General features: G+C 48.2%; 780 protein-coding genes, 1 tRNA gene, 1 other RNA gene, 6 pseudogenes, 4 riboswitches and 1 other annotated feature (2 of these 793 cut by a window edge). Of the genes and pseudogenes, 611 read left to right on the top strand and 177 right to left on the bottom strand.

Going from position 1 to position 922,746, the window contains the following annotated elements:
* The 5 genes from M1D61_RS15000 to M1D61_RS14980 form a co-directional block, all read left to right on the top strand.
* On the top strand, positions 1-279 hold the end of the coding sequence (locus M1D61_RS15000; RefSeq protein WP_458119452.1) for a beta-glucoside-specific PTS transporter subunit IIABC. Its footprint begins 1,626 nt before the window's first position; only the last 279 of its 1,905 coding nucleotides appear in the window; the start codon falls outside the window, past its left edge; its stop codon occupies positions 277-279.
* Positions 280-918: 639 nt separating this feature from the next.
* Positions 919-2,697 carry a phosphatase PAP2 family protein gene (locus tag M1D61_RS14995; RefSeq protein WP_458119451.1) on the top strand — a complete coding sequence of 593 codons (1,779 nt, stop codon included), beginning with the start codon at positions 919-921 and terminating at the stop codon, positions 2,695-2,697.
* A 250-nt stretch (positions 2,698-2,947) separates the two neighbouring features.
* A complete protein-coding gene (locus M1D61_RS14990) occupies positions 2,948-3,298 on the top strand; it encodes a hypothetical protein (RefSeq protein ID WP_458119450.1) in 351 nt (116 codons plus the stop codon).
* A 93-nt stretch (positions 3,299-3,391) separates the two neighbouring features.
* Positions 3,392-4,423: a hypothetical protein gene (locus M1D61_RS14985; RefSeq protein ID WP_458119449.1), complete on the top strand. Its 1,032-nt coding sequence runs from the start codon at positions 3,392-3,394 to the stop codon at positions 4,421-4,423.
* Between the two features lie 577 nt (positions 4,424-5,000).
* Positions 5,001-7,145, top strand: coding sequence for an AAA family ATPase (locus M1D61_RS14980; RefSeq protein ID WP_458119448.1), 2,145 nt, complete (start codon positions 5,001-5,003; stop codon positions 7,143-7,145).
* 196 nt (positions 7,146-7,341) lie between these two features.
* On the opposite strand, the gene M1D61_RS14975 is transcribed toward M1D61_RS14980, so the two are convergent.
* From M1D61_RS14975 to ade, 6 genes are all read right to left on the bottom strand, one after another.
* The gene (locus M1D61_RS14975; RefSeq protein WP_458119447.1) at positions 7,342-8,409 is read right to left on the bottom strand and encodes an alpha/beta hydrolase family protein; all 1,068 of its coding nucleotides are present in this window, start codon (positions 8,407-8,409) and stop codon (positions 7,342-7,344) included.
* Positions 8,410-8,472: 63 nt separating this feature from the next.
* Positions 8,473-9,114 carry a GNAT family N-acetyltransferase gene (locus tag M1D61_RS14970; protein ID WP_458119445.1) on the bottom strand — a complete coding sequence of 214 codons (642 nt, stop codon included), beginning with the start codon at positions 9,112-9,114 and terminating at the stop codon, positions 8,473-8,475.
* Positions 9,111-9,995, bottom strand: coding sequence for a MerR family transcriptional regulator (locus tag M1D61_RS14965; RefSeq protein ID WP_458119444.1), 885 nt, complete (start codon positions 9,993-9,995; stop codon positions 9,111-9,113). The genes M1D61_RS14970 and M1D61_RS14965 overlap by 4 nt, the downstream gene beginning before the upstream one ends.
* Positions 9,996-10,299: 304 nt before the next feature.
* Complete coding sequence (locus tag M1D61_RS14960) at positions 10,300-12,015, bottom strand: ABC transporter ATP-binding protein (RefSeq protein ID WP_458122519.1); 1,716 nt, start codon at positions 12,013-12,015, stop codon at positions 10,300-10,302.
* Positions 12,016-12,368: 353 nt separating this feature from the next.
* Positions 12,369-12,554 carry a hypothetical protein gene (locus M1D61_RS14955; protein ID WP_458119443.1) on the bottom strand — a complete coding sequence of 62 codons (186 nt, stop codon included), beginning with the start codon at positions 12,552-12,554 and terminating at the stop codon, positions 12,369-12,371.
* Positions 12,555-12,695: 141 nt separating this feature from the next.
* Positions 12,696-14,480, bottom strand: coding sequence for an adenine deaminase (gene ade / locus M1D61_RS14950; RefSeq protein ID WP_458119442.1), 1,785 nt, complete (start codon positions 14,478-14,480; stop codon positions 12,696-12,698).
* A gap of 63 nt (positions 14,481-14,543) precedes the next feature.
* Positions 14,544-14,643: riboswitch (purine riboswitch) on the bottom strand.
* 256 nt (positions 14,644-14,899) lie between these two features.
* On the opposite strand from ade, the gene M1D61_RS14945 reads away from it, so the two are divergent.
* Positions 14,900-16,327, top strand: a complete 1,428-nt coding sequence (locus M1D61_RS14945) for an NAD(P)-binding domain-containing protein (protein ID WP_458119441.1) — start codon at positions 14,900-14,902, stop codon at positions 16,325-16,327.
* A 194-nt stretch (positions 16,328-16,521) separates the two neighbouring features.
* On the opposite strand, the gene M1D61_RS14940 is transcribed toward M1D61_RS14945, so the two are convergent.
* Entirely contained in the window at positions 16,522-18,213 is a 1,692-nt protein-coding gene (locus M1D61_RS14940) for a GDSL-type esterase/lipase family protein (protein WP_458119439.1), read from the bottom strand.
* Positions 18,214-18,381: 168 nt separating this feature from the next.
* On the opposite strand from M1D61_RS14940, the gene M1D61_RS14935 reads away from it, so the two are divergent.
* Positions 18,382-20,625: an AraC family transcriptional regulator gene (locus M1D61_RS14935; RefSeq protein ID WP_458122518.1), complete on the top strand. Its 2,244-nt coding sequence runs from the start codon at positions 18,382-18,384 to the stop codon at positions 20,623-20,625.
* Positions 20,626-20,838: 213 nt separating this feature from the next.
* On the opposite strand, the gene M1D61_RS14930 is transcribed toward M1D61_RS14935, so the two are convergent.
* Entirely contained in the window at positions 20,839-21,723 is an 885-nt protein-coding gene (locus M1D61_RS14930; RefSeq protein ID WP_046215608.1) for a carbohydrate ABC transporter permease, read from the bottom strand.
* 396 nt (positions 21,724-22,119) lie between these two features.
* Between M1D61_RS14930 and M1D61_RS14925 the strand changes: the two genes are divergently transcribed.
* The 11 genes from M1D61_RS14925 to M1D61_RS14875 all read left to right on the top strand — a co-directional run bounded on the left by M1D61_RS14925 (position 22,120) and on the right by M1D61_RS14875 (position 36,143).
* A complete protein-coding gene (locus M1D61_RS14925) occupies positions 22,120-22,977 on the top strand; it encodes an ABC transporter permease (protein WP_407668039.1) in 858 nt (285 codons plus the stop codon).
* A gap of 66 nt (positions 22,978-23,043) precedes the next feature.
* Positions 23,044-24,558, top strand: coding sequence for an extracellular solute-binding protein (locus M1D61_RS14920; protein ID WP_458119437.1), 1,515 nt, complete (start codon positions 23,044-23,046; stop codon positions 24,556-24,558).
* Positions 24,559-24,602: 44 nt separating this feature from the next.
* A complete protein-coding gene (locus M1D61_RS14915) occupies positions 24,603-25,772 on the top strand; it encodes a glycoside hydrolase family 88/105 protein (RefSeq protein ID WP_458119436.1) in 1,170 nt (389 codons plus the stop codon).
* Positions 25,759-27,114 carry a glycoside hydrolase family 28 protein gene (locus M1D61_RS14910; protein WP_458119434.1) on the top strand — a complete coding sequence of 452 codons (1,356 nt, stop codon included), beginning with the start codon at positions 25,759-25,761 and terminating at the stop codon, positions 27,112-27,114. The genes M1D61_RS14915 and M1D61_RS14910 overlap by 14 nt, the downstream gene beginning before the upstream one ends.
* A 1-nt stretch (position 27,115) precedes the next feature.
* Positions 27,116-28,009, top strand: a complete 894-nt coding sequence (locus M1D61_RS14905) for a dienelactone hydrolase family protein (protein ID WP_458119433.1) — start codon at positions 27,116-27,118, stop codon at positions 28,007-28,009.
* 95 nt (positions 28,010-28,104) lie between these two features.
* Positions 28,105-29,229, top strand: coding sequence for a pectinesterase family protein (locus M1D61_RS14900; RefSeq protein WP_458119432.1), 1,125 nt, complete (start codon positions 28,105-28,107; stop codon positions 29,227-29,229).
* Positions 29,226-30,935 (top strand): glycoside hydrolase family 43 protein, encoded by a 1,710-nt coding sequence (locus M1D61_RS14895; RefSeq protein WP_458119430.1) that lies wholly within the window; start codon positions 29,226-29,228, stop codon positions 30,933-30,935. Before M1D61_RS14900 ends, M1D61_RS14895 begins: the two co-directional genes overlap by 4 nt.
* 342 nt (positions 30,936-31,277) lie before the next feature.
* Positions 31,278-31,964: a hypothetical protein gene (locus tag M1D61_RS14890; protein ID WP_458119428.1), complete on the top strand. Its 687-nt coding sequence runs from the start codon at positions 31,278-31,280 to the stop codon at positions 31,962-31,964.
* A gap of 319 nt (positions 31,965-32,283) precedes the next feature.
* Positions 32,284-33,030 (top strand): DeoR/GlpR family DNA-binding transcription regulator, encoded by a 747-nt coding sequence (locus tag M1D61_RS14885; protein WP_458119426.1) that lies wholly within the window; start codon positions 32,284-32,286, stop codon positions 33,028-33,030.
* Positions 33,031-33,032: 2 nt separating this feature from the next.
* Positions 33,033-33,944 (top strand): 1-phosphofructokinase, encoded by a 912-nt coding sequence (gene pfkB, locus M1D61_RS14880; RefSeq protein ID WP_458119425.1) that lies wholly within the window; start codon positions 33,033-33,035, stop codon positions 33,942-33,944.
* 168 nt (positions 33,945-34,112) lie between these two features.
* Positions 34,113-36,143, top strand: coding sequence for a PTS fructose transporter subunit IIABC (locus M1D61_RS14875; protein ID WP_458119424.1), 2,031 nt, complete (start codon positions 34,113-34,115; stop codon positions 36,141-36,143).
* A 123-nt stretch (positions 36,144-36,266) separates the two neighbouring features.
* On the opposite strand, the gene M1D61_RS14870 is transcribed toward M1D61_RS14875, so the two are convergent.
* Entirely contained in the window at positions 36,267-37,157 is an 891-nt protein-coding gene (locus M1D61_RS14870; RefSeq protein ID WP_458119422.1) for a LysR family transcriptional regulator, read from the bottom strand.
* 225 nt (positions 37,158-37,382) lie between these two features.
* Between M1D61_RS14870 and M1D61_RS14865 the strand changes: the two genes are divergently transcribed.
* Complete coding sequence (locus tag M1D61_RS14865; RefSeq protein WP_458119421.1) at positions 37,383-38,087, top strand: O-methyltransferase; 705 nt, start codon at positions 37,383-37,385, stop codon at positions 38,085-38,087.
* Between the two features lie 226 nt (positions 38,088-38,313).
* On the opposite strand, the gene M1D61_RS14860 is transcribed toward M1D61_RS14865, so the two are convergent.
* Complete coding sequence (locus M1D61_RS14860) at positions 38,314-38,898, bottom strand: 50S ribosomal protein L25 (RefSeq protein WP_458119420.1); 585 nt, start codon at positions 38,896-38,898, stop codon at positions 38,314-38,316.
* Between the two features lie 398 nt (positions 38,899-39,296).
* On the bottom strand, positions 39,297-40,271 hold the full coding sequence (locus M1D61_RS14855) for a hypothetical protein (protein WP_458119418.1): 975 nt from the start codon (positions 40,269-40,271) through the stop codon (positions 39,297-39,299).
* 499 nt (positions 40,272-40,770) lie between these two features.
* Between M1D61_RS14855 and M1D61_RS14850 the strand changes: the two genes are divergently transcribed.
* The 5 genes from M1D61_RS14850 (at position 40,771) to M1D61_RS14830 (ending at position 46,321) form a co-directional block, all read left to right on the top strand.
* Positions 40,771-41,583, top strand: coding sequence for a DeoR/GlpR family DNA-binding transcription regulator (locus M1D61_RS14850; RefSeq protein ID WP_458119417.1), 813 nt, complete (start codon positions 40,771-40,773; stop codon positions 41,581-41,583).
* 86 nt (positions 41,584-41,669) lie between these two features.
* A complete protein-coding gene (locus M1D61_RS14845; RefSeq protein ID WP_458119415.1) occupies positions 41,670-43,043 on the top strand; it encodes a PTS fructose transporter subunit IIC in 1,374 nt (457 codons plus the stop codon).
* A gap of 137 nt (positions 43,044-43,180) precedes the next feature.
* A complete protein-coding gene (locus M1D61_RS14840; RefSeq protein ID WP_458119413.1) occupies positions 43,181-43,639 on the top strand; it encodes a PTS sugar transporter subunit IIA in 459 nt (152 codons plus the stop codon).
* A 259-nt stretch (positions 43,640-43,898) separates the two neighbouring features.
* Complete coding sequence (locus tag M1D61_RS14835; protein WP_458119411.1) at positions 43,899-44,825, top strand: prenyltransferase; 927 nt, start codon at positions 43,899-43,901, stop codon at positions 44,823-44,825.
* 404 nt (positions 44,826-45,229) lie between these two features.
* Positions 45,230-46,321, top strand: a complete 1,092-nt coding sequence (locus M1D61_RS14830) for a substrate-binding domain-containing protein (RefSeq protein WP_458119409.1) — start codon at positions 45,230-45,232, stop codon at positions 46,319-46,321.
* A 292-nt stretch (positions 46,322-46,613) separates the two neighbouring features.
* On the opposite strand, the gene M1D61_RS14825 is transcribed toward M1D61_RS14830, so the two are convergent.
* The gene (locus M1D61_RS14825) at positions 46,614-47,231 is read right to left on the bottom strand and encodes an XRE family transcriptional regulator (protein WP_458119407.1); all 618 of its coding nucleotides are present in this window, start codon (positions 47,229-47,231) and stop codon (positions 46,614-46,616) included.
* A gap of 422 nt (positions 47,232-47,653) precedes the next feature.
* Between M1D61_RS14825 and M1D61_RS14820 the strand changes: the two genes are divergently transcribed.
* The 9 genes from M1D61_RS14820 (at position 47,654) to M1D61_RS14780 (ending at position 52,220) form a co-directional block, all read left to right on the top strand.
* Entirely contained in the window at positions 47,654-48,274 is a 621-nt protein-coding gene (locus M1D61_RS14820) for a 50S ribosomal protein L25 (protein ID WP_458119405.1), read from the top strand.
* Positions 48,275-48,533: 259 nt separating this feature from the next.
* Positions 48,534-48,821 (top strand): Dabb family protein, encoded by a 288-nt coding sequence (locus M1D61_RS14815; RefSeq protein WP_046215624.1) that lies wholly within the window; start codon positions 48,534-48,536, stop codon positions 48,819-48,821.
* 14 nt (positions 48,822-48,835) lie between these two features.
* Positions 48,836-49,273 (top strand): DUF86 domain-containing protein, encoded by a 438-nt coding sequence (locus M1D61_RS14810; protein WP_458119403.1) that lies wholly within the window; start codon positions 48,836-48,838, stop codon positions 49,271-49,273.
* A gap of 160 nt (positions 49,274-49,433) precedes the next feature.
* Positions 49,434-50,048 (top strand): helix-turn-helix transcriptional regulator, encoded by a 615-nt coding sequence (locus tag M1D61_RS14805; protein WP_458119402.1) that lies wholly within the window; start codon positions 49,434-49,436, stop codon positions 50,046-50,048.
* Between the two features lie 210 nt (positions 50,049-50,258).
* On the top strand, positions 50,259-50,726 hold the full coding sequence (locus M1D61_RS14800; protein WP_458119400.1) for a YtxH domain-containing protein: 468 nt from the start codon (positions 50,259-50,261) through the stop codon (positions 50,724-50,726).
* A gap of 198 nt (positions 50,727-50,924) precedes the next feature.
* Positions 50,925-51,128 (top strand): hypothetical protein, encoded by a 204-nt coding sequence (locus M1D61_RS14795; protein ID WP_458119398.1) that lies wholly within the window; start codon positions 50,925-50,927, stop codon positions 51,126-51,128.
* Between the two features lie 200 nt (positions 51,129-51,328).
* A complete protein-coding gene (locus M1D61_RS14790; RefSeq protein WP_046215691.1) occupies positions 51,329-51,550 on the top strand; it encodes a hypothetical protein in 222 nt (73 codons plus the stop codon).
* Between the two features lie 98 nt (positions 51,551-51,648).
* Positions 51,649-51,957, top strand: coding sequence for a HesB/IscA family protein (locus M1D61_RS14785; RefSeq protein WP_458119397.1), 309 nt, complete (start codon positions 51,649-51,651; stop codon positions 51,955-51,957).
* A 23-nt stretch (positions 51,958-51,980) separates the two neighbouring features.
* Complete coding sequence (locus tag M1D61_RS14780) at positions 51,981-52,220, top strand: YuzB family protein (protein WP_046215629.1); 240 nt, start codon at positions 51,981-51,983, stop codon at positions 52,218-52,220.
* Between the two features lie 210 nt (positions 52,221-52,430).
* Here M1D61_RS14780 and M1D61_RS14775 read toward each other — a convergent pair whose 3' ends face one another.
* Positions 52,431-54,440, bottom strand: a complete 2,010-nt coding sequence (locus M1D61_RS14775) for an LTA synthase family protein (protein ID WP_458119396.1) — start codon at positions 54,438-54,440, stop codon at positions 52,431-52,433.
* A gap of 335 nt (positions 54,441-54,775) precedes the next feature.
* Positions 54,776-55,936: a THUMP domain-containing class I SAM-dependent RNA methyltransferase gene (locus tag M1D61_RS14770; protein ID WP_458119395.1), complete on the bottom strand. Its 1,161-nt coding sequence runs from the start codon at positions 55,934-55,936 to the stop codon at positions 54,776-54,778.
* Positions 55,937-56,162: 226 nt separating this feature from the next.
* Between M1D61_RS14770 and M1D61_RS14765 the strand changes: the two genes are divergently transcribed.
* The gene (locus M1D61_RS14765) at positions 56,163-56,810 is read left to right on the top strand and encodes an O-methyltransferase (RefSeq protein ID WP_458119394.1); all 648 of its coding nucleotides are present in this window, start codon (positions 56,163-56,165) and stop codon (positions 56,808-56,810) included.
* Positions 56,811-57,148: 338 nt separating this feature from the next.
* Here the strand turns inward: M1D61_RS14765 and M1D61_RS14760 are convergent, their stop codons facing one another.
* Positions 57,149-58,390, bottom strand: coding sequence for an MFS transporter (locus M1D61_RS14760; protein ID WP_458119393.1), 1,242 nt, complete (start codon positions 58,388-58,390; stop codon positions 57,149-57,151).
* A 326-nt stretch (positions 58,391-58,716) separates the two neighbouring features.
* On the opposite strand from M1D61_RS14760, the gene hemE reads away from it, so the two are divergent.
* From hemE to M1D61_RS14720, 8 genes are all read left to right on the top strand, one after another.
* The gene (hemE, locus tag M1D61_RS14755; RefSeq protein ID WP_458119391.1) at positions 58,717-59,775 is read left to right on the top strand and encodes a uroporphyrinogen decarboxylase; all 1,059 of its coding nucleotides are present in this window, start codon (positions 58,717-58,719) and stop codon (positions 59,773-59,775) included.
* Between the two features lie 31 nt (positions 59,776-59,806).
* On the top strand, positions 59,807-60,757 hold the full coding sequence (hemH, locus tag M1D61_RS14750) for a ferrochelatase (RefSeq protein ID WP_458119389.1): 951 nt from the start codon (positions 59,807-59,809) through the stop codon (positions 60,755-60,757).
* Positions 60,757-62,190, top strand: a complete 1,434-nt coding sequence (hemY, locus tag M1D61_RS14745; RefSeq protein ID WP_458119388.1) for a protoporphyrinogen oxidase — start codon at positions 60,757-60,759, stop codon at positions 62,188-62,190. The genes hemH and hemY overlap by 1 nt, the downstream gene beginning before the upstream one ends.
* A gap of 279 nt (positions 62,191-62,469) precedes the next feature.
* Positions 62,470-63,837 (top strand): CapA family protein, encoded by a 1,368-nt coding sequence (locus M1D61_RS14740; protein WP_458119387.1) that lies wholly within the window; start codon positions 62,470-62,472, stop codon positions 63,835-63,837.
* 52 nt (positions 63,838-63,889) lie between these two features.
* Positions 63,890-64,513 (top strand): fumarylacetoacetate hydrolase family protein, encoded by a 624-nt coding sequence (locus M1D61_RS14735; RefSeq protein WP_458119385.1) that lies wholly within the window; start codon positions 63,890-63,892, stop codon positions 64,511-64,513.
* A gap of 2 nt (positions 64,514-64,515) precedes the next feature.
* Positions 64,516-65,346: a DUF92 domain-containing protein gene (locus tag M1D61_RS14730; protein ID WP_458122517.1), complete on the top strand. Its 831-nt coding sequence runs from the start codon at positions 64,516-64,518 to the stop codon at positions 65,344-65,346.
* A 50-nt stretch (positions 65,347-65,396) separates the two neighbouring features.
* A complete protein-coding gene (locus M1D61_RS14725) occupies positions 65,397-66,020 on the top strand; it encodes a TetR/AcrR family transcriptional regulator (protein WP_458119384.1) in 624 nt (207 codons plus the stop codon).
* On the top strand, positions 66,017-67,966 hold the full coding sequence (locus M1D61_RS14720) for an ABC-F family ATP-binding cassette domain-containing protein (RefSeq protein ID WP_458119383.1): 1,950 nt from the start codon (positions 66,017-66,019) through the stop codon (positions 67,964-67,966). The genes M1D61_RS14725 and M1D61_RS14720 overlap by 4 nt, the downstream gene beginning before the upstream one ends.
* Before the next feature lie 130 nt (positions 67,967-68,096).
* Here M1D61_RS14720 and M1D61_RS14715 read toward each other — a convergent pair whose 3' ends face one another.
* The 5 genes from M1D61_RS14715 to M1D61_RS14695 form a co-directional block, all read right to left on the bottom strand.
* Positions 68,097-69,134 carry a M42 family metallopeptidase gene (locus M1D61_RS14715; protein WP_458119382.1) on the bottom strand — a complete coding sequence of 346 codons (1,038 nt, stop codon included), beginning with the start codon at positions 69,132-69,134 and terminating at the stop codon, positions 68,097-68,099.
* A gap of 155 nt (positions 69,135-69,289) precedes the next feature.
* A complete protein-coding gene (locus M1D61_RS14710) occupies positions 69,290-69,646 on the bottom strand; it encodes a LapA family protein (protein WP_458119380.1) in 357 nt (118 codons plus the stop codon).
* 167 nt (positions 69,647-69,813) lie between these two features.
* Entirely contained in the window at positions 69,814-71,604 is a 1,791-nt protein-coding gene (gene pepF, locus M1D61_RS14705) for an oligoendopeptidase F (RefSeq protein ID WP_458119379.1), read from the bottom strand.
* 49 nt (positions 71,605-71,653) lie between these two features.
* Complete coding sequence (locus M1D61_RS14700; RefSeq protein ID WP_046215643.1) at positions 71,654-71,842, bottom strand: hypothetical protein; 189 nt, start codon at positions 71,840-71,842, stop codon at positions 71,654-71,656.
* An 8-nt stretch (positions 71,843-71,850) separates the two neighbouring features.
* Complete coding sequence (locus tag M1D61_RS14695; protein ID WP_458119377.1) at positions 71,851-72,081, bottom strand: hypothetical protein; 231 nt, start codon at positions 72,079-72,081, stop codon at positions 71,851-71,853.
* Between the two features lie 149 nt (positions 72,082-72,230).
* Between M1D61_RS14695 and M1D61_RS14690 the strand changes: the two genes are divergently transcribed.
* From M1D61_RS14690 to M1D61_RS14650, 9 genes are all read left to right on the top strand, one after another.
* Entirely contained in the window at positions 72,231-72,428 is a 198-nt protein-coding gene (locus M1D61_RS14690) for a cold shock domain-containing protein (protein ID WP_046215644.1), read from the top strand.
* Positions 72,429-72,822: 394 nt separating this feature from the next.
* Positions 72,823-74,025 carry a cytochrome P450 gene (locus M1D61_RS14685; RefSeq protein WP_458119376.1) on the top strand — a complete coding sequence of 401 codons (1,203 nt, stop codon included), beginning with the start codon at positions 72,823-72,825 and terminating at the stop codon, positions 74,023-74,025.
* A gap of 283 nt (positions 74,026-74,308) precedes the next feature.
* Entirely contained in the window at positions 74,309-75,106 is a 798-nt protein-coding gene (locus tag M1D61_RS14680) for a transporter substrate-binding domain-containing protein (protein ID WP_458119374.1), read from the top strand.
* A 56-nt stretch (positions 75,107-75,162) separates the two neighbouring features.
* Positions 75,163-75,828: an amino acid ABC transporter permease gene (locus tag M1D61_RS14675; RefSeq protein ID WP_458119373.1), complete on the top strand. Its 666-nt coding sequence runs from the start codon at positions 75,163-75,165 to the stop codon at positions 75,826-75,828.
* A gap of 52 nt (positions 75,829-75,880) precedes the next feature.
* On the top strand, positions 75,881-76,627 hold the full coding sequence (locus M1D61_RS14670) for an amino acid ABC transporter ATP-binding protein (protein ID WP_458119371.1): 747 nt from the start codon (positions 75,881-75,883) through the stop codon (positions 76,625-76,627).
* Positions 76,628-77,050: 423 nt separating this feature from the next.
* Positions 77,051-78,139 carry a tetraprenyl-beta-curcumene synthase family protein gene (locus tag M1D61_RS14665; protein ID WP_458119369.1) on the top strand — a complete coding sequence of 363 codons (1,089 nt, stop codon included), beginning with the start codon at positions 77,051-77,053 and terminating at the stop codon, positions 78,137-78,139.
* 16 nt (positions 78,140-78,155) lie between these two features.
* Positions 78,156-79,139, top strand: coding sequence for a 6-phosphofructokinase (pfkA, locus tag M1D61_RS14660; RefSeq protein WP_046215648.1), 984 nt, complete (start codon positions 78,156-78,158; stop codon positions 79,137-79,139).
* 273 nt (positions 79,140-79,412) lie between these two features.
* Positions 79,413-80,012, top strand: a complete 600-nt coding sequence (locus M1D61_RS14655) for a TetR/AcrR family transcriptional regulator (RefSeq protein WP_458119368.1) — start codon at positions 79,413-79,415, stop codon at positions 80,010-80,012.
* Between the two features lie 21 nt (positions 80,013-80,033).
* A complete protein-coding gene (locus tag M1D61_RS14650; protein ID WP_458119367.1) occupies positions 80,034-80,903 on the top strand; it encodes a DUF72 domain-containing protein in 870 nt (289 codons plus the stop codon).
* Between the two features lie 155 nt (positions 80,904-81,058).
* Here M1D61_RS14650 and M1D61_RS14645 read toward each other — a convergent pair whose 3' ends face one another.
* The 4 genes from M1D61_RS14645 to M1D61_RS14630 form a co-directional block, all read right to left on the bottom strand.
* Positions 81,059-82,417, bottom strand: a complete 1,359-nt coding sequence (locus tag M1D61_RS14645) for an MATE family efflux transporter (RefSeq protein ID WP_458119366.1) — start codon at positions 82,415-82,417, stop codon at positions 81,059-81,061.
* Positions 82,418-82,530: 113 nt separating this feature from the next.
* Positions 82,531-83,709, bottom strand: coding sequence for a putative glycoside hydrolase (locus tag M1D61_RS14640; RefSeq protein ID WP_458119365.1), 1,179 nt, complete (start codon positions 83,707-83,709; stop codon positions 82,531-82,533).
* A 386-nt stretch (positions 83,710-84,095) separates the two neighbouring features.
* Complete coding sequence (locus M1D61_RS14635; protein ID WP_458119364.1) at positions 84,096-84,299, bottom strand: hypothetical protein; 204 nt, start codon at positions 84,297-84,299, stop codon at positions 84,096-84,098.
* Between the two features lie 204 nt (positions 84,300-84,503).
* Positions 84,504-85,325, bottom strand: coding sequence for a YitT family protein (locus M1D61_RS14630; RefSeq protein ID WP_458119363.1), 822 nt, complete (start codon positions 85,323-85,325; stop codon positions 84,504-84,506).
* A gap of 410 nt (positions 85,326-85,735) precedes the next feature.
* Here M1D61_RS14630 and M1D61_RS14625 point away from each other — a divergent pair, with 410 nt between their 5' ends.
* The 4 genes from M1D61_RS14625 to M1D61_RS14610 all read left to right on the top strand — a co-directional run bounded on the left by M1D61_RS14625 (position 85,736) and on the right by M1D61_RS14610 (position 89,312).
* Positions 85,736-87,349, top strand: coding sequence for a DEAD/DEAH box helicase (locus tag M1D61_RS14625; RefSeq protein WP_458119362.1), 1,614 nt, complete (start codon positions 85,736-85,738; stop codon positions 87,347-87,349).
* 240 nt (positions 87,350-87,589) lie between these two features.
* Complete coding sequence (locus M1D61_RS14620; protein ID WP_458119361.1) at positions 87,590-88,489, top strand: YesL family protein; 900 nt, start codon at positions 87,590-87,592, stop codon at positions 88,487-88,489.
* A 42-nt stretch (positions 88,490-88,531) separates the two neighbouring features.
* A non-coding RNA gene (ssrS, locus tag M1D61_RS14615) (6S RNA) lies at positions 88,532-88,721 on the top strand.
* Positions 88,722-88,919: 198 nt separating this feature from the next.
* Complete coding sequence (locus tag M1D61_RS14610; RefSeq protein WP_458119360.1) at positions 88,920-89,312, top strand: DUF1499 domain-containing protein; 393 nt, start codon at positions 88,920-88,922, stop codon at positions 89,310-89,312.
* Positions 89,313-89,723: 411 nt separating this feature from the next.
* On the opposite strand, the gene tpx is transcribed toward M1D61_RS14610, so the two are convergent.
* Entirely contained in the window at positions 89,724-90,245 is a 522-nt protein-coding gene (gene tpx / locus M1D61_RS14605) for a thiol peroxidase (RefSeq protein ID WP_046215657.1), read from the bottom strand.
* Between the two features lie 137 nt (positions 90,246-90,382).
* Between tpx and M1D61_RS14600 the strand changes: the two genes are divergently transcribed.
* The gene (locus M1D61_RS14600) at positions 90,383-91,060 is read left to right on the top strand and encodes a rhomboid family intramembrane serine protease (protein ID WP_458119359.1); all 678 of its coding nucleotides are present in this window, start codon (positions 90,383-90,385) and stop codon (positions 91,058-91,060) included.
* Between the two features lie 445 nt (positions 91,061-91,505).
* Here M1D61_RS14600 and M1D61_RS14595 read toward each other — a convergent pair whose 3' ends face one another.
* Both M1D61_RS14595 and M1D61_RS14590 read right to left on the bottom strand, forming a co-directional pair.
* Positions 91,506-92,183, bottom strand: coding sequence for a zinc metallopeptidase (locus M1D61_RS14595; protein WP_458119357.1), 678 nt, complete (start codon positions 92,181-92,183; stop codon positions 91,506-91,508).
* Between the two features lie 31 nt (positions 92,184-92,214).
* A complete protein-coding gene (locus M1D61_RS14590; RefSeq protein WP_458119356.1) occupies positions 92,215-92,649 on the bottom strand; it encodes a MerR family transcriptional regulator in 435 nt (144 codons plus the stop codon).
* Positions 92,650-93,131: 482 nt separating this feature from the next.
* On the opposite strand from M1D61_RS14590, the gene M1D61_RS14585 reads away from it, so the two are divergent.
* From M1D61_RS14585 to M1D61_RS14575, 3 genes are all read left to right on the top strand, one after another.
* On the top strand, positions 93,132-94,523 hold the full coding sequence (locus tag M1D61_RS14585; protein WP_458119355.1) for an ammonium transporter: 1,392 nt from the start codon (positions 93,132-93,134) through the stop codon (positions 94,521-94,523).
* A 79-nt stretch (positions 94,524-94,602) separates the two neighbouring features.
* Positions 94,603-95,676 (top strand): DUF294 nucleotidyltransferase-like domain-containing protein, encoded by a 1,074-nt coding sequence (locus M1D61_RS14580; RefSeq protein ID WP_458119353.1) that lies wholly within the window; start codon positions 94,603-94,605, stop codon positions 95,674-95,676.
* Positions 95,673-96,404, top strand: a complete 732-nt coding sequence (locus tag M1D61_RS14575) for an exonuclease domain-containing protein (protein ID WP_458119351.1) — start codon at positions 95,673-95,675, stop codon at positions 96,402-96,404. Before M1D61_RS14580 ends, M1D61_RS14575 begins: the two co-directional genes overlap by 4 nt.
* A 33-nt stretch (positions 96,405-96,437) precedes the next feature.
* Here the strand turns inward: M1D61_RS14575 and M1D61_RS14570 are convergent, their stop codons facing one another.
* Entirely contained in the window at positions 96,438-97,079 is a 642-nt protein-coding gene (locus tag M1D61_RS14570; protein WP_458119350.1) for a M67 family metallopeptidase, read from the bottom strand.
* A gap of 410 nt (positions 97,080-97,489) precedes the next feature.
* Positions 97,490-99,109 carry a citramalate synthase gene (gene cimA, locus M1D61_RS14565; protein WP_458119349.1) on the bottom strand — a complete coding sequence of 540 codons (1,620 nt, stop codon included), beginning with the start codon at positions 99,107-99,109 and terminating at the stop codon, positions 97,490-97,492.
* 175 nt (positions 99,110-99,284) lie between these two features.
* Here cimA and M1D61_RS14560 point away from each other — a divergent pair, with 175 nt between their 5' ends.
* The 17 genes from M1D61_RS14560 to M1D61_RS14480 all read left to right on the top strand — a co-directional run bounded on the left by M1D61_RS14560 (position 99,285) and on the right by M1D61_RS14480 (position 115,933).
* A complete protein-coding gene (locus M1D61_RS14560) occupies positions 99,285-99,848 on the top strand; it encodes a hypothetical protein (RefSeq protein ID WP_458119348.1) in 564 nt (187 codons plus the stop codon).
* A gap of 297 nt (positions 99,849-100,145) precedes the next feature.
* The gene (locus tag M1D61_RS14555) at positions 100,146-101,753 is read left to right on the top strand and encodes a HEAT repeat domain-containing protein (RefSeq protein WP_458119346.1); all 1,608 of its coding nucleotides are present in this window, start codon (positions 100,146-100,148) and stop codon (positions 101,751-101,753) included.
* A 22-nt stretch (positions 101,754-101,775) separates the two neighbouring features.
* On the top strand, positions 101,776-102,633 hold the full coding sequence (locus M1D61_RS14550) for a hypothetical protein (protein WP_458119345.1): 858 nt from the start codon (positions 101,776-101,778) through the stop codon (positions 102,631-102,633).
* 25 nt (positions 102,634-102,658) lie between these two features.
* Entirely contained in the window at positions 102,659-103,087 is a 429-nt protein-coding gene (locus M1D61_RS14545; RefSeq protein WP_458119343.1) for a hypothetical protein, read from the top strand.
* Positions 103,088-103,214: 127 nt separating this feature from the next.
* The gene (locus tag M1D61_RS14540; RefSeq protein ID WP_046215238.1) at positions 103,215-104,510 is read left to right on the top strand and encodes a DNA polymerase IV; all 1,296 of its coding nucleotides are present in this window, start codon (positions 103,215-103,217) and stop codon (positions 104,508-104,510) included.
* 203 nt (positions 104,511-104,713) lie between these two features.
* Positions 104,714-104,956, top strand: coding sequence for a ferredoxin (locus tag M1D61_RS14535; protein ID WP_046215239.1), 243 nt, complete (start codon positions 104,714-104,716; stop codon positions 104,954-104,956).
* Positions 104,957-105,188: 232 nt separating this feature from the next.
* Complete coding sequence (locus M1D61_RS14530; RefSeq protein WP_458119342.1) at positions 105,189-106,604, top strand: L,D-transpeptidase; 1,416 nt, start codon at positions 105,189-105,191, stop codon at positions 106,602-106,604.
* A gap of 200 nt (positions 106,605-106,804) precedes the next feature.
* The gene (locus M1D61_RS14525) at positions 106,805-107,899 is read left to right on the top strand and encodes a quinone-dependent dihydroorotate dehydrogenase (protein ID WP_458119340.1); all 1,095 of its coding nucleotides are present in this window, start codon (positions 106,805-106,807) and stop codon (positions 107,897-107,899) included.
* Between the two features lie 60 nt (positions 107,900-107,959).
* Positions 107,960-108,778 carry a GTP pyrophosphokinase gene (locus M1D61_RS14520; protein ID WP_046215242.1) on the top strand — a complete coding sequence of 273 codons (819 nt, stop codon included), beginning with the start codon at positions 107,960-107,962 and terminating at the stop codon, positions 108,776-108,778.
* The gene (locus M1D61_RS14515; RefSeq protein WP_458119339.1) at positions 108,768-109,256 is read left to right on the top strand and encodes a DUF309 domain-containing protein; all 489 of its coding nucleotides are present in this window, start codon (positions 108,768-108,770) and stop codon (positions 109,254-109,256) included. The genes M1D61_RS14520 and M1D61_RS14515 overlap by 11 nt, the downstream gene beginning before the upstream one ends.
* Before the next feature lie 209 nt (positions 109,257-109,465).
* A complete protein-coding gene (locus M1D61_RS14510; protein WP_458119337.1) occupies positions 109,466-111,118 on the top strand; it encodes an RsmB/NOP family class I SAM-dependent RNA methyltransferase in 1,653 nt (550 codons plus the stop codon).
* A gap of 3 nt (positions 111,119-111,121) precedes the next feature.
* Positions 111,122-111,886: a pseudouridine synthase gene (locus tag M1D61_RS14505; protein ID WP_458119336.1), complete on the top strand. Its 765-nt coding sequence runs from the start codon at positions 111,122-111,124 to the stop codon at positions 111,884-111,886.
* A gap of 71 nt (positions 111,887-111,957) precedes the next feature.
* Positions 111,958-112,779 (top strand): Cof-type HAD-IIB family hydrolase, encoded by an 822-nt coding sequence (locus tag M1D61_RS14500; protein WP_458119334.1) that lies wholly within the window; start codon positions 111,958-111,960, stop codon positions 112,777-112,779.
* A gap of 236 nt (positions 112,780-113,015) precedes the next feature.
* A complete protein-coding gene (locus tag M1D61_RS14495; RefSeq protein ID WP_458119332.1) occupies positions 113,016-114,194 on the top strand; it encodes a glycosyltransferase family 4 protein in 1,179 nt (392 codons plus the stop codon).
* A gap of 255 nt (positions 114,195-114,449) precedes the next feature.
* Positions 114,450-115,019 carry a xanthine phosphoribosyltransferase gene (locus tag M1D61_RS14490; protein WP_458119331.1) on the top strand — a complete coding sequence of 190 codons (570 nt, stop codon included), beginning with the start codon at positions 114,450-114,452 and terminating at the stop codon, positions 115,017-115,019.
* Positions 115,020-115,221: 202 nt separating this feature from the next.
* Positions 115,222-115,551: a hypothetical protein gene (locus M1D61_RS14485; protein WP_046215249.1), complete on the top strand. Its 330-nt coding sequence runs from the start codon at positions 115,222-115,224 to the stop codon at positions 115,549-115,551.
* Positions 115,552-115,675: 124 nt separating this feature from the next.
* Entirely contained in the window at positions 115,676-115,933 is a 258-nt protein-coding gene (locus M1D61_RS14480; protein WP_458122516.1) for a hypothetical protein, read from the top strand.
* A 203-nt stretch (positions 115,934-116,136) separates the two neighbouring features.
* Here M1D61_RS14480 and M1D61_RS14475 read toward each other — a convergent pair whose 3' ends face one another.
* Entirely contained in the window at positions 116,137-116,613 is a 477-nt protein-coding gene (locus M1D61_RS14475) for a hypothetical protein (RefSeq protein ID WP_458119330.1), read from the bottom strand.
* Between the two features lie 923 nt (positions 116,614-117,536).
* The gene (locus M1D61_RS14470) at positions 117,537-118,181 is read right to left on the bottom strand and encodes a DUF1349 domain-containing protein (RefSeq protein WP_458119329.1); all 645 of its coding nucleotides are present in this window, start codon (positions 118,179-118,181) and stop codon (positions 117,537-117,539) included.
* 123 nt (positions 118,182-118,304) lie between these two features.
* Between M1D61_RS14470 and M1D61_RS14465 the strand changes: the two genes are divergently transcribed.
* The 14 genes from M1D61_RS14465 (at position 118,305) to M1D61_RS14400 (ending at position 130,185) form a co-directional block, all read left to right on the top strand.
* Positions 118,305-119,507, top strand: coding sequence for an MFS transporter (locus M1D61_RS14465; RefSeq protein WP_458119328.1), 1,203 nt, complete (start codon positions 118,305-118,307; stop codon positions 119,505-119,507).
* 261 nt (positions 119,508-119,768) lie between these two features.
* On the top strand, positions 119,769-121,010 hold the full coding sequence (locus M1D61_RS14460; RefSeq protein ID WP_046215253.1) for an aspartate aminotransferase family protein: 1,242 nt from the start codon (positions 119,769-119,771) through the stop codon (positions 121,008-121,010).
* A 17-nt stretch (positions 121,011-121,027) separates the two neighbouring features.
* The gene (locus M1D61_RS14455; RefSeq protein ID WP_458119327.1) at positions 121,028-122,065 is read left to right on the top strand and encodes a zinc-dependent alcohol dehydrogenase; all 1,038 of its coding nucleotides are present in this window, start codon (positions 121,028-121,030) and stop codon (positions 122,063-122,065) included.
* Positions 122,066-122,142: 77 nt separating this feature from the next.
* Positions 122,143-122,892 (top strand): HAD family hydrolase, encoded by a 750-nt coding sequence (locus M1D61_RS14450; RefSeq protein WP_458119325.1) that lies wholly within the window; start codon positions 122,143-122,145, stop codon positions 122,890-122,892.
* A 397-nt stretch (positions 122,893-123,289) separates the two neighbouring features.
* A tRNA-Leu gene (locus M1D61_RS14445) sits at positions 123,290-123,373 on the top strand.
* Between the two features lie 379 nt (positions 123,374-123,752).
* Entirely contained in the window at positions 123,753-124,871 is a 1,119-nt protein-coding gene (locus M1D61_RS14440; protein ID WP_458119323.1) for a glycerol dehydrogenase, read from the top strand.
* 611 nt (positions 124,872-125,482) lie between these two features.
* Positions 125,483-125,773, top strand: coding sequence for a barstar family protein (locus M1D61_RS14435; RefSeq protein WP_458119322.1), 291 nt, complete (start codon positions 125,483-125,485; stop codon positions 125,771-125,773).
* Between the two features lie 264 nt (positions 125,774-126,037).
* On the top strand, positions 126,038-126,184 hold the full coding sequence (locus M1D61_RS14430; RefSeq protein WP_458119321.1) for a hypothetical protein: 147 nt from the start codon (positions 126,038-126,040) through the stop codon (positions 126,182-126,184).
* A gap of 209 nt (positions 126,185-126,393) precedes the next feature.
* Entirely contained in the window at positions 126,394-127,152 is a 759-nt protein-coding gene (locus tag M1D61_RS14425; protein ID WP_458119320.1) for a TolB family protein, read from the top strand.
* A gap of 267 nt (positions 127,153-127,419) precedes the next feature.
* Complete coding sequence (locus tag M1D61_RS14420) at positions 127,420-127,614, top strand: spore coat protein (RefSeq protein ID WP_046215258.1); 195 nt, start codon at positions 127,420-127,422, stop codon at positions 127,612-127,614.
* 63 nt (positions 127,615-127,677) lie between these two features.
* A complete protein-coding gene (locus tag M1D61_RS14415; RefSeq protein WP_458119319.1) occupies positions 127,678-127,983 on the top strand; it encodes a spore coat protein in 306 nt (101 codons plus the stop codon).
* Positions 127,984-128,271: 288 nt separating this feature from the next.
* Positions 128,272-128,715, top strand: a complete 444-nt coding sequence (locus M1D61_RS14410; protein WP_046215260.1) for a ribonuclease — start codon at positions 128,272-128,274, stop codon at positions 128,713-128,715.
* Between the two features lie 318 nt (positions 128,716-129,033).
* Positions 129,034-129,312 carry a barstar family protein gene (locus M1D61_RS14405; RefSeq protein WP_458119318.1) on the top strand — a complete coding sequence of 93 codons (279 nt, stop codon included), beginning with the start codon at positions 129,034-129,036 and terminating at the stop codon, positions 129,310-129,312.
* Between the two features lie 84 nt (positions 129,313-129,396).
* Positions 129,397-130,185: a hypothetical protein gene (locus tag M1D61_RS14400; RefSeq protein ID WP_458119317.1), complete on the top strand. Its 789-nt coding sequence runs from the start codon at positions 129,397-129,399 to the stop codon at positions 130,183-130,185.
* Here the strand turns inward: M1D61_RS14400 and M1D61_RS14395 are convergent.
* On the bottom strand, positions 130,171-130,455 hold the full coding sequence (locus tag M1D61_RS14395) for a hypothetical protein (protein ID WP_458119316.1): 285 nt from the start codon (positions 130,453-130,455) through the stop codon (positions 130,171-130,173). The genes M1D61_RS14400 and M1D61_RS14395 overlap by 15 nt on opposite strands.
* A 137-nt stretch (positions 130,456-130,592) precedes the next feature.
* Between M1D61_RS14395 and M1D61_RS14390 the strand changes: the two genes are divergently transcribed.
* The 3 genes from M1D61_RS14390 (at position 130,593) to M1D61_RS14380 (ending at position 132,661) form a co-directional block, all read left to right on the top strand.
* Entirely contained in the window at positions 130,593-130,766 is a 174-nt protein-coding gene (locus M1D61_RS14390) for an Arc family DNA-binding protein (RefSeq protein WP_458119314.1), read from the top strand.
* A 250-nt stretch (positions 130,767-131,016) separates the two neighbouring features.
* Positions 131,017-131,853, top strand: coding sequence for a formate/nitrite transporter family protein (locus tag M1D61_RS14385; protein WP_458119313.1), 837 nt, complete (start codon positions 131,017-131,019; stop codon positions 131,851-131,853).
* Positions 131,854-132,151: 298 nt separating this feature from the next.
* The gene (locus M1D61_RS14380; RefSeq protein ID WP_458119312.1) at positions 132,152-132,661 is read left to right on the top strand and encodes a ribonuclease; all 510 of its coding nucleotides are present in this window, start codon (positions 132,152-132,154) and stop codon (positions 132,659-132,661) included.
* Positions 132,662-132,906: 245 nt separating this feature from the next.
* Here M1D61_RS14380 and M1D61_RS14375 read toward each other — a convergent pair whose 3' ends face one another.
* Together M1D61_RS14375 and M1D61_RS14370 are read right to left on the bottom strand one after the other, a co-directional pair.
* The gene (locus tag M1D61_RS14375) at positions 132,907-133,314 is read right to left on the bottom strand and encodes a PH domain-containing protein (protein ID WP_458119311.1); all 408 of its coding nucleotides are present in this window, start codon (positions 133,312-133,314) and stop codon (positions 132,907-132,909) included.
* A 64-nt stretch (positions 133,315-133,378) separates the two neighbouring features.
* Positions 133,379-133,666 (bottom strand): hypothetical protein, encoded by a 288-nt coding sequence (locus M1D61_RS14370; protein ID WP_458119309.1) that lies wholly within the window; start codon positions 133,664-133,666, stop codon positions 133,379-133,381.
* A 108-nt stretch (positions 133,667-133,774) separates the two neighbouring features.
* Here M1D61_RS14370 and M1D61_RS14365 point away from each other — a divergent pair, with 108 nt between their 5' ends.
* Entirely contained in the window at positions 133,775-134,506 is a 732-nt protein-coding gene (locus M1D61_RS14365) for a class I SAM-dependent methyltransferase (protein ID WP_458119308.1), read from the top strand.
* Positions 134,507-134,673: 167 nt separating this feature from the next.
* Here M1D61_RS14365 and phnE (M1D61_RS14360) read toward each other — a convergent pair whose 3' ends face one another.
* The 4 genes from phnE (M1D61_RS14360) to M1D61_RS14345 all read right to left on the bottom strand — a co-directional run bounded on the left by phnE (M1D61_RS14360) (position 134,674) and on the right by M1D61_RS14345 (position 138,165).
* Positions 134,674-135,468 carry a phosphonate ABC transporter, permease protein PhnE gene (phnE, locus tag M1D61_RS14360; protein WP_458119307.1) on the bottom strand — a complete coding sequence of 265 codons (795 nt, stop codon included), beginning with the start codon at positions 135,466-135,468 and terminating at the stop codon, positions 134,674-134,676.
* Positions 135,465-136,244 carry a phosphonate ABC transporter, permease protein PhnE gene (gene phnE, locus M1D61_RS14355; RefSeq protein ID WP_458119306.1) on the bottom strand — a complete coding sequence of 260 codons (780 nt, stop codon included), beginning with the start codon at positions 136,242-136,244 and terminating at the stop codon, positions 135,465-135,467. The genes phnE (M1D61_RS14360) and phnE (M1D61_RS14355) overlap by 4 nt, the downstream gene beginning before the upstream one ends.
* Positions 136,241-137,077 carry a phosphonate ABC transporter ATP-binding protein gene (phnC, locus tag M1D61_RS14350; RefSeq protein ID WP_458119305.1) on the bottom strand — a complete coding sequence of 279 codons (837 nt, stop codon included), beginning with the start codon at positions 137,075-137,077 and terminating at the stop codon, positions 136,241-136,243. The genes phnE (M1D61_RS14355) and phnC overlap by 4 nt, the downstream gene beginning before the upstream one ends.
* Positions 137,078-137,214: 137 nt before the next feature.
* The gene (locus tag M1D61_RS14345) at positions 137,215-138,165 is read right to left on the bottom strand and encodes a phosphate/phosphite/phosphonate ABC transporter substrate-binding protein (protein WP_458119304.1); all 951 of its coding nucleotides are present in this window, start codon (positions 138,163-138,165) and stop codon (positions 137,215-137,217) included.
* Positions 138,166-138,472: 307 nt separating this feature from the next.
* On the opposite strand from M1D61_RS14345, the gene M1D61_RS14340 reads away from it, so the two are divergent.
* From M1D61_RS14340 to helD, 9 genes are all read left to right on the top strand, one after another.
* Positions 138,473-140,584 (top strand): bifunctional 2',3'-cyclic-nucleotide 2'-phosphodiesterase/3'-nucleotidase, encoded by a 2,112-nt coding sequence (locus tag M1D61_RS14340; protein WP_458119303.1) that lies wholly within the window; start codon positions 138,473-138,475, stop codon positions 140,582-140,584.
* Positions 140,585-141,116: 532 nt separating this feature from the next.
* Positions 141,117-141,587 carry a DinB family protein gene (locus M1D61_RS14335; RefSeq protein ID WP_458119302.1) on the top strand — a complete coding sequence of 157 codons (471 nt, stop codon included), beginning with the start codon at positions 141,117-141,119 and terminating at the stop codon, positions 141,585-141,587.
* Positions 141,588-141,917: 330 nt separating this feature from the next.
* Positions 141,918-143,360 carry a serine hydrolase gene (locus tag M1D61_RS14330; RefSeq protein WP_458119301.1) on the top strand — a complete coding sequence of 481 codons (1,443 nt, stop codon included), beginning with the start codon at positions 141,918-141,920 and terminating at the stop codon, positions 143,358-143,360.
* A 267-nt stretch (positions 143,361-143,627) separates the two neighbouring features.
* The gene (locus M1D61_RS14325) at positions 143,628-144,371 is read left to right on the top strand and encodes a glycerophosphodiester phosphodiesterase (protein ID WP_458119300.1); all 744 of its coding nucleotides are present in this window, start codon (positions 143,628-143,630) and stop codon (positions 144,369-144,371) included.
* 231 nt (positions 144,372-144,602) lie between these two features.
* Positions 144,603-145,112: a DUF2062 domain-containing protein gene (locus tag M1D61_RS14320; RefSeq protein ID WP_458119299.1), complete on the top strand. Its 510-nt coding sequence runs from the start codon at positions 144,603-144,605 to the stop codon at positions 145,110-145,112.
* Positions 145,113-145,217: 105 nt separating this feature from the next.
* Entirely contained in the window at positions 145,218-146,315 is a 1,098-nt protein-coding gene (locus M1D61_RS14315) for an FUSC family protein (RefSeq protein ID WP_458119298.1), read from the top strand.
* 51 nt (positions 146,316-146,366) lie between these two features.
* Positions 146,367-146,810 carry a MarR family winged helix-turn-helix transcriptional regulator gene (locus M1D61_RS14310; protein ID WP_458119297.1) on the top strand — a complete coding sequence of 148 codons (444 nt, stop codon included), beginning with the start codon at positions 146,367-146,369 and terminating at the stop codon, positions 146,808-146,810.
* A gap of 456 nt (positions 146,811-147,266) precedes the next feature.
* Complete coding sequence (map, locus tag M1D61_RS14305) at positions 147,267-148,010, top strand: type I methionyl aminopeptidase (RefSeq protein ID WP_458119296.1); 744 nt, start codon at positions 147,267-147,269, stop codon at positions 148,008-148,010.
* A 227-nt stretch (positions 148,011-148,237) separates the two neighbouring features.
* On the top strand, positions 148,238-150,595 hold the full coding sequence (gene helD / locus M1D61_RS14300; RefSeq protein ID WP_458119295.1) for an RNA polymerase recycling motor HelD: 2,358 nt from the start codon (positions 148,238-148,240) through the stop codon (positions 150,593-150,595).
* Between the two features lie 224 nt (positions 150,596-150,819).
* Here helD and M1D61_RS14295 read toward each other — a convergent pair whose 3' ends face one another.
* Positions 150,820-151,668 (bottom strand): AraC family transcriptional regulator, encoded by an 849-nt coding sequence (locus M1D61_RS14295; RefSeq protein ID WP_458119294.1) that lies wholly within the window; start codon positions 151,666-151,668, stop codon positions 150,820-150,822.
* 294 nt (positions 151,669-151,962) lie between these two features.
* Here M1D61_RS14295 and yicI point away from each other — a divergent pair, with 294 nt between their 5' ends.
* Both yicI and M1D61_RS14285 read left to right on the top strand, forming a co-directional pair.
* Positions 151,963-154,275, top strand: coding sequence for an alpha-xylosidase (gene yicI / locus M1D61_RS14290; RefSeq protein WP_458119292.1), 2,313 nt, complete (start codon positions 151,963-151,965; stop codon positions 154,273-154,275).
* Positions 154,276-154,635: 360 nt separating this feature from the next.
* Complete coding sequence (locus tag M1D61_RS14285; RefSeq protein WP_458119291.1) at positions 154,636-155,037, top strand: GyrI-like domain-containing protein; 402 nt, start codon at positions 154,636-154,638, stop codon at positions 155,035-155,037.
* A gap of 90 nt (positions 155,038-155,127) precedes the next feature.
* Here the strand turns inward: M1D61_RS14285 and M1D61_RS14280 are convergent, their stop codons facing one another.
* From M1D61_RS14280 to fsa, 3 genes are all read right to left on the bottom strand, one after another.
* Positions 155,128-156,438, bottom strand: coding sequence for an MFS transporter (locus M1D61_RS14280; protein WP_458119289.1), 1,311 nt, complete (start codon positions 156,436-156,438; stop codon positions 155,128-155,130).
* A 30-nt stretch (positions 156,439-156,468) separates the two neighbouring features.
* Positions 156,469-156,909: a MarR family winged helix-turn-helix transcriptional regulator gene (locus M1D61_RS14275; RefSeq protein ID WP_458119288.1), complete on the bottom strand. Its 441-nt coding sequence runs from the start codon at positions 156,907-156,909 to the stop codon at positions 156,469-156,471.
* A 205-nt stretch (positions 156,910-157,114) separates the two neighbouring features.
* Complete coding sequence (gene fsa, locus M1D61_RS14270; RefSeq protein WP_046215282.1) at positions 157,115-157,795, bottom strand: fructose-6-phosphate aldolase; 681 nt, start codon at positions 157,793-157,795, stop codon at positions 157,115-157,117.
* An 809-nt stretch (positions 157,796-158,604) separates the two neighbouring features.
* On the opposite strand from fsa, the gene M1D61_RS14265 reads away from it, so the two are divergent.
* The 4 genes from M1D61_RS14265 (at position 158,605) to M1D61_RS14250 (ending at position 162,947) form a co-directional block, all read left to right on the top strand.
* Positions 158,605-159,486, top strand: a complete 882-nt coding sequence (locus tag M1D61_RS14265) for a methyl-accepting chemotaxis protein (protein ID WP_458119287.1) — start codon at positions 158,605-158,607, stop codon at positions 159,484-159,486.
* A 140-nt stretch (positions 159,487-159,626) separates the two neighbouring features.
* Positions 159,627-160,304 (top strand): uracil-DNA glycosylase, encoded by a 678-nt coding sequence (locus M1D61_RS14260; protein WP_458119285.1) that lies wholly within the window; start codon positions 159,627-159,629, stop codon positions 160,302-160,304.
* A 204-nt stretch (positions 160,305-160,508) separates the two neighbouring features.
* A complete protein-coding gene (fumC, locus tag M1D61_RS14255; RefSeq protein WP_458119283.1) occupies positions 160,509-161,897 on the top strand; it encodes a class II fumarate hydratase in 1,389 nt (462 codons plus the stop codon).
* A gap of 267 nt (positions 161,898-162,164) precedes the next feature.
* The gene (locus M1D61_RS14250; protein ID WP_458119281.1) at positions 162,165-162,947 is read left to right on the top strand and encodes a hypothetical protein; all 783 of its coding nucleotides are present in this window, start codon (positions 162,165-162,167) and stop codon (positions 162,945-162,947) included.
* A gap of 221 nt (positions 162,948-163,168) precedes the next feature.
* Here the strand turns inward: M1D61_RS14250 and M1D61_RS14245 are convergent, their stop codons facing one another.
* The 4 genes from M1D61_RS14245 to M1D61_RS14230 form a co-directional block, all read right to left on the bottom strand.
* Positions 163,169-164,392, bottom strand: coding sequence for a S8 family peptidase (locus tag M1D61_RS14245; RefSeq protein ID WP_458119280.1), 1,224 nt, complete (start codon positions 164,390-164,392; stop codon positions 163,169-163,171).
* Positions 164,393-164,674: 282 nt separating this feature from the next.
* Positions 164,675-168,382, bottom strand: a complete 3,708-nt coding sequence (locus tag M1D61_RS14240) for a non-ribosomal peptide synthetase family protein (protein WP_458119279.1) — start codon at positions 168,380-168,382, stop codon at positions 164,675-164,677.
* 192 nt (positions 168,383-168,574) lie between these two features.
* Complete coding sequence (locus tag M1D61_RS14235; protein WP_458119278.1) at positions 168,575-170,332, bottom strand: methyl-accepting chemotaxis protein; 1,758 nt, start codon at positions 170,330-170,332, stop codon at positions 168,575-168,577.
* 420 nt (positions 170,333-170,752) lie between these two features.
* A complete protein-coding gene (locus M1D61_RS14230) occupies positions 170,753-170,950 on the bottom strand; it encodes a hypothetical protein (protein WP_458119276.1) in 198 nt (65 codons plus the stop codon).
* Between the two features lie 180 nt (positions 170,951-171,130).
* On the opposite strand from M1D61_RS14230, the gene rpiA reads away from it, so the two are divergent.
* The 22 genes from rpiA (at position 171,131) to M1D61_RS14120 (ending at position 196,851) form a co-directional block, all read left to right on the top strand.
* Complete coding sequence (gene rpiA, locus M1D61_RS14225) at positions 171,131-171,808, top strand: ribose-5-phosphate isomerase RpiA (RefSeq protein ID WP_458119275.1); 678 nt, start codon at positions 171,131-171,133, stop codon at positions 171,806-171,808.
* A 268-nt stretch (positions 171,809-172,076) separates the two neighbouring features.
* A complete protein-coding gene (locus M1D61_RS14220; protein ID WP_458119274.1) occupies positions 172,077-172,703 on the top strand; it encodes an FMN-dependent NADH-azoreductase in 627 nt (208 codons plus the stop codon).
* Between the two features lie 179 nt (positions 172,704-172,882).
* Positions 172,883-173,365, top strand: a complete 483-nt coding sequence (locus M1D61_RS14215) for a MarR family winged helix-turn-helix transcriptional regulator (RefSeq protein ID WP_458119273.1) — start codon at positions 172,883-172,885, stop codon at positions 173,363-173,365.
* A gap of 503 nt (positions 173,366-173,868) precedes the next feature.
* Positions 173,869-174,174 carry an antibiotic biosynthesis monooxygenase family protein gene (locus M1D61_RS14210; protein WP_458119272.1) on the top strand — a complete coding sequence of 102 codons (306 nt, stop codon included), beginning with the start codon at positions 173,869-173,871 and terminating at the stop codon, positions 174,172-174,174.
* Between the two features lie 35 nt (positions 174,175-174,209).
* Positions 174,210-175,289, top strand: a complete 1,080-nt coding sequence (locus M1D61_RS14205) for a cobalamin B12-binding domain-containing protein (RefSeq protein WP_458119270.1) — start codon at positions 174,210-174,212, stop codon at positions 175,287-175,289.
* Between the two features lie 30 nt (positions 175,290-175,319).
* Positions 175,320-177,059: an ATP-binding protein gene (locus M1D61_RS14200; protein ID WP_458119268.1), complete on the top strand. Its 1,740-nt coding sequence runs from the start codon at positions 175,320-175,322 to the stop codon at positions 177,057-177,059.
* A gap of 270 nt (positions 177,060-177,329) precedes the next feature.
* A complete protein-coding gene (locus M1D61_RS14195) occupies positions 177,330-178,085 on the top strand; it encodes a class I SAM-dependent methyltransferase (protein WP_458119267.1) in 756 nt (251 codons plus the stop codon).
* Positions 178,086-178,126: 41 nt separating this feature from the next.
* Positions 178,127-178,582: a GNAT family N-acetyltransferase gene (locus M1D61_RS14190; RefSeq protein WP_458119266.1), complete on the top strand. Its 456-nt coding sequence runs from the start codon at positions 178,127-178,129 to the stop codon at positions 178,580-178,582.
* A gap of 390 nt (positions 178,583-178,972) precedes the next feature.
* The gene (locus M1D61_RS14185) at positions 178,973-180,565 is read left to right on the top strand and encodes a PucR family transcriptional regulator (RefSeq protein WP_458119264.1); all 1,593 of its coding nucleotides are present in this window, start codon (positions 178,973-178,975) and stop codon (positions 180,563-180,565) included.
* Positions 180,566-180,851: 286 nt separating this feature from the next.
* Complete coding sequence (gene uraD, locus M1D61_RS14180; RefSeq protein WP_458119263.1) at positions 180,852-181,364, top strand: 2-oxo-4-hydroxy-4-carboxy-5-ureidoimidazoline decarboxylase; 513 nt, start codon at positions 180,852-180,854, stop codon at positions 181,362-181,364.
* Positions 181,361-181,708, top strand: coding sequence for a hydroxyisourate hydrolase (gene uraH, locus M1D61_RS14175; RefSeq protein ID WP_458119262.1), 348 nt, complete (start codon positions 181,361-181,363; stop codon positions 181,706-181,708). The genes uraD and uraH overlap by 4 nt, the downstream gene beginning before the upstream one ends.
* Before the next feature lie 82 nt (positions 181,709-181,790).
* Entirely contained in the window at positions 181,791-183,185 is a 1,395-nt protein-coding gene (allB, locus tag M1D61_RS14170; RefSeq protein WP_458119260.1) for an allantoinase AllB, read from the top strand.
* Positions 183,178-184,452, top strand: a complete 1,275-nt coding sequence (gene allC / locus M1D61_RS14165; RefSeq protein WP_458119259.1) for an allantoate deiminase — start codon at positions 183,178-183,180, stop codon at positions 184,450-184,452. Before allB ends, allC begins: the two co-directional genes overlap by 8 nt.
* Positions 184,439-185,692, top strand: a complete 1,254-nt coding sequence (locus M1D61_RS14160; protein ID WP_458119258.1) for a pyridoxal-phosphate-dependent aminotransferase family protein — start codon at positions 184,439-184,441, stop codon at positions 185,690-185,692. The genes allC and M1D61_RS14160 overlap by 14 nt, the downstream gene beginning before the upstream one ends.
* Positions 185,692-187,281, top strand: coding sequence for a gamma-glutamyltransferase (gene ggt, locus M1D61_RS14155; RefSeq protein ID WP_458122515.1), 1,590 nt, complete (start codon positions 185,692-185,694; stop codon positions 187,279-187,281). The genes M1D61_RS14160 and ggt overlap by 1 nt, the downstream gene beginning before the upstream one ends.
* Before the next feature lie 216 nt (positions 187,282-187,497).
* Positions 187,498-188,823, top strand: coding sequence for a 5'-deoxyadenosine deaminase (locus tag M1D61_RS14150; RefSeq protein WP_458119256.1), 1,326 nt, complete (start codon positions 187,498-187,500; stop codon positions 188,821-188,823).
* A 116-nt stretch (positions 188,824-188,939) separates the two neighbouring features.
* Positions 188,940-190,052, top strand: coding sequence for an XdhC family protein (locus M1D61_RS14145; protein ID WP_458119255.1), 1,113 nt, complete (start codon positions 188,940-188,942; stop codon positions 190,050-190,052).
* Entirely contained in the window at positions 190,018-190,806 is a 789-nt protein-coding gene (locus M1D61_RS14140) for a nucleotidyltransferase family protein (RefSeq protein WP_458119253.1), read from the top strand. The genes M1D61_RS14145 and M1D61_RS14140 overlap by 35 nt, the downstream gene beginning before the upstream one ends.
* 335 nt (positions 190,807-191,141) lie before the next feature.
* A complete protein-coding gene (locus tag M1D61_RS14135) occupies positions 191,142-192,131 on the top strand; it encodes an FAD binding domain-containing protein (RefSeq protein WP_458119251.1) in 990 nt (329 codons plus the stop codon).
* Between the two features lie 6 nt (positions 192,132-192,137).
* On the top strand, positions 192,138-194,489 hold the full coding sequence (pucD, locus tag M1D61_RS14130; protein WP_458119250.1) for a xanthine dehydrogenase subunit D: 2,352 nt from the start codon (positions 192,138-192,140) through the stop codon (positions 194,487-194,489).
* Positions 194,486-195,001 (top strand): (2Fe-2S)-binding protein, encoded by a 516-nt coding sequence (locus M1D61_RS14125; RefSeq protein WP_458119248.1) that lies wholly within the window; start codon positions 194,486-194,488, stop codon positions 194,999-195,001. The genes pucD and M1D61_RS14125 overlap by 4 nt, the downstream gene beginning before the upstream one ends.
* Positions 195,002-195,792: 791 nt before the next feature.
* Positions 195,793-196,851, top strand: a complete 1,059-nt coding sequence (locus M1D61_RS14120) for a phosphotransferase (RefSeq protein ID WP_458119246.1) — start codon at positions 195,793-195,795, stop codon at positions 196,849-196,851.
* 30 nt (positions 196,852-196,881) lie between these two features.
* Here M1D61_RS14120 and M1D61_RS14115 read toward each other — a convergent pair whose 3' ends face one another.
* A complete protein-coding gene (locus M1D61_RS14115; RefSeq protein WP_458119244.1) occupies positions 196,882-197,559 on the bottom strand; it encodes a tetratricopeptide repeat protein in 678 nt (225 codons plus the stop codon).
* A 197-nt stretch (positions 197,560-197,756) separates the two neighbouring features.
* On the opposite strand from M1D61_RS14115, the gene M1D61_RS14110 reads away from it, so the two are divergent.
* Genes M1D61_RS14110 through M1D61_RS14100 form a run of 3 tightly spaced genes read left to right on the top strand, consistent with a single transcriptional unit; the run spans position 197,757 to position 201,844 of the window.
* Positions 197,757-199,286: a tagaturonate reductase gene (locus M1D61_RS14110; RefSeq protein WP_458119242.1), complete on the top strand. Its 1,530-nt coding sequence runs from the start codon at positions 197,757-197,759 to the stop codon at positions 199,284-199,286.
* The gene (locus tag M1D61_RS14105) at positions 199,283-200,791 is read left to right on the top strand and encodes a UxaA family hydrolase (protein ID WP_458119240.1); all 1,509 of its coding nucleotides are present in this window, start codon (positions 199,283-199,285) and stop codon (positions 200,789-200,791) included. Before M1D61_RS14110 ends, M1D61_RS14105 begins: the two co-directional genes overlap by 4 nt.
* 60 nt (positions 200,792-200,851) lie before the next feature.
* Positions 200,852-201,844, top strand: coding sequence for an aldo/keto reductase (locus tag M1D61_RS14100; protein WP_458119239.1), 993 nt, complete (start codon positions 200,852-200,854; stop codon positions 201,842-201,844).
* A 236-nt stretch (positions 201,845-202,080) separates the two neighbouring features.
* On the opposite strand, the gene M1D61_RS14095 is transcribed toward M1D61_RS14100, so the two are convergent.
* Positions 202,081-204,108, bottom strand: coding sequence for a beta-galactosidase (locus M1D61_RS14095; protein WP_458119238.1), 2,028 nt, complete (start codon positions 204,106-204,108; stop codon positions 202,081-202,083).
* Positions 204,109-204,221: 113 nt separating this feature from the next.
* Here M1D61_RS14095 and M1D61_RS14090 point away from each other — a divergent pair, with 113 nt between their 5' ends.
* From M1D61_RS14090 to M1D61_RS14065, 6 genes are all read left to right on the top strand, one after another.
* Positions 204,222-205,055 (top strand): helix-turn-helix domain-containing protein, encoded by an 834-nt coding sequence (locus tag M1D61_RS14090; protein ID WP_458119237.1) that lies wholly within the window; start codon positions 204,222-204,224, stop codon positions 205,053-205,055.
* A 204-nt stretch (positions 205,056-205,259) separates the two neighbouring features.
* Positions 205,260-206,036 (top strand): alpha/beta hydrolase, encoded by a 777-nt coding sequence (locus M1D61_RS14085; RefSeq protein WP_458119235.1) that lies wholly within the window; start codon positions 205,260-205,262, stop codon positions 206,034-206,036.
* A 48-nt stretch (positions 206,037-206,084) separates the two neighbouring features.
* A complete protein-coding gene (locus tag M1D61_RS14080; protein WP_458119234.1) occupies positions 206,085-206,753 on the top strand; it encodes an SGNH/GDSL hydrolase family protein in 669 nt (222 codons plus the stop codon).
* A gap of 24 nt (positions 206,754-206,777) precedes the next feature.
* Positions 206,778-207,674, top strand: a complete 897-nt coding sequence (locus M1D61_RS14075) for an SMP-30/gluconolactonase/LRE family protein (RefSeq protein WP_458119232.1) — start codon at positions 206,778-206,780, stop codon at positions 207,672-207,674.
* A gap of 174 nt (positions 207,675-207,848) precedes the next feature.
* Positions 207,849-208,262 (top strand): SMI1/KNR4 family protein, encoded by a 414-nt coding sequence (locus tag M1D61_RS14070; RefSeq protein WP_458119231.1) that lies wholly within the window; start codon positions 207,849-207,851, stop codon positions 208,260-208,262.
* 226 nt (positions 208,263-208,488) lie between these two features.
* Positions 208,489-209,670 carry an acyl-CoA dehydrogenase family protein gene (locus M1D61_RS14065; RefSeq protein ID WP_458119230.1) on the top strand — a complete coding sequence of 394 codons (1,182 nt, stop codon included), beginning with the start codon at positions 208,489-208,491 and terminating at the stop codon, positions 209,668-209,670.
* Between the two features lie 172 nt (positions 209,671-209,842).
* Here the strand turns inward: M1D61_RS14065 and M1D61_RS14060 are convergent, their stop codons facing one another.
* Positions 209,843-210,019, bottom strand: coding sequence for a YjfB family protein (locus tag M1D61_RS14060; protein ID WP_458119228.1), 177 nt, complete (start codon positions 210,017-210,019; stop codon positions 209,843-209,845).
* Positions 210,020-210,426: 407 nt separating this feature from the next.
* On the opposite strand from M1D61_RS14060, the gene M1D61_RS14055 reads away from it, so the two are divergent.
* The gene (locus tag M1D61_RS14055; protein WP_458119227.1) at positions 210,427-210,855 is read left to right on the top strand and encodes a NucA/NucB deoxyribonuclease domain-containing protein; all 429 of its coding nucleotides are present in this window, start codon (positions 210,427-210,429) and stop codon (positions 210,853-210,855) included.
* Positions 210,856-210,938: 83 nt separating this feature from the next.
* On the opposite strand, the gene M1D61_RS14050 is transcribed toward M1D61_RS14055, so the two are convergent.
* Positions 210,939-212,159: an MFS transporter gene (locus tag M1D61_RS14050; RefSeq protein ID WP_458119225.1), complete on the bottom strand. Its 1,221-nt coding sequence runs from the start codon at positions 212,157-212,159 to the stop codon at positions 210,939-210,941.
* A 100-nt stretch (positions 212,160-212,259) separates the two neighbouring features.
* Positions 212,260-212,856, bottom strand: coding sequence for a TetR/AcrR family transcriptional regulator (locus tag M1D61_RS14045; protein ID WP_458122514.1), 597 nt, complete (start codon positions 212,854-212,856; stop codon positions 212,260-212,262).
* Positions 212,857-213,061: 205 nt separating this feature from the next.
* On the opposite strand from M1D61_RS14045, the gene rsmD reads away from it, so the two are divergent.
* The 3 genes from rsmD (at position 213,062) to M1D61_RS14030 (ending at position 215,291) form a co-directional block, all read left to right on the top strand.
* Positions 213,062-213,646, top strand: coding sequence for a 16S rRNA (guanine(966)-N(2))-methyltransferase RsmD (rsmD, locus tag M1D61_RS14040; protein WP_458119223.1), 585 nt, complete (start codon positions 213,062-213,064; stop codon positions 213,644-213,646).
* Complete coding sequence (gene coaD / locus M1D61_RS14035) at positions 213,639-214,151, top strand: pantetheine-phosphate adenylyltransferase (RefSeq protein WP_458119222.1); 513 nt, start codon at positions 213,639-213,641, stop codon at positions 214,149-214,151. The genes rsmD and coaD overlap by 8 nt, the downstream gene beginning before the upstream one ends.
* 111 nt (positions 214,152-214,262) lie before the next feature.
* A complete protein-coding gene (locus tag M1D61_RS14030; RefSeq protein WP_458119220.1) occupies positions 214,263-215,291 on the top strand; it encodes a YlbL family protein in 1,029 nt (342 codons plus the stop codon).
* 144 nt (positions 215,292-215,435) lie between these two features.
* Here M1D61_RS14030 and M1D61_RS14025 read toward each other — a convergent pair whose 3' ends face one another.
* Positions 215,436-216,656: a nucleotidyltransferase gene (locus tag M1D61_RS14025; protein WP_458119218.1), complete on the bottom strand. Its 1,221-nt coding sequence runs from the start codon at positions 216,654-216,656 to the stop codon at positions 215,436-215,438.
* A gap of 170 nt (positions 216,657-216,826) precedes the next feature.
* Here M1D61_RS14025 and M1D61_RS14020 point away from each other — a divergent pair, with 170 nt between their 5' ends.
* From M1D61_RS14020 to M1D61_RS13870, 31 genes are all read left to right on the top strand, one after another.
* On the top strand, positions 216,827-217,336 hold the full coding sequence (locus M1D61_RS14020) for a YceD family protein (RefSeq protein ID WP_458119217.1): 510 nt from the start codon (positions 216,827-216,829) through the stop codon (positions 217,334-217,336).
* Between the two features lie 61 nt (positions 217,337-217,397).
* Positions 217,398-217,571, top strand: a complete 174-nt coding sequence (rpmF, locus tag M1D61_RS14015; RefSeq protein WP_081604133.1) for a 50S ribosomal protein L32 — start codon at positions 217,398-217,400, stop codon at positions 217,569-217,571.
* 327 nt (positions 217,572-217,898) lie between these two features.
* The gene (gene fapR / locus M1D61_RS14010) at positions 217,899-218,495 is read left to right on the top strand and encodes a transcription factor FapR (protein ID WP_458122513.1); all 597 of its coding nucleotides are present in this window, start codon (positions 217,899-217,901) and stop codon (positions 218,493-218,495) included.
* Positions 218,479-219,462: a phosphate acyltransferase PlsX gene (gene plsX / locus M1D61_RS14005; protein WP_458119215.1), complete on the top strand. Its 984-nt coding sequence runs from the start codon at positions 218,479-218,481 to the stop codon at positions 219,460-219,462. The genes fapR and plsX overlap by 17 nt, the downstream gene beginning before the upstream one ends.
* A 77-nt stretch (positions 219,463-219,539) precedes the next feature.
* Positions 219,540-220,526 (top strand): beta-ketoacyl-ACP synthase III, encoded by a 987-nt coding sequence (locus tag M1D61_RS14000; RefSeq protein ID WP_458119214.1) that lies wholly within the window; start codon positions 219,540-219,542, stop codon positions 220,524-220,526.
* An 89-nt stretch (positions 220,527-220,615) separates the two neighbouring features.
* Positions 220,616-221,548 carry an ACP S-malonyltransferase gene (gene fabD, locus M1D61_RS13995; RefSeq protein WP_458119212.1) on the top strand — a complete coding sequence of 311 codons (933 nt, stop codon included), beginning with the start codon at positions 220,616-220,618 and terminating at the stop codon, positions 221,546-221,548.
* A 64-nt stretch (positions 221,549-221,612) separates the two neighbouring features.
* Positions 221,613-222,368: a 3-oxoacyl-[acyl-carrier-protein] reductase gene (gene fabG / locus M1D61_RS13990; RefSeq protein WP_046215327.1), complete on the top strand. Its 756-nt coding sequence runs from the start codon at positions 221,613-221,615 to the stop codon at positions 222,366-222,368.
* Positions 222,369-222,449: 81 nt separating this feature from the next.
* Positions 222,450-222,683, top strand: a complete 234-nt coding sequence (gene acpP, locus M1D61_RS13985; protein WP_046215328.1) for an acyl carrier protein — start codon at positions 222,450-222,452, stop codon at positions 222,681-222,683.
* Between the two features lie 115 nt (positions 222,684-222,798).
* Positions 222,799-224,037: a beta-ketoacyl-ACP synthase II gene (gene fabF, locus M1D61_RS13980; protein WP_046215329.1), complete on the top strand. Its 1,239-nt coding sequence runs from the start codon at positions 222,799-222,801 to the stop codon at positions 224,035-224,037.
* Positions 224,038-224,049: 12 nt separating this feature from the next.
* The gene (gene rnc, locus M1D61_RS13975; RefSeq protein WP_017813636.1) at positions 224,050-224,742 is read left to right on the top strand and encodes a ribonuclease III; all 693 of its coding nucleotides are present in this window, start codon (positions 224,050-224,052) and stop codon (positions 224,740-224,742) included.
* Positions 224,743-224,897: 155 nt separating this feature from the next.
* Positions 224,898-228,470 carry a chromosome segregation protein SMC gene (smc, locus tag M1D61_RS13970; RefSeq protein ID WP_458119211.1) on the top strand — a complete coding sequence of 1,191 codons (3,573 nt, stop codon included), beginning with the start codon at positions 224,898-224,900 and terminating at the stop codon, positions 228,468-228,470.
* Between the two features lie 64 nt (positions 228,471-228,534).
* Complete coding sequence (ftsY, locus tag M1D61_RS13965) at positions 228,535-229,542, top strand: signal recognition particle-docking protein FtsY (protein ID WP_046215331.1); 1,008 nt, start codon at positions 228,535-228,537, stop codon at positions 229,540-229,542.
* Between the two features lie 217 nt (positions 229,543-229,759).
* A complete protein-coding gene (gene trhA, locus M1D61_RS13960; RefSeq protein WP_458119210.1) occupies positions 229,760-230,407 on the top strand; it encodes a PAQR family membrane homeostasis protein TrhA in 648 nt (215 codons plus the stop codon).
* Positions 230,408-230,625: 218 nt separating this feature from the next.
* Positions 230,626-230,988, top strand: coding sequence for a YlxM family DNA-binding protein (gene ylxM, locus M1D61_RS13955; protein WP_046215333.1), 363 nt, complete (start codon positions 230,626-230,628; stop codon positions 230,986-230,988).
* Between the two features lie 161 nt (positions 230,989-231,149).
* Positions 231,150-232,544, top strand: a complete 1,395-nt coding sequence (ffh, locus tag M1D61_RS13950) for a signal recognition particle protein (protein ID WP_046215334.1) — start codon at positions 231,150-231,152, stop codon at positions 232,542-232,544.
* Positions 232,545-232,650: 106 nt separating this feature from the next.
* Entirely contained in the window at positions 232,651-232,923 is a 273-nt protein-coding gene (gene rpsP, locus M1D61_RS13945) for a 30S ribosomal protein S16 (protein WP_046215335.1), read from the top strand.
* A gap of 48 nt (positions 232,924-232,971) precedes the next feature.
* Complete coding sequence (locus M1D61_RS13940; protein ID WP_017813643.1) at positions 232,972-233,202, top strand: KH domain-containing protein; 231 nt, start codon at positions 232,972-232,974, stop codon at positions 233,200-233,202.
* 154 nt (positions 233,203-233,356) lie between these two features.
* Complete coding sequence (gene rimM, locus M1D61_RS13935) at positions 233,357-233,878, top strand: ribosome maturation factor RimM (protein WP_458119209.1); 522 nt, start codon at positions 233,357-233,359, stop codon at positions 233,876-233,878.
* Positions 233,878-234,699, top strand: a complete 822-nt coding sequence (gene trmD, locus M1D61_RS13930; protein WP_458122512.1) for a tRNA (guanosine(37)-N1)-methyltransferase TrmD — start codon at positions 233,878-233,880, stop codon at positions 234,697-234,699. Before rimM ends, trmD begins: the two co-directional genes overlap by 1 nt.
* 124 nt (positions 234,700-234,823) lie before the next feature.
* Positions 234,824-235,204 carry a hypothetical protein gene (locus tag M1D61_RS13925; RefSeq protein WP_458119208.1) on the top strand — a complete coding sequence of 127 codons (381 nt, stop codon included), beginning with the start codon at positions 234,824-234,826 and terminating at the stop codon, positions 235,202-235,204.
* A 220-nt stretch (positions 235,205-235,424) separates the two neighbouring features.
* Entirely contained in the window at positions 235,425-235,769 is a 345-nt protein-coding gene (gene rplS, locus M1D61_RS13920) for a 50S ribosomal protein L19 (protein WP_046215338.1), read from the top strand.
* A gap of 468 nt (positions 235,770-236,237) precedes the next feature.
* Positions 236,238-236,927 carry a signal peptidase I gene (gene lepB, locus M1D61_RS13915; RefSeq protein WP_458119207.1) on the top strand — a complete coding sequence of 230 codons (690 nt, stop codon included), beginning with the start codon at positions 236,238-236,240 and terminating at the stop codon, positions 236,925-236,927.
* A gap of 24 nt (positions 236,928-236,951) precedes the next feature.
* A complete protein-coding gene (ylqF, locus tag M1D61_RS13910; protein ID WP_458119206.1) occupies positions 236,952-237,812 on the top strand; it encodes a ribosome biogenesis GTPase YlqF in 861 nt (286 codons plus the stop codon).
* Between the two features lie 19 nt (positions 237,813-237,831).
* Positions 237,832-238,452, top strand: a complete 621-nt coding sequence (locus tag M1D61_RS13905; RefSeq protein ID WP_458119205.1) for a ribonuclease HII — start codon at positions 237,832-237,834, stop codon at positions 238,450-238,452.
* A gap of 272 nt (positions 238,453-238,724) precedes the next feature.
* Positions 238,725-240,800: a hypothetical protein gene (locus M1D61_RS13900; RefSeq protein ID WP_458122511.1), complete on the top strand. Its 2,076-nt coding sequence runs from the start codon at positions 238,725-238,727 to the stop codon at positions 240,798-240,800.
* The gene (locus M1D61_RS13895) at positions 240,797-241,099 is read left to right on the top strand and encodes an EscU/YscU/HrcU family type III secretion system export apparatus switch protein (RefSeq protein ID WP_458119204.1); all 303 of its coding nucleotides are present in this window, start codon (positions 240,797-240,799) and stop codon (positions 241,097-241,099) included. Before M1D61_RS13900 ends, M1D61_RS13895 begins: the two co-directional genes overlap by 4 nt.
* Before the next feature lie 6 nt (positions 241,100-241,105).
* Positions 241,106-241,549 carry a YraN family protein gene (locus tag M1D61_RS13890; RefSeq protein ID WP_458119203.1) on the top strand — a complete coding sequence of 148 codons (444 nt, stop codon included), beginning with the start codon at positions 241,106-241,108 and terminating at the stop codon, positions 241,547-241,549.
* A 106-nt stretch (positions 241,550-241,655) separates the two neighbouring features.
* A complete protein-coding gene (locus M1D61_RS13885; protein WP_458119202.1) occupies positions 241,656-243,602 on the top strand; it encodes a YifB family Mg chelatase-like AAA ATPase in 1,947 nt (648 codons plus the stop codon).
* Positions 243,603-244,038: 436 nt separating this feature from the next.
* Positions 244,039-244,716, top strand: coding sequence for a sulfite oxidase-like oxidoreductase (locus tag M1D61_RS13880; RefSeq protein ID WP_046215345.1), 678 nt, complete (start codon positions 244,039-244,041; stop codon positions 244,714-244,716).
* Between the two features lie 98 nt (positions 244,717-244,814).
* A complete protein-coding gene (locus M1D61_RS13875; protein WP_458119200.1) occupies positions 244,815-244,970 on the top strand; it encodes a hypothetical protein in 156 nt (51 codons plus the stop codon).
* Positions 244,971-245,047: 77 nt separating this feature from the next.
* On the top strand, positions 245,048-245,203 hold the full coding sequence (locus tag M1D61_RS13870; RefSeq protein ID WP_458119199.1) for a hypothetical protein: 156 nt from the start codon (positions 245,048-245,050) through the stop codon (positions 245,201-245,203).
* A 174-nt stretch (positions 245,204-245,377) separates the two neighbouring features.
* On the opposite strand, the gene M1D61_RS13865 is transcribed toward M1D61_RS13870, so the two are convergent.
* Together M1D61_RS13865 and M1D61_RS13860 are read right to left on the bottom strand one after the other, a co-directional pair.
* Positions 245,378-245,992 carry a hypothetical protein gene (locus M1D61_RS13865; protein WP_458119198.1) on the bottom strand — a complete coding sequence of 205 codons (615 nt, stop codon included), beginning with the start codon at positions 245,990-245,992 and terminating at the stop codon, positions 245,378-245,380.
* Between the two features lie 400 nt (positions 245,993-246,392).
* Complete coding sequence (locus M1D61_RS13860; RefSeq protein ID WP_060534413.1) at positions 246,393-246,821, bottom strand: organic hydroperoxide resistance protein; 429 nt, start codon at positions 246,819-246,821, stop codon at positions 246,393-246,395.
* Positions 246,822-247,053: 232 nt separating this feature from the next.
* Between M1D61_RS13860 and M1D61_RS13855 the strand changes: the two genes are divergently transcribed.
* The 73 genes and pseudogenes from M1D61_RS13855 to M1D61_RS13495 all read left to right on the top strand — a co-directional run bounded on the left by M1D61_RS13855 (position 247,054) and on the right by M1D61_RS13495 (position 325,816).
* A complete protein-coding gene (locus M1D61_RS13855; protein ID WP_458119197.1) occupies positions 247,054-247,536 on the top strand; it encodes a MarR family winged helix-turn-helix transcriptional regulator in 483 nt (160 codons plus the stop codon).
* A 277-nt stretch (positions 247,537-247,813) separates the two neighbouring features.
* Positions 247,814-248,971, top strand: a complete 1,158-nt coding sequence (sucC, locus tag M1D61_RS13850; RefSeq protein ID WP_458119196.1) for an ADP-forming succinate--CoA ligase subunit beta — start codon at positions 247,814-247,816, stop codon at positions 248,969-248,971.
* A 46-nt stretch (positions 248,972-249,017) separates the two neighbouring features.
* A complete protein-coding gene (gene sucD / locus M1D61_RS13845; protein WP_458119195.1) occupies positions 249,018-249,947 on the top strand; it encodes a succinate--CoA ligase subunit alpha in 930 nt (309 codons plus the stop codon).
* 256 nt (positions 249,948-250,203) lie between these two features.
* Positions 250,204-251,346 (top strand): DNA-processing protein DprA, encoded by a 1,143-nt coding sequence (gene dprA / locus M1D61_RS13840; protein WP_458122510.1) that lies wholly within the window; start codon positions 250,204-250,206, stop codon positions 251,344-251,346.
* Positions 251,347-251,387: 41 nt separating this feature from the next.
* Positions 251,388-253,493: a type I DNA topoisomerase gene (gene topA / locus M1D61_RS13835; protein WP_458119194.1), complete on the top strand. Its 2,106-nt coding sequence runs from the start codon at positions 251,388-251,390 to the stop codon at positions 253,491-253,493.
* Positions 253,494-253,710: 217 nt separating this feature from the next.
* The gene (trmFO, locus tag M1D61_RS13830; RefSeq protein ID WP_458119193.1) at positions 253,711-255,042 is read left to right on the top strand and encodes an FADH(2)-oxidizing methylenetetrahydrofolate--tRNA-(uracil(54)-C(5))-methyltransferase TrmFO; all 1,332 of its coding nucleotides are present in this window, start codon (positions 253,711-253,713) and stop codon (positions 255,040-255,042) included.
* 53 nt (positions 255,043-255,095) lie between these two features.
* A complete protein-coding gene (gene hslV, locus M1D61_RS13825; protein WP_458119191.1) occupies positions 255,096-255,638 on the top strand; it encodes an ATP-dependent protease subunit HslV in 543 nt (180 codons plus the stop codon).
* An 85-nt stretch (positions 255,639-255,723) separates the two neighbouring features.
* A complete protein-coding gene (gene hslU, locus M1D61_RS13820) occupies positions 255,724-257,133 on the top strand; it encodes an ATP-dependent protease ATPase subunit HslU (protein ID WP_458119190.1) in 1,410 nt (469 codons plus the stop codon).
* A gap of 855 nt (positions 257,134-257,988) precedes the next feature.
* Positions 257,989-258,402, top strand: a complete 414-nt coding sequence (flgB, locus tag M1D61_RS13815; protein ID WP_458119188.1) for a flagellar basal body rod protein FlgB — start codon at positions 257,989-257,991, stop codon at positions 258,400-258,402.
* 2 nt (positions 258,403-258,404) lie between these two features.
* On the top strand, positions 258,405-258,854 hold the full coding sequence (flgC, locus tag M1D61_RS13810) for a flagellar basal body rod protein FlgC (protein WP_458119187.1): 450 nt from the start codon (positions 258,405-258,407) through the stop codon (positions 258,852-258,854).
* Between the two features lie 30 nt (positions 258,855-258,884).
* A complete protein-coding gene (gene fliE, locus M1D61_RS13805; protein WP_017813672.1) occupies positions 258,885-259,199 on the top strand; it encodes a flagellar hook-basal body complex protein FliE in 315 nt (104 codons plus the stop codon).
* A 45-nt stretch (positions 259,200-259,244) separates the two neighbouring features.
* Complete coding sequence (gene fliF / locus M1D61_RS13800; RefSeq protein WP_458119186.1) at positions 259,245-260,846, top strand: flagellar basal-body MS-ring/collar protein FliF; 1,602 nt, start codon at positions 259,245-259,247, stop codon at positions 260,844-260,846.
* 13 nt (positions 260,847-260,859) lie between these two features.
* Positions 260,860-261,873, top strand: a complete 1,014-nt coding sequence (gene fliG / locus M1D61_RS13795; RefSeq protein WP_458119184.1) for a flagellar motor switch protein FliG — start codon at positions 260,860-260,862, stop codon at positions 261,871-261,873.
* On the top strand, positions 261,866-262,714 hold the full coding sequence (locus M1D61_RS13790; protein WP_458119182.1) for a FliH/SctL family protein: 849 nt from the start codon (positions 261,866-261,868) through the stop codon (positions 262,712-262,714). The genes fliG and M1D61_RS13790 overlap by 8 nt, the downstream gene beginning before the upstream one ends.
* Positions 262,707-264,026 (top strand): flagellar protein export ATPase FliI, encoded by a 1,320-nt coding sequence (gene fliI, locus M1D61_RS13785; protein WP_458119180.1) that lies wholly within the window; start codon positions 262,707-262,709, stop codon positions 264,024-264,026. The genes M1D61_RS13790 and fliI overlap by 8 nt, the downstream gene beginning before the upstream one ends.
* A 6-nt stretch (positions 264,027-264,032) precedes the next feature.
* Complete coding sequence (gene fliJ / locus M1D61_RS13780; RefSeq protein ID WP_458119179.1) at positions 264,033-264,476, top strand: flagellar export protein FliJ; 444 nt, start codon at positions 264,033-264,035, stop codon at positions 264,474-264,476.
* Between the two features lie 106 nt (positions 264,477-264,582).
* Entirely contained in the window at positions 264,583-265,521 is a 939-nt protein-coding gene (locus M1D61_RS13775; protein ID WP_458119178.1) for a MotE family protein, read from the top strand.
* A 105-nt stretch (positions 265,522-265,626) separates the two neighbouring features.
* A complete protein-coding gene (locus M1D61_RS13770; protein WP_458119177.1) occupies positions 265,627-267,012 on the top strand; it encodes a flagellar hook-length control protein FliK in 1,386 nt (461 codons plus the stop codon).
* 20 nt (positions 267,013-267,032) lie between these two features.
* Positions 267,033-267,800, top strand: a complete 768-nt coding sequence (locus M1D61_RS13765) for a flagellar hook capping FlgD N-terminal domain-containing protein (protein WP_458119176.1) — start codon at positions 267,033-267,035, stop codon at positions 267,798-267,800.
* Positions 267,797-268,177, top strand: coding sequence for a TIGR02530 family flagellar biosynthesis protein (locus M1D61_RS13760; protein WP_458119174.1), 381 nt, complete (start codon positions 267,797-267,799; stop codon positions 268,175-268,177). The genes M1D61_RS13765 and M1D61_RS13760 overlap by 4 nt, the downstream gene beginning before the upstream one ends.
* A gap of 96 nt (positions 268,178-268,273) precedes the next feature.
* Positions 268,274-269,092 carry a flagellar basal body rod protein FlgG gene (gene flgG, locus M1D61_RS13755; protein WP_046215365.1) on the top strand — a complete coding sequence of 273 codons (819 nt, stop codon included), beginning with the start codon at positions 268,274-268,276 and terminating at the stop codon, positions 269,090-269,092.
* Between the two features lie 74 nt (positions 269,093-269,166).
* Positions 269,167-269,391, top strand: coding sequence for a flagellar FlbD family protein (locus M1D61_RS13750; protein ID WP_046215366.1), 225 nt, complete (start codon positions 269,167-269,169; stop codon positions 269,389-269,391).
* Positions 269,388-269,870, top strand: coding sequence for a flagellar basal body-associated FliL family protein (locus tag M1D61_RS13745; RefSeq protein WP_458119173.1), 483 nt, complete (start codon positions 269,388-269,390; stop codon positions 269,868-269,870). Before M1D61_RS13750 ends, M1D61_RS13745 begins: the two co-directional genes overlap by 4 nt.
* Positions 269,871-269,936: 66 nt before the next feature.
* On the top strand, positions 269,937-270,935 hold the full coding sequence (gene fliM, locus M1D61_RS13740) for a flagellar motor switch protein FliM (protein WP_458119171.1): 999 nt from the start codon (positions 269,937-269,939) through the stop codon (positions 270,933-270,935).
* Complete coding sequence (gene fliY, locus M1D61_RS13735) at positions 270,925-272,232, top strand: flagellar motor switch phosphatase FliY (protein ID WP_458119169.1); 1,308 nt, start codon at positions 270,925-270,927, stop codon at positions 272,230-272,232. Before fliM ends, fliY begins: the two co-directional genes overlap by 11 nt.
* A 27-nt stretch (positions 272,233-272,259) precedes the next feature.
* Positions 272,260-272,625, top strand: a complete 366-nt coding sequence (locus tag M1D61_RS13730; protein ID WP_017813687.1) for a response regulator — start codon at positions 272,260-272,262, stop codon at positions 272,623-272,625.
* A 33-nt stretch (positions 272,626-272,658) separates the two neighbouring features.
* Positions 272,659-273,168 (top strand): flagellar biosynthetic protein FliO, encoded by a 510-nt coding sequence (locus M1D61_RS13725; protein WP_458122509.1) that lies wholly within the window; start codon positions 272,659-272,661, stop codon positions 273,166-273,168.
* The gene (gene fliP / locus M1D61_RS13720) at positions 273,165-273,932 is read left to right on the top strand and encodes a flagellar type III secretion system pore protein FliP (RefSeq protein WP_458119167.1); all 768 of its coding nucleotides are present in this window, start codon (positions 273,165-273,167) and stop codon (positions 273,930-273,932) included. The genes M1D61_RS13725 and fliP overlap by 4 nt, the downstream gene beginning before the upstream one ends.
* 37 nt (positions 273,933-273,969) lie before the next feature.
* Complete coding sequence (fliQ, locus tag M1D61_RS13715) at positions 273,970-274,239, top strand: flagellar biosynthesis protein FliQ (protein WP_458119165.1); 270 nt, start codon at positions 273,970-273,972, stop codon at positions 274,237-274,239.
* A gap of 11 nt (positions 274,240-274,250) precedes the next feature.
* Positions 274,251-275,048, top strand: coding sequence for a flagellar biosynthetic protein FliR (fliR, locus tag M1D61_RS13710; RefSeq protein ID WP_458119164.1), 798 nt, complete (start codon positions 274,251-274,253; stop codon positions 275,046-275,048).
* A gap of 24 nt (positions 275,049-275,072) precedes the next feature.
* Positions 275,073-276,161 (top strand): flagellar biosynthesis protein FlhB, encoded by a 1,089-nt coding sequence (gene flhB, locus M1D61_RS13705; protein ID WP_458119163.1) that lies wholly within the window; start codon positions 275,073-275,075, stop codon positions 276,159-276,161.
* 70 nt (positions 276,162-276,231) lie between these two features.
* Positions 276,232-278,217 carry a flagellar biosynthesis protein FlhA gene (gene flhA, locus M1D61_RS13700; protein ID WP_458122508.1) on the top strand — a complete coding sequence of 662 codons (1,986 nt, stop codon included), beginning with the start codon at positions 276,232-276,234 and terminating at the stop codon, positions 278,215-278,217.
* The gene (gene flhF / locus M1D61_RS13695) at positions 278,214-279,554 is read left to right on the top strand and encodes a flagellar biosynthesis protein FlhF (RefSeq protein WP_458119162.1); all 1,341 of its coding nucleotides are present in this window, start codon (positions 278,214-278,216) and stop codon (positions 279,552-279,554) included. The genes flhA and flhF overlap by 4 nt, the downstream gene beginning before the upstream one ends.
* Positions 279,551-280,441: a MinD/ParA family protein gene (locus M1D61_RS13690; protein WP_458119161.1), complete on the top strand. Its 891-nt coding sequence runs from the start codon at positions 279,551-279,553 to the stop codon at positions 280,439-280,441. The genes flhF and M1D61_RS13690 overlap by 4 nt, the downstream gene beginning before the upstream one ends.
* 27 nt (positions 280,442-280,468) lie before the next feature.
* On the top strand, positions 280,469-281,926 hold the full coding sequence (locus M1D61_RS13685; protein WP_458119160.1) for a chemotaxis protein CheB: 1,458 nt from the start codon (positions 280,469-280,471) through the stop codon (positions 281,924-281,926).
* Positions 281,927-281,970: 44 nt separating this feature from the next.
* On the top strand, positions 281,971-284,070 hold the full coding sequence (locus M1D61_RS13680; RefSeq protein ID WP_458119159.1) for a chemotaxis protein CheA: 2,100 nt from the start codon (positions 281,971-281,973) through the stop codon (positions 284,068-284,070).
* Positions 284,071-284,100: 30 nt separating this feature from the next.
* Complete coding sequence (locus M1D61_RS13675; RefSeq protein ID WP_458119158.1) at positions 284,101-284,559, top strand: chemotaxis protein CheW; 459 nt, start codon at positions 284,101-284,103, stop codon at positions 284,557-284,559.
* Between the two features lies 1 nt (position 284,560).
* Positions 284,561-285,187, top strand: a complete 627-nt coding sequence (locus M1D61_RS13670; protein WP_458119157.1) for a chemotaxis protein CheC — start codon at positions 284,561-284,563, stop codon at positions 285,185-285,187.
* On the top strand, positions 285,180-285,677 hold the full coding sequence (locus M1D61_RS13665) for a chemotaxis protein CheD (protein ID WP_458119156.1): 498 nt from the start codon (positions 285,180-285,182) through the stop codon (positions 285,675-285,677). Before M1D61_RS13670 ends, M1D61_RS13665 begins: the two co-directional genes overlap by 8 nt.
* A gap of 3 nt (positions 285,678-285,680) precedes the next feature.
* Positions 285,681-286,124, top strand: a complete 444-nt coding sequence (locus M1D61_RS13660) for a hypothetical protein (RefSeq protein ID WP_458119155.1) — start codon at positions 285,681-285,683, stop codon at positions 286,122-286,124.
* Between the two features lie 15 nt (positions 286,125-286,139).
* Positions 286,140-286,928: a FliA/WhiG family RNA polymerase sigma factor gene (locus M1D61_RS13655; protein ID WP_046215384.1), complete on the top strand. Its 789-nt coding sequence runs from the start codon at positions 286,140-286,142 to the stop codon at positions 286,926-286,928.
* A gap of 32 nt (positions 286,929-286,960) precedes the next feature.
* Positions 286,961-288,367: a DUF342 domain-containing protein gene (locus M1D61_RS13650; protein ID WP_458119154.1), complete on the top strand. Its 1,407-nt coding sequence runs from the start codon at positions 286,961-286,963 to the stop codon at positions 288,365-288,367.
* Between the two features lie 32 nt (positions 288,368-288,399).
* Entirely contained in the window at positions 288,400-288,705 is a 306-nt protein-coding gene (locus tag M1D61_RS13645; RefSeq protein WP_458119152.1) for a hypothetical protein, read from the top strand.
* A 50-nt stretch (positions 288,706-288,755) separates the two neighbouring features.
* On the top strand, positions 288,756-289,382 hold the full coding sequence (locus tag M1D61_RS13640) for a hypothetical protein (protein ID WP_458119150.1): 627 nt from the start codon (positions 288,756-288,758) through the stop codon (positions 289,380-289,382).
* Positions 289,379-290,020, top strand: a complete 642-nt coding sequence (locus M1D61_RS13635) for a hypothetical protein (protein WP_458119148.1) — start codon at positions 289,379-289,381, stop codon at positions 290,018-290,020. The genes M1D61_RS13640 and M1D61_RS13635 overlap by 4 nt, the downstream gene beginning before the upstream one ends.
* A 221-nt stretch (positions 290,021-290,241) precedes the next feature.
* Entirely contained in the window at positions 290,242-290,940 is a 699-nt protein-coding gene (rpsB, locus tag M1D61_RS13630) for a 30S ribosomal protein S2 (RefSeq protein WP_017813707.1), read from the top strand.
* Positions 290,941-291,193: 253 nt separating this feature from the next.
* Positions 291,194-291,844 carry a translation elongation factor Ts gene (tsf, locus tag M1D61_RS13625; RefSeq protein WP_017813708.1) on the top strand — a complete coding sequence of 217 codons (651 nt, stop codon included), beginning with the start codon at positions 291,194-291,196 and terminating at the stop codon, positions 291,842-291,844.
* 195 nt (positions 291,845-292,039) lie between these two features.
* On the top strand, positions 292,040-292,768 hold the full coding sequence (pyrH, locus tag M1D61_RS13620) for a UMP kinase (protein ID WP_458119146.1): 729 nt from the start codon (positions 292,040-292,042) through the stop codon (positions 292,766-292,768).
* Positions 292,768-293,322 carry a ribosome recycling factor gene (gene frr, locus M1D61_RS13615; protein ID WP_458119144.1) on the top strand — a complete coding sequence of 185 codons (555 nt, stop codon included), beginning with the start codon at positions 292,768-292,770 and terminating at the stop codon, positions 293,320-293,322. Before pyrH ends, frr begins: the two co-directional genes overlap by 1 nt.
* Before the next feature lie 66 nt (positions 293,323-293,388).
* Complete coding sequence (locus tag M1D61_RS13610; RefSeq protein ID WP_458119142.1) at positions 293,389-294,153, top strand: isoprenyl transferase; 765 nt, start codon at positions 293,389-293,391, stop codon at positions 294,151-294,153.
* A gap of 47 nt (positions 294,154-294,200) precedes the next feature.
* Positions 294,201-295,001, top strand: a complete 801-nt coding sequence (locus tag M1D61_RS13605) for a phosphatidate cytidylyltransferase (RefSeq protein ID WP_458119140.1) — start codon at positions 294,201-294,203, stop codon at positions 294,999-295,001.
* Positions 295,002-295,041: 40 nt separating this feature from the next.
* Positions 295,042-296,193, top strand: coding sequence for a 1-deoxy-D-xylulose-5-phosphate reductoisomerase (locus M1D61_RS13600; RefSeq protein ID WP_458119139.1), 1,152 nt, complete (start codon positions 295,042-295,044; stop codon positions 296,191-296,193).
* Positions 296,194-296,433: 240 nt separating this feature from the next.
* Entirely contained in the window at positions 296,434-297,705 is a 1,272-nt protein-coding gene (rseP, locus tag M1D61_RS13595; RefSeq protein WP_458119138.1) for an RIP metalloprotease RseP, read from the top strand.
* Between the two features lie 361 nt (positions 297,706-298,066).
* On the top strand, positions 298,067-299,524 hold the full coding sequence (proS, locus tag M1D61_RS13590; RefSeq protein WP_458119137.1) for a proline--tRNA ligase: 1,458 nt from the start codon (positions 298,067-298,069) through the stop codon (positions 299,522-299,524).
* Positions 299,525-299,704: 180 nt separating this feature from the next.
* Complete coding sequence (locus M1D61_RS13585) at positions 299,705-304,030, top strand: PolC-type DNA polymerase III (protein ID WP_458119136.1); 4,326 nt, start codon at positions 299,705-299,707, stop codon at positions 304,028-304,030.
* A gap of 292 nt (positions 304,031-304,322) precedes the next feature.
* A complete protein-coding gene (gene rimP, locus M1D61_RS13580; protein ID WP_046215398.1) occupies positions 304,323-304,784 on the top strand; it encodes a ribosome maturation factor RimP in 462 nt (153 codons plus the stop codon).
* Positions 304,785-304,819: 35 nt separating this feature from the next.
* Positions 304,820-305,917, top strand: a complete 1,098-nt coding sequence (gene nusA / locus M1D61_RS13575) for a transcription termination factor NusA (protein WP_458119135.1) — start codon at positions 304,820-304,822, stop codon at positions 305,915-305,917.
* 119 nt (positions 305,918-306,036) lie between these two features.
* Positions 306,037-306,345 carry an RNase P modulator RnpM gene (gene rnpM / locus M1D61_RS13570; protein WP_017813719.1) on the top strand — a complete coding sequence of 103 codons (309 nt, stop codon included), beginning with the start codon at positions 306,037-306,039 and terminating at the stop codon, positions 306,343-306,345.
* Entirely contained in the window at positions 306,338-306,679 is a 342-nt protein-coding gene (locus M1D61_RS13565) for a YlxQ family RNA-binding protein (RefSeq protein WP_458119134.1), read from the top strand. Before rnpM ends, M1D61_RS13565 begins: the two co-directional genes overlap by 8 nt.
* Positions 306,654-309,194, top strand: a complete 2,541-nt coding sequence (gene infB, locus M1D61_RS13560) for a translation initiation factor IF-2 (protein ID WP_458119133.1) — start codon at positions 306,654-306,656, stop codon at positions 309,192-309,194. Before M1D61_RS13565 ends, infB begins: the two co-directional genes overlap by 26 nt.
* A 17-nt stretch (positions 309,195-309,211) precedes the next feature.
* Positions 309,212-309,574 (top strand): 30S ribosome-binding factor RbfA, encoded by a 363-nt coding sequence (rbfA, locus tag M1D61_RS13555; RefSeq protein WP_046215402.1) that lies wholly within the window; start codon positions 309,212-309,214, stop codon positions 309,572-309,574.
* 17 nt (positions 309,575-309,591) lie between these two features.
* A complete protein-coding gene (locus tag M1D61_RS13550) occupies positions 309,592-310,569 on the top strand; it encodes a DHH family phosphoesterase (protein WP_458119132.1) in 978 nt (325 codons plus the stop codon).
* Positions 310,566-311,519 carry a tRNA pseudouridine(55) synthase TruB gene (gene truB, locus M1D61_RS13545; RefSeq protein WP_458119131.1) on the top strand — a complete coding sequence of 318 codons (954 nt, stop codon included), beginning with the start codon at positions 310,566-310,568 and terminating at the stop codon, positions 311,517-311,519. The genes M1D61_RS13550 and truB overlap by 4 nt, the downstream gene beginning before the upstream one ends.
* 79 nt (positions 311,520-311,598) lie before the next feature.
* Positions 311,599-312,537 (top strand): bifunctional riboflavin kinase/FAD synthetase, encoded by a 939-nt coding sequence (locus tag M1D61_RS13540; RefSeq protein WP_458119130.1) that lies wholly within the window; start codon positions 311,599-311,601, stop codon positions 312,535-312,537.
* Positions 312,538-312,712: 175 nt separating this feature from the next.
* On the top strand, positions 312,713-312,982 hold the full coding sequence (gene rpsO, locus M1D61_RS13535; RefSeq protein ID WP_017813726.1) for a 30S ribosomal protein S15: 270 nt from the start codon (positions 312,713-312,715) through the stop codon (positions 312,980-312,982).
* A gap of 177 nt (positions 312,983-313,159) precedes the next feature.
* Positions 313,160-315,268, top strand: coding sequence for a polyribonucleotide nucleotidyltransferase (gene pnp / locus M1D61_RS13530; RefSeq protein ID WP_458119129.1), 2,109 nt, complete (start codon positions 313,160-313,162; stop codon positions 315,266-315,268).
* 145 nt (positions 315,269-315,413) lie between these two features.
* The gene (locus M1D61_RS13525) at positions 315,414-316,667 is read left to right on the top strand and encodes a M16 family metallopeptidase (protein ID WP_458119128.1); all 1,254 of its coding nucleotides are present in this window, start codon (positions 315,414-315,416) and stop codon (positions 316,665-316,667) included.
* Positions 316,651-317,106, top strand: a complete 456-nt coding sequence (gene dut, locus M1D61_RS13520; protein WP_046215407.1) for a dUTP diphosphatase — start codon at positions 316,651-316,653, stop codon at positions 317,104-317,106. The genes M1D61_RS13525 and dut overlap by 17 nt, the downstream gene beginning before the upstream one ends.
* Before the next feature lie 212 nt (positions 317,107-317,318).
* A pseudogene (locus M1D61_RS13515) lies at positions 317,319-318,367 on the top strand (aspartate-semialdehyde dehydrogenase).
* Positions 318,368-318,385: 18 nt separating this feature from the next.
* Positions 318,386-319,624 (top strand): aspartate kinase, encoded by a 1,239-nt coding sequence (gene dapG, locus M1D61_RS13510; RefSeq protein WP_458119127.1) that lies wholly within the window; start codon positions 318,386-318,388, stop codon positions 319,622-319,624.
* 33 nt (positions 319,625-319,657) lie between these two features.
* Positions 319,658-320,533 carry a 4-hydroxy-tetrahydrodipicolinate synthase gene (gene dapA, locus M1D61_RS13505; protein ID WP_458119126.1) on the top strand — a complete coding sequence of 292 codons (876 nt, stop codon included), beginning with the start codon at positions 319,658-319,660 and terminating at the stop codon, positions 320,531-320,533.
* A gap of 524 nt (positions 320,534-321,057) precedes the next feature.
* Entirely contained in the window at positions 321,058-322,737 is a 1,680-nt protein-coding gene (locus tag M1D61_RS13500; RefSeq protein ID WP_458119124.1) for a ribonuclease J, read from the top strand.
* A 250-nt stretch (positions 322,738-322,987) separates the two neighbouring features.
* Complete coding sequence (locus M1D61_RS13495; protein ID WP_458119123.1) at positions 322,988-325,816, top strand: DNA translocase FtsK 4TM domain-containing protein; 2,829 nt, start codon at positions 322,988-322,990, stop codon at positions 325,814-325,816.
* 201 nt (positions 325,817-326,017) lie between these two features.
* Here M1D61_RS13495 and M1D61_RS13490 read toward each other — a convergent pair whose 3' ends face one another.
* On the bottom strand, positions 326,018-327,091 hold the full coding sequence (locus tag M1D61_RS13490) for a stalk domain-containing protein (RefSeq protein ID WP_458119122.1): 1,074 nt from the start codon (positions 327,089-327,091) through the stop codon (positions 326,018-326,020).
* A gap of 373 nt (positions 327,092-327,464) precedes the next feature.
* On the opposite strand from M1D61_RS13490, the gene yfmF reads away from it, so the two are divergent.
* The 23 genes from yfmF to M1D61_RS13375 all read left to right on the top strand — a co-directional run bounded on the left by yfmF (position 327,465) and on the right by M1D61_RS13375 (position 351,891).
* Positions 327,465-328,745, top strand: a complete 1,281-nt coding sequence (yfmF, locus tag M1D61_RS13485; RefSeq protein ID WP_458119120.1) for an EF-P 5-aminopentanol modification-associated protein YfmF — start codon at positions 327,465-327,467, stop codon at positions 328,743-328,745.
* Between the two features lie 4 nt (positions 328,746-328,749).
* Positions 328,750-330,033 carry an EF-P 5-aminopentanol modification-associated protein YfmH gene (gene yfmH / locus M1D61_RS13480; protein WP_458119119.1) on the top strand — a complete coding sequence of 428 codons (1,284 nt, stop codon included), beginning with the start codon at positions 328,750-328,752 and terminating at the stop codon, positions 330,031-330,033.
* Positions 330,030-330,800, top strand: coding sequence for an elongation factor P 5-aminopentanone reductase (gene ymfI, locus M1D61_RS13475; protein WP_458119118.1), 771 nt, complete (start codon positions 330,030-330,032; stop codon positions 330,798-330,800). The genes yfmH and ymfI overlap by 4 nt, the downstream gene beginning before the upstream one ends.
* A 354-nt stretch (positions 330,801-331,154) precedes the next feature.
* Complete coding sequence (locus M1D61_RS13470; RefSeq protein ID WP_026136233.1) at positions 331,155-331,922, top strand: DUF3388 domain-containing protein; 768 nt, start codon at positions 331,155-331,157, stop codon at positions 331,920-331,922.
* 34 nt (positions 331,923-331,956) lie between these two features.
* Positions 331,957-333,048, top strand: a complete 1,092-nt coding sequence (locus M1D61_RS13465) for a helix-turn-helix domain-containing protein (protein WP_458119117.1) — start codon at positions 331,957-331,959, stop codon at positions 333,046-333,048.
* A 215-nt stretch (positions 333,049-333,263) separates the two neighbouring features.
* Positions 333,264-333,755 (top strand): YajQ family cyclic di-GMP-binding protein, encoded by a 492-nt coding sequence (locus M1D61_RS13460; RefSeq protein WP_046215416.1) that lies wholly within the window; start codon positions 333,264-333,266, stop codon positions 333,753-333,755.
* A 128-nt stretch (positions 333,756-333,883) separates the two neighbouring features.
* Entirely contained in the window at positions 333,884-334,474 is a 591-nt protein-coding gene (gene pgsA / locus M1D61_RS13455) for a CDP-diacylglycerol--glycerol-3-phosphate 3-phosphatidyltransferase (protein WP_458119116.1), read from the top strand.
* A gap of 193 nt (positions 334,475-334,667) precedes the next feature.
* Entirely contained in the window at positions 334,668-335,969 is a 1,302-nt protein-coding gene (locus M1D61_RS13450) for a competence/damage-inducible protein A (RefSeq protein ID WP_458119114.1), read from the top strand.
* Between the two features lie 326 nt (positions 335,970-336,295).
* Entirely contained in the window at positions 336,296-337,363 is a 1,068-nt protein-coding gene (gene recA, locus M1D61_RS13445) for a recombinase RecA (protein ID WP_458119113.1), read from the top strand.
* A 109-nt stretch (positions 337,364-337,472) separates the two neighbouring features.
* Positions 337,473-338,240 (top strand): regulatory protein RecX, encoded by a 768-nt coding sequence (locus M1D61_RS13440; RefSeq protein ID WP_458119112.1) that lies wholly within the window; start codon positions 337,473-337,475, stop codon positions 338,238-338,240.
* A 439-nt stretch (positions 338,241-338,679) separates the two neighbouring features.
* Positions 338,680-340,221: a ribonuclease Y gene (gene rny, locus M1D61_RS13435; protein ID WP_017813746.1), complete on the top strand. Its 1,542-nt coding sequence runs from the start codon at positions 338,680-338,682 to the stop codon at positions 340,219-340,221.
* 46 nt (positions 340,222-340,267) lie between these two features.
* The gene (locus M1D61_RS13430; RefSeq protein ID WP_046215420.1) at positions 340,268-341,080 is read left to right on the top strand and encodes a TIGR00282 family metallophosphoesterase; all 813 of its coding nucleotides are present in this window, start codon (positions 340,268-340,270) and stop codon (positions 341,078-341,080) included.
* Positions 341,081-341,227: 147 nt separating this feature from the next.
* A complete protein-coding gene (locus tag M1D61_RS13425; protein ID WP_017813748.1) occupies positions 341,228-341,488 on the top strand; it encodes a stage V sporulation protein S in 261 nt (86 codons plus the stop codon).
* A gap of 226 nt (positions 341,489-341,714) precedes the next feature.
* On the top strand, positions 341,715-342,287 hold the full coding sequence (gene pduL / locus M1D61_RS13420) for a phosphate propanoyltransferase (protein ID WP_046215421.1): 573 nt from the start codon (positions 341,715-341,717) through the stop codon (positions 342,285-342,287).
* A 322-nt stretch (positions 342,288-342,609) separates the two neighbouring features.
* On the top strand, positions 342,610-343,314 hold the full coding sequence (locus tag M1D61_RS13415; protein ID WP_458119110.1) for a L,D-transpeptidase family protein: 705 nt from the start codon (positions 342,610-342,612) through the stop codon (positions 343,312-343,314).
* A gap of 236 nt (positions 343,315-343,550) precedes the next feature.
* Complete coding sequence (gene miaB / locus M1D61_RS13410; protein ID WP_046215422.1) at positions 343,551-345,101, top strand: tRNA (N6-isopentenyl adenosine(37)-C2)-methylthiotransferase MiaB; 1,551 nt, start codon at positions 343,551-343,553, stop codon at positions 345,099-345,101.
* An 83-nt stretch (positions 345,102-345,184) separates the two neighbouring features.
* Entirely contained in the window at positions 345,185-345,592 is a 408-nt protein-coding gene (locus M1D61_RS13405; RefSeq protein ID WP_235338399.1) for a RicAFT regulatory complex protein RicA family protein, read from the top strand.
* Between the two features lie 127 nt (positions 345,593-345,719).
* The gene (locus tag M1D61_RS13400; protein WP_458119108.1) at positions 345,720-346,751 is read left to right on the top strand and encodes a GNAT family N-acetyltransferase; all 1,032 of its coding nucleotides are present in this window, start codon (positions 345,720-345,722) and stop codon (positions 346,749-346,751) included.
* 116 nt (positions 346,752-346,867) lie between these two features.
* On the top strand, positions 346,868-347,269 hold the full coding sequence (locus M1D61_RS13395) for a PaaI family thioesterase (RefSeq protein WP_458119107.1): 402 nt from the start codon (positions 346,868-346,870) through the stop codon (positions 347,267-347,269).
* Positions 347,270-347,359: 90 nt separating this feature from the next.
* Positions 347,360-348,139, top strand: a complete 780-nt coding sequence (locus tag M1D61_RS13390; RefSeq protein WP_458119105.1) for an NUDIX domain-containing protein — start codon at positions 347,360-347,362, stop codon at positions 348,137-348,139.
* 48 nt (positions 348,140-348,187) lie between these two features.
* The gene (locus M1D61_RS13385) at positions 348,188-348,727 is read left to right on the top strand and encodes a cysteine hydrolase family protein (RefSeq protein WP_458119104.1); all 540 of its coding nucleotides are present in this window, start codon (positions 348,188-348,190) and stop codon (positions 348,725-348,727) included.
* Positions 348,728-348,811: 84 nt separating this feature from the next.
* The gene (locus tag M1D61_RS13380; RefSeq protein ID WP_458119102.1) at positions 348,812-350,266 is read left to right on the top strand and encodes a nicotinate phosphoribosyltransferase; all 1,455 of its coding nucleotides are present in this window, start codon (positions 348,812-348,814) and stop codon (positions 350,264-350,266) included.
* Positions 350,267-350,892: 626 nt separating this feature from the next.
* On the top strand, positions 350,893-351,891 hold the full coding sequence (locus M1D61_RS13375) for an acrylyl-CoA reductase family protein (protein ID WP_458119100.1): 999 nt from the start codon (positions 350,893-350,895) through the stop codon (positions 351,889-351,891).
* A gap of 238 nt (positions 351,892-352,129) precedes the next feature.
* Here the strand turns inward: M1D61_RS13375 and M1D61_RS13370 are convergent, their stop codons facing one another.
* A complete protein-coding gene (locus M1D61_RS13370; protein WP_458119099.1) occupies positions 352,130-352,642 on the bottom strand; it encodes a MogA/MoaB family molybdenum cofactor biosynthesis protein in 513 nt (170 codons plus the stop codon).
* A gap of 467 nt (positions 352,643-353,109) precedes the next feature.
* On the opposite strand from M1D61_RS13370, the gene M1D61_RS13365 reads away from it, so the two are divergent.
* The 5 genes from M1D61_RS13365 to M1D61_RS13345 all read left to right on the top strand — a co-directional run bounded on the left by M1D61_RS13365 (position 353,110) and on the right by M1D61_RS13345 (position 360,124).
* On the top strand, positions 353,110-354,153 hold the full coding sequence (locus tag M1D61_RS13365) for a CobW family GTP-binding protein (protein ID WP_458119098.1): 1,044 nt from the start codon (positions 353,110-353,112) through the stop codon (positions 354,151-354,153).
* A 131-nt stretch (positions 354,154-354,284) separates the two neighbouring features.
* Positions 354,285-354,632 carry a four-helix bundle copper-binding protein gene (locus tag M1D61_RS13360; RefSeq protein ID WP_458119096.1) on the top strand — a complete coding sequence of 116 codons (348 nt, stop codon included), beginning with the start codon at positions 354,285-354,287 and terminating at the stop codon, positions 354,630-354,632.
* A 556-nt stretch (positions 354,633-355,188) separates the two neighbouring features.
* Positions 355,189-356,172 (top strand): hypothetical protein, encoded by a 984-nt coding sequence (locus tag M1D61_RS13355; RefSeq protein WP_458119095.1) that lies wholly within the window; start codon positions 355,189-355,191, stop codon positions 356,170-356,172.
* 788 nt (positions 356,173-356,960) lie between these two features.
* Positions 356,961-357,238, top strand: a binding site (T-box leader).
* A gap of 64 nt (positions 357,239-357,302) precedes the next feature.
* Entirely contained in the window at positions 357,303-359,084 is a 1,782-nt protein-coding gene (argS, locus tag M1D61_RS13350) for an arginine--tRNA ligase (RefSeq protein WP_458119093.1), read from the top strand.
* A 125-nt stretch (positions 359,085-359,209) separates the two neighbouring features.
* The gene (locus tag M1D61_RS13345; protein WP_458119092.1) at positions 359,210-360,124 is read left to right on the top strand and encodes an S-layer homology domain-containing protein; all 915 of its coding nucleotides are present in this window, start codon (positions 359,210-359,212) and stop codon (positions 360,122-360,124) included.
* A gap of 323 nt (positions 360,125-360,447) precedes the next feature.
* Here M1D61_RS13345 and M1D61_RS13340 read toward each other — a convergent pair whose 3' ends face one another.
* Positions 360,448-361,647 carry an AI-2E family transporter gene (locus tag M1D61_RS13340; RefSeq protein ID WP_458119091.1) on the bottom strand — a complete coding sequence of 400 codons (1,200 nt, stop codon included), beginning with the start codon at positions 361,645-361,647 and terminating at the stop codon, positions 360,448-360,450.
* A 350-nt stretch (positions 361,648-361,997) separates the two neighbouring features.
* Between M1D61_RS13340 and M1D61_RS13335 the strand changes: the two genes are divergently transcribed.
* Complete coding sequence (locus M1D61_RS13335) at positions 361,998-363,269, top strand: methyl-accepting chemotaxis protein (protein ID WP_458119089.1); 1,272 nt, start codon at positions 361,998-362,000, stop codon at positions 363,267-363,269.
* A 151-nt stretch (positions 363,270-363,420) separates the two neighbouring features.
* Here the strand turns inward: M1D61_RS13335 and M1D61_RS13330 are convergent, their stop codons facing one another.
* Positions 363,421-365,529, bottom strand: coding sequence for an ABC transporter ATP-binding protein (locus tag M1D61_RS13330; RefSeq protein ID WP_458122507.1), 2,109 nt, complete (start codon positions 365,527-365,529; stop codon positions 363,421-363,423).
* Between the two features lie 27 nt (positions 365,530-365,556).
* Entirely contained in the window at positions 365,557-367,311 is a 1,755-nt protein-coding gene (locus M1D61_RS13325) for an ABC transporter ATP-binding protein (RefSeq protein ID WP_458119087.1), read from the bottom strand.
* A gap of 762 nt (positions 367,312-368,073) precedes the next feature.
* Between M1D61_RS13325 and M1D61_RS13320 the strand changes: the two genes are divergently transcribed.
* A complete protein-coding gene (locus M1D61_RS13320; RefSeq protein ID WP_046215439.1) occupies positions 368,074-368,370 on the top strand; it encodes a HesB/YadR/YfhF family protein in 297 nt (98 codons plus the stop codon).
* Positions 368,371-368,432: 62 nt separating this feature from the next.
* On the opposite strand, the gene M1D61_RS13315 is transcribed toward M1D61_RS13320, so the two are convergent.
* The 3 genes from M1D61_RS13315 to M1D61_RS13305 form a co-directional block, all read right to left on the bottom strand.
* Positions 368,433-368,939, bottom strand: coding sequence for an ADP-heptose synthase (locus tag M1D61_RS13315; RefSeq protein ID WP_458119085.1), 507 nt, complete (start codon positions 368,937-368,939; stop codon positions 368,433-368,435).
* Positions 368,940-369,042: 103 nt separating this feature from the next.
* On the bottom strand, positions 369,043-369,486 hold the full coding sequence (locus M1D61_RS13310; RefSeq protein ID WP_458122506.1) for a DUF441 domain-containing protein: 444 nt from the start codon (positions 369,484-369,486) through the stop codon (positions 369,043-369,045).
* Between the two features lie 235 nt (positions 369,487-369,721).
* Positions 369,722-370,717, bottom strand: coding sequence for a YpdA family putative bacillithiol disulfide reductase (locus M1D61_RS13305; protein WP_458119083.1), 996 nt, complete (start codon positions 370,715-370,717; stop codon positions 369,722-369,724).
* 361 nt (positions 370,718-371,078) lie between these two features.
* Between M1D61_RS13305 and M1D61_RS13300 the strand changes: the two genes are divergently transcribed.
* From M1D61_RS13300 to M1D61_RS13285, 4 genes are all read left to right on the top strand, one after another.
* Positions 371,079-371,585: a DUF3939 domain-containing protein gene (locus M1D61_RS13300; protein WP_458119081.1), complete on the top strand. Its 507-nt coding sequence runs from the start codon at positions 371,079-371,081 to the stop codon at positions 371,583-371,585.
* A 215-nt stretch (positions 371,586-371,800) separates the two neighbouring features.
* On the top strand, positions 371,801-372,490 hold the full coding sequence (locus tag M1D61_RS13295) for an HAD family hydrolase (protein ID WP_458119079.1): 690 nt from the start codon (positions 371,801-371,803) through the stop codon (positions 372,488-372,490).
* Between the two features lie 537 nt (positions 372,491-373,027).
* Positions 373,028-373,573, top strand: a complete 546-nt coding sequence (locus M1D61_RS13290; RefSeq protein ID WP_458119077.1) for a GNAT family N-acetyltransferase — start codon at positions 373,028-373,030, stop codon at positions 373,571-373,573.
* Positions 373,574-373,662: 89 nt separating this feature from the next.
* Positions 373,663-374,040 carry a PH domain-containing protein gene (locus tag M1D61_RS13285; protein ID WP_046214544.1) on the top strand — a complete coding sequence of 126 codons (378 nt, stop codon included), beginning with the start codon at positions 373,663-373,665 and terminating at the stop codon, positions 374,038-374,040.
* Positions 374,041-374,221: 181 nt separating this feature from the next.
* Here M1D61_RS13285 and M1D61_RS13280 read toward each other — a convergent pair whose 3' ends face one another.
* The 7 genes from M1D61_RS13280 to M1D61_RS13250 form a co-directional block, all read right to left on the bottom strand.
* A complete protein-coding gene (locus tag M1D61_RS13280) occupies positions 374,222-375,385 on the bottom strand; it encodes an SGNH/GDSL hydrolase family protein (protein WP_458119075.1) in 1,164 nt (387 codons plus the stop codon).
* A gap of 35 nt (positions 375,386-375,420) precedes the next feature.
* Entirely contained in the window at positions 375,421-376,182 is a 762-nt protein-coding gene (locus tag M1D61_RS13275; protein ID WP_458119073.1) for an SDR family NAD(P)-dependent oxidoreductase, read from the bottom strand.
* Positions 376,183-376,206: 24 nt separating this feature from the next.
* Positions 376,207-377,169 (bottom strand): NADP-dependent oxidoreductase, encoded by a 963-nt coding sequence (locus M1D61_RS13270; protein ID WP_458119071.1) that lies wholly within the window; start codon positions 377,167-377,169, stop codon positions 376,207-376,209.
* Between the two features lie 30 nt (positions 377,170-377,199).
* On the bottom strand, positions 377,200-377,595 hold the full coding sequence (locus M1D61_RS13265; protein WP_458119070.1) for a DoxX family protein: 396 nt from the start codon (positions 377,593-377,595) through the stop codon (positions 377,200-377,202).
* A 76-nt stretch (positions 377,596-377,671) separates the two neighbouring features.
* Positions 377,672-378,448, bottom strand: coding sequence for a pirin family protein (locus M1D61_RS13260; protein ID WP_458122505.1), 777 nt, complete (start codon positions 378,446-378,448; stop codon positions 377,672-377,674).
* Between the two features lie 47 nt (positions 378,449-378,495).
* Positions 378,496-378,945, bottom strand: coding sequence for a MarR family winged helix-turn-helix transcriptional regulator (locus tag M1D61_RS13255; protein ID WP_458119068.1), 450 nt, complete (start codon positions 378,943-378,945; stop codon positions 378,496-378,498).
* 198 nt (positions 378,946-379,143) lie between these two features.
* Positions 379,144-379,812 (bottom strand): S-layer homology domain-containing protein, encoded by a 669-nt coding sequence (locus M1D61_RS13250; protein ID WP_458119066.1) that lies wholly within the window; start codon positions 379,810-379,812, stop codon positions 379,144-379,146.
* A 253-nt stretch (positions 379,813-380,065) separates the two neighbouring features.
* Between M1D61_RS13250 and M1D61_RS13245 the strand changes: the two genes are divergently transcribed.
* The 10 genes from M1D61_RS13245 (at position 380,066) to M1D61_RS13200 (ending at position 391,478) form a co-directional block, all read left to right on the top strand.
* Positions 380,066-381,154 carry a lactonase family protein gene (locus tag M1D61_RS13245; protein WP_458119064.1) on the top strand — a complete coding sequence of 363 codons (1,089 nt, stop codon included), beginning with the start codon at positions 380,066-380,068 and terminating at the stop codon, positions 381,152-381,154.
* A gap of 407 nt (positions 381,155-381,561) precedes the next feature.
* The gene (locus M1D61_RS13240) at positions 381,562-381,816 is read left to right on the top strand and encodes a hypothetical protein (RefSeq protein ID WP_046214535.1); all 255 of its coding nucleotides are present in this window, start codon (positions 381,562-381,564) and stop codon (positions 381,814-381,816) included.
* 224 nt (positions 381,817-382,040) lie between these two features.
* Positions 382,041-382,364, top strand: coding sequence for a hypothetical protein (locus M1D61_RS13235; protein ID WP_458119062.1), 324 nt, complete (start codon positions 382,041-382,043; stop codon positions 382,362-382,364).
* Between the two features lie 325 nt (positions 382,365-382,689).
* Complete coding sequence (locus tag M1D61_RS13230) at positions 382,690-383,688, top strand: LacI family DNA-binding transcriptional regulator (protein WP_458119060.1); 999 nt, start codon at positions 382,690-382,692, stop codon at positions 383,686-383,688.
* Between the two features lie 10 nt (positions 383,689-383,698).
* Positions 383,699-384,961, top strand: a complete 1,263-nt coding sequence (locus M1D61_RS13225) for a sugar ABC transporter substrate-binding protein (protein WP_458119058.1) — start codon at positions 383,699-383,701, stop codon at positions 384,959-384,961.
* A gap of 130 nt (positions 384,962-385,091) precedes the next feature.
* Entirely contained in the window at positions 385,092-386,339 is a 1,248-nt protein-coding gene (locus M1D61_RS13220; protein WP_458119056.1) for a sugar ABC transporter substrate-binding protein, read from the top strand.
* Positions 386,340-386,382: 43 nt separating this feature from the next.
* Positions 386,383-387,288, top strand: coding sequence for a carbohydrate ABC transporter permease (locus M1D61_RS13215; RefSeq protein ID WP_458119054.1), 906 nt, complete (start codon positions 386,383-386,385; stop codon positions 387,286-387,288).
* Between the two features lie 54 nt (positions 387,289-387,342).
* Positions 387,343-388,167 carry a carbohydrate ABC transporter permease gene (locus tag M1D61_RS13210; RefSeq protein ID WP_046214529.1) on the top strand — a complete coding sequence of 275 codons (825 nt, stop codon included), beginning with the start codon at positions 387,343-387,345 and terminating at the stop codon, positions 388,165-388,167.
* A 170-nt stretch (positions 388,168-388,337) separates the two neighbouring features.
* Positions 388,338-390,758 (top strand): GH36-type glycosyl hydrolase domain-containing protein, encoded by a 2,421-nt coding sequence (locus tag M1D61_RS13205; RefSeq protein WP_458119052.1) that lies wholly within the window; start codon positions 388,338-388,340, stop codon positions 390,756-390,758.
* Positions 390,759-391,013: 255 nt separating this feature from the next.
* Positions 391,014-391,478, top strand: a complete 465-nt coding sequence (locus M1D61_RS13200; protein WP_458119050.1) for a GNAT family N-acetyltransferase — start codon at positions 391,014-391,016, stop codon at positions 391,476-391,478.
* A gap of 102 nt (positions 391,479-391,580) precedes the next feature.
* Here M1D61_RS13200 and M1D61_RS13195 read toward each other — a convergent pair whose 3' ends face one another.
* Positions 391,581-391,997 carry a DUF4253 domain-containing protein gene (locus M1D61_RS13195; RefSeq protein WP_458119048.1) on the bottom strand — a complete coding sequence of 139 codons (417 nt, stop codon included), beginning with the start codon at positions 391,995-391,997 and terminating at the stop codon, positions 391,581-391,583.
* A gap of 577 nt (positions 391,998-392,574) precedes the next feature.
* Here M1D61_RS13195 and M1D61_RS13190 point away from each other — a divergent pair.
* Complete coding sequence (locus M1D61_RS13190; protein ID WP_458119046.1) at positions 392,575-395,460, top strand: 2-oxoglutarate dehydrogenase E1 component; 2,886 nt, start codon at positions 392,575-392,577, stop codon at positions 395,458-395,460.
* A gap of 6 nt (positions 395,461-395,466) precedes the next feature.
* Positions 395,467-396,768, top strand: coding sequence for a 2-oxoglutarate dehydrogenase complex dihydrolipoyllysine-residue succinyltransferase (odhB, locus tag M1D61_RS13185; RefSeq protein ID WP_458119044.1), 1,302 nt, complete (start codon positions 395,467-395,469; stop codon positions 396,766-396,768).
* Positions 396,769-396,949: 181 nt separating this feature from the next.
* On the opposite strand, the gene M1D61_RS13180 is transcribed toward odhB, so the two are convergent.
* Positions 396,950-398,476, bottom strand: a complete 1,527-nt coding sequence (locus M1D61_RS13180) for a glycine betaine uptake BCCT transporter (protein WP_458119042.1) — start codon at positions 398,474-398,476, stop codon at positions 396,950-396,952.
* Positions 398,477-399,060: 584 nt separating this feature from the next.
* On the opposite strand from M1D61_RS13180, the gene M1D61_RS13175 reads away from it, so the two are divergent.
* The 4 genes from M1D61_RS13175 to M1D61_RS13160 all read left to right on the top strand — a co-directional run bounded on the left by M1D61_RS13175 (position 399,061) and on the right by M1D61_RS13160 (position 403,327).
* On the top strand, positions 399,061-399,606 hold the full coding sequence (locus M1D61_RS13175) for an N-acetyltransferase family protein (RefSeq protein ID WP_458119040.1): 546 nt from the start codon (positions 399,061-399,063) through the stop codon (positions 399,604-399,606).
* A gap of 422 nt (positions 399,607-400,028) precedes the next feature.
* Entirely contained in the window at positions 400,029-401,459 is a 1,431-nt protein-coding gene (locus tag M1D61_RS13170) for a sugar porter family MFS transporter (protein ID WP_458119038.1), read from the top strand.
* Between the two features lie 250 nt (positions 401,460-401,709).
* A complete protein-coding gene (locus M1D61_RS13165) occupies positions 401,710-402,645 on the top strand; it encodes an aldo/keto reductase (protein ID WP_458119036.1) in 936 nt (311 codons plus the stop codon).
* 217 nt (positions 402,646-402,862) lie between these two features.
* Positions 402,863-403,327 carry a ribosomal maturation YjgA family protein gene (locus M1D61_RS13160; protein ID WP_458119035.1) on the top strand — a complete coding sequence of 155 codons (465 nt, stop codon included), beginning with the start codon at positions 402,863-402,865 and terminating at the stop codon, positions 403,325-403,327.
* 328 nt (positions 403,328-403,655) lie between these two features.
* Here the strand turns inward: M1D61_RS13160 and M1D61_RS13155 are convergent, their stop codons facing one another.
* Positions 403,656-404,135: a CYTH domain-containing protein gene (locus M1D61_RS13155; protein WP_458119033.1), complete on the bottom strand. Its 480-nt coding sequence runs from the start codon at positions 404,133-404,135 to the stop codon at positions 403,656-403,658.
* Between the two features lie 250 nt (positions 404,136-404,385).
* On the opposite strand from M1D61_RS13155, the gene M1D61_RS13150 reads away from it, so the two are divergent.
* The gene (locus M1D61_RS13150) at positions 404,386-404,844 is read left to right on the top strand and encodes a DIP1984 family protein (RefSeq protein WP_458119031.1); all 459 of its coding nucleotides are present in this window, start codon (positions 404,386-404,388) and stop codon (positions 404,842-404,844) included.
* A gap of 446 nt (positions 404,845-405,290) precedes the next feature.
* On the top strand, positions 405,291-405,854 hold the full coding sequence (locus tag M1D61_RS13145; RefSeq protein WP_458119029.1) for a nitroreductase family protein: 564 nt from the start codon (positions 405,291-405,293) through the stop codon (positions 405,852-405,854).
* Positions 405,855-406,017: 163 nt separating this feature from the next.
* On the opposite strand, the gene M1D61_RS13140 is transcribed toward M1D61_RS13145, so the two are convergent.
* Positions 406,018-406,485 (bottom strand): hypothetical protein, encoded by a 468-nt coding sequence (locus M1D61_RS13140; RefSeq protein WP_458119027.1) that lies wholly within the window; start codon positions 406,483-406,485, stop codon positions 406,018-406,020.
* A gap of 607 nt (positions 406,486-407,092) precedes the next feature.
* Here M1D61_RS13140 and M1D61_RS13135 point away from each other — a divergent pair.
* The 3 genes from M1D61_RS13135 to M1D61_RS13125 all read left to right on the top strand — a co-directional run bounded on the left by M1D61_RS13135 (position 407,093) and on the right by M1D61_RS13125 (position 410,937).
* Positions 407,093-407,407, top strand: coding sequence for a TIGR04104 family putative zinc finger protein (locus M1D61_RS13135; protein WP_458119025.1), 315 nt, complete (start codon positions 407,093-407,095; stop codon positions 407,405-407,407).
* A gap of 136 nt (positions 407,408-407,543) precedes the next feature.
* Entirely contained in the window at positions 407,544-409,232 is a 1,689-nt protein-coding gene (rlmD, locus tag M1D61_RS13130) for a 23S rRNA (uracil(1939)-C(5))-methyltransferase RlmD (RefSeq protein ID WP_458119023.1), read from the top strand.
* 202 nt (positions 409,233-409,434) lie between these two features.
* On the top strand, positions 409,435-410,937 hold the full coding sequence (locus M1D61_RS13125) for a DEAD/DEAH box helicase (protein WP_458119021.1): 1,503 nt from the start codon (positions 409,435-409,437) through the stop codon (positions 410,935-410,937).
* A 292-nt stretch (positions 410,938-411,229) separates the two neighbouring features.
* Here the strand turns inward: M1D61_RS13125 and M1D61_RS13120 are convergent, their stop codons facing one another.
* Positions 411,230-411,397 carry a hypothetical protein gene (locus M1D61_RS13120; RefSeq protein WP_156075158.1) on the bottom strand — a complete coding sequence of 56 codons (168 nt, stop codon included), beginning with the start codon at positions 411,395-411,397 and terminating at the stop codon, positions 411,230-411,232.
* A gap of 184 nt (positions 411,398-411,581) precedes the next feature.
* Here M1D61_RS13120 and M1D61_RS13115 point away from each other — a divergent pair, with 184 nt between their 5' ends.
* Complete coding sequence (locus M1D61_RS13115) at positions 411,582-412,076, top strand: DUF6985 domain-containing protein (RefSeq protein WP_458119020.1); 495 nt, start codon at positions 411,582-411,584, stop codon at positions 412,074-412,076.
* A gap of 54 nt (positions 412,077-412,130) precedes the next feature.
* Here the strand turns inward: M1D61_RS13115 and M1D61_RS13110 are convergent, their stop codons facing one another.
* Both M1D61_RS13110 and M1D61_RS13105 read right to left on the bottom strand, forming a co-directional pair.
* Positions 412,131-413,057, bottom strand: a complete 927-nt coding sequence (locus M1D61_RS13110; RefSeq protein ID WP_458119019.1) for a GNAT family N-acetyltransferase — start codon at positions 413,055-413,057, stop codon at positions 412,131-412,133.
* A gap of 823 nt (positions 413,058-413,880) precedes the next feature.
* On the bottom strand, positions 413,881-414,819 hold the full coding sequence (locus M1D61_RS13105) for a helix-turn-helix transcriptional regulator (protein ID WP_458119018.1): 939 nt from the start codon (positions 414,817-414,819) through the stop codon (positions 413,881-413,883).
* A gap of 112 nt (positions 414,820-414,931) precedes the next feature.
* Between M1D61_RS13105 and M1D61_RS13100 the strand changes: the two genes are divergently transcribed.
* From M1D61_RS13100 to M1D61_RS13090, 3 genes are all read left to right on the top strand, one after another.
* Positions 414,932-415,381, top strand: coding sequence for a VOC family protein (locus tag M1D61_RS13100; RefSeq protein ID WP_458119017.1), 450 nt, complete (start codon positions 414,932-414,934; stop codon positions 415,379-415,381).
* 446 nt (positions 415,382-415,827) lie between these two features.
* Positions 415,828-416,427, top strand: coding sequence for a DUF2087 domain-containing protein (locus tag M1D61_RS13095; RefSeq protein WP_458119016.1), 600 nt, complete (start codon positions 415,828-415,830; stop codon positions 416,425-416,427).
* Positions 416,428-416,625: 198 nt separating this feature from the next.
* Complete coding sequence (locus tag M1D61_RS13090) at positions 416,626-417,366, top strand: hypothetical protein (RefSeq protein ID WP_458119015.1); 741 nt, start codon at positions 416,626-416,628, stop codon at positions 417,364-417,366.
* A 329-nt stretch (positions 417,367-417,695) separates the two neighbouring features.
* Here the strand turns inward: M1D61_RS13090 and M1D61_RS13085 are convergent, their stop codons facing one another.
* The gene (locus M1D61_RS13085) at positions 417,696-418,211 is read right to left on the bottom strand and encodes a pyridoxamine 5'-phosphate oxidase family protein (protein ID WP_458119014.1); all 516 of its coding nucleotides are present in this window, start codon (positions 418,209-418,211) and stop codon (positions 417,696-417,698) included.
* A 273-nt stretch (positions 418,212-418,484) separates the two neighbouring features.
* Here M1D61_RS13085 and M1D61_RS13080 point away from each other — a divergent pair, with 273 nt between their 5' ends.
* The gene (locus tag M1D61_RS13080) at positions 418,485-420,047 is read left to right on the top strand and encodes a glycosyltransferase family 39 protein (protein WP_458119012.1); all 1,563 of its coding nucleotides are present in this window, start codon (positions 418,485-418,487) and stop codon (positions 420,045-420,047) included.
* Between the two features lie 3 nt (positions 420,048-420,050).
* On the top strand, positions 420,051-420,779 hold the full coding sequence (locus M1D61_RS13075; protein ID WP_458119011.1) for a hypothetical protein: 729 nt from the start codon (positions 420,051-420,053) through the stop codon (positions 420,777-420,779).
* A gap of 208 nt (positions 420,780-420,987) precedes the next feature.
* On the opposite strand, the gene M1D61_RS13070 is transcribed toward M1D61_RS13075, so the two are convergent.
* Complete coding sequence (locus tag M1D61_RS13070) at positions 420,988-421,983, bottom strand: DUF4003 family protein (protein ID WP_458119009.1); 996 nt, start codon at positions 421,981-421,983, stop codon at positions 420,988-420,990.
* Positions 421,984-422,667: 684 nt separating this feature from the next.
* Between M1D61_RS13070 and M1D61_RS13065 the strand changes: the two genes are divergently transcribed.
* The 3 genes from M1D61_RS13065 to M1D61_RS13055 all read left to right on the top strand — a co-directional run bounded on the left by M1D61_RS13065 (position 422,668) and on the right by M1D61_RS13055 (position 425,427).
* A complete protein-coding gene (locus M1D61_RS13065) occupies positions 422,668-424,032 on the top strand; it encodes an amino acid permease (protein ID WP_458119007.1) in 1,365 nt (454 codons plus the stop codon).
* Positions 424,033-424,145: 113 nt separating this feature from the next.
* Complete coding sequence (truA, locus tag M1D61_RS13060) at positions 424,146-424,898, top strand: tRNA pseudouridine(38-40) synthase TruA (RefSeq protein WP_458119006.1); 753 nt, start codon at positions 424,146-424,148, stop codon at positions 424,896-424,898.
* 55 nt (positions 424,899-424,953) lie between these two features.
* Positions 424,954-425,427: an isochorismatase family protein gene (locus M1D61_RS13055; protein WP_458122504.1), complete on the top strand. Its 474-nt coding sequence runs from the start codon at positions 424,954-424,956 to the stop codon at positions 425,425-425,427.
* An 84-nt stretch (positions 425,428-425,511) separates the two neighbouring features.
* Here the strand turns inward: M1D61_RS13055 and M1D61_RS13050 are convergent, their stop codons facing one another.
* Positions 425,512-426,243, bottom strand: coding sequence for an aminoglycoside 3'-phosphotransferase (locus M1D61_RS13050; protein ID WP_458119005.1), 732 nt, complete (start codon positions 426,241-426,243; stop codon positions 425,512-425,514).
* Between the two features lie 208 nt (positions 426,244-426,451).
* Here M1D61_RS13050 and M1D61_RS13045 point away from each other — a divergent pair, with 208 nt between their 5' ends.
* Both M1D61_RS13045 and M1D61_RS13040 read left to right on the top strand, forming a co-directional pair.
* Positions 426,452-427,492 (top strand): NAD(P)-dependent alcohol dehydrogenase, encoded by a 1,041-nt coding sequence (locus tag M1D61_RS13045; protein WP_458119004.1) that lies wholly within the window; start codon positions 426,452-426,454, stop codon positions 427,490-427,492.
* A gap of 342 nt (positions 427,493-427,834) precedes the next feature.
* Positions 427,835-427,999, top strand: coding sequence for a hypothetical protein (locus tag M1D61_RS13040; RefSeq protein WP_017815028.1), 165 nt, complete (start codon positions 427,835-427,837; stop codon positions 427,997-427,999).
* A 289-nt stretch (positions 428,000-428,288) separates the two neighbouring features.
* Here M1D61_RS13040 and M1D61_RS13035 read toward each other — a convergent pair whose 3' ends face one another.
* On the bottom strand, positions 428,289-428,582 hold the full coding sequence (locus M1D61_RS13035; RefSeq protein WP_458119003.1) for a hypothetical protein: 294 nt from the start codon (positions 428,580-428,582) through the stop codon (positions 428,289-428,291).
* A 303-nt stretch (positions 428,583-428,885) separates the two neighbouring features.
* On the opposite strand from M1D61_RS13035, the gene M1D61_RS13030 reads away from it, so the two are divergent.
* Positions 428,886-429,782 carry an SDR family oxidoreductase gene (locus M1D61_RS13030; protein WP_458119001.1) on the top strand — a complete coding sequence of 299 codons (897 nt, stop codon included), beginning with the start codon at positions 428,886-428,888 and terminating at the stop codon, positions 429,780-429,782.
* Between the two features lie 188 nt (positions 429,783-429,970).
* Here the strand turns inward: M1D61_RS13030 and M1D61_RS13025 are convergent, their stop codons facing one another.
* Entirely contained in the window at positions 429,971-430,936 is a 966-nt protein-coding gene (locus tag M1D61_RS13025) for a helix-turn-helix transcriptional regulator (protein ID WP_458119000.1), read from the bottom strand.
* 212 nt (positions 430,937-431,148) lie between these two features.
* Between M1D61_RS13025 and M1D61_RS13020 the strand changes: the two genes are divergently transcribed.
* From M1D61_RS13020 to M1D61_RS12945, 16 genes and pseudogenes are all read left to right on the top strand, one after another.
* Complete coding sequence (locus M1D61_RS13020) at positions 431,149-432,054, top strand: SDR family oxidoreductase (RefSeq protein ID WP_458118999.1); 906 nt, start codon at positions 431,149-431,151, stop codon at positions 432,052-432,054.
* 123 nt (positions 432,055-432,177) lie between these two features.
* A complete protein-coding gene (locus tag M1D61_RS13015; protein WP_458118997.1) occupies positions 432,178-432,717 on the top strand; it encodes a histidine phosphatase family protein in 540 nt (179 codons plus the stop codon).
* Between the two features lie 80 nt (positions 432,718-432,797).
* A complete protein-coding gene (locus M1D61_RS13010; RefSeq protein ID WP_458118996.1) occupies positions 432,798-433,901 on the top strand; it encodes an NADH:flavin oxidoreductase in 1,104 nt (367 codons plus the stop codon).
* Between the two features lie 215 nt (positions 433,902-434,116).
* Entirely contained in the window at positions 434,117-434,923 is an 807-nt protein-coding gene (locus M1D61_RS13005) for a dienelactone hydrolase family protein (RefSeq protein ID WP_458118995.1), read from the top strand.
* Between the two features lie 170 nt (positions 434,924-435,093).
* Positions 435,094-437,057 (top strand): annotated as a pseudogene (locus tag M1D61_RS13000) (GTP-binding protein).
* 165 nt (positions 437,058-437,222) lie between these two features.
* Positions 437,223-437,987 (top strand): SDR family NAD(P)-dependent oxidoreductase, encoded by a 765-nt coding sequence (locus tag M1D61_RS12995; RefSeq protein ID WP_458118994.1) that lies wholly within the window; start codon positions 437,223-437,225, stop codon positions 437,985-437,987.
* Positions 437,988-438,190: 203 nt separating this feature from the next.
* On the top strand, positions 438,191-438,844 hold the full coding sequence (locus M1D61_RS12990) for a M48 family metallopeptidase (RefSeq protein ID WP_458118992.1): 654 nt from the start codon (positions 438,191-438,193) through the stop codon (positions 438,842-438,844).
* 263 nt (positions 438,845-439,107) lie between these two features.
* Positions 439,108-439,899 (top strand): SDR family NAD(P)-dependent oxidoreductase, encoded by a 792-nt coding sequence (locus tag M1D61_RS12985; protein ID WP_458118991.1) that lies wholly within the window; start codon positions 439,108-439,110, stop codon positions 439,897-439,899.
* 10 nt (positions 439,900-439,909) lie between these two features.
* Positions 439,910-440,845: a helix-turn-helix transcriptional regulator gene (locus tag M1D61_RS12980; RefSeq protein ID WP_046214487.1), complete on the top strand. Its 936-nt coding sequence runs from the start codon at positions 439,910-439,912 to the stop codon at positions 440,843-440,845.
* Positions 440,846-440,927: 82 nt separating this feature from the next.
* Positions 440,928-441,449, top strand: coding sequence for a DinB family protein (locus tag M1D61_RS12975; RefSeq protein WP_458118989.1), 522 nt, complete (start codon positions 440,928-440,930; stop codon positions 441,447-441,449).
* 64 nt (positions 441,450-441,513) lie between these two features.
* Positions 441,514-442,083: a YdeI/OmpD-associated family protein gene (locus M1D61_RS12970; protein WP_458122503.1), complete on the top strand. Its 570-nt coding sequence runs from the start codon at positions 441,514-441,516 to the stop codon at positions 442,081-442,083.
* 176 nt (positions 442,084-442,259) lie between these two features.
* Entirely contained in the window at positions 442,260-444,020 is a 1,761-nt protein-coding gene (gene dhaK, locus M1D61_RS12965; RefSeq protein WP_458118988.1) for a dihydroxyacetone kinase subunit DhaK, read from the top strand.
* A gap of 397 nt (positions 444,021-444,417) precedes the next feature.
* On the top strand, positions 444,418-445,062 hold the full coding sequence (locus M1D61_RS12960; RefSeq protein ID WP_458118986.1) for a TetR/AcrR family transcriptional regulator: 645 nt from the start codon (positions 444,418-444,420) through the stop codon (positions 445,060-445,062).
* 204 nt (positions 445,063-445,266) lie between these two features.
* Positions 445,267-445,920, top strand: a complete 654-nt coding sequence (locus M1D61_RS12955) for an HlyD family secretion protein (protein WP_458118984.1) — start codon at positions 445,267-445,269, stop codon at positions 445,918-445,920.
* Positions 445,921-445,936: 16 nt separating this feature from the next.
* The gene (locus M1D61_RS12950; protein ID WP_458118982.1) at positions 445,937-447,466 is read left to right on the top strand and encodes a DHA2 family efflux MFS transporter permease subunit; all 1,530 of its coding nucleotides are present in this window, start codon (positions 445,937-445,939) and stop codon (positions 447,464-447,466) included.
* A 50-nt stretch (positions 447,467-447,516) separates the two neighbouring features.
* Positions 447,517-449,031 (top strand): efflux RND transporter periplasmic adaptor subunit, encoded by a 1,515-nt coding sequence (locus M1D61_RS12945; protein WP_458118981.1) that lies wholly within the window; start codon positions 447,517-447,519, stop codon positions 449,029-449,031.
* Positions 449,032-449,153: 122 nt separating this feature from the next.
* Here M1D61_RS12945 and M1D61_RS12940 read toward each other — a convergent pair whose 3' ends face one another.
* Positions 449,154-449,345, bottom strand: a complete 192-nt coding sequence (locus M1D61_RS12940; protein WP_458118980.1) for a hypothetical protein — start codon at positions 449,343-449,345, stop codon at positions 449,154-449,156.
* A 482-nt stretch (positions 449,346-449,827) separates the two neighbouring features.
* Positions 449,828-450,025 carry a hypothetical protein gene (locus M1D61_RS12935; RefSeq protein ID WP_458118979.1) on the bottom strand — a complete coding sequence of 66 codons (198 nt, stop codon included), beginning with the start codon at positions 450,023-450,025 and terminating at the stop codon, positions 449,828-449,830.
* Positions 450,026-450,354: 329 nt separating this feature from the next.
* Between M1D61_RS12935 and M1D61_RS12930 the strand changes: the two genes are divergently transcribed.
* On the top strand, positions 450,355-451,938 hold the full coding sequence (locus M1D61_RS12930; RefSeq protein ID WP_458118978.1) for a sensor domain-containing diguanylate cyclase: 1,584 nt from the start codon (positions 450,355-450,357) through the stop codon (positions 451,936-451,938).
* Positions 451,939-452,135: 197 nt separating this feature from the next.
* Positions 452,136-453,476 (top strand): MATE family efflux transporter, encoded by a 1,341-nt coding sequence (locus tag M1D61_RS12925; protein WP_458118976.1) that lies wholly within the window; start codon positions 452,136-452,138, stop codon positions 453,474-453,476.
* A 472-nt stretch (positions 453,477-453,948) separates the two neighbouring features.
* On the opposite strand, the gene M1D61_RS12920 is transcribed toward M1D61_RS12925, so the two are convergent.
* Positions 453,949-454,935, bottom strand: coding sequence for an aldo/keto reductase (locus M1D61_RS12920; protein ID WP_458118975.1), 987 nt, complete (start codon positions 454,933-454,935; stop codon positions 453,949-453,951).
* Positions 454,936-455,190: 255 nt separating this feature from the next.
* Here M1D61_RS12920 and M1D61_RS12915 point away from each other — a divergent pair, with 255 nt between their 5' ends.
* Positions 455,191-455,856 carry a TetR/AcrR family transcriptional regulator gene (locus M1D61_RS12915; RefSeq protein ID WP_458118974.1) on the top strand — a complete coding sequence of 222 codons (666 nt, stop codon included), beginning with the start codon at positions 455,191-455,193 and terminating at the stop codon, positions 455,854-455,856.
* A 130-nt stretch (positions 455,857-455,986) separates the two neighbouring features.
* Here the strand turns inward: M1D61_RS12915 and M1D61_RS12910 are convergent, their stop codons facing one another.
* Complete coding sequence (locus tag M1D61_RS12910) at positions 455,987-457,714, bottom strand: cellulase family glycosylhydrolase (RefSeq protein WP_458118973.1); 1,728 nt, start codon at positions 457,712-457,714, stop codon at positions 455,987-455,989.
* A gap of 143 nt (positions 457,715-457,857) precedes the next feature.
* Between M1D61_RS12910 and M1D61_RS12905 the strand changes: the two are divergent.
* From M1D61_RS12905 to M1D61_RS12895, 3 genes and pseudogenes are all read left to right on the top strand, one after another.
* Positions 457,858-457,992: pseudogene (locus M1D61_RS12905) on the top strand (hypothetical protein); the annotation flags it as partial.
* Between the two features lie 25 nt (positions 457,993-458,017).
* Positions 458,018-458,194, top strand: a complete 177-nt coding sequence (locus M1D61_RS12900; protein WP_458122592.1) for a hypothetical protein — start codon at positions 458,018-458,020, stop codon at positions 458,192-458,194.
* Between the two features lie 33 nt (positions 458,195-458,227).
* The gene (locus tag M1D61_RS12895) at positions 458,228-458,443 is read left to right on the top strand and encodes a DNA mismatch repair protein MutT (RefSeq protein ID WP_458118972.1); all 216 of its coding nucleotides are present in this window, start codon (positions 458,228-458,230) and stop codon (positions 458,441-458,443) included.
* Positions 458,444-458,475: 32 nt separating this feature from the next.
* On the opposite strand, the gene M1D61_RS12890 is transcribed toward M1D61_RS12895, so the two are convergent.
* Positions 458,476-458,973, bottom strand: coding sequence for an N-acetyltransferase family protein (locus M1D61_RS12890; RefSeq protein WP_458118971.1), 498 nt, complete (start codon positions 458,971-458,973; stop codon positions 458,476-458,478).
* A gap of 266 nt (positions 458,974-459,239) precedes the next feature.
* Here M1D61_RS12890 and M1D61_RS12885 point away from each other — a divergent pair, with 266 nt between their 5' ends.
* The gene (locus M1D61_RS12885) at positions 459,240-459,506 is read left to right on the top strand and encodes a DeoR family transcriptional regulator (RefSeq protein ID WP_458118970.1); all 267 of its coding nucleotides are present in this window, start codon (positions 459,240-459,242) and stop codon (positions 459,504-459,506) included.
* 18 nt (positions 459,507-459,524) lie between these two features.
* On the opposite strand, the gene M1D61_RS12880 is transcribed toward M1D61_RS12885, so the two are convergent.
* From M1D61_RS12880 to M1D61_RS12865, 4 genes are all read right to left on the bottom strand, one after another.
* On the bottom strand, positions 459,525-460,508 hold the full coding sequence (locus M1D61_RS12880; protein WP_458118968.1) for a glycoside hydrolase family 5 protein: 984 nt from the start codon (positions 460,506-460,508) through the stop codon (positions 459,525-459,527).
* A 191-nt stretch (positions 460,509-460,699) separates the two neighbouring features.
* Positions 460,700-461,707, bottom strand: coding sequence for a substrate-binding domain-containing protein (locus tag M1D61_RS12875; RefSeq protein WP_458122502.1), 1,008 nt, complete (start codon positions 461,705-461,707; stop codon positions 460,700-460,702).
* Positions 461,708-461,838: 131 nt separating this feature from the next.
* Positions 461,839-463,017, bottom strand: a complete 1,179-nt coding sequence (locus tag M1D61_RS12870) for a glycoside hydrolase family 130 protein (protein ID WP_458118967.1) — start codon at positions 463,015-463,017, stop codon at positions 461,839-461,841.
* A 3-nt stretch (positions 463,018-463,020) separates the two neighbouring features.
* Positions 463,021-464,190: an AGE family epimerase/isomerase gene (locus tag M1D61_RS12865; protein WP_458118966.1), complete on the bottom strand. Its 1,170-nt coding sequence runs from the start codon at positions 464,188-464,190 to the stop codon at positions 463,021-463,023.
* A 215-nt stretch (positions 464,191-464,405) separates the two neighbouring features.
* On the opposite strand from M1D61_RS12865, the gene M1D61_RS12860 reads away from it, so the two are divergent.
* From M1D61_RS12860 to M1D61_RS12810, 11 genes are all read left to right on the top strand, one after another.
* On the top strand, positions 464,406-465,707 hold the full coding sequence (locus tag M1D61_RS12860) for an ABC transporter substrate-binding protein (protein WP_458118965.1): 1,302 nt from the start codon (positions 464,406-464,408) through the stop codon (positions 465,705-465,707).
* Between the two features lie 99 nt (positions 465,708-465,806).
* Complete coding sequence (locus M1D61_RS12855; protein WP_458118964.1) at positions 465,807-466,688, top strand: carbohydrate ABC transporter permease; 882 nt, start codon at positions 465,807-465,809, stop codon at positions 466,686-466,688.
* A gap of 27 nt (positions 466,689-466,715) precedes the next feature.
* The gene (locus M1D61_RS12850) at positions 466,716-467,525 is read left to right on the top strand and encodes a carbohydrate ABC transporter permease (protein WP_407668026.1); all 810 of its coding nucleotides are present in this window, start codon (positions 466,716-466,718) and stop codon (positions 467,523-467,525) included.
* A gap of 34 nt (positions 467,526-467,559) precedes the next feature.
* Positions 467,560-468,606, top strand: coding sequence for a glycoside hydrolase family 130 protein (locus tag M1D61_RS12845; RefSeq protein ID WP_458118963.1), 1,047 nt, complete (start codon positions 467,560-467,562; stop codon positions 468,604-468,606).
* Positions 468,607-468,671: 65 nt separating this feature from the next.
* On the top strand, positions 468,672-469,145 hold the full coding sequence (locus M1D61_RS12840) for a glycoside hydrolase family 113 (protein ID WP_458118962.1): 474 nt from the start codon (positions 468,672-468,674) through the stop codon (positions 469,143-469,145).
* Positions 469,117-469,239 (top strand): hypothetical protein, encoded by a 123-nt coding sequence (locus M1D61_RS12835; RefSeq protein WP_458118960.1) that lies wholly within the window; start codon positions 469,117-469,119, stop codon positions 469,237-469,239. Before M1D61_RS12840 ends, M1D61_RS12835 begins: the two co-directional genes overlap by 29 nt.
* Positions 469,240-469,290: 51 nt before the next feature.
* Positions 469,291-470,265 (top strand): acetylxylan esterase, encoded by a 975-nt coding sequence (locus M1D61_RS12830; protein WP_458118959.1) that lies wholly within the window; start codon positions 469,291-469,293, stop codon positions 470,263-470,265.
* Between the two features lie 202 nt (positions 470,266-470,467).
* On the top strand, positions 470,468-472,423 hold the full coding sequence (locus tag M1D61_RS12825; RefSeq protein ID WP_458118958.1) for a BglG family transcription antiterminator: 1,956 nt from the start codon (positions 470,468-470,470) through the stop codon (positions 472,421-472,423).
* 137 nt (positions 472,424-472,560) lie between these two features.
* On the top strand, positions 472,561-474,582 hold the full coding sequence (locus tag M1D61_RS12820) for a fructose-specific PTS transporter subunit EIIC (RefSeq protein WP_458118957.1): 2,022 nt from the start codon (positions 472,561-472,563) through the stop codon (positions 474,580-474,582).
* A 325-nt stretch (positions 474,583-474,907) separates the two neighbouring features.
* Positions 474,908-475,615, top strand: a complete 708-nt coding sequence (locus M1D61_RS12815) for a Crp/Fnr family transcriptional regulator (protein ID WP_458118956.1) — start codon at positions 474,908-474,910, stop codon at positions 475,613-475,615.
* A gap of 139 nt (positions 475,616-475,754) precedes the next feature.
* Complete coding sequence (locus M1D61_RS12810; RefSeq protein ID WP_458118954.1) at positions 475,755-476,501, top strand: SDR family NAD(P)-dependent oxidoreductase; 747 nt, start codon at positions 475,755-475,757, stop codon at positions 476,499-476,501.
* Between the two features lie 167 nt (positions 476,502-476,668).
* On the opposite strand, the gene M1D61_RS12805 is transcribed toward M1D61_RS12810, so the two are convergent.
* Together M1D61_RS12805 and M1D61_RS12800 are read right to left on the bottom strand one after the other, a co-directional pair.
* Positions 476,669-476,992 (bottom strand): GrpB family protein, encoded by a 324-nt coding sequence (locus tag M1D61_RS12805; RefSeq protein ID WP_458118953.1) that lies wholly within the window; start codon positions 476,990-476,992, stop codon positions 476,669-476,671.
* Positions 476,934-477,530, bottom strand: coding sequence for a hypothetical protein (locus tag M1D61_RS12800; protein ID WP_458118952.1), 597 nt, complete (start codon positions 477,528-477,530; stop codon positions 476,934-476,936). Before M1D61_RS12800 ends, M1D61_RS12805 begins: the two co-directional genes overlap by 59 nt.
* Before the next feature lie 586 nt (positions 477,531-478,116).
* On the opposite strand from M1D61_RS12800, the gene M1D61_RS12795 reads away from it, so the two are divergent.
* Positions 478,117-478,299 (top strand): hypothetical protein, encoded by a 183-nt coding sequence (locus tag M1D61_RS12795; RefSeq protein ID WP_458118950.1) that lies wholly within the window; start codon positions 478,117-478,119, stop codon positions 478,297-478,299.
* A gap of 86 nt (positions 478,300-478,385) precedes the next feature.
* The gene (locus tag M1D61_RS12790; protein WP_458118948.1) at positions 478,386-479,123 is read left to right on the top strand and encodes a spermidine synthase; all 738 of its coding nucleotides are present in this window, start codon (positions 478,386-478,388) and stop codon (positions 479,121-479,123) included.
* 218 nt (positions 479,124-479,341) lie between these two features.
* On the opposite strand, the gene metE is transcribed toward M1D61_RS12790, so the two are convergent.
* Entirely contained in the window at positions 479,342-481,636 is a 2,295-nt protein-coding gene (metE, locus tag M1D61_RS12785; protein WP_458118946.1) for a 5-methyltetrahydropteroyltriglutamate--homocysteine S-methyltransferase, read from the bottom strand.
* Between the two features lie 318 nt (positions 481,637-481,954).
* Between metE and M1D61_RS12780 the strand changes: the two genes are divergently transcribed.
* The 4 genes from M1D61_RS12780 to M1D61_RS12765 all read left to right on the top strand — a co-directional run bounded on the left by M1D61_RS12780 (position 481,955) and on the right by M1D61_RS12765 (position 484,367).
* Entirely contained in the window at positions 481,955-482,572 is a 618-nt protein-coding gene (locus tag M1D61_RS12780) for a hypothetical protein (protein WP_458118944.1), read from the top strand.
* Between the two features lie 74 nt (positions 482,573-482,646).
* A complete protein-coding gene (locus tag M1D61_RS12775; protein WP_458118942.1) occupies positions 482,647-483,537 on the top strand; it encodes an NAD-dependent epimerase/dehydratase family protein in 891 nt (296 codons plus the stop codon).
* Positions 483,537-483,917, top strand: coding sequence for a hypothetical protein (locus M1D61_RS12770; RefSeq protein WP_458118941.1), 381 nt, complete (start codon positions 483,537-483,539; stop codon positions 483,915-483,917). Before M1D61_RS12775 ends, M1D61_RS12770 begins: the two co-directional genes overlap by 1 nt.
* A gap of 81 nt (positions 483,918-483,998) precedes the next feature.
* Positions 483,999-484,367, top strand: coding sequence for a nuclear transport factor 2 family protein (locus M1D61_RS12765; protein WP_458118939.1), 369 nt, complete (start codon positions 483,999-484,001; stop codon positions 484,365-484,367).
* 585 nt (positions 484,368-484,952) lie between these two features.
* Here the strand turns inward: M1D61_RS12765 and M1D61_RS12760 are convergent.
* Positions 484,953-486,200, bottom strand: a complete 1,248-nt coding sequence (locus M1D61_RS12760) for a replication initiation protein (RefSeq protein WP_458118937.1) — start codon at positions 486,198-486,200, stop codon at positions 484,953-484,955.
* A 757-nt stretch (positions 486,201-486,957) separates the two neighbouring features.
* Between M1D61_RS12760 and M1D61_RS12755 the strand changes: the two genes are divergently transcribed.
* The gene (locus tag M1D61_RS12755) at positions 486,958-488,424 is read left to right on the top strand and encodes an aldehyde dehydrogenase family protein (RefSeq protein WP_458118936.1); all 1,467 of its coding nucleotides are present in this window, start codon (positions 486,958-486,960) and stop codon (positions 488,422-488,424) included.
* A gap of 385 nt (positions 488,425-488,809) precedes the next feature.
* Positions 488,810-488,953 carry a hypothetical protein gene (locus tag M1D61_RS12750; protein WP_200897679.1) on the top strand — a complete coding sequence of 48 codons (144 nt, stop codon included), beginning with the start codon at positions 488,810-488,812 and terminating at the stop codon, positions 488,951-488,953.
* A gap of 186 nt (positions 488,954-489,139) precedes the next feature.
* Here the strand turns inward: M1D61_RS12750 and M1D61_RS12745 are convergent, their stop codons facing one another.
* Complete coding sequence (locus M1D61_RS12745) at positions 489,140-489,493, bottom strand: winged helix-turn-helix transcriptional regulator (RefSeq protein ID WP_046214442.1); 354 nt, start codon at positions 489,491-489,493, stop codon at positions 489,140-489,142.
* A 423-nt stretch (positions 489,494-489,916) separates the two neighbouring features.
* Positions 489,917-490,156, bottom strand: a complete 240-nt coding sequence (locus M1D61_RS12740) for a hypothetical protein (RefSeq protein WP_017813140.1) — start codon at positions 490,154-490,156, stop codon at positions 489,917-489,919.
* A gap of 468 nt (positions 490,157-490,624) precedes the next feature.
* On the opposite strand from M1D61_RS12740, the gene M1D61_RS12735 reads away from it, so the two are divergent.
* From M1D61_RS12735 to M1D61_RS12655, 17 genes are all read left to right on the top strand, one after another.
* Complete coding sequence (locus M1D61_RS12735; protein WP_458122591.1) at positions 490,625-491,419, top strand: hypothetical protein; 795 nt, start codon at positions 490,625-490,627, stop codon at positions 491,417-491,419.
* Between the two features lie 269 nt (positions 491,420-491,688).
* Positions 491,689-492,492: an SDR family oxidoreductase gene (locus tag M1D61_RS12730; RefSeq protein WP_458118934.1), complete on the top strand. Its 804-nt coding sequence runs from the start codon at positions 491,689-491,691 to the stop codon at positions 492,490-492,492.
* A 293-nt stretch (positions 492,493-492,785) separates the two neighbouring features.
* A complete protein-coding gene (locus M1D61_RS12725; RefSeq protein WP_046214439.1) occupies positions 492,786-493,157 on the top strand; it encodes a DnaJ family domain-containing protein in 372 nt (123 codons plus the stop codon).
* 105 nt (positions 493,158-493,262) lie between these two features.
* On the top strand, positions 493,263-495,845 hold the full coding sequence (hrpB, locus tag M1D61_RS12720) for an ATP-dependent helicase HrpB (RefSeq protein ID WP_458118933.1): 2,583 nt from the start codon (positions 493,263-493,265) through the stop codon (positions 495,843-495,845).
* A 143-nt stretch (positions 495,846-495,988) separates the two neighbouring features.
* Entirely contained in the window at positions 495,989-496,720 is a 732-nt protein-coding gene (locus tag M1D61_RS12715) for a general stress protein (RefSeq protein ID WP_458118932.1), read from the top strand.
* A 288-nt stretch (positions 496,721-497,008) separates the two neighbouring features.
* Positions 497,009-497,224 (top strand): hypothetical protein, encoded by a 216-nt coding sequence (locus M1D61_RS12710; RefSeq protein ID WP_458118931.1) that lies wholly within the window; start codon positions 497,009-497,011, stop codon positions 497,222-497,224.
* 33 nt (positions 497,225-497,257) lie between these two features.
* Positions 497,258-498,418, top strand: a complete 1,161-nt coding sequence (locus M1D61_RS12705) for an acyltransferase (RefSeq protein ID WP_458118930.1) — start codon at positions 497,258-497,260, stop codon at positions 498,416-498,418.
* Positions 498,419-498,569: 151 nt separating this feature from the next.
* Entirely contained in the window at positions 498,570-498,932 is a 363-nt protein-coding gene (locus M1D61_RS12700) for a helix-turn-helix transcriptional regulator (RefSeq protein WP_017813149.1), read from the top strand.
* Between the two features lie 316 nt (positions 498,933-499,248).
* Positions 499,249-500,256: a Gfo/Idh/MocA family protein gene (locus M1D61_RS12695; RefSeq protein WP_458118929.1), complete on the top strand. Its 1,008-nt coding sequence runs from the start codon at positions 499,249-499,251 to the stop codon at positions 500,254-500,256.
* Positions 500,257-500,482: 226 nt separating this feature from the next.
* Positions 500,483-501,484, top strand: coding sequence for an aldose epimerase family protein (locus M1D61_RS12690; protein WP_458118927.1), 1,002 nt, complete (start codon positions 500,483-500,485; stop codon positions 501,482-501,484).
* Positions 501,485-501,762: 278 nt separating this feature from the next.
* On the top strand, positions 501,763-502,467 hold the full coding sequence (locus M1D61_RS12685; RefSeq protein ID WP_458118925.1) for a metal ABC transporter ATP-binding protein: 705 nt from the start codon (positions 501,763-501,765) through the stop codon (positions 502,465-502,467).
* The gene (locus tag M1D61_RS12680) at positions 502,413-503,333 is read left to right on the top strand and encodes a metal ABC transporter permease (protein ID WP_458118923.1); all 921 of its coding nucleotides are present in this window, start codon (positions 502,413-502,415) and stop codon (positions 503,331-503,333) included. The genes M1D61_RS12685 and M1D61_RS12680 overlap by 55 nt, the downstream gene beginning before the upstream one ends.
* A 41-nt stretch (positions 503,334-503,374) precedes the next feature.
* A complete protein-coding gene (locus tag M1D61_RS12675; protein WP_458118921.1) occupies positions 503,375-504,403 on the top strand; it encodes a metal ABC transporter substrate-binding protein in 1,029 nt (342 codons plus the stop codon).
* A 439-nt stretch (positions 504,404-504,842) separates the two neighbouring features.
* Complete coding sequence (locus M1D61_RS12670) at positions 504,843-505,751, top strand: TetR/AcrR family transcriptional regulator (RefSeq protein ID WP_458118920.1); 909 nt, start codon at positions 504,843-504,845, stop codon at positions 505,749-505,751.
* Positions 505,744-507,219 carry an MDR family MFS transporter gene (locus M1D61_RS12665; RefSeq protein ID WP_458118918.1) on the top strand — a complete coding sequence of 492 codons (1,476 nt, stop codon included), beginning with the start codon at positions 505,744-505,746 and terminating at the stop codon, positions 507,217-507,219. Before M1D61_RS12670 ends, M1D61_RS12665 begins: the two co-directional genes overlap by 8 nt.
* Before the next feature lie 373 nt (positions 507,220-507,592).
* Positions 507,593-508,741, top strand: coding sequence for an NADH-dependent flavin oxidoreductase (locus M1D61_RS12660; RefSeq protein WP_458118917.1), 1,149 nt, complete (start codon positions 507,593-507,595; stop codon positions 508,739-508,741).
* A gap of 147 nt (positions 508,742-508,888) precedes the next feature.
* Positions 508,889-509,332 (top strand): hypothetical protein, encoded by a 444-nt coding sequence (locus M1D61_RS12655; protein ID WP_458118915.1) that lies wholly within the window; start codon positions 508,889-508,891, stop codon positions 509,330-509,332.
* 69 nt (positions 509,333-509,401) lie between these two features.
* Here the strand turns inward: M1D61_RS12655 and M1D61_RS12650 are convergent, their stop codons facing one another.
* Complete coding sequence (locus tag M1D61_RS12650; RefSeq protein ID WP_458118914.1) at positions 509,402-511,078, bottom strand: esterase/lipase family protein; 1,677 nt, start codon at positions 511,076-511,078, stop codon at positions 509,402-509,404.
* A 245-nt stretch (positions 511,079-511,323) separates the two neighbouring features.
* Here M1D61_RS12650 and M1D61_RS12645 point away from each other — a divergent pair, with 245 nt between their 5' ends.
* A complete protein-coding gene (locus M1D61_RS12645) occupies positions 511,324-512,538 on the top strand; it encodes an MFS transporter (RefSeq protein ID WP_458118913.1) in 1,215 nt (404 codons plus the stop codon).
* 118 nt (positions 512,539-512,656) lie between these two features.
* Here the strand turns inward: M1D61_RS12645 and M1D61_RS12640 are convergent, their stop codons facing one another.
* Positions 512,657-513,379, bottom strand: coding sequence for an AAA family ATPase (locus tag M1D61_RS12640; RefSeq protein WP_458118911.1), 723 nt, complete (start codon positions 513,377-513,379; stop codon positions 512,657-512,659).
* 336 nt (positions 513,380-513,715) lie between these two features.
* Here M1D61_RS12640 and M1D61_RS12635 point away from each other — a divergent pair, with 336 nt between their 5' ends.
* The 3 genes from M1D61_RS12635 to M1D61_RS12625 all read left to right on the top strand — a co-directional run bounded on the left by M1D61_RS12635 (position 513,716) and on the right by M1D61_RS12625 (position 518,658).
* The gene (locus tag M1D61_RS12635; protein WP_458118909.1) at positions 513,716-515,326 is read left to right on the top strand and encodes a catalase; all 1,611 of its coding nucleotides are present in this window, start codon (positions 513,716-513,718) and stop codon (positions 515,324-515,326) included.
* A gap of 192 nt (positions 515,327-515,518) precedes the next feature.
* The gene (locus tag M1D61_RS12630) at positions 515,519-515,671 is read left to right on the top strand and encodes a hypothetical protein (RefSeq protein WP_200897678.1); all 153 of its coding nucleotides are present in this window, start codon (positions 515,519-515,521) and stop codon (positions 515,669-515,671) included.
* Positions 515,672-515,991: 320 nt separating this feature from the next.
* Complete coding sequence (locus M1D61_RS12625; RefSeq protein ID WP_458118908.1) at positions 515,992-518,658, top strand: cation-translocating P-type ATPase; 2,667 nt, start codon at positions 515,992-515,994, stop codon at positions 518,656-518,658.
* A 195-nt stretch (positions 518,659-518,853) separates the two neighbouring features.
* Here M1D61_RS12625 and M1D61_RS12620 read toward each other — a convergent pair whose 3' ends face one another.
* The gene (locus M1D61_RS12620) at positions 518,854-519,018 is read right to left on the bottom strand and encodes a hypothetical protein (RefSeq protein ID WP_200897677.1); all 165 of its coding nucleotides are present in this window, start codon (positions 519,016-519,018) and stop codon (positions 518,854-518,856) included.
* A gap of 300 nt (positions 519,019-519,318) precedes the next feature.
* Between M1D61_RS12620 and M1D61_RS12615 the strand changes: the two genes are divergently transcribed.
* From M1D61_RS12615 to M1D61_RS12580, 8 genes are all read left to right on the top strand, one after another.
* Positions 519,319-521,388 carry a bifunctional aldolase/short-chain dehydrogenase gene (locus M1D61_RS12615; protein WP_458118907.1) on the top strand — a complete coding sequence of 690 codons (2,070 nt, stop codon included), beginning with the start codon at positions 519,319-519,321 and terminating at the stop codon, positions 521,386-521,388.
* A gap of 55 nt (positions 521,389-521,443) precedes the next feature.
* Complete coding sequence (rhaI, locus tag M1D61_RS12610) at positions 521,444-522,664, top strand: L-rhamnose isomerase (protein WP_458118906.1); 1,221 nt, start codon at positions 521,444-521,446, stop codon at positions 522,662-522,664.
* Positions 522,661-524,136, top strand: a complete 1,476-nt coding sequence (locus M1D61_RS12605) for a rhamnulokinase (RefSeq protein WP_458118905.1) — start codon at positions 522,661-522,663, stop codon at positions 524,134-524,136. Before rhaI ends, M1D61_RS12605 begins: the two co-directional genes overlap by 4 nt.
* 21 nt (positions 524,137-524,157) lie before the next feature.
* Complete coding sequence (locus tag M1D61_RS12600) at positions 524,158-524,916, top strand: DeoR/GlpR family DNA-binding transcription regulator (protein ID WP_458118904.1); 759 nt, start codon at positions 524,158-524,160, stop codon at positions 524,914-524,916.
* A gap of 109 nt (positions 524,917-525,025) precedes the next feature.
* The gene (locus tag M1D61_RS12595) at positions 525,026-525,754 is read left to right on the top strand and encodes a (Fe-S)-binding protein (protein ID WP_458118903.1); all 729 of its coding nucleotides are present in this window, start codon (positions 525,026-525,028) and stop codon (positions 525,752-525,754) included.
* Positions 525,751-527,274, top strand: a complete 1,524-nt coding sequence (locus M1D61_RS12590) for a LutB/LldF family L-lactate oxidation iron-sulfur protein (RefSeq protein ID WP_458118902.1) — start codon at positions 525,751-525,753, stop codon at positions 527,272-527,274. The genes M1D61_RS12595 and M1D61_RS12590 overlap by 4 nt, the downstream gene beginning before the upstream one ends.
* Positions 527,267-527,998 carry a LutC/YkgG family protein gene (locus tag M1D61_RS12585; protein WP_458118900.1) on the top strand — a complete coding sequence of 244 codons (732 nt, stop codon included), beginning with the start codon at positions 527,267-527,269 and terminating at the stop codon, positions 527,996-527,998. Before M1D61_RS12590 ends, M1D61_RS12585 begins: the two co-directional genes overlap by 8 nt.
* Positions 527,999-528,254: 256 nt before the next feature.
* Entirely contained in the window at positions 528,255-528,992 is a 738-nt protein-coding gene (locus M1D61_RS12580) for an SDR family oxidoreductase (RefSeq protein ID WP_458118899.1), read from the top strand.
* A gap of 97 nt (positions 528,993-529,089) precedes the next feature.
* On the opposite strand, the gene M1D61_RS12575 is transcribed toward M1D61_RS12580, so the two are convergent.
* Entirely contained in the window at positions 529,090-530,103 is a 1,014-nt protein-coding gene (locus M1D61_RS12575; protein ID WP_458118898.1) for an LCP family protein, read from the bottom strand.
* Between the two features lie 460 nt (positions 530,104-530,563).
* Positions 530,564-531,877 carry an MFS transporter gene (locus M1D61_RS12570; RefSeq protein ID WP_458118897.1) on the bottom strand — a complete coding sequence of 438 codons (1,314 nt, stop codon included), beginning with the start codon at positions 531,875-531,877 and terminating at the stop codon, positions 530,564-530,566.
* A gap of 230 nt (positions 531,878-532,107) precedes the next feature.
* Between M1D61_RS12570 and rpsN the strand changes: the two genes are divergently transcribed.
* On the top strand, positions 532,108-532,377 hold the full coding sequence (gene rpsN, locus M1D61_RS12565) for a 30S ribosomal protein S14 (RefSeq protein ID WP_458118896.1): 270 nt from the start codon (positions 532,108-532,110) through the stop codon (positions 532,375-532,377).
* 217 nt (positions 532,378-532,594) lie between these two features.
* Here rpsN and M1D61_RS12560 read toward each other — a convergent pair whose 3' ends face one another.
* Positions 532,595-533,017: a hypothetical protein gene (locus M1D61_RS12560; protein WP_458118895.1), complete on the bottom strand. Its 423-nt coding sequence runs from the start codon at positions 533,015-533,017 to the stop codon at positions 532,595-532,597.
* Between the two features lie 635 nt (positions 533,018-533,652).
* Between M1D61_RS12560 and M1D61_RS12555 the strand changes: the two genes are divergently transcribed.
* The 5 genes from M1D61_RS12555 (at position 533,653) to M1D61_RS12535 (ending at position 537,897) form a co-directional block, all read left to right on the top strand.
* The gene (locus M1D61_RS12555) at positions 533,653-534,519 is read left to right on the top strand and encodes a CHAD domain-containing protein (RefSeq protein WP_458118894.1); all 867 of its coding nucleotides are present in this window, start codon (positions 533,653-533,655) and stop codon (positions 534,517-534,519) included.
* Between the two features lie 145 nt (positions 534,520-534,664).
* On the top strand, positions 534,665-535,510 hold the full coding sequence (locus M1D61_RS12550) for a PPK2 family polyphosphate kinase (protein ID WP_458118893.1): 846 nt from the start codon (positions 534,665-534,667) through the stop codon (positions 535,508-535,510).
* Between the two features lie 198 nt (positions 535,511-535,708).
* Positions 535,709-536,182 carry an NUDIX domain-containing protein gene (locus M1D61_RS12545; protein ID WP_458118892.1) on the top strand — a complete coding sequence of 158 codons (474 nt, stop codon included), beginning with the start codon at positions 535,709-535,711 and terminating at the stop codon, positions 536,180-536,182.
* Positions 536,183-536,295: 113 nt separating this feature from the next.
* Entirely contained in the window at positions 536,296-536,817 is a 522-nt protein-coding gene (locus M1D61_RS12540; protein WP_458118891.1) for an NUDIX hydrolase, read from the top strand.
* Positions 536,818-537,897 (top strand): hypothetical protein, encoded by a 1,080-nt coding sequence (locus M1D61_RS12535; protein WP_458118890.1) that lies wholly within the window; start codon positions 536,818-536,820, stop codon positions 537,895-537,897.
* A 126-nt stretch (positions 537,898-538,023) separates the two neighbouring features.
* Here the strand turns inward: M1D61_RS12535 and deoC are convergent, their stop codons facing one another.
* A complete protein-coding gene (gene deoC, locus M1D61_RS12530) occupies positions 538,024-538,779 on the bottom strand; it encodes a deoxyribose-phosphate aldolase (RefSeq protein ID WP_458118889.1) in 756 nt (251 codons plus the stop codon).
* Between the two features lie 366 nt (positions 538,780-539,145).
* On the opposite strand from deoC, the gene M1D61_RS12525 reads away from it, so the two are divergent.
* Positions 539,146-540,720 (top strand): xylulokinase, encoded by a 1,575-nt coding sequence (locus M1D61_RS12525; protein WP_458118888.1) that lies wholly within the window; start codon positions 539,146-539,148, stop codon positions 540,718-540,720.
* Between the two features lie 27 nt (positions 540,721-540,747).
* Complete coding sequence (locus M1D61_RS12520) at positions 540,748-541,512, top strand: GolD/DthD family dehydrogenase (RefSeq protein WP_458118887.1); 765 nt, start codon at positions 540,748-540,750, stop codon at positions 541,510-541,512.
* 155 nt (positions 541,513-541,667) lie between these two features.
* Here M1D61_RS12520 and M1D61_RS12515 read toward each other — a convergent pair whose 3' ends face one another.
* From M1D61_RS12515 to M1D61_RS12505, 3 genes are all read right to left on the bottom strand, one after another.
* Entirely contained in the window at positions 541,668-542,384 is a 717-nt protein-coding gene (locus M1D61_RS12515) for a GntR family transcriptional regulator (RefSeq protein WP_458118885.1), read from the bottom strand.
* Positions 542,385-542,759: 375 nt separating this feature from the next.
* Positions 542,760-544,253: a glycoside hydrolase family 30 protein gene (locus M1D61_RS12510; RefSeq protein WP_458118884.1), complete on the bottom strand. Its 1,494-nt coding sequence runs from the start codon at positions 544,251-544,253 to the stop codon at positions 542,760-542,762.
* Between the two features lie 240 nt (positions 544,254-544,493).
* Positions 544,494-544,835: a hypothetical protein gene (locus M1D61_RS12505; RefSeq protein ID WP_458118883.1), complete on the bottom strand. Its 342-nt coding sequence runs from the start codon at positions 544,833-544,835 to the stop codon at positions 544,494-544,496.
* A gap of 435 nt (positions 544,836-545,270) precedes the next feature.
* Here M1D61_RS12505 and M1D61_RS12500 point away from each other — a divergent pair, with 435 nt between their 5' ends.
* The 3 genes from M1D61_RS12500 (at position 545,271) to M1D61_RS12490 (ending at position 548,756) form a co-directional block, all read left to right on the top strand.
* Complete coding sequence (locus tag M1D61_RS12500) at positions 545,271-545,645, top strand: hypothetical protein (RefSeq protein ID WP_458118882.1); 375 nt, start codon at positions 545,271-545,273, stop codon at positions 545,643-545,645.
* A 207-nt stretch (positions 545,646-545,852) separates the two neighbouring features.
* Positions 545,853-546,620, top strand: a complete 768-nt coding sequence (locus tag M1D61_RS12495) for a TIM barrel protein (RefSeq protein WP_458118880.1) — start codon at positions 545,853-545,855, stop codon at positions 546,618-546,620.
* Between the two features lie 392 nt (positions 546,621-547,012).
* A riboswitch (purine riboswitch) is annotated at positions 547,013-547,112 on the top strand.
* 180 nt (positions 547,113-547,292) lie between these two features.
* Positions 547,293-548,756, top strand: coding sequence for an NAD(P)/FAD-dependent oxidoreductase (locus M1D61_RS12490; protein WP_458118879.1), 1,464 nt, complete (start codon positions 547,293-547,295; stop codon positions 548,754-548,756).
* 216 nt (positions 548,757-548,972) lie between these two features.
* Here the strand turns inward: M1D61_RS12490 and M1D61_RS12485 are convergent, their stop codons facing one another.
* The gene (locus M1D61_RS12485) at positions 548,973-549,818 is read right to left on the bottom strand and encodes an alpha/beta hydrolase family protein (RefSeq protein WP_458118878.1); all 846 of its coding nucleotides are present in this window, start codon (positions 549,816-549,818) and stop codon (positions 548,973-548,975) included.
* Positions 549,819-549,914: 96 nt separating this feature from the next.
* Between M1D61_RS12485 and pxpB the strand changes: the two genes are divergently transcribed.
* The 9 genes from pxpB to M1D61_RS12440 all read left to right on the top strand — a co-directional run bounded on the left by pxpB (position 549,915) and on the right by M1D61_RS12440 (position 559,318).
* Positions 549,915-550,724 (top strand): 5-oxoprolinase subunit PxpB, encoded by an 810-nt coding sequence (gene pxpB / locus M1D61_RS12480; RefSeq protein ID WP_458122501.1) that lies wholly within the window; start codon positions 549,915-549,917, stop codon positions 550,722-550,724.
* A complete protein-coding gene (locus tag M1D61_RS12475; protein ID WP_458118877.1) occupies positions 550,721-551,722 on the top strand; it encodes a 5-oxoprolinase subunit C family protein in 1,002 nt (333 codons plus the stop codon). Before pxpB ends, M1D61_RS12475 begins: the two co-directional genes overlap by 4 nt.
* 23 nt (positions 551,723-551,745) lie before the next feature.
* Entirely contained in the window at positions 551,746-552,513 is a 768-nt protein-coding gene (locus tag M1D61_RS12470; RefSeq protein WP_458118875.1) for a LamB/YcsF family protein, read from the top strand.
* 15 nt (positions 552,514-552,528) lie between these two features.
* Entirely contained in the window at positions 552,529-553,395 is an 867-nt protein-coding gene (locus M1D61_RS12465) for a DMT family transporter (RefSeq protein WP_458118874.1), read from the top strand.
* Positions 553,396-553,547: 152 nt separating this feature from the next.
* Positions 553,548-554,498, top strand: a complete 951-nt coding sequence (locus M1D61_RS12460) for a TRM11 family SAM-dependent methyltransferase (protein ID WP_458122500.1) — start codon at positions 553,548-553,550, stop codon at positions 554,496-554,498.
* Positions 554,499-554,714: 216 nt separating this feature from the next.
* On the top strand, positions 554,715-556,409 hold the full coding sequence (locus M1D61_RS12455; RefSeq protein WP_458118872.1) for a M3 family oligoendopeptidase: 1,695 nt from the start codon (positions 554,715-554,717) through the stop codon (positions 556,407-556,409).
* Between the two features lie 512 nt (positions 556,410-556,921).
* The gene (gene yqeK / locus M1D61_RS12450) at positions 556,922-558,127 is read left to right on the top strand and encodes a bis(5'-nucleosyl)-tetraphosphatase (symmetrical) YqeK (protein ID WP_458118871.1); all 1,206 of its coding nucleotides are present in this window, start codon (positions 556,922-556,924) and stop codon (positions 558,125-558,127) included.
* Entirely contained in the window at positions 558,127-558,678 is a 552-nt protein-coding gene (locus M1D61_RS12445; RefSeq protein WP_458118870.1) for an N-acetyltransferase family protein, read from the top strand. The genes yqeK and M1D61_RS12445 overlap by 1 nt, the downstream gene beginning before the upstream one ends.
* Positions 558,679-558,838: 160 nt before the next feature.
* Positions 558,839-559,318 carry a VanZ family protein gene (locus M1D61_RS12440; protein ID WP_458118868.1) on the top strand — a complete coding sequence of 160 codons (480 nt, stop codon included), beginning with the start codon at positions 558,839-558,841 and terminating at the stop codon, positions 559,316-559,318.
* A 360-nt stretch (positions 559,319-559,678) separates the two neighbouring features.
* Here M1D61_RS12440 and M1D61_RS12435 read toward each other — a convergent pair whose 3' ends face one another.
* The 4 genes from M1D61_RS12435 to M1D61_RS12420 all read right to left on the bottom strand — a co-directional run bounded on the left by M1D61_RS12435 (position 559,679) and on the right by M1D61_RS12420 (position 564,231).
* Positions 559,679-561,139, bottom strand: a complete 1,461-nt coding sequence (locus M1D61_RS12435) for an MFS transporter (RefSeq protein WP_458118866.1) — start codon at positions 561,137-561,139, stop codon at positions 559,679-559,681.
* A 184-nt stretch (positions 561,140-561,323) separates the two neighbouring features.
* The gene (locus M1D61_RS12430) at positions 561,324-562,412 is read right to left on the bottom strand and encodes a S66 family peptidase (RefSeq protein WP_458118865.1); all 1,089 of its coding nucleotides are present in this window, start codon (positions 562,410-562,412) and stop codon (positions 561,324-561,326) included.
* Positions 562,413-562,444: 32 nt separating this feature from the next.
* Positions 562,445-563,422 carry an aldo/keto reductase gene (locus tag M1D61_RS12425; protein ID WP_458122499.1) on the bottom strand — a complete coding sequence of 326 codons (978 nt, stop codon included), beginning with the start codon at positions 563,420-563,422 and terminating at the stop codon, positions 562,445-562,447.
* Positions 563,423-563,463: 41 nt separating this feature from the next.
* Positions 563,464-564,231 (bottom strand): ABC transporter ATP-binding protein, encoded by a 768-nt coding sequence (locus M1D61_RS12420; protein WP_458122498.1) that lies wholly within the window; start codon positions 564,229-564,231, stop codon positions 563,464-563,466.
* Between the two features lie 676 nt (positions 564,232-564,907).
* Between M1D61_RS12420 and M1D61_RS12415 the strand changes: the two genes are divergently transcribed.
* The 9 genes from M1D61_RS12415 (at position 564,908) to M1D61_RS12375 (ending at position 577,174) form a co-directional block, all read left to right on the top strand.
* Positions 564,908-565,300 carry a hypothetical protein gene (locus M1D61_RS12415; protein ID WP_458118864.1) on the top strand — a complete coding sequence of 131 codons (393 nt, stop codon included), beginning with the start codon at positions 564,908-564,910 and terminating at the stop codon, positions 565,298-565,300.
* 251 nt (positions 565,301-565,551) lie between these two features.
* On the top strand, positions 565,552-566,565 hold the full coding sequence (locus M1D61_RS12410; RefSeq protein ID WP_458118863.1) for an ADP-ribosylglycohydrolase family protein: 1,014 nt from the start codon (positions 565,552-565,554) through the stop codon (positions 566,563-566,565).
* Positions 566,558-567,298 (top strand): DUF1361 domain-containing protein, encoded by a 741-nt coding sequence (locus M1D61_RS12405; RefSeq protein ID WP_458118862.1) that lies wholly within the window; start codon positions 566,558-566,560, stop codon positions 567,296-567,298. The genes M1D61_RS12410 and M1D61_RS12405 overlap by 8 nt, the downstream gene beginning before the upstream one ends.
* 20 nt (positions 567,299-567,318) lie before the next feature.
* Positions 567,319-569,070 carry a sensor histidine kinase gene (locus M1D61_RS12400; RefSeq protein ID WP_458118861.1) on the top strand — a complete coding sequence of 584 codons (1,752 nt, stop codon included), beginning with the start codon at positions 567,319-567,321 and terminating at the stop codon, positions 569,068-569,070.
* A 67-nt stretch (positions 569,071-569,137) separates the two neighbouring features.
* Positions 569,138-570,745: a response regulator transcription factor gene (locus M1D61_RS12395; protein ID WP_458118859.1), complete on the top strand. Its 1,608-nt coding sequence runs from the start codon at positions 569,138-569,140 to the stop codon at positions 570,743-570,745.
* Between the two features lie 140 nt (positions 570,746-570,885).
* Entirely contained in the window at positions 570,886-572,559 is a 1,674-nt protein-coding gene (locus tag M1D61_RS12390) for a sugar ABC transporter (protein ID WP_458118858.1), read from the top strand.
* A 112-nt stretch (positions 572,560-572,671) separates the two neighbouring features.
* Positions 572,672-573,562, top strand: a complete 891-nt coding sequence (locus tag M1D61_RS12385) for an ABC transporter permease (RefSeq protein WP_458118856.1) — start codon at positions 572,672-572,674, stop codon at positions 573,560-573,562.
* A 27-nt stretch (positions 573,563-573,589) separates the two neighbouring features.
* Positions 573,590-574,468, top strand: coding sequence for a carbohydrate ABC transporter permease (locus tag M1D61_RS12380; RefSeq protein WP_046214377.1), 879 nt, complete (start codon positions 573,590-573,592; stop codon positions 574,466-574,468).
* Positions 574,469-575,104: 636 nt separating this feature from the next.
* Positions 575,105-577,174, top strand: a complete 2,070-nt coding sequence (locus M1D61_RS12375) for a beta-galactosidase (RefSeq protein ID WP_458118855.1) — start codon at positions 575,105-575,107, stop codon at positions 577,172-577,174.
* A 357-nt stretch (positions 577,175-577,531) separates the two neighbouring features.
* Here M1D61_RS12375 and M1D61_RS12370 read toward each other — a convergent pair whose 3' ends face one another.
* Positions 577,532-578,575: a glycoside hydrolase family 53 protein gene (locus M1D61_RS12370; RefSeq protein ID WP_458118854.1), complete on the bottom strand. Its 1,044-nt coding sequence runs from the start codon at positions 578,573-578,575 to the stop codon at positions 577,532-577,534.
* A gap of 620 nt (positions 578,576-579,195) precedes the next feature.
* Here M1D61_RS12370 and M1D61_RS12365 point away from each other — a divergent pair.
* From M1D61_RS12365 to M1D61_RS12355, 3 genes are all read left to right on the top strand, one after another.
* Positions 579,196-580,728 carry an N-acetylmuramoyl-L-alanine amidase gene (locus tag M1D61_RS12365; protein ID WP_458118853.1) on the top strand — a complete coding sequence of 511 codons (1,533 nt, stop codon included), beginning with the start codon at positions 579,196-579,198 and terminating at the stop codon, positions 580,726-580,728.
* A 214-nt stretch (positions 580,729-580,942) separates the two neighbouring features.
* The gene (locus tag M1D61_RS12360; RefSeq protein WP_458118852.1) at positions 580,943-582,097 is read left to right on the top strand and encodes a C40 family peptidase; all 1,155 of its coding nucleotides are present in this window, start codon (positions 580,943-580,945) and stop codon (positions 582,095-582,097) included.
* Between the two features lie 306 nt (positions 582,098-582,403).
* A complete protein-coding gene (locus M1D61_RS12355) occupies positions 582,404-584,053 on the top strand; it encodes an ATP-binding protein (protein WP_458118851.1) in 1,650 nt (549 codons plus the stop codon).
* 170 nt (positions 584,054-584,223) lie between these two features.
* Here the strand turns inward: M1D61_RS12355 and acsA are convergent, their stop codons facing one another.
* Together acsA and M1D61_RS12345 are read right to left on the bottom strand one after the other, a co-directional pair.
* The gene (gene acsA / locus M1D61_RS12350) at positions 584,224-585,948 is read right to left on the bottom strand and encodes an acetate--CoA ligase (protein WP_458118850.1); all 1,725 of its coding nucleotides are present in this window, start codon (positions 585,946-585,948) and stop codon (positions 584,224-584,226) included.
* 241 nt (positions 585,949-586,189) lie between these two features.
* Positions 586,190-587,413 (bottom strand): hypothetical protein, encoded by a 1,224-nt coding sequence (locus tag M1D61_RS12345; RefSeq protein WP_458118849.1) that lies wholly within the window; start codon positions 587,411-587,413, stop codon positions 586,190-586,192.
* A 242-nt stretch (positions 587,414-587,655) separates the two neighbouring features.
* Here M1D61_RS12345 and M1D61_RS12340 point away from each other — a divergent pair, with 242 nt between their 5' ends.
* From M1D61_RS12340 to M1D61_RS12310, 7 genes are all read left to right on the top strand, one after another.
* Positions 587,656-588,288 carry a GNAT family N-acetyltransferase gene (locus M1D61_RS12340; protein ID WP_458118847.1) on the top strand — a complete coding sequence of 211 codons (633 nt, stop codon included), beginning with the start codon at positions 587,656-587,658 and terminating at the stop codon, positions 588,286-588,288.
* A gap of 35 nt (positions 588,289-588,323) precedes the next feature.
* Positions 588,324-589,502: an acetoin utilization protein AcuC gene (locus M1D61_RS12335; RefSeq protein ID WP_458118846.1), complete on the top strand. Its 1,179-nt coding sequence runs from the start codon at positions 588,324-588,326 to the stop codon at positions 589,500-589,502.
* A 286-nt stretch (positions 589,503-589,788) separates the two neighbouring features.
* Positions 589,789-590,346 carry an imm11 family protein gene (locus M1D61_RS12330; protein ID WP_458118845.1) on the top strand — a complete coding sequence of 186 codons (558 nt, stop codon included), beginning with the start codon at positions 589,789-589,791 and terminating at the stop codon, positions 590,344-590,346.
* A gap of 173 nt (positions 590,347-590,519) precedes the next feature.
* Positions 590,520-591,647: a glucose-1-phosphate adenylyltransferase gene (locus M1D61_RS12325; protein WP_458118844.1), complete on the top strand. Its 1,128-nt coding sequence runs from the start codon at positions 590,520-590,522 to the stop codon at positions 591,645-591,647.
* A 20-nt stretch (positions 591,648-591,667) separates the two neighbouring features.
* Positions 591,668-592,771 carry a glucose-1-phosphate adenylyltransferase subunit GlgD gene (glgD, locus tag M1D61_RS12320; protein ID WP_458118843.1) on the top strand — a complete coding sequence of 368 codons (1,104 nt, stop codon included), beginning with the start codon at positions 591,668-591,670 and terminating at the stop codon, positions 592,769-592,771.
* Between the two features lie 37 nt (positions 592,772-592,808).
* The gene (locus tag M1D61_RS12315; protein WP_458118842.1) at positions 592,809-595,253 is read left to right on the top strand and encodes a glycogen/starch/alpha-glucan phosphorylase; all 2,445 of its coding nucleotides are present in this window, start codon (positions 592,809-592,811) and stop codon (positions 595,251-595,253) included.
* A 119-nt stretch (positions 595,254-595,372) separates the two neighbouring features.
* The gene (locus M1D61_RS12310; protein WP_458118841.1) at positions 595,373-596,281 is read left to right on the top strand and encodes an NmrA family NAD(P)-binding protein; all 909 of its coding nucleotides are present in this window, start codon (positions 595,373-595,375) and stop codon (positions 596,279-596,281) included.
* On the opposite strand, the gene M1D61_RS12305 is transcribed toward M1D61_RS12310, so the two are convergent.
* Positions 596,271-597,563: a helix-turn-helix domain-containing protein gene (locus tag M1D61_RS12305; protein WP_458118840.1), complete on the bottom strand. Its 1,293-nt coding sequence runs from the start codon at positions 597,561-597,563 to the stop codon at positions 596,271-596,273. The genes M1D61_RS12310 and M1D61_RS12305 overlap by 11 nt on opposite strands.
* 353 nt (positions 597,564-597,916) lie before the next feature.
* Between M1D61_RS12305 and M1D61_RS12300 the strand changes: the two genes are divergently transcribed.
* The 3 genes from M1D61_RS12300 (at position 597,917) to M1D61_RS12290 (ending at position 603,416) form a co-directional block, all read left to right on the top strand.
* Entirely contained in the window at positions 597,917-600,175 is a 2,259-nt protein-coding gene (locus tag M1D61_RS12300; protein ID WP_458118839.1) for a glycoside hydrolase family 3 N-terminal domain-containing protein, read from the top strand.
* 245 nt (positions 600,176-600,420) lie between these two features.
* The gene (gene licT / locus M1D61_RS12295) at positions 600,421-601,269 is read left to right on the top strand and encodes a BglG family transcription antiterminator LicT (protein WP_458118838.1); all 849 of its coding nucleotides are present in this window, start codon (positions 600,421-600,423) and stop codon (positions 601,267-601,269) included.
* Between the two features lie 221 nt (positions 601,270-601,490).
* Positions 601,491-603,416: a beta-glucoside-specific PTS transporter subunit IIABC gene (locus tag M1D61_RS12290; RefSeq protein ID WP_458118837.1), complete on the top strand. Its 1,926-nt coding sequence runs from the start codon at positions 601,491-601,493 to the stop codon at positions 603,414-603,416.
* 679 nt (positions 603,417-604,095) lie between these two features.
* Here the strand turns inward: M1D61_RS12290 and M1D61_RS12285 are convergent.
* Positions 604,096-605,358: an MFS transporter gene (locus M1D61_RS12285; protein ID WP_046214361.1), complete on the bottom strand. Its 1,263-nt coding sequence runs from the start codon at positions 605,356-605,358 to the stop codon at positions 604,096-604,098.
* A gap of 95 nt (positions 605,359-605,453) precedes the next feature.
* Positions 605,454-606,428 (bottom strand): glycoside hydrolase family 43 protein, encoded by a 975-nt coding sequence (locus M1D61_RS12280; protein WP_458118836.1) that lies wholly within the window; start codon positions 606,426-606,428, stop codon positions 605,454-605,456.
* A gap of 338 nt (positions 606,429-606,766) precedes the next feature.
* Here M1D61_RS12280 and M1D61_RS12275 point away from each other — a divergent pair, with 338 nt between their 5' ends.
* From M1D61_RS12275 to M1D61_RS12225, 11 genes are all read left to right on the top strand, one after another.
* Positions 606,767-607,189 carry a chemotaxis protein CheW gene (locus M1D61_RS12275; protein ID WP_046214359.1) on the top strand — a complete coding sequence of 141 codons (423 nt, stop codon included), beginning with the start codon at positions 606,767-606,769 and terminating at the stop codon, positions 607,187-607,189.
* A gap of 310 nt (positions 607,190-607,499) precedes the next feature.
* Complete coding sequence (locus M1D61_RS12270; RefSeq protein ID WP_458118834.1) at positions 607,500-608,186, top strand: phospholipase D-like domain-containing protein; 687 nt, start codon at positions 607,500-607,502, stop codon at positions 608,184-608,186.
* Positions 608,187-608,393: 207 nt separating this feature from the next.
* Complete coding sequence (locus M1D61_RS12265) at positions 608,394-608,948, top strand: GNAT family N-acetyltransferase (protein ID WP_458118832.1); 555 nt, start codon at positions 608,394-608,396, stop codon at positions 608,946-608,948.
* On the top strand, positions 608,941-609,438 hold the full coding sequence (locus M1D61_RS12260) for a GNAT family N-acetyltransferase (RefSeq protein WP_458118831.1): 498 nt from the start codon (positions 608,941-608,943) through the stop codon (positions 609,436-609,438). Before M1D61_RS12265 ends, M1D61_RS12260 begins: the two co-directional genes overlap by 8 nt.
* A gap of 39 nt (positions 609,439-609,477) precedes the next feature.
* Positions 609,478-610,026 carry a GNAT family N-acetyltransferase gene (locus M1D61_RS12255; RefSeq protein ID WP_458118829.1) on the top strand — a complete coding sequence of 183 codons (549 nt, stop codon included), beginning with the start codon at positions 609,478-609,480 and terminating at the stop codon, positions 610,024-610,026.
* A 24-nt stretch (positions 610,027-610,050) separates the two neighbouring features.
* The gene (locus tag M1D61_RS12250) at positions 610,051-610,563 is read left to right on the top strand and encodes an N-acetyltransferase family protein (RefSeq protein ID WP_458118828.1); all 513 of its coding nucleotides are present in this window, start codon (positions 610,051-610,053) and stop codon (positions 610,561-610,563) included.
* A 19-nt stretch (positions 610,564-610,582) separates the two neighbouring features.
* Positions 610,583-611,278 carry a response regulator transcription factor gene (locus M1D61_RS12245; protein ID WP_458118827.1) on the top strand — a complete coding sequence of 232 codons (696 nt, stop codon included), beginning with the start codon at positions 610,583-610,585 and terminating at the stop codon, positions 611,276-611,278.
* Entirely contained in the window at positions 611,275-612,738 is a 1,464-nt protein-coding gene (locus tag M1D61_RS12240) for a sensor histidine kinase (RefSeq protein WP_458118826.1), read from the top strand. Before M1D61_RS12245 ends, M1D61_RS12240 begins: the two co-directional genes overlap by 4 nt.
* Positions 612,739-612,842: 104 nt before the next feature.
* On the top strand, positions 612,843-613,574 hold the full coding sequence (locus M1D61_RS12235; protein ID WP_458118825.1) for a PepSY domain-containing protein: 732 nt from the start codon (positions 612,843-612,845) through the stop codon (positions 613,572-613,574).
* A 139-nt stretch (positions 613,575-613,713) separates the two neighbouring features.
* On the top strand, positions 613,714-614,304 hold the full coding sequence (locus M1D61_RS12230) for a PepSY domain-containing protein (protein WP_458118824.1): 591 nt from the start codon (positions 613,714-613,716) through the stop codon (positions 614,302-614,304).
* A 291-nt stretch (positions 614,305-614,595) separates the two neighbouring features.
* Complete coding sequence (locus M1D61_RS12225; RefSeq protein WP_458118822.1) at positions 614,596-615,339, top strand: DUF7638 domain-containing protein; 744 nt, start codon at positions 614,596-614,598, stop codon at positions 615,337-615,339.
* A gap of 126 nt (positions 615,340-615,465) precedes the next feature.
* Here M1D61_RS12225 and M1D61_RS12220 read toward each other — a convergent pair whose 3' ends face one another.
* Positions 615,466-615,648, bottom strand: a complete 183-nt coding sequence (locus M1D61_RS12220; RefSeq protein WP_458118821.1) for a hypothetical protein — start codon at positions 615,646-615,648, stop codon at positions 615,466-615,468.
* A 351-nt stretch (positions 615,649-615,999) separates the two neighbouring features.
* Positions 616,000-617,037, bottom strand: coding sequence for a LacI family DNA-binding transcriptional regulator (locus M1D61_RS12215; RefSeq protein ID WP_458118819.1), 1,038 nt, complete (start codon positions 617,035-617,037; stop codon positions 616,000-616,002).
* Between the two features lie 637 nt (positions 617,038-617,674).
* On the opposite strand from M1D61_RS12215, the gene M1D61_RS12210 reads away from it, so the two are divergent.
* From M1D61_RS12210 to M1D61_RS12180, 7 genes and pseudogenes are all read left to right on the top strand, one after another.
* On the top strand, positions 617,675-618,958 hold the full coding sequence (locus M1D61_RS12210) for a sugar ABC transporter substrate-binding protein (RefSeq protein WP_458118817.1): 1,284 nt from the start codon (positions 617,675-617,677) through the stop codon (positions 618,956-618,958).
* 2 nt (positions 618,959-618,960) lie between these two features.
* Complete coding sequence (locus M1D61_RS12205) at positions 618,961-620,310, top strand: carbohydrate ABC transporter permease (RefSeq protein WP_458118816.1); 1,350 nt, start codon at positions 618,961-618,963, stop codon at positions 620,308-620,310.
* Positions 620,307-621,149 carry a sugar ABC transporter permease gene (locus M1D61_RS12200; RefSeq protein ID WP_458118814.1) on the top strand — a complete coding sequence of 281 codons (843 nt, stop codon included), beginning with the start codon at positions 620,307-620,309 and terminating at the stop codon, positions 621,147-621,149. Before M1D61_RS12205 ends, M1D61_RS12200 begins: the two co-directional genes overlap by 4 nt.
* A gap of 271 nt (positions 621,150-621,420) precedes the next feature.
* A pseudogene (locus M1D61_RS12195) lies at positions 621,421-621,504 on the top strand (YHYH domain-containing protein); the annotation flags it as partial.
* A gap of 13 nt (positions 621,505-621,517) precedes the next feature.
* Positions 621,518-621,652, top strand: coding sequence for a hypothetical protein (locus M1D61_RS12190; RefSeq protein WP_458122590.1), 135 nt, complete (start codon positions 621,518-621,520; stop codon positions 621,650-621,652).
* Positions 621,653-621,699: 47 nt separating this feature from the next.
* Positions 621,700-621,993 (top strand): copper amine oxidase N-terminal domain-containing protein, encoded by a 294-nt coding sequence (locus M1D61_RS12185; protein WP_458122497.1) that lies wholly within the window; start codon positions 621,700-621,702, stop codon positions 621,991-621,993.
* Between the two features lie 829 nt (positions 621,994-622,822).
* Positions 622,823-623,308 carry a DNA topology modulation protein FlaR gene (locus M1D61_RS12180; RefSeq protein ID WP_458118812.1) on the top strand — a complete coding sequence of 162 codons (486 nt, stop codon included), beginning with the start codon at positions 622,823-622,825 and terminating at the stop codon, positions 623,306-623,308.
* A 160-nt stretch (positions 623,309-623,468) separates the two neighbouring features.
* Here the strand turns inward: M1D61_RS12180 and fabF (M1D61_RS12175) are convergent, their stop codons facing one another.
* Positions 623,469-624,716, bottom strand: a complete 1,248-nt coding sequence (gene fabF, locus M1D61_RS12175; RefSeq protein ID WP_458118810.1) for a beta-ketoacyl-ACP synthase II — start codon at positions 624,714-624,716, stop codon at positions 623,469-623,471.
* Positions 624,717-624,860: 144 nt separating this feature from the next.
* On the opposite strand from fabF (M1D61_RS12175), the gene M1D61_RS12170 reads away from it, so the two are divergent.
* Positions 624,861-625,727 carry a helix-turn-helix transcriptional regulator gene (locus tag M1D61_RS12170; RefSeq protein WP_458118808.1) on the top strand — a complete coding sequence of 289 codons (867 nt, stop codon included), beginning with the start codon at positions 624,861-624,863 and terminating at the stop codon, positions 625,725-625,727.
* Positions 625,728-626,062: 335 nt separating this feature from the next.
* The gene (locus M1D61_RS12165) at positions 626,063-626,926 is read left to right on the top strand and encodes an MBL fold metallo-hydrolase (RefSeq protein ID WP_458118806.1); all 864 of its coding nucleotides are present in this window, start codon (positions 626,063-626,065) and stop codon (positions 626,924-626,926) included.
* Between the two features lie 164 nt (positions 626,927-627,090).
* Here M1D61_RS12165 and M1D61_RS12160 read toward each other — a convergent pair whose 3' ends face one another.
* Complete coding sequence (locus M1D61_RS12160) at positions 627,091-627,663, bottom strand: histidine phosphatase family protein (RefSeq protein ID WP_458122496.1); 573 nt, start codon at positions 627,661-627,663, stop codon at positions 627,091-627,093.
* Between the two features lie 180 nt (positions 627,664-627,843).
* Between M1D61_RS12160 and M1D61_RS12155 the strand changes: the two genes are divergently transcribed.
* The 7 genes from M1D61_RS12155 to M1D61_RS12125 all read left to right on the top strand — a co-directional run bounded on the left by M1D61_RS12155 (position 627,844) and on the right by M1D61_RS12125 (position 637,903).
* Positions 627,844-628,047 (top strand): DUF4177 domain-containing protein, encoded by a 204-nt coding sequence (locus M1D61_RS12155; protein ID WP_458118804.1) that lies wholly within the window; start codon positions 627,844-627,846, stop codon positions 628,045-628,047.
* A 97-nt stretch (positions 628,048-628,144) separates the two neighbouring features.
* Entirely contained in the window at positions 628,145-629,689 is a 1,545-nt protein-coding gene (locus M1D61_RS12150) for an SMI1/KNR4 family protein (RefSeq protein WP_458118802.1), read from the top strand.
* 459 nt (positions 629,690-630,148) lie between these two features.
* A riboswitch (cyclic di-AMP (ydaO/yuaA leader) is annotated at positions 630,149-630,351 on the top strand.
* A 74-nt stretch (positions 630,352-630,425) separates the two neighbouring features.
* A riboswitch (cyclic di-AMP (ydaO/yuaA leader) is annotated at positions 630,426-630,608 on the top strand.
* Positions 630,609-631,017: 409 nt separating this feature from the next.
* The gene (gene kdpF / locus M1D61_RS12145; RefSeq protein WP_064505584.1) at positions 631,018-631,098 is read left to right on the top strand and encodes a K(+)-transporting ATPase subunit F; all 81 of its coding nucleotides are present in this window, start codon (positions 631,018-631,020) and stop codon (positions 631,096-631,098) included.
* 85 nt (positions 631,099-631,183) lie between these two features.
* Positions 631,184-632,788: a potassium-transporting ATPase subunit KdpA gene (gene kdpA, locus M1D61_RS12140; RefSeq protein WP_458122495.1), complete on the top strand. Its 1,605-nt coding sequence runs from the start codon at positions 631,184-631,186 to the stop codon at positions 632,786-632,788.
* A gap of 105 nt (positions 632,789-632,893) precedes the next feature.
* The gene (kdpB, locus tag M1D61_RS12135; protein WP_458118800.1) at positions 632,894-634,921 is read left to right on the top strand and encodes a potassium-transporting ATPase subunit KdpB; all 2,028 of its coding nucleotides are present in this window, start codon (positions 632,894-632,896) and stop codon (positions 634,919-634,921) included.
* A 70-nt stretch (positions 634,922-634,991) separates the two neighbouring features.
* A complete protein-coding gene (kdpC, locus tag M1D61_RS12130) occupies positions 634,992-635,567 on the top strand; it encodes a potassium-transporting ATPase subunit KdpC (RefSeq protein ID WP_458118798.1) in 576 nt (191 codons plus the stop codon).
* Entirely contained in the window at positions 635,564-637,903 is a 2,340-nt protein-coding gene (locus tag M1D61_RS12125; RefSeq protein ID WP_458118796.1) for a histidine kinase, read from the top strand. Before kdpC ends, M1D61_RS12125 begins: the two co-directional genes overlap by 4 nt.
* Positions 637,904-637,932: 29 nt before the next feature.
* Here M1D61_RS12125 and M1D61_RS12120 read toward each other — a convergent pair whose 3' ends face one another.
* The 3 genes from M1D61_RS12120 to M1D61_RS12110 all read right to left on the bottom strand — a co-directional run bounded on the left by M1D61_RS12120 (position 637,933) and on the right by M1D61_RS12110 (position 642,231).
* Positions 637,933-639,828 carry an ATP-binding protein gene (locus M1D61_RS12120; protein ID WP_458118794.1) on the bottom strand — a complete coding sequence of 632 codons (1,896 nt, stop codon included), beginning with the start codon at positions 639,826-639,828 and terminating at the stop codon, positions 637,933-637,935.
* 137 nt (positions 639,829-639,965) lie between these two features.
* Positions 639,966-640,883, bottom strand: coding sequence for a DUF4097 family beta strand repeat-containing protein (locus M1D61_RS12115; RefSeq protein WP_458118792.1), 918 nt, complete (start codon positions 640,881-640,883; stop codon positions 639,966-639,968).
* A gap of 211 nt (positions 640,884-641,094) precedes the next feature.
* Entirely contained in the window at positions 641,095-642,231 is a 1,137-nt protein-coding gene (locus M1D61_RS12110) for a family 10 glycosylhydrolase (protein WP_458118790.1), read from the bottom strand.
* Positions 642,232-642,850: 619 nt separating this feature from the next.
* Between M1D61_RS12110 and M1D61_RS12105 the strand changes: the two genes are divergently transcribed.
* Positions 642,851-643,912, top strand: coding sequence for a hypothetical protein (locus M1D61_RS12105; RefSeq protein ID WP_458118788.1), 1,062 nt, complete (start codon positions 642,851-642,853; stop codon positions 643,910-643,912).
* A 326-nt stretch (positions 643,913-644,238) separates the two neighbouring features.
* Here M1D61_RS12105 and M1D61_RS12100 read toward each other — a convergent pair whose 3' ends face one another.
* The 3 genes from M1D61_RS12100 to cls form a co-directional block, all read right to left on the bottom strand.
* A complete protein-coding gene (locus M1D61_RS12100; protein ID WP_458122494.1) occupies positions 644,239-644,571 on the bottom strand; it encodes a DUF3219 family protein in 333 nt (110 codons plus the stop codon).
* 88 nt (positions 644,572-644,659) lie between these two features.
* Positions 644,660-646,585 carry a threonine--tRNA ligase gene (gene thrS, locus M1D61_RS12095; protein ID WP_458118786.1) on the bottom strand — a complete coding sequence of 642 codons (1,926 nt, stop codon included), beginning with the start codon at positions 646,583-646,585 and terminating at the stop codon, positions 644,660-644,662.
* 1,069 nt (positions 646,586-647,654) lie between these two features.
* A complete protein-coding gene (gene cls / locus M1D61_RS12090) occupies positions 647,655-649,106 on the bottom strand; it encodes a cardiolipin synthase (protein ID WP_458118784.1) in 1,452 nt (483 codons plus the stop codon).
* 325 nt (positions 649,107-649,431) lie between these two features.
* Between cls and M1D61_RS12085 the strand changes: the two genes are divergently transcribed.
* The 4 genes from M1D61_RS12085 to M1D61_RS12070 all read left to right on the top strand — a co-directional run bounded on the left by M1D61_RS12085 (position 649,432) and on the right by M1D61_RS12070 (position 654,433).
* The gene (locus M1D61_RS12085; protein ID WP_458118782.1) at positions 649,432-650,472 is read left to right on the top strand and encodes an NAD(P)/FAD-dependent oxidoreductase; all 1,041 of its coding nucleotides are present in this window, start codon (positions 649,432-649,434) and stop codon (positions 650,470-650,472) included.
* Positions 650,473-650,782: 310 nt separating this feature from the next.
* Positions 650,783-652,132, top strand: a complete 1,350-nt coding sequence (locus M1D61_RS12080; RefSeq protein WP_458118780.1) for a response regulator transcription factor — start codon at positions 650,783-650,785, stop codon at positions 652,130-652,132.
* Between the two features lie 152 nt (positions 652,133-652,284).
* Positions 652,285-653,610: an amidohydrolase gene (locus M1D61_RS12075; RefSeq protein ID WP_458118778.1), complete on the top strand. Its 1,326-nt coding sequence runs from the start codon at positions 652,285-652,287 to the stop codon at positions 653,608-653,610.
* Between the two features lie 205 nt (positions 653,611-653,815).
* The gene (locus M1D61_RS12070) at positions 653,816-654,433 is read left to right on the top strand and encodes an undecaprenyl-diphosphatase (RefSeq protein WP_458118776.1); all 618 of its coding nucleotides are present in this window, start codon (positions 653,816-653,818) and stop codon (positions 654,431-654,433) included.
* Between the two features lie 187 nt (positions 654,434-654,620).
* Here M1D61_RS12070 and M1D61_RS12065 read toward each other — a convergent pair whose 3' ends face one another.
* On the bottom strand, positions 654,621-654,968 hold the full coding sequence (locus M1D61_RS12065) for a DUF3243 family protein (RefSeq protein WP_458118774.1): 348 nt from the start codon (positions 654,966-654,968) through the stop codon (positions 654,621-654,623).
* Positions 654,969-655,390: 422 nt separating this feature from the next.
* Between M1D61_RS12065 and M1D61_RS12060 the strand changes: the two genes are divergently transcribed.
* Both M1D61_RS12060 and M1D61_RS12055 read left to right on the top strand, forming a co-directional pair.
* Positions 655,391-655,963, top strand: coding sequence for a hypothetical protein (locus M1D61_RS12060; RefSeq protein ID WP_458118772.1), 573 nt, complete (start codon positions 655,391-655,393; stop codon positions 655,961-655,963).
* Positions 655,964-656,296: 333 nt separating this feature from the next.
* Complete coding sequence (locus tag M1D61_RS12055; protein ID WP_458118770.1) at positions 656,297-656,842, top strand: hypothetical protein; 546 nt, start codon at positions 656,297-656,299, stop codon at positions 656,840-656,842.
* A 178-nt stretch (positions 656,843-657,020) separates the two neighbouring features.
* Here M1D61_RS12055 and mprF read toward each other — a convergent pair whose 3' ends face one another.
* Positions 657,021-659,666 carry a bifunctional lysylphosphatidylglycerol flippase/synthetase MprF gene (gene mprF / locus M1D61_RS12050; RefSeq protein ID WP_458118768.1) on the bottom strand — a complete coding sequence of 882 codons (2,646 nt, stop codon included), beginning with the start codon at positions 659,664-659,666 and terminating at the stop codon, positions 657,021-657,023.
* 315 nt (positions 659,667-659,981) lie between these two features.
* Positions 659,982-661,685, bottom strand: coding sequence for a multicopper oxidase family protein (locus tag M1D61_RS12045; RefSeq protein ID WP_458118766.1), 1,704 nt, complete (start codon positions 661,683-661,685; stop codon positions 659,982-659,984).
* Between the two features lie 438 nt (positions 661,686-662,123).
* On the opposite strand from M1D61_RS12045, the gene M1D61_RS12040 reads away from it, so the two are divergent.
* Positions 662,124-663,041 (top strand): cellulose binding domain-containing protein, encoded by a 918-nt coding sequence (locus M1D61_RS12040; protein WP_458118764.1) that lies wholly within the window; start codon positions 662,124-662,126, stop codon positions 663,039-663,041.
* Between the two features lie 199 nt (positions 663,042-663,240).
* Positions 663,241-664,107, top strand: a complete 867-nt coding sequence (locus M1D61_RS12035; RefSeq protein WP_458118762.1) for a VOC family protein — start codon at positions 663,241-663,243, stop codon at positions 664,105-664,107.
* On the opposite strand, the gene M1D61_RS12030 is transcribed toward M1D61_RS12035, so the two are convergent.
* Together M1D61_RS12030 and M1D61_RS12025 are read right to left on the bottom strand one after the other, a co-directional pair.
* Positions 664,104-664,526: a DUF4190 domain-containing protein gene (locus M1D61_RS12030; protein ID WP_458118760.1), complete on the bottom strand. Its 423-nt coding sequence runs from the start codon at positions 664,524-664,526 to the stop codon at positions 664,104-664,106. The two genes, M1D61_RS12035 and M1D61_RS12030, sit on opposite strands and share 4 nt — an antisense overlap.
* Positions 664,527-664,715: 189 nt before the next feature.
* On the bottom strand, positions 664,716-665,171 hold the full coding sequence (locus M1D61_RS12025; protein WP_458118758.1) for an IDEAL domain-containing protein: 456 nt from the start codon (positions 665,169-665,171) through the stop codon (positions 664,716-664,718).
* A 187-nt stretch (positions 665,172-665,358) separates the two neighbouring features.
* Here M1D61_RS12025 and M1D61_RS12020 point away from each other — a divergent pair, with 187 nt between their 5' ends.
* The 9 genes and pseudogenes from M1D61_RS12020 (at position 665,359) to M1D61_RS11980 (ending at position 673,304) form a co-directional block, all read left to right on the top strand.
* A complete protein-coding gene (locus M1D61_RS12020; RefSeq protein ID WP_458118756.1) occupies positions 665,359-665,871 on the top strand; it encodes a mismatch-specific DNA-glycosylase in 513 nt (170 codons plus the stop codon).
* A 208-nt stretch (positions 665,872-666,079) separates the two neighbouring features.
* The gene (locus M1D61_RS12015) at positions 666,080-666,667 is read left to right on the top strand and encodes a TetR/AcrR family transcriptional regulator (protein WP_458118754.1); all 588 of its coding nucleotides are present in this window, start codon (positions 666,080-666,082) and stop codon (positions 666,665-666,667) included.
* Positions 666,668-666,729: 62 nt separating this feature from the next.
* Positions 666,730-668,195 (top strand): annotated as a pseudogene (locus tag M1D61_RS12010) (DHA2 family efflux MFS transporter permease subunit).
* Positions 668,196-668,585: 390 nt separating this feature from the next.
* On the top strand, positions 668,586-669,203 hold the full coding sequence (locus M1D61_RS12005) for a flavin reductase family protein (RefSeq protein ID WP_458118752.1): 618 nt from the start codon (positions 668,586-668,588) through the stop codon (positions 669,201-669,203).
* A gap of 63 nt (positions 669,204-669,266) precedes the next feature.
* Positions 669,267-670,100 carry a uroporphyrinogen-III synthase gene (locus M1D61_RS12000; protein ID WP_458118750.1) on the top strand — a complete coding sequence of 278 codons (834 nt, stop codon included), beginning with the start codon at positions 669,267-669,269 and terminating at the stop codon, positions 670,098-670,100.
* 6 nt (positions 670,101-670,106) lie between these two features.
* A complete protein-coding gene (locus M1D61_RS11995; protein ID WP_458118748.1) occupies positions 670,107-671,048 on the top strand; it encodes an oxidoreductase in 942 nt (313 codons plus the stop codon).
* A 99-nt stretch (positions 671,049-671,147) separates the two neighbouring features.
* Positions 671,148-671,957 (top strand): pyridoxine/pyridoxal/pyridoxamine kinase, encoded by an 810-nt coding sequence (pdxK, locus tag M1D61_RS11990; protein ID WP_458118746.1) that lies wholly within the window; start codon positions 671,148-671,150, stop codon positions 671,955-671,957.
* Positions 671,958-671,982: 25 nt separating this feature from the next.
* Positions 671,983-672,654 (top strand): hypothetical protein, encoded by a 672-nt coding sequence (locus M1D61_RS11985; protein WP_458118744.1) that lies wholly within the window; start codon positions 671,983-671,985, stop codon positions 672,652-672,654.
* A 371-nt stretch (positions 672,655-673,025) separates the two neighbouring features.
* Positions 673,026-673,304: an HPr family phosphocarrier protein gene (locus M1D61_RS11980; protein WP_458118742.1), complete on the top strand. Its 279-nt coding sequence runs from the start codon at positions 673,026-673,028 to the stop codon at positions 673,302-673,304.
* 197 nt (positions 673,305-673,501) lie between these two features.
* Here M1D61_RS11980 and M1D61_RS11975 read toward each other — a convergent pair whose 3' ends face one another.
* Positions 673,502-674,374: a helix-turn-helix transcriptional regulator gene (locus M1D61_RS11975; RefSeq protein WP_458118740.1), complete on the bottom strand. Its 873-nt coding sequence runs from the start codon at positions 674,372-674,374 to the stop codon at positions 673,502-673,504.
* A 222-nt stretch (positions 674,375-674,596) separates the two neighbouring features.
* Here M1D61_RS11975 and M1D61_RS11970 point away from each other — a divergent pair, with 222 nt between their 5' ends.
* Genes M1D61_RS11970 through M1D61_RS11960 form a run of 3 tightly spaced genes read left to right on the top strand, consistent with a single transcriptional unit; the run spans position 674,597 to position 677,631 of the window.
* Complete coding sequence (locus M1D61_RS11970; protein WP_458118738.1) at positions 674,597-675,853, top strand: ABC transporter substrate-binding protein; 1,257 nt, start codon at positions 674,597-674,599, stop codon at positions 675,851-675,853.
* Between the two features lie 58 nt (positions 675,854-675,911).
* Positions 675,912-676,784: a carbohydrate ABC transporter permease gene (locus tag M1D61_RS11965; protein ID WP_458118736.1), complete on the top strand. Its 873-nt coding sequence runs from the start codon at positions 675,912-675,914 to the stop codon at positions 676,782-676,784.
* A gap of 37 nt (positions 676,785-676,821) precedes the next feature.
* Complete coding sequence (locus M1D61_RS11960; protein ID WP_046214316.1) at positions 676,822-677,631, top strand: carbohydrate ABC transporter permease; 810 nt, start codon at positions 676,822-676,824, stop codon at positions 677,629-677,631.
* Positions 677,632-677,775: 144 nt separating this feature from the next.
* Here M1D61_RS11960 and M1D61_RS11955 read toward each other — a convergent pair whose 3' ends face one another.
* The 4 genes from M1D61_RS11955 to trhO all read right to left on the bottom strand — a co-directional run bounded on the left by M1D61_RS11955 (position 677,776) and on the right by trhO (position 681,395).
* On the bottom strand, positions 677,776-678,462 hold the full coding sequence (locus M1D61_RS11955) for a response regulator (RefSeq protein WP_458118734.1): 687 nt from the start codon (positions 678,460-678,462) through the stop codon (positions 677,776-677,778).
* Between the two features lie 14 nt (positions 678,463-678,476).
* A complete protein-coding gene (locus tag M1D61_RS11950) occupies positions 678,477-679,655 on the bottom strand; it encodes a sensor histidine kinase (RefSeq protein WP_458118732.1) in 1,179 nt (392 codons plus the stop codon).
* A gap of 49 nt (positions 679,656-679,704) precedes the next feature.
* Complete coding sequence (locus tag M1D61_RS11945; RefSeq protein ID WP_458118731.1) at positions 679,705-680,133, bottom strand: hypothetical protein; 429 nt, start codon at positions 680,131-680,133, stop codon at positions 679,705-679,707.
* Positions 680,134-680,501: 368 nt separating this feature from the next.
* Positions 680,502-681,395, bottom strand: coding sequence for an oxygen-dependent tRNA uridine(34) hydroxylase TrhO (gene trhO, locus M1D61_RS11940; RefSeq protein WP_046214313.1), 894 nt, complete (start codon positions 681,393-681,395; stop codon positions 680,502-680,504).
* A gap of 199 nt (positions 681,396-681,594) precedes the next feature.
* Between trhO and murB the strand changes: the two genes are divergently transcribed.
* The gene (gene murB, locus M1D61_RS11935) at positions 681,595-682,617 is read left to right on the top strand and encodes a UDP-N-acetylmuramate dehydrogenase (RefSeq protein ID WP_458118730.1); all 1,023 of its coding nucleotides are present in this window, start codon (positions 681,595-681,597) and stop codon (positions 682,615-682,617) included.
* A gap of 244 nt (positions 682,618-682,861) precedes the next feature.
* Here murB and rsgA read toward each other — a convergent pair whose 3' ends face one another.
* Complete coding sequence (gene rsgA, locus M1D61_RS11930) at positions 682,862-683,926, bottom strand: ribosome small subunit-dependent GTPase A (protein WP_458118729.1); 1,065 nt, start codon at positions 683,924-683,926, stop codon at positions 682,862-682,864.
* Between the two features lie 554 nt (positions 683,927-684,480).
* Between rsgA and M1D61_RS11925 the strand changes: the two genes are divergently transcribed.
* The gene (locus tag M1D61_RS11925) at positions 684,481-686,832 is read left to right on the top strand and encodes a helix-turn-helix domain-containing protein (protein ID WP_458118728.1); all 2,352 of its coding nucleotides are present in this window, start codon (positions 684,481-684,483) and stop codon (positions 686,830-686,832) included.
* Between the two features lie 253 nt (positions 686,833-687,085).
* On the opposite strand, the gene M1D61_RS11920 is transcribed toward M1D61_RS11925, so the two are convergent.
* Genes M1D61_RS11920 through M1D61_RS11910 form a run of 3 tightly spaced genes read right to left on the bottom strand, consistent with a single transcriptional unit; the run spans position 687,086 to position 690,695 of the window.
* Positions 687,086-688,741, bottom strand: coding sequence for an extracellular solute-binding protein (locus M1D61_RS11920; RefSeq protein ID WP_458118727.1), 1,656 nt, complete (start codon positions 688,739-688,741; stop codon positions 687,086-687,088).
* A 58-nt stretch (positions 688,742-688,799) separates the two neighbouring features.
* A complete protein-coding gene (locus tag M1D61_RS11915) occupies positions 688,800-689,711 on the bottom strand; it encodes a carbohydrate ABC transporter permease (protein WP_458118725.1) in 912 nt (303 codons plus the stop codon).
* Positions 689,712-689,753: 42 nt separating this feature from the next.
* Entirely contained in the window at positions 689,754-690,695 is a 942-nt protein-coding gene (locus tag M1D61_RS11910) for an ABC transporter permease (RefSeq protein WP_458122493.1), read from the bottom strand.
* A 602-nt stretch (positions 690,696-691,297) separates the two neighbouring features.
* Between M1D61_RS11910 and M1D61_RS11905 the strand changes: the two genes are divergently transcribed.
* The 20 genes and pseudogenes from M1D61_RS11905 (at position 691,298) to M1D61_RS11810 (ending at position 745,145) form a co-directional block, all read left to right on the top strand.
* Positions 691,298-691,813, top strand: coding sequence for a general stress protein (locus tag M1D61_RS11905; protein WP_458118723.1), 516 nt, complete (start codon positions 691,298-691,300; stop codon positions 691,811-691,813).
* 134 nt (positions 691,814-691,947) lie between these two features.
* The gene (locus tag M1D61_RS11900; RefSeq protein WP_458118721.1) at positions 691,948-693,180 is read left to right on the top strand and encodes a YsnF/AvaK domain-containing protein; all 1,233 of its coding nucleotides are present in this window, start codon (positions 691,948-691,950) and stop codon (positions 693,178-693,180) included.
* A 414-nt stretch (positions 693,181-693,594) separates the two neighbouring features.
* The gene (locus M1D61_RS11895; protein WP_458118720.1) at positions 693,595-694,518 is read left to right on the top strand and encodes a PLP-dependent cysteine synthase family protein; all 924 of its coding nucleotides are present in this window, start codon (positions 693,595-693,597) and stop codon (positions 694,516-694,518) included.
* Positions 694,519-694,522: 4 nt separating this feature from the next.
* Complete coding sequence (locus M1D61_RS11890) at positions 694,523-695,659, top strand: bifunctional cystathionine gamma-lyase/homocysteine desulfhydrase (protein WP_458118719.1); 1,137 nt, start codon at positions 694,523-694,525, stop codon at positions 695,657-695,659.
* Between the two features lie 233 nt (positions 695,660-695,892).
* Positions 695,893-696,600: pseudogene (locus M1D61_RS11885) on the top strand (ABC transporter ATP-binding protein); the annotation flags it as partial.
* 62 nt (positions 696,601-696,662) lie between these two features.
* Positions 696,663-698,180: an ABC transporter permease/substrate-binding protein gene (locus M1D61_RS11880; RefSeq protein ID WP_458118718.1), complete on the top strand. Its 1,518-nt coding sequence runs from the start codon at positions 696,663-696,665 to the stop codon at positions 698,178-698,180.
* Between the two features lie 357 nt (positions 698,181-698,537).
* Positions 698,538-700,538, top strand: coding sequence for an ATP-dependent DNA helicase (locus M1D61_RS11875; RefSeq protein WP_458118716.1), 2,001 nt, complete (start codon positions 698,538-698,540; stop codon positions 700,536-700,538).
* 319 nt (positions 700,539-700,857) lie between these two features.
* Positions 700,858-702,165, top strand: a complete 1,308-nt coding sequence (locus tag M1D61_RS11870; RefSeq protein WP_458118715.1) for an MFS transporter — start codon at positions 700,858-700,860, stop codon at positions 702,163-702,165.
* A 34-nt stretch (positions 702,166-702,199) separates the two neighbouring features.
* Positions 702,200-709,978 (top strand): amino acid adenylation domain-containing protein, encoded by a 7,779-nt coding sequence (locus M1D61_RS11865; protein ID WP_458122492.1) that lies wholly within the window; start codon positions 702,200-702,202, stop codon positions 709,976-709,978.
* A gap of 33 nt (positions 709,979-710,011) precedes the next feature.
* On the top strand, positions 710,012-719,971 hold the full coding sequence (locus M1D61_RS11860) for an amino acid adenylation domain-containing protein (RefSeq protein WP_458118713.1): 9,960 nt from the start codon (positions 710,012-710,014) through the stop codon (positions 719,969-719,971).
* A gap of 14 nt (positions 719,972-719,985) precedes the next feature.
* Complete coding sequence (locus tag M1D61_RS11855; protein ID WP_458118712.1) at positions 719,986-729,489, top strand: amino acid adenylation domain-containing protein; 9,504 nt, start codon at positions 719,986-719,988, stop codon at positions 729,487-729,489.
* 25 nt (positions 729,490-729,514) lie between these two features.
* A complete protein-coding gene (gene fabD / locus M1D61_RS11850) occupies positions 729,515-730,771 on the top strand; it encodes an ACP S-malonyltransferase (RefSeq protein WP_458118711.1) in 1,257 nt (418 codons plus the stop codon).
* A gap of 50 nt (positions 730,772-730,821) precedes the next feature.
* Entirely contained in the window at positions 730,822-734,373 is a 3,552-nt protein-coding gene (locus M1D61_RS11845; RefSeq protein WP_458118710.1) for a condensation domain-containing protein, read from the top strand.
* A 31-nt stretch (positions 734,374-734,404) separates the two neighbouring features.
* Positions 734,405-735,322: a CPBP family intramembrane glutamic endopeptidase gene (locus tag M1D61_RS11840; protein ID WP_458118709.1), complete on the top strand. Its 918-nt coding sequence runs from the start codon at positions 734,405-734,407 to the stop codon at positions 735,320-735,322.
* 13 nt (positions 735,323-735,335) lie between these two features.
* Positions 735,336-739,115, top strand: coding sequence for a non-ribosomal peptide synthetase family protein (locus M1D61_RS11835; protein WP_458118708.1), 3,780 nt, complete (start codon positions 735,336-735,338; stop codon positions 739,113-739,115).
* 91 nt (positions 739,116-739,206) lie between these two features.
* On the top strand, positions 739,207-739,905 hold the full coding sequence (locus M1D61_RS11830) for a response regulator transcription factor (RefSeq protein ID WP_458118707.1): 699 nt from the start codon (positions 739,207-739,209) through the stop codon (positions 739,903-739,905).
* Positions 739,895-740,953, top strand: coding sequence for a sensor histidine kinase (locus M1D61_RS11825; RefSeq protein ID WP_458118706.1), 1,059 nt, complete (start codon positions 739,895-739,897; stop codon positions 740,951-740,953). Before M1D61_RS11830 ends, M1D61_RS11825 begins: the two co-directional genes overlap by 11 nt.
* Before the next feature lie 91 nt (positions 740,954-741,044).
* Positions 741,045-742,937 (top strand): serine hydrolase, encoded by a 1,893-nt coding sequence (locus M1D61_RS11820; protein ID WP_458118705.1) that lies wholly within the window; start codon positions 741,045-741,047, stop codon positions 742,935-742,937.
* Between the two features lie 190 nt (positions 742,938-743,127).
* Positions 743,128-743,889, top strand: a complete 762-nt coding sequence (locus M1D61_RS11815) for a DL-endopeptidase inhibitor IseA family protein (RefSeq protein ID WP_458118704.1) — start codon at positions 743,128-743,130, stop codon at positions 743,887-743,889.
* A 158-nt stretch (positions 743,890-744,047) separates the two neighbouring features.
* Positions 744,048-745,145, top strand: a complete 1,098-nt coding sequence (locus M1D61_RS11810; RefSeq protein WP_458118703.1) for an SDR family oxidoreductase — start codon at positions 744,048-744,050, stop codon at positions 745,143-745,145.
* Positions 745,146-745,354: 209 nt separating this feature from the next.
* On the opposite strand, the gene M1D61_RS11805 is transcribed toward M1D61_RS11810, so the two are convergent.
* Complete coding sequence (locus M1D61_RS11805; RefSeq protein ID WP_458118702.1) at positions 745,355-746,314, bottom strand: helix-turn-helix domain-containing protein; 960 nt, start codon at positions 746,312-746,314, stop codon at positions 745,355-745,357.
* 200 nt (positions 746,315-746,514) lie between these two features.
* Here M1D61_RS11805 and M1D61_RS11800 point away from each other — a divergent pair, with 200 nt between their 5' ends.
* The 3 genes from M1D61_RS11800 to M1D61_RS11790 all read left to right on the top strand — a co-directional run bounded on the left by M1D61_RS11800 (position 746,515) and on the right by M1D61_RS11790 (position 749,962).
* On the top strand, positions 746,515-747,552 hold the full coding sequence (locus tag M1D61_RS11800; protein ID WP_458118701.1) for a quercetin 2,3-dioxygenase: 1,038 nt from the start codon (positions 746,515-746,517) through the stop codon (positions 747,550-747,552).
* Between the two features lie 81 nt (positions 747,553-747,633).
* The gene (locus tag M1D61_RS11795) at positions 747,634-748,986 is read left to right on the top strand and encodes an MFS transporter (RefSeq protein ID WP_458118700.1); all 1,353 of its coding nucleotides are present in this window, start codon (positions 747,634-747,636) and stop codon (positions 748,984-748,986) included.
* A gap of 361 nt (positions 748,987-749,347) precedes the next feature.
* Positions 749,348-749,962: a hypothetical protein gene (locus M1D61_RS11790; protein WP_458118698.1), complete on the top strand. Its 615-nt coding sequence runs from the start codon at positions 749,348-749,350 to the stop codon at positions 749,960-749,962.
* Positions 749,963-750,113: 151 nt separating this feature from the next.
* Here the strand turns inward: M1D61_RS11790 and M1D61_RS11785 are convergent, their stop codons facing one another.
* Positions 750,114-751,346, bottom strand: a complete 1,233-nt coding sequence (locus M1D61_RS11785) for a family 16 glycosylhydrolase (RefSeq protein ID WP_458118697.1) — start codon at positions 751,344-751,346, stop codon at positions 750,114-750,116.
* A gap of 291 nt (positions 751,347-751,637) precedes the next feature.
* Between M1D61_RS11785 and rhaD the strand changes: the two genes are divergently transcribed.
* The 3 genes from rhaD to M1D61_RS11770 all read left to right on the top strand — a co-directional run bounded on the left by rhaD (position 751,638) and on the right by M1D61_RS11770 (position 757,526).
* The gene (gene rhaD / locus M1D61_RS11780) at positions 751,638-752,513 is read left to right on the top strand and encodes a rhamnulose-1-phosphate aldolase (protein ID WP_458122491.1); all 876 of its coding nucleotides are present in this window, start codon (positions 751,638-751,640) and stop codon (positions 752,511-752,513) included.
* 410 nt (positions 752,514-752,923) lie between these two features.
* A complete protein-coding gene (locus M1D61_RS11775; RefSeq protein WP_458118696.1) occupies positions 752,924-754,510 on the top strand; it encodes an acyl-CoA synthetase in 1,587 nt (528 codons plus the stop codon).
* 625 nt (positions 754,511-755,135) lie between these two features.
* Positions 755,136-757,526, top strand: coding sequence for a putative bifunctional diguanylate cyclase/phosphodiesterase (locus tag M1D61_RS11770; protein ID WP_458118695.1), 2,391 nt, complete (start codon positions 755,136-755,138; stop codon positions 757,524-757,526).
* Positions 757,527-757,646: 120 nt separating this feature from the next.
* Here M1D61_RS11770 and M1D61_RS11765 read toward each other — a convergent pair whose 3' ends face one another.
* The gene (locus M1D61_RS11765) at positions 757,647-758,855 is read right to left on the bottom strand and encodes an AGE family epimerase/isomerase (protein ID WP_458118693.1); all 1,209 of its coding nucleotides are present in this window, start codon (positions 758,853-758,855) and stop codon (positions 757,647-757,649) included.
* 256 nt (positions 758,856-759,111) lie between these two features.
* Here M1D61_RS11765 and M1D61_RS11760 point away from each other — a divergent pair, with 256 nt between their 5' ends.
* The 4 genes from M1D61_RS11760 (at position 759,112) to M1D61_RS11745 (ending at position 763,200) form a co-directional block, all read left to right on the top strand.
* Positions 759,112-760,098, top strand: coding sequence for an aldo/keto reductase (locus M1D61_RS11760; protein WP_458118692.1), 987 nt, complete (start codon positions 759,112-759,114; stop codon positions 760,096-760,098).
* Between the two features lie 300 nt (positions 760,099-760,398).
* Complete coding sequence (locus M1D61_RS11755; protein ID WP_458118690.1) at positions 760,399-761,331, top strand: LysR family transcriptional regulator; 933 nt, start codon at positions 760,399-760,401, stop codon at positions 761,329-761,331.
* A 15-nt stretch (positions 761,332-761,346) separates the two neighbouring features.
* Positions 761,347-762,477: a 5-methyltetrahydropteroyltriglutamate--homocysteine S-methyltransferase gene (locus tag M1D61_RS11750; RefSeq protein WP_458118688.1), complete on the top strand. Its 1,131-nt coding sequence runs from the start codon at positions 761,347-761,349 to the stop codon at positions 762,475-762,477.
* Positions 762,478-762,747: 270 nt separating this feature from the next.
* The gene (locus M1D61_RS11745; protein ID WP_458118687.1) at positions 762,748-763,200 is read left to right on the top strand and encodes a hypothetical protein; all 453 of its coding nucleotides are present in this window, start codon (positions 762,748-762,750) and stop codon (positions 763,198-763,200) included.
* A 128-nt stretch (positions 763,201-763,328) separates the two neighbouring features.
* Here the strand turns inward: M1D61_RS11745 and M1D61_RS11740 are convergent, their stop codons facing one another.
* Entirely contained in the window at positions 763,329-764,282 is a 954-nt protein-coding gene (locus M1D61_RS11740) for an alpha/beta hydrolase (RefSeq protein ID WP_458118686.1), read from the bottom strand.
* Positions 764,283-764,638: 356 nt separating this feature from the next.
* On the opposite strand from M1D61_RS11740, the gene M1D61_RS11735 reads away from it, so the two are divergent.
* The 4 genes from M1D61_RS11735 (at position 764,639) to M1D61_RS11720 (ending at position 768,227) form a co-directional block, all read left to right on the top strand.
* Positions 764,639-765,646: a tyrosine-type recombinase/integrase gene (locus M1D61_RS11735; protein WP_458118685.1), complete on the top strand. Its 1,008-nt coding sequence runs from the start codon at positions 764,639-764,641 to the stop codon at positions 765,644-765,646.
* 123 nt (positions 765,647-765,769) lie between these two features.
* Positions 765,770-766,087: an FCD domain-containing protein gene (locus M1D61_RS11730; protein ID WP_458118684.1), complete on the top strand. Its 318-nt coding sequence runs from the start codon at positions 765,770-765,772 to the stop codon at positions 766,085-766,087.
* Positions 766,084-767,025 carry a DMT family transporter gene (locus M1D61_RS11725; RefSeq protein ID WP_458118682.1) on the top strand — a complete coding sequence of 314 codons (942 nt, stop codon included), beginning with the start codon at positions 766,084-766,086 and terminating at the stop codon, positions 767,023-767,025. Before M1D61_RS11730 ends, M1D61_RS11725 begins: the two co-directional genes overlap by 4 nt.
* 101 nt (positions 767,026-767,126) lie before the next feature.
* Complete coding sequence (locus M1D61_RS11720; RefSeq protein WP_458118680.1) at positions 767,127-768,227, top strand: DUF3900 domain-containing protein; 1,101 nt, start codon at positions 767,127-767,129, stop codon at positions 768,225-768,227.
* A 233-nt stretch (positions 768,228-768,460) separates the two neighbouring features.
* Here M1D61_RS11720 and M1D61_RS11715 read toward each other — a convergent pair whose 3' ends face one another.
* A complete protein-coding gene (locus M1D61_RS11715) occupies positions 768,461-769,390 on the bottom strand; it encodes an L-lactate dehydrogenase (RefSeq protein ID WP_458118679.1) in 930 nt (309 codons plus the stop codon).
* Between the two features lie 248 nt (positions 769,391-769,638).
* Here M1D61_RS11715 and M1D61_RS11710 point away from each other — a divergent pair, with 248 nt between their 5' ends.
* From M1D61_RS11710 to M1D61_RS11700, 3 genes are all read left to right on the top strand, one after another.
* Positions 769,639-770,943: a WD40/YVTN/BNR-like repeat-containing protein gene (locus tag M1D61_RS11710; protein WP_458118677.1), complete on the top strand. Its 1,305-nt coding sequence runs from the start codon at positions 769,639-769,641 to the stop codon at positions 770,941-770,943.
* 208 nt (positions 770,944-771,151) lie between these two features.
* Positions 771,152-771,328, top strand: a complete 177-nt coding sequence (locus tag M1D61_RS11705) for a hypothetical protein (protein WP_017812139.1) — start codon at positions 771,152-771,154, stop codon at positions 771,326-771,328.
* Positions 771,329-771,644: 316 nt separating this feature from the next.
* Complete coding sequence (locus tag M1D61_RS11700) at positions 771,645-772,391, top strand: SDR family NAD(P)-dependent oxidoreductase (protein WP_458118675.1); 747 nt, start codon at positions 771,645-771,647, stop codon at positions 772,389-772,391.
* Between the two features lie 241 nt (positions 772,392-772,632).
* Here M1D61_RS11700 and M1D61_RS11695 read toward each other — a convergent pair whose 3' ends face one another.
* Positions 772,633-773,829, bottom strand: a complete 1,197-nt coding sequence (locus M1D61_RS11695; RefSeq protein WP_458118674.1) for an LLM class flavin-dependent oxidoreductase — start codon at positions 773,827-773,829, stop codon at positions 772,633-772,635.
* Between the two features lie 452 nt (positions 773,830-774,281).
* Between M1D61_RS11695 and M1D61_RS11690 the strand changes: the two genes are divergently transcribed.
* The 3 genes from M1D61_RS11690 to M1D61_RS11680 all read left to right on the top strand — a co-directional run bounded on the left by M1D61_RS11690 (position 774,282) and on the right by M1D61_RS11680 (position 776,084).
* Positions 774,282-774,740 carry a MerR family transcriptional regulator gene (locus M1D61_RS11690; RefSeq protein WP_458118672.1) on the top strand — a complete coding sequence of 153 codons (459 nt, stop codon included), beginning with the start codon at positions 774,282-774,284 and terminating at the stop codon, positions 774,738-774,740.
* A gap of 72 nt (positions 774,741-774,812) precedes the next feature.
* Positions 774,813-775,799, top strand: coding sequence for an SDR family NAD(P)-dependent oxidoreductase (locus M1D61_RS11685; RefSeq protein WP_458118670.1), 987 nt, complete (start codon positions 774,813-774,815; stop codon positions 775,797-775,799).
* 96 nt (positions 775,800-775,895) lie between these two features.
* A complete protein-coding gene (locus M1D61_RS11680; protein WP_458118669.1) occupies positions 775,896-776,084 on the top strand; it encodes a hypothetical protein in 189 nt (62 codons plus the stop codon).
* Positions 776,085-776,314: 230 nt separating this feature from the next.
* Here M1D61_RS11680 and M1D61_RS11675 read toward each other — a convergent pair whose 3' ends face one another.
* The 3 genes from M1D61_RS11675 to M1D61_RS11665 all read right to left on the bottom strand — a co-directional run bounded on the left by M1D61_RS11675 (position 776,315) and on the right by M1D61_RS11665 (position 779,668).
* On the bottom strand, positions 776,315-777,694 hold the full coding sequence (locus M1D61_RS11675) for an ABC transporter substrate-binding protein (protein WP_082096688.1): 1,380 nt from the start codon (positions 777,692-777,694) through the stop codon (positions 776,315-776,317).
* Positions 777,695-777,869: 175 nt separating this feature from the next.
* Positions 777,870-778,694 (bottom strand): carbohydrate ABC transporter permease, encoded by an 825-nt coding sequence (locus M1D61_RS11670; protein WP_046214278.1) that lies wholly within the window; start codon positions 778,692-778,694, stop codon positions 777,870-777,872.
* Positions 778,691-779,668, bottom strand: coding sequence for a carbohydrate ABC transporter permease (locus M1D61_RS11665; protein ID WP_458118668.1), 978 nt, complete (start codon positions 779,666-779,668; stop codon positions 778,691-778,693). Before M1D61_RS11665 ends, M1D61_RS11670 begins: the two co-directional genes overlap by 4 nt.
* Positions 779,669-779,945: 277 nt before the next feature.
* On the opposite strand from M1D61_RS11665, the gene M1D61_RS11660 reads away from it, so the two are divergent.
* Positions 779,946-781,301 carry a hemolysin family protein gene (locus M1D61_RS11660; protein ID WP_046214277.1) on the top strand — a complete coding sequence of 452 codons (1,356 nt, stop codon included), beginning with the start codon at positions 779,946-779,948 and terminating at the stop codon, positions 781,299-781,301.
* Between the two features lie 61 nt (positions 781,302-781,362).
* On the opposite strand, the gene M1D61_RS11655 is transcribed toward M1D61_RS11660, so the two are convergent.
* Both M1D61_RS11655 and M1D61_RS11650 read right to left on the bottom strand, forming a co-directional pair.
* On the bottom strand, positions 781,363-781,872 hold the full coding sequence (locus M1D61_RS11655) for a hypothetical protein (protein WP_458118667.1): 510 nt from the start codon (positions 781,870-781,872) through the stop codon (positions 781,363-781,365).
* Positions 781,873-782,142: 270 nt separating this feature from the next.
* On the bottom strand, positions 782,143-782,916 hold the full coding sequence (locus M1D61_RS11650; RefSeq protein ID WP_458118665.1) for a conjugal transfer protein TraR: 774 nt from the start codon (positions 782,914-782,916) through the stop codon (positions 782,143-782,145).
* 356 nt (positions 782,917-783,272) lie between these two features.
* Between M1D61_RS11650 and M1D61_RS11645 the strand changes: the two genes are divergently transcribed.
* Positions 783,273-784,415: a zinc-dependent alcohol dehydrogenase gene (locus M1D61_RS11645; protein ID WP_458122490.1), complete on the top strand. Its 1,143-nt coding sequence runs from the start codon at positions 783,273-783,275 to the stop codon at positions 784,413-784,415.
* 267 nt (positions 784,416-784,682) lie between these two features.
* Here M1D61_RS11645 and M1D61_RS11640 read toward each other — a convergent pair whose 3' ends face one another.
* Positions 784,683-785,915: an aminopeptidase gene (locus M1D61_RS11640; protein WP_458118664.1), complete on the bottom strand. Its 1,233-nt coding sequence runs from the start codon at positions 785,913-785,915 to the stop codon at positions 784,683-784,685.
* A gap of 320 nt (positions 785,916-786,235) precedes the next feature.
* Between M1D61_RS11640 and M1D61_RS11635 the strand changes: the two genes are divergently transcribed.
* Complete coding sequence (locus M1D61_RS11635; RefSeq protein ID WP_458118662.1) at positions 786,236-786,922, top strand: serine/threonine protein kinase; 687 nt, start codon at positions 786,236-786,238, stop codon at positions 786,920-786,922.
* 236 nt (positions 786,923-787,158) lie between these two features.
* Here M1D61_RS11635 and M1D61_RS11630 read toward each other — a convergent pair whose 3' ends face one another.
* Both M1D61_RS11630 and M1D61_RS11625 read right to left on the bottom strand, forming a co-directional pair.
* A complete protein-coding gene (locus tag M1D61_RS11630; RefSeq protein ID WP_458118660.1) occupies positions 787,159-788,859 on the bottom strand; it encodes a methyl-accepting chemotaxis protein in 1,701 nt (566 codons plus the stop codon).
* A gap of 49 nt (positions 788,860-788,908) precedes the next feature.
* Entirely contained in the window at positions 788,909-790,612 is a 1,704-nt protein-coding gene (locus tag M1D61_RS11625) for a methyl-accepting chemotaxis protein (protein ID WP_458118659.1), read from the bottom strand.
* A gap of 399 nt (positions 790,613-791,011) precedes the next feature.
* On the opposite strand from M1D61_RS11625, the gene M1D61_RS11620 reads away from it, so the two are divergent.
* The 12 genes from M1D61_RS11620 (at position 791,012) to M1D61_RS11565 (ending at position 808,246) form a co-directional block, all read left to right on the top strand.
* Positions 791,012-792,436: an aldehyde dehydrogenase family protein gene (locus M1D61_RS11620; protein WP_458118658.1), complete on the top strand. Its 1,425-nt coding sequence runs from the start codon at positions 791,012-791,014 to the stop codon at positions 792,434-792,436.
* A 564-nt stretch (positions 792,437-793,000) separates the two neighbouring features.
* On the top strand, positions 793,001-794,671 hold the full coding sequence (locus tag M1D61_RS11615) for a M4 family metallopeptidase (protein WP_458118657.1): 1,671 nt from the start codon (positions 793,001-793,003) through the stop codon (positions 794,669-794,671).
* 489 nt (positions 794,672-795,160) lie between these two features.
* Positions 795,161-796,804 carry a M4 family metallopeptidase gene (locus M1D61_RS11610; protein WP_458118656.1) on the top strand — a complete coding sequence of 548 codons (1,644 nt, stop codon included), beginning with the start codon at positions 795,161-795,163 and terminating at the stop codon, positions 796,802-796,804.
* Between the two features lie 305 nt (positions 796,805-797,109).
* Positions 797,110-798,189 (top strand): class II fructose-bisphosphatase, encoded by a 1,080-nt coding sequence (gene glpX / locus M1D61_RS11605; RefSeq protein ID WP_458118654.1) that lies wholly within the window; start codon positions 797,110-797,112, stop codon positions 798,187-798,189.
* A gap of 187 nt (positions 798,190-798,376) precedes the next feature.
* Entirely contained in the window at positions 798,377-799,186 is an 810-nt protein-coding gene (locus M1D61_RS11600) for a (2Fe-2S)-binding protein (RefSeq protein ID WP_458118652.1), read from the top strand.
* Positions 799,183-799,698 carry a metallophosphoesterase family protein gene (locus M1D61_RS11595; protein ID WP_458118651.1) on the top strand — a complete coding sequence of 172 codons (516 nt, stop codon included), beginning with the start codon at positions 799,183-799,185 and terminating at the stop codon, positions 799,696-799,698. Before M1D61_RS11600 ends, M1D61_RS11595 begins: the two co-directional genes overlap by 4 nt.
* A gap of 3 nt (positions 799,699-799,701) precedes the next feature.
* Positions 799,702-800,034, top strand: coding sequence for a cysteine-rich CWC family protein (locus M1D61_RS11590; protein ID WP_458118649.1), 333 nt, complete (start codon positions 799,702-799,704; stop codon positions 800,032-800,034).
* 374 nt (positions 800,035-800,408) lie between these two features.
* Positions 800,409-801,035 carry a pectate lyase gene (locus tag M1D61_RS11585; RefSeq protein WP_458122489.1) on the top strand — a complete coding sequence of 209 codons (627 nt, stop codon included), beginning with the start codon at positions 800,409-800,411 and terminating at the stop codon, positions 801,033-801,035.
* Positions 801,036-801,302: 267 nt separating this feature from the next.
* Positions 801,303-803,555: a glycosyltransferase family 39 protein gene (locus tag M1D61_RS11580; protein ID WP_458118648.1), complete on the top strand. Its 2,253-nt coding sequence runs from the start codon at positions 801,303-801,305 to the stop codon at positions 803,553-803,555.
* Between the two features lie 349 nt (positions 803,556-803,904).
* Positions 803,905-804,858, top strand: coding sequence for an NAD(P)/FAD-dependent oxidoreductase (locus M1D61_RS11575; RefSeq protein ID WP_458118646.1), 954 nt, complete (start codon positions 803,905-803,907; stop codon positions 804,856-804,858).
* Between the two features lie 190 nt (positions 804,859-805,048).
* Positions 805,049-806,632, top strand: a complete 1,584-nt coding sequence (locus tag M1D61_RS11570; protein WP_458118645.1) for a sensor domain-containing diguanylate cyclase — start codon at positions 805,049-805,051, stop codon at positions 806,630-806,632.
* Between the two features lie 540 nt (positions 806,633-807,172).
* Positions 807,173-808,246, top strand: coding sequence for a GH12 family glycosyl hydrolase domain-containing protein (locus M1D61_RS11565; RefSeq protein ID WP_458118643.1), 1,074 nt, complete (start codon positions 807,173-807,175; stop codon positions 808,244-808,246).
* Between the two features lie 179 nt (positions 808,247-808,425).
* On the opposite strand, the gene M1D61_RS11560 is transcribed toward M1D61_RS11565, so the two are convergent.
* Positions 808,426-810,087 (bottom strand): putative bifunctional diguanylate cyclase/phosphodiesterase, encoded by a 1,662-nt coding sequence (locus tag M1D61_RS11560; protein ID WP_458118642.1) that lies wholly within the window; start codon positions 810,085-810,087, stop codon positions 808,426-808,428.
* Positions 810,088-810,465: 378 nt separating this feature from the next.
* Here M1D61_RS11560 and M1D61_RS11555 point away from each other — a divergent pair, with 378 nt between their 5' ends.
* The 20 genes from M1D61_RS11555 to M1D61_RS11460 all read left to right on the top strand — a co-directional run bounded on the left by M1D61_RS11555 (position 810,466) and on the right by M1D61_RS11460 (position 834,520).
* Positions 810,466-812,097, top strand: coding sequence for a formate--tetrahydrofolate ligase (locus tag M1D61_RS11555; protein ID WP_458118641.1), 1,632 nt, complete (start codon positions 810,466-810,468; stop codon positions 812,095-812,097).
* 111 nt (positions 812,098-812,208) lie between these two features.
* Positions 812,209-813,876, top strand: coding sequence for a response regulator transcription factor (locus tag M1D61_RS11550; RefSeq protein ID WP_458118639.1), 1,668 nt, complete (start codon positions 812,209-812,211; stop codon positions 813,874-813,876).
* Entirely contained in the window at positions 813,866-815,716 is a 1,851-nt protein-coding gene (locus M1D61_RS11545; RefSeq protein WP_458118637.1) for a sensor histidine kinase, read from the top strand. Before M1D61_RS11550 ends, M1D61_RS11545 begins: the two co-directional genes overlap by 11 nt.
* A 110-nt stretch (positions 815,717-815,826) precedes the next feature.
* A complete protein-coding gene (locus M1D61_RS11540; RefSeq protein ID WP_458118635.1) occupies positions 815,827-817,191 on the top strand; it encodes an ABC transporter substrate-binding protein in 1,365 nt (454 codons plus the stop codon).
* Between the two features lie 70 nt (positions 817,192-817,261).
* Entirely contained in the window at positions 817,262-818,212 is a 951-nt protein-coding gene (locus M1D61_RS11535; protein ID WP_458118634.1) for a carbohydrate ABC transporter permease, read from the top strand.
* A gap of 1 nt (position 818,213) precedes the next feature.
* A complete protein-coding gene (locus M1D61_RS11530; protein WP_458118632.1) occupies positions 818,214-819,050 on the top strand; it encodes a carbohydrate ABC transporter permease in 837 nt (278 codons plus the stop codon).
* A gap of 52 nt (positions 819,051-819,102) precedes the next feature.
* A complete protein-coding gene (locus M1D61_RS11525; protein WP_458118630.1) occupies positions 819,103-821,061 on the top strand; it encodes a glycoside hydrolase family 127 protein in 1,959 nt (652 codons plus the stop codon).
* 574 nt (positions 821,062-821,635) lie between these two features.
* On the top strand, positions 821,636-822,064 hold the full coding sequence (locus M1D61_RS11520; protein ID WP_046214252.1) for a universal stress protein: 429 nt from the start codon (positions 821,636-821,638) through the stop codon (positions 822,062-822,064).
* A 327-nt stretch (positions 822,065-822,391) separates the two neighbouring features.
* Positions 822,392-822,643: a YolD-like family protein gene (locus M1D61_RS11515; RefSeq protein ID WP_458118628.1), complete on the top strand. Its 252-nt coding sequence runs from the start codon at positions 822,392-822,394 to the stop codon at positions 822,641-822,643.
* A 120-nt stretch (positions 822,644-822,763) separates the two neighbouring features.
* Positions 822,764-823,195, top strand: coding sequence for a MarR family winged helix-turn-helix transcriptional regulator (locus M1D61_RS11510; protein WP_458118627.1), 432 nt, complete (start codon positions 822,764-822,766; stop codon positions 823,193-823,195).
* A gap of 99 nt (positions 823,196-823,294) precedes the next feature.
* Positions 823,295-824,392 (top strand): YhgE/Pip domain-containing protein, encoded by a 1,098-nt coding sequence (locus M1D61_RS11505; RefSeq protein ID WP_458118626.1) that lies wholly within the window; start codon positions 823,295-823,297, stop codon positions 824,390-824,392.
* Positions 824,393-824,413: 21 nt separating this feature from the next.
* Positions 824,414-824,500: a universal stress protein gene (locus M1D61_RS11500; RefSeq protein ID WP_458122488.1), complete on the top strand. Its 87-nt coding sequence runs from the start codon at positions 824,414-824,416 to the stop codon at positions 824,498-824,500.
* 391 nt (positions 824,501-824,891) lie between these two features.
* Positions 824,892-826,211 carry a rhamnogalacturonan acetylesterase gene (locus M1D61_RS11495; protein WP_458118624.1) on the top strand — a complete coding sequence of 440 codons (1,320 nt, stop codon included), beginning with the start codon at positions 824,892-824,894 and terminating at the stop codon, positions 826,209-826,211.
* 310 nt (positions 826,212-826,521) lie between these two features.
* Positions 826,522-826,869 (top strand): YojF family protein, encoded by a 348-nt coding sequence (locus M1D61_RS11490; RefSeq protein WP_458122487.1) that lies wholly within the window; start codon positions 826,522-826,524, stop codon positions 826,867-826,869.
* Positions 826,870-826,889: 20 nt separating this feature from the next.
* Complete coding sequence (gene bshB2, locus M1D61_RS11485; RefSeq protein ID WP_458118623.1) at positions 826,890-827,573, top strand: bacillithiol biosynthesis deacetylase BshB2; 684 nt, start codon at positions 826,890-826,892, stop codon at positions 827,571-827,573.
* A 214-nt stretch (positions 827,574-827,787) separates the two neighbouring features.
* The gene (locus tag M1D61_RS11480; protein WP_458118621.1) at positions 827,788-828,684 is read left to right on the top strand and encodes an MBL fold metallo-hydrolase; all 897 of its coding nucleotides are present in this window, start codon (positions 827,788-827,790) and stop codon (positions 828,682-828,684) included.
* A gap of 277 nt (positions 828,685-828,961) precedes the next feature.
* The gene (locus tag M1D61_RS11475) at positions 828,962-829,273 is read left to right on the top strand and encodes an L-rhamnose mutarotase (RefSeq protein WP_458118619.1); all 312 of its coding nucleotides are present in this window, start codon (positions 828,962-828,964) and stop codon (positions 829,271-829,273) included.
* 90 nt (positions 829,274-829,363) lie between these two features.
* Positions 829,364-830,251: a fumarylacetoacetate hydrolase family protein gene (locus M1D61_RS11470; protein WP_458122486.1), complete on the top strand. Its 888-nt coding sequence runs from the start codon at positions 829,364-829,366 to the stop codon at positions 830,249-830,251.
* Positions 830,252-830,397: 146 nt separating this feature from the next.
* Complete coding sequence (locus M1D61_RS11465) at positions 830,398-831,465, top strand: AI-2E family transporter (protein ID WP_458118618.1); 1,068 nt, start codon at positions 830,398-830,400, stop codon at positions 831,463-831,465.
* Between the two features lie 247 nt (positions 831,466-831,712).
* Positions 831,713-834,520: a chitinase N-terminal domain-containing protein gene (locus tag M1D61_RS11460; RefSeq protein ID WP_458118616.1), complete on the top strand. Its 2,808-nt coding sequence runs from the start codon at positions 831,713-831,715 to the stop codon at positions 834,518-834,520.
* Between the two features lie 261 nt (positions 834,521-834,781).
* On the opposite strand, the gene M1D61_RS11455 is transcribed toward M1D61_RS11460, so the two are convergent.
* Positions 834,782-835,150, bottom strand: a complete 369-nt coding sequence (locus tag M1D61_RS11455) for a DUF423 domain-containing protein (protein ID WP_458118615.1) — start codon at positions 835,148-835,150, stop codon at positions 834,782-834,784.
* Between the two features lie 63 nt (positions 835,151-835,213).
* On the bottom strand, positions 835,214-836,143 hold the full coding sequence (gene coaA / locus M1D61_RS11450) for a type I pantothenate kinase (protein WP_458118613.1): 930 nt from the start codon (positions 836,141-836,143) through the stop codon (positions 835,214-835,216).
* 286 nt (positions 836,144-836,429) lie between these two features.
* Between coaA and M1D61_RS11445 the strand changes: the two genes are divergently transcribed.
* The 5 genes from M1D61_RS11445 (at position 836,430) to M1D61_RS11425 (ending at position 842,089) form a co-directional block, all read left to right on the top strand.
* The gene (locus M1D61_RS11445) at positions 836,430-838,076 is read left to right on the top strand and encodes a tetratricopeptide repeat-containing diguanylate cyclase (protein ID WP_458118611.1); all 1,647 of its coding nucleotides are present in this window, start codon (positions 836,430-836,432) and stop codon (positions 838,074-838,076) included.
* 85 nt (positions 838,077-838,161) lie between these two features.
* On the top strand, positions 838,162-839,211 hold the full coding sequence (locus tag M1D61_RS11440) for an LLM class flavin-dependent oxidoreductase (protein WP_458118609.1): 1,050 nt from the start codon (positions 838,162-838,164) through the stop codon (positions 839,209-839,211).
* Positions 839,212-839,562: 351 nt separating this feature from the next.
* A complete protein-coding gene (locus tag M1D61_RS11435) occupies positions 839,563-840,591 on the top strand; it encodes an acyltransferase family protein (protein WP_458118608.1) in 1,029 nt (342 codons plus the stop codon).
* Positions 840,592-840,777: 186 nt separating this feature from the next.
* On the top strand, positions 840,778-840,996 hold the full coding sequence (locus M1D61_RS11430; RefSeq protein WP_458122485.1) for an NAD(P)H-binding protein: 219 nt from the start codon (positions 840,778-840,780) through the stop codon (positions 840,994-840,996).
* 265 nt (positions 840,997-841,261) lie between these two features.
* On the top strand, positions 841,262-842,089 hold the full coding sequence (locus tag M1D61_RS11425; RefSeq protein ID WP_458118607.1) for an aldo/keto reductase: 828 nt from the start codon (positions 841,262-841,264) through the stop codon (positions 842,087-842,089).
* Positions 842,090-842,186: 97 nt separating this feature from the next.
* Here M1D61_RS11425 and M1D61_RS11420 read toward each other — a convergent pair whose 3' ends face one another.
* Positions 842,187-843,896, bottom strand: coding sequence for a methyl-accepting chemotaxis protein (locus M1D61_RS11420; protein ID WP_458118606.1), 1,710 nt, complete (start codon positions 843,894-843,896; stop codon positions 842,187-842,189).
* Positions 843,897-844,226: 330 nt separating this feature from the next.
* Here M1D61_RS11420 and M1D61_RS11415 point away from each other — a divergent pair, with 330 nt between their 5' ends.
* The 12 genes from M1D61_RS11415 (at position 844,227) to M1D61_RS11360 (ending at position 860,710) form a co-directional block, all read left to right on the top strand.
* Complete coding sequence (locus M1D61_RS11415; protein WP_458118604.1) at positions 844,227-844,679, top strand: GNAT family N-acetyltransferase; 453 nt, start codon at positions 844,227-844,229, stop codon at positions 844,677-844,679.
* An 85-nt stretch (positions 844,680-844,764) separates the two neighbouring features.
* Positions 844,765-845,955, top strand: coding sequence for an alanyl-tRNA editing protein (locus M1D61_RS11410; protein ID WP_458122484.1), 1,191 nt, complete (start codon positions 844,765-844,767; stop codon positions 845,953-845,955).
* Between the two features lie 86 nt (positions 845,956-846,041).
* Positions 846,042-846,590: a GrpB family protein gene (locus M1D61_RS11405; protein WP_458122483.1), complete on the top strand. Its 549-nt coding sequence runs from the start codon at positions 846,042-846,044 to the stop codon at positions 846,588-846,590.
* A gap of 762 nt (positions 846,591-847,352) precedes the next feature.
* Positions 847,353-849,200, top strand: coding sequence for an assimilatory sulfite reductase (NADPH) flavoprotein subunit (locus M1D61_RS11400; protein WP_458118602.1), 1,848 nt, complete (start codon positions 847,353-847,355; stop codon positions 849,198-849,200).
* A gap of 36 nt (positions 849,201-849,236) precedes the next feature.
* Positions 849,237-850,958, top strand: a complete 1,722-nt coding sequence (cysI, locus tag M1D61_RS11395) for an assimilatory sulfite reductase (NADPH) hemoprotein subunit (protein WP_458118600.1) — start codon at positions 849,237-849,239, stop codon at positions 850,956-850,958.
* A gap of 300 nt (positions 850,959-851,258) precedes the next feature.
* The gene (locus M1D61_RS11390; protein ID WP_458118598.1) at positions 851,259-852,254 is read left to right on the top strand and encodes a sugar ABC transporter substrate-binding protein; all 996 of its coding nucleotides are present in this window, start codon (positions 851,259-851,261) and stop codon (positions 852,252-852,254) included.
* Complete coding sequence (locus M1D61_RS11385; RefSeq protein WP_458118597.1) at positions 852,251-853,717, top strand: sensor histidine kinase; 1,467 nt, start codon at positions 852,251-852,253, stop codon at positions 853,715-853,717. The genes M1D61_RS11390 and M1D61_RS11385 overlap by 4 nt, the downstream gene beginning before the upstream one ends.
* A complete protein-coding gene (locus M1D61_RS11380; protein WP_458118596.1) occupies positions 853,692-855,233 on the top strand; it encodes a response regulator in 1,542 nt (513 codons plus the stop codon). The genes M1D61_RS11385 and M1D61_RS11380 overlap by 26 nt, the downstream gene beginning before the upstream one ends.
* A complete protein-coding gene (xylF, locus tag M1D61_RS11375) occupies positions 855,230-856,501 on the top strand; it encodes a D-xylose ABC transporter substrate-binding protein (RefSeq protein ID WP_458118595.1) in 1,272 nt (423 codons plus the stop codon). The genes M1D61_RS11380 and xylF overlap by 4 nt, the downstream gene beginning before the upstream one ends.
* Positions 856,502-856,759: 258 nt before the next feature.
* A complete protein-coding gene (locus M1D61_RS11370) occupies positions 856,760-857,881 on the top strand; it encodes a sugar ABC transporter substrate-binding protein (protein ID WP_458118593.1) in 1,122 nt (373 codons plus the stop codon).
* A 121-nt stretch (positions 857,882-858,002) separates the two neighbouring features.
* The gene (locus tag M1D61_RS11365) at positions 858,003-859,523 is read left to right on the top strand and encodes an ATP-binding cassette domain-containing protein (RefSeq protein ID WP_458118591.1); all 1,521 of its coding nucleotides are present in this window, start codon (positions 858,003-858,005) and stop codon (positions 859,521-859,523) included.
* 11 nt (positions 859,524-859,534) lie between these two features.
* Positions 859,535-860,710, top strand: a complete 1,176-nt coding sequence (locus M1D61_RS11360; protein WP_458118589.1) for a sugar ABC transporter permease — start codon at positions 859,535-859,537, stop codon at positions 860,708-860,710.
* A 351-nt stretch (positions 860,711-861,061) separates the two neighbouring features.
* On the opposite strand, the gene M1D61_RS11355 is transcribed toward M1D61_RS11360, so the two are convergent.
* Together M1D61_RS11355 and M1D61_RS11350 are read right to left on the bottom strand one after the other, a co-directional pair.
* Positions 861,062-863,029 (bottom strand): hypothetical protein, encoded by a 1,968-nt coding sequence (locus M1D61_RS11355; RefSeq protein WP_458118587.1) that lies wholly within the window; start codon positions 863,027-863,029, stop codon positions 861,062-861,064.
* A gap of 15 nt (positions 863,030-863,044) precedes the next feature.
* Positions 863,045-864,271, bottom strand: coding sequence for an ATP-grasp domain-containing protein (locus M1D61_RS11350; RefSeq protein WP_458118586.1), 1,227 nt, complete (start codon positions 864,269-864,271; stop codon positions 863,045-863,047).
* Positions 864,272-864,509: 238 nt separating this feature from the next.
* Between M1D61_RS11350 and M1D61_RS11345 the strand changes: the two genes are divergently transcribed.
* The 12 genes from M1D61_RS11345 (at position 864,510) to M1D61_RS11290 (ending at position 878,534) form a co-directional block, all read left to right on the top strand.
* A complete protein-coding gene (locus M1D61_RS11345; protein WP_458118585.1) occupies positions 864,510-865,073 on the top strand; it encodes a GNAT family N-acetyltransferase in 564 nt (187 codons plus the stop codon).
* Positions 865,074-865,430: 357 nt separating this feature from the next.
* The gene (locus tag M1D61_RS11340; RefSeq protein WP_458118584.1) at positions 865,431-866,222 is read left to right on the top strand and encodes an aminoglycoside phosphotransferase family protein; all 792 of its coding nucleotides are present in this window, start codon (positions 865,431-865,433) and stop codon (positions 866,220-866,222) included.
* A gap of 370 nt (positions 866,223-866,592) precedes the next feature.
* Positions 866,593-867,093, top strand: coding sequence for a sigma-70 family RNA polymerase sigma factor (locus M1D61_RS11335; protein WP_458118583.1), 501 nt, complete (start codon positions 866,593-866,595; stop codon positions 867,091-867,093).
* Positions 867,080-867,457 carry a hypothetical protein gene (locus M1D61_RS11330; RefSeq protein WP_458118581.1) on the top strand — a complete coding sequence of 126 codons (378 nt, stop codon included), beginning with the start codon at positions 867,080-867,082 and terminating at the stop codon, positions 867,455-867,457. Before M1D61_RS11335 ends, M1D61_RS11330 begins: the two co-directional genes overlap by 14 nt.
* The gene (locus M1D61_RS11325) at positions 867,441-869,537 is read left to right on the top strand and encodes a hypothetical protein (protein ID WP_458118580.1); all 2,097 of its coding nucleotides are present in this window, start codon (positions 867,441-867,443) and stop codon (positions 869,535-869,537) included. Before M1D61_RS11330 ends, M1D61_RS11325 begins: the two co-directional genes overlap by 17 nt.
* Before the next feature lie 213 nt (positions 869,538-869,750).
* Entirely contained in the window at positions 869,751-871,307 is a 1,557-nt protein-coding gene (locus M1D61_RS11320; RefSeq protein WP_046214219.1) for an ABC-F family ATP-binding cassette domain-containing protein, read from the top strand.
* A gap of 267 nt (positions 871,308-871,574) precedes the next feature.
* Positions 871,575-872,303, top strand: a complete 729-nt coding sequence (locus M1D61_RS11315) for a YebC/PmpR family DNA-binding transcriptional regulator (RefSeq protein WP_458118579.1) — start codon at positions 871,575-871,577, stop codon at positions 872,301-872,303.
* A gap of 210 nt (positions 872,304-872,513) precedes the next feature.
* Positions 872,514-873,170 (top strand): S-layer homology domain-containing protein, encoded by a 657-nt coding sequence (locus M1D61_RS11310; protein ID WP_458118578.1) that lies wholly within the window; start codon positions 872,514-872,516, stop codon positions 873,168-873,170.
* Positions 873,171-873,438: 268 nt separating this feature from the next.
* Complete coding sequence (locus tag M1D61_RS11305; protein ID WP_458118576.1) at positions 873,439-874,482, top strand: threonine aldolase family protein; 1,044 nt, start codon at positions 873,439-873,441, stop codon at positions 874,480-874,482.
* 115 nt (positions 874,483-874,597) lie between these two features.
* The gene (locus M1D61_RS11300; RefSeq protein ID WP_458118574.1) at positions 874,598-875,551 is read left to right on the top strand and encodes an MBL fold metallo-hydrolase; all 954 of its coding nucleotides are present in this window, start codon (positions 874,598-874,600) and stop codon (positions 875,549-875,551) included.
* 124 nt (positions 875,552-875,675) lie between these two features.
* On the top strand, positions 875,676-876,137 hold the full coding sequence (locus tag M1D61_RS11295; protein ID WP_458118573.1) for a DinB family protein: 462 nt from the start codon (positions 875,676-875,678) through the stop codon (positions 876,135-876,137).
* A gap of 561 nt (positions 876,138-876,698) precedes the next feature.
* On the top strand, positions 876,699-878,534 hold the full coding sequence (locus M1D61_RS11290) for a UbiD family decarboxylase (RefSeq protein ID WP_458118571.1): 1,836 nt from the start codon (positions 876,699-876,701) through the stop codon (positions 878,532-878,534).
* Between the two features lie 195 nt (positions 878,535-878,729).
* On the opposite strand, the gene M1D61_RS11285 is transcribed toward M1D61_RS11290, so the two are convergent.
* Complete coding sequence (locus tag M1D61_RS11285; RefSeq protein ID WP_458118569.1) at positions 878,730-879,239, bottom strand: hypothetical protein; 510 nt, start codon at positions 879,237-879,239, stop codon at positions 878,730-878,732.
* Between the two features lie 712 nt (positions 879,240-879,951).
* Between M1D61_RS11285 and M1D61_RS11280 the strand changes: the two genes are divergently transcribed.
* Together M1D61_RS11280 and M1D61_RS11275 are read left to right on the top strand one after the other, a co-directional pair.
* Positions 879,952-880,614, top strand: coding sequence for a serine/threonine protein kinase (locus tag M1D61_RS11280; RefSeq protein ID WP_458118567.1), 663 nt, complete (start codon positions 879,952-879,954; stop codon positions 880,612-880,614).
* Positions 880,615-880,725: 111 nt separating this feature from the next.
* Complete coding sequence (locus M1D61_RS11275) at positions 880,726-881,154, top strand: DMT family transporter (protein ID WP_458118566.1); 429 nt, start codon at positions 880,726-880,728, stop codon at positions 881,152-881,154.
* An 84-nt stretch (positions 881,155-881,238) separates the two neighbouring features.
* Here the strand turns inward: M1D61_RS11275 and M1D61_RS11270 are convergent, their stop codons facing one another.
* On the bottom strand, positions 881,239-881,805 hold the full coding sequence (locus M1D61_RS11270; RefSeq protein ID WP_458118565.1) for a GNAT family N-acetyltransferase: 567 nt from the start codon (positions 881,803-881,805) through the stop codon (positions 881,239-881,241).
* Positions 881,806-882,047: 242 nt separating this feature from the next.
* Here M1D61_RS11270 and M1D61_RS11265 point away from each other — a divergent pair, with 242 nt between their 5' ends.
* The 5 genes from M1D61_RS11265 (at position 882,048) to M1D61_RS11245 (ending at position 885,984) form a co-directional block, all read left to right on the top strand.
* The gene (locus M1D61_RS11265) at positions 882,048-882,743 is read left to right on the top strand and encodes a Crp/Fnr family transcriptional regulator (RefSeq protein ID WP_458118564.1); all 696 of its coding nucleotides are present in this window, start codon (positions 882,048-882,050) and stop codon (positions 882,741-882,743) included.
* Positions 882,744-882,827: 84 nt separating this feature from the next.
* Positions 882,828-883,226 (top strand): NUDIX hydrolase, encoded by a 399-nt coding sequence (locus M1D61_RS11260; RefSeq protein WP_458118563.1) that lies wholly within the window; start codon positions 882,828-882,830, stop codon positions 883,224-883,226.
* A gap of 481 nt (positions 883,227-883,707) precedes the next feature.
* A complete protein-coding gene (locus M1D61_RS11255) occupies positions 883,708-884,109 on the top strand; it encodes an Rrf2 family transcriptional regulator (protein ID WP_046214207.1) in 402 nt (133 codons plus the stop codon).
* Between the two features lie 74 nt (positions 884,110-884,183).
* Positions 884,184-885,116: an NAD(P)/FAD-dependent oxidoreductase gene (locus M1D61_RS11250; RefSeq protein WP_458118561.1), complete on the top strand. Its 933-nt coding sequence runs from the start codon at positions 884,184-884,186 to the stop codon at positions 885,114-885,116.
* Entirely contained in the window at positions 885,097-885,984 is an 888-nt protein-coding gene (locus tag M1D61_RS11245; RefSeq protein ID WP_458118560.1) for a class I SAM-dependent methyltransferase, read from the top strand. Before M1D61_RS11250 ends, M1D61_RS11245 begins: the two co-directional genes overlap by 20 nt.
* Positions 885,985-886,108: 124 nt before the next feature.
* Here M1D61_RS11245 and M1D61_RS11240 read toward each other — a convergent pair whose 3' ends face one another.
* Positions 886,109-887,320: an MFS transporter gene (locus M1D61_RS11240; protein ID WP_458122482.1), complete on the bottom strand. Its 1,212-nt coding sequence runs from the start codon at positions 887,318-887,320 to the stop codon at positions 886,109-886,111.
* A gap of 273 nt (positions 887,321-887,593) precedes the next feature.
* On the opposite strand from M1D61_RS11240, the gene M1D61_RS11235 reads away from it, so the two are divergent.
* Positions 887,594-888,175, top strand: coding sequence for a TetR/AcrR family transcriptional regulator (locus M1D61_RS11235; RefSeq protein ID WP_458118559.1), 582 nt, complete (start codon positions 887,594-887,596; stop codon positions 888,173-888,175).
* Positions 888,176-888,241: 66 nt separating this feature from the next.
* Here M1D61_RS11235 and bla read toward each other — a convergent pair whose 3' ends face one another.
* Entirely contained in the window at positions 888,242-889,234 is a 993-nt protein-coding gene (gene bla, locus M1D61_RS11230) for a class A beta-lactamase (protein ID WP_458118558.1), read from the bottom strand.
* A 382-nt stretch (positions 889,235-889,616) separates the two neighbouring features.
* Here bla and desA point away from each other — a divergent pair, with 382 nt between their 5' ends.
* From desA to M1D61_RS11215, 3 genes are all read left to right on the top strand, one after another.
* Positions 889,617-890,663: a Delta(5) desaturase DesA gene (gene desA, locus M1D61_RS11225; RefSeq protein ID WP_458118557.1), complete on the top strand. Its 1,047-nt coding sequence runs from the start codon at positions 889,617-889,619 to the stop codon at positions 890,661-890,663.
* 82 nt (positions 890,664-890,745) lie between these two features.
* Positions 890,746-891,870, top strand: a complete 1,125-nt coding sequence (locus tag M1D61_RS11220; RefSeq protein WP_458118556.1) for a histidine kinase — start codon at positions 890,746-890,748, stop codon at positions 891,868-891,870.
* A gap of 18 nt (positions 891,871-891,888) precedes the next feature.
* A complete protein-coding gene (locus M1D61_RS11215; protein ID WP_458118554.1) occupies positions 891,889-892,500 on the top strand; it encodes a response regulator in 612 nt (203 codons plus the stop codon).
* A 210-nt stretch (positions 892,501-892,710) separates the two neighbouring features.
* On the opposite strand, the gene M1D61_RS11210 is transcribed toward M1D61_RS11215, so the two are convergent.
* Both M1D61_RS11210 and pdxR read right to left on the bottom strand, forming a co-directional pair.
* A complete protein-coding gene (locus M1D61_RS11210) occupies positions 892,711-893,691 on the bottom strand; it encodes an NAD(P)H-quinone oxidoreductase (RefSeq protein ID WP_458118553.1) in 981 nt (326 codons plus the stop codon).
* 362 nt (positions 893,692-894,053) lie between these two features.
* Positions 894,054-895,442 carry a MocR-like pyridoxine biosynthesis transcription factor PdxR gene (gene pdxR / locus M1D61_RS11205; RefSeq protein WP_458118551.1) on the bottom strand — a complete coding sequence of 463 codons (1,389 nt, stop codon included), beginning with the start codon at positions 895,440-895,442 and terminating at the stop codon, positions 894,054-894,056.
* A 199-nt stretch (positions 895,443-895,641) separates the two neighbouring features.
* On the opposite strand from pdxR, the gene M1D61_RS11200 reads away from it, so the two are divergent.
* Entirely contained in the window at positions 895,642-896,082 is a 441-nt protein-coding gene (locus tag M1D61_RS11200; RefSeq protein ID WP_458118550.1) for an N-acetyltransferase family protein, read from the top strand.
* Between the two features lie 179 nt (positions 896,083-896,261).
* Here the strand turns inward: M1D61_RS11200 and M1D61_RS11195 are convergent, their stop codons facing one another.
* Complete coding sequence (locus M1D61_RS11195) at positions 896,262-897,035, bottom strand: GTP pyrophosphokinase (RefSeq protein WP_458118549.1); 774 nt, start codon at positions 897,033-897,035, stop codon at positions 896,262-896,264.
* Positions 897,036-897,411: 376 nt separating this feature from the next.
* Here M1D61_RS11195 and M1D61_RS11190 point away from each other — a divergent pair, with 376 nt between their 5' ends.
* From M1D61_RS11190 to M1D61_RS11180, 3 genes are all read left to right on the top strand, one after another.
* Entirely contained in the window at positions 897,412-898,281 is an 870-nt protein-coding gene (locus tag M1D61_RS11190) for an HAD family hydrolase (RefSeq protein WP_458118548.1), read from the top strand.
* 174 nt (positions 898,282-898,455) lie between these two features.
* The gene (locus M1D61_RS11185; RefSeq protein WP_458118547.1) at positions 898,456-899,808 is read left to right on the top strand and encodes a dihydrolipoyl dehydrogenase family protein; all 1,353 of its coding nucleotides are present in this window, start codon (positions 898,456-898,458) and stop codon (positions 899,806-899,808) included.
* Positions 899,809-899,986: 178 nt separating this feature from the next.
* A complete protein-coding gene (locus tag M1D61_RS11180; RefSeq protein ID WP_458122481.1) occupies positions 899,987-900,337 on the top strand; it encodes an MmcQ/YjbR family DNA-binding protein in 351 nt (116 codons plus the stop codon).
* Between the two features lie 47 nt (positions 900,338-900,384).
* On the opposite strand, the gene M1D61_RS11175 is transcribed toward M1D61_RS11180, so the two are convergent.
* On the bottom strand, positions 900,385-901,788 hold the full coding sequence (locus tag M1D61_RS11175) for an MFS transporter (protein WP_458118545.1): 1,404 nt from the start codon (positions 901,786-901,788) through the stop codon (positions 900,385-900,387).
* A 113-nt stretch (positions 901,789-901,901) separates the two neighbouring features.
* Here M1D61_RS11175 and M1D61_RS11170 point away from each other — a divergent pair, with 113 nt between their 5' ends.
* Positions 901,902-902,792, top strand: coding sequence for a LysR family transcriptional regulator (locus M1D61_RS11170; RefSeq protein ID WP_458118544.1), 891 nt, complete (start codon positions 901,902-901,904; stop codon positions 902,790-902,792).
* A gap of 126 nt (positions 902,793-902,918) precedes the next feature.
* On the opposite strand, the gene M1D61_RS11165 is transcribed toward M1D61_RS11170, so the two are convergent.
* Together M1D61_RS11165 and M1D61_RS11160 are read right to left on the bottom strand one after the other, a co-directional pair.
* Positions 902,919-903,224, bottom strand: a complete 306-nt coding sequence (locus tag M1D61_RS11165) for a hypothetical protein (RefSeq protein ID WP_458118542.1) — start codon at positions 903,222-903,224, stop codon at positions 902,919-902,921.
* 522 nt (positions 903,225-903,746) lie between these two features.
* Entirely contained in the window at positions 903,747-904,940 is a 1,194-nt protein-coding gene (locus M1D61_RS11160) for a macrolide family glycosyltransferase (protein WP_458118541.1), read from the bottom strand.
* 228 nt (positions 904,941-905,168) lie between these two features.
* On the opposite strand from M1D61_RS11160, the gene M1D61_RS11155 reads away from it, so the two are divergent.
* Positions 905,169-906,053 carry a DMT family transporter gene (locus M1D61_RS11155; RefSeq protein WP_458118540.1) on the top strand — a complete coding sequence of 295 codons (885 nt, stop codon included), beginning with the start codon at positions 905,169-905,171 and terminating at the stop codon, positions 906,051-906,053.
* A 34-nt stretch (positions 906,054-906,087) separates the two neighbouring features.
* On the opposite strand, the gene M1D61_RS11150 is transcribed toward M1D61_RS11155, so the two are convergent.
* The gene (locus M1D61_RS11150) at positions 906,088-906,633 is read right to left on the bottom strand and encodes a TetR/AcrR family transcriptional regulator (protein ID WP_458118539.1); all 546 of its coding nucleotides are present in this window, start codon (positions 906,631-906,633) and stop codon (positions 906,088-906,090) included.
* A gap of 163 nt (positions 906,634-906,796) precedes the next feature.
* On the opposite strand from M1D61_RS11150, the gene M1D61_RS11145 reads away from it, so the two are divergent.
* From M1D61_RS11145 to M1D61_RS11115, 7 genes are all read left to right on the top strand, one after another.
* The gene (locus M1D61_RS11145) at positions 906,797-907,177 is read left to right on the top strand and encodes a DUF2255 family protein (protein ID WP_458118537.1); all 381 of its coding nucleotides are present in this window, start codon (positions 906,797-906,799) and stop codon (positions 907,175-907,177) included.
* A gap of 281 nt (positions 907,178-907,458) precedes the next feature.
* Positions 907,459-908,097 carry a sugar O-acetyltransferase gene (locus M1D61_RS11140; RefSeq protein WP_458118535.1) on the top strand — a complete coding sequence of 213 codons (639 nt, stop codon included), beginning with the start codon at positions 907,459-907,461 and terminating at the stop codon, positions 908,095-908,097.
* A 422-nt stretch (positions 908,098-908,519) separates the two neighbouring features.
* Positions 908,520-910,199, top strand: a complete 1,680-nt coding sequence (locus M1D61_RS11135; protein ID WP_458118533.1) for a glycoside hydrolase family 43 protein — start codon at positions 908,520-908,522, stop codon at positions 910,197-910,199.
* Positions 910,200-910,236: 37 nt separating this feature from the next.
* Positions 910,237-910,950 carry a beta-glucanase gene (gene bglS / locus M1D61_RS11130; RefSeq protein WP_458118532.1) on the top strand — a complete coding sequence of 238 codons (714 nt, stop codon included), beginning with the start codon at positions 910,237-910,239 and terminating at the stop codon, positions 910,948-910,950.
* Positions 910,951-911,151: 201 nt separating this feature from the next.
* Entirely contained in the window at positions 911,152-911,367 is a 216-nt protein-coding gene (locus tag M1D61_RS11125; protein WP_458118531.1) for a hypothetical protein, read from the top strand.
* 175 nt (positions 911,368-911,542) lie between these two features.
* Positions 911,543-912,508 (top strand): hypothetical protein, encoded by a 966-nt coding sequence (locus M1D61_RS11120; RefSeq protein ID WP_458118530.1) that lies wholly within the window; start codon positions 911,543-911,545, stop codon positions 912,506-912,508.
* A 159-nt stretch (positions 912,509-912,667) separates the two neighbouring features.
* Entirely contained in the window at positions 912,668-913,027 is a 360-nt protein-coding gene (locus tag M1D61_RS11115) for a hypothetical protein (RefSeq protein WP_458118529.1), read from the top strand.
* A gap of 35 nt (positions 913,028-913,062) precedes the next feature.
* On the opposite strand, the gene M1D61_RS11110 is transcribed toward M1D61_RS11115, so the two are convergent.
* Positions 913,063-913,419: an Lrp/AsnC family transcriptional regulator gene (locus tag M1D61_RS11110; RefSeq protein WP_458122480.1), complete on the bottom strand. Its 357-nt coding sequence runs from the start codon at positions 913,417-913,419 to the stop codon at positions 913,063-913,065.
* 198 nt (positions 913,420-913,617) lie between these two features.
* Between M1D61_RS11110 and M1D61_RS11105 the strand changes: the two genes are divergently transcribed.
* The 3 genes from M1D61_RS11105 to M1D61_RS11095 all read left to right on the top strand — a co-directional run bounded on the left by M1D61_RS11105 (position 913,618) and on the right by M1D61_RS11095 (position 916,243).
* Complete coding sequence (locus M1D61_RS11105) at positions 913,618-914,382, top strand: MBL fold metallo-hydrolase (protein ID WP_458118528.1); 765 nt, start codon at positions 913,618-913,620, stop codon at positions 914,380-914,382.
* 106 nt (positions 914,383-914,488) lie between these two features.
* Positions 914,489-915,673 carry an MFS transporter gene (locus M1D61_RS11100; RefSeq protein ID WP_458118526.1) on the top strand — a complete coding sequence of 395 codons (1,185 nt, stop codon included), beginning with the start codon at positions 914,489-914,491 and terminating at the stop codon, positions 915,671-915,673.
* A 93-nt stretch (positions 915,674-915,766) separates the two neighbouring features.
* Positions 915,767-916,243, top strand: coding sequence for a GNAT family N-acetyltransferase (locus tag M1D61_RS11095; protein WP_458118524.1), 477 nt, complete (start codon positions 915,767-915,769; stop codon positions 916,241-916,243).
* Positions 916,244-916,404: 161 nt separating this feature from the next.
* Here the strand turns inward: M1D61_RS11095 and M1D61_RS11090 are convergent, their stop codons facing one another.
* Complete coding sequence (locus M1D61_RS11090; protein ID WP_458118522.1) at positions 916,405-917,259, bottom strand: CPBP family glutamic-type intramembrane protease; 855 nt, start codon at positions 917,257-917,259, stop codon at positions 916,405-916,407.
* Between the two features lie 1,786 nt (positions 917,260-919,045).
* Between M1D61_RS11090 and M1D61_RS11085 the strand changes: the two genes are divergently transcribed.
* Together M1D61_RS11085 and M1D61_RS11080 are read left to right on the top strand one after the other, a co-directional pair.
* On the top strand, positions 919,046-919,543 hold the full coding sequence (locus M1D61_RS11085) for a hypothetical protein (protein ID WP_458118521.1): 498 nt from the start codon (positions 919,046-919,048) through the stop codon (positions 919,541-919,543).
* A 27-nt stretch (positions 919,544-919,570) separates the two neighbouring features.
* Positions 919,571-920,017, top strand: a complete 447-nt coding sequence (locus M1D61_RS11080; protein WP_458118519.1) for a hypothetical protein — start codon at positions 919,571-919,573, stop codon at positions 920,015-920,017.
* Between the two features lie 102 nt (positions 920,018-920,119).
* On the opposite strand, the gene M1D61_RS11075 is transcribed toward M1D61_RS11080, so the two are convergent.
* From M1D61_RS11075 to M1D61_RS11065, 3 genes are all read right to left on the bottom strand, one after another.
* Positions 920,120-920,302 (bottom strand): hypothetical protein, encoded by a 183-nt coding sequence (locus M1D61_RS11075; RefSeq protein WP_458118518.1) that lies wholly within the window; start codon positions 920,300-920,302, stop codon positions 920,120-920,122.
* A gap of 86 nt (positions 920,303-920,388) precedes the next feature.
* Complete coding sequence (locus M1D61_RS11070) at positions 920,389-921,507, bottom strand: glycosyltransferase (RefSeq protein WP_458122388.1); 1,119 nt, start codon at positions 921,505-921,507, stop codon at positions 920,389-920,391.
* A gap of 6 nt (positions 921,508-921,513) precedes the next feature.
* A protein-coding gene (locus M1D61_RS11065; RefSeq protein ID WP_458122387.1) for a phytoene desaturase family protein crosses the window boundary here: on the bottom strand, positions 921,514-922,746 show its 3' portion. 297 nt of this gene lie beyond the right edge of the window; only the last 1,233 of its 1,530 coding nucleotides appear in the window; its start codon lies beyond the right edge, outside the window; the stop codon is at positions 921,514-921,516.

Raw genomic sequence — 922,746 nt, 5'->3', positions numbered from 1 at the left:
ATCGGCATCACCAGCAACCACGGCGTCGACATCCTCATCCACGTCGGACAGGACACCGTCAAGCTGAAAGGCAAATATTTCACACCTAGAGTCAAACAGGGCGATACCGTCAAAAAAGGCGAGCTGCTGATGGAATTCGACGTTGCGGCGATCAGGGAAGCCGGCTACGTGCTCACTACTCCGGTCATCATCTCCAACTCGGGCAACTACCTGGATGTTATCGAGACTGACAAGAAAAAGATCAGCTATCAGGAAGATCTGCTGACGGTTGTAATCTAGCACTATCGTCCAATCTTCAAAGCTGTCAGGTTTGAGCTTTAAGTTGAGGTATGAAATAGAAGCTGCAGCTGGTATCCTGCGGTTCATCATCCACTCCAGAAAGGAATAAGGGACTGTCCTCCGGTTAAGCCTGGAGGATCCTGAATCGTTATAGAAAGTGAGGATCTCCAGGCTTAAAGGTCGGTCAGATCCCTTATTTCCTTTCTTGCGTTTTGCGCATTAAGCATTAAGTGAAATGCGCGTACATAAAGGTATTATATGTCTGCTAAATGACTCCATACTAATGAACAAGCACAGAGCGCAGGGAAAGGAATCACTCCATAGGCCGACATTTAAGATTGGATATTTACCGCGAGCAGCGGTGATTCAAAAATATCCAATCTTAACCGGAGGCCGCCGGAGTGATCCTTTCCCGGAGCGGTCTATCTTGTTTCCACTCCGCCGAACAATTAACACCCGCCAAACAAACTATTACGACCCCGTTAACAAATTACCATTACTATGTAGTATGTACATACGGGCTGACCATGCTGCTGTCATGCAGCTGCAGCCGCTGCGGATGATGTGCCTATCGATCTCAGGTGGGCATATGATTTGGCATGTAACTTTGCAGGGAATATGAGGAGGATTATCGGGAATATGAAAGGGCAAAAAAAGAAAATCATCGGGTTATCTCTATCCTTATCCGTACTGGCCGGTTCGTTGGGCGGAGCATATGCGCATGCCGCTGAGCTGTCTTCCAATGTGACACCACCCAAGCCGGAGTGGGGCTATTTTGTCGATAACTACAAAAACAATACAAGCGACAATATGTCGGTCACTTCCAACCCGGCGATTGGCGTATTGTCCGAATTCAACAAGATGTGGAAACCTGGCGCAACCTGGGATTCCGGCACCAAACTGAACAGTGAGCTGCTGGATATGAATATTCAGAAGGTCATTAATACGGCCAAGAAGCGTACCGCTGCACAGGAGGAAGCTGCCTATCTGGATGACCGCCGCAACCAGAGCTACAGCGTGATCGAAGGTCTGGGATCGCTGACCGACCTGTACCGCGAGCAGGCGGGAGCGACGACGACCATTACGGAAGTTCAAGCGGATGCTACCACCCAAAAGTATGACGATAAAGGTACAAATTCCGGTGACCCTCAATCGGCTCTTGGCGATATCGTCAGTCTGGTCAATACACTGCGCGGCAATTATTCTTCAACGAATCCGGCGAAAAGCTTTTACAATTATAAGCGTCCATTCCGCTGGAGTCCGGAAGCTACAGTCCTTCCAACACTGGTACCTGCGATCAAGGAAGATCCGACGACAGATGGAGGCTATCCGAGCGGCCATACGAATGGTGCCTATCTTGCAGCCTTTGCTATGGCTTATGCCGTGCCTGAACGTTATCAGGAACTGCTGACACGCGCTTCCGAGCTGGGCAATAACCGTGCGGTATCCGGCATGCATTCGTACTTTGACGTGATGGGCGGTCGTGTGATGGCGACAGCACTCGCTGCATCGATCCTGAATGATCCGGCCAACAAGGAAATCAAGCAGGCTGCCTACGAACAGGCACAGACCAAGCTGCTGACCCAAAAGGGTACGTCCAAAGACCGTTTCAGCGATTACCAAACCAACAAAAAAGACTACAACGAGCGTCTGACCTACGGCTTCCCGCAAGCGTATGCCAAGGACAAGCCGGTACTCGTACCGAAGGGAGCCGAAGTGCTGCTGGAGACACGCCAGCCGTATTTGGATGCTACGCAGCGCCGCTGGATACTCGCGACAACAGGCATTCCTTCCGGTTATCCGGTACTGGATGATGCCGAAGGATGGGGCCGCCTGAATCTGTTCGCGGCAGCAGACGGTTATGGTGCTTTTGTCAATAATGTAACCGTGAATATGGACGCAGCCAAAGGTGGATTCAACAAGGAAGACACCTGGCGCAATGATATCGCCGGCAAAGGCGGCCTGACCAAAAAGGGAACAGGTACGCTGAATCTGGATGGCAAAAACACCTACACCGGTGATACGCGCCTTATGGAGGGTACACTGGAAGGCGGTACAACAACTGCATTTGGACGCGGCAATGTATCCAACGAAGGCGGTACGCTGGCAGAGAGCGCTGCTGGTAAAGTGAAGATTGGCGGCGATTACAAGCAGACCTCCAAAGGTACACTGACCCTGACAATCGGCAGCAAAAACGATGTACTGGCGATCGACGGTTCGGCGATGTACGGCGGCAAGCTGCAGATGAACTTCATCAACGGCTATGTACCGAAAAATAACAGCACGATTATTGTAAGCGACAAATCTCCAAAACACGGCAAATTTGCCTCTGTAAAAGCGGCAGGACTGCCAGCAGGTTACACCGTCAAAGCTGTTTATACGAATGACAGCGTGAAGTTGCAGGTGAAAAAGAAGTAATACGGGTTGTCTGATACAGGCAGGAGTGCAGAAAACAGAAGTAGAACTTTTTTGCATAATAAAAGTATCTGTGCAGTACAATTTTACTGACTGCTATAACAATAAAAATCCGCTAATTGTGTACATACACATTGGCGGATTTTTATTTGCCTGCATTTGCATGCACGAAAGACAGTTATCAGCACCGATGTGGATATGATACAATGACAGTATTTCTACGTGTATCTCGATATCGGAAAGGAAGAAACATATGAGTTATGAATATATTACATATACGCTGCAAAGTGGCGACGTCACCTATGACAATGACGCGATCAATACTTCGCTCATTACCGATCTGATTGTGGAATTGGACGATTATATTGTACTGAGTCCTTCCATGCCGCTCGGCAAAAGCATTTATTTGCAGGCTGCCCGTATGGGTGGCGAACATGAGCTGGTGGTGGAGGTGCGTCTGCAGGAAGACGAAGGACATTTCAGGCATTACAGCTGGATCACGAGCGACCGGGCAGAGGTGGTAGGCATATTTCTCGCGTACTGGGGACAGCAGCAGCTGCCGGACTTAAGCGGCTGGCAGGATATTACGGATGAATTTGCCTGACTTGCGCTGCTGCAGCCATGCGTACAGATGGCATAGCGGTGGACCGGTATCGGCTGTTCTCACATCCATCATTGCCCTATCAAAGGAGGAACTATGCGCTACCGGTATACATCGACCCATCTCCTAATTGACAGGGAGGATTCCGTCCTCGCCATTGCCAGCAGAGCGCAAGGGTATGCTTCACATGATGAACTGTCCAGGCATACCCATGTGCTCGCTGCCATGTCACCGGAGGAATTTGATACCCTGGAGCTGGACAATCAGCAACTGCCGCTGCAGAATGATCCGGCAGCTCCAACCTTGCAGCCTGGTGATCGTCTCTTGAAAAAGGTAAATATGCTGCTTGCGCTGGCAGGCGCTTATGAAGCGGAAGAAGCGGCACCCATGCATACGCAAGCAGAACCGCAGATTCTCTATCCCTGGTTGAAAAATTATACGGCTATCCAGTATGTACAGCAGCCTGCGACGACAGAAGTACAGGCGCTGGATTGGCAGGATGTACCGCCCGCTAATGAACAGGCGCCAGAAGGCATGACTGCGATGGCACAGTATTTTGCCGCTCACAGTATGTGGCTGGGAGCAATTTCGCGAATACGTATTCAGGCGGGCCCACCGGAAATGCAGCACATGCTGCACCGCGAAGTACTGCCTCATTTTGAACATACAAAGCAGCATCTGATTGGTGATCAGGTCGAATCCTTTTTCATGTATCGTCTATGGCCGCAGTCCAGGGAATGGTTCGAACAGACCTCGACAGCTGCACTGCCGATTGTACGTGATCTGTACCGGCATCATGATAGTGAGGAATGGTACCGGGATGGCCGCCACGGGATGCTCTATTATCTGGTGGATATAGAGCAGATCGAGCCCTATGACGAGGATGAACTGAAGCATCTGCGTCAGCTCATTCGCTGCAGTTATCTGGATCAGGGGCACGGTTATGCAGTAACGCCGCTCGGCTGGCAGCTGGAAGATTCGCTTCGGCACTCTGTGGCGCTGCGCTTTTTGGCTTCAATTACACCATTTGTCCGGTTGTGTGTGGATGGAGGAACAGGACGAGTTATCCTGATTGAACTGTTCCGGAGCGAGCCTGCTCACCCTGTACTGTATCATCCAGAGAACTAAAGGGCCTCTGTCTGCCTTTATAAATAAGGAAGCAGTGTACAAGTACTAGATTGTATAGTAGAAATAGTAAGAATATTATAGAAGCAATAAGAAGCGTTCCTGTACATATGCCTGTACAATGGAGCGCTTTTTTGGTGTCTGCTCCTTTAATTGTGCATTCATTTTACTGGGATGTACTCACTTTTTTGTTGATCGATCTGCAGTTAGTTTATCATTTCAGGCTGCGAAGTCGAATAAATATCTGCAACAATATGACTGTTCAGCTTATTTACATTGTGCACAAAATTATTTATAGAAATAAACTAAAAAATAGCTGTAAGTTGTTGACATTAAATATGGATGCGATATAATAGTCAAAGAAAGTCAAAGTCAAAACAGTTGATCAAACATCAAACATCAAACATCAAACATCAAACATCAAACATCAAACATCAAACATCAAACATCAAACATCAAACATCAAACATCAAACATCAAACATCAAACATCAACGAAGCGGCTGTATGTCAACTATTTATAATCCCATTCTTTTTACAAATTCCAATATGAGTATGATTTAAGAAAGGGGCATTCGTATATGCGCTGTCAAAATTGTAATCAACATGAGGCTACTATAGGACTGAGCTTCACTGTAAATAATAAATCCGATAAAGTGTATCTTTGCCAGCAATGCTACGCCAAAATGAACAACAGCAATCCATTCTCCAGTGGATTCGGTGCTTCCGGCTCGCCATTTGACCAATTATTCAAAGGCTTTATGCAGCAAGGTGGACAGGCAGGCAGCTCCAATGGTCAGCGTGCAGCGACTCGTACGGTAGAACCGCAGCGTGGCAATGGCATTCTGGACCAGCTGGGACGCAATCTGAACGATGCAGCCAGAGACGGCAAGATCGATACTGTCATCGGCCGTGATGAAGAGATCGAGCGTGTCATCGAAATTCTGAATCGCCGCAACAAAAACAATCCCGTATTGATCGGTGAACCCGGGGTTGGTAAAACCGCGATTGCCGAAGGTCTGGCACTGCGCATTACCGAGGGACAAGTACCGGCGAAGCTGCTGAACAAGGAAGTCTACTCGCTGGATGTAGCTTCACTCGTAGCCGGAACCGGTATCCGCGGTCAATTTGAAGAAAAGGTAAAACAGCTGATTGCGGAGCTGCAGCAGCGTGAGAACATTCTGCTCTTTATCGACGAGATTCATCTGCTGGTCGGTGCAGGTTCGGCCGAAGGTTCGATGGATGCCGGCAACATTCTGAAGCCGGTACTGGCCCGCGGTGAACTGCAGGTGATCGGTGCAACCACACTCAAGGAGTACCGTCAAATCGAGAAAGATGCTGCTCTGGAACGCCGCTTCCAGCCGGTTATGGTCGATGAGCCAACCGTGGAAGAAGCGATCGCGATCCTACATGGTCTGCGCCCAAAATACGAAGAATATCACGGTGTACGCTACTCCGATGAGACGATCGCTGCTTGCGTACAGCTGTCCAACCGCTATATCCAGGACCGCTTTCTGCCGGACAAAGCGATTGACCTGCTCGACGAATCCGGTGCCAAACTGAACCTGCATGCTTCCGCAGGTGACCAGAGTGAACTGATGGCCCGCATCGAGAAGATCAAAGCCGAGAAAGAACAGGCTACCCGTGAAGAACATTACGAACGTGCAGCCCAGCTGCGCGATGAAGAGACCCAGCTGATGAACCAGCTGAACAGCGGTACAAACAGCTCCGAACCGATGGAAGTACGCGTCGAGGATATCCAGAATATTATCGAGCGCAAAACCGGTATTCCGGTCGGCAAGCTGCAGCAGGATGAACAGAACAAAATGAAAAACCTGTCTGCCCGTCTGGAGACCAAAGTCATCGGTCAGCATGAAGCTGTGGAGAAAGTCGCCAAAGCGGTACGCCGCAGCCGTGCAGGTCTGAAACCGAAAAACAAACCAATCGCTTCCTTCCTGTTCGTCGGACCGACCGGTGTAGGTAAAACCGAGCTGTCCAAGTCACTGGCAGAAGAGCTGTTTGGTCAATCGGATGCGATGATTCGTCTTGATATGAGTGAATATATGGAGAAACACTCCGTGTCCAAACTGATCGGTTCTCCACCAGGATATGTGGGTCATGATGAAGCCGGTCAGCTGACCGAACGTGTACGCCGCAATCCGTACAGCATCATTCTGCTGGACGAGATTGAGAAAGCACACCCTGACGTACAGAATATGTTCCTGCAGGTAATGGATGATGGCCGTCTGACCGACAGCCAGGGCCGTACCGTCAGCTTCAAGGATACTGTCATCATTATGACATCCAACGCCGGTATAACCGAGAAGAAAATTACCGTCGGCTTCTCCGCTGCCAAATCGGAACAGACCAGCTCGATTCTGGAATCGCTCGGTTCGTACTTCCGTCCGGAGTTCCTGAACCGGTTCGATGCGATCATTCCATTTGCATCACTGAAAGAAGAAGACCTGGTACAGATCGTCGACAACATGCTCGAAGATATCCAGTCCACACTGATGGAACAGGGCATTACCATGACTGTCTCTGACGATGCGAAGAAAAAACTGGCTCAACTCGGTTACAATCCAGCCTTTGGTGCTCGTCCGCTGCGTCGTGTGATCCAGCAGCACATCGAAGACAGCATCACCGATCTGGTACTGGACGATGAGAATGTACAGAACATTCAGGTGGATGTACAGGACGATGCGATCCAGGTAGCCAGAGTCTGATCCTACCAATCCAATGATGCAACATGCCAACTGTCAGGCTGTGTAGATGAATAAACAAATTGTATGTGCAATAACAGTTGGGCAGTAACCGTATGATGAACAAAAAAATGCGGAATAACCGCATGATGAATTAACTCCAAAATCCCTTCCTGCCGGGCAGCATACCCGGCGGGAAGATTTTTTTACATACCTAGCCTTACGGACCATGCCAATTATGCTGATCCATAGACATAGACGTTGATCTAATTGCGGAATAGCTGGATAAGAAGTGTTCCAGATCATCCAGATAGGCCGGACTGCTAACCTGACGCGGGAAGAAAATCGCTGTCAGCACCATTTGCCAGGAAGAATGCACCAGTCTGGAAGGCACCATCGAATGATCCACGCCCGGAATGACCGTAACCGATAGCAGCTCTTCCGGGATGGATCGGCGGTAAAATCGTTCAGTTTCTCTAATATCCACATTAATATCCTCGGTGCCGAGCACCAGATGAACCGGATGATGGAAGTTGCGCAGTTCCTCACTGGCATCGGACTGGAAGTTCATCATAATGAATTTCCAGCGCTCTTCCGGGATGGGATCTTTAGCAGAGGTTATTTGGAGATAATCTGCGTAGGAGGCATGCCGCTGGAGCAGCTTCAGAACCCGCTGATCCTCCTGCTGGACCTGCTGTATCTCCTGCTCGGTGGCACCATCCCGAAGCATTTCCTGCCGGGTGTTATAGCGGCCCTGCCGAAGCCAGTTGATCGCCGGGGAGACGAGAATGCTGAAAGCGAGAGAAGGTTCTTTGGCGACGACTTTGGGCATGACCCAGCCTGCCTGACTTGCTCCCCAGAGACCAATGCGGCTCGGATCGATGAACGGCTGCTGCTTGGCCCACTGGATCGCTGCGACGGTATCATTGGCTCGGTCTTCCATACTCTGCTGCAGCCAGCTGCCTGCCGAACCCCCGATTCCCCGCTTGTCCAGCGACAGGGAGGCATAACCGGCTGCGGCGAACCGCTCCCATATCGGCCGGTAGAATCCGTCATAGCTGGCATCGATCGGTCCGTCGCCATGGACAAAGACGATCAGGCCCACCGGATGATCCACATGCCTCGGCATGGTGAGGATGCCGGTCATTACACCATTTCCAGTAGGCACGGATACTTGCTCCTCGGTCATATCGTAAGAATTCTGAACCAGGAAGATCGCCAGCAGAAGTAACAGGATGGCAGCAATAATGCCTGAGGGCAGGATCAATTGGAGACGTCGATTATGCAAAAAGGTTCACTCCTTTAATCAAATAAATACTACAGACGAATCATCCGTATATGGCAGGGTGGATTATGGCTGATCGGGTTTCCAGCCCATATAATGCCAGCCCGGCTCATGCAGCAGCAGCCGGGTCCAGCTGGAATGGGAAGAGATGTTTTGAAAGCCTTCCTTTTCGTATAGATTAATTGCATTGTCGTTGTTATAAGAGACATGGAGAGTCAGGTGGTTCCAATCATATGCGGACATATGCTGCCGGGTCCACTGAAGCAGCGAACGAGCGATGCCGCGTCCGCGATAGGCAGCCGCTGTCGCGATATGCTCAATATATCCTTCACCCGGACGCGGGGTATGCTCCAGGGCAGACATACCTGCTGCAAACCGGCACATATTCCAGAAGCCATACTGTCTGCTCAATGAACCGAAATGGGGCAGCGCAGAGTAGACTGCCTGACTGCCGGCATACCATTGCAAGCCGATCACACCGACCATTTGCCCGTCCGCTCGTGCAGCAATCTGCGTACGATTTGCAGCGAGAGCATATGGCGCCCAGGTCTGCATCAGCAAAGTAACGAGCTGCTGTTCATCCAGCCGGACCAGGGAGCCGAATATATCGCCAAAGGAATGGGCCAGAAGTGTACAGACAGCAGGCAGTTCTTCGGACAGACAGGGACTGATGGTTAGATCGAGCGGGCTGGAAGCACTGGTCATCATGATGGATGATCCTCCTGATTGGCTTGGTCCGCTGTGAGCGGCATTTGCAGTTCATAATGAAGAGTGGCATTGTTGAACAGCGACAGATACGACTTTTCGATCAGAATCAGCGGACCGGCGGGCAGCTGATTCTGCTGCTGCATATGCTGCTCGAACTGTTGGATATGCCGGTGCAGTTCCTCTTCTTCCGTAATCTGAATATGTGCGCACAGGTATGAACCGCCCGCCAATGAGATGGAAGGTACATCTGTATAATCGGCTTGCTGATCGCCAGCTTTGCCGTGGACGGTATGGGTCGAAACCGCTTGAACCGGGAAATGGACATGCCCGGCCGGAGCCTGCTGATCCATATAGCAGAGCAGCAGCTGATCCTCTTGCTGGATATAATAAAGATCGGTCTCAAACAGATCCTCCGGATAAGGATTCAGCTGCAGCATCCGGCGGGCGGTGAGCGCTTCTCCATCCTGCAGTTCGGTCCATAGGTGAAGCTGTCGCGGCGGGCAACTGTGAATTCGGTACGGGCTGCTGCCGGAAGCGTAATGCTCTTCATATTCGTCAAGCACATTCGCTGTCAGCTGCTTCAGCTGGGTGAGCTGCGAGATCTGCTGATCCAGCTGCTCCATCGAATTCCGGAGCAGCTGACTGTACTGGTCCGCCGAGAAGGAATCTATACTTTTACGAATCTGCCGAACCGGAACCCCCAGCTTGCGCAGCAGTAAAATATGGGAGAGCCGGTATACTTCATCCGTTCCATACATCCGGTACTGATTGTCAGCGACACAGGCGGGCAGCAGCACCCCCTGTTCTTCAAAATAACGAATCTGATGGGTCGATACATTCATCAGCCGGGCGAGTTCGCTGATAGTGAGGTAGTTATTCATTCGGCTAATACTCCTTTCCATGTCTGACAGACAGTGTATGATGGCAAGATAGGGGTGCAATAAAGAGAGAGTATTCAGCAAAGTCCGGTAAGCAAGATAAGTATGCTGCACAGAGAGAGCATTGAGCAGAGAACAGCTGCAGGACCGATTTTTCCCTGTCTTTACTATAAAGCCTGGGTCAGACCCAAGGTCAAGGAGAAAATTAGGATCATTGTCATGGCAACTTGTTTACAACAAAAATGCCCGGCGCCTCTGCTGTAACAGGGATGCCGGGCATTCATTTGCATATTGCCAGGTGTATCGATTAGCTGCCGAACTGTGCCTGATGCAGGCGGCTGTAGATTCCGCCGGCTGCGATCAGTTCCTGATGATGTCCTTGTTCGGCGATACCGTCCTGGTTGACGACGATGATCCGGTCTGCATTTTTGATCGTTGCCAGCCGGTGGGCAATAACGAGGGTGGTGCGTCCGACTGCCAGCTCGGAGAGAGACTGCTGGATCGCGGCTTCGGTCTCGGTATCGAGTGCCGATGTGGCTTCATCCAGAATCAGGATCGGCGGATTTTTGAGGAACATGCGAGCGATGGAGAGCCGCTGCTTCTGTCCACCAGACAGCTTGACGCCGCGCTCGCCGATCACGGTCTCGATACCGTCCGGCATATTGCGGATCACTTCGGACAGATGGGCACGTTCGGCGGCAAGCCAGATTTCATCCAGACTGGCATCCAGTTTGCCGTAGGCAATATTTTCACGGATTGTACCGGAGAAGAGGAATACATCCTGCTGCACAATACCGATCTGGCGGCGCAGCGACTCCAGCTTCATATCCCGTATATCGATGCCGTCGATCGTAATGCTGCCCTCATCCACTTCGTAAAAGCGTGGCAGCAGACTGCAGATCGTCGTCTTCCCCGCACCGGACGGCCCGACAAAAGCAACCGTCTCGCCCGGGTGGATCGACAGACTGATATCGTTGAGAATGGAGCGGTGCGGCTCATAGCCGAAACTGACATGGTTAAACTGGATATTGCCTTCCAGATGGGTCACTTCAACCGCATTGGGACGATCCGCGATATCCGGTTCGGTGTCCATAATTTCCAGATAACGTTTGAAGCCGGCGATTCCTTTGGGATAGCTTTCGATCACGGCATTGATTTTCTCGATCGGGCGGAAGAAAATATTGGCAAGCAGCTGGAAAGCGACAAACTCACCGATCTTGATCTGCCCGCTGATAAAGAACCACGCCCCAAAGATCAGTACGAGAATCGTAATCATGCGCATCATCATATAGTTGACGGCCAGACTGCGGGCCATCGTCTTGTAGGCGAGCAGCATGGTGCTGCGGTAGCTCTGATTGTCGACTTCGAACAGCTTTTTCTCATGTTCTTCATTGGCAAAAGACTGCACGACCCGGATCCCGCCTACATTGTCCTCGATCCGGGAATTGAAATTACCGACATCCCCGAACAGTCTGCGGTAGGCCGTCGTCATCCGGCCGCCGAAGTAAATAATCACCCAGGCCATAATCGGAATGATGACAAAGGTAATGATTGCCAGCTGGGGATTGATATTATACATCAGGATAAATGAACCGATCAGCGTCATAATGGCGATGAATACATCCTCCGGACCATGGTGGGCAACTTCGCCAATATTGTTGAGATCATTCGTAATCCGGCCGATCAGATGACCGGTCTTGTGATTGTCAAAAAAGCGGAACGACAGCTTTTGTAATTGTCCAAACAACTTACGCCGCATATCGGTCTCGATATTAACTCCAAGCATATGCCCCCAATAGGTCACGATATACTGCATAAACGTATTCAGTACATAAATACCGAGCAGTGCCAGACTGGCGAGCAGAATCAGATTCCAGTTCTGTCCGGGCAGCAGCTTGTCGATAAACGTATTGACCGCCAGCGGGAATGACAGCTCAAGCAGTCCCGCCAGCACCGCACAGGTAAAGTCGAGAAAGAAAAGTCCTTTGTAGGGACGGTAGTAGGCGAAGAAACGCTTCAGAATAATAACCACTCTTTTCTATGTAATTTTCTTGTGCCACAGGCTGCGGCAGATCACGTCCCCATACTGTTTTACGGCTCCGTCGACCGGTTCGAAGCCGCTCATTCACGCGATTGTATCACAGCGCATATAAATATAGTAATCGTTTACAGTCGGACAAGTCCATTGTTTTATCATACCTGCCGACGGGAAAGCAAAACATCCCTGATATGCCGGAGATGAGCATATCAGGGATGTTTTGAATAAATATCTGAATCTGTCGACAAAGTCATGTACTATCGATCCGAACCATTGCATTCCATCTTATCGCAGATGTATTGCTGCCAGAGCAAGGTTATGCTGCATCAGCCGGGCAGTTACAGGCGTTGTTCGTGCTGCTTGTTGATAACCTCATGTGAAGAATAGGTATAAATTTGCTCAAGTTTGCTCGGATGCAGAAAGTATTGCATTGGGCCTGTGTGGATAAATACAGCCAGCAGCACAGCCGCCATTCCGACCATCAGTGCATAAACAATCAAAAATAATCCTTTGAGCCACATCATATATAATTATTCCCCTTTGCGTGTGTAAAATAGAATGCTGTTAATGTATATATCGGCAAAGACATTCCATTTTATACACTAAAAAGGAAATAGAATTGGAAATACATAAATTATCGTTTGGCAAGGGAAGTTGTGTTCATTTTACAGGGAAGCAGGATTCATATTCGGCTGTACCGCTACTTCAATATGGCGATTGGACACAAAATCAAACAGCCCCAGATCCGTTAGCTTGAGCGTCGGAATCACAGGCAGGGCGAGGAATGACAGCGTCAGGAACGGATTGAAATGCCGGGCGGCGCCGATCTGCAAAAGTGCCTGGTTGAGCTTTTTCATCTGACGATATACTTCTTCATAAGGAAGATCGGATAACAGTCCGGCAATCGACAGCGGCAGGGAAGCGAGTACTTCATTGCCAGCGACAACGGCCAGCCCGCCATTTACGCTGGTTATATGTTCAATCGCCAGCAGCATCTCTTCATCCGAAGTACCGGCCACAATCAGGTTATGGGAATCATGGGCGACGGTGGAGACGATGGCTCCCCGCTGCAGCCGGAATCCTTTGACAATGCCCAGTCCGATATTGCCGGTTGCCTGGTGGCGCTCCACGACAGCCAATTTGAGCAGATCATCGGTTATGGAAGGAGCGAAATAGCCGCCTTTCCGGTCGACCCTGTATTGCGCATGGTTCGTAACGAGCGAATTGGGGATAATCTCAATCACATTGCACTGGTTACTGTTCAGCGGCAGCGCCAGATGATCCAGTGTGACCGGAGCCGTCCGGCAGCGTGACAGCGCAGCAGTACTGCTGCCTGCGGGTACAGATACTGCTGCTTTACTGCCAAGATCCTGTTCCAGCAGCCTGCCGCCGCGGACAACGCATTTGCCATTTTTGTATACTTCATGAATAGAGATCTGCTCCAGATCGTTCAGTACGACCAGATCGGCCGTGTAGCCTGGCGCAACAGCACCCCGGTCCCGCAGTCCAAAGCATTCGGCTGTATTGAGCGTCGCCATCTGGATCGCCGTCACCGCCGGCAGACCGTGACGGATCGCCAGCCGGATATTGTGATCGACACTGCCTTCATCCAGCAGATCATCGATTAGCTTGTCATCCGTAACAAACAGGCAGCGGCGTGAATTGTAGGGCGTAATCACCGGCAAAATGGCTTCGAGATCCTTGGCCGCCGTGCCTTCGCGGATCATTACATACATCCCCAGCTCCAGACGCAGCCGGGCTTCCTCTGCATGAATGCATTCATGATCGGTACGAATGCCTGCGGCAGCATAGATGCCCAGCTGCTCAGGAGCAATGCCTGCAGCGTGACCATCCACATATTTGCCCCGGGCATGAGCGGAAGCAATTTTACCAAGCATACCGGCACTTGCACTGGATAGCGCACCAAAATCCATCACTTCCGCCAGCCCGAGCACTCGCGGATGTTCATAAAGGGGCTCCAAATCCTCCGCTTCCAGACACACAGCACTGCTCTCAAAAGACGTCGCCGGCACGCAGGAAGGCAGCATGACATACTGGTCAATCGGCAGTCCCTCGGATTGCTCCAACATATAACGAATGCCATCGATACCCGCCACGCTACCGATCTCATGCGGATCGGTGATCACACTGGTAACCCCGTGCTGAATAACGACTTTGGCAAATTCCTGCGGAGACAGCATGGAGCTCTCAATATGCACATGCCCGTCCATCAGACCAGGAATAATCCATTTACCGGCAGCATCCACGATCTCCCTGCCTTCATAGGTACCGATCCCTGCGATAACCCCATTCACGATTGCGATGTCCTGCTGCATCAGCTCACCGGTGAATACATTGACAATCTGTCCGCCCCGGATTACCAGATCGGCAGGGACCCGGTGACTGGCGACATCAATTCTCTTTTGTAGCGCTTCTGCTGTCCATTCCATAGTCTTGTTCACTCCTTGTCTAAAATGAATACAAAAATCCCAATTACGAAAAATGCATGACAAAGAGATGGCAGCATTTTTCGTAATCAGGATTTTACGGTTTCTGGTAGAGACCCCCGGACCGTATTACCGAGGTTATACGAAAAAATGGATACAAAATTAACGTATATGAAATTAAAATTTAGTTTAGAGGAAGAACAGGCAGATAGCAAGTATGAGTCATATTTTATTACATAAATTAATTTTAAAAGCAGATTATAAAGATTAATTTCATCTATATTGTTAATTATGTTAGTTTAATTATACAAATAGGCATTGATATATTATATTTAATGACAAATTAATTAACATGATATACCGGAGGTTCATAATTGACCGTTATAATGAGCCAAATAGACAGGATGAAAGGCGGGGGTCTTATGAGTCTGGAAGCATTAAATGAGCGTGTGCAGCAGGATCTGGCTTATCTGGCATATGGCGGAGCAGATTGGGTACGTCCGGTATATCATCCGGAAGGACATGTGTATGATGCTGTCATTATCGGGGGCGGACAGAGTGGGCTGGGAGCGGCTTTTGGCCTGCTGCGTGAGCGGATATCGAATATTCTGGTTATTGACGAGAACCCTGCCGGATTCGAGGGGCCGTGGCAGACATATGCGCGAATGGTTACGCTGCGTACACCCAAGCATCTGACATCGATCGATCTGGGGATTCCGTCGCTGACGTTCCGTTCTTGGTGGGAAGCGCAGCATGGACCGCAAGGCTGGGAGCAGGTGGACAAGATTCCGCGCGGAGAGTGGATGAACTATCTGCGCTGGTATCGGCAGCTGCTTCGCCTGCCGGTAGCCAATGAAGTTCAGCTGGATCTGATCGAACCGCTAACTCTAGGGCTGCACCAACTGCATATTAGCGGACCGGGAGCACCGAGGGATACGGTATTGGCTCGCAAAGTAATTCTGGCGACAGGCATTCAGGGCGGCGGCGAATGGCATATACCACCGATGATAACCGAGCGTCTGCCCGGTCATCTGTATGCCCATACTTCGGAACCGATCGATTTTCATCATCTTCGGGGCAAAAGGGTAGCAGTGCTGGGCGGTGGAGCTTCAGCTTTTGACAATGCCAACCATGCGCTGTGCGAAGGAGTGGCTGAAGCTCATGTATTTGTCCGTCGTGAAGTGCTGCCGAGTGTGAATCCGATTCGCCAGATGGAAGTGTCAGGGATGATCGAGCGTTTCCATACACTGAGCGATGCCGAGAAATATGCGGTGATCGCCCACTTTTTCAAATTCAATCAGCCGCCGACCAATGATACATTCGAACGTGCGGCGTCCTGGCCGGGTTTTGAGCTGCATCTGGGATCGCCATGGCTTGGTGTAGAGCCTTGGGGAGAGGGAGCCAGAGTTACAACGCCGCATGGGCAGTATGATTTTGACTTTCTGATTATCAGCACGGGACTGCTCAGTGATCCGGCGCTGCGTCCGGAGCTGGGAATGGTAGCGGAATATATCGCCCGCTGGCAGGACCGCTATGCGGCTGCGCCAGAGATGAGAAATGTGCTGCTTGACGCCCATCCGTATCTCAGTACGGGATTTGCCCTGCAGAGCAAGGACGAGACGGGAGCAGGAATGCTGCATGGATTGTTCATGTTCAACTATTCCGCACTGGCCAGCTGCGGCCTGTCCGCCTCTGCCATTTCCGGGACCAAGAATGCTGTTCCCCGGCTGGTGACAGCGGTAGCCGATCAGCTGTTTCTTGATGACAAGGAGCATATTCTGAGCCAGTTCTTCGCCTATGATCAGGAAGAGTTTGTCGGTCGCTGGTCCAAAGTGGTTAACGGATCTTAACTGACAAGCAGGTAAACGGATGACGTTTATAATAATAGAAACAAGCAGATCTGCGGGATGCGGATCTGCTTGTTTCTATATTATGGATAATATTCTGAAAGTGAAATGCTTATTTGGCTGCGGCTGTTTTTCCAATCTATGCAGCATACCACAGCAAAAGGGGATATCCGAAAAGTGTTTTGACGGGCCAATGTTTAACGGGCCAATAATTCACGGTTGTGCTGCTGTACAATCTTATGCAGTGCAGTAAGCGCGGGATGCTGCAGGATAGCAGAGACGGCAAGCTCTGCGATCGCCTGTGCTCCATGGACCGAGAAATGGGTGTCATCGGCGATGCCGTCCATATAGTTGGGATGCTGTCCCGGCGGTAAATGCATGAACAGCTTCCTCGAACCACTCTCCCCAAGTGCAGCATACAGCTGCTGGGAAGCGGTAAACAGATCGAGCAGTGGTACATCTGCCGCTGCAGCGGTCTGCTTCATCGCTTCCGGGTACAGGCCGACCGATAACGGATCAGGAGTTCCATCCGGCAGGAAGCGCCTGCGGCTGACCGACGTCAGCAGTACCGGAATCGCGCCATGCTGTCTTGCAGTATCGATAAATTGGCGCAGATTGCTGCGGTAATCCGTGTCCGGGTCTGTATAGCGGGCGGGATCGGCAGACTTTTCGTCATTATGTCCGAATTGGATCAGCAGATAATCACCAGCCTGCAGGTCTGCGGCGATATGATCCAGCCGACCTTCCGCCAGAAAGGAACGTGTGCTGCGTCCGTTGATCGCCCGGTTGTCCACAATTACTGCTCCACCAAAATGCTCGGCCATATATTCACCCCAGCCGCTCATCGGCTTCTCGGAAGCGCCTTTGATCGCGGCAGTGGAATCTCCGGCGATGAATAATGTGGGCCGTCTCTGAGCAGCATCCATACCGGGCAGTGTCTGAGTCAATGGAGCAGAGAGATGCCGCTGCAGCCAGTTCGCTGCCAGCTCTGTCCACTGATGACAGTATGGATGCTCCTGAGCCAGACCGAGTCCATGCCGTCCGCTCTCCATAATATGCAGTTCATGCGGAATACGATGGGCAGAGAGCGCCTGGCTGAACAGGAGGCTGTTCTCTACAGGCACGCTGGCATCATCGGCCGTTGCCCAGATAAAGGCAGGCGGCACCGATTTATCCACCTGCTGTTCGGCAGAGAATCGGTTGATCATTGCCGGGTGAGGCTGTTCACCGAGAAATTGAAGCCGGCTGCCCTGATGTGCATGCGGTTCGCGAAATGTAATGACCGGATAGGACAGCATCAGCAGGTGAGGACGAATGCGGCCCATGACGGCAGTAAGTGCAGCCAGATGACCGCCAGCAGAGAATCCGATCAATCCAATCTGCTCCGTCAGAATATGCCATTCTCCGGCATGCTGCCGGAGCAACCGCAGGGCTGCTTCGGTCTCCTGCAATCGCTCACCAGGGTCGATTAGCGGGTGAGAAGCGCCAACTGCCGGATCTGTATGTTTGGCAAAGGAGCTGATTCGCCGGGAATCCTCTTTTAGATCCTCGGTCTCTACCGGTGTTTTGATTTCATCTGTCTGCAAGGAAGCACTTTCCGCTTCGGCTTGGGAAATATGATGATGTTCGCTGACACTGCCGGAAGCAGACAGAGAGTCGAATGTGCTGTACTCCAGCACGGCGGCATGAATCCCGAGTGTATTCAGCCAGCGGGCGACAGGTTCTCCTTCATGCTCGGCGAGATGGTGATAGCCCCCGCCCGGCAGGATCAGCATGCACGGACAGGGCGCCGCCGATTCGGTCAGATATAGATGCAGAACAGGAGAAAAAAAGGAATCGGTGATTTTATTTACAGGTTGGTCGCTGTAATGATTTATAATGTGTAGCATACTGGAATTGTCCTTTCCATGCATCGCGGTGAACGATTGGCCGGATGCAAAATGGTATGAAATGAATAAATAACAGATAGTTGAACTAATTTGCTAAAGAAATCCTTAACATCCAGATTATGATAGCGTTATAATGGATACTGATGACTGAACCGATGGAGGGGCATGATGAAAAAGGGAACTATGTTTTACAAAATTTTTATTCCTATTCTGGTACTGGGGATCGGTCTGTCCATTAGCTTTGGCATATATATCTATTTCAATACGGTGCAATCGGTTATTGATAGTGTGGCCAACGGCAAGCAGAGTTACATTACACAGATGAAAAATAATCTCGAACAAAAAATACGTACTATTGAATACGCTTTCAATACATATAGTACGACAAGCTCGTTTAGCGAGGTCGTTAACCATCCGATCACGGAAAAGGACTTTATTGCCTACCGTGATGTGAATACCCAGCTGAACTATATTGCTACGATGGGCATGGAGGGCGCCCAGTATTCGCTGATCAGTATCAACCAGAGCTGGCAGATCTCCAATGGTACCCTGTCACATCTCACTGCCGAAGAACGGCAGCAGCTGTACGACGAATATATTGCGGATCAGGACCAGGGATTGTTCTGGGTGAAGACGGACTCCGGGCTGCGCTTTGTTAATACATTGCCGGTATTTTCCAAACAAAAGCAGGCGATCGCGCTCTCCGATATTTCTCTGGATACGCTGAACCGCAGTCTGAGTACGGAAGATCATGCGCCTGTTTTTATCCTGAACAAGCAAGGCAGTCTCATGTATGATACCGGCAAAGCGTCCGACCTGCTAAGTGCGAATCAGCTGAACCAGATTCCATCGCTGATCGGTCAGGACCAGAATACGGGCATACTGACCCTGGAACGTGATAAAGCTCCAAAGCTGCAGCTTATTTATGCCAAGTCACCGTACAACAATTGGATTTATTTTACGACTCTGGATCAAAAGGAAATTGCCAGTGCCCTGCAGACCACCAAATATGGACTGATTGCGATGGAACTGGTGCTGATTCTGCTCATTATCGTGGTCGCTTACGGCATCTCAGTTTATTTTACCAAGCCAATCCAGCAGATTACACGCAGTCTGCCCAAGGATGCGCAGCTGACTGCCAAGAACGAGATCGAATGGATCCTGTCGTCGATCGACCATATTCTGACCGAGAAGCAGAGTCTCGAGAGCCTGATCGAAGCCGAACAGCCGCAGCTGGAGACCCAGCTGGTCCTGAATCTGTTCCGCAATCGTGTGTCTGCCGATGAGCTGGAACATCAGCTGAACCGTCTTGGCCACTCCAGCCTAGAGGATCAGCAGTATGTAACAATGCTTGCCCAGCTGGATAATGTAGGCAAGCGCGATGCGGCTGACAAGGATGTGCTGCTGCTGGCGATCAACAAGATGGCTGAAGAGCTGATCCCGCCACAGCAGCGGCTGCTGCCAATCATTCTCAATGATGATACCCAGGCGACGATCCTGATCTTCTCCGGTGTGAACGAGCAGGAGATGCGCAAGCAGATGCTCGCTTATGCCAAAGCGATGATCCGCACAGTGCGCGAATATTTGAAGCTGTCGATCAGTATTGGGATCAGTCAATCCTATCCGACCCTGCTGCGCAGCAAGGAAGCGTGTGAGATGAGCAAGCAGGCACTGCATCAGCGGCTGAATCTGGGCAAGGAATCGATCATTTTCTATGAAGATATCTCCAATGTAGTCTCCGGTCCGGTGCTGCTGCATTATCCGGCCGAGCTGGAATCCCGGCTGTTCGATGCGATTCGGCTCGGAGACGAGGAGCAGGTATCCCGGACCGTATATCCGTTGATGGCCGAATTTATGAAGAAAAGCCGCAACTCGATGGATCTGGAAGTTATGCTGGTACGCCTGGTCAACAATCTGATCCAGCTGGAGCAGCTGCTCGGTCTGGAAGTGCTGTTAACGCATGATAATCGTGTCCTGTACCATCGGCTGCTCAGCATCCGCAATCCGGAGGAGATCGAGCGCATTTTGATCGAACAGGTTATTTTCCCGATGGTGCGCAGCATGAAGAACAAGACGAATGAGCAGTTCCGCTGCTTGTCCGAGACGATCGCCGAGATTGTCCGCTCCGAATACGACCGGGAGTTGTCGCTGGAAATTATCGGGGACCGGCTGCATTACAATCCGAACTATCTGAGCAGTATTTTCAAAAAGGAATATGGCATTACCTTCAGCGATTATCTGATGAGCTACCGGCTGGAGATGGCCAAGCGCTGGCTCACCGAGACCGACCAGACGATCAAGGAGATCGCTGAGCGCCTGCAGTATCACAATCCCCAGAACTTTATCCGCTCGTTCCGTAAAAAGGAGCAGGTAACGCCAGGAACGTACCGGAAAATGAGACAGAGCATCTGAGTAGGCTTAGGCCTCGGAGCAGACAGCATACACATAAGATAGCTCAAGAGACAGAACTCCATACAAAGATTAGCTCACCGGAATAATAAACGAACGGTAAATCCACCGCATCCACCAGACATCAGCAATGAATCTACAGCACAGACCAACAAAAGTCTTATGCCTCTGCTCTGCAGAAGATAAGACTTTTTCTTTGGAACCTTTTTCGACAGGTTATCCTTTGACCGCGCCAAGCAGTGCACCCTTGGTAAAGTGCTTTTGCACAAAAGGATAGGCGATCAGCATCGGCACAGTGGCCACGACGATAACGGCCATTTTGATCGTCTGGGCGGGTGGAATAACATCGACCGAGCTTCCTTCGGCCTGCATGCCGCTGGAGACGATAACAATCTGGCGCAGGAGTACCTGAATCGGCCATTTGTTGGAATCATTGAGATACAGAATCGCATTCATGTACGTATTCCAGTAGGTTACGCCATAGAACAGGGAGATTGTCGCAATGGAAGGCAGCGCCAGCGGCAGCATGATTTTGAAAAAGACACCAAAGTCATTGCAGCCATCAATCTTGGCGGATTCTTCCAGACTGTCCGGCAGCGCCTGGAAAAAGTTGCGCATAATGATCAGGTTGAACGCGTTGATCGCGACCGGAAGAATCAGGGACCAGTACGAATCGATCAGGCCAACGCCCTTAACGATCAGGAAGGTAGGAATCATCCCGCCGCTGAACAGCATGGAGAAGACGATGATGAAGTTAATCGCATTTCTTCCATATAGATACGTACGAGACAGCCCGTAAGCCATAAAGGCGGTCAGTGCCATACTCACCAGCGTACCGACCAGGGTCGTGCCGACAGACACGCCCAGCCCTTTAAATATGGTAGGCGTCGACAGGATATAACGGTACGCATCCAGGGAAAATGTAGTCGGGAACAGGATGAATTTCTTGGAGACAACTTCCTGGGTGGAAGCGAATGAACTGGCGATAACGTTAACGAACGGCAGCAGACAGGCAAGCGCGATCAGAATCAATAAAGTATTATTTACAATCGTAAAAATCTTGCTGCCTATCGTGGTGTCTTTTCGTAAAGACTGTTCCATACGTAATAACCTCCTTAGTAATCGTGTACTCCCTAACTGTAACAATCCCGGCCTGTTCCGTATATAATCCGGGGACGAGATCATGCGCTGCATCTGTGAGAAATGAGGGATGATCATTAGCTCATAACATAATCATCAGCTGAGATGAGAACCAGACAAATCCTTATTTATCAAGTCTTTGCAAACGCTATCAAATTATGATTATATACGGAATGCCCGCACTGCTTTAGTGTGAAAGGCGTAACGTGAATGTCCATTAAGGAGGCTGGTGATCCGGTGAAGATGTCGAATCCAATGAAAGTATCCGATGCTGCCGCACTGAAGCTTGAAGGCACCAAAAAGGCAACCAAGCGCAGAGGGCAGTACGGAATACTTCGTAACAAATTTCTCTATTTAATGATTCTGCCGGGATTTATTTATTTTGTTATTTTTAAGTATTTGCCAATGGGCGGGCTGATTATTTCCTTTCAGGACTACCAGCCGTATCTCGGAATTGCCGACAGCCCATGGGTAGGACTGAAGCATTTTATTCGTCTGTTTACGGAACCGACCTTTTTTATGCTGCTGAGTAATACATTGATTCTGTTCGCGCTGAATATTGTCATCTTTTTCCCGCTGCCGATTATTCTGGCACTGATGCTGAATGAAGTGCGGCATCGTTATTTCAAAAATGCGATCCAGACAATCATCTACATTCCTCACTTTATGTCCTGGGTTATTATCGTATCCATTACCTATGTATTCCTGACTGTGGATGGCGGAGTTATTAATGAAATGCTCGCGGCGATGGGCTTTCAGAAGATCAGCTTCCTGACCTCTCCGGAATGGCTGCGCACGATGTACATGGCACAGATTATCTGGAAAGAGCTCGGTTGGTCGACCATTATCTATCTGGCAGCGATCACGGTCGTCGATACCCAGCTGTATGAAGCGGCCGAGATGGATGGTGCAGGCCGTCTGCGCAAAACCTGGCATGTCACTCTGCCGGCGATCCGTCCGGTTATTATCACCCTGCTGATTCTCAAGATCGGTACCACACTGGATCTTGGATTTGAACATATGTACCTGCTGCTCAATTCACTCAACCGTGAAGTGGCCGAGATTTTTGATACTTACATTTATACGGCAGGTCTGAAAAACGGACAGCTCAGCTTCAGTACCGCGGTCGGTCTGTTTAAGGGACTCGTCGGGCTGATCCTGATCATGATGGCCAACAAGCTCGCCAAGAAATTCGGGGAAGACGGTGTCTATTGATGCCTGCTGCATCCTGTTATCTGTGCATCACATTAACCTGGAACGATAAGAGAGGGGAATAATGGAATGAGAAAAAGCCAAATGATCGCGATGAAAAAAGTAGCTGCTGTAGTGGTGAGCAGTGCCCTTGTACTGACTGCCTGCGGTGGGGAAAATGCTTCATCCGGCGTCTATGATGCCAATTCCAAAGCCGAAATCAGCTGGCTCAATATTCTGCATACCGCTTCACCGCCAACGGATACTGTACTGAACAAGCTGGAGGAGAAGACTAACAGTGATATTACCTTCTCCTGGATTCCTGATGCTTCCAAGGAAGAGCGGATCAATACGGCACTGGCGTCCGACTCGCTGTCCGATATCGTAACCTTGACGCTGCTCGATAACTCCTCTGTGCGCAATGCGCTCAAATCCGGCATGTTCTGGGAAGTAGAACCGTTTCTCAAGGATTATCCGAATCTGGCCAAAATCTCGCCGGAAACGATCAAATCCGCTTCGATTGGCGGCAAGCTGTACGGCGTTCCTTTCCAAAAAGATCTGGCCCGCAACGGCGTGACGATCCGCAAGGACTGGCTGGACAAGCTGGGTCTGGAAGTGCCCAAAACGACTGATGAGCTGATGGCTGTCGCCAAGGCATTTACCGAACAGGATCCGGATGGCAATGGCGTGAATGATACGACCGGCTTTGTCGATCGGAACGATCTGGTATACGGCGCATTCAAGACGCTGAGCTCCTACTTTGGCACACCGAATAACTGGCAGGTGAGCGAAGACGGCAAGATGACACCGGAATTCATGACCGAAGGCTACATGAAGACGATGAATTATATGAAGGATCTGTATGACAAAGGCTATATCAACAAGGACTTTGCTGTAACAGCCAAAACCGACCAGCAGCAGAAGTTCGCCCAGGGCAAGGCAGGCATCTATGTGGGCGCGCTGTTTGACAGCAAAAACCTGCTGAACATGTCCAAAGGGGTACAAGATGATATGGAGCTGGTGATGGCCAATGATATTACATCCACAGGCAATGAAAGCGACCGGGCGATCTGGGCGGCAAATAACGGAATTGGGGGTCTGCTCTCCTTCCCGCGCTCCGAAGTCAAAGATGAAGCCGAACTGAAGCGTATCCTCCAATTCGTCAATGATCTGCTGGACGAAGATTCCTATGCGCTGATGACCTATGGGGTCGAAGGGACCCACTACAAAGTGGATGACAAAGACGCAGCGACCATTACGAATACCGATCTGTGGCAGCAGGAAGTACAGCCTTTTGCTTCCAGCCGTCCAAAAGAGAGCGGATACAAGATTCATGATGCCGATCCACTCAAGCAAATGGCTGATAAAATGATCGCAGACAACGCCAACTATGCGGTGCTGAATCCTGCCTATGCGCTGGAATCCGAGACCTACAACACCCAGGGCTCCGAGCTGCAAAAAATGATCGTCGATGCCACCTACAAATACATTCTCGGCGAAATCGATGAGAACGGATTCAACCAGGCGATCGAAAGCTGGAAAAGCGCCGGCGGCAGCAGCATTATTTCCGAATATGAAGCATCGTACAAGGCAACCCAATCCTAAAAAAACAGATACCCCAAAAAACAGTCAACCTTCAGGAGGTCAGGATGAATAATACCCAATGGGCGATACTCACCGCCAATTCAATTATGGAACGTACTCCCCGGCTGTATGAAGAGCGGGTGCATCAGGGGAAATGGTCTTATGACTACGGCGTTATTCTCAAAGGATTCCAGCTGCTCTGGCAGCAGACCGGCGATCCTGTATACCTGCAGTTTATCCGCGACAATATGGATTATTTTGTTCAGGAGGACGGCAGCATTCTCGGCTACCGTCAGGATGAATATAATATCGATCATATCAACAACGGCAAGCTTCTGTTTCTCCTCTACCGGGAAACCGGGGAGGAGAAGTACCGCCGGGCGGCAGCGCTGCTGCGCGAGCAGCTGAAGAACCATCCGCGTACGTCCGAAGGAGCCTTCTGGCACAAGCAGATCTATCCGTATCAGATCTGGCTGGACGGGCTGTATATGGGTTCACCGTTCTATCTGGAATATCTGCTGACCTTTGAAGACAGTCAGGGCATTGATGACGTGACCCGCCAGTTTATCCTGTGTGAACGTCATACCCGTGATGCGAAGACAGGGCTGCTCTATCACGCCTGGGATGAGCAGAAGGTACAGCCATGGTGCGATCCACAGACAGGACTGTCCCCGCATTTCTGGGGCCGCTCGCTCGGCTGGTTCAGCATGGCACTGGTGGATGTGCTGGAGATCTTGCCGCCATCCCATCACGATTATGGAGAATTAACCCGTATTCTGAATGATACGCTGACTGCACTGCGCAGCTATCAGGAACCGGAGACCGGCGTCTGGTATCAGGTCGTCGACCAGCCAGAACGCAAAGGCAATTACCGTGAAGCCTCCGCGACTGCAATGATTGCCTATGCCATGGCCAAGGGTATCCGTCTCGGTGTACTGTCCGCCGACTGGCAGTCGATGCTGGACCTTGCTTACCATGGCATGATCGACGAGTTCGTGCTCACCACCAAAGAGGGCTGGATCAATCTGAACAAAAACTGTCAGGTTGCCGGACTCGGCGGCGCCGATCAGCGAGATGGCAGCTTTGCGTACTATATCAGTGAACCGATCGTGACCAATGATCAAAAAGGGCTGGGCGCGTTTCTGCAGGCATGTACCGAGTATGAACTGCTCGGCAAAGGCAAAAGTCATTCTGCCGGTCCAGTCAGCGGAGGGACAGCCGATGTCGGTATATAACATAGCGGACTACGGCGCTGCCCGGGATTCCGGCAAAATGTCGACCGGCGCTATCGCAGCAGCGATCGAAGCAGCCAGTCGGGCCGGCGGTGGGACCATACATGTCCCTACAGGAACATACCGGACCGGAGCGATCCGGATGAAAAGCAATATCGAACTGCATCTCAGTCCGGGAGCGGTGCTGTCCTTCAGCACCGACCCGGAGGATTATCCGGTCGTCCAGTCCAGATGGGAAGGCGCCAGCAGGGAAGTGTACAGCTCCTGCATCTATGGGGAGCATCTGGATAATGTATCCATTACCGGCGGCGGATTGCTGGAAGGAAATGGTCAGGCCTGGTGGGATTTGTTCCGTCAGTCTCCCGAGCAGCTGGCCTATCCGCGTCCCAAGCTGATCAGCTTCCATCACTGTCAGCGGCTCACGATCCGGGATGTTCGGCTGTACAATTCGCCGAGCTGGACGGTCAACCCGATCTGCTGCTCCAATGTCACCATTGATAATCTGTCTATTCACAATCCTGCCGATTCGCCCAATACGGACGGTATCAATCCGGAATCCTGCTCCAATGTACGGATCAGCAACTGCCATATCGATGTGGGTGATGACTGTATCACGATCAAGTCGGGGACAGAGGATGCCGCAGAACGTATTCCCTGCGAGAATATTACCGTCACCAACTGTACGATGCTGCACGGTCATGGCGGTGTGGTCATCGGCAGCGAAATGAGCGGCGATATCCGCAATGTGGTGATCAGTAACTGCGTTTTTAAGCAGACCGACCGCGGGATTCGTCTCAAGTCCAGACGCGGTCGCGGCGGGATCGTCGAGGATATCCGTATCAGCAATATTGTGATGGAAGATGTGATCTGCCCGTTTATTATGAATCTGTATTATTTTTGCGGTCCACGGGGCAAGGACAAGTACGTCTGGGATAAGAATCCTTATCCGGTCACGGAGGAGACGCCGCGCTTCCGCCGGATTCATTTTGCCAATATTACGGCACGTCATGTACATGCAGCGGCAGGCTTTCTGTATGGTCTGGCTGAGCAGTACATATCGGAGATTACATTTGCCAATATCGATATCTCCATGGCAGAGAATGCCACGCCCGGCCGTCCTGCGATGATGGCAGGCATTGAGGAAATGAATAACCGCGGCTTTTACCTCGGCAATGTGCGGGATATTCGCTTCCAGCAGGTGACGATCGAGAATCACGAAGGCCCGGCCTTTTATATCGAAAATGGGGAGTCGGTGGAGATCAGCGACTGCCATTCCCGCAATACGGCGAAGCCGGAGCAGCTGGTGCATCAGGTCACTACCGAAGTAACCGCAGGAGGACTATAGGATGAAAGGCAAGGATCAGCTGCTGACACTGCTGGGGGATCTGCCGGAGCAGTATACGCTGGACAGCGAGCTGCTCTGGCAGGAAGAACGGGATGGTTACCGGCTGGAGACACTGCTGCTGGATCTCAATGGCATGGAAAAGGTACCAGCGTACGTGGCGGTTCCTTCCGCAGGGGAGGGACCTTTTCCATTGGTCATCTTCAATCATTCCCATGGCGGGGATTACACGAACGGCAAGCGCGAATTTCTGCGCAGCAGTCCGTATTTGCAGGAGGCTTCCTTTGCGAAGACACTGACCGGCATGGGCTATGCCGCCTGCTGTATTGATATGTGGTGCTTCAACGAGCGCGGTGGCCGGACCGAGAGCGAGACGGTCAAGGAGATGCTCTGGCAGGGGCGTGTGCTGTGGGGCATGATGATACACGATAACCGCCGGCTGCTCGATTATATGTGCAGCCGGGACGATATCGATGCTTCGCGGATCGGTACGATCGGCATGTCGATGGGCGGACTGATGGCCTGGTGGCTGGCTGCGCTGGATGAGCGGATTACCGTTACGGTGGATATTTGCGGGCAGGTGGATGCCCATACACTTGTGCAGCGGCGCGGGTTGGATCATCATGGCTTTTATTCGTATGTACCGGGCCTGCTCAAATATTACACCACACTCGATATCCAGCAGTGGATCGCCCCGCGTCCACGGATCAGTCTCGTTGGCCGCAATGACCGACTGTGTCCGATTGATGGGGTAGAACATCTGGCAAGCGGGCTGCGAAGTGTATATGAGCAGGCAGGACACCCGGAGCACTGGGTTCCTTTTGTCGGCAGCGGCGGACATATGGAGACGGCGGAAATGAGGGCGGCCTGGATGACGTTTTTGCAAAAACATTTATAGCGTAGAGGATAATCTGTATGTACCAAAGTAAAAGGGTGCCTGCATGTGCAAAATATCAATAGATCAGAACCGTGCAGGTATGGAAAGGAGAAACGATGGAGATTCTCGTGGGTCAACAGCCATTTTGTGATTATGCGACAATCCAGGCAGCCGTCGATGCGCTGGAAATCCATACGGTTCCTCTGGAAAACAATATCGATAAGGAGCAATCTCATACATCCATTCCAGCGGTGAACAGGAATTTCCCGGCAGATGCCGCAGCCGATCTATCAGCTGACGAAGCGGATAGATCAATAGACCCATCCATGATGACGACGACAGAGATGGACACTATCCGCATCCTGGAAGGCATCTACGAGGAGTCTGTGCTCATCTATCGCTCCAATCTGCGCATCATCGGCATCGGCAGCGTGGAGATTACGGCTTGCCGGCATGCCCGGGAAAAGGATGAACAGGGCATGCCAATCGGTACCTTTGCTACGCCGACCCTGTTTGTCGGCGGGAGCAATCTGCTGCTGGAGAATCTCACGATCAGCAATACGGCTGGGCAGGGAGAAGGGATTGGTCAGGCGGTAGCTGTGTACGCCCATTCTGACCGTACTGTATTCCGGCGCTGTATATTGCGCGGTCATCAGGATACATTATTCACCGGCCCACTGCCGCCAAGGCCCCGGGAGCGTGCATCGTTTGGAGGCATTGATATTCGCGAGCATCATGCCCGGTATCGGCAGCTGTATGAGCATTGTTATATCGAAGGCACTGTTGATTTTATATTTGGCGGGGCGACAGCCTATTTTGAACACTGCCAGATTCACAGTCTGCGTCACTATCGCAACCGTTCCACCTATATCACCGCAGCCTCGACTCCGCAGGATCAGCTTTACGGCTATGTGCTGTACCATTGTTATCTGACCGGCGAGCAGGATATCGCTCCCGTCTATCTGGGGCGGCCGTGGCGGGAGTATGCGCGCACCGTTCTGGTGGAATGCAGACTGGGTGATCATATTCATCCGGCAGGCTGGCATAACTGGGACCAGCCTGCCAATGAACATACCGTTACGTATCAGGAATATGACCCTATCCATGCAGAGCAGCTTCGTGCCGATCGGGTAGGCTGGGCCGACTGCCTGACCGACGGAGCCGATCAGTGGACCAGAGAGCATGTATTTGCCGGAAGCTCATTCTGGAAATTCCGAAATCGGGAAGGAAGTGCCTTATGAAAGCAGAAGATACCACCATCACACCAACATCGCGGCAGATGATCACCAATCCGATTCTGCGCGGCTTTAACCCGGACCCTTGCATTCTGCGGGTGGAAGATACCTATTACATCGTGGTCTCGTCATTTGAATGGCTGCCCGGTGTCAGGGTGTATGAGTCCGTTGATCTGGTGAACTGGACGTACTGCACGGATATTTTGACCAATCAGGTGGATCTGAGAGGCAATCCTAAAAACTGCAGCATCTGGGCGCCCCAGCTGAGCTACCGGGATGATCGGTTCTATCTTCTTTATACCGATGTGAAAAGCACCAAGCGTCCTTTCAAGGATGATCATAACTATCTGATCACCGCCCCGGATATTCATGGACCATGGTCCGAGCCGATCTATCTGAACAGCAGCGGATTTGACCCATCGTTATTTCATGACGATGATGGAAGGAAATGGCTGCTTAACGCGCTGTGGGATTACCGGATTACCGAGGGCAACAAGTCCAGCGGCATCGTCATTCAGGAATATGATTCTACCAAGGGTACGCTGATCGGCGATCCGGTCAAACTGTTCGACTGCACCCCGCTCAAGAAAACGGAAGCTCCGCATATCTATAAAAGGAACGGTTACTACTATCTGATTACAGCCGAGGGCGGGACAGGCACCGGACATGCGGTAACAGTAGCACGTTCACGGGAACTACTCGGTCCATATGAAGTGGACCCTCATAATCCCATGATGACTTCCAGCGGACATCCGGAATGGCCGCTCCAGTGTGCAGGTCATGGCAGTCTGGTGGAGACGCATGATGGAGAGTGGTATATGGCACATCTGTGTACCCGTCCGCTGGAAGGACAGTATGCGATTCTCGGCAGGGAGACTGCGCTGCAGCAGGTATACTGGGATGAGGAAGGGTGGCTGCGGCTGACCGGCGGCGGTTCTCTGCCTCAGCTGCAGGTAGCGGCGCCAGTCGGTTATAACCGGGACGCACCAACTGGAAAGGATGGACTGGAAAAATTAGCAGTCGGTTCAACCCTTCACAATGAGCAGCTGGCAGCGGAAGAAATATCATCCGGCAGAGCTGCCTCAGCGTATACAGGATGGACATTTCAGGATTCATTTCATGGGGAACGATTGCGGCCGGAGTGGAATACACTGCGCATTCTGGCCGATGAGAGCTGGTGCTCCCTGACTGCAAGGCCGGGCTATCTGCGGCTGACTGCTGGTGAGTCGGTGCAGACGCTGTTTCATCATCATCTGCTTGCCCTGCGCCAGCAGGACCGGCACTTCCGGGCAGAGACTGCGCTGGATTATGAACCGGAATTGTATTTGCAGATGGCCGGGCTGCTGCTGTATCTGAATGAAGATAACTATCTCTATGCCTATGTGAGCCGGGAAGATAACCGCAGAGTCATCCGACTGATGAAATGCGCCGCCGACCAATTCGGTCTGATTCCCGAATATATTGAGATTCCGGAGCAGGGCATGATTCATCTGGCAGTGGAAGTCCATGAGACGGTGGCGCAGTTTTACTATAGTGTGGATACAGCAGATTCTTCGCCTGACTGGCAGCAGCTGCATGAACCGGAGAATATCAGCTTCCTGTCCGGAGGGTTTACCGGCAATTTCATAGGCATCGCCGCCCATGATATGTACCGGTTCAAGGGCAGTCATGCAGACTTCAGCCATTTCCGCTATCAGGGACAGGACCAGTAACTGCGCTGAACAGTCACACAATCAAAAGGAATCAGAAGCATTTATCCCTGGCTGAGAGCAAGCCGCTTGAGCAGAATGAATGCTCTAATGGGTCTACGATATTCCCTATCCAGCTAAATTGTCAATGGAGCTTCTTCGGCTCTGGAACTTCTCCAGGCATACCTTATCTACAGGTATGCCTTTTTGATATAAAATAGTATTGTTGTCAGCTGTCACCGTACAAAAGGGTAAATAAAGATCATAAGTGTAACCTTTATTGGTTTGGAATCGTCTTACTTGGAATTCACCTGTCTGTGCGTACATCAAAATGCAGTCAGGAACAGTCACGGAGGAGGGAACATAATGAGAATTAATCGCTTATATACGACAGGTCTACCCGCCTTGCTGTTGAGTGCAGCACTTAGCGCCTGCAGCGGCAATGCGACAGCCCCGCCTGCACCGACGCCTGCGGCAAATTCCGGTACGGCCGATCCTGCAGCAGCGACTGAAGAAACCGGCAACACCGGCGGCGAACAAGCGGGGGAAGCCGGTATCGCTGTCCAGCAGGAGAATAGTGAGACGGCTTCGGCAGACCGTCCGCAGCAGCGCTCTACTGAGATATTAATCAAAGGAGAGCCAAGCAAGCATAGCGCCGTATTGACCGAGGGTGACGGTTACTCGCTGTATGTGTATAAGGAGATGCAGCTGCAGAATAACCGTCTGTCTCTCAAATCCAATCCCAAATATTATGCAGAGATTGAAACGCTCCCGTCCGACTTCAATGTGGATCAACTGCGCAAACAGGGCAAGCAGGAACTGGCTGCAACCGGAGAAGTGCAGGAATTCGGCGGTGATACAGTAGGTGAGCCGCTGACTGGTGCACGGTTGTTCCTGCAATCCGGCAATGAACAGTTGCTGCAGAGCTATGTTGTCTGGGAACCGGAAGGGGAGCAAGGCTACATTTTCCATATTTATCAGCCAAGAGGGGAAGAGGGCGGACTGTTCAACCCGCTCGTCTATGATTCTCTCGCCAGTATTAAGGCGAAATAATCAAGGCTGGTTGCAGCTGATCATTTTTCGTGCATGTAATTATTCCCGGATAGCAGCAAATTGTAGTATGCAATCATAATTATGCCCACGTCATACCATTCTGCCGACGGCTTTGCCGTTGGCTTTTTTGTATTTAGAAAAAACTATGCATTATAAAGATAAATGCCGATAAAGAAATCGTCAGATAGAAGTTATTTCCTTGTGTTCAAAATTGTGAACGAAAAACGTCGAAACGTGAAACATTTTGAATCTTTTTGAAGGAGGATGATTGTTTTTTGTCAGCTTTGTGGTAGTATTAAAAGCAGTTGGAGGAATGAATATGCTTACAGAGGAACGCTACAACCTGATTATAGAGCGCTTACAGGAACGTGGTGTTGTAAAATTACAGGAGCTTGTCGATGTACTGGGCGCTTCGGAGTCTACGATACGACGCGATTTGATCGATCTGGAAGGTCGTCAGCTGCTTAAGCGTATCCATGGGGGAGCCACACTGCTGAACCAGAAAAGCCAGGAACCCGGCATGGAAGAAAAAACACTCACAAACATTCATGAAAAGAGTATAATTGCCCGGTTGGCTGCTCGTGAGATTGAAGATGGCGAATGCATCTATCTGGATGCAGGTACGACGACCCTGGCGATCATTCCTTATATTGAAGCCAAGGATGTCACCGTTGTGACCAATGGTTTGTCTCACGTGGAGGCGCTTGTCAGCAAGCGGATTCGCAGCTATCTGCTCGGCGGTATGATGAAGATGCATACCAAGGCCGTCATCGGCAGTATGGCTTTGCAAAATATAGATAACTTCCGGTTTGATAAATGCTTTCTGGGAGCAAACGGAGTAGACGCGGAGATGGGTTATACCACCCCTGACCCGGAGGAAGCGATGATCAAGCGCCGCGCACACGAACTGGCTGCTCATACGTATGTACTGGCCGATTCAAGCAAGATCGGGGAAGTGACCTTTGCCAAACTGCTGGATCTGGATGATGCGGTACTGATTACCGAATCGGTGCCGGAACACTCACGCCCGTCTATTTCGAACAAAACTAAAATAATCGAGGGATAACTATGATATACACAGTGACACTCAACCCTTCTATCGATTACATCGTGGAAGTGGATGAACTCAAGCTCGGCGATTTGAACCGGATGAAACGTGACCTGAAGCTTCCCGGCGGAAAAGGAATCAACGTATCCCGTATCCTCAATCAGCTTGGTGCGGACAATACAGCGATCGGATTCCTCGGTGGATTCACCGGCCGTTATATTGAGGATAAGCTGCAAGAGCACACCATCAAGACGGACTTTGTTGCCATTGCGGATGATACACGGATCAATGTCAAGCTCAAGCATGGTGACGAGACCGAGATCAACGGCCTGGGTCCGGCGATTACGGCAGCCGAAGCCGATCGGCTGGTCGGCAAACTGTCCGGTCTAAGCAAAGGCGATGTACTCGTACTGTCCGGTAGTGTACCTCCTTCACTCGGCGGTGATTTCTATGATCGCCTGATCGATGTATGCCACAGCAAAGGTGCCGAATTCGTTATCGATACGACCGGCAAAGCCCTGCTGGAAGCTCTGCCGCACGGCCCGCTGCTGGTGAAGCCAAACCATCACGAGCTGGCAGAACTGTTCAACGTGACCATCAACACACGTGAAGAGATCGTTACCTACGGACGCAAGCTGCTGGAAATGGGAGCCAAAAACGTACTGATCTCGATGGCAGGCGAAGGCGCATTGTTCATTACCACAGATGAAATCTATCATGCCAATGTCCCAAGAGGCCAGGTGAAGAACTCTGTCGGTGCAGGAGATTCCATGATCGGGGGCTTTGTCGGTACGCTTGTACTGAACGGGGATTCGCTGGAAGCTTTCCGTACGGGTGTAGCTTCCGGCAGCGCAACCGCATTTTCCGATGATCTCGCAGATCGTGCCAAGATCGAGGAGCTGCTGCCGCAGGTAAGCATTAACCGGGTCTAAAGCAATGCTGCAGCAGACAAGCTTCATAGTTAGTCTGCTGCAGAAAAGTCCTGGCCATACAGGATCATCTGGCTTTTATTTAACATTTAAATAGTAAAAGTATCCAATTCACATCTTCCGCCGCCTGTACAGCGGCAGGAGATGATTGACATTAAGGGAGTGTACACAATGAGAATTACAGACCTGATGATCAAAGAGGTCATGATCATGGATTTGCAGGCGGTGACCAAGGAAGCAGCCATTGACGAGCTGATCGCCAGCCTGACATCCAGCGGCCGTATTAACGATCCAATCCTGTTCAAGGAAATGATCCTGAAGCGCGAGGGAGAGTCCAGCACCGGTATCGGCGGCGGAATCGCCATGCCTCACGCCAAGACCAAAGCGGTAAACGAACCTACCGTTGTATTTGCCAAAAGTTCACGCGGCGTTGATTATGAATCCCTGGATGGCGAACCGGCTCATCTGTTCTTCATGATCGCAGCTCCGGAAGGTGCAGCCAATACCCATCTGCGTACGCTGGCAGCACTGTCCAAGCTGCTCATTGATAGCGATTTCATCGCCCTGCTGATGAAAACCCAGACACCGGATGAAGTATCTGCCCTGTTCGACGAAAAGCAGGCGGAAGCCGATGCCAAAGAAGAAGCGAAAAAAGCAGCCAAAGCGGCAAAAGAAGCCGAAGCTGCCAAAGCAAGTGAGCAGCAAAAGGAAAATGCACGCGAGCAGCAGGCAAACGAGATGCTGACAGGCAGTGCGGGCAGCCAGCCATTCGTCGTAGCGGTAACCGCTTGTCCTACCGGCATTGCGCATACCTTTATGGCTGAAGATGCGCTGATCAAAAAAGCCCAGGAAATGGGCGTAGAGATCCGCGTAGAGACCAACGGTTCCGAAGGCGCACAAAACGTGCTGACCGAAGATGAGATCCGCCGTGCGAGCGGTGTTATCGTAGCCGCTGACAAAAAGGTCGAAATGGACCGCTTTGACGGCAAGCCTGTACTGCAAAGACCGGTAAGTGACGGTATCCGCAAAACGGAAGAACTGATCACCAAAGCAATGAAAGGCGATGCACCAACCTATCACAGTGCTGGCGGCAAATCTTCCGGTGAAGCTGGAGCATCCCAGGAGAAAACAAGCGTCGGCAGCAAAATTTACAAAGACCTGATGAATGGTATCTCCCACATGCTGCCGTTCGTTGTCGGCGGTGGTATCCTGCTGGCGATCTCCTTCCTGATCGAACAGACAGCCGGTGAGAGCAGCCCGCTCTTCCAGCTTCTGCAGACGATCGGCGGCGGACAGGGCGCATTCTTCTTCCTGATTCCGATCCTGGCCGGTTTTATCGCGATGAGTATCGGTGATCGTCCGGCACTGATGCCTGGTATGGTCGGCGGTCTGATGGCGGTTAACTCCAATGCCGGTTTCCTTGGCGGTCTGGCTGCCGGTTTCCTGGCTGGTTATGTCGTTATCGGTCTGCGTAAGCTGTTGGCCGGTCTGCCAAAGGCGATTGACGGATTAAAACCGATTCTGCTGTATCCTGTACTGGGTCTGCTCGTTACCGGTACAATCATGTACTACTTCTTTGACCCGATCTTCGGTGGAATTAACACATGGCTCGTCGATGTACTGAACAACCTGGGTACCGGTAATGCGATCATTCTCGGTCTGATCCTGGGTGGTATGATGTCTATCGATATGGGTGGTCCTTTTAACAAGGCAGCCTATGCGTTTGCGATCGGTGTGTTCACTTCCAGTGGCAACACGAATGGTCTGATGATGGCAGCGGTTATGGCAGGCGGTATGGTGCCTCCACTGGCAATCGCCCTGTCGACCACATTCTTCAAAAACAAATTCACCGAACAGGAACGCAAGTCTGGTGTAACCAACTATGTACTCGGTTTATCCTTCATTACTGAAGGTGCGATTCCATTCGCGGCAGCAGATCCGCTGCGTGTACTGACTTCCTGTATTCTCGGTTCTGCTGTAGCAGGTGGACTGACACAGTTCTGGCACATCAACCTGCCGGCACCGCACGGTGGTGTCTTCGTAGCGGCTCTGGCGAATAATGGCAGCGGCAGTGTACTGATGGCGGCCATGCTGTTCCTGCTGGCCGTTATCATCGGTGCGGTCATCTCTGCACTGGTGCTCGGTATCTGGAAAAAGCCAGTTCAGCAAAAACTCGTTGAAAATCAGAAAAAAGCGGCTTAACTGCTGCCAATAAAAACCAGCGTAACCGCTGTAAATAGAATCTCCCGCTTGCCTGTATCCGTCTGGATAGAAGGCAGCGGGAGATTTTTTTGTACACCTGTATTTTCGAATGCAAGCTAATTGTTAAAAAGGATGGGACCGAATCAATTCTATAAAATGACGCGCTGCCGCAGATAGCGGTTCCTGGCTGCGTGTGCAGACAGCGATTGTATTGTATAACTGTACTTCATCTACATAAACACGGCACAGTTCACCCCGTTTTACCCGTTCCTTCACAATGATGGAAGAGACAAAGTTCGCTCCATAGCCAGCAATAACCGCCTGTATCGCTTCATGCAATCCATTGAACTGCAAAGTGATACGCGGTGCGGGCAGATTGTAGGTACGGCAAAGAGAAAGCAGGCGTTCCCGGGTGGAGCTGCCCTGTTCCCGCATGACAAAAGGCTGCTGCATCATCTCGGCCAGTGAAATATGACGTTCGGCATATGGATGATCCGGCGCCACCACAAACCAGAGTTCATCCCGGAATAATTCCTCCATATCGATCCATTCGTTCATACGCTCCGGTACCCCTCCATAGATTGCGAGATCTACCTGTACGTGGGTCAGCATATGAAGCGCATCTGCTGAGTTGGTCGTATAAATCGTCAGCTCGACTTCTTCATACTGCCGCTTGAAACGGGACAGCCAGCCGGGCAGCAGAAAGTGGGAAGGCAAATACGTCGCTGCCAGCGCAATATGTCCGGTAAGTCCCTGTTCATGCTGCTGGCAGAAGTGTTCAATCTGCTGCTCTACCGCAAACAGCCGTGCTGCCATACTGGCAATATCTTTTCCCGCAGCCGTTAGGGCAATCCCGCGTCCAAACGGCTGAAGCAGCTGTAGATTAAGCTCTTTTTCCAGCTTTTTCACCTGGATTGTAATAGCAGGCTGGCTAATGTTCAGCTGCTCTGCGGCACGGGTTACATTGCCGGTAGAAGCGATTGTATAAAACAAACGAAGGGCATGCAGGTTCATCGTTAGACTCCTTTTCATTCAAAAAGAGATAATTGGTGTTATTCTTCCTGATTTATGTTTTTACAATCATAATATATATGTATGAATAATAGATAAAGATATATTATATTTATCATTTTTTGCGCGTTATGCTGATAACAGAGATCAGAGCTTATCACATCCCTCATCAACAGGGAGAAGAGAGATTAATGATATCGGACATAACAGCATGGAGGAGCGATGAATATGAGTGATGGATATACAGATAATGAACAACGCTGGAGCGAGGTAGATCATTATGTAGAGCAGAAATTGATACCCGAGGATTCGATCATGAAGCAGGTGCTGTTAAGCAATCAACAGGCGGATCTGCCGCCATTTGATGTATCGCCTTTACAGGGCCGGTTTCTGCAACTGCTGGTTCGGATGTCCGGAGCGCGCCGGATACTGGAGATTGGTACGCTCGGCGGCTACAGTACCATCTGGATGGCGCGTGCACTGCCTGCAGGAGGCCGGATTGTTACGTTAGAGCTGAATCGGCATCATGCAGATACTGCTGCAGCTAATTTTGAACTTGCCGGTGTCACCGGGCAGATTGAACTGAGACAGGGAGATGCGCTGAAGCAGCTGGCCCGGCTGGATGAAGAAGATGCGGAAGCTTTTGATTTTATTTTTATCGATGCGGACAAACCGAACAACCCGGATTATCTGAAATGGGCGCTTCGCTTTTCCCGACCGGGTACTGTCATTTTTGGTGATAATGTGATCCGTGAAGGGGAGATTATTAACCAACAGAGCAGTGACCCGCGCATCAAAGGAGTGCGAACATTCTACGATATGCTGGCCGGGGAACCGCGTATTACAGCTACGGCACTTCAGACGATTGGCAGCAAAGGATACGATGGATTCATGATCGGAATTGTCAATGATGGGAAGTGTTCAGTCCAATAACCATACCATGTTAATAGATCATCGCAGACGGGTTCCGTGCTTCTGATCGGCATGGCACGACAAAACACCTCCAAATCTCTCCTATTAGGCATAAGGAGAATTGGAGGTGTTGATGGTTGTATATTGCTATATATCATAACAATTCATCATAGACAGCTTGTGCAATAGTCTCTGCCAACCTCTCGTTACCCGATTGGATCATCAGAGAATTGAACAGCAGGACTGCTTATGCTGTTGTTTCTTCTGTAGTCTCTTCAGCAGTCTGTCCCTGTGGAGCTACACGGATAATAACCGCTGTAGGCTCGGTCAGTACTTCTACGCCTTTGTGAAGTTCCAGATCGGATACAAGCAGGCTGTCGCCGATGTTCATGCTGCTGATATCCACTTCAAAGGAGCTGAGCAGATTATCAGGCATACAACGAGTCTCGATCTCATACAGTTCGGTTTGCAGGCTTCCGCCGGCTTTGACGCCCGCTGGTTCGCCGACAAAATGAATGGTTACCATGGAATCCATGCTTGCATTCATGTTCAGCTGATGAAAATCAATATGGATGATTTTGTTGGTCAGAGCATCACGCTGGATGTTCTGGATAACAACCGGTTTGTTGCCAATTTCCGGAATGCTGGCATTCAGGATCGCATGGCCGTTTTCCTTGATCGCGAGCAGCAGAGCTTTTTCGCCGACACTTACAGAGCGGCTGCCAAAGTCTTTGCCGTATACGACAGCAGGAATATTGCCTTCTTTTCTCAGGTTTTTGTTTTGTGATTTCTGTTCATGTGTACGTGCATTTAGTTCGATTAGATTACTCATTTAATTGCCTCCTGGGTATGTTACAAAAGTGTATTTGGTAAATAATATGCCTATAAAAAAAGACGGATTTAGAGATGTGTTCATCGTTCCAATCCGTCGTTCGAAATATTGAATAGGTATGTTTATGACTCCTTTAAGCTTAACACAGGTTCTCATATTGTCAATTTTTATTACATTACAGGTAAAAAATATTATCTTGATTGTTTACATAATAACGGGTTTAGATTGAATTTAGCATGTACAGTTTGTCGATAAGCATTTGACCTAGAAAGAAGTGGTGGAATCGCTTGTGTTATCGGACATTTACCTTACCCCTTATCTGGGCAAGAAACAGGCCGTTTCCCGGATCTACCGGTAGAAACGGCCTGTTCTTGTTCAAGATGCTCTGTGTACTTTGATTACAGGGAATGCTGCTTCAGAAAGTTTTTGACCGCAGTCGTTTCTTTGCCGCCGGATTGTTCGATCAGATCCAGATAGTCTTGCAGCTGGGTCAGCAGTTTGCTTTTTTTGATCTGTTCCGCCGTTTTGCTGCTTAGTATGCGCTGGTAGGCATTACGGGCCTCAGGATCAATTGTCAGCGTACCATACTGGAACAGCGGCGTATTGTCCAATCCATGAAATATATACATTTTGCTGCGGTCATACCATTCCTGCACGGCTTTTCTGCGGTTGGAGGAGGAATAGGTATTCAGGAAGTTTTCCATCGCCAGCGCACGGTTTAGCAGCTCACCCCAGCCGATAATGATCCCTGCGTCCTTGCTGGTAGGCTGGTCGGTTTCAGCAGCCATGATATTAATATAGTCACGGATATCCGGTTTGATATATGGATTAAATACCTTGAAGCTTTTGTAATCGACCACCGGATGGTACGTACCTTCGGTAGCTTCCAACTTGTATCCCATATCGGCCAGATCCTGCAGAACGATCCGGTTGTCCAATCCTTTAACCTGGCCTGCAGCAGTGCGCATGCTCATGCCCGGTTTGTAGATGTTATGAATCGCTTGCTGAAGATCGGTTCTGCTGATTCGATCCATCGCGGTTAACCAATGATTGTTGTAGGCATTCTCCAGCTTCAGAACGGCAAGTGTCGCCCGGGATGGAGTGAATTCATCGATCCGGTTGACTAGTGTGGCCCGTGCCCATCCGAGAGTCGCCGGTTTTTGCAGCCGCTGGACAAATAAATTGTAGGAACTCTGCGCCTGCCTGGTCTGCACGGCTGTCGCTGCTTGCGCCTGCTTGATCGGCAGCAGAGAAGATGGGACAGCGGTAATACTGGTGCCCAGCAGTGCAGCCGTTAAGCCGATGAGAATTAATCGGCGAGGAGATTGCTGTTTAATCGGATGGATGGGCGTTTTTTTTGACATAGGAATCATACAATAAGCCTCCTTGGGAATTCTTCGTTACCTTCTGCTTACATACTCAGACGCGATCCTTTCATGAAAAGTTACGTTTTATCCCGGCAAGTACTACAAGGATAGCGGGCAGAGTACCTTGCATATGGCCTGCGTCATCGCCATTCTTAATTATTATAAAAATATAAAATACATTTGTACTCAAAAAATGTAGAAGGAGAGACAGTATGAGGAACAAAGAACATTTCCCGTCTTCATGACCGTTTGTGATTGAAGGCTTCCGTTTGACTCAAAACGTAGATAAAAATAATCTTTTACACCGCTTAAAACCCTGTAAATATAAAGGCTTTTGAGGACGATATAGAATGTATGGTGATCCGTATAACAAAAGAACTTTAAAAATAAAAATAATGTTATTGACAGGTAATGAAAGCGCTATTATAATCATAATCAATCAAGGATGATCACAAATGATCAAATGTAATCACTGAACGTATACACCAGGATCACCCTCGATACCATGGGTTATGATTATATATTGAGCAAGCAGACAGGCGGTGATGTCCCTGTGCTTTTCGAAGAAGAACGAAAGCATAAAATAGTCGAATACGTACGCAAGAATCATCGGGCATCCGTTCAGGAACTGGGAGAGACTTTTGAAGTATCCGATTCAACGATACGACGTGACCTCAAGGAACTCGAAGATGCAAGACTATTGAAGAGGACGCATGGCGGAGCGGTTTCCCTGCAGAGTGTGAACTTTGAACCGAACATGGTGGATAAGGAAGATTCCTACCGGGAGGAAAAGCAGCGCATTGCCCGCAGGGCAGCCGAGATGATCAATCAGGGAGATACCGTTTTGCTGGATTCGGGCACAACGACACTGCCGCTGGCAAAGGAATTGCGACACCGATCAGGCATTCGGGTCATCACCAATTCGGTAATCGTACTGGGGGAGTTAAAAGATTGCCGCAATATCGAGCTGTCGATTATCGGTGGTCTGCTGAGGCCGGATACACAGGCATTTGTAGGACCGATGGCAGAGATGGCACTGGATATGGTAAGGGTGGACAAAGCTTTTATGGCAACCAACGGCCTGGACATTCGGGAAGGCATTACCACCCCGAATCTGACCGAAGCAGCGATCAAGCGCAAAATGATCGATATTGCCAAGCAGGTTATTCTGCTGGCGGATCACAGCAAAATGGGCGGTATTGCCTACGCCAAATTTGCCGATTTGAACGATATCGATTACTGTATTACGGATGGGGGAGCACCGATTCAGATGGTGAATGAATTGCGCAGACTCGGACTGGATATGATTGTCGTCTAATGCGCTCCATTAACAACTGATTTGTAAGCGCTATATTAAAAGGTTCCATGTGTCCATGAATGATATGAACAGAAGGGGATATGAATATGAAAAAATTATTGGCTGTTACCGCTTGTCCGACTGGTATTGCCCACACGTATATGGCGGCAGAATCGCTGGCCAAAGCGGCAAGAGAACGGGATATCGAGATTAAGGTGGAGACGCGCGGTGCTGTAGGCGTAGAGAATGGACTCACTGCCCAGGAGATTGCCGAAGCACATGCCATTATCGTAGCGGCAGATACCGATGTGGATGAAGAACGCTTCGCCGGCAAACCGGTTGTACGCGTACCTGTCGCCCAGGGAATTAAAATTCCGGGCGAACTGATCACACGTGCACTGAATATGGAAGCTTCGAATGGTACAGCCCCTGTTCGGACAGAAGAAGTGATTGGCGGCGGCAAGCAGCAAAATATGTTTTACAAGCATCTGATGAACGGCGTATCCAATATGCTGCCGCTCGTTATCGCCGGTGGATTGATTATCGCCTTTTCCTTCCTGTTTGCCTTTACCAAAGGCGGAGTGGATCAGGTAGAAGGTTCATTCGGAGCTGCATTGTCCACTATTGGCGGCGCTTCGATGGGATTGATGGTTGTTATTCTGTCCGGTTTCATTTCCTTCTCAATCGCCGGTAAGCCGGGTCTGGCACCGGGTCTCGTCGGCGGGGTACTCGCCAAGGATATGGGCGCAGGCTTTATCGGCGGCATCATCGCCGGTTTTATCGCCGGTTATGTAGCACACTGGCTGATCAAGAGTATCAAAATGCCCAAAAACTTTGAAGGTCTCAAACCGATTCTGATTGTTCCGGTATTGTCTGTTTTGATTATCGGTCTGCTGATGGTTTACGTTATAGGTGAACCGATCCAGTGGATTCTGGAACAGCTGACCGCATGGCTGACCAATATGGGAGCAGGTAATGCCGTACTGCTCGGTGCCATTCTCGGTGCCATGATGGCACTCGATATGGGTGGTCCTTTCAACAAAACTGCGTATACGTTTGCAGTAGGTCTGCTGGGGGCATCGATCTTCACCCCGATGGCAGCCGTTATGGCAGCAGGGATGACACCTCCACTGGGAATCTGGCTTGCTACCCTGATCGCCAAGAATCGCTTTACCAAAGAAGAACGTGAAGCAGGCAAAGTCGCTTCCGTACTCGGTCTGTCCTTTATTACCGAAGGTGCTATTCCTTTTGGTGCCGCAGATCCGATTCGTATCATTCCGGCTTTTATGGTCGGTTCGGCAGTAGCCGGCGGTCTGTCGATGCTGTTCGGCGGCGGTCTGCATGCACCGCATGGCGGCGTGTTCGTACTGTTCATCCCGAATGCGATCGATAACCTGGGCTACTATGTATTATCCATCGCAATTGGTACGATCGTGACAGCACTGATGGTACTGCTGCTCAAACGCAAAGTAACAGCCTAAGCAAAATAGAACAAGCAGGCGGCCGGCATTTCAACCGGCCGCTGTCCATACAGAGCAGTAATCTGTACATCATATATGCCCAAAAAACTACCACTCTAAACCAGCAGTATAACGTATATCCAAAGGAGCCGAATCTCATGAACATCCATGAACTGCTAAGCACAGACAGTATTTTTCTTCCTTCAACTGCAGCGACCCGGGAAGAGGCGATTCAGCAAATGGCTGAAGGCATGCATGCCGCAGGAGCAGTGACCGATACGGCAGCCTTTATTCAGGCGGTAATTACGCGCGAGCAGCAGAGTTCGACCGGTATTGGTTTTGGCGTTGCTATACCGCATGGCAAATCGGCAGGCGTAGTCCGCGCAGCCCTGGCGTTCTCCCGTTTCCAGCAGCCGCTGGAGTGGGAGTCGCTGGACGATCAGCCGGCAGAAATGGCTTTTATGATCGGTGTTCCCGAAGCCAACGCAGGTAATGAACATCTGCAGATTCTGGTGGCTCTATCACGCAAGCTGATCCATGATGAATTCCGTGCCGAACTGCTGGGTGCCGGCAGCAAGCAGGAAGTGATCGATATTCTGAGCCGGCATATCGGCTAAAATAAGTACTTGATTCACCGTTCGCCAAGACAGCTTCCTATGGATGCTGTCTTTTTTGTTGTCCGCTCTCCTGCAAATGCAGGGTTTATTCACTTAACAAGCTGTTTAATGATGCATGTAGCTGTATACCAGTTTGTTATGTACATACTTTTGGAAACAGCCCATGAAGGAACGTATTAGTATGGTATTTGCAGCTGCAATCGCAGTTATTTTGGCCATACGGATACGAATACCAATCCGAACAGAAAGGTGGAATATAATGAATAAATGGCAGGAATTCCGGCAGGCTTCAAGAATGCACTTTGTGCCACTGATGGCGATCTGTATCATACAGGGGACACTGGCCGCCTGGGTCTGGAATGGAACGTTTAATGTATGGATTGCACTGATTACGATGATCGGAGCCTGTGCAGCACATATTTTTTCCATGATGATCAATGATCTGTGGGATTATCGCAGCGGTGCAGACCAGGCCGCCTATGAATCGGATGAAGCGATTTCGACCGATTCGGGATATCTGACTTCCGGCAAATGGAGTGAGCGCAATTATGAAATTGTCTCCTGGTGTGTACTGGGAGTCGCACTGATCTGTGCGGTGGTGCTGTATGTGATCAGCGGCTGGGGAGTGCTGCTGCTCGGCGGACTGGGCTGTTTTATGGCGCTGTTTTATGTGGTGCCGCCAGTACGCTATGGATATGTCGGCAAAGGCATGAGCGAGATGGCACATCTGCTGTCATTCGGTATTTTTCCGGTAATGGGTTCCTATTATGTGCAGACCGGCTATTTTGATCCCCGGCTGTGGGTTTTGTCTCTGCCTATGGGAATACTGACCACGCTGACTTTTTTCAATCATCACTTTTTACACTGGAAAACGGATCAGCAGGTGGGCAAGCGTACTCTTGTCGTCAGATGGGGGGTTACCAAATCATTCTACTTCTCTGTGGTGCTACTGTCGCTTGCTCTGCTGAGCATTGTAATGTGTGTAGTGACTGGTGTTATCCCGGTCTATGGTATTCTGGCACTGATCGTCGCCTGGCCGCTGTGCCGCATGTACAGCGAGATGAAAGGCGAGAAGCGCAATCTGCAGAATCATCAGCGTCTGCTCTGGCTGTCGCTGCGGACTTCTCTGCAGTTTGGCGGTCTGCTTATTCTGCTGCAGCTGATCAGTCGCTGGTTTGGAACCTGATGAACCATCGTTAGCTGATTATTTTCGGTATCTGCAATCAATTGAAACAGCAGCAGTATAAAATGCACAGAAATAGATAGTATTATTGACAGCGCAGTCCTGGATCCAGCAGGCTGCGCTGTTTTGTTTGGTATAGCGATAGTCGGATTATGGTCTAATCCGCTGTTTTGCCGATGAACTTGGGAATTGGCATAGACATCCATGCAAAAGTTTCTTAAAATGTATGTACAACTATATTTAAAGTTAATAAATCCAAAAAGTCATACATACAAGTATAAGACGATTTGGAAATGTAAGCGGTATCTTATTGGGTTGGGCTCTCGATGATCATCAGCGAATCCGACCGGCGTATCCACTAATGTAGTACAATAATACAAAATCCAATTTATACGTTCGGAGGAACCATGGCCGCAAAATACAGACAAGTAAGAGATGAAATACTGTCCTGGATTCACTCTTCCCGATTGCTGCCGGGCAGTCGTCTGCCATCTGAACATGAGATTGCCGAGCAGTTCAGTGTCAGCCGGCAGACCGTGCGTCAGGCATTGGGAGAGCTGGTGCGTGAAGGCTGGCTGAACCGGATGCAGGGAAAAGGGACATTTGTAGCCGATCCGGTCGCCAAGCCGCAGGAAGATAACCGGATCGTCGGGGTCATTACAACTTATATCTCCGATTATATTTTCCCGCAGATCGTACAGGGAATTGAGACCCGGCTGCGTGCAGAAGGCTATCGGCTGCTGTTGGCGAGTACCGAAAATGATCCGGTCAAGGAGCGGGAATGTCTGGAGATGATGCTCAACCAGTGTCCGGCGGCACTGATTGTGGAGCCGACCCGCAGCGGGGAACGCAGTGCCAATCTCAACTATTTCCTGACGATGGAGAATCGTGAAATTCCCTATCTAATGATCAATGCCAGCTATGAAGAGATGGATTCGCCCTGTCTGCGGATGGATGACGAACAGGGCGGATTCCTGGCGGCAGAGCATCTGATTGAACTGGGCCACCGTCGGATTGCTGGCTTTTTCAAAACGGACGATATGCAGGGAGTACGCCGGATGCGCGGTTTTGTCGCCGCTCACCGCAAATATGGCATCCCGCTCCAGCCTTCGTTGATCTTCACCTATACTACCGAGGACAAGCATATCGCTCCGCTGGAGCAGACCCAGCAGCTGATTCGTCAATCCGAACCTGACCGGGCGACCGGCTGGGTGCTGTATAATGACGAGCTGGCGATCAATTTGTTGCAGATTGTCCGTGAAGCCGGGTTGTCCGTACCGGATGACCTGTCCATGGTCGGATTTGACGATTCTTTCCTGGCGACAGCGACAGAAGTGAAGCTGACCACATTGAGCCATCCGAAGCATGCGCTCGGAACAGCTGCTGCCGATATGATTCTGCAAATGATGAACGGTGCCAGCAGCTGGGAGGAAAAAATTCATACTCCCGAGCTGATTCAGCGGGATTCGACTTCGGCACCTGCGGTCGTATCCCGCTGAGACATGCATTTTGTAAGGGTACGTATTGGTGTAAAAGCTGGTCTGACGCTGCTGACCGGGACGGCCAAAAGATAACTCTACTTCTGGAGCCAATTTCCGACAGTATACAGATCAGCGGCAGGGATAGGTGATCTACACGGGTAAGAACTGCATAAAACGCATCTGATCCAGAGTGGATTCATAGTTAGCTATTGAATGTCAAGACAAGTAAAGCCCCACCTGACACCCAAAATGGCGTGAAGGATGGGGCTTTCTTTTTATTCTGGACAGTGGACTCTATAGACGTCCCTGTTTAAAGCTGTATTTCTGCAAATTCCTGTTCAGTCTGCTCTCCCAGCACACAATCAGCGAACAAAACGGATTTGGGAATGCGGAAAAACTGTTCCGTTTTTTCCTGAAAAGCAGGTGATGGCAGAGTGGCTTGATGCAGCCATTTGCGGAAGGTTCCCGGATGAACGCCAATCCAGTGGCTCACATCGGTAACGGAAAGATCGTGGACCATACATAAGCCGGTAAGAATATGATTACGCACTGGTGAGCGTGTAATGGTCCGTTTCATAAAACGGGACGGGGCCTGCTGGCAAATCACCGGACTATTATTGATCACCTGTTGGTTGAACAGGATATGATGCGGGTATCCGAGTTCCCGGCAGACCTTTTCAAGATTGGCTTTGCCCGGTAGACGGCCTTCGTAGACCCAGGCACTAACACTGCGCGATGAGACCGATAACCGTTCCGCAAGCTCGGATAACTTAATATCCTTTACCATCAGTACAGCCAGTAAAACGCGATTGCGGACCTGGCAGCGTGTAGGTCGACGGAATCTCTTCACGCGGACACCTTTGCCGAGGTATTTACGGTTGATCAGAGACCAGGCCTCTATAAAATGTCGTTCTGGTTGATTAGGCATATTTCCTCCGATAAATAATTATTCATATTTTTGCAGGTGGTTTTATGGTCCTTTCAACATCCTACAACACACTGACACTTGTTTCAAGAAGACTTTTACTAAAATAATTACCTTTCTTAAAGGAAATTTAACATAATAATTCGACTTTGATACAAAATGACATAAACCTGAGTATTATTGTCCGACAATAAATTGTTTTTGGCATTCAAGGAGAAAAATGGTTTTATAAATTGAGTATAATTGTATTGTAAAAGGTTGTTTTAATCTTTATTTATTGCATTTTAACCATGGAAAAAAGCAATAAAGTGATACAAATCTCGTCTATACGGGTACATAAGAATAATGACCAGTAGCTCTATCACTGGATCGATTGCACTATGTAAATAGCAAATATCGTTCATAATTTAGGGAGGTCAATACTTATGAGTACAAACACGCAAATCCAAGCCGAAAAACGTGAAGAAACAAAACATTCCGCCATCCGTGAGCTTCGTCAAAGCGGACGTACACCTGGCGTAGTATATGGACCTGATCTGGGAAGTATCCCGGTGCACGTAGATAGCAAGCAGCTGCAAGCTCAGGCTCGTCGCGGAGGCGCAGATATTTTCTCGCTGACACTCAGTGACGGCAAGAATGTACAGGTACTGCTCAAGGATATCCAGCGCCAGGAAGGACGCATCCTGCACGTAGACTTTATGCAGGTATCCTCCAGCAAATCCATCAGCATTAACGTACCGCTGGATTTCCATGGTACAGCAGCCGGTACCAAAGCAGGCGGTGTATTCCAGCACCAGACAACAGAACTGGCATTGTCCGGTCTGGCCAAAGACCTGCCAAGCATACTGACCGTTGATGTATCCAATCTGGAAATCGGCGACAGCATTACAGCCGGTGATGTGGAACTGCCATCCGGTGTCACTCTCGATTCCAATCCGGAAGAAATTATCGCTTCCGTAGCCGTACCGCGTGTAGCGGATGAAGATGTAGAAACGCCTTCGACCGATGAAGGTGCTGCATCTGAAGGCAGCGGAGACGCCGAGTAATTCAGGCATATGCACCATATGCAATGTTCCGGATGCAGAACTGGACAGAGCTATCGGAGCATATACTATGAATGCAGTTATTTTATGATTAATACAGAAGGGAGCCTCTTTCATAGAGGTTCCCTTTATTTCTGCACCTGCGGGTATAAAAGATTTCATTTAATAAATGAGGGTGGAATATGATACCATAATAAAGTACATATTCCGGTGAACCGCATGCTGGAATGGAATCCCAACTATCAAAGGAGACATTCTTGTTATGATCAAACATATTGTACTGTTCAAATTCAAAGAAGCTTCCCCGGCCGTGATCGATACGGTTGTTTCCGGACTACGCAATCTGGAAGGCAAAGTGGAATCCCTGCGTTCGATCGAAGTGGGGATTGATCTGGTTCGCAGCGAGCGTTCCTATGATGTGGCTCTTGTGACTACATTTGATGATATGGATGGACTGCAGGCTTATCAGGTTCACCCGGAGCATGTCAAAGTAAGCGATTATATTGGTACGGTCAAAGAATCTACGATTGCTGTTGATTACGAATATTAAGGCGGTGCTGCACCATGTATTATGTCAATCGTGAACAGATCGAACGCCGAATTCGTGCGCTGGATGATGTACGAACCGCATTGACACAAGTAGCTTCCGGTTGGGATGGCAGTCTAACCTCCGGCATGGTGCAGGAGCGTGCGCTGCATCTGGCTGTGGAGTGTGTAACCGATATTGGCAGTTATCTGATCGATGGATTCATTATGCGGGATGCCAGTAGTTATGAAGATATCGTGGATATTATGCTGGACGAGAAGGTCGTCGATCCGGATACCGCTGCCCGGCTGATGGAGCTCGTTCGTCTGCGCCGTCCGCTCGTGCAGGATTATTATGACTGGCCGCGCAGTGAACTGCATCCGCTGACACCGATTATGCCGGAAACGCTGGATACTTTTATCCGGCAGATCAGTAGCTATCTGGATCAGGAGCTGGGAACATCCACATCCTCCTGATAGCTTCAGCAGCTGGCAATATTTGCTGCTTATATGAGTTTGAATTTACATCCCCAACCGGATAAGCTACAATAACGGTATTATTAAAGGGATGATGTGACCCTTTTCGCTGACAACGGCGAACAGGGTCATTTTTATTTTAATGCAAGGGGGTCAGGGGATGAAATCCAACCAGGAGCCGTCGACCCGGCGCACCATCATGATGATTTTAAAAACCCGGGGCCCGGCAAGTGTAGCCGATCTGGCCGGTGAACTGAATCTTACCGAGATGGCGGTTAGACGTCATATTCAGGCGCTGGAGCAGGAAGGCATGCTGCTGGCGGAGACGGTAAAGATTCCGACAGGACGACCGTATCTGCGCTTTCGTCTCAGTGAACGGGCAGAGGAGCATTTTCCGCATAATTATCACCAGCTGGCGCTCGATTTGCTGGATGAGCTGGGAGAAGAAGAGATTACCAGAGTATTTGAAGGCCGCAAGCGCAAGCTGCTGAGTCGTTACCAGCCGCTGATGGAACAGCAGACTCTGGGAGAGCGGGTCGCCACATTGACCGAGATTCAGCACAATAGCGGATATATGGCGAGGTATGAGCAGACCCGTCCGGATGAATTTACGATCTATGAATTTAACTGCCCGATTAACCGGGTGGCCGATCAATATAATGTCGCCTGTCATTGTGAACAGGAATTGTTCGAGACCCTGCTGGGTGCCAAGGTGACGCGCACTGAATGTATCGCCAAAGGCGGACAATGCTGCATCTACCGTATACAGAAATAAAAAAGCAGCCTTTTCTCGGAATGAACCGGGAAAAGGCTGTTTTTTGTAAACATGAACAGTACTGGATTCATATGCCGTTGAGCCTGTATTTCACGGAATTTTTGATTCCAAAGACATAAATATGTGTCCGTTTTCACAAAAGTGGGATAATTGCTATCTGTGTGGGTAATATAGAGCAGAGTACATTTTACGAGAATGGGAGAGATAATAATGGAACAGCAAACATCGAAATTGGTATACGGTATGATCGCAGGAGCATTGATTGGCGCAGGGGTAGCAGCACTGCTGTCTCCAAAAACAGGCAGAGAAATGCGTGCCAGCCTGATGGAACTGGCTGAGCTGGTCAAAGAAAAAGGACCGGTTATGAATGAAAAAGGCCATGAAGTTACCGAGAAAGGCCGCGAAGTGGTCGAGGTAGTCAAAGAATCCATCGGCGTAGCCAAAGAGTGGAAAGAGCAGATTCAGACGGCTACGGAAGAAGTGAAAACAGAACTGGCCGAGTTCAAGGAAAGTCAGGACGAAGACAGCAGTTCGGATCAGTCTTCCAATTCCAGCTCTGCTGGATCAGCTTCATCTTCCAGCAGCACATCGACCGGATCTTCCACACCAACAGGCGGTGCCAAAACAGGTACAACGCCGCCAGCCGGCATAAACAAAAACAGCAACTACAGCGTCTAATCCGCACATGACGGATAATGGACCGAATGCAGATATAAATCAAAGCGCCCATCCAGTGGATGAGGCGTTTTTTTATGGAAATAAGATGCATTTATAATTTCAAATACTGATTGAAGCGTTTATATCACCAGATACTATGGTTAATTATGTAAGTAATTAAAAGGAACGGACTATACGACTAAAGGAGGTGTATTTCTGATGAAATACAGGATTATCGCATTGCTGATGGCCTTATTCCTCTATATATTCGTACACCTGAATGATACGGGTACAGTGCACAAGTCGTATACGTACAAGCAGGCAGCCGCAAGCGCTTCGTACAGCAAGTCTTTAGCTGTCCAGCAGGATGGACCGTTTTATTATCCATGGCGGATGTGGAGACAATTATTCAGCCCGGATTAAAATGAATCTTTTGTGCCAAAAAATGAAACTTTTTGACAGCCAAACGTATTATACGAAGAGATGTCCCTGTGTCAGCTACGCTTTGGGTGTGCGATGAGGATGTCTTTTTTTGCAGAAGGATAAATTAATTCTAATTCATATATATAAGGGAGAGATCTGACTTGTCAAAATGGACCCGATTATTCTCGGCCAAACAATGGATGAACGTTTTCAGAAAATTGCCCGGGCTTCTGACTTCCAGAGAGCTTCCGCTGCGGGAGAAACTGCTGTTTGCCATACCGGTACTGGTATACTGGGTAATGCCCGATGTGATGCCATTTATGCCGATTGACGATATTGGAGTGACGCTGCTCATGATGAACTGGTTCGTATCCAGAGCGGAGACCAAGCTGGCACCGATCGACTATAATCCACAGCGCTAAGGCTTGGTTTATCCTTGCGTAATGCAGATGCCAGTTATACAATAGTAGTATTGTGTCCTGCTCTGCTGCAGGCAAGTTGATTCCAAGGAGCTGATCTCATGAAAGTCAAAATTACCCGTAATGCTGCCAAAGTTCTGAGAAAAGAAATAGACAAGCCGGAAAATGAAGGCCTGAAACTGCGCGTGTTTGTTACGCATTCTCACGGAGATCATGTGCATTATGGTCTTGACCTCGGCGAGCCGCAGGCGAACGAAGTCATCGTAACTACCGATAAAGAAATTGATGTGGCTGTTGATCCTAACGAATCCTGGCTGGATGGCGTCAAAATCGACTATCTGTACACCGGAGAAGAAGGCTTTGTCATTACGAATCCTTCCAAAGGCGACCACGGTCATCATCACCACTAAGATGATCAAGAAGGGACATTTTCATGGCTAACGATATACGCGTATGTGATGAATGCAATCATATCCGTCTGAAAACGATACTACCCAAGCTCGAAAAGCTGGCACCGGATGCCGAAATCAAGATCGGCTGCAAATCCTACTGCGGGCCCTGCGCCAAGCGTGCCTTTGTATTTATCAATGGCAGATACGTCAGCGCTCCAACCGAAGATGAAGTACTGGAGAAAGTCGCCAAGTTTGTCAAAAAGCCTTCGGCTCAAGCATAAACTGTAGCGTCTGATCCTTTGCAATCGAACGTTCCCATTACAGCTGATAGTTCAGCAGCCATAGACGGCTGCATTCAGTGGTGATGATCAACAAAAGCCTCCGTTCTACTACTCCTGCGGGAGAAGTGAACGGAGGCTTTTTGGTTTAGGATTACTTTATAAAAAGCAGAAGTGCAGGCTTGCAGTATCCGGATGATCGACTCTGCTGCTTTATTTGGCAGCTGCCTCATTATGGAACTTACGAATCAGATCATGAGTGATCACTTCATCCGAGACGTTCAGCCGCTTCTGGGCTTCATCATAACTGTCACGTGCGCGCTCGACATCCGTAAGCTCACGGGTCTTCATATCATAGGCGGTACCGTGTTCGAAGATACCATCCGCTGACGGGATGTAGAACACTTTGCCATCGGTAAAGGCTCCGGTACGCAGCACGACCAGTTTCTTTTCCTTGTCATTGAACATGTCATTGCCCATCAGGTAATACGGGCTGGCATTCACACCAAGCAGATGCAGGATGGATGGCGTCATATCCAGCTGTCCGGTTGGAATGTTGTACGTACCGGCATGTTTGCCATCCGGCAGGTGAATCAGCATCGGTACCTGATTCATGAGCTGTTCCATATCCAGATCGGTCAGCGGCTTGCCGAGAAATTCTTCCATCGGTGCCTTGTCCTTGAGTGAATTGTCATGATCGCCGTAGAACAGCAGGATCGTATTATCCCACAATCCCTTGTCCTTCATTTCCTGTTCCATTTCACCAAGAGCGGCATCCACATAATGAAGAGACTGGATATAGTCGCCAAAGGTTGTACCGGTTAGATCACCCATATCCAGCTCCTGTACCGAAGCGGGCAGTGTATACGGGTGATGGCTGGACAGCGTGATCAGGAACGAGTAGAAAGGTTGCTTTTCGGCAGACATTTTCTCGATTGACTGGCGGAAAAAGGATTTGTCACCGAGTGACCAGCCAAGCGGTTCATCGATCGTAAAGTCCTCTTTGCTGTAGAAATGGTCATAGCCCATATTCTGGTACATGACCGAGCGATTCCAGAAGCTTGGCTCATAGGCATGGAATACATACGAACCATAGCCCTGTTTGTGGAGAATCGATGGCAGTGTATCATATTGATGATCCGCATACCGGGTGAAAATGGAACCGGTCGGCAGCGGATGCAGGGAAGCATTGGAAGCCATATCCGCATCGGATGTGCGCCCCTGTCCGGTCTGATGATAATACTGGCTGAAATACATGCTGCTCTTCATCAGACGATTGATGTTGGGTGTGATCTCCTGGCCGTTAAAGCTTTTGCCGACCACAAAATTCATAAATGCTTCACCCTGCACAACGATTACATTGCTGTCCTTGTAGGCACCAAACAGGGCATCGTCGCCTTTTTGAGCACGATTTTGCTGCTTGTCGTCAAACCACTCTTTGACTTCGTCTGTCGCCTGGGCGGACAGTTGGTTGCCTTTGCCCCAGTGATCCTGTGCATAACGATATACATCATAGCCATGGAAGCCGAGCAGTCCGGTTACATTATACAATGACATATTCCACCAGTTGCCGACGAACAAGCCAACCGCCCATGTAGACGTGGCATATTTGATCGGGGCAAAAGTCAGCACCCATCCGAGCGTGAAAATCATAGCTCCCTGAATAAGACGTGTCACGACACGACGGCTGCGGCTCTGTGCATAACCGTTATCCGCTCTGTACGTGCCGGCACGGTAGTCACGGCGACGTCTGATTCGGCGTACGATTCCATATACCGCTGCACCGATCAGTACGATCCAGTCTGCGAACAGCCATACATCCGAAATATGGATTAGTTCACGGATGCTGCCGCCCAGTGATTCGACCTGACTGGCCTGCATCAATACCGGAATCGTAATGAAATCCTGGAAATAACGGAAGTAGACCAGATCAGAGAACATAAGGAAGCTCAGCAGCACATCCAGTACAATTAGTGCGGCGATACGTCCTCGTCTGGGCAGCCATAATGTCCAGAACGAAGCCAGCAGCACCGAACCGAGTGCAGTGACTTTATCAAGTGTATTCATATCAATATTTTGCACATGCAAGTTACTGTGCAGATAAATCAATTTGCCCATCATCAGGATCAAAAAGAGAAGATAGTCTATTCTGACCGGGGCAAAGGGCCACAGTATACGCTGAAGCCAGCTTTTTCGCTGTGGACGGGAAGATAGATATTCCAAAATATAGCCCCCTTGCTGAAAAGCCAGGTGTTCTGCAATGCTTTCTTACCTGGCGTTTACATAATAAGATAAGTAAACACATAGCACAGCGGCGAACCGGGCTGCTATAAGCAGAATTCGCCGCTGTGCGGTGTGTAATATGGAGTACTGCCGGTAACCCGGATTTAACACTCTGTTTTCCAAATTAACCTGTCGTTTACAAATAATAGTGTGCAGAGGGCCGAAGGCGATCAGCCCCGGCATTCCTGCTTCAGGCAGAGCAACGGGTTCCTCTGCTGCTGTATTATTTTGTGTTGCCGATAATAAGCGATGCAACACCAATCATAAACATATGATCAGTGTGCAGTGGATTCTTCCTTGTTGGGACGCGGTGGCAGTGGACCGAGATACTGAAGGAACTGACATTCGATCCGGCCGTTGTACAGCTTGCGGCGCTTGGTTGCTTTGCGGCCAAAGAACTGTTCAAAATGACGTGTTGGCGTGATAACAAACACGGACCAGTCCGGCAGGTAAATCGAGGATTTACCCAGATCGCGAATCATCGCTTCGACTTCCTTGCTCTCACTCAGACGCTCGCCGTACGGTGGGTTCGTAACGATACAGCCGAATTTGCCCTGCGGCTGGATGCGTGATACCGGCATTACTTTGAACTCGATCTCATTGCCGAGTCCGGCACTTTTGGCGCAGGCTTTGGCGATTTCGATCGCTTCCGGATCAATATCACTGCCGGTAATCTGCAGTGGAATATCATCTTTAACTGCATCAAATGCTTCATCACGAGCCTGTTCCCACAGTTCATCGGGAATAATGCTCCAGCCTTCGGACGGGAAGGTACGGCGCAGTCCCGGTGCAATATTCCAGCCGATCATGGCAGCTTCAATCAGCAGGGTACCGGAGCCGCAGAACGGATCATACAGCGGACGGTGCGGGCCCCAGCGGCTGAGCAGGATCAGTGCGGCAGCCATTGTTTCCTTGAGCGGTGCTTCGGTCGCATGCTTGCGGTATCCACGCTTGTGCAGGGAAGGTCCGGTGGTATCCAGGGTAATCAGCGCCGTATCTTCATACAGGGATACATCGATCGAGTACAAAGCGCCGTCTTCCTGGAACCACTCTGTACCATAGGTCTGAGTCAGCTTGTCCACGACTGCCTTTTTGACGATCCCCTGGGAAGCGGGAACACTGCTGAGCTGCGATTTCTGAGAGCGTCCGGATACCGGGAATTCGCCGTCTTCCGGGATAAAGTCTGCCCATGGAATCGCTTTGACCCCTTCAAACAGTTCGTCAAAGGTTGTTGCCGGGAATTCCCCCATTTTGATGACGACCCGGTCTGCTGTACGCAGCCAGTAGTTACAGCGGCAAATATCGATAAAATCACCGGTAAATCGGACACGTCCATTCTCGGTGCGGGTATCTTCATAACCGAGCAGTTTCAATTCACGTGCAACTACAGCCTCGATACCCATCGGGCAGGTTGCAATCAGTTCCAGCTGTTTCATTATATATGTTCAACTCCTATAGCTTTTCACAATTCAACTTGTGAGTTCGGTCTCAAAACCATACAATCTAGTATAGGTGAATGCCGGAATACTTACAAACGTTTCTCCAAAATTTTGGCGGAAATTATTTATTCATTGGCAAAATGAATTTCGACGGTCTGCAGGCTCTTAGTACAGTATCGGCAGACCCGGACGAAAGATTAGGATTAAAGGAGCTAAATAAGAGATGACAGACAGAAATGTAATAGGTGCAGAAGAATATATGGAGCAGCTGATCGAGGAAGATGAACTACTGCTGCAGATCAAACAGACGATTCGTGAAAAAGGCATGCCCGAAGTATCGGTTGTACCGGGATACGGCAGGCTGCTGACTATGCTGATCCAGCTATCCGGAGCCAAACGGGTGCTGGAGATCGGTGCACTGGGTGGCTACAGCGGCGTATGCATGGCCCGTGGACTGGAGAAAGACGGGAAGATTGTCTCGCTGGAGCTGCAGCCAGCGTATGCCCAGCTGGCTCATGAGCATCTGCGTCTGGCTGGATACGGCGATCAGGTAGAGTACCGTGTAGGTGAGGCAATGAAAAGCCTGCATCAGCTGAAGGAGGAAGGACAGCGATTTGATTTCTTCTTTATTGATGCAGATAAACTGAATTATCTGAATTATCTGGATTATGCTATTGAGCTGGCGAACCCCGGTGCCATTATTGCCGGAGATAATCTGCTGCTGCGGGGCAGAACGCTCAATCTGGACCGTAATGGACCTGCCATACAGGCGGTACGCGAATTTAATCGCCGCATTGTATCCGATCCGCGTCTGACGGGAACGCTGCTGCCGGCTTTTGATGGGTTGGCACTGGCACGGGTCAAAGGCTAATCTAATACAGGGTTTGAGCAGGCTGCTGCGCAGGGCGGCATGAGCGCTTTGTTCATCGGCTGTTCCTTGTTTCTTGATGCTGAAGAGGTGAATCAGCATCCGTTACAGAATGGGATTGGATCACGTCTTCCGGTAAAGCCAGGAAATCCGCAATGGAAGAGAAGGTGGATTCCCGGGCTTCAAGGTCGTCCATTGACCCAATTCCCATTCCTTCACTCTGATGTAGTATTCACTAAAAAAAGAGGCTTCACGATCCTGGTGATGGGATCGGAAGCCTCTTTTTGCGTTATGGAGATAGGGGAATATGCCAAAAAATAAAATGCTGGCATATCCGCAGTCTAAGCAGAGCGATGATGCTTGCCGGCGGTTGGGCGGGTATAGAGTTTGGTTCGTACCCATAACATATTGAGCAGCAGCATGATCCCCGACATGATGAACAGCCCCTCGATACCAATAAATCCTGCCAGTACACCGCCCATAACGGAGCCCGTCATATTGCCGAGTGCGGTTGTACTGCTGTTAAAGCCGAAAGCACGGCTCTCCATGCCGTCCGGGGTATAATATCGAATCAGTGAGTTGACGCTTGGCAGCAGACCGCCCATACATAATCCCATCAGGAAGCGTACGGCAATAAGCTGGCCGACGTTCTGCACAAAAGCCTGTGGGATGAGCATCAACCCGGCGCCGATCAGGGAAAAGGTGAGTACCCTGTGGGCTCCATACTTGTCGCTGACTTTGCCGAGTATCGGAGCCATCAGCATGTTGGACAGACCGGTCACCGCACTGACAAGACCTGACCAGAAAGCGAGATTCTCCACACTGCCCTGCAGCTTTTGCACATACAGCGGCAGCAGGGTCATCGGACTGATCATGGCAAACTGCAGCAGCAGGGTGACCGTGAACAGTGCCGGCAGCTGCGGAGTCAGACTCAGTTCGCGCAGCCCGGATAATACGGATACCTTGGGCATCTGGGCTGCCGCGGAGCGGTCAAATTTCTCCCGAACGAGGAACAGGGCCAGCAGACTCGCCATAAAAATACAGGCGCCTGTAATATAGAAAATATAGCGGAACCCCACAGTATCCGCCATAATCCCGCCGATCAGCGGTCCGAGAATACTGCCGGCTACGGTGCCGGATTGGCTGATTCCCATCGCAAAGCCCATCTTTTCCTTGGGCGTATTGCTGGAGATCAGTGAGGTGGACGCCGGGTTAAAGCCCGAGATCGTTCCGTTGATCAGCCGCAGCACCAGTAGATGCCAGGCCTGGGTGGCAAAACCCATCGCGGTAAATACGATCGCCATCCCGAAGCCGGAGCGCAGCAGCATTACTTTGCGTCCGTACTGGTCAGACAGCTTGCCCCAGAGCGGCTGGAAAATAAATGAAGTTACGAAGTTAGCCGCAAAGATCACTCCGGACCAGATCGCAATCTGATGTTCACCCTGCACACCGATGTCCTGCGACAGATACAGGGCAATAAAAGGAACGATCATCGTTGTGCCTGCGTTAACAAGAAATTGGCCGAACCACAGCACCATCAGATTGAGCTGCCAGGCTTCCAATTTTGATTTTGAAAAGCGCATCCTGTTTCACTTCCTTAAAAAAGTCCATTCTATAATTATACCATATTTTATACCCACTCCGCCGGGGTTATAGCAGATTAATGCAAAAAATAAAACCTTTTTTCATCTGTTGAAACTTCCGGCTGTATTTATTTTATTCTTGCCTTTCTCCGCCTGTCCATCCCCGTTCATAGGATTGTCATTGGATATTCATAGTAGGGAGGTTGTTACCTCTCCGGAAAAAGCGCATAATTAACTTGTGAATATTTTTATTGCGGAAAATAATTTGGATGTGTTTGACAGCAGGAACGTCAAGCCCATTAACTACTGACGCGGAGGACCCATTCATGACTTATAATGACTCCTTCATACGCGCCTGTCGCAAGCAGGATATCGACCGTCTGCCGGTCTGGTATATGAGACAGGCAGGGCGCTATGATCCGGACTATCAGAAAATCAAAGAAAAATACAGTCTGCTGGAAATCTGTCAGCAGCCTGAGCTGGCGGCCGAAGTGACCCTGATGCCTGTTCGCAAGCTGGGTGTCGATGCGGCCATTTTATATTCGGATATTATGAATCCTGTCGCTTCGATCGGCATTGATTTTGATATCGTCAAAAATATCGGACCTGTGATCGAAAATCCGATTCGCACGGCAGCCGATGTGGAACGTCTTACCCCGATAGATGTGGAAGGCGATCTGTCCCATGTATTGGAGACGATCCGTATTCTGGACCGGGAACTGGAGGTGCCGCTGATTACATTTGCCGGCGCACCGTTCACCATTGCCAGCTATCTGATCGAGGGACGTCCGTCCAAGAGCTATATCCGCACCAAGACGATGATGTACAGCGAGCCGGAATTGTGGCACAGCCTGATGCGCAAGCTGGGCGATATGGTCGCCACCTATCTGCGCAAGCATGTGGAGAACGGCGGCAAAGCCTTCCAGCTGTTCGACAGCTGGGTCGGTGCGCTTTCCCCACTTGATTTCAGAACCTATGTACTGCCGACCATCCAGTATATTTTTGATGAACTGCGCGATCTGGATGTGCCGAAGATCTATTTCCCTGGTGTAAGCTCGGGCGAACTGCTGCCGGAGCTGAATGGTCTGCCGGTGGATGTGATCGGTCTCGACTGGCGCGTCTCGATTAACGAAGGACGCCGCCGATTGGGCGGCAGCTATGCGGTACAGGGGAACCTGGACCCTTATGTGCTGACCGGTCCGTCCGAGCTGATTCATCAGCATGCCAAGCGCATTATCGATGAAGGGCTGCAGCAGCCGGGCTATATTTTCAACCTGGGCCACGGGCTGTTCCCGGAAGCTTCGATTGATAAATTAAAAGAATTGACCGACTATGTGCATGACTATTCTGCACAGGTCCTGAAGCAGCGTACAACATCCCAATGACCGTCTACTACTTTGACTGAGGTGATCTGTAATGGTAAAGAAAAAAATTGGTGTTCTCGTAATGTCTTATGGTACTCCTGCCAGCCTGGAAGATGTTGAAGCGTACTACACGCATATTCGCCGGGGCAATGCGCCAAGCCCGGAACAGCTTAAGGAACTGAAAGACCGCTATGAAGCGATTGTCGGCGGGGTATTCCCGCTGCGTGAAAATACGGACAACCAGGTAGCCGGTATGCAAAACGCGCTGAACGAGCTTGCTGCCGATACCGATGTGGAATTTGTATGCTACCAGGGGCTCAAGCATGCATTTCCCTTTATCGAAGACGGTGTGGAGCAAATGGTAAAAGACGGCATTACCGAGGCGATAGGCATCGTGCTGGCTCCTCATTATTCGACGATGAGTGTAGGTACGTATATCAAGCGTGCCAAGCAGACCGCCGAAGAGCATCATTTGAATATCTCGTTTATCGAGAGCTATCATATGCATCCGAAGCTGATCGAGACGCTGTCCAATCGTGTCAATGCCAAGCTCGAGCTGTTTGAAGAAGCGGGCGCTACACGCGATCAGGTACGTGTACTGTTCAGCGCACACAGTCTGCCGGAACGTATCCTGAGCATGGGCGATCCGTACCGGGATCAGCTGCTGGAGACTTCAGCAGCGATTGCGGAGCGCGCCAACGTGCCATCCTGGCAGTTCACCTGGCAGAGTGCCGGTCGTACAGCCGAGCCATGGCTGGGACCGGATGTGCTGGATACGATGCAGGAACTGCGTGAGGAGCAGGTCGAGTACGTACTCGTCGCTCCGATCGGATTCGTCTCCGATCACCTGGAAGTGCTGTATGATCTGGATATCGAAGCCCAGGAGCTGGCACAGGAGATCGATATGCGCCTGATGCGGATTGATTCCCTCAATACGGACCCGTTATACATGGAACTGCTCGCTGACGAAGTGCTGCGCAAATACAAAGAGGTGCATGTGTAATGACTTCATCCGAACGTCGTGTCGTAGTGATAGGCGGCGGAATTACGGGTCTGAGTGCCGCTTTTTATATGCGCAAATTTCTGATGGAACAGCAGCTGACACCGCAGATTACGGTGGTGGAGCAATCCGGATCGCTCGGCGGCAAGGTGCATACGCTGCATCGTGACGGGTTTGTGATCGAGAAAGGGCCAGATTCCTATCTGGCCCGCAAGACGGCAATGACCGAACTGGCCGAGGAGGTAGGGCTGGGAGACGATCTGGTAACGACCAATCCGAATGCCAAGAAAACCTACATTCTTCATGACGGCAAGCTGCATCCGATGCCATCGGGCCTAGTGCTCGGCATTCCGACCGAACTGCGTCCATTTATGGAAAGCGATCTGATCTCGATGGACGGCAAGATCCGCGCACTGGAAGATTTCCTGCTGCCGCCGAAAATGGACGGGGAAGATGAGTCGCTGGGCGACTTTATCGAGCGCCGTCTGGGCAAGGAAGTATTGGAAAATGTAACCGAGCCTCTGCTGGCAGGCATCTATGCCGGAGATACGCGCAAGCTGAGCCTGCAGGCGACATTCCCGCAGTTCGGCGCGGTGGAACGCGAGTATGGCAGTCTGATCAAAGGTATGAATACCGGACGCAAGCCGGTTGAGACCCACACAGGCACCAAGAAGAGCGCTTTTTACACCTTCCGCGGCGGACTGCAGAGTCTGACCGAACGCCTGGAGCAGTCGCTGGCCGACTCGGTACAGCTGAAGCTGAATACAGGAGCTGTGTCGATTGAGTATAATAATGAACGCTATACGGTCAGCCTGAGTGATGGCAGTACACTGGAAGCAGAGCATGTCATCGTAACGGTTCCGACATTTGCCGCTGCTTCGCTGCTCAAGCCGCATGTCGATACGGCAGCACTCGACCGGATTAATTATGTATCGGTCGCCAATGTAGTCATGGCTTTTGACCGCAAGGATATCGAGACTGAATATGATGGTTCCGGCTTCCTCGTACCGCGCAAGGAAGGACGTACGATTACTGCATGTACATGGACATCGACCAAGTGGCTGCATACCAGCCCGGATGATCGTGTATTGATGCGTTTTTACGTAGGTCGTGCAGGGGATGAAGAAGTTGTGGATGAGAGTGATGAGGAGATTACCCGCCGTGTACTTCATGATATGAAGGAACTGATGGGGATCGAGGCAGCACCAATTTTTACAGAAATTACACGGCTGCATCGTTCGATGCCGCAGTACCCGGTGGGGCATATAAATCATATTGCGGCAATGCGCGCCGAACTGGCAGAGCAGCGTCCAGGATTGATTGTGCTGGGCGCCGGCTATGATGGTGTCGGATTACCTGACTGTATCCGTACAGCCCGCGATGCAGCCGCTGCGGAAGCCCAGCGTGTTGTGCAGCAGCCGGATGAAGTACGCTAGTTAGCAAGGAGTTCTGCAGAATCTTTTATTTAAATGAATAAAACGAATGAGAAAAGTCATACAGCAAAAGCCCTTCATGTTCATAATGAAGGGCTTTTGTATGCGCAGAACAATACATTTCAATCTGCTGATGCAGCAATAGCAGCACCTATCCCGATATCCGCAGCAGGTTATGTATTGGACGCTCATCCCATCTATATTCTGCCATACGCTCTGTGCTTTCCGCCTGTAAGTGTAACCTGCTATAATAGACAGGACGTATCATCAAAGGAGTATTTCATGTATACCACAAGATCAGAACAATCCCGTCAACAGAGACTCGATACCAAAAGACGGCGCAGACGCCGGATTCGGCTATGGATTATGCTGAATACCGTACTCGCACTTGCGATTGTCCTGGTCGGAGCGTATTACTTGCACGTTGTACAACCACAGGAACAACAGACAGCAGCCGATTTCCCGGCAGCGGAACAGCCTGTCGATTGGTCGGGGCAGTCATCGGATGTGTCTGACCAGATGGCAGCAGCGGCAGATTCTGTCAAAGATACCGCAGCACCATCTGCCAACCAATCAGAATCTTCGGCCGCCGATTCGGTTCGTACCGATACAGAGCCTGCGCAGGTGCCTTTACCACAGGCACAGCCGGACAAATTGTCCGCCGATCCTTCTGAAGACCTGCAGCCTGCGACCGATACAGCACTATCCGGACAGACCGTCACGATGAACTTTGGCGGCGACGTTATGTTTTCCGGCAAAGTCGGTGAACTGCTGGCTCAAAAAGGATATGATTATCCGTATGAGTACATTCGCAAGCTGTTCACATCCGACGATCTGTCGGTCGTCAATCTGGAGACGCCGGTAACGGATTCGGCGACCACGGCTGCGGATAAAACCTATACCTTCAAGTCGTCACCCGAGGCGCTCTCGCATATGGCCGCAGCAGGCATCGATGCAGTGAATCTGGCGAATAATCATATTCTGGATCAGGGCATTACCGGCCTGCAGGATACGATCAGTCAGCTGGACAGCAGCGGGATCAGCTATGTAGGGGCAGGCAATGACAGCAAGCGTGCCTATCAGCCTGTTTATTTCCAGCGCAAAGGTATCAAAATTGCGCTGCTCGGCTTCAGTCGTGTTATTCCGGAGACCGGCTGGAATGCCGGAACCAATCAGCCCGGCGTAGCAACGGCCTACGATGCCACCGCCGCGGAAGCGGCTATCCGTGAAGCCCGCAGTGAGGCGGATCTGGTCGTTGTTATCGCTCACTGGGGCGTAGAACGTTCGGATACAATAGCAGCACACCAGAACGATCTGGCCCATCGCTTTGTCGATGCTGGAGCCGATCTGGTCATTGGCGGACATCCGCATGTGCTCCAGGGACTGGAGCAGTATAAGGGCAAATGGATCGCCTACAGCACCGGCAATTTCATTTTTACCCGTTCACTGACAGAGAAAACGTGGGATACCGCAGTATTCCAGGCGAAATGCACGGTGAAGGGAAACTGCAGTATGCAGGTTATTCCTTATACGGCCAATCTGGGCCAGCCGGTGCCGATGACTGAAGAACAGGCACAGGCGCTATTGAGACGATTGCAGACGTTATCCGGCACGATCCGGTTTGATGTCAAGGGAAACGCCATCTCATAGTTTTCACAGCTTGCATAGATCGAACCAATTCATATACAGAGGAGAATGTTCAATGACTGCCATTCAAAACGTATACTGTGTAGGCCGCAATTACCGTCTTCATGCCGAGGAGCTGGGCAACGAAGTTCCTACGTCACCGATGATCTTTTTGAAGCCTTCCCATGCTGCCGTGAAGCTGGAAAATGCCGAATTGAAGCTTCCTTTTAACCAGGGAGGTATTCATTATGAAGCAGAGCTGGTCGTACGGATCGGTCGTGATTATGAACCGGGCATGACAGCCGAGCAGCTCGTGGATGGTCTGGCGCTGGGCATTGATTTTACTCTGCGTGACGTACAGACGGGGCTCAAGCAAAAAGGTCACCCATGGACCGCAGCCAAAGGATTCAAAAACTCGGCGCCGGTAACGGAATTTATTCCTTTCCCGGACAATGATGCCTGGCTGAATCAGGAGTTTGCGCTGCTCAAGAACGGTCAGCAGGTACAGTTGGGATCGGCAAGCAATATGATTTTCCCCCTGGATACGATTATTGCGCATATCGGTGAGACATATGGTCTGGCAGCGGGCGATATTATTTTCACCGGTACACCGGAGGGTGTAGGTCCTGTCGCAACTGGTGATACATTCGAACTGATCTATGCAGGTACGTCTCTGGGAACCTGCCGGATCGCGGAATAATGATGGATTGGCTGATTGGCTTCGTATGCGCCGGTCTGCTTGCGGCGCTCGGTTATCACAAGCACTGGCTGTCGACTTCCGGCGCGCTCGCGGCGATGGTAATGGGAACCGTATACTACGGAGCAGGCAATCTGTTCTGGTTCGGTCTGCTGATTCTGTTCTTCATCAGCGGCAGCGTATTATCCCGCATGAAAAGGGAACGCAAGCGCAAGATCGAACAGGATTACGCTAAAGGTTCCCGCCGGGATGCGGGGCAGGTGTTTGCCAATGGCGGGCTGGGCATGCTGCTCTGTATTGGCAATGCGGTCTGGCCGCATCCGGCTTGGACGCTTGCTTTTATCGGCATTATGGCTACCGTGACCGCCGATACGTGGGCGACCGAGATCGGCAGTCTCAGCCGCAGGCCGCCGCGTTCCGTGCTGAATGGCCGTGTACTGGAGCCAGGAGCATCGGGCGGCGTCTCGGTGCGCGGCACGACAGCTGCGGCTCTCGCGGGTCTCATTATCGGCCTGGCGGCCTGGCTGTTTGCGACCCTGTCGCCGCTGCCGACTGCCAGCAGTATGGCGATGGAATCCTCTTGGTTGAACAGCGGCTGGCTGATGCTGGCGGCTGGTCTCGTTGGCGGTCTGGTGGGCTGTTTTGCGGATTCCTATCTGGGTGCGACCATGCAGCTGATGTACTGCTGTAAAGTATGTGACAAACAGGTGGAGACCCGTATTCACTGTGGTCAGCCGACCGTATATGATCGCGGCTGGCGCTGGATGAATAATGATATGGTCAATGCGGTCAGCTCCATTATGGGTGGAGCGGCTGCGCTGTTATTTTTAATTTAGCTTAAGCCTGCACCGGATCGGGGTAAGCTGTAGATAGAGGAGGTGGGCGGATGAGCGGCACAACAGGAGACAAACTTGAACTTATACTGGACGCTGCCTATGAACTTTTCGGACTGGACGGTTTTTACGAGACGAAAATTTCAGACATTGCGCATCGGGCCGGAATTGCCAAGGGAACGGTATATTTATATTTTAAAAGTAAAGAAGAACTGTGTCTGGCTGTCACCCGGCGCGACTGCGAAAACTTCCTGGAGAAGCTGGAGGAAGCGCTGAAACACTGTCGGCAGCTGGCGGACAAACTGCATGTTATTGCAGCCCATCATACGACGTATCATTTTGAACGGCGCCAGTATACCAAGCTCGTATTCCGTGCACCGAACAACGATCCGGAACTGATGGCCTATATGCGTGATTTTATTTTCCGGTATATGGAGGTTGTCCAGCAGATCCTTATCGATGGGAAGGTACAGCAGCCGCGTTGGTGTGCGGAATCTTATATCGGGATGCTGGACCGGGTTAAGATGGATATTATGTTTAACCCCGAGTTTACGGAACAGGAGCTGCATGAGCGCACCTCGTTTGTAGCCGGATTATTTCTGGAAGGGTGCCTGAAGCAGATTAACAGCGAAGATCAATTAGCGGGACAACGTTCCCAAGAAGGTGAGTCCAAATGAACATATTAACGGTAGAAGCGCTGAGCAAAAGCTTTGGCGATAAAATATTGTTTGATAACGCATCCTTTGGCATGGAGGATCGCGACAAGATTGGCATTATCGGCGTAAATGGTACGGGGAAATCGACTTTCCTCAAAATCATCGCCGGTCTGGAAGAACCGGACGGCGGCAACGTCGTGGTCAATAACAGCGTACGCATCCGCTATCTGGCGCAGAATCCGCCCTATGATCCTGAAGCAACCGTACTCCGTCAGGTGTTTGAAGGCGGTGGAGAAGAACTGCAGACAGTCAGCGCCTATATGAATGTGATGGAACAGCTGGAACTGCATCCGGAAGATACGAATGTCCAGAACCGCTTCGTGCAGATCAGTCAGGATATGGATCGACTGGATGCCTGGTCGCTGGAAAGTGAAGCCAAAAACATTCTGTCCAAGCTCGGAATCAGCCGTTATGACGCCCTGATGGGTACACTGTCCGGCGGTCAACGCAAGCGGGTAGCTCTCGCTTCAGCGCTGATCCAGCCGGCAGAACTGCTCATTCTGGATGAGCCGACCAACCATATTGATCATGATTCGGTGACATGGCTGGAACAGTACCTGCAGAAACGGCGCGGCGCACTGCTGATGATTACGCATGATCGGTATTTCCTGGATCGTGTAGCGACTGTCATGCTGGAGCTGGATCATGGTCAGTTGTACCGTTATGAAGCCAACTATTCCCGCTATCTGGAGCTCAAGGCCGATCGGGAAGAACGTGAAGCCGCTGCAGAGGACAAACGGCAAAATCTGTTCCGGCGCGAGCTGGCCTGGATTCGCCGCGGAGCCAAGGCACGTACGACCAAGCAAAAGGCACGGATCGACCGTTTTGAACAAATCAAAAATGACGCACCCGGCCGCCGGGATGAATCGATGCAGGTATCGACGGTTTCTTCCCGTCTGGGCAAGCAGATTGTCGAACTGGATCATGTCTCCTTAAGCCTCGGTGGACGCGAACTGATTCACGATCTGACCTATCATGCCGTATCTGGGGACCGGATCGGTATTGTTGGACCGAATGGACGAGGCAAGTCGACGCTGCTCAATCTTATTTCCGGCCGTCTTACACCGAGCAGCGGCAGTGTGATTGCCGGGCAGACCGTCAAATTCGGCTACTTTACCCAGGAACATCAGGAAATGGACGAGACGATGCGGGTGATCGAATATATCAAGGAAGTGGCGGAAGTGGTCAGTACATCGGACGGCAGCTCCGTAAGCGCCTCCCAGATGTTGGAGCGCTTCCTGTTCACCCCTTCGGCCCAGTGGACCCCGATTGCCAAACTGTCGGGCGGAGAGAAGCGCAGACTGTACCTGCTGCGTGTGCTGATGGGCGCGCCCAATGTGTTGCTGCTGGATGAGCCGACCAACGATCTGGATATTACGACACTGACCGTATTGGAAGATTACCTGGATGACTTCCCTGGCGTCGTGCTGGTCGTATCCCATGATCGGTATTTCCTGGATCGCACCTGCGACAAGATTTTTGCTTTTGAAGGAAACGGTATTGTGAGTATTCATGCCGGCAACTACAGTGAATACGAAGAACGTACCGCTCACCAGGCCAAAACGGATGCCTGGAATGATCAGGGTGTTACAGCTGCTACCGGTAAAAATACTGCTGCCCCTGCAGCAGCCGATAATACGGGGGAGCAGGGAAAACGCAGTACTTCCCGGGATAAGTTGAAGTTCAGCTATAAGGAACAGCGGGAATACGAGCAGATCGACAGCATGATCGAAGCGGCTGAACAGAACCTGAACCGGATCACTACCGAGATGGAGGCTTCCTTCAACGATTCGGTACGTCTGCAGGAACTGATGACCGAACAGGCCGCAGCTGAGCAGGAAATGGAACGGCTGATGGAACGCTGGACCTATCTGAATGAACTTGCCGAAAAAATCGAGCAACAGTAATATACAGGTCACTTATCAGCCTCAAATAGACAGGCAGTAATCAAAGAACCCTCTGTTCTGCAAAGGATTCTCTTATGGAGAATATGCAGATCAGAGGGTTCTTTGTTCTAAAGCCAGACGGACAAGCACTTTAAGCTGTAATATAAGCACCCAGCAGACGAGCGGTGTTGATAATGGCATCACTGTGCGTACGCTCCATGGAGTGCGAAGCATGAACACCCGGACCGATCAGTGCCGCCCGGATATTGTTGCCGGCACGTAGTGCAGCCGAAGCATCCGATCCGTAATGAGGATACACATCCAGGGCAAATGGAATCTGCTCCGCACGTGCGAGTTCAGCCAGTTTGCCGGTGATATGATAATCATACGGGCCGGTAGAATCTTTGACACAGATGGAGACATCCGTTTCCTTGCAGCTGAGATCATCACCAATGCATCCCATATCGACAGCAATCATCTCATCGATTTCGCCCGGAATATAAGCGGCACCATGACCGACTTCCTCATAGTTGGAAATGAGGATCTGTACCCGGTGTGATGGCTTCCAGTTATGGGTATGCGCCGATTCCAGCAAGCCGAACAGCGCGGCTACGCTCGCTTTGTCATCCAGATGACGGGACTTCACATAACCGCTTGGCGTAATGACCGGACGCGCGTCAAAGGAAATATAATCACCGACCATAATGCCCAGCTTTTCGACATCTTCCTTGGAAGAGACAAGCTCATCGATACGGACTTCCATATTCTCTTCGGTGCGCTTGTGCTGTTCTGCATCATCATACACATGCACCGACGGCTTGGTCGTCAGAATCGTGCCGGTATAAGTCTTTCCACCGCGGGTATGGATCGTGCAGTATTCATTCTCGATGCTGTTCATACTGAAACCGCCGACGATGCTCAGACGAATCGTGCCTTCCGGCTTGATCGACCGTACCATGGCGCCCAGGGTATCGACATGACCGCTAAGGGCGATCGTCCGGGAATGATCTTGTCCATCCAGGGTAATGATCAGGCCGCCTTTATGATTAAGGGAGGTGGTAGTACCGAGCTTGTCTCCTTCTGCACGAAGACGCTCGATTAGATGGTGGGTGTAGCCGGTAGGACTTGGAGTGGACAGCAGTTCCTTCAGCAGAGACAGGGTATATTCACGGTTAATTGTAATGGACATGGGCAATCTCCTTTGATCTTAACTAATGTAGATGAAACGAATATATGTGAAAAAATGGATAAAGGCGTTGTCATGAAAAATCCACTTACTGTCCGGCAGAGATACAGATTGCCGGGAAGCAAGTGGATTTTTCCATACGGTAGAGCGGAATTGGATTATAATTTGCGTTCCGAGAAATGCGATGACGAAGCAGTGTCTGTCGTATCATGCATCGCATCAAAGTTCACATCGTTCATGGCAGTACGGTCACCTGTTACCGATCCGGCGTTCAGTTCGGCAACCTGCGCCTGAAGCATCTTGATCTGACGCTGCAGACGATACTGACGGTAGATGCCATAAAAGCCGACAATCAGACCGCCGACCAATGCACAGCCTAGAATCAGCAGAATCAGGGGAATCTGTACCATATCAAACAGCAGATTGACCTGTACCGGATCTACGTTAATGACGGCAAATACTGCAATGATCAGCGCAAAAATCAGTCCCAGAATTAATAACCATTGAAATTTCATTCTAAAATAACCCCCTTCGAGATCGTCTAAGGTCAGCAAACACCTTATTCACTTATATAAAGTATTCGTACCTGACATAAACATTTCCTGCTTGCTTTATTTTGCACCATTAAAAAGGATACGAATAAAAAGCTGGAAACGAATTAATCGCTGGGGGAGAAGCTGCATTATTTCGCCAGTTGTTCCATCTCGCTGACCAGCTGCTCAAATACGCTCATCGCTTCGCGAATTGGTTCCGGAGTGGACATATCCACGCCTGCTTTGGTCAGGATGTTGATGGAATAGTCACTGCCGCCGCTTTTCAGGAAGCCCAAGTAGCGATCGACAGCGGGTTGGCCTTCTTCGAGAATCTGCTTGGAGAAACTGGTCGCTGCGGAGAAACCTGTCGCATATTTGTACACATAGAAGCTGTTGTAGAAATGGGGGATACGTGCCCATTCCATTTCGATATCCTGATCTACGGTCATGCCTTCACCATGATACTTCACGTTCAGGTCATAGTAGATTTTGGACAACTCCTGCGGAGTCAGCGATTCTCCGGCTTCGGCGCGGGCATGGACGAGCATCTCGAACTCGGCAAACATCGTCTGACGGAATACGGTGGTACGGAACTGATCCGCATAATAGGTCAGCAGGTACATTTTTTCTTTTGGATCTGTGGATTTCTTGAGCAGATAATCCATCAGCAGCGCTTCATTGGTAGTGGAAGCAACCTCAGCCAGGAAAATGGTGTACTGTGCATCACGATAGGAGAGCGCATTATCGGAATAATACGAATGCAGCGCGTGACCCATTTCGTGAGCCAGTGTGAACATGCTGTTCAGGTTATCCTTGTGATTCAGCAGCACATACGGATGTGTGCCATAAGCGCCCCAGCTGTAAGCACCAGTACGTTTGCCTTCATTTTCGTAGACATCAATCCAGCCTTCGTTATAACCCTTGTTCAGGGAAGTAAGATAATCCTCACCGAGCGGCTTGAGTCCTTCGGCGACGATTGCTTTGGCTTCTTCATAAGTGATATCCATTTTAAATTCTTCCACGAGCGGGGCGAACAGATCATACATGTGAAGCTCGTCCACGCCGAGCAGCTTTTTGCGCAGCGCCATATAGCGATGCATAATCGGCAGACCTTCATGAATGGTATCGATCAGATTCGTATAGACTTCCTTGGGAATATTATCACCATACAGCGACATTTCCAGCACGGAAGGGTACTTGCGCACCGTAGAATAGAAGATATTTTTGTTTACATTGGCGCTCAGTGTAGCGGCAATCGTATTTTTCTGGCGAGCATAGGTAGAGTAGACGGCCTTGAAAGCACGCTCACGTACTTCACGATGCGGGCTTTCAAGGAACTGAATATAGCGGCCATGCGTCAATTCCACTTCATTACCATTTTCATCGATAATGTTCGGGAATTTCAGATCCGCATTGTTCAGCATGCCAAAGATGGTCTGCGGTGCCTGGGACAGGTTGCCCACCTGAGCGAGCAGTGCTTCCTCCGCCTGGGTCAGTACGTGCGCTTTCTCACGTTTCATTTCTTGCAGGGTAAAGCGGTAGGATTCCAGTTCGGGAGCATTCAGCAGCTCGTCCAGTTTTTCGTCGGACAGGCCGAGAATCTCCGGCGTAATAAAGGAAAGGGCCTGACTGGCGTCCACGCTGATCTTTTTGGCTTTCTGAGTGAGCGCCTGATATGTAGGATTGGCGGTATCCTCATCCTGACGCATATGAGCATAGACATATAGACGTTCGACCTGAAGAGAGACGCGGTCTTCCAGTTCAAAAGCGGATTTGACCGCTTCCGCTGTATTCAGCTTGCCCTGCAGCTGCTCCGCTTCGGGCAGTATGGATTTTACTTCATCATAAGTCTGGTCCCAGGCCTGCTGGTCTGCGAACATATCATTCAGATTCCAACAGTTTTCCGGAGATATCTCGGAACGTTTCAGTACTTTCTGCATACGTAATTCCTCCTCAGATCATTGGTGTAGGGAAGCAAAGTGTAGAGCTTTATGTGCCCGGATTGGCAGCCATCAGTATTCCCCAGATCATCAGGAAAAAGGCCAGCAGCAACATCACGATGGCGAAGATGGCCAGCCAGCGCTTGAACTGCGGCGGGATGCTGTTCTTGTAGGCAATCAATATAAAACCCTGCACAAAGGCAAGGATAATAAAAATAACAATAGCAGTATAGTTCATCCGGCGAATCAGACCTCCCGGAAGGCGTTCATCAGTTCTTCCCATTCCGCTTCCGTATCGAATTTCTCCTTGGGGAAACGGTCGCTTGCCCACTGCATCATTTCCGGACGACCGAGAAATTTATGCGTTTCCTCGCCCCATTCATCGGAGATCTCACGCAGAATAAGTTCGCGCCCATTCACTTCTACAGTCATCATGTTCCAGTTGTCTTTTTTGTAAATCAGATGTTTTTTGATCATTTCATTAGCTCCCTGTTCTTTTGCTAAAATCATACCCTTTGACCCCGGGAATTGCAAATCAAAGGCTTTAACTTCATTGCATTTTGAAATCGTTTGCGATATAATAAAGACACGCGTCACAGATGGCGCTATTCTAGGAGGTTGTTTACGTGAAAGGTACAGTTAAATGGTTTAATGCAGAAAAAGGTTTCGGTTTCATCGAAGTTGAAGGTAGCGAAGATGTATTTGTACACTTCTCTGCAATTCAAGGCGACGGTTTCAAAAGTTTGGACGAAGGCCAAGCAGTAGAGTTCGACATTACTGAAGGTAACCGCGGTCCTCAAGCAGCTAACGTTGTAAAATTATAAGACTGATATCCGCTAGCGGATCACTTATACATTGAGCATCTTAGATTAGTCATCCATATGTTAGTTACAGCACAAGACTCCTTGTTCTCAAGGGGCTTGTGCTTTTTTTGTGTCCGTAATCTTGTATACATAATACATTACTAATTGGTAACGAAAAAATCACCAGCAGTCAACCATAAATGGAATCTGTCTTGTACAATTTTTTGATAAATAATTACTACAACAAACAACCTGCCAACAAATCTGAAATTTTTTATCCTCTAAATCTTGAACAAAATTGGAAAATAGATGTTGCAAAAAGCGTACTTGAGGGTCAGTACAAGTAAAGATGAACGTATACCCGTACATGCAGGCTGTACCGACATCTCCACCGATGAGCAGGGAGGAAGATAGAATGGATTCGAATTCGGAAGCGTCGACAATGCTATCCCCCAACATGATCGTTCCACGGGGCGTCAAGCAGGCAGGTTCTGTCTTTGCATGGTATGCCCAGATGCGTCAGCTGTCTCCGGTTTACTATGATGAGGAAAGAAACAGCTGGGATGTGTTTCTCTATGACGATGTGCACCGCGTCATGTCCGATTACAAATCATTCAGTTCGCAGACCCGGCGGGGGATGGATGGACAGCAGTCAGACATGCTGCTCATGATGGACCCGCCCAAGCACAAAAAGTACCGTTCCATCGTAAACAAGGCATTCACCCCGAGAGCGGTTGAAGCGATGGGTCCGCGTATTGCCGAGATTACGCATGAATTGCTGGATGAGGTACAGGCCGAACAAGGCATGGATATTATCCGCGATCTGTCATTCCCTTTGCCAGTCATTGTTATTGCTGAGCTGCTCGGTGTAGAAGAGAAAGACCGTGCTCTGTTCAAGGGATGGTCGGATACACTGGTGGAAGGCTTCAGCGGTACGAAAGAGACGCCGCAGCAGCTCGCAGCTCGTAAAAATCAGGCTTCCCGTGAGCTGTATGGCTACTTTATGCAGGTCATTGAGCGGCGGAGACAGCAGCCGCAGCAGGATCTGGTATCGGCCCTGCTGGCTGCTGAAGTGGAAGGAGAAAAGCTGGATCTGCCGCATCTGCTCAGCTTCTGCCTGCTGCTGCTGGTCGCCGGTAATGAGACGACGACCAACCTGATTGGCAATGCAATTATCTGTCTGACCGAAGAACCGGGGCGCTGGCGACAGCTGGCAGAGAATCGGGAACTGCTGGATACGGCAATTGAAGAATCACTGCGCTATCGTTCACCTGTACAGGGTATGGTACGTAAAGCTGCAGCAGATGTGGAATTGGGCGGCCAGTTGATCCGTAAAGACCAGCTGATCACAGCCTGGATGGGCTCTGCCAACCGGGATGAGCACAAGTTTGAGGCGGCAGACCAGTTCCGAATCGATCGTCACCCCAACCAACATATGGCCTTTGGCATGGGGGTACATTTCTGTCTGGGCGCTCCGCTGGCACGATTGGAAGCACGTACAGCCTTGAATGTACTGCTGGACCGCTTTCCTGATCTTCATGCCAAGCAAGGACAGGAATTGAAGCTGCTGCCAAGTCCGATGGTATATGGGGTGCAGCAGCTGCCGGTCCTTTTCTGAGTTTAACCGTATTTTAGCATCCATCGTAGTCGATCCTGCCGTGAAACCGGTCCTGCTGTCTTTTACAAAAAGGACCGGTAATCCGGTTGGAATCCGTTAAACGCGCTTTGATCTCTAAATTATAGGGATTGCCGCGGTATTCCAGATTGTTATAAATCTAACAGCAGATAACAGAAGATAATTGCGAGTAAATAATACAATTATTTCTTTAATGTCATATATTTAGCAAAGTTGGGTAAATATAAAATATTCAAAATGAATGTTTAAGATGAGAGGGGGACAGATGATGAACAAAAAGTTACTACACAGCCTGTGGCGTATATTGCTGCTGCCGATGGCTGTTCTGCTGCTGGTTACCGGCTGCGCAGAGAAAGAAAAGCTGGCGGATAATACCGAATTGATTGAGAAGGACAAATTTATCTTTACTGCGTCAGGAGAATTCCGCCCTTTCAGTTACCTGAATGATGATCTGACGATGTCAGGCTTTGATATTGAAGTCGGCAAAGCCATTGCCAAAGAGCTGGGGCTTGAACCGGTACCCAAACGAATGAAGTTTCTGGGTCTGGTGCAGGGGGTCAAAACGGGCCGCGCCGATGCAGCCGTTGCCAGTCATACGATCAATGAGCTGCGCCAAAAAGAAGTTCTTTTTTCCACCCCGTACTACTATTCGGGACCGCAAATTTTTACCCGCCCGGATAGTGATATCAAGACTACCGATGATCTGGACGGCAAGGAAGTGGCTGTTGCCAAAGGTTCCACCTACATGGATATCGCCAAGCGTTATACGAATAACGTAAATACATATGACAGCGATATTACGGCTCTGCAGGCGCTCAGCGATGGCCGCCATGATGCTGTCATTACCGATTTCGTTACCGGAAAAAGTGCGATCAAGGAAGGGTTCAAAGTAAAAGAACAGCAGTTGATTGAACGCAGCGAACAGGCTGTAGTGGTGCCGATGGACAATCCTGTGCTGCTCAAAAGAATTAATGAAGCACTGGAACATATGCGCCAGAATGGCACACTCAAGCGAATCAGCATCGAATACTTTGATGAAGACATTACCGTCAAACCCAAGTAAAACTTAAGAAAAACCACTCACCCATACTAAGGAACCCCGGGAAAGGAAGTGAAGGGATGAATGAAATTGCCCACTTTTTTGAAGCATTCGGCAGCAGCAGCAACCTGCTGGTCAAAGCCATGCTGCTTACGCTCCAGCTTACGGTTGTATCAATTCTGATCGGGATTGTAATTGGATTATTTTTTGCCCTGTTAAAGCTTTCGCGTTTTCGGGTGCTTGCCCTGATCTCGGATATATATATTTATCTGATTCGCGGTACACCGTTGATCGTACAGATTTTTATTCTTTATTTTGGTCTGAGCGGATTGTTCCTGATCCCTGACTTCTGGGCAGCCTCACTGGCACTCGCTTTTCATAACGGAGCCTATATTGCCGAGACTTTCCGTGGCTCGATTCAGTCGATTGACAAAGGACAGATGGAGGGAGCGCGTTCGCTCGGAATGAAACCTTCCCTGGCGATGCGGCGCATTATTTTACCACAGGCTCTCCGCCGTGCACTGCCGCCGCTGGGCAACCAGTTTATTATCGGACTCAAGGACTCCTCGCTGGCCGCGTTCATTTCCATGAATGAATTGTTCAACGTAGCAACCACGCTTGGTTCCAATAACTTTGACGAGATGACCTATCTACTGATTGCGGCTATCTATTATCTGGTCCTGGTCGGCATTCTCACACTTCTGGTACGCATGTTCGAGCGGAGAATGGCGGTCAGTGAACGATGATTATTGGTAAATATTCTCGGTTTTCAGACACCGTACAGAAGGGGAATGATTGATGATGCCGGAAAAAGAAATGATAGCGATCGAAGGATTAACCAAATCATTCGGAGAACTCCAGGTTTTAAAAGGAGTCGATCTTACGATTGCCGAGAGTGAGGTCGTCTGTCTGGTCGGAGCCAGCGGATCAGGTAAAAGTACATTACTGCGCTGTTTGAACTTTCTGGAGAAAAAGGACGGCGGCATTATCCGCTTTGAAGGTAAGGAGATTGATCCCAAAAAGGACGATTTGAACAAAGTACGTGAAAAGGTGGGCATGGTGTTCCAGCATTTTAACCTGTTTCCGCACAAAACGGTGCTGGAGAACATTATCGAAGCCCCTATTATGGTCAAAAAGGTTCCCAAACAGCAGGCTATTCAGGAAGCGCGTGAACTGCTGCGCAAAGTCGATCTGGAAGACAAGGCGGATGTGTATCCGAACAAACTGTCCGGCGGACAGAAACAGCGAGTGGCTATTGCGCGTGCCCTGGCGATGAAGCCTGATATTATGCTGTTTGACGAAGCGACTTCGGCCCTTGATCCGGAGTTGGTGGGTGAAGTGCTCAAGACGATGAGGGAACTCGCCGAAGAAGGAATGACAATGGTCGTCGTTACCCATGAGATGAATTTTGCGCGGGAAGTTGCCGATACGGTAGTGCTGCTGCATGACGGCAATATTGTCGAAAAGGCAGCTGCCGAGCAGTTCTTTACCGCTCCCCAAGAAGAGCGTACACAGGAATTTTTACAAAAAACCGTGCTGAATTGATATCAGCAGGCAGGCAAGAGCATATTTCGCACCTCTTTTTTTGAAGGTGGACAGATAAAGCGGGCACGAGATGATCTCAAGGCCCGCTTTATTTTTGTGAAAATAACGACACGGCATGAAAAAAACAGGGTAATGGGTATTATGTAACGCCAATTTCACATTTGGATTATATTGTTGCTTAATTCGATATTTGCAGGGATCCGCCCGTGAAAGGCAACTATTCTAATTGATTATTGTTACCTTTTCCTGTGAAAAATGTGGTTTTGATTATCGTTCCCCACAAGCCCTGCAAAAAGGAGGAAAATTACCAAAAAAGCTGATCTGACGCAGTGTGACGAAACCGGTTGCCACGTTGTGGGAGTAAATAATATGATGTATGATAATGGAGATAGGTTCAACAGACAACCAAGTGGAGGCAGCCCATTGAATGATATGATGCAAAGTCGTTACCCGTTTCCCCGCAATGCAATCTCGCTGATGCAGCGGGTGTATAAGTATGGTTTGCCGGAGGTACGCCAGGAGCTGGACGTCTGGCGCAGTATGGCAGAACGTATGCCGGACGAGGAACTCAGGAAACAGGCGCTTGCAAGTATCGCTACCAAGCAGTTTCACTGTGAAGGGGGAGCCATCTATGCGGTGGCTAACATATCCCAGCGTCATATTCTGCTTCCGTTAATCGTCGCGTTTCAGACCATTAGTGATTATCTGGATAATCTGTGTGATCGCAGTACATCAATGGACCCGGATGACTTTCGTCTGCTGCATCAATCGATGCTGGACGCGGTGACGCCGGATGCGCAGCCGGTGAATTACTACAGGCTGCGAAGTGAGCAGGAGGATGGTGGCTATCTGGAAGCGCTGGTGAAAACCTGCCAGCAGAACATACGCCAGCTTCCTGATTATGATGCAGTACTTCCTTACGTACGTGATCTGGTAGGATTATATTGTGACTTGCAGGTGCACAAACATATTGCTCCTGAGCTGAGAGAGTCTGCACTGCTTAACTGGTGGTCGGAAAATAAATATCGTACTCCTCATTTGCAATGGAATGAATTTGCTGCTGCGACAGGATCGACTCTGGGTGTGTTTATGCTGTTTCTTGCGGCAAGCGGCTCCGGTCTGGATGATACAGGTGCCAAGCAGGTCTATTCCGCCTATTTCCCGCATGTATGCTGTCTGCATATTATGCTGGACTATGTGATTGACCAGGAGGAAGACCGCCGCGGCGGTGACCTGAATTTCTGCAATTATTATGATTCGCCGGATACGATGTATGAGCGGATCGAGCAGATTGTGGACTGGGCACGCAGGGATGTCGACAGCATCCCGGGAACTTCCTTTCATCGCATGATTATTGAAGGATTGGTAGCCCTGTATTTATCGGATCCCAAAGTGAGTGAGCAGCAGGAAGTGCGAACCGTCTCCAGGCGTCTCATGCGTAAAGGCCCGTTAACACGTGTCTTTTTCATGGTGAACAGCCGCTGGATTCGTAAGTATATGTATGAACATTAACAAGGGGGACATCACAATGTCAGCAGTAGAATCAGCAGTTAAAAAAATCGCAGTATTAACAAGTGGAGGAGACTCCCAGGGTATGAACGCAGCCGTACGCGCCGTTGTGCGCAGCGGTCTGTACTATGGTCTTGAAGTATGCGGTATTCAGCGCGGTTACCAGGGCCTGCTCAATGAAGACATTTTCCCGATGGATCTGCGCAGCGTAGGTGACATTATCCAGCGCGGCGGAACGATTCTGCAATCCGCACGCTGTAAAGAGTTCATGACACTCGAAGGTCAGCAAAAAGGCGCCGATATTCTGCGCAAGCATGGTATCGAAGGTCTGATTGTTATTGGTGGCGATGGTTCCTACCAGGGTGCCAACAAGCTGAGCAAGCAGGGCATCAATACGATGGGACTACCGGGTACAATTGATAACGATATTTCGTATACCGACTACACGATCGGCTTTGATACATCGGTTGGCGTCGTTGTGGATGCGATCAACAAACTTCGTGATACGATGTCTTCGCACGAACGTGTATCCATCGTAGAGGTTATGGGTCGTCACTGCGGTGATATCGCCCTGCACGCGGGACTGGCTTCCGGAGCGGAATCTATCCTGGTGCCGGAAGTGCCGTTCGATCTCAAGGAAATCGCCGATCGTATGCATCACAACTTTGCCTGCGGCAAGCGTCACAGTATCATTATCGTCGCTGAAGGCGCTGGACGCGGAGAAGATGTGGCAGAGCAGCTGCATCTGCAGTACCCGAACCTGGAGCCTCGTGTAACTGTACTCGGACATATCCAGCGTGGTGGAACGCCAACACCCCGTGACCGCAACCTGGCGAGTCTACTCGGTGACTTTGCGGTACGCAAGCTGATTGAAGGCGAGTCTGACAAAGCCTGCGGCGTAATCAAAGGCGAACTCGTACTGACTGATATCGACAAAGTCGTTAACAGCAAAAAAGAATTTGATCATGCCACATATGAGCTGGCTCTGCGCCTGTCCCAATAATGGACAATCGGTGATTGATCATAGAAGATGTATACAGCCTGCACGGTTTTCCGGAAGCAGGCTGTATGTATTTTTTCTACTAATAGTGATTATTATTACATATTAATTCATTTTGAGTATCGCTTCTGCAAGAAATTGTAATTTAACGGTAATTATTTTGCTTAAAAGTTAGAAGATAGCAGAAAATTATTGTACTATAAGGTAGAAGGATGTATTACATCTTAAAATTACTTACTGAGGATGAAGAGAAACCGTAAAGGGGGATACCACACATTGGCGAGAGAAAAAGGAGCGAAAGGAAAGGAGAGCCGTTTACGTCTTTTACATGCAGCGGCCAAACAATTTGCAACTCATGGATTTTACACGACAAAGGTCAGCTCAATTGTAGCAGAGGCTAAGTTATCTCAGCCTGCGTTTTACCTGTATTTTGAGAGCAAGGATGCCGTATTTGAGGAACTGGTGGAGATGTTCCGTTCCCGGCTGCAGGCTGTTATCAACGACAGTCAGCTTCCCGAACAGAATGGAGTCAAGCACAGCGCACTCGATCAATTGTGTCATACCCTGCAATCGATGTTTGAGTATTTCTACAGTCATCCTGATCTGACCCGTATCGGGTTCTACCTGTCGCCGGATGCAAATGAGATTAAGCTGGAACTGGTGCAGGGCATTGAGAAAATGCTGCGCCATGAACAGCAGAATTCCAATTTTGCCAGTGACATCCCGATGAATCTGGTCTCCGAGTGTCTCGTAGGTACGATTGAACGTATTGTATTTACCCAGCTGTTGCCCGGTCATATTACATCCGAAGAGCTTGCTGTTAATATAGTACGGCTTTACGTATCGGGTCTGGCCCGGAATCAGAGCAAAGTATAACCTGCAGGAGGAATTGTTTTCATGATTACAGTCGGTTTGACAGGCTGGGGAGACCATGATTCCCTTTATTTGACGAGAGAGGCTTCCAAGCACAAGCTGCCCACATACAGCAGCCTGTTTCCGGCGGTAGAGGTAGATAGCTCCTTTTATGCTATTCAATCCCGGCGTAACATGGAAAAGTGGACCGCAGAGACACCCGCTTCCTTCCGGTTTCTGGTTAAAGCGTATCAAGGCATGACCGGCCATACTCGGGGCAAGATTCCATTTGATTCGGAAGAGGAGATGTTTAAAGCCTTTTGTTTATCGATCGGTACAATGGCCGAGGCGGGCAAACTGATGGCGGCATTGTTTCAGTTTCCGCCCTGGTTTGACTGTACTCGGGAAAATGTAGGGATCTTGCGGCGTATCCGCGAACTTATGGGAGATTATCCGTGTGCGCTCGAATTTCGCCATCAGAGCTGGTTTACCCCGGAGATGCGCGACAAGACACTTCATTTTATGCGTCAGGAGCAATGGATTCACAGTATATGTGATGAACCGCAGGCGGGTACAGGTTCTGTACCGATTGTCGAGGAAGTGACAGACCAGCGCCTGACGGTAGTACGTATGCATGGTCGTAACACATCCGGCTGGAATTCGGCCGGACAACCGAACTGGCGTGAGGTCCGCTATCTGTATCGCTATAATGAAGATGAACTGGCAGAATGGGCAGCACGGCTGCAGCGTCTGGAGCAGCAGTCCGAAGAAGTATGCATTATTTTTAATAACAATTCCGGTGGAGATGCTGCGGACAACGCCAGACAGCTGAGGCAGATGCTGGGGCAGCAGGTACCCGAAATTCCGCATGAACATACGCCAGAAGCAGAGCAGATGGATTTGTTCGATTTGTAACAATCTATTATTATGGAATAAATATTCATATTAATGATTAAATATTCATCATGATTTGTGTATTTCCTGTTTTTGCAAGCGACTATCATATAGCCGTATTGCATGATCATACTGCAAAAAGAAGCCGTTCTTCCCAAGGGAGAACGGCTTCTTTTTTAATGAGCAGCCTGGCGGCGAAACTGACGTTGTACCCATAACAACCGGGATAGTAAAGTCACCGCACCGACCGCGAGACCGATACTCAGTCCGACCCAGTAGCCATAGGCAGCCATATCTGTATAATTGGCGAGCCAGTAACCTACCGGCAGACCGATCACCCAGTACGACAGGAAAGTAAGGAAAAAGGCAGGATTCACATCCTTATATCCCCTAAGGGCACCCTGTACAGGTGTAGCAATCGCATCGGACAGCTGATAGAAGCTGGCATAGATCATAAAATGGGCAATAAGCTCGATCAGCACCGGATCGGATGAATACAGTGCCGATACCTGATAACGGAAAGTGAGTAAAATCACTGCTGTGCATGCCGATAGCATGACGGCTGTACCAATGCCGAGCAGACTGTACTGACGTGCATCCTTCAACCGTCCGGCTCCAACTTCATAACCCACCAGAATGGTCAGTGCTGTACATATACTCAGCGGAAGCATATACAGAGTCGAAGCAAAATTCTGGGCGGCCTGATGGGCTGCGATCGTCATCGTGTCATAACGGCTCATGAGCAGGGTGACACCGGCGAAGATCGCTGTCTCGAAAAAGATCGCAAACCCCATCGGAACCCCCAGCCGCAGAATCTCCAGCCATTTTTGGCCGGAGGGACGATGATAACGGATGAATATGCGGTCATCCCGGAACGGAATGGCCAGTGCCACTACCAGTACAGCGATCAGGAACACACACCAGTAGGTGATGGCCGAAGCAACACCTGCACCAACCCCGCCCAGCCGGGGAAATCCGAATTTACCGAAAATCAGCAAATAATTCAGACCGATATTAATTGGCAGTGAGCAGAGAGTGATCATCATAGAGAAGCGCGTTTGACCGAGCGCATCAATATAGCTGCGCAGCACCGTATAGCCAAACAGAGGTACAATACCGGCAGACAGCGCAATCAGGAAATGAAGCGCCACTTCATGCACGCGGGATTCCAGACTCATCGCATTCAGGAGGGGCTTTACCGCCAGAGCACCAGTGATCAGAATAACCAGAGATACCAGCACCGATAACAGCAATGCCTGATACACATTAAAGCTGATTTTTGCCCGCTGATCCGAACCAACCAGTTGAGAGACGATTGGAGTGACTGCGACCAGAATACCGCTCAGTCCTGCCTGGATCGGTACCCAGAGACTGGAGCCGATCGCCACACCCGCCAGATCCTGAGCACTCGCATGACCGGACATATTGGTATCAAAAAAGGACATCAACGACAATGCAATCTGCGTGACCAGCACAGGAAACAAAATTTTGAGAAATTGGCCGTACTTTTGCGGCACTGTGGCAGTAGGTATCATATTCACAAACCTCGTTCATTGGAATTAGGAGAAGCACATAAGAAATCCCCCGTATGCAGCATGCCCTGTAGACAAGACAATGCATATGGGGGAAGACATATGATTCGGTAGGTTTAGAAATTGGCGTTGGAAGTGTAACGGTTGGTCGCATTCCACAGCAGATACTCGTCGACACCCATATCTTTCATGGCGCGAATCTGGTCATCAACCTCTTTTTTACCATATTGGATGTAATGACCGCCACCGAGCCAGCTGGCAGTGAAATCCTGAATCCATGGACGGATAATCGGCTTTTGCTCGCCGAGAGGGTCCAGCTTTTTAAGCGTATCCTTCATGGAGCCTTTGATCGTTACATACGGATTTTTATCCGGATCTTTTACACCATACCAGCCGGTCGTGTAATGACTCGGATAGACCATCGGGCTGATAACATCCACATTTTCCGAGATTTTGGCGAAATCCTGTCCGATGCCTTCGGCAGCCGGTACGGAAGCCGCATAACCGAAGATATCCACCGATACCCGTACACCCAGTGGAGCAAGCTCCTTGCGTGCATACTGCACGAATTCGGCGACCACATCGACACGAGACTTGTCGTTCTTCTCGAACTTCAGTTCACTTTCGTGATTTTCAAAACCCTCTGGGAAGCGCACATAGTCAAACTGGATTTCCTTAAATCCTTTGGCAGCCGCTTCTTTGGCCAGCTCGATATTGTAATCCCATACTTCTTTTTTATAAGGGTTCACAAAATTGTCGCCCTTGCCGTTGCTCCATACCTGTCCGTTACTTTTGACAAAGGACAGTTCCGGATGCTTTTTGGCAAGTATGGAATCTTTGAAGACAACAATACGTGCGATCGGATAGACCTCATGTTTTTTGAGACGGGTCATTAATTTATCAATATCACCGATAAACTTTTGCGGACTGCCCATCTTTTTCAATTCAGGATTTTCGGTTTTGTACGTTATGTATCCGGCATCATCCTTGAGGTCAATAACCATTGCATTCAGCTCGGTCTTGTCCAGCAGATCGAGCAGAGTCGTCATACGGGAGCCACCGGCACTATAAGCTGTTACATAGACACCTTTTACCTTTGGAGCGTTGGTTTGCGGATCAATTTTGGCAGGAGGATTGTCAGCATCCACCTGTGTGTTGTTCATCTGGCCTTGAATGGCCACCCGGTTCATAATCGATTCCAGCGATGCGTGTGAAGTGGTACCCTGTGTTTGAGCAGCCTGGTCACCGCCAATAGCGGAAGAAGCGGCCAGCATAAACGCCCAGAAAATATTCATGTAATTTAACCCTCATCTCTTATGTATAATCGTGACAGTATTAGAAAACACCTTAAGTATAACGCATCAAAACACCATGTTAAAGCCAAGTCTGGAAATGACTGAAGGATAACATATCAGTCGAAAAAGCAATCCGCTTGATCATATTCTGATGCATTCTGCTTAAAGTATTTCATTCTACGTATTTAAACCAGCATCCGGATAGTTAAACAGGAAACAGGAGAGAATTCATATGAGTTTTGCGAAAACAGAAAAACCGCTTTTGCCCGGCGCCTGAAGCGGGAAAGGCAAAAGCGGTTTGTGACTTATCGGCCGATCGGCAGCAAGCTTGATCTGGCCGGGTTTTTCATTCAGCTCCATGCTGAACATTCATTGAAAATGGTAATTTATTGTAAAAATTGTTGATCCTGGTTTTCGCATATACTGTATTGAATAATCTCCATGGCATCATTGGGTTCCAGAATACGCAGCCCATCACGCAGAACAATAAGTGAATTAAGTTCCTGCTGTTTCAGGGAAGGCATCATATCTGGAAAACACTTCAAGACAATTTGTGACAATTTGACTGTTTCTACTTCCACAATAATCATCCTTTCCTATCCTGGAATCGTTTCGTTTGAAAATGTACGAACTATTCGAACGGGAACTTAGGAAAAGCATGGTTGTGCATCAAGAACAGGGACAGGACACAAACTTCAAATCAGGTATGATGCGGCGGCGTCTACTGATTTTACTATATATAACGACAAAAAGCGACTTTCAGTGAATAGCAAAACGCAACTCTTCCGAAAATGTTAACTTTTCCGGAATGAACCCATAATGCCTACGGTCTCGACCATATTTACAAATGCGTTCGGATCGGTTTCTTTAATGATACGGCGCACCTCAGCCAGCTCATAGCGGGTCGTGACTGTCATCAGCATATCCTTGGGCGTATGCGAGAAGGCACCCTCCGCTTTGATCATGGTTACGCCGCGCTGCAGCGGCATCAGCTTCTCCAACAGCAGCTCGGTATGGTTGGATACAATAAACAGGGTAATCTTGATATGATGAACATAGATCAGATCGAGCACCTTGCCCCCAATATAGATGGACACCATAGAAGCAAGCGCAATATTCCAGTCATTGGACAGATACCCCATCGCCAGAATAACGAGACCGTTCAAGCCAACGATGACATTGCCCACCGGGAAATCACGATATCGGGTAATAATGGAACCCAAAATATCGAATCCGCCGGAAGAACCGCCGACCCGGAAGGAAATGCCTACCCCTATACCGATGAGCACACCGCCAAATACCGATGAAATCAGCAGATCCGTAGCGGCAGGCCGTACAGGGATAATAGTCATTAACCACGTTGTTGCGGCTACAGACACAATACTGAGAAAAATATATCTTTTTCCGAGCAGGAACCATCCGGCCACCAGCAGCGGGATATTATAGACAAAATAAAGCATACTGATGTTAAATGGTGTGAAATAACCCGTTAACATAGCAAGACCTGACACCCCTCCGCTTAATAGTTGGTGAGGAATCAGGAACAGGTTGAACGCAGCAGCTGTAAAAACGGAGCCAAGGATGACAACCAGCAGCGGCATTATTTTTTTCGACATGAAGTTCACTCCTAGTGTTAGTTAGTTATGGAAAGTGTGCGTAACCATTTATGGGAAGTTTCTTTCACAAAAGTAATTATATTATGTTTCAGGTAGGCATAACCCTGTATTTTGTGGTATAATGATTTAGATATTCTTGAGTAGGGATGTTTTGCTGAATGAAGTTCAGAATATTTTATAAATGCAAGACGGGTTTATTTCATCATAGAGAGTATTGAATAACTCTTTATTACAAAAACCATTACTCCAGATGTTCTGGCAGTGAACGGATTATTCAATATCGACACCAGATAACGGGATATGGTGGTCTGTGAGACCTCCTGATAAGCAAATATATGCTACTCAATTGCTACTTAAGAATACAAACAAGTTAGTGGATTGTCCACCATCATAGAAGGAGTTTGAATATTTTGACTAAATTTGTAGACTTTGGGTTAGACGAAAAGGTATTAAAAGCGGTAATGGAACTGGGATTTGAGGAAGCAACTCCAATCCAGGCTAAAGCCATTCCACTTGCGATGAACGGTAGTGACTTGATCGGACAGGCGCAGACAGGTACGGGTAAAACAGCAGCATTCAGTATTCCTATTATTAACAAGATCGAACGTTCGGAAGAAAAAATCGTTGCACTGGTTATGGCTCCAACACGTGAGCTGGCTATCCAGGTAGCGGAAGAAATCGAAAAACTGGCACGCTTCAAAGGCATTCGTTCCCTGCCTATCTACGGCGGACAGGAAATTGGCCGTCAGATTCGTGCTCTGAAAAAGAAACCACAAATCATTATCGGTACACCGGGTCGTTTGCTTGATCATATCAACCGCAAAACGATCAAACTGGAAGATGTACAGCACGTTGTACTGGATGAAGCAGATGAAATGCTGGATATGGGCTTCATGGAAGATATCCAATCCATTCTGAAGCTGGTACCGGAAGAGCGTCAAACGATGCTGTTCTCTGCTACAATGCCATCCAACATTCAGCGTCTGGCAAGCCAGTTCCTGAAAAACCCGGAACACGTATCCGTGATTCCAAAACAGGTAAGTGCACCACTGATCGACCAATCGTACATCGAAGTGAACGAGCGCCAGAAATTTGATGCCCTGTCCCGCTTGCTGGACATGGAATCTCCTGAACTGGCTATCGTATTCGGACGTACGAAACGTCGCGTAGACGAACTGTCTGAAGCTCTGCAAAAACGCGGATATTCTGCAGACGGTCTGCATGGTGACCTTTCCCAAAATCAGCGCGATAACGTTATGCGCAAATTCCGTGACGGCAGCATCGATGTACTGGTTGCTACAGACGTAGCAGCACGTGGTCTGGATGTATCCGGCGTTACTCACGTTGTGAACTTTGACCTTCCTCAAGATCCGGAGAGCTATGTTCACCGTATCGGCCGTACAGGACGTGCAGGTAAAGAAGGCGCAGCTTATTCCTTCGTTACTCCACGTGAGCTGGATCACCTTCACTTTATCGAGCGTATTACACGCCACAAAATCACCCGCAAACCACTGCCTTCTCTGGCAGAAGCGATTGAGGGTAAACAACGCATCACAGCTGAGCGTCTGCTGGAGCTTGTTCAGGACGATACCGCTCCTTTGAACGAGTACAAAGGCATCGCAATCCAATTGCTGGAAAGCTATGATTCCGTTAACCTGCTGGCAGCTGCAATCAAGCTCCTGACAGGAGATAAAAAAGATGCACAGGTTGACCTGACACCGGAAGATCCAATCCGTGCAAAACGTCGTAAACCAGATGTTCGCTCTGGCGGACGCAAACCATCCGGCAGCTACAACCGTAGCGGCGGTGGTTACAAAGGTAACAACAGCAGCAGCGGTGGCAGTCGTGGTGGATACGGCAGCGGCGGCGGTGGCTATAAAGGCGGAAGCCGTGACAGCGCTGGCGGCAGCAGCCGTGAAGGCGGACGTGATTACTCTCGTGACCGCAAACCACGCAGCAACAATGGCAGCGGCAGTGAAGGACGTCGTCCTTCCACAACCAAACGCCCTGATTCTTTTGAATAATAAGTAATAGTCAATAATAAATGATCCATATAGAGAGGAGCCGGCTTTTACAGTGGGCTCCTTTTTATATAGGATATGGGTGTACATAAGATTACAGCGTATGCATGACAGCAAGCGGTCAAGCATCATTCGGTGATATCTATACTGGTATTTTTATGGAGTCTTGGGTTATATTTAATATAGTTACGACTAGAGATAGCGGCTTTATTATGCCGGTACGCATAAGAGGGGGAAGATGACGTGGAATTTAGAGGGGTAATGGGCGGTCTATACAGGTTATCAGAATGGGTAATGCGTCTGGCAGGGAGCAACCTGTTATGGGTAATTTGTTCTTCACCATTTTTGTTCTTTTTGTTTTTTAGATTACAGTTTATGCAGATAGGTGCAAGTCAGAATGATATCCTTCAGACCAATTGGCTTTTGGGAATAGTGACACCGTTTACATTATTTCCGGCTACGGCGGCCTTATTCACGGTCGTGCGTAAATGGGTGATGGGTGATGGCGATGTCTCGGTATTCAAGACATACTTCCGGGGTTATAAAGACAACTACAGACAGAGCATGATTGGTGGTATTTTCTATACAATGCTGTTCGTTATTATGTATGTGGATTATACCGTATACATGAATCAGTTCCCGAACCTGCAGCTGCTCGGCATCATCATGCTGATTTTCCTGCTGGTGTTGTTTGTATCCCTGTTCAACTTCTTTTCCATGATTGCCCATTATCATATGGGGCTGAAAGATATTATTAAAAATGCAATTCTGCTGTCAATTGTCCGTCCATTCCGGTTATTCTCCACACTGCTTGGTACAGTGGCTCTGTTATTTATCGGTACCAAATATCCGGTATTGTTCATTTTCTTTCTCGCTTCAGCGATCGCCTGGTTTGCCTTCTTTAACTTCTATGGCGTATTCCTGAAAATGCAGGAGCAGTCCGAAAAGCAGGCTGCAGCAGAGAAGGAAAAAGAACTGCAGGCTGATGAACAGCTGGCTATTGGAGATGAGGCTCCGTCGGTACAGGCACAACGAATCGATATCGATTCGGTATCTCAGCAGTCCATGGATGAGGATGTAAAGAAGAAACTTGTGGATGAAGCAGAAGTCACCGATGAGCAAACAAAAAAAGGAAGAATATAGAAATCAACTTTACAAACGTGGGCACGAAGTTTATAATAAGTTTACATCCTGCAATGCACGCCTCGATTTCTCGTTGTTTTGAACCAATGATGATGTCTCGGGAGATTCATATTTAATTGTTGCTGACCGGCCCTATCCATTGGATGTGGGGACTTCAAATACAATTGTGCGATCACCCACCTGCTTAGCAGGTTCGAAGACAATGTTATCGGACGGCATATGCGGGACTTATTTAAACTTTTTTTAGCAAGAGGCAGGTGCCGACGTGATGTCGACAGATTTTTGTAGAAAACGCTCTGAATGAAGATTCATTGGAATCTATCAATCAGAGCGTTTTTCGTTTACGCTTACATAATATTAGTTTTCTTATGTCCGTACTAATGATACACTTAGATGAAGATAGGCCTGTATATGTAAAGGAGGAAAAGTCTTGTCATTAAAGAGAACGTTAGTGGGTATTATACGTAGTCAGGAAGGCACTGGTGACCGTGCCAAAGATCCTCAAATGAAAACAAGATATTATAATTTATCCCGCGAACGTGCATGGGAAGAAGTCTCTTCAACGCTCAAGAAAATTCCCGGTTACAAAGTGCTGTATGAAGTAGCAAGCGTAGGTGAGATCACGCTGGAACGCCGGTCGAAATTGGGACGGGTTATGGATATTACCGTGTCCATCATTGCAGTCAGCCCGGTACGTACAGCAATCGATATTCATTCCGCATCTCGTGGATCACTGGGTGATCTGGGAGCCAACTATCGTAATATATTGACACTATTCAATTCACTGGAGAAAAAGCTGTCACAGTACCGGGTGAGAGAATAGTATACACATAGACTGCCGTAACATGTACATGTATCAAAGCAGGTTGAATGCGGATACATAGGCTCTGGTTGTATTGTAGCATTTTGAAACGTGTACATTACACTTGTAAATGGTGCCTGGCTGATTGCATCTGGAACTGCCATTCAAATGGGTAAACCAGAGCATAGAATACTGACAGCCCGATAAATATTGTCAGATCAGATGTGATGGATATTATTATAACAACAAAGAGCAGCCTCTCCCCAGAGAAGCTGCTCTTTGTTGTTATAATGATGAATTGATATAATTTAGAGATGGCAATGCATGCTGTACAGAAATATGCTGCTGCAACGAACGCAGCATACCACAATATAATAAAGGTATTTTGCCTCAGCAGCCAAGGGTGCTATATGGTGATGTTGTGCAGTTAAATCAACCCAGCAGCTTTTTAACAGCGTTGATCGCCTGGTCGTAATTCGGATGCTCGCTCATTTCCGGCAGATACTCTACATACTGAATGACATCCTGCTGATCGACTACAAAAATCGCACGCATATCAATCACGAATTCCTTGATCAGTACGCCATATGCTTTGCCAAATGAGTTGTCACGATAGTCCGACAGTGTGACTACACGATCTACCCCCGCAGCACCACACCAGCGGGCCTGTGCAAAAGGAAGATCTGCACTGACCGTAATCACGACAACGTCTTCACCCAGCTCGGAAGCTGCTTCATTAAAGCGGCGTGTCTGTGCATCACATACACCGGTATCCAGGGAAGGCACCACGCTGATCAATTTGATTTTACCGGCAAAATCCGATAAACTTGCCTGCTCCAGCAGATTTTTGCTGAGGGTAAAGGATGGAGCGGAATCGCCCACTTTTAGTTCGGGACCAATCAGTGTAATCGGGTTACCTTTGAAAGTAGCAATACCTGTACGTTCCTGTGTCATAATGGTATACCTCCTAATTTAAATGTAGACGTGCATAAAATGCCGTCCTTTTTCGCAATCACAGTCAAAATTCATTATAATTGAGTATATAGTAGAAATCAAAATAATAGCCTGCCAATCGGCATAAAGGAGAACCTATGTTATTCGTACGGTATGAAAACTGGAAAAGCTTTCTGCGGTTCTATCCGCTCACCACACTGATCATTATCGCCAATGTAGTCGTATTCATCTTGATGACGATCAACGGGGGATCACGAAATACGGTGACCCTGGTGGAATACGGTGCATTAACCAATATTGAAGCATACGATCAATGGTGGAGAACATTAACCGCGATGTTTGTGCATATCGGTTTTGATCATTTACTGTTTAACAGCTTTGCCCTTATCGTATTCGCACCTCCTTTGGAACGTCTGCTGGGTACCTGGCGGTATGGGATATTGTACTTTGCCAGCGGTATTATCGGGAATGTGATCAGTCTCGAACTGTATCGTCAGTCGGTGGATAATCATCTGGCAGCCGGAGCTTCCGGAGCGATCTATGGCATCTATGGAGCATTTCTATATATCGCCATATTTCAGCGTAACATGATCGACCGGGTTTCCCGCCAAACGATCTATACCATTCTTGGTCTGGGCCTAATATATACATTCATTATGCCGGGTATTGGAATATGGGCACATCTTGGCGGCCTGATCGCTGGCTTCTTCATCTATGGTCTTCTGCTCCGCTTAACCGGCCTGCGAAGAAGATGGGACAAGATTTTCAGCCGCCAGACAGAGCCAGAGTCTCATGATAAACATCATAATTTATAAAATGGGTATTGAAGACCATCCGGGTTAACTGTAAATTATAATCTGCAACAGAAAAACAGGATGCATAAATACGGAATGAAAGAAAAGAAATAAGGGAGATGGACGACCTTTAAGCCTGTAGATCTTTTTTACCTTATTCAATATTAGATCTCCAGGCTTAACCGCAGGACATTCCCTTATTCTTATCTAAAGTGAATGAAGCCAAAACGCCTCAATACTCCACTCACCAGACAATTCGCCAGCAAACAATAGACACGCCAAGCAAGTCACAATACCTAGGTATAATCCAAGCATATCCCAGGCATACAAAAAAGCCTTCCTGAACTAGATCAGGAAGGCTTTTCATATTGCTATCAGCAGATAACCTATTCCGATTCAGGAACAGTCATCAGACAGTCTGCTTAACAATCAAGATACAAGTATTACGAAAGGTCTGTATAATAGGTTAATCCCGATTACCGAAGAACAGGAACAGGTAACGCGCCAGTTCCAGTACGGACAGCAGGGCAGCAGCGACATAAGTCAGTGCGGCGGCATTCAATACTTTACCTACACTGCGTTCTTCTTCATGGTTTACATAACCTTCGCTTACCATCACATCACGTGCCCGGTTGCTGGCGTTAAACTCAACTGGCAGTGTAACCAGCTGGAAAGCTACAGCAGCGGAGAAGAAGATAATTCCCAATCCAAGCAGGTTCATGGAGCTGAAAATCAGTCCTGCCATCAGCATGAATGGTGCAATGCCGGAAGCAAAGTTAACGACCGGGAACATCCGGTGACGAAGGGCCAACATCGGATAATGTTCCTTATGCTGAATCGCGTGACCAATCTCGTGACACGCAACCGCAACAGCAGAGATGCTGTTACCATAGTAGACCGGCTCGGACAAACGTACAACACGGTGTACCGGATCATAATGATCTGTGAGCGTACCCTGTACAGGTTCAATCGGAATATCGTACAGACCGTTGCTGTCCAGCATATGCCGGGCAGCATCGTAGCCTGTCATTCCATTCATATTGGGAACTTCAGCATATTTATTGAATGTTCCCTTAACTCTGAACTGTGCCCAGATGGTTAAGCCGAAAGCAACAAGTGTTAATACCAAAAATAATGCAGCCATGTATCATTCCTCCATATTAATGTAGAACGGATTACATCAAGCCTGAACTCTGACCTAGCAAGAATTTCAAAGCTTCAATGCAAGCAGCACTCTGAGGAATCAAGTTAACGAAAGCACGTTTGGCCTGATTGGGCTTCATTTGTTGAAGCAGTGGTTCCAGTTCACGCACCTCACGCTGGAGCTGCAGCATATGCAGTTCAAGTTCAGTGAGGCGCTGGGTAACCTGTTCTTCATCTGTCACCCGGTCCCAGGCGTTCAGTTTTTCCTTGATTTCCTCAAGCGTGTACTTGTCCTTCTTTAACTTTGTAATACGTTCCAATCGTGATAAAGTTTCAAAACCATAGAGTCTATAGTTTTTTAATGAACGGCTTTCCGGTTCGATTAAACCAAGCTTTGTATAATAATCTACGGTCCGTTCACTCAGGCCGGCGATCTTTGCCAGTTCTCCAATACGGTACAATTTCATATTCCCAACGTATCCACCCCCGTTTGTGGTCATGTAAACGAGGATTCAACACTGCTGAATCCTAATGCCTATATTACAGGAATTTAAACCATACAGTCAAACGTAATACTTAGTGAAAAATACCCTGTAACTGCAGGCAGGAAACAGCATATTGCTCGTCTCTAACGCCATATAAAACTAATGATATAAAAGTATATTAAATAACTTATATATAAGATAACAGAAATGGCTTAAAAATAGCTGAAACTCAAATAAATAAAAGGTGAAATAAAGAAAATAGTCTTTTTTCTATCCTGCTAATTGTAATAAAGTGGATATTTTTTCTATAGAGATACGCAAGGAGGTAAATAATGATGGAAGCTTTACAAAACTATTTTCATAATTTTGCAAATTAACTCTTGTCATTGATGTTTTAATCTGATTATAATGACATTAAGAATTTCACGATATGTGAAGTAACATTACATAAGGGAGTGGGTTAAATGAGAAAAAAATGGGCCGTTATGGGGTTAGCGGCATCAGCCCTTCTTGCATTTCCGTTTAGCGCTTTTGCAGCGGAGGAAGTTACGGCAGAGCAAGTATCCATGAATTTGGACACATTTTTTGTATTCGTGGCTTTTACTCTGGTACTGTTCATGCAGGCTGGTTTTGCACTGCTGGAAGCAGGGTCGGTACGGATGAAGAATGCCGGGCATGTAGCCGGCAAGACGATTCTGACTCTCGGTATTGCTTTGATCGGATTCTGGGCTTTCGGATTTGGTCTGGGCTTCGGAGACGGCAACGGATTTTTCGGCTATCAGGGATTTTTCCTGAACGGCGAAGATATGAAGAGTCTGTACGGCGCATTATCCGGACTGGATATTCCCATCTCCATGATGTTTTTGTTCCATTTGGCTTTTGCGACAGTATCGCTCTCGATCGCTTTCGGCGGATTCGCTGAACGCGCCAAGCTGAGTGTCTATATCGTATTCGGATTTTTGTTTACTATTGTTATTTATCCAATTATCGCTCACTGGGTATGGGGCGGCGGCTGGCTCGCTGCGATGGGTATGCAGGATTATGCAGGCTCGACAGTGGTTCATTTAACCGGTGCAACAGCAGGTCTGGCAGCGACAATCCTGTTGAAACCGCGTCTTGGCAAATATAACAAAGACGGCAAACCTAACATCATTCCAGGTCACAACCAGGTACTGTCGGTTGTCGGTGTATTTATCCTCTGGTTTGGCTGGATGGGCTTCAATCCGGGCAGCGCATTGTCTCCAAACGGCGGATTCTTCACTTATGTAGCACTGACGACCAACCTGGCAGCAGCAGCAGGAGGTGTCGCTGCACTGTTGATCTCCTGGGTAGTACTCGGCAAGGGAGATATTCCAAGCATGCTGAATGGTGTGCTGGCGGCACTGGTAGCGATCACCGGTTCCTGTGCATTTGTCGATGTATGGGCTTCGGTCGTAATTGGTCTGGTCGCTGGTGTGGTGACATTCTTTACGGCGCAATGGTTTGAAAAAGCGGGTATTGATGATCCCATCTACGCATTTTCTGTACACGGTATCGCCGGTATGTGGGGAGCGATCTCCACAGGTCTGTTCGCCACACCTGAGCTGGTAGAGCAGACAGGCGTCGGTTCACCAGGTCTGTTCTACGGCGGCGGATTCCACCAGCTGGGCGTTCAGCTGCTTGGTATGGTCGGTACACTCGCATTTGTACTGGTCCTGTCTTTAATCATTCTGGGCATTATGAAAGCTGCAGGCGGCATTCGTGTTACTGAAGAAGAGGAAATGATGGGTCTGGATATCAGTGAGCACGGTTCTTATGGCTATCCCGAGCAAATGAAGGCTCTGGGTGAAGTAGACCGCAAAAAGGCGAGTAACTGATACGGTCGCTTTATTATAGAAGAACTCCATGCAGAAGGAATAGAACATCATAGAATACAAGTGCTGGGAGATGAAGCCGATGAAGGAGTCATTTCTCGATCTTTCCCTGCCGGATCTGATGGACAGTGATTCGGCGGAAACGTTAAGGAATAAGCGCATTATGGTGCAGCGCACACTTTACCAGTCTCTCCCACAGGCTGATATTCGCAGCTGGGTCAAGACAGTAAACGAGATGCATGATTATGTGATGCAGCAGGCAGTTGTCATTTGTGAACAGCAATTACTTGAGGCGGGCTACGGCCCGCCTCCTGTTGCTTATTCTTTTATTGTTTTTGGCAGTGCAGGGAGAGGCGAGCAGACGCTTTGGAGCGATCAGGATAACGGACTTATTATTAGCGATGATGAACATGAAGACAAGGAGCGGTATTTCACGGAATTCGGCAGCCGGCTCGCGGGTATTCTGGAGCAGGTCGGTTATGAGAAATGCCGGGGCAAAGTGATGTGCTCGGAACCGATGTGGCGCAGGACAATGAGCGACTGGCGTGCGCAGTTGGACCTTTGGCGGTCAGACCTGAGCTGGGAACCGGTCCGCAACTGGATTATCGCTTCCGATATGCGCCATATGTATGGGGACAAGCAGCTGGCGAGGAGCTGGAAAGAATACTTTTATGAGGGCATCCGGGAGACGCCGTCACTGCCTGCCGCTGTACTGCGCAATACGGTTCGGCACAAGGCAACACTGAATGTGCTGGGACAGATTGTACCCGAGCGGTTTGGGGAGCATGCGGGTGACTTTGATGTCAAATACGGGATCTACATTCCGCTGGTCAATGCATCCCGTTGTCTGTCGATCCAGCATGGCATTTATGAATCGTCGACACTGAAAAGGCTGGAACGGCTCATTCAGCTGGAGGCGGCATCACTGGCTCTGCTGGAGATGATGCAGGAAGCTTTTCTGACGGCGCTTCGTATGCGTAATTCCACACCGCTCCGCGAGCTGAATGGACTGTATATGAGCAGTGGATTCATGCTGCAAAAGGATTGGCGGCAGCGACCATTTTTTCATGAATTACGAGACGGTCTGGGAACAGTCAAGAAAGCTCATCGTGTACTTCAGCGACAATTACGCTTTCTGGAGAGGAGAGGCTTATGAAAGAACCTGCGAAAACCGGAAGTGGCTTTTGGCGGAGTCTGCGCAGCGGCGGTGTGCCATCTGCAATTGCTTCGGTCTTTGGTGCACCTTCTGCCCAGCAGATGGCTTTTATACGTTCTCTGTCACGTGAGCAGCGTCGTACCGAAGTGCTGCATCTGCCGCTCAGTCGGCTGGAGACCGTCGTTTTCGATCTGGAGACGACGGGGTTCCATGCGCAGCATGGGGATGAAATTTTATCTTTTGGTGCAGTGAAGATGATTGGAGATGAGCCGGTAGATGAATTTTATACCCTTGTAAATCCCAAAATAACAGTACCTGACAATATTACGGTTCTGACCGGTATTACCCAGGAAATGACGGATCAGGCGCCAGCGTTGATCGACGGTCTGCATGATTTTATGGCTTTTGCCGGCAGATCAGTGCTGATCGCGCATGGTACGGGACATGACAAAGCTTTCCTCAATGCAGCATTATGGAGAACATCCAAGATTCAATTGACCCACCGCATACTGGATACAATGATGATTGCCAAATGGCTCAAGCCTTCACTTGGTAGTTACGGATTAGATGAAGTGCTGGAGGATGCGAATATCCCGATAACGATGCGCCATCATGCGCTGGAAGATGCGAAAATGACCGCTTCTCTGTGGAAGGAATATCTTCGTCTAATGCGTCACAAGCAGGTGGAGACACTGGAAGATCTGTACGCTTATCTATGTAATTTCTGACTGGTGGATAGGATATACAGGTCTGACCGGATATTAATCAATATGCAGAACAGCGGGTTCCAGCACATACAAATCAGGCTGCTGGATGTCTGTGCTGTTGGGCAGTGAGCTGACATGCTTTTCTACATTGTAAGCACCGATATATAGGCTTGTAAGTGAGCTTATATCACACAGAGAATGAATTCCATTCGCGGCTAACTGATTGATCAAGTGGGCATGCGAGGTGGAAAAAGTCTGCGATGGAGCAAGCGATATCTTCTCTGTTATCCTTTCTGTAGTTTGAAGAGGCTCATAATCAATGCCGGACAATGGCACTGGGGAACCGATCATATAGACGGAGATCAAGGATGCGAATGCTGGCAGTTGTTCTCTGTCCGTTACCGAGGGCATCGGTAAGGTGAACGGGTGAGAGTGGAAGATGCCGATCAGTTCACTATCCCAGCAATACGGAATCCATTCTTCCGGTGTAAAAGAAAAATGGTGCAGCGGGTCCGGTGCGACGTTGCGCAGCCTCCGGTAGGAGTGAATATGCATGCCGCCCGCTGCTTTTTTACCGAGCAATACCCCGCAGACTTCCGCAGCAGGTGAGGATACCATATGCGCTTCGATCTGTCTTAGGGCAGTGGAAGCGAGGTGGATGATCTTATTTTCTTCCCTGCTCAAAAGGTCTGTCATGTGTAGTACCCTCTCTTTACTTGGACTCTCTGGATAACAGAGGGTCTCTTTTTTATTTGGTTAAGTAGGAAGTGAAGCTATCAGCCCGGTAGAGCATAGGTTTCCATTGTCACAGCGCTCGCTATATCCATTGATTGTGCTCTGTGCTTGACGGGCTTCGGACTCTACGGTACTAATAATAGTAATTGCCAATTCACAGAAAAAAAGGACCCTGCCGTCGCCTTGCCTTTACCTACAAAAGCGGACTGGAAATGACTGTCCGTTATCTTATAGTAGTCATTAAAGGAGGTGGACGGAAGGTCCCTTTTGCTCACTTGGAAAAGTAATACTTCAGAAGGTAAGCATACTATAGCACTATGAAGCGCTACAGTGCGCTGCTGACAAAACAGGTTTATCAGCGACTCACTGCATTAGTGATTCACGATTCCGTGGGCAGCGGATTCTTGATGGTCACTCTGCTCCGGCAGCTGCTGTCCAAGCAATGCATAACGGATACTGTCGACGAGTGCTTCCCAGCTGGCTTCGATCACGTTGGCAGAGACGCCGACGGTACTCCAGGTACTTTGCAAATTCTGGGATTCGATCAGTACTCGGACTTTGGAGGCAGTCGCATCGGCTTCATCCAGTACACGAACTTTGTAGTCAGACAGATGCATTTCGCGCAGACTCGGGTAATATTCGACTAGTGCTTTACGCAGTGCATTATCGAGTGCATTGACCGGACCATTACCTTCGGCAGCGGTATAGATGCTTTCCCCGCCGATCCGTACTTTGACAAAAGCTTCGGAGACAACAGCTGAACCGGCGTTTTTCTCAACCAGCATTTTGAACGATTCAAAAACGAACAGTTCCTTGAACTCCCCATTGGCTTCACGCAGCAGCAGTTCGAGAGAAGCATCCGCTCCTTCAAACTGATATCCCTGATGCTCCAGATCCTTGATTTTGCCGATGATCTGGCGGGTCTCTTCATTCTCGGGATTAAGTTCGAGATTCATCTCTTTGGCTTTGGAGAGAATATTGCTCTGGCCGGCCAGTTCAGAGACGAGAATGCGCTGCTTGTTCCCGACCTGCTCGGGTTCAATATGTTCGTAGGTGCGTGAGTCACGCAAAATGGCGGAGACGTGGATGCCGCCTTTATGGGCAAAGGCAGCGTTACCGACATACGGCTGGTTCACCGGCATGTGCACATTGGCGATCTCGCTGATGTAGCGTGCCGTATTGGTCAACTGGGCAATCTGCTCGCCGGTAATGCAGGAATAATCCATCTTGAGCTGCAGATTGGGAATGATGGAACACAGATTGGCATTGCCGCAGCGTTCGCCATAGCCGTTCATCGTACCCTGCACCTGACGCGCTCCGGCCTGTACCGCACTGAGAGTATTGGCAACTGCCAATTCACAGTCGTTGTGGGTATGAATGCCAAGTGAGGCGCCATTCAGTTCAGCGGTTAGTCTGGAGACGATTTCATACACTTCATGGGGAAGCGTGCCTCCATTCGTATCGCAGAGGGTCAGCCAGTCTGCACCTGCTGCATGGGCAGCCTTTAGTACGGATACCGCATATTCGGGATTGTTTTTATATCCGTCAAAAAAATGTTCGGCATCAAATATCAGTTCCATCTGCTGCTGTTTGAGATAGGAAATGGAGTCGGCGATCATCGCCAGATTCTCCTCCAGTGTCGTCTGAAGTGCAGTGTGGACATGAAAGTCCCAGGATTTGCCGACCAGTGTCGCCGCCTGTGCACCGGATTCCACCATGCGCTGCAGGTTGGCATCGTCATGTGCTGAACTTCCTTTACGGCGTGTACTGCCAAATGCGGTAATTCTGGCATTCAGCCCTAATGTCTGTACACGCTTGAAAAATTCAATATCCTTACCGTTGCTGCCCGGAATACCGCCTTCGATATAATGTACACCGAGTTCATCAAGTTTTTTGGCGATTTTCAGCTTGTCGTCGGCAGACAGGCTGATGCCTTCGCCCTGCGTACCGTCACGAAGCGTCGTATCGAAAATCGATATGGATGTGGACATGATGTGGAATCCCCCTTGTATTGGACCAAGATTCAAAAACATTTTATTGCGGGTGTCAGAGATGCCTTATTTTTTAGTATAATTCGTTATTATAGCATTGGATAAATGTCAGGTATACGATAAATTTGCCAAATATACAGCCTGTACATAGCGATCCAAGGGAATGGAGGAACAAATGATGCAAGTGGGAATAGAGAAGGTAGAACAGAATGGCAAGGAGTATACGATCCGGTATCAGCTGGAGAAGCCGCTGCCGTTTGATCTGCATGATATCGTCATGCTGCAGGCAGGCGATTATGTAGTGGGCAGCGTGCGTCAGCTGGATGCGGAGCAGATCACGTTGTACATTAGCGAAGAAGAATTGACATGGGGAGACAAGACGGTGATTCAACTGGCCTTTTCGCCGACCGTATCCATTCGTGGGAGCAAGGAAATCATTGCCGAGCTGGGACATTTCCCGGATTTTGAAAAAGGAATTATTACCGGCTATGATATCGGCAAGGACAAGGTAGAATTGACGATTCAGCTGGCAGAACCATTATCCGACCGTGAGGTGAAGCTGACTTTTCTGGAAGCTTTTGATATCGAGTTCTCTCCACCGGATGCGCGTCTTAATGTGATTGCAGAAGTTGATTTCCGCTATGACGGTACCGATATGGTCGTGGATATCGAAGCGGCACAGGGATTATCCGGCAGCTTTTTCTGCGGTGGTATTGAAGCGGAATTAGTTCAGAAATAAGTTCGAGTGGAGCCATTAGATTTCTATGGTATATGCAGAAGTGAGTCATCGACAGCAGCTGATTGTCGTTATTGATAAAGAGTAATGGGTAATTGGGCTTCCATAAAGCATGAATGAATAGGATCTCATAAATAAATAGAATCTAATGAAATAGATGAAGCATGCGCGCATCCTGGGACATGTTATACCAGGGTGCCAATGCTTATGCTATACAGACAGCGATTGCTGTATCACGATATGATCCTTTTGAGTAAAGGTTAAGATGTAAATAGATACACCCGAAGTGAGGAGGTCGGCATGATGTCCAGACCGAGAAGAGAATTATCCCAGCAGGTGCAGGTATGCATCAACAAGCTGTACAAACAGCAGAACAGCAAGTGGATCGGACTGATCCGGCGTTCCGGAGAGATTGCAGCGATTCCGTATCTGACCCCTTTTCTGGAATCACCGGATATGGAACTGCAGATGGCTGCCGAGAATACGATCAGTGAACTGCTGCAGCATTGTCCGCCAGCGGATCTGGTGTGGCTCAGTGAAAAAATGCGCGAATACCTTCCTTATGGCTTCACGGAAAACGCCAGTCAATGGGTTCATTTAACAACGGAAAATATTAAAAAGTGGCCGGCTTCTGTACATCCGGTCAAAATTATTATGGCCAGCTTTCACTGGAACGGCTATGTACGGGAAGCGGCGTTGAAGCGGATTACCGAATTTCATGACGGTTCGGAGATTCCATTTTTGTTAATCCGGCTGAATGACTGGGTATCCCCAATTCGTTTTCATACGTATAAAGCATTAAAGCAGCGTATTCATACACATAATGCAGGTATATTTATTCGCAATCTCACACTGGTAAAACGTCTGGAACATTGCAGCAGAGACCGCTATGAAGCATTGATACAATCGATATACGATCTGCTGCGCGAGCCGGAATGCCTGCCGGAGCTGGAGCAGGGAATGACATCGACGGATCGGGATATTCGGCGCTTCTGTCTGCAGATGGCTCTGGAATCAAGAGCAGCAGTACCGGAAGAAATATTGGAAAAAAGTCTGTATGATCAGGATACTTCCATACGGGTATGGGCGGCCCGGCAGACGGACAATGTGCTATCCGGTTCAGAGCTGCACAGGCTGCTTGTACTTATGACGCAGGATTCGTTCCCGGCGGTACGGCGTGAAGGGATTGAAATGCTGGCTTACCGTTTTCCGGGAGAAGCAGTGCCTTTTTTAAAAGCGAGTCTGCTGGATCGCAATGCTATCGTGCGCGAGGTGACACGAAAACATCTGTCGCGAATGGAAAAGGTATCCTATGTAGAGTTCTATCTGGATACGATCTGGTCAGGAGATGAGCGCCTGCTGCCAGCGGCTCTGTACGGACTGGGAGAAACAGGTCAGGCAGAAGACGCCCAGGTTATCGCAGAGTATGCTTATCATTCGGCAGGGCCTGTCAGAAAGGCCGTTATTCGCGGTCTGGCACAGCTGGATGCACGTACATATGGAGAGTTGATACGACAGGGACTGCTGGACAGCCACCCGGGAGTATCCAGGGAAGCGGCCCGGGCTTTGAAGAACCATATGTATTTGCTGGAAAAAGACGAATTGGTCCATGGCATTGCGGAAACCACCTGTATCCATGTGCAGCGTAATATGCTGCGTCTGCTGCCATCTTTTGGAGGATGGACACAGCTGGATGGGCTGCTCGATATTCTTATGCAGACTCGTGCAGGCTGGATTCAGCACGAGATTGGTCGCCAGCTGAATAACTGGATACATGTTTCCGGTCGATCATTTTGGAATCGTCCTTCCGAGGAGCAGACACAGATCCTGCTGAACAAGCTGGAAGCGTGCAATCGGGTAATGGATCGCAAAAAAGCCCATCTGCTGCGCTGGATGATTACTTCATGACAGGGTAAAGGAGAATAGCAGGATGGAACAATACTTCAATAAATATCGTCTGGAACCCCAGCAAGGAGAGCCGCCCCGGACGATTGAGATTAACCATGCGGAAATTATGGCACTCAACAAGGCGATCATGTTTCTCAAGTTCGAATGTACCGATTCGGAAGCGGGTCTCTATGCAGGCAGCGAGTCGCTGAACAGTCTACTTGGCAAGGTGCTGGAGGTACATCCTTTTCGCGAGCGCCAGCAGGATTATCTGATGAGACCAAATCCGCGTGTCGCCGGCACAGTCATGGATCAGCTGGAGCGTGTGGATCTGCAGGAACGAACTTCGTCCGCCCGACGCAGTCCCGAGTTGAACCGGCGAATTGTGGAAGCCAGGGTATATCCGTATGCTTATGATGAACAATTGATGCAAAGGGAATGGTACGAGCCGCTGCTGCCGGAATCCGGTGTGCAGACAGGTGAGCAGTGGATCGAGCAGATCGCCGGAATCATGTACAGGGAGCCGCATGCAGAACAGATCCACAGCAGCTGGGACAGACTGCCGCTTGCCGTGCGTAATATACTGCTGTTGATCGACTATGATACCGAGCTGCACATGAATGGCTTGCTGACAGCACTGGACAACTTGGATGCTCGCCATCAGTCCCAGCAGCTGATTACTGCGCTGCAGGATGCCGGATTGTGTCAGGAAGCGGGCCTGATCGGAGAGCTGCAGCAGCTGCGCAGCCTTGAGGAGGACAAGGATGCAGCAGGCAGCCTGACGGAAGCATTTGCCACCAAATTGCATACCGCCGAGCGGATACTCCAGTCGGGTGGGCATTCTGTTCTCTATGATCGTATGTATGAGTATGCAGATTGTGTAATGCAGAGCTGGACATGAATTGACCAGAATGAGGAGGATTACGATGCAGCTGATTATTGAACCGTATGCGGGTGTAAATGAATACCGTTTTGGCATGACACCGGCCCAGATCAAGCAGATTGCCGGTCTGCCGGATGATATTGTGAACGATACGATCATGAAGCAGATCCGCCAGACGTACGGACCACTGGAACTGATCTATACGCACAAAAAACTGACCGAATGCATTTATCGGAAAGAAGCGGAAATTTTCCATGAAGGTATCGACCTGTTTCGTGATGAAGAAGTGGTTGCCAAGCTGAGTGCGTATGACGAGCCAGTGCAGGGCAAGAGCGGGTATATGCTGTTCCGCAAGCTGGGTATCTGCCTGGGTGGATTCCATGGGAAAAAGATACCGCAGGACCGTCTGGTGATCGTATTCTCCCTTGATCGTCTGGAATATTACGAGCAATTTATCATGGATGAACAGTAATCACGTGCATAACTGTCAAAGTTGATTGTCAGATCGCCATTCTTTTTTTATAATAAAGTAGAACGTTTGTACGTATGTGATCAACCGTTACACCAGGCAGGATGCCAGTCCGGAGAAGGGGGAAGCGATGAACGGGAATAAAGCCTATTATCCGGCACGCGGGCGGGTGATTCTGCATGTGGATATGAACGCCTTTTACTGTTCGGTACATGCCGCTGAAGAGCCGGACAAGTACAAAGGCAAGCCGACAGCGGTAGCCGGCAGTGTAGAGCAGCGTAAAGGCATCGTCGTCACCGCTTCCTACGAAGCCCGCAAGCGTGGGGTGAAAACCGGGATGCTGGTCGGCCAGGCGATACAGAAGTGTCCGAATATTATAGTGATCCAGCCGAATTTCCATCTGTATCGCAAATATTCCTCTGCCTTTATGAATATTGCCTACAGTTATACTCCGCTGCTGCAGGCAACCTCCATTGACGAATGTTATCTGGATATTACAGGCTCCAGCCAGTTCGGGACGCCACTGGAGATTGCCGCCGAACTGCAGCGGCGTATCCAGGATGAATTGGGGCTTCCGTGTTCGGTAGGGATTGCACCGAATAAGCTGCTGGCCAAAATGGCTTCGGATATGAAAAAGCCAAATGGTATTTCCGTTCTCCGTATTCGGGATGTGCCCCGCTTGCTGTGGGAGCAGCCATGTGGAGAGTTGTTCGGTATCGGCAGTAAGACTGCTGCGAAACTGCGGGAAATGGGGATTCGTACTATCGGACAACTGGCTGCTGCTGATGAGGCGAGGCTGAAGGCCAGATTCGGCATTCAGGGAAGTTGGCTCAGGCAGGCAGCGAATGGAGTGGATGATTCTCCTGTAGAACCGGATCATGAGCCGAACAAGTCCATTGGTCATACGACGACTCTGCCGGCAGACATACAGGATCTGGAGGATATAAGACGAGTCATGCTGAATCTGAGCGATCAGGTATGCCGGCGGATGAGGCGGCAGAAGCTGATGTCTCGGACGGTGCAGATTACGATCCGTACACCGGACATGAAGACGATTACCCGCTCCCGGGCGCTCGCGGTACCGACAGAGACGACTGAGGAGGTCTATCATGAAGCCTGCGCTCTGTATGACAAGCATTGGGCTGGCAAAGGACCTGTACGACTGCTCGGTGTGACCCTGCAAAATCTGCTGCCCCGTGAGGAAGCGGCTGTCCAGCTCGATCTATTCGATTATGAGCGCCAGCCGCAAAAGGAACAGCTGAATGAAGTGATTGACCAGCTGCGGGATAAATTCGGCGAGAGTGCATTGCTGACGGCAGGCATGCTTGGCAACGATCCTTCCGTGCTGATCCGCAATCATAAGATCAGGGGGACTTCACTGCAGCGGGACGGTCAGCGTTTTACCGGAGAAGAAGATTCTTTATAGAAAGGAATCGTTTGGTCCGGCAGCTTAAAGGGTAAAATTTAACATAACGGGTTTCCGGTCTCAGAGGGATTACACGCTCGTAATTGGAAAACAGCTGGTAATACATTTGAAATTCTCGATGGTTTATATTATATTTTGTTTATATGTACAGACCGGGGTCCGCTATTAAAGACTACTGGAAAGCATGGATAGGAGGAATACAGATGAGTAAATATACCTGGGTTGACAAGGATACATGCATTGCTTGCGGTGCTTGTGGAGCTACTGCACCTGACATTTATGATTACGATGATGAAGGTCTGGCTGAAGTTATCTTCGATGGTGACAGCAACCGCGGCATAACAGCTATCCCGGACGATATGTTCGAAGATATGCAGGACGCATGCGATGGATGCCCTACCGATTCGATTCATATCGAAGACGCTCCGTTCAACAAAGAAGCCTGATTTCTTGCGAAAACGGCTTTTGCCAAACGCCTTGTTCACCACTCTGGTGGACAGGGCGTTTTTTTGCGCAAATAGCATCATGCAAATTGATTCGTCAGCCCTATGCAAATGACTGGAAGAAAAGAGGGTATTGTCCGATATAGAAGATAATAGGCATACTCTGCGCAGAGAAGAATACATAATCTGATATTACAAAGAAGGGAGATTCGGAAACCATTCCGGGGATGGACGAATGAAAAACTTACTGTATTTGAAACGTTATGTGAAAATGCATCCGAATAACCGGATGGGTTGGTACCTGCTGGGCAAGGAATACGAAGCAGACGGACAGGTCGGCAAGGCCAACTATTGTTATAACCGGGCTGGTGATATTTACGAAGCTTTTGAACACAGTAAAGTACCGGCTGATGTACTCAAGGATTATGAAGCCAAAGTGATGGAAATGGCGCATAAGCGGGAGCAGAAAATACGGCGGTGGCGTTACAGTATGCTGGGAGTGGTGCTGCTGTTCCTGTTCATGATGCGTTCAGTCGCTGCGCCGTACGACGGCGGCCGGCTCGCGGCCCAGAATAATCCCTCTGCTCCGATCCAGACGAAAACCGGCAAGGATATCGGTAATTCTGAACCGAAAAAGCCACCGTTCCGTGCTCCGCTTGCCTTTACAGCGATAGGGCTGTCATATGGCAGTAACGAGGCGACGACTTCCTTTACCGGATATATGAAGCAGCAGGCACTGGAGACAGCGCCGAATACGGCTGTTGTGCTGGGAATGGAAAAGTCGGACAAATGGCTGCTATGGAAGCCGAAGCTGCCGGTTATGTATACGCTGACAGAAGGGGATTACCCCGGACAGACGATGATCCAGTCTTATGATGCGGAGAACTGTCATTGCAAGCCTGGACAGCTGCGTCATTATCAAAAGGAAGCCGGAGAATGGATGCAGCAGCAGGAGGAGCTGGCAGCTATGCAGACGGCTATCCATCATTATTGGACGGCCAAAGGAAAACTGCCTGCCCAGCCAGATCAGCTGGAAGCTGCGTTCCCGGGTAACTGGTTGTCCGGCAGTACAGAAGTCATGAATCAGACTTTTACCGCTCTAAAAGCACTGCAAAGCGGCAGCGAGCTGCCTGCCAGTGCAGCAGCCGGTTCGGATAGCGAAGCTGCGCAAATTATGGCTTCGACGCTGGGCAGCCAGCCTTATTTCCAGCAGCCGCTGGAGATTATCGTAGACAAGAAAAAGCACAGGCTGGCTGTAGCGAGCGGATCGGTGCTGCTGCGTAACTATGAAGTGGGGCTGGGCGGCGCCAAAACGCCGGAAGGCACATTTAATATCTCCATCAAGGTGGTGGATCCGAACGGTAAATCGAACGGTGATTTTGGCAGCCGGGGCATGCAGCTTTCCGATACCAACTATGCGATCCATGGTACGAATGAACCGGACAGTATCGGGCTGGACGATTCGCTTGGCTGTGTACGGATGGATCAAGCCGATGTGGAGGAACTGTTCGATATGGTACCGCTCGGCACCAAAGTCACTATTGCCAGCGATGTACTGCCCGGTAAGGTCTGGGTACCGGAGAAACGCTTTGAGACGAGCAAGAGCCAGAAACAGACGGATCCCCATACAACGTATCACTGGCTGAATTAAATTTACCGATGCCTGTCAGTGCAGCGAATGAACCCAAACGGCAATCCGGAAGCGGTCTTCTTAAAACGAGAAGATCGCTTTTCTTTTGACCCGGAACAGGATAAACTGTTATAGAGATCAATTTGCAGGCCGGTCGGAAGAGGCCTTGCAGGATACGCATGCAGACGGTTGGCCAATGCCAGGAACGGAGTGAATGCAACTTGTTATATCGTAACATTTTCAAACCCGTATTGTTCCGGATGGACCCGGAAAAAGCGCATCATCTTGTGATCGGCGGACTGGGCGCAGGCGTGCGCATTCCAGGTACGCTGGCAGCCATGAATTCCATGTACGGCATTACAAGTACACCGGATATGACGACAGAATTATTCGGGATTAGATTCCCGGGACCGGTCGGTCTGGCAGCAGGGCTGGACAAAAATGCGCAGGCAGTGCCTGGATTATCGGCATCCGGTTTTGGCTTTATGGAAGTGGGCACAGTTACACCGCGCCCTCAGCCGGGTAATGAACAGCCACGCCTGTTCCGTCTTCCATCCGATCAGGCGCTCGTAAACCGGATGGGCTTTAACAACGAAGGTGCCGATGCGATGGCGAAGAGGCTTCAGGAACTGAATGCCCGTCCCATCCCGATTGCTGTGAATATCGGCAAAAATAAAACAACGCCCAATGAGCAGGCTGCTGACGATTACGAGTCCTGTATCCGTACCCTTTACCCATATGCCGACTTCTTTGTCGTCAACATCAGTTCACCGAATACGCCGGATCTGCGCAACCTCCAGCATGGCAATGAACTGAAGGAACTGCTTGCTGCCGTGATGGCGGAGATGAAGCGTCAGGAACAGCAGCATGGTTCGACAAAGCCCGTGCTGGTGAAGATTGCACCGGATGTGAGCGAGGCGGAGCTGGAATATATGGTGGATACGATTCAGTCCAGCGGAGCAGCCGGCCTGATCGCAACAAATACAACTCTGTCGCGAGAGGGATTAACCCATCCTGATGCCGGACAGGCAGGCGGTCTCAGCGGACGTCCGTTAACCCGGCGCTCTACCGAGATTATTGCCAGCGTCTATCGTCAGACCGGCGGCAGACTGCCGATAATCGGCTGCGGCGGCATTTTCTCCAGTCAGGATGCCTATGACAAAATCAAGGCAGGTTCCAGTCTGGTGGAGATTTACACTTCATTTATCTATGAAGGTCCTCAGGTGACCCGTGAGCTGCATAACGGGATCCGTGAGCTTATGAAGCGTGACGGCTTCACACATATCTCGGAGGCGGTCGGGGCAGACCACCGCTAATCCAAACCCCAATACATGTAAATTCGAAAGAATGAGGTCATAGACTGAGGAGGCATGAAGATGGATGACAGAGACTGGGAATTATTCTTGCTTCCCTATGAACAAGCGGTTGAAGAATTAAAGGTGAAATTTAAAACTATGCGCGCCGAACTCAAAAAGAGGGAAGAATACGCGCCAATCGAGTTTGTCACCGGGCGCGTCAAAAAAATATCCAGCATTCTGGATAAAGCCAAGCGTCTGGACGTTCCGATGACTGAGCTTGAGACAGGAATTGAGGATATCGCAGGCATCCGGATTATGTGCCAGTTCGTGGAGGATATCCGCTGGGTTGCGCAGTACATTCGCGCCCGTAAGGATCTGACTGTTCTTTATGAAAAAGACTATATTACCAACTTCAAGGACAGCGGCTATCGCAGCTTCCATATGATCGCCGAGTATCCGGTACAGACAGCCTTCGGTCAGAAAATTGTACTGGCCGAGATTCAGATCCGGACTCTGGCGATGAACTTCTGGGCGACGATCGAGCACTCCCTAAATTACAAATACCGGCAGAGTCTGCCGACACCGATCCGCAACCGGCTGAAAACAGCAGCCGAAGCGGCGATGATCCTGGATAACGAGATGTCCAGCATCCGTGAAGACATCCTGGATGCCCAGAAGAGCTTTGAGGATGATGCCAGCATCGTCCAGCGGGTACTGACGGATATTCATCGCCTGTATTTCCATCATATGATTACCGAGGCGATCGAGAGTCAGGACAAGTTCAACGCACTTTGGCAAAATAAGGACTTTGAAGGCCTCCGTCAGCTGGCTGATGATGTCAAGCGCAAGCGCAAAGCCGCTTCACGAACGATTGATGAGGAAAACCATGAGCGCTGAGTTTGAACCTCTGTATGTAGCCTACCTGGTATACTTTAACCGGGATCGGGATTATTTTGAGTGTCATGAAGTACTGGAAGAATTGTGGCTGGAAAAAGGCAGAGAACCCATCTATCAGGGACTGCTGCAGGTAGCGGTCGGGCTGTACCATTTCCGCAATGGCACGATCAATTCCATGTATAACAAGCTGAGCGGTGCCCTGAAAATGCTGCAAAGCAGCCACCGTAAGCTGTCTCCTTATGCTCCCGATATGCTGGGGATTAATCTCGACAAGCTGCGGCATGATGTGGAACGGTATATTCGGCGGCTGGAGCGTTATGAGCAGGAGCCATTTGAATTTTATGATCTGGATATTGAGATTGTCGACCCGCTGCTGCGTAAAGCGGTAGAGGAGGCATCCCTTACGATCCTGGTGAATATTCCGCAGCGTACCGGATACGAACGCGGGCCCAAGGCAAAGGGATCAGGTGCCGAGTAACCAATTTCGGTCATATCGGATCTGCCCACAGCTCCATACAACTTCGTACCCATAGAGATTAATAGACTACTGATCTGTACCTGCATACAACAAAGCTTGCCTGTAAAAGGCAGGCTTTTTGTTTTGTCGCCGCAGGGAGAGGGAAATATGCTAAAATATAGCTTGTTCTTAACAAGTACGTTATCTACCCAGAAGGAGCCTATAACCTTATGTCAGTACAATTACCGCCGCAATTCGTGCAGCGGATGCAGGATTTGCTTGGTGATGAATTCCAGTCCTTTATGGACAGTTATGAGCAGTCACCCCGTGCGGGATTGCGTGTAAATATATTGAAAATTTCCAATGAGCAGTTCCGGCAGCAGTCGCCGTTCGAACTGCGGCCGATTCCCTGGTGTCCGACCGGCTATTATGTGGATGCTGCAGCACGCCCCGGCAAGCATCCGTATTATTATGCAGGCCTCTATTATATTCAGGAGCCAAGCGCGATGAGTCCGGTCGAAGCGCTCGATGTACAGCCGGGTGACCGTGTACTCGATCTGTGCGCGGCACCGGGCGGCAAGTCGACCCAGATTGCGGCAGCGCTGCAGGGTCAGGGACTGCTCGTTACCAATGATCTAAGTGCAGAGCGTACACGCGCACTCGCCAAAAATATGGAACTGTACGGTGTCCGCAATGCCGTGATTCTGAATGAATCACCCGAGGTGATTGCCACCCGGTTTGGCGGTTTCTTTGATAAAATTCTGGTCGATGCTCCCTGCTCCGGAGAAGGCATGTTCCGCAAGGACGACGATGCCGCCCGCCAGTGGATTAACCATTCGGTGGAACGCTGTTCGATCATGCAGCGGGATATTCTGCAGACCGTAGCGACGATGCTGGCGCCGGGCGGCCGGATTGTGTATTCGACCTGTACCTTTGCCCCGGAGGAAAATGAACGCAGTATCGCTGTGTTCCTCGATCAGCATCCGGAGTTCACCGTGACATTGCCTGCACATGCCGAACATTTTGGCCGTGGACGCAGTGAATGGGCACACCGGGTGGAGGAGGAGATTCAGCAGGGAGAGACGGTGTTGACCGCCATTTCGGCAGATGAGTATAATCCGGTGTCTCCAGCATCGATCGAGCAGACGAGCAGAACCGTTCGGTTATGGCCGCATCAGCTGGAGGGAGAAGGGCATTATATCGCTGTGCTGGACCATCAGGCTGCTCGCCAGGCGGATTATATACCTGCTGAGCCGCCCGTCATCGCTCATACCTATAAAGAACGGCCGCAGCGTCATGCTGCCTCCAGACCGGATAGCCGGGCAGAGAAAAAGGCAGAACGGCGGGCGGGCAGAGACGACTCCAGAGGACGTCCGGAGTCCAAAGGCAAATCCGCACGCGGAGCGGCCGGCAGTCGGACGCAAGGAACGGAGGAAGCATCTCCTCCTCAACTGTGGATGGAGTTCAGCGGACAGGAGTTGACCGGAGACTGGACAGTGCAGCGTCTGATTACTTTTGGCCAGAATATGTATCAGTCCCCGGTGGAGGAGAACCGGCTGCAGGGTCTCAAGGTAATCCGTCCGGGATGGTATCTTGGCTCTTACAAAAATGGCCGCTTTACCCCAGGGCACGCCCTGGCAGCCGCACTGGTGCCTGCCGAAGCCAAGCGCAGGCTGAATCTGAGTGCGGATTCGCCGGAAGCGATATCGTATCTCAAAGGCGAGACGCTGTCGGTTCCGGCTGAGCGCATTCAGTGTGACCAGGGAGCATCCCCGCGCGGCTATGTGCTCGTATGTATCGACGGCTTCTCGGCAGGCTGGGGAAAATGGCAGCAGGGCGACATACTCAAAAACGAATACCCGGCAGGATGGAGATGGATCTAAACGATGAATAAACCGGTAAAAAAACAGCGTCTGGACAAAATACTCGGCAATCTCGGCTATGGCACACGCAGTGAATTGAAGCGTGCAGCCAAGCAGGGACGGATTACCGTCAATGATGCAGTCATCAAGGACAGCGGACTGCAGGTCGATCCATATCAGGAAAAGATTGAATTTGACGGGGAACAGATCATGTACCGTGAATATATATATTTGATGATGAACAAGCCGCAGGGCGTCATTTCGGCGACCGAAGACCGGCATGACCGTACTGTGGTCGATCTGCTGGATGTGGAGTATCAGGTATTCCAGCCGTTCCCGGTTGGACGTCTGGACAAGGATACCGAAGGACTGCTGCTGCTCACCAATGATGGTCAGTTGGCCCATGATCTGCTGTCTCCGCGCAAGCATGTTCCCAAAACGTATGCGGCGGATGTGATGGGAGAAGTCGGCGAAGATGATATTACAGCGTTCCGTCAGGGTGTCACACTGGATGACGGATACGAGACACTTCCGGCAGAACTGCGTATTCTGGAACACATGCCTACACCGGAAGGCATCGTATCCCGGATTCAACTGACCATTTCCGAAGGCAAGTTCCATCAGGTCAAGCGGATGTTCGAATCAGTCGGCAAAAAGGTCATCTATCTGCAGCGGCTCTCCATGGGTGCTCTGCAGCTGGACCCTGCGCTGCCGCTCGGCGAATACCGTGAATTGACGGCAGCAGAACTGGAATCGATAGGGCGAACTGCAGCCGACCATATTTCATGATCGACTGGTCAATTCATCAACTAATCAACCAATAATACTGGATATATATTAAAAAACAGGCAGGTGGATCAATGAACTATCGATTAATCGCTCTTGATATGGATGGTACGCTGCTGGACAGCAACCACGAGATTTCCCCAAAGACAGCTGCAGCACTCCAGGAAGTGGCTGCCCGCGGCACTGAGATTGTATTATGTACCGGACGGACGCCGGTAAACTCCATTCCTTATATGGAGCAACTGGGTCTGCATGAAGAAGGCTGTGTAATCGTGCATAACGGCGCGGCGACTGTGCATACGGGTACCCGTGAAGTGATCCACCAGTTTCCACTGGATACCGCTGCACTGGAAACTTATATGCACTACTGCCGCCAGCATGATATTCATTTTGATATCAATACCGCTTTTAAAATATATGTGGATTCGCCGGAGAACATGCAGGCGGCAGCACAGGAGATGTATGCCAAGTTCCAGAGCTTCCAGATGAAGCCGCTGCTGCTGCCGGCGTGGGAGGGGCTGTCAGCGCCCGTGCTGAAGCTGAGCGCCTTTGCTTCGCCGGATCAGCTGGACGCCGCTTATAAGGAGTGGAGCCTGTGGACGCCGGAGTTTAACATTTTGCGCAGCGGGGAATTTTTCATCGATCTGATGCATCCCCGGGCGTCCAAGGGAGACGCACTGCAGGCACTGGCAGAGAGCCGGGGCATCGCTCCTGCAGAGATTATGGCGATCGGCAATTATTACAATGACCTGTCGATGATACAATATGCCGGTCTCGGTATTGCCGTCGATAATTCACCGCTCGAAGTTAAGGCGGCCGCAGATGAAGTCACGTACTCCAATGATGAGGAAGGCGTCTATCATATGCTCAAAAAGTACGCCGGAGTAACTGGCTGATCTGTTCAATTACAGTGCTGCACCGAATAGTGCAGCCTTGGTGCGGCAGCACTCTCATATATCCATCAATCAACCGGATAACAGCCTGATCTGAAGCCGCTCAAGCAGTTGAGCGGTTTTATGATGTTGGTCTGCCCCGATACATGATACAATCTTGTTGTATAGAGTCAGACTTGATGATCAGCATGGTTATGTTGATATATTGAAGTAACGAATAAGGGAAAGGAGGAATATTCTTGAGATTGCTGCAAGCCCTGTTTTTTCCTCCTGAACAACCGGGAGGCGTCTCGTCCATGATTCCCTACCTGCAGGAACGGTTCAGTTCTGCACGCTGGGAGATGGAGATCTTCTCTTTACCCAAACGGATACGTAACAAAGGCAAGGATGACGTCGTGTTTGAGACGTTTGACTGGACTGTGTATGACGCAAGCCCGGTGGTGCAGAAATATATCCAGACCTATCGTGACTACCGCTGGTGGGCGCGTCTGCGGCTGAACAAGCCCTATGATCTGATTCATTCCCATCATCCGCTGGTCGGACTGGTCATGCGTGAGGTGTTCCCGGATACGCCGATTGTACAAACCGTACACTCCAGCTATGAACGCGAGCTGCTGCTAAACGGCAAAATTACGGAAGGCAGCATGGAGCAGGAATTTCTCACATCCCTGTATCGTGAGCTGGAATACCGAACGGATCGCCTAATGACCGTGTCCCACTCCTTCCGTACGTATATGTCCGCCTACGTGGAGCATCCTGAGAGGATCGAGGTGCTGCCGAACGGTTTCGATGAGAAACGCTTTAAGCCTGTGCCGCACGAAAATGAAGTGCCGCAGTTGATGACGGTCTGCCGTCTCGTCCCCGCCAAGGGGCTGGACACACTGCTCAAAGCCTGCGCCATTCTCAAGCAGCGCGGTCATAATTATGTGCTGCATATTATCGGGGATGGACCGAGTCGTACGGATCTGGAACAGATGGCCCAGCAGCTGGGCATTTACGAGGATACCATTTTCTACGGATACACCCTGCATCCGGAAGAGTTTATGCCGTTCTTTGATATTTTTGTGCTGCCTTCCCGGGCAGAAGCGTTTGGCTCCGTATTTGCCGAGGCTGCACTCTGCTGGCTGGCGCTGGTCGGCACCAATGTAGGTGGTATTGCCGAACAGATCGAAAACGGCGTCAATGGCCTGCTGGTACCCCCGGATCAGGAGCAGCTGCTCGCCGATGCGCTGGAGAAAGTCATTGCCGATCCTTCGTATCGTTATGAACTGGCTCGAACCGGCTGGGAAAAAGCCAAAAATCAATACTCGCTCACCCATGTGGTCAATGAACTCAAAAGGCTGTATCTGGAGTACCTGACCGAGAATCCGCTTCATGTAATGCCCGACCTTACCGTCCAGCAATCGGACAGCGAGTAATGCAGCAGTAGGAAGACGACAATCATGACAATTTTGCAAATTACTTGCCTTCGCTAATCCGGTATAATCAAATCCATACTACAGATGGACATGCAGCATGATATAATCGTCTGTATGCGTATGATCGAGACAGCCGCCGGATGGAATGGCATCAGTAGAAAAGAGGGACCGGGCGTACAAGTCACCAGGGATCAGCTGACAACGGAATACTGATGCAGCACAAGCCATCAGAATATGAGTGATGGAGGACGAATCATGGAAGAACTCAAACAACGAATTTTGCAGGAAGCCACTGTACTATCGAATGATGTACTGAAGCTGGATGCTCTGCTGAACCAGCAGGTAGATCCCCAGCTGACCATGCGGATGGGCCGGGAGTTTGCACAGCTGTACCGTTCCGAACAGATTACCCGTGTTGTCACTGTAGAATCGTCAGGCATTCCGATCGCTTTTGCAACAGCGCATGAACTGGGCGTTCCGCTCGTATTCGCCCGCCGCAAAAAGACACTGCTTGCCGATCCGGATGCACTGGTAGAGCGTGTGCCTTCCTTTACCAAGGGCATTGTGACGGATATTGTATTGTCCCAACAGTTCATTAGTGCCGATGACCGTATTCTCTTTATCGATGATATTATCGCCAATGGAGATGCTGCACGTGGTCTGGTCAAGATCATTCAGCGCTCTGGAGCGACACTGGTCGGTGTAGGCATTGTTATCGAGAAATGCTTCCAAAATGGAGCACAGTCGATCCGTGAGCAGGGGATTCGTCTGGATTCACTGGTAAAGATTGCTTCGCTGGATGAAGGCAAGATTACTTTCGTCTAATCCTGGCAACTTATGTTTAAACCTTTTATTTTGGTGTATCTTATTTTATGGACATTGATAGCCGATAGTGTAAATATGGCCCCATGTTATAACAAGAACTTGACAATTACGGATATCCTTTGACTGAAAACATGATATTTTCTTTCCAAATGGGGTATTAATGTCTTATAATAAAGATATGTTAGGGAGGGGAGGCAGACTAATGAGCAAAGAGCCGATCACTGAAGAGTTTTTTATCAATAAACTGGCCGCCGCAAAAGTACACTTCGAGCGTGCTTTGGATTGTAAGCATACTGAATTTGATGACCTGTATCCCTATATGATTGAACATCCGCAGTTCTTCTGGTACAAACGTTATGTAGCATGGTCTGAATTGCTGACCATTGTGAATCTGTGTCAAGAGCTGGACTTTAACTGGAAATCGCAATTTTCCGATCACCAGGTAGAGTACGTGAACGAGCGTGTGATGTCCGCGAAAGTGCTTGATTATTGGTTCGAGAAAAACGATTCCAAAGAACACGCACAGCGCTGATCATAGCAGGAAGTCATTCAACAAGCATTCAGACCTAAATGATCTCATTTAGGTCTTTTTTTGTAGAAGATTAGAGATTGCGTAAGAATAGCATAATCTATAGTGAGCAAAGAGGGTGAAGATGATGATGTCAGAAGAGCAACTGGACACCTATCGCCAGTCCGGAGAGAAAGTCCGGGTCGTGCGGGATGGCATACGTGATAATGATGTACGAGGAATCGTCATTGCCTGGGATGATGAACATGTACTGATCCGTCGTCCAAATCGTAATGTGGCCAAGCTGAGTCGCAGCTATATTATTCAGCCGTCCAAAGACCCGCGTATTGATCCGCTGGAACAGGATGAAGCGGGAGAGTTGGACGCTCAGCAAGAACAACAGTAAAAGGAAAAGCAGGCAAGACCATAAATAATAAAAGCCATCTGCCGGATTGGAGTCCGCTGCAGATGGCTTTTTTATGTTAGGAGTAGAATCTGTGCAGGCGAGTTATACGCTGCAGTTCTTCATAACCAATATAGTAAAAAGGAAAGTGTATATAAAATAAAGGATAGACGAAATATAGAGAAGATATGTTGTAGCTTCTATACTCAGGTCCCTGTGCGATAAGGGGAATAACCGGAGTAACGTGCAGGTTCGCGTACACGGGACGGATTATAGGGTGCAGGCTGTCTGTCGTCAGCCGGTGCAGAAGAAGCCTCTGTTGCCGGTATCAGCCCCAGATAGGCACGCATCCGCTCAGCCGCTTCCTGACGGAACTCTACCGCCGGGATCTGGAAGGTGCCATGATGGCCCTTGCAGAGGATCTGGGCTTCGACACTGCTGTCGGATTGGTCGACCTCATACAGACGCAGATTCTGCTTGCGCAGATCACGTCTTACCTCGGATAGCAGCAGGTTGGCACGGTCAGCAGCACTTCGGATCACTTCCCGGTACAGGCCTGGCGCACTGAGCTGATCACTTTCTTCCAGCGCACGTGTATCATGATCAAATTTCTTTTGAATATAAACAAGCAGCAGATAGCTTTTTACCAGGGAACGTTCTTCTTCAGATAAAAAGACAGCCATTCATGTCACCACCTTATGAGAACTTATGTTCTTATTGTACCGAACATGGGGATATTTGGCAAGTAAAAGTTACGGTAAACAGGCAATTTATGCAGAAAAAGAAGAAAAATAAGATGTTTCGAGAGCAGCATAATCAAATATTTGGAAAATAATCGTAATGGCTCTCACTGCTCCTCGAGACTTCAGGGAAGTGGATTATTCAGACTGCTAAAATTATGCGGGTGATCAGGCAGTATAATTGTCCTTTTAACAGTTCCATAATGTTATGTTAGCATGTCATATTGGAACTACGATAACCTGCTTCTTCATACAATAAGTCTGTTGCATTTTGGACAAGTGTTTCTCTGAAAAATTTTATCAATATTCTGTTATTTTAATTGAAAAAGCAGTATACTTACGTTTGCATTTGTTGCAGAATAGGATAGTGAATTACCAATATCCATTATGCAAACGTATGCGCAAAAAAACTGATGAATTTATATATTTCTCTTTATTCCATATTTTTACATAATAAAAATTGAAAATAGTCAGCATATAAAAAACCCGCAATTAACCGGAAGAAAATCTGCCTTCTGGATAATAACGGGGTATTCGTACGCATACGCCAGTATACAAGAAGTAATAAAATATAAATAAATATGTGAATTAGCTAATAAAAATAGATGTTTTGGAATGTAGTACATATTTGCAGTCATTTCTGAAGAAAAAAAGACCTCGTACATAATAATAAGGTTTTGTCGATAATGTGAAAATCAAAGATTGTCATTCCATATTGTTCAATAAATTGCAATATATCTTATTTATGATGGCCATCCCATATCCGTAATGTCACGCAAATTTTACATTGACCGTCATAATAAAAGTATCTATAGTTAATTATTGTAAATGTAACAATTCATATACATATATTCCAGATGTGTTTCTCAGCTGGAAGCTTTGTCTGTACGCTCGATATGGAGAAATTCAAATTCGACCTGACAGCCATGTCCCTGAGGGCTGCATGCATAGACTCCGCATTGGAAAGGGGTCTGATCGCTTATATCATCGAATAGATGCGCTATTCTTATCTGATGCCACTCTGTTGATTCTGGGGTGTCACCTTCCTGCTCGGCGTATTCGACGGTATAGTCACCGGCAGCCCGGCTGATCCGAAAGAGCAGCTCCGTGAAGCCTGCCTGGAAATTCTGAGTGGACCAGTCGGAGAAGCCATTATTGGTCACGACGACGCCCAGCTTGGCATGGCCCTCGGTCTCAAACTCGACAGATGTCTTGAGCCAGCATTGCTCGGAGAAGCGGATCATTAACCCGGCCTGATCATACTGGTGCACCGGGTATGTACGAACTCTGGTTGTTACCGTGATATCGCCGGATACTTCGGCGAACAAGAAATGTCCATTGTCGACGCGGAATCCGTAATGCGTTTTCTGCCAGAAGTCCGTCTCTGCAAGCGGCTTAAAGGAGAGTACCTTTTTGTCTGTGGATACTTCCCATTCCTGTGGAGGACAGTACCACTGCAATCGTTCGTCCATCGCTTGACCTGTGAAATTTTCCAATACGTTTTTCATCATACCTGCTCCTTTGCTGGATAAAATGGGCAACAGCTGAATGGCAGCTGTTCGCTAGTTCATTATGTGTAAATAAAATGGGAATATCAAGCTAAATAAGATATTTTTGGAAGGATGATGAGAATTATGAAACGGATTTTTAGACTGAGCTGTGCATTTTACTTTTTGATCGGAATTACCAGCGTAATGCTGGGGGCATTGCTGCCGGTGATCCTGCCTCACTATGGGCGTGATTACAGTGATGGAGGTACGCTGCTATTCCTGCAATTTATCGGATTTCTGGCAGGTGTACTGGTCTCGCCATCGTTATCTGCAAGTATTGGACGCAAGAGACTGCTGCTGGTAGCACTGGCTGCGATTACGATTGCTTATGCGGTGATAGGAACGATGCCGGTCTGGGCACTGCTGGTGGTGATGACCATATTCGTCGGCTTTGGTTCGGGGATTATTGAGTCATCAATTGGGGCATTTACGATCGAATTTGCCGAAGAGCAAAAAGCGGTTGCCATGACCAAGCTGGATGTCTACTTTGGTGTCGGCTCGATGCTGCTGCCGGCGCTGGCCAGTCTGTACATTTACCTGCATGTCTGGAACCTATCCTTTTATACGGTGGCGCTGTCGACCTTTGTCCTGCTGCTGTTCTGGCTGAGAATGCCGACTGACAGCTCGGCCCATCTGCATCAGGATCAACAGCCGGACAGCAAGACGGTTGTTGCAGCCAAGCCACGTTATACCGGTGCCCAGCTGCGGCTGCTGTCCATCTTCGTTCTGTTCTTCTTTGTCTATATGGGCATAGAGCTGGGGATGATGAACTTCCTGCCCTCCATTCTGATTGAAAGTATCTCGATCAGCGACTCGGCCGCCTCGCTTAGTGTGACATTTTTCTGGGGTGCGATTACGATCGGCAGATTATTTGTTGGACGGATGGCAGAGACAATGAGTTATGTTCCTTTCCTGATCGGCAGTGCGATCGGTTCGATGGTGCTGATCAGCGCACTGGCCTTTTTCACCAATCCGATCATGATGTACCTGTTGATCTTCGGCGTAGGGCTGTTCATATCAGGACTGTTCTCGATTGGGCTCGTATTTGCCAATACGCTGCTGCCGGGCATGGTGGAACGGACGACCAGTACACTGATTGCAGCGGGCGGGATTGGTGGTTCTATACTGCAGTATGTTATCGGATGGAGTATGGATCGCTGGTCATTTGGGCCGACACTGTGGATCTTCGCTCTGTTCGCACTCATTCTGCTGATCAGTATCATTCTGGTGCAGCAGCTCAAATCGGCAGATACCTCCCTGCGTACCGGGATCGAGTCCAAGTACTGATCGGCAGCATGATTCCTGCATCCTATTCTGTAAAGGAGGTGATGCCTGCTTTTCCAGTATGAAGGTATAGGACATGTCACTGGAATGGATGGCGGCGTTGTCCTGGCGGGTCGGTCTATCGGATAGTCCATCTATTCCAAGGCTGATTCATCAGAATAATATTCTTTTAACAACCAGTTAACAATTTATTTGATCAAAGAATCGCATTGTTACCGTTGCCTCTTAACCGATTGCAATTACATTCATCCGGAGGGATTATACATGTCAACTACTACTGAAAGCCGATTTTCGATTGGAAAAGGAATCCGTTTAATTGATGATGCAGGGAACGAATATCTGGACGGCGTGTCCGGTACATTCAACCTGTCGCTGGGTTACAATCACCCTTATGTTGTTGAAAAGATCCAGGAGCAGGTGGGGAATCTCACCCATATGTCATCTTCTTTTACCGAGCCGTATGTAGAGGAAGTGCTGTCCCTGCTGCTGGAAGAAGCGCCAAATGGAATCGACGCTGGCTGGATGCGTGATATTACCGGTTCAACGGCGAATGAATGTGCGACCAAGATTGCACAAAAGTATACCGGTGACACGGATATCGTCAGCTTGTTCTATTCTCACCATGGACAGACCCAATTTGCTACCGGGATCTCAGGGAATGCGTTCCGCCGCAAAGGATTCCCGAACTCCTCTGTGCCCAATTCGCTGCATGTACCTGTGCCGTACTGCTACAGATGCCCGTTCCAGACCGATCCGGAGCATTGTGCCATGCAGTGTGTGGAAGCATTATCGGATCAGCTGGAGTTCGGTGGTTCAGGATCTACTGCCTGCATGATTATCGAGCCGATCCTCGGCAATGGCGGCAACATTATTCCACCGATGGAATATTTCCAGCAGCTGCGCAAACTGTGTGATGAGCACGAGATGATCCTGATTGCGGACGAAGTGCAGACCGGCGTCGGCCGCACTGGCGAGATGTATGCGAGCACGCTGTTTGATATCAAGCCGGATATTATTACCCTCGCCAAAGGACTTGGCGGAATCGGTGTGCCGGTGGCTGCCGTCCTGATGCAATCCCGTCTGAATGTGCTGGAAAAGCATGAGCATTCCTTTACCTCGGGCAGCAATATGATCTCGCTGACTGCTGCGAAATCGACGATGGAAGTGGTATCGGCTTCCGGCTTCCTCGAAAGTGTACGTACCAAAGGAAAGCTGCTCGGCAATCTGTTGAACCCGCTCGCAGAACTGTATCCGGATACGATCGGTGAAGCACGCGGCGTCGGTCTGATGTGGGGACTGGAGATTCAGGATGCCGATGGCGCACCGGATTCCCGCAAAGCCAATGCGATCATCGACATGGCCTTCAAGGAAGAAAACCTGATTCTGCGCGGTTCCCGTTATGGATTCGGCAATGTGGTCAAAGTTCGTCCGTCACTCACGGTTACAGAAGATGAGCTCGTCGAAATCGTTGGTCGTCTGGAACGTGTACTACAAAAAATGGGTTGACCCGAGGAGGTTAAATAATGTTATCACTTGTCTATCGTTCTGCCTGGGATGTTGCACTGGAAGAAAGACCGCGTCCGATGATTACCGGTGACCGTGATGTACTCGTGCGTATTCATGCTACAGGGGTGTGCGGTACCGATCTGGGGATTATCAGCGGTAAATATCATGCCAAATCCTCTATCATTCTCGGCCACGAGTCTGCGGGGGAAGTTATCGAAGTGGGAGCACGCGTGACTACGCTGCAGCCGGGTGACCGCGTCGTCATCGATCCGACGTATTACTGCGGTCAATGCTCAATGTGCCGTACAGGCCGTCAGAATCATTGCCTTCACAAAAGTACAACCGAGACCGGCGTGAGCAGTGATGGTACATTTACCGATTATTATGTAACGGAAGACCGCTTCCTGTACAAGCTGGCTGATCATGTCACCTATGAAGAAGCTACCATGACAGAGCCGCTGAGCTGCATGCTGACCGGGATTAATCAGATCAACCTGCTGCCCAATTTCCGCACAATTATTCTCGGTGCCGGTCCGATTGGCATGCTGTACAGCTATGCTCTCGCTTCCAAAGGGGTAACAGGCAGCATCGTCGATATCTCGGAAGAACGTATGCGTCTGGCAGATTCGATCGCACCGGAACGCTGGTCTACATATTCTTCTTTTGAAGGGGCGCTGGAGGCGATCTCGCCGGAGGATCGTCAGGTGGATCTCGTCGTGGACACGACCGGTGTGATCGGTACGCAGATTCTGTCCAATCTGGCGCATGGCGGGTATCTGATGCTGGTCGGATTGCGTGACGGTATCAACACTTTTAATCCCAAAGAGATCGTAGACCGCAGTCTCAAGATTATCGGTTCGATCGACTCGCTCGGAACGTTTGCGACAGCCCATTATATGATTGAAAAAGGGCTTGTGCCTGCCAGCAAGCTGATCACGCATACGTATCCGCTGCAATCCTACAAGGAAGCATTCCAGACGCTGGGCTGTGACCTCAATGACGGCACATTGACTTCTTCCTCCAGCGCAATTAAGGTTGTGTTACAGTCCTGCTGATGCCTCGCAGGTGATCGCTAGAGGCATTGGGTTAATCTAAGGAAAAAGGATATTTTACTTGTAATGGAGGAATGACGATGACAACCAATTCCAACGAATCTGCAGCACACTCTTTATCTTCTGCAGCTGAGCGTGAACCGGCAGACTGGCAGCATGAGCCGGTCGAAGGCTTTATTTTTGATATGGACGGAGTGCTGATTGACAGCGAACCGATTTACTTTGAGATTGAAAAAAGCACATTTGTCCATTTTGGCGCCAGTGTGGATGAAGAGGAACATCATACGTATGTAGGTGTGACGCTGGCATCCATGTTTGAGCAGGTTCAGCAGAAGCATCTACTCGATTGTACGGTAGAGCAGATGCTGGAGTTCCATGTGAAGCATGTGATGGATGTGATTCGCGAGCATCCGGAACTGCAGCCGTTCAACGGGCTGACCGACTGGCTGGCATGGCTGACAGAGGCCGGTGTACCCATGGTGGTCGCTTCATCGTCTCCGCGTGCCTTGATTGAACTGATTCTGGAAAGATTGGAAATACGCCGCTTTTTCCGCGATATGATCAGTGGGGAAGAGGTGGCACACGGCAAGCCGGCACCGGATATTTTCCTGCGGGCCGCCGAGATTCTTGGAGTGACTCCGGAACGCTGCATGGTAATCGAAGATTCCCGCAATGGAGTGCGGGCAGCCAAGTCTGCCGGCATGCGCTGTATCGGTCACCAGAATCCGGGGTCCGGTAATCAGAATCTGAGTGAGGCGGATGTGGTCATTCACAGCTATGCCGAGCTGTGGGAAATGCGTCACCAGCTGCCGGTAGCTGCAGCCAAATAAGCATGTAATACGAGGTTAGTAACAATCGGCATCGTACTGCATATTGATTGCAGCTGGCGGTATCCAGCCAGACTGCAGACTCTTACGGAATTGTCGCACCACTCCGTACAGCATTGGTTCCTCGGCTGATCCAGCAGGCGAATCGGATGGGAAACGGAGTGGTGGCACATAGGAGTGAACAGAACAGAGGGAGACTGGAAAGAGAACTTATCGGGAAGCCGGTGATCACAGATTCCGACGATTCTGCAGGAGGAACACTGCCATTATATGCTGACCGTATAACCTTTATTATAGAAGAAAAAATATAGAAAAATAAAGTTTGACGCTTGCTAACTAATATGGTATTCTATTTCTTGTGGCCGGGAAATTTAGATATGGAACGGTAACATTAGATTATGCGGTCGTGGCGGAATTGGCAGACGCGCACGGTTCAGGTCCGTGTGGGCTTACCCCCGTGGAGGTTCGAGTCCTCTCGACCGCATTATTTTTTGCCTGAAAAGGTCTCATTCTTTATGGAATGAGGCCTTTTTGCTATATTTTATTGGATTTCTTGGAAATGTTTATTTATATTGTTCTCATATTCGACAAGGAATGACTGTTAGTGTGATAGTACTTCTGGTGAATATATAAAGGAAGCCTATTTATTCGCGAAGGCCAGCCGTCATATGCGGCCAGCAAGCTGAGTATACAGGCTCAGAAAACATAAGCTACAGCAGCGGGAAGAGTGAGATTATTTCATTCGGATCCCGGCCAGCAGACTGGCAGATCAATCAGGTACATAGCGGAATAGTGGACTTCATTCATGTGCTTCCTGTATCAAGGCGCATGAGCAACTACAGGTTGGAGAGGAGCAATATATCATGACAGAACGCGTATTTATCAGTCCGGGCAAATATGTACAGGGAAGAGATGTAATCCAAAAAGCAGGTCAGTATGTGCAGGCGCTCAAAGGAGACAAATCCCTCGTCATCGCGGATGATATCGTATGGGATATTGCAGGCAATCAGGTACTGAAAAGCCTGGAAGAAGCCTCTGTAGGCTATGTTAAAGCGGTATTTAACGGGGAAGCATCCACCAACGAGATCAATCGGCTGGTAGAGATCGGCCGGGAAAATGAAGCCAAAATCGTCATCGGTGTAGGCGGCGGCAAAACGCTTGATACTGCCAAGGCAGTCAGCGATGTGCTGGGCGGCTATACCGTCATTATTCCGACTACAGCATCCACCGATGCGCCAACCAGTGCACTGTCCGTGATTTACTCCGATGAAGGTATCTTCGAGAGCTACAAATTTTACAATAAAAATCCGGATCTGATTCTGGTCGATACCAAAATTATTGCCGGAGCACCAGCACGATTCCTGTCCTCGGGTATTGCCGATGCACTGGCTACCTGGGTAGAAGCACGGGCGGTTATCGAAGCACGCGCGACGACGATGGCAGGCGGACTGCCGACACTCGCCGCTGAAGCGATTGCCCGTAAATGTGAAGAAACACTGTTTGACTTTGGTCTGCTGGCCTACGAATCGGTTCAGCGCAAAGTAGTCACGCCTGCACTGGATGCAGTCGTTGAAGCCAACACTCTGCTGAGCGGACTGGGCTTTGAGAGCGGCGGTCTGGCAGGAGCCCATGCGATTCATAATGGATTTACCGTACTTGAGGGAGATATTCACCATATGACCCACGGAGAGAAAGTTGCCTTTGGTACGCTGACACAGCTGGCCCTGGAGAAACGGCCGATTCATGAGATTGAACGCTATATCGCCTTCTATATCAGTCTCGATCTGCCGGTAACGCTGGAAGATCTGAAAATCGCTGATGTCTCCGATGAAGATCTGTATCGTGTGGCTCAGGCAGCGACCAAACCGGATGAGACTGCCCATAATCTGCCGTTTGTCGTTACTGCCGATGATGTCAAGGATGCGATCATTGCAGCAGACCAGTATTCCCGTGCCTATAAAGCCAAAAAAGGACAACATTAACAGCAAATAATGGATCTGACAATACAGTCAGACCTCCCCAGAAACCTGCCGGTGATCGTTGGCTGGCAGGTTTTTTTACACTAACAACGGATAGAACACAGCCAGCGAATGGAGCCGTTTTATCATGACCGCCATACCGGTATTATCCTTCAGATTCCGCTTTCCATCCGGCCTGGTTTCTGGTAGTCTGGTAACTTGGTGACTCTGTACATACCCATGAAGGGACTGGAGATGGATCATCGGCAGGCTGTTCTGCCGGCTCCGTATATACAGAATCTGGGAGAGACTGCCTGCAACCATTTCCGTAGTAATCTTATTTAGAATTTTTACAAAAATGCATAATAAATAGGGTTCTTTTACAAAGGGAATATGTTATAAAGGTAATGAGATAACTGAATAGCTGATCATAAATGGCTGCCAGGAGAAGAAAATGTATCTGGCAGGCGTGTCGTGCTGTCATGCGTCAGGTCTCAGTGTCGCTCAGGCCCAGATAGGGAAGCCGGTACCAGGAGGCTTCCGGAAGTACAGGTTCACGTTAAGATGCCGACTGGAACAGTAGGAATGGTATTGTAAATGTTGAACAAGGTAAGGTGTGGATAATGAGAGCATACATGAAGACAGTGATTTTAAACGGTGAAGATTTCTCGACAGTAGAAGAGCTGCACCAGACGCTCAAGCAGGTACTGGATCTGCCGGATCATTATGGTAGCAATCTGGATGCCCTCTGGGATTGTCTGACAGGCAGCGTAGAGATGCCGCTTCAGATCGAATGGCTCAACTACGAACGCAGCCGTGAGCTTCTCGGTCCGTATGCCGAACAGGTACTGGATCTGATGGAAGAAGTACAGGGAGAAGGCAATGGCTTCCGGGTATGGCTTCAGCATGATGCTATAATGATGTAGAGAGCACTGCACCATGCTGTGAACCCGTATTACAGAACAGGGGCCAATATAGATAAGCTGCACACCGGTCATATGCCGGGTGCAGCTTTTTGTTATGTGTATCGATAGGGTGCAGATAGGTACAGAGAGACAGACGATCCATTTACTGCGGAATATTGCCGCCAGCGATACGGTCGCCGGAATTGCCAAGGGTCGGTCTTCTGGTCATCCTCAATGGGAACCAGCAGTAGTAAAGTCATTGCCGTTGATCGGAGATTGATGGACATGGAATCCGTGCTTGACTGGAGGCAAATTGATAATGCTCAGCCGATCATGCAGGTTTATAAAATTATAGAACGTATCAAAGCTGCATGTGAAGAATTAAGAGCTGTTGGCTTTATTGATCAATACGAAATCACTGATAAAAAATAGGGGTTAGGAAATAGATATTTGACTCTTTATAAAAATTCAATATTTTTGAACTTAACAGAGAAATTGATTGATATTCCTTAATATTTAGGCACATTTTAATATAATGATGTATCATTTTGCGAAATTAACGCCATTATATTAAGATTGTATATTAGTGGAATAAAAGGAGGGTCGATGTAAATTACTCGAAAAAATCAAAGGAGATTATTATGAAAAAATCGATAATCATAACTGGTATTTCAGTTCTTGCCTTATCATTCTGTATTCTTAGTACCCCAACATCAACAATAAGTGCAGCAAACAGTAATTTTAATATGTCCCAATATTATATGCAGAGTGACAATATGGAGAAAAAAGCTGACAAGAGTAAGGTCGTAGTAAGTGATGGGTCTGTTACAATAACTGCTAAAAAAACGGCTAATGAAGGGCCTCAATCCATAATTCTTAGTGATATTGTCGTAACAAGCAACAAACAAAAATACAATATTACTATTGCTGACTCTCTATATGATATACGATCACTTGAAGTTTCTCCTAACAAGAAATATGTAGCCATAGTAGGAAATGCTATGGCTGGATCAAAATTGATCGTATTGAATCTGACCGATGGCCAGTACAAAGTAATCAACGACATTGTGAAAATGTTAAATTCTCCTCATATACCTTTTTGTAGTTGGTCACCAGATGGAAATAAACTTGCTATTGCTCATGGAGATGCTGGAATTAGTAGAGTATCAATTTATAATCTCCCTGATGGAACATTTACTTATATACCTAGGGAAGTAGATCTTATTGGGGCTATCCATATGTTTTGGAGTAAGAAAGGTGATACCCTAGATTATGCAGGCGAATATAAATCTGACAAATTTAAATTATATCGTTACTCATTGGATACTAAAAAGGTTAAAACCATAACTACATTAACAAAAAAAGAAGTTGATAAAATTTGGGGATTAAATAAATTTTAATAAATTGTCCCCATTGTAAAAAACACTTTTTCTAAAAAAATGCAGCTGTATTGAAACCGTTCTATATTTCATTGTATTTTCTGAATGAGATATGTATGTAAATGAATAGTGAAATGAAATAATTTTTACATTAATAGGAAAATAAGAAGTAAAACCGTTTTATCCATAATGAGCCGGGTAACATATACATGAGCAGCCCGGATACATAAGCGCAGGTTTCATGGCTTAGTCCACAGGCAGCTTCAATTCATGTGGAGGTGAATCAGAATGGCTGACAAGTTGGCAATGCACGAGACACTGGAAATTCATGAACTGATTACAATGAGAGCGACCTGCGGTGCCAAAGCAGCATCCATGGTCCCGCTCGCCAAAGACGAGCAGCTCAAGACCCTGCTGCAAACCGACGTGACCCTGACCAAAAAAGCACTGGAAGAACTGAAAGACCTGATCGAAGTCGGTTAACCCACAGACGATCCGCCAGCCGGAATTACATCACAAGAGTCCAAATACAAAGGAGTGCTGAAGATGTCGATAAAAGACAAGCTCGCCGAACAGGTAGGAATGCCAGCTATGACCGATGCCGCGATTGCAGCCGATCTGCTGCTCGCGGCCAAGACTTCCGTCAGAACCTATGCAGTTGCCATTACCGAAGCGGCGACCCCCAAGGTGAGAGAAGTGCTGCAAAGGCAACTTAATCAGGAAATCGAATTTCACGCGATGATTGCCAAGTACATGATCGAGAATGGATTATACAAATCCTATGATGTGAATGAACTGCTCAAGGATGATATCAAGAAAGCAGAGATGGTTATCAATCTGCCGAACCCATGATCCGGCAGCATGCGCTTTGATATAGAGTAAGAGGGAAGAGAACTGACAGAATAAAAAAAGTTCGATCCAAAGCTGATAGAAGGCATTTATGCCCTGTCAGCTTTTTTGTATATTTCCTCAGCAAGATATATTTTTTAAAATTTACAAATCCAGAGATTAAAATTGAAGATTTATACAAATCCATGTGATATAACTGGTAAGTGGATAATTTGCTACCTATAATCTGTTCAGTATGTTTAAGGTAACGAACGGTCCCAGCCATTACGCATTACATAGGAGGATGTATTTATGAAAAAGTTTTGGTCCACGGCACTACTCGCAATGATGCTGACGGTCGTCTTCTTCACGGGTTCACAGGCAGCACCTGTCCTGCAGGCAGAAAAGGCTTCTGCGGCCAGCTGTACGATCATCAATACCTTTACCGGTGTAGCCAACTATCTGTCCGCTAACGGAAAGCTGCCATGCAATTTCATTACCAAATCCCAGGCCAGCGCTCTCGGCTGGGTATCCTCCAAAGGCAATCTGGCTGAAGTCGCACCAGGCAAAAGCATCGGCGGCGACGTATTCAGCAACCGCGAAGGACTGCTGCCGGCAGCAAGCGGACGCACATGGCGCGAAGCCGATATCAACTATGTATCCGGCTTCCGCAATTCGGATCGCATCCTGTACTCCAATGACGGCCTGATCTACAAGACGACCGATCACTATGCCAGCTTCACCCGCATGAAATAATACAGACACATAGATAACCGGATAGAGACCTGGGCAGGTTGGGAAGACAGAATGGGACAGTTTCCATAGTAATGGAAATGCAATTGGAGAATAGGCGGTAACCGACGATGACCGCCCATCCGGCCCGAGTCCCGCCTGTCTGGAAAAGTGGTGAGAGAACAGAGCGTTCACACCACAGTGGAGAGTAACCATGATCATTACCTATAATCCTGCAACCGGGCGCTGCTGCCAGGATGCAGGATTATGGTGTAGTGATGTTATAATCGTATACATAATGAAGGAACACTATCGGTTAATGGAATGAGGGAGGAACAGGAAATGAAGACAGTATGGTTAAATGGAGAGGAATTCTCGACAATTCAGGAACTGCACGAGCAGCTTAAGGAAAAGTTGGAGCTGCCTGAATTTTACGGGGGGAATCTCGATGCGCTCTGGGATTGTCTGACCGGTATGATCGAGCTGCCGCTGGAATTGCGCTGGACGAACTATGAAGTCAGCCAGGAGCGGCTTGGCGACCAGGCGGAGCGGGTGCGCAGCCTGCTGGAAGAAGCGGAAGAGGAAGGAATCGGGTTCCGGGTTGTGGTGGAACGTAAATAAAATTTAAAGTAAGAGATGTACTAAGAGTTAGTTTGTTAAATCAACTCTATTTTAAGTAATAAAAATGCAGGGAGTGTTTTATAAATGAACGATTTTTTTGAGAAATTTAAATTAGAATTTTCTACCCATGCACTAATATTTGATCATATGAAAGTCTTAGATTCCATACTAATAGGGTTGTTAAGATTATTATTTTTTTCTGGAATTGGAAGTATTATAAGTTTTATAATTTTTGTTGGAACTAATTTTTTTATCGAAATTAATTTTGTGACTCATAAAATATTTCTTATATGTTTGAGCGTTATGGCAATAGCTTTTTTAATGATTCTTATAACCACTTTAAAATTAAGTAAAAAAGCTAAAGTGATTTTAAATGATAATTATGGTATTAAAGTTGTTAAAGGACGATGGAAAAATCAAGAATTTACAGCATATCAGCAAAATAAAATTATTGAAGAACTAAAAGAAAAAGATTTTTATTCTACAGAAAAAATAAAGATTTTAATATCAATACTGGATAAAAAAATAAATGAATCGAATAAAAGTTATTTTACATGGAGTTTACTAACTTCTTTAGTTCTGATAGTTTGTTCTCAGTTTGTAGCAGCCATTTATCGGAATATAGGTATTAGCGACTGGTTACATTATTTCGGAATTACAATTATGTTAGTAATAGTATGTGTTGCTATCGCCAGTATATTCTCTATGTCAAAGTTTTATCGTGATATAATAAAAGAAACTACTCGTACAGAAAGCTTTTATGGCAAAGAATTAATAGAATGTCTTGAAGAAATTTTATTAGCTTTTAAAAATAAACAAGTGGAAACAGGAATATATAAAAACTATGTATCTAGAAGATTACGAAGAAAATAGTAGTTTATTAGATAATAGCATTCCATCATTTAGTCCTGATTCATACATTAATGACTCTGCTGCACCTTGTAACAGGGTCACTGTTTTACAATAATCCATTAACAACTGCATTCCCTCAGATTTTACATATGTACATAATTCTGTGAAAAATCGATCACTCTCACGAACAAGTCGTTTATACTCTTCCGAATTCAGCATCAGATGTCGTCCAGCACGTTCCATGCGCATCGCTTTGAACTGATTAAAATCTTCTTCCATACTTTCCATCATTTAAAGCCTCCTTCAAGTGACATCACCTAACAATATAAATTTATTCTAAAGTGACATCATTTAGACGTCAAGGTGGTTGTATATCATACTACTTCATGGTGATACAATAATGACATCACTTTCTAGGAGAATTTATTATGGCTACGGATAAGAAAGTATTTACTTTGAGACTTCATGAAGAGAACTTTGAAAAGATTAGAGTTATTGCTGAGAAGAATAAGCGTTCTATTGCAATGCAGATAGAATATTTAATTGAACAGCATATAGAAGAATATGAACGTGAAAAAGGAAAAATTCTGTTGGATCAATGAAATAGCGTATAGATTCACGCCATAAAGCGTGTTCTCTATACGCTATTTTGTTTAGTATAAGCAGTCTCTATTTACCAGCATTTATGATATCTGAATATCTTCAACATAAATAAAGTGAAATAATTCACAAAAGTGAGAAATGTCACTTCGGGATACGTAAGGAATTTGTATAATCAAAAAAGAAATAGTTCATTTTTAATTTAAAAAGTGAAAGATTTCGACAAGAACAGCTATTTCAGGGGGAATTGATATGTTTACTGAAGGTGTACAGAATATTATAGAAGCTGCTGTAAAGAAAAAAGAGAAGATGAATGAAAGTGTGCTGCGTTATTTTGCATCTGCCATGCTGGCCGGGGCTTATGTAGGGATCGGGATTATTCTAATCTTCTCGATCGGTGCACCGCTGGCGGCTATTCATTCGCCGCTGCAGTCGATCGTTATGGGGATGTCGTTTGGTATTGCGCTGACGCTCGTTATTTTCGCAGGTTCCGAGCTGTTTACTGGCAATAATATGTTTTTCACGATGAGTACGCTGGCTCGCCGTACGACGATGGGGGATCTGGGCAAGAACTGGGTGCTCGTCTTTATCGGTAACCTCGTCGGAGCGGTTGTGCTGAGTCTGCTCGTGTATGGTACAGGATTGTTCCAGCAGATCGGTGCGGATCATCTGATCTTCAAGGCGGCTGCCACCAAGATGTCGCTGCCTGTATCGATGCTGTTCTTCCGCGGTATTCTGTGTAACTGGCTCGTCTGTCTGGCAATCTGGATGGCTTCGCGTGCCAAGGATGATATCTCCAAGCTGGTATTGATCTGGTGGTGTCTGTACGCATTTATCGCCAGCGGTTATGAGCATAGTGTGGCCAACATGACACTGTTGTCGACAGCACTGGTGCTGCCGGGCCATCCGGATACAATCACTGTGGCAGGCTGGATGCATAACATGATTCCGGTAACCCTTGGCAATATCGTGGGTGGCGCGGTATTCGTGGGTATGGCGTACTGGTTTATTTCTCCGGTTCGCCGTCAGAACAAAGCCAATACAGATGCGGTAAAAGCAGAAACTTCCACACAGAAAAACGCTGTGTAACGATCCATCGGCAGTCTGTATGCAGACTGTGATGAGCGTGATAACGGAATAAATAAGATGATCATTCAGGCAGCGTATGGACTGCACGTATATGAACGTGGGTCTGTACGTTGTTTTATTATAAAGGAATGATCCGGCAGACGAATGTTGGCGGACAGCTGTGGACGTATATCGGTGCAATAGATTATGAGATGCTGTAGACAGACAGTGGACGGGATAGCATAATTGGATGTGGAGCTGTCATGTTATCCCTATCGTGATACAGCACCAATCACAGCATATATGCACAGGAGGAATTATGTCCAAGAAATCATTATCCAGTATTATCGTATTGATCATCGCCGCGGTAGTGCTGCTGTTTGGAGCAGGTGACCGGTTCGGACTGAATCTCATCGGTGGGCCAAGCAGCAGTTCCGCCCCCCAGTCCGGCGAGCAGAACACTTCCGTTTCGACTGATTCATCCGGGAAAACTGGCTGTACGGTTATCAATACATTTGACGGTGTCGCCGATTATTTACGGCAGCATGGCGAGCTGCCCTGCAATTATATAACGAAGAAAGAAGCCGAACAGCTGGGCTGGGATGCCGGCAAAGGCAATCTGGATAAAGTGGCACCGGGCAAAAGCATCGGCGGTGATGTGTTCGGCAACCGCGAAGGACGGCTGCCCCGTGCATCCGGACGAAAATGGCATGAAGCGGATATCAATTATACATCCGGGTTCCGCGGAGCTGACCGGATTCTGTACTCATCCGACGGACTGATCTACAAAACGACCAATCATTACAAGTCATTTCAGCAGATGAAGTAGCCATTGGAGATAAAGGATATTGAGACTGCCCGGAGCAGATAGATTATCTATGATCTCTGCCGCGCTAGATAGCCAAAGAGCACCACATGCGGAAGATTATGAATCGGGCGGGGATTAATGCACAGAATTTTGCACAGCTGCCGAAACTTTCTGAAAGTTAAGGCAGGAAGAATACGAAGGGCGCCAGTTCCATCTAGCTGAACTGGCGCCTTATTTATGAGATATACTGATGGATTGAAGCGCCTTCATTTCTTGATATGAATAGCTGGATTGATCCGCAGCAGTTCCTGAATCAGATCATTTTCCTGGACAGGGGAGATGAGAATGCTGTCGGTGCCGTACTTGATCTCCAGGCGTTCCAGAGATAGCGCCGGGCTGGAGATGAGCTTGCGTGAAGGCTGTATCGTATGAATATCCTGTACCGGGATATCCCAGCGGAACGGACCGGAGCGGATGGTCAGGCTATTCTGAACAATTTTGTAGACCGTTCCGATCCATATCCACAGGATGAACATAACGACCAGCAGCGGTATGATGATCGTCAGCAGATGCTTGGTCCATACATTCAGGCAGGCCAGGCCGATCATAATGGTAATAAGCAGACCGAACGTAATGGCCGAGAGCCGGTCTTTTTTGCTTGTATACGTATGCATCTTGTGTACTCCTCTCATTCGTCATGTAGATAGATAACGGGAACTCTGCCGCCGATGACCGCCGTCAGCGGCCGGAAGGATGAAGGCGAATATAATCGATGACCGGAGCCTGCAGCGGTCTTTTCTCATACCCGATATCATAGAAATGATCCATCTGGATCAGCTCCATCATATCAGGAGTGGTGCGCAGACTGCTTTCTTCGCTGCCCCTTTGGATCACGATGCCTTTGTCGGTGACACCGACCACCTGATAGGTACCTTCAATCATCTGGATACTGCTATAATAGATAAACGTTAGTGCGACCGCAGCAACAAAGGCCATAACCGCTAATCGCAGCAATCTGGATTTCATGGATTCACCTCTTTAGATTAAGAGTGCAGATGTACATTAAAAATAACAGAACTGGACAACAATTTCCATCATTTCCCGGAGAGGACCCTACCTCAGGAGGCGATCAGAATGCGTCAAAACATTTACGATGACCCGGAATTTTTCGAGTATTATCATCGATTGCGCAGTACAGGGATTACATATAACGACTTTGTGGAGCAGCCTGCCCTGATGGGGATGCTGCCCGAACTGCAGGACAAGCAGGTGCTGGATATGGGCTGCGGTTCCGGTCAGCTGGCTGCCTATATGATCGGCCAGGGCGCTGCCCATGTGACCGGTGCGGATATCTCGGCCCGGATGCTCAGTCTGGCAGCAGAACATCCGAAGATCCGCTATATCCATGGTCCAATGGAAGAATTGGATTTTGCCGCGGAATCCTTTGACCTGATTGTCAGTTCACTGGCGTTTCATTATGTAGAAGATTATGAGGCGCTGATGGCCCGGATTGCCCGCTGGCTGCGTCCGGGAGGACATCTGGTCTTCTCCACCGAGCATCCGATCACGACAGCCAAGCTTGATATGGATGGCTGGGTCGAAGACCAGCAGGGTCAGCGGCTGCACTATGCGCTGGATAACTACTCCGAGGAAGGCATCCGTCATACCCGCTGGGTGGTAGAAGATGTGGTCAAATACCACCGTACCCTGTCCACGCTGCTGAACGGCATGATCCATCATGGACTGCAGATTGAGCAGGTCAACGAGCCGGAACCAATCCCGGGAGCGGTGGAGCAGATGCCCAAGCTGGTTCATGAGTGGCGGAAGCCGTCATTTATTATTTTCCGGGCAGTGAAGATGAAATAGTTAACTGTAGTGATGCATACAACAAGAAAATTCCACTAAAGACCGATTTATTGAAATGAAGATTGACTGCGAACAGCAGCTTTCCAGATCTTCATACAACGTCGGATGCTTTAGTGGAATTTCTTTTTACCATGGTAAATATTAGGTGTGATTGGTTGAAAGTAAATTTACACAATTCGCTTGCGAATCCAGCCAGAGATCAGGTCTGTCAGTACAACCAGAATAATAATGCCGAGCAGAATCACACCGACACGATTCCAGTTGCGCATCTGGAGTGCAAATAGCAGCGGGGTACCGATTCCGCCGGCACCAACCAGACCAAGTGTGGTGGCAGACCGTATATTAATCTCAAACCGGTACAGCGAGTAAGACAGGAACTGCGGAATGACCTGCGGAAGCACGGCGAACCAGAGTACCTGCAGCTTGCTCGCTCCGGCAGCAGTCAGCGCTTCAGATGGACCTGGGTCAATCGTCTCGATCGATTCGGAATACAGTTTGGCGAGCATGCCGATAGAATGGACACCAAGTGCAAGTACTCCCGCAAATGAACCGGGACCGACCGCTTTAATAAACAGGATTGCCACGATCATCTCCGGGAAGACGCGTATGACGCTCAGTACCACTTTGCCCGTACCGGAAATGGCCCGTAGACGACTCACATTGGCAGCTGCCCAGAAGGCAAACGGGATACACAGAAAAGCGGAAATAAATGTACCGAGTATGGAAATGATCAGCGTATCGAGCAGTCCACGCAGGAGATCTTCACCTGCGGGATCATAGACATAATCCCAATCCGGATGGGCAAAGCCATCGATGATGGAGAGCGATACACTTTTGGCGGTCGACTGGACACCTTCAAAGTTCAGCCCGTTAAATGCCCACAAATACACAGCAATCAGCAGGATGACCCACAGCCAGGGACGTACACGATGCCAGACGGGCTTGGCGGTTAATGAGTTCATAGCAGTTTCCTCCGTAGTACTGTACTGCCATAGTCAATCGCAAGTACAATGACCAGTGTCAGCAGAATAATAATGGCGGCCCGGTCATATCGGAACAAGCCGAGTGACCGATCCAGCAGCAGTCCGATTCCGCCTGCGCCGACCAGTCCGAGTACCGACGCGGCACGCACATTGACTTCAAAAGCGTACAGCAGATAGGACATATAATGAGGCATCGCCTGCGGGATTACCCCGAACACGATCAGCTGGATTTTGTTGGCTCCGACAGCAGTCATCGCTTCCAGCGGTCCCGGATCAATGGATTCAATCGCTTCAAAAGTCAGTTTGGCAATCAGACCAAACGAGAAAAACATAATCGCCAGCATCCCGGCAAAAGGACCGATTCCAAAAATAGCGACGAAAATAGCGGCAAACAGCAGATCCGGTACCGTACGCACCAGATTCAGAATGAGACGTACCGGAACGGAGACGAGACGGTTTGGCATGACATTATAGGCACACAGCAGCGCGAACGGAATCGCCAGGATGCCGCCCAGCATGGTGCCGACCAGTGCGATCTGAATCGTCTCGACCATCGGTTTCCAGATCGTCGGCAGGTAGCTCCAGTCCGGCGGGAACATCTCGGCCAGCAGATCGCCCATCTGGGGCAGTCCGACGATCAGCTGATAGGGAGTCACATCCGTCTGAATGGCACAGACAACGATCAATATGACAAAAAATGCCCAGGTAAGATAGCGTTTGTATCGCTGTGGCGCTTCGACTGTCGCCGTCTTCATGACGATTCTCCACCGGTACGAACCGGAGCAGGATCAGGAATTACAGTCACAATATCCTCACCTGGCGGATGGTCACCCAGTACTTCATCACGATGAATGGAACGCCCATAAATATGGGAAAAGACTTCATCGGTCGCTTCTTCCGGCGTACCGTCAAATACGACTTCACCTGCACGCAGACCGATAATCCGGGTCGCATACTGACGCGCCAGATCGATAAAATGCAGATTGATAATCGTCGTAATCTGCAGATCCCGATTAATCCGCTGCAGATCGTCCATAACCTGGCGGGTTGTCAGCGGGTCAAGGGAAGCGACCGGCTCATCTGCCAGAATAATCTGCGGCTGCTGAGCCAGCGCGCGGGCGATAGAGACACGCTGCTGCTGTCCTCCGGAGAGCTGATCGGCACGGCTGTAGGCTTTTTCACGGATATTGACACGTTCGAGTGCATCCATGGCCAGCTCGGTATCCTCTGCCGGGAACATGCCCAGCACCGTACGCAGCGTCGAGTGATGACCGACACGTCCGGACAGCACATTGCGCAGCACCGTGGAGCGCTTGACCAGATTGAAGCTCTGGAAGATCATGCCGATCCCCCGGCGAATTCGGCGTAACCCGCTGCCGGAAGCATTGGTGATGGATTGGCCGTTAATCTGGATATCACCTTCGGTAATATCGTGCAGACGGTTAATGGAACGCAGCAGGGTAGATTTGCCGGCGCCGGACAGACCAACAATGACGACCATTTCGCCCTGATGGATGGTCAGGTTAATATTGTTCAGGCCGCGGGTGCCGTTGGGATAGACTTTGGAGACATTACGGAATTCAATCATATGAGACCAACTTTCTGTATGAAATTACAATAGGCAGCACCGTCCGCAAAATAAGGACGGTGCTGCCTTAAAGTGTGAATGTACGGATCGCAGAGCTACTTCACTTATTAAAAGAATGATTGAGACGGAAGATGGGTTTACTTGGTAGCCTGACCTACAGCTTCGGCATATTTGCGTACAGGCTCGAAGTTTTTGTCGTCGCCTTTTTCATAACCGACATGGGTATAGATTTCTTCGATGACTTTCTGGCCTTCCGGATCATTACCGATATCGATAAATGCCTGGCTGATCTTGTCGCGCCATGCCTGATCCATGTCGGAACGTACGCTGATCGTATCATTCGGGATCGGAGCAGTGAAATGCAGAACACGAGTCTGTTCGAATACATCAGGGACATCTTTTTTGACATTATTGCGGGCATCTTGGAAGATAGCGACTGCATCGACTTGACCGTTCAGCAGTGCCATTACGGCAGCATCATGACCTTTGATCGTTACACCCTGTACGTCGGTATCCGGGTCTACGCCAGCGGCTTTGAGCTCGGCGGCCGGGAATACATAACCGGCGGAGGAAGTTACATCCTGCCAGCCCACTTTTTTGCCTTTCAGATCCGCGAGCGATTTGATGGGTGAATCTTTTTTGACGATGATCATGGATTTGTAGAAATTGACTTTGTCTGGTGTTGGTTGGCCGGTCTCGTCGTTCACACCGTAACGCTGTGCCTGCAGCAGCAGATCAGCGGCTTTGCGGTTGTCATGGGCCAGTACATAGGCGTTTGGAGGCAGGAAGCCTATATCAATCTGCTTGGAAGCCATCGCTTCAACGATCGTATTGTAATCCGGTGATACGTTTACTTTAATGGGAATTCCCAGTTTGTCACCGAGCAGCTTTTCCAGTGGTTTGGCTCTGGCTTCGAGGGTCTCTGCATTCTGGGAAGGAACGAACTGGACTCTCAGTTCCTTGGGTACAAAGCTGGTGCTGCCAGCGGCAGTACCGGAATCGGCGGATGAAGAGCTATTAGTGCCGCAGGCGGTCAGACCGGCAGCCAGGGCAATGGTCATGCCCAGTGCGAATACTTTTTTAAACAACTTGATTTCCCCCTAGGATGTCATTATGTACTTCCGTCGTGCCTGCCCTGCCATCGTATCGTTGGCACAGGTGATAAGGTCACAAACGAAATATTAACAGTCTTTGGAACAGGAAGGGTCAAATGCAGCGCTGATTTATGTTACTGCAAAGTAAAACGAATTTGGGACAGTAAATATCTAATTTACACTGTGCTAATCTTTGTGTGATAGAGTGAATCGGATATGCCGCCCGGCTGCTACCGGTTAAGAGATATGGTATTAGCGAAGGGCTGGACAAGAACACCTGACAGAAGGGAACTATTCATTTATGAAAGAGTCATTTGACAGGAATACCCATATACAGAGCCAACGGGAAGGTCATGATACGGATCAGCCTGGACGCTATCGGCTGCGGCTGCTGGCAACAACCGATCTGCATGCAGCCTTGACCGGTTATGATTATTACCGGGAGAATGATACGGCAGAGATGGGGCTGTCACGCACAGCCTCGCTGATCCATCAGGCTCGTGAGGAAGTGCCCAATCATCTGCTGCTGGACAACGGAGATATTATTCAGGGCAACCCGATTGGCGATTATGCTGCATCCAGTCGTTTCTGGTATCAGCCGAAGGCAGCAGATCAGGGATCAGCCGCACATATAGCTGGGGTAAAGGAAGAAAAGGCGGGATCAGCAGATCCGAAAGGCGTACATCCAATGATCAAGCTGATGAATATGCTGCAATATGATGCGGCGACGGTCGGGAATCATGAATTCAATTATGGACTGGACTATCTGGCAGATTGTCTGGATGGTGCGGATTTTCCCTATACCAATGCCAATGTATACCTGACGGAAGAAGGACAGGTACCGCGGCATCTAATGCAGCCATACCTGATCATTCCACGGGAAATGACCGGCGAGTCCGGCGAATCGGCGCTGCTTAATATCGGTATCATCGGTCTGGTTCCGCCGCAGATTCTGAACTGGGACAAAGGGCATCTGGAAGGACGTGTAATCGTACGGGATATGGTAGAGACGGTAGAGGAAATGGTGCCCCAGCTCCAATTGGCCGGAGCGGATATCATCGTACTGCTGGCACATACGGGTTATATGGAAGAAGAGGACCCATCCATTTCGGAAAATGCCGCCCTGCGGCTCAGCCGGATCAATGGTGTGGATACGCTGATCTTCGGTCATGCACACAAGCTATACCCCAGCGATGAATTTGCCGGACGTCCCGGTGTGAATTTGGACAAAGGTACGATTAACGGCATTCCTGCTGTAGAGCCGGGCGTATGGGGCAGTCATCTGGGAATTATCGATCTGGAGTTGGAGCGGACGGCGGAGAAGTGGAACGTGCTGGATAGTCATGCTCGGCTGCGCGCAGTCTCGGATCGCAGTAAATTGCAGCCAGCGGCTGCAGCAGACCCCCGCCTGGAAGAAGCCGCCCGGTCCGCGCATGAATATACCCTGTCCTATATCCGCACACCGATAGGGAAAACGTCGTTGCCGCTGTACAGCTACTTTGCCCTGATAATGGATACGCCTGTGGTACAGATTATCAATGATGCACAGATCTGGTATACACGACAGCAGCTAGCGGATACCGAGTATGCGCATCTCCCGCTGCTATCGGCGGCATCTGCCTTTAAGACAGGCGGTCGCTATGGTCCGGGTCACTATACCGATATCCCACCCGGCGAGCTGACACTTCGGCATATGTCGGACATTTACAGCTATGCCAACACACTGTGTGCTGTGCGATTGAATGGAGAGGAACTGAGGGAGTGGTTGGAATGGTCAGCCGCTTTATTCCAGACGATCGACCCGGTGCAGCCGGGAGAGCAGGAGCTGATCGATCCTGCCTTTTCCCCGTTTAACTTTGACGTTATCGATGGAGTCAGCTACACAATCGATATATCCTGCCCCGCCCGGTATAATGCGGCAGGGCAGCGCACAGAGACTGATCAACACCGTATCCAGAACTTGCGGCACTACAATCTTCCGGTGACCGGAGAGATGGAGTTCATCATAGTGACCAACCAGTACCGGGCGTATACGACTAAGCTGGCCAATCCCGACGGACAGCGAATCGTACTGAACGCTCAGATTGAGAACCGGGACGTCGTCACCGAATATGTCAGACAGCAGGGAACCGTGAGCCCACAGGCAGATCATAACTGGTCAATTATGCTGGGTGTACCGAATCAGCAGGCAGACGAGACGAATTCAAAGCAAACGCCAATCGGTACTGCAGTATCACATTCCAAGTCCCAGTCGAAGCCAAACCCAAACCACCCCCATCGTTCTGTCATCGCTGCCTTCTCCTCATCACCCGCAGCAGCAAAATATATCGCAGAGCATCCACAACTATCCATACTGGACTCCACCCCAGACGGATTCCTGCGTTATGGAATGAGACTTGATATTAACAGCTGAGCATCGGAAACAAAAAATAAACAGGCCATCTCAAATAAAAGGAGCCAGCCCGCTCAGATCAATTGCGGACTGGCTCCTTTTCCATTTCCCGGGCAATGTTCCGACTCATATGTATCTGTTTCCTAAGTCGTTTCCCCCAAAAAGCGAACCCATTCCTAACCGCGTCCTCTACTGCATGGTACGAACTTATGGAAATATGGGTATTGTAGGATACAACTTACTCAACGCATATAGCCACCACCATTTGAAAAGGAGAGACCATCCATGCCACAACAGCCCACCTGGGATATCGCTTTGCAAGACGGAGAGCATTAGCCGCTGCGGCTGCAATTCGACACCCAGCGCGAACTGCAGAAATTCACCATGACCCTGACAGTCGAACAGATGCTCAACGCCATTATCTACGATCCGGATCAGCGCAGCATGGACGGCAAGACATATCTGTATCATTTCCTGTAAACTGGTCATAGAGTCACTTCAGCGTATGAACATACATCATCTCCATACTATATGAGAGAAGAGGAACCGAGCGATGGAAATGCTATTTCGTTACAATTGGCAGGTTCGGCAGGAATGGATGGACTGGTGCAGGCAGCTGCCGACATCAGAGCTTATCCGTCAGCGTACAGGCGGAGTAGGCAGCATACTGAAGACGCTGATCCATATTGTTGATGTGGAACATAGCTGGCTCTGTGACCTGCAGGGCAAGCCGGATCAGAGTGAATTGTTCCAAACGGTAGATTCACTGGAACAAATCATCGACCTGTCTGATCGTTTCCAGCCGGAGATCAGCCGTTATGTGAGTGAATGGACACCGGAGATGGAACAGCAGATCTTGCAGGCTGTCCAAAAAGACGGCAGTCCGGAGCAGTATACATACGGTGAAGTGATGCGGCATGTGATCGCGCATGAGATTCACCATATGGGCCAGCTGTCGGTATGGTCACGTGAATTGGGACGGGAGCCCGTCTCGGCGAATCTGATCCGGCGGGGATTAAGCTGACCGGACAGCAGACAATAGGAAAAGGCAGGGCAGCCGCTGTAACATGCTGTCCTGCCTTTTTCTGCGTATTTACCCATTTACCTATCCGGACCTGCCATAAAATTCGCAACAATATCACAACTTTATGGGATAGAAGGAGTACAAACTTATAAGGGAAGAGAATAAAAGCCGCTGGCAGTAACAGATTAAGAGGCAGAAATAGCAGGAAATACAGATTGTCGTAAGCCTTGCTTCTGTCAAGCTTCGACCTCTATAATAGATAGTGCTGCATTTATCGGCTGCATGAGCATAGGAATAATGCTACTTTGGACTCGGGAGGATTTTATTATCATGTTATTCAAATCGAAAGGCAGCAGACTCGCACTGGCTGCCAAGCTGGCTGTTGTCAGCGCGTTAACCGTATCGATCGGATCAGCTTCGTACTCCATGCCGCAGGTACAGGCGGCTGCCAGTGAGAAACCGGCTGTCATTACCATTGCCGGTCAGGAAATCAACTGGTCTACTGCACCATTTGTAATGAACGGTACGACTATGGTGCCACTGCGCGAAGCTGCAAGTGCACTGGGAGCAAGAGCGACCTGGGATGCACCAACCCGCTCGGTCGTCATGTACAGCAATGGAGATACCATTGTACATACACCGAATACATCGGTTATCACACTGGACGGATACACCCTTCAAATGCCGGAGCCATCGCGCAATGTGAACGGAACGATGATGGTACCGGCACGTTTTCTGGCGGATGCTTTCAAAGCCAAGCTGACACTAAACTCCACACCGGAGCTGGCAACGATCAATCTGACGCCGGATCAGGCAACCGTAATGAACAGCTCGGCGAAAATTGTTGACGAATATTTGCAAAAACAGGGCTACTCCGGTCTGGCACTGGTTGCCTACAAAGGCAAAGTTGTGCTGAAAAAAGGCTACGGACTGTCCGGTGGACAGAGCACAACCGATCCGAACGGCATTTCCCGGATCGCTTCCCTGAGCAAATCCTTTACCGCTTCTTCGATTATGAAGCTGGTGGAAGAGGGCAAAATCAGCCTGGACGATAAGTTGACCAAGTATATTCCGGATTTCCCGCGCGGCGATGAGATGACGATTCATATGCTGCTCTCGCACACGGCAGGTTTTAACTCCAACTTTACCCGCGGTGAAGGCGTAACACTGCAGGATACAGTAAACGAGATCAAGACCAAGCCGCTGCGCTTTGAACCAGGCACTACGTTTAACTACAGCAATCAGGGATATGTACTGCTCGCCTACATCGTGGAGCAGGTATCCGGCGAGACCTACGGACAGTACATCCAGCAGACATTCCTGGACCCGTTGAATATGAAGGATACCGGCGAAGCGACACCGGAATCCAAAACCATCAAAGGCTATGTCAAAGATAAAACGACCGATGAATGGAAAGAGGCGGACTACTATGTATCCCAATCCGGTACCGGCACATTCTACTCCAGCCTGGATGATATGATGAAATGGTATCGTTCCTTTGCCAAACATACCATTCTGAGCGAGCAGACGATCGACCGGATGTTCACTCCATATTCGGAGCTCAAACCATATGGGTATGCGTTCCTGATCAAGGATGTAGCCGGCAAGCATACGATCTATCATAACGGCAGCGGTACCGGTTATGCGACCGGATTTACGTATAATCTGGATGATGATGTAATGGTCATCCTGCTGGGCAATCATTACGGTATGGACATGGCGACAATGCTGACCGATACCCAGACACTGGCGAACAAAGCGCTGGTTAAGTAAATAGCGCAGCTGCTCCGGTTCTTCCGGCAGCCAGATCGTGAAGAATCCGAAGACTGTTTTCCCTCTTGGGAAGACGGTCTTTTGGCTTTTATGAGGTCAATTGCAGTCAGACAGAAGCCTGTACCGAACAGATGGAGAATGTAAAATAAGCAGTCTGTACCATATTTTACATTCTCCGAATATTGGAACATTATAATGGTCAAAGTACTTGTTTCCGACTTATAGCCTCATATTACTCACAGCGTCTGGCCGAAAGGAGCTTATACAATGAATATGATTGTAAACTATGCGCATCGCGGAGCTTCGGGATATTGCCCGGAGAATACGATGGCTGCTTTCCGTAAAAGCCTTGAACTTGGAGCTACTGGAATTGAGACCGATGTACAGATGACCCGGGATGGCCGTCTGGTGCTGATTCATGACGAGAGCGTGCAGCGTACGACCGGACAGGCCGGTGAGATTAAGGACCTGACCTATCGTCAGATCATGGAACTGGATGCAGGGTCATGGTACAGCAGTGAATTTGCCGGTGAGCGTATTCCTACACTTGGACAGCTGCTGGACTGGATCGAGCCGACCGGCATGATGCTGAATATCGAATTGAAAAATAACCTGGAACCTTACGAAGGCATGGAGGAGAAAGTGATCGCTGCTGTCCGCAAGCGTGGACTGTCTCAGCGGGTGATCATCTCCAGCTTTAACCATTATTCACTGGTGACCTGCAAGCGGATTGCTCCCGAGATCCGCACAGCGATACTGTACGTGGAGAATCTGTTTGAACCTTGGAAATACGCGCGAAGTATTGGTGCTTCCGCACTGCATCCGTACTACCGGTTTATGAACGACCGGATGGTGCAGCAGGCGTCCGAGCAGGGGGCCATCTACAATCCATTTACCGTCAATGATCCATCCGAGATGCGTGAACTGATTCGAATGGGAGCCAGCGGTATCATTACCGATTATCCGGACCGTCTGCATGAACTGCTGCAGGGTTCTGTGGCAGTACGTTAAAAAGCTCGGACATATCGGTACATTGCCCTACAGCGGCAGAACAGCCCTTTCATAACCAAATTATTATCAAGTAACCTAATTGCCTATATAAAAAAGCGCTGTATACCGTTGATAACGTATACACGCTTTTTTGTGTTTTGGTGACAATATAGACACCAAGCTTTTCAAGCGTAACAGAACAAGTTACAATAAACTGTACTGAAATTAAAGGTCATATATTGGAGACCAGCAATGAGAAAAATACGTATTGGACGCTATCTCAAGTTAAACACGATCCGACTCCTTCGTCTTCGAAAAGGGGCGCATCAGGTAGCGGTAGGATTTGCAGTGGGCCTTGTTCCCAGCTGGTACCCGCTGCTTGGTATCGGTCCACTGCTGTCGCTAGGATTAAACCGGCTTGTTAAGGGAGCCTTGCCGGCAGCCATCTTTGCGGCATCACTGGATTCGTTCATCTGGCCGCTTACTTTTTTTATGAATTACCATACCGGACACTTTCTGGTGACACTCTGGCGCTCATCCAGTCTGCCGTCCCGGATGCCCCACGTGCAGATTCCGGATTGGCCTGAAGATTACATGCAGCCGGTTCATCATGCACATCGCTGGCGGGATGCCGGTATTGATTTTACGGTTGGCGCTACAGTAAACAGTCTGATCTTTGGCATTATTATTTACATTATAATCAAATGGGTGATGCTTCGTTACCGTGAACCTCTGCTGCAGATGCTGCGCGGCAAAAAATAAATCCTCCTGCATTATACAGGCACACATACGGGTAATATAATATATTCTGCATTTGCTATCCCAGAACCCAATCCTACTAACTGTAATAACAAAGGAGGAACATCCGTGAATTTTGGAGCCCGCATGCTGAAAACCGGGATTGCGGTTACGCTTGCTCTATACGCTAGCTCCTGGCTTAACCTTACGCCGCCGGTTATCGCGGCCATCGCTGCTATTTTTGCCATGCAGCCTTCCATCTATCGTTCATTCCGCTACTTTCTGGATCAGATCCAGACCAATACCCTTGGAGCCATATTTGCCCTGCTGGGAGGAATGGTATTCTCCAATGAGCCGATAGCTGTCGGCCTGATGTGTATTGTCGTCATCATGATCTGTCTGCGTCTGAATATGGGCGATACGATTGGACTGACACTAGTCACCGTTATTTCCGTCATGGAAGTATCCGGCCAGGGACAGTGGCAGTTTGCACTCAACCGTTTCACTCTCAGTATTATCGGGATTGTATCAGCATTCCTGATTAATATACTTGTGGCCCCGCCCAAGCCTCTGGGTCAATTCAAGGCACAGATTGAGACAACGTTCAGCCGCTTGTCACTGCTGCTGCGCACCGCCGTATCGGATGAGATCAAGGAAACGGTTTTCCGGGAGGAGAAGCGCGCTCTGGAAGGTGCCATTCAATCCCTGTCAGACAAGTACAATCTAATGGAAGAAGAATCCAAAAAACTCAAAAAGGCTTCGCTCAGCCGACAGAGACATCTGGTTGTCAATAAGCAGATGGTTACTACCCTGCGCAAGGGAAATGATGTATTGACTGCGATTGAGCAGCATTATTTCCAGGCGGAGCGAACACCGGAGATGGATGAATACTTTGATGCCCATCTGGAACAGCTGATCAAGTTCCATGAGCATATCTTGCTCAAGCTGAACAACAAAATCAAAAATAATAACAGTGAAGCGGAAGAAGTCGAGGAAGCCAATGACAAATTCCTCGATACGATGATCGAACGCTATCAGGAGAACTTCGGCGGTGTGCTAAGATTGTCGATCGTAGCTGCTGTGATGTATGATTATGGATACCAGTTGGAACGGCTGAACCGTCTCGTCGATCATATGGAATCCACCCAGCGTGATCCTGATGATGATCAGGACGGCGCCAAGTCCAAATCGGCACGACGCACTTTCCCAAGCTGGCCCTGGAAGTAATCTCCCAAGGCCAGCCATACTAAGGATTCGGTTCAAAGGAGATAGACGGGAATGACAACAAATGTTCCTTACGAGTTAGAAAATTCTATAGGCTACAAATTGGCAATCGCTTCACGCCTGACCAACAACCGGTTAAACCAGCAGTTCCGGGATGCCGGTTATCCGGTAACCCATGAACAGTGGATACTGATTTCCTATCTGTGGAAAAGGGATGGACAGACACAGAACCGTCTGGCGCGCCTATCGCGCAAGGATCAGCCCAGCGTATCCAGATTGATTGATAATATGATCCGCCGCGGGATGGTAACACGTGTGCCGCATCCGGATGATCGCCGTACCAACCTCATCTACCTGACCGATTACTGCCGCAGTATCCTCGATGATCTGGCTGCCAAGGCTACCCAGACGATTGAGGAAGTATTCAGCGGATTCAGCTGTGAAGAACGCGCGACTACCCTGCAGCTGGTAGACCGCATTATTAAGAATATGGACTGATGATCCCCGACAACCAACCAGACTTGTGAAATAAAAAGCATCCAACAGCAGCCCCCATGAAAGACAGCGGCTGCGAACACTGATGTACAGGATAACGAGACCTATAACAACTGCCATACATTATGTATTATGTCAAAAGCGTTATAATGCCGGTATGGCTGCGAATTCGTTCATGTCTGTAGTATATCCACAGCATCCGGTCAACAGTCAAATGCTCTCGGATGAAGGTAAAACTCTCTCGAGAAGAGGAGGCTTGCCTTCATCCGGGAGTTCTTTTTGCCTGGGAATGGGGATTTTGAATTTCCTGAGAACTCTGCAGTGAAGCCGATAGTAAGACAGGTGGTTCACTGTGCAAATTTTTGAATAATAAGGTATAGTAGAAGATAGTGTGAATTCGATTAGAAATAATACAGCGGCTGAAGCGCTGCTTGACGTTGAAGGTAAAGGAGATTAAGCATGATTGCAAAAACAGAACAGGACATTGAAGGTTTGAAAAAAATAGGCAGAGTCGTCGCCATTATCCGTGACGAACTGAAAAATATGGCCCAGCCGGGAGTACGTACGATTGATCTGGATCTGCGGGCTGCCGAATTATTCGAACAGTATGGTGCTGTATCCGCACCCAAAGTAACTTATGATTTCCCAGGATATACATGTATCAGTATCAATGAAGAGGTAGCTCACGGCATTCCCGGAGAACGCGTCATTCAGGAAGGCGATCTGGTCAATGTCGATGTATCGGGCTCGCTGGATGGCTATTTTGCCGACACTGGCGTATCTTTTGTTGCGGGCAAAGGCGATCCAAAGCTGACTGCCCTGTGCGAAGCGTCTATCCAGGCATTTGACGCAGCTGCCCAAAAGATCAGAGCCGGCTCCAAGCGCAGCAATGCAGGCAAAGCCAGCTACAATACCGCCCGCAAGCTGGGCTTTACGATCATTACCAATCTGACCGGGCACGGTATCGGCAAGTCACTGCATGATGAGCCGGAATATATTCTCAGCTACTACGATCCGACAGACAACGATCTGTGGAAAGAAGGATCGGTGATCGCATTCGAACCATTCGTCTCCACCAAGGCAGAGGAAGTGTACGAGGGCAGCGATGGCTGGACGCTCAAAACCGATGATGGCAGCTATGTGGCCCAGTATGAACATACCCTGATTATTACCAAGGGCGAACCGATTATTTTAACCAAATAACAGCGCCATGATAACTAAAAAAGCCGCATGACCGAAGATATTCAGTCGTGCGGCTTTACTATTTGCAATTTGTAATGGAAAGTCGTAAAATAAAAAATGCTCTGCAAAATGACAGAGTTTTATAAAAAGATCATATTTTAATATGATAATATCACACATTAATATAAATGTCAAATGAAATTTTGGGATATTGGATTGGAAATAGATACAGAGAAGGGGATGGCAGTATGGCAATAGAAGATAATGATTGGAAAATAGAGCAGAAACGCGTGGACGATGTGACTGCCAAAATTACTGGCAAGATCCGGGTACTGGAACAGGAAGTTGGCGAGAGCCGCGGCGATGTTGTGGGTATGCGTAAGGACTTCTGGGATGAAGTATCGATTAACTTTAGTGAGCAGGATGATGTCGGTGAGACGTCGACGAGCTTGCGTCAGCAGTCCCAGGTACTGTCCGAGCTGGAGCTGAGTCACCGGCGTTCCAGTCTGACACTCGACAAGCTGCGTCGGCTATCCAGCTCGCCGTATTTTGGCCGGATTGATTTCAGGGAACAAGATGCAAGCCAAGCGGATCGCATCTACCTGGGAATCGGATCGTTTCTGGATGAGAATGAAGAGGATTTTCTGATCTATGACTGGCGGGCACCGGTATCGAGTCTGTATTATGATGGTGCACCGGGACCAGCTGCCTACCGCACACCGGTAGGTACGATAGAAGGCGAGATGGAGCTGAAGCGCCAATTCGTTATCCGTGATGCGGAAATCAAGGTATTGTTCGATACCGGGGTAACGATCGGAGATGAACTGCTGCAGCAGGTACTCAGTCATACTGCCGATAACCAGATGAAAAATATCGTCGCTACGATTCAGAAAGAACAGAACAGCGTTATCCGTAATGATCAAAGCCGCATGCTGATCGTACAGGGAGCTGCAGGCAGCGGCAAGACATCGGCCGCACTGCAAAGGGTCGCTTATCTGCTGTATCGCTACCGGGAGAGCCTGCGTGCCGACCAGATGGTTCTCTTTTCCCCGAACTCGATGTTCAACAGCTATGTCTCCACGGTACTGCCGGAGCTGGGTGAAGAGAATATGCTGCAGACAACATTCCAGGCGTATCTGGAAGTACGTATCGGCCATGAATTTGATCTGGAAGATATTTTCTCGCAGATGGAATATTTGCTGGCCTGGTCGGAGGATGATGGACATCCGGCACGTGTGCGGGGGATTCGTTACAAGTCGTCGACCGATTATTTCCAGGCAATTCGGCGGTATGCGGATCTGCTGCTCCATGAAGGGATGAGCTTCCGGGCCGTTCGTTTCCAGGGACGCGAGATTGTGTCCAAACAGCAGATGCTGGATCAGTTCTACAGCTATGATCCTGCCGTGAAGCTGGGCAATCGGATCGAACTGATGAGGGAATGGCTGCTCAAGGAAGTCAATGACTTTGGCCGTCGCGAGCGCAAGGAACCATGGGTGGAAGAGCAGATCCAGACACTCAGTACCGACGATTACCATCGTGCCTATACGATGATGCGCCGCAAGCAGAAGAACAAGTCCGTCTCCTTTGATGACTTCCAGCTGGAAGCAGAGATGGCGGCACGCATGGTTGTGAATAACTGGCTGAAACCGCTGCGCAAATGGGTCAAACGGCTGCGATTTATCGACCTGAGCGGCCTGTATCGCCGATTGTTCACTGATGAGCAGCTGTTCACCCGGGTCAATGGCGGCTCACTGCCGGAAGGATGGCATGAATTCGGTCCACAGACTATCAGTCGGATGCAAAAAGGCGAACTGGCTTACGAAGATGCGACGCCGTATCTGTATCTCAAAGAACATATCCAGGGTTTTCGATCCAATACTTCGATCAAGCATATGATTGTGGATGAAGTACAGGATTATTCACCGTTCCAGCTGGAGTTTATGAAGCGTCTGTTCCCGCGAGCGCGCATGACTGCACTCGGTGACCTGAATCAGGCGATCTACAGCCATAACTCGGTCTTCGACGAAGAAGAGCCGCTGCTGGAGCTGTACGGCAAGGAGAACACCGAGCTGATCCGTCTGACTCGCAGCTACCGTTCCACGTACGAGATTGTGGATTTTACCCGCCAGATGATTCCGGGCGGCGAGCATATTGTTCCGTTCAACCGCCGCGGTGACCAACCGGTCGTATCGCTGTACAGTGACCGCGAGGACATGCATCAGGAGATTGTGCGCAATCTGCACCATTTACAGCAGCAGGGGTATCAGTATACCGCGATCATCTGCAAGACCGAGAGCGAATGCACCGAAGCTTATGAAGCGCTCAAGGGCCAGATCACGATGCGTAAAATGACCAAGAACACACCGGTATTTGAAAAAGGGACGATTATTATCCCTGCCTATCTGGCCAAAGGCGTAGAATTCGATGCGGTTATCCTGTATGATGCTTCCCGTGACCGCTATAACCGTGAAGCCGAGCGCAAGCTGTTCTATACCGCCTGCACCCGGGCGATGCATCTGCTGTACCTGTATGCGATTGAAGAGCCGACTCCGCTGATCCAGGACGTTAACCCGGAGAGCTATGTGCTGCAGGACTACCGCGGCTGAACAGGATTCCATCGGGCAGTATGACTGTACGGACTACATTACGGTTCGTCTGCAGCAGGGTGTGTAGTCCAACCCAATCCAACCAATAAATAAGGGAGAAGGATGAGATATTCATCTTTCTCCCTTTTGTATAGGATGATGTCAGTAGATAACGTAACAAAGAGAAAAGAGGTTATATCGATGAATCGAAGACAACGAACCAAGACTTCCTTAAAAATACATGCTCAGGAATTCACATCTATCAATTCCGTAATAAGCGCCGGTGTCGCTGTAGTCACCTGTTTGCGATACCGCGAAGGCGTACATCCCCGGTGCTGCTTGAACACCGATATAAAGTAACTAAGACTGTCAAAGCCCACTTCCAGCGAGATATCGACGATCTTGCGATCGGTTGTCTCCAGTAGTCGGCATGCCTGCTGGGTGCGATAACGGTTAATGTAATCCACCGGGCTTTTCTGGGTCAGACTTTTGAAAAAGCGGCAGAAATGTCCTTCGCTCATATTGATCAGTTCCGCCAGATCGCGAAGCCGCAGCGGCTGCTGATACTGCTGGTGAATGTGCCCCAGCACCAGCTTGAGCCGCTCAATCTTGTCACTGGCAGCGGTAAAGGAAACCGGGTGATGATCCACATGCTCCATCATCAACGAGATGATCAGATACAGATACGCTTTGGTCTTCAGTTCAAAGGCAGCCCCGCGTTCTTCATTCACATGAATAATCTGCTCCAGCAGCGATAGAATCTCCGCCTGCCATTCCTGATTGCGGGTCAGATGGACAGGCAGCTGTACCTGCCGGCCGAGCAGCGGATCGAGATAGCTGGCCTGCACCGTATCATAAGATGGACTGTTGAGCAGGGACATGCCAAAGACCGTCGCGGCAAAGCTGCAGGATTCCTTACCGATCTGATAGGCCGTATGAATCTCCCCGCTGTTTACAAATACCGCTTCCCCCGCACTGACTTCATACGCCTGTGTGCCAATCTGGAACATGGCCCTGCCGCCGGTAACCAGAATAAACTCCGGTTCCTCGTGCCAGTGGCATTCCAGAATTGTCTCTTCCTGCAGGTCCTCCATAAAATAAACGCTGACCGGATACATCCGGCTGCCGTGAATGCGGTTTTCCTTTAATTTATCCCGAATGGGTTCAAAGCTGTTCAGTGAATTCGCCCCCTGCCTGTATAGGTACAGTGATAATGATAGTTGTAACCAGCATATGTAACTCGATATATCAAAATCCTGCTACTATTTATCAAAATAAAAGAAGAAAAGCGCTTTCTTAATCAATATTATTATACATAGATAAAGATTACACAAGTGTTCACCACTATCCGATTACCAAATACACACTCCAGTGGAGGGAAGAAACTCATGAAATTTACAGATGGTTATTGGCAAATCCGCAAAGGCTACCACATGCAGCATCCGGTCGATATCCGGGATATCGTACGTAAAGATAATGAAGTGACCGTATATGCAGCAACCAAGCGTATTGAGCGCAAAGGCGATACACTGAACGGTGCACTCATCAAGGCAACACTCAGTTCTCCCATTCCCAATGTAATCAAAGTAACATTCAATCACTACAAAGGCGGTTTGAACAAAGCGCCCCAGTTCGAACTGGCTCAGCTGGACCATGATATTGCTATTAAGGATGATGAACAGGCATTGTCTTTTCAGAGCGGTGCACTTAAAGCGACCATTACCAAAAATACAGGCTGGAATATCAGCTTCGATTATAATGAACGTCATCTGACCGGCAGCGTACATAAAGGGCCGGGTTACATCAAGGGACCGGAAGACAGCGTCTTTTTCCGTGAGCAGTTGGAATTGGGCGTAGGAGAGTACATTTATGGTCTTGGCGAGCGGTTCACCCCTTTTGTAAAAAATGGCCAGACCGTGGATATCTGGAACGAAGACGGCGGTACAAGCAGCGAACAGGCATACAAAAACATCCCGTTCTATCTGTCCAGCAAAGGATACGGCGTATTCGTCAATCATCCGGAGAAAGTCTCTTATGAGATCGCTTCCGAGAATGTATCCAAAGTGCAGTTCAGTGTGGAAGGCGAGACGCTGGAGTACTTTATTATCGGTGGCAGTAATCCAAAGGAAGTACTGGATAACTACACGACGCTGACCGGCAAGCCGGCATTGCCTCCGGCATGGACATTCGGTCTGTGGCTGACCACTTCCTTCACGACGGACTACGATGAAGCAACGGTCAATCATTTTGTCGATGGCATGGCTGAACGTGATCTTCCATTATCCGTTTTCCATTTTGACTGTTTCTGGATGCGCGAATACCAGTGGTGTGATTTTAAATGGGATGAGCGCATGTTCCCCGACCCGGAAGGCATGCTCAAGCGTCTCAAAGACAAAGGACTTAAAATCTGCGCCTGGATCAACCCATATATCGCCGAGAAATCCTATCTGTTCGACGAAGGCATGGAAAATGGCTATCTGGTGAAGTGTCCGGATGGCAGCGTCTGGCAGTGGGATCTGTGGCAGGCAGGCATGGGTCTGGTCGATTTTACCAATCCGGCAGCAGTCGACTGGTACAAGAGCAAGCTGAAAGTGCTGATCGACCAGGGTGTCGATTCCTTTAAAACCGACTTTGGCGAGCGCATTCCGACCGATGTAGTCTACTACGATGGCTCGGACCCGGTGAAAATGCACAATTACTATACATTCCTGTATAACAAAGTGGTCTTTGAACTGCTGGAAGAAAAACTGGGTAAAAATGAAGCGGCACTGTTTGCCCGTTCGGCAACCGTCGGCGGACAGCAGTTTCCGGTTCACTGGGGCGGAGACTGTTCGTCCACCTTCGAATCGATGGCCGAATCGCTGCGCGGCGGATTGTCCCTCGGGGTATCCGGCTTTGGCTTCTGGAGTCATGATATCTCCGGCTTCGAGATGACAGCCGCACCAGCCGTATACAAACGCTGGGTACAGTTCGGTATGCTGTCCTCCCACAGCCGTCTGCACGGTAATGAATCGTACCGTGTGCCATGGTTGTTCGATGAAGAGTCTGTCGACGTACTGCGTAAGTTCACCAAGCTGAAATGCCGCTTAATGCCATACCTGTTCGACGCGGCTGTTACGGCTTCCGAGCAGGGTACGCCAATGATGCGTCCGATGGTACTGGATTATTATCAGGACCCGGCTACCTATACACTGGATCGCCAGTATATGTTCGGGGATTCTCTGCTGGTCGCTCCAATCTTCAATGCAGAAGGCACCGCTTCCTACTACGTGCCGGAAGGTCAGTGGACGAACTTGCTGACAGACGAGATCGTACAGGGTGGTCGCTGGTACAATGAGACTTATGATTATATGAATATGCCGGTGCTGGTCAAGCCGGGCAGCATCATCGCCATGGGTCTGGAAGATAGCAAGCCTGACTACGATTACGCGAATGGTGTGGAACTGCATATCTATGGACTGGAAGAAGGGCAAAGCTCGGCGATCCGTCTCGTACAGATGAACGGAGACAAAGCAGCCGATGTCACAGCCGTACGTCAGAACGGACAGATCGAAGTTACTATTGAAGGTACGCTGACCGACTGGTCTCTCATCCTGCACGGCATCCAGAATATCGCTTCCGTACAGGGTGCATCCCAATCTGCAGGTGAACAAGGACCGGTCTTCAAGGGAGAAAGCAATCACATTACGATTACCCTGTAAGTATAGTCTGGGACCGAATGATCTTCACCTCAGAACAGGCGAGATTGTACGAAAACAGACGAACAGGTGGATAGACATGATCTTGTAAGTAAATATCATAATGCACCCAGCCGGTTAGGGAGTCTATACGCCCTTGCCGGCTTTTTCAATCATTGAACAAATGATACCGATATCATCCAGACGACCCATCGGTCCTTCTGTCATCCTTAATACATCGCGCACATAAGGATACTGGTAAAATTTGAAATGAAAGAACATTCGTTCTATAATGATGAAAGCATTATGCATAATAGACATACAGAGACATTTACATAAGCAGGGCCTGTCATAATGCCAGTTCGCACACAAAAGGAGATTATAATGAGACTGCAAAAAATTCAAACCACACGTACAAATAATTTCAAGGATGAACAAATGCTTGAGAAAATCCAAGGAGTATGGCAGGCATCCCAGCCACATCTGGCACAGCAGCAGGGAGCTGTATACGGCGTATATCATGAATATGAAAGCGATTATAAAGGTGACTATTCCCTGACAATCGCTGTAGAGACAGATGGGGAGGATGCCGATCATTTGCAGGTGGACGAATCAGCCGCTTATCAGGTATTCCCGGTCGACGCAGCCGATGAACAGGGCGTGATCAAAGCATGGAAAACGATCTGGAAGCTGGAAGAAGAAGGCAGTCTGCAGCGTGCTTATACACTGGATTATGAAAAATACAGCACAGACGGTACCAAAGCGATCCATATCGCTTTAAAGTAACTTCATGAATGCCCATAAACGCCAAAAACAAAAGGACTTCAATATGCGAAGTCCTTTTGTTTTTGGCTGCCACTTTTGGAGGAGCTGTAGTTATTTGATTTTGATATGCACAGTTTGTTCCTGACCGGGTGTGCTTTTCGCTTTGACCATATAGATAATCCCGATCACGATATAAATAACGATAAACAGCGCTGAGAAGCGGTACATCGAAGTATAACTGCTCATACTGGCTACCGTGCCCAAAATCATCGCTCCAAGGGCCACACCAAGATCCAGTGAGTTCAGGAACATACCGTTGGCCATTCCACGCTGATGCGGATTGACGACCTGGATCATCCATGTCTGCATCGTTGGCTGCAGAGCGCCCCAGCCAATGCCGTAACACAGTGCAGCGCCGAACAGACCGAGCGTCGAATGGGCAAAAGACAGGAACACCAGACCGAGGATCAGCATGACTGCACCTGGTACGACGAGTGCTTTTGGGCCTTTGCTGTCATAGATTTTGCCGGAAAACGGACGGATCAGCACGACAGCCAGCGCATTGAACAGGAAGAAGTATCCCGGATTGGCGATACCGGCTTCCCCGCCGAACAGAGCGATAAAGCTGACCAATCCACCGTACGTAAGGGACATGAGGAAGTTCAGCAGACTCGGCAGCAGCAGCTTTTTCTCGAATTTGGAAGCAGCCGGTTTGGATGCCGAAGCAGTAGCAGGCACAGCGCCTTCAGCAGCTGATCCGGCGGCAGAAGCAGCAGCTTGTTCATTGAGCCGGGCCTGCTTTTTCTGTCCGCGGATCAGTTTATACGCCAGCGGGAACAGAACAACGATAAACAGCGAGCCAAGCGCTACCAGTGGGGTGAACCCGTACTGCTTTTCAATCCACATCCCGATCAGCGGACCCATCGACATCGAGATCGTCGTAGACAGTCCAAAGTATCCCATGCCTTCACCCATCCGGTTGCGAGGGATAATATCCGAGACCATGGTTGGGAAGGTGGTGCTGTACATCCCGAAACCAAATCCAAAAATAACCCGCATCACGAGCAGGGCGATAATGGTGGCACTAAAGTAATAACCAACCGTGCCGAACAGCGCAATCGCCAGACCGCCAAACAAAATAACGTTACGCTTGCCCAGTTCCAGCGCGCGGGCAGAGAACAGGCGAGAGATGATAGCAGCCAGCGCCATCAGGCTCGTACAGAGACTCACATAAAAATCTCCCGCATGAAAATGCTCGCGCATATACAGCGGAAGCGAAGACAGAATCATATGCAGATTCAGAAAAACAAGCAGATTACAGGCAGTTAGAATCAAAAATTCCTTGGTCCACAGACGGGCGACAGGGGCAGCCTGATCTTCTGCCGCTGATTGGGTCAGGTGGGTACGTTCAGATTGTTCCATTGTGTATATTTCTCTCCATTTCTCTATTCTTTATTCCAAATGATTCGATTTGTCCTCAAGACGTGTACGGAGTTCTCTCAGCAGTTCATGCAGCTGTTGCATCTGCTCCGGATCCATCAGGGAAGCCACTTTCTCATTATGTTCCTTTTCCAGCTCATGAGCCTTCTCCATCAGCTTGCGGCCTTCTTCATTGGGATAAACCAGGAAGGCCCGGCGATCATGCGGATCGATTTCTTTGCGGATCAGATTTTTGCGGTGAAGCACATCCAGAATACGAGCCGTTGTCGGCTGGTCTTTGTAGGCGTGGGAAGCGAGTTCTTTCTGATTCATTCCTTCGCGTGCACAGATGTAGTAGAGGATGCTCCATTGCTCGGGTGTAATATCGTATTCTTTGAGCCTACTGGAAAACATATTACTCACTTTGCGATATGTGCTGCCCAACAGGAATCCGATCGAATCCAATTCTTTCATGCTGCAGCTCCTTTCAAAATAAGGTTTATATTTTAAATGATAAGTATCTTAAATAAAATATATGTTATAGCAATTATAATTAATGCAACTAAATTTTTCAATAGAAAAAGCGAGAATCATTACGATTCCCGCTTTTGGTGTGTGGTTTCATATATACTATATCGGAAGATAGATTCCAATAAGTTACATTTTAAATAAAATGTTTTTATTTGGATCCTGCTTCTTCTTTTACTTGTTCTTTGGCTTGTGGAACAGTTTCCCAGTCTTTCAGGAAGCGCTCGATACCGCTGTCTGTCAGTGGGTGTTTCCACAGGGAAGGTACCAGTGTACCAGGGATTGTAGAGATGTGTGCACCAGCCAGTGCCGCTTCTCTTACATGCTCCAGGTTACGGATACTTGCAGCGATGATTTCGGATTCCAGACCATAAGTGTCCAGGATCTGACGCAGGTCACGAATGAGCTGCATGCCATCAATGCCGATATCATCCAGACGGCCAACGAATGGGCTGATAAATGTAGCGCCAGCTTTGGCAGCCATCAGACCTTGAGCCGGAGTGAAGATCAGGGTTACGTTTGTTTTGATGCCTTCTTTGGAAAGCTGGTTACAAGCGTACAGACCTTCTTCAGTCATAGGCAGTTTGATAACGATGTTTGGTGCCCATTTTGCGATTTCGTGTGCTTCTTTCAACATACCTTCAGCGTCAAGGCTAACAACCTCAGCACTTACCGGTCCATCGATGATTGCACAGATCTCGTCGATTACATCTTTAAATACGCGACCTTCTTTGGCGATCAGGGAAGGGTTAGTGGTTACACCGTCTACGATTCCCAAACGAGCAATACGTTTGATTTCCTCAATGTTACCTGTGTCCAAGAAAAATTTCATTTCTCTTTTCCTCCTCTAATTAAATATATATAGTGTATAGCGCCTAAGCATAATTGCAACTTGCCAGCGACATCATCAACTGCGCTATCGGGAGATGCATATGTGTACATTACCCATTACCATACATATGTACACCCCATACCGGATGTTTATTTGTCCGTACAAATTGCTTAAAAATTATTACTATATTTAGGTTTTACCACAATTCCAAACTTCACACAATGGGTCCAGCTGCTTTTAACCTGCGCTTTACATTCAACCAAAGATAAAACCAAACCAATATGTTGATTTTAGATGGATATATAATCAACATATAGTAGCAAAAAACGATTATTAATGTCAAAATGAGACTTTCAAAAGAAGTAAAAAAATATTTTTATTATTTTTAATTTAGAGGAATGTAAATTGAGTTATCGTATGCTAAATGCAATATGATAAAAAGTTCATATATTCTTTTGGAGACCAAAACTACAGTTCGGCAAGAGGGCAAAATATTCAAGGCATTGTAATAGGTGTCTCAATAGCTGCGTATAAAGTCCTGCAAAATCTGGCGACCTTACGACCTGCTTATTGTCTATATAGAATTGAAAGCGATATACATAGTCGTTTTCGACTAATCCACAAGGTGATAACACTGACTAAAATCCTAAACTTTAATATCTTAGCTATTCATTTATGATCCTGCGTGGACGAAATTAAATTAAGGGCTATTTTATCGAACTCAAACAGCAGGAAGATCGCCTGAGTCGATTTATAACAGGCAGTAGCTGAATACTATATAAGCATGAATGACGGAGGAATGAATACAGATGGCTATGAATCATAAAAACGAATCCCAGGAGTCTGCTGCTGGTTATGAAATGAATATTGTGGATATGGTTATAGAATGCATGAAGTACTTTGAGCATGTGGTCGGTGACGATCTGATGCTGGGAGTAACGGATCTTGAAGAATTCAAATATTACAAACCAGCCAAAGAACTCGATCTGAAGCTCAAAGGAACAAAAATCTCGCCGGATGATCCCAATCTCCATAATGCACTTCGCAACGGTAAAATCTCCGTCAATCGTGTACCGGCATCGGCGTATGGCTTTGCACTGGATGCCACATCCATTCCTCTGAAAGATAAAAAAGGCAATATCGTAGGCGCGATCGCGTCCGCTTATACACTGCAGCATAATGACTTTATGTCCAATGTAACCGTAGAAATCGAGAAAATCAGCAACCAGCTCAGTGATATGGTTCAGCTGATCGCTGCACAATCACAGCAGCTGTCCGCGACGACTGCGGAAATTCAGAGCAATACAAGCAAAGCGGTAGAGAACTCCAAAGAAGTCAATCAGGTAGCCGGATTTATCCGTGAAATCTCCGAACAGACCAACCTGCTTGGACTGAATGCTGCAATTGAAGCTGCTCGTGTCGGTGAAGCAGGAGCCGGATTTGGCGTAGTAGCTTCCGAAGTACGCAAGTTGTCTGTCGACACCAAAAATGCCACTCAAAATATTGAAAGCTCACTCGGCGGCGTACAGCAGTCTATTTTACAAATGGAAAAAGAAATATCTGCGATCGCCGTATCCTCCAACGAACAGGCACAGCTGGTCAATGAATTCAGTGAAGTGGTCAGCAATCTGAATACCGTGAGCCGTGATTTCAAAAAGTTCATGGACACTTTCCTCAAATCCCGTCTGTAATCTCATCCGAATCATACAAGAGCAGCCCTTTCTGGCGCAGAAAGGGCTGTTTGTCTGTGCCTGTACAGATATGTTTTAATAATACATAGAAGAATCCCATATCCTGTCATCTGCAATCTGCACAGCAAAGGAGTACAAGCATGAGCAAAGCAATCTTTCGCAATGACTGGGCGGATGTGCTGGAGCCGGAACTGCATAAGCCTTATTATATGAAGCTGCGGCAATTTCTGGCTCAGGAATACCGCACCCAGACGGTTTATCCGGATATGTATGATATCTACAATGCGCTGCACTATACGTCCTTGGCTTCGACACGTGTGGTCATTCTGGGGCAGGACCCTTATCATGGACCGGGACAGGCGCATGGATTAAGCTTCTCGGTCAAGCCTGGTGTGGCTGTACCGCCATCTCTACATAATATTTATCAGGAGCTGCATGACGATCTGGGCTGTCCGGTGCCCTCGCACGGCTCGCTGATCCACTGGGCGGAGCAGGGCGTACTGCTGCTGAATGCCGTACTCACGGTACGCAGGGGACAGGCCGCCTCGCATCAGAACAAAGGCTGGGAAGCTTTTACAGATCGTGTCGTGGAAGTGGTCAATGAGCGGGAGACGCCGGCGGTATTTATCCTGTGGGGCAGTCATTCCCAGCGCAAGGGAGCCAATATCGACCGAAACAGGCATTTTGTAATTACGTCGCCGCATCCGAGTCCATTGTCTGCCCATCGCGGCTTTTTCGGCAGCCGTCCTTTTTCGCGGGTCAATGAATTTCTGCAATCTCAGGGGATGGAGCCGATTGACTGGTGTGTACCTGAATAGGCCGGATCACGGCCAAAATGTACATGCAAAAGGGGAGCAGGCAAGATGCAGTGATTTTGCAGCCTGCCGGAGATCATCAAACGGTAACATTTATACAAAATTGGTGGATTTTTAGGGCATGTAAGCGTTACAATTATAAGGGCTCAATAAGTAAAATGATGACAACAATTACAGATGATTCGATCCAAAGGAGGATTCACTCAAGTGGAATACCGTGTGGAGAAGGATACAATTGGTGAAATTAATGTCCCTGCTGATAAATTATGGGGAGCACAGACACAGCGCAGTAAGGAAAATTTCAAAATCGGCGGCGAACGGATGCCGATTCAGGTAATTTATGCATTTGCCATTCTCAAGAAAAGCGCCGCTCTGGCGAATGAAAAGCTGGGCAAACTGTCTGCAGACAAAGCCGACGCCATCGTCAAAGCAGCTGATGAGATCCTGACCGGGAAATGGGACGAGCACTTCCCGCTCGTCGTATGGCAGACAGGCAGCGGCACCCAGTCCAATATGAACGTCAATGAAGTCATCGCCCATCGCGGTAACCAGCTGCTGGAGGAAGCGGGCAAGTCGGAACGACTTCATCCCAATGATGATGTCAATATGTCCCAGAGCTCCAATGATACATTCCCGACAGCACTGCATGTCGCAGGCGTACTCGCGGTCGAGGATGTACTGCTGCCCGCGATTGCACGCCTGCAGGAGACGTTCCAGCAGAAGTCCAATGAGTTCAAGGACCTGATCAAAATAGGACGTACCCATCTGCAGGACGCGACTCCGCTGACACTCGGTCAGGAAATCAGCGGCTGGGAGACGATGCTGCACAAGAGCAGCCGCATGATCAATACCAGTACCGCAGAAATGAAGGAACTGGCGATTGGCGGTACTGCCGTGGGTACAGGCATTAACGCTCATCCGGACTTTGGACGCCTGGTAGCGGCCAATATCTCCGAGCTGACCGGCAAGTTGTTCGTCTCGGCGCCAAACAAGTTCCATGCGCTGACCAGTCATGATGAAGTGGTGTATGCTCACGGCGCCCTGAAGGCACTGGCAGCCGATCTGATGAAGATTGCCAACGATGTACGCTGGTTGGCAAGCGGACCGCGCAGCGGTCTGGGCGAGCTGACGATCCCTGCCAATGAGCCGGGCAGCTCCATCATGCCGGGCAAGGTCAATCCGACGCAATCCGAGGCGATGACCATGGTGGTTACCCAGGTTATGGGTAATGACGCGACGATCGGCTTTGCAGCCAGTCAGGGTAACTTTGAACTGAATGTGTTTAAGCCGGTCATCATTTATAACTTCCTGCAATCCGTGCAGCTGCTGGCGGATTCGATCATATCGTTTAACGATCATTGTGCGGTTGGAATCGAAGCGAATATCGATCAGATTCAGCACAATCTGGATAACTCCCTGATGCTGGTCACGGCGCTTAATCCGCATATCGGTTATGAAAATGCGGCCAAAATCGCCAAACATGCTCATAAAGAAGGATTGTCTCTCAAAGAAGCGGCGCTGCAAAGCGGTCTGCTGACCGAGGAGCAGTTCGACGAGTATGTCGATCCATCCAAAATGATCCATCCGAAAGCCTGATCCTCGTCTGGCTTCAGCTATACCGATTAACAGTAATAAGCAGTGACAAATAAACACTCTGTGATCCCGCAGGCCTTATCCATGATAATAGGGCCTGTTTGCTGTTGATCAAGCCATTTTTGTTACAGAATATCAACAGGCCTCTACCGAAGCAGACACATTCTGCTCACAATCCCTTGCCAAAATAGGAAGAGTTCATATAAAATGAATTCAATAATTAATAATGATAATCATTATCAATTAAGTGTTGGATAAAAGGAGGGTCTTATGAGTATCTTTTCAGGTTATTTATCGAAATGGAGTGAGCAGCTGCAAAACGATCCTTCGGTATTGGGCGTTTTGCTGGGAGGCACTGAAATATACAGTAATACTGGTGCATCGGCAGGGATGGAAGCCATGATTATCATAACGGATGAGGAGTTCGAGCAGCGTCTGCAGAGAGGTTCTCTGCATTACCGGGGGATGGGGAGTACCGGAGCAGTAGGTCAGATGGTAACAGGGCGGTATATTTCACCCGGTTATATGGACAAAGTCGCACGATTCGGCAGTGAACCTGCACGCTTCGCTTTTATGGGCGTCGTTATTGTATTTTCCCGGTTGGCTGATCTGCGGAACCGGATTAATGATATTACCGAATATCCCTTGCAGCAGAAGCAGGACAATATCAACCGGTTCTATGCACAATTCGAAGCCTGGTATCAGGAATGCCGCAAAGCATTGATAACGGATGAGCCGTATCTGCTGCGTCAGTCGGTAATGAACATGGTGCTGTTCGGTGGCAGACTCATTCTAGCCCATAACGAAATGCTGTACCCCGGGCACAAATGGCTCATACATACGCTGGAGCATGCCCGCAAAAAGCCTGAACGGCTGCTGAAGACGATCCGTGAACTGATGACAGAACCATCTGAGAGCACGCTGGAGCTGCTCTACCGGCAGGTGCTGGAATATCATGACTGGGTAGGCGAAGACCTGAACTGGACCGATTATGTCATTCTGGATAACGAACTGCAGTGGATGAGCCGGAACGTCTCTGTCGGGGAAATTTAGTGTCTTTGTATGATGATGAGTTTCTATTAAAATATAGTGAATAGGGATATTGAGATAATCAAAAAGCTGCTTCCCAATGAGGGAGGCAGCTTTTTGATTTATAATTATCAGCTATTTTAACTAACGATTCTCATCAATATCGGAATAACCGATATTGATGAGAATCGCACTGGAGCGTATACAGCATCCACTCACATCATCTGTGAAGGAAAAGCAGGAGCTTACTTGGGAGCCGGGATAATAGAGTAATCGAACAGATGGTTGAAGCTGATCATTCCATAGCCATACAGATTGTCTTTGCCTGGCGCTCCCAGGTCAATGCTGCTTTTCTCGATGGCATCACGCAGCTGGGTATTCGTCAGATTCGGATAAGCCTGCTTGAGAACGGCAGCCATTCCGGTTACAAAAGGAGCAGCGACCGATGTACCGTCACGTAGCTCGTATTTGCCGTTGCTGGCTGTACTTACAATGCCTACACCTGGAGCGGCAACATCCGCTTCCGGGCCGCTGGCAGAGAAGCTTGCACGCTGCAGTGTATCATTTACCGCAGTAACGGCGATAACTTGATCGGCTGCTTTGGCGGGGTATTCGATTGTATTGGTAGCTGCGTCAGCGGTACCTTTGTTGCCGGCAGCAGCCACCAGCAGAATGCCTTTGGCATCAGCAGCCTCGATCATTTTTTGTACAGTTGGAGAGTTTTGCGGGAAAGCAATCGACATATTCACAATGTCCATATCATTTAAAATCGCCCAGTTAATGCCTTTGGCGAGATTTTCGGTAGAACCGTTACCTTTACTGTCGAGAATTTTCACACCATAGATCTGGGCATCAGGCGCTTCTCCGATCAGACCATAGTCATTGTCCTGTGCACCAATGACACCAGCGATAAAGGTTCCGTGGCCATTGTCATCGGCATAGGAGGAAGTATATCCCACTACGGATACGCCACCGGCAATTTTCAGCTCCCGATGAGTAGAAATGCCGGTATCCAGTATAGCCACTTTTACACCTTTACCGGTATAGCCGGCATTAAAAGGAATCTGCGCATCGATCATGCCATAACCCCATGAAGCCTGCTCATTGGATTTTACGCTAACCGTTTTGACGCTGGGAGCAAAAGCCTGCGCAGCCGAAGTATAAACTTCATTTGGTTCAATGCTGGTAATTCCCTGCTGACGGGCCAGCTCATTCTTTTGTGCAGCTGTCAGATCCATGGCTGCCATCTGAAGCTGATCCAGAACCGTTACATCTTTGTAAGCTAGCCGGTTAATCGCCTGCTTGCCGGCTTCATCAGAGTAAGCAACCAGATAACGCTGTGCTGCTGGACCGGAATCTGCTGGAGTAGGCAGGAAGGAAGGCAATAGTAAAGCAGAGAGCAATGGAATAGCCACCACTGCGGCAAGTGTATTCTTTTTCCATATAGGCATCTTTTGGATTAGTCGCATAAGTCTATCTCCTTAATCAAATCAGGCATAAAGAATTGTTATATATCAACCTAACTATTGCTAAGTATCTAACCTAATAGTAATAGTTTTCGACATTATTTACAAGTTATTATCCAATTTGTATTATTTTGTCGTATTATGTATAGTTTCGGTTGAATAGAATCAAAGATGTACAGAAACAGGAGCCTTTTGACATATATATCAAAATAATATTATACAAAAACCCTGACCATTAAGCAGCCAGGGTTTTTGTAATACATCATATAGAATCAATAAAAGAGGTTAAACAACTTCGTTAACTTGCACAGTTCCCGTCTCCAGCATGGCCGGTGCCGGGAAATACCCGATATTGGCTGCATAGCTTAACATGGCAGAAATAAACTGGTGATCAGGTGCGGCACAATAAATGCCGGCCTTTTCCAGAATTGCTGCTGTTACAGGATTAGCGAGACGATAAGGAGAATCCTTGGCACCGTCGCCTTCAAGCTGTGCCATCGCGAGCTGCATGGCTTCAGCTGGCTTCGTTGTTGCCGGATCGAGCAGCCAGGCTGCATATTCTTCCGGACGCACAGTATCTACAATATAACCTGCTTCGTTAATCAATGCAATCAGCTCGCTATAAGGAAGCTGCTGTGGGTTGCAGATGTGAAAGATTCGGCCGGCCGTATCTTCTTGCAGTGCCAGATGAACCACCGATTTGCCTGCATAGTCGATCGGGGTAAAGTCCATCCACTGATCGACAGCCGGTGCTTTGCCAAGCAAAAGCATCGCTTTAATCATACGGTACATGGCGTTGCTGTCGATATTGCGCTGGAAGCTGCCGCTGTTGGAATGGCTGGACAGATTGCCGGCACGGTAAATATTAACTGGAATTCCGCGTTCGCCGGCTGCAATAACCAGCTTTTCCGCTTCCAGCTTGCTGTTCGTATAAAGGTTGGTCGCCTGCAGATCTTTTGTCAAATAACCTTGTTCGATCACCTGATCCCATTTGCCTTCAAGAGACAAATCTTCCGGAATACCCATGGTAGAAATATGATGGAAACGCACGCCCGGACGCTTGGCGGCAATATCCAGCAGTTCTGCAGTAGACAGAATGTTGGACTTTTTAAACTGCTCGGCATCTCCGAAATGTCTTACATCCGCTGCACTGTGAATAATGGCATCGGTCTTCTCGGTCAGCATCCGGTAATCGGAATCACTCAGACCGAGGCGTGCTGCTTCAAGGTCACCTTCCACTACGGTTACCCGTTCTTCGAATCTATTCAGAATGCTGCGTCCAAAGTACAGTTCCATCGTGGACTTGAGACGATTCATGCTGCTGGCGTTACCTGATCTGCGTACAAGAGCGTAGACATGAGCATCGCTTTGCTGCAGCAGTTCGAACAGCAGATAAGAGCCGAGATAGCCGGTTGCTCCGGTAATAAGCACATTGGAAGCAGGACGAAGGGACGGAAGAGCCGCACCTTTGACAGTCTCGGGGTATTCGACCAGATCCGTCAGTTCTCTAACCGGAAGAGCTTCCACATTCGGTGGTTCGGCAGACTGCTGCTGGGATGCACAGATGGCGAGACCTGCAATCGTTTTGTGTTCAAAGAAGTCGGCAATTTTCAGGCTTGGATAATGCGGCTTGAGCAGCACCAGCACATGAATGACATGCAGGGAGTCGCCACCGATCGAGAAGAAGTCATCGTGAATGCCAATCTCCTGCTTGTTCAGTACCTGTGCCCAGGCATCGGCGATCCGCTGCTCGGTTTCATTTTGCGGGGCCACATAGCCTGCCGGCTGTTCCTGTACTTCCGTATTCGGATAGGCGATCAGCTTTTTGCGCTCGGCTTTGCCGGTTGGAGAAATCGGCATTTCGTCCAGCTGACAGACAAAGCGCGGTACAAAATAGGAAGGCAGCCGGTCAGCCAGGAACTGCTTGATCACGGCTGGTGACAGCAGGCTACCATCCCGGGTAGTAAAGTAAGCGACTAGCATGTTCTGATTGGAACTGTCTTTTTTGGCAACGACGACAGCATCCTGGATACTTTCGTATTTGTTGAGGTTATCCTCGATCTCCCCAATCTCGATACGGTGTCCGCGGATCTTGATCTGCGAATCACTACGGCCTACATATTCAATCGTTCCGTCGGACAGCAGTTTCGCCAGATCACCCGAGCGGTACAGAAGTTCATTTTTGCGTTCAGGATGAGGCAGGAAAGCCGCCGCCGTCTTATCCGGCTGATTCAGATAACCTCTGGCGATACCGATGGTGGAAATATACATTTCACCCGGTACACCTACAGGAGCCAGCTGCCGATGCTCATTCATGATATAGATTTGATAGTTGTGGATTGGACGTCCAATTGGCACATTGACCACATCTTCAGGCAGCAGCTCGCTGACCTTGTGCATGGTTGCGCAGACTGTACATTCGGTAGGTCCATAGGCATTCACGACCTGAACCGGCGCGCCAAAGTTCTGCTGGAAAGCACGAACTCGTTCTCCGTACAGTGCTTCGCCGGCTACAGCGAGCAGACGAAGGCTGGACAACTTACGATATCCTTCTTCCGACAGATAGGCAGACAACTGATTGAAGAAAACAGTCGGCAGTGCGGTAATGATCGTCGATTGCGTACGCTGGACAGCTGTGGCAAATTCCTCGATGGATACACGCTCATCTGCATCCAGCATATACATATGCGCACCATGGAATAGTGGAGCGATCGTATCCCAGACTGATCCGTCAAAGCTGTAGCTGGCGAACTGGGCCATAACGTCCTCTGGTGTAATGGCAAATTGTTCTTTGAGAATCTGTCCCAGATTCACCACGCCGCGGTGTGCAATCAGTGTACCTTTGGGTTTGCCGGTAGAACCGGAAGTATATATAACATAAGCCAGATCATCCGGCTGCACATCTACATCGGGATTATGCAGTACTTCGGAAGCTGCTGCAGAATTCACATATTCAATGCTGATAATGCCGCGCATGGCAGCAATACCGGCTGCCAGTTCATGGACTTTGTTGTAGTGGTCATGCTGGGTTACGACAAATGCAGAGCGGGTATCCTGCATAATATAATGGTTGCGATCATCCGGATGGGACGGATCGACAGGAACATATACGCCTCCAGCTTTCATAATTCCAAGCAGGCTGATGACACTGTATAGGCTGCGGTCGAGGAACATGGTAACAAATTCCCCTTTTTGCAGTCCCTGATTGAGCAGTAAATGAGCTATCTGATTGGCCTTTTCATTCAACTGGCGGTAGGTATAAATAGTATCCCGGAAACTCACGGCCGGACGATCAGGATACTGATACGCTGCCTGCTCAAAGGATCCGTGATAGGTCTGGGATTCTTGATAAGGTGCATCGGTGTTGTTTAATGCGGCATACAGTACTTCATCTTCCACACTGAGTATATTTACTGCACCTACCGGCTGCTGCGGCTGGGTAATCAGACCTTCAAGCAGACGTACATAATAGGCGGAGAAGCGTGCGATCGTCGCTGGTTTGAACAGCGAATCATTATATTCAATAACAACAGTCAGTGAGGAAGGACTTTCTTCAATTGCCCAGTTAATGAGCTGGCCAGGTTGAGCCGGAATCGTCAAGCCGAGGCTGAATACCGTTTCACTTTGTACCGGAGCGGGTGATTTCTCACCAGCAAGCTGATCATACACTTGCTCGACCATTTGCTGAAAGTCCAGTGACTCTTCAAAGGATGCCGTTACAGGAAAAGTACCGCTGGCGGAGGCGAATAAAGCGGAAGCCTCATGTTCTGCAGACATACGGTGAATCCAGGCCAGATAGCCAGTTAGCAAAAACGCTTCTTTTTTGAGGGGATCGGTCAGCTGGTGGATATAATCAGCAATAGACTGGCCCAGATCAAAGCGATGGATCGCAAACGTGTCTTTCTGCCATTGTCTGGAGTTGTCCAGCGGAATCTGTAGAGCTGGCAGCTGGGTCGAAGTAGTTAGTAGATTCGCAATTTCCGGTTGGGACATGATAATCTCTCCTTGGTTTGAACAAATCTGTGCAATGAGAAAGCACAGTTGTTGTAATGCAATAATATGAACGAACTATAGACATGGTTGTACAGGTATATTATTTATATAGCCAGTAGGCCGTGAAAAGAAATGCCTTCCATCAAATTCATGGAGGGCATTCTTTTCAGGCTATGGCAGATTCAGCAATAATTAATCGACTTTGCGTACATGGAAGTGAGAAATCAATTCCTGCAGCTGCTCTGCCATCGTAGACAGCTGGTTGGCTGCATCGGATGTAGATACAACAGTGGCTTTTTGACTTTCCACATGTTTGGATACTTTGGCGCTATTAGCCGCCGCTGCAGCTGCTGTGGATTTCAGATTTTCCGTTGTAGCGGCCATTTCTTCCGTACCCGCCGAGATTTGCTGAGTAGCACTGGAAATGTCCTGAATTTGTTCGGTTACTTTCTTGGTAGCATCGTGAATATCGGCAAACAGTTCGCCAGTTTGGTTAGCAATAGACATCCCTTGTTCCACTTCAAGCGTACCTTTTTTCATGGAAGTTACGGCATTTTGGATCTCTGTCTGAATTTCGGCGATCAGGGAACTGATCTGGTTAGCAGATTCAGCAGACTGTTCTGCCAATTTGCGGACTTCACCGGCAACTACGGCAAAGCCTTTGCCATGTTCACCAACACGGGCAGCTTCGATCGATGCGTTCAGAGCGAGCAGGTTGGTCTGACCGGAGATTCCGGTAATGATACCGAGAATATTGCCGATTTCCTGAGAACGGCTTTCCAGCAGTTCAACGGCTTTGGCAGTCTCGTGTACGGATTCGGAGATCAGAGTCATCTGGTTGGTGACTTCGGTAACCACTTCATTACCTTTGGCAGATTTCTGTTCCATCGCATACGCTTCATCCGATACATTGGAGGAGTTGCGGGCGATGGTATGAATAACGGTAGATACTTCCGTCATGGATTTGGCTGTATCTTCAGTAGCGGATTCCTGATATTTCATGCCGTCGGCAATTTCCTGAATATTGGAGATCAGGGTCAGGGAACGGCTGCTGTGATCGGATGCGCTATCCATCAGCATCTTCGCGGATTCGGTAACCTGCTTCGAAGCGGATTGAACGTTAAGGATAACACCGTTCATCTTGGCGACCATTTCATTAAACTTATGATTGATAACGCCGAGATCATCTTCGCCGGTCTTGATATGAATATCGAGATTCCCTTTGCTGACTTCTTCAATACCACGGATCAGTTCGCGGATTGGAGCGAGTGTTCTGCGTACGATGAAGAATTGTATCAGGAAGATCAGGATCAGGAAGATAACCATAATGGTAACACCACGAACCAGCAGCTGATGAAGACCTTCAGGTACTGCACTTGCATCGGCATCGACGCCAAAGTAAGCGAAAATTTCACCGTTGGCGTTTTTGATTGGATACAGGATGGTGGTCCAGAGTCCAAAGTCATCAGAGTAGAAGCTTGTAAATGTAGTCTGGCCAGTTGCCATCATTTCTTTGACACCATCAACGATTGTCTCCGGCTGCTCGTACAGGTCACCCATATTCATTTTTCCTTCTTTGAGGGCTTCCATCAGCTTGGTTGGTACAGCGACGAGAGAAGTTTGATTGCCATTGGCAAGTTCTGTGCCGAATACATAGGCTTGTGCGATATTAGGGTTGTATTTATTGACATTATCGAGGTAGGAACGAAGCTCGCTTTGTGTAGCACCTTCGTAACTTTTTTCCGCCATGGCTTGTTGGACTTGCTGAGATGTGATTCCCTGTGCAAAGGTATCGGTTACTGCCTGAATCTGTCCATGCAGCTGATCGATCAGAATCGTCTTCTGTGTAAAGTAACTGCTGACCAGCAAAATAACACCGATAAGTAAAATGTTAATTGCCGAGATTAGTAAGTTTTTCGTGAAAAAGGACAATCTGCCTATTTTCTTCAATGCTCTTCACTCCTGTTTAAGGTAATAAAATCAAATATAACAATGTCTCCTGTATTAAAGAGACTTCATAACCATGGTGTGTGATGATACAGATCCAATACCAGTTAAGTCTATTAGGTATTTTGAACCATTGGTGATTAAACAATGATTTACATGAATGCCTTGATTTCCAAGAAAAGGATGGACATGTAGGTGATGTGCACAAAATAATATGTCGGAAATTGTTGCTGGATATGTTATAGCATAGAATAAATTTATTTTGCAAGAGTTGAATAGTTCTAAAAGCATGGTCTTTTTAGACTATTAAAGTATAGCTGGTTTTCTGGAATCAAACCGTTAAATATAAATGATCGGTATGAACTGCTTTAAATTGATTTTGTAATTCTGATTTACATGGGATAAAATATATCGTAGAACAAATCAGGTGTGGTATTTGCCCTGGGGCTGGTCCAGCACCCATTCCAGCATTGTGGTCATGTCATTGATTCTTGCCAGTTGTTCGTTCAGGGAAGTGTACGCCGCAGCTTCCGGCGTCAAGGTGGAGAGGCGGGCTTGCAGATTTCTTTTTTGCGTGTTCAATTCGCCCAGCTTGGATTTAATCTGGTCTTCGGTTCGCATATGAGTGGCTCCTTTGAATTGTGAATCGGCAGGATTGGACAGTGTATATTCACCAGTCCCTAGTATAGTTCAAATGATCCATGAAATCCATGGATGAGCGAGCTGCATTTGCAGATAAATGCATGATAATCACGAGCAAGCACTATTATACAAATTTGAGTGATGGAGTGAAACGTTAACATGAATATCAAGCAGCTGGCTGCAGAAAAAGCAGTCGATTGGGTAGAAGACGGTATGATGGTTGGACTGGGTACCGGTTCAACAGCGGTGTACGCCATTCGCAAACTTGGAGAACGCGTACAACAGGGCTTACATATCAAGGCGGTAGCCACATCGGTTGAATCGGAAAAACTGGCAAAAGAAATGTCGATTCCCATTATTCCTTTCGGTGAAGTAGGACAGATTGATCTGACAATTGACGGAGCCGACGAAGTAGATCCGGATTTGAATCTGATCAAAGGCGGCGGTGGAGCACTGCTGCGTGAGAAGATTGTCGCTGCACGCAGCCGCCAGGTGATGATTGTGGCCGGAGATAACAAAGTGGTCAAACGTCTGGGTGCATTCCCCCTGCCGGTTGAAGTTGTTACTTTTGCCCATGAATGGACGATTGAAAAGCTGGCAAGTATGGGCTGTACACCGGTGCTGCGCAAAACGGAATCGGGCGAAGTGTTCATCACGGACAACGGGAACTATACGGTAGACTGTCATTTCAAGGAAATCTTGAACCCGGCGCGTATGCATCGTCAGCTGAATAATATTCCCGGCGTCGTTGATAACGGGCTATTTATCGGTATGGCTACGACAGCGGTTATCGCCTATAACAGCGGTACGATAGAAATTCTGCGTGCGGGCAAGTAAATAAAGCGGCCGGAGTACAAGTTGTATATCGGATATATCCAGCTAATTTATAATGAAAAGTAACCTGATGGCAGCAATAATATTTTGAAATTAAAAACACCTTCCGATAGAGTCGCTTTGAAGCGTCCTGCATCGGAAGGTATTTTTATATTTACGAATTATATCTTAAAGTGAAAATCTTTAGTTGACAAAGAACTGATTTTACACTATCTTTAAATTAAGATTTACTAATTAATAATTTTCGTGAAAATAAAGGAGAGAATCGAATATGTCCAAAGTATTATTTGTAAAAGCAAACAACCGACCTGCTGATCAGGCAGTGAGTGTTCAATTGTACGAAGCATTCCTCAACAGCTACAAGGCAGCTCATCCACAGGATGAAGTGGAAGAACTGGATCTGTTCGCAGAGAACCCTCCTTACTATGATGCATTCGTACTAGGTGCCAACTTCAAGGCTTCCCAAGGTATGGAAGTGACTCTTGAAGAACAGGCTGCTGTAGACCGCATCAACCGCTACATGAACCAGTTCCTGGCTGCCGAGAAAATCGTTATTGCCTTCCCGCTGTGGAACTTCACTGTTCCGGCTGTACTGCACACGTACTTCGACTATCTGTCACAGGCAGGCAAAACATTCAAATACACTCCGGAAGGTCCTGTAGGACTGGCTGGCGGTAAAAAAGTAATGCTGCTGCACGCAAGTGGCGGCGTTTATTCCGAAGGTCCTGGCGCAGACATTGAACTGGCTGTCAGATATGTACGCACACTGCTCGGTTTCTGGGGCATCACTGATGTTGAGAAGTTCATTATTGAAGGTCATAATGCATTCCCTGACCGTTCCCAGCAAATCGTTGCTGAAGGTCTGGAAAAAGCGGCTGAAACTGCAAAAGGTTTCTAAGTAACGGTTTAATAAAATTTAGGCAATAAGCAAGTGATATGTTAAAATAGGTAGCGTCTGTACAGTTAGTTCGTATTCTTTATTTATTAATAAAGAAGAACTCTTGCAGGCGCTCTTATATACTCATGGGGAAGGTGCAGTGTAATTCTGGCCATCTTCAATAGAGAGGAGGAAGCATAATGGAAGCCGAAATAAACAGCAGTATTCTGAACAAGGATGATATGGAGGAGAAGGAATCCCTTCATTTATTAATAGTGTTATCCCGTACGTATCAGTCGATTATGACTCATATTCACCGTGATATTCAGAGCTACGGGCTGAATCCTACCGAATTCGGGGTACTGGATTTCCTGTATCATAGCGAGACATCCCAACCGCTGCAAAAGATCGGAGAGAAAGTACTGATCTCCAGCGGGAATATCACGTATGTGGTGGATAAACTGGAAAAGAAAAATATGCTGTGCCGCAGAGCCTGTGAGGAAGATCGTCGCGTTATTTTCGCGGAACTGACTCAGGAGGGCAAAGATTTCTTTGAGAGCATTTTTGCCGGACACAAGAAAGTCATTCAAAATGCGATGGCCGGATTGAACCATGAAGAGAAACTTCAAGTGATTCCGCTGCTCAAGAAACTGGGCTTTGCAGCAGCTGGCAAAACAGTCTGATCGGTAGAACTTCTACCGGTTGGGCTTTTTTTATTGGTGACCATTGAAATTTTAACTGTAGGCAGCTGCTCATTATTATATTCCTCTTTAATGAAAGAAGAGGTATTGGCGAATGGCTGCAATCTATTGGGTAATACAGGCATATGTACAGAGCATATATGCCTATTCGGCAGCAAGGACGAGGAAATCCATTAAGAAATTCATTGATAATTTAAAGTTATGTATCTTACTTAAACACAGGGTAGGCATATCCCTGTGTTTTTTTCTGTCGTAAAAAACACTCCTGAAATCCCTGTGTGCCGCGTATTTTTACCAGTTTACATAAGACAGACAGTTAGCAGCCTGGAGGAAATTGGTTGTATAGGAACTTGCTTAATTCGGCAATGTATGGGAAAATTTCACTAAAGACAGATAAATGGTGGTCAACGGAGTTGTAGGCATTTAACTTGACGGGCTCATTTATATGGTATAAACTCGTAATTCGCTTGGGGGGAGATGACTTCGTGTATATTGTGCAGTCAGTCTTCCAGGTACCGGAACATAAGGCTGAGAAGCTGGTAGAGATTTATCACAACCGCAGCAGGTCTGTGGATCGGCAGCCAGGCTTCATATCGTTTCAACTTCTTCAGAGTGAGACTACGCCGGGTGAACTGACCGTTCACATGACTTGGGATAGCAAGGAAAGTTATATTTCCTGGGTACAGAGCTCCGACTTCAAACGTATACATGAACTGGAAAGCAAGTATCCGGATCAGGAATTAACAGATATTAAGCCTACTGTTAGACGTTATCTGGTGCGTGCGGAGTAGTCCTCTTAACTGATTGGTTCAGGAGGTGTCCGCAGATGACCCTACAGGAAAAAGGAACAGCAGGAGAACAATTAATTATAGAAGCAGATCAGCTCGCCGAACAGGTTACCCATATGCAGTACCTGAAGCAGCCGGATCTGTACCAACGTTTTGGAGCCAAGGGTAGAGAGCGAACAAAACAGGATTCTTTGTACAGCTTAAGTTATTTAGCCGAAAGCGTACTAATGAAGAGCCCTGCTTTGTTCATGAACTATATCTCTTGGCTCAAATTGCTTTTAAGCGGTTACCGTGTGACCGAGGAGGATCTGATCGTTAATCTTATTGCGATCAAAAAGGTTCTGATGGATCATTTTGAACACTATGACAAGTTCGAAGTGGTGAATTATCTGGAGATGGGAATCGACCATGTCCGGACTGCAAAGCTTCAGACCTCTTATATCGCTGTAGATTCACCGTTTGGCATAGAGGCAGGAGAATATCTGGAGCATCTGCTGCAGGCAGACCGCAAACAAGCCTATACGCTCATTATTACTCTGCTCGATCAGGGAATTTCCATAAAAGATATCTATATTCATATATTTCAAAAGGTACAGTACGAGATTGGGCGTTTATGGCAGATTAGCCGGATCAATGTCGCACAGGAGCATTATTGTACGGCAGCTACCCAGACTATTATCTCCCGGCTGTATCCGTACTGGCTGCAGGTGGAAGGTTCGGGAAGACCCCGTCGCCTGGTATCCGCCTGCGTGGGTAATGAACAGCATGAGATCGGCATTCGTATGCTGACTGATTTTTTCGAAATGGACGGATGGGATACGTATTATCTGGGCACGAATGTGCCGGATCATAGCCTGATTCAGTCGATTGCGGATTATGATGCGGATATTGTAGCCATCTCGGTAACGATGACGTTTCATGTTCATCTGGCTCAGGAACTGATTGAGAAGATTCGGGCTTCCGAGAAGACACGGCATATGAAGATTATCGTCGGAGGGTTGCCTTTTAATATAGATCAGAGTCTCTGGAAACTGGTGGGAGCTGACGGTTATGCTCCGGATGCAGATGCAGCGATTCAATTGGCTGATACTCTGGTACCTGTAGTAGAAATCGGATAACCGGATCAGCCGGATTATAGGGAAGGGAAGATGAATACAATGTCAAATGCAGAGCATGAAATCATGGTTTTGCGAAAAACTATTGCAGATCTTTCCCACCAGATTATCAGTAGCAAACACCAGGAAGAACAGATTCTGTCTGAATTCTCGTCCATGAACAGTGAGCTGGTTAATTTGCAGCGTCTGCTGGCAAAAAGCAATGCAGAGCTAAAAGCAGCCAGAGAAGAAGCGGTACACGCCAATCAAGCCAGAGCCCGCTTTCTGGCGATTATGACTCATGAAATACGCACACCGATGAATGGTGTTATTGGGATGGCGGAGATTCTACTTTCTTCGGATTTGTCGGATGAGCAAAAACGCTCGGTACTGTTAATTCAGGAATCGGCCGAGTTGCTGCTGGGTATGATTAATAATATGCTTGACCTTTCCAAGATGGAAGCCGGAAAAATGCAGCTGCAGGAAGGCACGGTCAATATGCGGCTGCTGCTGGATCATATTATTCGTCTGATTGAGCCAAAAGTAAGGGAAAATGAAAATACGATTTCGGCCTTTATCGACTACCGGGTAGAGAATGATCTGATTGGAGATAGCGGCCGAATTCGTCAGATTCTTCTTAACCTGCTCAGCAACGCGAATAAATTTACCAAAAACGGCAAGATCGAGATCAGTATACAGTTAAAAGAAAATAGTGCAAATTCACAATTTCTCCACATCGAAGTGTCTGATACAGGCATTGGTATTGCGCCGGATCATCAAAAGAACCTATTCCAGCCTTATGCACAAGCAGACCGGCCGGAGCAGCAGGATGTGGAAGGAACCGGGCTGGGACTCTCCATTTGCAAGTCACTGGTAGAGTTAATGGAAGGGACAATCGATTTGAAAAGTGATAAAGGCAAAGGTTCTACGTTCTGGTTTGATATTCCGCTCAAAAAGAATCTCAAAAAAGCTGAACCACTGGTTCAGAGAAGACAGGCAACAACAGAGCGGCCAGGAAGTCAGGAAAATGCTTCGCTGCCGCCGCTGGCCATCAGTCAGATCAAGAAACCGATTCTAATCGTGGAAGATAACCCGATCAACAGCCAGGTGATCCAGCTTCAACTGAAAAAAATGGGGATTACGGATGTGCATACGGCGAGCAATGGACAGGAAGCCGTATCCATTTATCTGAGTCATAATTATCTGATGGTATTCATGGATAACCGGATGCCGGTTATGGACGGATTCCAGGCGACCCGCAAAATCCGCGAGCTGGAAGCGGCCGAGATGCGTATAGCCGTTCCAATTATTGCCCTGACAGCCAATACGAGCCAGGAAGATCGCCAGCGCTGTCTGGATGTAGGTATGGATGACATCCTGACCAAGCCGGTGAATCTGGATAGTCTGACTAAAATTATGCACAAGTGGCTGCCGGTGACCGTCACAGAGAACATTCTGGACATGAGTGTAATTCAGGAAATTATGGAACTGAATGAAGCTGGAGACCCGGAAGTACTGCGTACACTGATTGATATGTATCAGAGCGAGACACCGGGTAAATTGGAACGTCTGCGCGAAATTGCTGCCAGCGGAGATGCAAAATCATTGGCGGATGCAGCCCATGAACTAAAATCGGGCAGCTTGAGTATCGGTATCAATCATCTGTCCCAGTTATTATCCGAAATAGAGAAAAGAGCGCGTCAGAAAGAAATGCAGGAAATGTCCCATATGATCGAAGCCCTGTTCCCCGCCTACGAAAAGGCACGTCAGGAACTGGAACAGCTGGTTAACTAGCATACTGGTCCTGTTAGTATAAAGTAGAGTCTGTCATGCATCATGCATACAGGCTCTTTTTTGTTTGCAGTCGAACGTATAGGCAGCCGGCAAACGTATCTGTACTACCGGATTGCAATGATAATGTGGACAAATCTCCCGGGATGGGTAATGGTACTTAAGTAAATGAAGCGGGCAGCGCTGCCGGAGATGGAGCGCAGACAGCCTGTCTGCATCTTGGGGTTCAATTACAGGGACAGGGAGTACTGTCCGGAAACGGGAGTGATATAGATGTGTGCATCTTTTGATACAGCGAGAGAATCGGAAGCCAAATATCATCAGCAATTTTACAAGGAAAATGAATTGTTCGAATCAGGCAGCTGGATCGCCCAGCCTACACCGCTGGTTATGGAACTGCTGGAGCGTCTGCTCAAATATGCGCCGGCTCCTCATGTGCTTGATCTGGCCTGCGGCGTAGGCCGACATGCAATCCCGGTAGCTCAGCAGCTTAATCAGGGCGGCAGTGTGACCGGTGTGGATCTGCTGGAGGATGCGATTGAGCAGTTGCAGCAGTATGCCGACAAGTATGAGGTACAGGATCGGATCAAGGCGGTCACGCATGATGTGGAGACCTATCCGATTGATCCGGACAGCTATGACTATATTATTGCGACAGGCTGTCTGGAGCATCTGTCTTCCGAAGAATCATTACGGCGTGTACTGGGACATATGCAGCAAGGTACACGTATGGGCGGTATTCACTTTATTTCGATGACTTCGTCTGTGCAGCAGGTAGAGCAGGAGACGGAGCAGGTGGAAGAAGGCAATATTGAACTCAATCTGAGTACAGAGCGTCTGCTGGAAATTCTGGATGAGAGCTATGCCGGCTGGAATGTACTGGCCCGCAAAGCGGTCGCCCAGGCGATTGAAGAGAACAAGGACGACAAGGATATTGAGCTGCGCGGCAACTGGGTTACGTATGCGGTCTGCAAGGAACCGCAAGAATCTCATCCGGATGTGTTGCAGCAGGTAGAGCCGGAGGAGTAAGATAGTAAGGATGTGGATATGAGCAAACAGGAGGAACTATTGTGCTGGAATTAATTAATAACCGTCTGGATGAACCCGAACTGCGTGAACTGCTGTCCTATGCCGTTTTCCCGGATGAGGATGTGCTGGACGCTGTGATTGAACAATATCGTACGGAGCCTGAGCTGCGACTGTACGGCTATCTGGAAGATGGGGCATGGATTGGCGTGATTGGTTGTGCCCAGGATCAGGAGATGCCGGATGCGCTGCGTGTGCGTCATATGGCGATTGCTCCTGATGAGCGGGGACTCGGCTATGGACGCGGAATTATACTGAAGCTGCTTGCTATGGAAAAGCCGGCAATGCTGATGGCGGACGCGGATGCCGAAGGAGCTGAATTCTACCGGAATATCGGTTTCTCAGTGATCGGTACGGGAGAAAATGCTTTTGGTGCAGCCGATGCTTCCGAGCAGTTCGTCTGCATTTTCCATGCGGAGGAAGAAGAGCCGGAGGAGTAAATGGTAAATAATAAGCAGCAAGCAGGTAGAGATACGGAGAGATTTTAGAGCGGCTTTGGCTGTATAACGAGAATGTACGGTAGTAAAAGAAAAGCCTTTTGTCATGACAGTCTGTTTTCTTTAAGAGAAACAGGATGGTCAGGCAAAAGGCTTTTTTTGTTGGCTCGATAAGTTGGTGCGATATATCTCCTTAAGGTTAAAACAGTGCTTTGACGAAGGAACTTATAGGTAAGAACAGCTCACCTTATAATTTATCCATATAGTACGCTTGCTGACTTATATGTTATAATACATGACAATATTCAAGTTTGTTAGCCGGGGAAATGCACTTATTGGAAGATTTATAAGCCGAAACAAGCAATTGATGTCAAGTGAATGGGAGGTACTCGTATGCAATTGACTGTTCAGGAAGCGCTGGCGGTGTACCCGCTCTCGGAAGCCCGACTTGTTGCGGGTGCCGGCGGAACGTCACGACTGATGAAGTCGGTGAACGTGATGGATGCACCGGATATCGCCGATTGGGTGAAAAGTGGAGAGATGCTGTTCACTACCGCTTTTCTAATGAAGGATAATCAGGAAGAAGCAATCAAGCTGATGCGCAAATTGAATGAACGCGGATGTGCAGGCATGGGCGTCAAACTCGGCCGGTTCTGGGAAGTCATTCCCCAGATGATTATCGAAGAAGCGGAGCGACTCCAGTTTCCGCTGTTGGAACTTCCGTTTGAATTTACTTTTTCGGATCAGATGAATGCACTGTTCCAGGTAGAACATGAGCGCAGCACCAAGCTGCTGCAGTCGGTTCTGTCCAAACAAAAGCAGCTGATGCAGTTTGCCCTCAACCAGAATTCCCAGACCAATGTATTTGCCGTACTGGAAACTGTTTTGCAATACCCGGTAGCCGTTATCGGTTCGCGTGGACATGTGCTGTACAACAGCGGAGAAGGCCGGGAGGATGGACTGCTGCAAGGCTGGCCCTGGAAGATCGCGATGACACGGGTGAAATGGAATCAGGGCAGCTGCTACCGGGTGCCGATTATGCAGCGGGATGAGCATTATGGATTCCTGCTCGTATTTACCGATACGGCGATGCCGCTCAAGGAAGAAGAGGAGCTGTTCCAACAGGCTGCCGAAGTACTGGCATTTCACATGGACACTACATACCGGGAACATATTAATCCGGGCATTCAGGACAGGATGCGTACACTCGTATCCGAGCATCTGAGCCGCCGTATCTCTCTTACGGATCTGATGCAGGGGGCAGAGCGGCTCGGAGTGAATCTGTTTCCGGGACCATATCAATGTGTGATGACCACGCTGGAGCCGCAGGCGTTTTCATCGGAGAAAAGGCTGGCGCAGATTCATCAGGAGCTGCAGTATAATCCGCTGATGCAGCTGTTTCCGTCCCAGCATTTCCGGGTCGAAGAAGGAATTCTGTCGATCTATGCCTGTCCGTCGGAACGGGATTACGGAGAGGAGCTGTCTGCTTTTCTGATGAACCGGTTTGAGGATATGGCCGGACTGGCTAGCAGCGGTGGCAGCCCGCGCTTCTGGATCAGCAACATTAAGCTCAAGCCGGACTCTTTTCGTGAAGCCTATCAGGAAGCGACCGAAACACGCAAGCTGGCCAAGCGGTTCGGTATGGGACATATGGCGCTGCAGTTTCATACGGTGGAGTTTGCCTATGTATTCCAGCATGTGCCGGAGCAGATCATGGAGACGTACTGTCACAAAGTGCTGGAGCCGCTGATGATTCGTGACAGCGATCCGAATCAGGTGCTGATGAGTACGTTGGAAGCTTTTGTCGAGAATGACGGTCTGATCAATGAAGCGGCCAAGCAGCTATATGTACATCGCAATACCGTAACCTACCGGATGGATAAAATCGGCAGCATGCTGCAAATGGACTTTAAGAGAACGAATGATCTGCTGAAGCTGAAAATGGTCTTTACGTTCCGCAAGTTCCTGAAGCACAAGCACTCTTGAGCCAATCATGTTACACCGTACGAAGAATGGGACAGTCGATTCCATATCGCAAATGAAAATAAAAACAGTCTTAGGATTAACAGCCTCATCGAGAAGAGCAATCTTCGGTCGATGAGGCTTTTTGACATGTTAATTGATAGTTGACGTTAGGCACAGAACACAAAACAGTTATCCAATGTTATTTTATATGACAAATAAAATAATTTTAGTTGATATGTTCATTAACCTTACGTACAATGATAAAAATATCTCATCATAATGAATAAAATTGGGGTGGATACCAGTGATGACAACAGAGCAGCCATGGAACTCATGGACAAAGGACGAGTTTATGCAGCAGTTTGGTGGATTGTATGAACATTCTTCCTGGGTAGCTGAGCAGGTGTGGGAGCGTAAGCCGTTCGTAAGCTTACAGATCATGTTAAATAAAATGAACGAAGTAGTTCAATCATCCAGTCGGGAGAAGCAGATGGAGCTGCTGAGACAGCATCCGGATCTGGGCAGCCGGATTCAGATGAGTGAACATTCACAGTCCGAACAGGCAGGCGCCGGGCTGACGAATCTGTCGGCCGACCAGTATGAGCGGCTGTCCCGTGGAAATAAGAAATATACGGATACGTATTCCTTTCCATTCATTCTGGCTGTCAAAGGCAAAACGGCTGATCAGATTGTGGCCGCTCTGGAAGCGCGACTCGGTCAGCCGGAGGAAGAGGAATTTGCTGCAGCTCTCCAGCAGGTACAGATCATCGTCGGTCTGCGGCTTCGGGAGTGGGCGAGCCGTCACGGGATAGCGGTATGAGCGGCAAACTGACTACCCATGTACTGGATCTTGGGCAAGGAGGGCCTGCTGTCGGAATGCGAGTCGAGCTGTATGCTGGTGATCCTCATACCCTGCTGGCGGCAGGAAGGACCAATGCGGATGGGCGGTTGGACGAACCGCTGCTATCCGGTGAAACAATGCAGCCCGGCATGTATGAGCTGATTTTCCATGCAGGCGATTATCTGGCTGCTCAGACAGGTCAGACAACGCTTACTCTATGGGATCGGATTCCGATCCGTTTTACCATTACCGATGAACAGGCGAATTACCATATACCGCTGCTGCTGTCACCGGGTGGCTACAGCACGTACAGGGGCAGTTAAATGACGATTTGAAATGAGCATACACAAAGCACTCCGCAGAAGGAAACAGCCATATGATGTCGACAGAAGAGGGGGAAGGGTTATGCAGCCGAATATCTGGGATTGTATTATCAGAGGGGGGATGGTTGTCCTGCCGGATCGGGTGGAGATGCTGGATATTGCCATAAAAGATGGCCGGATTGAAGCCTTGCTGCCGTCTTTGTCAGCAGCAGGGGACGTACCGGTCATGGATGCTGCCGGACTGCATATACTTCCGGGAGCGGTGGATATTCATGTTCATTTTAACGAACCGGGTCTGGGTGCCTGGGAAGGATTCGAGACCGGCTCGGCAGCGCTGGCAGCAGGCGGGATCACCACCTATGTGGATATGCCGCTCAATGGCATCCCGCCTACTGTCAGACCAGAATATCTGGATCTCAAAAAGCAGGCCGCCGAGAACCATTCCTATGTGGATTATGCGCTCTGGGGTGGCCTGGTGGAAGGCAATATCGATCAGCTGCAGACGCTATCAGATGGCGGAGTGGCCGGATTCAAAGCTTTTATGTCGGAACCGGGTGGAGAAGGCGAGGATATCTTCACCCGGGTGGATGAGCAGACCCTGCTGGAAGGCATGACCGAGATTACCCGGCTGGGACAGGTGCTGGCATTGCATGCCGAAGATGAACAGCTGGTCTCTGTGCTGGCTGCCGAAGCGCAGGCGAGTGGACGGACAGGCATTATGGATTATGTACATTCTCGACCGATTGAAGCGGAAATGCTGGCGGTACAGCAGGCATTGTCCTTGGCACGTCAGAGCGGCTGTGCACTGCATTTTGTACATATCAGCAGCCGGGAGGCGGTCGAGATCATTACCGCTGCCAAAGTGGAAGGCATGGATGTCACCGTAGAGACCTGTCCGCACTATCTGGTACTGTCCGAAGAATCCATGTTAGAGAAGGGAAGTCTGGTCAAATGCGCTCCGCCTCTCAGAACGAAGCAGCAGCAGGATCAGCTGTGGGAGGCGGTCAGTGCAGGACTGATCGATATTATTGCATCCGATCATTCTCCATGTCCGCCCGTGATGAAGCAGACGGATAACTTTTTTACCGTCTGGGGCGGAATATCCGGAGGTCAGAGCACTCTGATGCTCATGCTGGAACAGGGATATCACGAACGTGCTATTGCGCTGCCGCAGCTCATGCAGATGCTGGCTGCCCGGCCGGCTGAACGGCTGGGATTGGGTCATTGCAAAGGCAAGATCGCCGCAGGAATGGATGCGGATCTGGTGTTGGTTGATCTGGCAGGCAGTTATGAACTCACCGAGAGCGATCTGCAGGATCGACATAAGCAAAATCCTTATACAGGGTATTCTTTCTCTTCGCATATTAGGCGTACGCTCGTAAGAGGTTGTACAGTATACGAACATCAGCTGGGCCTGACAGGCAGCCTGGCGGGTCGCTTCGTTGCCCGTCAGACTGGAGGTGTCGTCCATGGCTGAACAGACGATAGCACTGCTGGAGCAGTACGGTGTCAAAATGGACCATATGCTGGAATGGCTGTCCGGCTATGGATCAGATGAACAGGGTGGTGTCACCCGTCTGCTGTATACGCCTGAGTGGTTGGCTGCGCAGGATGCGCTCTCTGCCTATATGAAGGAACACGGTCTGGACACCTTTTACGATCAGGCAGGTAACCTGACCGGCCGACTCACGGGGACCGATTCTGATTTGCTGCCGGTTGTTACCGGTTCTCATATCGATACCGTGATCTGTGGAGGCAAATACGATGGAGCTTACGGAGTGGTCGCCGGTATACTGGCACTTACGTATCTGCAGGAAGTATACGGTCCGCCGGTACGGACGATTGAAGTGGTATCCTTTTGCGAGGAAGAGGGGAGCCGCTTTCCGCTGACATACTGGGGATCGGGCAATATAGCCGGGAACTATAGCATGGCCCGGATTCCGGCTGTCTGTGACAGAGACGGAATCACGCTGGAACAGGCGATGAGGGAAGTGGGATTTGGCCCGGATTCACCGCATAGGCCGTGTCGGCGCAGCTGGGATACTTATATGGAGCTTCATATAGAACAGGGATGTGTACTGGAGCGCAGCCATCAAGCAATTGGCATCGTGAATGGTATCGTCGGCCAGCGGCGAATCCGGATAACGGTCAAAGGGGAAAGCAATCATGCCGGCACGACTCCGATGGGCTGGCGCCGTGATGCCCTTGCCATTGCGGCAGAGATGATTGTCCGGATTCGCCGCTCCGCTCTGGAAGCCGGTGATCCGCTTGTCGCGACGGTCGGCTCGATCCAGCCTTCCCCGGGTGTATCCAATGTGATCGCCGGAGAGACTTCATTTACACTGGATATCCGCCATCTCGATGTGAAGGTGCTGGATGAATATACGTCCATGCTCCAGCATGATTTAACAGAGATCGCCCGGCAGGAAGGACTCGAAATGGATTGGGAGGAACATCTGAATGCCGATCCTGTACTGATGCAGCCGGAGATTATCGCCGATTTGCAGCAGATCTGTACATCATCCGGGATTGCTCACCGGACCATGCCAAGCGGTGCCGGGCATGATGCCCAGATCATGGGTACTCGGCGTCCGGCGGCGATGATTTTCGTACCCAGCCGGGAGGGGATCAGCCATAACCCGCTGGAATATACAGCTAATGAAGATTTGATGCAGGGATTCCGCGTACTGACACAATGGTTATATCAATATGCTTACCGAGGTGACTGCCATGAAACGTTATAAAGATCTTGCACCGCCGCCGCGTACGATTATGACGCCCGGTCCGGTCGAAGTGGACCCGCGTGTACTCCGGGCGATGTCGTATCCGATCCTGGGACAGTTTGATCCGGCCTTTACCGATCTGATGAATGAGACGATGGAAATGCTGCGTGAGCTGTTCGTTACCGGCAATCAATGGTGTTATCCGGTAGACGGCACTTCACGCTCCGGACTGGAAGCGGTTCTGGTCAGTCTGATTGAACCGGGAGATCGGGTGCTTGTGCCTATTTATGGACGATTCGGACATCTGCTCACCGAGATTGCCGAACGCTGCGGTGCGGAAGTGATCACGATCGAAGCAGAGTGGGGAACGGTATTTGATCCGGAACAGGTCATTAGCGCGATCCGTCAGTATCGTCCGGCACTGGTAGCGATGGTGCATGGAGAGACGTCGACCGGATGTATGCAGCCGCTGCGGGAGATCGGGCATTATTGCCGGGAAATGGATGTGCTGTTCGTGGTCGATGCCGTCGCTACGATCGGCGGTGTACCGGTATATGCAGATGACTGGCAGATTGATGCGGTCATGGGCGGCACCCAGAAATGCCTGTCGGTTCCGGCGGGGATGGCGCCGCTCACTTACAATGACCGGATAGAGCGCAAGCTGCTGGCTCGTAAAAGTATCGAACGCGGACTGCGCAGCGCATCCGATTTCCAGCCGGCTTCCGTATCGGACAGAAGCCGAATTGCCAGCAATTATCTTGATCTGGCCCAGCTGCAGGATTACTGGAGCCCGGCCCGGTTGAATCACCATACGGAGGCGACTTCGATGCTGTATGCACTGCGGGAAGGACTGCGCATTCTGCTGGAGGAAGGACTGGAATCACGCTTTGCCCGCCACAGGGAGAACGGAGCAGCCATTGTAGCCGGTGTACGGGGAATGGGACTGCAGCTGTTCGGCAATGATCAGGCTCGTCTGCCGGTCGTTACCTGTATCGAGATTCCGGCAGGAATCGATGGCGAGAGTGTCCGCTCTATGCTGCTGGAGGACTTTGGCATCGAGATCGCCAGTTCATTCGGTCCGCTCAAAGGTAGAATCTGGCGGATCGGCAGCATGGGCTACAGCAGCAGCCGCAAAAATGTGCTGCATGTGCTGGGAGCGCTGGAAGCGACTTTGCTGCGGCATGGTCTGAAGCTGCCGGCGGGCGAGGGGGTACAGGCTGCGCTGAATGTCTATGCACACAAGGAGGAAGTGACGTGCTGATGAATATCATGCCCCTCTCACGCAAAGGCATGGTCGCTGCGCCTCATTATCTGGCCAGTCAGACCGGTGCCTTTATATTACAATCCGGCGGTAATGCCATCGATGCAGCTGTCGCTGTCAGTGCGGTACTCGGTGTCGTGTATCCGCATATGACCGGACCGGGCGGAGATGCCTTTTTCCTTATTCATGACGGCCGAACAGGAGAGATCAAAGCCTATAACGGCAGCGGACGCTCTGCAGCAGGAGCTGTACCCCAGTGGTATCTGGGCAAAGGATATACATCCATTCCACAGCGTGGACCACTATCTGCTGTCACCGTACCGGGGATGGTCGATGCCTGGGAAGCGGTATGGAAGCGATATGGACGTCTGCCCTGGGCAGAAGTGATGCAGCCTGCTGTTCGTTATGCGAAAGAAGGATTCCCGGCTTCGCCGAGTCTGGCCCGCTGGACGGTGCGTGATCTGGAGTGGCTGCAGGCGGACCCTTATCTGCATCGAACTTTTCTGCGGCAAGGACGACCGCTGGAAGAAGGAGACTGGATCGTACAGCCGGAGCTGGCAGCCGCCTTGCAGGGAATTGCTGAGCAGGGAAGCGCTTATATGTATGCAGGCATGCTGGGACAGCAGATCGGTCAAGCGGCTGAGCAGGATGGCAGCCTGCTGACTGCCGCAGACTTTGCCGCGCATCAGGGAGAATGGGTAGATCCCATCTCTACCACCTACCGGGGGCATGAAGTGCATCAGCTGCCGCCGAATACGCAGGGATTTTCGTTGTTGATGATGCTCAATATGCTGGAGCAGACCGATCTGTCGGCTGTTGCGCGCTTCTCACCGGAGTTCTACCATCTGATGACCGAGACAGTGAAAAAGGCTTTTCGCGACCGGGACCGTTATCTGACCGATCCGGGATTCCGCGATATCCCGCTCGAACGGCTGCTGTCCAAGGAATATGCACAGAAATTATGGCATGAAATGCAGTACCAGCCGAAGGCAGCAGATCATCTGTCCGCCGCAATGGGACAGGATACCGCCTATGCAGCCGTAACGGATGAAGAAGGCAATGCCGTTTCGTTTATCCAGAGTCTCTATTTTGATTTTGGATCAGCATATGTACCGGGAGGGCATGGCGTTATCTTACAAAACAGGGGTTCTTTCTTTTCTCTGGATGACCGGCACCCGAATGTACTGGAACCGCGTAAACGAACCTTCCATACGCTCATGCCGGGCATGGTCACCAAAAACGGCAAACCCTGCCTGTTGCTCGGTACACAGGGCGGCGAAGGACAACCGCAGACCCAGCTGTCCATCCTGACTGGCATCATTGATTACAAGCTGAATATTCAACAAGCCATCGCCCTGCCCCGCTGGCTCTACGGACGTACCTGGGGCACATTCAGCGATACGCTGAAGATCGAGAACCACTCTTACGAAGACATCTATTCCAGACTGGAAGCCTACGGACACACTGTCGAACCTATCGGTGATTATGATGCCCTGATGGGCGAGGCCCAGGGCATCCATATCAGCGACCAGGGCCTATTCAGCGGAGCTGCCGACCCACGCAGCGACGGCATGGCCATCGGCATATAAGCTATCGCCGGATAAGCAGTTGAACCGGAGGAGAGGTCTTTATTCCTTTCTGGAGTGAATCACCAAGGTCCATCCCATTCTTTATTTACCTGCCACACATACCATGTAGAAATAGAAGCCACAGTAAAGAATCAGCACAACCAACAATGAACTGCCGCAGACTCTCATCACATCCATATACGTCGCAGCAGCCATACACCAGAGGGGGAAGCGGAAATGGCAAGCATATTGATCAGACAAGCCCAAATCGTAACCATGAATGCAAGCGAAGAAGTGTTTACCGGCGATCTGCTGATTGAAAATAACAAAATCGTCAAAATGGGCGCTCATCTCGATGATCATGCCGACCGTGAGATTGATGCGCGCGGCAAGACGCTTTTGCCCGGCTTTATTCAGACGCATATCCATCTGTGCCAGACCATTTTCCGGGGGCGGGCAGATGATATGGAACTGATGGACTGGCTGCGCAAACGGATCTGGCCGCTGGAAGCTGCCCATGATGAAGAATCCATCTTCTATTCGGCGCTGCTGGGCATTGGTGAACTCATTTCCAGCGGGACGACCACGATCTGTGATATGGAAACCGTTCATCATACGGATTCCGCATTTCAGGCGATGGCGCAGAGCGGTCTGCGTGTCATCTCCGGTAAGGTGATGATGGATCACGGGGATGATGTACCGGAACCGCTGCAGGAAAACACTGAAGAATCTTTGCAGAAAAGTGTGGATCTGCTGGAAAAATGGAATGGATTCGGAGGAGGGCGTATCCAGTATGCATTCTGTCCGCGCTTTGTCGTCTCTTGCACAGAGAAGCTGCTGACCGAAGTACGTGATCTGTCTGCTCAGTACCATGTGCGTGTCCATACCCATGCTTCGGAGAACCGCGGCGAGATTGCACTCGTCGAGCAGGAGCGGGGCATGCGCAATATCGTCTATCTGGATCATATCGGACTGGCCAACCCGCGCCTCATTCTGGCACACTGTGTCTGGCTGAGTGAAGAGGAGAAGCAGATTCTGCACAGGCGTGGGGTCAAAGTCACCCATTGTCCAGGCTCCAACATGAAGCTCTCTTCCGGTATTGCAGAGATTCCCGATCTGATGAACCGTCATATTCACGTCGGTATCGGAGCCGATGGAGCGCCGTGCAACAACAATCTCGATATGTTCCAAGAGATGCGCATGACCGCGCTTATCCAGAAAGTGCCGCATGGTCCGACTGTGATGGACGCACGTACCGTACTGCGGATGGCGACGATGGGCGGCGCGGAAGTGCTGGGACTGTCCAAAGAAATCGGCAGCCTCGAAGTGGGCAAAAAAGCGGATCTGGTGCTGCTTGATCTGGAAGATTATCATACGTTTCCTTCCCATGATGTGGATGTGTATTCCAGAGTGGTCTACTCAGCTGCACGCAGCAATGTGGATACGGTCATTATTGACGGCCAGATCGTTTTTGAGAACCGTCAGGTAAAGACAATCGACCGCAGTATTGTACTGCGTGAGTCCGATCGTTCGATCAAGCGGCTGCTGAGCCGAATTGGCTGATAGCAAAGGCGGTTTTATGTTTTAATCCATTTCTTAATGGTGATGGCTTGACTGGAGAGCGGACGAGCAGGCAGTTTTCACAGCGGATTCGATCGGGAAGAGGGGAGCTGAAGACGATGGATATGAAGGATTTATGCGTAATGGCCCGGCGTGAGCGTCAGAATCATATTTGTACCGTTCTTGCTACAGTCGTACATGTGCAGGGTCATGCTTACCGCAAGGAAGGCGTCTCCATGCTGCTGACCGAGGATGGACGGCACTATGGAACGATCAGCCCCGGCTGTCTGGAAGAAGACCTGTGCGGACGGGTAGAATCTGCCTGGAACAGCTGCACAGTACAGATGGTGGAATACGATATGCGTCCGGCAGATGATCTGTCATGGGGAGAGAATGTCGGCTGCGGCGGATGTCTCCATATTTTGCTGGAGCCGGTACGCGGTGAACTGGAAAATATTTTGGAGACGCTTGATCAGCGGCTTGAGCAGGGAGAGGCAGTGATGCTGAGCCGTTCGTTTGTTGAAAATGGACCGAAGGTAGAGTACAGGCTGTCTTCCACGGCTGCCGAGCCTGGAGAGCCAGCACAGTTCGTACAATTAACGGAGGAATCTGCATCTGCCGTTTCCCCTGGGATCTCCCAGACCCTGTTCCTCGCTCATAATCGCGATCCGGAATATGCCAATACTCCTTCGATGGAGAATAAAAAGTATACGTTCATCCGTACCTACCGTCCCAAGCCGCGTCTGATTCTGATCGGAGCAGGCGATGACAGTCGACTCGTCAGCTCGCTTGCGCAAGCTTCGGGATTTCGGGTAGTTGTTGGAGATTGGCGTGAAGCACTTTGCACCGACGAGCGATTTCCCGGTGCGATCTGTATTACCGGATTTCCGGCAGAACTGTACACCCGTATCTCTCCGCAGATCGGTGATTATATGCTGCTCATGAGTCATAATTTCCCGAGAGAACGGGAGTGGATTGAGCTGATCGAGGATTGTCCATATGCTTATCTCGGCATTATGGGATCATCCGAACGAACAAGACGGTTGTTCGACAGGCTGCCTGTCTATCCTCATGTGCATTCTCCGGTTGGCCTTGCGATTGGAGCGGATGGACCCGATGAGATTGCGATCAGCATTGCAGCCGAATTAATTGCCGTCAAAAGAGATCGTAAGCCGCAGCCGAGGGAGGGAACTGCTCATGCGTATCGCCGGATTAGTGCTGGCAGCCGGTAAAAGCAGTCGGATGGGCAGAGACAAGCTCTCTTTACCGCTCTGTCCACATCCAGATGGTGCATCTGCAGGACAGGTTGATTTGCCTAATTATCCACAAGAGAATGATGGCGACCATACAGCCTTTGCTGCCGGAGACCGAGTACAGGAGCATACAGAACAGGAACAGACAGCAGAAGGTCGACGATCTGTCTCCGACCAGTCAATCAGTGTGGGTAGCAGCGTGCTGAGTGTCATACACTCCGAAGGCCAGCTGTCCCCGATCGTTATTGTGCATGCCCCTCATTCTTCCGAAGCATGGCAGAGGGAAGTGCAGCAGTGGTGCCGTACGGATGGATGGTCTGCCGCAGAATGTGCCGAAGCAGAAAGGGGCATGTCCTATTCTATCCGCTGCGGTATGCAGCAGATTCGGCAGTCAGCGGCTGATGCAGTCATGATCCTGCTGGCCGATCAGCCGCTCATTGATGCGCGAATGCTGGCAGATATGATGAAATCCTGGCAGCAGGCCGGAGAGGTACTGGATTATATAGCTGCTTCGGATGGTCAGCAGGCTCAGCCACCTGTCATTCTGGCACGCCGTATCTGGAACAGGCTGGATGAACTAAGCGGAGATCAGGGAGCGAGAAAATTGCTCCGGCAGCCTGATCTACGGGGACAGACTCTGCAGTATGCCGCCCATCATTTCTGGGATACGGATACACCGGAAGCCCTGCAGCACATACGCGACCATATCAAACACTCCTTGAATGCTGAATGATTCGGAGTGTTTTTGTTATTTGTTGAATTATTTATATAGAAGCGGATAGATCAGTGCCTAAAATAGATTGGAAAATTGGTATGAGAATTATAGGTTGGGTACCTAGCAGGTTCTTTCATTTTGTATACTTTTCATCTGTTTTGATTTCAGTATAATATGATATTTTACGTTAATTTAGTTTACATATGATAACAGTTTTTAGAATGGTTTAATATAAACAAACTAAAATAAGCTTAATATTTAGAATTTTCACAAATATTAGTCAGTTTAATTGACGCATATTATTAGTTTAATTACGATATGTTAAATAATATTGACAATGTGGAGGTGAGCTCATGAATAGGCAAAGCACAGCATCCTCATTGTCTGATCCGGTGCTTCCCTGTGTCTGGGAGCCAGCGAGTGCAGAAGAGGCGATCACGCTGAAGCGTCAATATGGTGCGGATTCGGCCTACATTGCAGGCAGTACCTTGCTGCGTACCCAGTGGGAAGGCGGGCTGCTGAACGTTCCGAGACATATGATTCGGCTGGATACGATTGAGGATCTCAGCGATATTCAGGAAGATGAACAGCAGATTCGGATCGGAGCCTTAATGACCCTGCGTGAATGTGGGCATGATCATCGGCTGCGTATCCATGGCAGTACCTGCAGTACGGCCTGTCGTCATATTGCTGCTCCAGCCGTACGTAATCTGGGTACGATAGGCGGCAATATTTCATCGGCTGTAGGGGATATGATTCCTGCCCTGCTCGTTCATGAGGCCCGGCTCGTCTGGATGGATACCGAACATCATCCCTCCGAATACGAGCAGGAACTGGTCGATTGGCTGGAACAGGTTCGGGTAGGCAGACGCAGCCTGTATGCGGTACTGCTCGGCATTGTTATTGATAAAAGCGGGCCGGATACTACGCCTGATCTGCATAATCATCAGAACTCAGCCCCTTTACATACAAGCTTTTCCAGTGAACCATCCTGGCGGGAGATTAGTTTTTACCGCAAAGTGGGACGGAGAGAAGCATTTACCCCTTCGCTCGTGACGGTAGCTTTCCGGGCGCTTATGAATCGTGAGGGAGTACTGGTGAATGTGAAGGCTGCTGCAGGCGGCGGTGCCGGTCTCGCGATGCGGCTGAGCCGATGTGAACAGCTGCTGGAAGGCAAAGTCTATGACCCACGGTATACAGCAGAATTGGCTGCACTTGTGGAAAAGGAATGGGTGAGCTACAGCGATCCATTTGCCTCGGAATCATACCGTCGTCAGACCGCCGGCAATCTGCTGGCGGCAGGATTGTGGGAGACATTAAATCAGGAGATAGAAAGGGGATGACGGGAGATGCTGCTGAACCGGGAGAATAGCGGGGAACGATGGCGCAAACGCAGAGATGGACGTGAAAAGGTAACCGGAGAGCTGCGTTATCTGACAGATATGACCGCAGAAGGCATGCTGTATGGACGGGTGCTGCGCAGCAGTCATCCCCATGCACGTATTCTATCGCTGGATACATCGGCAGCCGAAGTTTATGAAGGTGTGATAGCCGTCATCACCCACCGGGATGTACCGGGTCTGAATCGGTTCGGCATTGCCGTACCCGATCAGCCTGCACTGTGTGAGGACAGGGTCCGTTATATCGGAGACGCCGTGGCAGCAGTAGCAGCAATTACGCCGGAGATTGCCGAATATGCGTTGTCTCTGATCCGGGTGAACTATGAAGTGCTGGAGACCATCACCGACCCGCTGCGCGCTCTGGAAGACACTGCTCCACGTCTGCATCCTCAGGGCAATGTACTGCATCGTACTCAGGTCAAGCAGGGAGATGCAGATACCGCTCTGCAGAACTGCACTTATGTGGTCAAAGAAGTATACAGCACTCCACGCCAGATGCATGCCTATATGGAAACGGAAGGCGGATTGTTCGTCCCCGAACCTGATGGGCGTCTGACCGTCTATGCCCCGACCCAGCACGGCTATAAGGACCGGATGCAGATCGCCCGGATTCTGGATTGGGAAGAAGAACGTATTCGCGTAATCTCCAGTCCGATTGGCGGTTCATTTGGCGGCAAGGATGAGCTGAATGTACAGCCTTACGGATCGCTGCTGGCACTGAAAAGCGGCCGTCCGGTCAAAATGCACAATTCACGCATGGAATCGGTACGTGCAGGGCTCAAGCGCCATCCGATGCGGATCGAGATGGAAACCGGTATGGATGAGCATGGACGTCTGCAGGCTCACCGGGTGCGCATCGTCGCGGATACCGGCGCTTATGCCACACTTGGTGCGCCGGTGCTGAATTTTGCCACAGAGCATTGTATGGGACCTTACCGTCTGCAGCATGTGGACGTCGAGGGAGTATCGGTCTATACGAACAATGGGGTATCCGGCGAGTTCCGGGGATTTGGCGGCAACCAGGCGATCTTTGCGATGGAAGGCCAGATGGATCGGCTGGCGGAGAAAATAGGTATGGACCCGTGGGAATTCCGAATGCTCAATCGCCGGCTTCCCGATGATCCCGGTCCACTGCAGCAGGAGATCTGGCGAACGAACGGACTGGAGCAGGTGATGCAGGCGCTGGCGCAATCTTCGCTCTGGCAGCGCCGGACAGTAGATGCTGCTCTGCCGGCTGCTGTCATGACAGGCTATGATCCTGTGACAACAGCTTCACCGGTGCCACCATGGATCAAGCGCGGAATTGGTTCTTCGCTGGCGATGCATGGAGCAGGGCTCGGCTATGGAATTGATGATCCAGCTGGAGGACGTCTTTCGCTGAATGCACAGGGGCAGATCGAAGTGGCGTTCAGCTACGAAGAATTTGGTCAGGGCTTGATCGCGACTCTGGAAATAATGCTGATGGATCTGTTCCATTGTACGGCTGAAGATATCAGCATTGTGATTGGCGATACGGATAGGGTGCCTCACAGCGGTTCCAGTACGGCCTCGCGTTCAACGACGATGGCCTGGATGGCGCTGCAGCGGCTGAAGACTCCTTTTCTGCAGGCGGTTTTGCAAAAGGCACAAGAAATGACCGGCATCCCTATCGATCAATTGACCACAGGTGAACATGGTATCTGGCAGATGATCACGGAGGAAGGGGAGGAAATGAGCCGCAAACGGGTGGTTTCCTACCGGGAAATTGCTGGGGTGACTGAGGACAAGGAATTGACCTTTGATACCAAGTTCTCTTATCCAACGACACCGGACGAAGTGGTCGGCGGGCATTTCCTCTATACGTATGCAGCCGTAGCCGCCGAAGTGGAAGTGAACACACTGACAGGCCATGTTAAGCTGCTGGATACGTACCATACCGTAGCCGCCGGTCCGGTGATCAACCCGATGGGATTTGTCGGGCAGATCGAGGGCGGTAGTGTGATGGCACTTGGATTTACACTGACAGAGGATGCGGTCATGGAAGAGGGACATTATATGACCCGCAATATGGATACGTATATGATTCCCAGCATTCAGGATATGCATACCTCGCTGGAGGTCGAAGTGATTGAAGATCTGCCGGAGAATGATCCTTTTGGTCCCCGAGGAATCGGCGAGATTGGCTCGGTCGCGCTGGCACCGGCGATTACAGCAGCGATCCGGCAGGCAACTGGACAATGGATCAGCCATCTCCCGGTCCCTCGGGAACAGTTGATTCAACGAGCCGGTTTATGGCAGCAGGAAGGAGTGAGCCCACAATGAAGACGACAAGTATGCAATGGCAGGTTGTAGTGAATGGCAAGGCTCAAGAGATGGAGATTGCTCCTTCCCGGCGGCTGCTGGATATTTTGCGTGATGATCTGGATCTGACCGGCACCAAAGTATCCTGTGAAATCGGGCGCTGCGGTGCCTGCATGGTATTGATCGACGGAGAACCGATGAACTCCTGTCTCATGATGGCTTACCAGTGTGCAGGTACCGAGATTGTGACGATCGAGGGGTTGCATGGCGAGACAGAAGACGAGCTGCACCCGATCCAGGAAGCATTTCTGGAAGAAGGCGGTTTCCAATGCGGTTACTGCACACCCGGCATGATCATTTCTACCAAAGCACTGCTGGACCGCATTCCTCAGCCAGCAGAACAGGAGATTAAAGAAGGGCTGTGCGGTAATCTATGCCGATGCACCGGCTACGGTGGCATTATGCGCGCTGTCGAGAGCGCCGTTGACAAATGCGCCCATCGCAGCTCCCTGTTCCCCGCAGCAAGTTCATAAATAAAGGAATCTTTTCAAACGAATAACTTCCACCATAACAAATCACAATTCACATCATTGCCAAATAGCAGCCATGCTAAAAATCAAAATCGGCTGCTATTTGGCATATAATGAATATTACGGCATGACATACGCTGAAGCATCCACCGCGAAACCTAACACAAAGACCAGGGTACAAACAGCAGCGATAAAACAACTATCCCACCGTCCACAAACAATTTCTACCCTATTTCAATCCAAATATATTAAACACCATACCTCATCCACCGATGATATATTTGGGACCTGTAAATTACTTTACGATAGGTAACCGCTCGCAAATCAGCATAATCCCGATACATCACCCGGCAGTCCCCAAGAAGCAGAGGCAGCAATACACCGGTAAATTGCCCTGTCCATGCCGCTCCCGGATGAAATAGTGTTCACTGGCTCCGGTTCGTGTTATCATATAGCTTTGGCAATGTGTAACGGGATGGGATTTGCCGGAAATGGCAGGAAGCAGACCTGCTTCCGTCGAATGTTATAAGACGCCTCAGCCTGGCAAAAAGTAAACAGGCATCACAATGATCTTTCGGTCATATTCCGGGAAGAATCCGATTGGCAATGAAGCAGTCGGAAACACTCGAGTCTGCTAAAATAGAGCGGCTACAGCAGGATACGGGTTGAATCAATCAATGGATGATCATTAGTCTGCCACATCGACGTTGCCTGTATGGGAACCGGCAGCCGAAAGTCGTAATCGGCATTCTCCCTTACCCGCATAGGATAAAAGGCAACAAGGAGGGGAATCATTGGAACGTGAATATATAGATTCCATGGAACAACTGGCAGATCACTATTTCCCGTCAGGGAATTGGCATATGGTAGAAGGCAAGGGCGGAATGAACAATACCACAATGTTCATCGACCATGCTTCCCGGCGTTATGTATTGCGCCGTTATGAGACACATCGCGAGCCTGACAAGGTACGCTATGAACATGAAGTACTATCGGTACTGCCCGAGGTGTTGACGGGACTGGAGATTCCGCAGCCCGTCAAGGATCCGGAAGGCCAAACGATATGCATGACCAGCAGCAAAACGCAGACAGAAGGGGAGCGCAGCGGCAGACTCGCGGCTTTATTTCACTATGTGGATGGCAGCAACCCTGTTCTGGCAACGGAAGATCAGATTTACCGTTTTGGGCAGGCCGCAGGCAAATTGTCTGCTGCACTGGCACAGGTTCAGATTGATCTGCATCCGGTCTATCCGCCCTATTACCGGCTGGGACAGTCTTATCCGCTCTGCAGTCCGGGACGACTGGAAGCATTCTGTGCGAATCCACCGGAGAATTTTGCGGAGATTGCCGATACACTGTACCGGATCGGTGAAGGACTGGGCGAGCAGCTCGTTCGTATTACCCGGCTCGCTTCGCTGCCGCATCAGCTGATCCACGGGGATCTGAATGCATCGAATATGCTGCAATCGGAAGATGGAGAGATTACCGCCATTCTGGATTTTGAATTTGTAACCCGTGATTTGCGGGCGATGGAGCCGGCCGTCTGTCTGTCGGATATGCTGAGCAGCATGGAATGGACAGAGCAGGATGAACAGCGCTGTACTGCCTTTTTGCAGGGATATGCGTCGGTGATCACGCTGACGGAAGCAGAGTCCGTACGGCTACCGCTGCTTATTTTGCTGCGCCGTATTGATGTGTTTATGCATTTTCTGAGTCGTTATTTCGAAGGGATCGACCAGGCGGATGTGGTGATTATGCAGGCGAAGCGTCTGGACGAAGGACTGAACTGGTACAAAAAAAGCGGCCCCCTGCTGAAAGCAGTCAGCCGCCGCATATTCGGATATGATGCCTGATCCGGAACCTGATTATTTTGGCAAAAGCAGTTAAGTTGAAAATATTCTACGCAGCCAGCTACGGAATGCCCATCCGCGCTCGCTGCGTTTTTTGTATTTGGGCAGGAAGCGGTAGAGGGACACTCCTTCGTCAAAAGCGCTGCGGGCAGCTTCGGTATGGCCAAGCGAGCGGTCCAGCATACCAAGCATATAATAGGCCCGGCAGGAAGAGGACTGCATACTGCGGAACTGCTCCAGATAATGCAGCGCCCGCTCCTGATCTTTGCCAATATATTCGGAAGCAAGGCGCAGATATGGTTCGCCATATTTGACACGGGGATTTATATCCAGTGCCTGCAAAATATGACGTTCTCCTTCAGCCTGCTGACCGGTATGCAACTGACAGGTGCCCAGATCGTCCCAATATTCGGCCGAATCCGCATAGGCATGACCGATCTGCTCCAGCCATCCGAGAGCTTCCCGGTGACGCTTACGTTCCATGAGCAGACGGGCCAGTTCATAACGGGAAGACATATCACTTGGGCTGCCGGCAATGAGCCTTCGCAGGCTGCGAATACGGCTGAGCCGCCGCAGCGGGCGAACCAGACTGGGCGAGATGCCGACAAACCTGCGATCCAGCACATAGACAATAAAGAGGATGACCAGCAGGGCCAGAAAGGGATTGCCAAGCAGCCACCACAGAATGGAGAAAAGAAAAATTTTACTCATGACTCGATCGACCTCCTGTGGAAATATCATTTAGACTGTCAATCAACCGGCAGCCGGGAATCCAGAAATTTTTACTAAAAAATGATATAATTCCTGTCAAATATTCACTATTTCAGTCTAAATGATGATACAATGATGTTCAAGAAAGGCTTTTTATCATAAAATGTTAACGTGAACATTTTCGAAAATGGAGGAATATGATGACAATCAGCAGACTACAGCCTTTGTTACGACTGGGCTTAACCGGTGAAGATGAACGCCGCAAACATGTACACATGCAGCAGCTGCCAATCAAGGTACTGCAGATTGGAGAAGGCAACTTCCTGCGCGGATTCGCCGACTGGATGCTCCAGGAAAGTATCGCTTCCGGCAAATATCATGGCAGCGTCGTACTGACTCCGCCTACACCGAGAGGAGCGGCCAAGCTCAAGCAGATTGAGCAGCAGGAAGGACTCTATACGCTGGTAGTGCAAGGACTGCAGGATGGACAAAAGGTAGAGAAACGCCAGATGATCTCGGTATTCAGGGATTATGTGGACCCTTATACCGAGTGGGAGCGGTTCTTGCAGCTGGCTGAGCTGGAGTCGCTGGATGTGGTCATTTCCAATACGACCGAGGCGGGGCTCGTGTATACGCCGATCGACTATGTTCCCGGCGAGCCGATCACCAATTTCCCTGCACGATTGACCGTACTGCTGCAGCGCCGGTTTGCTCATTTCAACGGAGACCCGAAGCGCGGACTGATGATCCTGCCCTGTGAGCTGATAGAGAATAATGGAGATGTACTCCGGGAGTATGTGCTGCGCTACGGACGTGAATTTGGCTTTGGTGAAGAATTCTGCAGCTGGGTGGAGCAGTCACAGCTGTTCCTGAACAATCTGGTGGACCGGATCGTGACCGGGATGCCGGGAGAAGAAGAATATGCGCGGCTGACCGGCAGCTGGGGCTATGAAGATTCATTTCTGACCACAGCAGAGCCTTACCATCTCTGGGCGATTCAGGGTGATCCATCGCTCGACCGCCGTCTGCCGCTTGCTCAGGTCGGACTGAACGTACAATGGGTGCCGGATCTGAAGCCGTTTCGCCAGCGCAAGGTGCATATACTAAATGGGGCGCATACCCTCATGATGCCTACAGGTCTGCTGCAGGGCAAATCGACGGTTCGTGAAGTCATGGAAGATTCCGAACTTGGTGAATGGGTGAGACAGACGGTAGACCTGGAAATTATCCCGGCGCTGCCGATCCTGCCCGAGGAATTGAAGCGCTATGCGGCGGAGACTTTTGAGCGGTTCGCCAACCCGTATCTGGAGCACCGACTGCAGGATATTGCCATGAACAGTATCAGCAAATTCCAGTCCCGTCTGCTGCCTGTATTGAAAGCGTATACAGAAAAGTTTGATCAGCTGCCGGAGCAGCTCGTATACGGACTGGCTGCACTGCTGCGTCTCTATCAGGTACAAGAGACCGAGCAGCAAGATGGGACCAAAGCTTTTACAACAAAGCTGCCGAATGGCAGTACGATGAACATTCGTGATCACTCCGGGCAGCTGGGTCTGCTGGCGGGTCACTGGGCCGGATGGCAGCAGCATGATGAGTCATCGCGCCGCCAGGTCATACATGACATACTGGCAGATACCGGGATCTGGAATGAAGACCTGACAGCTATCGCCGGACTGTCTGAAGCGGTAGCATCGAAATGGATACAAATGGAGGTTCATCCGACATGAATACAATTATGAGAGACTATATCGCTATCCAGCAGCAGGATGATGTCATTATCGCCCTGCATGATATGGCACCCGGTGATACGCTGGTACTGGATAATGGAGACATCCTGTCCGTTGTAAACGATGTGCCGCGTGGTCACAAAATAGCTGTTCACTCGATTGAGCCTGGACAGGATGTGATTAAATACGGTTTCTCGATCGGCAAAGCAACAGTGCCGATTGCTCCAGGGGAATGGATTCACAGTCATAATCTTCATACCGGTCTATCCGGTACACTGGAGTATGAATATCAACCGGAGCTGAGCTGGCAGCCACGTGTACTCCCGCCGCATCTGCACACCTTTGACGGTTATGTGCGGCCCAATGGGGAAGTGGGAATTCGCAATGAGATATGGATCATCAATACAGTCGGCTGCATTAACAAAACCTGTGAAGTGCTGGCACGTACCGCTCATTCGGAAATGGTCGGCAGAGTAGACGGGGTGTACCATTTTCCGCATCCATTCGGATGCTCCCAGCTTGGCGATGATCTGGAATATACACGCCAGCTGCTGAGTTCGCTCGTGCTGCATCCCAATGCGGCCGGCGTGCTCATCATCGGACTGGGGTGTGAGAACAATCAGATTGAGCAGTTTGCCGCCGGCATCCCGGAAGAGTATGCCTACAAAATCCGTTATCTCAAAGCCCAGGAAGAGGATGATGAGATCGAAGCAGGAATGGAATATCTGGAGGAACTGGTCTCGCTGGCCGAGCAGGAGCAGCGTCAGCCGCTGCCGCTGTCGAGGCTCAAAATCGGTCTCAAATGCGGCGGTTCCGACGGATTATCCGGCATTACCGCCAATCCGCTCGTCGGTGAAGTGGCGGACTGGATCGTCTCCGCCGGTGGGACGGCGATTCTGACCGAGGTACCCGAGATGTTCGGCGCCGAGACCATTCTGATGAACCGCTCCGCCAGTCCGCAGGTATTCGGCCAGCTGGTGGACCTGATCAACGGGTTCAAGCAGTATTTTGTGAATCATGGACAGAATATTTATGAGAATCCATCGCCAGGCAACAAGGCGGGCGGGATCACCACACTTGAAGAGAAGTCGCTCGGATGTACGCAAAAAGGCGGTCATTCCCAAGTAGTGGACGTGCTGCGTTACGGCCAGCGTGTACATCAGCCGGGACTGAATATTGTGGAAGCGCCAGGTAATGATCTGGTGTCCGTGACCGCACTCTCGGCTGCAGGCGCCCATATCGTATTATTCACCACCGGACGGGGGACTCCATTTGGCGGACCCGTGCCAACCGTCAAGATTGCGACCCAGTCCGAGCTGGCGAACCGCAAAAAGCACTGGATTGATTATAACGCCGGTCAGCTGCTGGAAGGACAATCCATGGAACAGGTCTCGCTGGATCTGTTATCCCGGATTGTGGATATTGCTTCCGGCAGAAGCCAGACGAACAATGAACAGCGCGGCTTCCGCGAAATCGCCATTTTCAAAGATGGAGTTATCCTGTAAACGGGTATAGCCTATTATGGGATCGTATCTGAAAGAATGGATACGGGAAGGAGACATGCGATGTCGGTGGAAGCCATGATGAACAGACGCAAACTTGGAAATACAGGTCTGGAGGTATCGCCGATTAGTCTCGGGGCTGCTCCACTTGGCCATGTATTTGGTAACATTGATGAGGATCAGGGTGTACGAGCGGTATTGGAAGCTCTGGAGCAGGGCATCAATCTGGTGGATACATCGCCGTATTATGGAGTGACCCGTTCGGAGCAGGTGCTGGGCCGGGCACTGCGCCAGCTGCCGAGAGACCGCTATATTCTATCTACCAAGGCCGGACGCTATAATGACAGGGAATTCGACTTTTCCCGTCAGCGGATACTGGATAGTGTGGATGAGAGTCTGCAACGGCTGGGAACAGATTATGCGGATATTCTGCTTCTGCATGATATTGAATTCGGCGATCTGAATATTGTACTGGATGAAGCGATACCTGCACTCCAGCAGCTGAAGCTGGCAGGCAAAATCCGCTTTTACGGAGTATCCTGTCTACCGCTGGGGGGGTATGAGCGTGTACTGGAGCATACCGATCTTGACGTGATTCTGTCCTATTGTCATTACACACTCAACGATTCGACCCTGACCAATCTGCTGCCGCTGCTGGAAGAGAGAGGGATCGGCGTGATCAATGCGGCTCCGTTAGCGATGGGATTGCTGTCGGATAAAGGTCCGGCGGACTGGCATCCGGCTTCTTCCGAGATCAAGCAGCGCTGCCGTGAAGCCGCGGAGTTCTGCCGGCAGCAGGGAACGAGCCTGACCCGGCTGGCGATCCAGTATGCCGTATCCAACGAAAGGCTGGCGACTACCATTGTTGGTACGGCCAGCACGGCAGAGATGGCCGACAATATCCGCTGGGCTGCGCAGCCGCTCGATCAGCAACTGCTGCAGCGTGTGATGGACATTCTGGAGCCGATTCAGGGACAGACGTGGCCAAGCGGGCACTGGAGTCAGGATGTGATGAATGGCAGCAGCACGCTCAAGTGGGAAGGCAGTCCTTTCTAATATCCTGTCTGTATTTTCGATTAGAATGGACAGAGACAGAACGAACGAGCAGGAATAAAGAATCCGAAAATAACGAACTATCATAAATTCGAATATGCTTATTGTAAGCGAACATAAGCCTACAAGAATGTGAATAAATGGAGCTTATTCGACAAAAATAGCGATACGTAAATGTTATAATAAACATTTTACGTATCGCTATTTTCATGTTACAATAAATTAGGTATCCGATGTAATTATTTTACAGATAAGAGAATAGAACCGCGCGCTGGAACCTCAATAGAGGAAGTAACTTGATTATTACTCAACAGATCGTTAGCGTCAAGGTTTCCAAGCTCTACGACAGCTGCTTCGGCGTTATGGTTGAGCAGGAACAGGAACCGTTTTCCGTCTTTGACGCGGCATCCGGCTTCGACACCTGCAGGAGTATCCAGTACCGGTTGAATGTTCTTTTGCTCACACAAATGCTTCATAAGTGCGGCGATGAATGTCTCCTCGCCATCCGAAGCGATATACCATGCTTCACCCTTGCCAAAGGCATTGCGGGTCAGAACCGGCATCCCCTGGTAAAAGTCTTCACCATACCGGGCGAGCACGTCTGCTCCTTCGCTGTGCAGCAGATCGCACAGCATGCCGCATTCATAGTCACCGCTTAGTTCACCAAGCGTACCATCCATGACGATCCGGTTGCGCATGGACGGCAACAGAGCGTCAATTTCTTCGACCCAGATGCCTAGCAGCTGGCGCAGTTCGCCAGGATAACCACCCAGGGTGACCAGATCGGATTCACCGACGATTCCGCTAAAGAAAGTGGTAACGAAAGTGCCACCGCTGCTGGTGAATTTTTCCAACTTGTCGGCTAACCCCGGCTTGACCATGTATAGTACAGGTGCGAGGAGGATGTCGTATCCGCTGAAATCAGAGTCGACGCTGATGATATCCACCTGTACATTACGGTCGTAAAAGGCTTTGTAATACTTATGAATCTGATCGACGTATTTCAGGGCGATGGTCGGACCGCTGGACTTCTCGACCGCCCACCAGTTGTCCCAATCGAACAGAATGGCTACCTTTGCTTCTATCCGTGAATCAAGCAGCTGATCGCCGAGCTGCTGCAGCTCAGACCCGAGTTCACTCACTTCCCGGAATACACGGGTATCCGAATGTCCGACATGTTCAATAACGGCGCCATGGAATTTCTCACAGGCGCCAGCCGACCGTCGCATCTGGAAGAACATAACCGTATCCGCACCATGAGCTACCGCCTGATAACTCCAGAGACGCATCACGCCAGGGCGTTTCAGCGAGTTATAGGCCTGCCAGTTCTGTTGGCTCGGCGTCTGCTCCATCAGCATGAACGACTCACCGTTTTTGATGCCGCGCATCAGATCATGAGCGAGGGCGGTAAAGCTGACCGGCGTATCCAGGCCCGGATAATTGTCCCAGGAGATGATGTCCATATATTTTGCCCATTTAAAATAATCCAGCGGCTTGTAGAAGCCCATCAGGTTGGTGGTGATCAGAGCGTCCGGAATAACGGAGCGTACAGCATCGTATTCCAGACGGTAGCATTCCAGCATACTATCTGAATTGAAACGGGAGTAGTCGAGCGAGATTCCCTGGAAGCTGGAGCTGTTCTCGCCCCATTCTTCACTGCGGTTGTCAGGGAGTACAATCTCATCCCAGTCATAAAAGGTATGGCCCCAGAAGCCGGTATTCCAGGCTGCATTGACGGCATCGAGTGTACCGTAGCGCTGCTTGAGCCATACCCGGAAGGCCTTTTCACAGTTCTCGCAGTAACAGTCACCGCCGTATTCGTTGGAGATATGCCACACCAGAATAGCCGGGTGATCCTTATAGCGCTCTGCCAGACGACGGGCAATCTCAACCGAATATTTGCGGTACGTCGGGCTGTTTGGGCAAGAATTGTGGCGTCCGCCGAATTTGCGTTTGCGGCCATCCTTGTCCGTACGCAGAATATCGGGATAGCGTGTAGCCATCCAGGCCGGATGGGCAGCTGTGCTGGTAGCCAGACAGGTATAGATACCGTTTTCATAAAGGCTGTCGATAAGCTCGTCCAACCATTCGAACTGATATGTAACTTCGTCCGGCTGATTGCGTGCCCATGAGAAGACGTTCAAGGTAGCGATATCGATTCCGGCCTGTTTGAACATGCCGAGGTCTTCCTGATGTGTCTGTTTGTCCCATTGCTCGGGGTTGTAGTCCCCGCCGTAGAAGATTTTCGGAAGTTTGCTGCTAATCAATTCTGTCACTCCTTATATAAGAATACCTCTATACTAAATCATAACCACCCCTTGTAAAATATAAGATAAACCGTGTATAGTATAAAAATATGGATATAGGATGTGAACGTATCATGTACGTAACCAACCCGCATCGGCGCTTTTTTACAGAGCTCAAAGACCTTCAGCTTCCTATTCATATGGAAAGTATCGGCGAGAATCCGGATCAGGAATATATTGATCGCCCGGATGGATATCCGTGCTATCACTGGCTTCAGACCGTGCATGGTGAAGGGGAGTTCGCTTTTGGCGGTGCACGTTATTTGCTCAAACCCGGCTCGGGAGTGCTCCTGGCTCCGCGCGATGCACACAGCTACCGTCCGGTCAGCAGTGTATGGGAGACCATCTATCTGACTTTTGGTGGTCCGCAATCACTTGGACTGCTATCTACCTTTGGGCTGTCGCATTCTGCTTATTATGAATGGGATCGGGATTGTGAACTGGAAGCTTTTGCAGGAAATATGCTGGGCAAAATCCGCAGCAACCGGGATCTGTCAGGTCTGGATACGAGCGCAGATCTGTACCGTTTTCTGACTATGCTCAAAAAGCACGGCCGCATTAATAATCTGCCCTCCCTGTCCCATACCGTAGAGAGATTGGCACCGCTAATGAGCTTCATGGAGGCGCATTATGATGATCCGAATATCGGACTGGAAGATATGGCGATTCAGGTAGGCGTCAGCGCCCGACATTTGAATACATTGTTCCGTCAGACTTTTGGTATGACCGCTTATGCGTATTTTATTTTGCTGCGTCTTCGCAAAGCCAAGGAACTGATGACTCTGTATCCGCGCATGACGATCAAGGAAGTATCCGGCCAGGTCGGTTTTCGGGATTCCAGTCATTTTGTGGCGACTTTCCGACGTCTGGAAGGAGTCACTCCTGAACAATTTCGCAATCTTTATTAAAATGTGTATTGGCTGAACATCAGTCATGCACATTTTGATTGAGATTATTTTGTTAAGCGCTTACAATAATAGCGTTTGAAAAGGCTGATGCAGCAGAGCTGGAATATGATATTCCACTCCATCATCATCTGTCCAGTGGGTTACCCAGTCTGCTGGACAGATGATGATGGGGTCTATACACACAGAGAGTGGAGGAACAGGAAAATGGACAAAATTTGGATCGCTGATCCTGCCGTCGTGGATGATCAGGGAGAGCGGCCGTATCTGGTACCGTATTTGCTGCCTGATGCGCACAGTGCAGTGATTGTACTGCCGGGCGGTGGTTATGAATTTCGTGCCGATCACGAAGGCGCCCCAGTCGCAGAATGGCTGAATGAAAATGGAATCTCCGCGTTTGTGCTGCATTATCGTCTCTCTCCGCGTCAGCGGCGGACTCCGCTCGAAGACGGGCAGAGCGCAGTTCGGCATGTCCGGGCCAATGCAGCTGAGTATGGAGTGGACCCTTCCCGGATCGGCATTCTCGGTTTCTCGGCCGGAGGACATCTGGCAGCGATGACAGGAACGGTATTCCAGGAACAGGAGACCGAGCTGCTGAGTGGTCTTCATCGCGAAGTCAGCTCACGCCCGGACCTGATGGTGCTCTGTTATCCGGTCATTACGATGGACAGCTTTGGACATGAAGGCTCTCGCATGTCCCTGCTCGGTGATCAGGCTGCGATAGAGCTCGTAACCGGCAGCAGCGCAGAGAAACAGGTGAGCGCGATGACCCCGCCAGCCTTTATCTGGCATACGGCCGATGATGATGCGGTACCGGTACAGAACAGTCTGCGCATGGCGCTTGCACTCGAGGAACACGGTGTGCCGTTCGAGCTGCATGTATATGAGAGCGGCGGTCATGGAAAAGGACTTGCACTGGACCACCCAGTTATGGGAAACTGGACCAGACAATGCATATCCTGGCTTCATCGTCAGGGCTGGTAAGGATCTGCTTCACGGATTGGATTCATTGATAAAGAGGAGATGGCAGAGATGAAAATGGATAAAAACAGCACCCTGTTAATGATTGGCGATTCGGTAACCGATTGCGGCCGCGGACGTCCTGTAGGTCAGAATGGAAGTATTGGGGACGGCTATGTATCGCTCGTGGATGCACTTTTGCAAGCGGTTTATCCGGACTATGCATTTCGGGTACTGAATACCGGAATCGGCGGCAATACCGTACGTGATCTGGAAGGTCGCTGGGAGCAGGATGTGTTTGCCCATACACCTGACTGGGTATCTATTATGATCGGAATCAATGATGTATGGCGTCAATTCGACAATCCGACCGAGCCCCATATCCATGTCTATCTGGAAGAGTACGAGCAGACGCTGCGCAAACTGGTAGAGCAAACATTACCAAAAGTAAAAGGCATCGTGCTGATGACGCCATACTATATGAGCACCACACCGGAAGATCCGATGAGAGCAACGATGGATGTATACGGTGCTGTCGTAAAACGCATTGCGGAAGAGAATGGGACGCTGTTTGTGGATACACAGGCGGCATTTGACGATATCAGCCAGTACATATATCCGGCGAGTCTGTCCCACGGCTGGGATCATGTTCATCCGAATACCAAAGGACATATGGTGCTGGCACGGGCATTTTTGCAGGGACTCGGATACGATTGGAGCCGTTCCCCGGTACAGTCCTGAAACTACACATCTGGAGGACACACAATGAAGCAGTATACCGCAGAATTGGTGATTGATGCCAAAGCCAAGCTTGGCGAAGGTCCGAGTTGGAATGCAGACCAGCAGCACCTGTTATGGGTGGATATCGAAGGCTACCAGCTGCATATCTATAATCCGGTGACAGGAGAAGATCGGACGATCGATGTAGGAGAGCATATTGGAGCGGTGGTTCCCTATATGGACACCGAAGTGATCGGGGCACTGTTCAGCGGATTTTACCGGATTGATCTCGCTGACGGCAGCAAGACGCTGATTCATGATCCCGAGGAAGGCCGCCCGGGCAACCGGTTCAATGATGGCAAATGCGATCCTGCCGGACGCTTGCTCGCCGGCACGATGAGCCTGAATGGTGAGAAAAAGCAGGGCGCATTGTACAGTATGGATACGGAAGGTCATGTGCGCCTGCTGCTGGATGAAGTATCCACTTCCAATGGTCTGGCATGGAGCAGTGATCACCGTACGCTTTATTATATCGATACACCGACCTGCCAGATTACGGCTTTTGATTATAATATGGAGGACGGATCCATTGCCGACGGCCGCGTAGTAGCCGAGCTGGACGATAGCGAAGGCTACCCGGATGGCATGACCATCGATGCCGAAGGCATGCTGTGGGTTGCCCGCTGGGGTGGCAGCCGGGTATCGCGGATTGATCCGTCTACCGGCCAGATTATCGGTGAAGTTCAGGTACCGGCCAAATGTGTCACCGCCTGTACGTTTGGCGGAACCGAGCTGGATGAGCTGTATATTACGACAGCACGCGAAGACGATGAAGCAGCCAATTATCCTGCGGGAGGCGTCTTCGTCGTTCGTCCGGGAGTGAAGGGTATAGCAGCTTACGCATTCAATCTGGGAAAAGCTGCGAACTGGCAGAGTGCATGATATAATTTGTTCCAAGCGCATGCCTGTGAGAAGTAACAGCAGGCTCAATGGATCATCATAACCGCAGCGCCGCAGATTCCGTATACCGGGATGCTGCGGTTTCTGTTTATGTCTGATCTAATGAATATCAAAGTGGCTCATAATACAGTAATAATCCATCTGGAGGAACAATGAATGGAGCCTGTACTGGAACAAAGTGAACATCCTTTGACGGCCAAGAATCTGGAGGAACTGGAAGCCCGACTCGGTCGTCCGCTGCCCCCAGCTTTCAAGCAGTATTATCTGTGTTACAATGGCGGATATTTACCGGAAGACCGGGAAGGAAATGCGCTTATTGTAGGAGGATTTGATTCTATTCGCTATGGACAGCTGCCAGCAGAGCAGCTCTATGCCGATCTGCTGGAGAGCTTTGAGCAGCTGGAACTGCTGTTTCCTTTTGCCTATGATCAGGGTGGCAATAATTTTCTGATATCCCTGCGGGATCAGCCGGATTACGGTAGCATCTATATCTGGTTAATGGATTTGCAGGAGCTGGAGTTGGTAGCCAAATCGTTTGGCGATTTTCTGGATTTTCTGCAGGAAGAATGATGCTGCAGGAAAGTATAGAGGAAAGTAATACAGGTGAAGCCTGACTGCCTGTTTGATGAGGGACCCGGTTTCGCGTTTAACGGCTTATAGGGAAATAGGCGAGTCATGTATCTCTTGGACATTGCTCACCGCATTTATCCGACTAAAAACATTGAATTTATATAGTATAAAAATCAGGCAGTATTCCGATTAAATAGACCAAAGCGTTGGAGAGGATGAGTTACATATGACTGACAAACGAATCGATCTGTTTATCCGCAATGAAAAGGAAGCCAAGCTGGCCGCATGGGCCGACCGTCTGGCAGTAAGGTTCGCTGAGCGCGCAGCCAAGCATGATGAGGAAGGCTCGTTTCCTTTTGAGAATTTCCAGGAATTAAAGGAAGCCGGTTATGCCAAACTGACTGTAGCCAGGGAATATGGCGGAGAAGGACTGGGACTGTATGAATGGCTGCTTGTGCAGGAGCGTATCGCACGCGGAGACGGTTCTACCGCACTCAGTGCCGGCTGGCATGGCGGCATGATGCTGCATTTTCGCGAGTCGGATGGCTGGCCGGAGCCGACCTTTTCAGAGTTCTGCCGGGATGTGGTTGCCCATGGTAATATGATCAACAAATTCGCCAGTGAACGCGGAACAGGCAGTCCCACACGCGGCGGTCGTCCACAGACGACGGCCGTACGTACAGAGGGAGGATGGCTGCTCAGCGGCCGGAAGACTTACAGTACACTCAGTCCGCTGCTGACCGACTTCATCGTCAGTGCAGGCATTGAGGATCAGCCGGAGATTGGGGATTTTCTGGTGCGGTCACGGGATGGGATCAGCATCGAGGAGACATGGAATACACTCGGTATGCGAGCAACCGGCAGCCATGATGTGATTCTGGATCAGGTGTTTGTGCCGGATCGTCAGGTGCTGTCGATCCATCTGCCTGGTACATCCAAATCAGAGCGGGATGATGGAGATGGCTGGCTGCTGCATATTCCGGCCTGCTACCTCGGCATCGCTTATGCGGCGCGTGATTTCGCGCTGGAATTTGCCGCCAGCTATACGCCCAACAGTCTGAATGAACCGATCGCCACGCTACCGCATATCCGGCAGTGGATCGGTCAGATCGAGAGCGAGCTGCGGCTGGCGCGTACGCTGATGTACGATGTGGCAGATCGCTGGGATCGTGAACCCGAGCAGCGCAAGCATATGCGTCCCGACTTTGGACTGGTCAAATACAATGCGGTTCATCTGGCCAATCAGGTCGTCGACAAAGCGATGAAAATCGTCGGCGGAGCCGCTTTATCCAGAAATCTGCCGCTGGAGCGCCTGTATCGCGATGTGCGTGCAGGACTGCATAATCCACCGATGGAAGATGCCGTCCTGCAGACGCTAGCACGAACGGCGCTGGAGGAATTGTCCTGATCGGAGCCGCCCATCCAAAGATATATACAAACATCAAAAGAAGCAGAGAACAGCACAAACTGCCTCAACGAATGTCAATTGAGGCGGTTTGTGCTGTTCCCGAATTCGGATTGAAGCATGTTAAGCCGCTTGAAGCATGTCTAAAATAATTGCTGTCCGCAGACACAAGTACTCAGGCACGAATGTCCAGACTTTTACCAAGATTCGGGTGCGGAGCTTGTTGGAGCATCTGAGCCAGTTGTTGGCCTTGCTGTTCCATCATATCTTTTGATAAAGACATAACCTGGATTCCGGCAGCTTGAGCTACAGAAGCCTGACTCATTGCCGTTGACAAAGCAGGGATATCCATGGATGCTTCCTCCTTTCCTGCCTAAGACAGGGCATAGTATGGTTATCGGCTGCAAAAGTCCAAATGATTAATTGCAGCAAACAACGCAGCAGAGCAAGAAGAGAAGGTTCTACCACTGGTAGAATTGACGGGCTGCCCGCTCTCCAGCCTTTTATGCGCCCGCTTCATGTAGCTTTTAGGTGAATATCAGGTTATTTTTAGGTGGATTGGTTAAAATATCTACATACCCCTTTTAAATATATATTTTGTATAGACCCTGCCTGGGATAAGGCAGGGTTCTTTTTTATTCCATTATTTACACAAATAGTGGAATAAATTTACATAAAGTGATTTAAGTTTTAAATACAATGATTTAAACTAATCTAGGTTTTCCTGCTTTGCCAATAAAATGGAAGTGAGATGATGAGATGAAAAAAGTATGGATGACGGTAACAATGCTGGTGATGATGATGACATTGCCGATACTGCTTCAGGGCGAAGCACAAGTACATAAGGTGTATGCAGCAGCAGCTTACGATTATACGCTGAATTTCCCGTCGGATCGTTATCCGGAGACAGCCGATCATATCCGCGATGCGGTTGCAGACGGCCATTCGGATGTATGCACAATCGACCGGGCAGGTGCTAGTAAGCGTCGTGAAGATTCCTTGAGAGGTGTACCGACCAAATCCGGCTATGACCGCGATGAGTGGCCGATGGCGATGTGTCTGGAAGGTGGTACCGGTGCAGATATCCGTTATGTGACCCCTTCGGACAATCGCGGCGCCGGCTCTTGGGTAGGCAACCGGCTTGAGAATTACCCGAACGGTACAAGAGTGAAATTTATCGTAAATTAATAACGGGTGAAATGTAAACACCTCCATTGAAACGACTCGTCTAAATAAACGGCGTTTCAATGGAGGTGTTTTTTTACTTGTTCTTATGCTTGGATGGATTCGGTCTGAGTATCATTCCATCTCGGCGGTTTGACCCGCATGGCCAGCAGGAAGCATACACATAATACGACAGCTGCCAGTACATAAGGGTAGTTAATATCCAGATCGAACAATGCCCCGGCTACGACCGGACCGGCAATATTACCGAGACTGGTATACGCCGAATTCAGACCGGCGATATACCCCTGCTCATCTCCGGCATTCTGGGACAGCTGTGTCCCGATCGCCGGACGCAAAATATCCATGGCCAGAAAGACGGCAAATGTGACTACAAAGATCAGGAAGTACGTGTGCACCAGCAGTGTCAGCGAGATGAATACCGCCGAGGCAATCAGACAGATCACGATCAGTCGCTGTCCGCCGAACCGGTTGATCATCCAGCCGAATATAGTCGCCTGTACAACCGCGCCGGCGATCGAGCCGAAGGTAATAATAATGGCGATATCCCGTGCGGTGAATCCGAATTTATGATCGACAAACAGGGAAAATACCGTTTCATAGTTCGCCAGTCCGAATGAAGCGACGAACACGATAACCAGGCTCAGGAAATAAGGCTTGCGGTACGATTCCATCAGCTGCCGAACCAGACTGCTTCGCGGACCTGCATCCTGCGCGGTAGCCAGCTGTGCCCGGCGTTCCGGACTCAGTGATTCCGGCAGCAGAATAAGGGTAGCCACAGCAGCGATCAGTCCGGCTACAGCCGCTGCGAAGAATGGTACACGAATACCGTACTCAGCCAGCAGACCGCCGATTCCCGGACCGATAATGAAGCCGGTCGTAATCGCCGCATTGATAAATCCCATCCCGGCACCACGTTCTTCATTGGAAGTAATATCCGCTGCATACGCCATAACCGATGGCATAATCAGGGCGGCGCCGAGACCGCCGATCATGCGTGAGACGAACAGCAGACCCGGTGCATTGGCGATGGCAAACAGCCATTCCGAAATGGCGAAAATAACCATCCCGGCGATGATCAGCTTTTTGCGGCCGACCCGGTCGGACAGACGTCCTGTAAAAGGAGAAAAGACGAGCTGGCTGATCGAGAATGCTGCGACCATCAAGCCCAGAATGCTGCCTCCGATATGCAGCTCGTTCATATAGGTTGGCATGATCGGAATGACCAGACCAATCCCGGTAAAGACGAGAAAAATGTTGAACATGAGCAGCAGCAAGGCTGCCCGGTTGCGTAATAAAAGTGCCATTGTATCCTCCACCATATCATGTATTGATTTTCATATACTGAACATTCGTTCTGTACTCATATATGGGTATACCGGAAGAGAGACAGGTCGTTCGCACCTGTCATTTTTCTCTGGAAATTCCATACAGAAATGTCCGAATGGCAAACTGATAACTGCTCAGCATGGACTCGATTGAAGCATTGCGGGACGTCTGACTGAGACCGACCAGAATGCTCTCTAGTACCATCGCTTTTTCTTCCACATGGCCTGCCGCAAATTCACCTGCATCAATGCCTTCCTGAATCAGTGTGCGGTTAAACTGCAGATGTTCGGCCATCATACTGGTCATTTTTTCTTCCACTTCGCTTTTTTGCTCATCGTTACTGAAGAATTCGTCAGCGGCACGAGTAAGCGGATGATTCAGTTCTTCCTGGATGATCTGCTCGGCCAGGCCGAATAATTTATCGGTTACCGTAGCATAGGAAGACTGCTTTTCCTGCCATTTATCAAGCCAGTCACGATCCCATTCATTTAATAAATAAAGGAAGAGGCCTTCCTTGCTTTTGAAATGATAATAGATGTTGCCTTTGCTGCTGCCTGTGGCGGCGACAATATCTTCGATGGAAGTCGCCTTGTATCCCTTTTGTACAAACAGGCCTCGGGCCGCCTCACTTATTTTTTTGCGGGTCAATTCACTCTGGGCCTGCTTTTTATTCATCATGTCACCTCAACACTGAACGTTTGTTCAGTATTGTAGCAAATCCGGCTTGAACAAAGCAAGCAGATTATCCGATGATTTTGAAAAAGGGCTGTGATATGATACGATAGCGTCGTAATTTACAGGACAAATGGCTTGCGGACAAGCTGTACTTTCCGTTTGCTACAGCGTCCGATGCTAAATCAGAGAACGGGTGAATAAATAGATGAGAGTCATATCAGGCAGTGCCAAAGGCAGACCGCTCAAAGCGGTACCCGGGAATGGAACCCGGCCAACCACCGACAAGGTCAAGGAAGCGATTTTCAGTATTATCGGTCCCTATTTTGAAGGAGGAACCGTGCTGGATCTGTTCGCCGGTACCGGTGGACTCGGTATTGAAGCGCTCAGCCGCGGGATGGAACGCGGCATATTTATAGATATGGAGTACAAGAGCATTGAAGTGGTCAAAGGCAATCTCAAAGCGGCCAGCCTCAGTGACCAGGCAGAGGTATACCGCAATGAAGCCGGACGTGCGCTCAAAGTGCTGGCCAAAAAGGACGCCGCATTTGATCTGGTGTTCCTGGACCCGCCTTACCGGATGAAAAATGGCACAGAGCTAATGACCGAGATGCATGAGCGTCATCTGCTCAACCGTGGAGCCACTATCGTGCTGGAGTTTGAGAGCAGTCATCGTTATCCTGAAGAATTGAAACATTTCCAGGGTGTACGGCAGGCTGTATACGGCGAGACCACCGTACATGTATACCGGTATGAACCGGAAGATGAACAGGGAGGTGCGGAGAATGAATAATGCAGCGAATAAGGGACGTGTAGCCGTATATCCCGGCAGCTTTGATCCGGTGACGATGGGACATCTGGATATTATTCAGCGTGCTGCCCGGCAGTTCGATACACTGATCGTCTCCGTACTGAACAATCTGAGCAAAAAGCCGCTGTTTACTGTCGAAGAACGTGTCGCTCAGCTAAAAGAAGTGACCGCCGATCTGCCCAATGTCGAGATCGACAGCTTCCGCGATCTGCTGGCGAACTATATTCGTGAACGTGAAGCACAGGTAGTCGTACGCGGGATTCGTTCGGTAACGGATTTTGAGTATGAATTGCAGATGGCTTCCATTAATCGTGAGTTGAACCCGGATGCAGAGACCATCTTTATGATGACCAATCCGCGCTACTCGTATTTAAGTTCCAGTATGGTCAAGGAAATTGCCCGCTTTAACGGCAATGTATCCGATTTTGTACCGCCGGTGATTGAGCAGCAGCTGCAGCGCAAATTCATGCCGACAGACAGCCTGTAGAAGGCAGTCTGTAGTGGAATTGGATCGGTGGACATGGGATAATAAAAGGAAGCAGAATTGCCCATACACCTACTGAGCGTCAGCGCATCAGACACCAAAGGAGAGAACCTCATGTCCGGCCGAAATATTCGTCCGCCGCTGTCTTCGAGACGGTCCTGGCTGTATTTACTATGCCTGATTATTCTTGTATATGTACTTGTCTATATGCCGACCCCTTATGTGCTTAACGCACCGGGCAGTGCAGACGAGTTGAAGCCGATGGTCACTGTCAGCGGCGGCGATCCTACCGAGAAAGGCACGTTTATGATGACGACCGTGTCGGTAAGTTATGCCAACATGGCGATGCTGATCGGAAGCGTTTTTGATGATAATGAGGAAATCGGTCCCAGACCACCGCAGTCGGACCGTAAGGAATATGAGGCCCAGCAGCTGTATTATATGAACAGCTCCCAGTCCAACGCGGTTGCCGCCGCCTATCACCGGGCGGGAGTGCCTTACTCAGTTGAGCCGCAGTATGTATTTGTGATCAATGTGCCGGAAGGTACCACACAGATCCATGCCGGTGACCGGTTTGTCAAGCTGGATGGGCAGGCGATCGATTCATTTAAACAGCTGGAAAAGGTATTACAAAGCCAAAAGGCCGGCGATACGGTCAATGTTACGTTTGACCGTGCAGGTGTGACGGTAGAGCAGCAGATTACACTCAAAAGCTTCCGGGATGCCAGCGGCAAGTCACGTGTTGGGTTTGGCGTATCGATTGGCGAAGTGCAAAAGGTCACGCCGGATGATCCGGCGCATGAAGTTCACTTTGCCAGTACGAGCATTGGAGGTCCCTCGGCGGGATTAATGTTCACGCTGGAGATTTACAATCAACTGACAGACGGAGACCTGAGCAAAGGCTACCGGATCGCCGGCACAGGAACAATCGATGTTCAGGGCAATGTCGGCGTGATTGGCGGCGTCCAGCACAAAGTAGTGGCTGCCCAGGAAAAAGGAGCCGAAATTTTCTTTGTTCCCCAGGGGAATTATCCGGATGCCCAGAAGCAGCTGCAAAAAATGAATTCCACCATGCGCCTGATTCCGGTGAAGACGCTGGATGATGCACTCCATGAACTGGATCGTCTGCCTGCAAAAGATTAAACCAATTTTAAGCAGCTAGTGAGCTTCCAGCAGGCTTGCTGCACTACGCTGCATAGGTATACTGAAAAGCATCGTCATTCGTGACGATGCTTTTTTTGTGCGGCAATAGGATTCATATTATATCCGTATATAATGATGCACTCTCTAGACTCTGATCGGAGCACGATAATAATCGGAATACAGCTGACGAATATCCTGTGAAGCAAAAGCGGACGCCTGCATCACGGTTGCCCGGATATCCATCTCCATATGCGGATGATTCGTATCGGCGGGACGGGTAATTACAGGCAAAGTGGACGTTTTCTTCATTAATTTGAGCAGCTGGCGTCCATATTCGGTAAAGCCAAGCACACGCAGGTAGCCGGGACCGTCCTGCAGGGTGGCTTCCGTCAGTTCGGTCCGCCGGTGGCCGAGCAGCAGATGGGCGATCAGCCGCTGCAGCCGGACGTATGTATATCGCCGGGTCTTGAGGCTGTCCAGCAGTCCGGTCACCGAACAATCTGTCAGGGATGTTAATTTGGACAGCAGGCGGTATTCCAGTCCTTCAGTCATATCGTAATAGTCAGCCAAGCGGGCAGGTGTAGCAGTGGCTATCGTCTGCAGCAGCGGCTGCCAGAGGTCATTGATGTGAACCGGCCCGCGTCCGGATTCGGTCTCATTGTGGATAATGCGCATGACTTCTGCAGGCATATAGGCAGCGGCCCGATCCGGCTGCTCCATGAGCAGATTACGAATCGCCGTTGCGCTGGCAATCTGTTCATGCACAGGCTGCGGATCATGATAATGGGACTTTTCCCGCTGAATGGTACCGGGTACGATGGAACTGTTCAGACGCCTCAGGGCAATCAGATATTGAAGCCCCAGTGTATTATTGGGTTCGCTTAACAGGGCTGCCGCTTTCGATGAGATGCTTTCTGCCGTACCGGCAGCCTGACTGACCGCTGCAGGGTAGCTCAGTCCTTCCTTTAGCGCATCCTGAAGTCTCTGCCTGAATTCAGGCCGTTCGTCTGTCAGAAGGTCAGCCAGGGCATTCAGATGAAGCAGCGAACCGGCTTCACTGCCAAATACCAGCTGATCAACCACTCCGGTCGCTTCCAGCAGAGAAACCGCACCGTAGGCAAACCATTCTGCAGGCTGCACCACATAGATGGAGGGCAGCTCGATCACCAGATCACATCCACAGCGCAGGGCCATCTCTGCCCTTGCCCATTTGCTAAAAGCAGCAGGTTCACCGCGCTGGGTAAAACCTCCGCTCATAACAGCGATAATGGCATCACAGCCGGTCAGTTCCCTTGTTTTATGTATATGCAGCAGATGTCCGTTATGAAGCGGGTTATATTCCACAATAATACTGGCAACTTTCATAAAATCTCTCCTCTTTTGGGTAAAAATATGGTAAAATAAATCGTATGTGCAATTTGTAGATTCTATTATAAATGATACGTTTACGATATCATTATACTGAATTAATAAATCATACGTTGACAAAAAGAGTCATTAATCGGTATAATAATTTTTGTTTGTTTGGAGTGATAATGATGCAATTCCAATTTAGAAAAATGGCGCAGAGCGATCAGCCTATAGAGTTTCATCAGACACTTGATTCCGGCTTTGTAAAAAGCGGACGTAATGATATCCTGTCAGCTTCACCTTTACATGTGGATGTAAAGGCGAAGTACAGAGTAGATCAGGCTGTTGATGTGAACGGGACGTTGAAGCTTGACTTACAGATGGCGTGTGCCCGCTGTCTGAGACCTGTAGATCTTCATCTTAATGTTGAAGTTCATGAGGAAATCAGACACGGCGAAGAACCGGAGAACGTAGCCGAGGAAGACAATGCAGTATATGTGAAGAGCGATACTGTGGATCTTCAACCTTATCTGGAAGAAGCTGCTTTAATGGATTTGCCGGCGGCAGTTCTATGCAAGGATGATTGCAAAGGATTGTGCCCGACATGTGGAGTCAACCTGAACGAACAGGATTGTGATTGCGATAACCAGCCGATTGATCCTAGGCTGGCAGGACTTAAGGATTTTTTCAAATGATTTGATAACTCTGTATTCAGAGTGTTAAATGGCATTCAATTAGATGAAGGAGGTGGGAACGATGGCAGTACCTCAACGGAGAACTTCCAAGACACGCCGTGACAAACGTCGTACACACTTTAAATTGGCAGTACCAGGTATGGTAAAATGCGAAAACTGCGGAGAAATGAAATTATCTCACCGCGTGTGCAAAGTGTGCGGAACTTACAAACAAAGAGAGATTGTACAACAATAGTCTTTCGTAAAAGTAGTACTTCATCACTTGATGGAGTACTACTTTTTTGTTTTGCAGGCAGATTATGGAGGTATTTCCGTGATCAGGAGGGTGGATGTAGACAGCAATAAAGCCTGTCAGCCCATGTTGTATATGGGTTTAGGGAAGAAGATTGTACTGCCTCTTTCTTTTTGCGGAAATATGCTTTATACTACATTCTTAGTACCAGGTTCTAAAACGAAACCAACAGGTTTACATATAGGTTTACAAAAGCAGTATGGCGTCATTCGGATGTCATAACAGCATCAAAGCAGTAGCCAACAAGGGAGGTGTGTGGCCATCGAACGTTTGCCCAAAAGGCAGCGGCAGCAGCGGCTCGTCAAAATTATCGAGGATAATCCATTTGTTACGGATCAGGAACTGACCCGCCAGCTGAAAGTAAGCATTCAGACGATTCGTCTGGACCGGATGGAACTGGGTATTCCCGAGCTGCGGGAGCGGATGAAGCTGATGGCTGAACGTTCCTACGATCAGGTCAAGTCACTGCCGCTCGATGAAGTTATCGGAGAAGTTGTTGATTTGCAGTTGGACAAGAGCGGTATTTCCATTTTCGAGATTCGTGAGGAGCATGTATTCTCACGTAACCACATTGCCCGGGGTCACCACATTTTTGCTCAGGCCAACTCGCTGGCGGTAGCTGTCATTAACGATGCAATCGCTTTGACTGCTTCGGCGGATTTGCGGTTTGTGCGTCCGGTGAACCTTGGAGAGAAATGTATTGCCAAAGCCTATGTACAGTCCGGCACGACCCGCAGGGGCAAAGCCCGGGTAGAGGTGCTGACATATGTGGGAGAAGAAATGGTATTTCAGGGCAACTTTGTGATTTACCGTTCAGACGGGGAAGAACACGACGAAGGAGGACTTGATCATGCGAATCGCGATTGACGCGATGGGGGGAGATCATGCTCCAGACAGCAATGTCTTAGGCGGATTACAGGCAGCAAAAGAATGGAAGGATACGGAGATTATTCTGGTTGGTGATGAACAGCGGATGCGATCACTGCTATCCGAGATTCCTTCCAATCTCCGTATTGTACATGCGTCCGAAGTGATTGAACCGGATGATGAACCGGTCAAGTCTGTTCGGCGCAAAAAGGATTCTTCAATGGTGGTCGCAGGCCGTATGGTTAAGGACAATGAAGCGGATGCGATGATTTCCGCCGGTAATACCGGAGCATTGATGACGACAGGTCTGCTCGTTGTCGGACGTATGACAGGGATTGAACGGCCAGCCCTTGCGCCGATGATTCCGACCATTGACGGCCGGGGCGTACTGGCGCTCGATCTGGGTGCCAATATGGATGCCAAGCCGGAACATCTGGCGCAGTACGCACTGATGGGCAGCATTTACCGGGAAAAGGTACAGGGTGTCGCCAATCCCCGCATCGGCCTGCTGAATGTCGGTACCGAAGCTCTAAAGGGCAACGAGTTGACCAAGGAAGCTTTTCCGCTGCTTGAAGCACTGCCGATCAATTTCGTAGGCAATGTAGAAGCGCGGGATATTCTGAACGGTGTATGCGATGTTCTTGTATGCGATGGATTTGCCGGAAATATTCTGCTTAAGTCCATGGAAGGAACCGCCTCGGCGATTTTCTCCCTGCTCAAGGATAGTTTTACCCGATCGCTCAAGAACAAACTGGCGGCAGCCGTGCTGATGCCTGAACTGCGCGGTCTCAAGGATACACTGGATTATAAGGAACATGGCGGTGCCCCACTGCTCGGATTGAACGGACTGGTTGTCAAAAGCCATGGTTCTTCTGATGCGGGAGCGATCAAAAACGCTGTGCGCCAGGCCAGAGTAGCGGTCAGCAGCGGACTGGTTGCCAACATTTCCAAAGAAGTTATACAATAGGTTTTTGTTGAATTGCCATTTGCACATTTTTGCAGATTTTATCCATCATGGAAATTAGCGAGAAAAGAGTGACCTATATGAGCGTTTTGCCTATCGGAATTATCGGAACAGGAAAATATGTTCCTGAAAAAATATTAACTAATGCTGATCTGGAGAAAATGGTCGATACGAATGACGAATGGATCGTCAGCCGTACCGGTATTCGTGAGCGTCATATCGCTGCACCGGATCAGGCGACCTCGGATCTGGCCTATGAAGCGGCTGTCAAGGCGATTGCTTCTGCAGGCATTACGGCAGAAGAACTGGATCTGATCGTGATTGCGACGATTACGCCGGATATGTCCTTCCCTTCCACAGCCTGCATTTTGCAGGAAAAGCTTGGAGCCAAGAAAGCAGCAGCATTTGACCTGTCTGCCGCCTGCTCCGGCTTTGTCTACTCGCTGGCAGCAGCGACCAGCATGCTGCAAATGGGCATGTACAAAAATGCCCTGATCATCGGTGCGGATACACTGTCCCGCATTACGGACTACACCGACCGCAATACCTGCGTACTGTTCGGCGATGGAGCCGGTGCGGTAGTGATCGGTGAAGTTGGCGAAGGACGCGGATTCAAATCATTTGATCTGGGTGCTGAAGGTGCAGGTGGCGAACTGCTGAAACTGCCGGCTGGCGGTTCCAGAACACCGGCCTCTGCAGAGACACTGGAAGCCAAGCAGCATTTCATCCAGATGAGCGGACGTGAAGTATTCAAATTCGCGGTACGTGTAATGGGCACAGCGACCGAAGAAGTGCTGCGCAAAGCGGAAATGTCCAAAGATGATATCGATCTGTTCATTCCTCATCAGGCGAATGTGCGTATCATCCAGTCTGCCATGGAGCGTCTGAACCTGAGCGAAGACCGTGTAATGGTCAACGTGCAGAACTATGCCAACACATCCGCAGCTTCCATTCCGCTGGCTCTTGTTGAAGCGGTGGAACAGGGACGCATTAACGAAGGCGACCGTGTCGTTATGGTCGGTTTTGGCGGCGGTCTCACATGGGGAGCATCCGTGCTGGTGTGGTAACGGGTGATCGTGTTAGTATTAGAACTGCATAAGCATGACAGCAAATGAACGACCAAATATAATTAACGGATTTCAGGAGGTTATTCCGAATGGGTAAAATCGCATTTGTGTTTCCCGGACAGGGAGCACAAAAAGCAGGCATGGCCAAGGATGTATATGATGCAATGCCGGAAGCGGCAGTGTATTTCAACAAGGCTGATGAAGTGCTTGGTTTTCCTATCAGTACACTCGCTTTTGAAGGTCCGGAAGAAGAACTCAAGCAGACAGCCAATACGCAGCCTGCACTGCTGACAGCCAGCATCACGCTGCTAGAAGCACTCAAAGCCCGCAATATCCAGCCGGATTATGTGGCAGGGCACAGCCTTGGCGAATACAGCGCTCTTGTAGCGGCTGGTGCACTGTCCTTTGAGGATGCGGTAGCGATTGTCCGTGCTCGCGGACAATTTATGGAACAGGCTGTTCCTGCCGGCCAGGGTGCCATGGCAGCCGTACTGGGTGCGGAACGCGAAGCGCTGACAGCGTTGTGTGCAGAGATTACAGCTGGCGGTCATGCGGTAGAGCTGGCCAATGTCAACTGTCCGGGACAGATCGTTGTATCGGGTTCCCGGGAAGGCGTCGATGCGGTTGCCGGCCGGGTCAAGGAGATCGGCGGCAAGCGTGCGATTGCACTGGAAGTGAGTGGACCTTTCCATTCTTCCCTGATGAAGCCTGCAGCCGAACGTCTCGGCGAGCGTCTGCAGGAAGTACAGATTCAAGATGCAGCAATTCCGGTTGTAGCCAATGTAACAGCCAGTCAGGTGACGTCGGGTGATGATATCCGTTCGCTGCTGGTAGAACAGGTGTATTCTCCTGTATTATGGGAAGACAGTGTTCGCTACCTTATTAATGAAGGTGTGGATACATTTATCGAAATTGGACCGGGCAATGTACTGACAGGCCTGATCAAAAAGACAGATAAAAATGTACGACTCATTAACATTAACAGTCTGGAAAGCCTGGAAACTATTGAAGTTGACGCCTGATACAGGCTTGACTTGATAACCATGCAGCATCAATTACGAATCGTACCAGGAGAGGGAGGAATGTATGGAAAACAGTAAACCGCTTCAAGGTCAGGTTGCACTGGTAACAGGAGCATCCCGTGGTATTGGACGCAGTATTGCGCTTGCACTGGCTGCTGCCGGTGCCGACGTGGCTGTCAACTATGCGGGCAGTGAGTCTGCTGCCAATGAAACCGTGAGCCAGATCGAAGCCATGGGTGTAAAAGCTATTGCTATTCAAGCCAATGTCGGCAAAACCGATGAGGCCGAAGCCATGGTCAAACAGGTCAATGATACATTTGGCCGACTGGATATTCTGATCAACAATGCAGGCATCACGCGTGATAATCTGATTATGCGCATGAAGGAAGATGAATTTGATCAGGTCATCGAGACGAACCTCAAAGGTGTATTCAACTGCCTCAAAGCAGTGACACGCCCGATGATGAAGCAGCGTTATGGCCGGATCGTCAACATTTCTTCCGTTGTCGGTGTTCAGGGTAATCCGGGCCAGGCCAACTATGTAGCAGCCAAAGCAGGAGTGATTGGCCTGACCAAATCTGCGGCCCGTGAGCTCGCTTCGCGCGGAATCACTGTTAATTGTGTAGCGCCAGGCTTTATCGCTACCGACATGACAGATGAACTGAACGAAGATCAGCGTGCCGGCATTCTGAATACCATTCCACTGGGACGGCTTGGACAGCCGGAAGAGATTGCTCAGGTAGTGTCCTTCCTGGTATCGCCAGCTGCTTCCTATATGACAGGTCAGACCCTGCATGTGGATGGCGGAATGTACATGTAATATATAGAGCATTCTTACAGATGCTTATATAGATTTTTATCTGCAATTTTCGTATAATACTTGGAAGAGGAGGTGAACCGGATGTCTGATGTTATGGAGCGTGTAAAACGCATCGTTATCGACCGTTTAGGCGCTGACGAGGCTGATATCAAGCTTGAATCTTCTTTTAAAGATGACCTTGGCGCAGATTCCCTCGATGTGGTGGAACTCGTTATGGAATTGGAAGATGAATTCGACCTGGAAATTTCTGATGAAGACGCGGAGAAAATTACGACCGTAGGTGAAGTTGTGAACTACATACAATCTCATACCTAAGGATCATAAGTCCCGTTACCTGCGATATACTGCAGGTCGGGACTTCTCCACATTTTTGGCGTCTATCGGAGTGAATACAAAATATACACATGCAGTCGATATGAGGTGAATGTGTTTGAAGCATAGAGTGGTAATTACAGGTCTCGGAGTGATGACAGCTCTGGGCAAGGATAAAGATACATTTTGGAATAACTTGATGGCCGGCAAGTCCGGCATTTCACCGATTGAAGGATTTGATGTGAGCGATTATCCAACGAAAATCGCCGCACAGGTTCATGATTTCAACCCGGAAGAATATATGGAACGAAAAGAGGCACGCAAGCTCGATCGTTTCGTACAATTCGCGGTAGCGGCTACAGCGGAAGCGCTGAAAGACAGCAAGCTGAATGTACGTGAAGATACAGATCCTGAACGTGTCGGCGTGATTATCGGCTCCGGTATTGGCGGTCTGGGCACGTTTGAAGATCAGCACAGCATTTTGCTGGAAAAAGGTCCAAAACGCATCAGTCCATTTTTCATCCCGATGATGATCGCGAACATGGCTTCCGGTCATGTATCGATCGTTCACGGAGCCAAAGGCCCTAACGTAGCACCTGTTACGGCATGTGCAAGCGGCAGTCATGCGATTGGAGATGCGTTCAAATTCATCCAAAGCGGTGAAGCGGACGTAATGATTACCGGCGGAGCGGAAGCGACGATTCGTCCTACCGGACTCGCAGGTTTCTGTTCGATGCGCGCCATGTCTACACGCAATGATGACCCGGCTGCAGCCAGCCGTCCATTTGATACAGGACGTGATGGATTCGTAATGGGTGAAGGTTCAGGCATACTGATTCTCGAATCTCTGGAACATGCGCAAAAGCGCGGTGCTCACATTTATGCAGAGGTTATTGGTTACGGTCTGAGTGCAGACGCATTCCATATGACAGAACCCGATCCGGATGGACCGGCCCGTTGTATGAAAATGGCGATCCGTACAGCAGGCATTCAGCCGGAAGACATTGATTACATCAATGCTCACGGTACATCTACACCGGTAGGTGACAAATCAGAGACCCGGGCGATCAAAATGGCGCTGGGTGAGCATGCAGCCAAGATTGCTGTCAGCTCCACCAAATCCATGACCGGTCATCTGCTTGGCGCAGCCGGCGGCGTAGAAGCGCTGATCTGTGCATTGTCTCTGCAGAACCAGATTATTGCGCCGACGATCAATCTGCACGATCAGGATCCGGAATGTGACCTTGATTATGTACCGAATGAACCACGTCAGGCCAATTTGAATGTAGTAATGTCCAACTCTTTTGGATTCGGGGGACATAATGCCTCGATCATCCTGAAGAAATTTGAAGCGTAAGGAGTCAGTTTCTTGAACGGAGATGTGAAACAGCTACAGCAACAAATTCAAATCCAGTTTCATAACCGCCAGCTGCTCAAACAGGCATTCACACACGCATCGTATGTGAATGAACATCGCTTCAGTCAGCATCAGGATAATGAACGTCTGGAGTTTTTGGGAGACGCGGTTTTGGAGTTGACGGTGTCGGAGTATCTGTACAATGAATATCCCGAACGTCCGGAAGGCGAACTGACCAAGCTGCGTGCAGCAATCGTCTGCGAGCCTTCCCTGGTAAAGTTTGCGGAATCACTTGATTTTGGACGTTATGTTCTGCTCGGTAAAGGAGAAGAACTGACAGGCGGGCGTCAGCGTCCGGCATTGCTCGCCGATGTATTTGAATCTTTTATCGGAGCGTTGTACCTGGATCAGGGTCTCGATGCAGTAAAATCTTTCCTGGATAAGTATGTATTCTCAAGCATATCGCCCGGTGGCCAGTTCCAGATGATGGACTTCAAGACGGAATTGCAGGAACTTACCCAGCATCACAATATGGGCGTTTTGGAGTACCGTATCGTCGAGGAAAAAGGTCCTGCCCATGAGCGGGAGTTTGTCTCGGAAGTATATATGGGAGAAGAGAGTCTTGGCCAGGGATCAGGCCGCTCCAAAAAAGAAGCGGAACAACGCGCGGCGTCTGCTGCACTGAACCGGTTGAAGCTGAAATAACATTCTCTTTTCTGACAATTACAGGACAAACAAAGAGCAAAGAGCAGTCATAGTCCCCTTGAGGAGTACAAGAGGCACGACCGCTTTTTGCTCTTTTTCCATTGATGGAACAGCAGGTAATTATGCTACAATAGCAGTAGAGGTGAACACGAACTATGTTCCTGAAAAGAATTGAATTATCCGGTTTTAAATCATTTGCCGACAAGACGGAAATGGAGTTTGTCAAAGGGATCACGGCTGTGGTCGGACCCAATGGCAGCGGCAAAAGTAATATATCCGATGGCATCCGCTGGGTACTCGGTGAACAGAGTGCCAAGTCCCTTCGTGGTGGCAAAATGGAAGATATTATCTTTGCAGGCAGTGACTCGCGCAAGGCAGTCAGCTATTCGGAAGTCTCGCTGACGCTTGATAATGAAGATCAGGCATTGCCGCTTGATTTTAATGAGGTAACCGTGACCCGACGTGTACATCGTAGTGGAGACAGCGAATACCTCATCAACAAGCAAACCTGCCGTCTAAAGGACATTACCGAGCTGTTTATGGACACCGGTATTGGTAAAGAAGCCTATTCCATTATCGGGCAGGGACGGATCGAGGAGATACTCAGTACCCGTTCGGAAGACCGACGGGGTATTTTTGAGGAAGCTTCCGGTATTGTCAAATACAAGTCCCGCAAAAAGGATGCTGTCCGCAAGTTGGACGATACCGAGCAGAATTTGCTGCGTATCCATGATCTGGTGCATGAGCTGGAGGACCAGATTGGCCCGCTCAAGGAGCAATCGGCCAAAGCGCTTCACTACAAGGAACTCAAGGAAGAACTGAAACATAAGGAAATATCGCTTTATGTTCATGAAATTGAACGTATTCACAGCGCATGGAGTCTGGCCGGGGACAAACTCAAAGAGCTGGAAACAGCCCAGCAGGCGCTGGCAGCTGTCGTCGCCGGTCATGATGCCAAGCTGGAAAACGAACGTGGAGCCCTGCGTGAAGCGGAGCAGGCGGTAGAGCGTCTTCAGGAACTGCTGCTGCAATACAGCGAGCAGACCGAGAAAGCCGAAGGACTGGGAGAACTGCTCAAGGAACGCCGTCACAATCTGGAAAATAATCGCAAACAGCTGGGAGCAGCGCTGGAGCGCAGTGAAGAACGGACCAGCCAGCGTACCGGCGAGACCGAGCAGCTGCAGACCCGACTGGCTGAACTGAATGAGCAGCTGTCCCAGCTGCAGCAGACATTGTCCAGTGAAGAAGAACGTCTGACCGGAATCAACGGAGGGATTCAGCAGAATCAGGAGGAGAGCCTTAAGGGTGACCTGCTGGAACTGATGAATACGATGGCACAGATGCGTAACGAGATCCGTTATGCCGATCAGCAGACTGAAGCGACGCAACGCCGTATGGTGCGTGCAGAGAGCGAGTCAGGCAAATGGCGGGATGAGAAGAAACGCCTGGAAGACAGCAAGGCTGCACTGACGACTCTTATGGATAAATTGGCCAAGGAAATTGCCAAGGTGCGGACCGATTATATCCAGCAGAGCGAACAGCTGCATGCACTGCAAAAGTCCGGCGAAGAAATGCAGACCTCTATCCGTAAATGGGAACAGCGGCGTGAAGCGCTTATTTCCCGGCGTGATACGATGCAGGAGATGCAGGAAGACTTCGAAGGTTTTATGCTCGGAGTCAAGGAAGTGCTCAAAGCTTCCCGTAATAATCAGCTGGCTGGTGTACATGGAGCCGTCGCTGAACTGATTCGTGTACCGGAGCATCTGGAGCAGGCGATGGAGACTGCATTGGGCGCTTCCGTTCAGCATGTGGTTATGGAGAATGAGGAGACGTCCCGCCAGGCGATTGCTTTTCTGAAGCAGCGTCAGCTGGGCCGGGCTACCTTCCTGCCGCTGAACGTTATTCGTCCACGCCGCATCCAGGACAGCGACAAGCGTCTGGCTGAGAGTGCGGAAGGCTTTGTAGGGATCGGGGCAGAGCTGGTCGGTTACGATGACCGGTATGCATCCATCGTCGGCAGTCTGATCGGCAGTGTCGTTATTGCCGAGACACTGGAGCAGGCGAACCGCATCGCGGCCAAGCTGAGTTATCGTTATCGCGTTGTTACCCTGGAAGGTGATGTGGTCAATGCCGGTGGTTCGATGACAGGCGGAAGCCAGCACAAGAAAAATACCAATCTGCTGGGACGCAAACGTCAATTGGATCAGCTCGGTGAACAGATCATCGAGAGTGAAGCGCAGATCAAGCGTCTGCATCAGGAGATTCAGCAGATGCGTCAGCGTCTGCAGGATACCGAGAACCGATTGGATCAACTGCGCTCCGCAGGCGACCGCAAACGCAATGAAGAGCAGCAGGCGGCCGGTGAGCTCAAGCAGCTGGAGCATGAGTTCCGTCATGTGAACGAACAGTATGAGCTGTACGGTCAGGAGAAGACGACCTACAATGAAGAGCTTGCTGCGATTGCCAAATCACGCAAGGAAGCCGAGCAGAAACTGGCAGAGCTGCAGCAGCAGGAACAGCAAATCCAGTCGGATATCCAGGCGGCCGAGCAGGCACGCAAATCCAATGAATCGGTGAAAGAAGAGCTTCAGGAGAAAGTAACCGATCTCAAAATCCGTCAGGGTAAGCTCAGCCAGGAAATCTTCTCGCTGGAAGAGCAAATGTCCCGTACGCAGGAAGAGTCCCAGGATTACGGACGTGAACTGGAAAGTAATCGAGAGCATCTGGCTGCCATTGACAAGGATATAGAGAAAAACAGCCGTGAGCAGCAGCGCCAGCAGGAAGAACTGATTCGTCTGCGCCGCAAGCGTACAGAGACGAGTGAAGAGCTGGAGCTCAAGCGTGCAGAACGAACACGGCTGCAGCAAAAGCTGGAGCAGGAAGAAAACAAAACCCGTGAGCAGCGCAATGAGCTCAAGTCCGTAGAAGATGAACTGCGCAAAACAGAGATCCAGGTCAATCGTCTCGATGTGGAACTGGAGAATATTCTGGCCAAGCTGCAGACGGATTATGAACTGACCTACGAGATGGCCAAGCAGCGCTATGAACTGCCAGAGGATGTACAGAGCACCGAGCAGGATGTACGCGGACTACGATCACAGATTACAGCGCTGGGTGAAGTGAATCTAGGGGCGATCGAGGAATATCAACGTGTCAACGAACGCTATGAATTCCTGTCCGAGCAGCAGAATGATCTGATTGAAGCCAAGACCGCCCTGTATCAGGTGATCAAGGAAATGGACGATGAGATGTCCAAGCGCTTCAAGCATACCTTTGAAGCGATTCGCGGACAGTTCGGCACCGTATTCTCCAAGCTGTTTGGCGGAGGACGTGCTGATCTGGTACTGGCTGATCCGGAGCGTATGCTGGAGACAGGGATCGATATCGTCGCCCAGCCGCCGGGCAAAAAGCTGCAAAATCTGCAGCTGCTGTCCGGTGGAGAACGTGCGCTGACTGCGATGGCACTGCTGTTTGCCATTTTGCAGGTCAAGCCGGTTCCGTTCTGTGTACTGGATGAGGTCGAAGCGGCACTGGATGAAGCCAACGTAGTGAGATTTGCCCAGTATTTGCGCGAATTCTCCGGCCAAACCCAGTTCATCGTGGTTACCCACCGCAAAGGCACAATGGAAGAAGCGGATGTGCTGTATGGCGTTACGATGGAAGAAGGCGGTGTATCCAAGCTCGTATCCGTCCGTCTGGATGATATCGAGGAAGCGGATATTGCCTGAACTCCCGATCAGCCTGCTTTACCGTAAAATATGATGACCAAGCATAAACTAATGGAGGCATTCTATGAGCTTTTTCAAGAAACTAAAAGAAAGCATTTCCCAAAAAACAGAAACAGTCACCAAGCAGTTCCGTGACGGCCTGGAGAAAACGCGGAAAGGATTCGTCGAGAAAGTATCCGATCTGGTTATCCGCCGCAAAAAGATTGATGAAGAGTTCTACGAAGAACTGGAAGAGATTCTGATCGGTGCCGATGTCGGTGTAAATACGGTTATGGCGCTGATTGATGATCTGCGGGTAGAAGTGAAGAAGAGACGTATCGAGGATGCAGCCGATCTGCAGCCGGTATTGTCCGAGAAACTGACCGAACTGCTGCGCGGAGATGACAATCCGGGACTGAATACCAACCCAAGCGGGATTACCGTCATTCTGTTTGTCGGTGTTAATGGTGTCGGTAAAACGACCACAATTGGTAAAATGGCTCACCGATTCAAACAGGAAGGCAAAAAAGTCATGCTTGCTGCCGGTGATACATTCCGTGCTGGAGCGATCGAACAGCTGGAAGTATGGGGACAGCGTGCTGGCGTAGAAGTAATCAAGCAGCAGTCCGGTTCCGATCCGGCAGCTGTTATGTATGATGCGGTTCGTGCGGCCAAGCAGCGTGGTGTGGATGTACTGCTGTGCGATACCGCCGGCCGTCTGCAAAACAAAACGAATCTGATGGAAGAGTTGAATAAGATTTTCCGCGTCATTCAGCGGGAGATTCCGGATGCGCCGCATGAGGTACTGATGGTGCTGGATGCAACAACAGGTCAGAATGCGCTTAGCCAGGCCAAGCTGTTCGGTGAGAAGAGCGGCGTGACCGGTCTCGTGCTGACCAAGCTGGACGGTACAGCCAAGGGTGGTATCGTGGTGGCAATCCGTCAGGAGCTGAATCTGCCGGTTAAATTTATCGGTCTCGGTGAGAAAATCGACGATCTGCAGCCATTTGACAGCGAGCAGTTTGTCCATGCACTGTTCGCCGGGCTGATTCAGGCGGAAGAAGAGGCCGAGAAGGAAGACGCAGCCGAGTAATAGCGCTATAACCCGGTTGCTGCTGTTCACCCGGGAAACAGGGCTGAGTGGAATGTCAGGACAAATAGGGTTACAATGAATAGAGTATCTACAATTCGGATGTACGTTAATAGACTCCCGGGCGGAACGAATTATACTGCTGAGGGCTAGAGGACACAGGGCTTGCATAGAGACAGAATAGAGAATTGGATACGGAAATGAAGAGAGGAAGTGAATTATGGCGGATACGTATACTTACACACGCAGGGAAGAGGTTGCTAATGCGGTCACTCATGGGATCGGAGCAGTTCTTAGTATCGCTGCGCTCGCCATACTGGTTACATTTGCAAGTCTGAAGGGAACGCCATGGCATATCGTGAGCTTCACGATTTATGGCATCACGATGCTGCTGTTGTATATCAGTTCCACACTGGTGCACGGTTTCAGAGACGGAAAAGCCAAAGATTTATTCGAAATCTTCGACCATTCAGCGATCTATCTGTTTATTGCAGGAACCTACACACCATTTATGCTGCTTGCAGTCAAAGGAACGCTCGGCTGGAGTATTTTCGGAGTCGTCTGGGGGATAGCACTGTTCGGCTGTGCGTTCAAAGCCTACTTTGTCAAACGGTTCCTGTTTATGTCAACCGTTTTTTATCTGCTAATGGGCTGGCTGATTGTGATCGCCTGGGGACCACTTACGGCATCACTGGCGCCGGGAGGCATGACACTGTTGATCATCGGAGGTCTGATGTATACACTCGGTACCGTATTTTATGTCTGGCGCGGTTTTCCTTTTCATCATGCCGTCTGGCATTTGTTTGTACTGGCCGGCAGCATTCTTCATTTCTTTGCCGTGCTGTTTTATCTGCTGCCGCTTCGTTAAAATCGGCTGGCAGAAAATGATCGTTTTGAGCATTAGAAATGCGGCTAACCGTTCCGGATTCACCTTATCAAACTCATGAGAAATCCCGCTTTTTACAGCGGGATTTTTTTATGAATAAATGTTAAGGTAAAATGCTTGACATCTCATTTCATTTTCGATATGATATAAAACGTTGATGTGCTGTAAAGTGTTTTTCCTTGACGGAGGGAGTGTCCCGGATGAGTCAGGAGAATCGGCTCGAGAAAACGAACCGGATTAATTTACTGTTTGACTTTTATGAACTGCTGCTGACCGAAAAACAGCAAATGTTCCTTAAATATTATTTCCACGATGACTATTCTCTCGGTGAGATTGCGGCCGAGTTCAATATCAGCCGACAGGCGGTATATGAGCACATCAAGCGTGCGGAACAGGTTCTGGAAATGTACGAACAAAAGCTTGGACTGATGGACAAGCATTATCAGCGAGTCAAGGAACTGGAGAAGCTTAAAGCGGCGCTTCATCAGAGCGGACTGAATGATCAGCACCAGGCAGAAGCACTGGAGATCATGGATCATCTGGAAAGCATTGACCGACTGTAACATCGATCAATAATGAAAACACCGCTTGGCCGGATTAGTACTACATAACCGGATGCGGTATACTATATAAATGTACGATCAGAGTAGCAAACAGCGGATTGCATCTTATCTGCTATGAACACAGCTTAGCCAAGAACCAAATGGAAGCGAGGTGAGGACACATGGCATTTGAAGGATTGACGACACGGCTGCAAAATGTATTCAGCAAACTTCGTGGTAAAGGTAAAGTATCCGATGAAGATGTAGCTGAAGCAATGCGTGAAGTACGACTGGCTCTCCTGGAGGCGGACGTTAACTTCAAAGTCGTTAAGGAATTCATTTCCAAAGTCAAAGAAAAAGCAGTCGGCAAAGAAGTCATGGAAAGCTTCACGCCGGGCATGGTCATCATCGATATTGTAAATAGAGAGCTGACTGAGCTGATGGGCGGTACACAGTCCAAGCTGGCCAAAGCGACTAAGCCGCCAACTGTCATTATGATGGTCGGTCTGCAGGGTGCCGGTAAAACGACCACTTCCGGCAAACTGGCACGGATGCTGCAAAAGCAGAATCACCGTCCACTCCTGGTAGCAGGTGATATTTATCGTCCGGCTGCGATCAAGCAGCTGCAGGTGCTCGGTGAACAGATCAAGGTTCCTGTCTTCTCGATGGGAGATCAGACGAGTCCGGTAGAAATTGCACGCCAAGCTCTTCAGGAAGCGAAGAACAACAATAATGATTATCTGATCATTGACACCGCCGGTCGTCTTCATATCGATGAGGAGCTGATGGATGAACTTCGTCAGATCCACGAACTGACCAATCCGGATGAAGTATTGCTCGTTGTCGATGCGATGACCGGTCAGGATGCTGTCAATGTAGCAGAGAACTTTAACAACCAGCTGCAGCTGACCGGTGTGGTACTGACCAAACTGGATGGCGATACCCGTGGTGGTGCCGCATTGTCCGTCAAAGCAGTTACCGGCTGCCCAATCAAGTTTGCAACACTGGGTGAAAAGCTGGATGCGCTGGAAGTGTTCCATCCGGAACGTATGGCATCCCGGATTCTCGGCATGGGCGATATGCTCTCCCTGATTGAGAAAGCCCAGATGAATATCGACGAGGACAAGGCCAAGGAAATGGAGCGCAAAATGCGCAACGCCGAGTTCACGTTCGAGGATTTCCTGGAGCAGATGGATCAGGTCAAAAAGCTCGGTCCGCTGGATCAAATTATGGATATGCTGCCTGGCATGGGCAAAATGAAGCAAACGCAAAACCTGCAGGTCGATGACAAACAGGTTGGACGTATCGAAGCGATTGTTCATTCCATGACCGTTCAGGAGAAACAGCATCCGGAAGTGATTAATCACAGTCGTCGCAAACGGATTGCAGCAGGCAGCGGAACATCCGTAGCCGAAGTGAACCGTCTGATCAAGCAGTTTGATGAGATGCGCCGCATGATGAAGCAGTTCTCGGATATGATGGACCCGAAAAGCGCCAAAGGCGGCAAAAATAAAATGATGAAACAAATGCAGAAGCTGAGCAAAGGCGGCGGAGGCATGAAGTTCCCATTCCGTTAAACCGGGTGGAACTGCAGCGCAGTGATTGCAATGCTCTGTATCCAATTGATTTTAACAGCATAGCTGTAAAATAAAAGTTTGAATTATTTGAAGGAGGTGAATTCTCTTGGCAGTACGCATTCGTCTGAAACGTATCGGTGCTCATAAAGCGCCTTTCTACCGTATCGTTGTTTCCGATTCCCGTTCTCCTCGTGATGGACGTTTTATCGAAGAAATCGGTACTTACAACCCGGTTGCAGAACCATCTGTAACTAAAATTGATGAAGAAAAAGCTTTGAAATGGCTTCAAGATGGAGCGCAAGCTTCTGACACTGTTCGCAACTTGCTTAGCAAAGCGGGCGTGATGAAAAAATTTCACGAGCTTAAACAACAAAAATAATAGCTGACAGCGTCTGGGTTAACCAGCGAGGCACATGGAGGGTCAACGATGGAACAATTAGTAATGGTTATTGCTAAGGCTCTGGTAGATCATCCGGAAGATGTGTCGGTAAACGTGGTGGAGAAGGATAACTTGATCGTATACGAACTTAGCGTCCATCCGGACGATGCCGGTAAAGTTATCGGCAAACAGGGACGTATCGCCAAGGCCCTCCGCACCGTTGTTACCTCTGCAGCAGTTAAGACACATAAACGGGTTACCGTTGATATTATGTCTTAAAAATATACGAAAAAGGGTTAGGAGGAATCCTAGCCTTTTTTCGTACATTTTTTGCAGTATTCAAGACATATTGGTTAGAATAAGCTGTAGTTCATGCTGCCCCAGGCAGGTTATAATAGCAAAGATATATTTTAGTTAGCAAAGGAGAGTACCCATGTCAGATCAATGGTTGATGGTAGGCAAAATTGTAAATACACATGGAATTCGTGGAGAACTCAAAATATACCCGAACACAGATTTCCCGGAAGTGCGTTTTGCACCTGGTAATAAGCTGCAGATGGTTCATGAAGAGACCGGTGCAAGCCAGCAGGTAGAAGTGCAATCTTCACGTCTGCAAAAAAATATGTATGTTATCCGTTTTAAAGGGTTCGGCAATATCAATGAAGTAGAGAAGTACAAAGGCTGGGTACTTAAAGTATCCAAAGAGGATACGGTGGAACTGGAAGAGGACGAATACTATTTCCATGAGATTATCGGCTGCGAAGTCGTTACCGATGAAGGTCAATCCCTGGGTGTGATTACAGAGATTCTTACTCCGGGCGCCAATGATGTATGGGTGGTCAAACCGGCAAAAGGCAAAGACATTCTGATCCCATACATTCATGACGTGGTCCTGGATATTAATGTGGATGAGAAGAAGATTACCGTGCATGTGATGGAAGGTCTGCTGGAATGATGAAGATCGACGTATTGACTTTGTTTCCGGAAATGTTCACCGGCGTGTTCGGTTCCAGCATTCTCGGCAAAGCGGCGGCCAAAAGGTTGGTGGAACTGAATGCGGTGAATTTTCGTACGTATTCCACCAGCAAGCATGGCACAGTGGATGATACACCTTATGGTGGTGGAGGGGGAATGGTGCTCAAGCCGGACCCGATCTTCGCAGCGGTGGAAGATTTGCTGGTTCAAAATCAGTTGTCATCTAAAGAAGCGAAAGAAAAGCAGGATGCATCCGATCCGGTCGATTCTAATATGACTTCGGCGGTAAAGCCACGCATAATCCTCATGTGTCCACAGGGCGAGACCTTTACCCAGCAAAAGGCGGAAGAATTGGCATGTGAGCAGCATCTGATTTTTATTTGCGGACATTATGAAGGCTATGATGAGCGCATTAGAGAGCATCTGGTTACGGATGAGATCTCTATTGGTGACTATGTATTGACCGGTGGAGAGCTGCCGGCAATGACGGTAGTGGATAGTGTGGTCCGTCTGCTGCCCGGTGTACTGGGCAATGAGAATAGCGCAGTTACCGATTCATTCAGTACCGGTCTGCTGGAATATCCGCATTATACGCGTCCTGCCGAGTTTCGAGGCATGAAGGTACCGGATGTATTGCTGTCCGGCCATCATGCAAATGTGGAGAAATGGCGGCGTGAACAGTCGCTGCTGCGTACGCTTCAGCGTCGTCCCGATCTGCTGGAACAGGCAGAATTGACGGAGCAGGAAAAGAAGTGGCTGCGTCAGCAGTCTAATCTGCAATCTACCGATAAAGTGGAATAACCATATCCAGCAGCAGATAGACTTTAACGATGAATAGAGGTAAGAGCAAGCTGCATCTTTAGAGAAGCCTGCTTCATACCATATGATCCGGCTAACGAAAGGCTACAAAGACAGGAGTAGTATCATGACATCTTCTTATGAACAACAGGACGACAGCATGCCGGAGTGGATTACCCGTCTCAGCAGCGATCTGCGCAGTCAGGGCTATGCTTCCATATTGAGTGCCAGTTTTACCGATACAGAGGCAGATTCGGTTATTGGGTTGCTGCTGCCGGAATTTAAATACTTGCTGTATCTGGAGGCAGAGCCGCGCAGAAAGTACTTTATTGCTGATTATGCGGGCCGCAATACCGTCATCAAACTGCTTGACCGAATGATGGATCACAAAAAGACAGCACGTCTGAATGTGATGGAAAAAGACAGGCTTAGCTATGACCGCTACAGTGAAGATTTGGAACGTCTGCATAGTCTGCAGAAGATGCTGCGCATGGAACGTTTTGGTTGATTAAATCTACTTATTAGGAATTTATCGCTATTGAAACAACTGTTAATATAAAATAATGAAAATGTAATGTAAAACCCTTCAAAAGGACTTGTCATTACTTCAAAAGTTATGATATAATTCGAATGTTGTGTGAATCTGGTGGTCCTCTGCAGACAATGATGAGGAGACAAAAGGTCTCCCTGAGTCGCAAGAACATCTGTGTGGAAGGAGGAAGTCATAGATGAATATCATTCAGGCGATTACTCAAGATCAACTGCGCAAGGATATTCCTAATTTCCGTGCTGGTGATACTTTAAAAGTACACGTTAAGGTAATTGAGGGAACCCGCGAACGCGTTCAGTTGTTCGAAGGTGTAGTAATTAAACGTCAAGGTGGAGGCATCAGTGAGACTTTTACAGTTCGTAAAATCTCTTACGGTGTAGGTGTGGAAAGAACTTTCCCAGTAAACTCTCCTAAAATTGATAAAATCGACGTGGCTCGCCGCGGTAAAGTGCGTCGTGCGAAGTTGTACTATCTTCGTGAACTGCGCGGTAAAGCAGCGAGAATTAAAGAACTGCGCCGTTAATCCTTACAGAGAATACGGAAGAGAAGGGCTTGGTCATACAAGCCCTTTTCGTTGTTTTTACAGGATGTTTACAGCTTGATTATAGAATAAAGTTGCTATTCCGCCAGACCGTCTTGAACAAGCGATTTTGCAGAATTGCAGTCATCTCCCATGCCTTAACGATATTGCTTGTATGCCAGGATATTCGTTACCGCATCGGTAGTTGTATTGTGATTCATTGTGCAAATTGCAGGAAGACGGCAGACGGGATTTTTTGTATCATTTTCAAAGGCTGCCTGGCTAAAATGCAAAAACGGGGATAATGCTTGACAAATAGCTTGTTTCAAAATTTGGTTTTTGCAAAATTGTGTGTAAAATAGATAGAGGATATCGTATAGGTACTTGGTAACAACATCCGGAGAATTTCCTGTATGTTACCGGATGGTACATATACAAAGCGCCAATTCAACCAGGAAAGAAGGCATATCTATGGAGCAAGACTCAAAACAAACCAACAATCAAGCTGAGGCAGCACCATCTGCCGAAGTCCAGGAACCAGCAAACGGAAGCAGTACCTCCGAGACGGCTGCCGCTTCCCCCAAAAAGAAGAGCGAAGCCAAAGAATGGATCAAAGCGATTGTTGTAGCTCTGCTGCTCGTCATTGTGATCCGCTGGTTCCTTTTTGAGCCTTTTATTGTGGATGGGCCTTCGATGCAGCCTAATTTCCATACCGGCGAACGTGTTATTGTAAATAAGATTCTGTACGACATTCGCGATCCCAAGCCGGGTGAAGTGGTCGTACTCAAAGTGCCATCCCAGCACCGTGACTTTATCAAACGGGTTATCGCTGTGGGTGGAGATACCGTCAAGGTTGAAGGAGATACGCTGACGGTGAACGGAAAAGTGATGAGCGAGCCGTACATTCAGGCAGCCATCGATAATGCACATGCCCAGGGAAGCGATTATAACATTAATAATTTCCCGACAGAACAGCTCCCGGATGGCAAAGTACCGGAAGGGTATGTATTTGTAATGGGAGATAACCGCTCCAACAGCCAGGACAGCCGTATGATCGGTTATGTACCGCTGGGAGATATTATTGGACGTGCTGACGTGATCTTCTGGCCGCTGAGCAATGCGGAATGGATCGATCAGGATGCACCTGCTGCACAAAATTAATTTTAGAAGTTAGGGGGAAAACCTGTGACCATTCAATGGTTTCCCGGACATATGACAAGAGCAAGACGCCAGATCGAGGACAAGCTTAAGCTGATCGATATGGTTATTGAACTGTTGGATGCGCGTTTGCCGTTATCCAGCCGCAACCCGATGATTGACGAGATTTTGCAGGGCAAGCCAAGAATGATTATTTTGAATAAAGCAGATCTGGCAGATCCGGCAACAACCGCATTATGGGTAGAATATTTCAAAAAGCAAGGTCATGAAGTATTACCTCTTGATGCAGCCAGCGGCTACGGAATCAAGGAAATTCCGGAACGCTCCAAGCTGCTGCTCAAGGAAAAGCGGGACAAACGTGCTGCCAAAGGCATGAACCAGCGCCCGATGCGTGGACTGATCGTCGGTATCCCGAACGTGGGTAAATCGACGCTGATTAACCGGCTCGCAGGCAAAAGTATCGCTGCTACCGGAGACCGCCCAGGCGTGACCAAAGGCCAGCAGTGGATCAAGGTCGGTACAGAAATGGAACTTCTCGATACACCGGGGATTTTATGGCCCAAGTTTGAAGATCAAACAGTGGGTTACCGTCTTGCTGTAACCGGAGCGATTCGTGAAGAGATTCTCAATGTCGAAGATGTGGCTTATTTCGGTATGAAGTACATTTGCGAATATTACTGGAAAAATATTGCAGAGCGCTTTGAACTGTCAGAACCACCACAGGATCTGGATAATCCCAATGAAATAGTGGAAATTATGGAAGAAATCGGTCGTAAGCGGGGTTGTCTGATGAGCGGCGGACGTATCGATCTGGAGAAGGCTTCAAAAGTTATCCTGCGTGAATTCCGTGCAGGCAAAATGGGTCGCATTTCCATGGAGACTCCATAAATGACTGGAGGATCATGCAATGTCTGAACTGTTGAACTATGAACGGGAATGCTGGTCAGCAGGCTATGGACATATCGCGGGTGTCGACGAAGTCGGCCGGGGATGCCTGTTTGGAGATGTAGTAGCTGCAGCTGTCATTATGCCTCAGGAGCTGGTCATCGAGGGTGTGAATGACTCCAAGAAGCTTACCGACAAAAAAAGGGAGCAGCTCTATACGCAAATTATGGAGCAGGCGCTTGCTGTAGGTGTCGGCCATGTCAGTGCAGCGGTAATTGATGAGATCAATATCAGACAGGCTGCGCTCCTGGCAATGAAGATCGCACTTGAGCAGCTGACAGTGACACCTGATTATATTCTTGTGGATGCCGAAACGGTAGATATGCCGATTCCCCAGCAGAGTATTATCAAGGGAGATGCCAACAGCCACAGTATCGCTGCAGCTTCCATTATTGCCAAGGTAACGCGTGATCGGCTATGCGCAGGAGAATGGGAAGAACAGTATCCTGGCTACGGTATTGCCGGTCACAAAGGATATGCGACCAAGCTGCATCGGGAACGTATTCTTGAACTTGGTGTTACTCCGCTGCATCGTCGCAGCTTCCTCGGCAATCTGCTGCTGGAGCAGCCAACACTTTTCTGATGAGTCTTATAATACAGCCGGAAAATAGTTGATTTCCTGCTGTAAATCGGTTACGATGTTGCATATATTATCGTAGACACGGCTAGGGAAGAACCCGAATCTTTTATAAAGATCGGGTTCTTTTTGTATATATCTTTATATATGACATTAGCTCATTGGAAGACAGCATATAACCGATAAATATACAAAGGCGAATAATCCGGAGCGGGTCTATATAGCACGAACGGATCATTCCCTGTACTTATTCCTAATTACAGACAGGAGGTTAGATGATGAATATCGGATCACTATTCCGGGGGATGATGGGTGATGTCAAGCCCGGGGAAGCCAAGCAAATGGAATTAAAAGAAGGCCAGGTGGTCCGTGGAGTGGTAACCAGTATATCGGATGACGGACAGGAAGCAGTCGTACAGATTCAGGGTGTCAAAGTACGTGCCAAGCTCGAGACACCACTTCAGCAAGGAGAGACGACCATGCTGCAGGTACAGCCTCCGGGCAAGGATGGCATGCCTGTCCTCAAACCGATTGCAGGTAATCCTGCTGCACAGCTGCCTGCTGCCTCTACAGCAGAAGTGCTGGAGTCCATGAATCTCCCGGACACCAAAGATAACCGGGCCATGATTAACCAGATGCGTACATCAGGTATCCCTTTAACCCCGGAAAATATAAAAAATATACAAACTTCGCTTGCTCAGAAGCCTGCTACTGTTCCAGTAGGAGAATGGGTTCAAGCCGCAGCTGTAGCTGTGCAAAAAGGGCTGCCTGTCACAGGCCAGAGTGTTACAGGATTGCATCAGGCATTGTTCGGTCCACCGCTGCACGAAATGCTGGGCAATATGGAGCAGCTGCTTCAGTCTGCATCTACCCAGCTCAAAGGTGGCGGCTCATCCCAGAGTGCGTTAACTAATGGAAATAATGCCAATCCCGCTGCCTCATCTGCTGCTCCGTCTGCTGCAGATACACCAGAGGCTGCCACTAAGGGGATGACGACCTCTCCGACTCCAACCGCTGCACAATCTGCCAATGCAGGCGGAACAACTGCTGTACTGTTGAATAAGCTGCAAAATGTCATTCAGCAGATCAATAGTCTGGTGCCTCAGGCAGTAGGACAGGATGCGCCGCTGCAAAATGCCGGTACAACAAGTACACAGGCAGCATCAGTCGAAGGGGAAAGTGATCCTGCCAGTCGCGCTGCATCCAGTAATACCGGATCAACTGCGCAGAATGCAGCTTCAACACAAGCTTCCACTGCTGCAGGCCAGACCACCAAGCCGACAGTGGCTGCTCCATGGGTAGGACAGGTTCTGAAGCTCCTGGGAGCCGAATATGAGCAGCAGACAGTCCGCGCAGCACTTACGTTGACTGCGGGCTCAGCTGCGGCCTCTGCGGAAGCACAGGCAGGCACGACGGCCGCTCCTGTACCAGCCAATCAGGCGCAGCAGCCTGATGTAGATCCTCGCCAGCCTGCTCCTGCCAATACAGGAGGACCCGTTCCTAGTACTACTGCCAATGCTGGTACTACAGCTCCATTACCAGCGAGCAGTACACCTGTTAACGGACAAGCGCCAGCAGCTGCCGCTCCACTGGTACCCGATGCCCCAAATGCTCCAGTGGCACCGCAGGCACCGGCAATTACTGTTCCAACTACTGCAGCAGTACCAATGTCTGCACAGCATCCGAATATACTGCATGCACATGATCCGGCCTTGCTGAATACGGACATTACCCGACCGGACGCTTCACAGATTGCCCAGCCCGCTCTCCAGGCTGCTGAAGATGCCTTGGCCAAAGCGCAGGATACACTCAAAGGTCTGCTGCTGCAATTAACATCAGCGGATGATGTGCCTCCTGCTCTTAAGGATGCTGCCCAGCAGCTCGTACAACAGCTGACCGGCCAGCAGCTGCTGCTGAATACGGATCGTACGGCTCCTTTTGCCCAGGTTACCATGTTTGTGCCTTTTAACGGGCCGGACGGACAGGAGACCGCTTCTGTACAGATTCAGTCACGCAGGGGAGCCAAAGGAGAGTTGGATGCTTCCAACTGCCGCTTGTGGTTTGATCTCGATATGAAAATGCTCGGACCTACGCTGTTGGATGTGCAGGTAGTGGACAAAATTGTTACCCTCAAAGTGCATAATGATCTGGAGCAGTTGGCTCCATTGATAGAGAGCAAAAAGCAGGAAGTAGCCGATGCGATCGGTTCACTCGGGTATCAATTGTCATCGCTGCAATTTGCCGGGCTTCCTGTTCGTTCGACCAATGAAGCTGGCAGTACAGCCGCTCCCGGTTCTGGACTGATGGATCAGTATGCACCGCCTGAATACAAAGGGGTGGATATGAAAATATGAATAAGCCCAAAGACAGTTCATTTATAGGCAAGCGTGCAGTTGCACTAAAATATGACCCTTCCCAGGGAGAAGCGCCGATCGTTGTCGCTAAAGGACGCGGCCGGGTCGCCGAGACGATTCTGGAAAAGGCCCAGGAAGCGGGCGTTGCCATCCAGGAAGATGCTGCACTGGTGGAAGTACTATCCAAGCTGGACCTCGATCAGCAAATTCCAGGCGAGCTGTATGATCTGGTCGCCGAGATCCTGACATTTATTTACCGGGCAGACAAGAACTTTACTTCCAACCTGGATATCTGGTGATGAGATATGAATAAATCCGATTTGTCCATTAATGCCGACTCTTTATGTGTCGCGCGCAGTGATAGAAGTGAGCATACAGATGAGCGGCAAGACGACAGAAAATTCAAGGGCCGAATTGCCGAAGATACGGCAGCCTATTACCTGGATCAGCAGGGTTATCAGATTATGACGAGAAATTGGCGCTGTCGCAGCGGTGAACTGGATATTATCGCCGCTGTGGACGGCACGATTGTCATCGTGGAAGTGCGCAGCCGCAGCGGTATAACCCATGGTACAGCAGCTGAATCGGTAGACTGGCGCAAACAGCGTCAGATCCGGGAGACCGCTGAAGTCTATGCTTATGCTACACATCAATATAATCAGCGCTTTCGCTATGATGTCATTACAATACAGATGAATTCGGCATATCAGGTAGTAGAGCTGGAACATATTATAGAAGCTTTTCGTTAAATTCGGATAGAATAATAAATGATAATATGCAAAATGAGGAAGCACCCATTTGTATTACACTCCTGCAGACTGGCAGGATAATGTATACAGAAAGGGTGTTTTTGTTATGTATGGTAAGTTATTCAGTGCCTGTCTTCAGGGCATTCATGGGGTAATGGTAGAAGTGGAGACGGACCTTTCCAATGGGCTGCCTATGGTATCCATTATCGGCCTGCCGGATTCGGCGATTCGCGAATCTGTTGAACGGGTCCGCTCGGCGATTAAAAATTGCGGGTTTACTTTTCCTTCCCAGCGGGTCACCATCAACCTCGCACCTGCCGATCTGCGCAAGGAAGGCTCTGCATTTGATCTGGCCATAGCGATGGGGATACTGGCAACGAGTGATCAGATTATTTTCCCCGGTCAGGAGAAGATGCTGCTGATCGGCGAACTTGCTCTGGATGGCGCACTCCGTCCGGTACCGGGTGTCCTGTCGATGGTGGATGCTGCCCGTCAGCATGGATTAACTTCCGTTATTTTACCTGCAGAGAATGCGATGGAGGCAGCACTCGTAGAAGGCGTACGTGTATATGGAATCAAGCATATGAATGAGCTGTTTGTGGAGCTGCATCATAATCATTCGACTCCCTCCAGAGCAGAGACGGGTGTTGAGGTGTTTACAATGGGAGTGCCGGGACAGCCGCCCATGATTGTCAAAAAAGTGACACAGGCGGCTTCCTTACAGTCTGTTGCTGCAGTGTATAGCACAGAAGCCGAGCTGTCCGAGCATACTGTCATATCTGAAGAATCAAAAGGCTCAAAAGACTTAAAAAACTCAAAAAGCTTAAAAGCTGCCCAAATCGAATCTATGGAGATGCCGGAAGCAATAGGTACAGCTCAAAATGATGAACATTCTGGCAATATGTCACCAGTAGAATCTGTACAGGCACAATCCAACCAGAATGACTCTGTGATCGAACTGCCGGGTCCATTCAAGAAATCCGATCCGCGTAAACTGGTTCATCTGGAGCCGCTGTTACTGAGCCGCCAACATATTCGGGAACTTCGTCAGTCTGCTCCAGCGACCCAGGAAGACTATGCGGATGTATTTGGGCAGCAGCACGTCAAACGGGCACTTATGATTGCTGCTTCCGGCATGCATAACATTTTGCTGCTTGGTCCCCCGGGTACCGGCAAAACAATGCTGATCAAGCGTCTGCCCACGATTCTGCCTCCTTTGACCGAAGAGGAAGCGCTGGAAGTGACCAAAATACTCAGTGTCGCTGGAAGATTCAAGGACAGCACAGCCGGACTCGTCTCTACGCGCCCGTTCCGCTCTCCTCACCACAGCATTACCGTTCCAGGCTTAATCGGTGGCAGCAGCATTCCCAAGCCGGGTGAAGTGAGTCTCGCTCATCAGGGAATTCTGTTCCTCGACGAATTACCGGAATTTCCAAGATCCGTCCTGGAAGTGCTGCGTCAGCCGCTGGAAGACCATGAAGTACATATCAGTCGGGCCAGAGCCGTATTTACTTTCCCGGCGAATTTTCTGCTTGCCGGTTCAATGAATCCCTGTCCATGCGGATACCTGGGCAGCCATCATCCGGTGCATCACTGTACGTGCAGTGAGGCGCAGATTGCCCGCTACCGCGCCAAAATATCCGGCCCGCTGCTGGACCGGATAGACCTGCAGATCGAAGTGCCGCGTCCGAGCGAGCGCGACTGGCAGCAGTCGGAAGGATTCCAATCGGATGGTTATGACTCCGCCAGCATGAGAGATATTGTGCATCGCACCCATGAACGCCAGCTGAAGCGTTACGCAGGCATAGGTATCCAGTGGAACAGCCAGTTGTCCGGCCGCTGGCTGCGGGAGCATACGCATCTGGCAGCAGACGCGAATCAACTGCTGGAAGCTGCATTTGAACAATTGGGAATGAGCATGCGGGCGAGAGATCGTGTACTCAAGCTGGCCCGTACGATTGCCGATCTGGAAGAAAAAGAACAGATTGAGGCAGTGCATATTGCGGAAGCAATACAGTACCGCCAGCTGGATCGCAAAAAAACAGGGGTCTAGACAGATATCATCTTGCTGAAGATAATCCAGAAATTCTCCCTGTATCGAACCAAGCGGGAGGACCACTTTGTTGATTCTGAATCTCCAGTGCTGGTCATCGTCATCAAAGGATCATACAGCAGATAGGCCGGGACCGGCGCTGTATTTGTGATTGTGCAGCTCGATTGTTCTAAATTCTAGTACAGTCGCTGTTTTGGAAGTGAATAGCGTAATAAAAATGATCATAAGCTTACCCTTGTTGAGTAATAAAACTGCCTGATTAGTTATTGACGCCAGACTCTAGGACTTGGTATAACCGATGCGCATATCCTGCTGCTAATAAGGTTCAGCTGCACCGGTCATCATCTTTTTGGTGATAAAAAGTATAATCAACCCCCTTTCTATTTGGCGCTTCAATCGTTAATATAAAACATACTAGAAGAAAGGAGGCCGTTCAATGCAGTCCAATAAAGCAGAACGTCTTAAAAATGCACGTATTCTCAATAAACCCTTATTGGATGAGGAGCTTCAGCACCGTCTGCCGCCGGGGCAGACACTTACCGACAGTTTTCCGATTTTGCATGAAGGAAGTGTACCCGAGTACGATCTGAAGGAGTGGAACCTGCGGATTTTTGGAGAAGTGGAGCAGGAATATACTTTTTCGTTTGAACAGCTTCAGGCGATGCCAGTGACACAGACGATAAGTGATATTCACTGCGTTACGCGCTGGTCCAAGTTTGATACGCCGTGGGAAGGAGTCCGATTCTCGGATCTGGTCCGTCAGCTAAAAATCAAACCGGAAGCCCGTTATGTGATGATCCACGCTGATCCGGATTATGAGACAAATGTAGCTCTGGAAGAGCTGATGAAGGATGATGTACTGCTGGCCTGGAATTATGATGGCAAGCCTCTTACGGCCAAGCATGGTTGGCCGCTGCGCCTAATCGTACCGCAGTTTTACTTCTGGAAAAGCGCCAAATGGATTCGGGGCATTGAATTTATGAACGAAGACCGAAGAGGCTTCTGGGAGAACCACGGCTTCCATAATATAGCTGATCCTTTCAAAGAAGAGCGTTTCTCATCCGACGAATATGAGATGCCCGAAGATGAATGGAAGTACTGCGAAGCAGATTGAATTTCCATTTATATGAAACAAATCCCTTTTTATTCCGTATATGATCATACATCCTTCTATTAATAATTTGAATAATTATCAAGAAAGGAATGAATGATATGGAATTATTCTGGCTTATTTTGTTTATGACAGCAATCTTTGCTCCTCTGGTATGGAACAAAATTGCAATTGGCAAGCGAATTCATCATGAAGAGCAAAAAGCAGGACGTGACCTTACCCACGAGATCAATCCTTTTACCGGCGGACGTGATTAATACTCCGCAAACGTCAGTATAGATTGAAATTAATTAGCAGCAAAATGGAAATGCAGGGTGATGAGGAGGGTGACAGGATGGAGATTATAGTGCATATCTTATCTGGATTTGCCAAAGCAGCTAATGACCTTTATATCGTCGCTGTGGGCAGACGTATTCATGCAGAAGAGCAGGAGATCGGCCGCGATCTGACATACGGAATCAATCCCTTTACAGGTAGCCATAAATCGTAGGTTCGCATGATCAGACATTGCAGAAAAAGGAAACAGAAAATGCGTAGAAACATTTTCAATACCATAGTTACAACATATCCTGCATACACATATGAAAAAGACTGACGCTATAACGCGCCAGTCTTTTTTGTAATTCATTTTATGATTCGATTTTTGTGATTCAGGATAAGCCGATTACAGGCTTTCAACTGCTTTGGACAATTTGGCATCCAAAATTCCTTTTTCTACATTACCTTCATTCAGATCCGGGTTAAACCAGTAGATCACTAGTACATTGTCGTTAGTATACTCAGTTTTTTTGAAAGGAATACCGTTTTGCTGAGTCTTCAGATCTTCCAGACCTTTTTTCAGATCATCTTCGGATTTGAAAACATAGATCGATACAGGCTCTGTTTTTTTAGGATCTTTAGTTGTTACGTAACGATCTGGTTTCACGTTATTAAGTACCCATTTTCCCGCAGCATCTGGTTCAGATACCAGATCGATTCCCTGCTTTTTGATCGCCGCAGCAACTTCTTTGGTAGTCATATCAGCAGCAGTACCGTTTTTGGCAGAGTCAGTGGAATCATTCGACTCACCAGACTTATTCTCGGTAGCAGCGTCTTTTGTAGTGTCATTTGCAGCGGTTCCTTGCTCGTCAGCTGTCTTATTATCAGCGGTGGAAGTATCTGTAGTGCCCTGTTCGGTAGTTGTTGACCCGGTAGCAGGCGCAGATTCGTTGGCTTTGGAACAGCCGGTCGCTGTAACGACAGTGAGTGCGAGTAAGAGTATAGTGATTTTCAGTTTCATAAGTGACCTCCTGTTATTATACATGATTTGATAAGGTTATTCGTACTCATGATGATAGTAAAATGGAGCGCAATAACCTTTTGCAATGAATATGCAAAGCAATATTCATTATAACATACATACACCAGTGAACAACTTTTGACACGAAGCTTACATTCCGATCAGACAGCAGGTATATCTTTCAATCTACCATAAAAGCTGATAGGACAGTAATGTATGCGGTATCAGTAAAATAAAAAATAATACTGCATAATGTTCATTATTAAACTGAATTCTCCATCAAAACAGCTGAAATATAATGAAGAGAAGCAGCCAGGGAAAGCCGCTTCTCTTCATTATATTTATATGATCCGTTCATATCAGAAGTCTTTCTTCGGGGTTTATCAAGCTGTGAAATGAATTACAGAACGTTAATTTCTACTGCAATATTACCGCGTGTTGCACGGGAGTAGGGACATACATTATGTGCTTCTTCAGCCAGTTTGGAAGCAGTATCACGGTCGATTCCTTTAACCAGAACATCCAGACGTACAGCCAGTGCAAAGCCGCCATCTTCCGCTTTACCAAAGCTCACTGTACCGGTTACCTGAGTGCCTTCATGTTTTACTTTTTGCATACGGGCTACCATGTTCAGCGCACTATCAAAGCATGCAGAGTAACCTGCTGCGAACAGCTGCTCGGGATTCGTACCGGCACCACCAGCGCCGCCCATTTCTTTTGGAGTGGCAATATCAAGACGCAGATCCGGGCTGGAAGATTCCACGTAACCCTGTCTTCCACCAATGGCTGTTACAGAAGTTTCGTACATTTTTTGTTGGATATTTAACATATTAATTACCACCTTTTTCATTATTTTATTTCACAAAATTAAATTTAGCACAATTAATATAAAAAGTAAAATGTTTTTCGTAATAATAATGTCAGGCAATTAAATTTATGATAGAATAGAGTTTAAGCATTAAATACAATCAAGTATTCATATATCGTGTGATAGGTTATTACTATATAAAAATCCGGAACCTATTTAGAATACTCATTATATAAAAGCAGGTGATTATAGAATGGACACTCAATCTCAGGAATATCCGCATCCCCAGCTTAAGCTGGACAATCAGCTTTGCTTTGCCATCTATGCGTCGTCCCGTGAAATGACCAAAATGTACCAGCCGCTGTTGGATCATCTCGGTCTTACGTATTCGCAGTATCTTGTAATGCTGGTACTATGGGAACAGCAGGAATGCACAGTGAAAGAATTGGGTAATGCGTTGTACCTCGATTCCGGCACACTGACACCGCTGCTCAAGCGTCTGGAAGCAGCAGGGTTGATTATCCGCAAACGTTCTACGGAAGATGAACGTAAAGTTCATATTACATTGACTGAAGCGGGCTGGAGCTTGCAGCAACAAGCGGTTTCCATTCCCGATGATATCAAGCAGAGAACGTGTATTAACACGGATAAGCTGGACGAGCTGCTGCATGAATTCAAGCAGCTGTTGCAGAATATTCATCGGGCTAATGTAAATGGGGCAGTGAGCAAGAAATAAATTTTTCTACTGCCGAATTACCAGGATATATTAGGTACGGACCGATTATCCCTCTTAACGATTCAGTTGAGAGGGTTTTTATTTTTTTTACTTTGTTAACGCATACATGATATATTAGGCATAGGCAATTACTTCCTTATGATTTTCTCCATATCGTGGATTAAAATGGTAAAATTTTTAAGGAAAGCGTTTTAAAAACATGTTACAATAGCAAAGGTTATTGATTTGCCGGGCAATATGGCCGGAATGCATTCATGTCGATAGGAGGATTTACCAGATGAATATCCATGAATATCAGGGAAAACAATTACTTAAACAGTATGGAGTGGCAGTGCCTGAGGGCAAAGTTGCCTTTACGGTGGAAGAAGCTGTAGAAGCAGCACAATCTCTGGGCAGTCCGGTCTGTGTGGTCAAAGCACAGATCCACGCTGGTGGTAGAGGTAAAGCCGGAGGCGTTAAAGTAGCCAAAAGCGTAGATGAAGTTCGTACGTATGCCCAAGAACTGCTTGGCAAGGTACTCGTTACCCACCAGACAGGTCCGGAAGGCAAAGAAATCAAACGTCTATTGATTGAAGAAGGCTGTGATATTCAAAAAGAATATTACATAGGCGTAGTTATCGACCGTGCTACAGGCAGAGTGGTCATCATGGCTTCTGAAGAGGGCGGCACAGAGATCGAGGAAGTGGCAGAAAAGACACCGGAAAAGATTTTCCGTGAAGCTGTCGATCCTGCAGTCGGTCTGCAGGCTTTCCAGGCCCGCAAGCTGGCTTATGCCATCAATATTCCTGCCAAGCTGGTAAACAAAGCAGCTCAGTTTATGTTGTCTTTGTACAAAGCATTCGTAGAAAAAGACTGCTCGATTGCCGAGATCAACCCGCTGGTTGTAACCGGTGACGGTCAGGTCATGGCTCTGGATGCCAAGCTGAACTTTGACTCTAACGCGTTGTTCCGTCATCCGGAAATTCTCGAACTTCGTGATCTGGAAGAAGAAGATGAGAAAGAGATTGAAGCTTCCAAATTTGACCTGAGTTATATCGCTCTGGACGGCAATATCGGCTGTATGGTCAATGGTGCCGGTCTGGCGATGGCAACGATGGATATTATTAAATACTACGGCGGCGAACCCGCCAACTTCCTGGACGTAGGGGGCGGTGCAACGACAGAGAAGGTTACTGAAGCCTTCAAAATCATTCTGTCCGATCCAAACGTAAAAGGAATTTTCATCAATATATTCGGCGGCATCATGCGCTGTGACGTTATCGCCAACGGCGTCGTTGAAGCTGCCAAGCAGATCGGGCTGGATCGACCGCTCGTCGTGAGACTGGAAGGTACGAACGTAGATCTCGGTAAGCAGATTCTGGCTGAATCGGGACTGAACATCGTAGCTGCCGACTCCATGGCGGATGGAGCACAAAAGATCGTAGCGCTGGTATAAAACAACACCAGGACCTAAATTAAGTGATAGGAGCTGTGACTGGACAATGAGTATTCTTGTAGATAAGCATACAAAAGTGATCACTCAAGGGATTACCGGTTCAACGGGATTATTTCACACCAAAGGTGCCCTGGATTATGGTACGCAAATGGTTGGCGGAGTAACGCCGGGCAAAGGCGGAACCAACGTGGATATTACGCTGGAGGATGGCTCCACAGTGAGTCTGCCGGTATTTAATACGGTTGTTGAAGCCAAGGAGAAAACAGGCGCTACGGCAAGTGTTATCTATGTGCCACCGGCATTTGCAGCAGATTCCATCATGGAAGCGGTCGATGCAGACCTTGACCTCGTTATCTGTATTACAGAAGGTATTCCTGTACTGGATATGGTCAAAGTCTCCCGTTATATGGAAGGCAAAAAGACGGTATTGATCGGTCCAAACTGTCCGGGTGTCATTACGCCGGGCGAGTGCAAAATCGGTATTATGCCAGGCTATATTCACAAGCCGGGTTATGTGGGTGTCGTATCGCGCAGTGGTACGCTGACGTATGAAGCAGTGCATCAACTGTCCACACGCGGCATCGGTCAATCTTCTGCCGTAGGTATCGGTGGTGACCCTGTCAAAGGTTCCGAATTCATCGACATTCTCAAAATGTTCAATGAAGATCCAGATACCCGTGCGGTTATCATGATCGGTGAAATTGGCGGTACAGCGGAAGAAGAAGCGGCAGAATGGATTCAGGCAAATATGACCAAACCTGTCGTGGGCTTCATTGGCGGTGCCACTGCGCCTCCAGGCAAACGTATGGGTCATGCGGGTGCAATCATTTCCGGTGGTAAAGGTACAGCTGCCGAGAAAATTGCCAAGCTGGAATCTTGCGGGGTTAAAGTCGCTCCAACGCCATCCGAGATGGGCTCTACGCTGGTGGAAGTGCTCGAAGAGCGCGGTCTGCTGGGCGAGTGCACTACTCACTAATATAACGAACACAGCCGGTTCAGCCTGTTGATGAACAGGGATAGACTTCTGTCTTTCTTTTCATTATAATAGCTGTAATTGGATATCGTTCGTGACAGGGTAAGCAACCTCTGATTCTCTTATTGAGACAGGGGTTGCTTCTTTGCGTTGTCCAGCTTCAAGCACAAATAGAGTAAACGCTTGCAATATGAAATGACATACGATTAAATGGAGTAGATGGTCACGTCTGCCTCCTGACAGAGGAGAATGGATAATGATGCTGGATGAACGTTCCATATTGATAGGATTACATGAAGCAACAGGTATTGGCTGGAAAAGAATCTATGATATACTACAACAACATGCGGATCTGCGCGAACTGCCGGATTGGGATGCCGGACGCTGGCGGAGGTTAGGCATGCCTGATAAAGTCTCCCAAACTTTACCTGCTCAGCTGCAGGAGGATTATCTGCTGACCCGTTTGTCACATTATCAGGATAAGGGAATTCAAATTATAACAATCATGGATGATACGTATCCCATTTTAATGAAGGAAATCGCTCAGCCGCCGTGGGTACTGTACACAATCGGGAGACAGGAATTGCTTTCTTCCTTTTGCATAGGCATGGTAGGTACAAGGGTGCCGACCGCTTATGGACGTAAAGTGGCAGAGCTGCTGGCAGGTGATATGGCAGCCCGTGGAGTCACGGTCGTCAGTGGCATGGCGAGGGGAATCGACAGCACTTGTCATCAAGCTGCCCTTCAGGCGAATGGCCATACGATTGCTGTACTCGGCACAGGTATTGATGTTATTTATCCGCCGGAGAATCGGTCTTTGTATCATACGATCTCGGAGCGGGGACTCATTGTATCCGAATATCCGATCGGCACACGCTCTTCGCCCGGATTGTTTCCACAGCGCAATCGTATTATTGCCGGGCTTTCGCATGGCTCTGTAGTCGTCGAAGCCGATGTGCGCAGCGGCTCCTTGATTACAGCCGATTATGCCATGGACAGCAATCGTGATGTCTTTGCCGTACCCGGTCCCATTACTTCTCCCAAAAGCCAGGGGACACTCGCACTCCTCAAGCAGGGGGCTATCCTGGTGACCACGGCGGATGACATTATAAATGAATATGATTCAATTCTTTTGAATTGGTGTGATAAACCATACAAAAAGGAAGAAAATGGGGATATTAATAACGCTCATGTCTCCTCATCCATGATATTGCCAGATATTTCTTATTTGACAGAAGATGAAAAAACGATATACCTTATATTGGAGCAGGGAGATGCGAATATCGACGAGCTTCAGGTACAATCGAAGTTTGATTTTGGACTTTTGCATACGGTTCTGTTATCTTTAATCATAAAAAAACAGATCAGTCAACGCTCTGGTGCGATATACACCTTAATATAAAACAAACCATAGATAGAATAACAGAAAGGGGGACGAACCTAATGGCAGATTCACTCGTAATTGTAGAATCACCGGCAAAAGCGAAAACGATCGGTAAATATCTGGGCAGCAAATTTATCGTCAAAGCGTCAATGGGTCACGTCCGCGACCTGCCGAAAAGTCAGATCGGTGTAGATGTGGAGAACGATTTTGATCCCAAATATATTACGATTCGTGGTAAAGGTTCCATTCTAAAAGAATTAAAAGATGCACGTAAAAAAGTAAAAAAAGTCTATCTGGCGGCTGACCCGGATCGCGAAGGGGAAGCAATTGCCTGGCATCTGGCTCATGCACTGGATGTAGCGGAAGGCGAAGAATGCCGCGTTGTATTTAACGAAATTACCAAGCAGGCGGTAAAGGACGCTTTTAAAACGCCGCGCCAGATTAATATGGATCTTGTCAATGCCCAGCAGGCCAGACGTATTCTGGATCGTCTGGTAGGTTACAAAATCAGTCCACTATTATGGAAGAAAGTCAAAAAAGGACTGTCTGCAGGACGTGTACAATCTGTTGCAGTAAAAATTATTATCGACCGTGAAAATGAGATTTCGGAGTTTACGCCGGAAGAGTACTGGAGCATCACAGCGCGGCTTACCATTAACGGCACTACGTTTGAAGCGAAGTTCAATCAGCTGAATGGCGAGAAAAAAGAGCTTCACAGCGAAGAAGATGTCAACGAAGTACTCGCAGCGATCGCCGATGCTGCATTCGAAGTTACGGATGTCAAAGAGCGCGAACGTTTGCGTCATCCGGCTGCTCCGTTTACAACCTCATCCCTCCAGCAGGAAGCAGCGCGCAAGCTTAATTTCCGTGCTGCCAAGACGATGTCTGTTGCTCAGCAGCTGTACGAAGGTATCGACCTAGGCAAAGAAGGTACGGTCGGTCTGATCACCTATATGCGTACAGACTCTACACGTATCGCTGCTTCCGCACAGGAAGAGATTCGCGAATATATTACGGGCCGATACGGTGCTGACTTTATCCCGGAAGAACCCCGCCAATATACCAAAAAGAACGCCAATGCCCAGGATGCTCACGAAGCCATTCGCCCCACCTCGGCAGTACGTGATCCGGAATCGGTAAAAGAATATATGAGCCGTGACCAGTTCCGTTTGTACAAACTCGTATGGGAACGCTTTGCAGCCAGCCAGATGGCTTCGGCTGTATTGGATACACTGTCCGTGGATATTGCCTCTGGTCCTGCCAATTTCCGTGCAGCTGGTTCCAAAGTACGCTTCCCGGGCTTTATGAAAGTATATGTGGAAGGTAATGATGATGGTAAGGAAGAAGGCGAAAAATTCCTGCCGCCGTTGGTCAAGGGAGACAATCTGCAAAAAGAAGAAATCGAACCAAAGCAGCATTTCACCCAGCCGCCGCCACGATACACTGAAGCCCGCCTCGTCAAAACGCTGGAAGAACTCGGCATAGGGCGTCCGAGTACGTATGCGCCGACATTGGAGACGATTCAGAAGCGTGGATATGTAGCGATCGAAGAGAAGAAATTCATGCCTACCGAGCTCGGCGAACTTATTATTGAGCAGATGGAAGAATTTTTCCCCGAGATTCTGGATCCGGAATTCACGGCACATATGGAACAGGATTTAGACCATGTGGGCGAAGGACAGGAAGAATGGGTACACGTACTCAGCGAGTTTTACGAGTCCTTTGAGAAACGGCTTAAAGTAGCGGAAGAGGAAATGAAAGAGATTGAGATCGAGGATGAAGTATCGGATGAGATTTGTGACAAATGTGGACGTCACCTGGTATATAAACTCGGTCGATTCGGCAAGTTCCTCGCCTGCTCCGGATTCCCGGATTGTCGTAATACCAAGCCGATCATCAAAGATATCGGCGTACCGTGTCCAACCTGTCATGAAGGTCATGTCGTAGAGCGCCGCAGCAAAAAAGGCCGTGTATTCTACGGATGTGATCGTTATCCGGAATGTGACTTTGTATCCTGGGATCGCCCTTCACTCAAACCGTGTCCGGTATGTACCTCGATGATGGTCGAGAAACGGAACAAGCAGGGTGTCAAATTGCAATGTACAAAGTGTGATCATACCGAAATGGTCGAAGAGAACGAAAACGAGGCTGTCGAGCTCGATTGATGAGCTTGTATCTGATTTGATTGGAATACAGTATGTTGCTGCTGATTATATTGTCTGGCTATCCGGACATTAGAATTTGGCAGCAGTTTAGCTTATACTAATAGATAGTAAGCGTAGATTAATTATTGGAAACATGGCCTTGATTCAGCATTGCTTGAATAGAGGTTATACAGTTTCCCATTCATTTATAGCAGGAATATGCAGGAGGTTTTGAATTGTGTCAGAATTTCAAAAGGTAACCGTGATTGGCGCAGGATTAGCAGGTAGTGAGGCGGCCTGGCAGATTGCCAGTCAGGGTATACCCGTAACATTGTATGAAATGCGTCCGGTTGTGAAGACACCGGCACATCACACCAATCAGTTTGCAGAACTGGTATGCAGTAACTCGTTGCGTTCCAACACGCTGGCAAATGCAGTCGGTGTCATGAAAGAGGAAATGCGTATGCTGAACTCGCTCGTTATTGGAGCAGCAGATCGCAATGCTGTACCGGCTGGCGGTGCGCTGGCGGTAGATCGTGATGGTTTCTCCGGAGAGATTACGTCTACACTGCATAATCACCCGCTCGTGACCGTACTTAATGAAGAGGTTCAGGAGATTCCAACCGATGGCATCGTTGTGATTGCAACCGGTCCACTGACGTCTCCTGCACTTTCCCAGCAGATCCAGTCTCTACTGGGAGAAGAGTACTTCTATTTCTATGACGCGGCAGCGCCAATCATCGAAAAAGATTCTATCGATATGAATAAGGTCTATCTGGCTTCCCGCTATGACAAGGGAGAAGCAGCCTATCTGAACTGCCCGATGAACGAAGAAGAGTTCAACGCTTTTTATGAAGCTCTGATTGGTGCGGAGACAGCACAGCTCAAGGAATTTGAAAAAGAGATTTATTTTGAAGGCTGTATGCCTATCGAAATTATGATGAAGCGCGGCAAACAGACAGCTTTGTTTGGTCCCATGAAGCCGGTCGGTCTGGTTAATCCGCATACAGGAGAACTTCCTTATGCGGTGGTACAGCTGCGTCAGGACAATGCAGCAGGTACATTGTATAACATGGTTGGTTTCCAGACTCACCTGAAATGGGGAGAACAGCGCCGGGTATTCTCGATGATTCCTGGTTTGGAAAATGCCGATTTTGTCCGTTACGGGGTAATGCATCGTAATACTTTTATCAACTCGCCCCGTCTGCTGGAACCAACGTATCAGCTGAAAAGCCAGCCGCGTATTTTCTTTGCCGGTCAGATGACAGGAGTGGAAGGATACGTAGAGTCCGCAGCATCCGGCATGATTGCCGGTATGAATGCAGCACGCCTGGCCAAAGGCGAAGAATTAATTCAATTACCGCAGGAGAGTACACTGGGAAGTATGGCATATTACATTACACATGCCGATCCGGATCATTTTCAGCCGATGAATGCGAATTTCGGTCTGCTACCCAAACCGGAGAAGAAAATCCGTAACAAAAAAGAGAAAAATGAAATGTTGGCCCAGCAGGCACTGGATAGTATCAGACAGTTCTTCCACATGGAAGAGCCTGCTCCTGCAGAGTAAAGTCAGCTTAATAGCCAGACAATATGGACAAATAATGAACAGGAGGGAAAACGATGGATCTCTCATTTCACGCAACGACCATATGTGCCGTACGTCATAACGGCAAAGCTGCAATCGCCGGTGACGGACAGGTGACTTTTGGACAAAATGTAATTATGAAGCAGCATGCCAAGAAAATTCGTCGTCTCTATCGTGGACAAGTGCTTGCTGGATTCGCAGGTTCTGTTGCAGATGCCATAACTTTATTTGAAAAGTTCGAAGCCAAGCTGGAGGAGCATCATGGCAATCTTCAGCGTGCAGCCGTCGAACTGGCCAAGGAATGGCGTTCCGATCGGGTACTGCGCAAACTTGAAGCGCTGTTGATCGTTATGGATAAAAGCGGTATTCTGCTTATCTCTGGCGGCGGAGAAATTATTGAGCCGGATGATGATGTGATCGCTATTGGCTCCGGTGGCAATTTCGCCCTATCTGCAGCTCGTGCGCTTAAGCGCCACAGCAAAGATCTGGAAGCTAAAGATATCGTCGAAGCTTCCCTGAACATTGCTGCGGAGATCTGTGTATATACCAACAACAATATCATCGTAGAAGAATTGTGAGCCTGGCCGGTGCGGTCCGTACTCTACTTGCAGGGGCGGTACGCACCGGTTTTCTTTCTGAATTTATGGATATGGAGGGAACAAGATGAATAATGATCATAATGCATTGACACCGAGACAGATTGTGGCCGAATTGGATAAATATATCGTTGGACAGAAAAAGGCTAAGAAGTCTGTGGCTGTCGCACTTCGTAACCGTTATCGCCGCAGCCTGTTGGAGGAAGACGTACAGGATGAGATTGTACCCAAAAATATTCTGATGATTGGTCCTACAGGTGTAGGTAAAACAGAAATTGCACGTAGACTCGCGAAGCTGGTTCAGGCTCCATTTATCAAAGTGGAAGCTACCAAGTTTACTGAAGTGGGCTATGTAGGACGTGACGTAGAGTCTATGGTCCGTGATCTGGTGGAGACAGCGATCCGCATGGTGAAGCTGGAACGCACAGAGGCAGTGAAAGACAGAGCGGAAGAAGCGGCTAATGAACGTATCGTCCATATCCTTGTTCCTTCTGCCAGTAAAGCCAAAATGCAGCGTAATCCTTTTGAAATGCTGTTTGGTGGCAATGGCAACCAGCCTGAAGAGCCGATGGAAGATCGCAACGAAGACACGTCTATTCAAGAGAGACGGCGTCAGGTACGCTTTGAACTTTTGTCGGGTAAGCTGGAAGAACAAATCATCGAGGTGGAAGTGGAAGACAATGCACCGAATATGATGGATATGTTCATGGGCCAGGGCAATGACCAGATGGGCATGAATATGCAGGAGATGCTGGGAAGCTTTCTGCCCAAAAAGATGAAAAAGCGCAAGCTGCCGATCAAGGAAGCGCGCAAGGTATTGACCCAGCAGGAAGCTAATAAATTGCTTGATATGGATGATGTGACCCAAGAGTCGCTGCGCCGTGCAGAACAGACAGGTATCATTTTCATAGATGAGATTGATAAAGTAGCCAGTGCTGGCCGCGGTTCAGGACCGGATGTATCCAGAGAAGGCGTACAGCGTGATATTCTGCCGATTGTAGAAGGCTCTACCGTCATGACCAAATATGGAGCGGTCAAGACCGACTATATATTGTTTATGGCTGCAGGAGCGTTTCACACTGCAAAGCCTTCCGATCTGATTCCCGAGCTGCAGGGTCGCTTCCCGATTCGTGTGGAACTGGAGAGTCTGACGCTGGAGGACTTTGTCAGTATTCTAAAAGAACCCAAAAATGCACTGACCCAGCAATATACGCATTTGCTTCGCTCCGAAAATATTGAACTGGAGTTTGCGGAAGGAGCGATTCAGGAGATTGCAGGCATTGCAGCGACAGTTAACCAGAACACGGAGAACATCGGAGCACGCCGTCTGCATACTATTATGGAGAAGCTGCTTGAAGATCTTTCTTTTGAGGCTCCTGAATTGACGCTGGAACGGTTCGTGATCACACCGCAGTATGTACAGGAGAAACTCAAAGATATCGCTCAAGATCGGGATTTAAGCCAGTATATTCTCTAACTATTCGATTGAATCACTACATGGGAGCATGTCTAGGAATAGGATAGAATCATAATATCGTTTTTTAGGAAAAAGGTGGGGGGCTTGTTTTACAAGTTCCCCGCCTTTTTCCTATATTTTCATAAGTGCGAAAATTGTATGATGAATATAACAAAAACACCTACAAGATTACAAAAGGTAATCCGATATAACAATGAGTACGTATTAGGGAATAATAAGTAAATGGGTGTAGCTTTTTCTTAACGTTTAAGTTATGATAATTGCGTTTGCGTAAATGCGCAAATCAACCTGTAAAACACATATATAACTTGCTGTAAGTTAGAAAAAGTCGAACTTTTTCCAGAAAATAGAAGTGTTCGCAGCTATGATCGTAATAAATTAATCATTAGTAAGTAATCCGCACTAGGCTATAGGATACATGAATTATGACTGATAATGGAAAAACCAAGGGTTTAAGCCATTTTTACAGGACAAAACTACTGTCCTGATTATGTCCATCCCCCCAAAAATGTACCTAAAACCACTAAATTTAATTACCAATAAAAAACATTATTCCCAACTGATTGATCCTAATATCTGCTTTAAATGTCATATTACTTATATTAATTGGAAGAAATTATTTAAAAGTCGACAAAAAAAGAGCATATACGTCAAAAGATAGTCCTTTCTTCTCATTGTGTTATAACCTGTTCTCTAGGAAACTTATGGTATTAAATCATTAGGAAATATGACGCAGAAACTTAGTAAACCAAACGAAAAACTGCAAGGTTTGTCGAATGAGAGTGTAAAATAAAAAAATATGAGATTTACATCCCATATTTAGAATATAATTACAGATTGAAAGAGGTGATGTGAGTGAATTTGCTGAATGATGTAGGATTTCGTAGATTGGAAGGCGCCATTAATGCTTCCAACCTTCGACAACAAGTAATCACCAACAACATTGCTAACGCAGATACACCTTACTTCAAACGTTCCGATGTTTCTTTTGAAAACATGCTTCAGGTTCAAATGGATGGCACAAACAGTTCGATCCACGGTACTGCTACTGATCCTCGCCATTTCCAGATTGGTTCTACTGGAGGCGTTCCAAAGGCGATGATTAAATCGGATAACAGCACAGTGATGAATAACAATTTGAATAACGTGGACATGGATTCAGAAATGACAAGTCTGGCTGAGAATCAGCTTCGCTACAATGCTTACATCGAGCAAGTGAATCACCAGATTAAAATGATGCGTACTGCAATTCAGGGTGGGGGAGCGTAATCATGAAAATTAGTAACAGTTTTGATATCAGTGCTTCAGCTTTGACAGCCCAGCGGCTGCGGATGGACGTTGTGTCCTCCAATATTGCGAATGCCGAGACAACCAGAGCAAAGATTGAAAATGGCGAAGCGGTTCCTTACCGCCGCAAAGAAGTAGTACTTTCAACCAACAAACCAGCTTTTGCTGATGCACTTAATTCTGCAATGAATGGTAATAACGGAGTGAATGGTGTAAAAGCGGTAGCCATTGAGGAAGACAAGGAACCATTTAAACTTGTATTTAACCCCACACATCCGGATGCCGACAGAAACGGATATGTGAAGATGCCAAATGTCGATACTCTAAAAGAAATGGTGGACATGATATCAGCTTCGCGTTCATATGAAGCTAACGTAACTGCATTAAATGCCTCCAAGGCAATGATTACCAAGGCTTTACAAATTGGTAAATAATGAGTGAAAAAATGGAAGGAGGGGTAATTAATGATAGAAAACACAATGTTTAATGGTATGTCCGCCGCTTCACCACTGCAAATGACCTCGGGAGCTGCACAGGTACAGGAAACGCCAGGACAAGCTATGGAACAGTTTGGTTCTTACCTGCAGGATGCCATTAGTCAGGTAGGAGCTCAGGAACAGCAGGTACACAAAATGAATGACCAGTTTCTGGTAGGTAAAATTGATGTTGACCAGATGATGATCGCTTCGGAGAAGTCGATGCTCAGCTTACAGTTGACCGCTCAGGTTCGAAACAAAGCGATTGAAGCTTACCAAGAAATCATGCGTACACAGTTATAAGATGGATGATATGTTTCATAGCACAGTTTCGAATGGGGTGACGTTGTGAATGAGAGAGTTGCCCAGTATAGAGATACAATTGTCCAATACTGGAGAAAATTCAACAAAAATCAGAAAATACTACTGATATCAACACTGGCCTTCATCATCATTGCAATCGTAGTACTAACGATACAATTTTCCAAAACCGAATATGAGGTAGCTTTCCAGGATATGGACGCTGCGGATTCAGCAGCAGTTATGGAGTACCTGACCGGACAAGGGATTCCTTACCAGTTAAGCCAGGACGGCAAAACTATCTCAGTGCCAACAGAGAGTGCTGCTCAAGCAAAAGTTGCAGTAGGATCTCAAGGTTTGATCCAAAACGGTTCAATCGGATTCAGTGAATTTAATACAAGTTCTTCCGCGATCGGGATGACCGATAACGAATTTAATGTTAAATACAACAATGCACTAAATGGTGAAGTATCCCAATTGCTTCGCAACATGAACGGCGTTGAAAATGCAAAAGTACTGATTAATCTTCCTGAGGAAAGCCTTTTTGCAGCTACTGATGATCAGGATAATGCGACAGCATCCGTAGTCATGCAGTTCAAACCGGGCGTTCGACTTACACAGGAAGCGATTGATGGTTATTTTAACCTCGTAAGTACAGCAGTACCTCGTCTTCCGATTGAGAACATTACCATCACGAATGGTACAGACGGCAGTGAGCTTGTCTCTACAGTCAAAGGTGGCGGACGTGGTAATCTGATCGGTGCAGTACAGGACAATATGGCGTTACAAAAGAAATACGAGTCTGACGTAGAGAATAACATAAGACAATTCTTGGCCAGACTGGTAGGACCTGAAAGGGTTAATGTTCTTGTAAATTCCACATTGAACTTTGATCAGAAAACATCCAAAGAAGACCTGGTGGAACCTGTAGATGAAGAAAACATGAAGGGCATCGAGATTAGCGCCCAGGAAATTCAGGAATCCTATACAGGCACAAGCACACCTGACAGCGGCGTAGCCGGTACAGGAAGCACAGATACTCCGACCTATCCGGGTGGATCTTCCTCAGGTAATAACGAATCCGAGAAATCACAGAGCACTATCAATTACGAAGTTAATCGGATTCATAATGAAATTGCAGATAGCCCTTATCATGTACAGGATCTGGCCATCACAGTAGCAATTGAGCCTAATCCTAGTTTAGATGAAACACAACAAAATGCCTTGAATGATAATATTAAAGTAATGCTTCAAAGCATTGTAAGAGCTTCACTTGCAGAAAATGGAGTCGACTATACAACAAACGCAGATGCTCTTACTGCTAAAGTTAATGTTATTCCACAGGCATTCGCTACCAACCAAACAACCGACGAAGGATTCTTTGCTTCCAACCTGAACTGGATCATCGGTGCAGCAGCAGCTCTGGTTCTTGGTATTGTCGGATTTATTATTTATCGTCGTCGTAAACAGCAGCAGCTGGCTGAAGAAATGGGAGAAGATATTATGCTTCCTCCAGTTACAGAACTTCCTTCCATTAGTTTGGACAACTTGACCAATGATAGTCAGGTACGCAAGCAGCTCGAATCACTGGCGAAAAAGAAACCGGACGAATTTGTAAATCTGCTGCGTACATGGCTCGCTGACGAATAAGAGGTGAACGGGATTGGCAAAGGGGACAGCTCCACTGAGCGGACGGCAAAAGGCAGCCATTTTACTGGTTGCCTTGGGTCCCGAAGTATCTGCTCAAATATTTAAACACCTACGTGATGAAGAAATCGAACAGCTTACACTGGAAATCGCCAATGTACGCAAAGTAGAGAGCGGGGATAAAGATACTATTATCGCCGAGTTCCACCAGATTTGCTTGGCACAGGAATACATTTCCCAGGGCGGTATCAACTACGCCAAGGAAATCCTGGAAAAAGCACTCGGAGAAAGCAAAGCACTTGAAGTTATTAACCGTCTGACAGCGACGCTGCAGGTTCGTCCTTTCGATTTTGCTCGTAAAGCGGATCCGAGTCAGATTTTGAACTTTATCCAGAATGAGAATCCGCAGACAATAGCACTTGTGCTTTCCTACCTTCAGTTCGAACAGGCTGCTTCGATTCTGTCGTCGCTGCCTCAGGAAAAACAGGCTGAGGTTGCCCGCAGGGTTGCAGTGATGGATAGTACTTCACCTGAGATCATTGCCCAGATTGAACGCGTACTGGAACAGAAGCTTTCTTCCACGGTTACACAGGATTATACAAATGCGGGCGGTATCGAATCGATCGTACAGATCTTGAACGGTGTCGATCGCGGTACAGAAAGAACCATTCTCGATTCCCTGGAAATTCAGGATCCGGAACTGGCAGAAGAAATCAAAAAACGGATGTTTGTTTTCGAAGATATCGTCAATGTCGACAATCGTTCAATTCAGCGCATCATCCGCGATCTGGAAAACGCAGATTTGCAGCTGGCGCTTAAAGTAGCCAGCGAAGACGTACGCGAAGCCGTATTTGGCAATATGTCCAAACGTATGGCAGACACGTTCAAGGAAGAAATGGAATTTATGGGACCTGTACGTCTTAAAGATGTAGAGGAAGCACAAAGTCGTATCGTAGGCATTATACGTAGACTCGAAGAATCCGGAGAAATCATCATAGCTCGTGGCGGAGGAGATGATATCATTGTCTAATTTGATAAAATCATCCCAATATATTCCGGTCGAAATTCTTAAAAAATTGGATCTTGGTAAAGATCATTTCAGACCAACCAATCTGGCGGCTGGTACTCATCAGCAGGTTCCACATATTGTGTATGACCAGCCGCGGATTGATGAACAAACCGTTTTGTTAAAAGAACAAATGCTTGCGGATGCTCGTGAATTCGCAGAGCGCCAGGTACGTGAAGCAGCAGAAGAAGCGGAACGTATCCTGCAGAACGCTCAGGAAATGATTGCTTCCTGGTGGGATGAACGGCGTGAACAGGACGAGCATCTAATTGAAGCGGTTAAGGCTCAGGCTTTTCAGGAAGGCTATGAGGAGGGACAGCAGCGTGCTGAGACTGAGATGCAGCAGCGCATTAATGAGATGATGCAGGAAGCTCAGACGGTACTGATCCAGGCTTATGAAGCCAAAGAACAAATTATTCAGGAAGCAGAACCATTCCTCGTTAATCTCAGCTGCGGAATTGCCGAAAAAGTTATCGACAAAGAGCTTGCTGACCAGCAGGAGTTGGTTCTTTCCTTGATTAAAAAGACACTTTCCCGCAAACGTGAAAAAGGCCTGATCACATTGTGTGTTAATCCATCCCAGTTTGATTTCATTCATGCAGCAAGAGAAGAACTGGTACTGGCTATTGATTCACAGGCAGAACTTCAGATTCTTCCGGATGCTACAGTTCGTGACCGTGGCTGTGTTATCCGCTCTGCATTCGGAAGCGTGGATGCACGCGTGGATACCCAGCTGACAGAACTCAAGAAAGAACTTCTTCGTTTGGCACTTCATGATGAAGAGCGGGGTAATGGCAATGTCTGATCTGAATGCTGGTCGTTATCTGGAATATCTGAAGCAGCTGGATCCAGTTCGGATTAACGGTAAAGTAACCCAGGTTATTGGACTGATGGTGGAATCAGAAGGTCCTGATACAAGCATTGGAGAGGTATGTTATATCTATCCTACCAAAGGGGCTGAACCTCTTCGGGCTGAAGTGGTCGGCTTTAGAGACAATAAGGTTTTATTGATGCCTCTGGGAGAACTTCAATCCATTGGTCCGGGGTGTGACGTTGTAGGTACAGGGAAACCGCTTACGGTGCAGGTAGGTTCCGAACTGCTTGGTAAAGTGCTGGATGGTCTCGGACAGCCGCTGGATGGTTCACTGCTCCCCGCACGGATGAATCACTATTCAACCTTTAACACGCCGCCCAACCCGATGACTCGTCCGAGAGTACAGGATCCGATGAGTGTAGGTGTACGGGCAATTGACGGATTGCTGACGATCGGAAAAGGACAGCGTGTAGGTATCTTTGCCGGTTCCGGTGTTGGTAAAAGTACGCTGATGGGCATGATTGCCCGTAATACCGAAGCAGATGTTAACGTTATTGCTCTTATTGGGGAGCGGGGGCGTGAAGTACGCGACTTTATCGAGCGGGATCTGGGTCCCGAAGGGCTGCAGCGTTCGGTAGTCATCGTAGCGACCTCGGATCAGCCGGCACTTATCCGTCTCAAAGGAGCCCTGATTGCGACAACCATCGCAGAGTATTTCCGGGATCGCGGCATGAATGTCATGTTTATGATGGACTCGGTTACCCGTTATGCGATGGCTCAGCGTGAGATTGGTCTTGCGGTCGGTGAACCTCCCGCCATGCGGGGCTATACGCCTTCAGTATTTGCCGGACTACCTAAACTGCTGGAACGTGCCGGTACAGGACCCCATGGTTCCATCACAGCGTTCTACACGGTACTGGTAGACGGGGATGATATGAATGAGCCGATAGCGGATGCGGTACGTGGTATCCTCGATGGACATATTGTACTCAACCGGTCGATTGCCAATAAAGGACAGTTCCCGGCAATCGACGTACTTGCCAGTATCAGCCGGGTTATGAAGGATATTGTAACGGAAGAGCAGACCGATGCCGCCAACAATATGAAGCGTCTGATGTCTGTATATAAAGAATCCGAAGATTTAATCAATATTGGTGCCTACCAGAGAGGTTCCAGTCCGGATATCGATGAAGCGATCGAACGGATCAAGGATGTCTGGAATTTTACAAAACAAAAGGTGCACGAGAAGACGACACTAACCGATGCGCAAGAGCAGATGATTTCCGAATTTATGAGGAGCTGATGAGTTATGAATTTCCAGTATAACTTTCAAAAGGTTGTAGACATTAAATCAAGTGCTAAAAACCAGGCAGAATGGCTTTTATCCACAGCTTTGGGCGAGTTGCAGGCACAAGAACAATCACTGGAGCAGTTACTGGAAGATCAGAACCGCACACTGGAAGCTATCAATCAGGCTATTGAGCAGTGTGCTCCCATATCGGAATTACAGGATATGCAGCGTTATATTGTCTATCTGGATCAATGCATTTCCCAAAAAATATCGGATGTTCACCAGGCACAAGTAAATGTGGAACACAAAAAGCTTCATTTAACCGAGAAAATGGTCGATGAAAAAGTATGGCTTCAGGCCAAAGATAAAGCAAAAGCAAAATTCATGCAGGAGAATATGCTGCGTGAGCAAAATGCACTGGATGAGATGGCGACTGTACGATTCGCTATGCAATCGAAATAGATTGTAATCTGATCCGTCTAACAGCACCCAGAAGCTGAGAATGTACATGGCTTACCTAATCAGTGAAGGGAATCATGAAGGATGTTTTTGCTCAAGGAGGATTACCGTGGCGAAGAAAAATCTGGATTTGGATGCCGATATGGAAAAGGAGTCCGGTGGACTTGGAAGGTTTCTTTTTATCGCTACTCCAATTTTGTTTACCCTTGTATTAGTAGGCGCGATCGTAATGCTATTCAATGTGAATTTGCGAACCACTATGTTCGACACACTGGAGAAAATTCCTATAGTGAAAAATTGGGTGCCATCTGCCGATAAAGGTAATAGCACAGATATTGCGTCCAATCAAAGTGAGAGTGACGCAGCAACTGTAGACCAGTTAAAGCAGCAGCTGGACGAGTCGAAGAAAGTGCAGGCTACACAGGCACAGGAACTTAAGAAGCTTCAGGATCAGCTGAAAAGCCAGACTCCACCCACAAATGAGGGGGGGACAGGCACAGCGACTACACCTGCAGCCGGTACAACGCCAGCAGCAGCTGCCAGTACAGTGACTACACCGACCGAACAGGACAAGCAACTGAAAAATCTGGCGAATGTATATTCCGATATGAGCGCCTCTAAAGCGGCAGCAATTATGCAGAATATGACTACCGACGAACAAGTACTGATTTTCAGCAAAATGAATTCCCAGGATCAGGCGAGCATTTTGCAAAAAATGGATCCCAAAGCCGCAGCTGATACTTCACTGGCTTTGAAAAATGCAACAACAGCAAGTCTGGCTGCTTTGCAAGCACAAACGAATAGCAAGCCGACAACAGCTCCAATAAGTACCAAGCTTGATAATGAAGCACTCGCACAAACCTTTACAACTATGCCGGCCAGCAGTGCTGCATCATTACTGCTGCAAACTGCAAAGGTAAGCCAGAGTAAAGTACTGCAGATTCTAAATACGATAGACGATTCTACACGGGCTGGAATTCTGTCAGCCATGTCTACCGAAGATCCGGCGGGAACCGCTCAAATTGTAAATCGGTTAATGGCGAACTAGTCTCACATAGGAGGAATCGGAATCATTTCCTATTCTAATGAAAAAAGTCATAAGCAGGAACTCCTTCTTATTAAAATTTGCTCCTTGGTAGGTGATAATTAGTATATGAGTATGACACTTCAAAATATGACAGCAACAACAGCCAAGACACCGGTAACAGCTTCGGCTGGAGGAACAGGCAGTATGGCAGCCGCAGGATTCAATCAAGCACTAACGTACGTGATGGGTTCCGCCGGAACGGCAGGCACTTCTGCAACTACTTCAATGGCCGGTCAGGTTTCTGCAGGAGTTATGGGTTCTGCCGCTTCGTTACTGGAAATGCTGCAACAAATAATTTCCGGTAACCAGGACAATGGGGAAGGGAGTCAGGGAGAAAAAGTTGGTGAGTTAATGGATGATCTGCTCGGGAAGCTGGAAGATATGGATGCGTCCATTGTAAGTGATCCCAACCTGATGCAATCGCTGCAAGGATGGTTGGTACAGGTACAGCAGGTATTATCGGGAGAAGGTACAGAAGCGCAGGCAGAAGGTACGGATGCGGCTCAGCCAGCACAATCGTTGACAGCGACACTTCCAGCGATTGCTCAACAACCGGAGACATTGCGCTTTGCAGTAGCAGATGCAGTATCCCAGGTGGTTGACAAGCTTCAGGCGGTACAGAGTAGCACTCAGCAGGCCGAACCCAAACTGGAGCAGTTGCTGAATGAACTTCAGAATGTGTTGCAAAAATCAGGCGAATCTGCCGATGGACAAGCCAGTGGTGGACAAAGCGGCAAGCAACAACAGCCGGGCACCCCATTCCAGGTAGTAGCTGCTCAAGAATCACAGATTGTGAATAATATTTCAGCAGTTCAGACAGAAGCTGCAGTCGAATCTGCAGAAGCTGTAACGAGTCAGACACAGCATCAGGAACCGGTAATCGTAACTGCTGGTCAACTGGCGATGAAAGCTGATTCTGCACCATTGACAGCTGCTGCACCGCCACCACCAATAATTAACGCCCAGAACTTTTCTCAGGAAATGGGGAAATTCATTGTCAGCAAGTTTGATATTCAGCAGCTAAACGGTGTATCCGAAGCCAAGATCATTCTGAATCCGGAACATCTCGGACAGGTTGATGTCAAAATCAGCATTCAGGATGGACAGTTAATCGCACAGTTTATTACCGAAAAGCATGGAGCCAAAGATTTACTGGAGCAGCAAATGGCACAACTTCGTTCAGCCCTTCAAGCCCAGGGACTTCAGGTAGAAAAACTCGAAGTTACTCAAAGTTCTTCGTTACAATCCGATATGTATAATGGGGGGCAAGGATTCCAGCCAGGTTCCGACCAGCAATCCGGACGCCGTTCCAAATCGAAAGAAGAACAAAATGACGATGCTATTCTTACAGCAGAGCTTGGTAATGAACTAAATGAATGGCGTGAAGAGCGAGTTAATATACGAGCCGCAAGTATGACACCTTATGGCAGTACGTATGTAGCTAAAGCTTAATATGCATGGAGGTGAATGTTTTGCCGGATTTGATTTCCACATCGAATACATGGCCGAATTATTCCGCGAATAATGTAAAAACGGCCGCAGCTAAAACGAAAACCGAGTTGGGACAAGATCAATTTATGGCACTGCTGGTAGCTCAATTGAAAAATCAGGATCCTATGTCTCCTATGGACAACTCACAATTTATTGCTCAGATGGCTCAGTTCTCCTCTCTTACACAATTAACCAAAATAGGAGAAAAACTAGATAATCTGAAAGGATCTGTCGATACTTCACTGGGAGCTTCCTCAGAGCTGATCGGCAAGAAGGTCACCTGGCTTAACGAAACAACAGACAGTAAAACAGGCGAGAAAACATCCACTTATGAAACAGGCATCGTAGAAGGCATTGTAATGAAAAATGGAGTTCAGTACGCACAGGTCGGCGCGGATGCAGTTCCATTGACACTGATTGCAAAAGTGGAACCGGCGACAACCAAAGCTGCTGAGGCAAAACCAGCTGCAAGTACAGCGGCAGAAACCCCAGCGAGCACTTCAGCGACACCGGCTGCAAGTACTACTGCACCTGCGACAACAGATAGCCAGGCAACCAATGCCCCATCCGCTGCAGACACCAATACAGATACAACTGCTTCAACGTCTGCACCAGCGGCAGAGACTACGAACAGCAATACACTTGAAGCAGAGGAACCACAAACTGCGTCTGCAGTTGATACAGAAGGCACTAATCAGGCAGCTGAAGAAAGCAACACAGCAGCGGATTCAGAGGCTCCTGTGTCATGAGTGGCCCCATTCAAGTAGGTCAGCTGTATCCGTCCAATATCAATTCCGGATTGCTGGGGCGCAGTAAAAATACGGCATCAGGTTCCAAACCCAATGAGTTTCAAAATATTCTGGATCAGAACCTGCTCAAGTTCAGCAATCATGCTTCCAAGCGTTTGGAGCAACGAGGAATTGAATTCAGCAACGAACAGATGAATAGTCTGAATCAGGCGATAGATAAAGCCGCCGCCAAAGGATCCAAAGATTCGTTGATTCTAATGCAAAACAATGTCGCTCTTATCGTTAATGTACCCAATAGGACCGTTGTTACCGCCATGGATGGCAACTCAATGAAAGATAATGTATTCACTCAAATTGATAGTGCTGTAATTATTTAATTCTCTGGCCGGACCAGCAATGGAGAGCCAGGAGACTACCGACCGACTGACGTAGTCTCAATCACCACATTATGCATTCATTAGGAGGAAATATTAATGATAAGATCCATGTATTCCGGCGTTTCAGGTATGAAAGGTTTTCAAACTAAACTGGACGTCATCGGTAACAACATCGCAAATGTAAATACAACAGGTTTCAAAAGCTCCCGTGTCATGTTCCAGGATATCCTGAGCCAGACTACCAAAGGGGTAACGGCTCCAGTAGACGGAGAAAGCGGTGGCGTGAACGCTCAGCAGGTAGGTCTGGGTGTGAAAACTTCTTCGATTGATACTCTTCATCTGGCAGGGAGTGCACAGACAACAAATAACCCGACAGACCTGCGTATCGATGGCGATGGTTTCTTCGCTATCAAGCTGTCTGCAGAGCAGGAAGTTCCTTACCTGACACGTGCCGGTGACTTCCATGTCGATGCTTCCCGTCAGCTCGTAACATCGGATGGAGCATTTGTGGTTGATAGCGGTGGAGAACCAATTCAGATTAATGAAGCTGCCGTTTCCTTCAGTATTCAAAATAACGGTACTCTGCTGTATACACTGGCAGATGGCACAACTGAAGCAGGTCCTCAGTTGGGTATTGCCAAAGTAGTAAACCCGGGTGGTCTGGAAAAAATCGGTGGCAGTCTTTATCGTGTAACGCCGAACGCCAACCCCGAGGGTACGATTGAATTGCTGACCGGTGCAGATACTGAGAATGGTACAGGCGCAATCGTAGCTGGTCAGCTGGAAATGTCCAACGTTGATCTGACCGGTGAATTTACCGAGATGATTGTGGCACAGCGTGGTTTCCAGGCAAACTCCCGTATCATTACAACTTCCGACGAAATTCTGCAGGAAGTTGTTAATCTGAAACGATAATCTAGACAGATAGAGGGACGAATATGATCTTCTCCCTCTTATCCATAGCAAGTAACTTTCAAGGAGGGGTATATATGATCCCTGTCACGCGGCTTAACGGTTCCCCTATGTGGCTTAATGCCCTGCTGATCGAAATGGTGGAAGAAACGCCTGATACGTACATCACCTTAACAACAGGTAAGCGTCTGATTGTATTGGAAAAGGCGGCGCAAGTGACAAGTCTGGTTCAGGAATACAATAAAAGTATAGGCACACTTACTGGAACAATTAAGGTGCAGCATATGGAGGAATTGGAATGAAAAAGTTACTACCCTGGATAATCAGCGGGGTACTGGGGCTAGGGTTGATTGGTGTGGTTGCTTTTTTCCTGATGGGAGATATGTTTGGTGAAAAGAAACCAACCACTGCCGCAGAAGTCGCAGCAGCAGAAAAAGCCAAGTTGGAGAGTATGACAGCGACAGAGATTGCCGCTGTATCGTCGGACATCACAGATATGACAACAAACCTGGCAGACCCTTCCTATGTAGTAAAAATCAGCTTTTCCTTTCAACTCGCAGATGAAGATGCAAAAGCTAACTTTGATCTGATCAAAGATCTAAAAATCAAACCAATTATCGTAAGAACACTGGCAGACACCAATCCGGAAGATCTCAACAGTGCTAAAGGTATTGATCAGCTGGATGCCAAACTGCTCAAATTGATTAACAGTGCATTGCCTGCCGAAGGTGGCAAGCTGGTAGACGTACAAGTATCCGATCGCATCGTAAGTTCCATTTAATAGAGAAAGCTGGAATCAACCTAATCTTAGCAATGAATCAATTTACAATCGTAAGGGGGTGAGATTATGGTAGATGTATTATCCCAAGGTGAGATTGATGCCCTATTGGCTGCACTTTCTTCCGGGGAAATGGATGCGGAGGAGCTTAAAAAGGAAGAAACCCAGAAAAAGGTCAGAGTATATGACTTTAAACGGGCAGTTCGCTTTTCCAAGGATCATATCCGGAGTTTAACCCGGATTCATGAGAACTTTGCACGTTACCTGACTACTTATTTTTCGGCACAGCTTCGTACTTTTGTACAAATTAACGTTGTTCAGGTCGAGCAGCTTCCGTATGATGAGTTTATACGTTCTATTCCTAAAATGACGATTTTGAATATTTTTGAAGCTGAACCACTGGAAGGCCGGATGGTACTGGAAGTTCATCCGAATGTCGCTTTCGCGATGCTGGATCGCCTGCTTGGCGGTACCGGTACAGCACCTTCCAAAATCAATGCGCTGACTGAAATTGAAACAACCATCATCGAGCGTGTGTTCAGTCGTACGTTCGAAAGCTTGCAGGAAGCATGGAAGACAGTGATTGACTTATCTCCACGTATGGAAGCATTGGAGACCAACCCGCAATTTATGTCATTGGTGTCTCCGAATGAAACGATTGCCCTGATCTCGCTGAGTACCAAAATTGGTGATACGACAGGGATGATTAATCTTTGTATTCCCCATGTTGTTATTGAACCGATCATGCCCAAGCTATCTGCACATCATTGGTTCGTTTCACAGAAAAAAGAACCGGCACCTGAAGAAGTGGAAGCACTTGAATATCGTGTAACTCGTGCGCAGCTGCCGATCATTGCTGAATTGGGTGATTCACGATTATCCATTCAAGAGTTTTTAAGCTTATCGGTGGGCGATGTCATCTCCCTTAATAAACCGGTACATGATTCATTATCCATAAAAGTAGGCAATCAGCTTAAATTTATAGGAAGCCCGGGTACGGTAAAAGACCGGGTAGCCGTTCAGATTGACGAGATCGTCAGTGAAGGAGTGGAAGAAATTGACGAGTAAAGATTATTTGTCACAGGAAGAGATTGACGCTTTGCTTAAGCAGTCATCCGGCGATGATGACAGTGCAGCATCAGGAACTTCCGGGCAGAGTGTAGATGACTTTCTGACGCCGCTGGAACAGGATGCGCTGGGAGAAATCGGAAATATCACATTTGGTAGTGCAGCAACTGCATTATCGACCCTGCTGGGACAAAAAGTGGATATCACTACTCCGCAGGTGGGCATCATTACCCGTACTGAATTTGAAAATGAATTCCCCAAGCCGCATGTAGCGGTCCATGTCGAGTATGTGGATGGATTTCAGGGAATTAACTCCCTCGTTATCCAGACACGTGATGCTCAGGTAATCGCGGACTTGATGCTCGGAGGTGAAGGTCACCCCAAGGATGAAGAGCTGAATGAGATTCATGTCAGCGCTGTACAGGAAGCCATGAACCAGATGATGGGTTCATCGGCAACTTCGATGTCGACCATCTTCAACCGGTTTGTTAATATCTCACCACCGGGGATTGATATTCTGGATGTAAGCAATGATCAGGGAGTAAGCATGCTGCCAGCAGAAGAGACATTAATCAAAATTTCTTTCCGTTTATTGATTGGAGATCTGATTGATTCCACTATCATGCAGCTGATCACCGTAGAATTTGCAAAATACATGGTAGATATTCTGATTAATGGTAGTGAGGAAGCTGCGCCTGAGCAGCCTGCTGTAAGTGCACCAGCTGCTCCTGCAGCGCCTCCACAGGCAGCAGCGCCGCAGGCCGCAATGCCGCCACAGCAAGCTCCTGAACAGCCTGCTGCGCCGCCAATGATGCCGCCACAGGGAATGCCGGCCTATGGTCAGCAGCCTCCATATGGCATGCCTGATCAGCCTTATCCGCAGTATCCTCCATATCCGTATCCTCCGGGTTACGGTATGCCACCGCAGCCATATCCGCAGGCACCACAGCACTATGGCGCACCGGCAGGCAGAGAGGTCAATGTCCAACCGGTTCAATTTGCTAACTTCGGCGCAGGAGCTGCTCCTAACCTGGATGAAAATAATTTGAACTTACTGATGGACATTCCACTCAAAGTCACCGTAGAATTAGGAAGGACCCAACGGCAAATTAAAGATATACTTGAATTGTCCCAGGGAGCGATTATCGAACTGGACAAATTGGCGGGGGAACCGGTAGACATCCTGGTTAACAACAAACTGATCGCCAAAGGCGAAGTTGTCGTTATTGATGAAAACTTTGGTGTCCGTGTCACAGATATCGTAAGTCAGTGGGACCGAATTCAAAAAATACAATAATGATCACTCAGGGAGGATTTTAAATCAATGGCAAACCGAATTCTTATCGTGGATGATGCAGCTTTTATGAGAATGATGATCCGGGATATTCTAACTAAAAATGGATACGAAGTTGTAGGAGAAGCTCAAGACGGAGCACAGGCAGTAGAGAAATTCAAGGAACTTCGTCCGGATCTGGTTACAATGGACATTACGATGCCTGAAATGGATGGCATTGCTGCACTGAAAGAAATCAAAAAGATGGATGGCGGAGCTAAAGTAATCATGTGTTCAGCGATGGGTCAGCAGGCCATGGTTATCGATGCCATTCAGGCAGGAGCCAAAGACTTTATTGTGAAACCTTTCCAAGCTGATCGTGTTATTGAAGCGATTAGCAAGACGCTCGGAGTATAGGAGAATATTCCCATGTCAGGTTCAGCAGCCACAATGGGAGGAACAGGCGATTATATCCTAAACCTAGTTTGGGTTATAATCGTCTTGGCTGTAATAATAGGCCTAATTATTTTACTGCTTCGGTTCCTAGGCAGGAAAAATCAAACCTGGTTGTCCCGCCGTGCCATCCGCACTATAGGCGGGGTAGCTATGGGCCCAAACAAGTCGCTACAGGTGATTGAAATTGGCAGCAGCGTCTATCTGATCGGTGTAGGAGATGATATTACCCTTGTGGATAAAATCTCTGATCCCGAAGAGGCAGAACTGATTATAAGCTCTTTTCAATCCGAATCGGTGGAGCAGAATAACCTTCTTACTCCGCTAATCTCCAAATTCAGCAACCGTTTCCGTCCTAAGTCTTCCGTGCAAGAAGAAGAACTTGGTGATACGGATGCTTTCCAAGAAGTGTTCGAAAGCAAACTGCGCCAGATTCCGAATCGCCGGCAGAAGATGGAGGAACTGCTGAAAGAGGAAGATTCTACAGATCGGTCGAGGGATTCATGAAAAAAAAGCTGATATTAACCTTTATGATGCTTTTTCTAGCTAGCTTCTTATCGGTTCACCCCATATTTGCTGCAACTGCCGATCCGATACCGAATATCGATATCCAGATCGGCAATAACGATAATGCAGCGGATGGCCCGGCGACCAGTTCGCTGTCTATTTTGCTTATGATTACACTCATCAGCATAGCGCCATCTTTCCTGGTATTAATGACCAGTTTTACACGTATTGTGATTGTGCTCAGCTTTGTCCGGACTTCATTAGGGACTAACCAGATGCCTCCCAATCAGGTACTGGTAGGACTGGCTTTATTTTTAACTATCTTCATTATGTCACCCACCTTATCCCAGATGAATGAGGTTGCCTTGCAGCCTTATCTGCAGGGAGATATTAACCAGACGCAAGCTTTGAAGGCAGCGGAGAAGCCAATCAAGGAATTCATGTTCAAGCATACGCGAGAAAAGGATCTGCTTCTTTTCCTGGATTACACTGGTACTCCGAAACCAAACAATGTACAGGACATTCCGCTCTCGGTAATGGTTCCGTCTTATGCAATCAGTGAACTGAAGACAGCTTTTCAGATGGGCTTTATGGTCTTTATACCGTTTCTTGTCATCGACATCGTAGTTGCGAGTGTACTGATGGCCATGGGTATGATGATGCTACCACCTGTAATGATTTCACTTCCTTTCAAAATTTTGCTATTCGTACTGGTCGATGGCTGGTATCTTATCGTCAAATCGCTATTGATTAGTTTTAATTAGTGCAGCACCCAAAACACCGGATTAAGGGAGGTAAATCATGAGTTCGGAGTTTATCATCGGTATGGCAGGACAGGCGGTATACACCGTTTTAAAAATCAGTGCACCGATGCTTATTCTTGGACTTGTAGTCGGTCTGGTTGTGAGTATTTTCCAGGCAACTACACAGATCCAGGAGCAAACTCTTGCCTTTGTACCTAAAATCGTAGCTGTAATGCTCGCACTGCTGTTATTTGGTCCGTGGATATTGACAGTTATGGTTGATTATACTGGTAATATCCTCGGCAATTTATACAAATACATTGGTTAGGCTGATTGCTTATGGAGATACTGCAGCAAAGTTTTCCTGTTTTTTTGCTTATTTTTTGTCGAATGATCGCTTTTTTTGTAATTTCACCGATTTTCTCATCCAGAAGCGTACCCAATACGTTTAAGATAGGGATTGCTCTTTTTATCTCGCTTTTAATTTTTCTTATGAAGGGAACATCAGTGACCATATCCGAGGAACCGGGAATTTATGTACTGCTCGTTCTTCGTGAAGTGCTGATTGGTTTGCTGCTCGGCTATGTCGCTTATCTGATGTTCACGGTTATTCAAATGGCCGGTTCCTTTATTGATATTCAGACCGGTTTTGGTATCGCCAGTGTATTTGATCCTTTGACTGGTGCTTCGGCACCGATGATCGGTAACTTTAAATACATGTTTGCGATACTGCTGTTCCTGAGTATGAACGGTCATCACTATCTGATTCAATCCGTATTATACAGTTATGATTGGATACCGCTGGATGCAGAGATTATGAGTAAAATGATGGACGGTTCCATCAGTGAATTTCTTATTCGTACTTTTAGCAACTCGTTTATGATTGCTTTTCAAATGGCCGCACCGATCGTGGTAGCCATGTTCCTGACGGATGTGGGACTGGGATTCCTCGCACGTAGTGCTCCGCAGTTCAATATCTTTGTTATCGGGGTACCGGTTAAAATTATTGTAGGACTGTTAATGCTGATGTTGCTGACACCAAGTTTTGCCTATATTTTCGAAAATTTGTTTGGACAGCTATTTCAGGCCATGCAGTCTTTATTAAAGGTGATCGGCACAGCTCCACAGCCCAAGTAGACTCGGAGGAAGGGAGGCAGTAAATTGGCATTCAGGTTACGGATGAATCTACAGTTATTCTCTGGCGAGAAAACAGAAGAAGCAACACCCCAGAAGCGTCAGGAAACGCGTAAAAAAGGCCAGGTTGCCAAAAGTATGGATATACCAGGCGCGGCGATTATGCTGGGTGGGATATTATGTTTGATGATGTTTAATGATTTTTATATGAAGCGTATTACCTGGCTGTTTACAGATGCCTTTCTTCACCGCATGTCTACAGAGGTGACTATCGTCAATATTATGCAGATGTTGGGACAGTATGCCATACAGATTTTAATTTTATTGGCTCCGGTATTTAGCATTATCGTTATACTGGCTCTTGTAACAAGTTATGTTCAGATAGGCTTTCTTCTCACAGGCGAACCTGTTACACCTAAACTCAGTAAGCTAGACCCGATCAAAGGATTTAAAAACATTGTATCCATGCGATCTTTTGTAGAGTTTATTAAGTCTGTACTAAAAATGAGTGTAATTGGTTATCTGGTATATAGCACATTAGAAGGGGTAACACACGAGATTTCCAAAACAGCCTATATGTCTGTTGAGGCGATTCTTCACTTTACCGGGCAATTGACTGTTAGTTTAGCGATTAAAGTCGGAGTAGCGCTATTTATACTCGCGATACTTGACTACATGTACCAGCGCTATGAACATAATAAAAGTATTCGAATGTCCAAACAGGATATCAAGGATGAATATAAAAAGTCGGAAGGGGATCCGTTGATAAAAGGTAAAATCCGCGAAAGACAGCGCCGTATGGCGATGCAGCGGATGATGCAAGAAGTACCCAATGCGGATGTTATTATTACCAACCCGACTCACTTTGCGGTAGCACTCAAATATGACAATTCGCAAATGGCGGCGCCTCAGGTGATTGCCAAGGGTCAGGATCATATGGCATTACGAATTCGGGAAGTAGCCAAGCAAAATCGGGTCGTGATTATGGAAAATAAGCCGCTGGCTCGTGCATTGTTCGCCAGATCGGAAATTGGTGATTCCATACCGGCAGATTTGTTCCAGGCAGTAGCAGAAGTGCTCGCTTATGTATACAAAGTTAAAGGCAAAACAAAGTAAGGGATCGGAGGGCTGAATAACATTGAAGAAAAAAGACCTGGTTGTCCTTGTAGGCGTTATTGGAATTATCATGATGATGATCCTTCCGATCCCGGCATGGCTGCTCGACGTATTGCTCATCGTCAATATCTCGTTAGCAATGATTATTTTGCTGATTGCGATGAATACCAAGGAAGCGCTGGAATTCTCCATATTCCCGGCAATGCTGTTAATTACAACATTATTCCGCCTTGCGCTTAACATTTCCACAACCAAGTTGATTCTTGGAGAGGGCGAAGCCGGATCCGTTGTTGCTACATTCGGCAGCTGGGTAGCCGGTGGACAGATTGCGGTAGGTTTCATCGTCTTCCTGATTCTGGTCATTGTACAATTTATCGTTATTACCAAAGGTTCAGAGCGGGTTGCAGAGGTAGGCGCACGCTTTACACTCGATGCAATGCCCGGTAAGCAGATGAGTATCGATGCAGATTTGAACGCAGGTCTGATCAACGAACAACAAGCCAGAGAACGACGCAGCAAAATTGAACGTGAAGCTGACTTTTATGGTGCGATGGATGGTGCGAGTAAGTTCGTTAAAGGGGATGCTATTGCAGGTATTATTATCCTCCTGATCAACTTGATTGGTGGATTTATTATTGGGATAGCGATTCATGGAATGGCATTCGCTGATGCTCTTTCGACGTATTCCATATTGACGATTGGAGATGGTCTGGTCAGTCAGATTCCTGCGCTTCTCATTTCTACAGCAGCAGGTCTGATTGTTACTCGTGCATCTTCCGAAGGCAATCTGGCTGATGATATTACCAAGCAGCTGTTTTCTTATCCAATGCTGCTGTATATTGTTGCAGCGGTTATTACGCTGCTGGGTCTTTTTACACCTATTCACTTCCTTACGACTTTCCCGCTGGCTGTTCTGCTTTTCATTGCAGCCCGCCGAATGCAGGCGAATCTGACTCAGAAGATAGCAGAAGCAGAACAGCACGAGGAAGAACAACAGATCGAAGAAGTACGCAGTCCGGAAAGTGTCATCAACCTGCTGCAAATCGACCCGATCGAATTTGAGTTTGGTTACGGATTAATTCCGTTGGCTGATACTCAGCAGGGCGGAGATTTGCTGGATCGAATCATTATGATTCGTCGTCAATGCGCACTTGAACTGGGTCTTGTGGTCCCTGTTATTCGCATTCGCGATAATATTCAGTTGAAGCCTAACGAATATGTAATCAAAATTAAAGGGAATATCGTAGGCGGTGGTGAATTATTACTAAACCACTACCTGGCCATGAGTCCCGGTTTTGATGATGACTCCATTACAGGAATAGAGACTTTGGAACCAGCTTTTGGTCTCCCTGCTCTATGGATTGATGAATTGACCAAGGATCGGGCTGAACTGTCCGGATACACTGTAGTTGATCCGCCTTCAGTCGTAGCTACTCATCTAACCGAGCTGATCAAAAAGCACTCTCATGAACTGCTGGGGCGTCAGGAGACACGTTCTCTGGTCGACAACCTGCGTGAAAACTATCCTGTACTGGTGGATGAACTGATTCCTTCGGTTCTGTCGGTAGGTGACGTGCAGAAGGTATTGGTTAAATTATTAAAAGAGAAAATCTCTATTCGCGACATGGTAACCATTTTTGAGACGCTGGCAGATTATGGAGCTTATACCAAAGATCCGGATGTGTTGACCGAATATGTACGTCAGTCCCTTTCTCGGCAGATTACACAGCAGTTTACCAGCCAGGGTGAGACACTTCGTGTAATTACTGTTGGTCCTAATCTGGAGAAGAAAATTGCAGAAAGTGTGCAGCAATCCGAGCAGGGAACGTATCTTGCGCTTGATCCAGTATCTACACAATCGATGTATCAAAAAATTAATGAGCAGGTCAACCGTCTGCTTCAAATGGGACAGCAGCCTGTTGTGCTGACTTCACCGGCCATTCGTATGTATCTGCGCCAGCTGATTGAACGTACCATGCAGGATATACCTGTTTTATCCTATAGCGAACTGGAACCCAATGTTGAAATTCAAAGTGTCGGGGTGGTGAACTTATGAGAGTAAAACGCTATATCGTTGATACCATGCCGGATGCCATGCTGAAAATCCGTACAGATCTGGGCAGTGATGCAGTCATATTGAGCACCAAGGAACTCAAGACTGGCGGATTTCTCGGCATGTTCCAAAAGAAAAAGATTGAGGTTATCGCTGCGGTAGAGAAGGAGCAGGTACAAGAGGCGCCCAAGGCACAGCCTGAACCTGTCATTGCCGCACCAGCTCCAGTACCCAAAAAGGCAGTGCCTGATGCCTATCGAAAATCAAGTCAGGCTTTTGCTGAATCCATGCGCCAGGCGCTGGCTGCCGATCAGCCGGAAACGGCATCTTCCGCACAAGCGGTAGTGCCTCCTTTGCCGCAGGAAGAACCATTTGTTCCTGAAATGGATCGTACCAGACTTCAGCATATTCCAGCAGCCGCTGCGACTGTAGCGGAGCATGCCGTGAGCGATCCGGCTGATCAGATGTCGGAACAACGTCTGTTTGAAGAACTACGCCAGATGAAGCAGATGATGGCTGATCTGACGCGCGATAAGGAACGGGCCGAACTGCCTGAACCGCTTCATAATTTGATAAATCAGCTGAAATCACAGGGCGTGGAGCAGCCGCTGCTTGATTTCTGGATCGACCGGATTGCGGAGCAGTCTGCCAATCTGGAGACGATGACAGCAGCAGAAGCCAAATCTGCAGCTAAGTCACAGATTGAGCAGTTTACCGAAACACGAATTGGCGGCGGCATTGATCCGCAGACCCGGATTGTATACATTGCCGGACCGACAGGTGTGGGCAAGACGACGACTATTGCCAAACTCGCTGCAGAGCAATTATTTAAATATAAACGTAAAGTGGGATTCATCACCTCGGATACGTACCGTATATCCGCTGTAGAGCAGCTAAGAACTTATGCTTCCATCCTGGGTGTACCGCTTGAAGTGGTACAGTCGCCAGGGGATTTGCAGCGCTCACTGCAACGGTTATCCGAATGTGATCTAATCCTGATGGATACAGCGGGACGCAATTACCGGAACGAGCTGCTTGTATCCGAACTGCAGAGCCTGCTGGCTCCGCTGGAACAGAGCGAGACGTATCTGGTGCTGGCACTAACATCCAAAACGGAAGATATGCGTACGATTACAGATCACTTCAGCAAATATCCGCTGGATAAAGTTATATTTACCAAAGCTGACGAAACAGGAAGTTATGGCGCGTTATTTAATTTGCTGCAAGATCATCCGCTGCGCTTGTCCTATATGACCAATGGACAGAACGTGCCTGATGATCTGCTGATGCCAAGCCCTGATTTTCTGGCGAATCTGTTACTGGGAGAAATATTGCCATGATGGACCAGGCCCAATCGTTAAGAAACCTGATGTCTGCGAAAGCAAAAGCGCTGGAAGTTCCTGAACAGGGTGCGAAAAACGCCAAGTTTGTTGCCGTAACCAGTGGTAAGGGAGGCGTGGGCAAGTCGAATTTTACATTGAATTTTGCGCTTGCCTTGCAGCGTCTCGGACGTAAAGTGCTCGTATTTGATGCAGATATAGGGATGGCAAATATCGATGTTTTGATGGGCGTACGTTCGCAGTACAATCTCTCGCATCTTTTAAGCGGAGAAAAACAGATAAATGAAATTATCGAAAAAGGCGCCGGTTCATTACCGTATATTGCCGGTGGATCAGGCTTAAATTCATTATTTTCGCTTTCTGAGAAAGATTTAGTTTACTTTACTACTCAAATTCAAAAAATTACTGCCGATATGGATTATATCCTGTTTGATACAGGAGCAGGACTTTCGAAGGAAACATTGCAGTTCATTATGTCGGCTGATGAGTGCATTGTAGTCACTACTCCGGAGCCTACTGCAATCACAGACGCCTATGCGCTGATCAAGGTTGTGTACGGGATGGAAGAGAGCACAAACTTCAAACTGGTCGTCAACCGGGCAGAGAGTCAGAAGGAGGCGGTCCAGACCTCAGATAAGATCAGGCTGGTAACGAGTCGCTTTCTGAATCTGGAAATTCCAATGCTCGGCTATGTAAGTGACGACGCTCATGTTAGCCAGTCGGTGAAAAAGCAAGTTCCTTTTTCGATCAATGCTCCTGGATGTCACGCTTCACGGGACATTCAAAATCTGGCCATGCAGTATGTGGTTTCGCCGGATGCCCGCCAGGAAGGAAGCTTAACAGGAATCAAAGGATTTATACAGAAATGGATGCGGCGTACTAAATGATTCTGTAGGGACAGAGGTGCTATCATTATGGCAACTTATAAGGTACTGGTTGTAGACGACTCCCCGTTCATGCGAAAAATCGTTTCCGACTTGATTGAGGCGGACACTACATTCCAGGTTATTGACACAGCAAATAACGGGTTGGAAGCTACCCAGAAAGTCATGGAGCTCAAACCTGATGTAGTTACAATGGATGTCGAAATGCCCGAAATGAACGGGCTGGAGGCACTGAAAGTAATTATGGCTCAGCGTCCGGTGCCGGTCATTATGCTGTCGGGCATTAATGAGCAGGGCATGCGCGAGACGATCATGGCGTTGGAGAACGGCGCTTTTGACTTTATCCGTAAACCTTCGGTCAGCAATTCACAAGACATCGAAGAAGTAGGCCAGCAGCTGCGAAGACAGCTTAATACAGCCGTACACGTATTGGAAAGACGCCGCAAGCGGGCGGAACAGAAAAACATGGCGGCTGACGCTGCTCCGTCGCCATCCCTGCCGGGAGTTGAGAAAAAAAGGGAAGAGAGCATTACTCCTTTACCTTCTCAGGCAGTGCCTCACCCTAACAAACCGTCTATTGAGGAGCCAGCCAGGCGCTCTCAATCAGGCAGCCTGAATTCGCCGCCTGTTGGCAGACCTGCACCATCTCTGAACAACCGGGCAGCACGGCCTGGACGTACTGAAGATCTCAAGCCATCCAGACCAACTGCATCTCCCAAACCGGCAGAGCCGCGCACAGCTGCTGCGAATCCACTCAAGCCAGCTGAGCCCAAAGCACCAAAAGCTTCCGCCGGATCGGTGAGCCCGCTGACACGCAAAGAGCCGGAGAAGCCTTTTATACCATCTTCAGCTTCTGCTGCACCTTCGGGTCCTATTGCAGGTAAAACGTCCCATACAGACGCTCCTGCGGCTTCTATCGGCAAATTGGTAGCTGTAGGCTGTTCCACAGGTGGACCCAGAGCACTGAAAAGCTTTCTTGAAAAGATCCCAGCGAATTTCCCGGCCCCTATCGTGATCGTGCAGCATATGCCGCCGAACTTCACACGTTCTCTGGCTCAACGTCTGAACAGCCTAAGCCAGATTACGGTCTTAGAGGCTGAACAGGGAATGCCGCTTCAGCCGGGGACAGCTTATATTGCGCCCGGAGGTTATCATATGACAGTTGTCCGCAGTCAGGGCGGTTATCGTATCCAGCTTTCACAGGAACCTCCGCGCAATGGGCATCGTCCTTCTGTGGATACGCTTTTTGCCTCAATCCGCCCATTCTCCGATCTGCAGCGTTACGCTGTGATCATGACTGGGATGGGAAGCGATGGCGCGAAGGAAATGAAAAATTTATACGACAGTGGCGTAATCCCTACCTTCGCAGAAAACGAAGATACCTGTGTCGTGTACGGCATGCCGAGATCGGCTGTAGAGCTTGGATGTGTAAATCACCTCCTGCCATTACCTGAAATTGCGCCTAAACTTGTACAAATTGTCAAATAGCTTATAACAAGCACTATGTTACTTTATGGAGGAGGTGTCTCACGATGGACATGAATCAATATTTATCCATGTTTATTGATGAGTCGAACGATCATCTGCAGTCATTAAATGAAAAAATGCTGGAACTAGAAAGCAATCCCACGGATCTGGGTATTGTACAGGTTATCTTCCGCTCAGCGCATACGCTGAAAGGGATGGCTGCTACAATGGGATTTGAAGATTTGGCGGCGCTGACCCACCAAATGGAGAACGTACTGGATCTGGTGCGTAACGAAAAGCTGGCTATGCAGGAATTTATCTTTGACACATTGTTCAAAGGTCTGGATGCCCTGGAATCAATGGTACAGGACATCACGCAGGGCGGCGAAGGTAAAGCGGACGTTACGGCGATTGTCGAATCGCTGCAAGCTATCGTACGCGGTGACGTTCCGGCAGCAGGCGCTTCTGCACCCGCTGCAGCGGCAAGCTCACCAGCAGCCGCTCCGACGGCTGCAATCGCGGTTAAAGACAGCCAAGGCATTCAGCTGGATGAGTTTCAACAATCTGTCATTGAACAATCCATGGCAGAAGGCCACCAGGCACTCTACATGGAAGTGGCAATCCGCGAAGACTGTCAGCTCAAAGCGGTTCGTGCCTATATGGTATTCGACCTGCTGGAGCGCTACGGCGATGTAATCAAATCCGAACCGTCCACTCAGGATATTGAGCAGGACAAGTTCGAGCGCAGCTTCTCACTGTACTATGTAACACAAAAAGATCCGGCTGAACTGCAACCGATGGTTACCAGCATTTCCGAAATCGAGAGCGTGAATGTAACCCGCCTGGATGCCCAATCACTCAAGGAAATGTCTGCCGTTCCGGCAGCAGAACCCGAAGCGGCACCCGCAGCGGAACAGCAAGCTCCGACTGCTGCAGCACCGGTCGCAGTTCCTGCAGCACCGCCAAAAGAAGCGGCTGCTCCAAAAGCTGCTGCCAAAGCACCGGCACCGGCACCTTCCCGTACGATTCGCGTAGACATCGATCGTCTGGATGTACTGATGAACCTGTTCAGCGAATTGCTGATTGACCGTGTTCGTCTGGAGCAGCTGGCAAGTGAAGTCAAGGTTCCTGCTTTGACTGATACGGTAGAGCACATGGGACGTGTAAGTACAGACCTGCAAAATATCGTCTTGAAACTGCGGATGGTACCCGTAGACACTGTATTTAACCGCTTCCCTCGTATGGTACGTGACCTTGCTAAGTCGCTTGATAAGAAGCTGGATCTGGTTATTACTGGCGCGGAGACAGAGCTTGACCGTACTGTTATTGACGAGATTGGCGATCCGCTTGTCCATTTGCTCCGCAACTCTGTCGATCATGGCGTAGAGCCGGTAGCTGACCGTATTGCAGCCGGCAAAGAAGAGATAGGTACAGTGAAGCTGAGTGCCTTCCACAGTGGTAACCACGTATTCATCGAGATTGAAGACGATGGCCGCGGGATCAACCGTGAGAATGTTCTCAACAAAGCGATTAAAAACGGAATTGTTAGCCAGGATGTAGCTAACACAATGAAGGATGAAGAAGTGTACCAGCTTCTGTTTGCGCCGGGCTTCAGTACAGCTGAAGTGATTTCGGATGTATCTGGACGCGGCGTTGGTCTGGATGTAGTTAAATCCAAGATCACTTCACTGGGCGGCCATGTTATGGTAACTTCCGAACTTGGAAAAGGAACGAAGTTCTCGGTACAGCTTCCACTGACACTGTCTATCATTTCGGCAATGCTGATCCGTGTTGGATCGGAAAAATATGCGATTCCACTGACTTCAATTGTGGAAACCGGCATTATCAAAGCGAAGCAGGTACGCGACCTGCATGGCAGTCAGCTGATTCCTTACCGTGACACGCACATCCCGCTTCTCTCCCTAAGCCGCGTCTTTGAAGTTCCTGACTTCGATGAGCGTGAAGAGGAAGAAACCGAGATTGTTGTTATTCGCAAAGGAGACAAGCTGGCAGCAATTGCGGTAGAGAACTTCATTGGACAGAACGAAATTGTTCTGAAGAGCCTGGGAAGTTACCTGCCGGAAACGCGCGGCATCTCCGGTGCGACAATTTTAGGAGATGGCCAAGTCGCTTTGATTATTGATCCGAATGCATTTATCAAATAATGCATTCCATTTATTGAGGAGGATTTACCCATGGATGAATTAAAAGTTATCGTTTTCAAACTAGCAACGGAAGAATACGGCATTGAAGTCGACAAAGTACAGACAATCGAGCGTATGATGCCAATCACCCGCGTCCCGAAAACACTTGGTTTTGTTAAAGGTGTTATCAATCTTCGCGGTGTGGTTATCCCCGTTATCGATCTGCGTGGACGGTTTAACCTGCCGTCCCAGGAATACAATGACCAGACTCGTATTATCATCGTTGAAGTCGAAAAAATGCAAGTCGGTTTTATCGTGGATTCCGCGAATGACGTAGTGGACATTAAACGCAGCAGCATCGAGAAACCGCCTGAAGTAGTAGGCGGCGTCAAAGCAAAATATCTGGACGGAGTAGCAAAGCTTGATGAAGAACGGCTGCTGGTTATGCTCAATCTTGCAGAAGTACTGGACAAGACCGAAGTGGTCCAGTTAGAAAGCATCGAGGACTAATATGGATCTGTTCAAAAATCTTGAAGGGTTCAAAATGGATGTGCTCAAAGAAGTGGGGAATATTGGGGCAGGCAATGCAGCCACTGCCCTCTCCCAGCTTCTGAACAAGCCCATCGATATGGCAGTACCTAAAGTGCAAATTCTTCCTTTCGAACAGATCGCCGAAAAAGTGGGGGGTCCTGAACAAATCGTTCTGGCTATCTTTTTCCGGGTCGAAGGAGAAGCGCCGGGTAACCTGTTTTTTGTACTGACACCAGAGGCGGGAAAAGGCCTGTTACACCGTATGGCAGGCATTGAAGCCAGCGACGATGAATTTTTTACAGAAATGGAGCAGTCAGCACTCGCAGAAATTGGTAATATATTAGCAGGGTCCTATTTATCTTCTCTTGCTGACTTTACCGGACTGTCCATGAGCCCTACCGTTCCGGGACTGGCGATGGATATGGCGGGAGCCATTCTGAATTACGGACTTCTCCAGTTCGGTCAAATGGGCGATGATGCCCTGCTGATCGACACCACATTCCTGGAAGGGAATGAAGAAGTAGAGGGACAGTTTTTCCTGATTCCGGATCCCGAGTCATTTGATAAAATATTTAAATCGTTGGGAGTTCCGCTCCAAGATGATTGAAGAACAAAATGTTGTCAAAGTAGGTATGGCCGATTTGAACGTCGTGAAGACATCCGGAATTATTCGAACGACGGGATTAGGCTCGTGTGTTGGCCTTACACTGTATGACAAAAATGTTCAACTTGCCGGTATGGCTCACGTTATGCTGCCTTCTTCTGATATCGCACGCGAAGGGCAGCTCAATATTGCAAAGTATGCAGACACCGCACTGCCGGCACTATTGCAAAAAATGCAGGACATGGGTGCTATACGCTCACGCATGGTCGCCAAAATGGCCGGCGGAGCACAGATGTTTACTTTTTCAAGTGGTGGTGATCACATGCGGATTGGTCCTCGTAATGTGGAAGCCTGTAAATTATTTTTAAAAGAATACAATATTCCTTTGCTCGCCGAGGATACCGGTGCGAACTACGGACGTACCATTGAAATGAACTGCGTTACTGGTATGTTGTCGATTCGCAGCGTACAAATGGGTAAGAAGGAAATATAGGGTATGGCAGGAAATATTAAACTTAACCTTTGGTTTGGGATAATAGGGTTTGTCATTACCTTTCTTGTCTCTTTTGGAAATAATTTATGGACCACAAGTCTTTTTAGAGGAATATTAGGATTTGTAGTATGGTTCCTGCTGGCATTCGTACTGCGCTTCATTTTGGGGATTCTTGCGAACCCCGCAGGCGCAGTACCGAAAATGCCGCCCGGGGACGAAGAATCAATTCAACAGGAACTTTCTCAGGACGATCAGGACAGAGGAAGCCGTTTTGATGTTGTGACACCTGATCAGGATAATGAGTTGCATGATTTGCTGACACCGAAGCCAGCAAATTCAGGGCAGAAGGACGAATTTGCTCCTCTAAACCCTCCGAAACTGGTTTCAACCAAGCAACAAGATCCAGAGGAACTGGCGAAGGCTGTACGCCATCTGACACAAAAGTAAGGAGGGTGAAAGCAATTGAGCGAGCAAAAAGGAAGTCATCTTAACCACATCGAATTATGGATTCAATGGAAAGAACATGGCGATGTAGAAGCCAAAAAAAGATTGATTGAAAACCATCTCGGCACTGTTGAATATGTCTCAAGCCGCCTTGCTATCGGTCTCCCCAAGAATGTATCCAAAGATGATCTGATGAGTAATGGAGTTATGGGATTAATCGACGCAATCGAAAAATTTGACTATAAACGCGGTCTGCAGTTCGAGACGTATGCATCCTGGCGTGTAAGAGGCGCTATTCTGGATGGTCTGAGACAAGGGGATTGGGTCCCGCGCTCAGTACGTGAGAAAGCCCGCAAAATCGAAGATGCTTATCAGCAGCTGGAGCAAAAGTATATGCGCTCTGTCTCTGATGCCGAAATCAGCAATTACCTTGATGTCAGTGAACGTGAATTTCAGACCATGCTGCAGGATGTCGCAGTGATGACTATCACCTCGCTGGAAGATCCAATTCGGGAAGAAGAATCCGAAACGCGGATGTCTCTGATTGTGGATGAAAAAGCCAAAAATCCGGATCGTTCCGTGAATGATTTTGTACTGAAAGATCTGCTGATGAAAGGGATCGAAAAGCTTACCGAAAAAGAACGAACGGTTGTGTCACTACTTTATTATGAAGACCTGTCACTCAGTGAAATCGCAGAAGTTATGTCACTGTCTCCGTCCCGGATCTCACAGTTGCACTCCAAGGCAATTCTTCGTCTCCGCGGAGCACTTGACAAACAAAGAGGTCTGTTAATGCAAGACATGTGAACGCCGCTATAAGCAGGAAAGGGGAATATGGCGTGACCTCTCAACTATTGCTGGACAAATACATGAAGCTTAGCTTTTCGAATGACAAGTCTGTAGCTTATCTGGAACTTACGAAACACGATGAACAGTTTGAATGTACTGCTGAACAACTGGAGGGATTTTTGCGTACACAGGGAGTAACCTACGGTATACGTATGGATGAATTGCAAAAGATTGTCCTTCAGCCGGAACAATATGCATCCGAAGCTATCGCAGTAGCTTTTGGCGTCAAACCGGTAAATGGAATCGATGGTGAAATTCAATACAATGTATCATTGGACTCCAATCCAAGAAGACCACTTGAGACCGAAGATGGCAAAGTGGACTACAAAGAAATTATACGTCTTAACAATGCGATGAAAGGGCAGTTGATCGCTGAAAAGATCGATCCTCAGCCCGGGGAGCCCGGCATTGATGTCAGTGGCGAACCAATTCCGTACAAACCCGGCAAGGAAGCACGATTTAAAATCGGTAAAAATATTGTGCTAAACCCCGAGCAGACCGCGATGTATGCGGCGATTGATGGAATGATTTCACGCACAGACAACGGCAAAATCAACGTATTTCCCGTCTATGAAGTAAACGGGGATATTGATTACCATACAGGCAATATTGACTTTGTAGGAACCGTAGTCATTCGCGGCAATGTACTTTCCAATTTCCGGGTCAAGGCTTCGGGGGACATCCGAGTCGTGGGCGGAGTGGAAGGTGCCGAACTGGAGGCAGGTGGATCGATCGAAATTACAGGCGGGATTATCGGCTACCACAAAGGTCTGGTCAAAGCCGCTGTAGATGTGAAAACCGGCTTTATCCAAGATGGTCATGTGCAGGCCGGCGAATCGGTTATCGTCTCACAGAGTATCATGCACTCTCAGGTACAGGCGGGCAACAGCATTCTATGTAACGGACCCAAAGGTTTGATTGTAGGCGGACATCTGCAGGCAGGTGAAATTATTGTCGCTCGCACGATCGGCAATACCGCCTATACGGTAACTGAACTGGAAGTGGGTGTACTGCCGGAGCTGCGCAATCGGCTCGTGGCCCTGAGAAGTGAGCTCAAAACGCAGATGGAAAATCTCGATAAAACCGAGAAAGCGCTCACTCTGCTCGATCAGCTGGCTGCTGTTGGGCAGCTTGGCCCCGATAAAATGGCACTGCGCATCAAGCTGTCCGCTACCAAAAAGAGTCAACTACGTGAGCGGGATGATATTAAAGACAGCATTCTCAACATCGAGAGAACACTGGAACAATCTGTTAAAGCCAAAATCGAGGTTATTCATTCGATTTATGGCGGATCCAAGCTGGTCATCGGCCGTTATACCAAGTATATTAAAGATACAGCACAGCGCGTTCACTTCATTTTTGAAAATGGAGATATCGCAATGCTGTCCAATCATTAATTAAATTGTAAGGGCAGGTGTTCGTCATGGGAATGAGAGCTGTAGAATTGCAAATCGCGGTACCTCGTACCAGCGATGCAGGGAAGATTCAACAGGAGCATCTTATACGTCCGGCGCTGGATCAGGCGATGCTTGCTGATCAGCTGAATGAGCAGGCAGACCGCATGCGTACAAAAAGTGATGGGGTCAAGGAATCTTCCTCCGCCTCCATTCATGACGGCCATCCCGGTGAGCAGCATACTTCCGCCAGACATCGTGAACAGGAAGAGGCGGCTATGCAGGAGCTTACTCCTGCGGAACATCCATACAAAGGTAAACATATCGACCTGTCCTTCTAAAGACAGGTTTTGTTTGCCATTCGACGACATAATTATTAGGGTGAGTAAATATGGGCGAATTTCCGCCATGGGTATATATTGTTCTTCTGGGAGCGATCGCTGTAGTCTACGGTATCATGCTTCCCCGAAAAAATAATGCTAAAGTATCCGATCCTGCCGTATCCGCTACGGTAGAAAAGGTTGAAGATACGCTGGAGCATTACATGACCGAGATTGAAAAGGAAAATGAAGAAATCATCGATCTGGTATCCCAGATCAAACAGGAATCTACAGCCAAGCAGCTGGCCCTGCAGGAGCAGGTAAGCGAGATGAGGCAGCGCTTAATTGAACTGGAGCAAAAAGCTTCTGCTGCCCCTGTACAGCCTGTTTATCAGCAGATCCCCGTGGTACCGGTGCCAATGGAAGTCCCGGCTGCATCTGTCGATATGAGAGGGTTTAATCAGCAAGGAGAAGCCTTGCGCCAGTCAGCAGCCCGGATGATGGAGGAACAGTCCGGGGCGGCTACGGTGACAAACGTCGAAGAGACACCTTCCGAAAAAATCCAAGACCGTTATCCGGAGTTGTTCAAGCTTCATGAAAGCGGCAAATCCGTGGACACGATTGCCAAAACGGTCGGTTTACAGCGCGGTGAAGTACTGCTCATTCTGCAGCTGGCCAAACAGGAGGAACAATCGTGATCAAAAATCGTTCTTTTATTATTGGAATAGGGATAGGTATCATCGTGGGAGCCATTTTGCTGCAGCTTGTGAATATTGGCAAAGGTCAGACGATGATGAACGGAACGCAGTTGACTCCCGAGCAGCTGCAGGAGGCTGCTCAGGCTCAGAATATGCAGGTGTTCAGTTCAGACCAAAAAGTATACACGGCCGAACAGTGGAAACAGCAGCAGGCAGAAGAGGCAGCCAAAAAGGAAGCGGCGACCAAAAAAGTAGAGGCGCAAAACGGTAGCAAGGAAACATCTGCCAAAGAACCCAAAGCTCCGGCCAGTCCGCAGCAGCCAAAGGCGTCGACCAATGAGACCACCGGCCAACCCAAACAACCGGCCAGCAGTAAGAACACCCAGACGCAGCAATCCAAGCCTCCTGCATCTCCAAAGTCTCCCAGTGTCAGCTTTACAATTAATCCTGGCGAAAATCTGGATGATGTTGCCTTTTCCCTTAAAAAGGAAGGGCTGATCAGCAATCAGAGTGAATTCATCAGCAAGGCTTCAAAACGCAAAGCGAATACCAAGCTTCAGATCGGTACATTTAAGATTGAAACCAAGCAGGATTACGATGATATTATCAGCGTCATTACAGGACAGCCATCTTCATAATGCACTGTGAAAAGCAGCGTGAAGGCGGCTGTCTTTTTGCCTGAAATAGAATGCATAAAGATTAAGTATTGCACATTGCATAAGCATTATGGTATATTAATTGGTGGTGTTAAAACACACGCTTTCTGATTTCAGGCAAAGGTGCTTTTCGTTGAAAAGTCTTGCCGAAAGTGGACGAGAGCGGAGGCACACAAAAAACCAAATCTTAGGAGGAAACACAAATGGCAGTTATTTCCATGAAACAGCTTTTGGAAGCTGGCGTACATTTCGGACACCAGACTCGTCGCTGGAACCCAAAAATGGATCGTTACATCTTTACAGAAAGAAACGGAATTTACATTATCGACCTGCAAAAAACAGTTAAAAAGGTTGATGAAGCTTACAACTTTGTAAAATCCGTAGCAGCTGACGGCGGTACTGTACTGTTCGTTGGTACTAAAAAACAAGCTCAAGATTCCGTTAAGGAAGAAGCTGAGCGCGCAGGTCAATTCTACATCAACCAACGTTGGTTGGGTGGAACACTGACTAACTTCGAAACGATCCAAAAACGTATCAACCGTCTGAAAGAACTCGAAAAATGGGAAGAAGACGGTACTTTCGAAGTACTGCCTAAAAAAGAAGTAATCCTGCTTCGCAAAGAGAAAGATCGTCTGGAAAAATTCCTGGGCGGTATCAAAAACATGAGAGGCCTGCCTAGTGCCCTGTTCATCATCGATCCTCGTAAAGAGCGTATTGCTGTAGCAGAAGCTCGCAAACTGGGTATCCCAATTGTAGGTATTGTTGATACTAACTGTGATCCGGACGAAATCGACTATGTAATTCCAGGTAACGATGACGCGATTCGCGCGGTTAAATTGCTTACTGGAAAAATGGCTGATGCGGTTATCGAAGCTAACCAAGGCGAGCAAACTACTGCATAATTAGCTGATCACGCATTAACATGGCAATGAAGATTGCGTAAAAATAAAAGGGTGGTTGGTAGGTGTATAGCCTTTCACTGCCCTTTTTTTAAGATATCAGAGGAATTGCAAATTCAATTTCCTGATAAAATATGGTAAGCTTCTACTGGGTGTATCCCGGTAAAGGATACCAGGGTGAAAAACGATCGACAGCCCCGGCTGTGCAGATCGGATGGATGTTACTTAAATACTCAATTATATGGAGGTCACAATAATGGCAGTTAGTGCAAGCGCAGTAAAAGAGCTTCGTGAAAAAACAGGCGCAGGTATGCTGGATTGTAAGAAAGCATTGGAAGAAACAGGCGGCGATATCGCAAAAGCGGTAGACGTACTTCGTGAAAAAGGTCTGTCTGCAGCAGCAAACAAAGCTGGCCGTGCAGCAACTGAAGGTACTGTTGAATCTTACATCCACGCTGGCGGACGTATCGGCGTACTGGTTGAAATCAACTGCGAAACTGACTTCGTAGGTAAAACCGATCAATTCAAATCTTTCGCTCGCGACATCGCTATGCAGATCGCAGCAGCTAACCCGCTGTATGTTCGTCGTGAAGAAGTTCCGGCTGAAGCGATCGAGAAAGAAAAAGAAATCCTGAAAGCACAAGCTCTGAACGAAGGCAAGCCTGAGAAAATCGTTGAAAAAATGGTTGAAGGCCGCATCAACAAGTACTATGAAGAGTACTGCCTGCTGGAGCAATCTTTCGTTAAAGATCCAGACAAAACAATCAACCAACTGCTGAACGAAAAAATCAGCACAATCGGTGAAAATATCTCTATCCGTCGTTTTGCCCGCTTCGAACTGGGTGAAGGCCTGGAGAAAAAAGAAGACAACTTTGTTGAAGAAGTTATGGCACAGGTTAACCGCTAATCCGATTCATCTCGGGTTGCATCACCGAAAAACGATTCAGTTATAACAAACAAGGAGGGGACACAGACTGTGTTCCTTCTTTTGTAAGATCGTTTAATTACGGAAACCTGTAAGTGGAACCGGAATAGAGTAAAAAACATTAATAGCCGGTTATACCGCTATCAGAACTAAATTCGCAAAGTGGAGGGTATGAATTTGAATAAGCCTGTATTTAAAAGAGTGGTCTTGAAGGTCAGTGGTGAGTCGCTGTCAGGTATGACGGGGTACGGCATTGAAGCGGAAATGATTTCTTCGATCGCAGAGCAGATCAAGGAAGTTGTGCAGCTGGGCGTGGAGGTAGCAGTAGTATGCGGCGGCGGTAACATCTGGCGCGGTATTGCAGGCAGTGCGAATGGAATCGACCGGGCAACGGCAGATTACATGGGCATGCTGGCTACTGTAATGAACTCGCTGGCTCTGCAGGATGCACTGGAACAAATTAATGTTCCGACACGTGTACAGACATCGATCGCAATGCAGCAGATCGCTGAGCCATATATCCGCAGAAGAGCGATCCGTCATTTGGAAAAGGGACGTGTTGTTATCTTCGCAGCCGGAACAGGTAATCCATTCTTCTCCACCGATACAACAGCAGCACTTCGTGCAGCCGAGATCGAAGCAGAAGTTATTTTGATGGCTAAAAACAAAGTCGACGGTGTGTACTCGGCAGATCCATTCAAGGATCCGACCGCTGTCAAATTCGAACAACTTACATACATGGAAGTGCTGAACCAGAATCTGGGCGTTATGGATTCGACAGCGTCTTCTCTGTGTATGGATAATAATATCCCGCTAATTGTATTCGCCATTACGGAACAGGGAAATATTAAACGAGTCGTACTCGGTGAGAAGATCGGTACGGTTGTTAAAGGGAGTGTAGATTAATGCCTCAATCGGTTAAAAAAAGTGCAGAAGATCGTATGCAAAAAGCGATTCAAGCTCTGAGCCGTGACCTGGCTACACTGCGCGCCGGACGCGCAGCGCCATCCATTCTGGATCGCGTGCAGGTAGAATATTATGGCTCCATGACGCCTCTGAATCAGTTGGCCAACATCAGTACACCGGATTCCCGCACGCTGCTCATTCAGCCTTGGGACAAATCCTCTTTGTCAGATATTGAACGTGCGATCATGAAATCGGATCTTGGATTGACTCCGGCCAACGATGGTAACATCATCCGCCTGTCGATTCCGCAGCTGACCGAAGAACGTCGTACAGAGCTGGTGAAACTGACCAAGAAGTTCGGTGAAGAGTCCAAAGTTGCTATTCGTAACATTCGGCGTGACGCGAATGATGATATTAAAAAGCTGGAAAAAACAGATATCTCTGAAGATGAATCCCGTGGTCATCAGGAAGATGTACAAAAACTGACAGACCGGTTCATTAAGGAAGTCGACAATGTACTGGCTGCGAAAGAAAAAGAGATTATGGAAGTGTAAGAGACTGGCGACCCCTCCGAAATGGTGGGGTTTGTCTCTTTTCACTACTGGCATGGAGGAAAAGTGATGTTCAAGCGTGTTCGCTCGTGGTGGGGAAAAGAAGAGCAACAAAGTTCCGGCGAACTTTCGCAGGAGAATATTCCACAGCATATTGCCATTATTATGGATGGAAATGGACGCTGGGCGAAAAGTTTGGGCATGCCGCGTGTTATTGGGCACCAAAACGGAATGAAAGCTGTAAAGCGTGCCACCATTGCTGCAGATGAACTTGGAGTCAAATATTTGACCATGTATGCTTTCTCGACAGAAAACTGGAAAAGGCCCAGAGAAGAAGTAGATTTTCTAATGAAGCTTCCGGGGGAATTTGTAGCTACAGAGCTCGAAGAACTGGTTGAGAAAAATGTACAGGTCCGATTAATGGGAGATAAGAGTGTGCTGCCTTCCTTTACACTGGAACCGCTGGAAAAAGCAATCCGTGATACTCAGCACAATACAGGGCTGGTATTAACATTTGCCATGAATTATGGCAGCCGGGTTGAAATCACGGAAGGTGTAAAAAAAATGGTGCAAGCTGTACAAAACGGTGTGATGTCTGTAGAGGATATCAATCCCGATACATTCGGTACCGTGCTGCAATCGTCGGATCTGCCCGATCCTGATCTGCTTATCCGTACCAGTGGAGAACTTCGGCTGAGCAATTTTATGCTCTGGCAGCTGGCTTACAGTGAATTGTGGTTTACACCGATTTACTGGCCGGAATTTGGCAAAGAACATATGATTGAAGCAGTAGCAGAATATCAGCGCAGAATACGGAGGTATGGCGGTCTCTAGGTTGTACCGGCGAACGCTCTGTACGTTGTTCGGATGGAGGATGGATTGTGAAAGAGCGGATAATCACTGGTATCATAGCTGCAGCGGTTTATGTTAGCTTTTGCCTGCTTGGTGGCTATGCCTATCAGGGCTTGATACTGGCAATGGCTCTAATTGGATATTATGAATTTGTAACCATGACAAAGGCGGCTCCATTTGGAGCACCGGCGGTGATCGGCTACATTAGTGTCGCGTATATGCTCTTTCCCTGGACACTAATGAATCTGACACCGCCATTGTCCGTTGATCACAGTCTATGGATCGCAATGCTGTTATTGTTGTCTATTACTGTAATATCTAAGAATAGTCTGGATATTAAACAAATGGCACTTCTGTTCATTGGAGCCTTTTATATAGGTACAGGTTTTGCTTATATTGCATATACACGTCAGGCACCGGATGGCCATGGCTTATATTGGACATTTATGCTGCTGGCGTCGATCTGGGCAAGTGATATTGGCGCATATTTTACAGGGAAAGCGCTGGGCAAACGAAAACTCTGGCCTTCGATCAGTCCGAACAAGACGATTGAAGGTGCGATAGGCGGTATATTTTTTGCGATTATGGTGGCTGTTGTCTTTTCGTTAATGTCACCGATGCTGTTCCCGCTGTGGAATGCGATTCTGATCGGTGTGGCCGCATCTATCATTGGACAGATGGGTGATCTGATTCAGTCCGCATACAAGCGTATATACGGGATCAAGGATTCCGGTAAAATACTACCTGGACACGGAGGTATTCTGGATCGCTGCGACAGCTGGCTGATGGTCTTTCCTTTTGTGCATATTTTAATGTTAATGCCCTATTAATAGTAACAGTATAGTAAATGAAGAGCAGACGGAGGAAGCAATGAAGAAGATAGCAATTCTCGGTTCAACCGGTTCGATTGGTACCCAGACGCTGGACGTAGTACGTGCTCATCCTGAAGCCTTTCAAGTAGAAGGGATAGCGGCAGGCACTAATACAGAGCTGGTGGTGCAGCAGGCCAATGAATTCAAGCCGAAAATCGTCTCTGTAGCTACCAGGGAACTGGCAGAGCAAATTTGTCATCAGCTTCCTGCCGGTACCAAGGTTTATTCAGGAGAGCAGGGACTGATCGAAGTAGCTGCAGGTACTGAGGCGGATACTGTCGTCACTGCCGTAATGGGAAGCATGGGTCTGCCATCGACACTGGCGGCTATCGAAGCCGGCAAGACGATCGGACTAGCGAACAAGGAAACGCTTGTAACCGCAGGACATCTGGTTACCGAGCGTGCCCGTCAAAAAGGAGTGCAGTTGCTTCCGATTGACAGTGAGCATTCGGCATTATTCCAGTCTCTGAATGGGGAACCGCGCGAGCGGATCGCCCAGCTGACACTAACCGCTTCAGGCGGTTCATTCCGCGACCGCACACGTGCAGAACTGCACGGTGTAACGGTGGCCGATGCACTCAAGCATCCGAACTGGTCGATGGGAGCCAAGATTACGATTGACTCCGCCAGTATGGCGAACAAAGGACTGGAAGTGATCGAAGCCCATTGGTTATTCGATATGCCCTACGATAAGATTTCCGTTCTTCTGCATCCGGAGAGCATTATTCATTCTTTTGTGGAATTTGTGGATACAAGCATTATTGCCCAGCTGGGTAACCCGGATATGCGAGTGCCGATTCAGTATGCGCTGACTTACCCGGATCGTCAGCCTTCGCCATCACCGCGATTGTCTTTGGCTCAGGTCGGACAGCTAAACTTCAAGGAAATGGACTATGAGCGCTTTCCTTGTCTACGTATGGCGTTTGAAGCAGGCCGCCTAAGCGGAACAGCCCCGACCGTATTCAACGCGGCTAATGAAGTGGCAGTGGCCCGATTCCTGAATGGAGAGATTGCCTTCCTGGCGATCGAGGATATTATCGCTGATGCGCTGGAGCACCATCAGACAATAGCAAATCCAGAGCTTGAAGTCATTCAGGCTGTCGATCAGGAGACCCGTAGACGGGCGCTTGCTTTTTCCACAAACAGCTGATAGCAGTCGACTGATTGGAGTTTGCTCCTGCTTTATGATAGGCAAAAGGCTGCTGAATGAGATTAGAACGTTGGGGATCTGGAGATAGAGGTTCACCAGTGTAAGGGGTCAAACCTTCATTTTCCAATTAAAGTAATTTGTTACATTGTCTTTGCCAGCTATGCTTGTATATAGCCTTACAGAAGTGATAATCTAATAGTAAGACCTTCGGTCGCAAGCATAAAAGGAGGATTTGGCAATTTGGAGACACTTCAACGAATTATTATGATTGTACTCATGTTTTTTACGATCGTGACTGTGCATGAGTGGGGACACTATTTCTTTGCCAAGCGTGCTGGTGTACTGGTACGGGAATTTGCGATAGGATTTGGCCCCAAGCTTTTTTCATATAAAAGAAATGAAACGGTATTTACACTTCGTCTGCTGCCATTCGGCGGCTATGCCCGTATGGCCGGTGAAGATCCGGAACTGGCAGAGATTCAGCCAGGCCAGACGATCGCAGTACGGACATCGGACAATCTGATCAAGACTATTTTTGTCGATCAACTGGATAACCGCAAAAATGTAATTCGCGGTGAAGTTCAGTCTATTGATCTGGTGGATGATCTGAAGATTGTTATGGATGTGGATGGCGAAGTGCAGACATTTGCTGTTCATCCACAGGCGATGATGATGGCGAGAGGTCAGGAGATTCAAATTGCGCCTCGTAACCGTCACTTTAACAGCGCATCGGTAGGCAAACGGGCATTGTCCATTTTTGCAGGTCCGGCCATGAACTTTATTCTGGCTATCGTGCTGTGTTTAATTTATGTACGTATGGCAGGCGTACCAGTAGATAACCCTACAGGAGTACAGTTATCTCAAGTAATGTCAGATGGAGCGGCTGCTCAGGCCGGACTAGAAAAAGATGATGTGGTTGAAAAAGTGAATGGTACTACAATTGGCAACGACTCAGAGAAAATGGTAAAGCTTATTCAAGACTCACCGAATAAGACTATGGAGTGGGTAGTCAAGCGTGATGGTAAGGAACAGACGGTGAATGTTACTCCTTCACCAGATGCCAGTAATATTGGTAAAGTGGGAGTAGTTACAGGAGTAGAAACTCGTTCTGCTTCTTTTACTGAAACTTTTACTTATGCTGGAAAAGATTTTGCAGATATGAGTGTATTGATTCTGGAAAGTCTTAAAAGATTGATCTTTGGACAGTTTGAGTTGGATCAGTTGGCAGGACCTGTAGGTACGATTCAAGCGACTAATGACATAGCTAAACTTGGGTTAGAACAGATGATCCGCTGGACAGCCATTATCAGTATTAACCTGGGAATTTTCAACCTGCTTCCGATTCCGGCACTGGATGGCAGCCGACTGATTTTCATTTTCGTGGAATGGATTCGTCGCAAACCGCTGGAACCGAGCAAGGAAGGTCTAGTACATGTTGTCGGATTCGCGATGCTGTTTCTGCTGATGATTGCAGTGACGTACAACGATATTTTGAGGCTGATTCGTGGTTAATGCCGATGAGGCCGGCAGGTAGAACATTTTGTGAAATGACTTGTTAATTTGTCACGTTCAGGATAAGATTTGTTTGGTGGCTTGTTGATCAAGCGAATGCACAATTAATACAAGCAGCAGAGAGAAGCAGAAGAGTCGAACAGAAATGCAGCTGTACGCTTTGAAGCCCTTCAGGCGGATTGCATTTCATCACTCTTGTGCTTCTTTGTCTGAAAGGGTTCAACAAGTTCCGGCAATCGTGCTACAATAGATGAAAATATGTTGGTGAGCGCTGCCTGAATAGTCGATTTCGTCTATGATCCGGCAGCCGGACAGCCTGCTCATTTAAATACTGGTTACTTACAGGAGGATATCCATTTTTATGTCGAACGAAAAGCAGGATAAACAATTTGTAACAGAAATCACTCCACAGAGCGAAGATTTCTCGCGTTGGTATATCGACGTGATCAAGAAAGCCGAACTGATGGATTATTCCCCGGTTCGCGGATGTATCGTCTTCCGTCCGGACGGTTATGAGATCTGGGAGCACATCCAGCAGGATCTGGATCGTCGTTTCAAAGAAACCGGTCATCGTAATGCCTACTTCCCGCTCTTTATCCCGGAGAGCTTTTTTGAGAAAGAAAAAGAACACGTTGAAGGCTTCAACCCGGAACTGCCTTGGGTAACCGAAGCTGGTGGCGATCCGCTGGAAGAACGTCTGGCGATTCGTCCAACTTCCGAGACCATGTTTGGCCATATGTATTCCAAATGGATTCAATCCTACCGCGATCTGCCTGTAATGATCAATCAGTGGGCGAACGTAGTACGCTGGGAGAAGCGCACACTGCCATTCCTGCGTACAAGTGAATTCCTGTGGCAGGAAGGTCATACCGCTCATGAAACCCAAGATGAAGCAATGGAAGAAACGATGCGTATGCTGGATGTATATACAGAATTTGTTCAGGACTTCCTGGCTATCCCTGTAATCAAAGGACAAAAGAGCCCTTCGGAGAAATTTGCCGGTGCCAAAGCTACATACTCCATCGAAGCAATGATGAAAGATGGACGTGCTGTACAGGCAGGTACTTCCCACTATATGGGTACCAATTTTGCAGAAGCTTTTGATATCCAGTTCCTGAGCCGTGAAAATACACAGGAATATGCACACACCACTTCATGGGGTGTAAGTACACGTCTGATCGGTGCGCTGATCATGGTACACGGTGATGACCGCGGTCTGGCGCTGCCGCCAAAAGTAGCGCCAAAGCAGGTTATGATCATTCCGATCGGGCCTCCAAAAACACGTGATCTGGTTGTCGGCCGTGCCGATGAGTTGTTCGCTGAACTGAAAAAAGCAGGCGTACGCGTTGGTATCGATGATCGTGCAGATGTACGTCCAGGCTGGAAATTCAACGAATATGAAATGCGCGGTATTCCAGTACGTCTGGAAGTGGGTCCTCGTGATATCGAGAACGGTGTATGTGTACTTGTCTCCCGTATTAGCGGCGAGAAGAAACAGGTGCCCCTGGAAAACATCGTTGCCGAAGTACAAGCCATGCTGGACCAGGTCCAGGAGGAAATGTATGCCCGTGCACTGGCATTCCGTGAAGAGAACATGCATGTAGTAGATACGCTGGATGAGATGAAAGCGATCATGGAAGAAAAACGCGGCTTCTTTATCGCTGGATGGGATGGCACGGAAGAGACCGAGCGTCAAGTCAAAGAAGAGACAGGCGCAACGATCCGTAACATTCCGTTCCAGCTGGACGTGCAAAAGGATAAATGTCTGGTAACCGGACAGCCTGCCAAACACACCGTTGTGTTTGCACGTGCATATTGATTTTTGATTTACTGTTCAGAATAATATAATTATCCGAAATATATCGTATGCCTGGTGATTACATGTGAACCAGTTATACAGAAGCATGACATCAAGCAGGCAAGCTTCCGGAGAGCGGAGTAGACGTCAGTCTGGCACCGACTTTAACGGGAGCTTGCCACTTTTTTGAAGGGGGACCTCATGAGCGTGAGCGCTAGCGGAGAGAAAAGACAACGTTTCGAGCTGTTGATGAAGCAGGCGCAGGTGCCTGCCGGATTGATGGAGCCCTATTTTGCCGACGGAGCGATTGAGCAGGTAGAGATCAGCCGCAGCAACAAGGAATGGAAGCTGACGATTAGCAAAGAGACGCTTATTCCTTCACCGACCTATCGTACTTTTTGCAAACATATACAGGACAAAATGAGCCATATTGCCAAAATTAAGTTTCTGTTCCGGTACAATGATCATATTGATCATGTGCAGATTGTAGAGGAATACTGGGGCCTTTTCCTGGAGTGGGTACAGCGCCAGATTCCATCGGTTAACGGCTGGATGGTACGGGCCAAGTTTGCACTGAATGGGGATATGCTGACACTCACGATGAGTGATCAGATGGCTATGGAATTGGCCAAGAAAAAGCAGATCGACCAGGCGATTGTCCGTTTTTACGAGGACTATTTTGGTCTACAGCTGCGCATCAAGGTAGAAGTGGGCGAGAACACGACTGAAGCGGTTCAGGCTTTCCATGAACAGCGCCGTCAGGAAGAACTGCAGGAGATTGAACGCATCATGACCAGCATGGAATCTGAGCTGGAAGAAGAAGTGGATGAAGATGGCGAGCCGGTACGTCTCCAGGTTGGTTATGAGATCAAGGAGCAGGCAGTGCCGCTGCAGGATCTTCAGGATGAAGAGAAGAAGATTACGGTCCAGGGTACCATCTTTGGACTGGAAAGCAAGGAACTGCGCAATGGCAGCACCCTGTTTACGTTCTTCCTGACCGACTTTACGGATTCCCTGCAGATGAAGATGTTCGCCAAAAACAAAGAGGATCTGAAAGTAATGAGCCTGCTGGCTAATGGCAAATGGGTGAAAGCGCGCGGCCGGGTAGAATATGACCGGTTTATGCAGATTCCCGAACTGGCGATGATTCCTTCCGATCTGAACGAAATTAAGGCACCGCCGGGACGTAAGGATGATGCAGAAGAAAAGCGGGTAGAGTTCCATTTGCACACAACTATGAGCACGATGGATGCTGTCACACCGATTGACCAGTATGTAAAAACAGCTGCCGCATGGGGACACTCGGCGATCGCCGTTACCGATCATGGCGGTGTACAGTGCTATCCCGAAGCAGCCAAAGCAGCCAAAAAGCATGGCATCAAAGTGTTGTACGGACTGGAAGCCAACGTAATCAATGACTCGGTCGCTATCGTACTGGAGCCGCAGCCGATTGAACTCAAAGATGCCACCTATATTGTATTCGATATCGAGACCACGGGTTTGTCGATTACACAAAACAAGATTATCGAGATTGCCGCTGTCAAAATGCAGGATGGCAAGGAGCTGGACCGGTATGCTACATTTGTCGATCCGCATGAACGGATACCGTACAATATCCAGCAGCTGACGAATATTACCGACGAGATGGTTCGTGGAGCTCCGGAGATTGATCAGGTGATCCGTGAATTTGTTGCTTTTGCCGGTGATGGCATTCTGGTCGCGCACAACGCACGATTCGATATTGGCTTTATCCAGGCTACACTGAAAAATCATGATCTGCCGGAAATGAAAAATCCGGTGCTGGATACATTGGAATTGGCAAGACTGCTTCACCCGAAAATGAAAAACCACCGTCTGAATACGCTGGCGGATAAATATAAAGTATCTCTGGAAAGCCATCACCGTGCGATTGACGATACGATTGCTCTGGGAGGCATTCTGTTCGGATTGCTCAAGGATGCGGAACAGGAGCGCCGCTTAACCCGGCTGGATCGTCTGAATGAATTTGTCGGTCAAGATCTGTCTAATGCTCGTCCGTTCCACTGTACGATCTATGCGCTGAATGAAAAAGGCAAAAAAAATCTGTTTAAACTCATTTCCCTGTCACACACCGAATACTTCAAACGTGTGCCGCGTATCCCCAAGTCCGTACTAACCGAGTATCGCGAAGGCATACTCGTCATGTCAGGCTGTGAGAAAGGCGAATTCTTTGAAGCAGTGTTGAATAAAACCGTGGAGGAAGCGGAAGAAGTGGCCCAGTTCTACGATGTACTGGAGATTCAGCCCATGACCATGTATATGCATCTGGTGGATAAAGGTCTCGTCGGCAGTCCACGTGAGATTGAGACCGCACTGACCAAAGTATGCGAGATCGGTGACCGCCTGAACAAGCCGGTTGTAGCGACAGGCAATGTACATTATCTGGAGCCACGTCAAAAGCTGTTCCGGGATATTACGATCAACGGCATTACCGGCTTTAGTCCGCTCAAGGATCAGCGCAAGCCGGATGCGCATCTGCGTACAACAAGTGAGATGCTGGAAGAGTTTACTTTCCTCGGCGAAGACAAAGCTTATGAAGTGGTCGTCACCAACACACAGGCGCTGGCAGAACGATTCGAGGACTTCCCGTTGTTCCCGGACAAGCTGTTTACGCCACTGCTGGACGGAGCCGATGAAGAAATACGCAATACCTGTTATGAGACGGCCAAGTCCATTTACGGCGAAGAACTGCCGGAAGTCGTTATCGCCCGTCTGGAAAAAGAGCTGGAGCCGATTATCAAATACGGATTCTCTGCCAACTATTTGATTTCCGAGAAGCTGGTGAAAAAGTCCAACCAGGACGGTTATCTGGTAGGTTCACGGGGATCGGTAGGTTCATCGGTCGTAGCGACATTCCTCGGTATATCCGAGGTTAATCCGCTGCCTGCCCATTATATTTGCATCAATTCGGAATGTCGGCATAGCGAATGGTTCCTCGACGGCAGCGTCCCAAGTGGATTCGATCTTCCCGAAAAAGACTGTCCTCAATGCGGCGGCAAACTTAAAGGCGAAGGTCAGGATATCCCGTTCGAGACGTTCCTTGGTTTCAAAGGGGACAAGGTTCCCGATATTGACTTGAACTTCTCCGGTGATTACCAGCCCAAGGCGCATAACTATACCAAGGTGCTGTTTGGAGAAGAGAACGTATTTCGTGCCGGAACGATCGGTACGGTTGCTGAGAAAACAGCGTATGGATTTGCCAAGAAATATGAAGAACTGCATCAGAAAAAATGGCGCGGTGCCGAGTTAAACCGTCTTGCATCCGGTTGTACGGGTGTCAAGCGCAGTACCGGTCAGCATCCCGGCGGCATCGTGGTGGTACCGGATTATATCGATGTAGAGGATGTTACACCGGTACAGTATCCGGCCGATGATGTGAATGCCGAGTGGAAAACAACACACTTTGACTATCACGCGTTTGAGGCGAATCTGCTCAAACTGGATATTCTGGGTCATGATGATCCGACGATGATGCGGATGCTGCAGGATCTGACGGGTGTGGACCCAACGACCATTCCGATGAATGATCCGAAGGTTATGAGCATGTTTAACTCGACGGAAGCACTGGGCATTTCGCCGCAGCAGCTGCGCAGTCCGGTAGCGACATATGGTGTACCGGAGATGGGTACCAAGTTCGTTCGGCAGATGCTCGTGGAATCACAGCCATCTTCCTTTGCGGATTTACTCCAGATCTCGGGTCTGTCACACGGAACCGGCGTATGGCTCGGCAACGCACAGGAACTGATCAAAAACAATACATGTACGATTAAGACCGTTATCGGCTGTCGTGATGATATTATGCTGTTCCTGATTTACAAAGCGGGCATGGATGCCGGTCTGGCCTTCAAAATTACGGAGAGTGTGCGTAAGGGTAAAGGTCTGACACCGGAATGGATCGATGAGATGAAAAAATGCAAGGTGCCGCAGTGGTACATTGATTCCTGTCTCAAAATCCAGTATATGTTCCCGAAAGCTCACGCCTCTGCCTATGTTATATCGGCAGTGCGTACGGCTTATTTTAAACTGTATTATCCGATTGAATACTATGCGACCTACTTTACCGTTCGGGTAGAGGACTTTGATATCGATCTCTGCTGTAAAGGGTACGAAGCGATCTACCGCAAGATTGAAGAGATTGAGCAGATGGGCTTCCAGGCACCGCCAAAGGAAAAGAACATGCTGCCAGCACTCGAAATGGCGCTGGAAATGACCGCCCGCGGGTTCTCGTTCAAACCGATTGATCTGTATCGTTCGGATGCCACTTCCTTTATTGTGGATGATAAAAGTTTGCTGCCGCCATTCTCGGCAGTGCAGGGAATCGGAGACAATGCGGCACGCAATATCGCCGCATCCCGTGAGCATGGCGAGTTCCTGTCGATTGAGGATTTCCAGCAGAAATCCAAAGCGACCAAGACGATTGTGGAGCTGTTAACACAGATGGGCTGCTTCCGCGGTCTACCTGAGAGCAATCAACTGTCCCTTTTCTAAAAGGATGTATGGTGTCAAATGTGGTCAAGGCGTTTCACTTGTCACTCCCACAGGATTATGATATAATTTTAAGGAGCTAATAAAGAAATAACCGTCCTGTAAAGAGTGGGGAAACCCACTCTTTACTGTTTGGTATGAGGTTGTTGAATAAAGGTATACGGTATAGCCTATGGAAAAGATCGAACCGAAAGATTCTTATTTGGTTCGATTTTCTTTAAGATGCAGCAGTTATACGCCATTCGGCAGCGCTCATTTGAATAAGGGATTCTGAGGCGATGGAGGGTTGGATTGTTTGAGTACACCAAAGATTAAAACGACCGTCGAGGAAATGGTACAGCCATTTTTGGAGGAACATGGGTTTGAGCTGGTCGATGTGGAATATGTAAAAGAAGGTAAGAACTGGTTTCTCCGCGTATTTGTGGACAAAGAAGGCGGCATTGATATCGATGATTGCGGCCGGGTTAGTGAGTATTTAAGTGAGCAGCTGGATGCCAATGATCCGATCAAAGATCCTTACTTTCTGGAAGTTTCCTCACCGGGAGCTGAACGTCCTCTCAAAAAAGAGTCGGATGTTCTCAAAGCAGTCGGAAAAGACGTATTTGTAACAACATATGAACCAGTGGATGGGTCCAAGGAATTTGAGGGGCGGCTGCTCTCCTTTGATAATGAAGACATGCTCATTGAAGCGGGCAAGAAACGTTACACTATTCCATATGAAAAAGTAGCCAGCGCCAGACTGGCAATCATTTTTTAAAACGGTAGTTTTTTGAAAGGGGGATCTTGAAAGCCATGAGTATGGATTTTATTGAAGCAATGAATGAGCTGGAACGCGAAAAGGGGATCAGCAAGGATATTCTATTCGAAGCGATCGAAGCGGCGCTTATTTCCAGTTACAAGCGCAATTTCAATACTGCGCAAAACGTGCGGGTCGATATGAACCGCAACACCGGGGCGATCAAAGTCTTTGCCCGTAAAATGGTCGTGGAAGAAGTACTGGATGAGCGCACTGAGATTTCGGTTGCTTCCGCTCGTGAGATTAACCCGCACTTCCAGCTGGAAGACGTAGCAGAGATCGAAGTCACTCCACGTGATTTCGGACGTATTGCTGCGCAAACTGCGAAGCAGGTTGTTACACAGCGTATCCGTGAAGCTGAACGCGGACTCATTTATAATGCTTTTATTGATAAAGAAGAAGATATCGTCACCGGTATTGTACAGCGCCAGGATGCACGTAACATCTACGTCGATCTGGGTAAAGTAGAAGCGGTACTGCCTTTGACCGAATTGATGCCGAATGAGAAGTTCAACATGAACGAGCGTATCAAAGGCTACATCACCAAAGTGGAAAACACGACCAAAGGACCTCAGATTATACTTTCACGTACACATCCTGGTTTGCTGAAACGTCTGTTTGAGCTGGAAGTGCCGGAAATTTTTGACGGCGTAGTAGAGATCCGCTCGGTGGCTCGTGAAGCCGGCTTCCGTTCCAAAATCGCAGTGTATTCCCGTAATACGGAAGTCGATCCTGTCGGTTCCTGTGTAGGCCCTCGCGGCATACGCGTACAGACTATCGTCGGTGAACTGCGCGGCGAGAAGATCGATATCGTCCGCTATTCGGAGAGTGTGGAAGAATACGTAGCCAACGCGCTGAGCCCTTCCAAAGTACTCGAAGTTCAAGTGTTCGAGGAAGAGAAGATGGCCCGCGTCATTGTACCGGATTACCAGCTTTCCCTGGCGATCGGTATCAAAGGTCAGAATGCGCGCCTTGCCGCCAAACTGACTGGCTGGAAAATCGACATCAAGAGCGAGACACAGGCAGAAGAAGAATTTGGACGTCCGAGAGAAATGGGCGAAGAAATGCATCAGGATTCCGTATCGGTTGACTAACCTTTCCCATTACTTGCAGGATTGGACTCTCTTACAGGCCGCTGCTTGCCGTGGCCGTTCTGATGTGTGTGCATGATGGCAATCGGGAGAGTTCATAAGTTTGAAGGGGGATGGTACCATTGAAGACCAAAAAGATACCGCTGCGCAAATGTGTCGCTTGCCAGCAAATGATGCCCAAGAAAACGCTGGTTCGCATCGTACGTACACCGGAAGAAACGGTGGAGATTGATTTGACCGGTAAGAAATCGGGTCGTGGCGCTTATGTATGCGGCAATATGGCCTGCTTTCAGCTGGCACAGAAGAGTCGTGCGTTTGACCGCGCGCTCAAAGTGCCGGTAAGTCCGGAAATATATGAACGGCTTGCCAGCGAGTTTAGCAGCGTAGAAAGCAATTTCAGTTCAGTGCAGGAGAGAGACGCTAATGAATAACGAATTATCCCTACTCGGTCTTGCAATGCGGGCTGGTAAAGTGTTATCCGGGGACGAACTCGTGCTCAAAGCGATTCGTTCCGGCGATGCTTCACTTGTCGTCCTGGCCGGGGATGCCTCAGCCAACACGCAAAAGAAATTCCGTGATAAATGCACCAGTTACCAGATCCCTCTGCTCATCGGTTACGATCGTGATCAGCTGGGAACAAGCATCGGAAAGGATGGCCGTGTCGTGCTGGCATTGACCGACAACGGGTTCGCCAAGCTTCTCCGCAAACGAATAGGGGATTCGTCGGAGGTGGAATATATTGAGCACACAGGAGCAGAAGGATAAACTGAGAGTTTATGAATATGCGAAATCTCTCAATATGAGCAGCAAAGAAATCATTACGATCTTGAAAAGACTGAATGTACCGGTCAACAATCATATGAGCGTCATAGAAAATGACGCTGTCACCAAAGTCGAAGGTTTTTTTAAAAATATTAAATCCAATGCTGCGGATAACCCAAGCACTGGACAGCCAACAACAGCGGACGCTTCTTCGACGTCACGCGAAAAAAATAGACAGGAAAAGCAGGTAGGTATGGATATAAAAAATCAGAACAACTCAACCAACGGGAATAATAGGTCCCAAAGCGGTACAAGCAGTAACCGCTCTAACTCGTCGTCAAGTCAACAAGGTAACCGTAGTGCACAAGGCGGATCTTCGTCCGGCCAACAGGGTAACCGCAGTTCACAGGGTGGAACTTCCACCGGTCAACAGAGTAATCGCAGTACTACAGGTGGCACTCGCCAGCCTAGCAGTGCAGCAGCCCGTCCTCAATCCAGCAGCAGTTCACAGAACCGTCAGCCTTCAGGCCAGGTAAGAACTGCCCAGAGCGGTGGAACAGGATCAAGTTCTAACTCCGGTGGTAACCGTGGCAGCAGCAGTGGCGGCGGTAACCGCAGCAACAATAACCGCGGCGGCAGTGGCGGTGGTGGCGGACGTTTCGATAACAGCCGTGGTGGCGGTGGTAACCGTAACGGTCGTGGCGGCAAAGGCCGTGGCGGACGTAACCAGAACTACAACCAGCCTCCGCGCGAGAAAATCGACAACACGCCTAAAAAAATCATCGTTCGCGGTGAGATGACGGTTGGCGAAACAGCCAAACTGCTGCACAAGGATGCTTCCGAAGTTATCAAAAAGCTGATCAGCAGCGGCGTTATGGCTACAATCAACCAGGAGCTTGATCTGGATACCATCCAGCTGCTTGCTGATGATTATGGCGTAGAAGTTGAAGTGAAAATCGCAGTGGAAGATGATCGCTTTGAGACAGTGGAAGAAGTCGATGAAGAAGCAGATCTGAAAGCACGTCCACCGGTTGTTACTATTATGGGTCACGTCGATCATGGTAAAACCACTTTGCTTGATGCCATTCGTTCCACGAATGTAACAGGCGGCGAAGCAGGCGGTATTACTCAACATATCGGCGCATACCAGGTAGAAATTAATAAGAAAAAAATCACTTTCCTCGATACACCGGGTCACGAAGCATTTACAGCTATGCGTGCTCGTGGTGCACAGGTAACCGATATTACAATCATCGTGGTTGCAGCGGATGATGGCGTTATGCCACAGACGGTAGAGGCAATTAACCATGCCAAAGCGGCAGGCCTGCCAATTATCGTAGCTGTCAACAAAATCGATAAGCCGGGTGCAAATCCGGATAAAGTAAAACAGGAACTCACCGAGTATGAACTCGTACCGGAAGAGTGGGGTGGAGACACCATCTTCGTTAATGTATCTGCCAAGCAGCGTACAGGTCTCGAAGAACTGCTGGAAATGATCCTGCTGATCGCTGAAGTGAACGACTACAAAGCGAACCCGGACAAGCGTGCCCGTGGTGCAGTCATTGAAGCCGAGCTGGATAAAGGACGCGGTCCGGTAGCTCGTATTCTCGTACAGCATGGTACCCTCAAAGTCGGAGACGCTTTTGTTGCAGGTAACTGTTTCGGACGTATCCGTGCGATGGTAAATGATAAGGGACGCCGCCTCAAAGAAGCAGGTCCTTCCACACCGGTTGAAATTACCGGTCTGACGGAAGTGCCACAGGCAGGCGATCCGTTCATGGTATTTGAAGATGAGCGTAAAGCACGTTCGATTGCTGATAAACGTGCGATTACACATCGTCAGTCCGAGCTGGGTGCCAATACACGCGTCACGCTGGATGATCTATTCCAGCATATCAAAGACGGTGAAATCAAAGATCTGAACGTCATCATCAAAGGTGATGTGCAGGGTTCCGTAGAGGCTCTCAAAGGCTCTCTCGAAAAAATCGAGGTGGAAGGCGTACGCGTCAAAATTATCCACCGCGGTGTAGGTGCAATCAACGAGTCCGATATTATCCTGGCCGCAGCTTCCAATGCGATCGTTATCGGCTTTAACGTACGTCCTGACGTACAAGCGAAGCAAACTTCCGAGCAGGAAAAAGTAGATATCCGTCTGCATCGCGTTATCTACAGTGCAATTGAAGAGATTGAGCAGGCTATGAAAGGTATGCTCGATCCGGAATACAAAGAAGTGGTTATTGGACATGCAGAAGTCCGCAGCACATTCAAAATCAGCAGAGTCGGTACAATTGCAGGTTGTATGGTTACTTCCGGCAAAATCACCCGTTCTGCAGAGACCCGCCTGATCCGTGACGGCATCGTTGTCTTTGAGGGCAAGATCGATTCCCTCAAACGTTTCAAAGATGACGCCAAAGAAGTGGCACAGGGTTACGAGTGTGGTATTACGCTGGATGGCTACAATGATCTTAAGGAAGGCGACGTTATCGAAGCCTTTATCATGGAAGCTGTAGAGCGCTAATCGCGAGGTGAAAAAGAATGGCTAAGATCAGAACAGGACGAGTAGGCGAACAGATCAAAAAAGAACTGAGTCTGCTCATCCAAAATGAACTCAAAGATCCGCGTATCGGTTTTGTGACCGTTACCGGTGTAGATGTTACCAATGATCTCTCCCAGGCTGAGGTTTACCTCAGCGTACTGGGCGATGATGAACAAAAACAAGGTTCTCTGAAAGGAATCGAAAAAGCATCCGGGTTCCTGCGCTCCGAAATCGGCAAGCGCATCCGGTTGCGTCATACACCGGAACTGATTTTCAAAATTGATGAGTCCATTGCCTACGGCAATCGGATTGACCAGTTGATCAATCAGATCCACCGTAATGAAGATTCTTCCAAAGAGTAACTTCAAAGGAGACGGCAATGCAGACCTATGAACAAGCGCTTCTTGATGCGAAAGCATTCGTTGAGGAGCACGATGATTTTCTGGTGGTTTCGCATGTTCAGCCGGACGGAGACGCAGTCAGTTCCACTGTAGCAGTGGGCTGGCTTCTGTCTTGTCTGGGCAAAAAATTCACACTGGTCAATGAAGGTCCGATTCCGAAGCGTATGAATTATCTCACGCTGTCTGATCAGATTATCAACCAGCTGTCCGATGGAGGACAACGTGAATATCAGAACATAATCTGCGTCGACTGTGCAGACTTTAAGCGTGTAGGCTTAGTAAAAGAATGGATGGCAGAATCAGCCGCTATTCTAAACATAGATCATCATCCAACCAATGACGGATTTGGCACAGTCAATGTGATCAAACCGGATGCTGCAGCTACAGCTGAAGTGCTGTATGACTGGTTTAACTGCTTTGATGTAGACTGGACCACCGAAGCGGCAGAAGCGATCTATACAGGCTTGTTGACCGATACGGGCGGTTTCCGCTATTCCAGCACTTCTCCGAAGGTAATGGAGATTGCTTCCAGGCTGCTAGAGCTGGGAGTCAATGGTCCCGAGCTGGCAGAGACCTTGCTGGAGGAAGTAACCCTGGCGCAGGTCAAAGTACTGGCACTTGCCTTATCCACCCTGGAACTGACAGCTGACGGCAAGATTGCCTATGTGTACGTAACGCCTGAGCATATGATCCAGGCGGGAGCCGAGAACGAGGATCTCGAAGGCATTGTTAACTTTACCCGGAATATTCAGGGTGTTGAAGTTGGCATTTTCTTCAAAGTGATCAACGACAACGCGGTAAAAGCAAGTATGCGTTCTGCCGGTAAAGTGGATGTAGCAGCCATTGCCCAGCAATTTGACGGCGGCGGGCATATCAAAGCAGCAGGCTGCAGACTCGAAGGCAGTCTGAATGAAGTCATTGAAAAAGTAGTGCAGCGGGTGAAGGAGTCCTTATGAATCAGTTTGACGGAGTACTGGCGGTACAGAAGCCGGCAGGATTTACTTCCCATGATGTAGTAGCCAAAGTTCGCCGTCTGGTACGGATGAAGCGTATCGGTCATACCGGTACACTTGATCCGGCCGTCACCGGCGTACTGCCGCTATGTCTGGGGCGTTCTACGCGTATCGTGGAATATTTGCAGGAAATGCCCAAAGAGTATGAGGCAACGCTGCGCTTTGGTATTGCTACCGATACAGAGGATCTCACCGGTGAGATTACCGAGCAGGTAGACGAAGTACAGCTAACCGAGGAGCAGGTGCATGCGGCTTTACAGAGCATGATCGGCACGATCTCGCAGGTGCCGCCCATGTATTCCGCTGTCAAAGTGGATGGCAAGCGTCTGTATGAGCTGGCTCGTGAAGGCAAGACTGTGGAACGCAAGGCACGGGAAGTGATCATTTACAGTCTGGAAATGACAGGCTGGAAACCGGGCACTCATCCGGAAGTCTCGTTCCGTGTGCTCTGTTCCAAAGGTACGTACATCCGTACACTATGTGTCGATGTAGGACGTGCTCTTCATGTCCCTTCTACGATGGTGGAGCTGGTGCGTACCCAGTCGGCAGGAATCCGGCTGGATCAGTGTCTGACCTTTGAACAGATCGAAGCGTTTATGGAGACCGGCGAACTGGAGCAGCATCTGATCCCGGCGGATCAGGCGATGTCCGGCTTGCCTTCATTTACGGTTGATGAAGCGCTATACCGTTCGACGCTGCAGGGTAAAAAGATTGATAAGCGTTATATCCACCCTGTGGAGGATGCTTCTGCCACTGTAACGAATCAGCAGCTGGACGAAGGCAGTATGGGCTTGTTCAAGTTATATGGTCCGGAAAAGATATTTATCGGAATTTTCCGTGAGGATGAGCAGACCGGGCAGATTGCACCGGTAAAGGTGTTTTTGCCTGCATAGCCTATCCATATCTTCATGGGTTACAATACAGACAGCAGCGCTGAAATGAACTAATTGTGGAAATGCAGGTGATATCATAGTGAATATCGTAAGGTTATCCTATCCCTGGGCAGAGGGCGGCAGACCTCATTCGGACCATCGCCAAGTTATGGCCATTGGTCAGTTTGATGGGCTGCATCTTGGACATACGAGTGTGATTGAGCACGGAATCCGTCTGGCCAGAAGCCTTGGCATAGCAGCCTCGGTAATGACTTTCAATCCGAATCCCAAGGAAATTCTGGGCAAGGGAGATTATGAAGGTTATCTGACGCCGCTGTCCATCAAGGAAGAGATTTTACGTAACATGGGTGTGAATACACTGTATGTTGCTCAATTCAATCATGCTTTCTCGACGGTAACGCCGGAGCAGTTCTACTATGAAATGCTGCGTCCTCTACAGGTGCATACGGCAGTGGTAGGATTCGACTTCCACTTTGGACACAAGGGAGCAGGCAATCCGGAGCTTCTCCGGGAGCTGGGACAGGAATCCCTGCAGGTGGACACCGTGCCTGCTTTTCAGCTGGAAGGAACCAAAGTCAGCAGCACAGCGATCCGCCGCGCACTGCGTGAAGGGGATGCAGCCACAGCAGCCTGTCTGCTCGGTCGTCCCTATCAGATCCGCGGCAAAGTAATCGATGGCGACAAGCGGGGCCGTACGATCGGTTTCCCGACGGCCAATCTGGAGCTTAATGAGAAATATGTAGTGCCCAAATCCGGGGTCTATGCGGTACGGGTAATGGCAGAAGGCGCTTGGCGTACCGGTGTAATGAATATTGGCTACAAGCCTACATTCCAGACCGGAGAGACGCGTCCCAGCTTTGAAGCGCATATTTTTGATTACCAGGGAGATCTCTATGGTCAGCAGCTGGCCGTGGAATTAATCGATTATATTCGTCCAGAGCAAAAGTTCGGATCGATTGATGAACTGGTCGCCCAGATCGGACGCGATGCCGAAGAGGCGAGAAAACGTCTGGTCTGACACCTGCAATAAATTTGTAGTACAACATTGATATTCATGATCAGGTTGTGCTATACTGGTTAACGTTGCTGTTTCAAGTAAACAGTCAACACAACCTTAGCTTGGTTACTCGAGTCTCACCGCCGATAACGAGGCTAATGGCGATTATTATGAAAATTCTAAGGAGGTGAATAGGATGGCATTAACTCAAGAACGTAAACAACAGCTGATCGAAGAGTACAGAACTCATGAGTCCGATACAGGATCTCCAGAGGTACAAGTCGCTATCCTGACTGAAAACATCGTTAACCTGCAGGATCATTTCCGCAGCCACAAAAAGGATCATCATTCCCGTCGTGGTCTTCTGAAAATGGTAGGTCAACGTCGTAAGCTTCTGGCTTACCTCAAGAAAACCGATGTTAGACGTTACAGTGCGCTGATCGAAAGACTCGGCCTGCGTCGCTAAAACTAAAGCAATTCCAAAGCAGCCTGGTTGTTCAGCCGTATGGTCTTTTCGGAGCCAACGGCAACGGCCGGGTTGCTTTTTGTAAGTACACATATTTTGGATTACTGATTATCATTTCCGGCAGGAATTGGGATTTGATTATAGAATAGTGATGATGACCTAAAAAGGAGGAATTTCATGGAACAGCGAGTTGAAATGCAGCTCGGAGGCAGAACTCTGACACTGGAAACAGGCCGTTTGGCTAAACAGGCCAATGGAGCCGTAATGGTACGCTACGGAGACACCGCAGTGCTCTGTACAGTAACAGCCTCCTCTGAACCCAAAGATCTGGACTTTTTCCCGTTAACTGTAAACTACGAGGAAAAATTGTACGCTGTAGGTAAGATTCCAGGCGGATTCATCAAACGTGAAGGCAGACCGAGCGAGAAAGCCATTCTGGCGAGCCGTCTGACTGACCGTCCGATTCGTCCATTGTTCCCGGAAGGCTTCCGTAACGATGTTCAGGTAGCTAACTACGTCATGAGCGTAGAGCAGGATTGTGAGCCTCAGATCGCTGCAATGATCGGTACTTCTGCAGCACTCAGCATTTCGGATGTTCCGTTCGACGGACCGATTGGCGGCGTGGCTGTAGGTCGTGTGGATGGCGAATTCGTCGTCAACCCTACACTGGCACAACAGGAAGTAAGCGAAATGTATCTGGTCGTTGCAGGTACCAAAGACGCGATCATGATGGTTGAAGCGGAAGCGAATGAGCTGCCGGAAGATATCATGCTGGAAGCGATCATGTTTGGTCACAATGAAATCCGTGGCATTATTGCAACGATCGAAGAACTGGTACAAGCTGTCGGCAAACCGAAAATGGCAGTAAAACTGCATACGGTAGACAGCGACGTGAATGCAGCTGTGCGTGAATTCGCATCTGCACGTCTGGTCGATGCGCTGAAAATCGCTGAGAAACAGGCACGTCAGGAAGCGATCGACAAAGTGAACGACGAAGCTGTTGCTCATTTTGAAGAGCAGTATGCCGAGACACCGGATCTGATGGACGATGTCAAAGAAGTTCTTCATGATATTGTCAAAGAAGAAGTGCGTCGTCTGATCACTCATGACAAAGTACGTCCCGATGGACGTCGTCTAGAAGAGATCCGTCCTATCGAGTGTGATGTGAAATTGCTGCCTAGAACGCACGGTTCGGGTCTGTTTACACGTGGACAAACGCAGGTACTGAGCATTTGTACACTGGGTGCACTCGGTGATGTACAGATTCTAGACGGTATTGCACCGGAAGAATCCAAGCGTTTTATGCATCATTACAATTTCCCGCCATTCAGCGTAGGGGAAGCACGTCCACTGCGTCCACCAGGTCGCCGCGAAATCGGTCACGGTGCACTGGGTGAGCGCGCATTGTCGAAGGTAATTCCTTCCGAAAAAGAATTCCCGTACACGATTCGTGTCGTATCCGAAGTTCTGGAATCCAACGGTTCCACTTCTCAGGCAAGTATCTGTGCCAGCACGCTGGCGATGATGGATGCAGGTGTACCGATCAAAGCTCCGGTAGCCGGTATTGCCATGGGTCTGATCAAGGACCAGGATCACGTATCGATTCTGAGCGATATTCAGGGTATGGAAGATCATCTCGGGGATATGGACTTCAAGGTAGCCGGTACGGCTGAAGGTGTTACTGCCATTCAGATGGATATCAAGATCAACGGTATCGACCGTGCGATTTTGTCCGAAGCATTGTCCCAGGCTCGTGAAGGACGACTGCATATCCTCGGCAAAATGAATGAAATCATGGATAAGCCAAGAACAAGCCTGTCCGCTTATGCTCCGAAAATCGTTATCATCAATATCAACCCGGATAAAATCCGTGATGTTATTGGACCCGGCGGTAAAATCATCAACAAAATCATTGATGAAACCGGCGTAAAAATTGATATCGAGCAGGATGGTCGCGTCTTTATCGGTTCTTCTGATGAAGAGATGATCCAGAAAGCACAGAAGATGATCGAAGATCTGGTACGTGAAGTGAAAGTAGGCGAGACTTACCTGGGTAAAGTAAAACGAATCGAGAAATTCGGTGCTTTCGTTGAAATTCTGCCGGGTAAAGATGGTCTGGTACACATTTCACAGCTCTCCACAGAGCGCGTAGCCAAGGTGGAAGACGTTATAGCCATTGGAGATATGATTACCGTGAAAGTTACGGAAATCGATAACCAGGGCCGTGTGAATCTGTCACGTAAAGTACTGCTGACAGCAGATGCATCCGAAAAAGCCAATTCCTGATTTATTCTTTCTTCTAATCGCAGCTGAATAGTATTAACCAAAAGAGTCAGAATTTCTTCTGTCTCTTTTTTTCATTCCTTCGTGTTGAGTCAACACTCATATTCTGTTAGGATAGGAATGCATTTATGAAACGGGAGGTCCGCCTATGGAACGGGTACAACTGAACAATGGTCTTCGAATCGTTATGGAAAAAATGCCTACCTTCCGTTCTGTCACATTTGGTATCTGGATCAAAACCGGATCACGCAATGAAAGTCTGGTGACGAATGGAATTTCGCATTTTATTGAACATATGCTGTTCAAAGGCACCAAGCGTTATGACGCCAAACGGATTGCCGAAATTTTTGATGGTATTGGCGGCAACGTAAACGCCTTTACCAGCAAGGAATATACTTGTTTTTATGCCAAAGTGCTGGATGAGCATCTGGAGATCGCTCTGGATATTTTATCGGATATGTTTTTCCATTCCCTGCTCGATCCGGATGAACTGGCCAAGGAGAAAAATGTCATTTTGGAGGAAATCTCCATGTATGAGGATGACCCGGATGATCTCGTGCATGATCTGGCTACGATGGCTTCCTATGGCAATCATCCGCTGGCCTATCCGATCCTCGGAACCGAAGATCGCCTAAAGCCGATGGGACCGGATCAGCTGCGTCTGTTTATGAAAGACCGCTATACGGTAGAAAATACGGTGATCAGCATTGCCGGCAATATTGATGACAGTGTCGTGCCGCTGCTGGACAAGTATTTCGGTGACTTTGATGTGCATGGACCGGAACCAATCATAACAGCACCGGTATTTAAGGGTGAGGTCATTTTCCGCAAGAAAAAAACGGAGCAAAATCACATCTGTATGAACTTCCCAGGTGGTAAAATAGATGATCCGAGATACTATGCGATGGTACTGCTCAACAATGCACTCGGTGGAGGCATGAGCTCCCGACTTTTCCAGGAAATTCGTGAAAAGCGCGGACTTGCCTACTCGGTATATTCCTACTATACTGCGCATGCAGACAGCGGGTTGTTTACCATTTATGCAGGAACTGCACCAAAGCAGACAGGCGATGTGTTCAAACTGACCCATGCACTGCTGCAGGATCTCAAGCAGAACGGGCTTACTGCAGAAGAACTGGAGCAGGGCAAGCAGCAGCTCAAAGGCAGCCTGATCCTGAGTCTGGAAAGCACAAGCAGCATTATGAACCGTCTCGGCAAAAACGAAATTATGCTGCGCAAGCATAATACGGTTGATGAGACCATCCAATATATCGAAGAAGTGACGATGGAAGATATCCGTTCGGTCATTGACGATATGTTCGCTGAACCCTATGCGCTGGCAATGGTTGGCGGATCGGATAAAAGCATTGCACATGTAAGGAGAGATGAACTTGTCCATTAAGGTAGAAATCAAGACCCTCCCTGGAAGCGAAGGACTGGAGCTTCCACGGAGAATGTCGGAACTTGCTTCCGGCTATGATCTGTACGCATCGGTGACCGAACCGATGACACTGGAGCCTGGAAGCCGTGCGCTGGTACCAACCGGCATCGCTCTGGCCATGCCAGCCGGTCTGGAAGCGCAGATCCGTCCTCGCAGCGGACTGGCATACAAGCACGGAATTACCTGTCTGAACACACCGGGAACGATCGATGCGGATTATCGCGGAGAGATTAAGGTACTGCTCATTAATCTGGGGCAGGAACCTTTTGTGATCAACCGTGGTGAACGAGTGGCACAGATGGTATTTCAGACTGTGCCGGATACCGATCTGATTCAGGTTGAAGAATTATCGGAGACGGTACGTGGAGCAGGTGGATTCGGACACACAGGAACGAAGTAATACTTTATTGTGTTAAATTCATTTTTGCGAAACAGTTGAAAGATATAACAGGGAATGATATCATTTCTACAATTATTGCAGGATACTGAAATTATATTCCGGCGCAAGCCGGCCAGGGTCTGCGGTGGTCTGTACAAGGACCGCCGTTTGTGTCTTTGATCAGCTCTTGTTGTACATAGACCCTGGAATACCAAAGGGGAGAGAGATGCTAGATGTCTAATCAATTCTTTAATGTGGCTGTCGTTGGTGCGACAGGAGCAGTAGGACAACAAATTGTAAGATTGCTTGAAGAGCGGGATTTCCCGGTGAAGACACTGAAGCTACTGTCTTCCGCACGCTCTGCTGGTAAAAAGGTGACTTTTAAAGGCCAGGAAGTGACTGTAGAAGAGGCCACCCCGGATAGCTTTGCAGGGATCGATATTGCCCTGTTCAGTGCCGGTGGCGACATCAGTAAGGCACTGGCACCACATGCTGTACGTCATGGTGCAGTATGTATTGACAACACCAATGCCTACCGTATGGACCCGGATACACCTCTGATCGTGCCGGAAGTCAATGCAGATCGCATCGCCGACCATAAGGGAATTATCGCCAATCCGAACTGTTCCACCATTCAGATGGTAGCTGCTCTGAAGCCGCTCTATGACCGCTACGGAATCGAACGTATTATTGCGTCGACCTATCAGGCGGTATCTGGAGCAGGTAATCAGGCCATTGAAGAATTGAAGCGTCAAAGCAAATCTGTACTGGATAATGAACCGTTGAACCGGATATTCTGCCGGTCGGTTCACTGCCGGTCAAGCATCAGATTGCTTTTAATGCCATCCCGCAGATTGATAAATTTCAGGATAACGGTTATACACTGGAAGAAATGAAAATGGTACGGGAAACGAAGAAGATTATGGAGGACGAATCGATCAAAGTCACAACGACCTGCGTACGCATTCCGGTCGTCTATGGTCATTCCGAGTCCGTTTATGTGGAACTTAAGCAGGACTTTGATCTGGACGAAGTGAAACAGCTTCTTCAAAATGCGCCGGGAGTGACTCTTGTCGACGATCCATCTAACCAGGCTTACCCTCTGGCTACCGAAGCAGCAGGCAAGAACGACGTATTCGTCGGCCGTCTGCGTCGTGATCTGGGAGATGAGCGGGGTCTCAACATGTGGATCGTCTCGGATAACCTTCTCAAAGGTGCAGCATGGAACGCTGTGCAAATCGCCGAGATCATTGCAGCAAAAACAGCAGCAGTTAGCAGCTAACGGAGGCATATTATCACTATGGCAACCTTAATGCAAAAACAAAGTATATTGGTACAAAAATTCGGCGGCACATCGCTCTCCTCCCCTGAGGCGAGAGAGCATGTGCTGCGGCATATCAGACGCGAGCTTGCCCGTCAGGTCAAGCTTGTCGTCGTGGTATCTGCCATGGGACGCAGCGGCGATCCTTATGCGACAGATACCCTTTTGGAGAGCATGGTTCTTAACGGCAGTATTCCTTCTGCACGCGAGCGGGATCTGCTGATGGGCTGCGGCGAGATTATATCGGCTGTGACCCTGAGCGGTATGCTGTCGAGCGAAGGAATCCCTGCTGTGGCGCTTACGGGCGCTCAGGCAGGGTTTATTACGGATGATAACTTTGGCAATGCCCGTATTCTGGCTGTACGTCCGGAGCGGGTGCTGCGTGAACTGGAAGCCGGCAAAGTCGTTATTGTGACCGGTTTTCAGGGACAGAGTGAAGCAGGCGATCTAACGACACTTGGTCGCGGAGGCAGCGATACATCTGCGACAGCACTTGGAGCTGCCCTGCATGCCGACATGGTAGATATTTATACGGATGTAAACGGCATTTTGACGGCGGATCCGCGTATTGTGGAAGATGCCAAGCCGCTTGCCTATGTTAGCTATACAGAAATTTGTAATATGGCTCATCAGGGAGCCAAAGTGATTCATCCCCGTGCTGTCGAGATCGCCATGCAGGCCCAGGTGCCGGTAAGGGTCCGTTCGACGTTTGCAGAGGGTGAAGGTACACTGGTTACCCAGCCGGAGCAGTTTGTCGACTCACCGGGCGGTGTAGTGGACCGGTTTGTAACCGGAATTACGTATGTTAATAACGTGACCCAGATTACCGTAAGCCAGCAGGAAGGCATTGAACAGCTGCAGCTGAAAGTGTTCCAGGCGATGGCCGAGAACCGGATCAGTGTGGACTTTATTAATGTAACGCCTTATGGAGCGGTATATACCGTATTTGACAATGAAGCACAGCGTGCACTGGCGGTGCTGGAAGAGATGAACCTGAATCCTTCCAGTCTGTCGGGCTGTGCCAAAGTATCCGTCGTCGGAGGCGGAATCAGCGGAGTACCCGGAATTATGGCCCAGATCGTCGCAGCCCTGACTGAACAAAACATATCCATTCTGCAATCGGCTGACTCCAACACAACCATATGGGTGCTGGTAAAGAAGGAAGATATGGTGCAGGCGGTACGAGCGCTGCATAATAAGTTTCAGCTGCACGTCTGATCGGTCCGGTTCCCTATTGAAGGAGGAAATACAGTGGTAGACTTTGGTAGATTGATGACGGCGATGATTACTCCTTTTAATGATCAGGATGAGATCGATTGGGAAGCAACAGGCCGTTTAATAGATTATTTGATTGATGAGCAAAAGTCCGATGCACTCATCGTCTGCGGAACTACCGGCGAATCACCGACACTCAGTGACGAAGAAAAGCTGGGAATGTTTGATTTTGCCGTGAAACATGCCGCGGGCCGCTGCAAAATTATTGCAGGAACGGGCAGCAATAATACAAAACACTCCATTCATCTGACACGGGAAGCAGCCAAGCGCGGAGTGGATGGAATACTGCTGGTTGTTCCTTATTACAACAAGCCGAGTCAGGCAGGCATATATGCTCATTTCAAAGCGATTGCGGAAGCGACAGAGCTGCCGATTATCCTGTACAATGTGCCGGGACGTACCGTAGCGAGCCTGTCGGCAGCAACAACGCTTAAATTGGCGGAAATCAGCAATATCGTAGGCACCAAGGAATGTGCTTCTATTGAGCAGGTCACGCAGATTGCCGGTCATGCTCCGGAAGGATTCCGTGTCTATTCCGGTGAAGATGCCACCTGCTTTGCAGCCATAGCTGTAGGGGCTCATGGGGTCATCAGCGTAGCCAGTCATGTGGTTGGTGCCAAGATGGCCGAGATGATTCAGGCACATCTGCACGGTGATTATCAGCAGGCCGCCCGTATAAATCAGCAGCTGCTGCCTGTGTTCCAGGGGCTGTTTGCCTGTCCGGACCCGCTGCCCAACCCGGCTGCAGTGAAGTACGCGATGTCCCGCAAAGGGTACGGTAACGGCAATCTGCGTCTACCATTACTGGCGCCGACAGCTGCTGAGCGTGAATTTATCGACGCACTTCTGTAAGCAGCATTACAGCTGTATTCTTATTTTCCATAATTTCATTGTAAATTATAGAGCAGTCTTTCATAGCCGTCTGGAAACAGGCGGCTATTTTTTATGCAAATAAACGGATAGAGGACAGATATCATCCTGCGGCAGTCGACTGGACTTGCACCAGGCAACAAAGAAAATTCCTTGCTGTAAAAGGATTTTACATACGCTGTCAGCGCATAAGATAAACATGACTTGTGTTTTTGTTTTTTAATCATGTATAATATTCTCAAGTGACTGGGTGCGGTATAAAGTAATAGAGTTTGCTGATAGAATTCTTTGTCAGGCAGAGCGTTCGGCAAAATCGGCAAACCATGCAAGAAAATGAAACTTTCGGATGCTGGTTTCTTGCATATCCAATTGGCTGTATAGTCAGTTTATATTGTCATAGCCAACATTTTCGGTTAGTTTTGCCAATGAATATATGTATAAGTGTAGTCATTTTTGTTTATAAATATTAAAACGACGTCCAACATTCATAGGAGGTATAGATTACATTGTCCAAAAAAACAAACAACGAAAAACTGACGATCTTTGCGCTGGGCGGCGTCGGTGAAATTGGTAAAAACATGTATGTCGTTCAGTATGGAAATGATATTGTTGTCATCGACTCCGGCCTCAAGTTCCCGGAAGAGGATATGCTGGGGATCGATATTGTTATTCCCGATATCTCGTATCTGACAGAAAATCGTGATAAAGTTCGCGGTATCCTGTTAACTCACGGCCATGAAGATCACATCGGCGGATTGCCTTATGTGCTCAAACACCTGAACGTACCTGTATACGGTACCAAATTAACTATCGGTCTGGTAGAGAACAAACTCAAAGAAGCAAATCTGCTTGGTGAAACCAAACGGATTCTGATCAATGAAGATTCGGAAGTGAAGCTGGGCAGCACCCTCACAGCTACGTTCTTCCGTACCAATCACAGTATCCCGGATTCGGTCGGTATCTGCCTGGCTACCCCGGAAGGGAACGTTGTACACACCGGTGACTTCAAATTTGACCATACTCCGGTGAACAACGAATTTGCTAACCTGCAGCGTATGGCTGAGATTGGCAGTAAAGGTGTACTGGCACTTCTGTCAGACAGTACCAATGCAGACAGACCAGGATACACCCCTTCAGAGAAAAATGTAGGGATTGTGATGGAAGATATCTTCCGCAAAGCATCCCAGCGTGTAGTTGTAGCAACATTTGCATCCAACGTACACCGGATTCAGCAGGTCATTAATGCAGCAGCAGCTACAGGCCGCAAAGTGACCGTTATCGGTCGCAGTATGGTTAACGTCGTAGGTATTGCCGAAGATCTTGGTTACCTGGAGATTCCTGATGGCATGCTGATCGAACCGGAAGAAGTCAACAAAATGGCAGCGGACCGTGTCGTTATCCTGTCCACTGGCAGCCAGGGTGAGCCAATGTCAGCACTGACGCGGATGGCCCGCTCCACACATCGCAAAGTAGACATCCTGCCTGGAGATACCGTTATTATTGCGGCTACACCAGTACCGGGTAATGAAAAATATATCGGCCGTACAATTGATGAACTGTTCCGTCTTGGTGCCAACGTATTCTACAGCGGCGCGAACCCGGGCGTTCACGTATCCGGTCATGGTTCTCAGGAAGAGCTCAAGCTGATGCTTAACCTGATGAAACCAAAATTCTTCCTTCCGATTCACGGTGAATATCGTATGCAGCGCAGACATGCTCTGCTGGGCGAATCGGTCGGTGTAGATCCTAACAATATCTTTATCGTAGATATTGGTGATGTAGTAGAGATCCATGGCGGTTCTGCACGTAAAGCCGGTAAAGTCACTTCCGGTAACGTACTGATCGACGGTCTGGGTGTAGGAGATGTAGGTAACATTGTATTGCGTGACCGCAAACTGCTGTCCCAGGATGGTATTCTGGTCGTAGTCGTTACGCTGAGCAAGCAGAACGGTCAGATCGTATCCGGTCCGGATATCATCTCCCGCGGTTTCGTATATGTACGTGAATCCGAAGGACTGCTGGATGAAGCCAACCGCATCGTAACCAGTACGCTGCAGCGTCTGATGAGTGAGAATGTAAATGAGTGGGCTTCCCTGAAGACTAGCGTCAAAGACGCACTGGGCCGCTTCCTGTATGAGCAAACACGCCGCAGACCGATGATTCTGCCAATTATTATGGAAGTTTGATCACATGTTAAATAAGCATAACGAGTAAGAGGCAACCAGTCGCCCCTGCTCCTCGCATGGTATATTGGACGGTCCCATGCGAGGACAGGGGTTTTGTCATGTCTAAAATCAGTAATAGGGAGTTGTTTGATCCCGATATAGACTGATTTTCGGTAAGTTATGGGATATTATCTATCCCTAAAGATAGCACTAACAAGAGGACCTATACTGCACAGAATATGATATAATAATGCATCGGAGGTGGTGACAGGTGGCTAAGACCAAAACGGCCAACAAACCCAAAACAACACAAAAATCAACCCGGAAATCGCCGCCATCCACTGCGCGTCAAACGACAAAGACTACGCAGACGGCAAAGCGCAAACCGGCCAGCCGCAAACGTCAACCGAAGGCTCCTGCATTGAGCCTGCTAAAATATGAAATTTATGGGATTATTCTGATCACGATATCGGTCATTGCTTTATCCAGGCAGGCTGCTGTCGGTCATTTTCTTTACTACATAACGTCATTTATTCTTGGCAAAATGTACTTTGTACTTCCTCTTGCAGGAGCCTATATTGGATTGATGACCATGCTGCGGCAGCGCTGGGCACGAGGCTGGAACAGCCGTTTAAGCGGATTGGTCATGCTCGTATGTACATTGACTCTATGGAGTGTATTGATCTATGTTCCGGTCGATCAGCTAACCTTATTGCCCGCCAGACAGGCGGCAGGAGGATATATTGGTGCGGTACAGATGTGGCTGTTTATGATGCTGTTTGGCATAATCGGCACGAAGTTGATCGCCGGAGTCATGCTCGTTATCAGTCTAATGCTCATTACACAGCTGTCTGTCGTGGACCTGCTGGAGAAAATTCGCATGTATGGTACCAAAGCAGGAGCAGCAATGCAGTCGCAATGGAATACATCCCGTGAAGCGCTTGCCGAGCAGCGCCGTGAACGCGAGTTGGCGGCGGAAGCGGAAGCAGCAGAGATGGAAGCTTATCAGGAGTCGGAAGATGAGGATGCGGAAGAAAATAATCCTCGTAAGAAAAAGGGATTGTTTAACTGGGGAAGCAAACTGGATACAACGCCGGAGCCTGCCGAACCGCAGCAGCCTGCATATGATAGTGTAACCGATGACCTGATAGAGACTATCAAAGCATATGCCGCTGCCGAGCGAGGGACGAAAGTGGATTCGGCTTCTTCGCTAGCAGATACACAGCAATCTCTTTCTGCAAAAGATGAAGATGATCTATGGGATGATGTGCAGGTAGAGCCGGAGGCGGAATCTGATGTTAGGACTCAAGAGAAGCCGCTTATTATCCGTGACTTTTTTGAGCAAATCCGTTCCGAACGTTATGGAGATCAACCGGCAGACAGTCCGGCGGAATCATCGTCTATATTGTCCACAGAGCAGGGGCATGGGGCTGATGACAACTTGACGACTGCTCCGGCAGTATCGCTGGCTGACAGTGTCGTATTTCCAATGAATGAGGCAGAAGCAATTACTGATATTATGCCGACTGCTGTCAGCCATTCCGATAGGGATAGCGATGATCAGCATACTGAAGCCACTCTCTCTGGTGCTATGGGAGAGCCGGCGAGCGCTATAGCAGAAGAAGCTGCTTCTACGGAAGCCCAAGTAGCGGCCGTTCTTGCACCGCCTCCGCCGAAGCCGTACAAACTGCCGCCTTTCAACCTGCTGGCTATGCCCAAAAATGTCGTCAATGCCAGTGATCAGAATGATTATATGCTGATCGCGCGCAAGCTGGAGACGACACTGGAGAGCTTTGGTGTACGAGCCAAAGTACTAGAAGTGGTCCGGGGACCGGCGGTTACGCGCTACGAAATTCAGCCTGATGTGGGGGTAAAAGTAAGCCGGATCGTCGGATTGACGGACGATATTGCTCTGGCTCTGGCTGCCAAGGATATACGCATGGAAGCCCCGATACCGGGCAAATCCGCGATTGGGATCGAAGTGCCGAACAACGAAGTCTCCATGGTAACAATGCGCGAAGTAATGGAGACTCAGATCTTCAAGGAATCCGAAGCCAAGCTGTCGATCGCATTTGGACGGGATATCGCCGGACAGACGATTATTGGCAATTTAGCCAAAATGCCCCACTTGCTGGTAGCGGGTGCTACAGGCTCAGGTAAGTCGGTATGTATCAACGGTATCATTACAAGTATTCTGTACAAAGCCAAACCGGATGAAGTGAAATTCCTGATGGTCGATCCCAAAATGGTCGAGCTGAATATATACAATGGTATTCCGCATTTACTGGCGCCGGTCGTTACCGATCCGCGCCGCGCATCGCTGGCTTTGAAAAAAATCGTTGTGGAAATGGAAAAACGATATGACCTGTTTTCCAAATCAAGCACCCGTAATATGGAAGGTTATAATAACCTGATGAAAGATAATCCGGATGCAATTCTGCCTTATATCGTCGTTATCGTCGATGAACTCGCTGACTTGATGATGGTTGCGGCAGGAGACGTAGAGGATGCCATTGCCCGTCTGGCTCAGATGGCGCGGGCAGCCGGAATTCATTTGATTATCGCTACCCAGCGTCCTTCAGTTGATGTTATTACCGGTGTCATCAAAGCCAATATTCCATCCCGGATTGCCTTTGGTGTCTCTTCCCAGATTGATTCCCGGACAATTCTGGATATGGGCGGAGCTGAGAAACTGCTCGGACGTGGGGATATGCTGTTTATGCCGGTAGGTTCTTCCAAACCGGTACGTGTACAGGGAGCATTCATGTCCGACCAGGAAGTCGAGACAATCGTCGAGTATTGCCGCAGTCAGGGCGAGGCCCAGTATAACAATGATATCGTACCGGAAATAGATGATACCGCTGCTGCCTTGGATGAGCAAAAAGATGAGCTGTATGATCAAGCCATGCAGATTGTCATCGAAGCCAAACAGGCTTCCGTATCGCTGCTGCAGCGTCGGATGCGTGTCGGTTATACACGCGCCGCCCGGTTGATCGATTCGCTGGAAGCACATGGAGTAGTAGGGCCGTACGAGGGCAGCAAGCCGCGTGAAGTGCTGATTTCCCCTGAACAGTATCATCAGATCAATACAGGTAGTTAATGTACAGCTGGATGCAGGCATCATACAAATGAATTGGATAGCGAATAGGCAATCAGCCTGTCCCGGTATTAAGGGCAGGCTGATTTTTTGTATGAATAGCAAAAGCCCCTTTCCATTAATGGAAAGGGGCTTCCAAACGATTCACAACTCGATATCGGTCCCGTCACTCTATCACCGGGTACCCGATCAACGATTCGCTGCTTATTCGTATCTTTGGATAACCGAACTGCGGTTGGAGCTGTCATACACAAAGCCATAAATGTCAAAGCCCAGGTTGCCGTAAGCTTTGTCAATGTCGCTGGCAATACTGTTCAGCACATTGCGTGTCTGATAGGAAGAAAGTGAATTCCAGTCTGATTTATTCGTATAAACACGGAAGACAACGGACTCATCATCAGCATTGGAGATCTCAATGCTCAGCTTGATTCCCTGATAAGTACCAAAGCTATCATTCAGCTGCTTTTGCAGATCAGTGATATTGACAGTGGAGCCGAGCACTACTGTACCGCTGCTGTTGGTTTTGAAAGTGATCAGTGTTTTGGAGTTTTTGCTGATTACACTTCCTGTAACATCCGCTCTGTTATAAGATCTGTTGTCTCTAATTTCATCAGCAATACCCTGCAGAAGCTTATTGCGATTAGAAGTAGAGGTATCGTTCCAGGAATTTTCATTCACTGTAATAGTAACTTTGACTTTGCTGGAGCTGCCGCTCAGGTCGATATCAGCGCCGGTACCTTTGTAATCACCATATTCGCTGTTCAGGTCTTTTTTCAGTCGGGTCATCGTCGTGCTGCTGGAACCGCCCTTATCATCGATTTCATCATTCAATTTTTGATTTTCTTTTTTGAGTGTGGCGATCTGGTTGTTCAGATCGGTAATAGAAGCATCTTTGGCAGTAATTTGGGAATTGGCAGTCGTCAGCTGTGTCTGCAGGCTCTGAATCTGTGCATTCAGGGCATCCACAGTCGTCTGAGGAATAGCCGGAGTATTATCCGTAACACCTACAATTTTGTTGGTATTATCCCAGGTTACTTTCTTGTCAAAAGCGTCACCCATCATCCGCAGTGGGATGTATGTAGTTCCGTTGACCATAAATGGTTCATAGGCAGGATCGATAGCTACTTCCTTGCTGTTGTACATAACCTTGATATTGTTATAGGCAGCCTTCAGCTGTTGGGTAGCCTGTGAAGCATACGTGCTATTTGCAAAAATACTTCCAGAAATAGCAAGAGCAGACACCGTGGCGATAATCACAGGTTTTTTGTTGATTTTCATGTCGTTCATCTAACTCCTTTTTTTGTGAATTTGGATAGGCCTTCCCTCGTCTGCTTATCCTATGTATATAGACGCGGCAATTTCATAAATAGTTTCGTGCGATTTCCCAGGAGCACTAATTTTGTAATAATGAGGGCCTATTCATCTCAGAGTCTCGATTTTAACATAAAAAGGCTTGGTAACAAAATCAGCTTTGTAATCTCCCATCAAATTCAGGCCATGGTCTTAGATTGAAAAGGTACTTTCCGGTACAGAAGACTCAGGGAAACAGATACAAGAAGAAGCTGAGACGGTTTGCTTCTTGCAATTCGGGTAGTATAAAATAGTAAGTATGACAGTTTCACCAATTTCGCTCGATAAAGGGGTTTTCACGTTGAATAATACAGGATTTGAACGCGGTGAAGTAAATGGAATCCGTGTGCATGTCATGCCCACAACACGTTTTAAAACATTTGCGGTCTCCCTCTATATGGGCGTACCGCTTGCAGAAAATACAGTAACACCAACGGCTCTGATTCCGTTTATATTGCGCAGGGGGACCGAGACTTATCCAGAAACGACCAGCTTCCGTGAAGCGCTGGAAAATATGTATGGAGCAGGATTTGGATTTGACGTATACAAAAAAGGCGATTACCAGATGGTTCAGCTGCGTATGGATACTATTAACGATTCCTTTGTAGCTTCGGACGAACCGCTGCTGTCCCGTACACTGGCTTTCCTCGGAGAAACGGTTACACGTCCGGTACTGGAAAATGGCCGTTTCCGTGAAAAATACGTACAGGCTGAACGTGAAAATGTACGAAAACGCATGGAAGCCGTGATCGATGACAAAATTCGCTATGCTGCCGAGCGTTGTATTCAGGAAATGTGTAAGGACGAACCGTACCGTCTGAGTGCACTTGGCAAAATGGACGTGCTGGATCAGCTGGATGGTGCCAGCGTCTATGAACAGTACCAGCAGTGGCTCTCCAACAGCAGTATGGATCTGTATATCGTAGGGGATACGACGCTGGATGAAGTGATGCAGCTGGTAGGCCGCCATTTCCAGGTGAATCGCTCCGCTGCGGTCATGTATACACCGGCAGTACCTCGTCCGGCAGCACCGGAAGTCAGACAGGTTGTCGAAGAAATGGCTGTTAGTCAGGGCAAGCTGAATATGGGGTTGCGTACACCAATTACCTACAGCGATGAGCGTTATGCAGCTGCACTCGTAGCCAATGGCGTACTGGGCGGATTCCCGCATTCCAAGCTGTTCATGAATGTACGCGAAAAGGAAAGTTTGGCTTATTATGTCGGTTCGCGCTTTGACCCATACAAAGGAATCACTACCATCCAGTCAGGCATTGAATTACAGAATTTTGAAAAGGCACTGGAAATTATCCGTCAGCAGCTATCCAATCTGCAGGCTGGCGATATTACCGAATCGGAAATTTCACAGACCAAAGCATTGATTCGCAATGACCTGCTGGAATCCAGAGATTCGGCATATCAGATGATTGCTTATGACTTTAACGGACTGTTCTCCGACAAAGAGCGCAGCGTAGATGAATTATTGACAGGCATTGAGCAGATCACAGCCGACGAGATTCAGGCGGCTTCCAGCGTACTGCAGCTGGATACCATTTACTTTTTAACAGGGCAGAAGGAGGCGTAATCATATGGAAAGCATTCACTACGATCGTTTAAAAGAAACGCTGTTTCATGAGAAATTGGATAACGGACTTGAAGTATATGTGCTTCCCAAGGAAGGCTTCCAGAAAACCTATGCCACCTTTGCGACCCGTTATGGTTCGGTAGATAACCATTTCCAGGTAGAAGGACAGGAAGAAGTCAAAGTGCCGGATGGCATTGCCCATTTTCTGGAGCATAAAATGTTTGAAGAGCCGGATGGCGTAGATGTATTCTCCAAATTCTCTGCCAAAGGGGCATCCGCCAACGCTTTTACGAGCTTTGAGCAGACGGTATATTTATTTTCGGCTACCGAACAGATCGAGGACAATCTGGATACCCTGCTGAATTATGTACAGAATCCTTATTTTACCAAAGAAAATGTGGACAAGGAAAAAGGCATTATCGGGCAGGAAATCCAGATGTACAATGATAACCCGGACTGGCGCGTATATTACGGACTGATCGAAGCGATGTATCAAAAGCATCCGGTACGTATCGATATTGCAGGTACGATTGAATCGATCAGCAGCATTACCAAGGATACACTGTATACCTGTTACAATACGTTTTATCATCCGTCCAATATGATGCTGTTTGTGGTTGGTGGTGTGAATCCGGAGCAGGTGATCGAGCAGGTACGACGCAATCAGGCAGCCAAGAATTATGAGCCTCAGGGGCAGATTAATCGTTACTTTGACGAGGAACCGGCAACCGTGGGCGAGAAATGGAACGAGATTAAGCTTCCGGTATCCCAGCCGAAGTTTCTGATGGGATTCAAGGAGACCGATATCGGGCTGACTGGTGAAGCGCTGCAGCGCAAAAACCTGACAACCAAGTTGATGCTGGATCTGCTGCTTGGCAACAGTACGGCTCTGTATCAGCAGCTGTATGATGAAGATCTGATTTCGGATGATTTTGGCTATGACTATACAAGTACATCGGAATATGCCTATTCCATGATTGGCGGCGATACCCGCGATCCCAAGCTGCTCGTTCAGCGCCTTCAGGAAGAGATCGGCAAAGTGGTGGAGACCGGATTCAGTCAGGAAGCATTTGACCGTTCTCTGCGCAAGCGTATCGGTAATTATCTGCGCCTGCTCAATTCACCGGAAAGTATTGCACATGAATTTACCCGTAACCGGTTCAAGGACAGTGATTTCTTTGCTATTCTGTCTATCTATGAGTCGCTTACACTGGATGATGTGAACCAGCGTCTGCGTGATCATATGAATTGGGAGCAGCTGGCGGTATCGGTGGTTGTCAGTCCATGAGTGAAGAACGTTCAGGAGACCGCAAACTATTTTCCGAAATGACGGTGCTCGTCACGGGTGCCAGCCGGGGAATAGGTGCGGCCATCGCCAGAAGATTTGCGATGGCAGGTATGAACGTTGTCGTTCATTATCGTCATTCACATGAACAGGCCAATGAAGTAGCCCGGAACTGCTTGGAATATGGCGTCCGAGTGCTTACGATATCTTCGGATCTGCGCAGTCTGGAAAATATCAGACGAATGCAGGAAAAGCTGGAGCAGCATGGTATGCAGCCGGATATTCTGGTTAATAACGCAGGGATATCCCATTACGGGATGCTGGCTGATATGAGTGAAGAGGAATTTGATGAAGTGATTTCCACCAATCTCAAAGCCGTGTTCCTGTGTTCGCAGACTTTTATGCCGTATATGATTCGCCAGCAGTATGGACGCATTATCAATGTATCCAGCATATGGGGCATGACAGGAGCCTCCTGCGAGGTGCTGTACTCAGCCAGCAAAGGCGGAGTGAATGCATTTACCAAAGCGCTGGCGAAGGAACTGGCTCCATCCGGCGTGACGGTCAATGCCATTGCTCCCGGAGCGGTGCGTACCGAAATGATTGCCCATCTGCAGCAGGACGAACTGCAGATGTTGGAAGATGATATTCCGGCTGGCCGAATCGCAGAGCCGGATGAAATTGCCTCTATGGTTTATTTTCTTTCTTTGCCTGAATCCAGCTATATGACCGGACAGATAGTCAGTCCCAACGGAGGATGGCTCACTTGAGCAGATTCATCTGAAGTAGCATGATTTACGGCTAATGGGTTCATAACAGGGAAGCTTCTATCTTATTGCATAGAGGCTTCTATGCGTTATGGTTAGGGAAGCCCGGCAGAGCACCTGACAGGCATTCCAAAGTTGTTACCTTTCGCGGCTTGCCTTTCTATATCATTTTATATATCATTAACGTGTTAAGGACTTGAAACTTACAGCAGTATGCGATCAGACAGATCAACTGCTTTTTTATAATAAATTAAGGTCATTTATCAAATAGGCACGGATTTTATTAATCTGATATACATCGCCCGCATGTAATGAGCAGACTTATTACATAAACGGGAAGAAAGGTTCGAGGTGAACGTGGAATTAAAACAATGGTATTTGGAATACAGGATACATAAAAACCGTCCTGGCCTGCTTGGCGACGTCGCTTCTCTGCTGGGAATGCTTAATGTGAATATTCGCACCATTAACGGTGTGGAAGGAAAGACCAGAGGCATGCTGCTGGAATCGGATGATGATGAGAAAATTGTACTGCTTGGCGATATGCTGGCCAAGGTAACGAATATTACGATCACGGCATTGCGTCAGCCCAAGCTGGTTGATATTCTTGCGGTTCGTCATGGCCGTTATATTGAGCGCGATTCCGACGACAAGAAGACATTTCGCTTTACAAGGGAAGAACTTGGTTTACTAGTCGACTTTTTGGGTGAAATATTCAAGCGTGAAGGCAATCAGATTATTGGTCTGCGTGGAATGCCGCGAGTAGGCAAAACCGAATCGATTATTGCCGGCAGTGTATGTGCGATGAAACGCTGGACATTCGTATCTTCTACTTTGCTGAGACAGACGGTGCGCAGCCAGCTGTCCGAGGAAGAGATGAACGATGCCAATGTATTTATTATTGATGGCATTGTCAGTACGATTCGTTCGAATGAACGTCACCATGAGCTGCTGCAAAATATTATGCAGATGCAAAGTACCAAGGTTATTGAGCATCCCGATATTTTCGTCAGAGAGTCGGATTATGACTACAGCGATTTTGATATTATTATTGAACTGCGTAACAATCCGGATGAAGAGATCGTCTATGATAAATTCACCGAGAGTTATACGGACGATATTTAATAGTTATAAAACAATCTAATCAGGAGGTAATAGTATGTCAGATCTGGGTCGCCAATTAAGAGACGCCCGCCTTGCTAAAGGTTTATCGCTCGATGATGTACAGGAAATGACAAAAATACGCAAACGCTACTTGGAAGCCATCGAAGCGGGTGATTTCAAGGTGCTCCCGGGCAGTTTCTATGTACGGGCTTTTATCAAGACCTACGCGGAAGCCGTCGGGTTAAACGCGGACGAATTATTGCAGGAGCACCAGGATGCAGTACCGGAGGCAGAACCGGAACCGGTGATGGAGCCTGTCGTGCAGCAGCGCAGATCAGCCAGACGTACGGCTTCAACAGGCCGCAGCGGTAAATGGCTGTCGACTGTACTGATGTGGACATTCCCCATCCTGATCATTGTGCTGGTATGGATTTTTGTTATTAACAACAAAAATGGAGCTCCGGATATTGCCGATAATACGACTCCACCAAAACAACAGCAAAGCACCACGCCACCGAGCACGACAACACCGCCTACCCAAAATACAGGTCAGCAGCAGCCAAGTGACTCTACCGGAACCGAGCAACAGCCTTCCGGAACAGGCACTGAGCAGACACCTGGAGGTACGGAATCGACTGATGGTACAGAGACAGGTACTGAGACTGTAGAAGGTACAGCGACTGACACATCGGCTAATCCGGTAATTACGGAAGCGGGCAAAGAAGGTCGTAATACCATTTTCAACGTTAATTACACGGGTACTACACCTCTAAAAGTAAATATTGCAGCTACCGGGCAGAGCTGGCTGGAAGTATACAAATCTGCGGATACAAGCGGAGAACGCCTTTTCTATAACAATACCGAGAGCGGTCAAAGCCTGTCTTACGATCTGACAGATACCGGATTGTTTATCAAATCAGGAAATTCCCCGGCAACCAATATTACAGTCAACGGACAGACCATTACCGATGGTAAGGCAACTTCCCGAATTGTACTGAAATGGGTGAAAGAAGATGCAGCAACCGGCACTTCTACCGAGGGAACAGATAGTACAGGAACTACTGGGACTACCGGAACTATCGAAGGAACGGATAGCACAGGTACAACGTCCACAGGTACGACCGATTCTTCTACAGACGGCAACTGACTTTGTCACAAAAGGATATCTGCTGTTCTGTTACGGGAACAGCGGATATCCTTTTCCCATGCAATGACCGGGTAGAAATGGTCCAAACAGATAGGAAAAGAGCCAAATGGTTTAATACTGTTCAGGCAGTGCTTTTACATTGATTGCTATGACAAGAATTAGACTTGCCGTATAATATGGCCTATAATTTATATGGATAAAGAGGGGGAGACAGAATGGCTTCAGAAAGTTCATTTGATATCGTATCCAAACTGGACATGCAAGAAATGACCAATGCTATTCATCAGACGGAAAAGGAATTGGCGAGTCGTTATGATTTCAAGGGCAGCAAAAGTAAATTGACTCTGGAAAAGGACACACTCGTCCTTGTCTCCGACGATGATTACAAACTGGGTGCACTAATCGAGATTTTGCAGGCCAAAATGGTAAAGCGGGGACTGCCCGTTAAAAATATTGAATATGGATCAATCGAATCCGCTTCTCTGGGTACTGTGCGCCAGCGTCTCAAGCTGAAGCAGGGCATTGACCAGGATAATGCCAGAAAGATCAATATCCTTATTCGCGACTCCAAACTCAAAGTAAAGAGCCAGATTCAGGGAGATCAGCTGCGTGTAACCGGCAAGAGCAGAGATGATCTGCAGGCTGTGATTCAGCTACTGCGCAAGGCGGACCTGCCGTTGGATCTGCAATTTACGAACATGAAATAAAGTGGCATGTAACCGATGGTTACAGAGCTGATGGAGGCTGCAAGTTATATGAAAAACAAGATAGGCTCAGGTGCAGTTACATATCAGCCGCTGAATATCCAGACTGCAATCCGTATAGGAGGTGCTCTGTGAACCTGCCGAATCGCATAACGCTTGCCCGAATCTGTCTGGTACCGGTCATGATGCTGTTTCTTCTCGTTGATTTTCCATTTGGGGAGAAATTATTCCGGATCGGAAGCACGTTTCAGGTAAGTTATAACGATCTCATTGCTGCACTGATCTTTATTATCGCTGCGAGCACAGACGGAATTGATGGACATATTGCGCGAAGCCGTAATCTGGTAACCAACCTTGGCAAGCTGCTGGATCCTCTGGCGGATAAGCTGCTTGTATCCGCTGCTCTTATATCGCTGGTGTCCCTCGATAAATGTGCAGCCTGGATGGCGATCATTATCATTTTCCGGGAATTTGCGATTACGGGCCTGAGGCAGATTGCATTGCTGGAAGGAGCCGTAGTAGCAGCCAGCAATTGGGGCAAAGCCAAAACGATCACCCAGATTATTGCGATCGTGGCGCTGATGATCAACAATTTCCCATTTGCGCTGCTGGGAATTCCTTTTGACCAGATTGCGATCTGGGCGGCTACACTGATTACGCTGTATTCAGGCGTGGATTACTTTGTCAAAAACAAACACCTGATTCACCTGTCCAATTCATAAACGATGTTTCTATATGTAACAAATGGGTGATATATGTAAAGCGGCAATAGGGAATTCTCTATTGCCGTTTTCTGTGGATAAAGCTCTCTAGTCTGGATAAACCTATACACCGTACAAACAGACAGTAAAGTGAACCAAAGGATTAGACCTAACAAATAACGCTGCGTACGATAAACGAGGGGGAGACAAATCGATGAAATCAGTAAAAGCGGAAATTATAGCGGTAGGTACAGAGCTGCTGCTCGGACAGATTACCAATACCAATGCACGCTACTTGTCACAGCAGTTGTCCTACCTCGGCATTGATGTATATTACCAGACCGTCGTAGGCGATAATCTTAACCGGTTGAAGCAGGCTATTGAACTGGCGAGCAGCCGAGCAGATGTCATTCTGTTCTCAGGAGGAATTGGCCCGACACAGGACGATCTGACCAAGGATGCGCTTGGAGAAGTGCTTGGCCGTTCACAGCATATTTACCCAGAAGCGATGAAAAAAGTGGAATCCTTTTTTGAAGGCCGCGATAAACCAATGACGGAAAACAATCGTCGTCAGGCCATTATTCTGGAAGGCAGCGAACCACTGGATAACGAAGTGGGACTGGCAGTCGGTATTGCGGTATCGCAGGACGACAAACATTATATTGTACTGCCTGGCCCACCGAAAGAGTTGCAGGCAATGTTCGAGAGCCAGGCCAAACCATGGCTGGCCAAAAACGTGCTATCCGAGGAACAGCCGATTTATTCCAAAATGCTCAAGTTTGCCGGGATCGGCGAGTCTGCACTGGAAGATGCGCTGCTGGATCTAATCAGTGCCCAGACAGACCCGACGATTGCTCCTTATGCCAAAGAAGGCGAAGTGACGATTCGTCTTACTACCAAGGCCGATTCGGAAAAAGAAGCGAATGTAAAACTTAAAAATATGGAAGCCGAGATTCGTAAGCGGCTGCCAGATCATATGTATGCAGACCAGAACATTACCATTGAAGAACAAATTTTGCTGATGATGACCGGTATGGGACTCAGCCTGGCTGCAGCCGAGAGCTGTACCGGCGGTCTCATCATGGAAAATCTGACACGTATTCCAGGCAGTGCGCTTGTCTTTATGGGCGGGGTAGTCAGCTACTCCAACGAGATGAAGGAGAAGCTGCTTAATGTACCTCATGAGATGCTGGAAGGTGAGAACGCTCCAGGTGCAGTTAGCGAGGAAGTGGCAGAAGTCATGGCTGATGAAGCGCGCAAACTGCTGGATACAGATTTTGCCGTATCTGTAACTGGAGTAGCCGGACCGGGTGCTTCCGAGCGCAAGCCGGTTGGTCTTGTCTATATCGGGCTCGCCGAGCGTAATCGTCCAACCGAAGTATTCAAGCTGAATCTAAAAGGAAACCGCGAAGCGATCCGCATTCGTTCCGCTAAGAACATCATGTATCGCCTCTGGCTGCGCCTTAAGGAGCTTCAGAACGAGCAGCTGGTCGAAAAGCAGCAGCAATCGGAATAAATATAAAAGCTTGCCAGACAAGCAATGAGCAGCCGCAAATGAACAATCACATTACTGTTGATCAATAGTTGCGAATGGATATTGCGATATGTTATGATCAGGTCAGACGGAAGAACCGCAGCAATCAGATTGCTGCGGTTTTTTTCATTTTAGAGCAGGAAGAACCGCCAAAACAGGTGAATTTGTAGCGTGAATTAAATTTACAAATATTGGTAACGTTCGATTGGAGGCATGCAAAAAGACGAATATATGTTCGAAAAAAGCTTGGCAAAAGTTGAAAAATGGAGTATAATTAGACTATAAACATTGAGAAGGATGTGAGCTGATTGTCAGATCGTCGTGCTGCGCTGGATATGGCGCTTCGTCAAATAGAGAAACAATTCGGTAAGGGTTCCGTTATGAAATTGGGAGAATCCACGCATATGCAAGTTGAAGTTATACCTAGTGGATCGATTGCTCTGGATATTGCTCTGGGAACAGGCGGTATGCCAAGAGGTCGTATCATTGAAATATATGGACCTGAATCTTCAGGTAAAACTACTGTAGCTCTGCACGCGATTGCGGAAGTTCAAAAAGCAGGCGGACAAGCAGCATTTATCGATGCTGAGCATGCTTTGGACCCTCAATATGCGAAAAATTTGGGCGTTAACATCGATGAACTGCTGCTGTCTCAGCCGGACACAGGCGAACAAGGTCTGGAAATCGCCGAAGCATTGGTACGTAGTGGCGCGGTCGATATCATCGTTATTGACTCCGTAGCTGCCCTGGTACCAAAAGCAGAGATCGAGGGTGAAATGGGTGATTCTCACGTAGGTCTGCAAGCACGTCTGATGTCTCAGGCGCTGCGTAAACTTTCCGGTGCGATCAGCAAATCCAAAACTATCACGATCTTCATTAACCAGCTTCGTGAAAAAGTCGGTGTTATGTTCGGTAACCCGGAGACAACTCCTGGTGGACGCGCACTAAAATTCTACTCCACAGTACGTCTGGATGTACGTCGTATTGAAGCCATCAAAAATGGTAATGATGTAGTAGGTAACCGTACCCGTATTAAAGTGGTTAAAAACAAAGTAGCGCCTCCTTTCAAACAAGCCGAGATCGACATCATGTATGGTGAAGGTATCTCCAGAGAAGGTAGCTTGATCGATATCGCTACTGAAAAGGATATCATTAATAAAAGTGGTGCTTGGTATTCATACGAAGGCGAACGTATGGGTCAGGGTAGAGAGAATGCAAAACAATTCCTCAAAGAAAATACCCAGATCGCTACAGTTATCGAAAACAAAATTCGTGAGCTGAGCAACCTGACTACACTTGTAGAAGGTCCTACAGCAGAAGACAAAAAGAAAGAAGAACAAGAAGAGCAAGAGTTATTCTCAGAAGCAACCGAATAATTTGGCCTTATACAGACATTCAAAAAGCGCCTGGAACGTGAGAATACGTGCCGGCGCTTTTTCTTTATCATAAAAGCATCAATAAAGTTTGAATTATAAAGGAGAACCTATGAACCGATTCCGCTCATATCGCAAACCGAATAATAAAACAAATTCGTCCCATGAGGAAGATTTTGATCTTGAAGAAGAACTGGATGAGAAAGCCGGACAGCTGGATGATTTCCCTTCTGATGAGCCGCTTGAGATTAGTGAAGTTGAGCAGCTGACTCGTCCACGTTATCATTACCGGCTGTATTTTGGCGAACTCAAACTGAGAGTACACGAAGATGTCATGATCAAGTACCGCATGCTGAAGGGTTCTTCATTTACCAAGGAAGAACTGGAAGAGATCATGGAGGCCAATGAGCGTCAATCCGCGTATGCTTCCTCTATTAACCTGCTCAGCTTTCGTTCGCGTACACGTACCGAGATTATGCGCAAGCTGCGTGAAAAAGAGTTTCATCCACATGTGATCGAAGTTACGCTGGAACGGCTGGAACAGGAGAAGCTGATCGATGATGGTGTATATGCGCAGCAGTGGGCCAGTCAACGTGTAAAGAGTCAGAAAAAGGGGAAAGTATGGATTCGACAGGAGCTTCGCCAGAAAGGTGTCGAGGCCCAGCACATTGAAGAGGCACTGGGTAACATCGACGAAGATGAAGAGCTGGCCGGTGCTGTCCAGTTGGCTCAGAAAAAATGGAAAAGTACATCGGGGAATATGATGGACAAAAAAAGAAAAACGATGGCTTTTCTGATGCGGCGTGGATATTCTTCCGATCTGGTGCGTAAAGCGCTGGCTGCTGCACAAAATGAAGAGCACGAGGAAGAAGATATATAATAAAATGGTGTATGGTTCTGCCATAAAATAAAAAATGAAAAAGTCAGGCGCTGACCGGGATAAGAGTAACTCCAGGTTAGCGTATTGTCATATTTCAGAATACCTATATGTGTGAATTGTATTGCTTCCACAGCAGACAGCTAAAGAGAGAGCTGTCAATTGCTTGACAATGTCTTTTGGCAAATAATAAAATGGATGTATACAGTTTGTCATTTTTACGTCATTTTTAAGTTGTATTTATAATGAATGAGGTAGATAATGCTTATTGTAACAATGATTGTATGAATAATTAAGATGTTTTATCTCCCTTGAAGAGGGAATTGGCACATGTACCCGCATGAGCAATGTACGTATTTAAAGGGATGAAGCATTGCATTACCCATCAAAAATGGTAATTCCCAAGGAATACCTTGGAGGAATCAGCGAGGAGGTGAACAGAATGGGTTATCTCTGGGTCATAATTCTCGTTGTTGCCGCATTATTCTTTGGGTTCGGGATCGGATATTTTATTCGCAAATCTCTTGCAGAAGCTAAAATTTCCAGTGCTGAGACTGCTGCTGCGCAGATCGTAGAGAATGCGAAGAAAGAAGCAGAAGCACTGAAAAAAGAAACAGTTCTGGAAGCAAAAGACGAAATCCACAAATTCAGAGCTGAAGCTGAAAAAGACATTCGTGAGCGTCGGAATGAAAATCAACGCCTGGAACGACGATTGTTGCAAAAAGAAGAGTCGCTGGATAAAAAGCTGGAATCACTGGAACGCAAAGAAGAACAAGTGGCCAACAAAGAGAAACGTATCGAAGAGACACAGCAGCAAATCGAACAACTCTACACGAGTCAGGTGTCGGAACTGGAGCGAATCTCCAATCTGACCATGGAAGATGCACGGAGCATCATCCTGAGCAATGTAGAACAGGAAGTGCGCCATGAAACCGCGCAAATGATCAAGGATATTGAACAACAGGCTAAAAATGAAGCGGACAAACGCTCTCGTGAAATCATCACACTCGCTATCCAGCGTTGTGCAGCTGATCATGTAGCGGAGACTACCGTTTCTGTAGTCACCTTGCCTAATGAAGAAATGAAGGGTAGAATCATCGGACGTGAAGGACGTAACATCCGTGCGCTGGAGACGCTAACAGGTATCGACCTGATTATCGACGACACGCCGGAAGCAGTCATTCTATCCGGTTTTGATCCTATTCGCCGCGAAATCGCCCGTACTGCACTGGAAAAATTAGTGGCTGATGGACGTATTCACCCGGCACGTATCGAGGAAATGGTAGATAAAGCGCGCCGTGAGGTAGACGAGCGTATCCGTGAATACGGAGAGCAGTCGACCTTTGAAGTGGGTGTACACGGATTGCATCCGGATCTGATCAAAATTCTGGGACGCCTCAAGTTCCGTACAAGTTATGGTCAGAATGTACTCAAGCACTCCATGGAAGTGGCTTATCTGACCGGTCTGATGGCAGCCGAACTTGGTCAGGATATTACGCTGGCCAAGCGTGCAGGTCTGTTGCATGATATCGGTAAAGCATTGGATCATGAAGTGGAAGGTTCCCACGTCGAGATCGGTGTGGAACTGGCCAAGAAATACAAAGAGCACCCTGTCGTTATCAACAGTATTGCTTCTCACCACGGCGACACGGAAGCGACTTCGATCATTGCGATGCTCGTCGGCGCAGCAGATGCACTGTCTGCCGCAAGACCGGGAGCACGCCGCGAGACATTGGAGACTTACATCCGTCGTCTGGAAAAACTCGAAGAAATCTCCGAGTCTTTCGACGGAGTCGAAAAATCCTATGCGATTCAGGCCGGACGCGAAATTCGCGTTATGGTACAGCCGGATAAGATTGACGACGCGGAAAGCTTCCGTTTAGCTCGTGATATTACCAAGACGATTGAAAATGAACTGGATTATCCAGGACATATCAAAGTCACTGTAATCCGTGAGACACGGGCGGTTGACTACGCAAAATAAAGAGTGATGCGAAAAGTGACCTGTACACGGGTCACTTTTTGCGTTAATGGACGGAGGAATTATCATTAAAGTTATTTTTATTGGAGATATTGTTGGCAGTACCGGACGTAAAGCGATTAAAGAGAGTCTTCCTCGGTTAAAATCAAAGTATACGCCGGATATCATTATTGCGAATGCGGAAAACTCTGCATCCGGACGTGGATTAACCCGTAAAATCGCCAATGAATTATTTGCACAGGGAATTCATGGTATTACAATGGGAAATCATACATGGGATAATAGGGAAATTTTCGAATTCATTGATGATGAACCTCGCCTGGTTCGTCCGGCTAACTTTCCACCGGATACACCCGGTCGTGGATACACCATTATCAAAGCTGGCAGCAAGCAGCTGGCGATTGTGAATCTGCAGGGGCGTACATTCCTGCCGGCGATTGATTGTCCATTCCGCAAAGTGGATGAGATCATGGAAGACTTAAAAGGAAAAACCAATGCGATTCTGGTTGATTTTCATGCGGAAGCTACATCCGAGAAGATCGCGATGGGCTGGCATCTGGAAGGTAGAGCTTCAATGGTCGTTGGTACGCATACTCATGTACAGAGTAATGATGACACCATCCTGCCGGGCGGAACGGCTTATCAGACAGATGTGGGTATGGTCGGTTCCTATCAGGGCGTACTGGGAATGGAAAAGGAAGCAGTACTGTATAAATTCCAGACGCAGCTGCCGGCTCGTTTCCAGGTATGTGAAGGCAAATGGCATTTCCATGGCGTCTTTGTCGAAATCGATGATCAGACCGGCCGTGCCAAGCGTATCGAGAAAATTCGCATGTATGAAGACGAATGGCATATGGATTAAGAAACGCTTCCTGAAAAGGTTCGCTCCTATCCAGAAATGCTTGTTTTAAAAAGAAGGAAATTGAAGCATATCCTCGAATACTAACTAGACGCAATCTCGATCATTTTGAAGCTAAGCCATCATTCATTCCTAGGGGAGGTACTTATCATGGAAGTATTAAAAGTGTCAGCAAAATCCAACCCGAATTCAGTCGCAGGAGCCCTGGCAGGAGTGTTGCGTGAACGCGGCGCTGCAGAGCTTCAAGCTATCGGAGCGGGTGCATTGAACCAAGCCATCAAAGCTGTAGCCATTGCCCGGGGATTTGTCGCACCAAGCGGAGTGGATCTGATCTGCATTCCGGCCTTTACCGATATTGTGATTGATGGAGAAGACCGTACAGCCATGAAACTGATTGTAGAACCTAGATAAACGAATGGATACTATTTCTGGATATGAGCACCTGCAGGGTGAATGCATATTTCAGTATGCTACGGACCCGGCTGCTTTTCATGAAAGCACCGGGTCTTTTTGCTGAGTCGGTTTTCATTTTCATAGCAAACGATGTATAATGGATTCGTGTGCATTTTACAAATGCCAATGTACGTGTATTTTGTTACAAAGCACAAATGCAAATTAACCAAGGAGTGAATTGTAAATGAGTAAAATCGTACCTGTAGGTGTATCTGCGCGTCATATTCACCTGTCCCAAGAGCATGTGGAAATTCTGTTCGGAGCTGGCTACCAGCTGACTGAAATGAAAGCACTGTCCCAACCTGGACAATTTGCTTCTAACGAAACGGTTGAAGTGGTGGGTTCCAAAGGTTCTTTCCCTAAAGTTCGTATTCTGGGTCCTGCACGTTCGGCAACTCAGCTGGAAATCTCCATGACTGACTCTTTTGCGATTGGCGTAAAAGCACCGGTTCGTGAGTCCGGCAATATCGAAGGAACACCAGGCATCCTGATCAAAGGACCAGCTGGTGAAGTGGAAGTACAGGAAGGCGTTATCGTTGCTGCCCGTCACATCCATTTCCATACATCCGATGCCGAGAAATGGGGCATCAAAGATCAGGACAAACTGAAAGTTCGTCTGTCCGGCGAGCGCGGTATGGTTCTGGAGAACGTAGTAGCCCGTGTATCCGATTCTTTTGCACTGGATATGCATATTGACACCGATGAAGCAAATGCGGCAGGAGCACGTACTGGCGACTCTGCAGAGATCATCGACTAAATCGATTATCACCGGAATAACCAAGTGCAGTAAACGAATGCTAATACGGATGAAGGTCTATCGTATGAATAGAATGCTGCTGCAGGTAGTGTATCCGTTATAGATCCAATTACAACAAAGCCGAAACAGGTTATGGGAACCAAATGAAATGGACATGGTATTTACCTTCATTTTATTGGGTCCCACCCTGTTCCGGCTTTTTTATTTGAGCAAATACCAGCTGAAGCTCCGTGTATGAGAATGCTTTGAATCAACGTTTTGAACTGCTATAATGACACCAATTACTATTATTGCCAGACTTAATCGCGAGGAGGTCTTCATAATGAATTATCGCCTCAATGTGACACTGCTGATCTGTCTTCTGATGAGCTACATGCCCGTCTCCGGGCAGGCTGAGGCAGCGATACCTCTGAATGAAGCGAAATTATCCAAAAAATTGGATCAGCTGCACAGTGAGCAGATAATTATTGCTGCCGCCAGTAATCAGCATTCCACCACAGGCAGTCTGTATGTATATGAGAGGCAGCAAAGTGGCTGGCAGCGTCAGCTGGGGCCTGTTCCGATCGTATTCGGCAAAAACGGACTGGGCAAAACAAAAGAAGGAGACGGCAAAACACCGATCGGCACCTACACACTCGGCACGGCATTTGGCAGCAGTATGATGCCACCGGCCGGGTTGAAAACCGATTACCGGACTGCCGACGCCGACGATTACTGGGTAGATATGCCGCAGTCGCCGGATTATAACAGCTGGGTCGCTTATGAAGGGGATCCTGCTAATCGCTGGACTTCCTTTGAACGGCTTAATCATCCATTGTACAAACATGCAATGGTTATCAACTATAACAACAATCCGGTGATTCGGGGCAGAGGAAGCGCGATCTTCATGCATATCTGGCGCGGGGCGAACAAACCGACAGAAGGCTGTATTGCCATGTCCGAATCTAATCTGCTGCGTGTGTTAACGAGTATAGATCCGGACAAGTCTCCCAGAATCCGCATTGCTGTCGGAAATGGCGTGTATTAGGGCAAAATGTTTTCTCACTCCGCTCATAGAGAGTCTGCTTTTTGCAAACGATTCCTTGCTTTTTATAATGATAGGGCCATGCTATAATTACAGATGGTGCTTTTTTGTTCATGTCTATAACGATCAATCAACATCCTTGATATAGATCAGGCGGAGCGGAATTACTGATACTAGGGCAGTCCGTCTCCAGCCGGTACATTCAGGAAATGTTTATGGTGGGGGAGTGACAGCATAGCATGTCAAAAGAAACAAAAGACTATTCCAAATATTTCGATTTCTCTGACGCCAAAGTCATCTCGGAAGATGAAAACGGCAAAAAAATTCGTATTCGTGGACGCGATATTCATATTGTGTCCGAGCCAAACCAGCGGGAAGAGAAAAAGCGCGGCAAGCAGGAAACGATGGTCATGTATGAAAATGCCATTCCGGAAGAGCTGCGTCAGATCGGTCTGGGCAAGCATTATCTGGTCTATACGTTCGGCTGCCAGATGAATGAGCATGATTCGGAGACGATCAAAGGGATGCTGGAGCAAATGGGCTACCAGGCGACCGAGAGCCGGGAAGAAGCGGATATTATTCTGCTTAATACCTGTGCGATTCGTGAAAATGCGGAAGATCGTGTATTTGGCGAACTAGGTCATCTCAAAACTCTCAAGCTGGAGCGTCCGGGCTTGCTGCTGGGGGTATGCGGGTGCATGGCGCAGGAAGAAGGCGTCGTCAACCGGATTATGCAGAAGCATAACTTTGTCGATATGATTTTCGGTACGCATAATATTCACCGTCTGCCGCAGCTGGTACAGGGAGCCCTGTTCAGCAAGGAAATGGTCGTCGAAGTCTGGTCCAAAGAAGGCGATATCGTCGAGAATCTGCCGAAAAAACGTCAGGGCATGCGCGGCTGGGTAAATATTATGTATGGCTGCGACAAATTCTGTACGTACTGTATCGTTCCCTATACCCGCGGCAAGGAACGCAGCCGTCTGCCTCAGGATGTTATCGCAGAAGTGCGTGAATTGGCGCGTCAGGGCTTCAAGGAAATTACACTGCTGGGCCAGAATGTAAATGCCTATGGCAAAGATCTGGAAGGCATGAATTATACGTTTGGCGATCTGATGGAGGACATTTCCAAAATCGATATCCCGCGTGTGCGGTTTACCACTTCACACCCGCGCGATTTTGATGACCGTCTGATCGAAGTATTGGCAAAAGGCGGCAATCTGGTAGAGCATATTCATCTGCCGGTCCAATCGGGCAGTACGGAAGTGCTCAAGAAGATGAGCCGCAAATATACACGGGAACGCTATCTTGAACTGGCAGACAAAATCTATACCTCTATTCCAAATGCAGTGCTGACAACCGATATTATTGTTGGTTTCCCAGGAGAAACGGAAGAGCAGTTCGAGGAAACATTATCTCTCGTACGTGAAGTGGGATTTGACTCGGCCTATACCTTTATTTATTCTCCACGGGAAGGTACGCCAGCTGCCGGTATGGAAGACAACGTACCGATGGAAGTGAAAAAGCAGCGCCTGCAGCGTCTAAACGCCACGATCAAGGAATACAGCCGCATTGGCAGTGAGAAGTTCCTGGGACAGATCGTTGAAGTTCTCGTCGAAGGCGCCAGCAAAAATAATGACCAGGTGCTGGCAGGACGTACCCGTACCAACAAGCTTGTTCACTTTGAAGGTTCAGAGGATCTGATTGGCGAGTTTGTGCATGTGCAGATTACCGATTCCAAATCGTTTTATATTAAAGGCGAGCTAGTCGCCGAGCCTGCAGCCATTGGCTGATCGACAGGCAGGAAAGGAGACGTGAACCAATGGAACACGAACGTCATCATGAACAGGATTCAGCTGTCTCGAATATACCCGGTATGGACACCTCAGGTCTCTATATCCGTGAAGATATTATCGCAAAAACACGTGAGTTATCAGCACTGATTGGCGGAAGTGAAGAGGTCGTTCATTTCCAAAAAGCGGAGCGGATGATCCAGTCCCATGAACGAGTACAGAACCTGATCAAAACAATCAAGAAAAAACAAAAGGAAATTGTAGCTTTTGAATCGCTACGCAACGAAAAAATGGTTGCCAAGATCGAAGCGGAAATAGATGCGCTGCAGCAGGAAATGGATGATATTCCACTCATATCCGATTACCAGGAGACACAGGTGGAAATTAATGATCTGCTGCAAATGGTAGTCTCCGCAATCTATGATACCGTATCCGAGAAAATTAATGTCGAGAGCGGCAAAGATTCACCTCCTTCGTCATGCGGCGATTAATACACTACCTGAGACGCGGAGCCTGATCCCGCGTCTTTTTCTTCGTAGTCTGCAATCACATCAGGCAGGAATGGCAGATCCATCGGTAAGCGGTATATCTCATTATGGAGAAAGAAGTGACCTTATTATGGAATCATCCAACGACAGCAGCAGCGTATTGTCCATTCGTTTTCGGCAGGCCGATGAAGCTTTGCCGCTGGCTCTTCTTTTGATAAGTGATCCGGATCGTATGTCCGTAGAGCTCTATGCCGATCACTGCCGCTGGTGGCTGGCGGAGTATGAGAACCGTTCGGTGGGTATATGTGGAGTGCTCCAGCGAAGTCAGGAAGAGTGGGAGATTATGAATATGGCGGTACTATCCGAGTATACCGCTCAGGGAATCGGCAGTCAGCTGCTGACTGAAGTGCTGGACAGCCTGAGAGCCCTAGGTGCCAGTAAAGTAACTGTAGGCGTACGAAGTTCCAGTGTAGGCGCACTTGCCTTTTATCAGAAGCATGGATTCCGTCTGACCGCGGTGGAGTGTGATTATTTTACCGGGCCGGAGCTGGAGCTTCAGATGGAACATGGCATCCGTAGCCGGGACCGGGTATTATTGGAACGGGTATGGCTGGATAGTGTTCGCCGTCGCAAGCCGGTGGCACTATCTCATTTTCATGCGAGTGTATCGATTCGTATCGCCCAGATTCGTGATGCCGGTCCGCTGTTGCGAATGAAGAAGCGGCTGGATGAGCAGACCAGCTATATGCTGCTCGAACCGGGCGAACGCACGATGAACGAGGCGGAGCAGAGGGATATGATCCGCTATGCGCTGCGCAGTGCTAACTCCAATATTTTTCTGGCAGAGCAGGACGGGCAGATTATCGGCTACCTGGAAGTGATGGGAGGCAAAGTATCTCGCAATCGGCATAGTGCCTATATCGTGGTAGGGGTGCTGCAGGAATATGCGAACCGGGGAATTGGCCGGCGTCTGTTCCATACGATGCTGCAGTGGGCACAGGACCGTGAACTGCACCGGATTGAGCTGACCGTACAATCTGCCAATAACAGGGGTATCCATTTGTATCGTTCGCTGGGATTCCGGATCGAAGGGATTCAAAAAAATGCATTGTTGGTAGACAATAAGTATGTGGATTTGATTCAAATGGGATTGTTATTGTAACATGAAAGACATTTTTCTATAAGAAAGCTGCTGTAAGGCAGTGGAGTACATTTCTATCAGCTTCAATAAATGGGGCGTTGATAAAATCATAATGGAACCAACAGGAGGAACGCCCGATGACACAATGGGATGAAGTATTAAAAGCAAGTGAAAAGATGTACTGGGGGTTGCTCGGCTGCCGCCTGATCAAAAGTGAACTGGATCATATCACAATCGGATTGACTGCAACTTCACGTCACCTGAATCATATGCATATCGTGCATGGAGGCGTACTGATGTCGATGATGGACCAGGCGATGGGGATGATGTCCATGGCTCTGCAGAATGGGCAGCCATGTGTCACAACGAATATGAATACACATTTTGTACAGGCGATGACTAAAGGCGAACTGCTGGCGGAAGCACGTGTGATTCACCATGCGGGTCGGACAGTGACCCTGCAGGCAGAGGTCAAGGATGGTAACGGTGTAACCGGCGCGATCGCTACGGCTACATTTATTGCGACACGGCAAAAGTAAACGGGAAGGCGCCAAATAAACATTGACCTGCTTTCTACAATGAGTCATAATGATATTATCAAAAAGATAAAATGAACAGTGGTGATGAAAATGACCGATAACAGTAAGCAGCATATGTACGATGTCAAAAAGTACCGTACACCGGATGGAGCGCCTGCCGATATTGTTATGTTTACACTGACAAAAAAAGAACGGAAAACATTTACCAAGACGCTTCCACTGCGTGAACTGAAGGTCATGCTGATCCGGCGCCGCTCCTGGCCCTTTGCCGGTAAGTGGGCGCTGCCGGGCGGATTTTCCAGGGACAATGAATCTCTGTTCGAAGCTGCTCAACGTGAACTGAAGGAAGAGACCGGGGTCGACGCGGATGCACGCCACCTGGAGTACCTGGGAGTCTACAGCAAGCCGGGACGTGATCCGCGAGGCTGGATTATCTCGCATGCTTTTTTTGCACTCGTGGAAGAGGAAATACTGGAAAAGCGCCAGGCGGCCGACGATGCGGAAGAAGTAGGACTGTTTACGATCGAAGAAGCACTGGAGCAGCTGGAACTGGGCTTTGACCATCGTGATATTATCCATGATGCATATCACCGGATCCAGGAGCAGATGCTGAGTACAGTAATTGCCAAGAAGTTTCTGCCGCCGGAGTTTACGCTTAGTGAGCTGTATCAGGTGATCAAGGCGGTAGTACCGGATTTTGAAGAACCCAATTTTATTCGCAAGATTACATCCACGCGCAGCCGCAAGGGCATTATCGAAGAAGTGCGCGACGAGCAGGGCAATCCGCTCAGCTCCAACCAGTATTCCCAGCGTCCAGCTCAGCTGTATCGGTTTACCGGTCTGATGCCGCGCCTGTCCATTTATTCCTGATTGCCTGTCGGTCATGAAGCCGATTGAATCCAAAAGGAGGCCAATCTGATGAAAGCTCTTATTGTTATTGATTACACGAATGATTTTGTGGATGGCAAGCTGCCTGTAGGACAGCCGGGCATTGATATCGAGCCGCGGATTGTGGCGCTGACCGAGCAGTTTGTACAGGAGGGTGAGTGGGTCGTCATGGCAGTCGATCTGCATGATGAGCATGATCAGTATCATCCCGAATCGTCACTGTTCCCGCCGCACAATATCCGCGGTACTGTAGGACGCGAGCTGTATGGTCGTCTTAAGCAGGTCTATGAGCATCATCAGCAGCAGATCTATTGGATGGACAAAACGCGCTACAGCGCATTTGCAGGGACGGATCTGGAGATGCAGCTGCGGCAGCGGAATATTACCGAGCTTCATCTGATCGGGGTGTGTACGGATATCTGTGTGCTGCATACGGCTGTGGACGCGTACAACAGGGGATTCCATATCACTGTACATGAGGATGCGGTTGCAAGCTTCAATGCGGTCGGCCACGATTGGGCACTTGGACATTTTAAAGGTACACTCGGAGCAAATGTGGTTAAAAGTTAATCATGCCGATTACTGCCTGGTATGTGCAAGTATTCACATACCGGGTCAGGCGGCAGGTATAACAAAAACGAGGTGAATGAACTGATGAAACAGCTGGGACTTGCTTTACATACGGACAAATATCAGATCAATATGATGTATGCACACTGGGTCAATGGTACTCATTCGAAAAAGGCAGTCTTCGAAGCGTATTTCCGCAAGCTGCCCTTCGGAAATGGATATGCCGTATTTGCCGGTCTGGAGAGGATCGTTAACTATATCAATAACCTGACATTCCATGAGGATGAGATTGCTTTCCTCGCGGAACAGGAAGAACAATACGATGCCCGTTTCCTGGAGGAGCTGCGCCAATTCCGTTTCCGCGGAACGATCTCGGCGATGAAGGAAGGGGCGGTTGTATTTGCGGATGAGCCGCTGATCCGGGTGGAAGGAAGCATTCTGGAAGCACAGCTCGTCGAGACTGCCCTGCTGAACTTTATGAACTACCAGACACTGATCGCCACCAAGGCTTCACGGATCAAGCAAGTAGCCGGAGATGATCTGTTGCTGGAATTCGGTACACGGCGTGCACAGGAAGCGGACGCGGCTATCTGGGGCGCGAGAGCGGCATATATTGCCGGCTTCCATGGCACATCCAACGTACTGGCAGGTGCCAAGTTTGGTATTCCGGCCAAAGGAACCCATGCACACTCCTGGGTACAGAGCTTTGGCAATGAGCAGGAAGCGTTTGACCGTTATGCGGCCGCATTGCCGGATGGTGTAACGCTGCTCGTGGATACATTTGATACATTGGGCAGTGGAGTACCGCATGCAATCAAGACCGCCAAGGAACTGGAAGCACGCGGCAAAAAAATGAGCGCAATCCGTCTGGACAGCGGTGACTTGTCCTATCTTTCCATTCAGGCTCGCAAAATGCTGGATAATGCCGGATTGCCTTATGTGAAAATCGTTGCGTCCAATGATCTGGATGAAAATACGATCCTTGATCTCAAAGCGCAGGGAGCACGGATTGATACATGGGGCGTAGGCACCCAGCTGATTACAGCATCGGATCAACCGTCTCTCGGCGGTGTATACAAGCTGGTCGAATGCGAAATCGACGGCACCATGCAGCCGGTTATCAAAATTTCGGCCAATCCCGAAAAGGTAACGACACCGGGCATCAAGGACGTATACCGGATCATCAGCACCGGCAGCGGCAAAGCGATAGCCGATTATATCTGCTTCCCGGATGAAGAAGAACCACGTGAAGGCAAACGCCTGAAGCTGTTTAACCCTCTGCATCCGTATATCCGTAAATACGTATCAGACTATCAGGCTGTAGCCATGCTCGAACCCATCTTCGTTGAAGGCAAGCAGGTCTATGAACTGCCTTCCCTCGACGAGATCAGAGCATATCACCGTTCCCAGCTGGAACAGTTCTGGCCGGAATATCTGCGCAAGCTGAATCCGGAAATCTACCGTGTCAATATCAGCCCTAAAGCGTGGGAAATGAAACAAAAGCTGATCGCCGACCATCTTCCACCGGAAGAAGCCTGATCCTTTTATAAAGACTTTCTATCTTTAAAGAAGGAAGTTGGTAAGAAGGATTGCAGAACATCAATAGGCATGAAGGATAAAGGCAATACAGAATATCAATGCGTTATGCGATGAGGAATATTCTGTGAAGTAACGAAAACCTGTCCAGACACCAGGAGCAAAGTGAAAAGAAGCTGCATGATCGCAATAAACCGCCTGTTCCTCGAAAGAGGAGCAGGCTTTTCTGGTTAAAGTAATAAAAGTGTACACCTGCGTACCAAGTAAACGAATAATGGTAAACAGCAGACAATGAATCACGAATCACAAATCGTGGACTGTAGCCTATGATCTATGCACTGCAAAGATTAAGCTAATCATGCTGCACCACGCAAGGAACGCAAGAAAGGAAATGAAGGCAATGAACGACATTTGAGCCTGGAGATCCTCATTTCCTCCCCCATATTCAGGATCTCCAGGCTTAACCGGAGTGAATGCCTTTATTCCTTTCCGGAGTGGTTGATGCAACCAATACCAGGCTGGATGAGCAGCACTAAGTCACACCAAAGTATGAGAAAAATTACAGGCATACCCGACCAAATACGCTACACTGCGGGTTGAGCTTAAGACAACAGAGAGGGTGGAACCGAATGGAACAGACATTTCGTGCGTATGTATTGGAAAAACAAGGAGAAGAGGTTACCGGTTCGGTACAGCAGTTGACAGCCGACCAGCTTCCCGAAGGAAACGTAACTGTCAAAGTATTCTATTCCGACGTTAACTATAAAGATGGACTCGCCAGCCGGGCAGACGGCAAAGTGGTAAGCGAGTACCCATTCGTGCCCGGGATTGATCTGGCCGGTGAAGTGGTGGAATCCACGGACAGTCATTTTCAGCCTGGAGATCAGGTGCTGTGCACCGGCTATAAGCTCGGAGTGAGTCACTACGGCGGATACAGTGAATATGCGAGAATACCTGCCGAATGGCTGGTCAAACTGCCGGCTGGTCTGAGTGCAGAGGAAGCGATGATGATCGGCACAGCGGGCTTTACAGCGGCGCTGTCTATCGATGCACTCGTGCAGGGGGGTGTACAGCCAGGAGATGGACCGGTTCTTGTCACCGGTGCAACAGGAGGCGTCGGTACGATGGCCGTATCGATGCTGAGCAAGCTCGGTTATGAAGTGTATGCTTCTAGCGGCAAGCCTGAGCAGAGTGACTGGCTACGCCAGCTGGGAGCCAGCGAGGTAGTGGACAGACAGGATGCGGAGCATCCCGTCAAAGGGGCACTGGGCAAAACAATGTGGGCGGGCATCATCGATCCTACAGGGGGTGCTGCACTCGGTGAGCGGCTCAAGACGGTCAAGTACCGGGGTGTCGTCGCCGTATCCGGCAATACAGCCGGAGTGAAGTTTGAAAGCAGTGTGTTTCCGTTTATCCTGCGCGGGGTACAGTTGATCGGTATTGATTCGGTATTCTGTCCAGTAGATATCCGTCAGCGAGTATGGAATCATCTGGCCGGAGACTGGAAGCCGGAGACAGCATTGCAGCAGGGAATTACCGTGTATGAAATGGAAGACATTCCTAAGGCACTGGAAACCGTACTGGCCGGTAAAGCAGTAGGCCGTCAGCTGATCCGCATTCAGGCTTAATTCGGTGGCTGAAGGTTTAAAGGGAATATTGTCATACAGAAACTGATTGTGCTGAAAAGCAAATTCCAGAAACCGACCGGAATTTATCGTTATATGCTTCGTTTTCAATAAATACTGTCCAAATCAAAAACAGATAGCTGTCTCTGCAGCCGCATGTATCGGGGAGATGAATGACTTCATCTCTTGAATACCTTTGTGGTTGCATGCACGCTATCTGTTTGGTTTGTATAAGCTTTTTTTATTTTTTGTAAATTTCACGCATCACATGTCTCAGCTCGGGTATGATGATGCGTTCCATGGCGAGCTTGACAGCACCACGTGAGCCGGGCATGGAAAAGACAGCCGTACGGCCGATCGTGCCGGCAATCGCCCGGCTTAGAATGGCTGCTGAACCGATATCCTCGGCAAAGCTCAAATAGCGGAAAATCTCGCCGAATCCAGGCAGCTCCTTGGTCAGCAGACTCTGCACAGCTTCATACGTAACATCACGCGGAGCAATGCCGGTACCGCCGGTTAGCAGGATCGCTTCGACGTCTTCACGTTCGGCATGGTGATGAAGCAATTCGCGAATCTCCTGGTAGTCGTCCTTTACAATCCGGTAATCGACGACCTGATAACCATGTTCGGTCAGCAGCGATTGAAGCAGCTGACCGCCGGTATCGGTCTCGGGAGTGCGTGTATCGGATACGGTAATCACCATACATTTCACAGTATCAGGGGCTTCTGCCCGGTGTTCATCTACAGATCGCATAAGTGGATCAGCTCCTTTATTTGGCGTAGAGAATATTCGTAATTTTATTAAAAAATCAAAGCCTGCCAGAGAATATAGACTCTCACATATATCAAACAGCCAAGTTCTATCTTATCATAGACAATCAGCCCTCCGCATATACAGGCAGCTGGAAAGGCATATATTACGTCCAAAGAGAATCGTTGGCACACTGGATATCCATCCGCAGTACAAATCATAGCTGATCCCATTGACAGCAAGGAGTATTCAACAGCAGCTGATTTGCTTTATAATATTTATCAGCTGTTTATTTGATAGATCCGGACTAAAATCCTCAGAGTAATAGCATTCCAGTCGGTTTTATCCGGAATGTATATGTTATAGATTTAGAATGGGAATGAACCAAAGTCCTGTTTTTTCCATAAACCAAACAGCCAGTACGTACGGATTACAAATAAAGCGCTTATACTAATCAATGGAGGTTGACAATGACGACACCTGTATATATTTTATCTGGGTTTCTCGGGAGCGGTAAGACGACATTGCTGCAGCAGATGCTGCAAAACTGGAAAGATGAAGGCAAGACGCCTGCTGTTATTATGAACGAGATTGGAGATGTGAATCTGGATGGAATGATGCTGGATGAAGATGTAGCGATGGCCGAGCTGCTGAGCGGTTGTATTTGCTGCTCCAACCGGGTCGATCTGGGGCTGGAGCTGTACAATCTGATGCAAAATGAGCAGCCGGACATGATCGTTATTGAAGCATCCGGTGTAGCCAATCCAATCGAGATTCTGGACGCAGTGACCGAGATTTCACTGTATAATCCACTGGAGCTGCGTAATCTGATCACAGTGGTCGATACGGCTCATCTGTGGCAGCTGTATGAAGAGCAGCAGGGCAAGACGTACCGGCTGATGCAGGAGCAGATTCGTTCGGCATCCCTGCTGGTTCTGAACAAAAGCGATCTGGTCAGTCCGGAGCAACTGGAACGTGTACAGACGATTGTGCGCGGCTGGAATGCCTTTGCGCCAATTCATATTACGGTACGCTGTGAATTGGATCGTGCACATTATGAGCAGACAGGAGCTTCACTCACCAGTGAACAGGGTTCTGCGAAACAAGCGGGTGAACATGATGCTCAGAACTGCCCGGTATGCAGCGCTTCAAAAGGATCAGAATCATCCTCGCACGAGAGCGAAGATGCAGAGCAGAGTCACCGGCATATGCATCATTCCCATGAGCATGTAATGGTCTATACTCACTATTTTCAGCAGCCGATCAACAGCGAAGAATTTGAGCAGGTGATCGCCAGACTGCCTGCGGAGATCTACCGTGCCAAAGGAATCCTTAGCTTTAGTGATACCTCCAGCCGTTTTCTATTTCAATACGCCTACCGACAGATGGATTTCATGAAGACCATACCGCAAAAGCCGGTACCTGATGTCGCTGTATTTATCGGCGAGCATTTCGACAAACGGCATATACAGGAACAGCTGATGGCGCTGGAACATCAGGCTGCGGAATCCTGAAGGTAGATCAGTTTCAATTTTGCCTTTCCCGGGGTAATAGTTCAATAACCAAGGCTGAGGCCGGAATACGGCACAGAAATAACCTGCAGCGCGCAAGGTTACTGAATTGAACTATACGGGAGGTTATTATTATGTCTACACCGCAACAATACCATTCTTATATTGAGGCTTGTGTCGAAGCAATGAATGCCTGCAATATCTCTTATGTATCCAACCTCAAGGAATATGATTTGGAGAAGCTGTGCGACTGCATCCGCATTAACCGGGATTGTGCAGAGATCTGTTCCTTTACTGCACAGGCACTGAGTCAGGGCAGTACCTTCGCTGCCGAAATCGCTGAAGTGTGCGCCAAGGCCTGCGAAGCCTGCATCGAGGAATGCCAGAAACATCCTCATACCCATTGCCAGGAATGCGTACAGGCATGCCGCCGCTGTGCCCAGGCTTGCAGAGAACTGATGGAAATGAAAGTTCCTGTATAACGAGACCCAAGCCGGCTGTCTACATAGGAATGTGCGTTTCTTGAGGGACAGCACATGAGCGTGGCAGTACATTGTATGTGTACACAATGTATGCAAAGCGCATCTGTCAGGAACGATAATAAGCCATGTATACAGAATATATCTTGGGCTAAGGCGACAGACATTACGTTGGTGATCCCAAATGAGCCATTTAACATCAAATTCAATAATGAGCACCATCCTCAAGACACGGCAAATCGTTTGCTGTGTCTTATTTTGTTCTGGAAAATCATAGCTGTAATCAGTTAAACAATGGATTAGCTTGTAGTATCAGCAACAAGGGTGTATTGTAAATAAATGGGTGCTCTTGTTTCTACACCTTGTATCATTAAAAACTGGGTCTGCTCATGAAGTAGTGATGATTCACATGGCAATCCTTGAAAAAGGAGTTGAAGAATTTATCGCTGACAATGAGGGTCAAAGCTTCGATTGTTCACTGTACATAGTATGATGCTTTATTAGACTGATTTTACAAAGCATGGAGAAAATAACTCGAAAATATTGGAGGTTTAAGCTAATGATGTTCATTTCTGAAAAAAAGAAAAGATGGATGGGCTTGGTACTGGTAGTAGGTATGACCATGGCATCAGTCAGTACGGTTTCAGTCACGTTTCCCAGTAGGGCTCTGGCACAACATAACCACGCAGGCATGCTCGAAACCTATTACAATCCTTCACATACCCTTGCTCAAAATGTAAATGAAACTTTGGAAATAAGCAGTGATTCGACTTCGTCCAATATGGTAAGTGTTCGTGTAACCGACCAACCTTTTTACATCGATAACACAGGACTTCGAATCGATCCGTACAACCGGACAACGCCCTATTATCAGATCAGTCGCGAATGGAAACTCAAAAATGAAACATGTATACAAAAAGAGCTGCTCATTGAAGGGAAAAAAGTAGTCATTGCTTTTGCTGATGCTGTCAGCTCTTATCAAAACGATCCTGTTATTGAGAAAATGGTTCGTAAACAAATTGAATATGAACTCGGTTCGCAGGCTCAATGGAAAAATCAGGATCATAAAGCTTTTATCAATGAACTAATAAATAAAGGCATGATCGTTATAGAGTCCGTAAAGAAACCGCAGGAGTTTACCTATACCTCCTGGGTAAGAGGAAAAGGTGAAATGCTCGGGAGAAAGCCGATTACCGAATATGATAAAAAGGAAAAGATACAATCTATTTTCAATCAAAAAGTGTATTTGAATAACAGCTCCAATGGTGGACAGGAAAAGCAGTTAGGCAGCAGTTTTAAAATGAGCGAAGGACAAATATTGGCAATAGATATCAATCAGACTTCCGACAAGATGCCAACAGTAAATTGGAGTATAAAAGATGTGACGACAGGTAAAATTATTGATCGATTTGTAAATGCAGAAAGTGGATACCGCTATATCTATACGCCTTCGGCTGAATCATCCAATCATGTATTCAAAGTTACGATGAGTGGCGAAATCAGCGACTGGGCTGAAGCAGAAATATTTACCTATGCACGGTAATATCAAAAAAATCTTATTGTACATCCAAACTGCAATCTTTATCCTTGATGGTTATGTGCTTTTTTTATTATTGGGGGATTGCCACATTACCTGGCTTCGCGAGACGTATTATCTTCCTTTAATGGTAGTCAATATTGTCTTGTTTTTAATCATAATTCAAAAAGCAGAATCAAAAAAACGGTTCAGATTAATGCTATTCACTATCATCAGCGTGCTGCTGCTTCTTCAATGTGCAGCAACTGCACTTTTCCATCCCTATCAATTCATATACTTATATTCTCCCTCGCATATAAATGGTCTTATTATAGAAAGTCGGAAGGATCTTTTGGAGGCTAGAATATCAAATTATAAAGTTTTTAAGCAAGAATATGGATTTTTGATGATGCGATTGTCGAACCATATGATTACGATTACTGTTCCGGAGGATACTATTGCAACGGATGAGGAAATATTTAATTATATGGAGCCTGAATGGTTGGATGAGAATCGAGTCAAAATCCATACTATGAATGGACCGTATACTTTTCGGCTAAATTGAATACTTAATGCAAATCATTAATGCCTGTGCAGTACAAATGAGCATATCTGTTTAACAATTCCGTTTAACAATTTACTATTGCATCATTAGCTTCAGATCAGTCAGCGGTCATTTTACAAAAATAAGAGTGCCGGTCTAGTCGCTTTCAACACCGATATTCAAAAAAAGGTTGCCTGGTCGCAGGTTGCTCGATATAATACTGCTAACTTGCAGATTAGCATACCAAACAGAACATTATCCAAAATTACATAAGAAGTCTATGAGCAGGAGAGTACGCAAAGTGACTATTCTTTTAGCGAGCCGGGAGGGTGAGAGCCGGCAGAATGTCTTTGCGGAAGCGCACCTGTGAGATGATTCGCCCAAAGCAGCAGTGCTTGATATTGTACCTGCTGTGCATAAGCGTATCCGGCCTGACACCGTTATCGTATTCAAGTGACAATTTGCCATCTTTTAAAAAATGATCCACAGATCGGCGATTGTACCAAGAGTGGTACCGCGGGAACTGTAATCGATGCTCTCGTCTCTTAAGCTTTGGCTTAAGAGACGGGAGTTTTTTGATATGTACACCAATTATCCAGGGGAGTGGAAAAGAATGAGTACAGTCAGTCTATTTGTAAATGAAGCGATAGCCATGCTGCAAAAGGTAACCGAAATGGAAGTGGAAGAACTGACCAAGCTGCTGGAGACTCCTCCATCGGTAGAGATGGGCGATCTGGCCTTCCCGTGCTTTGTACTGGCCAAGTCATGGCGACGTGCGCCCCAGCAGATTGCTGCCGAGCTGTGCAGCCGCATCCGCGAGCAGCCGGCCTATGCCCATATTCATGTCACTGCCGCAGGAGCCTACGTCAATATGCATTGGGATCGGACGATATCCAGTACCGCGCTGCTGGAGCGGATTGCGGATCAGCAGCATTACCAGCTCCAGGTGGGCGGAGGACAGCGTATCATTATTGACATGTCTTCTCCGAATATCGCCAAGCCGTTTGGCGTAGGTCATCTGCGTTCTACAGTAATCGGTGCGGCGCTGTACCGGATGTATCGTGCCGCCGGATACGAGGCGCTGCGGGTCAATCATATCGGAGACTGGGGTACCCAGTTCGGCAAACAGATCACGGCGCATCTGCGCTGGAGCGATCCGGTACAAATGGAGCAGAATCCGATCGGTGAAGCGCTGCGGGTCTATATTAAGTTTCATGATGAAGCTGCAGAGCATCCTGAGCTGGAGGATGAAGCGCGTGACTGGTTCCGCAAGCTGGAGAGCGGAGATCCGCAGGCGCTGGAGCTGTGGCGGTACTTTGTGGATGTGAGCATGGCTTCACTTGACCGGATGTATGAGCGGCTTGGTGTGGAGTTTGATGCGGTATTGGGCGAGAGCTTTTATAATGATAAAATGCCTGCTGTAGTGGATCGTCTGCGTGAGCTGGATCTGCTCGAAGAAAGTGATGGCGCGCTGGTGGTTCGTCTGGATGAACAGGATATGCCTCCCTGTCTGATTATCAAATCCGACGGTACAACCATCTACCCGACCCGTGATCTGGCGACAGCCATTTATCGCAAAGAAATGATGCATGGTGACCGACTCGTCTACGTAGTCGGCGGAGAGCAGGCGCTGCATTTCCGTCAGGTATTCGCTGTGCTGCGTAAAATGGGTTACAACTGGGCGGAAGACTGCATCCATGTTCCTTTTGGATTAATGAAAGTAAACGGTAAAAAAATGTCCACCCGCAAAGGGAAAGTTGTTTTTCTGGAAGAGGTGTTGGATGAGGCGGTACAGCAGGCAGCACGCATTATCGAAGAGAAAAATCCGAGTCTTCCAGACAAGCAAGAAGTCGCCCGCCAGGTCGGCGTAGGCGCGATCATTTTCAATGATCTGAAGAACAACCGTCAAAATGGGATTGATTTCTCGCTGGAAGAAGCGGTCAGCTTTGAGGGAGAGACCGGGCCTTATGTACAGTATGCGTACGCACGGATTCAGAGTATTCTGCGGCGCGTAGAACAGAACAATGAATCTGCAGAACAGCCGACTGGCGAAGAGGTGGCACAACAGTCAGCCAGTGAAGCAGTGGAGCCATCGGATTCCAGCGCAGCCGTGGAAGAGCCATCGGGCTGGACGGACACGGCCTGGGAGCTGCTCTGTCATCTGGCAGGGTATGACAGCGAACTGGAACGGGCAGTGCGTCTGCACGAACCGTCAATTATGGCGAGGTATGCGCTTCAGACAGCCCGATTGTTCAACCAGTTCTACAGCCATAATCGTATTCTGGATTGCCCTCCTGCCTGGCGTGAGCAGCGCCTGCAGCTGAGCCGTCAGACCGGTGAATACCTGGCACGATTGATGGAACTGCTCGGCATGCAAGCGCCGCAGCAAATGTGAGACTTCCAGCGATACGCAACCATTTGGCGTTTCCTTGCGTCTGTGATAGTGAAGGTTCGACGGAAAACGCGCGTTTCCGATATGAATACAACTAACCTGATTATCTATAAGGTGGAGGGAATATAATGTGGAATTCGAAAAATAAAGCAGCAGCGCTGCTGGTATTATCCTGTGCACTTGCAGGCAGCGGAGTTGCGGTAGCCGCCGCCTTCTCTGATGTGCAAGGTTCCAATAACCAGTCGATCGTCAATTCTTTACAGGAAAAAGGAATTATTAATGGTGTGACAGCTACCCAGTTCAAACCGAATCAGCAGCTGACCCAGCCGCAGGCAATACAGATGCTCGTCAATGCCTTTGATATGAAAGGGCCGGAGACAACAGCCGGTAAAGCATGGTACACCCAGGCTGTAGCAGCTGCCCGTGCCAATGATCTGTCCGTTCCGGCCAGCATCAAAGCTTCCGAGTCGGTGACCCGTGAGCAGTTCGCGATCTGGCTGCACCAGGCCATCAATACGACCGGACAATATCCGACAACCAAAATGTTTGTAATATTTGAGGATCAGGACAGCATCAGCAAAGAAGCATCCAATGCGATTCAGGATCTGGTCAATATGAATGTAATCCCACGCAGCTCGGTAGGTCAGGCCTTCAAACCCCAAGCGGATATTACGCGTATGGATGCTGCAGTATGGGTACACAGCGCAGTGGAGATGGTCGAGCGTCACAACCAGCCGCAGTCCGGCGACGATACAACCACTCCACCAGCACAACCAGCGGAAGGTGAGCAAATGGGCTATAACCCTGAAATGGGCGTTACCAGTACTGCAGACGGCAAGCAGAAGGTGACCCTTCACGTAGAACTGCCGAATCCCGGTTACAATCTGAAGATTGATAACGTCAAGCTGACAGACGATAAGCGAGCGATTATCAGCTATTCTCTGCAGCAGCCGGAACCGGGCATGATGTATCCGCAGGTTATTACCGCAGGTACGGCAACGACAATTATCCCGGCAGGTTATACTCCTGAACTGGCGAAATAAAACAATTGCACGTGTGCGGCAGGCACTAACTTAATCTTATGGAGTTGTATTTTGCTAGCGCCAGGAATCGGAAGTTGGGATTCAAGCCAAAATACAAACATCAGCATAACAAGCTGTATGCGAGCATGACGATTTTAAAGCAAAAAAACCTTGAGGAGCCTGATCGCTCTTCAAGGTTTTTTTGCTTACGGGCAGACTTTGGGAGGGATAATTCATATTCGCATAGGAACGACAGTGATATGGATTTTAGCATATGACTGCTGTTCATATGCATATCAGAATGTAAAGGTAGTCACATGGTTATCCTTTATGAAGTCTGCCAGTTATTGTTTCTTTATATCCACTTCAACCGGCTGTTCGGTAACTTTATCCGTCTCATAGAGATTGGAGCTGACTTTGAGCCAGTCGAACAGATGGGTGATCAGAACTTTCAATACGGCATATCCCGGTACGGCCAGCAGGATACCAATAACGCCGAATAGATTACCGGAAGTCAGAATGACGAAAATGATTGTAATTGGATGAACTTTAAGCGATTTGCCCATGATCTGCGGAGAGATCAGTTTGCCTTCAATCAGCTGTACGATGGTCCAGACAGCGACCATTTTGAGCAGCATAATTGGTGACGTCACCAGCGCCACAATCAGTGCCGGCGTAATCGCAATTGCCGGTCCAAGATAAGGCACAATGCTCGTAAAGGAAGCAACAACGGCCAGAATCAGGGCGTAATCCAGCCCGATAATGTTATAGCCGATATACAGCAGAATACCGATACAGAAGCTGACGATGATCTGTCCACGAATATAGGAACTGATCTGATGATTCATTTCCGACATTACTTTGGAGGTCTGATCACGCAGACGGACCGGGATGAATTTTAAAATGTAATTCGGCAGATTCTGTCCGTCCTTGAGCAGATAGAACAGGATGAACGGTACCGTTACAATCGAGACCAATACTTCTGTCAGTGTACCGAGAAATCCGCCAATACCTGAGAATGTATGGATAAATCCGGTAACTCCGCTGCCGGCGACGGCTGCCCAGCGCTCAGACAGTGACTGGGCCAGTTCCGATGGATTAATATTGGTGGACTGCTGCAGCTGCTGGAACACATCGCCGCCCAGCCAGTATTGAATCTGGTATACAGTCTTGTCATACAGCATAGGAATACTGATAATCAATTCCTGAATCTGCTTTTGAATAACAGGAATTACAAGGCTAACAATCAACACTATAATGCCGATAATAAAAATGTAGAGCATAATAATGGAATAAATGCGTTTTACTTTGTACTTTTCCAGCAAATTTACAACAGGATTCAGTAAATAAAACAAAATGCCGCTAAGGATAATCGGCAGGATCACCGTTTTGACCAGCACGATAATCGGCGTAAACACATACGGGATTTTGGATAATACAAAAATATTCAGTGAGATAAGCAGTAGTACAAATAAAAAGATAACAAAGCGATTGTTCAGAAAAAACAGCTTGAATCGCTCGCTCCAGACTCTGGTGCGTTCCATGTACAATTTCATCCCCTTTAACTTGATTCCTGTATAGATCATCTGGATCGGTATAATACTTAGCATAGCTTCCATGAAGGAAGAGAGCAAGCAGACCTCTAAAAAGATGCCAGATTAGGGTATATACGTAGAAAAGAAGCAGGAGATTCAGGAAGAAAATGGGCCTTTGGGTCTAAATGAGTGTGCTGGTCTATGACTTATATCACAACAGTTTGTTTATTTTTTTGCTAAAATTTAAATTAATAAGTATTGAATCAATATGGTAATAAATATTACAAGCTTATATTCCTGTCGATTCAGCATTTATTCCACTCTATTACTACTCAAATTCTGAAGCTATGAGGTGCATCATGAAATTATCCTTGGGATCCAAACTGGTCGCAAGCTTTATTGCAGTGTCTATTATTACTTATGGTACAAGCGCTTTCTTTATTTTTTATCTCAAGTCTTTTTTGGCGGCAACAATGAGTGACTGGCTGTATGTATCGATCATTTTGCTGCTCGGCATTACATGGAGCGGTATTCTTGGTTATGTCATCTCACGGCTGCTGACCCGGCCGATTGTGAATCTGTCGCACGCTGCAGAACGTGTATCGGCAGGTGATCTGACGGTGGATATTCCGGAACGTCGTGAAGAAGATGAGATCAAGGTATTAAACGATGCTTTTCGCGTAATGGTAATGAATATCAAGGACATTATTAACGATATTGCTCATAGTACCAACACCACTTCGCAAAATGCCGAGTACCTGACCGGATCGATCAGCGAAGCGACCCAGCAGATTGAGTCGTTGTCGACGATTGCCGATGAGATTTACAAAGGTGTGCAGCAGCAGCGCAAATCTACCGAGACTTCGATGCAGACTGCAGAGCAGATGCTTGGTTCTTTTCAGGAAATGCGTGACAAGTCCACTCATATGATGAATCTGTCGGGTACGATGGAACGTTCTGTACATTCTACCCAGCATATTTTTGCATCACTGAAGGAAGGGATGAATACATTATCCCAATCCCAGGCTCAGGCTGAAAATACGATCCGTCTGCTGGATAACCAGGCGTCCGATATTGGGGCAGTTACAGGCACGGTTAAGGGATTGGCGGAACAGACCCATCTGCTCGCGCTGAATGCTTCCATCGAAGCGGCACATGCCGGGGAAAATGGATCCGGGTTCGCAGTTGTAGCTACCGAGATTCGCAAGCTCGCCGAGCAAAGTAATGACTCGGCCCAGCGTATCCATTCCCTGATTGGAGCGGTTCAGACCCAGATCCATGATACCGTTCAATTGATCCACAGTCAGAATGAGCTCGTTCGCCGGGAGTCTGCCCATACGATGGAGGTAGAGGAGACGCTGCAGCAGTTTGCAGGGATTGTCGATGAATTCATGTCGGCGGTACAACTCATGGAAGGTTCTATCTCCGAACAGACCGACAGGGTTGAATTGACTTATCAGAACGTGAATACTATCCGTGAAATGGCGGATCGTTTCTATGAAGGAGCCAAGCAGATCTCTACAGCTACTCATGAAGAGACGGCGATTATGCAGGAGATTTCTTCATCCTCCGAGGAACTCAGCACAATGACAAATCGTCTGCTGCAAAAAACCAAGGCATTTACCGCTTAAACAATAAGAGCAAAGAAGAAAAGCAGCTATACCAAAAGACCTGGCATCCCGGAGGGAGGTCAGGTCTTTTGGGTTGATCAGACTGCATGAGACATACATTGCATAAACACAATACACTGCTGCCCATAGTTCATATTATTTTTGCGCTTTGTCACACTGTACGTCCCGCCAATCCGGCAGGTACAGGAGCTTCGTCTTCTTCCGGTTCCGTCATGTTGCCCGGAATGACATTGGAATGGATGCCTGTCTGCATCCGGTACATCTGACGATAACGTCCATCAATCTCCATCAGTTCATCATGGGTACCACGCTCTACGATTTCCCCTTGGTGCAGTACCAGAATCAGATCGGCGCTGCGGATTGTCGAAAGGCGGTGGGCGACGATAAAGGTTGTACGGCCTTTTTTGAGTACTTCCAGCGCGGTCTGAATCAGCGCTTCGGTCTCGGTATCAATATTCGCGGTTGCTTCATCCAGAATGAGTATTGCCGGATCATAAGCGAGAGCACGGGCAAAGGAAATGAGCTGGCGCTGTCCGGCAGACAGGGTGCTGCCTTTTTCCACTACTGGCTCGTCAAAGCCTTTGGGCAGATCGGACAGAATCTTGTCGGCACCTACTTCACGCAGCGCTCGTTCGACTCGTTCACGGCTGATCTTCTCATTATCCAGACTTACGTTCGAAGCAATCGTCCCGGTGAACAGATATGGATCCTGCAGAACAATACCCATATGCTGACGAATCCACTGCTTAGGCAGTTCCTGAACATTTTGCCCATCGATCGTAATCGTTCCCTGCTGCGGATCATAGAACCGGAACAACAGGTTGATAATCGAGCTTTTGCCGGAGCCGGTATGACCGACCAGCGCTACGGTCTGGCCCTGTTTGGCTTCGAAATTAATATTTTTTAAGACAGGGTCAACCTTGTAGGCAAAAGTGACATTTTGGAATTGTACATTTCCCTGATAGCGCGGCATGGAGCCATCGGTGACCTGTTCGCCTTCTTCATCCATCAGTTCAAATACACGTCCGGCAGATACCATCGACAGATCCAGTGCTGCCAGCTGATTGACCATACCGGTCATTGGCTGGAACAGGCGTCCCAGTACATCGACAAAGGCATACAGTACGCCGAGCGAGATGGCACTGTCCAGGCTTCCCAGCGCTGCAGAACCAAAGTACCACAGTACCAGGGCAAAGGTCAGGTTGCGCAGCACATTGACCAGATTGTGCGAAGTCAGTGAGTTTAGGCGCAGCATTTTATTTTGATAAGACAGATAATCATTATTCAGCTGTTCGAACTCTTCCTGAGTCTGCTTTTGTTTACGGAAAATACGGATAATCGACATGCCCTGGATCGATTCGTTAATGATCGCATTGATCTCACTCAGCCGGGAACGAATAACCGTATTGTACTTGGTTGCTACCCGGCGGTACAGATAGATCCATCCGATCAGCAGAGGCACCAGGAACAGACAGATCATGCCCAGCCGGAAGTCCAGAATGAACAGCGCTACATACACGCCGAGCATATAGACCGCACCGGAGCTGAAGTTGGACAGTACGGCTACAAACAGATCCTTGACCGCTTCGGTATCGTTGGTGACGCGGGAGACGACCTTACCCGCAGGCAGATTATCGAAAAAGGGAACCGGCAGGCGCTGAATATGGGCATACAGATCCAGACGCAGCTCCTGAATAACCTTGTTGGCCGATGATTGCAGCCAGTACGTCTTTCCGAATTCGGTAATAATCGTGATCAGCAAGAAGATAAAGTAGAGACCGATCAATTTGTAAATGCTGGGCAGCTCCGGCTTGTAAAAGCCGAACAGCTCTGTAGCGGACAGCGGTACAGCCGGATAGAGAGCTTCCTGACCCTGCGCATTGCGTACCGTCATAGTACCGTTCGCATAGCTCTTCTCACTGGCCGTGTTGTCCATCGGACCTTCGATAAAGTAAAAGGTAGGCCCGCTCTGTACGACATGAGCTTCCGCGCCGCGCTGCTCACCAGCTGCCCAGAAGCCTTCGCGTTTGTAGAATTTGCCGTTGTATTCGGCACTGTGTTCACCGGCAGTCGTCTCATAGAACGGCTGCTCAATCGCGAACATATGGTTATCGATAATATTTTTGGCAATAAAGGGACCGGCCAGTTCTGCGCCGACACCGATGATCAGCATGATCAAGGCGACGACAAAGGTCTTTTTGGCCCGCAGTGCATACCGGTACAGCCGTTTGGTAATCGTCTTGTTATCCAGCCTCGTCATGGGCTGTTCGTAATCCTGTGTCTCCAATTAAGACACCTCCCCATCAAGGGAATTCGCCACCTGCTGCCGCTCATACTGCTCACGGTACCAGCCGCCGGCCTTGAGCAGTTCGGTATGGGTTCCCTCTTCAATGATTTTGCCCCGATCGAGGACGACAATATGATCTGCATGCTCAATGGCAGACAGGCGATGCGTTGCGATCAGAGTCGTTTTGCCCGCACGCTTGGTGCGGATATTTTCGATAATACGGGCTTCGGTTCTTGCATCGACAGCAGAGAGTGCATCATCCAAAATTAGAATCTCCGGTTCGGCGATAAAGGCACGAGCCAGCGATACCCGCTGTTTTTGACCACCGGACAGGGCGACACCACGCTCACCGACAATTGTCTCCAGGCCATCGGGGAAGGTGTGCAGATCCGTGTCAAAGGCTGCAGTATGAATCGCATTCATAATTTCATCGTCATTAGCATCCGCTTTACCGAAGCGAATATTATTGCGTACGCTGCGGGAGAACAGAATCTGCTCCTGCGGTACATAACCCAGCCAGCTGTGCAGCTGATCCTTGGCGATATTCTGAATCGGTACGCCGCTGATGGTCAGTTCTCCGCTGCCTGCCGGATACTCGTGCAGCAGCTGCTTGAGCAGCGTGGATTTACCGCTGCCGGTACGTCCGACGATGCCGAGCGTCTCGCCTGCACGAATCTTCAGCGAGACATGCTGGAGATTATCGACAGTGGAAGTGGGATAGCGGAACGTAATATCGTTAAATTCAATCGATTCCGGATAAGTGACCGCTACCGGAGAAGCGATGTCCTCGACATCCGGTTTGACAGCCAGTGTCTCATTGACCCGGTCGAGCGAGGCATTACCGCGCTGCATAATATTGATCAGCTCACCGATGGCGAACATCGGCCAGATCATCATCCCCAGATAAATGTTAAAGGAAACCAGATCACCCAGTGTCAGTTCATTATGGAATACCAGATAGATCCCGAAGCCAAGACCGATAATATAGCTCAGTCCGACAAACAGACGAATCGTTGGTTCGAACAGTCCATCGACCATGGCAACAGCGAGATTTTTACGGTAAACGTCATTGGCAATATGCTCAAACCGCTTCTCGTCCTGGCGCTCCTGGACATAAGCACGGATAACACGCACTCCGGCGATCGATTCCAGTACCTGGTCATTCATATCGCCAAAGGCATCCTGGGCCAGCGTATAGCGGGCATGAACCACTTTACCATAAATGGCCATCGCAATAGCGATAAACGGCAGCGGCAGGATCGCCGCCAGTGTTAATTTCCAGCTGATCAGGAAACCCATTGCGAGCAGTACCGTGAGCAGATAGACCGTAGAGTCAGTCAGCGTCAGCATACCGAATCCAACCGTCATGGCGACGGAACGAAGATCATTGGTCGCACGGGCCATCAGGTCACCGGTACGGCTTCGTTCAAAAAATGGCGGTGTCATGCGAAGCAGATGTGCCATAAACCGGGTACGCAGCAGCCGTTCGACCAGATTGGAGCCGCCGAACAGACTGTGCATCCATACATAGGTTACCCCGTAGATGACGATCAGCGTCAGTACAATCGCTGTTGAGTAATAAATGAGCGACTGATAGGTAACCGAGCCGCTGGAGATCAGATCAATCGCGTCTCCAAGCAGCTTGGGAGGGATGAGTTCCAGTACACCGACACCAGCCAGCATTAGAATGCCGACAATATAGCGTTTACGCTCCCGGTGGAAGAACCAGCCCAGATTTTTCAAAACAGCAAACATGCCATCACTACCTTTCCGATGCATATGTACTATGCATAATAGGGTCAAGCGAATAAAGAATGAAGCGGATCAAGCGAAGTGCCTAGCTCATGCTGTCTGCAAGGGTGAAGCAGCCATAAAAAAGAGACACGTATGTGCAAATGCACATAACATGTCTCTTTGTAGATGTCATATGACGCACGGTTGCGGGCAACCGATGCAGTAATAGTAACTGTTATGGATACTTCTCAAGTGTAATTTGGATAAACCAATTACCTTGAAGGGTGTCCACCTGCCGGGTTGCTCCATTTTTTTAGTTGTGTAGTCAGATCGCTAGCATAGGCCTGGTTATGTACAATCGTCATTTTATGCATGGAGTTCACCCTTTCTTCATAATGTAGTAGCAGATGGTAATAACTTCTAATTATCACTCGCCTGTGTCTGATTGTATCACTGCATTTTTAAGCGTGTCAACGAAAAACTTGCCTTTTTATTTAAAATCAGCTAATTATGAATGTTTTCTTGTCGAATAAAGTCAAGAAAGTTTACATAAGTATACGAAAAGTTGACTGAAGCCAGAAAAGAGGAAGCGATCTATCAAAGATTTGTCGTCTATCCATAACGGCAGACCTCTGTAACATGTTATAATACGGAAAGAGTCAGGGTAATGGTTAGCAGGTGAGTACAGTCTCTCAGGAATAAACGTTACTCCGAATAGTGTTCATACGATGACCTGATCTTGTCAGGCAATCTTGCAAACTTTAACGAAAGGTGGAATAAATAATGAGTATCGCCGTATCGGACGAAGCCGCACGCTGGTATAAAAAAGAACTGGATTTGAAAGATGGAGATGCCCTGCGTTTCTACGCACGTTATAGCAGTAACAGTGACATTCACCCCGGATTCTCGCTGGGAATTTCGGTGGAGCCGCCTATCAGTCCGGGCCTTGAGCAGAAGACAGAAGGAATCCAATTTTATATGGAATCCCAGGATCTGTGGTATCTGAACGGATACAAGTTGAATGTGGAATACCTGGATAATGAAGATGATATCCGTTATGCGTATATCCCTGAATCCTAAATATCCATGTGGTTATCAAAAAAGCCCATGTTATCGTAATGATAACATGGGCTTTTTGCCGGTTATACGGTTGAAGTGCCTTCAAGCGCATAAGAGAAATCTTCGATATCATACACCTGGACAGGCACTTTGGCCTCAATCATCCGGTGAATCATCTCAAATTGGTCGGTCAGCATCGGAACTTCCTTACGCAGGGCAGACAGGATCAGCTCCGTCTCGATCGGATCAAAAGATTCGCCGTAATAGGCATTATCCATGGCGTTCACGACAGACAGCTGAACGTTATCCGTAAATAAAATCGATGCACTGAGTGCCCATGGCATCTGGAGACAGCGCTGAATCTTCTTCTTGTTCAGCGGTTCTTCCAAATAATCAATCAGCGCCTTGATCCGCTCGCGGACTTCGCGTTCTTCGACTGAATCGTTCATCAGCGGTTCTTGACTCTCCGCAAATTCATACAGCTCCATAATGGAGGTATAGGGAACAATATAGTTGACCGGCTTATCCGGATGAAGTAACTGGCCGTAGATCGCAATCATAATCGCTTCTATGACAAAAGCTTGGGGCATGGATGTAATCCTCCTGGAAATGCATACGTATACACATGGTTGTCAGCTTTGATTGACAAAGCTGTACTGGCAGTATACCATATCCTGCCCGTTACAATATAGATCAAGATTTACCGATGAGCAGCGACAGCAGTCCTGCCGCGATCAATGGACCAACCGGAACTCCTTTGAAAAAGGCTACGCCAATCAGTGTACCGATCAGCAGACCGGCTACAACGGTAGGTTGGTTGGTCATCAGGATCGTGCCGCGCCCGCCCAGATAGGCGACAAACAGACCGATGCCGATAGCGATCAGTGATTTCCAGCTGACAAAGGAAGACATAATCGTCTCCATGGAAATCTTGCCGCTGGCCAGCGGAGTCATTACGCCGATCGTTAGAATAATAATACCAATCGTCAGCCCGTACTTTTCCAGCCAGGGAAAAGCCTGATGCCAGCCGAGTACACGAATCAGCAGCAGTATGATCATGGCGATGGTAACGGTCGTATTCTTGCCGACAATGCCGAGTCCGGCCATAACAAGCAGAATGAGGGAGGGCATATCAATAGCGCCCATAAGTATCACTCCTTTCCGAGGATGGTAAAGGGAAGCCAGTTGAGAAGATGAACAGATTGTATTCGACATGCCAAGCATGTACATACTGGAGTTCCTTTTGGAAGTAAAAATGTCCGCCGGAATCCAGCGGACAGGTATAGTAAATCAGTACACCAAGTGGTACCATTTGCAACACGCAACACCTATGTGTAAAATAGGCGAGCTAGCTGTCACGGAAAAGATCGGTTCAGCTGGTAATCTGGGATAATGTATCCGTGATATGTCTCGCAATCAGCGCACCATGGCGGCGGCCGGTCTCGATAAAGACTTCATTGGCGTTGCGTCCCGACGCGATAACACCGGCGACATACAGCCCCGGAATATTCGTCTCCATCGTCTCCGGATCGAAGCGCGGTTTGTCCATGTCTTCGCTCATGGTTACTCCCATGGATGTAATCAGTTTGCGATCCGGACGGAAACCGGTCATGGCGAGCACAAAGTCATTGCCAAGCATCTCGGTGCGACCGTCGTCGGTATGGGTAATCTGTACCTCGGTCTCGGTAATGCCGGTTACGCAGGAATTCAGATGCAGACTGATTTTGCCCTTGGTCACGAGTCCTTCGAAGATTGGACGCACCCAGGACTTGATGTTGGCGGACAGATCGCTGCCGCGGTAAATCATATCGACTGTGGCGCCTACGCGTACAATTTCCAGAGCGGCATCCACCGCCGAGTTGCTGCCGCCGATAATCGCTACACGCATTCCGGTATAAGGATGGGCTTCGCGGAAATAATGGGTGACCTTTTCCAGATCTTCGCCCGGGATACCCAGATAGTTCGGATGATCAAAATAGCCGGTAGCGATGATCACACGGCGGGCTTCCAGCGTATGCTCTTCGCCCTGGCGATTGACGGTGCGCAGAGAAAACGTACCATCCTCATGGCGTTCAATCCCTGTTGCTTCCGTATAAGGCTGTACTTTGATATTGTAATGCTGGGCAGCCCGGCGGTAATAAGCCAGTGCTTCATGGCGAAATGGCTTCTCATTAGGCGAAGGGAATGGCAGATCGCCAATCTCCAGCAGCTCAGCCGTACTGAAAAACTGCATATTGGTCGGGTACAGGTAGATCGAATGTACCACATTATACTTTTCAATAATCAGAGTGTTCAGCCCGAGGCGTTCGCATTCGATCGCCGCAGATAGTCCGCAGGGTCCGGCACCTACAATAATGACATCTTGCATTTTATCATCAGACTCCTTTCTGGATTCAAATCATGCTCTGCACGGTCTCCCTGTGATTCGTGTCCATGCAATGGTACAGAATATACATAAACCAGAGATGCTGTCCCGACAGCATCCAGCCGATAAAACAGGACCATGTACCATCCTACCGCAATCTGTATGTAAATTCTAGCTTGCTGTGGGCGAACCGAACTAATTTATCGTGAAATATCATTATTTTGTAAAAAAGTGAATCATTCTTTGTAAAATGCGGTATACTTATAGTGAGGGAGAAAAAGTTAGCCGCTTTCTCCGAAGCTTCATTGTAAACGTTTTCTGACACTAGTCCCTGATATCCCATTCATAGGGAGGAGAGACGATTATGTCTATTCTGGAAAGGTTCAAAACAAGAAGCAAAGCCGTGAACATGCCTTCGGTGCATGTAACAATGAACGAACTTCGCACAGCTGTACTTCAATATGAGAGAGAAATGAGCGGCATTAACCGGACAGCGCTGATGCAGGATGATGGAAGCCTGGATCTGTCGAGACTGACCCGTTATCTGGGAGGCCGCAGCGATCAGAAATTTTATCTGTCGCGGGAAACCTTTGAGATCTTTGAGGAACAGGAACGATATATTCCGTACCACCTGGATCAGGTGCAGGGAGCGATTGATGATTATGTTCAGGAGAATGGCAAGCTTCCGGTATACGAGGATTCTCCGCATTTTGAAGTGGACTGCCGCAAGCTCTATCAGCAGCGGTATCTGCATGAGATTCCCGATTTCCCTTTGTATATCACGGATCAGGAGATGATGGTTACGCACCGTGAGCCGGCTGTGCTGCCAGAGAGCAAGGAACATACGGACAAGTCGTATGTGCTGCTCTGATTGTACCTGAACCAAAGCATTTCCGCATATCACGATAATAATGGGCCCGTCTGCAGCTGCAGGCGGGTTTTTTGATGTGATCTGCCGAAACAGGCAGGGATTTTGCTATACTGGTGATTGTCACGTGCTGCTGCCATAGCGCTTCATCATGCACGGATGCAACTAACCAGAATTCATTTAAGGATAAAATACATACTCAAAGGAGATTAACTACAATGTCGGAACATGCTGTCAAAGCCGTTATTTTTGACCTCGATAATACACTGATGGATCGGGATTATACATTTGGTGCGTTCTCCCGGCTGCTGATCAAGGATTATCTGGGCCATATTCAGGATCAGGAAAAAGTACGCGATATTCTGGGCTATATGCGAATCGCCGATGCCGATGGATACCGGGAGAAGCGGGGCTTTTTCGAAGAATTGGTAGAACGCCTACCCTGGTCGCAGAAACCCGATGCGGATATACTGCACAGCTATTACAAAGAACATTATATGAAAGAAGCACGCCTGATGAAAGGCGCCATGGAAGCGATCCAGTTCTGCCGGGATAAAGGATACAAGCTGGGCATGCTCACGAATGGACTGTACGAGATTCAATATGGCAAAGTACTGCATCTGGGATTGGAAAAACATTTTGATGTCATCCTCACTTCCGGAGAAGCTGGCATCAAAAAGCCGGACCGGAGAATTTACGAGATGATTCTGGAACGCCTGGGAACGAGCGGCGAAGAGACAGTATTTGTAGGCGATCATCCGGAAAATGATATCTGGGGAGCTGCCCAGGTAGGCATGCGCGGGATTTTCCTGAAACGAAGCTTTGATTGGAATCATACTCTCGGCATGGAGCCGTGGAAGAGAATTAATGAGCTGAATGAGCTGGAAGGGATATGGAATACGCTGTAAAATTTATCAGGGAATATTTAATACTTGTAAGAGTAATTTTTTTGCTTAGGTGGATTTTATTATACTCAGACTTATTTATTGGTGGTACTCTATAACTAGATTCTAAGAACTAATAAAGTCTGTGAGATTAGCAAAAAAAACAATTATATAAATACAAATAACTATAAATTATTTGGAGGTTTCTATTTTATTTCTCGGATTAAATTTGGCTAAAACTGCACGCTTTCTTTTTATCGAAACTTCTGTATAAATTTCTGTTGTTCTCACACTGGAGTGTCCAAGGACAAGATATACTGGCAAATACTATATTTGCTGTGCCCGTTAAAAGATAGTAATAAATATACTCATTTCATTGGGCGGAGATAACATATCAGGAACAGACCTGGAAGATTATTTCCGGGTTTGTTCGTTTACAATGTGTGCTTTACGATATAAAATAATCGTTATTCGGTAGTCCACAAGTACTACTGTTTGAATAAACCATATGCGAGAGCAGATCAATTCTGATACATCATGGAAAAGGAGTGTAGAGCAGCTATGGGAAGTTCAATCCAGATTCGACCTCTTCAATTAGCACATGCCGAAGCACTGCTGCAGATGAGAATCGCGAATCGGGAGTCTATGAGCGTATACGATCCGGTCCGTCCGGAATGCTATTGGACACTGGAGGTGCAGCAGCAGATTATCATCGATGGACAACAGAGTATGGAGGCAGGCAGCGGGTATATTTTTGGCATATTTGAACAGGAGAGCGATACGCTGGTCGGACGCATTGAGCTGAGCGGTATAGCCAGAGGACCTTTTCAAAATGGATATGTTGGTTATTTTGTTGACCAGCATTATCATGGCCGTGGATACGGTACCGAAGCGCTCCGGCAATGTACAGCCTTTGGCTTTGAGGAAGGACAGCTTCACCGTATACAGGCAGGCGTACTGCCGTGGAATATTCCTTCCCAGCGTGTACTGGAAAAGGTGGGCTTTCGCAAAGAAGGACTGGCTGAGCGCTATCTGCATATTAACGGCAAATGGGAAGATCATCTGCTGTATGCCATGACTGTCGAAGAGTGGCATCCGTCCGTGTAACGGTATGTACCTGTACAAGTACCACCGGAATCTCGGCCATATGCATCACAGCTACATAAATTTAGAAATTACAAAAGGGGCAGATTAGAATGGGAATTTTTGATGGTTTTTTGGGTAATGCATCTACAGTAAGTCTGGGAGAAGCACAGCAGGAATATGCGGCTATCCTCGCTCCGAATGAGCAAATTGAACGGGCCTACAAATTGGTACGCGATATGTTTCTTTTTACAAATAAACGCTTGATTCTGGTGGACAAGCAGGGTATTACAGGCAAAAAGACCGAGTATCATTCCATTCCGTATAAAAGCATCTCCCATTATTCGGTAGAGACAGCCGGCCATTTCGATCTGGATGCGGAGCTGTGCATCTATATCTCCAGCAGTACGGTGCCGATCAAGAAGACGTTTAACAAGAGCGTAAATATCTACGAAGTTCAGAGCGTATTGTCCTATTATATACTGGGATAATCGTCCAGCCGCTTATAATTGTTCGCTGCATAACTGCTGCATGCCAAAACGTCCGGATTCTTCTTTCGTAGAAGAGAGCCCGGACGTTTTTATATGACCAAGGGTAATGATTAAGCATGAAATATCTGATAATTCCCAATATTCCTATCTTCATAAATAAAACTGTATTTAGCTTCAAGAATCACTCCAGCGAATCCATCAATTTAACTGCTGCCTCAGCTATCATTCGGTTGCCCGCATCTCCCGGATGCAGGTGATCGCCGGAGTCCCAGGCTGGGAGGAATCGGGTAGGATGCTCGGGATCTCTGGATAGTAGATCAAGATCCAGGACTGCATCGAATTCTCCGCTGCGGATCCAGGTGTTTATTTGCTGGCGCAGCTGTTCCTTGGCTTCGGTATCGTATAATTCAAATGGTGGCAGCGTTCCGCCGATAATGCGGACCTTGCGTGCATGGGCCCGGGTGATAAGCTGACGGTAACCGGCGATTAGCTCATCCGCAGCAGGTGCAGACTCGGTCGGTGCGAACATCATGCCAGGCATACCGATATCATTGGTACCGATAATGACAATCACGGTATGAATATTCGGCTGACTCAGTACATCCCTGTCAAAACGGGCCAATACATTCCTGCCTTTTACATTGCGGAGCAGACGCCCTCCCGAGATGCCTGCGTTGAGGACCGAGATTCGCCGTGTGGCGAGCTGATCTGCCAGGAAGTTGGTCCAGCGCGTATTTGCATCCAATGTGGAGCCGGCACCATCTGTAATGGAATCTCCTATGGCCACAATGGTACCCGCATGATCCGGCGCATCCACCATGATGCTTTTGATATACATATAGACGTCAGTCATCTGGTCTGCCGGGAAATCCACATCTGTCAAATGATCGCCCTGTGCCATATATGTAGTCTGCCGGGCATCCCAGTGAAACGTCGAGGGTATACTCTCTTCCGGTAAAAACAGGCTGATACCCAACAGACCGAGCGGCTCCATATGCAGTGCGACAGGATCGCTCAAGACCGTGGCATGGGGCGGGATCGTAACAGATGTACTCCCGCTGAATGTTAACACTCTGAGTGACTCCGCGTGGATCATCGTATCATTAGCCATCAGAGCGGCAGTGGCGCCGCCAATTACCAGCGGCTGATTACCATATTCATTGGATAGCTCAATGCGGAGGTGGCCGCCGCCCAGACTCATACGAGCAATCTGACGAATTGTCTGCTGGAAGAGTCGACTGGGCAGCTTGGTGGGGAAGGGGAACTCTTCTCCCCAGACCGGTTCGGGGCTGGCATACCAGCTGGTTATCCAGGATAGCTGTGTATTTTGGTTCATTTCACTCATAATGAATCCCTCCGTTTGGATAAAATATTTATCAATTAACGGGCTGTCTGTCCGCCATCCAGAGTGAATGTCTGTCCGGCTGCAAAACTGGCCGCTGGAGAAGAGAGAAAAACAACTGTCTCGGCGATCTCTTCAGGCCGGGCGACGCGCCCTGCAGGAACATTGCCAATAACGGTCTGACGGAACTCCGGATCGTCCAGCCACTCCTTGATCATGGGCGTCTCGGTGAGCCCCGGCGCTACAGCGTTAACACGGATATTTTGTGCCGCATATTCGATGCCCGCTGCTTTGGTCAAGCCTACAACGCCATGTTTGGCTGCTACATAAGGAGACATAAATGGGTCCGCGATCAGACCGGCAACAGAAGCGGTATTGACGATCGTGCCGCTGCCCAGCTTCAGCATGGCTTCAATTTCATACTTCATCATGAGGAAGACCCCTTTTAAATCTACCGCAATGGTTCTGTCAAAGTCGACTTCATCCATTTCGACAAACGGTTTGGAGGGAGGCAGGACACCGGCGTTGTTAAAAGCGTGATCCAGACGCCCAAAACGGTTCACGGTCTGTGTGACAAGCGCCGCTGCCTGTTCCCGATCAGATACATCCGTGTGGAAAAAGGCGGCGGTTCCTCCGGCTTGCTCAATGAGCTGCACGGTCTCAAGACTTCGCTCATCCACATCACCAATAGATACAATAGCACCACGCTTTGCAAAAGCCAGCGCCGCTGCGCGCCCAATACCGGTAGCTGCACCTGTAATCAGTACTACGTGATTTTTAAAATCCTCCAAAGTTGTCATGTTTATATCCTCCTTTAATATATATTAATTTTGTTCATCCACGATAACGACGACCCGCCCGGTGACCTGTTTATTTTCATATCGGCGATGTACATCGGCCAGTTCATGCAGTCTGACTCTTTCCGTAATGATCGGCTGGATGACTCCTGCATCGATCAGTCGGGCGATCTCGGTCAGCTGTTGGACGTCAGGATGAGAATTGGCCCGGATAGCCCGGATACCGAGCGATTCTGCCAATTGTTCATCAGCGGCACCGACCACGGATATGAAGCTGCCACCACGATGAAGCAGGTACAGGAGAGAGCCGAGTTCAGCCGATCCGGCAGGAGAGAGGTTGAAAATGAGATCCACCTTTTCCTGCAATGCCTCGGTGATGGATTCATGGGTATAGTCAATGATCTGGTCGACCCCAAGCTGTTCGAGCAGATCGATTTTTCTGGAGGAAGTTGTACCGATAACATAGGCACCTTTCCATTTGGCGAGCTGTACGGCCAGCGTTCCTACGCCTCCGCTGGCAGCAGTGATTAATACACGCTGACCCGGCTGAAGATTGCCCAGTTCGAACAGCGCTTGCCAGGCTGTCAGAGCTGCATTGGGAATAGCTGCAGCGTCATGCAGATCCATATTGCGAGGAGCTGCTACCAGATCGGCAGCTTTGCTGACTACATACTCTGCCGAAGCACCATTTTGGGCTACATTCAGAAAGGCGAACACTGCATCGCCAGGCTGGAATGCGGAGACCAGGCTGCCTGTTTGTGTGATTGTTCCGGATACATTCACACCCGGAATAAACGGAAATTGAAGCGGCAGGAAAGGCTTGAATGCACCGGAGCGCAGCTGGGCATCAAAAGGATTGAATGATGTAGCAGCGACTTTGATAAGTACTTCGTCTGCAGCAGGTTCCGGGATGGGAGCTTCTTCATAACGGATAACGTCCGATGTTCCATACTCGTGAATTCGTACAGCTTTCATTGTTGAATTAGTCATGGATACAACCTCTTTTCCTATTTTTTTGGGTTAAATCAATGCGTCCAGGGAGTAAGTACCGGCACCAATCAATGCGACGCTGACAGCGGCTGCGATCAATACAATATGATATTCATAACCATTGGAAGTAGCCCATATTCCATTTTTGCCATGTACGGTTTTGATGGCGCCTATCATGGTCAATGTGATGATTATTGCAGCCAGTGGTGTAAATAATCCGAGAGCGAATAGAGCACCGCCAACGAGTTCCATGAGTCCAACGATGACTGCCATCATAACACCGGGTTTAACACCAATAGATTCCAGCCATCCTCCGGTTCCTTTGGGACCATAGCCGCCAAACCAGCCAAACAACTTTTGAGCACCATGCCCGACAAATAACAATCCAACGACCAGACGCACAATCAATAATCCTACAGCTACCATAATTAACATCTCCTTATTATTGTTTTGTTTTCATAATCTTTATTTTAAGATATTAGAGCCGACGATAGATATTACTTTATTTTTTGGGAAGCAGTGGATAATTCACAGTAGTGGGCACTTTGATCAGAACCAGTCGTAATATTTCTTCTGCTGGGTTGGCAATTTGTACGGTGGCTTCATGATCTGCATAAGCAACGATAAAGTCTTGATGGTGAAATGCTACAGCGTCTCGTGCTCCATCGGCATCTTGCCAGCTTCCCTGTCCCCGAATTGCCAGTGCTGTCAGCGTGTATCCTGCGGGTACCGTATGCGAATACGATGTACCGCCACTAATTTCCACATCCCACATCTCGGCATCGGCAACCAGATGAATCGGAGCGTCACCACCGATGATGGTCTTAATCGAGGAGCCGGCAGCGCTATGATCCTGCGGAAAATCGTTATGCTCATATTGTCTGTAGGAAGGGGTTCTCTGTACAGCTGCTTTCAATTCAGGTTCAAACCAGATCTGAAACAGTTCGGCGTCTTCGCTGAGTCTCTCCTGATGACTGACACCGGAACCGGTCTGCATAACCTGTACACCGCCTGAACGAACCGTACTGTTGGTGCCAAGGGTATCGCCATGAAAGGCATTACCTTGTATCACATAAGTCAGGATTTCAAAGCCTTTGTGTGGATGGAGTCCAATCTTGGCATCTGTGCGGGCATTTGCCCAGGCCCAGTAAAATAATGGCCCAACCCGTCTGACAATCGATCCTTCACCGGAAAAGCCAATCGGTTTCTGCTCTGTGATATTACCGCCGTCAAATTCTCCTGTTCCCTGCATGGCAGGTGTATACACTCTTGGTTGCATCATTATCAACCTCCTTATATTTTGAATACTGTTGGTATGGATAGAAGCTAATCGTTGTTGACTCCTTTACCCAGCTTTTTGAGCAGTTCAATTGCCGCTTCCTGTTCTTTGAGAGAGAGTCCGTTCATTAAATGAGAAATGTTAATGGCGTGTTCCGGAAAGATGTGCTTGAACAATTCATTGCCTTCATGTGTAATCTCAGCGTAGATGACTCTGCGGTCTTCGCTGGAAGGAATGCGTTTTAGCAGGCCTTTCTTTTCCAGCTTGTCGATATTGTAGGTAATACTTCCGCTTGTGACGAGAATTTTACTGCCGATTTGCTGTAGGGGCACCTTGCCTTTGGCATACAGTACTTCAAGAATCATAAATTCGGAAGGAGACAGGCCATATTGTTTTACATCCTTGACGGCCTGCTCCGAGATGGCCTTGTAGGCTTTGGACAGGACGACCAGTAATTTTAGTGCGGTAGCTTGAGTCTCGTTCAATGAATCGGACATGTACTCACCTCCTTCTTAAATATCTTTCCATTAATAATCTTTAAGTTAAGATAAATATACATGAAGAATATAAAAGAGTCAACACCTTATTTCTAATAAATGAATAAATGACGGATTATGGATGCAAGTGCGAAGTACGAAGTGGTGCACTTACATGTTATAATCCGCCATTTGAAAAAGAGCATGGTCGGCTATGGATCAGGATCGTTCATCCGTCTTGCCGGTCAGCTTAAGTGCATTGTACAGCATTACGGCTGCTTCAGCACGTGTGATGGGTTCATCAGGGCGGAAGTTGCCTGTGCCGTCCAGAGAGGCGATACCGCTGTTAATGACCTGTTCCAGAATCTGCTGCTCTAATGAAGGAACGGATAGGGAGTCATCGATGGTGACCGGTTCATCCTGCAGCGTACCGGTACTGCCACCGGATTCGTAAATATCCGGGTCGATCTGTTCCACGCCCTGCCAGAGCAGGGTGGCAAACTGCCCGCGGGTCATCGGTGAAGCAGCGTCAACATCTGCATCCAGCTGCAATCCGTTCAGATGAGCAATCAGCATATCCTTACTGTACCAGGCGTTATCATCGATGTTCGTATAATAGTCGCTGGCTTTCGGAGCTTTGATAAAACGTATATTGTCGATGTTCAGGTCCAGGCCTTTGACCAGCGCAGCTACCCCCTGGGCAGTGGTTAGCGTGGCCTCTGGCTGGAATTCCGTGTCGGTAATGCCGCTAAGAATATTATGATTTTGCAAGTATTTAATCTCCTCTCTGCCTGTCGTGTGATCCAGATCGTCAAAAGCAAGGGCAGACCCCGGTGTGGCTAAAATGGCAGCACCGGCCAGTCCGAGTATCCATTTGCGAATGAACATAGAACTCACTCCATTCCAATTATGAACTGATCTGAACATACAAGAATCAAATTACTCCTTTATTACCCGTGATGAGTAAAACTGAATTGTACTTCAGATTTTTTTGATTTTTAGGAGCGAAGGGTATAAGTTATATAAGAAGGTATTTGATTGAATGCCTGTTTACCGGTTACATAGACAGCCGGATATGGATCGGCGCTGTCCAACGATTCAGGCACTACAATACTTAACATGAACTGGAGGGAATAACCTAATGGATCAACAACAACAACGCCTGCTTGTATTTGCAGGTTCTTATGCAGAAGCAGCCAATCCGGGTGTATACGTATATTCCTTTAACGAAGAAACAGGTGAACTGACACTTACAGATTCCTTTACCGGATTGCAAAATCCTACATTCTTGAATGTGGATGCCCAATCCAAGCGCCTGTATGCGCTGGGGGAGACTGTCTCCGAGACCGGTCCCAAGGGCAAAGGCGGCGAAGCAGCAGCTTTTGTTATTCAGCCGGAGCAGGGCAAGATTGAACTGCTCAACCGTATGAATACGATCGACGGTCCCCCTTGCCATATTCAGCGTTCTGACGACAACCGTTATCTGACCATGGTCAGCTATCATGGCGGTATGGTCGGTCTGATCGCACTGGAGCAGGATGGAAGCGTCGGCGAACTACTGGATGTGCAGCAGCATGAAGGTCACAGTGTCGACCCGCAGAACCAGGATCGTCCGCATCCGCATTCTACTTTCTTTGATCCGGCAGGTAAATATCTGATTGTACAGGATCTGGGACTGGATCGTGTACGTACGTATGCGCTGAACACAGATGCCAACAAATTGGAGTTTACAGTGGATACGGCATCCACACCGGGCGCTGGACCTCGTCACCTCGTATTCCATCCGAACGGACAGTATGCTTTTATCATTAACGAGCTGAATTCCACGGTCACTTCGTATCAATACGAGGCAGATACAGGTGTGCTGAATGAAGTGCAGACCCTCTCCACTCTGCCGGAAGGCTTTGAAGGCGCCAATGGCTGTGCCGAGATCGCTATCTCTGCAGACGGCAAATATCTGTATGGTTCCAACCGCGGACATGACAGTATCGTGCAGTATGAAGTGGATGCTTCCACAGGCGGTCTGACGCTGGTACAGCATGTATCGACAGAAGGCGGTCATCCGAGACATTTCTCCATTCTGCCGGGTGGCAAATTCCTGCTCGCCGCGAACCGGGACGGAAATAACATCGTCGTATTCAGCATCGATCAGGCAACAGGCCAATTGACATACACAGGCAAGAGCGTGGAAGTATCCAAACCGGTCTGCGTATGGGGAGCTTATTTCTAAGCCAATCTGGTCTGGATATATGGGCTGCTGTATATGATAGCCGTATATGGTAATAGTACCTATACGTTCATTTTTATCGATTTCTGGATGTATCCATCGGTCGTTGAAACGGAAAAATAATCTATACAGAGCCGCCGGGATGGCTGTTTATCATCCTGGCGGCTTTTTGTGCGGGAAGCTTTGTAATTCCTTGCAAAAATCCTCATGAACGGGGGAAGCGAATCGGCTCCTGCGAATCTGTCCATTTCGTATAGAATTATATGACTACTCCGGATGAAATGAACGATGCCGTAGTCCGCTAGATCCTGCTGAACAGCTGTTTCAATTTTGCCCAGAGAGGTAAAAGTAATGTAATACGGTTCACTCGACATGTACAGCAAGCCGAATCCGCAAAGGAGATGGAGATTATGACAGAACCGCGCAAAAATGATAAAGTACAGGAACAGGCAGGCAAAAGGGATAATCCGGAGCAGTACCCGACGGAAAATGAAAGCCTGTTTGACCGTTTTGAATCCGAACAGACCGTCGACTCTCTGCCGATTGAGGATATGAAGCTTGAACAGCGTGAGGAAAATGACGGCGAGCATATCAAACGCTCATCTTCTAGTCAGAACGCTTTTCCTGAAGGCAATTCCGAGGACGATTCGGATATTGTCCGTTAAGCGGGAAATGATTACAATAACGTAAGTACAGGAAAATAGATTAGACTAAACTGCACGAAAAGAGAACAGAACCGTACTATTTATTTTAATCGTGCATTACGAATAGACGAGTACTTTCAAACTGGGTCAGTCAGATGACAGCATCATAAAAAGGAGCAGCGCTGTATTCCATACAGCGGCTGGTCCTTTTTCAAGGTTTGGCAAAGTCGGAAAGGTGCAAATAAATGGCATTCGGAATCAACAGAAGACAATTGAAACAATGGAAACACAACGTAGAGGCAGGCGAGATTGCGTTTCTGACACACTACTGGCTGGATGAGCGCTTTCCCGGCATTCGGACAGTGACCAAGGTAGGCTGCGCGGATATCGGCAAACTGAAGCAATGGTGCATCTCCTATGGCCTGAATCCCGCATATATTCATTATCGTGATCGATATCCGCATTTTGATCTGCTGGGACGGGAACAGCTGCGCATCTTAAAGGCAGAAGGACTACAGGAACAAATTGATCATTTTGGATTGGAAAAGACGCCGAAGACTCATTCCTAAAGGCATTATCCAAAATATCAATTCGACAAAATAACAAAAAAATTTAAAAGTGGTTGAAATCGTTTACAAGCAGATATATAATAACGCTGTAGAAACGTTTCGACAAAAGAGTGCAAATCATCCCGTGATGAATATTGTATCTGAAAAATGTAAAATCATTGAATTAACGCTTATGAATTAGCTTTTTAATGATTTTTCACCAAAAAATCAAATGGTACAGTCAGAAAACAGGTTTTCCACTGGGTATTGTAACTTCTAAGCTGTAAGCGGTTTCTGCTCTTTTATCGAAACGTTTCGATATTCGTAAAACTACAGAGGTGAGCAGATGGGAGCAACGATCAAAGATGTAGCCGCACTGGCAGGCGTTGCAGTATCGACTGCATCGTATGCACTGAATGGCATCGGCAGAGTCAGCAGCAAGACCCGTGACAAAGTTATCGAAGCCGCCAAGCAACTGAACTATCAAAAGAACGGAATCGCATCGGATCTGAAGCGCTCCAAGACCAATACGATTGCCCTGCTGCTCAGTGACCTGTCAGGCCCTTATTACTCCAGCCTGATCAAGGGAGTACAGGAAGTCAGCCTGAATAACGGTTATGACCTGATTGCCTGCAGTTCAATCGGCGGCGACTCTTCCACAGCCGTCAAATTTATCAAGGAAAAGCGTGTGGATGGAGCGATTATCCTTGCCCATAATATTCCGGATCGTACCATTCTGGAGTCCGCACGTGAGGGCTTCCCGATCGTCATGCTGGACCGGAGGCTGGAACATGAGAGTGTCTGCTACGTTGAGGCGGATCATGAGAAAGGCGGTACGCTAGCTACCAATTACCTGATTGAATCGGGACATCGTCAGATCGCCTTTATATCCGGTCCGGCGAGCAGTAAGCACAATAATGACCGTTATAACGGGTTTGTGCGGGCAATGAATCAGCACAATCTGACGATTGAGCCGCGCTGGAATCTGATTGGGAATTTTACCGAGGAAGGCGGATACCGTGCGATCAAGCTGATGCTGGCGCAGGGCAATCTGCCGGAAGCTGTATTTTTTGCCAATGATGAGATGGCACTCGGCGGTATTACCGCCTTGTACGAAGCGGGTCTTCGTGTACCGGAGGATATTTCGGTTATCGGATTCGATGATATCGTACAGGCCCGATTCCTGAACCCCGCGCTGACCACGGTAAGACAGCCGGATTATGAAGTGGGAGCACTTGCCGTTCATCTGATTTTCCAGATTCTCAAAGGCGAATCGGTCGCGCAGCATTATACACTGGACACTGAACTCGTTATTCGTGGAACGGTACGAACAAATTCAAAATGAGGTGTGCTTAATGAAAAAAATGTGGAAACCCATGATAGCTTGCATGTTGATTTTCTCTTTTGTACTGGCGGGGTGTGGTGGCAGCAAAGAAGCCGCCACTACTGCAGACGGCAAACGAATTCTAAAAGTATGGGGCATGGGAGCGGAAGGAACGGCCCTGTCCAAGATGGTGCCTGATTTTGAAGCCAAGAACCCTGATATCAAGGTGGAAGTGCAGGCCATTCCATGGGATAACGCTCACGACAAGCTGCTGACAGCAGTTGCTTCGCAAAGCGGTCCGGATGTAGTGCAGATGGGCATGAGTTGGATTCCCGAATTTGCTGAAGCCGGAGCCTTGCAGGATCTGTCTTCCTATACCGAAAAATATCCGAACCTGAAAGCGGATAATTACTTTGAAGGTGCCCGTACCAAAATGACCTATGAAGACAAGCTGGTCGGCGTACCATGGTACATCGATACACGTGTCCTGTTCTACCGCAAAGACCTGCTCAAACAGGTTGGCTACAATGAAGCACCCCAAACCTGGGCAGAACTCAAGGATGCAGCCACCAAACTGACTGCCCGCGGCAAAGGCAACTACGGCATTTTACTGGACAGTAAAGATCAATTGTTCACTCTGCCATTTGCCTGGGAGAACGGCAGTGAAGTGATCGACAGCAGCGGCAAGGCCGTGCTGAATGAGCCGGCTTATGTAGAAACGATTCAATATCTGAGCAGCTTCTTTATCGAAGGCATTGCTCCGACACAGAGTGATATGAAGCTGATTCCTTCCTTTGGTGAAGGGATTCTGCCCATGTTCTTCAGTGGTCCATGGTCGGTTAATCAGGTGAAGACAGAGCTGCCTGAATTGAAAGAAGATCAGTGGGGTACAGCGATTGTTCCTGCCAAAGAAGCAGGCGGCGAAAGTGTATCGGTACTCGGCGGATCAAATATGTCCGTGTTCAGCAGTGCCAAGAATACAGAGGATGCAGTAAAATTCATCTCCTATCTGAACGAACCTGATGTACAGGTGAAATGGTATGAACTGACACAGGATCTGCCATCCACTACCAAAGCATGGGATAACAAAGTATTCCAAAATAACCCGAATATTCAGACTTTCCGTACACAGATGGACACTGCCCGTTCCATTCCATCTGTGAAAGAGTGGGAAACGGTTGCCAAACAGATCAGTGACGCCTTTGACCAGATTGTTGTAGGTGGACAGGATATCCAGACGCAGCTGGATCAACTGAACGAGCAGGCCAACTCCACACTGCAAAGCGGCAGTTAAATCTATCCTGCAACCACAGCTTGAGCAATGAATCGGTTCACCCTGCAAAGACGCTGTTCGTTGTCCCTTATCCGTTATCCGGACTTGTCTTTGCTTCTCTTTTATACAAATAAGATTAAAGAGGTGCCAGATGGATAAACTTTGGAAATCCATGATCGCATGTATGCTTGTATTCTCGATTATACTGGCTGGATGTGGTGGTCAGGATAAAGTGAACACAGCGGATGGAAAACGGATCTTGAAAGTATGGGGTATGGGCGGCGAAGGCGGATCTCTGCCGGATATGGTAGCAGCCTTTGAAAAGGAAAATCCGGATATCGACGTACAGGTTCAGCAGATTCCATGGGGTTCTGCGCATGATAAACTGCTGACCGCTGTCGCTTCCAAAAGCGGTCCGGATGTGATCCAGATGGGAATGACCTGGATTCCGGAATTTGCCAATGCAGGGGCACTGATGGATCTGACTCCTTATGTGGAGCAGTATCCGAATCTCAAGCCGGAGAATTTTTTTGAAGGTGCACGGGAGACGATGAAATTCAATGATCAGATGATCAGTATTCCATGGTATATGGAGACGCGTGTGCTCTATTACCGTACCGATCTGCTCAAAGAAGTCGGTTATAACGAAGCGCCCAAAACCTGGGCCGAACTCAAAGACGCAGCAACCAAGCTGGCGGCGCGAGGCAATGGCAATTACGGCATTCTGCTCGATAACCAGGATGCAGCGTTCACGCTTCCATTTGCCTGGGAAAACGGCAGTGAAGTGATCAGTAACAATCAGGCACAGTTTAACCAGCCGGCCTATATCGAAGCGGTCAACTATCTGACCAGCTTCTACAAAGAAGGACTGACACCTACACAGAGCGATATACAGCTGCTGCCTGCCTTTGGTCAGGGAATGGTACCTATGTTCTTCAGCGGCCCATGGTCGATCAATCAGATTCATGAGACGGCACCACAGATTGACGGCAAATGGTCTACCGCTCTGATTCCTGCCAAAGAAGAAGGCAGCAAAAGTGCTTCCGTACTCGGAGGGTCCAACTGGAGCGTATTCAGCAGTGCTGTCAACAAGGACGATTCGGTGAAATTTATTTCCTTTATGAGTGATCCTGCCAACCAGGTGAAATATTATGAACTGTCGAAAGATCTGCCGTCTACACTGAAAGCATGGGAAGACAAAGCATTCAGCAGCAATGAACAGATCAAAACATTCCGTGAGCAGATGGAAACCTCCCGCACTTCTCCATTCGTGAAGTCATGGGAAGCGATCGGCAGCCTGATCAAAGACTCGCTGCAGCAGATCAACATCGGCGGCGCAGATGTCAAGACACAGATGGAAGAACTGACTACGCAAGCGAATGAACTGTTAAAAGACTAATTGATAAAGCAGTGAGAATGCTTCCGTAAAGGAGGGAACAGAGATGCAGAAGGCCTGGCAATCGTTGGCAAAGCACAGATATCCATATCTGTTTATCGCGCCAACCCTAATCATTCTATTTATCTTTTCATTCATCCCGATTCTGGTTGCCGTATTTATCAGCTTTACCAATATGGATCTGGCTGGACTGGCCAACTGGTCCAACATCAAATATAACGGGGTGGATAACTTTGTTCAGCTGTTCGGCGATGCGGTATTTCGCAAGTCGATGTTCAATACGCTGATCTACGTTGTGGTCGGTGTACCTCTGGTCGTCCTTCTGTCGATGGCTATCGCCATTCTGATTAATCAGGGAACGAGCTGGCTATTCAAAACGTTCCGGGTTATTTACTACATGCCTTCCATTACAAATATCGTCGCTGTCGCCGTCATCTGGGGATATCTCTACAATTCCCAGTACGGCCTCATCAATCAGATGCTGGGATTTTTCAGTGTTGAACCGGTTCGCTGGCTGCAGGGACCGACCATTGCCAAGTTCTCGCTGATCATTATGGCGGTATGGAAAGCGATTGGTCTGAATATGATCATTTTCCTGGCAGCGCTGCAGGGTATCCCGCGTACGTATTATGAAGCGGCTCAGATCGACGGAGCCAGCCGCTGGCAGCAGCTGACCAAGATTACGATACCACTGCTCGGATTTGCTACTTTCTTCGTCTCAATCACTACGCTGATCGGCTGGATTCAGTTCTTCGAAGAACCGCTCGTTATGACAAAGGGCGATCCTCTGAACGGCACAACATCCATGGCCCTGTTTATTTACAATACAGGCTTCCAGCGCAGTGACTTCGGTTATGCAGCAGCAGGCTCGATTGTATTGTTCGCGATCATCATTGTTGTAACGATTATTCAATTCAAAGCACGCAAAAAAGACAGCGATGTAGAGTATTAATGATCCGTACAGCCTGAGCTGACGCCGGATTGAACTGTGAAAGGAGGTTCCGCAATGGATATTCAAGTAAGACCGATTTACAAAACCGTTATTATTGCGCTGCTCGTGATTGGCGCAGTAGCGATGTGTATCCCGTTTATCTGGATGATTCTGTCTTCCTTCAAGCCGGAGAGTGAGGTTACATCACTCACGCCTTCCTTCTGGCCGCAGGAACCGACGATGCATAACTTTGAGCGTCTGTTTACGGAAATGAACTTCTGGCAGTATTTGAAAAATACACTTGTTATCGTGTTCTTTTCCTTTATCGGATTGTTCCTGAATGCGGCAGCAGGTTATGCCTTTGCCAAGTTCACTTTCCCCGGTAAAAATGTAATCTATTATCTAGTGCTTGGAACGATGATGATTCCTTCCCAGGTAACGATGATTCCGGTCTATTTGATCCTGAATGTAATGGGGTTAACAAATACAATGGCAGGGATTGTACTGCCCGGTATGGTAAATGCCTTTGGTATTTTCCTGTTCCGCCAGTTTATGACTTCGATTCCGAATGATCTGATCGAAGCGGCACGGCTCGACGGAGCAGGCGAGATTCGCACGTTTTTCCAGCTCGTTATTCCGATTGCCAAGCCGATCTTTGCGGTACAGGGGATTCTGACCTTTATCGGTGGCTGGAACAGCTTCCTATGGCCGCTGATTGTAGCCAATGATGAGAGTCTGTATACCCTGTCGGTTGGTCTGTCCCTGCTCAAAGGACAGTATGGCGGAGACTTTGCAATCCAGATGGCTGGCGCATCATTTATGGTTATTCCGATTCTGATTATCTTTATTTTTGCTCAGCGTCATATTATTGAGGGATATACCATCTCCGGTATGAAATAAGACAGACGCGTATGCATTACGATGGGAGCCTGCCATTTACGGGTCGATCACGTTTTGGGATGGCAGCATGGTGGAAGATACAAATGGCGCCTGGTTATGGTTATCTGCTGTTAACTGACATAACCAGGCATATAGTTAGAGACAAATATGATTACATTACGGAGGGATTCATGATGTCTACTGTACACAATCAATCCGCAGCAACGCAGCAGAATCAGCTGTTCCAGAACGAATATGGCTACTTTACCGAAAATGGCCGCGAATATGTCATTACCAATCCGCGTACTCCGCGTCCATGGAGCAATATTATCAGCAATGGCGATTATTCCTTTATGGTATCGCAGGCAGGTGGCGGTGCTTCATGGCGCGGCAATGCCGGACAGAACCGGATTACCCGTCTGTTCCAGGATGTGATCAAGGATTCATGGGGCAAGTTCATTTACCTGCGTGACCGCAGCTCCGGCAAATTCTGGTCGGCAGCATGGAAGCCGGTTATGGCAGAGTTCGAACATTATGAAGTGCGTCATGGCATCGGGTACAGCGTGTTCACCCAGCAGGTGGATGGCATCCGCAGTGAACTGACTGTATTCGTGGCTCCGGACGCTCCACTGGAAATATTGCAGTTAAAAATTACCAATAACAGCGGACAGACACGTGAACTGGACGCGACTACTTATTTTGAATGGGCACCGGGATTTGCACCGGATGAGCACCGTGAATTCCACAAAATCTTTATGAATTCGGAATACCGGGAAGATCTCAATGCCATTCAACTGGAAAAATACTTATGGGGCTTCCCGGATGAAAAGGGACGCAGCAATAATGTAAGCTGGCCGTATACCGCTTTCCATGCGGCAAGTGAAAAGCCGTCTTCGTACGACGCGGACAAGGAATCCTTTGTCGGCATGTATGGCGAGGAATCCCGTCCACAGGCAATGCAGGATCAGGAGCTGGCCGGACATACCGGACGTTTTGGTGATGCGGCAGCTTCGCTGCGGGTCGCTGTCAAACTGGAGCCGGGCGCCTCTCATACGGTCGTATTTACAATCGGTGCTGCCGAACAGGAGAAAGAAGATGCTGCAGCATTGATCCGTGAATATACGAGCGTGGAAGCCGCAGAATGCACACTGGCACGGGTACATGAATTCTGGAGCGAAATGATCGATGCCGAGGAGATTCAGACCCCCGATCCGGCGATGAACATCATGACCAATGTATGGCTCAAATACCAGTCTATTTCCTGCCGCCTCTGGGGCAAAACGGCCTACTATCAGGTCAGCGCGGGTTATGGATTCCGCGATCAGCTGCAGGATTCCCAGATCTTCCTGACCAGCAAACCGGAATTGATGCGCAAGCAGATCCTGATGCATGCTTCCCAGCAGTTCCAGGAAGGCGATGTACTGCACTGGTGGTTCACCATCCGCGGAGGCGGTCCGCGTACACGCTGCTCGGATGACCTGCTGTGGCTGCCGTTCATCATGGACTCCTATCTTAAGGAAACCCAGGATTACGGCATTCTGGACGAAATCACACCATTCCTCGACGGTGGCGAAGCGACCGTCTATGAACATTGCAAACGTGCGATCGAGAAATCATTCCTGCGCTTCAGTCCGCGCGGCGTGCCGTTGATGGGTGAGCATGACTGGAATGATGGACTCAGCGCGATCGGCTATGACTGGAAAGGCGAGAGCTTCTGGGTAGGCGAGTTCCTTTACATGATTCTGGGCAGCTTTGCACCGGTAGCACAGCGCCGGGGCGACCAGGCGTTTGCCGATAAAATGATCGAAGTGCAGGGCAGCCTCAAGCAGACCTTGAACGAATACGGCTGGGATGGCGAATGGTATCTGCAGGCGACAACCGATGATGGTCTCAAAGTCGGTTCCAAGGAAAACGAAGAAGGCCAGATTTTCCTGAATCCACAAATCTGGGCAGTCATCTCCGGTGTAGCCGATGAAGAGCGCGGCCAGCAGGCGATGGCAAGTGTCAGCAAGCATCTGCTGCGTGATCACGGCTCCCTGCTGCTGTATCCGGCCTATACCAAGGTACGCCGTGATATCGGCTATATTACCCGCTATGCACCGGGTCTGCGCGAGAACGGCGGTGTCTATACACACGCAGCGACATGGGCAGTATGGGCGTATACACTTGCTGGTCAGCCGGAGAAAGCATACGAAGCCTACAGCAAAATCTGCCCGCCGAACCGCTCGGATGATCCGAATGGGTATGTAGCCGAGCCATATGTCACTCCAGGCAACTCGGACGGCCCGATCTCGCCAAACTACGGCCGCGGCGGCTGGACCTGGTATACGGGTTCTTCCCAGTGGCTGCAGCGCATGGCCACCAACTGGATTCTCGGCGTACGTGCAGAGCATGAAGGTCTGCTGGTCGATCCGAGCATTCCGTCCGAATGGCCAGAGTTCAGCTACCGTCGTAATTTCCGCGGTGCGACCTACCAGATCCACGTCGATAACTCAGCAGGCGTATCCCGCGGTGTGAAGTCAATTACCGTCGATGGCAAAGCGATCGAAGGCAATATTCTGCCGGACTTCCAGGACGGCAAGGAGCATGAAGTAAACGTCGTTATGGGTTAAATGAAAGTGGATTGAAGCTCAAATACAGTACCCAAAAGAGCACTGCTGCATCCAATTACGCAGCAGTGCTCTTTTTGAGTTGGTTATTAGGCTTGTTATACGTAGAAATTAAAACCGCTTAATCGGCAGCATGAGCAGTCGATATGCGTTTGCTGCCGTGCAGAGACAGGTAACACAAGGTGGTATCTTGCCAATTTGCCGGTCAGCATATATATTGAATAATATTTTAAATGAGAATGGGTAGAGGTGAAGATAATGACGTGGCATATCAAGCATTTTGATGAACTGAGCACCAGGGAGCTATATCGTATTCTGAAGGAACGAACCGACATTTTCGTGGTCGAGCAAAATTGCCCGTATCCCGAAGTGGATGGCAGGGATCTGGACTGTTATCACCTGTTCAAGCTGGAAAATGAACAGATCGCCGCCTATGCCCGTCTGCTGCCGCCGGGAGTAGCCTATTCGCAGGCTTCGATTGGCCGGGTCATCGTACCTTCCATTCACCGTGGTAAAGGCTATGCCGGTGAGCTGTTCGCACGTGCCGTGGATTTTATCCAGCAGGAGCTGCATGAAGTGGAAATCAAAATCCAGGCGCAGGAGTATCTGTGTCGGTTCTATGGTTCATATGGATTCGAACCGATTTCCGAATCGTATCTGGAGGATGGCATCCCGCATGTGGATATGCTGCTCAAGGAACGCAGGGTGCAGCAGCAGATCTGAGCATTTACCTACAGGCTGCTATGCATGGTCATATCTCTGCATAACGCCTGTAAACCTCGCTGCAAATTGTAGAGCCTGACGGTAGTGTAGAAACGGCATTTATTAATCCCACCAGAAATACCAGCTTGTTGAATCTTTCAAATGGCTGGCGAGTCCACGAATCGAAGCGGTTGACCCGGCTGCCTGGTAGACAATATCACTGCAAAAAGCAAACTGTTCTTTTGCCAGCGCTTCTGCAGCCGTATCGTCCACAGGCGGGCGGGTTAGTTTCATTTCCCAGGTGTCATGAGTAACGACAGCAGGGATAGCGCCATATTTCTGATACCAGTGGGAGAAGACCGCAGCCTGTTCTTCGGGAAATGGACATGAATTGAAACCGCCCATAGGCACCCAGGCAGCCACCTCCCAGGCTGATCTTGTAGGAATCTTGGCGATAATGATCTCCGGATAGGGTGCTGTTTGATGCTGATGAATGTACAGCTGATGATTCGGCACAGCCGCAGTAAAATTTCCCCACAAATCGAACTCCCCTCCTGCTTCCTCGTCCGATACACTATCGTTCCAGCGCTGCTCCAGCAGTAGGTTAAACAGCATGATGGAAGACAGACAGAAGGGAGGAAAGACACAATTTCGCCTTTAATTCCAATGAACCAGAGGAGAGACTAAAATTCGATTCCTGATCTTCTTCCCTATCTGGTTAGATTTGGACAAAATAGATAAAAATTAAAATTGGAAATCTATACCTGACTATTGTAGAATGGGAAATGTAGAGCGGATCACAGTTCGAATAAGGGGGCATGAACAGCCAAGTATTACTTCAAAAGATGCTCAATGTCATGGACAAACTCTTGCTAGACGATTTGCTAAAATTGTATTTTTTTGATTAATAGTCATATTTCGCTCTAATCAGGCTAAAAAACCTGAATTATTCTCTACACACCCCAAAGAAAACGTTTTCTTAACTTAGCATCGCTTTTCCTCGCTGATAGTCCCATTTTAGACTATTTTGTGATTAATCAGATAGAGGTATAATTGAAAGTGTTGCAATTCCGTCACAAAAATATTCACAAAAAATTCAAGACGGAGGGAATCCTCGATGACAATCGACGAATCAAACAGACCATCTTTATGGCAATCCTATTACGGGCCCAATCTGGGGTACGTACAGGAACAGTATGAAAAGTACAAACAGGATCCTAATTCGGTTGATGAGGGATACCGAGCGCTATTTGAACAGCATGGGGAACCTGTAGCTCCTGCCGCAGCATTTTCCGGCCAGGCAGCAGACAATGGTACTAGTACCCCGGGTAAAGTAGATACCAATCTATTAAAGAAAGCGGTTGCAGCGGAACGATTAGTTTGGAATATCCGTACATACGGACATTTGGCAGCAGATATCGACCCGCTTGGACTGAGTACGCCTTCGGATGTACGTCTGCTTGATCCGCAGGAATACGGATTGGGACAGCGCGATCTGGCTCAGCTTCCCGCATCTCTGATCTGGGAAAATGCGCCGGAAGAAGCACGTGACGGATGGGAAGCCATTCAGATCCTGCGCCAGAAATATACCGGACCGATCGCTTACGAATTCTCGCATGTACATGATGAGAAGGAGCGCAACTGGCTCAATCGTCAGGTAGAGACGAACTCTTCTACCCAGCCGCTCAGCGACGAGGAGAAACTGCAGCTGCTGCATCGTCTCGTTGAGGTAGAACAATTTGAAGAGTTCCTGCACAAGACATTTGTCGGTCAGAAACGTTTCTCCATTGAAGGCAACGATGCGCTCGTGCCGATGCTGGATACGATTGTGCGTATTGCCGCGCGCGGCGGAGCACGACATGTATTAATGGGCATGGCTCACCGCGGACGTCTGAACGTACTGGCTCATGTGCTCAACAAGCCATACGGCAAAATTTTCTCCGAATTCCAGCATTCTCCGAATAAGGACATGATGCCATCGGAAGGTTCCATGGGCATTAACTTTGGCTGGACCGGCGACGTAAAATATCATCTGGGTGCACGTTATTCCATGACCGAGGAAGGGCAGAGCTTTGAGACTCGCCTGACGCTGGCGAATAACCCGAGTCACCTGGAATATGTAAACCCTGTCGTGGAAGGTTTCACCCGCGCGGCGCAGGATGATCGCAGCGAGAAGGGTTACCCGCGTCAGGACAAGGACAAGGCTGCAGCGATCATCATGCACGGTGACGCCGCGTTTGCCGGTGAAGGGATTGTAGCGGAGACGCTCAACTTTAACCAGCTGCCTGGTTTCCAGAACGGTGGTACGATTCATATTATCGTCAATAACCGCCTCGGCTTCACGACAGACAGCAAGGATTCCCGTTCCACACACTACGCCAGTGACCTGGCTAAAGGCTATGAGATCCCGGTGGTGCACGTGAACGCGGATGATCCGGAAGCCTGTCTGCGCGCTGCAGAGATGGCGATGCAATACCGTAATCTGTTCAAAAAGGATTTCCTGATCGATCTGATCGGTTACCGCAGATACGGACACAATGAAGCGGATGATCCGGAGACTACCCAGCCGCTCATGTATGGTAAAGTAAAAAATCATATGCGTGTCGCGTCCCTGTACGGCAAAAAGCTGGCAGAGCGCGGTGTGGCAGACAGCCAGCAGTATGAGAAATACAAAAATGAAGTGCAGGACAGCCTGAAAGCGATCTACGACCAAGTGAAGAACGATGACAGCCAGCAGACATTCGGTCCGATGAATCCAGCTGGTGAAGGTGCTGCCAAAGCTTCCACACAGACCGCCGTACCGGCTGACCTGCTGAGCAAAATCAACCAGGGTCTGCTGACTTGGCCGGACAACTTCAGCGTCTATCCGAAGCTGCAGCGTATTCTGGAGCGTCGTACCAATGCTCTGGCTCCAGATGGCAAAGTCGACTGGGGTCATGCCGAGACACTGGCCTTTGCAACCATTCTTGCCGAAGGCAAGCCAATCCGGATTACCGGACAGGATGCGGAACGCGCGACATTTGCTCACCGTAACCTGGTGCTGCATGATGCCAAGACCGGGGAAGAGTTCTGCCCGCTGCATCGCCTGCCGGAAGCCAGAGCTTCCTTTGCGGTTCATAACAGTCCGCTCTCCGAAGCAGCGGTTATCGGATTTGAATATGGATATAATGTACACGCACCCGAGACACTCGTTATCTGGGAAGCCCAGTACGGTGACTTCGTCAATGCGGGACAGGTTCTGATTGACCAGTTCATCTCCGCCGGACGCAGCAAATGGACCCAGAAGTCCAGCCTCGTTATGCTGCTGCCGCACGGTTATGAAGGTATGGGACCGGAGCACTCCAGTGCACGTCCGGAGCGCTTCCTGCAGCTGGCGGGTGAGGATAACTTCACCGTAGCCAATCTGACATCCGCTTCCCAGTACTTCCATCTGCTGCGCCGTCAGGCACTGAGCACAGAGACAGAAGAAGCCCGTCCGCTCGTCGTGATGGCGCCGAAGAGTCTGATTCGTAACCCGCGTGTCGCTTCTGCAGCGACAGAACTGAGCGAAGGCAGCTTCAGGCCGGTAATCGAGCAGAAGGGTCTGGGCGACAAGAAAGCTGCAGTGGAACGCGTTATTCTGTGTACCGGTAAAGTGGCGATCGACCTCGAAGAAGCATTGGACAAAGAAAAGGATACCGATTTCTCCTGGCTGCACATTATCCGTGTCGAGCAGCTGTATCCGTTCCCGAAAGAAGAAATCACCAAGATCCTGTCCGGTTTTACCAATCTCCAGGAAATTATCTGGGTACAGGAAGAACCGAAAAATATGGGCTACTGGACATATATGGATTCCAGACTCCGTGAAGTGGCACCGGAAGGCAGCAGTGTAAGCTACATCGGCCGTCCGGAACGTTCCAGCCCGGCAAGTGGTTATCAGCATATTCACGCCATCGAACAACAGCGTATAATGACATCAGCACTCAAACCAAATTCGTTGAAAAACATATCCCTGGGGAGGTAACCAGCTGTGAGCGAAATTAAAGTACCTGAAATGGGCGAGTCTATAACCGAAGGAACCGTATCGAAATGGGTAGTCAAAGAAGGAGATACGGTCAGCCAGGGCGATGTCCTGCTGGAACTGGAAACCGATAAAGTCAATCTGGAAATCAGCGCCGAAGAAGATGGAGTGATCGAATCTATCACCAAGCAGGAAGGCGAGACCGTTCAGGTCGGCGAATCCGTAGGCGTAATCAGCGCAGGCGGCGCCAAAGTACAACCGAGTGCAGAAGCTGCACCGGAAATACCGCCAACACAGGAGACAGCGCCATCGTCCCAGCCTGCACAGGCGAACGAACAGGCTCGTGAATCCAAAACCGATCTGGCAGCAGCTGTAGCAGCCAGCAAGCCAGATAATGGGGATACAATAGCTACACCAGCTGCACGCAAACTGGCTCGTGAGCGCGGTATCGATCTGAACAGCGTACAGGGCAACGATCCAATGGGCAGAGTGAAGCATGATGACGTGCGCAAGCATGAAGACAAGCCGACCAACCTGGGCGCTGCACCTACCAAAACAGTCGGTTCTTCCGCGCCGGCGTCCAAGCCTGCACCGGAAAGCAATCCGGCCAAACCGGCAGACCGTGTTCCAATGTCCCGCCGCCGCCGTACAATCGCGAACCGTCTGGTGGAAGCACAACATAATGCAGCGATGCTGACTACATTCAACGAAGTAGATATGACAGCGATCCTGGATGTGCGCAAGCGCCGCAAGGACAAGTTCAAAGAGAAGCATGATGTGGGCCTTGGCTTTATGTCCTTCTTTACCAAAGCGGTTGTCGGCGCGCTCAAAGCATATCCAATGGTCAATGCCGAGATTGATGGCGATGATGTGATCATGAAGCATTACTATGACATCGGTATTGCCGTATCTGCCAAGGAAGGTCTCGTTGTACCGGTTGTCCGTGATGCAGACCGTCTGGGCTTTGCCGGTATCGAGAAAGAAATCGCCAGCCTGGCATCCAAAGCGCGCAGCAACACGCTGTCCCTGGCTGAGCTGCAGGGCGGTACGTTTACGATTACCAATGGTGGCGTATTCGGTTCCCTGCTGTCCACACCAATCCTGAATGCACCACAGGTAGGTATTCTGGGTATGCACAAAATCCAGCTGCGTCCGGTTGCAATCGATGCTGAGCGTATGGAGAACCGTCCAATGATGTACATCGCTCTGTCTTATGACCACCGTATTATCGACGGCAGCGAAGCGGTTAGCTTCCTGGTTAAAGTGAAAGAACTGCTGGAAGATCCGGAGACACTACTGATCGAAGGCTAATGTATAGTACCTTTTGAAATGTTGAATAGCCCTATCACAAAGAGCCTTCCTGCTGCAGGAGGGCTCTTTGTGATAGGGCAAAGCGATATAAAAAATGCAAAAAAGCACCCATAAAGGGTGCTTGAATGAGGACCAGAGCAACTGCATTTGCAGTGTAATATTGTCATAAACGGTAATCAGATCACTTCTTTTTTTCAACTGGAGGCTGCACTCCGCTTTTCTTACGGGACATATCCTTCACATCCTGATTAAGCACTTTCAGCAGGCTTACGGCCATAAGTATAATGACCAGGGAGAAGGGAAGTGCGGCGATAATCATCGTGTTCTGAAGGGCCTGAAGGCCACCGGAATAAAGCAGCACCAGAGCTATCGCTGTGAGCAGAAGACCCCATACCATTTTCAAAGTGTTATTCGGATTTTGAGAACCATTGGTAGTCATCATTCCCAGCACAAATGTACCCGAATCAGCCGAAGTGATAAAGAATGTACTGATCAGACAAATAGCAACGATGGAGATAACGGTGCCCAGTGGGAAAGTCGATAGCATCCCAAACAGGGACTCTTCTGTAGCCAAAGCCGATATGATCTTGATACCGCCGCGCTCGAGCGCAATGGCAGAACCTCCAAAAACAGAGAACCATAAAAAGCTGATCAGTGAAGGCGCGAGCAGAACATAAGTAACGAATTCACGAATGGTACGGCCTTTGGATACACGGGCAATGAAGATACCTACAAATGGAGACCATGCAATCCACCATGCCCAGTAAAAGATAGTCCAGGTATTAATCCAATTTCGATTTTCCAAATTAAGAGGAGCCAGACGCAGGCTCATATTAACGAAGTTCTGCAAATATTTACCCATTGTGTCCGTAAACAAATTAAGGGTGAACAGCGTAGGTCCAAATATAAATACGAGCAGGAACAGAGCGGCGGCAAGCAGCATATTGGCGTTACTGAGAATTTTGATTCCTTTGCCAAGTCCGCTTAGAGCCGAAATCATAAACAGAATTGTAACAACCAAAATAATGATAAATTGACTGGTAATGTTGGAAGGAATACCAAACAGATAAGATAGTCCACCGTTGATCTGCACAGCGCCAAAACCAAGAGAGGTAGCAACCCCGATAACAGTTGCAATAACAGCGATCACATCGACAGCTTTGCCGATTGGACCATTCGCATGGCGGCCAATGACAGGCTTCAAGGTTGAACTGATCAGCCCGGCTTCCCCACGTTTAAACATAAAGTAAGCCAGAGACAAAGCAACGATACCGTAGACTGCCCAGGCATGAATGCCCCAGTGGAAAAAGGTATACTGCATGGCGTCACGTACCGCCTGATCGCTTCCTGTTTCTCCTGTTGGAGAACTGATGGCAAAGTGGCTGATCGGTTCTGCTGTTCCGTAGAACACAAGTCCGATGCCCACACCGGCACTGAATAACATGGCGACCCAGGTTGGACGGGAAAATTCAGGCTTGTCCTCCGGTTTTCCAAGCTTGATCTTGCCTACAGGACTAACGAGCAGATAGAGACAAATAGCGACAAAAGCCGTGACGATAATGAGGTAATACCAGCCAAACGTATTGGTGATAAAAGATTCGGTAGTGCTGGTGAAACTTTCGAATGCTTCAGGTGCGGTTACACCGATTAAAACCAGGATCAGCAAAATGGATGCTGAAATATAAAATACATTTGTTGCTTTTTTCATGAATTAATTGACAACTCCCATCTTTGATATGCTCGCAGAGGGTATTTACTTTTGGATTTGCGAGTCGGTCAAGCACACTTACGAAATTTCATGATTTCCGTTTTGCTATTGATCTTACTCGTCCTCATATGCTTTACGCTATAGGTCGATTTTGTCGATTCTTCTTGCAAAATAGGCCCGGTCCGGCGTTTGCGGTCTTCATTATAACCAAGATAAAAAAACAATGCAAAAAGATAACCCTGTAAATGATACAATGTAAACGCAACCATTACAAGTAGATAAAGGGATGCCAAATTTTAAAAAATTATATTTTACACGGCAGGAATTGCATGCAGCAGATGAGTCGAGGAGGAGTTTCTTTACTTTAACGAGCACTGTCTGAAATCAATCACTGAATACAAATATCGTATTTATGGGAGAAAATGATAAGCATATTTTTGAAAAAAATCTAAATAAGATTAATTTGAGAGGAGATGTCATTATAAATTTTACTCTACAAAGGACGCTGGCTGCAAACATTTCGCTAAATAACATTCAGCAGGTATAATGTAAATAAAAGTATATTATCCGAGGAGGATTACATAATGATTATTGATGAACGTACCTATCATATCAAGGGACTGGACTATATCATTCGCTCGGCAAGGCCGGAAGATGCTGCTATTCTGTCAGAAGTACGGCTGCAGATTGACGGTGAGACCGAGAATCTGGATCGCAGGCGGGGGGAAGCGTTTCTGGAGCCGGAAGCTTTTGAACAGCTGATCCGCAGTGACTCGGAGAAAGATACCAATCTTTTTCTGGTAGCAGAGACACCGAACAAGATTGTAGGCTTCTCCCGCTGTGAAGGCAGCCCACTGAGCCGATTGGCTCATAAAGTGGAATTTGGCGTGGGTGTTCTGCGTGACTACTGGGGACACGGCATCGGCAAGCATCTGCTGGAACAATCCATCGCCTGGTCCGACCAGACCGGCATTCAGAAGATGACACTGCATGTATTGGAGACCAACGTAACGGCTATTGAACTGTACAAAAAGGCAGGATTCGAAATCGAAGGCGTATTGAAGCGGGATCGCCTGCTGGCAGACGGCAACTACTACAATACGGTGGTGATGGGCCGGTTCAGAGTATAGATGAACTTCTGCCGTGATAGATCCTGTAGCTATGACACCTAATGCATGTATTTCAGGATTATAAAGACTCCGAAATCTGCTCCGACTTCCAGATAATATACAAATAAATACATCTTGCCAGCCATCGTCTAACAGTCGATAAGGCTGGCTTTTTGCTGCATATAACTATTATTACTTATCCAAGCAAGATAGCAAGAACGATTAAACTTTAAAAAGTATGGGTATATTGAATTTACGGAAGTACAACATAAATATAGAGAAACGGATAAGAATCCGACGTACAACACAGAAGAGTCATGGACCGGATGCAGATGTAAGCTCGTTCATGAACACACATCATCGGCCGATGGATAGGTTTACCTTTGCAGCCGCAGCCAGACTCCTTCTGCCTGAAGTACGGAAATCATAAAGGAGTGGGTGCTATGCAACACGAGAACAACGATGCCGCGAGTCAAAAGGCATTCCTGCGCAAGATCGTTCTGATTTCCACACTGGGTGGACTATTATTTGGTTACGATACCGGGGTTATCAACGGTGCACTGCCGTTTATGTCCGCACCGGATCAATTAAACCTGACTTCCTTTACGGAAGGTCTGGTGACCAGCTCACTGCTGCTGGGAGCAGCCTTTGGTGCAGTGATGGGCGGCCGACTGTCTGATGCGATTGGACGGCGCCGCAGTATCAAGTATCTGGCTGTATTATTCTTCTTTGCAACGATTGGTTCCGCGCTATCCCCGAGTGTACCGATTATGGTCACCTGCCGCTTCATACTGGGGCTCGCTGTCGGCGGCGCTTCGGTTACCGTTCCTTCCTATCTGGCCGAGATTTCACCGGCCAACCAGCGTGGCGGTATCGTCACTCGCAATGAGTTAATGATTGTCAGCGGTCAGCTGCTTGCCTTTATCTGTAATGCGATCCTTGGTACAACAATGGGTGACAATACACATATCTGGCGCTACATGCTGGCGATTGCCTCCATTCCTGCCGTGTTCCTGTTTATCGGAATGTTCCGTGTACCGGAAAGCCCGCGTTGGCTCGTTACACAGGATGAGAATAAACGTGCATTTCGTATTCTAAGAAGAATGCGCAGCGAGAAACAAGCGATTCGCGAGATCAAGGAGATCACAGCGAATACCGAAGTAGAAGAAGATACGGAAAAAGCCAGCTTCAAAGATCTGGCGATTCCATGGATTCGCCGCATCGTGCTGATCGGTATTGGTATCGGTATGGTACAGCAGATTACCGGTGTCAACTCGATCATGTACTATGGTACCGAGATTCTCAGGGATTCCGGATTTGGCACCAATGCCGCACTGATCGGTAATATTGCGAACGGCGTCATCTCGGTAGCTGCGACATTCCTCGGGATGTGGCTCGTCGGCCGCGTTGGCCGTCGTCCGATGCTCATTACCGGCCTGGCCGGTACAACCAGCGCACTGCTGCTGATTGCGATTCTGTCCAATATGCTCGCAGGTACAGCGGCACTGCCTTATGTCATTCTGGGTCTGACTGTTACGTTCCTCGCTTTCCAGCAGGGAGCCGTTTCACCGGTCACCTGGCTGATGCTGTCCGAAGTGTTTCCGCTCAAGCTGCGCGGTTTCGGTATGGGTGTCAGTGTATTCTGCAGCTGGATGGTCAACTTTACAGTGGGTCTGCTGTTCCCGGTATTGTCCGGTGCATTCGGTCTATCCGCGACATTCTATATTTTCGTGGTACTGGGCATCGCAGCGATCACCTTTGCAGCCAAGTTCCTGCCGGAGACCCGTGGTCTTACACTGGAGCAGGTGGAGCAAAAGTTCCGTGAATTTGGCAAAAAACGAGTGAAAACCACTCCAAGTCCTGCAGCTAAATAATTTCTGAGAAATAGCCTTATAAGCAACACAGAGAGACCCGGCAGTAAATGCGGGTCTCTCTTGCCTGTAATCATCCAGATTGAATAAAAAGTAAGAAGGGTATACAAAATATAGACTTCCCCCGGATAAATCTGCAGGAAGCTTGCATCAATAACAGTCTACAAAAGCTACATAGACATAGACATCACTGCAGCGGGTTTATGCGGATCAGGGAAGCAAGCCTCGAATCACGAAAGGAGCAGATCAACAGATGAGACAGCAGAAACGAATCGGTACAACCGAACTGATGGTTACCCCTATTGGCCTCGGTACGAACAAAGTCGGAGGACATAATCTGTTTCCCAACCTGAAGGATGAAGAAGGCAGGGATATTGTACGTCGTGCACTGGAGCTTGGTATTGACTTTCTGGATACGGCGTATATTTACGGACCTGCACGGTCAGAGGAACTGATCGGCGAAGTGTTGAAAGAGACCGGTCAGCGAGAAAATGTCATTATCGCCACCAAAGGCGCCCACAAAATTGAAGGTGAGAATACACTCATCGATAACTCCCCGGCTTTCCTGCGGCAGTCGGTAGAAGAGAGCCTCAAGCGGCTGCAGACCGACTATATCGATCTGTATTATATCCATTTCCCGGATAAAGATACGCCAAAGGATGAAGCGGTTGGTGAACTGAAAAAGCTCAAAGATGAAGGTAAAATCCGTGCGATCGGTGTATCCAACTTCTCACTCGAGCAGCTCAAGCAAGCGAACCGCCATGGCGATGTGGATGTACTGCAATCCAATTACAATCTGCTGGAGCGTGAAGTGGAGCAGGAGTTTTTCCCTTATTTAATAGAAAATAAAATTTCATTCGTGCCGTACTTCCCGCTCGCTTCCGGCTTGCTGGGCGGTAAATATACCAAAGACACTCCGCTGACTGACAGCCAGAAGAAAAAGCCTCTGTTCCAGGAAGGCAATTATGAACGGAATCTGGACAAAATCGATCAGCTGCAGAGTATTGCCGAGGAAGTGAACTCTGCTGTTGCCAACGTAGCGCTCGCCTGGTATCTGACACGCGACTGCATTGATGTGGTCATTCCCGGCACCAAAAATCCCCAGCAGCTGGAAGATAACCTCAAAACGCTGGATGTCCATCTGTCCGAAGAGCAGATCAAGCGAATTGACCAGATTTTTGCTGTATAAGTCAAAAAAAGGCAGCGAAGAATTATCTTCCTGCCTTTTTTAATGCTGTTTATTTATAACCAATAAAAAGTCAATATATGAAAAATTCATAAATACCATCTGTTCTGCAGCCTCAATTTCGAATTGCATCATACAAATTGTTATAATGAGAAGGAGGGCGGCGAATATATACAGATCACATCATTTTTGAATACATAAGATAGAAGGAGCACCTGTTATGATGATTCCCAAATATGATTTCTATTCATCCTCTACCGGCAGCCATTCTAACGGAAGACACAGCAGTCGTATGCTATATCTGAGTGCGGTTATCCTGACAATACTGCTTGGTCTGGCTTCCCGCCGATATGAGGCGGTGCTGCCTGGCTGGATCGCCGCTCATGCAGGGGATGCACTGTGGGCAGCAATGATATACTGGGGCCTGCGGCTGCTGACATGGCCGCGTCGTCCTTTTCTCGCTGCGATCGGCGCATTGTTATTCAGTTACTTCATTGAATGCAGCCAGCTGTACCAGGCAGAATGGATCAATCGTATTCGTGATACGACCCTGGGGGCATTGATCCTGGGGCATGGTTTTCTGTTCGCTGACCTATGGCGGTATACTGCAGGTGTATGTATTGCTCTGGTACTGGATAGCGCTGGACGATGGATTTGCCGGTATGTCAAAAATATTCACAAATAGGAGGAATACTATGTCTCCCATTCCCCCCCCCCTTTGAAAAAGATAAAAACAGTCATCCTTCCGCCAATTAAAATTTTATTTGAGATACGGCAGCCTGACCCGCCAATCCGGTGCAATATGCTTTGCAAAAAAGAGAAGGTACGTATATGGTTTACTTTTTCTAATCGTTATTGACTGGATGCATGTATACGAAGAGAAAGAGGAAGCGGACGAATAGTATGTATCTTTTAGCGAATGCAAGGACGGTCTGACGTTTCTTGCTGCCAGAGGAGCGAAGGTCAAAAGCTTCGCTCCTTTCAAAGGACAGCAGCTTTTTTAGTAAAGTCGGTTACTTCTGCTGAATCTCCTGCCACAACCGGCTGTTCAGATACTGCTCCTGCTCGGTCACATCTTCACCGAACCAGTCCGGCGCTTCATAGGCATGGAATTCATCTTCGCTGTCGAATTCGATCTCGATCGTCATGAGCCCTTCCTGCGCCGTATTATGGTAGATGTCCATATCGTAGGTATGGCCGTCCAGTCGTACTTTATGACGTGTTTTCTTAAGGGGAGTGACCTGCAGACGCTCGGTCAGCTGCTCATACATGTCCCGGCCGATATAGAATTCTGTCTCATCCCGGGAGATGCCGCGTCCGGCTTTGTGGGTCATAGTGAACGTCTCTTCATTATTGCTGAGGAGCCGACGGACGCGCAGCGATTCATTTTCCGTAGAAGCCAGATAGGTCTGATCGATCTCCTGGGTACGTGTAATATCCAGATCGTCCGGGTAAGAGGTAAGCAGATATTTTCGTTCGATTTCCTGTGCCATAGTTATGCCTCCTAAAGGAAATAAGTAATAAGTACATGGGTAAGCAGAGATGATGGGGCAGATGCTGTCAGATTTGCAATAGGTCCAGATTTACTTTTATAATACTATACAATAGCCCGGTTGCCGAATATTGCGGCAGCAGGCTTACTGAATATTACGCTGCATGAGCCAACCAGGAAATAAAACAGCAATCCATTTTACAGGCAGGTTAATGACTGCTTATATGATACATACTAATTGAGGTGACGTTATGAAACTGGCAGAAGCACTGATTTTGCGTTCCGATCTGCAAAAGCGTTTTGAGCAGGTCAAATATCGTCTGACTACCAATTCCAAGATTCAGGAAGGAGAAGAGCCAGCCGAGCAGCCTGCAGGTCTGTTAAAGGAAATGGATGAACTGCTGGGTCAACTGGCTCTGCTCATTCAACAGATCAATCGGACCAACAATACGGTTAGACTGGATGATACACGTACTCTGGCGGATGGTCTCGTCGAACGCGATATATTGTCGATGCGGCGCCAGGCCTTAACCGAGCTGGCCCAGTCGGCGAGTATACGGCAGGATCGATTCACCCGGACCGAGGTGCGTTTTATATCGACTGTTGATGTAGGGGAACTGCAGCGCGAGGCAGATCAGCTCGCCAAAACATATCGTGAGCTGGATACACGCATTCAGGAAATGAACTGGCTTACCACTTTGCTGGACTGATCACTTTGTCCGGTTCATATACCGGTTAAAACGAATATATAACCAGTATAGAAATATCGTTCCTGCAAGCAGGTAATTATTCCGAATAAAGTGAGTACACACCGCCAACTGGTTAAAGTTGGACTGGAGGTAAGGGTGAGGGGCCACCCTGGAGGTTCGAGTCCTCTTATAACCATTATGCCTTGTATTGTTACATGCGTACCAATCACACATACACTTAACTACCACGTGCTGGTTATTCGGTTAATGAGGGCGGGTCAGGGGATTTGCAGGAACCCCATAGCTTACAGGCATTACATAGACCGGTTTTATAAAATATAGGATGGTTACTAGAGATGTTGGCTGAACGAACCTGACGATAATAATGTTAAAATTAGAGATTTCCGCAGGATTGGTGTACAATAAGCAGGTAATGTATTGAGAATGATTATCAGGGAGGAATATTCATGTCCATATCCGAAAGTATCCGCAATCGCCGCTCGGTCGGTAAAGTAAAACCTGATCCTATCGCACGTGAGCATATTGAACAGATCCTCGAAGCCGGCATCTGGGCACCGAATCATCGCCTGACCGAGCCGTGGAAGTTCTTCGTACTGGAAGGCGATGGACGCTACAAGCTGGGCGATGCCCTCGTCAATGTCGCCCGCGCCCAAGGAGCGGATGAAGAGAAAGCCGCTTCTGCCCGCAACAAGGTAGAACGCGCACCCGTCATTATCGCAGTAGCGGTTGAACCGGAAGACAATGCCAAAGTCATCGAACTGGAAGAATACGGCGCTGTATTCGCAGCCATTCAGAATATGCTGCTGGAGATTCACGAACTGGGTCTTGGCGCTGTCTGGAGAAGCGGCGAGCCATGCTACCATCCAGAGATGAACAAAGCTTTTGGCCTGAGTGAGAAAGGCAAAATGCTTGGCTTTATCTATCTGGGCGTACCGGAACGCACCGATCTGACGAGCAAGCGTACACCTTTTGCCGAGAAGACCGAGTGGATTAGCGAATATCATTCCTGATGGGATGTACGGATAAATGAAAGACAGTCTCACCAGACCTGCTGTATGTATACCGAGCAGATCGGGTGAGACTGTTTTTGCTTAAGCCTGATTGAGGAGCCCTTTAACATCTTCAATATATCCAGAAAAGGGAGTTATGAACATGAAGTTCAATACTTCGTTTCTATCCCCAGACCAGCGTCATGCTTCCCTGCTTGGACTCAAATCCATCGCCCGATAAAACCAGTCGAAACTTCTCGATCTTCCAGGAATCTCCACTGTCATCTACGGTTACATGAATAAGCCGATCCCCGCTAAGCGTCTGCGCTTCCTCGCCTTCTCCCAACACGACCACTTTGCGTGGAATCCATTTCTGCTTCTCTGTATCATAGCTTTCGATAGAAGCAACGACCCGCTCGCCTGGCTGCAAGTTAAAATCCGTACGAGCCAGCTCAATCATAATGAACCCATTATAAGTGCCGGAGTAAAAGACATTCGCTGCGGTGCCAATCCGGTACTCCAGCTGGGTCATCTCAATCTCTACCGCTTTTGCAGAAGAAGGTACAGCTGTAAAACCAAGCATAAACAGAGATGCAACCAACAATAGAACCCGTGCTTTGTGAAGCCCTGATGCACCTATACAATTGCCCATCACAAATTCCTTCTTTCTTATCCAAGGATAAAAATAGTGGTTTACAGTGAAAAGAAGGCATAGTGACATGCACTCCTACAGACAGCTCGTTGATGCAATACAATGCTATGGTTTTATGGCATGCGCCTCCTTCTGCCTGCGGCATATGATCCTACTCTGAAATACAGAAAGTACACCTGCGCATGGCCTGTCCGCAGTCTGTACCTATTACAATTTTAGCATGGAGCAAGTGTCGAATATCGTTGGTATATGGCAGTATGCCAGTGGAATTAACAATGCCTGTATGTTAGTATGATCATTATCCATTTATCTGGAAAATAAATAATGGAGGTACATTGTAATGAATTTGAAATTGCCAACCTGTCCTCACTGTCAGCATTCCTTCTCCTGATGGAGTGTGATGAAGACATTATGGAAATTTGCTGGTGTCACCAACTGTCCCCAGTGCAGGGTACGTCTGTATCCGCTGGTTAGTCATCGTTGGCAAACGGTATAATCTGCAGCAGCTCCACAATTACATAGTTCTATATGATATATATTTGAGCTTTCCCAATAGATCGTGTCGCTTCGTTCTGCACCACATTTTGTCAACAGGAGATGATCATGTATGCAACTGCCAATCTGTCCGAACTGTCAGCACCGATTCACCCGCAAAGAAGCATGCCGGGCAGCAGTACGAACCAAACGATCCACCTATTGTCCGAATTGTCAGACTACACTATATCCGACAGCCAATGCCCGTGCCCGTTCAGCACTCTTTCTTGCCATTTTGCAGCTGGTCGTGCTCGTCGTACTGATAAGCACGAATTCACCGCTTGGCATAGCATTGTTTATATTTGCCATCTATCTGTTCATGGTCTTCCTGTATCTTCCGTATTCTTATGAATATCATGAATACGAAGAGTCATTATTCAAGCTGTAAAGCCGCTTTATTCAGGGGATTATCGGCATTCGACCTATTTCAGCCAGAGAATTCCCTGAATAAAGGTTAACCAGAGCCTCCGTTTGTGGTAAGATGGGACACGACCATAAATCAATGAAACGGAGAAATTCACAACATGACTGATAAACCACGTTCCCAGCAGGGGAACTATTCTTCCAAAAAGCCGTCCCGGCCTGCCCGCCCGGATGCATCATCACATCGTCCGGACCGTCCATCCTCCTCGGCACGCAGTACCCAGAAATCCAGACCTAGCTCACCATCCCTACCGATAGACAGCAAGCCCGATTCCCGCCAGAACGGCAAAACAGGCGGATTTGCAGCTTCTGCGCGTACAGGCAGCGCATCTTCCAATGCCAAAGGCAAAGGCGAATACAACAAGTCCTATGCCAAAAACCAGAACAATGCTCCGGTCAAAACAGCCAATCGGGATAACGCAGAAGAACTGCGAATTGGAGACAGTATTGTCGTAACGATCAAGCGCCTCGGAATTAATGGTGAAGGCGTCGGTTACTATCGCCGCAAAGCGGTCTTTGTCGATGGTGCCCTGCCCAATGAAGTCGTCAAGGCACAGGTGACCGGTACCCATCCCAAATTTATCAAAGCCAATATTACCGAGATTGAGAAAAGATCCCCGGAGCGCGTAGAGCCGCCATGTCCGGTATTCCATATCTGCGGCGGCTGTCAGATCCAGCATATCTCCTACAAGGGACAGCTGCAGGCCAAGACAGATATTGTGATTGAAGCATTTAGTCGTTATGCCGGTCTGGAAAAAGTGAAAATCAAGCCAATGCTCGGTATGGAGCATCCTTGGGCATATCGCAACAAAGCCCAGCCGCAGCTCGGACGCGATCAGGATCAGAATGTAATCGCCGGTCTGTATGAGATCAACAGTCACGATATCGTTGATATCAGCGGCTGCCCGATCCAGCATCCAGCGATCAACAATGCGATCGAGATCGTCAAGTCTGCCCTGGAAGACCTGCAGATTCCGCTGCATAAAGATAACGGCTCCCGGGACGGCGTACGTACGATTGTAGTCCGTTACGGTTTCCAGTCCAATCATCTGCAGATTACACTGGTGACGACCAGCCGCCAGCTGCCCCGTCAGGATGAACTGATCCAGGCACTGCGTCTGTCCGTACCGGATGTGACCAGCATTGCGATCAATGTGAATCCCAAGAAAACATCCCTGGTCTTCGGTGAACATACCGTTACATTATGGGGTCAGGATACCATGCTGGAATCGCTCGGAGATCTGGAATTTGCCCTGTCACCAAGAGCATTCTTCCAGCTCAATCCGCAGCAGACGGTCAAGCTGTACGAATCCGTTCGTGCTGCTGCCGGACTGACCGGCAAAGAGCTGGTTGTCGATGCGTACTGCGGCACCGGAACGATCGGACTGTGGCTCGCCCCGTATGCTAGGGAAGTGCGCGGCATCGAGATGATCGCCGAGGCTGTCGATGATGCTAACAAAAATGCATATCACAACAACCGCGACAATGCCAGCTTCTATGTGGGCAAAGCCGAAGAACTGCTGCCCCGCTGGGTGAAAAAAGGCATGAGCCCGGATGTGATTATCGCCGATCCGCCGCGTACCGGTCTGGAGCAGCCATTCCTGGAGACGGTGCTGAAGACCAAGCCGAAGCGGTTTGTATATGTGTCCTGCAACCCATCGACACTCGCCAAAGACTGCAAAGTGCTGCTGGATGGCGGCTATGAGATCCAGTGGGTACAACCGATAGATATGTTCCCGCAGACCAGCCACGTGGAAGCTGTGACACTGCTGGTACGCAAAGACGCTTAATTTCTATTCGTTATAAAGAAACTCGTGATAAAAAACAGCCCGAAGAGCCATGTATACTCTTTGGGCTGTTTTCTGTATATCCGTCAGGCACTGCTGTCATCTACCGGAGTAATCTGTTCGTAACGAAAAAGAAACTATCCCCGCTGCTGCCCAATCTGTGGTACGCTTATCGAATACCCAAGACCGAAGGAGTTTAACCTAAATGAGCGAAAGCAACACATTAAACGATATACAGCAAGCCAGTACTACCCCCACTACCAACGAACCGAGCTTCAGTGACTATAACCTCAGCGAAGAAATCACCCGTGCCCTGGACAGTCTGGGGTATCGCCAGCCAACCCCGGTACAGCAGCAGGTCATCCCGCAGGCACTTGCCCAAAAAGACATCACCGTCAAATCACAGACTGGCAGCGGCAAGACAGCAGCCTACGGTATTCCGCTGTGCGAAATGCTGGAATGGGAAGAGAGCCGTCCGCAGGCACTCATTCTGACGCCAACCCGTGAACTGGCCGATCAGGTCAAAGAAGACATTATGAATATCGGCCGCTTCAAGCGGGTCAAAGCGGCAGCCATCTACGGCAAACAGCCGTTCGACCGGCAGAGACGGGAGCTGACACAGCGTAACCACGTGATCGTCGGCACGCCGGGACGAGTAATGGATCATATCGAAAAGGACACCATCGATCTGGAACGCATCCAGTATCTGGTAATCGATGAAGCGGATGAGATGCTGAGCATGGGCTTTATCGAGCAGCTGGAGAAAATTATTCGCGAGCTGCCAACCGAACGGATGACCATGCTGTTCTCCGCCACGCTTCCCAAAGACGTGGAAAAACTCTGTCACCGGTATATGAATCAGCCCGTCGATATCGAGATCGGCTCGGCATCGGACAAGCGTCAGACCCAGATCGAGCATCGACTGTACACCGTCGGAGAGAAAGCCAAGCCGGCCCTGCTGCAAAAAGTAACAGTAACCGAGAATCCGGACAGCTGCATCATTTTCTGCCGTACCCAGGTCAATGTGGATGCTGTTGCCAACCAGCTGGAGAGTCTCGGCTACCCGGCGAGCAAAATTCATGGCGGTATGGAGCAGGATGATCGTAACCGCGTAATGAACGAATTCCGCGCCGGTCAATTCCGTTATCTGGTCGCGACCGATGTAGCGGCGAGAGGGATCGATATCGACCGGATCACCCATGTGATCAACTACGATCTGCCGATGGAAAAGGAAAGCTATGTGCACCGTACCGGTCGTACAGGCCGTGCGGGACAGAGTGGAACGGCGATCACATTTGCAACGCCATATGAAGACAAATTCCTCAATGCGATCCAGAACTATATCGGATTCGAGATTCCGCGAGCCGAAGAACCATCTGCCTTCACTGTCTCGGCCGCTCAGGCAGCATTCGACCGCAAACTGCGCGACCGCCCTGCACCGAAAAAGAGCAGAGGCGAGGAACTGAACGCCGATATCCTCAAGCTGTACTTTAACGGTGGCAAAAAGAAAAAGCTGCGCACTGTCGACTTCGTAGGTACGATCGCCCGGATCGAAGGCGTGACTGCAGACGATATCGGAATTATCAGCGTCCAGGAGACCGTAACCTATGTGGATATCCTGAATGGCAAAGGTCCACTTGTATTGAAAGCGATGCAGAAGACGACGATCAAAGGCAAACAGCTGAAAGTACAAAAAGCCAGAACGTAAATGATATGTATAAAATTATATTTTAAAAGGCATGGGCTGCTGTCCATGTCTTTTTTGTTGCAGGAGAAGGATATATACTGGAGTAGGAAACAGGAAACAGGAAACAGGAAACAGGGGATCATGAGATGTTTTGATCCGATAGTGGGGAAAAGCGTGTATAGATAGATATACCAAAAAGAGCTCTGCCGCTATGACAGAACCCTTTGTCTGAAGATAATGATAGATCATATTTCTCTAAGCGTGACTTTTTCAAATAGTAAATGTCGTTGTCTGTTGGAGTAAAAGCCTCTGATTACTGGGCTGGCTGCTCAACCGGCTTCTGATCTGTCGTAGCTCCTTGCTCGGCAGGTGATTCATCGGATGTAGTATTATTCGTATTGGTAGCAGGCGTATCACCGGAGCATGCGACCAGTGCAGCGAGAGAAGCAGCAGACAGCATAATACCTATTGTTCTAAACATTTTCATAAGATCACCTTTTTCTGAATGGTATGGTGTACATTGTAGAGATAGTTAATTAATTGACATTTTGCACGTGAAGTTCCGTTAAGTAAAATGTACCCCATTTCAAGGAAGATCTAATCATAGGCATATATCATAGCTTTGCTTTATATAAACAAATTTCAAAGAAAACAGGAGGAATAAAGTGGAACAGATCAGAAAATTGACTCAAGATGAAAATGGAATCTACGCTGAAATCTATTTTCCATTATTCGATACATATATAATGACCGAAGCGGAAAACGGGATTTCCACACAATACGTTGAACATTGTGCTGAATCTCTGCAGCAGTTGAGTGACAGAACAATCCATGATATTTGTAAATATGCATTGGATTTTTGTCGGGATACGATGAGCTATACACCTGATGGAAATTATCCTGAGCAGCTGAAGCATATTCATGACCCACAAGAGATTCTGCCATTTTTTGAACCGACTGCCCTGACTATTGATGAACCGCAAAATCCGGATATTCCGGCGCTAAATTTATACTGTCATTGTGTATGGGATCAGGACAATGACATGCAGATTCTGATTCTCGGTGGTGAAGTCGTCTATGTAGGCGTATTTGATGGATTAAATGCATGGCAGGACAATCTGGGTGAATGGGGTAATTATGTTACCGGCTACAGATTATAGCCACGCATCTGCCATCATTGGATAGCGCAGTGGTTCAGCGTCTCATGGATCAGATTATGAACGCAGCACCATTCCATAACGGACCTCTTCACTCACTGTCCGGAAGCCAGCCGACTCGTACAGGGAAAGTGCCGAATGATTATCGGTCAGTACGGTCAGGCTGGCTTTTTCCAGTTCATGGACCTGCAGATAATTCAGAGCCTGGGCCAGCAAATAGCGGGCTATGCCGCGTCTGCGACATGGTTCATGCACCCATACATCCTCGATTACACCTTCATCTTCTTCCTGCCAGACCATCAGTCCGCCGATCATCGTCTGATCCTGACGCACCACTATAGATGTCCACAGCGGATAGTTTTTAATCTCCGCCAGCTTTTTGCTGCCGATCGGAGCTTCGGGCCAGATCTCCGCATCGATCTGCAGATACAGTTCTTCTTCTGCGGGAGCTGCCATTTTCCAATACTGCCATTGTAGTCCCTCGGACAGTGCAAATTCGGGAACAGGCTGCTGCAGGTCCCTTTCCATATGAAACAGGCTGTTCAGGTAGTCATATCCTTTTTGCAGGAAAAAGGAAGTGTTGGCCGTCTCGGTCGAATGATTGCCGATACATAGCATGGTCTCATGTGCAGCAGACAGTGTCTTTTTCCATTCTATCGCTCTGGTCAGCAGCGGCTGGTAGAGGGCTTCCAGCAGGGAAGTATCGTTCTCGCGTTCCGGAATTGTTTTGATATTTATGTAGAGAGCATGTTTGTGATCTGCCGGTTGGTCTGGCTGGATCGTACTGACTACTTCGATCTGGCCTTTGCCGATCATCTGATCCTTGTCAAAAGCACAATATACATTGTTCCAGTTGGATGGTTCGCCGACCCACCAGAAGACAGCATGGTCCCTTTCTGTAACGGCCTGATACAGACTGCCCAGTAATGGCATGTCTGTCTCCTGAAAGCTGCGTATGGTGTAGTCTGAGGAGATTGATTTCAAGTTTTTGCTCCTTTTCCAGGTGGATTTAGACGACTGTGTTGCTGACCATTATTTTTTATCTGGCATCTGATGTATAGTGCGCAGGAGGAAGTTGCATTATTTGGAACGTAATAGTTGAGACGCGATTGACATAAATTTGTTTCTCTGTAGTTATATAGATATTCGAAAATTGAACTAAAGAGCAGGCTATGTTACATTTTAGCCACCTGTTTCGGACGATCATTATCCGTTGAGGCCATACGATAAAAGGAGGGAGATGCTCTCTGGTTATTCTGCTCATGATGGTTGGTAACATTGCATACATATCCCAGGCTCCACTATTTCCAGCTTCACAAAAAGGATACGAATACAGTTATCTGGCTGTTCATCTGCTGTATATTGGACTCGTTGTCTGTGCTGCCCAAAATGCAATCGACCTCTCTGACAGCCTGTTAATGTGGATCGGGGTGGCTGTATATGCACCGATATTTATTCGGATTCTTAGAAAGACCGATAAGGAAAGACAGCTTTGACCGATTGTATTATGTAGATTCCTGTAGAAGAGAGCTATTTAATATGCAGGAAGTTAAGATGGGATATGGTTTGCTGCAAGAAAAGCGCTTGCAGGGTGCTGCAAGAAAGAGCACTTGCAGGGTGCTGCAAGAAAGAGCACTTGCAGGGTGCTGCAAGAAATAGCACTTGCCGCTTGCTGCAAGAAAAGCGCTTGCAGCGAGCGATACAGATTTTCGAATGATTGTCTTCCCAAAATAAAGACTCCAGCTGCAGCGGCTCCGGAGTCTTTTATCATTGTGTGCAAATTACAGATAGAGTACGGATGCGATAGCTACAGCTGCTGATAATGCTGCAGCAAACTATCAAGGCGGATATGGATCATTTCCTTCAATGCATCCGGTTGGATAGACAGGATATGCTGCCCGTACCGGATAAAATAATCGGTGATAAACTCCTCTTCTCCCGGATTATAGCATCCCCGGATCACTGTCTGCTCGCCTGTCTCCAGCCTCATTGATGGATAATGTTCTTTATCAAAAATATCTTTTGCCTGTTCGGCAATCATCACTTCAAATGGGATACTCTGTTCAGACTGCTGCCTCTGTCCGGATCGCTGCAGCAGTTCATCCAGTGAAAGAGTTGGCTGGTCGCTCGTCTCCTGCAAGGAGGTAATACGGTCGCACCGGAACACTCTGTATTGCTGCGTCTTCAGCTCCATGCCGACTGCATACCATTGGCCGAATCGGGCGGATATGCGGGCAAATTGGACTTCATACATTGTGTGTCGTTTGCCGCGCACATAACTGATCCGGCAGCTGTTTTCATGCAGAATGCTTTTGAGGATCTGATCCAGACAGGGGCTGGCATTGGTGTGTGGATAAGTCTCCAGCTGCAGTACCTTTTTCATATTGTGAATCTGTTCAATCTGCGCAGGGGAGAGGCAGTTCTCGAATTTCTCATTCAGCCGGTTCCCGCTCAGATGAAATGGAGTGGACTGGTACGATTCCAGCGTCAGCATGGCAAAATACAAAGCATACACTTCGTCCATGGTGAAGACCATCGGTGACAGCAGCCGATTCTTGAGAATGCCATAGCGTCCATTACGTCCATGCTCTGCGTAGAGAGGCATTCCGAGTTGTTCGAGAGAATGAATATCGCGTAGGGCCGTACTTTTGGAGATATGATAGGTACTCATCAGATCACTTAGATTGAAAAATTCCCGTCCATTCAGGTAGCGGATCATATCATTTAGTCGTTCGGATTTGTTCATGGCAATCTCCTTTGTTAAAAGGTGTCATATTTTGAACCCTTTCCATAGGATAATGAGTTGGAGAGCAGATATCAATGATCTGCCCAAATTCTATATATGGAGGCGGTACAGAATGAGCACGATACTGGAAATTGCCATTTTCCTATCAATGAATGGTCAAGCGAAGGAAGCAATCGACTTTTACAAGCAGCATTTGGGCGCAGAGGAAATGATGCGGGTCACCTATCAGCAGATGGCGGAGCGTGACGGCTCCATGCAGCTGACGGAGGAGAACAAGGACTATATTTCTCATTCCATTCTGCAGATCGGCAGCACCAAAGTGATGATCGCCGAAGAGACGATGGACCCTGACGAGAAGTATACTGCAGGCAATCAGATCTCGCTGTGTATCCAGAGCGCCGATCTGGAAGAAATCAGACAATTCTACAGCAGCCTGATTAGTGACGCGCGGGTGAAGATTATTTTGCCGTTATCCAGCATTGTGTTCAGCGAGGCGTATGGTGTTATCGAAGATCCGTTTGGCGTGCAGATGCAGTTGATGTATGACAAGCGGCTGGGGTGACAGGACGATATTGATCTGATACTCATCGTCGCATGGTTCATTATCGGAGTTCTTGCTTACTTTTTCATGTATATGTATACATTCATCAAGCTCCTGAATCCACAAACCGATAATTTCAACACAGCCAGCTGCAGCCTGTTATTTGCTGCGCTGGTGATTGCAATCATCATACTCACATATATGTCCTAATTAACAAAAACACGGAATGGTACGTCCGTGTTTTTTGTTGCTCCTATCGGCACTAAAAATAAACCCAGATGTTACATCAGAAATCCAATGCCAATGACAAGCCTGCCAGATCAGGTACTACAATAGTGCATTGAATCTCGGTGATAAATTTAATTATTTACAAGATATATTTGACTATTATTTCCAATTGGATTATCATCTGATTTAACAATCATCTAATTAGATATTTGTTAAATCAAATAAAGAGGAGGAAGATAATGCAGCTGGATAAAGTAGTGGCCTATCACAAAGCACTGGCCGACCCGACTCGGATCAAAATGTTGATTCTGCTGGCAGAAGGAGAACTTAACGGGCAGATGCTCGCAGAGAAGCTGTATGTGACGCCTGCGACAATTACGCATCATGCGACCAAGCTGCGGGAAGCAAGCCTAATCAACGAGCGCCGGGAAAAGAACACAATCTTTTTCTCGTTAAATCATTATTTCATCCGCAACAATGCTAATGCAGCCGTGCAGCTAATTTATCGAACCGTGGAGGGAGCAGCTACTGTTATGGATGACAATCACAAGCGTCTGGCCGAATCGGTCGTGAGGAACTTCCTGGACGCAGAAGGACGATTGAAAAGTATACCCTCACAGCTCAAGAAGAAGCTTATTGTGCTCGAACATCTCGTCTCCAGACTGGAGCCGGGGCGCAAGTACAGTGAGAAAGAAATCAATGAATTCATCCAAACATTCCATGCCGATTTTGCAACGATCCGACGGGAATTTATTATGCACCAGTTTATGGCGAGAGAAGACCAGATCTACGAATTGAATCCGTCGGAAATGTGGGCGAGATGGGAACAGCTGGCGTAGCAAGTTCAGAAGAATTTTTGGAAATAGTAAAAAGTGATCGGGGAACGGCATGACCTGGTAAAATGGTCTATCCTACTCTCATAGACAAACCATGCAGGAATCCTGGGCTTTGTATGGAATTCTGTATGGATACATAACAACCTGTCCAATTGTGAGGCGGCAAATCGCATTTTATCAAAAATATAGAGGAGAATAGTTATGAAGAAAGCAATTCGGATTGCCTGTATCTCTACACTCACTGCGGCCATATGTCTGACAGGCGAAGGGGGAAATATAAACGCTGCTGCATCCGATTCGTATTATCGTGCACCTGTTACTGCAAACAAGCAATGGCAGCCAGGTCAGCTGCAGCTGACGGCAGGCAAAGTGACCGTTAGTGCCTATACAGGTACAGAGACCGGTTTCCAGGGCACTCCATTCATTAACAAATTGCATATTACCGATGGTCGTACGAATTATGATATACCACTCAAAGGGTCTGTAATATCCCTGCAATCGGTATCTGTATCACCTTCCGGCCAATATATCGCGGTCCATATCTTTTTGGAAGCAGGCAGTCAGCTGCTGATTGTGGATTTGGCCCACCAAAAGCATATGCTCATCAATGATAATGTCCGTTATATGAAATATGTGGAAAGTGTGCCCGTCTATAACTGGTCTCCAGTGGGCGACCAGCTGGCATTTGCCTATGGAGATACATCCAGCAGCCGAGTCGCCATTTACCATGCAGCTTCCGGCAAAATAGAATATGTGCCGCGAGAAACCAGTATCATCTCAACCTCTATGGTGTTATGGAATTCCAAGGGGACGGTGCTTGATTATATCAGTGAATATTCATCCGATCATTTCAAACTATACAGATATACGCTAAGTACGAAGAAAGTAAAACCGATAAAATCGTTGACCAGAAAGCAGATGCAGCAGCTGAGCCTCCGGTAAGCAAAAAGTGAAGATGTTGAAACCAACCGCTAAACAGAAATGTGGAAATTCAAACCTTATCTAGATCTAGTAAATACCAAATAAAATACAAATGCCAAATATTCACCATTAAACAAGAGAACAAGAGAACAAGAGAACAAGTGAATAAGAAATATTAAATCCCAAATTCTAAATCGTAACTATAAAAAGCCAACGTTTATCCTGCTGCGGATAAACGTTGGCTTTTTACATAACATTTTTACACAATATATAAATATTTTACATAACAGATACTTCCAATCTACTATCCATACACTGAATGGCAGGCTGCCTCAGCATATTGGATCTGCTTACGGATTGGTTGGTGTCTGGGTCAGATCTACAGTCTCGTTCAGACCCGGTTCGGATCTGGGATCGGAGTTTTTGCCGACAGCTTTTTTGAGCAGATGGGTGACCATCTTGGCCGCGCTGCCGCTTTCCCAGTATTCGGCAGTCTCGGTATGGATGCGGATCAGCACCAGGTTAGGATCATCATAGGAGACATCGAGAATCTTCTCGTACATTTTATTCCACATTTCCTTTTTGCGTTCCAGATCGTTGACGAATTCAGCGGTACCGCTGATCGAGACATACGACTTACCGGCATAGGCTACATTGACACGCGGATCTGCCAGCAGTTCGGTGTATTTGGATGTATCCTTTTTGGTCAGGAACCACAGATCTCCATCAAATTCGATATCCTGGGTCTGCATCGGTCGGGAGACCAGACGATCGCCGGAAATGGTGGTCAGCATGGCTGTCTCGATATCCTTGATTAATTCGCGTACGGTTTCCACCGCTTCGGCATGAGTAACAGGTTCAGACATAATATTTCCCACCTTTCATAGAGTTAGCTACCTTCCAGCAGCACTGGATATGTCAAAAGACCACAATGGTAATTATTAAACATCGGGATCGGCAGATAAACGTTCCGATCCGCAAACCGGCCGGCTGCTTTTTAATAAATTATTCATATTCAGCCTTTACACTACTAAAACAGGTTGTATCTGCCGGAAAAAGGCAGGGCTGTGCAGCAATGTTCATTGATTCGTATTGTATTCTTGTCTTTTATAATCACACTACTTCGAAGGAGTCTTTCCATGCAAAAGGTTATCCAAAATGCTATTTACGGTATGCTTGCCGTGTTCATGGCGCTGTTTATCGGTTCATCCCTGTTCCTGAGGGCAGAGTATAATTATGCGGTCTACAGCGATAAGCCTGTTTTGCAGCAGCAGCATCTTCTGGTTCTCCTGCTGCTGGTCATTGGGCTGATTGTCGTGAGTCTGGTACTGTACCGGCTCTGCCAGCAGCTGAACCGATATCGTCCGCGGATCGTTATCCCGGTTGTACTCGGTATCTCGCTGGCGATTCAGCTGGGGATTATTTTTCTGCTGCCGCGTCTGCCGACGGATGACTCGCAGACCGTTGTATCGCTGGCGCTGCGTATGCTGAATGACGGGGATTATTCGACTTTTCAGTCGGGCGGTTATCTGTATATGTTTCCGTTCAACTTCTCGACCGTGCTGTATATCAAGGTGCTGCTGTGGATATTTCCGGATAACTATCTGGTGCTGAAAATATTCAATATTCTGTTCACCCTGGTGACGACACTGATGATCTACCTGATCTACAAGCAGCTCAACTATCGCTCGACCGGCAGGGATTATGGTGTTCTTGTATTTGCAGCGACTTATATGCCGGCGCTGCTGATGAGTAATTTTATCTATAACGATGTGATTGCGACGACGCTGCTGACGGCTTCGCTGTATGCGGTGATCCGGTTCGTGAAGACACGATCGATTCGTTATATTGTGCTGGCAGCGATTCTGCTGGCCTTGGGCAATTATTTCCGCAGTATCGGCATTATTTTCCTGATTGCTTCCGTGATCTATCTGCTGCTCCATTCTCGCGGTATCGGATGGAAGAAGATGCTGATCTCGCTCGGTATCATGGCGATACTATTCAACGTACCAAGCTGGACGCAAAATGCCGCTCTGCAAGCTTCCGGTGTAGTCGACGAGCCGACGAGCACCAATGCGGCACCGGTCTACATGTGGCTGAATATGGGGATGAATCAGAGTACATTCGGATTCTGGGATAATATGCTGAGCTACAACATTTATCAGCGGGAAGCGGAATATAATAAAGCCAAGAGTATACCGCTATTCCAGCAGGCGATTGAGGATAAGCTAAGCAGTATGTCCCCTGGCGAACTGGCTGACTTGTATTACAAAAAGCTGGTCTGGACCTGGACGGAAGGCACGTACCAGATCGAGCGCTACGGCATTGGCACGGAGCGTTCTGCAGGTGGCGGTATGGGGTTTGTAATGGGCGGTTACAGTTATTCAACGGTGGCAACGCAGCTGTTTGCCGGGGACTCGGTCTATCGCAGTGGGTTAATGTGGGTGCTGTATGCGATGAATTTCCTGATGTATATCTTTGTCCTCGTTCGGCTGATCGGTGCGATCCGGAGAAGGCGGTATGATGAAGCAGCCCTTGTGTTGATTATTCTAGGATTTATCGGATTCTATCTGCTGTGGGAGATTAAGTCCCGGTATATCTATCCGGTGTATCCGCTGCTCATTATCCTGTCTTATATGGGCTTCAAGGATATGTATGACGGTCTGTCCCGGTATATGCCATTTCGGAGAAAGGGTGATTGATTGATGAGAATCAGAAAATATACGCTATGCTGGTCGACAGCACTGCTGGCGGGAGCGGTCCTGCTGGGCGGCTGTGATGTGATTACCGCACAGAATATTACCGACAGCAGCGGCTCGGGTATGAATGGAGGCGGAACGGGCATGAATGGTGGGCCGGGCAGAAATGGCGGCGGAATGCGCGGTATGATGAATGCGGATGTGATGGGTAAAGTCATCTCGGTCAATGGCAGCACGCTTAAAATTGAGCTGCTGGAACAGACTCGCAGTCGTGATCAGAGTAGGACCGGCGATCGTAATGCCCGACCGGACACAGATGGACAGTCAGCAGATGGTACTTCGTCTGCCAATTCCACCGCTCCTGCCCCGACCAACAGCAGCGATCCTTCCAATCCCAGCAACACAGGTAATGCTGGTAATACAGACCATGCCGGCAATGCCGGTACTGATCAAGGAACCGGTGCAGGTCAGCCCTTACCAGGCGGCACATCACCCGGCAGACAGATGGAAATGAACAGCACGGGCGAGGAGAAAACGCTCCAGATCAGCGGGGATGTGCAGATTTCCGAAGGACCCGGGATGATGCCGCAGCTGAATGCAGCAGATTCCAAGACCAATTCCGCCACGTCAGCCATGGAATCTACGTTGAAGCTCTCCGATCTGAAAGCCGGCGAGACGGTTATGATCTGGTACAAGGAGAATACCGGAACGGTAGAACGCATAATGGTGATGTAGGTGACTCATTGGGCATGACGGTGGAGTCACGGATAGAACCCGGAACGAAGTGATACAATGAGCGAGCCCCGGGAAATGGACGGCTGATAATGGGATTTGTTCAAAACAGGCAGATCAAAAAAGCGTACCCTTGGAAATACAGGGTACGCTTTTTTTGGGATCGATCCTACTGTGCAGACAGGCAGGATTATGCAGTATATTCGACCATTCAACCGGAAGCGGCAGACGATGCGGCAGCTCCTGCCGTAACCGCTGCAATCATGGCTGTCTGCTGGGCAATGATAATGTTCGTAATGGTCGTAGTGAGATTTGGGGTAAGCAGTCCTTTGCGGACTTCATCAATATACCGGGAAGAGACGAGGGCCGCCGTATACAGCAGCAGCTGTTCCTTGTTGATCGACCAGCGGCCGAAGCCTTTTTGTTCGCGCATATGGGCAGATACGCTGGCCATATCACTTACAATCGTCTCCGGGTCAACCGGCAGCAGAGCCAGAACGCCCAGGGAAGAAAGGGTATACTGCTTATCCATGCGCAGGTCCTGTCTGTTCAGCGCTTCACGCAGCACGGTGATCCGATCCAGCGTGCTGCCGGTCTCGCCACCCAGCACCAGTACCTGGGTCAGTGCCTGCAGGCCGTTATTATTGCCAAATTCGGGCTTGAGTGTCCGATGCAGCTGTTCCATCGATTCCACCCCAACAGATGGATCAATATCCGACAATGCCAGCATGGCAGCGAAGATATAATCGTCTCGGTTGGTCAGGAACCGGTGATACTGCTTCATTCCTTCATAAAAGAGTTTCATTCGTTCGATGGTATGTACATATTGATCAGGCGCAGCATTGGCGGCAATCTCATAAGCGGCGATCACCAGATAATCCGAGGCTTTGAATCCGGTTTGCTTGAGTTGTGCATAGACTGACAGTGTATGCTGCAGCTGGGTCTCCTGATCCTCATCCTGCCGCAGAGAGAGCATGGCAGAGATGACAACTGCAGGCATATTGCGGAACATGGAGAACCGGCTCGTATTTTCCTTGAGCATATTGTAGCAGTCCCGGATGACTTCTCCCGGAGCTTCCCGGCCCTCGAGCGCGTACAGCAGAGCAGCCAGTCGGCTGACATTTATATTCTGCCAGCGGAATTCCTGTTTGATATTTTGCATATTGAGAGTCAATAATTCAAGTTTGGCTTGATCCTGTGGATTCATGGCGTACACCCCTTATAGTAAACTGAAGATAGAATGGCATTTCAATTGAATTTTACCATACTCTGGACTCAGAATCTGCTCTGGCCATAAACCAGACTTGTACTGACGTCCCATCTCTGCATTATCCGGCACAGGTTATTGTATGATTTCATTTGGAGAGGAGCTTGATGATGAAATACGAGAAACAACGGGAACAGCAGATTCATCAGACAGAGAGCCGCTGATACATTGCAGCAGTTGTATATAGAGCTTATGAATTGAAGCGCTTTACTTAGAATGTCACATTTTGGACACAATGTCTTTCCTGAGTAGACATTGTACTCATACATAATATCATCAATATACTACAGACTTGATATGTATATTTGGAAATAAAAATAAATAATCATACCACTCCATGCAAAAAGCGGTATTAATGAAATTTGACGGCTGCTTCTATTCATTTAGAAAAAAATAGATAGTATAGATTATTCATACAAATTAAGAGATTCTATACGTACAGCCAGAGGATGTCCTCTCCACGTAGACAATGTTTCTGTTGATTGGGCAATTGTCATTTCCGCTTATGATCGGTGCTATTGAAATTACATATTATGTTACTTTACAATGTGGCAGTGCGTTTTTGCATTGATTTATTTATTCAAAATCGGAGTCATATTGAAGGATGATAAAGGGGCGTTTTTCTTGGAAGCCAAGCAATTGAACAGAGGACTCAAAGCAAGACATATTGAATTGATTGCACTCGGGGGAACGATTGGGGTCGGGCTGTTCATGGGATCGGCGAGCACGATTCAGTGGGCAGGCCCTTCGGTATTGCTGGCTTACTTGCTGGCAGGCATTATTATGTTGTTCGTAATGCGCATGATGGGCGAGATGCTGATCATGGAGCCGGTGACCGGTTCCTTTGCGACATTTGCCCACAAATATATCAGTCCGCTGGCCGGATTTGTGACGGCGTGGAGCTACTGGTTCCTGTGGGTCACTGTCGGAATGGCAGAAGTCACAGCGATCGGGATCTATGTCGGTTACTGGTTCCCGGATATTCCGCAGTGGCTGCCGGCACTGGCAGGGGTCGGCATTATCGCGGCAGCCAATCTGGCGGCGGTCAAATTTTACGGGGAGTTCGAATTCTGGTTTGCAATGATCAAGATTGTCGCGATTGTCGCTATGCTGATTCTTGGCACAGGCATGATTTTCTTCGGTCTTGGCAATGACGGGGTAGCGATCGGATTATCGAATCTGTACAGTCATGGGGGTTTCTTCGCCGGTGGGCTCAAAGGGTTCCTGTTTGCACTCTGTATTGTCACCGCCGCTTATCAGGGGATTGAGATGATTGGGATTACAGCTGGTGAAGCCGAGAATCCAAAGGAAACCCTGCGCAAATCGATCAAAAACATTATCTGGCGAATTCTGATTTTCTATGCAGGTGCGATTTTTGTAATCGTAACGATCTATCCATGGAATGAAGTGGGTCAGAATGGAAGCCCGTTCGTGCTGACATTTGCCAAGGTGGGTATCGTCGCAGCGGCGGGGATTATTAACTTTGTCGTATTGACCGCCGCAATGTCCGGCTGCAACAGTGGGATCTACAGTGCCGGTCGGATGCTGTATACGCTGGCACAGAACGGACAGGCACCGAAGTTTTTTGGCAAAGTATCCAAAAGCGGCGTGCCGCGCAACAGTATCCTAACGACGATCGCGCTGCTGCTGATCGGTGTATTGTTCAACTACCTGTTCCCGGATTCCAAGCTGTTCCTGTACATTTACAGCGCGAGCATCCTGCCTGGCATGGTGCCATGGTTTGCGATGGCGTTCAGCCAGTTCCGATTCCGCAAACAGTGGAAAGATCAGATGCATGAGCATAATTTCAAGTCACTGTTCTTCCCGGTGAGCAATTATATTGTAATTGTATTTCTGGCGCTGGTACTGGTCGGTATGTGGTTCAATCCGGATACGAATATGTCGTTGATTGTAGGAGCGGTATTTATCGGGATCGTTATCGTGGGGTACTATGCATTCGGAATTGGCAAACGTACACCGGGTAAATGAACGATAGGCTGAGCGGTCGGCTTGTGTTACATTAGACTATGAGATGGTATGGCAAAGAGTATGCCATACCCTGCAGTCAGGCATCACAGCCAATCCGCCAGAAGGAGCAAAACATGAACAATTACAAATTAACAATCCAGTACGATGGAGGCCGTTACAAAGGCTGGCAGCGTCTGGGAGATAGCGATAATACGGTTCAGGGCAAAATCGAAAAAGCCGTCTCGGTGCTGACCGGCGAAGAGATCGAGATTATTGGTTCGAGCCGCACCGATGCAGGCGTACACGCTTTGATGCAGGTTGCCAATTTCAGGACCAATCAGGAATTGAGCGAAGCCAGAGTGATGAGCTTTCTGAATCACTATCTGCCGCCGGATATTAGCGTAACCCGGGTGGAGATCGTGGATGAGCGTTTCCATGCCCGCTTCCAGGCGACCGACAAGACATATCTGTACAAAATCTGGAATCGTGAATACAGTCATCCCTTTATGCGCAAATACAGCATGCATGTGGTCAAGCCGCTGGATATTCACCGGATGCGTCAGGCGGCTGCGCATTTTATCGGCGAGCATGATTTTACCGCGTATGCCAATGCCAAATCCAAGAAAAAAGACTCCGTGCGTACCATTTATACACTGGATATTCAGGAGAAAGATGGATTTATCGAGTTCCGTGTCCAGGGTAACGGATTCCTGTACAATATGGTTCGCAAAATGGTCGGTACGCTGATTGCAGTAGGGCTGGGAGAGAAATTAGCGGATGATATTCCGGCCATCATTCTCTCCAAGGAACGTCTGCAGACTGGCGGCATGGCCGAAGCGGAAGGATTGTATCTGGAAGAGATAAGCTTTGAACCGCGCGGAGAATAAGCGTACTGCCTTTGAAAACCAGGCAGTATGAGCGTGCGAATGAGGATCAGAATATATTAATAGTAGGAATAAGATATTTAGGCAGGCCGGTCAACCGGTCATTTTCCTGCGTCATGTGGATGAACGTCCGGAACACCCGCTGTACCGGGGAACGGAAGGAGGGGCTATTCATCCGTCGCTGCAGCCGTATGCTGATCAGGTGATCGAGAAGTCTACACCAAGCGCTTTTTTCCAGACCGAACTGGCCGGTGTACTGGAGGGATTGGGTGTAAATCATGTGTGTATTGTCGGATTTGAAGCGGAGTTCTGCTGCATGTTCACTTCGATCGCCGCCTATGACCGCGGTTATCGGGTGACACTGGTCCAGGATGCGACCGGCACAACCAACACGGCAGATAGCTACGAGATGCCGGGACTGGATGTACGCAGTCTGGTCGGCAAAGTACTGCACTGGTCGGAAGTCATCGAAGTGCTCGATTATGATCAATACAGGGAAAAATATTCGTCCGGACACGCTGATCTCGCCTGATTCTGCATATGTAAAAAGCTCGCCTGGCAGGAAGTACATACCGGGCGAGCTTTTTGGATATCGATAATTGTTCAGACGTAGTGATCATTCCGTCCAATCCACCAGCTGGCTGAAGTAGTGAACGCCCTCCATATCCACATCCTGTCTGCCGTAGGCATCGAGGAAAATATCATGATACTGCTCGGTATCGAGATTATAGTTGAGCGTCCATAATCCCCAGTAAATATCATAATTTCGGTCACCGATACCTCCATATCCATTATCAACGAAGCCGCGGAATTCATAATGATCCATAATCAGATTCGGCAGGCAGTAGTCGCCATGAATGATGACATTGTCGACCGGTGTATAGCCATGCTCGCCCAGCAGCGCCGGATCAATGCCGCTGTCCAGTGCTTCCTGGCGAATCTCTGCGCTTCTGCCGGGATAAGGGCACCCGTCCAGCGGCAGCTGATGAAGCATTCGCAAATACTGTCCAAATGCAGCAGCCAGCTGCTCAGGATTAGCCATATGCTGTGGAGACGCTCCATCTTCGCCCTGGACGGCTGCAGTCAGCAAATAGTCATTTGTCTCATCGGAAATATATGCTGCGACGCTCGGAGCCATGTGGTGATGATGCAAAAATTCGGTCATCCGATATTCGCGTTCCAGTTTTCCTTTAGCGCTAATTTTGAGAAACCATTGTTCTTTTCCCTGGATGAACAGGGTTTGTGCATTGTCGGAAGAACTGCTGTCGTAAATATGTGCTTGCTCCAGATAAGGCTGGATAACAGCAGGGATAGGACTGTAATCGTATGTAATCAGGGTTTTTCTCATAAAATCTCCTTTGCATAGATAGGTGATTGGACTGACTTTCTAAAAGATAATGAACAGTTTTACGCAATTTGTTGATTATGCAATAAATTGATGCCATTTAACTATTGTGAACAAGTCTGCTGTATCTATATTATTAACAGATGTTGATTAACCAATCAATGATCATTCTCCATCGAAAAATAAGAAACATGCACAGGAGGTTTTATTAATGATTACAGCCAAAGTCAGAGCAGTAGATGGTGCAGACCAGCCATTTCAGGCGACTACGATTGAACGCCGCGATCTGGATACCCAGGATGTACTGATCGAGATTAAATTTTCCGGCATTTGCCATTCCGATATTCATACAGCACGCGGAGAGTGGGGACCTGTCAATTATCCGCTTGTACCCGGTCATGAGATTGCCGGTATTGTCACTGCAGTCGGCTCCGAAGTCACCAAGTACAAAATTGGTGATCGTGTCGGTGTCGGTTGTATGGTCGATTCCTGTCGTGAATGTGAGAACTGTCAAAAAGGCGAGGAACAATACTGCCGTAAAGGCAATGTGCCTACCTATGCCGGCGTAGATAAATACGGTCAATTTACGCAGGGCGGCTATGCTTCCCATATCGTAGTAACCGAAGACTTTGTACTGCGTATTCCGGACAATATCAGTCTGCAGGATGCAGCACCTCTGCTGTGTGCAGGGATTACGACGTATTCCCCACTGCGCACATGGAATGCCGGTCCAGGCAAAAAGGTAGCGGTGATCGGACTGGGCGGTCTTGGTCATATGGCAGTCAAAATCGCTCATGCAATGGGTGCCGAAGTTACTGTACTGTCCCAATCCCTGAGTAAAAAGGAAGATGGACTGCAGTTTGGTGCTGATCACTATTATGCGACCAGCAATCCGGAGACATTCCAGAACCTGGCCAGCACATTCGATCTGATCATCAATACCGTCAGTGCCAAGATCGATATTAATGCCTACATCTCGCTGCTTGCACTGGATGGCACAATCGTCAACGTAGGCGCACCGGCCGAGCCATTGTCGCTCAATGTGTTCTCGTTGATCAGTCAGCGTCGTGCCTTTGCAGGTTCGATGATTGGCGGCATTCGGGAGACCCAGGAAATGCTGGACTTCTGTGCCGAGCACCATATCGTTCCCGAGATTGAGATCATCTCGGCGGACCGGATTGATGAAGCGTATACGCGCGTACTCGCTTCCGATGTACGCTACCGCTTTGTTATTGATGCCAGCACACTGTAAGCCCGGTAACGCTTTTATTCCGGTTCGGGAAAAGAATAGCCGAGTAAAAAAACGCAAATCACGAATAACGATACAGGGTCAGATCAGGCAGGGTTTCCTTTGAGGAAGCCCTGTTTTTTTCTGTCCAAAGCAGGCTGCTCAAGCTTTGTCTTCCTTAATGCCGCTGCGCCCACATGGTCTGTCATTTCCTGCTGCTGATTGCATGGCTCGCTGAAGCAAAAATATAAATATTTTGGCCTCTTCACAAATATAAAGCGATTCACGAGTAATAAATGGGTGTAATAGAACTCAAAGTAATTAACCAACTAAGGCTTTGACAGCCTCAAAGGGAGAGAATGACCGATGAATGAAAATCGTAATGTAGACGTGGACAAAAGGGAAGTACGAGTGGAACGCCGTTCGGACTCTGGCATGGTAGCTTCTACATTTATCAAATATGCGGCATATATTATTATTCTGGGACTGGTGTTATGGTTCCTGATCAAGTACATCCTGCCGATGTTTTGATTGAAATTATGGTTGATTGAGATCATGCATGTCGCACGCAGATGAACACTGCAACGAGAAGAGTGAACGCACCCATACGACTCAGGACCACAAGAGCCTTCCGGGCAGATATAGAACATATTTCAGGAATACGGCAGTTCCGAGGAAGAATACCGCTCTTTTGAATCGAGTAATCTGCTGCATTGCTCATTCTATGTAGTGGCGAAAATGACTCATATAAATACAGCTTTTAAATACAACTTTCTCGTTCAAAACGGGAGCAGCCGGCTATAGAGTGAATCCGTACACTCTAATGCAGCTGCTCCTTTTCCTGTTTCTCCAGCTTTTTGTAATCCCGCCACATACGTCCGGCGACCATGGTCAAAGGCAGCAGCAAAAAAAGCTGCAGCGGCGACTTCCACCAGATCGCGAGAAAGATCAGACAGGCGGCGATCGGGAGCGCAATTCCCAGCACGATGCTGGAGGGCCGGACCCCTCGTTTATCCAGCTTGCCAATCAGATAGCGGGCGACAAAGATGGCTGCCAGCGTATATACGATAATAACGACCGAGAAAATGATAAAACCAATGATCAGATCTATCATCCAAATCCTCCTTTTTCGTAATACAGGCACCTTTACGTATTCCCCCATACACCACTAATATTATACATTAATTACCAAAAAATCCTATCGTAACATACCTTTATAACAAATACATTCTTACCCGGCTTTACGCCGATAAAGTCTACACCGAATCCGCACCATAAGCACATTGATCTGCACGAAAATGAACAATCCGCCGTTTAAGGAAGTGCCATGTCGGTTACATAAAAAGAGTTGAGACTTTTTTGTAAATGATGCTATTCAAAGTAACCAATTCACACCATTCAGAGGAGGAAATGAATCATGGCTGATCAATACACTATGCAAGATCCGACGACGCAGTATCCGAAAGCTGGACCGGAGTACCAACAGCAGCAGCCGGAACCTGGACTGCAGAAAGACATGACTCCGATTCCTGATTCGGGAGAAACCAGTTACCGCGGTACAGGTCGTCTGACCGGCCGCAAAGCAGTCGTAACCGGCGCAGACAGCGGTATCGGCCGTGCGGCTGCAATTGCTTATGCTCGCGAAGGCGCAGATGTAGTACTGTCATACCTGCCGGAAGAAGAAGCTGATGCGCAGGAAGTGGTCAAGCTGATCGAAGAAGCTGGCCGCAAAGCAGTCGCTGTACCGGGCGATCTCAAGGATGAGCAGTACTGCATACAGCTGATCGAGACAGCAGTCAAAGAGCTGGGCGGTATCGATATTCTGGCGAACGTAGCCGGTAAGCAGCAGTTTGTGCCGGAGATCGCTGACCTGACCAACGAACAGTTCGATCATACATTCAAAACCAATGTATATGCTCTGTTCTGGTTGTGCAAGGCAGCTATCAAGCACATGAAGCCGGGCAGCAGCATTATCAATACATCTTCCATCCAGGCGTATAACCCTTCACCAATCCTGCTGGATTATGCGACAACCAAATCGGCGATCAACACATTCAGCAAGGCACTGGCTCAACAAGTTGCTGAAAAAGGTATCCGTGTGAATGTGGTAGCTCCAGGTCCAATCTGGACGCCGCTGCAGGTCGTAGGCGGACAGCCGGAAGAAGCGCTCAAGGACTTTGGTTCCCAGACCCCACTCGGTCGTCCGGGTCAACCGGTCGAAATGGCTCCTGCATACGTATTCCTGGCCAGTCAGGAATCCAGCTATGTAAGCGGCGAGACACTTAACGCCAACGGTGGTACACCAACTCCATAAGCATAGGTATACAGATCGAATCCGTTGATAGGAACGGATGTCGAACTATAAAAATAAATGCCCTTTCCTTTCATAAGGAAGGGGCATTTTTGTTGATGTTTGTTGATTTTTTCGTGATGTTTTAGTGATGATTGTTATGAGATCTGGCAGCAGCGTCAAGATCCATCGGAAAAGAAAGATACATTTCTCTATTTATCATACAGCTGAACAATGGAAGCTGCCTGCCCGATAATGCGCTGACGCAATTCCTCGGGAGATAGTACAACGGCTGTGCTGCCATAGCCGAGCATCAGGCTGCAGGCATGCTCCAGTGTAGCAAATTGAACCTCCGTCTCCCACCAGTCCGGCTGATCGGTACAAGGCTGGATAGGACCGATCTGGATATACCGCTCCTTTTCCAGCTGCGGCAGAACGGCTGTACATACCCGAATACGGGCAGGATAGCGTGGAAGGCTGCTTTTGAACTGTTGGGTGGACTGTTCCCAATAGTCCGGCAGGCTAAAAACAGGCGGAGGAGAGAAGCCTTCTTCCTGCATGATAGCTTCCGCAATGTTGGACACCCGGTAGGTTCGCAGTTCATAACCCGAATCCTCGATCTGGGTGATCAGGTACCAGACCGAACGCTTGGCGACGAGTCCCAGCGGGCATACCAGTCGTTCGACTATTTTCCCATCCCGTCGATAGTGAATATGCAGCTTATGTTCGGCAAATACCGCTTCCTGAATCGTAAGCAATTGCGGCAAAATCTCGTCTGTCTGATGCCAGCCGGCGCCGTCGATATGAATTTTGGAGCGGATCATCTGCGCCGTCTGTGAAGCGCCGGAAGGCAGGGCAGCCAGCAGCTTTTGCAGTGCATCGTCAAAATGCTGTTGAATCCCAAGGTCTGCGAGCAGTTGAGGATGGGAGGACAGCAGCAGTGAACCCAGTTCCTCGGGCTTGATGCCAGTGAGCCGGGTGCGGTAACCATCGGTCAGCTTCCAGCCGCCCTGGCTGCCGCGCTCGGCATATACCGGTATGCCTGAAGCGCTGAGTGCATCCATATCCCGCACGATGGTACGAGTGGATACTTCCAGTCTCTGTGCCAGTTCGCGGGTAGTTAGTTTGCCTTCATTTTGCAGCAGTAATAATAGACGCAGCAGCCTGTCTGCTCTCATGCAGCATTCTCCTTTTTAGTAAGTTGTTTATTGTGCTGTAGATAGCATATGCAGTACGAATAATGCATAACGTGCAGACGATGTATAAGGTGGAACATAAAAGTCGGATTTTTACGGATGTCTATTATTATATAAGACATAAGGTGGCATATATAGCAGTTATGATCAAAGGGTATCATTCAAATAAAGCTCAACACAAAGGAGTGACCCACATGAACACACAGACAAGAGATCTGACGGGAAAAGTAGCGCTGGTCGCCGGAGCGACGCGCGGAGCCGGACGAGGAATTGCCGTCATGCTCGGCGAAGCGGGAGCCACCGTATATTGTACGGGACGCAGTGTGCGCGGTCAGCCTTCCGATCTGAATCGCAGCGAGACGATTGAAGACACTGCCGAGCTGGTAACGGCACAGGGCGGCCTGGGAATAGCTGCCCGGGTAGACCATACCGATGAGCAGCAGGTTCGGCAGCTGATAGAACGCATCACCGCCGAACAGAACGGTCAGCTGGATATTCTGGTGAACGACATCTGGGGCGGCGAGAAACTTACCGAATGGGAGACGCCTTTCTGGCAGCATTCGCTCAGTAATGGACTGCTCATCCAGGATCGTGTGCTGAAGACGCATCTGATCACGAGTCATTATGCAGCTTCCTTGATGGTAGGCAATAGATGCGGTTTGATCGTCGAAGTGACGGATGGAATCGATTATTCCTATCGTGGCAGTCTGTACTACAGTCTCGCCAAAATCGCGCCGATTCATATGGCGGCAGCGATGGCGGTCGATCTGCGTCCGTACGATATAGCCGCTGTCTCTGTGACACCGGGATTTCTGCGTTCCGAGGAAATGCTGGAGCATTACCGTGTGACCGAGGAGAACTGGCAGGATGCTGTGCATGGCGGCATGCTGCATGCGGAGCATTTCGGCGAGTCGGAGACGCCTTATTTTGTCGGCCGGGCGATTGCTTCCCTGGCAGCTGATCCGCAAATTATGGAAAAGTCGGGACAGGCATTATCCAGCTGGGGATTGTCTGACGAGTATGGATTCACCGATATCGATGGCCGCAGACCGCACTGGGGGAATTATGCGGCAGCTCATGGATTGAGCCAGCAGGAATGAAGAACAGAAACAGAGAACAGGAATAAAGAGAATAGCGAACAATAAGCATACACCCATTCACCCAATCAGCCAGCTCTGCAGACATCTTCCGAGCTGGCTGTAACAAGGAGGAGTACGTGAATTATGGCTAATCTGTATATTATCCGTCATTGTGAAGCAGAGGGGCAGGCTCCTGATGCACCGTTGACCGAACGTGGATACCGGCAGGCAGATACACTGGCCAAGCTGGCGGCACTGCAGCGGGTGGACCGGATTGTGAGCAGTCCTTATGAACGTGCATATCGTACCATCCAGCCTCTCGCCGAGCGGATCGGGCTGGATATCGTAACTGACGACCGGCTGATCGAGCGGGTGCTCTGCGGGCAGGATGCACCGGATTGGCGTGATATGCTCCGGCGTACCTATGATGAGCCGGAACTGTGCTACCCGGGTGGAGAGTCCAGCAGCGCAGCGGCGGCACGTGCGATGCAGGTAATTACAGAGCTTGTGGATCAGGGATATCAGCGTCCGGCTATCGTATCGCATGGCAATCTGATTTCGCTGCTGCTGAGATCGTGGGACGTACAGTTTGGATTTGCAGAATGGGAGACGATGAGCAATCCGGATGTATACCGCATCGATCTGGATGCTGCCGTACCTGTCATTCGGCGTCTGCCGGTTTGATTTACATATATCACTATGCTAAGGTATTGTTGTTACGAAAAATAATCAAGTAATCCATCATATGCAAGGAGGACGTTAACATGAACACAGAATCCTTATTCAGACCTTTTCAGAGTGACAAGCTGGAGCTGAGCAATCGGGTCGTTATGGCACCGATGACTCGCGGCTTCTCACCAGGTGGCGTACCTGGACCCGAAGTTGCGGAATATTACCGGCTTCGGGCAGCAGGTGGTGTAGGACTGATTATTACGGAAGGCACAGCCATTAACCATCCATCGGCAGTGAGTGGAGCTACCATTCCTCTGTTCCATGGCGAACAAGCACTGGCCGGCTGGCAAAAGGTCGTCGAAGCCGTACATGAAGCGGGCGGCAAAATTGCACCTCAGCTCTGGCATGTCGGCATGGCTCGCAAACCGGGAGATGAACCGAATCCCGAAGCGTCTCCGGTCGGACCGTCCGGGCTGGATCTTGAAGGCAACAAGGTCAATGAACCGCTGACCGAAGAAGAGATTCATCAGCTCGTTCAGGCATACGCACAGGCAGCAGCAGATGCCAAGCGAATCGGCTTTGACGCGATTGAACTGCATGGAGCGCATGGTTATCTAATCGACCAGTTTCTATGGGAACGTACGAATCAGCGTACAGACCGTTATGGCGGCGATCTGGTCGCACGTACGACATTTGCGGCTGAAGTCGTACAAGCCTGCCGGGAAGCGGTCGGTCCGGATTATCCGATCATCTTCCGTTACTCCCAGTGGAAAATGTCCGATTACCAGGCTCGTCTCGCAGAGACACCGGAACAGCTGGAACAGCTGCTGAAGCCGCTCGTAAGTGCTGGTGTGGACATTTTCCATGCATCGACGCGCCGGTTCTGGCTGCCGGAATTTGAAGGTTCCGAGCTGAATCTGGCTGGCTGGACACGCAAGCTGACCGGCAAACCGGCGATCTCTGTAGGTTCGGTCGGTCTGAAATCCGAATTCGCGAACCGTGCACAGCAGGTGGAAGAGGATGATCCGGCAGCACATATCGATCCGCTGCTGCAGAAGTTGGAAGATCAGGAATTCGATCTGATCGCTGTCGGACGCGCCTTAATCAGCGACCCGGCCTGGCCGAACAAGGTTCGTGACAATCGTACGGACGAGATCGAGATGTTCACGACCGAAGCGCTCAAGACGCTGGTCTAACGTCCAAGTCCAAAGCCCAAGCTATTGATTACTTGTACTATTAACGCCTCTTTCGGCTGTCTCCTGAGTCATCGGGACAAATGCCGGAAGAGGTTTTTTGACATGCGAATGTTTCGAATAAGTGGAAGAGAGGTAGTGGTAGGAGAAGTATGTAATGAAAGCGAGATTATAATGATGTTCAGACGACAAGACTGGACAATCAGGGAGGTTACATAATGAATGAACAGCATTCTATTGTTACCAACTCTGCATGGGTGGATCATATCCCCGTATTATGGGCAGAGCCGGAGGTCAGTCCATCCCGGCGGCAGTTGATTATTCTTTTGCATCCATTTAGCGGCTCCAAGGAAACGATGAAGCCGATGCTGGAGGAATTGGCCGGGCTCGGATTTATCGCAGTAAGTCTGGATGCCTGGCAGCACGGTGAACGAAGGATTGCTGGAGAAGAAGATCTGTTTGGCCGGGTATTCGGCAATTTCCAGCGGTATATGTGGCCGATTCTAGGGCAGACGACGGTGGATACACTGCGTGTAATCGACTGGGCCATCCGGGAGATGCAGGTAGACCCTTATGTGCAAATAGGCGGACTATCGATGGGCGGCGATATCGCTGTCGCAGCTGCTGGGATCGATCACCGTATTCACAAAGTGGCTGCAGTCGCAGCGACGCCGGATTGGCTGCGTCCGGGCATGGAAGACGTGCGCCAGCCCGGTACAGCTGTGCCGACCGGTGAGCCGGATGCCTATGCGGCGTACTGGTACAATCAGCTCAATCCGCTGACCCATATCCCTTCCTATGGTCATCACCCGGCGATTCATTTTATATGCGGAGAGGACGACACGCATGTACCGCCGGATGGTGCACTGCGCTTCCAGGCGGAGATGGCTGACATGTATCCCGATCACCGCAATACAGTAGCGGTTACGTTGATTCCAAATATGGGACACCGTGAATCGGCGGAATATGACCGCTGGTGGCCGGAATGCCGTGAATGGCTGATCCAGAGCCAGCTGCCTGAATAAATAAACAGATAATAGCTACAAATACCGGACTTCCGCAGCCAGGAAGTCCGGTATTTGTGTGCTGGCAGGCAGCCGGGTTATCGGGTAACATAAGACGAGCTGCTGTCGAACGGGATCAGGCGGATGAACCGGCTGGCAGCCATATTATGAACAGGATCAGGAGAACGAATATGAATAAAACAATTGGCATGCTCGCTCATGTGGATGCAGGCAAGACGACATTTGCAGAGCAGCTTTTATATCATACCCGGAGTATTCGCAGCCGGGGCAGAGTGGATCATCAGGATACGTTTCTCGATCATCATGAGATTGAGCGGGCACGCGGCATTACAGTATTCGCCGGACAGGCCGTGATGCAGTATGGAGATTCGGTCTATTATCTGCTTGATACGCCGGGTCACGCCGACTTCTCGGCCGAAATGGAACGGGCACTGCGCATGATGGATTATGCGATCGTATTGATCAGCGCTGTCGAAGGCATTGAAGGGCACACGGAGACCATCTGGCAGCTGCTGCAGGAATACCGTATCCCGACTTTCTTTTTTATTAACAAAATGGACCGGATCGGTGCGGATGCAGACCGGGTGCTGCAGGAGATCCGGGAGCTGCTGACACCGGATGCTGCGGATCTGACCCGTTCCTGGCAGCCGGGTCAAGTCGAGCCAGTGGATGAGCAGCTGCAGACTTTTTTGGCAGAACGTGATGAAGCGCTGCTGGATGCCTATCTGGATGGCCGGATGACCGCAGCAGACTGGGAACAGGCGATGATCCGGATGATCCGGGAATGCCGACTGTATCCGTGTATGCACGGATCGGCGCTGCAGGATGAAGGTATTGCCCAATTTCTGGAGCAGCTCGATCGGCTGACGGTGACGGAGTATGATGAGCAGCTGCCTTTTGCCGGACAGGTATACAAAATCGGCCATGATAGCAGTGGCACCGGATTACCTATATCAAGGCACTGCAAGGTACGCTGCGGGTGCGTGACAGTCTAACCTATGCATCGCTCTCCGCGGAGATGCTGGATGAGAAGATTACCGGTATACGTATCTACAGTGGGGAGAAGTACCGTTCAGCAGATAGCATTACTGCCGGAGAACTGTTCGCGGTCACCGGACTGACCGGGGCAGGGCCGCTCACGGGACTGGGAGATTATGAGGGCAAGCAGCCTTTTCACCTGGTACCTGCCCTGACTTCCCGGGTGAACTATCCGCCTGAACAACCGATCCGTGAAGTGCTGCGTATCTTCCGCGAACTGGAAGCAGAGGACCCTTCACTGGGAGTGACGTGGGAAGAACAGCTGCAGGAACTGCATATTCAGGTAATGGGCGCGATCCAGCTGGAAATTCTGGAAAAGTTGCTGCTGGACCGCTTCCGCTTGGCGGTTACCTTTGAGCCGCCGGAGATTCTGTACAAGGAGACAATTACCCGCCCGGTGACAGGCTATGGTCACTTTGAGCCGCTGCGACATTATGCCGAGGTGCATCTGCAGCTGGAACCGGGAGAGCCGGGCAGCGGCATCGTATTCCGCAATGCCTGTCATCCCGATCAGCTGGCTCTCGGTTACCAGAATCTGGTCGGTCAGCATGTGCTGGAGCGTGAGCATCATGGTCTGCTGACCGGAGCAGCGCTGACCGATACGGTGATCACACTACTCACTGGCAGGGCACATAATAAGCATACGAGCGGCGGCGACTTCCGGGAAGCGACCTATCGGGCGATTCGCCAGGGACTGGAACAGACAGACAATATCGTGCTTGAACCGTATTACCATTTCAGAATCAGAGCCGAGCTGGAGCATATGGGACGAATCATGTCGGATGTGCAGCAGGCTCATGGCACGATTGCTTCTCCGGAAATGACGGCTGCGCATTGTCTGCTGACCGGCACGGTACCGGTAGCGACGTTCATGAATTATGGTGCGGAGCTGGCTTCTTTTACCCATGGCAGGGGCATGATCAGTCTGACATTCGGGGGATACCAGCATTGTCATAATCAAGAAGAGGTTGTCAGGCACAAGCAGTACCGCAAGGATGCCGACCCGCTCTATTCCTCGTCTTCGATTTTCTGCGCCAAAGGGCAGGGCTATTCGGTGCCATGGCAGGAAGCGGCAGCCCATATGCACGCATTGTAAATAGAATGGACATGGGCAGAAACTACCTCTGTAAATTAAATTTTGAGAAATAAAATTGCGATAAGTGATTAGTGCGGCGTGCGAGTGGTAATACAAAGTTAGCACATATATAAAATTCACAGTCCATAAGCCACTTAACGATAACCCACAGAGGAGTGTTCACCCATGACACCAAAATTACAGGGAACTGTCGCACTGATCACAGGAGCAAGCAGCGGAATTGGTGAAGCTACAGCGAAGACGCTGGCTGCACAGGGAGCCGCAGTAGCTATCGTCGCACGCCGCAAAGATCGTCTCGAACAGCTGGCGGCAGAGATTACAGCGAGTGGTGGCAAAGCACTTGTCATCGAAGCCGATATTACCGACCAGAAGCAGGCTAAACAGGCCGTTACACGTACGGTAGAAGAGTATGGACGTCTCGATACCATCGTCAACAATGCCGGCGTCATGCTGCTCGGTCCGGCATCGGATGCACCGCTGGAAGAATGGGAACGTATGGTATCCATTAATGTCAACGGCCTGCTGTATGTCTCCCATGCCGCTCTGCCGCATCTGGTAAAAAGCGCTTCCACATCGGAACGCAAAGTGACCGACCTGATCAACATCAGTTCGGTTGCCGGACGCAAAACGATGGCCGGCGGTGCGGTCTACAATCTGACCAAGTTCGGTGTGGCTGCCTTTACCGATGCGCTTCGCCAGGAAGTGGCTGGTCAGAGCGTTCGTGTATCCGCTGTGGAGCCGGGTGCAGTGAAGACGGAGCTGAGCACCCATCTGCGTGAGGAAGTTCGTGAACAGAGCATGAAGAGCTTCAGTGATATCGAACTGCTGGAAGCACAGGATATTGCGGATGCGATTGAATATATTGTGACACGTCCAAGACATGTGGCAGTTAACGAAGTGCTGATCCGTCCGACCGATCAGGTGATGTAAGTCGGCAGGCCAACGACAAACAGCAAATGGCAGAGAACTTGCAGGCTGTTTGTGTTTGTCTTTCTGTGAAAACAATAAGGATTAATCGGATTATCAGGTCTGTCTAAGCTAATCGGCAGCAGCGCTTATCACAGTGCTGCTGCTTTTTGGCAGGGTGTGATATGATAAGAACACCTTAGATTCCATACAGAAAGAAGATTACGATGAACATTACGATTCAGAACCAGACCATAGCATGCAATGTGCAATATTCCAAACGCAAAAAAGTATCCATCCAGCTCGACCCGGGCGGTCTTTTAACGGTAAAGGCACCGAACGGCACACCGGAAGATGCTATTATCCGTCTCGTCGAGCAGCACAGCGAATGGGTGCTGGACAATCTGCGCCGGTTAAGCAGCAGACAGCCCGCACCGGAAGCAAGGACGTATCAGGATTATGGTACCTTTATGTACCTTGGCCGGGAGCACAAGCTTGAAGATCTGATCGAGATCGGAGAGGCCAGCGAAGAAGAGCTGCGCACACAGCTCAAAAAATTCTATTTTTCCAGCTGTAAAAAAGTGATCAACCAGCGGATTACCGCCTATCAGCAGCAGCTAAAGGTCAAGCCCAAAAGTATCGACATCGTCGAATCGACCACTAAGTGGGGCAGCTGCAGCTTTGACAAAAAGCTGACCTTCAACTACCGGCTCGCTATGGCACCAGTGGAAGTCATCGACTATGTGATCGTGCATGAACTGTGCCATCTGCTGCATATGAACCATGACCGTTCCTTCTGGCGTAAAGTTGGCGGCATTATGCCGGATTACAAGGAGAAGGAAGAATATCTGGCGAGATACGGCGGCTATATGACCCTTTGACTTGGTATTCAGTGGCTTCTATTCTTACTGCTGCGCCATACATCTCATATAGGGAGACTGTGCGTACATCGCCCTCTACCTATGCCGTTCCATGAACATATCGGCATAAGGCAAATCTGTACTTCATCTATCTGCAAAAAGTCGTTCCAAATCCATGTTGATGAAGTCACTACGGCTGATCAGGGGTAATAAAAAAGCGGAAAGATAACGCTTACTTACCTGCAAAACTGCCAGAACAGATCATAACAGAGGAGCTGGAACCTATGGACCGAATGAAAGGGAAAGTAGCTATCGTTACAGGTGCCGGATCAGGCATTGGCCGTGCAGCGGCGATTCGCCTTGCTGCCGAAGGAGCAAGAGTCGGACTAATCAACAAGACCGACGAAGAAGTACAGGAGACCAAGCAGGTCATTGAGGCGGCCGGTGGAGAAGCACTGGTCTTTACCGCTGACATATCGGTACCTGCCCAGTACCGACAGGCGCTGGAGCAAATCGTAGAGCAGTGGGGCCAGATCGATACGCTGTTTGCCAATGCCGGTATTCTCGGTGTCGTCGGTCCGATCGAAGCGATACCGGACGAGGAATGGGATATCACAATGACCAATAATGTCAAAGGTGCTTTTACCAGTGTCAAGTATGTTATTCCCTACCTGAAGCAAAACGGCAGCGGCAGTATCGCACTGACCAGTTCGCTCAGCGGGACGCGTGTATTTTCCCAGCAAGGATTCGCGGCTTACAGTACGTCAAAGGCTTCGATTGCCGCCTTTGGACAGATGGCTGCCTTTGAACTGGCGCCGTATAATATCCGCGTGAATATTGTGGCACCGGGATCGATTGAGACCAATATTCAGGGAACCGGCAACCAGCTGCCGGAGATGGAAGAAATGAAAATCAAAGAAGTCGAATATCCGGAAGGAACCGTACCCCTGCCGGAAGGAAAAGGCACCTCGGAGCAGGTAGCGAGTGTTGTGCTATTCCTGTTGTCGGAAGAGTCTGCTCATGTGAGCGGTTCGATCGTCTATGTCGATGGCAGTGAATCATTATTTGTAGGATAAGGAGCTGTACATGAAACTGGAACGTCTGGTCTCCATTATTTATAAACTGCTTAATCATGAAGTGCTGTCCGCCGCCACGCTGGCCGAAGAATTTCAGGTGTCCCCGCGCACCATTTACCGGGATATCGATGTGATCTGTGCCGCCGGTTTCCCGGTGATCTCGCATCAGGGAAGCCAGGGCGGATACGGCATGATGCAGGGCTACAAAATGGACAAAAGCCTGCTGGGCTCCTATGATGTGGCTTCCCTGATCACCGTGCTGCGCAGTCTGTCTTCTGTATTCGAAGACAAGCATGTGCAAAAGACGATTGAACGGCTGCAGACGATCGAAGCGGAGCATCATCCGCCAAGCCTGTCTGTCGATCTGGAGACAAGGCGTGCGGCCCCCCATGTGCTTGCTCATTTGCGCACAGCAATTACAGAGCGAAAAGTAGTGCGTTTTGGTTATATTAATGCAGACAATATACGCACTACCCGCGAGATGGAGCCGGTACATCTTTATTTCAAATACGGCAATTGGTATGTGTACGGATACTGCCGGAACCGACAGGAATATCGGGAATTCCGCCTGTCACGTATGATGGATGTGGAACTGACGGCAGAGCCTTTTCAGAGCCATCGTGAAATACTGCAAGCAAACAGGCTGACCCGATGGACCGATACAGAATGGAGCGATGCCACCCGCGATACGGAAGAAGTAGTGATCCGGGTGCAGCCTGAAGCGCTGGCGGAAGCACTGGATCAGTTCCAGCAGTTGGACAGGGAATTTCATGAGGATGGCAGCATGACGATGCGGATTCATGTATACAAGCCGTTGGAAGCCCGATGGCTCTGGTCGGTTCTGCTGAGTTTGGGCAGCGGAGCAGAAGTACTGGCACCGACTGCACTTCGCAGTATTCTCAGAGAACAATTGCAAAAAGCGCTCCGGCTGTATGAAGAAGTATGACAGACTGCTGTCATACTTCTTTTTTTATAATGATAACAGTTCCCAACCCAATTCATGCTTTTACCAAAGGAGAATGTTATCCATGACCAACCACCCTGTAGAAATGTTCAATTATCACATCTGGGCCACACACACTATTCTGGACCGAATCGCCGAACTACCGCCTGCTGTACTGAGTCAGGAGGTAAACAGTTCTTTCCCGACGATTGCGCATGCACTCTCGCATATGTGTGCTGTCGACGAGATGTGGTACAGAGTAATGACAGGTGCCAATATGGGGCAAGCTTTGCAGGACTGTATGTCTTTTGCTACCCGGGTAATGGCAGACATCGGGACGTATAGAGAGATGCTAAATCAATTGTCGGAGCAGTACCATGGCTATTTGCAGGAACAGACAGACCTGGAGCAGCGCATTCTGGTTGATAATCCCTATGCGGGCATTCGCGAAGTCAGCTTCTCGGAGATTCTGCTGCATGTAGCCAATCACGGAACCTATCATCGTGGCAATATCTCCACCATGCTGCGTCAGCAGGGTTACGCTTCCACGATGACGGATTATGTGTTCTACTGGTATGCCAGCCAGCCGCCTCTTCCTTCTGCCTGATCCTGTATCTCAAGAACAGCCAAAACGTATTGGCAGGATACTATGCAAAGAGGAGACGGTATATATCGAAATTGAAAATCTTGTTACGGTTTGTACCCGGGAAGAATGGAGGAACTGGTTGGAAGAGCACAGTCAGACAGCCAGATGCTGCTGGGTGATTGTGAGTATGACTCCTTCAGCGGATACGCTGCTTTACCTGGATGTTGTCGAGGAAGCACTGTGTTTTGGCTGGATCGATGGAATCAAAAAGAAAATGTCCAATCACCAGCTCGCCCAGCGTGTTTCTCCACGAAGCCCGATAAGCTCATGGACCGAATTAAATAAAGAACGTGTACGCCGTCTTGAAAAGCTTGGTTTTATGAAAGAGGAGGGAAGGAAAGTGCTGCCGGATATGAATCCTGCTTCTTTTCAAATTCATGAACTGATCTGGCAGCGGCTGAGAGAGGAGGATCAAGTATACGAGAACTTTATCGCTTTCCCCTCCCTGTACCGTCATATTCGCATCGATACGATCCAGAGCTATATCCATCAACCGCTGGTTTTTCAGAAGCGATTGAACAAATTTATTACTTGTACCAGAGACAATAAAATGTATGGACAATGGAATGATCAGGGACGTCTGCTTCATTACTGAAGGGGATCTGCTGGAGGGAATCCTGTGCTTATTATGTTTCCGAGCCGGGAGAAATCAAGCCGCTTGTCGAACCTCTGCGACAAACAGCGAATTGAGGGGTAATATATACTGTTTGCACCTATTGCTGTGCAGCAGCCCGATTCACAGCGATCCCACAGATCAGAGGAGGCACAATAATGAAAAAAGTAATGAACAAAGCGGAAGACATGGTACTGGAAATGGCCAAAGGCATGGTTCTGGCCCATCCCGAACTGGAACTGATCCCTAAATATAAATTCATCAAGAAAAAGACCATCCCGCAGGACAAAGTCGTCCTGATCAGCGGCGGCGGAAGTGGGCACGAACCAGCGCATGCAGGCTATATCGGCAAAGGGATGCTGGACGCCGCAGTATGTGGAGACGTATTCGCTTCCCCTTCCCAGATTCAGGTGTACCAGGCGATCAAATCGACAGCCGGTAACAAGGGTGCATTGCTCATTATCAAAAATTACAGCGGCGATATGATGAACTTCAAGAACGCTGCCTACCTGTGCGAGGAAGACGGCATCACTGTCGATTATGTCAAAGTCGACGACGATATCGCTGTCGAGGACAGTCTGTACACGGTAGGACGCAGAGGCGTCGCCGGTACGGTGCTTGTACATAAAATTGCCGGAGCTGCAGCAGAGGAAGGACGCGATCTGCAGGCAGTCAAAGCGGCTGCGGAGAAAGCAGCCGCGAGTGTGCGCAGTATCGGCTTTGCCCTGACATCCTGTACGGTTCCCGCCAAAGGATCACCAACATTCGAACTGGGTGAGAACGAACTGGAATACGGAGTCGGCATTCATGGCGAGCCGGGCATTGAGCGGGATGCCATGGCATCTGCAGATACGCTGGCACAGCGGATGGTCCACGATCTGCTCAAAGACATGCAGCTGGACCAGGGCTATACCGGCGAGATTGCCGTACTGGTGAACGGATTCGGCGCGACGCCGCTGCAGGAGCTGTATCTGTTCAATCATGCGGTTACCCGTGAACTGGCGGAGCAGAATATCCATATCAACCGCGCTTTTGTAGGTAATTATATGACCAGTATCGATATGGCCGGCATATCGCTGACCTTTATGAAGCTGGATGATGAACTGAAGACGCTGTTGTCCCATGAGAGCGATACACCGGCATTCAAAGTATCCGGTCCGGTCGAACCGGTCTCCTATACAGCGGCTGTGGAAGAACTGGCTGCGGATCATCCGATATCGTTCAAAGTGGAGACTTCTTCAGAATATGCAGTCATCCAGGAAGACACGTTGACGCTGAATAATCTGATTTATATTGTCGACAAGATGAGCGAAGTGATTATCGATAATGAAGTGCCGTTTTGCGATCTGGACTCCCATGCCGGTGATGGGGATTTCGGGATGAGCATCGCCAAGGGCTTCCGTCAGCTGAAGCGGGAATGGAAGGATATTCTCTCTCAGGAACAGCTGAGTATTGGCAGCTTCCTGAATGCTTCGTCACTCGTGATTATGGAAGCCTGCGGCGGAGCATCCGGTCCGATCTGGGGTTCAGCTTTCCGGGCAGCAGGCAAGGCAGCCGGAGACGTCCAGGAAGTGACAGTCGCCCAGTTTGCCGATATGCTGCATGCAGCTGTACGGGGCATCCAGGCGACCGGTGAACGTTCCTTTGGACGGGGGGCGGTCGTGGGAGACAAGACGTTGATCGATGCGCTTGTGCCATGTGCAGATGCCTGGTCCGAGAGCGCACAGTCCGGTACTGATCTCAAGACCGCATTTGCCCGGGGAGCGGAAGCAGCTGTACAGGGCGCGGAGCAGACCAAGGATATCGTAGCCCGCATGGGCCGTGCAGGTACGGTCGGTGAACGCAGTATTGGCTATCCGGATGCGGGAGCACATGCGCTGGGCGTTATTTTCACCGCATTGTCCGACAGCCTGAGTTGATATAGATCAGCAGCAAGCGATAGTAATCTCAACAAGCAGATACGAGTTGGATACAGATGGCAGTCAATGATGATTGCAGCCTGTTCTCCGACTGGCGTCTGCTTTTCTTTTTTTCTCGTTCTGGGATATTATCCAGACAGATGCAGCACAGAATGGAAAAATGGTGTTTTCCAACGATTTATGTTGTCAAAATCTTCGTGTAACAGAAGTTTACCACTTTATATGTATATATTTAAATAACAACATTGACACATGACACGGTGTCACATATAATTCTTTATGTAACTTTTGACAACAAATTGTGCCTGCCTACATCTGATGGAACATTTTGCGTATCAGCAGCAAGCTTTGATTATGATCCTCAACCGGAGGCTATGGGGGGCAGTGGAGTGAATGTATGCCAACAAAAACCTTTTTTAACCTGCCGGACGAGAAGCGGCAAAATCTAATGAATGCGGCTATGCGGGAATTCTCCAGGGCTTCGCTGGCGGATGCGTCGATTGCGAATATTATCAAGGATGCCTGCATACCGCGCGGCAGTTTTTATCAGTATTTTGAAGACAAGGCAGATTTGTTTTTTTACATTCTGGAGGAGCACAGTGCCAGCAACCGTGAGCTGATGATGGCTATGGCGGTCAAGCACAAGGGTGATTTGTTTGCCTCTTCAGCAGAGTTTTTTGACTCAACACTGCATCGGTTTATGCACCATGAGCATCGTGATTTTGCGCGTAACATTTTCCTCAACATGAATTACAAGATTGAATACAAGCTGATTCTGGATGTGAAAAATCCCACGACCTCTGAGCGGATTCGTGAGTTTTACCGGAATTATATGAGTCTGATCAACCGTACGGGGCTGAATATCAAGGATGAGAAGGAACTTTTTCATCTGATCAAAATCCTGAGGGCTATCATTATTCAGAACTTTATTCAGTTTTTTGCCGGGGAAGCGGAGTATGATGAGGTGCTCCGGAATTTTGCATTGGAGCTTGATCTGTTGAAGCGTGGGTTGTATACCTCAGTGGGTAATACTCCGCCATGATAGTGGCTTGATTCGATTCATGGATGTACATATTCTTGTAGACAAGAGCTGGCAGGCCGGAGATGATCTGATGCTGCTATTAGCTATCTTAAATTCAAGAATTAGCATTTAGGCATGTTGCGTTGACAACTGGTTGGATAAGCCAGCAGCGCATAGACAGCCTGTAGAATGACCAAAATTATCTGAACAGCAGAGGTGGAGTAAGTGAGTAGAAAGATTGTTTTATCCATTCTAGTCGTGTTACTGGTCGTTAGTGGTGGCACACTGGTGTATTACTACTGGTATCAAGGTGCACATTATGTAAAAAGTGATGATGCCCGCATTACTGCCGATCAATACAAAGTGATGCCGCAAATCACGGCAGAAATCGATCATATTGATGTAGAAGAAGGCGATGTGCTGACACGCAACGAACCGATCGCCGAGCAAAATGTATCCGGACTCGATTCCAGCGTCATCAGCAAATCCGTGCTGCGCGCACCAATCGATGGTACCGTGATCAAAGTCTATTCCAAAGAACACGAGATTGCTTCTCCAAGTTCTGCAGTTGCTATTATGGCGGATATGAACAATCTGTATGTATCCACCAATATTGAAGAGACCGATATCGACCGCATCAAGCCGGGCGAAGTGGTAGACATTACACTGGATGCCGCAGGTGATCAGGTGATCCAGGGTAAAGTGCGCAAAGTGGGACAGGCGTCCAATTCGGTATTTGCTTCTATCGCTGCAACCAATACAAGCGGTAACTTTAACAAAGTCACTCAGCGTATTCCGGTAGAAATCGCTCTGAGCGTACCAAAGGACATGAAACTAATTCCGGGCAGTAACGTTGAAGTGAAAATTCATACATCCTAAGAAGGAGGGGTCTTTAGTGGCTACTAATGAAATCGCCGCTGCTCCTCCCAGTGATTCACCCAGAGAACGCTGGTTAGCCTTTTTTGCCATTGTGCTGGGGGCGTTCGTCGCCATTCTGAATAACAGTCTGATCAACGTGGCTATTCCTCAGCTGACGACAGATCTGGGTTCAACCACGACGAAAATTCAATGGGTTATTACGGGCTATACACTGGCTTCGGGGATCATTGTTCCGATTACGGGATTCATGGAGCAGCGCATCGGATATAAAAAGTTTCTGATTGCAGCGCTCAGTCTCTTCACACTGGGAACTGTATTCTGCATTTTTGCCTGGAGCGACACGTCGCTGATCGCGGCGCGTATTATTGCCGGTCTGGGCGGCGGCGTTATTATGCCGCTGAGTATGACCATCGTCTACAAAATTATTCCGCGTGAACAGATCGGTATGGCGCTCGGAATCTGGGGAATTGCCGCGATGGCAGCTCCTGCGATCGGTCCGACGCTAAGTGGTTATCTGATCGAATGGTTCGACTGGCGCTTCCTGTTTATCGTGTGTGTGCCTGTCGCCTTGTTCGCGATTCTGATGGTTATCCTGCTGATCAAGGAACCGCCAAAAGGCGCCATCGTCAAGTTCGATCTGCTCGGCTTCCTGCTGGCAGCGACCTGTGCGGGTACACTGCTGTACGCACTGTCCAGCGGTTCGACAGACGGCTGGGATTCCTTCAAGATTGTCGGTCTGTTCTTCATCGCTTTCTGGGCGCTGGTCTTCCTGATCTTCGTCGAGAGCGGTCAGGAGAATCCGGTTATCGATATTTCACTGTTCAAAAATTACAAGTTTGCGATTAGCGTTATTACATCAAGCTTTGTCATGATGGGTCTGTATGGTGGTACCTTCCTGTCACCGCTGTTCCTGCAGAACATCCAATCCGTATCACCGGTACATACCGGGATTATCCTGCTGCCGCAGGCGATAGCGATGGCGGTCATGATGCCGTTTGCCGGCAAGCTGTTTGACAAGATCGGAATCGTACCGATCGGTCTGGTCGGTCTGACATTGACCAGTATTATGACCTATCATCTGCATACCCTGACACCGCAGACGCCGCATTTGTGGCTGCAAATTGTACTGATGTTCCGGGGGATGGGAATCGGGATCTGTATGATGCCGCTGTCTACGGTCGGTATGAACGCCGTACCACGGGACAAAGTCGGCAAGGCATCGACCGCTTCCAATCTGGTGCGTACGATTGCCGGTTCGATGGCGATCGCCATTCTGACCTTCCTGATGCAGAACCGTACTGCGCTGCACAGCCAGCAAATCTCCGAATCGATTACGCCGGATGCGGCACAGTCGTTCCAGGCGATGCTGGGCAGCTCGTGGACATCGACCGTATCGGGTCTCATTTCACTGGATGCCTATTCCAGAGGGATCGCGGATACGTTCCTCGTCTCGTCCATACCGCTGTTCTGTTCGATTCCGTTTGTCTTCCTGTTCATCAGCAGACGCAAAGCGGCCAAGGAAACACTTCAGGAAAGCAAAGTATAACCGGTGTCTCTGCCGGTTCATATTCTAGACAGAAAGAAAGGGAATAACCAATGAAGATTAGCAAATGGGAAGTAACTGCAGGGGCACTGCTGCTCAGTACGGTTGTCCTGTCCGGTTGCGGCAACGCCAGCAGCCAGGCATCTCAGAACATGAATGTGAATGTAAAAGTAGCTCAGGCGCAGCAGGGAGTGATCGGGCAGGGTGAAATCTACACCGGCACCGTGACCCCATCCGCCACTGTGAACATCATGCCAAAAATCTCCGGCAAAGTATCGACTGTAGCCGTCGATGTAGGCGCCGAAGTGAAAAAAGGCCAGATACTGCTCAAGCTGGAAGATGACGATCTGCGCAACAATCTGGAGATCGCCAAATCCAACGTGGCTGCAGCTGCAGCAGGCGTTAATACTGCCAAGGATTCCCGTGAATCCGGTCTGGTATCGGCCAACTCCGGTGTGGTCAGTTCCAAGAACGGCATTATCTCGTCCAAGAGCTCGATTAACCAGGCCCAGGGAAGCATCAACCAGGCGCAGGGAACGGTAAACCAGGCGCAAACAGCGCTCAAACAGGCTCAGACCGCTGTCTCGACAGCCGGTAACACCATTAAGCAAACCCAGCAGGCATTAACCAATGCGCAGTCCACGCTGAAACGTACCCAGTCGCTCGCAAGCAATGGACTGGCTACCCAGGCTGAACTGGAACAGGCTCAGGCTGCTGCAGTCAGTGCGCAGACGGCCTATGATAATGCGGTAAATGGCAAAGCCAATGCCGAGGAACAGCTGGCTGCTGCCCAGAAATCACTGGCAACTGCACAAAAAGGACTGTCTACTGCCAAGGCAGCTTATGAGAATGCGACCAGCAGCTACGAGAATGCCAACTCCGGCTACAGCAATGCTCAGCGTCAGCTGGAAGTGTCCGGCAGTACAGCAGGTATCGAAGCCAGCCAGCAAAAGCTGGAGCAGGCACAGTTGAATGTACAAATCGCCCAGGATTCCCTGAATGATACAGTCGTCAAATCGCCAATCAATGGTATCGTTACCACCAAGAATGCGGAAGTCGGCGAGATGGCAAGCCCATCGGCAGTGTCGCTCGTGATTGCGAACCTGAGCACCGTTAATATGCTGATTTATGTACCTGCCGATGAGATCAACAATATCCAGGCAGGCGATCAGGTGCAGGTACGTGTTGCTTCCTCCAATATCGTAACCAGCGGCAAAGTGAAAAATATCAACCCGATGGATGCCAGCGGTAATGGCTATCCGGTCAAAATTACCGTCTCCAATACAGATGGCAAACTGAAATCAGGTATGCTGGCAGATGTCAGCTTTATCGGCAAAAATGCCAGACAAGGCATTATCGTACCCAGCAAAGCCGTGCAAAAAGACGGAAAAAAAGCGTACGTCTACGTGGTCAGCAAAAACCATGCCGTACGCAAGGAAGTAATCATAGGCAGCCAGTCCGGTTCCCAAACGCTGATTACCAGCGGTCTCAAAGCCGGCGAACAGGTTGTGCAAAATAACCTGGCATTGATGGGCGATAACACTTCGATCACTGTATCGCAGTATTAAGTACCATTAAGCAGTACTATTATCTTGTCAAAATGCATATCCGAAAGCAGCTCCCTCATCTCTGTGGGGCTGCTTTTTTTGCTGTGGATTAAACGGATATGGACAGATGGATGCGATAACAGTTAATACAATTTGTCCTTTTTCACCCGCTTAATGGACCAGTACGGCAGGGAATGGGAAGCTTCTTCTGTATGTATAATGAATAGATTGGGGTTATGATGAGCTTCACAGGTGCCAATATAGGTCTCTCCACTGACCAGATGAATATGTAAAGTATCGTTATGGCGGATTGCCTGCTGAATATAAGGGTTCATGGTGGTTTCTCCTCATGAATATAAATTAGACTTGGGACCATTTTGATTGACCAAAAGATGGGTTATCGACGGGTTATCTTACTGGTTGTTATGTGACTTCCTAATAACAAGTTACTTAACCGGAATGTCCTTTTTATAAACAAGCGCAGTCCGATTATATCGGCTGCCGGATAGCAAATCCAGTGACCAATCTACCAATTATGCTGACATATAAATAGGCCAGCGGTATAGTCACTGGCCTGCGGCAGATTTACATATACAATTCGGTAAATAGCGATAGGACAGTAGAATAACAATCGGTAAGGGGAACAGAGGTGAACAGTAACAGATACAGGGCAGGACGGTATTTCTGAAAGTAAGTAAAATGAGAGGTTAGTCAGGATTATAAAATGAATATACGAATAAGCCGGGGATCATTGATGGGTAGATCTGAACCAAGTTAAGTAGAAATCTTAGCAGATTTAATGAAAGGTAATTATATATTAGTGCTGGAGTTGGATCTCGGATTTAACCCGTTTAATCGTCCAGTACGGAAAAGTCAGTGCTCCACGATCGGTATGAATAATAAAAAAATTAGGATTATGGTGGGCTTCACATGTGCCGATATACGTCTCACCACTGATCAGATGAATGTTCAGTGGCTCCTGGTTATGAATGGCTTCCTGGATATATATGTTCACTTTCTCATTCTCCTTAGTCTTGAAGTATAGTTGCAATCTGTGGAATATGACAACTTTCTACAAAATATACTATGAATATTATTGCTTACCCTGTTTATTACCCTTTAAAAGATAAGATAAACAGGATTTATTAACTTTTTGCATATTGTTTTAAGAATCATTTACCTAAGGAATACAAATAGATGGGAAGCTTTCTCTTTCTATGGAAGAAAATAGAAGTCAGAATCGGAAATAATTGTTTCATCGGTTGCCATTCGAATTGATGCTCATCGCTAAGCTTCTTACAACCGATAATAATTCTAATTAAAGGCAGTAAAGGGGCTATTGCCATGAAGAAAATGATATACCAACGGGCGCAGGGAATCCGGCTGTCGGCATTTATGGGCGGTCTGGCATTCCTGGTTTCCTTTTTGATTCTGCTCTCCTGCCTCTTCATTGGATATACCCAGGAACGGCAATCGATTGAGCAGCAGGTGCTGGAATTAAATGAAATCCACGCTAGTGAGTTAAGTCATATCACGGAATCTCTCGTTGCCTCCATGCAGCATTCTTTGGAGGAAGGTGCCAACTATATTATGAATCACCCGGCGGAGGATGCGCAGTTGGAACAGAGCAATCTGGATTATTTCCGTAATTCCGGCAGTTTTTTTAATGCCGTATTTTTGATAAAGCCGGATAAGACTATTGCACTGAATTCACCGGCGAGTCTCAATCAGGCAGGTACAAAGTTGACGACAGCCGCCAGTATGGATGCACTCATAGCCAAACGTCCTACCATATCCCGTCCATATATCGGCAAAATTAACCGGACTATTATATTAATGAGCCATCCTTTGTTTACATCCGCAGGCGAATATAAAGGGATGCTGGCGGGTGCACTATATTTGCAGCAGGATAACCGACTGAAGGAACTGCTGGGAACGAACAGCCGCAAAACCGATGGTTCCTATTTTTATGTCGTGGATCGTAAAGGTAATATTATTTATCATCCCGATTCTTCCATGATTAATACCAACATGCAGCAAAACAAAGTAGTTCAGGCATTGATGCAGGGTCAAAGCGGCAGACAGATCGTCAAGGACTCCAAAGGGCATACGTATCTGGCCGGGTATTCGGTCATCTCCAATGTAGGCTGGGGGGTCATTTTTCAGACGCCGATTGAGAATACGGATGTGTATTCCAGTACGCTGATTCGCTCAACCTTGCTTTATTTGATACCGGTCATTATTCTATTGATACTGTTCACTTTCTGGCTGTCTCATCGGTTAGCCAAACCGCTATATCTGCTTGCTGCTTATGCGCAGAATCTGGCAGCCGGGCATCTTGGCAAGAATCGGCCACAGTTGAATCGGTGGAATTATGAGGCGAGGCAGCTGCACCATGCGATTATGATGCTGGAAGAAGAGACCCGTGAAAAGGAAAAGCGGCTGCAGGCTGAAGCCAACCATGATCCGCTTACCGGACTGCTGAACCGTCGCGCACTGCAGGCCATAACAGATAACTGGGTATATAACCGATATTCTTTTGCTGTGATTCTTCTGGATATCGACCATTTCAAATCGGTCAATGATACGTACGGTCATCCGGTTGGGGATGAAGTGCTGAAAATACTGGCAGGTGTTCTGCGCAGCCAGGTACGGATGGAGGATCTCTGTTTCCGTTATGGAGGAGAAGAGTTTGTTATTCTGCTTTATGAAGTGACCGAGCAGGAGGTCATGGAGATTGCCGAGCGTATTCGTCAGACGACAGCCATTTTACCGACACCGATGGGACGTGCAATTACGATTTCGCTGGGTATCACTATTTCCGAAGGCAAAGGAACCGAGGCAGAGCAGCTGTTCAAGCATGCTGATGCAGCATTGTATCAGGCCAAAGGAAGCGGCAGAAACCAGACGGTCTTCTACCGGGAATAACCGTATAAAAAGTGAAGTGTCTTAAGGGTCTTCCATCTACAGGAAGGCCTTTATTTTTGTGGAGAGACGTAATGATTTGTTTTAGTATTTACAAAAGAGATTTAATCGTAAGATTTACAAATTAGCAGCCCTCTTTTATAATAAGCAGGCGCTATGAACGCATAACGGGTTTGTTATACTTCTGGAGGTTAATGGATATGACTCATCAATCAACACATTCGATACATAAAAGTCCTTCTCACCGGGATTACCTGCTGCTCAGTCTGCCGCTGATTGTCTCGACAATTACGACACCGCTGCTCGGGCTGGTGGATACAGCGGTAGTGGGGCATTTGTTTGATCCTGCGTATCTTGGCGGTACGGCGATCGGTACGCTGATTTTTAATACGATGTACTGGCTGTTTGGTTTTTTGCGTGTGAGTACGTCAGGATTTGCCGCTCAGGCCAGAGGGCGCAATGATATTCAGGAAGGTATGGCAGACCTGATCCGGCCGCTGATGATTGCGCTGGTTATTGGTTTGATTTTTATCGCCCTGCAAATTCCGATTTTGCAGACATCACTGTTCCTGATGCAGCCGGGAGCAGATATTGCGCACTGGGCGGGTGTTTACTTTCATATTCGTATCTGGGGTGCCCCGCTGACGCTGCTCAATTATGTACTGATCGGCTGGCTGATGGGCATGTCGCATATTCGTCAGACACTGATCACCCAGATCTCGATGAATGTGGTGAATATGCTGCTGGCGATCTGGTTTACCCAGGGACTCGGCTGGGGCGTAGCTGGTGTGGCAGCAGCGACCTTATTCGCCGAAGCGCTGGCACTGATCACCGGGCTGTACTTTGTCTGGCGCTCGCCTTATATGGATCGGCGGACGATCCGGTTAAAAGGAATGTTCGTCTGGGATCAGCTGAGACCGATGTTCCGTGCCAACAGTGATCTGCTCGTACGGACGATCTGTCTGCTGACCATGTTCAACATTTTTACGGCCCAGAGCACATCATTCGGTCCGGAAGTGCTGGCCGCGAATTCGATTCTGCTGCAGATTCACTATATGATGGCTTACTTTTTCGATGGACTGGCGAATGCGAGTTCCATCTATGCGGGACAGGCTAGAGGAGCCCGCAGCGCTCCACTTCTAAAACGCAGCCTGACCCTGTCCTGGATATGGACAACAATCACCGCATTGCTGCTGACGCTTGTCTATCTGGCTGGCCGGGAGCAGTTTATCGCCCTGTTCACGGATAATGGAGCGGTGATTGATATTGCGCTGCAGTACAATTCCTGGCTGCTGTTATTCCCGCTGACAACCGGATTTGGACTTGTATTTTACGGGGTGTTCACCGGTACGACGATGACCGCACCTGTCCGCAACTCGATGCTGCTGTCGGTCGTGCTGTTCATTATAGGCTGTCTGGTGCTTATACCTGTATATGGCAATCATGGGCTGTGGGCCTGCTTTATTTTATTCGGAATTGGTCGTTCGGTATTTTTGCTGCTGTACGTGCCCGGTCTGGAAAAGAGATTGGCTGTCAGTTAGCAGACATGAAGAAAAGAAGATGCGTTATCATTTATAATTCAGAAAGCTGTTGTACTAAAAGACTCCTTGGATCTCATGATATTTTATGGTCCAAAGGAGTCTTTTAGTATGTCTGTGAACTGGCAGGTAATCCCCATTCCGCGTAAAATGAGCAAGTGAGAGTTTTCTTTGGAGGGAATCGGATCTACAAAAGGTGCTCTGCAATAAGCGGGATATTGCCAGTCGTGTCTCGCTTTACAAACTGGAAGCAATCCTGCGCTATTGTGCGCTGCATAGAGTGATACGGTATTGTCCTTTATCGCCCAATCGGTACAGGGATATGAGGGAACAGCCCGGCATGTCGAATCGTTGGAACTGGAGGATGCGGGTTCCCGTGGTTCGGAAGCTTAATAGACAGAGCAGTATAGCAAAACGGCACGAGAGGGGGAAATTGCTCTCTCGTGCCGTTTTTCATTTATACAGTATTTAATGCTTAATCATGGCTGAAATTGCTGATCATTGAGGCGGGATAATGGCTTCCTGCCGAACCGTGAGGGAGGATGTCCTGGATACGCTGCAGATCGGCTTCGTTCAGTGTTACTTTTGCAGCGCCGATATTCTCGTCCAGACGCTGACTGCTTCGTGTGCCGGGGATCGGTACGATATCTTCGCCCTGAGCGAGCAGCCATGCCAGAGCCAGCTGGGCCACAGTGATATGTTTGCTGTCCGCCAGCTGCCGCAGCTGCTCGGTGGCGCGGAGATTATACGTATAGTTGTCACCCTGCCACCGTTCATCGATTCGCCGGAAATCGTCTGCGGCATACTCATGCACAGGTTTTACGGCACCGGTGAGGAACCCGCGTCCGAGAGGAGAGTAGGCGACTAGTCCGATTCCCAGTTCGCGCAGTGCCGGCAGGATGCGGTCTTCAATTTCCCGTTCGAAAATGGAGTATTCCATCTGCAGTACAGATACCGGTGTAACTGCATGGGCAAGGTGAACAGTCGTCGCTCCCACATTGCTCAGGCCAAAGTATTTCACTTTGCCTTCCTGGATCAGCTCGCCGACGACTCCGGCGACTTCTTCGATCGGTACTTCCGGATCGAATATATGTTGATACAGCACATCAATATAATCGGTTTGCAGATAACGCAGACTATTTTCCACGACCCGGCGGATATTATCCGGACGGCTGTTCATACGGGAGCCTAGCGGATCGGCTGTCATATCAAAACCAAATTTGGTTCCGATAATGATCTGGTCGCGGTAGGCTTGTACGGCTTTGCCAAGCAGCTGTTCATTATGACCGTTGCCGTACAGCTCGGCAGTGTCAAAAAAGCGAATGCCCTGTTCATAGGCATGATGCAGAGTCTGAACCGATTCTTCAGCATTAGAAGGGCCATAAGCGACAGACATTCCCATAACCCCAAGCCCCAGCTCCGTAACGCGTAATCCTTCTTGTCCCAAAGTACGATAATGCATAAACCATTCCTCCTCGTATGTGCTTCATAATACGTTATTACACGAATATTGAATAAAGCAGCAAGCAGCTGTTAGCCCTAATGTCTATTCCGACTGTTCTACCGATCTTCTTGTGCGGAAGATTAACGTCATCGTAGCATGGTAATAATACAAAGTAAACAAAATAATTACAAAATGTCTATTTTGTATAAAGTGTATTGTATTATGTATTTCAAAATCGGAAAGAAGTATACTAAAATAAGGGGAGGCAAAGATATGCCCAAAAATATGAATTCAGACAAACAGCATGAGACTAAAATTAAACTTACCGCAAAATTGCTTCCTTACGTCAGAAAAAACGGTTTTCAATCCCTGCGTATGGAAGATATTTCTAAAATTATGGATGTCAGCAGAGCTACACTATATAAGTATTTCTCCACCAAAGAAGAAATTATCGACTATGTCGTGGACCGATTTATCGAATACATTCATGAAGCGAGCATGGAACATAATAGCGATCAGCAATTCAGTGTACGCTTTCAGCAGATTTTTGAGCAGTCCGTATTGCTGGTCGAGTATGCGACTGATATTTTCCTGAAAGAGTTGGCGAGTATTTATCCGGATATTCATGAGAAAATCAGCAGCGCGATCAAGGAGAGAGAATCGATGTTGCTCGATTTCTATAATGATGGTATCAAGAGAGGCATATTTAATGAGATCAACGGGAAACTGGTTATCGCGCAGAACGAAATACTGCGTCATGTTCTGGATATACGATATCTAATGGAAAATCAGCTGACCGTTCACCAAGTCCTGCTGGATTATTATCATCTCCAGAAAATACAGTTGTTCCGACCGGACAAGCTGTCCATGGTCGACGACCAGCTGATAATGCCACAGCTCGACTATCTGGCCAAAAAAATCAGTAAAAATCTGTATTAGAGCATGGATTGTTATTAGTACAAAAAAGACTGCCTTTGATTGAAAAGACTCTTGTCCAGCAGACAGAGGTCCTATCCTATCAGGCAGTCCTTTTTATTCTACAAAGCAGTAAAAAATTATTCGAAGCCCATTATTGTACAGCTGTACCGGTAACCGTGCTGCCGCTCTTGGTAATGGTATAGTTAATTACCGCACCGCTCCAGAAATGGAATTTCAGGTTGACCTGTCCATCCTGGGTTTCGTTAAAGAAAGCCGGCTGCAGCTTGATGGCATTGCCGCTGTAGACAGGGGTAAAGGCAGTCTCGAACTCTTTGAACGATGTCCAGTTCTGCGGACCTGCATTACCGCCGGAAGCATAGGTGGCTTCCATGGTCGCCAGCTGATCCCCATTAAAAGCAGTCGGGATGCTGAACGAACTGGTCGTACCCTGTGCATTGCTCAGTTTTGGTGTGTCGTATACGATTACATTAAATTTCCAGTTAGCCCCTTTGCTGAACTTGGCAAGGATGGTCGCGTTTACACCATATTTGCCGGAGGATGTCAGCTTGGTCAGCTGGCTGGCTTTGATGGTCAGGATATTGCCGCTCAGCGTATAGTCAGTACCGGATTGCAGCGTCGTACTGCCAACGCTCAGCGAGGAGAGTTGATTGCCGTTCAGATTCAGAGTAATTTTCTTGTCCTGTGCGGCTGCGCCTTTTTTAATATAAATCAGGTCACTTTCGGCATTGGAGGAGCGTCCGGTCCAGCTGGCTTTGATGACGCTGAACAGATCCGGATCGGACCATGTGTAATTGGTACGATTGAAGTGTTGACCGTTATCCCACAGCATGGTGGCGACTTTTTTCTGCTTCATATAATAGCCCAGGAATTCGAAGAACTTGAGCTTCTCGCCCTGTTCGATGACCCCTGTGTTTTTATCAAAGCCGAGCAGGCCGTATTCACCGAGAATGACCGGGATACCTTTAGCCGTGAATGTATTGTAAACGTTATCGAAAGTAGTCGTAATGTCTTTTTGTACTTCTTCATTAAACTTGGTATAGCCGGCGATATTCACACTGAACGGCCAGTAGCCATAGTAATGGACCGTGGCAATCAGATTTGAATCGTTCAGCTTGCTCATCGTATTGGACAGTGCCGTCATCCGTTCCTGGGAAGGGGAAGCTTCCAGCGTGGACAATACAAGCGGACGTGTCGCATTCTGACCGCCTGATGCTCTCAGAATTTTGTGAAAAGACAGATTCAGCTCATCCAGCATCTGCTGCTGTTTGGCTTCATCCTTGGTACCGCCATCGGTAAAGCGCGGCTCGTTGACACTTTCGAACATCAGCTTGTTGGAAGTGTTTTTGAAACGGTCGGCGATTTGCTTCCAGACAGCATTGTAGCGGGCCAGCACCGTATCATGCTGGGTCTCCATTTTGCTGATCCAGAGCCAGGAGTCATGATGCACATTGATCATTACGTACAGATTCTCATTCAACGCCCAGTTCACGACTTCTTCTACACGGCTCAGATAGGCCGGATCGATCGTGTAATTCGGCGCTGCGCCAATATGAGTATCCCAGGTCACCGGAATACGGATACTTTTGTAACCCTGTGCAGCGACTTGCTTGATCAGCGTCTGGGTGACACGTGGATTGCCCCAAGAAGTCTCGTCAGCTCCTGTCGCATCGAGTGTATTACCAAGATTCCATCCAGGCTGCATGGCATCGACATAGGATTGCATATTGGTTGCCGCTACAGCTTTAGGCTGTACAGCTTCTTCCGTACTTGCTGCCGAAGCAGCCGAAGGAACGAGCGAGAGGAGCAGTGCTGCAGCCATCGTCAGAGATAGCAGCGATTTGTACTTTCGTTTGATCATTACATTCTCCCTTTCCGAGCAGTATATTTTAAATGTGAAAGCGCTTTCTGATTTATAAATTATCATAGTGCTTCTTTAAATAACACCTGAATAATTGCAGATAAATTCATATGTAAATTAGTGATTTTCTAATAAAAAGATAAATGTATAATATATGGGAAATAAATACCGGATTAAAAGGAATTAAAAGAAAAACAATTTTGAAATTCCTTTATGCCAAAATTTGGATTCCACTGGTTAATCGGCTTGGCGGGAATCATTATGGCTATTTTATACCGCATGAAGGAGCCAATAATATCGCATATGCATTATTTAATTTTCCGAGTCTGGCTGATCATTCGCCGCAGCCAGCAGGAAGAGCATGCCGGCGGAACACTGGTGCTGGTCGGCGGCATGCTGGAAGAAACAGAGCCGGGAACGGATCTGCTGGAGGCTGCGCTGCAACGCGAGATCGGGGAGAAAGTGGGGATTGGAATTTGATCGAATCCGCAGTATTTATATAATTCCATATTTATGACTGATGCCGGGGAGATGGTGACCCATATTGTGTTTCTGTGTGAATATGCAGATGGACAGGCGCACAGCAAAAGCGCAGAAGAAGTAGAAGCAGTCTACTGGATAACAAGTGAAGAACTGCTTCAGTATCCGTCTGCGCCGCCATGGACGAAGGAAAGTATTCGCCGTGCAGAAGAGGCGCGCCAGCACATACTGATCCGCTCATCGCTGTAAAGCAAGGGAAGCGAACGTAAGAGGGCTGGAAGTTACAGGAAGAGAGCCATCAATTCCTCATCATAATAAGTCTGGCCAATCTTGAGCGCACGCCAGTCCTTGCCGTACGCTTCAAATCCAAGCGCTTGATACAGCCGCTTGGCAGGCTCATTATGTGCCATCACGGACAGATAGATCTGTTCCACATTTCCGGCGCTGCGCGCAGTCTGAATCGCCTGCTGCATCAGCTGCTTGCCGATTCCCGAGCCGCGATGGGGCGGCTTTACATACATGGCGATAATATTGGCCCGATGCCGTAGCTTGGGCTTGCGTTCATATACCAGCGTGACCGATCCGATCAGCTCTGATTCATGCCAGGCACCGAGCGTGATAGAATCCGTCCCGGCGAGCCGCCTGTGAAAGCGTTCCAGCGGAAATTCTTTTTCTTCTTCATAGCTGGAAGCGAATGCTTCCGGGTACTGCTCCAGTGCCTCCAGCCGCAGCTGTCTATAAGCTTCGGCATGCCGGACATCCAGAATTTCAATCTTCATTATTGGCCTCCTGACAGGTAAGTAAATATGTACTCCTTTACATTATATCCCGTTACCGACCATTGTCACAAATACTTATCACACTACGCTTGGCTGCAAATTTGTAAATTATGGCAGATGATTCTCTCCCTATCCGTAATGAGTATCTGCAATAACCACCAAGGAGGAAGCCCCATGTTCTCTCTGGAAAGACGTAACCAGATTCTGGAGCTGCTGCGGCATGACAGTAGGTACTGGCCAAGGATCTGGCAGAAGTAGTCGGCGTTTTGATCGATTCCATACGACGAGATCTGAACGCAATGGAGGAGGAACGTCTGCTCAAACGCACACATGGCGGAGCTATTCCGTTATCAAATACGCAGACTATCTCCCTGTCACCGCTATTTCAGCGCGAATATGACGGTGGCCATCGCCCGGATTGTACCGATCAAAAGAGTGGATCTGCTCAGTCCCTGTCATTCACGGTAAAGAACCCCTGTGCACTTTACGAAGCACAGGGGTTCTTTGCCGTCAGACACCGTTATACGAAGTAGGCAGCAGGGAGATGCAACTTAGAATATTCCTGCTTTCTGGGACGTAGCTTTGATTCCATTCGGATCATTAACGACCGTATTGCCAAAGCTGGTCAGACTGCCATTTGGACCGGTAGCCATATCCAGGTAGTTCAGGTTGGTACTGTTGCCATACCAGGACCAAGCCAGCCAACCGATTCCTTTCTCTTGGCTATATCTCATGATAGCGTATTCATCAACATCGCCATTGGTATGGTATCCACCAAATTCACCGATGATAACCGGAAGTCCTTTGTTCAGAACGCTGTCAATATTGGCTTTGACGGTTGCTGCATCTTTGCCTGCATACTCGTACATATGAATCGAGAAGACCGTATTACGCTGCGAATCGGCAGCAAATACACTTTGTCCGTAATCCACGATCGATTGCGGGTATTGTCCCCAGCCTGCGGCATCCACGATCAGCGTGTTTTTAATACCGGCATTTCTCAGTTTGGGAATAGCCTGCTTGTAGCCGTCTGCCCATGCGCTGCCGTTCCATGTGCCATACCATTCGTTGGCGATATTGACGATGACACGGTCTTCCTTGCCGATCAGGGCATCCTTGATGCTGATCCAGTAATTCACGGCAGCATCGAGCGAGTTGTAATCGTCTTTGCCTGTAGCATCATGAACTTCCAGCACAGCGATCATTTTGTTCTGGTTGACGAGGGAAATGATATTTTTAACGGAGTTGATATCATCCTTTGTATACTGCGTACCATTGGAAAGTACAATACGAACCGTATTGGCTCCCGTGCGTGCAATCGCCGGAATAGCGGTGGACAGATCGTTTTTGTACCATGTATGTGCATGGTTTATACCCCGCATGGCAAAAGGCTTGCCTGTGGAATCATACAATTTGGTACCGCTTACATAAAATCCTGTTGCAGCTGACGCTTTGGGTGCAAAACTGTTCATTCCATAGATAGCCAGAATCATAACGAGTGTAGACAGTATACCTCTGCACAACAGCTTTTTCATACAACAACCTCCAGATTTTTTTTATTTTAACCTTGCGATTCCGGTGCAATTGCATGAAGAGGCTGGCCAGCCTTCCGGAACCGCATGGGCCAAAATCGTACAACATATTCTTTGATGCATGAGCTTCCGCTTACTGCGCGGCAGAGTACGGAAAAGGAACCGATAGATCGGTGGAAGTATATAATCGTACTTTACGCCATATCTTTTACGGAATCCCGATATATGATATTGCCCTGTACAAGTACTCTTCCGAATCTTGTATGAGGGTCACGTATCTTTTTCAAAATCGAATCTACGGCCGTATAGGCCATCTTGTTAATATTGACTTCCACCGTCGTCAGATGAGGCTCGGACAGTGTGGCATAGATATCGTTGTCAAAGCCGACGACCGAGCAGTCCTGCGGCACCCGGTAACCTTCGGAACGCAGCTGCTGAATGAGCAGATGTGCGACCTGGTCACAGTTGCAGACAAAGGCGGATGGCAGGGAAGAAGGAAGCTTCAGATCGACAATCGTCCCCTGTTCATCACGGTCACTGAGTATCCACTCCTGCCGCAGTGGAACATGATGCTCCAGCAGCGATTTATAATACCCGAGGAATCGATCCTGGATACTGCTCGTCGAATACAAATTGCCGACATAGGCGATATCGCGGTGTCCCTGACGGATCAGATAGTTGGTCAGCTCATAAGCACCGTAAAAGTTATCCGTAATAATCGAATCAATCTCGGCATGCTCATCGTAAAAGTCGAGGAACATTTTAGGCTGTTCGATCTGTTCGATAACTTCGATATACGCCTTGCTGACCTGTCCGAGCAAAATAAAACCATCGACTTTTTGCTCATGATAGATACGCGGCAGATTCAGCTGCTCTTCATCTTCGCGGCTCAGAATATGCAGAATGCCATAATAATTATGCTGCTGGAGCGCTACCGCAATCTCCTGATACAGACGCAAGTAAAATGTCTGGGAAGTGCCAGTGAACCGCTCGGGGATAATAACGCCCAGATTATAGGTCAGTCCTTCGCGCATCGACTTGGCTACCGTATTCATCCGATAGCCCATTTCCCAGGCAGCCAGCTTGATTTTTTCCTTGAGTTCATTGCTGACGCCGTCTTTGTCATTCAGCGCTTTGGAGACGGTGACACTGCTGACACCCATTTTGAGTGCAATATCACGCATCGTAATGTTTTTATTCATCATTTCTTTCCCGGCCTCTCTTGTAAATGGATACTGGTTGTCGCGACAAAAGTCGGTATGGTACACACAGTATACATTTTTACTGTAGAGTAATAAAGCAAATGAGGGCGGGAAGTGAAAAGACCCATGGATTAACGGGATGCCAGCAGGCGTTCATTATCTTCAATCAGCGCAGATCGCTGAATCGCACAATCCAGGGAGCGGAAAGGATCGGCAGGTGTGTTGAATGCATAGTCAACCAGCTTGTCCAGAGTGGTGGTAGCCACATGGATGCGGGTGTCGCTGGATGCGTAGTAGATATAGACTTCGCCCTTTTCATTGACGACCGCACCGTTGCAGAAAATTACATTAGATACATCGCCGACACGTTCATCATCATAAGGAGCAATAAACAGCCCGCCCGGCTTGGCAATAACAACCGTCGGATCTTCCAGACTGGTTACAAATACATACAGTACATAGCGCAGGCCTGCTGCCGTATTGCGCACCCCGTGAGCGATATGAATCCAGCCGCGATCCGTCTTGATCGGTGCGGGACCCTGACCGTTTTTGGCTTCATAGACGGTATGGTAACGGCGTTCGTCCATGACTGTCTCGGTCTCGATGACCGGATTCAGAATGTCGTCGCATACGCCGAAGGCGATGCCGCCGCCGGAACCGGTGGAGATGAATCCATCCTGCGGACGAGTGTAAAATCCGTATTTGCCATTTACAAATTCCGGATGCAGCACCACATTGCGCTGCTGTGGGGAAGAGGTGCGGATATTCGGCAGACGCTCCCATGTGTTCAAGTCACGGGTGCGGACGAGTCCTGCTTGCGCCACTGCACTGGAAGTATCACCAGCCGGTGCATCCGGGTCCTTTTGCTCGGAGCAGTAGATGCCGTAGATCCAGCCGTCCTCATGCTTGACGAGCCGCATATCATACATATTGGTCTCTGCCGGATCGGTATCTTCCCAGGTCAGCGGCTTGCCGGTAAACCGGAATCCGTCTACACCATTATCGCTTTCCGCCAGGGCGAAGAACGATTTGCGGTCCATCCCCTCCGTGCGTACAACCAGAATATATTTACCTTCATGATAAATGGCTCCCGGATTGAGGGCGGCATTAATGCCCAGACGCTCCATAAAATGCGGATTGCGCTCTGCATCCAGAACAAATCTCCAGTGTACCGGCACATGGTGACGGGTCAGGACAGGATAGAGGTAACGGTCATAGATGCCGTTATAGAACTCGGTGTTTTTCTCATTGCGTCGGCTCAGTAATTGTTCCTGCTTAGCTGCGAGTGCTGCGTATTGTTCATGAATCATCGTTTAATTCATCCTCTCGGTAATTTCGATACAAAAACGGCTGTTGTGATACGGGCATTTCCACATGCCGGCGACTTCGCGCTGACCGGGTTCTCCCTGATCGCCGGCAGACCAGAACCATTCTCCGCCTGGACGCGGATCAATAATGTGAGCCTTGATATAGTCCCACATGTTCCCAATCAGCCTGAGGAACTGCTCATCTCCGGTACGCTGATACGCATTGTAAAAGCCGACAATTGCCTCGGCCTGTACCCACCAGATCCGCGAAGTATCCACATGCTTGTCTTCCTGTTCATTCATCAGCGATCCATCGGGCTGCACAGCGGCTTCGGCGACCCTGTAGGCCATATCGATAACCATCTGTTCATAGGCCGGATGGGTGCTGCCGATCACCTGCATCGCGTCATCAATCAGCCAGCTGGCTTCAATATCATGTCCAAATGAAGTCAGATCGATCAGCGAATTCCACTGGTTATCAAAAAACACGTTCAGTCTGCGCCGCTGCGAATCGTACATCCGTTCATGCAGAATAACGAGCAGATTATCCAGAGCAAGGCGTACCTGCTCATCCGGCCAGATCCGGTACAGATTGGTATACGCTTCCAATACATGGATGTGCGTATTCATCGTAATATCCGCGATGATTCCATTCTCGCTCAGCATTTCATTTGGCTGCTCCTGCCAGAAGCGGTCGAATTCCTCGCGATAGGCACCGGTGACCCGGTTGTAGCCGGTCTGCTCCAGCCATCTGAACAGCCGGATACACAGCTGCAGGGCTTCTTCATCACCTGTCGCCCGGTAATATTCACTGAATGCATAGATGGCAAATGCCTGATTATACACATGCTTGCGTGTATCCAGCGGTGCACCCAGATGATCGACAGCCCAGTAGATGCCTTCATGTTCGGAGTCATAGAGCGGACCACTGAGAAACTGATAGGCATGACGGGCATGCTCGGCATACTGCGATTCGCCGGTGATCCGGTAAGCGGAGGCAAAAGACCAGAGGATGCGCGCTGTCGCGATTCCGCCTTTGGGCTTGTCCCGGATAATATTCAGATCATACCCGACCTCACCGTAATAACCTCCGTGCTGTTCATCTCTAAGATTCATCCAGAAAGGAAGGATATGCTCCAGCCATTCCTGCCGAATCTCTGTCTGTAATATTGTCACATCGGCACCATCCTAACTAACTTTATCGATAACCTTATATTATCACTATAATGACTAACAAAAGAAAATGTCAATTGAAAAATACAGAAGTGGAAGTTAGCAATTTAGAAATGGAAATCAAAATAATGATTGACTAGAAAGCGCTAACAATATAGAATGCGTATGTAACCTAATCGATAAGGTTAAATATAGTTATAATTAAGGGAGGGATTGAAATGAAGAAGCATAAATGGTTGTCCAGCTTCGTAGCGTCATTGCTGGTAGTTTCACTATTGGGAGGCTGTTCCAAAGGCAGCTCGGACAGTAGCGACCCAAATAAAATTGAAGGCGATATTACTGTTATTACTCAGCGTACTGATATTGTGGATACCGTATTTCAGGATTATGCCAAGGAATTCAATAAGATTTATCCTGACGTTAAAGTAAATTTTGAGGCGCTGTCCGACTACGAAGGACAGATTAAAGTACGTATGAGTACAGAAGATTATGGAGATGTGCTGCTCATTCCGACCAGTATTCCGATCAAGGATATCCCCGATTTCTTCGAACCGCTCGGTTCCTATGATGAAATGAAGCAGAAATACACCGGGATCGAAGAGCGAATGGTAGACAACCAGATCTACGGTATTCCAGTAGCGATTACATACTCTGGAATTATTTATAACAAGCAGGTATTCAAACAGGCGGGAATTACAAAAGTTCCGCAAACAACCGAGCAGTTCCAGCAGGCACTGCAGCAAATCAAAGCTAAAACGCAAGCGGTCCCATTATATACCAACTATGCTGCCGGCTGGCCGCTGACCCAGTGGGAATCCGATCTGATGACAGTGGCAGGCGATCCGGACTACGTCAATGTCACCCAGCCTAACTCGGATGACAACTTTGTACCGGGACAGCCGCATTATGAATTGTACAAAGTGATGTATGATGCAGCTAAAAATGGTCTGATCGAGAAAGATCCGACCACCACCGACTGGGAGAGTTCCAAGGCTGATCTCGCCAATGGCAAAATCGGTACAATGGTACTCGGTTCCTGGGCAATCGACCAGATCAAGAGCGTAGCTTCCAACCCGGATGATATCGACTTTATGCCATTCCCGACCAATGCATCCAAAGTGGTCGTACCCCTGGCGGCAGACTACAATATCGCCATTAACGTGAACAGTGAGAACAAACCGGCTGCCAAGGCATGGCTGGACTGGTTTATCAATAAATCCAATTATTCCGTAGAGCAGGCCGGAAGCATCAGCGCCGTCAAAGGTTCCGAACTGCCAGCCACCCTCAAGGATTATGAAAAGGAAGGCGTCAGCTTTGAGACGCTGACTCCAGGCAAAGCCGGTCAGGAAGGTCTCGTGGACAAAATCGATAAGGAAGCCGAGATCGGACTGTGGCAGCCTGACTTCAAAAAGCGGATTATCGAAGCGGCCATCGGCAATACGAATGAGTCGTATGACGACATTATGAAGCAATTGAATGACGCGTGGATCAAAGCAAGAGCAGCTGTCGCCCAGCAGTAGACTGTCATGCGGACGGGAGGGAAGGTTCTGTTCTCTCCCCGGGCCGCTTGCAGTGAAGCGACAAGATTTTGGTATCTGAGTGAAGCTGGAGGTACAAGAATGTTTAAACTTTCCCACTATAATTATTCGACCCAACGGAAAATCATTATCGCTGCTTTTTCTGCTATCCCGATGATTCTGCTGATTGTATTCTCCTATCTGCCTGTCTTCAATATGTTCAAGTACAGCTTTACCGACTGGAACGGCTACAGCAAGCATATGGACTATGTCGGTTTGGAGAATTACACCCGTATCTTTAGCGAACCGGAATATTTTGCCGTCTTCAAAGTCAGTTTATATTACTTTTTTGCCACTTTTGTGCAGATGGGGCTGGCGCTTTATTTTGCGACCATTCTCAGCTTCAACACCCGCTTCAAGAACTTTTTTAAAGGAGTACTGTTTTTCCCGTACATGCTGAACGGGGTAGCCATCGGCTTTATTTTTCTATTTTTCTTCCGTCCGGATGGAACGCTGGATACGCTGCTGAATGCGCTTGGACTGAGTCAGTACATTCAGCTGTGGCTGGGCAATCCGAATATTATCAACTATTCGCTGGCCGGAGCTTCGGTATGGCGGTATATGGGTTTTAACTTTATTATTTTCCTCGGCGCGATCTCGTCTATCGACCGTGATGTCTACGAGGCAGCCGATATTGATGGTGCCAACCGCTGGCATCAGTTCCGGCATATCATTTTGCCTAGTATCGGCAAGATTGTACAGCTGAATATCATTCTCGCGGTGAGCGGTGCGATCAGTGCTTTTGATATTCCTTATATTATGGTTGGCGGTTCGAATGGCAGTGAGACTTTTGTTATTCAGACGATCGATCTGGCATTCAAATACAGCAAGCTGGGGCTCGCATCAGCCATGGCGGTTATCCTGCTGTTTATCGTTGTGATCGTTACTGTTGCACAGCGCATGCTGGTAAGGGAGGAGAAGTAAACGGTGTATAGACTCAAATATTCGGCAATGTCCACGTTCAAATACGCCACCCTGATTATCGGCGCGATTATTGCCCTGCTGCCCATTATGGTTGTATTTTTCGCTTCATTCAAAACCAAGCAGGAATATGGAAGCACCAGTCCGCTGCTGCCTCCGGAGAACTGGCTCAACTTTGCCAATTACACCAAAGCTTTTGTTGATGGCAAAATGCTGCTCGGTTTTGCCAATACGACGTTTATTCTGGTGATCTCGATTATTGGTGCGACCCTGACCGGTTCCATGATCGCTTTTGTGCTCAACCGCTTCAAATTCAGAGGCAGCAAGCTGATTATGGGCGCATTTCTGCTGGCGACACTGATTCCGAGCGTAACGACCCAGGTGGCGACCTTCCAGATTGTGAATGCGCTGGATCTGGTCAACACCCACTGGGCGGCCATTATTCTGTATCTCGGTACGGATATTATCGCTGTCTACATTTTCCTGCAATTCCTGGAGTCCATTTCTCCGGCACTCGATGAATCGGCGATGCTCGATGGCGCTTCGTACTTTACGATTTACTGGAAAATTATTTTGCCGCTGCTCAAGCCGGCTATTGTCACCGTCATCATTGTCAAAGGGATCAACATTTACAATGATTTCTATATTCCGTTTCTGTACATGCCCAAGTCGGGGTTGCAGGTCATATCAACGGCCCTGTTCAAGTTCAAAGGGCCGTATGGATCACAGTGGGAAGTCATTTGTGCCGGCATTATGATTGCGATTATCCCGACATTGATTATTTTCCTGATCCTGCAAAAGTACATCTATAACGGATTTACGAATGGCTCTGTGAAATAAAAACCAAAAAAAGAGAATATGGAGGAGATTAACCATGACTGAAATTCAACAAAGCACGGTAAATAAAGTACAAATTATTGGTGAAGCATTATCATCCATGCCATGGCAGGACAAACCGGAAGGATACGAATTCCCGGTATGGCGCCACAGTGCCAACCCGGTCATCGATCGCAATCCGGTCAAAGGAATCGCCCGTATTTTCAATAGCGCAGTCGTTCCCTATGAAGGCCGGTTCGTAGGCATATTCCGTGCGGAAACGGTGAATGGACGCCCGCATCTTCATCTGGGCTGGAGTGACAATGGGCTGGACTGGCAGATTGAAGAAGATCGCATTGAATTTCACGATGGAGCAGGCAATCCGTTTCAACCGAACTATGCCTATGATCCGCGCCTCGTGAAGGTCGAGGATACATATTATATTATCTGGTGTACCGATTTCTATGGAGCGGCGATTGGCTTTGCCAGCACCCAGGATTTCCAATCATTTACCCGTCTGGAGAATCCGTTCCTGCCGTTCAACCGCAACGGCGTATTGTTCCCACGCAAAGTGAACGGCAACTTCCTGATGCTGTCCCGTCCAAGTGACAGCGGACATACACCATTTGGTGATGTATTTGTCAGTGAAAGTCCGGATCTGGTCTACTGGGGCAAGCATCGCCATGTGATGAGCAAAGGCGGTCAGGGCTGGTGGCAGTCGGTCAAAATCGGCGGCGGTCCTGCACCGATCGAGACAAGCGAAGGGTGGCTGATGTTCTATCATGGCGTTACCAGTACATGCAACGGACTCGTATACAGCATGGGTGCGGTCATTCTCGACAAGGACGAGCCATCCCGGGTGAAATACCGCGCGTCGACATTCGTACTGACGCCGGAAGAATGGTATGAAGAGCGCGGATTTGTCGCCAATGTGATATTCCCGTGCGCGACACTGCATGATGCCGATACCGGCCGGATCGCTATTTATTATGGAGCGGCAGATACGTATGTAGGGGTTGCATACACGACAGTTGAAGAGATTGTCAGCTATGTGATCGAACACCATGAAGATATCGCGGATGATCAGGAAATTGGTCGCATGTAGGCAAGCCTGACTCGTAACGAAAGGAATGGAATACGGACTATATCAAGGGATTCACCTATGGCTGGATGAGCGGACGCGGCAGCTTCCGTACACCGGAAGCCAGAGAGTCGCTGCGCCTGATGCAGGAGCGCACCGGCAGCAATTATGTTATTTTTGCCCTCGCAGCACTGCAGGATACACCGCACTCCACCAAAGTGGATTACCGGGGAGAGCATATTGTGGATGATGAGGAACTGATCGATATGCTGGAGTATGCCCGTTCGCTGGGACTCCGGTTGATTATGAAACCGACAGTGAACTGCCGCAACGGCACATGGCGGGCACATATCAATTTCTTTGATGAGGATGTACCGTGTGAGCCCAAATGGCATGAGTGGTTCGCCAACTATACCGAATATCAGCGTCATTATGCGCGGATTGCCGAGCAAACCGGCTGCGAGATGATGATGGTGGGCAGTGAAATGGTGGGATACGGTGATGGGATCTCGTCCATGGGTGAGGGGATTCGGGTTGTGGGATTGGAATGCCGTACTGCATAATGAACAGGAAGCACTGAATGATGATGGGTACAGTGTCTATGGCAAGCCTGCCGAGCAGGTCATCCGGGAATTCTATAACTCACTGACGGAGTAGCCGCAGACAACAGGCTAAGCACCAATGACAAATGGAAGAGGGGGAAAGCCGATGGCAGCAGACATGTCTTTGGAGCAATTAAAGCAATACATGGGCAGCAGTCCGATCCCTGATGATTTTGATGCATACTGGGACAGGGGACTCGCCGAGCTGGACCGGCAGACGATGGAATATGAGCTTGTTCCAGCAGAATTTCATTCACCGGTAGCGCAGTGTTATCATCTGTATTTTACAGGTATCGGCGGCGCCCGTATTCACTGCAAACTGGTACGGCCAACCGCTCCATCCAACCTTCCGGCAGGAGGGCCAGGCATCGTGATGTTCCACGGATATGCCTGTGACAGCGGAGACTGGTTTGACAAAATCGGCTATGCCGCTCATGGTTTTACCGTACTGGCTATGGACTGCCGGGGACAGGGAGGCTGGTCGGAAGATACATTGACGGTCAAGGGAACGACGATTCGCGGACATTTTATTCGCGGTATCGATGATCCGGACCCGGACAGGCTGTACTTCCGTAACGTTTTCCTGGATACGGTACAGGCTGCACGTATCCTGATGTCGCTGGATGGCGTTGACCCGGAGCGGATCGGAGCTCATGGTCTGTCGCAGGGTGGTGCACTGACGGTAGCCTGCGCTGCTCTGGAACCGCGAGTGAAGATCGCTGTACCGGTCTATCCGTTCCTGTCGGATTACAAGCAGGCGAACCAGCTAAGTCCGACGACTTCTGCCTATGAGGAACTGGTCTACTATTTCCGGTTCTTCGATCCGCATCATCAGCGGGAGGCTGAGATCTTTGAACGGCTGGGCTATATCGATATTCAGAATCTGGCACCACGGATTCAGGCTGAGGTGCTGTGGGTCACCGGACTTGCGGATATTATCTGTCCGCCAGCGACCCAGTTTGCCGCCTATAACAAGATTACCTCAGCCAAGGAAATGCTGATTTATCATGAATACGGACATGAGTATTTGCCTGCTCTGGCTGACCGTACACTGGACAGGCTGATGCAGCTGACCAAATGATTTGTTGCATGTACTCATATTTCATTGTATAAGAATGTTAACGGACGATAATAACCGGACCTTCTCGGAGGCTCCGGTTATTATTTCATTTCAGGCCATAGTTTCCAGAAATAGGCTGCAGCCTGCACCGATAGACGGGCAGCAGTCAGGAACAGGCCATTTCGCCGTGTTCTGACTGATATTGAAGGAGTAAATAATAACCATGACATTGTTAAATGCCAGACAGCAGGATATTTTGCGGATTCTGCTGAACCGACCGGGCCAGTTTATCCAGATTCAGAGCATTGCCGATCAGCTGCACTGCTCGGAGAAGACCGTACGTAACGACTGCAAAATGATTGAACAGTATATAGCCGACTATCCGCCGACTGCGCTGATCCGTCGTCCGGGCGCCGACATTAGCCTGGACGTATCGGGTGAAATGGCGAATGCCATGCTGACCCGGCTGCAGACGGTACAATCTTCTGCGGCGGCAGTCGTCCCGGATAAAGAGCGGATCGTACAGATCGCCTACCGCTTGCTGATGAGCGCCGAGCCGCTGACTGCCCAGGAATTGGCCGACCGCTTCTATGTCAGTCGCAATACGATTCGCAGCGATCTGGATCTAATTGCCGACTGGCTGGAGCCCTTGCAGCTGCGGGTAGTCACCCGGCAGCGGATTGGCATGATCATTGAAGGAGAAGAGCGGTACAAGCGGCTGGCGCTGGTTCGGCTCAACCGACTCGCTGACAATGGAGAGCCTGCAGGCAAATGGCTGAAAAGCCAGTTCGCTGCTCATGAAGTGGATACGGTCTACCATGAGCTGGAAGCGTTATGCAGACGGCATCAGCTGTATTTCACGGATGAGACATTTGACAGCCTGGTCATACATATTCTGCTGATCAGCCGCCGGATCAAGCTGGGACAGCCGATTACAGTAACCGGACGCGAGATGGAAGAGATTCGCCGCAAGCGCGAATATGAATGGGCCCATGAGCTGTCGACAGCGCTGGGTAAAGTATTTGCCATATCGTTCCCGGAGATGGAGCAGTGCTATCTGGCGCTGCATCTGCTCGGCGGCAAGCTGCGCTACAAACCGGCTGTACCCGCTGAAGAACCGACAGCCGAAGAAAATGAACAACTGTCGGCAATTCTTGTAGAGCAGCTGGTACGCAAAATGTGCAGTCTCAACTTGATAGATTTTACCCTGGACGAGACGCTGATCAGCGGGCTGCATGTTCATCTGCGTACCACGCTGAATCGGCTGAATTATGGATTGCCGGTATCGAATCCGATGCTAAGTGAGATTAAGAAAATGTATCCGTACATGTTCGATATGATGGTGTCTGCAGTCGATGAGCTTAACCGGGAATACGGATTGAACATCCCAGAGGAAGAGATGGCTTATCTGACGCTGCATTTCCAGGCGGCGGTGGAGCGGCTCAATCACAGCAGTCACAAGCATAAGCAGGTAGTCATTGTCTGTCATATGGGGATCGGGATGTCCCAGCTGCTTTCTTCCCGGATTGAACGCAAATTCTACGCAGTCCATGTGGTCGGCTGCATTGCTCTGACCGAGCTGGATGAATTCCTTCGTCAGCATCAGGTCGATATGATCATCTCGACGATTGAACTGCCGCCTGTCAGCATCCCGCATATTGTCATTTCTCCTCTGCTGGAAGCAGGAGAGGAAAAAAAGCTGGAGGAGTTTATCCAAAAATCCGAGCATGCCCCGGCAGGACAGCCCCAGCAATCGGTACTGCTCAAATACACGACGCCTTTTCTCGTATTGCTTCAGCAGCAGGCGGAGCACCCGTATGAGATTATCGAGCGGCTCGGTCAACTGCTGCATCAAAAAGGTTTTGTGACCGCCGAATACGTGCACAGCGCCATTGTCCGGGAAAAGATGTCTGCTACGACAATCGGCATGGGAGTCGCTATCCCGCATGGCAGTCCGCAGCATATTGTGCAGTCGGCGATCGCTATTGCGACGCTGCAGCAGCCGCTGCGCTGGGGCAATGAATATGTATCGCTCGTATTCATGCTGGCGGTGCAAAATGATGATCAGCAGGAGACGCGCCTGCTTTTCCGCGAACTGTCGAGTATCAGTGAGAACCCGCTGCTCGTGCAGCGCCTGCGTGAACAACAGGATGTGATGACTTTTCTGAGCGGATTCTGACAGGCGGCTCCTCTTTTTCGACAATAAAACCGCTTTTACCGCATCTTCTGTCCGCTTCCGGTAAAAGGTTGAACATTTGGCACTCATTCTCCGGTTTATAATACATGTAAGCGTTACAACAATGGAGGATGATAAGCATGAAACTATTGGCAATTACCTCATGTCCTAACGGAATTGCGCATACGTATATGGCTGCAGAGAATCTGCAAAAAGCTGCCGACCAGCTCGGTGTACAGATGAAAATCGAGACGCAGGGCTCCATCGGCGTCGAGAATGAATTTACCGAACAGGATATTCGTGAAGCGGACGGCATTATTATCGCCGCGGACAAGACAGTCAACACTTCCCGGTTCAGCGGCAAACGGCTGCTGGTTGTCGGTGTACAGGATGGCATCCGCAAGCCGCAGGAACTGATCAAGCGTTTTAGCGAAGGACAGGTACCTGTTCATCAGGTAGAGAAAGGATCTTCCTCCGCCGGTAAGCAGGAGCGTCAGGATAAGCAGAATCCGATCTACCGCCATCTGATGAGCGGGGTATCGTACATGATTCCGTTTATCGTCGTCGGCGGTCTGCTGATTGCGATTGCACTGACGCTGGGCGGACAGAAGACACCGGGCGGGCTCGTGATACCGGATGGCTCGTTCTGGAAAACGATTGAGCAGATCGGTTCGGCATCCTTTACCTTTATGGTGCCGATTCTGGCGGGATTTATCGCCTATAGTATTGCTGACCGGCCGGGTATTGCGCCAGGGGTGATCGGTGGTTTTATCGCCGCTAACGGCAGTTTTTATCATAGTGAATCCGGTGCAGGATTTATCGGCGGGATCGTAGCCGGTTTCCTGGCAGGTTATGTGGCACTGGGCATCAAGAAGCTCAAGGTCCCGCGGGCGCTGCAGCCGATTATGCCGATTATCATTATTCCGATACTAGCGTCGCTTGTCGTTGGATTGGTGTTCGTCTATCTGATCGGAGCGCCAATCGCCCAGATTTTCGAGACGCTGACCGTATGGCTGGCGAGTATGCAGGGAACGAGTTCGGTACTGCTGGCGCTCATTCTTGGAGCAATGATTTCCTTTGATATGGGTGGACCGGTCAACAAGGTCGCTTTCCTGTTCGGTTCGGCGATGATCGGGGAAGGCAATTATGAGATTATGGGTCCGATTGCCGTAGCAATCTGTATTCCGCCAATTAGTATGGGACTGGCTACATTTATTGCCAAGCACAAATTCCGTCCGGCAGAACGTGAAGCCGGCAAAGCGGCATTCACCATGGGATTGTTCGGGATTACCGAAGGGGCGATCCCATTCGCAGCCCAGGACCCGCTGCGTGTCATTCCGAGTATTATGGTCGGTTCGATGACCGGATCAGTAATTGCCATGCTCGGTCACGTAGGAGACCGCGTCGCTCACGGCGGTCCGATCGTGGGTGTGCTGGGAGCTGTCGACAATGTCATTATGTTCTTTATCGCGATTATTGTCGGTGCAGTCGTCGGCGCACTGCTGATCACACTGCTCAAAAAGGCCGTCCCGCTGGAAGATTCCGTGCAGCTTGAAGGCATTCCTGCGGATATGATTGCCGACCATGCTCCGGCTCCATCAAATCATGTTTCTGTTCAGCCGGGCAGCACTTCCGTACCAGCATCCGCCGCTGCGGTATCTGCCAGCCATGCATTATCGTCTCCGGCAGCCGAAGAGACCCGGATCGAACAGCTAACCGATATTATGGATCTGGATCTAATCCGGCTCGATCTGCAGGGAGAGACGCGCGACCAGGTGATCGACGAGATGATCGATATTTTGGATCAACATGGCAAATTATCATCTGCACCCGATTTCAAGCAGGCAATTCTGGCACGTGAGCAGGAGAGCACGACAGGCATCGGCATGAATATCGCGATTCCACACGGCAAATCGCAGGCAGTTCAGCGTCCGGCAGTCGTGTTCGGCTTGAAGCGTGACGGAGTGGACTGGCACAGTATGGACGGTACGGATGCCCGGTTAATCTTTATGATCGCCGTACCGCGCAGCAGTCAGGGAAATGCCCATCTCAAGGTACTGCAAATGCTTTCCCGCAAATTAATGGACGAGCAGTACCGAAACCAATTGCTTCAGGTGAACAATCGTGAAGAGGCCTATCAACTGCTGAAGCAGATCCGTTAATGGGCATTGCTTTTTGGAGCAGACAGCATCTGCAATTCCATAATAAATAATGAAAAGGAGCACTGATCTTATGCAGTGCTCCTTTTGTCATTTGAAGACAATCCGTATGAAAGACATGTATTCCAGAGCTTGTAGGCACACTCCAACAACATTATGCGATCATTTATATTAAATTTTATAGGGAACGTTTTGTAATCTGCATTACAGAAGCGCAAATCAGGGTGGTTTATGATGAACATAACTCTGGTATGGATTATGCTATATAAGGAACAATAATCAAGAAGCACATAACGCTGGTCATTCGCAGCATAAAAAGGAGGGCAAAATGGTACAGTATGAGATGACAGAACATATCACATCACTTTTGCCGCAAATCAAAATATTTGAATCGCTTCCGGCAGAAGTTATCCATGAAATCGAACGATTGTTAACCAGATCCAATGTGTACACACTTGCCAAAAATTCTCTTTTTCAGACACCCGGTGATGAAAGAAAGGGTTTATTTTTCGTAATCACCGGTAAACTTCGCTTCTACAAGACCAACCCGGCCGGCAAACAACATACCGTCTGTATCCTCAGCGAAGGCGGTATATTTGGCGAACTTGATACCTTTTCACTGGGCGCCAAAGGGGCTTACGTAGAGACAATGGAAGACTCGATAGTGTTCTCGATTCCGACGGAGCAATTCGAACCGCTTTTGGTCAAGTACCCTGAGTTGTCTTTGCGATTCCTATCGGAAATGAGCAAACGTCTGCGAGATCAGGACGAATTGGTGGAGAAGCTGGTTTTTAGAGATTTACGAGGTAAAGTGCTGTACTTTCTCAATCGATTATCCCAAAAATTCGGCACTGAAGAAAAGGAATACCGTAAAATCGATATCCCTCTGACACATCAGGAATTGGCCGATATGATTGGCGCTACCCGGGAAGCGGTATCAGTGACCCTAAAGGAACTATCCAATGAAGGTATTCTTGTGACCAGTCGTCGCACGGTCATGATTCATATGGAGAAAACGATGCACGAACTGGCTTGATCACTTGCCTGTATCCAATTCCTTGGACGATATGTTTTCCTGTGTAATCCAGATTACGGAAGAATGATTCGTTCCGCGTTATGATCAATATCGTAACGTAATCACTACCAAACAGGACACGTACAGGAGGCATATAGACATGGGGAAATTGGAAGGGAAAGTAGCGGTTATTACAGGAGGAACAAGTGGTATCGGACTTACGACAGCGCAGCGATTCGTTGCAGAAGGAGCCTACGTATTTATCACCGGTCGCAGACAAAGCGAGCTGGACGCGGCCGTGCAATTGATCGCTGACCGGGTGACTGGCGTTCAGGGTGACATTTCCAATCTGGAAGACCTGGACAGGCTGTTTGCTGCGGTCAAACAGGAAAAAGGACATCTGGATATTCTGTTCGCCAATGCCGGGATTGGCAGCATTTTGCCCTTGGGTCAGATTACCGAAGAGCAGTATGACAAGACTTTCAACGTAAATGTAAAAGGGACTTTGTTTACTATTCAAAAAGCTTTGCCGCTGTTCCCTAATATGACGGGAACGATCATCTTAACCGGCTCGACAGCGGGTTCGGTCGGCGATGCAGGCTTTAGCGTCTATGGTGGTACCAAGGCGGCTCTTCGCCAGATGGCGCGGAACTGGATCACCGATCTGAAAGGCACGGGAATACGGCTTAATGTCGTGAGTCCCGGCTGGGTTCACACGCCAGCCTATGATGATCTGTTTGGCGAAGCGCTCAATCAAGTCGTGGAATCGGCAAAGAGTCTCGTGCCGCTAAGTCGCCTGGGCAAGACAGAAGAGATTGCCAGCGCGGTGGTGTTCCTGGCTTCGGAAGAAAGCAGCTATGTGAACGGCATCGAATTATTCGTAGATGGCGGTATCGCTCAAGTCTGACATTGAATGGTACAGGATAAGTTGTGATTCAAGTCCTTTCCCAATAAGTGTATATATCCAAACAGGCAGAGAAGTCTATACAGGCTCTCTGTCTATTTGTCATACCATAACGGATTAGACTGTACTGATCCATTATCAATTCATCCTCTCTTGAGGTTCCGATCTTGCTATTCATCGTTCTGATCGTGCCACTGGTGAGCGCGTCGGACAATATCCCGACAGTGATCTGCTTTGGCCTGCTGGTAACCGAAGGGATCATACTGGTAATCGTTTGTCAGCTGCCGCTTCAATTCCCCATACTGCAAGGCTTGCTCTGGATACCGGGCCAGATAGTCCCGGAACAGCAGATGATCGCTAACCTGCGGGTGTGATTGCTCATATACATGCAGATGATGGGTACGATGATCTCGGCCTTCTCTGTTACGGATAGAGTTAATGCCCGGAGGGAACGCCGTTCCATTCCCGTAGACTGTCTGCATTGTTGTAGTCACTTGCTATTTTCCAGTTTCCATTTTCATTCTGCATAATCAGCTTGCCGCCCAGCGGGATGGACTTGTTTGGTTTATCCAGATGCAAATCAAGCCGGTAGGACAGCCGGATCATCTGATCCGTATTGGAAACGGTACGCGAGCGGATGGTAATTTCCTTTGGAGTGATAGAGGTCTTTTCCTGAATGGCGATCTGCAAAGGGAATCCGGCAGAACGTTCTTTGCGAACCCACTCATAATATTCCGGCGTCAGCAGGGGTTTGATCATTTGCTGAATCTGCTTCAACTGGGCAGTTTCCTCGTCTTCATCATAAATATTCTCGACGGTATACTGTGTTTTCAAATACTTGGCGGCAGCTTTCATGGCCTCCTGTATCTGTACATCATTCAGGCCCACTATATCATCTGCTTGATGACCGGATTCATTTGTACGGGCGGCCTGAGCAGAGTTGGCATTGGGCGAATTACCGGTATCTGTACAGCCGAGCAAAATGGCTGTCAGCAGAGAGAGGCTCAGCAGGGGAGCGGTAATTTTACGCATGGCGTTCTCCTTTCATCGTATGCAGCAGATTTCGGCTGAAATCGCCGATTTTCCTTTTATGCAAAATATTTTGCTGCGCAAACATCCTCTGGGATGGAATCGATCACGTCATATAACCAGACGCTATCAAGTAACTGAACGGTTGGGCTGCTAGTCTTTCTGAAGCTGAATATATGAGTACAAATGAAGGAAGGAAAATGGTCGGTCAGGAGGAAGATCGTTGCCCGAAGAGCAGTAAAAGAAGTTGTTGCTCATTACATACCCAGCCGAGCGATTAAGAAAAGGGAATAAGTCACAAAAATGAAAAAAATGTAACTTTTTATAAAACAGTGAATACAGCAGGATATAGCGTATCCAAATATCTTCACAGTATATGAACCTGTATGAGAAGCTGCAGCAAATAGCCCGGCGGTATCGGGTCGCCAACATAGTAGATCAGCGACCATACTTTCGCCGATTAGACAGGTGTACAAACCCGTTAATAAATGAAGTGATTTACCAGGCAGCTACCTACAGGCTGTCTGATCATACTGGATTATATCCATCCAGCAGCCTGCAGAGGGCTGCCAGAAAGCGAAGTTATACAATGATGCGCTATCTGTTGCTGATCGTCTGGATTGGATTTATCGGCTATGCACTGCTGCTGTCGCCGGATCAGCCGGGACCGATCACCGGAATCATCTGGCTCGGGCTGATTCCGGTGATCGGTCTGCTGCTGTATATCTGGCAGACACGCCTGCCGGTAAATGAAGAACAGACCACTAAATGAACAACAGAAATGAACACTGCATCGGCATGCTATAATACCTGCAGCAGGAAATCATTCCAGATCAATAACCGAAGGAGATTGTAATCGTGCAGATGCTTTTTCATCAAATAACATCCCATGCAGATATCACTGTATATGAGACCCATGAATTGTACGGGGAGAAGGGGCATTTCCGGGTACTGCAGTTTGCCAATTCCGATATCCAGGGAGCACTCGATCTCCGTGACCCGCAGCGGATTGTTTTTGAATATCCCCGGGCGATCATTCATCTGCTGGAATATAATCTGGGGGACCCCCAGCATTTGTTTATGATCGGCCAGGGAATTGGTACACTTAGCCGTTATTTTGCCGATAGACAGATTCAGGTTGCCGAGCTGGACCGGACAGTAGCGGAGCTGAGTGTGGAATATTTTGGCTGCTCCTCTGATTCATTGTGGATTGGCGATGGCCGGGAACTGCTGGAGAGACAGCCGGATTGGCAGTATGACAGCGTCATTATCGATGCATTCGACGAATTGGGAACGCCGGATCAGCTGGTATCGCTGGAGTTTTTTACACTGGTGGATCACAAACTTCATGAACAGGGAGCACTGATCATGAATCTGATCGGCAGGGGTACGCATGATACACGGATTCATGCGATCTATACGACGCTATGTGAAGTGTTCCCTTATGTGCGCTGCTTTCAGCTGCCGGTGGAGAAGAATAGCGATGTACGCAATATTATTATGATGGGCAGCAAGCACCCGATTCGCTACCAGTCCCGCCAGCTGGCCGGATTTACCGAGGAACAGCCGGAGTATGCTTATATTATCAGGGACTGAACTGGATAATGAGCAGGGGATGTATTTCATCCACCTGCCAGTTTGTATACCAAAGTTATCTATTTATACAGACATCATTTTATAGGAGCCATTCGACATGGCCGATTCCAATACGAATTCTCGAAACAGCAAAAGCACTCTGCACAGTCATGATGAGCATGACAGTTACAGAGTGTTTTTTGGCTGTTAGCCGGAATATATCCATACATTCGTTGGTATTACACGCCTACTTTGGTTTCCTGTCCCAGTTGACGGCGGATATCCTGAGCGGCTTCGATCATTAGTTTCAGTGCAGCGACCGTCTCCGGATGGGCACGAGTCTTCAGACCGCAGTCGGGATTGATCCAGAACAGCTTCGGATCGAGTACACGCAGGGCGCGTTCGATCAGCTGTACCATTTCTTCCTTGGCCGGTACACGCGGGCTGTGGATATCGTACACGCCAAGACCGATCCCTTTATCATACCCATGCACTTCAAAGGAAGAGATCAGCTCGCCATGACTGCGCGATGTCTCGATCGAGATGACATCGGCGTCCATTGCCTTGATCGCATCGATAATATCATGGAATTCCGAATAGCACATGTGCGTATGAATCTGGGTCGTTTCCTTGACAGCAGCGGTAGAGAGACGGAACGAACCGACTGCCCAATCCAGATATTCCTGCCATTTGGAGCGCTTGAGCGGCAGACCTTCACGCAGTGCCGGCTCATCCACCTGGATCATCTCGATACCAGCTGCTTCCAGTGCCAGAATTTCGTCGGAAATGGCACGGGCAATCTGATACGATACCTGGCTGCGCGGAATATCATCTCGTACGAATGACCAGTTGAGAATCGTTACCGGACCCGTTAGCATGCCTTTAACCGGTTTGGAGGTGAGGGACTGTGCATATTTGGTTTCTTTGACTGTCATCGGCTCCACAAAATTCACATTGCCGTAGATGATCGGCGGTTTTACGCAGCGTGAGCCATACGATTGAACCCATCCGTTTTTGGTAAAGGCAAATCCGTCCAGCTGCTCTCCGAAAAATTCCACCATATCCGTACGCTCAAACTCACCATGAACAAGTACATCCAGTCCCAGTTCTTCCTGAATCTCGATCCATTCACGAATCTCCTGCTGGATAAACTGCTCGTACTGCTTCGGTGTCCATTCGCCGGTACGCCACAGGCGGCGCGCACGACGAACCTCAACTGTCTGCGGGAAGCTGCCGATCGTCGTCGTCGGCAGAACAGGCAGCTGCCATTTCTCATCATGGAGAGCACGACGCTCTTCAAATGGAACATTCCGTGTATCATTATCATTATTCGCTTGATCCGGATGCAGCGGGGAACGCCAGTCCGAACCCGCCAGCTGGGATACCGCTTTGCGGCTCTGTTCCAGCTCGGTCTGCACGGCAGCGCCGCCAATATTGGCTGCACGGGTCAACAGTGCCAGCTCAGCCAGCTTTTCGTCAGCAAAAGCGAGTGCATTTTGCAGAACAGGCTCCAGCGCGTTCTCATGACGGGTCGTTACCGGCACGAACTGCAGACTGCATGAAGGCTGCAGCAAAATGCGGTCACGCGATACCGTCTGGGCAATCACATTGATCAGTCCCAGCTTTTCCTCCAGATTAGAGCGCCATACATTACGACCGTCGATCAGACCGACGCCAATCACTTTATCTTCCGGGAAGCCCCAGTCATCCAGCGCATTCAGATTCTGTTCCAGACCGTAGACAAAGTCCAGACCAATCCCCTGCACCGGCAGATCGATCAGCTTGCCGAATCCGTCCACACCTTCAAAGTAGGTTTGTACCAGCAGATTACTGCTGCTGGACGCTTCGTTCAGCTGTGTATAGGCTTCCTGTACGAGTGTCCATTCGTCAGCGGACACTTCCAGAGCGAGGGAAGGCTCGTCGATCTGCACCCAGTTGGCGCCCGCCTGGTTCAGCTCGCTGAGCACCTGGGCGTACAGCGGTACCAGCTTGTTCAGCCAACCAGCGAATTCGCTGCTGTCATACCCTTTGGACAATTTGAGGAAGGTATACGGTCCGAGTAGTACCGGCTTGCCTTCCAGTCCAAGCTCCTGCTTGGCTTCCAGATACAGCTTTAGTACACGATTCTCGGTCAGCTGCGGTGTCAGATCGTTCAGCTCAGGCACGATATAATGGTAGTTGGTATTGAACCATTTGGTCATTTCACCGGCTGCCGCTTCCTTGGTTCCGCGGGCAATGCCAAAGTATTGTTCCAGCGATACTTCGCCGCCGGTATAACCGAACCGTGAAGGGACCAGACCAAAAGTGACAGCCGTATCCAGTACATGATCATAATACGAGAAGTCACCAACCGGGATCAGATCCACACCAGCCTGCTGCTGCTTGCGCAGATGATCAAGACGCAGACTTTTCATCGTATCCAGAAAAGTCTCTTTATCCGTCTTGCCACTCCAATAGCTTTCCAGTGTTTTTTTCCATTCACGCTGTTCACCGAGACGGGGGTAACCGAGGTTGCTGCTAAGTACTCTTGGCATTTTCATTTCCTCCCAGATTTGGATTGTAATACTATCGCTTAAGTTGTTTCTCATATTACAGCATTCAGGCACAGCGTGGTTATACGTTTTGGCTATACCATACAATGGCATGTGGCTATAGCAATGGAATCGCCGGTTATCCATCAGCCTCATCCCTTTTGGAAAAGGCAGATGTAATGGTAAGATAATAACGTTCGTACATAGATCAATCTGCCGTACAGCTGTCTGCATGACGTTCCCTTTGCGGGGAATACAGCGCGTAGATAGATGGACCGCAGTACGATTAGACACAGATGTACAGGTGAGAGGAGAGACTTGATGAGTTTTTTATACTTTTTTTACGGGTTTTTATGCCAGTGGGTGCTGGCACTGATTACATCGGCATTCAGCACGTCCGGTCTGGTCGGCAGCTGGATCGATAGCATCCCAATGCTGATTGCTTATGTCCTGTTTTATATCGGGTTTCAGAGATTAGAGCCGATCCAGCCTTTATTCACCAAAGGCAAAATCAGTGCGCTGATCCTGTTCGTACTGTCCCTGATTCCGATGTTCATTCCCGCCGGTACAACGGCACTCAGCCAACCCTGGTGGGGAACACTGCTGACACTGATCGTGATCATACCCGAGACATATATGATCTATTATCTGTGCATCGGTATCGGCGAGATCGCGGACAAACAGTATCAATCCAATCTGCAGGAAACTGCCAAAAAGCGCTGGCGCTTATTCATCTACTGCCAGGTAACCATTGTTCTGGCCCTGCTGTCCGGCCTGCTCGCCAATACAACCGATCCCAACACATGGACATTCGTATCCGGCATATTCAGCGTAATCTACGTCATACTGAACCTGGTCGTCTACATCCTGATGCTCACCCTCGTATGGCGCGCACACAAACAGCTGGAACTGCCTACCGAGCAAAAGCATCATCATTAAAGATTAAAGACTAAAGATTAGAATAGCAGGAGAATAACCCGACGACTAATCATGAACACAGGAGGTATTACATTATGCAAAATGTACTGGTAATTGGCGGCACCCGCTTTTTTGGTAGAGATCTGGTTGAACTGCTGCTGGACAAAGGAATCAACGTAACACTGCTTACGCGCGGAAAGACCGAAGATTCATTCGGCGACCGCGTACAGCGTCTAATAGCCGATCGGACGGATATGCAGGCGCTTCAGCAGGCCGTAGGCAGCCAGGAATTCGATATCGTATATGACAATATTTGTTACAACGCACAGGAAGCCATGGATGCCTGCTCGGTATTCAGCGGCAAGGTGGGACGATACATTGTAACTTCATCGCTGTCTGTCTATGACTTTGGAGAACAGGTGCTGCATGAGGAACAGGTGGATACTTACCATCATCCGTTTGACCCGCAAGCCAAGCCGGATTATGCAGAAGGCAAACGCCAGGTGGAGGCGTTTTTTTTCCAGCAGGCTAATTTCCCTGCTGCTGCCGTCCGCTTCCCGATTGTGCTGGGACCAAATGATTATACGAAGAGACTTCATTTTCACGTAGGCAGAGTGCAGCGCGGCGAAGTGATCGGTATACCCAACCCAGCTGCTCGCATGAACTTTATCCATGAACAGGAAGCGGCCGAATTCCTGTACTGGCTGGGATTATCCTCGGAGCTGACCGGTCCGGTCAATGCCCGTTCCGACGGAGAAATGACACTGCTGGAAATGATGACTCTGATCGAACAGGAGACCGGGGTGAAAGCAATCGTCCGCAGCAAGACCGAAGAGAGCGAGCAATCCCCATTCGGTGTACCATCGTCATGGATCATGGATACGTCCAAAGCCTACAAGGCGGGATTCCGCTTCCGCCAGCTGTCCGAGTGGTTCCCGCTGCTGGTCAGCCAGATTGCGGCAGAGGAGAGAGGAGAACAAACATAATGAGAAAACAAAGTATCCATCAAGAACTGTTCGCAGCGGATGTACCGCTGGTGGACGGAATTATCGAATCCATCACCCTGCTGCCTGAAGAAGCCAAAATCTATTTCAGAACAGAAAATGGCGCAGCAGCAGTGTTCACATTTGAACAAACCGCAGGCGTATGGGAACGGCGTGCAGCTGGTCAGGAGATCGGCGGGATGACCACCCGTCCGGTTCACCTGGCTCAGCCGCATATCCGTGAGGCTCTGCTGGCAGATGTGGAGACCGGCGAACTGGCCCAGGACATGCTGGACAGTATGTCGATCTATTCTTTCCTCAACAGCTGGAGCGAACAGCCGCTTCTGGAGATTGCTGCTGTGGAGATGAGAGTAGATAAATAGACAGCAGAAGACTGAGAAAGTAGAGCTTCAATCGATGAATCACAGCACATTCGATATTAATTTACAGAGGAGATCAAAGTGATGAAGGAATATCTGATTGTGTCTTATGAAGAAAAATTACGCCAAGCCATGCTGCAAAGTGATGTTAACGCTCTTGATGAGCTGATTCATGATGATCTTGCCTTTGTGAATCATTTCGGGCAAATACTGACCAAGACAGATGATCTGGAAGCTCATCGCTCTGGAGTAGTGGACTTTACCACTATTGAATTTCTGGAGCAAAAGGTCACGATCCTGGAAAGTGCCGCTGTTACGATCACACGGGCTGCACTGCAGGGAAATGCCAGCGGAAATCCAATCCAGGAGGAAATGTGCTACACACGAATCTGGTTGATAAACGCGGACAAAGCAAAGGTAATTTCTGGACACTGCAGTTTGGTCCAAGCCTAATCCTGTAAAACAAATGTCCATATATATGTAAAAGCCGGATTGTGAACTACGACATTTTTAGGGTCATCTGCCCATTATGCAGCAATAGAAAATAGACAGCAGAACAGAATAGCAACGAAATGAAGACAAACGGACAAAAATAGGGTAGATTGATATCTCCCAAATTGCTGTTCAATCAACTGCTGCCACAGTACCCTATTTTTGTCTTATTTCATTAAATGCTTTGGCAATAGTTAAATGGCTTCTTTTTCAAATACCATGCGATATTGTTATACAGCAGTCTATTTCTGGACATACTCTTTTAATAAACGCATAGACGAACGGTATTAACTGCAGAATATTAATCAACACCTATTACTAAGCGCAAAAAGAGCGTATCCCATCGCAAGGGGTACGCTCTTTTTATTGCAGACGATCAGACAATCTGCCCACTCTTGTTGCCAGTCTGTTGTTGAACGTTTTAATAGCTGCCAGCAGAGTAGACTACTGGTTTTTGAATCCTTTTGCCATCGCTCTGCCTGATCGATACAGCCACTGTTAAAGGTGAACAGTCGTCTCACCAATCTTATTCGTAGTAGTGGTTCATTAATCTCCAGATGTCACATGCTGCGCCTGTTCGCTCCGATACACTTCCATGGTATAGTCTGCGAAAAACTTCTTCTGGATAAACTGCTGGAAATACGCTCCTGTCATACGATGCGGATCGGTCGCATCCTCGTCAATAATATCGATATCCTTGTCTTTCACACTTGCTTTGAGCCCGGACAGTTCAGCTTCCAGCTCTGCCGGTGACAGACGGCCAATAAAATCGCCGACTTTTTGGGAAAGTGCTTTGTAGTAACTTTCCGCTTCGATCGCTTTTTGTTTTTGCGCATGTTTTTCTTCTTGCATTCGTTCCTGTTCAGCCTGCAGACCGGTTTTGGGACTGCGATAATCATTTTTTAGGGCAGCCATCGTATAGGCGGGAATATCCTTCACTTTGCCGCGCAGCACATCCTGCCTTACTTTCTCCAGATTCTCCAGAATATAATCGCGCGTATACTCGGCCAGGATCGGCTGGATCGCCGGCTGTTTAAGACCAAATTCATACTTTAACAGGCTGCCCAGCTGCTGGGAAGTGTTGGGCTGGGCAATTGCCGCTGTCTCCCGGTTCGGCAGCAGGGTGGCTTTTTTCTCCGGCGCTTTGGACGTAATAATGAATTTCACTTCACTGACCTTGCGCCCGGATTTGATTTCGATATAGTCGATTTTGATATCGGTATGCTTGTTGATCTCTTCCTGAGCTTTGACTATGACACGCTTCTTGAAATCGGAATAGACCGGGTACAGCTCCTCGACCCCGAGCAGTTCCTTTAGCCGCTGAATCGTAAATGTCCGTGTGCCGATCCGTTCGTACTGCTTGAGCAGTTCGTAGATTCGCATCGCATAGGCGCTTTTCAGCTTGATAATATCCTGCAGCCGGTAGGTGGTGAACTTCTCCTTGAGCTGCAGCAGATAAGGTTTGAGCTTGGGGGAGAACTCCACTTCAATCATGCCTTCTCCCGGAAAATATTCCGCCGAGGCGAGCCAGGTGACCTGCAGATTGTCATGTACATAGAACGGCTGGGACATCAGGCTGTATGTATAATCCTTGATCTGCTGATACACATTTTTATTTTTCACGCCAATTAGTTTGGCAAAGTCGCTGATTTTGAAGCGATAGGGTTTGAACTCCTCATCATTGGGAGAGATCGTGCTGATAAGTACAAAAATAATACGCAGTTCCACAACGCCCAGATTAAGCGGCGTTTCGATCAAATTATTGGATTTGGTGACAAGACTGTTTTTCCGCATGTAAGCCTCCGTATCTGAATCATAGGCTCATTATAAAGCAAGGTGAAGGATAAGAATAGGATAAAGCAGAGTGAAAGATCAGAATTGGGGAAAGGAGGAAAAGGACATCATCCCTTTGTGATGTTTTCTCCTGTTTTATAAACATGGTTTTAATATCTTTTAAATCTTTTGCTTGTTTTAGATCGCTCTGAACTGTTATAGATAAAGGACTTACAAGCGTTGTCCCAGACATAAATAGGGTAAAATGAGACTTTTTTAGGGTTGACCATGGACAGGAAGAGGGCAAAGCATGGACAAAAAAAGGGTGGTTAATCAGACAGAAATAGGGCGAAGACAGACAACTTTAGGGTATAAGGAGACATTTCTAGGGTATCACAGACAAAAGTAGGGCCTAATCCACTCTATTCATCCCGATCACCCTATTTTTGTCCGATTAAACGATAGATCGGCTAAAGAAAACAGCTGAAAAAAGGAGAATGACAAGCGAAAACAAAAGTTCGACAATTGAAACGGTCCATCACCCTATTTTTGTCCGATTTCACAGCTGTCCAGATATTAAAGAAATTCACCATTATCCGCTATCCGTACATGGCCGAATTATTATATGCAAAATATTGAATATCAAATTCATGTTTGTTCGCAGGAAGAGACGGGTAACAATATAGAGGAACAGCAAAACGGTAATATACTAACTTATTGTTATCATCGTTGTGTTTCTGATACTTATTCGCACGTTGATTACAGGGAGGAACAACATATGACACTTTTACAATCCAAATTTGCCAAATGGAATAAACAGTTTATCGCTGGTGAGTGGGTCGAAGGTTCGTCTGATAAAACCGTCAAGGATATAAACCCATATAACGGAGAACTGCTCGTCGAAATGAAAGCTTCCAGTCAGGAAGATCTGGATCTCGCGTATCAGACCGCTTACAAAGCAGGCAAAGAATGGTCTAAAGCGCCGCTTGGCGTTCGTGCCCAGGTCATCTATAAAGCGCTTGCCCAGATGGATGAACGCAAGGAAGAGATTGTGGAGTTGCTGATCGCCGAAGCTGGCAGCACGCGAATCAAAGCCGAGCGCGAATGGACTGCTGCACGCCGGGTTATGGAAGAATCTGCTTCATTCCCTTACCGAATGAAAGGTGACATTATCGGTTCGGATATTCCAGGCAAGGAGAACCGAGTCATTCGTGAAGCCAAGGGTGTAGTGGGCATGATCGGCCCATGGAACTTTCCGCTGCATCTGTGTATGCGCACCGTTGCTCCGGCGCTTGCGCTCGGTAATGGCGTGGTGATCAAACCAGCTTCGGATACGCCGATTACAGCCGGACTGCTGATTGCAGACATTTTCGATCAGGCTGGTCTGCCCAAAGGGGTACTGAGCGTTGTCAGCGGCAGCGGCAGTGAGATTGGTGATGCGTTTGTCGCTCATCCCATTCCCCAAATCATTTCCTTTACCGGTTCGACAGAAGTCGGCCGTGGCATCGGCAAGCTGGCTGGTGAGAATCTGAAGGAAGTAGCGCTGGAACTGGGCGGAGATAACGCGATGATCGTGCTGGATGATGCGGAAATTGACCGGGCGGTAGATGCAGCCGTATACGGCAAGTTTTTCCATCAGGGACAGATCTGTATGGCGCTCAATCGGATTATTGTGGATGATTCCATCTACGATACCTTTACCGATAAATTTGTAGCCAAAGTCAAAACGCTGAAATACGGTGATCCTTCCGATCCGAAAACCGTTGTCGGTCCGCTGATTCATGAGAAAGAAGCAGAGCGTCTGCTTGACGTGATCGACAAAGCCCAACAAGCCGGAGCCAAGCTGCTGTATGGCGGCAAAGCAGACGGTAGTGTGCTGGAGCCTACCGTGCTGAGTGAAGTGGCAGCAGATAACCCAGCAGCCCAGAAAGAGCTGTTCGGCCCTGTAGCCCTGCTGATTCGCGCCAAAGGGGAAGAAGATGCCCTGCGTATTATGAACAGCAGTGATTATGGACTGAGCGGTTCGGTATTTACTACCAATCTGGAACGCGGCTATCAGGTCGCCCAGCAGATGGAGACCGGCATGATTCACGTCAATGACCAGTCGGTGAATGATGAAGCACATGTCATGTTCGGCGGCGAGAAAGCTTCTGGTGTCGGACGTTTTGGCGGTGAATGGGCGATTGAGAAGTTCACCCGCACTCGCTGGATCAGCATTCAGCATCAATATCGCAAGTTCTTCTAAATGAACGAGGAATAGAACAATATAGGCGGATAGTCTGACTGATTCTATCGGATGCAGCAGATTCAGAATCCTATAAAATAACACCGATCATTCTGTCCCGGCCTATCCTCTGCAGCGAGAGGGTAGGCCTTTTATGGGCAAATCAGCCAATAACCTAACCGCCATAATATCGCTGTATTACTACATACGAAGTGATTTGAAGCAGGTAGAATCAATGAGGAAAGGATGACAAATAGTTACAAAAGATTCACCGGATAAATACGATATAATAGCGTTTATTGCGGTTTAGAAGCCGTGGGAAAAGGTTATTAATGGATACCGGAACATTTTACCATGAAGATACCAGACTACATCTATCCGGCGACTTGAGAGGGAGTGAGCAGGCATGTCAATAGACCGTTTTATATTGCAAAAGCTGAGCCGGAATGCCGACGAACATACGCGTACGAATCTGCTGCGTCTGTTCATTATTCGCATCCGCAGAGCGGAAAAGATGGAAGCCGGTAAAAACACACAATATGTTAGCTAGTGATCACGAACCTGCTGTAATAGGCATTATCTGATTGCAATATTCACTCCAATTAATTTCACTGCGATACCTGACCGGCATCCACAGGATAAATAAAATCATAGAGCACACTAATTTTTTGTAGCAAAAAAACATCCGGCTTTCCTCATGGGAGGAGCCGGATGTTTTTGTTATCCTATGGTTTGTTTACTTGGCAGCTTGAGTATATTCGCATTCTGCCTGCTGTTCCCCTGGCTGGATCCAGGCTTGGGACCAATCCTGAATACCACGGATGACAGTTTCCAATGCCAATCCTTTTTCGGTCAGTTCATATTCGATACGTACAGGAGTCTCCGGATAGACATGACGAACAACCATTCCTTCATGCTCCAGATCTTTGAGACGTTCGGATAAAAGACGACCGCTTACAGGAAGTGATGATTGAATTGAGCAAAAGCGCTGGGGACCATTCAGCAACTGATAAATGATAAGACCATTCCAACGTTTACTTAAAATCTGCATCCCTTTTTCAAATCGGGGACAAAGCATTGATGTATCCATCTATATCACCTCTTTTATTAAACCTATTATAACATATAATATATATTTGATACAGACTAACCTTTTGGTAATATAATAACATTATACATCCTTCTTATAAAAAGCTATCAAATTACTTAAAGTTAATTTGTTATCAATTGATTATGACGCAATAGAGTGAAATACATATTACTTTAATACGTATACATTTGACACCAAAAGACCGGATTCCTGCTGAATAGACTCTATTCAGCAGGAATCCGGTCTTTTATTCTATCCTGTATCAACAGGAGAAATATAGAAGTGATAGTAATCAATAGCATCCAAAATCCTGTCTAAAAACAGAAAGGGCCGTTCGGAAAATCAATTTCCGGTTCCCAGGCCCGTCCAAGTTTCTGTTTTGATGTTTTGTAGTGAACATGTTCATTATGTCTGTAATTGATTTTAGTAAAGTGATAAGGCTAACGTATCACTTTCACGGTAAGTATGCAAAATGGCTTCCGATCCGATAACTTCGATACTGATTACGGTATCCAGACAATTTTTAATCATTTTTTTGCCGTTAATCACTTTATTTTCAATGGTTCTGCGTAATAGTCTGAGAAGTTTGGATACGGGCTGTGTATTATCGGCGTTAAAGTAAACCGGAACGATTTTGCTTTCTAACAGAATTGTCGTTTTCACTATTAATCACCTCATCTATTTGTAAGTCATTCCTAGTTAACGGCAAGTGATCATAAGTCTATCATTCAGGAAAATAGATATAGTATTCCGTTAACTTGAGATTATTGTAATATCCTTTCCTTAAAGAAAACTTAAAGGAACCTGATATTCACCTAAAACATCAGCAAAAATCAGCCTCCAGGACACAAAATTTTCAAAACGGCAGAATAATCCTGTTATGTTTGGTCAATAAGTAATTAATCATTTATTCATAGTTAGAAGATAGAATATAGAAAATGCTAGATATTGTTTAAACTATAATTGACAAATTTAAGTCTATAGTGCTACATTTAAATGGGCACAAAGAACCTTTAAATACTATTATATAAACATGATTACCCTTTTATATAGATATAAAAGCTTACATGTCAATATTGAAGGGAGAAGAACTGCCATATGTTCGCCTTTAACTCATTTAATGAGAGAACGTTGACACTGACAGATAAAGAGATGTTTTTTCTGGCTGGCATTTTGGGTTTTGACCGGATTCTGGGAAGAGATAATCCATTTCCATCTCAGGATACAGGAACACTGACCGCAAGCTGGAAACAGGTCGCTGTGTCGTTACTGCAAAAAGGCTGTCTAAGTGCAGAGCAGTTTGAATCTCTGGTCACCCGGGCATCAGCAGGTGCGCATCTATTTAACGGGATTTACAAGCGCGGTTGCTGCCTTCGTTATCAGTACAAGACAGAGTCAGGCAAGCAGCTTTATGATAGCCATACTTATTTCAGCAGTGACGGAGTGATCGAGATTCGACAGGATAATGATCTGCCCGGACATTATACACTGCGATCGATGGGGACGCTGACCGAAGCGTGCAGTCTTGTAATGGAACAAATGAATCTGAACACATACCCGGCCAATGAGATGCCGGCGCTGACTTTTTCCGGTCAATGGTTTGATGACTATATACGGAACAAACAGGCTCGTCGTAATCACCAGTTAATGAACCAGCTGAGTAAGATGACAGGAGACCTGGAAGGCTCAAGGCTGTTTGCCGGTGTATTATCGGAGAACCGGCTGTATGCAGAAGTTCAATTTTCCTACTGGGATGAAGAGAACTGGCAACGCAAAGGTGCCATCTTGTTGGCTGATGACGATACGAACTGGATTGTACGGCGAAGCAACCTGGATCAAGAAGACTGGATGATTGCGGTCCCGGCCGACAAAATTCATTTTCGCCAAATGCTGCTGGATTGGGTACAGCAGCCCGAATCGGTCTAGGACTTTATTCGATCGCAGAGTTGATAAGCTAAACAGTCAGTGACCAAAAAAATACATCGAAGATTTTCTTTATTACAAGAGTGTCAGAACGTTCATACGAGAAGTATTATCCGACCGGACAGGCTCTTTTACTGTCCGGTTTTGTCATTTCCATCATACAACTGTATATAAATATATATTAAAGTGATTCCTTATTGGCCTCATGTGGGTAATTGTTGTGGCAAGCTAATTAGCAAATGGCCAATAACATATGTGAGGGAGTGAATAATATGGAATCCACAGTTCAATCTAACCGTTTTGCAGGCAAGACGGCACTGGTTACCGGTGGCGGCTCCGGTATTGGTAAGGCTACAGCATTGAAGTTTGCTGCACAGGGGGCCAATGTCATCATCTGTGATCTGTCACCGGAACGAATTCGGGAGACTGAAGAAGAGATCAATGCGATCCGTGCCGATGCCGCACTCGCTTTCGAGATAGATATTGCTAATGAAGAACAGGTCAAACATGCTATTGAGAAAGGTGCCGAGCATTTTGGCGGACTGAATATTGTGTTTGCCAACGCAGGCATTAACGGTACTGTTGCTCCTATCGATGAGATCAGCTACGAAGACTGGCAGCGTACGATCAATACCAATCTGGGCGGCACATTCCTTACTGTAAAGTATGCGCTTCCTTTCCTCAAAAAAGAAGGCGGCAGTATCGTAGTCACCAGTTCCATTAATGGCAATACCACGTTTGCAAGCTTCGGAATGTCCGCGTATAGTTCATCCAAGGCCGCACAGGTTGCTTTTACCAAAATGGCAGCGCTGGAGCTGGCTCAGTTCAAAGTACGTGTCAATGTTATCTGTCCGGGAGCGATCTCGACCAATATCGATCAGAGTACTGAACGTAATGAAACCGTTGAGAAAATCGCGATTCCGATTGAATTCCCGAATGGCAGACAGCCGCTGGCAGGTCAATCCGGCTCAGCTGATAATGTAGCGGATCTGGTTACGTTCCTGTCGTCCGGTGAAGCTTCCCATATTACAGGCGCACAGATCGTAATTGATGGCGCGGAATCCCTGCTCTGTTAAAATAACAGAAAATTTGTTCACAGAACGGTATACACATAATTGGTTAAAAAAGGAAGCTTGCCAAGAGGGAGCTTCCTTTTTTGCGTTTAGGCTCAATATTTGGAGTCGTATCATGTATAATTAAAGATAGGAATAGACAGTCGTTCGTTATGCATATGAATGAGATTTGAACATCACTATAAGAGACATGGTCATTATTATGGTATGGACATGAACCTCATTTATGAGATTAAACTTTGTGCATCGCATTCGGACATTACGCTATTCCATGACTGCCGAGAGGAGATGGAGATATGCTATCCTGGTTAGCAGATCAGATGATTGAAGAAGCGATGCAAAAAGGAGAATTCGACGATCTGCCTGGCAAAGGCAAACCGCTGGAGCTGGAAGATCTGTCTCATGTGCCCGAGGAACTGCGGGCTGCCTATAAAATTATGAAAAATGCGGGTATTATGCCGGAGGAACTGACTCTTCGTCAGGAAATGCTCACACTGACCGATCTGATTGCGGCTTGTCAGCATGATGGCGAGCGGCAGGAGCTGCGCAGGAAGCTGGATGAGAAGACGCTTCGCCTGAATATGCTCACCGCGCAAAACGGATGGTCGGATAATCCATCCTATGGACGTTACGAGAGCAAAATCCGCAAGCGTCTGACCGGGCGGTAATTTGACAAATTTATAAATGTGGATCCGCTCTATAGATGTGGATTTATAAATGCTGTTTCGCTTGGCACAACTGTTTTTCACCCTGTTGATCGGAAAGGAACTCCAATGCTGAATGAATCTGTACACTTACCGGTGGATGATCTGATCCCCGATTTGAAATATGCGCTGGCACAGTCCGGTTCTGCGGTGTTGACTGCAGAACCGGGAGCCGGCAAGACGACGCGTCTGCCGCTGGCACTGCGGCATGAACCCTGGCTGGAAGGCCGCCGCATCATTATGCTGGAACCAAGACGCCTGGCCGCCATCTCGGCTGCACGGTATATGGCGGCTGCGCTGGGAGAACGGGTCGGAGAGACAGTCGGTTACCGCGTCGCTCTGGATACACGTGTAGGTCCGCGTACGTTGATTGAAGTGGTGACTGAAGGAGTGCTGACACGTATGCTTCAGCATGACCCTTCACTGGAACAGGCGGGACTAATTATTTTTGATGAATTTCATGAGCGTAATCTGCATGCGGATCTTGGACTTGCTTTCGCACTGGAAAGCAGGTCTCTTTTGCGTGAAGATCTGAAAATACTGATTATGTCCGCGACGATGGACCCGGAGCCGGTATCCTCACTGCTCGGGGGTGCACCTGTTCTGTCCAGCGCTGGCCGAAGCTATCCGGTAGAAACGATCCATGAAGAGGGGGAATCCGCCTATACGCTGTATCGCCGTGCTCCCGGAAGGATGGAGCAGAAAATGGCATCTGCTGTATTCCGGGCGCTGCATCGTCATGAAGGTCACGCGTTGGTATTCCTGCCGGGTGTGCGGGAGATTCGGCGCGTATACGACGAACTGCTAAAAAGCGGTGATCCACTGCTCAGGCAAACAGACATCGTCATACTGCACGGCGGACTGAAGCCGGAACAGCAGGATCTGGCGGTCAAGCCGGGACCCGCCGATCGCCGCAAAATTGTACTGGCCACCTCGCTCGCCGAATCGAGTGTCACGGTGGATGGTGTCAATATCGTTATCGATAGCGGTCTGATGCGTACGAAACTATTCTCGGCGCGTACAGGTATGGAGCGGATGGAGACGCTGCAGGTATCAGTGGATGCGGCAGACCAGCGCCGCGGCCGGGCGGGACGGCAGCGTCCCGGCGTCTGTTACCGAATGTGGAGTAGAGAAGAGCATCAGCGGCTGATAGCAGCCCGTACTCCCGAGATTATGCAGAGTGATCTGGCCCCGCTGGCACTGGAAGTCGCTTCCTGGGGAACTTCGGTACAGGAACTGAGCTGGCTGGATCAACCGCCGACAGCTTCCTATGATCATGCGGTCGAACTGTTGAAGCAGCTGGAAGGACTCCATCCGGATGGACGAATTACCGGACACGGTCGCCGTCTGGCACGGCTGGGTACGCATCCTCGTCTTGGTCACATGATTCTGCGGGCTGCACATTGGAAGATGGAGCGGGAAGCATGTGAACTGGCTGCTCTGCTGCAGGAACGGGATATACTGTCCCCGGCAGCTGCTGGTATTGATCTGATACACAGGATGGAAGCATTACAGGGCAAAGGCAGTTATACTGCAGATCATCATACAATTGGGCGGATCAGGGAATGGGCAGACCGTTTTCATAGACAGCTGGGTCAACTGCTGCAGGATGACCATACTGCTCGTTCTGTGGAGCAAGAAAAGAGTCCGTCTGCTGAAAATACCGGCTATCAGCGAAATGATGATTGGCTGGGTGCTCTTCTGTCTCTGGCGTATCCGGATCGGATTGCCAAAGCCCGGGGGGATGGTAAATTCCTGCTTCGTCTGGGGCGGGGCGCTTCTATCCCAGCCAGCCGCGGACGTACGGAATATCTGGCAGCCTCGGCTTATCTGGTCGCTGCCGAGCTGGATGATAACGGCAGTGAGAGTAGGATTCTGCTGGCTGCTGGCATCCGGGAACAGACGATCCGCCAGATTCATGGTGATCACATCCAGACTGTTCAGGAAGTGACTTATGAGGCAGGGAGGGAATCCGTATCTGCACGTAAAATCACACGGCTGGGAGCGATTGAGCTGCTTGCAGTCAATGATCCAGCACCTTCCGCAGAAGCTGTACAGCAGGCGCTGCTGGGAGCTGTTCGTGAACAAGGGCTTGCAGTGCTCCAGTGGTCACGCCCGGCCAACCAGCTGCGCCAGCGGATGGGATTTATGCATCGGGTTGATCCTGACTATCCATCTGCAGAGGAACAGCAACTTCTGGAGGAAGCGGACGAATGGCTGCTGCCTTATTTACAGGGAATGCGGCGTCTGTCGGAAGTGAGAAAGCTGAATCCGGCCGAACTGCTGGCGAACCGTCTCACCTGGGAGCAGAGGCAGAGAATGGACCAGCTCGTTCCTACCCATATTCAGGTGCCGAGCGGGTCTCGTATTCCGGTCGATTATACGGATCCGGATCGTCCGTCGATCGCCGTACGTCTGCAGGAGATGTTCGGCTGCACATCTACCCCGTTGATTGGCGGGAGGGTGCCGCTGACCATCCAGCTGCTTTCTCCGGCGAGCCGACCGGTTCAGGTGACCAATGATCTGGAGAGCTTCTGGCAGAATACGTATTTTGAAGTGAAAAAAGATCTCAAAGGACGCTATCCAAAGCATTATTGGCCGGATAATCCGCTGGAAGCCCAGGCGACGAGCCGGGTCAAACCGCGCCAGTAGATGCTTACATGATGCGCAGAAGTTTGAACGAATCCCTGTACGGGTAAGTATAGACAGGACCACATGTACAGTTATGTACCAATCTTGGAAGTTACAACATCTTCACGAAGGCTTGCATAAGTCAACAATAGGAGGTAACAATCATGGATAAGAAAATTGTGGGTGTATTCGAAACGGAACGCGAAGCATCTAAAGCGATAGAAGACCTGAAAGCCAAGGGATTTACTACAGATGAAATCTCGGTCATTACCAAGGACAAAGAAGACATGCGTACCATTACGGATGAGACAGATACCAAAGCGCCGGAAGGCGTAGCTACAGGTGCTACTACTGGTGGTATTCTGGGCGGTACGGCAGGCTTGCTCGCCGGATTGGGTGCATTGGCAATTCCGGGTATCGGACCGATTCTGGCAGCCGGACCAATCGCAGCGACGATCACCGGAGCGGCGGTAGGCGCAGGTGCCGGCGGATTGGTAGGTGGTCTGGTCGGAATGGGTATTCCCGAAGATGAAGCGAACGAGTACGAAGGCTATGTCAATGAAGGCAAGATTCTCGTACTGGTAGATGAAGATGATCGTTACAATCATGCTTATGGGGTATTCCGGAATAACCGTTCCCTGAACGAATCCAGATACCGCACACATGAGAGTAACCAGACAATCGATTCTACGGCTACCGGAACAGGGATGAATGCTTCCACCGGAACATCCAAACTTGACAATACGTCCCAAACAGGGCAAAAAGAAACACGTACCGAAGATGATCCGAACGCGTCGGAAGTGCGCAGTGATGTCACTCCAAAAGATACCAATAATGACAGCCAGGGATCGGATAACAAATTGACTTCCTATTCGAATGGCGGATACGGCGTCTAATAAAAGCCGTACGACCCAGTCGAAATATACCAGTGAATCTAATAAATGATGCAGCAAAACAGGCAAGCTAACGGCTTGTCATACGCAGCCATGACGCTTAAAATAGGCTCATCTTCGGTAAAACCATACCGAAGGTGGGCCTTTCGTCATATTTCTACCGGTTTCGCTATAATCTTTAGGTAAGATTTGCGGATTAGGTTATAAATGCCCTATCCGATTTAACGGATTGGCGTTATACTGGCAGTGAAGGTATGATATCTTCAAACTATGGATAAGGAGGTGATACGGATGCAAGCTCAACTTATGTTCAATCACCAGGCGTCAGGCTCTGCCAAGGAAAAGAAAAAGATACGCCGCGCGTGGATTAAAAAGCTGCGTAATGAACTGCGTATGCCAGGTTCATCTTCACAGAATCCACAACAACAGGGCTCTCGGATTCCAGCACCGCCAGCCATGTCAGATACAGGTAACTGGAATGATGAAATGGTAATGATGTGTAAATAATCATGCAGTTGTTATGATGATCGGGAGAGCAGTATGATACAAAAACAAAGACTTGGAGAAATTGAGATTTTGCGTGGCATGGCTTTTGCCGCCGTTGTGCTGCAGCACTCGATCGCTCATTACTCCGTCGTGCCTGAAGTGACGGCGGGAGATGGTGTAAGGCTCACTTTGATGCTCTTAGCGGCCAAATTTGCGGTACCGGCCTTTATTTTTATCACTGGGCTGGTGCTTTTTTATAATTATGACGGGGTGATATCCTACAGCTCTTTTATCCGCAAACGGTTTAAAGATATTATTGTGCCCTATTTATTATGGTCACTGCTTTATGCCGGGCTGAATGGAACCTATGCCAGACCGGTTATAGAATGGCTGCCGGATGTTACCCGGTACTGGTATACTGGCAAGTCCAGCTACCACCTCTGGTATATCGTGATGATCATACCGATGTATCTGCTGTTTCCTTTTCTGCGTACTGTAGTGCGCAAAGCAGTGCAATGGACGAGTGACCGGCGCTATGGAATACTGATTTTGCCGGGTGTACTGTTTGCGGGTTATGAGCTGATTTTGTTGCTGCGTCCATGGTTATCCGAGCTGGCGCAAGCCTGGCAGATTCCGGTGCTCACGCCGTACTTTACAACCTATGCGGACCGTAATATTGTGTACTATCTGTACTATTTCTTGCTAGGCGCACTGGCCGGCTTACATATCAATACTTTCCTGGATACGCTGCGACGGGTAAAGTTCCCCCCGGTCATGCTGCTATGCGGGTTATTTGTAGTGTATTATACAGGTCTGGTGATGGGCGGGTATCCACTGGATGCTACCTATGGCAGACGATTTATTGGTCTTACACTGCTGCAGCCGCTGATGGCTGTGTTCCTTACGGCCTCCGTGCTGCTGGTCTATAAGCTTGCCCTGAGTATTACGAAGTCAGGCAGCGACAGACAACGTCAGTTCTGGATTACGATCAGTCGTTATTCCTACGGGGGTTATCTGGCACATGCCCTGATGCTCAGAATTACGTATGGATTCGATGATTGGATCATGACAGGCTGGGATGTGACGATACGTACCATAATTACGGCCGTCATTACGCTCGGTCTGTCCGTATTGCTGACCTATTTGCTGACCCGTATCCCCTATGGGGCATGGTTGACCGGGATTCCATACAAGAAAGCCCAGAAACAAGCCTGATCCAGCCAAAGACCTGTTCGTTTCTGAACAGGTCTTTTTGTCAGTGGACTTAACTTTTCAAAGTAGTGAAAGTTTCATATAATAGAACAAGTGGAATAATTTGTTCCACAGCGTTGCATGCACAGGCAATTAGGGAAAGGAGCAGAGTGATATGGCATTTATGATCGCCCAGCGCGCCTTTATTAAATTATATCTGATCACCATGGTCGAAGAGCATCGCGGCTACGGATACGAGATGCTGGAGAACATGAAGGAACGGTTTAAATCATTCGGCTATTCTCCACCGCAGAGCGAGATTTACCGGGCGCTGCATGAACTGGTGCATGAAGGTGTTTTTTACCGGACCAAGCAGTTAAAAGGTAACGATCCCAAGGTTGATTTCCAGGAGATTGTTATTTATCATTTTACAGACGATGGACGTGAAAAAGCTAAACTCTATAAAAAACAGGTCAAAACCGACCTCGATCGCTGCATCGGTATGCTGACCAAGGCTGAAGCAGATAATTATAACTGACAGGCTGCCTGGTCCCGTTACGGCTGGGCAGCCTATGGATGATTTATCGGTCCAGTAGAGGTTACATGAACAAGCAGTATGAGTTCAGGTGATCTCTATCCGGCCTGATGAGAGGGACGGAACGGCATATTACTTTTACCGGAAAACAGATAATTGGATAGATGATATGCTCCATCGTGATACATTACGCGCTCTATATAATAGAAAGAAGTCTAATCTTCTACAGGAGTCGGGGACGGATACGCATTCTCAGGATGAACGCTTTATCCGTAAGACAGGCAGGACCGAATCTGGAACGAAGGGAAGGGATACATCTATGACTGAACGTAAATTGAAGTGGGGCATTATCAGTACTGCAGAAATTGCTGTAAGCGCCATCATACCTGCCCTAAAAGAATCTCGGCGCAATGAAGTTCTGGCAATCTCCAGCCGCGATGCCGAGGTGGCCAGACATGTGGCAGACCACTGTGATATTTCCAGATCCTATGGAAGCTATGAGGCTCTGCTGATGGACGCCGATATTGATGCTGTGTATATTCCGCTGCCCAATCATCTGCATAAGGAATGGACGATCAAGGCTGCAGAAGCAGGAAAGCATGTATTATGTGAAAAGCCAGCCGCCTTGGAAGCGGCAGATGCGGCCGAGATGGTAGACCGCTGCCGCAAGGCAGGTGTTACTTTTGCAGAAGGATTTATGTACCGCTATCATCCCAAGCATGACCGGGTGAGAGAAATTATCCAGTCGGGAGAAATTGGAGTGCTGCGCAGTATGCATGGGCGGTTTACTTCAAGCAATGCGGATGATCTTGAGAATGTCCGTTATCAACGGGCCATGGGCGGAGGTTCCCTCTATGATCTCGGTGTCTACCCCGTATCTGCCGCTCGCATGTATTTTGGAGCCGAGCCTACAGCGGTTACTGTTCATGCGATGTTTTCGGCCAAGCATGACCATGTGGATATGATGGCCTCCGGTCTAATGGAATTTCCAGATGCGAGATCGGCTACTTTTGAATGCGGGATGTGGGCTTATTCCAGTTGTGCACTGGAAATTATTGGAACAAAGGGCAGGATCAAGCTGCCTTATGCGTTTCGCCGTGATGATATCCATGGAGAACCTCAGATTACGATTTATACCGATGAAGGCAAGCGGGATGAATATATTGAACCTGCCAATCATTTCGCGCTGCAGATGGATGCTTTCGCAGCATCGGTACTGGATGGAACGCCGCTGTCCTACAGCCCGGAAGATGCGGTGCGCAATACCCGGGTCATCGCTGCCTGTTTGGAATCGGCCCGCAAAGGTGAAAAAGTACGTATCGTCTAGTTGAAAGGAACAGCTTCGGGAAGATGCAGCGCTGCGTCTTCCCGCATCCTGTTTTCTTTTGGCGAACAGATGAAAATATGCTACACTCAGTAATAGTTGGTTTATTTGTTAATTAGTAAGCAAAAACGTTAACGTTTTCTGCAACCTGCATAGACAGGATATCCCGGTACATAACGAATTTTCTGCCTATGCCATTTTGATTTGACCCAAAAAGGAGACTTTAATTATGTCCAATCATTCCAGTGCCTATGAACAACCTTATCAGGGAGAACCGGCTGTATGGCTGAAATATGGTTCTTACGAAGCTGCTGTACTGCCAGGAGTAGGGGCGAATCTGATTGCTTATCGTGATACCGCCAAAGGATATAACTTCCTGCGTGAACCGGAGCAGGGCGAGATGGATGATTTCCGTGCCAGCCCGGGTACCCACGGTATTCCGGTCCTGTTCCCGCCGAACCGTTATGAAGACGGCACATTTACATGGAACGGCAGAAGATACAGCTTCCCTATTAATGAAGAAGCGACGAATAACCATCTGCACGGCTTCCTGCATACGATTGTATGGGAAGTGGATTCCTATGATGCCAACGAGTTTTACAGTACGGTCTGCCTGAGTGTGAGTATTGATGATTCGCATCCGGTCTACCAATACTGGCCGCACCAGTTTACGGTGAAACTGCAGTATACATTGTCCGAAGACGGACTGCAGCAGCATGTTGCGGTACGCAATGAAGGCAACGATCCGATGCCAATGATGCTGGCATTCCATACGGCACTGAATGCGCCGTTTGCACCGGACAGCACAGCAGATGATATGACATTCCGTGCCACCTACGGTCAGCGCCGCCAGATGACCGAGCGTATGCTGCCGACAGGCGAATTCCAGCCGCTTTCTGACTGGGAAGAACAGCTCAAGGCAGAAGGAGCCAACCCATACGGCGAAGTGATGGACAATCATTATACAGCTGCACCGCAAAATGGCCGCAACTATGCCGAGATTATCGATAGCCGTCTGGGTGAGAAGCTGGTATATGATGTAGGAACAGGGTACAAGCACTGGATGATCTGGAACAGCGAAGCTTCCGGGGCCTTCCTCTGTCCGGAGCCCCAGACTAATCTGGTCAATGCACCAAATGTGGACCTGCCGGATGAAGAAAAAGGATTCTTCAGTCTGAAGCAGGGCGAGATTTGGGAAGAGACTTCCCGACTGTATCTGATCCAGAAATAATGTGACAGGCAAGGGTAGGCATACCGTTCAACCGAACATGGCAAAGTATGCATGCAAGTAAACGGCAGCACACAGGCACGGCACGCGCTACGGGTTAATAATCTGTAGAGGTGCCGTGCTTTTTTGCCTGCAATAGGAAGGTAAGGTCAATCAGGTGGGAGGACGAGCCAGATCGTAATTATTTTGGATAAACGTATTGACAATGCTGACATACGAGGAGTAAAGTAAGTCAGGTGGTATTCGTAACGGTTACGATAAGAACGGAAGGAGGGCTAATCTTGTTATTGGCTTCCATGCAGGATATAGTGTTTGGTTATGACCGGGAACCGGTAGTGAATCGGTTGTCGATGGAAATATACAGCAATGAATTTATGGCACTCAGCGGGCCCAATGGTGCTGCCAAGACGACATCGCTAAAGCTGCTGCTCGGCATATTGAAGCCGTGGAGCGGCCGGGTACAGATTAATCGTAATGAAAAAGGGAAGCGTCCGGTGATCGGCTATGTGCCCCAGCAGGTCGCTTCATTCAATAGCGGGTTTCCCAGCACGGTCTATGAACTGGTGCGCTCAGGATGTTATATGAGACTCGGTTTGTTCAAGCGTTTTGGCGAGAAGCAGGAGGCGCTGGTGCGCTCCTCACTCGAAGCGGTAGGCATGTGGGAACTGCGTGACCGCAAAATTGGCGAGCTGTCCGGCGGGCAGAAGCAGCGTGTATGTATCGCGCGTGCCCTGGCCCAGGAACCGGATGTATTGATTCTGGATGAACCGACGACCGGGATGGATCTGGAAAGCCGCAAAGGATTCTATGAATTGATGCGCCATCATGTAAAACAGCACGGACGGACCGTCGTCATGGTAACCCATGGACTGGAAGAGGCAGAGCCTTATCTGGACCGCATGATCCGTTTGGAACGAGAGGAGGGTGGAGGATGGGCATGTTTGACTACGAGTTCATGCAGCGCGCGTTTTGGGCCGGAGGAATGATTGCTGTCATCGCTCCGCTGCTCGGGATATATCTGGTGCTGCGCAGGCAGATTCTGATGGCGGATACGCTGTCTCACGTCTCGCTGGCCGGTGTAGCAATCGGAGCGATTATGGGCATTAACCCTTCGGTTGGAGGGTTTGTTATTGCCGTAGCGGGAGCGCTCGTCATTGAGCGGTTGCGGCAAAATTTCCGCGGATATGGAGAAGTGTCCATCGCCGTTATTATGACCGGCGGCCTCGCGCTGGCGCTGGTGCTCATGAGTATGGATTCCGGGCTAAACCGCAGCTTCAGCTCCTATCTGTTTGGTTCGATCGTGGCTGTCAGCTCTACCCAGCTGTGGATTATCGGTACGGTCTTTGCACTCGTGCTGATCTACTGGGCAGCGATGAGACGGCCGCTGTACAATATTACTTTTGATGAAGAGACGGCACAGATCGGCGGCACCCGTGTCCGCTGGCTGTCCCAGACCTTCTCGGTGCTGACCGGGATGACGGTAGCTGCTGCAATGCCAATTGTCGGTGTACTTCTGGTGTCCGCACTGATGGCACTCCCTGCTGCACTGGCACTTCGTTTTGCCAGAGGATTCACTTCGGCGCTGATTATGGCTGTCAGTATTGGTTTGCTTGGCATGTTCGGTGGACTGACAACTTCCTATTATGTGAATACACCGCCGGGAGCGACCGTAGCGTTGCTGCTGCTGGCTTTCCTGCTGATCGGCATGGGCCTTCAGCGTATTGTCTATCGTATTCGCCGGGATAAAGACCCCGGTTATGTGGTCGATATAGACACCCGCCGTTTCTGGCAGCGCCAGAGCGGCAGCTCACAGAAAAGCAATGTAAAAACAGAAGTACTGAACAAAAACTAATATAACCACTTAATCACGGAGTGGGGAGGAGAAGTATTGAAATGAAATGGAACAAACGTAAACTGTTAACTCTGCCGGCGGTATTTATACTGGGAATGAGCACGGTGCTGGCGGGATGTGGTAACGATAGCCCATCCACGTCCGGTACAACTCCCGGACAAGGCAGCACAGACAAGCTTCAGATTGTCACCAGTTTCTATCCAATGCAGGAATTCACCTCCAAAATCGCCGGCGATCTGGCGGATGTGCAGGTACTGGTTCCGCCGGGAACAGAGCCGCATGACTGGGAACCTACTCCACAGGATATTGCCAAAATCACCGAAGCCGACATGGTCGTTTATAACGGAGCCGGTCTCGAATCATGGATGACCCAGGTACAGGATGCTGTAGGTACCAGCGGTCCCAAAATGGTGGAAGCAAGCAAAGATATACAGGTAATGGACGGTTACAGTGAAGAAGAAGAGCATGCCGGCGAAGAGGAAGCCCATGCTGGTGAAGAAGCTCATGACCATGCCGCAGAAAAAGGCCATGATCACGATCATGGCGGTATGGACCCGCATGTATGGCTGTCTCCGATGCAGGCTCAGACCGAAGTGCGCAATATCGAGACTGCACTGAGCGAACTGGCTCCTGATCATGCGGCCGACTTCAAGAAAAATGCCGATGCCTATCTGGCCGAACTGAAACAGCTGGACGAAGATTACAAAACCAATCTGTCCAATACGAAACGCAAGGACTTTATTACTCAACACACTGCGTTTGGCTATCTGGCACGTGATTACGGGTTGACCCAGGTAGGCATCAGCGGATTGTCTCCTGAAGAAGAGCCAACAGCTGCCAAAATGGCGGAAGTGGTTGATTTTGCCAAGCAGAACAATGTAAAAACAATCTTCTTCGAAACGCTGGTCTCCTCCAAAGTAGCTGACACGATCGCAAACGAGGTAGGTGCCGAGACGGCCGTACTAAATCCGCTGGAAGGACTAACCAGTGAACAGGCGGCTGCCGGAGAGGACTACATCTCCGTAATGCGCGAGAATCTGGCTGCTCTGACCAAGGCACTGAACGAGTAATCTGTAGTCAGGCAAGCATGTGGACATTGGATAAGCAGAATAATACTTGTCAAAAAGCAGTCAGTAACTGAAACGAGAGCCATGCATACAATATGGAAGCACCCTTACCTTTAAGGTACAGGGTGCTTTTTGATATGGTGCAATAGTGAAGAGATTCAGAACAAATCAGTGAATAAAAGAAAACCGGGGGGTTAATAAATAAAAGCAGATAACTCACCGAGCCTGCGCTGATCAGCAGCAGATACAAACGTCTAAAAAGCAAATCATTCGAGCCGGCAACCCGGAATCAATCATACATAGTCATTACATCGTATACATATTTTTGTTATGACAACGATTGACTTTGTAAATAAGTTCATATAAAATAGTAAGAACTGTCGGGTTTTATGAGTACCGTCAGGTTTTATGGGGTATATTAGAAAATAGGAGATGCACAATTATGGTAGAGGACCGGAAGAAAACGATCCTGTATGCAGGGAGCCAGTTATTCGCAGAGAAAGGATATTTTGCAACGACTGTTCAGGATATTGCCGAGCAGTGCAATATGTCCAAGGCTTCCATTTATAAATTATTTCAATCTAAAGAGGACATACTGCTTCAGATCGTAAGCACATTGCATGAGGAGATTGTACAGGCGAGCAGTGCACTTCATTTTGAAGATAATGTGCCGCCGCAGGATCAGCTGGTACAGAAGCTGGTTGTTCAGCTGCGTGAATTTATAGTGAGACACGACTTTTTTATTAATCTGAACCAGAACGTACCGATAGAACTGGGCAGCCAGATTCGTACAGTGATGCTCAGCTTCAAGCGCACGATGATTAACTGGCAGAAGGAAGCGCTTGTTCAGGCATTTGGCACAGAAATCGAGCCAATTGTGTGGGATTTGGCGATCTGTATGCAGGGGATGATGAGGGAGTTTGTATTTCTGTCTCATATTGACCGCAAGACTATACTGGATCTGGAAGCACTGGCTGGCTTTATCGTGGATAGTATGGAGGCTGTGATCCAGCAGCGGTTGGGCAAGACGCCTGTACTGGATGCGGAGTTAGCTGCCCATCTGAATCTGTATGATCCAGAAGTAGGCCGCAAGTATTTTGGCGAGAGTGAATGGCGCAAGTCCGTACGTGAACTGACGTCAGCCATTCATCAGCGCTCTCCGGAAAGTATCCGGGCGGATCTGCTGGCGGCTGTCGAACGATTGGATGCTGAGCGTAAAAAGAAAGTGCCACAGGCATTCATGATCGATGCACTGATCGCCTATCTCCGGCAGCGTGAAGAATTGAGTGAAGAGGTCTCCTACCTTCAACATGTCTATTTTGCAAATTGGGAGGAAGAGAAACATGGGTAATGCTGTAGCACAACAGCCGCAACCGAAAGTAAATGTAAAACTCATTGTCGGCATTATGTTGGCCGGTGCGTTTGTGGCGATTCTGAACCAGACACTGCTGGTGACGGCGCTGCCGCATATTATGCGTGATTTGAATATTGATGCCACAGCCGCACAATGGCTGACTACGATTTTCATGCTGGTCAACGGGATCATGATCCCGGTCACCGCTTATTTAATTGATAAGTTCAACACGAGAGCACTGTTTATCACATCCATCGGATTGTTTGCGCTAGGTACGCTGATTGCAGCGATCTCGCCGAACTTTGGCACACTGCTCGTCGGACGGGTCGTACAGGCTGCCGGAGCGGGGATTATCATGCCGCTGATGCAGACGGTGTTTCTGATTATTTTCCCCAAAGAAAGCCGTGGAGCAGCGATGGGTATGATTGGTCTGGTCATTTCCTTTGCTCCGGCGATTGGTCCGACATTGTCCGGCTGGATCGTCGATACGTTCTCCTGGCGTGATCTGTTTTACATTATTTTGCCGATTGCCCTGATTGACCTGGTCATCGCGATATTCGCACTCAAAAATGTAGGCCAGCTGCGTGATCCGAAGCTGGATATTCCATCGGTCATGTTGTCTACTCTGGGATTCGGTGGACTGCTGTACGGATTCAGTACTGCTTCCAAAGGCTGGGGTGATCCGGTCGTGATCGTAACGATCGCTGTCGGTGTCATCAGTCTGATTCTGTTTGTGACACGCCAGTTTAAGTTGAAGCAGCCGCTGCTGGAGTTCCGTGTATTCCAGAACCGCTTGTTTACCATTTCCATGATTATTACGGTTATTGTCTTTACAGCAATGATCGGTGCGTCGACACTGCTGCCGCTCTATATCCAGAATGCACGCCATCTGACTGCGATGCAGTCCGGTCTGATTGTACTGCCGGGTGCGATTCTGATGGGCATTATGTCGCCGATTACCGGACGGATATTCGATAAATTCGGTGCCAAACTCATCGGGGTTATCGGTCTGCTGCTGCTGACCATCGGTACAATTCCATTCGCTTTCCTGACGGATCAGACACCGGTTTCGTTTATCGTGGCGATGTTCGCTCTGCGGATGTTCGGTCTGTCGATGGTCATGATGCCGGTAACGACAGCCGGTCTGAATCAGCTGCCGGTGCATCTGCTGTCTCACGCTTCAGCGATGAACAATACCCTGCGGCAGGTAGGCGGATCGATCGGTACAGCGGTGCTGATCACCATCTTTACCAATGCGTCCATCTCGGCGGCCTCTTCCGGCCAGAATGCGGATCTATCATTAATCCATGGTACGAATATGGCCTTCCTGGTCGCTTCGGCGCTGTCCGTACTCGCGCTGATCATGATGTTCTTCCTCAAGGAACCTCCGCGTGTGGATGTTCAGAAGAAAGAGCAGGCGGCAGAAGCTGCCAGTCAGAAGGGCAAGCCGGTCTCGCAGTCCTGAGAAGGCCATATAACAGGCTGAAAATTCATGGACTTTTCGAAATGCGGATTGCTTCACTGAAGGAATGAAGTCGATCATGCCGCAATTCATATGGCATAAAAAATAACATCAGCGTTTAAAAACAGGTTCCATTGGCTAAAGGTTAACGTATGACCCTGCCAGAGGGAGCCTGTTTTTGCATGAATTTGCATAACAATAGAATGGGTAAACACAGGACAGATCAGCCTAACTTCAAAAGAATAAAGAACATGCATAAAATAACTTGTGAAAAATATAATTGTTTACTATAATATATATTGTTACTTTTAATAAGAGCTTTTGGTGTATACCATACGCTTCGCAAACCAACACATATAGATAGGAGAGAGAAATCTTGAATCCAAAATATAATGCTTTGTTTGAACCGTTCGAACTGAATGAAGGTATTCAGCTGAAAAACCGTCTGGTACTGGCACCGATGACTCACTCCTCTTCCAACCCGGATGAGACTGTATCCGATGCAGAACTGGAATACTATGCAAGCCGTACAACCGGTGTAGGTCTGGCGATTACTGCTGTTGCTCACGTGACTCCAGGTGGAAAAGGCTTTGCCAACCAGTTCCGTGCAGTGGGTGAGGAGTTCACTCCAGGACTGACTCGTCTGGCAGAAACACTGAAAAAGAACGGTGCCAAAGCGGTACTGCAAATTTTCCATGCGGGTCGTCTGGCTCCGCCTGAACTGGTCAATAACGATGTAGCTGCACCAAGCGCAGTGCCAAGCGAGCGTGGTGATGGTGGTCAGGGTCCAACTCCACGTGAGCTGTCCGGGCAGGAAATCGAGGACATTATCAAGGATTTTGGTAAAGCAACCGCCAACGCGATTGCAGCAGGCTTTGACGGCGTGGAGATCCACGGTGCCAACGGCTACCTGATCCAGCAGTTCTTCTCCCCGCACTCCAACCGTCGTGAAGACAAATGGGGCGGTGATGTGCACCAGCGTCTGGCATTCCCGCTGGCTGTTGTGGATGAAGTGCAGCGTGTCGTCAAAGAACAAGCCAAAGGTCCGTTCATCGTTGGCTACCGCTTCTCGCCGGAAGAGCCGGAAACTCCGGGAATCACAATGGCAGATACACTGGTACTGATCGATGCACTGGCTGACAAAAACCTTAGCTACCTGCACACTTCCCTGATGGAATACACTTCCGTACCACGCCGTGGTGTAGAAGATACACGCTCCCGTCTGGAAATCATCCAGGAACGCGTAGGTGCCAAAGTGCCGGTTATCGGCGTTGGTTCTGTGAAGACTCCTGATGATGCAGCTGCTGTACTGGCAACAGGCGCTCCACTGGTCGCACTGGGCCGTCAGCTGATCGTAGATCCAGCATGGGTGGAGAAAGTGGAATCCGGCCGCGAGGACGAGATTCTGTATACACTTAGCAAAAATGATCAAAAAGCGCTGACCCTGCCGGATCCGCTGTGGAACATGGTAATTAACGTTCCTGGCTGGTTCCCTATCGTGGAAGCGGAACAGTCTGCGAAGTAATATGCTTTGAATCTAACACCCCGGCATGTACGCAGACGCGGAAGCCGGGGTATTTTACATATACAGGTCAGAACAGCGGCATGCTGACCGTCCACAAAGGGAACAGACGTACAGGAACACGGAATAGGCTACAAAGAGAGGGATGTAATGTCATTGTCCAGTCGTGAGCGAATGCAGCAAAAGCTGACGTACAGTAAAATCAGACGATATGCAGATCAACTGAAAGGTATAACCGGAATGGTCATTATAGACCGGCAGACGATTGACACATCCTGGCATGAGCAGATGCTGCGCAGCATTCACCATTACGGGCAGCGGACTTCTCCTACAGCGGTACTACCATATCCGGCAGATGAGGACTTTACCCATATCTGGGTGAAAAGTCTGCTGCAGGAAGCAGGTGTGCAAAAAGTCATTCAGCCGGTAGATGATACATTTTCGCTGAGTATGATGATTAGGGATAAGGATCTGTTTTTGAACAGCCTGTGGAAAGTTCAGGGGAATCGGGACATGACACTAATGATGTTCCGTCCGGATCGGCTCATTGTGTTTAGCGATAATGAATATGAATTGGAGTATTTTCATATATAAAATTCTAAACGTTAAACAGCCTGTATATGCTGAACTCCAGCATAACAGGCTGTTTGTGTCGCTTAGGGATTAATTCTGCTGGGAATAGGTACGACCCTGTGCATCTACATAGACGGATTTGATCAGTGTACGTTTGTAAGGCGTTCCGCTGGCGGTTTTGCCTTCCACATCCGTCGTGATCACATAGTTGGAAGCCTGTCCGGGAGCCGGTGCTTTGACGCTTTCCTTTACACTGTCAGCAGAGAGGGAGCGACGGCTTTCGGTTGGTGCAGCCAGGCGATTGCCCTGTGCATCGTAATATTCGACTTTGTAAGTGAGAGCTGTCTGCTCGGTATCCAGCCCATGTGTATTCACCGTCATATCGAGTGACTTGCCGGAGAAATGAGCATCCAGGCGTGCCTTCTCCGCTCCTGGAGCATAGATGGCAGTCATCAAATAAGCGCCGGATTGGCTGCTCACTGCTTCGATTGTCCACTCACCGGCTTCCGGACGTTTCAGTTCGGTTACCTGATGATAAGCGCCTTTGAAAATTTCTTCATCCCGGTCGGAAGTGACCTTTACATGACGAACCTTACCCTGAGGAGAAATCAGGCGCAGCTCAGTGATCGGCTGATCGGTGATCCAGTCGAGGGTAATAGATTTTACATTGTCTTCTACGGTCAGTGTCTCGGTCGCTGTGCCGCTATATTCACCACCGCGTACATAATATTGTCCATAATTGGGCGATCCTGCGGACGCTGCTGGCGAAGATTGCAGTGATGGCTGCGAGGAAGCGGTCATATTGCTCGCAAACATAGCTGCCGGAATATCTGCGGATGGCTGGGTATAGACATCTCCGTATACGCTGGTGCCTACCGAAGCCGGAGCCAATGCAGCTGCCCGTGCACCAGTTGTACCGATATAGGATTTGAACAGATCAAAGGTGTAGGAACCGGTGCGTACCGTAGCATGATTCCATGGTCCCATCTGTACCAGTGTGCTGTTTGGACGCAGCGCACTATCGGTTGTGACGACACCATCATTGCTGCCGAATAGTGCCAGATAGGCACCGCCGAAGCTGTAGGAGGACTTGCCGGAACCCGACCATTTGTTGCCGCTGAGTGTATAGAACGGCACTTTATTCACATCCGGGTCTTTGGCCATTTCCGAGCGGAAATATTCCATATTGGAAGTCTGAAGAGAGTTGGTTCCCGGACTCTGGGAGCCGACCAGATCCGCCAGCCATCCAGCCCAGCTGCTGTAGGCCAGATCGGCCAGCTGTGAGCCATGATGCGGTGTACTGAGCGTGATGACGCGATTTACATACGGATAGGCATTATAGCGGACCAGTGCGGATTCAGTATCGACGCCGCCTTTACTATGGGCAACGATTACGATCTTTTTGCCAAAGTGCTGGCTGATTTCCTTGATCTTGGCGGCGAGCAGTTCGCCATCTTTCCACATGTCTTCCGGTGTGCCGGAAATATCATACATGTTGATAAAAGCGGTCTGGTAGCCATTGTTGTAGGCATACTCATACATATCGTTGTTGTCGTACCAGACTTTGGCCTGGCTGGTCAGACCGTGCACGAACAGAATGACCGGCTTGTCTGCCGATACATTCGCTGGCGTCTGACCGGCTGCCCAGGCTCCCGGTAAAGCAGCTACCGCCGGAGTGGCAGGAGCCATAAAGGCCTGGGATGGAAAGGCTGGTGCAGCCAGACCTGTAATGAGTGCACACACCAGCAGTTTACTTTTAATAGACATGATATTCCTCCTTGATATGTAATAATTGGAAATATTTTTTCCTTTCTTAATGTACTGGGAAAAGATTAAAGCTGTTACTTATTTTTGTAATTATTTTGTTTGGCTATACAGGACGCATGAATTAAATTTTAACAATTTGAAAATAATGTGAGGTAAATTTCCATGATTTGAGTATAATAAAAACCGTAGCATCTGAAAGTATGTTCAAAAAAGTACAAGCGAATCAGAAAGAAGGGGTCTATAACATGAGCAAGATGGAATTACTCCAGAATCCCAAGCAGCGAAAACTGCTGTTTAGCGCGGGATTCAGCTGGATGTTCGATGCGATGGAAGTGGGGATGATTTCCTTTATCGCAGCGGCGCTGGCGAAGAGCTGGAGTCTAAGTCCCCAGGAGGTCGGTTATCTGACAAGCATCAACTCGGTCGGGATGGCAGTCGGCGCAGTGGCTGCCGGTTATCTGGCAGACCGCTACGGACGCAAGTCGATTCTGCTGTGGACGCTGCTGATCTTCTCGATCGCGAGCGGATTGTCTGCGCTGGCGACAGGATTTGGCGTATTGCTGGCGCTTCGGTTTATCGCGGGCTTTGGCCTTGGGGGCGAGCTGCCGGTAGCATCCACACTTGTATCGGAATCGGTATCTGTCAAGGACCGGGGACGTGCAGTTGTACTGCTGGAGAGCTTCTGGGCACTGGGCTGGATTATCTCTGCCGTGGTCGCCTATTTTGTCATCGCACGTTATGGGTGGCAGTGGGGATTCATTATTGGGGCAATACCGGCACTATATGCGCTGTATTTGCGCCGTGCGATTGAGGATTCGCCGCGATTCATTAAGGGCGGCGCCGGTCGTCAGGCTTCCTTCAGAAATGGTCTGCGAGAAATATGGAGCAGCTCGCACCGCCGTACAACGCTGATGGCCTGGATTCTCTGGTTTACTGTTGTGTTTTCGTATTACGGCATGTTTCTCTGGCTGCCATCGGTGATGGGACTGAAGGGCTTTACGCTGATTAAAAGCTTTGAGTACGTGCTGATCATGACGCTGGCCCAGCTGCCGGGTTATTTTACCGCAGCTTACTTTATTGAGAAATTCGGCCGCAAATTCGTGCTGGTCGTCTATCTGGTGCTTACCGCAGTCAGTGCGATCTGGTTTGGTTACGCTACCAGCGAGCTGTCGCTGATTCTCGCAGGAGTCTGTCTGTCCTTCTTTAACTTGGGCGCCTGGGGTGGATTGTATGCCTATACCCCGGAGCTGTATCCAACACGGGTGCGTTCGACAGGTACCGGGATGGCGGCAGGATTTGGACGGATCGGCGGGGTGATTGCGCCGTTTATGGTAGGGATGCTCGTAGGGGATGGTGTACCGGTGAGTACAATCTTTACGATTTTCTTCGTGGCTATTCTGATCGGGGCAGCTGCAGTTCTGTTCCTTGGCAAGGAAACCAAAGGACTGGAACTAGAATGACTGAATAAGCATTAAAGTATATAAAAAACGCTGCGGTCCATCAAAAGGCTGCAGCGTTTTTTGTACTGTAATGAAGCAGGGGATGTTCATTTCATTTATACGGATAAAAGAAAATCGACTAATCCTCGAACAATTCGCGCAGCATCGGCGCTGGATTTTCCAGAAAGTGTCGGGTGATCTGGTAGTGATCCGTCTCCTGGTAATCGATCCGGGGCAGTGTCTCCTGGTCAAAGCTGATAATATCCGCTTCCGGATAGCCCATCAGAATCGGCGAATGGGTCGCAATAATGAACTGTGAGCGCGGCGTCAGTTCATGGAGAATCCGAAGCAGGGAGAGCTGTCTGGCAGGAGAAAGTGCCGCCTCCGGCTCATCCAGCAGGTAGATTGCCGACTCACGGATACTGGTAAACTTGTGCTTGAACAGGTTCAGAAAGGATTCGCCATGCGACTGCTGATGCAGCGACTTGCCGCCATAATATTTATAATTAGTTGTGTCTGTCTCATCGATGTGATTGGCGAAATGGTAAAAGGATTCCGCGCGCAGAAAAAATCCTTCGGTCAGCTTGGGCAGCCAGGAGAGCCGGATATGTTCACCCAGCGCAGCTTCAGCCGATCTGACCTCATACGTATTCTGCCGGGAACCACCGGCAGTATGGAATCCGCATTGGTAGGCAATGGCTTCCAGCAGGGTAGATTTTCCTGAACCGTTCTCACCGACAAAGAAAGTGACAGGATTTTTCAGTTCCAGCATATCCATCCGTTCGATCAATGGCAGGGAGAATGGATAGGTGCTGCGGTCCTCCATATTTTCTTTTAATAATGTAATCCGGCGCAGATACATAGTTGATCCACCTTTCGATATTAGAATACGACCAATACAAATCAGTACCCAGGCTTGTCTGGTAAAGCCAATGAGTGGGAGAGTCCGCTTCAGCACAGATATGCCCAGTATAAGGTAGACAAAATGGAAAAGCAAAATGCTTCCATACCCTATCTTCATTCACAAATTGGACAAAATTATGAAATCGGTTCACTTTTTATTCTAAAAGTGTTTTATAATGAGTGAGAGCAGGTAAAAAGGTAATATGTCCTTATGCCGGGCGTATGTTTTGTTTTCCTGTGTCATGAAGAATACAGATTCAGCAAACTTATACTTTCTTGAAAGGCGGAAGATCTTATGGCAGATGAGAACAAGAAGCAACCGCAATCGAATGATCAAGAAAATACTCAAGAAGAAAATGTAACGCTGACAAACCGGCAGGGTCATCCTGTCACTGACAATCAAAATGTAAGAACAGTAGGAAACCGGGGTCCTGTGACACTGGAGAACTATAATTTTCTTGAAAAAATAACCCACTTCGATCGTGAGCGTGTGCCTGAACGTGTCGTTCATGCCCGTGGAGCGGGAGCGCACGGCGTATTCGAAGCTTATGGAACGGTCGGTGATGAGCCGATCGCCAAATATACCCGTGCCAAGCTCTTCCAGGAGAAAGGCAAGCAGACCCCTGTATTTGTCCGTTTCTCCAGCGTTATTCACGGAGGTCATTCTCCAGAAACATTACGTGACCCGCGCGGCTTTGCTACCAAATTCTATACTGAAGACGGCAACTGGGATCTGGTCGGCAACAATCTGAAAATCTTCTTTATCCGTGATCCGCTCAAATTCCCGGATATGGTCCATGCGTTCAAGCCGGATCCGATTACGAATGTGCAGGATATGGAGCGTTTCCTTGATTTTATCGCCAACAGTCCGGAGTCTACACATATGATTACATTTCTGTTCTCCCCATGGGGCATTCCAGCGAACTACCGGATGATGCAGGGATCAGGGGTCAATACGTACAAATGGGTGAATGAAGCCGGCGAAGCGGTACTGATCAAGTATCACTGGGAACCGCTGCAGGGCATCCGCAACCTTAAGCAGGAAGAAGCGAATGCGATTCAGGCCCTCGACTTTAACCATGCGACTGTGGATCTGTACGATGCGATTGAGCGTGGTGAATATCCGGAGTGGGAACTGTGTGTACAGATGATGAGCGACGACTATCATCCGGAGCTGGATTTTGATCCGCTGGATGATACCAAGCTGTGGCCGGAAGATAAGTTCCCGTTCATGAAGGTTGGCAAAATGACGCTTAATCGCAATCCGGAAGACTACTTTACCGAGGTGGAGCAGGTTGCCTTCGGTACAGGTGTACTGGTGGATGGACTGGACTTCTCGGATGATAAAATGCTGCAGGGACGTACATTCTCCTATTCGGATACCCAGCGTCACCGGGTAGGCGCGAACTACCAGCAGCTGCCGATCAATGCGCCGAAGTCCCGCGTCGCGACCAACCTGAGCGGTGGTCAGATGCGCTATAAAACAGACCGTGCACCAGGTCAGAATCCGCATGTGAACTATGAGCCTTCTTCTCTTGGCGGTCTGCAGGAAGCACCAAAAGCAGGCAAGGATCATGAACCGGAATACTACAATACCCGTCTGATGCGCGAGAAGATCGACCGTCCGAATGATTTTGCACAGGCCGGCGAGACGTATCGCAGCTTTGAAGACTGGGAGCGTGATGAGCTGATCAGCAATCTGGGCAGCAATCTGGCGCAGTGTAACGAAGTGATTCAGGAGAAAGTGCTTGCGAATATTACCCAGGCCGATAAAGATTACGGCAAACGTGTCCGTGAAATGATGGAAAAAGTAATGGCTGACCCGGAAAAAGGCACGCCAATGCATCGTGCTCACAAGGCTGCCAAAAAAGCAGAAGATACAGGACATGAAGCGGGTCCTTATTAATCTTATGTATATGTAATGGTAATGGATAATTTCATGAATATAATAGCCCCCATCCTGACTTCAGGGTGGGGGCTATTTGTTTTGTGAAGCGGGGTGTGTTCGAATATCACAAAGAAAACAAAAGTTTGACTCCCGCTGCAATTTGTTTAAATAAACGTCATAGCGAAAACAAACACAAAGGCGGCGATCCCGATGAAGATTATCATCACACAGGAAGAAGCAGTGCAAAAAGGAGTATGGAATGAAGTTATGCAGATGTTTGGTGTACAGAGTGAAGATGAGACCTATCCGCAGGAGCAGTACATCCTCACCGAGGAACAGGCACGCAAGCTTCAGATTATCTAGCATGCCGCTTGAATGAAATAAACTACCCATAGGAATCATTTACCAGTACCTGGTTTATTGTCGGAAAACATTGCTGCAGAGGATTCCTTTTTTTGACATGATCCGATTTTGTCGACAGTAATCGCCATTACATCTACACGTTCTTTTTGAAACCAGATTCATTTTAAAGGGTAAAAATTAGTATAGATAACCAGTTGTTAGATGATATAAAAACATATACATAACGACTGGCGAAGATCATGCGTCTTATCGTACATGCTGTAAATGGGAGACCAGACGTGAGTCTGTTCGTCCACATTATGAGGACTGGAGTGGTGTGAATGGAATTTTACCGAACGAGTGTGGAAGAAGCGCTGCAGGAAGCAGGTACAACTGAAAATGGCTTAACTTCACAGGAAGCGCAGCAGCGCCTCGAAACAGATGGTTACAATGAGCTGAAGGGCAAAGAGCGTACACCAACCTGGAAGCTGATCGTAGAGAACCTGAGAGATCCGATGGTGGTGGTCCTGCTGATCGCTTCTATCGTACAGATTATACTGGGACATGTGGTAGAAGCAGGCATTATTATTTTCGTATTGATTCTGAATGCGATCATCAGTGTGGTACAGACGCGCAAAGCCGAGAGTTCCATCGAAGCGCTGCGGCAGATGTCTGCACCGGAAGCCAAAGTATTGCGTGATGGTGTACGCCAATCGCTGCCTGCCAGGGAACTGGTACGCGGCGATATTATTCAGCTGGATGCCGGAGACTTTGTTCCTGCGGATGCGCGGCTGCTGACGTCGGAGAGTCTCAAAGCCGACGAAGGCATGCTGACCGGTGAATCGGAAGCGGTCGAAAAGCATATCCGTGTAATTGATGAAGAATCACCGATTGGCGACCGCAAAAATATGGTCTTCAGCGGTGCGCTGATCGTCTATGGACGCGGAACTGCCGTCATTACCGGTACCGGGCTGAGAACCGAGCTTGGCAAGATCGCCGGACTGATCGAGAGTGCCGAATCCAAGCAGACTCCACTGCAGCGCAAGCTGGAAAGCTTCAGCAAAAAGCTCGGTGTATTCATTTTGCTGCTCTGTATTCTGATTTTTGCTGTGGAAGCTGCCCGTATCTGGTTCTCTGCAGATACAGTGGATACGACCGCAGCGATTCTGGAAGCGCTGATGTTCGCTGTGGCTGTGGCTGTTGCTGCTATCCCGGAAGCACTGTCTTCCATCGTGACGATCGTATTGTCTGCCGGAACGAACAAGATGGCCCGGCAGCATGCGATTATCCGCCGGCTGCCTGCCGTAGAATCGCTTGGTTCCACCAGCGTCATCTGTACGGACAAGACCGGTACACTGACCCAGAACAAAATGACGGTCGTCGATTACTATTTGCCGGACGGCAGCCGGGACGACTTTCCGGATAATCCGGCAGAATGGTCGGAGGGGGAGCGCAGGCTCGTTCATATCGCCGTACTCTGTAATGACTCCAATATTGACGAAGAAGGCAAGGAAATGGGCGATCCGACCGAGGTGGCGCTGATTGCCTTCAGCAACAAAAAGAACAAAAAATACACCGAGATTCGGGACAGCTTTCCCCGCGAAGCCGAGATTCCATTTGATTCGGACCGCAAGCTGATGTCCACGGTCCATACATTTGATAACCAGAAAATGCTGCTGACCAAAGGCGGACCGGATGTGCTGATCGGCCGTTGTACCCATGTGCTCTTGGGAGAGCAGGTAGTCCCGCTGGATGAGGAGATCCGCCAGCGTCTGTTTGAAGCGAATGAGGACTTTTCCAGTCGGGCACTGCGCGTACTCGCCTACGGATACAAAAACCTCCCCAATGATCAGTCTACCGTTGACATCGAGGATGAGCAGGAACTGATTCTGGTTGGACTGACCGCGATGATTGACCCGCCGCGTGAAGCGGTATATGGCTCGATCGAGCAGTCCAAGCGGGCCGGTATTCGCACGATTATGATTACCGGTGACCACAAAACAACCGCCCAGGCGATTGGCCGGGATATCGGTCTGATGGATGACAATGATATCGCCGTGACCGGTCAGGAACTGGACAAAATGTCTGATGAAGAGCTGGATCGTAATCTGGAGAATATCTCCGTCTATGCCCGCGTCTCTCCAGAGAACAAAATCCGGATCGTCCGTGCCTGGCAGAAAAAAGGCAAGATTACAGCGATGACCGGCGATGGTGTCAACGATGCACCGGCGCTCAAGCAGGCTGATATCGGAGTCGCCATGGGCAGTGGTACCGATGTGGCCAAGGATTCGGCGGCGATGATTCTGACCGATGATAATTTTGTATCCATTGTCAACGCCGTCAGTGTTGGCCGGACGGTATTCGATAATATTAAAAAGTCGATTGCCTACCTGTTTGCCGGTAATCTGGGTGCGATTATCGCGATTATTTTCGCACTGGTCATGAATTGGATTAATCCGTTCACCGCGATCCAGCTGCTGTTTATTAATCTGGCAAATGACTCCCTGCCAGCGATCTCGCTTGGTATGGAAAAGGAAGAGCCGGGTGTCATGGACCGCAAGCCGAGGGATATTAACGAGGGACTGTTCGCTGGAGGCACGCTGAGAGCGGTCATTACACGCGGCCTGATCATCGGTGTCGCCGTTATTGTGTCCCAGTATATCGGACTGCAGCATTCACCGGAGATGAGTGTCGCAATGGCATTTACCACATTGATTCTGGCGCGCACACTCCAGACATTTGCTGCTCGCTCGAATGTGCAGAGTGCTATCGAAGCCGGATTGTTCAGCAATAAGTATGTAATCGGCTCTGTAGTACTGTGCTTTATTCTGTACGGTATTACACTGCTGCCAGGCGTACGAGGAATCTTCTCGATCCCTGACAGCTTTGGAGTACAGGAATGGGCGATTGCTACCGGACTGGCCGCCGCTGCACTGGTATTGATGGAGCTGGAGAAGTTGATTCGCCGGGCTATGGCCAGAGACAAAGAACAACAGGCTGCTGCATAACAGGCACCATACCGAAGCAAACTCGGCTTCCAACAAGAATGGCTGTACTATGGTAACATGCATACCAGTCTTGCAAAGGGAATAAGACTCATAAGCTAAACCGCTAAACAGAAAGAACAAACCGTAAAACAGCAAGAAAAAGCCTTCCGGTCACGTTACACCGGAAGGCTTTTTTAACTTTTAGAATAAAGCTATTTATTTGTCGGAATCTTTGTCTTCGTCACCGGCGGATTTTGGAGAAGGTTTGCCTTCCCATTCATCGGCTTGTGTCTCAGGATTCGCACCGTTCTCTTTTCTTGTTTTCTCCATCAGTGTATCTTCAGAGTTCGGGTTTTCCATGTTTTTGTCTTGATCTGTCATGATGATCTCCTCCTTAGTGGGTCTAGTCTGTAGTGTTGCTCCTTCTTTCATTACCCGATTAGAGAAAATGAAAACACAGACATAGAACAATAAAGAACACAAAATGAACTTGTTAATAGGTCAATCGCTGTATCGGTTTGTTAAAGTTTGATTAAGCGCTATCATGTCCTAATATTATATTTGTTTATTTTTGATTTATGTATTTCCAAACAAAAACAGAAGTGATATACTGCACATATAAGCAATTCAATTTCAGGTAATTGATCACGACAACCAACTTTATATACTGGAGGATGAAGCATGATACCTAATCAATGGGATTCTCAGAAAGCCGCTGCTGTTCAGGAGGGAGTGGACAAGCTGGTCTATCGTTCCAATCTGATCGGCTCGGATCGCCGTGTATGCAATTGGGGCGGAGGCAACACATCGACCAAAGGCATGGTCAAAGATTTCCGCGGCCGTGAGATTGAAGTGATGTATGTCAAAGGCAGCGGCTCCGATCTGGCTTCGATGAAGGCGCAGCATTTTACGGGCCTTCGGATGGAAGATATTCGTCCTCTGTTCGAACGAGATGAGATGCCGGATGAAGAGATGGTCGCTTATCTGGCGAACTGCATGATTGATGCGAAAGCACCGCGTCCGTCCATTGAGACGCTGCTTCACGCTTTCCTGCCATTCAAGCATGTCGATCATACCCATCCGGATGCAATCATCAGCCTGTGCTGTGCAGACAATGGCAAGCAGATCGCGAGTGAGATCTTCGGTGACAAGTTCGTATGGGTGCCGTATATCCGTCCGGGCTTTACCCTTTCCAAAATGATCGCACAGGGTGTGCTCGATCATCCGGGTGCCGAGCTCGTACTGATGGAAAAGCATGGTCTGGTCACATGGGGAGAGACACAGGAAGAATGCTACAACAAGACGATCGAGATCATTAACCAGGCGGCAGAATATATTGCCCGCAAAGCACAGGAGAAACCTCTGTTCGGCAGCGCCAGAGTACAGTCGCTATCTCCGCAGGAGCGCAAGCAGCTGATCGCCGGCATTATGCCTGCCGTACGAGGCGCAGTGAGTGACAGCAAGCGGATGATTCTGACTTTTGACGATGCGGACGATGTGCTGGAATTTGTCAACGGACAGGATTCAGCCCGGCTGTCACAGGTAGGGGCGGCCTGCCCGGATCATCTGGTACATACCAAAATGACGCCGCTGTTCATCGACTGGACACCGTCCACTGATGATGTCGAAGGGCTCAAGCAGGCAGTCATTCAGGGAATTAACACGTACAAGCAGCAGTATGAGGAATATTTTGAACGTAACCGGAACGAAGGCGATATTATGTTCGAATCGGCTCCGCGCGTGATCCTGATCCCGGGCATTGGCATGATCAATACCGGCAAGAGCCATGCGATGTCGCTGGTGAGTGGAGCCTTGTATCATCGGGCGATTGCCGTCATGGGCGGCGCGACTGCACTCGGACAGTTCGTATCTCTGAGTGAGTCGGAATCCTATAATGTGGAATACTGGCCGTTGGAGCTGTACAAGCTCACACTGGCACCGGCCGAAGCGGAGTTCTCGCGCCAGGTGGCCCTGATCACTGGTGGAGCCGGCGGAATCGGCAGTGCAACCGCCCGCCGTCTGGTCAGCGAAGGCGCCCATGTCGTACTGGCGGATCTCAATCTGGAAGGCGCGCAGAAGGTAGCGGATGAACTGAATGCCAGCTATGGAGCGAACCGTGCCCTAGCTGTCAAAATGGATGTGACGAGCGAGACGATGGTAAAAGATGCCTACGCCGAAGTCGCTCTGGCCTACGGTGGCGTGGATATTATCGTGAACAACGCCGGTCTTGCCACATCAAGTCCATTTGATGAGACATCGCTCAAGGAATGGGAATTGAACATGAATGTACTGGGAACCGGGTATTTTCTGGTCGCTCGCGAAGCATTTAAAATCATGAAAGAGCAGGAACTTGGCGGCAGTATGGTATTCATCGGCTCCAAAAACTCGGTCTATGCCGGTAAAAATGTGACCGCTTACAGCTCGGCAAAAGCGTTGGAAGCCCATCTGGCCCGATGCATCGCTACCGAGGGCGGCGAATTCGGTATTCGGGTCAATACAATTCTGCCGGATGCCATCTTGCAAGGCTCGGCGATCTGGAATTCCAACTGGCGCAATGAACGGGCAGCCGCCTACGGAATCGAGCCGGATCAGCTGGAAGAGCATTACCGCAAGCGCACCACACTGCTCGTCAATATCTATCCGGATGATATCGCGGAAGGAGTTGCCTACTTTGCTTCTTCCAAAGCAGCCAAGACGACCGGCTGTATGCTGACCATCGATGGCGGCGTACCGGCAGCATTTACCAGATAATGTTAGAATGAACAGATAGCATAGTCTAGGTACCACTTATGGAGGAGGATATGGCATGACAGACAAAGCTTATGCTCTATTTGAGGAACAGCAGCAAAGCAGAGGGATGGATCTGAATTTGATCAAATCCCGTTTGAAAGCGCTACAAATCGAGACGCCATCCTGGGGATACGGCGATTCGGGCACCCGGTTCAAAGTGTTCCAGAAAGAAGGCGTACCACGCGACCCATTTGAAAAGCTGGAGGATGCTGCCCAGGTGCATAAGGTAACCGGTCTGTGCCCATCGGTAGCCATCCATATTCCCTGGGACAAAGTTGAAGATTACGGCAAGCTGCGCAGCCATGCGGAAAGCCTGAATTTGAAGATCGGTGCGATCAATCCGAATATGTTCCAGGAAGAAGAATACATGCTCGGCGGTGTCACCAACAGCGATCCGGCGATCCGCCGCAAAACAACTGACCATCTGCTGGAATGTGTCGATGTGGCCAAAGAAACCGGATCACGCGATCTGAGTCTATGGTTTGCCGACGGTACCAACTACCCCGGCCAGGGCAGTATCCGCAAACGCAAAAACTGGATGCTGGAAGCGCTGGGTGAGATGTACCGCGCGCTGACGCCGGATATGCGCATGCTGATCGAATACAAGGCGTTCGAGCCGGCCTTTTACCATACCGATATTGCCGACTGGGGCATGGCTTACAATTATGCGGTCAAGCTGGGTGAGCAGGCACATGTGCTGGTGGATACCGGGCATCATCTGCCGGGCGCGAATGTGGAGCATATCGTCTCCTATCTGATCGATGAAGGCCGTCTCGGCGGGTTCCATTTTAACAGCTACAAATATGCGGATGATGATCTAATCGTCGGTTCAATCAACCCGTATGAACTGTTCCTGATCTTTTATCAGATTCTGGATGCGGCGGAGAGTGGAGAAGACCGGCTCGTACAGGCGGTAAATAATATCGCTTATATGATCGACCAGTCGCATAATATTGAAATGAAAATTCCGGCAATGATCCGTTCGGTGCTGAACGTGCAGACCCAGTATGCCAAGGCGCTGCTGATCGATCACCGCGAAGTGGCGGAAGCCCAGGCCAACAACGATGTGCTGGGGGCCGAGGATGCGGTGCGCCGCGCATTTGAATTCGATGTGACACCACTGCTGCATGCGGTGCGTGAAGAACAGGGACTGCCGCTCGATCCGATGAAGGCGTATCTGGCAGACAGCTACGGACAATCGATTCTGGCGAGAGGCAAAGGTGGTGCCAGCTGGTGACCATCCTTGCCTATGATCTTGGAGCAGGCAGCGGCAGAGCGATTATCGGCAGACTGAATGATCACCGGATCGTCACACAGGAGATTCACCGGTTCAGCAATGATCCGGTGAAAATAGGAGATCGCCTCTACTGGGATATACTGCGCCTGTACCACGAGATCCAGCAGGGACTGGTCATCGTCAAGCAGGAGCGAATGCTGCCGGAAAGTATCGGTATTGACTCCTGGGCTGTCGATTTCGGATTGATCGGACGGACGGGTGAGCTGCTCGCCAACCCGTCCCATTACCGGGATTGGCATACCCACGGCATGATGGAGCAAATGCAGGAAGAGCTGGGAGCAGAGCAGATTTTTGAAGCGACCGGTATTCAGTTTCTCACATTTAATACATTGTATCAGCTGGCAGCGATGCGACAGGCAGGTTCGCCGGTACTCAAGGAAGCGGAGCGTTTTCTGATGATTCCGGATCTGCTGCGTTATTTTATGACCGGAGAGATGATCAATGAATTCACCAATGCGACGACGACCCAGATGTATAATGCCCGCCAGCAGGATTGGGATCGCAAGCTGCTGTCGCATATCGGTGTTCCGTCCTCCTGGTTTGGCAGGCCGGTACAGCCAGGATCGCCGGCAGGACATCTGCGCTCTTCGCTGATGGTTGATCTGGGGCTGCCTGCTATTCCGGTGACAGCGGTGGCGGAGCATGATACCGCTTCGGCGGTGGTGGCAGTTCCGGCGCTGTCGGATTCCTTTGCCTATCTCAGCTGCGGGACCTGGTCGCTGATGGGAACGGAAGTCAGTGAACCGGTCATTAACGAGCGTGTACGCGAGCTGAATTTTACCAATGAAGGCGGCGCATATGGAACATACCGGCTGCTCAAAAACATTATGGGACTATGGATTTTCCAGGAATATAAAAGGGAATGTGAGCGTGACGGCCACCATGCTTCCTACAGTGAATGGATTCAGCATACGGCCGGATCGGAGCCGTTTATCTCCTTCATCGATCCGGATGATCCGCTGTTCCTGCATGCCGGGGATATGCGTTCGCGCGTCCGCCAGTACTGCCGTCATACCGGACAACAGCTGCCGGATACGTATGGGGCGGTAGCCCGCTGCATTTTCGAGAGTCTCGTATTAAAATATCGTTATGTACTGGAGCAGACGGAGCAGCTGTCGGGCAAGCGGTTCGACGGGCTGCATATGGTCGGCGGCGGCATCCAGAACCGCCTGTTATGCCAGTGGACGGCCAATGCATTGGGACGCCCGGTATGGGCAGGACCGGCAGAGGGAAGCGCGATTGGCAATTTAGCGGTACAATGGATAGCACAGGGGACATTCAGGGATATCCGGGAAGCCCGGGCCGTCATCCATGATTCCTTTCCGGTGGATGTGTATGAGCCGCAGGATCAGGAAGCATGGGAAGACGCTTACGGACGCTTCCTGCGGTTGACGGCGATTCCCGTACAATAACGATTCGGAGTTGAGGATACTATGTTAGTCGCGGAACGGTATGACATGATTGTAAAGCTGGTGAATGAAAAGGGCAGTATGCGGGTAACGGAACTGAGCGAGCGCTGCCAGGTTACCGAGGAGACGATCCGTCGTGATCTGGACCGGCTGGAACGGCAGGGGCTGCTGAAGCGTTCGCATGGCGGCGCAGTCAGCGTCAAGGATGAACAGCCGGAGACCCCGTTCTCGGAGCGGGAGATTATGCACACCGAAGAGAAGCGCCGCATCGCCGAGGAGGCGGTCAAGCTCATCGAACCACAGGATCGCATTCTGTTGGATGCGAGTACAACCGCATGGTACATGGCAGCGAGTCTGCCGGACATCCCGCTGACCGTACTGACCAATTCCATCCGCGTGGCGACCCAGCTCAGCACCAGAGAGAAGATCGAGGTCATCTCTACCGGAGGCCAGCTGGTGCCGCGCTCGCTGTCCTTTGTCGGACCGCTGGCGGAGCGTTCGCTGGATACGTACTATGTGAACAAGCTGTTCCTGTCCTGCAAAGGACTGCATCTGGACCGCGGCATCAGCGAATCCAATGAACTGCAGGCACGGGTGAAGCAGAAGATGGTTGGTATGGCCGACCAGATCATTCTGCTGGCCGATGCAAGCAAATTCGGTGTCCAGGCCTTTGCCCAGGTTATGGATCTCAGCGGGGTCGATCACCTGATCACCGATACACGTCTCCCTCAGGAGACGATCCGCCAACTGGAAGAACGCGAACTCAAAATTACCATCGTCTAAGCAAACGTATCCTATCAGCATCACGACCGAAGCACAAAGTGAAAGATGGCGGCCGAGCTCTCTGCAAACTGCCATCTTTTGTGTATTATGGAGCGAAAAGAGGTGCAGCATGAAAGTATCCTTATTCATCACCTGTCTGAGCGATGCCATCTATCCGCGTGTAGGCGAAGCGATGGTCCGTCTGCTGGCTGCACATGGTGTGCAGCTGGACTTTCCGCCCGTGCAGACGTGCTGCGGACAGCCTTCCTACAATAGCGGCTATTGGGAAGAGACGCGAACTGCTGCCAAAACGATTTTGAAAGCGTTTGAAACCAGCGATTTTGTCGTCTCACCCTCCGGTTCCTGCACCTATATGGTGCATCATTACCCGGAGCTGTTCAAGGACGATCCCCACTGGCTGCAGCTGGCCCATGAACTGGAAGCCAAGACATATGAATTCACCCAGTTTCTCGTGCAGGTGCTGGGAATTACGGATGTAGGCGCGCATTTTCCATACAAGGTTACGTATCATCCTTCCTGTCACGGCAGCCGTCTGCTCGGGGTCAGGGAAGAGCCGATGACGCTGTTGTCCCAGGTCCGTGGACTGGAATTGGTCCCGCTGCCTTTTGCCGAAGATTGCTGCGGCTTTGGAGGAACCTTTGCCGTGAAAATGTCGGATATCTCTGGGGCGATGGTATCGGAGAAAGTGGATCATATCAAGGAAACGGAAGCACAGGTACTCGTCGGACTGGATATGGCCTGCCTGATGAATATTGCCGGTAATCTGCGGCACCGGGGTGAACAGGTGCGGGTAATGCATCTGGCAGAGCTGCTGTACGAAGGGGTGGGGATATCATGAATCCGGCACAATCCACACAGGGCACCGTCAAGGAAAGAGCTGGCGTCGCACTGAATAATGACTTTCTGCGCAATGCCGTCAAGTTTACGACCGAACGGCTGCGCAGCGGCAAGCAGGCTGCGGCCACAGAGCATGGCAACTGGGAAGAATGGCGGGAACGCGGTCGTCAGATCCGTCTGCATACGATCGCCCATCTGGATTACTACCTGAATACCTTTGTGGAAAATGCCCGCAAAAACGGGGTACATGTGCACTTTGCGCCCGATACGGCCGCAGCGACCGAAATTGTCATGACGATTGCGCGGCACAAGCAGGCTGAATCGGTCGTCAAGTCCAAATCGATGGTATCGGAAGAGCTGCATATCAATCGGGCACTGGAACTGGCCGGGATCGAGACGATTGAGAGTGATCTGGGTGAATACATTATCCAGCTCGCCGGAGAAGGCCCGTCGCATATCGTCATTCCCGCTATTCACAAAAACCGCTATCAGATTGCCGAACTATTATCCGAAGACGCAGGAGAGGAACTGCCGCCGGATACGACCATTCTGGCCGGTTATGTACGGCGCAAGCTGCGTGAGAAGTTCCTCGGGGCGGACATCGGCATGACCGGCTGCAACTTTGCCATTGCCGAGACCGGATCGATGGTATTATTTGAAAATGAAGGCAATGCCCGCATGGTCACCACGCTGCCCAAAACGCAGATCACGCTGATGGGCATGGAGCGTATTATTCCTTCCTGGGAAGACCTCGAAGTGATGGCGACACTGCTGCCGAGGTCTGCGACCGGCCAGCGGCTGACGATGTACATGTCCGGCATCACCGGACCCAAGCGTACCGCAGATGGCGACGGACCGGAAGAAATGCACATTATTATCGTGGATAACGGACGCTCGGAGCAGCTCGGTGATCCGGAATTTCAGGAACTGCTGAACTGTATCCGCTGCGGTGCCTGTCTGAATGTATGTCCAGTCTACCGGCATATCGGCGGTCACTCGTATGGAGGTACGTACAGCGGGCCGATCGGTGCCGTACTGACACCGGCACTCAACCGCAATGTCGCGGAGTGGGATGATATCGCCAATGCTTCAAGTCTGTGCGGGGCCTGCTATGAAGCCTGCCCGGTCAAGATTCCACTGCATGATATGCTCGTCTACCTGCGCCGCCGCAAGGTCGAGCGCGGTCACGGCAATCGCTGGGAATCGCTTGGCATGAAAGGATTCGCCGTGCTGATGGCCAATTCCAAGCGATTGGCACTGGCACTCAAAATGGGCCGCATCGCCCAGAAACCGGTCGTGCATGACAAAGGCATTACGATCAAAATGGGACCGCTCAAAGGCTGGAATACGTACCGTGTCGCGCCGTCGATGGCAGATCACTCGTTCCGTGAACACTGGCAGGAGCTGTCCGAGGAAACAAGGCGTACAGCCCCGCCGATGGATGCACAAACCCGGGATCGAATGGAGCAGATTCTGCGTCAGCGCCGGGCGAGCGGGATTACGGGAGGTCAGCATGAATAATTCACAATTAACGCCCGAGTGGCTGCAGCAGCTGGAAGAACAGTCACGCATTAGCCAGCAGACCTTTATGGATAATATCTCGACCCGGTTGCGACGTCCGCGCATGACGGAAGCGCCTGCACATCCGTATCGGGGAGCGCCGGAATTCTGGAGTGGCTTTCAGTGGAGCAAGCAGCAGCAGATCGACAAATTCACTGCTCATTTCCATGAGGTTGGCGGTCATGTGGTCCGTCTGCAGACGATGGCCGAAGCGGCAGACTTTATTGCCGATCACGCCATGCAGATGGGAGCACGTTATCTGATTCGACAGCAGCAGCCGGAACTCGCAGCGCTGCGTCTGGAAGAGCGTCTGCCGGATGTGCAGATCTCCAGCTGGAACAGCGATCCGGATGAAGCATGGACAGCCCGGGCAGCGGAGGCGGATATCGGGGTAATCATGGCGGATGGCGCAGCGGCCTACACAGGCACTGTGATGGTGACTTCGGCAGCGCAGCAGGGACGTTCGGTCAGTCTGCTGCCGACGGTGTGTATTGTTATTTTACCGGTGGATCGGCTGTATACCAGACTGGGTGAGCTGCTGATTCCGATGGATGAGATCGGCCGGGAGAATCTGCCAGCCGGTATGCACTTTATCTCGGGACCGAGTCGGTCGTCGGATATTGAGAATGATCTGACGATTGGTGTGCATGGACCGGGAATTATCTATACGCTGCTCGTTGGCTGAATACTCTTCGAGGATGGCGAATAGGAATGAGTAGGCAGATTATTTATTACATGTATGTCCGGCTGTGCTGTCATAGCCGGGCTTTTTGCTGTGATACTTTTGACTGTGATAGAAGCAAGGGTAATGATAACGATCCGCCGATCAGGGGTAAAGGATTCTAAAGCCGTATATACAGGCGGCATGAAAATATGGGGTTTACACCAGACCCCTGAAGTTCAGAAGGTCAGGCTGCAGTATACAACAGGAGGGATTCATTATGAAAATGTCAGGAAATACGATTCTTATTACAGGCGGTGCATCCGGGATCGGGCTGGCTTTTGCGGAGCGTCTGCTTCAGGAAGGAAATACGATTATCGTCTGCGGCAGACGGGAGAGCCGACTGCAGGAAGTACAGGCACAGTATCCGCAAATGCATACCCGTGTAGTCGACGTGGCGAGTGAGGAAGACCGCATTCGGCTGGTAAATGAGATAGTGACCGATTTTCCGGAGTTGAATGTACTGATGAATAATGCGGGTATTCAGCGCAATTACAGCCTGACGGAAGGTACGGAATCATGGGTGGATCAGCGGGGAGAGATCGCGACCAATCTGGATGCACCGATTCATCTGGCGACACTGCTGCTGCCGCATTTACAAAAGCAGCCATCGGCCGCGATTATTAACGTGACCTCGGGGCTGGCCTTTTCGCCAAAAGCATCCGCACCGGTATATTGTGCGACCAAGGCGGCGCTGCATTCTTTTACCCTGTCCCTGCGTCATCAACTGAAAAATACATCTATCGAAGTGATCGAGATCGTGCCGCCCGGTGTCAATACGGATCTGGGCGGATCGGGTCTGCATACATGGGGTGTACCGGTGGACGAGTTTGCCGACGGGATCATGGCGCGTCTGCGCACTGGTGAACATGAGATTGGGTATGGAACATCCGAACGCAATCGCACGGCTTCGCGGGCGGAACTGGATACGGTATTTGAGCAGATGAACAACCGCTGATTTATTTGGGCGGAATAGTCATAGACAAAGCGCCAGACTGCGGATTGCAAAATCCATCGTCTGGCGCTTTTATTTACTCTATTTGGATGGTGCTGTCCTATTGCTTACTGGCCTGTTCATCTGTCTGTTCATCCCCGGCCTGCTTATTATTCTCAAGCTGGTCATCAGTCTCCGACAGCTTATCCTGAATATACTTGCGCAGTTCGTTCTCATCCACGCCCAGTACGGCTGCACCGTGTACAACCTCTTCTCTCAGCAGAGGGGTAGGAGGGATCTGCAGCTTTTCCGTTTTGCTCACATTGACATCCATGCCGAGTCCAGCCAGCTTGAGCATGGTGGAAGCGGACATATTGGTCTTTATGTACGGAGCGGTTGCTTTGAGAATGCCCGGCAGATTGACAATCGAGGTGGAGCTTTGCATTTTGGCCGCCAGTGCAGTCAGGAATTTGCGCTGACGCTCGGTACGGGTAAAGTCCGATGTCGCATCATGCCGGAAGCGGACATATTGCAGTGCATGAGTGCCATCCAGCGTCTGGTAGCCCTTCTTGAGGTCTATATCATAGCGGTGACCATCGCCGCCGTCGGTATAATACATATCTTTCTCGACATCGATATCCACGCCATCCATCTCATCGACGAGCGCCTTGAACCCTTCAAAGTCGATAGTGACATAGCTGTTCACCGGAATGCCCAGCAGCTGGCTCACTGTCTGCATGGCCAGCGGCGCGCCACCGTAGGAATATGCAGCATTGATCCGGCTGCGCCCATGTCCGGGAATCTCTACATACGTATCCCGCAGAATCGACATCAGGTAGGCCTTTTTGCTTACCGGATCAATCGTGGCGACCATCATGGAGTCCGAACGGCCATTGCTGCCGTCATCCCGTGAATCGGTACCGAGCAGCAGAATATGTACAGGATCTTTGCCATCCCATTCCGGCAGCTGAAATTTTGTCTCCTGCTGGCCGGCACCAGCCGGGTCATCAGGTTCTACCGAGATGGTGTTCGCAAATTGTACAACCGAATATGTATAGTAACCCACCACACCGGCACCAGCCAGCAACAGCAGCAGCAATATCCATTTCCATTGTCGAAGTACTTTGTATAACAAGTGATCAACTCCCTGGTGATAGTAAATAGCATTACATGCATAACAGCATCTTCTTCGGTGCAGAACCTGCATCGACTGTGCTGCGCATAACAGAAGATGTAAGCAGCATATAAGCCTTATAAATCATAATTACTAGAAATCAATTTGTCAATTTTAAAGCATTTAATATTAATATTCGAATGATAAATAAGCATAATGTATTCTTTAAGTTAGTCGAATTATGCTTTTGGTTACATAATGAAAAAAAGTTGTGGAGTGAAGGAGAAGCGGCCCATCTGCCATATTTCTGTGCTTTACATTCCGTATGCTGTCTGCTTTTGAGTAAAATCCAGCTTAACCAGGCAATTTCATATTCTTCGATCTGTCTAACCTTTCTATAATCCACAGACAGCCGCTTCCCATATTCTGCCGGGAAGCGGCTGTCTGATCGATTTGATTGGGTTTGATATGCAGCAAATTGCTATTTCACCGGCTGCTGTATCGCAGCAGGAACAGCTGCTTTGGACTGTTTGACATCCATCCATTTTTTGATAAATAAAATGGCAAAGCTCATCACGACCAGAGAAGCTCCTGTCAGCATGAATGCCGGCGCTACTCCGGAAGCGGTTACCAGGATCCCGCCAAGCAGCGGTCCTGTCACCGAGCTGGCTGAGGTGAGGCTGTTCACGGTTCCGAATACACGGCCGGTCATATGTACGGGTGTCTGTTCCTGCAGCAGAATCTGAAACGGGATAAACGTAAATCCGGCCCCGACCCCTGCCAGCAAAAAGGAAGAAGTGAACAGAAGGGTGGTAGGCCACCCGGCATGCAGCATGCCGGCAAATGGCGCGATCAGTCCGAATACAATGCCCATCAGAGCGGCACCAAGACTCATTTGCAGCAGATGGGAGCTTTTGATCTTGGCACACATCATGGCAGCCAGCAGGGTGCCTACACCGCTGGCCGTAATGCACCAGCCCAGCAGATCTTCGTTGATATTCGGAATCTGACGCAGCAGAATAATTGTCTGCGAATCCGCCAGCTGCAGCACCAGCAGCACCAGACAGAGCAGCAGCGTGCCATAGGCGATGATCGGAATCCGGACCAGATAACGCAGACCTGCCGCCGTATCGGAGAGAAAGGAGCGCTGTCGCCCAGTCTGCCGCTCCGAATCTTCCTGCCCGGAAGATTCGAACAGGGCATGACCGGGGACTGCGAGTAAGATAAGACCGGACAGCAGGAAGGTAAAAGCATCGATAACAAAGCACCAGTGAATACCGACCGCAGCCAGCAGCAGCCCGCCAAGAGCAGGTCCGGCAATTTTACTGCCCTGTTCGATAAAGGAGCTGATCGATACCGCCTGCTGCAGGTGCTCATGCGGCACGACTTCCTTGATCTTGCCGCTTTTGGCTGGCGAGAACAGTACGTCAAACAATCCCTTGAGTATGAGGATGATATATATATGCCACAGCTGATCGGCAAAAATCAATCCGAAGACGAGCGCGGCGCGAACCACATCCGAGATGATCATCAGCCATTTACGGTTCAGACGATCGGCCAGAGCACCGGCAAATGGCCCTCCGAGCAGCATTGGTACTACACTGCACAGCGTTACCCATGTAATCTGCATCGGGGTCGCCTGCCACTTGATACCGACCAATGTGAGCAGGGCAAGCAGATGCAGCCAGTCGCCCAGGTTGGAGATCAGCTGAGCGGTAATGAGTGTCCGGTATGCCCGGTTGCGCAGCAGCGATGCCACTGTCGGATTATCGCCGGAAGACAGCTTGCTTTCCACAAAGAATCCTCCCTTTCGTCAAATGAAATAAATATGTATGTATTTATCATAAGGAGAGCGCGCCCAGTATTCCTCCGCCTACAGGATGATTTACAGGACGTCCCAGGTATGGAAAAGGAGTAAAACCGCGGATTGTAAAATGCACTGACGCATATGGTTGCCAGCAGGTAAAAAATGAGCTATACTTCTAAATAGTAATTATTACGATTAAACAAAAGGAAGTGTTGGATATGGCCAAAAAGTCCAAAGTAATCCGCCAGCAGCAGCGTGAAGTCATGGTGGCTAAATATGCAGAAAAGCGTCGTCAGCTGAAGGAGGCAGGCGATTATGAAGCGTTACGCAAACTTCCCCGTGATTCTTCACCTACGCGTCTGCACAGCCGCTGCCAGATCACCGGACGTCCGAGAGGATATTTGAGCAAATTTAAAATGTCACGCATCATGTTCCGCGAACTGGCACACAAAGGGCAAATTCCCGGCGTGACCAAATCGAGCTGGTAATATACTGTGAATTGGAAGAAGGATTGTTACTGCTTACACAGGCGAAACCTGATTTGATAGTGAAAACGCAGTTCATGCGCCGTTCGCCAACCATAAATTGTTTACCGGATAAGCGATTGCTTTAAATCAGTGAAAATCAGTAGAGAATAAAAGTAGTGGAAGCGCAAAAGCCGACATATATCTGGTATACATCTTCCAGAAATATGTCGGCTTTATTTCATTTTTTGTAGGCTTTATAATACTTGTTCATATGGCTGACGACAATGCATTCCTTGGAGCTGTGGCTGCGGAGTTTGTAGATCGGACTTTCGACTCGCAGGATATTGCTGTCTCCATTCTGATAGCTTGTATCAATCAGGGAATTGCCTTCGTCGACTTCCTCAAAGCTGCTGATATTCCGTTGCACCCGGCCCAGGCGCGGGCCTACCTTGTGGCTGTTCACCGGCCGTTCCATGATAATCCGGTATGTATTATCCCGGAAATGAACAATCGGATACTCCCAGGAAGAGGACGAGCCGGTCTGCTCCTGAGTATGTGCCACCGCAGGCATATCCGCTTCGATAGCAGGCTCTGCATAGGCGGAAGGAATCTCTGCATAACCGGTCAGCAGGATGGTAATCAGAAAAATATACGCTTTCATGATGACTCCTTTCACTTGCTGCAATCATTTATAATAGTCGCCATAGTATTGGAATATTGAAGTCCACACTCTATCATAATATAGAACAGCGATCTGTTTCAAAAGCAGACATCCATTTAGTATGATTATACACTAATAAATGTATATATGCATATATAAGTCTGATGATTACCAGTTGATTATTAGGGTTATCGTCACTGATTTTTGTTTTGATATTGTATATGTGCAGCTGGCCAAAATCCGGATTGCCTGCAATTATCACATCGAACACCAGGAGCATCAGATTGCTCCGGGCTGGAATACGTTATTCAGCAATCCGACATTTTAAATACTCATACCTGAATACATAGACATGTAAGTTCAAAATCTGTTCCTTTTATATTTTATGGATTTGTAAAATGCTTGGTCTCATTATCACGACATGGCTGAGCGATTGGTTAGGTTAGTGAAGGGATATTCTATGCATGACAGTAATCTGCTGCAGAGAATGCAATCTTCCAGGAAGGAACCGGAATAGCTAATCCTTCGGAATATCCACTATAATAGAGAATATCCCACTCATTTCATTCACAAGATTGCATAATACGGAATATGGGGTAATCCATAGAGAATGAAAAAGTCAGGAGTGATGCAGCGTGAATCAAAGTATAACAACTGTCAACCGCAAGGACAAAACCGAGCAATGGAAAAGTGTATTGAATGAACTGTACGATAAATTTCAGGATCACGGACAGCAGGCTGTCAAAAACTATGACGATGAGGCGATTCATCAGGCCCGAGTCAACTGCCGCAAGCTGATGACACTGATGCGTATATTGGACCCTGAACAGCAGACCGGTCTGCTGCCGATTTTCAAAAAAGCCCAGAAGCGTCTCGGCAAGGTACGGGATGCGGATGTGCTGATTGATGCGTTCAAGGATCGGCGCAAGCAGTCCAAGGAACAGGGACTGGACGATGAAGCGGCCCTGCTCAAAGCGGCGATCGAAGAACACAAAGAACAGCGTCAGTTTTACCGCAAAAAAATGGTCAAAAAGCTGCCGAAACTGCAGGGCAAAAAGCTCAAGCGACAGTGGCAGGAATTTACCGAGAACCGTCTGCCCGATCTGGCTGTCCGGGCAGACGTGAACCGGATGATGCGGGAGCTCGAAATATCTTACGAACAGAAAAAACAAACTTATCGCCAGACTGCCAAAGCGGAAGGGCTGGAATCCGCCGAGACACTGGACAGCCTGCACAAGGTACGCATCGCTGCCAAGGAGCTGCGTTATACGGCAGAAGCGGCAGAGTTTGCATTGAATTCCAAATTTCGTGATCATGAAGAGACGTACAAGCGTATCCAGAAAGAACTTGGAACGATCAATGATACCCATGTATGGATTGAGTCACTGGAAGAGCTGGATGCCAAAGAAATGGGTGTGGATGAAAAAGTGCGAGCCCGGTTTGTAGACAAGCTGCGTACTGAGATGATTGCTGCGATTGAAGAGCAGCAGCGTGCGATCTGACATACAGACCAGCAGGTGTGAAGAGCATTTGGCTTCATGAAATAAGCGGTACTTGCTAAGCAGGGGATGAAATGGGTAATATGTAGAATGTGACATATAACGATGATGTATGCAGCAGTGTACTTTTCACAAAGGAGCGATTACCATGTCCAAATCATCCAAAAACTGGTCTCTGGCTACAGGGGATTCCATTACACTCCAAGATATCGACCCCGGTTATACCGGCAAGTACAAATCCAAGGAAGACACCGAACCAGAAAAAGCCGAGCTGACCGATACGTTCGAGAAGCTGCAGCCTAAGCTGTTCGCAAGCGGCAAAAAATCGGTTCTGTTCGTGTTCCAGGGTATGGACTGCAGCGGCAAGGATGGAGTTATCAACAAAGTATTCTCCATTTCCAACCCGGCAGGAATTCATATTCACAGCTTTAAGGCACCCACATCCGAAGAGCTGAGCCATGATTATTTGTGGCGTGCGCATCAGAATGTGGCGGGATACGGATATATCAGTGCCTTTAACCGATCCTATTATGAAGATGTGCTCATTACGAGAGTACACGGACAGATAGATGATGATACAGCCAAGCAGCGTTTCAAGCAGATTAATCATTTTGAGAAAATGCTGGAAGAGAACAATGTTAGAGTCGTCAAAATCTTCCTCCACATCTCCAAGGAATTCCAGCTCAAAAAGCTGATAGACCGGGTCGAAAAGCCGCACAAGAATTGGAAATTCGATGAAGGGGATCTGCAGGAACGCAAATACTGGGATGATTACCAGCGCTGCTATGAGGATGTGTTCAAGCATTGTGCGTCGGATCAGCATCCATGGCATATTATCCCATCCGATAACCGGTGGTACCGTGATCTGGCCGTCCTGCAGATTGTCGTCCGCACACTGGAAGAGATGGATCTGGCCTATCCGGACCCGATTCCGGAGCTGCAGGACCACCTGCCGGATATGTATGCCGAACTGGAAAAGCTTAAGAACAAATAATGCCGGTCAGCAGCCATTACAGTTATTACAGTCATTGTATAAGCATAAGGATAGTGTGAATTGGCGCTGATTATTGCGCTGCTTACGAGAGCATCCGATCCTGTCAGGCAGAGGCCGAGCGGCTGAGTTCGCTGCCGGGTTTGCCGTTCGGCTCGATCGGGTGTTCATACATAGACGTATACAGCAGGGAGGATATTTATGAGCAGCGATAGAACGATTATTGTTACCGGAGGAGCCATTATACGGGACGATCACAACCGGATTCTCTGGCAGAAGCGCGGTGATTCGGCAGATTGGGGATTACCTGGCGGGGGCATGAAGCCGGGCGAGACTATTGAACAGACGATGATTCGCGAAGTTCGGGAGGAGACCGGACTGGAAGTGACAGGCAGCCGACTGTATGCAGTATATACCGGGGATCGGCTCCAATACACGTATCCGAGCGGTGACGATGTGGTTTTTGTGATGTTCATGTTTGAGGTGGATGTGGATCTGCAAGGGAAGCTGGAACCGGACGGAATTACCCTGAAATACGATGATCCGGATGGCGAATCGAGTATGCTCACCTTTTACAGTATCGATGAGATGAAGCTGGAGCAGGTCAATCCTGCACAGCGTCCGCTGATCGAAGACCTGCGCAATGACCGGCAGGGTGATATTTTACGCCATTAGAGTATGATATACGGTGCAACAGGCAGAACATCCGGCGATTTATCATAAGAATGAATAAGCAGTATCTCGGCAAGACCGTCATAAACATAGTTTGCAAAAGGAAGGTGAACAGGATGCTGGCCAAATGGATCAACCGCATTCCCAGGGACTGGCTCGTATGGATGTACAAACATATGCCGCTGGAGCGTGTGAAGAACTGGGCGGTCCGTCGCTCCCAGCACAGTTTTCTGGTAGCGGTGCTGGGCGTTTTTACCAATGAAAAAGGAGAAGTACTGCTGCTGCGGCACTCGTACCGGGAGCAGGAACCATGGGGCATTCCCGGCGGCTGGATGGAGCTCGAACAACCGGAGCAGGGACTGCAGCGCGAGATTCGGGAAGAGACCGGGCTGGAAGTACATATTGACCGTCTGGAACGGGCGATTCAGCGGAGCGATCCCAATTGTGTCGATCTGATCTTCAGTGGAGAAGTACGGGCAGGAACATTCGTTGCCAGCAGCGAAATTACAGAGATCATATACTGTCAGGCCGGCGACTGGCCGGAAGGTCTGCCGCAGTCCCAGCAATGGATCATTCAGGGTATTCTGGATGGGCGGAAAAAGCAGGCACAGGCAGCGGAAGAAATGGAGAGAATATAAATGGGTGTATACGAAGTACATACAGGGCGTCTGCTGTCAGGGCTGCGTCAACCCGAGGGAACCGGGCACTATTATGTTTCATCACCGGAAGGTCTGTTCCAGACAGATCATCTGGACGGAATCACTGGCACTTACTGGAGCATGCAGGCTATGGAAGATCTGCTGTACCAAGCATGTACGGAAGTCATTGGCTCCTTTGCACAATCGGACAAGAACGCGCAGGTCTATACTTTTATTATCGAAGCGGATAATGTCAACGGCAACTATCTATTGTATATCAACACCTTGCACGATCTGGAACAGATGACTGCGTATTATTACAAATACTATCAGGAGAAATATACGGAGAACCAGCAAGAGTCCTATAATCGCTCACTGGAACAGATCCGTCAGTCGATCCGCTATGCGACAGGCGATTATCCGGATATGATCGATGATCTGGGCGAAGCACTGGAAGCTCCTCTGGCGATGTACCAGGAGATCAATGAGCGCCTGTGGGAAGAAGAGGAAGAGGGACCTATACCGGTGCTGGATACAGCTACCCGGGAATTGTTCACACAGACAGATGGCGAGTTTATCCAGATCATGGATCAGTCGATCCGTGACAGCGGCTTGACTGTAATCGCGTTGCGGGTGATGGAGCGTCTGCAGCCGGAGTTCCAGCGGCTAGACCGGACGAACGATTTTATCGCTTATGTACAGTCGCCGGATGGGGAAGGAGGCGACTATCTGACCTTCAGCACCCTGATTCGCAAAACGGTTCCCCTGGAGCGGCTGTATCAGGTTATGCCGCAGGAACGTGAAGATGATGAGCAGTTCGATGCACTGTTCCAGCAGTATGCGGTGCGATCGGTGCAGGAGCAGCTGGATTACTGGAGTGAGCAGATTCGCCGCAACCGCTGGAATACGAACAAAAGCGTGATTACCAAATACGGCAAAACCGATTTCCATGCCTATGCCGCTTTACTGGCAGCCGGGCCGGCTATCCAGCCTCTCGTCGAGCAGGCATTGAGCCTGATCACGGAAAAAGATGATGATCTGGCCCAGATGTATAACATGCTGCTCGAAGATCTGGGTTGACATTTCATCCACTGCAGACTTCCATAACAACAAATAATACGGGCAAAATGGATGCCAGCATGCTTCCGCCACCAGCTTGATCCGGCTGGTGGCTTTTTATATTCATTTTTGGAATAGGCATTATCATTAATAATGATCTGTGTGGCTTATACTGGAAGCAGGATCGGCATGAATAGGCATGTCAGCGGATAGGCCGGCACGTTCATAAGCATCCTGTAAAATGGTCAGCGCAGATCGAACACCAATGCCAAATCGATTGCAGCCTGCTTCTACCATTTCCAAGAGAGTGTCCAGGTCACGAATTCCGCCTGCTGCCTTGATCAATGCTGAATTGCCGATGACCGACTTGATCAGCCGGATGGTATCGACTGTGGTCGGTTTGGGCCCCCAGCCGGTCCCTGTTTTGACAAAGGCTGCACCAGCCTGAACGACCAGTTCACTGCCCCGGCGAATCTCGTCATTCGTCAGGTAAGCGATCTCCAGAATGGCTTTGACCGGTACTTGTCCGGCTGTCTGAACGACAGATGCCACATCCTGTCTGACCCGTTCGTAATCTCCTGACTTAAGCGCTCCGACATTGATGACCATATCGAGCTCCCGGCAGCCGAGTGCCAGCATTTCCCTGGCTGTGTGCACTTTCATGGACATTGTATCTGCACCGGAAGGAAATCCAACCACTCCGGTCACAACCGTATCCGGCACATCCTGCAGCTGTCGGACCACATAGTCTGTCATATAAGGCATTGGACTGGCACAGACACAGTGATACCTTTTCACAATATTAATCAGCCGATCAACTTCCTCTACCGTAACGTCGGTGCGCACTGCACTCACATCCACCATCCGCCCGATCCGGGCATAGTCTATTACAGGTCGTATCATTTTTGTTCCTCCTCTTTATAAAGATAATTATCTTTATTGATGTAAAAATAATATAATAGCATTTGAGAGAGAATACAAGTCTCTCTAAAAGTAAAAAATCTGAATTGCATCATAATCACAGAAATATAGATATTTTCTTACGATGAGTACGCAATATTATACTTTATGGAAATTATCAACGTTCCCAATTGACATGGATTTTTGATACTTATCTACTAATGAAAGCGCTTGACAAAAGATAATTATCTTTATATATTCTAAGCAACAAGAAATGGTAATGTAGCAGATAACTGGAATAACAGACAACCAGATAATGGGTAGACAAGATAGATACAGCCATAAACCAACCTGTGGAAGGTGATAAATATGCCGAATATCATCGCCTATGATCTCGGAACCGGCGGTGTCAAAGCTTCGATGTACAACGAGAGGATGCAGACGGTCGCGCGATCCTTTGTAGAGTACGAGACCTTTTATCCGCAGCCAAATCGGCATGAGCAGCGGCCGGGTGACTGGTGGAAAGGGATCAGGGAGACAACGCGTCAGCTGCTGGAATCCTCGCAGACCCCTGCAGCTGCGATTGCCGGGATCAGTTTATCGGGACACAGTCTTGTGAGTGTTCCGATCAGCAGGCAAGGAGAGGCTCTGCAAGAATATGTCCCGATCTGGTCGGACCGGCGTGCCGAAGAGGAAGCAAAGCAATTTTTTCAAAATATAAACGAAGAAGAGTGGTATATGCAGACTGGTAACGGATTTCCGGCTGCCTGTTATCCGTTGTTCAAGCTGATGTGGCTGAAGAAGCATGAACCGGGGATTTTTGCCCGTATGAATAAAGTGCTGGGGTCCAAGGATTATATCAATTACAGGCTGACCGGACAGATGGCTACCGATGACTCCTATGCATCAGGTACCGGAGCATATGACCTGCACAGCGGCTGTATGATGGATGAACTGCTGCGGGCAGCAGGTGTGGCGGCAGATGTATTTCCGGATATCGTTCCTGCCCACCGGATGATTGGACAGGTGACTGCGGAGGCAGCAGGCTGGACCGGGCTGCAGGAAGGCACTCCCGTTGCCTGCGGCGGTGTGGATAATGCCTGTATGGCATTGGGAGCGATAGGTGCAAAGCAAGGCCGGATCTATACTTCACTTGGTTCGTCAAGCTGGATTCCGGTCAATTCAAGTCGGCCGGTGCTGGATGTAAATACGCGGCCCTATGTATTTGCCCATATTCAGGAAGGCATGTACACAAGCGCGTATTCGATTTTCTCGGGCGGCAGTTCGCTGCGCTGGGTGCGGGACACGATATGTCCTGATCTGGTGGGACGGACAGATGCCTATGAGCAGATGAGTCAGTGGGCTGACGATGTTCCGGTCGGTGCCAATGGAGTTATTTTCAATCCGAGTCTGGCAGGAGGAACCTCACAGGATTACAGTGTGCATATCCGCGGCAGTTACGTCGGACTGCATCTGGGTACGACCCGTGCGGATCTGATTCGGGCAGCGATGGAAGGTATTGCCATGAATCTGCGGCTGTCGCTGGATCAACTGAAGCGGCATACGACAGTAGCAGACCGGATACTGATTTGTGGCGGCGGCAGCAGAAGCAGACTGTGGATGCAGATGTTTGCCGATATTTTTGAAATGGAGATCATCAAGACGAATGTGGATCAGGATGCGGCTTCGCTTGGTGCGGCAGCTATTGCAGCGCGTGCACTGGGATGGTGGCAGGATTACAGCCCGATTGAGGCACTGCATACGGTGGAACATACCTGTATTCCGGATCGCCTAAACAGTGAACAGTACCGTCAGCTGCTGCCGGTGTTCCGGCATGTTAACGAGATGTCTGCCCGGCTGGGAGAATATATGCATCAGCATCGGCTATCCCTGCAGACCAACGAACAGACGGCGGCTGATGATTCGGTCCGGCAGCATCATTAACTTTGGTTGGACAAGGAGGAGTTGGACATGAACGAGGAACTGTTGGATACCACATTCCGGCTGGATGGCAAGACGGCTGTCATCACAGGAGCGGCTTCGGGCATCGGTTTGGCTACTGCACAGTTATTTGCGGAGAAAGGGGCATCTGTCGCTCTGCTTGATCTTCATCTGGCCCGGGCGCAGCAGGCGGCAGAGGGATTGGAATATGGTGCAGCAATAGAGGTTAATGTGGGCGACAGCGAGTCGGTTCGGAAGGCAGTGACAGAGGTCAGGGAGAAGTTTGGTAAAATCGATATTCTGGTCAACAGCGCCGGTATCGGTCCGGTGGAATGGGCCGAGGATTACCCGGAAGAGGACTGGCACCGGACGATGAGCGTGAATGTGAACGGCATGTTCTTCATGTCCCAGCAGGTGGGCCGGGAGATGATTGCCGCTCAGCGTGGAGGCAAGATCATCAGCCTCGCGTCACAGGCAGGCTTGGTCGCAATTGATCGGCATGTTGCCTACAGCGCGAGCAAGGCGGCTGTCATTTCCATTACCAAATCACTGGCGCATGAATGGGGCAAACATCATATTCAGGTCAATGCGATCTCGCCAACTGCCACATATACTCCGCTGATCGCCGGCTACTGGGAGGGAGCGATCAAGGAAGAAGCGATCCGCAACACACCAGCCGGACGATTCGCCGAACCGGGAGAGATCGCTGCGGCTGCCCTGTTTCTCGCCAGCGGTGCTGCGAATATGATCACAGGTGCGAATCTGGTTGTGGATGGGGGCTATACGATTCACTGATCATGCAGATGCGACCGGTGGGAAGCCCAGGCTTTGTTCAGGTGGATGGACAGTTTGGCAGAGTATGAGAGTGAATGCTGCCAATAGTGAGAGTAAAAGGGAATGCAAGAAAGTAGCCTTAAGTAAGAAATTGGAATATTCGTATCTTGCTTTGTTTATGCCCGTCCTTCCAGATACACACTGTATTCATATTTATCCGCGACCAGCTTGATCACGCTGTATTCAAAAGGTCCCTGTTCCACATGGCTGATCCGTTTGCTGCACAGCAGCGGGGAACCTAGCGGAACCTGAAGAATCTGGGACTCGGTAAAATCGGCTGCTGCAGCGGATAGACGTTCCCAGGCATGCAGCAGAATAATATGATAGGTCTGCTCCAGAAAAGCATACAGGCTGTTAAACTGGTTCACATGCTGCTCCAGACCCGGCACATAATTGGCCCGCAGGTAATTGTTCATCAGGGCGATCGGACGATCGTCGGCATACTGGACACGCTGCACGAGATAGACCTGATTGCCGGCAGGAAGCTTCAGTGCATCGGCTACATGCTCAGGCGGTGTGATCAGTTCAATCGACATGCCGCGTGTAGTTACATGGTAGCCTTTGGCCGTTAGTGTCTCGGTGATGGAAGTAAGATGATTGAGCCGCTGGGTAGTCGAGGTATCGAGGATTTCGGTACCTTTCCCCTGTGTCTTTTTGAGAAAGCCTTCACTGCTCAGCAGTTCAATCGCTTTGCGGATCGTAGTGCGGCTGACCGAGAAGCGCTGCTCCAGTTCGGATTCGGTAGGCAATAGGGTTCCTGGCGCGTAGCTGCCTTCTTTGATATCGTGTTTGAGTTGGGTATATACTTTGCGGTAAGCGGGAATGTCGTCCATAATCATGCTCCTCTGGTCGTCCTGGCATTGCTGGGATGCAAAATTTGATATGTAGTTCACCAGCTGTCTATAAGTGATCATGCCACAAAAAGTATAATGCTTCAAGCAAAGGTCATTATCTTTATTAATATAATAAAAAATAATATGCAAATAAACATTCCTTCCTTATGGTGAGTTTTAAGAGGATAATCCCATTGATATGATCAATTAAAAACAATAAAGCAAGGCCGCAGGCTTTCTGGGTTTCATAATAAAACGGATTGCTGCAGTCACCCAAAAATCGCTCTGCTCCTAACCAACCCGTTTATCCAGACGGTGTTGGCAGGTCAGAGCGATTTTTTGCTGTTCCTATCTATAAGTGCTGCAGCGTGAGGATTACCACTTCAGCGTAACAACCGATTTACCCGGTACCGTATAATTCACAGATTGCCCATTCCACTTGATTTTGGCGGTTTTCGCAGCGTTCTGGGAATTATACAGGACGATCGCTTTGGAGCCGTCCGGGTTTTTGAAGGCTACACTCTGCATATCGCCAAATGAATTGGAATCGATCCGGTAGGCACCGGCGTTTACGAATTTGCTGAAATGACCGAGCAGGTAATATTGCTTGGTATAAGTCACTTTGTCTTCGGGACTACTGGAGCTGTTATCGGAATTCTGGATCGTGACCATGCCTTTGTTGGTATTATTGTCTCCAATTACGCTTGGTCCGTCTTTTTGATCCAGCGCAGCATTCCAGAGAATGATCGACTTGGACCAGTTGCGGGTCATGCCGATAAACTCATTGATCATGTTGTCAAAACCCTGATTAGTACCATTCGCCGGATCATTCCATGTACCGAATCCGCCTTCAGTGAACCAGATACCCTTATCCGGATGGGCATTGTGCATGCTGGTCATCGCGGTAAAGTCACCGCCGTAATGGTGGAATGCGCTGCCTGCGACGTACTGGGATTTACCGCTGTCCTTGAGTCCCTGGATCACGGTTTTGGGGAACGTCCAGTTATCATAGTTGTGGTCGTAAGCGATAATTTTGGTGTTCAGCCCGGCAGCTTTGAGCGCAGGTCCCAGATAATCACCGATCATACCGATCTGATCCTGTTCATTCATGAGCATGCCCGGATAGCGGCCTGGCTCGAACAGCGGTTCATTTTGCGGCGTTACCGCATAGATAGGAATCCCCTGTGCCTGATAGGCCTGTATAAATTTGACGAAATAGTTGGCATATACCGGATAGTTCTCGGCTTTGAGCTTGCCGGTACCGTTTTTGTCATTGGTTGTGTATTTCATCCAGGCTGGTGCGCTCCATGGAGACGCGATGAATTTGATATTCGGATTTTTGGACAGCGCGGACTTGATCATCGGAATAATGTAGGGTTGATCCCGGGAAATGCTGAACTGGTTCAGCGCTGTGTCGCCAGCGGTATCGTCATACGTATACGTGCTCCAGGCAAAGTCGCTCGCACCCATCGGTTGGCGCAGCATGCTCATACGGATGCCGGAAGTACCGAACAGGTTATCCATCACTTCATTACGCTTGGTGCTGCTGAGCTTATAATTGAGCAGCCAGGCAGCAGAGTCCGTCATCGATACGCCAAAACCGTCCATCTGCTGATACGTTTTGCCTTCGTTAACGATAAACGTATAATCGGCACTTCCAGTACTGGCAGCGAAGGTCAGGTCACCCTGGCGGGTGAGCCTTGTATCCGGACGAAGACCGACATTTGGCTCGCTGTTTGGATCGGCTGTCGTCAGCCAGACCTGGGCTTTTTCGTTGGCAGCATGCGCCGAAGGGGCAAGTGAGACGAGTGGAGTAATCACAAGGGAACTGAGCAGGGCAAGCTGCAGTCCCTTATTGAACATGGACATTATAAAGCACCTCTCTTTCCAATTATGTAAGCGTTATCAATTGCATATGGAATAAATTATCAATAGAAGAGTTGTTTTACAATATCATGAAGCATGTCTGGTAGAAATGCACCGGGGAATTCGTAGAAATGCATACATGAAGAGAGCGGGTCAGTACGTGGAAAAGACAGCAGTGGAGGTAAGCGATGCCCTATTCATATGCAAAAAACAGGCAGAGCATAATGCCCCGCCTGTCTCTATTTATTTTATGCTTAATGTGTAGGCAGCCCGCTCGGTGTTCAGCTGTACACGGGAGTCGCTGATCTCATCGATCCGCAGATCGTGGGTGATAATCTCGTACGTATCACGGGGTATCTGTACCTCTTCGCCATCGGCGTTCTGGGTAACTCCTTCGCCGCGCAGCAGCAAGGCGCTTTCCAGATAATCATCGATTTCATTGTCTTCATTTCTTTCGTCAATATCCGACAGGTTGAAGTGAACAATGTCGGTATCATCCAGCTCTTTTTTCTCAATAATAATCGTATTGTTTTTGTGTTGGTCCAGCCAGTCTCTGAGTGTCTGGATATCGTTGGTTTCTGTCATAGGTATCATTCCTTTACTGGTTTATAAGAAAGTCTGGTAGAATTAAAGCTCTGATTACTGCTTGTATCAACGAATTGGAGCATGATAATGCGGGTAATAGGTGTATGGACCATCATTCTCCGGCTTGGCTGTCAGAAAGAGTTACATGCACAGCCCGAGCCGGACAGTCTCTATAATTATTCAATTACCCTGCCTTGCAGATTCGTAATCGCTGCAGTATATGAAAATGCGTGAACAGGCAATATTGTGGGTCTTTTACCGCATTTACAGCTGCCCAAGGATCGGCCATACTTTAGTTAGTTCTGTCAGCGGAAAGCAGTTGATGCTTTCTGTACCCAGCTGCGCTCGGGTCCAATAACTTCATTTTCAAATACAAAAGCTCATACATAGATCAGAGCGGGTCCGGAAACACCGGACGGATAAGGAGGAGAATGGATGAATGATGGAAACAACGGGCAAGTGCGTGACATGAATTATCATATTGTTGCGCTGCATATGATGCAGTGGAATCCGATGAATCTGAGGGAATGGTGTCTTCCTGACGAATACAGTATCGAAATCGAACACATTATCAAAGTACTGCCGCATGTCAACTCCTCGGATGAACTGGGGGAGCAGTTGTACTGGATTATGCAGAAATATTTTGGCGTCTATGCAGGTTGTACTATTCAGGAATGTGCAGCGGTGGCAGTGGGTATTTATGCCGATATCCAGGTACAGCAGCAGCGTCCGCAACCGTTTGCCGCTTTTCAATTTTATGACGAACAACTCCTCTTTGGTACATACACAAGCAGATCCTATAAAAAGTAAAATGATATCATATCGTACATGGAGACTGGGTGCAGGTTATGCTGCAGTTGACAGACTCTTATAGTTACGGAGCATGATGTCATCATCTTAAAAGCGCGGACAAGCCGGATGGTTCCCAGGCAAAAGAGGGAAAATCCGGTTGGTCCGCGCTTTTTTGGTTTATACATATTCTGGAATGACCTATACATTGAGATGAGGTGCTGAGGAATGAGAATATCGTATAATACAGAGTCCCTTTTTGAAGGAAGAGATATTCTGGATGTGATGCAGGTTCTGCATGCGCATGGGCTGGATATCATCGAATTCTGGTCATGGGAAGACAAGGACCTGGAAGGAATTAACCGGCTTCGACATGAACTGGGAATGGAAGTGGCCTCGATCGTTGTTAAACTGGCAACGATGCTGGAACCGGACAAGCGGGATGAAGCCATCGATGGTATCCGGCGCACGGCAGAAGCTGCACGTTCACTGGATTGTACCCGAATGGTGCATACGATTGGCTTTGAGAAAGAAGGCATGAGCCGGAATGAGATGGAGCAGAGTCTGATCGATGGACTCAAAGCCGCTATCCCGGTTCTCGAAGAATTTGGTGTGACTACATGTATTGAACCGCTGAACACAACAGCAGACAAAGAGCTGAGCGGTTACTTCCTCAATACGTCCCAGCAGGCATTTGATATTGTCGCCGAGGTGAATCATCCGCTCGTCAAAGTCTGTTACGACATGTACCATGTGCAGGTGATGGAGGGCAATGTACTTCCGCGTCTGCAAAACAATATTCATCATGTTGGTCATATTCAGGCTGCCGGTGCGCCTGGTCGTCATGAGCTGTTCATCAGCGAGCTGAATTATGATTATGTGTTTGATGCGATCAAGCAGATGGATTATAACGGCTATGTGGGTATTGAGTACTTCCCGATTCATGATCCAATCGATGATCTGGTACGCATCAAGGAGAAGTTCCATACCGGCTGACTTGAACAGCGATAGTAATGGTAGATTCAGATCCCCTATAGGGATAGAAGGGGAACTGCCGATAAAAGGCATTTCACAGGAGGATATGGATTCTGCAGGACTTTTAATAAAATATATGTTTTTTCCTACCCTTCACGTTCATGTGGAGGGTGTTTTTATGAGCTGAAGTCATTACATAGGAGAACGATTACTTGAATTTTATATATTATGGTTCGTTTAAATGAGGATATAGGAGTAGTGTATTACCTTTATTTTAATTTATATCACCATAAAACCGAACTATATTCAGGATTCACACTTGACCATACGGATAATTTTCGGTAATATACCACTGTGGCCCGATAAAAACGGCTGGATTCACTGAAATACTACTTTATAGACGTACATTACAAATAATATAACGATTAAATATTCGTATATCCCCGAAAATAAGGTTTGGGGGTCTCTACAAGGAACCGCAAATTCCTGGCTACGGATAGGATGCTTTGGCATACCTGTTCGCAAGCCGGGAATTTTTTTGCGTTTGAAGAACAAAGCAGGTATCCAACAAAATTATTTATGTAATTAAAAGGAAAATTTCACTTATTAATCTATCTAATCGGATCGCGCAGTATAATACAAATATCAGGCTGCACATACCCCATCCGGCATTATGCTCATCAGGAGGATATTATGACAAAATATGATTGTATCGTAGTAGGCGCAGGACCCGCAGGAATCTTTGCATGTTATGAATTGACACGGATTGCACCGGAATGGAAAGTCCTTTTGATTGATAAAGGCCATGATATCTATCGTCGCAACTGTCCAATTATGCAGGAGAAAATCCAGTTCTGCCCGCCGCCCGCAGGGAAAAAGGACTTTGCCGGCTGTCTGCCTGCATGTTCGGTAACGGCAGGCTTCGGAGGAGCCGGGGCATACAGCGATGGCAAATTTAATATTACGACGGAGTTCGGCGGCTGGCTGACCGATTACCTGGCTCCATCCAAGGTCGAAGATCTGATCCGATATGTGGATTCCATCAATCTGGAACATGGAGCTACCGAGATGATCACGGACCCAACGACAGATGTGATCCGGGATATTGAGCAGCGCGGTTACGCTTCCGGTCTGAAGCTGCTGCGTGCCCAGGTGCGTCATCTTGGCACCGAGCAGAATCTGGAGATTCTGAAGTCCATTTATGAATATCTGAACACCCGGATTGATATGGTGTACAAGACAGAGGTGGAAGATATTCTGACGATCAAGGAAGACGGCAAGCACCGAATTACAGGCATCGTAACCAAAAAGGGAGATACCTATGAGTCCGCGAATGTGATGATCGCTCCGGGACGGGACGGCTCAGCCTGGCTGACCGATATCCTCAAAAAACGCCGCCTGAAAATGTATAATAACCAGGTAGATGTAGGTGTGCGTGTCGAGACATCCGATGTGGTCATGCAGGAGATTAACAAGCATCTGTATGAAGGCAAATTTATCTATAATACATCTGTTGGTACACGGGTACGTACATTTTGCAGCAATCCGTCCGGACATGTCGTGGTCGAGAATCACAGCGGCGTGATGGCGGCCAATGGTCACTCTTTCAAAGATCCGGCGCTCGGTTCGCGCAATACAAACTTTGCCCTGCTCGTGTCGCACAAATTTACGGAGCCGTTTGACAAGCCGAATGAATATGCCCGTGAAATCTGCCGCCGGGCGAACGATCTGTCCAGCGGAGGTGTTATCGTACAGAAGTTCGGCGATATCCTGCGCGGCCGCCGCTCTACTGCCGACCGGATCAAGGAAGGATTCCTCGAACCAACACTGAAAGAAGCGGTGCCGGGCGATCTCGGTCTGGTGCTGCCATACAATACAATGAAGAGTCTGATCGAGATGGTACAGGCGCTGGAAGGCGTCACACCGGGTATTGCTTCCGAGCATACGCTGTTCTACGGAGTGGAAGCCAAATTCTATTCCGCCCGTCCCAAGCTGGATGAGAACCTGGAGACCGAGATTGATGGACTGTACTGCGGCGGCGATGGTGCGGGTGTGACGCGTGGTCTGGCCCAGGCCGGAGCAGCCGGTGTATGGATCGCCCGCAGCATGTTCACCAAGACGGGCAGCAGCAGCCGGGTACCTGCGACAGTCGTCTAAACCTTGAACATCGTATCTACGACTGCGTCTGGTCTGGAGAAAATCTGATAACCGATTCATTAGCCTGTTATGCAGTAACCAGCATAGCTAATATCGTAATACAGCCAAAATAAATAAAATAACACAAATAAAAGAGCTGCCGGATGCGTTCCGGCAGCTTTTTCTCGCAAAAGAAGATATGGTGAGATGCAGGTGATCGGAAGTGTATTTATAATTCTATTCCTGCTCGATCCACGCAAACATCGCGGCAACAGCCTGCTTGTGCACCTCTTCGGGCATATGATGACCATACTCTTCATAGATCTGTACATCATATGGCTTGTCCAGCTCCTCTAGTCGTCTGATCATACGGTCAGCATGGCTGAAGTCTACCTGCAGATCCTGCCGCCCGTGAATGATTAGCACAGGACAATCAATCCGTTCTGCCAGTGCTGCCGGTGAGCGGGCTTCATACCGCTCGGGGTACTTGCCTGTCGAGCCGCCGACTACCCGTTTGAGCATACGACGCAGATCGATTCTCTCCTCATACGTATGAGCCAGATCGGATACACCGCCCCACAGAATCAACCGATGAATCGGTAGCTGAACGGATTGTACAGTGGTCAGTGCCGCATTGACCGAACCACGGGAAAAGCCCATGACCGAGATCCGCTGTTCATTCGTAAAGGGCAGCTGGCTTAGCCAGCGGATACCGGACAGCACATCCTCCACATCCGCACCGCCGAATTCATCGCGTCCCTGACCACCTTCCGCACCGCGATAGCAGGGAGCAAATACGATATGTCCATGCTGGGCAAACCGCTCCAGCCAGTCCATACGCACACTGCCCACCCGGCCAATCCCGCCGCGGCAGTATACAAGTACGGGATAGGTTCCTTCTGTAACCGGTCGGGTCGCCGGACGCAGAGGGCAGGCAATTGGAAGAACTTCCAGATCCTCGATCCCGTAAAAGGAATTGAGCCAGTTGGCCAGATGTTCAACAGACGCTGTTACACCATAAGGCAATGCCATGTATCCTTTGACCCGGTAGATGTCCGATATATAGCTAATTTGATAGATCATGGAATTGCACCACCTTTGTTTATTGTTTCAGCAAATCATTATTTTGAAGTTTTGTAATCTATGATTGGCTCGACAGGGGATAGATGAATGGATAAAATGTCTTATAAAGTGTACCATATTCAGCTCGGAGCGAAAGGGATGAGTGCGATGGAGTGGACGATACACCCGCTGGGCGATTCGGCGGTACTGATCGAATTTGGCAGTGGGGTTCAGGAAGATACACTCGCCGTGATCCAGACGGTGGCTCGGCAGATCGAAGAAGACCCGTTTCCCGGCTGGATTGAATGCGTTCCTTCCTATACTACGCTGGCAGTCTATTATGATCTGGCTGTACTGTCTTTGATGAGTCATTCCGGTGATATCGGCGTGTATGAGAAAGTCAGTCAGCTGGTAGAGCAGCGGCTGCTGGCTGCTGTGACAGCGGAAGTTGATCAGGACAGCACGATAGTGGAGATCCCCGTCTGTTACGGAGGAGAATACGGACCGGATCTGGATGGGATAGCGGCTGCAAATGGACTGACCGCCGCAGAGGTTATTCATATTCACGCAGGAGCCGAATATACCGTCTATGCGATTGGATTTGCTCCTGGATTTCCTTATCTCGGCGGGATGCCGCCGCAGATTGCTGCGCCGCGCAAAGCAACACCAAGGCTCACTATTCCTGCCGGATCGGTAGGCATTGCCGGCACTCAGACCGGCATTTATCCGCTGGAGACACCGGGCGGCTGGCAGCTGATTGGCCGTACACCGATTCGGTTATTTCGTCCGGAAGGCTCGCCGCCCAGCCTGCTGGAAAGTGGACACCGGGTTCGATTCCGGCCGATTACAGCGGAACAATATGTTCGTTTGCAGCAGCAGGAGTCTGCTGGCTTGTCCCGATCAGACGAGACAGGAGGCTGCGAATGAGCATCATTATAGAGAAACCCGGCCTGTTGACAACGGTGCAGGACACTGGACGCACCGGATATGGCAAGTATGGAGTCAGCCTGTCCGGTGCGATGGATCGACCGGCGCATCTGATCGCCAACTGGCTGGTAGGCAATACCGGGCATGAACCGACGCTGGAAATTACGCTAACCGGCTTTGTTGCTGAATTTACGGCAGACTGCTGGATTGCCGTAACCGGCGGTCAGCTGACACCGGTTGTGGATACCGAACTGCTGCCGATGTGGCGCCCTGTATGGGTGCGCAAGGGAAGCCGGTTGTCTTTTAAAAAAGTGGAGTCCGGCTGCCGTGCCTATCTGGCCGTATCTGGCGGCTGGCAGATTCCGCCTGTTATGGGCAGCGCCAGTACCTATCTGCGGGCAGGCATTGGCGGACTGGCAGGCAGAGCGCTGCGCAGTGGAGATATCCTGCATATTCAGCCAGGACAAATGGCACTGCCGGAGTCATCCGGTAAAATGGATGATTCCTCCATCTCTACGGTACCGTGGCAGGTCAGCCGACTGCTGCTGCCGGCTCAGACCGGTCATCCCGTGATTCGTATTCTTCCGGGTCGCCAGTGGGAGGATTTTACACCTGTCAGTCGACAGTCGCTGCTGGAAGACAGCTATCGGGTGACTCCGCAGTCGGACCGAATGGGCTATCGGCTGTCCGGAACGCCGCTGGAATTGAAGACGCCGCAAAATTATATCTCGGAAGCGGTCGCCCATGGTACGATTCAAGTTCCGACAGACGGTCAGCCGATTGTGCTAATGGCGGATCGGCAGACACTGGGCGGCTATGCCAAAATCGCCCAGGTCATCTCGCTCGATCTGTCGGTCATGGCACAGCTCGCTCCCGGTCATACGATCCGCTTTGAACAGGTGTCGATTGCGGAGGCACAGCGCTGGTACGGAATATGGGTGAGAGAGCTGCGCATTTTACAGAAAATGATTGAGCTGAAACTCAAAGAGCTCCATTGACATCAGGAACAGGAGGAGTGCATATGTATCAGGTAGATCTGAATTGTGATATGGGGGAGAGCTATGGCGTATATACGCTGGGAGTGGACGAAGCCATGTTTGGCAATATCACTTCTGCCAATATTGCCTGCGGATTCCATGCCGGTGATCCTTCGGTTATGCGGGCAGCGGTACGTCAGGCCGTTGCGCACGGCGTGAAGATTGGTGCGCATCCGGGTCTGCCGGATCTGATCGGATTTGGCCGCAGACAAATGGAGGTCACCCCGGCAGAAGTATATGATATGGTCACCTACCAGATCGGAGCGCTGCAGGCATTTGCCAGCCAGGAAGGCAGCAGTCTGCATCATGTCAAGCCGCATGGAGCGCTTTATAATATGGCAGCGGTCTCTGCGCCGCTCTCCGATGCGATTGCACAGGCAGTATATGCGGTGAATCCGGGACTGATCTTGTACGGGTTGGCTGGCAGTGAGCTGATTAGCGCCGGGCAGCGTGCGGGTCTACAGGTCGCAAGTGAAGTATTTGCCGATCGTACCTATCAGCAGGATGGTACACTGACTCCGCGTTCTGCAGCCGGTGCACTCATTACCGATGCACAGCTGGCAGTGAACCAGGTGCTGCAGATGATTACGCAGCACCGGGTGATCTCTACCGAGGGAACAGAGATACCGATCCAGGCGGATACGATCTGCTTGCACGGAGATGCGGCTCATGCCGTACAGTTTGCCCGGGAGCTGCGCGTACAGCTGGAGCAGCAGCATATTGTGATACAGGCGGTATCCGTCAATTTATAAATCGGAGTGTACATCATGAATACATTACATAAAAGCGCCCTGGTCCAGCTGATTCTGTCGATGGCCATTTTTGGCTCGGTCGGCTTTTTCTCGGGATTGTCAGGGCTGCCTGCAGTTGAACTGGTCTGGGTGCGCTGCGTCTGTGCGGTTATTCTGATTGGTGGTGTCTGGTGGTTCAGCGGCACGTACCGTAGTGAAGTGTGGCAGCGCCGGGAAGTGGTGTTTGTGCTGCTCTGCGGGACGACACTGCTGCTGAACTGGGTGTTTCTGTTCAAGTCGTTTGAGCTGACTTCGGTTACGGTAGCGATCTCTCTGTATCATCTGGCGCCGGTTATTGCCATGATTCTGGGCAGTGTAATTTTCCGGGAGAAGCTGACCTGGCTTGGATTGGGAGCGATTTTGCTCTGCTTTGCCGGTACGCTGCTGATTGTGGGAGCTGGTCAAGGAGGCGGCGGATTCCAGCTGACCGGTGCGCTCTATGCGATCATTGCGGCCTTTTTCTATGCGGCGACCATGCTGCTTGGCAAAAGTATCCGCACACTGAGCGTCTATGCGACGACATTTATCCAGATGCTGCTCAGTATGATTTTGCTGCTGCCATTCATTTCATGGACTTCCTATCTGAATCTGAGCGAAATGAACTGGACGTATTCCATTATTACAGGGTTTGTTCATACGGGGATTGTTTATTTGCTGTTCTATAACAGTGTGCGTTATTTGCCGACCCGGATCATCTCGGCACTTGTCTTTGTTGATCCGGCGGTTGCGATTCTGCTCGATGTGCTGCTGACCGGCTTCCGGCCGGATGGCTGGCAGTGGGGCGGAGTGATGCTGATCTTTGCCGGGATGTTCTATATTATGAAGCCCCAGGAGCAAAGTTAATGTACGGATAGTAATAATTTGTTTATTGTATTTTTTAATGAAATGGAAATATGCATACAGACCTGAAGGTCAGGAAAAGAGGAATACCATTGTCACAACCCAATTCCCATACTCAACCGGCTGCGAGCCAGCCATTATTCCAATCAACCGACCTGTCGCTGCGGTCTCTCGATGATCCCTTTGGCTATATCTACACTTACGCCTGTCATGAAGACGAACAGGAACTGTGTCATCTAGAGTTGCGCTGTCTGCTGGGACAGAAGCCGCAAGCCCGTCATGTAGAGAGTGCGGTGGAGATACCGCCGGGACGCAGCCCGTTTATTCATTACCGGCTGGATATTCAGTGTGAAGCCGCGAATCTAGAACAGCTGGAGCAGGCGGTAGAGCAGCTGGATATGAACAACCGGACGTTCAAATTAATCAGTCTGGATGCTGAACAGACATTTACCTATGATGAGAAAAGGCAGCTGGAGCGCCGGATCGGCATGCATATTATCGGCAAAGCACAGATGAAGCAGCCGCAGCAGCTGGTCGGTATGGCGTACGCTGGCGGTCGCTGGGTAGCCGGCCGCTGCCATGCCTCCGAAGCCGTATGGCTCCATCATAATGACAAGCCGCGTCATTATTCCACAGCGCTCAGTACCCGGGTAGCCCGGGCGGCCGTCAATATTGCGGTACCTGACACCGCAGCTTCGCTGATCGATCCATGCTGCGGCATCGGTACGGTGCTGATTGAGGCGATGTCCATGGGAATTACAGTAACAGGATATGACCTTAATCCGCTGGCAGTGCAGGGCGCACGTGAGAATCTGACACACTATGGCATGCCGGATATTGTCAGTCTGGCTGATATGCGGGAACTGACCGGCCGATATGATGCGCTTATTCTCGATCTGCCCTACAATCTGTGCTCGGTGCTGAATGAGCAGGAACGGTTGAACATGCTTCTCTCGGCTGCGAGACTGGCCGGGCGGGTACTCATCATTTCCACCGAGGCGATTGAGTCATCGATAGAACAGGCTGGCATGCAGATCCTGGAGGTCTGCCATATTCGTAAAGGCCATTTTACCCGTTATTTGTGGTTATGCGAATCGGTGCGTTAACTGCCGGTTCGCCGGGTAAGGTTCTGTATACAAATGGCAGGGAAAAGACAGCTACCAGATGATGAATCGGCGCCGATGCCTGTCTAATCGGAACGTGGCTTTCTGTCAGGGCCATTTATTCAACCATTGGATAAAAAATCTATTCATCTATTGTAAAATTTAGTAACATAGATATATCCGGGAATTCCGAGACTATCGATAGAGAGGTGCACATTTATGAAATTTAGCGAGTTTACGTATGAACGTCCGGATATGGATGTTCTTAAAAAGGATTTTGATCAGCTGCTGAAGCAGTTTAATCAGGCATCCAGCTTTGACGAGCAGGATCAGGCGATGGCGCAGATCAACAAAATGTTCAACAGTTTCTCCACCCAGGCACAGCTCGTCTCGGTACGCCATTCCATTAATACAAATGATGAGTTCTACAAAACAGAACAAGAGTATATGGATGAGATCGGACCTGTATTCCAGGAATACATAGACAGCTATTACAAAGCACTGGTGAATTCCAGCTTCCGCAGTGAACTGGAACAGAAATGGGGACATCAGCTGTTCGCTTCTGCTGAACTGACACTGAAAACGTTCCATCCCGACATCATCGCCGATCTGCAGCAGGAGAACAAACTGACGACGGCATACAGTCAGCTGATCGCTTCCGCCAAAATCATGTTTGAAGGCGAAGAGCGCACACTGACCCAGCTGACACCATTCGAGCAGTCCAAAGACCGCGATATGCGTCAGCGCGCCGGGGAAGCCCGCTACGGATTCATGGCGGAGAACAGCGAAGAGTTGGACCGCATCTATGATGAACTGGTCAAAGTCCGTACGGCGATTGCCCGCAAGCTCGGTTACAGCAGCTTTACGGAATTGGCATACGCACGGATGGGCCGTACTGATTATGGTCCGGAGCAGGTGGAAGCATTCCGCAAGCAGGTACAGGAATATATCGTTCCGGCTGCTGCACGCCTCAAGGACCGCCAGCGTGCCCGCCTTGGTGTGGACCGTCTGTCCTACTTTGACCAGAGTTACAGCTTCCCGACCGGTAACCCGACACCAAAAGGGGATGCCGACTTTATTATCAATAACGGTGCCAAAATGTACTCCGAGCTGTCACCGGAGATCGACCAGTTCTACAAGTTCCTGCAGGACAATGAACTGATGGATCTGCTCAGCAAAAAAGGCAAGATGGGCGGCGGATACTGTACGTTCCTGAACGACTACCAGAGCCCGTTTATCTTTGCCAACTTTAACGGCACTTCCGGCGATATTGATGTACTGACACACGAGATGGGCCATGCGTTCCAGGTGTATCAGAGCCGTCACTTCGAGGTGCCGGAATACATCTGGCCGACCTATGAAGCGGCAGAGATTCATTCCATGAGCATGGAGTTCTTTACATGGCCGTGGATGGAACTGTTCTTCAAGGAAGATACGGACAAGTACAAGTTCGATCATCTGTCCGGCGGACTGCTGTTTATTCCTTACGGGGTAGCGGTGGATGAGTTCCAGCATGTGATCTATAACAACCCGGAGCTGACTCCGGCCGAGCGTAAAGCTGCCTGGAAAGCGGTAGAAGAGAAGTATCTGCCATTCTGGGATCAGAGCGACAATTTGTATCTGCAAAGCGGCGGTTACTGGCAAAAGCAGGGGCATATCTATGAAGCTCCGTTCTACTATATCGATTATACGCTGGCGCAAATCTGTGCTTTCCAGTTCTGGAAACGGATGAATGAAGACCAACCGGCAGCATGGGCAGACTATGTAAACCTGTGCCGTCAGGGCGGCAGCAAGTCCTTTACCGGACTGGTGGAAGTAGCCGGTCTGATCTCACCATTCCAGGAAGGGTGCGTCGCTTCCGTTATCGGTGATATCGAGAACTGGTTGAACAGCATCGACGACAGCAAGCTGTAAATGAATGTACCGAATCAAATGGAGTACCGAACCTGACCTTAACCGAACGGATAGTTGTGGCTGTAATGCACAATAACCGGCAGGAAAGGGGATAGAACGGGTAATCCTCGTTAGCCGGTTTTTCGCCCGATTGAATCAAACAGCCTGTCCCCGGACCGATGGATTCTGATATAATCCTGAGTAATCCGGTGGCAGGCTGTTTTTTTATATGTGATACAGGAAGACGATCGACCTGGATGGCATGTAGAAATTCGCAAAGTTGGGAACGCAATCAGAAGCAGATTTGTAGACTGACCCGTATTCGTGTCTGGAGCGGATGGATTCTACGGATACAGTTGACCTTCCCGGGTCAAAGATATCGTCGATGCCTATCGCCGTCCCAAACTTGCATAGGAGATGGTAAAAAGCTATTTTAATAATAAGCCTGTTCGGTAAACAGATAGCATCATAACCATAAGTGGGTCATGCTTCATGAAGTTGATTAAATCGAACTTACAGAGAGAAGGATGACTGTGGTATACCACAACGAAGATTATCCGCTCGGGCAGATCCATATCCCTGCAGAACTGGAAATATACTTTCCGGTTCTGCAGGAGGGTGAGACACTACCCGGATATCTGGAGCGCTTTTTTATACATAATAAGAAGCCCGCAACCTGGTTACACTGCGACCAGGTCGCTACTCGGGCGATACAGCTGGCAGAGCAGCATGGGCTGAATGCCCGGATCGCGCTGCTGGGCGGCTGGCTGCATGACATTGCCACCGTTATTCCGGATGAGCATAAATTAACACTGGCTGCTCGCTATGGGTTCCCGATCCTGCCGGAAGAAAGGAAAGTGCCCTATCTTCTGCACCAGCAGTTGTCCCGCCGGCTGATTGAAAAGGTATTTCTGCTGAAGGAGCCGCAGCTGCTAAACGCGGTTGGCTGCCATACTACACTTCGCGCAGACATGGAAATAATGGATCAGCTGCTATTTGCCGCAGATAAGCTTTCCTGGGCATCCTGTGACGCTATACATCGGATGAACGAAGCAGCAGACCGTTCTCTGGAAGAAGCTGTGCAGATCTATCTGGAGCATGTATGGACGGATACCGCAAGCATTCCCGTACTGCATCCATGGCTGATTGCAGCCCGAATAACGCTGCAAAACCGCCAGTACCTGGGAACACTGCCGGCGCTGTCGGCGAATATTCACTGGGGACCGGTGACCGCCCGTTTTCATGATCGGATCGATCCTGCCGGACTGAATACAGCGCTGATCAGCAATGTGTCCATTGTCCCGATGGTGGGCGATCGCTTGGTCATGATCCAGCTGGAAGATGGGCGTTGGGAACTGCCAGGCGGGACACTGGAAGAGGACGAGCTCTATCTGGATGCGCTGCAGCGAGAAGTGGAAGAGGAGATGGGAGGTATGCTGCTGGATTACCAGGTATTTGGTTATTTCCATTGTGAATCTGCTGCACCTTTGCCGTACCGCCCGTATATTCCACATCCGCATTTTATCCGTCTGGCTGGATATGGACAGGTAAGGCTGCAGGGCGCGCCGCTCAATCCTCCGGGTGGAGAACAGGTGGTCCGGGTGGATGTGGTGGACATCAAGGAAGCAGTTAAGCGTTTCCGCAATACGGGGCGCAGCGATCTGGCGGATTTTTACCGGATGGGTTATTACTGCTGGCAGCAGCAATCCGCAGCGCATTTCCGTGGAATGGAGTTGTGATGATGAAGGATGGACACAGGGATAACCACATTATTCGTCCTGCCTGCCCCGGTGATGAATACGGCATTGCCCGTGTACATGTGAGCAGCTGGCAGACGACCTATGCTGGTATGATGGAGGCGGAATTTTTGCAGCAGTTATCTGTTACCCAGCGGGAAGAGGGCTGGGCCAGGAGTCTGGGCGAACCGGAGTCCAGACGTTATATTCTCGTGCTGGAGCAGCAGGGGGAGATCACCGGCTTTATCAGCGGCGGAGCCAACCGCCAGCGTGTAGTGCATCATCAATATGATGCCGAGTTCTATGCACTCTATTTGCTGCAATCTGTACAGAACAATGGTTATGGGCGTGCTCTGCTTCAGCATATGACCCGTCTGCTGTATGAAGGGGGATACCGGGCTGCGATTATCGAGGCTTTAAAAGATAACCCGGCTGTGGGCTTTTACCGTCATCTGGGTGCGATGCCTCTGTCGGAACAAACGATCAGGATCGGAGGCAGACTGCACAGGGAAGTCACGCTGGGCTGGAAAGATCTGAATGTCCTCATTCCATAAGTGCACAGGAATTTAACAGGCATATAAGACAGGCGTGGGGAAATGTAATCATCCAATTTGCTGGAACTTCTGCTGGCGGAGCAAGAGGGCAGAATATACGATTCTCCGCTGCATCATGTGATTCGGACATAGACTACATATAGCCAGAAAGGGAATAGACGTGAACACAAATCAACAACGTATTCAAAATAAAAAAAAATCATCCGGAAGCGTCAATAAATCTTCTATTCTGCCGATTCTGCTGCTGGCAGGGTATACCTTACTGATGCTCTACTGGATGTTTTTCGGATTCGGGCGCACTGATCATCCGGGAGCACCCTATCGGTATAACTGGGTTCCTTTTCGGACCGTGATCGATTTTGCGACACTGCGGGTGGGCAGTCCGCTCGATCGGCTGATTAATCTGCTCGGTAATATAGGTGTGTTTGTACCGTTCGGACTGCTGGTACCCTGGATTCGTCAGGTTAAGCTGGGACGTTTTCTGATCGGGTTTGTATGCTGCATCTTTATAGTAGAAGGCATGCAGATGCTGTCCCGGCGGGGGACATTTGATGTCGATGATATCTGGCTGAATACGCTGGGCGCCTGGATCGGGTATATGCTGTGGAGTGGAATTCAGCGGTTTCGTCGGCATAGCTGACCCCTGATTGTTCCAAAATGAAGAGGCACAGCAATGTCTCCATCTAGATCAGGACCTGGGGGGCGATACAGGCAGTCGTCTGCTCCGGAAGCTTTATCATTTACTATGACCGACTGTTATATTGTTAAACGATACGCATTTTGTATGCAGCAGATTGCTGCATAAAGACTCCTATATAACAGAACATCTCCTGTTTAGCTGGGAAAATCATATATAGTAAAACACCTCCTATTTCTCGGCGCAGCAAAAGCCGGGAAATAGGAGGTGTTTTATTATTTTATCTATCTCCCCGATTGGTTCTGCAAATCTGAATTATCAGCACAGCCAGCATCCTAATTGTCATGCTGCATGGGTCGCTCTCTAGCGTTGTACAGCAGGCTCTGCACTGACCGCCTCATGAGCAGGCGGCCGACGGAACATAAAGTAATAGAGCAGCGAAGAGGCTATATACAGCACCCCGGTAATACTGAATGTAATCGCATAGCCCCAGTACGTGCCATAACCGGTCACCAGATAGGATTGTACCGGACCCATTGTTGCCCAGCCGAGCATGAATACGGTCTGCATGAGCGAATTGGCGATGCTGCGGCGTTTGTCCGAGACCCGGTCAACCATAATCGACGATTGCAGCGGATTCGCTGCGTTCATCAGTGCCTGCCGGAACAGGAAGCTGATGGAAGCCACGAGCAGCACATTGGTAAATCCGGTCAGCAGCAGGAACGGCAGCGACAGCATCTGAAAAGCAACCACAGCCCGTACGGTGCCGATCCGAGCTGCCAGTGCCGGGCCAAGCAGCATGGAGATAATTGTCATCAGCTGACCGAGCGATATCAGAATACTCATCGAGGTCAGGGAGACATCGAATCGATTGGTGAAATACAGATTCAGATAAGGAACGACCAGCCCTGATCCCAATCCGGTCAGCAGCTGTGCCAGCATGAAGCGACTAATAAATTTCATATCGGAAGAAGCCTTACTGTTGGCAGCAATATTCGTTGCAATAGCCGGAATGGCCGCCGAATCGGCAGAAGAAGATTTAGCGGATTCGGGAGATCCTCCTGTGGAATCAGCAGACAAGGCTTGACCAGGTACAGAAGCTGTTTTGGCACTCTGGACAGACGAAGCCACACTCGCAGCTTCATCCTTTTGATTGGATAAACCGATGCCCCCTGCTGTGCTTGGGCTAACTGGTTCTGACTGATCGGATGGAACAGGCTTTTCCATGACAAAAATCATCGGTATAAAAGCCAGCAGCGTCGCTATACTGCCGGCGACCAGCACGAATTGCAGACTGGCTACATAGCTGAATCCCGAGGCATGCAGCATATCTGCCAGTACACCGCCTCCCGTATTGCCGATAACCTGCGCGGCCAGTACGAGCGAGGAATAAAAGCTGAACATTCGCAGACGCTGGGAACGGGTTACATTTTCCGCAAGAAAGGGAATAGCCATTACCTGAAAAATAGCGGCAAATACCCCGGAACAGACTGCGAGCAGAAGCAGCGTATCATTTTGCATGGCAAAAGAGCGGCCGACAAAGAAAATACCACTGAACAGCGCACCGAGTGCCAGCAGCTTTTTGCGGCTGAATCGGTCACCCAGCAGACCGACCGGAATAAATAAGATAGCGGTTGCAAGCGACTGAATACTAATAATGCGCCCATTCATCGCATCTGGATAACCCAAACCTTGTATGTATAGATTGTAAAGTACACCGAACATGCCATTACCGATCTGGTAAAGCAGATTCGCCCAGAAAAAAAGCCGCACATTGCGCGGCCAGTCCCGTACCTCTGCCAGAAATGATAAGATCGCGCGCAAACGGAACTCCCCCTGTCCTGTAAAAACCAACCAGCTTATTGTATCATCAATACCGGATATTATGAAATACACTCATTATCGATCCGGATTTGCTGCCATATATCATGAGAATACAACAGCCGCCTGCGTGATCAACGCTGGCGGCTGTATTGGTGGAATCTGACCATACGGATCGGAATATGATTTAATCCAATGTCTGAACGATAGTGCCCTGTCCCGATTGGACACTTACTACTGCCGAAGCACCATTCACAAGTGTCAACTGGGGAGGAATATGACCGATATCCATGCCATAGATGACCGGAATCTCCAGATCGTCAAATACCTGATGCAGCGCATCGGTCAATTCGAAATTGCCCAGTGATGAATAGCCTGCCGGTCTGCCGATCAAGATGCCCCTGGCATGACGGAACCAGCCTGCCTGGTCCAGCTGCCAGAGATGGCGGTAGATGTCACCGGCATTCATTTCGCAACTCTCCAGGTACCAGATCACCCCGTCGGAAGCGCCATAATGTTCGATGAATTTATTGACTGGAGCCCACGGTGTACCGATTAACGGGGTGATAACGTCCATACAGCCGCCAATCAGACGACCGGAGAACTGCAGGGAAGCATCCGGCTGATCTTCCTGTCCCAGAATGCGCCAATCGGTTGGTGTATCCAGATTATAACCGGGACGGCTGTGGTCGCTGACTGCCTGATGGTGGCTGGAGGAGCGCTGCTCCACCTGCTGCTTGGCCAGTGCCGTGAGCATCTCCTGCCACTTGGCTGTCGTTGAATCATCGGAACCGGAGATATCGACTGCACCCGGACCATGTGCGGAAGCGTATCCGGTCTGCAGGGTATAGACAAAAGTCAATGTGCTAATATCCGAGAATCCGAGAATCCATGTAGGCGGCTGCTGACGAATACGAGCCCAGTCCAGCAGCGGCAGCAATTCCATCAGGAATTCTCCGCCCCATGGAGGAATGATCGCCTTCACCTGCTCATCCAGCAGAAAAGTCTGCAGTTCTGCGGCGCGCTCGGCTTTGGGCAAACTGACGCATTTATCGTTGGTCCATATGCTTTTGCCAAGAATCACTTCATATCCGGCCTGCTCCAGATAATCGCGCGTCCGGTGCAGCAGATGATGGTATTCGGGATTCACTCCGCTGGACGGTGCAGTAACGGCGATCCGGTCACCCGGGCGCAGCGGAGCAGGGTAGATCATTTGGGATGACGGATAGGTAAAGCCGTTCTCTGCAGACGAATAACGATCCGGGATATATTCCATAATGCATGCAGCCTCCTCGTAGTAAATCTATTTTATAACAGGCGATAGGTGGCGAACGGTTCACTGTAACGGAAAGGCTTGCTTAACCGCTCCAGTTCAGCCATAACATCATCGCTTAATACCAGTTCGATACTGTTCAGGTTATTGTTCAGCTGTTCCACCGATGTTGCGCCTGCAATAATGCTTGATACGGCAGGCTGCTTCATCAGCCAGGCGAGTGACAGAACGGCCGGGTCGATGGACAGGGAGCGTGCGCACCAGCTGATGCCATCAGCGAGACCGATTCGCTCTCCGGTCAGCAGGCGGTTAAAGGAAGGGTCCTTATCCGCCCGCGATCCGGCAGGTGCTTCATCCTCCTGTGAATATTTACCGGTAAGAATGCCTCCGGCCAGTGGAAAATAAGGAATGATACCGACGCCCTGGTCCTTGCAAAGCGGCATCAGTTCCTGCTCCGGCGTGCGGTCAGCCAGCGAATAAGACGTCTGAATGGATACGAACCGCTCCAGCTTCAGCTGATCGCTGATGCTCAGCGCCTTCATCAGTTCCCAGGCGGCATAGTTGGAAGCGCCGATATAGCGTACCTTGCCGGCCTGAACCATATGCTCCAGCGTGCGCAGCGTCTCATCCAATGGAGTATACGGATCAAATGTATGAATCTGATAAAGATCGATATAATCCGTCTGAAGACGCTTCAGGCTGTCATCCAGTTCGCGCTGCAGATGATAGCGGGACGCGCCGCGTTGATTGGGTGCATCACCGCGCGGCAGTCCGGCTTTGGTCGCGAGGATCACGTCATGCCGCTTGCCGTTTTTGAGCCCTTCCCCGATAATCCGTTCGGAGGCGGTTCCCGCATAAATATTGGCTGTATCGATAAAGTTGATGCCCCTGTCAATAGCGGTATGCAGTATTTGAATGGATGTTTTTTTGTCGGCGCGCTTGCCAAAGGAATTGGTGCCCAGTCCGAGCAGGGACACCTGTAGTCCGCTTCGTCCCAGATAGTGATATTTCATCATGTGTAAATGCTCCCTCCACAAGTCAAGTCATGAGATGATTATTCTGCTGCCTTTTCAGGCATGGTGGTGAAAGGACCGGTCAGACGGATCGAATAGCGATCGCCCGGCTCGGAACGTACTTCGACAGGGGCGGTGAAGAAGTCACTCAGCCGCTGTGAATCCAGCATATCCGCTGTATGACCGGCGGCGAATACCTGGCCGTCACGCAGCAGCATCGTTTTGTTAAAGCAAGGCATGATCTCTTCGATATGATGCGTCACATACAGCAGGGTTGGAGCGTGATCCTGCATCGTAATCGTCTGCACCCGCTGCAGCAGCTGGTCTCTCGCGAAAATATCCAGACCGGTGCACGGTTCATCAAGGATCAGCAGATCCGGCGAAGCCATCAGCGCACGTGCGATCAGAATGCGCTGCCGCTCTCCCTGGGAGAGGGTATCATAAGTGCGGCCGATCAGACGCTCTGCATCCAGCTGACGCATCAGCTGCAGCGCCTGCTCCCGGTCGCTATCCTCGACTTGGGTGTAGATGCCGATTGAGGCGAATTTACCGCTCAATACGATATTCTCCGCCGTATCCCGTCCATGCAGACGCTGCTGCAGCGATGTACTGACCCAGCCGATCCGTTTGCGATGTTCACGCAGATCGACTTCACCGAACTTCTCGCCCAGCACACTGATGGTCCCGGTAGTGGGCCATATGTATCCATTGATCATATTGAGCAGGGTCGTCTTGCCGGAGCCATTAAGACCAAGCAGGCACCAGTGTTCCCCAGGCTGTACCTGCCAGGAAATATCATTAATAATCATACTCTGTTCGCGCCGCCAACTGGCATGCTGGATATCAATAATCAAGATGTTCACTCCTTCGGGTCAATAAAAGGTTAAGCGGCTCGTTGAACGTGCTGCTCTGGATGTATTACAAATTATAGCATCATTCTGGCTTTCTCTAGTAGAAGGAAGACGGTTTTTTGCCGCAAAACCCCTGATGATAAGGCTTATTCATATCCATAAACCACCATGGCGTATAAAAATATAAACAATACGCGCGGACCATCTGCATCCTCGTTGTTCCGAATCAGCATATCTGTGGAAATTGACAACACACCGATAAAAAATATAAATTATACATAAATAACTAATTTTTAGTTGGATAGTAAAGAAAGGAGAAGCAGGATTAGCCGCATTATAAATTTGTAGAATTTGAGCCTTTACAATTGATAAACAGAAAGCAGGAATACTTATTATGGAAAAGAAGAAATTGAGCACCAAACAGCAAAGCCCGAAGCCAAACCGAAAAGCGTACATATATACAAGTCTGACCCTGACAGCAGTAATTGCGCTTGTTCTGCTGCTGGTCTTTTTTCATCCTGTCCAAAAGGCAGCACAGCAAGTACCAGTCGCTGCAGCTTCGTCTTTGGCACCTGCTGAAGAAAATCCTATTTATTTGGATAATGGTATAGGTGCACATAAGGGGGTAAATGCTATGATGTTCCAGCATGAGAAGTCCTTTCCTATGCTGAAAAAAGATAAGCCCAATGCTCCGCCGCAATCCACCAAAACGGTATTTGTGGAACGGTTATCCAGCACTCAAATGTCCCAGCCTTTTCATATACCAGAGGGTTATGGCTTTGTTAAAATATGGGTGAAAAATGCAGGCAAGCAGCGTATGGCGATTTCCCTTTCCAAAGATTCTCCAACCGGCGAGCTGATTCCTGACAGTATCATTAGCATTCAAGGTGGAAGTATCTGGTCCATTTACAAAACAACGCCCTGGGATTCGGGCAACTATTATATAAACTTCACTTCCGAGGGAGCTCCGCTCAAAGGAGTCGCTGTCGGACGGGTAGGTGCCCGGTTGGCTGAACTGAATCCCTGATCCATTGAATACACAGCATCCAAGCGAAGACCGCCTTTTTGATTGCGAAAGGGCGGTTTTTTGGCATGGCGCTATAGTGCTTATACGATGCATACAATGGACACAGAATGGGACAGCGGCGAATGATGAATCAACTTTTCACACTGATCAAAATAAGCTATGCTATAGGGCAGTGTACAGAAAGTAAGATACGGCAAGCACCATACATTTGCACAGTCATATTTCTGAATAGGGAAAGGAAGAATATATCGATGAATAATCAACAGTATACGAACGATCCGGCTGCGCTGCTGTCGGTTAAAGGTGGAATTATTGGGCTGTTCACCGCCGATGCGCTGGGTGTGCCTTATGAATTTATGAGTCGGAAGGAGATAGCGGCGCGTCCTGCGACCGATATGATCGGTTACGGGACGCATAATCAGCCGCCGGGAACATGGTCGGATGACAGCACGATGACATTATGTCTGCTGTACAGCCTGGTGATGCATCCGCAGCTCGATACCGATGATCTGGGACGGCGGTTTATCCAGTGGTATCGGCAGGGGTTATGGACAGCTCATGATGAGCTGTTTGATATCGGTATTGCGACCCGGCAGGCGCTTACGCGCATGGAGAGCGGTGCTGTTTCTTATGAGCAGGCTGGCGGCGAGGATGAATACAGCAACGGCAATGGTTCGCTGATGCGCATTCTGCCGCTGGTTTACCGGCTATCTGATACTACGATTGCAGAGCGTTATGAATGGGTGCGCCGGGTGTCTTCGCTGACTCACCGGCATCCGGTATCGATACTGGCCGGCGTGATCTATGTGGAGCTGGGAGTGGAGCTTCTGCATTCTCCGCCGGCACGGAGTCTGCGGGACAGTTATCTGGCGGTGTGCGAGACGATCCGGAGACATTACAGCGATCATGCGGAATATGATCGGTTCACCCGCATTTTGCAGGGGAATCTGGATCAGCTGCCGGTCGATGATATTGCTTCCGGCGGCTATGTGCTGCATACACTGGAGGCGAGCATCTGGACGCTGCTGAATACGGACAGCTACCGGGAAGCCGTGCTGACGGCAGTTAATCTCGGCGAAGACACCGATACGACTGCGGCGGTAACCGGTGGGCTGGCAGGTCTTTATTATGGTTATGATGCCATACCGGCCGAGTGGCGCAGCCAGCTGGTTCGACTGAACGATATCGAAGAGATCTGTAAACGCTTTGATCGGATGATCCAGTGCCTGCCATCACAGACCGGGGGAGGAACAAATCATGAATGAGAACATATGGGGCAGCCGTACCTGGATCGGCAAAATAGTTGTGCTGGCCGCGCTGCTTATCGGAACGCTGTTTTGCGTATGGATGGGGCAGCATCTGCGGGATTACACGGGGCGTTCGCTGTACCGTTTTCTGAACTGGGATATTTTCCTGGCCTGGGTGCCGCTTGGATTCGCCCTGCTGCTCGATGGAGTGGCTTCCATCTATCGGCAGCGCCGGATGTTCTGGCCGATGAAAATAGTGACCGGGCTGCTGATTATCGTCTGGCTGCTATTTTATCCGAACTCGGCCTATCTCGTTACGGATATGATTCATCCGTTTGTACATTACAAGCCATCCGGCCGTTTTGTGCACGATCTGGAATTCTGGTACCATCTGTTTCTGTTTATTACCGCTGCAGTAGTTGGACTGGGACTGGGTACGTATTCGCTGTCTTCGCTGCAGCAGCTGGTCGCAGAGCGTTATGGAGCGGTGCGATCGTGGGTATTTGCGTGTATTGTGCTGGTACTCAGCAGTATCGGCATTTATATTGGAAGATTTGTCCGCTGGAACAGTTGGGATGTATTTACCGATCCGCATAAGATTGTGAGCGATGTGATGAATATTGTGAATGATCCGGCTGAACTTCATTTTATGCTTTTGTTCAGCGGGATGATTCTGGTGATCAGCCTGGTGAGTTATCTGATTATGCGCGGCGGTATGTTTAGGATGCAGCGGAGAGGTTACCGCTGGTGAATTGAAGGAGTGCGATGAGAGTGTACCGCTATAACTTATTTACCAAAATGATTATTCTGCTTGTCGTGATGCTGATTCCAATCATCCTTCTGTATACGTACTCCAATCAGACCACGACGAATGTACTCCGGCAGGAGCTGAATCAGTCGAATATGAATCAGCTCAGTTTTTTTCAAAATCAGGTAAATACGAATATTGAGCTGCTGTCTTCCTGGCCGAATCTGCTGATTCATGACCCGGATGTAGTGAGCTTTAACGATATGTATTTGCAAAATGGCTATCTGAATCTGGATTCGATCAATCTGGTCAAGCGGATTCAGGGCAAACTGGCGATTCAGGAGAGCTCTTCCAACTGGAGAGCTCATCTGTCGATCTATTCGCCGTCTCTGCAGCGGCTGGTCACGGACAGTGATGCAGCATCCATAGATCCGGACGTCGCAGCGCAAGGTTTTCATTCCGGCTGGCAGGTCACCCGGGTACCGGGCGCCGTGTCTTCGGCTCCGGCCCAGTTTGTCTTTTCCTGGACGTCCATTTCTCCCTACAATGCTACCGTCGACTCATCGGATATCAGTACGGTGATCAAGGTCGAATTTGATAGCGGTAACATTCAGGATATGCTGGACAAATTCAAAAGTGACGGGCGAAGAGACCCTTTCTATTACAATCCTGAATTTGGTACGATCTATAACCGCTCTGCTGATCACCGATTAACCGATGCACTGATCAGCTCAATGCATGAGCAGTCGCTCGGAGAGGCCGAGAGCCGGACAGTCAATGTGAACGGGCAGTCGTATATGCTCAATGCAGTGCGTTCGGAAGTGACCGGCTGGTATATGATCGACTACATTCCGCTTAATGATATTTTGCAGCCGATCCAGGATTCCAACCGACTGTTTTATCTGTCGGTCATTATTTTGCTGCTGATGAGCTTTATCGCTGCCTATCTGTTGTATGCACAGGTGCAGGTGCCGATGCGGCAGCTGATCGTCGGCTTTAACCGGCTCAAGCAGGAGGATTATTCGGTACGGATTACGCCGAGAGGGCGCAATGAATTTGCCTACCTGTCGGATCGGTTTAACTCGATGGTGTCCCAGATCCAGACGTTATTTGAACATGTGTATCTGGAAAAGATTCATGTGCGGGAAGCCCGGCTCAAGCAGCTGCAGTCCCAGATCAATCCGCATTTCTTTTATAACTGTTTTTCCTTTATTACGAGTATGGCCAAAATGAACAACCAGCAGGCGGTTATCGCCATGTCCCAGAATCTGTCGCAGTATTACCGCTATACGACACGTCAGGAACGCGATCTGGTACCGCTGTTTGAAGAGATAGATTTTGTGTGCAATTATCTGGCGATTCAGCAGATGCGGATGGCCCGGCTGCAATATAATATTGAACTGGAAGATGCACTGCAGAGCGTATTAATTCCGCCGCTGATGATCCAGCCGCTGGTGGAGAACGCGGTCATCCACGGGGTGGAACGATATTCTTCGGCCGGGCAGATCCGGGTCACCGGACGAAGGGAAGGAGAGTACTGGCTGCTCAGTGTCGAAGATGATGGCAAAGGCATGGAGCCCGAGGCGATGCACCATCTGCAGGCCAGTCTGGAAGAACCGCTTGGCGAAGAGATGGGCTGCGGATTATGGAATGTGCATCAGCGAATGCAGCTGCGCTTTGGCGAGGGTGCAGGGGTTACTTTATCACTGTCTCCGCTGGGAGGATTGCAGGTAACCCTGCGCTGGCAGAACGAATCCGGCACTGGCACATTTTGACCCCGGATAATTAACTTGAGTGAACGATAACAAACAGGATATTACTGAAATCAGGGAAGTGAAGAGAATGGTCAATATTTTACTGGTAGATGATGAATTCTATGTGACAGAGAGCCTCGCGCTCACGATTCCATGGGAACAGCTGCGCATTCAGGAAGTGTATCGTGCCGATTCGGTCGATCAGGCACTGGAGCTTATGAACCGGCAGGATATCGATATCGTCGTTACCGATATCCGGATGCCGGACCGTGACGGTCTGGAGCTGCTGGGCGAAGTGTCGCGCCAGTGGCCGGACGTGCGCACGATGGTGCTGACCGGACATTCGGATTTTGAATATGCACAAAAGGCAATCCGGCTCAAAGCGAGCGATTATATCCTCAAACCTGTTGATGACGAGCAGTTTATCAAAAGTGTCAGCACCGCTGTACAGGCGATCGAGCAGGAATGGGGACAGCTGGACCGGTATAATCAGCTCTCCTACCGCCGCCAGTCGGAGCTCGAGCTGCTGCGTGAAAGTCTGTTAAGCGATCTATTGCTCGGACGTGAGCCGGGCGAGCGGGAACTGCTGACCCGTCTGGAAAATTATGAAGTGGCGCTGCGTCCCGGTGACTCCGTGCGGATGCTGTTCATCCCGACCAGTCCTTCGCTGCGGGGGATGGAGGAGAGTGAAGCGCGGCTGCTTGAATATGCAGCGGCCAATATCGCTGCCGAAGTGCTATCCGGAGAACGTCCGCTATGGTCGGGCCGAGCGCCGCATAACGGACTGATTATGCTATGGAGAAATGCAGAACAGGATACGCAGCAGGAAGATCAGCAGATGCTGGAGTCTTTTGTGGATAATGCCGCTCGTTATCTGAAGCTGCAGCTGGCCGTGTATGTGAGTGAAGTGATTATTTTCCCGGATGGACTGGCATCGGCGTACCGGCAGATGCTGCGGTTTGCCCAGTGGTCCTCTGTTGCCGAAGAGTCGCGGATTCATTATCTGCAGCCCCAGTATTACACACTGGAACGCCCGGCTATTATCAAATACATGGAGCCGCTCTACCGTCCGCCGACCCTGATCCATCTGCTGGAATCGGACCAGTGGAATACCGCCAGGGAAAAGCTCACCGGCGTACTGGATTCACTGGAACCGCTGCCGCTGACCCATGAACAGCTGTACGAAGTGTATCTGGCTGTCAGCAATGCACTGGTCTATATGGCCCATCATCATGGGCATGTACTTGGAGCCAGCGACTCCGGTGGACTGGACCCTTTTGCCGCCCAGCATATTACCGGCTCGCTGGATCGCCTGCGCAGCTGGTGCATGAATGTACTGACCCGGATGGAAAGCCAGCGCAGTTCGACTGTTGAACCGAGCCGCAGCCGGATCGTCAAGCAGGTACAAGAGATCGTCGCCGAGAATCTGGGCCAGGATGTATCGGTCAAACATATCGCCGACCGTGTATTCCTGCATCCGGTCTACCTGTCCAAAATCTACAAAGCCGAGACCGGCGAAGGTCTGGGTGACTATATTATCCGTATCCGTATGGAAAAAGCACTGTATCTGCTGAAGCATACAAACCGCAAAATCTATGAAATTACCACCGAGCTGGGCTATCAGAATCCGCAGTATTTCAGCAAATTATTCAAAAAGCACTATGGAATGACACCCAATGAATTCAGGGACCGGTAATTGCTTGCAAAAGGTGCAGGAATGTTAACTTCGTGACATAGGATGTATACGCTCTCCCCTTTATAATAAAAACATGAACAGCAAGTCACCAGAAATCAACCAATCCAAATAAGCATAGTTCAAGTTAAAGGGGGAGCAACATGGGAATCAAAAAAAACGCTGCGGTGCTGCTGACAACAGTACTCACTGCAGCTACTCTTGCCGCATGTGGAGGCGGGGGCGGAAGCAGCAGCCAGTCCACATCGGTCACTACTGAAAACGCATACAAGGAAAAGTACGATCCGCCGGTAACGATCAGCACCGTATGGGGCGTTGACCCGTCACTCAAATTCAAAAACGGCGAATCGGCTGAAAATAACGTAGCCACCAAATGGGCCAAGGATAAATTTGGCATCGATATCAAATCGCTATGGTCGGTCACCGATACGAACGGGGCATTTGCCACCAAGATGCGTCTGTCCATGTCATCCGGTCAGGATATGCCTGATGTGGTAACAATCGGTGACACCGATGCACAGCTGGCACAAGATCTGATCGACTCCGGTATCTACAGTGAAGTTGGCCCGCTGTTTGACAAATATGCATCCGATACCTGGAAAGCGGCCATGGCAGAAGATCCAAATGTATGGAATCCGTACATCCGTGATGGCAAAAAAATGGGTATCCCGGTTCTCGACTACGCATACAACCATGATTATGTACTGTGGATTCGTCAGGACTGGCTGGATAAGCTGAACATGAAAGCACCAACAACCATGGATGAGCTGGAAAAAGTCATGGAAGCGTTCAAAACCAAAAATCCGGACGGCCTGTCCCCGGGCAAAGTCATTCCACTGAGCATTGGTTTCAAAAACTCCATGAACACATGGATGGGTGATCCGTCCTGGATCTTCGGCGCTTACGGTACACTGCCACAGCAGTGGAACAAGGCTGCTGACGGTACGCTGCAATACGGTTCGATTCAGCCAGGCATGAAGCAGGGTCTGACCAAGATCAAGGAATGGTTCGACAAAGGTTATATTCCAAAAGAAGCTGCCCTGTGGGATGAGAACAAAACATCCGAGCCGGCTGTAGCAGGCACCGCAGGTATTCTGCCTGGGCCATACTGGATGAGCGGATGGCCGCTGCAGGATACGGTCAAAAATGCACCGAACGCAGTCTGGAAGCCGATTGCCATTCCGGCAGGTCCAGATGGCAAAGCGATGCGTCACGGTACAGCAACAACCAACGGCGTAACCCTGATCAACAAAAACATGAAAAATCCGGAAGCTTTCTTCACTTATCAGAACTACATGTTCGATCATCTGGCCAATCCAAAGGCCGACAGTGAATTCGACAACGGTCTGTTCAAGGGCTATGACTATGATCTGGATGCATCAGGCAAAGTAATGCCAATCGACCAGATTCCGGGTGGCTATGTGAACAGTGTACGTTATCTGCTCGTTCGTGACGGCGCACGTATCCCGAATGCGCAGATGGATGCGCTGCTCAAACTGGCGGACGGCGGCAAACCCGAGACACGTCTGGAACGTGATATCAGCAACAACTACGGCCCGCTGACGCCGGAAGCAGCCAAAGTGCTGATGACCCAGAAAGACATTTCCTATCCAAATATGTTTACCGGTCCAACGACACAGAGCATGAAGACCAAAATGGATTATCTGAACAAAATTGAGAGCCAGGCTTTCAACGAAATCATCTATGGCAAGTCTCCGGTCGATTCTTTTGATACTTTCGTCCAGACCTGGAAATCTTCCGGCGGTGATGAAGTAACCAAAGAAGTCAACGACTGGTACGGCAGTATTTCAAAATAAACCAGCTGTCAGGCAGACATATCAGCATACGGGAGGATAACGACCTGGCTTGGCGGGTCGTTATTTTCTTGGCTGCTATGACCTCTGTCAGATCTGTCACAGGAGGAAAGTAATGAAAACACTTCGCAAAACATGGCCTTTCCACGTGATGCTGCTGCCATCGATGATCTTTTTGCTGCTGTTCAGCTATGTGCCGATGGCCGGTATCGTGATGGCTTTTCAGGATTATAAACCATGGCTCGGCTTTACCGGGTCGGAATGGGTGGGGCTGGATAACTTCCGCTATCTGTTCGAACGCCAGGACAGTGTGCAGGTCATCTGGAACACCCTGATTATCGCTGTACTGAAACTGGTGTTCAACCTGTTTGTTCCTTTTGTATTCGCCCTTATGCTAAATGAGATCCGCAGAGTACGCCTGCAGCGGACGATTCAGACGATGGTCTATCTGCCGCATTTTCTCTCCTGGGTCATCCTCGGCGGTATTCTGATCGACCTGCTGGCGACAGATGGATTTGTGAACCGGATACTTTCCAGCTTTGGCGTCCAGCCGATTTTCTTCCTTGGAGATAATGACTGGTTCCGCTTTACCGTTATCGTATCGGATGTATGGAAAGAGTTTGGGTATAACACGATCATTTTCCTTGCTGCGCTGGCAGGCATCAATCCTGCATTGTATGAAGCTGCCGAGATGGATGGAGCTTCCCGTTTCCGGCAGACGCTGCATATTACGATTCCTTCGATCGTTCCGATTGCTGCAGTGGTCGGTACACTGGCGCTTGGTAACGTACTGAATGCCGGCTTTGACCAGATCTTCAACCTGTACAACCCGCTGGTCTATGAAAAAGGCGACATTATCGATACCTTCGTCTACCGTACGGCAATTCTGAACGGTGAAATGGGTTTTGGTACAGCGATCGGATTGTTCAAATCCGTTATCAGCATGGTGCTGATCCTGCTGTCTTACCGCGCCGCCTACAAATGGGCCAACTACTGCATATTCTAATGACAGGCCAGGGAAAAGAGGGGAACTATGTATTATAAAACAACCGGTTACCGGATATTCAATGTATTCAATATTGCACTGCTGATTTTTCTGTCCATCATGTGTGTAGTTCCGCTCGTGCACGTACTGGCAGTATCGTTCAGTGCCAAGGCGGCAGCCGATGCGAACCTGGTCGGCCTCTGGCCGGTACAGTTCTCGCTGGAAGCCTACAAGAAAACAATGTTCAATCCCATATTTCTGCATTCCATCTGGATCTCCGTACTGCGTACCGTGATCGGTACCGCGATTACGCTGATGCTGACTTTCCTGGCGGCCTACCCGCTGTCCAAGGATGAATCGGCATTCCGCGGACGGACCATCTATTCCTGGCTGTTCGTATTCAGCATGGTATTTACCGGCGGTCTCGTTCCATTCTATATCGTGATCCAGAAGCTCGGTCTGATCGATTCTTTCTGGGTACTTGTTCTGCCCGGTGCGGTCAATACGTTCCTCGTTATCCTGATGATGAACTTCTTCCGCGGCATTCCCAAAGAACTGGAAGAAGCCGCCTTTATCGATGGCGCCGGACCATTCCGCACATTGTTCACGATGTATCTGCCGATCTCGATGCCGTCGATTGCGACGATCACCCTGTTCAGCATGGTATTCCACTGGAACTCCTGGTTCGATGGATTGCTCTATTTGAACAATTCCAACCAGTTCCCACTGGCGACATTCCTGCAGACCGTTATCATCCAGCAGGACATGAGTTCCATGAGCTCCAGCCCGCAGGAGATGGAACTGATCTCCCAGACCACCGTCAAGGCGGCCCAGATCTTCATCGGAGCTGCGCCTATTCTGATCGTGTATCCATTCCTGCAGAAGTTCTTTGTAAAAGGCATGACGCTCGGTTCGGTAAAAGAATAATTGCGGCTGAATAAAGCGGGTGTTGCATAATTTAAGCAAGAGCAAGAGCGGTGGTTTTGAGCAGACAGCGCTCCGGGAAGGGATCATCCTTCTGGCCTCCGGTTAAGAATGAATTTTTTGAACGACCGCTTGCAGCAGTCAAAATCCATTCTTAAAGGTCGGCTTGAAGGATGATTCCTTTCCCTCCGCTATGTGCTTATTGCTTCAAAACGCTTGCTTAGTTCATATTTGTTAGGACGCTTATGATATTGATCGTATTGCATGGTATAGATGAGCAGTACTGACAAGTTTTTATCAACTTAATCGTATCGTTATTACAGAATGTCTTGTACTCCTGCTATTATTTGCAAGGTCTATGCTATTGCTCAATGTGCATTAATTGAATTGGATTGCACCGAGTGACTTACGACAAGTTACAAGGTCCATTCGATGCAGCTCCTGCACCTAGCGGAGAAATTGGAATGATACTTCAGCAGCGAAGCGACCTCATTTAAGATCAGATATCCTCCGCTGCAAGCGGACATTCAGGATATCTGATCTTAACGGAGGGCAGAAGAATCATCCAATTTTGGAGCGCCTGACCTATACACATACAAACATCGAAGTATACAATTCTGAACAACAAAGGAGACTGCTATGAACCCGATCAATACGACTACTGTTACTCCATCCTGGACGCAGATGCTGCATGGAGCCGATTATAATCCCGAGCAATGGAGACACCGCCCGGATATTCTGGAAGAGGATATCCGCCTCATGAAGCTGGCGAAATGCAATGTGATGTCTGTCGGCATTTTCTCCTGGGTGTCTCTGGAGCCGGAAGAAGGCTTGTATACGTTTGAATGGCTGGATGAAGTGCTGGACCGATTTGCGGCAAATGGAATCTCTGCACTGCTGGCGACGCCTAGTGGTGCGCGTCCCGCATGGATGTCTGCCAAATATCCGGAAGTTCTGCGGGTGGAATCGAATCGTGTGCGCAATCTGCATGGATTCCGTCATAATCACTGCTTTACCTCGCCCGTCTACCGGGAAAAGGTGACGGGCATGAACACGCTGCTGGCCGAGCGTTATAGTACTCATCCGGCCGTGATCGGCTGGCATATTTCTAATGAATATGGCGGCGAATGTCATTGTGACTACTGTCAGGAAGCATTCCGCAATTGGGTCAAGCAAAAGTACGGCACACTGGAGCAGCTGAATCTGGCCTGGTGGACCACATTCTGGAGCCACACGTATACCGATTGGTCCCAGGTAGAATCACCGGCTCCGCACGGCGAGACACAGGTACACGGCATGAATCTGGACTGGCGCCGATTTGTGACCGACCAGACTGTAGACTTTTGCCGTCACGAGATTGAGCCGCTTCGTCATGCGGAGCGGCTGCTGCCGGTAACGACCAACTTTATGGAATTTTTCGAAGGATTAAACTATTGGAAATTTGCTGATATTCTGGACATACTCTCCTGGGACAGCTATCCGACATGGCATGATCATGAAGGGGATACGATGCAGGCCGCCAAAATTGCCATGATGCATGATATCGTCCGTTCCATCAAACAGCAGCCGTTCCTGCTGATGGAGAGCACGCCGAGCCTGACCAACTGGCAGCCGATCAGTAAAAATAAACGTCCGGGCATGCATCTGCTGTCTTCCCTGCAGGCAGTGGCGCACGGATCGGATTCGGTGCAGTACTTCCAGTGGCGCAAAAGCCAGGGTTCCAGTGAAAAGCTGCATGGCGCCGTCGTGGATCATGCCGGTCATGAACATACCCGCGTATTCCGTGATGTGCAGAGTGTAGGCGGTGCGCTGGAGCAGCTGCAAAGCATCCGCGGCAGCCATGTTCAGGCGGAAGTGGCCGTTATTTTCGATTGGGAGAATCGCTGGGCGGTCAAAGACAGCCAGGGACCGCGCAACACAGGCATTGGCTATGAAGAGACCGCGCTGAACTTCTATCGTACATTCTGGGAGCGCGGCATTGCTGTCGATGTCATTGATATGGAGCAGGATCTGTCCAAATATAAAGTGGTCGCTGCCCCGATGCTGTACATGGTGCGCGAAGGTGTCGGCGAGCGCTTCGAGAAATTTGTGGAAGCTGGCGGTACGCTGATCAGCACGTACTGGTCCGGTATTGTCAACGAGACCGATCTTTGCTTCCTCGGCGGCTTCCCGGGTCCACTGCGTAATGTGCTGGGAATATGGTCGGAAGAGATCGATGGTCTGCATGAGAATGATCGCAACCGCATCGTAACCAGCGATAATAACGAGCTGGGATTGAAGGGCGAATATGAGGTACAAGATCTGTGTGATCTGATCCATCTGGAGAGTGCTGTTGCGCTGGCAACCTATGGCGATGATTTCTACGCCGGTCGTCCGGCATTAACAGTCAATCGCTATGGCAGCGGGGAAGCCTACTATGTAGCTGCCCGTACCAAAGATCATTTCCTGAGTGATCTGATCGAGAGCATCACCACACGTGCCGGTGTAAAGCGTACACTCGCGGCAGCACTGCCACCAAATGTGACCGCCCATACGCGCGTGCAGGGTGAGAATGAATTTGTATTTGTACAGAACTACAGTAATGAAGTGAAAAGTGTACAGCTGGATGACAACGACTACCAGGATCTGCTGAGCGCCGACAGTATGGCACCAGGCAGCACGCTGGAACTGGAACCATTTGGCATTCGTATTTTGAAAAGACAGCTGTAACTCTGCAGTTGATCCGGGAGAATAACGATCTCAGAGGATAGCAGTCTATTGTAAATGGAATACGGCACTATAACAGGGCAGCTTTGGAATCATGATCGATTCCGAAGCTGCCCTGTTACGGTTGAAAGAAAGCTGTACGCCGGTCTGGTGGAGTAAGTGAAGAGATCTTTAACAAAACAATCAAGATGATCATAAAAACAAAATGATCCCAGGAAAAGAAAGCAGCGTACCACCTGATTCCCCCGGCTGTACGCTGCTTTGTCGTTAAACTCTTTGCAATCATGTTAAAACAATCCAATCACCCGGCAAGCGATTCGTCAATCAGGCAGGCCATTCGGATGATCCCTAATCTGCCGATCAGTTCAAAAACGCATCAAGGGCAATCGTTACTTTGCCTTTGGAATCAAAAGCACCTTTGGTGTAGGCATACCATGTTCCATAGGATTGCGGTTCCCAGTAGAATACGCCGAGTCCTTTGCCGCCCGAAACGGAGCGTGTTTTGGCCAGAATGTCGGTCAGGAATGCTTTGGAAGTGGCCGGGTCAGAGGCATCCATGCCGACTTCGCATACCATCACTTCCTTGCCGTAGCGTGCAACCATATCATTCATATTGGCCAGTGTCTGCTGATTGCGTGACTGCCAGTTGCTTTTGTCCGGATAGAGGGACATGCCGATCACGTCGTATTTGGCGCCATTTGTTTTGAGCCCGTCAAACATCCAGCGGAACAGCGAGTTATCGTAGCCGTTGGATAGATGAACGATGACTTTGGTGCCTGCATTTACTTTTTTCACGGCATCATAGCCGGAGTTGATTAGATCGGCAAAGTTTTTCATGTTTTTGGAGGCACGGCCTTCTTCCCAGAGCATGCCGTCATTGGTCTCATTGCCGACCTGTACCCATTCGGGCGTCACTCCCTGCGCCTTGAGGGCGGTCAGCACATCATACGTATGGTCGTAGACCGACTTTTTCAGACCATTGATATCCTGGCTGTTCCAGGCAGCCGGCTTGGATTGCTGACCCGGATCGGCCCATTTGTCACTGTAGTGGAAGTCGATCATGATGCGGAAGCCCATATTTTTGGCACGCACTGCCTGCTTGATCACGTCGGCTTTGTTGGAGAAGTTGATTGCAGGATTCACCCATACACGAAGGCGGATGGAGTTGATGCCATGATCTTTCAGAATTTGCAGGGCGTCCTGTTTGACCCCGGCATCATTGTAAAAAGCCCAGTTGTAATGCTCCATCTCCGATAACCAGCCGACATCGGCACCTTTGGCAAAAACAGAAGCCGCTTCTGCAGCCGGCGTAATTTGGCTATAACTGGTGCTCAGGCCACCGATAAGCGCAAAGCTGAGTACGAGTACCGACGCTCGTTTGATCCATTTTTTGGCTGAATTCATGACGTAAACCCTCTTCCCATAATTTTGTATGCGTTTACATTATTAGCGGTTCTTCGCGAAGGAACACGATTAATTGTAGCGTGAACCCTGCAGATGGAACACCTGTAAAAAATCAACATTTAAGCACTTTTATCAATCAGATTTGTTCAATAATCGATCTTCATTAAAATGACAGATCTGTAACAGGCTAATCCGCATAGCGGCGGGGCTGGTCGGGTCCAAAGTTTACAAGCCTGTTTATTCTGATTATCATAATAAAAGATATACATAATGCATTAAAATGTTCGGGCTGTGCAAACGGGCAGACATCCAGGGGCAAACACAACATATTTAATGCATGACAGGAAGGAGTGGATGATGGTCCTGGCGAAATAGTAATGAATACGATTAAAATTGGGATATAGAAAGCCGCCTGACGTTCTTTTTGAATCAGAACAGCAGCTGCTGCAAAAGATACACAGTCATTTTCCGATAGATAAAATAGTATACCGACACTGAGGTATATCACCGGCTTCGGCTGGTATTCACATATATCCAAAGATTACACAGACACACATCAATACTTACTGGGACGAAATGAGGGGATTATTCATTTCACCCGGGGAATGGCAGGGGACTCTATGAAAAAAGCAAATGTATGGATCATCAGTATGTTGATGCTGCTGTTTATGCTCGCATTGCCGTCGATCGGACATGCTGCGCAGCAGACGCATATTAACCTTAACGGCAAGGAGATCAGTCTGCCGGCTGATGGTCAGGTGACGACAGTCAAAGGCAGTATTATGGTACCGCTGCGTGTAGTCGTAGAGCAGCTTGGCTACAAAGTCAGCTGGTCCAACGCGACGCAGACAGCGACAATCAAGCAGGGCAGTAATACACTGCAGCTGACGGCGGACAGCTATTCGGCATCGGTGAACAACAATCCGGTAAATCTGGAAGCAGCACCGTTTGTGCATAATGGGACCACGCTCGTACCGCTGCGGTTTATTAGCGAGAACACGGGAACGACAGTGAAATGGGATAATACGGCGAAGACCGTCTATCTGACAACAGTTCCAGCAGCAGCTGTCCCAGCGCCGACGGCGACAGCCTCAACAGGCAAAGGTATGGTTGCGCCGCAGCAGGAGGATCTGGCTCAGGTCAATGCAATCAGCTTCAGCGATGATCGTCTGACCATTACAGTGGATGGCAATGTCTCGCCCAAATACAGCGCACTGAACAATCCCGACCGGATTGTTCTCGATTTGCCAAAAACAAACTTTTCCAGTACATTCCTTCACGGACAAAAGCCCAGCGTAGGGGCAGTCAACAAAGTGGACGTGACCGGTTATCCGGATGTAGCGGGAATACGATATTCGCTGTTCAGCAACTCTCCATCCACCGTGCGTATCGTGCTGGACCTGAACAATGCCCAGCAGTACAAAGTCATCAACAACCAGAAAGGTGTCGTCATGGTCGAACTGGATGGTGCACTGAATCCTTCGCCTTCGACGGCAGCAACAAACACAACGCCTACGGACATTAACAATGCAGCTGCGCCAGCCGATCCGGCGAGTAACGAATCATCCCAGTCCGTACCGGCTACACCATCTTCCGGACCGGGCAAGAATGGCAAAATGCTCGTCGTTATTGATGCAGGACACGGAGGCAAGGACCCGGGGGCGCCAAGCATCCAGCAGCGCAGGGAAAAAGACTTTACGCTTGCGGTTGTATTGAAAATTCAGACTCTGCTGCAGCAGGAGCCGAATATTGATTTTGTACTGACACGCAGTGACGATACGTACCCAACCCTGCAGGGACGGGTCAAAACAGCCAATGATCTGAATGCCGATCTGTTTGTTTCCATTCATGGCAATAGTACTTCTTCAGCGGTATCGCCAAGCGGCACAGAAATTTATTATACTCGCAGTGACAGCAAGCAGTTTGCCAAAGTCATTCATGATCATGTCGTCAGTGCACTCGGCCTGCCGGATCGCGGCATTCATACCAAAAGCCTGCATGTGACCCGGGAGACCAAAATGCCGGCCGTTCTGGTCGAAGCCGGTTATCTGAGCAGCATGGTGGATGAACCATTGATGTATACGGACGACTTTCAGCAAAAGCTCGCTCAGGCTATTGTAGATGGCATGAAAGAATATTTGGGTGTCGAATAATTAGTACAAAAGTTACTTGAATATAATTTTTATGGTCGACAGAAGCTGATTCAGTATGGTATAAATGTGGTAAGCAACTATGATGAAAATATGACGAAGCTGTCATTTTGTTCTCTCACTCATAGGCTTACCACATTTTTTGTTGTTTATACTTTTCCCTATACATAACTCCACGAGCATACAACATAGAGAGAATTTCCCGAGGAGGACATCCATGAAACGTAATATCATTACCCTACTGACTGCAGCCGTATTGTTGACTTCAGCTCCACAAGTGACGAGCGCAGCAACGACACCTGTTCCAATCGGCAAAATTAACCTTCCCGTCAACTTCCGTTCGGGTCCTACCACTGACAGCGACGTATACAGTACGCTGCAGCCGGGAACCAGCATCAAGATTCTGCGTGAAGTCAACAGCCACTGGCTGCGTGTCAAAGTAGGCGTGAAAACAGGCTATGTATCTGCCGGTTATGTGGATTATAAGCCTGCCTCTACCACTAATAGCAAAGATTCTACCAATAGCAATAGCAGTACCACAACAATTGTGACAGCTTCATCAGCCTATGCGAAAAGTTCGGATAGCGTTTCCAGTGCTAATGCGACGATCTCTACCGAGACGACTTCTGCACCTGCTGCCGTATCTCCTTCCGCCGTATCCAATAAACCGGGTACCGGGGTAGTGGGAAAGGGTGTTAATTTCCGTGCACAGCCGACGACAGGTAGTCCGGTACTGCGTGTGCTTGCGGTCGGGGAGAGTTTTACCGCATTGGAGCAGCCGTCAGCAGCCTGGGTCAAGATCAAGGATAAGAACGGCGTAACAGGCTATGTATCCGCAGATTATGTATCGTATACGCTGCCGCCTTCCGAGACTGCGATATTAAATGAAGTGCCTGCGCAGACGATCGATGAAGTGGAGGATCTTCCTTATAATCCGCCACAGCCTACAGTGACGATGCCTTCGCTGGCTACAGGTTCACCACTGGACGAAGCGTCCGCAGATCGTATTATTGCGAGCGCTCTGGCTCTGCAGGGAGTTACCCATTATGGATTTGGCAAAAATGAAGCGCCTACGCTGTTTGATTGCTCTTCCTTTACTCGCTATATCTATGGACTGGAAGGTATTGACCTGGCCTGGGGCACACGCTACCAGAAAGACGTAGGAATTGAAGTGCAACGCGGTCAATGGCAAAAGGGCGATCTGCTGTTCTTTTCCGGTAGCGATCCGAATGTGATTACGCACGTGGGGATCTATGCCGGAGATAACAAGCTGATTCATAATAGTCCAAGCCTGGATGGAATTGCCATTTCCAATCTGGACCTGAATTACTGGGTGGATCACTATGTAACGGCTCGCCGCATTCTTCGCTAATTAATATCCTTCAAAGTTTTCCAAGCTTGTCTGATGCCGTTTGTACTCCGGCCAGGCAGGCTTTTTTGATTTATGGGAGATTTGATTGAAGGCTCAATATCTTTTATAGTGGAGATAGTGGGGAATAGAAGAAATGGTATCGACTGCCTCGCGTCACACATTGCGAATAGACATTAAAAAACATATGTTTGTATGGTATGCTAGATTTAATGGCAAGATTATAGCTTACTGAGTCACTGAACCGTCATATGTGTTAAGTAAGACTCATCCGCAATTAACTTATGATACCCATTTTAGGGAGGCAGCATGAATATAGATCCTAAAGCACCAGCCATAGACTGGGAATATGTAGTACAAAATCTGAAATCTTCAGTGACCATTGCAGATGCAAGAAAACCCGATTTTCCGCTTGTATTTGTCAATGGTCATTTTACGGATTTGACAGGGTACAGCCGTGAAGAGGCAGTAGGCTATAACTGCCGTTTTTTACAAGGCCCTGATACCGATCCGCAAGCTGTGCAGCAATTCCGCGATGCACTCACCAAAAAAGAATCGGTGACCATTGAGATTCTGAATTATACCAAACTGGGTATACCGTTCTGGAATGAAGTCAACCTGGATCCGATTTTTGACCAGAATGGGGAATGTCATTATTTTGTAGGAATCCAGTTCGATATTACCAAGCGCAAAAAGGCCGAGCAGCAGGTGCTTCGGGCCAAAGAGCAGGCCGAGATTGCCAATCTGGCCAAAAGTCGTTTTCTGGCCAATATGAGTCATGAGATTCGTACACCACTGAACGGGATTATCGGTATGACTGAGCTGATCCTGCTGAATGAAGTGGAGCAGGATTTACGTGACAATATGAAAATTGTTCAGAACAGTGCAGAAACATTACTGATGCTGATCAATGATATTCTTGATTTTTCCAAAGCGGAAGCAGGTAAAATGAACCTGGAAAATATCGAATACAATCTGCATGAACTGATGGATATGACACTCAAAGCCCATCGTCCGCTGACTATTGAAAAGCAGATTAATCTGAATCTGCATATCGGCTATACCGTTCCTCAAAAGGTATACGGTGATCCGCACCGCCTGAAGCAGGTACTCAATAACCTGATCAGCAACGCGATCAAGTTTACACGCGAAGGCTCGGTTGATGTATCCGTCAATGGAATCGAGATCGATGAGACCAGCATGAAGCTGCATTTCAAAGTCAAAGACACCGGTATTGGCATTGCGGACAAAGACCGGGACAAGCTGTTCAAGAGCTTCAGCCAGGTGGATGACTCCCAGAGCCGCGAGTTTGGCGGGACAGGGCTGGGTCTGGTGATCAGCCAGCAGATTGTAGAACTGATGAACGGTAAAATTACCGTAAAGAGCGAACAGGGTAAGGGCAGCACTTTCGAATTCGCGATTCCAGTCAGTATTCCCGAGCAGCCTGCAGAGCAGTCGGAAAAACCGGGAACTTATGGAACTGCTAAAGATAGAAAAGAACAAAAGGAGTCGGTCATTTCCTATACATCAGTACAGACAACACCTCATGGAAAAGTAAAAGCCGGTCGTCTGCGCGTTCTGCTGGCGGATGATGACCGGATCAGCTGTATCATTACTTCCCGGATGCTGAATAAGCTCGGCTATCATGTGGATACCGTAGATAACGGTCTGGAAGCTATCCATATGTTGGAAGCGGATAATTCCTATGATATGGTGCTGATGGATATTCAGATGCCGGTCATGGACGGTTTGGAGTCTACATACGCGATCCGTCATTCTGACAAAATTCAGAACCGGAATATTCCGATCATCGCTATCACAGCCAATGCATTCAAGGATGACCAGGCACAGGTCCTTGCAGCAGGAATGAATGGAGCTCTCTCCAAGCCGGTTCAGATGGAGCGACTGGTTGAATTGTGCCGCCAGCTGGAAGAGCGTAAAAAGCAGAGCAAAGCCTAATTTTCGGGTAGAACCGATAGAATTCAATACATGCACGTATTTATAAACAGAACGGGTAATATACCAAATAAGCCGCCACGTATCGACGTGACGGCTTATTTGCAGTTAACTTCAAAAGCATAACAGAGAAATCAGCCAACCTATTACAAAAATATAGCGCAGGAAGAAACTCAGTCTTCCATCGTGGACAGATCGCCTGTCGGCAGTTCCAGCTCCCAGGCTTTGAGTACCCGGCGCATAATCTTACCGCTGCGAGTCTTGGGCAACTTATCCTTGAACTCAATCTCACGCGGAGCCGCATGGGCAGACAATCCTTCTTTGACGAATCGCGTAATCTCCTGCTTGAGCTCGTCGGAAGCGGTATACCCTTCACGCAGGGAGATAAAGGCTTTGATCACTTCGCCGCGTACCGGATCGGGCTTGCCGATTACACCGGCTTCCGCGACAGCCGGGTGCTCGACCAGCTTGCTTTCCACTTCAAAAGGACCTACCCGTTCACCGGAAGTATTGATCACATCATCGATCCGTCCCTGGAACCAGAAATATCCGTCTTCATCCATATAGGCGGAATCACCGGAAATATACCAGCCTGGAATACGCACATATTCTTCGTATTTGGCCGGATTGTTCCAGATCTTGCGCATCATGGATGGCCATGGTGTCTTGATCGCCAGGTTGCCCATACGCAGCGGAGGCAGCTCATTGCCCTGGTCATCGACGATAGCGGCTTCAATGCCCGGCAGAGGGCGTCCCATAGAGCCTGGACGGATATCCATTCTCGGATAGTTGCAGATCAGCTGGGCGCCTGTCTCTGTCATCCACCATGTATCGTGAATCCGCTGCTTGTACACCCGGTAACCCCAGCGGATGACCTCGGGATTCAGCGGCTCGCCGACGCTGAGCACATGACGCAGAGAAGAGAGGTCATATTGTTCGACCGCTTCATCGCCTGCACCCATTAGCATCCGAAAAGCGGTAGGCGCACTGTACCATACCGTGACTTTATAACGCTGAATCGTCTCATACCAATCCTGCGGACTGAAGCGGCCGCCGCGGATTACATTGGTTGCACCATTCAGCCATGGGGCGAAGATACCGTAGGAAGTACCGGTCACCCAGCCGGGATCGGCAGTACACCAGTAAATGTCATCCGGCTGCAGATCCAGCACGACCCGGCCGGTGTATTCATGCTGCAGCATCGCCTGATGCACATGATAGACCCCTTTGGGTTTGCCGGTCGAACCGGAAGTGTAATGCAGGATCAGTCCATCCTCCGGATCGACCCATTCGATTTCCGTCTTGTCCGAAGCCGCATCCATCGCACTGGAGAAATGAATCTGGCCTTCCTGCAGTTCGGATTCTTCTCCATAGATAATAATATGCTTCAGATCAGGCAGCTCGGCAGCGGGAACACGACCGACCAGTTTCGGTGTCGTAACGATCGCTACCGCGCCGCTGTCCAGCAAACGGTCACGCACTGCCGTTTCCATAAAAGCTTCGAACAACGGCCCGGCAATCGCGCCGATCTTGAGAATGCCGAGCAGGGTAAAATACAGCTCCGGAGTCCGCGGCATGAAAATGAATACACGGTCGCCTTTGCCAATCCCCAGCTCACGCAGCATATTGGCCGCTTTGTTGGAATACTGGCGAAGCTGCTCAAATGTGTACGATTCATCGCGCTGCGGATCGCTGTAGTGAAGCGCAATTTTGTCTTTTAGTCCGGAAGCGGCATGACGGTCGATGGCTTCATGAGCCAGATTGACTTTACCACTTTCATACCAGCTGAATCTTTTCTCCACATCCGCCCAATCGAACTGTCTGCGGGCTTCTTCGTAATCCATCATATTGGCCTGGCTAGCTTCTACAGCAATGACTTCCATCGTATCTTTTCCCATTAGTACCCTCCAAGTGAATAAGATATAGAGTTTCATTTACCATATATAGCGCTTACAAAATAAGATACTATCTTTTCACAGAATGTTCAAATTTTCCTGTTCTGTAGTTTAACATAGTCAAACCTCTCTTTGTAGTATAAAGCTTTTAAAATGTTGACGTGAAAAATAAGTGTATCAAATGAAAAAAGGATATCTTCCTAAAAATGACGGAAGTATATCCTTTTAAATTAACGAATTGATTCTAGTTGTTGGTAGGGTCTATGAATATTTTACCTTCTGTATATTGAGATTGGTCAATATTTATAATTTTATTTCGAAGTCCTCCTTTTTCAAAGAAAATTAAGTATGGAGGATTTTTAAGCGAGCTACCTCTAACAAAGTAAATAGTATCTAATAGCGAGTCAGTAACCGGATTTACAATAGCATTCACTTTATAAAATAGAATAATAGGCATTGATTCATTTCCATTATAATTTTTGCATGTTATATTTCTAAAAATAGAGTCAGAAGTATTGGAAATCAAAAAACCTCTACGTGTAGCTCCGTCAAATACAATATTCTCAAATAACATATTTCTGGAAGGGGGGTATTTCTCCCCCTCACGATCACTGTAAGAAATAATCCAAGAACCTGAATTTAAACAGGTACCCCCAATGTATTGGGTATTTTCAGTATGGGAGGCCATCAATGCTCTATCGCAATTTAACAATTCAAAATTAGTAATTTTATGATGCGCTCCCTTTTCAAAATGTATAGCATCACTGGCAGATGACTCTATGTAGATTTGGTCAATACAAACATTGCTACAACGTGCAAATCCTATGCCTATACCATTACTTGAAGATTTCTTGGTGTTTTTTATAGAAATCCCGTTAATTTTAATAGTTGAAAATCCATGATCAGGACAATTTATTTCAAATCCATCCCCTGTTTTTAGGCTATTCACTCCATTTTCAAATTTAAAATTGGTTACATATAATCCAGAGCCAATAGAGGTATTGCTGTAATCTGTCCCTTCTACAAAACGATAATTTTTATCGCTTTGTTCAGAGACGGCATCATTAAATAATACACCCCATCCAATATTTCCGGTGACAGTTACATTATCTAAGCGAGTATCCGTAGCAGCAGTTTTGCAAAAAATAGCTTTTCGATCAGTATCTCCAGTTATTGTTACTTGATTTAACTTTGCATTAGTTGTATTTATAAACTCGATAATTCCCCGAGCACTGCTAGTGCTTGCAGCATCAATAGTAATATTGTCTAATGCAGGATGTTTGCCTCTTAATGTAATGGTAGCATTATTATCGGTAAACCTTATCCTGCCATTACGGACTGTGACATGGTCTATAATTTTGATCTCTTTATCAACGTATATAGAAGCCTCATTAAGATCCACAATCCCATCCCCTTGAGAAGCTTGCAAAATAACTGTGTTTAAATCTGTAATATTTTTATATCCCATTTTCTCACTCCTTACAAATTTTTAGGAACGTGTGTTCCTGTTTTTTTATCCTAACCAATTTATTACTAAAAGGCAAGATGAATATTTATTTAAATCTTATATTTCTTATACATTTCAAAAATTATAATCTGTTTGTCAAGTCTAACATTTGGAAAATTGTATTCATTCACAGATGCATTTATTGGAAAATTATATATAATCTTAAGAAAGCGTTATCAATACGACTAGGAAAGGAACCTGGTATGAACCATCTGAAAATCAGACAAAAGGAAGTACTTCATACAGAGAACGGTCCGCTGGTATTGGAAGGTCCTGTGCCGCCGGAGCAGATTCAGCCCTGCCGGATGCATACCGAGCTGGATGCATTTCGGCGGCCGGCCGAGCAGAAGGAAGCCTTGATCGAGATCGCCGGTCTGCCGGAAGGGCGTATTATTATGGCTACCGATGAAGATCAGATCGTCGGTTATGTCACCTTTCATTATCCCGATGAGTACGAGCGCTGGTCCGAAGGCAATATGGAGGATCTGGTAGAGCTGGGAGCGGTGGAGATCGCCAATGAATATCGCGGCTTCGGACTTGCCAAAAAGCTGATCCAGCTCGCCTTTCGGGATCAGCAGCTTGATAATATGATCGTATTTACTACCGAGTACTACTGGCACTGGGATCTGGAAAATACCGGGCTCAGCGTATGGGACTATCGCAAGATGATGGAGAAGCTAATGAAAAATGTGGATATGGTCTGGTTTGCCACTGATGATCCGGAGATTTGTTCGCATCCGGCCAACTGCCTGATGGTCCGGGTGGGCAGCCAAGTACCCCAGTCCTCGGTGGAGGCTTTTGACCGGATTCGTTTTCACCAGCGGTTTATGTATTAACCGGAGCAGATACAGAAGAGAGAGGAGTAAAGGTGATGAATGATGCTGTCTATGTACACCATCCCGATAGTCTGAAATATATATTTCATCAGGGACATCCGTTTGACCAGCGCAGGCTTGTACTAACCATGGAACTGCTGCAACAGTCCGGTGCGCTGCCGGCTGCCAGCATCCTGACGCCGGATCAGCCTCTCGATGAGGAATTGCTGCACCAGATTCATATTCCCGGCTATATCGAAGCAGTCAAGCAGCTGAGTGTTCCTGATCCCTCTGGCGAAGCTCTGCGAAATGCTGCGCAGTATGGACTGGATCACGGGGATAATCCGTATTTTCCCGGGATGCATGAGAGCGCTGCAGCGATCGCTGCCGGTTCGGTCAAGGCGGCTGATCTGGTCATGAGCGGAGCCAGCCGTCATGCCCTGCATATGGCGGGGGGATTGCATCATGCTATGCCCCAGAAAAGCGCTGGTTTCTGCATCTACAATGACGCGGCACTGGCGATTACCCACTTGCGCCAGCGGTATGATGCCAGAGTGCTGTATATCGATACCGATGTGCATCATGGAGATGGCGTGGAGATCTGCTTTTATACCGATCCGAATGTGTTCACTTATTCGATTCATGAGACAGGCAAGTATCTGTTTCCCGGCACCGGTCTGGTAGAGGAGCGAGGGGCAGGAGAAGGGTTTGGATTTACATTGAACGTACCGGTGGAGCCGTATACGGAAGATGCTTCCTGGCTGGAATGTTTTGAGAATACACTGACACAGGTGATGGAGCGGGCAAGACCCGACATTATCATCAGCCAGCATGGCTGTGATGCCCATGCCCTCGATCCACTGTCCCATATTCACTGCTCGATGGAGATCTACCGGCAGATGCCGCGCATGATTCATGAAGCAGCTCATACGTGGTGCGAAGGTCGCTGGGTCGCATTGGGTGGAGGCGGTTATGATATCTGGCGTGTCGTTCCCAGAGCATGGTCGCTCGTATGGCTGGAGATGAGCGGGCATCCGCTGCTGGAGCAGATCAACAGGGAACCTTTGCTTTCCTTGCCGTGCTCCTGGCTGCAGCAATGGCAGGGAGAGAGTCCTGTAGAACTGCCAACGACCTGGCTGGATAATGTGCAGCGCTGGGAACCTATACCCCGGAGAGAGGAGATTGCCCGTCAGAATCGTTATATCAGTGAGCTGGCTGCCTCCTATTTAAAATAAAAATTCCGGTTTTCGTCCGGAAAATATACATTATATAATCGACTGCAAGAAAATCCTTTTGTAAAAAAGTGGCGATAGAGGTTTTTTCGGGTATATAAGCAGTGCCGGGAAGACAGGCAGCTACAAATAAGGAAAAGTAATGAAGAAATGTGCAAATACGCTGCAAAATTGAAGGTTAATGCTGCCTCAATGTAGAAATATACCATAGCATCATTATTATTAGGGCTATTGAATCATTTCTTTGTATCCATGATTTACCTGCCGATCTCGAAAGGAAGAGATGTCTATGTATTATATCCTGCTACCGGCAGAGATTTACCCGGACCGTTACTGGTTCAAGTACAGTTTCCACGATTCACCCGATCATCTTAATTTTAAGAAGGGTACTCCGCAGAAGGATTGGGCCAAGTCGCCCAAATTCCATCTTCAGGGGGAGGTTGAGCTTGGTCGGCTGCTCCATTTTGACTGGTTCATGACCGACGGACCGGATCTTGTAGGTCCGCGGTTGGCCGCACTGATCCGCAAGTATGCCCCGAGGGATGTACAGCTGATCGATGCGGAAGTGACGGTTAATGGCGAACCAATCAAAGGATTCCAGGTTCCCAATATCACTACTGTGATTAACTGCCTGGATATGGAAAAATCGGCATATGTGCCGCTGCTTCCGGGAGTGCACGGCAGTCCGCCCCATTTTATCTCGGTCGCCTTCCGGCCTGATGCACTCAAAGGACACGGCCTGGTCCGTTCCAATGAAGATATCAGTCTGATCGTGGCGTCTGCCGAATTTGTGGAAGCGTGCCGTGCAGAGAATATTACAGGTATCCGTTTTCAGGATAACCTCTGATCTCCAGGCTCTGCTATCACCCGATGGACTGCAGCTCTGATCCGATGCGTCACCAGGAAGTCTCCCCTTTTTAAACGGTAATGATCTGGCTCAAGTGCAATTCAGTATTAGTCTCTCAGCGTTATCGTATTTCAGGTAAAGAATATGACAACTCACACCAAGGAGGCTTTCCCATGAAAAAAGAAGTAGTCGCTATGCTGCTTGCCGGCGGACAGGGCAAGAGACTGAAAGATTTGACCAAATCACTGGCAAAGCCAGCCGTCTATTTTGGCGGAACGTATCGGATTATTGACTTCCCGCTCAGCAACTGCGCGAATTCCTGTATTGACACTGTAGGAGTACTGACACAGTATGAGCCGACACTGCTCCATGCGTACATAGGAGTCGGCAACGACTGGGATATGGACCGTAAAAACGGCGGCGTATTCGTACTGCCACCACATGAACGTCAGGAAGGCAGCAGCTGGTATCAGGGTACGGCAGATGCCATCTACCGCAACCTCAAGTTCGTGGAGAGTTTTGAGCCCGAACATGTGCTGATCCTGTCGGGTGACCATATCTACAAAATGGATTATCAAAAAATGATTGATTATCATAAAGAAAAAAATGCAGACTGCACCATCTCCGTCGTGAATGTCACGCTGGAAGAAGCCAGCCGTTTCGGTATGCTGAATACCCACGATGACCTCAAAATCTATGAGTTCGACGAAAAGCCAAAACACCCGAAAAGCACGCTGGCCTCCATGGGTGTCTATCTGTTTAAATGGGATGTGCTCAAATCCTATCTGATCAAGGATGAGCAGGACCCTGCCTCCTCTTATGACTTTGGTAAAGACCTGATTCCATTACTGCTTGGGGATAACAAAACATTATACGCGTATCCATTCGAAGGATACTGGCGCGATGTAGGTACAATCGAGAGCTTGTGGGAAGCGAACATGGACATGCTGTCCGAAGAGCCCGAGCTGGATCTGAATGATCCCAACTGGCGTATCTTCACACGCAGTCCGAATCAGCCCGCTGCCTATATTGCCCCTTCGGCCAACGTACAGGACAGTATCGTCAATGAAGGCTGCATGGTTCATGGTGAAGTGAAGCACTCGGTTCTCTTCTTCAATGTGGAAGTCGGAGAAGGCAGTGTGATCACGGATTCCGTTATTATGCCAGGCGTCAAAATCGGCAAAAACGTGCGCATTCACAAAGCGATCGTCAATGAAGGCATGGTGCTGGAAGATGGAGCACAGATCGGTGTGGAACGTACGGATGAGAAGGAAATCATGCTTGTAACCAACGAATCATAACATAGGGGACGGTGACTGGAATGAGAGGATTTGTAGGCGTTATTAATCTCGATCATGAACTGGATCAATTGAAGGAATTAACCTATTTCCGCTGCGGCGCGGCTGTTCCGTTTGCCGGCCGTTACCGTTTAATAGATTTTGCATTATCCAATATGATGTATGCGGGTACACAGGATATCGCGCTGTTTGTACGTCGTAAATACCGTTCTCTAATGGATCATCTGGGAGAAGGCAGACCATGGGATCTGGATCGCAAGCGCGGTGGATTGTTCATCCTGCCGCCGGACTGGCATGATCCGACCGATACATCTACAGGGGATCTGCAGCATATCCATAATAATATGGATTTCTTCCATCGCAGCACCGGTGATATCGTGATTCATACCGGTACTCAGCATGTGAACAAAATCGATTACAAGGATGTCTATGCCTATCATCTGGAAAAAGGTGCAGACGTAACTGTTATTTACAAAAAGATCGACGAACTGATGCCGGAACACGGTGCATGCCGCCGGATCGAAGTGGACGAGAGCGGTTTTGTGACGGACATTCATCAGGAACTGGATCATCACAATATTTATCTGGAAGCCTTTATCATGAGCAAGGAACTGTATCTGGAACAGATCAACTACTGCATCGCCCACGGCAAAAGCTATTTCTTCCGTGATGCGATCCAGCACAATCCGAATGGACTGAAAATCGCCGGTTATGAATATACAGGCTACAATGCCGTCATTAACTCGGTGGAAAGTTATTACAAAAACAGCATGGACCTCCTCTGCCCGAATAACTATCAGCAGCTGTTCCGTGAAAACCCGGTTCAGACCAAGATTAAATACGAGGCGCCTGCCAAGTATCTGGAGTCTGCACAGGTGCACAATTCCCTGGTGGCCAATGGCTGCGTAATCGGCGGCGAAGTGCAGAACAGTATTCTGTTCCGCGGCGTCAAAGTCGAGAAGGGTGCCAAGGTAATCAACTCGATCATTCTGCAAAAGTGCACTATTGAATCCGGAGCCGTGCTGGAAAATGTAATCCTCGATAAGGATGTACAGATTACCCATGATCGTACGCTGATCGGTGATGTTAAACACCCTTATGTAACAGCCAAAAGTACTTCTCTGTAAACGCTGATGCCAATCTGACTGCAGGAGGAATACACTTTTGTTTAAAAACAAAGAAGAATTCAAACAGATTTTTCAAAATAACGTAGTTTCCAAGCTGGGTAAGCCGCTGGATGAAGTATCCAATGAAGACGTCTATACGATTCTAAGCCGGATGATGCGCGAGTTTGCCGGTAAAGAGTGGGCAGCAACCAACCGGGAGCTGCGTCAGGATCAGGAGAAGCAGGTGTATTACCTGTCGCTCGAATTCCTGATTGGGCGTTTGCTGGGTAATAACCTGCTTAATATGGGCATATTGAAGATCGTCAAGGAAGGTCTGGATGATCTGGGGATCTCACTGGGTGATATCGAAGAGGAAGAAGCGGATGCAGGTCTGGGCAACGGTGGTCTTGGCCGTCTGGCTGCCTGTTTCCTCGATTCCCTGGCTTCACTCGGTTATGCCGGTCATGGCTGCGGAATACGCTATCAGTATGGATTGTTTGAGCAGAAAATTGTCGATGGCAACCAGGTAGAACTGCCGGACGACTGGCTGCAAAAAGGTTTTGAGTGGGAAGTCCGTCGTGCCGATCGCAAGGTGGAGGTACGCTTTGGCGGTCAGGTCGAGACGCGTGAAGAAGATGGGGAACTGTATTTCACGACCCGTGATTATGAAGCGGTCTGGGCGGTGCCTTATGATGTGCCGATTATTGGCTACAAAGGCGGCAATCCGGATTATCATATCAACACACTGCGCCTGTGGAGTGCAGAGCCGGTCCGTGAGATGGCCAACCGCAACATGGGCAATGGTGGCAGTAACTACTACAACTATCTGAACTACAACCGCTCGGTGGAATCCATCTCCGAGTTCCTGTACCCGGATGACAGTCATTATGAGGGTCGTCTGCTGCGTCTGAAGCAGCAGTACTTCCTCTGTTCTGCAGGTCTGCAGAGTATTCTGCGTACGTATGACAAGCTCAATCTGAGCTATGATCATCTGCCGGACCAGATCGCTATTCATATTAACGATACGCATCCGACACTGGTCATTCCGGAACTGATGCGCATCCTGATGGACGAGAAGGGATATGGCTGGGAGACAGCTTGGGATATTACCTGCCGCACCGTATCTTATACGAATCATACGATTCTGAGTGAGGCTCTGGAGAGATGGCCTGCACAAATGATCCGTGAGCTGATGCCGCGGGTATACATGATCATTGAAGAGATCAATGCCCGCTTCTGCAAAATGCTGATGGATAAATATCCGAACGATCCGGATCGTGTGGCGCATATGGCGATCATTTATGATGATCAGGTCAAAATGGCTCATCTGGCTATCGCCGGCAGTCACAGTGTTAATGGGGTAGCTGCGCTGCATACGGATATTCTCAAGGAACGGGAAATGCGTAATTTCTATGAGCTGTATCCACAGCGTTTTAATAACAAGACCAACGGCATCACGCATCGCCGCTGGCTCATGCATGCCAATCCCCAGCTGTGCGATCTGATCACCGATTCGATCGGAAACCGCTGGATTACTCATCCACAGGAACTGGTGGGCATTCTGAAATACAGTGAAGATGCCGGATTCCAGGAAAAGGCAGCAGCGATCAAGCAGCATAACAAACAGCGTCTTGCTTCGTATATTGAGCAAAAGTACGGAACGGTGGTCAACACCGATTCGATTTTCGATGTACAGGTCAAGCGTCTGCACGCCTACAAGCGGCAGTTCCTGAATATTCTGCATGTCATGTATTTGTACAATCAGCTCAAATCGATGCCGTCCCATGATATGGTACCGCGTACGTTTATCTTCGGTGCCAAGGCCGCGCCGGGTTACTATCTGGCGAAGAGCACGATCAAGCTGATCAATACAGTCGCGAATGTCGTCAATAATGATCCGGATGTGAAGGACAAGCTGAATGTCTTTTTCCTGGAAAATTATTCGGTATCCCTGGCAGAGAAGATTATTCCGGCCGCCGATGTGAGTGAGCAGATCTCTACAGCGAGCAAGGAAGCTTCCGGTACCGGGAATATGAAGCTGATGATGAACGGTGCACTGACGATCGGTACGATGGATGGCGCGAATGTGGAGATGCACGAGATGCTGGGAGACGCCAATATGTTCATTTTCGGTCTCAATGCAGATCAGGTAATGAACTATTATCAGCATGGCGGCTACAATGCACGTGATATCTACAACAGTGATCCGCGGATCAAGGAAGTGGTCGATCAGCTGGTAACGCCGGGTGCATTCGCCCAGAATTCCTATGAGTTTGATTCCCTGTATCGTTCGCTGCTGGATGGCAATGACGAATACTTTATGCTCAAGGACTTTGATTCATATGCCGAGTCCCATGTGCAGATCGAAGCCGCCTACCGCAATCAAAAAGACTGGCTCAAAAAATCGATCCATAACATCGCTCATTCCGGTAAATTCTCCAGTGACCGTACAATTGGACAGTATGCTTCCGAGATCTGGAAGATTCATCCGGTGAATAAATAAAATGAAAATAACCCTCTCACACTGCTGGGGAACAGCAGGGGAGAGGGTTACTTTATGCAAAGGCACAATTACACATTGGCATAATCATCAATCCATAATCCAGTAAAGGTGGCTATCGCTTGAATACTACCCGTACAACCATATTGCTCGCCGGAGCAACAGGAGATATCGGTGAACGAATCGCCAGAGCGCTTGTTCAGCAGGGTGCGCATGTGCATGCCGTTGTCCGCCCGAATACATCTGCGGACAAGCTGGAGCATCTGCACCAGCTGGGTATCGATACGCTTCCTGTAGATTATAAGGATGCAGCCGCCATGCAGGCAGCTTGTGCAGATGTCTCCTGCGTCGTTTCGGCGCTGAATGGGCTGCGTGATGTAATGATGGATAATCAGACCCTGCTGCTGAATGCGGCTGTGCAGGCAGGAGTGCCGCGCTTTATTCCATCCGACTATTCGATGGATTACCGGAATCTGCCGGAAGGCTCCAACCGCAATCTGAATCTGCGCCGGGAGTTTATGAAGCGGCTCGATCAGGCGCCCATCGCGGCGACGTCCATTTTGAACGGAGCGTTTGGCGAACTGCTGACCGGGATGGCACCGATTGTGCTATTCCGTTACAAACGCATTCTGTACTGGGAAAATGCGGATCAGCTGCTGGATTTTACGACCAAGGATGATGTGGCGGCCTACACGGCAAGGGCGGCTTTGGACCCTCATACACCGCGGTTCCTGCATATTGCTGGCGATCAAGTCACTGCTCGCCAATTGGCAGCTATCATGACAGAACTTACCAGCCAGCATTACCGCCTGTTCCGTGCAGGTGGGCATAAGCGTCTGGAGAGGCTGACTGCCATCGCACGCCGTTTTGATGTCAAGCAGGAGGATCCTTTCCCGGCCTGGCAGGGCATGCAGTATATGAATGGCATGTTCACCGGTGCAGGCAAGCTGCCGCAGCTCGACAATGACCGTTATCCTGATATGCAGTGGACCTCAGCCCGGCAGGTACTGTCTGAACATATCAGCAGCTAGCCCGCTCTGCACTCCGTGAATGAGCAGCGAGTACTCCACGTTCACCACCGGTTGGATTTTTGCGATACTGTTTGGGTGTGATGCCGACGTATTTTTTGAATATTTTCGTAAAATAGCTCTGATCATGGAACTGCAGCATCGCGGCAATCTCTGCGAGAGAGTGGGCGGAGAGACTGATCAGCCGCTTGGCTTCTTCCACGCGGGCCTGCTGGATATACATCACCGGCGATACCCCGGTCTCACGCTTGAATACCTGGGACAGATAATCGGCATTGAGCTGTGCCGCCGAGGCGAGTTGATGCAGATGAATCGGCTCGTACAGATGATTGAAAATATAATTTCGGCAAATATTGATCTCTTCCGAATAACGCTGCCGCTGGCCTTCCAGCACACGATCAACAAAGTCGGTATGGCATTTTTGCAGCGCAATTTTTACTTCGGCAGGCGTCTGGCATTCTTCGATCGCCTGAATATGCAGATCGCTCAGTGTATAGGCAATCTCCGCATTGACTCCGCCATCCATCGCAGCCCGGGTAGCGAGTGTGATGGAGCAGATCGCCAGGTTTTTCTCGCTGCGCAGCAGGCTTTTTTTGGATAGTACGCCCAGTTTCTCGGTAGGAAATCCCAGTTCCCATTTGACCAGGTCTTCCTTGCGTCCTTCACGGATGTACTGCAGGAAGACTTTTTCCATTTCAGGGTTCTGATGATAGGTGGACTGGGTATGCTGCTCATTACCGTTATAGGGAGACGGTGGCTCATCCGGCAGCTCATTTATAGCAATATCGATATACAGCGTATGCTGAATGACCTGGGCGATATCCAGCTGCACCTGATACAGCATATAGTGGATCATCACTGCTGCATTATAGATCCGTTCCTTGGAGACCAGCGGCACCCGTCGGTAAAATTCCAGCACATTATCCTGCTGACGAAAGGTAAGATGATAATCCCGTATAATGCCTTTGACCAGCTCCTCCGGCACAATTGCATGGAAAAAAGGTCCCGCAACCAGTGTCCCCTGCTGCATCCCATCCTGATGGAGCGGAATTATGAGATACTGTTCCAGAAAATTGGTCGCCTTGACCGCGGGATAACCATCCGGGAGCTGAGCGGTCAGCAGCGCAAGTCCCTGCAGCTTATCGGTATAAAGCGGGTTAAACGGCTGGATCGGGTATTCGTCAATCACTTCACTACTTATATCCAAAATATACATAGGCATATGGTATTCCACATACAGCATTTTCATCACAAAACGCAGCATGCTTAGAAATTCAGAATTCATTATGTATTCCTCCGTATGATGGCAGATTAATCAGCCGTAACAATTCAGTGTAACAATTCAGTGTAACAAATCAGTGATAATGAACAGGTGAAGTAGCCATAACGATTATTTCTGGCTATTTTACCAAAAATACAAGAATAATACCATAAATGCACTGCAAATAAGCCTACATTATAGAGGAACTTATTTCTATCTTCAGACCGGCTTTGTAATAACTTGAAGGGCATGGAATGTGCAGTAACATTCGATTGTTACTCCTCGCTGATTCGAGTGGAGATTCCATTGTCACAGCCATAACACGGTCAAACCCGGTCTGATCCAACTTATCATGATACAGGAGATGGGATACGATTATGAAAACGGAACAATCCAACATACATGCAGAATTGTCTGCACTGGTCGCTCCATACCGCAAGCAGGACGTTGCTCCACGCAGTGACGAGAATATCCGCGAGTCTGCCGAGCAGCTGCTTGGCGAGATGACATTATCCGAGAAGATCGGTCAAATGAGCCAGTGTGCCGACTCTGAATTTGCTTTTGGCGGAGAGATCGAAGCCGATCCGACCGAACTGCTCGTACGCGAAGGACGTGTCGGTTCCATCCTCGGTGTCTTTAACAGCCGCCGCACATTTGATCTGCAAAAGCTGGCGGTTGAGCAGTCCAGACTGGGTATTCCGCTCATGTTCAATGCCGATGTGATCCATGGCTATCAGACTATTTTCCCGATCCCGCTCGCCTGGGCCTGCAGCTGGGATCTGGAAGAGATCAAGCGTGTCTGTATAATTGCAGCCAAAGAAGCGACAGCGTCGGGAATTACGTATAATCATGCACCAATGGTCGATATCAGCCGCGATGCCCGCTGGGGTCGTGTTATGGAAGGTGCAGGTGAAGATCCTTATCTTGGTTCACTGATTGCGCGTGCCCAGGTTGAGGGATTTCAGGGAGACACGCTGTTCAGCAAAGAGACGCTGATCGCCTGTCTGAAGCATTTTATCGGTTATGGCGCTTCCGAAGCCGGGCGCGACTACAATACGGTAGATATCTCGGAATGGACGCTGCGCAACGTGTACCTGCCACCGTTCAAAGCCGGTCTGGAAGCAGGCTCTGCCTCAGTGATGAACGCATTTAACTTTTACAATGGTATTCCGATTGCCGGTAACAAGTTCATTCTGCATGATCTGCTGCGCGAAGAGCTCGGATTCGATGGCATGCTGATCTCCGATTATGGTGCAGTGGATGAGATCTATATCCATGGCGCCGCAAGAGATCGCAAGGACGCTGCCCGCCAATCGCTGGAAGCTACGATGGATATCGAGATGGTCACCCAGCTGTACGAGAATTATCTGCCTCAGCTGATTGCAGAAGGCAAAGTAGAGGAAGCCCAGATTGATGCGGCTGTACGCCGGATTCTGATTTACAAATACAAAATCGGTATTATGGATGATCCGTTCCGTTATATCCGTCCGGAAAAGGAAGAAGAGTACCATTTCCATGCCGATCATCTGCAGGCGAGCCTGGAGCTTGCCCGCAAATCGATCGTTCTGCTCAAAAACGAAAACCACCTGCTGCCGCTGCACACGGAAGCAGCTGCAGCAGGTACACAGAAGATCGCCGTTATCGGACCGTTTGCCGACAGCAAAGATATGCTTGGTACATGGCAGTTCTCCCGCTACAAGGAAGAGACCGTTACCCTGCTGGAAGGTCTGACTGCCAAAGGAATCCCTCAACAGCATCTGCTGTACGCAGAAGGCAGCAGTGTACTGGAGCCAATTGAAGGCGGCATTGAGCAGGCTGTACGTATAGCCAAAGCCGCTGATGTTATTTTGCTGGCATTGGGTGAGCACAGCGAAATGTCAGGTGAAGCGGCTTCTCGCATGGATATTTCCATCCCTGCTCCCCAGCAGCAGTTGGCCGAAGCAATCGTTGCACTGGGCAAGTCGGTTGTACTCGTACTTACTAATGGCCGTCCGCTCGTGCTGGACTGGTATGAGCAGCATATGGATGCGATCGTGGAGACCTGGTTCCTCGGTTCTCAAGCTGGGCATGCGATTGCGGATGTACTGACCGGCGATTACAATCCAACCGGCAAACTGACGATGAGCTTCCCCAAGCATGTTGGCCAGTCGCCGATCTACTACAACCGCTTTAACACCGGTCGCCCGGTCACAGTAGAGAATCAGCAAGAGAAGTACATTTCCAAATATCTGGACGGTCCGAATGAGCCGCTGTATCCATTTGGCTACGGACTGAGCTATTCGCAGTTCAGCTATTCTGATCTAAAGCTGGATCGTCAGCAGATGAAGCGTGGAGAGAGCATCATCGTGACTGCCACCGTAACCAATACAGGCAGCATCGCCGGTGAAGAGACGGTACAGATGTATATTCAGGATCTGTACGGAAGCACCGTTCGTCCGGTCAGGGAGTTAAAAGGGTACCTCAAAGTGCAGCTCGCTCCACAGGAATCGACGCAGGTCGAATTTGTAATCACCGAGCAGGATCTGGCCTACTGTAATGCAAAGCTGGAATGGACGGCCGAAGAAGGCGAGTTCAATGTATATGTAGGCACACATTCTGGCAGCACTCTGGAACAGACTTTTGAACTAATCGGATAAATTTTTTCGACATTATTGTATGGAAACACTCCATCCTGGGTAGTAAATACTATACAAATCGCCAAAATCCTATGTGGAGAAAAGGCTTACAATTACGGTTGTCATTTTATGTCGCCTATGTTAGTATATTTGTATAGAAACCAAAACACGGATTGTTACTGAGAAATCAGGCAAAACCGAAACTGACTAGCATGTCATTTTTGGTTTTGCCTTTTTGAGTATCTTTATAAAAAAAGGTGATGAGAATGAAAATATCGCAGGTTCTGAATAACAATGTCGTCACCGTTGTAGATCCTGGCAAACAGGAATTGGTCGTCATGGGCCGTGGGATCGGATTCAAGAAGCATCCGGATGACCTCGTCGATGAAGCGAAAATTGAAAAGGTATTCAAACTTGAAAGCCAGGAAATATCGGATAAGCTAATGACCTTATTATCGGATATTCCAATTGAATACATGGAATGCTCGGATGAAATTATCCGGTATGCGCAGACTGTACTTGGCAGCAAGCTGCATGACAGCATTTATATTTCGCTGACAGACCATATCCATTTTGCTATTGAACGGCATCGGCAGGGATTGGAAATCAAAAATGCATTACTATGGGAAATCAAAAAGCTGTACCGCAAGGAATACTATATCGGTACCAAGGCATTACAAATGATCGAAGACAAGCTCGGTGTATCGCTTCCCGAAGATGAAGGCGGATTTATCGCGCTTCACTTTGTTAATTCCCAGCTGAACGGGCAGATGAGTGAGACGGTAAGCATGACCAATATCGTCAAGGATGTACTTCGCATCGTCACCCGGCATTTTGTGATCGAGCTGGATGAGGAGTCCCTCAATTACTTCCGGTTCCTGACCCATCTCAAGTTTTTTGCCCAGCGAGTGGTGAGTGGAGCGGCGAGCGACCAAGGCGACAGCCCGCTGCACGATATGGTCAAATCCCAGTATCCACAGGCATATGCCTGTGCGCTAAAAATTCAGGATTATACCTGCAAAATTCATCAACGGGATCTGTCCAACGAAGAATTGCTGTACCTGACTATTCATATCGAGAGAGTCACAAAGAAAGAAAATGTAGATCAAACGTAAGTAATACGCAATTGTTCCAGGAATATGAAAGTGCATACCAGCCGTTACAATTAAATACCCGACAGGGATTGTTACTTTTGGTAGGCAAAACCTAAATGTCGTTGAATGATACCAGTTTCCAGCTCAAGGGCTGGCATAACTTCATTCATCCGCATTTAGGTTTTTTTATATTCAAACAAAGACAATAAATAGTGTATATTCCATAAAGAGGAGTGTTCAACGTGGATAAGGAGAAAGTGGCCAAAGACGTACTCGAACTGGTCGGTGGGCAAGAGAATATCGATCAGGTGACACACTGTATGACCCGACTGCGATTCAACCTGCATGATGACAACAAAGCAAACAAAGCTCAACTGGAGAAAACACCAGGAGTGATGGGCGTTATGAAAAATGGCGGCCAGTTCCAGGTCATTATCGGCAATGATGTGGCCGCTGTCTATAAAGAGCTATCCCGTGCGATGTCCGGTGGCAAGCGTATGGAGACAAGCAGTACGACCGGACCGAAAAAGAAACGCAATCCGATCAGTGCATTATTCGACTTTATCTCCGGGATGTTCACACCGATCCTGCCGGCCATTACCGGCGCAGGGATGATCAAGGGAATTGTAGCGATTCTGGTAGCTCTGGGCTGGATGTCCGATAAAAGCTCCACATATATTATTCTGTCTGCGATAGGCGATGGCGCCTTCTACTTCCTGCCAATTATTCTGGCCGTGAGCGCAGCACGCAAGCTGGGCAGTAATATGTATATCGGTGCAGCGCTTGGTGCAGCGATTATGCACCCGACGATTACGGCGTTGCTGGCACCGGGGGATACGGTATCCTTTGCCGGTCTTCCGGTGCTCGCAGCAACCTATTCCTCAACCGTTATTCCGATTGTCATCGCCATCTGGATTGCTTCTTATGTAGAAAAAGCAGTAGACCGGATTACCCACGCTTCCGTCAAATTGCTGATCGTACCTACCGTAACACTACTAATTATGGTACCGCTCACATTGATCGCCGTCGGTCCGCTTGGTTCTCTGATCGGTAACGGATTATCCGGTGGAATTACATGGTTGTTTGATAATGTATCTGTACTGGCAAGTATCCTGATTGGCGGCACGATGTCACTGCTGATCATTACCGGCATGCATTATGCACTGACTCCTATCGTGATCGGTTCCATTACGACGCTCGGTTATGACTTTATTATTCCACTGATGTTTGCAGCCAATCTGGGACAGGCAGGAGCGGCACTGGGCGTAGGGATGCGCGCAAAAAATAGACAGCTCAAATCGCTTGCCTATTCGACAGGTGTAACGGCAGTGATGGGGATCACCGAACCGGCGATGTATGGGGTAAATATGAAATACAAAAAACCATTTGTCGCCGCATTGATCGGTGGCGCCGCAGGTGGGGCATTTATGGGCATTATGCATGTTAAGTCGTATGTTATTACCGGCCTGGTAGGCCTCCCAAGTATCGCAGCCTTTATCAGCCCGCAAATCAGTACACTCGTCTATGCGCTGATCGGCGGAGTAATCGCTTTGGCAGTTTCAGCCATCGTAACCTACTTTATGGGTATCAAAGAAGGTAACGAACCGGCGGAAGAAACCAAAGCCGTAACAGAAGAGGTGGCAACCAATACGGCTGTAGACACCGGCGCAGTAGCTGCCACACTGATTGATCATGAATCAGAATCGCGCACAGTAACACCGGCACAGATCATGAGCCCGATCAATGGTGAAGTGAAGCTGCTGAGTGAAGTTCCCGATCCAGCATTTGCCCAGGAAATTATGGGACAGGGCGTAGCGATTGAGCCTTCGGAAGGCCGCGTTGTCTCTCCTGTCAATGGAACAGTATTTTCGGTCTCCAAAAGCGGTCATGCGATCGGTCTGGTCAGCGAGGAAGGTACCGAGATGCTTATTCATATCGGCATCGATACAGTGAAGCTGAAAGGCAAGCATTTCACTCCACATGCCCAGGCAGGTCAGGAAGTCAAAGTTGGCGATCTGCTGATGGAATTTGACCTTCAGGCTGTTCGTGCAGACGGCTACGAGACGATCACACCGGTAATCGTAACGAATATCCAGAATTATAACCACCTGGAGCCTGCAGGTGAGCGGATGGCTCAGGCAGGACAACTGCTGTACAAATTGAACTAATTCGAATAAAGATTAAAAATCCCGATAAAAATTAAACTCATCCAAAAAAGAGCCGGAAGATATGCAGTAATCTGCAATCTTCTGGTTCTTTTTATGAATATCGATATAGACTGCAGAAGATGCCAATGCTTTTAGTGATCTGAAAAATGCTGGCTGTTAAAGGTATCTGGCTGCACTCAGTTCTTACTAAAAAGAATAGGCCGGTATACAAATACAGTATGCAAATTCGCATAGGAAAAGCCTGATCAGCACGGCTGCCGTATCAAGGACAGCAGTCGTGTTGGCAGGCTTTTAAAATTGCGGGGTGTTCAGGTAAATAATGCACTCCAGAACAATCGTCACTGCTGTCAGACAGAACAGGCAGAGGCAGCGCTTGCTTATACAATTGCTTAGCTATGTATGCGTATAGAGGCGCTTACTACTGTGTAGGTGCATAGTGCGGCTTGTACAGTCGCTTATAGGGCCCTATACAAAGGGGCTTACAGCAGATCGCCGTTAAATGCTTTGATCACGATTACGCCGCCCCAGACGATTGTAATACCGGATTGTACCAGATTAAACGGATCATTCAAGTGAAAAACAGAAAAAAACCAGCCTTTCCAACATGAATGTGGAAAGGCTGGTTTTTTTTTTTTTTTTTTTTTTTGAATCGCTTTCAAAGAACGCTTACAAATAGCGTTTACATTTTGGAAGAAGCGACCATGTTGGGTTGTACTGCACCGACCGGGTTGCGACGCTTCTTGTCATTGGAGAGACCGAAGATCGAGACGATGGTAATAACCAGTACAATGGCACTCAGGAAGTAATACGTATTCTGGAATCCAATATTGGTATACATGTTGCCCGCAATACTGGAGAAGATAACAATGGCTGCCTGTTTGGCAAAGTTAAAGGCAAGCAGATAAATCGTAGCGGACAGTCGTACATCAAATACACTGGTAATGTATTTGAAGATGGATACGAGCAGCAGCGGCATTTCCACAGCAGCGATCAGACGCAGCAGGGAGAGGGAAATGGTATCGGTTGCAACAGCGCTTCCAAAGATACGTACAAAGGTAAGAACGCCGAACAGGATCAGACCATTCTTAGCACCGATCTTGTTAATGATCCATGGCATGAAGATCATCAATACTGCTTCAATCGCCGTTTGCAGGGATACCAGCTCACTGAAGCGCTGTGTACCAATAGCTGTCGTCGGGAAGAACTGATTGTAATAGTTCGGGAACTGCTGGTCGAACACGTCATATACGCTGGCCGTACCGACAATCAGCAGAGACAGGAACCAGAAGTTGCGTAATTTGAAAATGGAGAATATCCGTTCCTTGGTAATCTCGCCACCATCATTTGCCGGATCGGCAGCGATCGCAGCCGATGTATCGACTTTGGCTGTACGCAGCAGAATACCCAGCACAGCAGCCGAAGCGGAAGCGAACCAGAAAATGCTGATCGGATTGGCAAGGTACATAATACCACCAATCAGTGTAGCTACAGCACCTGCGATAGAACCGAACAGGCGCACACGTCCATACTCAATGGAGCTGGCGCGGCTGGCACGTTCGATATACGCTTCGACGACCCCTACGCCACCCTGAAATACGGCACTCAGGTAAATACCACCAATGATTGCGCCTACCCAGACGTTGAATTGCAGAATCGGAATAAATACCCAGGTGAAGAATGGACCCATCAACAGGGCTGCGCAGACTACAAACCAGAACAAATTTTTCCGGAAGCCGAGCTTATCGGAGATAACGCCAAAGAAAGGCTGGTAACAAAGGGCGATCAGTGAGATCGCCGAGAACACTAGACCGGTCTGACCTGCATCAAGACCAGCCTGCTCCTTAAGCCAGATCGGCAGGAAGGCCAGTACAATCGCCCAGATTAAGAAGTAGAAGAAGAACAGACCGCCAAAATTCCAGAAATTCCATTTAGGTAATTTCATAATGTAAACCTCCTATCCAATATCAAGCATTGTCTCTATTTGTGGACTGCATGTTATGGTATGTCTATGTTCCAGTATGGCCTCTGCCTATAAAATCAGGAATGAACGAATCCTTCGTCCGGTACCGGCTTGCCAAAGTTGGGTGTGCCATCTTCATTCCACTCGATAAGCTGAGCACGAGTATGACGGTTAGGATCATGCAGCGGATCGCCTACAATCTCAGTGTAGTTGCGTGCATGATAGATCAATACATCATGCTGATCATCCTCTGAGCGGGTGAAGCTGTTGTGACCTGGACCATATTGTCCGTTCTCCGGTGCACTGCGGAATACAGGCTGCGTCGATTTGTGCCAGGAGTTGATATCCAGCAAATCGCTGTTCTCATCTGCACTCAGCAGACCCATGCAATAGTTGATGTCGGTAGCGCTTGCAGAGTAAGTAATGAAGATTTTGCCGTTCTTTTTAAGTACAGCAGGACCTTCGTTAACGAGGAAACCAACAGTTTCCCATTCCAGCTCCGGCTTGGTAAGCATGATTTGTGGACCTTTCAGTGTCCATGGGTTCTCCATCTCGGAAATGTACAGGTTGGAGTTGCCCGGAATATCATAATCACGTTGCGCCCATACATAGTACAGTCTGTCATTATGTTGGAATGTAGTCGCATCCAGAGCAAAGGATTCCCATTCCGTAATGATCTGGCCTTTTTCTACCCATTCGCCTTCCAGCGGATTGGCAGCGTCGGTCTCGATCACATACATACGGTGGTTAAACGTATCATTGACCGGATGATCAACGTCTGCAGCTGCAAAGTAGATGTACCATTTGCCATGAATATAATGAATCTCCGGTGCCCAGATCAGCTGGCTCATCGGGCCATGCTCGTGCTTGTGCCATACGGTCACCGCTTCGGCATCTCCCAGCCCCTGAATCGTGGTGGAGCGACGGATTTCGAGGCGATCGTACGTAGGTACGGATGCCGTAAAGTAATAGTATCCGTCCGTGTGTTTGTACACCCATGGATCAGCACGCTGCTCTACAATCGGATTTTTAAATGTTTGAGATGAATTCATTATTTTCCACTCCCTTTTCAAATTAAACCATTCTATAATATTCAGGTAACGCTTACATGAACACTATAAAATAATGTACGTACAAGTTACCTTAACAAAAATGTTAATAATAAATAAGTACATACATAACTTGATTAAATCCTAGCACTTTTTTTTCAAGAAAGCAATAATAAATCCATAATGTTGTAGGACAACCTTTATAAAAAGACATCGTTTGGACAATGTTGTACGTACAATTAGATACGAAAATAAATAATTAAACAAATAGGGTGATTTGGTCGATAAAGGTTATAAATGCATATGCATAAGCCAGAAATACATTCAAGGAGCCAACCAATATGAAAATTGAACTTATTGTCTTTTATGTGGCGAGTCAGCCTTATGCGATTAATTTTAATGAAATTGACGAGATTCAACCTGCGAAAAAAGGAACACCATTGCCCTTTGCAGAAGACTGGCATGAAGGACTGATCACGGTTCGTGGGTCCCTTTATCCACTCGTTAACCTGCGCAAATTGCTCGCCGTCTCTTACGACAGTCCAAAAGAAACAGATAAAATGATTCTGCTGCGCCGTTCTCGTGTAGCTCTGCTCGTCGATGAGCTGGATAACACGGCGATTATTGATGAATCCGACCTGCGTGAGAACCCGGAAGTGAACAGCCGTGATATCCTGCCAAGCGCATTTGAATCCAATGGCAGCATCGTGCCGATCATTAATGTGGAAATTCTGCTGTCCTATACACGTAATTCCTACGTATAATCGTTCGCTGACGGATAAGAATATATACAACGATAAGCCTTGTCTGATTGCAGACAGGGCTTTTATTTTTGTTTGGGAAGAAAGAAGAAGGAAAGCGAGAGGCAACAGGTGCAGAAAAGACTCCCTGAAGCGGGAACAGCTGGCGGTGCTTCTCTTAGCATGACAGAGCAGTCGGATATGCTTTATACTAAAAGAATTCTTTCGTTAATAGTACAGCAGCTAAGCTTATATACACACTTATCTGAATGTCCAGGCAAGCTATGCATACAACATACAGAATAAGACGGTAAGACAGAGAGGAACTAAAATCATGAAATGGCCTAACAAAACAAAAAGCACCACAATCCAGCCCAAGCCAATCAAAAGCATATCTATTTTAATGCTCAGTACTATCATGCTGCTGAGTGCCTGCTCATCGAATACAGCAAATGATGAATCCCAGGCGGCTGCTCAAGATAATGGAGCAGTCGAGACCAATGAAAAAAATTCCGCTGCAGATATGGAAGCCAACCAGCTAGTCGGATCTGCCACTGTTGATTCATCCAATATGGACTACGCATTTACTTCCCAGGGACAGAATGCAGAGCAGTTGGTACTTCAGACAATCAATGATGCCCGGCAGTCGATTGATCTGTCTATGTATAATTTATCACGTGGCTCCATTGTAAAGGCGCTGGCCAAAGCAGCGGAGCGCGGGGTGCAGGTGCGAATCATCAGCGACCAGTCCAAAGTGAACCTGGAAGATCTGCAAAAGCTGCTGGATGCCAACGTACCGATTCGCATCAATACCTTTGACGGCAAAATGCATGAGAAACTGATGCTGGTTGATGGACAGACCGCGCTGGTCGGTTCATTTAACTATACACGTGCTTCCAGTGAAGAGAATGATGAAGTGCTGCTGGCTATTCATGATGCCGCGTTGACCGGCAAGTGGAAAGAGGTATTTGAAAAGATGTGGAACAATCAGGAACGATATCGGGACTGGAGAGGGAATTGATCGAATCCTTTGGTAACAGAAGCAAAATCAAGGAAAGAGATATTATGATAAAGCCGTCCTAAAAAGGGCGGCTTTGTTCATTGTATGCGTAAATATAAGAGAGCAATGCAGGCTTTGTTTATGATAAAATACGAAATAATCTTTTGGTTTGAACATCTGTTTGGCAAGGGGTCAACAGCAATACATAATAGCGAAGGAGTGTGGGTTATGCGAGTGGAAGATGTATTTGGGCATTTGCCGGTATTGGAGACGGAGCGGCTGCTGCTGCGTCCGGTAACCAAGGAAGACCGGGAGGATATGTATCTATACGGCGCTGATACGGAACTCACACGTTATGTGACCTGGCATACGTACCAGACGATTGAGGATGCGGATACATTTATCGAGTATTTGCTGGATAGGTATGAGCAGGGACAGGTTGCACCATGGGCTGTTCAGGATAAAGAATCCGGCCGGATGATCGGTACGGCCGGATATGTAAACTGGAATATTACGCAATTCCGCGCTGAGGTGGGTTATGTGCTGGCACGTCCTTACTGGAACCGCGGCTATATGACGGAAGCCATGGAGGCGATTCTCCAATTTGGCCGTGAACAGATGAAGCTGATGCGAATTGAAGCCCGCTGTATGACAGGAAATATCGGTTCCACTCGTGTGCTGGAGAAGCTGGGAATGCAGTACGAAGGTCTTTTGCGTAAGCATCTGTATGCCAAAGGCAAGTTCCATGATGTTCAACTCTATGCCGGCATTACACATGAATAAGGACTATAACAGCAATGGCTCCGTGAGTGGCTCCATTGCCTTTTTCGGAGAAGGACAGGACAAGAATGGCCGGCTGGTTCAATTGCAGCCGGGATTACATGTACAGGCAGCCAGACAGCTGCTGACTCTGTGCATGGGAGATGCGCAGCATATCGAAGCAATATATACACAATACGCAGCAGGCAATTCCAGGTATTTATATGGATGGCTGCAAAAAGGAGATCTTGCCGGAATTCTTGGCATTCATATCTGTAGTGCTGACCGGCATGAGATAGCTCATCTGGCTGTCGATCCTGCTCACCAGCATGCTGGGATTGGCAGCCGGCTAATACAGACGTATCTCGGGAAATATGCTCATATTCAACTATTTGCTGAAACCGATCATGAAGCCGTAGGCTTTTACCGGAAAAATGGGTTTGTCATAAGCAGTCTGGGAGAGAAGTATCCTGGTGTGGAGAGATTCCATTGTGTGCTGTCAGCAGACTGTTGATGCCAGCCGTTCATTTCAATAAAGAAAGGAGCAGGGAATGTGTCATCCGAACAGTCATCTAAGTCCAATCATTGGTCATCTCTTTCATCCGCGCCAAGCTTGCAGGCAGAGCTGGAGTTCTATCATCCCCGGCATCTGGAGGCGCTTATGCAATTTGAGCTGCCGGAGGAGCAGCATCGTTTTACCGCTTTGCCGGCCGAGGTGCTGGAGCAGGCACTTCGAGATTCTGACCGTTATCCGGTAGTGATTACTGCTGCCGGTGAAGCGGTAGGATTCTTTATTTTGCATATTGGCTCAGGAATCGCGTCCTATGAGGCATATACGAAGACGGATTTACCAGAGCTGATGCTGATCCGTGCACTGCTGATCGATCATTCCCGCCAGGGGCAAGGATATGCCGCTCAGGCCATGTCCAGTCTGCCCGGCTGGGTGCGTCAACACTTTCCGGCGATTCGTGAATTGATTCTTGCTGTCAATGTCAAGAATGAACCGGCACAGCGGCTTTATCTCGGGACCGGATTTGTCGACCGTGGGATGCGCCGTCAGGGCATCGTAGGTATGCAGTGGATCATGCATTATTGTTTATAATCCAAATAGCGGGGAGACCTTGTCATGAACACTACCATTCAATTTGAAACGGTACAGGAGCAGCATCTGCCATCCATACTATCCATTTACAATTATTATGTTCTCCATACAACGGTGTCTTTCCATACGGAGCCACTGTCGCTGGAGCAGATGCGGACGCAGCTGATGAATGTGCCATCTCATTACAAATCCTATATTATCCGCGATAATGAGGCGCCTGCCGATATTGCAGGCTACATACTGGTTACCCCGCACAAAAGCAAGCAGGCGTATGATACGACAGCCGAAGTAACGATCTATTTGCATCCGTATCATACAGGCAAAGGGCTGGGCAGCCAGGCACTCCGCTTTCTGGAGGAAGAAGCATCCGGGAGCGGATTTCATGTGCTGGTCGCAACGGTATGCACCGAGAATGTGAACAGCATTCGTTTATTCGAGCGTCATGGATACGAGAAATGCGCACATTTCCGCCAGATTGGGCGTAAATTTGACCGCTGGCTCGATATTGCCAGCTACCAGAAAATCATGGAGGAATAGAGTATAAAGGAGGCATCGCATGTCAGGCATTCTGATTGTAGAAGATGAACATAAAATATCCAGGCTGCTGCAGATTGAGCTGGAAGCGGAAGGGTATGAAGTATCCCAGGCTTACAACGGGGCACAGGCATGGGATATGTACCGGGAGAGCAGCTGGGATCTGATTCTGCTCGATGTAATGCTGCCAGAGATGAGTGGAATCGAGATTTTGCGTCGCATACGTGTCAGCGATCCGGCGACGATGGTCATTTTATTGACTGCCAAGGATTCGGTGGAGGACAAAGTGTCCGGCCTGGATCTGGGTGCCAATGACTATGTGACCAAGCCCTTTCAGATTGAAGAACTGCTGGCTCGTATTCGTGCTGCGCTCCGTCTGCACGAGCAGCAGCAATCATCAGCTATGGAAGATGGTGACTGGTTGTCGGCAGGCGGGCTGAGACTAAATGAAGGAACCCATCAGGTCGAGCGGGATGGGCAGCCGATCGAGCTGACGCCGAGGGAATTTGAACTGCTCGCCTATTTGCTGCGCAACCAGCGTCAGGTGCTGAATCGGGAACAGATTCTGGCAGCGGTCTGGGGCTATGACTATTACGGCGATACGAATGTGGTGGATGTATACATACGCTATGTCCGTAAAAAGGTGGATCAGGGATATGAGCGGGAGCTGATCCATACGGTTCGCGGCGTTGGCTATGTGCTTCGGGATCACGCATGAAGCTGCGTACAAAGATTCATCTGTACTCCTCCGTTTTGTTTGCCCTGTTATTTATAACGACCAATCTGCTTGTCTATGTCGTATTCAGTACGATGACGCTTCAGCAGCAGCAGAGCCGGGTCGAATCACAAACGAACAAGACTGCGGATAACATGCGTCAGTCATCGGCATATACGTCTGCTGCCGATCTGCTGCGTGCTTATGTTCCTGTAGAAGGCATGATCCGTATCGTACGGGAGAGCGGCAGCAATAAGCTTCTCGTTATCTCTGCCGATCAGCAGCAGCTCGCCCAGCGTCCGGTCAGCTATCTGGAAGAACGCAGCGCGGAGATTATTACGTATAATCAGCAGCGCTATGTATTCGTATCGGTACCCGTCATCTGGAATGACGGTCAGGTCGTCAATATTCAGGTAACCGAGAGCCTGCGGCAGACCGAGCAGTATCTGAATGCCCTGCGAATTGTCCTGCTGATCGTGACCGGTCTGGCGATGATTCCGGTATTCCTGTCGGGTCATGTGCTGGGACGGATCATTATTCGACCGATTGCAGCCATCACCGCTACGATGCGGGATATTCGCAGAAGCGGTCAGTTCCAGCGGTTAACGGTGCCGTCGCCATCCAGTGATGAACTGTACGAGATGAGCGCTACATTCAACAGTATGATGGATTTGCTGGAAAGTAATTATGATAAACAAAAGCAGTTTGTCTCCAATGCCTCCCATGAGCTGCGTACGCCGCTGACGATTATCGAGAGCTACGCCAGCCTGCTGAAGCGCCGCGGCATGAACCGGCCGGATCTGTTCCAAGAATCGGTCGAAGCCATTCATTCCGAAGCGGTACGTATGAAGGAGATGACCGAGCAGCTGCTGCTGCTGGCGAGACACGAGGAACAATGGAACCTGAAGGTGGAGACGGTAAATCTGCTGGATCAGGCAGAACAGCTATCCAGAGAGTTCGATACGGCCTATCACCGCCGGATCGAGATACGGGTAGACCCGGAGTTGCAACGGCAGCCCGAACTGCTCTCGGTACAGACGGATGCAGGCAAGCTGCGCCAGATGATCTTTATTCTGCTGGATAATGCACGCAAATACAGCAGCGAAGATATTACGATGGAGCTGGCGCTGGATCAGGCACAGCGCCCTGAACAAGCAGCAGGCAAGCGTCAAACAGCTGCCGCTGCTCAGTCGTACCGGTATATCAAGATTATGGATCGCGGAATTGGCATCCCGGCAGAAGAGCTGGATAAAGTATTTGACCGGTTTTACCGGGTTGATGAAGCTCGTGTTCGCCAGGATACCGGCGGATCGGGACTCGGTCTTACGCTGGCCAGGCGGATTGCTGAAGCGCTCGGTGCCTCGATTCGGTTGGAAAGTACTGCAGGGAAAGGAACCATCGCTATTTTGTCACTGCCATCTGCACCTGCCAATCTGCCTGCCTTCTCAGCGAATTCTAATTGAATGCCTGTACACTGATAGATAGCATATACGGTTAAACAACAGCAATTCAGAAGTGAGTGAAAACAGCATGAACCATACAGCACGAATCACAGGGAGGGGCAAATATGATCAAACGTCGCTGGTGGCTCACCGGGGGAATAGCCGCACTGCTCATTATTCTATGTGCCGGGATACTGGTCTGGCGAACATTGCTTCAGGCTTCACCGGTACTGACAGCGGAAGAAGTGAATAAGCGTATACTGGCAGAATATCCGGGCGAAATCACTCGTTTGATCCAGCAGGGTGACACATATGAGGTACGACTGCAATCAGAGCGCGGAGTCTATGAATTGGTGCTTGGAGCGCAAAATGGGGAGATTCGTTCGATTAACCGACTCGGAGGGACGAATGCATCCGTGAGCAGTACAGCAGAAGCAATAACCCCATCCGGTACGGCACAGACAGACACCAAGCCGCCTGCGTCCTCATCGAAACCTTCGGATGCAGTGAATTCTGCAAAAGGGCAGCAGTCTTCATCCTCCTCCGGTGCTGCAGCCGATTCCACATCCGAGGGTTCATTCTCATCGACCCCACCGTCCAATAATAACAAAGGTTCTTCCAGTGCCGTATCGCCTTCCGGTGTGATCAGCGCCGAAAAGGCAGAGCAGATTGCCCTGCAGCAGGTACGCGGTACAGTCGATGATACCGACTATGAGCATGGTGACAAGCAAGGGCAGCGCTATTATCTGGTGGAGATTGATACGGCCGACGACCGGGAGGCTACAGTACAGATCAATGCCATTTCGGGAGAAGTCATGTCCGTCACCTGGGACGAAGCGGATGAGCCAGAGGCATAGACCGGCTTTGTGATCATTGTAAATGGATCTGACGGCTTCTCACCAAATTCTAATCTTGCTGTAATCTCCATCTCATTCGGGGACTTTATAGTATAAGCATACCCGATAGCAGCACATAACGAATGAGGAGGAATTACTTATGATGAACAAAAAAGTTGGAATTGGTGTACTGACCGCAGCGATTACCCTTGGAACAGCAGGCAGTGTTTTTGCGGCTGCCACCAGTAACAGTACAGCGAACACCCAGAACAATCTGAATAATGTGATTGGTACGCAAAAAGCAGAGGCCATCGCTCTGCAAAAAGTACCTGGCGGAATCGTGGAAAGTATCGAACTGGATCGTGAACGCGGCCAGTTGTACTATGAAGTGGACGTGGATCGTCCTCAGGCAGCAGATGTCGATGTGTATATCAATGCGCTGAATGGCAAGGTGATCCGTACCGTTACTGATGATAATGACGATAACGATGCAACCAGCCGGGAACAGCAAAATGTGAACACAGCCAATCTGAAAGTCAAAACCAACGAACAGGCTGCCCAAATTGCCAGAGCACAGGTCAGCGGAACGGTAACCGGTATTGAATGTGATGAAGAAGACGGCCGTATCCAGTACGAAGTCGATCTGCGTATTACCGGCGGTGAAGCCACCGTAGAGATTGATGCAGCGACCGGCAAAGTAACGACCGTAGACAAAGACTACGACAATGACTCCGATGAGGATAACGATTAATATATAAATTTGAATATGGCAGGAAAGCTTACTGTACAAGCGTAAGCTCCTCTCCTGATTCGACACGTACCGGCTGAAATTGGTAGAATACTATCATTTTCAGCCGGTTTTTTCCTGCTTTTTTCTCTATCTATTCAGGTTATGCGGGCTGTAATCAATTTCGCGATTTGAATCTTCATCCACATTATGTAAAAATAAATGATTAAGAAGGTGAGAAATTAATTAATAGTGTAGATAAAGCTGTATATATAAAAGGCAATCGCAACATGTACCAAAAGGAGAGGAAAAATCATGCATAAAATTAGTCGGCAGAAAACGATTGAAGGAACTACGATTCCAGGCTTTATCAGCAACGGGGAATTCATGTATATCAATGTACATGTTTTTGAGGATGGTATGGTCAACTGCTGGGAACTGGTCGATATGCAGGGGCTGAGTCAGAAAATAGAACTCGGCTGGCTTACCGCCTCGGTTCCGGAGCGGGAATCCATTCTGATTCACGAACTGGGAAGCTTCCGCGTGCTGGATGGAAAATGGAATTATGATCAACATGATTATTATGAGCGTATCGTCAATATACTGCATGATCTGAATCCCTCTATGACGAATATTTACAAGATGACCCTGGAAGAGAAGATGAAGATGGAGCAGCGGCGGATTATTCCGGTAGCGGAGCCGCAGGATTTTTATGTACCTTCCGAGCAGGAGTACAAAACAGTACAAGGAGATGGCAGCTTCATCTTTATGCGCCGGGAACAGCGGAATTATCTGGTGTATCTGACTGTATACCAGGATGGCCAAATTAAATGTGAAAGTACAGAATTTGAGGAAATATTCCATATTCATGAACTGCATGATCTATTTATGGAAGGTGTATTTTTCACCCAAATCCATGCGCCATTGCGGGTTATATTTGATCATCTGGGTGAAGCAGAGATCGTAAGCAATGGTTACTCCGTCAATATGGAGCAAAAGTATGATCAGCTGCAAGGCATTTACAAAAGACTAAATAAAAAATCGGATAACGGGGAATAGTCAACTTTTTCGGATAGATAAGCAATCTCGCTAAGGTTGTGCATAGAGAATATAATAAGAATATCCCCACTACGGCAAATACCCCCATCTGCACTGCAGATGAGGGAATAATACAGATTATACGGATTATTTCAGTGAATGATGCTCCAGCAGATCGTGACGATTACGCAGTTCCAGGTGAAAGCGGATGCTTTCCAAAAGCAGGGGGTTATGATCCTGCTCCGCTTCTTCCATACGTGCTTCCTTGATGGAATCCGGACTGCATAGAAATTGGGTCATCCACAGGGATAGATCAGTATCCTTTTTCATGATGTAACCCTCCTCAACATAGAGTAAAAGCTGTTAACCAGACTGTTTCATAAAGTAAACAAAAGAAACGAATTTACAGAGTGGGCTGCAGGTGCCAACCTAATCTGTATACCTATTGTATCGTCCTTTGTTTAATAAAATGTGATGATCACCTTAAAATTACATTAAATTCAGAAAATGATACATACACTTACGATGCAAAGCATGTATGTAGATTCAATTCAATTGAGGATTATAATAAAAAATAGGCAAACAGCCCTTTCCAGCGGATGGAGAGGGCTGTTTGCCTATTTACGATGTATAAATGGTATCCGGTATTTGTTGCAAATACTGATAATGAACCATATCCGGTCAATGACGCGCAGGAGAGAATATGGAAGATTGACGCACAATCAGGCGATGCGGCACAATATGGCGCTGATAGACGAGCTTGTCCGGTTCCTTTTCCTGAATCGCCTGGATTAGTGCCTGGGAAGCGCTGTACCCCAGATGGTAAATGCCGATATCCACACTGCTGAGCGGCGGCGTGGACAGCTCGGAGAGTGCGATATTGTTAAAGCTGACAATGGCAATATCTTCCGGTACCTTGTAACCGAGTTCATGCAATCCGCGCAGAATGCCAAAGCTGACGATATCGTCGACGACGACCAGCGCAGTAGGACGCTCCGGCAGATTCATGAAAAAGGACATGGCCCGGTAGCCGCTCTCCTGCAGGAATTCACCCTCGACAATCCAATCTTTGTGGAACTCCAGATTGGCTTCTTTCAGTGCCATTTTGAATCCTTCCATCCGGTCGAGCGATACGACCAGTTCCGGCGGGCCGCTGACAAATCCGATCCGCTGGTGGCCCATCTGGATCAGATGCCTTGTAGCATCGGCAGCAGCCTGTACATTGTCGGTATCGACAGAAATAATATTTTTATGCTGTTCACTGCGTCCGACGAGCACGGCAGGAAAGTGATTCCGGCTCAGAAACTCGACCACCGGATCGTTTTTGCGGGAATAGAGCAGGATGGCTCCATCGATCCGTCCACCGTAGACGAGGCGTGATACCGCATCCACTTCTTCCTGTTCACTGGAACCGGAACTGAGTACCACATCATAGCCGCTTCGGTTAGCCTGGGCGACGATACCGCGGATCAGCTCCATGAAAAAGGTGTTTAGAAACAGTTCTTCCGCAGGCTTGGGCAGAATAACGCCCAGGCTGTGAGTCGTTTTGGATACAAGGCTCTTGGCCATAATATTGGGATGGTAGCCCATCTCCAGCATGATAGCTTTGACCTTTTCGGAAGTGGCGTGACTGATTCGCGGATGATTCGATAATACGCGCGAAACGGTGGAAGGAGATACGCCTGCCTTTTTGGCGACATCTTTGATCGTAACTGACATATGTACCTCCAGGATTAAAATTTATGATCAGACAGACAATCTGTCCAATAAAGCAAGCACGAGAAAGATGAAAATGTGGCTGATGGCAGCTGCAGAGCTATACAAGCCAGCTATGGTACTTGGTCCGCCAGGCGGAATTACAAAAGTGAACACACCGAAGTATATGATGTGTATCTATGGTAATCGAAATCGCGTGATCATGTAAACTGTAAAATTAACAGATTAGTCAGCAGCTGTAAAATCCTAATAAAATGCATGAGAGGTAGAAATATTAAGTATACACCATATAATGTATCATAAATGGCTATAAATAGCCTAAAACCACCTGTGCAAACGTTTTAACTAATAAAAAATTTGAGTTATGATGAATTTGCTTAATAAAGCGCTTTCTAAAAGCGATATGTAGCCAATTACAGATTGCGGTACATAGATACAGCTGAGTAAGAGGATAATCGCTGTAACTTGAACAAACGTTTGCACATACATAGTATTATTATGCACACCGGCAGGCATGTTCTTTCACTGCATTTAGACAGGCAGCTGTAAGGAACCGTATTATCATTTGCATAATCCTCTTATGAACAGTGTATCGGAAAGCGCTCACAAGCCTAATACGGAGCGGAAGGATGAAGAAAATATGTTACGTAAACGGAACTGGGGACTACTGAGCTCGATTCTGATCATGATGCTGCTGGTAACGGCATGTGGAGGTCCAAGCGGTACAGGAGCAGGTCAGACAGCAGATCCCGCTGCCGGAGAAGAAATGCAGGAGATGACACCGGAAGATGGAGCCAAGCTGACCGTATGGGATAGTGGAGACCAGAAAGCATTTATTGAAGAAGCCGCCAAGGCGTTTAAGGAAAAATATAATGTGGATGTAACATTTGCCGAGCTGGGACCGGATAAATCGATGGTACAAATGGTAACAGACGGCCCGGCAGGTGTAGGAGCCGATGTATTCGCAGGTGTGCATGACCAGATCGGTCAGGGCGTATCGGCAGGCGTATTGATGCCAAATGACTGGTTTGAGGAAGATACACGCGGCCGTAACAGTGAACTTGCTGTTAAAGCGCTTACTTACGAAAATATTTTATACGGTTATCCCAAGTCCGTAGAGACGACAGCTGTTTTTTACAATAAGGATCTGATCAAGGAAGTACCGCAGGACTGGAAGGGTGTAGTCGATTTCGCCAATACATTCAACGATACCAAGTCCAACAAGTTTGCGATCATGTGGGAAGTCGGTAACGGCTACTATGTATTCCCGTTCCTCGGTGGATATGGCGCGTACCTGTTTGGCAAAGAAGGTACGGACCCGACAGATATCGGCATGAATAATGAGCAGGCAGTAGAAGGTGCCAAGTTCATCCAGAGTCTGAACAAAATTCTGCCGCTGAAGACATCCGATATCAATGCGGATATCAAAAAATCCCTGTTCACTTCCAATAAGCTGGCAATGAATATCAGCGGACCATGGGATACCGGTTCACTCAAGGAATCCGTGAAAAATATCGGTGTAGGCATGTATCCGAATCTGCCTAACGGCAATCCGATGACACCATTCTCCGGTGTGAAAGCGTACTTTGTTAATGCCTATACCAAGTATCCGAATGCATCCAAAATGTTTGCGGACTTTATCACTTCGGAAGAGTGGCAGGTCAAGAACTTTGAGATGAATGGTGCCCTTCCGGCCAATACCAAGGCTGCCGAGAACGAAACGGTACAGAGCGACCCGATTGCATCCGTATTCCTGAAGCAGTTTGAGAATTCTGTACCCATGCCATCCATTCCTGCAACCGCACAGTTCTGGTCTCCAATGGAAGCCGCAATGTCCTCGATCTGGAACGATGGCAAAGATCCAAAAGCAGCGCTGGATAATATGGTCAACCAGATGAAGAGTAACATCCAAACAGGGCAATAACAATGAATAAAGCTATCATCAATCCTAATCGAGCCGCAGGTATGGGGAATGCCGGCATAGCGGCTCTGCTGTCCGTACTGGTCATGGGTCTGGGTCAGATGTATAACCGTCAATGGATGAAAGGAATTATATTTTTGCTTGCCGAGCTGGTCAGTCTGTATCTGATTGTGACCAGTCTGGCATATAACCTGTGGGGGCTGGTTACACTTGGTGAACAGCCTGCCCATATGGAGAAAATCGGCAGACTGTATCGTAATGTGCCCGGCGACCATTCCATTTTCATGATGATCTATGGTCTGGTAGCCCTGCTGTATATTGGACTGCTGGTCTGCTTTTACATTGCGAATATCAAGGATGCCTACCGGATCGGCAAACGCCGTGAATGCGGAGAGAAGGTCAATAATTTCCGGGCGACATGGCGTTTGCTGAGCAACCAGGGATTTCCTTATGTACTGCTGACACTGCCGGCGATCGGTGTGCTTGTGTTTACGATACTGCCGATCATATTCATGATCCTGATGGCCTTTACCAACTATTCGGCACCGGATCATATTCCGCCGAAAAGTCTGGTCGATTGGGTGGGACTGCGTACCTTTACCAATCTGGTTACGCTGGAAGCGTGGAGTCATACCTTTGTCGGCGTATTCACCTGGACGATTATCTGGGCGGTGGTCGCCACGGTAACGACTTATTTTGGCGGTATTCTGGTGGCGTTGCTGATTGAACAGCAGGGTATCAAGTTCAAGGGATTCTGGCGGACGCTGTTTATTTTGCCGTATGCGATTCCGCAGTTTATTTCCCTGCTGGTCATGCGCAATCTGCTTAATTACCAGTTTGGACCGGTCAATCAGTATTTGCGCATGATGGGACTCGGCGGTGTACCCTGGTTGAATGATCCGTTCTGGGCCAAAGTAACTGTTATTATGGTCAATATGTGGATCGGTATTCCGGTATCGATGATTCTCGTACTGGGAGTACTGACCGCCATTCCGCGTGATCTGTACGAAGCGGCAGAAGTGGATGGCGCTACCGGATTCCAGAAATTCCGGAATATTACGATGCCATTTGTATTGTTCCAGACTGCACCGATTCTGATTATGCAGTTTGCCGGCAATATTAATAACTTTAACGTGATTTTCCTGCTGACCAACGGCCTTCCGGCCAATGGAGATTATGCGTATGCGGGCAGTACGGATCTGCTCGTCACCTGGCTGTACAAACTGACGCTTGATAATCAGCGTTATAACTTTGCCTCGGCGATCGGCATTATTATTTTCATTATTATTGCAGCTTTCTCGCTGTACAATTACCGACGAAGCCGTTCCTTCAAAGAGGAGGATATGATCCAATGAAGCAAAAAAGACGCTTTAAGCTGGCGCTCAGCTATGTACTGCTCGTGCTGATTGCGCTGGTCTGTATTTACCCGGCCCTGTGGATTATCCTGTCCTCTTTCAAAGTCGGTGACTCGCTTTACAGTGAGACGCTGATCCCGCGCCAGCTGACACTGGAGCATTATATGGATCTGTTCCGTTCCCAGTCGGACAAGGATCTGCCTTATCTGAAATGGTACTGGAATACGCTCAAAATAGCGGTAACCAGCATGGTGCTTGGTACACTGCTGCAGGTACTGACCGCGTATGCGATGTCCCGCTTCCGGTTCAAAGGCAGACAGACGATGATGTCGGTGATCCTCATTCTGGGTATGTTCCCGGGCTTTATGAGCATGATCGCAGTCTATATTATTTTGCTGCAGATGAATTTGCTGAATTCACCATGGGCGCTTGTACTTGTATACACGTCAGGGGCGGCACTAGGCATGTTCGTGGCCAAAGGGTTCTTTGACACGATTCCGCGTGCGCTGGAAGAATCGGCGCTGCTGGATGGAGCGAGTCATCCTCAGATTTTCCGGCTGATTATTTTGCCGCTGTCGACACCGATTATGACGTATATTGCGATTACGACCTTTACCGCAGCCTGGGTTGATTTTATTTTCGCCCGGTTGATCCTGCGCTCCCGTGAGAACTGGACGCTGGCGGTAGGACTGTATGAGCTGGTAAGCAGTTATTCCAGTACGGAATTTACGCTGTTTGCTGCTGGCTCGGTATTGGTAGCCCTGCCGATTACACTGCTGTACATGTTCCTGCAGCGCTTCCTGGTGCATGGATTGACAGCCGGTGCAACGAAGGGATAAAAGGAAGTTGAAGAGAGTGCTGAATAACAGTGTTCTTGTAGATGAAAGTACGGATTAAGATGATAGTATCAGTCATTCAAGGTAACCCAAGAAGAGACCAGAATGCACGGTCTCTTCTTTTTGCATTGTAGTAAGTTATTTATTCTATTAACCAAATAAGAAAAATAATGGAAAGTGAAGAGGAGTGATGATAGTATGGTAGATAGATTACATAAGGGAGGTTATTACCATATTCAGATCATTAGTATCCGCATGTGCAGTCGTCCTATTTTTGTTTGTCAGCTTAACGGCTTCCGCTCATCCTGGCCGCACCGATTCAGATGGAGGGCATTACTGTCGTACAAATTGTGCAAAATGGGGACTTGCAGATGGGGAATATCATTATCACAATGGAGGATCGGGAAGCTCCGGCAGCTCCACATCGTCGGATTATTCATCAGGCAGTACGTATACCGCTCCAGCCGTTCAACCTGCTGTACCGACATATCAGCATTCCCGTCTAAAGGTGTATGTGAATGGAACCAGAGTGCAGTTTGGAAGTGATCCTGTGATGTATAAAGGGTCCAATCTGGTATCTTTGAGAGAAATTGCAGAAGCGATCGGTGCCAAATTAACATTTAATTCAGATGCCGGTGCTATAGGGGTCAGTAAAGATAAATACAAAATGACACTGACTATAGGCAGCAAGACAGTCTACTATAATGGGAAAAAAGATACGATTTCTGCCGCTCCAGTTGTGCTGGAAGGCGTGACTTATGTTCCAGCACAGGTATTTGCCAGAGGGCTTGGAGCAGGTATTGTATATAATGCCAATACAGAAACATTAAAATTAACGATTAACTAGCAGATTTCATAATATGATGTACACACATCAAAGAAAAAACCAGAAGTGGCCTGTAGGGCTTCTTCTGGTTTTTGGCATTTCTGTGGGTACGGCTTACAGCAACCATTTTAATCATCTTCTGAAGTCGAGCAGACATCAGCATCCGGACTCCAATGCCGGATAGCGTGCCATGAGGTGTACACTGTTTAGATTTGATCGTCTGCTGCAGCATATAGTGCGACTGCCGAATAATCCGGGGGCAATCGCGATCGGATCGACAGAAGTATCCAGTAAACGGGCTGCCTCAGCTGCAGCGGGTGAGATGCAGACAGTATTTGTACAGACTGTGCATCAGCGAAGCGTACAAAGGCCATAATGAGGGCCATCTTTTGTCTTTTCCAATTGGTTGAAAATAATAATTCGGCAGCAGTTGTTTTCCCTCCTCATGGAAATTCTGTTAGTATTGTAGCATGAGTTGTCAGCCGCCACTGGCCGCTGACAGAGTGATGTATGCTGATAGGAAATGCAGATATCACTGCTTCCCAAACAGAAAGACAGTATGTAACCTGCTGTATTGGTGTATGTTCATTTACTTGTGGTTAATAATTGAAATACAAGTGAAACAGATACCGATATACTTTAAAAGGAGGTGCACTATCATTTGCGGACATCTATAAGCTGCAGAAAGAGAGGATCCTTATTCCTGCAGCAGATGGAACCAGCCGGTGATTATACTGGCGATTAACGCCAACTATATAGAACCGGAATCATACAAAGTGGAGAGTGTACGTGCGGCAGCCTGCCGAATGCCTGTCCACGGGTGCAGGGCAATCTTGGGGAGGTAGTGACTATGCCGTTAGCCAGAAAAATACATATCGTGGGAGCTCCCGGGAGCGGCAAAACCGAGCTGGCTGCCAGGCTTTCTGCCAGATTGGGTATCCCCAGCTATTCACTGGAATCCGTCCTATGGAACAGCGAAGGCAAAAAAAGGCGCCGCAACACGCCGGTGATCCGGCAACGTCTGCTGCTGGATATTATTAGCAAGGACGAATGGATTGTAGAGGGCAATCTGATGGAATGGCTGATTCCCAGCTTTGCGCTGGCCGATCAGATTATTTTCCTGACTCCGCATCCGTTTGTACGGGACGGGCGAATGCTGCAGCGTTTTTTGCGGCAAAAAATCGGCACAGATCCGGATCGGGATCGGCTGAACCTGCTTGGTCTGCTGGATCGACTGTACTGGAATCACCGGTTTGAATATGAGTCCAAGCCTGCTATTCTCAAAGTGGCCGAGCCCTACAAACATAAGCTGATCGTTACCCGGCAGGTAGATTGATAATTCTCTCGGCGGGCAGCTAGCTGCCATTTTGCAAGACTCACACAGCTCCGGCATTTGCCGGTGCTTTTTTGCGTTGAACCCTGACTTTTTGCATAAAATAATAACAGGAATATAACAAAAAGCCGGGAGGGCTTCCCGGCTGTATACATTTCTTCAATTATGCTGTAGCTTCCTCATACCGCTTCAATACAATCACCGCATTATGACCGCCAAATCCAAATGAATTCGACAGGCCGATCTGCATATCCGCATGCCGAGAGGTATGGGGTACATAATCCAGATCGCAGGCCGGATCGGAATGATCCAGATTAATGGTTGGCGGAATCAGACCATGACGGAGCATCTGTACCAGTGCGATTGCTTCCGCACCGCCAGCTGCGCCCAGCATATGACCGGTAATCGATTTGTTGGCAGTCACCGGCACTTCGTATGCACGATTACCCAGCAGCTGCCGGATCGCCATCGTCTCGGAGATATCGCCGACAGGTGTGCCTGTCGCATGAGCGCTGATCACGTCAACCTGCTCGGGGGTAATACCTGCATTTTGCAGTGCATGCTTCATGGCCTGCAGCGCGCCTCTTCCTTCCGGATGAGTGGCTACCATATGATAGGCATCCGAGCTGGCACCATAACCGATAACTTCCGCATAGATCGGTGCTTTGCGACTTTGTGCATGGCTGAGTGATTCCAGTACCACGATGCCGGCTCCCTCGGCAATAACGAATCCATCGCGATCCCTGTCAAATGGCCGACTGGCCGCTTCCGGTGCATCATTGCGGGTAGAGACGGCGGTTGCGTTGCCAAAGCTGGCAAGAGACACTTCATTGGTCGCGGATTCGGCACCGCCGGCAATGATCACATCGGCATCACCCGAGCGGATCAGACGCATCGCCTCGCCGATCGCCGTATTGCCGATGGAGCAGGCTGTCACCGGTGCCAGTGTCGGTCCCCAGCTGCCAATGCGAATGCTGATCATCGCTGCAGCACTATTGGCAATCATCGACGGTACCAGCGTAGGGCTGACACGTTCCGGTCCGCGCTGCATGAGTGTCTGGTGCTGATCCAGCAAGGACTGGATACCACCGATACCAGAGCCGACATAGACGCCGACACGCTCACGATTTACCTGATCCATATCCAGTCCGGCATCCTGAATCGCCTGATCGGCTGCAGCGATAGCAAACTGGGTAAAGCGATCCATCCGGCGTGCTTCCTTGCGTCCAAACAGCGCATCCGCATCAAAATCTTGCACTACGCCGGCAATTCTGGACTTATACCGTTCTGTATCAAAAGCCTCAATAGCGCGAATACCCGATTGTCCGCTGCTCAATTGCTGCCAAAAAGTATCTATATCATTTCCGATTGGAGAAACAATACCCATTCCTGTAATAACGACTCGCTCCATACTGCTTCCTCCTTGTAACTGTGGTTATATGGGATCACTTCTGTATTTTTGCATGCAAATTATCCTATTACAAGTTACCGTTTATACTAGTATAATAAGTAACAGGCTAACAGGTTAGTTATAAACATATATCAAGGAGGAGCTATGAATCATCAGGCACGTCTGCTGGCATTATCGGCTTTTCTCAAAGCACAGCGGACCAAAATTTTACCGCAGTCGGTAGGATTGACTGTGGGCACACGTCGCCGGACACCGGGTCTGCGGCGTGAGGAGGTCGCCCAGCTGGCTGGAGTCAGCACGACATGGTATACCTGGCTGGAGCAGGGGCGAGATATCCAGGTATCTGCTTCCGTATTGGAAAATGTAGCCGCAGCGCTGCAGCTAAATCCGGATGAACGTCGTTATCTGTTCTCACTCGCACTGGATAAAGGGCACGGCGTTACCCCTATTGCCGAAGAGCTGCCGCATATTTCCCCATCCCTAACCAAAATACTGGAACAGCTTAAATATTGTCCGACCATTGTCTCAGATAGGCACTGCCATATCGTCGGCTGGAATGAGGTGGCACGACATGTTTTTCTGGACTTTGAGCAGATTCCGGAATCGCAGCGCAATATGATCAGCCTGCTGTTTGCGCGCAAGGAATTTCGCAGACTGGCAGTGAACTGGGATGATTTTGCCGGAGACTTTCTGTCCATTTTCCGGGCTTATTATGGGCAGTATGTAGAGGATGAGTGGTATGAGCAGTTTCTGGACGATATGATGGAGGTATACCCTGATTTTCGTTCATTGTGGGAACACAGCAAGGTCAGCTCGGCACCGCAGGTTGTTCTTGAATTCCGTCATGCACGAGGCGGTAAGATGCTGTTTGAACTGACTTCACTGCTGGTGCATGGCAGCGGAGATTTGCGTTGCAGCATTTATACGCCTGTACAGGGTTCGGCGACAGAGGTGAAACTGATGGCGCTCATGGAGCGAAGTCGGGCACAGGGAGAGTTACCGAAGGAATAGTGTATGGTATACGAGCAGTTATTCTGGACTTGTTAAAAGTGGGCCGGATCTGCTATTTAGTGCATGTCAGTGATAGGGTGTACAAAAATCTATTGTCATCCATCGCTTCTGTCGATGCAGTGGGTCATGTATGCAAAGCCGCCGTTTATTGGACTGTACCATTGGGCCGAGTTATCAGATGTAGTACAATGATGGAATATAAAAATAGCTTCTATTTCAGGCAGTCTGGGCAGAATCAGATCAGACCGTATGATGAATAGCGCTACCATATATACAATTTACCATCACATCCGGCTTTGCAGATGGATGTGGATCAGAACAGGAGATGTCGTTATATGCAGATTATGCAGAATTTGTCTTCCCATATTAATTATCTAACCCCCTACCAGGAGACGGATCGTCCTATTCTGGCAGCTGTGACAGGCACCAGATCGACTTTGCTGATCGATGCAGGGAATTCCGCAAGTCATATTCAGCTGTTTATCGATCAGCTCGTCAAGCAGGATATTTCTCCCCGCTGGCTCGTACTTACCCACTGGCACTGGGATCATGTATTTGGTATGAATCAGGCCAATACGACCATTATCGCCCAGACGATAACGACGCAGCATATCAAGGAAATGCAGCAGCTGTCCTGGTCCGATGAAGATCTGGACCGCCGTGTGGAAGAAGGCACCGAGATTGCTTTTTGCGCAGATGCCATCAAAAAAGAATTTGTGGACAACCGCGATATTCTATTACCGACACCGGACATAACTTTTGACCGCAAGCTAGAACTGGATCTTGGTCGTGTGCACTGTATTGTGGAGCATGTCGGCGGAGATCATTCTTCTGATTCCTCGATTATTTATATACAGGAAGATAAAGTATTATTCGTCGGCGATGCACTATATCCGAATATCCATGTTACTCCCAACTGCTATACACCAGCCACCACTTTGAAGCTCATCCAGTCCCTGCGCAAATATGATGCAGATCTTGTGGTATTGTCTCATCATGCAGAAATCTGGGATACGGAGCGGTTCCACCAGGAGTTGGTGCTGCTGGAGCGTACGGCCCGTCTGGTACAGAATGCCGAGTATGACCGGGATCGAGTGGTTCAGCTGTTGACCGATCAATATGGCAGAGCGCTCAACGACTATGAGCAGGAGACCATCGATCTGTTCATCAATGGGCGAGATCTGGAAGCTCAAGTGTAATTATCCTGTCACGAATTGTCGCCAATCCGGATAATCTTTGGCTCAAGCCATGAGAAATACCCTGCCCGAATCATCGGAGCAGGGTATTTGGATATCCATAGGTATCAGAGAAAACTCCTTCCTACGGCTCGAACAATCATCTGGCTTAAGTAAAAACCGGACAGTTAACGCAGTGTCTGACGCAAAGCAGCCTGTGCCTCGGCATCACGAAAAATATGCAGCTTGCCATTTTCTACCATTCGCATACGCGGACCGGCAAATCCGCGCTTGATCAGCTGCTTGCGCATGTAAAGCATCAGCGCCCAGTGGCTGACCACAAGAACATGCTCGGCCTCCGAGGAAAGGATCACATCAAGCGCGCGGTCAATCCGTGCTTCCGTCTCGGCAACCATTCGTTTGTAACGTCGACTCAGCAGAGGAGCAATCCGGGCAAAGGCTGCCCAGCCGATAAACGGAAAGCGTAGCTCGGTCTGAAAGGTAGGCGGTGTAATCTCCCGCAGTTCGGACATAATAATGATTTCGCCGGGATAAATGTACTGGGCCGTTTTAAGTGCCCGCGGCAGATCGCTCGCAAAACACTTTTCCCAGTTCAGTCCCAGCAGATCAGTCTGGCCTTCTTCAATGTCGGCAACATCGTACTCTTCCAGCCAGGTGACCAGCTCGCGAACTGTCACCATTTGCCGGATGGGGAATTCCTTATTCACTTTGAAATGGCGGACAAGCCCTATGGTCTTCATCACGAGTCTGGTATAACTCCTTATCGTTATTATGTTACAATATAGCTTGTTGGAACGGTTCCAATCAAGTGTGGAACCCGATTCAGCCGTGCACATTCGATAATCGGCAGCAGCTTCCGTATACAATGTATACCCGTTTCTGCGAATGCCGAATTGTTTTGGAGAAAGGAAGATCATACCATGAGTCAGTGGGAATATAAAACATTAAAATTACCTGCAGCCGGTTTTGTAAATGGTAGAGTCGACGGTCATCTGCTTCAGGAGGAGCTTAACAATCTTGGATTTGATGGCTGGGAGCTGGTATCCTCCTTTGATACGACTGTGAGCCAGGGGGACCTCGGCGAGATCGTCCTCATTTTCAAACGCAGCGCTCTTCTGGATTAATCGGGAATTACATAGAGAAAGGTACAGGCAGCTTGTGTTCGGTAGATGAATACAAATAGCACAGATTGGTTTAAGTTAGAAGGAAGGAGGCTTGTATATGATAGGAACATGGATCGAGGAAATCAAGTCCATTTTGAGACCGGAGATGAGCAGCCTGGAAGATTTTTTGCTGCCGCCTGCCGGAGATATGGAGATCACTCATGCCGAACAGGTGATGGGAGTGACTTTTCCGGATGAATTGAGGCAGCTCTATCATATTCATAACGGGGAATCCCGCAACGGTCCCGGCCTTTTCTTCGGGCTTCAGTTTTTGAGTCTGGACGATATGGTGAGCGAATGGAAAATATGGTCGGACCTGCAGCCGGAATATCAGGAACTGGGTGATCATTATTCCATTCCATCCGGCTGGATCAAGGAGCAGTATATCAACAAAGGCTGGCTTCCATTCTGTCATGATGGTGGAGGCAATCATCTTGGAATTGATCTGGACCCTGCCGAAAAAGGCATTGTCGGACAGGTGATCAATTTTGGCAGAGATGAGGAAATGAAACATGTGATCGCGCCCAGTTTGGGCGAATTTATTCATTTTATGCGGGATATGGTCCGCGAAGGCAATTATACGGTTGTGGAAGAAGAAGGCATGGGCTACTGGGTATACGGACGCAGTGATCAATCCCGTCTGCTCAAGGATGCCCAGATGTATGCGATGGGTGATATTATCCAGCTGCCTGAGGGAGAAGAAAGCGACCAGCTGGATACCTGGTTTGCGAGTCTGGACCCGGTCTGGCGCGATCTGATTACGGAAGGATACGGAGATGCGGAATCTTTTGTAACGGCGAGTCAGATTTATTTGCCGGATGCAGAGCTGACGGATGCGAGCCCGCTGGCTCAGTGTATCCAGGTGCGCGAGCTGCTGCTGAACCGTAATGCAATTGATGACATTACGCCTCTGGCACACTGTCGTGAGCTCAAAAAGCTGCATCTGTTCCGTAACCCGATACGTGATCTGTCACCGCTGCAGAATCTGCCTTATTTGCAAATTTTGAATATCGAGGATACCCAGGTACAGGATTTGAAGCCGCTGACTGCTCTGACGCGTCTGTATGAGCTGGACTGCCGGGGCACGGCGGTGCAGGATTACTCTCCACTCGCCGAGATGACTACACTGCACAAGCTGGCGATTTCGGCTCCGACACGTCAGGCAGCTGAATTTATTGCCAGCCTGCCCGAGCTCTGTGAACTTACCATTCTGGGGGCGGATGAATGGCTGCCGGAAGACTGGGAACAGCTGGGCCGCATGCTGCCGCTGCGCAAACTGTATATTGGTGGACTGCATGACCGGAATATCCAGTACTTGAGCGGATATAACCAGCTGGAGAGCCTGACCCTATACGAATCTCACATTGAGGATGTCTCTGCGCTGGCTGATCTGCCGGCACTCAAGGAACTCAAGCTGATGGAAGGATGCCTTATTGGCAATCTGGAATCGATCAGCGGCTCGGTCACACTGGAGAAATTCACCGGAACGTTTGCCCAGTTTGAGCTGCTCAAAGATGCCTTTGCCCAGTATGTCAATTTCTCGCAAATGATTGGAGAAATGACGGACGAACAGCAGGATATCTGGCTTCGTCATACCCGCTAATTGTAGAGAAGAGCAGATGAACAGAACAATAAACAGAGTGATTATACAGGCATAAGTGAACTGTGAGACGGAGCGCCCGGAGCGCTCCGTTTTTTTGGCATGCAAACACCGATTCGAATCGCCGGGGCAAGATTAGTGTAGAATGGTGATTGAAAGGAATGACATAATTGTTTTCATGATTTTGCAAGAATAACTGAATACATACTTGCAAACAATGTCGAACTTAAGAAAATCAAAGCAAGATAGAGCAAAACAGAGGTTGAGATAGATAAAAAATTAATAATTGTTGCAAAGGAACAACTGTGAACCAGCAAGGTCTATTTTGCCTTTTCCTTCACCTTTACAGTTAGCAAGGACAGGCGTAATATACATTTCAGGATTTAGAGATTCACAGATTTCATGTGCAAATCTGGAATCAGCGACTGCTATAAATAGGCAGTCCTTATACTTGGGTTTTATGTTCTGCAATTGCTGAGTTTCCGGGTTTACCGGAAAACGGGGGAACCAATGATACAGTAAATATTGGTGGTGTGAGAGCCACCATATTGACTGCAAGGGGTGAATCCTTCAGGCTGATCACCATGGTATCGGCCCTGAAGGTAGGGCGACTCTCACCGCCCGAATCCGACAGCTAACCTCGTAAGCGTAGATGGAGAGAGGGAGTGTGAACTTGTGCCACCATGACACAGGGTATAAAGGCTCTGTGTTTTATTATGCTTTGAGCAACATGCAGGAAAACGTCGCAACGCTTAGTTTCCATTGAACATGGAGAGCGGGGGAACCAAACGTCATAACAGATACGGACTGAAATACAGTTCATACTTGGCATGACATGGGGTGAATTCCGGATACTACCGGAACGGGCAATCTTCCAGCCCGAACCCGACAGCTAACCTCGTCAGCGTATCAGGGAGAACTTATATCCGGCTTATCACAGATGTGAAGCTTGTTTGTACTGCATTCGGTGAATGCGTATGACAGGTAAAGCAGCTGCAAGGAAGCCTGGAGAAAAGTTCTGCTTTTCTCCAGGCTTCTTTTTTTGCGCCAAACTTTGCTAAAATCGCATCTGTAATTAAATTAAATACAACTAACAACGAGTTGTAGATGACATAATTCAGGTGATAATGCAGCCGTCAAACAGACAAAGGGATATAACCAGAGAGTCTGTATTCTGTACAGGCAAAGGATAGGAAGCTGAACTTATTATGAAGGAGCAACAAAATTATGCTGGACATCATGATGATTGTATTGGTAATACTCATCGCATTCGCACTTGGAGGACTGGCTGAATGGTCATCCCGAGTCATGGGAGAAAGAGGGAATGACAAGTGACCTGGTTACTGTGGATCATTATTGCTGGTTTGCTGGTGTATCTGTGTTATGCCTTGATTTATCCGGAAAAATTTTAAATAGGCAGGAGAGAGTGTTGTGAGTATTCTTCCATATATCGGCATTGTAGTAACCCTGATTATCATCATTTTGCTGGCGCGTCCGATGGGCAATTATATCGCCCGGGCATTTGATGATACCCGGGGTCGGTTGGATCGCTGGTTTGGCCCTCTGGAAAAAGGAATTTACCGTATTGGTGGTATTCGTCAGGACAATCAGACCTGGAAACAGTATGCAGCCGCCGTACTGATCAGCAACTCGATATTAATTTTGATTGTTTATCTGATTTTCCGATTGCAGGACAAGCTGCCGCTTAATCCGGCAGATATTGGGGCAATGAGTCCTGATCTGGCTTTTAATACGGCAGTCAGCTTTATGACCAATACAAACCTTCAGCATTACAGTGGCGAGAGCGGATTGTCGTTATTCTCGCAGATGACCGCTATTGTGTTTATGATGTTTGTCTCACCGGCTACGGGTATTGCGGTGGCAATCGCCTTTATACGTGGACTGGCTGGCAAGCCGTTGGGCAATTTCTTTGTGGATTTGACCCGGGCGTTGACCCGTATCCTGCTTCCCATAGCTACTGTAGCCGCGATTATTTTGATCGGTCTGGGTGTACCGCAGACCTTGCAGACTGGAGTGACAGCCCAGACGCTTGAAGGTGCACAGCAGCAGATTGCCACAGGACCTATGGGAACTTTTCTGGCGATTAAAGAACTTGGTAACAATGGAGGGGGATTTATGGGAGTCAATTCCGCGCATCCGTTTGAGAATCCGGGTGGGGTTAGTAATATGCTGCAAATTATAATGATGCTGCTGGTTCCGGTTTCCCTGCCATTTACATATGGCAAGATGGTTGGCAATCGCAAACAAGGACGTGTACTGTTCGTCTCGATGATGATGATGTTTATCGTGATGCTGAGCGTGTCGCTCTTCAGTGAACACCAGGGCAATCCGCTGATTCAGCAGGCGGGTATCCAGCAGGGTACAGGTTTGATGGAAGGCAAGGAAGTACGTATCGGCGTAGAACAATCTTCCTTTTACTCGGTCGTTACAACGGCATCGGAGACAGGAGCAGTCAATACGATGCATGATACCTTAACTCCAATCGCAGGTATGATCGCTATCGGCAATATGATGCTGAATACGGTCTTTGGCGGTTCGGGAGTCGGTATCCTCAACGTACTCATGTATGCCATTATCGCAGTATTCCTGTCCGGGCTGATGGTTGGACGAACCCCGGAATTCCTGGGGCGCAAGATTGAAGGTAGAGAGATGAAGCTGATTGCAGTTACGCTGTTGATTCAGCCGCTGCTCATTCTGGCGCCGACAGCTATTGCGCTCATGACATACCCGGACACCATTTCCAATCCGGGCTATCACGGATTGACACAGGTGCTGTATGAGTTCACTTCCGCTGCTGCCAATAACGGTTCGGGTTTTGAGGGACTTGGCGATAATACAATATTCTGGAATGTATCGACCGGTGCAGTGATGTTTATTGCGCGTTACTTCTCGATGGTGACGCTGCTGGCTGTAGCAGGATCTCTGCTTATGAAGAAGCCGGTGCCGGAGACAAGTGGTACACTGCGTACGGATCAGCCGCTGTTCGGTCTCGTATTCGTGGTCGCTGTAGTGATTGTAGGCGCACTGACCTTCTTCCCGGCACTGGTACTGGGACCGATTGCAGAACAGCTGACTTTGTAAAAGGATCGGCTGTCCGGAATATGAGCCGGCTGCCAACTGCAAATGTATAACCAAATCAAATCAAGCACAGCTAAAATAGAGACATTTCAAGTGGAGGAATCAGCAATGAAAAATCAAGCTTCCGTGATGAACCGGGAACTGATTAGCAAGGCTTTGCAGCAATCGGTGATCAAGTTAAACCCAAAATTGATGATGAAAAATCCGGTCATGTTCGTCGTTGAAGTTGGCCTGCTGATCAGCATTTGGCTGATCTTTATACCGAATGCTTTTGGAGAGGCGGTATCGACCGGCTTTAATATAGCGGTGGCTGTTATTTTACTGTTCACGATACTGTTCGCCAACTTTGCCGAGGCGCTGGCCGAGGGACGGGGTAAAGCGCAGGCGGATTCACTGAAAAAGACCAAAAAGGAAATCATGGCTCATCGCGTGGAGGGTGACCGCATTGTCGAAGTGCCTTCAACCGATCTGCGTAAAGGCGATATTGTCCAGGTCTCCCAGGGAGAGATGATCCCGGGTGATGGTGAAGTGATCAAGGGACTGGCATCAGTGGACGAATCTGCCATTACCGGTGAATCGGCTCCGGTAATCAAGGAAGCAGGCGGCGACTTCAGTTCGGTGACCGGCGGTACAATGGTAATCAGTGATGAGATCAAAGTACGCATAACAAGCGATCCCGGCGAGTCCTTTATGGACCGGATGATCAGTCTGGTCGAAGGAGCCGAGCGGCAGAAGACACCTAACGAGATTGCTTTAAACACAGTATTGATAAGCTTGACGATTGTCTTCTTGATGGTTGTGGTGACACTGCCGTTTATGGCTAATTATCTGGAGATTGATCTGGCTGTGCCTGTACTGATCGCGCTGCTGGTCTGTCTGATCCCGACGACAATCGGCGGGCTGCTGTCAGCGATCGGGATTGCCGGGATGGACCGGGTTACACGATTTAACGTACTGGCCATGTCAGGCAAAGCGGTAGAAGCTTCCGGCGATATCAACACCATCATTCTCGACAAAACAGGTACAATCACTTACGGTAACCGGATGGCAAGTGAATTTGTGCCAACAGATGGTCATTCTGCACAGGAGGTCGGTTACTGGGCAGCAATCAGCTCGACTTATGATGAGACACCGGAAGGGCGTTCCGTACTGGAACTTATGAAAAAGCAGGGCTGGAATTACGATCAGGAATTGGGGATGGGCGTGGAGATTATTGAATTCAAAGCAGAGACACGGATGAGCGGACTAAATCTGCTGGATGGACGCAGAGTGCGTAAGGGCGCTGTCGATGCAGTCAAAAACTGGGTGACCGAGCAGGGCGGGACCATTCCCGCTTCGCTGCAATCCAATAGTGATGCGATTGCCTCGGCAGGGGGTACGCCGCTGGCAGTAGCGGTAGACAATACGATTTACGGATTGATTTACCTTAAGGATACGGTCAAGACCGGTATGAAAGAACGATTTGAACAGATGCGAAGCATGGGGATCAAGACCATTATGTGTACCGGTGATAACCCGCTGACAGCAGCGACGATTGCCCGGGAAGCTGGTGTGGATGATTATATCGCGGAAAGTACACCGGAAGACAAGATTGCCGTTATCCGCCGTGAGCAGGCAGAAGGCAAACTGGTAGCAATGACCGGCGACGGTACGAATGATGCTCCGGCACTGGCACAGGCCGATGTGGGGATTGCGATGAATAGCGGTACGGTAGCAGCCAAAGAAGCGGCGAACATGATCGATCTGGACTCTGATCCTTCTAAAATTATCGAAGTGGTAGCAATCGGCAAACAGCTGCTGATGACACGCGGCAGTCTGACCACCTTTAGTATTGCGAATGATATTGCCAAGTATTTTGCGATTATTCCGGCCATGTTCATGGTAGCTATTCCGCAGATGCAGCTGCTCAATGTAATGAATCTGCATTCACCGACCTCGGCGATTCTGTCGGCACTGATCTTTAATGCGGTTATTATCCCGATTCTGATCCCGCTCGCGATGAAAGGTGTAACCTACAAGCCGATGAGCTCCAGCCGCCTGCTGCAGCGTAATCTGTTTATTTATGGCTTTGGCGGCGTGGCGGTTCCGTTTATCGGGATCAAGCTGATTGATCTGCTGATCCAGTGGTTTGTCTGAATTCGATAGTAATCGTTTCCCTGTGTACCTGAGCAAGATCAATCGCCTATTCGGAAAGGAAAGAATAAACGTGAAAAATGTATGGATTACCTTACGTACGATTGCAGTATTGTTTGTCCTGTGCTGTGTGCTGTATCAGCTTGTCATTACCGGAGTTGCCAGAGTTGTCATGCCGCATCAAGCGGCTGGCAGCCTGGTCTATAACAGCAATCATGACGTGATTGGTTCCGAGCTGATTGGACAGTCATTCACCGATCCTCATTATTTTCAGAGCAGAGTATCCAGTATCGATTACAATGCAAATGGTTCCGGTTCACCGAACTATGCTCCTTCCAATCCTGAACTGATCAAGCGGATTGAACAATCGGTTACTACATGGCAGAAGCAGAATCCGGGCGTATCGGCATCTTCTCTGCCGGTGGATCTGATTACCAATTCTGGTTCTGGACTGGATCCAGATATTACGCCTCAGGCAGCGGCAGCCCAGATTCCCCGAATCAGTCAGCTGACTGGTCTGTCTGCAGAGCAGCTAGAGTCGATCGTAAGCAATAATACGACTCCTGCACAGCTTGGCATCTTTGGTGAGCCGGCGGTAAATGTACTGAAGCTGAATCTGGCTGTACAGCAGCTGCGTATACAGTCGTGAGTACGTTTCGACGCAAAACACCGGAAGAACTGCTGCAAATGATTGCCAAACTGCATCATGGCAAACTCAAAGTCTATATTGGGGCCGTTAGCGGCTCCGGTAAGACTTATCATATGCTGCGGGATGGTCAATTGCTCAAGCAGGAAGGTATCGATGTAGCCATGTGCGCCGTATCCACACTCCACCGGCCGGAGACGGTACAGCAGCTGGGCGACCTTGAACGAATCCCGAGCATTCACTGGATGAAAACGGACAAGCAGGGACAGCAGACTGAAATGAAAGACCTGAATATCGAACAAATTGTGACCCGCAATCCGGAAGTGCTGCTGGTTGACAATCTGGCTCATCACAATCGACCGGAAGCAAGACACGCTACCCGCTGGGAAGATATTCAGTATCTGCTGCAGCGCGGTATCAGTATTATGGTCACTGTGAACGTATATGAGCTGGAAGGGGTAGCTGAACTGGCGCGGCAGTATATCGGTCGTGAAGTGGAGTGTACCGTCCCTGCCAATGTGCTGGAACAGGCAGATGAAGTTCGTCTGATTGATGTAACGCCGGAGGTGATTCTCCAGCGTTATTTTGCCGGTCATTTGAATAACAGTGCAGACCGTGAGTATTTTGAAAGAGGGAACCTGGCCGTACTGCGTGAGCTGGCACTGCGCACCGTGGCAGAAGGAGTAGGCGGTACGCTGGAAAAGCATCGGGCCGAGCAGGGGCTTACCGGGCCAATCGGAACTGCGGAGCGAATTATGGTATCGGCGCAGTATCACTGGAACGGTTCGATCTATATCCGGCGTGGTCAGCAGATTGCCAGGCGACTTAGTGGAGATCTGCTGGTCGTTTCATTTTGTAATTCAAACCGAAAGCTAACGAGAGAAGAACAGACTTTTAAAAATGCATTTCGTGAACTGACCCGGCAGATTGGCGGTACGTTTGAAGAAATTCCGATTCGATCGCGCCGGATGCTGCCAAGACAGATGGTTCATTATGCCCGTGAACACCAGGTGACCCGGATCGTACTGGGGCATTCCCGGCAGAATCGCTGGCAGGAAGTGGTGAACCGGTCGGTTATTAATGGGCTGCTGCTGTATACGCGGGATATTGATATTTTCTTGATGGCGGATCGGGCGGAGCAGGAGGGAGAGCGTATTCTGCCTGCCCGCACGGGAGCAATCAAGCGCGATGAAGTCTACCGGCGTCTGCTTTCCGAAGAAATCAAACGCAAAATTGACCGGATCAAGCGGGGAACATTTAAAGTATATGTGGGCGCAGCACCAGGTGTTGGAAAAACTTATACGATGCTGAGAGAAGGAAATGAACTGCTTAAGCAGGGCATTGATGTAGTGATTGGACTGCTGGAGACACATGGCCGCAAGGAAACAGCCGCTCAGGCTGCCACACTGCCGATGATTCCCAAATCCCGAATCGCTTATGGAGACCTTCATCTGGAAGAAATGGATCTCGATTCCATACTGAAGTGTAATCCGGAAGTGGCGCTGATCGACGAGCTGGCGCATACGAATGTACCGGGCAGCCGCAACAGCAAGCGGTATGAGGATATCCGTGAGCTGCTGGATGCGGGCATTTCGGTTATTTCCACTGTCAATATTCAACATCTGGAAAGTCTGAATGATGCCGTGGAGCGAATTACCGGAATTCGTGTGCGCGAGACGGTTCCCGATTCGATTCTTCATCTGGCGGACGAAGTGGAATTGATCGATGTAACTCCACAGACGCTGCAGCAGCGGATGGAAGAAGGCAAAATCTATGCTGCTGCCAAGGTAGAGCAGGCGATGAACCATTTTTTTAAACTGGGTAATCTGATTGCACTGCGCGAACTGGCACTGCGAGAAGTGGCGGATGATGTGGATGACCGGCTCGAATCCTGGGAGCGTCTTGATTCACTGCGGGGGCCATGGCACCGGGAAGAGATTATTTTTGTCGGGGTAAAACTGGATCATGAAGCCGAGCGGCTGATCCGCAGAGGATTTCGGATTGCTTACCGGCTGAAAGCCAGATTGATTGTGACCCATATTCATATGGGAAAGCCGCAGTCGCTGGCCGGAGAGGCTGCTGTCAAAGCGGATAAATTCGATAAGCTCACTACCCGGCTCGGCGGCGAATTCAATATCCAGTATGAGCCGGATTGCAAGGAACTCACTCATCTGGCCCGGATTATCAACGAAGAGGCCCAGAAGCATCAGGCTACACAGATGCTTCTGGGCCAATCCAGCACTCCCCGCTGGAAACGGTGGGGAAGAGAATCGATATTACGCAAAGTGCTGCGTTATGCACGCAATATGGATATTTTGGTCGTAGCTGACAGAGATTGAAGCATTCAGCGGCTGTGACCTTTTTTCGGTCAGGGAGTGAAATGATCAGGTCCATGCTGGTCGTAATGTTCTTCGTATCTTCGCAGCACTCCGGCAATCTGACGTGCAGATAATGGTTCAAACAGGTATTCATCCATACCCGTCTGAAGATGGTGTCCATGCTCGCTGGCTTGTTCTGCTCCAGCGATGCTCACCAGATAAGGCCGTCGGGCGGAATGGCTGTCGTATACTGACATTTCACGTATCCACTGCACAATGTCCTGTCCATCGCTGGCAGACATTTGTATATCCATAAACAGAATCTGATAAGTGACAACCGCCATATTTTCTATGACTTGTTGAAAGCTGCTCACCATGGTAGCGGTATATCCCAATTCTAGCAGTATCTTTTGCAGATGACTCCGGCTGGTGGCAGATTCCCGGGCAATCAAAATATTTAATGGTGAACGCAGTTGAATACGTTGATTGGGTATAGGCAGATCAGCCGGCACAACAGGTAATTCTTCCGGCTCAAAGCTGGCTGTAAAACAGAATCGGGTACCCCGCCCAGGCAGAGATTCGATCCAGATCCTGCCATTCATCATCTCAACCAGACTTTTACTGATAGCGAGCCCCAGGCCTGTGCCTTCTGTTGTGCGGGTGATGTAGTTATCCAACTGATGAAAAGGCTGGAATAAATAGTCTACTTTGTCTGCAGGAACACCGATTCCGCTATCCGTTACATTGAATTGAATTGTCAGGGGTTCCAGGCTGCTGCCCAGCAGACGTGCCGCAATTCGTACGCTGCCATCCATCGTAAACTTGATAGCATTGCTGATCAAGTTAAGCAGAACCTGCCGCAGGCGCTTCGGGTCACCAATGAGCCATTCCGGTATATGAGGATGAATGGACAGGCTGACCTCCAGATTTTTTTCTTTTGCACGTACAAGTATAATATCCAGCGTCTCTGCCATTAGATAATGGATATTAAAAGGCTCTTTCACCAGCTCGGTTTTGCCGGCTTCTATTTTGGAAAAGTCAAGAATATCGTTAATGATAGTCAGCAACGAATGGCTGCTTTTGGCAATAACCTGTACATATTCACGGTGCTGCTCGCTGAGATCTGGTGAATCGAGCAGCAGCTGGGTCATCCCGATCACTCCGTTCATTGGCGTGCGTATCTCGTGACTCATCATCGCTAGAAAATCACTTTTGGCCCGCACGGTTTGCTCGATAGTTTGCTGCTTCAGCTTTTCCGCTTCCGGCTGATTCTGCGGCGACACTATTGAACCGTATTCATGTTGACTGTCGGCTGTTCCGTTATTTTGCCCCTTTTCTGTCCGAGTGGGTGATTCCATATACAGGGGAGAAGGCACCATTTCCTGATCGGTCATGAGATAAGGATAATCCCGCATTAGCTGCAGCTGCGCGGCTGCGGTCAATTGCTGTCCGTTGCAGGCATATATACATTTTGTTTCTACAGATATCACCGACTGCTCGGACAACGCTATGCCGGTTGACAGAGGACCGGAAACATTGAATGCTGTCTCTGTCAAATACTGATAAGACCAGATATATACGGGCAGCTGCTGGTCATAGTCAGCCTGCTGTATATTATTACGGAAATAAGTCAAAAGCCGATCAAAAGGAGAACCTGTGTAGGGCAGGCTGAAGGAGGTATGATCGATATAATACAGACGATTCGGCTGCCCTGCTGCCAGTTCAGACGATAACCGTTCAACTGCCTGTTTGTAAATGGAAGCCTCCTCAGCGATCAGCACATAGCTGCCCTGCTGCAGCCCGATTTGCATATAGGAGACCAGGCGGTCTAGATAAGAAGATGGATCATTGTATACATAAAGGATATGACTGCTGCAATTGTCAGTTAACAATTCGCGTAATTGTTGGGGTTCGGTAGTCATGTCACACTCCAGGTTGTCATTCATAATTTCATTTCTTCTACTAGTTATAACATATTTTTTACAATTGCAGATTATAGAATGGTTATTATTTACAGAATAATCATAAATACAGTTTATTGATAAAATACTCGGAAGGATATGTCACATTTACAAGGATTGCCTCAAGTGACGGTTATATTTCCGGTTGTAGTACGCACGCGGATATACAGCTGACTATGGGAACCAGAAGCGGGCCGCTTCACCTGCCCTGTCTCCGAATGGATATCATAACTTCCCTTAGCAGGTGAGTCATCATGAATAAGTACATTCCCCGTCTGAGCATTCACCTTTAAACGATGAATATCTGTCAGTAGAATATCTACATCGCCGGATTTGGCTTCAATCTGCCCTTCGCCATCAAGATGTCCGATATGAAGCTGTCCGGATCCGGTAAAGGAATGAACCCGGCCGCTGGCCTTATTTATCCGGATACTGCCGGAGCTTGATTCCAGCTCAAGCTGGTCGCCGTGCCACTGCTGCACCAGAATATCGCCAGAAGATGTATACAGTTCGGTGTGACCATTCAGCTGCTGGGCCTTGATACGTCCGGAGCCGCTGTGCGCGACAATCCGGTCGGCAGTGACATCGGTGAGATTGGTTTGAGCGGAAGCCAAGTAGAACTCGGCTGATTCCAGACTCTGCGGATCAGCGAGCCGTACAGTAATATATTGCACATGGGCAGGCAGGTTACCACTCCATCCATCTCTAGGATAATGCGGCTGCTTGAGCTGTAAATGGAGCGTCTGCCGCTGGATATTCAGCTGGCTCAGCTGCCGAATCACATAGGGGGACAGCTCACCATGGAGCTGGACACTGTCCTTGCCTTCTACGCTTGGTTCAAACTGGACAGCAATTTCATAATCGGAATCAATTCGTAGATGCTTCAATTCACCATGCTGTGTAGACCAGATCTGTGTATGTGCAGTATCCGGCCTGGAAATATGATTCATATATATCATCCAGATCACGGAGGCCGCTATAACGCTAATGAAGAATCCACCCCAGATCATCCATGACCGCTTCACTCGAATAAGGTTCATAATGTACTTTCCTCCTCAGGACTCGTACAGTCTGAAAATAGTAAAACATTAAGCTGGATAAAATATGTACGGTTATATGCGGACCTAGTATAGCACTCGTTAAGAAGCATCACAAGTTGCAGCATGATACTCAGATAAAACAGCCTCTTTCCCGGAAAGGAAGGAGGCTGCTTCTGCTTGATAAAATGATAAAAGTGCTTCAACAATAGGCTTACATGCTGGAACGCAGTCCCAGATTATTCATCATGGCCTCTGTCCATTGACCAATTCCATAATAGTTCACACTTGTTACTTGCGGCTGGTTGGTACGCAGTCCGTTGTAAAGATCGGTTGCAGTATTGGTGTCAATATTCGCATCTACTGCAGGAATCAGTGTTTTGTCGGCTGCTTTTGCTTGGGTGCTTGCCAAAATACCTGTGGAGTTATAGATCCAGTCTACCGAATGACCCAGACCGCTGTAGTTTGCCATTGGCAGCAGGAAGTCCACATACTGACTGAACAGGGCAATATCCTGACCGGAGTTGTCTTTATCCGGAGAAGCAGTATATACGCCCAAAGCCAGATCCGGTTTGATTGTTTTTACATCCGTACTGATCGATTGTAAGTAGGAAGCCATTTGCTGAGCTTTCCAATTATTCCATTCTGTAATTTTGCTGGCGCTGCTGCTTCTTGTAAAATCGATCTCTCTAGGATCAAAGCTGTTTGTTTGACGGAAAGCATTGATAGTAGAAGTATTCATATCCACACGTTCATTATCAAAATCGAGACCGCTTACTACAACACCGTCAATATTGTAATTCTGTACAACTTCCTTGACGATGGAGCGTTCATACTGCTGAACAGCTGGATCGAACAGATTAACATGATTTTCCGTACCGGTGTATCCAGTATAAGAAGAGATCTTACCTTTATCATCGATAGTACGCATCTGCCAGGAAGAGTTAATGTCGATAGCAGCTTTGTCCTGAGCCTGTGGTACCCATGCACGTACTTTGATGCCATATTCATGGGCTTTGTTGATTACAGCTGCCAGCGCATCGAAGCTGTCATATCCAATCGCTTCTGGAACAATCTGGCTGTCATAAAAAGCAAAACCAGAGTTGCCGTTCACATCGCTATCCTGTTTTACACTCATATTGATAACCGATACATGATTGCGTGCAGCTTTGATAATGAAAGAATTAACATCATCTGCATTACGGAAATTGGCTTCAGTCTGTACTGTGATTTCGTTAGTCAGCGGTGTTACCGGAGCAGCCGGTTCAGCTGCACTGGCAGTGGAAGCCTGCCATGGCATAATGGTCAAGGCCAATAAAGCAGCAGAGAGCGAATAAGCTAGTTTTTTCATTTGAGGTCGGTCCTTTCGTGAATCCGTATGTTTTTGATTTGTGTAAGTGCCGCGCTGATTCTTTATTACTTTTAGTAACTATACCATTATAATATGAATAAATGATGAACGGTAACATCGTTACAATACGATAGAAGCAGCTGCAGCCTGCAAAAGCGATCTTATCTCATGAAAAGCCGTCTGGTATCCAACTGACAGACATTTTTCGCAAAATACGTCCTGCTTTGATTAGGTATACTATATATTACGTATCCTAATCATAAAATGTTTCACATATTTGAACAAAAATTAAAATTATTTTTGTAACAGACATAAAATTTTCACAGATGATATGAAATTCCTACAGTTATAAATTCATGAAAGTGTAAGTCAGTTGTTAAAAGCATAGGGATATGCACCAAATTTTAACTTGTTGCGAAAACGTGGTAATGTATATATAGGTTTTATACCCATTCTGAAGGAGTATTCTAGCTAACCGGATCATGTTATGAGCAAATAAATCATAGATATTATTATCCGGTTGCAGGTTTCAGTGGAGGCGGACAGCAGCGCAGATAGTAAAAGCGCGCAGGAACCAATAAACCTACAACTATACTTAAGGAATTGAAAGGAAATACTTATGAAAACAGCTAAAATGGTATTATCACTTGGAATGGCAGCACTATTCAGCCTGCCATTCGCAACTGCTTACGCAGAAAACAATACTCCCGTAAATCAGAAGCTGCAGCTGTCAACCAGTACTGCAGCCCAGAACATCGACTCTGGCTTTTTTCAACAGCAAAAAAAGGCAGTCATTCGTGATGCATCCGGCGATGCTGCGGAAAGTAATGAACAGTCCGCTTCTAGCACATTGGGCGTTCAGGCTGGAGAAGTTCAGCAATTAACGAATGCGGATTATACGTATATGACGGTGACAGGTGAAGTATACAGCTCCAAGCGTGGCTATCTGGGCGCTGCCAAACGAGATGACGAGGTTAATAATCTCACCAGTTCCACACAGTTCAATCCGAATAATACCTTCCCGGTTAATCAGATCAATGGTGGAACAACAGGTGCGTTTGAGCGACGCCAGCTCGGCTTTGAGGGATTTGACAGTATTACTTCGGATATTACACTTCCGGCTGTAAGTGGCCTGGGTGAAGGAGAGCAGCCATGGGTATATTATGGATTCGACTCGGAACGGGGCGCGATCGAAGCAGGTTATGCTTACCAGACCGGTACACATCGCTGGCTGCCATACATCCGTTCAAACGGATTCTATTACGGAGATTCGACCAATCAGAAGTATGATGGCAATCAGGTCAAAAACGTCAAATTCTATCTGTCCAAAACGGTAAGTACGGATACGTATTACAACGCCTATTTTGTTGTTAATAACACCCAGGTGCTGATTGCGCCAACCAAATGGACGGACAGCGATACGGATTCCACATCGGTCAAAAGAGTAACGTCCATTGCCAAAAAGGCGTTTGACGGCAATAATATCCAGGGAACAACGATGAACCAGCGCTACGAGAACGTGCAGGTGTCCCGCTTCAATGAAGAGCAGGCGTATCCATGGAGTCAATATACCGAATACACAGAGCAGCGTAATGGCAAATGGTACGGTACGCTTGATAACTCACCTGCCTATGTACATCGGAACTGGATTAACAGCTCCATTTTCAAATCAACCAATTAAGTGGAGTAACCAGCAGTAAATCGCATATCAGAATAATAGACGGCCTATTCGAATTCGGCGAGAATATATGCTGTAACGATTGTAAAAATACAGATTGCAACCATCTTGAGAATCGACCCTGGAATTATCAAAAAGGACAGGCAGGCGAAGAAATACGCCATGTCTGTCCTTTTTGATATGCAGTCTGCAATTTTACTTCTATATAACAGAGAAGAGTTTGCAATAATCCATTGTAAATTAACACATTATCAAGTTCATAAATCGTTCACTCGCTGTAGAATGAGCATGGAAGAAATAGTACTTCATGCCAGGAATGTTACCTGGCCTCATACATCGGACAGTACCTCGATCAGTTCAAGATGAACATCTACCGTATCGGTATCCTTTTCAAACTTTGGAACCGAGGTAAAGTAGTTATGCACAGCAGCCTGAAATTGCAGCTGGCGATCAGGAACCCGGACATCTACTGTCGGATTGTAGAGCAGGATGGTTACATCATGATATTCCTGACTGCCGGTAATCACAAAATCAAATGTAATCAGTCTAAGCTCTGCTGAATCGGGTTTACTGGCATCGACGAATTGCTTTTCCTCATAATGGAGTCCGTGAATCTCCAGATCGCCCAGCTGGATCAATACGGATGAATCGGAATGCGGCATAGTCAACGGTTCCTCCTTCATTAAATAGTCTGTTTCCCTCACTGTTACCCGGCTGCCGGGAGGTGTTAATCAGCAGGGGTATGGTACGCTAGGATTTTTGCTCAATTTGTGCTTGCAGCTGTCCGATCGCATCATCTATAGGCATCATAATCTGCGCATCTTCATTGTATCTGCGTACATTGACGCTGCCAGACTGTTGTTCCTTTTCCCCGACGACGAGAATGTAAGGAATCTTCTCCTGCTGGGCTTCACGCATTTTGTAACCGAGCTTATTGCCGCTGATATCGGCGTCGACTCGCAGCCCGGCATCGGACAGAATCTTCTTGACCTGTAGAGCGTAATCGATGTAATGATCGGACACAGGCAGAATTCTCGCCTGTACCGGAGCGAGCCACAGCGGGAATGCTCCTGCATAATGCTCAGTCAGAATACCGAGGAACCGGTCTACTGATCCGTAGATGGCCCGGTGGATTACGACTGGACGATGCTTTTGACTGTCCTCGCCGATATAGCTCAGATCAAACTTCTCCGGCATCTGGAAGTCCAGCTGGATAGTACCGCATTGCCAGCTGCGCTTGAGAGCATCAAGAATGTGAAAGTCGATCTTCGGTCCGTAAAAGGCACCGTCGCCTTCATTGAGACGATAATCGACGCCGCGTGCTTCCAGTACATTGCGCAGTGCCTGCTCGGCCTGGTCCCACAGCTCTTCAGAGCCCATGGAATCTTCCGGGCGAGTGGACAGTTCAATTTCATAATCGAAGCCAAAGACAGCATACATATCATCAATCAATTCCATCGCCTTGTGAATCTCGGCCTCCATCTGTTCAGGCAGAGCATAGATATGAGCATCATCCTGGCAGAATGTACGTACGCGCATCAGTCCGTTTAATGCGCCGGAGAATTCATGGCGGTGCACCTGTCCGAATTCCATCATCCGGATCGGCAGCTCGCGGTAGGAGCGCAGCTCGTTTTTGTAAATAAGCATATGCCCCGGACAGTTCATCGGCTTGAGGGCAAAGCTCTCCTGATCGACCTGTGAAAAGTACATATTGTCCTTGTAATGATCCCAGTGACCGGATTGCTCCCACAGCTGCTGATTCATCATGATCGGTGTACGAACTTCCTCGTAACCACGGCTCAGCTGCTGTCTGCGGGAGAAGTCTTCCAGCTCAGTACGCAGTGCCATACCTCTTGGCAGGTAAAAGGGCATTCCCGGTGCTTCATCCGAGAACATGAACAATTTGAGCTCACGTCCGAGTCGGCGGTGATCCCGCTTGCGGGCTTCCTCCAGCATGAGCAGATGGGACTGCAGCTGCGCTTTACCGGCAAAGGCAGTACCATAAATACGCTGCAGTACCGGATTCGCCGCATCACCGCGCCAATAGGCACCTGCTACACTCATCAGTTTGAAAGCCTGTAATTTGCCAGTGGAGGGAAGATGGGGACCGCGATCCAGATCGATAAATTCACCCTGGGTATATACGGAAAATGCGATATCCTCCGGCTGATCGCGGATCATCTCCAGTTTGTAATGTTCTTGCTGGGAAGTAAATAAGGCAATCGCTTCGTCCCGGTTCAATTCCTGCCGCTGGATCGGCAGATTCTCGGCAATAATTCGCTGCATTTCCTGCTCGATCTGCGGGAAATCGGCTGAAGAGAGAGGACGATCCAGCTCAAAGTCATAATAAAATCCATCGGCCACAGCAAGCCCGATTCCCAGCTTGACCTGCTCTGCACCGTACAGCCGCTTGATCGCCTGAGCGAGAATATGAGCGGCACTAACGCGGTAAATGGGAAGGCTGAGTTTATTTTCGGATGTAATAATCTCCAGTTTACAGTGATCCTGCAAAGGCGTACTGAGATCAACGAGCTGGCCGTTCACTTTGGCAGCAACCGCACTTTTGCCAAGACTGCTGCTGATCGAATGAGCGACCTCCCCGGCCGAAATGCCAGAATAAGCTTCACGGCTGGCACCGTTGGGCAGCTGAATCTGAATGGATTGTAAGTTGGGCATAATGTGTACCTCCAATGATTTAGTGGTTATCCGGTACAGGATGCCAGCTATCGGATGCTGCGATACAAGCAGCCTGACAGTGGACCGGCCGGATAAGATAAAGAACAAATAAGCGCAAAAAAGCACTCAATCTCAGAAGGGACGAGTGCGCTTGGCTCGTGGTTCCACCCTAATTCGACCTGCCTGCAGATGAATGGTCATTACAGAGCAGAGTCCTCATTGGAATCCGTTAACGGGGATTAGACGGTGGTATCTACTAAATGCCTGGACAGCGACAAAAGGAAGTGTGCAGATCTCTGATATACAGATTTCCACAAAGCACCCAAACGATCCGGCACCGGTTCAATATCACAGCTGCAAAGGGGTAATTCCTCAACCGTCGACTGAAGAAGCTCACAGCAGATGCTTCTCTCTCTGGACAGCGCATGAAGGGAATCATGTCTTTGGTCATTGCTGAAATGTGTTATTGGTTCTCGATTATAGGATTGGATTGGGGAAAGGTCAAGCTTAAATTTTGAGCTAAACACGACAGGGCAGTTAAATAGCAAAGAGAAAAATGACTATAAAAAGTGATTTATCATATTGCAAGTGAATTAATTCAAATGGAAAATAAAGGATTTAGAGAGAATGAGCTGCAATTTCAACCGTAATAGTTTCTTGAGAAGGAAGGACATTTACAAATTTTAATCTATAATAATTATTTCATTATATGAAAAATTCACAAAAAAGGAAAATTAAAAATAGGAACCTAGAACATATCTGCATATCCCATACTCCTAGAGTCGCCTAATCTACATTTATCAAGAAAAAAGAAAGTTAAGATCTTTATCCATAATCAAAAATTAAGAAAAGAAATAAGATGCATTTCAGTAGGGAACGCCAGTTAGAATTCAAAATGCAATGCCGTCTGCACGTTTGATACACAATCTTTTCAGACTATAAAAAAGCGCTATCTGCCTTCCATTCCGGCCGGATAGCGCTTTGGTCAAACTTTTGCAAAGGTGGTAACGGTAACACGTTGATCCTATACTCGTCAGAACATACTCACTAAAATTTCACATCAAATCCTCTATAGAATCGGGGATAATAGACGTGCAAAAGACTCCACGGTTTTCTGATAAAGCGGACGATTATTATAATCGGTCAGCGTGAGTACCTGGCTGTCCAGGATATCTTTGAGGAACAAATCTTCCAGCTGCTTGGCTGTCTGACTGTCGTAAATTACGGCATTAATTTCAAAATTCAGCTTGTAACTGCGAATATCCATATTCGCTGTACCGACCGAAGCGATTTTGCCATCAATCACCATTGTCTTGGCATGCAAAAATCCTTTTTCGTACAAATAGCAGTGTGCATCCAGTTCCAACAGTTCACGTAAATACGAGTAGGATGCCCAGTAGACCATCTGGTGATCCGGTTTCTTTGGAATCATCAGATGTACCTGTACTCCGGAAAGAATCGCCGACTTCATCGCAGTGACCATACTTTCATCCGGAATAAAATAAGGAGTCTGAATCATAATGCTTTCTTTGGCTTCATACATCATTTTGATATAGGAATATTTGATCGTCTCCAGACTGCTGTCCGGGCCGCTGGATACAATCTGCATTCCAATATTTCCGGTAAAAGGTTTGGATACCGCGAACAGTGAATAATCACCGGACATATGCGTATTGAGAGCCAGATGCCAGTCACGCAGGAAATGCGTCTGCATTTCCAAAATGGCCGAACCTTCCACCCGCAGATGGGTATCGCGCCAGTAACCGAACTTTTCCACCAGACCCAGGTACTCATCTCCGACATTGAAGCCGCCGACATAGCCGACCAGCCCATCGATAATCACGACTTTGCGGTGGTTGCGGTAATTAACTTTGAAGTTGATCAGGGGAATGCTTGGCGGGAAAAAGGCGGCGGCATGACCTCCTGCAGCCACAAACTCTTTGAGGAAAGACTTGTTCACTTTGGAGCTGCCCCAGGCATCATAGATCAGCCGGACGGTTACGCCTTCAAGCGCTTTGGCGGTCAGCGCATCCAGCAGCCTGCGACCAAGATCATCTTTCTGAATAATATAATACTGAATGTGAATATATTCCTGAGCCCTCGCAATGTCTTCAAAAAGGGCATCGAATTTCTCCCGGCCATCCGCAAAGATGCGTACCGCATTATCCTGCGTATACAGGGAATAATTGCTGATTAGATGAAGATGTACCAGCTCATGATAGCGACTGATGGATGAATCATTGAATTTGAATCTTTTTTCCTTGAATTCAATCCGCTGATCCTCAACCACCGATTCAATAATGGATCGGAATTCTTTGCGCAAGCGAAACCTTTTGACACGGCTAAGATTCTGCCCGAGAAACATATAGACGAGGAAGCCGGCAATCGGGATAAAGAGCAGTACCATCAACCAGGCCCAGGTCGCTCCCACATTACGCCGCTCCAGAAATACGATGAACAGTGCCAGAAAAAGGTTGATAGCAAGTAAAATCCAGGAGAAATTCGCATAAAAATCGGCCATTCCCAGCGTCCCACCTTAATTAACGTAGTAGATTATAAATAAACAGTTCACCAAACAGCATACCAAAAAAAACAATATTACACACTAAAAAATATAAAAGTTTATATTGTATCTCCTGCAGGATAACAGCGTCACAGGAAGGCAGCCATTCATCGACCAGAAAGCTTTATATTGCATCTCCACCTGCACTAATCTATAATGATAATCATTATCATTTATAAATGATTTCTGAATACATAAGCTGATGATTGGCAGCTGCCGGAGAATGTATCGGTCTATCATCTCAGTCTCAATATTGCATGAACATGAGGAGGTTTACCTACTAATGCAGCAACTCGAATTATATGATGTAACGATAATAGGAGGCGGCCCGGCCGGTTTATATAGTGCATTTTACAGTGGAATGCGTGATCTGAAGACCAAGATTATTGAATACAATCCAACACTGGGTGGGAAAATACTGATGTATCCCGAGAAAATCATCTGGGATGTGGGCGGAGTACCGCCGATCAGCGGAGAAGGTCTGATTCGCAATTTGACAGAGCAGGCAATGGTATTCGAACCGACTGTTGTATTGAATCAGCAGATTACCCGCTTGGAACGCCAGCCGGATGGCACGATTGTACTGCTGTCCCACACCGGTGAAGTCCATTATACCCGAACAGTGATTCTTGCAATGGGACATGGCATTCCCAAAATGCGCAAGCTGGAGCTTGCCGGAGCAGACCGCTATGAGGTAACCAATCTTCATTATACGGTGCAGGAACTGAATGTGTTTGCCGGTAAACATGTCGTAATCTCCGGTGGAGGCAATTCGGCGGTAGACTGGGCGAATGCACTGCAGCCGCTTGCTGCGAGTATTACGGTAGTGCATCGCCGCGAAGAGTTTGGCGGTCATGAACGCAATGTGCTCCAGATGAAGCAGAACTGTTCCCGGGTGCTCACGTCCTATGAACTGACCGGGCTTCAGGGAAAAGGAAGCCTGGTCGAAGAAGTGACGATTACTCATATCGAGACCGGTGAACAGGAGATTTTGTCTGTTGATGCGGTTATTGTTAATCACGGGCTGACGACCGATCTCAGTCCGCTGCTCAACTGGGGAATCAAGATGGATGACCATGGCAAGCCTGTGGTTGACGAGAAGCGGCAGACCAATTTGCCCGGTGTATTTGCAGCCGGCGATCTAATTCATTATGATGGCAAGCTGCATCTGATCAGCGGCGCGCTGGTAGATGGGGCAACCGCCGTGAACAGTGTAAAAAAACATCTGGAGCCTGAAGCGTATGATCAGGCCTATGTATCTTCACATAACAAGAAATTTGCAGAAAAGAACCGTCAGCTGGAGCAGCAGCCGATAAGAGCATAATTTAGAAATTCATTGTTGCGGCTGAATGGATAATCTGCGGCTGACATCGATCAAAGCCTGACCTTCCTGAGGTCAGGCTTTTGGTTGTGTTAATCGGGCCATAACAAAATACAGCATCCAAATATAAAGCAATATGGCTGCCGGCAGTCGCCAGATAGAAAATCGGATCTCTACATAGTAAGTGATACCTAAAAACGGAATTTAAATGTTTATTATATTAAAGCGCTTAAACTTCTGTTATATTAAGGATAGGATTAAATGTAATACTATGGAATTAATGCATCTATATTACATCCCGGGAGGTTGTACTATGTATAACATTCTAATTGTTGATAAAGAACCAATGATGATTCAGCTTTTGATGAAATTAATGATGTCCTCCGGTCTGAATATAGGACATATCTATACAACTTCCAGCGGAAAGGAAGCGATTACTTATGCCCGTGCCTATCATATTGATCTGCTGATCAGTGATATACATACACGTGATTTGGGCGGTATTGAACTCATGCAGCAGATTCGGATGCAGCAGCCGGATATCCAGCTGATCGTCATATCCGCGCATGAACAATTTGAATATGCCCAGACGGCCATCAGGCTCGGTGTGCGCAATTATCTCATCAAGCCGCTGGACTCTGCGCAGTTCCTCGACTCGATCCGAGAAGTGCTTATTCATCTGGATAAACCGGCTGCCGCCGAGCGGAGTGAAGGTCAGTCGCTGTATACCGTCCCTGCAGGCTTTGCCCGTTTTAAAATGGAACGATTGTCAGAGCAGGAATATGAGCTGCTGAGCAAGCTGCTGACCGACTCGATCCAATTTGAAGAGCAGAAACAACTGCAGCAGTATATAGCGCTGAAAGGCCCCTATTATGCAATGCTGAAAATGAATTTCGACGGCATCCAGTTTGCCGGGAGTACCGGACAGCCGGAGGATTACCGGTGGCTTTGTTATGCGATATGGAATGTGACCGAGGAACTGCTGGAAGTGGAAGACCAGGAAAACACGCTTATTTTCGAGTCGGGAGACAAGGAACTAAGCATTATTTTCCAATGGAGAGAGACGGATGCGGCCGATCGGATGTCCCATATTATCCGCCAGCTGGAAGCGCTCGGTCAGAGTCTGCATTTTCATATTCATAAATTCCTGCGTATTCCCTGCGTGATTGGCATCAGCCAGATTCTGAAAGGCATTCATTTTTTGAGCCAGCTGAATATGCAGACGGATCGTGCAATTGATTTGCATCATGAGTATCAGGATCATTATGTATTTTATTATGGTAAATATCACTGGAAAACAATCCGGCCGACAGCAGAGGCCGAAACGGAATGCCTGCGTAACAACCTGATCGTCTCCCAGGTCAAATCCTATATCGATAATTACTATAATCAGAAAGGGCTGACCATCCACGAAGTGGCTCGAAAAAATCATGTGAGCCCCAATTATCTGAGCTATCTGTTCAAAAAATATACCGGGTTCAAGTTATGGGAGTACGTAATCAAGCTGCGCATGGAGGAAAGCCGTGAACTGCTGACGAGTACCGATCTACGCCGCTATGAAGTGGCTGACAAGGTTGGTTATGAATCTCCAGAGCACTTCAGCAAAATTTTCAAAAAATACTATGGCATCAGTCCAAGCGAATTCAAACAGCTCCAGGCCTAGATTGGTAAGCCCAAAATTCATCTTGGTGACTTTATCCTGCAAGAAAGTCGTAAACAATAAATAATTGTTGACCTTGACGTTACGTCAAGGTCTATTCTTCGTTTAAGACATTCATACACCCATCCATCAAAAGAAAATTGGAGGAGATTCAGTTGAGTATACGAATTCGCAATGCCACTATTATCACCATGTGCAGTACTTATCCGGAGCCATTTCAAGGAGATATTATTATCCATGGAGACCGGATTGAAGCGATTGTCCCGGCACAAACAAGCGGAGAACCTTATTCAGATTATGTACCTCATGAGAAAGAAGGACAGATCATTGATGGCAGAGGTATGGCTGTAATGCCCGGACTGATCAATGCCCACCAGCATACTCCGATGAACCTGCTCAAAGGCTTCTCGGATGATTTGAAGCTGATGGACTGGCTCGAGCAAAAAATGTTCCCGGCAGAAGCACGAATGACGGCCGAGGATATCTACTGGGGCAGTAAGCTGTCCATGATCGAGATGATTCGCTCGGGTACAACGACATTTGCCGATATGTACATTCATATGAATGAGATCGCTTCTGCTGTTGAAGAGACCGGGATGAGGGCTTCCCTGACACGCGGGCTTGTCTTCGGTGATGATCGTGCGGAGGAGCGGATCGTGGAAGCGGTTGATCTGGTGCAGCGCTGGCAGGGAGCAGCAGACGGGCGGATTACGACCATGTTCGGTCCTCATGCGCCTTATACCTGTCCGCCGGAGAGGATACGCGAGATTATCGCTTTGGCTGAACAGTATGACCGGCCTGTTCATATCCATCTGGCAGAGACAGTTGAGGAAGTATCCATCATCCGGGAGCGATACCGGCAGACGCCGGCAGAGTACCTGTATCAGCTGGGACTGTTCGAAACACTCCATGTAATGTTGGCCCATGGCGTGCATCTGAATCACCGTGATATTGGTTATTTGCGCGGAATGCGAGGAGGAGTCGTGCATAACCCTGTCAGTAATCTGAAGCTTGGCTGCGGTATTGCACCGGTTGTAGCTTTACAGCAGCAGGGCATTACGATAGGGCTGGGCACGGATGGTGCCGGAAGTGCGACTACACTGGATATGTTCGTCGAGATCAAGGCTGCGGCATGGATGCAAAAGCTCGATTATGGCGATCCGACCCGACTGTCTGCTTATGAAGCTCTACAGCTGGCAACTGTCGGGAGTGCAAGACTGCTCGGCCTCGATCATGAGACAGGCACACTGGAATCCGGCAAAAAGGCGGATATAATTATGATCAATCTGCTCCAGCCCCATCTGCAGCCTGTACATCATCTCTACTCGACACTCGCTTATGCAGCTGTAGGAGGAGATGTGCATACAACTATCGTAAACGGCCAGTTGCTAATGCGTAACCGGCAGCTGCTTACCCTGGACGAAGCGAAAGTGCTGGAAGAGGCAGGGACAAGAGCAAAGCGGATTGTAGCAGGCATTTGATCATCCGCTTGAGGAATAAATGCAAATATGAAAATACAGCCGGATTACTCGTCAGCGGGGAATCCGGCTGTATTGATTTGTGTAAATTTTACACTGGGTTAACAAAAGTGTTAAACTAGCTAACGGTAAAAGCGACTATCGCTGCATAGACGCCTGAAGTACATAGGTGCATAGGACATTCAACAACAGGAGGTAATCACAGAACATGTCAGAGCTGGACTATGAGATTTTTCGATGGATTAATGGAGGGGCAAGTCATGCTGCCTTCTGGAATCCGTTAATGATTTTCCTTTCCAAATATGCAGTGCTGCTGTTTATGATTGGAGCGGTTGTATACTGGTTTACGCGTGCACGGGCGAATCGGAGAATGATTACGGAAGCGCTGGTATCCGCTGCTATTGGAGTCACGGTTAACTGGATACTTGGAGAATTATTTTACAGAGAGCGGCCGTTTGTTACCCATGAGGTTATTCAGTTGGTGCACCATGAAGCCAATGCTTCCTTTCCGAGTACGCATTCGTTGGGGTCTTTTGTCATTGCGATGACCATATGGCAGTTTCGGCGTCGTGATGGATGGATGTGGTTGGTGCTGGCCGCAGGCATTGCGCTCAGCCGGGTATGGACCGGTGTCCATTATCCGGGTGACGTATTGGCCGGTGCATTGATTGGTGTGCTCGTATCGGTACTCGTGCACCGGATGTTTGCACGTATCTCGCTGGCTAATAGTCTGATGGAGCTGGGCATTTACGGATATGAACGTCTGGAAATGAAAATATGGCCACGCTATAGAAAACGCAGCCGCCATCATTCCATGCATCGCTAACGCTATTTAACATTAATCCAAATAAAACCCAAATCTGCAGCCGACACCATGCCGGTTAGACAGATTTGGGTTTTATTGTTGCTGATGTACCGTAAAGAAAGAAAACTCTTATTCAACCATGTACCTGATCGTTCAGATAATAGATTGTATGAGAACCTTGTTGTTACCTGACGGGTAGGAATTGATATTAGGCTTTTTCCGCCTGTACCATGCGCACCAGCATGTGTGCCAGTTTATGGCGTTGGTCTTCATCGCCGACTTTCCATAGTTCATACAGCAATTTTTCTTCGCTGTTTTGTGGTTCTTCGTGCTTGGCAAGATAGTCTGCGATCTTCTGCGCAACTTTGGCCATGCTTTCTTCACTAAGTCCGATGCTTTCTGCCATACGAATACGCTTGCCGAGGTAGGATTTGAAGTTTTCAAAATCGTCCAGAATCTGTTTCTTGCGTTCGTCACTGATTCTATCCATTACCGGTTCTACCTGATCAGTGGACACTTGTCCGGCTTTGTTCACGACATGTGGTTGTTCTGACATGATGTAATTCCTCCTCAAAAATTGTAATTTGGCTTCCCTCATATATATAACCATCATCTCAATAACGAATCGGAAGCTATAGAAAATCCCTGTATAACAAGGTTTTAAGACTAGGTATTAATTTTGTAAATCAGTATTAACATTATTGCAACTTTTTCAAGCTCATATCCGTATATAGTAGGGTTAGGAAGCAAGCAAGAAACAGATGTGGTCGGAACGCTATTTTATCTTAATTTTATTAATAAAAATACGAATTGGAAAAAATTGAATGGTTCTTGAAAAAGGCAATCTGGTTAATAAGAGTTACACACCGCTTAAAGCTCAGCGGAAATCCATACCGAATGAATGGTATGCCAATCACAAGCAACAGGTTATTGTCAGCCGATACTGCTGACTGACCAATTAGAAGGGGAGATGCAGCGATGATTAAAACAATGATGGGAATTTTTGGAGCGGGTGCTGCTTCTTTAATCTTTTTGACTTCGGGCAGCTTGAGTCAGACCGGAGCGGTCAGTACAGCTGAGGCCTCAACTGTAATTCAGAGTGTATATCAGAATACGTATGCCGAAGATACCACTCCGGCAGATGGAACGTACACCGTATTCATTAACGAAATCAAACGTGACAGTAATGGTGGATTCGATCTTACGATTGATCCGATTAACTGGTACACCGGCGAAGCGGCCAACAAAGTATTTACCAAAGAAAATCCGGACAGCGGCATTGATGGTGCGCCAGACGGTTACTACATTACCAATACCGATACAACAACCTTTAATTATACAGCTCCAGCAAATGCACAAGTATTGATGCAGATTTACGATCATACCGGTCGCTGGGAAGATATTGATACCAAATGGAATGAACCGGTGAGCATGTCCAAGCTGAATGCCATTTTCAAAAAGCCGGATTTGCTGGATCCAACGGTGTTCCCGTATCATATTACCGTCAAGGATGGAGCGGTTGTGAAAATCGTTCAGCAATTCATCCCTTGAATCGGCGGTTGGAAGGAAAGATTGTCTGATACCTGCCGACCAGAAAGCGTGAATGTGGATGATTGCAATAGGTTTATTATTTGATTTAAGAGGTTTACTGTTATTTGACCTAAGGAATCGTTACTCTGGCGCAATCTTCTGTAGCCGGCTCTGGCGATTCCTTTTTTGATGAAAAAGCAACAAGGGTCATTGTGAATGACAGGAGAGCATATGTAAGTTTTATTACCGGGCTGAAATCTGTTATGATTTTAGTAGAGGCTCTCTTGTCATGCAGCCGTTTGCTGCAACTTTTGGCTTGAAGATGCGTTACACTATTGAGGAGGTGCATTAACGATGCAACTAAATAAGCAATCATTGTTCAAACGAATTCCATTTGCATTTATCCTGCTTGCAGGGGTACTGCTTTTGGCAGCCTGTGGCAATAAGGCAGAACAGCAGCCAGCTGCAGCTCCGGCTCCGACCACCAGTACAGAAGCTGAAGTGACCGAGCAGGCCCCAGCGGCACCAGCCACAACGACGACGCCGGAAGACAGCAGTAAAGCTGCAACCGGTAATGAAACGGCTCCGAAGACGGATGACGGTACAACCAGTGAAGGTACGACCAAAGGTACAACCGATACGGCAGCAGGGGACGATACAACTGCCAATGCGGAGACTCAGGTTGCTGCCGGTACATTCTCCGGGCTTGCAGATGAGCATTCTGCCGAGATTATGGTAGATGGTACTCCTGTAGTATATCAGCTGAATGACAGCGTACAGAGCGCGATGAGCAAAATAAAAGAAGGCTCCGAGATCACTTTCAAGTATACGGAAAAACCGATCCCTGGTGATGCAACTACGAAGCTGAGAACTATTGTGGAAGTAGAGCAATCCAAATAATTTCGGACTGTAATGGACCAGATTCCGGCATTAGCAGTCAAGCAGGCAAATGCTTGGAACCAGCATAAATGCAAAAAGAACCCCTTGATCTGCCAACGCGGATCAAGGGGTTCTTTTGTATACTCATATAGGTGATATAGGTGAAAGTCAATTTATTCGTGACACCTGAATTTGCTTGCTATAACGTCTCGACCGGACGCGGTCTACGGGATACCAATCGTACCAGATCAATCGTGAGAATCGGAAGCGGGATGCCTGCCGGGTAAGCCAGATAGCGTCCTTCCCATTCTGGCGAGAATTTCTCCTTATAGCGGCGAAGACCTTCAAATCCGTACCAGTGACCTCCGTACTGGAAAACCAGCCGGGCAAGTTTCTCTTCCCTGTGGGCATTCATATTCTCTCCAACGCTGGAGAGCGGGGACATACCAAGATTAAAGTAGGCATATCCGCTTTCCTTGGCCCATTCAATCAGACGGACAAACAGCACATCCATCGTACCGTTCGGTGTATCATTCAAATGGCGCATTAGATCGATCGAGATCACCCTGTGATTATCATAAGCCGGTGCCAGGGTAGCAAAAGCCAGAATTTGATGCTCCGCATCACGCAGCAGGGCAATTGGGGACTGTTGAATATAATGTTCATTAAACCAGCCTAGAGAATAGGCTTTCTCTTTGCGGTCTCCAAGCCACTCATCAGAGATAACACGCAGTTCTGCCAGCAGTTCGGATGAGAATGGTGGCTGCAGGACTTCGAACTGTTGACCCTCGCGCTCGGATTTGTTTTTGGCAGTACGCAGACCCTGATTGCTTTTGCCGGATAATGTGAATTTATCGAGAGGCACCAGTGCCTCTTCACCCAGTTTGAAGAAATTATAGCCATTTTCATGATAAATGGACAGATATTCCGGTGCCGCCTGGTAAAAGACGACGGTTAGCGCAAAATGATCCGCATAACGCTGGAACTCCTGAATGGCAGCACCGACCAAACTTTTCTCACCGATCGGATCTCCGAGCACGACCAGCTTATCTCGGACGCGTGCATAAGGGATCAGAATCTGGTCATTTTGTGCCCAGTAGAATGACTTGTCACCTAGATACAGCAGATGGGTAAGCAGATTTCCCTGTTCCTTTTGCAGGAAGGCAGTGAACTTATCCATCTCCTCCGGCGTTGGACGATCCTCGATATGACGATTCGGACGCAGTGCAAAGATGGCTGCCAGCAGGACAAGAGCTCCGATAAAACCAACCGCGGCGGTAATCGCATATTCATGCGGGTCCAGGAACCATTGCTGGGCGCGCAGCGGTAGATGACGCAGCAGCGCAGGATGAATCTGTGTACCGACTATATAATAGGACAGGGACGAGACAGAGGCCAGAACGATCCAGATCACGATATTCCGCGGCGCAATGCTCACGCTTTCCCGGTTAAATCGAGCCCGGGATACCCACAAAATCATAGCAACGACCAGCAAAATGATCGCTTCTTCATAATCGAATCCTTTGGCAAAGGTAAAGATCGCACCCGCAAGCAGCAGCCCGGCCGTCCATACAAAGGCGCGCCGGATTCGCATAGAAATCGCACGGGAGACGATAATCAGCATAATACCAATCACCACCGACAGCTGTTCGGAAAAACGCATAATCGGCAGCGACAGAATATGTTCCATAAACCGCAGACGCTCGATCAGTCCCGGTGTTGCTGCGGATAGCAGCAAAATAATGCCGCTGGCGAGTACCAGCTTGCCGAGTGCCCATGCACCCAGGTCACCTAGGAAACCAAACTGTGATGGCCAACCCCAGAATTTGAGCCAGACACTGCGTGAAGCATCATAACCGGTCGTCACCATCTCCTTCATCTGCTTGCGGCTTGGTGTAATCTCGAAGGCTGCCAGTACCAGACCGATCAGCCACGGGACCAGGAAGTAGAAAATACGAAATAGCAGAAGGGCGGTAATCGCAGGGGTCGTATCAACACCGAGAGACTGCAGACCAAGCAGGGCTGTCAGGTCAAATGCCCCGATACCGCCTGGTGCCATACTGATAATACCGGCAATTGCTGCAACGATATACACACCAATCGTATCCTGCAGTGGCAGATGGGCCAGATCGTGATAGATAACGATCCAGAACAACAGACCGGCACAGGCCCATTCCAGAAAGGAGGCTATCAACGAAGCGATAATGACTTTCCAGGGAAGCTTGCCTTCTCCTTTGTGGAACCATTTGGCAAACAGGGATGAACGCTGCATCAGTAGAAAGAACGGCAGATACAGGGAAATTCCCCATACCGCCCAGCGCAGCCATGGGTGGCTGTTGAATAGCGGCTCAGCCGGGAAGACACCGACAATGGTCAGCCAGCCGAGCAGCGACAGGCCCACCAGTATCATCGGAGAAAGAAACAGCACCGCTGCTCCCATCGTTTTCATCGGTATGCCGCTTTTCTTGTACAGAATTGTACGCAGACCGACACCGGTAAGTCCGGCAAATCCAATCATGTTATTGAACGTATTGGCGATCCAGGCGTAACGGAAAGTGGCCTTCCAGTTCACATCCAGTTTGAAATGATGACGCAGCAGGTAATCATACGTACTCATCACCGATACCGCAACAAAGGAAGCGATCAGAATCTGAATAATCGCGGACGGAGGCATATGACGCAGTTCAAAGAACACACTGGCCAGATTAATATGTTCGATTTCTTTTCGTCCTTGCACATAAATAACAGCAAGGATAATCAGGGGAATAAGTATTTTGATAATTCTGGCCCTGAATAAGGCAGTCAACAGCTGCAGGATCTTAAGTTTGCGTAAAGACTCTCTCATGGGGTATTTAACTCCACCTTTATAGATATGATTAGGGTTCATCTTAAAAGAATATATTCATGTAACAATTGATATAGCACATCTCTGTAATCTGAATATTTCAGATACTTACTATCATACTACATCGGTATCTGAAAAACATTTTGTGATGCTTTCGTTCCAATTCCCATTATGTATTACACAGAAAATGTTATTTTGTTGCATCATTAACACAAAAACGTCCTACCCTAGTAATAGAGACATTCTCTATCATAGAACAGGACGCCTGCTTTTTTGCTACATAAATGTAATAACTGTCAGGTCACGGCAGCAGGATCATTCAGAAATGTTATGGGCCTGCGGATCCGGCTTATAGGTGGAAGTGTAGTCCTCATAGACCAGATCAATCATCATTCCCATCGACGCATGGTGCAGTTCATGGCAGTGGAACATCCAGATCCCTGGATTGTCTGCCAGCAGAGCGATTGTATACGTTTCGCCCGGCCGCATGTTCAGTGTATCTTTCCAGAGTGGAGAACCGGAGACCGGCTGACCATTTTTGGATAATACCTGGAAAATATGACCGTGCAGATGCATGGGATGATCTTCGTTTACGGATTTATTGGTCATGGTGATCTTTACCGTATCTCCGGTCTTGACGGTCATATTGTCTGCTTTGGGATAGGCCTTGTCATTGATTGTATACATGGTCTGTCCATCGCTGACTCCCATATTGAGCGTCATCTGATAATCCTGATCATAGGATTGATGCAGATTGAACGTTGAGGAGGCAGGCTTGCCGTAACGGGTAAGATCAAGTTCGGGCCAGCCGGAGACGATCTCGGTCGTGAGCTTGGCCTGCTGGCTGTTTATCTGATCATTAATTTGCTGATCGGTCCATGTGTCAGAACCCGTCTCGGTCACAACAGGTATACGTATGGAGCGTGCAAAGTCAGAATCGCCCACTGTTCCTATTACCTGTACGCCCGGTTGGCTGGCTCTGAATTCCACATCATAGCGTTCACCGGGTGCGATACGGATCAGTCCATATCTGAGCATCTGCGGATCGTTAATATCCTCGCCATCGGACGATACGACGCGGTAGGCGGGCTGATTAATGTAAAGCAGCTGAGTCATATTGCCTGCATTAACGAAGCGAAGACGCACCTGCTCACCGGGATGCGTACGCACCGGTTCGATACTGTCACCGCTGCGTCCGTTGATGGTATAGATATTATACATGCCCATATTGCTGCTGAGTGCAGCCGTATTGGCTTCGCGATCGGGAGCATGGGTATTTGGATCATTCCATTCATCCAGCACCAGCGTACGATCGACGTCTGCCAACTCAGCATTTTTATTTTTGACTATAAAGGTACCGTATAAACCCTTGCCAATCTGGTTCAGGCTGTCCTGATGGGAATGATACCAGTACGTTCCGGCATAAACCGCTTTGAAAGTGTAGGTAAATGTACCTCCAGGCTGAACAGCATCCTGGGTGACGCCAGGTACACCATCCATGGCGACCGGCAGTACGACCCCGTGGAAATGAATGGAGACAGGCACATCTAGTTCATTTTTGAGATGAACGGTAACGGTATCTCCCTGGGTCACTTCAATCTGTGGACCGGGCACGGAGCCGTTGAAGGTCCAGACGGGCAAATATTTGCCTTTCTCAATCTCCAAATGGGCTTTACGTGCAGTAAGGGTAATTTCCTTGCCGGTCAATGTCTGCTGTTCGGTAGTGATGTCTGCCGGCTTGGCGGTGACGCTGCCTTCCGGTGCAGCAGTTGTTGTGCCCATATGAGCACTGTGATCCATATTCATGGAGTGACCGGACATGGAGGTATCGGATGAATCGGCAGCAGCAGGCTGCTCGGTATGGGATGAACTGCTGCAACCTCCAATAAGCAGCAGAGCAGCCATCAGCATGACCAGAAGGCTGAGCGTCTGATAGGAAAACGGACGAGCAGAGTGAAAAGATGTAGAATCGGATTTGAAATGCAACATCATCGCTCCCTTGATATATAAATATGCCATCCGGATTGCTCCAAAAGAAGACAAAAACGGATCGGATAAAATTGAAATGGAAACTAGGCCAAAATACACAGTCAGGGTACAGGGTAAAACAAACAAACCTGGCTTATCTATTCTATTATGCCTCAAATTGCGAAAGAGTAGGACTTATGGAATTGTCATTTTATTGACGATTAGAACTTGCTGTCTATCTGCAACTGGTAACAAAAATGTTATAATTTGAGCTTGCTAAGTGTTTTGTTTGCTATATTACTGTTTAATAATCTCTCACCGGGCTCTAAATTTGCGCTGGTGTCAGCTGACTGAACCGGCCGATTCAAGGTGATGGATAAACCGCAAAGGAGGAGAGAGAGCAGCCCCCAACATAGAAGTACGGAGCCGAATACTTAACAGCATGATCGCACAACCCAAACTTATTCCAATACGGAGGTAGATGACGAAATGTTTAATTATTCCAAAAAGGCTTCCATTCTGGTAGCCGCTTCAATTTTTGCTGCAGGAGGAAGCTTTGTGGCAGCGCCAAGCGCGCATGCGGCAATCGAAAGCAATGTGGTTGCCAATGATATTGCATGGACCAACACATCTGCTCCTGCTGCACCTAGTAACGTGCAGGCGCGTTCAGGTTCCAACCAGGTTGTACTGACATGGGCACCTGTACAGGGAGCAGTCAGCTATGATGTGAGACGATATGATGTAGTCAACAATACGTATGACAGCGTAGCAGCCAACACGTACACTGTTCATACAACTGGTGTAACCGATGCGGTATATGCAGATACTTCAGTTATGAATGGCAAAGTGTATGGCTACGTTGTTAATGCAGTATATGGAGATGGACAGATCAGCCAGATGTCCATGCCAGTTGTAGCTGCACCGATGGCTCAATCCGGCAATGCGGCACAATCTCTGATGGTGCGATCCAGCTCTCCATCCGGCAGCACTTCCGGTGCGATCCGTCCGATGATCAACATTATGAATACAGGCAGTGAAGATGTAAACTTGAGCGATGTCCGCATCCGCTATTACTTTACAGGCGGTAATGGCCTGACAGCCAAAAATGTCTCGATGGGCAATGTTGGCTTTGGTGCCAACAATGTAGAACCGTACATCGTGAACATGGAACAACCTCAAACAGGTGCAGACAGCTACCTGGAGCTGCGCTTCAATGCAGAAGCCGGTATCATTCCTGCTGGTGGCGAGACAGGCGACATGAGCTTCACGATCCAGCGTTCCGGCGGTTCAGCTGTATCGGATTACTCCTCTAACAACAGCACAACGATGAGCGATAACAATCACATTGTGCTGTACTATCAGGGCGCACCGGTATGGGGACAAGATCCGGGTGTAACTGAAGAATAAGTGAAAGTTTAATAAATACGGCCGCAGGCACATTGTAAATGTGATATCAAAAAGCAGGCGTTTCCCTCATGGAAACTGCCTGCTTTTTTTCACTCTCGTGCGGTTCAGTATATTTTATTCATTACATTCTTGATTAGTTACTTACAAAATGTTAACATACTTATAAAAAATAAGTGAATATAGAGAAGAGGAATTCATTATGACTACTCACGTAATCAGTCCTGCGCTGGAGATTGGTCTGGTCAAGATCAAAGTCAGCCAGTTGGAGCGCTCGATAGCTTATTATACGGATGTAATTGGTCTGCAGGTGCTGAAGCAGGATGAGACAACAGCTCAACTGTCAGCAGATGGAATACACCCGATTGTCATTATTGAGGAAATTGTTAATGCGATCATCCTGCCCCAGAATTCCACTGTCGGATTGTATCATTTTGCTATTTTATTGCCGGATCGGGTCAGTCTGGGAATTGCTCTGCGCCATCTGCTGAAACATCGACAAAATATTGGCCAGGGAGATCATCTGGTAAGCGAAGCACTGTATCTGAATGACCCGGATAACAATGGAATCGAGATTTATGCAGACCGGCCGAGAGACACCTGGCAAAAGGATGAGCATGGCCATGTGATGATGGGGACAGAGCCTGTTGATGTGGATGGACTGCTGGAACTGGCAGAAGGCAAAGCGTGGAACGGACTGCCTGCAGGCACAAAAATAGGCCATGTACATTTTCATGTATCTGACCTCATGGAAGCGCGCCGATTTTATGTGGATATCCTCGGTTTTGAAATGATGCTGACGGATAATCGTTCGGTCGCCTTTATATCGGCGGGAGGTTATCACCACCATATGGGGCTCAATACCTGGGCAGGCGTTGGGGCACCAAAGGCACCGGCCAACGCTACAGGTATGGACTACTATTCATTGCAGCTGCCGGATCGTCAGTTCCTCAATGAAGTCGCTGAACGGCTCCGGGCAGCAGGAATCCCGGCTGAGCAGGATGGGCCGGCCCTGTGGGTTACGGACCCTAGCAATATCCGGATTCTTTTTTATACAGCATTGGTTTAATAGAAGTCGGTGTCACCATTCTGTTCAATGGTCGGTTCCCAGTTATCCGAACCGACCGACGAATAGCTGGCCAGGGAAGCTCCGATAATGACCACGATAAACAGAACGACCAGAATATGAATGACAAATCCGATGATTCCGCATACCAGTCCTCCAATCGCAAGTCCGCGTCCCTGCTGATAGCGATGCCGCAGTTCTTTCATAGCGATAACAGCAAAAATAATTGCGAGAATGCCAAGAATAACTCCGATTCCCGGAAAAATCATAATCGATACGATCGATGAAATTCCCAGTACCAGCGCGGCGATTGCCTTGCCATTATTGGGTGCCGGTCCATATTGCTGATGATAAGGATCATATTGATTATATGGGGGCATGCCACTTCCCGGTGGGCGTGAATACGGATCTTCAGGTCCCATTGTAATTCCTCCTTCGTAAGGTTATGTATGAAGCTTTTTGAATACGAATGTTAGTATCTATTCAACCATCTTTTACATAATACCAACATTTCTTTATAAAAGCATTTCAAATTGCACTTATAATGAAGAAATAAACAGAAATACGGGACTTCTCGGTGTGGAGAAGTCCCGTATGGGTAATATGAATAATTACAGCGAGCTTGGCAGGGAACGATTCATGGTCAGGTAGCTGGCTGTCAGCTCATCGAACCACTGTTTGTCTTTGACAACAAGTGCCAGATCGATCAGGCTTTTGAGCTGATCGGATTCCAGAATGACCTGATCCTGGAAGGAGATTTCAGCTGTGGCGGATACTTTGCCGTCAGCGTCCTGTTCCATGAATACGCGGATGGTGCTGTCCATGTACTCCTGTCTGAGGAAGTAGATGATTTCGCTCATCAGGATCGGACGAGAATGAGTTGGATAGATGCAGTCCATTACTTTAACCCAGTAATGTTTATTCGTCAGAGAGACGCTGCCGGTTTCATTGATCAGGCGGGCATCAGCTTCAATGTGATATTGCAATTCCATGGTTTGTACAGGAAAGTTTCTGTTCAATTGTTTATGGAGGACAGCATATATTTGCTCTTCGTTTAATTTAATCATGCTAATCATTCCTTTTCAATATTATAGTTTTGGGATCTGAATGTTAAAGTTCATATTCAAGATTAAGGTAATTTCGACTTGGTAATTCTTGCTTATTGAATAAATATATCGGTCAATAGTCTTATATATTGTATAGTGATGTTGTCGAAAAAGATAAAAAAATGATGTAAATGTTAGAGGTGACGTTATGCCAGCGATTGCAGATCATATTCAGCACAATCTTTCCATTCTGTTCATCGGATTCAACCCAAGTCTTCGTTCCGGAGAATTGGGACATCATTATGCCAATCCGCGCAATCGATTCTGGCAGATCCTGTACCGGGCAGGCCTTACGCCGCGTCTGTATCATCCGGAAGAGGATGGAGATCTGCTGGAGCTTGGATACGGATTTACCAATATTGTGTCCCGGCCTACCCGCGGGGCGGAGGATATTTTGCCGGAGGAATACCGTCAGGGCAGAAAAGAACTGCGTCATAAACTGTCCGTGTATCAGCCGCGGATTGCCTGTTTTGTCGGCAAAGGGGTGTACACTCAGTACAGCCAGCGCCAGCAGGCATTATGGGGATTCCAAGATGAGCCGATAACGCCGGGTATTCATGAATTTGTAGCACCATCGTCGAGCGGTTTGGTACGTATTCCGCTGGATGATATTGTTTATATTTATAGCCAGTTACGAGAGCGGTTATCTGCAGATGAATAGGAATCTTCCTTTGCCATTCCAATTGCGTTTTGATTGCATTTAATGAAGGAAAGTAACAGGCAGGAAAGAGGTCTGCAGGAAATATAACAGCTGTTAAGGTATCATCGGTGAAAAGGAATTCCCAGTTTATAGTTATTGACAATCCTTTTCGAAAAAGCTTTAATTATATAGACCGATCGTTATAATTAATTTGAAGGATGTGATTCCATTGAGTGAAAAGTCGAATGCTAGACAGCTGATTGTCGATACAGCAGCCAGACTTTTCTTTTCACAGGGATATCATGCTACCGGTCTTAGCCAGATCATTAAAGAGAGTGAGACGCCGAAGGGCTCGCTATATCATTATTTTCCGCGCGGCAAAGAAGAACTGGCTCATGAGTGTATCCAGCAGACCAATCAGCATATTCTGGATAAATTCAGGGAGACATTTGCCAAGCATGACAATACGGGAGATGCGATTCGCTATTTTATTCATCAAACGGCTGAGGATGCGGAGAAGGCAGAGTATACCGGTTTTTTGCCTTTCAGCTTCTGGGCGGCAGTAGAGACTTCCTGTATTAGCGATAAGCTGCGCCAGGCCTGTCAAAATGTATTTGCAGATTGGCAGCAGATTATTGCAGAACAATTGGAGCAGGAGGGAGCTTCCAAGCAGAGAGCCAATGAGGCCGCACTGCTGATGATTTCCATGATGGAGGGCGCTCTAATCATCAGCTTGACCAATCAGAGCAAGGAACCGATGCTCACGGCAGCGGACTATTTGTCTGTCGTTATGAAGAGCGCAACCATGAATCACTAAAGAAATAAGTATAGAGAGATTAAAGGAGGATGGGATCGTGGACGTGCCCATGAAGACAGGTCCTGCAAAGGACCAGCAAGAAACAAAACAATATAAGGTACTGCCGATTTTATTCGCGATGCTGTTAAGCGGATTTATCGGATTGTTCAGTGAAACAGCACTGAACGTGGCGATTACGCCGCTGATGGCTCTATTGGAAGTAGGACCGACGACCATTCAATGGCTGACTACCGGTTATCTGCTGGTAATGGGGATTTTGGTGCCGATCTCTGGCCTGCTGCTGCAATGGTTTACGACAAGACAGTTATTTACGACTTCGCTTATTTTTTCAATTGCAGGAACAATTGTTGCTGCACTGGCGCCAAGCTTTGAAATTCTGATGGTGGCACGGGTGCTGCAGGCGGTAGGTACGGCACTGCTGCTGCCGCTTATGTTCAATACGATTCTGGTTATTTTCCCGATTGAGAAAAGGGGTTCGGCCATGGGTCTGATCGGACTCGTTATTATGTTCGCTCCTGCGAGCGGACCGGCAATTTCAGGTCTGATTCTGGCGAACCTGACATGGCACTGGATTTTCTGGATTTCGCTTCCATTCTTTGTTATTTCCCTGGTATGCGGACTTCTGTTCCTGCCGAATATTTCCAGATTGACCAAGCCGAAAATTGATATTCTGTCGATTGTTCTATCTACGCTCGGATTTGGTGGTATCGTATACGGATTTAGCAGTGCGGGAGGCCATGGAGAAGCAGGAGGTGGCTGGACCAGTCCGGTCGTTATCGCTGCTCTGCTGATCGGCGGTATATCGCTGCTCATCTTCTCTATCCGTCAGCTACGGATGGAACAGCCGGTTATGAACCTGCGCGCATTCCGGTTCCCGATGTTCACGATCGGTCTGATTCTGGTATTTATCTGTATGATGATCATTCTGTCGTCCATGCTGATCCTGCCGATGTATCTGCAGCAGGGTATGGCTCTGACAGCACTGGCAGCTGGTCTTATCCTGTTGCCGGGCAGTCTGCTGAATGGACTGCTGTCGCCGATCATGGGTCGTTTGTTCGATAAATTTGGACCGAAGTGGCTCGTCATTATCGGTCTGGCGGTTGTATCGGTAATCCTGTTCATGTATACAGGCATTAATGCGGCAACCCCTGTCGGCATGATCATTGCGATGCATCTGTTCATGATGGTCGGTATTTCCATGATTATGATGCCTGCACAAACGAATGGTCTGAATCAGCTGCCGAGCGAGTTTTATCCGCATGGTACAGCGATTATGAATACTCTGCAGCAGGTGGCCGGTGCCATTGGTACTGCGCTGGCTGTCAGCATTCTGAGTGCCGGACAGACCGGATATCTGAGCCGCATCGCTAATCCGCAAAGTCCGGAGAACCAGTTGGCTGGCTTTACGGTAGGTATCCAGCACGCATTTATCTTCGCTCTGGTCCTGTCCCTGATCGGTCTGGTATGCTCCCTGTTCATCAAGCGCGTACAGGTAGGCAAACAGCCAGGCCAAGGCCCAATGCACTAAAATCTGATTGGCTAACCGGTACAACGTCCCATGTACCGGTCAGCGGTACAACGTCCCATGTACCGGTCAGCGGTACAACGCGTTACCTGCTCTAATTCATTTATGCCCTGCCTTTTCTCATCGGAAAGGCAGGGCATTTTCATTTCATGGCAGCCAAAGACTGTAACCTACTATACTGCCGGAGCTGTTAGTATACCGGATGATACAAATGGGCATTCCGATTTTCATATATCTGCATTACATCTGTATGTATGAGACGATGCCCAATATAATGTATAAATGATGGAAACATGCCAAAGTTATGAGATATAACACGCATAATAATCGTCTTGACACGTGAATTACGCTATAGTAAAAGAAATAAAACCTACCATCCAAGGAGGAATAAATATGATAACTATACATGCCGAATCTATCTCTACTATCGAAAACTATAAGTTGCTCACCGGTTCGGTGGTTCCAAGACCGATTGCGATGGTCACCAGCCTGTCGGAAAATGGAGTTCTTAATATCGCACCGTTCAGCTATTTTAATATCGTGGCTTCCGATCCTCCGATTCTGTCGGTATCGATTGCCCGCAAACAGGGACAGATGAAGGACACTACACGTAATATTATGAACAGCAAGGAACTGGTTATTCATATTGTTCATGAAGAAATGACAGAACAGATGAACCATACAGCAGCGAATCTGTCTCCCGATCAGAGTGAACTGGATCTGACCGATCTACATACGGTACCTAGTGAAAAAGTGGCTGTACAGGGAATTCAGGAATCGCTCGTCCGGTACGAATGTCAACTGGACCAGCATGTGGCCATCACCAATGACGAAGGGATCATTGTACAGGATCTGCTGCTGGTGCGGGTGTTGTGTTATCATTTTGACGAAACGGTCATTGATCATGAGCATATGTATATTCTCACCGAGCAGCTGAAGCCGGTGGCTCGTCTTGCGGGTAATAATTATGCAGGGTTGGCACAGCAGTTCAGCTTTGACCGTCCGAGCTGATTATTCGTCCGCTTTTATTGTCTAATGGTATGAGAGAGATTCAACATATAGAGGGGGATATCTATGGTAAAGGCACTGGGTGGCAAAAAGGTAATCATCGCAGGATCACGCAAACTGGAAGAGATGTGTTCGCTCATCGAACGTCAGGGTGGACAGGCCGAGGTACGTTCGCTGCAGGGAATCAGCATGTTTAGAGAGCAGGAGATGGAGCAGGAGCTGCGCCGCTTTATTGAAGAGCAGCCGGAATGGGTGATCTTCACTACAGGTATCGGCGCCTCTGCTCTGTTCGAAGCGGCCGAGCGGCTCGGTATTGGCGAAGCATTCACAGCAGCTGTTCGACAGGCGAGCATTGCGATTCGTGGGTACAAAACCTATAATACGCTCAAAACGAGAGAGCTGGCTCCCGATGTACGCGATTCGGATGGTACGGTCAAGGGACTGGAAGAGCAGCTGCAGCAGGTCAGTCTGGAAGGGGCACAAATCTGGGTACAGCTGCACGGCGATCCGGCACCGGAACTGGTTGCTTTCTTGGAGGGCAAAGGAGCCGCTTCCGTTCATACGCTGCTGCCCTATCAGAACCTGGGGCCCGAACCTGAGACACTGGCGCAGCTCAGACAGGAGATTGCAGACAGCAAAATCGATGCAATTTGCTTTACAACAGCGGTACAGGTGCGCAATCTGTTTGCGGATGCGGCTGAGCATGGATATACGGATCTGCTAAAGGAAGCCTTATCCTCCCGCATACTCGCTGTATCCGTAGGCAAGGTTACTTCCGAGGCACTGCGGCAGGAAGGTATAGAGCGGATCATCGCTCCGGATAATGAGCGGATGGGTGCCATGATTATTGAAATGAGCAAGTACTACGAACAGCAGTCATCCCCTCACGAAACGGAGTGAATATAGATGAGTCAGCGGTGGACAGCAAGTCAGGTGCCTGATCAGCGTGGCAGGCGTATCATCATAACCGGGGGAAGCGGTGGACTAGGGCTGGAGACAGCGCTTGAACTGGCTGCCAGAGACGCAGAGCTGATTCTGGCTGTACGTAACGCCGGTAAAGGAGAACAGGCTGCGAAACAGATCAGCCAGCGTTATCCACAGTCACGGGTTGAGGTAATGCCGCTTGATCTGGCGGATCTCGATAGTGTAAAAGCATTTGCCGATATGTACCGGAGCCGTTATGATTCTCTGGATATTCTGATCAATAATGCAGGCGTCATGATTCCGCCTTACCAGAAAACCCGGCAGGGATTTGAACTGCAGTTTGGCAGCAATCATCTGGGACACTTTGCATTGACCGGACATCTGCTGCCGCTGCTGCTTCGTACTCCTCTTGCCCGGGTGGTGACACTCAGCAGTATTGCTGCACGGACCGGCTATATTTACTTCAACAATCTGGACGGACGAATCGGCTATAGCGCCGGCAAGTTCTACTGCCAGAGCAAACTCGCCAATCTGCTGTTTGCCAAGGAACTGCAAAAAAGACTGACCGAAGCAAGAGCCGATACAATCAGTGTAGGCTGCCATCCCGGGATCGCCAATACCAATCTGGTCTCCCGAGGTTCCGGCAAACAGGCCATCTGGCCGGTGCGCTTTGCCTGGGGGCTGTTCAGCCAGACAGCGGCCTTTGGCGCACTGCCTACGTTATATGCGGCTGCAGAGCCGTCGCTGATTGGCGGCGAATTTATCGGACCTGACGGTCCGGGCAGCCGCAAGGGGTATCCGCATCATGATATTTCTTTTGGACACAAGGTGAATTACGAGACTGCTGCCAAGCTGTGGGACGTATCCGAGCAGCTGACCGGAGTGCATTACGAGTTTGCAGCAGCATATCCGACCCAAGAATAAAGTAAGTTGAAACTTACATATCCTTTTCATGAAAAGGATGTATTCTCATGTCAGGTTGTGCTAGAATAAAGGGACTATAAGCGAAGGAGAATTACAACTATGACTATACCAAAAACCTTAACGATAGCCGGCTCGGACACAAGCGGCGGAGCAGGAATTCAAGCGGATTTGAAAACCTTTCAGGAATTAGGCGTTTATGGTATGACCGTGCTGACGACCATCGTGGCGATGGAGCCGGAGACATGGAATCACCAGGTATTTCCGGTGGAACTGAATGTCGTCGAAGCGCAGATGCGTACAGTACTGGAGGGAATCGGATTTGACGCGATGAAGACAGGAATGCTCGGTTCGGTAGAGATTATCGAACTCGTTGCCAGCTACCTGAAGCGTTATCCGCTGAATCGTATTGTTATCGACCCGGTTATGGTCTGCAAAGGAACGGATGAAGTGCTTCAGCCCGAAAATACGGAAGCCATGCTGGAACTGCTCATTCCGGGCGCTGATCTGGTAACTCCGAATCTGTTCGAAGCTTCCCAGCTGGCGAAGACCGGTCCAATTACCACGGAAGAGCAGATGAAGGAAGCGGCAGTGCGCATCTATGAGCGCGGAGCCAAGCACGTACTGATCAAGACGCGCGGCAAAGTTAAAGAAGGCAAAGCGCTTGACCTGCTGTATGATGGTCAGAGCTTTGACTGGTTTGAAGTGGATGCGATTGCGACCGATTATACGCATGGCGCAGGCTGCACCACTTCCGCAGCGGTAACCGCAGGACTGGCAAAAGGACTTGCCGTGAAGGATGCCTACAGCGATGCCAAAAACTTCATCACCCAGGCGATTTCCAACGGATTCCCGCTGAACCGCTATGTGGGTCCTACACTGCATGCGGCTCACCGTCTGCAACTGAAATAACAGCCTGTAGAGTGGAGGAAATGCTATGAAGCGCTTATCCAAATGGCTGCTGGGCACCGGGCTGGTGCTGATGCTTATCCTGGTCAGCGCCTGTTCGTCCGACAAGAACCAACCGGCTCAGCCGCCGGCAGCAAGTGAGAATACAACCGGTACGGCAACAGATGCCCAGCCGGGAGGTAATGGTACGACGATACCGGAGTCCGGCAGCGACGCAGGGACTACCGGTTCGACAGACGGCAGTTCAGAAGCGACCGGTACCGTACCGGACAGCAGCTCAGGAGCGGCAGGCAGTACTGTAAATCCGGGCAGCGGCACAGGCAGTACGGATGGAGGTAACGATAAAGGAATCAGCAACAATGCTAATCCCGAGCTGACACCGGAGACCAAGGAACTGAAAATTAGTTCGGTCCAGCAGGGGCCCGGCCAGCTGTTCCTGCGTGTCGAATCTTTACCGCAGGGCTACAAAGTAAGCAATATGGAGTGGCAGTCCGACAACTCCAATGACACAGCTTCATTTGAGCAGGCTGTACAAAATGGTAAAAATGGCAAGGATGGATTTTTCGCCAGCAGTGACCAGCGCAATTTTGGTTTTATTTATAATCAGAGCCACAGTGGAGAACAAGGAAAAGTAACGCTTACGCTTCGGAATGAAGCGGGAGATGAATTGACCTGGTATGAAGATGTGACCTTGCAGTAAATAAAATTGTTATGGTACTCCGGACAATTCCAAATGCCTCTGCCGATCATCGCGGCAGGGGTATTTTAGCGCCGAAATACCCCTGTATTTATTCTGTAACAACTAATTTTTTCATGAAAATGATCATGGCATATTTACTTAAGATAATTTGTGGAGAGTAGCTATCATTTGCCGATAAAACAGGTAAATGTAAACTATATATAGCTTGTTGAATTCTTAAAGCGGTTATATTTCATTGCACATGACAGGCAGGGCACAGCTATTATCGTTCCCGCTGGCTATTCGTTACAATAGACGTCTCCTGATCGTTCAACAGGCAACTCACAAATGGATCCATTCCATTATGCCAACACGAGAAAGGATATGAGAACATGAGAGTACATCAATTTACCGTTCAAAGTAATCTGGATCGCGCACATCTACTGCGCATCGCCAATGAAGCGTCACGCTTCGCTTCCGATATTCGCGTATCCTTTGGTCCGGACAGCCATCGCAGAGAGGTGGATGTGAAAAGTCTGCTCGGGATGATGCTGACCATCATCTCTGCCAACACCGAGATCTGTCTGACCACACGCGGTAAGGATGAACTGGAAGCACTGGAATATGTACAGTCGCTGTTTGAGCAGACTATTATTGCACCATCCATGTAGTCTGCGAAATGCGGATATAATGAAATCCCCGTCACCGGAGTCAGGTCATTACAGACCTGCTTTCGGCAGCGGGGATTTTTGCCGTGCGCGGGCAGTGGAACAGCAAATCTCGAGTACCTGCAGCATGGAAATTGAAATAAACAGGAAAATTTGTTGACCAGATTATACACCGGAATCAACCATATAACGATAAGACATTATTGAAACTTGTGCAGCCGATACCGCTTGGGCGTAAAACCGCTGTGTTTTTTGAATGCCTTGGAAAAGGAAAATACATCGGGATAGCCTACTGCAAAAGCAATCTCGGCCAATGAGTCATTAGTATCGGATAATAGGCGCCGGGCCTTTTCCATTTTGAGACTGCGTATATATTCTGCAGGCGGAGTTCTGTACTTTTCATGAAACTGCTTGCTGAAATGAGTGCGGTGGATGCCCACATAACTAGCTACCTGGGTTACGGTCAGCCCTTTATCAAAATAGGCATGAATATATTCAATCGCCTGTTCCATCCAGGGCAGCGGGTCCCGGGGAGGTGTATAGTCAGTGCGCGCTGCCTGATTGGCAGACAGCAGTGCAAACATGCCGAAAAGCAGTTCCAGACGATGGAGTTCTGCACTAAAGGTATCAGAACGATGATTCGTGTTTAATATAAGATTATAGTAATGAATCATTTGCTCAAACAGCTCTGTGCTGAGCTCGCTGTAACCATCTTTCATATTACTTTCCTGGATGAGCAGGTCTGCCTGAGGACCCGTAAAACCGACAAAGTAAATGTCCAACGGTTCATCGGTATTGTTAATATATTCAATGGTGGCCATCGAAGGAATACACCATATATTATTCGTGCCAAGTACATAATTATGACCATTCTTGATGATCATGCCACCCTGCCGGTTAGCTGCCCAGAAACAGGTGGGATTGCTGGAAAATAATCGCCGACAGCCGGGTTCTATGGAATAACGGCCTGCCTGTGTAATCCATAGGCCGCCAGTTTGTATAAAAGAAGAAGGGCAAAGTATAAAGCGCTCCAGATTTTCCCTTTCTGCCTGAACGTTCATGTCACTTTCCATTCGCTTGAATTCATCCTTTCTGCTTCAATAGGCTACCCTTCCATTATACAACACATATTGACAAATAAAAACAACACAAAATGACATTGTTTGATAATCTTCATTTTTGCTATGATTTAAATCACGGTATTCCTACTAAATTAATGGGGATATTTTAACTTAGTTAATTTACATAGATTATTGAGTTATGTTAATTGACGATATGAAAATGGAGGATGGTTAATGAAAACTCAACGAATACGATTGGTTTTATTTCTTGTTATGGTGCTTGCGCTTACTGGAGTGTTGTCCGCATGCGGAAGTGGAACGGATCAGGCTGCCGATGGCAAAGTAAGAATCAGTTTCCTTCATTGGCGTGGGGAAGATACACAGACGTTCCAGAAGATTATTGATACTTTTGAACAAAAGAACCCGAATATTGTCGTAGATATGCAAACGCTCACTTCGGATCAGTATCAGACGACAGCACAGGCCAAACTGACAGACGGTTCGGTAGGGGATGTATTTGCTTCGTTCCCGGGTGCACAATTTGAGGCACTGGCCAAAGCCGGTTTGTTCACCGATCTGACGGGTGAATCCTTCCTCGAAAACTACAATACTAATCTGATTGAAGCCGGCAGCAAAGACGGCAAACAGTGGGCTGTTCCTTATCAGCTTGTGTACAACATGCCGATTTACAATAAAGCTATTTTTGAGCAATACGGTCTGACACCACCCAAGGACTGGGAAGGTTTTCTCAAAGCCTGCCAGACGCTGAAGGATAACGGAATTATACCGATTGCCTTTGCCGGTGGGGATATTGGACCAGGGCAATTCATGAATACGATGGTAATGAACAACGAACCGAGTGAAGATATTTTCACCAAGGTCGAATCCGGGCAGGCCAAGCTGACCGATGAATTCTGGGTGAAGACACTGACGCAGTTCAAGGAATTGAATGATAAAGGCTACTTCCAGCCAAATTCACTGGGTACCAAGGACCCGGCTGCAGGTGCACTGTTTATCCAGGGCAAAGCAGCAATGCTGGCTAGCGGTTCATATCAGCTGAGTCAGAATGCCAAACAGAATCCGGAATTGCAGCAGGGACTGCTTGCACCGATTACTGTATCTGCCGATCAAGCCAAATATGAGGGCGTGCATACAAGCACATTCATGCTGGCCGTTAACAGCCGCTCCAAACATCCGGAAGAAGCGAAGAAGTTCCTAGAATTCCTGAGTCAGCCGGATATTGCTGCCCAGTATGCCAATGAAACCGGTCAAAATGTAACGCTCAAAGATATCAAGTATGACAGCAAGGAACTGAACATCGCTCAGGAATGGGCAGACAAGAAGACACTGTTCCAGCCTCGTTATACAATTGTGAATGCCGAGAATCAAAAAGCGGTAACCAACTCGATCCAGGCTGTGCTGGGCGGAGCCACACCGGAACAGGCTGCCCAGGATGCACAGGCCATTATCGATCAACAGAGCGGCCGTTAATCAGGTCTGCCAAGGATCAATATTTTAAAAGATAAAGTAAAGGGATACGGTAACGCTTATGATCAATCGTAAATTACTATGGCTGTTTATGCTTCCTGGAATATTGCTCTATACCGGCCTGTTCGTATATCCGGCTTTATCGGGACTGTTTTACTCATTTACCAATTGGGACGGTGTATCGCCGTCCTATGATTTTGTAGGAGCAGCCAATTACAAGGACAGCTTTGAAAGCATTACTTTCCGTAAAGCTTTTATAAATAATATCAAATTTATGATCGTTGTGGTGGTGCTGCAAACGGTTGTCTCGCTGGTGTTGGCACTGGTACTGGCCAAAAACAGCCGTACTCATATCGTTTTTCGGGCACTGTATTTCTTCCCGGCCATTCTGTCTTCCGTATCGGTAGGTCTGATCTGGTCATTTATCTATGATCCATCGATCGGACTGCTGAATATGTCGCTGCAAAGTGCCGGGTTGGAAAGTCTGATGGGCAGCTGGACAGGGGATGCCAAGATTGCGCTGTATGCGATAGCATTTGTGCAAATCTGGGCACATGCCGGACAGATGATGATTATCTTTATCGCCGGTCTGCATGCGATTCCGGGTGAACTGATGGAAGCTGCACGTATCGACGGTGCCAGCCGGATGCAGATTTTTGGCCGAATTACCTGGCCGCTGCTCGCTCCATCGGCAGCAATTGTTATCTCGTATACAACAATTCAATCGTTCAAGGCGTTTGATCTGATTTTCGTTATGACCGATGGTGGACCGAACTATGCGACCGAGATTCTGACGACGTATATCTATCATCTGGCGTTCTCCAATTACTCTTTCGGGCTGGCATCTGCCGGATCGATGATCTTCCTGGTACTGCTGGGTATTCTGACGTTTTTCCAGTTCAGAGCGCTGCGTCAGGATGGTGCAAGAGGATGAGTCGATACTTTACACGAAAACGGGGTGAGCTGCTGCAATGAAATGGGTTGGACGTATCATCATGATTCTATACGGGCTGCTGGTTGCAGCACCACTGTACTTTGTCGTCGTATCTTCATTTAAGACAAGCCAGTCTTTTTACGCCAATCCGCTGGGCTGGCCGGATACATGGAGTCTGCAGAACTTTATTACTATCTTTGATGCACAGCCGATGCTGCAGTACTTCTGGAACAGTGCGCGGGTTACACTGTTTACGGTAGCAATCGTATTGTTTCTTGGCAGTCTGATTTCATATGCGATTGTGCGGTTGGGCGGCAGACTGGGCAAGTTTGCTTTTGCCTACTTTGTCGCCGGTCTGATTATTCCGTCACAGGTGATCATGCTGCCGCTGTATTCACTCGTGCGCCAGCTGGGCTGGTCGGATAGTCTGACCGCGCTGACGGTGGTCACGGCGGCCGGACTGCTGCCGCTGACCGTATTCACACTGACAGGGTTCATGGAGATGCTGAGCAAGGAAATGATGGAAGCAGGGAGTATGGATGGAGCCGGAGAATGGAAAATTTACTGGCGTCTGGTACTGCCTTTGTCCGGGCCATCGCTCTCGGCGACAGCCGCATTCCTGTTCGTCATGGTATGGAATGACCTGCTGATTCCACTCATGCTGCTCAACAGTACGGAAAAGCTGACCCTGCCGCTGGCGCTGATGCAGTTCCGAGGAGAATATGTCACGGACTACACGATGCTGCTGACCGGCGTTGTCATCACGGCGCTGCCGATGGTGATCTTATTCGTCTTCCTGCAGCGGTTCTTTGTGACGGGTCTGACAGCGGGCTCAGTCAAAGGTTAAACAAGCGCGGAAGTAGAAATGGAAAAAGCCCGGCTGAAACATGGAAGAATCACTTCCGAATGTTCCAGCCGGGCTTTTTTTGTTGTATGGAAAATTTGGCGATAATTCATGGAGAAAGGAAGAAGGGGTGAAATGGAGGACTAATCAGGTGACAATACCCTGACGAATCGCCACGACGGCTGCCTGGGTACGGTCCTTAACCCCGAGCTTCTGGATAATATTGTGCACATGTGTCTTCACCGTGCTCTCGGACACATACAGGTCCGCAGCAATCTCAAAATTGCGCTTGCCGTAGGCAACAGCCTGCAGCACTTCCAATTCCCGTTCGGTGAGCGGCTCTGCCAGCGGCACGGAAGCAGCGGATGAATCTTCTCCATGCTGCACCGAGAGCGGACGTCCGAGCAGCTCTACCAGTGCGCTGCCGGCTGTAGTTGTATTGTAGATCGCACCGCCTGCACAGACCGAGCGGATGCCCTGAATCATTTCATTCATATCAATATCCTTGAGCAGATAACCGGAAGCGCCTGCACGGATACCATCGATGACATATTCCTGTACGTCAAAAGTAGTCAGCAGCACAATCTTGGTCTCCGGCTGCTGCTGTAAAATGGCACGTGTCGCTTCGATACCGGTCCTGCCGGGCATCTGAATATCCATCAGGATCAGATCCGGTCGGTGTTCACCGGCCATCAGTACAGCTTCATCACCGGTGGAAGCTTCGGTCACAACCTGCAGATCTGGCTGTAAATCCAGAATATACCGGATTCCCTGCCGGATGAGTGACTGGTCATCGGCCAGCATAATGCGAATAGGATGGTCAGGCTGGTTCATGGCGTACTCCTTTATTATTCATGATGTAGTGCAAATGACAGCGGCAAACGAGCCTCGACAATCAGGCCGCCGCCTTCACGGGCACGAAATGTACATTGACCCTGCAGTTGTTCACAACGCCGGATCATATTTTGCAACCCAAATCCATGGATTAAAGGCTGTTCTTCACGATAGATACCATTATCTTCGATGCGCATAATCACCTGATCGCCCTGCTGGTCAATCTTCACGTCCACAGCCGAAGCCTGGGCATGACGGACAATATTGGTAAGTGACTCCTGCAGAATCCGGTACAGAATCCCGTCGACAGCTTCTCCCCATTGGGAGTCTGCTGCCTCTGCCTGAAAATCGAGTGTCATCCCCGAACGTTCAGCGACCTGGGAAGCCAGTGTATGCAGCTCGCTGACGCCGCGTTCGCTGGCCGACCAATCCCTCACTACGCTGCGCACCTCGGCAAGTCCCTGACGCGACACATCGAGCAGCTGGTTGACCGTATGCTCCGCTTGATCCGGATTCTGCCGGATCATCCATTTCAGAGCCTGCAGCTGGACGATGATGGAAGTGAAATGGTGGCCAAGACCGTCATGGATCTCGCCGGCAATCCGGGTACGTTCTGCCAGTGCGGCATAGCGTATCGATTGCAGCGCATTTTCCTGCAGTTCGTTGTGGGCGTGCTGAAGCTCATTATGCACGGTCTCCAGCTCCTGCAGCTGCTCGCTGTTAATGCGCAGTACCGAGATATACCGGTAAATGCTATGTACGCCAAAATAAATACTTACCAGCGAGATCAGCATGGAATACGGAAACCCGCGATCATAATCTGCAATCAGCATCAGCACACCGGTTAACAGGGCGAAGAAGGAAGCGATACTCTTCTCCCGTACCGAGATAGTACAGAGAATGGCAAACCATACCCACAGCAGTGCCAGAAAATTGGCCGGGGCATTGGCCATGCGTTCATTCATAAACATCATGACATACAAAAACAAACTGAAAGCGATAATAAACAGCGTATGAAGCTTGAGGGGAGCCCATGTCAGAACGACAAAGATCAGCATGGTTACCGTATAGATGGACCAGATGAAAAGGGACTCCCGAAAATAGATGGTAAAGCAGCTGTACAGCATAATGATGGTCACAGAAAGACGGAATACCAGTGAATGGTTACCCATCAGCCTGTTCAGATTCTCCATAATGATGAATTCCTTCCTGCAGTGGCACTTGTTCCTGCAGCTGACGGTATCAGATTCCGTGAATCAACCGGTTATAATCGAGATAAATCATGATCCGAGTCGTAACGACATTAGCCAGTGCTATGATCAGCAGGCTGTTGGAAATTAGTGTCGCCGTGTCATTGTGATGGGGCAGCAGATACCCTGAATGAATAAGATAACCGGTCAATACACGCACAGCAATCAGCACAAGAACAATGATCATGCTGGTAATAGAAGATTGCATTACAATTTTACCATTTATAGGGTCCTGATGAACAGTATGGTATCGGGAACGGAACCAACCGATCATGGCCCCAATGCTAATGCTGACAAATAGGATGATTTCCATCACCAGACCGCCTGACAGCATAGGCTGAATCTGGGGAGAAACCGTATACAGGAGAATAGCCGGCAGCAGAAACAATCGGATGGGACGAACTTCCTTGATTCTGGACATAGGATCACTCGCTTTCTGTAGATGGAAGAGGAAGCTTATTAGATGTTTTAACGGATACTTCTCCTGCCAATCATGAGGTTACTTTCAGTATAGTTACTTGCAGCAACCACTTCATCGGTGTTTCGATGGATTTGGCGTTAGACATTCTCCATCTCCAGATGGAGAGCATACACTATAATATTTAGAGCACGGGACCTTAGTAGACAAGATTTTTCCTACGCTATATTTCTGAGGGAGAGGAAGATGGTAGAACTGCAAATCATGACATAAAAAAAGGAAAAAACTCTGCCTTTCAGCAAGGAGTTTGTTCCTTTTTGTGTTTCATAGCGACCTGCTACAGATCAGTTATTGAGCACGCTGGACATGTGTCATTGTGCTGCTACAGCCTGAACCTGCTCACGGCAGGCATCCGAGCAGAAGTGCTCATGCTCGTCTTCGCAGCTATCGCATACGATATGCTGAAGATTGCAGACCGGGCAATTGATATAATGATCGGTTGGCTCTTCGCAGTGGAAGCATTTGCCAACGATTACATCTTCATCAGTATGATTGATCGGCACCGAGATGCGTTCATCAAATACATAGCATTTACCGTCAAACAGACGTCCCTGTACTTCAGGGTCTTTGCTGTATGTTACGATACCGCCGTCCAGCTGGGCGACGTCGTTGAAGCCTTCCTTCATCAGGAAGCCGGACAGTTTCTCACAGCGTACGCCGCCTGTGCAGTAGGTAAGGATTTTTTTGTCCTTGTACTCGCTCAGGTTCTCCCGAATCCATTCCGGGAACTCTCTGGATGATTCCACGCCAGGACGGATCGCACCGCGGAAATGACCGATATCATATTCGTAGTCATTGCGTCCGTCGATAACGATGACATCTTCCTGCTGCAGCTGCTCGTAGAATTCTTTCGGCGAGAGGTGCTTGCCGGTGATCTCGTTAGGATTCACATCATCTTCGAGACGGAACGTTACGAGTTCTTTTTTGTGACGCACAAACATTTTCTTGAAAGCATGGCCTTCAGATTCATCAATTTTGAATACCATATCGGCAAAACGGGCATCCGCGCGCAGATCGTTCATATATTTCTCGGTCTGCTCCCATGTACCGGAAAGGGTACCATTGATACCTTCCGGCGCAATCAGAATCCGGCCTTTGATACCAAGATCTTTGCAGTACTGCAAATGCTCGGCAGTCAATGTCTCAGGATCTTCAATATTGACAAATTTATAAAACAGTAAAATCCGGTATGGATCGTTGGACATATTCATCACCTATTATCTTATTAAAATTATCGCAATTTAAAATTTTACGCCTCTTTACATCCTTAGTCAATGAATATGTATAAAAAGATGCTGAAAATGAGAAAAATATTATTTTTTTATGCTTGGGTTTTCAGTAAATGCTATCTATAATAGATAAGATGTTACTTACATGAATGCCAGCGCAAGCAGAGGAGTTACGATGAATTTGAATACATTACATTTTGATCAATTATGCAGCATGAATACGAGTCTGGCTCCATATTCAACATATGAAATTGGAGGGACAGCCAGACATCTGGCTCTGCCTGCCACCACTGAAGAGATTATCGCTCTGCTGGAAGGAAGTCAGCACAAAGGGCTGGATGTCAAATGGTTCGGCATGGGATCGAATATTCTGTTCCCGGATCAGCCGCAGGACGAGACCCTTTTCCTTTCAATGAAAAAACATGTGGAATTGAAATTCTCTCAAGGCAAGCTGTTCGTCTCGGCTGGAGTGCCGATGACCTGGTTGTCGCTGATTGGAGTCTATACGGGAATACAGGGAATGGAATTCACCTACCTGCTGCCGGGCACGATGGGCGCGGGCATTTACATGAATGCCAAATACTTTAACCATGAGATCAGTGATCTGCTGGATAAAGTATATTATATCGACGCCCGGCATCCCGAGCATGGTCTGCAGACGATCGATGTAGAGCAGTGCAATTACGCCTACAAGCAGTCTATTTTCCAGCAGAATCCGTGGATTATCGTTGGAGCGGATCTGAATATCGGGGAATACACGCTTCCCGAGCAACCGACATGGGACGCGATTATGCGGGAGATGGTTACAGCGAGTACGGCGTCTTCCAGTCTGCCGCAGTATTTCCAGTATTACCGGAACTGGATTCCGCGTCTGGAAGAGCAGGGATATGAAGTGCCGGAGATGTTCCGGATCGTGATCGAAGACAGAGGCGGCAAACGACATTTTGATCATGCCTGCTGCGGCTCGGTGTTCAAAAACAACTATGATTTCGGTCAGCCGACCGGCAAGCTGGTCGATCAGCTCGGACTGCGCGGTACGATTCATGGGCAGGCTCGCATCTCGCCGTATCACGGTAACTTTATCCAGAATACTGGCGGAGCGACAGCAGCGGATATTCTGTATCTGATCCAGATGGTACAGGATGCGATCAACAACCGGTTTGGCTTTGTCCCGGAGCCGGAAGTTGTTATTTTGTAATCGAGCACTACAGTTTCGACGGAAGATACGATGTAAGTACACAAAGGAAATATAAAAGGAAATTCAAAAAAGGTACTGCAGCCTGCCCACCGACGATATTCGTCAGACAGCGCTGCAGTACCTTTTTTTACATGCATGATACAGAGCAGAGTACAGGCAGATACTATATATTTCTTCGGCTCATCGGCTTTGGGATTATATATTTTGCGACTACAGCAGTCCTACAACTGTCTGTAGCAGGGGACTATAATTTTTTCTTGGGCTTTGCCCGATGCTGTTTGCTGATCGTTTTCCACTGCTGTTTGTCCTGGCGCATCAGCAGGATATTGTTTTTGCGTTCATTATAGGCGAGCTCTTTTTTGAGCTTTTCCCAATTGGCATAATGCTTGCGTGCCAGTGTACCATCCTGCAGAGCGATCTGTACGGCACAACCCGGTTCGTTGCGGTGAGAGCAATCTCCGAATCGGCACTGCTGAGCAATCGCCTCGATATCCTGAAAAGTCTCTTCCAGTCCTGCTGCAGCATTGCCGATACCGAGTCCGCGCATCCCCGGCGTATCGATCACAATGACGCCGCTTGGCAGCAGATGCATCTCCCGGTGAGTCGTAGTGTGTCTGCCGCGGGCATCATCTTCACGAATACCGCTTGTCTTCATTCGTTCTTCGCCAGCCAGTGCGTTGACGAGCGAGGACTTGCCGACACCGGATGAACCGAGCAGTACAATCGTCTCGCCTGGTGACAGCAGACTGCGGAGTTCATCGAGTCCGGTACCACTCAGACTGTCTACCGCGAATACGGGTACACCGAATGCTGCTGCATTCAGTTCATCCATATAATATGCCAGCCGGTCGGATAGATCCGCCTTGGTCAATACAATGACCGGCCGGGCGCCGCTGTTCCAGGCGATGGTTAGGTAGCGTTCCAGACGGTTGATATTAAAGTCATCATTGGCCGAGTTGACCAGAAAGCAGTAATCAAAATTTGCTGCCACGACCTGCGGTGGCATATCCGGATCAGGATCATCGCGCAGGAAAATGCTTTTGCGTTCCAATACATGGTGGATCAACGAAGTATCTGACGGATGGCTCTCCAGTGCGACAAAGTCTCCAATTGCCGGCCAGTCCGTACGGATAGCATCGCGGAATGAGGAAGACTTGGTCTTGGCGAGATGTTCACCATCAGCCGAGGCGACGCGCATCACATGCTTGAACACAGCTGTTACCCGACCGGGAATAAGCTGCTCGGGCAGCTCCAGCGCCGCAAATTGCGCAGCAAAAAAATCATTATATCCATATTCTTTTAAATTCAATGTAAGTTAGCTCCTTTGGGTATACGGGAGCCAATGATCGATTATCCGTTCACTACTCCCGATTTGAAGTTGGTCATGTACGGCTTGTGGCTGCGAAAAAACTGATAAGTCACCATAATTCATCATCCTTTCTGTTCGGGATTTCCCATTCAGTATAGCAGATATGGGAGAAAAAGGAACCCACCAATACGGAGAATGAATATCACAGGCAGCAGATCGTCTGCAGATGAATACAAAAGCAGCAAATGTTACGATACTTCTTACGCAGTAATCTCGAGAGATGTAAACCCTGCGTAAAGCAAAGGTGATCAAAAAGAACTATATTTGTCATAAATATAAAGTTAATCCTTTTCAGGTAGCGAAAATAAGCTACAATTGAGGTATTCATGCTTTGGATATTAACGTTGTGTAAATCAGTACTCTCTCTCGATATAATAATCACTGCCCATCCATATTCGCTTGCGAACTTCTTCCCATTCCATCATTTTTACGTTGTTACGTGTTCCATAATCCATACATGCTGTATAAGATCAGTGCAGCCAAGGAGGAGACGGATGAAATTAAAACGTAAAGGTTCACGCTTACTGCGAAGTTATGTAGTTTCCTACCTGTTGATTTTTTGGATTCCCCTTATTGTGATTACCCTGCTGATCTACCATAGTGCAGTGAACAGTCTGCGCAGTGAAATTGAGCAGTCCAATGTGAATCAGCTCAATCATGTCCGGATGACGATTGATGGAAGGATGACCGAGCTGCGCGATATTGCCATTCGTATGAGCTATGATAACAATCTGACTCCCTATATGGTCAGACATCCCTATTACAGCAGCGAAGCGATCAAGACGCTGGACCGCTACCGGGCGAACAGTTCGATTATCGATGATCTGTTTCTGTATTTTCACGATGACTCGATCATTTATTCTTCTCAGGGACTGAGCAGTCTGAATGTGGTATTTGACAAGACCTATAAATTTGACGGATGGAGTGCAGCCGCTATCCAGCGTGATCTAAACAAGATTCGTTATCCGATGACACGTCCTGCCGAGCAGGTCAATCTGAATTCACGCCCATCTTCGATGCTGGTACATATGGTGCCGATCAAGCCGACGGATGCCTATTCTTATGCAACGGTCGTGTATCTGATCGATGAATCCCGTCTGACCGGGATGATGGACTCCATTCTGAGCGACTTCAAGGGCAACAGCTATATTTTTGATAATCATGGACAGGTGCTGACATCGAATAGGCATGATAAGGCAGTCAGTGCAGATGAGCTGGGTAGGCTGGCCGGTCTTACATCGGGCATTCATAATATGGAGCTGAATGGCAAGCAGCAGTCTGTCGTTGCCGTGCATTCGGAGGAGAATGGCTGGACGTACATTACAACGATGCCGAGCGACCAGTTCTTCAGCCGTATTTTCCATATTCAGACGCTGATTGTACTTATATTTGCCATGATTGCGTTAGCCGGTATACCGGTGGCGCTGCTGCTTGCGAGACGTCAATATGGTCCGCTGCGTGACCTGGTGGAATTTGCCCAGTCCAATGACAGGGATTTCTCCATTCAGCCGCCGGTATCGGCTTCGCATAATGAATGGGCCTGGATTCGGCAGACGCTGCATGATTACAGGGACCGGATGGATATGCAGGAGCCGTATGTACGACATCAGTGCCTGCTGATGCTGATGAAGCATGGGCAGCCCGAAGATGCAGAGACGCTGAGACTGATTGATACGCTGGGTCTGCGCGGAGAAGGTCAGCAGTATTTTGTGATGATCCTCTCAGGGGACTCGCTGGTTACGAATAATGACCCTCCTTCTGCGGAGCAGCATGCCAATGTGGAGCTGCTGGATGAGATGCTCAGTCCGTATCCGAGTCTGCCCGAGCTTCTGGCTGAATTGGAACTGAACGCGTTGCAGGCGCATATTTATGGTGTCGAATATTCTTCGAGCAACCGGCTGGCACTGGCCGTATGCTGGAGGCCGGGAGAGGCAGAGGATCGCCAAATTCAAATGACCGGGATTGTCGAAGCGGTGCGCGGTATTGTGTATAATCATTACTGTTCTCTGCCAACTGTAGGTGTCGGTACAAGCTATGCACAGCTGACCGAGATCAACCAGTCCTTTATCGAGGCTGCGACAGCAATGGAATACCGGGTCATCAGCGAGCAGGCCAGTGTCACTTATTTCTGTCAACTGCATGAGGAGACAGGCAGCAGTCATGGAGAGCAGTACTGGATCAGTCCGGAATCCCTGCTTAAGCTGTCCCAGAGTCTTAAGCAGGGCAATATACAGGTGGCTTCGCATATGATCCACAGCATTACTGCAGGTGTGCACGATCGCTCGCTGGCGCTGCCTCTGATGCGCTGCATACTATTTGATCTGCTGAATACGGTACTGCGCGCCGCTTCGGAAGCGGGACTGCTGAACAGTCTGCGCGATATGCCGCAGCTGTCCGGATTCGAAACCGCTGAGGAGTTGGAGCAGCGTCTGCAGCTGCTGGCAGTACGGATCTGTGAGTGCGCCGAGCACAAGCAGGAGACCGAGCAGGTCTCCATGATGGATCAGGTGGTCACTTATGTAAATGAACATCACTGCGATTATGCACTCAGTCTGGAAGGACTGGCCCAACAGTTTTCCATTTCCAGCTCGTACCTGAGCCGTACGTTCAAAGAGAAGACCGGGCAGACGTTCTCCCAGTATATCTGGCAGCTGCGCCGTGATGAGGTCATTCGTCAGATTACGGGTACGGCTGATCCGCTCAAGGATATTATTGTACGCGTCGGTTATCTGGATACCGCCAACTTTATCCGCAAATTCAAAAAAGAAATGGGATGCACGCCGGGGCAGTATCGCAAGCTTCATTCGGAAGAAGAGGCTACTGATCGCAAAGATTCCATCTCCTGATCCAATTACGAATGAATGCGGTTACATTTGAGCTGAGAATAGAGATCAACAGCAAATAAACCGTCCCGAATCTGCCGGAACGGTTTATTTGCTGTTATTCTAAAACACTAATGTTATCATTCTAAAACGTTAATACTGTCATTCTACGATAATGCTGCTGTGTCTCTAATACTGCAATTTCTCATTCATGCCATGCATTTCCTCATCCATCCTGATACCACTGCTGGCCAAATTAGAGTACCATCCAGCAGGTTTAGCTGGATTTCCAGCGGTCATACGCGGTCTGGTAAATCTCGATCATGCGGTCACTGCCCATTTGCTTGACCGTAGCCAGATAGTTGTCCCATCCGCTGAGCGGCTCTTGGCCGGTAACAAATTTGGCTTCCATCTGCTGCACATACGTATCCATATCCGAGCGCAGGCTGGAGATCTCGGCCTGTTCTTCCGGTGTCAGATACAGAATCGGGAATGGAGGCTGTGGATCATAGGCCAGGATTTTCTCTTCATTTTGCTTATCGACCCAGACATCGAATTCTTCTTTGAGTCCCTTTTGCAGATCAGTGCTCAGCAGGGTAGGAGCAGGTGTACCGTAGTTGGGTGTCAGCGTACCGCGATAATCTTCACGGCTGTTGAATTTGTCGGGAAGAGGAAGCCACTTTTTGGTATGGTCCTCCGCATTAACGGTCTCGTACATCAGACCTTCAGGTCCTTTGTCAAACAGCATCGCACCTTCATAACCATACATATAATCGACCCAGCGGATCGAAGCTTCCGGTGCCGGATTACTCTCTGTAATGGCAAATGAACCTGTGGATAATCCCGGATGAATGGCGACAGCCGGTTGATCTACGCTATCGCTTTTAACAGGAACAAACATCGGATCATTGGTAGTTGGTTCTCCGCCATGTGTAAAGTAGGCATGCCAGTCCTGAAACAATCCGACCTGATTATTTGCACCTTTGGCTTTTTTCTGTTCCGGTGTCTGGGAGAATGTCTCGTGATCCAGCAGATTCTCTTTCCACAAACGGTTCATATAAGTCAGGAATTCACGGTACCCATCCTCGGTACGGGCAAAGTGTACTTTGCCGTTGGCATCGTTATAGATATCCTCACCATAGATTCCCCATGCACCCAGCAGCCAGGAACGGATGTCGTCTAATTTAACCGATACGAGCGGAATTTCGTCTTTTTTGCCGTTGCCGTTCGGATCTTCATCACGTAAGCGAACGAGCAGGTCGTATAACTCTTCTGTCGTTTTTGGCAGTTTGTCTTCGCTGACCTTGAGCGCATCCAGGAACTCACCGTTGTACCACATCGGGCTGCGATACCAGATGCTCTGCTGATTGATAACCGGCAGGGAATAAATATGACCGTCCGGTGTCGTAATTGATTTGCGGATCTCCGGGTTGTCGTCCAGAATTTTCTTCAGATTGGGTGCATAATTGTCAATTAGGTCTTCCAGCGGGAGTAGAATGCCCTGACTTCCGTAGTTGACTTCATCCGCCTGGGTCAGCGAAGCGGCGTAGAAAATATCCGGATATTCACCGCTGGCAAAGGTCAGATTCTTTTTAGTCTCAAAGCTGTCGAGTGGAGGATTATCAAACTGGAAGGAGATGCCGCTCTTTTTTTCCATTTCCTGAAAAGCCGGCATATCCGCCCACTTTTGTACGCCTACATCGGGTCCCATCATGCGCAAAGTAACCTTTTCTTTGACGATCGGGAATCCTTCTTTATTCACATTGGCTGCCGACTCCTGGCTGCCGGCTTTCGGCTCAGCGGAATCCGAACAGCCGGCCAGCAGGGATGCGCCGAGTACAAATGACAGAACCACTGCTGCGGCTTTGGGTGCTCTGAAGCGGGTGAATCCGGATTTGGACGAATTGGAGCGAGAAGATGTGGAATGAGTCATAATAATCCTCCTTTAAATTCGTGGATAGGGTGCATCCAGCCTTAATGACACACTGTAATCAACCTTTGACCGAACCAATCATAACGCCCTGGACAAAATAGCGCTGCAAAAATGGATAGATCGCAATAATCGGCAGCGTCGAGATGATAATGACAGCATATTTGAGCAGGGCAGCTACATCAGCACGGGCATTCATCGCCATCGCTGTTTCACCGCTGGTAGCGGTACCAATTCCGCTGCTGTTCATCTCCTGCAGGACGAGAATCTGCCGCAGTACCATTTGCAGAGGATATTTGGCTTCATCATTCAGATAGACCAGCGCGTTGAAGTAGCTGTTCCAGTGGCCCACCCCATAGAACAAGGCCATAACGGCAATGATCGGCGAGGAGAGAGGGATCACGATTTTCCAGAACAGACGCAGATTGGTACAGCCATCAATATGGGCCGCTTCCTGCAGTTCTTTGGGAATCGTGGATTGGAAAAAGGTACGGGCGACGATAATGTTCCATACCGAAGCTGCTCCCGGCAGAATCAAAGCCCACATCGAATTGATCAGTCCCAGCTGCTTGACCAGCAGGTACGTTGGAATCAGACCGCCGCCGAAGAACATGGTGACCAGAAACATTCCCATAAAAAATCCGCGACCCACAAAATCGGAGCGGCTCAGTGCATACGCCGCCGGAATCGTAACCAGCAGATTCACCAGCGTACCGACAACCGTATACAGGATCGTATTGGCATAGCCGCGCCAGATGGCCTGGTTCTCAAATACACGCTGGTATCCTTCAAAGGTAATGCCTTTGGGCAGCAGCCACATTTCGCCTGAATTCACATACGTAGGTGAACTGATCGACGCACTAACAATGTATACAAGCGGATACAATACACAGAGCAGGGCAATTCCCAGGAACAGATACGTGAACAGCAGGAAGATGCGGTCTGTTTTGCTTTCCTTGATAACAGCAGCCATAGTGAAGTGCCTCCTTAGGATTCGGACATCGATGCCTCCCGGTTACCAGAGGCTGTTTTCACTTGTTTTCCGTGCGATCTGGTTAACAGCAATCAGCAGAATGGCATTGATCACCGAGTTGAACAGACCGACTGCCGTCGAGAAGCTGTATTGTACATTCAGCAGACCGGTACGATAGACAAAGGTATCAATCACATCCGAGGAACTCATATTCAGCGGATTTTGCAGCAGCAGTATTTTCTCGAATCCAACGCCCAGAATGCTGCCCACATTGAGAATCAGCAAAATGGTAATGGTCGGGATAATCGTTGGAATATTAATATGAATAATCCTGCGCCAACGGCTCGCTCCGTCCATGATCGCCGCTTCATGCAGCTGCGGATCAACCGCTGACAGTGCTGCCAGATAAATGATCGTTCCCCAACCGGTACTCTGCCATACGCCGGATAATACGTACATCGTCTTGAACCATGCCGGATCTGTCAAAAAGGCAGGAGCACTAAAACCAAGCCATTCGATAATATTGATAATGATGCCGGTGGACGGAGACAGGAATGTCACGATAATACCAGCCATAACGACCACCGAGATAAAGTGAGGGGCATAAGTGACCGTCTGTACCGTACGCTTGAACCAGCCGTTCTTGATTTCATTAAAAGCCAACGCCAGCAGAATCGGCAGCGGGAAGCCCACGATCAGTTGATAAAGGGAGATCGTCAGCGTATTGCGGATCAGATCCCAGAAATAATAGGAATGAAAGAAGCGGATAAAATGATCCAATCCGACCCATGGACTGTCCGTAATCCCACGGGCGGGCAAAAAGTTTTTGAACGCGATCTGAATGCCGTACATGGGTCCGTAATGGAAAATAAGGAAGTAGAGGAAAGCGGGAGCAATCAGCAGGTAAAGCTCCCAATTGCGTGAGATTCGTCTCCAAAGACTGTGTCTCCTGCTGCGTACCGAAGGTGCAGAGACCCCATCCATCTGAACTGTATCTGCCATATTTTTTGGCATCCTATTCCTCCTTTCTGGATAAAAAGCATGAACATGAATGCAATAGCGAGATCGGTCGATACATTGAGTGGTCTATACATTGCTTGTGATGTTCCCAGTGTAAAAAGCAGCCTGGTTTACGTAAATATGTGGAATGTGCCATACAGATCCCTTATAGAAGAAAACGGAAAAAGTACAGTGTATCCTTTCCAGTGGCGGTATGTACTCTTCTGGAAGATACTGAATATGCCTGTTCTGGCAATATGTAAAATATGATGTCATATCAAGCCTACTATGTTCTTTTGATATAGTGTATAGATTTATTGAAAGCCCTTTCATATCAAGGAGAATGCTTTTGCTGAATGTACATGTTAGTTATAAGCGTTTACATGTGTAAGGTAAAACGCAAAATCCGTTATTTGCTTCCATGACGATCGCTCAGCTCGCAAACAAAGCAGGATTGCAGGTTAAATCCCTTTTTAATCAGGGATAACAATAACATATTAATGAAGGATTAAAGGATAACAGTTTAGCCACCCCCGCTTTGCGTCTAATAGAGAGAGAAGACAATAAATCGAATGAAGGTGATCCTGATGAGCGATTATCATAATAAAGTAATGGAAAAGATTGTCGGTGTATTCAAGGATGAGCCGCAGGCAATTCATACTATCCGCGATCTCAAAGCTGCAGGTTTTGAAGAGCGGGATATTTCCATTCTGGCCAAAAATCCGGAAGACGCCAAAGCGATTGAGCGGGAGACCGGTGTTGATATTGAATATGAAAAAGAATCCAGCATGTCCGAGACGACCATCTTCGGAGGATTGGCCGGTATGCTGGCGGGTATTGGTACATTCGCTATTCCCGGAGTAGGTCCTATCCTGGCGGCAGGTCCGATTGTCGGTATGTTCACCGGTGCATTATTCGGTGCAGGAGCCGGCGGGCTGATCGGTGCATTAATCGGATATGGGATATCAGAAGAAGAAGCCAATCACTATAATGATCAGCTGGAGGATGGCAATATTCTCGTCCTCGTAGCAGAAGCGACCGGCAGAACAGAGGAAGTATATCGTATATTTCGTGCGAATCACGCCGCTAATTTATTTGAATGATTGAATAGTTAATCAAAAGGAATGGAAAAATTAACCTGTTTAATATTATATGAGGTGGTTAAGAATATAACAGGTTGAACAAAGCATGTAAGAATCCAGAACAACTTATTTATCTACTACCAAGGAGGATGAAAATGATGATGAACAACCAAAACAATGAAAATAACCGTAATATGGACTTGAACAATGAGACTCGTAAAATCGTAGGTGTATTTACAAACGAAAACGAAGCGAGCAACGCGATCCAGCAATTGAAGGATGCAGGCTTCTCGACAGATGATATCTCTGTAGTCAGCAAAAATCGCAAAGATGTTAAACATATAAATGAAGAAACAGGTACCAAGGCTCCTGAAGGCCTGGCTACTGGCGCAGCAACAGGCGGCGTGGTCGGCGGTGTAGCCGGACTGCTGGCAGGTCTCGGTCTTGCAGCCATTCCAGTATTCGGACCGATCATGGCAGCAGGCCCAATCGCAGTGACGCTGGCAGGTGCAGCAGCAGGGGCCGGTGCGGGCGGACTGGTCGGCGGTCTGATCGGGCTGGGTATTCCGGAAGAAGAAGCTCGTGAATATGAGACTAACGTAAATGAAGGTAACATTCTGGTTATGGTCGACAGTGCAGCAGGCAACCGCAGCCGCATCTACGACATTTTCCGCGCCAACAATGCGACTAACAGCCGTTACTATGATAACGAGACTACCATCCCGGATACTACAGCTACGAACACTACGCCTACACCATCCACTACGGTAAACGGCGCACCAGGAACATCCGCTACAGCAGCTACTGCAGCCAATATGGATGGCGTATTCGATTCCGGTGAAGACGAGCAAAGCCTCCGTCTGCGTGAAGAACGACTGGACGTAAGCAAAGACAATGTACGTACAGGTGAAGTGGAGGTCCGCAAGGAAGTAGTGGAAGAGCAAAAAACGATCAATGTACCGGTTAACCATGAGGAAGTGGTTATCGAGCGCAGAGCGATCAACAATGAAGTGACCAATGAACCGGTCGGTCAAAGCGAGCAAATCCGTATTCCTGTGAGTGAAGAGCAGGTTCATGTGGACAAACACAACGTCGTAACCGGCGAAGTGGAAGTGCACAAGCAGACTGTTCAAAATACAGAGCAGGTACAGGATACAGTGAAACGTGAAGAAGCGCGTATCAACCAGACTGGACAGCCGATTGTAAGTGGTGACCAGACTCGTACCACTACTACTGGAACTGCAGGAGTAACCGGTACGCCGGGTACTACCACCGGAGCAGCCGGCACAACCGGACGTGTAGATAACACACACGATGAGTCCCTCAAAGAGCGCGGTAAAGACATGCTGGAGAACGGTAAAGATGCGATCAATCGCATGAAGCACTAATTCGTTCTTCCAACGCCGTATAAATAGATATAAGGTTAAAAGCCTGCTGAGTATATACTCGGCAGGCTTTTTTCTGTGCAAATCAGACGGTTTTTAGAGCAGGGAAATAACGGAATCTCGGTTACGCGACTATTTATAGTGAGCCGCTGTGATCCTTTTATCAACTGCAATTCGAAGTGACCAGAGTTGCACAAGGGGAAGTTAGACGTATCTTTTTTCCATTTCAGGAAAAAGTAAATAAACCTTTGACGCTCCAGGCAAACGACATTATACTCAAATTATCGTTTATATACAATTCCTATGAGTTTAATAGGTTATAACTATGGAGAGAAATAAAATCCGACAGCTGCAAGCTGCTGGCTAACATTTTTAATTTATTGACCAACGGTCAAAGTGAAGAACAGGAGCATGAACATGACATTATACAGCAATACGATGGAACTGATTGGAAATACGCCGCTGGTTGAGATTAACGCTTATCATCTGCCGCGTGGTATACGGCTGTTCGCCAAGCTGGAATTCATGAATCCGGGGGGCAGTGTAAAGGATCGGGTAGGTCGTGCTCTTGTCCAGGAAGCATTATCAAGCGGTAAGCTGAAGCGCGGTGGTACATTGGTCGAAGCGACAGCAGGCAATGCGGGGATTGGCCTTGCCATGGCGGCGATTCATGAAGGCATCCGTGTTGTTTTCGCGGTACCCGAGAAGTTCAGCATCGAGAAGCAGATTCTGATGAAAGCACTTGGTGCGGAAATCGTCCATACTCCGACCGCGCTTGGCATGAGCGGAGCGATTGAGAAAGCGCGGGAGCTGGAACAGCAGATTCCGGATGCCTACTGTCCCGGACAGTTCAGCAATCCGGCCAATCCGCAGGCTTATTACGAGACGATGGGGCCGGAGATCTGGACCGATCTCGAGGGCAAAGTGGACGTGTTTGTCGCCGGTGCAGGCTCCGGTGGTACATTTATGGGCACTTCCAGGTATTTAAAGGAACAAAATCCCCAGCTCAAGACCGTGATCGTCGAACCGGAAGGGTCCATTTTGAACGGTGGACCCTCAGGTTCGCACAAGACCGAAGGGATTGGCATGGAGATGATTCCTGCTTTTATCGACAAGTCCTACTTTAATGCGATTCATACAATCAGTGATGAAGATGCATTCAACCGGGTCAGTGAGCTGGCGCGGCTGGAAGGGCTGCTCATCGGCAGTTCGGCCGGTTCCACACTTCATGCCGCACTGCTGGAAGCGGAGCAGGCGCCGGATGGAGCGCATATCGTAACCATTTTCCCCGATAGCAGTGAACGTTATCTGAGCAAGCACATTTATGAAGGAGGTATTTAATCTTATGAGACGCAAAACCAAATTGATTCATGCTGGCATTACCGGCGATCCCCATACAGGTGCAGTGAGTGTACCGGTATATCAGGTCAGCACCTACAAGCAGGAAAGTATCGGCGTACATCAAGGCTATGAATATTCCCGTACCGGTAATCCGACCCGGTTTGCCCTAGAAGAACTGATCAAGGATCTGGAAGAAGGGGAGCGAGGATTTGCCTTTGGTTCCGGTATGGCTGCCATCCATGCGGTATTTACCCTGTTCAACAGTGGTGATCATGTACTGCTGACCGATGATGTATACGGGGGTACTTATCGTATTTTCACCAAAGTACTGAGCCGCCTCGGTCTGGAATCGACTTTTGTGGATACAACCGATGCGGAAGCAGTCAAAGCGGCGATCCAGCCCAATACACGTGCGATCTATATTGAGACGCCGACCAATCCGCTGCTGAAGGTAACCGATATTCGTGCCATGGCGGATATTGGACATGAGCATGACCTGCTGGTTATCGTCGACAATACATTCGCGACGCCATACTGGCAGAACCCATTGACACTCGGTGCGAATATTGTGCTTCATTCGGCGACCAAGTATCTGGGCGGACACAGTGATCTCGTCGCCGGTCTGGCTGTGGTGAACAGTGAGAAGCTTGCCGATGAACTCCACTTTATCCAGAATGCGGTCGGAGGTATTCTCGGTCCGCAGGATTCATGGCTGCTGATCCGCGGCATTAAGACGCTGGGTCTGCGGATGGAAGCGATCGAACGCAATGCACGCGAGATTGTAAACTTCCTGTCACAGCATGATAAAGTGACCAAAGTCTATTATCCGGGTCTGGAGCAGCATCCTCAGCATGAACTGGCTTCCCGGCAGACAGGCGGTTACGGTGGTATCATTTCCTTTGATGTGGGCAGTAATGAAGCGGCCGAGCTGCTGCTGAGCCGTCTGCATTACTTTACCCTTGCTGAGAGTCTGGGCGCAGTGGAGAGCCTGATTTCCGTACCGGCACGTATGACACATGCTTCCATTCCCGAAGATCGCCGCGCTGAACTCGGTATCACGCCCGGGCTGATGCGCATCTCGGTCGGCATAGAAGATGTGGAAGATCTGATCGAGGATCTGAAGGCAGGATTGGAAGGCTAAGTAGATTATTATCGGCATACACAAAATCAATACATGGTTAAATGAATAAATAACAGCAATTCGGCATGATCTGATGTGGATGCTGTAGGATACAAGAGGCGGCTATCTATAAGCGATGGCTGCCTTTTTGGTATAGATTTCCGCAATGTAGAGGCTTGACGGCCGACTAGGTCACTGGGTAAGTCGCTTGCAGGTTGGGTAATAGCAGATAACAACGATTCAGGAGGTTATGAATGATTACATTTAAAAAGGTATCCAAGCGATATGAGGACGGTACAACTGCCGTTCAGCCGCTGGATCTTCATATTGAACAAGGGGAGTTTTTCGTGCTGGTCGGCCCAAGCGGATGCGGCAAGACGACCACCCTCAAAATGATCAATCGGCTGATCGAGCCGACCGAGGGCAGCATTTATGTGAACGGAACCGACAACAACACGATTCAAGTACATAAGCTTCGTCAGCAAATTGGCTATGTTCTGCAGCAAATAGCCCTGTTTCCACATATGACGGTAGAGGAGAATATCGCGGTCACTCCGGATCTGCTGCACTGGGACCGCAGCCGAACTTCCAAACGGATCGATGAACTGCTGCATATGGTAGGCATGGACCCTGCCGTGTTCCGCAGCCGCCGCCCGGATGAGCTGTCGGGCGGGCAGCAGCAGCGGATTGGTGTTATACGTGCTCTGGCGGCAGATCCGCCGGTGATTCTGATGGATGAACCGTTCAGTGCACTTGATCCGATTGCCAGGGAGCGGCTGCAGAATGATCTGTTGCAGTTGCAGCAGACGATCCGCAAGACCATCGTATTTGTCACCCATGATATTCAGGAGGCAGTCAAGCTGGGCGACCGGATTGCCATTATGAATGAGGGCATGATTATACAGGTGGACACTCCGCAGCGGCTGCTGCAGCAGCCGGCGAATTCTTTTGTAAAGCAATTTTTCCAGTCGATCCGTCAGGACGGAATGTCGATGTCCACCGTTTCCGGAAATGAGGGAACTCTATGAATAACAGCATCATAGATGTATTCCGCCAGCGCCAGGATCAGCTCTGGCAGGCGCTGACCGACCATCTGGTCATTTCCTTTACCTCACTGCTGATTGCACTCCTTATTGCCATTCCACTGGGGATCTTTATTGCCCGGCATCTGAAAATATCCGAAGGTGTGCTTGGTGTCACCGCTGTGCTGCAGACTATTCCGTCGCTTGCTCTGCTTGGACTGCTGATTCCGCTGCTTGGCATAGGTACAGTTCCTGCAGTTGTCGCGATTGTCATCTACGCACTGCTGCCGATTCTGCGTAACACCTATACCGGCATCCGTAAAGTCGATCCTTCACTGCTGGAAGCCGCCGATGCGATGGGTATGACTCGCAGCCGCAGACTGTTCAAGGTTGAACTGCCGCTGGCGATGCCGATTATTATGGCTGGTATTCGTACCGCGATGGTGCTGATTATCGGGACTACTACGCTGGCTGCTCTGATCGGTGCCGGCGGTCTCGGTGATATTATCCTGCTCGGAATCGACCGCAACGATACAGCATTGATTATACTGGGAGCTGTACCTGCTGCACTGCTCGCCATTGTCTTTGATCTGCTGCTGCGGATGATTGAGAAGAGCTCATTCCGCCGCTCGATCTGGCTAATGTCGGCTGCCGTAGTCGTTATTCTCGGCTTTACTGTTGTGCCGCTGTTTAACCAGTCGCAAAAAGATCTGGTCATCGCCGGCAAGCTGGGCGCAGAGCCGGAGATTCTGATCAATATGTATCAGGAACTGATTGAGCAGAATACGAATCTCAAGGTCGAGCTAAAGCCGGGCCTCGGCAAAACGTCATTCCTGTTCAATGCGCTCAAGGGCGGCGATGTGGACATTTACCCGGAGTTCACCGGTACAGCGATCTCGGAATTTCTGCATGAAGATGCGGTCAGCACCGATAGCGCTCAGGTATATGAGCAGGCCCGCGATGGCATGCAGCAGCAGTTCGGCATGCAGATGCTGGCACCAATGCAGTACAACAATACGTATGCGCTGGCTGTCCCGGAAGATTATGCTCAGCAGCATGATTTGAAGACCATCTCCGATCTGAGCAAAGTGTCGTCTCAGATCAAAGTCGGATTCACCCGCGAATTTGCCGATCGCAATGATGGTTATGTCGGCTTGGCCAAACTGTACGGCTTCAAATTTGCCAATCTGACTACCATGGAACCTAAGCTGCGCTATAGCGCCATCCAGTCGGGAGATATCCAGCTGATCGATGCCTACTCTACAGACAGCGAGCTGGCCCAGTACAAGCTGCGTGTACTGGAAGACGACAAAGGACTGTTCCCACCTTACCAGGGAGCGCCGCTGCTGCGCGCCGATACATCCGTACAGTACCCGGAAGTGACCGAAGCGTTGAATCAGCTGTCCGGCAAAATCACGGATGATGAGATGCGGCAAATGAACTACCAGGTTAATGTCGAAGGCAAACCCGCTGCCGAAGTGGCACGCACTTATTTGCAGCAAAAAGGATTACTAAAATAACGCTTCTCCCCTATCTATCTGTTCAATCTATACTCATAATTTGAGCAGAGCAGAGCAGAGCAGAGCAGAGCAGAGCAGAGCAGAGCAGAGCAGAGCAGAGCAGAGCAGAGCAGAGCAGAGCAGAGCAGAGCAGTAAAAAAACCGGCACCCCATCGGGAATAGCCGGTTTTTCCTTATTATCTATCCCTTGGAGCGTTCTCTGCTAAAGACATCCATTTTCAGCCTCCCTACCAAAAGATTAAATTTAATTTGCCCATTCCGCATCCCCGCCAATTGCGCTATAATGAAATGATGCAATTCAGCAGATACTATAGCTATCAAGGATTGTACTTTTAACCGGGTGGGGGAACAATTGGATTGAATACGTATCCTTTTACATTTGATCCGTCCCGTCCATTCATCCAGCAAGCAGGAGAATGGATTGCGGACGTGTTTTACGATATTTTGCCGGAAGCTGGTTTGGAGCTTCGTGACGAACAGATTTACATGGCCTTTCAACTGGAAAAGGCCTATGCTGAAAAGAAAACCATTTTTGCCGAAGCTGGTGTAGGGACAGGGAAGACACTCGTTTACCTGCTTTATTCGATCGCTTATGCACGTTATACTCGTCGTCCGGCGATTATCGCCTGTGCGGATGAATCCCTGATTGAGCAGCTGGTGAAGCCGGAAGGGGATATTCACAAGCTGGCCCGTTATCTGGACCTGAACGTGGATGCCCGTCTCGGCAAATCGCCGGATCAGTACATTTGCCTCAACAAGCTGGATGTAGTAAGAGCAGAGCCGTCGGAACATGATATGTACCGCGACATCTATACGGATCTGCCGGAGTTTGTCCATTACGCGGATACGATGCAGTCTTTCCGTCCATATGGCAACCGTAAGGATTACCCGGCCTTGGATGATGAGCAGTGGAGCAAGATTGGCTGGGATGTGTTTCAGGATTGTCTAGTGTGTCCTCAGCGTCACCGCTGCGGTCAGACGCTGTCACGGGACCATTACCGCAAAGCGACCGATATTATCATCTGTTCGCATGACTTCTATATGGAGCATGTATGGACGTATGAAGCGCGCAAACGTGAAGGACAGCTGCCGCTGCTGCCGGAACACAGTTCCGTTGTATTTGATGAAGGCCATCTGCTGGAGACAGCAGCGCAGAACGCACTGACCTACAAGCTCAAGCAGGCGTTGTTCGAGAGCATTGTCACTCGTCTGCTGGATGGTGAAGTGCGCGAGACACTGGCGGTAGCCGTGGAAGAAGTCATCGTGCAGAGCGATATGCTGTTCGAGCTGCTGGCTCGTTACAGCAAGCCGGTTCCGGGTTCGGACCGCAAGGATATTCACTGGAACAGCGAACTGCTGGCCCAGATTGCCCGGGTCAAGCAGCATATTGATGTGATCGAGGAAGAACTGGTATTTGAGAGCGGATTGTTCACCTTGGACGATTACCAGCTCAAGATTGTCGAAGAGCATTTGGAAATGATTCAGCTGGCTCTGGGACTTTGCCGTCAACAGGATCAGTTGATCTCCTGGGTAACCGGTGAAGATGAAGATCTGACCCTGGTCATTATGCCCAAGCAGGTCAAGGAAGTACTGGGCGAGATGGTATTTGCCCGTAAAATGCCGGTAATTTTCTCTTCGGCGACGTTGTCAGTCGACGGCTCGTTTGACTATATTGCCGACAGCCTCGGTATCGAGGAGTATCTGTCTTTTTCTGTCGCTTCGCCATATGACTACCAGGAGCAGATGAAGGCAGAGCTGATTAGTGATCTATACAGTCCAAGCAGCATGCAGTCGGTCAATGATCCTGCAGGCAAGCATGTGTCCATCAGCACAGCCGGTATACAGGGAGTCAGTGAACAGGAGATTCGCCAGCAGACCGAGCGGGTGATGAACTTGATCGAACAGAGCGGAGGACGTTCGCTGCTGCTGTTCTCCTCGATGCAGGAACTGGCTGCCTTCCGTCAGATGGTAGAAGGGATAGGGGTAACCCTGCCTTACCGGATGCTCTATGAGGGCACTGCCGAGATCAGTCATCTGATCTCTGAGTTCCAGCAGGAGGAGACGAGCGTACTGTGTGCCGTTACATTATGGGAAGGCCTGGATATTCCGGGACCATCATTGTCCCATGTAATTATCTGGTCACTGCCATTCCCTCCCAATGATCCGGTGTTCGCTTCACGTCGTCAAGAAGCGGCAGATGCATTCCATGCAGTGGACATGCCGTATATGATGCTGCGTTTGCGCCAGGGCATTGGTCGTCTGATCCGTTCTCGTGATGATAGCGGCCGGGTATCCATCTTTGGTCGGGAGTTGCTGCAGGACGATGTGCGCCATGCAGTCGAACAGCTGCTGCCGTAATCACGTATCCGCGCTGCGCAGGAACAATATGGTTTGTGCCATCATATCAAAAGTGCATATTATAAATATAAAACAGCCAGGGTGTATAACTATGCACCCTGGCTGTTTGTATGAAGATCAATATAATCGTAGTTACATTAGAAAAAATGATATTCCAATATGTTTTAAAAATTATATTTAATTATCTATTTTGTTAAAAATAATAAAAAATTATAATATTTACAATTAATTACTAAGCAAATATAATGTATTAAAAAGTGGAAATTAATACATAATAATAATCCATTTAAACTAATTGCTAAAGCGGGTGAGTTATTCAGTGGAAAAAGAGAGTGCAGCCGAGTTACTTTTTGGGAGTATACAGGAGCGATCCAGGCAAAGGAGAGAATCACAAAATATTTTGTTTTATCTTTTAAGCAGGTTTTCCTCATTATCGGGAACAAGCATATACAACTTTGCTATCAGTTTTTATGTGCTGCATATAACAGGGTCAGGCCTCGGTTTTGCATTGACGCTTGCTTTGGGAACTATACCAGCCATTTTATGTGGACCCATTTCCGGAGTGATTTCTGATCGTATTGATCGCAAAAAAATTATTATATGCATGGATATCTTAAGCGGACTGATTGTGTTTACAATGCTGGCAGCCTCTATGCTGGATCAACTGAGTCTGATGTACATATATATTACGACAGTACTATTGGCAATTTGCCACACTTTTTTTGATACTTCCATTGGGGCTTCCATTTCCAATATAGTAAAAGTGGAATCCCTCCCTAAAATTAATTCATGGAATGAAATGGTCACTTCTTTGACTAATATGATTGGTCCCTTTTTAGGCGGTTTTATTTTTGCCCTTATCGATATTCGAATTTTTCTTCTCCTAAATGGTATTTCTTTTATACTATCCGCGATATTAATCAAATTTGTTAACTTTAAGCTTAATCTTCCCCTCACCGATGAACAACACACAAAAAAATTACCATCCAATAATTTTATGGCCGAATTGAAAGAAAGTCTTACATATATCAAAACGGAAAAATGGCTCAAAGTGTTAGTTGTGTTTTTTATGTTTATAAATTTTTTTATGATTTTTGGTATTACGATACCCATCCCTTTCATTGTAAACCAGGTATTACACTTTTCTTCGGTTCAATTTGGCATTGTTGAAGCTATGTTTCCTCTAGGTATGCTTGCAGGAGCTATTCTCTTTTCTGTAATAGGAGTTAAAAAAAGTAATTTTAAAAAGATGATTTTGAGCTTTTTTATTCTGGATATCGGTGTGCTTGCTGCCGGGATTTTAACTTATCCGGTTTTTGAATTATCAACATCACAGTATTGTCTAGTCATTTCCATTCTGTTTTTTATTATTTCCGCCGCCGTACCGTGCATAATGATTCCGATTAACGTAGTGCTTCAAAGCAAAGTTCCGGATTATATGAGAGGAAGAATATTCGGGTTGCTAGGCATGCTGTCCACCTTGTTGATTCCTTTAGCCAGCATTTTATCAGGCATTCTGCTGGATCTGATTCCTGGTTATGCATTACCTCTTAGCGCAAGTCTGCTTCTGCTCATTTCCACTTTACTGATGTACAGAAATAAAGAACTTCGTAAATTAAATTTTTAATTATGAATTTGTATAATCTGGAGGGGTAAAAGTGATGTTGGATCAGTTTGAGCAAAGGGTGAACGTGATGCCCAATTCACCTGCAGTCGTTACAGCAGAAATAAGTTATAGCTATATGGACGTACACAGGATTTCCAATCAGATAGCTGGCTGCATGAAGGTTGCAGCCGCCATAGACATACTAAACGACCAAGAGAGGGCAGTACTGCTATTTGAACACGGTGCAGATATGATTGTAGCTATGCTGGCCTGTATAAAAGCAGGAGTAACCTATATTCCCATTGACTCGACATATCCTTTCTCAAGAGCGGCTTATATAGCCGAACATGCAGAACCGCATTACATAATTACAAATAATAAAAATGTAGAGAGGGCCTTGAAATTATTACAGACGTTACATCATCCTGTACCGATCATCAATATAAATGAACTGCAGAACAGTTATGATTACAATTATTTAAATCATACTGCCAGAGAAAACGCTGCGGCTTACATATTGTATACATCGGGTTCAACCGGAGAGCCCAAGGGAGTTATTCAGACATATAAACATATGATTTTTTATATTGAAAATTATATTCATGCCGCGAATATTATGCCTGCAGATCGGCTTACTCTATTTTCCTCCTATATACATGATGCTTCGATTATGGACATATTTGGTGCACTTTTTGCCGGAGCTACCCTATACCCAAAAGATATCCGATATATGGCTGATGACGAGTCTTTGGGTAAATGGTTGTTCAAAAACCGAATCACAATTTGGCATTCTGTACCTACCCTGTATAGATATTTTATAAAAGAACTCGATGAAAATGTAATATTGCCACAGCTGCGTCTGGTCGTGCTGGGTGGTGAAGCGGTTATTCCCTATGATGCGGAAAGCTTATTCGAAAAGATTCCCCATGCTCAGTTGTACAATTTATACGGACAAACAGAATCTTCTTTTAATTCCGGAATCAGTGTATCGGTGAATGAGGTACAAAACAGCTCCCTGCTGGGTACACCTGTTCCTGGACTTGATTTGATAGTACTGAATGAAACAGGGAAAATGATTGAACCAGGAGAAACGGGAGAAATCCATGTAAGCAGTGATCATATTTCACCAGGTTATTGGAAAGATCCAATTCGTACCAACATTGCATTCAAAAAACATCCATTATATGGAAAGATTTATGCTACTGGTGATCTGGGCCTCTTACTGGACAATGGGATGATCCAATTTAGAGGGCGTAAAGATTTCCAAGTGAAAATCAGGGGTTATCGTGTGGAGACGGGAGAAGTAGAGAGTGTGCTGCTTCGTTGTCCTGAAATCAATAAAGCTGTAGTGGTAACCGCTCCTCTGTTTTATAAGGAATCGTCGCAGTCTCAATTGTATGCTGTACTGCAGGGAGAAAATCTGTCCGAAGAAAAAGCAAAGAGATATCTGGCAGAATATCTTCCCGAATATATGCTGCCTTCACGTTGGCTTATCGTAGATCAGATACCAACTACTGTGACAGGTAAAACCGATCGCAAAAAAATTATGGAATTGTTCGCAGATCAGCATGCCTCTTCTTCAAATGAAGTGGCAGCTACAAAAGAAGAACAAATGCTGTCCGTTATCTGGCGTAATATTTTAAAGGTCGAACAGGTTTATATGCAGGATGATTTTTATTATCTGGGTGGAGATTCATTGAGTGGGCTACGTATGGCGGCCGAGATTCGCAAAACGTTTAATGTGAAAATAAAACTAGGGGACATTTTTGCCAATCATACTATTCAGAAAATGGCTGATTTTATTCGGAATTCAAGTACGGACGGAAACGAACAGCGAGAAAATGCAATTACTGTATTCAAAAGGAACGAAGGCAGTGACTATCCTGTATCTTCCATGCAGAAGAAACTGATCGCAATTCAAATCAATGATCCGTATTCTATTGCCTATAATGAATCCAAGGCCTATCTGGTAACAGAGGGCAGAATGGAACCGAACAGGCTGGCTGAAGCTGTAAAAAGTCTGATCAACCGTCATGAATCATTACGGACCAGCTTTGTAATCAATGATGTGGAATTTAGACAGAAAATAGTTCCATTTATTGCTGATGTAGATTCTGTTTTCACATATATACCGTGTACACATAATCATGATTTGTCAGTGGAAACGGCAGCCCTCCGAATAAAATCTTTGATTACGCCTTTTGACCTTCAAAAAGCTCCATTGATTAGAGTAACTCTTCTGGAAGAGAATAATCTTCAGATGATAATGATAGATATACATCATATTGTTGCAGATGGATTGTCCTTATCCATTTTGATTAAAGATTTGCTGGCTATTTATGAAGAGCGGGAGCCAGAAAAGCCATCATTGTCTTATCTGGACTATATACTCTGGAATAAAAAAAATGATAATGAAGAAAGAAAAAAAGAATTAGAAGCTTTTTGGAACCAGGAACTTGGTAATTCTGTGCCGAGATTGAATCTTCCGATAGATGAAAGTCGCCGTACAACTGCATCCGCTATTAAAGGGGGCAAACACTTTTTCGATTTAGATTACTCACTTAGTGAAAATATTGCTGATTTTGTTAAAGAGCAAGCAAGCACGGAATATGCCCTTCTATTATCTGTTTTCTCTATCGTTCTTTCAAAATATTCAGGTCAGCAGGATTTTGTAATAGGTACGCCTGTATTGGGAAGAAGTCATCCTGATCTAGAAAACAGTGTAGGCATGTTTGTAAACAGTATTGCGCTGCGAATAAAGCCTGAGGATGATCTTGGATTTAGGGAATTTATGAGGAATACCAAAAAACGTGTGACAGAAGCTTTTGAACATCAGGATTATGATGTTGGTGAAATGGCTCACCGCCTTAATATGCAAACAGAATACAGGCATCATCCTTTATTTGATGTGTTTTTTTCAGTGCAAAATTTTAATACAGATACATGGTCAGGGCAAAATTTTACTATGAAAGAACTGTCAATAGATAACGGTACTGCCAAATTTGATTTAACTTTCATTATCGGTCGGTATGGATCGGAATTAAAAGGATTTATCGAATATAACAAAGATTTGTATACGGAAGAATTTATAAAGTCCTTGATGGGGCATTTTACTCAGGTGCTAAAAATAGTGCTGGATGAGGACAATATTCGCCTTGCTCGGATTTGCCTTTTGAACGAGCAGGATAAAAATCGGATTTTGCATGTATTTAATGACACCAAAAAAATGTATCCACAAAGCAGTACGATTTCAGAGCTGCTTGAAAAGGCTGTGACAGGCAGAGAAACGTTGCCGGCTCTGATTGCAGGATCATCAATCTGCAGTTATGGAGAATTGAACGAAAAATCCAATCAGATTGCTTGTTGTCTACGCAAGAAAGGAATAGGTCGGGGAAAAATCGTTCCAATTATTTGTGATACGGATATAAATTCTATTATTTCCATGGTTGGAGTATTAAAAGCAGGAGCAGCATATCTGCCTATAGATAAACATTATCCTCTTTCCCGAATTCAATACATCGTTGAGGACAGCAGGTCAACGCTTATTATGGGTGACTATATTTGGGCAGAAGAAGCTGGCTTGAACATGATGTCTGTTGAAATTATGGATATAACGGCACCGGAAGTCAGTCTGGCAAGTAGACAGAATATGAAATCGACCCATACTCCGGAAGATACGGCTTATATAATCTATACTTCTGGAACAACTGGCAATCCTAAAGGAGTATGCATCAGCCATCGTGCCCTGGCCAAAATGGCTATTAATACCAACTATATAAAAATTTTTTCCGGTCATTCATTAATGCAGGCAGGGTCTTTATCATTTGATGCTTCTGTGCAGCAAATATGGCTCGCTCTTTTGCATACCGTGCCTTTGCATCTGGTTTCCAAACAACTATTGCTGAATACGGATGAATTGTCTGCCTATATACAGCAGCAGCAAATCACCCATTTAATTTTTCCTACCACTTTTTTCAACCAATTCAGCCAATCACAGCCTGAAGCATTTGAAAAAGTGAAATATGTGATTGCCGGCGGTGATGTAATTTCCAGCAGGCAGGTCAATCATCTTCTAAGTAGATTTCCTGAAATAGAAATTATTAACGGATATGGGCCTACGGAAAATACAGTCATATCTACTTCATTTCATATGAAAGGCAGCTGGGATGAACAGCAAAGTATACCGATCGGTAAGCCGGTTAGCAATTCTACTGCTTATGTCATGGATCGCAATCACCAGCTGCTTCCTATAGGAATTCCTGGTGAACTTATTCTGGGGGGAGACGGTCTGGCTTCAGGTTACTGGAATAAACCGGAATTAACTGCTGAGAAATTTATCGTACACCCTTATATGGATGGTGAGCGATTGTATAAAACAGGGGATTTGGTTCGTTGGCTGCCGGATGGGAATCTCGAATTTCTTGGCCGGATTGACCGACAGGTGAAGATTCGTGGGTATAGAGTGGAAATTGCCGAAATTGAGAAAAAGTTAGGAAATTATATTGGAATTAAGGAAGCGGTAGTTATCGCTATACCGGATGCATCAGGGGATAACGCACTTTATGGATATATAGTAGCGCATAATAACATTCAATTGAATATGTCAGGTCTGCGTACAAGCCTGGAACAGGATCTTCCCGAATATATGATTCCGGCTCATATACAGATTCTTGACCAGCTGCCTTTGACACCGAATGGAAAAATTGATACAAAAGCGCTTCCCAAGCCGGAATTTCATTCCGTCACAAAAGATTATGTGTCTCCACGAACCGATACTGAACGGACGATAGCAGAAGTATGGCAAGAACTTTTGGGCAGGGACAAAATTAGTGTGACAGATAGCTTTTTCAATACAGGTGGAGACTCCATCAAAGCTATTCAAATTGTCTCGCGATTGCGTCAGCATAATATAAAGATATCAGTAAAAGATATGATGCAGCAGAAAACGATTGAAAAAATTGCCCGGCAGGCGTCAATTCAAAAATCCGATCTCTCTCAGGCAGCTGTGGAAGGCGCTGTTTGCTGGACACCTGTCTTAAAGGAATTTATAACAAATAACAGTCAGGCAGCTTTTAAGCAGTTCAATCAATCTTATATGTTCCATTCTGTGAATACACTGGATAAGTGGGCTGTTGAACAGGCGCTCAAAGCACTTGTAATGCACCATGATGCATTACGATTGGCCATCCTGCCGGAACACGATAATGCAGATGAAATGAATAACAACTCACTTCCTCGGTTATACAATCGCAGTACAGCGGTAGAAGAGCGTTTATTGTTTAAGGTGGATTACTTTGACTTAAGCAGCTCCGTTCATATTGAACAGGAAATAATGAAAGAAGCGGATAAATTGCAGTCCGGCACGGACCCGTATAACGGAACTATGTTGCGAGCAGGTATTTTTAGAACCGATGCCGGTGATTATTTGCTGCTCATTATACATCATGCAGCAGTCGACGGTGTGTCCTGGAGAATTTTATCGGAAGATTTCGCTATATCTTATCAGAATGCACAGGCAGGAAGGAAAGCAGGTTTACCTGCGAAGACAGCTTCTTTTCAAGGCTGGGCAGCTTATTTGAATGAGTATGCACAAAGCTCCAAACTGTATACCGAAACAAGATACTGGAAATCAGTTGTGAAGCAAATCCAAGACATGCAGCAGCCAAAAACAAGTACAAAACAAAAAGATTTTGCTTCACGGGTAGTGACTTTGGATGAACAGACTACGCTTTCCCTGCTGACCGATTCTCATAAGCCTTACGGAACAGAAGTCAATGATCTGCTGCTGACCGCTCTTGGGCGGGCTTATCATACCTGGACAGGCCGGGACAAGATGTCTTTAATGCTGGAAGGTCATGGACGAGAAGAGTTGAGAGGGGATGAAATACAGGAATTGGATATCACCCGGACAGTTGGCTGGTTTACGAGTCTTTATCCGGTCGTTTTGAGTATAGGTGATAAAGAGCCGGCAATGACTATCAAAAAAACGAAAGAAACATTGCGTCGTATTCCGAATAAAGGAATTGGATATGGTATTATTCGACATTTAACGGATCGCGCCAATCAGGAGGAATATAAAGTCGATGTGCCAATCAGCTTTAATTATATGGGACAGTTTGATCAGGGAGACAAACAAGAATGGCTAAATTATTGCAATTTTGCGAAAGGAACCGAGTTTCATCCTGAAATGACTTTTGACCAAAATATTCATATCAATGGAAAAGTTCAGCAGGGGAGATTAAAACTGATACTGGAATACAATCACAATATGTATACCGATGAAACTATTATGGCATTTTGCAAAATGCTTAAGCAGTCTTTTGAACAAATCGTTTATTTTACGACACATACAGATATTGTGGAACGTACGCCTTCCGATTATGGGCTCAACGAGTACAGTATAGAAGAGCATACAGAAATTATGCGGGAAGTAGCTGCACTGCACGGGGAATTTGCAGAAGTTGAATCGATCGACTTTTTGACACCGATGCAGGAGGGGATTTTTTATACCTATCTGAAAAACAATGCAACTACAGCCTATGTTATTCAGACACCGATACAACTGACCGGAACAATTAACCATGTGCTTCTGGAAAAGTCTTTTTCGATACTGCTTGATAGACATGCAGTGCTCAGAACAATGTTTTTGGATCACTGGAGGCATTCCTGCCAGATTGTTTTAAAAAGACCTGCAGCATCGATATCGTTTTTGTGTCTTATGGATTGCCTTGATCAGGAGGAAAAGCTGACCGAGTATAAACAAAAATGTATTGAAAAAGGATTTGAATTACGAACAGATATCCTTATAAATCTTCACCTTATACGACTTCAGGAAACAAAGTATATCTTATTAATTAATGTACATCACATTATTATGGATGGTTGGTCAATCGCATTAATAATGAATGAATTGTTGACCATTTACGACAAACTAAGTAATGGGCAAACAGTATATTTACCGGCGACACCCGACTACCGGGATTATCTGGATTGGCTGTACCGACAAGATTTGGCAGCAGGACTCAAGTATTGGGAATCAAATTTGCAAGGGTACCAGACGTCTGCGCGACTGCTGCCTGATCTGGATGGCAAGGCAGGTTACGACGATGGTTTGTGGAGCCGGTCACTTGGCGTGGAATTAAGCCAACAAATTAAACAGCTGGCCTGGGACCATGAGATAACGGTCAATACAGTATGCCAGACGGTATGGGCCATCCTGTTACAAAAATACAACAATAGTATGGATGTGGTATTCGGTACCGTTATAGCAGGAAGACCGGCAGAACTAAGCGGAATTGAATCCATGATTGGGATGATGATCAATGCTGTTCCGATAAGAGTACTATGTCAGGAAAACTCTACTGTTCACGAAGTGCTGACAAGTGTCCAACAGCAGGCCAATATGTCACAGACCTATAACTATGTAAGTTTGGCCGAGATACAAAAAAACAGTGTTTTGAAACAGGACCTTATTCATCATCTTACCGTATTTGAAAATTATCCTGATGCTACAGACCATAATCAGTTTACTGAATTTCATTTTCATCGTGAGACATCAAGAGAACAGACTGGTTATGATCTCAGCATCGCATTCAGTATGAACGAAGAACTCGTGCTGGATATTATGTACAACAACAACCAATACTCCAACTACTATATTCAAAAAATAGCCACCCATTTGATATTGATATTTAAGCAATTTGCCGAAGATACCAATCTATCTGTAAAAAAGATTAGTCTTCTTGATGAAACTGAAAAAAGCCAGCTTCAACGAGAGATAGATGCCAGAAAAAAACTGCTGGAGCAAAATGAAAGCTTTGAATTCAATTTCTAATATGCATTCTATAAAAGGTATGGGGAGGCTGTTATGAACTATAATCCGCAGGATATAAACCGTTTGGAACAATCAGCGCAGTCAAAACAATTTTGGGAGAATAAGTTTATCCAGGAACAGGGAGAACGTATTTTTTTCGAGCATCACCCGTATTCCGGAAAATATGTAAAGAAAACGATAGAACTGAGCATCCCTGCAGAATTGACCCATGAAATTAACCGGATCAGCAGCAATAAAGAGCTGTTTGCCTATATTATTTTTTTAACAGTACTGCAAATCCAGATGTATCGTTATACAGGCAAAGCAGTCAGCATAAATGTGCCTATATTTCAGGATGGCTTTTCCGGAGAAAATTCGCCAATCAACCGGATTCTTCCTGTGAATATATGTCTGAATGACCAGCTATCCGTTAAGGAGGCAATTGGTTTATGCAGACAGGAAATAATGAGTGTGCTGGAACATCAGTATTACCCGCTCACAGAATTTAATCCTGAGTCTCATCAGTTCGTGATAGGAATGGATAATCTTCATACTGATCACGAAATTGCAAGTTCATTTACAAATGACCAGCTATTGGTATGGATAGAAAAACGGCATGAAAAGTTTTGTTTCAGAATTACCTATAATCATAATTATTACAAAGAAGAAGGAATGTTATCGTTCTGGTCACGCTATCTTTATGTACTGGAACACAGTATTTCAAATACAAATCAGCAAATTGATTCCCTAGCATTGTTATCTTCGCAGGAAACAGCAAATATAATTCAGTGGTCTACAGGAGAAAAAAACGTATATCCGAAACATTGTACCATACCGGAACTGTTTGAAAATGTTGCAAAAAGTGCATATGCAAAAACTGCTATTTTCGCTGAAAAAGAAACATGCCATTATGATGCATTGAATCAACAAGCCAATATACTGGCTCATTTTTTGAGGAGCCGAGGCGTAGAAAAAGGAAATATTATTCCTGTAATTTGTGATAAAAACACAGATACCATTGTAGCCATGATTGCAGTTATAAAGTCCGGAGCAGCCTATCTTCCTATCGACAAAGATTATCCCGAAGCCCGTATACAGTATCTGATCGAAGACAGCCAGGCAAAGTTTATTGTTGATGCGACCGGGATGAGTGACAGTTTTGGAGATTGGAAATGCACATTCGATATTATTTATCCGAATGATCGGAATCTGGATAGCACTCAAATACAGAATCCGGAAATCATCAACTCGCCAGAAGATATTGCTTATCTCATTTATACATCAGGGACAACAGGTAAACCGAAGGGAGTATGCATTACTCATCGTTCGCTTGCAAAAATGGTTTTGAATAATGGGTACATGGAAATTCAAGCGGGTGATCAAATGCTGCAGGCCGGATCATTATCATTTGATGCTTCTGTACAGCAAATCTGGCTTGCCCTGCTTCATGGCATTCCTTTGCACATGATCTCCAAAAATGTGCTGCTCGACTCGGAACAATTAGGTATTTATATAAGCAGGCAGCAAATTACCCATCTTATACTGCCTACCTCCTTATTTAACCAAATGGATATTTTGGCATTTCAATGTGTGAAGTATTTGATTGCCGGAGGGGAAGTCATCTCTAGCAAACAGGTTCATCGCTGTTTGGATGCTTATCCTGAATTACATATTATTAACGGTTATGGACCAACAGAAAACACCGTTATTTCCACTGCATTTCAAATGACAAACATATGGGACGAAAAGGAAGCTATTCCGATTGGAAAACCGGTCAGTAACTCATCTGCATATATTATGGATAAAAATATGCATCTGCTGCCTATCGGGGTGCCGGGAGAGCTGGTCGTTGGCGGGGATGGTGTTGCCTGGGGATATTGGAACCATGAACAATTAACCGCGGATAAATTTAAAAACAACCGTTATGTACCAGAAGAGCGTTTATACCGAACAGGGGATCTTGCCCGTTGGCGTACTGACGGCAACATTGAATTTCTGGGCAGAATTGATGAGCAGATCAAAATTAGAGGCTACCGGGTAGAATTGGGCGAAATCGAAAAAACGCTGACTGCTTATAAACAAGTGAAAGAAGCAGTGGTCATAGCGAAAAAAGACCAATCCGATGTTACACAGCTATATGGATATATAACAGGATTTTCAGCGGTTGCAATAGACATAGCAGCAGTTCAAGCTTATTTGAGAAACGAGCTGCCGGAGTATATGATTCCTTCCTCGGTAATGCAGCTGGAAAAATTACCACTGACACCAAACGGTAAAACAGACCGAAAAGCACTTCCCGAGCCTGATCTTGCTACAAAAACATCAGTATATTGTGCCCCCAGAAATGAATTGGAGCAGATGCTCGTTTCCGTATGGGAAGAAGTGCTCGGCATTGAGCCTATCGGTATACAGGATTCATTTTTGGATATTGGCGGCGATTCTATCCGGTCTATTCAGATTGCTTCAAGACTTCGTTCGCGTCAAATCCATGTGGGTGTCCAGGAGATTATGCAGTATAAGACCATTGCAAAAATAGCACTTCATGTAAAAGAAGCACATATTAGTTTACCTCAGAATGAGGTGGAGGGTGCAGTAGAGAAGACTCCTATTATTCGCTATTTTCTGGAATTCACACAGCCCAAAGCATTTCGACATTTTAATCAATCGGTCATGTTGTACCACCCAAACTCTCTTGATGACCAGATTGTTAAAAGCGTGCTCGAAAACCTTATAGAACACCATGATGTATTACGGATGATAATTGTAAATGATGGTAATGAAGAATTTTTATCTGCATTTGGTACAGAGGCGCAGTTGGAAATTCGTGCCTTTACCGACTCCGCTTTATTTTATAATTTCCAATCATTTGATTGGGTCAATCGAAATGATGTCGAACAACAGATTGCCCAAAAAGCAGAAGAAATGCAGCAGGCCATGCAGATTAGTAAAGGGCCGCTAATCCAGGTTGGTGTATTTCATACATCAGCTGGGGACCACTTGTTAATCTCTATTCATCATTTAATAGTCGATAGTGTATCATGGCAAATTATTCTGGAAGATTTTTATGCTGCCTACAAAACAGCGATGAAGAAAGAAAAATATATTTTCCCGGAAAAGACTACTTCTTTCCAAAAGTGGGCTGCCTCTCAAAAAGAATATGCAAATCAGCATCAAATGTTAAGAGAGCTGGATTATTGGCAGGAAGTTGTAGGAAAGCAAACTGCTATAAAACCTCGAAAAAATCATACGTTATTGAAAGATATGATTAGTCGGAATATAACTCTGAATACTGCAGCAACGGAAAAACTATTAAAAAAATCCAATCATGCCTATGGAACAACGATTAATGATCTGCTTTTGGCTGCGCTCGGATATGCTATTCAGCAATTTAACGGTCAGGAGTATCTTTCACTCATGCTGGAAGGACATGGACGCGAACCTTTAAAAGGAGAAATAGGAAAAGGAATCGACATTACCCGGACGGTAGGATGGTTTACAAGCATTTATCCGGTGAATTTGCAAATAACCGATCCTGATCTGGGCATGCTTGTTAAGCGGACAAAAGAAATTCTGCATCGTGTTCCGAACAAAGGGATAGGTTATGGCATATTAAAGCATCTTACTGACCCGGATCTGCTGAACAATAAGCTGTTATCAACGGGAACGGATATCAGTTTTAATTATCTGGGTCAACTGGATAACAATCGAAATGATCAGGAGATTATAATATCGCCTTTGGGACCGGGGAAACAGGCCAGCCCTGATCTTCATGTACAGGAAAATCTTCAGATTAATGGATTTGTAAAGGATCGGAAGCTGCAGATAATTATGGATTTTAATCAAGAACAATGGAGTGAAGCGGACAGAAATCAGCTCTCCTCCTTGTATGAATATTCATTGTATCGTGTAATTGATCACTGTACAGCAATGCAGCATACAGAAAAGACTCCTATTGATTACGGAATCCATGATTTATCACTGGAAGAAGTAGTGAAATTAAAAGAATATATTGTCGAACAAGTGAGTGCAGAAGCCAATATTGAGCATATTAATCGCCTGACACCAATGCAGCAAGGAATGTTTTTCACCGTGTCAGAGCAGGAAGATACCCAGGCTTATATTGTCCAGGGAGAATATATTTTAAAAGGTAGCATACAACCCATTATTCTCCAGAAAGCTTTTGACATATTGTGCGAGCAGCATCAAATATTAAACAGCGTTTTCGTGGAACACGAGAAACATCCGGTTCAGGTCGTATTATCCAACTGGAAGAAAGAAATAAGTCTGCTTGATATCCAGAACCAGCTTTATGCGGAGGCAACTTGTACTGCTTACAAACAATCACTGATCCAAAAAGGATTTAATGTACAAAAAGATCCTTTATTCCATCTTGCACTTGTACAAACACAGCCAGAAGAATTCCGTCTGATTATTACCTGTCATCATCTTATTTTGGATGGCTGGTCACACGGACGAATGTTAAAAGATTTACTGGATATATATATAGAGGCAGACAAAGGAAGCATAAAGACGATTTTTCCGGAATATGATTTTGCTTCTTATATAAAATGGTTGGAAGATCAGGAAGAAGATCACGCTCTGACGTACTGGCAAAATCATTTAAAAGATTACAGCCAGGACGTCATTCTTCCGAGCGAAAAAAATATAATCACTGAATATGTAGAAGGCATACACGAAGTTGTATTTACGGGGAACCAGAGTGACTATTTAAAGCGTGCAGCCCAGAATAACGCTGTCACATTGAATACGCTTTGTCAAACGGCATGGGGGATACTGCTGCAGCGATATTCAAACACTAATGATGTTGCCTTTGGTGCAGTAGTATCGGGAAGACCTCCAGAGATTGAAAATATCGAACAGATGATGGGCATGTTTATCAATACACTGCCGATTAGAATCATTTCTCAAGCCGGGCAGACAGCAATTGAGCTTCTGCAGGAAGTGCAAATCAATAATCAGAATAAATCCCCATATGAATATGTATCTTTGGCCAAAATTCAAAGTACTACACCATTAAAATATCACAAGCTGAATACATTGATGGTGCTGGAAAATTATCTGGACATTTCTTACGAAAATCAGGATGAATTGAGTTTTACCATAGAACGAATTGATGGAAGAGAACAAACTGCTTATGATCTGAATATTATTTTTACGTTAAAAAATGACTGGAAATTTACTATTATGTATAACCGCAATTTGTTTGCAGAACAGATCATCCGGCAGCTGGGAGACCATCTTCAACATATACTGCAATCGCTTATTGAATATCCGAACAGGCAGATTGAACAAATAAAATTAATGGATGTGGAGGCCTCCATTAAACTCATCAGTAAATTCAATCCGGTACATCATACTCCCTCTATTGAACGCACGCTGGCAGAGGTGCTGGAGGCGGAAGTGGAGCGGTGCAGTCAGCAGCCTGCCGTTATCTCCGGTAGTCAGCAGTTAACCTACGAGGAACTGAACCGCCGTGCGAATCAACTGGCCCACTGTTTGCGCCAGCAGGGGGTGCAGCCGGATGAACCGGTCCCTGTACTGTGCAGTAAATCCATTGATACCATTGTCGCTATAGTCGGTATTATCAAAGCGGGGGGCGCCTATGTACCCATCGATGACAGTTATCCGTCTGCCCGGATCTGTTATTTGCTCACCGACAGCCAGGCGCGGTTTCTTGTCGGCTCTCCCGGTCGGGGCGCCGAGCTGGGCCTGAATCACCTGCCTATCCACTGGATAGACCTATCCGGTGAACAGGTGGACCGCTCTCCGATACATAATCCAGCATCGGTCAACCGTCCGACCGATCTGGCATATATTATCTACACTTCGGGCACGACCGGCAATCCCAAGGGTGTATGTGTAGAGCAGCGCTCGGTAGTCAAGAACACCAAATATCCAAGCTACATGCAGATCCGGGATACCGACCGGATGCTGCAGGCCGGCTCCCTGTCGTTTGATGCCGCCGTGCTGCCAATCTGGTCGGCACTGCTCCATGGCATCCCGCTGCATCTGGAAGAGGATGAGCTGGTGCATGCGTTTCATGAGCTGTCTGCCTATATCCGCGAGTCGGGTATTACGCTGGCCGTACTGCCGACGACCCTGTTCAACCAGTTGAGCCGGGAGTACCCGGAGACTTTTGCAGGCATGAGATATGTGGTAGCCGGCGGGGATGTTATCTCCGCCAGTCAGGTGAGCCGGCTGGTGGGAGCCTATCCGGAGCTGCATATTGTGAATGGGTATGGACCCACCGAGAACACGGTCATTTCCACTGCCTATACCATACAGGGAAGCTGGGAAGAGGATCGGACCGTTCCGATTGGTCGTCCGGTGAGCCACTCCACCGCCTATGTCATGAATGAGCAGCTGCAGCTGCTGCCTGCCGGTATAGCGGGCGAATTGGTCGTCGGCGGAGCAGGGGTTGCCCGGGGGTACTGGAACCGGGAACAATTGACGGCAGAGCAGTTTGTAGTCAATCCGTATGTGGAAGGAGAGCGTCTGTACCGGACCGGGGATCTGGTGCGCTGGCAGGCGGATGGACAGCTGTCTTTTCTGGGGCGAATCGATCAGCAGGTGAAAATCCGGGGACACCGGATCGAAGTAAGCGAAATTGAGAAACAGCTGGAAGGCCAGGCAGCGGTCCGGGAAGCGGTGGTAGCCGTCCGAAAGGAGCCAGCAGGAGAAGCCGTGCTGTATGGCTATGTGGTCCGGGAGCCGGGAACATCGACCGATCTGGCAGCGATAGAGCAGGCCCTGCGGCAGGAACTACCCGGTTACATGATCCCTGCCCGGCTGATGGAGCTGGAGAGTATGCCGCTGACACCTAACGGGAAGATCGATAAAAAAGCTCTGCCGGAGCCCATTAAGGTATTGTCACGCGGAAATTATATCGAATCTTACAACACTATACAGTCTGCTCTTATAAAGGTATGGAGTGAAGTGCTATCTGTTCCTCAGGTCAGTCTGTACGATAATTTTTTCGAGTTGGGTGGAGACTCTATCAAATCTATACAGATTGTATCTCGGCTTCGAAAAGAAAATATTATGTTAAGCGTCAAAGACATTATGCAATATCAAACCGTCGAAATGCTGTCTCGTTATGTGAAAAGCGTTCATTCCGTGCCGGATCAGCAGGCAGTAGAAGGAAAAGTGGCTTGGACTCCAATTACTAGCCAATTTGTGAATGGAATACATGCAGAGACATTTAATCATTTTAATCAATCTGTAATGTTGTTCTCAAAGCAGAAATTGAACGCAGAAGCTGTAAGAAAAGTCATAAACAGGCTGATTCAGCATCATGATGCATTACGAATGCTTATCAAACAGGATGATAGCGGTCATGCTTATTTATTCAATGCTTCCATCAAAGATACGGATAACCTGTATCGCTTTGGAATGATGACACTTGAAGATAGCCCGGAATCAGAGCAATGTATAGCTGCAAAAGTTGACGAAATACAGGCTTCAATGAATCTCGAACATGGTCCGCTCGTGCAAGTTATGTTATTTAGCACTTCTTCCGGAGATCACCTGCTCTTTTCCGTACATCACCTCGTGATAGATAGTGTTTCCTGGAGAATATTGCTGGAAGATTTTGAGAATGGATATGCTGCTTGTATGGCTGATTTGGAAATTCAATTTCCGGCCAAAACAACCTCCTTTCAAAAATGGGCTAATGAGCAGCTGGAATATGCCAATAGTTCACAGGCACTCAAGCAGCTGAATTATTGGAACAGTGTTGTAACTGAACATCATCATCGGGACCAGTCAATTTCACCATCCGCATCCTATCTTGAAAATATGATGACACGCAAAATCAAACTGAATAAAACAGCAACGCAGAAACTGTTAACCGATGCACACAGGGCTTATCGAACAGAGATGAATGATCTGCTATTGGCGGCGATAGGGCATGGAATCCGGAAATGGGATAACCGGGAGCAGTTGACGATTATGATCGAAGGTCATGGCCGGGAAGAACTCTATGTTTCGGATGCTGCATCTGCAGACACGACACGTACGGTAGGCTGGTTTACAACATGTTATCCGGTCGTTCTGCATATTCAGGATCATAATCCCGGAGAACTGATTAAACGAACTAAAGAAAACCTGCGCCATGTTCCAAACAAAGGAATAGGCTATGGTATTCTTCATTATTTGACCGACGAGAAATACAAACATGGAATCGATTTATCGATCAAGCCTGACATCAGTTTTAACTATCTTGGACAGCTCAGCTACGGAGATACAGAGGATCAGTTTACAGAATCTTGTCTATCTGTAGGTACGCAAGCGAGTCCTGTCATGGTAATTGAGGAAGGTTTACAGATCAATGGCATGATCAAAAATAGTGAACTGCATTTTGTTCTGGAATTTAATCCGTCTGTCTGGTTGTCCGAAGATACAAATCGGTTTGCAGATTGCCTGAAGGACTCTCTTGAAGAAATTATTCATCATTGCGCAGCGACTGAAACTACCGAACTAACACCATATGATTATGGAATTCATGATTTGGATTTGGACGATTTTTCGCAATTCAAACAGACGGTAATCAGCCAAAAAGGAAATCATACGGTTATTGAAAAGTTGAATAAGCTGACTCCTATGCAGGAAGGCATGTTCTTCACCTATCTTCAGAACCAGGATACAGCTGCGTATATCCTTCAAACAGAAATATTCCTGAAAGGTACGATTGATCTGAAAATCTGGGAGGAAGTGTATAACCAGCTTCTGGCTCAATATGAGTCTTTGCGAACCAATATATTCAATCATTGGAGACATCCTGTTCAGGTCGTTACACAGTATGAACATCAGACTCTTAGGTATTATGATCTGTCGTCTTATGATGCGGAAGAACAGCAGTTTAAGTATGAACGACTGAAAAATAAGCGTATGGAACAAGGGTTTGTACTGGATAAGGATAATCTGTTCGAATTAAGAATGGTTTATCTGGGAAAGGAAAAGTACCGATTGCTGGTAGATATTCACCATATTATTCTGGACGGTTGGTCCAATGCTATTCTGTTGAATGAAATGATTACCAAATACAAAGAGTACTCTGCGGACGATGCACGTTATGTCATATCTGCTATGCCTATGGACAATTATCATCGATGGCTGTTTGATCAGGATCGAACGCTTGGTCTTCAGTATTGGCGCAAGGCACTGGACAATTATACCGGCGATTCACTAATAGAAGCTGATCTGGAAAGAAGTGAAGTATCAAGTCCCAAAAGAGGCGAAGTTCAATTTGAATTGAGCGAAATCACTTCGAAAAAAATCAAGCAGATTAGTTCAAAATATCAAGTTACGATGAATACGATTTGTCAAATGATATGGGGACTCGCCATGCAAAAATATACAGGTACACAAGATATTGTATTCGGGGGCATTGTATCCGGTCGACCTCCGGAAATTAATGGTATCGATCGCATGGTGGGTATATTTTTGAATACTATACCGGTACGTATACGTTCAGAACATGATCAGACCATTGTCAAATTACTGCAGCAAGTACAGGCAAATAATATTGCCGGTCAGCCATATGAGTATCTTCCATTGGCAGACATACAGCATACAACTACTGCCAAGCATAATCTGATTCAGACACTGGTCGTATTTGAAAATTATCCGATGGAAGAACTAAATCAGGCGATTACCGATACAAGTGATGCCAATTTTGCTCTGGAAGATATCCGGACAGTAGAGAAAACCAGTTATTCACTAAATGGACTTTTTTATATGAAAAAACAGCTCATATATAAAATTATGTATGATGCTAATCTTTATTCAGATCAACTGATGGATGAATTTGGAGAACGTTTGATGCTGGGATTTGAGCAATTGACATCAATTTTGGACGCTCCTCATACCAAGCTGGACAACATTGATCTGCTTACTTTACAGGAAAAAGAGGCTTTGATCGCCAAGCAGCTAAAGGAAGAAAAGGAATTCAAGGATTGGGACGAAACGGAATTTGATTTTAATATGAGTTGAGTGGGGGAGAAAATGTGTCTGATACTATTACAAGCGAAAGTCAGAAGCTTTATCTAATTGAAAAAACCAAATCATCTCAGCAATACTGGAGCCGTAAATTAAATGAGTTGAGTCCACAATCTTTTGAAAAGCTGATGATTTATGATTATTCCTTTGCTTCCGGATATGAACCTGACAGCATCGATATTTCGATAGACCAGTGTTTGACCGAAAAAATATTTAAAATGACCAGCAATAACGATCTGCTGATTTTTACTATATGGTTGGCAGTTCTTCAAATTCAGCAATATCAATTAACCAGGCAAAACCTTGTCAATCTGATTCCAACATATGATGGTGGAGAATCCGATGTATTACATGATGCAGGCATTCTTCCAATTACAAATTATATTCAACCTAATCATGCAGTGAAAGAAATAATTGGACACTGCAAAAAAGAATTATCTGAAGGATACAAAAACCAAGGGTATGCAAAAACCGGAAAAAATGCTCTCTGTTATGGAGAGCATGATATTTTACAAATTAGTCAATTTGGCATATGCATGAATACTGTACACAGCGTGGAGAGTATACAAAATATGTACAATCGTGCATTAAATCATATTCATATATTGGTGAAGAGACAGCATGATCAGCTAAAGCTAGAAATCACCTATAACGGATTGCTGTTTGACAAAAAACAGATAGTCACTTTTTTTGAACAATATATCCATTTAATTGGCGAGCTGATGGCTAATGTTAACGGTGAAGCAGTACGTTCGATTAGCCTATCGACTGCTCAAAAAAAACAGGTAATGCAAGAATTCAATCCGGTACATCATACTCCCTCTATTGAACGTACGCTGGCAGAGGTGCTGGAGGCGGAAGTGGAGCGGTGCAGTCAGCAGCCTGCCGTTATCTCCGGTAGTCAGCAGTTAACCTACGAGGAACTAAACCGCCGTGCGAATCAACTGGCCCACTGTTTGCGCCAGCAGGGGGTGCAGCCGGATGAACCGGTCCCTGTACTGTGCAGTAAATCCATTGATACCATTGTCGCTATAGTCGGTATTATCAAAGCGGGGGGCGCCTATGTACCCATCGATGACAGTTATCCGTCTGCCCGGATCTGTTATTTGCTCACCGACAGCCAGGCGCGGTTTCTTGTCGGCTCTCCCGGTCGGGGCGCCGAGCTGGGCCTGGATCACCTGCCTATCCACTGGATAGACCTATCCGGTGAACAGGTGGACCGCTCTCCGATACATAATCCAGCATCGGTCAACCGTCCGACCGATCTGGCATATATTATCTACACTTCGGGCACGACCGGCAATCCCAAGGGTGTATGTGTAGAGCAGCGCTCGGTAGTCAAGAACACCAAATATCCAAGCTACATGCAGATCCGGGATACCGACCGGATGCTGCAGGCCGGCTCCCTGTCGTTTGATGCCGCCGTGCTGCCAATCTGGTCGGCACTGCTCCATGGCATCCCGCTGCATCTGGAAGAGGATGAGCTGGTGCATGCGTTTCATGAGCTGTCTGCCTATATCCGCGAGTCGGGCATTACGCTGGCCGTACTGCCGACGACCCTGTTCAACCAGTTGAGCCGGGAGTACCCGGAGACTTTTGCAGGTATGAGATATGTGGTAGCCGGCGGGGATGTTATCTCCGCCAGTCAGGTGAGCCGGCTGGTGGGAGCCTATCCGGAGCTGCATATTGTGAATGGGTATGGACCCACCGAGAACACGGTCATTTCCACCGCCTATACCATACAGGGAAGCTGGGAAGAGGATCGGACCGTTCCGATTGGTCGTCCGGTGAGCCACTCCACCGCCTATGTCATGAATGAGCAGCTGCAGCTGCTGCCTGCCGGTATAGCGGGCGAATTGGTCGTCGGCGGAGCAGGGGTTGCCCGGGGGTACTGGAACCGGGAACAATTGACGGCAGAGCAGTTTGTAGTCAATCCGTATGTGGAAGGAGAGCGTCTGTACCGGACCGGGGATCTGGTGCGCTGGCAGGCGGATGGACAGCTGTCTTTTCTGGGGCGAATCGATCAGCAGGTGAAAATCCGGGGACACCGGATCGAAGTAAGCGAAATTGAGAAACAGCTGGAAGGCCAGGCAGCGGTCCGGGAAGCGGTGGTAGCCGTCCGAAAGGAGCCAGCAGGAGAAGCCGTGCTGTATGGCTATGTGGTCCGGGAGCCGGGAACATCGACCGATCTGGCAGCGATAGAGCAGGTCCTGCGGCAGGAACTGCCCGGTTACATGATCCCTGCCCGGCTGATGGAGCTGGAGAGCATGCCGCTGACACCTAACGGGAAGATCGATAAAAAAGCTCTGCCGGAGCCGGTTTTGGCGCCCCATTTATCTTCTCTTATTGTTCTTCCCAAAAACAAAACGGAAGAAATGATTATGGGATTGTGGACAGACATATTGGACGTACCTGTTCAAAGTGTACAAGTATCTTTTCTTGATCTTGGGGGTCATTCCATCAAAGCAATTACCCTTATATCACGATTGTATCAGGCATTTCACATACAAGTGCCCGTAGCCGTTGTATTCAATGAGCCAACAATTGAAAAGTTGGCATTATACGTGGATGCCCATAAGCATGAAACTACAGAGGATCAGCAATTCTATACCATCCCAAGCATTGAAGAAAAAGAATTCTATGAAACATCAGGTGTGCAAAAAAGAATGTTTGCCCTTTATCAAAATGATCCACAAAGCATCCATTATAATATGCCTGGAGTGTACCATGTGCATGGCCATCTTGATGCTGAGCAACTAAACAAAGCCTTTCAGGCCCTCATAGATCGTCATGAATCTTTACGTACCAGTTTTTTGGTTGCAGAACAGGGAAGTGTTCAAAAAATCAATTTGTCTATTCCATTTTTGCTGCCGGTTATCTATATAAATGATTCACTGAATCAATCTCAAACCGAAATTGCAACAATAATCAAAGACTGGATTCAGCCCTTTGACTTGTCACAGGCTCCATTGATTAGAGGAGGACTAATTCATCTAATAGATGCAGATATCCTATTTATGGATATGCACCATATCATTTCGGATGCTGTATCAATGGGTATTCTGCTTGATGATCTGCGTTATCTGTATGAAGGTCAGACACTTCCTTCTCTTTCTCTGTATTACAAGGATTTTGCTGAATGGCAGTATGCACAACTTGATGGAAAGCGGATGAAAGAACATGAGGCATATTGGCTTAAAGTACTGGCTGGAGAGCTGCCTATACTAAGTTTGCCTGAAGATACGAAGCGATTTGATATGAAGCAGGCGCTAGGTAAAAATATTACTCTTACCCTTGACAAGGATCTCAAACAAAAAATAGATGATTATATTCGTCCGATTTCTGTCACTCCATATATGTTTTATTTGGCAGTTTTTAATATTTTGCTGTCCAAGCACAGTGGACAGACAGATATTATTGTTGGAAGTCCTGCAGCGGCACGTATTCATCCAGGTTTAGACCAAATTGTAGGAATGTTCGTCAATACGTTACCAATGAGAAATCACTTGGATTATTCCACATCTTTCCATAACTTTCTACAGGAAGTAAGAGGAAATGCTTTAGAAGCCTTTGAACATCAGGAATATGACTTGATACAACTGATTGAGAAACTGGATATAAAAAAGGAAAAAAATCGAAATCTGATGCTGGATGTTCTATTTTCGGTTGAATCCATGGAATCTTCGGAAGCTGTATTCGGCGGTCGAGTATTCAGCCGCTACGATATGGATTATGACCTGTGCAAATTCGATTTATCTCTGGATGTGTTCCAGGATGAACAGGGAAAAGAAGATACCTTATTTAATTTCAATTATAATTCGGGGCTGTTCACTGCCCGGACTATGGAGCGTTTTACAAAACATTATATAAATTTGCTAAAACAAATTGCTGATAATCCTTATTTATTATTGAAAGAATTATCATTATTGAGTCAGCAGGAAAAAGAAGAACTGCGCTTATTCAACTCAGCCAAGACAGATGAAAATCAATATGAAACATGGCAGGTATGGTTTGAACATCAGGCGGCATTGACACCTGACAATATAGCCGTATCGGATGCTAGCGGAAATCTGTCGTATAAGCAACTGAATCAGCAAGCCAATCAGCTTGCCCATGCACTGCGTGCAGAAAAAGTACAACCTGGAACAATCGTGGCCGTAATCGCAGATCGTTCTGTATATACCATCGTTGGAATGCTGGCCGTTATTAAAGCCGGGGGGACCTATATGCCGGTGGATCCGGATTATCCTAAAGAACGGATATTGTACATGCTGGAAAACAGTCAAACAGATATTATACTTACAAAACAAAGCGATGCAGCACAATATTCACAGCTTGTTTCACGGTGTATTACCTATGATTCTATAACCGAAAAACCTCAATGGAATACCAATCCGCCAGTGGTCGGCAAAAAAGAAGATTTGATGTATATCATTTATACATCAGGAACCACCGGCAAACCAAAAGCAGTAATGGTCGAACACCAAAATGTAATTAACATTTCGCAGGGATGGATCAAGGATTACAGGCTCAAAGAAATGGAAGTGACTTTGCTTCAGCTAGCCAGTTTTTCTTTTGATGTATCGATTGGTGATATATGCCGTTCTTTATTAAGCGGAGGAAAGCTGATTATTTGCCCGGCCGAGACCAGAACGGATCCGGCAGCACTTTATCAATTGATACAATCCAATAAGGTGACTCTCTTCGAATCCACACCAGGATTGATTATTCCTTTAATGAACTATATTTATGAAAATCAATTGCCGGTAGACCATCTTAAGCTGCTCATATTGGGCTCGGATATTTGCACAGCGGCTGACTTTAACACTCTTTATTATCGGTACGGGGAACAGATGCGCATTATAAACAGCTACGGGATTACAGAAACAACGATTGATTCCAGCTTTTTTGAACTGAATGCCGGGGAAAAAGTGGAATCGATTCATGTACCTATTGGGAAACCAATGCAGAACAGTTATTTTTATATTTTGGATCAGGGATACAATGAACTGCCTCTGGGAGTATCGGGAGAGCTTTATATCGGAGGAGCGGGTGTATCCAGAGGATATATGAATCAGCAAAAACTTACCGAAGAAAAGTTTGTTGCGAATCCTTTTGTACCCGGTACACTGATGTACAAAACCGGAGATCTGGCAAGATGGCTGCCCGAAGGAAATGTAGAATTGATGGGTAGGATCGATCAGCAAGTAAAAGTAAGAGGTTACCGTATTGAACTGGGAGAGATTGAAAGCCTGCTTTTATCCCATCCCCAGATTGGTGAAGTCGCAGCCGTATTGAGTACATCCAATCAGGATCTGGTTTGCTTTGTAACCTGCACATCTTTATTGGGATCAGCTGAAATCAGAAATTATCTGGAAAAAATGGTTCCTTCTTATATGATTCCTTCAGCATTTATTATTTTACAGGAAATGCCTTTGACGTCGAATGGCAAACTCGATCGACGCGCATTGTCTGCAATGCCTGTGAATGTTCACGCAGCCGGATATGCTGCACCCCGTGATGAAGTGGAAATACTCATATCGGGATTATGGTCTGATGTATTGGGAAAATCTCGCATAGGTATAGACGATCCCTTTTTCGAACTGGGTGGACATTCGTTGAAAGCCATTACTCTTATTTTTAAAATTGCGGGCATATTTAATACACCGGTCAGCGTAACTGATCTTTTCCATCATTCTACTATCCGCAAGTTATCTGCATTTATCAAAGAAAAACGTAAATTGGAGTCGGAATCAAATCAATGCGGTAAGTTGTTAGAACCTATTCAACAGGCAGAACAAGCCGAGTTTTACCCTTGCTCTGCTGTACAAAGACGCCTGTATGCCATTTATGCTCAAAATCCTGACAGCACTGCATACAATATGCCTGATATTTTTGTTGTCGAAGGTAAGCTGGACTATAACCGTCTGCAGTCGGCATTTGATGCCTTGATTCAAAGGCATCAAGCACTGCGAACAAGCTTTCATCATATCGATGGAAAAATTATGCAACATATTCAGCGGCAGTTAAGTTTTCAATGTCCTGTTATACAATTGGACACATTGCAGTACAGCAATATTCAGCAGATAGTGGACGAGTTTGTAAAACCATTCCAATTGGAGAAAAGTCCTTTGATCTCTGCCCGGATTGTGGAATGGAACGGTATATGTTTGCTGATGATGGACACACATCATATTATCGGTGATGGCATATCCACTGCTCGGCTGTTGGAAGAACTATCGATTTTATATGTAGATTGTGATCAACCACTACCTTCTTTGGATTTAAACTATACAGATTTTGCAGTATGGCAAAACAGGCAGCTTGAACAAGGAAACTTTGAAAGTGATGAAAAGTACTGGACGAAAATGTTGAGCGGAGTACTACCACAGCTTCAAATGCCTGTAGACTTTAAGCGAACACCGGAAGGAAACACGGATGGTGCCCTTCTCCGGTTCGATATTCCGGCTGATCTGAGCGAAAAAGTGAATAAATCCCTGCTTCATTATGGCCTTACACCCTATATGTTTTATCTGGCTGCTTTTCAGATTCTGCTCTCAAGATATAGTGGACAAGAAGACATCATAACAGCCAGCCCCATGGTAGGCAGACCGGATGAACGTCTTTACCAAATAGTAGGCATGTTTTTGAATACAGTACCAATGCGAAATCAGGTATATGCGCATAAAACGATTCGTGCGTTTTTGAATGAAGTCAAAGAAAACGTGCTGGCAGCAGGCGAGCACCAGCATTACGATTTGGAAAATCTACTTTCTAAAGTAGAGGCGCCTTATGAAGCAGGGCGTAACCGGATTTTTGATACTATGTTTACCTTGCAAAATACAGACGACACTTCGTTTAGTCTGGGTGAGGCTGTATTGACCAGTTATTTGCATGAGAGTCGTACTGCCAAGTTTGATATTTCCCTATTTATGATCGCGGATAGCAATAATCATGTAAATGCGGGAGTTATCGAATACAAATCTTCATTGTATACGCCACAGACAGCAGGGCGCTGGAAAGAGCATCTGCTGAAGATTGTTGAGCAGATGATAGCGGAACCTGCTGGAACAGTAGGAGAAATAGATATATTGACACCCGATGAAAAAAGTACGTTCAGTATTTACAATCAGACTGCTGGGGCTTACCCATTATCCATTACGTTGAATGAACAGTTTGAACAACAAGTGAAAAAGACACCATTGCATAGAGCAGTTACCGGCAAAACATCGAGTTTATCCTATGAGGAGTTGAATCAGCGCGCTAACCAATTGGCTTATTTTCTTCAACAATCAGGGATTGAAGCAGACAAGCCGGTTGCCATCCTGATGGAACGGTCTGTTAACGCTGTTATTGCTGTGCTGGCTGTACTCAAAACAGGCGGCGCCTGTTTGCCGATCAGCATGGATTATCCGGAAAAACGAATTGAGCATATTTTAAAAGACAGCAGTGCATCTCTTGTATTGACCGACCGCGTTCATGCCTTACTGAAGCGTATAAATGTGCCATCACTAAATATGCAGGAGAATGAATGGCCTGTCTATCCAGCTGCCAATTTCCGAAGCAATCATACGGCTGAGAATCTGGCTTACATTATTTATACTTCTGGAACAACAGGTCATCCGAAGGGAGTTATGCAGACACATCGTACTCTAATGAATCTAGTATACGAACAGTATTATCACAGCGATATTGACTTCTCCGGTTCCGTTGTTCAATTTGCCAATATTGGATTTGATGTGTTTTTCCAGGAGATCTTTTCTGCACTTTTGGCAGGCGGAAATTTGTGCGTAATCGGTGATGAAGATAAAAAGGATATTCCGGTTTTATACGATTTTATTAGAGTACATCAAGCGCAGGTGCTATTCTTGCCTACAGCCTATCTGAAGTATATTTTTAGCCAGCCAGCTTACAGTGCAGAGTTCCCTGCTGAAATAAAACATATCATTACAGCAGGCGAAGCATTGATTGTATCTGATTTGTTGAAAGAATACATTTGCACTCATCCTGTGCAATTACACAATCATTATGGACCGGCAGAGACTCATGTGACGACCATATACACTATGGATCAAACAAATGCAGCAGCAGGGTCAGTGCCTATCGGAACTCCGATTATGAATCATGCCAGTTACATTTATAACCCGTCTATGCAGCTTCAGCCTGCTGGTGTTATTGGCGAGTTGTACATTGCCGGACACGGAGTAGCCAGAGGCTATCTGAACAACAAGCAATTGACCGACGATAAATTTATCTCCAACCCATCGGATCCGGAACAAATATTGTACAGAACCGGTGATCTCGCCCGCTGGAACAAAGAAGGGTTTATAGAATATATGGGCAGAGCGGACCAACAGGTCAAAATTAGAGGATACCGGGTAGAAATAGCTGACATTCAGCATCAATTTATGAAATATCCCGGTATACAGGAAGTAGAGATTGTACTGGAAGACAGTAGTCGCCTATATGCTTTTTTTGTAGCAGACTCAGCTGAAATAAATACTCAACATATCAAAAAACATTTAAGCAATGAACTTCCATCCTATATGGTTCCTTCACATATGATGCAGGTGGAGAATATGCCATTTACACTGAATGGAAAAGTAGATCGCAAGATCCTGATGCAAAGCTTTACAAAGAACAAAGCAAAAGAAGCAGTTCTGCAGCCAATGACCGGACTAGAGCAGCAATTACTGTGTATATGGCAGGATGTTCTTAAAACGGATGATCTGCAATTGGATGATAATTTTTTTGAAGTGGGTGGAAATTCATTATTGGTACTTACAGTATTATCCAAAATAGAAGAACTGTATCCAGACCAGCTGCGTGTAGCGGATATCTTTATGTATCCTACAATCGGTCGCCTGGCAGCTTTTATAGACATTCGTTCCCAGGCAAGCATATCAAAGAAAAGGGCCCAATTGTTGGGAACCCCACTGCCGGAATCGTATGCAGTTCATACCTTGCCAAACAATAACAATACTTCTTTTGAATTCACATTCGAAAAAGAAGATGAGATGCTGCTTGATCAGATTTGCGAAAAAGAACAAATCAATCTCAAACTGCTAATTTTATGTATCAGTTCATTTACGATGCACAAAGTATTTAAACAAAATGAATGCACGATGTACTACGGGAAAGATCAGACGGCCTTTATTACCCCATTGTCTTTTGATTTTGGCAGTATTGGCAACTTTACAGACTTGTTTTATAGCGGCCAGCAGCAATTATCCAGCATGGACGAAAGCCTGAAACTGGATATGCATGAACAGGAGACATGGCTGTCACCTGATAACAAGCTGGTAACAGCTATCCTGGATAATCAGGCAGTCATCCAATTCAAAACTATTACACAAAAATTGGATTTTGTTCTGTCTGTTGATTATGAACATGACGCATTGGTTGTCAAGGCATCATATCATCTCGGGAAAATACAAAAAAGTCAGGCAGCAGAACTTTTCCGCCATATTATTCATACAGCTACCATGCTTATAAACAAAGTGAAAAGCTGATGATCATTACAGGGAGGCATGCTTTTTGAAGAAGACAACTTTTTTGTTCCCAGGACAGGGATCTCAGTATACAGGAATGGGCAAACAATGGTACGAGGATTTTTCCGAAGCAAGAATGGTTTTTGAAGAAGCTGAAGACCTGCTGCAAATGAATTTAACGGATCTGTGCTTTCAGTCCGATCTGGCCGTATTAACTCGAACAGATAGTGCACAATTAGCAATATTTGTTTGCAGCGTGGCCATGTTCAGAGTGCTGATGGCACGTAGCTCGCTTCGTCCTGATTATTTGGCCGGGCACAGCCTTGGTGAAATATCCGCATTGGTATGCAGTGATGCACTGGATTTGTCTGAAGGGCTTCGACTTGTTAGAAAAAGAGGAGAATGGATGCAGGAAATAGGTGGACCCGGTATGGGCGGGATGATGGCAGTCAACCGTGTCCATGCCGACAGAGTGGAAGAAATCATCAGTCATATCAATGATGAAGCGCAGCTGCCCGGTATTACAATCGCCTGCTATAATGCTCCGGATCAGGTAGTTATTTCGGGACCTCAAAACAGGCTGGGTTTGCTTGCCAGAGAGGTGGAAAAAGAAAGAGGGATTGTGAATCACTTACAGGTGAGCGCAGCATTTCATCATATTTCCATGATTGAAGTGGCTGAACGACTGCAAAATGAATTGGCAGGTCGGTCTTTTAATAATTTTACATTTCCAGTTATAAGTAATGTTACCGGCCGCCCCTATACACAGTCGTCGGAAATAACAGAAATGCTGCCCCAGCAAATTATCAACCCTGTACGGTGGAGTGATACAATCCGGTTTCTTGTATCCGCAGGAGTAGAGCAAGCTGTTGAAATAGGTCCAAAGCAAGTATTAAAAAAAATAATGAAGCATTATCCAATCACCTCGTATGCCATGGAAAATAAAGCAGATTGGGCTTTTTTACAAGAACAGCACGCTGTAAAAGCAGACAGTATGCAATTTATGCGATTTTGTATCAGTCATTCCCTGTGTACTCCAAACCATAAAAATTTCAATGAAAAAGTAACAGATCAAGCAGCACTGTCCATCCGGACCATGAAGAAAAAGCTTGCAATTATTCATCGGGAAGGCAGAGTTCCTGACCTGCAGGAGAATCAGAAGGCCCTAAAAGAAATGCTGCATGTTTTTCAGGCCAAACAAATTGAATTATCCGAGCGCAATCAGCGCCTTTCTCAGCTGCTTCCGTATTCAGATCATATCGAACTGACCGAGCAAATTAAGGAATATATTATTTTCGACTGACGAAAAATATTTACTCCATATTATTCATTGAGAAAGAAGGTTGGAAGATAATGCTGGAATTCAAGGATATTGATTTCGGTACAGACGATCTGGAAGTAGACATTAAAGAGACAGCTGCACCAAGCAGAGATATCGCTGTTATTGGAATGTCATTTCGGCTACCGGGAGCAAAAACAATCAAACAGTTCTGGGATATATTAAGCCAAGGGCAGGATTGTATTTCAACCATACCAGAGACACGTAAAGAATTACTGGATAAATACTACCACTGGAAAGAAGGGGGACTTCCCGGTTCGTATACGGAAATGGCTTACTTGCCGGAAATTGATAAGTTTGACCATCCATTCTTTGGTATTTCACCGAAAGAAGCCAGCCTGATGGATCCAAATCAGCGTATATTTTTGGAATTAGCCTGGGAGGCAATTGAAGATTCAGGCTATGGTGGAGATCTTTTGAAAGGAAGCCAAACCGGAGTGTATTGTGGATTCTGCCAGCCTGTTGTGGGAACTTATATGGATATGATAAAAAGTGTGGATTCTTCTCTGATTGCCCAGGGAATGATTGGAAATATGCCTTCCATGATTCCTAGCAGGATAGGATATTACATGGATTTTCACGGTCCCAGCTTTTTCCTTGATACGGCATGTTCATCTTCGTTGGTGGCTATCCATCAAGCGGTTCAGGGACTGCGTTCGGGCGATTGCTCTCTGGCTATTGCCGGATCTACCGAACTTGTTATTTTCCCAACCGAGATGGAACAAAAAATGGGCATAGAATCAACATCCAATCGTACCAGATCATTTGATGATGATTCCGATGGTACAGGCGCAGGGGAAGGCGCTGTTGTAATGGTGCTCAAACTTCTCCAGCAGGCGATAGAGGACAAGGATCAAATTTATGGTGTTATCAAGGGAACTGCTGTTAATCAGGACGGTAACTCCATCGGACTTACAGCTCCAAACCCGGCTGCCCAGCAAAGCGTAATTATCGAAGCCTGGAAAGACGCTAGTATAGATCCGGAACATATATCGTATATTGAAGCTCATGGAACAGCAACCAACCTGGGCGATCCTATCGAAATTGAAGGGATCACAAATGCTTTTCGGCAATATACTTCCCGAACGCAATTTTGTGCATTAAGTGCGCTCAAGTCCAATATCGGGCATTTGGGAGCAGCGGCCGGTATTGCCGGTGTGCTGAAGGGCCTTGTATCACTTCAATATAAACAAATTCCTCCTATCGTACATCTGGGCATGCCTAACAGCAAAATTGATTTTGAGAATTCTCCAGTTTACCCCAATGATATATTGAGAGACTGGAATACGGAAAGTGAGCTGCGGAGCTGCGGCGTAAGCTCTTTTGGATTAAGTGGAACGAACTGCCATGTTGTACTTCAACAGGCTCCAGCTGCCAAACAGGCCTTAACGGAGCCAGCTGACCGTCCATATCTGCTCACTATATCTGCCAAATCGATAACAGCTTTGCACAGCCTGATCGAGAGATATATTGAAAAATTGGAACAGGAGAAAAACCTTTCTGTTGCAGATATATGTTACACATCCAACAAAGCAAGAGGACATTATAATTACAGAACAGCTATTACGGGCCAAACGCTACAACAGCTGCTGATAGCTCTGCGAAATCTCCAGACAGAAGAGCATATACAGATAGCACACCCGCTTTCAGCCGAGACAGCGACAAAAATGAAAACGAGCGTAACATTGTACAGACAGCAGGAGATAAAAGATTCCGATCTGCTTAAAGAAATTGCCTGTCTGTACATTCAGGGAGGCATGCCTGATTGGGATCAGCTTTATGAGGGCGAACAGCGGGTTCGCGTACGACTGCCGGTATATCCATTTGACCGTATATCATGCTGGCTGGATATTACTGCGGATGCTCCTCTTCCGACAACAGAATTATCATCTTGCAGCAATATGGAGTCAGTCTACAAAGCGGTAAAACTTACTGGCAGAAGTTCTGGGGTATACAGCCAGCTTGAGCAGATTATAGCGGACAGCTGGGGAACGGCACTCGGGTATACTCAATTGAATATTAATGATAACTATTTCTCACTCGGAGGAGACTCGGTAATCAGTTTGCAAATTGTAAATGATATAGGGTTGAAAATCGGATGTCATGTTTTGATCAGCGATCTGCTGAATCATGGAAGACTTGAGGATATGGCTTATGCACTGGAGCAGAAAATAGTGAACGATGAACCAGTAGAAGTTATTCATATACCAAAAGCTGAAAAACAGGCTTATTATTTGCTAAGCCCGGCTCAGCGCAGGATGTATATTACAAGCATGCTGGAAGGAGCGGGCACCGCCTATAACATTTACGGAGCGTGTGAGTTGAAAGGGCACCTTGATTATGCAAAATTGCAGCGCACACTCAATCAACTGGTAGAACGGCATGAAATTTTTAGAACATCATTTACTATAGTGGACGGAGAGCCAGTGCAGGTTATTCAGGAATCTGCAAGTATTGAAATCCAAATAAAACAGGTGGACAACAATCATTTGAACATAAGAAAGACAGCCGAAGTATTTATTCAGCCATTTGATTTGACCTGTGCTCCTTTACTGCGCTGTGAACTTTTGGCACTGGATGAACAAAATCATATTTTGTTATTGGATATACACCATATTATTTCCGATGGTCATTCGCAAGCGGTGTTTATAGAAGAATTTATGCACATTTATAACGGTGATACATTGCCTGATATTGACCTTCATTACAAGGATTTTGCGGTCTGGCAAAATGAAAAATTAAAAGCGGGTAGACTCGATGAATATCGGTCTTACTGGCAAGAAACATTCAAAAAAAAGCCACCTGTTTTAAATCTACCTTTTGATTATGCAAAGCCGGCCAACCCGTGTTATGAAGGAGATATTGTTAATACGGTTATAGGATCGGATCTGCTGGATAGCATTCTTTTGCAGGCACGCACCTTTAACACTACGCTGTATAATGTTCTGCTGGCCGCCTACAATATTACGCTTATGAAAGTTACCGGACAAAATGATATTGTGATCGGTTCGGCAAGCTCGGGCCGTGAGCACAAAGATTGCGAACGAATGATCGGCATGTTTGTAAATATGCTGCCCATGCGCAATTATCCTGCACAACATAAAACATTTGAGCAGTTGCTCGGGGAAGTCACTTCGAACTCTGTGAAGACTTTTGATTATCAGGCATATCCAATGGAATATATTATTAATGATCTGAATCTTGATCGGGAAAGCAAACAAACCGGCTTGTTTGACGTCACATTTACATTCCAAAATTTCGCCTCATCCGAATTGAAGCTTAATCAGTTAACTGCAAAAACGGTTAATTTCGATCTTGTTCAGGCACCTTATGCCTTATCACTCATCGTATATGAAGCTGACAATGAACTCAGGCTTAATTTTGAATATCAAACAGCTGTATTCAAAAAAGAAACAGTGGAAGAACTGGCCCATCAGTTCATGGAAACCCTTCGGTTTGTTACGGAAGATCCTGCAGAACTGCTGGAGAATCTTAAATTGGCAAGTTTGTTTCATGAAGCAGATACGGCGATTTTGGAGCAAGAGGATACAATATTTCATTTTTAGATGAGTGCATATGAAAAAGGGAGGTACAATAATGGCATCTTCAAAAAGCAGTACATTATTCACCAAAATTGTAATACTGGTAATCCTGTCACTGATTATTGTTAATGTTCTGAATATGGCCATATACATGTTGTTCTCGAGTTATTATACGCATGCCAATGTCGGTTCTGTATCGGGAGAGGAAGCGATTATGGGGATGGTAGTGGGTAACCCGTTATTTCTGGTTTGCACTGCACTGGCCAACATCGTTTTTCTGGGTCTGCTGTTTTGGTTTGCCTATAAAGTGGATAACATTCGCCCGGTTAATTTGTTTGTTAACCGACCGATACATAAGCCGTTAATGCAATTCGGTGCCGGAGTTTTGATTGCTCTGGTGACAATGGTTATATTCGTGGCAGCAGGTATGGCAGCAGGATTATTCGAATTTTCTGCTTCCCAGTCTTTGCAGCATATGGATATCAAAATGGCTGCATTTCTGGGGTGTGGAATCATTTTTAGTGTAATTACCGGATTTTATGAGGAAATCCTGTTCAGGGGATATATATTGAACCGGCTGTTAAAATGGAAACCTGCGTATGCATTATGGTTATCTGCCCTGATTTTTATTGTGCCGGAAATGATGAATAATTTTTATATCGCTGATATTATCGGTATTTTTTTGACAGGGATGTTATTTGGTTATCTTTACATAATTACAGGGTCGATCTTTGTCAGTGCAGGTATTCACTCGACTCTTCACTTTTTACTCTTGAATGTGGTTGCTTTTCAAAAGTATGATTATGGATTGCCTTCTTTATTTGTTTTCCACTCTGAAGCGGTTTATTCATTTATTGGCACTCCAACAGGAATATGTACTGCATTTGTAAATGCTTTATCGTTAGCAGTTTTGTATTTATATAACAAAAAAAGAACTAGAATAATGTTGTCGAAAACTGAAATAAACATTTAAAGGGGGCATTACATTGAGCGGTCCTGATAAAACGGTATGGGTTTTGGGAAATGAATCTTCCCATAAAGACTACTGGGAAAACAGACTGGCACACATAGAATCTGCTACCGGATTTTCGTATGATTACGACAGGTTTAATCAGGAATCAAACCGAAATGAGTATCGACTGTACTGGTCGGCAGATTGCAAAAATAAAATAAATCGGTTAACGGACAAGTCTCCTTACAAATTGCATATGATTGCAATAAGTATTGTTAAAGTACTGCTCTACAAATATACCGGTGTTCAGGACCTGGTAATTGGCACACCGATTTATAAACAAGCAGAAGCCAAAAGAATGCTGAACAGTTTTTTGCCCATTCGGGGAATGGCAGCTGGCGATACACTGTTCAAAGAATTACTTTTACAAACTCGTGAAGCTTTGCTGGAAGCAAACACTCATCAAAATGCACCTGTCGAGTCTATTATGCATAGATTGTATCCGCAGACGGATCTTGGACGCATACCCATGATTGATGTGATGGTCGCTGTTGAACCGATTCAAAATCTTGAGGACCACCGTCAATTGGACTTTCCCTGCATATTTATTTTTGATGAAGAAACAGTAAAGATAGATTATGATTCGGGGCTGTATGATGCGTATACGATACAAAATATAGCAAACAGTCTGGAATATGCTCTCCATGCTGCCGTTTCCTGTCCAGAAACGCCAATCAAATCTCTGCATATTATGCCTTGTGATTCATATGACGGTATTCATAATAACAATGATGAGGAAATGGAACCTGTACCGCTGCATTGTTATTTGGAGCTTCAGGCTGCAGCAACACCTGACCAAACAGCAATCATATCAGGCAGCCATTCCATAACGTACGAAGAATTGCATATGTATGCCAATCGTGTCGCACGCCGTATCCAGAATAAGATCTCACCCAATGACAAATATGTAGGTATTATGATTGAACCATCGATTCACCTGGCAATCGGATTACTGGCTATTCTCAAAGCAGGTAAAGCTTATGTGCCCATTGATCCCAGGTATCCGCAACACAGGCTGCAGCATATTATGGAAGACAGTGAAATTCAGTTGGTGTTGACCCAGGACATGTATACGTCTCGCTTTGAAAATAATGTACACATTTTTAATATGGATAACGAACCGTTAGAGGAAGGGGACGGCAGTAATCTGCTGGATAACGCGGTTTGTTCAGATGATCTGGCTTATCTTATTTATACTTCCGGTTCCACCGGTACTCCCAAAGGCGTTATGATTGAGCACCAAACTATAGTCAAAACTATGCTCTGGCGTCAAAAAGAATATGCTTTTAACAGTCAACATACTGTTTTACAGCTCGTATCTTTTGCGTTTGACGGATTTATTGGAGGGTTTTTTGCTCCTTTGATGAGTGGGAGTACCGTAATTCTCCCACAAAGCGAACATCTAAAAAATGTTCATGAACTGCAGCGCATCATAAGAGATAGTTCAGTTACGCATTTACACAGTGTTCCTGCACTGGCTCAGTTAATTATTGAGTCGATGGACAAATTGGGAGCTGCAGTATTACAGGCCATAACAGTTGGGGGAGATATTACCCCGTTTGAACTGATTGAGCAATGCATGCAACTGAATATTGAATTGATCAATGAATATGGGCCTACTGAAAATACTATTGTAACCAGTATATTGAGAAATATGGAAATTCAGGATCGAAGCTGTATTGGCTGGCCTGTTGCGGATACTATTATTTATATTACTGATCAAGATGGAAACCTGTGCCCACCTGGCGTGAAAGGAGAACTCTGGATAGGAGGAGGACGATTAGCACGGGGATACTGGCGAAACGATGCACTTACAGCAGAAAAGTTCATCCCCAACCCTTTTACCGGAACAGGCAGAGTATATAAAACAGGCGATATGGTTAAACTTAGACAGGATGGGAAATTGAATTTTCTGGGACGTACGGATTCCCAGATCAAAATAAATGGATTTCGTATTGAAACCGGAGAAATTGAACGACGATTGGAATCGTTTAAAGTAATCAAACAAGCTGTGGTTAAAATGGTAGAACAGGCAGATAACACAAAGTCATTATGCGCTTATTACACCGTAAATCAGCCGACAAAAGAATCTGAACTTCATCATTATCTGTCTTTATACGTGCCTGACTATATGATCCCCAAACATTTTGTATTATTGAATGAATTTCCCTTAACCGTAAATGGGAAAATTGATCGAAATATTCTTCCTTTGCCTCAGACTGCAAATATTATGAACAATAAATATATTTCCCCAACAACTTCGATTGAAATACAGATTGAGCGTATATGGTGCAAAGTATTAAACAAAGAAAAGATAGGGATCTATGATAATTTTTTTAGATTGGGAGGAGATTCGTTAAAAGCTATTCGTGCTGCGGGATATTTGGCAGAGTATTTTACAATAGCCATTAATGATGTATATGAGCATCCAACAATTACTGAATTAGCCCTTCATTTGACTCAAATGAAGAATAAAGTATTGGTTGATAATACCCTGGATCAAGAGGTGAAGGATGTTCAGGAATATGGACAATCTAATATTACAACGGCCGGAAATCAGATTGACGAAGCGGAAAATGCCTATATTGCCAAACTTCATTCTTATGCATCCTTATCTTTGGATACTAAAAAGCATTACCAAAATATATTGATTACAGGTGCTACCGGTTATGTGGGGATTTACTTATTAAGACAACTTTTGCAGAGTACATTAAGTACAATATATGTACTGGTTCGAGGACAAACAAAAGAGCAATCTGATACAAGACTCGAAGAAGTATGGAAATTCTATTTTAAAAACTCCTTTGAGGAAGCATGGAGGCAGCGAATCATTGTAATCCCGGGAGATGTCTCTCAGCCACTTTTTGATTTATCGGAGGCTGTTTATAATAATCTTGCCCATAAATGTGATTGTATTATTCATTCCGCAGCCTTGGTAAAGCATTATGGGCATTACAAGGAATTTTACGATACAAATATTCGTGGAACCCGTCATATTATTGATTTTGCACAACTCGGCATTAAAAAAGACATCAGCCATATTTCTACAACTACTATTGCAGATGGGGATATTCATGGTGTTGATCGTATATTGTACACAGAATACGATATGGATCAAGGGCAAAAGTCGAATAGTTATTATTCGCAAACTAAGCTTGAAGCAGAAAAAATGATATGGGCTGCTTCTCAAAATGATCCATCATTGTGCGTGAAAATTTTCAGACTGGGAAATGTTTCATTCGAATACGATACAGGTCATTTTCAAAAGAATATAGATGATAATGCAGTTTGCAATATGCTTAAATCATATATGTTATTAAAGGTTTTTCCTGCATTGACAGAACCCTTACTTAATTTTTCATATGTGGATCAACTGGCAGACTCGATCATAATGCTATTTAACCGAGAAGCGCTAACTAATGAGATTTTTCATATGTATAATCCATATCAGTTAAGTATAAAGGAAATAGGGAATATGTTTCAGCAGCTGGATCACACTATAGAGATCAAGAATATGGATGAGTTTTTGCTCAGTGTGTCTTCATATGTCAAAAACAATGAGAACAGCCATCAACTTGATCGATTGTTAAGCGATATCCTTACACATTCCGGTGAGCATACAACTGAATATGCTTTAAGGAACGATAAAACGGTAATGCTGCTGCAACGAGTAGGGTTTAAATGGCATGAAATGAACGAAGAAGCTTTGAATAAAATGATGAATTACTGGAAAAAAGCAGGTTTTATCCAATAAGTATCCAAATTAGAATAATGAACAATGCAAGAGACAGAATCCCGTTCAGGTTGATTCTGTCTCTGTCTTATGAAAGGAAGGATGAAATCAGATGAGCAAATACAAAATTATGATTATTGATGATGACCCTGATATTGTTGAATTTATCCATATTCTATTGACCAAAGAGCAGTACGAAGTTATCAAGGTTCATCATGCTCGCGAAGCACTTCAACATTTGGAAAAAGAGGATATACGACTGGCTATTCTGGATGTAATGATGCCCGATATGGATGGAATAGAATTATGCCGCCGAATTCGGGAAAATTATCAAATTCCGATCATTATGCTAAGTGCCCGTGCAGAAGATTGGGACAAAGTTATTGGACTCAGTACCGGAGCAGATGATTATATGGTGAAGCCGTTTAGTTCTATTGAACTCATCGCAAGAGTCAAGGCACAGCTGCGAAGATATACATATTTGAACAGTAACCTTCCTGCGGTCGAAACTCATACTATTCAAATTCATGGACTAACAATTGATCCGGCGGCAAGAAATGTGGATTTGTATGGCAAGCCGATCAAATTGACACGTACCGAATATGACATTTTACTTTTACTGGCGCTCCATAAAAACAAGGTTTTCAGCATGGAAGAAATTTTTGAAAAAGTGTGGAAGGAAAAGTATTATACCGGAAATAATACCGTGATGGTTCATATCGCCAGACTGCGCGAAAAAATTGAAGATCATTTGAGAGAGCCTAAAATCATTAAAAACATTTGGGGAGTAGGTTATAAAATTGAAGCTTAGATGGCAGATCGGCATCCGGTTAAAATTTCTCGTTATTTTCGTATCCAGTCTTTTGTTTGCCCTTATAAGCATTACCGTACTGCAGTCGGTATTTGGCAGCAGACTAAATATGCTGACCGGTGGCAGTGATGCATTCGAACAAAAGTATTCCTTCTATTATGTACTTTTATTTTTTATATTGATGACCCTGTTCTTTTATTTGTTTTCCTATCGAATGATGAAAAGAATTCAGCATATTAACAATTGCGTGAACGAGATCGGTAAAGGGAATTGGGATATTCAGCTGCAAACGTCAGCTGCGGACGAAATAGGCAATCTCAGCCGTCAGATTAACCGGATGGTGCATAATTTAAGACAGATGCGAGAAAGGGAGCAAGCTGCCGAGTTATTAAAAACAGAAATGATCGCCAACATATCGCATGATCTGCGAACTCCAATCACTTCACTGGCAGGATATATCGAATTGATCAAAGACGGTGGGAAGGAACAGGAAAAGTATATTGATATTGCGACCCGCAAATGTGAAGAACTCAAAAAGCTGATTCAGGATCTGTTGGAATACTGTACGATCAGTTATCGCGAATATCATGTGAATAAGGAAAAAGTGGAAATCCGTGAATTACTACAGCAGGTCATTATTGATTTTGTGCCTCAATTGGAACAGGCAAATATGAGTTTTCAAATGGAAGCTCCTCCGGCTCCTGTTGTAGTCAATGTAGATATCAAGCTAGTGGTTCGGATGCTTCAAAATATGATTCGTAACTCCATTGCATATGGTGCAAAAGGCGGAAAACTTGATTTTTGTTTGCAGTCCTATTCATCTTTTATGCAGCTGAGCATCACTAATTATGGCGAGGCTATTCCAGAGAAAGATCTGCCGCATATATTTGAGCGATTTTACAGGGGAGAAAAGTCGCGCAGCGCTGATACAGGCGGCAAAGGCATGGGGCTGGCCATTTCTAAAAATATAGCAAAGATGCATGGTGGCGATATTACGGTAACAAGCAGCCAACAGGCGACTGCATTTGTGATTCGGATTCCGTTTTGATTTTCTTAAGAAAGTCGTAAGTATTTCTTTCATTTATAGTAATGACTTTCTTTTAGACTGGACACAAGAGAAAAAACGGGAGGAATTAATAATGCAAAAACTCAAAATGATATGCGTAAAGCCGGTACTTTTTTTTATAATCGCACTCTTGATCATTAATCTGCTGCCTGCCAAAGTGATTGGGGCAGCAGATACAGCTGCCAAAGCAGATCTGGCCGGCACAGTAAACGATTATATGGAAAAAACGATGAAGACACAGCATATTGCAGGTGCCGTTGTAACTATAGTCAAAGATGGAAAGGTTGTTCTAAATCAAGGTTATGGTTATGCCGATACAGCACAGCAAAAAAAGGTAGACCCGGATACGACCTTGTTCCGTATCGGTTCGGTCAGCAAACTGTTTACCGCTGTAGCAGCAATGCAGCAGGTAGAACAAAAAAAGATTAATTTGAACGAGGATGTCAATACATATTTTAAAGACATACAGGTACAAAATTCTTATGCCGAACCACTTACCCTGGAGCATTTGCTTACACAAACCAGCGGACTGGCTGAAAGTGTGGAAGGGATATACAGCGAAGGATTAATAAAAAATCCCAAACCGCTTATAGATACTCTTAAAGAACATCTGCCTCCACTGGAAAGACCGCCTGGAGAAGTGATTCAATACAGCAATTATGGCTATACACTGATCGGTCATCTTGTGGAACAGGTTACCGGCAAATCTTTTGACCGCTATTTGACTGAGCAAATCTTTACTCCTTTGCAGATGAGTCATTCGTTCTACGCGTTATCCCCGGAGAATGTACAATATGCTTCCCGTGGATATGCATACGAAAATGAGAACTTTGCACCACAAGAACCGGGCAGCGTTCTTGTTTATCCTGCTGGTGCCCTGATATCTACGGGAGGGGATATGGCCAAGTTTCTGCTCGCCAATCTGCAAAATGGCACATATAACAACAACCGAATACTGAACACCGATACGGCCAAATTGATGCGGGAAAAACATTTCTCGGTACAGTCTTCCCTACCCGGTTATGGCTACGGATTTTATGAAAATTACCGTAATCCGAATATTGTTATGCACAATGGGGATGCGGATACATTTACGAGTCAGCTGTCCATGTCTCCAGAGCAGCAATTAGGATATTTTGTGTCCTATAACACCCTGGATGATGGGGCACTGCGTGAAGGGCTGGAAGATATCATTTATGGTTACTATAATATTCCATTAACCGGGGGTACACCAATCGATATTCCAACTGGTCTAAAAGCTGAAGATACCGAAGCGCTTAGCGGTTCCTACGTTTTTGCACAACGTCTGTTAGAAGGACCGCTGAAAAGCAGAGGACTGTTTTTGAAAATAGCAATCAAGGATGCCGGAGACGGCAATATTAAAGTACAGGCTTTTGATTCAAGAGTGAGTGGAACGTACGTACATGCAGGAGATCATCTGTATGTTAGCAAGGAGAACGGGCGGCAAATTTATTTCAAACAAGATAGTACAGGTAAACAGTATGGAGTTATCAATATGGATGTACCCCTGCAAACGCTGGAAAAGCTGAATACGAAAGAAATGATAATGGAATATATTGTACGTCCATTTGTATTTGGTATGGCGGCAGTTGGTATGGTATGGGGAATGCTCCGGTTTTTATTCCGTAAAAAAATAAATAGACCTGAAGGATATTCATTAAAGGCAAGAATCATCTCCAACTGGCTGAACATTTTGATTATTTTACTCGGAGTGTGCATAATACTGGTTATGTTTACTTCCAGTGATTCGTTCAGAGCCGTTATACTGATAATCGTTTGGGCCATCAGTGCTGTTATCGCTTTATTATCACTGATTATGCTGCGGTTTGGTATTAAGGGATGGAGTACAAAACAACTGGGCAAATGGAGTGCTGTCTTTTATACACTTTTGTTTTGCTCCTCAGTGGGCGCTGTGTCCTATTCTTACTTTTTGGATCTCTATTAATTTAAGGAGAGATTAATCCCGGTTTTCAGAGTCGTGTAAATCGGACATAAATAATTCAGATAAAATGGTGGTACCGAACAAAAAATGGCTGCATGCTGCCAAAGTGGAATATCTGTCTCACAGCTGTCATAATAAATAAGAGAGTATACACTCATTACAGATTTGACAAGCGAAAGGATCGAACTCAACCATGAACTGGACCAAACCAACAGCAACTGCATTACTGATGACCGCCGTCGTATCCGCTTCCCTGTATTCAGGAGCACCAACTTCGGCAGCTTCAACTACAATCACGCCGACAGCCAAATCGAGCTCTGCCAGCACTTCCGCTTCAAAAACCGCTGCTGCAGACAAAGCTAAAGGGGATCAAAAAGACAAAAAATCCAAATCAAATTCAGCTGCTACCAGCCCATCCAGTAAAAGCAGCACCAAATCTGCTGCATCCGCTGCCGGTACTACGACGGCTACAGCATCTACATATGCAGCATGGACCGGTGTCAGCAAATTAAACCACGAGACTGTTATTCCACTCGTCGTGGAAGCACAAAAAAGATACACTTACACTACTTCCGGCGGAGCATCCGGTACAGCAGCAGGTACGTTTACACTAAGCGGACAGAGATACCGTTATCTTTCCCAGGATATCGGCACCCACAGCAAGCTGCTGGCCTATCTGATGGAGACGTATACCAAGCAAGCCAGCGAGACGTTTATCCAGAAATATTTTGTCCAGAATAACGGCAAAATGGCTCAGCTGGAAGCGGACGGAGGCAGTCTGCTGGAATTCGACCGCGCCACAGCCAAAATGATCAGCATGACAGACACTTCCCGTGTATATCGCCTGACTGTTCCTTATGTGGACAATATCCAACCCGTTAAACGTGTAATGGTGAAGTTTGCACTGGTCGACGGGCAATGGAAAATTAACACTGCATCACATGTACTGTTCTAAATAACATCACTGTTCAGAAAGCACATATCAAGAGCCTGACGCAGCGTGGTCAGGCTCTTTTTCCAGCTTTCCAATCCAGCGAAAATGGTATCCGGGATTGGGCTCGCCTGTCTGCGGGTAAATTGTTGTTGAGACTATTTCGAGGAGGGATCACCATCATGGCAGTATCACTTAAAAAATTAAAAGATCAGGTAATCGTAATTACGGGTGCATCAAGTGGAATAGGTCTGGTAACAGCGAGAATGGCGGCAGCAAGAGGAGCCAAAGTTGTTCTGGCTGCACGTAATGAAGAGGCGATTATCCAGCTGGCGGCAGAACTGCGCGGCAAAGGTTATCCCGCGACCTGGGTGACCGCGGATGTAGGGAAAGAAGAAGATGTAAAACGCATTGCCGAGACAGCGATCCGTACCTTCGGCCGATTTGACACTTGGGTAAATAATGCAGGTGTCTCCATTTTTGGTAAAGCGACCGAAGTGAGCATTGATGATATGAAGCGTATGTTCGATACTGTCTACTGGGGTGTCGTGTATGGCTCCCGTGCAGCTGTGAAGCATTTCAAGGAGCGCCGTGTACCGGGTGCGCTGATCAATATCGGCAGTATTTTCGGCGACCGTGGTGTAGTGATACAGTCCACCTATTCTTCGGCCAAGTTTGCCGTACATGGCTGGACCGAGAATCTGCGCATGGAGCTGGAAAAGGAAAAGGCGCCGGTCTCCGTCACACTGGTTCATCCGGGACGTATCGACACGCCGTATAACGAACATGCTCGCAGCTATCTGGACAAGCAGCCGGCCCATAGAGGAATGATCTACCCGCCCGAAGCGGTAGCAAAAGCGATTCTATATGCAGCCGAGCATCCGAAACGGGATATGTTTGTCGGTTCCCAGGCAAGACTAGGTGCGCTGTTCGGCAACTTCGTACCGCGTGTAACCGATCTAATCTTCGAAGCGGTGATGTTCCGTGGTCAGCAGTCCAAAGACAGACCATCCAACCCGCCGGAAGCTAGTGCTCTGTACCATGCCGGATATGGAATGCATGAACGCGGTACCCATGAAGGACATATCCGTAAAGGCAGTCTGTATGTGGAAGCGACCAAGCATCCGATTATCACAACGCTGGCACTTGCCGGATTGACGACACTGATCTGTGCCTACTCCAAGCGGGGATCGGATCATAATTCACTGACAACACCTGCTGCGGCTGCTCCGCTGGCTCTGGAAGCTGCGCGTGAACATCGCCCAGAACATACAGAATAACAGCAGGCAAGTTCATTGCAGACTGGGTTACAGCAGTATCTACCGAACAACAAGTGAATAGGAAACAAAGATAAAAAGCCGGAGGGGGAATATCCCTTCCGGCTTTTATGCGTGCAGATGATCCAGTGTTGCCTCGTTCTTGATATCAGGTGATGGTCGATATACTGTTTTGTTTCAGGTTCGGGGGTATCGTCAATATGCCGATTTGTTCATAGTTTGGGACTGTCGTCGGTATGTTCCTGCGCTCTCGGGCGTGGATTACCTTCAATATGCAGTTTTCCTTCCGTTACTTCAGTGCCGCCGGTATGCTGCTTGCGGAACTGAGAAGGGGTCAGACCACAGCGGGTTTTGAAGATCCGGTAAAAGTACTTCATATCATGCACGCCGACTTCGGCAGCGATCATCTGTATACTCCAGTCTGTCTCAATCAGCAGTTCACAGCTTTGCATGACACGTACATTTTGCAGCAGCTGGATAAAGGTCTGGCCTGTCGCCTGCTTCAGCTTACGCTGGAGATGACGCGGGCTGATGGAGATCCACTGGCATAGCTCTTCCAGCTTGAGCGGATTACGGTAGTGAGTCTGTACATAATTAGTGGTAAAAGTCACCGGGTCTTCAATCTTCATCGGAGCCGCCGGGTAGCTGAACTGGCTGTGCATATGCATCGTATGCAGCAGTTCCAGCAGTGAAAGGTACAGCTTATATCGATAGCCGGGAGTTGCATTCATCTGATTGAGATGCATGGAATACATAATCCGGGCAAATTCATTATTCTGTTCCCGGTATCCCAGCCAGCGCTCGGTCCTGCGGAAAAATCCGGCAATCTCCTGAAATTCTTCATCCCATGCCAGATTTTCCTGAGTATCACTTGTCATCAGTACTTCCGGCAAAAACATGCAATTCATGATCTGCAGCTGAGCTGGCTGTTTGCTGTCCTGCCGATAGAACATATGATGAATGCCAATCGGAATAAAGAACAGATCGCCTTCAGATACTTCCAGCGATTCCTTGTCGATAAACAGCAGTCCTCTGCCTTCCGATACATAGATAATTTCATAAAACGGATGAGCATGCTGCTGATACGATTGCATGACGTCGATTGTCAGAAAAGAGAGCGGATTGTTATTTTCAAAAGGATGGTCTACCATCTTCAGTTCGGGTGTGGTCATTGGATGTTCTCCTGGATTCATGTCGTGATTGCCCATAACTCTGTCGTCTTTAACTATATTTCAAATTTATAATGTTGGCTACAATAAATAAGTAAGGTTTTGAGCATCACCGCACCGGCAAAGGGCTGGACAGGATGAATCAGCATACCTTCAGCGTGAATAACATTCAAATTTATCGTATACCCTATAGGAGGAAGATCATGACAACAACCAAGCTTATTACCCATTTACCTCAGGAAAAAATGCCTTATCTGCTGCGCAGAGGTGACGGAGACCGTTATCTGTTCGGCAACCAGGTCGCTACGATTATTGCCAACGCAGAGAGCACAGGTGATATTTTCTCTGCAGCAGTTATCGGCGGACCCAAAGGCGAGAGCTTCCCGATGCACAGTCATCCGAATACGTACGAATCCATCTATGTGATGGAAGGACGTGTACAGTTCGTGATTGACGGACAGAGCCATCTGCTGCTGCCGGGTGACTATGCACATATTACACCAGGCACCGAACATGCCTATCAGCTGCTTGGGCACCGTAACAGCTTCATCTCGTACTCGATCTCCGGTGATATTACCAAAGTCTATCCGGCTCTCGGTCAATCGTACGAGTATATCGAGTATCCACCATTTACGGATCATGCCTATTCCGAGGAGCACCGTCGCCAGGCCGAGCAGAATGCGGATATCGTATTCTCTGCCGGCAGCACCGAATTCCCGGCATATGAGCTGGTCAGCAATCATGTCGTACCCGATGAAGTGGGCAACTATGTACTGGAGAGCGGCGAAGGTATCCGCCTGCTGACCGGCGATCAGGTACACCGTCTGCTGGCTACCCAGAAGACGACTGATGGTGCTTATATCGTCGTTGCCAGTGATGGTCCAAAAGGAGATGAGATCGTCTCCCACTACCATGATCATCATACCGAGACATTTTTCTGTACACAGGGCCGTATGACCATGTGGGCCAATGATGAAGAGATTCAGCTGTTCCCGGGCGATTTCCTGCATGTGCCTGCCGGTACGGTTCACTCCTACCGTCTGGATGATCATTTTACCAAAGTCGTGGGGCTGCTCGTCAGCGGATTGTTCGAACCTTTCTTCCGGCTGCTGGGTGACGAATACGAACATTACACGTTCCCGAATAACCCGGGACCGGCGCGTATTGACCGTCTGATGGCGAACATCGACACACTGGATCTGAATGTCGTAGGACCACCGAACTCTCACCAGAAGAAATAATTCAACAAAGGATAAGATGACATATACAGGATATAGGGCTGGTCTCTATATCCTGTAACATCATTCAAGGGTGCATTTAACATGAAAATCATTTTTGTACTGGCATTTGCCATGGTTCTGTCTGTCATGAACTCTACGATGTTCAATGTGGCGCTGCCTGCGCTGCGTGCAGACTTTGGTTTATCCAGCTCACAGGTCAGCTGGGTTGTAACTTCATACATTATTATTTATGCGATTGGTTCGGTTACCTACGGGAAGCTGGCTGACCGTTACAAACTGAAAAATTTGCTTACCTTCGGACTCTGTCTGTTTGCTGTCGGATCGGTGCTGGGCTTTATCTCGTCAAGCTTCTGGATGGTTATTGTCGGACGTATTCTACAGTCGGCAGGTGCTTCCGTTATTCCGGCATCTTCAATGGTGATTCCGATCCGTTATGTATCTGCTGAGAAGCGGGGCAGAGCACTGGGGATTACTTCGTCAGGGATGGCACTCGGCACCGCAATAGGACCAATTATTGCCGGACTGATTACTAGCTTTGCAGACTGGCGTTATCTGTTTGCGATCAGTCTGCTGTCGTTGGTGACCATTCCATTTTTCCGTAAATACCTGGACAAGGATCAGACGCATCCATCTCGGATCGATCTGGTCGGTGGTGTGCTGCTGGCCGGTACGGTTACCCTGCTGCTGTTGGCAATCACTTATACGAGCGGACTGCTCAGTCTGTTGACGATTATCGTGCTGGCTGTATTTATACTGTATATCCGCAGAGCCAAACAACCATTTCTGGACCCGGCGATTTTCCGTAATAATGCCTACACCATTACGATGATTATCGCCTGTCTGGTACTGATCTTCAATCTGTGCGTACCATATCTGATTCCGCAATTACTGAGCAGTGTAAATGGACTGACTTCATTTATTACCGGACTGGTAATGTTTCCGGGTGCTCTGATCGCTGCAATCTTCGGTATTATTGGCGGTCGCATTGCCGACAGCAAAGGCAACTCGTTCCTGCTCGGCATTGCTTTTAGCCTTCAGTTGCTGACCTATGTGTTGATCTCGTTGTTTACCGGCGGATCGTATCTGATCATCATGCTGCTGCTTGTCATTGGTAATACAGGGCTGACATTTGCCCAGGTTGGACTGGCCAATACGGGTATCCCGTACCCTGTCAGGACCACAGGTAGGAGTAGGTATGGGCATGTATATGATGCTGAGCTTTATCTCCGGGGCGATCGGTACAACCGTACTGGGACTGATTCTGGATCAGGCGCATACCGGTTGGTCGCCGAGTGTACTGCTGGGCAGCGGACAGCCAAGTGTATTCAGCATGATTTTCCTTGTGTTTGCGATCTGGATTCTGATCATCTTTGTCGGTTGTTTCCGCTTCCTGCGGCGTGGCGAACGACAGGTCTGATGAGTCTTTGGTTGTAACATCGGCGGATTTTTTGCCAGAATTCCGGGCTGCCGGAGCGGGCAAGACTGCAGAACACTCATATCTTCATATAATCGACCGTAGAAAGGGCCAGGTGAATCTGGCTCTTTTTTGTTTGTTTACAGGAATATTCGGCTCATATCCTGGATTGAAAATTAAGGAAATTCTGATGTGTATACAGAAAGACAGTTTACCTTTACAAAGTCAGACTGGAAATCTCAATTCAAATTGGGTCATAAAACCTAATTTGTAGTATACTTGTTAAGGGGTCGGCGCATATTTGCGCAATGAATCATGTCATAATACCCAATTTATACCAAATAGATTGGAGTATGATCTACAGGTGATTGGAGAATGAATATGAACACATCAGGAGCATTGTTAAAAGTACTTCAGCAGCCTGTGCAAGAATTCAAAATGGCTGCGATTGAACATCATTGCCCACATTGCCAGGAAGTCTTAATCCGGGTAGAACCGGATCCAAAGGCCGGCAATAAACAGCAGGTGAATATTTATCCCGGATTGCCGGAGCTTGAGGGTCGCTATGTATATATGGATAGCGATATGATTACAGGGATACGAAGCAGTATTCTGGGCAGTGACTGGTATGATACGTCCTATTCGTGTGGAGAATGCCAGAAATGCCAGGGAATCTTTTGGACAGCTGCTGTCTATGTGGCTTCAAGGCCGGTACGTAATCTGATTGTGGAAAATGAACATCACTTTATGCTGCAGACCGATCCGGAAGCGGATTATGCTGAATTTTACGGGATGGAAGACTATTCCTGTTATCACCGGATTTTTTATCAGGATGCCTTTGTAGAAGGGGACCGGACCGGTGCACCTCTGCATATTAATGAGTATGTACTGGGACCTTTTATATTTGAAGAAGGTAATGAAGGAGCTGTCAGTGAACTGGCAGAACAGATTCTGCTAGTCGCAAAGGAATCGATGGGCTGCCGTTCGAAATTTTGAAAAATGTGACTGATGTCTGGATTCCAGAGTGCAGGACAACTGAAGACGAAAATCTGCTGCAAGAAAAGCAAAAAGAGCTTAACCCCTAGAGGCGGTTAAGCTCCTTTTTGCTTTGTTGTTCTTTTCTTCGTTTAACTTTCAAGCTATCAGACTATTGCTTTACCACTTCAAAAGCCTCCCAGGCGCCGCCGACGGTTGTACGGTTGGCAATGAGTGGACTGCTGCCTGTATTGTCAGCCGTAACATATTTGTTATTGGCCAGCGACTTGAGCGTTCGCTTGCCATCTGCGGTTGTCCCGATCTCAAACGTCTCCCATGTACCGATGGATGTCTTATTTGCGATTAACGGGCTGGTTCCATTGTTATCAGCGGATACATACTTGCCATTGATCATGGAGCGCAGGGCTACACGACTGCTGCCCAGATCAATCAGTTCAAAACGCTCCCATGTGCTGACGTTATCCGAACGGGCGATCAGAGCCCCTCTGCCGTAATCCTCAGCCACAACATATTTGTTATTGGCTCCGGATTTGAGTGCGACGATATTATAACCGCCTTCACGCTGGAACACATGGACATAATCGACCAGCAGCTTCTGCGGGAAAGCGGTGCTGGCATCCGGATAGCCCGGCCAGTTGCCGCCGACAGCCAGATTGAGCAGCAGGAAGAATGGCTTGTCATACGCCCAGGTGTTGTCGCCTACATCTGCAGGAGTGCGGGTATGATACAGATTACCGTCTACATACCAGCGAATAACGCCAGGTTCCCATTCTACCGTATAGTTGTGGAATCCGTTGCTGAACGGCTCACCGATCGTATAGGCTGCCGACAGCCCTTTATCACCGGAGTAACCGGGGCCGTGAATCGTTCCATAGACGGTATTTGGTGCCGGTGGCCCGATATATTCCATAACATCGATCTCGCCGCTGCCCGGCCATGGATTGCTGGCAATATCGCTGCCCAGCATCCAGGCAGCAGGCCAGATTCCTTTACCATATGGAACTTTGGCACGGATATCGATTTTGCCGTATTTCATATCAAATTTGTTGGCAGTGGTCAGACGGGCGGAGGTGTACTGGGAGCCCTGATAATTCTCTTTGAGCGCCTGGATGACCAGATTGCCGTTCTCCATATAAGAGTTACTGGTGCGGTTGGTATAGTATTGCAGCTCATTATTGCCCCAGCCGTTATTGTTGCCTATCTCCTGATTCCATTTGGATGTATCTACGCTGCTTCCATTAGGTCCGTTAAAATCATCTGCCCATACCGGCACCCAGCCGCTGGACGAAGAGGCCTCGGCAGTCTGCGGATTGGCATTCCATGGGATGACTAATCCAGCAGCGCATACCGTAGATAAAAAGAGGGAGAAAAGCTGTTTTTTCATTAAAACAACCACCTTTTAAATAGAATGATTTCCAATATATTCTAATATGTAAAGGCTAACAAATACAGATCCATTTCCTGAATGCGTAGAAATGCACATACTCTTCAGTGAAACGCTATCTGTAACCAACTATTTTAGCCCACTATTTCAAATCCACAACAAAACAAATATAAATAAAAATTAATTTATTTATCTGTATTTGTTTATGTCCGTTTATTATTGACTTTCAGCATGCAGAGGAATAAAATAAGGGAGTAGAACCTATTCGGATAATCAGGGGAGAGAAATATGATGCATATGATAATGCCTGATCAACAGCCGCTCCCGATCCAAGCGGAGCAGATTCCATTTGTGCGCGAGATGGCACAGATTACCCGTAATATGTGGCGTTTTGGTTGGGATGAACGCAACGGTGGCAATGTCAGCTGTATTTTGGAAGAGCAGGATGTGGCGCAGTATCTGGATATCCATCATGTCATTCGGCATATCGAACCCGCTTTTCCGATCCATGAACTGGCTGGTCGTTATTTTATCGTCACCGGATCAGGCAAATATTTTAAAAATGTTATCGATGATCCTGAAGGAAATCTTGGTGTGCTGCGTGTATCCGAGAATGGAGAACAGCTGGAACTGTTGTGGGGGCTGAGCAACGGGGCTGTACCGACGAGCGAACTGCCGGCTCATTTTATGAGTCATATCGAGCGTCTCAAGATCGATCCGCAGCATCGCGTTGTCATGCACAATCATGCGACCCATACGCTGGCGATGACTTTTGTTCATACGCTGGATGAGAATGCATTTACCCGGACGCTGTGGGAGATGTGCACGGAATGTATTGTTGTTTTTCCGGATGGGATCGGCGTGATTCCGTGGATGGTGCCGGGTTCCAGTGAAATCGGGCGTGCGACTGCACAGAAAATGAAAGAACATCGCGCTGTCCTGTGGCCCCAGCACGGAATCTTCGGTGCCGGGGCAACGATTGATGAAGCATTCGGTCTGATTGAGACGATCGAAAAGGCAGCCCAGATCTATATGAAAATCGTCCATCTGCCGATCCTGCAGCGTATTACCGAGCAGCAGCTGGCAGATCTCGCCCAGGCATTCGGAGTCACCCCAAGACCGGGAATTTTAAAAGCTCAAACAGGTATACAGCAGAACGGACAGTAGGAACCATAATTAGAACAAACAGTAGAACTTGCTCTGTAAACCTATCAAGCAACAAATTCCATTAAACTTTATTCATTAATATAGAAAAGTAACCATAAATTTTGTAATTGGTGGTGCTGTAAAAGTAATATGGTTTGACCGTATAATATGAAGATTATGTGAAAATACGACTTGAAGATCAGCCTGCGTCTATGCAGGCTGATCTTTTTATTATAAGGGGTGGAGAGTGATCAGCAGGGCTTTTACAATGATTATTCGAAAAAAAGGGACTGTTACAGCATCCTTTTCCAGTTGAATAAGCATAAATGATGTAAGCGCAATCGCCAATTAGTATTAGAACCTGGTCTTAAGACATGCTATACTAAAGTGAATCATCAGTATTCATTTTGTGCATAAAGGGGAAATTAATTATGAAGTATCAGGAATGGACTGCACCTCAGCAATACAACCTAACCTCCGAAATGGAGAAACATAATCCCGCCAAAACAGCGCTCAAATGGCTGAATGACAAGGGAGATACACAGGAAATCTCATATGGCGAATTGTTAAAGGAGGCTAATCGGCTGGCTAACGGTCTGCTCAAGCTTGGACTTCAGCAGGGCGATCGTGTACTGGTCATGGTACCAAGACAGATTACCGCCTATATTATATATTTGGCCTGTCTTAAAAGCGGGCTTGTCATTATCCCATCTTCGGAAATGCTGCGTGCCAAAGACCTGGCTTACCGGCTGCGTCATTCGGAAGCTCGTGCGGTCATCGCCTGGTCAACGGTCACCGGTGAAGTGGACAATATCGATGAGGAACTGCCTGCCTGGGCATTCCGCATCTCTGTCGCTGCCGATCAGTCGGAACTGGCTGAAGGCTGGCTGGATCTGAAGGAGCTGATGCAGAACGAAGAAGAACAGTTTGAAGCTGCTGCAACAAGCCGTGATGATATGGCGATTCTCGCCTACACGTCCGGAACAACCGGCAATCCGAAAGGTGTCGTTCACAGTCATGGCTGGGCATACGCGCATCTGCGCATCACCGGTCCTTGGCTGGATATTCGTCAAGACGATATCGTCTGGGCTACCGCAGCTCCAGGCTGGCAAAAATGGATCTGGAGTCCGTTCCTGTCGGTCCTGGGACGTGGAGCAACCGGTCTGGTCTATAATGGATCGTTCCAGCCGCATAAATATCTGGAGCTCATTCAGCAGTATGGCGTACAGGTACTGTGCTGTACACCGACCGAGTACCGCCTGATGGCCAAACTCGAAAATCTGGGCAGCTACAATCTGTCCAGCCTGCGCAGCGCTGTATCGGCAGGAGAACCGCTGAATCAGGAAGTGATTCATACCTTTAACCGAGAATTCGGCTTGACGATCCGTGATGGATACGGACAGACCGAAAGCACACTGCTGATCGGTAATCTGACGAATACTGAGATTCGCCTGGGTGCTATGGGACAATCGATGTCTCCGGGACTTGTCGAGATCATTAATGAAGAAGGCCAGCCGGTACCGGCAGGAGAGGTCGGTAATATCGCTGTCCGCACCGATATGCCGGCTCTGTTCCAAACTTATTATCTGGACCCGGAACGCAAAGCCGAGAATGTTAGCGGCGATTACTTTATTACCGGCGACCGTGCACGCAAGGATGAAGAAGGCTACTTCTGGTTTGAAGGACGCGGTGATGATATTATTATCAGCTCGGGCTACACGATTGGTCCGTTTGAAGTGGAAGAAGCACTGATGAAGCATCCTGCTGTCAAGGAATGTGCTGCTGTAGCCAGTCCAGATGAGATTCGTGGTCATGTCGTTAAGGCGTTTATCGTATTAAAAGATGGGGTGGAGGGTACACCGGAACTGGCGAGAGAGCTGCAAAATCATGTTAAGCAGTGGACAGCTCCTTACAAATACCCGCGTAAAATCGAATTTATCACCGATCTGCCTAAAACCAGCTCTGGCAAAATCCGCCGCATCGAACTGCGTGAGCAAGAGAAAAAAGCCAATAGTTAATCTGAACAAATCATCATTAGCTGAACCGACTAGTAAAATTCCATACTAATGTTGATCAGACAGAGCACGAACAGAATTCCAGCTTAATAAAAATGACCAAGCAGCCTCTGAAGGCTGCTTTTTTTCGCTTCTACCGTTTCTTACCATGCTTCTGTCCATCTCTGGTTTTCCAGGTCCTGTATATCCTCTGTAATAGTGTCCCGAATTGCTGTGTATTGTTGCATAAGCAAAAAGATTATCAGCAGATCAGTAGGGGAGCGTAGCATATACCTTTTGAAGCAGATACTACTTCAATAGACATATATACCTATAAAAGTATCGTTAAAACATCATAATTCACATATGAGATATTTTCTGATCAGTCCTTTAAGTTGGATAAAATGATTAATGATTCAATACATGAAAAATTCATAATAGAATAAATAGAATGCTCGCCATGCAAAAAAACATCAAAATAAATCATAAGACGCACCGTTATAAAGAAGAAAATAGTTCCAAAGACATTTGTCAATATGTCATATACAAATATATTTTTCTCTATTAAGACAGTTAGCTATTTAAATTATCTTTAATTCATGCGATATTAGTAGTACGTGTATTTAGGTGTATCTGGGGGTCAAAAGTCATGTACAGCTTTTTAGTTAGCTTTGCAATATCGTTTATACCATTTATGCTGCTTGGGGTACTTGCCATTGAAATCCTGATGCGGCATCCGGATAGCTCACTTCATCGGCTGACTACCATTCTGATCGGTGCACTTTCTCTTATATTTTTGTCCGATTTTCTTACACAGGCATTGGATTATGAATTCGCAAGCCGGGTTAATCCTCGTCTTACTTATGATCTAACTTTTATTGCGATTACCATTCTTACGTATTACTTTGCTATTCTGAGTCGGATGAAGCTGCCGTTCTGGCTGCTTCATCCCTTTGCCGGTGTTCCGCTGACAGGCATTGTAATGATTCATGGCTGGCCGGATATCTTTCAGCTATATATGGCGAAGGGCGAGCATTGGCGGATGGAAATGCATAATGAAACCTTTGATCTGATGTTTGTGACCATTACACTATATTCGTTATCCTTTTTGCTGATGATTATGTTTATTGGTTACCGCAAGCTCAAGAGCAGCCGTGCCTATGAGCGGGAGCAGCAGATGATGCTGACAATTATCCGCGGAAGCGTGTTCGCATCGATCTGGCTTGTTTTCTTTTTTGCACTGAGTCAGATTTTCCCAGAGATTCCAATGGTGCCGGTAGACAGTCTGCCTACGTACGCAGCGATCATCTTGGCGTATACACTGCGTTTGGCGATGCGTAAGCATAATTTCCTCGCAACGGCAGAGCAGCGCTACAAATTGCTCTTTACCCTTTCAAGCAGTGGGGTTGCCCTTATGAACTCACGGGGAATTGTAACAGAGTCCAATCCGGCATTCCGCGCGATAACCGGAACATCCGAGAGTGAAGGGGATATCGATATTTTGTCGATTTTGCCGGATGCGGATAAAAGCGGGTACCTGAGCGTGATTGAGAAGGCTTTCCGTGAGCGTGCTTTTCCGCAGCAGATGCAGATGGAGATTATGAGCCGTTCGGGACTACGCTATATAGTGGAGGTGAACAGTGACTTTCTACAGATAGAGGGCGAACTGCATTCCTATTTGCTGGTGCGGGATATTACTGCCCAGCAGCGCAATGAGCAGCAGCTGCTTGAACTTGCTTTTACCGATTCACTCACCGGTCTGGCGAATCGATATCACTTTAATATGAAGCTGCAGGAAGCAGTGAAACGGGCGCATCATACCGGCACACGGGTTGTGGTCATGCAGATGGATCTGGATCACTTCAAATGGATCAATGATACGATGGGTCATTCGGCAGGCGATATTTTGCTGTACAATGTGGCTGATCTGATCCGTCAGCATTCACCGATTGGCAGCATAGTGGCGCGTACCGGCGGCGACGAATTTGCCCTGCTGGCCGAGCTGGAGAGCTGGCAGGGAGAAGATACCGCAGCAGAGATGGCCAATACAATTCTTCATGCTTTTGCCAAACAGGTTGTACTTGGGGAAAAGTATTATCATGTCTCCTGCAGTATTGGTGTCTGCCTTGCGCTTAGAGATGGAGAAGATCCAGAGACCTTGCTGCGCAACGCGGATATCGCCATGTATGCTGCCAAGCGTCTCGGCCGCAATCAGTATCATCTGTTCAATGACCAGCTGAAAAGTGAAGCAAAGCGGGAGCTGCTGATGCAGCAGGGACTGGAAACTGCTCTGCTGCGCAATGAATTCTCGCTTGTCTATCAGCCTCAGGTGGACAGTCATACTGGTATTGCCTTTGGAGTGGAAGCGTTGCTGCGTTGGCATTCAGCCGAACTGGGCTTTGTATCCCCTCAGGATTTTGTACCGGTCGCCGAGCAGAATGGAACGATCCGACAGATTGGCGAATGGGTGATGCAGGAGGCTGCCGAGCAGGCCGTACGTTGGCTGGAAGAGGGATATCCGGAGATGCAGATGTCGGTCAATGTATCGGCAAGCCAGCTGAGTGATCCGTATTTTGCCCGTAAAGTCGAGAAGGTGCTGATGCAGACCGGACTGCCGGCACATCTGCTCTGTTTGGAGTTTACGGAGAGTGCGGCGATTCGTGAAGAAGAGCAGATTATGCAGATCTGCGAAGAGATTGTCGGTATGGGCGTTACGCTGGCTGTTGATGATTTTGGTACCGGTTATTCGTCCATGAAGACGGTGACCAGCTTCCCATTCCAGTTTATCAAAATTGACCGTTCGCTGATTTTTGATATTGATGTGAATCCGCGTAATGTGGCGGTTGTTCGCTCGGTGCTTGAACTCGCGGAACAGCTCAACATGAAAGTGCTGGCCGAAGGCGTGGAATCACGGCAGCATGTTGAACTGCTTCAGCAGCTGGGCTGCTATCATATCCAGGGTTATTATTACGGTCGCCCAATGAAAGTGCATGATCTGGAAGTGTGGATGAATACGGGGCCGGTCAGCAAATCTTCCTGATCCATTACTCGAAATAAAAAAGGTGAACGAAAAAGCAGCTTTATCCCTGTAGGGAAAAGCTGCTTTTTTCTGCGAAAAAACAACGAAAGGACAACTTGTTTCTATCTGAAAGATAGGAAACTATGACTGCGATCCAGCAAACGACTGGATCGCAGTTATGCAGTTGGTGACCGGATGATAATCCGCTTTGGGCGGAGGACTCTTGATATTGCTCTGCTTGTGGTTATCGACGCTGAGCTGCTGGTACCAGCCTCCATGCTCCCGGTCGATCAGATGATCCCAGCAGTAGGCGAACAGCCGGTCATAGAATTCCAGATAGACGGATGGATCATCCGGCGTTCTGGCGCTCAGAATGGCCGCGGCGCCCAATGCCTCGGTCATCACCCAGTACAGCTTGTCCGGTGCAATCATCTCGCCATCGGTATCCATAATATAGTAGAGACCGCCATGCTCGGGATCGGCAGCCTTGTCTGCAGCATGGGTGAACAGGTTCACGGCACACGGATACATCCAGGATTCTGGACGGTGCTGTTCCAGCCGCAGCAGCAGTTTGCTCCATTCGATCGAATGACCGAGTATATGACCGTATGGCCGAATCTCATCCGAGGTGTCGTTATAATTGAATTTCCAGTCAATCTGCCAGTTCTGATCATAATGTTCCCAGATGAGGTCACCGGACTGCGGCAGCAGATCGAACATGACCTTGCGGGCAATGAAATAGGCTCGATCAAGGTAACGGGATTCACCGGTGGCTTCATAAGCGGCCATCATCGCTTCGCATGTATGCATATTGCCGTTTTGACCGCGGTAAGAAGATACTTCCTGCCAGTCTGCACTAATCTGATCGACATAGATTCCGTCCTCTTCGCGCCAAAAATGCTGTTCGAGCACTGTGTAGATATCTTCCAGCATATCGGCTGCCATAGGGATGCCTGCCTTATGAGCGGTAGCAGCGGCCAGCAGGGCAAAAGCATGTCCATATAGCTGCTTGCTGGAATCCCGGACTTGATGATTCTCCAGAATCCAGTAGTAACCGCCATGCTGCTGATCCCGCTGATACTCCTGCAAAAAGCGCAATCCATGCTCCGCCAACTCCCGATATATTGGATTATCACTTAGCATAGCCGCCGTGCTGAACACATAGACAAAACGGGATTGCCCGACAAGATGCCGGGTAGGATCGTCACATAACGTACCGTCATCAAAAAAGCAGTGATGATAACCGCCAACCTCATCATCTCTGCATTGAGGTACATAAAAGTTGATCGTATCCATAATATGCTGCTTTAGAAAATCGGATGAACGAAAATCAGGATAAGTGGAAGACATACAAATAAACCTCCTTGCAATCTGTAATGAATATTCCTCTAAGAACGGAGGATGACCTGGAACGCCGGGTAGATGCCTGTGTCCATTCCATGGCTATATGATTACCCTGATTGGCAGAAGAGCTAACGAATTTGGGGTTATTCCTTAATTTGATTATAATAAAAGAGAAATGTAGGCGTTTTCGCCGGAGTGTTTTACCCATTTCGATACGATCGGCAGCGGCTACATCATCACATTCGATAAAGGAGGCAGTATAATGGATTATGTGTATATGGGTCGCAGCGGCCTGCAGGTATCACGGCTGTGTCTCGGTACGATGACGTACGGGGATTGGGATATGGATGAACAGAGCTCACTGTCCATACTGGACCGGATTCTGGATTCGGGCATTAATTTTCTGGATACAGCAGATACATACGGGAAGGGGACGAGTGAAGAGATTATTGGCAAAGCACTCAAAGGGCGTCGTGACCAATTTATCGTCGCAACCAAGTTCAAAGTACGTACTGCCGAAGGACCCAATGGGGAAGGGGCAAGCCGCTACCGGATTATGCGCCAGGTAGAAGCCAGTCTCAAGCGGCTCGGTACCGACTATATTGATCTGTACCAGATTCACCGCCCGGATCCGCATACTCCGATCGATGAGACGCTGCGGGCGCTCAACGATCTGGTGGCTCAGGGGAAAGTGCGCTATATCGGATGCTCCAACTTTGAAGCATGGCGGATGGTGGAATCGCTGTGGACGAGTGAGAAAATGAATCTGGAGCGCTTTGTGACCAATCAGCTGTCCTACAGTCTGCTCAATCGCTATAGCGAGCAGGAGATCCTGCCGGCCGCCGAGCGTCATGGACTCGCCATTATGGCCTATTCGCCTCTGGCTGGCGGCTGGTTATCCGGCAAATACCGCAAAAACCAGCCGCTTCCGGCAGGATCGCGCGGAGAGCAGATGGATCTGAGTACACCGACCAATCAGCATAAGCTGGATATAGTGGAACAACTGACGGTACTCGCCGAAGCGAGAGGAGTCTCCCTGAGTCAGTTTTCGCTCGCCTGGCTGCTGCGTCGTCCGGACGTCATTCCGATTGTCGGTATCCGGAACGAGCAGCAGCTGACTGATAATCTCGGAGCTCTGGAGATTAGGCTGTCCGAGGAAGAGATTCAGCGGATTGATGAGATTATCCCGAGTCCATATCAGGATTTCTCAAGAGATGGCAGCTTTACCATTTCTAAAATCTCTATGTGAGAGTAGAGCTGCCGATAGCTGATAGTACGGCGGACTTTGCTATTGTAAACATTGTGTTCTAGTATGCAGCACGCCTAACCAGCAGGTTGAACTTCCGGCTGGTTAGGCGTGCTGTTTTCATGTTGCTGAAGAATGGTCTGGCTGCCCCGTTATAGGAAATAACTATTTCAGCCGGTATGGCTTGGATTCAGCAGACCATTTGTGCTACGATAACTCCGATTAGTCCAAAAACCGATCTGCTTTCAGAGCAGGTCGTGAACGGCAGCAGGAGAAGACGGAGCGTCCGAAGGGGGAAAGGTATTGACACTACAGCAGCTGCGGTATGCCATTGAAATTGCGAACTGCGGTTCCATGAATGAGGCGGCAAAGAGGCTTTTTATTTCACAGCCTAGTCTTTCAAATGCCATCAAGGAACTGGAAAGTGAATTGGGAATTTCCATTTTTGACCGAACCAATCGGGGGATCAGCATTTCTGTAGAGGGGATGGAGTTTCTCGGCTATGCCCGCCAGATTATCGAGCAGGCGGAATTGATCGAGAATCGATACCATGGCAGCAAGCGTAATCTAATCCACTTCTCCGTATCGACACAGCATTACGCTTTTGTGGCGGATGCCTTTGTAAAGCTGATGGAGCAGACGGATATTAACGAATATAATCTTCATCTGCGTGAGACACAGACGTACAATATTATCGAAGATGTGAAGACGCTGCGCAGTGATATCGGCGTTTTGTATATTAACGAGCGCAATTTTAAAGTTATGAACAAGTTGTTCAGCGACGGTAACCTGATGTTCACGCCGCTGTTCAATACAAGTCCGCATATTTTCATCCGGGCAGCCCATCCACTAGCTCAAAAGGAAATGGTCACGACCGAGGATTTGAGCATGTATCCGTACATTACCTTTGATCAGGGAGCGAATAATTCGCTGCATTTCTCCGAGGAGATGATTACTTTTTCCTCGACAGCCAAAAGCATCAAGGTACATGACCGGGCGACACTCGCCAATCTGCTGTCCGGCACGAACGGTTATACCGTAGGAACCGGCATTCTGGTATCCCAGTTTAATTATGAGCAGCTGGTCGCCGTGCCGCTGCAGACGAATGAAGATTTTACCGTCGGCTGGATCGCACACAAGGATCGCAAGCCGAGCGAAGTAGCTTCTCAGTATATTGATATACTCAACGATCTGGTGTCCAATAGCTATCTGAATATGAATCAATTTCTATTATAAGTACAGGAGGAGCCTATGCAGAGTCCAATGACAGGAACCAAACGAAACAAACCTCCTTTCCGCTGCGATATTGTAGGCAGCTATCTGCGTCCGGAATCAATCCGGGATGCGCGGTTCCAGTATGAGAGCGGCGAAATGACTGCCGAGCAGCTGCGAGCGATAGAAAATGAAGAGATCACCAGGCTGGTACAAAAGCAGAAAAGTATGGGACTGCAGACGATCACCGATGGAGAGTTCCGACGTACATGGTGGCATCTGGACTTTTTCCTCGGTATTCAAGGCACCCGGAAGATCGGTCTGCCTACAGCCGGCATCGATAATCGTAACCGGGCCGAGAGTTTCCGGATTATAGATAAAATCTCGTTTGGCGACCATCCGATGGTGGAGCATTTTCGTTATTTGCAGCAGATTGCCGGTGATCGTACCGCCAAAATGACTATCCCTTCGCCGGCACTTTTTCATTTTGTGGAAAATTATAACGGCAATGACGTATACAGCGATCAGGAAGAGCTGTATCGGGACATTATTCATGTGTACCAAACAGCGATCCGGGCATTCTATGATGCGGGCTGCCGTTATCTTCAGCTGGATGATACGACATGGGGAACGCTCTGCAGCAGCAGACACCGGATGCTGCTCCGCAACCGCGGCCAGGACCCCGATCAGCTGGCCAGTGATTATGTGCGTCTGATCAATGAGAGCATCGAGAACTGTCCGGAGGATATGACAATTGCGCTGCATGTATGCCGGGGGAATTTCCGTTCAACCTGGTTTGCGGCGGGCGGTTATGAGCCGGTCGCCGAAGAACTGTTTGGCAAGACCCGGGTGGACGCCTTTTTCCTGGAATATGACAATGAACGGGCTGGAGATTTCCAGCCGCTGCGTTATATCAAAAACCAACTTGTGGTACTGGGGCTCGTTACGACCAAGCATGGGGGACTGGAGAGCAAGGAAGTACTCAAGGAAAGGATTGCCGAAGCTGCGCAGTATGTGCCTCTGGATCAGCTCTGCCTGAGCACCCAGTGCGGCTTTGCTTCGACCGAGGAGGGCAATATGCTGACCGAGGAAGAGCAGTGGAACAAGATCCGCTTGGTTATCGATACGGCAAATGAGGTATGGACCCAGTCTCCGGCAGCATTGTTATAGGCCGGGGCTATAGCAGGCAGGTATCTTATGTGTATCAGGTATCTCGTGTATATAACGTATCAGGATAATAGGTTCAGGATGATTGAAAAAATCATGACTCTGTAAAAAACAGCTCGTTATGTACTGGGCTGTTTTTACAGAAATCCTTCATCACTGGATTTTAATATATTAGGATGGATGACAGCGAGGTAATCGTAATGAAGAAAATGATACTGATCTTAATTCCAGTCATAATTATAGGAATATATAAGTCAAAGTACATACCAACGAGTGGATGATGAAAGTATTCAGACAATCGTACAGAAAGAAAATATCGTTTTGTTGGACTCTGAAATAATGGATACAGGCTCTTCTTCATTTGGAGTAATTTATTATCAGGATCAGAATCGGTTAGGAACAGGAATTATTACAATATCCGGTAAGACACCGCAATTGGCAAAAGAATTGGAAATTACAGAGCAGCACGATCAGCCGGTTCAATATCTAGGAACTAAGAGCGGCTACCCTTATGTAGGAATAACTATTCATGATAAAGAAATCTTAAAATATGCAAAAACGATAACAGTAAAATTTCCGGATCAAAAACCACAAGTAAAAAGTGTACAAAAGCCTCAAAGCTCTTTTCTATTTGTAGGAACAAAGTCATTGCAAAACTCGTCTAACCATCTACAGTATGAAATCAAAAATGATACAGGTGAAATCTTGTATGAAAAGAATTATTGATTGGATGGTTAAATAGGAAAGTGAAAAGCAATATAAGTAAAAGCCAGCCTGGTATATCCTGGGCTGGCTTTGGCATATGCTGTATATCTATTTTTGGAATCGTTTGATATCAACCGGGTTCAGAACAATTACAGACCTTCACGCAGGAAGGCATTTGCCAGTTTCATGGCGCCTTTTTTGGCCTGTGTCTCTGCCAGCACGTTCAACATCACAAAGTCATGAATAATACCCTGGAAACGAACGGCCGTTACCGGTACGCCGGCTTCACGCAGTTTGTTGGCATACGCTTCGCCTTCATCACGCAATACGTCGGCTTCGCCGGTAATGATGAGTGCTTCCGGCAGACCCTGAAGCTGCTCGGTTGTAGCACGCAGCGGGGAAGCGGTGATCTGGGCACGATCATTCGGATCGGTCGTATATTGATCCCAGAACCACTGCATTCCTTCTCGGGCGAGGAAGTAACCTTCTGCGAACTGGTGATATGATTCCGTATCAAAGTTCGCATCCGTTACCGGATAGAACAGCAGCTGTTTGTGAATCGTCGGGCCGCTGCGTTCTTTAGCCATCAGCGTGATCGCTGCCGTCATATTGCCGCCGACGCTGTCGCCACCTACATACAATTTGGATATATCAAAGTTTTGGGCACTGCCCTGCTCGGCAATCCACTGCAATACGGCATAGATCTCTTCGATCGCTGTCGGATATTTGGCTTCGGGAGACAGGCTGTATTCCGGGAAGACCACTGCTACTCCGGCACCAACAGCCAGTTCGCGAATCAGACGGTCGTGGGTATGGGAGTTGCCGAATACCCATCCAGCGCCGTGAATGTACAGCAGGACCGGCAGCTCGGCAGAAGCACCATGAGGGCGAACAATACGAATTGCAACCTCGCCATCCGGACCGCCTGGAATTTTCAGGTCCTCGATATCCACTTCAGGCTTGGCAATATCGCCGGATTGAACTTCGTTTACCGTCTCGCGTCCTTTTTCCGGTCCCAGATCGAACAGGAAAGGTGGCTTGGAATTATCATCGGCAAATTTCTGTGCAGCAGGTTCCAGGTATACTTTTTTCTCGGTAGTCATAGGAAATCCTCCTCAGGTTGATGTACTGGTTTGCATAAAGTTATATCGTTTGTCGTATATCTTGTTGTTAAAGCGACCAGGCTGTCTACCGGCAATGGTATCATTCAGCCCAAAAATATGTACATAAGCCGCTGTATTATTGCCTTTGCAATTACTATAACAAAATTTAATTGTGTAATTGCTTCTATAAGGAACGTAAACGTAAAAGAAGCTGATGAAACAGAAGCCAAGCTGCATTACCGGCTGTTAACCGTCAAAAAAGCTTGATAAAGTACAGAAGATAGGTAGTTGCTGCGAACTGCTGTATAATGAAAGAAAAATTCAGACCGAACGTTGGAGAAAGGAACATTCATATCATGAACAGACGTAACTATACCCTGCCGGATGACCGGAACGAACAGCATGAACCATGGGATGAAGATACAGGCAGCCCGTATGCCGAAGAGCTGGAAGCCTTTCTCGACTGGATGAAAGATGCAGGTTATACCGGGTATACCCGCAAAGCCTATCTTGGGGATGTACATGAATTTCTGGAATCCCATTCCGTAAAAGGCAAGCCGCTCGATGATATCAAAAAGCGGCATGTGCTGTCCTACTTGAGCAGCGCACGCTCAAGAGGTGTTAGTGATTCGACACGTAATCGCAAACATGCAGCAGTCAGCTGCTTTTTCAAGGCATTGATGGAGCTGGAGATGGCAGCTGCCAATCCTGCAGCGGGTATCAAAAAGGCCAAAACCGAACAGAACAAGGAACCCGTCTATCTGGATGAATCCAGACTGACCGGCTTTTTGCAATCGGTAGAAGGCAAGTATCGTACGCGGAACCTGACTGTATTTCTGCTGATGGCCTATATGGGTCTGCGCGTAGGTGAAGTCCATCTGCTGAATATACAGGACTATAACGAAGAGCGCGGTACGCTACAGGTATTCGGTAAAGGGCGGAAATGGCGTACACTTCCGGTGCCGTCAGCAGTAGCCGACTTTCTAAAGCTGGCAATCCGGGAAAGGCTTACCCCATGGCGGGATGGAGAAAATGCACTTTTTATCTCGCAAAAAGGGACCCGGCTGTCGATCCGCAATATCCAGCAGATTGCAGCAGACACCTTTGACAAATTTCAGGAAAATGTGGAGCCAGGGCAGCGTCTGCCGTATTCCAGTCATAAGCTGAGACACTCCTTTGCCACAATGCTGCTGCGGCAGGGCACCGATCTGCGGACCGTACAGGAGCTGCTTGGTCACTCTTCGATTCAAACGACGATTATCTATACCCACGTCAGCAGCCGGGAAAAGCAGGAAGCCATTTCACGGCTTGATATCCAGTTGCCCGTACCGCTGCACAGTGATCGGGAAGAGGGGGCAGAATAGCTCTGCACTGAGCAGCTGCTCTGGGCCCGATTATATATGCTCTAGCTGCCTAGATGGAATAGGATGAGAATAAGAAGGCTTTGGAACTACCGTTTATTATTTGGAACGAGAGAAATATGTAGCTTGCTACCCTCCTCGTCATATGTCCATCATCTATTCCTTATTCGGGCAGCCAATCCCGAGATTAACGCGGCTCTTCATAGCATTATGCCCAAAATCCGCAGGCTGGAATATGCCAAATTCAGCGAGGTCAGCAGGGAGCAATCCCCTACCGATCATACGCAGATTATTGCAGCCTGTCGTCAGCATAATACGGCAGAGGCTGTACGGCTGATGGAGCAGAACTGGCTGAGTCTGGGACAGTGGCTGACTGTACAGCATTCTGATTCTGCTTCAGCCCCTGCCACCGCTCTATCGGCAGAAGAGGAGGACAAGGGATGAAGGCGGTATTGATCGGTGTGATGGCAGCTTTCTTTTTCGCCTCCAGTTTTGTATTGAACCGATCAATGGAGGTAGGCGGGGGACACTGGATCTGGAGCAGTGCACTGCGTTATTTTTTCATGGTGCCGCTGCTTGTCATACTGGTACTGCTGCGCGGCAATCTAACACCGGTCTGGAAAGAAATGCGGCGTCAGCCTGACCGCTGGCTGCTGTGGAGTACAGTGGGCTTTGGGCTGTTCTATGCGCCGCTCTGTGCTTCGGCGGTATACTCGCCTGCCTGGCTGACGGCAGCAGGATTTCAGACGACAATTCTGGCCGGTATGCTGCTGTCACCGCTGTTCTTTTTCGTCCGTCAGACACCCGATGGGCCTGTACGCGAGAGAGGACGGATACCGCGCAGTGTGCTGCTGATTGCGATCATGATGTTATTGGGCATTGGACTGATGCAGCTGGGACAAATACATAACAGTCCTGCCCAGGCGAGCTGGCAGGGCATTGCGCTGATTCTGATCGGGGCGATCGCTTATCCGCTGGGCAACCGCAAGATGATGGAAGTATGTGATGGCAGGCTGGATGCATTTCAGCGTACGCTGGGGATGAGCATTGCGAGTCTGCCATTCTGGATACTGTTGTCCGTGATCGGACTGCTGCAGCATGGCCCGCCAGGCGGTGGTCAGACCTTTCAGGCTTTGCTGGTTGCCCTGTTCTCGGGAGTCATTGCGACGGTGCTCTTTTTCGGAGCGACCGATCGGGTACGCCATCATCCAGCCCGGCTGGCGGCAGTGGAGGCGACCCAGTCCCTGGAAGTGGTGTTTACTCTGCTGGGAGAATGGCTGCTGCTCGGCGTGATCCTGACATCTTTGGGAATGTGGACCGGCATAGTACTGGTTATCGGCGGCATGGTCGTGAATGCCTGGCTATCGGCACGTTCAAATTAAACTTACATTTCCGCTCAAATTCAAGTATAGTGATAGGCAGACTATTTTGGCCTGCTGCATGGAAGCGGCGGGCTGCATCCGTACTAATAAAGGAGTATACCATGCGATTTAATGTTCAATTCCTATCCTTTTTCGTTCTGCAGGTCGAAGGCAAAGAAGGCCAGACCTCCAAAAACTATAAACATTACCAGACGCTTGATGAAGACGAATATGAGCTGAGCGAAATCAAAAATTTCCTGCATGCCGAATTCACACGTACTGCCAAGCGCAAAGTCGAGAAAAACCCGTCCAGTGAGCAGCCGCCGACCAAGATTGGAACATTCCTTGTGGAACCGGGGCATGAACTGACCAGCAATCCCAATTTCAATCTGTTTGCCCGTTTGCGGACTGTAGACAATAAGGAAGACTTCAAAAATGCCGGCGATGATCTGGTACGCAGTTATCTGGATACCAGTTCCGTACGCGGCGGTGCTCTGATTGTATCTCAGGTCAAGATGGATACACATTTTGACGATCCCTTTGTATTTGTCATGAAATGTGATTTTGAGAAGCAGATTGCCCGTATTTCCGATGAGCGCAGTCTGATCAGTGAAGTGGAGATGGCGATCAGTGCCCGTAACATGAAGTCGATCCAGTATCCGCATATGCCCGAGGAAGGCATGATCGAAGAATGGGAGCTCAAAGTGCACCAATCTTCACATGCCCGCTACTTTGAGGACTTTCTGAAATTCGTAACCTATGAGCAGTCCATTCCCGAGATTGTCAATGAGCGGGTGATGGATTATGTACAGACCTATGTAGAGGAAAAGTGGCCGGATGCGAGCAACGAGGAGCGGCAGCGCGAAGAGCATGATCTGGAGCTGTGGGCAGCCAGTGACAAGCGTGATCTGCAGGAGAAGTGGGAGCCGCAGCAGGTAATTGAAGCGGCTGAGCGGATTGTAGAGATCAAGCCGGAGATTGAGATCCGCGTCAAACTGGGTGATACAAGTGTAAGAGGACTGCTGGCGGATTTTGGTTTCCGGATGCATATTGCCAAGCTGGGTGACCATTATGCGATGGTAATCGAAGGCGAGTCATTTACCTTTGAAAAAGGCTTTTCGCCGGTGGAACTGCTGCAGCCCGATACGTTCGAGAATCTGTCGAGACAGCTAATAGAGCGTGCGAATCAGCCGCAGGAACCGGATACTGATATTCCTTACTGAATGAAGCAGGGAATATAACCAGATACTGCATAATCAAATCTTCTATATACAGCAAACGCCGCCTTTCCTAATGGAAAGACGGCGTTTTTTGTCAATTTTCGCATAGCGCTGTATAATAGCGTGGGATATAATCGCTATGAACAGCCGGTCAGTTACATTGCAGAACCGTATTCTTATAGGCCGCTACTCCACCAGGAAGCATGTAAGCTCTTGCCTGAAATTTGAAATACAGACTAAATATTTAACTGGGCAATCTGCCCTTTGAGCTTGGCTGCCGAAGCGCGAAGCATTTCTTCTTCTTTTGGATTGAGAGGGATCTGCAGCTTCTCTCGAATCCCTTCTCTGCCGACAATAGCCGGTACCCCGAGATACACATCAGAGATGCCATGATAGTCATCCAGCAGGGAGGAGACGTTCAGTACAGCATGTTCATTTTGCAGAATGGCTGCCACAATCCGGTCGAGTGCAAGGGCAATCGCATAGGAAGTGGAGCCTTTGGCGTTGATAATTTCGTAAGCGGCATTTTTGGTGCTGTTGAAAATATCATCCTGCTCGGCTTCATCAAAGGCAATGCCTGCGCCTGCCACATTGGCCAGACTCCATACCGGCAGCTCGGAATCTCCATGCTCACCAATGATATGGGCGTGGATGCTGCGCGGATCGATTTCTTTGTGCTTACCGATCAGATAACGGAAGCGTGCGCTGTCGAGCAGTGTACCCGAGCCGATCACGCGGTTAGCCGGCCAGCCGCTTTTTTTCCAGGATACATAGCTGAGAATGTCTACCGGGTTGGTAGCGACCAGCAGAATACCATGATCATTATACTTGGTAATATTTTTGATAATGTCGTCGAAAATGGCGGCATTTCTATTCAAAAGGTCTATTCGCGTCTCACCGGGACGCTGATTGGAACCTGCCGCGATGATAATAATATCTGCATCTTTGCAATCAGAGTAGTCGCCGGCCCATAATTTGACACCGCCTACAAATGGCAGACCGTGATTCATATCAAGTGCTTCACCGAGTGCTTTGTCCTTATTGGCGTCGATAAATACCAGTTCGGACATCCGGTTACGGAGAAGTAGAGTGTAAGCGGTTGTGGAACCAACTGCTCCTGTGCCGATAACGACTACGCGGTTAGGTTTGGATACGGATTCAGACATTAATTATCATCTCCTTATATTTGTATTACAGATTCGCTACTATTGTAGCGGAAAGCTTTCACAAAGTAAAAAGGTGTTCTATTATTTATAACCGCAAACACGTTCTTTTAGTATCGAAAATCCATAAAACTGTAATCGCTTGTAACTTTTCTGTAAACTACCTTTTTTAAAATTAGTTTACTCTTATATAGGTCGTGAAAAATCGAAACGCTTTAGCATCAGGTAAGTGTGTGGAAGGAGAATAATAGATGAAGTGGAGCATGAGTAAATCGCTTCTTATATGGCTATCCCTGGTTTTCCTTCTGTCCGCCTGTTCATCAGCAGGCAGCGACAACGCTCTTATGAGTGAGGCTGTACGTGAGCAGCTTCAGAATTCCAAAGAAGATCAGGGTCAGACCATTACCCTCAAAAAAACAACCGATTCAAACATAGATCAGCGTGCAGGTGGAAGACCTGACGCTTCGGAATACCAGATTCAGACGAGACTTACCGATTTCCAGCTGCTTAGCGCGAGCTCAGGCGTGGCCTGGGGACTGACCCGCAATGAACTGCGTATCTATGTGACACAGAGCAACGGCAAGATCTGGGACAATGTCTCCCCCGCCAAGACGGTTTCGTTCTCGGAGCCGCCGGTGTATGGCAGCAGCATTTTCTTTTTGAATCAGAAAAACGGCTGGGTAGCCCGCAATGCCAATGGTGTGGGTCAGACACTGATCCTGCATACGATGGACGGCGGCCAGAACTGGAATGTAGCTACATTCAACGATAATGGCACCGTGCTTGGGATGTACTTTATTAATGAGAAAACCGGCTGGGTCATGACGTCGACAGATGAATCAAACCACCAGCAGGGCAAGGCATTTTACCGTACGGAGGATGGTGGAGACAGCTGGACAAAGCTGATGCAAAATTCCACCTATTTGAATTCGTCAAAACCGACATCCAATGAACTCCCACAGAACGGTACACTGATCGGCATGTCTTTCCGGGACAACAAGCATGGCTTTGTAACCCTGGAGCAGAATGGACGACCAAGCCTGTACACGACAGCTGACAGCGGCAAGACCTGGACAGCCAGCGCGCAGTTCCTCAGCAAGGAAGTGGAGAGCTGTGACCGGATTACGACCGGTAAACCGCAATTTTATGGTACAAGCAAGACGAGCGGCTGGATGAATATCGGCTGCGTCAAAGGAACACAAACCAGCTATTCCGGCTACTTTACCGAAGATGGTGGGAAAAGCTGGATACATGTGGCCTATACTCTCAAGCCGCAGACAGGAATAAATCAAGCGATGGGACCGACTTTTCTCAACCGCAAGCAGGGATGGTCACTGATCGATGGCATTGTATATACTACGCAGGATCAAGGTCATACCTGGAAGGCACTGCCGGCCAACGATACCTTGCAGCAGACACTCGCCAATTATCCTGAAATGGCGAAACTGCAATTCTTCTCTGAAGATGTGGGCTGGCTGCTGGTCGCCAAAAATGAAGAACGACGTTCACTGCTCATGCAGACGACCGATGGAGGCAAAAGCTGGCATGTGCTTTAATAGTTAAAGATTTATTTTTCATTTTCTTCCATTTGAATATACGGAGTTACCTTGGTCTGTTGAATAACAGAGAGGTAGCTCCTTTTTTAATACTTTTAAAAAAATAAAAAATAATCTAAAATTCCAAATCATTTGTGAAAAAAATCACATAATAAGTGCGGAGGATCCGTTATGATTGGGGTGTAGAAAAAACAAGGAGATGATTGAGATGAAAGCCAACGTCCAAGAAAACTTTACCCATTATTACATGACCCTCTGTTACAACTGTGAAGAAGCTGCCAAATGCCAGGATGAAGAAACTTGTCTCGCATGCTGGGCAGACCAAGGCTTATTCGATGGAGAGAAAGATGATACACAGGAAATGCTGCAAGCCTACTATGCATAACCATCTGGCTGGTATTCTCCAGATCAGGCGTCAGCAAGATAACATCCTTTTAGAGAAATGGAATCTAAATCCCGGCAGCTCCTAAACCTCCACACTTCCAAAGTTAGCGAAGTGTGGAGGTTTTTGCGTTGGGCAGCCGCAGGCTGACAAGGGGTGACAGAATTGCGTATACTAAAGAATGGAAAGAAGCCATGTTTCGGGTGCGGTACAATCGTTGAATAGTGCAGTAGAGGACAGAGTGTGGCGCTGTCTATGCATCATGGACGAACATTATGCAGCTATTTATGCCAATTCGCAGTAATGGAGGAGATCGATCATGAAATATACATCAAGCACAGTAATTATAACCGGCGCAGCCCAGGGGATCGGCAAGGCAGTAGCAGAAGGGTACGCTGCAGAAGGGGCAACCGTATTTCTGAGCGATGTACAGGAAGCAGAGGGGGCAGCGACGGCGGCCAGGATTCGCGAGCAGGGAGGACAGGCACATTTTTTACCCTGCGATGTACGCAGCGAGGCCGATGTACAGGCTTTTATCCAGGAAGTGGTCAAGACGACAGGTCAGATCGATGTGCTGATTAATAATGCCGGAATCAGCCGCTGGAAATCGCCTTATGAACTGACGGTAGATGAGTGGGATGAAGTGATGAATACGAATGTAAGAGCATGCTTCCTCATGTCACGGGAAGCTGCCAAGGTAATGCGGGATCATGAGGGCGGAGCGATCGTCAATATCTCATCTACCCGGGCACATATGTCCGAACCCAATTCCGAAGCGTATGCCGCTTCCAAAGGAGGCATTACCGCACTCACACATGCGCTGGCTGTATCTCTGGGACCCGATCATATCCGAGTTAATTCCATTAGCCCTGGTTGGATTGAGAATGGCGACTACAGTGCACTGAAGCCGGAAGATCATACCCAGCACCCGGCACAAAGGGTCGGCAAACCGGATGATATCGCCAGAGCCTGTCTGTTCCTGACGTCCAAGGACAATTCCTTTATTACCGGTGCGGAGCTGGTGATCGATGGAGGTATGACCCGGAAAATGATCTATATCGAATAGGCGGCAGCCTGTTGGGATACGGGGCATGATCGAATAAGGAAAAATTCCGAGTTAAACGGAAATCCCAAAGCCAATAAATATATTCTCACATAAAAAATAACCCTAAAACCTGTTTTCCTTATAGGAAGGCAGGTTTTTAGGGTTGGTTGTATGCACACGAATACTTTTGTTTTATAAAGACAACAGGTAAGCGTACCAGCACGTTAATTCGATTTAAGCAAGCAGCAAGCAGCAATTTTCTTTAACGCACCGCCGAAGCAAAACGCTGTGCCCATTTTTCCTTGAACAGCGGCAGTGTGCTGTCTCCGAATATCTCTGCTTCTTCCAGGTGCGGATAGCTGGAGAGGATGAATGAAGTCACGCCGGCCTCCGCGTATTCCATGAGACGGTCCGAAACCTGATCCGGAGTACCGACAAACATCAGTGCACCGCCGGAGCGTACATTGGACAATCCTGCCCACAGATTCGGTCCAACCATAAAGTCATTGTCTGCAGCCGCATCACGAATCTGATTTTGGCGGTTCTGACCGGTCGCACCGGTTTTGCTAAAGGCAGCTTTGGCACGTTCAATCGTCTCGGGATCGATGTCCTTGATCAGATTGCGTGCAGCTTCCCATGCCTCCTCTTCCGTATCACGCACAAGCACCTGTGCGCGCATGCCGAGGCGTAGCGGACGGACACTGCCATGCTGGTCCGCGTACTGCTGCTGTACTTTCTGAATCTCTACGATCTGTTCCTTAATCATCTCCAAGGGTTCCGACCACATCAGGAACACATCTGCGTATTCGGCGCCGACACTCTTGGCCATAGGAGAACTGCCGCCAAAGTAAATCGGAAGTCCGGGCTTTTGTACGGTATCCGGACGGCTAACACCGCCGTTTACTTCATAATAATCGCCTTTGAAATATACCTTGTTATCCTGAATGGAAGCATCATCACTGGAGCCAAACTCGGTAGAAGCAAGTCCGGATGCCTGGGACCACACCCCTTTAATAATATCCAGATATTCACGGGTTCGTGCATATTTCTCGTCGTGAGCCCGTGCGAGCGGGTCGCCCAGCTCTTCCAGATCATCCGGTGAGCTGCCGGTTACGATATTAATGCGGGCTCTGCCGCCGGATAGTGTATCCAGCGCAGCAGCCATACGTGCAGTCAGCACCGGAGCGATCAGACCCGGTCTTACGGCAACGAGAGGCTTGAGCGTCGTGGTTGCTCCGATAATGGCAGAACCGACCACCCAGGAATCGATGCAGGCGCCGCCTGTAGGAATAAGGACAAACTCAAAACCGGACTGCTCTGCAGTCTGTGCCACTTTGGTCAAATATTCGAGTGTCGGCTTGCGCTCAGACTCGCGCCCCAGGCTGGTTCCGTCTCCCATCGTAGGCATAAACCAGCCAAACTCTACTTCATCCCGTTGAATATGATCAGATGCTGACATAGTAATTGCTCCTTTAAAAGGTATATTTGAAAAGTTATATTACCTATAACTTTATCTCTTTGGTTAGTAAACTAATCCGACAAGCATACTTGGTATAAATGATACTAGCATTTTCGCTATAAAGTGTCAATTGGTTTGTAAGATACGGTAGGTAACAATATAACGTGTCGTACAAAATGACTAGGCCGCCTTTTAGATAGAGAATATCTGGCTGTTCGTTAAATACTGTTCGACAAATGCTGCTCGGTAAATCTGGAAAGTGGACAGATCAGCACTGGTGGTGAAGGAACCGCCTTTGCGATAAGATAGAAAGCAAATATAAATGTACGGTAATCATTCGATTATCTATTTATGCCGGCTTTCAATGAGTTATGACAATATCCAATATCATCATGATCATATGCAAATAACAAACACCGGATCGATCTGGATGAGTAAAGGGGATGGAGATAATGAATACGAATATACAGCAGAAAGATCAGCTCAGTATTGGTGAAGTGGCAGAGCGTTCGGGTCTCAGTGTGCATTCGCTTCGATTTTATGAACGGGAAGGGCTGCTATTATCGACACGTATTACCCGGGATGGAGGTGGGCGGCGACGTTACAGCGAATCCGATGTGGAATGGCTGTACATTTGCACCAGACTACGAGCTTCAGGCATGCCGATTGCCCAGATTCGTCGTTTTGCCGAATTGGTGCGCAGCGGTCCAGGCAATGAGCATGAGCGGCTGGCTATCTTGAAGGAACATCAGCAGCAGGTCATCAAACAGATGGAAGAACTGAACGATTGCCTGAAAGTGATCACTTTCAAAGCGGATGTATACGAGCAGCACTTAAACCGTAATGAACCCGAGCAAACCTGGGAAAATCAGCGTTTTAGCGCCCTAAACACAGACGATGAAAAATCATAAAGTCACACTTGACCTAGAGTGAACTCTAGCTTGTAAAGTTATACTATCATCCACGAAAGGGGAGAATGAATAATGCAGCAATCTTATACAATAACACCACAACACAAGCTGGATTCAGGGTTTGGACATGACAGTACGGCTAACGAGGTATTGGAAGGAATCGATCTTCACGGTAAATGGGCTCTGGTCACAGGAGGATATTCCGGTCTCGGACTCGAAACGACGCGAGCACTGGTAAAAGCAGGCGCTTCCGTTATCGTACCGGCTCGTCGTCCGGATGCAGCTCGTGAGGCGCTGGTCGGTCTGGAAAATGTAGAGGTGGATGAGATGGATCTGTCCGATCTGGATAGTGTACGTGCTTTTGCCGGACGCCTGCTGGAGAATGGACGCAGTATTGATCTGGCACTGCTGAATGCTGGTGTAATGGCTTGTCCGGAGACACGGGTAGGCCCGGGGTGGGAGCTGCAGTTTGCGACCAATCATCTGGGGCACTTTACCCTGATTAACCTGATCTGGCCTGCACTAACGGCAGGAGATGGCGCGAGAGTCGTGGCGACTTCATCGACAGGCCATCATATCTCACCGATCCGCTGGGATAATCTGAACTTCGAAGGGAATTATCAGAAGTTCGAAGCATACGGTCAGGCCAAAACGGCAAATGTCCTGTTCGCGGTTGAACTGGATAGACGTGGCATCGAGCAGGGCGTACGTGCATTTGCTGTACATCCGGGCGGTATTCTGACGCCGCTGCAGCGTCATCTGCCCAAAGAAGAAATGGTCGCGCTGAACTGGATCGATGAAGACGGAAATGCAGTCAATTCGGAGTTCAAATCACCTGAGCAGGGGGCAGCGACCCAGGTCTGGGCAGCTACTTCTCCACAGCTGGAAGGCAAGGGCGGCGTCTACTGTGAAGATTGTGATATTGCAGAGATGAATGTTCCGGATGGAACGCGTTCCGGTGTCAAAGATTATGCAATTGATCCGGAGCAGGCCAAGCGTCTGTGGGATCTCTCCGTAAAATTGACCGGGGCAGACCTATCCTCAGATGATCATAAATGAATAGAGTAAAACAATGGTGCTTCCTGTTCGGGTAAGCGGGACGGGTAATATACAAGGTATGGCATTTTACTTTCATTCTGCGGGAGGAATGTAATAATGTTAACCGAGCCTTATCGCCCGGTCGCTTATCGTACAGAGCAGAAGGTTACCCGTCATACCTGTGTGAACACCGGACAGCGTGAAATACTGCCGCTGGCAGCTTTAGTACAGGCGATTTTCACGGAATCGGCTACATCCTCCTATACCCGAATTGGTGGTCATGCTTCGTTTATAAACTTCTTCTAACTTAGTATTATGTTATCCTTTATGCGATACATTCTTTGAATACTTGCTGGTTTGGTTAATGCTTTTATTCATACTGTATATGAAAAACGCCGCTGTTACGGATCTTTATCCGTACAGCGGCGTTTTTTGGGTGGTATGCATTTTTAGCATAGCTATTTGACAGATGCAACGTATACTTTTCCTTTACGATGAGGCCATGTATACGCCGGGCATTCTGTTCACTACGTTACTTATTGTGCAATTGAATCGTTGTAATCCTGCAGCTTCTGGGTAATTTGAGCGGCTGCATCATCAAGTGCCTGTTTTGGCGATTTGGAGCCGTTGATTGCTTCTTCCATCGCTGTCTCGGTCAACTGACGGGCTTCCGGGAAGATTCCCATAACTGCGCCTTGTGTAGCAGGATCGATTTTGGTATTGTGCAGCTGATTGACAGCTGTCTCGAACTGCGGGTATTTCTTCATGTTTTCCTTGATCAGATCTTCGTCGTAGGCTTTTTTGGTAATTGGGAAATAACCTGTGTTTACATTCCAGTAAGCTTGAGTAGAAGGCTCGGTCAGGAACTTGATAAATTTCCATGCAGCCTGCTGTTCGGCTTCCGGTTTGTCGTTCATAATCCACAGACTTGCGCCGCCTACAATTACGCCGCCTTTGCCTTTGTAATCGGCAGAAGGCTTGGGAATAGGAGCAGTGCCGACTTCGAACTTGCCTTCAGCTGAGCTAACGATACCGCGCAGGGAAGCAGTGCTGTCCATCGTCATGGCGATCTGACCGGCTGCAAAAGCTTTTTTGGTATCATCGGTTTTACGACCGAGGTTCAGCATCACACCGTCATCGACCATCTTTTTCCACCATGTCAGTGTATTTACGGCTGCATCGGAATTCAGCATGGATTCGGTCGCCAGACCACTGCGTCCGTTGCTGTTGTTGAGCAGTTCTACATCCTGATTGGCAAGCAGCTGTTCCATCAACCAGCCATAGATCGGGAAGGAACCGCCGGATTGGCCGTCTTTGGTCAGTGCTTTGGCTGCTTTCTCCACATCGGCATAAGTGGTTGGTGGATTCTCGGGGTCCAGACCGGCTGCTTTGAAGGCATCCTTGTTATAGTAGAGAATTGGGTTAGACGTGTTAAAAGGCATGGAGTACAGCTTGTTATCAAATGTATAGTAGCTCAGAATATTTTCTTCCAGCTGGGATACATCGAATTTATCGGCATCGATAAACTGCTGCATTGGCGTAACCGCCTGGGAATCGATCATGAAACGGCTGCCGACTTCGTACGTCTGCATCATGGTCGGACCGCTGCCGGAACCCATGGCTGCCTTGAATTTGTTCAGCCCTTCATCGTATTCACCCTGGTACACGGCTTCTACCTGTACATCTTTCTGGGAGTCATTGAACTGCTTGACCAGACTGTCTACGGTTTTGCCAAGCTCACCGCTCATGGAGTGCCACCATACGACTTTGACCGGGCCGGAGGAAGCTTCACTCTCAGCGGCAGCAGCCGGTTCGGAACCCTGTGAAGATTGTCCGCCGCTGCAGGCTGCCAGGAATAGGAACAGACTCATGCCGAGCAGGCTCCATTTGCGACGCCAAAAAGGTTTGAATTTCATGATGAACATTCTCCTTTAATATAATTAGTAGGTTACTCTAATAAATGAAGCGGATAAAACAGATAAAGCAGATAACACTTACCACAGGCTGCACTGCATCCTGCATACCATACGTATGATGTGCACAAGCAAGAAGTGCCGCTTCTCAATTAAGAAGACTTGCTGCGAGTAGGGATCAGCCTTTCAGCGCACCTGTCGTCAGACCGCCAACCAGACGTCCCAGTCCGATTGCGAGCATGAGCAGGGAAGGCAGCAGCACCAGCACAATACCGGCCATGACCAGATTCCAGGCGGTCATCTCGGCAAATTGCAGCATACTGATGCCGATCTGTACAGTACGCATATTCTCCGTATTCGTAATCAGCAGCGGCCACAGATACATGTTCCAGTGATTGAGGAACGAGTAGACCCCCAGTGTAGCCAGTCCCGGCATGGCGAGCGGCAGGGCAAGCGATGCGAAAATACGAATATGTCCACAGCCGTCAATACGCGCCGCTTCCATCAGTTCTTTGGGCAGCTGGAGGAAAAACTGGCGCATTAGAAACGTACCAAAGGCAGTGGCGAGAAAAGGCACGGTCAGTCCGGCATAGGAGTCGAGCCAGCCCCAGCTGCGTACGGTCAGATAGTTGGGAATAACGGTAACTTCCCATGGTATCATCATCGTCGCCATAAACAGTGCGAACAACAGCTTGCGCCCTGGAAAACGCAGAAAAGCGAATGCATAGGCTGCCATGGAAGCGGTGATCAGGTTGCCGACCGTAATAATTCCACTGGTCAGAAAGCTGTTAACGATAAAACGGATAATTGGAATAGCAGTAAGTACATTGGCAAAGTTGTCCAGATTCAGGCTGGTCGGGAAAAACTTTGGCGGGTATGTAGCCGATTCTGACTCGGTCATCAGTGAATTGGATAAAGCGGTCCAGAAAGGAAACAGGATCAGGATCGCAGCGGCAGCCAGAATCAGATAGGCCAGACCGGTGCGCAGGATGTTGGGTCTCACTGGTAATGCACCTTCTTTTCTCCAAATTTGAACTGGATGATCGTCAGGATCAGGATGAGTACAAAGAGTACAAGCGCCTGCGCGCTGCCTGAGCCAAACCGAAAATTAACAAAAGCGTCCTGATACAGATTGTACACAAGCACATTCGTGCTGTTCATCGGTCCCCCTTTGGTTAATATATGAATCTGTCCGAAAGACTGAAACGCACCGATCATTGAAGTGACACTTGCAAAGAAAATCGTCGGCGAGATCAGCGGCAGGGTCAGCTGAACAAAAGTACGCATTGGCCCGGCGCCATCCATTTTGGCACTCTCATAAATGTCTTCCGGTACGCCTTCCATCCCGCCGAGCAGCAGGATGAACAGAAAGCCCAGATTCATCCATACGGTCATGATTGAAATGGATATCAGCGCCCAGTCCGGATCGGTCAGCCACTGTACAGTCGGCAGTCCGGCTACCTGCAGCAGATAGTTGAGCGTACCGAGCGTGGGGTGAAACAGCACCATCCAGATGACCGAACCGGTACTGACCGAGATGGCCAGCGGAAGCGAGAAGATAAAGCGGAAAACTTTGGTTCCTTTCAGATGCGTCCGGCAGATCGCAGCCAGAATCAGTGCGAGTACAATAGAGGTGGGTACCGTGAACAGCATAAATTCAAACGTTACCCAGAGGCTGTTCAAAAAGTGACCGGAATCAAACAGCTTCTCAAAATTGCGCAATCCGATAAACTTGGCGACCTCGCCACGCGGAGTGGTGGAATGGACACTCAAATATACGGACTTGATCAGCGGGTAAAACAGGAATATGCCGAACAGCAGGATGGAAGGTGCCAGGAACATCATCGCCAGTACATATTCATGCCAGCGTCTGGCCCGGCGCGGCAGACGAACTGCCGAACGAGTATGTTGAATACCGGACTTGACGGGAACCGCAGAAGACTTGTCCAAGAATCTAACCTCACTTTCATTAATCATTCATAGAACGGAAAACAGGATATTCGCCGTTTTGTGCTCACCTGCTAAAGTATAAAGAGCAGATGTTAACGGAAATGAGCAGGATTGTAAAAAAATTGTAAGTAAGCCATATCCCTATTTGACTGTGCCTGTTTTAGAGCTATAATATAATCAGGTATCGTCTATCCTTACATATAGAAAGAGGTGAATGCATTGGGAAATTGATGATACATGTACAATGGCTTCAAATTCAAAAATCTAATATTCGAAGGAGGTGAACCCGCTGCTGTCTGATGAAATGTTGCAGCAGACAGTGCGGGAGATACACTTGACTGACCCCTTACCCAGTTTGTGGAATTTATTTTTTGTATTCATTCTTGTTTTGTTAAATGGTTTTTTTGTTGCGGCGGAATTTGCAATGGTCAAAATTCGCAGCAGTCGTCTGGAGACGCTGGTCGATGCAGGTAATGCACGAGCACGCTTTGCCCAGTCGATCGTCAGTAACCTGGATGCCTATCTATCGGCATGTCAATTGGGAATCACACTGGCTTCCCTGGGGCTTGGCTGGATTGGTGAACCGGCAATCGCTGGACTGATAAGGCCGATATTTGCAGCAATTGGCTGGAATAATGAAGTAGCCGTACACAGCGTATCGATTATTATTGCCTTTGTGGTAATCACGATACTGCATATTGTACTCGGTGAGCTCGCACCCAAGTCACTGGCAATCCGCAAAGCGGAAAGTGTGACATTGTGGACAGCCGGACCGATGTTCGTATTCCATAAAATCATGTATCCTTTTATCTGGATGTTGAATGGCATGGCGAATGCCCTGCTGAAGCTGTTTGGAATCGCTCCGGCATCCGAACTGGAATCCGCTCATACAGAAGAAGAGATACGCATACTCATGAAAGAAAGCAACAAGAGCGGACTGATCGATAATACCGAACTGGCGCTGGTTGATAATATATTTGAATTCGCAGATACAACCGCCCATGAGATTATGATTCCACGTACGGAGATGATCTGTCTGAGTCTGCACGCTTCTCGTGAAGAGAATCTGCAGATTGCCTTTGATGGCATGCGCACCCGCTATCCGGTATGTGATGGCGACAAGGACCATATTGTCGGTTTCCTGCATATCAAGGATCTGATGCGTTATCAGATTACAGACTCCGCAAAACTGATTCGTCCGATTATTGCTGTACCGGAATCGATCAAAATCAGCGAACTGATGAAGCTGATGCAGCGTGGCAAGACACAGATCGCGATTTTGATTGATGAATATGGCGGTACAGCCGGTCTGGTAACACTCGAGGATATTATGGAAGAAATCGTCGGAGAAATTCAAGATGAGTTTGACCATGAACGTCCAGCGGTAGAGCCTATCAATGAAATGACGTATTCCATTGATGGACTGATGCTGATCGAAGAGATCAACACCCGCTTCTCGCTGGATCTGGATTCCACCGAATATGATACCATCGGCGGATGGCTGTACTCTCGCGTAGAGTCGCTGCCCCCGCAAGTAGGACAGAGCGTGGCACATGACGGGCACTTATTTGTAGTGGAAGAAACGGAGAACAAGCGAATTTCCAGAATCAAGCTGGTCATTACGCAGTTTGCTGTTACGACCAATCAGGCTTTGGCCTGAATATAGTTAAAAAAGGACTGCTCATTTGAGCAGTCCTTTTTCTTTAACCTGGTAAGATGGGTCAGTTTAAATCGAGACTTAATGCAAAGTAAACATAAGAATACTCCTTACTCGTTGTATCTACATGAATTCGAATAGCTTTATAATTTTTGTTGAATAAATCAATGGGAGGGCTTGATTGTCTAAATAGTGAACTAGGGTGAAATAGATCGGTATAGATTCGCTCCCAGCCATGTTCACTTAATGCTTCTACATTAATCAACGTCATTCCATCGTCTACAGCGGTTTCTAATATCAACTGGTTAAACTGTTGACCAGGCTCTGCAACAATAGGATATACTTGATAGTTCAAACCTGAGCCATCCTGTACTACATCAATAACACCATCCAATAAGCCGATATAGGGCGGTGGACCTGGAGGATCTGGGTAAGGATAATCAGGATCATAAGAAAAATCCTGCTTTTCTGCAGTGGAAGTGTCAGCTGCCTGCGCTGTTGAGTGAAAAAAGGAACTGCTGAACAAAAGAGGGATTAAAAATAAATACACTAATAAACGTTTTAATGATTTCATAATATCTCCTCTCTGTAATAAGGAAATCTGTTCTCCAATCGGAGAAACAATAGGGCAGATATACTGCTACAATCTTTAAAATAACCACCTCATTTCATACTTTTATAATTTTGTTTAGATATTTTGTATCCGCTATCAATATAACATGCCAGATAAAATAAAATACATATTTTTCTAATAATTCAATAAAATAGATTATTAAATAGTAAAAACCGGGCTGCTTAGCAGTCCGGTTTTTACTATTTAATATTTAAATCATACTAAAATCAATTAACGGCGGCGGTCCGCTTCTTCCACATCCGCATTGACTTCTTCATCCGCTTCGTCAATTTGCAGCTCGGTGTCGCCTTCGCCTTTGTCCTGGTAGACTTCAACCGCTTCACCCTGTTCGATGTGCTGGTTACTGCCGTCAATATCGTTGGCAGCAAAAGTCTCGACACTCTCGGTAAAGTTATCGTTACTTTCCCGGCCTTCGGCCAGATCATTATAGTTATGAACTTCACGCTGTGCACTAAGTGCAGGAGAGTCGGCTACTCCGTAATCCTCAACTGCCTGCCAGGCGCCTGCATCATCAAAGCGGCCTGTATTCTGCTGACGGTTCTCGCCGGAACCTTTGGCTGCCGGAGTAATAATATCTTCTTCAACAGGGCGGTAGTCGCTCACATTGTCATGCGGACTCTCATCGACCAGATACGTAGTAAATGGCAGAGCCTGCAGGCGTTCGAATGGGATTTCTTTGCCGCTTACTTCGCTGACACCATATGTTCCATTTTCAATTCGTTCGAGTGCGGCATTGACTTGATCCAGCGTATTGTTCATCTGATCATCAATCGCCAGATCGCGTCCGCGTTCGAATGTCTCTGTACCGAGATCCGCGGGATGGTTATCAACAGCAGTCAGTTCACCGGTAGACATGCGCTGCGATTCGATTGTGCCGTCGTCCATACGATCTTTATCCGCTTCAAAATGGTGTTCCAGCTGCTGCTTTTCCTCCAATAAGCTGTTTTTCAATTCCTCTATTTGAGATTCCGTTAAATGTTTCATGATTACAAACTCCCTTCCGTCTTTGGCTGCATATAAGGCTGTACCCGATAGGTAATCGCCTGTTCTACCTCATTTACCCTTCTTGCGAGCGAACTAATCTTTTGCTATCTGGCTTGTTTTGGAATGGGAGGGGAGGAGCAGTTAACGGAAAAGCCCAGATATTCCATTAAGTATTGCTTAAACGTAAACACTACTATTTATTTGTAAGTTGTTAATAAAAGGAAGGTTATGGTTAATACAAAAAGAGTTAATACAAAAAAGAAATGTGATTTCTGCTTATTTTATTTTTCAGCACATGTATGACCTTATGCCAGCAGATGATACTCTTATGAACACATCCGGAAAGGGGAATGATGATGAAGGCATTAACTTATCAGGGTAAACAAAAGGTAAAAGTAAAAGAGGTAGCGGATCCTACAATCAAGAAGGACGATGATATTATCGTCCGGATTACGTCGACAGCGATTTGCGGATCGGATCTGCATATTTTCAATGGTGAGATTCCAGGTATGCATGATGATTATGTCATCGGACATGAACCGATGGGGATTGTGGAAGAAGTAGGACCGAATGTAACCCGAGTGAAAAAGGGTGACCGCGTGGTTATCCCGTTTAACGTAGCCTGTGGTGAATGCTTCTTCTGTAAAAACCAGATGGAAAGTCAATGCGACAATGCCAATGAAGAAGGGCCAAAAGATACAGGTGCTTATTTCGGCTTTTCGGACACATACGGTGGATATGCAGGTGGACAGGCCGAGCTCATGCGTGTGCCTTATGCCAACTTTATTCCTTTTGTGATTCCCGCAGAATCGGAAATGCCGGATGAGCAGGTACTGTTCCTGTCTGACATCATTCCAACCGCTTACTGGAGTGTAGAAAGCGGAAATGTGAAGCCGGGAGATACGGTTATCGTACTGGGCTGCGGTCCGGTTGGATTGCTGACTCAAAAGTTTGCCTGGCAAAAAGGAGCAAAACGGGTCATCGCGGTAGACCATGTTGATTATCGTCTGGCTCATGCCAAGCGTACAAATAACGTGGAAGTCGTCAATTTCAAGGAAGTAGCGGATGTGGATCAGTATCTGCTGGAGCTGACCAGCGGTGGAGCGGACGTTGTTATCGATTGTGTAGGACTGGATGCGGAGAAATCCGCGGCAGAGAAAGTCGCTACCAATCTCAAACTCCAGGGTGGCGGCCTGGGCGCCTTTAATATGGCTTCCAATGTAGTACGCAAATTCGGTACGATTCAGGTGACCGGCGTATACGGACTGCGTTACAATATGTTCCCACTGGGCCATCTGTTTGAGCGGAACATCAAGCTGGCATTGGGCCAGGCACCGGCGATTCATTATCTGCCGGAACTGTTCCAGCAGGTCGTCAGCGGCAAATTCGATGCGACCGATATTATTACGCATAAAATATCGCTGAGCGATGCAGAGCGCGGATATGATATTTTCAATGACAAAAAAGAAGATTGTATCAAGGTTATTCTGCAGCCTTAAAGCATTGGCAAGCCAGGCGATGAACAGTCAGGTGCCTACGTAGGCAGCCTAATCACTTTCTTATTTCCGACACGGCATATGTATATAATACGCAGGTTCCTTTTATAACTGCTGTGGATATAACAAAAGGCAGCTCCCGATAATGGGAAGCTGCCTTTTTGGTATGCATTCAGGCGCAAACCAAATGATATGCCTATTGCCCGATTAATACAAGATGCCCAGCTGCAAAGGAAAAGAGCTGCGTATCTTACTGGGATTAATCATTCTTTAGAATGCCCAGCCGCCCTGTTTGAATACAGGCTCCTGCTGGCCGTCTTCGGTAATGCCGTAAATATCCATTTCGCCGGAACCAATCATAAAGTCCACGTGTACCAGACTGTTGTTGAGACCGCGCTCGGTCAGCTCTTCGCGAGACAGCTCTTTGCCGCCCTGCAGGTTAAAGGCGTAAGCACTGCCGATCGCCAGGTGATTCGATGCGTTCTCGTCGAACAGCGTGTTGTAGTACAGAATATTGGACATGGAAATCGGGGAGCGGTGAGGGACCAGAGCCACTTCACCGAGGTAATGGGCGCCTTCATCCATTTCTACCAGATGTTCCAGCGTTTCCTGGCCTTGCTCTGCTTCCACGCCAACGATGCGTCCATCTTTGAACGTCAGTTTGAAGTTATCGATAATCGTACCGCCATAGCTGAGCGGCTTGGTGCTGCTTACATAACCGTTGACATCGGTTTTTAGCGGAGCGGTAAATACTTCCTCTGTCGGCATATTGGCGATAAAGGCATCTCCACGCTGACTGATACTGTCGGCAGCTGCCCAGATATGGCCTTTTGGCAGGCCGATGGTCAGGTCGGTGCCCGGTGCCACATAATGAAGCTGTTTGTAAGCTTTTTTATTCAAATAATCGGATTTTTCATTCAGTGTCTTCACATGTTCTTTCCATGCAGCTACGGCATCGCCGTCACCGACACGGACGGATTTGAAAATATAATCCCACATCGTGCTGATCTGTGCTTCCGGAGACTCATCCGGGAATACTTTCGCTGCCCAGGACTCGGAAGGTACAGCGACAATCGACCAGCTGAGCTTGTCGGATTGTACATATTCGCGGTATTTGGACAGCACTGTGCTGGATGCTTTTTGGGAAGCGGCAATACGCTTGGAGTCAATACCTTTGAGCAGGTCGGGATCGTCGGCTACGACATGCAGGACAGCTCCGCCGTCTACAGCCAGCTCTTCCATCTCGGCAGCATACCATTTGGGACCGATCTCAAAAGATTCATCCGGCGCCAGTTCATAGCGCAAACGGGTAATCTGATCATCATTCCAGTTCACTTTGACCAGAATGGCACCAGCTTCATAGGCTTTACGTGTCACAAGGCGTACGAATTCTGCTGCATGGATCGGAGCGTTAATAATGAAGCGTTGTCCCGGTTGGATGTTCACACCCACACGGACAGCGAGCTCAGCATATTGTTCTAGCTTTGTTTGGAAATCTGACATGAGTAATTCCTCCATTTCAACTACCTGCATAGGTGTAGGCTTCGCCTGCGGAATAATGGTTCTCCAGGCAGGCGGGATCACAAACAATGATCCGCCCTACCTATTCTACAGGAACCGAAGCAGCTTGAAAACTGTAAACGCTTATTTCCAGCCCTATTATCAATGTATATAGTTACATATAATGTAAGGTGAGTTGGAACATTACTGAAAATAAGCTAGAATCCATGTTACTTCCCGTTGTTAAATGAGAGGAAACGTGTATATAACTATATAGCGGTTTAACCATATATTTCAGCCGGATGCAGGAGAGAGGTATCGATATGAATACAGATTGGAAAGCAGCAGAGGAAGCGCTGCGCAGGATCGGAGTTAATGGCAGTGAAGATAATGAGCTTGTTGTAATCTCGGGATATGCCGATGGTGTCCGGTGTATCGGGATTGGTACGGATGCAGCAGTCTTCACGTACGATCAGGCTCCAGGTTATGCCTACAAAGTCTTCGCACCACAGGCAATTAGCAAAATTCCGGTAGAATTCTCGGTATACGAGAAGCTGAAGGGTGCCCCCTTTTTCCCGGTATGTTATGGATATGGAGCGAATTATCTGGTGATGAGCTATGAAGTGGGTCCTACACTGCAGGATTGTCTGCTGCAGGGAATTGAAGTACCGGAGCAGGTTATTCTGGATGTGGAGGCCGCCCGGAAATATGTGCGGGGTGTCGGCCTGAATCCACGGGATATCCATCTCAAAAATGTAATTGTGCAGGATGGCCGTGCCAAAGTCATTGATGTATCCGAATATGTTCAGGAAGGAGATGACAAGCGCTGGGATCATCTCGTATGGGCCTATTATCAGTTCTACGACCGGATTGCAGGCAAAAGTATCCCCTCCTGGGTGCTGGATACGATCAAAAACTGGTATTCGCGGGTTGATCGGATCAATAATAACCTGAACCTGGAGGAGTTTGCCAAGCGGGTAGGAGAGCTATTCTCCAAATATATGAAGTGAAATGCTTTAGCTTTTTTTTGTGAAAATAATCGGTATTGATTATAAAAGCGAAAAAGCTGCAATTCTCTCTAGGAGAATGCAGCTTTTGTTGTGTCCGGCAATAATCTACCAGTCGGTTTGTATGGTATATGCGGACCGGTTCAGTATCTATAGCAAGCAGACATTTATATCAAGGTCATCCGGCGCAACCATTCGACTCATACAGGTTTAAGAAATAAAGGATAACGATGTCTGGTTTATACTTTGCAGAAAGCGATCATCTGCTGCAGTTCTTCGGCCATAGCGGACAGATGTCTTGCAGAAGAAGCAACATCTTCCATAGTGGACAGCTGCTGTTCGCTGGCTGCATTCATTTCCTGAATACCTGCAGAACCCTGCTGGGACAATGCACTCAGATGCTCCATCGCTTCCGCGATCGAATGCGATTTGCTGCCGACGTTGAGGATTTTTTCCCGTGTGCCGCCAATTTGCTGGACGGTAGTTACCACGGACTGCTGAATCGCTTCGAAAGCTACACTTACACGCTTGCTGCTATCGACGCCAGCTTGGACATTTTCCACGGAATCGGTAGCCTGAGCGACTGCATTCTGGCTTTCTATCTGTACATCACTGATCAGCTGAGTGATCATAGTGGACGATTCTGCAGCACTTTCAGCCAGTTTGCGAATTTCTTCAGCGACTACAGCAAAGCCTTTGCCTGCTTCACCGGCACGGGCCGCTTCAATTGAAGCATTCAGTGCCAGCAGATTCGTCTGTTTGGCAATTTGCTGAATGGCTGAGGAAGCGAAGCTGATCTGATCGGATTTATTATTCAAACTGGTCATTACATTGAGGTTATCATGAATGCCGGATGATAGACGCTGAATAATATCTGTAATCTCACGTACTTCATTTAGACCTTCATCGGCTGCATCTTGCATAGAACTCGTCAGCGTATGGATCTGGGCACTGTTGTTCTGTACATCCTGCATCTGCTGGGCCATATCATTCACCGAATCGGTAACATGAATAATCGTATCGGTCTGGGAAGTGAAGCCGGTGGACAATTCACCGGATGATACAGCAATATGGGAAGACGCCTGGGCGGTCTGCTCTGCACTGGCTGTCAACTCCTCGGAAGCGGCAGACAGGGTCATGGCACTCTCATCGACACTTTTGATAATTTTGCGCATACTTCCAACCAGCACGTTAAATGCTTTGGCAACCTGCCCGATCTCATCTCCGGCATCATGCTCGGCGACGACAGTCAGATCTCCGGCTGCTGCCGAAGTCATCAGTTCCTGTACATTACGCAGCGGACGTACGATCAGACGGACGATCCAGATGCCGAGCAGCAGGGAGACGAGAAGACCGGCAGCGGATACGATAATCGTGACGAGAACAGCCTGTTTGTAGCTGGCATCTGCATCGGTTTTACTTTGGGCCGCTTCATTCATCATGTTATTGCGAATCTGGTTCAGCAGATCGTTGAGGCTTAGGCGGATATTTTCCAGATCAGCATAGGATTTTTCCGCTTCGGTCATATTTCCTTCAGAGACCAATTTCACTATATTGTCACGGGTAGCGGAGAACGTCTTGGCGACTTCAACAAGCTGGGCAGCCAATGGTTGGTTCTGTGCACTAAGCTGGGTCTGTCCGACAATATTATATTGTTTCTTTGTATCTGCTGCTGTGGTCTGAATCTCGGTTACCCACTGCTGGATATTCGCTGCATTATCCGAGGCAAATATTTTGAGCAGTCGGGTAGCATTGGAACTGTAATTGATAATGATCTGGTCCATCGCGGTAATCGGCTTGATATTGTTGGAATACATATTGGTGGCTATGTCGGACATCTGTTCTGTGGAACGAATGCCATTAATGGAGATGGCCGCCAACACCAGCAGATTGACGATGATAAGAATAATAATCTTGGTACGGACTTTCAGGTTTTTCATGAGAACAGCCTCATTTCAATAAAGTTAACAACAAGAGTGGATTCTGAATTCAAATCTTAAAGCGGGATAGGGCATGCTGTAATTTCTCAGCGAGTTCGGACAGATAGCGCGCAGAGCCGGAGACTTCTTCCATTGTGGATAGCTGCTCTTCACTGGCAGCACCTGTCTGCTGAATTCCTGCAGAGCTCTGCTCTGTAATAGCACTTACATGCTCCATCGCTTCGGCGATTTTCTCGGACTGACGGGCAACTTCCTGAATCATTTCACTGGATACGATAATCTTACCGGAAGTGGCTTCGACAGACTCGCGGATCGCTTCAAAGGCCGTATTCACACGGATACTGCTTTGTACACTGGCACTGATGCTGGCAGAAGACTGATTCACCTGCTCTACTGCAGCGCGGCTGCTGTCCTGAATTGACTGCACCATATCGGATATTTCTTTGGAAGATTCGGCTGCACCGGTAGCCAGTTTGCGGATTTCTTCAGCAACGACAGCGAATCCGCGTCCGGCTTCTCCGGCACGGGCTGCTTCGATCGAAGCGTTCAAGGCCAGCAGGTTAGTTTGCTTGGCAATCTGCTGAATTGCAGAAGATGCCAGCCCAATCTGATCGGATGTGGTATTCAGCTGTGTCATCACGCGCAGATTTTGTTCCATATCTATGGATAATCCCTCAATCAAGCGGGTAATTTCATTAACTTCCTTCAGACCATTATGAGCGGCTGTGGTCATATGCTCGGTGAGTTTGTTGATTTCCTGACTGTTGGTAGATACATGACCCATCTTCTCGTACATGGAGCTGACGGACTGATTTACCTGGTTTACGGATGCAACCTGAGATTCGATACCGGTAGACATTTCATTGGTAGCGACAGCGATATGTTCGGCTGCCTGGGCAGTCTGCTCGGCACTTGCAGTCAATTCCTCGGAGGATGCGGACAAGGTTAGCGCACTCTCATCCACCTGGCGAATAATCGCTTTAACATTGCCTATCATGGAATTGAAGGAGCCGGTCACAACGCCAATCTCATCTCTCGACTGATAATCGCCGGTAACGGTCAGATCGCCATCGCCAGCCATGCTCATCAGATGCTGCAGCTGATGCAATGGGCGGGTAATCATCTGACTGATGATATAACCGAACAGCAGTGAAAGCAGGATACCGGCGGTGATCACAGAAGCAAGTATTATTTTGGACCAGTAGGCAGAAGAGTCGATTTGTTCATTAGTAGCAGCTGCTTCCTGAGTAAGCTCCTCGTTCAAGCTTCGGGTTGCCGCATTCATTTTCTCGCGGATCGGTTCAACCTTGGACGTGAACAGGTCGTAGGCTGCTGTGTTATTATTTTGCAATGCAAGAGATTCTACTTGTTGAAGTAAGCTTTGGTACGTATCGAGATTGTTTTTGTACTGGTTGTACAAATCGGTCGACGTGGAAGTAAGAGCGGTGGAATCTAAGTGCTCATACAGCTTCTCATTGGAGGCTGTCCGTTCCTGAATCGTAGCCTTCAGTACTTTATTACGCTGTGGATCGCGGGTGATCATTAATTCCATAATCGCGGATTCGATCGCACGGTTATCAATAATGATCTGATTGATATCCATACTGGCGAGCATATTCTGGGTGTACATCGTTTTGGTTTTACTGGCAATCATACTGGTTGTCTGGTATCCGGTAATGCCCACAACAGCCATAAAAACAAGCGTAGTGGCGAGCAGTACAAGAATTTTGGTTTTTACTTTCAAGTGGCGCACAGACAGTCTCCCCTTATTGTCAAAGTAGTGGCGTTATTGCCTTAATATAAAAGGATTAAAAAGATAAGATGTTAAAGCTGATTGTCGAAAATTGACAGCAGCGTTACAATAGATAAATAGGCATTCACTCTGGAACATTAGCCTGTAGATAAGCGAGAAACGAAGAGGAAAGCTATTTAGCCGGTAATTTATATGTCGGATGACTAGTTCAATTTGATTATAGTTAATGTAGTTAAATATATAATTTGGTTGAATTTTGTCGAAAATTAGATTTTTATAGGTTAAAAGGACCAGGCGGATTGTTGAATAATACAGCGATGTATAAAGTAAGAGAGAGAGGTAGGGAGTTAGCCTCCCACGTATCCCGAACTATGAATAATCAAGAAAGAAGGGTTTCATATGAAAAAAGATCTTTACATTAACGGAGTATGGACGCCTGCCCAATCCTATAAGGCACTATACTCTCCATATAGCAAAGAACAGATTGCTGAAGTGGCTGAAGCAAGTGCAGAGGAAACCGAACTGGCGATCGCTGCTGCTTATGCTGCCAAAGACACGATGCGGAGCATGCCTGCTCACCGTCGGGCGGCCATTTTGGAAAAACTGGCACAGCTGCTGCAGGAACGCAGCGAGGAAGCGGCCCGGCTGATTGCCATGGAAGGCTCCAAACCGCTGAGCGCAGCCCGCGGAGAGATTGCCCGCACGATCGAAACCTATAAATTTGCAGCAGAAGAAGCCAAACGCATTCACGGAGAGACCATACCACTGGATGCAGCAGCTACCGGAGAAGGACGTACCGCTTATACAGTCAAAGAGCCTGTCGGTGTAGTGGGAGCGATTACTCCATTTAATTTCCCGATGAATCTGGTTGCTCACAAAGTGGGGCCGGCGATTGCAGCCGGCAATACGGTCGTACTGAAGCCTGCCGAACAGACTCCTTTATCTTCACTGCTGCTCGCAGAACTGCTTGAAAAGGCAGGATTGCCTGCCGGAGCATTAAATGTAGTGACCGGTGATGGCAAGACGGTAGGGGATCTGATCGTAACGGATGAACGGGTCAAAGCAGTCTCCTTTACCGGCAGTCCGGCTGTAGGTATCTCGATCCGTGCCCGGGCAGGACTCAAAAAGGTTACGCTGGAGCTTGGCTCCAATTCAGGACTTATAATAGATGAGGATACGGACATCACTGCCATGATAGACCGGGTAGTATCAGGAGCATTCTCCAACCAGGGGCAGGTATGTATCTCGGTACAGCGCATTTATGTACATGAGCGGATCTACGATGCATTTGTGCAGCAGTTCGTCGACAAGGCGGCTGGGCTGCGAATGGGTGATCCTTTGTCCGAAGATACCGACGTGGCAGCGATGATCGCACCGAAAGAACAGCAGCGTGCCCTGGAATGGATTACCGAAGCGGTAGAGGAAGGCGCGGAAATCGCCTATGGTGGAAAAGTAGAAAATGAACTGCTGCTGCCCACGGTACTGCTGAATGTACATCCGAATTCCCGTGTAGCCTGCCGCGAAGTATTCGCTCCTATCGTTATGATCAACCTGGTGAATAGTATAGACGAGGCGATCACCGCAGTGAATCAATCGGATTACGGTCTGCAGGCCGGGATCTATACCAAGCAGCTGAACACCGCTTTCCGTGCAATACGCGAACTGGAGGTAGGCGGCGTAATTGTGAACGACATCCCGACCTTCCGTGTCGACCATATGCCCTATGGAGGGGTTAAACAGAGCGGAACCGGACGCGAAGGGATCAAGTATGCGATGGAAGAAATGATGGAGACCAAGCTGGTTGTGTTCAAACACGAAGGCTGAATAAGAATTGGGAGAAGTGGCTGCCTGCAGGGCGGTCACTTCCTTTTTTTTGTATAAGATCATCCAAATGACTCACAAACTGTAGTATCTATGTATAGATTTTCCTGATTCTTATATAAAATGATGTCCATTATAGGTAAATAACTTTCCAAATTTGAAATAATACGTAAATAAGTACATAAAGTCTTGTTCACGTGCAATTTTTACAATTTTTTAACCACTTGTTAATAAACCATACTACATATGTTAGATATTCAAGTAATTTTACACTTTTTTCTAATTTTTAGTTAAAAACCTATTTATTTTTTTTAAGAATCATGATACGCTTTCTCCCAACACCAAGAGTAATCCATTTTTTGTAAAACGAGGTCACAATGCAATTGAAAGGTGGGATGCTTGGATTGGAAATTGTCGTTTTATTTGGTAGTGGCCCGCTATACATAGCTGGCAAAAAAGGTTATTGATAAATGGTTGTGTCTATTGCAGAAGGATTAGGTAATGCAGTTGTTAATACTGTGCAGGCAGGATCAATTCCAAAAAACCAAGTGAACAGGGGAGAATACTTTGAAAAAAACCGCTACTCTTTTACTCGCAGGAAGCTTACTTGTAGGTGCTAGCTCTTCCGTATTTGCAGCAGATACCAATGATCTGGCGCCACTGGGTGATTACACGCCCAAGCTGATTAACCAGCCGACTACAATTACTGGGGCATCCGGCGATGAGAAGGTTTGGAAATTCCTGGACAAACAAAAACGCACACTCGTTAGTGACGGTGCAGAATCCCAGAATGTGAAGGATCTGTTCGAAATCACCAAAAGACAGGCAGATTCCCAAACGGGTACAGACCACTATCGTCTGAACCAGGTATATCAAGGTGTTCCGGTATATGGTGCTGAACAGACACTCCATTTTGACAAAGCGGGCAATGTATCCCTGTATATGGGTAAAGTCATCAACGATCTGTCCGACAAGCTGGGAGCTTCCGAAGCCGCCGCTCCTGAACAGAAAGTAACAGAAGATGTATACGCGGACGTAAAAGAAACGGCCGCTAGTGATACTTACAATCCGGTAACACCAGAAATCAACGCTTCCGAAGCAATCAGTATCGCTCAAAAAGATGCAGCTTCCAAAGTAGGCTCATTGGGTGAAGCACAAATTACTCCTTCGGCCAAATTGTACATTTATGCTCCGGAAGGCAAGGAAGCACGCCTGGCTTATGTGACAGAAGTCAACGTACTCGAACCGGAGCCGCTGCGTACACGTTACTTTGTCGATGCTAAAGACGGTTCTATACTGTTCCAGTATGATCTGATCGAGCATGCGACAGGTACAGGTAAAGGTGTACTCGGTGATACCAAGACCTTTACGGTCGGAACATCCGGTTCCCGTTATGTGTTGACAGATACAACGCGTGGCAATGGTATCCAGACGTATACGGCGGCGAATCGTACTTCCCTGCCGGGAACGACGGTATCCAGCACATCGACAACATTTAATGATCCTGCATCGGTAGATGCTCATGCATATGCTGCACGTGTCTATGACTTCTTCAAAACCAACTTTGGCCGCAACAGCATCGACGGTAGAGGGCTGGCAATTCGTTCCACCACCCACTATTCCACTAACTACAACAATGCATTCTGGAATGGTTCCCAGATGGTGTATGGTGATGGCGATGGTACAACTTTCGCGCCATTGTCCGGTGACCTGGATGTAATCGGCCATGAGCTGACTCACGGTGTAACCGAGTATACAGCCAATCTGGAGTACTATGGTCAATCCGGTGCTCTAAATGAATCGATCTCCGATATGTTCGGTAACACCATCGAAGGCAAAAACTGGATGATCGGTGATGCGATCTACACACCTCGCGTATCCGGCGATGCGCTGCGTTACATGGATAATCCGGAAAGAGGCGGCCAGCCGTCCCGTATGGACGATTTTGTCAACACATCTGCTGATAATGGCGGCGTACACACCAACAGTGGTATTCCGAACAAATCGTTCTACTTGCTTGCGCAAGGCGGAACATTTGACGGCGTAAGTGTAACAGGTATCGGCCGCTCCCAGGCGATCCAGATCGTCTATCGTGCGCTGAACTACTACCTGACATCCACCTCCGATTTCTCTGATTACCGTTCTGCAATGATTCAGGCTTCTACCGATCTGTATGGTGCAAATTCTGCACAAACAACAGCTGTGAAGAACTCCCTGAGCGCTGTAGGTATCCTGTAATTACGCTCTTATAAACGTATATCCACCCGGTCCCCTTCTTGCTGAATAGCAGGGAGGGGATTTGTATGTTCACGGGAGAAATTAAGCAATTTTAATTGAACAGAAGTTGATTAACCTGACATAGCGAGTCAAGAATAAACAGAAAATAACAAGAAAAAAATAAATTTATTTAAAAATATGTTTATTTCCTTTAGGAATCATGTTACTATTTTTTCCAACAACAGGATTTGCTCCATTATTTTACTTCATTATCAGGTATATTCATTTGAGGGAGGAGAGAAAGGAGAAGCGGAAAGACTTTTCCAGGTACATAGCATTAATCATGCACAATGTCTGTATGAAGAAACCATATCCGGAATCTGTATAGGAGCAGACAATGCAGTACACACAGCAAGCTGAAAAGTCGGTTGTTCTCGATGGAGTATATCCGCCTTTAAGGTAAGCTATCATTTTTGCAACAATAAAACCAAGTGAACAGGGGAGAATACTTTGAAAAAAACGGTTGGTCTTTTACTTGCGGGAAGTCTGCTTGTCGGTGCGAATTCTTCAGTCTTTGCAGCTGGAACAAATGAGCTGGCACCACTGGGTGATTACACCCCGAAAATGATTGCACAAACGACAGGCATTGGTGGATCGGGTGACGAAAAAGTATGGAAATTCCTCGAGAAGCAAAAGCGTTCATTGGTTGCAAATCAAGCGCAATCCGAGAATGTAAAGGAACTGTTTGAAATTACTAAACGTCAGCCGGATGCACAGACCGGCACTGATCATTACCGCCTGACCCAGACGTATAAAGGTATTCCGGTGTATGGTGCAGAGCAGACCCTTCATTTTGATTCCTCCGGCAATGTGTCTCTATATATGGGGAAAGTGGTAGAGGATGTGTATGGCAAGCTGAATTCCTCCAGCTCGAAAGTAACGGAAGATGTATATGCTGAAGCAGTCGAGCCGCTGAAAGCAAAAATCAACGAAACACGTGCTATCCGTATCGCGGAAGCGGATGCAGCTCTGCGTTTGGGCCGAATCGGTGAGCCGGTAACTGCACCTTCTGCCAAGCTGTACATCTATGCTCCGGAAGGACAGGAAGCCCATCTGGCCTATGTAACAGAGGTCAATGTACTTGATCCTGAACCGCTGCGCACCCGTTACTTTGTGGATGCCAAAGATGGTTCCATCCTGTTGAAATATGATCTGCTCGAGCATGCGACAGGTACAGGTAAAGGCGTACTGGGTGATACCAAATCCTTTACAGTAGGAACGTCCGGTTCCCGTTATGTCATGATCGACTCCACTCGTGGTGGTGGTATCCAGACGTATACAGCTGCGAACCGCTCCTCCCTGCCGGGAACGACAGTATCCAGCACATCGACAACATTTAATGATCCTGCCTCGGTAGATGCTCATACGTATGCCGGTAAAGTATATGACTTTTACAAAAATAACTTTGGCCGCAACAGCCTGGATGGCAGAGGAATGGCGATTCGTTCGGTAACACATTATGGCTCCAACTACAATAATGCATTCTGGAATGGAAGCTATATGGTGTATGGCGATGGAGATGGCAGAACATTCATCCCGATCTCCGGCGCTCTGGATGTAGTCGGTCACGAGATGACTCACGGTGTGATCGAGAAAACAGCTAACCTGGAATATATGAACCAATCCGGTGCATTAAATGAAGCGATTGCAGATATGTTTGGTAATGTAATCGAAGGTGGTACGGACTGGCTCATTGGTGAAGATGTATACACGCCTTCTATAGCGGGGGATGCACTGCGTTCCATGTCCAACCCGAATCAGTATGGTGATCCGGACCACATGAATGAATTCAAGAATCTGCCGAATACAGAAGCCGGTGACTGGGGCGGCGTACACACGAACAGTGGTATTCCGAACAAGCAGTTCTACCTGCTGGCACAGGGCGGAAGTTTTGAAGGTGTAACTGTACAGGGACTGGGCAGATCCCAGGCGATCGGTATCGTTTACCGTGCGCTGACACTGTATCTGACATCCACTTCTGATTTCTCCGATTATCGTGCAGCGATGATCCAGGCATCGACAGACCTGTACGGTGCAAATTCCGCACAGACAACAGCTGTCAAAAAATCTTTTGATGCAGTAGGGATTCTCTAGAAATACTGCAGAAAAACAAATATTTTGAAAATGATATGATAGTCATAAAGCCTGCTCCCTTCACGGGGATGCAGGCTTTATTTGTTGACTAATAGGGGATAAAGAATAAATACCCAAATAAATTTGTTGTTTTATGTCGCTTATTGTGGTGTATATATACATATAATTTTTCTTTATAAGCAATATAAATTTGTTTTAAAAGATAATTTACAAAAAAAGCAACATAATTACAAAGAAAGGTGTTATTATAGTCAACATGTTAAAACATTTCTCTTTGGAAACCCACAATTAAAGGAGTGGAAGACATGGAACGCGAATTGGCTTTGGAAATTGTAAGAGTAACAGAAGTAGCGGCGTTGGCTTCGGCTCCCTGGATGGGTCGCGGTGACAAGAACAGCGCAGACGAGGCAGCTACACTGGCCATGAGAGCCATGTTCGATTCGGTATCGGTAAACGGTACGGTCGTTATCGGCGAAGGGGAAATGGACGAAGCACCGATGCTGTATATCGGTGAGAAAGTGGGAAGTACAGAAGCACCGGAAGTGGATGTTGCTGTTGATCCGCTGGAAGGCACAGTCATCGTAGCAAAGGGGTTGAATAATGCGCTCTCCGTTATTGCCGTAGCCGACAAGGGTAACCTGCTGCATGCTCCCGATATGTATATGGAGAAGCTCGCGGTAGGTCCCGCACTGGTAGGCAAGCTCAGTATCGAAGACCCGGTGGATGTGACGCTGCGCAAGGCAGCTAAGACACTGGGCAAGCGAATGGCAGATCTGACCGTGATGATTCTGGATCGGGATCGTCATGAGAGTATCATCAAGACGCTGCGCAAAACAGGCGTACGGATCAAGTTCCTCAGTGACGGCGATGTGGCCGGGGCGATGGCGCCGGCTTTTCCGGAAGCGGGGATTGATCTGTATCTCGGTTCCGGTGGAGCGCCGGAAGGCGTGCTGGCAGCTGCTGCGCTCTCCTGCCTCGGCGGTGAGCTGCAGGGCCGGCTGATGCCTGCGAATGCGGACGAATTCGAACGCTGCAAGGCTATGGGAATCGAGAATCCATATCAGGTACTCACCATGCAGGATATGATCGGCACCGACGATGTGATTTTTGCCGCTACGGGCGTGACGCCCGGTGAAATCCTGGGTGGCGTGAGATATCTGCCGGATGATCGTGCAGAGACGCATTCCATTGTCATGCGCGCCAAAACGAAAACGATCCGTTATATCAAGTCTCTTCATTATCTGCCGAACAAGGAAGTGCTTCATAAAGTGAGACAGGTGCAGTCCTCCGGACATCCCGAAGATCGCCGTGCTGCTGCTGTGGAGTCTGCGGCTATGAAAAAGCAGCCGGCTGCTGTCAAGCAGGAACAGATGCAGTCCAGTTAAATCGCATAGGCATTTTGCAAGTCATGCTCTATCCGCAATACCTCCGTTATTGGGCAGTCCATCCTGTATGGGCTGCCTCTTTTTTTGCGTGGATTACAAAAAGGCAGCAGTCGGACCGTTTGAAGTGATTACCAAATTGGTATAGGATAACTAATGATACCCGATGTGTATGGAAAGGATGGGGCTGATGAATATCATACCCGACTGGGAGAGGCTGAGCAGACAGTTCTATATTAGCAATAACTCTCACCCGGAAGCGGTCTACCGCATTCCCTTTACCAGGTTGTTCACGAGAGAGGGAATGCAGGAATTGCTGGAGTATTATGCTCCTCTGCTCAAAGCGCCGGATACCCAGCCTGCAGCCACTTTTTTATGTTCATGGCTTACTGGCATTCCGCTGGCGGTGCAGTATTATCTGTCCGTGGAACAGACCGGATTGAAGCTGGACCCGGCACAGATGACAATGGAGATGTATATGAGCGGTCCGTACTGCCAGTTTTCATTTTATACAAAAGAACTGCGGATGGAGCAGCTGCCTGCATCCTGCTCTGCCGATCAGCGCATAACGTTCCGCAACCAGCATCTGCATGCGGTGTACAGTGATATTCTGCGCCCGCTCGTACAGCTGATGGCCGACCTGGGCGGCGATCATGCACGAATGTACTGGAGACAGATGCCAGCCAGGTTCCACTATTATACCGATCAATGGAAAAAGGGGATAACCGACGAGTCAATCATACAAATGATCGATCGGGATCTTCATTATGTAGTGAGCGGGATGCCGGCGGAGGTCTTCGGATTGTCCCGCAATCCGCTGCATGTGCCGCCACGGCATACGCTCAATATCGATGGTACAGGCGAGACCATTTTGCGCAGTGCCTGCTGCCTGTTTCACCGAATGGAAGATGGGGAATACTGTTTTAATTGCCCCAAGATCAGCGAAGCGGCCAGAGAGGAACGGCGTCTGGCCTATCAGAGAAAGGAGGGAAACAGATGATTATTGGTGTAATATCGGATACCCATTTGTTCAGCCGACAGCTGGTGCTTCCGCAGCAGGTGTGGGATGGAATGGAAGGCGTCGATCTTATTCTGCATGCCGGAGACTTCTGTGACTGGGGCGTTCATGATCTGCTCAGCCGGATGGCTCCGGTAGAGGCGATAGCAGGCAATAACGATCCGCAGAGCATTGTCGAGAAAGTCGGCCGGCAAAAGATTATCGAAGTCGCCGGCAAACGGATCGGCCTCGTACACGGAGATGGTGGATTCCGCGGCAGTACCCCGGAACGGGCGTTTCAGTCTTTTACAAAAGAAGATCAGCTCGATATCATCGTATTCGGCCATTCGCATATTCCTTTTGCGGAATACAGGGAAGGGATTCTGCTGTTTAATCCCGGTTCACCAACGGACAAGCGCAGACAGTCGCAATATTCCTATGGCAAAATATTTATCCGGCAGGACGAGATTACATTTGAGCATTATTACTTTGACAAAGAACAGATAAGGGACTGAAAGATGAATGATTTCTCCGCCGCTTCCCGTGAACCTTCCAGGGTTTCTTCTGATGCATCTCTTGAGGTATCTATACTTTCACATAGCGTGTCCTCTGAATTATCTGGGCTAATTTTTAATGAAGGAAAAGATTCCGGATACCACATTTCCGCAGATCGATGCCCATTATGCGGAGGGAATAACGGCTGCGCGATCACCAGGCAGCTGCCACCAGAGAGCTGCTGGTGCATGAGATGGAGTATTCCAGAGCATGTTCGCAGCCGTATTCCAGAGAAGCAGCGCAATCAATCTTGTATCTGCGAACAGTGTGCGGAAGTCCACATAAGGGATGAATAGTAAAATACGGAACAAATAGAATAGCAAAAGCAGAAAATAGCCATATTTTTACGGTATGGCTATTTGGGTATTTCTGTAAATAAAAGATTTCCCACTGTTAGAAAAACGATAATAAGGAGTCGAATTAACGAAGTTAGCAGATGTGACAAATGAATAGAAAAGTAAAAATAGATTAAAATACATAAGTACCATAAATGTAAATATATTCACCTTTATGGTACTTAAATATTATATGGATAGTATGCCCACAATAATGATATTGTTTACTTAAACCTGTATTGATTAATTTTAAGTAACAGGTTACAATAAAAGGAGCTGATACTCTTATGAAAAAATGGTTTACTTCTCTGCTGGCCGGTGCCGTACTCACGTCAATGATTACGATTGTACCTGCAGCCTCTGCTGCAACATCCGCTACTCCTGGTGTACAAAACACAACGATTATTGTTAAAAAAGGAGAAGTCTTTGACGGCAAAGGACAACGTTATATCGCTGGCAGCGCACTCGGTGACGGCAGTCAAAAAGAAGGACAAAAACCAATTTTCCGTGTAGAGAACGGCGGCACGCTCAAGAATGTGGTACTCGGATATCCGGCTGCTGACGGCGTACATACATACGGAGATGCCAATCTGCAGAACATTGTCTGGGAAGATATTGGTGAAGATGCACTGACAATCAAGGAAAGCGGTAAAGTAACCCTTGATGGCGGTTCCGCAACCAATGGCGATGACAAGATGTTCCAGATTAATGCTGCATCCACTTTCACCGTCAAAAATTTCAAAGGTTCCAAAGCCGGCAAGTTTATTCGTCAGCTGGGCGGCAGCAAGTTCAAAGTGGATGTGATCATCGACAGATGTGACATCTCCAATATGAAAGAAGCGATCTTCCGCACGGACAGCACCACCAGTACCGTCAAGATGACCAATACCCGCTACCACAGCGTAGGCGAGAAATTCATCGGTGTGAAGAATATTACCGAAAGTGGAAATACCCAGTACTAATGCCTTTTCCTTACTATATAGCTCTCCCCCAACATGCTATATAGCGTATATATAATTTGGATGCATATCCAGGGCACCGCACTTTGGCGGTGTCTTTTTTTGCTTTTTTATCGTTCTTTAAGTTTCTCATGAGCTGTTCTTCATGTTGTTCATACAAAATACATATACATATTGTTAAATATGATACAAAGGAGTACAGGCGTCAAAGAGAGATGAGGTCAACCCTTGCCGCTGATGCTGTCTGACTAACTTTCGGGAGGAACCTACATGAAATCAAGAAACAACATACGATCTCGCTCAAGAATTGATATTCCGCTTATTTTTATCCTTATCCTTTCCGCGTTTCTGAATATCTGGAACATTTGGGATAACGGTTCGGCGAATGCCTATTACACGGCAGCAGTGACGAGTATGCTGCAAAGTTTTCACCATTTCTTCTATGCTTCATTTGATCCGGCCGGCTATGTGACTGTAGACAAACCGCCGGTGGCGTTCTGGATTCAGACGCTGTTTGCCTCCGTGCTTGGTGTGCATGGCTGGAGTGTGACACTGCCGGCGGCTCTGGCTGGTGTTGGCTCGGTTGGACTCATTTATCTCATCATCAAACCGACCTTCGGTCTGACTGCTGCCCGTCTGGCTGCCCTGATGATGGCAGTTACTCCGGTGGCTGTAGCCGTTCAGCGCTCCAACAATGTTGATGGTATTCTCGTCTTTACACTTCTGCTGGCGACATGGATGCTGCTCAAAGGCATTCGCAATCAGCAGACAGGCTGGATTTTGGGCGGATTTGCCATGATCGGCGTTGCCTTTAATGAAAAAATGCTGCAGGCATATATGGTCCTGCCTGCCGTATATCTCTTCTATGTACTGGCATACAAAGTAAACTGGAAGAAAAAATTGTCTGTACTGGCGAGCGGCACGGTCATTCTGGCAGCAGTATCCGTATCCTGGGCCGTAGTGGTCGACAGCGTACCTGCCGAAGATCGTCCCTATGTGGGCAGCAGTCAGACGAACTCGGTACTGGAACTCGCTTTTGGCTATAACGGGGTCAGTCGTCTGACCGGGGATATGCAGAGTCAGGGCGGACCTGGGGGAGGAGCAGCGACTCGTTCGACAGATAGCAGTACAGCAGATGCCGGAGAGGCAGATACAGAAGCAGGTGCCCAGATGAATCAGGGTGGTATGCCGGGAGGCGGTACGATGCAGCCGCCGGGCGGAAGTGACAATGGAAATCGCATGCGCGGCGGCATGTTCAATACGGGAGATCCCGGTCCGCTGCGTCTGTTCCAGTCTTCGTTGTCCGGGCAGGCGAGTCTGCTGCTGCCATTTGCAATCATTTCCCTGATTGCATTGTTCGCCGGACTGCGCAGAGATGCATGGCGCAAACAGCAGTATATGGAGACGGTATTCTGGCTAATGTGGCTGCTGCCGGTAGCGGGATTTTTCAGCATCGCCGGATTTTTCCACCAATATTATCTGATTATGCTGGCACCTCCGGTAGCTGCGCTGGCAGCGGCAGGATTTGTTGCCCAGTGGAAATGCTATCGTGGAGGCGAAGGCTGGCAGTCATGGTTGCTTCCTGTCAATGTAGCTGTAACGACGGCTTTCCAGCTGTTTGTGATCTATCCTTATAATGAACAGATCGGTTCGGCGTGGTTCTATATTATAGCGATTGTTGGAGGAATGTTGACCGCAGCGCTGATGGTTGGAGCTAGAGGTTCTCTGCTGCGTAATGGCAAAGGTTATGTGGTTTCTGCAGCGATGGTGCTGCTGCTGTTGACGCCGCTGTACTGGTCATCCTTCCCGTTCATGAACCCGTCCAGCAATATCTCGCTTCCTTATGGGGGCCCGGTCACATCCATGGGCTTTGGCGGCGGAAATAACCGTATGCCCGGGAGTGCAGCTGAAAGTGCAGCTGCAGGTCAAACGGAGCGCACTGCAGATACTGCAGAAGGTACAGCTGCAGCTCCGGGAGCAGACAGCAGTCGTCGCAGTGGTGGGCCTGGCGGCGGAGGCGGTATGGGAGAAAGTGTGAACGAGAAGCTGCTTCAGTATGTGACAGAGCATAATACAGGGGAAGAATATCTGTTTGCCGCATCTAATGCCAACTCTGCTTCGGCCTACATTATCAAGACCGGCAAAGCGGTAATGGCAATGGGCGGGTACAGCGGTAGTGACCCGATCATGACGGTCGATCGCTTAAAAGAAATGATCAGCAGCGGTCAGGTGAAATATTTCCTGGTTAATGGATTTGGTGGCCGCGGCGGAGGTTCAAGCGAAGTGACGGAGTGGATTGAGCAGCATGGAACCGAAGTGCCTTCCGAAGATTGGCAGAATACAACAGAGTCCATTCCGGCCAGCATGAATTCTGTCGGAGCAGCGGATACCAAGGAAGTATCCGGCACTACCGATGCTGAAAATGGTATGAATCGTACCAACGGTGGTATGGGCGGATCAGGAGGCGGTATGATGGGCAGTGGAACGTTGTACGAAGTAACTCCTGAAGATATCGGTAACTGATTGGATTAGCGGATGACGTCCCGATAAAGATTAGCTGCAATAGCAAAAATCCCCATACAGGGATGGACCAAAGTTCGGATAGCAACAACTATCCTTTTGATAAAGCGTAATAGAACATTTAAACAAAACCTCTTCATCTGTCCTGGATAATCTCCGGCAGTTGCAGAGGTTTTTTGTATTTCATGTCGATTATTACGTTTCATCTGGACTGACAGGTTTACATATTTAATTACAGGGTGCTTTAGTAAATTTGCTAAGGTGGCTGTACCGATGCAAACGATAAAATACAAATATGGTAATGATGATAGATTGAATGTTCAAGATACGGATATATTGGGGAGGCTTATATATGATTGATAGTACGACGCTGTATGATTGCATTATTGTTGGTGGAGGCATAGCGGGACTGCAGGCTGCGCTTCAGCTGGGGCGTTATTCGGCTCACCGTGTACTGGTTATTGACGCGGGTAAGGGCAGATCGACTTTTTGCCAGAATTACGGGAATATCCTGGGATTTCCGGACGGGATCTCCGGTGAGGAATTGCGCCGGATCGGGCGTCGGCAGGCAGAGCCGCTTGGAGTGGAATTTCATGAAGACCGCATTCTGGAAGCCAAAAAAGAAGGGGAACATTTCCTGCTGAAAGGTGCCGAAGGAGAGAGCTACCGATCACGTACCCTGCTGCTGGCGACCGGTCTGATTGACCGTTTTCCAAGACTTCCGGGATTGGTGGAGACACTCGGTCATAGCGTATATGTATGCCCGGATTGTGATGGGTATGAGATTCAGGACCGCAAGACTGTAGTGCTTGGGGCAGGTGAGGCCGGGGCTCAGATGGCATTGATTCTGTCGGATCGCACCGACCAGCTGCTGTATATTAATCACGAGAGCAAGCCATTTAAGCCAGAGACAATGGAGAGCCTGCGCGAACACAATATTGAATATATGGAGTCGGTCGTCAGTCAGGTCCATTATGAAGATACAGGCATCATTCGCAGTGTCGAACTGGAGGATGGCAAAGTGATTGAGACTGAACGCGGATTTATCGCATTTGGCGGCAATCATGTCAATTCCGAGCTGGCTGAGCAGCTGGGAGTAGAGACACTTCATAATCACCATGTGGAGACTCATCCGCGATCGAAGATGAGCAATGTGGAGAATGTCTGGGTAGCCGGTGATCTGGGCGCTCATTCGGAACAGGCAAATATTGCGATGGGTGAGGGAGCACAGGCAGCCATCTGGATCAACAAGACACTGGTTAAAATGAAACGGATGGCCGAGGAAAATCCGGTTCATTCCCATTGATCAAATTGCAATTGAGCAACAAATCAGTCATCGATTTCCTGCAGTAGAGGACAATTGAATGAAATAATGAAAAATATGGAATAAACACTGAAGCAAAAGAGCCTATAAGGCTCTTTTTCTTTCTTTTATAGAAATGACTATGTTACTATGGAAGCGATACACTAATTTATCGTTCAGGTGGGATGAATCATTGAGTTTTTATCCTAGAAAAGGGTTTAAGCTGGTTACCATTGTCAGTTTTATTGTCGTGCTATCCATTGTACTCACAATGATTATTACGATTCATTCCGCATATACCACCAGTAAAGAATTCCTGGTAGAGAACTACCTAAATAATAATTATGAACGGGCCACTGATCTGGCCGCTTCGACAGGCAGTCTGCTGGACCGGGTTCAGGGCAGCATAGATGCAGTTGCAGAGATCTGGCAGCGCGATCATGATCTGGAAGAGAATACGCTAAATGATCTGTATATAACGCATCGGGAATACTTTAACTCGCTAAGTATTATTCGCAAAGACCTGACCGTGGACAAGACCGCTCCAGTCGATAGCAGCTTGGAAAAAGGAGTAAGTGTAGATAATCCGACCAGCCGCGCCGTGCTGAGTATGCGCGATTCGGTAATTACCGACCCGTTTGTCGGTACGACCGGGAATCTGATGATTCTCGTCACAAGCCCACTGTATGATGAGAATAATGTATATTATGGCTATGTTGCCGGTACCATATATTTGCATAAATCGAATATTCTGCAGTTGATTCTGGAACGGGAGTATGAGCTGGACGGTTCCTACGTCTATGCCGTAGACCCCAAAGGGAATATCATTTTTCATCCGAACCAGACACTGATTGGGAAAAATGTCGCCTCCAATGATGCGGTATGGAAAGTCATTGCCGGACTGAATGGATCCATGTTGTATACCGATTCCAGTGATTCTTCGTATTATGCAGGCTATGCCTATAACATGAAATCCGGATGGGGTATTATTTCCCAGACCCCGGCCTCTGTCATTCGTGTACCGCTTGGTGTGCTGCTGCAGCAAAGTATACTGCAGTCACTGCCTCTGCTGTTGATCACGCTTGCTGCCGGTTGGCTGCTGACCTATCTGGTCGTCAAACCGCTGCATCAGCTGGCAGGATACTCGGATAAAATGCTCAAAAATTGGAATGCTGGAGAATTCCCGTCTATTCGCTCAGCGACCTATGAGATCAAAACGCTGCATAAAAGTCTGCGTTTTACCAGCCTTCAACTGCAAAAATATATCGCTAAACTGCATAATGAGACGGCACTTGATGGTCTTACGGGACTGGCTAACCGCAGGAACTTCGATTCTACGCTGGATACCTGGTGTATGGGGGAAGAACCTTTTGCCTTGATTATGCTGGATATTGATCATTTCAAACGTGTTAATGATACGTATGGTCATCTTACCGGTGATCGGGTGATGCAGTCGCTGGCTGCCATGATGCGCAATGTATCGCGTGAAGGAGACCTGTGCTTCCGTTATGGGGGCGAAGAATTTGGCATTTTGCTGCGTGGCTGCAATATTACCCGTGCCTATGTAGTAGCCGAACGGCTGCGCCAATTGGCCGCCAGTACCATCAGTCCTTCGGGGGAGATCGTTACAATTTCTATTGGTATTGTAGACCATCCAAACCAGGGCAGAACACCGATAGAACTTATATCCAAAGCTGATCAGGCATTGTATATATCCAAACGAGAAGGGCGTAACCGTACTACTGTATATGCGGATGAGTTAATATCCACGCAATAAAGCTCTTCTTCCTGTAAATAGGAGGAAGAGCTTTATTGCTGATGAGATCGGTTTATTGCTTGTAACTCTGTCTGTTAGTTGGAAGAGCAAAGTTATTATTATTACCATTACATAATATGAAAAAAAGTATATTCTGAATCATTAACCTTTATTTCACAGTTGAAACGGAGTACAATTGACAAAAATCAAAAATTTACAATAATTAGATAATTAATAATTAAATGGTATAAAAGAAGTTAGAGGATGGAAAAGGTTGGGTAAGATATGTACAGGAGTGAGCGGTATCACACTGGTCATCAAAAATTGGACAAATTTTCGTGACCCATCCGGAGCGTAATATATATTTTCGGACGTACATATTCCAGCCGAGCGGTCGGCAGCTGAAAATATATGGCACGCAAGCGTACAGCGCCAAGAAAAATAACCTCATTTATATACTGTGCTAATTAATAACACAGTTTTGGTGGTTAAGCGGCTCCCAGTACCTGTTATATCGCTTCATTTCCACAAATAAAATACATCTATTGGAGGGAACACTTTATGAAAAAGAAATCAACTCTGAAAAAGCCAATCTGTGTGCTGGCTACCTTGACACTAACAGCGTCGATCCTTATTCCTGCTACTGCAATGGCAGAAGAGAATAACACATCAGGAAGCAGCTTCTCCTTGAATAGCAGCAGCTATCTCGCGAATACCGGCTGGACAGGCAGTGGTACCAATTCCGTTGCTACTTCCGCTGACGGTACAGGAGCATCCAATCAATCCATTTTCTATAATAACGAGAACTCTTACGGTTACAATTGGGCTTATTCTGACGATATGAGTGGTGTACAGTCTTCACCGGGAATCAGCTTCGGCTGGAACTGGACAAATGGATATCAAGGTGCGGGTAACTTCCCGGTAGAGATATTCAGAGATAATGATCGTCGTAACCAAGATGCCAATCATCGTACACAAATGAAAAATATTGATACATCGGTAACCTATTCTACAGCGGATGCAACCGGTGATTATGCGACAGGCTATACGATGTTCATCCATAATACCCAGTGGGCAGGACCGGAGACTACTCCATCTTATCTGGTCAAAGTAGTCACTTCCACTTCAGCGAACGGTACGGAAAATACGGCTGACGGAGCTTCAACAGATGCTTCGGATACAACTAATCGTGACCAGCCGAATGTAGGCAACAATACTGCAAATTCCGGTAGTGCAGCGGTGACTAACAGCAGCACGACTGATCAGACAGGAAACAGCGGCTGGGGAGATTGGATAGATACCGTACAGCTGGATGGAGCAACATGGGATATTTATCGCAGCAGCATGAATGGCATGATGACCGATGGGACAAATGGTATGAATGGTACTATGAACAACAATACCAATACAAGCAACATTTTCGGAACGAACCGAGAAGGCAGTGTATATACATTTGTAAGAACGCAAAATACAGACACCGCTACCCTGAACCTGTCTGATTTTGTAAGAGATCTGCTTGGACGCAACGAGTTGCCGACTTCCGGTTATTATGTGAGCGGAGTGAAATTTGGTACGGATGTGATGAGTGGCAGTGGTAAACTGACTATCTCCAACTGGAATATTAGCGCTCAATAAAAAGGTCTGTCCGGTTTTAAGTTGACCGTTTAGTGCAGTTCAAAAAGGCTTCTCCCTTACCAGTGGAGGAGCCTTTTTGTTATGGATCATATAATTCTATCGCTGTGATTCATGCATTCACATTCCGGCAGTAAAAACAGGAGGATCGATGGAAAGCTCACCGGATAATGGAACAGACCCTATTGGCCGGGACCTCTTGGAGCATAGGGAAAGCTGGATAACTCCGGAAGTTGGGCAGCTGCTACCGGGTGGCTGAACCAGTATCCCTGAAATTCCGTGTAGCCCAGTTCCAGCAGATGCTGACACTGCTCCTGATCTTCAATTCCTTCGGCCACTACATTCAGGCTGAGTGCCTCTGCCATCATGATCAGAGCTTTGAGCACAGGCGGATTCATCTGCGTGACAAAGGAACGGTCAATCTTAATCGTATCGATCGGCAGCCGGGTCAGCATACTAAGCGAAGAATACCCAGTTCCAAAATCATCAAGTGAAATTGTGTAACCCTGTTCGCGTAATTTGACCAGAGACGATTGTTCTTCCACCGTATTGCTGGTCGCTACACTCTCGGTAATTTCCAAATCGATATAATGGGCAGGAATGCCTTCCTCCCGGGCGATTTGATTCAGTCGCTCGATAAAATCCGGCTCATCCAGTTGAACTCTGGAAATATTGATGGCTACACGGATCGACTGTCCATATTTTTGCTGGAGCTGCGGCAAATCGCGGCATGCCTGGCGGATGACCCATTCGCCGATTGGAATGATGAGTCGTGTCTCTTCCGCCACCGGAATGAATTCTGCGGGAGATACCATCTGGGTATGATTTTTATTCCAGCGCAGCAGTGCCTCCACCGTAATGACCTGTTGCTGCTTGACGCTGTAGATGGGCTGATAAAGTAGTTGCAGCTCCTGCTTTTCGACACAATTATTCAATTCCAGCTCCAGATTGAACCGGATAATCTGTTCATATTGAAGAGAGGTATCAAAGATATGATAACGGCTTCGGCCAAGACTCTTGGCATGATGAAGAGCAATAGCAGCATGACGAAGTGCGTTTGACAGTTCGATCTCAGTGGATACACGGGATACACCCAGGCTGGCTGTAATCTTCACCTCGCGGCCTTTGAGTAGAAACACCTTATCCATAATCCGGAGCACACGTTCAGCGATTCTTTCCGGCTTATCGGATGGATTCCCACTTATGATTAGGAACTCGTCTCCGCCCATTCGGCAAATGATTTCTTCTGTACTGAATATCTTTTTGATACGGTCGGTGACCTCGATCAGTAGAGTGTCCCCGTTATCATGGCCGAGCATATCGTTAATATTTTTGAAATTATCAATGTCCAGCAGGTACAGTATACCTTCCTCAAGCACATATTCACTCAAGAAACGCCGGTTAAACAGCTGGGTCAGCTCATCGTGATAAGCATAATACCGAAGTTTCTCTTGATATTGATTGCGCTCTGTATAATCACGGGTGATACAGATTAGATGAGTAATAACCTTATCTTTATTGCGTACGGGAGAAATGATACTCTCACCGCTGAGCAGCCCATTTGGCAGCAGATATCCGTCTTCAAACCGCATGCTCTCACCATGAGCCAGCACGCGGTTATATTTATTGTGTAGATACTGAGCCATCTCTGGCTGCTGTGCATATACTTCTAGGAAACTTTTACCGAGATCCCGGGAAGTCACACCGCTGAATTTGGAAGCGGCTTCATTCAGAAAATGATATACAAACCGACCCGGTTCGACACGCATGACGTAAATGAGATCTTCAGTCGCATCCAGAGCCTGAGCAAGGAGCGGAGGTATTTCTTGATTATTATTACGCACGCATTCCCACTCCTTCAATCATACTTTCATTAGTATTTTAAAATGATTTTTACTATTTTTAAATACTAGTTGAAAATAACAATAATGATTCTCGGTTGATCTTGTATATACCATCTTTGATGAGGCTGCTCGTTTCCTCAAGATGCCCGGTCATATGGGCATATGTTGAATGTAATCCTTCAACATATCCTTATGCAATTTTAAAGAATAATATATGCCCGTTCTCGAAACGTAAAGCCCTTCCTGAGTCCTCCACTATATAATTATACATAATCTTAACAGAAAATGGCGCTCTTTGCTGAGAAGCTTGCAACTGCGAATACTGGTTCTGTACATGTTATGATAATAACCATATTCCAATGTAGGGGGTACATAGAAATGAAACCAATTATCGATATTGCACGAGATGCCGGAATCCCGGAATCTGCTCTAGAAATGTATGGGAAATACAAAGCCAAGCTGGATCCCGAACCGATCCAGCAACTCACGGACAGGCCGGATGGCAAGCTGGTACTCGTCACGGCCGTGAATCCGACGCCGGCAGGCGAAGGCAAAACGCTCACGACGATCGGTCTGTCCCAGTCACTGAATGCGATCGGAGTACGTGCCGTGGCCGCACTGCGCGAGCCGTCACTCGGTCCATGCTTCGGTATGAAGGGAGGAGCGACCGGCAGCGGACAGGCGCAGATCGTGCCGGCGGATGAGATTAATCTGCATTTTACCGGGGATTTGCATGCCATTACCTCGGCACATAATCTGCTGGCCGCTATGATCGATAACCATCTGTATTATGGCAACGCACTAGGTATCCATCCCAAAAAGATTGTCTGGAAACGTGCTGCCGATATGAACGACCGCAGTCTGCGCAGCATTGTCACCGGCATCGGGCCTGGTAATGGAGAAGTACGAGAGAGCGGCTATCTAATTACTTCTGCATCGGAAGTGATGGCGGTGCTCTGTCTCAGCGAGAATCTGGACGATCTGAAAGGCCGCTTAAGCCGCATCATTATCGGCTACTCGTATACAGGACAGCCGGTGACGGCCGCGGATCTGAGTGCCGTGGAAGCGATGGCTGTGCTGCTGCGCGATGCGATCAAGCCAAATCTGGTACAGACGCTGGAAGGGACACCGGTGATCGTTCATGGGGGTCCTTTTGCCAATATTGCGCATGGCTGCAGCAGTGTTATCGGTACGAGAACGGCACTCCGGCTGGGAGATATCGCAGTGACTGAGGCTGGCTTCGGAGCGGAACTGGGTGCTGAGAAATTTATGGATATCAAATGCCGTAAGTCCGGACTACGGCCGGATGCAGCCGTTCTCGTCGTTACCGTCAAAGCGCTGAAATACAATGGCGGAGTGAAAGTGCAGGAGCTGGATTATGAAGATATACAGGCGCTGCAGCAGGGCATGAGCAATATGCGTCGTCATCTGGACAATCTGCGAAAATTCGGTGTACCTGTACTTGTGGCCGTCAATCATTTTGCCGGAGATACGGATGCGGAGATTGCCGCGATTATCGAGGAATGTCTGCGTCTGGGTGTACCGGCAGAGCTGTCCAAAGTGTGGGCAGAAGGAAGTGCAGGCGGTGTATCACTCGCGAGAGCGCTTGTACATATGCTGGAGTCACAAGTGTCGCAGTATCAGCCGCTATACCCGGATGAGCTGCCCCTGACCACCAAGATCGAACGCATCATTACCGGCATTTATGGAGGAAGCGGCGCTGTCTATTCTCCGGCGGCCGAGCGTACGCTTGCTGAACTGCAGGCGAATGGATTTGGTCATCTCCCGGTATGCATGGCCAAGACACCATATTCATTCAGTGATCAGCCGGAACGACTGGGTGCTCCGGAAGGGTTTGTAATGAATATCAGCAGGGCATCCCTGTCGGCAGGAGCCGGATTTATCGTCGTGGAGACAGGCAATACGATGACCATGCCGGGCCTGCCCCGAGTACCGGCTGCTGAACGAATGAAGCTTGAGCCGGACGGGCGTATCGAAGGACTGGTGTAAATGAACCCATTTTATAGGAGGTATTTTGCCTTGTCTATCGTTAATATATATGATATTAATTAATGAGAATATAAATTATATTCATGTCTTCCGAAAAGGAGGAATCAAAAGATGGAACTTCAACTGCATGTACTGGTAGTCGATGATGAACCTCGTCAGCGGCGCGGTGTAGCTGCTCTGGTGCGCCAGCTGCGTCCCGGTTATACCGTGCATGAAGCGAGAAGTGGGCAGGAAGCTCTGGAGCTTAGTCTGGCTCATCCTGTTGACCTGGTGCTTACCGATATTCAGATGCCGGTCATGAACGGGATGGACTATATCAATCAGGTTCGCAAAAGTCTGCCTGAACTGCGTATTGTACTGATCACGGTATATGACGAGTTTCATTATGTACAGCAGGCGATCCGGCTCAATGTCATGGATTATCTGATCAAGCCGGTGACAGCAGTGCAGCTGCTGCCGCTGCTGGAGAGCATCGAACAGGAACAGATACAGTGGCAAATTCAGCTGGAACAGCAGCAATCCCTATCCCGCCAGCTGGCGAGGCTGGAGCCGATATATCAGGAACATCTGCTGTACCGCTGGCTGACCGTTTCGCTGAATATACAGGAGCAGGAGGAATGCCAGCGCTATTTCCGGATCGATGGAGAGATCAGTATCTGGCTGATGCGCAGGATGAATGTACTTCAGCAGCCAGCCGGCGGCTGGAAGATGCCGCTGCGTGAGCATCTGGAAGCAGCTGTCTCAGGCGGTATCTCTCTGTATTACACCGGGATGGATGATCCGGAGGAGCCGCTGATTATTATCGTACAGTGGCCGCACCTCTGGCAGGAAAAGGACCGGCAGACCTGCCGGGATCAGGTGATAACTGTACTTGAACAGCTGCACGTAGACCACAACGTAGATATCTGCACAGCAGAGAGTGAACTGTTCAGCAGTAGAGTGACTGCCCAAGGTGTTCATCTGGCTTATCAATCAGCGGCGGCAGCACTGGAGAGACATTTTTATGAAGCAGACAGCTGTTGGTTGATGGGGGAATCCGGTGAATCGACTTCTCGCGCCAGCCAGCGACTGCCCATCAGATACCCATCCACAGCATCGATTGAAAGCGCTATCCATAAGAGGGACAGAAGCGCTATGGAGCAGGAGATGGATGATCTGCTAAAACAGCTGGCAGCCGATCATCCGTCTGTACCTTTGCTCAAATACCATCTGCTTCAGATTATGCTGCCTTGTATCGAGCGTTCATCAGCCCATATCGGACAGGAGCTGCAGGATCAATATGAACAGCGGCTGGAGTTCATCATTCAGCAATCGGCGCGACTGCAGCAACTGCGCACGCAGCTGCTCACCGTGCTAAGCGAGTGGCTGGAGCAGATCGACAGCTGCCGGATGAGCAAGAGTGATCAGGCGATGCTGGAATGTCGTGAATATCTGGAGAGACATTATCACGAGGATCTCAGTCTGGATGAAGTAGCCGGCCGATTTTACTATAATCCATCGTACTTCAGTCTGTTGTTCAAGTCTCATTTTGGTACATCCTTTACTGACTATATTCAGCGTCTGCGTATGCAGCATGCCCGCACACTGCTGCTGGAGACCAATGATCGTATAGCGGAGATCGGACGGCAGACGGGATACCGGGATATCAAGTATTTTGCCAAAGTATTCAAAAAATCATTTTTGTATACACCGGAAGAATACCGGCGGCAGTTCAGGCGCTCCGATATTCTTGCGGACCGCCCGGCGAGCGGAGGAGTGAGCAGACCAGGTGTGGACTAACGCAGCCCGCTGGTTCAAGGATATGAGCTTCAAAAAGAAGCTGCTTTTGTCTCATTTGCTGCTGGCATGCCTGATTATTCTCAGTCTTGGCTTTATTTACAATCATATTGCCTATAAGGACCGGATGGACAATATCCGCTACAGTACCAGCAATATACTGCATACGAATAACCAGCTGCTCGATGACCGGTTATCTGCGATTGAATCCAGCATGAGTATGCTGCCGCTGGATTATGACCTGCTGCGGGCAGTTGACGCGGCTGATCCGATCAGTGCATCCTCGCTGGTGCGAACCGACCGGCTGATTACACCTATTCTTTTTAAATACTTCAGTAATCACGAGGAAGTCTACTCCTCCTATGTGATGACCCGCGAATACGGCTATGGAAGCAATGCACTGATGTATGTGCCGCCGGCGGAGTTCTACCGTTCTCTGCTGGCGCAGACCGCAGCGGAAGGGAGGGGGGCGGAAGTATGGATGCCCACCTATTCCTACACCGGTATGTACAAGCAGCAAGAGCTGCAGCATATCCCGCTGGAATACGAGTCTCTTCTCTCTGTCGTCAAGCAGCTGAATATGACAGCAGCCGATGAATATGGCAACATACACCGGCTCAAGCCCACTCAAGAACCGCCGGTGCTGCTTATCAATATCCGTCCCGAATCGCTCGCTGCTGTGCTGGATGAGTATGTGCAGCATAATGACTACAACCAGCTGGCCTATGGCATCGTGAACCGGGCCGGAGTATCCGTGCTTCGTCTGGAAAAAGGGGATTTTGCCCATACCCGGGCAGCCGAACTGCCGGCAGTCGTTGGCAGCCAGGAGCAGGGAATGATCATGCAGCAGATTAATGGACAGGATACGATGGTATTCTATGAGAAAATGAAGTCGACCGGCTGGATCTCGTATATCGAGATTCCAATTACGTCGGCAGTGAGCAGCCTGCAGACGCTGCGAATCACGACTGCATTATTCCTGCTCTGTATGGCGTTGGTATCGGTTGTGCTCGCCTATATGCTGTCCAGTTATATCACCCGCCCGCTAACCCGGATCAAGCAGGGTATCCGTCAGGTCGAGAAAGGACAGTTTAATATCCGCATCCAGCCGGACAGCCGGGACGAGTTCGGCCAGCTGACCGAGATGTTCAACGAGATGAGCCGGCGGATCGAGCAGCTGATCGAGGAGAATTATGGTTCCCGGCTGAGGGCGAGAGAGTCGGAGATCATGGCGCTGAATCTGCAGCTGAATCCGCATTTTCTGTATAATACGCTCAGCACGATGTACTGGATTGCCGTAGAGCATGGACAGCATGAGCTCGCTCGCATGATGATCAGCCTGACCGAGATGCTGCAGATCACGACCCGCAACAAGCAGGAACTGTGGAAGCTGGAGACCGACCTGAGCTGGCTGGACAAGTATATATACATTATGCAGAACCGGTTTGAAGATAAATTCACGGTAGAGATGGATGTGGAGACAGAACTGCTGGAGACCGAGGTGCCCAAGCTGTTTTTGCAGCCCTTTATCGAGAATGCGATTATTCACGGTTTTGGCGAAATGGAATCCGGCGGTAGACTCCGGGTCCGCGGCTGGCTGGAAGGAGAGGAGCGGATGTTTGCCGTTGAAGATAACGGCAAAGGCATCACCGATACACTGATGGATGATATTCAGACCGGCGAGATTCGCTCTACCGGCATTGAAAATGTAGACCGGCGCATAAGATTGCTGTATGGCCCGGAATACGGTATTCATATGCAGCGGCAGGACTCCGGCGGTACATTAGTGCTGATCCGGCTGCCACACCAGCGCTCTCCCAATGAAAATACCCCAATCCAATAATAATCGAGTTGTAGCCAATGTAAGCGCTTGCTAAGATGAATTTATCCAATGCTGCAGCATCGATATATTATACCGGAGGATAGAAATTCTTCGGTCCGGGAGGTATTTGCATGAGAGTCAAATTACTATTATGTGCATTATGTTCGGCCCTGCTGCTCGGTTTGCTGTCCGGCTGCGGTTCCGACAATGGCGGTGCAGCGCAGACCGTGGACGGCAAGCAAAAGGTCACGCTTACTTACGCATCATGGGGCAGTCCGAATGAGAAAAAAGTGCAGGAACAGATCGCCCGCAAATTTACCGAAAAATATCCATGGATTGAAGTCAATTATATGCATATTCCCGGTGACTATGTTACCAAGCTGACGACGATGTTTGCAGCCAATCAGGCGCCTGATGTATTCCCGATCTACAAAGCTCAAGGACTGCAGTGGGCCGAACAGGGCAAGCTGTACAATCTGAACGAATTTCTGAAAGACGACAAGGAATTAACTCCTGATGCCTTGATTCCCAACTCCATTCTGTACTGGGACAAAGATAAGATAGCAGGCATCAAAGTAACCGAGGAAGCCTTTGGCCTCTATTACAATGCCGATATGTTCAAGGAAGCCGGACTGCCACTGCCGCCGACCAAGGCTCAAGAAGCATGGACCTGGGAGCAATTCCTCGATACGGCTAAAAAGCTGACGATCGACAATAATGGTAACAATGCGACCAGCCCGGCCTTTGATCCATCCAATGTAAAGCAGTACGGAGTCCGCTTTGATACATGGATATGGCATCTGATGGTACCGTCCAACGGCGCCAGTGTAATCTCCGCCAATAAGGACAAGCTGAATCTGGAAGATCCGCAGGTCATTGATGCGGTTCAAAAAATGGCGGATCTGATCACCGTTCATCATGTGGCTCCATCACCGACCCAGTCCAAAAATATCCCTTCGCCGGCTGTCGCTCTTCAGAGCCGCAAAGTGGCGATGGACCTGGATGGACAATGGGTGCAGCTGGATCTCGGCCAGTCCGGCATGAACTATGGAGTCGGTGTACTGCCCAAGCTTAAAGAAAGCAAAACGATCCTGTTCGGCGAACCGGAAGTGATCTCCGCCACAACCAAGCATCCAAAAGAAGCATGGATGTTCTACAAATTCCTGCTGGATGCCAAAAGTGGTCTGGAGATGCATGCCAGCGGTTTGTGGATGCCGGTTGCCAAAGAATGGTACACTGACCCGGCGCTGATTCAGCAATGGGCGACTGTAAAGCCCGGACATCCGGAAGGTTACACGGATGCGATCATGAATCAGACGCTGAAAAATGGCGTGAATTCCTATGACTATTACCTCAAAAATTCGGAGAAAATTAATGCCATTATCAATCCAGCCTTGGATCAGGTATGGCTCGGCAAAAAAACGGTCCAGCAGGCCTTTAGTGAAGTCTCTGCCAAAGCAAACGCGGAATTCAAAGGAACCTACCCAGAAAAATAGCAGAATGTATCGATTCCCTATCATCCTGTTCAGGTAAACTCCCTATTCCGTGAAAGCAGAGGTGGAACATATGCAATCCATGACAGAGACGGCCGAGCGTCGTCAGACCAAAGTAACCAAAAGTTCACTGTCTTCGATCCGGCGGCGTGAGAACTGGCTGGGCTGGCTGTTTGCAGCCCCGGCCATTCTGGGATTTATCATTTTCGTACTCGGTCCGATGATCGCCAGTCTGTGGCTTAGTCTGACCGATTACAAAGTGGCATCGACGCCGAATTTTGTCGGTCTGGACAATTACCAGAATCTATTTAACGGTACTGACGCCTTTTTCTATAAGTCGCTGGGCGTAACGTTGTACTACGTAATTCTCAGTGTGCCGCTTCAGATTATTGTGGCCTTTTTTCTGGCTATTTTGCTTAACCAGAATGTTAGGGGGCTGGCCTTTTTCCGGACAGCCTTCTACCTGCCGACGATCGTACCGCTGATTGCATCCTCGATGGTCTGGCTGTGGCTGTTTGATCCGGATATGGGGCTGCTCAATGTGATCATGCGGGCGCTGCATCTGCCGGAGAGCCAGTGGATCTACAGCGAGACGACTGTCGTGCCTACACTGGTGCTGATGAGTCTGTGGACAGTCGGGGGGACGATGGTCATTTTCCTGGCCGGGCTCAAGGACATCCCGGATCATTATTATGAAGCGATCGAGATTGACGGTGGCAATGCGCTGCACAAGCTGATCTATATTACAATTCCGCTCACTTCACCGACGATTTTCTTCAATACGATTATGGGCTTTGTCGGTGGGTTTCAGGTCTTTGTGCAGCCGTATGTCATGACCCAGGGCGGGCCGAATAATGGCAGTCTATTTTATATCTTTTACTTGTTCCGGGAAGCATTCACCTTCTCCAATATGGGGTATGCGTGTGCGATTGCCTGGGTGCTGTTCATCGTTATTATGATCTTCACTTTCCTGCTGTTCCGTACATCTCAGAAGTGGGTCTATTACGAAGGGGAGGGACGATAGGATGACGACACGAACTTTCCGCTGGCAGCGTGTACTGCTGTATGCTGTACTGATCCTGGGCTCACTGCTGTGCCTGTTTCCTTTTTACTGGCTCGTCCGCAGCTCCATGATGGATCTGGCCCAGATTTTTGAGATGCCGCCGAAATGGATTCCCGAGCCGTTCGTACTGCGCAATTTTATCGAGCCGTTCGAGCAGCTGCCGTTTGGACGTTACTTTATCAATACACTGATTATTGTGGTCGGTACGCTCATCGGTACGCTGCTGTCGAGTACGATTGCTGCCTACAGCTTTTCCCGGATAAAATGGGTCGGCAGGGATAAGGTATTTGCGATTCTGCTAACGAGCATGATGCTGCCATTTGCGGTCACCCTGATTCCAACCTTTATCGGCTGGCAGTCTCTCGGTCTGATCAATACGTATGCCCCGCTGATCGCGCCTGCCTTTTTCGGTGGAGGGGTGTTCAATATTTTCCTGCTGCGGCAGTTCTATATGACACTGCCGAGAGAGCTGGATGAAGCCGTATTCGTCGATGGAGGCAATCACTTTACCATCTTCACTCGGATCATCCTGCCGTTGTCCCGTTCAGCCGTGCTCGTCATCGGGTTATTCACTTTCCTGAACACATGGAATGACTTTATGGGACCGCTCGTCTATCTCAATGATGAGAGCAAATTTACCCTTGCCATCGGCCTCCAGCAGTTCCAGGGCATGTACACCGCCCAGTGGGGAGTACTGATGGCAGCCTCGCTGATTATCGTCTTGCCTGCGATTCTGCTGTTCATGATCTTCCAGCGCTATCTGATGGAAGGTATTGCCCTGACAGGGATCAAGGGCTAAGGCAAATGGCATTTTGAAGAAAATACCAATCAAAGAACAAAGGAGCATTCCCATGGAAAAATCAAAAGAATTGCTGCATACTGTCAGCCTCAAAGAAGTTCATATTCAGGACGAGTTCTGGTCCGGCTATGACAAGCTTGTCCGCGAAGTCGTCATCCCTTATCAGTACGACGCGCTGCATGATCGTATTGCCGATGCAGAGCCCAGCCATGCGATCAAAAACTTTGAAATTGCTGCAGGGCGGGCAGAAGGAGAGTTCCACGGATTCGTATTCCAGGATACCGATGTCGCCAAATGGATTGAGGCTGTCGGCTATTCCCTGATGACGCATCCCGATTCCGAACTGGAGCGCATTACCGATGAAGTGATCCAGCTCGTATCGGAAGCACAGGGAGAGGATGGTTATCTGAATACGTACTTTACCATCAAGGAACCGGACAAGCGCTGGACCAATCTGGCAGATTGTCACGAACTGTATACCGCCGGTCATATGATCGAAGCGGGCGTAGCTTATTATCAGGCGACAGGCAAACGCCAATTGCTGGATGTAGTATGCCGTCTGGCGGATTACATAGACACCGTATTCGGGCCGGAAGAAGGCAAGCTGCGCGGCTACGACGGTCACCAGGAGATCGAGCTGGCACTGGTCAAGCTGTATCGTCTGACAGGGGAAGAGAAGTACCTGCGTCTGAGCCAATTTTTCATCGATGAGCGTGGTCAGCAGCCGAACTTCCTGGAGCAGGAGTGGGAGAGCAGGGATCGTATCAATTTCTTTGTCGGCAAAACAGACCGGATCGATCTCGCTTACAGCCAGGCGCATGTGCCGGTTCGTGAACAGCAGGTGGCCGTCGGTCACGCGGTACGGGCTGTCTATATGTACACCGCCATGGCAGATCTGGCCGGACAGACCGGTGATCAGAGTCTGTACGAAGCTTGCAAGACGCTATGGAACAATATTGTGCACAAGCAGATGTACGTCACCGGCGGGATTGGATCGACCCATCACGGTGAAGCATTTACGATTGATTATGATCTGCCGAACGATACGGTTTATTCGGAGACCTGTGCAGCGGTAGGCATGGTATTTTTCGCCCACCGGATGCTGCAGATTCAGCCGAAGGGCGAATATGCGGATGTGCTGGAGCGTGCACTGTACAATACCGTAACCGGCGGCATGTCCCAGGACGGCAAGCATTATTTCTATGTGAATCCGCTGGAAGTATGGCCGGCAGCCTGTCACCATAATCCGGACAAACACCATGTGAAACCGGTACGCCAAAAATGGTTCGGCTGCTCCTGCTGCCCTCCCAACGTAGCCCGTCTGATCACATCGCTCGGCCAGTACATTTACAGCAGCGACGAAGCTACCATTTACACCCATCTGTATGTCGGTGCATCCGCTGAACTGCCGGTAGGCGATCGTAATATCAAGATCCAGCAGGAGACAGGCTACCCATGGAATGGTGCATCCCGATTCACCTTTGCCTTGGAACAACCGCAATCGTTCACACTCGCTCTACGTCTGCCCGGCTGGTGCAAGCAGGCTGCCCTGACCATCAACGGCGAGTCCGTATCTTATGCTTCACTGCTGCGCGATGGCTATGTCTATATCCAGCGCGAATGGTCAGCCAGTGACATCGTCGAATGGAACCTGGAAATGGATATCCAGATCCTGCGTGCCAATCCCAAGCTGCGTGCCACTGCAGGCAAAGTCGCCCTGCAGCGCGGTCCGCTCGTCTATTGTCTCGAACAAGCCGATAATGGCGAGCTGATCGCCGCCCTGCAGATCGAGACCGACAAACCAATGACCGCTAGATTCGACGGAGCCCTGCTGGGCGGCTGCACCATCATCGAAGGCAGCGCGATCCGAGACCAGGAACAAACCTGGGGCCAGTCCCTCTATCAGGACCACGCCCCCGAACAAACGCACCAATCCTTCACCGCCATCCCTTACTTCATGTGGGGCAACCGCGGCGAAGGCGACATGACCGTCTGGATGCGTAAAGCCTAACCCACATCTACAAAGCTCATTACGAACCACCCATTTTTTGGGAATAAAAGTAAACCAACAAATAGAATAAAAACCATAGAATAAAATCAAAAATTAAAAAAAGTGAAAAGCAAAAACAAATTGAAAAATAAACTGAAAGCTGAAAAACTAAAAACTAAAAAACCTATCACCTAAAGTTCCAACGTATCCACACCAGCTCATCTCTCTAAAACTTACTCCTCTCACCCATGGGGAATTCTTTCCCTGGGAAGTGATGGATGAGCTCCCGGCACGAAGCGGAGGAATTGGAATTAGACTTCAGCAGCGAAGCGGCCCTATTTAAGATCGGATATTTTCCGCAAAGCGGATATTCCAAATATCCGATCTTAACGAGGGGCAGAAGACTAATCCAATTCCGCAGCGCAGTCCCCCGGGAGCTCCCTCCCACTTTCCAAGAAAAATCCCCACCCACAAAATGAAAACGCTTGCAATTGGTATTAAATGGATTTATATTATAATTAGGCATGATTTCTATACTGCTGGTTCAATAGCTAAATGCCGGATAAGGATGCCCATATCAAAGGAGGAGTTCACCATGGCGATCTCGCATGTTCTTGTCCCTTATGATGGTTCCATGCATTCCCAGAAAGCGTTGGAACGTGGAGCTGCACTTGCACAAAGCCTGGAAGCCGAGCTGGAAATTCTTTACGTGGATTCAGCGACTGTAGATGAACTGCGTCAACCTCTCATCATGACCTCCAGCGAGCTGGAGATTTATTTCGACCATAAAGAAGACGAGATTCGGCGCAATCTGCGCGAAATGATCTCCAAAATTCCGGATGCCCGTACGGTGATTCTGTACGGCAGTGCAGCCAAAGGTATTGTGGAATATGCGCAGCAATCCAAACCTGATCTGATTGTCATGGGCAGCCGTGGACTCAGCACGATGAGTGAAATGGTACTGGGCAGTGTCAGTCGTTATGTGACACAGCGCGCCCAGGCACCGGTAATGATTATCAAATAAATGCATATCCGGTCGCAGTAGGTGAGATTGTGCCAGCAACGACCGTTGCAAAAGGATTGGCTTACCAAATCATAAACGCCAGGGTATACTGGTAAATTACTGGGATATGAATTATGTACCGACCGTCTTGTTAATGGACGGTCTCTTTGCTGTGGAAATCGTGAAAAGAAAGATAGATGAAGAGGAAAGCACTTATCCCGAATTGGGTATCATGGTGAGTATATTCAAAAAAAGGAACATTTGTTCCTATTTTTTCATTGAAACTATTGTGCATAAACGCATATAAGGTTAAAATAGATATAGCATATTGATTAGGGAGGTATTTCGTTGGCTAAAGCAAAAGTGGCCAAGCGTCCAACACGCGATGAATTTGTTCTGGAAGAAATGGGTAATCAGCTGACCGAAGCGTATCGGGAAAAGTCCGAGATCGTTCTGACCGTATGGGGTTGGCAGGACACTGTACGCGGTCAGATTGTAAATATGGACTCTCGTACAGGCAAGGTCCATGTACAGCAGATGGAAGATCTATACAAGATTCCTTTTATGGATATTATGCAGGTCAATTATCCGAGAGATTAATAAAATGCATATTATTTTTTATGCGTTTTTTCAAAATAATCTTTGACACAACCAAATAAGAAAGAATATACTAGCATAGGCGATTATCGTCTATGCTAGTATTTATATAGGAGGGTATTTATGCCTTTTGATCAGGAACAGAGCCCACTGGGCTTACTGCTATCCCGAACCTATTTGTTGTACCGAAAAAAAGCGGCTCAGCGGTTGCAGCCCTATGATATTACTCCGGAACAATTCGGCGTGCTGCATCAGCTCAGCAGTCATGGCGGTGTCTCACAGAAAGTGCTGGCCCAGGTGCATGAGCGCGATCAGACCAGTATTGGCAAGACACTGGAACGTCTGGAGAACAAGCAGCTGATTATGCGGCAGGTGGATCCCAATGATCGTCGTGCTGTCAATGTACATCTGACCGTCAAAGGTAAGGAGTTGCTGGAGCAGGTTACACCAGCGATGCGAGGGATTGAAGACGAAGTCAATCAGGTACTGACCGATGAAGGCAGTGACCGGTTTATCGGAGCCATCAACAAAATATACAAGAGTCTATCCGGCTGAATACTGAGGCCGGTGATTTTTTGATCAAATAGATGCATAACCATCTATCGGCTATGCATTTATTAATATTTAAATTAATAGAATGAGAGGAAGTACAGAATGAACGTGTTAAGCACATGCAAGGATTTTCTGAAAATTGTACAGACCAAGATTGGATTGGTATTTGCCGTTTTTGTACCTTTACTGTTTACCATCATATGGATGACCGGGTATAGCGGTGCTACCCAGCGGATCGATCAGCTCAAGGTAGGGATTGTTAATGAAGATCAGGCAGCAGGCCAGCTAATTGCTAATGCGATTGGCAAGCAGGCTCCTTATCAAATTGTGCCTTATAGCACGCTGACGGAAGCACAGCAGCAGATGGATAATGGTGCACTGATGATGGTCATTTCCATTCCCAAGAACTTTGCGGAACAGGCTGCTGACGAAAGAAACAGCAAGCTTGTGTATTACATTAACCAGGGCAACTCGGATATCGCCAAATCCATGATGGAGAGCTCGGCAGCGCAGATCTCCGCAGTTGTCAGCAAGCAGGGCTTTACAGCTGTCCAGCAAGAAGTGGTTATGACCGAAGCCGAAATCGTTAAAACCCATGATATCAGCAACTTTGCCATCTCCATGCTGCCGATGGTGCTTGGGTTTGTTACTTATATCGGGGTCATGACGATGAATATCCAGCTGAACCTCTCATCGATGATGCTCAAGCGCAACCGCAGCAAATGGGAGATTTTCTGGGGCAGACAAATACTGCTGCTGGGCGTATCCATTATTGGCTCGCTTATTGTTACCGGTGCAGCGATGCTGTTTGCAGATACGGCAGCTTCGTTCTGGCAGATGTGGGGCTTCCATATTCTCGTCTATATAGCGTGCATCGCTGTAACACAGATGGGCTTTGCCTTGTTTGGCAATGCGGCTCCACTGTTTAATGTGGCACTAATTCCTTTTCAGCTCATGACTGCAGGCAATATTATTCCTTCAGCCATGCTGACTCCTTTTTACCGTCATATCGGCAGTTTCCTGCCGGCACCAAATGCAATTCAGGGCTATCTGCGCCTGATCTACAGCGGGGCGCCGATGACTACATTCGTGATTCATCTGCTGCTGATTGCCTTGATCACCTGGGGAATCACCGTGCTGCGTACAGCAATGACCCATCCGGCGCCAAGCCCGCTGAATCAGCCGGCCGCCAGCCATTAATCCGAAGAGGAATATTGAACCATGTATCAGAAAATTATCGTTCCGTATGATGGTTCTGCCCATGCACAGCGTGCACTGGAGCATGCCGGAGCTTTTGCTGCCACCTAGCAGGTTGCTGTTGAAATTGCCTAATCATCTTAACGAAGCTGCTGCGCCTTGTTAATTCAACCTGCAGATCCAAAATCCAACTTGCAGATTCAATACAGACCGGAAGTTACCTGAGAAGGTACTTTCGGTTTTTGGTATGCACAGTGCTGCTGATCTCTATCCCTGTTCAATATATTATTTTGTACAGCAATTATAAAATGCCAGACCGCAAGATAACCTTGTACTATCGACCAGATCGCCAGAGCTGTCTATCCAGCTTCACATCCAAAATATTATATGATGAAATTCGCTATTTTGATAACCTAATAGATTACATATTAGAGGAAGTTTACCAAAAAAAGCGAATCTTATAAAGGTATATTGAATACGCTTACATTAAAAGGAGGAAATCATGAAAACAGTAACCAAATCACAGCCAACCCAATTACAACCAATGAGACCAGAACGATGCAGCTCCGATTCCGCAAAATACGTATCTTCTATGGACGGACTGTCATCTCTGTCTGCAGACAAGGTGTATTCATTTCCTCTGCCCAGGCGATGGGCCGGCGCAAGGAAGACAGGGTGGCACAAGCTAAGTAAGCTGGTTTTGGCAGGCTGTCTGCTGGCTGGAGTGCTGCCAACGCTGTCTACAGCCGAAGCGGCAGTGACAAGCTACAAATTTGACTTTGGTGGAGGAGCCATCGAAGCGGGGTATACCGGTGTACGCGCAGAAGACGCATACAATGCCAGCAAAGGATATGGATTCAATACACCGGCAAATATGCGCAATGTCTCTGCTGCCGGACGTGGTGCAGGCAGCGATGCAGTTCAGTTTATGACCTTTGGCACCAAGAGCAGCAATACATTTAATGTGGATCTGCCGAATGGGTTGTACAATGTCAAGGTAATGCTGGGCAATACCAGCCGCTCGAGTGTGGCTGCCGAAGGCGTCTATCAGATTATTAATATGACCGGCAATAATGTAACTGATGAATTTCAAATCCCGGTGAGGGATGGACAGCTCAATCTACTCGTAACGGAAGGCAAAGCAGGCGGAGCCTTTACACTGAGCTCGCTGGAGATTAGCCAGCTGTCTACCAATCCGGTTACCCGTCCAACCATCTATGTAGGCGGAGATTCGACCGTATCCAACTATTATCCGCTGGCTACCAGCATACAGGGAGGCTGGGGACAGATGCTGCAGCAGTACATCAACCCGGCAGACTATGTGGTACGTAATTTTGCTTCCGGCGGACAGATTGCCCGTGGCTTCCGCAATGATGGGCAGCTGGAAGCGATTCTCCAGTACATTAAGCCGGGCGACTATTTTATATTACAGCTGGGCATAAATGATACCAATCCGAAGAATAATGAGACCGAGGCCGAATTCAAGGAAATCATGCGCGATATGGTCAGACTGGTCAAATCCAAGGGAGCTACCGTAATCCTGTCAACTCCGCAGGGACGTGCGACGGACTTTAACAGTGCAGGTATCCATAACGCAGAAGGACGCTGGTACCGTCAGGCGACCATTGCGCTGGCTGCCGAGGAAGGCGTACGGCTGATCGATCTGAATGTGATCAGCTCGGCATACTTTACATCGATCGGTCCGGCAGCGACTCTGGCATTGTATATGGACGGCGACAGCCTTCATCCCAACCATGCCGGTGCGCTGGAGCTGGCCCGTCTGTTGACACAAGAAATGAAGAGACAGGGATTGTATCGTTAGATTATGATGCTGTATCCATGCCTGATCACCTGCCCTTTGGTAGGGGTGATCAGGCATTTTTTTGTAATGAGGAGGGGCTGGCTGTAATATTTTTTTGGGCGTCATTGTTCTCGGAATGGAACACCCTTATACATACTAAAAATAATATAGTATACTATAATAAGTACTTGGTGATCTGTGCGGTAACAGTGCTTTATTTCGAATAAACCTCTACCGTATACCCTGTTAGCAGGCATTTCCTTTCACGAAAAGGTCTGTTACGATAGATCTACCGAACAGAGTAAGAGGATGGAGGAATTATACTATGGCAATGCAGCTTATTGATCCAGCTATTATCCAGCAGCGAATCCAGGATCTTCAGGATCAGGATTTGTACATTCATTTGGAAATGACAACTGGCGCTTATGCTTCCCATATGGACAGCACTAAGCATCCTGCCGCAACTTTTATCAGCAATGCGCTGATCCGCTATACGACCGGCTCCATTTCGGAAAAGGCGCCGCACTTCCGTGTCGGTCTCAAGACCGAACATGGCTGGGTCTATTCCGAAGGGCTGACCCATTACGAAGAGAGTGATCGTGAACGGCTGATCCTGGCGGGACATGATACCCAGGGCAAGCTGGTCGTTGCTCTTCAACTGAGCAAGGAACCTTTTTAATGAACGAGGAGATGAAACCAATGATGATGACTATTCCTGCTAACTCGCGCGTTCTTGTCGTCCTGCCTCACCCGGATGATGAGTGCTATAGCCTGTCCGGTACGCTTGCCAAGCATATTGCTGGTGGTGGTCAGGTGACCTATGCCTGCCTGACACTGGGCGAAATGGGACGCAATATGGGGACGCCTCCTTTTACCAATCGCGTTGATCTGCCGCGTATCCGCAAGGGCGAACTGGAGAAATCCGTTGCTGCGATCGGTATTCAGGATCTGCGCATGATGGGCTTTCATGACAAGACGATTGAATTTGAAGACAGAGTGGTACTGGATGGAGCGATCCATGATCTGTTGACCGAGCTTAAGCCTTCGGCTGTGTTCACGTTCTATCCGGGCTACAGTGTCCATCCGGACCATGATGCTACCGGCGCCGCAGTTGTACGTGCGATGGGACGACTGCCGGAATCGGAACGTCCTCCGCTGTATACGATTGCTTTTTCGCATAACTGCACGGATGAGATCGGCTTCCCGGATACCGAGAATGATGTCGGTGATTTCCTGCAAAACAAGCTGGATTCCATCCATGCCCACCGTTCCCAATTCCCTTCACCGGGCGAACTCGGCAAAAGCCAAAAGATGGATCGCGAACTGCGTGAACGCTTCAGCCGTGAGCGTTTCTGGACGTTCCGCGACTTTCCGCGTTCCTGATCGAAGAAGAGCCGCATAAGGCGTTTATGCGATGATGTGCGTTTCTTTAGGCGATCCGGATATGACCTTGGATCGAATGTATAACCGCTGAATATACAGCCGGATACCTTGCTGCAATGAGGTATCCGGCTTTTTGTTAGCTGAATTACTTAACTCTCTTCCATATTGGGTAAGGATAGAGTAAGAACAATTACAATCTGAGGAGGAGATTAAGATGGCAGAGAATCCGATGAAGAATCTGAAAATTCCGATGACAACAGTAGGAAGCGGCGACGAGGTGGAATTGCGTCCCGATGTGTACGGTCTGACTCTGCAATTTGTGAATGTAGCGTTTATCGGGAACCCGGGCAGTCTGCGGGATTGGGTCCTGATCGATACCGGACTGCCGCAATCGGCAGACAAGATCGTTAAAGTTGCCAACGAACGCTTTGGCACCGGGGCACGTCCGACAGCTATTATTTTGACACATGGTCATTTCGATCACGCTGGTTCAGCGGTTGAGTTGGCTCAGAAGTGGGATGTGCCGGTATATGCGCATCAGCTGGAAATGCCTTTTCTGACCGGCAAGTCCAAGTATCCAAGCTATGATCCGGGTGTGGAAGGCGGACTCAATTCCCGTCTGTCTGCCGTATTCCCGAATCAACCGGTGGATCTGCAGCCGTATATTCATAATCTGCCGATGGATCACAGCGTGCCTGGATTGTCGGAATGGCGATGGATTCATACTCCCGGCCATGCACCCGGTCAAATTTCCCTGTTCCGTGAAGAGGACGGTACACTGATCGCAGGCGATGCCTTTATTACTGTTGATCAGGATAAGTTGTGGGACAGCATGATTCAGAAACGTGAACTGTGTGGACCGCCGAGATATGCGACGACCGACTGGACCGCAGCGCGTGATTCGGTCGAACGACTGGCTTCACTGCGTCCGCAGTATGCGCTGACCGGGCATGGACAGCCAATGATGGGGCCGGATCTGACCGAAGGACTGCCGCGATTGGCAGCACACTTTGACGAATGGGCCAAGCCATCGCACGGTAAATACGTGGATCATCCGACCAATGAAGCACCAGGGCTAGGCGATGATGAGCGCCGCCATACCGATATGTAGGGTACAACGGAATAGAGCAAGCAAAGTCCATCTATTCAGCCTGTCCCTTCAAATAGTAACGTGAAGGTAATCATCCGATCGAAATCGTACTGAAATAAAGAAGACTGCTAATTGCGCAGTAATCAGCTGAGGCTGCCCGGCAAGATCGGGCAGCCTTTGATTTTGTAATAGATAACGCTTACAATTTAGACAGGGCAGGAGGTTACCATCCGGAGAATTATACTTTTCCGGATGCCCGTCTGCTGTACATAATCCAATCATAGAGGAGTGTATCACGATGCAACGAGTATCCTTTGTACTGAATATCCGGCCGGAAGATCATGAAGAGTATATCCGCCGCCATAAAGCTGTTTATCCGGAGCTGCTGCAGGCTTTTGGTGAAGTGGGCATCCGGACATACAGCATTTTTCTGCATGGAGGCACGCTGTTCGCCTATATGGAAGTGGAAAATTATGAGCAGGCGATGGCGCAGCTGGCAGATCATGAAGCCAACCAGCGCTGGCAGCAGTACATGTCCGATCTGCTGCTCATTAATACAGAGGGAACGACATCGGAAGTGATCCCGGAAGTATTCCACTATCATTCGTAAAACGTACACAAATCACGGTTATCCATGGCATCTATAAAGTTGTATAAGCGCCTCCGACATGTCATCATGGATGTTGGAGGTGTATTTGTGATGAAATATGTTCATTATCAGTTTGACGGTCAGGATCAGCTGGGTATCCGTCTGGAAAAGGGGATCCTGCCGCTGCAGGTTCTGGAGAAGACTATGCCGGATGGCATAAGGCTGCCTCGTACCGCAATGGAACTGGTCCGCTTGGAAATGTTACATACCAGCATAGAACATCTGCTTAATCATCATTGGACTGATTATGCCGGCGAGCTGCTGGCAGAAGACCAGGTACGCTGGCTGCCCTGCATACCACAGCCGGGCAAGGTCATCTGTATCGGATTGAATTACCGCAAGCATGCAGCAGAGACGAATATGCCCGAGCCGCAGACTCCAGTCGTATTCAGCAAGTTCTCGGATGCTGTCACGGCACATCTGGAAGAAATCCGTATTCCTGCTGTCACCGAACAGCTCGATTACGAAGCAGAGCTATGCATCGTTATCGGGAAAACCGCCGAGAACGTCAGCAGGGAACAGGCACTGGATTATGTATTTGGTTACTGTGCAGCCAACGATCTGTCGGCTCGTGATCTGCAGATGCGGACCAGCCAGTGGCTGCTTGGCAAGACGGGAGCAGGCTTCGCTCCGCTGGGACCATATCTGGTTACTGCCGATGAGGTGGGCAATCCGAATCAGCTCGGCATCCGTGCCTATGTAAATGATAGACAAGTTCAGAACTCCAATACATCCGATATGATTTTTCATTGTGATGAGCTGATCCATTATCTGTCGCAGCATATGACGCTGCAGCCGGGAGATATCATCCTGACCGGTACACCGGAGGGGGTAATTATGGGATTATCGGAGAATGAGCGCAGGTGGCTGTCTCCTGGCGATGTGGTAACCATTGAGATCGACAGATTGGGACGTCTGACCAATACATTTGTTCGTTAAAATTAGCAGCAATACTAAGGCTGGAGGCCATTTCCATCTCCGCTATATCGCTATAATTAACAATGCTTTTACATGCGCGCGGTGACACCGGAGCCCAAACACGTTATTATGGAAGGAGTGGACATAAATAGAGATGAGGTCTGTGGATGAAGGTAAGAGAGTGGATTAACTATGAGGGAATCAGAAGGATCATTGTATTATTGATCCTTGTGCTGATTATTTATTCAATGTCCAGCATGATGAATATCATTCTGATGACCCTGCTGCTAACTATATTGATTGGCAGCTTGTATAACGGTGTAATGAAGTTGTTCCGCCGGGTAATTCCCAATGTGTCACCGTTCTTTGTGATTCCGCTTGTCTATGTTGTACTGGTTGGTGTGATTGGCTGGGGGGTCTATCGTATGGTGCCGACTGTCAGTACGCAGGTGGTTCAGATTTATGGAATGATACAGAATGTATACATGAATCCGCAGGAAAGCAAGTGGAATCATTATATTGTGGAACTGCTGCGTACTCTCAACATTGAGCAAGTGCTGGAAAATGTAGGACATTTTATCGGACCGGGATTTACGGTGCTGCTCAAGATTAGCCAGATCGGATCGCAGCTCTGTATTGCACTGCTGCTGAGTCTGTTCTTTTTGCTGGATCGTTCGCATATTATGCGGTTTACGTCATCGTTTCAGGACAGCAAGCTCAGCTGGTTTTTCAAGGAAGTGGGCTATTTCGGCAAAATGTTTCTGAATACATTCGGCAAAGTTATTGAAGCCCAGCTGCTGATTTCCTTTATCAATACGATTCTGACCATTGCAGCGTTGTGGATTATGGGTTTCCCGAATCTGATCGGTCTGGCGGTGATTGTGTTCGTACTGGGTCTTGTACCGGTAGCCGGGGTATTCATTTCCCTGATACCGCTCAGTCTCACCGCACTAAGTGTGGGCGGTATTCGATATGTGCTGTATCTAATCATTCTGATCCTGATCATTCATGCCATTGAAGCCTATTTGCTGAATCCGAAGCTGATGTCCAGCAAAACGAATCTGCCGGTATTTTATACGTTTGTGATTTTGATTTTTTCCGAGCATTTCATCGGGCCATGGGGCCTGATCATCGGTATCCCGTTGTTCGTCTTTTTCCTCGACCTGATTGGTGTCAACCGGGGGAGAGCAGGCCGGTCCAAAGAAGATAAGCCTGCAGCGAGACTGCCGGAATAAACAATGAAATGATAGGAATCTATGAGGATATACATCAACAGGTTGTTATCCAGGTTCTGTTCGATAGACGCTCTCCCCTAAAGAATCGGGGAAAGCGTCTATTTTATTTGGTAATAAGCCCACTGGAATAGAAAATTTTTGGTATATGAATAAATAGGTTTCTATTTTACAAAATTCAAGACTTTTGTATATATTTCCATGATAAGATATTGCTGTTACACACTATTTCGGTTACAGGGGGCAATTTATGGTTACATGGAACGGACTCAAGTCCAAAGGATGGAAAACACTGCTGGCAGTATCGCTGGCCTGGCCGCTGCAAATGGCATTTGGCGGAGAGGACATGATGGTTCATGCAGAGACAGCCAGTGATCCGGCACCTTTTATCGCTGCCAAAGTAATAAATGAAAACGCTGGCAAAAAAGTGCTGTTCGACAATACGCACGGTCAGACGGCTGGTGCGGCAGACTGGGTCATCGATGGTGGATTCTCGGATTTTGCCAACGCATTAGCAAATGATGGCTATGATGTCCGGGAACTGCGCAAGACCGTATCATTTACATATAGCGATTTGAGCCCATATGATGTGTTCGTTATCGCTGAACCGAATATTCCTTTCAAAACAAGTGAACAGGCTGCAATGGAACAGTACGTAGAAAGCGGCGGCAGCATTTTCTTCATTGGCGATCACTATAATGCAGACCGTAACAAAAATCGCTGGGACGGATCGGAGTCAATCAACGGATTCCGCCGCGGAGCCTGGGCAGATCCTGCGAAGGGAATGTCCGAAGCCGAGCGCAATTCGGCAGCGATGAAGGATGTGGTCAGTTCGGACTGGCTTTCCGATAACTTTGGTATCCGTTTCCGCTACAATGCACTCGGAGATATCAATGCGACGAATGTAGTGGCTCCCGATCAGGCATTTGGCATTACGGAAGGTGTGAGCAGTGTAGCGATGCACGCAGGCTCCACACTCGCGATTACCGATCCGACCAAAGCAAAGGGGATCGTCTATCTGCCGGAGACTAATGATGCCTGGGGCAATGCGGTAGACCAGGGTGTCTATAATGGCGGCGGAGTGGCAGAAGGACCTTATGTTGCCGTCTCCAAGCTGGGACAGGGTAAAGCGGCATTTATCGGTGATTCTTCGCCTGTAGAAGACGCCACACCAAAATATCTGCGGGAAGAGACAGGCACCAGAAAAACCACCTATGACGGATTCAAGGAAGTGGATGATGCCACTCTCTTGGTCAACACTGTGAACTGGCTGTCCACTGACGAGAACTATACCCGTCTGGATCAAGTAGAAGGTCTGAGACTGGATCAGCCTACACCACAGCTGGCGATCGAGACGCCGCAGACATCGACAGAACCGCAGGCAGAACCGTGGTCTGCACCGGCAGCCGGGTATAACTGGTGGGACCCATCTACCTTTAAGCCAGGTTCCTATGGCAGTACGGTTACAGTAGCCAATCCGGTCTACAGCTTTGTACACCAGGCTCAGCTGCCCAATGCCGAGGAGTTTCAGCTGCGTATTGTAGCCGATGACCTGACGCCGAACAGCACGGTGACAGGATTCAGTACAGGTATTTATGTAGCAGGTGGTAACCAGGTAGCCCAGATTCAGAATGCAGATGGTACATGGCCTGCATCGTACGGCTACAGTTCCACATACAGTCTGACAGCAGACAGCAAGGGACATGCGATCAAAGATCTGACGATTCGCATCAAGCCGGGTACGACAGGTACAGCAAGTCTGCGTCTGCGCCAGAATGGCAGCAACCTGCTGACCACTCCGGTGAATATCGCCAATGTACCGGCAGAACCGCTGCCGGATGATGGCGGTGGTGTGCAGATTCCTGCACTGACGGATATTAAGAGTGCTCGCAGTCAAGCTCCCGGCACTGTAGTTACAGTCAAGGGCGTAGTGACTTCAGCGCCAGGTTCATTTGGCGGACAGGCATTCTACATGCAGGATGAGACTGGCGGAATCTACGTCTACCAGAACCAGAGCGGATTTGCCCAGGGTGATGTCATTCAGATTACGGCTCCGACGACCGTGTATAACTCCGAACTGGAACTGACGGACCCGATTGCCATTGAGAAAACAGGTACAACTGCACTGCCTCAGCCTGCTGTTGCAGTGACAGTAAATACGTATAATCAGGGACAGCTGATTCAGCTGAAAAATGTCACGATCAGCAATATTGCCAGCGCAACGCCGGCTGGATCATTTGAATTCGATGTGACGAGTGATGTATATACAGCTGGTGAAGTAAAAACCCATGTGCGTGTGGATGGACGCACAGGACTGACACTGGCGGATTTCCCTTACCAGGCGGGTGATCAGGTCGATATTAGCGGGATCGCTGCCATCTTTAAGGACAGCTTCCAGCTGAAACCAAGAGGCATTGCGGATATTATGGCCGCAGATACCGAAGAACCGACGCCACCAACCGAAGATTCTCTTGCAACAGGTGTTCCGGGCATGCCAGTATTGTCCGACAATAATGGACAGGATACCGGCCTGCGTGATGGAGATTACCGGATTACGATGAATATGTGGTGGGGCAATAACGGATCGTCCTACAAACTGTATGAAGATGAAAAGCTGATCAGCGAAGGCAAACTGGCTGCCCAGTCTCCAGCCGCTCAGGTGCTAACGCAGGATATTGAGGGCAAAGCCAACGGCACGTACACGTATGTACTGGAACTAACCAACAGCTACGGTACGACCAAAAGCCAGCCGCTGAGGGTGGAAGTAAAAGAAGCAGCACCAGGCAAGCCGGTACTGTCCAGCAATAACTGGGATGGTGATGGAAGCTATTCGATTACGATGAATATGTGGTGGGGAACGAATGCTTCCGAATACCGTCTGTATGAAAATGGTAAATTGATCGATACCCAATCTCTGAAATCAGCGACTCCACAGGCGCAAAATGCAGTCAGCGCAGTGAACGGAAGGGTGCCGGGCGAGTATGTATACACCGCCGAGCTGGTAAATGCTGCAGGTTCGACCCGCAGTGAAGAAATGACTGTTCGCGTCACACGTTAAGTTTCGTTCATCAGATGAGCTTACGTGACAGACACCAAGCTTTATAATAAGAGCTGCTTTTGCGTTACACTAAGTTGCATCTGTAAAAGGATCATTTCAAAAAGCAAAAAGCCCCGAATCTTCCGTTGCAGCTATCTGCAGCGGTACGATTCGGGGCTTTTTATAGATTCCACATATATACGGTTCCGATTAAATAGGGATAGCAGTGCAGGGATGGGCAATATGCAGTGTAAGCATAAGTGCTCAAGATCAGCCTTCCGATCAGGACAGTACAGCGATCAACAGCAGTACCCATCCGGCCAGGAACAGCAGGCCACCAAGCGGGGTGATTGCTCCCAGCTTGCGTATACCGCTCAGGCTCAGTGCATACAGGCTGCCCGAGAACAGGATAATACCGGCAAACAAGCACCAGCCTGCAGTGATTGCCAGACTTTGCCCATCTAGGAAATTCGGGGACAACGCACCGATAATGAGCATGCCAAGACTGTGGGCAATATGATACTGAATGCCCGTTTCATAAATTTTCATCATATCCGGTGATAGCTTGGCTTTGAGCGCATGAGCGCCAAATGCTCCCAGTGCTACCGCGAGAAACATCATAATACTTCCGATCACGAGAATGGATTGCAATGTACGTTCCTCCGTCAATAAGATTTGAGATGCTGAAGATGTCAGGATACATCAGATGTCTGCTCAGAGTTTGCGCAGGAAGATATTCTGGATACTATGATCCGCTTCCTTGCGCAGAATCAGCTGCGCACGGCCCTTGGTCGGCAGGATATTCTCATGCAGATTTTTGGCGTTAATGGTCTTCCAGGTGTGCTGGGCCGCTTCTTCTGCCTGTTCTGCTGTCAGATGCCCGAACCGGTTGTGGAAATACGAATCGGGATTCTGGAATACCGTCTGGCGCAGTAATTGAAAGCGCTCTACATACCAGCGGGCAATATTGGTCTCATCCGCATCGATGAAGATGGAGAAATCAAAAAAGTCACTGACAAACAGCGGTGACTGCTTCTTCACCTGCAGCACATTGATGCCCTCGACAATCAGAATATCGGGGTTATTGATAATGCTCTCTTCATCGGGAATTCTATCATAGGTCAAATGCGAGTATTTGGGCGCTCTCACGTCAGGCTTGCCGGACTTGATATCTCCCATAAACTCCATCAGACGCTTAATATCATAACTTTCCGGAAAACCTTTACGGTTCATAATGCCTTTCTCTTCCAGTACCGCTTTGGGATACAGGAACCCGTCTGTCGTAACCAGATCGACTCTGCGATGGGTGTCCCAGCGGGAGAGAAGGGTTTGCAGCAGGCGGGCGGTCGTGCTTTTGCCGACAGCGACACTGCCGGCAATACCGATAATAAAAGGAGTCTTGCGGGCTTTTTTCTTAAGAAAAGTAGTGGTGAGCTGGTGAAGCTGCTGAGAAGCACCCACATACAGATGGATGAGGTGGGTTAACGGCAGGTAGACCTCTTCCACTTCCTGCAGAGAAACATGTTCATTCAATCCTCTCAGCTGTTCAAGTTCCGGTTCGGTTAGTGGTAGTGGAGTATGTTGATCTCTCAAGGAAGCCCAGTCCTTGCGATCGAACTCAATGTATGGCGAATAACGTTTCATGTGCTCTCACTTTCTGCATTTTTTTTATTTCTAGTGTAACAAATTTGGCGCATAAAAACCTCATTTCTTCGGATAATGAAATATCACCATTCAATTTGGATGAAGAATACAAGAAATTCAATGCCAAATTTATTACGGTTAGTTACAAGTTTGCTAAAGATTTTAGGTATAAGCAGTGTTAATATAGACTACATAAGGAACTAGGACTATAGACTATATAAATAGATACAGATCGTTGTTTTACATAACAGGCTGGTGTCTTTGCTTGTGATAAGGAGGACTTATCTTGACCAAATCCGTTAATCGACATTTTGTTCCAGTTCGTAGTTATACTCATTTTAGCAATGAAAAAAATATAAATGCTTTTAATATAGATGATATGGAGAGCTATACGGCAGAGCAGTTTGCCGAAATGCTGGATATTCTCGAACTTATGCCGTATCGCAACACAAATACAGCAGTTGCAGCCGTGCAAAAAGCCCTTATTCTGGTGGAAAAGCTGGATGACGAAGAGCTGAGACAGCGGACCCGATTGATCCAGTCGGATGTCATGGCCCGGCAGGGAAAAGTGGCAGAAGCCGGACGGATCATGTTCCATATTCATCAATGGGCAGAGCAGAATGGATATGCTCATATTCTTGCACGCAGTCATCGCCTGATTGCAGGCTTTTACCGCCGGGTAGGAGATAATGAGAGCGCATTGCAGCATGCGATAGCCGGGCTAAGGGAACTGCCGGATACGGCTCCGCCCTCCACACGGGCAGACCATCTGATGATGCTAGCGCTCACACTGGATGAGGTTGGTGCCTATGAGGATTCGGAGCGCCGCTTTCAAGAAGTGCTGATGCTGGCTACACTGATGGATGATACCCAGCTGTTAATGTTTGCTTTCAATAATATGGCGTATACCCGTTATGAGATGGGACAGGGTGAAGAAGCATACAGACTGATCAATAAATTACGTGACCTCGCCAACCGCAAACACGTTGAACTGGGAGCTTCCCAGTTGGATACTATTGCTCAGGTAGAGATTCTGCTGGGACAGCCGGCCAAAGCTGAGCAGACCCTGGCGCCGGTCGTGAATGACCCGCTCAGCCGCAAACTCGGCGATTTGATGGTTCTGCCGGAATGCCTGCTGACAGCTGCTGAAGCGCAGCGGCTCCAGGGCAAATTGATCGAGGCGCAGGAGACTCTTAATGAAGCAAGGCATCTGTGTCATGAACATGGATTGCCGGGGCTGATGGTACGTGTCCGACTGCAGCAGTCCGAGCTGCATGCGGCAGGAGGCGATTATCGTAATGCCTATGAAGAGTACAAGCGTTACCACGAAGCGGGAGAGAAACTGCGTTCGAGTGAACGGGAGGCGCGGGCACGCATCATGCAGATCACTTTTGATGCAGAGGAAGCACGAAGGGACAGCGAGCTGTTCCGTGAACTGGCCCTTCGTGATCCGCTGACCGGTCTGCATAATCGTCGATATATCGAACCATATATGGATGAACTGCTGGAAGAGTCTTTTGCCCAGGGCAAGCCGGTGACTGCCATTTTGATTGACCTGGATCATTTCAAGACGATCAATGATACATTGTCCCATCAGGTCGGTGATACGGTGCTGGTGCATCTGGCCAAGATTCTTTCGCTTACGGTGCCTTCCTCTTCAGCACTGGCAAGGATCGGCGGCGAAGAATTTCTAGCCATACTGCCGGATACGGATGCAGCCCAGGGGCTGTACCATGCGGATCGATTGCGTCAGGCGATTCATTCGGCGGACTGGAGCACAATTACTGGAAACCTGCCGGTGACTGCCAGTCTAGGAGTGAGTACAATGGCCGGGATCGCTATCAACCGAACCGAATTGCTGGCGATTGCCGACCACCGACTGTATGAAGCCAAAGATTCGGGTCGCAATCGTGTCGTCGGAGATTCCCTGTAAAGTAAGAGATTGACTGGCAATTTGAATCAAAAAAGCGGATAATAGTCTATTGAACTTCTATTATTTCCAAGAAGGAGGCATATCTATGTCTGAACATCATTCATCACCTCAGGACACCGCTCCTGATCATATAACACTGTCTGTGCTGGATCTGGCACCTATCAATGAAGGAGCCACTGCCGCAGATGCTTTGCGTAACAGCCTGGATCTCGCCCAGCATGCCGAGAAATGGGGGTACAATCGTTACTGGGTAGCCGAGCATCACAATATGCCCGGAATCGCCAGCTCTGCGACTTCGGTCGTTATCGGCTATCTCGCAGGTGGCACGTCAACAATCCGCGTTGGCTCCGGCGGCATTATGCTGCCGAACCATGCACCACTCGTGATTGCCGAGCAGTTCGGTACATTGGAATCCTTGTATCCCGGACGAATCGATCTGGGTCTCGGACGTGCGCCGGGCAGTGACCGCCGTACGACGCTGGCACTTCGCCGGGATATTAACAGCGGAGAAGACTTTCCCGAGCTGTTGGATGAGCTGACACAGTTCTTCGATGCTTCGGCCACTTCGTATCATGCACCAGTACGTGCGGTGCCTGGCGAAGGATTGTCGGTACCGATCTGGCTGCTTGGTTCGAGTGATTTCAGTGCCCGACTGGCTGCTCAGAAAGGCTTGCCGTTTGCTTTTGCTGGCCATTTCTCGCCGGATTATACACAGCGTGCGCTGCGAATTTATCATGAATATTTCACACCATCCGATGTGCTGCAGGAACCCTATGCCATGCTCGGTGTAAATGCAATTGCAGCGGATACGGATGAGGAAGCGGAATGGCTCAGCACCACTATGCAGCAGCAGTTCCTGAATATTATCCGTGGACGCACCGGTCAGATCAAGCCACCGGCTGACATGACCGGCAAATGGTCGGAGTACGAACAGGCTGCTGTCGAGAAGCAGCTTCGCTCCACGATCAAGGGCGGACCGGAGACGATCAAAAAGGGTCTGCAGCAGTATATTGCAGACACCGGAGTGAATGAGCTGATTATTACAAGCATGATCTATGATCATAAAGCGCGCCTGCATTCCTACGAGATCATCAGCGAAGCAGCAGGGATTAGCAAACCGGTACAGTCCCGCTAATTTCTATTGAAATCAGGAATTAATTACAATTTATTCGAAATTATAACGACAACATACAAAACCGGCATTGCGATCTACAGGCAGTGCCGGTTTTGTGCTGTATACCTGCCTGCTGTAAAGCAGCCGAAGCAAGTGATCAGTCGGACCATTAATATGTTGATGCAAACTGCCCGATTGGATATCCATCGTCATGGTTGGTACAATTGGGTTCATGCCCAGTGACTGCGGGTATAAGACCCCATAACTGTCAAATTACCAAACTAAACAACCACGAGATACGATTTCCCTCTCCAGCATTGAACATAAAAGACCGCTTTGATCAGGGTCCTCTTTGTGAAAGGAGTGTAGAGCGTGACCAAGAGGGATGCTTATTTTGATAATGTGAAATTTCTGCTTATTCTGCTGGTCGTAATTGGCCATCTCATTGAGCCGCTGTATGACGATCCGCTGCTGAGACCGTTGTATTTGCTTATTTATTCTTTTCATATTCCGATGTTTGTACTGATCTCCGGCTATTTTGCCAAAAATATCGGTACAGGTGATTCCCTGAACAAAGTCATCAGCCGACTGGTTATTCCGTATCTGGTATTCGAGACACTTTATTCGCTGTTCGATTACTGGATCTATGACCGTGCGGAGCTGGTATTTTCCTATTTTACCCCCTATTGGCTGATGTGGTTCTTCTTCAGTATGATTCTGTGGAAGGTAGCAATGCCTTATATTATTCGTATCCGGTATGCACTGCCGATCGCGATAGGCATTGCCTTGCTGGCGGGTTATGCGAATGATGCCCAGTATTATGCCAGTGTCTCCCGCACGATTGTGTTTTTTCCATTTTTTCTGGCAGGCTATTATCTGGATAAATCGATGATTAGTCGGCTGCACAGCAGAGGAATGCGCATTCTGTCTGCGGTTGTGCTGGGAGGTTCCTTTGCCGTCATCTGTCTCTATTCGCAGCTCTATCGCAAGGAATGGTTCTACGGCAGCTTCTCGTATGAAACGCTGGGGCACAATGAATGGAGTGCAGGCATCTATCGGATCGGCGTCTATGCGCTTGCCGTACTGGTCGGTGGAGCGGTGCTCAGTCTGGTACCGCGCCGTACGATTCCTCTCGTCTCTGGAATGGGGATGAATACGCTGTACACATATCTGCTGCACGGATTCTTGATTATGGCGCTGACTGCAGGCGGACTGTATGATCTGTTGGATACGGCGGCCAGCAAGCTGCTGCTGATTCCGCTGGGGCTGATCATTACTGTTATTCTGTCGCTTGGCAGCATTCGAACCTGGCTGCGATGGTTGGTGGAGCCGCATGTCCGCCGGATATTCAAGCGCAATCCCGGTCATGCCGGCAGGGAAGGGCAGACAGGACACGGATAATTGGATACAGGCCGTTCATGTCTGTCTTTTGATTGGCGGAAATAGTAAAGAGGGGGACACCATACCTTGCTCAAAAGCTACATATGAACGTTTAAGGGTGAATTGGTACACCGATCCGGTCAAGTATTGCCAGGACCTTGACCGATACAGATGTGGTAATTAGTTGGAGCGGTTGAGGACAAGGCCATTGCCGAGCGTACAGTACAGCGGAGCGAATTAGATTGGGTCATTGTACGACCTTCAGCTCTTAGCGACGTAGCCGCCACTTCGAAATATACGGCAGACCCCTTGACCCGCATTTCTCCGCTCCGGCTACTTTCCTTCGCTGACTGCGCCGACTGCCTCGTAAGGGCAGCGACGAATGAGCCAACCTGGGCCAGGAAGATCGTTAACGTTGGGCGATAATGGAGTTGTCTTAAACGAAACGTTAGTTTTCGTTATTCTAATTTGATATTTCTAAGTATTGTTCTTTTTGGGGACGGGTATAGTGTATAGTGTGGCTGCTTATCGAAGATATGAAGCGGCGGTCCCCATTCCAACGTCGAGAGAATGGCATTAAATCGATGGATAGGTTCCCTTTCAAATGATTCGTGTTTGTTTCATTTATTTTTAATTTTAAATTACGTTATAATTAGTTGGGGCAACTATCATATACACAGGAGGAATAGTCATGCAAAATTTGCAATCAACGGTTCAATTGTCCAATGGCGTCGAGATGCCATGGTTCGGACTCGGTGTCTACAAGGTGGAAAATGGTGATGAAGTTGTAAGCTCGGTCAAATGGGCGATCGAAGCGGGTTACCGCAGCATCGATACCGCAGCACTCTATCAAAATGAAGATGGTGTTGGTCAGGCGATCCGGGAATCCGGCGTACCTCGTGAAGAGTTGTTCGTGACAACCAAAGTATGGAATTCGGATCAGGGCTATGACAGCACCCTTCAGGCTTTTGAACAGAGCTTGAGCAAGCTGGGACTGGAGTATGTGGACCTGTACCTCATACACTGGCCGGTCAAAGGCAAATACAAAGATACCTGGAGAGCGCTGGAGAAGCTGTATGAGGACGGCAAAGTCCGTGCGATTGGCGTATCCAATTTCCAGATTCATCATCTGGAAGATTTGCTGGCAGATGCCAAGGTTCGTCCTGTGGTCAATCAGGTTGAGCTTCATCCGCTGTTGAGCCAGGTCGAGCTGCGCAATTACTGCAAAGAGCAGGGCATCCAGATCGAAGCCTGGGCACCGCTGGCACAGGGACGCCTGCTGGATAATCCAGTACTGCAGGCGATTGGTGAAAAGTATGGTAAATCTATCGCTCAAGTACTGCTGCGCTGGGATCTGCAGAGCGGGATCGTTACAATTCCCAAGTCGATCAAGCAGGAGCGCATTGTACAAAATGCGGACATTTTCGATTTTGAATTGTCACCGGAAGATATGAAGCAAATCGATGATCTGAACCAGAATCAACGTTTTGGCGCCGATCCGGATAATTTCAACTTCTAATATCGCTGTATGTAAGACATCCAGTACAAGACTGTAGATGAGGGTATTAAAAAGACCGACACATTGTAAACGTGTCGGTCTTTTTATGCAATTTTGATTAAATTTTGAACTGGTTGACCACGGTCTCCAGGGAGGATGACATTTCTTTCAGTCTTTCGGTAGTAGATGACATCTGCGTGAGGGAAGCAGTCTGTTCTTCGGTCATGGAAGAGACTTCTTCGGTAAAGGAGGCGGTCTCTTCGGTGATCCGGGTAATCTCCTGCAGAGCCGAACCTACGGACTGGGTACCTTTGGACATTTGTTCCACAGAGGCTGCTACATCGGTAATCTGTGCATTCAGCGAATCGATCTGCTGCACAATGGTACCGAAAGTATCTCCTGCTTCATTCAGGGAAGTTACACCTTCTTCCACATTGCTTGCGCTATCGGTGACGAGCTGTACAATACTCTGAATACCGGTCGTCATGGAGCTGATAATGACACTGATTTCTTTGGTGGAACGGGAGGACTGGTCGGCCAATTTACGAATTTCATCCGCAACGACGCTGAAACCCTGACCGTGCTCTCCGGCTCTTGCCGCCTCAATCGCTGCGTTGAGTGCCAGCAGGTTCGTCTGATTGGATGTCTCCGAGATGTAACCGGTAATCGACAGAATCTCTCGTGAACGCTCAGCCAGCTCACGCACACTATTCTGGATTTCCTTAAAGGCATGTGCCATTCCTTCTACACTGCTTACACTCCGGTGGATTTTTGCTTCGCCGACAGAAGCCAGATCCTTGGTTGTTCTGGCGAGACCGGCGACCTCATGGGTTGTACCGGCGACTACATCGAGACCGGCGATGGATTGCTCCATGACCGCAGAGATATCTTCTGTGCGGGATACCTGATTCTCGGCGCCTTCGGATACACGCTGGATCGACTGCGAGACTTCCGCCGCAGACCTTGCATTTTCGGAAGCGCCTCTTTCCAACTGTACAGATGCTTCAGCCAGCTGCACGGTATTATCTTTAATTTCGCTGATAATTTGCTGGAGATTGGTAAGAAGTGCATTGGTTGCATCGCCCAGATCCCGCATCTCGTCATTGCTTTTCACTTTGATCCGGCGTGTCAGATCGCCACCCGAAGAAGCGATATCGTCAATAGTCGCTGTAACCGCCTTGACATTTTTGCTGATTCGGCGGGAAATGAAGGTACCGATTACAATGGACAGTACTGTTACAGCTGCCAGCAGGGAATAGAGCAGAATTTTTAGACTAACATTGCTGGAATGAATACCTTCTACACGCGTAATCGTTAACTGCGTCTCGGTATCCAGGAATGTGTCGACCTGCTGCCGGAAAGCATCCATATCGGTCTTGCCCGGATCAGTTATAAAAAATTGATTCAGTGCTGCCGTATTGTTGGCCCGCTTGAGCTCAATAACCGGTTCGCCGGCGACATTAATCCAGTTCTCAATCCGGCTTTTCATTGCATTTAGATGTTCCTGCTGGCTTGGATTGTCTGCGAGCAGTGGATACAGGGCATTGTATTTCTCTACCCATGCCTTTTTGCCTTTGTTATAGGGAACCAGATAGCTGTCTTCGCCCGTAATAACAAAGCCGCGCTGACCGGTTTCCATATCTACAACGTTGAGTTTCATCTGGTTGGCCAGATCATGAACCTGCATATCATGACCTGCGACGAAAGTCATACTTTTCTCCAACTGGTTGATCTTGGAATGCACAATTATAATCGTTGCTGCAAAACAAAGCACGATAATAATATAGCCCAGCAGGATTTTATTCATAATGTTCATTTTAAATTTCATAGTCCACCTCTGTTTGTAGGATTTGATAATATGGGCAATTTAATTATTATATCGGCGTTCATTTTTTGAATATATATCATTCTTTAGAACCAGTTTACATATTTTATAATTAAGTATAAGTTACATATAATGTAATATATGCAAAAAAATTTTAAATTATTAGCAGAAGTATCTTTTATTCTTGGAGTTTTAAGAAGCGAGTTGTTTTGGGCAGGCAGGAGTGGTCTGTCTTTTTGGCTTGATCTTCTCGTAGAGATATGATTAACTGCTTCATACATGCGTATTGATATTTCATCATTTGTAAAAAAAGCACAATTGGAGGAATCGACTGTGAGTGAGATCATGACCCAAATCATTCTGACCGACGACACACTATACCGGGAATCTTTGGAGCTAAGAGACCGTGTACTGCGCCAGCCGCTCGGCATGAGCCTCTGGGACGAGAATCTGGAGGACGAAGAATATGCGACCCATATTGTCGCTCTATGTGAGGGAAGAGTCGTCGGCGTCCTGCTGCTCAAGCCCGTAGATTCGCGTACCCTGCAAATGAAGCAAGTAGCTGTGGACGAGACGCTGCGGGGCCAGAATATTGGACGCAAGCTGGTTCAGCATGCCGAAGAAGTATCCCGAGAGCAGGGATACCTGGATATTATGCTGCATGCCCGGCAGGTGGCTGTTGTCTTTTATGAGAAATTGCAGTACAAAATTACCGGCGAGCCGTTCAACGAGATTGGTATCCCGCACCGTATCATGGTGAAGACGCTGACAGAAAAACAGACCTGATCCGATCTCTTATTACAATAAAGCCAGGATTGCTACCGTTACACGAAGAAATGCATAAAACCGTATCCGGAAAGGAAACATCTATATTATGAATACAATGTATTATAATTCCGCCTATACGACCAGCTGGGATACAGTCATTACCCAGGCATATGAGCATAGGAGCCAGTATTATGTCTGTCTGGAAGAGACGGCTTTCTACCCGGAAGGTGGAGGTCAGCCCTGCGATACGGGTATCATTAATGGTGTAAAGGTACTGGATGTGCAGCGCCGGGAGGGACAGATCTTTCATCAGGTGGAGCAGATCGCCGGGTTAGAGTCAGGTATAGCCGTGCATTGTGAGATCGATTGGCAGCGCCGGTTCGATCATATGCAGCAGCACAGCGGGCAGCATCTGCTCTCTGCCATCTGTCTGAGCGAGCTGGGAGCAGCGACGCTGAGCTTTCATATGGGTGAAGATTATGCCACTATCGATATTAACCGTCCGGCGCTGTCTGCTGCCGAGATGACTAAACTGGAACAGCAGGTGAATGAGTATATTTACCGGAATCTTCCGGTACATAGCTATTTTGTCAATGAAGAGGAACTGGCAAAGTTGACGCTGGTCAAGATGCCCAAAATGACCGATTCTATCCGCATTGTCGAAATTGAAGGTGTAGAGCATAATGCCTGTGGGGGCACTCATGTCTCCCGTACCGGTGAACTGGGTATCCTGAAGCTGTACCGGGCCGAGAAGCAAAAAGGACATATCCGGCTGTATTTTAAATACGGCTACCGTGCACTGGCTGATTACAGGGAAGCTCTGGAGACGCTGGATGTATTCACCACCCGTTTCAATACGGGGCGCAAGGATGTAGTTGAGCGTTTCCGCAAATGGGAAGACGAACAGCAGCAGTTGAGAGCAGAGATGGATCAGCTGCGCCGTGAAAATGACCAGTATCTGGCGGAGCGGCTGATCCGTCAGGCAGAGGCAGCGGACGAACGTATGCTGGTACATCTGTTTGACGATAAATCACTGCAGGATCTGCAGCGTATAGCGAGACAGCTGCTGACATTGCAAGAACGAAATGTGCTGTTGGCTACAAAGCGGGATTACAAGATTCTACTGGCACGTCATGAGCAGAGCGAACTGCGCTGCGGCGCTTTTTTTAAAGAGCATCTGGCAGCGTATGGCGGCAAAGGCGGTGGCAATGACCAGTCTGCACAGGGCGGATTTGCGAATGAAGAAGACCTGCTGGGATTTTATGAATATGCGTCTGCCCAGCTTTCTGAATAATAATGCAGATCGTATTGCGTTCGTCCATGCTATAACATTGTCTGATGATGCGATTTCATTGGCATAAAGGAAGGGAGAGATTGGAGATGGAGCATCCGGCACTTGGTCTCGCTCGTAACGAAGTACGTCTCGCGCCGTATCATCCTGCCTGGAAAGAAGAATTCCAACGTATACGGGAGCTGATCCATACAGCCATTCCGCAGCTGGATAAACAGCAGATTCAGCATATTGGCAGCACAGCCATTGAAGGCATTCAGGCCAAGCCGGTTCTGGATATTGCACTGGGCGTCACGCATCTGGAGGTGGAGGCGCATCAGTATGAATCTGCGCTGCGCAGTATCGGATTTTATCGATTGAAGGTGGAGCGTCCGGATGAGATTGTGTTTGCCCGTTTTCGTGATCCTTCGTTTGAGATCAAAACACATTTTATTCATATGCTCCCATATCGTAGCGAACATTGGCAGGATATGCTGTTTTTCAGAGATTATATGAATACCCATGCAGCTGCTCGTCAGGAGTATGAGGCTGTTAAGAAAGCATTTACCAAGCAAAAGACAGAAGGCATTCAGGAGTACACGGCGCACAAGGAAGCTTATATTCAGCATATATTCCAGCTGAGAAATGCGGAGCAATAGACAGTACTGCCAGTATGAATAAAAATACCACAGCGTTAACTATGAATTTAGCGTTTATGTAAAATAAGTAGTGATGGCAGATGTTCTATTGCCCAATAGCTCGATAATAAAATAGGTCTGAACAAAGCACTTCTATACACTTAACGGGAAACCCATTGCGGTTAACCGAAAAACGTATAGAAGTGCTTTTTATTATCTTTACTGATGATAAAGGAGAAAATAGTACTTCAACTTTTCTTAGATATCATTTTAAAAGTTAATACAAAAAGACTGAAAGATGAAAACGATTATAAAAAGAAAGATATCGAACCATGAAAACACTTAAATGAGTATTTTATTTAGATAAATAGCTTCATAAAGTAGATTTGATAGAAGATAATTTTTTCACCATCATCCAATCTCCTACTTCACTATTAAAACAATTTCAATATATGAAAAATTCACAATAATAAAACCAAATATACCTATCACCAAAACACAAACCCATCATCCATCTCATTCTAGCAACAAAAAAAGAAAAAAGAACATTTATCACCACATCTCAAACCTAAAAGCAAGAAAAAAATCAGAAAAAAACCTGATATCCATCTATATCTACAATAAAACATCCTATAATTCCAATCATCAGCAGAACTGATAAGACTTATAAGTCATTCTAATTGACCCGTTTCCCACACTGTGATAAGTTCAAAGGAGCAAAATTAATCTGAGCACTATACTAGGGATTAGCATATTGTATGCTAAATGATGGGGTGGATATCGTTGGAACTTCAAGTAAGTAATAGTCCTTTTACACCGGAGCAGGCCGAGCTTCTCAATCGGCTGCTGCCGACACTGACGGATCTGCAGCGAATCTGGCTGAGCGGATATCTGACAGCCGGCATTCAGGCAGGCGGTAGTGCAGCCGTCCCTGCCCAGACAGCCATGACCGATACAGCAGTAAATGTACAGGCCGCACCGGCCGCATCCAAAGAAGTAACCGTACTATTCGGTTCACAGACAGGCAATGCCCAGGGACTATCCAAAAAGCTGGCACAACAGCTGACTTCCCAGGGGTTTGATGTAACGCTCTCGTCCATGGGCGATTACAAACCAAACAATCTTAAAAAGGTTCAAAACCTGCTCGTGCTTGTCAGTACACAGGGAGAAGGCGATCCGCCGGATAATGCCATTCCTTTTTATGAATTCCTGCACAGCAAGCGTGCACCACAGCTGGCAGAAGCCAAATATTCGGTCCTCGGTCTCGGCGATACATCATATGAATTCTTCTGCCAGACGGCCAAGGATTTTGATAAACGTCTGGAAGAGCTTGGCGCAGAACGCATCGTGCCGCGCGTTGACTGTGATGTAGACTTTGAAGAACAGGCTGCCGAGTGGATTGAGAATGTACTGTCCGCTCTCGGTCAGGCCGGGTCCGCAGCCGCTGCGGGCGCATCGGTAGTATCGGGCACGACGGATACAGCGCAACCTGCAGCCGAATCGCCTTACTCCCGCACCCAGCCATTTCCGGCAGAAGTACTGGAGAATCTCAATCTGAACGGACGCGGATCGAGCCGGGAGACCCGCCATGTGGAATTGTCTCTCGAAGGATCGGGTCTGCAGTATGAACCCGGCGATAGCCTGGGCGTCTACCCGGAGAATCATCCGCAGCTCGTCGATGAACTGATCGAGGCGATGGACTGGAACGGTAATGAATCGATTGTGATCAACAAAAGTGGTGATCATCTGAGCGTACGTGATGCACTGCTGCGTCACTATGAGATCAGCGTACTGACCAAGCCGCTGCTGGAAAAGGTAGCCGGACTGGCAGACCATGAACAGCTGTACGATCTGCTCGAAGAAGGACGGGAGCAGGACTTGCGCGCTTACCTGAATGGACGCGATCTGCTGGATTTCGTGCAGGATTACAGTCTGAAAGGCATTCCGGCTGATGAGTTCCTGTCGCTGCTGCGCAAAATGCCATCCCGTCTGTACTCCATTTCCAGCAGTATGAAGGCTGCACCGGATGAAGTGCATCTGACCGTACGCAAAGTGGAATACGAACAGCATGGTCGCCAGCGTTATGGCGTATGCTCGGTACATCTGGCCGAGCGTCTGCAGCCGGGAGATACCCTGCCGGTCTATATCCAGCACAATGAGAATTTCAAGCTGCCGCATGACGCTTCCACACCGATCATTATGATCGGGCCGGGCACAGGAGTAGCGCCATTCCGTGCCTTTATGATGGAACGGGAAGAGACCGGAGCGGAGGGCAAGAGCTGGCTGTTCTTTGGAGATCAGCGATTTGCGACCGATTTCCTGTATCAGACCGAATGGCAGCGCTGGCTCAAAGATGGGGTATTAACACGTATGGATGTAGCCTTTTCCCGGGATACCGATCAGAAGGTATACGTTCAGCACCGTATGATGGAGAGAAGCCGCGAGCTGTATGAATGGATTCAGGAAGGTGCCATTGTCTATGTATGTGGCGATGAGAAGAACATGGCCAACGATGTGCATCTGACCCTGGAGAAAATTCTTGTTCAGGAAGGTAATCTGAGCCAGGAAGCAGCGGCTGAATATATGAGCAATATGCTGCAGCAAAAACGTTATCAGCGGGATGTATATTGATGGGGAATCCCGGCGATTACGAGAGGAGAACACAAAATGGTCCAGTACGAAAAATATCCGCCGCATGATGCTCCACACAGTGATGTAGAGGACATCAAGCGCAACAGTCAATATTTGCGGGGCAGCCTGGAGGAGACACTCAAAGATCCGATCACCGGCTCGATTCCCGAAGATGATAACCGCCTCATGAAGCACCACGGCAGCTATATGCAGGATGACCGTGACCTGCGCAACGAACGAAAAAAACAAAAGCTGGAGCCCGCGTATCAGTTCATGCTGCGCGTACGTGCTTCCGGTGGTATTGTGACTCCGGCCCAGTGGCTGATGATGGACGATATTTCCCATAAATACGGCAATAACACCATCCGTCTGACGACGCGCCAGTCATTCCAGCTGCATGGTGTACTCAAATGGAACCTGAAAAACACGATTCGTGAAGTCAATGATGCGCTGCTCAGTACACTGGCAGCCTGCGGTGACGTCAACCGTAACGTAATGTGCAACACCAATCCGGATCAATCGGCGGTTCATGCGCAGGTCTATGACTGGGCCTGCAAAGTAAGCACCCATCTCGATCCGCGCACACGTGCTTATCATGAGATCTGGCTGGACGAAGAAAAAGTTGTCGACAGTCGTGATGATGTGGAGCAGGAGCCGATTTATGGAGCGGTCTACCTGCCGCGCAAATTCAAGATCGGTATCGCAGTACCGCCTTCCAATGATGTCGATGTATTTTCCCAGGATCTGGGCTTTATCGCGATCGTGGAAGATGGTGTGCTGCAGGGGTTCAATGTAGCGGTAGGCGGCGGAATGGGCATGACGCATGGAGATGACAAGACCTATCCGCAGCTGTCCAAAGTGATCGGCTTTATCACTCCCGACCAGATGATTGATGTAGCTGAAAAGGTCGTTACCATCCAGCGTGATTATGGCGACCGTGCCGTGCGCAAGCATGCCCGGTTCAAGTATACGATCGATGATCGCGGGCTGGATTGGCTCGTAGCCGAACTGCATGAGCGTCTTGGCTGGCAATTGCAGGAGGCTCGCCCGTTCCATTTCGATCATAATGGTGACCGTTATGGCTGGGTGAAAGGTCTCGACGGTAAATGGCTGCTAACCCTGTTCATCGAGAACGGACGCATTATGGACGATGGCGACTACCAGCTGATGACCGGTCTGCGCGAGATTGCCAAGGTGCATACCGGCGATTTCCGCCTGACGCCGAATCAAAATCTGGTCATCGGCGGCGTAACCAGCGCCAAGAAGAAAACGATCGAAAATCTGATCGCCAAGTACAATCTGACCGACGGTGCCCATTATTCTGCGCTGCGCCGTAATTCGATAGCATGTGTCGCACTGCCTACATGCGGAATGGCGATGGCTGAAGCCGAGCGTTATCTGCCGGAACTGATGACCAAGCTGGAGAATCAGCTGGATGAGGTTGGCCTGCGCAACGAAGATATCGTGATTCGCATGACCGGCTGCCCGAACGGTTGTGCACGTCCGGCTCTGGCCGAACTCTCCTTTATCGGTAAGGCACCGGGACGTTACAATATGTATCTCGGAGGCAGCTTTGACGGCAGCCGCCTGAACAAGATGTACCGGGAGAACATTAACGAAGATGAGATTCTGTCTACGCTCAAACCGATCTTTGGCCGGTATGCGACAGAACGTAACGCTGGCGAGCATTTCGGAGACTTTGTCATTCGTGCGGGTTACGTAGATGCTGTCTACGACGGACGTCAATTCCATGCCTGACCGGTTCGGACGGATTGCTTTCAACTGTATATCAGATATTGGCTATTGCAGACTATAAATAGAGAAGACTCCAGGATCATAACGATCCCGGAGTCTTTTTATTGTATCCACCTTATCTTGCCATATGGAGTGCGGATCACGTATCAGGCTGCAAATCAATAAACTGATTACCTATATAACTCAGTAGCTGTTATAAATAAAAATGGTAAAAAATATCTACCCAACCGATAAAGGATTTGTTAGAGTATAAGCACCGACTGGCAGAATTGCCATACCATGATCCCATACCGGGGAAGAGGGATGATTTATTTGCATAAAAGAGTCAGCTTGGCACTGGGTTCCGTATGCATTCTTTTGCTGTGTTTTACGATTACGGCAGCGGTTCGCTTTGTACAATCCGAACAACAGCAGCTCCCGCAGACCAAGACCAGTGCGAGCAAGCCATCACAATACCGGCTCGTGCTGATCACGAGAGATCTCGGTACTCCATTTTGGGAAAAGGTGGGAAGCGGCGCCAGACAGCAGGCACAGCAGAATGCAGCCACACTCGAAGTATGGGGCAGCTATGGAGAAGACAAAGATGATTTCCTCAAGCAGATCGAGATTGCCATCGATTCCAAAATGGACGGGATTATCGTGCAGGGACTGGATAACGATGCATTCAAGGAACTAACCAAGGTAAAAGCCGCCTTTTACGGAATCCCCATTATTACCGTGGCAAGTGACGTCCCCATGAACGAGAGTCTTCGCAAAACCTATGTTGGCTCCGATCCGGTCATGGCCGGGCGTACGATCGTCAGACAGATGATCCGGGATATGGGCAATGAAGGAACTGTCGTACTGATGGGCAATAACCAAAAGGAGTATGACCAGCAGCAGCGCCTGGCAGGAATCATGGAAGTGCTGCATGCCTATCCACGTATTCAACCCCAATATGTAGAGACTCCCGAGCAAAAAGAAATGGTGATTGCAGCGACCCAGGACATTATGAACCACCACCCAAATGTAAACGCATTCATATCTATGGATGCCAATCTGACAAGCGCCATGATCCAGGAAATCAGCAGACGCTCACAGATTGAGCCTTATTATATGTATTCCTTTGACGATCACCCCGAGGTGCTGCCTCTGCTGCGCAAAGGCAAGCTGGATGCGATTATCGAGCAATCTCCAGAGAGCATGGGGAAAACAAGCGTACAGTTGATGATCCGGTGGCTGGAAGGCAAGAATATTCCACTCGATACAACCGGTTCTTTTACCGATATTCGTGTACTGAAGGCGGAAGATGTACAATGATTGGAATCCAGCGGAAAATATGGACCCTGACTGCTGTCGTCATGTTCATTATGGTGGTCATCTGGATAACCCTGACCTATTACAATCAGAAGACCCAGGAACAATATAATGATATTTTACAGCGATACCTGTATATGAATGAAGTGACCACAGCGAGCCAGCAAATGGTTACCTCGCTCAATCATTATCTGCTGACGCCGACCGAAGCGAATCTGAGCAGTCTGCGCAGCAAGGAACACAAGCTGCGGAATGCGCGCTGGTCGGTGGCACTACTGCGCAATGGACAGAATGACTTTGCCCTGACCAGCTATGTGAATCTGATCGACAGCCTGATCGAGTCGGCAGAGCGCTCTGTTATGTTCCAGACTGAAAAGGAAACCGAGGACTCAGCCCAAGCCTTTTCCGAAGCGACCCGCATCTCCAGGTATATTTCGGAAATGACACTCAAGCTGCTGGATATGGACATTAACACCTATGAGCGCTCCTACAGAGAGATGATCGCACAATCGTCGGCATTCAAACAGCTGGGTGTACTGATTCTGCTGACGATGACCTTTTTGCTGCTGTTGTTTACCTACTGGTTCTCGCTCAGTATCACCCGTCCGGTCGAGCAGCTGACCCGGGCGGCACAGGAACTGGCCAAAGGAAGATTCGATCTCCAGGTCAAGGTGCAGTCCACCGATGAAATTTCCTTTCTCGCCCGGATGTTCGAGCATATGCGAATCAATATCAACAATCTGATCATAGAGATTCAGCAAAAAGCCCAGCTGGAAAGTGAACTGCAGCGGAATAAGCTGCTGCTGCGGGAAAGCCAGCTGCGCAGTCTGCAGAGTCAGATCAATCCGCATTTTCTGTTTAATATTCTCGATACTCTTTCCAAGAAGGCTTATATGGAAGGAGCCGAGGAAACGAGCGATCTGCTGGTCAATGTGGCAGGACTGCTGCGCTACAATCTCAAGCGGCTCGATCGGGCAGTTACCCTCTATGATGAAGTCAAAGTGATGCAGCAATATATGGAGATTCAAAAGGCGCGCTTCACCGACCGGCTGCATCTGCAGACCGATATTGATACCGACTGTCTGTACGTTCCGATCCCCGGACTGACCCTGCAGCCAATTATTGAAAACGCTATCATATATGCAGTGGAACCTTCCGAGCAGGGGGGAACGATCCGGGTGAGCATTCAGGACAGTAATGAATATGTGAAGATAGAGATCGCCGATGATGGGCCAGGCATGAGCAGTGAACGAATTCAGCAGATTCTGGAAGAGCAACCGGTGGAAAATGAAGGACAATCGACCGGCATCGGATTCAGCAATGTAGTGCAGCGACTCCACTTGTTCTATGGAACAGCGGATGTGGTGGATATTCAGAGTATCCCCGGACAGGGTGTAAGAGTCATTATCAAAATACCAAAAAAAGGGAGGATGGAGACGAATGATGAAGCTGCTGATCGTGGATGACGAGCAGGTAGGGCGGGAAGGGCTGCAAGCTATTCTGCAAAAAGGATTCACTGATCTGATCATCGAGCAGGCCCCCAATGGCAGAATTGCCATCCACATGGTGGAGCAGTCCCAACCGGATCTGATTCTGATGGATATCAAGATGCCGGGCATGGATGGCCTCGAGACGACCGAGCATATTGCAGGGGCCTTTCCGGATATCAAAGTCATTATGTTCACCGCCTACGATACATTTGATTATGCCCGCCGGGCGATCAAGCTGGGGGTCAAGGATTATTTGCTCAAACCGAGCAAGGCGAGCGAGATTGTCTCCACGGTAAAGCGGGTACTGGAGCAGATCACCCAGGAACAGCTGGGCCGGGAGCAGAGCCGGCTGCGCAGTGATGCCCTGCAAAAAGTCATGCCGGTTATCGAAGCGGATATTGTGACCCAGCTGCTGTTCGATCATGTGCATCAGGTGCACTCGGATGAGCTGGTTCGCTGGCTTGGAGTAGATACCGACAGTGACAAATTCGCTATGGCTATCCTGCTGCCAGCCGGCAGAGAGAACGCCTACACGATGATCAAGGAGAAAATTAGTGCTACCGGCAGCGGCTGGGTCGGCGCACTGTATGGACGACAGATCCCGGTTATTGCTTTTCGCCAATCCGGAGTATCATTCCGTTCCCAGGCTGCTGCGCTGGCGCGTGACCTGCTGTCCGGTATACGACCGGACGAACGGGAAGGATGGTTTGTCGGTATTGGCAATACCTGTGAATCACTCTCCCAGGTCAGACAGTCGTATCAGGAAGCGCTAATCGCGACGATGGATGTATCGCTGCCGGTCAAATACCGCTTCTATGCAGATGTATCTGCTCCGGGCGCCGCTCACCCGGACTCCACCTCCCGAAGCTGGGAACAGCAGTTTTTTGAACAGGTACGTCTGGGAGAGTGGCAGACGATCTGTGAAGATACGATGGAGATGCTGCGTCGATATGAGAACCAGGGAGCCAACCGGCTGCAGATTCAGCAGCGTGTGTTGGAACGGATATGGATCGCTTCCCGGGTGCTGGCTGAGATGGGCGTAGAGATGGATACGCCGCTTTATTCCTTTGAAGCGCAGGATTACCGGCAGCTGCGGATCGAGACAGCGAGGATATGGGATCAGATGCGGATGCTTCATGATGAGCATCTCGAACGGATCAAGCCGGACACGATCCGCCGGATCAAGCAGTATATTACCGAGCATTCCCATCAGGACATTTCTCTGGAAGGCATCGGAGAGCGGTTTGAGCTGAGTCCTTTTTATATCAGCAAATTATTCAAGGAGCAGCTCGGTGTTAATTATATCGATTTCCTCACCGAATGCCGGATCAACAAAGCCAAAAAGCTGATGAGTGATCCGCTGCGCAGTATGAAGGAGATTACGTTTGAGGTGGGCTACCACGATCCCAACTACTTTAGCAAAGTATTCAAAAAAATGTGCGATGTCTCGCCGACCGAATACCGCAAGTCGCTGCTGGGCGGACGCGTATGAACAGATCGGCAGAACCGATGTATGCCGCCCCTGCCAACCGTCACATGCGTGTACAGCAATATCGATCGTATCAATCACCATCCACCATTTCTGTGACATGGAAAAAAAGGATAGCTGCTCTGCTGCTGCTATTTATCACACTGCTCACCGGCTGCAGTGAAACCGACCAACCCGGTTCGGGATCGGTCCCTTCGTCTTCCCAGCAGCAGACACCAGCTGAACGGGATGCTGCCTCGGCAGTATATGTACCAGCAGTGAACGATGGAAAAGAGAAGAGCACCAGCAGCAGTGAGAACGATAATGATCCGAAGGATAAAGGAAAAGATCCTGTCATCCGAATTGGCTTTACGATGGATACACTGGTCGAGGAACGCTGGAAAAAAGACCGTGATCTGTTCCGTCAGGCTGCCCAGCGGCGGGGTGCGGAAGTGATTATCCGGTCGGCAGATGGCGAAGATGCCCGGCAGATTGCCCAGGCGGAAGCCTTAATCAGCGACGGAGTCGATGTGCTGGTTATCATACCGCATAATGCGGAAGCGACAGCCACGATTATCCAGAAGGCACACAAAGCAGGCATCAAGGTATTGTCCTATGACCGGCTGGTGAAAAATGCAGAGGTGGATCTGTATGTTTCTTTTGACAATGAAGAGGTCGGCCGACTGCAGGCACGAGCCCTGATCAGCCAGGTTCCACGCGGCAAATATGTATATATAGGCGGAGCCGATACGGATAATAATGCTCATTTATTCAAAAAAGGCGTATTCGATGTCCTGCAGCCGCTGATCGACCGAGGAGAGATTCAGATTGTATACGATCAATGGTCCAAGGACTGGATTCCTGCCTATGCGCGGGAGAATATGCGGGCAGCGTTAAAGGCGAATCAGAAGCAAGTGAATGCAGTCATAGTCGCGAATGATGGTACAGCCGGAGGAGCCATACAAGCACTTGCTGAGCAAGGACTGGCTGGAAAGATACCAGTCGCCGGTCAGGATGCTGATCTGGCTGCTGTCCAGCGGATCATCCAGGGTACCCAGACGATGACCGTCTACAAACCGATCCGGCAGCTGGCCGACACGACAGCCGATCTGGCGATTCGTCTCGCTCGGGGAGAGAAGATCACCACGAACCAGAAAGTAAATAACGGCAAAATTGAAGTGCCTTCCGTGCTGCTCGAGCCTATTGCGGTTGACCGGAGCAATCTGGAGCAGACCGTGATCGCGGATCATTTTCATACCCGGCAGGAGATTTACGGAAGCAAACAGGATTGATTCATATACCGCATTAATATACTGTAGCATAACACCATTAACATCATACCGAGGGGATGCCCTGGAACTGCAGAAGCAGCCAGGGCTTTTTTGTATTTTCTTCACTTATTATTTTGTGAATCCTGTGCAAGATTGACCGAGGATAAAAAAGTACAGAAGGTAGCAAAAGAGTACTATAGTTAAGCGCTTACATTTTGATTGGGCAATGCTATGATTGGTTTGTCAGAAGGCATACAAGATTGAAAGGGGTTAGTTCAATTGAAAAAGAAATTCAGAGGAATTGCAATTTTGATGGTTGTTATGATGCTTACCGTTATTCTGTCCGCATGTAACAGCAGTGGTAACGGAAGTGGCAGCGACGGCGGGGCAGTCAGTGTTGGAATCGTCCTGCCAACCAAAGATGAGACAAGATGGGTTCAAGATGAACAGCGCTTCAAAGATGCACTGTCCAGCACCAAGTATTCCACTGAAATTCTCTTCAGTCAGGGCTCCTCTGCCAAAGAAAAAGAAAACGTAGAGACACTGATCAACAAAGGAATCAAAGTACTGATCATTTGTCCGCAGGATGGTGCGGCTGCCGCAGCAGCTGTCGAATCCGCCAAAAAAGAAGGCATCACCGTCATCGCCTATGATCGTCTGATCACCGATACCGATGCAGTTGACTACTACGTCACCTTTGACAGTTTGGCAGTAGGTGCGGCACAGGGACAATACCTGGTCGACCATGCCAAGGGCAAAGGACAACCGCTCTATCTGTATGCTGGTGCAGCATCGGATAACAATGCATTCCTGTTCTTCCAGGGCGCATGGGAAGTACTGCAGCCGAAGATTATCGATGGAACATTCAAAATTGCCAACTCTTCCGAAGCCGAGAAGCTGAAAGACACCAAAGAGCTGTCCCGTGACCAGATGAGTGCGATCATCAGCCAGGTGACAACCAACTGGGACCCGAACGAAGCCAAAAATAAAGCACAGACTCACCTGACTGCTGCTGCAGCCGATATGAAAGGTGACATCGCGATCCTCGCACCGAATGATGGTACAGCACGTTCGATCGCCGACGTATTCTCTGCGGATTCCGCAGTTACCGACTATGTGATTACAGGTCAGGATGCCGAGCAAGCTTCGATCCAGTATATCATTGACGGCAAGCAGTCCATGACCGTGTTCAAGGATGTACGTGCACTGGTCAAAGATGCCATGGGCATGGCTGTTGAGATCCTGGATAGCAAAACACCGGAAACGACAGGCTCTTACAATAACGGCACCGTGGATGTCAAAGCCAAACAAACGGATGTTATCGTAGTCGACAAAGACAATGTCAAAAAAGAACTGATCGATTCCGAATACTACAAAGCGTCAGACTTCACAGGGCTGTAAGCACAGTTGATCCAATACAAGCTGACCCAAACAGGAGCGGAGTACCGTTCCTGTTTTGCAGCTCTTTGCCAAAAGCAGATGAATACCAGCGACCAGCCGCAGCTGGTAAGGGGGAGCAGCGATGAGCAGTAATATCCTGGAGATGCGGAACATTTCCAAAAGTTTTACCGGCGTCAAAGCGCTGTCGGATGTGAACTTCAAAGTCGCGAAAGGCGAGATTCACTGTCTGATCGGTGAGAACGGCGCAGGCAAATCGACGCTGATGAAAGTACTCAGCGGCGTCTATCCCTATGGAACGTACGAAGGGGATATCGTATTCGAAGAAAATGTACAGAATTTCAGCCGGATCAGCGATAGTGTCAAAGCAGGCATAGGCATTATTTATCAGGAGCTGGCGCTTTTTCCGGATCTGAGCGTGTATGAGAATATTTTTGCCGGCAATGAGGTCAAGCACGGCGGACTAATCAACTGGAACGAGACGATTATCCGGGCACGGGAGATGCTCAAAATGGTCAAGCTCAATGTGAATCCCGAGACATTGATCCGGGACCTGGGCGTCGGCAAGCAGCAGCTGGTCGAGATCGCCAAAGCACTCAGCAAGGATGTCAAGCTGCTCATTCTCGATGAACCGACAGCCGCATTGAACGAGAATGACAGTGAAAACCTGCTGGAACTGCTGCGTGATCTTCGCAGTCAGGGCATTACCTGCATTATGATCTCGCACAAACTCAAGGAAGTCATCTCCATTGCGGACAAAGCGACCGTACTTCGTGATGGCAAGACGATCTGTACGCTCGATGCCGCGCGCGGCGAGATTACCGAAGCCGTGATTATCAAAAATATGGTCGGACGTGATATCGAGGATATTTATCCCAAGCGTCCGGACAAGAAAATCGGTGACCCGATTCTGGAAGTGCGTAACTGGACTGCGTATGATCCACAGCTGGGCCGCAACATCGTCAAAAATGTCGATCTCCAGGTCAAAAAAGGGGAGATCGTCGGTATTGCCGGACTGATGGGCTCCGGACGGACCGAGTTTGCACTCAGTATATTCGGCAATCCGAGAGGTTACAAGCTGGATGGCGAACTATTGGTCGACAATGTTCCCCGGACATTCAAACATACGAGTGAGGCGATTCATGCGGGGATTGCCTATGTGACCGAAGATCGCAAAGGCGACGGATTATTCCTCATTCAGGATATCAAAAACAATGTGACTGCCGCCAATCTCAAAGGTGTCTCCTCCGGCGGTGTCATTAATGAGAACGAAGAAGTCCATATTGCAAGCGGATACAAAAGTTCCATGTATATCAAGGCTTCGTCCATTGAACAGGTTGTTGGACACTTGAGCGGAGGGAATCAGCAAAAAGTCTCGCTCGGTAAATGGCTGTTCGTCGGACCGAAGCTGCTCATTCTGGACGAGCCTACCCGCGGGATCGATGTGGGCGCCAAGTTCGAGATTTACACGATTATGAACAAACTGATCAGTGAAGGAATGAGCATTATCATGATCTCGTCCGAGCTGGGAGAAGTACTGGGGATGAGTGATCGTATCTATGTCATGGCCGAAGGCAAGATCAAGGGTGAGCTTACCGCAGAAGAAGCGGATCAGGAAAAAATAATGAAATTTGCCACGCAATAGGAGGGGACACCGTGAACTTCTTTACTGAAGCCAGATCGCTGCTCAAAGTCAATATTCGTGACTATGGAATGTATATCGCTTTATTCGTTATTATGCTGACATTCTCCATCCTGACCGATGGTCTGTTTATGTCATCCCGTAATATCAGCAACTTGCTTGATGCTACCGGTTATATCGCTGTACTGGCGGTAGGGATGACACTGGTTATCGTTATCCGCCATATTGATCTTTCGGTCGGCTTTGCGGCCGGATTCATGGGAGCGATTGCAGCCATTATGCTGTCACAGATGGGTATGCCTTTCTATCTGACAATCCCGATCATTCTTGTACTGGGTATTGTTATCGGTATGTTTAATGGTGTGCTGGTAGCTTCGATAGGCATTCCTTCCTTTGTCTCCTCGCTGGCAGCGATGCTGATCTTCCGCGGTGCCCTGCTGCAGGTGACCGAGAAGACCGGAACGATTATTGTCAAGGATGACCAGTTCAACGCGATCGGTAATGGGTATCTGCCTGCACTTGGTCAGGTAGGCGGACTCAATCTGTTGTCGCTGATCATCGGCGTGTTCATTATTCTGTTCTTCGTCTATTCGGAACTGAGCAAGCGCAAGCAGAAGCTCAAGTACAAATTCGAAGTCATCTCTAAACAGATCTTTGCCGTAAAGCTGATCTTTGTCTCGGTAATCATCGGGTATATCACCTGGATTCTGGCAGGATACAACGGATTCTCCTGGACGGTGGTTATTACGCTGGCGGTCGTAATTATCTATCACTTCCTGACCACCCGTACTGTGCTTGGTCGTCATATCTATGCGGTCGGCAGTAATCCGGAAGCGGCTCACCTGAGCGGTATCAATGTCAAGAAGATTACGTATATCGTCTTTGGCTCGATGGGCATGCTGTCTGCATTGTCCGGTATTCTGTACACCTCCCGTCTGCAATCGGCTACCACGACAGCCGGTACACTGTTCGAGCTGGATGCGATTGCGGCAGCTTATGTCGGCGGCGTATCGGCAGCAGGCGGCGTCGGTAAAATTACCGGTTCCATCATTGGTGCGGTCGTTATGGCTTCACTGTCCAGCGGTATGAACCTGCTCGGGGTAGGAATCTCCTATCAGTACATGATCCGGGGCGCAGTGCTTGCACTGGCGGTTATCTTTGATGTCATGACACGCAGAAAGAGAGGCTGATTCAAGCGTCTCTATAGGCCGGCGGATGGTTCCGGCTCACAGATGCAGAATTAGCCGTCAGAATCAACTATTATATGATTGAAGTAAATGGATAAACCTAACAAATAAAGCAAACCAACAGACCAAACTAACAAACCAAACTAAAAACTTAAACCAAAAAGCTGGCTCCGGTGTAACACCGAGACCAGCTTTTTGGTTATTTCTGTTTCAGACAATACATGTACAGCTGTTTTTTATCAGAATGTATATTACTTACGGAGAATACTTTCGGAAAATGCAATATATCAACCTATTGATCTCGACCTGTTAAAAAGGTTCGTCCCGACATTCGATCATCTATTAACCCAATGCTCAAGGCAACCAGGTGTAGACCTGACCCCAGCTTTCTCTCGCAAGCCGTTCTACCTCTTCTACAATCTCCGTTTCCACCATATACGTGTCACCCTGTTCATACGGATTGTAATGGAAAGCGTACAGCCGGGCCACGAACTGGTGGAAAGGCAGGGAAGCTTCACCTTCCTGCTCGCCATGGTTTTTTACACTTGGCTGAATATCCTGACCCCAGTTCTGACCGCTGTCATTATTCGGATTATAGAAATAAATCCGCCACTGGTCATCCGGGTCCTTGGCGACGCGCTGGATAGAGACAGCGTGCAGACCGAGCAGATCTCCGGATACATTGGTAATGAAAATGCCGACCGGATTCGGATAGATCAGCTCATAGCCATTATTGTAGTCTGGATGATGAGTAGCATAGAACAACCGGACGAAATTCTGGAAATGAGCAACCGCTCCGGTAAGCTGATCGACCAGGTTGATGAAGCCCTTTTGAATCCATTCGCCGTAAAATGCCGGGTTTACCCATTTATGCCCATCTTCAAGGCGCAGCAGAGTGCGCTTCATCATCTCGTTATAGATTTTATCCAGATGGGGAACGAGTACCTTGGAGACCGGGTCCAGCTCATAATGAATCTCTTCGGCTACGCCGCCTTCGAGCTGACTGGAATGGATCGTCTCGCCTTCAAACAGCATATCGACATCATTATCTCGTGCCGCCCGGGTGATATATTCCAGCAGCTGATTCTGGGCATGCTGGGCCCAGAGACTGATCGCACGCGCCGATTGACAGGTCGGGTTCAGCCCCTGACCTACACCGAGCGGCTGACCGAGTACGCTGATGGTACCACCCAGGAGCAGTGCATTGGCGCCGATACCGCTGCGCTTATGTTCCGCAGTAAGCAGTGTATCTCTCACCTGATGGTGAATATCGATCTCAAACAGCCTCCGCAGAGCCGGCAGCAGTGTCTCCTGTGCGAGCAGACCTCTGTTCAGCACACCGCCCAGTCCATACAGTACCTGGCATGTATCCGGTGTAACGGCTACCTGGATAATATCGCGAACCAGCTCGGCCTGAGAGCTGCGATAGGCAGCGCCGATATCATCCAGTCCAAGCGTCACTTCGATCAGTTCCGGTTGATGACGGTTAATATGACGGATAAAGATCGCGTGGTGAGGCACCGTCAGCCCTGTAGCCTTCATTGATTCGGAAAAACTGGTCGCTTCCTGGCGCAGTTCCTCTTCCGGAGCTTCACGCAGGTAGCGACCGTATTCCCGCAGATCCGGATAACGCGAACTGAGCGGAGTAGGGGTGCCGATCGCACGGGTATACATTTCAAGCGAAGACCGGGTTTCTTCATCAAGTTCTTCATTCAGCATTTTCTCTGCGGTATGAATAATATGGATAATCCGTCCAACGAGAATCGGGCGCTGCGTGGTCAGACGGTCGATTTCCTCGACAATTTTGCGTGAAATCGCCTTGAGCGACAGTTCGCGGCTGAGCAAATGGAACAGCCGCTGCGCACGCTCGATATGTTCACCGGATTCAATCCGTGATTCCTCCGTATCGGCCGGGAAAAGGAAGTTCAGGTTCAGCGCAAGCACTTCATTCAGAAACGTACGGGCAGCATCTGCAGATACTTCGGGATGCTGATATTCACCGCGTGCAATCGCGAGCATTCGCAGTTCGCTGAGCAGCTCGACGATAGAGTTGACCCCTTTGAGCTTCAGTGAGCCGCCGACAAATCCGGGCTGGAGCTTGGCTGCATCTTCCCATGGACCGCCGCTGAACACACCTGCCTCATCGAATCGTGGTGCATGGGACTTGAGAATTTCGATACCTTCTTCCGTGTGGGCCAGATCGATAGCCCGCTGGAATACATCTGTCTGATACAGGCTTTTGGCAAATGGTTTGGCTTCCTGCAGAATCTGCAGGGCCTGCTCGAACTTGCCCTGGGCTGCTTGAGTTGCAGAATCATTCACGCGATGTTCCCCCTTTTACAAATAGAAATCATAGTTTTCATACTCCAGCAGCATTTCTTTCATCCGTGCACTGTCTTCGCCATACAGGAAAATAGTTCCGTAATGGTTACCAAAGCCGACCCGCTCGGCCACTTTGCTCGTCGTCGGAATAAACATGTCATGGCGGTCAAAGTAAGGATCGTTCTTCAGCTCTGCCGGTACATTGAGTCGTTCAATCAAACGCACACGCGGATAGACCATCAGACTGCCTGCAAAGCCCCGTGCATCTTCAACTTCACGCGGGAAGAATGCCTGAAGTTCCTCTTCGGTCGTATCCGGATCACTGCAGATGATCTGTGCTTCATAGGCGCTGAAGCCGTACGCTTTGCCGATCAGGTCGAAAATATGTCCGCCCGGAATCCGCGCAGCAACTTCACCGAAGTTCAGCGTACCATCCGGCGAAATGAAATACTCCGGATGAATAATGCCATATTTGATCTCAAAAGCATCGATCAGCTTTTCGATAGCGGCTGTAATTTGGGGTCTCCAGGTCTCCAGTTCCGGAGAAGCGGGAACGAAGTTGGAGTGTCCGAGATGCACATATTCGGTAATGTTCAGGAAGCGGATTTTGCCATCATGGACAAATACTTCACAGGAGAATTCCTGTCCATCCAGGTGACTCTCGATCAGGCAGGGGAAATCCGCATCCGGAATCAGATCCACATCGACGGCTTCACGAATCAGTCGGTGTCCCACTGTACCCGCTTTGCTGAGCGGCTTCACATGGACAGGATCATTCACATCGCCATCCAGCTTAATCAGAGCTTCATTGACCCGTTTCAGGAAACGGTGCACATCGTCACGGTTGTACGCTTCTTCGAACACGCCAACCTTGATGCCGGCCATCTGTGCTCTTCGTTTCATCAGGCCTTTGTCCCGGAGCAGCAGGGAGCGGTTGAAGATTTTGGGATCTTGGCGGAAATAGGCATTCAGCGCTCCGGCCCATTCCACAGTCTCCTCATAGATCGGCATCGCCAGTCTGGCACCTCGCGCTTCCAGCAGCTGGGCAAGTTCACCGGACTTTTCATTGAGACGATCGAATTCCCAGGGTACAAATGTAATCTCATTTCGGTCAGCAAAATCCTGGAATTCCGGCGGACCTACGACCAGATACGGCCGATTCAGGCGATCGGCTGCCTCAATAACCGGCAGACTCCAACCCAACAATGCAATCGTGGACTTCTCGGACGGTGAATCAGTCACTATATAACCCCCTGATCTAAGTAAGTAATGATTATAAAAATTTAGCTCACTAAATAAACATGCAAAAAATAACAGCACATTCAATGTAATATAGACGCAAATAAAATCTGTGAAACGTTCTCAGGAAAATGTTTCGTAGATTGCTAATAATGGTAAAATATACAAGGAAAAGCTCTAATTGGATACAGTCACGATGCCGGAAACCTGAAAATGCACAGGCTGAGAAGGGAGAAAAATAATGACATCATGGTTCAACAAACTCCGGGATTATTTTCCTGCTCAAGAAATGAAGTCCCAACTCCATATGTTGGCATTGTTACAGGAAAAGCAGGGGGAATATAAAATTATAGAAGAAGCCAATTATGTGATCGTGTATCTGGAGAAAGAAGATTATATCTTTGTTGATTTCATGCTGGTAACCGGCGGCAATCGGAGCCGTGGTATTGGCAGCCAGGTGATCGAGAAATTAAAACGCCAGGGCAAGCCGATTATCTTGGAAGTTGAACCTGTAACTCCAACTGATATAGATACAGAAAAACGTGTGAAATTCTACAAAAAACTTGATTTTAAGCTGTTCCCGGCGATTCGGTATGTTCGTACTCACACGGTTACGGGCTTGCTCAATATTATGGATGTGTACTGCTGGTCACCATTTCCGGTAACCACGGAGTGGGTCTACCAGCGAATGGCCGAATCCTATGAGCAGGTACATGCTTATCGGGCACAGGACTTTTACGGCGAACCGCCACAGACTGCAGATGAAGTATTACAACTGGAAGTACATGCCAAGTCAGTGGGCTAAACATAAATAACAGGCTCCATTATTCTATTGGGAGCTCTCTATATTTGCGTTGGAAGTTCTGCCACGAGCGTCTGATTGTATTCCAAGTCTATCGCAAAGTGACATGCCGGGACTGTCTTTGATGCTTGATTGTATCCTTTCGATCTATTTGAATTATTATTTTAATAATGTAAATAACAACTATATATCTGGCCCAAAAGCTGACGCCGATGCCTAATGGACGTCAGCTTTTCTATTCCTTTAAAAATACGTAATTATGTATAATTTATAGTAGGTGTTTTGTCATGAAATGCATTAAACAAGCAGTTAAGAATTACTATATAATGGAATTCCATTCTGGTGCAGGGAGAGATTTGTATGGATATTCAATCGATAGATGATCGTAATGTTCAACAGTTAACTGCTATACTGCATTCTATCGTTGAATTTGATGACGCGATTTTGCTAAGCGGTGGATATTCTGATACGATCAAGTACATTTGCTATCAGTCCGATCGCCCGCTGTATCTGTTACGGGTGTACCCGCTGTATAGATATGAGCACTGTACCCAGGAACAGCGCTATTTGCAGCAGCATTATGACAATGGAGTATCCTGTCAGCAGCCGATATATAGTGGAATCTTTCCCGAGCTGAATTGCTGCTGTCTGCTGTTGCCCTATATGGCGGGAGAAGATGGCGAGGCGGCGCTGCCGCAGCTTGCACCGGACGAGCAGTATATCCAGGGGTTAGCGGCAGGAAGACAGCTACACAGCATTCACCGGATTACACCTGACTCTTCATTCAATTGGGCAGATCAAAGGTACAAGAAATATATTTCCAAAAAAACAGCAGTTCAGAAGTTGGGAGTTTCTTTTGAGCAGCAAAAAGAACTGGAGCGGTATATCGAGCGGCATACGTATATGCTGGAGCACCGTCCGGTTGTATTTCAGCATGATGATTTTCACCCGGCGAATATGATTTTTAAAGAAGGTCGATTACACGGAATTATCGACTTCAGCCGGTTTGACTGGGCCATCCATGGGAGGAGTTTTTCAAGTTGCCCAAGTATACGTGTGAGACAAGTGTACCGTTTGCACGGGGACAGGTGGATGGGTATTTTAATCAGCAGATCCCGGATGATTTCTGGCCCAGATATAATTTGTTCGTAGCCATGAACCAGCATGCGACGCTGCTGGGCGGGCTGAAACATTATTGTTCGGAACAGATCCTTCATAAGATTCACCAGACGGTAAGAAGCCATGATTTCGCAGGAGAAGGACCGCCTCTCTGGTACCGAGGGTGATTTTTTACATATATGAACGTTGATGTTAATTTAGAAGCTGCTGATTACTACATTTTATATATGAGACCCGATCTGATAACATGGTAATTTCTGTTCATTCGCTGCAATTTTCCGAGTTTTATTAAAATCATGCAACCTGCAAGCCCCAGCCCGCATCTTAGTTTATAAAGGGGGAGTTTTAGCTGGATATTGTCACTGGACTGAAGAACCGGGATGAATCGGCTCTTCGTCTGTTAATGAATGAATACGGAGATATACTGCTGCGAACGGCTTTTTTGCTGGTGCGTGACCGTCAGGCGGCGGAGGAAGTGGTTCAGGATACCTTTATCCAGACTTACCGGCATATTGATCAGCTGAAGCAGCCGGACAAATTAAAATCCTGGCTCCTTCAGATTATGACCAATCGCTGCCGGATGAAGCAGCGTACGTGGAGCTGGCGCCATATTTTCCCCGGTGGCCGTGCAGATGATCTGACCGCCGATGATGAATATGCAGCCAGCGGAGCAGAAGAGATGGTTATGAAAGACCTGGACAGTTATGCGCTGGTCCATGCTGTACAGCAGCTTGATTACATATATCGTGAATGCATTGTACTTTTTTATTTTCAGGAAATGAGTATACAGGAGATTGCACAGCAGATAGAGACGAGAGAGAACACGATCAAATCAAGATTATCCCGCGGCCGTCAGCAGCTGCGGGTCCTATGGGAAAGGGAGGAACTCCATGACAGAGCATAAAGTGGTGAATCCGCAGGAGCGGCAGCATATTCAGCAGCAGCTGCAGAGTGAACTAAAAGCAATTCATTTCCAGGGTCACGAGCAGGTCATCCGGCAGACTCATCCGCTGACATGGCGATCGAGGATGCACATGATCTGGAATTATGAACTGGAATGGTCATGGAAGCCGTCAGGAATCATCACAGCGGCAGCCATCTCTGCACTGGCGATTCTATTGACGATCCAGCAGGTGAATCCTCCTTCCACGGTAGGAACGGAAGGGAATGGAACACCCGAAAAGCGCCAACTGATCGATATCGGCGGCAATATCTACTGGCAGGATGCCTATGAGAGAGCGGTGAAGCAGTATGAAATTCAGAATTAAAGTAAAACATCTTGTATTATACGGACTGCTGCCTCTGCTGCTGATCGGAGCAGGAGCCTACGTCCTCATGCAGCCCCAGGTATCCGGGTGGCTGTATGGCAACAAAGATCTGCCGCCGGAACAGCAGCGAACAGAGCTGCTGGCCAAATTGCAAAAAGCTTCGACCGTAGAGAGACTGAGCATTATTCGTGATGAAGTGGCAGGTATCGAAGAATATACGCCGTTTTACTTTGATGTATATATTGGTGCAAACAACAGCCAGTTTAGCAGCCTCCCAGAATCCGGGCCTGTGCTTGAGCCGCAGGAACGTGCAGCGCTGCTGGCGGAATACATTACAGGCGGACAGCCGGATTACCGGATGGCCGAGGCGGTTCGGGAACTGGTCTTCCTGTATGATCTGCTCGGTGAGCAGGATAAGGCAAATCAGCTGCTCCGGCAGGCGAGTCAGCGCTTTATCAAGGGAACAGATGAGCACCGGCAGCTGACCGTGCTGCAGTTCGATCGGCTTATGAATCAAGGACATCTGCAGCAAGCCCAGGCGGTCTATGATGCGGAAAACTGGAATACAAGTGATGAACAGCTGTCGGATCGTACCAGACTTCAGGCTCGGCTGCTGCTCGCCCAGGGGGATGCCCGTACCGGGACCGTCAGCGGAACCTTCCGGCACAGTGATGGTACACCCGTCAGTGGAGCGGCGGTCTTTTTAAGAGAAGAAAGCAAGCTGAACCATTATTCCAGTGACGCCAGCGATTCGGCACCTTATCGGGCGATTACGGATCAAGAGGGGCGCTACACTTTTCATTATGTCACTCCGGGTACGTACCAGTTCCGACTGGGAATGTCCTATGAGCAGGTCGATGGCTGGACGCTGCAGGATCAGCAGGATAAATGGATCAGAATCAATCAAGGCAATCAGCTGCAGCGTGACCTGACGCTTCAGCCGCTGATCCAGCTGAAAGAGCCGGTCAATGACCGGATGATCAAAGGGAATCAGGTCGATTTCCGCTGGCAGCCGGTAAAGGGTGCAGCCTATTACGCATTGGAAGGCGGTATTCAGCTGAAAGATGGATCCAGCCGCAGTGCAATCCGGAGTCATATCAAGGAGAATCATATCTCCATTTCGATAGAAGAACTTTACGGGACGATGGGTGCTATCTCTTATAGAGAAACCGGCGATTTCCAGTCACTCAAACCCGAATATGTGCTTTATTTTATGAATCCGGAAGCCCGATTGTTATGGAACGTGCAGGCTTTTACTGAAGATGGACAGCTGATCACCCAGAGTATCGGCTACCGGTTAACCCCGGAGAGTATGGGCAATCTGCCTTTCTTTTATTTGCAAAATCGAACACTGACCGAAGCGGACCGCATACTGCTGCAGCATCAGCCTGAACAGGCACTTGCCGCTTACCGGCAGGATCTGACTGCCAATCCGGCAGATGAACACGCTCTGCTCATGATCATCCGGCTGCTAGATGCCAAAACATCCATCACCAATGATCATCGTTATGAAGACGAAGCGATTACGCTGCTGCGCAAGGTACCTGCATCGAAGCTCTCCACTGCACATCTGGACAGACTGACCGATTATTATTACAGAAAACAGAGCTGGCCGCTGTATAACCAGTATCATGCCCTGTATATGAAGACATCTCCGGTTGACTCCTCTGCGTATATTCGCTCCACATATGCGACAGCCCTGATGTATCAAGGCAAATGGGAGGAGGCGGAAAAGCAGTTCGACGCTGCCATGAAGCAGGATCAGGATCACCGATTTATCGGCAATTATATTGCACTGCGCATGTATAAGGCTCGTTCTCTGTCTGCCGGTGTGGAGTTGGCCCGTCAGTATCCTGAACATACGGATAGTAATGACCGCCGTGACTGGACGCAGCTGCTCGCCAACGTTCAATCCGAGCGGAAGCAGGCGCAGAACCCGGAGAGTTATGATCAGCAGCTGTGGCAAAAGCTGGAATGGTATATCCACGGGGATCAAGACCAGCTCAAGAAAGAGAGCAAGCCGTCGACCGATGAGCCTGCCATGAACAAGCTGCTGCAGGCTTTGCTGCAGGTCAGCTGACAATAGCCATTCCCGCTCCCTGTACGCAGGGAGCTTTTTTTCTACAATCCAGCGCCCCCAATGCCGATAATGCCTGTAAAATAAGCTTTTCATTTTTGAATAATTCCGTTGAGTTGTGCGTCAATAATCTCTATAATAAGACAGGATGAGCTTGCCGCCTTATCCGGGTGAGGCAAGCGTGAAGGAAAAAGTCTAACAGAAAAGGTGTAATGAATGAGCATACTAAACGTAGAAAAACTCAGCCACGGCTTTGGTGACCGGGCTATTTTTAAAGACGTATCTTTCCGCCTATTAAAGGGCGAGCATATTGGACTGATCGGCGCCAACGGCGAAGGCAAGTCGACATTTATGAACATTATTACCGGCAAATTGCAGCCGGACGAAGGTAAAGTGGAATGGTCCAAGCGCATGCGTGTCGGCTATCTGGATCAGCATGCTGTACTGGAGAAAGGCATGACTATCCGCGATGTATTGAAAAGTGCTTTCCAATACCTGCTGGATATGGAACAGGAAATGAACGATATGTACGGCCGTATGGGTGATGTAACGCCTGAGGAATTGGAAGATCTGCTGGAGCAGGTCGGTACGATTCAGGATACACTGACTGCACAGGATTTCTACCTGATCGATGCCAAGATTGATGAGACGGCACGTGGCCTCGGTCTGACCGATATCGGTCTGGACAAGGACGTTAACGATCTGTCCGGCGGACAGCGTACCAAGGTTCTGCTGACCAAGCTGCTGCTGGAGAAGCCGGATATCCTGCTCCTCGATGAGCCGACCAACTATCTGGACGAAGTGCATATTACCTGGTTGACCCGTTATCTGCAGGAATACGAGAATGCCTTTATCCTGATCTCTCACGATATTCCATTCCTGAACAGCGTAATTAATATTATTTACCATATGGAGAACCAGGAGCTTAACCGTTATGTCGGTGACTATGATTACTTCCTCGAAGTCTATGAAATGAAAAAACAGCAGCTGGAATCGGCGTTCAAGCGCCAGCAGCAGGAAATTTCCCAGCTCAAGGACTTTGTAGCCCGCAACAAAGCAAGCGTAGCGACCCGTAACATGGCAATGTCCCGTCAGAAGAAGCTGGATAAGATGGAAGTGATCGAGCTGGCGCAGGAAAGACCGAAGCCGCAGTTCAACTTCAAAGTCGGCCGTACGGCAGGCAAGCTGATTTTTGAAACGAAAGATCTGGTTATCGGTTACAACGAGCCGCTGTCCCGTCCGCTTGATCTGCGTATGGAGCGCGGACAGAAGATTGCACTGGTCGGTGCCAACGGTATCGGTAAAACGACGTTGCTGCGCAGCATCTTGGGCGAAATTCAGGCGCTCTCCGGTACAGTGGAGCGCGGTGAGCATCAGCTGATCGGTTATTTCGAGCAGGAGATGAAGTCGGATAACTACAATTCCTGTATCGAAGAGATCTGGAACGAGTTCCCGTCCTATTCCCAATTCGAAGTGCGTGCGGCCCTGGCCAAATGCGGCCTGACCACCAAGCATATCGAGAGCAAGATCGCTGTCCTGAGCGGCGGCGAGAAAGCCAAAGTACGCCTGTGCAAACTGATTAACCGCGAGACCAACATTCTCGTACTCGATGAGCCGACCAACCACCTGGACGTCGATGCCAAGGATGAACTGAAGCGTGCGCTGCAAGCCTACAAAGGCAGCATTCTGATGATCTCCCACGAACCGGAATTCTACAAGGACATTGTGACCGAGACATGGAACTGCGAATCCTGGACGACCAAAGTATTCTAATTGCATTGTAAAAGGCAAAGTATTTCACTATAAAAGCAAAATATGCCCTTGCCGGGTCCGATCCGGAACCGGTTATGGTATGCATACACTGCTGCTTCGATCCTGTTTGAGTGTCCACTTGAACAGGATTTTCTTTTTGATATAGATAATGTAAATTCATACAGTCAAAAGGAATATTCGAGTATCCGCTAAAAAATTTTGATTAACCTTCAAAACAGGTTATAATAAGTAGCGTATAAATTCACAATTAGAAAGAGAGCGAATTATATGGGCCGTAAGTGGAATAATATCAAGGAAAAAAAAGCCAATAAAGACGCCAACACGAGTAGAATCTATGCCAAATTCGGTGTAGAGATCTATGTAGCAGCGAAAAAGGGTGAACCTGATCCCGTATCCAACAGTGCTCTGAAAGTCGTACTGGAGCGTGCAAAAACATATAATGTACCAAAAGCGATCATCGATCGCGCACTGGATAAAGCAAAAGGCAGCGGAGAAGATCAATATTCCGAACTGCGTTACGAAGGATTCGGACCGAACGGTTCGATGATCATCGTGGATGCACTGACGAATAATGTGAACCGTACTGCTCCGGAAGTGCGTTCCGCTTTTAACAAAAACGGCGGAAACATGGGTGTAGCCGGTTCCGTAGCCTACATGTTCGATGCCACTGCCGTTATCGGTGTAACGGGTAAGAACGAAGAAGAAGTACTGGAGATCCTGATGGATGCGGACGTGGATGCACGTGACATCGTACAGGAAGATGATTCGGTTATCGTCTATGCAGCACCGGATCAGTTCCATGCCGTACAGGAAGCTTTCAAAGGCGCAGGTATCGAAGACTTTACGGTAGCGGAATTGACCATGCTGCCGCAGACATTCGTTACACTGCCGAATGCAGAAGCCGAAGCCCAGTTCGACAAGCTGATCGATGCGCTGGAAGATCTGGAAGATGTACAGCAGGTATACCACAACGTCGAATTTGCAGACGAGCAATAAGAGCTTAATTGCAGGCCGCTCTCCATCCTTTGCAGGCAGAGAGTGTCAGGCAGATTGGCTCCAACCGTATCATCCCTAAAAAGCAGCATGACCGGGCAAGAACCGGTGTGCTGCTTTTTTGATTTCCACTTATTGGATGAATGTGACTTTGCTTGTAAGCAACTTTTGGAAGCCGATTCCCGTCTGGTAAGAAGACAGGAGGAGATAATATTGAGAAAAATAGCAATCACTACATCACTGGCTCTGCTGCTCTGCAGTGTGAGTTTGAATAGTGCCATGGCTTTTGACGATGTAAAAGGGTCGCAGAGCCAGGCCATCCAGGAACTGCAGCAGCGCGGGGTGGTGAGCGGAATGGATGAAGCCCATTTTGCACCGGAAGCCGATCTGAGCTATGCACAGGCAGTGACCATGCTGGTCAACGGATTCGATCTGAACCTTGATACAATCCGGTTCATCAAAAAGCCTGCTGCTTCGGATATGTACAAAAATGTAAACGATGATGCCTGGTACGCCGAGGCGCTCGTCAACGGCTATTATAATGATGTGCAGCTGCCGGAGAACGTCAATCCCGGCGATGCTATTACCCGGGAAGAATTCGCCGCTCTGCTCATGAAGACACTGGAGACTAAAGGTAATCTGCCCATGATCAAGATCACCTCGGTTGCAATCAAGGATAATGCCCAGTTGAAGCCCGAACTGCAGGGAGCAGTTCAGCGGATGCTGCACTATAAAATCGCTTCATTGAACAAGGATGGCCGCTTCCATCCTCAGGCAGCGATCAGCCGCGGCGAGGCAGCAGAGTGGCTCGCTCGCAGTCTGAAGCTGATGGATGAAAAAGCCGCTTCGAATACCACACCGGCTTCATAGATGCGATCTGATTAGCTGCACCTCCTAATAGATAACGATGCATTGCCGGCTTCCCATAATCAATCAACAGACCGCTGTACGGTGGAGAGATCCTATTCCCTGTCGCCAGCGGTTTTATCTGCTGTTTTCCACTTCGGCCATCTAGGATAGGCTCACGGATTCGGTTATGAGTAGGCGCTTTATTTCCATCTGGTTATCCGCGGGTTCGTATACTACAATGGAGAAGGCATAACCATTGCATCGACAATATTTTACCGAGGTGACGTTAATGATCAGTTTTTTGAATGATTACAGCGAGGGTGCACATCCCGCTATTATGCAGGCATTACAGGATACCAATCTGGTGTCCACCGTGGGGTATGGAATGGATGAATACTGTACGCTTGCAGCTGACCGCATTCGTGAAGCAGTGCAGTCGGAGCAGGCACAGGTTCACTTTCTGGTTGGAGGGACGCAGACCAACCGTGTACTCATTGCCTCGGCACTTCGTCCGCATGAAGCCGTGATCACCGCCCTGACCGGTCATGTGGTGGATCATGAGACCGGCGCGATTGAAGCTTCCGGGCATAAAGTACTGACCATTCCGGCATCGGGAGGCAAGCTGACACCGCAGCTGGTCGAGCAGATTCGTCTTGCGCACCATTCCGAGCATATGGTCAAGCCTCGAATGGTATATGTATCCAACGCTACCGAGATCGGTACGTTTTACCGGCTGCAGGAGCTGGAGGAATTATCCGCTTACTGCCGCAGCCATGATCTCTATTTCTTCCTCGACGGCGCGCGGCTTGGTTCGGCGCTGACCGCTCGGGGCAATGATGTCACACTGGCGGATCTGGCCCGGTTGACCGATGCCTTTTATATCGGTGGTACCAAAAATGGCGCACTGTTCGGCGAAGCTCTGGTGCTGGTGAATCCTGCACTGCAGCAGGATTTTCGCTATCATATCAAGCAAAATGGAGCCATGCTCGCCAAAGGCAGGCTGCTGGGTATCCAGTTCGCTGAGCTGTTCCGGGATGAACTGTATTTCCGGATTGCCGCTCATGCCAATGTGATGGCTGCAAAGCTTAAACAAGCCATTACCGCAGCAGGCCACTCCTTCATGATCGATTCGGATACGAACCAGCTGTTTCCGATTCTACCGGATAATGCGCTGGAGCAACTGCGATCCCGATATTTATTCAGTCACTGGGATAAGATAGATGATACTCACAGCGTAATCCGGCTGGTCACTTCCTGGGCGACTGCAGAAGAGGATGTACAGGCCTTTGCAGATGATATTCTGGCATTAAGCGGTACGGTTGTACGTAAATAGAGTATTAATGTTATCGAAAATTCTTATCTTTTTAGACAACCACTGCGTATGATTATATTCCATAATACTGCAGTACAGGCGATATACTCGATTACTTCATCAAGAAGGAGAACTTATGGTTAAGCGACTCGTCAGGCTGGCAGATCATATATTCCGCCTTTCCCTGCCTCTGGGAGAAGGCGAGGTTAACAGCTATTTGTTTGAAGGTGCCAAAGGTTATACAGTAGTGGATACCGGAATGAATGATGAGGTAACACGCCGTAACTGGCAAGAACTCATCGCGAACGGACTGGTCATCGAAAAAGTAGTCATTACCCATGGACATCCGGATCATATCGGTCTGGCCCGCTGGTTCCAGCAGGAGATCGGCGTACCAGTGACCTTTTCCAGAGTGGGCTATGAGAATTTGAAAAAGTATCATGCCGAGTGGCTGGAATTATCGGAAGATGATCATACTCCTTATGCATTTAATGTTAAGTATGATGGGCCCGAGATTGCAGCCAAGCTGTTCTACCGGCATATGGGCGGTGGATTTCTGGAACCGGATGAGCTGTACAGCCATCGGGACAGACTGATGCTTGGAGATACAGAATATGAAGCGATATGGACGCCGGGACATGCGGCAGATCATTTCTGTTTCTGGAACGCGGAGCTGCGCATCCTGCTTTCCGGGGATATGGTGTTTGCGGATACGGCTCCGATGGTTCCGTGCTGGACCGAGGAAGATCGAAGTCCGTTAGAAGATTATTTCCGTTCGCTGGAGCAGATTGGAGACTATCCCGCAGAGCTGGTGCTGCCGGGTCATGAGCATATTATCCATGATCTCGGCCAGCGTATTCGCGATCTGCGCAATGCCCATCATTTCCGGATGCAGCAGCTGCTCGGCATGATGGACAAGGAAGGCAAGACAGCGGGTCAGCTGTGCCGGGAATTGTATGGACACCGGCATACCGGCACACAGGAGCTGCTCGAATTCTATACGGCGCTGTCCCGGCTGATGTATTTGCGGCATGAAGGATTTGCCGAGTCCTTTGTTCATAATCACAGGGTCTATTTCCGAAAAGTTTAGTTCGATCATGACGGAGTATAATCCGCTGCTGTTAACGTGAACAAGTGGTACGTTGGACAATGTTCCGGGCCAAGGAGTAAGATAAGAGAGGATTCATACTTATTTCCAGTAGGAGGAGGGAATTATGTCAAACTCATTTATTTTTACATGGACAGCAAGAAACCGCCAGAATATCCAGAAGTATCTGGACAATCTGACGGCAGAACAGAGAACGATCGTTCCGGAAGGTTTTAATAACAACATCTACTGGCAGGTAGGACATATCGTAACGGTAGCTGACAGCATTGTCTATCGTCTGGCGGGCAGAGAGCGCAAGCTTCCGGCTGTATACGATACATTCTTCGCGCCAGGCACCAAGCCTGCCGAATGGCAGGGAGAGCCGCCGGCCTGGGAAGAAATACTGCGTGTACTGAACGAGCAGCCTGACCAGTTCCGCGAAGCACTGGAAGGCCAGCTGGAAGCTCCAGTAGCCGTACCGGAGAACTTTGCCGGTGCAAAAGTGCTGAATGATCTGATGGAACTGAATCTGTCCCACGAGAGCGCCCATTCCGGTATGATCAATGCGATGTCCCGTCTGGTGAAATAGATTCACAGGGACTTGGCAGACCGTACGGACAGCAGCAATACCACGAATATAGCAGGTACAACGAAAAGGCAGGACAGCGAGGCTGTCCGCCTTTTTACTTGTGCTTGGTAGAAGAATGGATACCAAGATATCGCAGGATTATAAATAGCGAATACAATAGGGCAAGTAGAAGTGAGCGTTAGAGAACAAGATATAGCGTTACACCAAATTCTACATAGAGGAATGAATAAGTCACTATCAGCTTATCCTGATTGTCATCTTGCAGCTTCTGCTGCCTGCCGCTCTGATCTGGTATGCTACTGTTCTGCTGGCTCCATGGCCGGTCATCTGGATATTCCTGCCGGGAACGGGTCATGCGCTGTTCGCCGGCTTGGTCCTGTGGATCAGCCTCGGCGTGCTCAACATCGTATGGATATGGCGACATAACCGGCACTCTGCGTGCAGAAGTCGCTCCTATCCGTAACCAAACCGCCTTTTGTCTCCATGCAGAAATGCGACTATAATGGTATCATATGTGCATTGTCCAAATACCAGTCAAATCATGAATGGAGATATAAATCTATGTACAGCAATCTGCAAGAATGCCTGATGGATCTGGAACGAAATGGTCATCTGATCCGCATCAAGGAAGAAGTGGACCCTTATCTGGAGATGGCTGCTATTCATCTGAAAGTATATGAAGCCGGCGGTCCAGCGCTGTTGTTCGAGAATGTCAAAGGAACCCGTTTCCGTGCAGCTTCCAACATCTTCGGTACGATGGACCGCAGCCGGTTTATTTTCCGCAGCACATGGGCATCCACGGAAAACATTATCGCTCTGCGCAGTGATCCGATGAAAGCATTGAAAAATCCTTTTGGCAATATGAAAAATGGACTGGCTGCCTTCAAAGCACTGCCTTCCAAAAAAGCAAACGGCCTGCCTGTCACAGCACAGGAGATTCAGATCAGCGATCTGCCGCTGATCCAGCACTGGCCGATGGATGGCGGGGCATTTGTCACGCTTCCGCAGGTGTACAGTGAAGACCCTGATAAGCCGGGAATTATGAATTCCAATCTGGGAATGTACCGTATCCAGCTGAGCGGCAATGAGTATGAGTTGAATCGCGAGATCGGTCTGCATTACCAGATTCACCGCGGTATTGGTGTGCATCAGGCCAAAGCCAACAAGCTGGGACAGCCGCTCAAAGTCAGTATTTTTATCGGTGGTCCACCGGCGCATACGCTGTCTGCGGTCATGCCGCTGCCGGAGGGACTGAGCGAGATGACTTTCGCCGGTCTGCTCGCCGGGAGACGATTTAATTACAGCTATATTGACGGCTATTGTGTCAGTAATGATGCCGACTTTGTCATTACCGGAGAGATTTATCCGGGCGAGACCAAGCCCGAAGGCCCGTTTGGAGATCATCTGGGCTACTACAGCCTGACTCATCCTTTCCCGCTGATGAAAGTGCACAAGGTGTTTGCCCGTCATGATGCGATCTGGCCGTTTACCGTGGTCGGTCGTCCGCCGCAGGAAGATACGGTGTTCGGTGAGCTGATCCATGAATTGACCGGCGATGCGGTCAAACAGGAGATTCCGGGCGTCAAGGAAGTGCATGCGGTCGATGCGGCAGGCGTGCATCCGCTGTTGTTCGCCATCGGCAGTGAACGGTATACGCCGTACCAGCAGGTCAAGCAGCCCGCCGAGATTCTGACGATTGCTAACCGGATTCTGGGCACCGGTCAGGTCAGTCTGGCGAAGTATCTGTTCATTACAGCCGAAGACCAGATTCCGCTGGATACGCACCGGGAAGTCGATTTTATCGGCTATATTCTGGAGCGGATGGACCTGCACCGGGATATTCATTTCCAGACCAATACGACGATCGATACGCTGGACTACTCGGGTACCGGACTGAATACCGGCAGCAAAGTCATCTTCGCCGCCTATGGCGACAAGAGACGTGATCTCTGCCGCGAGGTACCGGAAGAAATGAACCATCTGCGTACCCTGTTCAATCCGCGGCTTGTTATGCCGGGTGTGATCGCTGTCCAGAGTACGCCATTTACCGATTATGCTTCGGCACGCCAGGAGCTGGCTGATATCTGCGCAAGTCTGGAAGCGAGAGGACCGCTGACATCAGTACCGATGATTATTCTGTGCGATGACAGTACGATGGTGAGCGAGACGCTGAGCAATTTCCTATGGGTGACTTTTACCCGCAGTAATCCGTCCCATGATATCTATGGAACGAATAGCTTCTACGAGAATAAGCACTGGGGCTGCGATAATATGATTATCGATGCACGGATCAAGCCTCATCAGGCGCCGCCGCTTATTCCCGATCCGGCGGTGGAGCAGAAGATTGAGCGCCTGTTTGCCAGCGGCGGCAGTCTGAGCGGTATCAAGCTGCGCTAACAGACAGATGTGGATACACCGAAAAGCTGTTATTGCTGTGTCGATAGAATAGTCCAGTACACAGCAGGTTGGCATCAGACCGTTAATTTACACAAAAAGAACAGCTGCGCATACCGGCAGCTGTTCTTTTTTGTGCATTTCTCCGGGATTTTGAGCAGAACAAAAGAGCCGCTCAAAGCGACTCCCCTGTATGTATTAATGTCCGCCGGTATTGGAAGCCCAGACCGGACCTTTGCCAGTCGCATAGAGAACGACATTTCCGTCATCCTGAACGACCAGGCTATCGCCGAACAATCCTGCCGGCACATTGCCCTGATAGTGTGCATTGCTCCAGCCTTTTGTATCTGCAGTCCAGAATACAATATTTTTGGAAGGGTCAGTAACACGCAGCGTTCCGCCCATCAGTGTCAGAGCTTCGGGATACCGCTGGAATTCACGACCTAAAAACGGATCATAATATTTATATACATCATCATCCGTATTGGAGTCCCACATTGGAATACCGGCATCTCTGTACAGAACCAGATTGCCATCGTTCTGCATAACCAGATTAAATCTTCCGCTTGGTGAGGACAACATCTGGCCTTTGGCCAGCGTCTCACCTTGGGCCAGGGTACTTTTGGCAGAAGCAGCGGAAACGTGGTTGAACTGAAGCATAAATACCGCGAGCAGAATTAAAACAAGCTTTGACGTCATGCTTTTCATAAATTCGATCTCCTTTGGGAATAGTTTTAATTTCTGGAAGAATATATTACAAATTTTTATTTTTAACAACCATTAATTTACATTTTAACAAGTCGGCAGGTTTTTAATATTATATGCCCGGCAGTCACAGGGAACTTTTTTAGTCTGTAATTCTCCAGATGATTCTCAACTTGTTATGGTAAAATAAATAGCTAAAAGCTTTCCAGATCAAGCTTTGGCACTTATTCAACTACGATTAATCGTCCCGCCTGGCCCAGATGGATTTTGATAATCCGGGAAGTTTTTTCTTCTTTATGTTTATACTCAGGAAATGTATCATTGGATCTCTTATGCGGCCGGGAAACGGTACGTTGTGATTATACGGTGTGCGAACGATGAATATGAACATTCTGATCAGTTATACATACTGCTGAAAAGAACGGTTTATCTGCATGGAAGGATTCGATAATAGTGAACCAATTTTATCATTCCGGAACAAAATATATTTACACCTGCTGCCGATAAATAAAAAGACTTCTTCTGCAACCTTATGCCAAAATAGAAGTACATATACATAGACATGGATATCCGGCAACCCGTCTTACTCTGCATCGTTTGATATCGAAACGGAATAGGGAGATCAGAAAGCAGAAGCAACTTTTTGGAACAGGTCGACTTATACATAGCTGCTACCATGCAGACCATTTAATTTCCAATACGGGGAGTGTCATTTATGGAGAAGTTGTTGAAGCAAGTAACCGAACAGTTTCTGAAGCAGCTGGTTATCGAGAGTATTCATCCGATGGAACCGATCAAGGTACGTCGCTATCCAAAACCATGGGTATTGCTCGGCGCTGGCAATTATGCAGCCGTCTTTTACCATCCGGACTATACGGACTATGCAGTCAAAGTCTATGCCCATGGCAAAACCGGACTGAAAGAAGAAGCCGAAGTGTACCGATTGCTGGGCTCGCATCCCGCCTATTCCCGCTGCTATTATGCAGGCGAGAACTTTCTGATCCTGCAAAGACTGCATGGTACAACGCTGTATGATTGCATGAAAAAGGGAATCCTGATCTCCCGGCAGGCGATTCGCGATATCGATGAAGCGCTGGAGTACGCGACTTCCCGTAATCTGCGTCCTCATGATGTACATGCCAAAAACGTGATGATCGCCGACGGGCGTGGATTGATCGTCGATGTATCCGATTTCTCCAAGCAGGAGGACTGCCGGATGTGGATGGATTTTAAAAAAGCCTATACTCGATTCTATTGGCCGATCGCTTCGAGGTTTGTATTCCCGGTGCCTTCCTTTGTGCTGGAAGGGGTACGCAAAGGCTACCAGATCTATCGCAGATACAGAGCGAGACATCTGGCGGCAGCGGTGCGTTCCTGACGAATGGCTCGGTAATCGGTCCTTTTCCTATAGATCAAGACATATGTCCTAACGACGTGACGCACCATTATCGGTATAATGAGCAAGGAATGAAACAAGGAGGAACAGAAGATGAAAGGTGTATTATTTTCAATTCTGGCCGGTGCGTTTCTTGCTCTGCAGGGTGTGGTCAACTCCCGCGTAGGACAGGATATCGGCACATGGAAGGCCGTTATGATCAATCAGCTGGGAGGGGTTATTCTCGCTGCGCTGATTCTGGTATGCATGCGAGGAGGCAACTGGCGCGGGTTCCGTGAAGTGAAGCCGCTGTATCTGATAGGTGGAGCTTTTGCAGCGATTATCGTATTCAGCAATATCAGCGCGATGCATCTGGTCGGTGCGACGCTTACAGTATCAGCAGTGCTGATCTCGCAGCTGTGCCTGACGTTTCTGATTGATTCGAGAGGCTGGTTTGATACGGTCAAAAAGTCGATGCACCTGCCCCAGTTTGTGGGGATCGGCATCATGATCGCCGGTGTGATTATTCTGCGCATCAGCTGAGTAACAATCCAAAAAGCAGGGCCTACATAGGGCTCTGCTTTTTTATAATTTATACTATAACTATAATTATAACTACGGCCAGAATCAGGATTTGCTTTTACGAAAAGATTTCTCGTGGAAAGAAGTAATCTGCTGGAACAGGGAGCGTCCGTCATCCTTGATCTCCAGACCCGGCACAAGTGGCAGCACAAGCGCCCGATACGTCTCCGGAATCCAGATATAATGATGGACATAATCGGTTGCGATAAATCCGCATTTCTCCCAGAACATAATCCGTTCCCGGTTCTCGGGTGTGTCTTCGGCTTCGGCCTCAATAATGACAGCCTGTATATGATACTGCTCTACCGCCCAGTCACGCAGCAAACCAAAAAGTTGCCGCCCTTCACCCTGGCCGCGCCGGTCGTGGCGAATTGCCATATAATCTATAATCAGATTCTGTTCATCTTCCGGACCGCTCAGACCGGTAAATGCCATGGCAACGAGTTCGCCTTCATCCCAGCCGGCATGCATGAAGGCGATTTTCCGATCCAGCATCGCTTTGAGAATCTTCTCCGGCTTGGCTCCATGCACAAAAGCCTCTGTATAAATGGGACGTATCTGCTCCCACAGCTGCTGATCCCATTCGCTGTAAGTAGTCATTGTTAATGTCATTGAATTGTCCTCCAGTAGTCTTCTATCGAATCGGTCATGCCATATCATATTTATTATAATCCCTGTACAGATAGGCTGCCTATTGGGTCCTTATTCTATTCCATACCACAGCAGTCTACAAATCTAACGCATGTGCTGGTATAGTGAAGGACATATGTCCTAATCCTATTACTGATGCTATTCGGTATAATGATCCAGACAGTATGTTCGTTATCAATTGGCGTATAGAAAGGGGACGCAATATGCAGGAGAATCAGGATCGACAGCAGCTGATGGACTATCTCCAGCAGTTTGGCATTCAGGATGTATTCCACGAACCGCTGCTTCCGCATGTGTCACTGTATCTCTTTGAGCCTGGGGAGAAGCTGTGCCTGCAGGGCGAACAGCCGGACATTCTCTATGTACTCGTAAAAGGCATGACCAAGACCTCAAACAATTCGCCGGAAGGACGGACACTGGTGCTCTCGTTCAAGACCCCGCCGGAGATGATTGGCGATATCGAATATATTGAGAAAGTCGACAATATGAATACGGTCGAAGCGGTAACACCGGTAGAAGCACTTGGCATCCCGTACCGCTGGTTGTACAAGTACGGACAGGATCATCCGCCGCTGCTGCAATTTCTGCTGCGGATCATTACTTCCAAGTTCCGGATCAAGTCCGATTCGATGAGCTTCAACCTGATGCATCCGGTCGAGACGAGGCTGGCCAGCTACCTGTTGTCGGTGACGACAGACCAGAATCCCGTGCTGATCACCGGTCATCCGGCCGATTACAATCTTACGGATATCGCCAATCTGATCGGAACCAGCTACCGGCACCTTAACCGGGTCATTGGACAGTTTGTAAAGCAGGGCTGGATCGTACGCAAAAGAGGCAGTATTGCCGTTCTCAATCGACCGGCGCTGTACCAGCTCGCAGGGGCAGCCGTATTTTGAACCATTTTCGTAATTCTCAATTCGCAATTCGTAAAATGTCATATGCGATTTTAGACTATGATTTGAATCAAAGGAGAGAACAAAATGACCAAAATCATCGATAAAGTAGCCTGGATACATACTAACGCTCAGCGTATACTATGCGCCCGTTCCAGAGGCAAATCACTGTACTATGTTCCCGGAGGAAAGCGGGAGACCGGCGAGAACGACGAACAGACATTGATTCGTGAAATCGAAGAGGAACTATCTGTACGGATTCGCCCTGAATCGGTATCTTCATTTGGCGTATTCGAAGCGGCAGCAGACGGCAAAAGCGAAGAAACGATTGTACGCATGACCTGTTATACAGGCGAATACGACGGAGAGCTGCAGCCGGAGAGCGAGATCGAAGAAATTGCCTGGCTGGGCTACAGAGATATCGAGCGTACTTCGGCAGCTACCCGGTTGATCATGGAAGAGATGCATCAGCGCGGCCTGCTGTAGTAACAGATCCGAATAAGTAGAGCAATCATTCCCGAAATCAGACAGTGATAAATCCTCAGAGTACGCAAGTGTACCATTCAGCGCCAGTGCCGGATACGTCTCTTTGGGACCTTCTTCAGGCCAATAGTGCCGTTGTTAATCCCATGTTTGCACATCATATAGGTCTGCGGATGTCCGTGCAGCAGGAGCAGCGGCGGACCGTCCCCTCGGTACTGATCTTACTGGTGTGAATCGTGGTCTGTTGAAACCCTTCAAATAGCATCAGCCATTCTCTTCTCCATACCGGTTAATGATAGATTTTTAACCAATATGATCGGGAATATCCCTTTTCTTTTGCATAAATACAGTTGACAGGCAGAATGATTGAGTCTATTATAGACCCATAAAGTCTTTAATCACTCGGGTGGATGTGGTTGACGCTTGGACAAATTAAGAGCTATCATAGATGAATAAAGTCTGTAATAAAGGTGGACGAATCTCTATGAAATTTTCCAAAGCAACCGATTATGCGCTGCATGCCATGCTGTATCTGGCTGCTGTGACACCTGCGCGGCTGGTCGGCGTACAGACGCTGGCTGATAAACTGCATGTATCCCCTACCTATTTATCCAAAATCCTGACCAAGCTGGTCAAAGCCAATATGATTGAATCCTCATCCGGAGCGAATGGAGGCTATCGGCTCAAGCGGAATTGGGAAGAGTTCTCTTTTCTCGATGTGATCCATGCGATTGAAGGTACATCTTCACTGTTCGAATGCGGGCTGGATCATGGACCGGAATGTCTGGTGCAGCAGGTGATGCTGAACGCCGAGAATGAGATGGAGACGTATTTGCAAAATCAGAAACTGTCAGCGCTTGCTGCCAAAATGCCGTCGGTTCATTGAACCGCAGCATTTTTTACACAGGAATTACGGATATTAATAGTCTATTATATCCTCGATAAAAAGGAGGAATAACTATGATATATGATTGTGTCATTATAGGCGGCGGTCCGGCAGGACTCAATGCTGCACTTGTACTGGGAAGAGCGAGGAGAAGTGTAGCTCTGATCGATAATAACCGGCCGCGCAATGCAGTCACTCATGCTTCGCACGGCTTTCTGACCCGGGATGGAGTGACACCATCCGAGTTCCGGCGTATCGCTTATGAGGAAGTACTAGGGTATCCATCGGTCACATATTGTCCGCAGGAGGTCATATCAGTACGTACTGTCCCGGCTGGATTTGAGATCATTACCGGTACAGGAGAGTCTCTCCATGCCCGCAAAGTACTGATCACCACCGGACTGAAGGAGATTCTGCCCGATATTCCGGGTGCCCAGGAAATGTATGGCCAGAGCCTGTTCAACTGTCCATACTGCGATGGCTGGGAACTGCGCGATCAGCCGCTGATTGTCGTATCGGAACATGAACGGCTGCATCATCTGGCAAAACTGCTGTACGGATGGAGCCGTGATCTGGTCGTATGCACCAATGGCAGTCATATACTGACCGATGAACAGAAGCAGCAGCTGACTGCACGAGGAATTATCGTTACGGATCAGCAGGTAGCCGCTTTTCATGGAGAGGGTGGCAAGCTGCAGCAGGTAGAGTTCACAGACGGTTCCCGGATTGAGCGAACCGGCGGATTCCTGACCCCCGCACAGCTGCCGCAGGCGTCATTTGGCGAGGAACTGCATTACGAGAAGAACGAACTGGGCGGGATCAAGACCGATGAGACGGGCAGAAGCAGCATTCCCGGACTGTTCGCAGCAGGAGAAGCGGCGAGCGGTAGTTCCTCACAGCTCATTCTCTCCGCAGCGGCGGGCAGTCTGATCGCAGTCCATATCAATCATGAATTAAGCGAAGACACATTCAGCAAAGGAGAATCCAATGAATCAATCCCTATTTGATCCGGAACAATGGAAGACCGCATGGGTAAATGACCCCGAGGCAGGAGTTAATCGTATGCTTCGATCCGGTATAGAACCGATTAACGCTTTTAATGAGGCGGCGAGAGCCAGAAGTTTTCACGAGAAAGCATTTAGTGCAAAAGGTCGCAGCCGGGCAATACGGATTATGGAATGGATGCGTACCCAGGGGGTAGCTTTTGCGAATACATCCGTGCTGGATATTGGCGCGGCTTCCGGTGGATTCACTCTTCCTTTTGCAGAGCAGGGGGCTATGGTTACAGCTGTTGAACCATCTGTCCATCTGACGGGATTAATGAGAGAAAGCACTCCTGCTGACCTGACGGACCGTATCGAGATCGTTCAGGAACCTTTCGAGGATATTGTGCTGGAAGAGAAAGGATGGACAGGGAAATATGATCTGGTATTCGCCTCGATGTGCCCGGCGATCTTCGGCTGGGAGATGGTGGAGAAAGCGATCCAGTGTGCCAGCCGCTTCTGTTATATCAGCACAATCGCCAGCCCGAGAGAACTGAGCATCATTGAAGAGCTTCGTCCGGTACTGGGGATGCAGGACAAGCCTGCGTACAGTTCGGATATGGCCTATATCATGCAGCTGCTGAATTTGTACGGATATTCCTTTCAGTCACTGATTACACGGGAGAGTGAAGTGATACGAATGTCGCTTGATCAAGTGATCCGCAACCTACACGGCTGGTTCCTGTTTGACGGTATTCCTGCAGACAGTGACTCTCTTCGGGAAGCGGAACACTACTTGAGAAAGACATACACAGATCCCATGGTAGAGATTCAGCAGAGCGGTCGTTTTGGCAAAGTACTGATTCGTCTGCAAGATCAGGCGATGAGCTGAACAGGACAGCCAGCACCACAGCATGAGGCTTCAAAGCATCACTAAACCGAAGTGTAAATCGAATAACATGAAAATGGACTGCCAGCGCTTATCTGGCAGTCTTTTTGCTAATGACTTATGAAATTTACTCACTGTATTTCCTTGTTACTAACCAGAACACAAATGCAGCGATACTGAAAGCCGTCCCCAGCATACATACGCCTGTCCATCCATACACAGCATAGACCTGCGTGGAAGCAAATGATCCGGTCGCACTGCCAATCGAATAGAAGATCATATATGCACCGGTCAACCGGCTGCCTGCCTCCGGACGGGCGGTGAGAATCATCGTCTGGTTGGTGACATGTACGGCCTGTACAGCCAGATCCAGCAGAATAATGCCTGCGAGCAGAGCGAACAGGGTAACATCCAGCCAGAGCATCATTACCCAGGAGAGAATGAGCAGCAGCAAAGCGATACCGGTCGTGCGTTGTCCATATCCTCTGTCGGCCAATTTGCCTGCGCGGGCAGCAGCGATTGCGCCGGCAATTCCAGCAATGCCAAACGCTCCGATCTGGGTATGATTCAGATCATGGGGCGGACTACTGAGCGGCAGCACAAGAGCGGTCCATAATGTACTGAAGGCACCGAAGATGAGCAGAGCGAGCATTCCGCGTATCCGCAGCAACGGCATCGTCGCATACAGCTGCAGTGTGGAGAGGAGAAGACGAGCATAGGAGGTGGAAGACTCCTTTTCATGAATCACGGGAAAAGCGCGATACAGCATCCCGGTAATCACAGCGAGCAGCAGTGCAGAGACCAGATAGACCGAGCGCCAACCTGCAATATCCGTCATAATCCCCGCAAATGTACGAGCCAGCAAAATACCGATCACGATACCGCTGGTCACCAGCCCCACATTGCGCCCACGCTCGGCGGGATCTGACCATCTGGCGGTCGCAGCGACCAGCGTCTGGGCGACGACAGCGAGCAGCCCGACTGCTCCCAGCCCGGCGAACAGCATAAGATGGCTGCCGGATAGGCCGACCGCGAGCAGACTGAGCACAGACAGGCACATCTGTACCATCACGAGACGGCGACGATTAATCCGGTCCCCGAGCGGTACGAGGAAAAAGAGGCCTAGTGCATAGCAGGCCTGGGTAACCGTGATCACCATGCCGAGGATGGAAGCACTCAGGGCAAACTGCAGGGCAAGCTCATCCAGCAGTGGATGTGCATAATAGATATTGGCTACCGATATCCCGCAGGCAATGGCGAACAACAATACGGTTTGCCGTGGCAGGATGGCTGCAGGATGAGGCAAGCTCACGCTGTTCTCGCTGGATCGCAGTGGCATCTGATGTGGGTCGGTGGATGATGGAGAAGCAGGCAGCGACTCAGACAGTGTACAGATAGTGGGCTGATCGGATTTCATAGATACCCTCCTTTTGATTATGTACCATTCGGTAATTAATATAACATGAATGATAGTAGGACATAGAATAAATGTCAACCTTTCAGTTCTCTTTATCAGGTTATTCCTCTTTACAAGTACTATAAATTGACATCGATGCACAACTACACTATGCTTTTATTAAATAACAAATGGTATAGAAAGTAGGCGGGATAAGTGGCAAGACCACGGGAGTTTGATAAGGAGGCTGCGCTGGATACGGCGATGCAGCTGTTCTGGAGACAGGGGTATGAAGCGACTTCCATGAATGAACTCGCAGCGGCGATCGGGATTCAGAAGCCCAGTATGTATGCGGCATTTGGAGATAAAAAGGAATTGTTCGAGGCTGCACTACGGCGGTACAACCATCAGCATGCCTCACTGATTCGCGGCCGGCTGCAGTATGTGGAGAGTGTACGGGAGTCTTTCCGTCATGTATTTGAGCAGATGGTTCAGGACGCAGTAGTCGGTGAGAGCAGCCGGGGATGTTTTTGCATTAATACGCTGGTGGAGCTGGCTCCGCATGATCCACGATTTGAAATATTGACCCGGGAGCATCAGATGTATTTGACAGCTGTATTTCAGGAGCATATGAATCGTGGAGTTCAGTCAGGTGAACTGCGTGCCGATCTGAATGTAGAAGCGGCGGCAAGAGCGCTAATGCTGCATATGATCGGACTGACGGTAATGTTGAAGAGCCGACCGGAATCATCCTGGATCGAACAGTCACTGGATACTATTTTGAGTGTATTGGACTAACAGCCCAAAAAGCCGGGATACATTTATCTGTCGGCTCTTTGGGCTGTTATATGGAACAATTCAGATTCACTTCAACGCATCCAGTGTGATCCGGGCAGCTTTTGCAACCAGTTCATTGTCTGTTTTGGCATCCTTGTTGTCATGGTCGGTCAGGATAGCCATGATAATCGGTGCACGATCAGGCGGCCAGATGATAGCGATATCATTACGTGTACCATACGCTGCACTGCCTGTTTTGTCACCGACGACCCAGCCTTTCGGTACTGCAGCCCGAATGAGCTGATCGCCGGTAGTGTTGCCTTTCATCCACTCGGCCAGCAGCTGCCGCTTATCTTGAGTCAGTACTTTGCCGGTAGTTGCAAACAGACGCAGATCCTGTGCCAGTGCCCGTGGTGTACTCGTATCTCTCGAATCGCCGAGCACGATTTCGTTCAATTCCGGTTCTATTCGCTCGGACCGGGTGACTGTATCACCGATTTGCCGCAGTGCCTGCTGGAAGCCGGATGGGCCATTCAATTCCTGGAACAGAATATTGCCGGCGGTATTATCACTGTACTGGATCGCTGCCAGGCAGATTTCCCGGAGTGTCATACCGGTCTCCACATGCTTCTCGGTAATTGGAGAATACTCGACCAGATCATCGGCGGAATAGGTGATGATCCTGTCCAGATCGGAGATGGATCTCTGCTGCAGGACGGCAGCTGCAGCAAGTGCCTTGTATGTAGAGGCAAAAGCGAATCGTTCATTGTGACGGTAAGCGACGACCTGACCTGTGCCCGTATCTACCGCATATACACCGACCCGACCTTGGCGCTGTTGTTCCAGATGCTTCAAGGAAGTGACGACAGAGGCATTAGAATGCTTGGCAGGCGCAGCAGTATGCTTGATACTGCTGGCAGCTGTCATCGCCATATGACCTGCAGGAGGCACAGCGACAGCCTCCGCTTGGCTAACGGTGGGAAGAGTCGAACTTGTCAGAGTTAACAAAGTGAGAGCTGCCATTGCCAACGCCGCTCTGGAAGAGTATTTGTGCAGATGTACTTTTTTCAAGGAAAACACTCCTTTTCAGGTATGGTTATCGGGACATTGTCCGTTAACCAGCATAGGAATTTTCCGGACAAGGAACAATGGAACAAATCTGATAAATCTGTCATGGAGCAATCAGGAACAGGGGAGAAGGTACGGGTAGCTCTGGTCTGATATACATTTGTTCCGCAGAAATGATGACATATATACAATCTTATATAAAGAGACCATATGGTCTCATACGACTATATTATATTTTTTACATATTGATTTGCCAAATACATGACAAATGTCATGGTATACTACTGACACTTATGACTTCATCCCAACACCTGCTGACGATACAATGGAGATACGAAGAAAGTTGTTGCACACACTGTACTTATCTTAGGGTTATCTAACCCACAAAGGAGAAATGTTTATGTCTTCCATCAAACAATTAAAAAAAGAAGTTGCTCCTTTTGAAAAAAACGACTCTAACAAGAGTATTATGCAACTATTTACAACAATTCTTCCCTTGATTATACTTTGGTTCGTAGCGTATTGGAGCCTGTCGGTCTCCTACTGGCTAACGATTCCGATTACAATTGTCGCTGGATTGTTCGTTATTCGTACGTTCATTATTTTCCATGATTGCTGTCACGGTTCATTCTTCAAAAATCGTCAGCTGAATAATATTATTGGTACAATTACAGGCGTCATTACATTGACTCCGTACATGCAGTGGAAACAGAGTCATTCGATTCACCACGCTACAAGCAGTAACCTGGATAAGCGTGGAACCGGCGATATTTGGACACTGACTGTCAAGGAATATGCGGAAGCACCATGGTATACCCGTCTTGGCTACCGACTTTATCGTAACCCAATCGTACTGTTCGGTGTTGGTCCGATCGCTGTATTCCTGATCCAACAGCGCTTTAACCGCCGCGGAGCGAAACGTCCGGAACGTCTCAACACGTACCTTACCAATATCCTGATCGTTGCCCTGTACACCGGATTGTGTCTGCTGATCGGCTGGAAAGCATTTGTCATGATTCAATTGCCTATCTTCTACATCGCCACCATGCTCGGCATCTGGTTGTTTTATGTACAGCATACTTTTGAGGATTCCTATTTTGAAAAAGAAGACGAGTGGTCTTATGTACAGGCTGCTGTAGAAGGCAGTTCCTACTACCAGCTACCATTGGTACTGCAATGGTTCACCGGTAATATCGGCTTCCACCATGTGCATCATCTAAGCCCTCGTGTACCGAACTATTATCTGGAGGACGCCCATAACGCTACGCCTCCACTGCAAAAGGCAACCACCATTACGCTCAAAACAAGCTTCAAATCGATTCGTTTCCGTCTGTGGGATGAAGAAGGCAAGAAATTCGTCAGCTTCCGCCAGTTCAAGCAGCAGGAAAAACGCAATAAGCAGCCCAAAGCATCTGCTGCAGTCCACGTGGATTTGAAGTAAAATGGAAGTAGACCGGTGGGGAATATACATTCCCCGCCGGAATACAGCAAGAAAGTAATGGTGATATGTACAAGTGACCCGGATGAATAAGCTTCAGGAACTCTTTCGTAAAAGTACAGGCGGCATCAATCTGTATATATGGCTGCTCTTTTTTATACTCCCGTTCTACTTTATTTATGATAAGTTCTCCATCAAAGGCTTTGTTTTCGGTGTGATCCTGATTCTTGTATTCTTTACTGCCAATCTGCTGTCCCTGATCGTCAAAGGACGGCAGATTTATGTATGGTTTGGGATCCAGATTGCACTGTCGGTCATTATGGGATTGAGTTTTGGCTTTATTTATTTCTCCCTGTTTCTGTCCTTTTTCCTGGGAAGCGTGTATAACAAGGTCGGATTTTTCGTTCTGTATATTATCAATCTCCTCAGTACGCTCGGACTCAGCTATGTCAGTCTGATCTCCGACAGGACGGAATTTATCGGACAGCTGCCGCTGCTGATGATTAATCTGATCGCTGTTATTCTCGTACCGATTCAGGCGCATAACAAGACCCATCAAGATCATCTGCAGGGACAGCTAAAAGATGCCAATCGTAAAATCTCCGAGCTGGTGAAGCTGGAGGAACGTCAGCGGATTGCCCGTGATTTGCATGATACGCTCGGACAGAAGCTGTCCTTGATTGGTCTGAAAAGCGAACTGGCCTACAAGCTGATCGAAAGCAAACCAAAGCAGGCCGAACAGGAAATGCTGGATGTACGGCAGACTGCCCGTACGGCACTTAAGGAAGTACGGGAACTGGTCACCCAGATGCGCGGTACCCGTCTGGAAGATGAATTGTTCCGGGCTCGACAGATTCTGGAAGTCGCGGATGTTGAACTGAATCTGTCGCAAAATGATGATCTGCATGACGTCTCCCTGATTGCCGAAAATGTACTGGGTATGTGTCTCAAGGAAGCGATCAACAATGTGATCAAGCATAGTGAAGCAACAGCCTGTGATATCGTGATTGAGTCGAGTCCGACCGAGTTAATGTTAACTGTAAAGGACAATGGCGTAGGCATCAATCTAAAGTCCAAGCGCTACCCGGGCAACGGTCTGAGAGGCATGAAGGAACGGCTCGAATTTGTAAACGGCAACTTGTCGATTACATCAGATGACGGAACGGTTCTGCGGATTACCGTACCCAATGCGGTACAACGTCAGTTATAAAGAAAGAAGGTTCTGGATATGATCAAAATTGTCATTGCTGAAGATCAACGCATGCTGCTCGGTGCACTGGCTTCGCTGCTGGATCTCGAAGATGACATTACCGTCATTGGCAAAGCAACGAATGGGGAAGAGGCAGTTCAGCTGGTTCGCACCCTGCAGCCGGATATCTGTATTATGGATATCGAGATGCCTGCCAAAAGCGGGCTGGATGCGGCCGAGGAACTCAAGGGAACGAGCAGCTGCAAAGTGATCATTCTTACGACTTTTGCCCGGACTGGTTATTTTGAAAGGGCGCTCAAAGCGGATATACAAGGCTACCTGCTCAAGGACAGTCCGATTGAAGAACTCGCCCATACGATTCGCATGGTAATGGCTGGACGCAAAATCTATGCCTCCGAGCTGATTGACGATGGCTACTACGGCGAGAAGAATCCACTCACCGAACGGGAAAAGGCTGTGCTGGAACTGATCGCGGACGGCAAGAACACCAAGGAAATATCGAGCGAACTGTTTATTACAACAGGAACAGTCCGCAATTACGTCTCGATCATTATGGACAAGCTGCAAGTGAGCAACCGGATCGAAGCGATAAAGCATTTCAAGGAAAAAGGCTGGTTTAAATCGCAGTGAATTTCGCTACTGAAATTCACTGCTTTTTTGTGTAAAAATAGTCAGCAAAATTAACTGCATAAGCTCGCAGGTGAATATTCATAACAAACAGAGATCAATAAAAGCAGGTAGATCGACTGTGCCTGCAAATAACCAAATATCAAAAAGCTGCAGAGACGGGCATATGCCTGGTCTGCAGCTTTTTCTGCAATGAATACTCTACATACATGTTTATTCGGTGACTTTGAGAATGATTTTGCCGATATTACGGTTGGCTTCCATATGCTGCTGGGCTTCCATCGCCTGTGCGAGCGGGAAGACCGTATCGACAATCGGCTGGATTTCGCCCTGTTCCATATGAGGAACCACATCTTTGACAAAGTCAGCGGTCAGCCGCGCCTTGTATTCGTCGCTTCTCGGCGTAAGCAGGGTGCCGGTGAGCTGCACGCACTTGGACATCAACGCAAACAGGTTCACCTGCTCCACCTGAATACCGCCCAGAATACCGATCAGCACCCAGCGGCCTTCCTTTTTGATACTGGCAAGGTTCTTGTCCCAATAATCCGCACCAACAAAGTCGAGGATTAGATCAACGCCGTGTCCATTCGTAGCCTTGAGCACTTCTTCCTCGAACGATTGCTGCTTGTAGTTGATCAGCACATCAGCACCCAGATTACGGCAGAAGTCCAGTTTCTCCTGGGAACCGGCGGTGACGATGACCTGTGCATTACTCAGCTTTTTGGCGAGCTGAATCGCAGCTGTACCGACGCCGCTTGCACCTGCATGGATGAGCACGGATTCGCCGGGCTGCAGATGACCGATCCAGTACAGTGTCTGATAGGCGGTCAGGAATACTTCCGGTACCGCAACAGCCTGTTCGAACGAATAAATAGAAGGAATCTTCATCGCCCGGTCGGCAGGCATGACTGCATATTCAGCATAACCCCCGCCGTTGACGAGTCCCATTACCCGGTCGCCGGGCTTGTACTCGGAATCCCCCTCAACCTGTTCAACCACACCGGCAATTTCGACGCCAAGTATCGGATTGGTCGCATAGCCGGATTGACCTTCACGGGTAACGATATCAGTACGGTTAATCGCTGCGGCATGAACCTCAACCAGCAGCTCACCGGGAGCAGGTACGGGAGCGGGAAGATCCGTTAGCTTAAGCCCGTTAGCATTTTCCTGTTGTTCAACAATAATAGCTTTCATATCAGCACACTCCTTTGTGAATTTAATAGATAGCACAACAATTAATTTTACACTATTTAATTAAGAAATGACACCTTTTCATAAGTAAATAGTTACATTATATCCAATCCGGCTCTGTGAGTAGATGCGCCGGCCTGCTTAAGGTTGTTCGTTGTCTCGAAGATCCTGGAGACCTTTCCCAAATTGCAACACTATATTTCGAGATAAATTCCATTGCAGGATAACAGTGCTACCAGGTTTTTAACCAGAAATGGGACACATTAAATAAAGTATCTATATTGTATTCATTTATGGTTGCCGGGAAATGATTGTGCCATGTGTTTTTATGCTCAATAAAATGATGGCCTATACAGGAAATCTGTTTATTGGGTCCATGCTTGCTGTAACAGTCGTACACCGGTCACGATTTGATCTGACGTCAGATTGCTGAAGCCCAGCTGAACGGTTGGTTTTTGTTCTGCTGTAGGTGCGAAATAGTAACGATTCGTCGGGTAGATCCGCACACCATAGTGCAGTGCCTGTCGGATCAACTCTTCCTCGGGTACACACTGCTGGAACTCCACCAGAAGATATAGACCGGAATGCGTACCGATGATCCGGATCTCTTCACCAAAAGCCTCCTGCAAAGCCGCAACGAGTACATGCATCTTGCGGCGGTAGATCGCCCGCATCCTGCGTACATGGGAATCCCAGTAGCCCTGCTCCATAAAATAAGCCATCGTCTGCTGATGCAAAGCCGATGCGGACTGCTCGACAAAGGTAAAAGTCTGCGCATACTGCTCCATCAAGTCAGGCGGCAGCAGCATATAGCTTAACCGGATTGAGGGCAGGAACGCTTTGGAAAAAGTACTCAGATAGATGACCGGGGCATCCTGCTGCAGCGAAGCAAGTGCAGGGATCGGCTGATGCCGATAGCGAAATTCGCTGTCGTAATCATCTTCTATGATGTATCCCTGTCGTTCTTCCACCCATTTGAGCAGCTGATGACGCTCCGACACTGGCAGCACGGACCCGGTAGGGAACTGGTGGGAAGGAGTAACATAAACGATATTGGATGCAGACTGTCTCAGCTGCTGCAGATCGATTCCTCTGGAAGTTACCGGTATCGGCTCTGTCTGCAATCCCTGCATATGAAATATGGTGCGTGCACCATCATAGCCCGGTTCTTCGACGGCTACCGAAGTGCAGCCGTTTCTCTTCAGAAGTACAGACAGATGGAGGAGCAGCAGTTGCGTCCCGCTCCCTATAATCAGCCGGTCAGCGGATGCCCGGATTCCTCTGGATTGCAGCAAATAGGCTATGATCTGCTGTCTGAGCTCAGGCTCCCCTTGATAATGACCGTACGTATAGATCCCGGGCTGATGCAATATGGCATTGGCACATTTACGCCATTGATGCAGTGGAAACGATTCGCGGTCTACACTGCCGATACGAAAATCAATCAACGGTGGCAGGTCGTCTGTTTGGGGCAATCCTTTTCCAACGGAGGTTGTATCTGTGCCGAGTCCTTCGACAGGTTCTACATAATAACCCTTTTTGGCTTCACTGCGAATATATCCTTCGGCGAGCAATTGCTCATACGCAGTCAGTGTCGTATTACGGCTGACTCCGAGCTGTTCGGCCAGCTGGCGGATTGAAGGAAGCGCCGTATGCTCCTGCAGCTCTCCTTCCTCGATCAATGAACGAATGGAGCGATAGATTTGTATGTATTTGGGCCGATTATGATCGAGTTGGATTAATAATTCTTTCACTGCGTTATCCTTTCTTTAACAATTGTCCAGTATGACATGATAATCTGACATGTAATAATCTGAACAATTGTACCTTTTATACATGTCAGAAATTATAAATACTATATAAGAAACCGGCTGGACTGTACAGAACAGATACAGAATATGAAACAAAATTACAGGCTGGAATCAATACCAGTCCAACAAAAGGAGCCTGATCATGGACATTATCAAAGCGAATTTGCAGCATCTGAGCGACATTACTTCATTATTTGATCAATACAGGGTGTTTTACGGGCAGGATAGTGATCCGGCGGCGGCTGAGAGGTTTATCAAAGAACGTATCGAGAGAGGGGAATCGGTTATCTTTCTCGCTTATGAGCAAGGACAGGCTGTAGGATTCACCCAGCTGTATCCGCTGTTTACGTCAATCCGGATAAGCCGGATTTATTTATTAAATGATCTGTTTATTGCTGGTGACTGCCGGGGGAAAGGGGCAGGACGTGCTCTGCTGGAGCAGGCTTTTAGTTTTGCCAAAAATGATGGTGCTGCACGGGTGATCCTGCAGACGCATGTGAATAATACGCCAGCCAAGGCATTGTATGAGCGTGCAGACATGGAGCTGGATACGCAGTACGATCATTATATTAAGGAGTTGTAAACACAGCTATCTCGATGTTTGGTATCAGATGGAATAGTGATCATTTGTGGGATACAGTCTCATCTTTTATTTATAATGCAATAAAAATCAACTTTCTGAAAATAGATACAGTTATACGCCAAATAAGCCGCTCCCGTATAGAATAGGAGCGGCTTATTGTATGCTATCTCAGCAACGGATTATTTGTCGGCAGGGAATTCTACTTTGGCTGATCCGGTTAGTGTCCCGGTGGCGAGTCGCAACAGTGCTTCCGGGATATTCAACTGATTGTTATCCGTCAGCTTCTGGATCAGTTCATACTCCGGCTGCCTCTTGTCGACCGATTTGATCGACTGAACCTCATGATGCAATCGCTCCATCTTGTGATCCAGCGCAGTAGCAGAGTCTGCAGCGTCCTTGAGTTCGTTCAGCAGATGTTCGGGTACGGCGCCTTCATACTTGTAAAAGATTTTGTGTTCCAGACTCGCCCAGAAGTCCATCGCAATCGTACGGATCTGTACTTCCACATATACATCTTCCTGCCGGTCCGACATGAACACAGGCACCTGAATAATCATATGCAGGCTCCGGTAGCCGTTAGGCTTGGGATTACGGATATAGTCCTTGATCTCGATCACTCGGATATCGGCCTGATTGGTGAGCATCTCGCAGACCCGGTAGATATCTTCGGTAAAGGAACAGGTGATGCGCAGTCCGGCGATATCCCGAACCGTCTCCTTGATATCATCCAGGCTTTGGGCATATCCTTTTCGCTGCAGCTTTTTCATAATGCTATCCGGTGATTTGATTCGGGATTTGATATGTTCGATGGGATTGTATTCATGCAAAACATGAAATTCATCGTTCAGAATTTCGATTTTCGTAGTAAGCTCTTTTAAGGCAAATTCATACATCATCATAAAACGCGTAATATTGTTACGGATTAACTTCAACTGCTGAATCTGATTTTCCATAATTCTCTCCTGTAATCATAATAACGTGAACACCCATATACTTAGTATGCCTAAATAATGATCGAAAAGAAAGTTTACTAAACAAAATACGTAAAAATAAACGGCATAGATTTATCCATTCGCTGAATCCCTACAGCAGATGTGCTTTTCTTGCAAATACTGTTATGTCCGACAGATGCCGACCCAGCAGTTTTGTAACATACTATGGGGAGAATGGCTGGAGATCAAGACGAATGCTGCGGCCATATATGATAAGAAAATTTCTTTGTCATATGCAGCGGACATTTTTCTGTTTGACATGTAACCCGTTTCAACGCTTAGAGTGGAGATAGAGCAAGCAGCTGCTCATTACATAAATAGAGGAGTCTGGTAAATTATGAACCATGCAGCCCAAAAGATTGTATTTATCGATATTGATGGGACCCTTGTCGATGATTATGGACAGGTTCCCGAATCAGCTCAGCTGGCGTGCAGGCAGGCAAGAGAGAATGGTCATCTGTTGTTTCTCTGTACAGGACGCTCCAAGGCGGAGATTTACGATTCGATCTGGGACATTGGCTTTGACGGGATGATCGGTGCCGGTGGAGGATATGTGGAGATTGCAAATAAGGTGCTGTATCATAAAAAAGTGCGGCCGGAAGATGTGCGTCATATGGTTGATTTTTTCAACCGGAATGGAATTCATTTCTATCTGGAATCCAATTCTGCGCTGTATGCCAGTGCTCATCTGAAAGCGCAATTGGAGAAGCTCATTTACGGAGATATCGATCATGATTCAGAGGCGAGAGTACGGATGAAGCAGGCACCGCACCCCTTTATTGCCGGGCTGACCTATGACGAGACCGACCTCTACAAGGATGATGTCAACAAAGTATGCTTTCTGGAAAGTTCACTTCCCTTCGAGCAGATCCGGGAAGAGTTCGCAGACCGATTCGAAGTGATTCAGTGTACCGTTCCGCTGTTTGGCCCGAATAGCGGAGAATTGATGATACCAGGCATTCACAAGGCGATTGCAATTGCTGATCTGCTGGATCATCTTCAGCTGCCACGGGAGCACACGATTGCAATCGGTGATGGCATGAATGATGCCGAGATGCTGGAGTACTGTGCTGTCGGCATAGCGATGGGTGATGCCAGACCCGGACTGCTGGAGATTGCCGATGATATTACCGATCCCCTGGAACAGGATGGACTGTACAACAGTTTTGTTAAATATGGTCTGATCACCGGCGCATCCGCAGTCTGATCTTCCTGATTTATCAGCGCTCCCTTATCTGTCATAAAACGTTCTTCCCATAAAAACTGTAGAATTCCCGGATTATTGGGTAATAATAAAAATATAGCGCAAAATCATTTAAGTTTTCAATTAATTATGCACTATTGATAATGGGTGAAGTCGACAGAAATCAGGAGGATCAATATGACAAAACAATTCGATGTATTATTCATAGGCAGTGGACAGGGAGCATGGAATGCGGCATTACCACTTAGTGCAGCCGGCAAAAAAGTAGGCATGATTGAGCGTGACAAGATTTTGGGTATATGCACCAACTATGGCTGTAATCCCAAAATCATTCTCGATGGTCCGATCAAGGTAATGGAAGATGCAGAGCTGTTCGGTCCGGTCGGTCTGACAAGTCAATTCAAGCTGAACTGGCAGCAGCTCATGGATCATAAGAATAAAATTCTCGGCCCACTGCCGGTTATGATGGAGAAGAACCTGCAAAAAGCGGGCGTAGAGATCATCCGGGGCGAAGCGCAATTTGTCGATGCGGGCACGGTTGCGGTAAACAACGAGCACTACACCGCAGACCAAATCGTGATTGCAGCCGGGCATCGCCCGGCTGCCCTGAACATACCGGGCGAACAATACATGAAGACCAGCAATGAATTCCTGTATTTGCCGGAACTGCCGGAGCGTATCGTCTTTATTGGTGCAGGCTATGTATCGATGGAACTCGCTTCGATCTCTGTGAAAACAGGAGCCGAAGTGCATGTCGTGCAGTCTTCGGATCATATTCTTAATGGATTCCACCAGCCCTACGCCAACAAGATGATCGACAAAATGAAGCAAGAAGGCATCCAGTTCCATTTTAACGATCATGTGATCGGTGTGGAGCAGCAGGGCAGCGAACTGGCTGTTACGACCGAAAAGGGGCTTCATCTGACAGCAGGGTTGGTAATCAATGCAACCGGCCGTGTACCCAATGCGGATCAGCTGAATCTGGAAGCTGCCGGTGTGGAGTACAACAAACACGGTATCGTAGTGAATGATCGTCTGCAGACCTCACAGCCGCATATTTACGCGATCGGTGATATTCTCGACAAAACGCAGCCGCGTCTTACACCGACAGCCGTATTTGAAGCCAAATATCTGGCAGGTTCACTGCTCGGTGCGATTAACGCTCCGATTCAGTATCCGCCGATTGCAACGATTGCCTTTACGGTGCCGAGAATTGCCCAGATCGGCATCAGCATCGAGGAAGCAGAACAATCTTCAGACTATATGGTCAAACCGGTGGAGCTGGGCAAACAGTGGGACTTTGCCGGACGCAATGATACCGAAGCTCATCTGACCCTGGTGTACGATCAGGAGAACAAATTGGTCGGAGCAGCTGCCTACAGCCAGGAGGCGCTGGAGATCATTAACAGCCTGACACCGGTCATTACGCTGGGACTGACAGCTGAAGATGCGGACAAGCTCATTTATGCATTCCCATCTTTTGAGACGATGATTCCGAGTTATCTGCATCAGGCGAATCAGGCCCAATAATCAAATATCCCTACAAACATAACTTTCTGTAACCAAAAAACAGACGCCTCTGCAGCGTCTGTTTTTTGATTATGTTCATTATTACGAAGGCCACCCGATTCTCTATTTGCCGGATCAGCGGAGTTTCTTGTATGCTGAAAGAAGAGATTGTACTTAATGATGCATACGGAGGCAGATGATGAACGAAAAAGAATTTATCGAATATTGCTTGTCCTATCCCGGGGTATACAAGGATTATCCGTTTGATGAGACATGGACGGTCATGAGGCATACCGGCAACAAAAAGTCCTTTGCCCTGATCTTTCAGCGTCATGGTCACTTATGTGTCAATCTGAAGTGTGACCCAATCAAAGCCGACTTTTTGCGGACTTTATATCCGGAAGTTCAGCCAGGGTATCATATGAACAAGGAGCACTGGAATACGGTGACTCTGGATGGGGAGATTCCGCGGGAAGAGATAGAGGATATGGTACAGCACAGCTATCAGCTGACCCAACCAAAGATTCGCAAAAAGAAGTCGGCGGAATAAGCTGGATATCGTGCTGTTGCTGCTCTGGCTATCGTGAACCATATCCCTTATGATATTTGATCCGTCTCGTTGTATTGCTGCTGTCCCGCTTGCCAGCGGTGCCAGTTCATATAGACGAGGAAGAGTGCCATTACAGTAAGAATTGTCCCCAGTATGCGAAATCCGGCAAAGGTCAGTTGGCTTCCTGCCACCATGCTGATCAATAGGGAGGAGAGAATGGTGCCGAGGTATCTGGATGTGCTGAATAATCCGGAGGCTACTCCGATCATATCCCGGGGTGAACTCTGGAACAAAGCAGCCTGCATGCCGACATTATTCAATCCGTTGCTAACTCCGAATACAGCGAGTGCAAGGCCGATACTGATGATCGATGAAGCCGGACCGAGCGTAACCAGCGATATCGATCCCATAGTCATCAATAGGGCAGACGTGAGGAGAGTCGGCCCTGTACCTGATCGATCCACCCATCGTCCAGCCCAGGGAGAAATCAGCAGGGAGCACAGTCCCAGGCTCAGCATAAGCATTCCCGCATTGATTTCACTGATATGATGCACGACCTGCAGGTAGGAAGGCATTCCAAAAAAGACAGCATAATAAATCAGATTGATCAGTATAAACTCCACATTAACCCACGCCATCGCAGGATATCTGGCAAATGTGCGCAAAGGAATAAAGGGTGACGCTGTACGTAATTCGTGCCATACAAAAATCGCCAGCAGTACGATCCCCGCCATACTCATCCAAATAGGAGACCCCCCAAATGAACCTGATGATTTGGCAGACAATAAGCCAAGCAGCAGAGCGATCAGACCCACTGTAAAAAGAAAAATGCCTGCCGGGTCCATCCTGCGAATCCATTGACCCGACACATTGTTACTGACAGCAGAAGTGGAAGGTTCGTCTACCGGAATCGTTCTCCAAGCCAATAGCAGACTCACCAATACAACGGGGATATTGACCAGAAAGATGGCCTGCCAGTCCCACCAATACATCAGCAATCCCCCGATAAAAGGTCCGACCGCTGCCGCTCCGGACAGAAAGATGGATAATACCGATAGCGCAGCTGCCTGCTTCTCCGCAACATGGATGCGCACGATAGCCATTCCTACAGCTACCATCATACTCGTTCCGATAGACTGTACGATGCGGAATACAATCAGCCAGCCAAAGCTTAACGATAACGGAGCACTCAGAGATACAATCAGGGAGACCAGCAACCCGGCCAGAAACAGGTTTCGGCGGCCAAACAGATCGCTCATTCTGCCCATGACAGGCTGGGCAACCGCACTCGCAATATAAAAGGAAAAGATAATCCACGAGACTGCTGCAAAATCCAGCTGAAATGAATGCTGTAATTGCGGAATCGCTACAGAGATCATGGAAGAGTTCAGTGGATTCAACATAATGCCCAATCCAACAGATATCATTAACCACCAGCTGCGTACGCTCATTATATTATTCCTCCTCAAATGTTCTCTCCTTATCGTAAGCGAATAAAATGATTTACTCCAACGCATTTTATGCTATCATTTCATGTATCAGAAGGAATGAATGGAGGGGAGTTATGGAACTTCTTCAACTGCAGTATTTTATGACGGTAGCTCGATTGGAACATATGACAGAAGCAGCGCAGCAGCTGCATGTCACCCAATCTTCGCTCAGTAAAACGATACAGCGTCTGGAAGAGGACCTGGGTGTGCCATTGTTTGACCGAACCGGCCGGAATTTGCGATTGAATGAGTCAGGCCGCCGATTTCTTCGTCGTGCGGAAAAGGCATTATTTGAATTGGAACAGGGAAGACAGGAGATCAGGGATCTGGCTCATATACAGCAGAGTACACTGGAGCTCGCGGTGACTACTGCCAGCACATTGCCGGGCATTCTGCAGGAATTCAGGAAAAAGAGACCGGAGATTCAGTTTCATGTACAAATGCTGGCTACCGAGGATATGGTTACACTTTTGCAGCGAGGAGAAGTGGATCTTTGTCTCTCGTCTCCGCCGATACATGGAGAGGATATCGAGTGTCAGATTGTCTACATTGATCCTATCCTGCTTGCTGTTCCAGAAGGCCATCGTTTCTCTAATCGGCAGAGTATCTCGCTTGAAGAACTGGAGGACGAGTGGTTTGTGGGCGTCAATCAGGGCTATGGCACCCGCGATCTGGTCGATGCCGCCTGTTATGATGCCGGATTTACACCCCGGTATGTGTATGAGGGAGATGAGCCGGCGAGAATGAGTACGCTGGTAGAGACCGGAATAGGGATTGCTTTCATGCCGGGTACAGCGAGGAACCCGCGGGAACGTATCCGGTATATCCCCTTGGAGCAACATGAACTTGTACGGCAAATTGCCCTGCTGTGGAACCGGAACCGATATGCTTCACAGGCAGTTTTGGAGTTCCGTCAGATCGTAATGGATTATTTTGAGACATTGAAGTACCGCCCTGTACAATAACACGCAAAAACGAGGACAATACTCCTTAACAGGAAAATTGTTCGCGTTTTCATTTTGTCTATTTCAGATACGATATACAGCATCAATATGTCGCCATTCGGACTGGGCAAAGCAGGATCGCCGCGACTATTCTACCCAGAGGGCTGCATATACAAAGCCGACGATTAAAACTATAGGTGTAACAATTGCCAGGATATACGCCCAGCGGATGAAGGGAATACTCAGATACTCCTTAATCATTTCCCAGTCGCTTTTTATGTAATGTTCATCAGTGAGGCTGCTTGTTGGACTGATTGACGGATCAGTTGGCAGATCGTTTTGCAGATCATTTACTATTTTGCTCAGAATGATCTTTTGCTCGAATGCGTTTCTTTTGCTTAACTCTTCGTTCAGTGCTTCTTTTAGTATGGATACGTCGTTATAAGGGTTCAATCTGTTCACCTCCTTGATTGGCGGATGTATGGCATGTTATTTATAATAACATTATTGAAAATATTCCCAATAGTCCCGGAGTCTTTTTTTAAATATACAGGGATCTGTAGTCCGGCACTTCTGGACTACAAACAGACTAGAGAAAAAGAAAGAAGCCGTGAATATACTCACGGCTTTTTTGCTAATTATCCAGTTATCTAATTTCTCCAATATGAGACTCTTTTCGAAGCCGGGTAAAGGTAATGGAAGGGTCTTCCTCCACTCCTATCGACATAAGCTCATTAATATAAAATGAAGTTCGCTTTGTAACGACAAATGCTTTGCCATCTGTAAAAGTGATAACGTATTTGATCCGGGTTCCATCAATGCTGTTATCCCTTTTCTCTATGCTGCGGATGACGCCTGTATAATAGGACTACAGCGGAGATGGATGTGTATCGGTCCTCACTATCCAGATGCCTGCAAAAAGAAGAAGCACAATCAGTACAATAAGCCACACAATCCAATTTTTATAAAGTAATCTCAATTTGCTCCCGTTCTTTGCAGCAGATAGGCATCGATACGGCAAAGTGCTTCCTCGGTACCGCCGCACTGCTCAAAGCTTTGATTGATCTTGTGTACGCCTTCCTTGTAGGACGGATTGGACAGCACTTCCTGCACCGCTTCGCGCAGCGACTGAACATGAATCTGATCTTTGGTGATGCGGTAGCCGGCTTGCAGTTCGGTCAGGCGCTGGGCGACCATCGGCTGGTCTTTGTCCTGAGGCAGTACAACCAGAGGCACGTTAAAGTGAATGCCTTCATTGACGCTGTTCATACCGCCATGGGTAATGAATACGTCGGCATGACGCAGCACTTCCAGCTGCGGAACATACGGGGAGATGATAAAGTTGTCAGGGGCCGGATTAATTTTGGCAAAATCCGCTTTCTCACCGGCGGCAATAACCACGATCCCGTCGAAATCGCCAAAAGCTTCAATACAGGTGTTGAAAAACTCTTCAATATGATCAAGCACCGTACCCATCGAAATATAGAGTACCCGCTGATCATGCAGCTTTTCCAAAGGAAACGAGCCGGATCCTTTGCGTTCCGGGAAGCTCGGGCCGATAAAAAGGTTTTTGTCCTCAAACTGCTCTCCATTCGGCTGGAAGTACTTGCTGGTATATACAATATTCAGCGCGCCACTATTGTTCATAAACTGAATCATTTCCTTGGGCGCAACGCTGTATTTTTCTTTCATCAGGGACAGGGATTCGGCAACAAAGGCATCCGGTGGAGCTGATGACTCTGCGTTGGGACGGAACAGATTGGTCGCCATATGCTGATTGGAGATCAGAAAGGACGGGGAGGAGGAGATGCCCGGAATATTCAGCATATCCCTTACCAGCTCACCTGCGCCAAATCGGTCGTACAGCACCAGATCAAAAGTCAGGGTGGCGGACAATTGTCGGACGACCTCAAGAATGTCCAGTGAAGTGCGAATATGGATTTTCATAAATTCATTAATGCTTTCCCGGTTGCCTGTATCGATGGAAGCGGTTCGGACCAGATCCGGGTGCAGATGCACGGTAGCGCCTACAGCTTCGATTCTTTCCTTGTATTTCTCGGTCGTGATGTAATGCACTTCATCTCCACGCGACACAAAGGCTTCTGTAATCCCCAGCGTAGGGTTCACATGTCCTTCTGCAGGGAAATTAACGATTAAAATACGCAGCATCTGGTATCACTCCTATTTATATTTGGGATGAATCTTTGGAGAACCAACTCCTTCATAATACCAATAATAACTATTTATGCAAAACTTGAGCAAATTCCAGCCGGTAATCAAATGGTAGTCCCCTAATAAAGAAGCAAGATAGCAAAAGACAGTATCCTTTTCCTTTCATATAATGAAGATACCGTGTTACAGTATGATTTCATATGACTATAGAGGGGGCGGATAGTGTTGAGAACGAAAGATGCAGGTATGCTGATACTGCTCGCCGCTCTATGGGGAGCTTCATTTTTATTTATGAGAGTAGCAGTGCCCGAGCTTGGCCCTATCGTACTCATCGATCTGCGGGTGTTGATTGCAGCAGCCGGGCTGTTGCTTTACACGCTTGTGTTGCGCACACGACCGCATATCTGGCACAAGTGGAGACAATACCTGATGCTGGGTGCCTGTAATGCGGCTATCCCGTTTTGCTTTATTGCTGCTGCAGAGATGAGCATGAACGCCTCGCTGGCAGCCATCCTCAATTCGATGACGCCGCTGTTTACTGCAGTCATCTCCTACATATGGGTCAAAGAAGCCTTTACCTGGAAAAAGTCGATGGGTCTGCTGCTCGGAATGATTGGCGTTATCGTACTCGTTGGCTGGAATGCACAGGCTGGGGGTACGAGCCTGGTAGGCCCGGTGCTGATGTCGCTGGCGGCTGCAGCATTTTATGGAATCGGTGGTATCTATTCGGCCAGAGCGTTCCAGGGCGAACAGCCACTTGACCTGGCGATCGGACAGCAGCTGGCTGCAGGTCTTTTACTGCTTCCCATCGCTTTGTTCTTCCTGCCTGCGCACCTACCGGGTATGCCGGCTATCAGCTCGGTGCTTATGCTTGCTCTGCTATCGACAGCGTTTGCTTATCTGCTGTATTTTCGGTTGATTATCAATGTAGGGGCGGTGAAGACGGTGAGTGTCACTTTTCTGGTACCGGTATTTGGAGTGGTGTGGGGTTGGCTGTTCCTGGATGAGCCACTGTCGACAGGTACGGTGCTCGGACTGATGATTATTTTGCTTGGTGTGGGCCTTGTGACAGGTATCCGTCTGGGATGGCGGCGCAAGCAGGCCGCCTGATGGTTCAGTAGTCTATTATTTCCATCTATCCATTCTAGAAATTCCGATCCAGGAGGATGCCGGTTTGTTCCGCAATTACGCGCGGGGGAACCGGCATTCCATTTTTAAACCACCATTCGACCGTCCCTACTACAGCCGAACCCATAAATTGCAGTACGACTTCGTCTTCGAGTCCCTGATTGGTTCCCTGGGTCGTATCCACTTCCACCCTGTATTCTTCCACGACCAGATCGAGAAACCGACTGCGAAAGTGGGCAGCACTCTTCGTATTCAGCATCGTCGAAAAGAACAGATGATGCTCGGCAAAATACTCAAACCAGACATAATTGCCTTCCTGAAAAGTCATTTCTGATGCATTATGGCACAGTTCACGAAGATTATTGATATGTTCTTCGATAATTTTATCCAGCAAATCGTACTTATCCAGATAATGAAGATAAATAGTTCCCCGGTTCACATTGGCACGCTCCGAAATGTCCCGGATCGTTATAGAATCAAAGTTTTTCTCGGCCATCAGTTCGAGAATCGCTTTTTTGATGGCCTCCCGGGATTTGACAACACGTCGGTCGATTTTGTTCATGTACAGATCATCCTTCCAAAATAATTAACAATTCCGCTAGTTGTGTTCAGTACTCCACATTTGGCAGCAAATTGTCCATTGCAAGCCTTATATTTCCGTTTAAAATTATAGACATAAGTTGATTAAACAATCAATGTTCATTTTGTTAAAGGAGGATCATCATATGAGTACATGGACCAGGGAAGAACTGCAGCAGATCGCCGGAGCGGATGATCTGTATATCTCACCATTTCGTGAAGACGGGAAGACATACGGCACCCCTACATGGATCTGGTCGGTCGTTGTGGACGATGCTCTCTACGTGCGAGCCTATAATGGTCAGAATTCGCGCTGGTATCAGGCAGCGCAGCGGCAAAAGGCAGGACGCATCACCGTAGCCGGCATGACCCGGGAAGTTACTTTCGAACTCGTCGATGGACCGATCCATGAACAGATCGATCAAGCCTATCGGACCAAATACCAGAGCACTCCCTACAAAGACTCTATGGTCAGCGAACGGGCACGCGCAGCGACCGTCCGGATCGTGCCGGATGGACGGGTATAATATACAATCTCAATTTGAAAATATTCCATTCCCTGTCGGGTTATACAAAGAAACGAAGAGCATCTGTCAAAGAGCTGCTCTTCGTTTTTTTATCTGGACCTATATACATAACCATGAATGGGATGACCTGCTTATAGGATAATGGACGACGATCCACTACAATAAAGAAAGCAGTACCGGCTGCTTGCTGTCAATCGTCTGAACCATGCTCAGCTGTCCATCAGATAGATTACAAACTCGCAGACGGGAGCAAGTTCACACACGACAGGGGAGAGGTAACCATGACAGAAGAAGAGCGGATCTTTAACGGACTATTGTTTAACCCGGGACATCCCGATCTGAGAAAGATCAAAGCCAAAGCGCACCGGCTTAGCCAGCAGTACAGCGAGACGTACGAGGATCAGGTCGAAGAACGGGAAAACATACTTCAGCAGCTGCTTGGCGCCAGAGGCGAGCAATGCTTTTTGCAGGGACCGATTTTTTTTCATTATGGGACTCACACCGAAATCGGCAGTCATTTCTTTGCCAATTACAATCTTACGGTTCAGGATGATGCCAGAGTGAGTATTGGCAGTTATACGAGCTTTGGTCCGAATGTGACTATTGTGACGCCTGTACATCCATTTATCGCCTCGGAGCGACGACAGATGATTGACCAGCATGGACAAGCCAATTCATTGTGTTATGCCAAACCGGTAACGATCGGTAATGATGTGTGGCTGTCTGCCAATGTCACCGTGTGTGGAGGCGTTACCATTGGCGACGGATGCGTTATTGGGGCAGGTAGTGTCGTCACCCAGGATATTCCGGCCAACTCCTTTGCAGCAGGTGTACCGTGCCGGGTCATTCGCAGCATCACCGCATCCGACAGCATGAAGTTCAAGCCCGAGGTTCTGGCAGACTGCCGGATCAGGGAGTAGAAAAGCAGTTATTATTTGATACAGCTGTACATTTTTCTCTCGTCACTAATATTTCTCACCATCAGAATAAATAAAAAATGGCCCGAGCCCATCGAGAAAACTCCCTCTGTTTTGTACCTTTTACAGAGGGAGTTTCCATATAGTTATAATTATTACATAAAAGCAGCAGGTTTTTCTTTCTGTGCAGATCAATTAGAGAAGAAGAGTCAGATCGCTTATTTGATATGTCATCTTGTTGTTATATTAAGGGCAGCATGTTATCATTTTTCCGAGCAGACAAAAACCATTATTTTCAATTAAATTACATATTTATGCTCTTTGTATGTGTAGTGTTTTATGGCCTTGGGCACCCTTCTTTATTCAATAATGCTTTTATACATCTCTTATTGTAAGCGTTATCAATATGAAATGGAGGTTAATTAATGATTCGAAAATGTCTAACTGTACTTCTCGCTTGCGCTTTACTGTTCACTGCTTTTCCCCAGTATCATGCAGAGGCGGCCAATCGGCCCCTGGCCAAATTGCCCGGTAATGCCAACCCGCTCATGGATCACAAGCTGGGAGCCGATCCTTACTCACTGGTGTACAATGGCAGAGTGTATATTTACATGTCCAGTGATAAGTATGTATATAATGCTGACGGATCGATCAAGGACAATGACTTCAGCGCTCTGGATCGTATCCAGGTAATATCTTCTGCAGACATGGTGAACTGGACCGATCATGGAACCATACCTGTCGCAGGCGCCAATAACAAAAATAACGGCAGAGGCATCGCCAAATGGGCTTCCAATTCCTGGGCCCCTGCAGTAGCGTACAAAAAAATAAATGGCAAGGACAAATTCTTCCTGTACTTCGCCAATGGGGGAGCCGGTATTGGCGTGCTGACAGCCGATACACCTGTGGGTCCCTGGACCGATCCGATGGGTAGAGCGCTGCTGACCCATAATACACCGGGAATGGCGGGTGTCACCTGGCTGTTCGATCCGGCTGTACTGGTAAATGACGATGGTAGCGGATATCTATACGTCGGTGGCGGCATCCCCAATGAATCCGATCCGGCTTCCATCGCTAATCCGAAAACGGCCAGAGTCGTACGGCTGGGAGCCGATATGATCAGCACTACCGGCAATGCCCAGACAATAGATGCTCCGTATCTGTTCGAAGATTCCGGCATTCACAAATATAACGGCAAATATTACTACTCGTACTGCATCAATTTTGCCGGTACCCATCCTGCCCAGTATCCAGCCGGTGAAATCGGATATATGGTCAGCGACAATCCGATGGGACCCTTTACGTACAAAGGGCATTTCCTGAAAAATCCGTACTCATTCTTCGGAGTGGGCGGCAACAATCATCATGCCGTATTTAACTTCAAAAATGAATGGTATGTCGTCTACCATGCCCAGACTGTCAGCAAGGCTCAGATCGGAGCCGGCAAAGGATATCGCTCCCCGCATATCAACAAGCTGGTGCACAATGGAGATGGCAGCATCGCCGAAGTACAGGCTAATATGGCTGGTGTAGGCCAGCTCGCCAACCTGAACCCGTATACACGCGTGGAAGCGGAGACGATTGGTTGGCAGGCAGGTATCTCCACCGAGCCGTCACAGGCGGGCGGAGGACCCATCAGCAATATGAATGTCACCAATATCAATAACGGCGGCTGGATCGCCGTCGGCAAAGCGGATATGGGCTGGTCGGGTGCTAGAGCATTCAAAGCGACTGTTGCTTCCAACACAGGCGGTACGATCGAAGTGCGTCTGGATAGTGCAACCGGTCCGCTGGTCGGCACGCTGCAGGTTCCTTCCACAGGAGGCATGCAAAACTGGCGAGAAGTGCAGACAACTATTCGCAATGCGACCGGTGTTCATAACCTGTACCTCGTATTCACCGGAGGCAGCGGCAATCTGTTCAATCTGGATGCCTGGCAGCTTGTACCCAATGCCGGCATTACCGAACTGGATGCAGGCCAAGAAGGGCAACAAGATGAACAAGTACAAACAGACGAACAAGAACAGCTTCCAAACGAACCGACCGAATCCGCTGCGAATGCAGCAGATATAAATGAACTTAGTGAACATACGGCTGACGTATAAGATAGAAATGATTAAAAAAACAAAATGGAGGTTTGACATGAACCAAAAATCACTGGTTACACTGGTAACGACAATGGTTATTTCCCTGTTCTTTTCGACAAGTTCATTTGCAGCGAGTGTATTCTGGGAGCCTTTGACGTATTTTAATCCGAGTACCTGGCAAAAGGCAGATGGCTACTCCAACGGTAATATGTTCAACTGTACATGGCGTGCGAACAATGCCAGTTTTACCAACGATGGCAAGCTCAAACTGGGCCTCACCAGCTCATCTCCCAACAAATTCGACTGCGGTGAATACCGGACGACTAACACGTATGGGTATGGCAAGTATGAAGTACGCATGAAACCAGCCAAAAACGTAGGGATTGTCTCTTCATTCTTCACGTATACCGGTCCTGCCAATGGTACACAGTGGGATGAGATCGATATTGAATTCCTGGGGAAAGATACCACCAAAGTACAGTTCAACTACTATACCAACGGAGTGGGTGGGCACGAAAAAGTGATCAACCTTGGTTTTGACGCTGCAGCGGGTTTCCATACGTATGCATTCGATTGGCAGCCAGGCTCCATCAAATGGTATGTAGACGGCGTACTGAAGCATACAGCTACCACGAATATTCCGACTACACCAGGTCAGATCATGATGAATCTGTGGAATGGAACCGGGGTAGATGATTGGACAGGCACATATGATGGTGCCAACCCACTGTACGCAGAGTATGATTGGGTGAGATATACGAGCAATTAATCGTAGGACAACAGAAGGACAGCTCTCGGGGGCTGTCCTTTTTTAATAAAGCTGCGTATAGGGTAGTAGGTAAAAGAGATATTAGTATGATCATGCAGCATTTCTTGTTGTATACTGGTAATAACAGGATTTTCCTGATAACAATGAACTCAAACGGATGAAATAGACTTTCGGCACAAGTGAATGAAAGGAGCCTTATCCATGAAAAGCAAAAAAGAAAGTAAAAAGGAGAAAAACGTAACCGGGATCATGCTGGCTTTGCTTTACTGTTTTGTCACTTATTTTATTCTGGTAGAGACACCTAACGGAGAACCTCCTCATCATCCGCTATGGCTGTATAGTATTATTCCTATTGGAGCTACACTAATCCGATTTCTGTTTGATTATGTGATCAAGTTTGATTTTTTTAAGGAGTAAGTGTATGTAATATAGAGTAAAACTGTTCTGCCAAGATTAGAATAGTATTGGAGCGGATAAGAATGAATGCAGATTTAATTAAACTTGCAAAGTTCGATATACGAGCAGCTATGAAAAATGAATTGGCAAAGAATATTCAGATTATAGAAAGCCACGTGATGAATCGCAGAACTTGATGAATCGCAGAACTCCACGTTACATAAAAGAGATAGTATTCTATGCTATGGCTCGTAACCACGCAATTAATCACTTTCTTAACTTATCCGAGCCTTTACCGAGAGCACTTTATTTCAATATTCCAATGAATGAAGATTACTGGAACTTGATGCAAAAGGTGGGCGCAACGAGATATCCTCTAGGAATTAAACAAAAAGCGGAACGGCATTTATTTAATGACTACACGCATATAGATTATAAGAGAAGGCATCATTTTTTGGATGTGCCATTACCTGAGAAACCTCCAATCTATCGTCTTTTTGAATCTGCAATAAAAATAACTTCTGGTGGTATTCAGTTCTGGTGGATCTTTGTGATCGTGTTTATTGCTTGGAAGTATATAGAAGACGATAGCAGCCCGGCTTTCTATCCGAATTCGTCATCCGGATATAGCAATACTTTCAATTCAGAAGGTATACCATCTGGTAATACTGCTTTTACTTCTACGTCTGATTCATTTCAAGTTCAAGATTCCTCTGAGCAAGCAGGGTTCGGTAATGAGGGACTAAGCGGGCATGATGCATCAAGCAGTCAAGCATTGCACGACGTTGAGTCCATTCCGGCTCCATACTCCTCAATCCCCGGATCAGATAGTGAAGGAGAGGAAGAAGCGATGGGCACTCCAGATTCAGTCAATAATCAATCTTTTCGTTATCGTTTCTCAAATATTTATTTTGATATGGATGGTAGGGTAAACGGGTGGTCCAGAATAAAGGAACCATTGAACGTCATATTGTACACAACTATTAAAGAAGCCCATCCCTTTACAATCGGTTCTACAGTAGAAGAGGTTATTGCAATTATGGGTACGCCTGATTCATACAGTAATTCTTCACTCTCATATGAATATTCCAGAGTTCATATCCGAGATGGCAAAGTAATCTCTTACTCAGATATTAGTCACAACCTGGTTATAGCTAAATAGAAGGAATACAGCTCCATTGTTGCTAAGGATAAAGCAGTAATGGAGCTACTTTTCAAACTTCCCAATCCCTATATAGTAAGCGATATCATTTTGATGTTTACATTACCTACAGCTTTAGCCGCTCAGAAAGCAGAAAAAAAGGCTGGATTCAACCAATAATTGAAGGCGATTGCAAAAAGGACATATCAATATTTCGCTGACTATACGGATCCGGCTACGGGTTTAACCTATGATGAAGTGAGAACGACGGACAAAGGAACAGAGGAAGCCAATCGTACATCGCTTACTAACATCTTCATGTATATGATGAGTACCGTTTCTGCACAACAGCTCGGTATCATTCTTCGAGCGGGAGACCAATCCTTCAATGTAACAGCAAGCAGAAAAAAGAAGCAAAAGCCTGCCTATTATGGGCGGGCTTTTGCTATATGTAAGAGATACCTTTTATTGTTTGTCATAAGTATAATAAAAACAGAATTAAATAAAAAGAGTGGCTTGTGCCGCTCTTTGTTTATTTAAAATGTAATGAGCTGGAGAGAATTGTATAGAGAAAATTACAAAGTTTTATCGATGACAATCGATAATTTATAGTTGGCGTAATGGTTCAACTCCACCAAAAATTGATTCAACACTTCATTACTCGGAAACCTGCATTCCAGCAGATAGCATCCATCACCGCTTATTTTGTAATTATTCAGGATGTACTCTTTTTTGGACTGAATAAAGGTAAGAAAGGGATGATGGTGTGTATCTTTGATATAAATATTTAAAAAGGCATACGTATAACATCCTAATTTGGCTTGATTAACCTTGATGCTATATCCCTCTATAACTCCATTATCCTCCAGTTTTTCTACCCGGGCTGCTGCTGCAGGTCCGGTCAGGTGAACTCTTCCCCCTAATTCTTTCATCGTAATTCGGCTATTTCGACTCAATTCTTCAATAATTCGTTTATCAGTCTGATCCAAACGTAACGCATCTCCTTTAAAAATAAAGTAAAACGGCCCATACACTTTATTTAATCTGTGTATTTGAAGGCTGCATCTAGTATAAACTTATCAACGTTAACAAACAAAACTTAAAAAACAGAAGGAGAATTATATACCAACATGCATATTCAACAAATTCGTAACGCCACCATCCTTGTTCACTACGCAGGTCAAAAGTTCCTGGTCGATCCATTACTCGCAGACAAAGGGCTGTATGATCCTTTCCTGGCGGGCATCAGAGAAGATTTGCGAAATCCGATCGTTGATCTGCCACTATCCGTTCACGAGATCATCAAGGATGTCGATGCTGTGATTCTGACTCATTTGCATCTGGATCATTACGATGATATAGCCAAAGCCGTACTTCCCAAAAATATTAACGTTTTTGTACAAAATGAAGAAGATGCCGCAAAAATTAAAAATGACGGTTTTGAGCAAGTGGAAGTACTCACGGAAAATACGCATTTTAAAGGAATTCAGTTAATCAAAACCAAAGGTGAGCATGGCAGAGGAGAAGATTTATTAAACATAATGGGTGAGGTATGCGGTGTTGTCTTCAAACACGCAAGCGAGAAGACATTGTACCTGGCTGGAGACACCGTATGGTATGAAGGAGTGGAGAACGAAATCAATTCCCATACTCCCGAGATCATCGTATTGAACGCTGGAGACAATAGTTGGCACGATGCAGGCTCATTGATCATGGGCAAAGAAGATGTGTACGAGGTGCATCAAGCGGCTCCTAACGCCAAAATTATCTCCGTCCATATGGAAGCCGTGAATCACTGGACATTATCCAGACAGGAACTAAAAAGCTTTGCAGAAGAAAAGGGATTTACCTCCAGCTTATTCGTTCCGGAAGACGGAGAGGCGTATACGTTTTAATTTGCAGTTTTTGAATTGTACTGCGAATAGTGAACGTGCAGTATGAATCGCATCACGCATCACATCTTGAACCCTTAGGAAAATCTGCAGATAGGAGAATTATGCTATGAATCCAAACAATCCTGAACTGTGGACGAAAAACTTTATTATTCTTTCGGCTGTTAATTTTATTATGACATTGATTTTCTTTTTGTTGAACGCGACAATAACGCTGTATGTCATGAATGAATTTAATGCATCAACCGGGCAGGCGGGTATCGTCGCAGGTATTTTTATTATCGGGTCCTTAGTCGGGCGTTTGTTCACAGGACGTCTGATCCATTCCAAAAAAATATTGATGACCAGTCTGTTTTTATTGATTGTTACCACTTTACTTTATTTCGTCCATCTGAATGTTAACTTTCTCATATTAACCCGGCTTTTAAACGGGATTACAGTGGGGATCATCTCTACCATTGTGAGTACCGTGGTCGTGCTTAGCCTTCCTTCATCACGAAAAGGGGAGGGTATCAGTTATTTTGCAATCAGTACGGCATTGGCTACAGGCATCGGTCCATTTATTGGATTGATTTTGATTCGGAATTCCAATTTTGATATGATTTTTTCTTTAAGTTTGTTGCTTGGAATGTTCAGCTTAATAATCGCATTTTGCTTGAAGTTCCCTGCAGCGCACAAGACGGTGAAGAACAATAAAAAGGGAATACGAATCTCTGACTTTATTGAGCCCAAAGTGGTACCGATTGCCATTATTATCTTTTTTATGACCTTTTGTTTTTCCGGCATTGTGTCCTATTTAAATATATATGCTTTGGAGTTAGGGTTAATAGACGCAGCCAGCTTCTTCTTCATGGTATATACGATTTTTGTTTTAATTTCGCGGCCTTTTACAGGACGGATAATGGATAGAAGAGGCGCTAATATTATTTTATATCCGGCTCTTATTATATATGCAGCAGGAATGTTTCTTCTTGGTTCGGTTAACAGCAGTTTTACACTGCTATTGGTAGGCGCACTTGTTGCTCTGGGTTTTGGTAATATCTCTTCCGTCACGCAGACGATAGCGATCCAATTAGCCGATCCTCACCGGGTCGGCCTAGCCACGGCGACGTTCTTTATATTTTATGATCTGGGGAACGGATTCGGCCCATCTATTATCGGTCTGATCCTTCCAGCGGCAGGATATCGAGGTCTGTATTTTATACTCGGATTAATGATACTGGGGGCCCTTTTGCTGTATTACATGTTATATGGAAAGAAAGAAGGCAAAGTCCAAAATACAGTGGTGGATTAAACGTTAAACGATGGGATAAAAACGGGATCTTTTAGAAAATAGAGAAAAAAGAACTATATGACTAGCGTATTAAAAAGAGTGAATAACAAGAATATGGACGAGATCAAAACGATCTATGATGATTCGTTTCCTGTAGAAGAGATGGTCCCGTATAACAAATTGGTAGAGATCAGCAATGATACCGACCATTTGTTTTATGGAATATATGATGATGATGCGCTGGTGGGAATGAATTATCTCATCGTAGAGAAAGATATGCTTTACGTATTGTATCTGGCAATTGGTAAAGGCTATCAAAATAAAGGGTACGGGAAAGCCGTTATTACTGAGATAAAGAATGAATACCTGGGTTATCGGATTTGTCTAAATATTGAAGAAGTTAATCCTAAATTTATTAATCATGATCAACGAATGAAGAGAAGACGTTTTTATCAACTGTTAGGGTTTGAGTCTCAGGATTACCTGGTTACCAATTATGAAGGCATAACTTTCGAAACGATGTCAATCAATGGGGATGTTGCTTGTAAGGAAATTGAGGCGGTATTCGATTATTTGAAAAAGCTGCTGTAGACGAAGAAGTATACGGATCGGCAGCAAAAATAATAAGATTTGAAAAGAAATAAGCAGTCTGCAGATTAGCAGTCTGCTTATTTTTTGCTAAGCTTTACTATAAGGGGAGCATATCGACTTTATCATTTACGTTGATTTTAACAACATATTGTATATTGCTTTCAGTAAGTACGATACATAAAACCTGATTTTCTGGAAAAGATCCAGGCAGCCAAAACCATTACAAGTGCAACCAATATACCTGACTCACCTGTCCATAAATAGGCATTTTCTCCCTTGGTAGATGCATCAAATGAACCCTGAATCACAGCGTTCCAGGAAGCATGAAACAGGATGGCTGGCCAGATGCTTCCAGTGCTTAAGCGGATTTGGCTAATAATAAAATTAAATGAACTAATCGTGATCAGAAATAAGAGGATGGACAAGATTAATGAAGGGCCGGAGTAATAACTGCCTAACAGAATAGCGGGAATATGCCAAGCTCCCCAGATCAATCCGCTTGTCATAATGGGCTTCGGTACGCCTGCTGTTATTAATCGGCTGAGCATATATCCTCTCCATCCCAATTCTTCCCCGGCACTGCTGATCATACCGAATAATGTGGCTACAGACACCTGATAAAGAATGCTTACCACCAATGGCCACATATAGGAGCTGTCCGTTTGGACGAAGTCAACCAAACTCGTTATCCATGCAAACCCGTACGCGAGCATTCCGATAATCACGGGGAAAAGTAGTACAAACGGGATTGATTTTAAGGTTAATTTCCCTCGAAATCGAAATGAAATATCTGCAAATCCTTCACGCAGCAGGAGGCGGGTCAGGAGAGATGAGAGTCCTGGTGACCACATCAATAGAAGTCCAAATATAGGTGCTACATAGATTGCAAGTATATAGCTGAGGAGTGTCAGAGGAACAAGCCATGCGAAAAAGACAAGCAGCCCTTTTCTTGATTTACGAATGATGCTCGGGTCTGCCTTGTTTGTTACTCTGTCATTGGTTCTATAAGATTCCAACTGATTTCACTCCTTTAAAGGATTGGTGTGTTCTAATAAAAAGTATATCAGTGGATGGAAATAGAAGGAATGAACCTAAGCCCAGACTCTGTTCGAGACTTTAGTCCAGTACAGAATAGAGCCTAAGACGGATTACAGCACATAAGGATGAATAAAAGCAAAATCAACTTCCGAATAGTTATTCGCATTGCCAAGTACTTTCTTGGAACGAAATTGAGGATATGATGGATTGCTCGTTGCCGGCTGCTGTTCTCCAGATGCCGCTTTTAAATACAACTTGGAGAACAGCAGCTCATTTAGCGTTATTGAGTATTATCGTTTTCGATCCTTGTAATCAGAGAGGTTGACGACAGGAATAAAGGAAAAGTGAATATCCGGCAAAATGTAAAGATAATATAAAAGTTGGACGTAGAGAAATCATAAGTATGAGTATAAATTGCAGAACATATACATATGTACAAAATACGAGTTTTGTGATTATGTATGTAAGACTTGAAGTTAGTTATATTTGATCTTATCTTATAGCCGTACTCATTGCTCATCTTAATTCTTTTATTGATGCTATTTAATGTTTTGATACTCCCAATATTTAAATAAATAAGCCCGATGTAATGATTATAAGAATACATTACAATTGAACGCGATTTAACATGTCTGCCAATTCTTTAGTTTGTTTATTATCATAGTTTTCAAATAACTGTGAAGGCGTAATATGTAAAAATGGCTGTTCGATTCTTCCGGGCGGGACGCCTCTTCATACCGCTCCCGGCACTCGGAACAGATGAACCCGGTGTCTTCGTCATCGTCGCATTCACAGAAGGAACACGGCGGCTCTTCTTCCAGACCCGTCAACCCTTCCGATCGGCGGTTTGCATAATCAATTCAATGATAATGACAATGGTGCTGTCATCGATCTGATCGTTTGCCCGTGGTAAGAGACGGCTTCACAAATGGTGCTCCGTGCCCAGCGCGTCACTTCCTCCGTATAGAGTCGGCGCTCGTACCGGTCGCTTACATTCTGGCGGAACTTATATATCCAGTCCTCCAGCTCCGATGTACTCCAGATGTACTCCAGATGTACTCCAGATGTACTCCGCTTTCACCCGATTCATCCTCCAATAAATTGCTGTTTGTTATGAAAGATAGTACATGCCCATCCATTTCCGTAAAAACGAGTCATGTAGTTGATCAAATTGGTTTAGATGGGTCGCCAGCAGCGCGATGTGCGTACCTGCTTGGTGCTCTTTATCAACCGCTTTTCATTATCGAATTGAACTGGCAGTCAAAAGGGATTTGTTTACCTTTACTGCTGTTCAATGCACAATAAGTGGACACCGTGTCATTTAAGGTTTTGAAATCCAAGCGAAAAAAGCAAAAACCCCTTTTTTCTACGATTTTTTAGTATAGGAAATATTCTAACTATCGGTACTCTTTTTTCCCACGCAAAAATACCAATAGAACGAATTTCACTATTTGGTCATCGGATACAAGTAATTATATTATTAGCTGACTTAGACTTTTTTAAGAACTAATTAGTATTTGTTTAACAGGTATCTATCAATTACGATTATTTTAGAAATCGATCATCAGATAATCTATACTTATTAGCTAGTTTATTTCGTTTTGTTGGTTTTTTATAATTGTTATTTTTCTTTTTCAACATCTTTTTTAGCCCTCCTTTTCTCGTCTATTTTTAATACAAAATTTACAATTATTGTATATAAGATCTAAATAACTATGTTACTGTATTTATGTATTAAAAATAACAATAAAAGGATTTGTAATAATGTTTCAAAACGAATATGCAAAAAAATTAGTGGCTGTTGTTATGTCTTCTGTTATGCTAGTTGGGTTTTCTTCAAGTGCTTTTGCTTCTGATGCTGTCTCTATTCCATCAAGCAGTAGTTCACCGTCAACTCAAAGCCCGCCTCCACTAATTGAATCCCCGGCTGGACAAAAAGATTCAATTGAAACACAAGGTTGGCAACGATATTTAGCTAAAAAAGCTATTCAAGGTATCTCTTCAGCTTTAAGATCAGGAGCAAATAATAGATGGGTACAAAAAGCAATCAATGAATATTTTGATGCAGAAACTGCTGTTGTCTTCAAAAAGAACTTACATAATATTGCGGACGTTCTTGATGAAGCCTTAGAGCTTCAAAACCTTGCTACTGACTGGATTTACAAACAGCTCTATAATAAACTATATAGTGTAACTAAAAATCATGGTATAACAGAATCTATTACCGATGGAGTTATAGCTCTGATTAGTGTATTTGTTTAAAACAGATATCTTATAAGGATGGATAATATGGAAGAAAAAATCAATGCAGAATTAATAGAACTTCAAGAAAAAATGTATTCTCTTGAAAAAAACTTGAAGCGTCTTGCTATAATTATGCCTCCTAACTTCAAATATCCTTACTGGCATAAGCTATTATGTTTCGGGATTTCTGAACAACAAAGGGAAAAAGCAGAATTTGCATGTTCTATCTTTACGAGTAGAATTAATCAAGAAGTAGAATTCTTGAATGCAAAAAAGAATGATACTCATGAATTTTCTCTGGATTTGTTTCGAACAGAGCCCCCTACACAAGATGAGGTTCTAAGGACTATCAACAACATTTTTGACCTGGGTCCAGAGGAGAACTGTAAGGAACTTTTATTATCTATGTTCCAACAAGGAAAGTTCCAACAACTGATCTCTTACATTTTTCCAGAAGATATTCATGCTCTTCAAGAATCAAATCACAATTGATATGTACACATCCAATGTTGTTATTTAAGATTCATTTTTAGAACTTTAAAATTTATCATAAAGGCTCCTCTCATTAAAATGTACCCTACAAGACGGACTCTTTTAAAAGGTCATCTTATAAAGTACATTTAGATGCATCAAACCGCTATGTGTATTGACCTTGATCTCTGCGCCGCTGCTATCCAGAATCTTCAGTGCTTCCGTTATAGCTTTGCCCTGGGACTGCGACTGATCCGCAATGATCCGGACGACACTGCGCTTTTCGGCTTGCTGCAGTGCAGCCACGATATCCGAATGCGTCAGGCGTTCAAAAAGTGTACAAGAGGTCTCCCAAAAACTGGATTTAATAATTAGCTTACATCACGCAGTATTCAGACTTTGATTTTGCGACCCTTCCAACTCACGGAACGGAAAACATTCACCCTGATAAAGGAATATAAATAGATGCCTATAAAAAACGCAAACCATATCGGGTAAACAAGAAAAATCACTTTTTTGAAGTCCCCGACCCTGCCGGCAAACCATCCTGTCTGAATGGCATACAGCACATATAATATCCCGCTCAACAGGATCGCAGCAGGATTCCATCCTATCAGAGAAGAAACTAGAGCGGATGCAGCAATGAAACTGCCGGATATCCATAAGATGACCATGAACATGACAACCGGATGCGTCGATTTGGAACCGACGGCAAAACTTTTACACCAGCCCTCGATCAGACTGCCAATGCCTTCGGGATACATGCGCAGAGATATAATACCTTTCCCTCCCATGCAGCGTACAGGAAGGTTTTGTTCAAGAAACGCCTCTCCCAGTGCCAGATCATCCATGATGGCTCCTTCGATTTTTTTATGCCCGCCGGACAGAAAATAATCGTCGCGATTGCATAAAATACACGGACCGAACGAACCGGCCGTTTTAAACCGCGAACCCCAAACGGTAAACAGATTCATTCCTGTTACAACGATGATGTTAAAAATAACGGAGAGATGTTCATACCAGCGCTCTACCGTATGAAAAGGCTGCAGCGCCGTAATGCCTCTGGCTCCCTTGTCTCGATAGAATTGCAGCAGATTGCTTAATCCGTCTGCGCTTTCAAATTTTGTATCCGCGTCCAGAAATAATAACCAGCTTCCTTCAGCCTGTTCCGCGCCGTACCAGCAGGCCGACGATTTCCCCGCTCCTTCGTTCTGCAGTACCTTTGCGCCGAAGCTTTCCGCAACAGTAGCGGTCCTGTCTGATGAATCGTCATCCACAACTAGAATTTCGAACTCAGTGAACCGCTGCTCCTGAAGAGATCGCAGCAAAGGCACAATCCTGCTTTCTTCATTTCTGGCCGGAATGATGATGGACAGAAACGGCAGGCCGTTCGCGCTCCTGGAGGAGGAAAAAGGCACAGGCAGCGACCAGAATACGAGGAAACCGGCTATAAGTGCCGCGAATCCAATCGCCAGTTTAATAATGTCCAAAGCCGTTATAACATTCGCCACCTTTCTTTATTTCACCGAATAATCAAACAGCTCGCCTGTATCATCCTGGATCAATTCCTGAGCGGCAATTTTGGCTGATAGGAGCACGATTGGAACGCCGGCGCCGGGATGCGTGCTGCTTCCGGTAAAGTACAAGTTTTCGCAGTCGCTTGCTTTGCTTTGCGGACGATAATGGTTGCTTTGTTTTAAAATGGGCTGCAAACCAAATGTAGCGCCATTATACGCATTGAACTTGGAACTGAAATCCAGTGGCGTAATATGGGTTTCGGTTACAATCTCCTTGTCCACATTTTCAAAACCACGAATCTTCTTTAATTCATTTAAAATGTAACTGCGATAATAAGCAACTGTCTCCTCATCCCATTCATAATTGGATTCCTTTGCATTCGATACAGGCATCAGAATATACAACCCATCTTTCCCCTCAGGAGCCAGGGACGAATCCATTTTCGAAGCGATATATACATAAAAAGAAGCATTCGTCAGTTTTTTTCCGTCAAAAATATCTTTCAGATTCTGGTCAAGGTTTTCATTGAAAATAAAGTTGTGCACATGATCCGTTTCTTCATACTTTCGGTTCATACCGAGGTACAACAAAAAGCAGGAACAAGAGTACTGCATGCTGTCGACTTTCTCATCCGTATATGTCCCTTTGGCAAGCTTGTCTTGTACCAAATGCTTGATCGCATACGGGAAGTCCGCATTGCAAACGACATAATCCGAAGAGATAGTTTGTCCGTCCACGACAATCCCTTCTGCTTTTTGATTTTGAATGGAGATCTGCTGTACAGCTTTGTTGTAATGAATCATTCCTCCAAGCTCCTTGAAGAGTCTTTCCATCGACAGAGCCATCGTATACATCCCTCCCTTGATAAACCATACTCCATACAAAAATTGAAGCATCGGAATCATCGTATAAAAAGAAGGACTGGTCAGCGGAGAGATGCCTATGTACAGCGTTTGAAAGCTGATCATCTGTCTCAGCCTTTGATTCTTGATATATCGACCGACAAATTTATCTGCTGTGTCGTAAGGTTTCAGCTTTAATGCTTTCTTCAGCATCGGGAGGTTGTAAAAGTCCTTCCTTTTGCGGAAAGGTCTAGGAAGAATGTAATGCTTGGCAATGGTGAACTTTTGGTAAATTTCATGCAGGTATCGAAAAAAGCCTGCTGTATCTTCTTCGCTGATCGATTCGATTGTTTTGGTCAGCTTGGTCATGTCGGTGGAGATATCAAAGGG

This window comes from Paenibacillus sp. Z6-24 (genome assembly GCF_054161335.1).
Note: the sequence above shows the minus strand (reverse complement) of the source record. Positions and strands in the feature narration are given on the sequence as shown.

Excerpts from the sequence above, each read along its gene's own strand:
- M1D61_RS14995 (WP_458119451.1), top strand. The coding sequence starts at position 919 with ATGAAAGGGCAAAAAAAGAAAATCATCGGGTTATCTCTATCCTTATCC.
- M1D61_RS14990 (WP_458119450.1), top strand. The coding sequence starts at position 2,948 with ATGAGTTATGAATATATTACATATACGCTGCAAAGTGGCGACGTCACC.
- M1D61_RS14985 (WP_458119449.1), top strand. The coding sequence starts at position 3,392 with ATGCGCTACCGGTATACATCGACCCATCTCCTAATTGACAGGGAGGAT.
- M1D61_RS14980 (WP_458119448.1), top strand. The coding sequence starts at position 5,001 with ATGCGCTGTCAAAATTGTAATCAACATGAGGCTACTATAGGACTGAGC.
- M1D61_RS14970 (WP_458119445.1), bottom strand. The coding sequence starts at position 9,114 with ATGATGACCAGTGCTTCCAGCCCGCTCGATCTAACCATCAGTCCCTGT.
- M1D61_RS14965 (WP_458119444.1), bottom strand. The coding sequence starts at position 9,995 with ATGAATAACTACCTCACTATCAGCGAACTCGCCCGGCTGATGAATGTA.
- M1D61_RS14955 (WP_458119443.1), bottom strand. The coding sequence starts at position 12,554 with ATGATGTGGCTCAAAGGATTATTTTTGATTGTTTATGCACTGATGGTC.
- ade (WP_458119442.1), bottom strand. The coding sequence starts at position 14,480 with ATGGAATGGACAGCAGAAGCGCTACAAAAGAGAATTGATGTCGCCAGT.
- M1D61_RS14945 (WP_458119441.1), top strand. The coding sequence starts at position 14,900 with ATGAGTCTGGAAGCATTAAATGAGCGTGTGCAGCAGGATCTGGCTTAT.
- M1D61_RS14940 (WP_458119439.1), bottom strand. The coding sequence starts at position 18,213 with ATGCTACACATTATAAATCATTACAGCGACCAACCTGTAAATAAAATC.
- M1D61_RS14935 (WP_458122518.1), top strand. The coding sequence starts at position 18,382 with ATGAAAAAGGGAACTATGTTTTACAAAATTTTTATTCCTATTCTGGTA.
- M1D61_RS14930 (WP_046215608.1), bottom strand. The coding sequence starts at position 21,723 with ATGGAACAGTCTTTACGAAAAGACACCACGATAGGCAGCAAGATTTTT.
- M1D61_RS14925 (WP_407668039.1), top strand. The coding sequence starts at position 22,120 with ATGATTCTGCCGGGATTTATTTATTTTGTTATTTTTAAGTATTTGCCA.
- M1D61_RS14920 (WP_458119437.1), top strand. The coding sequence starts at position 23,044 with ATGAGAAAAAGCCAAATGATCGCGATGAAAAAAGTAGCTGCTGTAGTG.
- M1D61_RS14915 (WP_458119436.1), top strand. The coding sequence starts at position 24,603 with ATGAATAATACCCAATGGGCGATACTCACCGCCAATTCAATTATGGAA.
- M1D61_RS14910 (WP_458119434.1), top strand. The coding sequence starts at position 25,759 with ATGTCGGTATATAACATAGCGGACTACGGCGCTGCCCGGGATTCCGGC.
- M1D61_RS14905 (WP_458119433.1), top strand. The coding sequence starts at position 27,116 with ATGAAAGGCAAGGATCAGCTGCTGACACTGCTGGGGGATCTGCCGGAG.
- M1D61_RS14900 (WP_458119432.1), top strand. The coding sequence starts at position 28,105 with ATGGAGATTCTCGTGGGTCAACAGCCATTTTGTGATTATGCGACAATC.
- M1D61_RS14895 (WP_458119430.1), top strand. The coding sequence starts at position 29,226 with ATGAAAGCAGAAGATACCACCATCACACCAACATCGCGGCAGATGATC.
- M1D61_RS14890 (WP_458119428.1), top strand. The coding sequence starts at position 31,278 with ATGAGAATTAATCGCTTATATACGACAGGTCTACCCGCCTTGCTGTTG.
- M1D61_RS14885 (WP_458119426.1), top strand. The coding sequence starts at position 32,284 with ATGCTTACAGAGGAACGCTACAACCTGATTATAGAGCGCTTACAGGAA.
- pfkB (WP_458119425.1), top strand. The coding sequence starts at position 33,033 with ATGATATACACAGTGACACTCAACCCTTCTATCGATTACATCGTGGAA.
- M1D61_RS14875 (WP_458119424.1), top strand. The coding sequence starts at position 34,113 with ATGAGAATTACAGACCTGATGATCAAAGAGGTCATGATCATGGATTTG.
- M1D61_RS14870 (WP_458119422.1), bottom strand. The coding sequence starts at position 37,157 with ATGAACCTGCATGCCCTTCGTTTGTTTTATACAATCGCTTCTACCGGC.
- M1D61_RS14865 (WP_458119421.1), top strand. The coding sequence starts at position 37,383 with ATGAGTGATGGATATACAGATAATGAACAACGCTGGAGCGAGGTAGAT.
- M1D61_RS14860 (WP_458119420.1), bottom strand. The coding sequence starts at position 38,898 with ATGAGTAATCTAATCGAACTAAATGCACGTACACATGAACAGAAATCA.
- M1D61_RS14855 (WP_458119418.1), bottom strand. The coding sequence starts at position 40,271 with ATGATTCCTATGTCAAAAAAAACGCCCATCCATCCGATTAAACAGCAA.
- M1D61_RS14850 (WP_458119417.1), top strand. The coding sequence starts at position 40,771 with ATGGGTTATGATTATATATTGAGCAAGCAGACAGGCGGTGATGTCCCT.
- M1D61_RS14845 (WP_458119415.1), top strand. The coding sequence starts at position 41,670 with ATGAAAAAATTATTGGCTGTTACCGCTTGTCCGACTGGTATTGCCCAC.
- M1D61_RS14840 (WP_458119413.1), top strand. The coding sequence starts at position 43,181 with ATGAACATCCATGAACTGCTAAGCACAGACAGTATTTTTCTTCCTTCA.
- M1D61_RS14835 (WP_458119411.1), top strand. The coding sequence starts at position 43,899 with ATGAATAAATGGCAGGAATTCCGGCAGGCTTCAAGAATGCACTTTGTG.
- M1D61_RS14830 (WP_458119409.1), top strand. The coding sequence starts at position 45,230 with ATGGCCGCAAAATACAGACAAGTAAGAGATGAAATACTGTCCTGGATT.
- M1D61_RS14825 (WP_458119407.1), bottom strand. The coding sequence starts at position 47,231 with ATGCCTAATCAACCAGAACGACATTTTATAGAGGCCTGGTCTCTGATC.
- M1D61_RS14820 (WP_458119405.1), top strand. The coding sequence starts at position 47,654 with ATGAGTACAAACACGCAAATCCAAGCCGAAAAACGTGAAGAAACAAAA.
- M1D61_RS14815 (WP_046215624.1), top strand. The coding sequence starts at position 48,534 with ATGATCAAACATATTGTACTGTTCAAATTCAAAGAAGCTTCCCCGGCC.
- M1D61_RS14810 (WP_458119403.1), top strand. The coding sequence starts at position 48,836 with ATGTATTATGTCAATCGTGAACAGATCGAACGCCGAATTCGTGCGCTG.
- M1D61_RS14805 (WP_458119402.1), top strand. The coding sequence starts at position 49,434 with ATGAAATCCAACCAGGAGCCGTCGACCCGGCGCACCATCATGATGATT.
- M1D61_RS14800 (WP_458119400.1), top strand. The coding sequence starts at position 50,259 with ATGGAACAGCAAACATCGAAATTGGTATACGGTATGATCGCAGGAGCA.
- M1D61_RS14795 (WP_458119398.1), top strand. The coding sequence starts at position 50,925 with ATGAAATACAGGATTATCGCATTGCTGATGGCCTTATTCCTCTATATA.
- M1D61_RS14790 (WP_046215691.1), top strand. The coding sequence starts at position 51,329 with ATGAACGTTTTCAGAAAATTGCCCGGGCTTCTGACTTCCAGAGAGCTT.
- M1D61_RS14785 (WP_458119397.1), top strand. The coding sequence starts at position 51,649 with ATGAAAGTCAAAATTACCCGTAATGCTGCCAAAGTTCTGAGAAAAGAA.
- M1D61_RS14780 (WP_046215629.1), top strand. The coding sequence starts at position 51,981 with ATGGCTAACGATATACGCGTATGTGATGAATGCAATCATATCCGTCTG.
- M1D61_RS14770 (WP_458119395.1), bottom strand. The coding sequence starts at position 55,936 with ATGAAACAGCTGGAACTGATTGCAACCTGCCCGATGGGTATCGAGGCT.
- M1D61_RS14765 (WP_458119394.1), top strand. The coding sequence starts at position 56,163 with ATGACAGACAGAAATGTAATAGGTGCAGAAGAATATATGGAGCAGCTG.
- M1D61_RS14760 (WP_458119393.1), bottom strand. The coding sequence starts at position 58,390 with ATGCGCTTTTCAAAATCAAAATTGGAAGCCTGGCAGCTCAATCTGATG.
- hemE (WP_458119391.1), top strand. The coding sequence starts at position 58,717 with ATGACTTATAATGACTCCTTCATACGCGCCTGTCGCAAGCAGGATATC.
- hemH (WP_458119389.1), top strand. The coding sequence starts at position 59,807 with ATGGTAAAGAAAAAAATTGGTGTTCTCGTAATGTCTTATGGTACTCCT.
- hemY (WP_458119388.1), top strand. The coding sequence starts at position 60,757 with ATGACTTCATCCGAACGTCGTGTCGTAGTGATAGGCGGCGGAATTACG.
- M1D61_RS14740 (WP_458119387.1), top strand. The coding sequence starts at position 62,470 with ATGTATACCACAAGATCAGAACAATCCCGTCAACAGAGACTCGATACC.
- M1D61_RS14735 (WP_458119385.1), top strand. The coding sequence starts at position 63,890 with ATGACTGCCATTCAAAACGTATACTGTGTAGGCCGCAATTACCGTCTT.
- M1D61_RS14730 (WP_458122517.1), top strand. The coding sequence starts at position 64,516 with ATGGATTGGCTGATTGGCTTCGTATGCGCCGGTCTGCTTGCGGCGCTC.
- M1D61_RS14725 (WP_458119384.1), top strand. The coding sequence starts at position 65,397 with ATGAGCGGCACAACAGGAGACAAACTTGAACTTATACTGGACGCTGCC.
- M1D61_RS14720 (WP_458119383.1), top strand. The coding sequence starts at position 66,017 with ATGAACATATTAACGGTAGAAGCGCTGAGCAAAAGCTTTGGCGATAAA.
- M1D61_RS14715 (WP_458119382.1), bottom strand. The coding sequence starts at position 69,134 with ATGTCCATTACAATTAACCGTGAATATACCCTGTCTCTGCTGAAGGAA.
- M1D61_RS14710 (WP_458119380.1), bottom strand. The coding sequence starts at position 69,646 with ATGAAATTTCAATGGTTATTAATTCTGGGACTGATTTTTGCGCTGATC.
- pepF (WP_458119379.1), bottom strand. The coding sequence starts at position 71,604 with ATGCAGAAAGTACTGAAACGTTCCGAGATATCTCCGGAAAACTGTTGG.
- M1D61_RS14700 (WP_046215643.1), bottom strand. The coding sequence starts at position 71,842 with ATGAACTATACTGCTATTGTTATTTTTATTATCCTTGCCTTTGTGCAG.
- M1D61_RS14695 (WP_458119377.1), bottom strand. The coding sequence starts at position 72,081 with ATGATCAAAAAACATCTGATTTACAAAAAAGACAACTGGAACATGATG.
- M1D61_RS14685 (WP_458119376.1), top strand. The coding sequence starts at position 72,823 with ATGGATTCGAATTCGGAAGCGTCGACAATGCTATCCCCCAACATGATC.
- M1D61_RS14680 (WP_458119374.1), top strand. The coding sequence starts at position 74,309 with ATGATGAACAAAAAGTTACTACACAGCCTGTGGCGTATATTGCTGCTG.
- M1D61_RS14675 (WP_458119373.1), top strand. The coding sequence starts at position 75,163 with ATGAATGAAATTGCCCACTTTTTTGAAGCATTCGGCAGCAGCAGCAAC.
- M1D61_RS14670 (WP_458119371.1), top strand. The coding sequence starts at position 75,881 with ATGATGCCGGAAAAAGAAATGATAGCGATCGAAGGATTAACCAAATCA.
- pfkA (WP_046215648.1), top strand. The coding sequence starts at position 78,156 with ATGTCAGCAGTAGAATCAGCAGTTAAAAAAATCGCAGTATTAACAAGT.
- M1D61_RS14650 (WP_458119367.1), top strand. The coding sequence starts at position 80,034 with ATGATTACAGTCGGTTTGACAGGCTGGGGAGACCATGATTCCCTTTAT.
- M1D61_RS14645 (WP_458119366.1), bottom strand. The coding sequence starts at position 82,417 with ATGATACCTACTGCCACAGTGCCGCAAAAGTACGGCCAATTTCTCAAA.
- M1D61_RS14640 (WP_458119365.1), bottom strand. The coding sequence starts at position 83,709 with ATGAATATTTTCTGGGCGTTTATGCTGGCCGCTTCTTCCGCTATTGGC.
- M1D61_RS14635 (WP_458119364.1), bottom strand. The coding sequence starts at position 84,299 with ATGATTATTGTGGAAGTAGAAACAGTCAAATTGTCACAAATTGTCTTG.
- M1D61_RS14630 (WP_458119363.1), bottom strand. The coding sequence starts at position 85,325 with ATGTCGAAAAAAATAATGCCGCTGCTGGTTGTCATCCTTGGCTCCGTT.
- tpx (WP_046215657.1), bottom strand. The coding sequence starts at position 90,245 with ATGACACAGGAACGTACAGGTATTGCTACTTTCAAAGGTAACCCGATT.
- M1D61_RS14600 (WP_458119359.1), top strand. The coding sequence starts at position 90,383 with ATGTTATTCGTACGGTATGAAAACTGGAAAAGCTTTCTGCGGTTCTAT.
- M1D61_RS14595 (WP_458119357.1), bottom strand. The coding sequence starts at position 92,183 with ATGGCTGCATTATTTTTGGTATTAACACTTGTTGCTTTCGGCTTAACC.
- M1D61_RS14590 (WP_458119356.1), bottom strand. The coding sequence starts at position 92,649 with ATGAAATTGTACCGTATTGGAGAACTGGCAAAGATCGCCGGCCTGAGT.
- M1D61_RS14585 (WP_458119355.1), top strand. The coding sequence starts at position 93,132 with ATGAGAAAAAAATGGGCCGTTATGGGGTTAGCGGCATCAGCCCTTCTT.
- M1D61_RS14580 (WP_458119353.1), top strand. The coding sequence starts at position 94,603 with ATGAAGGAGTCATTTCTCGATCTTTCCCTGCCGGATCTGATGGACAGT.
- M1D61_RS14575 (WP_458119351.1), top strand. The coding sequence starts at position 95,673 with ATGAAAGAACCTGCGAAAACCGGAAGTGGCTTTTGGCGGAGTCTGCGC.
- M1D61_RS14570 (WP_458119350.1), bottom strand. The coding sequence starts at position 97,079 with ATGACAGACCTTTTGAGCAGGGAAGAAAATAAGATCATCCACCTCGCT.
- cimA (WP_458119349.1), bottom strand. The coding sequence starts at position 99,109 with ATGTCCACATCCATATCGATTTTCGATACGACGCTTCGTGACGGTACG.
- M1D61_RS14560 (WP_458119348.1), top strand. The coding sequence starts at position 99,285 with ATGATGCAAGTGGGAATAGAGAAGGTAGAACAGAATGGCAAGGAGTAT.
- M1D61_RS14555 (WP_458119346.1), top strand. The coding sequence starts at position 100,146 with ATGATGTCCAGACCGAGAAGAGAATTATCCCAGCAGGTGCAGGTATGC.
- M1D61_RS14550 (WP_458119345.1), top strand. The coding sequence starts at position 101,776 with ATGGAACAATACTTCAATAAATATCGTCTGGAACCCCAGCAAGGAGAG.
- M1D61_RS14545 (WP_458119343.1), top strand. The coding sequence starts at position 102,659 with ATGCAGCTGATTATTGAACCGTATGCGGGTGTAAATGAATACCGTTTT.
- M1D61_RS14540 (WP_046215238.1), top strand. The coding sequence starts at position 103,215 with ATGAACGGGAATAAAGCCTATTATCCGGCACGCGGGCGGGTGATTCTG.
- M1D61_RS14535 (WP_046215239.1), top strand. The coding sequence starts at position 104,714 with ATGAGTAAATATACCTGGGTTGACAAGGATACATGCATTGCTTGCGGT.
- M1D61_RS14530 (WP_458119342.1), top strand. The coding sequence starts at position 105,189 with ATGAAAAACTTACTGTATTTGAAACGTTATGTGAAAATGCATCCGAAT.
- M1D61_RS14520 (WP_046215242.1), top strand. The coding sequence starts at position 107,960 with ATGGATGACAGAGACTGGGAATTATTCTTGCTTCCCTATGAACAAGCG.
- M1D61_RS14515 (WP_458119339.1), top strand. The coding sequence starts at position 108,768 with ATGAGCGCTGAGTTTGAACCTCTGTATGTAGCCTACCTGGTATACTTT.
- M1D61_RS14510 (WP_458119337.1), top strand. The coding sequence starts at position 109,466 with ATGTCAGTACAATTACCGCCGCAATTCGTGCAGCGGATGCAGGATTTG.
- M1D61_RS14505 (WP_458119336.1), top strand. The coding sequence starts at position 111,122 with ATGAATAAACCGGTAAAAAAACAGCGTCTGGACAAAATACTCGGCAAT.
- M1D61_RS14500 (WP_458119334.1), top strand. The coding sequence starts at position 111,958 with ATGAACTATCGATTAATCGCTCTTGATATGGATGGTACGCTGCTGGAC.
- M1D61_RS14490 (WP_458119331.1), top strand. The coding sequence starts at position 114,450 with ATGGAAGAACTCAAACAACGAATTTTGCAGGAAGCCACTGTACTATCG.
- M1D61_RS14485 (WP_046215249.1), top strand. The coding sequence starts at position 115,222 with ATGAGCAAAGAGCCGATCACTGAAGAGTTTTTTATCAATAAACTGGCC.
- M1D61_RS14480 (WP_458122516.1), top strand. The coding sequence starts at position 115,676 with ATGATGTCAGAAGAGCAACTGGACACCTATCGCCAGTCCGGAGAGAAA.
- M1D61_RS14475 (WP_458119330.1), bottom strand. The coding sequence starts at position 116,613 with ATGGCTGTCTTTTTATCTGAAGAAGAACGTTCCCTGGTAAAAAGCTAT.
- M1D61_RS14470 (WP_458119329.1), bottom strand. The coding sequence starts at position 118,181 with ATGATGAAAAACGTATTGGAAAATTTCACAGGTCAAGCGATGGACGAA.
- M1D61_RS14465 (WP_458119328.1), top strand. The coding sequence starts at position 118,305 with ATGAAACGGATTTTTAGACTGAGCTGTGCATTTTACTTTTTGATCGGA.
- M1D61_RS14460 (WP_046215253.1), top strand. The coding sequence starts at position 119,769 with ATGTCAACTACTACTGAAAGCCGATTTTCGATTGGAAAAGGAATCCGT.
- M1D61_RS14455 (WP_458119327.1), top strand. The coding sequence starts at position 121,028 with ATGTTATCACTTGTCTATCGTTCTGCCTGGGATGTTGCACTGGAAGAA.
- M1D61_RS14450 (WP_458119325.1), top strand. The coding sequence starts at position 122,143 with ATGACAACCAATTCCAACGAATCTGCAGCACACTCTTTATCTTCTGCA.
- M1D61_RS14440 (WP_458119323.1), top strand. The coding sequence starts at position 123,753 with ATGACAGAACGCGTATTTATCAGTCCGGGCAAATATGTACAGGGAAGA.
- M1D61_RS14435 (WP_458119322.1), top strand. The coding sequence starts at position 125,483 with ATGAAGACAGTGATTTTAAACGGTGAAGATTTCTCGACAGTAGAAGAG.
- M1D61_RS14430 (WP_458119321.1), top strand. The coding sequence starts at position 126,038 with ATGGAATCCGTGCTTGACTGGAGGCAAATTGATAATGCTCAGCCGATC.
- M1D61_RS14425 (WP_458119320.1), top strand. The coding sequence starts at position 126,394 with ATGAAAAAATCGATAATCATAACTGGTATTTCAGTTCTTGCCTTATCA.
- M1D61_RS14420 (WP_046215258.1), top strand. The coding sequence starts at position 127,420 with ATGGCTGACAAGTTGGCAATGCACGAGACACTGGAAATTCATGAACTG.
- M1D61_RS14415 (WP_458119319.1), top strand. The coding sequence starts at position 127,678 with ATGTCGATAAAAGACAAGCTCGCCGAACAGGTAGGAATGCCAGCTATG.
- M1D61_RS14410 (WP_046215260.1), top strand. The coding sequence starts at position 128,272 with ATGAAAAAGTTTTGGTCCACGGCACTACTCGCAATGATGCTGACGGTC.
- M1D61_RS14405 (WP_458119318.1), top strand. The coding sequence starts at position 129,034 with ATGAAGACAGTATGGTTAAATGGAGAGGAATTCTCGACAATTCAGGAA.
- M1D61_RS14400 (WP_458119317.1), top strand. The coding sequence starts at position 129,397 with ATGAACGATTTTTTTGAGAAATTTAAATTAGAATTTTCTACCCATGCA.
- M1D61_RS14395 (WP_458119316.1), bottom strand. The coding sequence starts at position 130,455 with ATGATGGAAAGTATGGAAGAAGATTTTAATCAGTTCAAAGCGATGCGC.
- M1D61_RS14390 (WP_458119314.1), top strand. The coding sequence starts at position 130,593 with ATGGCTACGGATAAGAAAGTATTTACTTTGAGACTTCATGAAGAGAAC.
- M1D61_RS14385 (WP_458119313.1), top strand. The coding sequence starts at position 131,017 with ATGTTTACTGAAGGTGTACAGAATATTATAGAAGCTGCTGTAAAGAAA.
- M1D61_RS14380 (WP_458119312.1), top strand. The coding sequence starts at position 132,152 with ATGTCCAAGAAATCATTATCCAGTATTATCGTATTGATCATCGCCGCG.
- M1D61_RS14375 (WP_458119311.1), bottom strand. The coding sequence starts at position 133,314 with ATGCATACGTATACAAGCAAAAAAGACCGGCTCTCGGCCATTACGTTC.
- M1D61_RS14370 (WP_458119309.1), bottom strand. The coding sequence starts at position 133,666 with ATGAAATCCAGATTGCTGCGATTAGCGGTTATGGCCTTTGTTGCTGCG.
- M1D61_RS14365 (WP_458119308.1), top strand. The coding sequence starts at position 133,775 with ATGCGTCAAAACATTTACGATGACCCGGAATTTTTCGAGTATTATCAT.
- phnE (WP_458119307.1), bottom strand. The coding sequence starts at position 135,468 with ATGAACTCATTAACCGCCAAGCCCGTCTGGCATCGTGTACGTCCCTGG.
- phnE (WP_458119306.1), bottom strand. The coding sequence starts at position 136,244 with ATGAAGACGGCGACAGTCGAAGCGCCACAGCGATACAAACGCTATCTT.
- phnC (WP_458119305.1), bottom strand. The coding sequence starts at position 137,077 with ATGATTGAATTCCGTAATGTCTCCAAAGTCTATCCCAACGGCACCCGC.
- M1D61_RS14340 (WP_458119303.1), top strand. The coding sequence starts at position 138,473 with ATGAAAGAGTCATTTGACAGGAATACCCATATACAGAGCCAACGGGAA.
- M1D61_RS14335 (WP_458119302.1), top strand. The coding sequence starts at position 141,117 with ATGGAAATGCTATTTCGTTACAATTGGCAGGTTCGGCAGGAATGGATG.
- M1D61_RS14330 (WP_458119301.1), top strand. The coding sequence starts at position 141,918 with ATGTTATTCAAATCGAAAGGCAGCAGACTCGCACTGGCTGCCAAGCTG.
- M1D61_RS14325 (WP_458119300.1), top strand. The coding sequence starts at position 143,628 with ATGAATATGATTGTAAACTATGCGCATCGCGGAGCTTCGGGATATTGC.
- M1D61_RS14320 (WP_458119299.1), top strand. The coding sequence starts at position 144,603 with ATGAGAAAAATACGTATTGGACGCTATCTCAAGTTAAACACGATCCGA.
- M1D61_RS14310 (WP_458119297.1), top strand. The coding sequence starts at position 146,367 with ATGACAACAAATGTTCCTTACGAGTTAGAAAATTCTATAGGCTACAAA.
- map (WP_458119296.1), top strand. The coding sequence starts at position 147,267 with ATGATTGCAAAAACAGAACAGGACATTGAAGGTTTGAAAAAAATAGGC.
- helD (WP_458119295.1), top strand. The coding sequence starts at position 148,238 with ATGGCAATAGAAGATAATGATTGGAAAATAGAGCAGAAACGCGTGGAC.
- M1D61_RS14295 (WP_458119294.1), bottom strand. The coding sequence starts at position 151,668 with ATGGAGGACCTGCAGGAAGAGACAATTCTGGAATGCCACTGGCACGAG.
- yicI (WP_458119292.1), top strand. The coding sequence starts at position 151,963 with ATGAAATTTACAGATGGTTATTGGCAAATCCGCAAAGGCTACCACATG.
- M1D61_RS14285 (WP_458119291.1), top strand. The coding sequence starts at position 154,636 with ATGAGACTGCAAAAAATTCAAACCACACGTACAAATAATTTCAAGGAT.
- M1D61_RS14280 (WP_458119289.1), bottom strand. The coding sequence starts at position 156,438 with ATGGAACAATCTGAACGTACCCACCTGACCCAATCAGCGGCAGAAGAT.
- M1D61_RS14275 (WP_458119288.1), bottom strand. The coding sequence starts at position 156,909 with ATGAAAGAATTGGATTCGATCGGATTCCTGTTGGGCAGCACATATCGC.
- fsa (WP_046215282.1), bottom strand. The coding sequence starts at position 157,795 with ATGAAATTTTTCTTGGACACAGGTAACATTGAGGAAATCAAACGTATT.
- M1D61_RS14265 (WP_458119287.1), top strand. The coding sequence starts at position 158,605 with ATGGCTATGAATCATAAAAACGAATCCCAGGAGTCTGCTGCTGGTTAT.
- M1D61_RS14260 (WP_458119285.1), top strand. The coding sequence starts at position 159,627 with ATGAGCAAAGCAATCTTTCGCAATGACTGGGCGGATGTGCTGGAGCCG.
- M1D61_RS14250 (WP_458119281.1), top strand. The coding sequence starts at position 162,165 with ATGAGTATCTTTTCAGGTTATTTATCGAAATGGAGTGAGCAGCTGCAA.
- M1D61_RS14245 (WP_458119280.1), bottom strand. The coding sequence starts at position 164,392 with ATGCGACTAATCCAAAAGATGCCTATATGGAAAAAGAATACACTTGCC.
- M1D61_RS14240 (WP_458119279.1), bottom strand. The coding sequence starts at position 168,382 with ATGTCCCAACCGGAAATTGCGAATCTACTAACTACTTCGACCCAGCTG.
- M1D61_RS14230 (WP_458119276.1), bottom strand. The coding sequence starts at position 170,950 with ATGCGAACCGAAGACCAGATTAAATCCAAGCTGGGCGAATTGAACACG.
- rpiA (WP_458119275.1), top strand. The coding sequence starts at position 171,131 with ATGAATATCAAGCAGCTGGCTGCAGAAAAAGCAGTCGATTGGGTAGAA.
- M1D61_RS14220 (WP_458119274.1), top strand. The coding sequence starts at position 172,077 with ATGTCCAAAGTATTATTTGTAAAAGCAAACAACCGACCTGCTGATCAG.
- M1D61_RS14215 (WP_458119273.1), top strand. The coding sequence starts at position 172,883 with ATGGAAGCCGAAATAAACAGCAGTATTCTGAACAAGGATGATATGGAG.
- M1D61_RS14205 (WP_458119270.1), top strand. The coding sequence starts at position 174,210 with ATGACCCTACAGGAAAAAGGAACAGCAGGAGAACAATTAATTATAGAA.
- M1D61_RS14200 (WP_458119268.1), top strand. The coding sequence starts at position 175,320 with ATGAATACAATGTCAAATGCAGAGCATGAAATCATGGTTTTGCGAAAA.
- M1D61_RS14195 (WP_458119267.1), top strand. The coding sequence starts at position 177,330 with ATGTGTGCATCTTTTGATACAGCGAGAGAATCGGAAGCCAAATATCAT.
- M1D61_RS14185 (WP_458119264.1), top strand. The coding sequence starts at position 178,973 with ATGCAATTGACTGTTCAGGAAGCGCTGGCGGTGTACCCGCTCTCGGAA.
- uraD (WP_458119263.1), top strand. The coding sequence starts at position 180,852 with ATGACAACAGAGCAGCCATGGAACTCATGGACAAAGGACGAGTTTATG.
- uraH (WP_458119262.1), top strand. The coding sequence starts at position 181,361 with ATGAGCGGCAAACTGACTACCCATGTACTGGATCTTGGGCAAGGAGGG.
- allB (WP_458119260.1), top strand. The coding sequence starts at position 181,791 with ATGCAGCCGAATATCTGGGATTGTATTATCAGAGGGGGGATGGTTGTC.
- allC (WP_458119259.1), top strand. The coding sequence starts at position 183,178 with ATGGCTGAACAGACGATAGCACTGCTGGAGCAGTACGGTGTCAAAATG.
- M1D61_RS14160 (WP_458119258.1), top strand. The coding sequence starts at position 184,439 with ATGAAACGTTATAAAGATCTTGCACCGCCGCCGCGTACGATTATGACG.
- ggt (WP_458122515.1), top strand. The coding sequence starts at position 185,692 with ATGAATATCATGCCCCTCTCACGCAAAGGCATGGTCGCTGCGCCTCAT.
- M1D61_RS14150 (WP_458119256.1), top strand. The coding sequence starts at position 187,498 with ATGGCAAGCATATTGATCAGACAAGCCCAAATCGTAACCATGAATGCA.
- M1D61_RS14145 (WP_458119255.1), top strand. The coding sequence starts at position 188,940 with ATGGATATGAAGGATTTATGCGTAATGGCCCGGCGTGAGCGTCAGAAT.
- M1D61_RS14140 (WP_458119253.1), top strand. The coding sequence starts at position 190,018 with ATGCGTATCGCCGGATTAGTGCTGGCAGCCGGTAAAAGCAGTCGGATG.
- M1D61_RS14135 (WP_458119251.1), top strand. The coding sequence starts at position 191,142 with ATGAATAGGCAAAGCACAGCATCCTCATTGTCTGATCCGGTGCTTCCC.
- pucD (WP_458119250.1), top strand. The coding sequence starts at position 192,138 with ATGCTGCTGAACCGGGAGAATAGCGGGGAACGATGGCGCAAACGCAGA.
- M1D61_RS14125 (WP_458119248.1), top strand. The coding sequence starts at position 194,486 with ATGAAGACGACAAGTATGCAATGGCAGGTTGTAGTGAATGGCAAGGCT.
- M1D61_RS14115 (WP_458119244.1), bottom strand. The coding sequence starts at position 197,559 with ATGAGTAAAATTTTTCTTTTCTCCATTCTGTGGTGGCTGCTTGGCAAT.
- M1D61_RS14110 (WP_458119242.1), top strand. The coding sequence starts at position 197,757 with ATGATGACAATCAGCAGACTACAGCCTTTGTTACGACTGGGCTTAACC.
- M1D61_RS14105 (WP_458119240.1), top strand. The coding sequence starts at position 199,283 with ATGAATACAATTATGAGAGACTATATCGCTATCCAGCAGCAGGATGAT.
- M1D61_RS14100 (WP_458119239.1), top strand. The coding sequence starts at position 200,852 with ATGTCGGTGGAAGCCATGATGAACAGACGCAAACTTGGAAATACAGGT.
- M1D61_RS14090 (WP_458119237.1), top strand. The coding sequence starts at position 204,222 with ATGTACGTAACCAACCCGCATCGGCGCTTTTTTACAGAGCTCAAAGAC.
- M1D61_RS14085 (WP_458119235.1), top strand. The coding sequence starts at position 205,260 with ATGGACAAAATTTGGATCGCTGATCCTGCCGTCGTGGATGATCAGGGA.
- M1D61_RS14080 (WP_458119234.1), top strand. The coding sequence starts at position 206,085 with ATGAAAATGGATAAAAACAGCACCCTGTTAATGATTGGCGATTCGGTA.
- M1D61_RS14075 (WP_458119232.1), top strand. The coding sequence starts at position 206,778 with ATGAAGCAGTATACCGCAGAATTGGTGATTGATGCCAAAGCCAAGCTT.
- M1D61_RS14070 (WP_458119231.1), top strand. The coding sequence starts at position 207,849 with ATGGAGCCTGTACTGGAACAAAGTGAACATCCTTTGACGGCCAAGAAT.
- M1D61_RS14065 (WP_458119230.1), top strand. The coding sequence starts at position 208,489 with ATGACTGACAAACGAATCGATCTGTTTATCCGCAATGAAAAGGAAGCC.
- M1D61_RS14060 (WP_458119228.1), bottom strand. The coding sequence starts at position 210,019 with ATGGATATCCCTGCTTTGTCAACGGCAATGAGTCAGGCTTCTGTAGCT.
- M1D61_RS14055 (WP_458119227.1), top strand. The coding sequence starts at position 210,427 with ATGAAAAAAGTATGGATGACGGTAACAATGCTGGTGATGATGATGACA.
- M1D61_RS14050 (WP_458119225.1), bottom strand. The coding sequence starts at position 212,159 with ATGGCACTTTTATTACGCAACCGGGCAGCCTTGCTGCTGCTCATGTTC.
- M1D61_RS14045 (WP_458122514.1), bottom strand. The coding sequence starts at position 212,856 with ATGAATAAAAAGCAGGCCCAGAGTGAATTGACCCGCAAAAAAATAAGT.
- rsmD (WP_458119223.1), top strand. The coding sequence starts at position 213,062 with ATGAGAGTCATATCAGGCAGTGCCAAAGGCAGACCGCTCAAAGCGGTA.
- coaD (WP_458119222.1), top strand. The coding sequence starts at position 213,639 with ATGAATAATGCAGCGAATAAGGGACGTGTAGCCGTATATCCCGGCAGC.
- M1D61_RS14030 (WP_458119220.1), top strand. The coding sequence starts at position 214,263 with ATGTCCGGCCGAAATATTCGTCCGCCGCTGTCTTCGAGACGGTCCTGG.
- M1D61_RS14025 (WP_458119218.1), bottom strand. The coding sequence starts at position 216,656 with ATGAAAGTTGCCAGTATTATTGTGGAATATAACCCGCTTCATAACGGA.
- M1D61_RS14020 (WP_458119217.1), top strand. The coding sequence starts at position 216,827 with ATGATGCAATTCCAATTTAGAAAAATGGCGCAGAGCGATCAGCCTATA.
- rpmF (WP_081604133.1), top strand. The coding sequence starts at position 217,398 with ATGGCAGTACCTCAACGGAGAACTTCCAAGACACGCCGTGACAAACGT.
- plsX (WP_458119215.1), top strand. The coding sequence starts at position 218,479 with ATGCGAATCGCGATTGACGCGATGGGGGGAGATCATGCTCCAGACAGC.
- M1D61_RS14000 (WP_458119214.1), top strand. The coding sequence starts at position 219,540 with ATGAGCGTTTTGCCTATCGGAATTATCGGAACAGGAAAATATGTTCCT.
- fabD (WP_458119212.1), top strand. The coding sequence starts at position 220,616 with ATGGGTAAAATCGCATTTGTGTTTCCCGGACAGGGAGCACAAAAAGCA.
- fabG (WP_046215327.1), top strand. The coding sequence starts at position 221,613 with ATGGAAAACAGTAAACCGCTTCAAGGTCAGGTTGCACTGGTAACAGGA.
- acpP (WP_046215328.1), top strand. The coding sequence starts at position 222,450 with ATGTCTGATGTTATGGAGCGTGTAAAACGCATCGTTATCGACCGTTTA.
- smc (WP_458119211.1), top strand. The coding sequence starts at position 224,898 with ATGTTCCTGAAAAGAATTGAATTATCCGGTTTTAAATCATTTGCCGAC.
- ftsY (WP_046215331.1), top strand. The coding sequence starts at position 228,535 with ATGAGCTTTTTCAAGAAACTAAAAGAAAGCATTTCCCAAAAAACAGAA.
- trhA (WP_458119210.1), top strand. The coding sequence starts at position 229,760 with ATGGCGGATACGTATACTTACACACGCAGGGAAGAGGTTGCTAATGCG.
- ylxM (WP_046215333.1), top strand. The coding sequence starts at position 230,626 with ATGAGTCAGGAGAATCGGCTCGAGAAAACGAACCGGATTAATTTACTG.
- ffh (WP_046215334.1), top strand. The coding sequence starts at position 231,150 with ATGGCATTTGAAGGATTGACGACACGGCTGCAAAATGTATTCAGCAAA.
- M1D61_RS13940 (WP_017813643.1), top strand. The coding sequence starts at position 232,972 with ATGGAACAATTAGTAATGGTTATTGCTAAGGCTCTGGTAGATCATCCG.
- rimM (WP_458119209.1), top strand. The coding sequence starts at position 233,357 with ATGTCAGATCAATGGTTGATGGTAGGCAAAATTGTAAATACACATGGA.
- trmD (WP_458122512.1), top strand. The coding sequence starts at position 233,878 with ATGAAGATCGACGTATTGACTTTGTTTCCGGAAATGTTCACCGGCGTG.
- M1D61_RS13925 (WP_458119208.1), top strand. The coding sequence starts at position 234,824 with ATGACATCTTCTTATGAACAACAGGACGACAGCATGCCGGAGTGGATT.
- rplS (WP_046215338.1), top strand. The coding sequence starts at position 235,425 with ATGAATATCATTCAGGCGATTACTCAAGATCAACTGCGCAAGGATATT.
- lepB (WP_458119207.1), top strand. The coding sequence starts at position 236,238 with ATGGAGCAAGACTCAAAACAAACCAACAATCAAGCTGAGGCAGCACCA.
- M1D61_RS13905 (WP_458119205.1), top strand. The coding sequence starts at position 237,832 with ATGTCTGAACTGTTGAACTATGAACGGGAATGCTGGTCAGCAGGCTAT.
- M1D61_RS13900 (WP_458122511.1), top strand. The coding sequence starts at position 238,725 with ATGAATATCGGATCACTATTCCGGGGGATGATGGGTGATGTCAAGCCC.
- M1D61_RS13895 (WP_458119204.1), top strand. The coding sequence starts at position 240,797 with ATGAATAAGCCCAAAGACAGTTCATTTATAGGCAAGCGTGCAGTTGCA.
- M1D61_RS13890 (WP_458119203.1), top strand. The coding sequence starts at position 241,106 with ATGAATAAATCCGATTTGTCCATTAATGCCGACTCTTTATGTGTCGCG.
- M1D61_RS13885 (WP_458119202.1), top strand. The coding sequence starts at position 241,656 with ATGTATGGTAAGTTATTCAGTGCCTGTCTTCAGGGCATTCATGGGGTA.
- M1D61_RS13880 (WP_046215345.1), top strand. The coding sequence starts at position 244,039 with ATGCAGTCCAATAAAGCAGAACGTCTTAAAAATGCACGTATTCTCAAT.
- M1D61_RS13875 (WP_458119200.1), top strand. The coding sequence starts at position 244,815 with ATGGAATTATTCTGGCTTATTTTGTTTATGACAGCAATCTTTGCTCCT.
- M1D61_RS13870 (WP_458119199.1), top strand. The coding sequence starts at position 245,048 with ATGGAGATTATAGTGCATATCTTATCTGGATTTGCCAAAGCAGCTAAT.
- M1D61_RS13865 (WP_458119198.1), bottom strand. The coding sequence starts at position 245,992 with ATGAAACTGAAAATCACTATACTCTTACTCGCACTCACTGTCGTTACA.
- M1D61_RS13860 (WP_060534413.1), bottom strand. The coding sequence starts at position 246,821 with ATGTTAAATATCCAACAAAAAATGTACGAAACTTCTGTAACAGCCATT.
- M1D61_RS13855 (WP_458119197.1), top strand. The coding sequence starts at position 247,054 with ATGGACACTCAATCTCAGGAATATCCGCATCCCCAGCTTAAGCTGGAC.
- sucC (WP_458119196.1), top strand. The coding sequence starts at position 247,814 with ATGAATATCCATGAATATCAGGGAAAACAATTACTTAAACAGTATGGA.
- sucD (WP_458119195.1), top strand. The coding sequence starts at position 249,018 with ATGAGTATTCTTGTAGATAAGCATACAAAAGTGATCACTCAAGGGATT.
- dprA (WP_458122510.1), top strand. The coding sequence starts at position 250,204 with ATGCTGGATGAACGTTCCATATTGATAGGATTACATGAAGCAACAGGT.
- topA (WP_458119194.1), top strand. The coding sequence starts at position 251,388 with ATGGCAGATTCACTCGTAATTGTAGAATCACCGGCAAAAGCGAAAACG.
- hslV (WP_458119191.1), top strand. The coding sequence starts at position 255,096 with ATGGATCTCTCATTTCACGCAACGACCATATGTGCCGTACGTCATAAC.
- hslU (WP_458119190.1), top strand. The coding sequence starts at position 255,724 with ATGAATAATGATCATAATGCATTGACACCGAGACAGATTGTGGCCGAA.
- flgC (WP_458119187.1), top strand. The coding sequence starts at position 258,405 with ATGAAAATTAGTAACAGTTTTGATATCAGTGCTTCAGCTTTGACAGCC.
- fliE (WP_017813672.1), top strand. The coding sequence starts at position 258,885 with ATGATAGAAAACACAATGTTTAATGGTATGTCCGCCGCTTCACCACTG.
- fliI (WP_458119180.1), top strand. The coding sequence starts at position 262,707 with ATGTCTGATCTGAATGCTGGTCGTTATCTGGAATATCTGAAGCAGCTG.
- fliJ (WP_458119179.1), top strand. The coding sequence starts at position 264,033 with ATGAATTTCCAGTATAACTTTCAAAAGGTTGTAGACATTAAATCAAGT.
- M1D61_RS13770 (WP_458119177.1), top strand. The coding sequence starts at position 265,627 with ATGAGTATGACACTTCAAAATATGACAGCAACAACAGCCAAGACACCG.
- M1D61_RS13760 (WP_458119174.1), top strand. The coding sequence starts at position 267,797 with ATGAGTGGCCCCATTCAAGTAGGTCAGCTGTATCCGTCCAATATCAAT.
- flgG (WP_046215365.1), top strand. The coding sequence starts at position 268,274 with ATGATAAGATCCATGTATTCCGGCGTTTCAGGTATGAAAGGTTTTCAA.
- M1D61_RS13750 (WP_046215366.1), top strand. The coding sequence starts at position 269,167 with ATGATCCCTGTCACGCGGCTTAACGGTTCCCCTATGTGGCTTAATGCC.
- M1D61_RS13745 (WP_458119173.1), top strand. The coding sequence starts at position 269,388 with ATGAAAAAGTTACTACCCTGGATAATCAGCGGGGTACTGGGGCTAGGG.
- fliM (WP_458119171.1), top strand. The coding sequence starts at position 269,937 with ATGGTAGATGTATTATCCCAAGGTGAGATTGATGCCCTATTGGCTGCA.
- M1D61_RS13730 (WP_017813687.1), top strand. The coding sequence starts at position 272,260 with ATGGCAAACCGAATTCTTATCGTGGATGATGCAGCTTTTATGAGAATG.
- M1D61_RS13725 (WP_458122509.1), top strand. The coding sequence starts at position 272,659 with ATGGGAGGAACAGGCGATTATATCCTAAACCTAGTTTGGGTTATAATC.
- fliP (WP_458119167.1), top strand. The coding sequence starts at position 273,165 with ATGAAAAAAAAGCTGATATTAACCTTTATGATGCTTTTTCTAGCTAGC.
- fliQ (WP_458119165.1), top strand. The coding sequence starts at position 273,970 with ATGAGTTCGGAGTTTATCATCGGTATGGCAGGACAGGCGGTATACACC.
- fliR (WP_458119164.1), top strand. The coding sequence starts at position 274,251 with ATGGAGATACTGCAGCAAAGTTTTCCTGTTTTTTTGCTTATTTTTTGT.
- flhA (WP_458122508.1), top strand. The coding sequence starts at position 276,232 with ATGATGATGATCCTTCCGATCCCGGCATGGCTGCTCGACGTATTGCTC.
- flhF (WP_458119162.1), top strand. The coding sequence starts at position 278,214 with ATGAGAGTAAAACGCTATATCGTTGATACCATGCCGGATGCCATGCTG.
- M1D61_RS13690 (WP_458119161.1), top strand. The coding sequence starts at position 279,551 with ATGATGGACCAGGCCCAATCGTTAAGAAACCTGATGTCTGCGAAAGCA.
- M1D61_RS13685 (WP_458119160.1), top strand. The coding sequence starts at position 280,469 with ATGGCAACTTATAAGGTACTGGTTGTAGACGACTCCCCGTTCATGCGA.
- M1D61_RS13680 (WP_458119159.1), top strand. The coding sequence starts at position 281,971 with ATGGACATGAATCAATATTTATCCATGTTTATTGATGAGTCGAACGAT.
- M1D61_RS13675 (WP_458119158.1), top strand. The coding sequence starts at position 284,101 with ATGGATGAATTAAAAGTTATCGTTTTCAAACTAGCAACGGAAGAATAC.
- M1D61_RS13670 (WP_458119157.1), top strand. The coding sequence starts at position 284,561 with ATGGATCTGTTCAAAAATCTTGAAGGGTTCAAAATGGATGTGCTCAAA.
- M1D61_RS13665 (WP_458119156.1), top strand. The coding sequence starts at position 285,180 with ATGATTGAAGAACAAAATGTTGTCAAAGTAGGTATGGCCGATTTGAAC.
- M1D61_RS13660 (WP_458119155.1), top strand. The coding sequence starts at position 285,681 with ATGGCAGGAAATATTAAACTTAACCTTTGGTTTGGGATAATAGGGTTT.
- M1D61_RS13645 (WP_458119152.1), top strand. The coding sequence starts at position 288,400 with ATGAGAGCTGTAGAATTGCAAATCGCGGTACCTCGTACCAGCGATGCA.
- M1D61_RS13640 (WP_458119150.1), top strand. The coding sequence starts at position 288,756 with ATGGGCGAATTTCCGCCATGGGTATATATTGTTCTTCTGGGAGCGATC.
- rpsB (WP_017813707.1), top strand. The coding sequence starts at position 290,242 with ATGGCAGTTATTTCCATGAAACAGCTTTTGGAAGCTGGCGTACATTTC.
- tsf (WP_017813708.1), top strand. The coding sequence starts at position 291,194 with ATGGCAGTTAGTGCAAGCGCAGTAAAAGAGCTTCGTGAAAAAACAGGC.
- frr (WP_458119144.1), top strand. The coding sequence starts at position 292,768 with ATGCCTCAATCGGTTAAAAAAAGTGCAGAAGATCGTATGCAAAAAGCG.
- M1D61_RS13610 (WP_458119142.1), top strand. The coding sequence starts at position 293,389 with ATGTTCAAGCGTGTTCGCTCGTGGTGGGGAAAAGAAGAGCAACAAAGT.
- M1D61_RS13600 (WP_458119139.1), top strand. The coding sequence starts at position 295,042 with ATGAAGAAGATAGCAATTCTCGGTTCAACCGGTTCGATTGGTACCCAG.
- proS (WP_458119137.1), top strand. The coding sequence starts at position 298,067 with ATGTCGAACGAAAAGCAGGATAAACAATTTGTAACAGAAATCACTCCA.
- M1D61_RS13585 (WP_458119136.1), top strand. The coding sequence starts at position 299,705 with ATGAGCGTGAGCGCTAGCGGAGAGAAAAGACAACGTTTCGAGCTGTTG.
- nusA (WP_458119135.1), top strand. The coding sequence starts at position 304,820 with ATGAGTATGGATTTTATTGAAGCAATGAATGAGCTGGAACGCGAAAAG.
- M1D61_RS13565 (WP_458119134.1), top strand. The coding sequence starts at position 306,338 with ATGAATAACGAATTATCCCTACTCGGTCTTGCAATGCGGGCTGGTAAA.
- rbfA (WP_046215402.1), top strand. The coding sequence starts at position 309,212 with ATGGCTAAGATCAGAACAGGACGAGTAGGCGAACAGATCAAAAAAGAA.
- M1D61_RS13550 (WP_458119132.1), top strand. The coding sequence starts at position 309,592 with ATGCAGACCTATGAACAAGCGCTTCTTGATGCGAAAGCATTCGTTGAG.
- truB (WP_458119131.1), top strand. The coding sequence starts at position 310,566 with ATGAATCAGTTTGACGGAGTACTGGCGGTACAGAAGCCGGCAGGATTT.
- rpsO (WP_017813726.1), top strand. The coding sequence starts at position 312,713 with ATGGCATTAACTCAAGAACGTAAACAACAGCTGATCGAAGAGTACAGA.
- pnp (WP_458119129.1), top strand. The coding sequence starts at position 313,160 with ATGGAACAGCGAGTTGAAATGCAGCTCGGAGGCAGAACTCTGACACTG.
- M1D61_RS13525 (WP_458119128.1), top strand. The coding sequence starts at position 315,414 with ATGGAACGGGTACAACTGAACAATGGTCTTCGAATCGTTATGGAAAAA.
- dut (WP_046215407.1), top strand. The coding sequence starts at position 316,651 with ATGAACTTGTCCATTAAGGTAGAAATCAAGACCCTCCCTGGAAGCGAA.
- dapG (WP_458119127.1), top strand. The coding sequence starts at position 318,386 with ATGGCAACCTTAATGCAAAAACAAAGTATATTGGTACAAAAATTCGGC.
- M1D61_RS13490 (WP_458119122.1), bottom strand. The coding sequence starts at position 327,091 with ATGAAAATCAACAAAAAACCTGTGATTATCGCCACGGTGTCTGCTCTT.
- yfmH (WP_458119119.1), top strand. The coding sequence starts at position 328,750 with ATGGAAAGCATTCACTACGATCGTTTAAAAGAAACGCTGTTTCATGAG.
- ymfI (WP_458119118.1), top strand. The coding sequence starts at position 330,030 with ATGAGTGAAGAACGTTCAGGAGACCGCAAACTATTTTCCGAAATGACG.
- M1D61_RS13465 (WP_458119117.1), top strand. The coding sequence starts at position 331,957 with ATGTCAGATCTGGGTCGCCAATTAAGAGACGCCCGCCTTGCTAAAGGT.
- M1D61_RS13460 (WP_046215416.1), top strand. The coding sequence starts at position 333,264 with ATGGCTTCAGAAAGTTCATTTGATATCGTATCCAAACTGGACATGCAA.
- M1D61_RS13450 (WP_458119114.1), top strand. The coding sequence starts at position 334,668 with ATGAAATCAGTAAAAGCGGAAATTATAGCGGTAGGTACAGAGCTGCTG.
- M1D61_RS13440 (WP_458119112.1), top strand. The coding sequence starts at position 337,473 with ATGAACCGATTCCGCTCATATCGCAAACCGAATAATAAAACAAATTCG.
- rny (WP_017813746.1), top strand. The coding sequence starts at position 338,680 with ATGGGTTATCTCTGGGTCATAATTCTCGTTGTTGCCGCATTATTCTTT.
- M1D61_RS13430 (WP_046215420.1), top strand. The coding sequence starts at position 340,268 with ATGGACGGAGGAATTATCATTAAAGTTATTTTTATTGGAGATATTGTT.
- M1D61_RS13425 (WP_017813748.1), top strand. The coding sequence starts at position 341,228 with ATGGAAGTATTAAAAGTGTCAGCAAAATCCAACCCGAATTCAGTCGCA.
- pduL (WP_046215421.1), top strand. The coding sequence starts at position 341,715 with ATGAGTAAAATCGTACCTGTAGGTGTATCTGCGCGTCATATTCACCTG.
- M1D61_RS13415 (WP_458119110.1), top strand. The coding sequence starts at position 342,610 with ATGAATTATCGCCTCAATGTGACACTGCTGATCTGTCTTCTGATGAGC.
- miaB (WP_046215422.1), top strand. The coding sequence starts at position 343,551 with ATGTCAAAAGAAACAAAAGACTATTCCAAATATTTCGATTTCTCTGAC.
- M1D61_RS13405 (WP_235338399.1), top strand. The coding sequence starts at position 345,185 with ATGGACACCTCAGGTCTCTATATCCGTGAAGATATTATCGCAAAAACA.
- M1D61_RS13400 (WP_458119108.1), top strand. The coding sequence starts at position 345,720 with ATGGAATCATCCAACGACAGCAGCAGCGTATTGTCCATTCGTTTTCGG.
- M1D61_RS13395 (WP_458119107.1), top strand. The coding sequence starts at position 346,868 with ATGACACAATGGGATGAAGTATTAAAAGCAAGTGAAAAGATGTACTGG.
- M1D61_RS13390 (WP_458119105.1), top strand. The coding sequence starts at position 347,360 with ATGACCGATAACAGTAAGCAGCATATGTACGATGTCAAAAAGTACCGT.
- M1D61_RS13385 (WP_458119104.1), top strand. The coding sequence starts at position 348,188 with ATGAAAGCTCTTATTGTTATTGATTACACGAATGATTTTGTGGATGGC.
- M1D61_RS13380 (WP_458119102.1), top strand. The coding sequence starts at position 348,812 with ATGAAACAGCTGGGACTTGCTTTACATACGGACAAATATCAGATCAAT.
- M1D61_RS13375 (WP_458119100.1), top strand. The coding sequence starts at position 350,893 with ATGGAACAGACATTTCGTGCGTATGTATTGGAAAAACAAGGAGAAGAG.
- M1D61_RS13370 (WP_458119099.1), bottom strand. The coding sequence starts at position 352,642 with ATGCGATCTGTAGATGAACACCGGGCAGAAGCCCCTGATACTGTGAAA.
- M1D61_RS13365 (WP_458119098.1), top strand. The coding sequence starts at position 353,110 with ATGACGACACCTGTATATATTTTATCTGGGTTTCTCGGGAGCGGTAAG.
- M1D61_RS13360 (WP_458119096.1), top strand. The coding sequence starts at position 354,285 with ATGTCTACACCGCAACAATACCATTCTTATATTGAGGCTTGTGTCGAA.
- M1D61_RS13355 (WP_458119095.1), top strand. The coding sequence starts at position 355,189 with ATGATGTTCATTTCTGAAAAAAAGAAAAGATGGATGGGCTTGGTACTG.
- argS (WP_458119093.1), top strand. The coding sequence starts at position 357,303 with ATGAGTACAGTCAGTCTATTTGTAAATGAAGCGATAGCCATGCTGCAA.
- M1D61_RS13345 (WP_458119092.1), top strand. The coding sequence starts at position 359,210 with ATGTGGAATTCGAAAAATAAAGCAGCAGCGCTGCTGGTATTATCCTGT.
- M1D61_RS13340 (WP_458119091.1), bottom strand. The coding sequence starts at position 361,647 with ATGGAACGCACCAGAGTCTGGAGCGAGCGATTCAAGCTGTTTTTTCTG.
- M1D61_RS13335 (WP_458119089.1), top strand. The coding sequence starts at position 361,998 with ATGAAATTATCCTTGGGATCCAAACTGGTCGCAAGCTTTATTGCAGTG.
- M1D61_RS13330 (WP_458122507.1), bottom strand. The coding sequence starts at position 365,529 with ATGACGAGGCTGGATAACAAGACGATTACCAAACGGCTGTACCGGTAT.
- M1D61_RS13325 (WP_458119087.1), bottom strand. The coding sequence starts at position 367,311 with ATGTTTGCTGTTTTGAAAAATCTGGGCTGGTTCTTCCACCGGGAGCGT.
- M1D61_RS13320 (WP_046215439.1), top strand. The coding sequence starts at position 368,074 with ATGAGTATCGCCGTATCGGACGAAGCCGCACGCTGGTATAAAAAAGAA.
- M1D61_RS13315 (WP_458119085.1), bottom strand. The coding sequence starts at position 368,939 with ATGCCCCAAGCTTTTGTCATAGAAGCGATTATGATTGCGATCTACGGC.
- M1D61_RS13305 (WP_458119083.1), bottom strand. The coding sequence starts at position 370,717 with ATGCAAGATGTCATTATTGTAGGTGCCGGACCCTGCGGACTATCTGCG.
- M1D61_RS13300 (WP_458119081.1), top strand. The coding sequence starts at position 371,079 with ATGTCTATTCTGGAAAGGTTCAAAACAAGAAGCAAAGCCGTGAACATG.
- M1D61_RS13295 (WP_458119079.1), top strand. The coding sequence starts at position 371,801 with ATGTCGGAACATGCTGTCAAAGCCGTTATTTTTGACCTCGATAATACA.
- M1D61_RS13290 (WP_458119077.1), top strand. The coding sequence starts at position 373,028 with ATGGGAAGTTCAATCCAGATTCGACCTCTTCAATTAGCACATGCCGAA.
- M1D61_RS13285 (WP_046214544.1), top strand. The coding sequence starts at position 373,663 with ATGGGAATTTTTGATGGTTTTTTGGGTAATGCATCTACAGTAAGTCTG.
- M1D61_RS13280 (WP_458119075.1), bottom strand. The coding sequence starts at position 375,385 with ATGAGTGAAATGAACCAAAATACACAGCTATCCTGGATAACCAGCTGG.
- M1D61_RS13275 (WP_458119073.1), bottom strand. The coding sequence starts at position 376,182 with ATGACAACTTTGGAGGATTTTAAAAATCACGTAGTACTGATTACAGGT.
- M1D61_RS13270 (WP_458119071.1), bottom strand. The coding sequence starts at position 377,169 with ATGACTAATTCAACAATGAAAGCTGTACGAATTCACGAGTATGGAACA.
- M1D61_RS13265 (WP_458119070.1), bottom strand. The coding sequence starts at position 377,595 with ATGGTAGCTGTAGGATTATTGATTGTGCGTCTGGTCGTTGGATTGTTA.
- M1D61_RS13260 (WP_458122505.1), bottom strand. The coding sequence starts at position 378,448 with ATGCAACCAAGAGTGTATACACCTGCCATGCAGGGAACAGGAGAATTT.
- M1D61_RS13255 (WP_458119068.1), bottom strand. The coding sequence starts at position 378,945 with ATGTCCGATTCATTGAACGAGACTCAAGCTACCGCACTAAAATTACTG.
- M1D61_RS13250 (WP_458119066.1), bottom strand. The coding sequence starts at position 379,812 with ATGTTCATTCGCAAATGGATACTCGGACTGGCCGGTGCTGCCATTTTA.
- M1D61_RS13245 (WP_458119064.1), top strand. The coding sequence starts at position 380,066 with ATGGATCAACAACAACAACGCCTGCTTGTATTTGCAGGTTCTTATGCA.
- M1D61_RS13240 (WP_046214535.1), top strand. The coding sequence starts at position 381,562 with ATGACAGAACCGCGCAAAAATGATAAAGTACAGGAACAGGCAGGCAAA.
- M1D61_RS13235 (WP_458119062.1), top strand. The coding sequence starts at position 382,041 with ATGGCATTCGGAATCAACAGAAGACAATTGAAACAATGGAAACACAAC.
- M1D61_RS13230 (WP_458119060.1), top strand. The coding sequence starts at position 382,690 with ATGGGAGCAACGATCAAAGATGTAGCCGCACTGGCAGGCGTTGCAGTA.
- M1D61_RS13225 (WP_458119058.1), top strand. The coding sequence starts at position 383,699 with ATGAAAAAAATGTGGAAACCCATGATAGCTTGCATGTTGATTTTCTCT.
- M1D61_RS13220 (WP_458119056.1), top strand. The coding sequence starts at position 385,092 with ATGGATAAACTTTGGAAATCCATGATCGCATGTATGCTTGTATTCTCG.
- M1D61_RS13215 (WP_458119054.1), top strand. The coding sequence starts at position 386,383 with ATGCAGAAGGCCTGGCAATCGTTGGCAAAGCACAGATATCCATATCTG.
- M1D61_RS13210 (WP_046214529.1), top strand. The coding sequence starts at position 387,343 with ATGGATATTCAAGTAAGACCGATTTACAAAACCGTTATTATTGCGCTG.
- M1D61_RS13205 (WP_458119052.1), top strand. The coding sequence starts at position 388,338 with ATGATGTCTACTGTACACAATCAATCCGCAGCAACGCAGCAGAATCAG.
- M1D61_RS13200 (WP_458119050.1), top strand. The coding sequence starts at position 391,014 with ATGACGTGGCATATCAAGCATTTTGATGAACTGAGCACCAGGGAGCTA.
- M1D61_RS13190 (WP_458119046.1), top strand. The coding sequence starts at position 392,575 with ATGACAATCGACGAATCAAACAGACCATCTTTATGGCAATCCTATTAC.
- M1D61_RS13180 (WP_458119042.1), bottom strand. The coding sequence starts at position 398,476 with ATGAAAAAAGCAACAAATGTATTTTATATTTCAGCATCCATTTTGCTG.
- M1D61_RS13175 (WP_458119040.1), top strand. The coding sequence starts at position 399,061 with ATGATTATTGATGAACGTACCTATCATATCAAGGGACTGGACTATATC.
- M1D61_RS13170 (WP_458119038.1), top strand. The coding sequence starts at position 400,029 with ATGCAACACGAGAACAACGATGCCGCGAGTCAAAAGGCATTCCTGCGC.
- M1D61_RS13165 (WP_458119036.1), top strand. The coding sequence starts at position 401,710 with ATGAGACAGCAGAAACGAATCGGTACAACCGAACTGATGGTTACCCCT.
- M1D61_RS13160 (WP_458119035.1), top strand. The coding sequence starts at position 402,863 with ATGATGATTCCCAAATATGATTTCTATTCATCCTCTACCGGCAGCCAT.
- M1D61_RS13155 (WP_458119033.1), bottom strand. The coding sequence starts at position 404,135 with ATGGCACAGGAAATCGAACGAAAATATCTGCTTACCTCTTACCCGGAC.
- M1D61_RS13150 (WP_458119031.1), top strand. The coding sequence starts at position 404,386 with ATGAAACTGGCAGAAGCACTGATTTTGCGTTCCGATCTGCAAAAGCGT.
- M1D61_RS13145 (WP_458119029.1), top strand. The coding sequence starts at position 405,291 with ATGTCCATATCCGAAAGTATCCGCAATCGCCGCTCGGTCGGTAAAGTA.
- M1D61_RS13140 (WP_458119027.1), bottom strand. The coding sequence starts at position 406,485 with ATGGGCAATTGTATAGGTGCATCAGGGCTTCACAAAGCACGGGTTCTA.
- M1D61_RS13135 (WP_458119025.1), top strand. The coding sequence starts at position 407,093 with ATGCAACTGCCAATCTGTCCGAACTGTCAGCACCGATTCACCCGCAAA.
- rlmD (WP_458119023.1), top strand. The coding sequence starts at position 407,544 with ATGACTGATAAACCACGTTCCCAGCAGGGGAACTATTCTTCCAAAAAG.
- M1D61_RS13125 (WP_458119021.1), top strand. The coding sequence starts at position 409,435 with ATGAGCGAAAGCAACACATTAAACGATATACAGCAAGCCAGTACTACC.
- M1D61_RS13120 (WP_156075158.1), bottom strand. The coding sequence starts at position 411,397 with ATGTTTAGAACAATAGGTATTATGCTGTCTGCTGCTTCTCTCGCTGCA.
- M1D61_RS13105 (WP_458119018.1), bottom strand. The coding sequence starts at position 414,819 with ATGAACAAATCCGAACGACTAAATGATATGATCCGCTACCTGAATGGA.
- M1D61_RS13100 (WP_458119017.1), top strand. The coding sequence starts at position 414,932 with ATGAGCACGATACTGGAAATTGCCATTTTCCTATCAATGAATGGTCAA.
- M1D61_RS13095 (WP_458119016.1), top strand. The coding sequence starts at position 415,828 with ATGCAGCTGGATAAAGTAGTGGCCTATCACAAAGCACTGGCCGACCCG.
- M1D61_RS13090 (WP_458119015.1), top strand. The coding sequence starts at position 416,626 with ATGAAGAAAGCAATTCGGATTGCCTGTATCTCTACACTCACTGCGGCC.
- M1D61_RS13085 (WP_458119014.1), bottom strand. The coding sequence starts at position 418,211 with ATGTCTGAACCTGTTACTCATGCCGAAGCGGTGGAAACCGTACGCGAA.
- M1D61_RS13080 (WP_458119012.1), top strand. The coding sequence starts at position 418,485 with ATGCAAAAGGTTATCCAAAATGCTATTTACGGTATGCTTGCCGTGTTC.
- M1D61_RS13075 (WP_458119011.1), top strand. The coding sequence starts at position 420,051 with ATGAGAATCAGAAAATATACGCTATGCTGGTCGACAGCACTGCTGGCG.
- M1D61_RS13070 (WP_458119009.1), bottom strand. The coding sequence starts at position 421,983 with ATGAATCCACAGGATCAAGCCAAACTTGAATTATTGACTCTCAATATG.
- truA (WP_458119006.1), top strand. The coding sequence starts at position 424,146 with ATGAACAATTACAAATTAACAATCCAGTACGATGGAGGCCGTTACAAA.
- M1D61_RS13050 (WP_458119005.1), bottom strand. The coding sequence starts at position 426,243 with ATGAGAAAAACCCTGATTACATACGATTACAGTCCTATCCCTGCTGTT.
- M1D61_RS13045 (WP_458119004.1), top strand. The coding sequence starts at position 426,452 with ATGATTACAGCCAAAGTCAGAGCAGTAGATGGTGCAGACCAGCCATTT.
- M1D61_RS13040 (WP_017815028.1), top strand. The coding sequence starts at position 427,835 with ATGAATGAAAATCGTAATGTAGACGTGGACAAAAGGGAAGTACGAGTG.
- M1D61_RS13035 (WP_458119003.1), bottom strand. The coding sequence starts at position 428,582 with ATGATAGATCTGATCATTGGTTTTATCATTTTCTCGGTCGTTATTATC.
- M1D61_RS13030 (WP_458119001.1), top strand. The coding sequence starts at position 428,886 with ATGGCTGATCAATACACTATGCAAGATCCGACGACGCAGTATCCGAAA.
- M1D61_RS13025 (WP_458119000.1), bottom strand. The coding sequence starts at position 430,936 with ATGAGAGCAGACAGGCTGCTGCGTCTATTATTACTGCTGCAAAATGAA.
- M1D61_RS13020 (WP_458118999.1), top strand. The coding sequence starts at position 431,149 with ATGAACACACAGACAAGAGATCTGACGGGAAAAGTAGCGCTGGTCGCC.
- M1D61_RS13015 (WP_458118997.1), top strand. The coding sequence starts at position 432,178 with ATGGCTAATCTGTATATTATCCGTCATTGTGAAGCAGAGGGGCAGGCT.
- M1D61_RS13010 (WP_458118996.1), top strand. The coding sequence starts at position 432,798 with ATGAACACAGAATCCTTATTCAGACCTTTTCAGAGTGACAAGCTGGAG.
- M1D61_RS13005 (WP_458118995.1), top strand. The coding sequence starts at position 434,117 with ATGAATGAACAGCATTCTATTGTTACCAACTCTGCATGGGTGGATCAT.
- M1D61_RS12995 (WP_458118994.1), top strand. The coding sequence starts at position 437,223 with ATGACACCAAAATTACAGGGAACTGTCGCACTGATCACAGGAGCAAGC.
- M1D61_RS12990 (WP_458118992.1), top strand. The coding sequence starts at position 438,191 with ATGAACATTACGATTCAGAACCAGACCATAGCATGCAATGTGCAATAT.
- M1D61_RS12985 (WP_458118991.1), top strand. The coding sequence starts at position 439,108 with ATGGACCGAATGAAAGGGAAAGTAGCTATCGTTACAGGTGCCGGATCA.
- M1D61_RS12980 (WP_046214487.1), top strand. The coding sequence starts at position 439,910 with ATGAAACTGGAACGTCTGGTCTCCATTATTTATAAACTGCTTAATCAT.
- M1D61_RS12975 (WP_458118989.1), top strand. The coding sequence starts at position 440,928 with ATGACCAACCACCCTGTAGAAATGTTCAATTATCACATCTGGGCCACA.
- dhaK (WP_458118988.1), top strand. The coding sequence starts at position 442,260 with ATGAAAAAAGTAATGAACAAAGCGGAAGACATGGTACTGGAAATGGCC.
- M1D61_RS12960 (WP_458118986.1), top strand. The coding sequence starts at position 444,418 with ATGCCAACAAAAACCTTTTTTAACCTGCCGGACGAGAAGCGGCAAAAT.
- M1D61_RS12945 (WP_458118981.1), top strand. The coding sequence starts at position 447,517 with ATGAAGATTAGCAAATGGGAAGTAACTGCAGGGGCACTGCTGCTCAGT.
- M1D61_RS12940 (WP_458118980.1), bottom strand. The coding sequence starts at position 449,345 with ATGAACCCTTATATTCAGCAGGCAATCCGCCATAACGATACTTTACAT.
- M1D61_RS12930 (WP_458118978.1), top strand. The coding sequence starts at position 450,355 with ATGAAGAAAATGATATACCAACGGGCGCAGGGAATCCGGCTGTCGGCA.
- M1D61_RS12925 (WP_458118976.1), top strand. The coding sequence starts at position 452,136 with ATGACTCATCAATCAACACATTCGATACATAAAAGTCCTTCTCACCGG.
- M1D61_RS12920 (WP_458118975.1), bottom strand. The coding sequence starts at position 454,935 with ATGCATTATCGTACTTTGGGACAAGAAGGATTACGCGTTACGGAGCTG.
- M1D61_RS12915 (WP_458118974.1), top strand. The coding sequence starts at position 455,191 with ATGCCCAAAAATATGAATTCAGACAAACAGCATGAGACTAAAATTAAA.
- M1D61_RS12910 (WP_458118973.1), bottom strand. The coding sequence starts at position 457,714 with ATGATCAAACGAAAGTACAAATCGCTGCTATCTCTGACGATGGCTGCA.
- M1D61_RS12900 (WP_458122592.1), top strand. The coding sequence starts at position 458,018 with ATGCATTATTTAATTTTCCGAGTCTGGCTGATCATTCGCCGCAGCCAG.
- M1D61_RS12895 (WP_458118972.1), top strand. The coding sequence starts at position 458,228 with ATGACTGATGCCGGGGAGATGGTGACCCATATTGTGTTTCTGTGTGAA.
- M1D61_RS12890 (WP_458118971.1), bottom strand. The coding sequence starts at position 458,973 with ATGAAGATTGAAATTCTGGATGTCCGGCATGCCGAAGCTTATAGACAG.
- M1D61_RS12880 (WP_458118968.1), bottom strand. The coding sequence starts at position 460,508 with ATGAAAAAGCTGTTGTGCAGAGGTATACTGTCTACACTCGTTATGATT.
- M1D61_RS12875 (WP_458122502.1), bottom strand. The coding sequence starts at position 461,707 with ATGAATAAAAACATTACGATGCGTGATATTGCACTCAAAATGGGTGTC.
- M1D61_RS12870 (WP_458118967.1), bottom strand. The coding sequence starts at position 463,017 with ATGATTCATGAACAATACGCAGCACTCGCAGCTAAGCAGGAACAATTA.
- M1D61_RS12860 (WP_458118965.1), top strand. The coding sequence starts at position 464,406 with ATGAAGAAGCATAAATGGTTGTCCAGCTTCGTAGCGTCATTGCTGGTA.
- M1D61_RS12855 (WP_458118964.1), top strand. The coding sequence starts at position 465,807 with ATGTTTAAACTTTCCCACTATAATTATTCGACCCAACGGAAAATCATT.
- M1D61_RS12850 (WP_407668026.1), top strand. The coding sequence starts at position 466,716 with ATGTCCACGTTCAAATACGCCACCCTGATTATCGGCGCGATTATTGCC.
- M1D61_RS12845 (WP_458118963.1), top strand. The coding sequence starts at position 467,560 with ATGACTGAAATTCAACAAAGCACGGTAAATAAAGTACAAATTATTGGT.
- M1D61_RS12840 (WP_458118962.1), top strand. The coding sequence starts at position 468,672 with ATGAGCGGACGCGGCAGCTTCCGTACACCGGAAGCCAGAGAGTCGCTG.
- M1D61_RS12830 (WP_458118959.1), top strand. The coding sequence starts at position 469,291 with ATGGCAGCAGACATGTCTTTGGAGCAATTAAAGCAATACATGGGCAGC.
- M1D61_RS12825 (WP_458118958.1), top strand. The coding sequence starts at position 470,468 with ATGACATTGTTAAATGCCAGACAGCAGGATATTTTGCGGATTCTGCTG.
- M1D61_RS12820 (WP_458118957.1), top strand. The coding sequence starts at position 472,561 with ATGAAACTATTGGCAATTACCTCATGTCCTAACGGAATTGCGCATACG.
- M1D61_RS12815 (WP_458118956.1), top strand. The coding sequence starts at position 474,908 with ATGGTACAGTATGAGATGACAGAACATATCACATCACTTTTGCCGCAA.
- M1D61_RS12810 (WP_458118954.1), top strand. The coding sequence starts at position 475,755 with ATGGGGAAATTGGAAGGGAAAGTAGCGGTTATTACAGGAGGAACAAGT.
- M1D61_RS12800 (WP_458118952.1), bottom strand. The coding sequence starts at position 477,530 with ATGCGTAAAATTACCGCTCCCCTGCTGAGCCTCTCTCTGCTGACAGCC.
- M1D61_RS12795 (WP_458118950.1), top strand. The coding sequence starts at position 478,117 with ATGATGCGCTATCTGTTGCTGATCGTCTGGATTGGATTTATCGGCTAT.
- metE (WP_458118946.1), bottom strand. The coding sequence starts at position 481,636 with ATGCCAAGAGTACTTAGCAGCAACCTCGGTTACCCCCGTCTCGGTGAA.
- M1D61_RS12780 (WP_458118944.1), top strand. The coding sequence starts at position 481,955 with ATGAGTTTTTTATACTTTTTTTACGGGTTTTTATGCCAGTGGGTGCTG.
- M1D61_RS12775 (WP_458118942.1), top strand. The coding sequence starts at position 482,647 with ATGCAAAATGTACTGGTAATTGGCGGCACCCGCTTTTTTGGTAGAGAT.
- M1D61_RS12770 (WP_458118941.1), top strand. The coding sequence starts at position 483,537 with ATGAGAAAACAAAGTATCCATCAAGAACTGTTCGCAGCGGATGTACCG.
- M1D61_RS12765 (WP_458118939.1), top strand. The coding sequence starts at position 483,999 with ATGAAGGAATATCTGATTGTGTCTTATGAAGAAAAATTACGCCAAGCC.
- M1D61_RS12760 (WP_458118937.1), bottom strand. The coding sequence starts at position 486,200 with ATGCGGAAAAACAGTCTTGTCACCAAATCCAATAATTTGATCGAAACG.
- M1D61_RS12755 (WP_458118936.1), top strand. The coding sequence starts at position 486,958 with ATGACACTTTTACAATCCAAATTTGCCAAATGGAATAAACAGTTTATC.
- M1D61_RS12750 (WP_200897679.1), top strand. The coding sequence starts at position 488,810 with ATGTCAATAGACCGTTTTATATTGCAAAAGCTGAGCCGGAATGCCGAC.
- M1D61_RS12745 (WP_046214442.1), bottom strand. The coding sequence starts at position 489,493 with ATGGATACATCAATGCTTTGTCCCCGATTTGAAAAAGGGATGCAGATT.
- M1D61_RS12730 (WP_458118934.1), top strand. The coding sequence starts at position 491,689 with ATGGAATCCACAGTTCAATCTAACCGTTTTGCAGGCAAGACGGCACTG.
- M1D61_RS12725 (WP_046214439.1), top strand. The coding sequence starts at position 492,786 with ATGCTATCCTGGTTAGCAGATCAGATGATTGAAGAAGCGATGCAAAAA.
- hrpB (WP_458118933.1), top strand. The coding sequence starts at position 493,263 with ATGCTGAATGAATCTGTACACTTACCGGTGGATGATCTGATCCCCGAT.
- M1D61_RS12715 (WP_458118932.1), top strand. The coding sequence starts at position 495,989 with ATGGATAAGAAAATTGTGGGTGTATTCGAAACGGAACGCGAAGCATCT.
- M1D61_RS12710 (WP_458118931.1), top strand. The coding sequence starts at position 497,009 with ATGCAAGCTCAACTTATGTTCAATCACCAGGCGTCAGGCTCTGCCAAG.
- M1D61_RS12705 (WP_458118930.1), top strand. The coding sequence starts at position 497,258 with ATGATACAAAAACAAAGACTTGGAGAAATTGAGATTTTGCGTGGCATG.
- M1D61_RS12700 (WP_017813149.1), top strand. The coding sequence starts at position 498,570 with ATGGCATTTATGATCGCCCAGCGCGCCTTTATTAAATTATATCTGATC.
- M1D61_RS12695 (WP_458118929.1), top strand. The coding sequence starts at position 499,249 with ATGACTGAACGTAAATTGAAGTGGGGCATTATCAGTACTGCAGAAATT.
- M1D61_RS12690 (WP_458118927.1), top strand. The coding sequence starts at position 500,483 with ATGTCCAATCATTCCAGTGCCTATGAACAACCTTATCAGGGAGAACCG.
- M1D61_RS12680 (WP_458118923.1), top strand. The coding sequence starts at position 502,413 with ATGGGCATGTTTGACTACGAGTTCATGCAGCGCGCGTTTTGGGCCGGA.
- M1D61_RS12675 (WP_458118921.1), top strand. The coding sequence starts at position 503,375 with ATGAAATGGAACAAACGTAAACTGTTAACTCTGCCGGCGGTATTTATA.
- M1D61_RS12670 (WP_458118920.1), top strand. The coding sequence starts at position 504,843 with ATGGTAGAGGACCGGAAGAAAACGATCCTGTATGCAGGGAGCCAGTTA.
- M1D61_RS12665 (WP_458118918.1), top strand. The coding sequence starts at position 505,744 with ATGGGTAATGCTGTAGCACAACAGCCGCAACCGAAAGTAAATGTAAAA.
- M1D61_RS12655 (WP_458118915.1), top strand. The coding sequence starts at position 508,889 with ATGTCATTGTCCAGTCGTGAGCGAATGCAGCAAAAGCTGACGTACAGT.
- M1D61_RS12650 (WP_458118914.1), bottom strand. The coding sequence starts at position 511,078 with ATGTCTATTAAAAGTAAACTGCTGGTGTGTGCACTCATTACAGGTCTG.
- M1D61_RS12645 (WP_458118913.1), top strand. The coding sequence starts at position 511,324 with ATGAGCAAGATGGAATTACTCCAGAATCCCAAGCAGCGAAAACTGCTG.
- M1D61_RS12640 (WP_458118911.1), bottom strand. The coding sequence starts at position 513,379 with ATGTATCTGCGCCGGATTACATTATTAAAAGAAAATATGGAGGACCGC.
- M1D61_RS12635 (WP_458118909.1), top strand. The coding sequence starts at position 513,716 with ATGGCAGATGAGAACAAGAAGCAACCGCAATCGAATGATCAAGAAAAT.
- M1D61_RS12630 (WP_200897678.1), top strand. The coding sequence starts at position 515,519 with ATGAAGATTATCATCACACAGGAAGAAGCAGTGCAAAAAGGAGTATGG.
- M1D61_RS12625 (WP_458118908.1), top strand. The coding sequence starts at position 515,992 with ATGGAATTTTACCGAACGAGTGTGGAAGAAGCGCTGCAGGAAGCAGGT.
- M1D61_RS12620 (WP_200897677.1), bottom strand. The coding sequence starts at position 519,018 with ATGACAGATCAAGACAAAAACATGGAAAACCCGAACTCTGAAGATACA.
- M1D61_RS12615 (WP_458118907.1), top strand. The coding sequence starts at position 519,319 with ATGATACCTAATCAATGGGATTCTCAGAAAGCCGCTGCTGTTCAGGAG.
- rhaI (WP_458118906.1), top strand. The coding sequence starts at position 521,444 with ATGACAGACAAAGCTTATGCTCTATTTGAGGAACAGCAGCAAAGCAGA.
- M1D61_RS12600 (WP_458118904.1), top strand. The coding sequence starts at position 524,158 with ATGTTAGTCGCGGAACGGTATGACATGATTGTAAAGCTGGTGAATGAA.
- M1D61_RS12595 (WP_458118903.1), top strand. The coding sequence starts at position 525,026 with ATGAAAGTATCCTTATTCATCACCTGTCTGAGCGATGCCATCTATCCG.
- M1D61_RS12590 (WP_458118902.1), top strand. The coding sequence starts at position 525,751 with ATGAATCCGGCACAATCCACACAGGGCACCGTCAAGGAAAGAGCTGGC.
- M1D61_RS12585 (WP_458118900.1), top strand. The coding sequence starts at position 527,267 with ATGAATAATTCACAATTAACGCCCGAGTGGCTGCAGCAGCTGGAAGAA.
- M1D61_RS12580 (WP_458118899.1), top strand. The coding sequence starts at position 528,255 with ATGAAAATGTCAGGAAATACGATTCTTATTACAGGCGGTGCATCCGGG.
- rpsN (WP_458118896.1), top strand. The coding sequence starts at position 532,108 with ATGGCCAAAAAGTCCAAAGTAATCCGCCAGCAGCAGCGTGAAGTCATG.
- M1D61_RS12560 (WP_458118895.1), bottom strand. The coding sequence starts at position 533,017 with ATGAAAGCGTATATTTTTCTGATTACCATCCTGCTGACCGGTTATGCA.
- M1D61_RS12550 (WP_458118893.1), top strand. The coding sequence starts at position 534,665 with ATGTCCAAATCATCCAAAAACTGGTCTCTGGCTACAGGGGATTCCATT.
- M1D61_RS12545 (WP_458118892.1), top strand. The coding sequence starts at position 535,709 with ATGAGCAGCGATAGAACGATTATTGTTACCGGAGGAGCCATTATACGG.
- M1D61_RS12540 (WP_458118891.1), top strand. The coding sequence starts at position 536,296 with ATGCTGGCCAAATGGATCAACCGCATTCCCAGGGACTGGCTCGTATGG.
- M1D61_RS12535 (WP_458118890.1), top strand. The coding sequence starts at position 536,818 with ATGGGTGTATACGAAGTACATACAGGGCGTCTGCTGTCAGGGCTGCGT.
- deoC (WP_458118889.1), bottom strand. The coding sequence starts at position 538,779 with ATGATACGACCTGTAATAGACTATGCCCGGATCGGGCGGATGGTGGAT.
- M1D61_RS12525 (WP_458118888.1), top strand. The coding sequence starts at position 539,146 with ATGCCGAATATCATCGCCTATGATCTCGGAACCGGCGGTGTCAAAGCT.
- M1D61_RS12520 (WP_458118887.1), top strand. The coding sequence starts at position 540,748 with ATGAACGAGGAACTGTTGGATACCACATTCCGGCTGGATGGCAAGACG.
- M1D61_RS12515 (WP_458118885.1), bottom strand. The coding sequence starts at position 542,384 with ATGGACGACATTCCCGCTTACCGCAAAGTATATACCCAACTCAAACAC.
- M1D61_RS12510 (WP_458118884.1), bottom strand. The coding sequence starts at position 544,253 with ATGTCCATGTTCAATAAGGGACTGCAGCTTGCCCTGCTCAGTTCCCTT.
- M1D61_RS12505 (WP_458118883.1), bottom strand. The coding sequence starts at position 544,835 with ATGACAGAAACCAACGATATCCAGACACTCAGAGACTGGCTGGACCAA.
- M1D61_RS12500 (WP_458118882.1), top strand. The coding sequence starts at position 545,271 with ATGAATGATGGAAACAACGGGCAAGTGCGTGACATGAATTATCATATT.
- M1D61_RS12495 (WP_458118880.1), top strand. The coding sequence starts at position 545,853 with ATGAGAATATCGTATAATACAGAGTCCCTTTTTGAAGGAAGAGATATT.
- M1D61_RS12490 (WP_458118879.1), top strand. The coding sequence starts at position 547,293 with ATGACAAAATATGATTGTATCGTAGTAGGCGCAGGACCCGCAGGAATC.
- M1D61_RS12485 (WP_458118878.1), bottom strand. The coding sequence starts at position 549,818 with ATGATCTATCAAATTAGCTATATATCGGACATCTACCGGGTCAAAGGA.
- pxpB (WP_458122501.1), top strand. The coding sequence starts at position 549,915 with ATGTCTTATAAAGTGTACCATATTCAGCTCGGAGCGAAAGGGATGAGT.
- M1D61_RS12475 (WP_458118877.1), top strand. The coding sequence starts at position 550,721 with ATGAGCATCATTATAGAGAAACCCGGCCTGTTGACAACGGTGCAGGAC.
- M1D61_RS12470 (WP_458118875.1), top strand. The coding sequence starts at position 551,746 with ATGTATCAGGTAGATCTGAATTGTGATATGGGGGAGAGCTATGGCGTA.
- M1D61_RS12465 (WP_458118874.1), top strand. The coding sequence starts at position 552,529 with ATGAATACATTACATAAAAGCGCCCTGGTCCAGCTGATTCTGTCGATG.
- M1D61_RS12455 (WP_458118872.1), top strand. The coding sequence starts at position 554,715 with ATGAAATTTAGCGAGTTTACGTATGAACGTCCGGATATGGATGTTCTT.
- M1D61_RS12445 (WP_458118870.1), top strand. The coding sequence starts at position 558,127 with ATGATGAAGGATGGACACAGGGATAACCACATTATTCGTCCTGCCTGC.
- M1D61_RS12430 (WP_458118865.1), bottom strand. The coding sequence starts at position 562,412 with ATGGAATATATCCCGGATCGTTATTCGTCTGCAGAGAACGGCTTTACC.
- M1D61_RS12425 (WP_458122499.1), bottom strand. The coding sequence starts at position 563,422 with ATGAAATATCACTATCTGGGACGAAGCGGACTACAGGTGTCCCTGCTC.
- M1D61_RS12420 (WP_458122498.1), bottom strand. The coding sequence starts at position 564,231 with ATGATTATTAATGATATTTCCTGGCAGGTACAGCCTGGGGAACACTGG.
- M1D61_RS12415 (WP_458118864.1), top strand. The coding sequence starts at position 564,908 with ATGATGTTCCAGCATGAGAAGTCCTTTCCTATGCTGAAAAAAGATAAG.
- M1D61_RS12410 (WP_458118863.1), top strand. The coding sequence starts at position 565,552 with ATGAATAATCAACAGTATACGAACGATCCGGCTGCGCTGCTGTCGGTT.
- M1D61_RS12405 (WP_458118862.1), top strand. The coding sequence starts at position 566,558 with ATGAATGAGAACATATGGGGCAGCCGTACCTGGATCGGCAAAATAGTT.
- M1D61_RS12395 (WP_458118859.1), top strand. The coding sequence starts at position 569,138 with ATGGTCAATATTTTACTGGTAGATGATGAATTCTATGTGACAGAGAGC.
- M1D61_RS12390 (WP_458118858.1), top strand. The coding sequence starts at position 570,886 with ATGGGAATCAAAAAAAACGCTGCGGTGCTGCTGACAACAGTACTCACT.
- M1D61_RS12385 (WP_458118856.1), top strand. The coding sequence starts at position 572,672 with ATGAAAACACTTCGCAAAACATGGCCTTTCCACGTGATGCTGCTGCCA.
- M1D61_RS12380 (WP_046214377.1), top strand. The coding sequence starts at position 573,590 with ATGTATTATAAAACAACCGGTTACCGGATATTCAATGTATTCAATATT.
- M1D61_RS12375 (WP_458118855.1), top strand. The coding sequence starts at position 575,105 with ATGAACCCGATCAATACGACTACTGTTACTCCATCCTGGACGCAGATG.
- M1D61_RS12370 (WP_458118854.1), bottom strand. The coding sequence starts at position 578,575 with ATGAATTCAGCCAAAAAATGGATCAAACGAGCGTCGGTACTCGTACTC.
- M1D61_RS12365 (WP_458118853.1), top strand. The coding sequence starts at position 579,196 with ATGAAAAAAGCAAATGTATGGATCATCAGTATGTTGATGCTGCTGTTT.
- M1D61_RS12360 (WP_458118852.1), top strand. The coding sequence starts at position 580,943 with ATGAAACGTAATATCATTACCCTACTGACTGCAGCCGTATTGTTGACT.
- M1D61_RS12355 (WP_458118851.1), top strand. The coding sequence starts at position 582,404 with ATGAATATAGATCCTAAAGCACCAGCCATAGACTGGGAATATGTAGTA.
- acsA (WP_458118850.1), bottom strand. The coding sequence starts at position 585,948 with ATGGGAAAAGATACGATGGAAGTCATTGCTGTAGAAGCTAGCCAGGCC.
- M1D61_RS12345 (WP_458118849.1), bottom strand. The coding sequence starts at position 587,413 with ATGGGATATAAAAATATTACAGATTTAAACACAGTTATTTTGCAAGCT.
- M1D61_RS12340 (WP_458118847.1), top strand. The coding sequence starts at position 587,656 with ATGAACCATCTGAAAATCAGACAAAAGGAAGTACTTCATACAGAGAAC.
- M1D61_RS12335 (WP_458118846.1), top strand. The coding sequence starts at position 588,324 with ATGAATGATGCTGTCTATGTACACCATCCCGATAGTCTGAAATATATA.
- M1D61_RS12330 (WP_458118845.1), top strand. The coding sequence starts at position 589,789 with ATGTATTATATCCTGCTACCGGCAGAGATTTACCCGGACCGTTACTGG.
- M1D61_RS12325 (WP_458118844.1), top strand. The coding sequence starts at position 590,520 with ATGAAAAAAGAAGTAGTCGCTATGCTGCTTGCCGGCGGACAGGGCAAG.
- glgD (WP_458118843.1), top strand. The coding sequence starts at position 591,668 with ATGAGAGGATTTGTAGGCGTTATTAATCTCGATCATGAACTGGATCAA.
- M1D61_RS12305 (WP_458118840.1), bottom strand. The coding sequence starts at position 597,563 with ATGAATTCTGAATTTCTAAGCATGCTGCGTTTTGTGATGAAAATGCTG.
- M1D61_RS12300 (WP_458118839.1), top strand. The coding sequence starts at position 597,917 with ATGAAAACGGAACAATCCAACATACATGCAGAATTGTCTGCACTGGTC.
- licT (WP_458118838.1), top strand. The coding sequence starts at position 600,421 with ATGAAAATATCGCAGGTTCTGAATAACAATGTCGTCACCGTTGTAGAT.
- M1D61_RS12285 (WP_046214361.1), bottom strand. The coding sequence starts at position 605,358 with ATGAAATTACCTAAATGGAATTTCTGGAATTTTGGCGGTCTGTTCTTC.
- M1D61_RS12280 (WP_458118836.1), bottom strand. The coding sequence starts at position 606,428 with ATGAATTCATCTCAAACATTTAAAAATCCGATTGTAGAGCAGCGTGCT.
- M1D61_RS12275 (WP_046214359.1), top strand. The coding sequence starts at position 606,767 with ATGAAAATTGAACTTATTGTCTTTTATGTGGCGAGTCAGCCTTATGCG.
- M1D61_RS12270 (WP_458118834.1), top strand. The coding sequence starts at position 607,500 with ATGAAATGGCCTAACAAAACAAAAAGCACCACAATCCAGCCCAAGCCA.
- M1D61_RS12265 (WP_458118832.1), top strand. The coding sequence starts at position 608,394 with ATGCGAGTGGAAGATGTATTTGGGCATTTGCCGGTATTGGAGACGGAG.
- M1D61_RS12260 (WP_458118831.1), top strand. The coding sequence starts at position 608,941 with ATGAATAAGGACTATAACAGCAATGGCTCCGTGAGTGGCTCCATTGCC.
- M1D61_RS12250 (WP_458118828.1), top strand. The coding sequence starts at position 610,051 with ATGAACACTACCATTCAATTTGAAACGGTACAGGAGCAGCATCTGCCA.
- M1D61_RS12245 (WP_458118827.1), top strand. The coding sequence starts at position 610,583 with ATGTCAGGCATTCTGATTGTAGAAGATGAACATAAAATATCCAGGCTG.
- M1D61_RS12240 (WP_458118826.1), top strand. The coding sequence starts at position 611,275 with ATGAAGCTGCGTACAAAGATTCATCTGTACTCCTCCGTTTTGTTTGCC.
- M1D61_RS12235 (WP_458118825.1), top strand. The coding sequence starts at position 612,843 with ATGATCAAACGTCGCTGGTGGCTCACCGGGGGAATAGCCGCACTGCTC.
- M1D61_RS12230 (WP_458118824.1), top strand. The coding sequence starts at position 613,714 with ATGATGAACAAAAAAGTTGGAATTGGTGTACTGACCGCAGCGATTACC.
- M1D61_RS12225 (WP_458118822.1), top strand. The coding sequence starts at position 614,596 with ATGCATAAAATTAGTCGGCAGAAAACGATTGAAGGAACTACGATTCCA.
- M1D61_RS12220 (WP_458118821.1), bottom strand. The coding sequence starts at position 615,648 with ATGAAAAAGGATACTGATCTATCCCTGTGGATGACCCAATTTCTATGC.
- M1D61_RS12215 (WP_458118819.1), bottom strand. The coding sequence starts at position 617,037 with ATGTCAGTTACGATCAAAGATGTCGCCAAAAAGGCAGGCGTATCTCCT.
- M1D61_RS12210 (WP_458118817.1), top strand. The coding sequence starts at position 617,675 with ATGTTACGTAAACGGAACTGGGGACTACTGAGCTCGATTCTGATCATG.
- M1D61_RS12205 (WP_458118816.1), top strand. The coding sequence starts at position 618,961 with ATGAATAAAGCTATCATCAATCCTAATCGAGCCGCAGGTATGGGGAAT.
- M1D61_RS12200 (WP_458118814.1), top strand. The coding sequence starts at position 620,307 with ATGAAGCAAAAAAGACGCTTTAAGCTGGCGCTCAGCTATGTACTGCTC.
- M1D61_RS12190 (WP_458122590.1), top strand. The coding sequence starts at position 621,518 with ATGGGGAATATCATTATCACAATGGAGGATCGGGAAGCTCCGGCAGCT.
- M1D61_RS12185 (WP_458122497.1), top strand. The coding sequence starts at position 621,700 with ATGTATAAAGGGTCCAATCTGGTATCTTTGAGAGAAATTGCAGAAGCG.
- M1D61_RS12180 (WP_458118812.1), top strand. The coding sequence starts at position 622,823 with ATGCCGTTAGCCAGAAAAATACATATCGTGGGAGCTCCCGGGAGCGGC.
- fabF (WP_458118810.1), bottom strand. The coding sequence starts at position 624,716 with ATGGAGCGAGTCGTTATTACAGGAATGGGTATTGTTTCTCCAATCGGA.
- M1D61_RS12170 (WP_458118808.1), top strand. The coding sequence starts at position 624,861 with ATGAATCATCAGGCACGTCTGCTGGCATTATCGGCTTTTCTCAAAGCA.
- M1D61_RS12165 (WP_458118806.1), top strand. The coding sequence starts at position 626,063 with ATGCAGATTATGCAGAATTTGTCTTCCCATATTAATTATCTAACCCCC.
- M1D61_RS12160 (WP_458122496.1), bottom strand. The coding sequence starts at position 627,663 with ATGAAGACCATAGGGCTTGTCCGCCATTTCAAAGTGAATAAGGAATTC.
- M1D61_RS12155 (WP_458118804.1), top strand. The coding sequence starts at position 627,844 with ATGAGTCAGTGGGAATATAAAACATTAAAATTACCTGCAGCCGGTTTT.
- M1D61_RS12150 (WP_458118802.1), top strand. The coding sequence starts at position 628,145 with ATGATAGGAACATGGATCGAGGAAATCAAGTCCATTTTGAGACCGGAG.
- kdpA (WP_458122495.1), top strand. The coding sequence starts at position 631,184 with ATGGGCAATTATATCGCCCGGGCATTTGATGATACCCGGGGTCGGTTG.
- kdpB (WP_458118800.1), top strand. The coding sequence starts at position 632,894 with ATGAAAAATCAAGCTTCCGTGATGAACCGGGAACTGATTAGCAAGGCT.
- M1D61_RS12120 (WP_458118794.1), bottom strand. The coding sequence starts at position 639,828 with ATGAATGACAACCTGGAGTGTGACATGACTACCGAACCCCAACAATTA.
- M1D61_RS12115 (WP_458118792.1), bottom strand. The coding sequence starts at position 640,883 with ATGAACCTTATTCGAGTGAAGCGGTCATGGATGATCTGGGGTGGATTC.
- M1D61_RS12110 (WP_458118790.1), bottom strand. The coding sequence starts at position 642,231 with ATGAAAAAACTAGCTTATTCGCTCTCTGCTGCTTTATTGGCCTTGACC.
- M1D61_RS12105 (WP_458118788.1), top strand. The coding sequence starts at position 642,851 with ATGAAAACAGCTAAAATGGTATTATCACTTGGAATGGCAGCACTATTC.
- M1D61_RS12100 (WP_458122494.1), bottom strand. The coding sequence starts at position 644,571 with ATGCCGCATTCCGATTCATCCGTATTGATCCAGCTGGGCGATCTGGAG.
- thrS (WP_458118786.1), bottom strand. The coding sequence starts at position 646,585 with ATGCCCAACTTACAATCCATTCAGATTCAGCTGCCCAACGGTGCCAGC.
- cls (WP_458118784.1), bottom strand. The coding sequence starts at position 649,106 with ATGGCCGATTTTTATGCGAATTTCTCCTGGATTTTACTTGCTATCAAC.
- M1D61_RS12085 (WP_458118782.1), top strand. The coding sequence starts at position 649,432 with ATGCAGCAACTCGAATTATATGATGTAACGATAATAGGAGGCGGCCCG.
- M1D61_RS12080 (WP_458118780.1), top strand. The coding sequence starts at position 650,783 with ATGTATAACATTCTAATTGTTGATAAAGAACCAATGATGATTCAGCTT.
- M1D61_RS12070 (WP_458118776.1), top strand. The coding sequence starts at position 653,816 with ATGTCAGAGCTGGACTATGAGATTTTTCGATGGATTAATGGAGGGGCA.
- M1D61_RS12065 (WP_458118774.1), bottom strand. The coding sequence starts at position 654,968 with ATGTCAGAACAACCACATGTCGTGAACAAAGCCGGACAAGTGTCCACT.
- M1D61_RS12060 (WP_458118772.1), top strand. The coding sequence starts at position 655,391 with ATGATTAAAACAATGATGGGAATTTTTGGAGCGGGTGCTGCTTCTTTA.
- M1D61_RS12055 (WP_458118770.1), top strand. The coding sequence starts at position 656,297 with ATGCAACTAAATAAGCAATCATTGTTCAAACGAATTCCATTTGCATTT.
- mprF (WP_458118768.1), bottom strand. The coding sequence starts at position 659,666 with ATGAGAGAGTCTTTACGCAAACTTAAGATCCTGCAGCTGTTGACTGCC.
- M1D61_RS12045 (WP_458118766.1), bottom strand. The coding sequence starts at position 661,685 with ATGGCATATTTATATATCAAGGGAGCGATGATGTTGCATTTCAAATCC.
- M1D61_RS12040 (WP_458118764.1), top strand. The coding sequence starts at position 662,124 with ATGTTTAATTATTCCAAAAAGGCTTCCATTCTGGTAGCCGCTTCAATT.
- M1D61_RS12035 (WP_458118762.1), top strand. The coding sequence starts at position 663,241 with ATGACTACTCACGTAATCAGTCCTGCGCTGGAGATTGGTCTGGTCAAG.
- M1D61_RS12030 (WP_458118760.1), bottom strand. The coding sequence starts at position 664,526 with ATGGGACCTGAAGATCCGTATTCACGCCCACCGGGAAGTGGCATGCCC.
- M1D61_RS12025 (WP_458118758.1), bottom strand. The coding sequence starts at position 665,171 with ATGATTAAATTAAACGAAGAGCAAATATATGCTGTCCTCCATAAACAA.
- M1D61_RS12020 (WP_458118756.1), top strand. The coding sequence starts at position 665,359 with ATGCCAGCGATTGCAGATCATATTCAGCACAATCTTTCCATTCTGTTC.
- M1D61_RS12005 (WP_458118752.1), top strand. The coding sequence starts at position 668,586 with ATGATAACTATACATGCCGAATCTATCTCTACTATCGAAAACTATAAG.
- M1D61_RS12000 (WP_458118750.1), top strand. The coding sequence starts at position 669,267 with ATGGTAAAGGCACTGGGTGGCAAAAAGGTAATCATCGCAGGATCACGC.
- M1D61_RS11995 (WP_458118748.1), top strand. The coding sequence starts at position 670,107 with ATGAGTCAGCGGTGGACAGCAAGTCAGGTGCCTGATCAGCGTGGCAGG.
- pdxK (WP_458118746.1), top strand. The coding sequence starts at position 671,148 with ATGACTATACCAAAAACCTTAACGATAGCCGGCTCGGACACAAGCGGC.
- M1D61_RS11985 (WP_458118744.1), top strand. The coding sequence starts at position 671,983 with ATGAAGCGCTTATCCAAATGGCTGCTGGGCACCGGGCTGGTGCTGATG.
- M1D61_RS11980 (WP_458118742.1), top strand. The coding sequence starts at position 673,026 with ATGAGAGTACATCAATTTACCGTTCAAAGTAATCTGGATCGCGCACAT.
- M1D61_RS11975 (WP_458118740.1), bottom strand. The coding sequence starts at position 674,374 with ATGGAAAGTGACATGAACGTTCAGGCAGAAAGGGAAAATCTGGAGCGC.
- M1D61_RS11970 (WP_458118738.1), top strand. The coding sequence starts at position 674,597 with ATGAAAACTCAACGAATACGATTGGTTTTATTTCTTGTTATGGTGCTT.
- M1D61_RS11965 (WP_458118736.1), top strand. The coding sequence starts at position 675,912 with ATGATCAATCGTAAATTACTATGGCTGTTTATGCTTCCTGGAATATTG.
- M1D61_RS11960 (WP_046214316.1), top strand. The coding sequence starts at position 676,822 with ATGAAATGGGTTGGACGTATCATCATGATTCTATACGGGCTGCTGGTT.
- M1D61_RS11955 (WP_458118734.1), bottom strand. The coding sequence starts at position 678,462 with ATGAACCAGCCTGACCATCCTATTCGCATTATGCTGGCCGATGACCAG.
- M1D61_RS11950 (WP_458118732.1), bottom strand. The coding sequence starts at position 679,655 with ATGGAGAATCTGAACAGGCTGATGGGTAACCATTCACTGGTATTCCGT.
- M1D61_RS11945 (WP_458118731.1), bottom strand. The coding sequence starts at position 680,133 with ATGTCCAGAATCAAGGAAGTTCGTCCCATCCGATTGTTTCTGCTGCCG.
- trhO (WP_046214313.1), bottom strand. The coding sequence starts at position 681,395 with ATGTCCAACGATCCATACCGGATTTTACTGTTTTATAAATTTGTCAAT.
- murB (WP_458118730.1), top strand. The coding sequence starts at position 681,595 with ATGAATTTGAATACATTACATTTTGATCAATTATGCAGCATGAATACG.
- M1D61_RS11925 (WP_458118728.1), top strand. The coding sequence starts at position 684,481 with ATGAAATTAAAACGTAAAGGTTCACGCTTACTGCGAAGTTATGTAGTT.
- M1D61_RS11920 (WP_458118727.1), bottom strand. The coding sequence starts at position 688,741 with ATGACTCATTCCACATCTTCTCGCTCCAATTCGTCCAAATCCGGATTC.
- M1D61_RS11915 (WP_458118725.1), bottom strand. The coding sequence starts at position 689,711 with ATGGCTGCTGTTATCAAGGAAAGCAAAACAGACCGCATCTTCCTGCTG.
- M1D61_RS11910 (WP_458122493.1), bottom strand. The coding sequence starts at position 690,695 with ATGGATGGGGTCTCTGCACCTTCGGTACGCAGCAGGAGACACAGTCTT.
- M1D61_RS11905 (WP_458118723.1), top strand. The coding sequence starts at position 691,298 with ATGAGCGATTATCATAATAAAGTAATGGAAAAGATTGTCGGTGTATTC.
- M1D61_RS11900 (WP_458118721.1), top strand. The coding sequence starts at position 691,948 with ATGATGATGAACAACCAAAACAATGAAAATAACCGTAATATGGACTTG.
- M1D61_RS11895 (WP_458118720.1), top strand. The coding sequence starts at position 693,595 with ATGACATTATACAGCAATACGATGGAACTGATTGGAAATACGCCGCTG.
- M1D61_RS11890 (WP_458118719.1), top strand. The coding sequence starts at position 694,523 with ATGAGACGCAAAACCAAATTGATTCATGCTGGCATTACCGGCGATCCC.
- M1D61_RS11880 (WP_458118718.1), top strand. The coding sequence starts at position 696,663 with ATGAATAACAGCATCATAGATGTATTCCGCCAGCGCCAGGATCAGCTC.
- M1D61_RS11865 (WP_458122492.1), top strand. The coding sequence starts at position 702,200 with ATGTTGGATCAGTTTGAGCAAAGGGTGAACGTGATGCCCAATTCACCT.
- M1D61_RS11860 (WP_458118713.1), top strand. The coding sequence starts at position 710,012 with ATGAACTATAATCCGCAGGATATAAACCGTTTGGAACAATCAGCGCAG.
- M1D61_RS11845 (WP_458118710.1), top strand. The coding sequence starts at position 730,822 with ATGCTGGAATTCAAGGATATTGATTTCGGTACAGACGATCTGGAAGTA.
- M1D61_RS11840 (WP_458118709.1), top strand. The coding sequence starts at position 734,405 with ATGGCATCTTCAAAAAGCAGTACATTATTCACCAAAATTGTAATACTG.
- M1D61_RS11830 (WP_458118707.1), top strand. The coding sequence starts at position 739,207 with ATGAGCAAATACAAAATTATGATTATTGATGATGACCCTGATATTGTT.
- M1D61_RS11820 (WP_458118705.1), top strand. The coding sequence starts at position 741,045 with ATGCAAAAACTCAAAATGATATGCGTAAAGCCGGTACTTTTTTTTATA.
- M1D61_RS11815 (WP_458118704.1), top strand. The coding sequence starts at position 743,128 with ATGAACTGGACCAAACCAACAGCAACTGCATTACTGATGACCGCCGTC.
- M1D61_RS11810 (WP_458118703.1), top strand. The coding sequence starts at position 744,048 with ATGGCAGTATCACTTAAAAAATTAAAAGATCAGGTAATCGTAATTACG.
- M1D61_RS11805 (WP_458118702.1), bottom strand. The coding sequence starts at position 746,314 with ATGACCACACCCGAACTGAAGATGGTAGACCATCCTTTTGAAAATAAC.
- M1D61_RS11800 (WP_458118701.1), top strand. The coding sequence starts at position 746,515 with ATGACAACAACCAAGCTTATTACCCATTTACCTCAGGAAAAAATGCCT.
- M1D61_RS11795 (WP_458118700.1), top strand. The coding sequence starts at position 747,634 with ATGAAAATCATTTTTGTACTGGCATTTGCCATGGTTCTGTCTGTCATG.
- M1D61_RS11790 (WP_458118698.1), top strand. The coding sequence starts at position 749,348 with ATGAACACATCAGGAGCATTGTTAAAAGTACTTCAGCAGCCTGTGCAA.
- M1D61_RS11785 (WP_458118697.1), bottom strand. The coding sequence starts at position 751,346 with ATGAAAAAACAGCTTTTCTCCCTCTTTTTATCTACGGTATGCGCTGCT.
- rhaD (WP_458122491.1), top strand. The coding sequence starts at position 751,638 with ATGCATATGATAATGCCTGATCAACAGCCGCTCCCGATCCAAGCGGAG.
- M1D61_RS11775 (WP_458118696.1), top strand. The coding sequence starts at position 752,924 with ATGAAGTATCAGGAATGGACTGCACCTCAGCAATACAACCTAACCTCC.
- M1D61_RS11770 (WP_458118695.1), top strand. The coding sequence starts at position 755,136 with ATGTACAGCTTTTTAGTTAGCTTTGCAATATCGTTTATACCATTTATG.
- M1D61_RS11765 (WP_458118693.1), bottom strand. The coding sequence starts at position 758,855 with ATGTCTTCCACTTATCCTGATTTTCGTTCATCCGATTTTCTAAAGCAG.
- M1D61_RS11760 (WP_458118692.1), top strand. The coding sequence starts at position 759,112 with ATGGATTATGTGTATATGGGTCGCAGCGGCCTGCAGGTATCACGGCTG.
- M1D61_RS11750 (WP_458118688.1), top strand. The coding sequence starts at position 761,347 with ATGCAGAGTCCAATGACAGGAACCAAACGAAACAAACCTCCTTTCCGC.
- M1D61_RS11740 (WP_458118686.1), bottom strand. The coding sequence starts at position 764,282 with ATGACTACCGAGAAAAAAGTATACCTGGAACCTGCTGCACAGAAATTT.
- M1D61_RS11735 (WP_458118685.1), top strand. The coding sequence starts at position 764,639 with ATGAACAGACGTAACTATACCCTGCCGGATGACCGGAACGAACAGCAT.
- M1D61_RS11725 (WP_458118682.1), top strand. The coding sequence starts at position 766,084 with ATGAAGGCGGTATTGATCGGTGTGATGGCAGCTTTCTTTTTCGCCTCC.
- M1D61_RS11720 (WP_458118680.1), top strand. The coding sequence starts at position 767,127 with ATGCGATTTAATGTTCAATTCCTATCCTTTTTCGTTCTGCAGGTCGAA.
- M1D61_RS11715 (WP_458118679.1), bottom strand. The coding sequence starts at position 769,390 with ATGTCTGAATCCGTATCCAAACCTAACCGCGTAGTCGTTATCGGCACA.
- M1D61_RS11710 (WP_458118677.1), top strand. The coding sequence starts at position 769,639 with ATGAAGTGGAGCATGAGTAAATCGCTTCTTATATGGCTATCCCTGGTT.
- M1D61_RS11705 (WP_017812139.1), top strand. The coding sequence starts at position 771,152 with ATGAAAGCCAACGTCCAAGAAAACTTTACCCATTATTACATGACCCTC.
- M1D61_RS11700 (WP_458118675.1), top strand. The coding sequence starts at position 771,645 with ATGAAATATACATCAAGCACAGTAATTATAACCGGCGCAGCCCAGGGG.
- M1D61_RS11695 (WP_458118674.1), bottom strand. The coding sequence starts at position 773,829 with ATGTCAGCATCTGATCATATTCAACGGGATGAAGTAGAGTTTGGCTGG.
- M1D61_RS11690 (WP_458118672.1), top strand. The coding sequence starts at position 774,282 with ATGAATACGAATATACAGCAGAAAGATCAGCTCAGTATTGGTGAAGTG.
- M1D61_RS11685 (WP_458118670.1), top strand. The coding sequence starts at position 774,813 with ATGCAGCAATCTTATACAATAACACCACAACACAAGCTGGATTCAGGG.
- M1D61_RS11680 (WP_458118669.1), top strand. The coding sequence starts at position 775,896 with ATGTTAACCGAGCCTTATCGCCCGGTCGCTTATCGTACAGAGCAGAAG.
- M1D61_RS11675 (WP_082096688.1), bottom strand. The coding sequence starts at position 777,694 with ATGAAATTCAAACCTTTTTGGCGTCGCAAATGGAGCCTGCTCGGCATG.
- M1D61_RS11665 (WP_458118668.1), bottom strand. The coding sequence starts at position 779,668 with ATGATTAATGAAAGTGAGGTTAGATTCTTGGACAAGTCTTCTGCGGTT.
- M1D61_RS11660 (WP_046214277.1), top strand. The coding sequence starts at position 779,946 with ATGTTGCAGCAGACAGTGCGGGAGATACACTTGACTGACCCCTTACCC.
- M1D61_RS11655 (WP_458118667.1), bottom strand. The coding sequence starts at position 781,872 with ATGAAATCATTAAAACGTTTATTAGTGTATTTATTTTTAATCCCTCTT.
- M1D61_RS11650 (WP_458118665.1), bottom strand. The coding sequence starts at position 782,916 with ATGAAACATTTAACGGAATCTCAAATAGAGGAATTGAAAAACAGCTTA.
- M1D61_RS11645 (WP_458122490.1), top strand. The coding sequence starts at position 783,273 with ATGAAGGCATTAACTTATCAGGGTAAACAAAAGGTAAAAGTAAAAGAG.
- M1D61_RS11640 (WP_458118664.1), bottom strand. The coding sequence starts at position 785,915 with ATGTCAGATTTCCAAACAAAGCTAGAACAATATGCTGAGCTCGCTGTC.
- M1D61_RS11635 (WP_458118662.1), top strand. The coding sequence starts at position 786,236 with ATGAATACAGATTGGAAAGCAGCAGAGGAAGCGCTGCGCAGGATCGGA.
- M1D61_RS11630 (WP_458118660.1), bottom strand. The coding sequence starts at position 788,859 with ATGAAAAACCTGAAAGTCCGTACCAAGATTATTATTCTTATCATCGTC.
- M1D61_RS11620 (WP_458118658.1), top strand. The coding sequence starts at position 791,012 with ATGAAAAAAGATCTTTACATTAACGGAGTATGGACGCCTGCCCAATCC.
- glpX (WP_458118654.1), top strand. The coding sequence starts at position 797,110 with ATGGAACGCGAATTGGCTTTGGAAATTGTAAGAGTAACAGAAGTAGCG.
- M1D61_RS11600 (WP_458118652.1), top strand. The coding sequence starts at position 798,377 with ATGAATATCATACCCGACTGGGAGAGGCTGAGCAGACAGTTCTATATT.
- M1D61_RS11595 (WP_458118651.1), top strand. The coding sequence starts at position 799,183 with ATGATTATTGGTGTAATATCGGATACCCATTTGTTCAGCCGACAGCTG.
- M1D61_RS11590 (WP_458118649.1), top strand. The coding sequence starts at position 799,702 with ATGAATGATTTCTCCGCCGCTTCCCGTGAACCTTCCAGGGTTTCTTCT.
- M1D61_RS11585 (WP_458122489.1), top strand. The coding sequence starts at position 800,409 with ATGATTACGATTGTACCTGCAGCCTCTGCTGCAACATCCGCTACTCCT.
- M1D61_RS11580 (WP_458118648.1), top strand. The coding sequence starts at position 801,303 with ATGAAATCAAGAAACAACATACGATCTCGCTCAAGAATTGATATTCCG.
- M1D61_RS11575 (WP_458118646.1), top strand. The coding sequence starts at position 803,905 with ATGATTGATAGTACGACGCTGTATGATTGCATTATTGTTGGTGGAGGC.
- M1D61_RS11565 (WP_458118643.1), top strand. The coding sequence starts at position 807,173 with ATGAAAAAGAAATCAACTCTGAAAAAGCCAATCTGTGTGCTGGCTACC.
- M1D61_RS11555 (WP_458118641.1), top strand. The coding sequence starts at position 810,466 with ATGAAACCAATTATCGATATTGCACGAGATGCCGGAATCCCGGAATCT.
- M1D61_RS11550 (WP_458118639.1), top strand. The coding sequence starts at position 812,209 with ATGGAACTTCAACTGCATGTACTGGTAGTCGATGATGAACCTCGTCAG.
- M1D61_RS11540 (WP_458118635.1), top strand. The coding sequence starts at position 815,827 with ATGAGAGTCAAATTACTATTATGTGCATTATGTTCGGCCCTGCTGCTC.
- M1D61_RS11535 (WP_458118634.1), top strand. The coding sequence starts at position 817,262 with ATGCAATCCATGACAGAGACGGCCGAGCGTCGTCAGACCAAAGTAACC.
- M1D61_RS11530 (WP_458118632.1), top strand. The coding sequence starts at position 818,214 with ATGACGACACGAACTTTCCGCTGGCAGCGTGTACTGCTGTATGCTGTA.
- M1D61_RS11525 (WP_458118630.1), top strand. The coding sequence starts at position 819,103 with ATGGAAAAATCAAAAGAATTGCTGCATACTGTCAGCCTCAAAGAAGTT.
- M1D61_RS11520 (WP_046214252.1), top strand. The coding sequence starts at position 821,636 with ATGGCGATCTCGCATGTTCTTGTCCCTTATGATGGTTCCATGCATTCC.
- M1D61_RS11510 (WP_458118627.1), top strand. The coding sequence starts at position 822,764 with ATGCCTTTTGATCAGGAACAGAGCCCACTGGGCTTACTGCTATCCCGA.
- M1D61_RS11505 (WP_458118626.1), top strand. The coding sequence starts at position 823,295 with ATGAACGTGTTAAGCACATGCAAGGATTTTCTGAAAATTGTACAGACC.
- M1D61_RS11500 (WP_458122488.1), top strand. The coding sequence starts at position 824,414 with ATGTATCAGAAAATTATCGTTCCGTATGATGGTTCTGCCCATGCACAG.
- M1D61_RS11495 (WP_458118624.1), top strand. The coding sequence starts at position 824,892 with ATGAAAACAGTAACCAAATCACAGCCAACCCAATTACAACCAATGAGA.
- M1D61_RS11490 (WP_458122487.1), top strand. The coding sequence starts at position 826,522 with ATGCAGCTTATTGATCCAGCTATTATCCAGCAGCGAATCCAGGATCTT.
- bshB2 (WP_458118623.1), top strand. The coding sequence starts at position 826,890 with ATGATGATGACTATTCCTGCTAACTCGCGCGTTCTTGTCGTCCTGCCT.
- M1D61_RS11480 (WP_458118621.1), top strand. The coding sequence starts at position 827,788 with ATGGCAGAGAATCCGATGAAGAATCTGAAAATTCCGATGACAACAGTA.
- M1D61_RS11475 (WP_458118619.1), top strand. The coding sequence starts at position 828,962 with ATGCAACGAGTATCCTTTGTACTGAATATCCGGCCGGAAGATCATGAA.
- M1D61_RS11470 (WP_458122486.1), top strand. The coding sequence starts at position 829,364 with ATGAAATATGTTCATTATCAGTTTGACGGTCAGGATCAGCTGGGTATC.
- M1D61_RS11465 (WP_458118618.1), top strand. The coding sequence starts at position 830,398 with ATGAAGGTAAGAGAGTGGATTAACTATGAGGGAATCAGAAGGATCATT.
- M1D61_RS11460 (WP_458118616.1), top strand. The coding sequence starts at position 831,713 with ATGGTTACATGGAACGGACTCAAGTCCAAAGGATGGAAAACACTGCTG.
- coaA (WP_458118613.1), bottom strand. The coding sequence starts at position 836,143 with ATGAAACGTTATTCGCCATACATTGAGTTCGATCGCAAGGACTGGGCT.
- M1D61_RS11440 (WP_458118609.1), top strand. The coding sequence starts at position 838,162 with ATGTCTGAACATCATTCATCACCTCAGGACACCGCTCCTGATCATATA.
- M1D61_RS11425 (WP_458118607.1), top strand. The coding sequence starts at position 841,262 with ATGCAAAATTTGCAATCAACGGTTCAATTGTCCAATGGCGTCGAGATG.
- M1D61_RS11420 (WP_458118606.1), bottom strand. The coding sequence starts at position 843,896 with ATGAAATTTAAAATGAACATTATGAATAAAATCCTGCTGGGCTATATT.
- M1D61_RS11405 (WP_458122483.1), top strand. The coding sequence starts at position 846,042 with ATGGAGCATCCGGCACTTGGTCTCGCTCGTAACGAAGTACGTCTCGCG.
- cysI (WP_458118600.1), top strand. The coding sequence starts at position 849,237 with ATGGTCCAGTACGAAAAATATCCGCCGCATGATGCTCCACACAGTGAT.
- M1D61_RS11390 (WP_458118598.1), top strand. The coding sequence starts at position 851,259 with ATGATTTATTTGCATAAAAGAGTCAGCTTGGCACTGGGTTCCGTATGC.
- M1D61_RS11385 (WP_458118597.1), top strand. The coding sequence starts at position 852,251 with ATGATTGGAATCCAGCGGAAAATATGGACCCTGACTGCTGTCGTCATG.
- M1D61_RS11380 (WP_458118596.1), top strand. The coding sequence starts at position 853,692 with ATGATGAAGCTGCTGATCGTGGATGACGAGCAGGTAGGGCGGGAAGGG.
- xylF (WP_458118595.1), top strand. The coding sequence starts at position 855,230 with ATGAACAGATCGGCAGAACCGATGTATGCCGCCCCTGCCAACCGTCAC.
- M1D61_RS11365 (WP_458118591.1), top strand. The coding sequence starts at position 858,003 with ATGAGCAGTAATATCCTGGAGATGCGGAACATTTCCAAAAGTTTTACC.
- M1D61_RS11345 (WP_458118585.1), top strand. The coding sequence starts at position 864,510 with ATGACATCATGGTTCAACAAACTCCGGGATTATTTTCCTGCTCAAGAA.
- M1D61_RS11340 (WP_458118584.1), top strand. The coding sequence starts at position 865,431 with ATGGATATTCAATCGATAGATGATCGTAATGTTCAACAGTTAACTGCT.
- M1D61_RS11335 (WP_458118583.1), top strand. The coding sequence starts at position 866,593 with ATGAATGAATACGGAGATATACTGCTGCGAACGGCTTTTTTGCTGGTG.
- M1D61_RS11330 (WP_458118581.1), top strand. The coding sequence starts at position 867,080 with ATGACAGAGCATAAAGTGGTGAATCCGCAGGAGCGGCAGCATATTCAG.
- M1D61_RS11325 (WP_458118580.1), top strand. The coding sequence starts at position 867,441 with ATGAAATTCAGAATTAAAGTAAAACATCTTGTATTATACGGACTGCTG.
- M1D61_RS11320 (WP_046214219.1), top strand. The coding sequence starts at position 869,751 with ATGAGCATACTAAACGTAGAAAAACTCAGCCACGGCTTTGGTGACCGG.
- M1D61_RS11315 (WP_458118579.1), top strand. The coding sequence starts at position 871,575 with ATGGGCCGTAAGTGGAATAATATCAAGGAAAAAAAAGCCAATAAAGAC.
- M1D61_RS11305 (WP_458118576.1), top strand. The coding sequence starts at position 873,439 with ATGATCAGTTTTTTGAATGATTACAGCGAGGGTGCACATCCCGCTATT.
- M1D61_RS11300 (WP_458118574.1), top strand. The coding sequence starts at position 874,598 with ATGGTTAAGCGACTCGTCAGGCTGGCAGATCATATATTCCGCCTTTCC.
- M1D61_RS11295 (WP_458118573.1), top strand. The coding sequence starts at position 875,676 with ATGTCAAACTCATTTATTTTTACATGGACAGCAAGAAACCGCCAGAAT.
- M1D61_RS11290 (WP_458118571.1), top strand. The coding sequence starts at position 876,699 with ATGTACAGCAATCTGCAAGAATGCCTGATGGATCTGGAACGAAATGGT.
- M1D61_RS11285 (WP_458118569.1), bottom strand. The coding sequence starts at position 879,239 with ATGAAAAGCATGACGTCAAAGCTTGTTTTAATTCTGCTCGCGGTATTT.
- M1D61_RS11280 (WP_458118567.1), top strand. The coding sequence starts at position 879,952 with ATGGAGAAGTTGTTGAAGCAAGTAACCGAACAGTTTCTGAAGCAGCTG.
- M1D61_RS11275 (WP_458118566.1), top strand. The coding sequence starts at position 880,726 with ATGAAAGGTGTATTATTTTCAATTCTGGCCGGTGCGTTTCTTGCTCTG.
- M1D61_RS11270 (WP_458118565.1), bottom strand. The coding sequence starts at position 881,805 with ATGACATTAACAATGACTACTTACAGCGAATGGGATCAGCAGCTGTGG.
- M1D61_RS11265 (WP_458118564.1), top strand. The coding sequence starts at position 882,048 with ATGCAGGAGAATCAGGATCGACAGCAGCTGATGGACTATCTCCAGCAG.
- M1D61_RS11260 (WP_458118563.1), top strand. The coding sequence starts at position 882,828 with ATGACCAAAATCATCGATAAAGTAGCCTGGATACATACTAACGCTCAG.
- M1D61_RS11255 (WP_046214207.1), top strand. The coding sequence starts at position 883,708 with ATGAAATTTTCCAAAGCAACCGATTATGCGCTGCATGCCATGCTGTAT.
- M1D61_RS11250 (WP_458118561.1), top strand. The coding sequence starts at position 884,184 with ATGATATATGATTGTGTCATTATAGGCGGCGGTCCGGCAGGACTCAAT.
- M1D61_RS11245 (WP_458118560.1), top strand. The coding sequence starts at position 885,097 with ATGAATCAATCCCTATTTGATCCGGAACAATGGAAGACCGCATGGGTA.
- M1D61_RS11240 (WP_458122482.1), bottom strand. The coding sequence starts at position 887,320 with ATGCCACTGCGATCCAGCGAGAACAGCGTGAGCTTGCCTCATCCTGCA.
- desA (WP_458118557.1), top strand. The coding sequence starts at position 889,617 with ATGTTTATGTCTTCCATCAAACAATTAAAAAAAGAAGTTGCTCCTTTT.
- M1D61_RS11220 (WP_458118556.1), top strand. The coding sequence starts at position 890,746 with ATGAATAAGCTTCAGGAACTCTTTCGTAAAAGTACAGGCGGCATCAAT.
- M1D61_RS11215 (WP_458118554.1), top strand. The coding sequence starts at position 891,889 with ATGATCAAAATTGTCATTGCTGAAGATCAACGCATGCTGCTCGGTGCA.
- M1D61_RS11210 (WP_458118553.1), bottom strand. The coding sequence starts at position 893,691 with ATGAAAGCTATTATTGTTGAACAACAGGAAAATGCTAACGGGCTTAAG.
- M1D61_RS11200 (WP_458118550.1), top strand. The coding sequence starts at position 895,642 with ATGGACATTATCAAAGCGAATTTGCAGCATCTGAGCGACATTACTTCA.
- M1D61_RS11195 (WP_458118549.1), bottom strand. The coding sequence starts at position 897,035 with ATGGAAAATCAGATTCAGCAGTTGAAGTTAATCCGTAACAATATTACG.
- M1D61_RS11190 (WP_458118548.1), top strand. The coding sequence starts at position 897,412 with ATGAACCATGCAGCCCAAAAGATTGTATTTATCGATATTGATGGGACC.
- M1D61_RS11185 (WP_458118547.1), top strand. The coding sequence starts at position 898,456 with ATGACAAAACAATTCGATGTATTATTCATAGGCAGTGGACAGGGAGCA.
- M1D61_RS11180 (WP_458122481.1), top strand. The coding sequence starts at position 899,987 with ATGAACGAAAAAGAATTTATCGAATATTGCTTGTCCTATCCCGGGGTA.
- M1D61_RS11175 (WP_458118545.1), bottom strand. The coding sequence starts at position 901,788 with ATGAGCGTACGCAGCTGGTGGTTAATGATATCTGTTGGATTGGGCATT.
- M1D61_RS11170 (WP_458118544.1), top strand. The coding sequence starts at position 901,902 with ATGGAACTTCTTCAACTGCAGTATTTTATGACGGTAGCTCGATTGGAA.
- M1D61_RS11160 (WP_458118541.1), bottom strand. The coding sequence starts at position 904,940 with ATGCTGCGTATTTTAATCGTTAATTTCCCTGCAGAAGGACATGTGAAC.
- M1D61_RS11150 (WP_458118539.1), bottom strand. The coding sequence starts at position 906,633 with ATGAACAAAATCGACCGACGTGTTGTCAAATCCCGGGAGGCCATCAAA.
- M1D61_RS11145 (WP_458118537.1), top strand. The coding sequence starts at position 906,797 with ATGAGTACATGGACCAGGGAAGAACTGCAGCAGATCGCCGGAGCGGAT.
- M1D61_RS11140 (WP_458118535.1), top strand. The coding sequence starts at position 907,459 with ATGACAGAAGAAGAGCGGATCTTTAACGGACTATTGTTTAACCCGGGA.
- M1D61_RS11135 (WP_458118533.1), top strand. The coding sequence starts at position 908,520 with ATGATTCGAAAATGTCTAACTGTACTTCTCGCTTGCGCTTTACTGTTC.
- bglS (WP_458118532.1), top strand. The coding sequence starts at position 910,237 with ATGAACCAAAAATCACTGGTTACACTGGTAACGACAATGGTTATTTCC.
- M1D61_RS11125 (WP_458118531.1), top strand. The coding sequence starts at position 911,152 with ATGAAAAGCAAAAAAGAAAGTAAAAAGGAGAAAAACGTAACCGGGATC.
- M1D61_RS11120 (WP_458118530.1), top strand. The coding sequence starts at position 911,543 with ATGAATCGCAGAACTCCACGTTACATAAAAGAGATAGTATTCTATGCT.
- M1D61_RS11110 (WP_458122480.1), bottom strand. The coding sequence starts at position 913,419 with ATGAAAGAATTAGGGGGAAGAGTTCACCTGACCGGACCTGCAGCAGCA.
- M1D61_RS11105 (WP_458118528.1), top strand. The coding sequence starts at position 913,618 with ATGCATATTCAACAAATTCGTAACGCCACCATCCTTGTTCACTACGCA.
- M1D61_RS11100 (WP_458118526.1), top strand. The coding sequence starts at position 914,489 with ATGAATCCAAACAATCCTGAACTGTGGACGAAAAACTTTATTATTCTT.
- M1D61_RS11095 (WP_458118524.1), top strand. The coding sequence starts at position 915,767 with ATGGACGAGATCAAAACGATCTATGATGATTCGTTTCCTGTAGAAGAG.
- M1D61_RS11085 (WP_458118521.1), top strand. The coding sequence starts at position 919,046 with ATGTTTCAAAACGAATATGCAAAAAAATTAGTGGCTGTTGTTATGTCT.
- M1D61_RS11080 (WP_458118519.1), top strand. The coding sequence starts at position 919,571 with ATGGAAGAAAAAATCAATGCAGAATTAATAGAACTTCAAGAAAAAATG.